Consider the following 922746-nt stretch of genomic DNA (forward strand, 5'->3'; position numbering starts at 1 on the left):
GGGACATGCTACGCAATATCTCTCGAGCGTCTTCTTGTCCAGGCGTGCGCGAGTGAATAAAGCCCGGCGCTCTCTGGCCTACAGCCTGGTACTGGGAGTGAAAATTCCCGATTACGAAATAGAAAAGCGATTCTGGTTTAACGAACACTATGAAGGGGGGTATTTGTTCCGCAACTCTCTGATCCTTGAAATTGTTCCTCCGGCAAATGACGACAGCCCCTGGCGGATAAAATATGCCTGGCAGGACTCAGGGGTTTCCAACGCCGATATTATTCTGGACCCGCAGCAAATCGCCGATAATGCCTGTGAGGTCACGATTCCCGTAGAAAGTGTCTCTATCGATACCAAAGGCAATAAACGGCCTTCGGTGCCGGGGATCTCTGGGGCGTTGCGTTTTAAAGTCCAGCTCTGGAACTGAGAAGCGTGCTAAAAGCGATAGCGCCACCGAGGTTACCCCCGGTGGCGGGCAGATTTCTCTCTCAGGCCTTGCGACAAACTACTTTTTCTTTTCGCCCAGCGTCGGGGTTTCGTCAAAGAAGTTCCACGGTTTCAACAGCGCATGCGCCCATTCGGTCGGCATAATCGGCCACTCCTCCGCGCGCGCCACGTGGGTGGTGCCGGTGGTTATCCAGACCACGTCATCGTGGTTGGTCAGCGACTCGTTATCCTTTGCATAGGCGCCAAGGCCAGTGTCATGGATCGAACGGTTCGGATATTTCCCTTCCGGATAACGCTCCGACTGATGATAGCGGGTGACCCACAGCTGCTTATCCATAAAGCTCAGACGGTGATAAATCCACTCATCCGGCGCGAATTTGGCGCCGGTTGCCGCCGGGTGAGTGCCGCCCGCGTAAGGGATAATCTGATACGACACCGGGTTACCCATCCGGTTCTCTTTGGTGGTATTACTCAGCAGGCGAATGGTGCCCGGGTCGAACTTCTGCGCCGCTTTTTGTTCGCTGTCGATGGTGTACTGGTTAATCTGCATGGTGCTGGTGCGCGGGCCACCGGCGGTATTGGGCTTCACTTCCGGGTCCATGGCCACCAGCGAGTTGTTCTCGCCGTCAACGTCAAGGTCAAGGCGGAAATTGTAGATATGCTGGTGCGTGGTGCCGACGATGTTATGGTCGATCAGCGTCCCGTAACGGGTATCTTCTTTCGCGCTCGGATCGTGCATGGTCTTCGCCATAACGCCTTTGACCGCTTCGATTCCGGTGGCGCCGGCGTCGATGCCGATGGTGCCGTTCTCGTGGAACACCCAGTCAAAGATATAGTCGTAGTTGCCGACGGTACTGATCCAGCGGACCACCAGCTCGCGTCGTTCGGTGCTGACGTTCGGTTGCCCCATCTCCTGGTGTTTGTATTCCGGACCGGCATAACGCTCGAAGATTGCGATAGCGTGCGGGATAGTGGTTGGCGCGCCGGTATAATCAGCAATGGTTTCATCCAGCAGCACCGAGTTCGCCGGCGCATCTTTACCGCGGACAATTGGCGAGGTCAGGGTGCCCATGCCGTAGTCGCCGGAGTCGAGATAGGCTTTGAAGTACCAACCCACGTCCGGGTCACCATAAGGCACGATCATCCCGCCCAGCGAGCCTTCATACATCACCTGACGTTTCTGCCCGTTGTCGTTGTAGGTCACGGTGGAGAGAATCGGCCCGACGCGGGAGTTCAGCCGCAGGTGGAAATCCCAGTTCTGCCAGTGAATCGTGTCGCCGGTAATGGTGTAATTTTTGCCTTCCGGCTCGGTAATATCCAGCGGTTTAACCGCGGCAGCCACGCGGTCGCGACCATCATAAGGGCGCGATTCCATCGGCACCGGGATCACCGGACCCTCTTCAATTTTGATGATTTTCTTCTGCTCAAGATCCACCACGGCGACCAGGTTTTCAATCGGGTGCGCCCAGTAGTTGCCGTCGCCGGTATCCAGATAGCTCACCACTTTCAGCAGACGTGAATCCTGCTTCAGGCCATCTTTGCCGTCAAAATAACCGACGGTCAGCGGAGTGGTGATGACTTTTTTGCTGTCGGTGATGCCGTGTTTTTTGAGCACTGCGGCGAATTCGGCACTGGCGTTAATAATGTTCTGCACGCTGACGAAATCATCCAGCAGGACCATGCCGTGGGCGTCTTTAATTGGCTGCCAGGAGAGTATTTTCTTATTCTGTAAATCCACCACGCTTTCGATGACGTGTTTACCATCGAGCATCACCACGTCAGCGGTGCGCGGCGCCTCAACGGCGGTTCCTTTTAACGCGAAGGCCCACACCGCCGCTTTATCCGGCTCGTGCAGTGAGATTTCGGTAAAACGGGTGTTGGGGCGGAATTGCGGCGAGGCTTTGACAATCGTCACCGCTTCGCTGATTTCCGCCGCGGATAACGAGTTGAGCGGATGCGGGCGTTTCTCGACCTGGAAGGTCTGATCAAGACCGGACTGGAAGACATCGTTGATAAAGGTATCGGAGACCCACGCCTTACCGTCTTTCATCACCACCGGAACCTGTAAATCCAGCGACTTACCGTTGACGATGGCCGTTTTCGCACCGGGCTTCACTTTGACGTAGGCGCCATCCTTCATCAGGGTAAACATCTGGGCATAATCATCCCACTGCACGTCGGCACCAAACGCCTGCAGCGTTTTGTCCATTGGGACCATATGCGCTTCGTCGCCGTGCGCAAACACCGGTGATTGCCAGGCACAAAACAGCGCAACGGCCAGGGCTAAGGCTGTTTTACGCGGGGAACGAATTGAGTTATTTGCCATTGTGACCTCATCTTATATTTATATTCCCGTCATGCTTTGGGTTGCATCTACGGTGACCACGCGTCCCTGCTGATTGTCTGCAACGCCAATGATGCCGGCGAGTTGTGTTGTCGCTTGCCGCTGCGAAATGCCGGCTTTACTCGCTTTAACCTACCAGCGGTTGGCCGGTTGGCGTTTGTGTGCTCTTGCCAGGTTGTTTGTCAGATTTGCCAGTTATGCCCGGAGCAAGCGGGCGGGGCACAAAAAATGCCTCCGCAGAGGCATCGGGTACCGGCCCGGCGCGCCCGGCGTTAGCCGGAACGGCGGGGGACAGGCATTGGTTAAACCGCGAAGTCGCCGTGCTGACGGGCCACCAGCGTCAGGATGGAATAGAGCGCCACCGGCTGCTGGTGCTGGTTGAATATCTCTACCGCCCACTCCACCACCCCGGTCGCTTTCTCCTCGGCGCTACGCTGGCGCTTCACCGTTTTACGCTTGCAGGTCAGACGCACCTGAATGGTGTCGCCCGGCTTCACCGGTTCGATAAAGCGCAGGTTTTCCATGCCATAGTTGGCGATGACCGGCCCGACGCCGGCATCGACAAACAGCCCGGCTGCCGCGGAGATCAGGAAGTAACCGTGGACCACGCGCTCGCCAAAAATGGAGTCCGCGGCGGCAATTTTGTCCATATGGGCATAGAAGTGATCGCCGCTGAGGCAGGCAAAATTGACGATATCCGCTTCGGTCAGGGTGCGACGCGGGGTCAGCAGGCTATCGCCAGGCTGGATCTGTTCAAAATATTTACGGAACGGATGAATACGGTCCTCGCTGACTTCGGCGCCGCGAACCCACTGCTGACCGATGGCGGCCAGCATCGTCGGGCTGCCCTGAACCGCAGTGCGTTGCATATAGTGTTTTACCGCGCGCAAACCGCCGAGCTCTTCGCCGCCGCCGGCACGACCCGGCCCGCCATGAACCAGCTGCGGCAGCGGTGAACCGTGACCGGTGGACTCGACGGAAGAGGCCTCGTTGAGGATCTGGATACGGCCATGTGAACGGGCGGCGCCGAGGATAAACTCGCGCGCCAGCTCGCCGCTGGCGGTCACCAGCGTTCCGACCAGACTGCCTTCCCCGGCGCGCGCCAGCGACAGCGCGTGCTCGCGATGTTGATACGGCATCAGGGTGGCAACCGGGCCGAAGGCTTCGATGGCATGCACCGCCGGCGTTTCATCCGGCTGCGGGCAGAACAGCAGCGTCGGCGGGAAGAAGGCGCCGGCGGCGTTAAGATCGGCCTTGCCGCCGAGCAGAACTTCGCACCCGGCCTGAATCAGCGCGTTCACCTTGTCCTGTACATCCTGGCGCTGGTCATGGCTGACCAGCGCGCCCATTTTCACCCCTTCCTGCGCCGGATCGCCGACGGTCACTTTTTGCAGACGGGCAATCAACGCTTCGCTGACCGCATGAAGCTGGGCCTGCGGAACGATGATGCGGCGGATAGCGGTACATTTCTGCCCGGCTTTGGTCGTCATCTCGCGCACCACTTCGCGGATAAACAGGGCAAATTCCGGCTGCCCGGGAGTAATGTCCTCTCCGAGCACGCAGCAGTTCAGCGAATCGGCCTCCATGGTGAAGGGGATCGATTTCGCGACCAGGTTAGGGTGAACACGCAGCTGCTGGCCGGTATGGGCGGAGCCGGTAAAGGTCACCACATCCTGGCTATCCAGATGATCAAGCAGATCGCCCGCGCCGCCGCAAATCAGGCTGATGGCCCCGTCCGGTACCAGTCCGCTCTCGACGATAGACTTGACCATCGCCTGTGTCAGCTGAGCGGTGGCGGTTGCCGGTTTGATGATGGCCGGCATGCCGGCAAGCCAGGTTGGCGCCAGCTTTTCCAGCATGCCCCAGCAGGGGAAGTTAAAGGCGTTGATATGCACCGCGACGCCGGATTTTGAGGTCAGAACGTGGCGGGCGGCAAAGCCCCCCTGTTTCGACAACGGGATCAGTTCATCTTCCGGCCACAGCGTATCGTCCGGCAGCTCGCGACTGCCGAGGCTGGCGTAGGTAAACAGCGTGCCGATCCCCCCTTCAATATCAACCCAGCTATCGGCTCGGGTCGCCCCGGTTTGCGCTGAAATGGCATAAAACGCCTCTTTTTCTGCCAGCAGGTGTTTCGCTACCGCTTTCAGCATCGCGCTGCGTTCGATAAAGGTCATGGCCTGTAACGCCTTAGCGCCGCGGTCGATGGCAAAACGGCGCGCCTGTGCCATATCCAGCCCTTCGCTGGTGACTTCCCATAATGTCTCACCGCTGATGGCGTGGCGAAGCGGGCGGGCGTGGCCCCGACCGCTCTGCCAGGTGCCGGATAAATAGCTGGCTAACTGCTGCATGGTGAATCTCCAATATGTTACGTGAAATCTCTATAAATAGTTATTTTATGAATCATGAAATGCAAGCGACTATTTAATAATTTATTAACATTGTGATCGCGGGCGCGTCGTGTCCTGCCGCTTCCGGCCTGCGGTGTCGCGGTCTGGTGGCGATTTTTTGTCGTCATCATCACAAAAAACACAAACAAAATTTGTGGTTTTATTTAACCTGAGTGTAACTTTTATAAAACAAAGTGATTCACAAATGCGTATTTGTTGAATTTATTGGAATCATAAAGGTGATGACGTGACAGAAGAACAACGCTTTGACCAGCGTATCGCGCAGGATACGGCCATCGAACCGCAGGACTGGATGCCGGATGCCTACCGCAAGACGCTGATCCGCCAGATTGGCCAGCACGCGCACTCGGAAATTGTCGGCATGCTGCCGGAGGGCAACTGGATTACCCGCGCGCCGACGCTGCGTCGGAAGGCGATTCTGCTGGCGAAGGTGCAGGATGAGGCCGGACACGGCCTGTATCTGTATAGCGCGGCGGAGACGCTCGGCTGCGCCCGGGAAGATCTGTATCAGAAGATGCTCGACGGGCAGATGAAATACTCCTCGATCTTTAACTACCCGACGCTGAGCTGGGCGGATATCGGCGTGATTGGCTGGCTGGTCGACGGCGCCGCTATCGTCAACCAGGTGGCGCTGTGCCGGACTTCCTACGGTCCCTACGCCCGGGCGATGGTCAAAATCTGCAAAGAGGAGAGCTTTCACCAGCGTCAGGGGTTTGAAGCCTGTATGGCGCTGGCCGAGGGCAGTGAAGCGCAGCGTCAGATGTTGCAGGATGCGATTAACCGCTTCTGGTGGCCGGCCCTGATGATGTTTGGCCCGAGCGACGATAACTCGCCGAACAGCGCCCGCAGCATGGCGTGGAAAATCAAACTGCACTCCAACGACGAACTGCGTCAGCGCTTTGTCGATAACACCGTACCGCAGGTCGCGATCCTCGGCATGACCGTGCCGGACGCCGATTTGCAGCTGGATGAAGCGACCGGGCACTACCGCTTTGGCGAAATCAACTGGCAGGAACTGAATGAAGTGATCAACGGGCGCGGCATTTGTAACCACGAACGCCTGGCCGCCAAGCGTAAAGCCTGGGAAGAGGGGGCATGGGTGCGGGAAGCCGCGCTGGCGCATGCGCAAAAACAACACTCCCGCGACGCGGCATAAGGAGAAGCATGATGAGCAACGTTTACTGGCCGTTATATGAAGTATTTGTCCGCAGCAAGCAGGGGTTATCCCATCGTCACGTCGGCAGTCTGCACGCCGCCGATGACCAGATGGCGCTGGAAAATGCCCGCGATGTCTACACCCGGCGCAGCGAAGGCTGCTCGCTGTGGGTGGTGAAAGCCAGCCAGATAGTCGCATCCCAGCCGGAAGAACGCGGCGAGTTTTTTGATCCGGCGGAGAGCAAAGTCTATCGCCATCCGACTTTCTACAGCGTGCCGGACGGCATGGAACATATGTGAGGCAACGATGAACAACCTCAATCCCGTTGCAACCTATGTGCTGCGTCTCGGTGATAACGGCCTGGTGCTGGCCCAGCGCTTGGGCGCGTGGTGCGGCCATGCCCCGGAGCTGGAAATTGACCTCGCGCTGGCTAATATCGGCCTCGATCTGCTGGGCCAGGCGCGCAACTTCCTCAGCTATGCGGCTGAGCTGGCGGGGAGCGGCGATGAAGATACCCTGGCCTACGGCCGGGATGAACGTCAGTACGGCAATCTCCTGCTGGTGGAACAGCCGAACGGCAACTTTGCCGATACCATCGCCCGCCAGTTCTTTATCGATGCCTGGCATGTGGCGCTGTTTACCCGGCTGGTAAACAGTCGTGACGCGCAAATTGCCGCCATCGCCGCCAAGGGGCTCAAGGAGGTGCGCTATCACCTGCGCTTCAGCCGCGGCTGGCTGGAACGTCTGGGCAATGGCACTGAGGTATCGGCGCAAAAAATGCAGCAGGCGGTCGACGATCTGTGGCGTTTTACCGGGGAGTTGTTCCTCGCCGACGCGCTGGAGATTGCCCTTGTTGAGCAGGGTATCGCCGTTGACCCCCGCGACCTGCAGGCGGAGTGGCAGAGCACGGTTCACACCGCGCTGCTTGATGCCGGTCTGCAGATCCCGCAAGAGGCGGCGTTTCGCCACGGCGGCAAACAGGGACTGCACAGTGAACATCTCGGGCCGTTGCTGGCGGAAATGCAGTATCTGCAACGCGCTTATCCCGGTCAGCAGTGGTAACAGGAGGTGGCTATGCAACGTCTCGCCGCTATCGCACCCGCAGAAGTCCACGCTATCTGGGCACTGTTAAGTGAGATCCCCGATCCGGAAGTGCCGGTGCTGACCATTACCGACCTTGGCATGGTGCGCAGCGTGACACCGCACGGTGAAGGCTGGGTGATTGGCTTTACGCCGACCTACTCGGGCTGCCCGGCGACCGAGCATCTGCTGGGGGAGATTCGCGCAACGATGGCCCGCCACGGCTATACGCCGGTGCAGATTGTCCTGCAGCTTGACCCGCCGTGGACCACCGACTGGATGAACCAGGATGCCCGCGAGCGTCTGCGCCAGTACGGCATCAGCCCGCCGCAGGGGCACGCCTGCCATGCCGGTCTTCCGGATGAGGTGGTTTGCCCGCGCTGCGGCAGCGTACACACCACGCCGATCAGTGAATTCGGTTCGACGGCCTGTAAAGCGCTTTACCGCTGCGACAGCTGCCGTGAACCCTTTGATTACTTTAAATGTATTTGAGGTTGCCATGACGACGTTTCATTCGCTTACCGTCGCGAAAGTGGAGCCGGAAACCCGCGATGCGGTGACCATTACCTTTGCGATTCCCGACGCGCTGCAGGCGGAATATGCCTTCCGTCCGGGCCAGCATCTGACCGTGAAAACCCGCCTCGGCGGGGAAGAGCTGCGCCGCTGCTACTCCATCTGTCGCAGCCGCTCGCCGGCGGAAATCAGCGTGGCGGTCAAAGCCATCGACGGCGGACGTTTTTCCCGCTATGCGCAGAGCGATATCTGCCAGGGCATGGTGCTGGAGGTGATGGTGCCGCAGGGGCATTTCGGCTACCAGCCGCAGGCCGGGCGCGAGGCTGACTATCTGGCGATTGCCGCCGGATCCGGTATCACGCCGATGATGGCGATTATTGGCGCCACGCTCGCCACCGAAGCGCATAGCCGCTTCACCCTGATTTATGGCAACCGCAGTAGCAGCAGCATGATGTTTCGTCAGGCGCTGGCGGATTTAAAAGACCGCTACCCGCAGCGGCTGCAGGTGGTGCATCTGTTCAGTCAGGAGTCGATGGACAGCGATTTGCTGCAGGGGCGCATTGATGGCGACAAACTGCGCGCGCTCTCTGCCAGACTGCTCGATTTCAGCCGCTTCGACGAGGCCTTTATTTGCGGTCCGGCGGTGATGATGGATGAAGCTGAAGCGGCGCTGCGCGAGCTGGGGATGGCGGAAAACCAGATTCATCTTGAGCGCTTTAATACCCCCGGAAGTCGCGCTAAACGCGCCACCGGCGTGCAGGCTGAAGGCCGCACCGTCACGATTCGTCAGGACGGCCGCGATCGGCAGATTGCCCTCACCGCGGAAGATGACAGCATTCTGGATGCGGCGCTGCGCCAGGGGGCGGATTTGCCCTTCGCCTGTAAAGGCGGCGTCTGCGCCACCTGCAAATGTAAAGTGCTGCGCGGCGAAGTGGCGATGGCGGCCAACTACAGCCTGGAAGCGGACGAACTGGCTGCCGGATATGTGCTGAGCTGCCAGGCGTTGCCGACCAGCGGCGACGTGGTGGTCGACTTTGACGCAAGGGGAATGGCATGAGCGATCTGCTGATAGCCCGTCACCAGCGGGTCCTGCTGCTGACCCTGAATCGTCCGCAGGCGCGTAATGCCTTGAATAACGCGCTGCTGACGCAGATTGCCGACGCGCTGGACGCGGCGGCGTCTGACCCGGATATCCGTGCCTGCGTGATCGGCGGCAACCGCCGTTTCTTTGCCGCCGGCGCCGACCTGAACGAAATGGCGGAAAAAGACCTGCCCGCCACGATGGACGATATTCGCCCGCGTCTGTGGGCGCGGATTGATGCCTTTCCGAAACCGCTGATCGCCGCTGTGAACGGCTACGCCCTTGGGGCGGGCTGCGAGCTGGCGCTGCTCTGCGACCTGGTGGTGGCGGGCGATAACGCGCGCTTCGGCCTGCCGGAGATCACCCTCGGCATTATGCCTGGCGCCGGAGGCACCCAGCGTCTGATCCGCTGCGTAGGGAAAGCGCTGGCCAGCCGGATGGTGCTGAGCGGCGAAAGTATTGATGCGCCGCGGGCGCAACAGGCCGGTCTGGTGAGTGAGATAACCCCAGCGCTGTTGACCGACGAATATGCCCTGAAGCTGGCGGCGACCATCGCCGGTCATTCACCGCTGGCGCTGCATGCGGCGAAACAGTCGCTGCGCCAGGCGCAGGAAGTGAGCCTTCAGGCCGGTCTTCAACAGGAGCGCCAGCTGTTTACATTGCTGAGCGCCACCGACGATCGCCGCGAAGGTATTGACGCCTTCTTACAAAAACGAACCCCGGAATTTAAAGGACGCTAATCGTGGACGCTTTTATTCTCAGCGAAGTAGAACAGGGTGTGATGACGATTACCCTTAACCGCCCGGATCGTCTTAACAGCTTTAACGACCTTATGCATCAGCAGCTGGCGGCCTGTCTGACTCAGGCCGAGCGCGATGACAACGTGCGCTGCCTGCTGATTACCGGTGCCGGACGCGGTTTTTGCGCCGGCCAGGATTTAAATGATCGCAACGTCGACCCCAGCGGTCCGGCGCCGGATCTGGGCCTGTCCGTTGAGCGTTTCTATAACCCGCTGGTGCGCCGTCTGGCGGCGCTGCCGAAGCCGGTGATTGCCGCGGTGAACGGCGTGGCGGCCGGCGCGGGCGCCACCCTCGCCCTGGGCTGCGATATTGTTCTCGCCGCGCGGTCGGCGAATTTTGTGATGGCCTTCAGCAAGCTGGGGCTGGTACCCGACTGCGGCGGTAGCTGGTTCCTGCCGCGAGTGGCCGGGCGCGCCCGGGCAATGGGGCTGGCGCTGCTGGGTGAGAAGCTCAGCGCCGAACAGGCCGCTCAGTGGGGGATGATCTGGCAACTGGTGGAGGATGCCGAGCTGGCCGATACCAGTCGTCAGCTGGCCCGCCATCTGGCGACGCAGCCGACCTTCGGGCTGGGGCTTATCAAAAAAGCGCTCCAGGTCTCGGAGACCAACGGCCTCGATGCGCAGCTGGATCTTGAGCGCGACTATCAGCGTCTGGCCGGACGCAGCGATGACTATCGGGAAGGCGTCAGTGCCTTCCTGGCGAAGCGTCCTCCACAGTTCAGCGGGAAATAGACCATGAGCCAAACACTGCAAACCGTCGCCGTGATCGGCGCCGGCACGATGGGGGCCGGCATTGCGGAAGTGGCCGCCGCGGCCGGACATCCTGTCCTGCTCTACGATATCGCCACCGAGGCGCTGACCCGCGCGGTGGAAGGCATTCGTCAGCGTCTGGCCGCCCGCGTGGCGCGAGGCAAGCTGACGGCGGACCAGGCGGATGCGCTGGTCTCCCGCCTTGTTCCGGTCACCGAGTTAGCCGCGTTGGCCGACGCCTGGCTGGTGATTGAAGCGGCGTCAGAGCGCCCGGATGTCAAAAAAGCGCTTTTCAGCCAGCTGGCGGCGATCTGCTCCCCGTCAACGCTGCTGACCAGCAATACCTCATCGATCTCCATTACCGCCATTGCCGCCGATGTAAAGCACCCTGAACGGGTGGCCGGTCTGCACTTCTTTAACCCAGCGCCGGTGATGAAACTGGTGGAGGTGGTGAGTGGTCTGGCGACATCGCCGGAAGTGGTTGAACAGCTGTGCCGGTGCGTTACGGCATGGGGAAAGCAGCCGGTACGCTGCCGTTCGACGCCGGGGTTTATCGTTAACCGCGTGGCGCGGCCGTTCTACGCCGAAGCGTGGCGGGCGCTGGAGGAGCAGGTGGCTCCCCCGGCGGTGATTGATGCCGCGCTGCGCGACGGCGGCGGTTTCCCGATGGGGCCGCTGGCGTTGACCGACCTGATTGGTCAGGACGTCAACTTCGCCGTCACCTGTTCGGTGTTTAACGCGTTCTGGCAGGACCGCCGTTTTCTGCCGTCGCTGGTCCAGCAGGAGCTGGCGCTGGCCGGGCGTCTGGGCAAGAAGAGCGGACAGGGCGTCTATCGCTGGCCCCTTGAGAGCGCATCCGTGCCGGCGCTGGCCGCTGTGGCTGAAACCTGCGGGGCCAAAGCAGTCCATACAACAGGTGACAGTGTCACCGGCAGGGTCACGATCGCCCTGGACGACGTTCGTGTGCTGGAAACGGAAGGCGAAACCGCCCAGGCGCTGAGCGTGCAGTATGGCTGCCCGGTGGTGGTATATGACTATTGCGCGGGTGACACCGTGGTTCTGGCAACGGCGGCGACGAACCCGGCGTCGGCGACCGACAAAGCGGTGCGCTATTTCCAGCAGCAGGGCAAGAAAGTGCTGCTGATTGCCGATTATCCCGGTCTGCTGGTCTGGCGTACCCTCGCCATGCTGATTAATGAAGCGCTCGACGCGGTGCAAAAAGGGGTCGCCAGCCCGGAAGATATCGATACCGCGATGCGCCTGGGCGTCAACTACCCGCATGGCCCGCTGGCGTGGGGCGAATCGGTGGGCTGGCAGCGCGTGCTGCGCATGCTGGAAAACCTGCAACAGCACTATGGCGAAGAGCGTTATCGCCCCGGTTCCTTACTGCGCCAGAAAGCGCTTGTGGAGCAGCGTAATGAACAATGAGGCCTGGCGCAACGCGCGCGCGATGTACGAAAAAGATACCTGCGCCAGAACCCTGGGCATCGAGATGATTGAAATGGATGACGGCTATGCGCAGATGAGCATGACCGTCTCGCCAGCCATGCTTAACGGCCATCAGACCTGTCACGGCGGACAGCTGTTTTCGCTGGCCGATACCGCCTTTGCCTACGCCTGCAACAGCCAGGGGCTGGCGGCGGTGGCATCTGCCGCCAGTATCGACTTCCTGCGTCCGGCGTTTGCCGGCGACCGGCTGGTCGCCACGGCGCGGGTGAAGCAGCAGGGGAAACTGACCGGCGTCTACGACATTGAAATTGTTAATCAACAACAAAAGATTGTGGCCCTGTTTCGCGGCAAATCGCACCGCATCGGCGGCACAATAACGGGAGAAGTCTGATGCGTGACGCCTTTATCTGTGATGGGATTCGTACGCCGATTGGTCGTTACGGCGGGGCGCTGGCCAGCGTTCGCGCCGATGATTTAGCCGCCATTCCACTGCGAGAGTTGCTGAGCCGTAACCCGGGTCTCGATCCCTCGGTCATCGATGATGTGATTTTCGGCTGTGCGAACCAGGCCGGGGAAGATAACCGCAACGTGGCGCATATGGCGACCTTGCTGGCGGGATATCCGCAGACGGTCTCCGGCACCACCATCAACCGGCTGTGTGGTTCCGGCCTGGATGCGATCGGCTTTGCCGCACGCGCCATCAAAGCCGGCGACGCGGATCTGCTGATTGCCGGCGGCGTGGAATCGATGTCGCGGGCGCCGTTTGTGATGGGCAAAGCCAGCGCGCCGTTCCAGCGCCAGGCCGAGCTGTTTGATACCACCATCGGCTGGCGTTTTGTGAACCCGCTCATGCAGCAGCAATTTGGCACTGACAGTATGCCGGAAACGGCAGAGAATGTAGCTGAATTGTTAAACATCAGCCGGGCCGATCAGGATGCCTTCGCTTTTCGCAGCCAGCAGCTGACGGCGAAAGCGCAGCGGGCGGGGATTCTGGCGCAGGAAATCGTGCCGGTGCAAATTATTGGCAAGAAAGGGGCGGTGAGCGCGGTTCGCGAGGACGAACACCCGCGGGCGGAGACCACCCTTGAACAGCTGGCCGGGCTAAAAACGCCGTTTCGCAAAGGCGGCGTGGTCACCGCCGGAAACGCCTCCGGGGTGAACGATGGCGCCGCCGCGCTGATTATCGCCAGCGAACAGCAGGCGCGGGCGCAGGGGTTAACCCCACGTGCACGAATTGTGGCGATGGCGACCGCGGGCGTGGAGCCCAGGTTTATGGGGCTGGGGCCGGTGCCGGCGGTACGCAAAGTGCTGGAGCGCGCCGGACTGAATATTAACGATATGGATGTTATCGAACTGAACGAAGCCTTTGCTGCGCAGGCCTTGGGCGTGCTCAGGCAGCTGGGGCTGGCGGACGATGCGGAGCATGTTAACCCCAACGGCGGTGCTATCGCCTTAGGTCATCCCTTGGGAATGAGCGGCGCGCGGCTGGCATTGAGCGCCAGCCTGGAGCTGCAGCGACGGAACGGGCGCTATGCGCTGTGTACGATGTGTATTGGCGTGGGTCAGGGCATTGCCATGATCCTTGAGCGAGTGTGAGCGACTTTACCTGCGAGTACCCTAAAATGATAACTAATACAAAATTAGATCCGATTGAAACTGCTTCTCGTGACGAATTACAAGCTTTGCAAACCCAGCGCCTGAAATGGACGCTGAAACATGCCTATGACAATGTGCCGATGTACCGGCGTAAATTTGACGCGGCGGGCGTCCATCCTGAGGATTTTCGCGAACTGAGCGACCTGAGCAAATTCCCGTGTACCACCAAACAGGATCTGCGCGATAACTATCCGTTTGATACCTTTGCGGTACCGATGGAACAAATTGTGCGTATTCATGCCTCTTCCGGCACCACCGGCAAACCGACGGTGGTGGGCTATACGCAGAATGATATCGACACCTGGGCCAATATCGTTGCCCGTTCGCTGCGCGCCGCCGGCGGTACGGCAAAAGATAAAATTCATGTTGCCTACGGCTACGGGCTATTCACCGGCGGTCTCGGCGCGCACTACGGCGCAGAGCGCCTGGGAGCCACGGTGATCCCGATGTCCGGCGGCCAGACGGAAAAACAGGCACAGCTGATCCGCGATTTCCAGCCGGACATGATTATGGTGACGCCTTCCTACTGCCTGAACCTGATTGAAGAGCTGGAGCGCCAGATGGGCGGCGACGCCAGCCGCTGCTCGCTGCGGGTCGGCGTCTTCGGCGCCGAGCCGTGGACGCTGGCGATGCGGGGGGAGATTGAGCGTCGGCTGGGGATCTCCGCGCTGGATATTTACGGCCTGTCGGAAGTGATGGGGCCGGGGGTAGCGATGGAGTGTCTGGAAACCGCCGACGGTCCGACTATCTGGGAAGATCACTTCTTCCCGGAAGTGGTTAACCCCAACGACGGTACGCCGCTGGCGGATGGCGAACACGGCGAGCTGCTGTTTACCACACTGACCAAAGAGGCGCTGCCGGTGATTCGCTACCGTACTCGCGATCTGACCCGCCTGCTGCCGGGCACCGCGCGCACCATGCGCCGGATGGATCGCATCAGCGGGCGCAGTGACGATATGCTGATTATTCGCGGGGTCAACGTCTTCCCGTCGCAACTGGAAGAGGAGATTCTGAAAGTCGAGCATCTGTCGCCGCACTATCAGCTGGAAGTCAATCGTCGCGGCCATCTTGATTCACTTTCGGTCCGCGTCGAGTTGAAAGAGAGCAGCTTGTCGCTGAGTCATGAGCAGCGCTGCCAGATCTGCCATCAGCTGCGTCACCGAATTAAGTCGATGGTCGGGATCTCGACGGATATTAGCATCGTCAACTGCGGAAGTATCCCTCGCTCGGAAGGCAAGGCCTGCCGCGTCTCCGACCTGCGCAAAATCGTCGCCAACGGTTAAGCCGAGTCTTCCCGGGTGGCGGCTTGCGCCGACCCGGGCACCAGACCCGATCCCCGGTAAGCCTGCGCTACCGGGGATTTTCCTGTGCTATGATTCAGAAAGGACAACAATAACAACAGAATGAATCAAATGAGTAAACTCGATACTTTTATTCAACAGGCGGTCGAAGCGATGCCAATCAGCGGCACTTCGCTGATCGCCTCGCTGTACGGAGATTCCTTGCTACAGCGCGGTGGAGAAGTGTGGCTCGGCAGCGTGGCCGCGCTGCTGGAAGGGCTGGGCTTTGGCGAACGGTTCGTGCGCACGGCGCTGTTCCGGCTGAACAAAGAGGAGTGGCTGGATGTGGTACGCATCGGCCGACGCAGTTTCTATCGTCTGAGCGACAAAGGGCTGCGTCTGACGCGCCGGGCGGAGCATAAAATCTACCGCGCCAGCGCGCCGGAATGGGACGGGACCTGGCTGCTGCTGCTGTCGGAAGGGCTGGAGAAAAATCAGCTGGCGGAAGTGAAAAAGCAGCTGCTGTGGCAAGGCTTTGGCGCCCTGGCACCGAGTCTGCTTGCCTCGCCATCGCAAAAAATGGCCGATGTCCAGTCGCTGCTGCACGAAGCGGGCGTGGCGGAAAACGTGATCTGTTTTGAAGCCCATTCGCCATTGGCGCTCTCCCAGGCGGCGCTGCGCGCCCGTGTGGAAGAGTGCTGGCATTTGACCGAGCAGAACACGATGTACGACACCTTTATTGCACTGTTTCGCCCGCTGCTACCGCTGCTGCGCGATGCCGATGCCGACGAGTTAACGCCGCAACGTTGCTTCCAGATCCAGCTGCTGCTGATCCATTTCTATCGTCGCGTGGTGCTCAAAGATCCGCTGCTGCCGGAGGAGCTACTGCCTGCGCACTGGGCCGGACAAACCGCGCGCCAGCTGTGCATCAATATTTACCAGCGGGTCGCTCCCGGCGCGCTGACCTTCGTCGGCGAAAAAGGGGAAAGCTCGGTGGGGGAACTGCCTGCGCCGGGGCCGCTCTATTATCAGCGTTTTGGCGGTTTGCCAGGCGCCTAAGGAGGCTTGATGCCGATTTATCAGATTGACGGTATGACTCCCGTTGTGCCGGATGAAAGCTACGTGCATCCCACGGCGGTACTGATTGGCGATGTGATCCTCGGGAAAGGCGTGTACGTTGGCCCTAATGCCAGCCTGCGCGGCGATTTTGGGCGGATTGTGGTTAAAGACGGCGCTAACATTCAGGATAACTGCGTGATGCACGGCTTCCCCGGTCAGGATACGGTGGTGGAGGAGGACGGGCATATCGGCCACGGGGCAATTCTTCACGGCTGCGTCATTGGCCGCAACGCGCTGGTGGGAATGAGCGCGGTGATTATCGACGGCGCGACCATCGGTGAGAACAGCATTGTCGGCGCATCGGCGTTTGTGAAGGCGAAAGCGGAGATGCCGGCCAACCATCTGATTGTCGGCAGTCCGGCAAAAGCGATCCGCACCTTAAGCGAGCAGGAAATCGCGTGGAAAAAACAGGGGACGCGGGAATACCAGGTGCTGGTGGAGCGCTGCAAGCAGTCGCTGCATCAGGTGGAGCCGTTAAAAGAAGCCGAGCCGGAGAGAAAACGGCTGGAGTTTGACGAGAACCTGCGGCCGAAATCATCATCCTGAACAAGAGCCCTTGGGCATCGGGGGCCTCATATTTAGCCCGCTCGCGAAAGAGTGCAGGGTGCGCCTGAATCGCCGCCAGCACTTTTGCCGCGAGTTCCATGGGGTTACGTCGCCTGGATTACCGGCTTTAATGCTATCCACGCTGCTTTCCAGCGCTTGCGCCATTTTAGTCGAAGACGCCTTCAGCTGCATTCTACGAGGCGGTGCGTAAGGGGAATGGGGAGAGGGCGAAAAAAACACTCCCACCGGGCGGTGGGAGTGGAAATCTTATGCTGCAACCACGCTGTCGATGGCCGCTTTGGCATCGGACTGCGCTTTGGCTGCGACTTCCGGACCATAAGCAATGCCTTCTGCGAAGACAAAGTTCACGTCGGTGATACCGATGAAGCCGAGGAAGGTAGACAGGTACGGCGTGACCAGGTCGGTCGGGGTGTCTTTATGGATACCGCCACGGCTGGTCAGCACAACCGCACGTTTACCGGTAACCAGACCTTCTGGTCCTTTTTCGGTGTAGCGGAAGGTCACACCGGCGCGAGCCACCAGGTCGAAGTAGTTTTTCAGCTGGGTCGGGATGTTGAAGTTATACATCGGCGCCGCGATGACAATCACGTCATTCGCTTTCAGCTCGGCGATCAGTTCGTCGGACAGCGCCAGCGCTTCCTGCTGACGCGGCGTCAGCGGGGCATCGCTCGGACGCAGCGCGCCAACCAGTTCACCATCCAGTACCGGAATCGGATTGGCTGCCAGGTCACGCACGGTGATAACATCGTCAGCGTGCTGTTCGCGCCATTGTTCAACAAAATAGTCGGACAGCTGACCGGATTGTGAGTACCCTGCCAGAATACTGGATTTCAGTACTAATACTTTGCTCATGGGTGTTTCCTTATATGAGATTGACGGGTCGATGCCCTGGTGCTTGTTGACACTGTATTCACAATCATGCCACAGAGAAAGCGCAATAAATCGAACCCTGTATTCAATTTTTTTGAACAAGGCATGCGATTCGCAGATGTGGTAATATACAGCAATACATCACAAGAGATTTTTCCCGGCAGTGCACTGCCCGATAACGCTATGACAGAACAACAAAAGTTCACCTTCTCTCAGCTATTCCAACGGCTTGATGGCCTGATGCTGCGTGATAAGTCACGCTTTTCCCGTCGCCTGCATGGCGTGAAGAAGGTTAAAAATCCTGAAGCCCAGCAGACTATTCTTCAGGAGATGGCGCAGGAGATCGAACAAGCCGCAGGGAGAGTCCTGCTGCGTGAAGCCTCGCGCCCAACGATTACCTACCCGGAAAATCTGCCGGTCAGCCAGAAAAAAGAGGAGATTTTGCAGGCGGTTCGCGACCATCAGGTGGTTATCGTGGCAGGGGAGACCGGCTCCGGTAAAACCACCCAGCTGCCGAAAATCTGCATGGAGCTGGGGCGCGGGGTGAAAGGGCTGATTGGCCATACGCAGCCGCGTCGTCTGGCGGCGCGCACCGTGGCCAACCGTATCGCCGAAGAGCTGCAAAGCGAACCGGGCGGCTGCATCGGTTATAAAGTTCGTTTTAGCGACCACGTTAGCGACAACACCATGGTCAAGCTGATGACCGACGGTATTCTGCTGGCGGAAATCCAGCAGGATCGGCTGTTGATGCAGTACGACACCATCATCATCGATGAAGCGCACGAACGTAGCCTGAACATCGACTTCCTGCTCGGCTATTTACGGGAACTGCTGCCGCGTCGCCCGGACCTGAAAATTATCATCACTTCGGCAACCATCGACCCGGAACGATTTTCGCGCCACTTTAACCACGCGCCGATTATCGAAGTGTCCGGCCGAACTTACCCGGTGGAAGTGCGCTACCGGCCAATCGTTGAAGATGCCGACGATACCGAACGCGATCAGCTGCAGGCGATCTTCGATGCCGTTGATGAACTGGGACGTGAAAGTCCCGGCGATATCCTGATCTTTATGAGCGGCGAGCGCGAAATTCGCGATACCGCCGATGCGCTCAATAAGCTCAATCTGCGCCATACCGAAGTCCTGCCGCTGTATGCGCGGCTGTCGAACAGCGAACAGAACCGCGTCTTCCAGTCCCACAGCGGGCGGCGGATCGTGCTGGCGACCAACGTCGCCGAAACCTCGTTGACCGTTCCGGGCATTAAGTACGTTATCGATCCCGGTACCGCGCGCATCAGCCGCTATAGCTATCGTACCAAGGTGCAGCGTCTGCCGATTGAGCCGGTTTCTCAGGCCTCTGCTAACCAGCGTAAAGGCCGCTGCGGCCGTGTGTCTGAAGGGATCTGTATTCGTCTCTATTCGGAAGACGATTTCCTCTCGCGCCCGGAATTTACCGACCCGGAAATTCTGCGTACTAACCTGGCGTCGGTGATCCTGCAAATGACCGCGCTGGGCCTCGGTGATATTGCCGCGTTCCCGTTCGTTGAAGCGCCGGATAAGCGCAATATCCAGGACGGCGTGCGTCTGCTCGAGGAGCTGGGGGCGATTACCACCGACGAGCAGCAGACCGCCTATAAGCTGACGCCGATGGGCCGTCAGCTCAGCCAGCTGCCGGTTGACCCGCGCCTGGCGCGGATGGTGCTGGAAGCACAAAAACACGGCTGCGTGCGCGAGGCGATGATCATCACCTCGGCGCTGTCGATTCAGGACCCGCGCGAGCGCCCGATGGACAAGCAGCAGGCCTCCGATGAGAAACATCGCCGTTTCCACGATAAAGAGTCCGACTTCCTGGCGTTTGTGAACCTGTGGAACTACCTCGGCGAGCAGCAAAAGGCGCTCTCCTCGAACCAGTTCCGTCGCCAGTGCCGCACCGATTTTCTCAACTATCTGCGGGTGCGTGAATGGCAGGATATCTACACCCAGCTGCGCCAGGTGGTGAAAGAGCTGGGGCTGCCGATTAACAGCGAGCCGGCGGAGTATCGCGAAATCCATACCGCGCTGCTGACCGGTCTGCTGTCGCACATCGGGATGAAAGATAACGATAAGCAGGAGTTTACCGGGGCGCGCAATGCGCGTTTCTCTATCTTCCCGGGATCCGGTTTGTTCAAGAAACCGCCGAAGTGGACGATGGTCGCCGAACTGGTGGAAACCAGCCGCCTGTGGGGACGGATTGCCGCCCGCATCGACCCGGAATGGATAGAACCGGTGGCGCAGCACCTGCTTAAACGGTCATACAGCGAACCGCACTGGGAGCGGGCGCAGGGGGCGGTGATGGCGACGGAGAAAGTGACCGTCTACGGTCTGCCGATCGTCGCCGCCCGTAAAGTGAACTATAGCCAGATAGACCCGGCGTTGTGCCGCGAGCTGTTTATCCGCCATGCGCTGGTGGAAGGGGACTGGCAGACGCGTCACGCCTTCTTCCGCGACAACAACAGGCTGCGCACGGAAATTGAAGAGCTGGAGCATAAATCGCGCCGCCGCGACATTCTGGTGGATGACGATACGCTGTTCGATTTCTATGACCAGCGTATCAGCCATGACGTTATTTCCGCGCGTCACTTCGATAAGTGGTGGAAAGCGGCCAGCCGCGACACGCCGGATCTGCTCAACTTTGAAAAGAGTATGCTGATCAAAGAGGGGGCGGAGCAGGTCAGCAAGCTGGACTATCCGAACTTCTGGCATCAGGGCAACCTGAAGCTGCGGTTGACCTATCAGTTTGAACCGGGCGCTGATGCCGATGGGGTGACGGTACATATTCCGCTGCCGTTGCTCAACCAGGTCGAAGAGGCCGGATTTGAGTGGCAGATTCCCGGTCTGCGCCGTGAGCTGATTATCGCGCTGATCAAATCGCTGCCAAAACCGGTGCGGCGTAATTTCGTGCCGGCGCCGAACTACGCCGAGGCGTTTTTAGGCCGCGCGACGCCGCTGGAGCTGCCGCTGCTGGATTCGCTGGAGCGCGAGCTGCGGCGTATGAGCGGCGTGACCATCGACCGCGAAGCCTGGCAGTGGGAACAGGTGCCCGATCATCTGAAAATCACCTTCCGGGTGGTGGATGACCAGAACAAAAAGCTCGCGGAAGGGCGCTCGCTGCAGGAGTTAAAAGAGGCCTTGAAGGGCAAAGTGCAGGAGACGCTTTCTGCCGTTGCCGACGATGGTATCGAGCAGAGCGGGCTGCATATCTGGAGTTTCGGTCAACTGCCGGAGAGCTACGAGCAAAAACGCGGCAACTATAAGGTGAAAGCCTGGCCGGCGCTGGTGGATGAACGCGACAGCGTGGCGATTAAGCTGTTTGATAATCCGCTGGAGCAGCAGCAGGCGATGTGGCAGGGGCTGCGCCGTCTGCTGCTGCTCAATATCCCGTCGCCGATTAAGTATCTGCATGAGAAGCTGCCGAATAAAGCCAAGCTGGGGCTCTATTTTAACCCTTATGGCAAAGTGCTGGATCTGATTGATGACTGTATCTCCTGTGGCGTCGATAAACTTATCGATGAGGCGGGCGGCCCGGTGTGGAGCGAGGAGGATTTCGCGAAACTGCACGATAAGGTGCGCGCCGAACTGAATGAGACGGTGGTGGAGATAGCCAAACAGGTCGAACAGATTCTGACCGCGGTGTTTAACATCAATAAGCGGTTGAAAGGGCGCGTCGACATGAGCATGGCGCTGGGGCTGTCGGATATTAAGGCGCAGATGGGCGGGCTGGTCTATCGCGGCTTCGTGACCGGCAACGGTTTCCGCCGACTGGGGGATACCCTGCGCTATCTGCAGGCGATTGAAAAACGACTGGAGAAAATGGCCATCGATCCGCACCGCGACCGGGTGCAGATGCTCAAAGTGGAGAGCATCCAGCAGGCCTGGCAGCAGTGGCTGAATAAGCTACCGCCGGGGCGGCGTGGGGATGCGGATGTGCAGGAGATTCGCTGGATGATTGAGGAGCTGCGCGTCAGCTTCTTCGCCCAGCAGCTCGGAACGCCATATCCCATCTCCGACAAGCGGGTGCTGCAGGCTATGGAACAAATCGTCGCGTAAGCGACGATTTGCAAGCTGCGGACGTTCCCGCTGGCGCGGGCGACGGGGTTTAAGCAATCGCTTGACCTGCTTACCCGGATAACGGCGTCGCGCCGCTGTCCGGGCAGCGTCGCGGATGATTAGCCGTTCACCCACGCCAGCGTAAACCCATCCCAGCCTTTACTGCCTACCGTTTGCAGCGCCGTGACCGTCAGACGCGGATCGTCGGCCATCATCTCGATAAAGCGTCGCACCCCCTGCACGCGATCGTCCTCGCTGTGCGGGTTCGCCACCTCGCCGTCGCGCACCACGTTATCGCCGATAATCAATGTTCCCGCTCGGGAATAACGCAAGGCCCAGCGTAAATAGTCGGGGTTACTGGGTTTGTCGGCATCAATAAAAATCAGATCAAAAGGCGGGCGATCGCCGAGGGATTCGAGGGTCTGCAGCGCCGGACCTTCCCGCAGCGTAACCTGCTCATCGACCCCTGCCAGGCGCAGATTTTCTCGGGCCACCGCGGCATGGTGCGGATCGGCCTCCAGGGTCAGCAGCTCGCCATCTTCCGGCAGCTCACGAGCCATCCAGATGGTGCTGTATCCGCCGAGTGTACCGATTTCCAGCACCCGCTGCGCCCTCACCATGCGCACCAGCAGCGCCAGAAACTGCCCCTGATTCGCGGCGACGTCAAAAGCGGGCAGCCCGGCGCGCTGATTATTCGCCAGCACCTGGCTGAGCAGCGGATCGTGGGGAATTAAAGTATCAATCAGATAACTGTCTACGGCAGACCATTGTTGTTGCATAGGCGATTTCCCGCGTTACGTCCCTGATGAGTCAGACCAGCCGCCTCCCAGCGACCGGTATAAATCCACCTGCGCCAGCAGCAGATTGTTTTTCACCTGCACAACGCTAATCTGCGTAGCGAACAGCGTGCGCTGGGCGTCCAGTACGTCAAGATAGGAGGAGTAGCCGTTACGGTAGCGATTCTGCGCAATGCGCAAGGTTTCCTGCGCCACCTCCTGTTGACTGAGGAGTTCATTTAACTGCTCGCCATAGCGGGCGATGGCATCAAGACTGTCATTCACTTCCTGAAACGCGCCGCGCACCGTCTTCTCATAACCGTACAGCGCCTGGTTGCGCTGCGCCATCGACACATCCACCTGCGCATTGAGCGCCTGGCGGTTGAGCAACGGGGCGAGAATACTGCCGCCAAGGCTCCACAGCCGCAGCGGGTTATCGAGCAGGTCCGGCAGAGTCCGATCCTGCAGGCTACCGGTGGCGGTCAAATTGATCGACGGCAGGAGCTGCGCCTGCGATGAGGCGAGCGTGGCATCGGCGGCAATCAGCTGCCGCTGGGCCTGAACGATATCCGGACGGCGGTTCAGGAGCGTGGAGGGCAGCTGGGACGGCAGTGCGAGCGGCGTCAGTCGGGCGAAATCCTGACGCTGAATGCTGCCAGGGTTGCTGCCGGTCAGGACGCTCAGGGCGTTCTCTTGCTGAGCTATCTGGTGCTGAAGCGGCGGGATCTGCGAGCGCGTTGAACGCAGTTCGGAATCTGCCTGCATCAGCTCCAGGCGCGAAGTATAGCCGGTCTCAAACTGACGTTTAGCCAGGTTGTACGCGTCCTGGCGCGATTTCAGCGTCTGCCGGGTGACCCGCAGCTGTTCATCCAGCGAGAGCAGCGTCAGATACCCCGCGGCCACCGAAGTGGCGACGGTGAGATCGGCGGCGGCGGCGGCGGCTTTTTGCGCCTCCAGACTCGCCTGCGCGGCGCTGGCCGCGCTGCGGTTGGCGCCCCAGATATCCACATCATAGCTGGCGGTTAATCCGCCTTTGTAGACCGTGCTGTGCACGGGCAGGCCGGTTGCGGCGGACTGCGCCCGCGCGCGGGAGCCGGTCAATGAGGCATCCAGCGCTGGAAAGAGGGTGCTGTCGGTGGCGTAGGCCCGGGCCTGATACTCATTGACCCGTTCACGGGCGATCAGGACATCGCTGTTGTAGCGTAGCGCCTGGTCGACATAGCGATTGAGCTGGCTGTCGTGAAAGTTGCGCCACCATACGCCTTCCACCGGGCTGGTCGGCCCGACAGCGGCACGCCAGGCGGCCGGGATCTGTAATGACGGCCCGGCCCGCTGAACGTCCGCCGATTGACAGCCGATCAGGACCAGGGCCAGCGCGAGAGTCAGCGGGCGGATCATGGCTGCGCTCCCTCGCGTGTATCGATGGTGACCTGCACCGACATCCCCGGGCGCAGTCGCGAACTGTTCTTCTGTCCGTCATTCACGGCAATGCGTACCGGAATGCGCTGGGCGATTTTGACGAAGTTGCCGGTGGCGTTATCCGGGGAGATGGCGCTGAACTCAACGCCGGTCGCCGGCGAGATGCTCTGTACGGTACCGCTGAATGTTTCACCGTTCAGCGCATCAACGCTAAAGGTGGTGGGCTGGCCGATGCGAATTTGTGCCAGCTGGGTCTCTTTCATATTGGCGATCACCCAATGCTGCGGCGGCACCAGCGAGGTTAAGTGGGTACCGGCGCTAACGTAGGCGCCGAGGCGCACGGATATTTGTCCGAGCTGACCGGCGGTGGGGGCGACAATGCGCGTGTTGTTCAGATCGATTTCCGCCAGCTCCAGCGCCGCGCCGGCGCTGGCGACGTCGGCGGCCAGCGCATCGCGGTTTACGATGGTTGATTGCAGATCCTGGCGCGACATTTCCAGCGTTGCTTTTGCCTGTTCGATATCGGCGGAACCTTGCGCCGCGCTGGCCCGGGCAGAATCGCGTTCGCGAATGGACAGTGAACCGTCGGCGGTCAAATCCTGCACGCGTTTTAAATCCGCCTGGTTTTTCTGGTTCTGCGCGCGGGCGTTTTGCAGCGCCGCTTCGTTACGCTGAATGACCGCCTCGGCACTTTTGCGCTGCTGCAGGTTATTTTTCAGCGCCGCCTGTTTCATCGCCAGCGTCGCCTGCGCCTGGTGAACGCGCTGTTTATAGATACGGTCATCAATCTGGAACAGCACCTGTCCCGGTTTGACATTATCAAAATCCTGCACGTTGACGGCGGTGACATAGCCACTGACCTGCGGACTGATAAAGGTGGTCTGTCCGCGCACATAGGCGTTATCGGTGAACTGACTGTGCCGGGTAAACGGCGGCAGTTGCCAGGCGTACAAAATCGCCAGTACGCCGATAAGGCCGATGGCGGCGGCGGTAAAAATAGATACCACGCGGATATTATTGCGGGTGTTGGCCTGTTGCCTGGCCGCATCCTGCTGACTCATAACGACTCCAGAGTAAAAATTATCAATGTTATTTGCTGCCCGTCGCGCGTTTCAGCGCGATACGGGCGGTAACACGCAGTCTTATCAACCGCCAGAACACCCAGATCAGCGTCCCGGCGGAAATCGCCGCGGTCAGAAGATAGGTGTCATTGTAGGCAAGAATATTGGCCTGCAGCGTCGCGGCGTTTTGCAGTAGCGTGCTGGCCTGCACGTTCAGCAGGGTGCTGTCGCCAATCTGGCTTTGGTACAGCTGGCTGTACTGCTGCAGGCGCTCGGTAATTAACGGGTTCAGGGTGGTGAGCTGATCGGCCAACTGACTGGAGTGGAACTTCTCACGCCAGGTCTGGAAGGTGCCGAGAATAGCCGAACCCAGCAGGCCGCCGATATTCTGGCTCATGCCAAACAGCACCGAAAAACTGACCAGGTTGCGCGGGTCGGCAATGACGCCGCCGATCCCGGCGAGCATCGCCGGAGCGAGGAAAAAGGCGCTGCCGAAGCCGAGTAAGAACTGGCTGAACATCAGCTGCTCCGGGCGAGTCAGGATGGTGGACTGACTGTCGAGCAGCGAGGCTATCATAATGCAGGCCAGCGCGGTGGCGATCGGCCAGTAGAGCCGCTGCGGATTGAGGGTCAGACAGCTGGCGACAATCCCGCTGAGGATGCCGGCGAAAATCGACCAGGCCAGGGTGCCCATCTGTTCGTTTTGCAGCCCCGCATACTGTAGCCAGCCGATAACCCCGGTATTTTGCTCCGCCAGGACGATGCGAATAAGCAGCATAATCAACCCCAGGCGCAGGATACTGCCGCTGGAAAGCCAATGCGTATTGAGCAGCGGGTTGCTGCGGTTGTGCTCAAAAACAATGGCCGAGACAATTAACACCACCGCGCCCGCCAGCGACCAGCCAATCCACGGGGCTTCAAACCACCAGTCGAGACGGCCAAGCGACAGGACCGCGCAGACCAGCGCCATCCCAGGCGCCAGCAACATGAAGGTAATGAAATCCTTTTTCTCGAACACCTTTTTCCGATCGCTGGGCGGCAGTTTGAGCACGATAACGCAGGCAAGGGAGATCAGCGCCAGCCCCAGTTCGAAGAAGTAGAGTCCGCGCCATTCGTCAAGCTGTAACAGTTCGGTGGAGAACAGGCGGGCAATGGGGATCGCCAGAGAAGAGCCGGTAATACCAATCGTCAACGCTTTCAAACGATGGCGAGCGGGCCACGCCTGCACCTGATAATAGATACCCAAAGAACTGAGCGCTGCCGCCACCATGCCGTGGGCGGCGCGGACCATCATCGCCGAGCTGAGATCGTTGACGAAGAGGTGAAAAAAGGTCACCAGCACATAGAGCACGAGGAAGCCTTCGGTAAAGGCGCGCAGGCCAAACTGCTGGCGGAATTTCACCAGCAGCAGGTTAATCGACACGTTGGTCATCACGTACACTGCGGGCAGCCAGGCGATTTCGGTGGACCACGCGGCAAAGGTCCCCTGCAGGTTTTGCAGGTTGGCGGTCACGACCGCATTACCCAGCGCGCCGGTCAGGCACACCAGCAGCCCGACGATACCATAGGCGATGCGCTTCGGAGGACTGTGAATCGGCGTGGACGGCGAGCCGAGCAGCGCGGGTTTCTCATGCGGCGCCCAGTCATGAGGGCGATAGGGATTACTCTCGCGGCGCGGCATTATTTTTTCTCCAGCTCGCGCAGCAGTTTTTCCAGCACCCGCTGAGTGTGCTCGCGCTCCTCGGCGCTGATGGAACTGAGGATCTCTTCACGCAGGGCGTCGGCCACGGCTTTGACCTGTTGATAGACCTCAAGCCCCTTCTCGGTGGCGACCAGCAGCCGTTTGCGTTTATCGCGCTCGGTGATAACGCGCTCGACCAGCCCCAGCCCGACAAGGCGATTGACCAGTGGAACGATGGTGGCGCTTTCCACGCCCAGTTCCTGGGCCAGCTCAATTTGCGACAGCGGCTCGGCGTTGCGGGCAATGGCCGCCACCGCGACCCAGCTGGCCTGACTCATTCCGAGGTCTTTCAGCCGGCGATTGACCGCCAGCCGCCAGTGGTGGGCCGTGAGATACAACAAATGGGAAAAGGTAAGCTGGCGGTTATCCATAGTCTTCTTCGTATCCGATCCTGACAAAATCATTAGAGCTCTAACGATTCTATTCCTGATGGAAAACCAAATTCAAGGGCAGATGCTAAAAAGTTGTTAACACTACCTGCGCTTATCAGGGGGGGAGACGTCACAACCAGACACGCAGGGAGGGGGAGGAACGGACCGGGAAAGGGCGCGGCTGGTGGCATGCCCGGGCGCGGGCAAAAAAAAGCCCGGGCTATAGCCCGGGCGGTGATTGCGGCATCCTTAACCAGGATAGATACCGCGGTCTTTACGCGCCATCAGAATGCGTTCACAGGCGACGATATAGGCTGCGGTACGCAGAGAGCACTCTTTGTCCGCGGCCTTCTCGCAAACGTGAATGATCGCGTCAGTCATGATGCGGTCCATCTTGGCGTTGATCTCTTCTTCGCTCCAGAAGAAGCTCGCCATGTCCTGGACCCATTCGAAGTAGCTGACGGTCACGCCGCCGGCGTTACAGATAACGTCAGGAACCACGACGACGCCGCGTTCGGCAAGGACATCATCCGCTTCCGGATAGGTCGGGCCGTTCGCTCCTTCCAGCACCAGCTTACAGGTCAGTTTTTCCGCGCGCTCGCGAGTGATCTGACCCTCCAGCGCGGCAGGGATCAGAATGTCCATCTGGGTGGTCCAGAAGGCATCTTTGTCGATTTCACGGGCGCCCGGGAAACCGGCAATCTGTTTCTTCTCAGCCTGCCATGCGGTCAGGGCGGCCATATCAATGCCCCCTTCGTTATACAGGGTGGCGGTGTGGTCCTGAATCACCACGATCCGCGCGCCCACTTCGGCGAACAGGCGTGCGGCTTCGCTACCGACGTTACCGAAACCTTGCAGCGCCACTTTCGCGCCTTCAATTTCAATTCCGGAACGACCGGCGACTTCACGGCCGGTAATAAAGACGCCGCGCCCGGTCGCTTTTTCACGTCCCAGCGAACCGCCGAGGTGAATCGGCTTGCCGGTCACCACGCCGGTAATGGTGGTGCCATGGTTCATGGAGTAGGTATCCATCATCCACGCCATCACTTTACCGTTGGTGCCGACGTCCGGGGCCGGAATATCTTTCTGCGGCCCGATAATCAGACCGATTTCGCTGGTATAGCGGCGGGTCAGACGTTCCAGCTCGCCTTCTGACAGGCTGAACGGGTCGACGCGAACGCCGCCTTTGGCGCCGCCGTAAGGAATATTGACCGCGGCGCACTTAATGGTCATCCAGGCAGAAAGTGCCATCACTTCGTTCAGGTCAACGTCTGGATGGTAGCGAACACCACCTTTACCCGGTCCACGCGATAGATTGTGCTGTACGCGGTAACCTTCAAAGTGGCGGATGGTGCCATCATCCATCTGCACCGGAATGTCGACAATCAGCGCGCGTTTGGGGTGACGCAGAGTTTCCACCCAGTAGGCGAGATCGCCCAGATAAGGCGCGACGCGGTCGATCTGGCGCAGGTAGGTTGTCCATGGAGATGTACTACTTTCAGATGCGTAAGATAACTTTTCCATAAGAGTCCTGTTCTCAATGTTATTTATGTCGTGTGAAACCGTGGAATAGGTACAGCAGTAAACTCTGTGCAATGAATGTTATCACCAATTTTATAAACCGGTATTTGACGGGCATTCAGAATTTTAAATTTTTGTTAGAAATTTGGTTTTTTGATTGCATAACTACGCACCGAAAAACGCGGTCATGTTGTGCATTTGTATGCATATTTTATGCACTTTAGTGAATGGTAAAATAATTTTTTCATATTTATCATTATCTTGATGATCTTCAAAAAGTGAATAAAATGACAGTGCCGGTATTGACTTTGTTACGCGACAGGGCCCAGCATGAGGGCACGCAATACACAAGGTATTAACTGAGAGTTAACAAATACCCATAAATATAAAAAGGCTTTGTTTTATTGTGGTGAATTTACCTTCATCGCAACGGGCTCGTTCGCCCGTAAAACAAGGCGCGGGGAATTGTTAATGTCGACTCACCATGATTGGCCCACTGAATAATGCCAATATTCGTTCCGGAGAATTGTTATGTCAGGCTCTATGACTCGTGAAGATTTTAATTCTTACATGGTTCCCTGTTTTGCCCCTGCGCCCTTTATTCCAGTGAAGGCGGCGGGCTCGAAAGTCTGGGATCAGCAGGGTAAAGAATATATCGATTTAGCGGGCGGTATTGCCGTTAACTCTCTCGGGCACACCCATCCGGCGCTGGTTGCGGCGCTGAAATCTCAGCTTGATAACCTCTGGCATATCGGCAACGGCTATACCAATGAACCGGTGCTGCAGCTGGCGAAAACGCTGGTGGAGTCGACCTTTGCCGATAAGGTGTTCTTCTGTAACTCCGGGGCGGAAGCCAATGAAGCGGCGCTGAAACTGGCGCGAAAATATGCCCACGATAAGTCCGGCGGCGAAAAAAGCGAAATCATCGCCTTCCAGAACGCTTTCCACGGCCGCACGCTGTTTACCGTGACGGTTGGCGGGCAGCCGAAATACTCATGCGATTATGCGCCGCTGCCGCAGGATATTACCCATCTGCCCTATAACGATATCGCGGCGGTCAAAGCGGCAATATCGGACCGCACCTGCGCGGTGATCGTCGAACCGATTATCGGCGAAGGCGGCGTGATGCCTGCCGACCCGGCGTTCCTGCAGGCGCTGCGCGAACTGTGCGACCAGCACGATGCGGCGCTGATTTTTGACGAGGTCCAGACCGGCGCCGGACGTACCGGCACGCTGTATGCCTACCAGCACTACAACGTGGTGCCGGATATTCTCACCAGCGCTAAAGGACTCGGCGGCGGTTTCCCGATCGGGGCGATGCTGGCCAAAGAGGCCTGGGCTCAGGTTTTCCAGCCAGGCACCCACGGCACCACCTTCGGCGGCAATCCGCTGGCGGCGACGGTCGCCAATACCGTTCTGGCACAGCTGGATGACCAGCTGCTGGCCGGCGTCGCCCGGCGGCATGACCTTATCGTCGAGAAGCTGAATGCGCTGAACGCCCGCTACGATCTCTTTAGTGCGGTACGCGGTATGGGGCTGCTGATCGGCGCGGAGCTGGCCAGCCATCTGCGCGGCCAGGCCAAAACCCTGACCAATCTGGCAGCGGAAGAGGGTCTCATTGCGCTGATTGCCGGTCCCGATGTTCTGCGCTTTGCACCGGCGCTCAATATTCCGCTGGCGGACATTGAGGACGCTTTCGTGCGCCTTGAACGCGCCGTCGCCCGCCTGACGCGCTAATCGGGAGACGGTTTATGATGCTATTTCGTCCCGTTCGGCAAGATGACCTCGACGATATTATCCGCCTCGCGTCGCGGGCGGGGGTCGGCATGACCTCGTTACCCAACGACCCCGCGCGGCTGGCCGCGCGGATCCAGCGCAGCGTCGAGACCTTTGCCGGTAAGCTGCCGCGCGGCCAGCAGGGCTTCCTCTTTGTGCTGGAAGATACCCGCCTGGCGCGGGTCGTGGGGGTCAGCGCCATTGAAGTCGCCGTGGGCCTCGATGAGCCGTTTTATAATTTCCGCCTGCAGCGTACCGTCCGCGCCTCGAAAGAGCTGGGGGTATATAAAAATCAGGAGTTGCTGAACCTCAGCTACGACCATACCGGACACAGCGAGCTGTGCACGCTGTTCCTTGACCCGGAATATCAGAAAAACCGTAATGGTCTGTTTTTGTCGAAGGCGCGCTTCCTGTTTATCGCCGCCTTCAGAGAGCTGTTTTCACCGCATCTGTTTGCTGAATTGCGCGGGCGTAGCGATGAGCAGGGCAATTCCCCCTTCTGGGACGCGCTGGGCCATCACTTTTTCGACATTCCGTTTGCCGATGCCGACCGGCTGACCGGTACGGGAATGAAAACCTTTATTGCCGAACTGATGCCGGCGTACCCGATTTACGTGTCGCTGCTGCCGGATGACGCCCGCGAAGCGATAGGCCAGGTGCATGCCAATACCTCGCCGGCGCGGGCGATTCTCGAGAAAGAGGGATTCAGCTGGCGCGGTTCGGTCGACATTTTTGATGCCGGCCCGGTACTGGAAGCCGAAACTGACGCCATCAGGGCCATCAGCGAGAGCCAGTATATTCCGGCCATGCAGCTGATGACGGAGCGCTCGACGCCGCTTATCGTCGCCAACAACCAGTTCGAACAGTTCCGCGCGGTATTGATATCGCCGGACGATCAACCGCAACTTAATCAGGCCGCGCTGGACGCACTGGCGGTGAATGAAACCGACCGGGTTCATGCGGTGACTTTACATCCGGAGGCAAGAACATCATGGCGATAAATGCACAGTTAATCGCAGGGCAATGGCAGCAGGGGAGCGGCGCAACGCTGACCAAACTGGCTCCGGAAGATCAATCCGTCCTGTGGCAGGCGGCCAGCGCCGGTGCGGCGGAGGTGCAGGCGGCCTGCGCGGCGGCGCGCGGGGCATTCTATGCCTGGTCCCACCGACCGCTGGCGGAGCGCATCGCCTGCGTTCAGCGATTTGCGGCCCTGCTGGAAGCGCAAAAAGAGGCGCTGGCGACGCTTATCTCCCGGGAAACCAGCAAGCCGCTGTGGGAAACCCGGACCGAAGTGCAGGCGATGATTGGCAAAGCGGGCATCTCGATTGAAGCCTACAGCGAGCGTACCGGCCAGCGCGAAACGGCGATGCCGGACGGTAAAGCGCTGCTGCGCCACAAGCCGCACGGCGTGATGGCCGTTTTCGGCCCCTACAATTTCCCCGGTCACCTGCCGAACGGACACATTATTCCGGCGCTGATTGCCGGGAATACCGTGGTGTTTAAGCCGAGCGAATTGACCCCCGCCACCGCCGAACTGACGGTGCAGCTGTGGCTGCAGGCCGGGATCCCGGACGGCGTTATCAACCTGATTCAAGGGGGGAAAGAGACCGGCCAGGCGTTGCTGGAAAACCGGGATATCGACGGCGTGCTGTTTACCGGCAGCGCTTCTACCGGGTTCCATTTCCATCGCTACCTCAGCGGCCAGCCGGAGAAAATGCTGGCGCTGGAGATGGGCGGCAACAACGCGCTGATCGTCGCCGACGTGACCGACAGCGACGCGGCGCTGAACGTGATTATTCAATCCGCCTTTATCTCTGCCGGACAGCGCTGCACCTGCGCGCGTCGGCTGCTGGTCAAACGCGGCGCCGAAGGCGATGCGCTGCTGCAGCGGCTGGTTGAGGCCAGCGCGAGGATTCGCAGCGGAAAATGGGACGCCGAACCACAGCCGTTTATGGGCGGAGTGATCTCGCTTCAGGCGGCGCAGGGGATGCTGGCGGCGCAGGACAAACTGGAAGAACTGGGCGGCAATATCCTGCTGCGCCTGCGTCAGCCGGACCCGCGCTCCACGGTCTTAACGCCGGGCATTATCGACGTCACCGGCCTGGATGTTCCCGATGAAGAGTACTTCGGCCCGCTGTTGACCGTGATCCGCTATGACACCTTTGATGAGGCGATCCGCATTGCTAACCACACCCGTTATGGGCTGGCAGCAGGGCTCATTTCCGCCGATCCGGCGCTGTTTGCGCAGCTTGCCGACGAGGCACGCGCCGGGATCGTTAACTGGAACAAGCCGCTGACCGGCGCCTCCAGTAAAGCGCCTTTTGGCGGCGTGGGGGCTTCCGGCAACCATCGCGCTTCGGCGTGGTATGCCGCCGATTACTGCGCGTGGCCAATGGCCTCCCTGGTCAGCGAAACGCTGACGCTACCGGCGACCCTCTCGCCTGGCCTGTCATTCTGATAACGGATTCTGTGAGGACACCATGTCTGGTTTTGAAGCTAATTTTGACGGCCTGGTTGGGCCGACGCACCATTACGCCGGTCTCTCGGTCGGCAACGAAGCCTCGCAAAACAACCGCGACGGCTTATCCAACCCGAAGAAAGCGGCGCTGCAGGGGCTGTTTAAAATGAAAACCCTGGCCGATAAAGGCTTCGTTCAGGGTATTTTACCGCCGCAGCCGCGGCCGAATATTTCCGCTCTGCGCGGACTGGGTTTTCAGGGGAGCGATGCGCAGGTGATTCAGCAGGCCGCAGTCGAAGCGCCGCACCTGCTGTCCGCATTTAGCTCTGCGTCGTCGATGTGGACCGCTAACGCCGCCACGGTATCGCCTTCCGCCGACAGCGCCGACGGGAAGCTGCATTTCACGGTCGCCAACCTGAACAACAAGCTGCATCGTTCTCAGGAGGCGCCGACCACAGCGTCGATTCTGCGCGCCACCTTTGCCGATGAGACCCGTTTTAGCCACCACGACGCGCTGGCGCAGCATGGCGATTTAGGCGACGAAGGGGCGGCGAACCATAACCGCTTTTGCACCGACTATGGCCGCCAGGGGGTACAGTTTTTTGTCTACGGTAAGCGCGCCAGCGGCGGCGTGGCGCCGTCGAGATATCCGGCCCGCCAGACCCTCGAAGCCAGCCAGGCGATTGCGCGGCTGCATCGGCTGAATCCGGAATATACCGTATTCGCCCAGCAGGATCCGGCGGCCATCGACCACGGCGTGTTCCATAACGATGTGATTTCGGTCAGCAACCGCCACGTGCTGTTCCATCATCAGCATGCTTTTTTAAATCAGCAGGCGGTGCTGGACACGCTGCGGGAGAAAACCGCACGGCTGGACATCCCGTTTACCAGCGTCGAAGTGCCCCAGGCGCAGGTCAGTCTCGACGATACCGTGGCCTCCTATCTGTTCAACAGTCAGCTGCTCAGTAAAGCGGATGGCTCGATGCTGATCGTGGTGCCGGAAGAGTGTCGCCAGCGCAGTAATGTCTGGCAGTACCTGAATGAACTGGTCAGCAGCGGCGCTTCGCCGATCAACGAAGTGGCGGTCTTTGATCTGCGAGAAAGCATGCGTAACGGCGGCGGCCCGGCGTGCCTGCGCCTGCGCGTCGTGCTGAATCATGACGAACTGGCGGCGGTGAATCCACGTAGCCTGATGAATGACGAACGCTATCAGCAGTTGACCGGCTGGGTTGAAAAACATTACCGCGACCGTCTGCATGCCAGCGATCTCGGCGACCCGCAGCTGTTGAGCGAGGTTTACCAGGCCCTTGATGAACTGACGCAGATTTTAGGTCTGGGTTCGGTCTATGACTTCCAGCGCTAAGGGGCCGGGAATGGAAAATACAGTCAATGATTTACTCCACTGCAAGCTGAGCAGTTGGCCTTTTCCGGCGGCGATGGAGGCCAGTTGGTTAGCCGATGGCGTGCTGCAACTGCTGCCGCAGACGCCCTGGACGCAGGCTACGGTAGTGTCGGCGGGGATTCATGGCAACGAAACCGCGCCGATTGAGATCCTGCTGCAGATCATGCAGGCGCTGAGCGAGGGTAAACAGCCGCTCAGCCATGCGCTGCTGCTGGTGTTCGGCAATCTGCCGGCCATTCGCGCCGGTCGCCGCTATTTACATAACGACCTGAACCGCCTGTTCGGTGGGCGGCATCTCGCGGTGGCGCCGGGGAATGAGTCCCGGCGTGCGGCGGAGCTGGAGGGGGCGGTCGCGGCCTTCTTTGCGACCGCGGATCGCCAGGGCCAGGTGCGCCGTCTGCATCTGGATTTGCATACCGCGATACGCGGTTCGCGCTACCGCCAGTTTGCGCTGCTCCCGGCCCGCGAGGGCGAGTATGACGCCGGGTTTTACGCGCTGCTGCAGGCCAGCGATATGGATGCCATAGTGCGTCATACCGAACCGGGCGGCACCTTTACGCACTACACCAGCGAAAAATTCGGCGCGCAAAGTGCCACCCTGGAGCTGGGCAAGGTGCTGGCTTTTGGCGAAAACGACCTCCGTCTGTTTGCCGGGACCGACGCCACGGTGCGCGCGCTGATTGCCGACGCTGCGCTACCTGCGCGGACCAAAGCGCCGGCGGACTATTTTCTGGTGCAGGAGAGCATCATCAAGAGCGACAGCGATTTTACGCTCAACCTTGACCCGAAAATTGACAACTTCACCGCGCTGCCTGCCGGGTATGAAATTGCCCGCCAGCCGGATAAAACGTGGGTTGTTCCGGCTCACGCGCCGTACATCTTATTTCCGAATGCGGGAGTGGCAACCGGGCAACGCGCCGGTTTGTTGCTGAAGTCAGCCGCGCCATGCCTTTCTTTGCCTGCTTGAAGGAATCGACATGACTCAACATCAACGCGAGGGGCAGGTGAATCCTGCCATCGACGGGGAGTGCCCGTCGCAACTCAAACGCGGCCTTGGCGCCCGGCACATTCAGATGATTGCGCTGGGCGGCGCTATCGGCACCGGCCTGTTCATGGGCGCGGGAAGAAATATTGCGGTGGCGGGGACGTCAATCCTCGTGATTTATCTACTGGTGGGTTTTTTTACCTATATGGTAATGCGGGCTATGGGCGAGGTGCTGCTCACCCGGCTTGATTACCGTTCTTTCGCCGATTTCGTCGGCGATTATCTCGGTCCGCAGGCCAGCTTCTATTTAGGCTGGACCTACTGGCTGAGCTGGGTGGTGACCTGCATCGCCGATGTGGTGGTGTGCGGCAGCTATATGCAGTACTGGTTTCCGGAGATGTCAGCCTGGATGCCGGCGCTCAGCACCCTCGGCATTCTGTTCCTGTTCAATTTGCTGTCGGTCAAAATGTTCGGCGAGGCCGAATTCTGGTTTGCGCTGATCAAGGTCATTACGATTATTGCGCTGATCGTCACCGGCGCGTGGATGGTGGCGACCGGCTGGACCTCGCCTGATGGCGTGAAAGCTTCGCTGAACCACATCACCGACCCGACAGTGTTTATGCCGCATGGCGTCACCGGCTTCTTTGCCGGTTTCCAGATAGCTATCTTCTCCTTTACCGGAATTGAGCTGCTCGGAACGATGACCGCCGAAACCCGTGACCCGCAGAAGATTTTACCGAAGGCGATTAACGCGCTGCCGCTGCGGATTATCATTTTTTATCTGCTCTCGATGGTGGTGATTATTGCCGTGGCTTCCTGGCCTGGCGTCTCGCCGGATGCCAGCCCCTTCGTGACGCTGTTTGCTAATGCCGGGCTGCCTGCGGCGGCGGCGGTGATTAACTTTGTCGCGCTGACCTCGGCGATGTCATCGGCCAACAGTGGCGTCTACTCCAGTACCCGCATGCTGTACGGCCTGTCGGTAGAGAAACATGCCCACGGCCAGTTCCGCATTTTGTCGCGCACCACGCGTATTCCGGTGCGTAGCCTGCTGTTCTCCTGCTTCTGCATGCTCAGCGGTACGCTGCTGCTGTTCCTCGTGCCGAACGTGATGACGCTGTTCACCATTGTCTCGACGCTGGCGGCGATTATGGTGGTATTCAGCTGGGGGATGATTCTGGTGGCTTATCTGGTGTACCGCCACAAGCGTCCGGATCTGCATCAGCAATCGATGTTTAAGATGCCGGCGGGGGTTGTCATGAGCTGGATCAGCCTGCTGTTTTTCGCCTTCTCGATTTTTATCATGATCTTCGATCCGGATACGCTGAAAGCGCTGATGGCGACGCCGCTGTGGTTTGTGGCGCTGTGGCTGTTCTGGAAGATAAAACAGAAGCGGGAAGGGCAAACGCAGCTGGAGAAGCTGAACGCCTGACCTGACGCCGACAGCAGCGAGTCTGCTGTCGGCGTGGTCTTAGCCAATCATGACCTGCCCGCAGGCATCGGATTCCGTCTGCTGCCACAGAAGAGGGCGGCTGTCGACAAGCCCGCCGTTCCTGCCAGATACCCCCGCGACCGTCCTCCGCGCCTGTTATCGATCTTCACGTGGCCAACATGATTATTAGCGAGCCTCTGCGCGTTAATGGCATCATTGCGGCCATGATTCGGGCGCAGGCCAGCGTTTTTCGCTATTGTGGGTTCTTTTTTAGTGACGTATTGCCGTTTATTCGCCGCCACCGTGGGCGGCGGTTTATGATATGGCCGACGTCCTTGACGGATGAGATGGCACGAAAGGAGCGAGTATGAGTGAGCAGTTTCCATCCCTGCCGGATGCCACGCTGGCGGCGGCCAACTGCCTGGGCCAGTGGCTGGCGCTGGATGATTTTACCGCACAGGCGCCGACGCCGGCGGTGGATATTGTGGTGCTGGCGGGCAACGCGGTGATCCCGACCATTGACGCCGCCTGTCGGCTGGCGGCTGACGCCGGGGTGCCGCTGCTGATTAGCGGCGGGGTTGGCCACTCCACGGCCTTTCTTTACGACGCGATACGCAACGAGCCGCGCTATCGGTCGCTGCCGGTCGACGGGCGCCCGGAGGCGCATATCCTCGCCGATATCGCCCACCGTTTCTGGCATATCCCCCGAGACAGGATCGTGGTTGAGGATCGTTCCACCAACTGCGGCGAGAACGCGCGCTTTACCCGCGAGATGCTGGCGGCGACGGGAATCGCTCCCCGCGCTGGCGTGGTGCTCCAGGATCCGACGATGCAGCGGCGGACCATGGCGACCTTTGCCCGCGTCTGGCAGGACGAGACGGTCGCGCCGCAGTGGTACAGTACGCCGGGCTGTGCGCCGCTGCTGGGCAATACGGCGAACGGGCTGGCTTTTCGCGGTGACGCTGCCGGGCTGTGGCCGGTCGGTCGCTATCTGTCGCTGATTCTGGGAGAGCTGCCGCGGTTGCTGGATGCCCCCCAGGGATACGGCCCGCGCGGAAAAGATTTTATCGTCCATGTGGATATCCCCGCCCGGATCCTCGAAGCCGGACAACGGTTGAGCGAGGACAACCTGCTGGGTGAAGCGCTGCACGCCCGCGCTCCCGGATGAGTGTTGCCCGTTTGCGGCGCGTTTTTCGCAAACGGGCAGTTTTTGTTGCCAATATGTAACTTTATCGCCGTGATGTCGGCGCGTTTTCATGAGCTGTTTCACAAAATCATGCTGACCGTCTGCTTCTGGCGCTGCGCGTGGGTAGATTTTTAACAAATAAGTTACTTGTTAAAAACACTAAATCTACAGGAGCAGGCCATGACAGCACCCGTTCAGCACCCGATGTATATTGATGGTCAGTTTGTGGTTGGGCGCGGCGACGCCTGGATCGATGTACTCAACCCGGCAACGGAAGCGCTGCTTTCCCGTATCCCCGATGGTACGGCTGACGATGCCCGGCGGGCTATTGAGGCGGCAGAGCGTGCGCAGCCGGCCTGGGAGGCGCTGCCGGCGATTGAGCGCGCGGGCTGGCTGCGGAAAATTGCCGCCGGCATTCGCCAGCGCGCGCAGGAGATTGCCGCGCTGATCGTGGCGGAAGGGGGCAAAATCCAGCAGCTGGCGGCGGTGGAGGTTTCATTTACCGCCGATTATCTTGACTATATGGCCGAGTGGGCGCGTCGCTATGAAGGCGAAATCGTCCAGAGCGATCGGCCAGGGGAAAATATCCTCGTCTTCAAACGCGCGCTGGGCGTCACCACCGGAATTCTGCCGTGGAACTTCCCGTTCTTCCTCATCGCCCGCAAGCTGGCGCCAGCGCTAATTACCGGCAACACCATCGTCATTAAACCCAGCGAGTTTACCCCCAACAACGCCGTCGCATTTGCGCAGATTGTCGATGACATCGGCCTGCCGAAAGGGGTGTTTAATCTGGTGCTGGGCCGCGGCGAAACCGTTGGTCACGAGCTGGCGGCAAATGCCAAAGTGGCGATGGTCAGTATGACCGGCAGCGTCGGCGCGGGCGAGAAGATTATGGCCGCCGCGGCGAAGAACATCACCAAAGTGTGCCTTGAACTGGGCGGTAAGGCGCCGGCTATCGTGATGGATGATGCCGACCTTGAGCTGGCGGTAAAAGCGGTGGTGGATTCCCGGGTCATTAACAGCGGGCAGGTATGTAACTGCGTGGAGCGGGTCTACGTGCAAAAAGGCATTTACGATCGATTTGTGAATCGCCTGGGCGAAGCCTTAAAGGCGGTACAGTTTGGCGACCCGGCTACCCGCGACGATATCGCCATGGGGCCGTTGATCAACGCCGCCGCGCGGGAACGCGTCGAACAGAAAGTGGCCAGGGCGTTAGCGCAGGGGGCGCGTCTGGCGCTGGGCGGCAGCGCGGCAGCGGGCAAGGGCTATTTTTATCCGCCGACTCTGCTGCTGGACGTGCGTCAGGAGATGGACATCATTCATGAAGAGACCTTTGGCCCGGTGCTGCCGGTGGTGGCGTTTGACACCCTGGATGAGGCGCTGGCGATGGCCAATGACAGCGACTATGGCCTGACCTCCTCGATCTATACCCGGGATCTGAACGTGGCGATGAAGGCGATAAAGGGGCTGAAGTTCGGTGAAACCTACATTAACCGTGAGAACTTTGAAGCGATGCAGGGCTTTCATGCCGGATGGCGAAAATCGGGTATCGGCGGTGCCGACGGTCGTCATGGGTTGAATGAGTATCTGCAAACCCAGGTCGTCTATTTGCAGTCTTAAGCGCCGGTTTCGGCTGACCAACAAGCGGATAGCCAGGCTATCCGCTTTTTTGCGTCGCCGCGATGGCTAGTGGGCAAATTTATCCAGCACGCGGATTAGCTGGGTGACAAAACCGTACTCGTTATCGTACCAGGCAACGGTTTTGACCAGCTGAACGTCGCCGGCTTCGGCGACTTCAAGCTGGGTGGCATCGTAAATCGAGCCGAAATGGCTGCCGATAATGTCAGAAGAGACGATCTCTTCTTCGGTGTAGCCGAAGGATTCGTTGTTCTCCGCCGCTTTCTTCATCGCCTGATTGACCTCATCGGCGGTGACTTTTTTCTCCAGGATGGAGACCAGTTCGGTGACTGAGCCGGTTTTGGTCGGCACGCGCTGGGCGTGACCCTTCAGCTTGCCGCTGAGCGCAGGAATAACCAGCCCGATGGCTTTCGCCGCCCCGGTGGTGTGCGGGATGATGTTTTCCGCCGCCGCGCGCGAGGCGCGTAAATCTTTCCCCCGCGGGCCGTCAACCAGCGACTGAGTGCCGGTGTAGGCATGAATGGTGGTCATGGTGCCGAGCTTAATGCCGAAAGCGTCGTTGAGGACTTTGGCCATCGGCGCCAGGCAGTTGGTGGTACAGGAGGCGACGGAAATGATGGTGTCATCGGCGGTCAGGGTATCGTCGTTGACGTTATAGACGATGGTTTTCATGTCACCGGCAGGGGCGGAGATCAGGACTTTTTTCGCCCCGGCATCAAGATGCGCCTGCGCCTTCTCGGTGGATGTGTAGAAGCCGGTACACTCGACAATCAGTTCCGCTCCCACCGCTGTCCACGGAATATGCCGGGCCTCTTTCTCGGCATAGACGGTAATTTTTTTGCCATTCACGATGAGCGCATCTTCCGTAAAATCAACGCTCCACGGGAACGGCCCGTAGTTTGAATCATGTTTTAACAAATAGGCCAGCACTTTCGGCGAGGTAAGATCGTTGATCGCCACCACTTCAAGCGGGCTGTTCACTTCCAGTAAACGGCGTAATACCAGACGTCCGATACGACCAAAGCCATTAATCCCTAGTTTGCTCATCTAAAGCCTCCGATAGGATAGTGAGTGAGGTTGAGGGTATAAGACACTCCAGGCATACTCTACTCATGGCGAATCGGCAACCCGGAAAGTCTCGCCATCCGCTAAACGGTTGAAAAACACTACAGAAAAATTAATGTATTCTCTGCCGCGGGCTAGTCGCGTTTCCCGTATCTTGCTAAGCGCGGTGTTCCCTCGTATTTTGAACCTTTTCACCGCCCGTCGGGCATGAGTGACTTTGCGACGAGGAATCATGGAACGTTTATTTGTTTACGGCACGCTGCGTCCGGGCCATGAAAATGCCCCCATTCTGGAAAATATCGGCGGCGAGTGGCTGCCGGGTTGGGTGCACGGCACGTTTTATGCGCGCGGCTGGGGGGCCGCTGCCGATTTCCCGGGTATCGTCCTCGATAAACAGGGGCCCCGGGTCGACGGTTATCTCTTTATATCGGATAAACTTGCCGCGCACTGGCCGATGCTGGATGAGTTCGAAGAGGGCTACGACCGGGTGGCGGTGGAGGTGACGATGGCAGAGGAGCAGCGCGTGACCGCGTGGATCTATCAGCTTCAGCCGCCAGCCCGCCGATAACGCATCCCGGCGGGCTGCTCCAGGCCATGTGCTCCGCCAGCGGCGGGCAGGGCGTGGACGTGGCAAACTTATTTGTCGCGCCAGCCCATCGCCGGCGCAACATGTTGCAGGATGGACTCGATGACGTGCACGTTGTAATCGACGCCGAGCTGGTTTGGCACGGTCAGTAGCAGCGTATCCGCCTCGGCAATCGCCTCATCCTGCTGCAGCTGCGCAATCAGCTTGTCCGGTTCGGCGGCATAGCTGCGACCGAAAATTGCGCGGGTCTTCTCGTCGAGGAAACCGACTTTATCGCTGTCGTCATGGCTGGAGCCAAAATAGCGCCGGTCCCGATCGTCCATCAGGGCAAAAATGCTGCGGCTAACGGAGACGCGCGGCGTCCACGTATGCCCGGCTTGCGCCCATGCGTCGCGATAGGCCCGGATCTGTTTCGCCTGCTGAATATGGAACGGTTCGCCGGTTTCATCGTCTTTTAAGGTCGAGCTTTGCAGGTTCATTCCCAGTCTGGCGGCCCACTCCGCCGTTGCATTCGAACCGGCGCCCCACCAGATGCGCTCGCGCAGGCCTGCGGAATAGGGTTCCGGGCGCAGCAGACCCGGCGGGTTCGGGAACATCGGCTGCGGATTGGGTTTCGCAAAGCCTTCGCCGCGCAGGACGTCCAGCAACACCTCAGAATGCCGGCGCGCCATATCGGATTCATTTTCCCCTTCGCCAGGGACGTAACCGAAATAGCGCCAGCCGTCGATCACCTGCTCCGGGGAGCCCCGGCTGATACCCAGCTGCAGGCGTCCGCCGGAGATCAAGTCCGCGGCGCCGGCATCTTCGGCCATGTACAGCGGGTTTTCATAGCGCATATCGATAACGCCGGTACCTATCTCAATACGCCGGGTTCTGGCGCCGATCGCCGCCAGCAGAGGAAACGGCGAACTGAGCTGACGGGCAAAGTGATGCACTCTGAACCAGGCGCCGTCAGCGCCCAGCTCTTCAGCGGCCACCGCCAGATCGATGGATTGCAGCAATGCGTCAGCGGCAGAGCGGGTAGCGGACTGCGGCGATGGCGTCCAGTGTCCGAATGACAAAAATCCAATCTTTTTCATGACGTCTTTATCCTGGTTTGCAGGGAATGTTCAGTAGACGGGTGCCGGCCTCGGTGAAGCCGGCCGGTTCTCGTTTGGCATAATCACTACTTTACGTATTCCCTGAGGAGAATAAATAACGTTTGTTTAACATAATGCATCAAATAAATTGATTGAAACGGGGCGCCGGTAGCGCCGTCCGGGAGAGAGTGGCTGGGGCGATGCGCCGCTGAACCCCGATAATATGTGGCGCATTTTAGGCCAATTCGTCGCTCAGTTCCCTGTTAAGCTTATTGTCCCGTCAACGTTGTCAGAGTGTGATGATGTCAGAAAAAACGCCGCCGGCGACATCCGGCGATTGGGTCGACTTTCGCCGGGATGCCGCTACGGGTATTGAAAGTGTCAACGCGCACTTTAAAGGCCATGCTTACGACAGCCACGACCACGAGGAGCTGCTGCTGGGAGTCACTTTACAGGGTTCACAGCGCTTCAGCTGTCACCGCGCGGTGCATACCAGTACGCCGGGGAAAGCGATCCTTATCGAACCGGGAGCCGTGCATGATGGCCATGCCCCGCAGCCCAGCGGATTCACCTATGCCATGCTCTACATCCCGCAGCGCTGGATGTCCGACAGTCTGCGTCAGCGCGGCATGGGCGATATTTCTCTGGTGGAAGCCGCCTTTCGCCATACGCTGACCGACGATCGCGACTTGATCATGGCCATCTCGCAGGCGTTTGCGGCCATTCATCATGGGGAAGGTCGGTTGGCGTGTGATGAGAGCCTCGATCGTCTGGTGGCGCATCTGACTCCTCACGTTGCCGTGAAGCCGGCGACGGCGATGACCGATTCACTGGTCAGGATGAACCGGGTCCGCGAGTATCTGCACGACCATCTCGCCTGGAATACCGGCCTCGATGAGCTGGCTGAGATCAGCGGTATCGACCGGTTCCGCCTGAGCCGGCAATTCAAGGCGGCCTTCGGGCAGACGCCCCATGCCTATCTGGTCAGGCTGCGCCTGCGCACCGCGCGACGGCTGCTGGCCGGAGGCCTCGCGGTGTCGCAGGTTGCGGCAGAGACCGGTTTTGCCGATCAGAGCCATCTGGGTCGCTGGTTCCGGCGCGCTTACCGGATCTCGCCGGTGGCCTTTCAGAGCCGCTGCTCAAACGTTCTATACTGATGCCCCGGGCTTACGTGAAGATAATATTTTCGCGGTACAGACAGGAGTATTTTGATGACCTTTGACACGAAGATTGCCTATATCGTGCGCGATGATTTAGCGACATGGCAGCGACTGAATGTGGTGGCGTTTCTGGCGACGGGGATTGCCTCTGCGGCTCCCGAGATCCTCGGCCAACCCTATATCGATTCACTGGGCCGGCAGTATGGCAATATGTCTGGCCAGCCCATGCTGATATTTGAGGGCGGGCTGGAAAAATTACAGGTTGTGCATCGCAAAGCGCTTGAGCGGGAAGTGACCATTATTCCCTACATTCACGCCATGTTTGCCACCGGGTACGATGAGGCCAATCGTGAGGTGTTTATCAGCGCCGATGCGGAGAATCTGGATCTGGTCGGGCTCGGGATCCGTGGCCCGAAAAAAATGGTGGATAAGGTGATCAAGGGACTTTCCCTCCACGGTTAGTTTGCCTGCCGTTGCCACGAGGGCGGATTGCCCCAGGTCGCTGCCGCCTCGGGCGGCAGAAACCCTGTCCGCCCCCATCTACCATCCTGCTTCGACGGGAATCGCGTATTGACCTGCCTTCAGTCGCTGTTGTCCTTGCGGCGATCTGTGCTTTAATTCAGAGATGGCGCAATTGGCCAACGGCCTGATTGCCGACATGTTTTCATCGACGGTTCCGGGAGTTGCGCTGCATTCCTCTCTTCCCGCACCCGATACTCTCTTTTATTCTCTGAGTGAAATATGACCCTGAATCAGTTTTATCCAATCGGTACCCCGGGGCAACCCTGGACAGCAGTCGAAATACAACGCTGGCGGCAGAATCAGACGCGATCCCGGAGCTATCAGCGCGATGTGTCCGCAGTACTTGATGGCCTGAAGCAGCGCTTCGATGTCATTCAGTATGGCGAATTGCGTTACGCCGATGATGTTTATCCGTTGAGGGCGGCAAAATCAAAAAACTGGGACGATACTCTGCCGGTGGCTCTCGTTACCGGCGGCGTCCACGGTTATGAAACCAGCGGCGTGATGGGCGCCCTGACGTTTTTGACTGAATATCAGGATGAGTATGCGGGAAAAATCAATCTACTGGTGGCGCCCTGCGTCAGCCCCTGGGCCTATGAGCGTATTTCCCGTTGGAACTACGATGCCGTCGACCCTAACCGGCAATTTTTCCCCGAGGGCGCAGCGGAGGAGTCCCAGGCCTTGATGAGGCTCATTTCGCCGCTGCAAGGCCGCTTCGCCGTGCACGTTGATTTGCATGAAACGACCGATACGGACGAAAGTGAGTTCAGCCCCGCGCGGGCTGCCAGGGACGGCGTGGCCTATAAACCGGAGAATATTCCTGACGGTTTCTATCTGGTCAGCGACGAGCGCAATTCAAGACTGGATTTCCAGAGCGCGTTGATTTCTGCGGTTGCGCAGGTGACGCACATTGCTCCGTCGGTGCCTGGGGAGACCGTGCTCGGTTATCCGGTCATCGGTCATGGCATTGTTGAGTATGACAATAATGCCTGGCACCTGTGCTCGACCATAACCGGCGCGCCGTTTACCACCACAACCGAAGTCTATCCCGATAGCGCGAAAACTTCCCCGCAGGAGTGTACCCGGGCGCAGGTTGTCACCGTTCGGCGGGCCATTGAATTTGCATTATCACGCTGAGTGATCGGAGCGGGCAGATATCGCCCGCTCTGCCCGCCAGGTTTTGCCGATCCTTTCCCCTGGGCTAACGACGATGCGTTTTATGCTGCATGCGCAGGTCATGTCCTGGCCGCATTCTCATCACGCCGATGCACATTCAGGCGCCATCGGCCTCGAGAGAAGAGCAGACCCAACAGCGGACTACAGGCACTGATTTGGCGCGTTTGCTGAAAAGGGATCGATATGCACCATGACATTGAGAATGCCGTTTGTTTGCAACACTCTTTCCCGCGCCGCGACGGCGATGTCATGGCTATCGCGGACGGAGAGATGTTCCGGCACCTCCAGATGCACATCGACAAGGATAAGATCTCCCGCTTTACGCGTTTTCAGATCATGAAGCCCGGCGACCCCCGGTGTTGACAGAAGCAGCGCTTTGATTTCATGTTCTTTATCGCTATCCGCCGCGCGGTCCATCAGATCGTGCATCGCGTCAGCCGCGAATGCGTAGCCCATGCGCAGGATCAGCAGCCCGACCACCAAAGCCGCCGCCGGATCAAACCACGGGTAGCCGGCCAGCGTCCCGGTAATACCGATAGCGACAACCACCGATGAAGCGGCATCAGAACGGGCATGCCATGCATTGGCCATCAGCAGAGAGGACTGGAGGCGGATCGCCACCCTGCGCATATAGCGGAACAGCGTTTCCTTGATCGCGAGAGCGGTAAGCGCGACCCACAGCGCGGTAACATGTACCTCGGAGAGTGACTCAGGGTGCAGCAATTTCCCGGCAGCCGACCACAGCATACCGACGCCCACGGCAACCAGCATCATTCCGAGAATCAATGACGCGCCGTTCTCGTATCGCCAGTGGCCGTAATGGTGATCGTTGTCCGAGGGTTTACGGCTTTTTTTATTTGCCAGCAGCACCACCGCATCTGCCACTAAATCAGAAAGAGAATGAATACCATCAGCAATTAAACCCTGAGAGCCAGAAAATATACCGCTAAGAATTTGCATGAACGACAAGATAATATTAACCGCGGCGCTGATTAATGTGCTTTTTTGTGCGATGGCTGAACGTTCATGATACCCATTATCATTTCGCATAAAACAGTCCGTTTAAATAATTAACATCAGGCACTGGATTATACTGGCGTAATCTTAATGTAAGGTTAATGATAAAAGAATAAGTTACGGGTGAGCTGATTTATATATATCCGTCATGCCAGGATGACTCATTTCCTGATCACAAGGAAAACCACTATGCATCTGGAACGACACAGTATCGGCAAAGTAGGGTGGCTGAGAGCGGCAGTGCTGGGCGCGAATGATGGCATCGTGTCGACCGCCAGTCTGGTTCTCGGGGTCGCCGCGGCGGGCACTTCGCCGTCGGGTATTTTACTGGCCGGGGTGGCCGGACTGGTTGCGGGCGCCATGTCGATGGCAACCGGCGAGTATGTTTCCGTTTCATCGCAGGCGGATAGCGAACACGCGGCGCTCAGTCAGGAAAAAAGAGAGCTGGCGGCAAATTACGAGGAAGAGGTGCAGGAACTGGCTTCGCTGTACAGGCAGCGCGGACTGGAGCCGCCCCTGGCGCAGCGGGTCGCGGAACAGCTTATGGCGAAGGATGCGCTGGACGCTCATGCCCGGGAAGAACTGGGGCTGACGGAGACCAATTCGGCGCAGCCGCTGCAGGCCGCGATATTTTCAGCGTTTAGCTTTTCCGCCGGCGCGCTGCTGCCTGTCATCATCGCCTGGCTAGCGCCGGCAACGCGGGTTTTTCCGTTCGTGATTCTCGCCACGCTTTTTTCGCTGGTCATTCTTGGCTATATCTCCTCGGTTGCGGGGAATGCGTCACCGCTGAAGGCAATAATAAGAATCACGTTCTGGAGCGCAATGGCTATGGCTTTATCCATGGGGGCCGGTTCTCTCGCCGGTCAGGCGATGGCCTGAATGACCGTTAAGCGATAAGGAAACATAAAATTGAAAAAATATTCAGGGAGTCAGATAGCGCTGCACTGGCTGGTGTTGCTGCTCATCGTCATCACTTACGCGGCGATGGAGTTTAAGGGGATCTTCCCTAAAAATTCCCCGGGTCGTTACTGGATGGCGACCGCGCATTACAGTTGTGGGGTCAGCGTATTTATTCTGATGTTAGTCAGAATGGTCGTCAGGCTTTTTTCTCCGCAACCACCGGTGGTCCCGGCGCTCCCCCAGTGGCAGAAACTCAGCGCCTCGTTGATGCATTTTATTTTATATTGCCTTTTTATTATCCTTCCGGCACTGGGGGTTCTGTCGCTCTATTTTGGCCAAAAAGAATGGAGCTTTATTTTTATTAATATGCCGATTTCAGCAGTGAAAAACAGTCTGCTGCAAAGCAGCCTGAAAGACGTTCATGAATTCCTGGCCAATACCGGTTATTTTATCGTTGGTTTGCATGCCGCGGCTGCCCTGATGCACCACTATATATGGCGTGACAACACCTTACTCCGAATGATGCCAGGAAAACATCGGGACTGAGCCGGTAATCTGCCCCCTCACTGGGTCATGCCGGGAGAGCGTCGCGCGCAACCTCCCCCGGAGGCCGTTCTCCGGAACACGCCGGCGCGTTCCGGTTTGTATTTCAGCGCCACGCGCTATCGGGGGATAATGCGTGCCTCTCTCAGCTGCGCGAAGAGACTGAAAAACATTTCGTCGGTTGCCTGCATTCGGGGGAAGCCCGCCCGACGCAGTTTGCTGCCATCGCCAAACATGTCGTAATGCCAGCCAAAGACGAAATCGGCAAAATTGCCGTCGCTGAGCCGTAAAAGTTCCGGCTCCACCAGCCGCTGCCCGGCAAGGTCGCGCCATTGCGCGCGATAGTCCTTAAATAACTGCTGAAAGGAGAGCCTGACCGGCGGGGCAACCTCCAGCCCAAACCAGCGTGCGATCTGCGGCCATAGTTCGCTCCAGCGCCAGACGTCACCGTTATTGACATTGAAAGCCTGATTCTGCGCCACGGGCGAGGTTGCCGCCCACAGGGTCGCCTCTGCCAGTAATCCGGCATCCGTGAAATCAACGATGCTGTGCCAGGTCTGTGGTGAACCGGGAAAACGCAGCGGCAGATTCAACGCCCGGCACAGCGAGGCGTACAGGGCGATGCTCAGGGCGAGATTCATGGTATTGCCCGCCACCGCGCTACCCACTACGCCAGGGCGGATGGCATTCCAGTGCCACGTTTTTCCACTCTGAAAATGGCTGAGCCACGTGAGCTGGGCGGCGTTAAATTCAGAGCCCGGGACGCCAGGATCGCTTTCACGCGCCGGGGTTTTGAACGGCCCAAGATGCGCGCCATAGACCTTGTATCCTTGCATCAGACTGACCGTTTGCAGCGGAGCCCGGTCCTCGATTTGACTGACCAGATTACGCAGCATGGTAACGTTCGGGGCAACCATCTCCGTCCAGTTTGCGGCATTCACCCAGGCGCTGTAAAAAATATGGGTGATATTGCTAAGGGGCCGCAGCGCCCGCGCGCTGTCCTCGGCATCGAGTAAATCAACCTCGACCAGCGGAATGCCGTCAGGGTGGGAGAGGGCATGGCGGCTCAGTCCGATGACCTCCCAGCCATTACGCAGAAGCGTTTTGACAAGCTGGCTGCCGATAATACCGCTGGCGCCGGCGACCAGCGCGACTTTCTGTTGCTGTATCTTATTCATCATGTTTCTCCAGGGAAGGTGACAGAAACAGTGTGATATATTATTTTTTTCACACATATCCCCTGAAACTGATGGCACTTATAAGCAGAATCATTAAATGAATAATAAGCTTAATGCGATAGCCACTTTTTTACGCGTCGCCGAGGCGGGTTCTTTTTCTGCGGCCGCTCGCCAGAGCGGGATGAAGCAATCTGCCGTCAGTCAACAGATTGCGGCGCTTGAAGAGGAGCTCGGCGTGGTATTGCTGCATCGTACTACGCGGGTGATGGCGCTGACTGAACAGGGGGAAAGCTACCGGCGTGATATGCAGCTTTTGCTCGAGGCCATGCGGGAAGCGGAAAAGCGGTTGAACCCTGCCGATCATCAGTTTCAGGGCCGGGTACATGTGCAGTTGCCGAGCGGTCTGGGGCAAATTTTTATGCCTCACCTGCTGGCGCTGCAGAAAAGGAATCCCGGCTTGCATCTGATGCTGTCACTGGATGACCGCATCGCCGATCTGGTTACTGAAGGGGTCGATGTCGCGCTGCGGCTGAGCCATGAGCCACCGCAAACGCACGCGGCGCGCGTGCTGGCGCGTATTGAAACGGCGCTCTTTGCGGCACCTGATTTTACACCGCTGCACTCCGTCAGCGAGCTGGCGATGCATCCGCACGTGCGCTTCAGCGCTATCCCGCTGGAAGCACCGCTCCGCCTGGTTTCGGGTCAGAATACTCTCGATGTGAAGGTGAATACCGTTTTCCGGGCCAATACCAGTGAGGCTCTGCGCCAGGCGATTGAATCCGGCCTCGGTTTCGGCGGTATGCAGCTCCCGCTTGCGGCCAGGGCGGTGCAATCCGGCAGGCTGGTACCGGTGTTACCCGCGTGGCGCTTACCTGACCGCTTCCTCTACGCCGTCTATCCCGACGCCCGCTTTATCCCCCAGAGGGTCAGAAGCATTATCAGCGCCATCGAATCCTTACTGCCTGACATTACGGGCAATATCTGAAGGCGAGACATTCGCGTTGGGGAAAACCGAACGGGAAACGGTCGAAGCAGAGTGCGAAGAGAACTGATAAACCGCCAGCGTCGCGAGAATACTCACTATCACGCTGATGATGAAGTAGGTTTTAAAGGGCTGTTTTTGCGTTTTATGGCGGAAGATCTGTTGACCGACAATCGCACCAGGCCATCCGCCGACAAACCCGAAGACCAGCAAGGTCGATTCCGGCACCCGACGCCAGGCCTTGCGCGCCGCCATTTTATCCATGCCGTAAATCACCAGCGTCAGTACGCTGACGAGCAGGAACCACGTAACATAAGGATGCGGAGTCAACAGGCTCGCGGTCGCCGCGCAAACGAGGAGTAAATAACAGAAGCGATTGAGATTCATACCATGAGCCAGCAGCGATCGGTGAATGTAGAGGGCGAATTATACTCACCATGCGACCGGAAGAAAAATCTGCTGATGGCCTTCGCCGCCCGTTGCGCCTCGGACATAAATCAGCGCGACAAGCAGGACTCATCCTTTCCACCAACGCGTTAAGGTGCTTTAAACGGTTTATGCGCATTAGCAGGCCAGGGGGCCGGGTGGCAAAAACGCCGGACGCAGCGTCGGTTTAATGACGTGAGTTTACAGCGCAGATGTTATTTCTGATAACGCGTTCATGAATATCAAAAACACTCAATAAATTGTCTGGCGGATTCTTTTTCATCAAGATATTCAAAGCCGAGCAAACGAATTTTTACATGGTTGTAAAACCATTCGTTACCCTGTCGTTGGATCATTTCTCCTGGAATGAAGCATCGCCCTGTTGCTGCCCGAATAATCGCATATTTACCATTGCTAAACCTTACCCTATGGATGCAGAAAGGCTGGTTCGATTCTCCAGGATGACGGCTGGCAAGAATATCGCCTTCAATAAAAACATCTTTTCTGGTTTTCATAAGCCTTTCCTTTATCGCCGTGGTAAAACAGGTATGTTGCTGTTTTTAAAGGGTTGAGATTGACTTGCTGCTCAGCCGCCAATACACCAGCATTCTGAGGGGCGGAAGTGTAATCCGCATTGCGGGCAGTGCAGAATCGCATCTTTGCGTAATTTACCGGCCTTCTGGTCTGCTACGCAGGAACAGGCGGGGCAAGTGACATGGACAGGTCTTTCTTTGAACTGTCTGATTCCACTGGTGTAAGACATAAATTTATTCTCTGAGGGGTGTATTATTTATTATACGCCTTTCTTGACGGTTATTCTTTTTATTATATTTCTGCGCTGAAGAGGCTAAAGACGAGCCGTTAATGGATCCTCGCGCAATTGCACGCGGCGGGGAGAAATTGATAACGAAATCATATTGTCTCACCGCAGTTAACCGGCTAAGCCAAATAGCTAAGCCAAATAAAAGTTGGATAATTTCTCGATGCAGCGCGCCAATGAATATTGGCCAAAATAATTCGCGCATTAACGACTGGCGTTAATGCGCGGGTTGTTTGCCATCAGTTCTGAACGATATCGAGGCTATGGGGCTGTCCGTCATCCAGCAGCGGAATGGTATCGTCGGCGAGGAGCAGGCCATCCAGGGTGGCCTGGTATTGCCCGTCGCCACGTGAGACGGTAATGCGATACTGACTATCGCGGTATTGATAAGTCAGGGCAAAAGAGGGCCAGCTGGCCGGCAGCAGCGGGTGAACGGTGAAGGACGTCGCGCCGCGTTTTATTCCCAGCAGCTCCTCTGTCAGCAGACGATATGCCCAGCCCGCTGAACCGGTATACCAACTCCACCCGGCCCGGCCGCTATGCGGGGCGACACTGTAGACATCCGCACTCATCACATAGGGCTCCGCCATATATTTTTCCACGCCATCGGCATCCAGCGCGTGGTTTATCGGATTGATCATCGACCATAGTTGCCACGCGCGTTCCGCGTTCCCCATGCGGGCAAACGCCATGACCGCCCAGATGGCGCCGTGAGTATACTGCCCGCCGTTTTCCCGCACGCCGGGCAGATAGCCCTGGATATAGCCCGGATTAGGGCCGTGGCCGTCGAACGGCGGGGTTAATAGTTTTATTAATCCGCCCTCGTTATCCACCAGGTACTTATCCAGCGCCTGCATCGCCAGCTCGCTGCGCTCCCGGCTGACCGCGCCGGAGAGCACCGACCAGCTCTGGGCAATCGCATCAATTCGGCAGTCCTGCGAAGCTTTTGACCCGAGGGGAGTGCCATCGTCAAAATATCCTCGCCGGTACCATTCGCCGTCCCAGGCGGAGGCTTCGAGATTGTTTTGCAAACGCAGCGCCTCGCGACGACACAGGGACGCGACTGCGTCATCCTGGCGCCGATCGGCAAGTGAAGCGAAGCGTTGTAAAATATCGTACAGGAAGAAGCCCAGCCAGACGCTTTCACCTTTACCCTCAATGCCAACCCGGTTCATCCCGTCATTCCAGTCACCCGCGCCCATTAGCGGGAGACCGTGCTGTCCGGACTGTAATCCGTGCTCAATGGCTTTGACGCAGTGTAACCAGAGCGTCTCTTCGCTACTGCTCTGGACCGGGGTATCGTAAACCGACTCTTCGCCAGCGGAGAGCGGACGCCCCTGCAGATAAGGGATATTCAGGTCCAGTATTTCTGGGTCACCGATCGTTTCGACATAGTGACAGACGGCAAACGGCAGCCAGAGGTAGTCATCAGAACAACGTGTCCGTACGCCGTTACCGTGCGGGGGATGCCACCAGTGCTGCACATCTCCTTCAATAAACTGCCGGGAGGCGCAGAGTACAATTTGTTCGCGCATTTTTTCCGGGGCGGCGTGGCTGAGAGCCAGTGTATCCTGCAGCTGATCGCGAAAACCAAATGCGCCGCCGGATTGATAGTATCCGCTACGCGCCATCAGGCGACAGGCCATCGTCTGATACAGCAGCCAGCCGTTGACCAGTAAATTCACTGTGGTATCCGGGGTCGTCACCACGATTTTATCGAGCGCGTTATGCCAGTAGCGGTGAACATTATTCAGTTCCTGGCGGACGGTATCTTCATTGAGATAGCGGGCAAGCGTCTCCTGAGCGCGGCTATGGTTTTCTTCCGCGCCAAGGACGAAGATAAAGGTCCGCTGATCGCCATCAATTAAGGTTGCCGCGGATTGTACTGCGGCGCAGGGATCCAGGCCGGCGCCTGTTTTCCCCGAGAGCCTGCGCAGTGCCATCGCCTGCGGACTTTGCAATGAGCCATTGCGTCCAATAAACTCGCGGCGGTCGCCCGTCAGCGAGCAGTAAGAACCGCTGACGGCAAAGAATGCCGTGCGCTCGCCGCCGTTAGCAGCGTAAAAATTATTGGCCAGCACCCCGCAACCCGCGGAAAGGGTGACGGGATACGTCACGATATGGGAGGCGGTGTGGGTGCGTAAATCTCCGAGCGTCCATTCAGCATAGCCGGTGACCGACAGTTTCCGTGTTCGCCCGGAGTTGTTACTGAGCGTCAGGATCGCCAGTTTAACCGCCGCCTGTTCGGCGACCAGTACCGTCAGTTCACTGTCTATCCCGCTTTCACGATGGGAAAACACGCTGTAGCCAAACCCGTGGCGGGTGAGATAATCACCGTGTCCGCGCACCGGCAATACCGTCGGCGACCAGCATGCGCCGCTCTCTTCATCGCGCAGATAAAAGGCTTCGCCGCTGCGATCGCTTACCGGATCGTTTTCCCACGGCGTCAACCGGTACTCATGCGCATTCTCATACCAGCTGTAGGCTTGTCCCGCCTCCGAGATAACGCTGCCAAAACCGGGATTAGCCAGGACATTTGACCAGGGCGCTGGCGTCGGCTGGTTTTCGCTGAGGACAATCTGATACTCCCGCCCGTCCTCTGAAAAGCCTCCGTAGCCGTTGAAGTGGCGTAACTTACCGCTATCCGGTGTCCAGTCGACATGTTGGTTTCTCTGTACCGCCGTGTGCGCAATGAATCGCCTGGTCGGCGGGGTTAACGTATGAATGCGCTGGTTAAGCTGTTCACTGAGTCCGCCGGCGCGATCATCAAGATACAAACAGGCCACGCTCATCAGAAGCTGCTTATCTTCGGCGGAGAGATGTTCGCCATTGCGGACAAAAATGCCGCCCGACTTATCCAGCAGGCTGGCTCCAGAGCGGGCATAAATCAAATCCATAATCTGGTTTTGCAGTATCTGTTGATAGCCGCCGGGACTCTCATTGAGGATCACAAGGTCGACCTCCAGTCCTTTCTGCCGCCAGTATCGGTGCGCCTGCACAAGGGTAGTGACCGAGGCGATGCTCTCTTCGCTGGTGATGCTGAGCAGCACTATCGGCAGATCGCCAGATATAGCCCAACCCCACAGGCCGGACTGGCCTCGTCGGTTACGGCTGATAATCTGGCCGTCGGCCCGCAGTTCCTGACAGGGATAAAGCACCGCACTGGCGAGACGGTTAAACAGCGTGGCATCATCTTCACTGGCATTCATCTGGCGTAATACCACCAGGCTATGGGACCACGCCAGCTCAAAGATACGGTCAGCGATGGGGTGATCCCGATATTTTTCCAGTAACGCCAGACTTTGCTGGCGGCTTTCGCCGATGCCATAGACGATATCAATCGTAACCGGTTGTCCCGGCCGCAGCGTAATCGCGTGGCGTATCGCCAGTATCGGATCCAGTACCGCCCCAGAGGTGTTGCTGAGCGCGCCATTTTTCCCGGCTGTCTGCGCATCTGAAGGGGTTCTGCCGCGACCCAGAAACCGGGCTCTGTCCGTTTCAAACGATATACTTTTACTGCTGTTACCATGCACGACCACCATGTGCAGCATGCAGGGGGGTTGTTCATCCGGCGAGCGCGGGCGGCGATGACAGAGGATCGCCTCACGATCGGGGTTAATCTCCGTCTGAATGAACAAATTGCTGAATGCCGGATGCGCCCGGTCGCTGGCGTCGGGCGCCAGCACCACTTCGCAATAGGTCGTCAGTTCAAGGTCACGGGGCAGCCGTCCTCTGTGTACCAGGGTGAGCCGCCGCAGTTCAATGTCATCTTCCGGGGAGACCACAATCTGAGTTCTGACGCTCAGCGATCCGAAAGTCCGCCGGAACTCAGCGCCGGCATCGGTAAAGATCGCTTCGTCGCCGCTATCGGCATCTGTGCCGATGGGATGCCAGGTGTTGCTCCAGACTTCCTCCGTTTGCGAATCGCGGATATAGCAGAATGCTCCCCAGTTATCGCGGGTCGTATCGCTGCGCCAGCGCGTGAGGGCAAGATTGTTCCAGCGGCTGTAACCGCCGCCGCCAGGGGTCAGCATCAGATGGTAATGGCCGTTGGACAACAGCTGCACTTCAGGGACCGGGGTATCTGCTCCGCTGAAAATACGCGGTTCATAGCGAACCGGTTTGACTCTCCCTTCATGGGATTCGAAATGACGGCGCGGGCTGTAGAGATCGACCGCATCCGGGACGCGTTTCTGCAGCAACAGGCTCGCCGAGCGGAAGGCGGTACTGGACATGAATCGCTCGGTCATCGGGGCGTTAAGCAGCACGTGAGCCAGCGCCTGAAATGCCATCCCCTGATGATGCGCCATCCAGGACTGGACGACAGCATACAGTTGTCCGGTCGCGAGGCGGGAGGGGGTATAGTCCAGCGCCTCATAAAAACCGTATTCGCCGCGCGCGCCGTTTTTTTCCAGGCTGAGCAAATTGTCGCAGGCCTTGTACGGGGAGACCATCAGTGCCAGCAGCGTGGCGTACGGGGCGATCACCATATCGTCGGCCAGTCCTCGCCGCAGACCGAGGCCCGGTACGCCAAATGCCTGGTACTGATAATTGTGCTGAACATCAAAAGCATGATAGCCGGACTCCGAGACCCCCCATGGCACGCCACGCTCTTTGCCCCAGTGTATCTGACGTTTCACCGCTGACTGGCTCATTTCATCCAGCAGGCAGCCGGGCCAGGTGGGCATCACCAGATTCGGCATCAGGTATTCAAACATCGAACCGCTCCATGACATCAGCGCGGTGTCATGATCAATGGTGGTGAACAGCCGCCCCAGGGCATACCAGCTTTTTAACGGTAACTGATTCGTCGCGATGGCGAGAAAACTGGTCAGGCGGATTTCAGAGGGCAGCAGATCGTAATGGCTTTTATCCGCAGTATTGGTATCACAGTTATAGCCGACGCTGAGCAGACAGGTCGCTTCGCTGTACAGAAAGGCAAAATCCATTCTCGCATGATCGTTCAACCGCTGTTCAAGTTCAGTGAGAATCTTCAGCCGCATGCGGGCCAGCGCCGTAACCGATGCCGGAGGCGTTCCTTCGCCGCTATAGCTCGCGCTGGCGAGCCAGCTCAGCGTCGGTAGCTGCGGTTCATTATACGTCTGGGGCAACCAGCCCAGTAGATGCGACCATTCATGGCACAGTTGCACCAGCTGATGTTCAAGATGCGCTGTCCAGCGCACCACCCGCGGGTTTTCCTGAGCACACTGCGTCGTCAGATGGTTACATTGGGCGCGCATTTTCTTCAGTTCGCCGAACAGCTGGCCCGCAGGCAACGACACCGCGTTCAGACAGTGCTTGCGCAGCAGCCGCAGACCGGTTGGCGCGTTTTGCCCCCAGTATTTTTCCAGAATAATCAACGTGTCGTTCAGCCCGGCCAGCAGCTGCTCGCTGTTCAACACCGGCTGATAACGCATCGCGGACAGGCCTTCGCGTAATGTCAGTAAATGACCCGCCATATTGCCGCTGTCAACGCTTGAGACATAGCGTGGGTTGAGCGGGGCGAGCGTGCGGGTGTCATACCAGTTAAAGAGGTGGCCGCGGAAGTGTTCCATTTTATCCAGCGAGTCGAGCGTCAGCGTCACGCGTTGCAACACCTCGCCCCCGGGCAGGTAGCCAAAATCCCAGGCGGTCAGGTTGGCCATCAGGGAGAGCCCGATATTGGTGGGGGAGGTGCGATGTGCGACGGTGGGCTGCGGTATTTCCTGATAATTATCCGGGGGAAGCCAGTTTTCTTTTGCCGTGGCAAAGGTCTCAAAGAAGGCCCAGATTTCGCGGCTCGTCTGACGCAGCAGCTGCTTCTGGTCCGGATTCAGTGCTATCGTCTTACGCACAGGCTGGCGGCTTAACCCGCTCATCAGTAGCGGCGCCAGACACCACAGCATTGCAACGGGCAGGGCGATAGCCAGCAGCGGTGGGGCAAAATGATACGTCATCATCGCCAGGGCGACCCCGGAGACCACATTAAGCCACATCGCCCGATAAAAACGCAGCACCGAAAGGTGGGACCGCTGGCTGTCCGGCGCGTGGCTGGCCCACTGGATGAGATTGCGCTGACTGATAGCAAGACGCCAGAGCGTCACCGTAATGGCATAGCATGAATATCCGGCCTCGTGCGGCAGGAGAACAAAATTGAGTGCGATCCGGGAGAGCCGCTTCAGCGCGCCGGCGGCGACCAGCGGAAGATGTAGCCGCAACGGGCGACGAGGGGGTTTATGAAGAAGGTCGTGAAGGATACTCAGAGCCGCCGGCAATAACCACACCAGCGTCAGCGCGCCAAGCCAGTAGAGCGGGTTGGGAACCCAGAGCAGGGAACAAAAAAGAAGTACCAGTAACGACGGGGCGACCAGGCTGCGGCGTAAATTATCAAATAACTTCCACCAGGAGAGCGGAGATAACGGATTTTTATCCCGCGTTCCATCCGCTTTTCTGACGTACGGGCTGAGCCAGTTAAGCAGCTGCCAGTCGCCACGGATCCAGCGCGTACGGCGCGCAACGTCTGACAGATAGTTGTTTGGGTATTGTTCGTAGAGTAAGACTTCACTGAGTAGCCCGGAGCGGGCATAGCACCCTTCGAGTAAATCATGGCTGAGAACCAGATTTTCCGGGCAGGCGTTGGCTGTGGCCTGGACAAAAATATCGACGTCATAAATCCCTTTACCAACGAACGACCCTTCGCCGAAGAGATCCTGATAGATATCCGAAGACATCATCGAATAGGGATTATTACCCGGTACGCTGCTGCGTAGGGCAGCATAGCGCCCCTGTCCGTTACGCGGCATCTCCTCTGCCAGTCCCGGCTGTAAAATACCATACCCTTTGACGACCCTCTGTCGCAGCGGATCATACACTGGCTGGTTGAGCGGGTGCGCCATGGTTGCCACCAGTTTATGCGCGGTGTCGCGTGGCAAAAGCGTATCGCTGTCCAGGGTGATGACATATTTAATCGGGCCCGGCAACTGGTGCGCAGGCAGCCCGGCGACACTGGAAAACTGGTTTGCCGGGTGGCGCAACCAGTGGTTCAACAATGCCAGTTTTCCCCGCTTACGTTCATGACCCATCCATGTTTCCTGTGCCGGGATCCATTCAGGCTGACGGTGCAGAAGATAAAAGCGTGGGCGGTTGCCGGGATAGCGTCGGTTAAGCGCCTCTGTTTCCGTGATGGCCTGCCTGAGCAGCAGGGCGTTTTCCGGCGGATTTTCAACCGTTGAATCAGCAAAATCAGTGAGAAGAGCGAAGCGGAGGTGTTCATTCTGATTGCCCAGCCAGCACACTTCAAGACTGGTGAGAAGCTGACTGATGCTTGCGTGGCTGGTCAGCATACAGGGAATAACCACCATCGTCGCACAGTCAGCGGGAATTCCCGCGGAAAAATCCATTCGTGGCAAAGGCCGGGGAGTGCGAAAACGGGTGGTCGCTTCGCTGAGCAGATCGCTGATTAACTGGCTCACCGCCACAATCAGCGGCACCGCCAAAAGGATCAGTATCCAGCCCATTCCCTGTTGCGCAGTGGCGTGCAGGATTCCGGCCGTTACGGCCGTCGTTAACAGACTGAGACTGCCGAGCCATGACAACAAGGGGATTTTGTTGAAACTGTGCCGCAGCCGGATAAGTCCTGGAGTGTCAGCGCAGAGTTGCACTTCCAGCTGTTCGCGGCCTTCACCTGCCAGATAATAACCCACATGATGTCCCGGCGTGGCGGGCGCGTTTTCCTGGGAAAGCGCCAGCACCCGCCTGGCGACTTCGGGCTCGCTGAACCGACTGTCTCTGGCCAGAATCTCGATGACATGGCGGTAATGATCCCGGGTATCAAAGTGCATCCGGGAATAGGTATCGGCTGGATCAAGACGCAATGTCTGCTCCACGACGCTGATCGTCTCGGCAAAATCGGCCCAGTTTGTTTCGCTCAGCAAACGTAAACCCGCGATGCTGTTGCTGACAGAAAGCTGGCTGGCGGCAAGCTGTTGATTGAAGCGGTGAATGAGAACCTCGGTCGTCACGCCCTGTTCAGCAAGACGTTGGTCCACCCAGGTCAACGGCAGCGCCAGCGCATTGCCATGCCCCTGCAGGCGACGTACCAGTTCCGCGACAAACGCGCTGCTGAGCGGCGGTCGCGCGCGCGCCATGTCGGCAACCACCATGATTAAATCGGCGGGCGTATTCTCCGCACATTCGAAAATCCGCGTGAGCCATGTGTCCGCCAGGCTGCGCTCTTGCTGGGCTTTTACCACTTCGATACTGACACGACGCAGGTTTTCGATCAGCGACAGACGCAGCATGCCAGGTAAAGCCCAGACCTCGCCTAAAGTCAGTGGCGTCACCTGCTGATAGGCGGCGATATAACTGGTGAGGCTGGCTACGTCCCAGCGTCCGTCCCCGTGGGCAATCGCTTCAGAGGCGATATCGTAAATACGCGGGCACTGGTGTGGCGATATCAGGGCGGGGAGACCTTTGCCAAAGCTTTTCGGCAGGTGCTGGCGGACAATACGAATCTGCTCCTCAATCAGGTAATAATTATCAAGAAGCCACTCGCCTGCGGGCATAATACTCGATTTTTTCCCGGCATTGAGCGCATAACAGTTATGGGTGATCACGGCCTCGTTATCGCCAAGCCGTTTGAGAAGATAGTAAGGCAGTTTGTCCGGCGACAGCTTATGTGTATGCGCCAGTTTTTGGCCGTAACGTTCCATCTGGAGGGCCGAAAACAGCTCTGGCCGCAGACTATTTTCACCGCTCGGGTCGTTGGCCGGGAATGGCGCCCGTCCAGGGATTTTCGTAAAGGGGTGAGCGCGGCTAAACCATGCTCGGGGATTCATTTTCATAGCGTTGCTCTGATGCGACATTAACGCGCAGGAGCAGTTGCGAAATCAGTTCAGAAACGTTCTCTCAGGATGGGCGTGAGGCATCAGGGATTTAACAGCTGCCGGTCTTTATTCAGTATAGAACACGGGGTTTAAGTGGGTCGGCGTAAGAAGCTGGCTAGCGTGTCGAGACAAAAATAGCCTTGCATCCGGGGCACAGCATGGCCTGTTTTAAGCGAATCTTAGAGGTGGACTGGGTTGATGATAAGCCACAGACGGGACAGGTGATGGTGGACGTGGATGCGCTACCGATGAACTTCATTGCGTAATCGAGAAAAGACATGATGATTAACCTTTCAATGAATGTGCGCCAGTGTACCACGTATGGCTAAAATTTAATCTGTTTAATGTGTGCCCCCATCCTGTAGGGATCTTCTCTGCAGCCGGTTTTGCTTAAGGCATTGTTTTTCATCTCCTCGATTGCCGCCGTGCGGACCGTTATCGCAATCTGTCGTCATCGCAAGCAAAAACCGTAACATCAGCAGCCGGACGGTGACGTGATGTGTGACGTTGTCACGTCAAAGGGGCAGGGCTGGCGGCAAGAACATGACCTGAAAAGGATAAATCCGTCGGTACATCAATATGTTGCGGAATAAAGTAAAAGAGCGCGGCGCTATTCATGGGGGAGATTTGGCGATAACAGCGGGAGTGGGAGCCGGTTTTGGCGCGGTTGAATGGCGGCAAAGGACCTTGAACAGGCCACGGGCAACACGAGTAACTCATTGCTTTTGTTGAAAATAGATGCTTACCAGCAATTGTTTCTTATAAGTACGTAAAAGTTAATGAATTTCTCAGGAAAGGTCGTTATGTTGTCGGCATCACAGTTTTGTTAAGGGTTTACCATGCGCGATAAATACACTGGCCTGCAAACAGGTATCCACTGGCTGGTCTTTTTATTGGTGGTTGGCGCCTATGCCACCATGGAACTTCGCGGTTTTTTCCCCCGCAGCGACCGTCCGGTCATTAATATGATTCACGTTTCCTGCGGGGTGGCTATCCTCGTGTTGATGGTCGCGCGCCTGCTGGTCCGCCTGAAGTACCCGGCGCCGCCGATTGTACCGAAACCGTCGCCGATGATGACCGGTTTTGCCCATCTGGGGCATCTGATTATCTATCTGCTGTTTATCGCCCAGCCGATCGTCGGTCTGGTGATGATGTATTACCGTGGTAATCCGTGGTTTGCCTTCGGCCTGACCATGCCGTTTGCGGCGCAAAGTCAGTTCGAGCTGGTGGATACGCTGAAGGGCGTACATAGCCTGCTGGCGAATACCGGCTACTTTATCATTGGCGCGCACGCGCTGGCCGCGCTGCTGCACCACTATCTGTGGAAAGATAATACGCTGCTGCGGATGATGCCGCGTAAGCGCTAATCACCTCGACCCCCTGACCCCGCTGCCGAGCGGGGTTTTTTTATTCTTTCGCCGCCGGCTGTGGTAGATCTGAGACGGACTGAGGAAAAAGGAGCCCAACATGAAGGTCAGACTTGCCGTGCCGGATGAGGCACCTGCGCTATGGATCATCCGCAATCAGGCCATTCGCAACGGCTGTCGTGAGAGCTACGCAGCCGCGGTCCTCGAGGCCTGGACGCCGGATACGATGCCGGAAGGGTATCGCCATGCGGTGCGCGACAACCCCTTTTTTGTCGTTGAGGAAGAGAGTGGGCGCCCGGTGGCGACCGGCTATCTTGATCTGCGCGCGGCCAGCGTGGAAGCCATCTTTACCTTGCCCGCATGGGGCGGAAAAGGCTGCGCCGGAATGATTTTGACGACCATCATCGCCGAAGCGCGGCGGCGGAATCTCCAGCGCCTGACGCTGGAAGCGACGCCGAATGCGGCCGGTTTTTATCTGCGCCATGGTTTTGTCGCCGTGCGCGAAAAGCTGCTGCCGTCTAAGCTGGCGAAGGCGGATTTATGCTGCGTGGAGATGGTGCTCCGGCTCAACTAACCTCAACGGCTCGCCGCTGTGCTACGGTTTAAAGCGGCGTTTTAGTTTGCCACTTTGCTTAATAAAATATAGTATACCCCCCTATACAATACTGAGGGCGTCATCGTGCCACATTCACCTGAAGACAAAAAACGCGCGCTCAGCCGCGTACGTCGCATTCGCGGGCAGGTTGAAGCCCTGGAAAGGGCGCTGGAGTCCGGCGAATCCTGCATGTCGATTCTGCAGCAGATTGCCTCCATCCGCGGGGCGACCAACGGCCTGATGGGCGAAATGGTGGAAATCCACCTCCAGGACGAGCTGGTCAGCGGCGAAACGACCCCGGATCAGCGAGCGGCCAGAATGGCGGAAGTCGGTCATCTGCTACGATCCTATTTAAAATAAATCATCACGAAGGAAGAGACGGTTATGAAATCACGTGCAGCTGTCGCGTTTGGCCCAGGCCAGCCGCTGAAGATTGTTGAAATTGACGTTGCTCCGCCGAAAAAAGGTGAAGTGCTGGTCAAAATTACCCACACCGGCGTCTGTCATACCGATGCGTTTACGCTCTCCGGTGACGATCCGGAAGGGGTGTTCCCGGCCGTGCTGGGTCACGAAGGTGGCGGTATCGTGGTCGAAGTTGGCGAAGGCGTCACCAGCCTGCAGCCTGGCGATCACGTTATCCCGCTGTATACCGCAGAGTGCCGCGAGTGCAAATTCTGTAAATCCGGTAAAACTAACCTCTGCCAGGCGGTACGAGCCACCCAGGGGAAAGGCCTGATGCCGGATGGCACCACCCGTTTTTCCTATAACGGCGAGCCGGTGTACCACTACATGGGCACCAGCACCTTCAGCGAATACACCGTGGTCGCCGAAATTTCACTGGCGAAGGTGAACCCGCAGGCGCCGCTGGATAAAGTCTGTCTGCTGGGCTGCGGCGTGACCACCGGTATCGGCGCCGTTCACAACACCGCGAAAGTTAAAGAGGGCGATACCGTGGCGGTCTTTGGCCTCGGCGGGATTGGTCTGGCGGTCATCCAGGGGGCGGTGCAGGCGAAAGCCGGACGCATTCTGGCGGTGGATACCAACCCGGAAAAATTCACCCTCGCCAAAGAGATGGGGGCGACCGATTTTATCAACCCGAAGGATTATGATAAGCCGGTTCAGGATGTGATCGTTGAGCTCACCGATGGCGGCGTGGACTTCAGCTTCGAATGTATCGGCAACGTGAACGTGATGCGTGCGGCGCTCGAGTGCTGCCATAAAGGCTGGGGTGAGAGCGTGATTATCGGCGTTGCCGGTGCGGGCCAGGAGATCAAAACCCGTCCGTTCCAGCTGGTGACCGGGCGCGTATGGCGCGGTTCGGCATTCGGCGGGGTGAAAGGGCGCACCCAGCTGCCGGGGATGGTTGAAGACGCGATGGCCGGTAAAATCGACCTCGATCCGTTTATCACCCACCGCCTGCCGCTGGAGCAGATTAACGAGGCTTTTGATTTGATGCATGAAGGGAAATCAATTCGTACCGTCATTCATTTCGGCGAGAATTGATTTTCAGACCAAACATAACCCGGGGATGCCCGGGTTATTGCTAAACAGAGATGACTCTGCCGCAGATTTTCATACCCGCTCAGCCATCGCGGCGGTTCGCGACGCCCCCGCGTCGGCTGGCGGCTGACGCCTGACCCAACCTACAAAAGCGCTGTTTCGGCAGGCCCGCGCAAGCGCTGTTCCTGTAGGCCCGTGCAAGCGTAGCGCCGCCGGGCAAATTGCAGAAGCGCATGTGTTGCCAGTCATCAGTACCTCGTCCGGGGCAGAGATAAAATGGTTTAGCGATTGCGCTGGCTTCCGTCGGGTGGCGGCTGGCGCCTGACCCGACCTACAAAAGCGCTGCTCCGGTAGTCCGCGTAAGCGTTGTTCGCGGCAGGTCCGTGCAAACGCTGTTCCGGCAGGCCCGCGCAAGCGTTGTTTCCGGGTAGGCCCGTGCAAGCGTTGTTTCCGGGTAGGCCCGTGCAAGCGTAGCGCCGCCGGGCAAATTGCAAAAGCGCATGCGTTGCCAGCCGTCAGGACCTCGTCCGGGGCAGAGATAAAATGGTTTAGCGATTGCGCTGGCTTCCGTCGGGTGGCGGCTGACGCCTGACCCGACCTACAAAAGCACTGTTCCGGTAGTCCGCGTAATCGTTGTTCGCGGCAGGTCCGTGCAAGCGCTGTTCCGGCAGGACCGCGTAAGCGTTGTTCCGGGTAGGTCCGGGTAGGCCCGCGCAAGCGTAGCGCCGCCGGGCAAATTGCAGAAGCGCATGCGTTGCCAGCCGTCAGGACCTCGTCCGGGGCCCTGATGCTTACTTCTGTTCCGGTAATGCGCAGGCGATGAGGTCATCGCCGCGATCCGGAGACTGATGAGCACCGCCGGCGTTGATGATAAAGGTACTACGGTGCCTATCGGCATCTGCCGCACCCGTTTACCGCTCTTCAGATCCACCGCGGACAGGGTACCGTACGGCGGTTTCTGGCACGGAATACCTAACTGCGACAAATGCCGGAGAGGGTATCAGATGCCCTGTCCGGCGTTCATTATGCCGGCATGGATTTGCGAATGGCGCTGAGTAAAGTTTGTGCGCCGGAAGAGAATGTGGCATCGACGCGCGTCAAAATGCCGATCGGTTCGCCCGCCCCCTGGGTGGGCACCGGCAGAGCGGTCAGCAGCCCGCGGCGCAGGTCGTCTTTGACCGCGCCGGAAGGGACGAACCAGATGTAGTCATAATCCACGGTCAGCTGACGCGAGAGCGACGCGGAGAGGGTTTCGATACAGCCGGCGGGGATTTTACACCCCTGACTTTGCAGCAGCGTTTCCGCATTCTGCCGCGGAATGGTGCCTTTAGGGGAGACGACGACCGGCCACTCCATCACCCGGCTGAGGGTTACGGTTTCCTGCAACAGCGGATGGCCGGGACGCACCACCAGCTTCAGAGATTCGAGGAACAGCAGCTCGTAGTTGAGGCCGCTCATCAGCTCCGGGTCAGACATGCGGCCGATCCCAATATCGATTTCTCCCGATTTTAAGCCCGCCAGCAGCATGGTGTTGTTCATGGTCGCCACCTGCAGGGTGATATCTTTTTGCTGCTTGTGAAACTGGCCGATGACGGTGGGCAAAATACCTAAGGCGGCGGTCGGGAGTGCGCCGATGCGTACCACATCGTTATTCAGCCCCTCTTTGCGGTTGAGCGCCTGGCCTGCCGTATTCAGCGCGTCGAGGACCTTAACCGCATGGGTGAGAAACTGTTCGCCGACCAGCGTCAGCTGGGCGCCCAGCCGCCCGCGTTCAAACAGTCGCGTACCGGTCAACTGCTCCAGCTCATTGAGCGTTTTGGATAAGGCAGGTTGGCTTAGATTGAGTGTTTCAGCCGCACGCCCCAGCGTTCCCTGTTGAGCGACGGCCACGAAGGTGTGTAGATGGCGCAAGCGAATGCGCTGACTAAAAAGACCATTTTTTTCCATAGTTGATGTTAAAAACAGAGCGCTGTGGGTGACAAGCGAAGTTATTGAAATTTGATAACCTGATAGCAAAATATTATTAACATTTCGCCCTCTTGTATTACAAATTTTTTATTTTGCTGAAAAAACAGACGCCCCGAACCGGGTCGGGGCAAAATCAGGCGGAAAGTCACTCAGATATCAAAGAAGACGGTTTCGTTCTCACCCTGCAGGTGAATATCAAAACGATAGACGATTTCACTGCCGCGCACTTCGCGTTGGGCAATCAACGTCTGGCGACGCACCTCCCACTCAATCAGATTCAGCACCGGATCGGTCAGGTTCGCCTCCTGCTCGTCGCAAAAGTACATCCGCGTGTTGAGACCAATATTGATGCCTCGCGCCACCACCCACAAATTGACGTGCGGCGCCATCATCCGGCCATCGCGGCCGACGACGGCTCCCGGCTTGATGGTCTCAAAGCGCCAGATGCCCGAGGAAAAGTCCGAGCAGCTGCGGCCCCAGCCGCGAAAGGTCGGATCGATTTTTTTGTGCTGCTGACGATCGTCGGGGTGGTGATAGCGCCCGGCGGCGTTGGCCTGCCAGAGCTCCAGCAGCACATCTCGCACCGGCGTTCCGGAACCATCGATTACCCGGCCTTCGATAGTAATGCGCTCACCTTCGGTGTCCGGCGTGGTGAGCTGCGGGCCGAAATTCTTTTCAAAGATATGAAAACCGGCGGCGTCGGGGGCGAGGCCGATATGCACATAGGGCCCGGCGGTCTGCGAGGCGGTTTCGGCTAAATAGTCTTTCATCGGGCGGCCCCCTGGGTACGATTTTCAAACAGCGTGGCGCGATGGCCGCGCAGCACAAGATCAAAGCGATAGGCGAGGCAATCCAGCGGTACGGCGGCATGGGTGTCGAGTTCGGCAATCAGCGTGCGAACCGCATCGTCGTTATTAATGGTTTTGACGATCGGACACTGTTTAATTAACGGGTCGCCCTCGAAATACATTTGCGTAATCAGGCGCTGCGCCCACGCCTCCCCGGAGAGGGAAAAGTGAATATGTGCCGGGCGCCAGTCGCTGACCTGATTACGCCACGGATAGGGGCCTGGCTTAATGGTGCGGAAGCAGTAATAGCCGTTTTCATCCGTCAGTACCCGACCGCAGCCGCCGAAATTGGGGTCGATGGGCGCCAGATACTGATCCTTTTTATGCCGATAGCGGCCGCCGGCGTTGGCCTGCCACACCTCGACCAGCGTGTTTTTCATCGGCCGGCCGAAGCCGTCGCGCACGTAGCCGTGGACAATAATGCGCTCGCCAATAGGCAGACCTTCTTTGGCGTAATTAAGGATCAGGTCATGATCCAGCGGCCCGAGATCGTCGTGACCGAATACCGGGCCGGTAATTTCAGACAGGGAATTCTGTAGCGAGATCAGTGCATTGCGCGGTGAGCGCAGGACGCTGGTTTTGTAGCCCGGCGCAAAGGCGGGCGGGTGACTGCTATAGTCGCGATGCACAACCTCGCGCGGTGACCATTTATCATTCATAGGGTAGTGGCTCCGTTTTTATCGGTAGAGGGCTTTTTATTGTCATATCGCCAGAAACAGTGTGTGTAAATGCTTTGTTAATTTAAAGTGAAATTAATGGTCGTTTTGCATAACCCACGGTTATGCTCAGGACGGCACCGAGGAGTGAGGCAGGTTATCCGCATCACAATTTGTAAATTCTTCCCGCCGTTGCCATGGGCCTTTTCTACACTCCAGGAAGTATTCACTGGAGGTAAGGCATCATGGCGAACACCATCACGGCTGATGAGATTCGGGAAAACTTTTCGCAGGCAATGTCGGCGATGTACCAGCAGGAAGTTCCACAGTACGGGACGTTACTGGAGCTGGTGGCGGACGTAAATCTGGCGGTGCTGGAGCATAATCCTAAACTGCATGAGCAACTGGCGAATGCCGATGAGCTGTCGCGACTTAACGTCGAGCGCCACGGCGCGATCCGCGTTGGCACGGCGGAAGAACTGGCGACGCTGCGGCGTATGTTTGCCATTATGGGGATGTTCCCCGTCAGCTATTACGATTTGTCGCAGGCCGGCGTGCCGGTGCACTCTACCGCGTTTCGCCCGATTGATGACGCGGCGCTGGCGCGCAATCCGTTTCGTATTTTTACCTCGCTGCTGCGTCTGGAACTGATTGCCAACGTCGAGCTGCGCCAGCGTGCGGCGGCGATCCTCGCCCGGCGCGATATTTTTACTCCCCGCTGTCGTGAGCTCATCGCTGTGCACGAAGAGCAGGGCCACTTTTCGCCGGCGCAGGCTCGGGAATTTGTCCACCAGGCGCTGGAGACGTTCCGCTGGCACAGCCACGCAACGGTGGACGCCGACACCTATTATGCGCTGCATAATGAGCACCGGCTGATTGCCGATGTGGTCTGCTTCCCCGGCTGCCATATCAACCACCTGACGCCGCGCACGCTGGATATCGACCGGGTTCAGGCGCTGATGCCGGAGTGCGGGATGGTACCGAAGGCATTAATTGAAGGGCCGCCGCGTCGTGAGGTGCCGATTCTGCTGCGCCAGACCAGTTTTAAGGCCCTCGAAGAACCGGTGGTGTTTGCCGGGGAGCACCAGGGGACCCACAGCGCGCGTTTTGGCGAGATAGAGCAACGCGGGATTGCGCTGACGCCGAAGGGTCGGGCGCTGTACGATCGCTTGCTGAACGAAGCTGGCGTCGGGAAAGACAACCTCCACCATCAGCGCCATCTGCAGGAGGTGTTCAGCCAGTTCCCGGACAGCGAATTCCTGCTGCGTCAGCAGGGGCTGGCGTGGTTCCGCTATCGCCTGACCCCCGCCGGGGAAGCCCATCGTCATGCCTTTGGCCCCGGCGACGATCCGCAGCCGTTAATCGAACGCGGCTGGGTGGTGGCGCAACCGATTATTTATGAAGATTTTTTACCGGTGAGCGCGGCAGGGATTTTCCAGTCAAATCTTGGCAATGACATTCAGGCCCGCAGCCATGGCAATGCCAGCCGTGACGCCTTTGAAACGGCGTTGGGTTGCCCGGTGCTGGACGAGTTTGCTCTCTATCAACAGGCGGAGGAGCGCAGTAAACGTCGTTGCGGTCTGCTCTGAAACCGGTACTCTGCTGACATGAATCATTGACGACAGTCAGTAAAAGGAAGCAGGTCATGCAGAACCCGTCTACCCCACTGGTCAAAACCCGGCAGGGGACGTTATCCGGCATCACTGAACAGGGCATTCATCTCTGGCGCGGTATTCCCTTTGCCGCGCCGCCGGTCGGCGAACTTCGCTGGCGCGCGCCGCAACCGCCCGCGCGTTGGCAGGGCGTCCGCCAGGCCGACACCTTCTCCGCCGCCAGCTGGCAAGATATTGAGTACTGCCGCGAGCTGGGCGGCGGCGATCCCGGTCGCTTCTCAGAAGATTGTCTCTACCTTAACGTCTGGGCACCCGCCGGACGCGCTCAGCCGCTGCCGGTCATGGTCTGGTTGCACGGCGGCGGGTTTACCATTGGCGCCGGCAGCCTGCCCCCTTACGATGGTAAAGCGCTGGCGGCCCGCGACGTGGTGGTGGTGACCGTCAACTATCGGCTGGGGCATCTGGGGTTCTTCGCCCATCCGGCGCTGGAAGGGGAAGACGGCGAACGAGTCTATAATTTCGCCCTCCTTGACCAAATTGCCGCGCTGCAATGGGTGCAGGATAATATTCACGCTTTTGGCGGCGACGCCACCAACGTCACCCTGTTTGGCGAATCGGCCGGGGCGCGCAGCGTGCTCTCGCTAATGGTATCGCCGAAATCCCGCGGACTGTTCCATAAGGCCATCATCCAGAGCGGCTATACGCTGCCGGATCTGCCGCGAGAAAACGCGCTGGAGAAAGGGCGTTTGCTGGCGGAACACTTCTCGCTGCCACAGGCCAGCGCCGCACAGCTGCGGGCGATTCCCGCGGAGGCATTCTGGTCGCTGACCGCGCCGCTGAATACCGGACCGGTACCGATCGTCGGCGATGCGGTGTTACCGCAGCCGATGCTGGAGGCGTTTTTTGCCGGCCGCCAGCACCCGATGCCGGTGATGGTTGGCTCTAACAGCGACGAGGCCAGCGTGATGGCGGTATTCGGCGTCGATATCGCCGGGCAGATCCAGAAACTGCGCCGCGAGCGGCGGTTTGGCCTCGGCCTGATCAAACTGCTCTATCCCGGCGTCAAGGGGGATGAGAATCTGGGACGCGAAGTGTGCCGCGATATGGCCTTCACCACGCTGGGCTATGTGGTGATGCAGGCCCAGCAGCGGGTAGGACAGCCGTGCTGGCGCTACTGGTTTGACTATGTTCCCCGTGCCGCCGATGAAACCTGTCCGCACGGGGCGTGGCACGGCGATGAAGTGCCCTATGTGTTTGACACGCTCACCCTGGCCGAGCCGGTGCGCACCTATGCCGACGAGGAAGACCGCGCGTTTGCCGCCCAGGTCGCCGATTACTGGGCGAACTTCGCCCGCCTTGCCGGGCATCGCTGTAGCGAACTGCCGGGGGCGGTACGCTGGCCCGCCAGCCTGCGCGGGCGCGATCGTCTGCTGCGCATTGGGCTGCATAAGCGGGTCGGATTTAAGCTGGAAAACCGCTTTATGCGCGCCCGGCTGGCGCTGTTTCGCCGGGTCATGCGCCACCACGTTACGCTGGATTAACCAGCTCCTCTCGAAATCGCGCCAGACCGTCGGCTTTGCTCTGCGAGCTACGGACCACCAGCCGGTAGCTGGCGCCGGTTTTTACGCTTAGGGTGAAAGGGCGCGCCAGGCGGCCGGCGCGGACATCTTCAGCCACCAGGGTGGCGTCAGCCATGGCGACGCCCAGCCCCTGCATGGCCGCGGTGATCGCCAGATCCATGGTGTCGAAGTGCTGGTTTTTACGCATCAGTAGCGGGGCCTCGGGTGAGAATGCCGCCAGCCATAGCGACCAGTCGGTCTTATCCCGGGTCGGGTGCAAAAACGTGACGTCGTTTAGCATGTTGTCCCCCGCCAGGGCACCGTTACAGACCGGCGTCAGCGCCTCTTCAAACAGCAGATCGCCGACGCTGTGGTGAGTCCCGAAGACGATGGCGGCGTCATAGGGTTCGGTCCTGAAGTTGACGCTATGTTCCGTGGTGGTGGTCAGGGCGATTTGCAGTTCCGGGTGACGCCGCTCGATAGCCACCAGCCGGGGAACCAGCCAGCGAATGGCGCAGGTCGGCGCCTTCAGGCGTACCACGGTCTGCTGCTGACGAGCCTGTTCTGCCACTGCGATCAGACGGCCAAACGCCGACTGGAGCTCCGGGTAGAGGGCGCTGCCCTGCGGCGAAAGATGCAGGCCGCGCGCGTGGCGGGCAAAAAGCGGGAAACCAAACCACGCCTCCAGCGCCGCAATCTGGCGGCTGACGGCGCCCTGAGTCAGGCAGAGTTCGCGCGCGGCATGGGTTAAGTTAAGGTGCCTGGCGGTGACCAGAAAGGTTTCCACGGCATGAAAAGGCAGGGCGCTTCGCGACATCTCATCTCCAGCTATGCATTTTGATCATGGACAGTATGCCCGCTTTGTTCAGCGAATGGGACACTGCGTCCCACTTTTGCCGGCTAATCCTCAGCCCGCCAGTAAACTATGATTTGACCTGTGCAGTAAACCTCTGCCGGCGCGGAAAGGCTGGCGGGATAACCTGATGTTTAAATGAGGAGTCAATCATGGCAAAACCCTACGTACGTCTGGATAAGAACGAGGCGGCGGTGCTGCTGGTAGATCATCAGGCAGGACTGTTGTCTCTGGTTCGCGACATCGACCCGGATAAATTCAAGAACAACGTGCTGGCGCTGGGGGATATGGCGAAATATTTTGGTCTGCCGACCATCCTGACCACCAGCTTTGAGAACGGCCCCAACGGCCCGCTGGTGCCGGAACTCAAAGCGCAGTTCCCGGATGCGCCCTATATTGCTCGTCCAGGGAATATCAATGCCTGGGATAACGAAGACTTTGTAAACGCGGTGAAAGCCACGGGGAAAAAGCAGCTGATTATCGCCGGGGTGGTGACCGAGGTCTGCGTGGCGTTTCCGGCGCTGTCGGCGATTGAAGAGGGATATGAGGTCTTCGTGATCACCGATGCCTCCGGCACCTTTAACCCGATGACCCGCGATGCTGCCTGGGATCGCATGTCACAGGCCGGCGTGCAGTTAATGTCATGGTTTGGCGCCGCGTGTGAGCTGCATCGCGACTGGCGCAATGATGTTGAGGGGCTGGGGACGCTGTTTTCCAACCATATTCCCGATTACCGCAATCTGATGACCAGCTTTAACACCTTAACCCGCAAGTAGTTTTCTCGTCCGGCCAGCCCTGGCTGGCCGTCTCTTTTCTCAAGGCATGATCAAAATGCATGGCTACTATGACAACAATTCGGTTGTCGCCGGGTAGCGCATTGGATTGAATGGTTATGCAAATAAAATGAGAAAGGATTAACTATGAGTCTCAGTTCCCCGGTGACCACGCGCTCCAAACTGCCGGATGTCGGCACGACAATTTTTACCGTGATCGGTCAACTTTCCGCTCAGCATAATGCCATCAACCTTTCTCAGGGCGCGCCGAATTTTGCCTGCGATGCCCGGCTGGTTGCCGGGGTCACGCGGGCGATGGTGGAGGGGCATAACCAGTATGCGCCGATGACCGGCCTGCCAGCGCTGAAGGAGCGAATTGCCGGGAAGATTGCGGCCCTGTACGGCACGCGTTATGACGTTGACCACGAAGTCCTGATTACCGCCAGCGCCAGCCAGGGGATCTACTCGGCTATCGGTGGGCTGGTGCATCCGGGCGATGAGGTTATCTACTTTGAACCCTCTTTCGACAGCTATGCGCCGATTGTCCGCTTGCAGGGGGCGACGCCGGTGGCTATCAAGCTGACGGTGCCTGATTTTAGCGTCAACTGGGATGAAGTCCGCGCCGCCATCACCCCGCGCACGCGGATGATTATTGTCAATACGCCGCATAACCCCAGCGGCCAGGTATTTTCCCGCGCTGATTTAGACCAGCTGGCGGCGCTGACGCGCAATACCGATATCGTGATTTTGTCGGACGAAGTGTATGAACACGTGGTTTTTGACGCTGAACACCACCACGGGATGGCGACCCATCCCCAGCTGGCTGAGCGCAGCGTCATCATCTCATCGTTCGGCAAGACCTACCACGTGACCGGCTGGCGCGTCGGCTATTGCGTTGCGCCGGCGGCGCTGATGGATGAGATCTGCAAGGTGCACCAGTTCCTGATGTTCTCCGCCGACACGCCGATGCAATATGCCTTTGCTGAGCATATGACCGATCCCCAGTCCTGGCTTGCGCTGGCACCGTTCTACCAGCAGAAGCGGGATTTACTCCGCCAGCTGCTGGCTGACTCACCGTTCCGTCTGTTGCCGAGCGCCGGCTCTTTCTTCATGCTGGCGGACTACAGCCATTTCAGCGACGAAAGCGACAGCGAAATGGTGAAGCGGCTGATAACCGACTACGGCGTGGCGACGATCCCGCTGTCGGCGTTTTATACGGATGGTACGGATAACAAACTGATTCGCCTCTCTTTTGCTAAAGATGAAGCCACGTTGCGGGCCGGTGCGCAGGCACTGTGTCACGTTAAGCCGCGTTAAGGAGCCCCACGATGAAGATGAAAATAACAGCCCTTACCCTTGCTTTGGGGATGATGTGTACCTTCTCTGCGTTTGCCTCCGGCGAACTGCGCTACGGCGTGGAAGCGGAATACCCGCCGTTTGAAAGCCGCAATACGGCAGGGGAGCTGGAAGGTTTTGATATCGACCTCGGAAACGCCATTTGCAAGGCGGCTCAGCTGAAATGCAGCTGGGTGGAGACCTCGTTTGATGCGTTGATCCCGGGGCTGGTGGCGAAGAAGTTCGACGCCATTAACTCGGCGATGAATATCACCGAACAGCGACGCAAAAGCATTGATTTTACTCAGCCGATTTATCGCATCCCCTCGCAGCTGGTCGGTAAAGCCGATAGCGGCATGGAGACCACCCCGGAAGGGCTGAAAGGCAAAACCATCGGCGTGCTGCAAGGTTCGATTCAGGAAACCTTTGCCAAAGAGCACTGGGAGAAGCATGGCGTAACGGTGGTGTCCTACAAAGATCAAAATATGGCGTGGGCAGATCTGCTGAACGGCCGTATCGATGCTTCGCTGGTGATGTCTGCCGCCGGGCAGGCCGGTTTCCTCAGCAAGCCGCAGGGCAAAGGCTTTGGCTTTATCGGCAAACCGGTGGCTGACGATACTATTCTCGGCAGCGGGATCGGCTACGGCCTGCGCAAAGGCGACGAGGCGACCAAAAAACAGCTCGATGCGGCAATCGACAAAGTTCGCGCTGACGGCACCATCACCCGTCTGGCGGCGAAATACTTCCCGGGTATCGACGTCAGCGTCAAATAACCCGCTTTCCTCCGCAGGGCAAACCTGCGGAGGGATCCAGTCCGCTTCGGTGGAGAGAATTTTTTCACGCTTTTTCTGTCGCCAACAATTGGATTATCAATCGTTTTTGTCTAGAGTGGGCGAAATTCACGACGCATCTGTTTGTCGCGTTGCCGACCAATTGGCATAACAGAAGGACGCTTTCTCAGGCATGAATCGCAGACGTTTTCTCAAATCTTCCATGGCTGTTGCCGCCGTATGCGGAACGTCAGGAGTCGCTTCACTTTTTTCTAACGCCGCGCTTGCCGAGGAATCGGGCATTGCTGATGGGATGACGCGCCGTTTTGACTTTACCGTTTTGCAATCGATGGCCCACGACCTGTCGCGTCAGCCGTGGGGCGGCGCCCCGCGCGACCTGCCGCCAACACTGGCTAATCTGACTCCGCAGGCCTACAACAGTATTCAGTACGATGCGGGACATTCGCTGTGGAATAACATTGACGACCGCAAGCTGGACATCCAGTTCTTCCACGTCGGCATGGGTTTTCGCCGCCGCGTGCGCATGTTCTCGCTGGATTCACAAACCCAGCAGGCGCGGGAGATTCACTTCCGCCCGGAACTGTTTAACTACAACAACGCCGGCGTAGACACCAAACAGCTGGTAGGGCAAACCGACCTCGGCTTTGCCGGGTTCCGCGCGTTTAAAGCGCCGGAGCTGGCACGCCGCGATATCGTCGCCTTCCTCGGTGCGAGCTATTTCCGCGCGGTAGACAGTACCTATCAGTATGGACTTTCCGCTCGTGGTCTGGCGGTCGATACCTTCACCGATACCCCGGAAGAGTTCCCGGACTTTACCTCGTTCTGGTTTGAGACGGTTAAGCCGGGGGCGACGGTCTTTACCGTCTATGCGCTGCTCGACAGCCCGAGCGTCACCGGCGCCTATAAATTTGTGATCAACTGCCAGGAGACGCAGGTGATTATGGATGTGGAAAACCACATCTACGCCCGCAAAGATATCAAACAGCTGGGCATCGCGCCGATGACCAGTATGTTCAGCTGCGGCAACAACGAGCGCCGGATGTGCGACACCATCCACCCGCAAATTCACGACTCCGACCGCCTCGCCATGTGGCTCGGTAACGGCGAGTGGGTCTGCCGGCCGCTGAACAACCCGCAAAAACTGCAGTTCAACGCCTTCCAGGACAAGAACCCGCGCGGCTTTGGTCTGCTGCAGCTTGACCGCGATTTCAGCCATTACCAGGACATCATGGGCTGGTACAACAAGCGCCCGAGCCTGTGGGTCGAGCCGCGTAATCAGTGGGGCAAAGGGGCGGTCAGCCTGATGGAGATCCCCACTACCGGTGAGACGCTGGATAACATCGTCTGCTTCTGGCAGCCGGAAAAAGCGATCAAGGCCGGTGATGAGCTGGACTTTAGCTATCGCCTGTACTGGAGCGCGCAGCCGCCGGTGCGTTCTCCGCTGGCCCGGGTGATGGCCACCCGCACCGGGATGGGCGGTTTCCCGGAAGGCTGGGCGCCGGGCGAACACTACCCGGACAAATGGGCGCGCCGTTTTGCCATTGATTTCGTCGGTGGGGACCTGAAGGCCGCGGCGCCAAAAGGCATCGAACCGGTGATTACCCTGTCTAACGGTGAAGCGAAGCAGATCGAGATTCTGTACGTTGAGCCGTTCGACGGCTATCGCATCCAGTTTGACTGGTACCCGACCAACGATTCCACCGACCCGGTGGAAATGCGCATGTTCCTGCGCTGCCAGGGCGAGGCCATCAGTGAGACCTGGCTGTACCAGTATTTCCCGCCGGCTCCGGATAAACGCAACTACGTTGATGACCGGGTTATGAAGTAACCGTCGCGGTTGCCCGTCTGCGTGCCGTAGACGGGTTTTCCCGCAGTGAGAGAGAGTAATGTCCGCAGAAAAAAAAACCGTTCCTGAAACGATCCCGGTCACCGACCAGCTGACGCTGCGCGCGGTGGACGAGCGTTACGTTACCGACTTACACCTGCTGGTGGAGAAGAATAAACACTGGTTACAGCATTCGCTTAGCTGGCCCGCCGCGGTCGACAGCGAAGATGAAACCCGTCGCCATGTCCAGGGAAACGTGATGCTGCACCAGCGCGGTTACGCGAAAATGTTTTTACTGTTTTTGCGCGATGAGATGGTGGGCGTGCTGTCGTTCAACCAGATTGAACCGCTGAATAAAACCGGCTACATCGGCTACTGGATTGATGAACATCACCAGGGACAAGGGCTGCTTTCCCAGGCGCTGCAGGCCTTTATGCACTACTACGCTCGCCGCGGCGAAGTCCGGCGCTTCGTGATTAAATGCCGGGTGGCTAACCACAAGAGCAACCAGGTGGCGCTGCGCAATGGCTTTACCCTCGAAGGCTGTCTGAAACAGGCCGAGTATCTGAACGGCGCTTATGACGATCAGAATATCTACGGACGGATTATCGATAGCCCCGCCTCCTGATGATAGGGGTTCCCGGCGCGCGCGGGATACAGCGCTACAGCGATCCCAGCAGCGGCGTGCGGGTAATCTGCTGCGCGCCATTGATCACTTTGCGACCGCGCAGATGAATCGCATCGCCGTTCAGCGCCTCAATCCGCGCGTTGTCGGTAATTTCAACCCGATGTTCGATCACCACATCGCCACTGATGTGAGCATGTCCTTGCACCAGCACGTCGTCATCCAGCAGGATCGGGCCGCCGCACAGCCGGGCGTGACCGCCCACCATCACCCGATGTTTGAGCACGCAGTTGCCCTCAATCACGGCGTTCTCTGCCACCTGCGAACTGTAGCGTAGCGTCGGTATCGCATCCTCAGCGCGTCCGGCAATCAGGCGCGCATGGTCGTAGACCCTGGCGTTATCGCAGACCCAGACATCGTTTTCTTCATTGCCTTCCAGCCGGGCATAGTCAAATATTTCCGCTCGGTGCTCAACAAAGGCGTGCTCCACGAAGGCATCCCCGTAAATCTGCGCCTGATGAACGATGCGCGAAGCGCTGACCGTCGCCCGCTGGTAGATTTGCAGATATTTATCGCGGTCGGCGGTCAGTCCCTGGGCGGCGATAATCAGGCAGTGGGGGAGAATGCGCGCCTGGTCGGCAAGGCGGCAGAAGCCGCGAACGCGGGAGTTTTGAAGCGTGACGTTGTCACAGATAAGGGCGTGATGACTGATGGTACCGTGGTCGATCCATGCTTCGTCGCGGATGATAGCGAAGTGGCTGACGATGCAGGTCCCGGTCAGCCGCGCATTACCTTCGATCCGCGCACCGGCAAACACCGCGCTGTTGGGGTCGTAGATCCAGCAGGTGCCCGCCTGACTCAGCGCCGCCTCATCGTCCAGCCAGCCGCCTTCGCTGCCGGCCCGCACATCGGCGAAATCACGCAGGGCCACAATTTGCCGCAGATTTACGCTATGTTTAATCCCGTCCTCTTCATAGTGAAACAGGCGAACCTTGTCGCTCAGACGATATTTGTTCATCAAGATTTCTCTTATCAAGGCTTCTTTTTACTTTTGGTTAACACAAACATAGCAAAAATCTCCGTAGCGTGTTTTATAAGGTTCTTTTAAAATGCAACTTAAAGATAAATTGAAAAAATAAATAAAATGAATAAAAAACCGCTTGAACGGCAGGTCCTGAATTTACCTGCAGGTTATTTTGGCATGGTGCTGGGCACGATCGGTATGGGCTTCGCGTGGCGCTATGCCAGCACCCTCTGGCCGGTGAGTCGGGCTATCGGCGATGGTCTGGTGGCGCTGGCGGCAATGATTTGGGCGCTGCTGACGATAGCGTTTATCTCCCGGGCCATTCGCTTCCCGTGGAGCGTGCTGCAGGAGATGCGCCATCCGGTTGCCAGCAGCTTTGTCAGCCTGTTTCCCGCCACCACGATGTTAGTGGCTATCGGCTTCGTACCGTGGTTTCGCCCGCTCTCGCTGCTGCTGTTCAGCCTTGGCGTGGTGCTCCAGCTGAGCTATTCCGCCTGGCAGAGCGCCGGGCTATGGCGCGGAAAACACCCGAGCGATGCCACCACGCCGGGACTCTATTTACCGACGGTGGCAAACAATTTCATCAGCGCGATGGCCTGCGGGGCGCTCGGCTTTAACGATGCCGGGCTGGTGTTTCTTGGCGCCGGGATCTTCTCGTGGCTGAGCCTGGAGCCGGTGATTCTGCAACGACTACGCAGCCATGGCGAACTGCCCGCCGCGATGCGCACCTCGCTGGGTATCCAGCTGGCGCCAGCGCTGGTGGCGTGCAGCGCCTGGCTCAGCGTCAACGGCGCAGAGGCGGATACGTTCGCCAAACTGCTGTTTGGCTATGGCCTTTTACAACTGCTGTTTATGCTACGTCTGATGCCGTGGTACCTGCGGCAGCCGTTCAATGCGTCCTTCTGGAGCTTTTCTTTTGGTATTTCCGCATTGGCCAGCACCGGATTGCATCTTGGACACAGCCAGCCGAGCGGCTTGTTCCATTACTTATCGATTCCGTTGTTTATCTTTACCAATCTGATTATTGGACTGCTGTTGCTACGCACGTTTCTGCTGTTGCTGCGGGGGAAATTGCTGATTCGCGTCGACCGGGCCACATTATTAAACAATAAGGACTTATCATGACTATCCGTGACGAAAACTACTTTACTGATAAATACGGGCTGACCCGTACCCACTCGGAAGTGGTCTATGCCGCGACCCAGGTGCCGCCGGGAAAAGCGCTGGATCTGGGGTGTGGCAACGGGCGCAATAGCCTCTATCTGGCGGCAAACGGCTTTGATGTGACGGCGTGGGATAAAAACCCGATGAGCATCAATAATCTGGAGAGCATTCGTGCGCAGGAAGAGCTGAGCAATCTCCAGGCGGCGGTCAAGGATCTGAATAGCTTAAGCTTCGACGGTGAATATGACTTTATTCTCTCCACCGTGGTACTGATGTTCCTTGAAGCGAAAACTATTCCGGGACTCATCGCGAACATGCAGCGTTGCACCAGACCGGGCGGCTACAACCTGATCGTTGCGGCAATGGACACCGACGATTATCCCTGCACCGTTGGCTTCCCGTTTGCCTTTAAACCTGAGGAACTGCGGCGCTACTACGCCGGCTGGTCGTTCCTCAGGTACAACGAAGAGGTGGGCGAGCTGCACCGCACCGATGCCAACGGCAACCGTATCAAACTGCGTTTTGCCACCATGCTGGCGCAAAAGCCGGTTTAACGGGCCGCCAGCAGGCAGAGCTGTAACGCCGTATGATACGAGGCCTCAAAGGCGCGCAGCGGCAAAAACTCAAATTTCGAGTGGAAGTTGTGCGCGCCGGTGAAGAAGTTGGGCGTTAGCAGGCCTTTTGCCGAGAGCGCCGCACCATCGGTACCGCCGCGCATTGGCGTAGGTTTTGGCGTCACGCCAATGCTCTCCATGGCTTCGAACATCAGGTCAATGGCCCGGCGATCGTCGCCAATGGCATTGCTGATGTTGCTGTAGGTGTCGCTAATCGAAAATTCGACGCTGGCCGTCGGGTATTGTGCGGCAATGTGTTCAGCGACGTCGCCAATCTGCTGTTTGCGGCGTAAAAAGCTCTCGCTGTCGAAATCGCGAATGCTGGCCTGCAGCAGGGTGCTGTTTTGATCGCCCTGAATGCCGTTAAACCAGACGTAACCTTCGCGTCCAGCGGTGTGTTCTGGCGTCTGCAGGCGATCGAAATGGCTGATGTAATCGGCGGCCATCAGTAGCGGGTTGACCAGCACACCTTTGGCGGACATCGGATGGGCGGTCACCCCGGTGAAGCGAATCTCCGCCGCCGCGGCGTTAAAGTTCTCATACACGATCTCGCCCAGTTCGCAGCAGTCGATAGTCCAGGCAAAATCGACGGCAAAACGGCTGAGATCCAGCGCTTTCGCCCCCCGCAGGCCCACCTCTTCATCGGGGACGAAGGCCACCACGATATCACCGTGACGATGTTCCGGCGTCAGGTTTTCCAGCACCGTCACCACCACCGTGACCGCCGATTTGTTGTCGGCGCCGAGCACACTGGTGCCATCGCTGAAAATAATCTCTTCGTCCGGGTAGGCGAGAATCTCCGGATGCTCGGCAACCCGCAGCCAGATCTGCTTTTCACTATTCAGGCACAGATCCTCGCCGGTAAAACGCAAAATTTGTGGATGAATGTCCGGGGACAGCCCGACGTCCACGGTGTCGATGTGGGTGATAAAGCCAATCCGCGGCGCGCCCGGAACATTCCCTCTTTTTACCGCGGTGACGGTGGCATGGTCATCAATCACGATATCGTCCAGCCCAAGGCGGCGTAACTCGTCGGCAAGCTCGCGGGCCATCTCATGTTGTCCCGGCGTGGTTGGCAGCGTGGTAGCGCGCGGGTCGCTTTGGCTGCTGATGGCCAGGTAGCGGAAGAAGCGCTGGGTCAATTGACTGGCAAGTGGAGATGGCATAGTGATTCCTTCTTTATTTATTTTTTCAGGTGTTTGCAATCTGGCTTTAGTGTTATGTATGGGCAGGAAAACAACAAGCTATTCATTAGCTGACAAATTAAAAAAGGAAAACGTTATGCAACGCAAACTCACCACGCTTGCTCTGACAATAACGGCACTCACGTTTGGTTCCGCCGTGAGCGCAAAAACGCTGGTTTACTGCTCCGAAGGATCGCCGGAGAATTTCAATCCTCAGCTCTACACCTCCGGTACCAGCGTGGACGCCAGCGCGGTTCCGGTTTATAACCGGCTGGTTGACTTTAAGGTGGGCACCACCGAACTGCAGCCGAGCCTCGCGGAAAGCTGGGAGGTCAGCGACGACGGAAAAGTCTATACCTTCCATTTACGCAAAGGGGTGAAGTTTCAAAGTAATAAATATTTCACGCCCACCCGCGATTTTAATGCCGACGATGTGATTTTCTCCTTTATGCGGCAAAAAGATCCGCAGCATCCTTATCACAACGTCTCCGGCGGCAGCTACTCTAACTTTGAAAGCCTGGAGTTTGGCCAGTTAATTACCGCTATTGATAAGCCTGATGAGTATACGGTGCGCTTTACGTTGGCCCGCGCCGAAGCGCCGTTTGTGGCGGACCTGGCGTGGTATTTTGCCTCTGTGTTATCGGCGGAATATGCGGATGCGATGCTCAAAGCCGGTACCCCGCAGCGCGTCGATTCCGACCCGATTGGCACCGGTCCCTTTAAGCTGGCGCAGTATCAGAAAGATTCCCGCATTCTTTATACCGCCTTCCCGGACTACTGGCAGGGGAAAGCAAAAATCGATCGGCTGGTTTTTAGCATTACCCCGGACGCTTCGGTGCGCTATGCCAAACTGGAAAAGAATGAATGCCAGGTGATGCCATTTCCTAATCCGGCCGATTTGCCCAGGATGAAGGAAAATAAAAACATTCATCTGCTGAATAAGGCTGGCTTGAATACCGGGTTCCTTGCTTTTAATACGCAAAAACCGCCGCTGGACAATGTCAAAGTGCGTCAGGCCCTGGCGATGGCGATTAATAAGCCGGCGATTATTGAAGCGGTGTTCCACGGTACCGGCACGCAGGCGAAAAACCTGCTGCCGCCGGGGGTATGGAGCGCGGACGCGGAACTGAAAGATTATGACTATGACCCGCAGAAAGCCAAAGCGCTGCTGCAGGAGGCGGGTATTAGCGGTCCGTTAACGATCGATCTGTGGGCGATGCCGGTGCAGCGTCCTTATAACCCCAACGCTAAGCGGATGGCGGAAATGATTCAGGCCGACTGGGCTAAAATCGGCGTACAGACCAAAATCACCACCTATGAATGGGGTGAATATCTGAAGCGGGTAAAAGATGGCGAGCATCAGGCGGCGTTGATGGGCTGGACCACGGCGACCGGCGATCCCGACAACTTCTTCGGGCCGCTATTTACCTGTCAGTCGGCGAACGGCGGCTCTAACTCGGCGAAATGGTGCTATCAGCCATTTGATAAAATTATCGCCGAGGCAAAATCGATTACCGATCGTCCAAAACGCGAAGCGCTGTATAAACAGGCGCAGCAGATGATGCATGACCAAATGCCGGCGGTGATGATTGCGCATTCGACTATTTTTGAACCGGTACGCAAAGAAATTTCTGACTATGAAATTGATCCTTTTGGCAAGCATATTTTCTATCAGGTCGACATAAAGTAAACAATAAATGTCAATCCGCCCACCGTGGCGGATTTATTTTTTCAAACGTTTGACGTTCCCCTTTTTTTGTCACAAAACTTACCTTGGTATTTTGCTATAAATCGCGCCGACAACTGCATTTACAGGGATTCACTCATGCGTACTCATTTCATTTTTAAAGTGGCAGCACTTGCTGGTCTGTTAGCACTCGCGGGCTGTGCCTCAAAAATTGCCGCCCCGGAAAAATATTCTGGTTTCTTAAAAGACTATTCGAACTTAAAAGAAACGACGTCGGCTTCTGGTAAGCCAGAACTGCGCTGGATCGCTGCGGATTACAATCCGCAAAACTACGATAGCATCGTCTATAACCCGATTACCTATTACCCGGTGCCAAAACCCTCTACCCAGGTCGGGGAAAAAGCGCTGAGCGATATTCTCGCTTATACCAACAAACAGATGAAGCAGGCGATAGCCGAGCGTAAACCGCTGGTAGCGAAACCCGGCCCGCGCAGCCTGATTTTCCGCGGCGCGATCACCGGCGTGGATTCCAGTAAAGAGGGGCTGCAATTCTATGAAGTGGTTCCGGTCGCGATGGTGGTGGCAGGAACGCAGATGGCGACCGGGCACCGGACAATGGATACCAACCTCTACTTTGAAGGGGAGCTGATTGATCCGGCGACCAATAAACCGGTGGTCAAAGTGGTGCGTAAGGGCGAAGGCAAAGCGCTGGCGAACGAAAGTACGCCGATGACCATTGATACCCTGAAACAGGTGATTGATGACATGGCGATCGATGCCGTGAAATTTGACCCGACGCAGAAATAATCCTGCGACAACGCAAAAGGCGCCTCCTGAAGGGCGTCTCAGATTGTCGGCAAATCACATTGCCCGACGGCGCTGCGCTTGTACGGGCCTACAGAGCTTGTGCAAATCTTAGCGATGACGGGTTTTGTAGGCCGGGTCAGGCGTCAGCCGTCACCCGGCAAAACGTGGGCACGATGTTTAAAACGGGCCTGTCATGAATCTCAGGCACCCTTCGGGATAGCGCACTGGATTGTTGACAGAGCAAGCCACTTAAATTGCCCGACGGCGCTGCGCTTGTACGGGCCTACAGAGCTTGTGCAAATCTTAGCGGTGACGGGTTTTGTAGGCCGGGTCAGGCGTCAGCCGCCACCCGGCAAAACGTGGGCACGATGTTTAAAACGGGCCTGTCATGAATCTCAGGCACCCTTCGGGATAGCGCACTGGATTGTCGACAGAGCAAGCCTCTTAAATTGCCCGATGGCGCTGCGCTTGTACGGGCCTACAGAGCTTGTGCAAATCTTAGCGATGACGGGTTTTGTAGGCCGGGTCAGGCGTCAGCCGCCACCCGGCAAAACGTGGGCACGATGTTTAAAACGGGCCTGTCATGAATCTCAGGCACCCTTCGGGATAGCGCACTGGATTGTCGACAGAGCAAGCCTCTTAAATTGCCCGATGGCGCTGCGCTTGTACGGGCCTCCAGAGCTTGTGCAAATCTTAGCGATGACGGGTTTTGTAGGCCGGGTCAGGCGTCAGCCGCCACCCGGCAAAACGTGGGCACGATATTTAAAACAGGCTTGTCACAAGTCTCAGGCGCCCTTCACGAGGGCGCCTGTTTTATGTCAGCCGGCAGGGATTAAGCCAGTCTGCGGCGCAGGAACCACTGCTCGGGACGGGCAAACATCACCAGATTCCCCACCAGAATCAGCGCCAGCCCGATAACCGCGTTGCTGTGCCAGACGTAGCCTTCGTAAAAGGTCGAAATCGTCAGGGCCACCAGCGGGAACAGCAGGGTACTGTAGGCGGCTTTTCCGGCGCCAATCCGGCCAACCAGCGTAAAGTAAGCGCCGAACGCAATCACCGATCCGAACAGCGCCAGGTACAGCAGCGCGCCCATATAGCTCAACGTCCACTGGGGCGTGAAATCATCGCCGCGCACCAGAGCGATAGCTCCCATCACCAGGGTGCCGTAGAGCATCGCCCAGCTGTTGGTGGTCAGGGTTTCCAGACCACGGCGCTGGTGGCGCATACTGAGCATATTGCCGAGAGAAAAACCGTAGGTTCCCAGCGCGCTGAGACCAATTCCCCACAGCAGGGAGGCGTTGAGCCCGTTACTGAGCAGATCGTCCCAGAACAGCGTGATAATCCCCACGAGGCCAAGCGCGGCGGCAAGCCAGAAACGAACGGGCGGCTGCTGACGGAAGAAAATAAACCCGTTGATGGCGTTAAACAGGACCGCCATGGAAAAAATAACCGATTCAAGACCGGTGTTGATGTGCGCGGCGGCGGTATAAAAGCACCAGAAGTTGAAACAGAAGACGCAGCAGCCCTGCACTACACAGAACAGATGATCGCGCAGCGCCAGCGGACGCAGACGACGGGTTGCCAGCAGTATCGCCAGCATCGTGACGCTGGCGACCGCGAAACGCCAGAAAATGGAGACCGGCGCGGAGACCGGCCCCTGTTGTAAAAAGATGGCAATCCATGTCGTTCCCCAGATAACGACCACCAGCCCGTACAGTATTGCGTTCAAAATATTTCTCCCATAAGCACACCAAAGACGCAGTGTGGCGGTTATTGAGCGCCGCCGCTGTCATCCTTGCGGGTTGGACTTGCAAATTCTTGCGCTTATTTTTACCGAATGACCGGAGAGATCTGGTATCCGCTGCCGACTCTTCATAGACTAGGGGTTTACGAAATCAGATGTGTGAAGGCCATGGCTTACGGGACGTTCGAAACATTACGCCGACAAAAAGCCGTCCTGCGGGAGACGGTGGAGCTCAACTCCGGTATTCAACTGGCGGCGTGGTATAACAATCGCGATACGGTGACGGTGCGCAGCGACCACCATACCCTGAGTCTGTACGTCGCGGATGGCTACGAAAGTTATCAGAAAACCCCCGCCGGCTGGAAAAACGGCGGGGGTCCGGACCGTTTTTGCCTGATGCCGAAGGGAGCTGAGAGCACCTGGGATATTCGCGGCGACCTCTCGTTCGTGCATCTGTACTGTACCGACGACCATCTGCGTCGGGTCGGCGAGCAGATCTGGGACCGCAGCCCGGCCTCGTTTAGTCTGCAGGAACAGACCTTTTCCCGGGATGATAAAATTACCGCCGTCTATCGCCAGTTTCTTCTCGATTACGACTGGCAGCAGCAGGCCAACCAGCTGACCTTAAGCTCCGCCAGCACGCTGCTGCTGACCCATCTTATTCAGCACTACTCGAACGTTCAGTGGCGGTTGCCCACGGTCTCCGGTGGCCTGGCGCCGCACGTTCTGCGTAATCTGCTGGCGTGGGTTGAGGAGAACCTGGATCAGCCGCTGACGCTGGCCGATCTGGCGCAGGAGGCGGCGCTCAGCGAATATCACTTCGCGCGGATGTTCCGGCAGTCAATGAACATGGCGCCGCACCAGTATGTGATGCAGCGGCGGATGGTCAAAGCGCAGGAGCTTATATGCCGCAGCGCCCGGCCGTTGACCGATATCGCGATGGCCTGCGGTTTCAGCTCCGCCAGCCATTTCAGCAACCGGGTGAAAAGCGCCACCGGTCTGACCCCTTCGCAGTTACGTGCGGCGCAGCGCTGACAGCAGGGCGAAACTCACGCCGCCGAGCACCAGCCCCCAGAATGCCGAGCCGATTCCCGCTAAGGTCACGCCGCTGGCGGTGACCAGAAACGTCACCCCCGCCGCATCGCGTTCATTCTCCTGATTCAGCGCCTGAAACAGACTCCCGCCAAGCGTTCCGAGCAGCGCCAGCCCTGCCAGCATCTGAATCCACGCCGTCGGCAGCGCGGACATCAAGGCGGTAATCGAACCGCCGAACAGCCCGGCCAGCAGATAAAAACCGCCCGCGGCGGCAGCGGCCAGCCAGCGCCGCTGCGGGTCAGGATGGGCCTCCGGACTTTGGCAGATGGCGGCGGTAATGGCGGCAATACAGATGGAGTAGACGCCAAAAGGGGACAGTATCAGCGCCAGTCCGGCGGTCGCGACAATCAGCGGCGACACGGGCACCCGATAACCGGAAGCCTGCATCGTGGCGAACCCGGGGGCGTTTTGCGAGGCCATGGTGACCAGGAAGAACGGCACGCCGACGCTGAGCAGCAGTGACGGGGTAAACTGCGGCGCGATATATTCCGGGGCGACAAAAGCAAGGCTGATGTGGTTCCCGGCGACATTGCCGGAGAACACGGCGATGGCGCCGCCGACCAGCAGCGCAGCCACCACCGCAAAGCGTGGATACAGCGCTTTACACAGCAGCCAGGCTGCCAGCATTGCGCCGCACAGCAGGAGATGGTCTTCAAGGGTGGCGAAGGCCTGCAGGCCGAAGCGCAGTAAAATCCCTGCCAGCATGGCGGCGGCGAGCGAGTGGGGGATAATTTTCATCAGCCGGGCAAAAAGGCCGGTCAGCCCGCATAGCACCATTAGACCATTGGCAAAGATAAACACGCCGACCGCCTGGTTCAGCGTCGCGCCCGGTAAGCCGCTGACCAGTAGCGCGGCGCCGGGGGTTGACCAGGCGGTAAGGATCGGCACTTTGCGCCATAGCGTGAGGGCCAGCGTGCTGATCCCCATCCCCAGGCCGAGGGCCGTCATCCAGCCGGCTATCTGATCCGCATTGGCACCTGCGCTGGCGGCGGCTTGCCAGATAATGGCGGCTGAGCTGGCGTAGCCGACCAGGACGGCGATAAACCCGGCGAGCAGCGTTGGCAGCGGGAGTGAGAACGAGCGCATAGTGACCTCTTGTGCGTTATAACATCCGACAAAATGTAGCACCGTGCGCTATAACGCACAACCATCTTTTCCCTCTTTCCATGCCGCCGTTATCGTCGTCCCGGCAGTTCCAGACGCGTTTCCCGACGAAACTCCCTGTAGAATCATACGAATGCGCGTATAATTTCTGCTGAGCATATCAGGAGGTGGAATGAATATTGCGCAACATCTGGCGACGACCCTGAAAACGCTGCGTCAACAGCGCGGCTGGAGTCTGTCGCGACTGGCGGAAGAGACCGGGGTGTCAAAAGCGATGCTCGGGCAGGTTGAGCGAAATGAATCCAGCCCGACGGTGGCGACCTTGTGGAAAATCGCCACCGGTCTGAACGTGCCTTTCTCGGCGTTTATCGTCGCCGATGAATCGACCGCGCCGACCGCCTTTGACCCGCAGCAGCAGGCGATGGTAGTGACGCCCATTTTCCCGTGGGACCCGGAGCTGCGTTTTGACCACTTCTCGATTACTCTCGCCCCCGGCGCGCTCAGCGAATCCACGCCGCACGAGAAAGGGGTGATTGAACATGTGGTGGTGATAAGCGGCGTGCTGGATCTGTGTCTGCAGGGGGAGTGGCTGACGCTAACGAGCGGAGAAGGGCGGCGGTTTGCCGGAGATCTGGCGCATGCCTATCGTAACAGCGGCGCGCAAACGGCCCATTTTCACTCGCTGATTCATTATCCCAAAGAAAAAGCCGCAGAGATTTAACCTGCGGCCAATCAAATGATTAATGTAACCACTCACAACGTGACGAGGAAAATCCGGAATACGTGATGACTGTAACCGTAGACGTTTTGCGAAGGAAATACCTTTTCCTTCAATGCTTTGCTGGAAACTGAAAATTCACCCATTCCCCGTGATGGAAAATGATTTCGTCTGTGCCCACTTCTGACTACAATAGCCGCCATTTCGACCCCCTATAACGGATAACGACGAGCGTATGCGCCTGCACAACCATCATCTTGAACTTCTTAGCCCCGCCCGCGATGTCGGGATCGCCCGTGAAGCGATTTTACACGGCGCAGACGCGGTTTATATCGGCGGACCGGGTTTCGGCGCACGCCACAACGCCAGCAACAGCCTCAGCGATATCGCCGGACTGGTGCCTTTCGCCCATCGCTACGGCGCGAAAATCTTTGTGACGCTGAATACGATCCTGCACGATGATGAGCTGGAACCGGCGCAGCGACTGATTACCGACCTGTATGAAACCGGCGTTGATGCGCTGATCGTGCAGGATATGGGGGTGATGGAGCTGGATATTCCGCCGATTGAGCTGCACGCCAGCACCCAGTGCGATATTCGCAGCGTCGAGAAGGCAAAATTCCTCTCCGACGTCGGCTTTAGCCAAATCGTGCTGGCGCGCGAGCTCAACCTGCAACAGATTAAAGCGATTTACGATAATACCGACGCGACGATCGAGTTCTTTATTCACGGCGCCCTGTGCGTGGCCTATTCCGGGCAGTGCAATATCTCTCATGCCCAGACCGGGCGCAGCGCCAACCGCGGAGACTGCTCCCAGGCGTGCCGTTTGCCGTATACCCTGAAAGATGACCAGGGCCGCGTGGTGGCCTATGAGAAACACCTTCTGTCGATGAAAGACAACGATCAGACCGCCAACCTGGCCCAGTTGATCGATGCCGGCGTGCGCTCCTTCAAAATTGAAGGTCGCTACAAAGATATGAGCTACGTGAAGAACATCACCGCGCACTATCGTCAGATGCTCGACGCGATTATTGAAGATCGCGGCGATCTGATGCGTTCGTCCGCCGGGCGCACCGAACACTTTTTCGTCCCCTCGACGGATAAAACCTTCCATCGCGGCAGCACCGACTACTTTGTCAATGCGCGCAAAGGCGACATCGGCGCGTTTGATTCACCGAAATTTATCGGCCTGCCGGTGGGTGAAGTGCTGAAAGTGGCTAAAGACCACCTGGATGTTGAAGTGACCGAGGCGCTGACCAATGGCGATGGCCTCAACGTGATGATTAAGCGCGAAATCGTCGGTTTCCGCGCCAACACGGTGGAAAAAACCGGCGAAAATCGCTATCGCGTATGGCCGAACGAGATGCCGGCCGATCTGCATAAAGTTCGGCCTCACCAGGTGTTGAACCGTAACCTCGACCATAACTGGCAGCAGGCTTTGCAAAAGACCTCCAGCGAGCGGCGGATTGCGGTCGACATCAACCTCAGCGGCTGGCAGGAGCAGCTGGTGCTGACGATGACCTGCGAAGATGGCGTCAGCGTCACCCACACCCTGGACGGCGAGTTTGCCGAAGCGACCCAGGCGGAGAAAGCGCTGGCGAACCTACGGGACGGCGTGGCCAAGCTGGGGCAGACTATCTATTTTGCCCGCGATGTGCAGATCAATCTCCCCGGCGCGCTGTTTGTGCCGAATAGCCTGCTGAACCAACTGCGTCGGGAAACGGTAGAACGCCTGGACGAGGCGCGGGTGAATGCCGCGCCGCGCGGCCAGCGTAAAGCGGTTTCCGTGCCGCCGCCGGTTTACCCTGAAACCCATCTGTCGTTCCTTGCCAACGTCTATAACCATAAGGCGCGTGCGTTTTACCAGCGCTATGGCGTAAAGCTGATCGATGCGGCCTATGAAGCGCATGAAGAGAAGGGCGACGTGCCGGTGATGATCACTAAACACTGTCTGCGTTTTGCCTTCAATTTATGTCCGAAGCAGGCCAAGGGGTCGATTAAGAGCTGGAAAGCGACGCCGATGCAGCTCATTCACGGTGATGAAGTGCTGACGCTGAAATTCGACTGCCGTCCGTGCGAAATGCACGTCATCGGCAAAATGAAAAATCATATTTTGAAAATGCCGCTTCCGGGGAGCGTTGTCGCCTCGGTCAGTCCGGATGAGCTGTTGAAGACCCTGCCAAAGCGTAAAGGCGCCTGATCGACGGCAGACGCTACTGGCGGAAGTCCATTTTTGGTTTGCGCGCATTCTGCCAGTGGTGACGTTCGCGCAGATCGGCGGCGGCCTCGTTCCGCTGGCTGCGCAGCTCATCACTGTCGGCCTCGTGCAGCAGCTGCTGTTCGAGGCTTTGTACCGGGAAGTATTCATGTCCTTGTTTGCGGGCCAGCAGATGGCCGGAAAATAACGCACACATCAGCACTAACGCCGAAACGCATCTCTTGAGCATATCTATTTCCAGTGACAGACGAGTGGGGCTACTATGCTCTGAATTTCTTGAGCTTTATTATCGGGTTATCAAAGAAGAGCAAAGTCTGCGTCAGTCTTTCCTGACGAATGGCGAAAAAAAGCCCGGCGCGATGCACGCGTCGGGCCACAGCAGGATTATTTTTTCGGTGGCAACGGTTTGCCATTGTGCTGGCCGTCTTTCGGCGGCTGTTGGTTGCCGTGTGCGGGCGACTTGCCTTTCGACGACGGTTTGCCGTTATGCTGTGCGCTCTGCGCTGGCCGTTTAGCGCTGTGCTGCTGCAGGTTCTTATTGTGGCCGTTATGCTGTTGGCCTGCGGCCGCTTTCCCCGGAGGCGGCGGGGGATTATCGGCCGCAAAGGTCAGGGAAGAGAGCGCCAACGACATCGCCGCAGATAACAAGACAATCTTTTTCATCGCTACATCCTTTATTTTTATGTGCTTTGAGATTTCAGCAAATAAAAATGGAGAGACAATGGAGTTCTTGCTAATCAGAGTAATCCGCAGCGCCGGGGATTAAACTTTCAGCCCGGCCGCGGTCATTAAAAAGCGAAAAAGCATACTGACTGCCCCCAGCGCCAGCACGCTGGTCCCCCACAGCGCGACCATCCATAATAATTGCTTCAGTCGTGACTGATTCATCAATGATACCCCTCACCATGTTGGACTTTGCCGCGAAACACGTAATAGCTCCAGAAGGTATAGCCGAGGATCACCGGAATAATCAGCAGGGCGCCTACCAGCATGAAGCCCTGGCTCTGCGGCGGCGCGGCGGCCTGCCACAGCGTAATGCCCGGCGGAATAATGTGCGGCCAGATACTGATCCCCAGACCGCTGAAGCCGAGAAACACCAGGCCCAGCGTCAGAATAAAGGGCAGCGCATGGCGGTGTGGGTTGCGCAGGTCCCGCCACAGCCAGGCCCCGAACGCCACAACCAGCAGGGGAACCGGCAGCAGGAAAAAGAGGTTCGGCAGAGTGAACCAACGGGCGGCGATGGCCGGCTGCACCAGCGGTGTCCACAGGCTGATGACGGCGATTGCGATCAGCAGCGCCAGCAGCAGCGTCCGCGAGGTATGGCGCATTTTGTCCTGCAGCGGGTTTTCGCTCTTCATGACCAGCCAGGTGGCGCCCAGCAGCGCATAGGCAATGGTCAATCCGAGACCGCAGAACAGGGTAAACGGCGTCAGCCAGTCGAGCATCCCGCCGCTAAACGCGCGTCCGCTCACCGAAAAGCCATTAATGACCGCCCCAACAACCACCCCCTGGGAAAAGGTGGCCAGCAGCGAGCCGCCAAGAAAAGCGCGATCCCAGAACGGGCGGTGTGACGGCGTTGCCTGAAAGCGAAACTCAAAAGCCACGCCGCGAAAAATCAGGCCGATGAGCATTAACGTTAGCGGGATCGCCAGCGCATCGATAATCACCGCATAGGCGAGGGGAAACGCGCCGAACAGCCCGGCGCCGCCAAGCACCAGCCAGGTTTCGTTGCCGTCCCAGACCGGCGCCACGCTGTTAACCATGACGTCACGGTCTTCAGCATCGCGGGTGGTCGAGAACAAAATGCCGATCCCTAAATCGAAGCCATCCATCACGATGTACATCAGGGTGGCGAAGACGATAATGACGAACCAGATAACTGAGAGATCGATCCCCATTAGCGGGACTCCTTATACTGAAAACCTTCCGTTGCCGCGGAGAGCGGGCGGGCCGGGGTACCGGATAGCGGTGGATTGAAGGTCTGCGGTCCTTTGCGGATCAGGCGCAGCATATAGCTGTAGCCGACGCCAAATACCGAGCTATAGACGATGAAAAAGGTCAGCAGACTGATAGTCATATGCAGGTCGCCATGGGCGGAGACGGCATCGGCAGTGCGCTGTACGCCATAGACCACCCAGGGCTGACGGCCCACTTCGGTGGTGACCCAACCGGCGAGAATGGCAATCAGCCCGGAAGGGCCCATCCACAGGGCAAAGCGCAGGAAGGGTTTCGACTGATACAGGCGCTGGCGGTAGCGCAGCCATAGCGCCAGCGCTCCAAGCAGGATCATCAGCATGCCGAGCCCGGCCATCAGGCGAAATGACCAGAAGACAATGGTCGAGTTGGGGCGGTCCTGCGGCGCGAATTCTTTCAGGGCAGGAACCTGTTTATCCAGACTATGCGTCAGGATCAGGCTACCGAGTGCCGGGATCTCAAGGCCATAGCGGGTGCGCTCCTGCGCCATATCCGGCCAGCCGAACAGCAGCAGGGGCGTCGGTTCCCCCGGCCGGTTTTCCCAGTGTCCCTCGATGGCGGCAATTTTTGCCGGCTGATGTTTCAGGGTGTTCAGGCCGTGCATATCGCCAATCATCGCCTGAATGGGGGCAACGATAAGCGTCATCCACAGCGCCATTGAAAACATTGCGCGAATTGCCGGCGTGTTATTACCGCGCAGCAGATGCCACGCCGCCGAGGCGCCGACGAACAGCGCGCTGCTAAGAAAAGCCGCTACCGTCATATGAAGCAGACGATACGGGAACGACGGGTTGAAGATAACCGCGAACCAGTCGACGGGAGCCACCTGGCCGTTAACGATTTCAAACCCCTGCGGCGTCTGCATCCAGCTGTTGGAGGCGAGGATCCAGAAGGTCGAGATGATGGTCCCCAGCGCGACCATGCAGGTGGCGAAAAAGTGCATGCCGGGGCTGACGCGGTTCCAGCCAAAGAGCATGACCCCGAGGAACCCGGCCTCAAGGAAGAAGGCAGTCAGGACTTCATAAGTCAGCAGCGGGCCGGTAATACTGCCGGCAAACTCGGAAAAACCGCTCCAGTTGGTGCCGAACTGGTAGGCCATCACCAGACCGGAGACGACGCCCATGCCGAAGTTAACGGCGAAAATCTTTGACCAGAAGTGGTAAAGCGAGCGCCAGACAGGATTTTTTGTCTTCAGCCACAACCCTTCCAGTACCGCCAGATAGCTGGCCAGGCCGATGGTTATGGCGGGAAAGATAATGTGAAATGAGACGGTAAAGGCGAATTGAATTCGCGCCAGGTGGAATGCATCAAGACCGAACATGCAGAACTCCGCAAGAAAATTGATTCAGCGCAATTCTAGGCGGCGAGAGTTTCGGGTTGCAGAGGCAGAAAGGCTATTTTTTGTGATAACAGTTGCCTGACTGTTATGCCTTTTATCGGGGGAGTCAGGCGATGATGATGATCCACGAGCGGGATGTTATCTGCGGCTGGTCGCTGCGTACGCCGGAGAAAAAATGCGCGCCGCGTTGCGCTTGAGTCAATCCGCGGCGCGAACGGTCTTAAAAGGCCTGTTGATAAAGCCGCAGCGCGTCGCCCTCGTTGACCGTCACCGGGTTATTCACCAACAGCCGGGTTTGCAGCATGGCATCCCGGGCGAGCAGCGGCAGTTGAGCTTTATCAACTCCGACATCTCGCAAGCGCTGCGGCGCGCCGCTGGCAACGATAAGACGGGTCATTTCGGCAATGAATGCCGCGCTATCCCGTTGCACATCGCCACCGGTCTGTAGACCGATAGCCGCCGCAAGTTCTGCATACAGCGCCCCCGCTACGGGAGCATTGAAATGCAAAACGGGGATCAGCATCAGGGCGTTTGAGAGGCCGTGGGGCACGTGATAGCGTCCGCCAAGTGGATAGGCGAGCGCATGAACGGCTGCCACCGGCGCGTTGGCAAAGGCCTGACCTGCCAGCATCGCCCCGAGTAGCACCCCTTCGCGCGCCTCGCGATCCTGCCCGTGGCGACAAGCGTTGAGCAGATGACGAGTCATCAACCGCAGCGCTTCGCGGGCCAGCGCATCCGATAGCGGATTTTTTTTATGGGCGCTAGTATAGGCTTCGATGGCATGGACCATCGCATCAATTGCGGCGGCCGCGGTATGCACCGGGGGTAAGCCGAGCGTCAGGTGGGCATCCAGCAGGACCACATCGCAATACAGTTGCGGGGCCACAACGCCCATTTTGCTGTTTTCACCGGTGGTGAGAATCGCGATGTTGGTCACTTCGGACCCGGTTCCGGCCGTCGTCGGGATTTGCATCAGCGGCAGACGCGTCCCTTCGACCTTATCTATGCCGTACATCGCCTCGAGCGGCTGCTGCGACGGCGCGAGCACGGCGGCCATTTTCGCCACATCCAGCGAGGAGCCGCCGCCGATCCCAATGACCATGTCGCAGCGTGCCTCACGGGCCTGTTCCGCCGCACGCAGGGCCAACTCGGCGGGCGGGTCGGCGACGACCCGGTCGAATCGGGTTACCGTATAGCCGCTGCGGCGCAATGCGTCCTCCACCGGTGCCAGCACACCGGCGCTCACCAGGCCGGGGTCGGTGACCAGTAAGATTCGCCTGGCCTGAAAGTAGCGCTGGACGATTTCGCCCAGTCGCGTCGCACCTTGCCATTCGACGAGAACGGTCCCGACGGTGGTGAAGGTGAAGGCCTTTCCTGATGGGGGCATACTGACTCCTTATCTGTCGTTGTCTGTCTGCGGAACTAAAAAGCTCTCCACCTCTTTTTTATCCAGCAACGGGGCTATCACTTCGAGGCCCAGGTGTTGAAAATGCGGGGTCGCCCGGTGCGCATCGAGCCCGCCTGCGTGGCGATAACGCTCGAGGATCACGAAGTGCCGACGATCTTCCCGGGACTGAAAGAAGGCATAGGAGAGATTGTCCGTCTCCTGACGCGTGGCTGCTGCGAGGGCGTGCAATGCGGTTGCCACGTGCTCAATCTCATCCGGACGAGTGTAGTAGTGGGCGATGACCTGTAACTGCTGATTTCCCATAGAAAGCTCCGCGTTATTTCGTTGAAAGGGGCAGATTCCACAGCGCACTATCGCTGCTGGAGACCGCCGTCGCGCCGCTGGCAAGCGCCGCGCGGATTTGCGCTTCATTACTGACAAACCCGGATGCGACAATGGGCGGCAGGCGCTGGCGATCGGCCTGCGGCAACATGGCGAGCATCGGGGCCGGCATCAGCTGCACGTAATCGGGCTCGCTCTGCTCCAGCGCATGCAGGCTGCGAAGCCAGGTCGAACGATCGGTGACAAAGATCTTTTGCATCGTTACCAGTCCGCTTTTTTTTGCCCGCTGCACGGTCTGCAGGCGCGTAGAGAGCAGCCCCATGGCGCCGGTTTCGGCAATATAGTCGATCCCGCCTTTATCCTGCGACAAGCCGTTGCAGCTGTCGATATTGACGATCACATACTTGTCTGCCTTGGCCAGCAGGGTAATCACCGGCTGGAGTTTAATCAGATCGATATTGGCAATAATGCAGACCTGCGCCCGACTGGTGAGCGCCACTTTTAACTGGTCGATGCCGTAGATCGCCATAATCATCGGGTGGCACGCCAGCTGCGTGCCGAGGTTTTTGATCATTGTTGACCTGCCGGGCGCGAAACGTATTCATCGCTCAACCCCAGTTTCCCCGGATTGAGAATACGGTGTGGATCGAGTGCAGCTTTGATCTCCGCCATCACATTCAGCGTTTCGCCTAAGGCGGCCTGCATATAGGGCGAACGTAATAAACCTACGCCATGATGATGGCTGAGAGACGCGTTATGGCGAATCAGCACCGCGTTTGCCGCGTCCCAGGCAGCGCGATACCAGGCCGCTCGCTCCTTCACGGCAACATCTCCGCGCAGCGAAAAGTACAGACAGGCGCCGTCGACATAGGCGTGAGACTGATGGGCGGAGCCGGCGAGGGTACCCGGGACGGCGTTAATGGCGGCGACGACCTCCTCATAGAGAGTGGCCAGATCTCGCCAGCGGCCAACCATCTCCAGGGTATCGGCCACCAGGCCTGGGCTGCGGGCAAACCCTTCGGCGCTTTTCCCGGTGAGATAGCGGGTATCCAGCCAGCGCTCAAATATCGGATCGCTCTCCAGCGGCTGTCCCTGGCATTGCTCACAGACGCGCGCCGAGATGGCCATCACCGCGTCTACCAGCTCCTTTTCGCCCTCATCGGCAATCAACAGAACGTTGGTATCCGGTAAGGAGAACTGCACGCCGCTTTCGAGGTTATCGTACAGCCGCAGGGCAGCGGGGGTTGCGCCGTGCTGGAGGATCTGCCGGCAGGCTTCGAGGCCGTCGGCAAAGCTGGTGAAACCCCAGGCGATGGCGCGGCCATACTCCGGCAGGCGATGCAGTTTCAGGCGTACGCGCACAATGACGCCCAGCGTCCCCTCAGAGCCGATAAACAGCTGCTGAATGTCCGGTCCGGTGGCGCTGCGCGGCGCACCGCCGACGGTAATTAAGCGTCCATCAGCCAGCACCACATCCATGCCGTAGACCATATCTTCAATTTTCCCGTAGCGGGTCGACAGTTGACCGGCGCCGCGACAGGCGACCCATCCGCCCACCGTGCTGATGCCAAACGAGGAGGGCCAGTGGCCCATCGTCATGCCGTACTCCTGCTGAATGGTTTGTTCGAAGATATCGCCAAACATCCCGGCTTCTACCTCAACAATCTGGCTGTCCGGGTCAAACGTCAGCAGTTGGTTGAGGTCACAGACGTCGAGCACAATGCCGCCGCGCACCGGCAACGCGGCGCCGGTAACGTTGCTGCGTCCGGCGGAAACCGTTAGCGGCAGATGGTGGCGATGGGCGATTCTGACCACCTCCTGAACCTGCTCGACGCGGGAGACGCGGACGATAACCGCAATTGGGGTCGCCGGGTTGCCATCGGTCTCGGCGATCATCGAGCCAGCCCACCAGTCGCGGGTCCAGTTCAAGACATCATGACGGGCGGTGAGCACCTCGTTAGCTACGCTACGCAGCTGGTCAACAATGCTTTCACTCACAGTGACAGGGTCACGTTGCAGGCTGTGCCCGCGGCCCTCGACCTGACTTTGTGCGGCCCAGCCCGGTGGCGTGTGGACGCCGACAAGATAATTGCCGCGGTTATAACCACGCTTAATCGCTTCTTTACTGATCATTCTGCGCTCCCCATAAGGATGGATTTTTCATGTTTAACGGCGGCCCGGTAGGCGGCAATTTGCTGCGCAACGACTGCCGGGGCCAGGTTGAGTTCCTGCTGTAAGAGTTCGCCGACGCGGTCGGCGGCGGCGGCCGAGGCATCCCGCGCCATCAGCCGGGCGCGTAAGCGACGTGACAAAATGTCGTCGACGCTGCCGGCCAGCTCATGGCGAATGGCGTAAACCACTTCGGCTTCGGTGTAAGGCAGACCGGCAATAATCGGCGTGTCTAACCCCGGGTTGGCGTGGATGAGGTCGCTGACAAAATGGGCTTCGGCGCCATAACGCTCACCGAGATGGGCAGAGAGCCCGCCGGAAGCGAGAATTGCCTGCGGATCGTAGCCAGCGGCCCCAAGTAAAAAGGCGTTTTTGGTGGAGCAGGCGCGTTTGCGTCCCAGCAGTTTCGCGGCCGTATCGACGGTCTGCTCCGCCATATGCCGGGATGTTGTCAGTTTGCCGCCGACAATCGTAATCAGGCCGTCCGGCGCGACGTTAATTTCGTGATTGCGCTTCAGTTCCACGGTTTTTCCGCCGGGGCTGCCTATCAGCGGGCGGCAACCGGCAATACTGCCCACCACATCCTGCGCGGTGAGCTGGGTTTTGAGCGCGGAATTGGCACCATCCAGCAGAAAATCCAGCTCTTCCCGGGTGCAGCACACATCGTCCAGGTCACCGTCATAATCTTCATCGGTGGTACCCAGATAGGAGACATTGCCCCAGCGGGTAATGGTAGCGCGGCGTTTGCGCCCGGCGACGGGGATGGTGACCGTGCAGTCATTGCGAATTTTAAGCCACGGAATCGCGACATGGACGCCTTTTGCCGGACGGATTTGTAGTGCCGACGAGGCGCCTTTTTTCTGCCCGTCCCAGTCGCGCAGCCACACGCCGGTGGCCATAATCACCACCCGGGCTTTGACCGCGAGCTCATGCTCGTCGGCCAGGATCCGCACGCCGTTCACTTTGCCATGACCATCGCGGGTCGTGGCGATCACCTGAGCATGGTTCACCACCGTCGCCCCGTGAAATGCGGCGGTGCGTACCAGGGCCAGCGTCAGCCTGGCGTCATCGACTCTGGCGTCAAAGTACATAAATCCGCCGGAAAGCTGTTCTTCATTAAGCGTCGGGCAGTGGGAGAGCACCTCCGCCGGCGTGAGTTTCTGGTGCAGAATGCCTTCTCGCCAGCCGCCGGCCAGATCGTAAGTCCACAGCAGGCTCTCAAAGGCGGAGGCCATGCGTTTGTCGAAAATGCCGTTTTTATCCAGCACCGGAAACATAAACGGCAGGCGCTGAACCAGATGGCGGGCATTGCGGCGCAGACGCTGACGCTCAAGCAGCGAGTGGCGCACCAGCCCTAAATTCCCCTGTTCGATATAGCGCAGGCCGCCGTGGACCATTTTTGATGATTTGGACGAGGTGCCGGAGGCAAAGTCGTTCTTTTCCACCAGCGCCACGCGATAGCCACGCAGGCTGGCGTCCAGCGCGGTGTAGGCACCGGTGACGCCGCCGCCGACGATCAAAATATCAAAGGTATCGCTGGCCAGCCGGTCCAGCTGTTCTTCGCGCTGCAGGCGCAGCGGAGCGGTGTCGAACATCTCGCTGCGCGCTTTGTTGGCTTTACGGGACGGAAAAAACTTCATCAACGCCTTTACTCCTGATTATGGGATGGGGTGGCGGCCGTAGCCAGCTCCTGGGCGATACGGCTCTCCCAGAGGGTTCGCTGCTGCCGGCGGCATTCACCATCTATGGATGGCATAAATCGACGGGCGACCTGCACGGTCTGACAGGCCGCGTGTAATGAGTCCCAGAGCAGACCGCCGGAACCGGCGAGAAACGCGGCTCCTCGCAGGCTGGCGCGCGCCGTTTCGGCCATTCTGAGAACCGGAATGCCGCTCAGATCGGCCTGAATTTGCATCAGGGTGTCGCTGTTGGACATTCCACCACCCACCACCAGTTCACTGACGCTGAGGCCGGTGGCCTGTTCGTTGGCGCGAATGCAGGCGGCCACCGAATGGGCGATGCCTTCGAGAATCGCCCGGGCTATCTGCGCGCGGGTGCTGGAGATGGAAATACCGTTGAGCGAGGCGCGGGCCTGCGGTTGCAGCACCGGAACCCGAAGCCCGGTTAGCGCCGGAATAAAGCTTACGCCGCCAGCGCTGGCGGTTTGCGCTGCCAGATCGCTGATCTGCTCCGGGGTGTCGAACCAACCCAGATTTTCACATACCCAGTTAAGGGCGGATCCGCTGGTGGGGACGAAGGTTTCGACGGAATAGTGGGATTTCCCATGCTGGCGTCTGGCGGTCATCACCAGCGTGCTTTCACCGGCCTCGTGCAGTGCCGGGAGCTGGTCGCCAACCAGCAGATCGACAAAACTGCCGGTGCCGTGCATACACAAGGATTGACCGCGCGCGATGCAGCCCAGACCGACGGCGCCGGCAAACTGATCGCCCATGCAGGCCAGTACCGGCACGGCGATGCCGAGCAACGATTTTTGCGTGGTGCCGAGTATCTCCCCATCATCGACCAGAGTGGGTAACAGTCCGCTCGGGAAGGCCAGCTCTGCCAGCCACGGGGCGTAGTAACGGTGATCCCGTAGCTGATAGGCGCCGGCCGAGGTGGCATTGGTCGGCGTTGACAGACAGCGCCGCTCCTCGGTGAGATGCCAGAGCAGCCAGCTATCGATGGTCCCAAACATCAGGCGTCCGGCCCGGTGCGCCGCTGCGATCGCCGGGGTGTCGGCAATATGGCGGGCGGCCCACAGGTACGGCGAGCGAATCCCCACCGGACGGCCGGTGTGATTCAGCAACGGTTGGTCCCATTCGCCGGCTTTGTCCGCCAGTGTCCGGGCATAGCGAGCATCTTGCCAGACCATCGCCGGTACCAGCGCCTGGCCGCTCTCGCGATCCCAGAGTACGGCGGTGGAGCGCTGGGTGGCGATAGCAAGTGCCTGAATGCGCATGTTGCGGCTTTGCGCCTTGGCGATGGTCTTGCGACATACCGCCAGCGTCATAGTCAGGATCTCGTTGGCATCTTGTTCCACCACGCCGTGACGTGGGCTGATGACTCGAAGCGGGTGATATTCCAGACAGTGAACCTGTCCGTCCTGGCCGACGACCGCCGCGCGGGTGCCGGAAGTACCTTCATCAATCGACAGAATAACGTTTTGCGGTGCATTCATTTTGTGCCTCGGCCTGTTTCCTGCGCGACAGGCTGCAGGGGGGGATGGGATGGGATGGGGGGGCAAATTGCGGCGCGCCAGGTTCGTTATCCGGTTGGATCGTGGTGCGCGTCGGATCCCAGGAGATAACGAAGCAGACGATGCTGGCGCAAAGCGGGACGGCCGACATGATCAAAAAAGTCGACTGTAGCCCGTACATTTCACGAAAGATGGGGAAAACAAACAGACCGATGGCAGCGCCAATCGCCCCTAACGCGCCGACGATGCCGTTGGCTCCGGCGCGTAATTCGCTGCGAAAGGAGAGAGAAGACAGACTCTTACCGTTGGCGCCCGGACCGCCGGAATGAAACAGAATAAACAGAGCCGGTACCATCAGCGATACCCACAGCGGCATGCCGTCGCTGAACAAACCGAGAGTGAGCAGGACCAGAAAAGCGATGGCGAAGCCGATAGCGGAGGAGCGGCGCAGACCGAGACGACGACCGATCTCCGGTGACAGAAAACCGCCGACAATACCGAATATGTTAAAAAATAGTGAACCAAGCGTTGCGTAGACAAAGTTTTTACCGAACAGACTGGCGCTGATGACCGGGAGATACCAGCCCACGCCGAAATATTGAATCGACTGACAGATCTGTACCGTCGATGCCAGAATTGTACGAGGTAAATAGACACCGCGAAAAATAAGCAAAACGTTTTTAATCCCTTTTTGCGCCTGGCCAATTATCGGTTTTTGTTCGCTGGTGGGGGCGAGAATAAAACGATCGCCATATATTTTTTGCATCGCTGTGACCGCATCAGGCAGGCGCGATTTACGCGCTAACCACACCGGACTTTCAACCAGATAACGTATTTGCAGCAGCAAAATGATTATTCCGCAAAGCGCAGTTGCGGCCACCGAATAGCGCCAGATAGTATCGCCGACCTGCCATGAATAAAATAACAACGCCAGTGCCATATTTAAGCAGACGGCGACATACCAGACTCCTTGCCAGGTATTGAGCCGGCTTTTAAAGCGCGCCGGGGTAAACTCCGCGAGCAGCGCCATCGCCACCGCGAAATCCATGCCGTAGGCTATGCCCACAAAGAATCGGCCGGTAAGTATCAAATTGAAATCATGGGAGAAAGTGACGAGAAGGGCACCGAGAACGGCACATATTTTTGCCGCAATCAGCGGCGTGACCCGCCCCCAGCGGTCGGCGATCCAGCCGCCGACGGGATTAAAAATAATGGCAATCCATGAAGAAAAAGAGGTCAGCATCGCCACGTCCGTAGCGCTTAGCTGTAAATCCCGGGTCATCGGATTGAGCCCGGCGCTTAATGCTGAATTAGAGAAGGCGTCTAAAAATAACCCGCCGAGTGCCAGCCACCAGATAATGCCGGCTTTACCTGTAATATTCGGCTGTGCATCGATAAACTGAATTATATCGTCAATGCCGCGAATATTTTTTTTGCTTGTATTTTTATGAACAGACATAGCGGTCCCCTTTGCAAATATTCGAAAGAAGGCCGCTACATACAGGAAAGGCAATGAGAGACCATCTTAATGAATGACAGATAGTCTCTAATCTAAAATCTGTAGGCTGAACTCTAGAGCGGTGAATGGCGGGTGTCAAAGCGCCGGGAAAGCTTTACGTGCAATTTGTGACATGTAACTCATTTGTTAAGCATAAGATCTAAAAAATAGCCAGTGTCGATAGCGTCGGGACCAGAAATCGGCGCGACCAGAGCTATAACAGTTTTTATAAACGGCTATTTTTTCATTGCTGATATACTATAGGCGCAAACCTGAACCGCGAGACTCCTCATGAAAAAGTATCAGCAGCTTGCGCAGCAGTTGACCGAACAGATTGCGCTCGGCGTCTGGCAACCCGGCGATCGGCTGCCTTCGCTACGCGAGCAGGTAGTTAGCAGCGGGATGAGTTTTATGACCGTCAGCCATGCCTACCAGCTGCTGGAAAGTCAGGGCCGAATTATTGCCCGCCCGCAGTCCGGCTACTACGTGGCGCCAAAACCGGTCAGACTCCGCCAGCCGCCACCGCCTGCGCAGGTGACCCGTGATGAAGCGGTGGATATCAACACCTACATTTTTGAGGTGCTGCAGGCCAGCCGCCGGGCTTCGATGCTGCCCTTCGCCTCGGCATTTCCCGACCCGCGACTGTTTCCGCTCCAGCAGCTTAATCGATCGCTGGCGCAGGTGAGCAAAACTGCGACCGCCATGAGCGTCATTGAGAATCTGCCGCCAGGCAATGATGAGCTGCGCCACGCGATTGCCCGGCGCTACGCGCTGCAGGGGATGAATATCTCGCCGGACGAAATCGTTATTACCGCGGGTGCCCTGGAAGCGCTGAATCTCAGCCTGCAGGCGGTGACGGAGCCAGGAGACTGGGTGGTGGTGGAAAACCCCTGTTTTTACGGCGCGCTGCAGGCGCTGGAAAGGCTGCGGTTGAAAGCGCTGTCGGTGGCGACGGATGTCAAAGAGGGGATTGATTTAGCCGCGCTGGAGCAGGCCTTGCAGAGTTACCCGGTTAAGGCCTGCTGGCTGATGACCAACGGACAGAATCCGCTCGGCTTTACGCTGAGTGCGGCGAAAAAGGCGCAGCTGGTGGATCTGCTGGCGCGCTATAACGTGGTGCTGATTGAAGATGATGTCTACAGCGAACTCTATTTTGGCCGCGAAAAACCGCTCCCCGCCAAATTCTGGGACCGGCAGGAGATGACGCTGCACTGCAGTTCGTTCTCAAAATGCCTGGTGCCCGGTTTTCGAATCGGCTGGGTGGCGGCCGGTAAACATGCCCGACGTATTCAGCAGCTGCAGTTAATGAGCACGCTCTCCACCAGTTCGCCGATGCAGATGGCGCTGGTCGATTACCTCTCTACCCGGCGCTATGACGCCCATCTCCGCCGCCTGCGTCGCCAGCTGGCTGAGCGTAAACAGCAGGCCTGGCAGGCGCTGCTGCGCCATCTGCCCGCCGAGGTGAAAATCCATCACAGCGACAGCGGCTACTTTTTGTGGCTCGAACTGCCGGAAGGGGCTGATGCCGGAGAGCTGAGCGCCAGGGCATTGCGCGATAACATCAGTATTGCCCCCGGGAAAATGTTTTCTACCACCGCCAGCTGGACCTCTTTTTTCCGCTTTAATACCGCGTGGGGCTGGGGAGAAAGAGAAGAACAAGGGGTTAAACGACTCGGCGAACTTATTCGTGAGCAGCTGAGCTGAAGATCTGATTTTTTATACGGCTAAACAGCCGCTGATGAAATAACTAAATATTATTATCAAGCCCGGCCGGTTAATATTTTACCGGCCGTGGTCATATGAAATACGCATAGTCGTATCCTGCCTCTAACTCCTTGTCTATAATCCATATTGTTGCCAGGTATTCATCGATTTTTGTGGAATGCGCCCCTTGTCACAACCTGAATAAATTTCTCCGGGGGGCGTAAGTGCGCCGTCTATGGTTATTAAGGGAGATATTTTTACGGCACGGCTGCCGCTAATTTTATTGTGACAGGAGTAACACCCGATGAGCAAAAAAATTGCCCGTGGCAGCCTCTGTGCGCTGGGTATGGCGATCCTGACCGCGCAGGCCGCTGAACCGCCCGCTTCGCTGGATAAAGGAGAAGGCCGGCTCGATATTATCGCCTGGCCGGGCTATATCGAGCGTGGCCAGACGGATAAAAATTATGACTGGGTCACCCAGTTTGAAAAAGAGAGCGGATGTCAGGTGAATGTGAAAACGGCCGCCACTTCCGATGAGATGGTCAGCCTGATGGCGAAAGGAGGGTACGATCTGGTCACCGCCTCGGGTGACGCCTCCTTGCGCTTAATTATGGGCAAGCGGGTGCAGCCCATTAATACGGCCCTGATTAGCAACTGGTCTACCCTCGACCCCCGCGTTGAAAAAGGCGCCTGGTTTAACGTCGGCGGTAAAGTTTACGGCACCCCGTACCAGTGGGGACCAAACCTGCTGATGTACAACACCAAAATATTCCCGACGCCGCCAGACAGCTGGAACGTGGTCTTTGTCGAGCAAAAACTCTCCGATGGTAAAAGTAATCAAGGGCGCGTCCAGGCCTACGACGGGCCTATCTATATTGCCGATGCGGCGCTGTTCGTGAAAGCCACCCAGCCGCAGCTGGGTATCACCGATCCCTACCAGTTGACCGAAGCACAGTATCAGGCGGTGCTGAAGGTGCTGCGCGCTCAGCATGGGTTAATCCACCGCTACTGGCATGACACCACCGTTCAGATGAGCGACTTCAAAAACGAAGGCGTGGTGGCCTCGAGCGCGTGGCCATACCAGGCCAACGGCTTAAAAGCCGACGGCCAGCCGGTTGCCACCGTCTTCCCGAAAGAGGGGGTGACCGGCTGGGCGGATACCACGATGTTACATAGCGACGCCAGACATCCGGTGTGCGCCTATAAATGGATGAACTGGTCGCTGACGCCGAAGGTACAGGGCGACGTGGCGGCGTGGTTCGGCTCGTTGCCGGTGGTACCGCAAGGCTGTAAGGCGAGCGCGCTACTGGGTGACAAAGGTTGCGAAACCAATGGCTACAACGAGTTCTCTAAAATTGCATTCTGGAAAACGCCGGTAGCCGAAGGGGGTAAATACGTACCTTACAGCCGCTGGACACAGGACTATATCGCGATTATGGGCGGCCGGTAATCGGCCGGAGGCAGAACATGACGTACGCGGTAGAGTTTCACAACGTCTCACGTTTCTATGGTGACGTTCGCGCAGTGGACGGCGTCAACATGGGGATCCGTGATGGCGAGTTTTTCTCCATGCTGGGGCCGTCCGGCTCCGGCAAAACCACCTGCCTGCGGCTAATCGCCGGATTTGAGCAGCTCTCCGGCGGGGCGATTTCAATTTACGGGCACAAGGCCAGTGAGCTGCCGCCGTGGCAGCGCGACGTGAATACCGTCTTTCAGGACTATGCGCTGTTTCCGCATATGTCGATCCTCGATAACGTTGCCTACGGGCTGATGGTCAAAGGCGTCGGTAAAAAGGAGCGCCATTTTCGCGCGCAGGAGGCGCTGGAAAAGGTGGCCCTCGGCTTTGTGCACACCCGCAAACCGTCGCAGCTCTCCGGCGGACAGCGGCAGCGAGTGGCGATTGCCCGTGCGCTGGTGAATGAACCGCGGGTGCTGCTGCTTGATGAGCCGCTCGGGGCGCTGGACCTAAAGCTGCGCGAGCAGATGCAGGTCGAACTAAAAAAGCTCCAGCAGACGCTGGGGATCACCTTTATCTTCGTCACTCACGACCAGGGCGAAGCGCTGTCGATGTCCGACCGGGTGGCGGTCTTTAATAACGGGCGTATCGAGCAGGTCGATGCCCCGCACGATCTCTATCTGCGTCCTAAAACCGCGTTTGTCGCCGGCTTCGTCGGTACCGCCAACGTATTTGATAGCGATCTTGCCGCCCGCCTGTGCGGGATGCGCGGGGTCTGGTCACTGCGACCGGAACATATTCGCCTGAACAGCGGCGGAGAAGTGCAGGTTCAGGGCGTGGTGCAGGCGGTTCAGTACCAGGGGGCCGCAACGCGTATCGAACTGAAGCTGGCGAATGGCGACAAGCTGCTGGTCAGCCAGGCGAACAGCGATGGCGGGATGGCATCCAGCGCGCCGCAGACCGGACAAACGGTGCTGGCTTCGTGGTCACGTTCGGCGATGGTGCCTTTGGAACAAGGGGGCTGAGATGACGATGGTCATTCCACGCGCGCCGTCCGGGCGTCTGTCCGGACTCTTCTGGCGCAGGCCATCGCTGGGCCTGTTCTTACTCCTGCTGGGTCCGTTAATGTGGTTCGGCATTGTCTATCTGGGATCGCTGCTGACTTTACTGTGGCAAAGCGTCTATACCTTTGATGATTTCACCATGTCGGTCACCACGGATCTGACGCTCGCTAACCTTAAAGCGCTGTTTAATCCGGCGAACTACGACATCATTGTCCGCACGCTGGTGATGGCGCTGTCGGTGACGATTGCCAGCGCGGTGCTGGCTTTGCCGATGTCGTGGTATATGGCTCGCTATACCCGCGGCAAAATGAAAGCATTCTTCTATATTGCCGTCATGCTGCCCATGTGGGCGAGCTATATCGTGAAGGCCTACGCCTGGACGTTACTGCTGGCGAAAGATGGCGTGGCGCAATGGTTTCTCGGGCATCTCGGGCTGGAGGGGGGGTTGAACCTGGTACTGACGATTCCGGCGGTCGGCGGAAATACGCTGTCGACCTCAGGCCTCGGCCGTTTTCTGGTGTTCGTCTATATCTGGCTGCCGTTTATGATCCTGCCGGTACAGGCGGCGCTGGAACGCTTGCCGCCTTCGCTGCTTCAGGCTTCCGCCGATCTTGGCGCCCGCCCGCGGCAGACGTTCCGCTACGTGGTTCTGCCGCTGGCGATCCCTGGCATTGCCGCCGGGTCGATTTTTACCTTCTCCCTGACGCTGGGGGACTTTATCGTTCCGCAGCTGGTGGGGCCGCCCGGCTTCTTTATTGGCAATATGGTCTATTCCCAGCAGGGGGCGATCGGCAACATGCCGATGGCAGCCGCATTTACCCTGGTACCGATTGTGCTGATTGCCCTCTATCTGGCGTTCGTGAAGCGCCTGGGAGCGTTCGATGCACTCTGAACGGGCACCGCTGTTCCTCAAAGTCGCCACCTGGGGCGGAGTGATTTTCCTCCATTTTCCGCTGCTGATTATCGCGCTGTATGCGTTCAATACCGAAGATGCCGCCTTTAGCTTTCCACCTCAGGGGCTGACGCTCCGCTGGTTCAGCGAGGCGGCAGGGCGCAGCGATATTATCGAAGCCGTGACGTTGTCACTTAAAATCGCCGCGATGTCGACGGCGATTGCGCTGGTACTTGGCACGTTGGCTGCAGGCGCATTATGGCGCAGTACGTTTTTTGGCAAAAACGCCGTGTCGTTACTGCTGCTGTTGCCGATCGCGCTGCCGGGGATTATTACCGGACTTGCGCTGTTGACGGCCTTTAAGGCGATTAATCTGGAACCTGGCCTGCTCACTATCGTCGTGGGGCATGCCACGTTTTGCGTGGTGGTGGTGTTCAATAATGTCATCGCCCGTTTTCGCCGGACGTCGTGGAGTCTGGTGGAGGCATCAATGGATTTAGGCGCAACGGGCTGGCAGACCTTTCGCTATGTGTTGCTGCCGAATCTGGGATCGGCGCTGCTGGCGGGAGGAATGCTGGCGTTCGCGTTATCGTTTGATGAAATTATCGTTACGACGTTTACCGCCGGACATGAGCGGACCTTGCCGCTGTGGTTGTTGAATCAGCTGGGGCGCCCGCGCGATGTACCGGTGACCAACGTGGTCGCGTTGCTGGTGATGCTGGTGACGACGATACCCATTTTGGGTGCCTGGTGGCTTACCCGTGATAGCGACATGAGCGCTGAAAACAGTAAATAATTTATTTCTACAGGATAATGCTATGCAACATAACCTTTTGATTAACGGTGAGTTAGTGGCGGGTGAAGGCGAAATGGTGCCAGTATTCAATCCTGCTAATGGTGAGGTCATTCTGGAGATTGCGGAAGCCACGGAGGCCCAGGTCAACGCGGCGGTTGAGGCAGCGGATCGGGCCTTTGTCAGCTGGAGCCAGACGACGCCGAAAACCCGCGCGGACTCTCTGTTAAAGCTGGCGGAGGCGATTACCGACCACGCTGAAGCGCTGGCGAAGCTGGAGTCCTTAAACTGCGGCAAACCGCTGCACTGCGTGATGAACGATGAGCTGCCCGCCGTCGCCGATGTGTTCCGCTTCTTTGCCGGCGCGGTACGCTGTCTGCCGGGCATGGCGGCGGGCGAATACCTGGAGGGGCACACCTCGATGATTCGCCGGGATCCGGTTGGCGTGGTGGCCTCTATCGCGCCGTGGAACTATCCGTTAATGATGGCGGCGTGGAAGCTGGCGCCGGCGCTGGCGGCCGGCAACTGCGTGGTCATCAAGCCGTCAGAGATTACGCCGCTGACGGCGCTGAAGCTGGCTGAGCTGGCCAGAGAGATTCTCCCTGCCGGCGTGCTGAACGTGCTGTTTGGCCGAGGTAAAACCGTGGGCGATCCGCTGACCGGCCATCCGAAAGTGCGCATGGTGTCGCTCACCGGGTCGATTGCCACCGGCGCCCATATTATCGGCCATACGGCTTCATCGATAAAACGCACGCATATGGAACTGGGCGGCAAAGCGCCGGTGATCGTGTTTGACGATGCGGATATCGATGCCGTGGTGGAAGGGGTGAGAACCTTCGGTTTTTATAATGCCGGGCAGGATTGTACCGCTGCCTGTCGCATTTATGCCCAGCAGGGGATCTACGATCGGCTGGTGGAGAAACTGGGCGCGGCCGTGGCTACGCTGAAAATTGGCCAGCCGGACGATCCCGCCACTGAACTGGGGCCGCTGAGTTCGCAGGCGCATCTGGAGCGGGTCAGCGCAGCGGTTGAAGCTGCACGCGCGTTACCGCATATCCAGGTGGTGACCGGAGGAAGTCAGGTGGCTGGCAAGGGATATTTCTATCAGCCGACGCTGCTGGCTGGCGCAAAGCAAGAGGATGATATTGTTCAGCGTGAGGTGTTTGGCCCGGTGGTCAGCGTGACGTCGTTCAGCGATGAAGATCAGGTGCTGGCATGGGCCAACGACTCGCAGTACGGCCTGGCTTCGTCGGTATGGACTCGCGATGTGGGCAGGGCTCATCGTCTGAGCGCGCGTCTGCAGTACGGCTGTACCTGGGTCAATACGCACTTTATGCTGGTCAGCGAGATGCCGCACGGTGGGCAGAAACTTTCCGGCTATGGTAAGGATATGTCGATGTACGGCCTGGAAGACTACACCGTCGTGCGTCATGTGATGATAAAGCATTGATGTGATGTTAAGTGGCTGTAATAAATTGTTTTTATATTCCAGCCACTTTTTTATGGGGCATTTGTGGGACATTGAGGTCAGCATGACTGTTCAACAGGGCAATCTGATCGCCACTTTGGGCGCATATCCCTTTCCCGTAAACGCTGAAAACCATTTGTGCAGAGGTGTACTGGTAGGTGATAAAACGTGGGTTTGCCCCGGCGTTTATTGCCCGGCATGCAAATGTATGTCGAGACTCATGCGCTTTCCGGTGTTTGAACCCGGTGGCGCTGGTAATGGTAGGGGAGCGACGCCTCCATCTTCCGCCAGACAATGACCTGAGCTGGTGACGGGCTCATAATCCACACCATCAGCGGCGTGGTTGTTAATCCAGTCCGGGGCCTGACTTTATCGAACCAGCGCTAATTACACAAACCGCTCGGTTTTTTTCGTGGTCCGCATTCCGAGAAATCCAGAAGTACATATCCTTTTGACTTCATACAGTCCTCGATTTTTTTAGTTCTGGCGTCGTGCTCTGCTATTGTTTCACCGGGCGGCACACCGTTACGAATGAATTTGTTATCCCATGAATTGAGCGAAAACTTTCTGTCCACGCCGCACTCGTACAAATCATTTCGGCGTTTTTGCACGTTAGTATGGCCCATCGTCTGCGGATTCTGGAACGTCTGAACATATGGAAAATAGTCATAGTTACTTGAATCCATATCGGCGACAACACAACCGGTTAAACTAATACACCAAATCAGACTGAACTTTCTTATCGCGTGCACCTGTCAACACTCTCCAAAGTTATGTTTTAGACTTTTCCGTGGCCCTGCTTTCCGGGGGTACTTAGTTATAACACACCGCACCCGGCGATAAACGGAGGTGAGAGACCATGATGATAAAACATTAAATGCCGACAGAAGCCGAATGTCTGTTGCCGCCATGATGGGGAAGCCGCTGAACCGTGAACGGCGAAGGTGCCGTTCGGAGATCGTCGCCGCGCTATGGCTGCCTGAATTGTCCAAGGAGCGCAGCAACAGGAGAGATTAATGGTCACATCTGGCTTTAACATCGCCGATAAAAGATGCGACGGCATCCTGTAAGACGTTATTTTTGTTGGTTCGGTTAATCGTCATCATCGCTTTGGTCTCATCGGTGGAAATTTGCCATGTCTGGATAGTCAGCCCCAGCTCCGTGGCATAGGTTCCGGTCATGGCCGTTGGGCTTAACACGGTGTAGTTCATGATGCTGTCGGTCACGGAAGGGGATTTTTTATCAATATTTACCACCACTACTTTCTCGGCGAAACCATCGTTTTTAATGGCAAATTGGTTGTACTCATAGGCGCCAGAACCCCGCAAGTTTTCAATAACCCAGCATCCCGCACTGGCGGATGAGGAGGCCAGCAGCAGAACACAACCGAGATAATAAGTCCTCGCCATTATTCATTCTTCCTTATAGTGACAATCTGAAGGGGGCTGATGAAATACTCTCCGCCGATCTGCTGCTAAATATTGCGTATTTTCGCGTGCAGTTAAAGAAAATACAGTAGCAAAGCCGGAACATGGCTCTCAGTATCCCTGTTTATCGCAATACATCGCCGTTCTGTAGGCGGTATCTGATGGCGTGGAATAGTATTCGGCAGGGAGTGCGTCGAATTGACACGACATGGCAGCAATTTGCATCAATGCCCTGGAGGGCAGGCACATGAGCGCCTATGCCGCAGGCAATTTTACCGATGCCGAAGGGACTATCTATGCCAAAGGCCTGGACAAATCCGGGGGGCTCTTCAAGCGGAAAAACGACCTGGCCGCCATGTCCTTTCCTCTGCAGGGTGGGCGTACTATGCTTAAAAAATGGCGTTGTGATACGGGGCTCGATATCACTAACAACCGATGACAAAAAACAGCTTCAATGAATATAACCTATTGTTTATAATGGATTAGGGTTGGCTTTCGGCTAACGCGGGACAACCCTTACGCTAAACGACATCGTGAAATTCAAGGAGAGTTGACCAATGAAAAGCGAAGAGCTGACTCGTAAAGCTGAAGAAGAGATCTCGGCGCTGATTAGCAAAAAGGTTGCAGAACTGCGCAAGAAAACGGGGCAAGAAGTCTCTGAAATTGAGTTTGTTGCTCACGAAACCATGTCGGGTCTTGACGGATACGACGTCAGGATCAAGCTGATGTGAAAGATAAAGGTCGCCGGGGCGGCCTTTTTTATGCCTGCTGCTGCGAATGGGGCAACCTTCAGGGGCCGGCTATAAGTATGAGGCTATGCCTGGGCGATCGTGAGCTTGTTACGGCCGGGATAGTCACTCTCTGCGTGCATTAGCTTGCTAATAGTCACAATGGCAGTTATTGCTAAAACAGAAGCAGTGAAATATGAGAGGATTCTTATGCCCCTTCAAGAGCTAAGCCAATGAGTGCCGGAGATAAGCGCCGGGTGGGGCGTGTAATCTGCCTTTCAGCGCGGACAGACAGAAAACTCATCAGATAACATTTCCATCGCTGCGGCAATCCACAATAAAACCCCTGTATTCAATACAGGGGTTTTTTGTTGGCGGCTATAACGTCGGCACAATAGGTTAGAGAGGGACGTAGAGATGCCGGAATGTTCTATTTCCCGCATGAACTGTGTTGTTATTTGTTACGTATGAAGTCGCAGTGAGTATAATGTTTTCTGGCGTATCCGCAGGATGTTGTCACGCGCGCGTCGAGCTATCGCTTTGATTTTTTTGTCGGTAAACCAGACTGACGACGATCGCGAATGTAAGAAACCAGATTATACGCTGCAATTACCAGCAATAGCAGTGCCACAATAAGCACAATAATTCCAGACATGTACCACCCCAAAATAAATGAGTAAAAGCAAAAAAGGTCAAAATATGCAATTAAGAATGTAATTTCTAAAAGATGAGAACGCAAATGATATTTACTGATAAGTGCATTGTCAGTCAGTGTTGAAAATAGAGGGTTGATTTGTTTATTTGTTATAAAACAGTGTGTTGTGGTGTTTTGTTTACTGGTTTTCTTGAACGGATTGTGTAAGTTCTTCCGCATTTTTAGTCAATTTCCGGAGATTTTTTTATTATCCTTCATTAATTTACCGTATGATTTATGATGTTTTTTAGGTTTGTTCTTATACACTATTTTTATTATTCGTCGAACCTTTCGCGACGTCATGTAAGACATCAGACAGTTATTCCCTTTTAATTTCACCCGAGCAGATTACTTTCATGGAGGCAATGAGGACAAATTGTTCATATTGTCCAGTAAGCTGCAGAGATGGACGCTGGAGAATGAAAGGGGATCGACAGAGGCCTCTTTGGGTTCCACTACATTTTGTTCTACTACTTGTTCTACTACATTGTGTAGATCAAATGTTAAAAAACACTGTCCGGCCGCGGCGGCCAGGGGGTAAAAGGATGTTTGAGGTTTGACTTTACAGGCAGGCTCATGCGAACATTTGTCATAATTTGTTACTTTGACGTTGATCTTGTTTTGAAAAAAATAGCTTTTTTTCTGTCAGTGGCCTGCGCCACGGCAATGGTGTATGGCAATTTACCTGCCCGGCATATTAGCCTTTGTGAACAGCAGGGGGTCAGCGAGTCCATCTGCGCAGCGGCTGAATGGGATAATGAAAAAATTAATCTGCTGCCTGACTATAACCCTGAATATATAAAGGCTAATGCCGAGCTTCAGGCTCAGACCCGCGCGGATAAAACCGTCGCGATTAAAGCGTAAAAAAGCAGCCCGCAGAGGCTGCTTTTTTAGGTTTCTTTGCTGAATAAAATCAGTAAAACCAACCAAAACGAACAGATAACAGGCTGATAAGCGCGAAAGCTACGCCGACATTAATCAGAATTACGGTTTTGCTGGAAACATCCATAACGCCACCTTTATGAGTAAGCCTCTACAGGTATAGTACGAGGCGAAAGGAAGTGCTATCAGACAAGGATGAATTGGCTGTTTTCCGCTGATTAAGCGCGCTATTCATTGTGTGATTTTGCGGACTGTGTCGCACTCCTGGTGCCGCTCATCTCCGTATCATAATGAGGCTTATCAGGGAAGGAAGAAGAATGACCTTATACCAGAAAATGCTGGTTTTTTATGCAGTTATGGGATGTATTTGTGCGATCATTAGCTGGTTTCTGACAAAAGAAAGCCGGTTGATTCGCCTGCTGGCCGCACTGTTGATTGGCGCCACCTGGCCGTTTAGCTTTCCGATGGCGCTGCTGGTCTCGTTATTCTGACAGCATAAAGCGATGGCAACCGTCATAATGTTACTGTATAAAAATACAGTAACTGTTGGCGGGGTAACCTTATGAAGAGCTATTTTTCCTCATTCGCTGGCGCGACCGTGCGCTGGTTTGATTTCCCAGGGCACGGCGACCCGGTGGTCTTTATTCACGGGTTGGGTTGTGCATCCTCTTATGATTATCCAGGCGTGGTGACCGATCCGGCTTTTTCCGGTCAGCGGGCCCTGCTGATCGACCTGCCAGGCTTTGGCTATAGCGACAAGCCTGGATCCTTTGGTTACGGCACCGCTGAACAGGCGCGGGTTGTTGTGGAGCTGCTTGACAGTCTGCAACTGACTCGCTGCTCACTGTTCGGGCACAGCATGGGCGGCAGTATTGCTATTGAAGCGGCTGAGCTTCTGGGCCGCCGGGTCCAGGCTCTGCTGGTCTCCGAACCCAATCTTTATGCCGGTGGTGGCATGTACAGTCGGGCTATCGCCGCCCAACCGGAAGCCGGGTTTGTGGCGCGCGGCTTTGCCGATCTGCTGGCAGCGGAAACCTCTCCCTGGGCCGGGTGTCTGCAAAACAGCGCACCCTGGGCGGTATGGCGAGGGGCCAGCAGCCTGGTTGATGGGGTGTCGCCGTCCTGGTTCGCGCGCTTTCAGCAATTATCCTGCCGCAAGGCGCTGATTTATGGTGAACTGTCGCTTCCTGCTCAGGAGGCTGACGATGTTGTCGCCGCCGGTATTCCGCTGCTGGTGGTGCCGGATGCGGGCCACTCTATGGCCTGGGAGAATCCCGTTGCCCTGGCCGATTGTATGGCGCAATTCTTCAGCCGTGCTCAGGCGGACGGCGAAATATCGCCGGGGTGATTAGTTTGCCCGACCGCGCGGAGGCCGGAACCGCCAGCCGTGGCGTGCGTAGACGCTGGCGTTCAGCGGGAACGACTTTTCTGCCCGGTTGGCAGGAGATGCGCTGGTTAGGGACCCGCAACCTTTCGCCGTGGCGTGCGGTCGCAATGGCATTGCGACCGTTCCGCGGTCAGCCTTTCGCACAACGGCTGCTCACTGGCGCGGTTTAAACCGGTTAGGAGAACGGGCTAACCGGCAGAACCGGGGGTTAAAACGGCAGTTCGCGCGGACTGGTCTGCAGCGTTATCCAGCGTAGTTCGGTAAACTCGGCAATAGCTGCGCGGCCGCCGAAGCGTCCGTAGCCGGAAGCTTTGCAGCCGCCAAACGGCATTTGCGCTTCATCGTGCACGGTGGGGCCATTAATGTGGCAAATGCCGGTTTGCAATCTCTGGGCTACATTCCACGCCCGGGCGGTGTCGCGACTGTATACCGCCGAGGAGAGCCCGTATTCGCTTTCGTTGGCTACCGTCAGCGCTTCCTGCTCACCCTGCACCCGGATAATGGCTTTTACCGGGCCAAAGGATTCCTCCTGCCATATCCGCATGCTGCGGGTCACTCCATCAAGCAGGGTGGCGCGCATCTGGGTGGTGTCGGCTTTACCACCGGTTAACAGCCGGGCCCCTTTGGCCAGCGCGTCGTCAATCAACTCATTGCAGCGTGTGACGGTCTTCATATCGACAACCGGCCCCATCAGCCCGGCGGGCAAGGTTGCCGCGCGGCGACTGAGCAGAGCGATAAAGGCGTCGGCTATTGATTGGTCGACGATAATGCGCTCGGTCGACATACAGATCTGCCCGGCGTTAGCGAATGCGCCAAAGAGGGCGCCGGCCGCCGCTTGTTCGAGATCGGCATCGTCGAGGACCAGCAGCGGCGCTTTGCCGCCCAGTTCAAGCACTGCCGGTTTCAGGTGCTCTCCGCAGGTGCGGGCGATAATGCGTCCGACCGGCGTGGAGCCGGTAAAGTTGACGCGGCGCACTGCCGGATGGGCGATAAGCGACTCCACCAGCGCGGGCGCATCCGCCGGCGCGCAGGTGAGATAGTTCACGACACCGTCCGGTAATCCCGCCGCAGCCAGCGCATCAATAATCAGCGCCTGACTGGCGGGCGACATCTCCGCCCCTTTCAGGATCACCGTATTCCCGCAGGCTAACGGTGTCGCAATCGCGCGCGTGGCGAGGATCAGCGGCGCATTCCACGGCGCCATCCCCAGTACCACCCCAGCCCCCTGACGCACGGCCATGGCCAGATTGCCCGGTACATTCGACGGAATAATCTGCCCTTCGATCTGGGTGGTGAGGGCGGCGGCCTCACGCAAAATGTCGGCGGCAAGATGAACGTTAAAACCCGCCCAGTGCGCCGTCGCGCCCGTCTCAGCTGACATGGCGGCGATGAATTTTGCTTCACGATGCTGCATTTGCTCCGCCGCCTCCAGCAGCAGGCGACGACGTTCGGCGGGGGGCGTATCGCGCCATTGCGGGAAGGCGGCAGCGGCGGCTTCGACGCTGCGTCGGGCATCGGCCAGGCTTGCCGCCGATGCGATGGACGCGGGCTGTTCGCTGAGCGGATTGGCACGGGTAAAGGTGGCCTGGCCTTCAGCATCATGCCACTGGCCTTGGGTATATAAGTTGCAGGTTGTTGTCATGGGAAAACCTCGTTGTGCGGCGTTCTGCGGTTTTCCGAGTGTATCGGGCGACGAGACCGCGTGGAGCAGGCAGGGCGGTTATCGCACGTTTTTTTTCGGGTTTTATAGGCAGTTCACAACTTCAGCAGGCTGGCCCGGACTGGACAATAAACCGGCGAAAACAGCGCTTTCAGCATAACCTGATACCGATTGATTATTTGCCGGTTGCATGCCGCTGTGCTGTTATTAGAGCACTTATAACAAATTGATAAGGTTTATAACCATGTCTACAGGGAAAACGTTGATTGCGCTGGCGTTAAGCGCATGGCTGCCGGCCGGCGTCGCATGGGCGGCCGGTAACGATACGCTGATCTATTGCTCCGAAGCCTCGCCGGAATCATTTAACCCACAGATTGCCAGCTCCGGCCCCTCGTTTGTGGCCAGCTCACAGGTGCTCTACAACCGTCTGATCACCTTTGATCCGGTTAAAAACACGCCGATCCCTTCGCTGGCCACTGCGTGGACCGTGTCGCCAGATGGCAAAACCTGGACCTTTACCCTGCGTAAAGGAGTGAAGTTCAACAGCAATAAGTACTTTACTCCGACCCGCGATTTCAACGCCGATGACGTGCTGTTCTCCGTCCTGCGTCAACAGGATGCGAAACATCCGTACCATAACGTTTCGCAAGGCAACTATGAATATTTTCACGATGTCGGGCTGGATAAGCTGATTAAAGAGGTGAAAAAGGTCGATGATTATCATGTTCAGTTTGTACTGACGGAGCCGAATGCCGCCTTCCTCGCCGACTGGGGAATGGATTTTGCCTCAATACTCTCCGCGGAATACGCCGATGCCATGATGAAGAAAGGCACGCCGGAGTATGTTGATACCTGGCCTGTCGGGACCGGTCCGTATGCGCTTCAGCAGTATAAAGTCGATTCGCTTATCCGCTACATTGCCAATCCGCATTATTGGGAAGGTGAGGTGCCGACAAAGCATCTGATTTTCTCCATCACCCCGAATGTCGAGACTCGCCTGGCGAAGCTGCAAACCAACGAATGTCAGATTATCCCGGCGCCGTCGCCGGTGCAGTTTGCCGCGATCAAGGGCAATAAAGATCTGGCGCTGCATGCTGTTGAAGCGCTGAACGTCGGCTATCTGGCGTTTAATACCGAGAAAAAACCGTTTGATAACGTGCTGGTACGTCAGGCGCTGAACTACGCCACCGACAAACAGGCAATCGTCAAAGCGGTGTTTATGGATTCGGGCGTGGTGGCCAAATCTCCACTGCCGGCGAATATGCTCGGTTATAAGAAAGATCTGCCGGATTACGCCTACGATCCGCAAAAGGCTAAAGCGCTGCTGAAGCAGGCCGGGCTGGAAAAAGGGGCGGAGGTGACCTTGTGGTCGATGCCGGTACAGCGCCCCTACAACCCCAATTCGCGCCGCATTGCTGAAATGATTCAGAACGACTGGAGCAAAGTGGGCATCAAGGCCAAAATCGTCACCTATGAGTGGGGGGAATATCTCTCCGGCATGCGTAAAGGCGAACACGACAGCGCCCTGTTTGGCTGGATGTCGGACAATGGCGACCCGGACAACTTTGCCGGGACGTTGCTGAGCTGTGATAATATCAAGAGCGGCTCCAACGTTGCCCGCTGGTGCGATAAGTCGTATGACGCGCTGGTCAAAAAAGCGATCCTGGTCAGCGATCCGCAACAACGCGCCGCGCTATATGGTCAGGCGCAAGAGATCTTTTATCAGCAGGCGCCATGGATTACCCTGGCGACCGGGAAAACCTTCTACGCCACGCGCAGCAACGTTAGCGGGTATAGCGTGAGCCTGATGGGGAGCGATTTTTCGAAGGTTAAATTGAACTAAGCCGAAAGGAGCACATATGGCACATCTGGATGACGTTATCGCCCGTGTCGATGCGGCGATCGCCGAAGGGGTGATTACTCACATGAATGAACTGCTGGTGGCGCTGAGTGACGATGCTGAGCTGAGCCGCGACGAACGCTATACCCAGCAGCAGCGTTTACGCACCACGATTGCCCACCACGGCCGTCAGCAGCATGAAGAGCAGGAAACGCGCCGCGAGCAGTTGAATAAAGGCGGCGCCATTCTCTGATATTGCGCGCTAAAACTGGCGTCTGGCCACCAGCCAGGCGCCTGCCACCAGCATCACCGCGCCGCACAGCGGCCCCAGCAACGCCCGCCACGGCACGCCGTGAGCGCGAATGATATCCATCGCTAGTCCCCCCACCAGCTGGCTGGCAATCAGCACCGCGATGGTGGTGGCGGCGCCAACGTTCTGATAGCCACTGATGCTGGCGAAGACAAAAAACGATCCCAGTAATCCTGGAATGAGCGTCCACCATTTTATGCTGAGCGCCAGCTCCTGAAAGCCCGCCGCACCATGGCGCAGCAGCAGGATGGTAACGAAAATCACAATCCCCACCAGCGAGTTCAGCAGCATCGCAATGAGTATTGTGGAAGCGGACTGCGTAATGCGCACCATCAGCGTATTTTGCACCACCAGTCCGACGCCTGCGGCAATCAGACAGGCGAGGGTCAGCGAAGCGTTCATGCGCTGGCGTCCGGATCGCGACGATCGTCGAGCTGGAGCTGCATAAAGGTCAGATCCAGCCAGCGGCCAAATTTTGTGCCGACCTGCGGCATCTGCCCGGTGGTGACAAACCCGAGCGTTTCATGCAGATGCAAAGAGGCCTGGTTTTGCGCTTCGATACCGGCCACCATGACATGTTTGTTCAGGCGACGGGCCTCCTTAATCAGCGCCACCAGCAGGCTGCGGCCTAATCCTTTACCCTGATGGTCGGGGTGGACGTAGACTGAATGTTCGACGGTATGGCGAAAGCCGTCAAATGCGCGCCAGTCGCCAAACGAAGAATAGCCGGTCACCACGCCGTTTTCTTCGCTCACCAGAACCGGGTAGCCTGCCAGCTGACGCGCTTCAAACCAGGCGATGCGGTTATCGGTATCGACGGTTTTGTCATTCCAGATGGCGGCGGTGTGCAGCACCGCGTGGTTGTAAATTTCGGCAATCGCCGCGCAATCTTCTTTGCAGGCGTAACGAATGGTCATAGCAAACCTCAACTCAATATCTGTACACTATAGTAGTACGATATTATTACAATAATGTACGCAATGCTGTCATCTGTTTTAGCAAGAAATTTATCAAGAGCTGTCGTCTGTGGGCAGGTATAACAGGGGCGGCGTGGCCAGAGGGTACGGGGCTGGCTTTGCCCGCGCTCGCCTTGTCTGAGATTGATTCATACACTATAGTACTACGCTATGAATACTATTGAAGACAATATGAATCAGCGCATTAGCGCCCGTATCCGTATCGAACGTGAATCTCGCGGCTGGTCGCTCAGCGAACTGGCCGAACGCGCCGGCGCCTCACGCGCTATGATCCACAAGATCGAGCGCGGCGAGAGTAGCCCGACGGCATCGATGCTCGGGCGGCTGTCCGGTGCTTTCGGCATCAGTATGTCGACGCTGATTGCCCGAGCGGAGATGCAGGAAGGTAAACTGCTGCGCTTTGCCCAGCAGCCGGTCTGGCGCGATCCGCAAAGCCACTATTTACGGCGTCACGTGTCGCCGCGCAGCGATCTGCCCATCGACCTGGTGCAGGTGGAGCTGCCGGCGGGGAGCGATGTGCCGATGCCCGCCGCCTCTTACGCGCTGGCGCGCCAGCTGATCTGGCTGCAACAGGGGGAGCTGGTGTTTGTCGAAGGAGCGACCCGGCATGAGATGCGGGCCGGTGATTGCCTCGAGTTGGGGCCGCCTAACGACTGCCGTTTTATCAATGAGTCCAGCACCTCCTGCACCTATCTGGTGGTGCGATTAAATCAATCTGCCTCATAATGCCAATGTGCGCGGCGGCAATTGCGACTAGCCTCAGTACAGGTCCTAAACAAGAGGAGTTTGCTATGGCTTTTCATCCGCAACGTCACCGCCGCTGGGTACTGGCTTCTCGCCCGCACGGCGAGCCGACAGGGGATAATTTCCGTCTGGAAGAGAGCGATGCCCCGACGCCCGGTCCCGGGCAAGTGCTTCTGCGCACGGTTTATCTCTCGTTAGACCCCTACATGCGCGGGCGCATGAGCGATGCACCGTCCTACTCGCCGCCGGTTGCCATCGGCGCCGTGATGGTCGGTGGAACGGTGAGTCGCGTTGAAGCGTCTCACCACGCTGACTTTAAACCGGGAGAGTGGGTGCTGAGCTACGGCGGCTGGCAGGATTTTGAACTCTCCGATGGCAACGGGCTGGTGAAGCTGGGCGAACATCCGCAACACCCGTCGTGGGCGCTCGGCATCCTCGGGATGCCCGGTTTTACGGCCTATATGGGGCTGCTGGATATCGGTCAGCCGAAGGCGGGAGAAACGCTGGTGGTGGCCGCGGCCACCGGGCCGGTGGGCGGTACGGTCGGCCAGATCGCGAAGCTGAAGGGATGTCGGACGGTGGGGATTGCCGGCGGCAGCGAGAAATGCCGTTATGCCGTCGAGACGCTGGGCTTTGACGTCTGCCTCGATCACCGCGCGCCTGATTTTGCCGAACAGCTGGCGCAGGCTTGCCCGCAGGGCATTGACGTTTACTATGAAAACGTCGGCGGCAAGGTGTTTGATGCCGTGCTGCCGCTGCTCAATACCTCGGCGCGGGTACCGGTGTGCGGCCTGGTGAGCGGCTATAATGCGACCGAACTGCCGGAAGGGCCGGATCGTCTGCCGCTATTGATGGCGACGCTGCTGAAAAAACGGATCCGGATGCAGGGCTTTATTATCGGCCAGGACTACGGGCATCGTATTGCCGAATTCCAGCAGGAGATGGGGCGCTGGGTGCAGGAAGGAAAAATCAAATACCGCGAGCAGCTCGTTGAGGGCCTCGAAAATGCACCACAGACGCTGATTGGCCTGCTGAAGGGAGAGAACTTCGGCAAAGTGGTCATCCGCGTTTCGCCTGACGAATAACAAACACTGCCCCCGGTCTTGCTGCGCTGACCGGGGCCTACGCCCCGATCGCTAGCCCGCATCACACGCAAGCGCGCTATCCGCGCTTTCCCTTATCGCATCCCCCTATCAACTGTCCCTGAATCAACTCAGATGGCACGGTAAAACCGATTACCGGCGAGGGAGCAAAGCCTCAGCTTGCCGTCGACACTAAGGCGCTGGGCGGGATGTCTGCCGGAAAAATCCGCCTTGTTGCCACCGAAGACGGGGTGGGAGTCAACCTGAACAGCGTTACCGCCACCCAACAGGATATTTCCCTGACGACGGCCGGAAAAATCACCCTCAGAATGTTAAAGCGCAGACAGACCTGAACGTCAGTGGCCGGGAAATCGGTCAGCCATGCTGTGCTGGTGGGCATCAGCGCGGAAATCGGGCGGGGAGACGGGAAAGGAGCGGCCGCTGGTGCCCTGGCGACGGAGTTGGCCGGCGTCATCATGCAAAGTTCGTTGTTCGAACCCGCTAATCTGAATGAGCAAGAGCGCCAGTTGCAGCGTCTGCAGGAAGCACTAAACGGTAACGAGGCAAAAGAGCAAACGGCCCGCGTGATTGGCGCGTTGACCGGTATGTTGACCACGCATACGCCCGAAGGCGCGTATAGCGGTGCAGACAGTGCGCAAAATGTTTACCGCTACAATATGACGGAGCATATGTTGCAACAGTATGCCCTGGATAATCAGCGGGATATTCTGGCGGCAGATAAAGGGGATAAGGAGGCAGCTAAACGCGTTCAGGCCCGGAGGGAAGCGGCGATTATCGTGGCTGCTGCCAGCGGCGGAGGTATGGCACTGACCGCAGGTGGAATGACTCTGGTTGGTACGGCCCCCGAGCTGGTTCTGGCGAATACTCAGTCTGTTGCCAGTTTTATCAAAGGAGAAACAGCCGCCGGAACGAATCTTTCTACGAAAACGGCAGATTATGTCCGCGATATTCAGAAAACCAATACTGACCAGTTAGTTAAAGTGTTTGATCCAAAACAGAGTAGCGATAAGCTCAATGTGTTCGGGAAGGAGTTTGCGCAGGTGTTGGGTGATGGAGGGAGTAACATACAGGGGAATACTAAAGTGTTTGCAACTGAGGAACTTTCGCAACAACAAATATTCGATTATGCCCAATCACTAACCGGGGGGAACCTTTAATAGAAATACCCACAGCTCCAGGTAGGTTCTATGCAAAGTTAGATGATGGTAGTACTATAAATCTGAGGAACTATTCTGAAAGCTCGGATAAAACAAAGGCTTGCTGGGCGATAGATATTATTGGGAATCAAAAACTAAGTGAGATTCAGGGGAAGGTAAAGAAAAATTGAAATTAAATTTAGGTGAGGTCGTATGCTTTATAATAAAGAAAAATATAATTTACTTGTCCAGTCGTTGGAAGATTCATCTATAAGTACTATATGGTCGGCAATTGTTTCAGAAAACTTTGAGGACATAGAGCTATCGTATGAAGAAAGGATTGATATTTTTCTAAAGTTAATTAAATGCCTGCTTTCTGAAGGACGAGTGAAATTAGGAAAGCACGATAAATTTCTGGAGGGAACTATCGAGGAGCAAATAGAACGATATAGAAAGGCGCTACCTACATGTGAAGAGGACTTATACTCTGGCTTGTGGTTCACATTTGAGGAATGTCCGGGAGGGATTGTCTGGATCCATGGCGATGGATATGAATACTGGACCTGATACACCGCTAGTCATAACGGCTCTTCGGAGCCGTTATCCTTGAATATATCCCGCATAAACGCTGTTTGTCGGTCACGATACTGAAATTAACGGCGCTGCCAGCCTCTGATAGATCCAACCTGGACAGACCAAAGGCAGGGTTATTGACGAACGAGCGGACAGGGCCTGCGCCTGACAAACTCGTCGCCTGATACTCTGCAAACTGCCGACGCTTCCGGTCGGCTCGTCTTTATCCAGAAGGCAGTATCGCAGCCTTTAACGTCTCGCAGAATCTAAAGTCAGCCATAAAACGCCAGCCGCTCGGCTAACAGGTCGACAAACCCCTCCCGGTCGACATCCAGCAAGACCGTGGTATTTGGCTGATTGCCGGTGAGGAAGTAATAATCGACTACCGTCATCCCCTGGGTGTATTTCCCCTGGGTTTCCACGCCGACCCAGCGCTCAACGCTGGTAAACAGCTCCGGCTTCAGTAGCCAGGCGATGGTGCAGGGGTCGTGCAGCGGGGCGCCGGTGAAGCCCCATTTAGCATCCTTGTGATACTCCATAAAGAAGTCGAGCAGTTCGGCAACAATGGTGGCTACCGGGTTGCCGAGCTGGCGGAAACGTTCGATATCCAGGCCATGAATCTGCGCCCGATGGGTGACGTCCAGCCCGGCCATCACCACCGGAATACCCGACTGGAAGACGATCTCCGCCGCTTCCGGGTCGACGTAGATATTAAACTCGGCGGCGGGCTGCCAGTTACCGAGCACCATCGCGCCGCCCATCATCACGATACGCGCGATCTTGTCATGCAGTTCCGGGTGGCTGTTGAGCAGCAGGGCGACGTTGGTTTGCGGGCCGGTGGCGACAATCGTCACCGGCTGCGGGCTTTCGCGCAGCGTTTTCGCCATCAGCTCCACGGCGGTAACGCTCTGCGGGGCAAAATCAGGCCCCGGCAGCGCCGGGCCGTCGAGCCCGCTTTCGCCGTGAACGTTATCAGCGATGATCAGCTCCCGCATCAGCGGCTTACGCGCGCCGCCGGCCACCGGAATATCCTGGCGTTGCAGCAGCGTCAGCATGCGCAGCACGTTACGCAGGGTTTTCTCCGGCGTCTGGTTACCGGCGGAGGAGGTGATGGCTTTGACGTCAAGTTCGGGTGAGGCGAGGGCGAGAACGATAGCGATGGCGTCATCATGACCCGGGTCGCAATCAAGGATGATTGGCAGTGCCATAGCGGCTCCTTTTTATGGGCGTTATTTGTGATAAGGGTAACGCTCTGGGGCACAACAGACGAGAAAGGATAAATCAAAGCGTGAAGTATGCCGCATTATGATGGTGGAGGGGATGATTCCCCGCTGGCGCTGCGCTTAGCGGGGCGACGAGGTTATGCGGTCTGTTTCCCCGGTGGCGCGGTACCTACCGGGGAGTCAGGTTTATACGGTCTGATGCCGGAGGTTACTCAAAACGCCAGGCGAGGTTCAGCCCGACGCCGTAGTTACGTCCCGGCGCCGGCTCGTAGTAACGACCGTTGGACTCGTTGACAATCACCGAGCCGACGTAGCGGCGATCGAAGAGATTATCGACGCGGCCAAACAGATCCATGTCCATCTTGCCATAGCTCCACTTGTAGCCGGTGGTCAGGCCGACCACCGTCCAGGACGGCGCTTTGGCGGTGTTCTCATCGTTAGCCATAATATCGCTCATATAGCGGATATCGCTGCCGGCGTACCAGCCGCGATCCGGCTGATAGCCGAACGATGCGTAGCCCATATTACGGGCGATCCCCGGAATACGGTTGCCATTGCAGCTGGCGTCGTCGCAGACGTTGGTCCGGTAGGTGGCATCCAGCCAGGTCCACGCGGCTTTCAGACGCCAGCTTTCGCCAAACTGTTGATCCAGTCCCAGCTCCATCCCCTGACGGCGGGTTTTACCGGCATTCTTATAGCTGGTGCGCCCGCCGCTGCTGGCATCCACCACAATCTCGTTATCGGTATTGGTCTGGAACAGGGCGGCGGTAAACAGGCCATTGCCGACCCGCGTCTTACTGCCGATCTCGACCGTTTCATTGGTCGACGGCTGCAGGCCGAAATTGAGGCCGCTCTGGTCGCCTGAACGATAGGAGAGCTCGTTAATGGTCGGCGTTTCAAAACCGCGACCGGCGGAGAGATAGACGTTCCATGCTTCGGTGACCGCGTACTTCAACGACCCGGCCGGCAGCCATTTATGGTAGCTGGCGTCACCGCTGTCATCGCCGTTGCCTGGCGTAATGTAATAGTCGTTGGAGTCGAACCACACCGAGCTGTAGCGCACCCCGGCATCAAGGGAGAGTTTGTCCGTCAGCTGCCACTGGGTCTGCAGATAGGGGTCGATGTTCCACATCAGGTTGCGTTCGTTACGGCGCAGGTTCCCCTCTTCGCCGTACTGCGGCGCGCCGTTGACCATCACGAAGTTTTCAAAGCCTTTGCGCCGCTCGCTCATGTTTTCATAGTCGAGGCCGGTGGTGAAGGTGACCGGCACCAGCAGCTCGCCGCGGTGGGTCCAGCGGGTATCGATCCCCTGATAGTGGCGGGTCAGGTCAATCACGCCGCCGGCATGGCCAGGATTGAGCTGCGGCGCGCGGGGGATTGACTGATATTGCGTGGTTTCACGCTCGCCGGCGTACATCATCACGCTCAGGTCGTCCTGCTCGCTCAGCTGACGCTCATAGCGTAATCCCGCCTGGGTCTGCTTCGTCGATTTACGGGTATTGTACTGATCGCCGCGCGGCGACTGGCGCGGGTTATTCTGCCATTCATCGTAGGTCAGGCCGCCGGCGTCATTGGCTTTGATATCCACGCTGTTAAACAGCAGGGTTAGCTTACTGACGTCATTGATGCGCACGCCGAGTTTGGCGTTGGCAAGATTTTTACGCGCGCCGCTGTGATCGCGATAGCCGTGGGTGGTAAAGCGGTTGGTCGACACGGTGTAATCGACGTCACCGGCGTGGGTGCCGTCGCCGACGGCGCCGGTGGCCTTCAGACCGTAGTGCCAGGTGCCGAAGCTACCGTAATAGCTACTGGCCTCGATGGTCGGCGGCTGGCTGCCGGTCTGGCTGGTCACGTTAATCACGCCGCCTGAGGAGTTGCCGTACAGCGCGGAGAACGGCCCGCGCAGGACATCGATGCTCTCGACGCTGCCGATATCAATATTCGAGGTTTGTCCCTGGCCATCGGGCATGGTGGCCGGAATGCCGTCAACGTAAATGCGCAGCCCGCGCACGCCGTAGGTGGAACGGGAACCAAAGCCGCGAATCGATAGCTGCAGATCCTGAGCATAGTTCTGTCGGTTCTGAACCTGCAGCCCCGGTACGGCGCCCAGCGATTCAGAGAGATTGACTCGTGGCGCCGCCTGGCGCATCTCATCCCCGTTAACGACGCTGACCGCCGCGGGGGTATCGAGTTCGGAGACCGCGGTCGGAGCGGCGGTCACAACCATTGTTTGTTCATCGCTGGCGCTGGTCTGGGCCACTGCGATCAGCGGGAAAAGGAGGGCAGGTAGCGCAGCCGTGCGCACGGAATGGATTTTCATAAAGCTACTCGTAAAACGAACCAAACGGAACATATGTCCATATGTTAACCCTTTTGTAATTTTTTGAAAATTATTAACGTTATTTTCGTTAAATAATGGCACCGAATGATTATTTTCGCCGTCGGTTTTAATAAATAACGCTCCACTTCATGCCAAATAATGATTACTATTCGCATTTGAAAATGAACGCAAAGCCAGGACTTTGCGTCAGGGAAGCAATGTCGAGCAGGCACATAGTGTTTTATTCAAGGGAGTCGTCATGTCATTACGTCATCTGTCCGCGCCGCGTCTGCGTCGTTCACTGTTATTAACCTCTTTACTGCTGGCAGGGAGCTTCAGCGCTCACGCGGCAGAAGAAATGTTGCGCAAGGCGGTCGGTAAGGGCGCATACGAAATGGCTTACAGCCAGCAGGAAAATGCGCTGTGGGTCGCAACTTCTCAAAGCCGTTCACTGGACAAAGGCGGGATTGTTTATCGTCTCGACCCGACCACGCTGGAGGTGACGCAGGTTATTCATAACGATCTGAAACCGTTCGGTGCGACGATCAATAACGCTACGCAAACGCTGTGGTTTGGTAACACCACTGACAGCACCGTCACTGCCATTGACGCGAAAACCGGCGCGGTGAAAGGCCGTCTGGTGCTCGACAATCGTCAGCGCAGTGAAACCGTGCGTCCGCTGGCGCCGCGTGAGCTGGCGGTCAATGAAAAAACCAACACGGTCTATATCACCGGGCTGGGTAAAGAGAGCGTGATCTGGGTTGTGGATGGTGAAAAGCTGACGCTGAAAGACACGATCACCAATACCGGCGCCATGGCGACCGGCCTGGCGGTGGATGCTGACGCGAAGCGAATCTACACGACCAACGCCGATGGCGAACTGCTGACCATCGACAGCGAGAGCAACAAAATTCTGAGCCGTAAAAAGCTGCAGGATGACGGTAAAGAGCACTTCTATCTGAACCTGAGCCTCGATACCGCCGGTCACCGCGCCTTCATCACCGACAGCAAACAGCCGGAAGTGCTGGTTGTTGACCTGCGTGACGGGAAAGTGCTGGAGAAAATCGCCGCGCCGGAATCCCTGGCGGTGCTGTTCAACCCGACGCGCAATGAAGCCTACGTGACGCATCGTAAAGCCGGCGAAGTCAGCGTGATTGATGGTAAAACTTACAAAGTGGTTAAAACCTTCAAAACGCCAACCTTCCCGAACAGCCTGGCGCTCTCCGCCGACGGTAAAACGCTGTACGTCAGCGTGAAGCAGGAATCCACCCGTCAGAAAGAAGCGACTCAGCCGGATGACGTTATCCGTATCGCGCTGTAAGTCATGATTGAGGAGGGGGAAACCCCTCCCGCCCGCCGGAATCACCCTCTGTTACAAACACTTATTGGCCCGATAGCCGTTATGGTTTTACAATCATCGTTTTGCCGCCTGCTGCCTGGCGGAATTAATCATTCTGGAGGATGTATGAATAAGCCATTTATGGTTCTGTGCGCTGGCGCGATGCTGGCACTGCTTGCGGGTTGTACTTCAAACTATGTCATGACGACGAAAAGCGGGCAGACCATTGTGACTCAGGGTAAGCCGCGTCTGGATAAAGACACCGGTATGACCAGCTATGTGGATGAATCCGGCAACCGTCGCCAGATTAACAGCAGCGATGTGTCGCAGCTGGTGGAAGATAACTAAGCAGCAAGCGGCGGTTTGCCCGGTGACGGACAAACCGCGATAACGTTATTTTTGCGTAGGTTATGCGCCAGGCGCCGTGCTATGCACCGCGTGAACGCGTTTACGTACGCCGAACCAGCCGGCCACCAGCAGTACCGCAATCAGCGGAATTGAACCGATGGTATAGGTACCGTTCGGGTAATCGAAGGCCATCAGCACCAGCACGCTGAGCAGGAACAACAGGGTCAGCCAGGAGGTGAACGGCGCGCCCGGCATTTTAAAGCTCACGTCCGCCGCTTTACCTTCCTTAATCGCTTTACGCAGGCGCATCTGGCAGACCACGATAAAGCCCCACGACGCGATAATCCCCAGCGAAGCCACGTTTAAGACGATTTCGAAGACCTGCGACGGCACCAGATAGTTCAGGAACACCCCGACGACATACACCGCCAGCGTGGCCAGAATCCCGGCATAGGGCACCTGATGACGGCTCATCTTCGACATAAACTTCGGCGCGGAGCCGCCCATCGACATCGAACGCAGAATACGTCCGGTGCAGTACAGGCCAGAGTTGAGGCTGGAGAGCGCGGCGGTGAGCACCACGATATTCATCACGCTACCGATGTACGGCACGCCCAGCTTCGAGAAGAAGGTCACAAACGGGCTTTGCCCGGCCTGATAGGCATTCCACGGCAGCAGCAGCACCAGCAGCAGCACCGAGCCGACGTAGAACAGGCCGATACGCCAGATCACGCTGTTGATCGCGCGCGGCACCATCGTCTGCGGCTCTTTGCACTCACCGGCGGCAGTCCCGACCAGTTCGATGGAGGCAAAGGCGAACACCACCCCCTGAACCAGCACCAGCGCAGGCATCAGCCCGTGCGGGAACAGACCGCCGTTATCGGTAATCAGGTGGAAGCCGGTGGCATTCCCGTCCAGCGGTTTGCCGCTGCCGAGGAAAATGGTCCCTACCACCAGGAAGGCGACAATCGCCAGCACTTTGATCAGAGCGAACCAGAACTCCATTTCGGCGAACCACTTCACGCCTATCATGTTCATGGTACCGACGATCGCCAGCGCCCCGAGCGCGAAGACCCACTGCGGGACGTCGCCAAAGGCGCCCCAGTAGTGCATATACAGCGCCACGGCGGTGATATCGACTATCCCGGTCATCGCCCAGTTAACGAAGTACATCCAGCCGGCGACGTAGGCCGCTTTTTCACCCAAAAACTCGCGGGCGTAGGAGACGAAACTGCCGCTGGAAGGACGATGCAGCACCAGTTCGCCGAGGGCGCGTAAGATAAAGAACGAGAACAGGCCGCAGACCAGATAAACCAGCGCCAGCGCGGGGCCAGCCATCTGTAGACGCGCGCCTGCGCCGAGGAACAGACCGGTACCGATGGCGCCGCCGATGGCAATCATCTGCACCTGACGGTTGCCCATCGCTTTGTGATAGCCCGATTCCTGAGAGTTGAGCCAGTGACGTCTGGCGGCATGGTGTTCCGCCGTCGAGTGTTGCTTTGTATTCATTGATGTACCCATTTTCCTGTCAATGTCCATGAGTGGTTCATCGCACCGCTGAGTAGCAGCACGTTATGCTGGCTTTCCCATCATTCTGACGTAGGAGATAAGCAGAGCATGGCGCAGCATCCTACACGTATCGAGATAGTCACGCACGTAAAACATTTCTCGACCGCACTTGCTTAAATATCAATGAGTTCAACGACGGAGGGCGTCCACCAGCAGGCTGAAGGCCGTCGTATGCTGGCGGCGACTGGGGTAATAGAGGTGATAGCCGGGGAAGGAGGGAGTCCAGGCTTCGAGGACCCGAATGAGTCGTCCTTCCGCCAGCGCCTGTTGCACGCTATCTTCCGGGACATAGGCCAGACCCAGCCCGGACTCCGCGGCATCAATCCGCTGCGGCAGGCTGTTTAAGGTAATTTGTCCTTCAACCCGCACGCGGACTTCGCGATTGTCCTGCGCAAACTCCCAGGCATAGATACCGCCGAGGGTCGGCAGGCGCAGATTAATACAGCGATGTTGTGCGAGATCGTAGGGCGTTTGCGGGATACCGTAGCGCTGAAAATAGGTCGCAGAGCCGATCACCGCCATGCGCATATCGGGGCCGATGCGCACGGCAATCATATCTCTGGCAACCTGTTCACCCAGACGAATGCCGGCGTCATAGCGGCCGTCGACAATATCGGTCAGGCCGTTGTCCACGGTGACTTCGATATTGATCTCCGGGTATTGCAACATGAAGTTTTTCAGCGCCGGCCAGAGCACGGCGCCGGTGGCATGCTCGCTGGCGGTCAGGCGAATGTTACCCGCCGGACGGTCGCGGGTATCGCGCAGAGCGTGAAGCTCCTGTTCTATCTCTTGCAGGTGCGGACTCAGGCGCTGGAACAGCTTTTCGCCCGCTTCGGTAGGCGCCACGCTGCGGGTGGTGCGGGTCAGCAGCCGCACGTCGAGCCGGGCCTCGAGGTTACGCATCGCGTGGCTGAGGGCGGACTGAGAGACGCCAAGCTGAGCGGCCGCGCGGGTGAAACTGCGCTCGCGGGCGACCACCATAAATGATAGCAGGTCGTTAACGTTATCTTTTAACATCACTTTTCCGGATTAATGAATTTTGCTCATGGTTCTTTTCTGATTTTGCAGTCTAATCCTCGTTGCCAGATTGCGCTACTTTGAACAGACACGTCATGTTGAGAGGAACAGAAATGAACATTATTCGTAGCGGCTCACAGCCTTCGAGAAAAGGTCCGGACAGCTGGTTTACCGGCGATGTTCGTATTGATGCGCCGTTCCAGGCCAGCGAACCGGCAAAAGTGGGCGGTGCGACGGTCACCTTTGAGCCCGGCGCGCGTACCGCCTGGCACACCCATCCGCTGGGTCAGACGCTGATCGTCACCCAGGGTCGCGGCTGGCTACAGGAGTGGGGCAAGGAGGCGCAGGCGCTGAATCAGGGCGATATTGCCTGGATTCCACCGGGGGTTAAGCACTGGCACGGCGCCAGCAGCGATACTGCAATGGTGCATATTGCGATTGCCGAAGCCGAAAACGGCAGCCCGGTCACCTGGCTGGAAAAAGTGACCGACGAGCAATATCCGGCAAACTAATCGTCGCCGTTTGCCGGCAGGCGGGAGACCCCGACGCCCGCCTTTGCGGCCAGCCGGTAGCGCCGTCGGGTTTTTTCGGGCTATGATTCTCAGCGGCGCAACGGCTGAGAGACAGCGATGAATATCAACGTAGTGGGTACCAGCGGCGTCGGTAAATCGACGCTGGCGCGAAGGCTCGCGCAGATCCTGTCCGTTCCCTACATTGAGATGGACAGGCTTTACTGGCGCGCGGACTGGCAGGGCGAGCCGGATGAGGCGTTCTTCGCCAGGGTGGCTGCGGCCACCGAGGCCTCCGGCTGGGTGCTGGACGGCAATTATAACCGCAGCCGCCCGGTTAAGTGGCGCAATGTCGATCTGGTGGTGTGGGTGGATTATGGTTTCGCCCGAACTCTGCGCCAGGCCGTCTGGCGGGCCATCTCCCGGGCAAGCCGCGGTCAAGAGCTGTGGCCGGGAACCGGCAACCGTGAAAGCTTCCGTCGCGCCTTCCTCAGCCGCGACTCCATTATCTGGTGGACCCTCAAAACCTGGAAGAAAAATCGCCAGCGTTATCAGTCTGATATGGCCGACCCGGCGTATCGACATATTCGCTTCGTACGCCTGGGTCACCCGCGGCAGACCGAGGATTTTATCCGCCAGCTACAGCGGCAGGCGGCGCCGGGTTGAGGGCGTATATCTATTTTCCGGCAGAGTACATGTAAATAAATTGTTTCTCAGTGGCCGCGGCAGATTCTAATAATGCAGGCATGTTAATTAATACGAGCCTGCGAAATGTCTTATCGAATCAGTATCCTGGATAAAAGTCCGCTGGCGGCGGGAGAAACGGCCGCTCAGGCGCTGACGCGTACATTAACGTTGGCGCAACAGGCGGAGGCCTGGGGCTATCACCGCTTCTGGATTGCCGAGCACCATAATACCGATCAATTAGCCAGCCCGTCGCCGGAAGTGGTGATCGCCTGGATCCTCGGCCAGACCCGGCAGATTCGCGTCGGTTCCGGCGGCGTCATGCTACAGCACTACAGCCCGTATAAAGTGGCGGAAAACTTCAACCTGCTGGCCTCGATAGCGCCTGGACGCGTCGATCTGGGCGTCGGTAAAGCCCCGGGCGGCCTGCCGCTGTCCACCCGCGCTCTGCAACAGGGATTGCATCCTGAAGAAGGGGGAACCTTTGCCGACCGCCTCGCGCAGCTGGATAACTGGCTGTCGCTCACCGATGCCGCAGGGGAAGAGAGCCTGCGCGCCACGCCAATCCCCCCGCGCCGCGCCGACGGGTTCCTGCTCGGCGCCAGCCTCGAAAGCGCCCAGCTGGCCGCTCAGCTGGACTGGAACTTTGTCTTTGCCGCCCATCTTAATGGCGATAAAACCCTGCTGCGTGATGTCCTGACCCGCTGGCGCGCCCTCAGCCGCCGGGACGCCATCGTCGCGGTGCAGGTCATCGTGGCGGAGGATAGCGCCACGGCGATTGAGCTGGCGAAACAGGTTGAAGTCTGGGGCGTCGAACTGGAAAACGGCCAGCGGGTAACGGTAGGTAGCGAAACCCAGGCGGCCACCTTTGCCCGTCAGGCCGGAAGTCCGCCGGTGCGCATCGCCCGCCGCGACGCCTCGCTGTTGGCAGGAACCGCAGACGAGGTTAAAGCGCAACTCGACGCCCTGCATAGCGCCTGGAATATTGACGAATTCATTATCGACACGCCGCTCAGCGAAGGGCAGACGCGTCTCGACTCATTGCGCCTGCTGGCCCAGGCCCATCTTGGTGCGGAGGCGCTGTCATGAGCTTTGAACAACAGCTGATTACCTGGCGGCGCGAGCTGCATCAGTACCCGGAACTCTCCTTGCAGGAGGTGGCGACCACTGCGCGCATTCGTGACTGGCTTGAGAGCGGCGGCCTGCGGGTGCTGCCCTATGAGCTGAAAACCGGCCTGGTGGTCGAAGTGGGCAGCGGCGATAAGATTATCGCCCTGCGTGCCGATATCGACGCGCTGCCGATTGCGGAGGCCACCGGTCTGCCGTATCGCTCGCAAAACGAGGGGGTGATGCACGCCTGCGGCCATGATATTCACACCAGCGTGATGCTGGGGGCGGCGCTGCTGCTGAAAGAACGCGAAGCGACGCTCCCGGGGCGGGTCCGGATTCTGTTCCAGCCGGCGGAAGAGAACTTTGGCGGGGCGAAAACCCTGATTCGCGCCGGGGCGCTGGAGGGGGTCGCGGCGATCTTCGGTATGCATAATGAACCCGGTCTGCCGCTGGGCGAGTTTGCTACCCGCGGCGGGGCGTTTTACGCCAACGTCGATCGCTTCGTCTTTAAAGTTACCGGCAAAGGGGCGCATGCCGCCCGGCCGCACGAAGGCAAAGATGCGATTTTACTGGCCAGCCAGCTGGTCACCGTCCTGCAGAGCGTGGCCAGCCGCGAGGTCAATACTCTCGATTCGGTGGTCCTGAGCGTGACGCGGATCCAGGGCGGCAATACCTGGAACGTGCTGCCGGAAAGCGTGGAGCTCGAAGGAACCCTGCGTACCCACAGCAGCGAGGTGCAGCAGCGGGTCAAGGCGCGGGTCAGCGACATTGCCGCCGGTTTCGCCAGCGCCTTTGGCGCGCAAATCGACGTCTTCTGGTACGCCGGTCCTACGGCGTTGGTTAATGACCCACGCTGGGCGGCATTTGCCAGCGAGGTTGCCGCGCAGTCCGGCTACCGCACCCGTCATGCGGATCTGCATATGGGCGGCGAAGATTTCGCCGTCTACCTGCAGCATATTCCCGGCGCGTTTGTCAGCATCGGCAGCGCCAGCGAATTCGGTCTTCACCACCCGGCCTACAACCCGGATGACAACTTAATTGCCCCGGCGGCCCGCTATTTTGCGGCGCTGGCGGAGCAGGCTTTACGCCAGATCTGACGCCTGACCGTTCGGGCTTCTGTTTTCATTTTCGGCAAGGAAAGGGGTTGCTATGTCTGAAAAACGACAATTGCGTCTGGGCACAATATTACACGGCGCATCGGGAAATATGTCCGCCTGGCGTCATCCGGCCGCGCAGGCGGATGCCAGTATTAATTTTGAGTTCGTCAAGCAGACGGCCTTAAAAGCCGAAGAGGGCAAGCTGGACTTTTTATTTGTTGCCGATGGTTTATATATTAACGAGAAATCGATCCCGCATTTTTTAAACCGCTTTGAACCGCTGACCGTGCTCTCGACGCTGGCGGCGGTCACCCGCCATCTCGGGCTGGTGGGCACCTTATCCACCTCCTACAGCGAGCCTTTTACCACCGCGAGACAGTTTGCCAGCCTTGACCATCTGAGCCAGGGACGCGCGGGCTGGAACGTGGTGACCTCGCCGCTGGAAGGGTCGGCGAAGAACTTTTCCCGCGCCCAACATCCTGACCACGCGCTGCGCTACCGGATTGCCGATGAATATCTGCAGGTGGTGAAAGGATTATGGGATTCCTGGGAAGAGGACGCCTTCGTGCGTAATAAAGCGAGCGGCCAATTCTTCGATAAAAATAAACTGCACACTCTCGACCATCGCGGTGATTTTTTCCAGGTTGCCGGCCCGCTCAATATTTCCCGCACGCCGCAGGGGCGGCCGATTATTTTTCAGGCCGGGGCCTCCGATGACGGCAAAAAGCTGGCGGCGCGTCATGCCGATGCCATTTTTACCCATCAGGCGTCGCTGGCAGAAGCGCAGGCGTTTTATCGCGATGTGAAGAACCAACTGGCGGCCTATGGTCGTCAGGATAACCAATTACATATCTTCCAGGGCGTCAGCGTGATTGTCGGTGACGATGCCGACGATGTCGAACAGCAATACCAGACCACCGCCGCGCTGGTATCGATTGAGGACGCCCTCAACTACCTCGGACGCTATTTCGAACACCACGACTTTGCGCAGTATCCGCTGGATGAACCGTTCCCGGATATCGGCGACCTCGGCAAAAACAGCTTCCGCAGCACCACCGACGAAATTAAGCGCAACGCGCGCGAGCGCGGACTGACCCTGCGCCAGGTCGCGCTGGAAGCCGCCAGTCCGCGCCCGCTTTTCGCCGGGACGCCGCAGGAGGTCGCCGACGGTTTGCAGCACTGGTTTGAGCAACGAGGGGCCGACGGTTTTATTATCCAGGGCGGCACGCCGGATACCTTCCCGCGCTTTGTCGATCGGGTGGTGCCGATTTTGCAGCAGCGCGGGCTGTTCCGTCGGGAGTATCCGGGAACGACGCTGCGCGAAAGCCTGGGGCTGACGCCGCCGGTTAATCAATTCCAACAACAATAACAACAGAGAACGCTCGCTATGCAGAAAAAGTCACTTTTACTGGTCCTTGCGCTGGGTTTCAGCGCGCCATTATGGGCCCAGGACGTCAACATTAACGGTACCGGCGTCAGCGTGGAGGCCAATAAAGCCCCGGTGCACACGGCGAAAAATCCGCAGGCCATTGCCCTGTTGCCGGCTAACTATCACTTCGCGGTACCGGGGAAATTCACCGTGGCGGTGGCGGCGCTGAACTCGCCGCCGCTGACCGTATTTTCCGATGACAACAAGACCCTGCTTGGCAGCGAAGTTGATATCGCCCGCCTGGTCGCCGACAGCCTCGGGCTGGAGCTGAACGTGGTGCCGACGTCATGGGAGGACTGGCCGCTGGGCGTCTCCTCCGGCAAATATGATGCCGCGATCAGCAATATTACCGTCACCAAAGAGCGCAAAGAGAAGTTCGACTTTGCCACCTATCGTAAGGACTCGCTGGGCTTTTACGTCAAGAGTAGCAGCCCGCTGAGCAAAATTGAGCAGGCGGAAGACATTGCCGGGCTGCGCATTATCGTCGGTTCAGGCACCAACCAGGAAGCCATTCTGCTGGCGTGGAATGCGGAAAACCTGAAGAAGGGGCTGAAGCCGTTTACCCCGGTCTACACCAAAGATGATGCCGCCCAGACGCTGGCGATCCAGTCCGGGCGTGCCGACGCCTTCTTTGGCCCGAACGTGATCGGCGCCTGGAAGGCTGCGCTGACCGGGAAAACCAAACTGGTGGGCAGCGTGGATGGCGGCTGGCCGAAAGCGGCGCACATTGCCGTCACGCTGAAAAAAGGCAGCGGATTGGTTGAACCGGTGCAGACCGCGTTAAACGGCGCCATTCAGAACGGTGACTATGCCAAAGTGCTTACCCGCTGGGGCGAAGGCGTGGAGAGCATCCCGCAATCAGAAATTAACCCGGCCGGGCTGGGCGATTAACAGGAGGCAATATGAGTGCAGCATTCCGCGATATCTCACCCGAAGCGCCTGAACTCCAGCCGATTATCAACGGCCTGTTCGCCGAATACGCGTCGCGCTACGGCGACTATTTTTCCCGCGATGCGGAAGTCGAACTGACCGAATGGTATCTGGCGCCGCAGGGGCTGTTTATCGTGCTGGAGCGGGAGGGGGAAATTATCGCCACCGGCGCCTATAAGCCGAAGGACAGCCACACGGCGGAAATTAAACGTATCTGGACCCATCCGGCCCTGCGCCAGCAGGGACTGGCGGCGAAAGTGGTACAGGAGCTGGAGCGGCGGGCGGTTTTGGCAGGCTACAGCCATATCTACCTGACCACCGGCTTTCGCCAGCCGGAAGCGGTCAGGCTCTATCTGAGCCAGGGCTACGACGCGCAGTTTGACCTGGCTCGCAACCCGGAAGAGTACAGCCAGCCGCCATTTGACGGCCGGCTACGGTTCACCAAAGCGCTGGCGGTAAGCGCCCTAAGCCACAGCGCCTGAGGAGAGAACATGAACAGATCGGAAACGATTAAAGTGGTCCCGGCACGCTACCCGCTGCGCGCCGTCGGCGCAGTGGTGGCGCTGTTGGTGCTGGCGGCCGTCGTGCAGTCGGTGGCCTTTAACCCGCGCTGGGAGTGGGCGGTCTTCGCCCGCTGGTTCTTTGACCCGGTCATTCTTGAAGGGCTGGGACAAACGCTGCTGCTGACGCTGCTGGGTACGGTACTGAGCGTGATTTTTGGCGGCCTGCTGGCGCTGGCCAGACTCTCTTCCTCATGGCTGCTGAGCAGCCTGGCCTGGGGCTATATCTGGCTGTTTCGCTCGCTGCCGCTGATTGTGGTGTTGATAATCCTCTACAACTTCTCTTATCTCTATGACACGCTATCGCTCGGTATTCCGTTTACCGGGATCAGCTGGGGCAGTTATCAGACCATCAACGTGCTGGGGCAGTTTTCCACGGCGGTTGTGGGGCTGACGCTGGTGCAGAGCGCCTATACTGCGGAGATCATTCGCGGCGGCTTCCTCGGCGTTGACCACGGTCAGTATGAGGCGGCCGCGGCGCTGGGGCTGCCGGCGTGGCGGCGTACGCTGCGGATTATTCTGCCTCAGGCGCTGCGCACGATTTTGCCTTCTGGTTTTAATGAAATTATCAGCCTCGCCAAAGGGACGGCGATGGTTTATGTGCTGGCGATGCCCGAGCTGTTTTACACCATCCAGATGATTTACAACCGTACCCAGGAAGTGATTCCGCTACTGATGGTGGGCGCCGTCTGGTATCTGGCGATCACCAGCGTCCTGTCGCTGATTCAATATCTGGTGGAACGCGCCCTCGCGCGCAGCGAACGCCGTTCGGCGGTCAACTCGCCGCGCCGCGCGCGCGCCGATGACTCCGCACGTCAGCCGCAGAAACCGCAGGAGGCCATTCATGCCCAACTCTCATAACGGTCATATCTCTATTACCGGCGTCAGTAAGTATTTCGGCCGCCATAAAGCGCTGGATGATGTCTCGCTGGAAATTCCGCCCGGCACGGTGACGGTGATCCTCGGGCCATCCGGTTCGGGGAAATCAACCCTGCTGCGCGCCATAAACCATCTTGAGCGGGTGGATGAAGGGTTTATTCAGATTGATGGCGACTACATTGGCTATCGGCGCCAGGGCGATAAGCTCTATGAGCTGAAGGAGAGAGAGATTCTGCGCCAGCGCGTTAACGTGGGCTACGTGTTTCAGAACTTCAACCTGTTCCCGCATCTGACGGTGCTGGAAAACCTGATTGAAGCACCGATCGCCCACAAGCAGGTCAGCCGTAAGGAAGCGGTCGAACGCGCCTATGAGCTGCTGGATGTGGTGGGGCTGCGCCACAAGGCCGATGCCTGGTCGCGCCATCTCTCCGGCGGCCAGCAGCAGCGGATTGCCATCGCCAGGGCGCTGGCCCTCAAGCCGCGAGTGCTGCTGTTCGATGAACCGACGTCGGCGCTGGACCCGGAGCTGGTGGGCGAAGTGCTCGATGTGATTAAGAAGCTGGCCCGCTCCGGTACCACGCTGGTGGTGGTGACGCATGAGATAGGGTTTGCCCGCGAAGTGGCCGATCAGGTGGTGTTTATGGTCGAGGGGAAAATTATTGAGCAGGGCAGCAGCGACGCGGTGCTTAATCATCCGCAGCATCAGCGTACGCGGCAATTTTTATCAAAGGTGCTGGCATGAGAAAAAGGATAGTTGCCCTGGCGCTGGGCACGCTCTCGGCGGGGGCGCAGGCGGAAATTGATCTCCGGGCGAACGAACAGCCGCTGCCGGTAACGGTGGACAACGCCGCGATCGCCAGGATCCCGGCCAGCTATCGCTTTGTTGAACCCGGTACGCTGACGGTGGCGATTTCAGCGCTTAATTCACCGCCGCTGGCGCTGCTGGCCAGCGACAACCGGACGCGCATCGGCAGCGACCCGGATATTGCCCGTCTACTGGCCGGCAGTTTAGGCCTCAAGCTGAAACTGGTGCCGACGGCCTGGGAAGACTGGCCGCTGGGGATCACCTCCGGGCGTTACGACGTGGCGCTGGTCAATATCGCGGTCACCGAACAGCGTAAGGAGAAATTCGATTTCGCCACCTATCGCGTCGATTCGCTGGCATTTTCGGTTAAATCCACCAGCGCCATTGAGAAAATCAGCGGCGCGGCGGATCTCTCCGGGCGGAAGGTTATCGTCGGATCCGGCACCAATCAGGAGCGTATTTTGCTTGGCTGGAACGGGGAGAATGAAGCGGCGGGGCGCCAGCTGGCTTTGCCGATCTATTTAACCGACGACGCCTCCGGCAATCTGTACATCCAGTCCGGGCGCGCCGATGTTTTCTTTGGCCCCCAGTCGGTGGCGGCCTACAAAGCGGCGCTGACCGGGACCACCAAAGTTGTCGGGCTGGGGCCGAAAAAAGCCTGGGTCGCTACCACCACCAAAAAGGGCAATGGCCTGGTGTTTGCGTTGCAGGCGGCGCTCGATGGCGCCATTGCGCGCGGCGAATACCAGCAGGTGCTGGCACGCTGGGGAGAGCAGGGCGAGGCGGTAGCACAGTCTCAGGTAAATCCCCCTGGGATCACCTACTAAAAAACCGCTGTTTCGCCGGAGTACGGGGCGAAACAGCGGGGGATTATTATTGATAGCGACTTTCATCGCGGTGTTCAGCAATCGGCAAAGATGATGTCAATGTCACTTTATGCGTTGTGTGGCGGATTTAACTTTCGGCAACGTATTTAATATGATAACTGCACCATCATTTTCAGCTCTCCGGTTTTTAATTCCAAAGATAAATATGATGATGACGATTTTGATTTTTATCAAAATCCGTATATTTTTCGTGTGGTTAATATTTTCACTCCGCGGTTCTGCTGGGACCATCTCTTTACATCAATAATTATCAAGGGATTGAAGTGAATATATTATCAGAAGTTATTATACCCTTATCGGGCGTGGTGTTTCCTGCTGTTGTCGCATTCATTCGCGCTGTTTATAATCGCTGGGGAGAAGGCAGGAAGCTTCATCGTGACAGTCAGTTTGATAAAGTGAATGTGGAAAAGCGCCTGGCAAAGTTTCGCCGTATTAATCAATTGAAAAATAAAAACGATCTTACCCCGTTTGATTTACTGGCCATCAAGGCGTTATATGAAGGTATCGGCATAAGATATCCGGTGACCATCAGTCATAAAATTCTTGAGTATATTGCCAGCAACAATATCGATTTCAATGAGCCAACCCTGAATAGCTTTCTTCGGATGTCGAGGCTGCTGAATGTTACGGATTCAGGCGTGACGCAACCGTCCAGTAAAAGGAAAAAGGCGCGCCGGGAGATAGTTATTTTCGGCGGGCTGATGATTGCCGCTATCATATACGGATTCTTTATGTCGGTGCCCGACGTGGTAGCCGAAATGTCAGGTGCGGTCGCGGTAGCCTGTTTTGTCGTATTATTTCTTGTTTACCTGGCGATGTTTATTCTGATTGTCAGTGCCGTGATTAACAGCTTGTATGACATTCAGTGCGCCAAAAAATTCTGGAAGACATTTTCACCCTTTCTCAATCATCAGTCATGAATATTGCTGACAGTGCCACGAGTATTTTGAGGATAAACGGTAAGATACGAGGTATTGAAGGGCAGGGCGTCGCCACGATAAACGTAGCGCTAGCGGTAAAATATCATCCCGGATAACGTGTATTCTGTACCATCTTGCGCCGCACTGCTGCCCGGTACCGCCAGCATGTCAGTCCGATTTTGTGCCTAAACTTAAGCTTTATCGTGGAGGCCGATGATGATGACCGTCTATGGCGTACCCGGCTGGGGATCGGCGATTAGTGAGCTGATGCTGACCCTGGCCAACATTCCTTACCATTTCGTTAACGTGGCAGGCTTCGACCAGCCGGGCCCGCAGCGCGACAGCCTGATGCAGATAAATCCGTTGTGTCAGGTGCCGACCCTGCGGCTGGACGATGGCAGCGTGATGACCGAATCCGCCGCGATTGCCCTGATGATCCTCGATAGCCGTCCGGATCTGGCACCGGCGCCGGGCACACCGCAGCGCCAGCAGTTTCAGCGTCTGTTGATCTGGCTGGTGGCCAATGTCTACCCTACGTTCACCTATGCCGATTATCCGCAGCGCTGGACCGCCGATGCGCCTGAACAGCTGCGGGAGAACTGCATCCGCTATCGCCAATCGCTGTATCTGTGGCTGGAACAGCAGCTAACGGCGGCGCCTTATGCGCTGGGGGCCGACATGTCGCTGCTCGACTGTTATATCGCGGCGATGTGCAGCTGGGGGCCGCGGCGGGCATGGTTTATGGCGCACACGCCAAAGTTTGTCGCCGTGGCGGACAAAGTGTACCAGCGGCCGGAGCTACAGCAGGTTCTGCGTGACAACGAGTTGATTTAAAGCACAAAAGGCGAACCGACTGACCACCGCTATGCTAGTTTATCGATCTGACAATAAGGAGCCTGCTATGCCACATGTTGATATTAAATGTTTTCCCCGCGAACTGACCGATGAACAAAAAAGCGCCCTGGCCGCCGACATTACCGAGGTGCTGATCCGCCATCTGAACAGTAAAGACGGGGCGGTGAGCGTCGCCCTCAATCAGGTTGCGCAAAGCGACTGGCAAAAAGTCTGGGATAGCGAAATCGCCCCGCAGATGGAGAGGTTGATTAAAAAACCGGGCTACAGTATGTCGTAATGCCTGTCCCGCGAGGCGGCGCCCGGGCTGCCCATTGCCGGGCTATACCCCATCGCCGGTCTCAGCATACAATTCAGGATGCGAAGCCAGGACGCGTAACATTGCCGCGCGGACCTCATCCTGGGTTTCTTTCACCCACATTGCCGCCAACGGCAGCCCCGGACGCTGGTTGGCGATCAACGCGACAAACGTCACCCCGCTGACGGAAAAACCTCGGATCCATTGCGGCACAATCGCCAGGCCTAAGCCCGCGGCGACCAGATGAATAATGGTCTGTTTCTCATCGGCTACCTGGGTGATCTTCGGCTGTAAACCTACGTCCTGGAATAAATTCATCGTTAAATCGTAACTGTGCGGGCGGGAGCGGCGCTCCGGCACGATCATCGGCTCATCGGCCAGCTCCTCAATCCTGATAGCTTCGCGCGTCGCCAGCGGATGGTTGGCGGGCAGGGCAACGATGGCCGCTTCGTAGCAGAGAAACCGCTGGGCAAATGCCTCGTCGGAATGGACGGGCGGGCGGACAAATGCGATATCCAGCCGTCCGCTTTTGAGCTTTGGCAGCAGGCTGACGGTTTTATCTTCATAAATTTGTACCTCAATGTGCGGATACTGGCGGCGAAAATGCTGCAACAGCAATGGCACGAGCCCGATAGCCGCGCTGTCGATCGCGCCGACGCGCAATAGCCCGGACGCTCGTGGCGAATTTTGACGAAATTGCAACATAATCGCGTCGGCATGCGCCAGCAGTTTCCGCGCCTCGCCACGTAGCAGTATTCCGTTATCCGTCAGCGCGACCCGGCGGGTGGAACGGGTGAATAAACGTGTTCCAAGCTCTTCTTCTAACAGCTTAATTTGTCTTCCTAAGGCCGACGGCAGCATATCCAGTTGCTGGGCGGCCTGGCCGAAATGCAGCGTCTCCGTCACTGCCAGAAAACAGCGTAACTGGTGCAGTTCCATGTGGTCCTCCTCTCGATTATTGCTTTTTTTTGTATAAACCGAAGCGAATGATCGTGCAACAAATCTCGGCATACTCATCACGACGGCAACCTGCCGCATACCCTACAAAATAATGACAGAGGATAACCTCACATGACCTGCGAACTCGAAAAACGGGTGCTGCGCAAGATTACGCTACGCATCGTACCCTTCATCATGCTGCTCTACTTCATCGCTTTTCTTGACCGTGTAAATATTGGTTTTGCTGCGCTGACCATGAACAACGATCTCGGCTTTTCTCCTTCGGTATTTGGTTTCGGCGCCGGGATCTTCTTCCTCGGCTATTTTCTCTTCGAAGTCCCTTCGAACCTGATTTTGCACAAGGTCGGCGCGCGCATCTGGATTGCCCGGGTGATGATCAGCTGGGGGATTGTCTCCGGGGCGATGGCGTTCGTGCAGGGCACCACCAGTTTCTACAGCCTGCGCTTTTTGCTCGGCGTAGCGGAAGCCGGTTTCTTTCCCGGAATCATCCTCTACTTAAGCTACTGGTTCCCCGCGAAAAAACGGGCGCAGGTGACCGCTATCTTTATGGCTGCCGCGCCGATCTCGACCGCGTTGGGATCGCCAGTGTCCGCGGCGCTGCTGGAGATGCATGGCCTGTTGGGGATGACCGGCTGGCAGTGGATGTTCCTGCTGGAGGCGGTGCCTGCGGTGGTGCTTGGCGTGATGGTGCTGTTCTGGTTAACCGACAGGCCGGAAAAAGCCAGCTGGCTGACGCAAGAGGAGCGGGGTTGGCTGACGGCGACGATGGCGGCGGAACAGTCGCGTACAGCCTCCGGCGGGCAGCACAGCATTCTCAAAGGGCTGCTGGACAAACGCGTACTGGCGCTCTCGCTGGTCTATTTCGGTACCTCCGCCGGACTCTACACCCTGGGGATCTGGTCGCCGCAAATCATTAAAACTCTCGGTTTGTCCGACCTGACTATCGGTTTCGTTAATGCCGTTCCCGCTGTGGTCGCGGTACTGGCGATGGTGCTGTGGGCGAAGCATTCCGATAAGACCAATGAACGCAGCTGGCACGCGATCGCCGCCTGCCTGCTGGCCGCGGTAGGGCTGTGCTTTGCCGGTAATGCCGGAACAATACTCACCGTGCTCTGCGCCCTGACGCTGGTCAATTGTGGGATCAGCGCGGCTAAACCGCCGCTGTGGAGTATGCCGACCCTGTTTCTTTCCGGCTCTGCCGCCGCGGCCGGTATCGCCACCATCAACTCGATCGGCAATCTCGGCGGTTTTGTCGGCCCCTTTATGATTGGCCTGATTAAAGAACATACCGGCAGTTTCAGCTGGGGACTGTACTTTGTCGCCGCCCTGCTGCTGGTCTCTTCATTCATCGTTTTCTTGCTGTCGGGGAAAGCGCCTGAACGTCCCCTCGACGCGCCATTAACCCATCGTGAACACCATTAATTTAAGGATTCAATATGAAAAATTACGCTATCGCCGCTATTCCTGCTGACGGTATTGGTCCGGAAGTGATTTCAGCCGGCGTTGAGGTACTGCACGCCGTGGCGAAACGGCAGGGTGACATTCAGTTTTCAGTGCGTACCTTTGAGTGGGGGTCGGACTACTACAAAGCCCATGGCGTGATGATGCCGGAGGATGGCCTGCAGCAGCTAAAGCCGTTCGATGCGATTTACTTCGGCGCCGTGGGCGCGCCGGATGTTCCGGATCATATTACGCTGTGGGGACTGCGCCTGCCGATCTGCCAGGGGTTTGATCAGTACGCCAACGTCCGTCCAACGCGCATTTTTCCCGGCATTCAATCGCCGCTACGCCATGCCGAAGCGGGCAGTCTGGATTGGGCGATCGTCCGTGAAAACTCGGAAGGAGAATACTCCGGCAACGGCGGCCGTACCCATCGTGGTCTGCCGGAGGAGGTGGGGACCGAAGTGGCGATTTTTACTCGTACCGGCGTTACCCGCATTATGCGCTATGCCTTCCAGCTGGCGCAGAGCCGCCCGCGCAAGCTGTTGACCGTGGTGACCAAATCGAACGCCCAACGTCACGGGATGGTGATGTGGGATGAAATTGCCGCCGAAGTGGCGCAAGAGTTCCCCGATGTGCAGTGGGATAAAATGTTAGTGGACGCCATGACCGTACGCATGACGCTGCATCCGCAATCGCTGGATACCATCGTGGCGACCAATCTGCACGCCGATATTCTCTCCGACCTCGCCGGCGCGTTGGCCGGAAGCCTGGGGGTCGCGCCAACGGCCAATATCGACCCTCAGCGTCGTTTCCCGTCCATGTTTGAACCGATCCACGGCTCCGCCTTTGATATCACCGGCAAAGGTATCGCCAACCCGGTGGCCAGTTTCTGGACCGCAGCGCAAATGCTGGAGCATCTCGGCGAAGCCGCGGCGGCGATGCGGCTAATGCAGGCGGTTGAACAGGTGTGCGCGGCGGGGATCAAAACTCCGGATGTCGGCGGCCAGGCCACCACCCGCGAAGTGACCGCGGCGGTGGTGCAGGCGATTCAGGCCAGCTAAAGGAGGCACAATGAGCAAAGCGCGGATAGCCGATGAACTCAGAACGTTGTTTGCCACCGCTGTACGCAGCGCGGACCCGCATGCCGTCCTGCTGGAACAGCTGCCGGAGAAACCGAGCGGGCGTTGTATCGTGGTCGGAGCCGGGAAGGCCAGCGCGGCGATGGCTGCCGCGCTGGAGGTGGCATGGCCGGATGTCGAGATGCATGGCGTGGTGGTAACGCGCTACGGCCACGCCGTGGCGACACAGAAAATTCGCATCGTCGAAGCTTCGCATCCGGTCTCGGATGCGATGAGTGAAATGGCCTCGATGTTGATGCTGGAACAGGTCAAAAATCTCAATGCCGACGACTGCGTTATTGCCCTGATCTCCGGCGGGGGGTCGGCGCTATTGGCCCTGCCGCGTCAGGGAATCTCCCTGGCGGACAAACAGGCGCTCAACCGCGCGTTGTTGCAAAGCGGGGCGACGATTACTGAAATGAATATTGTGCGTAAACAGCTCTCTGACATAAAAGGCGGTCGGCTGGCGCTGGCGGCGATGCCCGCGAAGGTGGTGACGCTGATTATCAGCGACGTGCCGGGGGATGAGCCGCAGGCTATCGCATCCGGCCCGACGGTGGCGGATAGCAGTAGCCCGGAAGCGGCGCTGGAAATCGTGACCCGTTATGGCATCACCTTACCGTCACCGGTGCTGGATGTACTGCAGACGCCGCGCCCGGCGGTAACGGCGGCAGATATTCGCAGCGAGGTTCGCATCATTGCTACGCCTTCCGGCGCGCTGGAAGCGGCGGCGGAGCAGGCGCGAACGCTGGGCTATACGCCACTGATCCTCGGCGATGCGCTGGAAGGGGAAAGCGCGCAGCTGGGGGTGATGATGGCGGGGATTGCCCGTTCAGTGAAGTATCACGGCTATCCGCTGCGGCCCCCGGCGGTGCTGCTAAGCGGAGGGGAAACGACGGTGACCATAGGCCCTGAGGGGGCGGGACGAGGCGGGCGAAACAGCGAGTTTCTGCTGGCGCTGGCCTGCGCGCTGCGGGGAGAAGCGGGGATCTGGGCGCTGGCGGCCGACAGCGACGGTATCGATGGCACCGAGGATGCCGCGGGCGCCCTCGTCACCCCGGATACGCTGATACGCGCTCAACAGGCCGGGCTGGATGCCCGGGCGTTGCTGAGCGCCCACGACAGCTATCGTTTTTTTGCCGCCCTGGGGGATCTGGCGATCACCGGCCCGACGTTGACCAACGTTAACGATATTCGGGCGATTATCATTACCTGAAGCGTCGCTACCCGGATGCGGCATAACACACCGTATTCGGGTTCCCTTCAGAAGTCCCTCTTTTGGCTTGCGTGCTGGATAGCGGCGGGTAACGGCTTGAGGTCCGACGGCCGCTGGTCGAATCGATACCCTATCAATGATGCGATTTTATAAAAGCGTGCCGCAATGTTAGCCTGCTCTGCGCAGAGTGGGGGATAATATGGATTTGAGAAAGTTTCAGGCGTTAGCCGGCGTGCAGCTTTGCACGATGTTATTTTGTCTCTCGGCGGTGCTGGCGAAAGGACTGCCGCTGCCGGTGAGCGCGATTGTCGCCGGGCGCGCCGCCTGGGCGGTAGTGACCTTATCCGCAGTTTTGCTGCTGGCGCGTCGTCAGTGGCGGCGGCTATCCTGGCGAGAGCTGTCTCAACTGTCGATTAACGGCCTGCTGCTGGCCGGGCACTGGATCTGCTTTTTCACCGGCGTTGAGCAGGGCGGTGTGGCGGTCGGGACGCTGGGCTTCGCCTGTTTTCCGCTCTTTGTGGCGCTGATTGGCCGGGTTATCTTCGCCACGCCGATTACCCGGCGGGATGTCGCCGCGATGGTGATGGTGGCGGTTGGCCTGGTGGTCATTTCGCCTGAAGCGCTGTCGGCGCAGGGCGGGGGAACCGCGCTGCTGTGGGCGCTAGCCGCGGGTTTATCTTACGCGGTGATTGTGCTGTATAACCGCCATGCGAAGACCGGCGCTTCGCCGCTGCAGTCCGCATGGCTCCAGTGTTGCGCCTGCGCGCTGGCCACGCTTCCCTGGGGATATTCCGCCATCCGCAGCGCCGACGGTGAGACGTTGTTGCACGTTATATTAATAGGCGTGCTGTGCACCGGTATCGCCTACAGCCTGTTGACCTTTGCGCTGCAATACGTCGCCGCAGGCAAAGCGGCGATCGTAATAGCGCTGGAGCCGCTGTGGGCGGTTTTCTTTGCCGCCATCTGGTTTGGCTCGCTGCCGGGGCCGGCCGTTTTTATCGGCGGCGGATTGATTATTGCGGCGGTTGCGTTCTGCGGGTCACCGTCGTAAACGGCGGCGCGCCGTTGGCCGCACCCGCCCGCGTAGGGTGAAACGGCGCTTTTCTGTCTCTGGCACTCTGGTCGCCAGACCGCCGGGGGCAGTAAGCAAACTACTCCTCCGGGGTATTGGCCCGCACATGTCGGCCGCTGGCGACAAAGTTGCCGGTGCCGAGATGATGCAGCGTATTGATCTTATCGTCGTCGAATTGCCAGCGTCCGGTGACGAAAGCGCGCTCATCGGCGGCGGCGGAAACCACCTCGCCAAACAGCGTATCGTACTGCTCCTGCGCTGCCGTTGGCGGCAGCAGTCGGCACTCCATCCACGCCAGACACTTCTCTTCAATCAGCGGTAATCCCAGTTCCGGCCCCTGCACAACGGGAATGCCGTAAGCGTTAAATTTATCCTCATCGCGTCCGCTGATGCTGCCGACCGCGTAGGTCCAGCTGGCAGCTTCTACGCCGGGGACCACGATGCCGAAGGTCCCGTTGCGCTCAATGATCTCCCTTGTCCAGGCACTTTTATCCACCACGATGGCGAGCCGGGGCGGGGCAAACTCCACCGGCATCGACCACGCAGCGGCCATGACGTTACGGCGCTGAGATGCGGCATCGTAACTGGTTATCAGAATGGTCGGGCCATGATTGAGCAGACGACTGGCGTACTGGAGTTCCACGTGGCGAAAACGGCTCATAAGCGTTCCTTGGTAAATGGGTCTGGTGCCAGACAACACGTTAATCCGCAATGAAATTGTAATCAATACGTCATACAGGCTGCCTATAGTCGGCACCACTAAATCCCAAAGAGGATAACAATATGTTAGCTCTCCTGTCTTTATCACAGGTGAGTGCGGCCCGTCGGCTGTTGACGGCGGGCGGAGCAACGCTTTCCCGGCGGGGAGGGCGATAATGCGTGCGCTTACCGGCATCAAACTCGACGGCGTTTCGTTCGCCTTCGGCACTCATACTGTACTGAATCAAATAGACCTGCATATCGATGCTGGCAGCATCGTGGCGCTGCTGGGGCCATCGGGCTGCGGCAAAAGTACCCTGTTGCGTCTGCTGGCGGGTCTCAGCGTCCCGGCAGCAGGCGAGATACGCTTTGGCGATCGTCTGGTGGCGAAACCCGGCTGGGGGATGGCGCCGGAGCAGCGCGACATCGGCATGGTTTTTCAGGACTACGCCCTGTGGCCGCATATGACGGCGGCGCAGAATATCGCCTTTCCTCTGCGTATGCGCGGCGTAGCGCGCGCTGCACGACAACAGCGGGTGAATGACGCGCTGGCGATGGTTGGCCTCAACGGCTTTGCCGATAGGAAGCCCTCCGGCCTTTCCGGCGGTCAGCAGCAGCGCGTCGCGTTGGCTCGCGCCATTGTTGCCGAACCGCGCGTGCTGTTGTTTGACGAACCGCTCTCCAACCTCGATAGCGAATTGCGCGAATCGCTGTGCGTTGAGATGAGCCGTCTGCTGCGTCAGCTGGGGATCACCGCGGTGTATGTGACTCACGACCGCCGCGAAGCCGAGCTGTTGGCCGACCGAATTGTTCATTTATCTGCCGGCACTGTTGCCGCCGTTCGCACCATCACTTCATCCTCCGGGGAACTCGCATGAAAACCGTTATGACCGTTAAGAAAGGAGCTGTGCTCGTGATGTTGTTGTCTGCCACCATGATGTCCAGCGCCCACGCGCTGACCGTATATACCGCCGGGCCGGGTTCGCTGGCGAAAAGTCTCGCCAGCGGCTATGAAAAGAAAACCGGGGTGAAGGTCAATATTTTCCAGGCCACAACCGGTAAGGTGATGGCGCGTCTCGACGCGGAGCAGGCCAATCCGCAGGCGGATGTGCTGATCTCCGCCTCCTGGGATACCGCGGAAGATTTGCATCAACGCGGCTGGCTGCTGCCGTACCAAAGCGCCAATGCCGATAAGGTCCCGGCGAACCTGAAATCTGCGGATTATGTTGCGCAGGGGATATCCGCACTGGGGATCGTCTGGAACAGCAAAAGCGGAACCCCGGAGCCGAAAGAGTGGCGCGACCTGACCGAAGCGGCGTTTAAAGATAAGGTCACCACGCCAGATCCGGCGCTCTCCGGCGCATCGCTGGATTTGCTGATCGGGCTACAAAATGGCATGGGCGACAAGGCCTGGGCATTGTTCGACGATCTGAAAAAGAACGGTATGGTGGTCAGCGGGCCGAACGCTCAGGCGGTGACGCCGGTGATGCAGGGGGCGAAAGCGGCGGTGTTCGGCGCGGTGGACTATGTCTCTTACGGTAATATCGACCAGGGGGAGTCCCTGAAGGTGATTTTCCCCGCCAGCGGTACGGTGATTGCCCCGCGGCCGATGATGATCCTCAAAACCACGGCGCATGCTGACGATGCCAAAGCCTTCGTCGACTATGTCCTGTCGCCGGAAGGCCAGGCGCTGGTCGCCGGCGCGTGGCTGATGCCCGCGCGTAGCGATATCCCGGCTAAACGCCCGCTGCTTAATGAACTGAAAATTCTGCCGACCACCGGCGATGGCAGCAGCGAACGCAGCGCGGTGCTTTCCCGCTTTAATACGCTTTTCGCCCAGTAAACCAACTTTTCCCGGGTTGCGAAAGTTTGCTCGGGCACATTTCCCGGAGGCGGCGCTGGCGCGCCTGTCCGGGCTACTGGACCGCAGACGGCTGTGAACCTGTAGCCCGGCTAAGCGCAGCGCGAGCCGGGTAAGATCGTATCCAGGACTCTACCGTGAAACAGAAACTGATTTCCAGCGTCACCCTGACGGTGCTACTGGTGCTGGTGGCGTTACCGCTTTTATTCATCGTCTTGCAGGCCATTTTCCCTCATTTTAGCGCCGGTTCCCTGAGCGGGGCGCTGACGGGCGTACCGATGCTGTTAGCCGATCCTCAGCTCCTGCCGATGCTCGGCGGTACCCTGTGGGTGGCCAGCGGCGTCGCGCTGATGAGCGTGGTTATCGGCCTGCCGCTGGGGGTGTTGCGCGGCCTGTTTAATGTTCCGCTGCCGCGCCTGTGGGATCTGCTGTTCCTGATCCCGTTCCTCACGCCGCCGTATATCGCGGCGCTGTCGTGGATGCTGGTGCTGCAAAGCAACGGCTATCTGCAACAGTTAACCGGTTGGGATCTGAACGATCTGCTGTTCAGCCGCGGCGGGATCGTGCTGGTGATGACCTTTAATATCTTCCCGGTGGTCTATTTTGCCGTTTCCCGCAGCCTGCTGGCGAGCGGTCAGCGGCTGGCGATTGTCGCGCGCGTTCATGGCGCCAGCGCCTGGCGAGCCTTCTGGCATATTACGCTGCCGATGCTTTCCCCGGCGCTGGCGGCGGGGATGCTGCTGGCGTTTACCCTGGCGATTGAGGAGTTTGGCGTCCCGGCGGCGTTGGGATCGCGGGCCGGACTGGTGATGCTTACCGTCGGTATTGAGAAAAAGCTGGCCGACTGGCCCATCGATCTGTCCGGCGCGTCGCTGCTGTCGCTGCTGCTGATTGGGGTTGCGCTGCTGGCCTGGTGGCTGCAAAAGCGGTTGGTGGGGGATACTGAGGTCACCAGCGTGACCGGTAAGCCGGGGGAAAATAGCGGGGCGGAACTGGGGTGGCTGGCGTTGCCCGCTGTTCTACTGATGCTGGGTATCGGAGGCATCGCGGTGGTGCTGCCGGGGGCGGCGATGGTCCTGACCGGCCTGATGGGGACCTTATCAGGCGGCATTCATGCCGATAATTTTACCTTCCGCCATTTTGCCGCGCTGTTTGCCAGCCAGGGGGATGCGCTGTCGGCTCTGGGCACCAGCCTTTCTCTGGCGCTGGCGTCGGCGCTGATCGTCGGCCTGGTGGGGCTGATTGTCGCGTGGCTGGTGCTGGTGCAGAAAATCAAAGGCCGTGGCATCGTCGATGCGCTGTCGCTGATGCCGGCGGCGCTGCCCGGGGTTGTCGTGGGCGTCGGGTTGATTCTGCTGTGGAACCAGCCGTTCTGGCCGGTTTCGCCCTATAACAGCGGATGGATGTTGCTATTGTCATACTGTTGTCTGCTGCTGCCGTGGCCGGTGCGCTATGTTGGCAGCGCCCTGCGCCAGTTGGGGAGTAATCTCGAACCGGCGGCGCGGGTCCACGGCGCATCGCCGCTGCGGGCGCTGCGGCTGATTGTGCTGCCGCTGGTCTTTCCGGCGCTGCTGGCGGCGATGCTGATGGTGTTTGCCGTCGCTTCGCGCGAACTGGTGACGTCGCTGCTGCTGGCGCCGGCGGGGACGCAAACCGTGGCGGTATTTATCTGGCGTCAGTTTGAGCAGGGGTCAATCGGCCAGGGGATGGCCATGGCTTCGCTGACGCTGTTGAGCGGCCTGGCGCTGATGCTCGGCGCGCTGGCCCTGATGCAACGCAGCACGCGCGGTTAATGGTGACCGCACAAAATATGCAATCGGCGGGGAAAACCAGGCTATAAATGTCGGACACCGATTGCTGGAGGCATTGATGAGTCGATTTTTAAGCGCTTATTTTTCTCGTCTGGGCTGGACGGGAACCCCTGATGTATCGCTTAACACCTTGCGCGAACTGCATATTCACCACAATGGCGCGATTCCGTTTGAAAATCTGGATGTCCTGCTGCCCAGAGAGATCCATCTCGACGATCGAACGCTGGAAGAGAAGCTGATTCATGGCCGTCGCGGCGGTTACTGCTTTGAGCAAAATGGGCTGCTGGAGCGGGTACTTCGCGAGCTGGGTTTTCACGTCCGTAGTCTGCTGGGGCGCGTAGTGCTGGCCAATCCGGCGCAGATGCCGCCGCGAACCCATCGTCTGCTGTTGGTCGAGGTCGACGGTGAGCGCTGGATTGCCGATGTCGGCTTCGGCGGCCAGACCCTGACCGCACCTGTCCGGCTGCTGGCGGATGCGGAACAGTCAACCCCGCACGGTGTCTACCGACTGATTTGCGAAGGGGATGAGTGGACGTTGCAGTACAGCCATCACGGCCACTGGCAGTCGATGTACGTTTTCGACCTCGGGCGCCAGTATGCTGCTGATTATGTCATGGGAAATTTCTGGTCGGCGCACTGGCCGCAGTCGCATTTCCGCCACCATCTGCTGATGTGCCGTCATTTACCGGACGGCGGGAAAATGACTTTAACCAACTTCCACTTCACCCATTGGGATAACGCCCATGTGGTCGAGAAGATTGATTTACCGGATGTTCCGGCGCTGTATGAAGCGCTGCAAACCCGCTTCGGTATTGGCGTCGATGATGCCAGATATGGCTTTACGGAAGGCGAGCTCGCAGCGGTCATGGCGGCGTTTGATACCCACCCGGAGGCGGGGAAGTAAGGGTTACTCCGTCCAGACCGCCTGTATCGCATCGGTAGACCCGCACGGCCGCCGGGACGACAGTCTGCTTCCGGCCCCTGGCAGGTCTCCGCCTCCGTTATCCTCGCGTGGGTTACCGCGGCGCAGGAATATCCGTTAAGCGGAATATCTTGCCGCTGCCGAACGACCAGTCCTCCGGCTCGGTGAATCCAATGACCACCATGATATTCTGCGGGCCGATCCCCAACGAACGTTCCAGTCTGGCGACTAAATTTTGATAAAAAGCCTGTTTCTGATGAGGGCTGCGCGCTTTGCCAGCCGTTATCTGAAACAGCAGATAATCGTCGCTGCGGCTGCCCTCTGCGCCGCAGAGATAGTCAGGGTCAAACACGCGCTGTTGTGGGCTGTAGCAGTCAAAAAGCTGAAAACAGTCGCCAGCCGGTACCGAAAAATGCTCTTCAAGCGCCTGCTGCAAATCCCTGGAGATTTGAACGTGCCATTTCTCGAAATGCTGCGCAGAAATGGCGATGCGGGTCATGGGCATAAGCGTCCCCTCATTCGGTATCGAGCTGGCTAAACACATTGAGCGCCGAAACCGCCGCTGGCCATCCGGCGTAAAACGACAGGTGGGTAAAAAGCTCCGTGATTTCGCTCTCCGTAACGCCGTTTTTGCGGGCCAATTTCAGGTGCCAGGCAAGCTGTTCAGGGCGATACATGGCGACCAGCGCGCTGAGAGTGATGAGACTTCTGTCGCGCGGTGACAGCGCCGGGCGCTGCCAGATATCGCCAAACAGAACCTCTTCACTCAGTGATGCCAGCTTTGGCGCCAGCGCCGCCAGGTTTTCCCGGGTCAGATTAACTTTGTCCATTTGCAACCTCATAGGTGGATGTCACGGAGACGATATCCGGTTATGATGGTTTCGATAATCATATAATTTGTGATCAACAATCCTGAAAAGCGGGATGATTAATGATGACCAGACGACCACTGACCTTTGATGCCGATGCGCTGCGCGTTTTCGTGACCGGCATGGAACTGGGCAGTTTTGCCCTTGCCGCCGAACGCCTGGGGCGTTCAACGTCGGCGATCAGCGCTCAGCTTAAAAAGCTTGAGCAGCAGAGCGGCACGGCGCTGGTACAAAAGGCCGGGCGTCATCTGGCGTTGACGGCGGAAGGGGAGATTATGCTGAGCTACGCGCGGCGAATGCTTAGCCTGAACGACGAAGCCTGGGCTGCGCTTAAGGCCAGAGGAGTGAGCGGCGAGGTTCGCCTCGGACTGCAGGAGGACTTTGGCGAGGTGTTACTGCCGGCGGTCCTCGGGCAGTTTTCCCGCGCCTGTCCCGAAGTGGAGATTGCGGTTACCGTCACTCGCAATGCGCCGCTGCGCGAGGCGATGATGCGCCAGGAGCTTGATCTGGCTCTGAGCTGGGAAGGGCGCGACCAACCGGTTTTTGATCGTCTGCTGGGGAGACTGCCGCTGCAGTGGATCGCGGCGGCGGAGTTCGATCCTGCCCGTTACCTCGACAGAAACCAGTCGCTGCCGCTGCTGGCTTTTGAAGCGCCGTGCGTCATGCGCACCGCCGCCACCGCGGCGTTAGACAACGCCGGAATACCCTGGCGGATTGCCTTTACCAGCCGCAGCCTGAACGGTATCTGGGCCGCCGCATCCGCAGGACTGGGAGTGGCGCTACGCACCACGATTGGCATGCCTGCTTCGCTGCAGGTCGTTGATTGCGCAAAATTGCCCGCGGCGGGTGACATCGGGGTGGGGTTATATGGCGATGAAAGTCGGCTTACCGGGCCGGCGAAACTGCTGCTGCATACCATTACCGCCTGTTTTGCGCTGCATATACCGCCGACGGATAATTCCGCTGTGCGCTGAACCCGGTCTGTTAAGCTGTTTTTGGCGCCTGGCGGCGTAAATTTGCTATCTGTTTGCAAAAAGATAAACGATGAACATCAGAATTGCACACAGGCACATAAATATAACGCTTGCGGTGTACTCCTTTACCTCCGTCAGATAATCGTCATTAAATTTATTTAACGCGTTAACGGCATCTTTTTCGTTTTCAGCTTCTACCGCAACGTGATGCTTTCTGAACCCCTGTCGTTTCATCTCTTTAATCAAAGAGGATGTCACCGCCTCTTTTGGTACGGCTTTCCCGCCGCGGCTGCTGATAAAAATGACGTATTTACCCATGGTTCCCTCACATCCGTATCATCCGGTTGAGTCAGCGCTTTTCAAGAGACGACATTTTAGTATATGTAAACTGTTGGCAGCGGCGACAGGTTCTGTCGGGCCGACAGCCCATGCCGTCCCGGGACATCTGAAGCTCAGGGGGCTAAATGGTTGGCGGGCATAGCAGCTCTAACGATATATAATGATTTATATAGCGTGTAAATGCGCTGTCGTCGATCGCTTCCATTCCCAGCGCATAAATCCCATCCAGTCCGCAGACCAGGGCAATTAAACGCCAGGCGATATTCTCCGCGCTGTCAGCGGGATGAAATTCACCGCTTGCGCTACCGAGACGAATAATATTGACCGTCTCTTCGTGCCACATCGACATGGTGAGCAGGTAGGCCTCTTTGATGTCGCTATCGCTCCCGCAGAGCAGTTGCCCCTCGCGCCACAGACGGATATAGGGATCCAGGCGGCCATCTTCGCTGCCGAGCATGGAAAACAGACGCTCGCGCCAGCTGGCGTCTTCCGCTACCAGCTGGATATCCAGCATCTCACGAATTAACCGAACGAAGGCCTGGGCCTTAAGTTCGCCGATAGAGGTGAAATGGTGATGCAGTTGCCCGGTAGAGACTCCGGCTTCGGCGGCGATTTGCCGGACGGTCATGGCACCTAAGCCACCCTGCAGCGCGACGCGCATCGCCGCCAGCATGATCACCTCCCGACGAGCTTCCCGATTTAAGTAGTGCATATTTCCCCGCTGAGCCGTGGTTTTCCTCGATAGTAACAAAAAGTTGGACAGTTGTTCAACAATCCGGCAGGATCGCAATCCTGGACACGTGTCCAATTTGTAAAGTTGAGGAAAAAAAGTATGTCTCGGCAATGGTTAACGCTGGTGGCGATTTTGTTGGTGTATTTACCGGTGGCGATTGATGCCACGGTGCTGCATGTCGCCGCGCCAACGCTTAGTATGTCGTTGGGGACCAGCAGCAATGAGCTGCTGTGGATCATTGATATTTATTCATTAGTCATGGCCGGCATGGTGCTGCCGATGGGGGCGCTCGGCGATAAAATTGGCTTTAAACGGTTGTTGCTGCTCGGCAGCGCTATTTTCGGCGTTTCGTCGCTGGCGGCGGCATTTTCACCCACTGCGCTGGCGCTGATCGCCTCCCGCGCGCTGCTGGCCATTGGTGCGGCGATGATCGTCCCGGCGACGCTTGCCGGCATCCGTAACACTTTTTCGCAGGCGCGGCACCGCAACATGGCGCTTGGTCTGTGGGCGGCGATTGGCTCTGGCGGCGCCGCTTTCGGCCCGTTGGTAGGCGGCATCCTGCTGGAACATTTTTACTGGGGATCGGTGTTCCTGATCAACGTGCCCATCGTGCTGGCGGTTATCGCCTTCAGCGCCCGGATGGTACCGCGCCAGCCGGCGCGCCGCGAACAACCGCTTAATCTGACCCAGGCATTGATGCTTATTGTGGCGATCCTGATGCTGGTGTTCAGCGCAAAATCGGCGCTGAAAGGGCAGATGGCATTATGGATGACCGGATTGATCGCGCTGGTGGGCCTGGCGCTGCTGGTGCGCTTTGTTCGTCAGCAGCTTTCCTCCGCGACCCCGATGGTCGATATGCGCCTGTTTACGCATCGCATTATCTTAAGCGGCGTGATGATGGCGATGACCGCACTGATCACCCTGGTGGGCTTTGAGCTACTGATGGCGCAGGAGCTACAGTTCGTCCATGGCAAAACGCCGTTTGAAGCCGGGCTGTTTATGCTGCCGCTGATGCTGGCGAGCGGATTTAGCGGACCTGTTGCCGGGGTGATGGTTTCCCGCCTGGGCCTGCGGCAGGTCGCAACTGGCGGTATGCTGCTGAGCGCGCTCAGTTTCCTCGGCCTGTCGATGACTGACTTCAGCTCCCAGCAGTGGCTGGCGTGGGGATTGATGACTCTTTTAGGCTTCAGCGTCGCCAGCGCGTTGTTGGCTTCCGGCGCCGCCATTATGGCGGCCGCGCCGAAAGAGAAAGCGGCGGCGGCCGGCGCCATTGAAACGATGGCCTACGAGCTGGGGGCCGGTCTGGGGATCGCGCTGTTCGGCCTGATTCTGACCCGCAGCTACAGCTCATCGATTGTGCTGCCTGGCGGGATGGACGGTCAGGCCGCAGCGCAGGCCTCGTCGTCCATCAGCGAAGCGATCGCCCTGGCGCAATCGCTGCCCGCTGTTCCGGCGCATTCGCTGATTGCAGCGGCGAAAACCGCATTTATCAGCGCCCACAGCATCGTGCTGGCCACCGCCGGGGTGCTGCTACTGCTGCTGGCCGCCGGGATCTGGCGCAGTCTGGCGCAGGCGCCGAAAATGAACTAGCCCTACAGCTGGAGAGAAAGCTCCATGGCCGCCCGTCGCAGCGGGGCCAGCGCTTTCTCTCTCAGCGCGACGGCGCTCATGGCGCTGGCGGGCACGCCGACGTTGAGCGCCGCTACCACCTGGCCGCTGCGTGACAGCAGCGGTACCGCCAGCGAACATAATCCCACCTCAATTTGCCGATCGGCGATGGCATATCCCTGCATACGTACTCTGGCTATTTCCTCCCGCAATCCCGCTAAATCACACAGCGTATGCGGGGTATAGCGAATTAAATTTGCGCGTGACAATGTCACGTCAAGCTGATCTTCCGGCAGGGCGCTAAGCAGTACGCGGCCCATTGAGGTCGCCCATGCGGGGAGACGGCTGCCGCGACCGATGTCGACGCTCAGCAGATTGTTGACTGCGGCTCTGGCGATATAGAGCACGTTATCGCCATCGAGGGTGGCGGCGGAGCAGGACTCGCCGAGGCTCTTACCGAGGTTATCCAGCGCGGTCTGGGCCACTTTCGCCAGCGGCGTCCCGGCCAGGTAGGCGTGGCCGACGGCCAACACTCGCGGCAGCAGTTCATAGCAGCGTCCGTCAGGGCTGTGCACCATGCCGAGCGCGGCCAGGGTATACAGGCAGCGGCGGACGGCGGCGCGAGAAATCTGCGTTTTCTGGCTGAGCTGCGAGATAGTCAGCCGCTGGCGCTGGGGAGTAAAGGCGTTGAGAACCTCCAGCCCGCGCGCCAGCGACAGCATGAAGTTCGGGTCGTGTTCGGCCTGCCTGGCGCTGAGGGGGGTTGGTGGTGTCGCGCTCATTGAATTCCTCTCCATTCGAAAACAAAAGCTCACGGGACACCACTATACCGTGGGGAAAAAGGGCGGCGACGGAATGTGCCTGTTTTACCACCCGGATCACACTATTAACCTCATTTTAACAAGCGCGTCGATAATCGCACAACATTTCGATTATCGCCGTTGACCATTTCACCGGCTCCCCCCTATTGTCAAAGTCATCGTCACCCCTCGTTATGGTTGGCGTCACAAAAAGTTATGAATTTAACGATCAGGAAGAAAACATGACCGCGACCGTAGAACGCATTGAAAGCTGGCTGGTTGACGTCCCGACCATCCGCCCGCACAAACTCTCAATGACAACCATGGGCTGCCAGACGCTGGTGATTGTCCGCATTACGCGCTCTGACGGTATTTGCGGTATCGGCGAGGCGACCACCATCGGCGGGCTGAGCTATGGCGTCGAGAGTCCGGAAGCTATCTCCAGCGCCATTAACCATTACCTGACGCCGCTGCTCAAAGGGCAGCCCGCCGATAACCTCAATGCGCTGACGCAGCGTATCAACAGCGCCATCAAAGGTAACACCTTCGCCAAATCCGCGATTGAAACCGCGCTGTTGGATGCGCAGGGCAAGGCGCTGGGGCTACCGGTTTCGGCGCTGCTTGGCGGCGCGCTGCAGACCTCGCTGCCGGTGCTGTGGACCCTGGCGAGCGGGGATACCCACAAGGACATCGCCGAAGGGGAAAGGCTGCTGGCCGAAGGTCGCCATCAGGCATTTAAGTTAAAAATTGGCGCCAGCGAACTGGCTAGCGATTTACGCCACACCCGGGCGATTGTCGAAGCGCTGGGCGATCGGGCGAGCATTCGTGTCGATGTCAACCAGGCCTGGGACGCCACCGCGGCGGCTAAAGGATGTCGTGAACTGGCGGCGATGGGCATCGACTTAATTGAACAACCGGTCAGCGCGCAGGACAACGCGGCGCTGGTTCGCCTCAGCCATCACATTGAAACCGCGATTCTGGCGGATGAAGCGGTGGCGACGTACTTCGATGGCTATCGCCTGGCGCAGCAAGGCTTCAGCGGCGCCTTTGCCTTGAAAATTGCCAAAGCGGGCGGTCCGGCCAGCGTTTTAGCCCTGGCGCACGTCGCGCAGGCGGCGGGCATCGGATTGTATGGCGGCACCATGCTGGAAGGGACCGTGGGCACCGTCGCATCGCTGCACGCCTGGTCGACGCTGCCGCTGCAATGGGGCAGCGAAATGTTTGGCCCGCTGCTGCTCAAAGATGACATCGTCAGCGTGCCGCTAACGTTCGCTAACGGCAGCGTGGTCCTGCCGCAGACCCCGGGTTTAGGTGTCGAACTCGATGAAGATAAATTGCAGTTCTATGCCCGTAAAGCGTAGGACATGACAGGAGAAAAATATGCTGTTTAAAGTGGATATGACCGTCAAGATCCCGCTGGGATATCCCGCCGACGAGCTTGAGGATATTAAACAACGAGAAAAAGCCTATTCTCAGCAATTACAGCGTGAAGGCACCTGGCGACATATCTGGCGCGTCGCCGGACTGTACGCCAATGTCAGTATTTTTGATGTGCGTGATGCCGACCAGTTGCACCAGATATTAATGGCTCTGCCGTTATACCCGTTTATGGAAATCCGCGTCGAGGCCTTGTGTCGTCATCCCTCCTCGATTCGTGAAGACGATAGCTAAAAATAATAAGAAACCTCGCGCCGGATATTCCGGCGTTAACCCTACAAGCCACCTGCAAGCAATAAGTGAGAATCACAATGAAAAATTCTTTCGTACAACAAGAAGCCGTGCAGAAATTATTACGTGAAAGTGCCGGGTTAAATGTTCCCGGCGGTAATGAACGCTTTAAAGCCATTGTGCATCGTTTACTGGAAAATATGTGCACCCTGATCGACGATTATAATATTACCGAGGAAGAGTTCTGGCATGCGGTGAACTATCTGCATGAACTGGGCGGGCGTCAGGAAGCGGCGCTGCTGGCAGCAGGTCTCGGGCTGGAACACTTCCTCGATCTGCGTCAGGATGCGATCGATGCCGCGCAGCATCGCGAAACCGGCACGCCGCGCACCATTGAAGGGCCGCTGTATGTCGCCAATGCGCCGCTTGCAGAAGGGTATGCGCGGATGGATGACGGTCGTGACGCCGGCGAGGTGATGTGGCTGCACGGCCAGGTTTGCGATACCCAGGGCCGTCCGGTTGCCAATGCGATTGTTGATATCTGGCATGCTAACACCCTGGGGAACTACTCGTTCTTCGATCGGAGTCAGAGCGACTATAACCTGCGACGCCGCATCCGCACCGGCGCAGATGGCCGCTACAGCGTGCGTAGCATCATGCCTTCTGGCTACGGCTGCCCGCCGGATGGCCCGACCCAAAAGCTGCTTAACCAGTTGGGTCGTCACGGCAATCGTCCGGCACATATTCACTTCTTTGTCTCCGCGCCGGGCCACAAGCACTTAACCAGCCAGATTAACCTTAACGGCGATAAGTATCTGTGGGATGACTTTGCCTTCGCGACCCGCGATGGCCTGATTGCCGACCCGGTTAAAATCACCGATCGTGAACTGATTCAGCAGCGTAAGCTTGACGGCGAACACACCGAAGTTCGCTTCGACTTTACTTTGTGTACGGCCCTGAACGCCGAAGAAGAACAGCGTATTTCCCGCCTGCGCGCGCAAGAGTCATGATCGGCGCACCTCCCGGGCCGGTGCGCCCGGGGCGGTGAGCCATGCTGTTACCCGGCCTGCCACGCGCGGCCGGGGATATTGCCGAATTGATTATTCTCTCTGATTTCATTAATTCCTGAATTCTGCAGGAGGGCTAAGCTCATGCAAAAAACACTCTCGCTATTAAAAGATAAAATCAGCAATGCATTAATTGTTGACCGGCAAAAACATATTTACCGCTGCCACCGTTCGATTTTTACCGATGCTCAGTTATTTGAATTTGAGATTAAGCATATATTTGAAGGGAACTGGGTATTCCTCGCCCATGAAAGTCAGATCCCTGAGCCCGGCGATTATTTCACCCTGACCCTGGGGCGTCAGCCGGTTATTATCACCCGCGATAAAAAACATGCCTTGCACGCGTTAATTAACAGCTGCGCCCATCGCGGCGCCATGCTCTGCCGGCGTAAAACCGGCAATAAAAACTCGTTTACCTGTCCGTTCCACGGCTGGACCTTCGGTAACAACGGTAAATTACTGAAAGCCAAAGATGAAAGTACCGGCGGATATCCGGAGACCTTTAAACATGAAGGGTCGCACGACCTGAAAAAACTGCCGCGCTTTGCCTCTTATCGCGGCTTCTTATTCGGCAGCCTCAATGAGGACGTGCAGCCGCTGGAAACCTATCTCGGCGAAACCTGCAAAATTATCGATCTGATGGTCGATCAGGCGCCGGAAGGGCTGGAAGTGTTGAAAGGCTCCTCCAGCTATGTCTATGAGGGCAACTGGAAGCTGGGCGCGGAAAACGGCGCCGACGGCTATCACGTCAGCGTGGTGCACTGGAACTACGCTTCCACGATGTCGCGCCGCAACTACGAAGCCGAAGGGACGCATTCCGTCGATGCTAACGGCTGGTCGAAAAGTCTCGGCGGCGGTTACGGTTTTGAAAACGGCCATATGCTGCTGTGGACCCGGGCGCTGAACCCGGAAGTGCGCCCGGTTTTCGCCCATCAGGCCCGCTTACAGGCCGAGTTTGGCGAGCTGCGCGCCGACCAGATGGTCAATGAAACGCGCAATCTTTGTCTCTATCCCAACGTCTATTTGATGGACCAGTTTTCCACGCAGATCCGCGTCATTCGCCCGCTCGCAGTAGATAAAACCGAAGTCACTATCTGGTGCTTTGCCCCGAAAGGTGAGCCGGACCAGGCCCGCGCGCTGCGCATTCGTCAGTACGAGGATTTCTTTAACGTCAGCGGCATGGGAACGCCGGACGATCTGGAAGAGTTCAGCGCCTGTCAGCGCGGCTATCTCGGCGAGAACCTGGCGTGGAGCGATCTCAGTCGCGGCGCGCTGCACTGGGTTGATGGTCCGGATGAGCACGCGCGGCATGGCGGATTTACGCCGCTGCTTAGCGGGGTGAAATCGGAGGATGAAGCGCTGTACATCGCCCATCACCATCACTGGCAAAAGGTCATGCTGGCCGCGCTGGAAAAAGAGCAGCAGCGCTATGAACAGTCCATAACCCAACGTGTGGAGGTGGTGTGATGCTGACGCTTGAGCAGGTTCGCCAGTTTCTCTATTACGAAGCCCGCCTGTTGGACGACCGCCAGTGGGATGAATGGCTGACGTGCTACAGCCCCAAAGTGGTGTTCTGGATGCCGGCATGGGGCGATGACGACAAGCTGACCCGCGATCCGCAGCGCGAAATATCGCTGATCTATTACCCCAACCGCGAGGGACTGGAAGACCGCGTCTACCGCATCAAAACGGAACGTTCTGGCGCCAGTACGCCGGAGCCGCGCACCACCCACATGATTAGCAACGTTGAGCTGCTTGGCGAAAATGAGCAAGGGGTGGAGGTGCGCTACAACTGGGTGACTTACAACCACCGCTATCAGCACACCGATGCGTGGTTTGGTTCGACCTGCGTCACCTTGACGGCCTGCGACGGCAAACCGCAGATCCTGCGTAAAACGGTGCGCCTGAATAACGATTATATCCGTCAGGTGATCGACGTTTACCATATTTAAGAGGTGGATATGTTTACTATCGCACTCAATTTTGAGGATGGCATTACCCGTTTTATCCAGTGCAATGCGGGAGAAAAAGTGCTGGACGCCGCCTACCGACAGAAGGTCAACCTGCCGATGGATTGCTCGGACGGCGTCTGCGGGACCTGCAAATGCCATTGCGCCAGCGGCGACTATGGCATGGGGGAAGAGTATCTGGAGGAGGCGTTGAGCGAAGAAGAGGCCGATGCCCGTCAGGTGCTGACCTGTCAGATGATCCCGACCAGCGATTGCGTGATTGACGTCCCGGTTGCTGCGGCGCAGTGCAAAACTGCGCTGGTCAGCACCGGTGCGGCGGTGATGCAGGTGAATCACCTGTCGGAGAGCGCCATTGAGCTGGTGCTCCAGCTGGATGAGCCGCTGGCTTTTCTGCCAGGACAATACATCAACATTCAGGTCCCGGGCACCCCGCAGGTGCGCGCTTACTCTTTCTGCTCGCTTCCGGGCGAGCGCGAAGGCCGGTTTCTGATCCGCAACGTGCCCGGCGGGGTAATGAGCCAATGGCTGACACGCCAGGCGGCGCCGGGCGATCGTCTCACCCTCAGCGGCCCGATGGGCAGCTTCTACCTGCGCAACGGGGAACGCCCGCTGCTGATGCTGGCGGGCGGAACCGGGCTGGCGCCGCTGCTGTCGATGCTGCACACCCTTGCCCGCCAGGGCAGCACCAGGCCGATCACGCTGCTCTACGGCGTCACCCGCGATGGCGATCTGGTGAAAACCGAGGCGCTGGATGCGTTTGTCGGCCAGCTTTCCGACTATCGCTGGCTGCCGGTGGTCGCCGATGAACAGAGCGCCTGCCCGCAGCGCGGGTTTGTCACCGGGCATCTTGATGAGGCGATGCTTAACGATGGCGATGTCGACATCTATCTGTGCGGCCCACCGCCGATGGTCAACGCGGTCTCCGGCGCGCTTCGCGAGCGGGGAATTAACCCGGCAGGTTTCTGGTACGAAAAATTTCTCGCCAGCCAGAGTGCGGCGGCATAAGGAGGAGCGATGCGTTTTCAACATCAAGTGGTGGCCATTACCGGCGCCGCCCAGGGTATTGGCCGTCAGACGGCAGAACAAGCCGCCCGCGAAGGCGCCCGTTTGCTGCTGATCGACCGTTCGCGCTATGTCCATGAGCTGGCGGCGACGCTGGCCGAGGGGGGCAGCGAGGTGCTGGCGCTGGAGGCGGACCTCGAACAGTGGGAGAGCACCGAGCAGGCTTTTGCCGCCGGGGTCGCCCATTTTGGCCGACTGGACGTGGTGATTAATAACATCGGTGGGACGATCTGGGCGCGCCCGTTTGCCGAATATCAGCCGGATCAGATTGAAAAAGAGATTCGTCGTTCGCTGTTTCCGACGCTATGGGGCTGCCGCGCGGCGCTACCGTGGATGCTCAAACAGGGCAAGGGCAGCATCGTTAACGTCTCGTCCGTCGCCACTGCGGGGATTAACCGGGTGCCCTACTCGGCGGCGAAGGGCGGGGTCAACGCGCTGACCCGTTCGATTGCCATGGAGTACAGCGGCAGCGGGATTCGCATCAACGCCGTGGCGCCGGGCGGAACCGAGGCCCCGGCGCGCTTAACCCCACGGAATCATGAAACGCCCACGGCGCAGGAGCAGGCGTGGTATCAGCAGGTGGTCGCGCAAACCGTGGAGAGCAGCCTGATGCATCGCTACGGCACGCTGGCGGAACAGGCGAACGCGATCCTGTTTCTCGCCAGCGATGAAGCAAGCTATATCACCGGCGTTACGCTGCCGGTGGCCGGTGGCGACCTCGGCTAACGTCGGGTGGCATACCAGCAAAGCAGGGAGCCGGCGCAAACCATGCCGGCGCCCTGCCAGAATGGCCAGGAGAGGACCGCGCTGAGCAACACCGTCGCCAGCGCCGAAGAGAGCACCGGGGTAAAGTAAGAGGCGGCCGCCAGCAGGCTGACGTTACCGTGGAGAATCCCCACGTTCCAGGCCGCATAGCCAAACCCCAGCGCCACCGCGCACATCACCAGCTTAATGACCACCGGCCAGCTGAAAATCATCGGCGGTTGCTCGCTGAGCATAAACTTCAGCCACAGGGTCAGAGCGGTTAATAAAACAAACAGGGTGATGCCGTTTTTGCCGCGCGCATATTTTGCGGTGACCGTGCAATAGGTCGCCCAGATAAATGCGCCGACAAAGGCCAGAATATAGCTCAGCGGGCTGGAGACGACGTTGCGGGTAATTTCATCGATATTCAGGCCATGCTCACCGCCTAATACCCAGGTGACGCCAAGCAGCGCGAGAAATAAGCCGGGAATGACCAGCCAGCTGGTTTTCTGACCATTAAAGAGAATGGCAAAGAGAATCGTCAGGCTGGGCCACAGATAATTGACCATCCCGACTTCAATCGCCTGCTGGCGACTCCCGGCAAAGCCCAGCGACAGCGCCAGACAAATTTCATAGCTGACGAACAGCAGACTGCCGGCCAGCAGATAGGCGCGCGGCATTTGCCGCAGCCGGGGAAACCCGACGGTGGCCAGCAGTAATAAGCCGCTCAGCGTATAGATCATTGCCGCGCCGCCGACCGGACCTAACCCTTCACTGACGCCACGAATTAATCCGACCATCGTGCTCCACAGCACAATGGCAGCCAGACCGGTCAACGTTGCTTTTTTCTTTTCCATGTCAAACCTGACACCGATATTCATCAAGAGACGATTTATAACACTTTTTCATTCCTTCTGGCCCCTGTTTTCCTTCGCGCTTAATACAAAGGGAGTAATGAAATCCGCTGACCTTGACTATTAAGGGGGCGATGGTTTTCGACATTGATTTGACGCAAAAAAATAAGGGGCATTGCTGTTAGTTTCCCCCGCGATGAACACGCATCCTGCATGGAGAAAATCAATGGACGTCAGCCGCAGAAAGTTTTTTAAAATCTGCGCAGGCGGTATGGCCGGAACAACAGCTGCTGCACTGGGTTTCGCACCCAAAATGGCGCTGGCTCAGGCGCGTAATTACAAATTATTGCGCGCCAAAGAGATCCGCAACACCTGCACATACTGTTCCGTGGGCTGCGGGCTATTAATGTATAGCCTGGGCGACGGCGCGAAGAACGCGAAAGAAGCCATTTATCATATTGAAGGGGATCCCGATCACCCGGTCAGCCGGGGCGCGTTATGCCCGAAAGGGGCGGGGCTGCTGGATTATGTTCACAGCGAGAATCGTCTGCGTTATCCGCAATACCGCGCGCCGGGCTCTGACAAATGGCAGCGCATCTCCTGGGACGATGCCTTCACCCGTATCGCCAGACTGATGAAAGCCGACCGTGATGCCAACTTTATTGAGAAAAACGAGCAGGGCACCGTGGTTAACCGCTGGCTTTCAACCGGGATGCTGTGCGCCTCGGCGGCAAGTAATGAAACCGGCATGCTGACGCAGAAGTTCGTGCGTTCGCTCGGCATGCTGGCAGTGGATAACCAGGCGCGCGTCTGACACGGACCAACGGTAGCAAGTCTTGCTCCAACATTTGGTCGCGGTGCGATGACCAACCACTGGGTTGATATCAAAAACGCTAACGTGGTGGTGGTGATGGGCGGCAATGCCGCTGAGGCCCATCCGGTGGGATTCCGCTGGGCGATGGAGGCGAAAAACAACAACGATGCTCTGCTTATCGTCGTTGACCCGCGCTTTACGCGTACGGCTTCGGTCGCCGATATCTATGCGCCGATTCGTTCCGGTACCGACATTACCTTCCTGTCGGGCGTGCTGCGGTACCTGATTGAAAACAACAAAATCAACGCGGAGTACGTTAAACACTACACTAACGCCAACCTGCTGGTGCGCGACGATTTTGCCTTCGAAGATGGCCTGTTCAGCGGCTATGACGCTGAAAAACGGCAGTACGATAAAACATCGTGGAACTATCAGTTCGACGAAAACGGCTACGCTCTGCGCGATGAGACCCTACAACATCCGCGCTGCGTATGGAACCTGCTGAAGCAGCACGTCTCCCGCTATACGCCGGAAGTGGTGGAGAACATCTGCGGAACGCCAAAAGCCGATTTCCTCAAAGTGTGCGAAGTGCTGGCCTCCACCAGCGCCGCGGACCGGACCACCACTTTCCTGTACGCATTGGGCTGGACGCAGCATACCGTCGGCGCGCAGAACATCCGCACCATGGCGATGATCCAGCTACTGCTTGGCAATATGGGGATGGCCGGCGGCGGCGTCAACGCCCTGCGCGGCCACTCCAATATTCAGGGCTTAACCGACCTCGGTCTGCTGTCGACCAGCCTGCCGGGCTATCTGACGCTGCCGTCTGAAAAACAGACCGATCTGCACAGCTGGCTGGCGGCGAACACGCCAAAAGCCACGCGAGCGGATCAGGTGAATTACTGGAGTAACTATCCGAAGTTTGCGGTCAGCCTGATGAAAGCGTTTTACGGCGATGCGGCGCAGAAAGAGAACGACTGGGGCTTTAACTGGCTGCCGAAATGGGATCAGTCTTACGACGTCATCAAGTATTTCAACATGATGGATAAAGGACAGGTCACGGGCTATATCTGCCAGGGCTTCAACCCGGTGGCCTCGTTCCCGGACAAAAACAAGGTGGTCCGCAGCCTGAGCAAGCTGAAGTACATGGTGGTTATCGACCCGCTGGTGACCGAAACCTCGACCTTCTGGCAAAACCACGGCGAGTCGAACGATGTTGACCCAGCGGCGATTCAGACCGAAGTGTTCCGTCTGCCCTCCACCTGCTTTGCTGAAGAGGACGGGTCGATTGCTAACTCCGGGCGCTGGCTGCAGTGGCACTGGAAAGGCCAGGATGCGCCGGGCGAAGCGCGTAACGACGGTGAAATTCTGGCCGGGATTTACCACCGTCTGCGCGAGATGTATCGCCGTGAAGGCGGGAAAGGCGCCGAACCGCTGCTGAAGATGAGCTGGAGCTACAGGCAGCCGGATCATCCGGAGTCGGAAGAGGTGGCGAAAGAGAACAACGGCTATGCGCTGGCGGATCTCTATGACAGCAACGGCGTCCTGCTGGCGAAAAAAGGCCAGCTGCTGAGCAGTTTCGCACTGTTGCGTGATGATGGCACCACGGCGTCGTCCTGCTGGATCTACGCCGGTAGCTGGACGGAGCAGGGTAACCAGATGGCCAACCGCGATAACGCCGATCCGTCAGGACTGGGCAATACGCTGGGCTGGGCCTGGGCGTGGCCGCTGAACCGACGCGTGCTGTACAACCGGGCATCGGCGGATATTAACGGCAAGCCGTGGGATCCGAAGCGGATGCTGATCCAGTGGAACGGCAACAAGTGGACGGGGAACGATATCCCTGACTTCAATACCGCCGCGCCGGGCAGCAACACCGGGCCGTTTATCATGCAGCCGGAAGGGCTGGGGCGTCTGTTTGCGCTCGATAAGCTGGCGGAAGGGCCGTTCCCGGAACATTACGAGCCCATGGAAACGCCGCTGGGTACCAACCCGCTGCACCCGAACGTGATCTCCAGTCCGGTGGTGCGTCTGTATGAAGACGACGCCCTGCGCTTAGGGAAAAAAGATCGGTTCCCTTACGTCGGCACCACCTATCGTCTGACCGAGCATTTCCACACCTGGACCAAGCATGCGCGGCTTAACGCCATCGCCCAGCCGGAACAGTTTGTGGAAATCAGCGAAGGTCTGGCGCAGGCGAAAGGCATTACCAATGGCGATCGGGTGACGGTGAGCAGCCAGCGCGGCTTTATTCGCGCGGTGGCGGTGGTGACACGCCGTCTGCGGACCCTCAACGTTCACGGCCAGCAGGTGGAAACCGTCGGGATCCCGCTGCACTGGGGCTTTGAAGGGGTGGCGCAGAAAGGCTATATCGCCAATACCCTGACGCCAAACGTCGGCGATTCCAACTCGCAAACGCCGGAGTATAAAGCGTTTCTGGTCAACATCGAGAAAGCGTAAGGAGCGATTCAATGGCGATGGAAACACAAGACATTATTAAGCGCTCCGCAACCAACCCGATAACCCCCGCGCCGCGTGCGCGGGACTACAAGGCGGAAGTGGCTAAGCTGATTGATGTCTCCTCCTGCGTGGGCTGCAAAGCCTGCCAGGTGGCCTGTTCCGAGTGGAACGATATCCGCGATGAGGTGGGGCACTGTGTCGGGGTGTACGATAACCCGGCGGACCTGAGCGCTAAATCCTGGACGGTGATGCGCTTTAGCGAAACCGAGCAAAACGGCAAGCTGGAGTGGCTGATCCGTAAAGATGGCTGTATGCACTGCGAGGAGCCAGGCTGTCTGAAAGCCTGTCCCTCCGCCGGGGCGATTATTCAGTACGCCAACGGTATCGTCGATTTTCAGCAGGAGAACTGCATCGGCTGCGGCTACTGCATTGCCGGCTGTCCGTTTAATGTCCCGCGTCTCAATAAAGAGGATAACCGGGTCTATAAATGTACCCTCTGCGTGGATCGCGTTAGCGTCGGCCAGGAACCGGCGTGCGTGAAAACCTGCCCGACGGGCGCCATCCATTTTGGCAGCAAGAAAGAGATGCTGGAGGTGGCGCAGGAGCGGGTCAACAAGCTGAAAGCGCGCGGCTATATACAGGCCGGGGTGTACAACCCGCAGGGAGTGGGCGGTACCCATGTGATGTACGTCCTGCACCATGCTGACCAGCCGGAGCTGTACCACAATCTGCCGAAACAGCCGCAGATTGATACCAGTATTAATCTGTGGAAGGGGGCGCTGAAACCGCTGTCAGCGGCCGGCTTTATCGCTACCTTTGCCGGCTTGATTTATCACTACATCGGCATCGGGCCGAACAAGGAAGTGGATGACGACGAGGAGGAGCATGATGAATAAGTCGAAAATGATTGTGCGCACAAAGTTTATCGACCGCGCCTGTCACTGGACGGTGGTTATCTGCTTCTTTCTGGTGGCGCTCTCCGGGATCTCGTTCTTTTTCCCGACGCTGCAGTGGCTGACGGAAACCTTCGGTACGCCGCAGATGGGACGCATTTTGCATCCGTTCTTCGGCGTGGCTATCTTCATTGCGCTGATGTTTATGTTTGTACGCTTTGTCCACCATAACATTCCGGACAAGCAGGACATCCCGTGGCTGAAGGGCATTGTTGAAGTGCTGAAGGGCAATGAACATAAAGTGGCCCGCGTCGGCAAATATAACGCCGGGCAGAAGATGATGTTCTGGACCATCATGAGCATGATTTTCGTGCTGCTGGTGACCGGGGTGATCATCTGGCGTCCCTGGTTTGCCCCTTTCTTCCCGATCCAGGTCATTCGCTACAGCCTGCTGATTCACGCCACCTCGGCGATTATTTTGATTCACGCCATCCTGATCCATATGTATATGGCATTCTGGGTGAAAGGGTCGATTAAGGGGATGGTCGAAGGCAAAGTCAGCCGTCGCTGGGCCAGCAAACATCACCCGCGCTGGTACCGTGAGGTTGAGCGTCTGGAAGCGAAAAAAGAGAGTCTGGAAGGCATCACGTCACGCCGTTCCTGACCGTTTCATGGCGCGACCCGGTCGCGCCATGTGTTTTCACTTCTCGCTACGCAGGACTTCCAGCCCAACGCGCTGGCCGTAAGAGAGTTCCAGCGTATTGCCATCCGGGTCGCTGAAGAAAACGTAATAGCCCACCGGCTCCCCAGACTGCTCCGGCTCCTTTCTCAGCACGCCTTCCCGCCGCGCCATCGCGGTTTTGGCGTCGATCTCCTCTTTTGTCGCGCAGGCGACACCTAAATGACCAAACGGCCCCAGCGGGGTATCGGTCGGCTCATCGGCCTGCACCAGCACCAGGGCGAATAAGCGGGTACGATCGCTTAACCACGCCACGTGGCGAGCGGAGGGGAGATTCGGCGAGCGCTGGTGAATCACCTGCATAGCGGTATAGCGGGTATAAAAATCGATGCTCCTGTCGAGATCCCGCACCATAAAGGCAACGTGGGTAAAACCGCTGTCAATCTCATGCATATCATGTCCTTATTGTGGCCTGACGGGTATGCGTTAAGCGTAATACCTGAGGTTAACTTGAGGTAAACGGTGGATTTGTCGATTTGAGCTCCCCAGAAAAGGGGGGGACCTTTCCCGCTCCGGCAGAAGGGCCCGAGGCGGGCAAGGCGCAGTTCGCGCTCAGAAGCGCTCGGCAATAAAACGGAAAGGGTAATCGGCAGTTTTCACTTTGCCGATTTTACGTTTGGGTAATTTTACCGGTTCGGTATGGACGCTCTTATAGGGGATCTGCGACAGCAGATGAGTAATGATATTCAGGCGCACGCGCTTCTTCTCTTCCGAACGGGCGACAAACCACGGCGCCCAGGAGGTGTCGGTGGCGGCAAACATCGCATCCCTGGCCTGAGTGTACTCATCCCAGCGGTTAAACGACTTGATATCCATCGGTGACAGTTTCCAGATTTTGCGCCCGTCATCGATACGATCGCGCAGCCGACGCTCCTGTTCTTCCGGCGTCACCTCGAGCCAGTATTTGAGCAGGATGATGCCGGACTCCACCATCGACCGCTCTACCAGCGGCGCCCCCGCAAGGAATTTTTCCACGTCGTCGGCGCTGCAAAATCCCATCACCCGTTCAACGCCCGCCCGGTTATACCAGCTGCGGTCGAAAATAACGATTTCGCCAGCGGCCGGCAGATGCGGGATATAGCGTTGAAAATAGAGCTGGGTCTTCTCCTTGTCGGTCGGGGCCGGCAGGGCGATCACCCGGAATACGCGCGGACTGACCCGCTCGGTGATCGCTTTGATGGTGCCGCCTTTACCGGCGCCATCGCGACCTTCAAACACAATGCACACCTTCAGTCCCTGACTGACTACCCACTGCTGCAATTTAACCAGCTCGACGTGGAGTTTGCGCAGCGCTTTTTCATACTCTTTATCGCCAAGCGGCTTCATTTTGCTCGAACCCGCTACACCCTTGACCTTCTTGTTGTTTCCCATGGCTATCGCTCCGTTCTGAGAGGGGAAAGGGAACTTGTGTACCGTAAAGTGTAATCATCCCGGGCAAGAGTGGCGGACATTATGACAATTCCGCGGGTTAACAGGCGAAGTCGACGAGGCGTCACGCGCCATGAGGAAAAAAAACTTGTCCAGATTTGGACAGGTTTGCTCTTTTCATTGCGCCAGCGAGCGCATACCGTGTGCGGACTCTTTACCATCAGACCGCCAGGTCTGGCTCCCGAGGATTGCCCGTGTAGCTGGCGTTAACACCTGCGGGAGCGAAATAAAAAGGAATTGACCGATGAAAACTGCGAACGGTATGGCCATTTTTTTGGGCTGCGCACTGACCTTTTCCGTCAGCGCGATGGATAAAACGGCCGGTGGCGCCGTGGCGGGGGCCGCCGTGGGCGCGTTAAGCGGAAAAAGCGTGCGTTCTACGGTACAAGGCGCGGTCGTCGGTGGCGGTATCGGCGCCATGACTGAACACGGCGACAAAGGCAAAGCCGCGCGTACCGGCGGGGCCATCGGCGCCGCAGTCGGAGCGGGTGCCGCAGCCGTTACCGGCAACAGCGTGCTGCAGGGCGCGGCGCTGGGCGCCGGGGCGGGCGGCATGATCGGGAAAGCCAGCCGCTAACACTTCTCCAGCCGTATTGCGCTGCGATACGGCTGACTGCCTCTGCGTCACGCCGACGCTGCGCTCTTCCTCTCTGATTCATCCCTCCCGGCCCCTGGCTCACATAAACGGATCGCGCTATTTTATGGACAAACGGGTCAGCGGGCGTTTTTGTCTGGTTTGCCGATCCTGAATGGTCAATAATGCCGGCCGAAAATGCAAAATACGTGATTAACTGAATGAAAAAGACGATTTTTTCGCTCGCGCTGGGCACGTTTGGCCTGGGCATGGCGGAATTTGGCATTATGGGCGTACTGCCGGAAATTGCTCGCGATGTAGGGGTCTCCATTCCCGTCGCCGGCAACATGATCGCCTGGTATGCCTTCGGGGTGGTGATTGGCGCGCCGGTAATGGCGCTGTTTTCCAGCCGCTTTTCATTAAAGTCGGTGATGCTGTTCCTCGCGGCGCTCTGTATTGTCGGGAATACCTTGTTTACCTTTTCTTCCAGCTATTTCATGCTGGCGACCGGGCGACTGGTGTCCGGCTTCCCGCATGGCGCCTTTTTCGGCGTCGGGGCGATTATTTTGTCGAAGGTGGCGCCGCCGGGTAAAGTGACCGCGGCGGTGGCGGGGATGATTGCCGGTATGACGGTGGCCAATCTGGTCGGCGTCCCCGCCGGGACCTGGCTTGGCCATCAGTTCAGCTGGCGCTATACCTTTCTGGGGATTGCTATCTTCAACGTGGCGGTGCTGATGTCGATTCTCTGGTGGGTTCCGACCGTCTTTGATCGATCCACGACGCGGCTGCGGGAGCAGTTTCACTTCTTATCGTCGCCTGCGCCGTGGCTGATTTTTGCCGCGACCCTGTTTGGCAACGCCGGGGTATTTACGTGGTTCAGCTACATCAAACCGTTTATGATCCATGTCTCCGGATTTTCCGAAAGCGCGATGATCGCCATCATGATGCTGGTAGGGCTGGGGATGGTTATCGGTAATCTGCTGAGCGGAAAAATCTCCGCTCGCTACAGTCCGCTGCGCATTGCGGCCGCCACCGACGGCGCCATTGTGGTGGTGATGCTGCTGATCTTTCTCTTTGGCGAGCACAAAACGGCATCGCTGCTGCTGGCGTTTTTGTGCTGTGCCGGACTCTTTGCGCTGGCGGCGCCGCTGCAAATCTTATTGCTCCAGAATGCCCGGGGCGGAGAGATGCTGGGGGCGGCTGGCGGGCAGATAGCCTTCAACCTCGGCAGCGCGATCGGTGCATTTTGCGGCGGGATGATGATTACCTCCGGCTTTGGCTGGAATGCGATTGCGCTCCCGGCGGCGCTGCTCTCCTTCCTGGCGATGACATCCCTGTTGATTTACGCCCGCGACCAGCGGAACCGCATCGCCGCGGGCGCGGTGGATTAATCCGTTTCCCACGGTTCGCCAAGGGTCAACATCAGGCGGTTAGCCCACGCAAAAAAGGCCGCCGATTGCAGTAAATCGAGCTGGGCCAGGGTGTCCAGACCCTGCTCTTCAAGGCGATCAAGATGCGCGGCGGTCAGGGCAGGCGGCGTGACGGAAAGGGCGGCGGCAAAGTCTATTTCCGCCCGCCAGCGCGGCGACTGGCCGTCGCTCAAGGTTTCCCCCGGCGTCACCGCCAGCAGCGTTTCTATCGCACTCTCATCTTTTGCCAGCTGCGCCGCCTTGCGGGCATGCACCGATGCGCAATAAATACAGCCGTTGACCTTACTGGCGACCGTAGCGGCCAGCTCTCGTTCCGCGCGCGGCAGACCGCCGGGGGTGTAGAAGATGCCTTTGTCGGTCAGCGTACGCTGCTCCAGTACCGGCTGATTGCGCGCCAGCAGCCGAAAATAGGGGGAATCCGTATGGCCAAATTTTGCCAGAATCGCCCGTTCATCGTCGTTGAAAGCGTCCAGCGCTTTGGCTTCAAGCCAGGGCTCCCAGTTCAGCTCATCACGGGTGAAATGCCCTGGGGCCGGCTTACCGCTTACGGTCTGCCGGGTGGTATGCCAGAAACCGGCCGCCACCGGCGTATCGGCGCTGGCAAAGGGTTTTCCGTTCAATAACCGCAGGCCGTTGAGTAACCGGCTCTGGAAGCTGACGAAGGCTATCAGCTGGGCGAGGGTGACTATCCCGCGCGGGGTCCAGCCGGCGCGGGTGAGCGCCTGCAGCGCCGAAGGGGTGGCCTCTACCGGGCTGAAGGTTAACAGACGGGCAAACGCCAGCGCCGGGGTCAGCCGCGCGGAGGTCGGGTCGGCCAGGCCAAAACCGGCATAGTGGGCGGCCAGCGCATCGGCCTGATGCAGCTTCGCCACTTTGGCGGCGACGGCAAAACGCTCATCGGGGGGGAAATCCTCATCCTGCTGGCTGAACAGCACCTCATAGCTGCCCTGTGCGTGGCGGGTCGCCGCGTCGCGCACGGCCCGGGCCTCGGCTAACGGGGAATCCGGGGAAATCTCTGCCAGCTCTGCCAAAATATCCTGACTCAGTGTCATGGTGACTCCTACCTTAGTTGCGGGGCGATATGCTGAGCGATCAGCTCAAGGGAACGCAGCGTGTCACGGTGCGAGGGCTCAACGGAGTGTACCTGGAACGAAATATCGGTGACGCGGGCCAGCACGCTGTCCCGCGCCAGAGAGGCCTGCACGTGTTCGACATCACCGACGTGGGCATCCAGTTGCAGTAGATGATCGGTGACAGTGTCACCGATTATGTCATGCCCGGCGGCGCGATGTGCCGCCGCCTGCTGGCGTAATCCGGGGGCGGCGACCTGCAGGGCGTACTCCTGGCTGTCGGCAATAAAAGCGGTGCGCGAAGCGAGGATCCTTGGCGCTGTGCCGGCGGGCAGCGCCGCGAGGTAGGCATCGATCAGCGGATTCTGGATGGCATCAAGCGCTAAATACGGCTGACCGTGCGGGCGCGGCTGCGTCCGGGAGAGCATCAGGCCGTGACCGGCCTGGCCGGCGCGAACGGCACCATCAATTGAAAACGTCGCTATCCAGATCCGTTCAGCCAGCTGCGGCGCCGGCGGGTAGAGATGGTTGTCAGGATGGGCCAGTGAATCACCGCGCCAGGCACTCTGGATCACATGCAGATTATCGGCAAAGGCGGCTCCCCGCTGTTCGCTGGTTAGGCCAAACGGCAGAAATGAGGTTGGCGTACCGCCGGAGCCAAAGCCGACTTCAAGACGCCCGTTGGCCAGGAGATCCAGCACCGCCGCATCTTCGGCGACCCGCAGTGCGTTCTCCATCGGCAGCGTAATAATGGCGGTACCGAGGCGAATCCGTTCGGTCTGTGCCGCCACGTGGGCGAGAAAGACCAGCGGTGACGGCAACCCGCCTTCATGCTCGTGGAAGTGATGCTGGGCAATCCACGCGCTGTCAAAACCGAGTCGTTCGGCGTGGCGAATCTGTTCGGTTGCCAGCCGGTAGCGCTGCTGCGCAGGGGCAGAGTCCAGCAGGCGGGTGAAAAAACCCAGGCGTTTACGCGTCATGCGATCTCCTTGCTCAGGGTGGACAGGTGGGGAATGGCGGCGATGAGTTCACGGGTATAAGCGTGCTGCGGCTGGTTAAACAGGCGGTTGACCTCGCCGTATTCCACAACCTGACCGGCGCGCAGTACCGTGACGCTCTGCGCGATGCGGCGCACCGTCGCCAGGTCGTGGGTGATAAACAGATAGGTCAGCCCCAGCTGTTGCTGCAGCTGCTGAAGCAGGGCGAGAATCTGCGCCTGCACCGTGACATCCAGCGCGGAAGTGGCTTCGTCAAGAACCAGAATCGTCGGCTCCAGCACCAGCGCCCGGGCAATGGCGACCCGCTGGCGCTGGCCGCCGGAAAGCTCGCGAGCGGTCCGCGTCAGCAGCGCCGGAGCCAGCGCGACCCGGGCGGCAACCGCCTCGACGCGGGCACGGCGGGTGAGCGGACTCAGCGGTTCGAAATTTTTCAGCGGCTCTTCGATAATCTCAAACAGGGTCTGACGCGGGTCGAGCGAGGCGAACGGGTTCTGATAGACGAACTGAATTTTACGCCGCAACTGACGCTGCGCCTCGCGACTTAAATGACCGGCATCGATACCATCGATGGCGATATGGCCGCTATCGGCCTGTTCAAATCCGAGCAGAATCCGCGCCAGCGTGGTTTTGCCCGAACCTGACTCGCCAACTAACGCATGGGTCGTGCCGCGTTTCACCTCAAAGCTGACGGCGTCAAGCGCCTGCAGCCCGGCGTCGCCCAGCGAAAAACGTTTACTGATATCCGCGACCCGGATAGCGGCCGTCGCCGGATGGTGGCGCGGCGCTGCTCCGATTGTGGGCTGGGTTCCCTGCAGATCGCTCAGCAGCTGACGAGTGTAGGCGTGTTGCGGCGCGCGGATGAGATCCGCCGTGATGCCCTGTTCCTGAATTTCTCCGTGGCGAAAAACCAGCAGCCGGTCGGCACGCTGCGCCGCCAGCGCCAGATCGTGGGTGACGAGCAGTACCGCCGTTCCGGACTCCCGGCGCAGGGTATCGAGCAGGTCGAGAATGCGTTTTTGTACGGTGACATCGAGGGCGCTGGTCGGCTCGTCGGCAATGATCAGGTCCGGCTTCAGGGCAATGGCGATAGCAATTAACACCCGCTGCTTCATGCCGCCGGAGAGCTGATGCGGATACTGATAAAAGCGCTGTTCGGGGTGGCTGAGGCCAACTTTGCTCAGCAGGGCCAGTACCTGCTGCTTGCGTACGGCAGCGCGCGCTTTCTGGTGCAGACGCAGAATTTCGCCAACCTGGGCGCCGATCGTTTGTACCGGGTTCAGGGAGTTGCCCGGGTCCTGCGGGACCAGACTGATACGCGTGCCGCGCAGACTATCAAGTCGTTTCCCCGACCAGCCGCTGATATCCTCGCCGTTAATCTCCACGCGTCCGCTGTCGCGTCGGGCATTGTTCGCCAGCAGGCCGATAATGGCCTGGGCGGTGGTGGTTTTGCCGGATCCGGACTCCCCGACAAATGCCAGCATTTCGCCGCGTTGCAGGCTGAAACTGACGTTATGTACCACTTCCTGCCAGCGGTGCTGCGAGCGGTAGCTGATGCGCAGGTTTTCCACCCGTAATACGTTCATGAGCGCTCTCCGCTAAATTGACGGCTGATGCGGTTGGCCGCCAGCACTACCGCGACGACCGCCACGCCGGGAAAGGTGGTCAGCCACCAGGCGGTTGAGAGATAGTTACGTCCCTCGGCGATCAGCAGCCCCCATTCCGGCACCGGCGGCGGCGTACCGTAGCCGAGAAAACTCAGGGTAGAGAGGGCGAGAATCGCCTGGCCAAACTGCAGCGTGGCGAAGGCCAGTACGGCGGTGAGTGAGTTAGGTAAAATATGCCGCCAGAAGACGGCGAAGAAAGTGCCGCCGCTGCCAAAGGCCGCTTCGACGTAGTCGCTGTGCCGCACGCGGACCACTTCCGCTCGCGCCAGGCGGGCAAAGCTGGCAATGGCGGCGACGCCCACGGCCACCGCGGCGTTCACGGTGCCGAAACCGAGCAGGATAATCACCGTTAATGACAGCAGCAGCGACGGGATGGCCAGCAGGACATCAACCAGCCGCATCACCAGCGACTCGACGCGTCCGGCAACGGCGCCGGCCAGCGTGCCGAGCGCGGTGCCGACCAACAGTCCGATAGCGACGGCCGCCAGCGCGGCGGAAAGAGAGTGGACCGCGCCATAGACGATCCGCGTCCACAGGTCGCGTCCCAGCTGGTCGGTTCCCAGCCAGTGGCCGGCCTGCGGCGCCAGACGCTGTGCGCCGGCGGTACCTCCGAGCGGGTTATAGCCGCTGAACAGCTGCGGGGCGAGCGCCATCAACAGCGCGATGATCATGATGCTCCAGGCGAGCCATAGCCCCGGCTGGAAACGCAGCGGTCGACGACCGGGCGCCCGTCGGCGAGCGGCGGTGGCGTAATCAACGAGACTCATACCACGCCTCCGGTCACTGTTTTCAGGCGTGGATCGAACAGCGGCATCAACAGATCCACCAGCAGGTTAATCAACACAAATGCGAGGGCGGAGATCATCACCACCGCCTGTAATACGGCAATATCCTGATTGTTGACCGCCTGCTGGGTCAACTGACCCAGACCGCCGCGACCGAAGACGGTTTCGGTAATCAGTGCGCCGGCGATCAGCTCTCCCAGCAGCAGCCCGGCGATATTCAACGCCGGTAACAGGGCGTTGCCGGTGACGTGTCGCCACAGAACGCCGGTTTCACTCATTCCTTTGGCACGGGCAACGGCGACAAACGGCAGGGCCGCCACCTGGTCCATGCTGCGCATCAGGATCTGCGCCAGCGGGGCGGAAATGGGCACCGCGACGGCGATGATCGGCAGTATCAGCCCCTGGAGCGGGCCAGGGTTGATCACCGGGATCCAGCGCAGCTGGAAGGAGAAGAGTTGAATCAGCGCAATGCCTAACCAGAACGTCGGCAGCGAGATAAACAGCACCGGTAAAGACTGTAAGGTATTGCTCAGCCAGCGCAGCCCCGGCAGGCGCGAGGCGAAGGCCAGGCTAAAGGCCAGCGCGATAGCCAGTATAAACGCCGGGATCGCGAGGCTGAGGGTATCCGGCAGGTTGCTGGACAGCAGCGTACTGACCGCAATACCTGCCTGTAACGAGTAGCCAAAATCCCCCTGCAGCATCGCTGCTAAGGTGTGGAAATACTGCTTCCAGATCGGGCTGTCTGCGCCGTAGGCGATACGCATATCGGCGATTTGCGCCGGACTGAGACCCAGATCCGGGTTCTGGAACTTGATCAGCACCGCGTCCCCCGGCAGCACCTGCAGCAGCACGAAGGAGAGGGTGAAGGCCGCCCACAGCACCAGTAAACTCTGGCCCAGACGTCGCAGAAGGTTATGGCTCATCCCATGCTCCTTAGTGCTTTTCCAGCCAGGTGCCGTAGAACGATGGACGACCGACGGCTTCAAAGCTCACGCCCTTCACCCACGGTGCACCGGCAAAGACCTGCGGCTCTTCAAAGATCGGGATCACGTAGGCGTTATCCAGCAAATAACGCTGGGCATCGCCGGTCAGCTGCAGGCGTTTTTGCGGATCGACTTCGGCGGAAATCGCAGTCAGCAGATCGTTAAGCTTATCGTCGCGAAAGTGCTGCACTTTGTCGCTGGAACCGCCCTGTTGCAGCAGGGCGTCGCGGTTGGTCGGGAAGAACATGCTTTTCACCACGTCCGGGTCGGCGCGTCCCACTTCTGAAACGGTCAGCGGGGTCTTCAGCGGATCGAGGTTATCAATAACCCGGCTACCGGCATCGCCCGCTTTTACGCTCAGCGCCGCCCCCACCTGGCGCCACTGCTGAGCAATCAGCTGGAGCACCTCTTTGTTTTGCGGCTGCGGCAGCGATTCATAGACCGTCAGCGCCAGGCGCTGGCCCTCTTTCTCTCTGATCCCGTCGGCGGCCGGTTTCCACCCGGCTTCATCAAGCAACTGTCTGGCCTGGGCTTGATCGAAGGTCAGCTTGTCGCTCAGATTGACGTAACCTGCCGCCGTGCTGGCGATAGCCGAGGTCGCCTGCGGGTAATTGGCGGAGAACAGCGTATCCACCACCTGTTTTGCGTTGGTGGCATGCAGCAGCGCCTGGCGGACGCGCAGGTCGGACACCAGCGGGTTATCCGGGCGGAAACTCAGGCTGTCATTGACGCCGCGAGTAGGGGCGGCATAAATCCTGAATCCCTGGTCGGTCGCCTGTTTTTCATCGTAGGCCTGAACCTGGCGGATAAAATCGGCCTGACCCGCCAGTAACGCCCCGATACGCACGCTGTCTTCCGGGGTGACGATAAAGGTAATACCGTCGAGGTTGGCCGGCCCCTGTTGAGCCAGGTTTTTCGGCCCCCACTGGTAATCCTTACGGGCGACCAGCGTCAGCTCGCGACCCGGCTTTTCATCTTTAACGACAAAGGGCCCGGAGCCGATAATATTGCGCGCGTCGCCAAGTTCGTCGAAATTACGCTGCAAGGTGCTGAGAGAGACCAGCCCGGAGCCAATGGTAGCGGTGCCCTGCAGAAAACCGGGCGACGGTTTTTTGAAGTAAAACTTCACCGTCAGCGGATTGATGACTTCGCTATGGTCGTAGTTGTTGATCACTTCAGAGACCGGCAGCCGGTGGGCTTTATTGCCGAGACCGTAGGTATCAAAATTTTTGGCCACCGCGTTGGCATCCAGCGGGGTGCCGTCGGAGAAGGTGATGCCTGGACGCAGCGTAAAGGTGTATTCGGTTTTGTCGGCGTTCGTTACCCAGCTCTCTGCAATCCACGGTTCAACCGCCAGCGTCTTCGGGTTTTGCCAGGTTAATTTATCGGTTATTTGATTGAGAATGCCGCCGTTGGGATAGAACCCTCCGGCCGGTGGATAGAGATTGGTGTGCGGCTGCTGCTCCAGATAGATTAATGTCCCGCCTTTCACCGGCGTATCGGCGGCCCAGGCGGAAAAAGCGCCGGTTAAAAAAAAGGCTGCCAACGCGGGCAGACGAAAACGGCTTTGCATGGTGAATTCCTTTGTTATCTATTGTGTTGCCATCATCGGGCGCGGATATAAACAAAGGAACCAACGAATTGCGCTAAGCATTTGCGGAAAAGGCATTTGCCGCGACGGGGAAATATTCTATGCGGGAGATAGCTGGCGAAACGGGAGCATGCCGGGCGGCCAGCGTAATGAAACGGCCTCTCCCGGAGCGGGAGAGGCGCGAGGCTTAGCGGCGGAAATCGATAACCATACGGCCGCGAATTTGCCCCTGTTCCATCTCTTTAAAGATGGCGTTGATATCGCCCAGCGGACGCAGCGTCACTTTAGGAACCACTTTCCCTTCGGCCGCGAACTGGAAGGCTTCGGTCAGATCCTGACGGGTGCCGACCAGGGAGCCCACCACTTCGATGCCATCCAGCACCAGACGCGGAATATCGAGGCTCATGGCTTCCGGAGGCAGGCCAACGGCCACCACGCGGCCACCGGCGCGTACGGCGTCAACGGCGGAGTTAAACGCCGCTTTGGCCACTGCGGTGACGACGGCTGCGTGAGCACCGCCGGTTTTTTCCTGAATCACTTTCGCCGCATCTTCGTTGCGGGAGTTAATGGTCAGGTCTGCGCCCATCTCGGCCGCCAGCGCCAGCTGCGCATCGTTAACGTCGATGGCGATGACTTTGGCATTGAACACGTTTTTCGCATACTGCAGCGCCAGGTTGCCGAGACCACCAAGACCGTAGATGGCAATCCATTGACCCGGTTTAATATGGGAGACTTTCACCGCTTTATAGGTGGTCACACCCGCGCAGGTGATGCTGCTGGCGGCGGCAGAGTCGAGGCCGTCCGGCACTTTGACCGCATAGTTAGCGGTGACGATGCACTCTTCAGCCATGCCGCCGTCTACGCTGTAACCGGCATTTTTTACCGAACGGCAGAGCGTTTCGTTGCCGCTGTTACAGTAATCGCAGTGCCCGCAGCCTTCGAAGAACCACGCCACGCTGGCGCGGTCGCCCGGTTTCAGGGAGGTGACGCCCGGACCGACCTGCTGTACCACGCCCACGCCTTCATGGCCCAGAATTACACCGGTTTTATCGCCAAAATCGCCGTTTTTCACGTGCAGGTCGGTATGGCATACGCCACAGCACTCCATTTTCAACAACGCCTCTCCATGTTGCAGGGGACGCAGTGTTTTTTCCGTCACATCAACCTGATGATCGTGGGTAACAACGGCTGCCTTCATGTTTACTCCTTGAATTTTGAAGAAAAAAGGGGGTGTTTACTCTTAAATAATACTCATTAAGGATTAACCCTAATAGTCAGGAATGCAAGGGTGCTAGTGAAATATGTGGTCTGAAGCAGCACTAATGGCGCAAAATTCGAACATTTATGTGAATTTTGGCTGTTAATAATTATGAAATGAGGTCGTCATATTCTGTTCATTGCTAACCGGCAGGCTGTTACAGGCAAATTTCTTATAACAACAGAGTGATACTACAATGCATCTGGTAAAAACTGTTCTCGCCGCATCGCTGTTTCTGTCTGCCGCCGCTCAGGCCCATAACGTACTGGACTTTCCGCAGCCGGAGAACAATCCGCAAGAGTTTTACGCGGTCACGGAAATTCCGACGGGCGGTATCATCAAATATGAAACTGACGCCAAAACGGGATTTATTATAGCCGATCGTTTCCAGTCGATGCCGGTCGCCTATCCGGCTAACTACGGTTCGCTGACCCAGTCGCTGGCGGGAGACGGCGATCCGCTGGATGTGGTGTTCTACACCCGCGCACCGATGGCGCCGGGGACGCTGATTAAGCTGCGGGCGATCGGCGTCCTGAAAATGATCGATGGTGGGGAAAAGGACGATAAGATTATTGCCGTGCCGGCGAGCAAAATCGACCCGACCTATGATGACATCCAGAATATCAGCGACCTGCCTCATATTGAGCAGGAGCGGCTGCAGGCCTTTTTCCGCGTCTATAAGCAGCTGCCTGATGGACGTAAAAAGGTCGAGCTGAACGGCTTTAACGATGCCGACGCGGCGAAACAAGAGATCAAGCAGGCATGGGATGCCTGGAAAGCAAAAAATCCACAATAAGATAAAAACAGGCGCTGCACGGCGCCTGTGCTTTTTTAGCCGGGTAATGAGCCGCTGTGGCCGTTTTTAATCCTGGCAAAGAGCGGGTTAGCTGGCAGGAAATATCATCCGGGCCGGCGGGCCGAAGGGCGGCGCGGATTGACAGGGATAACGCAATAATGGTTGTATTGTACAACTATTAACTCACCTGCACCGATCGCCATGACGCATCCATCGCTTATTAACGAATCGCTGATCAATGAAATACGCCGCGCTTCCCGCCTGATGGTTCGTGAACTCGGCTTCATGAATTCCACCCTGGCAGCCACCGACTATTCACCCTCCGCCGTGCATACGCTGCTGGAAATTTCCGCCAACGGGGCGATGACCGCCGCACAGCTGGTTCAGATCCTGGGGCTGGAGAAATCGAGCGTCAGCCGTATGTTGTCCCGTCTGCTGGCCGCCGGCGAGCTGCAGGAAAAACCCGACGGCGAAGATGCCCGCTTCAAGCGACTCGAACTGACGGAACAGGGACGGGGGACGGTCAGCCGGATTAACGATTACGGGGCGATGCGGGTCGTTGATGCGCTCACGCATCTCGACGCCGGACAACAACAAAACGTGGCGCTGGGGCTGACCGCGTACGCGCAGGCGCTGGCGAAATGCCGCGATGTCCCCAGGCCCGCCGCGGCAAACAACGTGACGATTGTGAGCGGATACCGGCCGGGTATGATTGGCCGCATCGCGCAGATGCACGGCGAATATTATGCCCGGCACCACGGGTTCGGCCACTTTTTCGAAGGTAAGGTCGCCAGCGGGCTGGCGGAGTTTTCTGCCCGACTTGACGCCGAGTGCAATCACATCTGGCTGGCCGTGCTGGAGGGCAACATCGTCGGCTCCGTGGCCATCGATGGTGAAGATCTGGGCAATAACGAAGCGCATCTACGCTGGTTTATTCTCGACGACCGCTGTCGGGGCAGCGGCGTTGGCCGACGCCTGCTGGCCGAGGCGATGGCTTTTTGCGACCGTCGCGCTTTTTCTGCCGTCCAGCTGTGGACCTTCAGCGGGCTGCACGCCGCGCGCGCGCTGTATGAATCATTCGGCTTTACGCTGCATAAAGAGTGGCAGGGCGATCAGTGGGGGATGGTGATGACCGAACAGCAGTTTAGCCGATACCCGGTGGATTCTGCTTCGACATAACCACGGTCCTTGCTCGCGGACACCCCGCGAAGGTGTCGCCACCTTAGCGGGGATTCAGTCTCCTTTAACTCAGTCTGGCAGTAATGGCGGCGATCTCCTCGCGCCACTGCGTCTGCAGGTGGGGTTTCTGGTGCTTAGGTTTACGCGATATATCATCCGCCAGCCGTTGTTCCAGATCGATCAGCCGTTCCAGCAGGGCGTCATGGTCTTCGACGGCGGCGGCCGTCGCATCAACTTCGGCGCGCCTCCCGGCCTGGGGCGCCCCGCGGCGCAGGCGGGTGTAGACTTCATCGGCGGTATGCCACTCGCTCAGCCCGTTATCATCAATCAGCCAGAAGCGGTTGCAGCTCTGGCTTATCAGCTGACGGTCATGACTGACCAGCAGCAGACCACCGGAATACTCGCGCAGCGAGGCAGCCAGCGCCTCTTTGCCTTCCATATCCAGATGGTTGGTGGGCTCATCCAGCAGAAGCAGGCTATAGCTCGCCAGCGACAGCCCGACAAACAGCAGTCGGGAACGTTCACCCCCGCTGAGGGTGCTGACCTTTTGCCCGTGACGGCTCCAGCCGAAACCGGCGGAAATCAGCGCCCGCTTACGGCGCTCTGCGGCGGGTTCGAAGCTCTCCAGCGCCTCCAGCAGCGTGGCGTTATCCGCCAGTTGACGCAGCGACTGGTCGTAGTAGCCCGGATGTAATCGGGGATGCAGGCGCAGTCCGACATCCGGCGCCGCCTGCTGCATCTGCCGCCACAGCAGGCGCAGCAACGATGATTTCCCGCCGCCGTTGCGCCCCATTATCGCCACCCGATCGCCGCTGCGCAGACGCGCCAGCCCGGCGGTGAACAGGGCTGGTAATCCCGGAGCCGGGGGAACCGGCAGTTGTTCAATTTCGAGTAAACGATCGGCCCGTAGGGCGTCACCGTTCAGCGCCAGCCGCCACGGCGTGCCGGCGGTCAGCTCGGTTTGACTCTCCTTCAGGCGTGCGACCTGTTTCTCCATCTGTTTGGCTTTGCGCGAAAGATCTTCGTTGTCGTACACCTGTCCCCAGGTCGCCAGCCGTTTAGCGCTGGTGGTGACGCGGTCGATTTCTCGCTGCTCGGCTTTATGACGCAGGGCATCGCTTTCGTCCCGTTCCGCCAGCGCCTGACGCGCCGCGCTACAGGGAAGGGAGAAGGCGTGCAGGGTTTTGTCGCGCAGGATCCAACTGGCATTAGTTACAGCATCCAGTAAAAGGGGGTCATGTGACACCAGCACGAAGCTCCCCTGCCAGGTTTGCAAGAAGCTTTCCAGCCACAGCAGGGTCGGCAGATCGAGATGGTTGCCGGGTTCGTCCAGCAGCAGGAGATCCGGCTGCTGAATTAACGCTCTGGCCAGCAGCAGTCGGGTATGTTGGCCGCCGCTTAGCGTTGCCGCACGCTGCGTGAATTCCGCCGTCGTAAACCCCATTTCCGCCAGCAGACGTTCTGCCTGCCAGCGCTGTTGTTCACGCCCGCTGGCGGCAAGCCGCGCCAGAACTACCTCGATCAGCGATTGTTGTAGCAGGGTATCCGGCAGGTGTTGTTCAACCCGCGCCATCAGGCAATGGTGCGCCAGCGCCACGCTGCCGGCACCTGGCGTCAGCGTGCCGTCCAGCACCTGCAGCAGGGTACTTTTGCCGCAGCCGTTATGGCCGATCAGGCCGATGCGATCGCCTTTTTTCAGGGTAAAGGAGAGGTCGGTGAAAAGCGGCCCGAATGCCGTTTCAACATGCAGAGATTGCGCGCTAAATAATGTACTCATCGTGAACTTACTCAAGAGTTACAGGCGTAAAAACGCCTCGTCAAACATCGCTGACGATAACCCGGTAAGCCCGAGGGAAGGGAATTAGTCTGGGGTGTCTTCGCTCAAGCTGAAGTTATCGCAGCACGATACCGATAACGCTTGAGCAGGGACGATTACCAAATGTCAGTGAAAATATAGATATTTCACATAACAGCATGGGGGCCTCCTTTCATTGAGTGAGTTGACAGGTGAAAGCAGTGTAGGAGGTGGGCGGCGATTTGGCTAGCGACTAAAGATAGTGGGGCGGCAGCAAAAAAAACGGGCCCGTTGTCAGGCCCGTTTGCGATGCCGGTTAATCAGATCGAGGTGCGGCGGTAGTTGCGATACTCCGGCAGCCAGAAGTTATCGCTAATCGCCTGCAACAGTGCCTCGGCGGAGGTCTTCACCGCCACGCCTTGCTCCTGAGCGACTTTACCGACCGCGAAAGCGATCGCGCGCGATACGGTCTGGATATCTTTCAGTTCCGGCAGAACCGGGCCTTCGCCGTTGTTGACCAGCGGTGAGTGCTTCGCCAGCGTCTCACTGGCCGCCATCAGCATCTCATCGGTGACTCGCGATGCGCCGGAGGCGATTACGCCGAGGCCGATACCGGGGAAGATATAAGAGTTATTGCACTGGGCAATGACGTACTGCTTACCTTTCAGCGTGACCGGCGCGAACGGGCTGCCGGTGGCAACCAGCGCTTCGCCGTCAGTCCAGCTGAGGATGTTCTGCGGCGTGGCTTCGACGCGAGAGGTCGGGTTCGACAGCGGCATTACGATGGGACGCGGGCAGTGCTTATGCATCTCGCGAATAATCTCTTCGGTGAACAGACCCGGCTGGCCGGAAACACCGATCAGGATATTCGGTTTCACATTTCGCACAACGTCAAGCAGGGAGAGCACTTCGTTGGTGGTATCCCACTGCTGGAGATTTTCACGCTTCTGCACCAGTTTGTTCTGGAACGGCAGCAGGTTCGGCATGGCGTCGGTCAGCAGGCCGAAACGGTCAACCATGAACACGCGCTGGCGCGCTTCTTCTTCGCTTAATCCTTCGCGTTGGATCTGGGCGATAATCTGTTCGGCAATCCCGCAACCGGCGGAGCCGGCGCCGAGGAAGACGATTTTCTGCTCGCTCAGCTGGCTGCCCGCACCGCGGCTGGCGGCAATCAGCGTGCCTACGGTCACCGAGGCGGTGCCCTGGATATCATCATTGAATGAACAAATCTCATTGCGATAGCGGTTGAGCAGCGGCATGGCGTTTTTCTGCGCGAAGTCTTCGAACTGCAGCAGAACGTCCGGCCAGCGGTGCTTAATGGCCTGGATAACATCATCGACAAACTGATAATACTCATCGTCGGTAATACGCGGATGGCGCCAGCCCATATACAGCGGATCGTCGAGCAGCTGCTGGTTGTTAGTCCCGACGTCCAGCACGATCGGCAGCGTATAGGCCGGGCTGATACCGCCGCAGGTGGTGTACAGCGAAAGCTTACCGATCGGGATCCCCATACCGCCGATGCCCTGGTCGCCGAGACCCAGAATACGCTCTCCGTCGGTGACGACGATCACTTTAACGTTGTGATTCGGGACGTTTTGCAGGATATCGTCGAGGTTGTGCCGGTTCTGATAGGAGATAAACACCCCGCGCGAGCGACGGTAGATCTCAGAGAAGCGCTCGCAGGCGGCGCCAACGGTCGGCGTATAGATGACCGGCATCATCTCATCGAGATGGTTGCCAATCAGGCGATAAAAGAGGGTTTCGTTGGTGTCCTGAATGTTGCGCAGGTAAATATGTTTGTCGATCTCAGTTTTAAACCCCTGGTACTGGATCCATGCACGTTCAGCTTGTTCCTCAATTGTTTCAACAACTTCTGGCAGCAGGCCGAGCAGGTTAAAGCTGCTGCGCTCTTCCATGCTGAAGGCGCTACCTTTGTTGAGAAGGGGAAATTCGAGCAGAACGGGGCCAGCGTAGGGGATATACAGAGAACGGTTTTTCTTATGGGTGAATTGCATCGCACTAACTCCTTGATGTTCACTTCAGACCGTGCGCGGCGATAAGCGTGCGGGCTGGCAGGGAATGCAGCGGGAGCAGTATAGAGCAGATGTTATCAAAGAGGGGAAATTGTATTAAAAAAACACCATCCTGACGAAAGGACGGTGTTTTTATCATCATTCAGCTGAGAAATTAACCCGCGCGGCGCTTACGGCCGGTGGCATGAGCGTGGTTAATTGTCGTTTCCACATCGCCGTCCAGCACCACTTTTTTCTGCTGCGACAGTTTATAGTTCAGACCGAGAAGATGACGTGCCTGGTGGTTCGATTTCATTCTTACTCCTTAATCCAGTTCTGTTTCAAGGACAAGCCCGGCGTGGCCGGACGAAATGTAACCCTAAGAACGGCGCGCTAGCGCGACCGTGCTATCTATCGTGGTCTATTTTTCCGCCAATGGCAACCTTATGCGGCAAAATATTATGCCGGGACCGCCATTATCGAGCGAGAAATAAGGCCCGCGGCTGCCCTTAACCCGACGAAATTTATCACCATTCTCCGCTCCGGCTTTTTGTTATCTCCCGCACAATTATTAATTTTCACAACCAGTTAGTGAAATTACGTAATTGTGATAATGCGCATAAATATTACCTTGATGAGTGTTGTATCGAGCGCGCTTGCCGGGCGCTATTTAATGGGGAATATAATAAAAAGGACAATAAATTGAAAAAAATTAATTATGAGGAGTTGCGCGTATATAGAAAAAGACCGATTACGCTGCTGCGCTCCTTAGGTTATGCCATGAACGATCTCAACGGGTCGGCATGGGGAACGTTGGTCGGCTCTTACCTGATGATATTCCTCAGCACCTGGGCGGGGTTAAATGCCGGGGTGGTGGGTACCATGTTATTCGCGCTGAAAATACTGGATATGATCGTCTGTGGCGTGATTGGCGGCGTTTCCGATCAACTCTTCCGTACGGCAATTGGGCGCAGATTAGGGCGGCGACATATTTTATTTTTGATCGGCGCGACGCTCACCTTAATCTGTTTCCCGCTGCTGTTTACGGTCCATGTCGGTTCCTGGCTGTGGTATTTCGTGGTGCTGTTCCTGCTTGATACCGCCCAGTCGTTTAATAATATTGCCTATGAAACGCTTGCCACGGAAATGACCGATAAAGCGCACGAGCGGGTGAAGCTGAGCTCCGTGCGGATGTTCGTCTCCGCCTTCGGGACCTTCGCCGTCACCGGTTTGCCGGCGCTGCTGCTGGTGATGCTGGGCAGCGATAGCCCCCAGGCCTATACCATTTCCGGGATTGTGTTTGGCATTGTGCTGTTTGCCGGTACCATCATTACGTGGCTGACAACCTGGGAGTTTTCCCCGGGATATGTTGACGCGTTTGAGAACAGCGCTAAAGAGCAGCGGCCGAAAAATATTATTTACTCTATCAATGAATATCTTCATGTGATGAGAACGAAAGCCTGCCGCCGAACCTGTGTTATCTATTTTGTCTCCTACTTCGCGAAGGACTGTTTCAATACCGCCTTTTTCTTCTACGTCGTATTTATCCTGGGTCTGTCGCAGGGGATGGCGCAGACCGCTTCGTCGCTCTCTATTATTGGATTGATCGTGGTGCCGATCGCCACCTTTTTTATGTTTAAATTTGGGCCGAAATGGCTGTGGTCAATGGCATTTTCACTGATGATCGCCGTCCTCATTTATTATCTGGGGTTATATGTCTTTCATATTCAGCTCTCCGATAGCGCGGCATTTGTGACCATTCTGATATTGTCAGCCTTATTCCAGATTGGCCGCCAGACGATGGAATATACGGTGTGGAATGTGATTCCGCTGGTGCCGGATGTCGATACTCTGGTTTCCACCAAACTGCGGGCAGGAACCTTTGCCGCCTGCCAGACTTTTACCCGAAAATTAACCGGCGCGATTGGCTCGGCGATTATTGGCTGGATCCTCGCCTTCGGCGGATTTGATAAATCGCTGGCGGTACAAATACCTGCGGCACAAATCGCTATCATGATCGCATTTATTTTTATTCCGCTCATTTGCCTGATTTACTCCCTGTATCTGATTCGCACCTTCAATTTGAACCCGCAAACCCACAAGGTCGTTAAGGCCGAGATGGACCGCCTGCAGCAGGGGGGCGCCAAAGAGGATGTGGACCCGAAAACCCGGGCCATCGTCGAGGATCTCACCGGCTACGCTTATGATGAAATTTGGGATGTAAAAAAATGACCACCTATATTGCCAGCGACAATACCGACCTGCAGACCCTGATTAACGAGGCTGCCCGTACGGCCAGCGAGGAACATCGCGCAGAGATTATCTTTCCGCCGGGCACCTGGTTGACGGGGCCGTTGACTCTGTACAGCCATATGACGCTGACCCTGGAAGAAGGGGCAACGATCCGCTTTATTGCCGACCCGCAGCTCTACCCGCCGGTCTGGACACGCTGGGAGGGGATCGAATGCTATGCGCTGCACCCGCTTTTGTACGCCGCGGATGCCTGCAACATTACCCTTCGCGGGGCGGGGGTGATTGAGGGGGCGGGCCAGTGGTGGTGGGATACGTTCCGTCAGATTGAAGAGGAGGACCGTCAGGCGCCGCGGGAAAGCTGGGAGCGGCAGCTGGCGGCGCTGAATCCGGATTATCGTTCTCGCCCCGGCGGCGGCGGGCGTCCTCAGACCCAGTTCCTGCGCCCGCCGCTGGTTCAGTTCTGGAAATGCTCGGCGATTCACCTGCAGGGGATCACCTTGCAGAACTCACCGTTCTGGACCCTGCATACCGTCTATTCCCGTGACATCGTCATCAGCGGAGTGACAATCCTCAATCCGGCCGATGCCATCAATACCGATGCCATCGATCTGGATTCTTCCGAGAATATTACTATCGAGGATTGTCTGTTTGATGTGGGTGACGATGCGATTACCTTAAAATCCGGCTCGGGGGCGGACGGCCTGCGCATCAACAGACCCACCCGCAACGTCACGGCGCGCCGCTGTCGTATCCTCGCCAGCCATGGCGGCATCGCCATTGGTTCGGAAACGGCAGGGGGCATTGAAAATGTGTCGGTGAGCGATTGCGTTTTCGAAGGCACCCAGCGGGCGATTCGCCTGAAATCGCGGCGTGGGCGGGGCGGTACGATTAAAAACATCACTTTGCGCGATTTGACGATGGATGGCTGCTGGTGTCCGATTGTGATCGGTCAATATTTTGCCCCTGGCGTGCTGGCGCATGAACGCGACGTAACGCTTTCCGAACAGCCGCAGCCGCTGAGCGCAATGACGCCGCACATCCGCGATATCCTGATTGAGAATGTGCTGGCGACCAACGTGCTCTCCAGCGCCGCGTTTATTGTCGGGCTACCGGAAGCGCCGATCGACAATGTGAGCATCCGAAACTTTAGCTATGCGCTGGCGCCTGAAGAACGGCTGCTGGAGACCTGGAATACGGAACCCACGGAAGGACATTTTCACGACGACGATCGCGGTATTAAGGTGATTAACGCCCGAAACGTGAAAATTCAGTAACCCCGTGCCTCAACCCGGGGCCTGAACATCGTCAGGCCCCGGTTCAGTTGCAGGCGACGCTTGTTACCACTTCATCTCGCCGGTATTCACTTTCGCGCTGAGCTCGAGAGAACTCTCTTCCGCCAGATTTGGCCAGCGCTGCTTCATTTCGGCAATCACTCCGGCGGAATCTTTATGGGCTTTCAGCGCCTGCTCAAACTGCTGCAGATAGTCGCGGGTGAAGGTAATCGCGCGATCGCCGGCCGGCGGCGTCCCGAGATAGTGACCCGGAATCACCTGCTGCGGGTGCAGGGCGGCCATATCGTCGAGCGTGGTGCGCCACTGCTGACGACTTTCCGCGCTCTGGGTGTCGGCGGTCCACACGTGCATGCCCCAGGCCACGCCGGTGCCGCCGAGGATCGCTTTATTCGCCGGGATCCACACGAATGCCGCGTAGTGCTGCGGCTGGAGGATGCGGACTTTCTCGCCGTCGATAGTAAAGGTGTTAGCTTCAATGACCTGCGGCGTATAAAGCTGCTTTGGCGCGCCGTCTTTCATCTGCGGGCCCCAGAAGGCCAGTTTTGCCGATTTGGTCGCCTCAATATGCTTAACCACCTCCGAGGTCGCCACGATTTTTGCCTGCGGGAAGGCCTTCACCAGCGGCTCAAGGCCAAAGTAAAAGTCCGGGTCGCCGGAGGTGATGACGATGCGGGTCAGCTTTTTGCCGCTTTTACGGATCATCTCCACCAGCTTCTCGCCGTCTTTAACGCTAAATTGCGCGTCAAACAGCACCGCCTCATGCGGACCGGAGGCCAGCGTCGAGTTGACGGCGAAGATACCTTTATCCTGCGGGTTATAGGTCTGCAATGTTAAAGGTGCGGCAAAGGCAGCGGAGCTGAACAGTGCGGTGGCAACGGCAAGGGCGGATAATTTCATGGTGGTTTTCTCTGTGTCTGATCAATAACGCTATTTTACGGATTTCCTGATTTGCGAAAATTCCTGAAAAAAGAGATGCTGAGTTTCATAAAACGTGCAGATGGAAGTGAAAGATGGACAGAATTATTGCCGCGCAGGTCTACATGCGGATCTGCGAACTGGGGAGCCTGAGCGCAGCGGCCCGCGCGCTGGGGATGTCGCGCCCGATGGTCAGTCGCTATCTGGAACAGATGGAACACTGGGCGGGTACCCGCCTGATTCACCGTTCGACGCGTAAATTAACCTTAACCGCCGCCGGGGAGAAGGTGCTGCAAAAAACCCGCAGCCTGACGCAACTGTCGGATGAAATTGCCGGGCAGACCGAGCGGGCGGTGCCCAGCGGCACGCTACGCGTCGCCTGCGCTCACTTTACGGCCATGCAGCTGATTTCGCCGCTGTTACCCGATTTTCTCGCCCGTTATCCCCAGCTGCGTCTGGAACTGGATATCAATAACCATCCGGTGAGCCTGATCGGCGAGCGTATTGACGTGGCGATTCGTATCACCGATAACCCGGAGCCAGGAGCGATTGCCCGTCGGCTGGGGGTCTGCCGTTCGGTGCTGTGCGCATCGCCGCGCTGGCTACAGTTACATGGCCAGCCGCAGACGCCGGCGGAGCTCAGCGCACATAACTGTCTGCACTACAGCCATTTCGCCACGCCGACCTGGCAGTTCAGCGATCCGCAGGGCGAAGCCGTCTCCGTGGCGGTCTCCGGCAACCTCAGCGCCGGGATCTCCTCATTACTGCTGGAAGCGGCGGTAGCCGGATGCGGTATCGCGATGCTGCCGGAACTGGAAGCGCAGCGCGCGCTCAACAGTGGGGCGTTGAAGCCGGTGTTGCCGGGCTGGACGCCGAAAGCGCTCAGCGTGTACGGCATCTATTTATCGCGCGACTATCAGCCCAGCGCGTTACCGCTGTTCCTCGATGAGATTCAACAGCAGCTGGCGCAGCTTAGCTAGCGCACTTTCGTCCCGCTGATCCTGCGTCGCGCCTTGTGGGCGCGCGTGCTCCGGCCATCTCCCCCCTCGCTACCTGATACAGGGCGGCGCCCGCACGTCGATTTCTGGTTCCCGCCGACAGCGGCCGCTTTCGTGAGCCATCTCCGACTTTCATCTAATCCTCTGGTTGATATCTAGACATATCGTAATTTGAGATATATCAATATATGTACATTATTTTACCAATAATTAACATTCAGGAGCGGAGAATGGATCTGGGGATTGGCGGAAAACAGGCTTTCGTCTGCGCATCATCGCAAGGGCTCGGTCTGGCCTGTGCGACGGCACTGGCGGCAGAAGGCGTGAACGTCACGCTAAACGGGCGTTATGAACAGAAGCTGGCGCAGGCGGCATCGGCGCTGCGTCAGCGCTTTCCTCAGGTTGCCGTCACGACCGTCACTGCCGATCTGACGCAGCCGGCGGGGCGCGCGGCGATCCTGGCAGCCTGGCCGAAAATCGACATTCTGGTGACGAATAACGCCGGGCCTCAGCCCGGCGTACTCGCCGACTGGCACGAGGAGGCGCTGCTGGGGGCGATGGCGGCCAATTTTGTTCCAGCGGTACAGCTGATTCGCGCCTGGCTGCCGGCGATGCAGCAGCAGCGCTTCGGGCGGATCGTCAATATCACTTCGGCCATGGTCAAAGCGCCGCACTACATGATGGGGCTATCCACCTCGGCGCGGACGGCGCTGACGGCCATCAGCAAAGCAATTGGCCGTGAGGTGGTGGCCGACAATGTGACCATCAACAATCTGCTTCCGGAGCGGATCGATACGCCACGCCAGGCATTTATGCTGCAGCGGCTGATGGATAAAGAGGGTATCAGTCTGCAAGAGGCGCGCCGACGCAATGAGGCGACAATCGCCGCCGGGCGCTTTGGCCGCCCGGAGGAGTTCGCTGCGGCCTGCGCCTTTCTCTGTAGCCAGCAGGCTTCCTATATTTCCGGACAAAACCTGCAGCTCGACGGCGGTTCCTATGAGGGGCTGCTATGAATGCGGATGTCCTGGCGCTATTGACGCTTGAGACGCAGCGTCAGCAGGCACTGGTGGCCGGTGATAGCGTGCGTCTGGCGGCGCTCCTGGCCGACGATCTTGTTCATATTCACAGTACCGGAATGGTACAGGGTAAAGCCGGGTTTCTCGAACACGTGGTGAAAATGGGCGGCTTTGTGGCTATCGAACGGCCAACGCCTGACATTCGTCTGCTGGGCGATATTGCCCTCATCAGCGGCGAAACGCGCAACGTGGTCCGTTCACTGCACGATGGCGCCGAAAGGGTTCGCCACGGTTTTTCCACGCTGGTTCTGCGTCGTTCCCCACAGGGCTGGCAAATTATATTGTCACAAATGACGCCCTTTGCGGCGTAGAAGGAGTGTTATGAAGCTCGTGCGCTACACCCACCACGGACGTACCCGGCTTGGCAAAGTGGTTGATTCTACGGTCATTGATTTATCAGAAATCACCGGCATCGACCACTCCATGCGCCAGTTGCTCAACGAGCTGCCGGCGCTTCGCGAACGACTTGAGCGGGTCGCCGGGCCGGCCATTGCGCTAGAGGAGGTCCGCCTGGAGGCCCCGATTCACGACCCGCAGAAGTTTCTCGGCATTGGTATGAACTATCGCCAGCATGCCGAGGAGGCACGCCGGGCGGGGATCGCGATCCCGTCATCGCAAATGTGGTTTAACAAGCAGGTTTCCTGCATCAGCGGGCCCTTTGATCCGGTTGTTAAGCCGCGCATCAGCGAGCAGATGGATTATGAAATTGAGCTCGGTGTGGTTATCGGTCGCCGCTGCCGCCACGTCTGTGCCGGCGATGCCCCCGCGGTGATTGCCGGCTATCTGATCGTCAACGATCTCTCCGCGCGCGACTGGCTGAAAAAATCGCCGACCTTTACGCTCGGTAAATCATTCGATACGCACGGGCCGCTGGGACCGTGGCTGACGACCTGCGATGAAATTGCCGACCCGCTGGCGCTACAGATGACGCTAACGGTGAACGGTGAACAACGTCAGCACGCCTCTACCGGCGATATGATTTACAACATATATCAACAGATTGAGTACCTCTCATCGGTGATGACCCTGGAGCCGGGCGACGTGCTCGCTACCGGAACACCATCCGGGATTGGCGCGCCGACCGGGCGCTTCCTGCAACCGGGCGATCTGCTGCATCTGACCATCGACGGCCTCGGGGCGATAGAACATCGCGTGGTGGCAGAAGACGACGCTATAGCGTGGGAGGCGTGATGAGCAGTAACTCTTTTCGTGATTATCTTCTGCCCGCCGATGCGCCACGTATTCTGGCCGCGCGCAACGTGGATGTCGCCACCTATGGCGCCCGGATGCTGGCGACGGAAAAGGCGCGTGACCTACAGGCCCAGTGGCAGGCCAGCCTGGATGAAACGTTTCGCGGGATCACCACTGACGGCAGGGTACGCGATGGGCTTTTCGCGTTAGCCGATGAAGGGTTTGCCGTCGACGAGGCGGTCGCCGTCGCCAGGGCGCTGCTGCTGACGCTGGAGCCGTCGCAGCGCCAGCGCGTCTGCCAGCCGATAGATGCGCCGCAGTGGCGAGCCTGGTATAACCCGGAAATTCCGTTCAATGACTACGGCGTGCGCCTTGAAGCGACCTCTCCGGCGACGCGCGACGCGTTTCTCGGGTTACTGAGGGCCTGCACCAGCGAGCAGGGATTTCGCAAAGTGTCGCGCCTGATGGATGCCAACCATTTCCTTGGTGAGCTGTATGACCTGAATAACATCATGAACCGCTGGAGCTTCCATTTTATGCTGTTCGGCGAGCCTTCTGCGGAGCGGCCCTGGGGGTGGAGTATCTACGGCCATCATGTCGCGTTTTGCTGCTTTATCGTCGGACGTCAGTTGACTATCGCCCCCACGTTTATGGGCGTGGAGCCAAACGTTATCGATCGCGGCGATGACAGTGACGCGACGTTGTTTACCGACGAAGAGCGCTGCGGTCTGGCGTTAATGCAGGCGTTGACTCCGCGTCAGCAAAAACGAGCAACGATTTTCCAGCAGATGGAAGATCCGGCCATGCCGCCAGAGCGCTTTAACTTTGCCGATCAGCGCCATCTGGGCGGGGCGTTTCAGGATAACCGCATGATTCCGTATGAGGGAATTTGTGCGGCGGAGTTCAGTCCGGCGCAGCGCAAGATGTTAATGGCGACGATTGCCTGCTTCCTCGATTTTTTGCCCGATGCTCCGCGACAGCGGCGGCTGGCGTGCATTGAACAGCATCTTGAGGAAACCTGGTGGTGTTGGATTGGCGGCTGCGGCGATGACGATGTCTTTTATTACCGTATTCAAAGTCCGGTGGTGATGCTGGAGTTCGATCACCATAGCGGCATGTGGCTGACCAATGAGCAGCCGGCGCGTTTTCATATTCACACGATTACGCGGATCCCGAATGGCAATGATTACGGCAAAGCCTTATTGGCGCAAACGCGCAAATAAATCTGTTGGTTTTAATTTCTGTTGATATCACCCGTCGCGAACCCTGGGGCGTAGCGCGGGTGGGCGCATTGACGCGCCATTCTCTATGAGCCTGCCTGAACAGGCTCCGGGCGGTAAATAAAAAAATATCTCTGTCTCCTACAATGAGGTTATCTGGCAATGGAATTAAACTGTTCATTCAGAGTCTCAATGCTGGCGTTATTTCCGCTGGCGTTGATGTGCGGCAGTTGTTACGCAAATACGGTATCCACGGGTGGCGACTCTGATTCATTCAACGACTGGCTTTCGCAAGGGAATATTTACGGCGAAGTCAAAACTATGCATTTTTTTAAAGAATTTAACGGTACCGTCGCGGATAAACAAACGCACGCCTTTGGCGGTGATATTCAATACGTCAGCCCGGAACTTTATGGTTTTAGTTTTGGTGTCGCAGATTATGCTTCGTGGAATTTAGGCCTCAATCCCGATAACAGTGAAAAGACGGAAATTTATCTGCCGGCGGATAATATCAATGTTCTGGGCAAGGCTTATCTGCGCTATCGGGGCTATGGATTTAATTTGCAGGGGGGACGAATTGCGCTCGATACGCCTTTCGCCAACGGTGGCGAAGGTCGTACCATGATTCCTGCCTTATATGAGGGGTTTGGCGGCGATTACTCTTTGCTGGATAAGCAGCCGTTAAAGCTGTATGGCTACCGAATCTATCGTTTCAAACCCTTCAGCTCCGATACCTTTGGTAAGGGAGATACCGGGGCGCCCGAGGTCGATGATACGACGATTCCCTCGGTCGACAGCGATGGTTTCTCCACCTTCGGTCTGCGCTATGGCCAGCTGTACGATGCCCAGGCCGAGGCCTGGTATTATCACTTTGATAAACGTGCGCAGATGGCTTTTGTCGGCGGCGAACTGCCGGTACATGGGCTAAGCGTGGGACACTGGACGCCATTTTTCGGCGCACAGTATTTGCATGAATGGGATACATCGGATCAGTCCTGGCCGTATAAAAATATCGACACCGATCTTTATTCTGCGCGAGTGGGGGTGCGCTCGCGTAATCATAGTTTCTCGGTGATTGCCACTCATGTTCCCAGCAAGGACGGGGCGTTTTTAAATGGCGCCTATTTCGCGCCATATAATTTCGGTATTTATGACACCACGCCGATTGAGGCCGGGCAACCGCTGGCATCGATGATCACCAGCAATCAGCCCGGCGACGCGCTGGCGCTGCGCTATGTTTATCATAATCAAAACGCGCTGGCGGTATTAGGCTATACGCGTCTGAATTTAAAAGACTCCAGCGGGATTTATTATCCGATTGCCGCTAAGGATATTAATGCCGGATTTATGATATTGGGTTATAACCTGACCCCGCGATTACATGCTGAATTTGAATTTGACTATATTGACTCGCCGTCACCGGTAACCGGTGATTATCATGCGGAACGTCTACGCCTGGTTTATAAATTCGGCGCGATGATGCCGGACAGTGAATATTAATCGTGACGATATTGTCATTTTATGAGTATCAGGGTCTGCCGGCGGTAGATCCTGACTGGAGACAAATATGAGTAACAGAAAAAGTATTTACAGCGAGGCCTTTGTTCACGCCAATCCCGTGCCTGCCGCCTGTCGGATTGGCAATATGGTCTTTTCCGGTGTGATTTATGGCCGCGATCCGCAGACCCGGCAGGTACCGGACGATCTTGATGGCCAGTGCGCGCTGATGTTTGCCCATATCAAAACGCTGATTGAGGACGCCGGCGGGACGCTGGACAACATTGCCCGACTGACGCTGTTGATGGCGGACAGAAACGAACGCGAAACGGTGAACCGCCACTGGATCCGCTATTTCCCTGATCCGGCATCGCGTCCGGCCAGGTACGCCATCGATGCCAAACTGAGCGGCAATATTCGCATACAGTGTGATTTTATCGCCGTCCTTTAACCCACTTTTCGCGATCGTTTCTCCGCTTTCCCGCGCTTATTCCGTTGGCGAACAAAATTCAGGCCTGCGCCATCTCTTTAAGATATATTTAAAGTTTAGTTATGTTGCAGTGGATGATAAAGGAGTCGACGATGGAACAAACACAACGCTCCGGAAAAAAATCCGCCGGTAACGACAACGCGACGGCTGTCCCGCAGAATGCGGGTCAGTCCGGGCGTCGTGGGCGGGTATTCGATTACGGTGAGCTACGCGTGCTGCTCCTGGCGATGCTGTCTGAACAGCCGAGCCATGGGTACGAACTCATTCATGACATTAAAGAACGTTTTGGCGGGTTGTATAAGCCCAGCCCGGGGGTAATCTATCCGACCCTGACCTGGCTGTATGACCGCAACTATGCGGTTATCGATCTGGAAAAGGGCGGCCGCAAGCGCTACAGCATTACCGAAGAGGGCCGGGCATGGCTGACGGCTAATCAGGCGGTCATGGATATGCTCAAGTCGCGGGTCGCGCCGCAGGCTAACCGGGAATCGCCGGCGGTGCTGGTAGAAGCAATGGACCACCTGAAGCGGGCGCTGAGCCTGCGGCTGAAATATGAACCGCTGCCTGCCGGTATGGTCGTTAGCCTGGCGCAGGCGATTCATCTCGCCGCCGAACGCATTGAACATCTGCTGACCACGCCGGCTCCGGCAGAGGGCGTGCACACCAGTATCGCCTGCATCAGTACGCCCAATGCTTCGCGATTTATGCGCCGCCTGTGCAGCCATTTCCAACATCGCACGCCGGTTGTCAGCGATGAGCACAGCGGGCAGTTTCGACTGAGCATCGGTGAGGTCCGGCTGGATGTGCAGGATAATCTGTTGCAGGTTACGTTGAGCGCCACGGAAACCGACGATCTGGCCGAGATGGAAACCATTGTGGAGCGCCATCTGGCGGAAGCAGCGGTACGTGAAACGTTAGATATCCGCTGGCAGCGGACGTAAAAAAACCGGCAGAGGGCTGCCGGTTTATCGCTTTTGGCCCCGGTAATCTGACGTTTAGCGGGGCCGATTTCGTTAATCGAGATGGAACATCCGTGCGGCGTTGCCGCCGAGAATATTGGCCTTATCTTCCGCTGAAATATCCAGACTCTGAATGGTGTCCACCCCCTGGAAGAACCAGTCCTTGCGAATCGGGTAGGAGCTACCGTAGAGAATATTTTTCCCGCCGATCACCTTCACCGCGGCCTCCAGCTGAGCTTTACCCCATTGCGGCGCGCCGGAAGTATCGAAGAAGATGTTGTTGCTTAACTGCGCGCGCAGATTGCCGGTGCCGGTCTGGAAACGGTCGACCGCATCGTTGAACTGATGCTGCGGCGGTACCAGCATATCGGCGAAGGCGTAAAACGCGCCGCCCAGCATGGAGTGGATAAAGCGCAGGTTCGGCAACTCGTCAAACATGCCGCTGAACAATTCGCGTCCGACGGCGGTGGCCTGGTCGATGCAGCGCCCGAACTGGCGGCGCTGGTTGGTGTACGGCAGCACGGAGTTAAAATCCACAGGCAGCGGCGTATGGTGAACCACAACCGGAACTTCCAGCGAGTTCAGGTAGTTGAGGTAAGGGCGGAAGGCCGGATCGTCGAGATAGATCTGCCCGTAATGGGCGACAATCTGCGCGCCGCGGAAGCCGAGCTGATTCAGGCAGCGGTCGACTTCGCGCAGACACTCTTCGGTTCCCCACGGCGGAACGACCGCCAGCGCCGACATTTTTCCGCCGCTGCGCTTAACGTATTCGGCCATGCGGTCGTTGACCTTTTTGCAGGTCTCCAGATCCAGCCATTCCTGCCATACCGGAAGACGGAAAATGGCGTGGTCGACGCCGGCTTTTTCCATGTCTGCCAGCTGGCTTTCCAGCGTGTACTGACCTTCGGCGTAGTTGAGGTTCACATAGCCTTTCGGCTGTTCGATGATCAGCTGGCGCAGCGGTTTGCCTTCAATCTGCTCCACCCGGGTGTGGACCCCGTACTGTTTCGGCACGCAATCCAGAAATGCATTCAACAGTTTGGCGTCAGAGAACAGGTCGCCTGGCAGCCAGTGCATGTTGGCATCGATAATTTTACTCATGCGTTCTTTCCTTTTGTTTTTGGTGTCATGTTGGTTTGTGTGGGGCTATTTCTGTTCGGTGGCAAAAACGGACTTATATTTACCGGGCGCTACGCTCTCCTTATTTCCGGGAATCTGCATCCCGGCTTTGGCGTGGTATTCGCTGAAGATAGCCAGCGCCTCTTCGTGGGGGAAAATGGCCTCGATATCGTCGAACGGTTTCCCGCCGCTGCGCTCTTCGACAATCCGGCGCACCACCTCAGGGCCTTCGCCGCGTGAAGCCAGCACCAGCCAGTTCACCTTCTCGCGTCGTTCTTCCTCGTAGGCCCGCAGCGCCGCAACCGGATCGGCCACTGTGCTGAGCTTCTCAGCCAGCACGCGGGCGTCGACAAAGGCCTGACAGACGCTGTTGCCGCCGCGCGGATACATGGCGTGCGCGGCGTCGCCCAACAGGGTGATACGGCCAAAGGACCACCGTTCGAGCGGATCGTGATCGATCAACGGGAAGAGATAGCATTCGCGGGCGCGGCGGATCATGTCGCTGACATCCAGGAAACCGAGCTGGCAATCATCGAAAACATGCTCAATCTCTTTGACGCCGGTTTCCTGATTCCAGTCCTCTTCGCTTTGCGGTTTTTCGGCCTGCTCAATCACCCAGTTGACCAGCTGATTTCCCTGGCCATCGACGTTGTCCTGGATGGGGTAGACGATCAGGGTGCCCTGACGAATCGGATCGCCGATGTGCAAAATCGAGCCGCCGGTTTTGATCGGCGGCATTACGGTGACGCCGCGATACAGCGTCAGGCCGGAAAAGTGACTACGCTGAGAGGCCGGGAGCAGCTGACTGCGCACCACGGAGCGAATGCCGTCAACGCCAACCATCACGTCGGCCCGTACCTGCTGCGGGGCCGCCGGGTTCAGGCTGTTATCAAACGTGACGGTTACCCCATGATCGTCCTGGCTGACGCTCAGGCAGCGACAGCCGAGGGTGATGGCATCGGGACCCAAACGCTCCTGAACGGCACGGTAGAGCATCATTTGCAGATGACCGCGATGTACGAAGCGCTGGTCATGTTCATAGCCCATGTGACGGCCGCACTGTTCGGCGAAAATCTGCTGGCCGTAGCCGGTATAAAAAATAGATTCCTGCGCTTCGACGGAGATCTCGCAGAAGGCGTCGTACAGACCGAGTTCGGTCAGCTCTTTCACCGCGTAAGGTTTGATATCTACCCCGACGCCAAGCGGCTTAATTTCCTGAACGGCTTCGAATAAACGTGGTTTAAATCCCTGCTGGTGCAGTCGCAGGGCCGCAGCCAGCCCTGCCGGACCGGCACCAATAATGACGATATCCAACATAATGACTTCCTCAGATTGTTTTATCGGCAGGCCCGATAGCCTGTCATGCTTAGTTCACGGACGATTTGTTGATGCTGCGCCGTCCGGGGCGCGCTGTTCAACCGCCGGTTTATGGTTCGGATCCCGTAGCCAGACTGGAATACCGACCAGACAGACCGCCAGCCCCGCCAGCACCAGCAGAGAGAGCGAGTGGCCGGTGTGGTTTTGCAATGCATGGAAAAACAGCGGCGGTCCAAGAAAGACGCCAATCAGCGTCAGTTGGGTGATCAGCCCGCTGGTGGCGCCGATGCTGTCACGAGAGGGAGCGACGATCGGAGCCAGCGCCCACATTCCCACCAGCAATCCGCTGCCGAAGGTGAAGATCCACGACGCAACAAGTGACGGCCACAGCCCTATTTGCAGGCTAAAAATAACCAGCGCGGGAATCCCGGTGAGGACGATGCCTGAGGCCCCGATCCATGTCGCCCTGACGCCGCGGTTGAGCAGGGCGCCCACCATCAGACAGCCAATGCCGTTACAGACCATCGCCACCACGTTCCAGCGCGAAACCACCAGCGCATCCACGCCGTAGCTTTTTGCCAGCCATGGGGCGAGGGTGGTGATGACGCCGGTTTGCAGAAAAGCATCGGCGCCGAAGGAGATACCCAGCAGCCACGGTAGCGGGCTTTTCAGCACGTCACGCAGGCCACGGGTGCGGGAGAACATGACTTTTTCCTCCGCGCTCCGCCGCGGCAGGCACAGCTGCGCCAGTACCACCAGCAGCAGAGTCAATACGGAGTGGGCGAGGAATGCCGCCCGCCAGTCGGCAAAGTGGTCGGCGAGACCGGCCGACAGGAACGGCAGCAAAAAACTGGCGGGAACAAAGGTCGACCACAGCGCCATCGCCATCGTGCGCTGCTTACCGGTGGTGATGCGAATAAGCAGGGTGACGGCGGCGACGGCCGTCAGAACATAGCCCACGCCGGTAATGGCGCGGCAGATGAGCAGTAGCTTAAAGGTTGGCGCGGCAATCACCAGCAGATCGCCAGAGACGATGATTATCGCGCCAATCAGCAGCACCACCCGATCGCCGATGCGGTCGACGGTATATCCGGCCAGCAGCGCGCCGAGGGCAACCATCAACGAAGGGAGTGACATCACCAGTCCCACCTGGCCGTGGCCGGTAATATGAAAATCTCTGGCAATGGCCCCCAGTTCGGTAACCGCTTCACTGACGGTCATCGCCGCCATGACGCCAAGGGCGTAGGTCACCAGAATTCTGAGGTAAGCATTTTGTAAAAATGTAGCCACAATCGTACTCCTGAATGCTGTTAAATTTGCTCGCGGACCGTAGCCGGTACCGGGAGCGATGAGGTACAGCGCGTAACGATGTGCAATATCAGGCGTCGTTCGCCATGGCCAGGAAGCGTTCCAGGTCCGGCGGATCGACCCGCAGCGCGGGCGGCTGCGGCGTCACGCCGACGAAGGGGGTGGCTTCGGTAAACCACTTATTTTGTGCCGGCAGCCCCCACTGATCGGCCCGTTTCGGATCGGCAAGATCCCAACCGACGGCAGGTTCGGGATCGATATGCTGGTAATGGGTGTTGAACAATTCGATGCGATGACCGTCCGGATCGCGGAAATAGATAAACAGCGCGCCGCTGATGCCGTGGCGTCCGGGGCCTCGTTCCAGCTGTGGCGCATAGCCCAGGGCTCCGGCGACATCGCAGGCGCGAATCATGTCGTTAGTATCCGGGATGGTATAGGCGAAGTGGTGCAGACGCGGACCGACGCCGTTTGTAAAAACGATATCGTGAGGATTGCCTTTGCGCTGCATCCACACGCCCCACAGCTGCTCTTCTCCGTCCAGTTCAGACCAGGTGTATTCACTGGTGCGAAATCCCAGCCGCTGATAGAAGTCAAAAGCGGTGCGCACGTTACTGGCCTGCAGCTGGTAATGATCGAGACGCTGAGCGCAGGCGCCGCGATAGCGATGGTACTGTTTAAACATTCTTTCGCGCGGTTCCATGGTCGCGCAGAACTCCAGCGGCACGCCGATGCTGTCGCTGACGTGCAGCGTCAGACCCTGCCAGGGGACCTCCACCAGTTCGGCGTTCGCTCCCTGGGCGGCGAAATAATCCCGTGCCCGTTTGACGTCGTCTTCACTGTGGACCCGCATACCGATGCGTGCGCAGCCAGGCTGTGCGCTTTTACGTAGCACCAGACTGTGGTGACCGCGCTCTTCCAGACCTCGCAGCCAGACGGTGGAGGCATCTTCGTCGCTGACGATCAGGCCCACCAGTTCGCGATAGAAATGTTTGCTTGCCTCGAGGTCCCGTACGTTCAGGACGATATGGCTGGCCCGTGTCACGTTAAAAGGAGGCTGGCCGACTATCTCATTGATTTGTTGCATTGTAGGGTTCTCTCTTTCAGTCATCGCTACAGGTATCGGATACGTGGCGGCTCTGCGGCCGCCTGTTCTGATCATGACAAAGCTCAATTGAGATATATCTTTTATCACGATATATCGTGTTATGAAGTGATAGTAGATGAGCGGAAAAAATTCGCTATGCCGCGATGATGAAAATGTGATCTGTTGCGCGAATGTTAATCATTGTCATTTTCGTGTTAAAAATAACGACAGGCGACGCCGTCTGATAATTTTTTGTTTTATAGGGGATTTTCCTAATCCACCGCCGAAAGGCGCCTCACCATCTATACTCTGGATTCGACATACCAACAGGAGCGATTACATGGCAATCCATAAGAAAGGTCAGGCGCACTGGGAAGGCGATCTCAAAAGCGGTAAGGGGACGGTTTCGACGGAGAGCGGGGCGCTGAGCCAGCAGCCCTACGGTTTCAATACCCGTTTTGAAGGGGTGAAGGGCACCAACCCGGAAGAGCTGATCGGCGCCGCCCACGCCGCCTGCTTTTCCATGGCGCTGTCGCTGATGCTCAGCGAAGAGGGCTACACGGCAACGTCGATTGATACGGTGGCCGTTGTCACCCTGGACAAATCCGGCGGCGGGTTTGCGATCACCAAAGTGGCATTGCAGAGTCAGATTGTGCTTCCGGGCATCGATGTCGATATCTTTGACGGCATCATTCAGAAAGCCAAAGCCGGTTGCCCGGTTTCGCAGGTGTTAAAAGCCGATATTAGCCTCGATTATCAGCTTAATCCTTGATCGTCCGGTGCCCGTTAACGACGGGCACTCCCATCCGCCGTTTATAGCGATAAAGTCACCTCTGGCCCATGAGTCCGGCGCCGAATAATGGTATGTTTTGCTGTCACGGACAGAATCAGGCACAGCAATGACCCGCATACGTGGAATGATAGAAGCTCAGGTACTGGGCTTAACCGGCATGGCGCTGAAAGAGATCGACTTTGAACATCCGAAAGGGGAGCCGGGACTGTTTGGCCCGCAGTCAGCCATCTGGCAGGTGCATGGCGATTTCACCTCGATGCTCTGCGGCGGCGTGAGCGCGCTGCTCTTGCAGATGCTGCATCCGCTGGCACTGGCTGGCGTCTGGGACCACTCCAACTTCCGTGAAGATATCTTTGGCCGCCTGCGGCGCACCAGCCAGTTTATTTCCGCCACCACCTTTGGCACCACCGTCGACGCCGAGCGCCTGATTGCCAAAGTGCAGGGGATTCACTTACGGGTCAGCGGGCAGGATAAGGACGGCACGCCTTATGCGGCCAGCGATCCGGAGCTGCTCACCTGGGTTCACGTGGCCGAATGCAGCAGCTTTATGGCTTCACATCTGCGCTATAAGCGCACGGTAGTGACTCAGGCCCGTCAGGAACAATATTTCCACGAGGCGGGGGAGATCGCCCGTCGTCTGGGGGCGCGGGATATCCCCGTAACCCCGCAGCAGATTGCGGAGTATTTACACGATATGCGCCCGCGTCTGCGCTGCGATGACCGCACGCGGGAGGTGGCGACCGTGCTGCTGACGACCCGTTTACCGGGTCGGTTGAGCCGGCCCGTCGGGCATCTGATGATGCGCGCCGGGATTGATCTGCTGCCGCCCTGGGCGCAAGCGATGCTGTCTCTGTCGCTGAGCCCTCTACAACGGCATACCGCCCGTCTGGCGGTCCACGGCGTGGCGAGAGTGCTGCGCGCTTCGGTGCGCAACGGCGCCTATCATTGCGCGATGCGGCGGATGGCGGCCAATTAACCCACGGCGACGCTGGTCGGAAACCGTCCCGGCCATTATTCAGCGCGAAAATACCCACTCCGCTTATATTTCCAGCCTGTTTATCGACGCCATATCGATTAATTTTTTCTATTTCTTGACATTCCCTCATTATTTATAGGTTATATGCAGCAACGGCGCAGCGTTAAATCCGCCGCGCGTTTTCATTTTCGCAAATAGGGTGGGACTCCATGCAGATTAATGAACCTCAGGCTATAACCTTACCGCTGCCGCGCACGGCGATTTTTATCGTCGCCACGGTTGCGCGCTCGGCGGAAAGTCTCGCGCGGGTTCGCGACTGGTGCGATGATTTTGCCGCCGTGGTACGCTCGGTCGGTACCCGCATGCCCCAGGCCGGGTTGTCCTGCATCTGCGGTTTCGGCGCCGATATCTGGCCTCAGCTGTTTGGTCAGCCGGTGCCGAAGCAGCTGCATCCGTTTCGCAGCGTCGGCAGCGGCGAACGCGTGGCCGTCTCAACGCCGGGCGATCTGCTACTGCACATCCGTTCAGACGATATGGGGCTAAGCTTCGAGCTGGCCGCGCAGCTGATGGAAAAACTGGGCAGCGCGGTGACGGTAGTGGATGAAGTCCACGGCTTTCGCTATTTCGACCGACGCGCGATGATTGGCTTCGTCGACGGCAGCGAGAACCCGCAGGGGCGGGCGGCGGCGGATTTCACCCTCATCGGCGATGAAGATGCCGATTTTTCTGGCGGCAGCTATGTGATTGTTCAGAAGTATTTGCATGATATGGCCGGCTGGAACGCCCTGACCGTCGAGCAGCAGGAGCGCATTATCGGCCGCAAAAAAATGAGCAACATTGAACTGGACGCCGACGTGAAACCCTCCTGTTCGCACAGCTCGTTAACCACGCTTGAGGAGAACGGCGAGGAGGTGAAAATCCTGCGTGACAATATGCCGTTCGGTAAGCCCGGGATGGGGGAGTTTGGTACCTATTTTATCGGCTACGCCCGTTCGCCAGCGCCGATTGAACAGATGCTGGAAAACATGTTTGTCGGCCGCCCGGCTGGCAATTACGACCGTCTGCTCGACTACAGCCGCCCGGTGACCGGTAGCCTGTTCTTTGTACCGTCGGCCACGCTGATGGCGTCGTTATCCTCCCGCAGCGGCAATCAGTCACGGCAGTAACAGAATAACCCTGCTGAAATTCGGGGAAAGCAATTTCCCCGCACTTTATTTCATCTTATTTCATCGCCGCGCCCGGCTGGCATATTGCCTGATAAATAAAAAGGGAACATAATTCCGCGGCCATTATTTCATCGCTAATTAATGGTCAATAGCAACCGCATTGTCGCGCGTATGTCCAATAAAATAATCCACTCGGTTAATAGATATTCTCTATATCCTGAATAGTTCGAGTTGCAGGAAAGCGGCAGGTGAGAGCAGCCCAGGTAAGTGACTGGGATGATCGAATGCAGCCACCGCAGATGCAGTTTGAAATATGACGGGTATATAACCAAAATGGGCGTTCAGGAAGTAATACCATGATCATCCGGCCAGAACAACACTGGTTCCTTCGTCTGTTTGACTGGCACGGCTCCGTGCTGTCAAAAATCATTTTTCGCCTGCTGCTTAACGTCCTGATGTCGATTGTCGCCATCATCAGCTATCAATGGTATGAGCAGCTGGGTATCCATCTCACCGTGGCGCCCTTTAGTTTACTGGGGATAGCCATCGCGATTTTCCTCGGTTTTCGCAACAGCGCCAGCTACAACCGCTTTGTCGAGGCCCGTAATCTCTGGGGGACGGTACTGATTGCCGAGCGCACCTTGATGCGTCAGCTGAAAAATATTCTTCCGACGGAGCACCAAACGCATCAAAAAATCGCCAGCTACCTGATTGCTTTTAGCTGGAGTCTGAAACATCAGTTACGTAAAACCCATCCCGGGGATGACCTTAACCGGCTGCTGCCCCCCGATACCGTCGCGGAGATCCTCGGCAGCTCGATGCCGACCAACCGTATCCTGCTGTTGGTCGGCCATGAACTGGGCCAGCTGCGCGAAGCGGGGAAGGTGAGCGATATTACCTATGGGCTGATGGACAATAAGCTCGACGAGCTGGCCCACGTGTTGGGCGGATGTGAACGCCTGGCCAGCACGCCGGTACCGTTTGCATACACCTTGATTCTGCAGCGCACGGTCTATCTGTTCTGCACCTTGCTGCCTTTTGCGCTGGTCGGCGATCTGCACTACATGACGCCGTTTGTGTCGGTCTTTATCTCGTACACCTTTCTCTCGTGGGATTCTTTGGCGGAAGAGCTGGAAGATCCGTTTGGTACCGCGGCGAATGATTTGCCCCTCAACGCCATGTGCAACACCATCGAACGCAACCTGCTGGATATGACCGGACAGCACCCGCTGCCGGAAACGCTGCAGCCTGACCGCTACTACAATCTGACCTGATGATTCTCTCTGCGTAACTGTTAAATAAGTTAAATCTAACGCGTGATAGATAACATTGATTATACAGTTCCGATCCTGATTGTTATGCTTTCGTTAACAAAAAACGTCCGCCGCGGCTTTCTCCGGCGGACGAACTTTTTCACGTTGCGGATCGCCCGGATAAGGTGATTTGGCATGTCGTTCTCGCTTATCGACGGCGCATTCTGGAGTAGATATGAATATGAAAAGACGCTCAGTACCTGGCGTGCATCCTTATGATGGCCCTGCCGGCGGCTGGGGCGCATTGAAAGCAACGGCCATCGCCGTGCGGACACAAATGGATGCCCTGGAAGCGCCCGTCACTCTGCTGCGCACCAATCAGCCTGACGGCTTTGATTGCCCCGGCTGCGCCTGGCCGGATAAAGAGCACAAATCCACTTTCCAGTTTTGCGAAAATGGCGCCAAAGCGGTGACCTGGGAAGCAACCAGCAAACGCGTTACGCCGAAATTTCTGGCGGCGAACACGGTCACCTCGCTGCTGGCCAAAAGCGACTTTGAGCTCGAAGGCTACGGTCGGTTAACCCATCCGCTGGTCTACGATCGCGCCAGCGACACGCTGCGCCCGACCAGTTGGGAAAGCGCTTTTGCGCGTATCGGCGAAGTGGTCAGCGGCATGCAGCCGGACGAGGTCGAGTTCTATACTTCCGGGCGCGCCTCCAACGAAGCGGCGTGGCTGTTCCAGCTGTTTGCCCGTGAACTGGGCACCAACAATTTCCCGGACTGTTCCAATATGTGCCATGAATCGACCAGCGTCGGGCTGCCGCAGTCGATCGGCATCGGGAAGGGAACGGTGTCGCTGGATGATTTTGACAAAACCGAGCTGGTGATTTCCATCGGCCATAATCCGGGAACCAACCACCCGCGTATGATGGGGACGCTGCACGAACTGGCTCGTCGTGGCGTACCGATTATCGTGTTTAACCCTTTGAAAGAGCGGGCGCTGGAGCGTTTTGCCGACCCGCAGAATGTTATCGAGATGGCGACCTTGCGCTCGACGAATATCGCCTCCACCTATTTTCAGGTGAAGGCCGGCGGCGATGCGGCGGCGCTGAAAGGCATTGCCAAAGCGCTGCTTCAGATGGAAGAAGAGCAGGGTGACGTTCTCGATCGCCCATTTATTACCGAGCATACGCAGAACTTCCCGGCGTTTGCCGACGATTTGCAGAAGACCTCCTGGCAAGATATCGAACGCGAATCCGGTCTTACCCGCGCTGACCTGCAGCGAGTTGCCGAGGCTTACGCCAAATCGAATGCCACGATCGTGACCTATGGTATGGGGATCACCCAGCATAATAAGGGGACGTCAAATGTGCGGCTGATCGCCGACCTGCTGCTGATGCGCGGGAATATCGGCAAACCCGGCGCCGGGATCTGTCCGCTGCGCGGTCACTCCAACGTCCAGGGCAACCGCACCGTCGGGATTACCGAGAAGCCGGGCGCTGCCTTCCTGGCGAAGCTGCAGGAGGTGTTTGGTTTCGCGCCGCCGCAGAAACATGGCCATGATGCGGTAAAAGCGCTGCAGGCGATGATCGAGGGCAAATCGAAGGCTCTGCTGTGTCTTGGTGGTAACTTTGCGGTCGCGATGCCCGACCCTGAGCGCGCGTTCCCGGCGATGCGCGGGCTGGATCTCAGCGTGCACGTCGGGACGAAACTCAACCGCTCGCATCTGCTGGTGGCGAAAGAGACGTTTATTCTGCCGTGTCTGGGCCGCACCGAACTGGATCTGCAGGAGAGCGGGCGGCAGTCGATCACCGTGGAAGATTCCATGTCGATGGTGCACGCCTCGTCAGGGAAACTGAAGCCGGCCTCGCCGCTGCTGCGTTCAGAACCGGCGATTGTCGCCGGAATGGCGATGGCGACCCTGGCCAACACTAAAGTCGACTGGCTCTCACTGGTGGCGGATTACGACCGTATCCGCGATCTGATCGAACGCACCGTTCCCGGTTTTGATAACTACAACGCGCGTATTCGTCACCCGGGCGGTTTTCGCATGCCGTTGCCGCCGACGGAGCGCATCTGGCCAACGCCAACCGGTAAAGCCATGTTCTCGGTGTTCCACGGCGTACATGAGAACGTTCATGTTGCGGGCGAGGAGGTGCTGCGGCTGGTCACCCTGCGCAGTCACGATCAATACAACACCACCATCTATGCCATGGATGACCGCTACCGCGGTATTTTTGGCCGTCGCGACGTGCTGTTTATGAACGAGCAGGATATGGCCAGTCAGGGATTCGAGCACGGTGATCGGGTGGATATCACCACCGCGCTGCCGGACAGCAACCTGCGTCTGCAGGATATTACGCTGGTGGCCTACAACATCGCGCCAGGCACCGTTGGCGCCTATTATCCGGAAGCCAATGTCCTGGTTCCGCTGGACTATATTGACGAAGAGAGCGGCACGCCTTCTTATAAATCCGTGCCGATTCGCCTGACCCTGCGCTCGAAAGAGATTCTGCCGGTCTCCGGCCTGCGCTAATCTGCCCGCGCCCGCTGCCGGCCTCAGCGCCGGCAGCGAACTTTCGCTATTCTGGCGTCAGTACCAGCTTGATGCCAAGGCCGACGAAACCGGCGGCAAAAGCGATCCGCAGCCCCTGCAACACCCTGGGACGGGTCAGCACATAGCCGCGCATCGCGGCCGCGCAGGCGCCGTACAACATAAAGACCAGAAGCGTCATCAGCATAAAAATCCCGCTCAGCGTCAGCATCGCTTGCGCCGGGGAGGCGACATCGCTGCGGATAAACTGCGGCAGAAAGGCGAAAAAAAAGAGCGGCAGTTTCGGGTTGAGAAGGTTAATCAGCACGGCATGGGTGATGATTTTCAGCGGTGAACCGGCCTCATCGCGGCGCTCTGGCGTTAGCGCGCCCCGTTGAGCGAACGTGGTCCATGCCATGTACAGCAGCCAGGCCACACCGAGATATTTGATCGCGCCGAAGAGTTCCGGGGTGCGGTGGAGCAGCGCCGCCAGGCCGGTGACGGCAGCAAGCAGATGCGGAATGATACCAAGGGTACAACCGAAAGCGGCCGCGAAGCTCCTGCTTCTTCCGGCACTAAGGCCGGTGGCGATGGTGTAGAGCGTCCCGGTGCCGGGGGCGAGCACAACCAGCAAAGAGGTCAGTAGAAATTCAGGGCTGATGAACGACATGGCGGTGTTCCTGTGAGAGAAATCGGTCGCACTGAGTATTTCGCCACACCGCGGGCGCGTCTTGAATAAAATTGCAGGGGAGGTTAGCGGACGGAGTGATAGCTGCCCGGGGTGGTGCCGAACTGTTTTTGAAAGGCGCGCGTCAGATGGCTTTGATCGGCGAAGCCAGCCATCTGCGCGGCGTCAGCGGGGGAATGCCCGGCGCTTAACAGCCGACGCGCCAGCCGTACCCGGGACTGCACCAGATAGGCATGCGGAGTAATGCCGGTTTCGCGGGCAAAGCCGCGGATCAGCTGAAAACGACTCATGCCGCACAGCACCGCGAGCATGTCGAGGGAGGTTTTTTCCTCCGGCGCATCGTCAAGATACTCTTTGGCCAGCGCGATGGTTGGGGAATAACGTACTGGCGCCGTCCGCACGAGACGATGGCAGCCGGTTGCCCGCAGCAGACAGAGCAGCAGCACCTCTTCAAGCGCCGTCTCATCGCTCGTGCGGGCGGTGATTTCAGCGAACAGTCGCTGCATAAGCAGGCGCAGCGGCGGGTCATCGACCACCGGGCGCAGCAGAATATCCTCACTTTTGACCTCGCCCTGAAATTCATCGGCGACGAGCTGCGGATCGAGGTAGAGCATCTGCCAGCTGCGGGGACCGTTCAGCGGTACGCCATCGTGCATTTCTCCCGGGTTGACCATAATGATCTGCCCGGCCGAGGCGTCAACCTGGCCAAGATGGCTCCACGAGCGCTGGGCGCCGCGCGTAAAAATACCGAGGCCAAACTGCTCGTGGGCATGGCGTGAGAAGTGCTGTTCGGTCAGCAACGACATGGCCTCGAGGCCGGGAAGAGGCAAGTGATGCTGCTGGACGTGATGGATGCGGGGCGCCATGTGCTCCTCCCGAAGGGGTTCTGTGCGAGTGTAGTCCGGCGATCGTCATTTCCGCAAGCGCCGCACCGGCTTGTATTTGTCCGATGCTGAACGTAACATTTAACTAACATATTTTTTGACCGGGCGAGGGGTGTCTGCATCGCGCCGGCGTTCGCCTATAGCGAATGGCAACACACTGGATTAACCATGGATATTAAACAGCTCAAATACCTGATCGCACTCGATCAAACGCGTCATTTTGGCCAGGCCGCGGCGCTGTGCCATATCACTCAGCCGACGCTTTCGATGCGCATCCGCAATCTGGAAGAGGAGCTCAATCTTGTTCTGATTCAGCGCGGGCAGCGGTTTGAGGGGTTTACCGCCGAAGGCGAACGCATTCTGGCCTGGGCTCGGGCGCTGCTGGCGGCTCATGACGGGCTGGAGGCGGAAGCGGCGATTTGTCGCGGCCAGATGGTGGGGCAACTGCGGGTAGGGATGGTGCCGCTGGCAAGCCTTAACCCGATGCAGCTGATTAAACCGCTGGCCGGGAAGTACCCGGAGCTGCAGTTTAGCCTGCTTTCTCTCACCTCGGAGCAGATTATCGATGGCGTCAGCCGTAATCAGCTCGATCTGGGCATCTGCTACCTTCACCACGTCGATAGCCAGCTTTTCAACGTTAAGCGGCTGCCGGCAACGCGAATGGGGTTGCTGCATGATAAACGCCATTTTCAGTTTGCCGAAGGTACGCCGGACTGGGAAACGCTGGCCGCATTACCGCTTGGTTTTCTCACCAAAGGAATGCATTACCGTGAATCCATTGAGATGAGTTTTAAGAGCAAAGGGTTAACGCCGAAATATGTTTTTGAGAGCGATTCGACCTTCCAGATTATCCAGGCGGTGCAGGCAGGAATTTGCTGCGCCATTATGCCGCTTAACAATGGTCTGGAGGCGTTAAGCGACAATCTGGAGATTATTCCCATCGCCGAAACCGAAGTGGAGTCAATGCTGGCGCTGATCATGCGCAACCAGCAGCCGGTCTCGTCGCTGGCGGAAAAATGTTTTGCCGATGCGCAGGTGATTTTTAATTAACCGGGTCGGGGGATGGGAAGGCGTTACTGGGTCTCAATAGCGTATTCTTTTTGCAGAAAACGCCTTACTGCGCTGAGCGATGACGATTGACCGCCATGTCGGACGGCGCCGCCGAAAATAACCCGGCGGCGCAGAGGACAGTCAGATATTTTCCAGCTCGATACCGCGGGTTTTCGGGCCGTAAATACCCACCGAGAGCATCACCATCAGCATGCTGGCCACGATAAAGCTAATTACCCCCGGGGTGCCGGCGTATTGTAAAATCAGACCGATCAGAATGCTGGTGAGCGCCGTTGACAGGCGGCTGAAGGAGTAGCAAAAGCCCACGGCTCTGGCGCGAATCCGGGTCGGGAAGATTTCCGCCTGGTAGGCATGATAGCTGATGGTCAACCAGGCGTTGGACCAGGTAATCATAAACCCGCAGACAACCAGCATCACCGGGTTATTCTGCAGCGCAAACAGGGTGCCGAACACCACCGTCATCAGCGCGGAGAGCACGATCTGCCACTTATTCTCAAACCGGTGGACAAAGCGGGTGCAGAACAAGCAGCCCAGCGGGTAGGCGAGAGTGATAAAAAAGGCGTACAGCAGACTGTGGGTAATGCTTGCGCCCTGGCCGGAGAGCAGCGCCGGCAGCCAGTTGCCGAAGCCGAAAAAACCGATCGCCTGGAAGAAGTTCATCACCATCAGCATGATGGTCCGTCTGCGGTATTCCGGCGCCCAGATCTCTTTAAAGCTGCCGCTTTTACGCTGCGCTTCCCGGGTGTCCGGGACATGCTGCGGCGAAGGCGTGACGCCACAGCGCCGCTCCATCTCGCACATCACCGCGTGCGCATCCGCATGGCGACCTTTCACCTCCAGCCAGCGGGCCGATTCCGGCAGTTTTTTGCGGATCACCCAAATGATCAGCGAACAGAGCGCGCCAAAGATAATCACCCAGCGCCAGCCGGTCAGGCCGAACAGCGTCGTCGGGACCAGCATCCATGACATCAGCGCCACGGCGGGAACCGAGAGAAACTGGATAAAAAAGGCAAAGGCGAACGCTTTGTTGCGCAGATGGGTCGGGACCCATTCGCTCAGATAGGTGTCGATGGTCACCAGTTCAATTCCCAGCCCAATACCGACCAGAAAGCGGCACAAGATGACCCCTTCGGCGCTGTTCTGGAAAGCCATCAGCAGTGAAAATGCGCCATACCAGGCCAGCGCAAACATAAAGGTCAATCGGCGGCCCAGCTTGTCCGCCAGCGGCGCCAGCAGACTGGCGCCGATAAACAATCCGAAGAAGGTGGCCGAGGCAAATGAGGCCTGATCGGAGATGCCAAAAATGCCTTGTTGGTCGGTATGGAAAATATGTTCTGCCAGCAGTCCGGTACTGATATAACCGGTTTGAAAAAGATCGTAGAGCTCAAAGAAGCCGCCCAGCGCCAGCAAAGTAATAAACGACCACAGGCCGACAGAGGCAGGCAGGGCATCGATGCGGCGGGTTAAGCTGGCGTGGGGTTGTTCTGCGGGGGCAAAGGGCGCATCCCTCAGAACCTGGGTGGTAGACATATTATTATTTTCCTCAGATGAAATGTTTGCCTGCTAATGTTATTGGATTGTTAATGGTTTTAAATTTTTAATTCCTCTTCCTGTCGGGGTTCTACAGGTAAAAATATCGTGCTTAAGTCATAGACATGAGGAACTCACTGCTTTCTGCGCCAGGCCGCCGACGGATTTGAAGTAAACAACCAGGCACGCTCTTCATGAGTGGGTGAAAGGAGGGGCTGGCGAAGCTGCTAAGGGGGACACTTAGCGTGGCGCTGGGGACGGCAATCATGAAGTAAGAACGTATAAAATGGCCCCGGCGTATAGCGGGGCCATTGTGACTGGCTCCGGTCGCTATTTTTCCTGCGGGGGGAGCGCCTGCAAAATCCGCCTGGCCTCCGGTTCACTCAGCGAATAAGCAAAAAAGCGCTGATAAAAGTCGCGGGTGACGGCGATCATATCGACATCGGCAAAGCGCTGCGGCTGAAGCTGTTTTGCCGCCCATTGAATCTGCAGCGCGCTTTCGCTGCCGTAGCGATCCCACGGAAAAACGCCCGCCGGGTTTTGTAGCACCCGGCCTTGTTTAACCGCCCGCAGCGCTGAGAACAGTTCACCATAAGCCGAGTGCTGCAGGTCACCGCACCCCGCACCGAGGATAATGACGTCCGGCTGCCAGGCCAGCACTTTCTCCACAGAGATCTCCTGCATATTGCCGCTGATGCCCTGCGCCGCGTTACGTCCTCCCGCCAGCTGGATCCAGGTATCGATCAGCGTATGGCTGCCGTCAACCTTCAGCGGCTTCAGCGATTGGATATGCAGCACCCGCGGGCGTTCCGCGTCGGTGAGCGCGGCGTTTCGCTGGCCGGCGCGCGCAATGACCTGTTGCAGGTACTGGTTATACGCCTGGGCGCGGGCCCGCGCCTGCGGCGTAGCGATAACCTCTGCGGTGGTTTCCACCGCGCGGGCCAGCGACGGATAGTCGCTAAAACGCATCTCCATCACCGGCAGACCGGCCTGGCGATAGGCATCGGCATCGCCGTCTCCCTGAGCGACAAAGACCACCTGAGCGCCGCGCGCCAGCAGCGCTTCGCTGGTAAAGTGCGGGCCGCGGCCGATCAGCGCGTGATTCAGCCGCGGATCGAGGCGGAACATCCACGGGCGGCTGTCCGGGCGGTTGACCGTCGCCACGATATCGCCGCCGGCCCCGAGGGTCATCAGCAGCGAGTGGTGGGCGAACCATCCTTCAGCCACCCGCGTCACCGTGTCCGGTAGGGTGACGCGATGTCCGGCGTCATCGGTGACCTGGCGGTCGGCCAGCGCCGGAATGGCGAGGCAAAGCGTAAGTAAGCCAGCGGCAATCTTGTTCATCATCGTCCTCAGAAATCAAACTGCACCGAGGCAGTCGCTTCGCGCGGTGCCCCCAGCTGCGCACTGGCGTACCCGGCGCCGGTGTAACCGGTCAGCGCGCCAGGAACGACGTTGCTCCAGTAGCGGCGGTTAGTGACGTTAGTCACTGCTAACCTAAATGTGGTATCGGTACCAAACAGCCGGGTGCGGTAGTTGCTGCCGATATCCACCGTGGTATAGCTGCCCACCCAGCTATCGTTGGCGTTATCGGTCGGGCGACGACCGACGTAGCGAAGCGTGCCGTTAACATCAAGCCCAGGGAGCGGATCGATGCTGTAAATCGCCAGCATACTGGCGGTGAAGCGCGGCAGACCGACTACCTGCTTATCATCAGCATCGGCGCTCGAAGTGTTGTGCAAACGCGGGTCGAGCCAGCTGCCGCCGCCGAACAGGCGCAGGTTCGGGGTGACGTGACCATCGGCCATCAGCTCCAGCCCGCGGTTTTTCTGCGTTCCGTCCTGGGCAAAATCACCGCTGGCATTGGTATAGGCGAACGGGCGTTCAGCCTGGAACAACGCCGCGGTAAGCAGCAGATCCTTATGCGGGGCGTATTTCGCGCCGACCTCCACCTGATGGCTGCGGTAGGGGTCAAGGACCTCGCCGGCGTTATTGGCTCCGGCAGGCGCGGTATCTCCCTGCTGCATACTATTGGCCCAGGTCGTATAGAGCGTCACATTCTCCACCGGCTTGTACATCAGGCTGGCGGAACCGCTGGCCCCCCGATCGTCATGATTGCTGCTACGACTGCCGGTTTTGCTGTAGTTGTCTACGGTAAACAGATTTTCGCTACCGGAGAGCAGCAGGCTCCACCGGGGATTAAAGGTCAGCGTATCGCTCAGCAGAAAGACGTGCTGCGTGGTGGTGGCGGAATGGTAACGGTCGGTAAAATCCGGATAGGCGGGGCGGGCGTAATCCGGGCTCTCCTCCAGCGAAGAACTGCCCAGCGTTTGCGTACCGCCATCGCGTGGGTTGTTGTTTTTCCACACGAAACCGCGCATGCCAACCGCCAGGTCATGCTGTAACCAGCCGCTATCAACGCTGCCGGTGAGGTTAACCAGGTAGCTGTTGATGGTAAATCGGCTGGCGGCGGAGTTGGCGGTCGTGGTGGCGTAATGACCTTGATTATCGGTCAGCGTATTGGTGACGGTGGTCGATTCACGGTCGGCTATCTGGCGCAGCACGCCGACGTCCAGCAGCCAGTTACCGTCAAAATCATGCTTAATATGCAGGCTGCCGGTGGTGGTGGTGTCGTCGTTGCCGGCGTAGTACTGACCATATTGGCTTTTAGTGGGATCCAGCGGCGACGGGAAATGGGTCCCTTTTGCCAGAGCGAACGAGCCGGGCAGCCCTTTTTGATAGAAGTGGTAGTAGCTGAAGTTGCTCTCCAGCACCGTCTGGTCGGTCAACTGGAAGTCGAGCGCCAGACCGGCATACTGGTTGCGCTGACGGCTACCGTGGGTATAGCTGCTGCCGTCCTGATCCAACAGATTGAGGCGATATTTTACTCTGTCGGCCGCGTCAAGCGGGCCGCTGAGGTCCAGTGCGGCATTCGCGCCTGACGCCGTCCCGCCGCCAACGGTCACCCTGCGTAGCGGCACATCGGTAGGCCGTTTCGAGACCAGGTTAAACATGCCCGCCGGGTTTGCCGGGCCATATAGCGCGCCGGCCATACCGTTCAGTACCTCAATACGTTGAAACTGTTCAGCGGGATACTCGGTGGTCGACACCACGTTCAGGCCATCAATCATGCTGTTCTGCACCACGCTGCCCTGCATACCGCGGGTTTGCGGACGAACGCCGTCGCCCTGGACGGAGGGCAGATAGCGGTAGACATCTTTGACGCTGCTGGCCTGTACCTGGCGGGTCAGAGAGTCGGAGAGCGTCTGCACGGACCACGGAACGTTAATCAACTTCTGCTTGCCGAGGTTGCCTGCCGTAGCCTGCTGTTCCGCAGCAGGCGTGACATCATCAAGGGATTGGGTATGCGGTTCTGCGGTGACAACCATGGTTTCTGCTGCATATACAGGCATCGCCGGCAGAATGGGAGAACAGGGAATCATCCCGGTTAATAAAACGAGTTTATATGAGCGCATTAATTTTTAGTTCAGACGGATGAAAGTGGAATGAGGCGGGGAAAATCTCGTCTCTGTCTGAAGGGTACGGTTTTTATTTGTATGACAAAAAGATAAAAAACATCGCTGTATATGTCAATATATAACGATGTTTTTTGTACGTCGGCACCGTCAACCTGGTACGGAATCAACCACACTATCCATCTGTTTTTGCTGGTTATAATGTGTTGGTATACCCCGGAAGAGAACAATGGTTTTTTTTCAGGTCCGGGGGAGGAATACAGCCTTTGTGCTGCAGATAAGCTTGTTATTGTCGTTCAGTGAAGGTGTAATTGGTGAGAATTCCTCATCTTTTTTCCGGGGCAGCTGCGCCGGTGACACCACGAAGAGCGAAAATGACGCAAGGAATGACCGAATTTAGTTTTGCCTCGTTTATGGCACAGCGGGCCGAGGCGCTGGCGTTGACCCTCGATGCGGACCAGCAGACGCTGATTACTCAACTGGACGCGCTGGGGCACGGGCTGGCCGCAGGCAAGGCCACGCGTGGTAAAGGGCTGTACGTCTGGGGGCGTACCGGGCGCGGCAAAAGTTTTATTATCGATCATTTCTTTGCCAGCCTGCCGCTGGCGGAAAAGCGCCGGGTGCATTTCCACTATTTCTTTCGCGAACTGCATCAGCGGCTGAACGCGCAGCCAACGCCAACCCTGCCCGAGGTGCTGGTACAGATGACCGACGGCTGCCGGCTATTGTGTTTTGATGAGTTTCATCTCCACGATCCGGGCGACGCCATGTTGGTGAAAGCGCTGCTTACGCTGCTGTTTCAACGCGGTATCATTCTGTTGGCTACCTCCAACTACCCCCCGGATCAATTACTGGCTAACCCGCTGTATCACGACCGTTTTGTGCCGTCGATTGCGCTGATAAAACAGCACATGACGGTAGCGGCGCTCAATGGTGAAGAGGATTACCGGGCGCGCCATGCGCCGGCGGAAAATCCATTCTGCCGCGGGAGGTTTCTGGTGCAACCCTCTGCCCAAACCCGTCAGCGACTTGAACTGCCGGATCCCTGCGCCACTGCGCAGCCGCTGCAGGTGGGCTATCGTACGCTACACGCCGCCTCCGCGCCGACGCATTTGTTGCATTTCACCTTTAGCCAGCTGTGCATGGCGGCAACGTCGGTAATGGATTATCTGGCGCTCTGTGAACAGCATGAGCGCTGGCTGCTGGATGCGGTTCCGCCTTTGCGTCAGGCAGGCCCGGCGGCCCAGCAGCGCTTTATTAATCTGGTGGATGTGCTGTATGAAAAGCAGTGTCAGCTGATCGTAGTGGCCGCCTGCGGACTGGGCGAACTGGTGGCGGATGTCGAACAGGAAGATATTCAGCGTACCTACAGCCGGTTATTACAGCTGCGACAAACATGAGAGGGGAAGGGGAAAAGCCCCGGCGGACATAGCGCCCGCCGGGGAGGGAGATTACAGATCGTAACGGTCGAGGTTCATCACCTTGGTCCAGGCCGCGACAAAGTCTTTAACCAGTTTCTCCTGAGCATCCTGGCAGGCGTACACTTCCGCCAGCGCCCGCAGTACTGAGTTCGAACCGAAGACCAGGTCGGCGCGGGTGGCGGTGTACTTGCTCTCACCGCTCTGACGATCGCGGCCTTCGAACAGTTCGCCCTGCTCGTCGGTGGCGTTCCAGACGGTGGCCATGCTGAGTAAGTTGACGAAGAAGTCATTGCTCAGGACGCCGACGTGGTCGGTGAAGACCCCGTGCTGGCTGCCATCATAGTTGGCGCCCAGCACCCGCAGGCCGCCCACCAGCACGGTCATTTCCGGCGCGGTCAGCGTCAGCTGCTGAGCTTTATCCAGCAGCAGCGTTTCTGTCGAGACGCCACCTTCGATCCGGCGATAGTTACGGAAACCATCCGCCAGCGGTTCCAGCAGATCGAAAGACTCAATATCCGTCTGATCCTGACGGGCATCCACCCGGCCCGGCGCGAACGGTACGCTGACCTGCACACCGGCAGCCGCAGCGGCCTGTTCGACACCCACGACGCCCGCCAGCACGATGATATCGGCCAGCGATGCTTTACCCGAGGCTTTCTGAATGGCCTGCAGCGTCGGCAGCACTTTTGCAGCCACGGCGTTCACCGGCCACGATTTCTGCGGCTCCAGCGCCAGACGCGCGCCGTTAGCTCCACCGCGTTTGTCTCCGCCGCGGAAGGTGGAGGCAGAAGCCCAGGCCACCGACACCAGTTCGCTGACCGACAGCCCGGCATCGGCGATAGCGGTCTTCAGGGTCGCAATATCCGCCGGCGTTGGGTTGTGGATGGCGGCCGGTAACGGATCTTGCCAGATCAGGTCTTCTTTCGGCACTTCCGGCCCGAGGTAGCGTGATTTTGGCCCCATATCGCGGTGGATCAGTTTGAACCAGGCGCGGGCAAAGGCTTCATTAAAGGCCTGCGGATCGTTGAGGAAGCGACGGGAAATCTTGCCGAATTCCGGGTCGAAGCGCAGCGTCAGGTCGGTTACCAGCATGGTCGGCTTGCGTTTTTTCTCCGGATCGAACGGATCGGGGATCAGGTCCGGGGCGTCTTTGGCTTCAAACTGAATGGCGCCAGCCGGGCTGCGGGTCTGGACCCATTCGTATTTGAACAGGTTCTCGAAGAAGTAGTTGCTCCACTGGGTCGGGGTCTGTGTCCAGACCACTTCCAGACCTGAGGTGATCGCATCGGGACCGGCTCCGCTGCCGTAGCTGTTCGCCCAGCCGAGGCCCTGCGCTTCAATCGGTGCGGCTTCAGGTTCTGCGCCGACGTGAGTGGTTACCGCTGCGCCGTGCGTTTTACCGAGGGTATGGCCGCCGGCGATCAGCGCGACGATCTCTTCATCGTTCATGGCCATGTTGCCGAAGGTTGCACGAATGGCAGCGGCAGCGGAGAGCGGGTCGCCGCTGGCGTTCGGGCCTTCCGGGTTAACGTAGATCAGACCCATTTCGGTGGCACCCAGCGGCTGTTGCGCCAGGCTTTCCGGGTGACGATGTTCGAGCCAGGCTTTTTCATGGCCCCAGTCAACGTCCAGATCCGGTTCCCAGACATCTTCACGACCGGCGCCGAAGCCGAAGGTGCGGAAGCCGGCGTTTTCCAGCGCGACGTTACCGGCCAGCATATAGAGGTCAGCCCAGGAGATTTTCTGGCCGTATTTTTGTTTTATCGGCCACAGCAGGCGACGGGCTTTATCGAGGCTGACGTTATCCGGCCAGGAGTTCAGCGGCGCAAAGCGCTGCTGTCCACGGCCTGCGCCACCGCGACCGTCAACGGTACGATAGGTGCCTGCACCGTGCCAGGCCATACGAATAAACAGCCCGATGTAGCTGCCCCAGTCTGCCGGCCACCACTCTTGTGAATCGGTCAGCAGCGCTCTCAGGTCTGCCTTCAGCGCGGCATAGTCGAGTTTTTTGAACTCTTCGCGGTAGTTAAAGTCTTCGCCGAGGGGATTTGAGCGGTTGGAATGCTGGTTCAGCAGATCCACGCGAAGTTGATTAGGCCACCAGTCGCGGTTGGCGGTGCCGCCACCGGCACTTTGGACGGGCTTCCCTGCGTGAAAAGGGCACTTCCCGGCGGATGCGTTGTTAGATGAATCGTTAGACGTGCTCATATCAGGCTCCGTTTGCTTTTGTGAATGCCATTACGATATACACTGCAACCAATAAGTGATACTTGAAAGAATCTACGGAATTAATAGTTATATCCTTTTAACAACAAGCGATAAAGAAATCCATGAAATAAATGTGGATTAAAGCCAAAATACGTAAAGCCGCTTACGTACGTTGCCGTTTGCTAATCAGTATAGGACACTGTAGCGAGGCCTCTGGCGATAAAATAAGCGGTTGCAAAAAAAGCTAAGCAGGTGAATTCTGGTCATTTACTGGCTATCGTCGCGACGACGATAAATAAGATTATCGCGGTTAAGATCCTCCGTTTATATAACCCGGCGGTGCTCGCAGAATGTGCCCGGCGTCTGTTTTCGCGCCGAGTGCGCTTTATTACGTGCGGGCAGGTTGTCTGCACCAAATTTATGCATTGCCCCAAAACCACTCCCCATTGTGGTGTGACGCCCCGTGACCACCATCTATCTTACTGAATTAAAAAGAACAATTTTCTGGCATGCCCTTTGCAAACAATAAACCAGAAGGCAGCGCAACAGACAATCAAGATGATCCAATAGCTGGCTAGGGTTCCGGTTCACGCAGGTGAATGTCTGGTCCGAGAGCTGGCGACCTCTGCGAGGTTACACGGCGGGACAAAAGCCCGGGAGACAGCAGCACCGTCAGGTGTCGCGCTGCTCCTGTTTTTGTGCCAACCAGAGGTTCATAATGAAGATATCCCGTGTCATCCGCTCACTCATGCTGTCGCTGGCGCTACTGGCCAGTTTCCCTTCCTTTGCCGCCGTAAAAAAAGAGTTCAACGTCTGCTGGACGATCTATGCCGGCTGGATGCCCTGGGGCGCCATCAGCAACGAAAAAATCATTGATAAATGGGCCGCGAAATACGGCATCAAAATCAATATCGTCCAGCTCAACGACTATATCGAGTCGATTAATCAGTACACCGCGGGTCAGTTTGATGGCTGCACCATGACCAACATGGACGCGCTGACGATCCCCGCCGCGGGCGGGGTCGATACCACTGCGCTGATTACCGGCAGCTATTCCGACGGCAACGACGGCGTGGTGCTCAAAGGCAGCGCTAAAACGTTGGCCGATCTGAAAGGCATGTCGGTCTATCTCCCTGAGCTGTCGGTTTCGCACTATCTGCTGGTCCGTGGCCTGGAGAAGGCCGGTCTGCAGGAGAAAGATGTCAAAGTGGTGAATACCTCCGATGCCGATATCGTTTCCGCTTTTGGCACCAGCAGCGTCCGCGCCGCCGTAGCATGGAACCCGCAGCTGTCGGCGATTAAAAAGACCCCGCAGACCAGCGAAGTCTTTAGCTCAGCGCAGGTTCCCGGCGAGCTTATCGACATGATGGTGGTCAACACGCAAACCCTGAAAGATAACCCCGCGCTGGGGAAAGCCCTGACCGGCGCATGGTTTGAAATGATGGCCAAAATGCAGGCCGGAGACGCCCAGGCGCTGAGCGCCATGGCGGCAGATTCCGGCACCGACCTTGCGGGCTACCAGGCGCAGCTGAAAACGACCCACCTGTTCTGGACCGCCGCCGAGACGCTGACGTTCATCTCCAGCCCGGAGCTGGCAAAAACCATGCAGCGCGTGGCGCAGTTTTCGTTTGATAAAGGGCTGTTAGGTGAAGGCGCGCAAAGCGCCGACTTCATTGGCATGCGCTTCCCCGGCAACGTCACAGTGGGTGATAACGCAAATACCCGACTGCGCTTTGACGATAGCTTCCTGAAAATGGCCGCCGCCGGCCAGCTGTAATCATTGATGACGGGAGTGAACGCCATGCGCCAAATTAACCGCCATCCCCAGCAGGGCATGCGGCTGATGCTATTACTGCTGCCCTTTGTGTTGCTGATCGCCGCCTGGTTTATCGGCTCCGCTATTCGCCTTGAAGCGAATCCCCAGGACAAGCTGTTGCCCGGCCTGTCGCAGATGGCGGCGGCCATCGAACGGATGGCGTTTACGCCGGACAAACGCAGCGGCGAATACCTGCTGTGGGGCGATACGCTGATCAGCCTGACGCGCCTGCTCATCGGGCTGGCGGTGTCCGCGCTGATTGGCCTGAGCATCGGGATCGTGGCCGGCGTATTTCCGGTTTATCGCGCGGCGCTGTCGCCGTTGATGACCGTGGTCTCGATGGTGCCGCCGCTGGCGATCCTGCCGGTGCTGTTTATCGTCTTCGGTCTCGATGAACTCTCTAAGGTGATGCTGATCGTGATTGGCATCACGCCGATGCTGGCGCGCGACCTTGAACAGCGGGCGCGGGAAATCCCGGCGGAACTGTTTATCAAAGCGCAAACCCTCGGCGCCAACAGCTGGACGGTGGTCCTGCGGGTGGTCCTGCCTCAGCTGCTGTCCCGCCTGCTTACCTCGCTGCGTTTGCTGCTGGGATCGGCGTGGCTGTTTCTGATTTCGGCGGAGGCTATTTCCGCCACCGCCGGGCTGGGCTACCGCATTTTCCTCGTCCGGCGCTACATGGCGATGGATGTGATAATCCCCTATGTCATCTGGATAACCCTGCTGGCCTGGCTGATGGATCTGGGGCTGCGTCAGCTGCATAAAGTCTGCTTCCCGTGGGCCGAAGGAGGCCGGACATGAGTTTTATCCGCATCAACAATATCTGGCAGGAGTACGGCGACCATGTGGTGCTGGAGCGCATTAACTTAGCGGTCAAAGAAGGGGAGTTTTGTTCCATGGTCGGGGCCTCCGGCTGCGGGAAATCCACCTTCTTGCGCCTGCTGCTGGGGCAGGAGAAACCGACCCGGGGCACGATTACGCTCGACGGTCAGCCGCTGGCTCCCGAGCCGGACCGCAGCCGCGGCGTGGTATTCCAACGTTATTCGGTCTTCCCGCACCTGAGCGTGCTGGATAACGTGACCGTCGGTCTGGAGCTGCCGTCTTCGCCGTGCTTTGGCCGTCTGTTCGGTGCCCGCAAGCGCGCTGCCCGCGAACAGGCGGCGCAGATGCTGGACAAAGTGGGGCTCGCCCACGCCCTTGACCGCTATCCGGCACAACTGTCCGGCGGGATGCAGCAGCGGCTGGCGATCGCCCAGGCCTTTGTGATGCAGCCGCGGGTTCTGCTGCTCGACGAGCCTTTCGGCGCGCTCGACCCCGGTATCCGCAAAGATATGCACGCCCTGCTGCTTCAGCTATGGAGCGAAACGCGAATGACGGTCTTTATGGTCACCCACGATTTGGCCGAAGGATTCAACCTCGGCACCCGTCTGCTGGTCTTCGATAAGGTACGCCACGACCCGCAGGCCCCCAATGCCTATGGCGCGCGCATTACCTACGATATTCCGCTTAATGAGACCCGGATGTCGCAGATGCTCGGCACCGGCACCGATAACAATGTCTATGCCTTAAGGAGATAGCCCGATGACAGCGCTTTTTCATACCTCACCAGCTCTGCGCGAAGAATTTTTGCCGGGCGGGGGCCATACCTCGTTCATTTTACGCCGTGGGCAGATCCTGCGTCTGACCGATATCGACGGCGGTGCAAACATCAGCATGATGATGCTCAACCCGCACGAGAAAAGCGAGCGCCTGAACCTGCCGGATACCCTCAAGGGACAGCACACCGCGCGGCTGACGGCCGGACACTGTTTCTATTCCGATATGGGGCGGGTGCTGGCTGGCATCATCGCCGATAGCTGCGGCTGGCACGATCCGTTCGGCGGTGTGCTCAATGCGCAAGAGACGGAAGAAAAATATGGCGCGGGCCGCTACCAGGAGCTGCGCAACACCTTCCATCGCAATGGCGCCGATAATCTGCTGGTCGAAATGGGAAAATGGGATCTTGGCCTCGAGGATCTGCTGATGGTGGTCAACTTCTTCAGCAAAGTCACCGTCGACAGCGCAGGGCGCTTTCAGTTTTGTGCGGGCCATTCCACCCCGGGTAACTACGTCGAACTGTTTGCGCCGATGGACGTACTGATGGTCCTGACCGCGCTGCCGCATCCGATGAACCCGTCGGGCGACTATGCCCCCCGTCCGGTCCAGCTGAGCTGGTATCAGGCCGACGATGAGCAGGCGGCGGTCGAATCGCTGTTTACCCGCGATGAAAACCAGCGCGCCTTCACCAACACCCACCTGTTTGCCCTTTGAGGAGCCCGAGATGAGCCTTGTGACCAGTACCCGTAACCCCGCCGATGCCGTCTATCGCCACGTGATTCCTGCGGGCGAACCCTGGCTGTTCGAAATCAAAACGGGGCAGACCCTGCGCCTGCTCGATCTTGAAGGCAATCAGGCTGTCGACACCCTGTTTTATTGTGCTGACAACCCGCGCGAACGTTACGATCCGCAGCGTACGCTGCGCCGCCAGGGCAATGCCTACCTGACGACCGGCAGCGTGCTGTACTCCAACCTCGGAAATCCGCTGTTGACCATCGTGGCCGATACCTGTGGACGCCACGATACCCTCGGCGGGGCCTGCGCGCAGGAGAGCAACACCGTGCGCTATGCGCTGGATAAACGCTACATGCACAGCTGTCGGGACAATTTTCTCTGCGCCTGTCTGCATGACGGTCGGCTGCATAAGCGCGATATTGGCGCCAATATCAACTTTTTTATGAACGTCCCGGTGACCGAAGCCGGCGGCCTGACCTTTGAAGACGGGATCTCTGGCGCCGGGAAGTACGTCGAGCTGCGCGCGGAGCGCAACGTTATCGTCCTGATCTCCAACTGCCCGCAGCTGAATAACCCCTGCAACGGCTGGAATCCGACACCGGCGGAGGTACTGGTATGGAACTGACCCGTTGGCAGCGCTGGCGCCTGCTGGCCTGGCGTCTGTTTGCCGTTCGCGCCGACCGCCTGTTAAGCACACCATCGCGCAAGCCCTGAACGCCTGCGCGCCTCGGGGACGGCCCCGGGGACGTCGAATTTTTTTGCGGGACGACCCGCCACGACGTGAGTCCCTTGTATGTTCAAAACCTTACTGATTGCTAACCGCGGCGCCATCGCCTGTCGAATTCTGCGCACCCTGCGCGCGATGCAGGTGAAGGGCGTGGCGGTCTATTCCGACGCGGATCTCAGCAGCCTGCATATTCGCGAAGCCGATGAGGCAATCGGCCTCGGCGACGGCCCGGCGGCGCAAACTTACCTGGTGACGGAAAAAATCATCGCCGCTGCCTTAAAAAGCGGGGCCGAAGCTATTCATCCCGGCTACGGTTTCTTATCGGAAAACGCTGCCTTCGCCGAGGCTTGTGAAGCTGCCGGGCTGGCGTTTGTCGGCCCGACTCCCGCTCAGCTACGCACGTTTGGCCTGAAGCACACCGCCCGGGCGCTGGCTAAAGCGCAGGGCGTGCCGCTGCTGGAGGGGACCGGTCTGCTGGCCGACAGCGGCGAAGCGTGTCGGGCGGCGGACACCATCGGCTACCCGGTGATGTTAAAAAGCACCGCCGGGGGCGGCGGTATCGGGATGCGCGTCTGTCGCGACGCCCGCGAGCTGTCGGACGCCTTTGAGACCGTACAGCGGCTGGGGCAGAATAACTTTAGCGATGCGGGCGTGTTTATCGAAAAATACATTGAACGCGCGCGCCATCTGGAAGTGCAGATATTCGGCGACGGGCAGGGCGAGGTCATCGCCCTTGGGGTGCGCGACTGCTCAATACAGCGTCGGAACCAGAAAGTGCTGGAAGAAACCCCGGCGCCGAACCTACCGGCGGGGATGGCGGATGCGCTGTGCGCGGCGGCGGTCGCGCTGGGCAAAGCGGTCAGCTATCGCAGCGCCGGGACGGTCGAATTTGTCTATGACAGCGCGGCGCAGCGCTTCTATTTTCTCGAGGTCAATACCCGTCTGCAGGTTGAGCATGGCGTCACCGAGCAGGTGTGGGGCGTCGACCTGGTACGCTGGATGGTGGCGCTGGCGGCCGGGGATTTACCGCCGCTCACTGCGCTGCTGGCCGACCTGACACCACGGGGGCACGCTATCCAGGCGCGTATTTATGCCGAAGATCCGGGCCGTCAGTTTCAGCCTTCGCCAGGTTTGCTGACCGAAGTGGTCTTTCCGCCGGCGGACGGCGACACGCTTCGTATCGACCGTTGGGTGGAGGCCGGCTGCGACGTGCCGCCCTTTTTTGACCCGATGCTGGCTAAAATGATCGCCTGGCGGCCAACCCGCGAAGAGGCGATCGCTGAACTGACCCAGGCGCTGGCGAACACCCGCCTGTATGGCGTGGAAACTAACCGCATCTACCTCCAGCAGATTCTGGCCTTTGAACCCTTTGTACAGGGTGAGCCCTGGACCCGTTGCCTGGAACAGCTGAGCTATCGGGCCGCAACCGTCGAGGTGCTCAGCGCCGGGACGCAGACCAGCGTCCAGGATTATCCCGGACGGCTGGGCTATTGGGCGGTGGGCGTCCCGCCGTCGGGGCCGATGGACGATCGGGCGCTGCGCCTCGGCAACCGGCTGCTGGATAACCCGCCGGGAGAAGCGGCGCTGGAAATTACCCTCAGCGGGCCAGCGCTGAAGTTTCATTGTGCAGCCCTGGCGGTGGTGAGCGGCGCCGGCGTTCCGGTTACCCTTGACGGTATCGCGCAAGAGATGAACCGTGTATTCCGTATCCCGGCCGGGGCGACGCTGAAAATCGGCGCCATCGAAGGGGCGGGGGTCAGGAGCTACCTCTGTCTGCGCGGCGGCATTCAGGTGCCGGATTATCTGGGCAGCAAAAGTACCTTTACGCTTGGACAGTTTGGCGGCCATGGCGGACGCGCGTTGCGCAGCGGGGATGTTCTGCATCTGGCGCCAGACGGCAGGGGGGACACCGGCGCCGCGCTGCCTGCTGTGCTGGTACCGCCGCTGGCGGCCGTGCGTACCCTGCGGGTGATTTACGGCCCGCACGGCGCGCCGGAATTTTTTGCCGCGGACTACATTGATACGTTTTTTGCCACCGACTGGGAGGTGCATTTCAACTCCAGCCGTACCGGCGTGCGGCTGATAGGTCCTAAACCGCTGTGGGCCCGCGAGAGCGGCGGCGACGCGGGGCTGCATCCGTCGAATATTCACGATAACCCTTATGCCGTCGGCGCGGTTGATTTTACCGGCGATATGCCGGTTATTCTTGGCCCGGACGGCCCGAGCCTCGGCGGTTTCGTCTGCCCGGTGACGGTGATTGAAGCCGATCTCTGGCAGCTGGGGCAGCTGAAAGCCGGCGACAAGGTGCGTTTTGTTGCCGTGGATCTGTCTACGGCCCGTCGACTGGCGGCAGGCTACCGGGATGAGCTGGCGACGCTTGAGGCGATGCCTGTTGCGTGGCAGCCCGCGCCGTTAACTTCCCCCGTGGTGATGAGCTGCGCAGAAGCAGATAAGCGTCTGGTGGCCCGTCTTTCCGGCGATACCCATCTGCTGCTGGAAGCGGGAGAGGCGGAGCTCGATCTGGTGCTGCGTTTTCGCATTCATGCTCTGATGCAGGCGCTGGAGAGCCGCTCCCGACCGGGGGTAATTGACCTGACGCCGGGTATTCGTTCTTTGCAAATTCATTTCCAGCCGGAAACCCTGACGCTTGACGCGCTGTTGAGTTGGGTGAGCGTGGAGTGGGCGGCGGTGTGCGTCAGCGACGATCTGCAGGTACCGACCCGGGTGGTACATCTACCGCTGTCGTGGGACGACCCGGCTTGCCGCACGGCTATCGATAAATACATGACGACCGTGCGGCGCGACGCGCCATGGTGCCCGAGCAACCTCGAATTTATCCGCCGGATTAACGACTTACCTGACGAACAGGCGGTATGGCAGACGGTGTTCGACGCCAGCTATCTGGTGATGGGGCTGGGCGATGTCTATCTTGGCGCGCCGGTGGCGACGCCGCTCGATCCGCGTCATCGACTGGTGACCACCAAATACAATCCGGCGCGTACCTGGACGGCGGAAAACTCGGTGGGGATCGGCGGAGCCTATCTGTGCGTCTATGGTATGGAAGGTCCCGGGGGTTACCAGTTTGTCGGCCGTACGCTGCAGATGTGGAATCGCTATCACGAGGTCGCCGACTTCGCCGGTAAACCCTGGCTGCTGCGCGTCTTCGACCAGCTGCGTTTCTACCCGGTTTCTGCCGATGAACTGCAACAGATCCGCCGCGATTTCCCGCTTGGCCGCTATCCGCTGCGCATTGAGCACAGTACCCTGAGGCTGGCGGAGTACCAGCAGTTTCTGCAGCGGGAAGCGGTAAGTATCGACGCTTTTCGCCAGCATCAGCAGCGCGCCTTCAATGAGGAACGCGAGCGCTGGATAGCCAGCGGCCAGGCGCATTTCGATAGCCAGGAGGTAGCGGCTGACGCGGGTGACGAGGCGCCGCTGCAGCGCGGACAGCAGGGCGTGGAGAGTCCGATCTCCGGCAATCTGTGGCAAGTGCAGGCCGCCGCGGGGAGTCATGTTCGCGCCGGCGACGTTCTGGTGGTGCTGGAGTCAATGAAAATGGAGATCCCGCTGTTGGCGCCGTGCGACGGCGTGGTGCAACAGATGAATGTTCAGCCAGGGGCGTCGGTACGCGCCGGGCAACGTGTGGCGGTGATCCTGGAGGAGAACGTATGAGTCAGCCAACCTTTGATTTACGCCTTGCGACCCTCGCAGAGGCTTACCGCCGCGGCGAATTGACCCCGCGGGCGCTGCTGGCCGATCTCCGCCAGAAGGCGCAGGCGCTGAATCCGGAGTATCAGCTGTTTATTCATATACTGACGGCGGAGGAGCAGGAGCCCTGGCTGGCGGCGCTGGATACGGTTGCGCCGGAGACGCTACCGCTGTACGGCGTGCCGTTCGCCATCAAAGATAATATCGATCTTGCGGGCATTGCCACCACCGCTGCCTGTCCGGCCTTTGCCCGCACCGCGACTGAGGATGCCACTGTCGTGGCCCAGCTGATTGCCCTCGGCGCTATTCCGGTCGGCAAAACCAATCTCGATCAGTTTGCCACCGGCCTGAACGGAACGCGTTCGCCCTACGGCCGCTGTCGTAACGCTTATCATGCGGATTATCCTTCCGGCGGATCCAGCGCCGGTTCAGCGCTGGCTGTGGCGCTCGGGGTGGCCAGCTTCGCCCTCGGAACGGACACCGCCGGCAGCGGACGAGTCCCGGCTTCACTGAATAACCTGATGGGGCTGAAGGCCAGCAAGGGGCTGATCTCTACCGCCGGGGTGGTGCCGGCCTGTCGGACCCTCGACTGTACGACATTCTTTACTGCCACCGCCGATGAGGCCAGTCGGCTGCTGGCCCTGACCGCACGGCCGGATCCTCGAGACGCCTACAGTCGCCGCAACCCGCAGTGGAACAGCCGTCAGGCCTTCGGCGTCCCGATGCCGGGATTTCGCTTCGGCGTGCCGCAGACGCTGAATTTCCTTGGCTGTGCGCAGAGCGAGGCGCTGTTTATGCAGGCCAAAGCGCGGCTCATTGCCCTTGGCGGCGTACCGGTCAACCTCGATATGACGCCGTTTCTTGCCGCCGCGCGCCTGCTGTACGACGGCCCGTGGGTGGCGGAACGGTATGCGGTGGTGGGCGCGCTAATCGAGCAGCAGCCGGAGGCGGTATTGCCGGTGATTCGCGACGTGCTGGCGAAAGCGCCGGGTACCAACGCGGTGACGACCTTCAGGGCAATGTACCAGCTGCAGGCGTATAAGGCGCAGTGTGACGCGATCCTTGAAACGCTGGATTGCGTCCTGACCCCGACCTGTCCGCGTCCGGTGACGCTGGCTGAACTGGAGGCCGAGCCGGTGCAGCGCAATGCCGATCTCGGCTACTACACCAACTTTATGAACCTGCTGGATTATTCGGCGGTGAATGTGCCGGTCGGTTTTCTGGCAAACGGTTTGCCCTCCGGCGTCACCCTGTTCGGCCGGGCCTTCACCGACCAGTACCTTCTCGGAGTGGCCGACGCTTTCCAGCGCGTGCAGCCACTACCGCTGGTCGGCGGGAGCCAGCTGGACGCTGCCTTGCCTGCGGCCACCGGCAGCCACGATCGCATGCCGCTGGTGGTCTGCGGCGCCCATCTTGACGGCCTGGCGTTGAACGGGCAACTGCGGGAGCGGGGCGGGCGTCTGCTGACGGCCATGCACAGCGCCCCGCGCTATCGGCTGTATGCGCTGGCCGACGGGCGCCGTCCGGGGATGGTGCGTGACGAAAACGACGGCGCGGCCATCGCCGTGGAGGTCTGGGAGCTGCCTTCGTCTGAGCTGGGCTCATTGCTGGCAGCCATTCCCGCACCGCTGGGGCTAGGCAAAGTCGAACTGTCCGACGGACGCTGGTTGAGCGGTTTTATCTGCGAAGGATACGGTCTGCAGGGTGCCACCGACATTACCGCTTACGGAGGCTGGCGGGCCTGGCTGACCCGCGGCTGACCCCAGGGCCTCTGTCTTCAGCGGACAGAGGCCAGAGGCCATTTTGTGACAATGTCACACCCGTTTCATCCCCTGGTGGGGGCTAGCGCCTGTCTGGCATCTAACATGCTGAAACATTTCTGCTAAATCATTAGCAACCTTTCTGTAGGGCTGGCGCCTCGATAACGCTATTCTGCTGCGCTTTTTCTTTTTTTCGCCCTTTATTCAAACTCAAGTGAATTGCCGCTAATGACCCTATTGAGAGATGAAATTCGCGATCACTCAGCGGAAGAGATGCTGTTTATTCGTCGTGCCGCGATCGCGTTTCTACTGGTGGTGGTCTGCTTTGGCGTGCTGATTTTTAACCTCTACCGTTTACAGGTTAAGCAGCACGATTTCTATCAGACCCGATCGAATCAGAATGACATTAAAATGCTGCCTATCGCGCCAGACCGTGGGCTTATTTTCGATCGCAACGGTATCCCGCTGGTACAGAACATCACCCTCTACCGCCTGCAGGTGATCCCGAGCAAAATTGCCGATATGACCGCGTTGCTGAACGCATTGACCCCGATAGTGGATTTGACCCCCGATGATATCGCCAGTTTCCGCGATGATATGCACCACAACGGTCGCTACAAGCAGGTGACCCTGAAGTCGGCCCTGAGCGATGTTGAAGTGGCACGCTTTGCGGTGAACGAGTTTCGTTTTCCAGGCGTAACGGTGGAGAGCTACCAGCAGCGCGACTACCCCTACGGTGCCCAGCTGGCGCACGTGGTCGGCTATGTATCGAAAATCAACGACAGCGACCTGCAACGGCTGGCCAAAAACGGCGAGGCGGAGAACTATGCCGCCGACCATAATATCGGCAAGCAGGGTATTGAAGGCTATTACGAAAAAGAGCTCCACGGCACCACCGGCTATCAGGAGGTGGAAGTCGATAACCATGGTCGCGTGGTGCGTTTGCTGAAAGAGGTGCCGCCGGTGGCCGGGAAGGATATCTACCTGACGCTGGATCTGCACCTGCAGCAGTACATTGAAGGGGTGCTGAAGGGGCAGCGTGCGGCGGTGGTGGCGGTCGATCCGCGCGACGGCGGGGTGCTGGCGATGGTCTCCAGTCCCAGCTATGACCCGAATCCGTTTGTGAAAGGGATTGGCTATAAGGCCTACCGTTCTCTGCTCGATAACCCGGACCGCCCGCTGATTAACCGCGTGACCCAGGGGCTCTATCCGCCGGCATCGACGGTGAAACCCTATATGGCGCTGTCGGCACTTTCCGCTGGCGTGATTACCCCTACCACGACCTTTTTCGGTGCGCCGACCTGGACGCTACCCGGTACCCAGCGCCGCTACCGCGACTGGCTTAAAACCGGGCATGGGATGCTGAACGTGACCAAGGCGATTGAGGAGTCGGCGGACACCTTCTTCTATCAGGTGGCCTTTGAAATGGGCATTGACCGCATTCACAGCTGGCTGAGCAAGTTTGGCTACGGGCAGTTGACCGGGATTGATTTGAATGAAGAGTATGCCGGGGTGTTGCCGAGCCGCGAGTGGAAGCAGAAGGTACATAAAAAGCCGTGGTATCAGGGGGACACCATTTCGGTCGGGATCGGCCAGGGCTACTGGATCGCTACGCCTGTCCAGATGGTGAAGGCGCTGACGACGCTGCTCAACAACGGCAAGGTAAAAAATCCCCATCTGCTCTATTCCATGAAGCGCGGCAATAAGGTTGAGCGCTATCAGCCGCCGAACAATACGCCGCAGGTGGGCGATCCGAAATCGCCGTACTGGGGCATCGTGCGCAACGGGATGTACGGTATGGCTAACTTGCCTAACGGCACCGGTTATAAACTGTTTCATACCGCGCCGTATCAGATTGCCGCGAAGTCCGGTACTTCGCAGGTCTTCAGTCTGAAGGAGAATCAGACCTACAATGCGAAGATGATCCCGGTCAGATTACGCGATCATATCTTCTATACCTTGTTTGCTCCGTATCAGCATCCAAAGGTGGCGATGGCGCTGATTCTGGAAAACGGCGGCGGCGACGGCGTTGTCGCCGGGCCAACGGCGCGCGCTATCCTTGACCACATCTTTGATCCGGCCAACGCGCCTGATATTGCGCAAGGGGCTGAAGCCAGCGTTCCGCAGATAGACAGCGCCGACGCGCAGTAGAGCAGGAGAGTATCGCCCGGCGTTGTGCTGGCCGGGCGAGGTTTACTTTTGCACTTCTTTGCTCTGCAGCGCTTATTCCCGCAGGGTGTCACTCATAGAGATTGGTTATTTGTCGAAACAGCCGCCTTTCTCCATAGTGAAAGGACTGTAGAAAGCATCGAAGGGTAACGGGCTATGGCGTTGAGAAACAAACTTCTTATTGTGCAGACCGGCGCGCCGCCGGCGGAAATTGAGGCCGAACATGGCGATCTTCCGCTGTGGTTTGGTCGGCTGCTTGCGCCCTGGCGTCAGCAGATCGCCACCGTGCGTGTCTATGCGGGGGAAACGCTGCCCGCTCCGGATAGCCAGACCGTGGCGGTGATGACCGGCTCGTGGGCGATGGTCACCGATCGGCTGGCGTGGAGCGAGAAAACCGCCGCGTGGATCCGTTTGGCGATGGCGGTGGAGATGCCATTATTTGGTATCTGCTACGGTCATCAGCTGATGGCCGACGCGCTCGGTGGCGAGGTGGCGTATCATCCGGCAGGACGCGAAACGGGATGCAAGGCGATTACGCTTTCCGCTGCCGGACGAACGGACCCGCTGTTAAGCGACCGGCCGGCCCATTTCCCTGCGCACCTCAGCCATCTGCAAACGGTCGTCAGGCTGCCGCCGAATGCGACGGTGCTGGCCGCATCAGCGCACGATCCCCACCAGATAGTGCGCTATACCCGCCATGCGCTGTCCACGCAGTTCCATCCGGAATTTACCCCTGAAATTGCGCGTTCATTGATCCACTATCGTGATGAGGTACTACGGAGAGAGGGAATCGATCCCCGGCAACTGCTGGATCAGGTGGAGGCATGTCCGGTCGCGGCGGGAATATTAACCCGCTTCGTGGCCAACTATCTGGAGCCGGACGTTCCACACGCCTAACAGGCCGCTGAGGGCTTAACGTAGGCGTTAGCCCGCACAGTGGTCCTTCCGTCTGTATCCCAATGTATCTGCAGGGGGAGCAATACATCGCGATACAAAACCCCGCCTTTCTGCGCATATGCCGTATACAAAACGCTGGTTAACTGTCTGCGTCCTCTCTTCTCTTTCAGTTAACAGGTGGCTTTATGAACAGATTATCTCGGGTCCGTAACGGTAGCGCGCTGATGCTGGCGCTGTCAGCTCTGTGGTCAGCCGGCGTTTGCGCGGCGGACGATGCCAGTGCATTCGATCATGTTCAACAGATTCAGGCCGGCGATCTGAATATCGGCTATGTCGATATCGGTCCGCGTGACGGTCAGCCGGTTATCCTGCTGCACGGCTGGCCATATGATATTCATAGCTATGCGGCGGTCGCGCCAGCGTTAGCAAAGCAAGGATTCCGCGTCATCGTGCCGTATCTGCGTGGCTATGGTACCACCCGTTTTCTCTCTGCAAATACGCCGCGCAACGGACAGCCCTCGGCCATGGCGGCAGATATTCTTCACCTGATGGACGCCTTGCAGATAAAACGGGCCGATGTGGCCGGGTTTGACTGGGGGGCGCGTACGGCCGATATCATGGCGGCGCTGTGGCCGGAGCGGGTTAAATCACTGGTTTCGGTGAGCGGGTATCTGATTGGCAGCCAGCACATCGGCGCCAAACCGCTGCCGCCGCAGGCGGAACTCTCCTGGTGGTATCAGTTTTATTTCGCCACCGCCCGCGGCGAGGCGGGCTATCGGCAGAATACGCGCGATTTTGCGCAGCTGATCTGGCATCAGGCCTCGCCGGGCTGGGCCTTCAGCGATGCCGAATTCGCACAAAGCGCCAAAGCGCTGACAAACCCGGACCATGTTGCCGTGACCATCAGTAACTATCGCTGGCGGCTGGGCATCGATAAAGGCGAACCGAAATATGCCGCCTATGAACAGAAACTGGCGCTACTGCCGACGATTGGCGTCCCGACTATCACCCTTGAGGGCGACAACAATGGCGCGCCGCACCCGACGCCAGAAAGCTATCGGGCGAAATTTAGCGGCAAGTATGAGCACCGGACGTTAACCGGCAACATCGGCCACAATCCGCCGCAGGAAGATCCCGCCGACTTTGTTAAAGCGGTGGTCGATGCCGACCGTCTGTAGCGCGTGCGTCGGAGGCGGCGATTTGCGCTTCCGGCAACAGCGCATATTCTTGTTGAGTTGCCTTCATTCACCACGGAGCCTGCAGTGGAACATATTGACCATATTCTGGTTGTCGATGACGACCACGATATTCGTGAACTGGTGACCGATTATCTGAATAAGTCGGGATACCGCGCCACGGGCGCCGCAAACGGTAAAGCGATGTGGTCAGTGCTGCAGGGGCAGCATGTGGATCTGATTGTCCTCGATATTATGCTCCCCGGCGATGATGGTCTGATTCTCTGTCGTCAGCTGCGTAGCCACGGTCAGCAAAATATCCCGGTACTGATGTTAACCGCACGTACCGACGACAGCGACCGCATTCTGGGTCTGGAAATGGGCGCCGATGACTACCTGGTCAAACCCTTCGTCGCCCGGGAACTGCTGGCGCGGATTAAAGCAATCCTGCGGCGCACGCGTGCGCTGCCACCCAATCTGCAAATTACCGAAGCCGGCAGGCTGATTGCGTTTGGCGACTGGCAACTGGATACTTCCGCGCGCCATCTGCTGGATAACGACGGCACTATCGTCGCGCTGAGTGGGGCAGAATACCGACTGCTACGAGTCTTTCTCGACCATCCCCAGCGGGTGCTCAACCGCGACCAGCTGCTGAACCTGACCCAGGGACGTGATGCCGAGCTGTTTGAGCGTTCCATCGATCTGCTGGTGAGCCGCTTACGCCAGCGATTGCGGGAAGATGCCCGCGAACCGGCCTATATCAAAACCGTGCGTAGCGAAGGGTATGTCCTCTCCGTCCCGGTCGCCATTCGCGAGGCCCGCGAATGAGGCTGTGGCCCGCCTCTCTGCGCTCACGGCTGATGCTGATGATTTTCTTCACCTTACTGCTGGCTAATGCCCTGACGCTTTCGCTGCTGCTGTATGAGCGGATGAGCAGCGCCCGCAGCGTGATGCTGGGAAACCTGGAGTACGACGTGGCGACCAGCGTGGCGATCCTTGACCGACTTCCCGCCGCCGAGCGTCCGCAGTGGCTGGCGCGACTGGCGCGTGGCAACTATCGCTACCGGTTGTCCGCCGGCGCCAGCGGACACTATCCTGACAGCTGGCGTTCCCGCGACGCGGTGCGTTCTCTGCAGCAAGCGCTGAGCGGCAGCTATCCGGTCAGCATTATTGCGGTACCCGGTCCGCGTGAACATATTCAGGCACATATCACCCTGCATGACGGAGCGCCGCTGAGCATTGATTTATGGCCGCGGCTGCCGGCGATTGCCCGCTGGCTCCCGGCGGTGCTGATTGTCCAGTTCCTGCTACTGCTGGCGTGCGCCTGGTATGCTGTGCGCCAGGTGGTGCATCCGATGACTCGCTTTACCCACGCGATTGACGCCCTGCAACCGGCGAACAGCGACCCGGGGATGATGGCGGAACAGGGGCCGGTGGAAGTACAGCACGCCGCCCGGGCGTTCAACGCGATGCAGACGCGCATTCGCGACCATCTGCAGGAACGCGCGCGGATCCTCGCGGCGATCTCCCACGATCTCCAGACGCCGATTACGCGCATGAAGCTGCGGCTGGAAATGACCGACGCGCCGGAACTACGCGATAAGCTGTTGCAGGACCTCGACAATATGAGTCGTCTGGTCAGGGAAGGGATTGCCTTTGCCCGCTCGGCGCAGCCGCTGGAAGAGAAGCGCCAACGCCTCGATCTGAACGCCTTCCTCGACAGCATCGTCCTGGATTATGCCGATGTCGGCAGACCGGTCGCCTTCACTGCCGCCGAAGAAGGGCGCGTGGTGCTGACACAGCCCCAGGCGCTGCGCCGAATCATGACCAATCTGATCGACAATGGCTTAAAGTTCGCTGAACGGGTCGATATTCGGTTGAGTTATGCAACGAATGGCGATCCCATCATCCAGGTGATGGATAACGGTCCGGGGATCCCGGAAACGAGCCTGGAAGAGGTGCTGCAACCGTTCTTTCGCCTGGAGAATTCGCGCAACCGCGAAACCGGCGGTACCGGACTCGGGCTGGCGATCGCCGCCCAACTGACCAGCCAAATGCCGGGAACGCTTCGTCTGGCTAACCGCCCGGAAGGGGGATTAGAAGCGATTATTCGTCTCGACGCCGCGGTTTTGTATCCGTCTGTATCTCCCGCTGAGACAGACAACTAAACAGACAAAAATCCGTAAATTCAGACACTTTATAACGACATTCGCCTGTTGTAATACGCCTGCTGCCATGACCGGCCGCAGGTTGATAACGAGGTGAATATGATGTCTCTTCTGATAGCTTTTTTCGGCGGTATGTTGACGCTGCTAAGCCCGTGTACTTTACCGGTAATCCCACTCATCTTTGCTAACCTTCACGGTAAACGCAGCCATCTGCTGCTCCTGCTTGCCGGGATGGTGCTGATGTTTACCGGGGTATCGCTGCTGGTGACGCTGGCCAGCAGCGGCATCGTCAGTCTGACGCTAACCGGGCGCTGGCTGGCGCTGATTTTTCTGGCGCTGGTGGGGCTGAGCCTGCTCTCGCAACGCGTAGCCCAACGGCTGACTTCACCGCTGGTGGCGCTGGGCAACCGTATCAACGATCGCAGCTATCGCCATGCCGGTGGATTCCCGGCGCTGCTGGCGGGGCTTGCCATCGGGTTGCTGTGGGCCCCCTGCGCCGGGCCGGTGCTGGGGGCGATCCTGAGCTTTGCGTTTCTTAACGGCCAGTCGGTGACCACGGGCCTGCTGCTGGCCGCCTACGGCAGCGGTTGCGCCCTGATGCTGGCGCTACTGTGGTGGTTGGGCTCACAGCTGGTGGTGCGTCTGCAGCACGGGTTGGCCTTTAGCCAGCGGTTGCGTCAGCTGGCGGGGGTGGCGATCCTCGCCTCGGTGACATTGATTGCCAGCGGAGCGGATCGTTACTTGCAAGGCGCAAATGGTCTGACGCAGTCGCTGGAGCAACGTCTGAGCGCCAGTTTACCGCAGCGGGCACAAACAACGCGGCTGCAACCGCTTGTCGCGCCACAGCCAACCCGCGACCTGCCCGCGCTTCTCGGCGGTAACGCGTGGATCAACAGCCCGCCGTTGCGCCCGGCCGATCTGCAGGGGAAGGTGGTTCTGATCGACTTCTGGACCCGGGATTGTATTAACTGCCAGCACACCTTGCCGTATGTACGCGCGTGGGCAAACAAATATCGCGCCGCTGGGCTGCTGGTTGTGGGGGTACATACGCCGGAATACCCGTGGGAACGTTCGCTGCCGGCACTGCGTGAGGCGGTGGCGAAATGGCGGCTGCCGTATCCGGTTGTCGCGGATAACGGTTACGCAATCTGGAATGCCTTTGGCAACCAGTATTGGCCTGCGCATTATCTGTTTGATGCAAAGGGCAAGCTGCGCTACACCGCTTTTGGCGAAGGGGACTATGTGCAGCAGGAGAAGATGATCCAGCAGTTGTTACAAGAGGCGAGAGCCTGAGTGGGGTAAAGTCGCGCTGGCGCTGCGTTGCAGCGGTCAGAGGATGGCCTGACAGGTCATCAGTAGCCCGGTCAGTAATTTAATCGTGACAGTGTCACTTATTTCTGGTCCGCAGAGCGAGATAAAAAAGCCGATAAGGTCAGTTATCGGCTTTTTTCAGCAAGTTTCGCCACAAAGAGTGTTGAGCGGGGCGGCAGTCAACTACCGTCCCGCTCAAGGATGTTACTTCGCCAGCAATTCCTGCGCGGTGCGCTCCACCAGATTCAGCAGCACCTTCACGTCCTCAAGCGTCACGATCGGGTTCAGCAGCGACAGCTTCAGGCAGGTCATGCCGTTATGCTCGGTCACCCCGACGTTTGCCCGACCGGAATCGAGCAGCGCATCCCCGACGCGTTGGTTGAGCAGGGCGATAGCGGCATCATCGCTGCCGGCCATCTGCGCCGGACGAGAGCGGAACAGCACGCTCGCCAGCTGCGGCTGCATGACCAGCTCCAGCGTCGGCTGAGATGTAACGTATTGCGCGACGTTTTTCGCCATGGTCACGCCATGATCGATGATCTCCGCGTACTGTTTCTGGCCCAGCGCTTCCAGACCCATCCACAGCTTCAGGGCATCGAAGCGGCGGGTGGTCTGCAGCGATTTGGCGACCAGATTCGGCACGCCGTGTTCTTCATCGAACTCGGAGTTCAGATAGGCCGCCTGGTAGCGCATCAGCTCGTAGTGGCGCGCGTCTTTTAACAGGAACGCGCCGCAGCTGATGGTCTGGAAGAACTGTTTGTGGAAGTCCAGGGTAATGGAGTCCACGCACTCAATGCCGTCCAGATAGTCGCGGTACTGCTCAGAGAGCAGCAGCGCGCCGCCCCATGCCGCATCCACGTGCAGCCAGATCTGATGTTCCGCCGCTACGCCGGCGATAGCACGCAGTGGGTCGATAGCGCCCGCGTCGGTAGTGCCGGCGGTGGCGACGATCGCCATGATCTGCTCGCCGTTAGCCTGCGCTTCGGCAATTTTCGCTTTCAGGTCAGCGACGTCCATCCGCGCAAATTCGTCGGTTTTCACCAGCGTCACGGCGCGGTAGCCGAGGCCCATCAGCGCCATGTTCTTCTGCACTGAGAAGTGGGCATTTTCAGAGCACAGCACTTTATACTGACGCACGTCACCCGGCAGACCGTCCTGCTGGATGGAGTGCCCCTGACGAGCGAAGAAGGCATCGCGCGCCAGCATCAGCCCCATCAGGTTGCTTTGGGTGCCGCCGCTGGTGAAGACGCCGGCGTCGCCTGCCGGGTAACCGACCTGAGCACGCAGCCATTCGATCAGCTTCATCTCAATGATGGTCGCCGACGGGCTTTGGTCCCAGGAGTCCATGCTCTGGTTGGTGGCGTTAATCAGCACTTCCGCCGCCTGGCTAACCACCAGGCTCGGGCAGTGCAGATGCGCCACGCACTGCGGGTGATGTACCGACAGGCTGTCTTTCAGGAAGTACTCGATCGCACGTTCAATCGCCGCCTGGTTACCCAGACCCTGCTCGGTGAACTCAAGGGTAATGCGCTCGCGCAGTTCGGCGACGCTTTTACCTTGATACATCTCAGGCTGCTGCAACCATTGCGAGACGGCCTGGCTGGTCTGGGCGATCGCCTGCTGATAAGCCTCAATACTTTGCGGCGAACCAGCAAGAATCGGATTCAATTTGGACATTGCGGTCACTCGCTCCACTCAGACCGGTTTGACACCGGCGGCCAGCATGGCCTGTTCAAATTTGTCGAGGAAAATTTCCAGCTCGGCGTTGCTGATCAGCAGCGACGGCAGCAGACGCAGGACGCAGCCGCCGCGGCCACCGCGTTCGAGGATCAGGCCGGCTTCGAAACATTTCTTCTGCAGCAGGGCGGACAGCGCGCCGTCAGCCGGGTAGCAGCCCATATGATCCTGCTCGCCGTTCGGGTTGACGATCTCAATCCCGATCATCAGACCCAGACCGCGAATGTGACCCATGACCGGGAAACGCTTCTGCATATCGGCCAGTTTGCCTTTCAGCCATTCGCCCTGCGCGGCCACTTTGCCAGCAATATCGTTATCTTTCAGGTGACGCAGGGTGGTCAAGCCGGTGGCCATCGCCAGCTGGTTGCCGCGGAAGGTGCCGGTATGGTGGCCCGGTTCCCAGGCATCAAACTGCTTCTTGATACCCAGAACGGCCAGCGGCAGACCGCCGCCGACGGCTTTCGACATCACGATAATGTCCGGCTCAATGCCGGCGTGTTCGAAGGCAAACAGCTTACCGGTACGGGCAAAGCCAGCCTGAACTTCGTCGATGATCAGCAGAATGCCGTGTTCCTGAGTCACTTTGCGGATGCGCTGCAACCACTCAACCGGAGCCGGGTTCACGCCGCCTTCGCCCTGAACGGCTTCGAGGATCACCGCCGCCGGTTTACGCACGCCGCTTTCCACGTCGTTGATCAGGTTTTCGAAGTAGTAGGTCAGCGCTTTCACGCCCGCTTCGCCGCCGATACCCAGCGGGCAGCGGTACTGATGCGGATACGGCATAAACTGCACTTCTGGCATCATGCCATTGACCGCTTCTTTCGGTGACAGGTTGCCGGTTACCGACAGCGCGCCGTGGGTCATACCGTGGTAGCCACCGGAGAAGCTAATAACCGAAGAACGGCCGGTGTATTTTTTCGCCAGCTTCAGCGCCGCTTCTACGGCGTCAGCGCCGGACGGGCCGGTGAACTGCAGGCAGTATTCTTTACCTTCTCCCGGCAGTAATGAGAGCAGGTATTCGGAGAAGCGATCTTTTAACGGGGTAGTCAGATCGAGGGTATGTAACGGCAAGCCGCTGGTAATGACACTTTGGATGCTTTGCAGCACATCAGGGTGGTTGTGACCAAGAGCGAGGGTACCCGCGCCGGCAAGGCAATCCAGGTACTGTTTGTTATCCGCATCGGTTAACCACACGCCTTCCGCTTTTGCGATAGCCAGAGGCAGCTTGCGCGGGTAACTCCTGACGTTCGATTCGAATTCAGCCTGACGGGCCAAAAAGGTTTCGTTGTTCGCGTCCAATAAATCTGCACTTAAAGTATCAATACGGACTTTATCCGTCATCATATCACTCCCACAACCAGCGTTACGGTTGAACACTGGTTGAATAATTGGTTTTAGAAAATGAATCGCCATTCATAAAGCGCGCACAATATATGGCTTTTTAAATCGTCATTCAATGTTTTATTTATTGAGGTATTTTTACGTTATTTTTACACAACGCAAATCAATGGTAATACATTGATTTATATGATTTATTTAAAGTGTTATAAAACCATTAAAAGTGTAATTCTTAGTGAGGGAAACCGCCGGGTTTTATTACCGCTTCGCTAAAGTAGCTGACGGAAATTCTTCCGTCAGCAGTATGGTTACTCAATGCAGTTCGACCGCATAATGAGTTAAAGGTGTGATTTTTTTAACCAACTTGTTGTTATATAAAAACTGTTCATAAGCCTCGTAGCGGGCCTTATCCAGCGCCGCGGGATTGCCGGCAAACAGGGGGGCTGTCTGCTGCCAGGCCTGCTGGTTCAGTTCGGTATTCAGCTCCGGATGAGCGGCGGCAAAAGCCTGCCAGGTTTCCTGCGGATGCGCTCGCAGATAGGTCACTCCCTCCTGCAGCGCGACGAGGAACTTTTTGATTTTGGCCGCGTGAATTTCATCGCGATTGGCGACAATCACCAGCTCGTCGTAGGCCGGAACGCCGAAATCTTCGACATTCATCACCTGCGGGTCTTTACCCTGCAGCTTGAGCTCCAGCGCTTCAATATTACGATAGCCGCCAATCACCGCGTCAACCTGGCCGGCCAACAGGGCGCTGGTCAACTGGAAATTGACGTTAATCAGCTTGATGCTTTGCGGATCGATATGGGCATGTTGCGCCATCGTCGCCAGCGTAGCCTGCTCGATACCGCTGACCGAATAGCCGACTTTTTTGCCTTTCAGGTCAGCAGGGGTTTTGATGCTTTTATCCAGGGCGATGACCGTGTTCAACGGCGAGTTAATCAAGGTACCGACCCGCACCAGCGGCAGACCCTCATCGGCGAAAAAGTGCACCTGCGGCTGATAGGTGATAGCCAGATCCGCCTGACCGGCGGCCACCAGACGCGGTGGCAGGGCCGGGTCAGACGGCGGGACGATCTTAACGTCCAGTCCTTGCGCTTTAAAGGCGCCAATCTGTTCCGCCACCATAATCGGCGCATGGTCCGGGTTAATGTACCAGTCCAGCACCAGGGTCAGCTTCTCGTTGGCCATCGCCTGTCCGCTGATAAGCGCGGTTAATGTGATGGCGGTGAAAACGGGTTTACGCATGATTATTCCTTATTCCGGTGTCCAGTTGATCAGCCGGTGTAATAGAGCATCCACTGCCAGCCATAGCAGAATGGTCAGCAGTACTAAAATAAACAGCGCCGCAAAGCAGACATCGGTTTGCATGCGCGCATTCGCATTGAGCATCACATAGCCCAGTCCTTCGGCGGAACCGACCCATTCGCCGATGATCGCGCCGATTGGCGCCACGGCAGCGGCCATGCGCAGGCCGGAACCCAGCGCCGGCAGGGCGGCCATCAGGCGAACATGTCGGAGCTGCGCTCCTGACGAGGCGCCCATCGTACGGGCCAGATCGAGGTAGTCGTGATTGACCCGCCGCAGGCCGTCAAAAAATGCCGAGGTCACGGGGAAGAAAATCACCAGAACCGCCATCATCACTTTGGCGCTCATCCCGAAGCCAAACCACAGCACCAGCAGCGGGGCGAGGGCGAAAACCGGAATCGCCTGGCTGGTCAGCACCAGCGGCATCAGCCAGCGCTGTAGGCGCGGCGAGATCATCATGCACAGGGCCAACACCACGCCGAGCAGCACCCCGAGCGTCAGGCCACTGAGGATCTCGCTCAAGGTAACCAGCGTGTGCCAGCCCAGCCAGCTGCGGTTGTTCCACAGGGCGGCAGCCACCGCCGATGGCGACGGCAGCAGGAATGCAGGGATACCGCTGCGACTGAGCAGCCACCAAAATATCAGCAGGCCGCAGAACACGACGCCGCCGCGGAAAAGTTTCCCTCTCATCCGTTGGCCCTCATCAGCTGTTGCAGCAGCGCGGCTTGTCCCTTCAGCAGCGCCGGATCGTCCGGCGCCCGCGGCGGTATCCCCGTCAGATGATGGGAGTCATCAATGCCGCCTGGCGGCGGCGAGAGCACCAGCAGGCGATGGCTGAGCCGGCAGGCTTCCATCGGGTCGTGGGTAATCAGCACCACCGTACGCTGAGTCAACAGTTCCGCTGCCAGGGTCTGGATACGCGTGCGGGTGAGGGTGTCCAGCGCAGAAAAAGGCTCATCCATTAACACGATCGGCCGATCTTCATACAGCGTGCGCGCCAGCGCCGCCCGCTGACGCATGCCGCCGGAGAGCGACGCCGGACGATCGTCGGCGCAGTGGCTGAGACCCACCTGCTCTAATAGCGTCGCAACCCGCTGCCGATCGACGCGCTCTCCGCGCAGGCGGGCGCCAAGCGCCACGTTGTCGCGCACGCTTAGCCACGGATAGAGCAGATCCTTTTGCCCCATCCAGGCCAGACGAGGGGCCAGCGGGCGACCGTCGCTGGCCTGAATCTGACCGTGGGTGGGGGCGGCCAGTCCGGCGATAATTCGCAGCAGGCTGGTTTTTCCGGCACCGCTGGCTCCCAGCAGCGAAACCCACTCTCCAGCGGGAATATCAAACGACAACTTGTCAAAAATGACCCGCGAGCCGAAGCGCAGGCTTAATTCCCGCACCGCAATAGTCGGAGCCGTCACTGAGCGACCGCCGCGGCATTCAGTCCCATCTGCCAGAAGTTGGCTTCCAGACGGGTGGCCGTGGTGAAGATGGCGCTCAGCTCTGCGACGCGCGATTCGGCGCCGCGCTGCTGCCAGACGCGCTCCAGCAGATCGATTGCCGCCGTGACGCCGTCAAGGTAGCCCGCATCGCCGTAGTTACGGATCCAGGAGGCATAGGGGTTGTCGGTGAGTCGGGTGGCCGGATTGTCGAGCAATCCGAGGCCGATTTCCGCATAGCCTGCCACGCAGGGCATCAGCGCCACCAGCAGATCGAGCGCATCGCCGGAGTGACCGATATCCAGCACGTAGCGGGTATAGTTCACCGTCTCCGGCGCTTCGCTTTCGGCGGCCATTGTCGCTTCGTCCAGCCCCCAGCCCGCGCAATAGCCGACGTGCAGCGGCAGTTCGCCAAGAATCGCGTTCATTGAGGCGGCCGCGGCGCGCATCTCCGGGAGCGTGCGCAGTTTGCTGACCAACAGGGCATAGCTACGGGCAAAGTGGATCAGGAACAGGTAGTCCTGAGTCAGATAGCGGCGGAAGGCGCGTTCGGGCAGGGTACCCTCGGCAAGCTGGCGGAGAAAAGGATGGGCAACGTATTGTTCCCAGTCGCATCCCGCCTGCTGGCGCAGACGACCATAAATACCCTGGGTAAAGATCGGCAGAATCACAGGACCTCCTGATTGCGGGGGAGATCCGGGTGTGCGGAAGTATGAACAGGCAATGGCGGTAAACTGGCAAAATTGCCGACCCGTCCCTTCGCTGGCATGACCCAGATCAGGTTCAAAGGGTTCGGCTTACGCCATCTCAGCCCTCACGGGACACCCCTCGGTTGCGCCATGTTATACGGCATTCACTTTTTGATTACAATCCCGGCCGCGGGCGAATTCGTGCCAGATTATGTGACACTGTCACTCATCCAGGTGACTAAATACTCAGCGCCGGCATAATTTTGCTGCGGATAATTGGCTTTCTATGCCCTTTTCGCTGGCTAATTTGTCCAGAATTAAAAAAAACCGCCGACCGAAAATTGGTCGTTCATGGCACCATAGGATATATTTTTTATTACCATGAAACCCATTATTCTTCAGCTACATGGGCATTCAGAACCCATCACGACGCCGGAGAGTGCATGACATTTTCGCTACCGACCATATTGCTGGCGCTCCTCGTGCCACTTTCCCTTCCCGCCGCTTGCGCCGAACTGTTCGATCCCGAAGATGGCATGCTGGATATGAGCCGCTATCTGCAGGATAACCCGTACGGATTCCTGCCGGTGCCGATGGCGATAACCGAGCCGGCGGTCGGCTATGGCGGGGGGCTGTTTGGTCTCTTTTTACACGGTAAAGGGACGCGGGATGGCGATAATTTTATTTCGCCGCCGATCACCGCTTTTGGCGGCGGCGGAACGCAGAACGGGACCTGGTTTGTCGGCGGCGGCCACCGGCATACCTGGAATAATGACCGTATTCGCTATCTGGTGCTGCTGGGCTACGCCAATATTAAACTGGATATCTATTCCGACGTATTGAGCAGTTTTAATAAAAATACCGCTATCCACTCGCAGACCCGCGGCTATGGCGGTCTGCAAAAACTGCTGTTTCGCGTCGGCGACACGCCGATATTTGTCGGCGCCTCTCAGGTGTATGCGAAAACCGAGGTTTCCGCCGATAACCCGGTCGTTAATCGGGTCTGGCAGCAGGTGCTGGGTCAGGAGAGCGCGTCATCGGCGCTGGGCGTGGTGGCGGAATATGACACTACGGATAATTTTTTCTACCCTAAGAAGGGGTTATCGGTACAAAGCGAGTATCGATTTTTCCGTTCATTGCTTGGTGGCGACTATCATTACGATCAGTTCTCTGTAGATGGGAAATACTACATCCCTCTGAGCCGCACGCTGACGCTCGCCGTGGCTGGCAACTACCAGTCGTTGACCCACCATGATAAGCGCCTGACGCCAATGGCTCGCCCGTATATCGAATTACGCGGGATTTCTCGTTACCGCTATCAGGGCGATTATGTCAGTACGGCGCAGACTCAGCTTGCCTGGGAATTTCAGCCGCGCTGGATCCTACAAGGGTTTGTCGGTATCGGCAGCGCCGCTGACGAAGCCCATTCTCTGTGGGAGCAAACCGACGTGGCGTGGGGGACCGGGTTTCGCTACCTGATAGCGCGCCAGTATGGATTACAGACGGGGATTGATATCGCCTTCAGCGAACATGAACAGGCGCTTTATTTTAATGTGGGTTCCGGACTTTAAGGTCAGATGAGAAAAAAATGAGATGGACTAAAATCGTACTTACGTTGTTGTTAACGTCGGGCACCGCCTGGGGGGCCAGCACGACCGACAGTTCCGGCAACAGTAACGACAGCTATTTTCCGATTTGGGGTGATGAGGCAAGGGCGCGTGGATATTCGATCCCGCTGCCGTTCGGGGTTAATTTAAGCTATATGAATATTCGCCAGGATATCCTGGTCGACAGTATCTCTTTTTCCGGACTGAAGCTCGGAAATCATCCGATACCGGGCGATATGTTCGCCATCGATGCGGGACATACGCGACAGAAGAGCAAGACCGAGAACCTGCGTCTGGATATGTGGGTGTTTCCTTTTTTAAATATCTACGGCATCGCCGGGCATACCAGCGGATCGTCGCTATCAAAAGTGTCGGTTGACGCCGATCCCTCAAAATATACCGGGATCGACCGAATAATTGCCGGATCCGTACATCGACTTCATGAAAACGGACAGTTGCAGGATATTGATTTTGCGCTCGATTTTAAAGGCACCACCTGGGGAACCGGGTTTACCCTCGCCGGCGGCTATGGCAACTGGTTCGGCCTGATCGATACCAACTATACCCGTACCGACTTCGATATCCTTGACGGTAAAATCTCGGCCACCACCGTGTCGCCGCGCATTGGCTATCGCTTTAATTTACAAGGCATCGCCGGCCCGTCAAACTTAAGTATCTGGGTGGGCAGTATGTACCAGAACGTGCAGCAGGAGTTCAAAGGCAATCTCTCCGATCTGCATATGCCGCCGGAACTCCAGCCGCTCATTGCCGCGGTCAATAAAGACGATCAGGGCAAGTTTGACGTGAAGCAGCGGCTCTCTTCACCGTGGAATATGCTGGTGGGGGCGCAATATGAAATTACGCAGAACTTTAACGTGTTAACCGAGTTTGGTTTTAACGAACGTAATAGCTTTTTTGTCGCCGGAGAATACCGTTTTTAACCTCGCAAGATGCCGCCTGCGAGCGTCCGTTTATGTCCTGGAGACAATGTTGATGCGTCATGGCTTGTTATTTTTACTGGCGGCCGCGTTCTCGGTGTGCGCGAAGGATCCGCTCTTACCGGTCGTTCCCGCTCCCCGGGTCAAACCGGTGGTCAGCCATCTGGCGCCGCCGGAATCGCTGCGTCCGTGCTGTGCGTTTGGCTATGACCTGCATGTCAGAGCGATTGGGGTGCCGATCCCGGTCTATCAAATTGGTAATGTCCTGACGCTCGATACGCTGGGTAAACATCGCTACAACGACAGCGCGCTGGGGGCGGTAAAAAACCTCGTCGGACTGAGTGAAGAAGAAAACGGGCTGATCTATACCCGTCGTGGCGGGTTTATCGATATCGCCCACGTGCGCGATACCGCGGATAATACTTTTTATCTCTTCTCCCGTATTTACCCGCATCTTGGACAAGCGGGGCGCATTTTCTACAGCGAGGAGCTGGGCATCAGACGGATCCAGCTCAATGCTTTTATGCCGCCGGCCGCCCTGTCCCGGCGCTATGAGATTGCCGCCTGGCTCGCAGGCCGTCTGGCCTATGAGCTTGCGCAATGGCATGAAATTGCGCAGTGGAATGGCTTCCAGTCAGTTCCGGGGTTTTCGGAGGAAATCTCCGCCTTTTCCCCGGAAGATCTCTACTCTAATCTGCTGGGCGCCCGGCTGGCCATCAGCGTCATTTTGCACGGCCATGCCGGTTCGGTTGACGACTATAACCAGGCAATGGAAGCCGCGCTGAAAAAGGTGCTGGTAAAACTGATGGTGGCTCCGCGCAGCGAAACGGAAAGCATGTTCCGCAAGCTGGATGGCGACTGGTGGAATAGCCAGCGGCGGGTTCCGGATAAATTTCTGGTGCTCAAACGCAATTACGATATGAGCGACGATCGGCTGCCGACGCCGGTCCCGTTCGAGAGGACGACGCCCTGGCGGTTAACCCTGCCGCAGACGGTGGACGGCTTTTCGCTCCCCGCGCTTGGACAGTTGCAAATTCATCCGGGGCAGGACATGCAGATGCTGCCGGTACCGGAGACCTTCTATACTCCCGGGCAGTTCCAGGGACTGGCCGATCGCGCCGAACGGGCGGATCAAACCCAGCTTGAGCGTATCGAGAAATAATTCAGCAACGGCGAGCGCCGGGGAGAATGCCTGGCTTCTGTCCGCGGCAGCGCCGTTTTGCTTTCCCGGTACACTTTCCATAATCAAAAAGGAACTATACTTCCGGCGTCTTGATCTCATGCCTGAACTTTCGACATCATTTCATTAGCTTACGCCGTTGGGCCAGATTGGCGATGAGAGCGTCGTTCAGAAGCGGGGTGCCTGTTCGCTGGAGGGCCGCATGTTATTAAAAGAGTTAATGATTTTTGATTTACTAAGCACCCCTGTCTGGGTGGTTCATCCTTTTAAAGAAGTCGTCGTCTACAGTAATCAGGCCTCCAGAACCCTGAGTGGAGCGATGTCGCTGGATGAAATGCGCAAAGGCACGCTCTCCAGCTGTCCGCAACGCAGCCTGCAGAATTATCTGTATTACTTCAAAAATATTGCTGAAGTATTTGAAGTGTGGACCATTCAAACCCCGGAAGGTCTGAGTCCGATTTATTGTAAAACCACGCTGATTAAATCCGAAGAATATGACACATTAATTCTGTTCGAAGCCGTAAAGATCCTGCAGCAAAATGACTCGTTTAAGGCGCTCCCCGCGCATACCTACAAACGGCGCAGCAATAGTTTCTTTTCGCGCTTTTTTATGACCAGTTCCGCCCCGATGCTGTTGATCGACCCTGAACAGGACGGGCGAATTATTGATGCGAATATCGCCGCGCTGCGGTTTTATAACTACACGGCCGATGAGATGCGCACTCGCCATACCTGGCAGATCAATACCCTGGGAAGGGACGTGCTTCCCGTTATGCGCAGCGTGGCAAGCTTACCCGGCGGCCACAAGCCGCTTAATTTTACCCATATTCTGTCCGATGGTTCTCTCCGCTATGTTCAGACCTATGCCGGGCCGGTGGTGCTGAACCATATACGGTTGATGCTGTGTATTATTCATGACATTACTGAAGAGGTGAATCTGAAGGAAGAACTTGAATTTGCGGCCACTCACGATCCTTTAACCGGATTACTTAACCGACGCGAGTTTTATCGTATTGTTGATTCCTCGTTATTTCATGCTGACGGTTTTTGCTTGCTGCTGGTTGATGTCGATAATTTTAAAGCGATTAATGATAGCTACGGACACCAAAAAGGCGATGAGGTGCTGCTGGCTATTTCCCGAATTCTTGAATCCGCCGCCAGAATTCAGGACCAGATCTATCGCTGGGGAGGGGAGGAATTTTTATTATTTCTCCCCGGTGCGACAATCGCGCCGGCACTGGCGATGGCGGAAGCGATTCGCCACGCGGTCAGCTGTTATCATATCCCCGAGCACGCCGGGACGGTGACGGTCAGTATCGGCGTCGCGGAACATCAGGAGGGTGAAGAGATCGATCAGCTGTTTAATCGCGTCGATAAAGCGCTGTATGCCGCGAAGAAAGAAGGGCGAAACCAGGTAAAGCTTCATCTGGTCGAAAAATATTAAAACCTGGAGCCACAACCTATGCCATCCCCGGAACCTTCCCCCCTCGATAATCCGTGCGCTGAGAAGATCATCGATCTGTATGAGCGCCATGCCCGACGCTGGGCGGAACTGCGTTCAACCCACTTGTTTGAACAACCCTGGCTGGATACGTTTCTTGCGCGGGTGAGACCCGGCGGCCATATTCTCGATATTGGCTGCGGCAACGGAACGCCTGTCGCGGCCTACTTTATCCGCCGGGGATATCGGCTGACCGGCATCGATTCCTCTCCGGCGATGATTGCCCGCTGCCGCCAGGATTTTGCGCATCAGCAGTGGACGGTGGCGGATATGCGCACCCTGGCGCTGGGTCAGCAGTTTGACGCGCTGCTGGCGTGGGACAGCTTCTTCCATCTGACCCGCGACGCCCAGCGCGCGATGTTTGCCCGCTTTGCGGCGCATGCCCGTGCGCACGCGCCGCTGATGTTTACCAGTGGTAACCACGATGGGGAAGCTATCGGGCAGTTTGAGGGGGAGGCGCTCTATCACGCCAGTCTGGCGCCGGAAGCGTATCGCCGGCAGCTGGAAACCCACGGTTTTGCACTACTGAAGCATGTTGTCAACGACCCGCACTGCGGTGGTCGCACGGTCTGGCTGGCGGAAAAAAGCGCCTGAACCGCTGTCCTGCAACGCGCGCCTGAGAGCGCGGGCGACTGATGGTCGGGCCAGAAAATGCGTCGATCCGCGCGTTGACGCGTCAGGATGGATATCAAACTATCACTATACTGAACTATCATACCGATCCGCTGTTTTCGTCAGGTCAGTATTTCATTATCAGCCCGGGCGTTTCGGGTAACCCTTTGATCTTCGGGTGAGGTTTCAAATAAGAAATGACGGTTTCTTTGCCATGTGCCTGCACTCTGTCTGCGACCTTATTGCTGGTCAGTCCGGCCTGTTTTGCCCTTGACGGTAGCCATTTAAAACAGCGCGCCGATGCCGTGCTGATGCTGATGAGCTACACCGTCGTCCCCGATGTCACCGCCAGCGACCTCAATATCGGTTCCGGCAGCAACGAGAAAAATCAGCTGTCGATTACCCAGTTCGGCGGCGGTGCGACCCTGAGTAAACGTTATCCGATCTATTTAGAAGGGACGCTGGGCTACAGTCGCTACGATCCGCAGTTTGTGCTGAGCAACGGCGATGACAGCCGCAATATTCCGGCGAAGTGGAACAGTCTGACCGGTACCGGCGGCATCGGCTGGGACTTCAATCTGTATACCGATAGGTGGGGCGGTACGCTGGTCCTGCGGCCCATTTTTAACTTTATGCTGGGGACCATGGCCAGCGACGTGCGGATCGGCAGCCGGCTGATTGAGCAGAAGCGGAATGCGGATTTTAAATTTCTTGACGGCGGACGGCTCAATGCCTACGGGCTCGGCGGTTCGCTGATGCTGGATTACGAACTGTTCTCCAAAGAGCAGGATATCGATGTTGAACTGCGCTATTCCGGCATGAGCCTGCAAACCTTTGGCAGCACGCCGGAAGCCGTCAGCGGACAGTCCAGCGCCGAAAACATTGGGCTGTATCTGCGCCGCCGCGCGCCCATTTCCGACTGGACGCTGTTGAAAAGCCCGGTGCGCTACGTGCTGGAAGGCGCGCATACCGAATATCTGGGCGATCAGCGCGGGCAGCTTGGGTTTAACGGTCTTAGTTCTCTGGGGGTCGGGCTGGAGCTCGACAGCAGCCAGTATCCCGTGTTCATCAGCCGCACGCGTCTCGTCGCCCGCTATATGTTCGGGGATAATACCCGGGGCTATGGCGTCGGTTTAGCAATGAGCTTTTAACCGCGTTTGCGCTGACTGCCATCGAACTGCGCAACATGCCGCTTTTTTTTATTTCTTTAGCAATATTCCCGCCGCTCATTCGTCTACCTCGGCACAAGGTTACTTTTTACTACGTTAATGAGGTCACACAGATGAGAGATTTTGGAATGCACGGCTATGCGCGCGATCGCCGGTTCGGCCATCATCGAATGGCTAAACCGCTGATTATCGGCGTGGTGCTGATCGCGATTCTTGGGCTGCTGGTGATGTCGCTGTGGAATGCGCTGCTGCCGGCCATTCTTGGCGTCAAGAGTATCGGTTTCTGGCAGGCGTTAGGTATTCTGGCGCTATCGCGTATTCTGTTTGGTGGCCTGGGTTTTCGCCCTGGCATGTTCGGGATGCGTCGCCGGATGCATGAACGCTGGATGAAGATGAGCCCGGAACAGCGCGAAGAGTTTATTCAGCGCTTCCACCATCGCGCGCCTCGCGACCCGCGTGGGCCTTGCGGCTGGCGCGAACGTCGGGAGGAGAACACCCCGCCGCAAAACGACGCGGTCAAAACGACGCCAGACGAGTGAGTCAGATGAAAACAGGGCCAGGCGGGGAGTCGCTGTTGCTATCGGCAATCAACGCCTGTCGCTCACGGCTGAGAGCGTTTATCCGCGGGCGGACGCCGGTGCGCGACGATGCGGATGATATTCTGCAGGAAGTCACCTGTCAGTTGATGACCGTGGAACAGCCGGTAGAGAACGTGGCGGCCTGGCTGTTTCGTGCGGCACGTAACGAGATGACCGATCGGGCGCGAAAAAAGCGCGAGCTGCCCTTATCGGGCTACGTGAACCCGGACGACGATCTGCCGGAGGATGAGCTCTCAGAAACGCTGTTTGGCGTACCGCAAACGCCGGAAGAGGAGTATCTGAAAGCGCTGCTCTGGGATGCGCTGAATCAGGCGCTCTCCGAACTGCCTGCCGCCCAGCGCGAGGTCTTTGAGAAGACCGAACTGCAAGGCTACAGCTACAGGGAGCTGGCTGAAGAGTGCGGTGCCAGCGAACAGGCGCTGCTCTCGCGCAAACATAAAGCCGTTCTCTATCTTCGTTCGCGTCTGCGGACCTTCTACGATGAGCTGGTCGACGGCTGAGCCCGCCGTCCGGTACCGTGCTTTTCCCCCACGCTGCTCGTCTGATCAAAGCAAAACACAGCTGAAATATCCCCATCAGGGGATATTTTTATATTTATCCCTTGGTGGGGATAACATGACGTTGCCGCCGAGTGACCGGGTTGACATTATCCCCGACAGGGTATAAATAGTGTTTTATCCGCAGAAGAGGATAAGGAGACATGATGAGCCCTTCACCAGGAATATACAGCCCGGTTCAGCTGGCAAACTATCTCAAGCTGGTGCGCCAGAAAAACCAGTGGACGCAGAGCGATCTGGCTCAGCGTATGGGGATTAAACAGGCTACCGTCTCTAACTTTGAAAATCATCCCGAGAAAACGACGTTAACCACGGTGTTTAAAATTTTACAGTCACTGGAACTGTCGATGGCGATTTGCGAAAAAAATGCGCCGGATACCAACGATAGCAGTGATAACCCACAGGATCTGGACTGGTAATGGCTACTCTCGTGACATGGATGAACAATGAGCGAGTCGGCGAACTTATCAAGCAGGCGAACGGCGCCCATCTCTTTCGCTATGAAGAGGCGTGGATGCGCAATCCTCGCGCCAGGCCGCTCTCTCTGTCGCTCCCGCTGCAGTACGGTAACATCACCGACGATGCGGTGTTTAACTATTTTGACAACCTGCTGCCGGACAGCCCGCGGGTGCGGGACCGCATTGTTAAGCGCTATCAGGCGCGTTCAAAGCAGCCTTTTGATCTGCTGGCCGAGATCGGACGCGACAGCGTCGGGGCGGTCACGTTACTCCCGCCAGGGGAAAACGCAACCCGGAGAGCGTTGAGTTGGGAGGCGCTGGATAGCCACGCCCTGGATGCGCTGCTGACGGCCTACCAGTCGGATATACCGCTCGGGATGGTCAACGAACACGATGATTTCAGGATCTCGGTGGCCGGGGCCCAGGAGAAAACCGCGCTGCTGAAAATCGGCGAGCAGTGGTGTATACCGACGGGGACCACGCCGACCACCCATATCATTAAACTGCCTATCGGCGAGATCAAACAGCCGGATGCGGTGCTGGATCTCAGCGAAAGCGTAGATAACGAATATTTGTGTCTGGCGCTGGCCCGGGCGCTGGGTTTTGCCGTTCCGCGCGCCAGCATTATCCAGACCGCCAGCATCAGGGCGCTGGCGGTTGAGCGTTTCGACCGTCGTTGGGCGCAGGAGAAGACGGTGCTGCTGCGTTTACCGCAGGAAGATCTGTGTCAGGCCTTCGGTATTCCGTCATCGATTAAGTATGAGTCCGACGGCGGGCCGGGCATTCGGGCGATTATGGCTTTTCTGGTTGGATCCAGCGAGGCGCTCGAGGATCGCTATAACTTTATGAAGTTTATGGTGTTCCAGTGGCTGATTGGCGCAACCGATGGCCACGCGAAAAACTTCTCGATCTTCCTCCAGCCGGGCGGCAGCTATCGCTTAACCCCATTCTACGACATTATCTCCGCGTTTCCGCTGCTTGGCGGGAAGGGGCTGCACCTGAGCGATCTCCGGCTGTCAATGAGCCTGAAGGCCAGTAAAGGGCGCAAAACGGAGATCCAGACGCTCTATCCGCGTCATTTCCTCGCCACGGCGAAAGAGGTGGGGTTTGCCGAGGAGCAGATGCTGGAGATTCTGCGCTATTTTGTCGATAACGTTCCCCACGCGGTTGCTGCGGTAAAGGAAACTTTACCGCATGACTTTTCACCACCGGTGTATGAGGCGATCACCGATCGCTTACTGTGGGTCCATTCACGCTTGCAGAACGCAATGGCGGCGTTACCGTCGGGCTGAGCGAAGGCCCGGCGCGACTTCCCCAGCGGCTTTTCAGGTAGTTCACCGCCTGCTGAGTTTGCGGCTGGTTGAGATAGTTCTCCCGGAACAGAATCGTCCCCTGGATTTGCGGCATCGATTCGTTCAAATCCAGCTGCTTCTTCAGTTCCGGAACGCCGCCGTTGACCATCCAGTCGGGCTCATTTTTCGACGGCTCGCCAATTTTATACAGCGCCACGCCGATATACAGCCGGGTACCGGTCGGTTTCACCACGTCGGCCCACCATTTAGCGAGCACATCATAGCGGGCCGCATCACGGGCAAAGGGCCAGTACAGCTGGGGGGCGATGTAGTCAAGCAGGCCCTGTTGAACCCAGCTGCGGGTGTCGGCGTAAGACTCATCATACGCCGCCGCGCCGCGGGTATCGGAACCTGCCGGATCGTGTGATCGGTTACGCCAGACGCCCGCAGGACTGACGCCAAACTCAATATCGGGATTGAGCTGTTTGATGGTGCGTGACACCTGGGCAATCAGCTGCTGGGTATTGTGTCGCCGCCAGTCCGCTTTGGAGGCGTATCCCTGGCCATATCTCCGGTAGGTCTGGGTGTCGTTCAGCGCGGAACCCGGCGATTCGGTATAGAAATAATCATCAAACTGCACGCCGTCAACCGGGTAGTGTTCCACCACTTCGGCAACGATGCTGGTTATCCAGTCGCGCACTTCCGGAATCCCCGGGTCGAGGACAAAGCGGTCGCCGGCGGTACGAATCCAGTCACGATGCAGCACGAAAACGCTGGCGGGGATCTGCGAGAGGGTCCCGTTGAGTTCGCTGACGGTTTTTGGCCGGGTATTCACCGAGACGCGATAGGGGTTAAACCAGGCATGGACCCGCATACCGCGTTTATGGGCCTCATCGAGCATAAACTGGAGCGGGTCGTAGCCCGGATCCTGGCCGATATGGCCGGTCAGCATATCGGACCAGGGCAAAATTTTTGACGGCCACAGCGCGGTGCCATCCGGTTTGACCTGGAAGAAGACGGTATTGATGCCGAGGCTTTGCAGCTTATCCAGTTTATCGGTCAACGCTTGCTGCTGCTGGCGGATACGAACCGCTGGGTCGCCAATCGTCACCGAAGCGACAGGCGGCCAGTCAAGACGAGACACCGTTGTCAGCCAGACGCCGCGTACCGGCTCATGGGTTTTGGGTAAATGGGGCTGTTTCAGCGCCGGGGGAAGCGGAGTCACCAGAGAGGCGGGCGGTTTGCCGGAACAGCTAACCAACAGCAGCGCGGCGGCCACCGCCGCGGCGGACAGGGTCGCTTTAAAGAAAACAGGGACGCTACGAGAGCAGAAAATCATATTCGTCATCGTTATAGGCCGTTGCGTGAAGATGCATTCTCCTACGATTCGAATTCAAGTCAATCAGTGTGTGTATTCCCCGCGTCTGACCTGCTGTTATGTTGGCAGGGCGGGCCCTGGCGGTTAACTACGCCGCGACAGCGTCGGGTCGTTATCGCCTCCTTTTCCCGGAAGTGAGCTCCTCCTGCACGATGGAAATCATAAGAGTGGGCTATGAGTCCATAGCGCGGAATCCCCGTTAACGCGCCGCTTCTCGCACGTCTTGTTATATTGTTCACAATACCGCAACAAAATTATTCACTCTCATGATCATTTTCGCACTTTTGCACCAGGGCAGTGCGCAACGAGTGCAAAGAGCAACTATGTTTAGCTCGCTGGTCGATATGGACGCCGCAGTTCCCGACTCGCCACGTGATGGCAACAGACCTCCTGACTCGTACAGAAATGCACGTCAGCCGGAGGCGGTAACGTTGTTATCACGCGTTATTGCCATCCATCACTAAGCGATCTGACGCGCCATTTCTCCCTGGCGGGATTTTTGCTTCTTCCACCCCGGCCGTGACGGCACAGTGTCAGCCTTCGGCAAACCAAACAGTAATTGATATTTTCCGCGCCATTACAGGGCGCAAGGCTATAAATCGCTGAGGAATATCGAATGTCTCTGAAACTTAAAAAGTTGACTCTTCATTTTGCGATTGCGGGTTGTATGAGCATGGCATTTTACGCACAGGCGGATGTGAAGATTGGTGTTGCCGGACCGTTTACCGGGCCGAATGCGACTTATGGCGCCCAGTACTGGAAAGGGGCCTCGCAAGCGGCGGCGGATATTAATGCGGCGGGAGGAATTAAAGGCGAAAAAATTGTGCTGGTTCAGGGGGACGATGCCTGTGAACCCAAACAGGCGGTCGCCGTGGCGAACCGTCTGGTCGATGAGTCCGGCGTCTCCGCCGTGGTGGGGCATTTCTGTTCGTCATCCACCATGCCTGCCTCAGAGGTCTATGACGAGGCCGGTATTCTGACGATCACCCCGGGCTCGACGAACCCGCAAATCACCGAACGCGGGATGAAAGATATGTTCCGCATGTGCGGTCGCGACGACCAGCAGGGGGCTATTGCGGCGAACTATATGCTGGATGTGCTAAAGGCGAAGAAAATCGCCGTGATCCACGATAAAGATACCTATGGCCAGGGGCTGGCGGATGCCACCCGCGCCGCGCTGGCGAAACGCGGGACGAAAGAGGTGCTGTACGAGGGGCTATCCCGAGGCGAGAAGGACTTCAACGCGCTGGTGACCAAAATTGGCGCGCTGAAGCCTGACGTGGTCTATTTCGGCGGCTGCCATCCGGAAGCCGGCCCGCTGGTTCGTCAGATGAGGGAACAGGGGGTACAGGCGAAATTCTTCTCCGGCGATTGTATCGTGACGGAAGAGCTGGTGACCGCTGCCGGCGGCCCGCAGTTCACTGACGGCGTGCTGATGACCTTCGGTCAGGATCCGCGCACCATTGCGGAAGGGAAAGCCGTCATTGAAAAATTCCGCGCCAGCGGTTTCGAACCGGAAGGCTATACCCTGTATGCCTACGCGTCGATCCAGGCGATCGCCGCAGCCTATAATGCCGTCGGAGCCGATAACACCAAAGCCAGCGAATGGCTGAAAAACCACAGCGTCGATACCGTGATGGGCAAAAAAGCCTGGGATGGCAAGGGCGATCTGAAGGTATCGGATTACGTGGTTTATAAGTGGGATGATAAAGGCAAATATCACCAGCTCTAACCGCCAGAACTTTCCGCCCCTTCACAAGGGGCTATTCGCGAAAAGGCAGCGGCGGTGCGCCAGGCTGTTCGCTGCCCGTTTACCGGCAGGATGGTGTCTATGGAAGCGTTCTTTCTACAACAATTGATCAATGGGCTGACGCTAGGCGCCGTATATGGATTAATCGCCATCGGCTATACCATGGTGTACGGCATTATCGGCATGATTAACTTCGCTCACGGCGAGGTGTACATGATTTCCGCCTATCTGTGCGCTATCGGGCTGGCGTTGCTCTCCGGATTTGGGATTCACTCCTTTCCTTTGCTGATCTTCGGCACGCTGGTCTTCACCATTGTGGTGACCGGGGTCTACGGCTGGACTATCGAACGTATCGCCTACCGGCCGTTGCGCAACTCGACCCGCCTGGCACCGCTGATTTCGGCTATCGGTATGTCGCTTATTCTGCAGAACTACGTACAAATCAGCCAGGGTCCCAATCAACAGGGGATCCCGACGCTGCTCTCCGGCGTACTGCGTTTTGAGGTTGGCGACGGCATCGTGCAAATCACCTGGACCAAAATCTTTATCCTCGTCGCGGCGCTGGTAGGCATGATCGTCCTGACCTGGATAATCCAGCATACCCGGCTCGGTCGTATCTGCCGGGCGACGCAGCAGGATCGACGAATGGCCGCCATCCTTGGGATTAATACCGATCGGGTGATCTCGCTGGTTTTTGTCATAGGCGCGGCGATGGCCGGTCTGGCTGGAGTGCTGGTGACCATGAACTACGGCACTTTTGATTTCTATATCGGTTTTATCATCGGCATCAAAGCCTTTACTGCCGCCGTGCTGGGGGGGATCGGCTCGCTACCCGGCGCGATGCTCGGCGGTTTACTGCTGGGGGTAGCCGAAGCGCAGTTCGCCGGGCTGGTGAACTCGGATTATAAAGATGTTTTTTCCTTCGCGCTGCTGGTGGCGATCCTTATTTTCCGCCCGCAAGGGCTGCTGGGTCGCCCGATGGTTGCCAAGGTTTAAGGGGTCAAACATGGCTGAAGTGTCCCGTAAGCCAGGAGTGGATATCAGGCGCTGCCTGATCGACAGCATCCTGGCCGGATTGTGTGCGCTTATCGTATTTGGCCCGATCGTGGGCATTGTGCTGAAAGGTTACAGTTACAATCTGTCAACCCAGCGGGTGTTGATACTGGTTGGCATCGTGATGATCGGGCGACTGCTGCTCAGTCTGATGCTGCAAAGTCGCAGCGGTCGCCAGTTCCTTGCCCGCTTTGAAGGAACGAATGATGGCGTATACGTGAGACCCGCCGGTTATCGTTCGCGGCTGCGCTGGGTCATTCCGCTGCTGGCGCTCCTCGCCATCCTGTTCCCGATCATCGCCACGAAATATCTGCTGACGGTCGCGATTCTTGGGCTGATTTATGTCCTGCTGGGACTGGGGCTGAATATTGTGGTCGGGCTGGCGGGCCTGCTCGATCTGGGCTATGTGGCCTTTTATGCCATTGGCGCCTACGGGCTGGCGTTGGGTTATCAGTATCTGGGGCTGGGATTCTGGGCAATGCTGCCGACAGGCGCCATTATGGCGGCGCTGGCCGGTGCGCTGCTGGGATTTCCGGTGCTGCGAATGCATGGCGATTATCTGGCGATTGTCACCCTCGGCTTTGGTGAAATTATCCGTCTGGTGCTGAATAACTGGGTCAGTTTTACCGGCGGACCGAATGGGGTATCCGTCCCGGCGCCGACGCTGTTCGGCCTCGAGTTTGGCCGGCGGGCAAAAGACGGCGGGGTGCCGATCCACGAGTTTCTGCACATCAGCTATAACCCCAACCTCAAATTTATCTTTATCTACGCCGTGCTTTGCCTGGTGGTCCTGCTGGTGCTGTTTATTAAGCACCGGCTGACGCGAATGCCTATCGGCCGCGCATGGGAGGCGCTGCGTGAAGATGAGATAGCCTGTCGGGCTATGGGGCTGAACCATGTGCTGGTGAAGCTCTCGGCGTTTATGCTGGGAGCCTCTACGGCAGGAATTGCCGGGGTCTTTTTTGCCACCTATCAGGGATTTGTTAACCCGACCTCGTTTACCTTTTTTGAGTCGGCGCTGATTCTGGCCATCGTGGTATTGGGGGGAATGGGCTCGACGCTGGGGGTGGTGCTGGCAGCGTTTGTCCTGACGGTGGCCCCGGAACTGCTCAGGGGGTTCGACGAATATCGGGTGCTGCTGTTTGGCGTACTGATGGTGCTGATGATGATCTGGCGGCCGCGTGGGCTGGTGCGTACCAGTCGTACGGGGGTGGCGGTACGGAAGGGAGTGGCGCCATGAATGACAATATTTTGCAGGTTGAGCATCTGATGATGCATTTTGGCGGCATTAAAGCGCTCAATGATGTCAATCTTGAGGTCAAAAGAGGGTCGATTACCGCGCTGATTGGCCCTAATGGCGCGGGGAAAACCACGGTGTTTAACTGTCTGACCGGGTTTTATCGGGCAACCGGCGGGGCGATCAGGCTGCATGCCCGTTCGCGGATCACCGACGTGATTCAGGTACTGGGACAAAAGCTTCATCCGACGGATTTTCTCCATCCAGCCGCGCTGGGATCGCGACTGTATTACAAAATGTTCGGTGGGACGCATCTGGTTAACCGGGCGGGGCTGGCACGAACCTTTCAAAATATCCGGCTGTTTCGTGAGATGTCGGTGATTGAAAATCTGCTGGTGGCCCAGCATATGCAGGTAAATCGTAATTTACTCGCCGGGATCATAAATACCCGCGGGTATCGAAACGCCGAAAACCGGGCGCTGGATCGGGCCTTCTACTGGCTGGAGGTGGTCGGTATGGCGGATTGCGCTAACCTGCTGGCGGGAACGCTCTCCTACGGGCAGCAGCGGCGGCTGGAGATTGCCCGCGCGATGTGTACCGGGCCAGAGATGATCTGTCTGGATGAACCGGCGGCGGGGCTTAATCCCGTTGAGACCCAGGCGCTGAGCAAGATTATCCGCTTCCTGCGCCAGTATCACGGCGTGACGGTATTGTTGATTGAACACGACATGGGGATGGTGATGGAGATTTCCGATCACGTGATCGTGCTCGATCATGGCGATGTGATCGCCCGCGGCGAACCGAAGGAGATTCAGTCAAATACCAGCGTGATCGCGGCCTATCTGGGGACGGATGAAGAGGAGCTTGCCGAATGAGCCAACCGTTGCTTGAATTTCGTCAGGTGGATGTGTTCTATGGCCAGATCCAGGCGTTGAAACAGGTCTCCTTAACGGTGAATGAAGGAGAGACGGTGGCGCTGATCGGCGCCAACGGCGCCGGGAAGTCCACGCTGTTAATGTCTATTTTTGGCCAGCCACGCATCGCCGCAGGAGAGATTCGCTATCGCGGCGAGGATATCAGCCGACGGTCTACCCATTTTATTGCCAGTAACGGTATTGCCCAGGCGCCGGAAGGGCGACGGATTTTTGCCGATATGACGGTGGAAGAAAACCTGCTGATGGGGACCATTCCCGTGGGCAGCCGCTATCAGAATGAGGACAAAGCGCGCATGTATCAGCTTTTTCCTCGTCTTGAAGAGCGACGGGCGCAACGCGCCATGACGTTATCGGGGGGCGAGCAGCAGATGCTGGCCATTGCCCGCGCCTTGATGAGCCGGCCAAAACTGTTACTGCTGGATGAGCCCAGTCTTGGACTGGCGCCGCTGGTGGTCAAACAGATATTCCAGATCCTGCGAGAGCTGACGCAGCAGGGCATGACGCTGTTTCTGGTGGAACAAAATGCGCATCATGCGCTGAAGTTGTCTGACCGCGCCTACGTCATGGTGAATGGCCAGATTCAATTAAGCGGAACGGGCAGGGAGCTGCTGAACAACCCGGAGGTGAGAAATGCCTATCTCGGCGTGGCCTGATAAGTGACAGCGTCACTGTTTAACCATTAAAAGCAACCCGTTCCCATCCGCCGGCCATTTCCCGCCGGCGTTTGTTTTTCTCGCCAGGGCAAGCCACTGATTTCTGCAGGATAAAGACGATAAACGTGCTGGCCTTTATTCCGCCGATACGGGCATACTGAATGCACTTTACCCGGTTAGCGCGCTACCGACGTCACCTGGACGGACGGTTTGCCGCCCGGGACGCTATGCAGGTGCGAAATTAACGCGGGAGAAATGGAATGAACTTACCGGTTGTTGCCGTTATTGGGCTCGGCGCTATGGGGCATGCTTTTGCCAGCAATCTGTTAAAAAAAGGCTTCACCGTTCACGGCTGGAATCGTACCCCTGAGCGGGGTGAGGATTTGATAGCCAGCGGATTAATCCGTCACGCGACCCCTCAACAGGCCGCGGCGTCGGCGGAGGTGATTCTGTCGGTACTGACCGATGGTGAAGCAACCCGGAATGCGATCCGCGAAATGGCTCCGGTTTGCCAGCCAGACGCCGTTTTTTGCCAGATGGGGACGATTGGCGTCGAAGAAACACGGGAGGCCGTTGACCTGCTGGCATCGCTTCGCCCATCGATGGTCTACCTTGATGCGCCGGTGTCGGGAACCAAAAAACCGGCGGAGAATGCGCAAATTCTGGTGCTTGCCAGCGGGGATCGTCAGCGAGGCGTGAAGGCCGAGAGCGTCTTTGCCGCGATTGCGCGCGGCACACAATGGTTTGGCGACGCCGGCAACAGTCAGAAAATGAAGCTGGTACTGAACGCCTGGCTGATCACCATGATGGAAGGGGTGGCAGAAAGTACGTTACTGGCGGCGAAATTAGGTTTTACTCCAGAAGCATTCTGGGGCGCGCTTGACGGTGGCCCGCTGGCGGCACCTTATGTGAAAGCCAAGCTGGAGATGATCGCGGCGAATGATTTTACTCCGCAGATGCAGCTCAGCCATGCGCTGAAAGATGCCCGGCTGGCGCTCGACGCGGCGGAAGATACGCCGTTGCCGATCCTGGCCACTATCGCCGACTGCTGGGATGAAGCCGCCGATGAGGGGTATGCCGATCGTGACCTGGCATCGGTGTATGCCTGGCTGGCGGGACAGCCGACAAGCGGGTACTAAGCGCGAAGTGCAGAGGTCGACGTGAAGGTGGTGTGATACTGCCGCGCTCTTAACGTAGGACCAGTGGAGGGATGTTCAGGGAAGGGCATCTTCATCCAGTGTAATAATCTGGATCCCGGCGGTCTGATACGCTTGCGCATCGTCAGGGAGACGGTCAATTACCAGAGTATCGATACGTTCCGCCGGGGCGAACTGCGCCAGCGAGGTATTATTGAGCTTGCTGGAGTCACACACCACAATCACCTGACTGGCATGTTCCACCATGCCGCGTTTCGTTTCCGCCAGCATAATATCGGCCACACAGGCGCCGTGCTTGACGGAGAGCGAGTTGGCCCCCATAAAGGCCTTATCCACATTTAGCGTATCGAGAATAGAACGTCCGTTGATGGACACCACGCAGTGGTAGCCTTTTTTGACGATCCCCCCCAGCAGGATGATCTGAATAGTGGGGCTGGCCTCCAGTTCACGGGCAATCTGATAATCATTCGTCACCACGGTGACATTCTGCCGATCGCGGATATGACGGGCGATATGCAGCGTGGTGGTGCCGGTATCCAGCACGATGATATCGCCATCTTCTACCAGCGCCGCGGCGCGTTGGCCAATACGCTCTTTCGCGGTCAGATTGACGACTTCCCGCATATCGGAGGCTTGCTCAAAACTGGCCCGGGTGCGCAGCACGGCGCCGCCGTGGGTGCGGGTCAGCATCCCGGCCTCTTCCAACTGACGGAGATCGGCACGAATGGTTGCGCCAGACACGTTGAACACTTCACACATCTCGGAAACCGCAACCTTGCGTTTTTCCCGGAGAATACTGAGTAACTTTTCCTGTCGTTCTTCTGCAAACATTGTGCCTCTCTTACGGACGATGTCACCTTCAGCGAGAAAATTCCGGCCGCGGCCGCAAGGCTCACCTTCAGGCTGGCCCGCGACTTAACGCATCCAGGCGATCGTATAATGGCGCGGATTGTTGGTAAAGCGTATCAAAAAGTTCGCTACAGGACTGATAATATTCCTGCAGACGCCGGTCAGGCATCACCGGTTCGTCGAACTGCACCGTATGCCGAACGCCATCGGCAAAATCCGCATACATCCCGATGCCAACGCCGGCAATAATAGCGCATCCGGTGACGCCATTCTCCGGATTGCGCGTCGATATAATGGGAAGATTGTACGCAGCCGCTTTGATTTCCAGCCACAGCCGACTGCGTGCGCCGCCCCCTGAGGCGATCATCTGCTCGGGATGCTGCCCGCACTGGCGTAACTGACGAAGATTACGCGCCGAAGCGAACGCGACCCCTTCCAGAACCGCCCGCAATAAATGTCCGCGACCATGCTTACGCTGCAGGCCGAAGAACTGCGCGCGCGAATTGGTGTGATCCGCCATGCGTTCACCGGTTAAGTAGGGCAAAAACAATAATCCTTCCGCACCGGCGGGGACTTCGGCCGCCAGCTGCAGCAGTTCCGGGTGTGTAATGTGGTTTTCTGCCAGAGCCTGGCGCGCCCAGCGTACCGCATCGCCGCCGGCATCGAGGAGGGTAAATCCGCCCCAGACCTGGTTTGCCAGATGCAGGTTATTGACTCGTGAATGCAACAACGGTTGCGGCGATACCACCGTGATCAGCGTGGAGGTTCCCGTAGAATCGGATGCCGTTCCTGGCTGATATACGCCGGAACCCAGCAGGGTGGCCGCCATATCTGACGTCCCGGCGACCACCGGGATCCCTGCGGGCAGGCCGGTCAGCGTCGAAGCCTCACGGGTAACCTCGCCGATCACCTCGCTGGACAGTTTCAGATCCGGTAACTGCTCCCGTCTCAGGCCAAACAATTCCAGCGCCTGTGGCGACCAGCTGCGGCTTTCGCTGTCCATCAGAAAGTAGCAGGAAGCCTCGCTGTAATCGGTGGCGATGGCGCCGGTCAGCATGAAGTTAATGAAATCCTTCGGCATTAATATCTTCGCGATGCGGGCCGCACTCTGAGGATAATGTTCCCGCCACCACGCCAGCTTAAAGGCAGGCCAGGCGGCTGCCGGGGGATTATTCAGATGGCGCAGCCAACGTTCCGTATCTTCGCGAACAATAAAAGCGTCGACCTGCGGCTGGCTCCGTTTGTCATTCCACAACAGCGCTTTGTCTTCGACGAGTTGACCCGCGCTATCCAGCAGTACGGTGCCATGCATTTGTCCGCAGGCGCCTATCGCGGCGATCTGCGAGCGGACATCGGGGAAACGATACAGAACTTCGCGGATACAGTCGCAGACAGATTGCCACCACAAAGAAGGTGCCTGTTCCGACCAGCCTGCACGAGGAGTCGTTTGCTCATATTCCCGCTGAGCAAACCCCACGAGAGAACCATCGGCCCTCAGGATGGCGGCGCGGGTACTTCCGGTGCCGACATCAATGGTTAATATTTTATTTTTCATCACTGACTCCGGTGACATCATAAGGCGGGCCCTCAGGGCCCGCAGGCGCAGGTTTTAACAGGCGTTCAGTTCAGGGAAGAGGTCCGGATTTTGTTCCAGTTGGGCCAGCACGGTGGTCACCGCCCCCAGACTCATGCCGAAGCGGCGGACGCCAAGCCGGTAGAGCTCGCGCACGGTATCCAGATCGCGAATTCCCCCCGCGCCTTTGATGTCGATGCAACCTTTCAGCTGTCCGGCGATGATGCTGACCTTTTCCGGGGTCGCACCGGTAGGGGCCCAGCCGGTGGACGTTTTCACCCACTTCATCCCCACCTCAACGGCAATATCGCAAACCCGACAGATCTGTTCCTCATTGAGATAGTGGGTTTCGAGGATCACTTTTGCCGGTACCGGCGCTGCGGCTTCAACAACCCGCCGCAAATCCTGGCGCACATAGTCATAATCCCCGGACAATACTTTGCCGATATTCACCACCATATCCACTTCCCGGGCACCGTCAGCAATAAGCTGGCGGACTTCCTGGACCTTAATATCGGTTGCGTGGCCACCGCCAGGGAAGCCAACCGGGCCGCCAATCATGATATCGCCCCGTCCCTGTTGCGGCAGTAGCGTACTGAGAAAGCGTGTCCAGCAGGGCAGCACATGCACAGAAATGATGTTGTAGCGGGTAGCCAGTTCCGCACAGGCACGAATATCTGCTTCCGTACTGGTCGCCTGGACGGCGCTGAGGTCAATTAAGCGGGCAAAACGGCGAGTGGTCTCATTCATAGTCTGTTCCTGTCATCTGTTTTCAGTTGTTTTCATTTAACGATTTATACTCACGTTTTTACATTAGAAAACGCATTAAATGAAAATAATGTGATCAAACAGGCATTTTTTTATTTTCATTTGCTTTTAATTAACAGGGCGATACAGGAAGAAACGATGACCACACAGTCACAAACGGTCATAGACGGGCACAAAAGCAAAGGGGGATAGGTTTTTGTTTGCTTTTGTTTGTGACCGGATGGCGGTCAAAAGAGGGAAAAAACGTCGCTGGAAGGGGGAGAAATGTGATTTTCATCACATGAAATGACGAGGGCACCGCCATCTTTGCTGGACGTTTTCACGGTCGCAGCACCCCATCGATGGGCAAGGTAATCTTATCAGGCACTGCAGGAGAGAGAGTTATGTTACCGCTGGAACGTCATCGCTTAATTGTCGAGTTGTTAGGCCAACATGGTGTCATGCGGGTCGATGAGATTGCGCAAGCAACCCGGGTTTCTCGTGAAACGGTACGTCGGGATCTCAGTGAACTGGAGCGAAAAGGTGTTTTAAACCGCAGTCACGGCGGGGCGCTGTTGGTCGAAAACCCACTGCCCACTCCCAGGGGGCTCCCGTCTGGTCTACCGATCCAGGATGGGCAAGGGAGCTTTCAGCAACGTACATTGCGGCATAGCGAAGCCAAAATGCGTCTTGGCCGCAAAGCGCTGCAGCTGCTACAGCCTGGGGACACCATCCTCCTGGACAGCAGCAGTACCAGCTGGTTTATGGCACGCCAGATACCCGAGATGGCGTTAACGGTTATCACGCCGTCTGTCGCTATTCTGCAGGCGCTGATGAGCCGTCGCTCCTTACACCTGATTGGTCTAGGCGGTGATTTTTCACCGACCGAGGAGGCTTTCTTCGGCGAAATGACGGGACGCATGCTGCGCGAATATGCCATCGATACGTTTTTCTTCTCGTGTCAGGGGCTGGAGCGCGACAGCGGTCTGTATGCCGGAACGGACGCTCATGCCGCCCAGGTAAAGCAAATGATGATGGCAGCCCGTCGGGTCGTGGCGCTGATCGATAGCAGCAAGCTGGGACGGCTGGGGGTGGCAAGGATCGGCGGTCTGGGAGAACTGGATTGCTTGATAACCGAAGCATTTGATGATCCGCTGCTCGAAAAAGAGATGACCTGGCATAACGTCAGCACACAAATTGCCTGAGTGTACCGTCACGTCGTGACGGTGAATCTATGCATTGTCGACACACCGCACCGTGCGGTGGGGCCAGACTTTGCCTGAAATCAGCGAATGACCGGAATCAATACCGAAACAGAGAGGCATTATGCGTTATTACATTTCCCCCTCACTCATGTGTATGGACATGATGCAGCTGAGCGACCAGCTGAACTTTTTGAACAGCAAAGCGGACAGATTGCATGTTGATGTGATGGATGGCCACTATGTCAAAAACCTGGCGCTCTCAACCAGCTTCGTGGCACAAATTCGCCCCTGGACCACTTTACCTGTCGATGTTCATCTGATGGTCGAAGAGCCGATGGCGTTTATCCCGGCCCTGTTGGACGCCGGAGCGGACGCCATCTCCGTTCACCCTGAAACCATCAGTCGTGAAGCCTTCCGCGTGATCAATACCGTACGCCAGGCCGGCAAACAGGTCGGTATGGTGCTGAATCCCGCCACGCCGCTGGAAACGCTCAGCCACTACCTACACCTGCTCGATAAAGTCACCATCATGACCGTGGATCCCGGCTATGCCGGTCAGCCTTTTATTCCTGAAATGGTCGAAAAAATCGCCCGGCTTCAGCAGATCAAGCAACAGCGTGGACTCAGCTTTCTTATCGAGGTTGATGGCTCATGTAACCGCCAGACCTACCGGAAATTGCTTGAGGCAGGCGCCCAGGTGCTGATTTTGGGAAGCAGCGGTTTATTCCGCCCGGATGTACCACTTGCACAGGCCTGGGACACGCTGATCCAGGATCTTGACGAGGCGAGTCATTCCCCGGCCCACGCATAAAGGAGAGAGCAATGTCAGGCAAAGTCTGTGTATTTGGTTCATTTAACTGCGATATGGTTGCCCGGGTTGAACGCTTTCCGGTTCCTGGCGAATCCCTGGTCGCTTCCGGGAGTATGACCAGCGCCGGTGGCAAAGGCGCAAATCAGGCGACGGCGGCGCTGAAGGCCGGTGCCAATGTCCACTATATCGGCAAGATTGGTGAAGATACTTTTGGCCACTTCGCGCGCCGGCATCTCAAGACAGTGGGATTTAATGCCGTCACCTTACTGGTGACCGATGAGGTCCCCACCGGTAACGCGCTTATCTATGTCGCAGGCGATGATGCTGAAAACATGATTGCCGTCGATCCTGGCGCCAACATGACGGTGACCGATGATGAAATTGCCGGTTGCATTCCGGCGATCGGCTGCGCCGATGTGGTGCTGGTTCAACTGGAGAATAATCTCTCTGCTATTGAACAGGTGGTTGCCGCAGGCAGGGCCTCCGGCGCCTTCGTGGTACTCAATCCCGCCCCCTGGCAACCGGTCGACGATGTCTTTCTCAGCAACGTGGATTTACTGACCCCCAATGCCACGGAAGCCTGGCTGATGACCGGATGTCGGGTAGACGATCTGCCTGGCGCCGAACAGGCGGCCGAGGTGTTGCACTCGCGCGGAGCGAAAAACGTCATCATTACCCTCGGGGCGAACGGCGCTTTACTGAGTGAACAGGGCGTGAAAACCCATATCCCGTGTTTCCCCTCTCAGCCCTGTGATACCACGGGAGCAGGCGATGCCTTCAATGGGGCACTTGCTGCCCGCCTTGCCTGCGGCGATGCGCTCCATGAGGCCACCCGGTTTGCGGCGGCCTATGCCGCGGTCAGCGTCGAAAGGCGCGGCGCCTCATCTTTGCCCGATTATGAAGAAGCTCTGGAACGTCTTGTCCATGCCACTTCTGATGTTGAAGTGGCATGAAACCCTACTGTAAAAAAACGATAACGAGGATAGACCATGAGTACGCTGATTACTGACAAAGTGGAGAAAGATGCGGTTCACCACGAAAAGCTGGATACCAGCGCCTATCTGGCGCATACCCCCTGGCTACAGTTTTTACTGGTGTGCTGCCTGTTTGCCCTCTGGGGTATGGCAGGTAACCTGAATGACATTCTGATTGCCCAGTTTAAAAAGGGCTTCGATCTGACCGATACCCAAACGGCATTGGTACAGTCGATTTTTTTCCTTGGCTACTTCTTTGTGGCGCTGCCCGCCGCCGCGCTGATCAAACGCTACTCCTATAAAGTGGCGATCGTGATTGGCTTATGCCTGTACGCGCTGGGCTGCTTTCTGTTTGTGCCCGCGGCTCAAATTATGACGTATGGCGCTTTCCTTGCCTGCCTGGGTGTGATTGCCTGCGGCCTCTCTTTTCTTGAAACATCCGCCAATACCTATTCCAGTCTGCTGGGACCGATACAGTCTTCAACGCAGCGCATTAACTTCTCGCAGATTTTTAACTCTCTGGGGGTAATTTCCGGCGTCCTTATCGGTCAGGTGATGGTCTTCGGCGAACACGATCCGAGTCACGAACAACTGCTGGCCATGCCCGCTGAGATGGCAGAAGCGGCGCGGCATCAGATGGTGAGTCAGGTCGTCGGACCTTATCTGATTATTGGTTCGGTGCTGGTTGTACTGGCGCTGGTTTTTGTCTTTATTAAGTTCCCGTCCTGCAAAGGGGAACAATCTCAGCAGCAGACGCCAGGCGAGAGTATGGGGCCGACGCTGAAACGTCTCTTTGCGCTGCCGCGTTTTCGGCTGGGTGTCCTGTCGCAGTTTCTCTACGTCGGGGCGCAGGTTGGCGTCTGGAGTTTCACTATTCGTTTCGTACAGCTTGTTCAGCATGGGACCAGCGAGCACTCCGCCACCTACTGGCTGCTGGCCTCACTGGTTATCTATGCCATCGGTAAAGGTATCGCCACCTGGCTGATGAATCGTCTGAATCCCGCGGCGCTGCTGGGAGCGTTTGCATCGGTGGCGACGGTGCTGCTGCTGGTTGCGGTCTTCAGCCACTCGATGTTAGCGGTCTATGCGCTGATACTGGTGAGCTTCTGCATGGCACCGTGCTGGCCAACCAACTTTGGTCTGGTGATTAAAGGGATGGGCAAAGATACGCAAACCGCCGGTTCCATTGTGGTGATGTCGATCATCGGCGGGGCGGTGATTCCGTTAGCGATGGGAATTATCTCCGATCTCAACGGCGGCAATATGCAAATCGCCTTTATGGTGCCGTTGTTATGCTTTGTGTATGTCGCTTTCTATGGCTTCTGGTGCGTGCGTAAAGGAGTATAAAATGCGTGACCTGATACGTAATTTAGCTCATATCGGCTACCAGGTGCAGGATATCGTGCGCTCGTTGGCCTTTTATCAGTCCCTCGGCTTTGTGCTGCAGCGCCGTTTTAGCAAACCCTCGGCGAGCGGGAATATTGAAGTCGCGTTTATCGAAATGGGTGGGGTGGTACTGGAGCTGTACCAGCTACCCAATGGCCTCGCCTTCGATCGCGCTCGCTGCGGGATAGACCATATTGCGCTGGAAGTCAGCGATCTTGCTGCGGTCATGACGATGCTCACGACGTTAGGTTATCCGTTGGATGAAGGGCCGGTCGAGGAAGAGAAGGTCCGGTTCCTGCTGATTCGTGGCCCGGATGGCGAACGTCTCGAGTTTGATCAGTCTCTGGCGTAATACTCACTTCGCGCGCGCCTTTGATAACAATAGGCGGTTGGTGGGCAGGGCGCACCGATGACCTGGGTCGGCAAGTCAGTCTGCTGGCGCCTTAGCAAAGCATCCAGGCAGGTTAAATAACCTGCCTGATTTATTTTCCACCCGCCGAAATGTCACAAACAACGGGACGCATCCGGTGAGACGGGTAAAAAAAAGCTCCGGCGGATAGCGCCGGAGCGGGTATCAATTTACGCCAGACTGAGACTTATTTATTGTCCAGCGCGTAGGCAATCACGTAATCCCCACGATCCGGAGACTGGCGGGCGCCGCCTGCCGAGATCAGAATGTACTGTTTACCGGTTGTCGGTGAGACATAGCTCATCGGCGTACCGCCGCTGCCTACCGGCAGACGGGCTTTCCACACTTCTTTGCCGCTCGAGGTATCGAAGGCGCGCAGGTAATAGTCCTGAGTCCCGGCAATGAACACCAGTCCGCCCTGAGTCGCCAGCGTACCGCCCAGCGTAGGCATGCCAACCGGCATCTGAACACGCATTTTGATACCAAACGGTCCGGTATCCTGTACCGTACCGGCCGGAACCTGCCAGACGATTTTCTGGGTCTTCAGATCGATAGCCGACAGCGTACCGAAAGGCGGTTTCTGGCATGGGATCCCCAGCGGAGACATGAAGCGGTCTTTATTCACGCCATACGGCGTGCCTTTCAGCGGTACGGCACCCATCCCGGTGTTGACCGACTCGCCGCCGTTACTGGCTGCCGCCCGGTTGTTGTCCTGTTTGATCATCTGCACCCACAGGCCAAGACGCATGTCGTTGACGAACAGGTACTGATTATTGGGGTCAATAGACATACTGCCCCAGTTCATGCCACCCAATGAGCCCGGGAAGCTCAGGGACTTATCGGTATCCGGCGCGGTGAACAGACCATCATAACGCATCGATTTAAAGCTGATACGGCACATCAGCTGGTCGAACGGCGTTGCGCCCCACATATCCGATTCGCTCAGCTTTTCATTGCCAATCGATGGCATGCCGACGGAGAACGGCTGCGTTTTAGAATACTGTTCGTTCGGAATCGTGCGGGTTTTGACCGGCAGTTCTTTGACTTCGGTCAGCGGCTTACCGGTCAGACGGTCGAGCACAAAGATCTGTCCGGTTTTCGCGCCAATCACCACCGCCGGTTTGGTGGTGCCATCCTTCATCGGGAAGTCGATCAGGCTGGGCTGCATCGGCAGGTCGAAGTCCCACAGGTCGTTATGAACCGTCTGGTAAACCCACTTCTCTTTACCGGTAGTCGCATCGACGGCCAGCACGGACGCGCCGTATTTGTGGTTGAGCGCAGTACGGTTGGCCCCCCACAGGTCAACGGATGAGCTACCCATCGGCATGAACACGGTATTCATCGCCGGATCGTAAGACATCGGGGCCCATGAGTTAGGCGTACTGCGGACGTAGGTCTGGCCTTCCTGCAATTTGGCCGTAGGATCCTGGTTGCCCGGGTCGAAAGCCCAACGCATCTGACCGGTGATGACGTCGAAGCCACGAATAACGCCGCCAGGCATATCGGTTTGCACGTTATCGGCGACACGGCCGCCCACCACAACGGTGGTTCCGGCGAGGGTCGGGGCAGAGGTCAGCTGATATTTCGGATCGCTGGCGTCACCCAGACCGGCTTTCAGGTCAACGATGCCGTTATTACCAAAGGCGGAGCAAAACTCACCGTTATCCGCGTTAATAGCGACCAGGCGGGCATCGATGGTGTTCATCAGGATACGACGCTGACAGGTGTCACCGGCGGCCAAAGTCGGCAGGGGTACCGGGGTGGAACCCGGTACGTCAGGCTGAACGATAGGTTTGGTGGCATCGAAATAAGCCAGACCGCGGCAGCGGTTCCATACCTGAGATTGGGCGTTGATTTCACGTTTCCAGATCTGCTTACCGCTGTTTGCATCAACGGCAATCACGTTGTTATGCGGAGTACAAAGGAAAACTTTATCACCCACCTGCAGCGGCGTTTGCTGATCTTCCGCGCCGTTCCCGCCAGGGCTGATCGGAATATCGCCGGTATGGAAAGTCCAGGCGACCTTCAGGTCTTTGACGTTGTTACGGTTAATCTGATCGAGTGCGACGAAGCGGTCACCGCCGGGGGTATTACCGTAGTTTTCCCAGTTTTTTTGCGCTTTATTTGGCTCAACCGGGATCAGCGGCAGCTCTTCCCCTTTGAAGGCGACGGTCGGGTGCGGCTGGAACATTTGTACGAAGGCGCCCAGCATGCCGGCGGCTAATACGACCGCGAGGGCATAAGACGGTTTGCTGAAGCTGCTCTTGCCTTCGCGCTGACGCAGCGCGGGCCAGGTGGCAAAGCCAAACAGCATAAAGCCGGTGGGGACCATCAGACGGGAGACCAGCGGCCAGAAATCCCAGCCGGCATCAAACAACGCCCAAATCAGCGTCCCCAGAAAAACCAGAATGAACCACACCACAGCAGAGGATTTACTGCGGAAATACTGGACGGCAGAGAAGAGCATTACTATGCCGGCAATAAGAAAATACCAGCTACCGCCGAGAGAAATCAGTTTTCCCCCTTCAATGGCAAAGAACAGGCCGCTAAGACTTAGCGCCACCCCTAATATACAGCACCATATCCTGAGCACAGGGCTCGGCCGGTCGTGTAATTCAGACATGCAGGAACTCTCCGAAAAAAGCGTGATAGTTGTTACAGGGTCATGCGGGCAGATCTCTTCTGTAGAAAGAAGTACAACGACCTCAGCATAATCATTCAGCAGGCAATTGTACCACCTGGTTCAGGTCAATGTTAACTACTCATGCTTTTTAAACCATTTTTTTAACAAATTTGTACAATCGTCGTTAAAAAGCTTTTTTCAAACCAGCGGATCGCTGGGAAAAAACCTGAAACCAGCTTCAGTTAACCGAATGGTCCACATATGATGTCGGCGGGATCTCAGAGGCCAGAAGATACAACGGTTGAGAGGGGAGATGACGCCTGTTCGTTTGCGCCGGTGTTTATACGAAAGTTAAGCGGACTTGTCCCCGGCGCGGGATATGCTTTAATTACCGTGGTTGCGGTAATCGCATCGTATTGAACAGAAATGGAGTTCATTGAATGAAGAACAATCTGATTATCTCGTTACTGTCCGTCATGGCTTTTTCCGCCTGCGCCGGGAGTGAATTAACGGTCAGCGATCTGGCGAAAAATACGCAGACTCAGGCCCTGTTTGCGCAGATGACGCAGCACCACTCGCTACCAGAGTGGGTTACCCAGGGGGGAACCTCATCGCAGCCGCAGAACGTGACCATTGGCGGCGTCCGCTATGTCGTTCTCCAGTCCTGCAAACCGCATGACTGTGCGTCACAAAGTATTGCGGTGCTCTATTCTCAGGAGGCAAAAAAAATGACCGGCGTCTTTTCCGTGAGCGCTGAGGACGGCGCCGAGCAGAAACTCAGCTGGCTGAATGTTCCCGATGAGCTATCGATAGACGGTAAAACGGTGCTGTTTGCCGCGCTGAGCGGCAGTCTGGATAACCATCCGGAAAGTTTTCACTTTAAATAATCCGCTGGCTGAGCAGGCGCCTGCCGCCGGTTTTTCGCGGGCGGCCGGTGCCTCAGCGACAGGCAAGGCCGCCTCGTCATGCTTCAACGGCGATGCGTAACTTTTTCATCGCATTTTGCTCCAGCTGACGCACCCGTTCCGCCGATATCCCGTAGCGTTCCGCCAGTTCGTGCAGCGTGGCTTTATTGTCCTCATCCAGCCAGCGCGCGGATAATCTCCTGGCTGCGCGACTCCATCTCCTGGACATCTTTCGCTGAGACACCCAGCTCCCGGGCGACCATCTCTATTTCATCATGATTGAACCTGCTAGGGCGCTGCCTGGCTTTTCTCAGATTAAAGAAAAGTTTGCGCTGGGCTTTAGTCGTCGCCACTTTGACGATGCGCCAGTTACGCAGCACGTACTCGTGGATCTCGGCCTTGATCCAGTGTACGGCGAACGACACCAGCCTGACCCCGACGTCCGGGTCGAAGCGGCGTACGGCTTTCATCAGCCCGATGTTGCCTTCCGTTTGCCATCTGCGATGGTCGCGGAGACGGGCCGGTTTCGCCGGGCGGGGCCTTGCGCTAAAATCACGCCACTAGCAAAATATATAGTCGGAAATAAGCAGAAAATTATGATGTACTATTTTAGGGATAATGATTTATACCAGCATTTGCACGACATGGTATTGAATAGCGATATACCGGTGCTGCGGGTAATTGCCATCTTTATTCTTTTACACTGCGTGGCCCACTACCTGGTTTTGCCATATCTCGATCGCAAAGTCGCGAAGAAAAAAACATCAAAACTGACGATCGTTACCCATCATCACTTCTTTCATCGTATGGTATTAACCCTGCAAGGGGCAGTGCTGGCCGCCCAGCTGTCATTCATTGCCAACCCACACCATGAAATACTGGCGTGGATCCTGACCGGCGCGCGGATCTGGACCCTGACATTTGCGCTGCTCGCATTTTATGCCTTTATTGATGTTATCTGCGATTTACTCAAAACAAACCTTCAGTTTAAGGGCTTGCCTTATCACGGCCTTCAGCAAAGCCTCAAGCTGGCGGGGGCGGTGATTTATAGTATTTTACTTATTTCGCTGCTGGTTGATAAATCACCGCTCATTCTGTTCAGTGGCTTAAGCGCCATTGCGGCAGTGCTGTTATTGGTCTTTAAAGACCCGCTCCTGGGGCTGGTCGCCGGGATACAGCTTGCCGCGAATGATATGCTGCAGCCGGGGGACTGGATTGAACTGGATTCCCTCGGCGCCAATGGCTCCGTCCAGGATATCGGGCTGACGACGGTCAAGGTGCTTAATTTTGACAATACCATCACCACTATTCCGACCTATACCCTGGTTTCCGGCTCGTTTAAAAACTGGCGCTATATGGTGGAGCATGGCGCCAGGCGCATCCAGCGTACGATTAATGTCGATATCGCCACGGTACGCATCCTGACACCTGAGGGGAAACAGGCAATCGTTAATCATGACGCATTAGCATCGCTGATGGCCGCTGACTCAGCGGCGAAAACCAATATCGAACTGTTTCAGGAATACGCTAAAGCCTGGCTGGCGCAGCATCCAGCTATCAGAACGGACATGACGCTGATGGTCAGACAGCTACCGTCCACCACCTACGGTTTGCCGGTCGAGTTCTATGCCTTTGCCAGCCAGACCGAGTGGGTCGCCTATGAGCAACTACAGAGTGAGATCTTTTCTCACCTGATGGGCATCATCTCGTTGTTTGATCTGAAGATCCATCAGCTTTCATGAGCGCATAGCATCCCGTTATTACTCCTTCTGCTACGCTTAAAGCTGATTTCACCTGCGGCAAGTCAGGAGGGTGAAATGCCCGCTTGCCGGGGGCGCAAAACAGGCCCGGCGCACCGGTCATCGGGTCATCGGGTCATCGGGTCATCGGGTCAGTAATATAAAAAGAAGTCTTGTTTAAGGACGTTAAAAAATTTTGGCATCGATCCTAACGACCTGCCGCTCAACGCTATCAGCAACGCCATCGAACGTAATTTTTTGCATATGACCCGACAGAAACCTTTACCACCGATACATATCAACCCGATCGTTATTTTAATCTGACATAACCACGCTCTTCGGCCCCTCATTCCGAGGCGGCCAGCGGATAGGGAGAGCCAATCATGGAGATACATTATGCTAAATTTTGACCGTCATACTCCTCAACTTCTGAGTGAAGAGATCTTCAAAAAACAGCGCGGGGTTTTGCTGGTCGTTGCCTTCCTGTTACTGGTTGGCGGACTGATGTGCCTGATCAATCCATTTGCCACCGGGACCGTACTGAGCATTTTCGTCGGCGTCCTGCTAATGCTGAGCGGAGCGGGATTAATCGTTGGTATGTTTGCCAACCGTGCGCAAAACACCTGGCCCACGATAGGCGGTATTCTGCTCGGTATCGCCTATCTACTCTTTGGCTATGTTTTTATCTCCAGCCCGCTGGCGGGGATTCTGGCGCTGGCCGTTTATCTGGCGGTGCTGTTTGCTTTTGGCGGTATCGCGCGCCTGGTCGCGGGGTATGTACATCGCGGGCTGCCGGGAAACTGGCTGCAGTTTGTCATCGGTATTCTCGATCTGGTCATCGCCTGGACGCTGATCGGTTCAGGGCCGGAAGCTTCGGTGACGCTGGTTACCGCAATTGTGGGGATTGAGATGCTGGTGAGTTCTTTCGGCTTGTTCCAGGCCGCCCGCCTGTTTAAACGCGGTTAAGCGCGGCGGGTAAAAAGACCGGGCCAGCTGGGTAGCCCGGTCTGTTCTTAGTGCATTCTCATGCCGGTGGCGGCCATCAGCAGCTTACAGCGTCGCCACTACTCCTGGCGCCAGCACGCTGGCCGCCCTGATAATGACCATCCACATCCGCTTTTTCCAGAACGGGCGAGGCGTCTCGTTTTTGCTGTTCATAGCCGTGTTCTCCGTTAATGTATGCCTCAATGGTAGCCTCATCAGGTTTGATTTTGCCGCGGAGAGGCGGCCAGCCAGACAGAGATCGACGGCGGAGTCATATTTGGCCAGATGCTAATCCCGAGGCCGGTAAAACCAGGGAAAATCAGCCCGAGGGTCAGCATAAAGGGACCATCGCTTGTCCGGCGGTTATAGGCGCTGCGGACGGGTGAAGAATATTTTTCCGCGAAACGGCTTAGGCGGTGGGCTGACCCATGATCAGGCCGTCACGCAGGATATCCGTTATCTCGCTAATCTGTGACATTGCCGACATTTTGACCATTGCCGGAAAGAAAATATCAGGGGAAGGGGCCAGTGGAATGACGAAACACTTTTCCAGACGTCGGGCATCCACCTCGGAAGCGGGTAACAGCGAGACCGCCTCCAGACCCGATTCCAGACAATCAATGATCGCTTTAGGCTGGGTGATATGCATGATAATGTTAGGATATTTCCGTTTTCCGAAAACAGGTCGACAAATTTCTCGTATATTCCTGTCCCCTCGTAGCGCCTTAGCAGAACCAGCGGCATTGACGCCAGCTGCGATAACGCCAGCGGTTCGTGCGGCGCAACCGGTAATATTTTTTTATTAATCACCGCCACCGTTGCTACCGGAGGAAATTCATGGCACTGAAAAGCGTCATCCGGGTGCGGCCGCTGCATAAAAGCGATATCAATGAGACCATCATGAAGAAAAGATTCTAAATTACTGGAGTCCGAAACGGTAATACGTAATTCAATATCTGGATTGCGGCGATATAACTCCAGAATAAGCGGCTGGAAATAAGATTGAAATAAATGAGTCAGTCCTATACGGATAAAAGCGTTTTCCCGCTGGGCTATTTTTACCGTCTCCCGAACGGTATCTTCAAGCTGATTGAGGATCTGGCATGCGCGGTGATAAAAGTAATTACCGGCAGTGGTTATTTCCACGCCGTTTCTGCTGCGGACCAGCAGCTGCGCGCCAAGCTCGTCCTCCAGCTCCTGAATGCGCTTACTGAGCGGCGGCTGGGCCATATTCAACTGGCGCGCAGCCTCGCTGATCGAGCCGTGCTCGATGACTTTGCAGAAATACTTTATGCGTTTTAAGTCCATCTGATACTTACCTTGATAGTCACTGCTTTGCGAGTTATAGGAGGGTTAGGGCGGGATGTCAATAAACTTAAGTCGCACAGGGATATAATTACAAAGCGTATGCCATTGTCTTTTTTGTTAAACAAATATCCATTTAATGTTAATTAAAATAATGCATACCATTTTAGTGTGGCCGTTATGACATAAACGGTATTTGTCCATCATATTATTAATGTCTTATATTTTTTGCACCGCAACATTTATTATACATAAGAGGTTTTACTGATGGAAAATATCCCTCCAGAAAAAGAAAACACCATCCATGATTTGCGCTCCGCGCTGGAACTGCTGCAGCGTACGCCAGGTGAATATGTCGAAACCAGCGTCGAAGTCGATCCGCAGGCGGAGTTGTCCGGGGTTTATCGCTATGTGGGCGCGGGCGGCACCTGCGAGCGTCCGACGCGTAAAAACGGCCCGGTAATGATGTTCAATACCATTAAAGGTTTTCCACAGACCCGGGTGGCTATCGGTATCAACGGCTCACGTAAACGCGTCGGCCAATTTCTGAACTGCGCGCCGGAAAAACTGGGCCAGCTGCTGAAAAACTCGGTACAGACGCCAATCGATCCGATTCTGGTCGAGGGGAACGCCATCTGTCAGGAAGTGGTGCACTATGCTGACCAACCTGACTTTGACCTTCGTACGCTGCTTCCCGCGCCGACCAATACCGAAGAGGATGCCGGCCCGTATATTACCATGGGGTTATGTTACGCCTCCGATCCACAAACCGGTGAGTCGGATATTACCATTCACCGCCTGTGTATTCAGAGCCGGGATGAGCTATCCATGTGGCTGACGCCGGGACGCCATATAGACGCGTTCCGCATGAAAGCGGAAGCCGCAGGCAAGCCATTGCCGATCTCTATCAGCATCGGCGTTGACCCGGCAATTGAAGTAGCCGCCTGTTTTGAACCGCCTACCACGCCGCTGGGTTTTGATGAACTGAGTATCGCAGGCTCCCTGCGCGGTCATGCGGTGGAAATGGTGAAGTGTAAAACCATCAATGAACGCGCTATCGCCCATGCGGAAATTGTTATTGAAGGTGAACTATTGCCCCATGTTCGGGTACGTGAAGATCAGAATACCAACACCGGTAAAGCCATGCCGGAATTCCCGGGCTATACCGGCGAAGCCAAAGCGGCGCTGCCTGTTATCAAGGTTAAAGCCGTCACTCATCGCCGCAATCCAATCTGGCGGACGACAGTGGGTCCCGGCGAAGAGCACGTCAACATGGCCGGTATCCCGACCGAAGCGAGCATTCTGGAAATGGTTGAGCGCGCAATGCCGGGCAAACTGCTGAACGTTTTCGCCCACTCGGCAGGCGGCGGTAAGCTGCTGGCGATCATGCAGTTTAAAAAATCAGCGCCTACTGACGAAGGGCGCCAGCGCCAGGCTGCGCTACTTGCTTTCTCCGCTTTCCCGGAGCTCAAGCATGTGATTCTGGTCGACGAGGATGTGGACATTTTTGACAGCGATGACGTGATGTGGGCAATGCAGACCCGGTATCAGGGGGATGTGGATACTCTCTTTATTCCTGGCGTACGTTGTCATCCGCTCGACCCGTCCCAGGCGGCAGGTTACAGCCCGTCAATTACCCAGGACGGTATGTCATGCAAAACGATTTTCGACTGTACCGTGCCGTTCCATCTGAAAGCGCATTTTGAACGTTCTCATTTTAAAGAAGTGGACGTGAAACGTTTTCTGCCGGATTTCGAATAAAGGAGTAAAGCATGGCCACACAACGCATTATCGTCGGCATCAGCGGCGCGTCGGGTTTTCAGTATGGCGTCAGGGCGCTGGAGTTACTTCAGGGCCGCGGGCTTGAAGTGCATCTTGTCATGTCGAAAGGCGCGGAAAAAACCTGCGAACTGGAAACGGACTATCGGCTTGCGGATGTCACGGCGATGGCGGATGTGGTCCATTCTCCTGGTAATCTGGGCGCCGCGATCTCCAGCGGCTCGTTTAAGACGCTTGGCATGCTGGTAGCTCCTTGTTCCATGCGCTCGCTTGGCTGTATTGCCCACAGTATGACGGACAATCTGCTTACGCGCGCGGCAGATGTGGTCCTCAAGGAGCGCCGCCGACTGGTGCTGATGGCGCGTGAGACGCCGCTCAACCTGAGCCACATACGTAATATGCAGCTGGTGACGGAGATGGGAGGGATCATCTTTCCACCGGTGCCCGCGCTCTATCAACGCCCGCAGACCCCGGATGAGATTATCACTCATAGCGTGGCGCGCGCGCTGGATCTGTTCGGCCTGGATGTCCGCGCCATTCCTCGTTGGGGGGAAGAGGGGCTACCCGCACAGCCGGAGAGCGTCGTTCCTGTCACGCTCTAAGGAAATAATATGTTAATTGGACCCTATGTTAACGGTGGCGCTGTCATCGTGGGCGGCCTGCTCGGCGCCCTTGCCAGCAGTGCTATTTCGGAGAGGGTAAAAACCTCGCTACCGCTTATTTTTGGGCTATGTTCGGTTGGCCTTGGGATCAGTCTGATCATTAAAGTGACGTTTATGCCCGCCGTCGTACTGGCGATGATCATCGGCACCGCTATTGGTGAAATCCTTTATGTCGAAAGAGGTATCGGCAAGGTGGCCGGTTCCACCCGTTCAGTTATCAACGCTTTTTTACCGCCGGTGAAGGGATTAACCCAGGAGGCGTTCACCGAGAAGTTTGTGGCGATCCTTGTACTGTTTTGCGCCAGCGGTACGGGTATTTTCGGCGCTATGCATGAAGGCATGACCGGCGATCCGTCGATTCTTTATATCAAGACGGTCCTCGATCTCTTCACCGCCGGGATTTTCGCCACCATGCTTGGGTTTGCGGTGATGACTATCGGTTTGCCGCTGATAGTTATCCAGGTGGCGCTCGCGATGCTGGCCACGATGATCCTGCCGCTGCTCTCGGCGGATATGATGGCGGATTTCTCCTGTGCCGGCGGCCTGTTAATGGTTGCGACCGGTTTACGTATCTGCAATATCAAGATGTTCCCGGTCGCCAACATGCTACCCGCGCTGGTGTTGGTGATGCCATTCTCCTGGCTATGGGCCCATCTCATTGGTTAGCGCCTGCCGTTGCCCGGCGCATGCCGGGCATTGTGCTGCTTGAGGTGAAACAATGACATTACGCTCTGCTTATGAACATGTTGTATTGCTGGACGAGGAACAGAACCCTGTCGGCACGTTACAAAAACGGGTCGCTCATCATGAGCACACCCCGCGGCATCTCGCGTTCTCAACATGGCTATTCAACTCCGACGGCGACTGCCTGCTGACGCGACGTTCGCTTGATAAGAAAGCCTGGCCTGGCGTATGGACCAACTCAGTCTGCGGCCACCCGCAGTGGCAGGAGTCATTCGAGAGCGCAATTCGCCGACGCTGCCGCTATGAAGTTGGGGTAGAGGTGGAGGGGATTACGCTCGTTGACGAGACCTTCGGTTACTGTGCGACCGATCCGTCAGGCATTGTTGAAAATGAATATTGTCCGGTCTATGCCGCCCGGGTCACCACATCGCTTACGCTTCGTCAGAGTGAAGTTATGGATGCTCGTTGGGTGCCGCTTGCGGCACTTAGCGCGGCCGTGGACAACCTCCCTGAACTGTTTAGTCCATGGCTGGTGATGCAACTGTGTGCGCCTGGGAATATTGACCGGTTCAGGCAATATGCTTCGCAGCTGTCCGCTTACTCGCCGGTGCTAACGGCATAAGGAAAAGCCATGGAGATATTCTCTCGCATCAGCGAGTGGCTGAAGGTTCAGCATGTCGTGGCGTACTGCGTTAGCGACGGCGTATCGCTGTGGTGCGCCAACGCTTTCTATGTCTTTGACCCCGCCGCAGTCGCTTTTTACCTTTTAACCAGTCCCGCGTCACGACATGGTCGGATGGCGGGTAAACGGACTCTGGTCGCGGGTACCGTCAGCGACCAGTCGCAGACGGTTATCCACATTCGCGGCCTGCAATTTCGTGGCGAACTTCGCCAGTTGCAAAGTCAGGAGGGCGAGGACGCCCGTAAACGCTATTACCAACGCTTTCCGGCAGCACGCGTCATGTCCGCCCCGGTGTGGGCCATCGACATTGATGAGATGAAATTCACTGATAATAGGCTTGGCTTCGGCAAAAAACTGTCCTGGCGACGCGACGGCGACCCCTCTTCATCAGCAAATTAGAGAGGAGAGCGGATGACAACCTGTACGCACGAAATGGTCTGGTCATGAAGTGATTGGGGCGGTGGGCGTCAACGGCGCTCATGGCGCGAATGATACGCTGATAGCAGTAGGCTGCTGTCGAAGCATTAACGAATGAAAAGGAATAAACATGGCGGAATTGCAGAATAAACATTTGCTGATCGTTGGCGGAAGTTCCGGTATCGGCTTTGCGATAGCACAGCGCGCTGGCCTGGAAGGAGCCAGACTGACTCTGATGGGGCGTAGCCAACAACGGCTGGATGAGGCGCGCGCTATGCTGAAAGCGCAGAATATAAAGGTGTGTGAAACGCTAGCTTGCGATGCCCACGATCATGATGCATTGCAAGCCTGTTTCGCTAAGCTTGCGCCATTTGATCATCTGGTTTCGATGGTTGGAGACGCCATGGGCGGCGGTTTTCTGGCAGCAAGCATGGAGACTATCGAGCATGTCATTCACTCTAAATTTCTTACCAACGTAGTGATCGGGAAGCTGGCTGCCAAGAAGCTCCGTTCCGGTGGTTCGCTGATCTTTACATCCGGTACCGGTGGCCGGGCGCAGCATGCCTGTGCGAGCTATGTGGGTAATCTCGGTATCCAGGCACTGGTGCAGGGGCTGGCAGCGGAAATGGCGCCTGAGGGGAGGGTTAATGCGGTCGCGCCCACCTGGACCGTTACCCCTTTCTGGCGAGAACAGTCCAGAGAGCAAGTGGATAATACCCGCCAGCATTTCGCCAGCGTTATTCCACTGGGGCGTACGGCTGAAATTGACGAGCTGGCGTCTGCCTATTTGTTCCTGATGAAAAATGATTTTGTGACCGGACAGCAGCTAGCGGTGGATGGCGGGATCATGCTCGGTTAATTTTTCTGGCTAGTGTTAGAACGGGAGCCCTGGCGTTCCCTGAGCAATATCAGCGCATATAGCGTTCAGGTCCGTCGGTGTGACGCTGCCGGAAGCGGTTCTTTCCAGCGACGGCCGACGCGTTACTCAAGGATTAATCTTTGCCGAATAATTTGAAGGCGCCGTGTAAAAATTAGCGGTGAGGGGGCCTTAACAGGATGACGCCAAATCAAGGCCTCGCCGGGAAGCATTGCAGATCTTACTGCTTCTCTAATGTCATTTTATTAACCAGAATATCTCCAATATTAAATTGTAGCCAATCCACGAGTTCTTTAATTTTACCCGCAGCCTCTTCGCCAAGTGGTGTGAGGGTATATTCAACGTGGGGCGGGACGGTGTTGAACGATTTTCGCAGCAACATTTTATTTTCTTCAAGCTGTTGTAGCGTTTGGGTCAACATTCGTTCGCTCACGCCTTGCACCTCCCGGCGAAGTTCGCCAAAGCGTTTCGTGCCATTTTTCAGCACTAACATTACAAGCAATCCCCATTTGCCCGTTATTTGGTGCAAAATTTCACGGGAAGGACATTGTGAAAGCAACACATTGCCCAGCATTCTGTCTTCTACAAAAAATTCTTCAGGAATTTTCTCGCGCAACGCAGTTTGATCCAGCCGATCGTGCATTTATAGAACCTATTTAACATAAACACTTACTAAAAGTAAGTTTAGTGAATTTAAGTCTCTCCTACAACCAAAAATGCAAAAAAATTGCCAGATCGGACTGTTGATGATGCTATTTCTCCGCTTCACATAAAACAAACTCACTTTTATTTTATTTAAAAATCAATAAGTTAAAAAATAATGATAACTTAATCACATACTTACATTTTTGTACGTACTTCCTAAAAGTAAGTTTTAACCTATAATGAATCACATCAAGGCCGAACGATTCGGCAACCATGGTCGAAATTCAACATACTTTTCAAAGGAATACATAATGAAAACTATCGCAGTAACAGGTGCAACAGGTCAATTCGGCGCAATCGCTCTGGCAAAACTGCAAGAAAAAGGGGCAAACGCGATCGCCCTGGTACGTAACCCGGCAAAAATTCCAGGGGCGGAAGCGCGGGCATTTGATTATTCAAAAGTTGAAGGTCAAGTAGAGGCCCTGCAGGGTGTGGACACACTACTTTTAGTCTCAAGTAGCGAGGTAGGCCAGCGTGAAGTACAACATAAAAACGTGATCGAATCGGCGAAAAAAGCGGGTGTAAGGCATATTATCTACACCAGTTTGCTCGGTGCAACCAGTGGAAATACCGTTGGCTTATTAGCAGATGAACACATTGCTACCGAGCAAGCCTTAAAAGCATCAGGGTTAACCTATACTATTTTACGTAACGGCTGGTACACCGAAAACTATACCGCTTCTGTGCCAGCGGCATTAGCATTAAATGCATTTTACGGTTCGGCAAAAGATGGAAAAATTGCTTCAGCATTGCGTGCTGATTATGCGGAAGCCGCAGCAAATGTGGCATTCGGCGAAGGGCACGATAACCAAACTTACGAACTGGCAGGTGACAACGCTTATACCCTTACAGAATTAGCAGCAGAAATCAGCAAACAAGCGGGTAAAGAGATCCCTTACGTGGATATTCCCGCTGCAGATTACGAAAGCGCGTTGTTAAATGCAGGTTTGCCAGAAGGACTGGCACACTTACTTGCTCAGGCGGATGTTGATGCCTCAAAAGGGGCCTTATTCTCAACCGACAAAACACTTTCTCGTTTGCTCGGTCGCCCAACACAAGATTTAGCCGTAGCGGTAAAAGCAGCGCTTTAATTTTATTTTCAGGCGTGTTCTGCACGCCTTTTTTTATTGTTTGAATGTCACTGGTAATACACGACTCGAAGTCCGTATTTGGGCGCCTCCCTCTGACTTTTCCAAAAAAATTACCGGTTGCCAACAGCTGATTATCCTGATGACCAGCTCCAAATATAAAAAAGGAGGCAACATGGAACAACGATTACAGGTGGTAAAATTGAGAAACAATGCAATGAAAAAGTTAGCGACCTTGTTTACCGTTGGGATATTAGCGTTTGGGAGTTTGAATGTTATGGCAAGAGAACAGTCTGCCAATATGGATTCATTGCGTGAAATGATGAGCAAAATGCCTCGGGTGAATACGCAGGGGGTTACTTATAAATGGCTTGATATACCTTATGCGACTCAGTCAAACGCACAAAAGTTAGATATTTACTTACCCAGTGAAGGCAAGGCGCCATATCCGGTGATCATCGCCATTCACGGCGGTGGTTTCATTTTCGGCGATAAAGGCACTAGCGAAGTAGATGCTCCGATGACAGGGCTAAAACGCGGCTACGCCGTCGTGTCAATCAACTATCGCCTGGCTGGCGAGGCGACTTTCCCTGCGGCAGTATACGATGTTAAGGCCGCGGTGCGTTTTATAAAAGCGAATGCGGAAAAATATGGCTTAGATCCTCATCGGGTGGTGGCGTGGGGCGATTCTGCAGGGGCCAATTTAGCCTCAATGCTTGGTACAACGGCAGGCATTCCTGTGCTGGAAGATTTAAGCCTGGGCAATGCAAAGCAAAGCAGCCGCGTGAATGCCGTAGTCAGTTTCTTTGGCCCGACCGACTTTAGTGCTATGGACGCCCAATTCAAGGAAAGTGGTAAAAAGTCGTTGCAAATTCACAATGCTGCGGATTCGGGCGAGTCACAATATATGGGGATGCAAATCAGTAAAATTCCTCATTTAGTTAGATTTGCTAATCCACAAAGCTATATTTCAAAGGATAGCGTGCCATTTTTCCTGATGAACGGTTCGGAAGACCCAATCGTGCCAACCCAACAAAGTGAAAATTTTGCGAAAGCGTTACAAGCCGTGATTGGTGAAGATAAAGTTACCTACGTTCAGCTCCAGGGAGCAGGACACGGTACAGCCGAATTTGAGGCGAAAGAGAATTTGGATCAAGTTTTCCAGTTTCTTGAGAAACATCTGAAGCGTTAACTCTCTTAACGGTTTTAAGCCAGGTACGTGAACACCGCGGCAAAGATTTCTTTTCAGGTGCCCGGCAGCAAAGCATGCTGGCGCCTGAGCTCCTGAAGATAATGGAAACCTGTGATAACTAATTGAAGGAAGGGGATGTATATGACCGAGGCAGGTCTACGTGTGGTGATGCACTCAGTGCCCTCCAGATACCATTTAACATAATATACATTATGCGCACCAATGATGTGATAGCAAAATTGTAGTATCCGACCAGGACAAGTTAACCATCAAGGGATTCTGATGACGGCGAGTTTTTCACGTTGGATGAAGTTAACCGACTCAAAACCAGTCAGGATGTTGTCGACCGGCGTTTGACAACACAGACGGCCGCGCAGCGCCTGGGTATCTCCGATCGTCAGTGTCGATGTCGTCTTCTTTCGCGTTATTGTGAATCTGGTCCACTGGGTATGGCTAGCCGTCGTCGCGGAAAACCAAGCAATAATGAGCTGCCTGGATATGCACTCAACCTAATCCGTGAACGTTATACCGACTTTGGATCGACGCTGGTCACGATGTCTATCAGTCGAAAGAAACTGTCCGGTCGCTTATGGTTAAAGCCAGTCTCTGGGTTCCCCGCAAATAACGAGCACCAAAACTTCAGCAACCACGCTATCGACGTGCCTGTTACGGTGAGCGGATCCATATCGCTACGCAGATTTTGCAGCCGATGCTGTCCTGCGAGATATTCGCAGAAATCATGATCTCTATCTGGCCAATGAGACCGCACGTAAACTTTATGACCCGGGACGATTTATGGATCCCCAGAAAACTGCCACCGCGTGTACATCCGCCACGTCCACGGTGCTGCCTTACCGGAGATGTCATTGGATATTAAATCTCCGATGCAGCATCTCGCATCTTCGTTTCCTTATCTCCTGTCACTGCTGTCGAATTTATCTAAAACTCCACTGTGCCGTAATGACAAATACTGACGGTATGATAATGCCAACATCCATCCCAAAATAAGACGTAAAATTATACTGAAAGCCATGATAGATATAGGGGGAAAAGCCTATTCCTGTCGCTTTCTTAAAATCATGGTATGAACCATGATCGCCGCAATCACTGAAAGCATCAAAGAAAAACTCACCTACATATCCATATATTCCCTTAAAAACCCAGCCGTTATCCCAACCTGCCCAATCCCTTCTTACGCCGGCAGCCAGGCATCTGTCATCAAAGCTGTTTTTCATCGTGCCTAGCACAAAACTATATTTTGAATCATCCGAGAATTTTCGCTCCACGGAGATGAAGTTATTTTCAAAATTCTCAGTATACTGCCCGTGATTGTGCGTTAAATGATAAACATATGAGCCCGTATTTATTGAGTACAGGTTTATTTCATCCGCAGAACAGTACCATGTAACCAAATACAAACTTCCGCACCACCACCATGTGGTATATCGTTTACGGCCATCCGGTTTATATTGCGCATTATCCATACACCCTCACATTGACTAAAGTACTGAAAATTATGGCTACATTTCTAATGAGCCACGGATTAGACAATTTTACTGAGCTTTGACAATATGCTAATTTTGCTCCAACGCTGACTCCGAAGCCGATAAAACCGCCGCCGGATGAACGCCATTTCTCTACTACCGCGCTAAATTGCTACCCGCCGACCAATTTCCACCACCTGATCGCCCGGCAAGCGATAGTAATTGGTAATGTGGGTACTGTTTCTCACCATAAACGCAAAACAGTTACGCTGCCACGCGACCATGCCATGCCCCTCGAGCGCGATGATCGTCTCGTGCCCCAGATACCAGGTGATCTCTTCAGGAACAAACGGAACCGCCAGTCCTGGGACGCTATGAAGAAGCTCTGGAATATGCGGTTGCTCCATAAAGCCATAATGCGCAACGCCCTGCAGATAACCCGGTGCCCGCTCGGTAAGCACCAGTCGCCTCCCCGCTTCCACATAAGGGATGTTCTGTACTTCAATGGTCAACGAGATGACTTGCTGTTGCAGAGCGCGATTGCGCGCGACGTGCCAGCGCATGACCGGCGGCACACCATTCTGACTACGCGTTAAAAACACCGCAGTACCCTGAACGCGAGGCACCTGCAGTCGGTTGATTTTATTGAAGAACTCATCGACAGCCATCACTTTCTCATTAATCGCGCGAGACGTGGCCTTCACACCGCGGTTCCAGATAAGCATAACGCCGCAAACGATCGCCGCCAGCATAAGCGGGATATAACCGCCCTCCATCACTTTCACCAGATTGGCAATCAGAAAACTGCTGTCGATCAGCAGAAAACTGACGGCAACCAGAGTGCTGGCAAGCAGATTCCAGCCCCAGATTTGCCGCATAGCCATGAACAGCAGTCCGGAGGTCATCAACATCGTCAACGACACTGCGATCCCATAGGCTGCGGCGAGGTTCTCCGATGACTTAAACGCAATTGCGAGACCAACGGTAACGACCATCAGCAGCCAGTTAATCGTGCCGATATAGATTTGCCCGTAGCTCTCCGCGGTGGTTTGTTTGATATGCAAGCGCGGAAACCAACCCAGCTGAATTGCCTGTCGGGTCATTGAAAACGCCCCGGTAATAATGGCCTGACTGGCAATGATGGTGGCCAAAGTGGCAAGAATAACCAGTGGAATTTGCAGGAACGGTGGACAAAGACGGAAGAAGATATTCTGTGAAATGTCCGCACCAGCAAGAATTATCGCTGACTGGCCTGCATAGTTGAGTAATAACGCCGGAAACGCCAGGCCAAACCAGGCCATCCAGATTGGTTTTCTGCCGAAATGGCCCATATCCGCATAAAGTGCTTCAGCTCCAGTGACACACAGAAAGACACCGCCTAATACCAGGAAGCTGCTGAAACCATTTGAAAGTAAAAAGGAGACACCGTAAGCCGGATTAATCGCCAGCAGCACTGCCGGATACTGGACGATACCCGATATTCCCAGCGCGGCAATTGCCACAAACCACAATGTCATCACCGGACCAAAGATTTTACCTATTTTAGCGGTGCCAAAGGGTTGAATGGCGAATAAGGTAACCAGAATCACTACCGTGGCAGGCAGTATAAAAGAGTGCGCCTCAGGAAAGATAATATTCAGCCCTTCAAGGGCGGAAAGCACGGAAATAGCCGGCGTAATTGCGCCATCTCCGTATATCAGCGCCGCACCAGTCAACGCAGAAAATGTCACCCACTTACTATCTTTACCTTTATGTACCAGCAATGACATCAGGGCCATGATTCCGCCCTCGCCATTATTATCCATACGCATGGCGAAGATGGCATATTTAACGGAAGTAACCAGAATAAGCGTCCAGATGATAAGCGATAATAAACCCAGAATGACGTCGGGAGTGGGACTATCGCCGGATAACAGAAGTATCGTTTTTAACGTATACAGTGGGCTGGTGCCGATATCACCAAAAACCACCCCCAGCGCTCCTCCTGCCAGTATGAGCTTTCCTGATGTCCTGTGGTTCGCTGAGTGATTATTGTCCATGATTCCCCGTCCATCTGCTTTTTTTATTTAATATTCTGATGTTGGGTGAGCTGTAGCGTTAATTTCTCAATGCGTTCAGCCATTTGCCGCGTCAGGTCCGTTAATTCGGTATTTTGCTGCAATAAAATCATCAACTGTTCAGATTGCCGCTGTGCGAGCCCCTGTCTCTGGCTTATATCTTCCGCCAGCTCCTCACGGTGCTGTGCATCGGCTAACGCGTGCGCCCCATCGCGCTCTGCCTGTCGGGTTTGCGCCAGCAGGATCAGCGGCGCCGCGTAGGCTGCCTGTAAACTGAATGCCAGATTAAGCAAAATAAAGGGATAAGGGTCAAACCGGGTCCATCCGATAATATTGATAAGGATCCAGACAACGACAATGACCGTCTGTGCCACCAAAAACGTCGGTGTGCCAAAAAAACGGGCGAATGCTTCAGCTTTCAGGGCAAACCACTCATCACCAAACGTATGCGAGTAGCGGGATAATGGTCGATGAAAGCGGAAAATATCCTTCTTATTCATAGGACACCCATAAGATAAGTTGCATTCCTGAAAGAGAAAAGCGGTTGTTCTGTATTAAGAATATAGCTAAAGGTACCCGGTTCGGCCTGGCCATCCTTATGAAAGTTCAGGAAAACAGCGACGTCGGGCGATCGAGACGGAACGACAGCGCGCAGGGCGAACGGAGCCTCATTGGCCCTAACACCGGACCGGATGGAAGAGCGTGGTCGGCGAGCGAATGTTGACAACACCGGCGCGGGACGCGTCCGGCAGATAATAAAACGGGTTCAGGACAGGGATCGCAAAGCCGCAAGTGACTTCCCTGCCCTTCACCACGGGTGAGCGGAAAGGCCTTACTTCCCGAACAGCAGCCGGGTATATTTTGTCGAAATTGCCCCGCTGTGTTTACCATCTGCACCGTAATATCGGTCTTCACGGCACAGCTTCTCCTTAATGTCGCAGAACGTGCCGCCGGCAAAGGTAAACGAACTCGGGTCAAATTTACCCTGTGAACTCAGTCGTTTCGCCGCTTCTTTGCCCAGATATTTCTCAGTCATGGCGTGAGAAACGCCGTCTGTCGCCGTGGCGCAGATGTACTTATCACACAGGACCTGTGCTTCCGGCGAGTAAAGGGAAACCAGTTGTTTCGCACAGACGGGGATTGCTGCCGTCGCCAGCAGCAATGTCAATAAGCATGGTTTTATGTTGATATGCACTGAATAATCCCGTTCAATAATCTATGTGTGTTTCGGATAATCCGCATTGCTCATGCTGAGCGATGTCAGACTATTTGAATATATTGTCGATGTCTACCGCAGATAATTCTGCAAGTCGGCAAACTGGCGGCTTATCTGATATAACCCTGCTCACGCATTTTCACTAAACCTTCATCGTTCAGGCAGACCATACCCGTCGTGAGTAATTCAAATCCGTGACGCTGATAAAATCCGGTTTTATCCGGCACCGAATAAATAAAAATTTTCCCGTAGGGTAACAGCACATTACATATTGTCTGCATTAACTGACGGCCATAGCCTTGCCCCTGATAACGCGGATCTACGGCCACATCGGCCAGATAGCTACACCAGGTGAGATCGCTTATTGCTCTGGCTACCGCAACCAGCTGGCCATTGTGAAAACCAAACCAGCAGAACGTACTGTGGCGAAAGGCCTGTTCAAGCAACGAGATATCGCGTTGCCCCAGACCGGAAGCCGCGATAAGCTCAGCCAATGCCCGCCAGTCAACCGAGTTAAGCCCCTCTTTACCTTGCAGCGTCATCATGGTGGTACCCTTTAAAACCGCAGATATAAGCGATCGTTTATAGCAGGGAACGGTTGAAATTTATATGTGTGATAAATATTCATTCGCAGGTCAGCAGACGATGAACTTTCTGGCGCGTATTCTGTCTTCTGCCGCGGATACCGAGTCCGGACCTCCCTTCCCTGCGTTTTTTCATGCTAACGATATTGTTCTGATTCGATAGCCTCGCGGACCTGAAGCAGCGCCGTACGTAAATGGGTGATATTCACCGAACCAAGCGCAACCCGGATAGCCTGTGGTACCGCCAGTGATGTAGAGAATGGCTCAGCCGTTGAAACGGAAATATTGTTATTCATCAGTCGGTTGGCTACCCGGTCGGCCCTGGACTCATCCGGCAGCGGGAGCCAGGCAAAATAGGACCCCGGATGGGTGATACAAGCCATATCCCCGAGCGCTTCTCTCAACATGGATTGCCGCTGGCGCGCGTCCCGTCGCTTCAGCATTTCAAAACGGGAGACGGTCCCATCCTGTATCCAGTTGCATACCAGGGTCGTCATAATAGACGGCGTATTCCAGCTCGTTGCGCGGACCGCTCGTTCCAGTATCCCTCGGTAAGCGTCAGGGCAGATAACGGCGCCGACTCTCAGTCCGGTGGCGACATTTTTGGAAAATCCGTTGATGTAGAGAGTACGTTCTGGTGCAAAAACGGCGACCGGCGGAGGCGGACGATTAGCCAGATAGGCATAAGCGGCATCTTCAATGATCACAAGATCATGAGCGCGGGCAATGTCGGCCAGTGTTTTACGTTGCCGTTGGCTCAGCACCCAGCCCAGCGGATTATGTAACGTCGGCATGGTATACACGGCGCGCACATCTCTTTTTTGGCAAAGTTGCTGCAAGGCGGCGAAGTCCGGACCGCCGGACAGAGAAGGTATCGCGATAAGTTCGAGATGGTATAGCGCGGCCAGGGCTTTAAAGCCGGGATAGGTCAGCGCATCAACGGCCACCACATCGCCGGGTCTGAGCAGGCCCATCACCGCGATAGCCAGTCCATGCTGGGCGCCGTTGACGATAATCACATTCTCCGCTGAAGGTTGAAAGCGGTTCCCGGCAAGATGCCCGGCAATGATCTCGCGTTCGCTAAGCCTGCCGGCATGAGGCTGATAGCGTAAATGTGATTCAATATCACCGGCGGCGGCAACCCGTCGCAGAGCGTCACGTAGCGCATCGCCCTGCCCAGCTAAGGTCGGATAGTTAAAATTCAAATCAAGGACATCGCTGGCCACAGCATGCTGATCGACGCCGTGGCCTGGCGGCAGCGCAATCTCTCTGACGAACGTCCCACGCCCGGTCTCCCCGCTGACCAGCCCCATCGCTTCCAGCTCTGCATAGACCCGCGTCGCCGTTGCCAGAGAAATATGCTCCTTTGCCGCAAGATCGCGATGAGTTGGCAAACGCGTCCCCGACGTGATGTCACCGCTGCGAATCAACGCCGCAAACCGATCGACGATGGCTTTATAACGGGCTTTCATCCAATGTATCCATGACAATAATTTGATTGTATCAGATTCGTGAGATTACCATCGGCGCACCCGATGCTCAAGATGATGAGTGTCCCCGCAACGTGAGGTCATAGTGGTAAATTCTACAGCATATAAAGCCGCACCAGGTTCAGTTTCCGGCTGGCTAAATGGTCTGCTCGGCGTCGTGATATTCAGTGGCTCTTTACCCGCCACGCGGGTCGCCGTGCTCGATATGGACCCGTTTTTTCTGACCTTCCTGCGGGCAACTATTGCCGGGGCGTTGGCGCTGATACTCATTTTTGGCTTTCGGGAAAAACGCCCGCAGGCGGGCCAGCTGTTACCGCTGGTTGTGGTATCACTCGGTGTGATCGTCGGTTTCCCTTTACTGACCGCAATGGCGTTGCAGCACGTGACGTCGGCGCATTCCATCGTCTTTTTAGGGTTGCTGCCGCTCGCCACGGCGATTTTCGGCGTAATTAGAGGCGGCGAGCGGCCAAAACCCATTTTCTGGATCTTCTCTCTGCTGGGGAGTCTGCTGGTCATGGGATTTGCGTTATCCCAGAGCGCCGCCGTTTCACTGACCGGGGATCTGCTGATGCTGGCCGCCGTGATTGTCTGCGGTCTGGGGTACGCGGAAGGGGCGAAACTGACTCGCGTGCTGGGCGGCTGGCAGGTCATCAGTTGGGCGCTGATTATTTCCCTGCCCTTTATGCTGATGGCATCCATTCTGACTCTGCCGGCCTCTTTAAGCCAGATCTCTGCTTCCGCCTGGCTGGCGCTAGGCTATGTTTCACTCTTCAGCATGCTGATCGGCTTTATCTTCTGGTACAAAGGGCTAGCTATCGGGGGAATTGCCGCCGTCGGTCAGCTACAGCTGTTACAGCCGTTCCTCGGGCTGACGCTATCGGCTACGCTCCTGCATGAAACCGTCAGCCCGCTGATGATGCTGATCACGCTGGGCGTTATATTATGCGTGATCGGCTCGCGAAAATTTGCCAGGTAACATGCTATTCCTGGCCCTGGTATCGACTTGATTCAATGGGGTACAGGGCTATGGCGTTTGCTTTCTGCCACGACGCCCTCCATCATCGCCTCAGCTCTGGCAGCCTGACGCGATGGTGGTCCGGGCTGGATCAAGCCCCCGCACGCGACTACTCTGAATAGTTGGTCCCTGGCTCAGATAACCCAGGCTTATCCCCGCTGAACAAAAGGCGCCCCAATGAGTGAAGTCAATATTATTGCCACCCTTACGCCCTTTCCTGAATTTATCGATACTATCCGCCACGCTGCCAGGGCTATGGTTGCCCCGACCCACAAGGAAGCGGGCTGCCTGCAATACGACCTGCATGAAAGTCATGCCATTCCCGATGTCCGCGATCTCAGTCAGCGGGGTAACGTGTCGTTTGTCTTTATCGAACGTTGGAAATCTGAGGACGATCTGAGAGAACACGTGGCGATGCCTTACCATGATGACTTTCTCGAGATTTTAGCTGGCAAGCTGGCAAGCCTGAACGTGCAGCGGTTAAGCAAACTGCCGTGATTTGGCTGGCAGCAAAAAATGAGACGGGCGCTGATTGAGTCACCGCACCATCATGGCGTAGAGGCCAGAAGACCTCTACCCAGGATGGGGTCTTGATGCCGGGATGATAAATAATCGCCGGTGGCCAGTCGGTAGCCCATCGGCAAAGAGAGATTACCAGGCCTCTGGTTCCCGCAGCATATGGACAATATTGCAGGGATTCATGATCCATCCCCCTTTAAACCCTTCCGGTAAGGGCTCAACTGCGTCGCAGCGCACGACGCCATGCTGTTCAACATGTTTTTCCGCCGCGTGAAAATCGGGTGTGAACAGTTCCAGCCAGACTTCCGCCTGACTGAGGCCCGGCGCTTCATCGATCCACAGTCGGTTTGGGCCAAGGATGAAGCCGGTGGCTGGCGCTTTATCCGTAATCTCCGGAAGCCTGAGCGTTTGCCGGTAGAAATCCAGCGTCTGCTGATACTGGTGCGGGGGAACCTTCATCGCAATATCAATTCCCCCCTTAATTTCAGTATTCATAAAGCTGACCTCATTTCGCGGGATGAACATTGCCCGGCGATGCGCGCTTGTTGCCTGCGCCGGGAAGTGGAATGAGTATAGCTGACCGGCGGCGCCTGACTTTCCGCCGCTACTCGCCTTTTACCACTCGCCGACGATGGCAATCCTGCGGCGCCAGCGGTTTGCCATCAGCAGAGCGCACCTCCAGCGGCATAACCGCCCGGTTCGACGCCTTATCCAGCAGTACCGAATGCACCTCTCCGCGTTCAAACATGTAGCGCTCTCCCCACTGCCGCATGGCTACCACGATGGGAAATGCGGCGCGACCACGCTCGGTCAGCACGTACTCTTTATAAGCGCTGCCGTCAGATGCCGGACAGATCTCGAACACGCCCAGATTAACCAACTGCTTCAGGCGCGAGGCGAGGATGTTTTTTGCCAGACCGAGATTCTTTTGAAATTCACTGAAGCGTCGGACATCGTCAAAGGCCTCACGAATGATCATCATGCACCAGCGTTCGCCGATTGCCTCCAGAGTCCTGGCGACCGGACATTCACCGTCGGTGAGTGATTTCTGCTTCGCCATTCGGCATCTCCTTCTTTCACTGGGCGAATTGCACTGCCGCCAGAATAAGCGCAAACGAAACTAGTTGCAAAAAAAAACCTTTATGATTAATTATGGGCAATCTGGTTTTAAAAAGAAACCACCATTTACGCAGGAAAACATCATGAAGACGAAGCCATGCCTGAAAGAAGAGACGGCGTTAACGGACTACGCAGCCGAGTCCGATCGGGAGGAACAGCGGTTAACGCCGTGGCTCACTTTCCTGTTTTCACTGACGGCGGCGCTGGCCGTCGCCAATGTCTATTTTGCCCAGCCTTTGCTTGAATCGATGGCAACAAGTCTCAGCGTACAGCCCGGAACGGTAGGATTGGTGGTAACCATGACGCAGATCGGCTATGCGGTCGGTCTGCTGTTTATTGTGCCGCTCGGCGACCTTGTGAACCGCAAATATCTGGTTATCACCCAGCTGTTGCTACTGGCGACCGCGCTGACGGTCGCGGGCTTGTCACAACGCTGGTTCATGTTCCTCGGCGCCATGGCGCTTGTCGGGATCATGGCGGTCGTTGTGCAGATCGTGGTGGCCTGTACCGCCGCGCTGGCCGCCCCTGCCGAGCGCGGTAAAGCGGTAGGCAGGGTCACCAGCGGCGTAGTGCTGGGGATTCTTCTCGCCCGCTTAACCTCAGGGGTGATTGCCGATCTTGCCGGATGGCGCGCGGTATATCTGAGCGCAGCCAGCCTGATGCTGTTGCTGGCCGCGGTGCTTTCTCAGACGATGCCGGCCGCCAGGAAAGTGCCCATGTCAGGAAGCTATCTGGCGCTGATGGCATCGGTTTTCCACCTGCTGATGACGGAACCGACGCTACGGGTCAGAGGCATCTTTGCGCTGCTGATTTTTGCCGCCTTCAGCGTCTTGTGGACGGCTCTGGTTTTACCTCTCAGCGCTCAGGGTCTTTCGCATACGCAGATCGGGTTGTTTGGCCTGGCGGGCATCGCCGGCGCCCTGGCCGCGTCAAAGGCCGGACACTGGGCCGATCGCGGGGCAGCACAGCGCGTCACCGGCATCTCTTTGGCATTACTGCTCTTTGCCTGGGCCCCGATCGCCAGGGCCGAAACCTCCCTGCCGCTGCTGGTCATCGGAGTCATCATTCTGGATTTCGCCGTACAGGCAGTCCATGTCACTAACCAGAGCCTGATATTTGCCGCACGGCCCGACGCGCAAAGTCGGTTAGTCGGAGCGTACATGGGCTTTTACTCTGTCGGCAGCGCGCTGGGGGCCGTGGTGGCGACGCAATGTTATGCGCTTTGGGGCTGGAACGCAGTGTGTCTGGCTGGTGCCGGCATCAGCGCGGCGGCGCTGATTTTCTGGCTGGGGTTACGGAAAAGATCGCCTGTCCGTTGGATGTAACGGGGTGGCGACAGTGCGACCATCATCTTCCCGCGCCCCGCCTGATATACCGTGATACCGGGTGAACGGGTGGTACTATTATCGGCTATGTAGCCAACATCTATCTGCCAGGCAAACGTCGCCGTCACCTCCGCATCCGGGTCGCGCTTTCTGAACTGACTATTTGAATTTAACCCTGCCGTTACGCAAACTGAAGGCTGTCAACTAACAGGAGCTGAAGCGATGAACAATCAACAACAAGACCGCCAACAACTCAACGACCTGGTGAATGGCTGGATGCATCGCGACCTCGGTGAATGGGCCGCGCTACGTCAGCTGTTTCACCCTGATGGCACGATCGAAATCACGTGGTTTGAAGGGCTGGCGCGCGATTTTGTCGACGGTTCCATGCGGATGGGAGCATCGGACCTACGCACCAAACACCTTATCGGCACACCCGTGATCACCTTTAACGCCAGAGGGAACAAAGCCATCCTTGAGACCAACGCCATGATCATCGCTGAAAACGTCAAACTCAATCTGGGCTGTGAATGCCATAACCGGTTTTACGATCGGGCAGAAAAAAGAGACGGAGTGTGGAGGCTGTTTCACCGGCAGAGCATTTACGATATGGGTACCTTTACCTTCCCGCTCGGTCCGGTTGAGATTGACCCGTCGGTAGCGCAGGCTTACCCCCGTGAATACGCTGCTTTGGCCTATCTCCTGGAACAAAGCGGTTTTCCGCTGGGACGGATTTTTGCTACCCGCGGCAGCGAACTGGAAGTGAAGATGAAAGCCGAAGCCAAAAGCTGGCTGTTGGCCTAAGCACACTATCAACAATCCGGGTTCGATTTTTAACACAAATCCGTGATATGTATAAAAAAGTATTTTTTTATAGCCTCAAGGATGTCTCGGCTTATCACCCTGGCGACACCCCGCCCTTGGTCCGGGCGGACGCGCGATGGCACGTAAACCAGATGCGGTAAGCCCTCTACTTCAGCAATACAAAGGATCTCAAGATGATGACGCAACGGGAACGACTCGCCAGTGGCTACCTGTATACCGATATGGATGAGGGGATGCCGGAAGAGCGGCTGCGGGGAAAAATGCTGGCGTATGAATTTAACCATACGTCCCCCGCAGAACCCGAGAAACGCGTGGCGTTGATCCGCCAGATGATGGGCCGCGTCGGGAATAACGTATGGATTGAGCCACCGCTGCACGTGGCCTACGGCAGCCAAATCAGTATCGGCGATAACTTCTACGCAAATTTTAATCTGGTGGTAGTCGACGATGGCAAAGTGATTATCGGCAATAATGTCATGATTGCCCCTAACGTCACCATCTCGACCACCGGACACCCGATTGATCCCGCGGTTCGCATCAGCGGTCAGCAGTTTTCACAGACCGTCACGCTGGAAGACAATGTGTGGATCGGTAGCGGCGCAATCATTAATCCTGGCGTGACCATTGGCCGTAACAGCGTGATAGGCGCCGGTAGCGTGGTAACAAAAAATATTCCCGCCAACGTCGTCGCCGCCGGGTGCACAGACCGATCGGCGAACAAGATCGCCGGAACGCGCTGGCAGGTTTGCCGGTGATGGATGCGGAGTAAAACCACAGGCAGCCGTTGAGGATTCATAACAGGAGTGAAGATGTCGGTTAACACGATGAGAGACGCCCACGAAATTCTGGAGTTCTGGTTTCATCAAACCCCGCCTGAACGCTGGTTCCGATCGGACGAGGGCTTTGATGAACAGATTCGTCACCGCTTTTCTGCGGTTCATCAGGCAGCCTTGCGCGGTGAGCTGGCCGAGTGGCGGGAGAGCCTCTCCGGCCGGCTGGCGGAAATCATCGTGCTCGATCAGTTTTCACGCAATCTGTTTCGCAATAGCCCACTTTCATTCGCGGCTGACGGTATGGCGCTGGTCCTGGCACAGGAACTGGTCAAACAACCTGACTTTGACCAGCTTCCTGTTGAAAGACGCGATTTTGCCCTGCTGCCGTTTATGCATTCGGAATCGCCAATCATTCATGATACTGCGCTCACGCTCTATCAGCGCTACGCGAGCACACGTTCACTCAGAGCAGAAACCGAGCACAAGCGGGTGATCGACCAGTTTGGCCGCTATCCGTATCGCAATCAGGCGCTCGGCAGGAGCTCGACGCCGGAAGAGCTTTGCTGGCTTCAAAAGCAACGGTAGTCGTCACCGCGCTCAGCTCAATTCAGGCAAACGGCTTGAGGCTCTGACCACCAGTTCCGGCATCTGACCGCGGCTGCCAGCGACGTTTTGCCCGGCCAACACGGCAAACAGTAGCGTAATCGCCTGCCTGGCGACCTCATCGAGATGCATGTTCACCGATGTCAGCGGCGGCTGGGATTCTCGGGCACGAATACCGTCGTATCGGGTGGCTAAGCGCATTCGTTGGGGGATCGCGGTGGCGGTTTCATGAAAGGCGCGAACCGCCCCGCTGGCAAAGGTGTCGACCAGTACCAGAAGGCCATCCACATCGGGATTATCCTGCACCAGCCGACGCGCGGCCTGATAGCCAGCGGTTTCCCCCTCCTCTTCATTGAGGTAATAGATGACCGGCGCCTGCCGTCCTTCGCACCAGAGCAGGTAAGCGGCTTCCGTTTCCAGCGTTGAGGCCCGACGCGTTGTACCGACAAAAAGCGCGCACCGGTCGGCGCCTTGCGTCTGCAGGTGCGTCAGCAGCAGCGTGGCCGTGGCGGCAGAATGGAGATCCACCCATGGAACCGGAGTTGGCGTTCCCGGCGTGCGGCCAATGGTAATACAGGGGATCCCTGCCTGCTCAAGCGCGCGCAGCTGCGGATCGTTTTCCGCGGGTTCCAGCAGAATCGCGGCATCAAAGGTCACCATATCCAGCGGGTTCTTTCCCGGCGGCACCAGGATCAGCGCATGCTGCTTCTCCAGCGCCATAATCGCTGCGGTAAGCGCAATTTCCATCATAAAACCCAGCTTCGACGCCCCGGACGCAATGGTCAGCGGCAGAGAAGAGAGAAGTGCAATGGTGTTTGTTTTTCCGGTTCGTAGCTGGCGCGCGCGAATATTCGGGGTGTAGTTGAGCGCCTGAATCGCCTCTTCGATTCGCTGTCGCGTCTCAGGTTCAACAAAACGGGTGTTATGCAACGCATTGGAGACGGTACCCGGCGACACGCCAGCGTGACGGGCAACATCGATCAGTTTTGCGCGTTTCTTATCGTGAACAGACATAGACCTGGCGTTCCCTGTGTTTTTACGCTCAGGGTAGCACATTTCCCTCGTATGATTTTCCGCACTATGACATAACAAAATCATATTAAAAAAGTGGCTATCACCCGTAGCCCTGAAACGGTCGTTCCTATCTAATGTTGCTTCATTAAAACGTTTTAATGAACAATTTTGACGGCAAATCGTTCCTCAGGAGGCTACGTGGCACACTTATCTCAGGATCCGGCTTTTACCCTCGGGCGTCGTCCGAGCGGATTGACCCTCGCCAACAGGGAGAAAAGCTTTGGCGGCTATACCCTCTTTGCCCCACAGACTGCCGAAGGTCGGGTCTATCTGATTGATGAACAAGGAGAGGTGGCGCACCAGTGGCAGCTCCCGGTTCGCGCCGGACGTGATGCGGTGCTGTTACCTAACGGCAACCTCGGCTATAACGGCAGCCATCGCACCTCGGCGAATCTCTATCCGGCCTGGGACCTGTGGCACGGCGGCGATTTCTATGAAGTCACGCCGGATAACGAAGTGGTCTGGCATTACGAGGATATTTTCCATCATCACGATGCGCAGTGGCTGGCGAACGGTCATCTGCTGTACACCGCCGCCGCCCCGCTGCCGGCGGAAATAGCCGCCCGGGTTACCGGCGGCGACCCGCGCCGCGATGCGCCGGATGGCATCATTCAAAGCGATGTTGTCAAAGAGGTTAACCGCGACGGCGAAGTGGTATGGGAATGGCGCGCCTGGGAGCATCTGTCGCCGGAGGATTATCCGGTACATACGATCTTCGATCGCCGTCACTGGCCGATGATCAACGGCCTCTCGGTTACCCGTGAGGGGCTGGTGCTGATGAGCCTGCGCACAACATCCGGCGTCATTGCCGTAGAGAAAGAGAATGGCAACGTTGTCTGGCACGCGGGAGCGGATATTGTCGCCCAACAGCACACGCCGGTCGAGATGGCCAATGGCACCATTCTGGTGTTTGATAACGGCAATCTTCGTCAGGGGGTAACCTCTCCGCACTCAACGGTGCTGGAATTCGATCCACACACCATGGCTATCACCTGGCAATATCGCGATATTTTCCCCCCTGCTTTTTTCTCGCCCTATATGGGAAGCGCTCAGCGCCTGGCGAACGGCAACACCTTTATTTGCGAATCGGCATTTGGCCGTCTGTTTGAAGTGACGCCGCAGGGCGAGACGGTATGGGAATACATCATTCCCTACTTCAATACCTACCCGGAACACCTCAGCAAGGGCATTATCCCCGGTCTGCAGAACAGCGCTTTCCGCGCGCACCGCTATGCTGCCGATGCGCTGCCGTGGTTGAAATAATTCGCCGCCGTCGGCCTGTGTCGACGGCTCTCTTTTGACCTCTTTGGGAGGCATTTATCTATGCCGCGTTCTGACTCGGATATTCCGGATAACGAAGCCCTGCCCTGGCAAACTCTGCTGTTGCTGGCGTTTCAGCATGTTCTGGTGGTGGTCGCCACGCCAATCACCGCCGTTTTCCTCATCGCCCAGGCGCTGCACTTCAGCGATACCGTCACCACGTCGCTACTGAGCGCGACCTTTTTGCTGTGCGGGCTGGGGGCCATCGTACAAAGCCTCGGTATCGGGAGCGTCGGCGCGCGGCTGCCTTTCATCATGGTGCCCGGCGGCGCGCCGATTGCAATTTTTATCGCGATTGCCCTACAAACGTCGATACAGACGGCGATTGGCGCAGTAATCTTAACGTCGCTGTTTTACTTTATCGCCCTGCCCGTTTTCCGCCGTTTTCTGCACCATTTCCCGCCGTTTATCATCGGGATCATGCTGCTGATGGTCTCGATTAACCTGATTCGGTTGTACGGCGGACTGATTATCGGGCCACCGGGCAGCGGCCATTTTGCCCAGCCAACCCACATTCTTCTGGCGCTGACGACCATCCTGATTACGCTTATCTTCGCGCTGGCGTTTACCGGGATCCTGCGTCAGCTGTCGGTGATGTTTGGTTTACTGGCCGGTACTCTGCTGGGGGTGGCCCTGGGCAGCACCGATTTCAGCGAGGTCAGTCACGGGCCGCTGTTCAGCCTGCCACAGCTGTTTCCGTTCGGCTGGCCGGTTTTTAATCTTACGGCGTCGCTACCGTTATTAATTTACGCCGTCATCTCAATGGCGGAAGCGGCCGGGCAAACGATCGCCACCGCGGAGATCGTCAACTCGCCGCAAAACGTGCACAAAGCGATTCCCCGGACGATCCGCGGCGACGCCATTATTTCGCTGCTGGGCGGGCTGTTCGGCACCTCCCTGATTATTACCTCCGGCGAAAATATTGGCGTCGTGCGCACGACCAACGTCAGATCCCGTTATGTCACGGCGACAGCGGGAGCGCTGCTGATCCTGATTGCGCTGCTCTCCCCACTGGTTCGCCTTGCCACCTGCCTGCCAGGCCCGGTGGTCTGCGGTACGGCGGTGATCGTTTTCAGTATCATCGGCGTCATCGGCATCGGTATGATTGCCCGCGAACCGCTGCATACGCCGGGGAAAACCTATGCCTTAGCTGCCGGTCTGGCGATGGGGATGTTGCCGATACTTGTGCCCGGGCTGTATCAGAATTTCCCGTCAGGAATACAGATGGTACTGGGCAACGGTATGGCGGCCGGCACCCTGACTGCCATCATCGTCAATTCGCTGTTTATGCTGAGCGAAAAACGGGCAGCCGTCAGACTTAAGCATTAGGCCGTACCGCTCAGCGATAATGATGTTTGTCTAAGCCAAATTTTTTCATTCGCAGGTAGAGCTTTTTGCGCGGGATCTGCAAATACTCTGAGACATCGTTGATCCGGCCCTGATGGATGTTCAGGGCCTCAATAATGATCTGCCGTTCATAATCCTCAACCCGCTGGTCAAGCTGCATCGGCTCAACCTGATGCAGCAGCGGATTGGGGATTTCGGCCAGCGGCATCACCCCGACGGCAAATAGCTTGGCCGCATTTGCCAGTTCGCGCACGTTGTTCGGCCAGTGGCGATTGACCAGCTTTTTAGCCAGCGCCGCCGGCAGTTCTGGTACCGGATGATTCAGCCGTAAACAGGCCTGCTGTAGATAGTGCAGAAACAGGGGCTCGATATCGTCGAGACGCTGCGCCAGCGGCGGGCAAAACTGCTGGGTCATGGCAAAGCAATAATAGAGATCGGGAAGAATAAGGTTATTGCCCACCAGGGCAATGAGCGGCTGCAGCCCCGTGGCAACCAGTCGACACGGCGGTTCATCCTGCGCTTGCTGATGGGCCAGTACCAACTGCTGTGCCTGGCTCAGAAACTCGATATTCCGCAGAACCAGCGTCCCGCCCTGCGCCTGCTCACACCACGCCTGCAGCGGTGCCTCCTGGCCTTGCAGGATATCGCCGAAAATTATCGGCCGGTCGCCGCGCGTGCTGAGGCGATGCAGGTAGCATGCCGCCAGCGTTCGCCCCGTTCCCCGTTCGCCATGAAAATAGACCGCGACATCCGTTTCGGCCAGCTGCTGAAGCGTTTGTCGCATCTGGGTAACCCACTCGCTGCGGCCAATCAGGTTGTCTTCCAGCTGCTCTTTTTGCCACTGTCGCCGCACCACCTGCGACTGACGCTGGGCCAGCGCTTTATCGATCAGGTCTAGCAGCTGCCCGGGATTAACCGGTTTTTGCAGAAAATCCCATGCGCCTTTCTTAACCGCCTCAACCGCCATCGGGACATCGCCATGGCCGGTAATTAATATCACCGGCAGATGCGGGTCGTGTTTAAGCAGTATCTTCAGCAAATCGATGCCGGAACAGTGCGGCATACACACATCGCTGAGCACGATACCGGGCCATGCTTCGCTGACCAGATCCTGCGCGCGCAGCGGATCGCCACAGGCGTAAACCCGATGCCCGGCCTGGGTGAGCAGCTGGGTATAGGCGTCGAGGACATCGCTGTCATCGTCAATCAGCAATATATTGTGGTGATCGGTCAACATGACTTATTTCCGTAGCTAAAAATTGCAAAACAACACAGGCATGTCGATCCAGCGTCGACGCCAGCCGCAGATGCCCTTCCATCTGTATCATTAATGATTCGCTGATCGACAGGCCGATCCCCAGTCCCAGCTGCTTGCTGGTTACAAACGGCTTGAGGAGCGACCCCGCCAGCGCCAGCGGCCAGCCGCCGCCATTATCCGCAATCATCACCGTCCAGCCTTCCGCCGTACGTTCCCATGCCACGCTAATGCAGGGCGCCGTCTGGGCGGCATCCAGCGCGTTGGTGAGCACATTTACCAGCACCTGCTGGATGCGCACCTCGTCACCGAGGACCTGCGGTTCATCAGGCGGCAGGTTCAGTACGCCGCACAGCGGTTTATGGCGCAGCGCCAGCAGCTCCCAGGCGGCAACGAATGCCTGGCGCAGACTGACGGCGCTGGCAGGCGTATCCGCTTCCGAACGACGAGAGAACTGCCGCAGGTTGCGGATAATGGCGTCGATTCGGCCAATCAGCCCTTCCGCCCTGGCCAGGGTCTGGCTGGCGCTGGCCATCTGCTCATGCTTAATGGCGGTGCGGGCGCTGTAGAGATACATCGACAGAGCGTTAAGCGGCTGATTGATTTCATGCGCCAGCGTCGTCATCGTCTGCCCGACGACCGCCAGCTTGGCCGCCTGAACCAGCTCATCCTGGGTCGTACGCAGATGGAGATCGACCCTCTTGCGCTCCGCGATCTCCTGTTCCAGCAGCTGGCGTTGTTGAGTAAGCTGTCCCAGGGTATGGCGCAGCAGTTTCCCGATGCGCCCCAGTTCATCTTCGCCATACACCGGAATAGCGGCGTTAACATCGCCCAGTCCGATACGCACCACCGCCTGATTAAGCTGAATAAAGCGTTTAACCAGCCGCGAACGGATAAAATAGTGGTTGAGCAAATATGCCAGCGCCAGCGCCAGCAGCGTGGCAATCAGAATCAGACTGCCGCTGAACCACATGGTATGTTCGAGGCGCTGATTGAAGGCGCGCATTTTTCCGTGGCTGTCGCTGAGCTGGGACTCCAGCTGGGCGCGAAAACGCGCCAGCGTGCTCTCTTTGGCTTGCGTCACCTGCGCCAGCGCCTTTTGCGCTTCAATATATTGCCGAATCGCGGCCGGCATTTTGTTTTCCGCGATCCCGGTATCGAGCAGCTCGTCAATGGTTTGCCGCAGGGTTATCGTGCTGGGATAGCCTTCCAGCAGATGCATATTTTCATCCGCGGTGTTTTTAAGGTAGGTCAGGTAGCGAATATGCCCTTCCACGTTACCGTCGCCCTCCGTGCTGGACTGCACCTCGGTGAGTCTGTCGCGCAGGTCGCTGATAATCTGGCTCTCAATGCGCGCCAGGGTGTAGACCTGCTGCTGTTCCCCCTGCACCGCCCGCAGATTGGCCTGCAGACGATGAACGGCGTGGCCCTGCTTGTCCTCCATCTGATCTAGCAAGGCGCCCTGCTGCCAGCTGAAGTCCTGCACCAGGGAGTTCATCTCTGAGGTAAAGTCATCATGCAGCCAGTTAATCCGCGCGGTGATTTCATTGACCTTTTCCCGCGCGATAAACATGTTGTAGAGCGAACGATCGAGCCTGGCGAGCAGCTGACGGCTGTCGCGAAGCGTCAGCTCAATTTGCTGGCGTTCCGGCATATCAAGACGCTGGCTTAACCTGTCGATGTCATCCAGGTGTTGCAGGATCTGGTTGCGTAATTGCAGGCGCGAGGTGGTATTGGCCGCCAGTAAAAACTCATTAAGCTGATCGACCAGCGTATTCAGGCTGTTTTCAATCAGGAACGAGGTCTGAATCCGCGGGAAATAGTCGTTGAGCGCATAGCGAATTTGCGAGCTCTGCTCGTGCCAGGAGTAGAGGCTGACGCCGCTGACGACGAGGGTCAGCAGCGCGCCGGTCAGGAACGCGCCGCGCAGGCTGGCGCTGATGGTCAGGTTCCTGATAAAGCCGGGCAACCTCATTTCAGGTTCTCCAGTTTAACGATCGCCTGCCGCTGTTGTTCCTGGAAAAAGAGCTGCCACTCCATCATGAGCTGTTCGGCCCGATCTTTATTATCCAGCTGTCGGAGATAGTCCTCATCGCGACTCTGCTGCTCGCTGACCGGCATGGCGGTCAGCAACGCGCGGACCTCCGGTAGCGGCGTTTTTAGCCGGGCTTCTGCATTGTGCAACGCTCGCCAGGCATCCTTCAGCTGCGACAGACGAAAGCTTATCGCAGTATCAAACAACTTTTGTACCAGACGCTGACGTTGCAGGATCAGCTGATAGTTGAGTGAGGGTTCGCTCAGTAGCTGGCGCTGCTGGCGCGCGCGCGGTGTATTTCCCGGATCGGGGATAATCGAGTATTTTCCGGTGTTGGTATCCGAGAGCGCCTGCTGGCCTTCCGGACTAAGCAAAAACTGAATAAAGCGCCGGGCATCCGCCGGGTACGGGTTATGACCAATCATCGCCACATAGGTAGGTGACGCCGCCGAGTGCGGAAAATAGTGAAACGTCAGGTTTGGATCGTCGAGCAACAGATTGGCGTAGTTATCAATCACCGGGCCGACCGAGCCTAAGCCGCTTTTGATTTTATCCGCCACGCCAAAACTGCGGCTGGAGATAGTGATCAGGTTCCCCGCCATGCTCAAAATGATTTCCCATCCGTGGTTCCAGCCCTCCTGTTGCAGCAGCGATTCCACCATCAGATGGTTAGTATCCGAACGCGAGGGGCTGCTCATTAATAAGGTGCCCTGGTAGCGCGCCTGCATCAGATCGTCCCAGCTGGCGGGCAGCGGCAGCTGGCGCTCGCGGAGATTACGCTGGTTAATGAGCAGACCAAACCCGGAGATGGCCACCGCGACTGCGGTACCGCGGATCGAAGCCGGTACCCGCTGCTGCGACTGGGCCGGCGCGTCCGGGTAGGCGGCCAGCCGCTGATGTTCCTGCAGGTGCTGCAACAGCATGGGCGATGAAGTCAGCACCAGATCGATATTCTCGCCTCCGGCGCCGTCCAGCAGTTGTTCCAGCGAGGCGCTGGTGCGATTCAGAGTACGGATGATCACCGATTGCGGCTGAGTCTGCCAGCGGCTGATGATATAGGCGGTCGCATCTGGTGAGAAAGTGGTGGCAATCACCAGCTCATTCTTTTTGGCCTCAACGCTAAAGACCATCAGCAAACTGAGGAAGAGTCCAATACCCCAGCCCCGCTGTCGTTTATTTGACCGCTTTGTCATGAAATACCCTTCTCGCTGCCAGCGTTTTGTGATCGTTTTCATAAAACCAGAACATGAATAAATAATATCTCGCTGAGCTTTGTGACAAAAAAGTTCATTGCCCGACGCGTTCGTTAAAGCCGGGGAAATATCCATATTCGGCTTTATCCTACAGAATAATAAACAGCCTACCACCGCTATTAAAATTATACTGTTAACAAGGTCAAACTAACAAGAACGCAGGCCCTTAGGGCTATTGCGCAATTTGCACCCAGCTCGGCTAAGTATTTCACAAAAAGAGTGGCGACCGGTAAATATATTTGGGTCAAAAAAAGAACCTCCGGATTTATATTTGAGTCATTTTTGACTCAAATAGCCTGGATTGTATTGCCGCTTTGTTTTCACCACAATTGATAACGTACTGACGACAGCTTAATTGAATTATCCCGACATTCACCACCGCTAATAAAATACAGGTACGGTTATGCTTTCATTATTAAAACCCAAGGTCGCCGCGGCCACGATTCCTGCGCAACAGATTGTCCCTACCTATAAACGCTATCGGATGCAGGCGCTACTGAGCGTCTTCCTCGGCTATCTCGCCTACTACATCGTGCGTAATAACTTCACGTTGTCGACTCCCTACCTCAAAGAGCAGCTTGACCTGAGCGCCACCCAAATTGGCATGCTCAGCAGCTGCATGTTGATCGCCTACGGTATCAGCAAAGGGGTGATGAGCAGCCTGGCGGATAAGGCCAGCCCGAAAGTCTTTATGGCCTGCGGGCTGGTGATGTGCGCGGCAGTGAACGTCGGGCTGGGCTTCAGCAGCGCGTTCTGGATTTTCGTCGCGCTGGTGGTGATCAACGGGCTGTTCCAGGGCATGGGCGTTGGCCCCTCGTTTATCACCATCGCCAACTGGTTTCCACGCCGCGAACGTGGCCGGGTCGGCGCATTCTGGAACATCTCGCACAACGTTGGCGGTGGTATTGTCGCCCCCATCGTCGGAACCGCTTTTGCGCTGCTCGGGACCGAACACTGGCAGACCGCCAGCTATATCGTCCCCGCCGCGGTTGCGGTGCTGTTTGCCGTTGTGGTGCTGATTCTGGGAAAAGGCTCGCCGCGCAGCGAAGGGCTGCCGGCGCTCGACGAAATGCTCCCGGAAGAGAAAGTGCTGCTCAATACCGGCAAAGTGGAAAAAGCCCCGGAAAACATGAGCGCCTGGCAAATCTTTTGTACCTATGTGCTGAAAAACAAGAACGCCTGGTACGTCTCGATGGTCGATGTGTTCGTCTACATGGTGCGCTTCGGAATGATCAGCTGGCTGCCTATCTATCTTCTGTCGGTGAAGCACTTCTCGAAAGAAGAGATGAGCGTCGCGTTTCTGTTTTTCGAATGGGCGGCCATTCCGTCGACGCTGCTGGCCGGCTGGCTGTCGGATAAGCTGTTTAAAGGTCGCCGCATGCCGCTGGCGATGATCTGCATGACGCTGATCTTCTTCTGCCTGATTGGCTACTGGAAAAGTGATTCGCTGTTTATGGTCACGGTGTTTGCCGCCATTGTGGGTTGCCTGATTTACGTCCCGCAATTTCTGGCCTCGGTACAGACCATGGAGATTGTGCCGAGCTTTGCAGTCGGTTCTGCCGTCGGTTTACGCGGTTTTATGAGCTACATCTTCGGCGCGTCGCTGGGCACCAGTCTGTTCGGCGTGATGGTGGATAAGCTGGGCTGGCACGGCGGTTTCTATCTGCTGATGGGCGGCGTGGTGTGCTGCATTCTGTTTTGCTATCTGTCACACCGTGGGGCGCTGGAACTGGAACGTAAGCGTCAGGAGGCGGCCAACGCGCACGAGCTGTCGCTGGCACAGGCGTAAATTCGCCGGTATGAGATAAAGATTGAGATAAAGGTTGAGATAAAGAATAGCCCCGGCGGCGGCAAACTGGCGCCGGGGCAGACATCCGGAGAGCCTTTAGTCAATCGCGGCAGCGTCACTGTGTTGACGGATAAACCGCGCGCGCCAGGGTTTCAACAGCGCAATCGCCAGCGCGGCGGTAATAAAATCAAGTCCTATCGCGCAGCTAAAGACCACCTCCCACCCTTGAGTATGCTGGTACAGCAGCGCCGCCAGCGGGCCGCCAAAAATCGATCCGATCCCTTGCGATATATACAACCAGCCGTAGTTAGAGCTCGCATATTCGCTGCCGAACGTGTCGGTCAACGTGGAGGGAAACAGCGAAAAAATCTCCCCCCAGCCGAAAAACACCACGCCGGACAACAGCACAAACAGCATCGGATCGTCACGACAGGCCAGCCACAGGGTCATCGCCACCCCTTCCAGCGCAAAGGCGATAAACATGGTGTTTTCCCGGCCATAGCGATCGGAAATAAAGCCGAACAGCGGTCGCGTCAGGCCATTGGTAAAACGGTCGATAGTCAGCGCTAGCGGCAGCGCGGCCATGCCGAACACCACCGCCTTACTGATGCCGAAATCCTCAGCAAAGACCGCCATCTGCGACGTCACCATCAGTCCGGAGGTCGACATCATCGCCATCATGGCAAACATCAGCCAGAAAAGCGGTTGGCGCAGCATTTCGCGCGAAGTGAATTGCCGGCTACTTTGCGCGACGGTCTGGCTGGCGGGCAACGCACCGCTATCGGGCGGCAGCTTCAGCCCCTGGCTGGCCAGAAATCCCACGGCGGCAAAGAGGAGGCCGAAGACCGTCATGGTCTGTTCTAATCCGTATTGGCCCAGCGAGACGGAGACAGGAAAGGTGGTCATAATCGCCCCCATGCCATACCCTGCCGCAACGGCGCCAGCGGCAAATCCACGATGGCGGGGAAACCAGCGCACCATTAAACCGACGACGCCGATATAGACAATACCGGTTCCCAGCCCGCCGAGTCCGCCATAGACGAGGTACAGCGCGGCCAGGCCGCTGACCTGAGCCGAGAGAACCCAGCTCAGCCCCGCCATGACCGTGCCGAGAGAGATAAGCAGCCGCGGGCCAAAGCGTTCAACCAGCCGTCCCTGAAACGGCGAGAAAAACGTCTGCAGGATAATCAACAGCGAAAAGGTCACCTGTAGTTCCGCTAACCCGACGCCCAGTTTGTCGGTCAACGGTCTGGTCAGCAACGTCCAGACATATTGTGGACTGGATATCGCAGCCATACAGATCAGGCCAAGTGCGAGTTGCGTCCATTTGCCATATCTGGCGACAACCAAAGGTTCTCTGAGAACGGTCATAATCAGCTCCAGTAATCCGTTAGCCACAAATCAAAAATGACGGCCACGACGGTATGGGGTCGTTGAAACCCCGCCCGTCCCCTGCGCATCCCAATACTTACAGTGCTAAGCATTAACCGTACCACGTTACTTATTTGTTATTTATCAGTGCATTATTAAAATAACCGGCCGTCGTGCCGCTGCCCTGCACCGCTGAAGGGCGGTTTTTGTTCGCCAGATGTGCAGGTAAAAAGGGAGATTCGCTATAATTGCGTCGCCGCCGGGGATGTTCCGGATTCAGGCAGAGAAAAGAGAAAGGAGTGAGATTGACTATTTCAGTTCGTCAGGCAACCCGTCATGACTGGCCGGCATTACAGCGGCTGTTTCTTTTATCGCGGTGTCATACGTTTACGTGGCTGAACGTCACCGATTTCCGCTTAACCGATCTGGAAAAGCAGACTGAAGGTGAAACGATCTGGCTGGCACACGATCCTCAGGGAGAGCTGGCCGGCTTCATTGCCGTCTGGATGCCAGACCACTTTATTCACCATTTGCATGTCGCTCCCGCCCGTCAGGGCTGCGGGGTTGGTAAAATGCTGCTGCAGGCATTACCCGGCTGGCAAGAGCACGGCTATCGGCTCAAGTGCCTGACGCGTAATCGCAATGCGCTGGCGTTTTATGCCGCCAGCGGCTTTGTCACGATTGGCGAAGGGATCAGCGACGAGGGAGCGTATCACCTGCTGGAACGCAAAGCGGCCTGGCCGGAACAACAGGCGAAGAAAATGCGCCCGTAGGCGCATCGTTAACGCGGCGCGGATTTATTCTTCGCTGACCGTGGATTTCACCCGCACGCCGGCAAAGACAATAATCATGGCGGTGAGCAAGAGTAAACCGCTGCCGGTAAAGACGCCGCTGGCGCCATTGAGGTCAAACACCGCCCCGCCGCCGGCCGCTCCGGCGCTGATCGCCAGCTGAATAGAGGCAACCAGCAGCCCGCCCGCGCTTTCCGCTTCATCCGGCACCGTCGTCGCCAGCCAGGTTGACCAGCCTACCGGCACCAGACCGAAGGCGAAGCCCCACATGGCGACCAGCAATCCATCGAGGAGCGCGATATGACCGAAGGTCACCATCATCAGCGCCAGCACGCTCATAGCCAGAGGAACCAGCGCCAGCGTCAACCGCAGGCTGCGACTCAACAGATGCCCGGCGATCGAGGTCCCGATAAAGTTCGCCACCCCGAATCCCAGCAAAATCAGGGAGACGCCTTCGACGCTGGCCTGGGCGACGGTCTCGAGGAACGGCCGCAGATAGGTGAAAAAGGCAAAATGGCCGCTGAAGATTAAAATGGTGGCCAGCATCCCGCCAACCATGCCGGGACGGCGCAGCACCTTAAACAGCGTAGCAAAGCTGCCGACGCTTTCCGGGCGCATTGAGGGCAGCACCCACAGTTGCCACAGCAGCGCCAGAACGCTTGGGACCGTACAAAGAATAAAGACGCTGCGCCAGCCGATCAGGCCGCCCAGATAGCTGCCCAGCGGCGCAGCCACTACGGTCGCTATCGACACGGCGGAGAAGATCACCGCCAGCGCTTTCGGCACCAACGCGGCAGGCACCAGACGCATCGCCGTGGCGGTCGACATCGACCAGAACCCGCCGATCGCTATCCCCAGCAGCAGGCGTCCCAGCAGCAGAAACTCCAGCGAACTGGCGAAGGCCACCATCAGGCTGGAGACGATCTGCAGGACAGAAAAGAACATCAGTACCCAGCGGCGATCGATATTTTTGGTGGCGGGGGTGATCAGCAAGCCGGTCACCAGCGCCACCAGGGCCGTTGCGGTCACCGCCTGCCCTGCCATCCCTTCGCTGACCCCAAGGCTGGCCGCCATCGGTGTCAACAGGCTGGCGGGAAGGAACTCGGCAACAATCAGGCCAAACACGCCCAGCGCCAGCGCATAGACGGCGCGCCACGCGGGCCTGGCATTTGCCAGGCTCTCTTCAGCTGCAATGCAGGAACTCATAAACATCTCTCCAGAACAATTAACATTTCGTTAAGGTTAGGAGCTTACGCCAGGACGATCTATGATAAATACTCTGTGATTATTGATAATTCGTCCGGGAATGATGTTATGACTCAGCAAGCCCTCGATCTCACCAGCGAACTCCTGCGCGGCATGCGCCTTTCCGGCGTCAACTACCGGCGCATCGAAACCTCCCGTCCTTTCGGCGTCGAGTTCGGCTTCGTGCCCGGTAAAGCGCAGTTTCACTTTGTCAGCCGGGGACCGGTACTCCTGCGCATGGTCAGCGGTCAGCGCTTAATGTTGCAAAGCGGCGATGCGCTGTTTATTCCCAACGGCGATGGGCACGTGCTGCTCTCTGATGACCAGGCATCGGTAGTCAACGTCTCCAGACTTCCCAGCGAACCGGTTTGTGGCTCGGTGAGCTGCGTCAAAAACGCGTGCGACGACGCGAAAAGCGACAGCGCCATTATCTTCAGCGCGTGTATGGACTTTGAGCTGGGCGGCATGCAGCCTCTGGTCAAAGCGATGCCGGAAGTGATGCTGGTCAGCAGCCTGCTGACCAGCCGCCCGGAAATCCAGCCGATGCTGGCGGCCATGGAACGCGAAAGCCTCACCCGACAGGCGGGCTATGCCGGTATTCTGGCGCGGTTGGCCGATGTGGTCGCCGCGCTGATCGTTCGCGGCTGGGTGGAGTGCGGTTGCGGCAACGCCACCGGCTGGGTACAGGTGCTGCGCGACCCTAAGCTGGCCAAAGCCATTTACGTTATGCATCAGCAGCCCGGCATTAACTGGAAAGTCGAAGATCTGGCCCGCGAGACCGGGACCTCACGTTCCGTTTTTGCGGAGCGTTTCCTCACCGCCACCGGTACCACACCCGCGCGTTATCTTACGGAGCTGCGGATGCGTCTGGCCGTGCAGTATATTTCGGATGAAGGTCAGACGCTGGAAAAGGTCGCCTTCCGCCTCGGATACAGTTCGCTAGCCGCCTTCAGCCGGGCCTTTAAGCGCATCACCGGCAAGGCGCCGGGGTCGCTCCGTGGCGAGACGGTGCTGTAACGCGACGGACCATCACACCCGGGCTACGCCCTACTCTTTTTTCTGCCAGTTCGCCCACGGGCTCTCCGCCGGTAGCGGCGTACTGGCGGAGCTTGAATCGTCGAGGGAGTCGATATAGAGGTCTTCAACTGCTTTGCGCGCCCACGGCGTTCGCCGTAAAAATTTGAGGCTCGATTTGATGCTCGGGTCGCTCTTAAAACAGTTGATCTTGATCCGTTTTGCCAACTCGGCCCAGCCATACTTTGCCACCAGGGCGTTGAGTAAAGCCTCGAGGGTGACGCCATGAAGAGGATCTTTGGAAGGCTGCATTGCGATGTTGAATCCTGAATACCTGGGAAATGTCGCACACCATACTGGCTACATCGCCCCTGCGCAAGGTTGAAAGAAGGTTCGCGTCACCTTTATCCATTATTCGCAAAAGCACAGAACCCCGCCCGGTCATAAATTAGAAAAGAAGGTTATTGGTTGATTATTTGCCGTTGAGGCAAGCTGTGTTCACCCCACAGAATGAGGAAATCACCATGCGCTGTTGTTGTCCCCGAACCCTGAACCTGAATAAACGCAACTCCCTGAACGCTGTCTTCGGAGAACACAATGAACGCAACGACTTTGCCGATTCTCGATCTTGCCCGCTACGCCGATCCTACTGAAAAAACGGCTTTTCTGGCCGACCTTCGCCATGCGGCCCGCGAGATCGGCTTCTTTTATCTGATCAATCATGGCGTCGACGATGGCTTGCAAAAAGCTGTCCAGCATCAATCCCGCCGCTTTTTTGCCCTGCCTGATGAGCAAAAGCAGCCGGTCGCGATGATTCATTCCCCACACTTTCGCGGCTATAACCGCGCCGCATCGGAGCTGACCCGCGGAGAGCCAGACTGGCGAGAACAATTTGATATTGGCGCCGAGCGTCCAGCGCTGCGTCTGGATGACAATGCGCCGCGCTGGCAGCGCCTACAGGGGCCCAACCTATGGCCGGAAGCCCTACCGACGCTGAAACCCACGCTGCTCAGCTGGCAGCGCGCCATGACCCAGGTCGGCACAACCCTGCTGCGCGCCTTTGCTGAAGCGCTGGCGCTACCTGATGACGCCTTTGAAACCTTATATGGCAATAAACCCAACGAGCATATCAAACTGATCCGCTATCCCGGTCAGCATGAGACGCAAAGCCACCAGGGCGTCGGCGCGCACAAGGACTCCGGGTTCCTCAGCTTCCTGCTTCAGGATGAGCAAAAGGGCCTGCAGGTAGAAGTAGCCCCCGGGCACTGGATCGATGCGACCCCGCTGGCCGGCAGTTTTGTGGTCAATATTGGTGAACTGCTGGAGCTGGCCACCAATGGCTATCTGCGCGCCACCGTGCATCGGGTAGTCTCTCCGCCGGCACACCAGGAACGTCTCTCTATCGCCTTTTTCCTCGGTGCGCAGCTGGATGCCACCGTCCCGGTCTACACCCTTCCACCGGAACTGGCGCAGGAAGCGCTCGGGCCCGACAGCGATCCACAAAACCCGCTGCTGCGCGAAGTGGGCTGGAATTACCTGAAGGGCCGCCTGCGCTCACACCCGGATGTGGCTGAACGCTACTACCAGGATCTGTTTCGCGAACGTACCGAGCAACCGATCGTTTAAAGATAAAAATAAAGGAAAACACCATGAAAATTGCCGCATTTAAACTGGCAGGGGTTGCTCTGTCTCTCTCCTTAGCCTGGACATCAGCACAGGCCGCCGCATTACGCGTAGCGGCGGACCCGGTTCCGCATGCGGAGATCCTTAACTACATCAAGAAAATCGACCCGAGCCTGGATCTGAAGGTGGTCGAACTGACCAGCGGCGTGAACGCCAATGAGCTGCTGGCCAACGGCGACGTGGACGCAAACTATTTCCAGCACGTTCCCTATTTGAAGGATCAGGAAAAGGCGCTGGGCAAGACCTTCGCCGTCGCCGCCACGGTCCATATTGAGCCTCTGGGTATCTATTCGCGCAAGCACAAAGACTTTGCTTCACTGCCGGAAAATGCCACCGTCGCCGTGCCCAATAACACCACCAACCTGAGTCGGGCCCTGTTCCTGTTGCAAAGCCAGGGGCTGATCAAACTGGCCTCCACCTTCACCGACCCGGCCACGACGCTGGCGACGCCAAAAGATATTGTGGAAAACCCGAAGCATCTGAAGATTCTCGAAATTGAATCGCCGCAGATCCCGCGCTCCCTTGACGATGTTGATCTGGCCGTGATCAACGGTAACTATGCGCTGGAAGCCGGGCTGACGCCGGCAAAAGACGCGCTTGGCCTCGAGAGCGCCAGCCATAACCCTTACGCCAACATTCTGGTCACCAATCCTTCCCTGGCAAGCGACCCGCGCATCAAACAGCTGGCGAAAGACCTGACTTCACCGCAGGTAGCAGAATTTATCCGACAACGCTATAACGGCTCGGTTATCCCGGTTGCGCCGAAATCATGATTGAAGCGATCGGGCTGAGTAAAACCTACGCCGGAACAGGCCGACCGGCGCTGAACAATGTGTCGCTGCAGGTCCCGAAGGGCGCGATTTACGGCATCCTCGGACGCAGCGGCGCAGGGAAAAGTACGCTGATCCGCTGTCTGAATCTGCTGGAGCGGCCCACGTCGGGCCGCATTATTGTGAACGGACAGGATATTACGCAGATGGATAAAGCCGCGCTGCGCGCCTATCGCCTGCGTACCGGGATGATCTTTCAACATTTTAACCTACTGCACGCGCGCAACGTCGCCGACAATATCGCGGTGCCGCTGGAAATTGCCGGCGTGAGCAAAACGGCGCGTCAGGCGCGCGTGGCGGAGTTGCTTGAGCTGGTCGGGCTTAGCGATAAAGCCCACGCGTTCCCTTCCCAGCTTTCGGGTGGGCAAAAGCAGCGCGTGGGTATTGCAAGAGCGCTGGCGTCAAGGCCGGACGTCCTGCTGTGCGACGAGGCGACCAGCGCCCTGGATCCCGAGACCACCGCCTCGGTGCTGGCGCTGCTGGCGGATATTAATCAGCGTCTGAATCTGACGATTGTGCTGATCACCCATGAACTGGAGGTGGTCAAAACCCTGTGCGACCACGCCGCGCTGCTGGAAAATGGCGAGATCGTCGAAAGCGGCAGTATTGCCGAACTGCTGGTGGCGCCGTGGTCGAAGCTACGTCAGTCATTGCTGCACGATCCGCAGTCGGAACGCGATTTTCTTGCTCGTCATGGTTATCATCGGAGGCCATTATGCACAGTCGCATGAGCTGGGATGACCTCTGGCCGCTGCTGTTGGACGGTACGCTGGACACGGTGTATATGGTGGGGCTGGCGGCGTTATTTACCGTTCTGCTCGGCCTTCCTGTCGGCGTGGTGCTGTTTATTTCGCGCAAAAACGGATTGCTGCCGATGCCGAAACTCAACGCGCTGCTGGGGGCGGTGATTAACTTTGGTCGCTCGCTGCCGTTTATCGTACTGCTGATTGCCCTGATCCCGTTTACCCGGCTGATCATCGGGACTACGCTCGGGAGCACGGCGGCGGTGGTGCCGGTCACGATTGGCGCCTTCCCTTTTTTCGCCCGGCTGACGGAAAACGCGCTTGATGAAGTGGATTACGGACGTATCGAAGCCATTTTGTCGATGGGCGGCACGATCTGGCATGTGATTTTTAAATCGCTACTGCCGGAAGCGTTGCCAACCCTGCTGGCTGGCGTCACGCTGACTATCGTGATGTTGATTGGCTTCTCGTCCATGGCCGGCGTCATTGGCGGCGGCGGGCTGGGCGATTTGGCGATTCGCTATGGCTATCAGCGATTTAATAATGAAGTGATGGTCGGCACGGTGCTGATTCTGGTGGCCCTGGTGCAGGGCGTGCAGATGGCGGGCGACCGCCTGGTCCGCCGACTGGCCCACCGTCGTTAAACGTCCGCAAAGTCTGACCTCAGCCGTAGCGGCAGGTCGCCATCACCACCGCTACGGCTGAGGGGAAAATCCGCCTTCGCGGATCAGCGCTTGCATCAGGTCCACTGCCGGCAACGCCCGGATCATCCCGACCCCCTGTCCTGCCCAATGTGCGCCAAACCCCCATTCGCCCTGCGCTTTCGCCACTGCCGCCAGCGCTTTCCCCGCGTCGTAGGCTAGCGGGTAATCCGGGGGCATAACCCCGGGATTGCGCCGGCCGGTTTCACAAAATGCATTATCGATACTGCGCGCCGGGCGGCCGGAAATCGCCGTCGTCATCACGGTTTTTGGCGCCGGTTCACCGCTCAGCGCCTGACGATATCCGACGTCGGTAGCCGATTCCGGGCAGAGCAGGAACGCGGTCCCCAGTTGAACCCCTTCTGCGCCCAGATGCATCATGCTGCGGATCCCGGCGCCGTCCATGATCCCCCCCGCGGCAATTACCGGTATTGACACCGTTCGCTTAAGCGCCTGAACCAGCGTCAAGGTACTCATTTGCCGATCGTCGCCGTGGGGATCGAAGATCCCGCGATGGCCTCCGGCCTCATATCCCTGCGCAATCACCATATCGACTCCCTCGGCGACTGCCCGCTGCGCCTCGTCTACGCTGGTGGCGCTGGCCATTATCACCACACCTTTTTCCTTCAGGCGGCGAATCAATGTCTTATCCGCCACGCCAAAGTGGAAACTGACCACCTCAGGCACCAGGTCAAGTAGCAGCTCGGCCATGGGCTGATTCACAAGGAAACTTTGATAGATTTCAGTCAGCGTCTCGGGCGGTTCCCCGCCGAAACGAGCAAATAACGGGCGCAACAGCGCGGTCCACCTTGCTTCCGTGTGCGGGTCCCGGCGCGCCGGCGCATGGCAAAACAGATTGACATTGACGGGTTGCGTGGTCAGATGACGAGTATGTGTAATCAGCGCTTCGGCCTGGGACACGGTCGATGCCCCCAGCCCCAGCGAGCCGAGCCCGCCGCTGTTACTCACCGCCGCGGCCAGCTCTGGCGTTGAAACCCCGGCCATCGGCGCTTGTATGATGGGATAAGCAATATCCAGTCTCTGCGTAAAGCGGTTGCGCATGGTCACCCTTTTGAATGTGTGATATTGAATACTTAACATCTCTTTTTGAGATGATAAGATCAATATCATTCCCATATTTAGAAGAAAAATATGAACCACGCCACGTTACTGATCTTTAAAATTGTCGCGGAAGAGCAAAGCATTACCCGGGCAGCCAAAAAGCTGGGCCGCGCGCAATCCAACATCACCACGCGCATCCAGCAACTGGAAGAAGAGCTTGATGTCGAGCTGTTCAAACGCGGCAATAAAAAAATGGTGCTCTCCACTGCCGGAAAGCAGTTCCTCGATTACGCGCTAAGAATACTGAGCCTTGCCGAAGAGGCGAAACAGGCATTGCACCCGACAAAGCCCGCCGGGCGCCTGCGCCTGGGGGCGATGGAAGCGACAGCCGCGAGCCGGCTTATTCACCTTCTTCCACAGTTTCGCGCGATCTGTCCGCAGGTCGAACTGACGTTGCATACCCAGCCTACGCAGCAGTTGACCGATCGGGTACAGCGTGCCGCCCTCGACTGCGCGCTGGTGAGTCTGCCGGTAATCGCCGAAGGTGAGCTTGTCTGCCCGCCGGATATCGATGCGATTCCCGTTTTTGTTGAGCAGCTGATGCTGGTGAGCACAACGGGTCCGGCAGATAGCAGGCTTGCAGCGTTCCCCAGGGGCTGCAGCTATCGGGCGCTCGGGGAAGCGTTTTTCGCCAGCGACGCGCGCGTCGAAATTCAGGATGTGGGTTCGTACCACGCCATGATCGCCTGCATTGCGTCCGGTGGTTATAGCGGTATCCTGCCGCAAAGCGTAATCGATATCCTGATTCTGCCAGACAACTGCCAGATTCAGCCGTTTAAGCAGGTACAGACCCAGCTCATCTGGCGCCGGGGATATATGTCCCCTGCGCTCAGTGAAATGCGGCAGCTGCTGACGTCAGCCGCCCCCTTTTAATGGCGCGCGCGTGCAGGCCTGACCGAAACCAGCCCTGCCGCCAGACACAGAGACGCTGCCGCCACAATCAGTGAGGGATTAAACGATCCCGTCAGGTTATGCAGCGTCCCGGCGACAAATGGCCCGATAATCTGTCCGATGCCATAAGTGGCCGTCATCGCCGCGATCATGTTGAATTTTACCCGTTGATTCAGCCTTCTGGCTTCCGGGAGCGCAATGGTAACGGTGCCCATAAAGGTAAAACCGACCAGCAGCGCGCTGAGCAGGCAAGAGAGCAGCGCCTGGCTGAGGGCCGGCAGTACAACGCCCGCCGCCTGGATCAGCAGATTGACGGTCAGCGCCCGCCGGAAGCCCAGCTTCACCACCAGTTTGTGCCAGATAAAGCATGAAGGTACCGCCGCAAGACCAAACAGCGCCCAGATTTGCACCGGATCGATCTGCGTCAGCGAAGCGGATAAAAACAGCGGCAGGTAGGTTGCGGTAATGATGTAACCAAAGCCAGAAAAACCATATATCGCCAGTAATCGCCAGGCATCGGCGGTTGGTCCATCCGTCTCGATTAAAGCCTGCGACTGCGGCGGCCAGCTCTGCACCTCATGGGCCGGCGTCAGCAGCAGGCGCACGACCAGTAAAAAGAGGATCGTCGCGCTAGCGGCGCAGATAAGCCAGATTTGTGGGCTGGAGAGCGCCCCACGTTTCGCCAGAGAGATACATTCGGCGGATAAAAATATCCCCATTCCAACGCCGGAAAAGAGTACCGGCGCACCGTGATGGTGTCTCATATGCTGAAGAAGCCATAGCGAGGCGGCGATCATCGTCACCGCACTCAGCACCCCCGCCAGCCCCCGGATAAGTATTATCCCCCAGGGTGAGCTCACCCACGCCAGTAGCGCCAGACACGCCAACGTGCCTGCCACCGAGGCGAGAGTCAGACGGGTGCTGTCAGCCGGTCGGGCTTTCGCCAGCAGTAGCGCCCCGATCAGATAACCCGCGTAGTTAACCGAGGCGGCCAGATTCCCCTGCCGCAGCGATAGAATCTGCTCATGCAGCATGACCGGGAGAATCCCGGTATAGGCAAAACGCCCGTATCCCATGCCGATAATCAGTACCACTGAACCGGCCAGCGCCAGCCACAAAGCCTGACGTTCCTGCCGCTGTTTCGTCGTGTTCACACGCTACCTCGCCGCTTAACATCTCAAAAAGAGAATGATGTTTCTCTTGTTGTCGTGGTAATGAATATGCCGGCCAGCAGGATATGTGGAGCGCGGGCCGACGTCTGCAGCCAGTGTAGAGTAGCCCGATGAAGATGCTTCGCTGAACAGCGAAGTGTGGGGTTAATGCGACGGATAAATTCGGGGGCTTGCAGCCCCCGTAACGGTTAGCGGTGACTGAGTGCCAGTCTGGCGGCAAAGAGCATAAATACCCCGCCGGTGGCGCGATCCATCCATTGGATAAAGCGCGGCTTTTTGAGCAGTCCGGAGGCGTAACGGGTTGCCAGGATCAGGGTTAATGACCACAGCGTACCGATTAACACATGGATGGCGACCAGCAGGAAGGTCCAGATGATCGGCGAGTGCCCTGCCGGGATAAACTGCGGCAAAAAGGAGACATAAAACACCCCCATTTTCGGATTCAATACGTTGCCGAGCATTCCTTTTAAAAACCAGTTGCTGGTAGACGGCGCGGCAGGCTGGTGCGTATCAAAGGCCTGACGTGGACGAAGCAGAAGCTGAAAGCCGAGCCAGCATAAATAGGCTGCCCCGCACCATTTCAGGATGTTATAGGCCACTTCCGATGCGGCAAGCAACGCGCCTAAGCCAAAAGCGACGATCGCGCCCCAGATAAAGCAACCGGTATCGATACCCAGGGCCGCCTGAAAGGCTTTTTTACCCCCTTCCACGGTTGAGGTGCGAAGGATGAGCGCGGTATCAAGGCCGGGGGTTAAAGTCAGAAGTAACGCGGCTAAGGAGTAAGCCAGAAGTGCATCGGTAACGGACATGTTCTCTCTCCGAAAGAGCTGATTCTATGGAAAACGACCCGCCCAGGCAATCAAATAACGGCGGCCTTAGCGTGATGGCGTTTCGCCATAGCCTGTAACCATGTGGTCACGGGGCGCACCGTTTTTCAGCGCACCAGGCGGTTCCACTCATCCCGGGTGATTTCCCACAATTCCGCATCCAGCATGCCCGCGGTAAACTGCTGTTTCTCTACGCGAATCAGGCGCATGCCGCTGTTCATCGAGATTTTCCGCGACCCCTCGTTGTCGCGGGCTTTTGGCGCACGCAGCACCTCCCGATGGAGCGTGTTAAACCAGAAATCGGTCACGCAGCGGCAGGCCTCGGTCATGAGCCCCTGGCGCTGCCAGGCCGGATCCAGCCAGAACCCGCGATTGTTATCCGCCTGGTCGGAGAGCGTAATCAGGCCGATAAGCTGCTCCGGGGCGGCCTGGCGGCGAATCGTCCAGAACCAGGCGCTACCCTTTTCGGCAGCCGGTAAAGCAATCGTGTTCACATAGCGAGACGCCCCGTCATCCGGGAACGGCCACGGAAAACTGGCCGCCAGATGACGCACGATTTCCCATTGCGGAAACACCGCCTGAATCTGCGGCGCATCGTCTTTGACCAGTGGGACCAGCCGCAGCCTGTCGGTGGTTAAGCGTGGCGCTTTCACGGAGCCTCCTCGCGGAGCCATGGTGTAATGGTGACGCCCGTCAGCAGTCCTTCCGGGCTGAGCAGTCGGCTGACGGTCTGACCCCAGGGTTCTTCGCGGTTGGCAATCAGCAGCCGGTATCCTTTGGCAATCAGCACATCGGTAGCGACCTGAATGTCGCGCACTTCAAATTCAATCCACGCCTGGGGAACGGGCAGATCTGCCGGCCACTCTTCGCTGCCAAAGCAGGAGGTCGCCGCCTGGGCCAGCGGCCAGAGGGCAAAATGTTTCACTCCCGCCAGCGCATCCTGCCCGGTCAGCAGATAGTCATCGTTACCCGCCATCCGTTGCAAAGGTAAACCTAACGTCTCGCCATAAAAGGCATGGCTCAGCGCGGTGTTTTGTGTGATGGGGCCAAATCCTGCGACAAACAGCACGGCGATATCGGTGAAATCTTTTGCCATCTTCCCTCCTGACGATGAGCACAGAAACAGAGCCGGTAGAAAATTTATACATTGAATACGCAGACTTGCACAGATTCGTCTTGTCCCGACGCTAATTTTGGTGGGTTTGGCTAAAACAGCGGAAAAACGCATCCTGTGCTCGTCCGGATGACCGGGTCTGCGCTATGCTGCTCACACCTTCGTTTGAAATACCATGATGTTATGACCTCTTCAGTCAGTAATACTCAGCTTAATCTGCGCATTATCTCGATCGTTGTTTTTACCTGTATCTGCTATCTCTCCATCGGCCTGCCGCTCGCCGTCTTGCCGGGATATATCCATTACCAGCTGGGATACAGTACGCTGATTGCCGGTGTTGTTATCAGCCTGCAATATATCTCTACGCTGTTCAGCCGTCCGCACGCCGGGCGCTATACGGATATTTGGGGACCGAAAAAAGTCGTCAGTCTTGGGATCGTCTGCTGTCTGTTGAGCGGGCTGTTCACGCTCGGTGCCGTGGCGCTGCAATCGGTGCCGCTGCTGGCGATTAGCGCTTTGCTGATTGGCCGTATTTTTCTCGGCGTCGGTGAAAGCTTTACCGCGACGGGGGCAACGCTGTGGGGAATTAAAACCGTGGGGGCAATACATACTTCGCGAGTGATCTCGTGGAATGGCGTGGCCACCTATGTGGCGATGGCGGTAGGCGCGCCGCTCGGTGTGATGCTGAATAGCGAGTTTGGTATCAGCGGTTTTGCCACGGTGGTCGTTCTGGTGGCTCTGATTGGCCTGCTCTTTGCCCGTACGCGCCAGGATGTCAGCGTCACCGCCGGTATCCGGGCGCCGTTCCACGTGGTGGTGCGCAAAATCTGGCCTTATGGTCTGGGTCTGGCCCTGGGGACCGTGGGGTTCGGGGTTATCGCGACCTTTATCACGCTCTATTTTTCCGCACATCGCTGGCAAGGCGCGGCATTTACCCTTTCGCTGTTCAGCGCCGGGTTTATCTGTGTTCGCCTGGTGGCGGGTAATATGATTACCCGCTATGGCGGCGTTCGCGTCTCTCTGGTCTGCTTCGTGGTCGAATGTCTCGGTCTGGTGATTATCTGGCTCGCGCCTTCCGCATGGATAGCCGGCCTCGGCGCACTGCTGACCGGCTCTGGTTTCTCTTTGGTATTCCCGGCGCTGGGCGTGGAAGCGGTCAGACAGGTTGAAGAACAAAACCAGGGAACGGCGCTGGGAACCTATTCGGCCTTTCTCGATCTAGCGCTGGGTTTGACCGGTCCCGTCGCTGGATGGGTCGCCGGATATTATGCTCTGGATACGATTTATCTGTTGGCCGCGGTGGTCGTCGTGCTGGCCTTCCTGCTGATTTTTCGTGTCTACCTGCAACAACGCGTGGGGTTGCGCCACGTATGAGCGACGGTCTCCGGTAGCCGCAGGTTACCGGGACCGGTAAAAAACTAATCAATAATTGACTGTGATTCCGCATCCGTGCCAACATCCTTGTCACGTCTGGTTACAGACGCACTGACGTGGCGGGTGGCATAACAGAGATCGCGTAATAAAAGATCCGGCCCGTGACGTAACCCAATCCGAATCACTGACCACGACGGTGAGTTCTTGAGCCTGGCGGGAAATACGCAAATGCATCAAAGCTTTAATCAGCGCGTTCATTTCTATTACTGCATCTTAGTCGCGCTGAAAATTCATGGAAAATCAAAAAAATCGGGTGGAATCAGAGGAAAGAACAATTTCCTGCTGAAATGGCTGCGCAAAGCTCAGGACAACAATATCTTCCACCCGGATATCACCAGCGAAATCGAATGGCTACGCGGTAAAATTATCCAGGCCGGATATGACACCGATCTGGAGCCGATGCTGGATTTCGTCTATGCCACGGCAAAACGCGCCGAAGCGCTCAAGGAGAGCGATTAACCGCCTGCACCTTGCACATGCCGGGCTCCCCGGCATCATCCACGAGTACACTCTGACCTCTATCCTATCTACCGCACGTGCGTGACATTGTCACAAAAATAGTCGCCATTCCCTCATCCCGTTCGAAAGACGTTTGATCCGACGGCATTGCCCTTTATGCTGGTGAACGCGTCTATCTCATCCGGAGTCACCCATGGCCGACTGGAATCCCTCTCTGTATCTGAAGTTTGGCGCTGAACGTACGCGCCCCGCCGCTGAATTGATCGCTCGTATCACACAGCATCCCGTCACATTTGCCGTCGATCTGGGCTGCGGTCCCGGTAACAGCACCGCGTTGCTTCATCATGCCTGGCCGGAAGCGACGCTTATCGGCGTCGACAGTTCGCCGGCAATGCTCGATGACGCCGCCCGGGCGCTGCCAAACTGCCGGTTCGTTGCCGCCGATATTCGCCAGTATCAACCCGAACGGCCCGCGGATCTTCTCTATGCGAACGCGTCGCTCCAGTGGTTGACGGATCATGAAACCCTGTTTCCGCAGTTGGTCAATCGGCTGGCGGATAACGGCTTGCTGGCGGTACAAATGCCGGACAACTGGCAGGAACCTTCTCATACGCTGATGCGTCAGGTGGCGCAAGAAATGGGGTTCCCGGAGAGCGGACGTCATCCGCTGCCGGGGGCACAGGCGTATTACGATATTCTTACCGCCTGCGGCTGTGAGGTGGATATCTGGCGAACGACCTATTACCACCCGCTGGAGTCGCACCAGGCGATTATCGACTGGCTGCAATCCACGGGGCTTCGCCCCTACCTGCAACCGCTCGACGCCGGGCAGCGGGAGGCTTTTCTCAATCGTTATCTGACGCTGTTGCAGCAACACTATCCGTTACAGTGTAACGGAAAGGTTCTGCTCCTGTTCCCGCGCCTGTTTATCGTCGCGCAGCGCACAGCTCATATCTGATGACAGAGACGCCCGGTGATATAGCGGTCACCGGGCGTCAGCGTCGTTTTGGTTGTTGTCATGACCGGCTTCTGGCATTACGCGTTTTTACTCATTGACCGGCAACTCATCCGGCGCCGCAGCTGCGTTACCAGGAAAGATGGTGCACCAGAGAGAGATCCCACGCGGTGGCCAGCAGCGAAAGAAACATAATCAGGTTAATGGCGGTCTCGATACGTTTTTCCATTTTTGATTCTCCTGAGTTATTTTCAGCCGCCAGGCGACGCTGAACAACGGCTTTTCTTTTAACCCGTGTTAACAGGTGATGCGATAACGCACGTAATCATCAGCGGGAGTGAATTCGTCATACAGTCGACGGGCCGGATTGTCGGTCTGCGTATGCCAGTAAAGGCGCGACCATCCTTGCTCTTTGGCTTCGGCTCGTAGCGCCTGCATCAATTGCCGGGCAATGCCGCGGCCGCGGACCTGCGGATCGACGAACAAGTCTTCCAGATAGCAAACCGGGGTTTTCACCCAGGTCCCTTCATGGAGAACGCATATTGCGAATCCCACCACGCGATCGTCAACCACCGCCACACGCCCCAGAACCGGCGAGCTGTGGTCCAGTAACCGCTGCCAGGTATATTCCGTGACATCGTCCGGCTGCGGGCTGCCATAAAAAGAGGTATAGCCTTGCCAAAGCTGCAGCCATTGCGATTTGTCTTGCCCACAGATCTCACGAATATCAACAACCATTGATTATCTCTCCTGATGCCCGAACTGCACCGGTTACGCGGGCGATCGATGTACACTTTTGCCGTTACGATAACCCATTATTTTCCTGGCCTAAAATTTCTTCAAGCGGCAGGGGCACAATTTGCCCTTATTCGTCTTTATCTGTAAGCGCCCTTTCCGCTGTTTAGCGATTGCCCCTGAAGGAGCGACAGAACTGCACGGTCTGCTTTTTGATTCACGGTTATTGTATGTTGTAACTAAAATGAGTGAATCAATAACCCGGCCGTGGCCGGGTCACCTTTTATCAACGATGTTTAGATCAGCACAACGGCTTCACCGCTTCACGCATTCCGCGTAGCAGGATCGCGTCAAGATCCCGCGTCACCTGTTCAACCAGACCATTAACCTGGGTCAGGTCCTGCTCCCAATGGGAGGTCACCGATAGCACCGCTTTCACCAGTTCGCGGGTGCCGATCTGCGCATCGCGATGCTGCGCCCACAGCGTCTGGAAACGGGTTATCCATTCGGCGTCATCCTGCACCGGATAAGTTTCGCCATCGCGCTCCGCGCGATAGAACGCAATCAACGCCGCCAGCGCAAACGTCAGACGCGCAGGTAGTTTACCTGATTTCTCCTGCCCTGCCAGCAGCTGCGGCAGAATGCGGGTGCGGAATTTGGTCATGCCGTTCAGCGCAATGGAGAGCAGCTGATGTTTGATATACGGATTGCGAAAACGCCCTGTCACCGCGCTGGCAAAAGACTCCAGTTCCGCGCGCGGCAGATCGAGCACCGGAATAATCTCTGCATAAATCGCTTTCTCAACGAACGCACAAATCTCCGGGTCGTTCATCGCTTCGCCAACGGTATCCAGCCCTGCCTGATAGGCAACCGGCACCAACGCGGTATGTGCGCCGTTAAGAATCGCCACTTTCCGCTCTTTGTACGGCTTAATATCATCAACAATCAGGACATTAAGTGGCAATTTATCCAGTCGCAGTTCAGCGGCCAGCGATTTGGGTCCCTGGATAACAAACAGATAGAAGTGTTCGGCGGTAGCGAGGAAACCGTCTTTGTAACCCAGCTGCGCTTCGATAGCCCCCGCTTCATCACGCGGGTAGCCGGTGACGATACGGTCCACCAGCGTCGAGCAGAACGCATTTGCCTCCTGCAGCCAGGTAATAAATGCCGCCGGCAGCGCCCATTCATGAGCATAGCGCAGCACCAGCTCGCGCAGCGCCTCGCCATTATAATCGATCAGTTCGCAAGGAATGATGATCCAGCCTTTATCCGCCGCGCCGGCGAAATGGCTGTAACGTTCGTATAGCAGACGGGTCAGTTTTGCCGGGTAGCTCACTGCCGGCGCATCTTCAAATCGATCGCCTGGGTGATAGCTGATGCCGGCTTCGGTCGTATTGGAAAACACAAACCGCATATCCGGGTTATGAGCCAGCTGAAGGAAGGCGTCGTAATCCGCGTAAACGCTGATTTCCCGGTTTACCGAACGGATCAGACGCGCATCGCTGACCGCTTCACCCCGTTCGTTCAAACCGCGGATAATGGTGGTGTACAGTCCATCCTGCGTGCTCAACGACGGGGGAAACGCGCTTTCTATGGGACGAACGATCACCACGCCGGCGTTCAGGTCGGTATGCTCATTCAGCAGATCAAGTTGCCAGTCGACAAATGCCCGAAGAAAATTACCTTCACCGAACTGGATAATGCGTTCAGGGTACTGCGCGCCGGGAAAATCACGACGGTTTAATGTTTTCACAATAGGTTCCCTCGTAGAGTGGTCATACAACCTGAGTAATTGGTGTAATAACTTAGCAGCTTTTCTAAGAGTAAAACCGTGTTTTGATCAAACCTGACTCTGTTATTACAGGATCTTATAGAACAGTGAGGTCGCCGTCATCGTTCCGTCCGGCATTAAGGCATAACGCGGAATTTCCCCGGCTTTTTCCCAGCCGCACTGGACATAGAAGCGTTCCGCGCCACTGCCGGTGGCCGTATCAAGCACCAGAACCGACTTGCCCTGCTCGCGGGCAAGCTGCTCCAGGTAGTTCATCAGCGCATTAGCCAGCCCCTGCCGTCGCGCATTTTGGTGAACCAAAAGTTTTGCCACGTCGGCGCGATGAGGCTGGTTTTCCGGTTGATCGATGACTAATTGTACCGTGCCGACAATCTGCCCGGCCTGTTCGGCCACCAGCACGAGGCGCTCCCCGGCCGCCACGCTTTCGGCAATGCGCAGCCAGAACGTTCGCGCCGTTTGCAACGAAAAAGGCAGCATAAAGCTGACGGAGGCGCCGCTGTTAACGCAATCGGCCAAAATATCGCTCAGTGGGGAAAGGTTTTCGAGAATATCAGCACGCGAAAGCGTACGAAGAGAAAAGGATGTGGTCATTGGTCACTCCATGAAATTGACCACATCACTATGTTTTTAACTTATATTTAACACAAGCGGAATTGTCATTCCGTTTTCTTATTACTGATTCTCCGCCAGCGTCGGGGTGCAAATCCGATTGCGTCCGGCTTGCTTCGCATTAATAAGATAGTCATCGGCAGCCATCAGCAGTTGATTAAACAGCTCGGTGATCCGTCCGCCGCCGACCGGACGACACTCCAGCCCCATGCTGAGGGTCAGTTTGATCTTGTGCGGCCCCCAGACAAAGGTTTGCGCCGCCACGCCCTGGCGAATTTTCTCAGCCAGCAGCTGACCCTCCTGCGGCGTTGCGCTCAACATGGCGACGGCAAACTCCTCCCCGCCAATGCGCGCCACCAGCCCCTGCTCGCCCACCAGATCCCGCACCCGTTGGGCGAACTGAGCCAGCACGCAATCTCCGCACTCGTGACCCCAGCTATCATTCACTCGCTTAAAGCCATCGATATCCAGCAACATCACGGTAAGCTGCTGCGTTGCTGATTGCGGTTGACGCTTCAGCGCCTCGCTCAGACCGGAACGCGAGTAAACCCGTGTCTGGAAATCAAAATCAGCCCGCAGCGCCAGCTGTTTCACCAGGTTATTAATCGCGTCAACGCTGGAGGCAACAATCACCGGGCTGATTAACATCGCCGCAATGCCAAGGCGGGTCGAGAACAGCTGCCATGGCTGCAGATGCGCATCGGGAGAGAGATGAATTAATGCGTTCGCGACCAGCAGGATCTCACCGATGCCGGTGAGGAAAGTCAGCAGACAGGTCAACGGCAGCGGATAACGAATCGCACACCAGATCAGCGCAGGCAGCGGGAAGGTGATACTTTCGGCGCCCCCTACGGCGACGCCAAGAATAATGGACAGCACCAGCACCATGACCGGTAGCAGCTGACTCCAGCGGAAACCGCTTAACGTCGAAGGGATCGTCACCGTCAGGATAAACGGCAGGATCAGCACCGCCGTCGAGAACTGTTCGCTAAACCAATCGGCCAGCAGAGAGATAAATGTCTCCCGCTCTACATCCATCGAGCCAAGCGTCCCCACGGCGGCGCTCAGGAAAGCCGCCAGCAGGCAGTAACAGAACAAATTCAGCACATTGATCGGGCCCGGCATGGAATCAGTCCGTCGCTTATCCCACAGCAGCAGCTGCGCCAGGCTGACGATAAAGACAATATTCGAGAAATTAATCAGCAGCGAGGCAAAGCCCATCCCCCAGCGTGAGGTCAGGCCGTCGTAGACCATCATCGCCACAAAACAGGTGGCATAAAAATAGCTACGATTGAGCCAGACATAGCGGGCGAAGATCCCGACCATCACGGCATTCAGCGGCCAGAAAAAGGACAGTTCCTGGACCAGACGCAGCATGGCACCGAAAAAATGGAGCAACAACGTTATGGTGAATAACACCAGCGCGTCACGCACGGGATGTTCCTCACGAAACAGCGTGAATAACCGAATCGACAGTGAAGACATTCAGTGATTATCCGTCTAATTGTTTCAGGCAATTATTATGTTAATAATTAGTTAGCGGATTATCATAACATGAGAATATTTATCCAGCATACCCATGACGGATAAATGCGCATTATTGAGGGCCGGATAAATTCATCTGGATAACCAGCCAGCGATGGATAACCTGCACCACATAGTGCTGCTCGCGGTCTGTCAGTTCGCGACCGGGGGGAATATCATGCCACTTCGCCAGACAGCCACGACAGCAGGTGGCGGTGGCATGCTGGGCGATAAACACCGGATGCCCGCGCATCGGCGTCTGTTTACCGTCATTTGCAATATGCGCCGGTGCCAGACGGCGGGCAATAAAATCCGCCGCGTGCTGGTCGATGGTCTCCGGCCCTTTATCGACACAATACTGCCGCTCTTTACTGCCAAGATGAAAGCGGGAACGAAAGGTCGAACGCTGGAGACGGGCAAATAAATAATCCATGTTCACCATCAGAATACCGACCTTCCCAGGCGTTGGGTGAGTTTTTCCAGTACCGCGGTTCCCGCCAGCGAGTTACCGGCCGCATCCAGCTCCGGACTCCACACCGCGATAGCCATCTCCTGCGGGACAATAGCGACAATACCACCGCCTACGCCAGATTTTGCCGGCAGTCCGACGCGCCAGGCAAACTCGCCGGCGTTCTGATACATCCCGCTGGTCATCATTAAGGCATTCACCTGCCGCGACTGGATCGGGGCAATCACCGGGGTATCCAGATGCGGAGCCACCCCGCGATCGGCGAGAAACAGAAACGTGCGCGCCAGTTCGACACAGCTCATTTCCAGCGAGCAGTAGTGAAAATAGTTTTGCAGGACCGTCGCGACATCATTATGGAAGTTGCCGAACGATTTCATCAGCCATGCGATCGCGGCATTGCGTGCCGAATGTTCGAACTCCGAACGCGCCACCAGCGGATCATACGCGATATCCGTCACCCCACTCAGACGACGCACGATTTCCAGCATTCTCTGCCGCGGCGCGCTCAGCCGGCTTTGCAACATATCGCAGACCACCAACGCGCCGGCATTAATAAAGGGGTTGCGCGGTTTGCCCTGCTCGATTTCCAGCTGTAATAACGAATTGAACGGCTGTCCGGAAGGATCTTTCCCCACCCGTTGCCAGATTTCATCCTCCTGATAGTGGTTCATCGCCACCACCAGGCTCAGCACTTTAGAGATGGACTGAATAGAAAAACGTTCGTGGGCATCGCCGGCAGAATAGTGTTGACCCTCCACCGTACAAATCGCCACGCCAAGCTTATTGCCGCTTACGCTTGCCAGCGCCGGAATATAATCCGCCACTTTGCCACGCCCAATCAGCGGCCTGATTTCTGCCAGAATCGTCTCCAGCATTGCATTATTGATGACCGTCGCCACACCCGGCTCCTTGCCCGCCGTCAAAATTCGGGCTGCGAGTATAGCAGAGCACGGCGACGATCGTCAGGTGCGACTTCCGTTAGCGACGGTCTTTCCATACGGTCTGGACGTTACAGAACTCATGCAGGCCAAAGTGGGACAGCTCGCGACCAAAGCCGCTCTTCTTCACCCCGCCAAACGCCACGCGCGCATCGCTGGCGCTGTAACCGTTGATAAAGACGCCACCGCACTCCAGCTCGCGAGAAAAACGCCCGGCTTCATCGACGCTGGCGGTAAACACGGTCGCCGACAGACCGAATTCGCTGTCATTGGCCAGCGTCAGCGCATGGGCTGCGTCTCGCGCCACGGTAATAGTCGCCACCGGGCCAAACAGCTCCTGGCGGAATCCGGTCATCTCCGGGGTCACGTTGCCCAGTACCGTTGGCGCATAGTAGTTGCCCGGCCCGGCGATTTTCTCCGCCCCGAGCAGCAGGGTCGCCCCTTCAGCCAGCGTCGCCGTCACCTGTTGATGCAGCTCATCACGCAGATCGAAACGCGCCATCGGCCCGAGGTAATTGGCCTCATCACGCGGATCGCCCATCTTCAGCGCTTCAACCGCGGCAACAAATTTTTTGCTGAAGGCCTCGGCAATCCCGGCCTCAACGATAAAGCGCTTCGCGGCGGCGCAAACCTGCCCGGTATTTTGATAGCGGCCAATCACCGCGGCTTTTACCGCTTCATCGAGGTCGGCATCATTCAGGACGATAAACGGATCGGAACCGCCCAGTTCAAGAACGCATTTCTTCAACGCCGCGCCGGCCTGGGCGCCAATCGCCTTACCGGCGCGCACGCTGCCGGTAACCGTCACCGCGGCAATACGCGAATCGTCGATCATCCGGGAAACACCATCATTCGTCGCATTAACCCAGCCAAATACGCCGGCCGGCAACCCTGCCTGATTGAAGATCTCGCCAATCAACGCCGCGCTGCCCATCACGTTCGGCGCATGTTTCAACAGATAGCTATTCCCCGCCAGCAGAATTGGCACCGCACCGCGCAGAACCTGCCACAGCGGGAAGTTCCACGGCATAATGGCGAGAATCGCGCCCAGCGGACGGTACTCAATCACCGCATTGTTATTTTCCACCTGGGTGGCTTCGGTCGCCAGCATGGCCGGGCCGTGTTCCGCATACCAGTCGCAGAGATTCGCGGATTTCGTCACTTCACCACGCGCCTGGGCAATCGGTTTGCCCATCTCAAGGCTGATCATTTGCGCCATCTCTTCGGCGCGGGCGCGCAGCGCGTTACCGACTTTACGCAGAGCATCGGCGCGCTGTTCAAGACTGACGGTACGCCACTGACGATAACCCTGCTCAGCAAGCGCAATCGCCGAATCCACCTCTTGTTCGCTCGCCCAGGGCAGAGACGACACCCTTTCTCCCGTGGCCGGGTTGACGGAAACCGCGTGAGTTGCAGATAAATTCATCGTTATGCTCTCTCTGTTGATGACCAATGTTGATTGCGAATTGACCTCATTCTGGCTTACCCTTCCTTTCATTGAAAATGAATAATATTAAGCAACCTATTCACAAAAGAAGAACACTATGGACCTGACCCAGCTTGAGATGTTCAACGCCGTCGCCAGCACCGGCAGCATTACCCAGGCCGCGCAGAAGGTGCACCGCGTCCCGTCAAACCTGACGACCCGTATTCGCCAGCTGGAGGCTGACCTCGGCGTCGAGCTGTTTATTCGTGAGAACCAGCGCCTGCGCCTTTCGCCGGCGGGACACAGCTTTTTGCGCTACAGCCAGCAGATCCTCGCGCTGGTCGATGAAGCCCGAATGGTGGTCGCCGGAGATGAGCCGCAGGGGCTGTTTTCGCTGGGTTCGCTGGAGAGTACCGCCGCGGTTCGCATTCCATCGACGCTGGCGCTTTATAACCAGCGCTATCCGAAAATCCATCTCGCGCTCTCTACCGGCCCGTCCGGGACGATGATTGATGGCGTACTGGAAGGCACCTTAAGCGCCGCATTTGTCGACGGGCCGCTGGTCCATCCAGGCCTTGAGGGGTTACCGGTCTTTCCGGAAGAGATGATGATTGTGGCGCCCTTCGGCCATCCGCCGATTACCCGCGCCAGCGAGGTGAACGGCAGCAACGTCTACGCCTTTCGCGCCAACTGTTCCTATCGCCGCCATTTTGAAAGCTGGTTCCACGCCGACCGGGCAACGCCAGGGCGGATCCATGAAATGGAGTCCTATCACGGGATGCTGGCCTGCGTCATTGCCGGCGCCGGACTGGCGCTGATCCCGCGCAGTATGCTGGAGAGTATGCCCGGCCATCATCAGGTGTCGGCCTGGCCGCTGGCCGAAGAGTGGCGCTGGCTGACGACCTGGCTGGTCTGGCGACGCGGGGCGAAAACCCGTCAGCTGGAAGCGTTTATAGCGCAGCTGAACGAAGATCGGCAACGAGCAGTTTCTCCATAAACAGGCTCAGCGGGTCGGGTTGATACGGTGCGAAGGCGCTGCGGGTCTGATAACCCCAGCGGGTATACAATCTGACCGCCGCCTGCTGATAGATTCCGGTCTCCAGCCGCACGGTATGGCAGTCCCGGCGCAGCGCTTCCGTTTCCAGCGCCTCCAGCAGCCGTTCGCCCAGCTTTTGCCCGCGATGCTCCGGGTCGATAAACACCCGCTTCATTTCCCCAACCCCATCGTGGCCGAGCACAATCGCCCCGCAACCGACCGCCTGATGTTGGACATCGCGGATCAGCAGCACAATCACCGACTCCACCGCCAGCTGGCTCAAATCAACGAGGTGGTTGCTCTCGGCCGGATAGAGGGATTCCTGATATGCATCCAGGCGGGCAATCAGCGCCGTCAGATCCGGATCGGTTATGGCTGTCGTGGCGATGGTATACATAGGCGAGCTCCTTTTTTCGCCTACTGTAGCGCAGCGCATACCCCTGTTCTCATAGTTTTAACTTATACAACCCGCAGCCGCTTGCGCTAAGCGATTGAACCGCAGTAATTTTATGCCATGACGCTTGATATCGGGAATGAACCATGAATACCAAAGCACGCAAGGTAATGATTATCGGTGCCGGCAATGTCGGCACGTCGGCGGCCTACGCATTGTTAAACCAGACGATCTGCGAGGAGTTGATCCTTGTGGACCTCGATACGGCCAGAGCACAGGCGCATGCTCAGGATCTGAGCGATGCAGCCGCCTATATGCCGGGAATGATGACCATTTCAACGCGGGACATCAGCGAGTGTGCCGATGTCGATATCGCGGTGATTACCGTTTCCGGCGGAGCGCTGAAACAAGGCCAGAGCCGCCTTGACGAACTGAACGCCACGGCCAAAATCGTGAACAGTATCGTTCCACCGATGATGGGCAACGGCTTCAACGGTATCTTTCTGGTGGCCACCAACCCCTGCGATATTATTACCTGGCAGGTCTGGAAGCTGTCCGGACTCCCGCGCAGCCAGGTGATAGGCACCGGCGTCTGGCTGGATACCACCCGCTTGCGACGGGTGCTCGCCCAGGCACTCGATATTGGCGCCCAGAGCATTGACGCTTTTATTCTCGGCGAACATGGCGATACCCAGTTTCCGGTCTGGTCGCACTCGTCGGTTTACGGTTCTCCGATTGCCGATGTTTACCTGAAACATACCGGTCAGCAACTGGATCGCCAGAAGATCGCGGAGAAGGTTCGCACCCTTGGCTTTGAAATTTACGCCGGGAAAGGATGCACGGAGTACGGCGTCGCCGGCACCATCGCCGAGATCTGTCGCAATATATTCACCGGCAGCCATCGCGCGCTGGCTATCTCGTGCATTCTTGACGGCGAATACGGTATGGATGATGTCGCGGTCGGCGTACCGGCGGTCCTGGCGCAGAGCGGCGTTCAGCAGATTATTGAACTGCAATTAGCCGAGGATGAGGCGGCGCTATTCCGCCACTCTGTTGAGGTGATTAAAGCCAATATCGCCCGTCTCGCGTAAACCCGCTTCCCTTGCGTTGACGCCCGCTTTACGCGGGCATCCCTCTCTCACGGCTAGCGGCGGTCGGGATAGATTCAGCGTAGCAAAATTCTCCCCTGCAGCCAGGTCACCGCCTGGCCGGCCATCAGCACGCGATCGCCCTTCAGCTCACAGCGAATATCGCCGCCGCGCGGCGATATCTGCCGGGCCAGCATCTTGCTTTTCCCGAGCCTGGCGCTCCAGAACGGGATCAGCATGGTATGCGCCGAACCGGTGACCGGATCCTCCCAGACCGCTTCTCCCGGGGAGAAAAAACGGCTGACAAAGTCATACTCGCCATCGCCGGATGCGGTAATCGTCACCTTATGCTCACCGGGCGTCATTGCCGCGATAGTCGGGCGCACGGCGGCAACCTCCTCGCGACTGGCCAGCTCGATAAGCCATGCCCGGCCACGGCGGGCGCTCACGGCCCGCTCAATGCCTAATCCGGCGAGCAGGGCCGCAGGTGGGGTACTCTCTTGCGTGGCACAGGCCGGGAAATCCAGGGTCAGCCAGTCCCCTTCCCGGCTCACGGTCAGGCGACCGGACGCGGTCGCAAAATGAATCGCCGCATGAGGGAAGTCGAGATGATGAAAAATGACGTGTGCGCTGGCGAGAGTGGCGTGACCACACAGGTTCACTTCATTGCGGGTGGTGAACCAACGTAGGGAGAACGACTCTCCCTCGCGCACCACGAAGGCGGTTTCAGACTGATTATGCTGCTGCGCCATTTTAAGCAAAATATCATCCGCCAGCCACGCGTCCAGCAGGCAGACCGCCGCCGGGTTACCGGCAAAAGGCCGCTCACTGAACGCAGAAACCAGATACATGGGGATCTCTTTCACCGTATCTCCTTAGCGTAGCGTAATGGTGCCTGTCATGTACGTGGTCGCCTGCCCGCCAATCAGCACCCGATCGCCATGCCACTGGCAGCGCAGATCGCCACCGCGGGCGGAGACCTGTCGCGCCTGCATGGTCGTTTTGGCCAGTTTTTCCCCCCAGTAGGGGATCAGCATACTGTGCGCCGAGCCGGTCACCGGGTCTTCAACAACCCCCTCGCCCGGACAGAAAAAGCGGCTGACGAAATCATATTCATCATCGGCGGCGCTGACGCAGATCATTTTGTCCGTGCGCTCAAGCAACGACATATTCGGCCGCACGGCTTCCACCTGCTGACGATTTTCGAGGATCACCAGGTAATCCCGCCCCTCGCGAATCTCTACGGCCTTGTCCAGCCCAAGCCCGGCAAGCAGCTCCGGAGGCGGCGCGATAAGCGGGGTGGTTTGCCACGCCGGGAAGTCTAACGTCAGCCAGTCGCCGTTACGCGTGACCCTCAGTTCCCCCACAAAACGGGTACTGAACACCACAGTGGTGGAAGGATGGTCGAGATATTCAAAGATAATGTGCGCCGAGGCCAGCGTGGCGTGGCCGCAGAGGTTAATCTCATGCAACGTGGTGAACCAACGCAGCTCATAACCCTCATCGGTGCGGACAAAAAAGGCGGTCTCAGACTGGTTGTGCTGCTGCGCCATACTCAGCAGCGTGTCGTCCGGTAACCATTCGGTGAGTGGGCACACCGCGGCAGCATTACCGCCAAAATTGCGATCGCTGAAGGCATCAACCAGGTAAAAATCAATTTCCTGCATCATACAACTCTTCCTGTTTTTACTTTTCTTCAACATGACATAAAAGCGTGCCATGTACACGATCTATATAAAAATGAATCCGTTAGCTTATAAATGCCGCCAGATGCCATAGTGAGATCCAGATCACAAAACGATTGTATTTTCACCAGCAATCGTTTTAAGATCGAGACCTCTTCTTCCTCTTTAGTAACCAGCTCAGAACCTATGATTACAAACACGGTTTCACGCAGGGTCGCGTGGCTTCGGGTAGTCACGCTTGCGATCGCCGCTTTCATTTTTAACACCACTGAATTCGCTCCGGTCGGTCTGCTGTCCGACATTGCCGACAGCTTCGGCATGGAAACCGCTCAGGTGGGCATGATGCTGACCATCTATGCGTGGGTGGTCGCGTTAATGTCGCTGCCGTTTATGCTGCTGACCAGCCAGATGGAGCGCCGCCGCCTGCTGATCGGCCTGTTCATTCTGTTTATTGCCAGCCACGTGCTGTCGTTCTTTGCCTGGAGCTTTAACGTTCTGGTGATCAGCCGCATCGGTATCGCCTTTGCGCATGCGGTCTTCTGGTCGATAACCTCTGCACTCGCAATACGTCTGGCGCCACCGGGCAAACGTGCGCAGGCGCTGAGTCTGATTGCAACCGGCACCGCGCTGGCGATGGTATTCGGCATTCCTATCGGCCGCATCATCGGGCAGTACTTTGGCTGGCGGACCACCTTCCTGGCGATCGGCCTGGGGGCGCTGGTGACGCTGGTGTGCCTGTTTAAGCTGCTGCCCAAACTGCCTAGCGAGCATTCCGGTTCGCTGAAAAGCCTGCCGGTACTGTTCCGGCGCCCGGCGCTGCTGAGCATCTATCTGCTGACCGTCATTGTGGTGACCGCGCATTACACCGCCTACAGCTATATTGAGCCGTTTGTGCAGACGGTAGCCGGTATGAGCGGTAATTTTGCCACCGTGCTGCTGCTGATCCTTGGCGGCGCAGGAATCATCGGCAGCGTGCTGTTTGGTAAACTGGGCAACCAGCATGCTTCCGGACTGATTAGCATCGCCATTGGCCTGCTGCTGGTCAGCCTGCTGCTGCTGTTGCCGGCATCGCAAAACGCTCACCACCTGATGGTGTTAAGCATCTTCTGGGGCATCGCTATCATGATTATTGGTCTGGGGATGCAGGTGAAGGTTCTGGCGCTGGCGCCGGATGCCACCGACGTGGCGATGTCGCTGTTTTCGGGGATCTTTAATATTGGTATCGGCGCGGGCGCGCTGGTCGGCGGCCAGGTCAGTACGCATCTTTCAATGGCCTCGATCGGCTATGTCGGGGCGATTCCGGCGCTGGTGGCGCTGGTGTGGTCAATCATGATATTCCGCCGCTGGCCGGTGTCGCTGGACGATCATCAGCCTCACCACTCCTGAACGGGGTGACTAAAGAAAAAAAGCCTGCCGGTTGTTCCATCGGCAGGCTTTTTTATTCGCGGGTCGCCAGTCAGGCTATGGGGTGTTATCAGGCGTGGTAGTGAGTAATGATTTCCAGCACGCCGTTGATAATAAACTGTACGCCCATGCAGACCAGCAGAAAGCCCATCAGGCGCGAAATCGCTTCGATTCCCCCTTTCCCCACCAGACGCATGATTGCCCCGGAACTGCGCAGACAGCCCCAGAGGATAATCCCGACCAGGGCAAAGATAATCGGCGGCGCGGTCAGTACCACCCAGTCGGGAAAATCGACGCCATGCTTCACCGTCGATGCCGTACTGATCAGCATGGCGATGGTCCCTGGCCCGGCGGTGCTCGGCATTGCCAGCGGCACAAACGCGATATTGGCCGTCGGTTCATCCACCAGCTCTTCGGATTTGATCTTCGCTTCCATCGAGTCATGCGATTTCTGCTGCGGGAAGAGCATGCGAAAACCGATGAAGGCTACAATCAATCCACCGGCAATACGCAGGCCAGGGATAGAGATGCCGAAGGTGCTCATCACCACCTGACCGGCATACCAGGCAACCATCAGGATGATGAATACGTACACCGAGGCCATCAGCGATTGTTTGTTGCGCTCCTCGTTGTTCATGTTGCCAGCCAGCCCGAGGAACAACGCAACGGTCGTCAGCGGGTTCGCCAGCGGTAAAATCACCACCAGCCCCAGACCTATCGCCTGAAAGAGTTCAATCATAATGAATTAAGGCCCCGTTAATCTTTCACTATTAAAAAAGTTTTGCCGCGCAAGTATAACTTTGGTCGTCAATATCATTCCAGCGCTTATCACCCGGCCGGCGCGCCGCCTCACCGCCGCTTCATCCCAGGTCAGAAGTCTGCTTTAGCAAATCGTGTCATCGTCTAATCCCTCAGGTTGACATATTATTGCCTGGGCAATAATATCAGCAGCAATTAACTACTTGCCTGGGCAACCATTGTGAAAAACACCAGCGATCTGTTTAACGAAATGATCCCTCTCGGTCGCTTGATCCAAATGGTTAACCAGAAAAAAGATCGCCTGCTCAACGAATATCTCTCGCCGATGGATATTACATCCACCCAGTTTCGGGTGCTTTGTTCCATTCGTTGCGAAGTATGTATTACCCCCGTTGAGCTGAAAACCGTGCTGTCGGTCGACCCAGGCGCAATGACGCGCATGCTCGACCGTCTGGTCTGTAAAGGCTGGATTGAACGGTTACCCAACCCCAATGACAAACGCGGCGTACTGGTGCAGTTGACACCGGACGGTGCGGCCCTTTGTGAGCAGTGTCATCAGGTTGTGGGTCAGAAATTGCACCAGGAATTAACAAAAAATCTGTCGGCGGATGAAGTGGTCAACCTTGAGCATTTACTCAAAAAAGTCCTGCCGTAATAAGAAGAGGTAAGATGATGTCCAGACGCAATAATGACGCCATCACTATCCATAGTATTTTGTCGTGGATTGAAGATAACCTGGAATCGCCCCTGTCGCTGGAAAAAGTGTCCGAGCGTTCTGGTTACTCCAAATGGCACCTGCAAAGAATGTTTAAAAAAGAGACCGGTCACTCCTTAGGTCAGTACATCCGCAGCCGCAAGCTGACGGAAATCGCGCAAAAACTCAAGCAGAGCAATGAGCCGATTTTGTACCTGGCAGAGCGCTACGGTTTCGAATCGCAACAAACGCTGACGAGAACCTTTAAAAACTACTTCGACGTTCCGCCGCACAAATATCGCATGACCAATATGCCGGGTGAATCCCGCTATCTGATGCCACTAAACAACTGCTGTTAATCGCCTGCAACAAGACGTATTGAGGAAATCATGAAACTATTCGCTACCGCGGCCATGGTCCTGGTCGGCCTGGCCTCCAGCCAGAGCTATGCGGAGCAAACCACTACGCCGGTTCGCCACAATCACCGCGACGCGATGATTATGCCTTCCGAACATAACGACTCTCCATTTGATTTCAATCATATGGCCGCCGGTAGCGACAAATCGGATGAGCTGGGCGTACCGTATTACAATTAACTGCACTACCCGAGCATTTTGCCCCGTTTACGGGGCTTTTTTTTGCGCCTCTGACAACGACGGGTCGCGACCCCTGGTCTGTCCCGTTTGCTGCACTCCCTGATCTCAATTTGTGCCCAAATATCATATAATTCCTTATCCCTGTTCATCGTAGTTACGCGCGTGAAACGCTAAGACCGCTGATGTACATTTCAACCCGGTTCAAAATTGTTCTTCACCTGTGTGGGTTTCTGGTTTTGCTCTACAGCCTGACCATGATCCCGCCGATGCTGATTGCGCTGTTTGCCAAAGAGCGCAGCGTTTTTGCCTTTTTTTCGACCTTTGCTATCGCCTTCTCTGGCGGCTTGCTCTGCTGGCGAGCGACGCATCAGTCCAGGGTTAATCTCGAAACCCGCGATGGTTTTCTTATTATCGTGCTGTTCTGGCTGCTGTTTTCCGCCATCAGCGCCTTGCCGCTGTGGCTAAATGATGAACTACACCTGTCGATAGCCGACGCCCTGTTTGAGGGGGTTTCGGGGATTACCACCACCGGGGCGTCGGTCTTTCATGACGTCTCTTCGCTGCCCGTTTCGATCCTCTATTACCGCGCCCAGCTCAATTTTGTCGGTGGCTTAGGGGTTATCGTTCTTGCTGTAGCGGTGTTGCCGCTGCTGGGCATTGGGGGAATGAAGCTTTATCAGTCCGAAATGCCAGGGCCGTTTAAAGAGGAGCGTCTGACGCCGAGGCTGGCGGATACCGCCAGGAGCCTGTGGCTCACCTATATGCTGCTGGGGGGCGCCTGTACCCTTGCTTTCCTGCTGGCCGGGATGCCTTTTTTTGATGCCCTTTGCCACGGGCTATCGACGGTGTCGCTGGGAGGGTTCTCCACGCATACCGAAAGCATCGGCTACTACCAGAGCGATGCAATAGAGCTGGTGGCCGGGGCATTCTCTCTGCTCTCGGCCCTTAACTTCACCCTCTATTTTGTGGCTATCGCGCGTCGCAGCCTGAAACCGTTTCGCCGCAGTACCGAGATGCATTTCTTTTTCCTGGTCGTGGCGCTGGTGGTCGCGGTGGTCACTTTCGCAGTGTGGCGCGCGGGGATGTACAGCCTGCCCAAATCGTTCGTCCACGCTTTTTTTCTCACCAGTTCCATGATCACCGATAACGGTCTGGCGACGGCGGATTATGCCTCCTGGCCGCCGGATATTATCGTGCTGCTGCTGTCAGCGAGCTTTTTCGGCGGCTGTGTCGGTTCGACCTGCGGGGGAATTAAGGCGCTGCGTTTTCTGATCCTCTTTAAGCAGAGCCGCCACGAGGTACATCAATTAGCTCATCCCCGGGCAATCATGAGTATCCGGGTCGGAAGCGCCATCATCAACGATCGCGTGTTGCGTTCCGTGTGGAGCTTCTTCTTCCTGTATATCCTCACGACCTGCGTATTTGTCTGGCTGTTGAATCTGCAGGGCTACGATCTGCTGACGTCGTTTGCATCGGTTGCCGCCTGCATTAATAACATGGGCCTCGGTTTTGGTGCCACCGCCGATGGCTTCGCGGGGCTGAATGATGTCTCGAAATATCTGATGTGTATGGCGATGCTGTTGGGGCGACTGGAAATCTATCCGCTGCTGATTCTGCTTTCGCGTACATTCTGGCGTAGTTAGCGGGGCAGCGGCGACAGGCAATTCGCCAGGCAGATGAGCGCGCTCCGGCGCGGAGAAGAAGACATAACGCCTGCAATGCAGGCGTTAGTTTTTAGTTCACCGTGGCCGGATGCTCCAGACTCTCCGTGCCCTCACGTTGCGGCTCTTTCTCGTGCCGGCGCGCCGCCAGCAGTCGACAGATCTCCGCATGCTTCTCCTCGGTAAAGGTAAAGCGCGACATAAACACCAGCCGGATCAGCGAACCAATGGCCGGCAGCAGGCAGATACCAAAGAACAACCCCGACAGCACGCCGTCACTCTGGGTTTGCGCCTGCGGCACGTAGCCGATCATTGTCAGAAACACGCCGATTAACCCACCGCCTACCGCCACCGACATCTTGCCGGTAAAGGTCTGTCCGGAGAAGGTGATCGCCGCGCAGCGCTTGTGGGTGTGGTACTCCGCATACTCGATGGTGTCGGCAATCATCGACGAGGTGAGGATGTTGGTCATCATCACGAACAGCGTACTCAGGCCAAGCAGAATAAACAGCATGGTCACGTGCTGATATCCAACAAACCACATCACCACGCGAACCGCGACATCCAGCCCGCAGAGGATCATAAACAGCTTCCGCTTCTGCATCCTGCGCGTCAGCATCGGGGCGACGAGACACACCACCGCCGCCATAATCCCCATCACGCCGATCGCCATCTGCAGACTGCCGTCACCCATGTTGTTGATAAAGAAATAGATATAGAGACCACCTGCCACATTGTGGAACACGCAGAAAAAGAACGACAGCAGAACGATAAACAGCGGCTTGTTCTGGCGCAGGTTATGGAAGGTGTCACGTATGGTCACCTTTTCCGGGCTCGGCGGGACGCGCTCTTTGATCTGCATAAAGCCGTTGAGCATCAGCGGTAACCCCACCAGCATCATCACCAGCGCCGCCATAAAGTAGCCTTTGTCGTTGCTGTACTGGGCGAAAAACGCCGCCAGCTTCGGGAAGAAGATATTGGCGCAGGCGATCCCGGCGTTGACCCCCAGCATGGCTGCCGTCACCGCGCGGGTGCGCTGCCCGGAGTCGTTGGTCATCACCGACGACATCGACCAGAACGGGATATCAGAGATAGCGTATAGCGTTCCCCACAGAATGTACGTCACCCCGGCGTAGAGAATTTTGGTGGTCATGTCCGCTTCGATTTTATAAAACGCCAGCAGGGTGACGCCCGTGATCAGCAGCGGGGCAATCAGCAAAAAGTGACGAAACTTGCCGAAGCGGCTGTTAATGGTGTCCATTATGCTGGCAAACAGCGGATCGTGAACCGCGTCCCACGCGCGGGCAATCAGGAAGATGGTACTCGCCGCCAGCGCTGAGATCCCCAGCACGTCGGTGTAAAAATAGTTAATAAACGAACCCACTAAACCAAAGCTAAAACACTGACCTAAACCATAACCAAAATAAGACCACAACTCACGAGACGGTATTTTCATTGCCATTGCCATAGTGCGTACCTGGTTGCCCGGCGGCAGCCCGCCGGGTGGATATTATTAGCCCTGAGCTTGCGGGGCGATGTTACGGAGTTTCTTCATTAAGGCCATTTCACCGCGCGAAAACGGGATCCCGTTCTCCTCAAACACATCGTGGAACCAGAGGCGGCAGTAGTCCGCGGACTCCTTCATCACCACCGGCCACGGCAGCCAGGTCTGCGTTTTGCCGCGCACCAGTCCCCACTGATACGGGGCTATCTTCGCCGTGTACATCAGCGGGAGTTGCTCTTCGATGGTGCTGCCCACGTGGCGGGCCAGCCATTCGGTGCAGAAGATTGGCCGCCCAAGCGCCTGCAGCTGCTGGATAATCGCGGTCATGCGCCCGGTATTGGTGTAGGCGTGGAAGCTCACCACGTCTGATAACGCCAGCGCGGTCTGATCCAGCGGATGTTGATAAAACGTCTCGCCCTCCTCTTCCGCCGGTAGACGCCACGCGCAGACGGTAAGCGGCTGCGTCGGATCCTCTTCACGCACCCAGCGGAACGCCAGCTTCATCAGCTCATGCGCGCAGGTTTCCAGCTTCGCGTCGTACTGCACCTCTTGCGTGCCGGTGGCGAATATGCCGCGGTTGCCCGGCTCGTTATACAGATCCCACAGCAGCACGCGCTTGTCGTCGCGGAACTGGCGGACAACGTCACGGATATAGCGCTCAACCTGCGGCCAGCTGTCGGGATCGCACACCTTGTCGCGCCCCGGGCTCGCGGCCGCCTGGCTGTTGTGCTTGCCCGGCACCGGCGGCTTTTGCGGCCCCAGATAGGGCTCATCACCGGAGAAACCGCAGTCGTCCATCAGCGTCAGCATGGTGCTGAATCCGTGGCTGTCGGCAATGGTCAGAAACTTGTCGATACGCGTTATCAGGCCGTCGCGATCGTGTTCCCAGACTATAAACGGCAGGTTGATGCGCAAGGTGTTGTAGCCCGCCGCCGCCGCCCAGCCCAGTTCGCGATCGATGGTGTCGGCATCGAAAGTCTCTTGCTGCCAGATATCGGTCCAGTTCACTGCCGTCGACGGCAGGTAGTTAAACCCGCACAGCCACCCTTTCTGCTGATACCACGCCTGCGCCTGCGCTTTACTCCACTGCTCTTTCATTACGCGTCCTCTTACTGATAATGTTTAGCTAATAAATATTAGTTGCGGGATAAATGCGCAAATCACCACGCTAAGAAAAGCGACAGCCTTCACAAAGTTCACGCTTCGATGAATGAGAAACGTGATCGACAGCGCGTAAGCGAGCAGTTAGGGTATGATGCGGTGACGCCAGAGGGAGAGGACCAATGAAGCGAAAGACAAAAGTCACGATGAACGATATTGCGCGAACGGCGGGCGTGTCGCAGGCGACGGTATCGCTGGTGCTCAACCAGTCCCGTAACATTAAGCTCAGCGACGACACCCGCCAGCGGGTTATCAGCGTGGCGACCGAGCTCGGCTACGATCGCCTGCCCGCCATTCATGCGCCGCGTAACCAGGAAGAAATCGCCCTGCTGGTGAGCTCTCTGCAAAGCTTTGATCCGTTTATCGATGCCATCAGCCAGGCGCGGGAAGCCGCGTGGCGCAACGAAGCGCTGCTGACCGTGTACGACTACGGCGATGACGTAGAGCTGGCGCTGAACATTATCCGCCAGCTGGAGAAGCGCAACTGCATCGGGATTATACTCGCGTCCCCGGTCACCACGCTGGTCGACATGACGGCTTTTCAGGACTGCACCCGCATTCCGCTGGTGCTGCTCAACCAGCGCGACCCCGGCTCACCGCTGCTACCGTCGTTTATTCCGGACGACTACGCCAACGCTTTCCAGGTGACAAAACACCTTATCGCCTGCGGCGCAAAGCGTATCGCCCACATCACCGGGGAGAGCTGGATGGAAGCCTCCCGTCAGCGACTGGCCGGCTACCAGGCCGCGCTGCAGCAGGCCGGTTTTGCATGCGACGACAGCCTGGTGCGCCAGACCAACTGGCAGTTCAGCGAGTCCTTTACCGCCACCACCTCCCTGCTGGCACTGGATGAACGCCCGGACGCCATCTTCTGCGCCAGCGACTGGCTGGCGATCGGTTGCTATCAGGCGCTGGCGGTCAATGGCATTGGTATCCCGCAGGATATGTTGTTGGCGGGCTATGATGACCAGAAGATCTCCGAGCAGCTCACCCCGCCGCTGACCAGTATCCAACTGCCTTACAGCGAACTGGGACGCCTGGCAGTGGAGTACCTGTGTAATCAGGAAGATGCCGCCACGCACGTGACGCTGGCGGGCAGGCTGAAGGTGCGAACATCAAGCCTCGTCTGAGGTGAAGACCATTCTGGCATCGGGCTCGTCGCCGGCGGGGAGCATAAACTTACGGCTATTGACTCTCCGCGCGGGCACCACTGCATCGATGAGCAGCGAATGGCTGTCCTGCGTTTGTAAGCATGTGGTTATGCCACTCATCAGCGGGTTTTACAGGTATTCATTGCTAATCATCAAACGGCCCGACAAAATCTGTTAAGCGCGTGACGCTAAGTCAGATAATTGCACTTCCCCGCTTATTTTTTTAAATATCAGACCTTCAGAAAATAGCGGATGCATTTTAATTCTTGATGAAATTATATTCACTGCAAGGTTCTGTGACGCAGCGACCATGCCTTTTTATGTCGCGTTCGATAAAAGTGGCAACCGAAAGTAGTATGGCTATATTTCCTGTCAACAGCTGAAAACCAGGGAAATATTTAGTCAGTAACGTTGATTAAAAAACCATCCCTCTTCTTAGTGTCTTGATTAAGAAAAGGAATATGAATTTGTTTAAAAAATCAGTATCCTGCAGCCTTGTTAGCGGCTTTTATACGCTTGTTCCTGGCATCTTTTTCTTGTTTGTCATGAGCTTGCATTATCCCGCTTGCCGCATCTACCCAATCATTTGCACTACATCCTGATAATCCCACGCTCAGCATAAGCGCAAAAACATACTTCATATTAGCTCCATCATCTGATTATTGTAGAAATAACGTCCATGTAATACACAAAGTATTCGACGCTTGAGTCGTTACTTTAACAAAAAATTGGTCTCATGAACAAGGCGAGGATTTCAAACCCGCTACGTTATAATAGCCAGAGATGAATTCTGGCTTTATTAATTTAACACGGAGGGGAGAAAATAAAACTGAAGATATGCCATTTTAAATGGCGTAGCTGTCAATTGTTTAGGGCGAATGACCGGAACGCTTAGAGTTCGAGTGCGGCAAGGATTGCGGTTTCCATTTTCTCCGGCGTGGCGATCGGTGCAAAACGCTTGAGCGGTTTGCCGTCGCGCCCAATCAGGAATTTAGTGAAGTTCCACTTGATCCGTCCACCCAAGACACCGGGCAGTTCGTCTTTCAGGAAACGAAACACCGGGTGCGCTGCGGCCCCATTCACCTCCACTTTCTCGAACATCGGAAAGCTTACACCGTAGTTGATGTGACAGGTCTGCGCGATGTCGTCGGCGCCGCCGGGTTCCTGCTTACCGAACTGATTGCAGGGGAAACCAAGCACCACCAGCCCCCGGGCGGCGTACTTCTTGTAGAGCGTTTCCAGGCCTGCGTATTGTGGCGTGAAGCCACAGTGGCTGGCGGTATTCACCACCAGAACCAGCTTGCCCGCGTAGTCGGCCATCGAGATGCGCTCGCCACGCAGACTGTTGGCACTAAATTCATAAAAGGTGGTCATGGCGGAATCCTCAGAGCAGAACCAGTAAGAGATAGTGCCAGTCATTCAGACTATTCGCCACTGTGGCCACCGGAAACGTAGCTTTCTGGTAAATCTATGATCACCAGTGTGCCAAAACTGCCGGTTTCCACCGTATGAGGAATGCCTGCTTTGGCGACATAAAGCTGGCCAGACGTTACGGCGATTTTTTTACCCTGCACGCTCAGTTCCAGACGTCCGTCAATAACCAGTAACCCCTCGTCATACTCATGTACTTCTTCAGTTACCGGGCGCTCATCCATGCGTAAGACTTTGAGGTTCGCGGCCCCCACGCGTCCTAAGATATGAGAGCGCCAGGCCTCCGGTAACGCATGTGCTTCGGTTCTGAGATCATAAAGCGGCATAAGGTCATTCCCTGTGATGTATTCAATACTTATATGCCATATCAGTGCCCCGTCGACATAGAACAAATATGGCAAAAGAAGTTGAAAAAGAGGGTTAACCCCTGCCCGATACGGCGAGTCATTCTGAAGAGCCAGATTCAGTCCATTGACCAAAACACTTTCAGCGCTACCCCGGCGGTGCTCACTTTGCTGTGCTCATCCCCGAGCGGGACGATGCGGGAGGGATAAGCTGCAAGCCCGGATAGCGCTCCAGCCACCTTTTTTCCACGACGCGTTGCCAGAAAATATCCTGCTTATCGCCCTCAAATAATGGCGTTGCCCGAAGACGGAGCGCAAACAGATCGTCGAGCCCATACGGCGCAACGATCTCAATAAGAGTGGAACTGCTTATTCTGACCGCAACGGCCGTCGCCGTCTCAGGCCAGTAGAGGAGAGCATCCGCTGTCGAGCGATAGGGTTCATGATTGTTACGTTGATGCATTCTGGCCTGATTCTTCACTGACCAGTTAAAGAGCGGTGATTGCCGGCTGAGTTTCTCTTCCATAGCGCTATCAAGTACTGAATCGCAGTTTTTCGGCTCGAACCAGACCACATCCACATCACCCGAGAGTGGCCTTGGCCCGTATCCGTGCAGATGATCCCAGACCGCATCTCTAACAAAGCCGGCACCAATCCAGCCATCGTTGAGTCCCAGCGCCTGAACGGCGTGCAGCGCTTTCATTCTTAGCGGGTCGTTTAACAACAGGCCCTGCAATACGTCCTGATATTTCATCATGTCCCTGAAAACGGTAATTGAGGTTGGTCTCTGCCTGATAATAGTATCAACATCCAGGGGGCGCCGCTGCTGGCGCCCCCTGTTATTGACCTCGCGGCTAATCCTCGTACGCTGCGTGATGGAAATCAATTTCCCACTGCAGCACATCGCCATAAAGCGCAGACAGCGCCTGCTTTTCGTTTTCACTCAGCGCCATGGCGCAGCGATCGAGTTCGTTCTTCAGCCAGAGAGCCTGCTGATAAAAGTCGTCCTCCGCGTGCATTTCCACCCAGCGCCTGACGTCAGCATCGCTCTGGCGATGCTCACTCGCCCCCCGGCACCAGGAGTAGTACATCCATTCCGCACCGAACATCATGGTAATGATCTGTTCATAGTTGCCCAACCGGGCTGTCTGCAGCATGCCGTCGCGAAAACGCTGCACGCCTGGCAAATCGTGCGGATAATCCGTGGGAGAGATCCGCCGTTCTGCCAATACCTGTTCAAACCACGAAATCTGGGTGTCTACCAGGGCGTTCAGTACGTTGATTAGCCAGCGCTGTTGCTGAATATTCGGCGCCTTGCTGACCCCGAGGGCGAAAATGGCGATAGCCGTAGCGACAAAGTTGCCCTCAAACACCAGATAGCGATTGAATACGGTTGTCGGCAAACGATCGTGTTCAATATCAACCACAAAACGGTGCCTCTGCATCGTCTGCCAGACCTGCTGATGTTCGCGCAGCAGCCGCTCGCTAAACGCCTCCATTAGGCCTCCTCCAGCGCAGCCTGGGCGATAGACATAAAATGCTTAACCCGGGCCAGCTCAACGTCGTTCCACCAGACGCCATCAACCTTCATGGTGCTGGCCACAATCACCCCCTGAGTTCGTCCGAGGATCTGGCTGACATTGGCTGGCGTCACCCCCGAGCCCACTAACAACGGTAGCTCTGTCGCCGCGCGAATCTCATCAATTTCCGCCATCGTGGCGCTATCGCCGGTACGCTGCCCCGTGGCAATCACCGCGTCGGCCTCGAAAAAGTCCACATCGCGAGTCAGCTCCTGAATCGAACGATCGGCAACGATAGCATGGCTACCGTGCTTAACGTGGCTATCGGCAAAGACGCGAATATGCTCAGCACGCAGCATACTGCGATAGCGCAGCGCCTTAGCCGCCGCCCCTTCAATAAACCCTTCGTTGGCGATATAAGCATTGGCCCACTGATTGACGCGCACGAAATCGGCCCCACCCGCCAGGGCGATAGCCATCGCCGGAATCGCAGCGTTGGCCAATACATTAATTCCCAACGGTACGCCAAAACGCTCGCGAACTTTCTCGGTAATGACCGCCATCAGCGCCGAGGTTTCATGACCGATATCCTCGGGTTTGGAAAAAGGGATATCGCCATGATTTTCAACAATCAGTCCATGAACGCCTCCAGAAATATAATTTTCTGCGTCACGAAGCGCACGCTCAACAATATCACTCACTGATTTCCCTCGATATTTAGGCGCGCCGGGAAAAGGATCGCAATGAATAACACCTATAACAACCTTACTGCGTGAAAAAATAGCTTGTATTGCATTCGTTTTTTCTGCTGAGATAGCAACCATCTTATCCATCCTGTTAAGGGAACACTATGCGTGTTTACGTTACCGGCAATATTACCGTAGATGAAACCTGGTCTGTTTCGGATATACCAAAAAAAGGCACTTCAATTCATGGTGTTAAAATTTCGCAGGATATCGGCGGCAAAGGCGCGAATCAGGCGATTATATTATCCCGCTGCGGAATAGATACGCGATTAATTGCCGCCACGGGAAATGACAGCAACGGAATCTGGATCCGCCAGCGGATAAAAAATGAATCTCTGACGCTACTACCCGACTGCCATTTTAACCTGCATAGCGATACCTCGATTATTTTAAATAGCGCTGATGGTGATAATGCGATCATTACCACTACCGCCGCCGCCGATACATTCCGCCTTGATGATATTATTCCGCACATCGCAGATGCCGCTGCGGGCGATATTCTGTTACAGCAGGGCAATTTCTCCCTGGACAAAACTCGGGCGCTATTCCAGTACGCCAAAACCCACGGTATGACAACGGTATTCAACCCCTCACCCGTCAATCCTGACTTTTGTCATCTGTGGCCGCTTATCGACATCGCGGTGGTCAATGAATCAGAGGCTGAACTGCTTCAGCCTTACGGGGTGAAAACCTTAGTGATTACCCAGGGGGCTGCAGGCGCCTGGCTGGTCCGCGATGGCCAGCGCCAGTTTTGCCCTGCGGCCCCCGCCGAGGCGCGAGATACCACCGGCGCGGGCGATACGTTCCTCGCCGTGATGCTGGCGTCCGCGCTACTGCGCGACGTTGAGCCGGATGACCTGGCGCTGACCCATGCCAGCCGTGCTGCCGCCATTACCGTGAGCCGCCGGGGGACGCTCAGCGCCTTTCCCGATGCCCGGCAACTCGCCGCCCTGTTAGACACGGACGGCGCGCACTGACCTACTTAAACAGCGAGCGGTAGGTATCAACGTTCGCTTTGGTCACCACCGTAGCCGGAACCAGAATGGTTTTCGGCACGGTTTTACCCGAGGTAATGCTGTTCAGCGCCTTGAGGGCTTCGGCCCCCATTTTTTCCGGGTCCTGTTGCAGTACGGCGGTGACGTATCCGCCGTCAATACCGGAAATCGCCTTCGCCGTCAGATCCCAGCCAAAGACTTTAATATCCTTCTGGCGCCCCTGGTTTTCCACGGCGGCAATGGCGCCGAGCAGCGCGGGTTCACCGGTGGCATAGATAGCCGTCAGATCCGGGTTACCGGTGATCAGGTTTTCCGCCGCGGTCATGGCTTTATCCTGCACGTTCTGCCCGTCGACAACGTTAGCGATGGTAATCTTCGGATTGCTTTTCAGCGTCTCTTCGAACCCTTTCTGCCGCTGGTTCTGAATCGCCGAGTTCAGGGCGCCGACAATACCCAGCCGCGCCTGGCCTCCCATCTCTTTTTGCACGTAGTCAACAAAATACTGGCCAATGATTCTGCCGCCTTCGATATTATCAACGCCGACCTGAGCCGCCTGAGGCCCGGCCGGTAATACGGCATCAATCGCAATCACAGGAATGTTAGCGGCAGCGGCTTCTTTTACCGCGGGCATAATTCCGTTAACGTCGATAGCGGCAACCAGAATGCCCTTCACACCTTGTTGAATATAGTTTTCAATCGCGTCGTTTTGCGCGACGGGATTGTCGTTCGAGTTAAAAATAACTAAATCCTTACCGCTGGCTTTTGCTGCATCCTGCGCGCCTTTATTCATCAGATTAAAAAACAGAGCCTGCTGATTGATCTGTACCAGCGCATAAGTCGGAGCGGCGGCACTGGCGGCAGAAATAAAACTCATTGATGCCAGCATCGTTGTTGCTACAGCAATAAAACGCAGTTTTCCGGTGTTAAATAACATCATCAGTATCCTCGTCGGGAATAGTTGATAGCCAGCAGAGTTCCGCGCCGCATGCGAACGCAGAAGGATTATTTTTTTGGCGGGCAAATATCGTCTATAGGGCCAGAACGATCTTCGACCGTTCGGCTGGACCTGCTTAATTTCATTCCGGCAACCGGTCCGTGTCGGTGCGCGACTGGAATGAGTTAAACGGGTTTGGGAATGACTTCCCGGATGATGCGGTAAACTGCCTATACAATTCTCCGCCATTTAAAATTTGTCAAGCATTTATTTCAGGGTATTGTTAGCCGAGAAATTGCTGTATCCAGCGCGCTTAACTATGTTACAGATAGCCGATTCTGGCAGAAATGGCGCAGGAAATGAGTATAAAACGCGTATTATTATCCGACGTGGCAAAGCTGGCGGGCCTGTCGAAGGCTACCCTGTCACGCTATATGAACAACAGTATTGTGCTGCCGCAGGAAACCATCGACCGCATTGAAACGGCAATACGCGAACTGGACTATCGCGGTAATAGCCTCGCACGCCGTCTGAGTAAAGGCGGAAGCGAAACCCTCGGCCTGGTGCTACCCGATATCACCAACCCCTTCTTTGCCGAACTGGCCGATGCCGCCGAAGAAGCCGCCTCTGCCCACGGCTACAGCCTGGTGCTGTGTATCACCCGTAATAACCCGGAAAAAGAGTGTCAGTTTATACGCTGGCTGGATACCTGCCAGGTCGATGGTCTGCTGTTCACCACTAACCGCCCCGATAACGGCCTGCTACGCAAAGAGGTTCAGCGCCACGAACGCATTGTGCTGCTGGATGAGGATATTCCCGGCAGTAAGGTCCCCAAAGTCTTTGCCGATAACGTCCAGGGCGGGCGAATTGCCACCGAAAAGCTGATCGCCGCCGGGCATCGCCATATCGCTTTCGTTGGCGGCCCGGACAAGCTGATGAGCGTTCGCGAACGCTATCAGGGCTTTTGCACCGCGATGGAGCAGGCCGGTCTGAGCTGGCCCGCCGAATGGGTTATGTACGGCGACTACCAGCGCGAGTTCGGCCAACAGGCGCTGCAGTATCTGTTTAGTCAGCCGGTTCGCCCTACTGCCGTCTTCGCCGCCAGCGATTATCTGGTACTTGGCCTGCTCGACGGGCTGCGCGCCAGCGGACTACAGGCGCCGGAGGCGCTGTCGTTAGTCGGCTTCGATGACGCCAGCTATGCCGATTTCACCCAGCCGCGGATTTCAACTATCCGCCAGCCCGCCCGGGAGCTGGGCCGCACCGCGGTGAATATCATGATGCGCTTGCTCAACGACGACAAAGATATCCCGGCGGAAACCCGTCTGCCGGTTGAATGGATTGGCCGCGACTCGATCAAGATTTGTTAAGCGCGTCCCAAAATGGCGCAAAAGCGCCCAGTTTTGGCGCAAAAAACGTTCAACTCACTATCTCTTCACTATAATCAGTAAACCGGTTTACCGGAATGTAATCAAGAAACTCTTTTTATTACATAAGGTTAAGTCACAGGGCTGCTGTGTTGTTCCTGCCCTGGCACGGATGCTGCAATGTTCTTACTGGCGAACAAATATCTTACATAGCGTTTGACCAGACTGTGTTGGTGAGTACTCCACTCCGCAGGTAAACCGGTTTACTAGAATGTAAACCGTGTCGGATGGGGTCTCTCACACAGGATGGCGAACATTTTCCCGGCAATAGCGATGGGAGTTATCAGATGCAGCAGCCACAAACTACCCCGCCAAGGGTGGAGATGATCAATATCACCAAGACCTACGGGTCGATACGTTCATTGCGCGGAGTCAACCTGGAGCTGGCTCCGGGCGAGGTGCTGGGATTAGTGGGCGATAACGGCGCGGGGAAATCGACCCTGACCAAAGTGTTATCTGGCGCGGTGATCCCTTCCAGCGGCACGATTCGTATCGACGGTGAACAGCACCAGTTTACTAATCCGGCCGATTCTCGCCGTTGCCATATCGAGATGGTGTATCAGGATCTGTCGCTATGCGACACGGTCGACGTTGCGGGCAATCTGTTTATGGGTCGCGAGCCGATGAAATCGGTTCTCGGCATCCCCTTTCTCGACGAAGCCAGAATGCACGCCGATGCCCGGGAGATGCTAAAAGGACTGGGAATTTCCATTCCCGATACTCGTCTGCTGGTGCGAAATCTTTCCGGCGGTCAGCGCCAGGCCATTGCCATCGCCCGCGCGGCGGCTTTTGACCCGAAGGTGCTGATCATGGACGAGCCCACCGCCGCGCTGGCCGTCGCGGAAGTCGAAGCGGTTCTGGAGCTTATTCGTCGCGTTTCCGCTCGCGGCGTGAGCGTCATTCTGATTACCCACCGCCTGCAGGACCTGTTCCTGGTCTGTGACCGGATCATGGTGATGTATGAAGGGACCAACGTCGCCGACCGGCGGGTGGCCGACACCAGCCTGAGCGATATCGTTAACCTGATTGTGGGCGAAAAATTCACCGCCCGCTCTGCGGCTGCACATTGAGGTAACAGGATGAGTATCATGAACTTAAGCAGCTCCCGCATGATCCAGCATTCGCTGCCGCGCCGCCTGCTGCATAACCACTCGGGCGTGGTGAGCATCGCGCTGTTTTTTGTCTTCTGTTGCGTGGTGTTTTCACTGATCACCAGCAATTTCCTCACCGGCACCAACTGGCTGAATATCATCCGTCAGAGCGCCCCGCTGCTGATCGTCGCAACCGCAATGACCCTGGTGATTACCACCGGCGGCATTGACCTGTCGGTGGGCTCCACCCTCGCGTTAGTCGGAGCGCTTTCCGCTATCGCCCTCAACAACTGGGGGCTGCCGTGGCCGGTGGTACTACTCGGCGGCCTGCTGCTCGGCGGATTAGTCGGCGCCATTAACGGCTTCTTTATTGCCTATGAAGGCATTCCGGCGTTTATCGTCACCCTCGCCACCCTCGCCGTTGTGCGCGGCATCGCGCTACTGGTCACCCAGGGCTATTCGATTCCGCTTCCCGCTGACAGCCTGTTTACCTTTATAGGGCGCGCCTGGGTCGTGGGGATCCCCATGCCCGCGCTGATTGGCATTATGGTTCTGGTTATCGGGCATATCGTTCTTAACCATATGCGCTTTGGCCGCTACGTCACGGCGATCGGCGCGAATGCCGAAGGCGCGCGACGCAGCGGGATTAACACCAAAGCGGTGACCATGAAGGTCTATATCATCAGCGGAATGGCCGCCGCGCTGGCAGGAATGATTATTACCGCACGCCTCGGCAGCGGCTCCTCCAACCAGGGCGAGGGCTTTGAACTGCAGGTCATCGCCGCCGTGGTGCTCGGCAGTACCAGCCTGTTTGGCGGCTTCGGTACCATTATCGGCACGCTCCTCGGCGCGCTGTCGATTGCGGTGATTCAGAACGGGCTGATCCTGTCGCATATTTCGCCGTTCTACACCCAGATAGCCACCGGCACGATCATCCTGCTGGCAATCTGGCTGAACACCCGCATTCTCAACCCCACGCGCTCGGCGGCAAAAGGATAGATAGCTGATGAAAGGATCAATTTTTCGCCATCCCTCCCCGCTGCCGGTCGGCGTCAGCAGCGGTTACGTCATGACGGTGCTTGGCCCGCTGCCGATTAGCGAGATGGGCGTCGCGCTGATGCATGAGCATATTCTGCTGGACGCTTCCGGCAAATGGGTGCCGCCCTGCTGCTGTAGCGATCGCCATCTCGCCGAAATGCCGGTGAAGATGGAAAACCTTGGCGAACTGGCGCTGAACCCGCTCATGAGCCGCGATAACTGCCAGCTGTTTGACGTCGACGTCGCGATTGAAGAACTGACCAAATATCGTGCGCTTGGCGGGGAAACGGTGGTCGACCCGACCAATATCGGCATTGGCCGCGATCCCAACGCGCTGGCGCGCATCGCGCGTCTGACCGGTCTGAACATTATTATGGGTACCGGCCTCTATCTGGAGCCTTCACACCCCGAATGGGTAAAAACCAGCAGCGTCGAACAGCTGGCCGAACGGCTGATTTACGATCTTGGTGGCGCGGAGGAGAAACCGGAAGTGCTCGCCGGGCTTATCGGCGAAATCGGTATCTCCAGTCGCTTTACGGCGGATGAAGAGAAGTCCCTGCGCGCTGCGGGTCGGGCCAGCGCCGCGACCGGCGTGCCGATTGAGGTCCATCTGCCGGGCTGGGAGAGACTGGGTCACCGGGTGCTGGATATTCTCGAACAGGAAGGCGCCGATCTCCGCCATACGGTGCTGTGTCATATGAATCCAAGCTTTGCCGATAAGCGCTATCAGCGCGAACTGGCGCAGCGCGGAGCGTTTCTCGAATACGACATGATCGGCATGAGCTATTACTACGCCGACGAATCGGCGCAGTCGCCTTCCGACGAGGAGAACGCCCGCGCGATTCGCGAGCTGATTGACGATGGCTATCTCCAGCAGATTTTGCTATCGCAGGATGTGTTCCTGAAAACCATGCTCACCCGCTACGGCGGCCACGGTTACGGCTACATACTCAAGCATTTTGTTCCTCGTCTGCGGCGCCACGGCGTCAGCGGCGAACAGCTTGAAACCTTGATGATTGGCAATCCCCAACGGGTCTTTGGCGGATAAAAGGAAAATCGTAATGCAGAAAAAAATCTTACTGGTCGGGGAATCCTGGACCAGCACTTCAACACACGTTAAAGGCTTCGATCAGTTTGCCACCGCCACCTGGCATACCGGCGCAACGGATTTTCTGGCCGCGCTTGCGGACAGTCATTACGCGATCACCTATATGCCCGCCCACGTGGCGGCGACCGACTTCCCGCTGACTCAGGAAGCGCTGCGGCAGTGGGATGCGATTATTCTCTCGGATATCGGCGCCAATACGCTGCTGCTGCATCCGGATACCTGGCTGAAAAGCCGGCGCACCGCCAACCGGCTGACGCTGATCCATGACTACGTTGCCGCCGGCGGCGCGCTGATGATGATTGGTGGTTATTTCAGCTTCCAGGGAATTAACGGCGGCGCGCGCTATCGCCATACCGCTGTGGAGAAAGTTCTGCCGGTCCGTTGCCTGGCATGGGACGATCGTATTGAAACCCCGGAAGGTTGCTATGCCGAAGTGATCGAATCTCACGCCCTGTTTAACGATATTCCTGGCGAATGGCCGTGGCTGCTGGGTTATAACGAAGTGGAAATGCATCCGCAAGGCAAGCTGCTGGCCACGGTCGCCGGTACCGGTCATCCGCTGCTGGCCGTTCGCGAATATCAACAGGGTCGCTCACTGGTGTGGACCAGCGATATGTCCGCGCACTGGCTGCCGGAAGAGTTTGCCAAATGGTCCGGCTATCGCCAGCTGTGGATCAACTGTCTTGACTGGCTGACGGAACGCGGCTGATGACCACGACTCTTCAACTGGCCCGGCAGCTGCTGGGCTTTAACACCATTAACCCGCCAGGTCGCGAAGCTGACTGCATGCGGTTCTTTGCCGACTGGCTTCAACACCGCGGCTTTGCGGTTTCGCTGTCGTCGTTCGGCGAGGGACGCAGCAATCTGATCGCCTGGCTGCCCGGGACGACAGCCGGTAAACCGTTGGCCTTTACTGGCCATCTGGATACCGTGCCGCTCGGTAATGCGCAGTGGCGGTACGATCCTTTCGGTTCGCAGACGGAGGACGGGCGTCTTTATGGACGCGGCTCCAGCGATATGAAAGCAGCGGTGGCGGCGTTTGCCGTTGCCTGTATTCATCAGCGGGAAACGATTCTCGCCGGCAGCGGCGCGGTATTGCTGATTACCGGAGGGGAAGAAACCGGGTGCGACGGCGCCCGGGCGCTGATCGCCTCCGCGACGTTGCCGGACATCGGGGCGCTGATCGTCGGCGAGCCCACCGCCAATTACCCGGTTATCGGCCACAAAGGCGCCCTCTGGCTACGTTGTGAAACGCGGGGGAAAACCGCCCACGGCGCGATGCCGGAACTGGGGATTAATGCTATCTATCTGGCGGCGGATGCGCTGGGTAAGATTCAACATTTTTCACCCGGCGCGCCGCATCCGCTGATGAAGCAGCCGACTCTTAATGTCGGACGTATCGAAGGCGGGTTAAATATTAATTCCGTGCCGGACCGCACGCGTTTTGATGTCGATATCCGTAGCGCGCCCAATTTACAGCATGCCACCATCCGCCAGCGCTTGACCACGCTGCTTGGCGAGAGCGTCACGGTGTCCACATTGGTGGACTTACCCGCGGTACTGAGCGAAGAGGATCACGCATGGATAAAGCAGGTTTATCAGCGCTGCCAGCCGCTGCACGATCGGCCGCTTGCGCCGCGCGTGGTTCCCTACTTTACCGACGCCTCCCTGCTGCTGCCCGCGCTGGGCAACCCGCCCTGTATTATTCTCGGCCCCGGCGAGCCGTCTCTGGCCCATCAAACCGATGAGTACTGCCTGCTCAGCCGGCTGGAGGAAGCGGAACAGCTGTACGGAGAAATTATCGGCGACTGGATGCGGTAGCCTGCTGGCGTTCACATAAAAAGTGACAGCGTCACACGAAAATCATGCCTGCGGTCAAACCACCGCAGGTATACTCGCTGATTAACGTTTGAATACCATCGCTGAATAGCAGAAGATGTCCACCTGGCACGCGGAATTTATCATCCCAGACAAGGAGGTATGCCATGACCCTGAGACCCAGCCCCGCACTCTTTTGTCTCCTCTCTTTACTCCTTACCGCCTGCTCGGGCACCACTTCTGCGCCGGATAGCGCTGAAGAGGCTCAATTATCTGCAGAAGTGGATAAGATGTTTCGCGATTATCAAATGGGTGCAAATAATTCGCCGCAGGCCAATGTCTCACGCTATCTGATGCAGGTCAGAACGGCTATCTTCGCTAAAATAGATCGGCCGCAGTCGTATCAGGGGCAACAATGCTCCGTGCGCCTCACGCTCCAGCGTGACGGGAAGGTACAGAATCCAACGGTAGCGCATGGCGATCCGGCATTTTGCGCGAAAATTATATCCGCGCTAAAGGAAGCGCAGATTCCGCCAGCGCCTGATGAAGAAACCTATCAGACATTCAACAATGCCGTTGTGGATTTCCGCCCCTGACAGGGCTGTCTACCATCGTTTCGCAGGGGCCATTCGACCCCTGCCTCACATTCAGAACTCCACGCGGCCGCCGAAATTATAGCGCCGCCCTTCCAGCATCGCGGTCTGCCTGTAGGCGGTGGTGTAAACCGGATTGACATCAAACAGATTGTAGATACCGCTCATCAACGTAACCTGTTTATTCAGATGGTAACGGGCGCCTAAATCCACCAGCGCATAGGCATCCGTTGAGCTGGATTTGCCGATATCCGGCGAGTTGCTGCGCCAGCTCGCCTTCGTCCACAGCTCCAGATCGGAAGTGGTATTCCACGTCAGCGAAACGTTGGCCATACTGCTCGGGAAATCATTTAGCGCATAGCCCTTATACTCACCGCTTTTCTGTTCACTGTGGGTATAGGTATAGTTGGCGTTCGCCTTCAGCGCCGCGGTCACCTGCCAGTCGCCGTTCAGCTCCAGACCGTAGATCTCCGCATCTCCGACGTTAATATATTGCGACACGCTATCAGCGGTATAGCCATTGTACTGACACTGCTGGGTGGCAGATGAGGTACAGATGGTATGGTCGCTGATTTTATCTTTAAATTTGGTATGGAAAAGAGTCGCATCCAGCGCCAGCGCGTCATGCTGCCAGTACACGCCCAGTTCGGTGTTGATGCTCTGTTCCGGCTTCAGATCGTCGTTGCCGATGCCAATCTCTGAATAGGGATAAGCACCATAGACGCTGGTAAAACCGGCGTTGTTCTGACGTAAATCCGGTTTTTTATAACCCGCAGAGACGCCCCCCTTCAGCGCCCAGGTTTCGTCGAGGGTCCAGTTACCATACAGCTTAGGCGTGACGTGATAGCCAAAGTAGCTATCATGATCCAGGCGCGCAGAGGTAGTCAGCGTAAAGTCCGGCACTATCATCCATGCGTCTTCCGCAAAAACCGCCCAGCCATGACGGGTAATTTTACTCACCGGGGTGACGCCGGGCGCCTGCTTATCCGCAATACCGAAGGTGTCATTCAGCTCATTGCGCGTGAAGTTAACGCCTAACGTCAGCTTGTGATCGGCCAGAGTAAAGGTGTTCGCGCTATTGGCCTCAAAATTATTCTGCTTAATAAATTGCGAATCCATCCCGGGCACGCGGTACTCCGTGCGGGCCTTCTCGTAGCTGATAAAGTTCTTCACCTCCACCCGATCATCAGCGTACCAGGCATGCTGTGAAAGCGAGGCCGCATCGCGGTCAAAACCCCAGTACCACGCTTTATCGTTATGGGTTTTCTCCTGATTGCCTTTGGCGACGTTCAAATCCCAAAGCTGCGTATCGATTGGCGACAGAGAAATGGTGGCGTCCAGATTCCCGGCCTGATGCTTCACGAAACGCTCTTTGGTTGGGCTGTCATCATCGCGGCGATCAAGATAATCGGCGCCCACGCTGACCCCGAGTTTGCCTGGGATAACAGGCCCCATTAAGAAGGCGTTGGTCTGATTAGTGTTGCCGTATTCACTTTTTTCCTGCAGGAAGTAATTATCCTCCAGCACCCCCGTCCATTTTTCGAGGTTCCAGGCCTTTTTGGTGATGACGTTGACCACGCCGCCAATGGAGTCAGAGCCATACAGTGAGGACATGGGCCCGCGTATGACCTCAACCCGCTCAATGGCAGCCAGCGGCGGCATAAAAGCCGCTTCGCTACCAATGTGATGCCCGTAGGGACGGGATTCGCGGGTAGACTGCTTAATACCGTTCACCATAAACGAGGTATAGGTCGAATCCATACCGCGCATCTGCACATCACCGGTCGCCAGACTGCCGTGACCGTTGCCCACCAGCACGCCCGGCATCTCGCGCAACGCTTCCGCTACATTCTGATTGGAACGGGTATTCAGCGCCTTCTCATCCAGCACCGAGATCGTCGCCGGCGCCTCGCGCCTCTCCTGGCTGAAACCCGTGGCGGTGACTACCATCTGATCTTCGTTTACGGCGGCGCTATCTGCGGCGTATGCCGCCGCAGGCAGATTGACGAAGGCGAGCGCAATCGCCACCTCCATGTGTGTCTTAATCGTCACAAAAAAGTCCTTAGAATTTAGTTAGATCAATCTTGAGAACGTAGTCGGGCTGGTCGCTTTTTTCGTCCTGTTTAACGCTGACATAAAGCGTTTCGGCATCCGCAGAAAGCACCAGACTGTTGGGCATGGCCGCCGTTTTGATCGTGTGTTTGAGATGATGGGTTTTCGCGTCGATGACGCTAAGCGAGCGATCGTTGCGATGGGTAACGTAGATTTCATCGCGCGCGGCGTTATAGAGCACGGCGACCGAATTCGGCGAGGCAATACGATCCACCAGCTTGCCGGAGTCCAGCTGCACCACCAGCACATCGCGGGTATTGGTATCAGCGATATACCCAACTCCTGCGGCGCTGTTCAGGGCGATATTGAGGAAATAATGGTCAGGTTCAGCCGGGTCAACCTTCACGCGGGCAAGGAGCTTCGACGTTTTACCATCGAGGGTAACCAACTCCCCGTTGCCGGTCACCACATAAACTTTGTTACCCGCGTCATCAACGGCAAACCCCACCGGTTCGACATGATTCAGCGTTTCAATAAGCTGCTGCTTGCGCGTATCGACAACCCACAGCCGCCCTTTGTCTTTGCGCCCGATTCCGGATACATACAGACGTTGATTTGGCTTATCCAGCACCACTTCACGGACGTGAGCCTGTTTCTCAGGATCCGAATCATCGCTTAGCTGAATAGTTTTGATCACCTTATTGGTCAGCGTATCCACCAGCGTTAGCGAACCATCCAGGGCATTGCCCAAATACAGGATATGGTTTTCTTCATCCAGAGAAAGCGCAAAGGTGCGCCGTTCGGTGACGATTTTCTGATTAATCTGCAGAGAATCGGCCGCCAGTCGAAACACTATTCCCGTCGTTTTATCTTTATCAAACGAGGGCGCGGAGGCGGCATAGAGCACCTTCTGACGGTTATCATAAGCCAGTTCATAAACGCCGTGACCAAGAGGCTGTGAGCGGAATGCCTGCTCGGTAAAATCCTTAGCCGAGGCAGAGACAACATGCAGGGAAGATGAAATGGCCAGCGCGCAAAGCGTTGCTTTCTTCAGGGATACGATAGACATGTAATTTTTCTTTACAGTAACTTACGGAATGCAAACACTAATGAAAATAAATATCATTTGCAATTGCATTCATCTCCATATTCCCTACCATTTTTTGTGTTGTCATGGAAGCCGCAGCGCTGTACGCGGGTGAAACTGCGCTGACGAAAAGGCGTTATCCCCAGGCGTTGATCATCAGGGCCGCGATATACAGCCCTCCCCCATACGCCAGATGCGTGAGCAGACTGAGCAGACGCGCCAGCCAGGGACGAGGGGTGCGTGATGCCGCGATACCAAAACCAAATGCGGGCTGTAGAATCATCAACGGTGCGAATAAAGTCGACAAACCGGCCAGAATACCAATGTTCAGTGAGGGCTCGCTGAGCCAGACGGTTGCGCTGAGCATAAGCGGTACAAAAGCAAAAATGACCCCGATCAGGTAGTGAAACACCCAGCCGGTGAACATCTCCCCTTGTATTCGCGGCGTTGAGGCAATCGTATGATGCCAGTACTTTCCTCTGGGCAACCATAAAATCCAGCGCCCAACCAGCGCATAGTTTAGCGGCGGTACTTTGAGCAGGTATTTTTGTAAAAGTGACCATAAATCCATCACCAGCGTCGCGCCAATGCCGGTGATGGCCGTTTTAAAGAAAATCATCATATCCAATGTCTGCTCCTCGTGGTTGGAATGCTAAGCTGGCAGCCAGTGTGCAACTTAAAGTGAGGTTTAAGTCAACCATGAAAGAACGGGATATCAGAGAAATCGCTGACCTTTCCGGGGTTAAACCCTCCGCATTGCGGTATTACGAAAAGAAAGGATTAATTCGGCCTGTCGGTCGAAATGGCCTTCGAAGGCAGTACCATGAGAATGTGCTGTATAAACTGCAACTCATTGCGCTGGGACAGGCCGCAGGGTTTTCTCTGGATGACATTGCAGTGATGTTCGGTACCGAGGGTCATCCAGATATTAACCGCGAACTGCTCCACAAACGCTCACGGGAAATCGACGTTACCATTCGCAGACTGCAGTTATTAAGCCGCGGACTGAAGCATGTTGCGCGTTGTACTCAGCCCGAGCATACCCAGTGTGAGGAATTCAAGAGAATTGTTTCGCGAGGACTTCGCCTCGTCAGGTAACGTTTCTCAGCGAAGATCGCCTGGTTTATGCCACCGCCTCTCAGCATACGCGCCGGGTTAGCCACGTCTGCTACGGCACGGGGCTGCCGGTCACCCTGACAAGTTAAAACGTTAATTCATTCAGATCTCCAGCGCGCCGTCGGCTTCAATGCCCGGGCAATCAGCCGGGTTTGCCGTTGATTCTATTCCACTTTGCTGTGAAAAAATCAAACACACCTTTAGAGAAAAGCCACTTACTCTAATGAATATTTATATGTAGCCTGTAGGGAGTTCGGCAAGGTTATTATGCAATAAAAGAACCACCCCATATTTAATAAGTAGTAAACCCTCACGGAGAAAAAATGATTTTAATTTTTACGATGTTCATCTTTTCCCTCACCCTGTCATTGTCACCAGGCCCGGTCAATATGATCATTATATCGTCGGGGGCAGCCCATGGATTTAGAAAAACCTTCCCGTTTGTCTCAGGCGCGACAATCGGATTTACTTTATTGCTTATATTCGTTTGTTTCGGACTCTCCGCCACAATTGCACAGCATCCTTTGTTTTTCAAATATCTCAACGTTGCCGGCGCCGTATTTATCATGTACCTGGGTTATAAAATAGCCTCATCTCGCCCTGATTTGTCATTACAACAAGCAGATACCCCAGGTTTCATTCAGGGGTTTTTAATGCAGTGGTTCAACCCGAAAGCCTGGACGGCCTGCGCATCCGGAGCGGCGTTATTTTCCAACCCGTCCACCAATACGACGGTATCGGTCTTTATCATGATTTATTTTGTCGTCTGCTATCTCTCACTGGCTTCATGGGCGGTTATCGGCGACAGAGTGTCAATGCTGCTCAGGAGCAGGCAACGCATCCGTACTTTTAACCTGTTGATGGGCAGTTTGCTGATCGTTACGGCGGGCTACTTGCTCTGTATGCCACTCCTCAGGCATTCATAATTGATGAGACTCAACGGAGTTATAAATATTATTAATCAGTTTGTAGGCAATACTGCTGGTCGATATATTCGCAGGCCATATGGCATACACCTTTAGAGGTTCCAATGACCAGTCGGGGAGGACTTCCTGTATTTTTTCGCGCTTAACATCATCCTCACTCAGGTAGCGAGGGGGAGCCGCCAGTCCAATTTGTTGCTTTGCAAGAGCATAGGCCGCTTCAACATTATCAACGACAACCGTTGGCGTATACTTTACTAACGCCAGCTCGCCACTTTTGTGCCTGAACTCCCGGTTGTTCTGCCTCATGGTCAGGCCAATCCAGGGCAGATGTTCCAGGTCATCGGGGTGATTGATGGGCTTGTAATGGCTTAACAAGCCCTTTGATGCGACCAGTTGCCGGGGCAGCACAAAAAGATGCCGGGCTTTGAGTGAGCTGTCCGGGAGCTCCCCAATCCGAAACGCAACATCAATACTCTCGCCGATAATATCTTTCCGCGTATCGCTATAAGAAATGTTCAGGTAAACATCCGGATACTCTTTTATAAACACCGCAAGATGGCGCGTAAATGCGCTATTGATAAAAACGGCGGGGACAGAAATATGCAGCTTGTTAGCTGTTGATATAGACCGCTGCTTAAATTCAATAACCCCCTTCTCATACAGCTCGAGCATCGATTTGGCCGTCTCCAGCAAATTGATGCCATCGTGAGTCAGAGAGAGCTTCCGGGTATTTCTATAGAGCAGCGCACTACCAAGATTTTTTTCCAGTTTCGATAGATGCGTGCTCGCCGTTGCGGTTGTCAACCCTAACGCTTCTGCGCCACCTGAGATGGACCCCGCCTCGACAATTTTGGCAAAAACGATCAGGTAACGGATGTCATCAATCATCTACATTCCTTTGGTCACTCATTAACGTTGAGCCTGACCACAGCATGGCCCAAGACCATCCATGGCAAGCAAGCAGTGCGCCGCGATGCAAAACACATCCCTGTCCAGATATAAGAGCTTTTCTTATCTCGGAACCGCGCCCGTCCGCCAGACCCGCAGGCCGAAAACATTGATATACAGCCCGGCCATAATCAGTACGGCGCCCAGCAGCTGCAAGCCGTTCAGCGTTTCGCCGAGCAACAGCGCGGCGCTGGCCATCCCCACTACCGGCACCAGCAACGACAGCGGCGCCACTCGCCAGGTTTCATAGCGCCCGAGCAACGAGCCCCAGATGCCGTAGCCCACAATCGTGGCAATAAACGCCAGATAAAGCAGCGAGAGCACGGTCAGCATATCAATATGAATCAGGCTCGCCGCCATCGTCTGCGGGCCATCGATCGCCCAGGACGCCAGCATAAACGGCAGCACCGGAATCAACGCGCTCCACACCACCAGAGACATAATCTGCGGTTTCTCGGCGCGGGACATGATCTTCTTATTAAAGATATTCCCGCACGCCCAGCTCAACGCCGCTGCCAGAGTCAGCATAAATCCGACGACCGGGACATGCTGGCCGCCGAGGCTGGCTTCCACCAGCACCAGGATGCCAAAAATCGCCAGCGCAATCCCGGCCAGCTGTTTTCCCTGCAGGCGTTCACCGAAGGCAAAGGCGCCAAGAATAATGGTGAAGAACGCCTGAGCCTGCAGCACCAAAGAGGCCAACCCGGCGGGCATCCCAAGACCGATGGCGCAGAATAAAAAGGCGAACTGACCAAAGCTGATGGTCAGGCCATAGCCGAGCAGCAGACGCAGCGGGATTTTAGGACGGGCAACAAACAACAGCGCCGGAAAGGCCACCAGTAAGAAACGCAGTCCCGCCAGCATCAGCGGCGGCATATTGTGGAGTCCGACCTTAATCACCACAAAATTCAGCCCCCACACCACTACCACCAGCAGCGCCAGCAGCCCGTCTTTACGTGTCATACCCTGCCTCTGTTGTTATATGAATTTTTGTGAACAAAATCAAAGTACCCAAAAAAGCGGCCGGCGGATAGATCATTATTTTTAGCAGGGTGTCAAAGCACGTGATGACACCGTGTTGCGCTATACAAGGTCCTGAGAGCATGGTATTTGTGAGCAATACAACATAAAAATAACATTTCATCAGGCAAAGAACATGATACCGACCATCAGGCGCTCCACCATCGCGCTGCTGGCGTCTTCGCTGCTGCTGACTATCGGCCGTGGCGCAACGCTGCCCTTTATGACCATCTTCCTCACCCGCCAGTATCAGCTTGAGGTGGATAAAATTGGCTATGCGCTCTCCATCGCCCTCACCGTCGGCGTCGTCTTTAGTATGGGGTTTGGCATTCTGGCCGATAAGTTTGATAAAAAGCGCTATATGCTGATCGCCGTGCTGGCCTTTATCTGCGGCTTTATCGCGATTCCGCTGGTCAATAGCGTAAACCTGGTGGTGTTTTTCTTTGCCCTGATCAACTGCGCCTATTCCGTTTTCTCCACCGTGCTGAAGGCCTGGTTTGCCGATGTCCTGTCGCCGGAAAAGAAAGCGCGGATCTTCTCGCTCAACTATACCTTCCTGAACATCGGCTGGACCGTCGGCCCGCCCATCGGCACGCTGCTGGTGATGCACAGTATCAACCTGCCATTTTGGCTGGCGGCGGCCTGCGCCGCATTGCCGCTGGTTGGTATTCAGCTCTTCGTTCAGCGCACCTCGGCGGCTATTGCTCAGGATAATGCCACCCAATGGTCGCCTTCCGTGTTACTGCGCGACCGCGCGCTGATGTGGTTTACGCTTTCCGGTCTGCTGGCCTCGTTCGTCGGCGGCTCATTCGCCTCCTGTATTTCACAGTATGTGCTGGTGGTCGCCGATAGCGATTTTGCCGAAAAGGTGGTGGCGGTGGTGCTCCCGGTCAACGCCGCCGTGGTGGTTGCGCTGCAGTACGCCGTCGGCCGCCGCTTAAGCGCCAGCAATATTCGCCCGCTCATGACCTTTGGTACGCTCTGTTTCGTCCTCGGTCTGGGGGGATTTATTCTTTCCGACAGCAGCCTGCTGCTATGGGGGATATCTGCCGCCGTGTTTACGCTTGGCGAGGTCATTTACGCGCCCGGCGAGTATATGCTGATTGATAACATTGCCCCCGCCGGCATGAAGGCGAGCTACTTTTCCGCCCAGTCGCTGGGCTGGCTGGGAGCGGCCTTCAACCCGATGATTACCGGATCTATCCTGACCCATATGCCGCACTGGTCGCTGTTTGTGGTGCTGATGCTGGCTATTATCGTTGCCTGGCTGATGATCTTCCGCGGAATGAAAGTCCGTCCGTGGCAGAATGGCTGTTCGGCCGTCAACGCGTAACCCCAGGCGTCATGCGGCTGTCGGGTTAATGTCGGGCAACTGTCGGCTGCGGATCGTGGTGCCCGACAGTGCCCCGCGCCACACTCCATCTCAGGTTTTCACCCGGAGATAGACATGATGAACAGCAGTAATCAGGTTAAACAACTACGTCTGCAGCGCGCATGGTCCCAGGAGCAGTTGGCAGAACTTGCCGGCCTCAGCGTGCGGACTATCCAGCGTATTGAGAACGGCGATCGCCCAGGGCTGGAAACGCTGAGCGCCCTTGCCGCCGTCTTTGAAGTTAACGTTGCCGATATCACCGGTGACTCCCCGGCGGGCCATGAAGAGTCTCTCGATTTACGTATCGAAGAGGCAAAAGCGCGTGTGCATCAGGAAAGCCGCTTTTTCCGCTCGTTATCGACCGCCGTGGTGGTGTGCGTGTTGCTGGTTTTACTTAACCGGTTTACCGACCCAGGCAACTACTGGTCTGCCTGGGTCGCCGGGATCTGGGGGGCATTGCTGCTGGTGAGAGGTTTGCGATTGTTTGTTTTCGGCGGATGGATCCGCAGCTGGCGTCAGACGCGGTTACAGCGGCTGCTGCGTAAATAGTTTTTTAGCCTGCCGCTATCCCCCGCTTGTGCTGACGCTGAGCGGGGCTACGGTTCCAGCCCTCTGCTAGCACCTGGCCGGATAAGGCGCCGCGCGCCGCCTCCGGGGAGACTTCGTTGCCAGAGCATGACACCGACCAGAATCATCCGCCGCAGGCAAACCCCGGCTAATCACCCCGCAGAGCTTTCACCCCTCGATGGGATGAAGCGCCGGCGACCTTGGATAGCCTGGCTCCGGGCGTCGTTTGCCGGTTTTCTTTTGCGGCGGAGGCTTTCGCCGTTGGTCGGGATTGCCCATCCGGAATCACCGCAATGGGCGCGGCATTGCCAGCTGTCAGCGTCGGTTTTACCGCCATGATCCGGTCTACGTAGCTGGTCTGTGTCTGCCCTTCGGGAAGAAAGCCACGGCGGAAATTGCCGCTGTAGTAGCAGGAAAACGCCGCCAGCTGCGCCTGTTGCGCTGAAAACTTGACCGAAGCGCGGCGCAGGCATTGATTAAAAATACCTGCAGCGGCACGGGCGTTATGACAAGGATCGAAGACGGTTTCATAATCCAGTCCGTATTTGTCGAGGTTATGGCGGTTCACCTGGCCCAGCCCCAGCGAAAAATTCCAGCCCGCCTGTGCCAGATACTGCGCGGTAGCGATAGCCTCTTCCTTATGCCGGGGCTGACGCGCCAGTCGCCCGCCCACCACGCCAATGGCGTAAGGATTAAACGACGACTCCACTTTCATTAAACGCTCCAGTACCTGGGGCGCGATGTCTGGCGCACACTGATTAGCCAAAACAGCCAAATCCAACACTCTGACCTCCTGTCACGCGGGGGGTTATTCCGGCTCATTTTTATTGATAAATTTCACCGAGGATTTTTTCGCAATCCCCGTCAGGACGTTAATAATGTCCTGGTAGTTGGTGGCGAGAAAAACGTTGTCTCCTGCGCAGTAATTGCGCCAGAGATCGAGAGCTGTGGTCGTTTCTGAGCTATTGACCGTGAAAATAAAGAATATATCCGCCAGTTGTGTAGGCGTACCCTCAGGGTAACGCAGCAGCCCCTCTCTAATTCGGTTGCACAAATTATATTGATCAAATAATTTTTTGGTCAAAACACCACCATCAATATCAATGCCATCTGAAATGACAATTATTGCTTTCCTTGGGTTATTCCCTTTAGCGATGACAGGAAGCGCGCGCAGTAGTCCTGAAGTGACATAGGTTGTACCATCGGTGACATTCATCTCTCTGAATTTATCAATTATTTGACGGTCATTAGTTAACTCAATAAGATAAGAAGCTGGTTTAGCTGTCTTGCTCTTCAATGTATTGCTCGCAACAGTTGTACTAATACTACCAAATGTTGAATAGCAGTCAAAATAAAAAGGCCGATTAGCAATAGTATTAACCATATACTTGAAAGTGGTCACGGCCTGATCTGAAAACATAAAGTCATCGGCAACTAAACCGTCAAAATCCATCGTTACAGTATTGAATATTGTACGCTGGGTATAAGCATAATACATGAGTTCATGTGCTGCTGCGCGGCTTTCCTGAAATTCAGTATAGTGATTAAAAAGATTGGCCCGCGTGTCAGCATCACAACTATATTGAGCTCTTCCAACCGTACTACCGTATTGTGGATTTTTCACACACCAGCCTTTATTAACCATTTCATCTATACTAAATCCTGTCGCCGGACTAACGACATCATTGTACCAGCCGTATAATAATGAATCATAGTTATACGACTGGAGAACTTCCGTAGGTGTTGTTGCTGTAGTGTTAAACCTCATTTTGTTATACCAAAAATCCAGATCTACCCCTGCATACTTTGGCAGGAACTTGCCAACATATGAACAACCAAAATTTCCCCCCCCCCAGCAATATTCTCTCCAGGAAGGATGACTGATACACCAGCAGTAAAGGGAATAATTCCTACGGTATTAGTCACTGAGTCATCATTTAAAACCTCGCCAATAAACTCCGTGACAACTTTACGTAACAACTCGATTCTGGTCAGTCCTGGCTCTGAGGACGAACTTAACATCGATCCTGAAAAATCCAGCACCAGCGCATAGTCCGTCGGGTACTTTATCTCTTCAAATGTTTTTCTGACCACACCCGCGCCGCTGTCGGCACGAATATCCACCGCGGAGTCAAAACCGACCTCTTGCTGCGCGCCGATTATTGGCCGCATGCTGGCTTTCCCGCTGGCGGTATAGTCCACGGAGTCAAGTTTGCCAGTTTCCGTCGTGCTGTAGTTCACTCCTACCGCAACGGTCAGATCGTTTTTGGCGATCGTCGCATCCGGCACATAGTAGGACAGGTAGTTATGCAGTAGCGTAATATTCTCCGCCTTATCCGCGGCGGTGCTATTGCGGTTATCGACCATGGCCACCGCCAGTACGCCCTGATTAAGGCCATCCGCCAGCCTGGCGCGACTGCTCTGTAAATTAGCGCCATCATACGCCACCGAATAGAACATCATTAACAGCGGAAACATAATGGCAAACATCACGGTTATCGCGCCGTACTCCTGACGCAAAAGACGTACGATAAACCGTAAAAACCGGCTTCGCATAATTTTCACCTCGCCCATAAGGAACGGTATTAACGCGGGATCACCGCATTGCTGATGGCAATATCGCCGATCTCTATTCCGACGCTATTCAGCGCGCGTTTAAACATGCTCTCGCCGCCCGGCAGGCATATCGTCACCTGATAAACCGGCAGCCAGCGCCCTTTCGTATCCCACGGCGACAGATCCGCAATCTGCGTACTGGTTATCGCAAGTCGGCTGCGACAGCTCCCGGTCCCCTGGGACAAAGACTGGGTATTCAACACGTTTTTTTGCGCCTTACTGCCGCTGGGTTGAAAAAAGACGGCCTCCACCACCAGCTGATAACGGCTGCCTGCCAGGCGGCTCTCCTCCAGTAAAACGCCGGCCAGTTCGTAGAGGTCACTGACTTCCTGCTGGCTTAGCTCCTCTTTTTCACCGTAAAAGTCGGACCTTTCGCGCACAACGCTGGCCAGCGAATGGGTTACCCGTTCGAGGTAGCTTTTATTCAGAAAGACGGCGCTGAAATCCACCAGCAGCGCACACAGCAAAAAAAAGACGACGAAGTACAGACCGGCCTCAATCGCGACGGATCCACGATCGTCGCGCAAATAGCGTTGTATAGCGCCCATCGTTTTACTCATCATTTTCTGTCTCACGCTGAAATTCCTGTACCAGTAAAATCTTGCGGCTCAGTTCACGGATGACACTTTGGGAAGGAAAGAAAAAAAACAGCGGCTGATAATCAGTGGTCACGCTATAAAATGCCAGCGGCTTATTGCGCGCATCCGTGGTGGTGCAGGCGTGGTTAAGCACCGCAGAAATACTGTCACACCAGGCCACCGACAGCTCGACATGGACATCGCGTGAAATCAGCGGCCAGTCCGCCATACGTTTATTTATCTCATCATTAAAATAGTGCTGATAGTTTTCCGGCACCCGGGTAATAGCGGCAATGTGCCCCGACTCGGCGATAATCAGATCCAGCGCCGAGGAAATAAAAACCACCCGGCACATCTCAGCAATAAAAAGTATCGAAATAATAAAAGGAATAAACACCATGGAAAATTCCATAGCCGCTACGCCGTGTTCATCACATAAATAACGACGCAGGCCGCTTGTTATCTTTGTTAACATACATTCACCAATGGTTATACCCACGCCTGTAGCCAGTACCCGCAGCTGATGGCCAGCGCATATGGCACCGTCGCGCGTTGCTCGCGGGCGAAGAAATAAAAATAGAACAGGCTGGCAAGAGAGACGGGAATACCCGCGATGGCCGTCAGCAGCAAAAAATTACCGGTCTCCGGTACTGACAGCGCCACCGCCAGCGCGCACACCAGCTTAATATCCCCGGCGCCCATCAACTTCACCATCACGGCGATAAAACCCAGCGCCAGCAGGATGCCGGGGAGAATGAACGCCGGATATGGCATATGCGTAAATCCTGCGAGACAGGAGAGCAGCAGTATCAGCAGCGTGGCCCGGTTAGGAATCCGCCGCCAGCGGATATCCATATAGCAAATATAGATAAGCACTCCGCTAATACCGGCAGTCAATAGCCAAACGATATCCACGATAATCCTCGCTCTCCGCTCGTCATAAAAATATGATTTTAACCGCGTCACTTTTTATTCAGTGGACGGGTTCTCGAGCACCGTCATGTCATTATCTTCCGGGCCCGACAGAGTGCATGTCTGGAGCCAGGAAAAATAAGTGGTTACGCTCTCCATGATTTTGCTGTCGCGATCGTAAAGCACTGGAGCCAGCGCAATAGCATCGCTAAGAATATCGGCAGCCGTTAATTCAACCGCCTGCTGCAGCAGAAGCGGGAAAATATCTTGCGGAACCGGCCTCTCTTTTTGCAACTGGCAACTCAGCGAGTGTAGCCATTGGTGATACCAGTTCAGGCGCTGCTGAATTAACTCTGCCCTGTTATCCAGTACCGGTGTAACGGAAATAAAACCACAGCTCATGTCTGCCGAGCATAATCTGACGGCGAAGGACATTGTTAACGGATCATTCATAATCATATTCCTGTGGCGGCGGCAGATCGGGCTGCGCATGGCAAATCTCAGCAATGGCCGCCGCCAACTGGCGCAGAAGCCAGAATAGTTGCCCGAGGGGCTCCTGCGCGGAGGCCACCACGGTCAGACATAATGGAAAACGCTGCGTAGCGACCTGCCAGAGCAGGATATTGTCCCTCTCGCCCTCGACGGTGATGGCCTTCTGCCCTCCGGCATCGATTTCATTCAGCATCGCGACGCCCACCCCGAGCAAGGAGCTGGTCATCGCCGCGATTTTATGTAACCTCCCGGGGTCCTCTTCTTTGAGCACTGCCGCGACTTCGTAACCATCTGCGGTCGCCACCAGTAGCTCCCCCATAACGGGATAGTTCCGGGCAAACTCGAGCAGCAGTTGCTGAATCTGCTGGCTGAGTTCAGTAGACAGGGTACCGGCATCTTCAATCGCAAAAGGAAGTATGCTTGTCATCAGGAATAAACCTCTTCATTTCTTGCACGCTCAAGCTGGCAAAACAGCACCTTGAGCAGAAATAAAACCCTTTCCGGGCTGCGTGCATCCAGCGTAGCGACCGGAAAGCACAGACCTTCCTCCCGTAGCAAGCGCTGGTATTGTTCAATATCAGGTAAGGGGGACAAATCACACTTAACGATGCCCAGTAGCACGATCGCATTCCCCGGCAACGGGCCGGATTTCAGCGCCTGCAACCAGCTGCGAGTCTCCGCCAGCGGGTCAGGCCGGTGATTATCGGCCAGCAGCAGAATCCCCGCGCTGCCGCGTTCCAGGATATCGCGCATAAACGTGAAGCGTTCCTGCCCCGGAGTGCCGTAAAGCCGCATCCGGTTTTGCCCCCCAGGAATAGTCAGTTCGCCGTAGTCAAAACCCACGGTGGTGGTTTCTTTCTCTGCCACAACGCGGTCCGAGGCCCGTACGTCCGTTGACACGACGTTGATTTCACTGACACTACGGATAGCCGTGGTCTTACCTGAACCGCTGCGCCCTACCAGGATCACCTTATAGTCTTTCATCATCCCGAACCTTATGTCCTCCGCCGGCTTAACGCCGGCGGGGTTACTTATAAAATGACGATGGCCTCTTCGACGTCCGTCACTTTGCGTCTGGCCAGCGCCAGATTTCCATTGCGGCGATCGAGAATGGTATAAACGAATACCCCATCCACGGCCCTCACCGGTCGGAGTATGTGGTACTGTTTACCCAGCGTAATCAGGATGTCTTCCACCTCATCTCCGGTAGCCATTAATTTCAGCATCTTGATATTGGCGCGCAGAACGTCAGTAATGGCCGCGGCGGCAATTTCGACATCCAGACCGGCGGAGCCCACGCCGTGCAACAGCATGCCATTACGCGCATCGACCAGCGCCGCGCCCAGCGCACCATCAAGGTTAACCAGTCCATCGAGTAACTTTTCCATTTCAGCCATTATTTTCTCCTGTCATTTCATTCTGTTGTAATTAATCAGTGACCTTTAAGTCATGAAGAACTTCTTTAACATTTGCCAGCAAGATATTGTCGATAGAGAGCCCTTCGACCTTCAGTTTTAATATCTGGCACCATGGCTTCATGCCCGGCGTATAGCAACTGACCACCGCATGAACCTCTGAGGTCAAACAGAGTTCCTCATTGATAGTCGCATGCAGCGTATATTTATCGCCGACGCGGAAACGTTCGGTTCCCGGCTGCGCAAACTCGTGGATAATAACCGGAGAGTATTCCCGCAGCGCGACAATCTCAGCGTGTGATTTTTCCCAGTTCAGTACGCCTGGAATAATACTGTCAGTGGTTTCCCAGGGGCGGGGTAACGACATATCCGGCCTGTTGCGATAGCCGCGTAATACTCCATCCGCGCCGATCATCAGATGCGTGACGCCCGCCGGTACCTGCACCAGCAGATCTTTGTATTCATAAATTTTCATAATAATTATTTCCGTATAAAAGCAGATCCGGCGGTTCAGCCGTAATAAATATTAAATACCAGTCGTTCCCCTGGAATCTTACCCGCGGCGATGCGGAATACCTTCGATTTGGCCAGTGAGTGGGTAAATTCAAACTCAATTAAAACCGCATCAGTTTGATTCTGATAAAACGTCAATTTGTTGATGTTAGGGTATTCCCTGGGAATATCGTTCGCCGCCCGCAGCAACGCATGCCCTAGCCTGACATTCTGTAATTCAAAAATACGCTTATTTTTATCCGCGCTGGGAAGTTCACGGAAATTAATGGCATGCTGCGATTCCAGCGTCATGCGGAAATAGCCGGGATGGCGCCCGGAGCGAACCGCAGAAACGTCTTTCAGACCGCTGGTTAACGACAGCGAGGCCTTTTCCGGCAGCCCTGCCGGCTTCACCGTCGGCTGATTATCCAGCAGCCGGGCGATCTCATCCTGAGCGGAGACCGGACTACGTCCAGCGGCAGTGGTGCTGACTACCGGCGGTGCAACGCCGGCCTGCGCAGCAGATTTCACCGCTGGCGCAGCGCTTTTCGCCACCGTCACCGGAGCCGGGGCTGAAGGCGCAGCGGACCGCACCAGTGGACGCGGATTCACTTTCGCCAGGGCTTCCATCAGCCCTTCGCTACGGTCGGCCATCTTTTCCTGCTGCAGGATACTTTCGGCACCGTTAAAGTCCTGGAGCTTCACCAGCACGTAGACGAGGTTATGCAGCACTTTCTGGCTCGCATGCCCCCTGCCATAAAGAGAAAAAAGATAGTCTCTGGCAGTGGCGTAATCGTTTTGCATGATGGCCAGCATCGCCAGATTGTTAATCACGATATCGTCATCAACAAAGCGCTGCCTCGCTTGATTAAACGCCCGGGCGGCGCCGCTAAAATCGCCATCTTGCGCCAGCAGGATCCCCTGCATATTCCAGGCCTCCCCGCTTGTGGGGTTCTGCCTGAGCACAGCGGAAACCATCGCCTGCGCATCGCTATAATTCCCGAGCTCCATCAGATTTTTACTGGCCAGTAATAACGCCCGCTCATCAGGATTGTTGGCGATCAGCGGCTGCAAATACTGGCGGGAAGAGTCGAAATCCTCCGCCAGATAATAGTATTCCGCCAGCTGGTACCGGGTATCTTTATCCTCTTTACGGCTGAGCTTTTCACGGTAAAGCTTGATCAAGCCATTATAGTTATTGACCTTACTGAGAATATATTCACGCTGGCTATCATTGAGTTCACCACCGCTGCCGGTTTGACTCTGGCATCCACACAACACAAAGAGCGCCAGTAACGCCGTAGGAGAGATTAATTTGACCATATTGACACCATCCCGATAATGCCTGGCCCCGCAACGATAACCAGCAGTGGAAACATAATGAAAGCGATCATCGGCAACGTCATTTTTGCTGACAGGCTGGCCACCTTCTCTTCCGTATGCAGCAACTGCAGTTCGCGCATCTCTTTCGACAGATCGATCAACACCTGATATATCGACGAGCCATATTTAATACTCTGCTGTAAGGTCGAACACAGCATCCTGACCTCCGTCCCCGGCACCTCCTCATAAAGCTGCTCCAGCGCGGCGTTAATCCCGTTGACCTCCGTTTTGAGCATCGCCCGGTCAAACAAGGTGGCGATATTGGGATTAATGGCATAGGTATTGTCGGCGATATAGCGTAAGGCTTTTTCAATGGTCATCCCGGACTGCACGCAGACTGCCAGCATATCGATAACAAATGGCAGGTCATCAGAGATCCTTTTCATATGCTTTTTGATGGTCATCTCTTTAAGCAGATTAGGTAGCAAAATAACGACAACGACTACAGATAAAATACAAAGAAATAAAATATCCCGGGAAAATGTATAGATCCCTGAGACGTCAATTAAAAACAAAAGCATCGTGAGCGCTAATGCAGTTAATGCCTTGGCAACAATATTCTTATCCAGCATCGCGGTCCATGAGACGAGGCGACTGGTTTTCCTCATTATTCGCTCAACCGGCGTCGTATTATCCTGCGGGATAAAAGCGTACTGCTGGCTGCTCTGCTCCAGCAGGTGATAAATACGCTCCCGGCGCCGTTTTAGCAGCCAGACCCGCGTTAACCCTCCGGCGCCCAAAACCAGCAGCGTCAGCGCAATAATATAAAACATATGCCACCTATATTTTATTCATCATCATCCAGACAATCAGCAGTCCCAGCAGAATGCTGCAAATGGCGTAATAGAGCATTATCTGGCCCGTCGGGTGGTGCAGTAAAATGTCGAAATTAGCCGGCGACTGGTATTTCATAAAGAAAAAGAAAAAAATGGGAATCGCCGTCAGGATCTTAATTGACATGCGGACTTCTGACGTCATGGCGTATTTTTTCTTCTCCAGCACCCGGGCGTTCGAGATCAGCGTGCCGAGACGCGACATCACCTCTTTGACCTGACCCCCGCCTTTCATATTCAGCTGTACGGTAATGATGAAAAAGTAGTACTCACTAAACGGCAGGCGTCGCCACGAGGCCATAAACACGCTTTCCACATCCTCGCCAATTTCCAGGCGTTGGGAAATCTGTCTGAACTCATCCCCGAGCACGCCGTCAATTTTTTGCCCGCACTGCTCAATCCCCTGAATAACGGAGTTACCGGCGCGGATTGAGCTGTTAATAATATTCAATGCTTCCGAAAACTGAGCATCAAATTGCAGGCGCATTTTTTTCTTGCTGTTGAGATAGAGACCGTACAGCGTCAGCACAAAGAATGCGGGATGGATAATGGCCGGACTCAGGTTCAGGTAATTCTGGTTAACGTACAGGCTGGTGGCCTGGACCAGTAGCAGAATCAGCCCGTGGCGCAAGGCGGTACTGCGCTGTTTGCCCAGCAGATGAAGACGCATATCGCTCATCATGCGTGATAACCAGCCGCCCAGCGGATTACGCATCAGCCGCCTCGTCAGCTCCACCCGGTTGCGGGCGGCGTCCGCCTGCTGCAAACGGTGCATACGCTTCTGCTGGCGATACCACAGCCCCAGCTGGATAACCCCGGCCAGCAGCAGAAAGCTAAAAATGATCATCATCATGGCATCCGGTTCCCGAACAGTTGTTTTAAAGGCTCAAGCAGGCTGTGTACCAGCGCCTGGCGGTAAACCGCCGAACGCTGCAGCAGCCCAAAACAGGTAAACGTCCCCTGAATCTTGCCGTACTCGTTGCGATCCGCGTCGGCGCCGAAACTGAAAATGTCCTGCAGGATAATATTGTCCCCTTCCATACCCATCACCTCGGCGATATTGATAACCTTGCGCGAACCATCCGGCAGGCGCGATACCTGGACGATGATGTTGACCGCCGAGGCGATATTGCGGCGTATAGCCGCCAGCGGCAGCGAGGCGCTGGACATCATGATCATGCTCTCAAGACGCGCCAGCGCATCGCGCGGCGAGTTGGCATGCAGGGTGGACATTGAACCATCGTGACCGGTGTTCATGGCCTGCAGCATCTCAAACGCCTCCTCGCCGCGGCATTCGCCGACGATGATCCTGTCCGGGCGCATACGCAGCGCATTCACCACCAGGTGGCGCATATTCACCACCCCCTGGTTTTCCGAACCGGCCATTCGCGTCTCAAGGCGAACCACGTGCGGCTGCTGCAGACGCAGCTCCGCGGCATCCTCCAGCGTAAGCACTCGTTCATCTTCATTGATGTACTGCGACATCGCGTTAAGCAGCGTGGTCTTTCCCGACCCTGTTCCCCCGGAGACGATAATGTTGACCCGGCAGCGGCTGGCGATGACCAGAAAATTGGCCATCATTTCGTTCATACTGCCGTACTCCACCAGGTCGGCCAGCGATTTCTTGCCCTTGCCGAACTTACGAATGGAGATCGACGCGCCATCCAGCGCCACCGGTGAAATCACCACGTTCAGGCGGCTGCCGTCCGGCATCCTCGCGTCCACCAGCGGCTGGGAATCATCGACCCGGCGCCCCACCCGCGAAACCAGTCGCCGGGCGATATCGGTGAGCTGAACGTCGTTGAGGAAGCGTTTATCGACCTGTTCAAGTTTGCCGAAACGCTCGACAAAAATGCGATCCGGACCGTTAACCAAAATATCGCTGATGGTGTCGTCTTCCATTAATTCCCGCAGCGGGCCGTAGCCGGTGATCTCATCGGTAACCAGCTCACACAGATCGTGACTGGCGCGGGAGGATAAATATCTGCCGCTGCTGTTCACCTGCCGCGTGATCACCTCACTGATTTCACGAAACAGCGCATCCCGGTCGTGGCGCAACGCATCAACCCGTTCTAAATCAACGCTCTTCAGCACCTGCTCGCGAAAATAGAGCAGGGATTCAAAGCTCTCCGTATCCATCGCTTTCGTTATCCTTAAAAGTTATGTCCCCGCCGTGCGGCGAACTCCGCTGTCCGTTACGACTTACGGTCGGGACGTAATGTGAATAACGATGGAAATAGTCTTCTCTTTGCCGTTTCCTGTTCTGATTTACCCAGCAGGCTCTGTGCGGCAAAACGCCACAGCGGGGTGGCCGACAACGGTTGGTTTTTCTTCACGTTCCACGGATTGATCACCGCCAGCGGGTATCCCAGATACTGCTCAATGTCATCATTGCGCAGCTCATCGCCGTGCATAGGGTGATTCTCATTGAGACAGATGAAAACCCGCAGCTCTTTGCCGCCACGCGACAGGTCGACACGCTGCTTCTCATCCAGTAAATACTTCGCCACCCGCAGCGCGCTCAGATCGCGGTTAATAACCAGAATCAAGGTGCTGGATTGCGTAAAGACCGTCTCAAGATGCTCGTAGGGCTGGGCATAGACACCGTGATCGAACATCACCAGATTGAACGCATTAAAGTGACTATCCTCATAGGTCCAGGCCGCATTCAGCGGTTCAATTCGCACGGATTGATGGGGCCCCATCGCCGTGATCGCCCCGTCTCTGGGCAACGTGCGGGAGGTGATTAAATCAAGATCCCGGCTGCCGCTGGCGCCCTGCACCAACAGCGAGGGGATCGAGGTCTGCATACCGATGGCCTGAAACAGCTGCCAGGCCACGGTCGTGGTACCCGCGCCGCCTTTGCAGCCCAACAGGCTGATTTTCATCATGCTGCGCATCGCCAGGGCGCTGTCAGGCTGCTGAAGCTGCCCGGCCAGCTGCGCCAGCTGGGACTGAATATGCAGATAGCAGACGCCGGCGCTCATCAGCGCCTGGGCAAAAGCAATCGAGTCATTGCGGCCGAGAAAGACCTGACGCGCGCTGGCAGGGATCAGCAACGTGGCCGTTTCACATATCAACGTGACGTCATTGCAGCTGCCGATATCAATGATCACCGTCGCGGCACCGCGTAAAATGCTGTCGTCCTGCAGCGCAAAAAAATCAAGCGGGTGGCTGATAACGTTATTAAAGTTATTGATTAATAACAAACTGCAAATATCGGAGAGCATCTCTTTATCGGGGGAGATGACCATAATTGACTGCCCGGCCCCCTTTTTCGCTTTATGCGCGGCTTCTGGCTCGCTTTTCTTTTTGGCATCCGAAAACAACTTCATCTTTCACTCCAGAATATTTTAATGACGCGAGACGGTTAGCGGGCAAAGCCGCCCTGTTCCAGAAAGCGTCCGGCATCACTATTTAAACGGTCTTCGCGCATTTTCTGGTCGACGCCGACATTGAAGAACAGTTTTTCCACCGAGCTGCGGCGAAAGGACGGCAACGACATTTTGCGGGCTGCCGCTTCTGCCTGCGGCTTCACCAGATTCACCGTGGCGAAGACCACCAGTTCGCTTTTGCTTCTTTCGGTCATCGAGCTGCGGGCCAGCGCCCCAAGAACCGGGATATCGCCGATAAACGGCACTTTGGTGAGCGACTCTTTATCCGCCTCGCTTAATAAGCCGCCGATGACGAAGCTGTCGCCATCCGCCAGCTCGATGGTAGAGCTGGAACGTCGGGTGCGCATGGTGGGGATCTGATAGTCGTTATAGGCGTATGAGCCGGTGACGCTGCTTAACTCATTGGAGACATACAGACGTATCTTCTGCCGTTTTTCGACCTTAGCGGTGATATTCAGGCGAATACCGTACTCTTTATACTGCACGGTGACCGAGTCCTGATCCTTGACCATAATCGGAATTTCGCCGCCCACCAGGAAGCTGGCGGACTCTCCGGAAAGCACGGTGAGGTTCGGCTGCGCCAGCACCCGGGCAATAGCGTCATTTTTGACTGCGTTAATCAGGGTGCTGATATTTCCGGCGTCAAAACCGCGGCGGAAACCCAGCAGATTAAAGACCCCAGGACTGTTGGTGTTGATACCGTTATTTCCGCCGCCGTTGATGATGCTGTCCAGCGTCAGGCTGCTCCACTCGATGCCCAGGTTGTCGGTAAACTCTTTGCTGACTTCCACCACGGTCAGCTTGACGTTGACCTGGTTCGAGGACGGAAGCTGTAAGCGGTTAATGACGTTGTCATAGACTTTGGCGACCGCAAAACGGGCGTTTTCACTGCTCTCGTTGCCGCCGTTGCTTTTCCCGCCGCCATCTCCGGATCCCACCAGGCTGCCGACCAGCTGATAGACCCCGTCGCGGGTCTCTTCATCGGGCACGGTGCCGCTCAGGATCCACGTGGCTTTATCGGCATTCTGGAAGCGTTTCACCTCTACCGTACTGCCGGGATATTCACGCGCCACGCGCTGGCGGATATCGCTCAGAAACGGGTCAACATCCACGCTGAGATTCATCAATATTTTCGCCTGCGCGCCATAGACCACCAGTTCGGTGCTGCCCAGCTTGCGGGCATACAACACGATATTTTTATCGTTGACGATTTTGTAATCGGCTACGGCCGGGTCTGACACAAACACCGTATTAACGGCGCTGGCGAAGCGCAGCGTTTTCGATTGCCCGGGTTTGAGATTGACCACCTCCGCCCAGGCCCCCAGGGAAAACGTGCAAAACACCAGCAGCACAAACAGCCTTTTAATGCAGTACAATCGTTGAGTCATGTTTTAAAATATCCCTGTATCCGGGGGTCCATGGTGTTATAAGCCACCTGACGTCAGGCGGCGATTTAGCCTCGAAGCTCGTTAATTTCTGAGGCGAGCTTTGCAGGAACGGGAGGTAGATTAAAAATCACGTCGTCGCTGACCGGCCACGCCGCCTCCAGCGATGGGAGCGCAATGGTCGATTTCCCCTCCGGGGAGGTTGCCGCCGGGAACAGGAGAACATTCGCCAGTTCACCGCCCAGCCCTTTCAGCATCTTGACCTCGCGATCCTGCAGCTCCACCACCAGCTGACTCCCCTTTTCCACCACGCTGACGCCGTTATTGACCACCGTTTTTGCCGGGCGAATCGCCAGCACCCGCTTATTACCCATCAGCGGTTTCAGACGGTTATAAAGCTGATTTTTTTCCCTGGACTGGTCGGCGCCCACTTCCAGGGTATCTTCATGTTTGGGGTATATCCGGCGATAGGAGAGATAAATATCCACGCCCTGCCCGGCCTTGACGTTATTTAATAAATAGTTGTCTGCTTTGTTTAACTCGAAGGTGTAGAGAATATTTCCCGGCTGTAAAAACAGACTCAGATACTCATCGCTGCCCGGCTCCACCAGTAATCCCGGCAAAATCCATGAATTCGCCGGCACCGTGTTTTTTAACGCCCAGTTATCGAGGCTTTTACCGATGAGATTAAACTGAGCGTCGCTACTGCCGACCTCAACCGTCATGGTTTTAATCTGAAAGTCCCCGGCCCGGAGTATTGTTCTGGCATCCAAATCACGGGTAGCTATCGCCACGCTGATGGTCTGCTGCGGTTTTTTTTCTGGCTGACTGGCCTGCAGAGGAGCAGCCGTGCGGGATTGATTAAAATAGAAAAACAGCCCCAGAATACCGACAACGATCATCACCACATAAACCAGCAGACCGCCTCTTTTCATATTCATTGTTATCCACTTTGTTCTGCCAGAAATACTGAAATCATCTCTGAATACAGACATCACATCCTATGATGCCTGTATCATTATTAGATGTTCCAATAATTAGTTATTGACAAGGTTAGTTACCTTCGTTGTGACCGCTGAGAACACAGAAGTCAGCGTTGTTTGAACGGAGCCACCCGTACCAAATACCACTGAAACAACGGCGGCCACGCCAGCGATGACAATCGCGTACTCAACGGCGGTGACGCCTTTTTCATTACGTTTGAAATCATGAATGCATCCAGCAACACAGGTATAAGCAGCCAGATACTTGTCATAAACACGATTTAGCATTACCAGTTTCCTTATTTAACCATCATTCAATATTTAAATTTATATGTCGCCCAAAATATATTCATAGAAAGAATTAATCTTTCGCTCATTGATATTCTCCGGGCGACAGAAGAATAGCCTGTTAATTCTGTCGCCAGCTAATATTTATAATCGATCGATTTCAGTCCGGTTAATAGCCAAAAGCTATCATTTAACATATAACGATCGTTTTAATCGATCGTTATAGGCAAAAAATGAGTATAAGAGACAGACGAACTACTTATAAATCAGGCGTTATGCGGCGGTATTTCTCGCAACAAAATTGCAGCGGCTAGCGTTTATTTTTAGCGGGTGATTTCATAATAAACACACAATTCAACAACCATTACATTCGATAGAAATCAACATTTGGTATTTAGCGCTGGCTTTGACGTTAAATTCGCAGCTTAAGTACATTTTCGGCAGGCGCAGGAGTGATTTATCGCTTACAATATATGGCGGATATTGATGCCTGCCACACATATAAATAACAAATAATTAAAACAAAGAAAACTCCTAAAATGATGAATAATAATGAACGAGCGAGCCGCAGAAATTAATCAAAGGGACGGCGCAATTACCGCCCTATCATCAACGGAGTCATCTTATAGAGAGCAGACAGATAAGCAAACTGAACGACTAACAATGAAATATACTGAGTTTTATACTTAATGCAGAATAAATGGCGAACAGACAGCCGTTCATTATAGGATGGGTATGTCGAAAGCACACGGGCCTTGCCTCAATGCGACAAAGCCCTCAATCATGCCAGCCCTTTAAATCGTCACCATGCCGCGCACCCCTTCCGCTTCCATATCCGCGCCCTTTCCATGCTGAATAATCGCCCCGCGCGACATCACCAGATAGCGATCCGCCAGCGCCGCGGCAAAGTCATAAAACTGCTCGACCAGCAGAATGGCCATATCGCCACGGTTCGCCAGTTGACGGATCACTTCGCCAATCTCTTTGATGACCGACGGCTGAATACCTTCCGTCGGTTCATCGAGGATCAGCAATTGTGGCCGGCTGGCCAGCGCGCGGCCAATGGCCAGCTGCTGCTGTTGACCGCCGGAGAGATCGCCGCCGCGCCGCTGTTTCATGGTTTTCAGCACCGGAAACAGCTGATAAATTTCTTCCGGTACCTGCCCGGCGTCCCTGGCCGGAAACCGCGACAGCCCCATCAGCAGATTCTCTTCCACCGTCAGGCGAGGAAAGATTTCACGCCCCTGCGGCACATAGGCGATACCGGCCTGTACCCGCTGGTGCGGTTTACGCTGGGTAATCGTTTTCTCCTGCCAGATGACTTCGCCGCTGCGTGCCGGAATCAGCCCCATCAGGCACTTCAGTAAGGTGGTTTTACCCACGCCATTGCGTCCCAGCAGACAGGTGACCTCGCCTTGCCGGGCCTCAAAATCAACCCCACGCAGAATATGGCTGCCGCCATAATATTGATGTAACTGATTAACCTGTAACATTCGCTCTCCTTAACGACCGAGATACACTTCAATCACCTGCTCATTCGCCTGCACTTCGCGCAGCGAGCCCTCTGCCAGCACCTGTCCCTGATGCAGCACCGTGACCCGGTCAGCGATAGTTTCGACGAACCCCATATCGTGCTCCACCACCATCAGGGAATGTTGCCCGGCCAGGGTGCGGAACAGCTCGGCGGTATACTCGGTTTCAGCATCGGTCATCCCGGCAGCGGGCTCATCCAGCAGCAACAGATGCGGCTCCTGAACCAGCAGCATGCCGATCTCGAGAAACTGTTTTTGCCCGTGAGAAAGCAGCCCCGCCGGGCGCGTACGTTCGCCATCAAGACGCAGCAGGCGCAAAATGTCGCTGATGCGGTCCTCCTGCTCGCCGTTCAGCCGCGCCCGCAGGCTGGCCCAGACCGACTTATCGCCTTTCAGCGCCAGCTCAAGGTTTTCAGCGACGGTCAGCGCCTCAAACACCGTCGGTTTCTGAAACTTGCGGCCGATCCCCTGGCGGGCGATAACGATAGGGTCAAGTCCGAGCAGGTCGATGGACTGGTCATAGCGCGCCCTGCCGCTCTGCGGCCGGGTTTTGCCAGTAATGACATCCATCAGCGTCGTTTTCCCGGCGCCGTTCGGCCCGATAATGCAGCGCAGTTCGCCCACGCCAATCTGCAATGAGAGATCCGTCAGCGCCTGGAAACCATCAAAATTGACGTTGATGTTCTCCAGCTCCAGTACCGGGTCGGTCTGCGCGCGAAAGCGGTCCGTAGGCTGCTGGCGGGTAAACAGTCCTTCATCCGGTTGCATTAGCGGTCTCCTTTGCGTAGCAGGCCAATAACCCCGCGAGGTAAAAACAGGGTCACAATGATAAAAATCAGACCAAGGAACAGCTGCCAGTACTCCGGCATCGTGACGGTGAACAGGCTCTTCGCCCCGTTCACCAGCCCGGCGCCAAGAACCGGACCAATTAAGGTGCCGCGTCCACCCAGCGCCACCCAAATAGCCGCTTCAATGGAGTTGGTCGGCGACATTTCGCTGGGGTTAATAATGCCCACCTGAGGCACGTACAGTGCGCCTGCCAGGCCACACAGCACCGCCGACAGCGTCCACACCAGCAGCTTAAATCCGCGCGGATCGTATCCGCAGAACATCAGCCGGTTTTCCGCATCACGCACCGCCGTCAGGATCCGGCCGAATTTACTCTGCGCCAGCAGATAACCGATCCCTAACGTCAGCAGCAGCAGTAAAACCGTGACCATAAATAGCGCTGCCCGCGTGGTGGTCGCGGTAACGGAATAGCCAAGCAGCGTGGTGAATCCGGTAAAACCGTTGTTGCCGCCAAAACCGGTTTCGTTACGGAAAAAGAGCAGCATGCCGGCGTAGGTCAACGCCTGGGTCATAATCGAGAAGTAGACACCTTTGATTTTAGAGCGGAAAGCAAACCAGCCGAAGACTAGCGCCAGCAGCCCCGGAACCAGCACCACCAGCAGCATCGCCCAGGCAAAGTGCTGCGTTCCCCACCAGAACCACGGCAGCTCGCTCCACGACAGAAAAGACATGAATGCCGGCAGACCGTCGCCCGCCGCCTGGCGCATCAGATACATCCCCATCGCATAGCCGCCGAGGGCGAAAAAGATGCTGTGGCCCAGCGACAGCATACCGGCGTAGCCCCAGACCAGATCCAACGCAACGGCGACAATGGCGTAACAGAGGATTTTACCGCTCAGGGTCAGCAGCCAGGTGGAGACCGCCAGCGGATGCGATTGCGGTAGCAGCGCCAGAAACGGCATACTCAGCAGCCCCAGCACCAGGAGCACGCCGAGCCATTGCAGCGGCCGCGGCGCCTTACGCGCTAATGTTAAGGTAATTGGTTGGCTCATCAGTCAATAACCCTCCCTTTTAAGGCAAACAGCCCCTGCGGACGTTTCTGAATAAACAGGATGATCAGCACCAGGATCAGGATCTTGCCCAACACCGCCCCGAGCTGAGGTTCAAGGATTTTGTTGAAAATGCCGAGGCCAAAGGCGGCCACCACGCTCCCCGCCAGCTGGCCGACGCCGCCGAGCACCACCACCAGGAAGGAGTCGATGATATAGCCTTGTCCCAGCTCCGGGCCGACATTACCCAGCTGCGACAGCGCCACCCCACCCAGCCCGGCGATCCCCGAACCGAGACCAAACGCCAGCATATCCACGCGCCCGGTCGGCACGCCGCAGCAGGCCGCCATCGCCCGGTTCTGCGTCACCGCCCGTACGTTCATGCCTAAGCGGGTTTTATTGAGAATTAACCAGGTGAAGAACAGCACCAGCAGCACAAAGCCCAGCACCGCCAGGCGGTTCCACGGCAGGATCAGGTTCGGCAAAACCTGCAGACCGCCGGAGAGCCAGGCCGGGTTGGCCACTTCCAGGTTCTGGGCGCCGAACAGCATGCGCACCAGTTGGATCAGCATCAGGCTAATCCCCCAGGTAGCCAGCAGCGTCTCCAGCGGCCGGCCGTAGAGATGACGAATGATAGTGCGTTCCAGCGCCATGCCGATGCCGCCGGTTATCAGGAAGGCGACCGGCAGCGCGACCAGCGGATAAAAAGCCAGCCACTGCGGCGCCAGCTGGGCCAGCGCCTGCTGCACCAGCCAGCAGCTGTAGGCACCGATCATCAGCATCTCGCCGTGCGCCATATTGATGACGCCCAGCAACCCGTAGGTGATGGCCAGCCCCAGCGCCGCCAGCAGCAGAACCGACCCCAGCGACAGCCCCATAAACGCCTGGCCGAGAATATCGCCGAGCAGCAGACGCTGTTTAATCTGACTCAGGCTGTTTGCCGCCGCAGCGCGCACGCGGGCGTCAGGCTCATGCTGACGATCGGTATAGGGAATCAGCAGCGCCTGGGTATCCGGATCCACCGAGTGGCCGAGCTGCTCAACGGCAGCCAGCCGTCTGGCGCTGTCCGGGCTGGCAAGCTGCAGACGGGCCAGCGCAATGTCCAGCTGCGTTTTCACGCCCTCATCGGTTTCAACCGCCAACCGTTGTTGCAACAGCCCCGCCATTTCCGGCGTAGCCTCCCGCTGTAGCGTTCTGACGGCGGCCGCTCTTTCCGTGACACTGTCACTGACAAGCAGATGGGTGGCCAGCGCCCCGGCGACCAGATTACGCAGACGGTTGGTGAGGCGAACCGGTTTTGTCGCCCCTTGTGGAGAGTGCGCGGCTCCCAGCGCCTGCTGCTGGCTGAAGGCGTGGCCACTGTCGTCCGCCACCAGGGTTTCCGCTTTCAGCGCCCGCAGCAGCGGCAGTCGCTGGGCGTCCGGCGCGGCAGCCCACTGTTCCAGCAGGCGCGCCTGCTGGGTGCGGTTGGCCGCCACAAAATCATCCGCGTCCGCTGCCTGCGCCCGCCACGGCACGATCATCACCAGTAGCGCGAGGTAATACCCCACTATGCGCCATGTGCTCATGAGTATCTCCTTGTGTCATTTCCCCGTTAACGCTAACGAGGGTCGCGCGGGATTCCGGGATATCCCCGGTGGCGCTGACGCTTACCGGGGCGACTTATGTCGCCCGGGCAAGCGCATGCGCACCCGGGAGAGAGGCGCTTAATTCGCGGCAGTTTTTATTGGATGATCGGGTTTCTTATCGTTGCCCGCGATCCACGGGCTCCACGGCTGGGCGCGCACCGGCTTATCGGTCTGCCAGACGACGTTGAACTGCCCGTTGCTTTCGATTTCGCCAATCATCACCGGTTTGTGCAGATGGTGATTAGTCGCGTCCATGGTCAGAGTGAAGCCCGAAGGGGCGTTGAAGGTCTGGCCGGCCATCGCTGCCCGCACCTTATCGACATCGGTGGTCCCCGCCTTGGTTACCGCCTGGGCCCACATGTGCAGCCCAACCCAGGTGGCTTCCATCGGATCGTTAGTCACCACGGTGTCGGCATTTGGCAACTTGTGGGCTTTGGCATAGGCACGGTAATCCGCCACGAACTGTTTGTTGGTCGGATTATCGACCGACTCAAAGTAGTTCCACGCCGCCAGGTTCCCCACCAGCGGTTTGGTATCAATACCGCGCAGCTCCTCTTCACCGACCGAGAAGGCCACCACCGGCACATCGGTGGCCTTCAGCCCCTGGTTGGCCAGCTCTTTATAAAACGGGACGTTGGAGTCGCCGTTGATGGTAGAAACCACCGCCGTTTTACCGCCGGCGGAGAATTTCTTAATGTTGGCCACGATGGTCTGGTAATCGCTGTAACCGAACGGGGTATAGACCTCTTCGATGTCCTTATCCTGGATCCCTTTTGCATGCAGGAAGGCGCGCAGAATTTTGTTGGTGGTCCGCGGATAGACGTAATCGGTGCCCAGCAGGAAGAAGCGTTTCGCCCCGCCGCCATCTTCACTCAGCAGGTATTCCACCGCCGGGATCGCCTGCTGATTCGGCGCCGCGCCGGTATAGAAGACGTTTGGCGACATCTCTTCGCCTTCGTACTGTACCGGATAGAACAGCAGGCCGTTCAGCTCTTCAAAAACCGGCAGAACCGATTTTCGTGAGACCGATGTCCAGCAGCCAAAGACCGCCGCCACCTTGTCCTGGGTTAGCAGCTGACGGGCTTTTTCCGCGAACAGCGGCCAGTTTGACGCGGGATCGACAACCACCGGCTCGAGCTTTTTCCCCAGCACGCCGCCTTTAGCGTTAATGTCGTCAATCGCCATCAGCGCCACGTCTTTCAACGGGGTTTCAGAAATCGCCATGGTCCCGGAGAGCGAATGCATAATCCCGACTTTAATGGTGTCGGCGGCATAAACCTGGAAAGAGTAGCCCATGAGAACGGTAGAGGCGGAGAGTGCGAAAGCTTTTAATAATGTTCGACGCTGCATGATTCACTCCTGAAAATCGCAAAAACGAAAAATGAATGAACGACTATCCGGAAGTGATAAGGCAAAAACGGTGCCAGGTTATCTGACGGCGGGAAAGCGCGCGACGGCGCGGCAGGAGAGAAACAGACAGGCAGCGTTGCCTCAAAACGGTGCAACGCTGCGCTATGAAGAGCGGTTACCAGACCTGAGCGGCGATCCCGGTGACCAGGCGGACTTTATCCCACTGCTGAGGTTCCGTCAGCGCGTTCCCCTCCTCGGTCGAGGCGAAGCCACACTGCGGGCTGAGGCAAATCTGCTGCAGAGCAACATACTGCGCGGCCTCCTGCAGACGCGCTTTCACTCCCTCCGGGTTTTCCAGCTCGCCGTTTTTGGTGGTGATTAATCCCAGCACGACCTGCTGCTTGCCCGGACGGATAAAGCGCAGCGGGGCGAAATCGCCGGAGCGGTCATTATCATACTCGAGGAAGAACGCATCGACGTTGACCCCGCCAAACAGCACCTCGGCAACCGGCTCATAGCCGCCTTCCGAGATCCAGGTGGAACGGAAGTTCCCGCGACAAACGTGCAGGCCGATGGTCAAATCGTCCGGTTTGCCTTCCAGAGCCTTATTCAGCACCCGGGCGTACGTTTTGGCCAGCTCGTCAGGATCGTCGCCGCGATCGCGCACCTGCTGACGTTGTTCATCGGAACACAGATAGGCCCAGACGGTATCATCGAGCTGCAGATAGCGGCAGCCGGCATCATAGAAGGCGCGAATGGCATCACGCCAGGTGGTCGCCAGATCGTCGAAATAGTCGGCGAGGTCCGGATAAACCGTGGCATCAATATCTTTACGCCCGCCGCGGAAATGGAGCACGCTCGGGCTTGGAATGGTCATCTTCGGCTGCGCTTCGCCGCTGACGCTTTTCAGATAACGAAAATCTTCCAGCATCGGATGATCGCCAAACGCCAGTTTGCCGATGACGCGAACGCCGTGTGCTTTGGTCTGCACGCCGTTGAACTGGATCCCTTTGTCGGAATCGTAGCGTTCAACGCCTTCTAAACCATCGAAGAAATCGAAGTGCCACCACGCGCGGCGAAATTCGCCGTCTGTCACCACGTGCAGCCCGCAATCACACTGCTGCCTGACCAGCTGGCGGATAGCATCATTTTCAATCTGGCGCAGCTGTTGTGCATCGATGGCGCCTTCGGCAAGCTGCTGACGCGCGACCTTTATTGCCTCTGGACGTAAAAAACTGCCGACGATATCTGCGCGGAACGGGGCCTGTTGACGTTGCATGGTGTCTCCTTAGCGGTAAGCACAATTAGTTGCCTGCCGTGATAGTTCATTATTTAAATTTTAGACTTCTGGATGGCTATATGTCCAGATACTGTCATGCACTGCCGTCAGCGGCAAACGAGAAAATTCATCGGACATGAAATAAATTCATTTAGCGGCCGGCTACCCGCAGAACCGGCCGCAGTGAGTTAGTCGGCGAAAGGCAGCCCCTCGTCCTGCCAGCCGGTGAGGCCGCCGAGCATCATTTTGACCGGACGCCCCAGTTCAGCCAGCTTGAGAGCGGCAATATCCGCACCGTTGCAGTGGGGGCCGGCGCAATAGACGACGAACAGCGTCTCAGCTGGCCACGCGCTCATGCGGCCGGCATCGATCAGGCGATGCGGCAAATGCAGCGCTCCAGGCAGATGCCGTCGGGCAAAGGTCTCCGCACTGCCGACGACGTGCAGCAGTACAAAATCGCACGCCCCGTCGCGCATCGCGCTGTAGACATCCGCGCAGTCGGTTTCAAAACTCAGTTTATGCCGGAACCAGGCGGCAGCGTCGGCGCAAGCGGCGGGGGTAAAAGCGGTTACAACACTCATGGCGTATTCTCCTTGTCTGTGGTACCACTAATTTAATGAATCCGCCCACTTATCCTCTGCCGGCAACCATGACAGAAAACGTTGAAATCCTGACAAACCCTCCCGTGACGTTGTCACACCATAAGGTCGTTGTGCTGGCCTACGATGGCCTGTGCACCTTTGAGTTTGGTATCGCGGTGGAGATCTTTGGTCTTCCCCGCCCGGAAATGGGCGATCGCTGGTACCAGTTCGCGGTCGCCGCCGTCGATGACGGTGAGCTACGGGCTACCGGTGGTATCCGGCTGATGACCGACGGCGGCATGAATTTGCTTCAGGATGCGCAGACTATCGTGGTTCCCGGCTGGCGCGGAATCGATGCCCCGGTCCCGGCGGCGCTGTGCGATGCCTTAGCCGCCGCCCATGCGCGCGGCTGTCGGATTATCTCAATCTGCTCCGGCGTATTTGTTCTCGCGGCGGCCGGGTTACTCAATGGCCGCAGAGCGACAACGCACTGGCGATACACGGAGAATCTGCGCCAGCGCTTCCCGCTGATTGATGTGGTCGACGATGTGTTGTACGTGGGTTCTGACGGCATGATGACCTCCGCGGGCAGTGCCGCCGGCATCGACCTGTGCCTGCACCTTGTGCGTGAGGATTATGGGATTGACGCCGCCAATACCGTGGCCAGACGACTGGTTGTCTCTCCGCATCGCGACGGCGCGCAGGCGCAGCAGGTTGTCCGCCCTGTCGCCCAGGCGCGGGAAAGCCAGCGCCTGGGGCTGGTGTTTGATTATCTGCATCAGCATCTTGCCGCCAGCCATACCGTGGCGTCGCTGGCGCAACAGGCGGGGATGAGTCCTCGCACCTTTTTACGCCGTTTTCAGGCGGCGACCGGTAAGACCCCTGCGCGCTGGCTGCTGGATGAGCGGTTGCAGCGCGCGCAGCAGCATCTGACCCATAGCCGCATCAGCATCGATAAAATCGCCGAACTCAGCGGTTTCGCCGATGCCGGCACCCTGCGCCACCATTTTCGCCAGCAGTTCGCTATCAGCCCATCCGCATACCGGAAGAAGTTTTCTGCCGCTGCGGTTGTAAAATCGTAGCAGGCGGTCACAATAGTTTGCCAATCGCTGTCATTACGCAAGGAGCCTGTCAGATGAAAAAAGAGTGTCGAGTCGTTCTGTACAAAGAGGGAATTCTGGGGAGCATGTTTTTTGGCGAAGCGAAAGCTGACCCGGAGAAAATGAGCCGTTTTCTCAATGAGTTCACCCTGCAGGGCTGGGAAGTCAAAACGATGTCCGTGGAGCGCCGCAGAACCGGACTGTTCTGGTCGCGCGAGGCCTATCTGTTCGTCCTTGAACGGCCACTCTAAACCCTCACCGCACTATTTATTTCACGCTGAAAAAGTTTTCCTGGTTAATTATTTGTTTAGGTTGACCAGGTTATTCTTTATGCAACAACCGTACACCACGTTCAATAAGGACTACTTAGCGCACACTAATCAATGATGGAGGTTAATCATGCTGGGAAATATGCATGTGATTATGGAGCAAAAATAAAATATCGTTACTCATCAATAAATTACAATAATTTCAAAAACTTAAAGAATCTCAATCAAAGACAAATGCGGACAAATGCGGACATTTCACTGCCCCAAATCGTGCCCCAAAAGCCATTTTGCCCCAAAACCTGCCCCAATTTTCGCTTTCAAATCGGGCAGTCATCCCGCCGCAGATCGTTAACCGAAAACGTCACCACGCCGTAAACCTCCACACCCTCACCCTCGATCGCTTCACCGTCTCTGGTGATAAACGAGCGCCCCTGCAGTCGACCAAAATCAGTAATTCCATCGTAGCGGATAAGTACGAAATCTCCCGGCTGCGGACGTAGCGACAAATCCAAGATGGCATAGCCGGAATCTGTTTTGACGATTTTGGAGTTGGCATCCACGCGGCACAGTTTCGTGACGGTCAGTGTATCCTCGATATAGTCAGATGCTGGAGACGGAAATCTCATATCACAGCCCTCCGTTCGGGTTGTAGAGCTGGAATGTGCGGTCGTCACCCTCTTGCGTGGAGACGTCTTTGAATGTCGTCACGTAACCCTCTATCCACTGATTGGCCTGCCGTGGCGACCAGTGCCAGTTTACTTTCTCCAGCTCCTGAAGAAACCGCCTGGTGGTGATGGTGCGCCTGCCGTTGGGCTCGATGACTATCGCCGCCCGGCAAGCGACCTCAATTTCGTATCGACGTGGCATGATCTGAACCTCTCAATAACACTGTTTTTATATACAGTAGATTCATTGAGAGATCTGATCAATACAGGTTGCAGCTATCGATCAGGCGCACCGACGCAACATAATGATTATTCAGAAGCAGGCAGGTACTTGTAGATAGTTTTCACGTCTACCCCTATTACATCGGCTACCGACCCAATGTTTTAACTGCTCAGACCAGAAATATCTGGAAGCTTTAGGCATATTCTTGGAAGATAGACGAGCGCAAAGACGCACACAGCAATGATGTTATGTAGTATTTCCCCCTTGAGTGTGCCTGCTCAAGGGGATTTTTTACCGCCGTATTGTACCGGCAAATATTTGAAAATAGTCTTACCCCCACACCGATCGCATCGGCCACACGCTACTGGACAGGCGCTTAGTCCGGTATGTTTCTCGCGCTACTACTGCTTACGTTAACGTCTGGTAATGATCTAGCGGCGCGACGTAAAGCGGCGTTGAAAGCAATTATAGTGACCGGCCGGCGATGGTACTTCACACGGTTAGAATGACTCTGAAATAAATAAACATCTTCTGGATAGCGTTCTCTTCTACGAGCAATCATCGCCTCTACTGGAGGGGTTGATTTAACACGTAGCTCCTTCAGGTGACCCTGTTTTCGTATCAGTATCAAGTCACCATCAATATCATCATATCGAATACTCAGCAGCCTTCCAGCGCTTAAACCCGTGTGAAAAATTAACGCCCACAAGTCAGCCCATGTATCTGAGATGGAAACAAGATTGCTGTTAATAGTTAAAAATTGCTCAAAACTTATTGTTTTCTTACCGTTCACGAAAAAACCAAACTGTTTTCAAAGCTGAATGAATTGATTAAGCCAAACGTAACATATCAGGAAAAGTAGTGAAATCTTTGTCTTCAAGTCGCCGGGAGGTACTTGTAGATTGTTTTCACGTCCACGCCTGTCACATCAGCCACCTGCTGCCGGGTTGCACCGTTCTCCAGCATTCGTCGCGCCCGTTCGACAACCTCAGGGGTCATCACTCTGCGACGTCCGCCGATACGCCCCTGCTCTCTCGCCGCCACCAGTCCTGCGCGGGTCCTCTCCACAATCAGCTCTCGTTCCATCTCTGCCAGCGCGCTCATGACGTGGAAGAAGAAACGCCCCGCGGCCGTTGATGTGTCGATCGAGTCGGTCAGGCTGCGGAAATGAATGCCTTTTTCCTGCAGCTCTGACACCAGCGTAATGAGGTCGCGCACACTGCGCCCCAACCGATCCAGCTTCCAGACCACCAGTGAATCACCAGGACGAAGTCGGCGGATTGCCCGTCGTAGTCCCGGCCGCTTAGCGTTCTTTCCGCTGGCCATATCTTCAAAAATCAGCTCACATTCTGCGCGAATCAGTGCATTTTTCTGTAAATCGAGGTTTTGATCGCCAGTAGACACCCGAGCGTAGCCAATCAGCATGTTGTAACCCTTTGAAAAAGCTGATTGTAAATTGCCTGGGTTATTCGCGTAAACCTGGGTTCAGGCGACGGGCTAAAACTGATTGGTCGCTGCGCGACTGTCGCGTTGCTACGAACTACAGAACCGACGCAGAATATTCAGCTTATTCGGACTATTTCCTATTCCGCAGGGCTGGCGCCAGAAATGCCACGGGGTGGTGGTGATTACGAATATGACCCTGACGACACCACCACGGCCGATGACGGGATACTCACAATTGTTACCAGTGACGGCGCACGCTGGAAGAAAATACTCAACGACCTTGCGCTGACCTGTGCTGATGCGGGGGTATTCCCTTCAGGAGATGATGATACCGATGCCCTTAATGCCTTGTTTACCGTCGTGGCGTCGTTCTGGTGGACGCGCGGGCGTTTCCGGCTGGACATGATGGGGCTGAAATTCAGCTCATCCAGAGGGAATACTGTTGAGTTCGACCCGAACAGAATTGAGTTATGTAACTTTTATATCAACAACGTCTATTACACGTCGACGACGCCATTCGCGATTGTGTGCGCCAGGTCAACGTTGCCATTTCAGGACGGTGTTAATCGCGTTCAGGGGAACGTTGAAAACCTGAAAATAGGGGATTCGACCCGCCATACAACATCGCCGGTGACAGCTCTGTACCTGGTATCTGATGTTAACGGGGCATCGTCAAGCGTGGTCTTTAATAATCTGGTAGCACATGGTTCCAAAAATGGTATTGCTTACGGCAGTCACTGTTATCTGACGACGTTCAACGGCGGCTCCGTCTCTGCCGGAAATAACAATGTTGATGCCGTTACTGCCGGGCTGGAGACTTCTCTGGTGGATATGGGGGAAAACTTCCGATTCAACGGAATGACATTTATGGGGTCCCGGATTTTCAACTGGGGGACACTGGGTGCCGAATTTAACTTCACTGATGTGAGCATGGATTTTGTTGCACTTGGCGTGAATAACGCCTCCGGATTTGTGCTGGATGTGAAGGGTGGTCATGCAGAATTTAATAACAACTATGAGCGCTGGTTCAGTTCATCGAAACCGGCTTATGTCAGTTTTAAACCTGCCTGGGTCGTATGTGACGGGACAAACGCCACAACTGACCATATGTTTTACGATGATACAGGGAAAGGGCAACTGGCTGTCGAAAGCGACGTCACATACTGGTCCGGCACTGCTGTCAAATCCATGATTAACACCCGACTGCTGTCTGATAAATCCAACTCACTGCAGGGACTGCAACCCGCAGTACGTGGTGACCTGAATAAATACCTGGTGGATGGCACCTTCACCCGCAGTACGCTCGTTGACCGCTGGTACGCAGACATGAACGCATCGCGTACTGACCGGCTGACGTCAGATACCACAACCCTGACGCGTGGCACCACAACTGACGCTGACGGTAATACAGTTGGATGCCTGTCAATAGTCAAAAAATCCACAGTGGGTGAGGGGTTCCCGTCTGGTGCGCAACTGGTCGTCAAAGTCCCTCGCGGCACCACGCCTGCGCACATTAAGTTTAAGTATAAGGCGACTACCGAGGGTGTGTCAGTGGTCATCACTTCCCGTCTGGTGACTGTCCTGACGTTCGACAGCAACGGCATACCTGTCTTTGGAGACCGTGTCATTACTTCCGCCGCTACAACGGTGACAGCAGGAACAACGGCAGCAGAATATCGCTCATCAACGGGCCTGAACGTCGTTCAGGATTACATGACATATGACTATGTTCAGTTGAGCATTTCCCTGTTCAACGTCCCGACCGGTGGTGCGGAAGTGAAAATCTACGATGTACTGATTAACAAGATTGGGTGATATATGCATTTTTATATTTTCTTTGATGGCGCTGATTATTACGCAACCCCGCACAAATCCAGAGCCGAGGAATGGCCCGGTGGTGTTCTTTACGAATATGACGCTGACCCTGATGATGATCAGTCTTTGGTTGCTATGGCTGATTACGTCGCTGCACAAACTGGCGTGACGTTGAGTCTGCAGTTCTCATGGTGAGTACCCCGCCATTACTGGCGGGCATCAAACAGTGCAATATTACTGTCGAGGTATTCAAGTAATACGGCACCTCCGTCATCACCGGTGACGGTGAATAAATTGGGTGCCATGCGAAGTCTGGTGTACGGGTGAATATTCGGGGATTCATCATCCCCGGTACCTGATAAAACAACTGTATATTCATTACCCTCAGTGAGTGACCCCACGCGGCAACCTCGCGCTTCAACGCAGGTCAGCACGGTGCCGGCGGCCGGTAATTCATAATCAGACATGTTTTCTCCTGTTAACCTAATTCCAGTTCGGCGTATGAATCCAGCAGCGTGGCGTAGCCAAGAGAATAATTAGCCTTCTGCCCCTTTGACACGCCAAAATTACCGGAAAATGTGCCTTTTGTTCCGGCAAAATACGCAGCCGGTTTCCCGTCAACATTGAAAATTGCACTACCGTTTTCTGCGTCATTCAGTCTCGCAGTGAAATAAACACGCTTATTCGGCTTGCTTGTGTACTCAGTTTCTGTTGTGCTCATCCCCCAGTTAATGCGCAGCCTGCGACCACTGCCAGTAGTGCGGGTACCGCCAACATTAATTTCAGAGTCAGGCGTGTGAGTTTTTACGATGCAGTCAAAGTTTGGCAGATAGACAGGTTCAGCATCGTAGTTGCCCAGAAGGCGAACGTTGTCGATTTTGATGTGGGATGTAGACAGTGAACCACCGTAAATCGCGTATGCAAACTCGCTGGTGCGACCGTTTACGTTCCACTGGATACGACCATCTTCAAGCGTCAGGTTTGCCAACATCCCGTCATCGACGTGAATACAGTGTTTACTGGAAAATGCATACTGGCCATTTCCGTTCACCACGTTGATTTGTTTAACATGTACGTCAACAGTCGGACTATTAGATGTGCCGGAATACGATGTGCTGTTTGTTATGCTGATTGCCTGGTTAATGTGGTACCCCTCCAGGCTGTCAAACACCACGTTTGAAGCAGACCCGATACGAAATCCGCAGTTGGCACCATACAGGCGGGACTGACCGAACCGAACCCAGGAATTAACGATATCCATGCAGTAAAGGTCTTCGGTCTGCTTCACCGTCGGGCTGGCCCCGGCAACGCCGAGATGATGCCCAATATATACACCCTGGCTGTTAAAAATCTTCGCGTTCGCAACACCCAGCAATAAGAAGCCGAAGCGCAGTGAGTTGGCGTTATTAACAAAGAGGTCAGAACCCTCGTATTTGTGAATAACAATATCGTAAGCTGAGTCAACGACAGATCCATCAGTGCAATCCAGTTCCCATATAGACGAAAACTCACCAAATCCATTGGTCCCCGCCAGATAAACCGCGCCTGCGCTCTGATAGGCGTTCACGGTTGATGGATAAAGCCCTTTGATACCCTCCGATTGCTGAGATGGATCGAGGTGTATTTTACCAAAGGTTGCGAGGCCGTAACCGTTGTACTGATATGTGTCAATATGAACTTCAGCGCCCACAATGACTTTCTCAAACTGCACAGCGCGAGATGACAGCTCAGGGATAATCTTATTAACGCCATTAGCCTTAACGCCGCCTTGTATTAAAACGTTCACGTACGGCTTGTAGCACCACTCAAATAAAAATCGCGCCTCACCATGAAATTTAAATTCCCCGACAACACCGCAATTATAACCACCATAATTTCTGAGGTTGTACCGGGTGCTCTCGCTGGTCTGGAATTTATAAATGGTATCAGTAATCTCTACGACATATGGTGTGTCATTGATAATGACCCGACAGTTATAACCGTCTGCGTTTTTCGATGCTGCAAATGCCGCTGCAAATGCTGCATCATCACGTAACCCGCGAGCATAAAAAACAGAAAGTCTGACAACTCGCCCTGAATAAAGCATCGGGCTTAGGGCGTCTTGTACGCTGATTTTCTCTTCCAGCGCAACCAGCGTACCACCACTATTCCCCTCTTCGTCTGAATCCAGGTTTTGGCGAAGCGTATCGCCATCCATCAGAACGAAGTGAGCCACATCATTCGCAAAACTGATTGCGTCGGTACCGGTCGTCGTAAATCCGACATCCGTGGTGGCATTCAGGCGGTAATATTGGTCGTTATACCGGATGTACTGGTTACGGGCGCTGAACTGAAACGGACCGTCTTCATAGTCACCGAGGAACACGTAACCGGAGCTATCAAGAAAAGCCTGGAATCGGTTTTCCTTATCAGCCTGGGAAGCATCAAAAGTGGTTTCCTGTTCGACTATCTGGGTGGAAAAACGGGACTCAAAGTCACTCAGTTTTACCGTAAACGCAGACTCCAGTCCGAACCATGACATGCGGCTACGACCGAGCCGATCACTCCAGAAAGAGGATGTAATATCGTTCAGGGCAAGGTCAAGATTCTGAGCGTTATCAAAAACGTTGCGCATGTCTGCCGACGGGACCGGATCCCGCGTTAAATAAAATGGCATAGGGGTATTACCTCAGAAACAGATCAGGCAGGAATTTCAGGCCAGGCGATATCGGGAGCGGTAGATGTATCAATGCGGCTCAAGGCAACGCGGTATTTTTTCCACTCAGTCAGTTGCATGACTTCTTCGTCGGTCTGGATACCAAGTTCTACAGCGTCGTTTAGAGGGGCTATTTTTGCGTTTGCCTCTCGCATCAACTCGGTTAACAGCTCAATAGCGCTACTCACTTCAGCCTGGTGTTTAGCTTCCGCGTCGTTAACCCAGTTTTCTCCATCCCATTTTTGATAGCTGCCAGCAGGCGCTTTTGTCGTTACCCCTGCTGGTAATTCCCCAAGCGCTGAAATCTCAACAGGCTCGCCAGATGCAGTGCTGTACACGATCTGCCCGCGATGGTCCTCGATAAGGGACCACTGGCCCGCAGCGGCATTGAAAACCGCTGTTTCTCCGGAGGCTATTTCGGGTGGTGAACTTTGAGTGCTGCAGGCAGGCAAGCCAGTGTGAGGCGGGATCGACAATTCTTCAACGCCCACTAACTCCCCCGTATCGTCGCTGATATGGTAAACGGTTACCACCTGAGTTTTGTCAGACATTTCAAAAGCCATTATGCGAGCCTCACGATGTAGTTAAATGCGATGTTTTTAACGGTGTTTTCTGCATTACCTGCAGAATCAACCGTGATGGTGTGTGAGTGGGCTCCAATTACCACGGAGTGAGTGTGTGCGCCTGCAGTGGATGTTGTGCCAAAGGTGCTCCCGCCGTTGCTACCAACTTCCTGATCGCTTCCGCCCTGCTTCTGCATTGGCGATCCCCACGTGTGATTGTGGTCCCCATTGCTGCTTGTCGTTTTGGTACCGAGATCGGTCGATGTGGCCGACGCTGTATGAGAGTGTGATTTAACGCCATCCTGTTCCTGAGACAGCACCGCACGCCCGGTGGCCGGCTTCCCCTTAATGGTCCAGCCTCGCATGTCTGGAATTACACCTGACGGGTAAGCTGTAGCCAGTAACGGGTATGCCGTAAGGCTGAATGCCTGCCCCTGCATGAAAGCGAAATTACCATCTGCCGGCAAAATGTCAGAGGGCCATGGTATGGGGGTGCCAACTGGCAGAGCGCTCCGCGCAACCGTGTTAACTGAACCGATCAGCAGGGATACCAGTTTTGCCGTATCTCCATCATCAAGCACATCCTCTCCGGTTGTCTCAGCCATGAACTGAGCTAAGACGCTCGCCATAACCGTCCCCTGGCGCAGGGCTTTATTAATCTGCGCGGACCGGGCCAGCCCCGCTGTAAATCCTGTAGAAAGGGCGATCAAACCTTCCCATTCCGTCTGAGATGTCACATTTGAGCCAGATGCGATGGCAAACGGTTTAAAGTAATTAACTGGCATCAGAAGTTTTCTCCCCATGCGCCGGACTCAAAGCCAGCGATATAGTCATTTTCGACATCAAATCCAAAGAATTTATATCCATTAGAAGGCGTAACTGTTTCCCTGACTCTTACCCCGGCGGCCTTTACAGTAAGGAGCCCAGCACGTACAACAAAAACAAACTCAGCCGGGAGTTTATCTATTGGGTTAATGTCATATCGCGATGGTGTGTAATCATCAGGAAGAGAAATAAAAGGACCACGGTTCATTCCAGAATCAAATATCAACCGGTCTGTTACAGACATTAAATATTCAGAATCAATGACGATGAGAACTGAGATCGTCATATCCTGATTATCGAGGATGATCATTTTAATCCCAGTACCAGCAAGCGCTGTTTCCAAAATGTCAGGCAGCGCTCCGTTCTGACCATTCCAGTTATTAATCCCTACCCTGGCCTTTAACACGACCCGGTATACGTCATCGCTCAGGTAGGTTAATGCGTCAGAAGACTGATACGGACCAAGCCAGATCCCCTGATCCCAGCCAACTCGCTCTTTGTCCCATTCAAGAAAAACACCAGATATCGGCGCGGCAACAGTCCGGGCTACACCAATCCATTGACCAAGAATATCAAGTTGTGCCCCTACGCCAGTATCTATATCGAACGCAGAGATAAGACCGGACACTGAACCAGACACATCAATTAGCGGCCTTGTCGACAGATCAACATGTTTTACAAATTTTGGTTTTCCTGCATGGTAGTTGGAAATAAGATCGGTGTATTTGCTCATGCTGTCACCGTTATCTCTATATTCTCCACGCTACATGAAACGGCCTCGTCATATACGACTGTGACATTAGCTGCTGCGACAGACTCAGCCGACCGACCTATTAACAGCTCCATAATGTCGTAATATCGCGCATTCCCTCCGCTGACTACGCCGAGGTTCGCCGGGGAATAAACCCGGCTCAGCAGCACACCATCACCAATAGTGAGAGAGTTAATGTACGAAGCAACAGCGGCTTTCATTTCATCGCCAATGTCAGAGGTGTAGCCAGTTAACGCCTTCAGGGTAATTGACACATATACCGGAACATCTACCGGGCGAGAGAAGCGAATGGTATAAGGATTTCCATACTTATCTGTGACTACCACGGCCGTTGTGCCGTAGGTGGAAACTCCCTGCCCCTTCACGCTTCGGATGGTACTGGCAATTTCTGTTGCATCCCCACCCTCAACGACAGCAGAAATAGAGTGCTCTGGTAACCCGTTAGCGTCCGTAATCTCGGTATCATTCTCAAACAGCTTGTGACGGGTTACGCCTTCAACGTTAGCAATTGCACCATCTACCGCGTCAAACGGCGTGAGAGAGGCCAGCGCGACGCTTTGCGCCTGCCTTACGCGTAGCTGCGCATCCGTCTCAGCAGCGACACCTACCGTGGCCGCCAGAGGGTTAGTCACCGAAGACCATCCACGCGTCGGCGTGTTGATGCCATTTACCGACCCCGCCACCGCAGCTACGGCGCCAGCATTCGCACACGTGGCCGTCGCCACCACGGTACCATCAGAGCCAATCACTACCGTCGCCGGCAGATTCCACACCACACTGTTTGTGTCGCGTACCGAACCATTTGTGATGGTCGTGCCGATAGTGCCGGTCAGCAGTAGATCGACCGTCGAATTAGTCGCTGCACGCCGGGTAATGCCGTTAATTTTGACGTTGCTCGTCAGTGCATCTGACAGGGCCGTCGCCGGCGAGAACGAACGGTAAACCGAAATGGCTGTGTTGTTCGCGTCATGAATGGCCAGAGCCACCAGCGCCACCATCTGGCCGTCCTTGCTGTCAGGATCGAGATAGGCATCACTGCTATAAATCTGCTGGAAATAGCCGGTGATAGTATCCAGCACGGTCTGATAGTCTGGCGCACTTATCCCCTCAGCGGTTACCGTTGCCGATAAGCCGAGTGTATCGAGGTCCAAAGACATTACGCCTCCGAGGTTACTGTGGTTGTCCCGTAGAGGGTTTCTACCGTTGCTGTGAACGTTACGCGCCGATTTCTGCCGTCAACGGTAGTATTAAATTCGGTGATAGAGCTGACGCCCTGCGTTTCCAGGATGCGCTGGCGGATGGCCAGGTTGTAGGTGTCAGGTCTCTGTTTGCCGAGGACTGACTGAATCCAGGGTGTTCCCTCTGTGGTATCGAGGAACCACTGACCGTACCAGAGCAGGAAGCGCGTTTTAATGGCCTGCGCGACGGCCTCAGGAGAGTTTACCAGCCAGGTATCATCGCCCTGGCCAAAGGTGTAATCACCGTCATCATCTTCACGTCGGTATCGCATTATTCAGGCCCCCCGGTGCTGTCGTTACCATGCTCAACCCCTCCATGCGTGTGCGTCATCAGGCTCTTACCGCCTGCTGTCACATCGTTGGTTACGGTGACCGGGCCGTGCATCGTGGCCGTGCCTCCGCTCTCACCCATTCCTTGCGACAGGTTGCCGTTGATCGTCACGTTGCCGTTAAGGACGATTTCCGGGGCGTTAATAGTCGCGCTGCCGGCGGTGGTGGCAGTGATATCCCCTCCGGCGGCCACCTCAATGAAAGCCGAACCATCATCGGTACGCAGCTGCGCTCCCGTAGTGCTGATGCCGCCGATTTTCTTCGCCTGCGACTGCGGGCCCACGATACAGAACGCATCCGATAAATCATGCATGCGCCCGTCTACCGGCTCCTGTACACCCCCGCTTTGCCACCAGAAATCAATGCAGCGGTCGGCAAATATCACCAGACACTCATCGCCTTCGCTAACGGGAAAAGTGAGCGTACAGCCGCCCCCGCGGGGGAATACAACTGGAACATCCACCAGCAGCGGATAATCCTTCGTGCTTTTGTTGCCGTCGTTGTCGCGCTCGATGTAGCGGATCGCTGGCTGAACAACAGCCGTCAAAGATTCTGGGTCGAATGACTGGATGATCCCCGGCAGTGCTACGCGCATTTGCTCGCTAAGCGTCTTTCGCTCAGACGCCAGAACCTCCGCCAGCGCCCCACTACGGGTTTGGCTTGATACGCCCATGTTTTCTCCAGATAATGATTACCCTCACTTAGTGAGGGGTAGAATAAAAATTTAATTACTTAGTATTTTTGACTACAGGAGATACCTATGGGCTTCAGATTTAGGAAGCGGATACGCATAGCTCCAGGCCTAGCAATCAATATCAGCAAGAGTGGCGTTAGTACGTCGATTGGCCCAAAAGGCGCCACTACCAACATAAGTGGAAGAGGAATAAAAACCACCGTTGGAATTCCGGGATCCGGTTTGTCATACACCGTTGGCCCAGGGAAAAAATCTGGAAAAGCTACATCGGAAGAGGAATTTTCAGAACAGGAACCAACGGCTCAAAGGGAAGGGATCCATTGGTGGAGGCTTGCAGTTTTCATCATTGCCGCCATAGTTCTATCGCAAATATTTAAGCAGTGAGATTTTAGCCCTGATTAACTCAGGGCTTTTTTATACTGTTTTGCATGGATATGAACCAATCAATTTAGGCGCATCCATACTGTTCTGTAGCAGTTGAACATTGAGCCAAGATTTGCCATCCCGCTTGATGAATTGAAATCCGTAATTATTTCCATCACGGGAAGGCATTATACCCATATCCCATTTGGCATTTGATTCGTCACCTTTCTTTCCGAGATATTTAACCTTTTGACTGGTAACCAATTCTCCATTGATTCTTACCAGACCCTCAGAATCGTTAATAGTTAGCTTGTAACCGCCACATTGGATGGCAGAAAGTGCCGGTGCAGAAAATAAAGCGATCAATATCAATAATTTTTTCACCCAGCGCCTCTCTCCAGTGCTGATTGAGTTTTTAGATCCATCGCGCCACGCGCTTCACACATCATATCCATGTACCACGCCTGGCCCCTTGTGTCGCCAGTGTACATAATGCCGCGCACAATATAAACGCCGTCGGTCGCAATACTGGCCGGTTGTGCGGTGGTGCCTTCGACGGTGATATTGCCGTTGTTATTCTGGTCGGTGATACGCCCCTGCGTCATGGCGATGTCATTATTACCCAGCACGGTGCGGTACACGGAAGCCTGGTTAAGCTCAATCAGACCATTAACCCGGATGTTGGGGTTAATCAGGCAGCGCACGTTCACTCCACTGCCGATGGTCTGCTGGGGCATACCGATCAGGCCTGTGGCGCTGTTCAGCTTAATAGCATCGTGAACGACTTCGTTTTTCGCCACCATCTCACGCTTACCATCAACAAACATCCAGTCAGCCTGGCATTGATCGGCAACGTTATCCATCAGGTGACGAGTCATGCCAAACAGCACCCGTCCACGCGGGTAAACAGTCGCAGGCATGGCCGGGGTGTTACCCTCTGTCGCGCCTTTCGCGTTGAAATCCTTCATCAGCGCAACATTGACGTCAGCAACCGTATAGCCCGCCGCAAGCGTCTGCGTCGTGATCGAGGTGGCAAATGCGCGGTCAGAATCGGCCGCCTGAATTAGCACAAAGCTGTCGATGGGGTTATCCTTACCGGTGATGGTGTAGCGGATCTCGCCATCAAAGATCAGCCCATAATTTCGCCCGTCCATCTGGCCCATGTCATCGGGGTTTACCGTTCGTGCAACGCCGACCTGACTGGCGGAAACATCCGCTGCAATACCGTCATAACCGGCGATAACCCTGATCCGGGTAAACTCCTCACCGACAATACGGTTTGCGGTATCCGCGGCGAGGTTATAAATCTTGAAGGTCCCCACCCTCGTTTCGCTGCTGAGATTAAACCAGTCAAGCGTAAAGGTGACTTTGAAGCCCCCAAAATCGGTAGCGTTGCCTTTCGAATCGACCAGCTGCAGCTCAAAATGGCGCATCCAGTTCTGTGACATGATTACTCCGTTACCACGTAGAGGTGACTATTTATTCCTAGATCGCTTTCGGTGGGGTTGTCATTAGCCGCGTTATCGCAGCCGACATAAAGCGAAAAGCCCAGCCCGAGATAGCGGTATTGCGCCAGCAGGTCAGCGCCGGTGATCAGGGGTACACCCTTAATCAGGTCGGCGCCGCTGCTATCCATGATATCGAGGCACCAGAACGCGGAACGCCAGGTAACAGCCATTTGATAGCTCTGGCCAGCCAGCGCAATAGCGAATTGTTGATTGTCTGGTGATAGCGGGATTTCTGATACGGCCATTTATCCTCCGGTTGCGTAGCCAGCCAGCCGGCTTAACAGGGACTCATTTTTCGCCGCCGGCGTTTTTACTCCTGAGTTCTGCACTGCTGAAGTATTCGCCCCCAGTTTCATGTCTTCTTTGACTGCTACCTGCGTGGTGGTCGTGCTCGTGATAATGACCTCGCGAAGCGTAAGTACAGCAGACAACACATTTTCTGACGTCCTGTCGGTCGTGACCTCCAGCGCACGGATCAGCATGTTGGAGTAAATCCGCTTACCGGTCACCACATCGAAAGGTACCCTGCTGTTCTGCAGGTCCAATAGTTCCTGATACGTTTCTTTCGGACTAAGGCCCACACTCAATCCGAAAGACGTGGTATCAAGAAAGTCGAGCAGCGATCCACCGCCAGCAAATCCGACCTGCATAACCACTTCTGACGGACGTCGGTAGGCGTGGTCAGAAATTGCAGCGCCGACCTCTACCGGGTGTTCGGTAATTTCCAGCGTGTCATTGTGCTTTTCAGAAATGACGACACTGGGAACGATCAGCCCGATGCGACGGCTCTGCTGCTGAAACAACGTAGAGAGGATATCCATCAGCCTGCCCCGCTTTGATTAACCCGCAACACCCTGGCATTCGCTTCAAGCTGCCGGCGCCCGACTTCCTGGCCGACTTCCTGAGCGTTTGCGCCGTAGATGTTGTAGGTGTTCTGCTGCTGAACCTGTGCACCAGCCGCCTGATGAGCCAGTGGGCTGTTCCAGTTCGAATAGCCCTCTTTACGAGCCATTGACTGCATAAGGGCCCCCATCGTATTTGGATCGGACAGGTTAAGCGCCGCCGTCGGCGACACCCCCATCCAACCTGCTACCTGTCGGGCATACTGCTGCGGGTCGTTATTGTCGCCCGCCGGGGCCCAGGTGCTGACGATATCCATAATGGACTGCAGGCGGCGACCTGTCGTTTTCCCCGTGAAGTAGCGCATCAGCTGGTTTTTCATCGCCGACCAGCCTTCCAGAGCTGATCCGAACGCACGGAAGCCACCACCGCCGACAGGGCGAATGTTCCCAGGATTGTTGTTGCGATCGGCAAGCGTTTTCTGCTCATGCTGATACCATCCGCCATCACTGAAGCGGGTTTTAACCTCCTCCCAGAAGCCCAGCACCTTACCTCGCGCGTTGACGGCGCTACTGGTTACGCCTGGCAACGCATCGGGCTGATCGCTCCCTTGTTTGAGTAGAGCCTTGCCGATGCTTGCTGCATCAGACCAGCGACCGTCTTTGATGGCGTTAAGCAGGTCACCAATCATGCTCAGCATTTTGCTGAACTCGCCCATCTGGGTAATGAAGTTGCTGAAATCCCACTTCAAAGACCAGGACTTGGGATCGATGTTTAGCAGTTTCGCCAGCGCTTTCCCGAGGTCAAAAACCGTTTGTTTCAGGTCGCCGACCATTTTCAGCGCTGCGTCTACTTCAGGCTTCCATTTACCCCAGTCGATGAGGCTTTTGCCGCCCTCTTTCCAGGTCTGGTAATCCTCCCAGAGCAACGCTACAGCAGCCGCAAGACCGAGAACCCACGTAATCGGAGAAGCCAGCATTGCGCGGTTCAGCAGCCACCACGCGGCGGTAAGTGCACCAAGCAGCTCTATCAGCTCCTGAGACTGTTTATCGAGAGAATCCCACCAGTTACTGATACCCTCACCTAACTGGATAAGACGGTAAATAACCCTGCCGACCATTTCACCAGCCCAGAGGATACCCTTAACCGTCGAGGTGATTACGACTTCGATTTTCGGGAAGTTATCCAGAATCTGGCGCCGCAACCGGTCCAGCGACCCGGCCAGGCCATCAGCGAGGCCGGAACCGATTTTATCCCGTGCCATGCCGGCCATCAGGCCGAAGGAGCGCAGCGAGGTCATGAACTTGTTTGAACTGACGGCAGCCACATCGGCGTTATAGCCGATAGCCTTTGCCATTGCGGTATATTCGCCACTGAACTGGCCGATACCGCGACGCATAGCCATCAGGGTATTTTCATCAATACCCAGCATCTGTGCGTACTGATTAGCCCTGTAATACGGCATGCTGCTAAGACGCTGACCGACGCCGGTGAAGATGCTGGCCATATCCCGCATGTTGCCCTTAGCATCGCGAGTCTGCACGCCAAGACGATTCAGGAAGCCTTCAGCACCGGGGTTGTTACGCACGAACCGTGACAGGTTTTCAAGTGAGCCTCGGGCGGCGTCCACGCTGCCACCCATCTGGCTGACGGCATACCCGATTTGCTTAATGCCCTGCACCGTCGCGCCAGTACGCTGAGAAGCCCAGTACAGGTTATCGAGGCTGCTGGCGATTTTGGCGGTAAACGCCACCACTGAAGCAGCAGCCAGTTCAACTTTGGTACCAAGCTCAATCGCCTTAAGCGTCGTCCCGGCAACCACGGCATCAAATTTTCTGGCGCCAGCTTCGTCGACTTTGAACCCAAGCGAGATCAGAAAGTCCTTGAGCGTTTCAGCGTTCATTGTCCTCTCTCCATTTCGCTATGCGGTAGTCGTTATCGGCTTTGAGGTCCAGCCAGTCATTCATGCGGGCAATGTCAGCCAGGTCGACTGACCCGTCCTTCAGTGCGGTATAGGGGATATACCCGGCTTCCACCGGGCGCATCAGGAAGCTTTCACCTTCAGGAAGAGTTTCCAGCGTCAGGCCACTGGCGGGGTGGACGTCTCGCTGGCGGGGAGTTCTTTCAAAAAATTTCCCAGACTATCGGCGACCACCCGCGCCACCAGCTGCAGCATGGTAAACAGGTCCGTATCGTCGAACATCAGTACGCCCTGATCGAAGACTTTCGCCCAGCCCTTTTCGTGCTGGCGGGAAACGACGCTCAGGCACGGATAAATAACCGCATTAACATCCTCGTCCGGCAGCGCGGCCAGCGTGTCGGCGATTTTCGGCAGCACACTTTCCAGCACAGCACCAGAGTTACCCGCAGCGGCCTGCGCTTTCAGCGTGGAAAATTCACTAACGAGCCCGGCCAGCACCGGCAGCAGCTTACGGCTGACCTTCAGTTGCTGGAATACGTCGAGTTTAGCGGTTCGGTAATTAACGCCCTTGATTTCAAATTCCATCTGTTAAAACTCCCCCAGCAGCTGGTCAATCTTGCCGCAGTCAAAAACCCACGACACTGTGTTGCCAACCTTTGCATTGGCGTGATCCGGCTGTTTCTGGAAGGCGCAGGAACGCGCTGTCGAGATGTCGCCAGAGACTTTGTTTCGCACAACGATGACGTTATTACCCCAGGTTGCTGAAGACTGGCTCTGTGCGTTGTACATCAGAGACAGTTTTTTGTTGACCGGGGAGGTCTTAAGCAGCGTTACCGTGATGGTGCCGCTCTTACCGGCGTGAAGGCTGTGCATCACTTCCCCGTCAGCGCCGACAGTCATGGTGTTTTTTGCCTCTGCCATGACTACGGTGATCCCCTCTTCGGAGTTCGCCGAGCCGTAACCCAGATCGATACTGCCGGTCGGGCCCGTCAGGGATGCAGAGACGTCAATAAAAGAGTAAGTAGACATTTAGTTCCCCTTAACGAACCACGTTGATCTGTACGTCGCCATAGTGAATGGCACCCGCCAGCTTAATCGCCGCCTGAATCACCGGCGACTTACGCGCTTCCCTGTCGGATTGCGCCTGGTTGGCTACCGCGTCGGCGTAGACGTAGTAACCCTTGGTCAGGGTATCACCGGACTGAATCTGTCCAATCGGGCCGCCGTTCCACACACCCGGCGCCACCAGACCGTTATTAACCGCCTGGTCGAGTGAGGCTTCGACGTTGGTCATTAAACGGGTTACGCCAGCGTCGGTCTGCGGGATTTTGGTAGTCGAGGTGTACAGCAGGTTATAGAGATTGGTCTGAACGTAGTTCTGCAGCCAGTCCAGGCCATGGCGCTCGTCGAAGAAGTCACCGTTCGCCATCACGCCCTGCTGGATAATCGCCGTATCGTTTGCGTAGTAGACGTAGACGTTACCGTTAATGGCATCAATGGCGGCAGCCTGTGCGGTTGTCAGCGTCTCGTACGTCACACCAGGCTCGGTTTTGAATTTCAGGGTGATCGTGGTGTTGTTGCCGGTGAAGTTCACCGTGAACGCGCGGCCAAATGCCGAGATAGCGGCGTATTTGCTGCTGGAGCTGTACTGCCAGAATGTACGTCCATAACCCGCGGCTTTCAGCTTGTAGCCGATATTGTCGGTATTGCCTGCCACCAGCACGTTCACATCATCAGTGGTAACGGCCAGAATGCGGCTAAGGCTGGATGCCTCGATCGCCGCGGCGACGGAAATCACGTCAGCCTCAACCAGATCGGCGCTGTCGGCAATCGCCAGCCCATACCAGTTGGTATATTGCAGAGAGGCATTCACCGCCTGCAGCAGCGTTTCAACCGCCCCGGCTTCGCCTTCCGCCAGCGTTTTCGCCCAGCGCCCGATATAAACCAGCGTTGGTTTTGGTGACTGTGAAAAGAAGATGGTCGCCGCTTCGTATTCCGGGGAGTCAACGCCAAAATCATCGCCGATATCTTCAATGGCCGAATACTGGCGAATGCGCTCGGTCACCGGAATAACGGTAGAGGTTCCCAGAATGAGGAGCGCACCGAAGTTTCGCCCCGTTGCCGCTACCGGTGACATGATGACGTCAACGTTAACGACATTGGAAACAGGTAAGCCCTGTGCCATGTTTTAATCTCCAAAAAATTGCACTGGCGCGTCGACCAGCGATTGAATGCCGTACTGGCGGATGATTTTGCGACGCAGGTCAACGCTGATGTCGTACCGGCGTACCCACTGGTTATTGATGAGTTCTGGGAGGTTGAGGATCCGCCCGTGCTGCAGGAACGTGAGCCCTACCTGGTTCAGCCCGTCGTTGTTCTGAGCCACCAGCAGACCGTCACGAAAGCGTGTGGCCGTCGACAGCCCCTGTGGTCCGTAAAAGCACAGAATCAGGCTCACGGTCTCATGGGACCACTGCTCGGTGTTCTCTTCGCCCTGTACATAAGCTGGGTTGAAGTCTTCCTGAATACCGGTGATACCGAATGCGCACCAGGTGGTGCCGTTTTTGGGTATCTGCTTTTGTGGGTCGGTCCAGCGCGGGTAAACCAGCGCGGCATCCAGCCCGGAAACACCCCGTATCCAGCGGCTGATTAACCGCTCCAGATCCTCATCGTAGGGCGGTGAGTCACTGACGGGCGTCAGATATCCCGCCGTTGTGCTGTCGTTACTCAATTGGCGTTCCCCCGTCGAATTCCAGAAGTTCGCAATGTGCCTGGACGAACCCGGCACCGTACGCCGTATACTGATCGACAAACGTCACGCGATAGTCGCGCCCCTGGTAGGTCACTGTGTCAGCATCCAGTCCGGGCTGACCCTGCGTAAGCCTGAACTGAGTAACGATGAGGATTGCGCCGTTGATGTTCTGTCCGGCGGCCATACGTTTAGCTTCCAGAGAGCGGTCAACGGTCACCACACCGGAGAACGGGATATCCTGCGGCGTATTGATCGGGAAGTTATCTTCGTCAACCGTCTGCACCTGTCGGTGACATACCAGCGTCAGATCGACAAAATCCGGGTCCAGAAGAACCTCTGTCACATCGAGTAAAGGCATTATTTTTTCCTTACGACGTATTGAATCGCACGCAACAGGAAGCCATGAGCGTACAGCGGCTTAATACCTCTCAAACCAGCAGCACGACGTCGCTTAAGCGTCTTTTCGGATAAAGGCTCTAGTCGATCACCGTCACCGATAACCGCCTTTGCGGCATCACGGGCAATCTGTCCAGCGGCTTCAAGATGCTGCTCTGCCACACCAGAATTCCCCTCAAGCGCAGCCTGTGTGGCAAGCTTCAGCCGTGCGGTGGTTTTATCCCGAGAATCCTCTATACCCATATCGAGAAAAGGCCGTGGCGGAAGCGTGACGATCTCGCCGTCAATCTCTACGGTCGCCCCGGTGGACTGCAGGTAACCAATTTCGGCATTACTCAGTGGGGAATCTTCACGTGGAGGGCCAGCGGGAATGCCCACCAGCACATCGGTGCCAGATAGCTTATTCAGTGCGTCGAGAACATCGGCGTAATTGTCAGAGCGTATCGTGAGTCCGCTTTTCATTACGGCGTCCCCAATTGAACTGCTCCCGCACCGAAAATCATCAGATATTCCCAGAACTCAGACCCATAACGGGAGTTATTCCAGAAGCCCGCATTAGGGTCCAGCGTCGCGCTGGCATCGTAGCTTACCGAAACCTTATCCACTGACTTTGACGTCTGCACACCGCTATTTGCACCACCAGCCGAACCAACAGCAACGCCACGCATATCAGCAGCGTACAGGTACAGGTAGTGCGCGACATACAGACCAACAACATAGGGGAAAATATCTTCACCAAAACGCGATTCACTCAGCAGGACATCAGCGAGGGCAAGCCGCGCCTGGATCATTGTGGTTGGGTACTTTGTTTCGTCAGCGAACTGCGTGAATGCTGCCCTGAACTTCTCAGGCGTCGGTAGACTTTGATTTCTTGCCATTAGTGGTAGTCTCCGCCAGCTTCGCTTCGAGTTCTGCAATACGCGCTTCGTACTCAGCAATACGCGGGTCTTCAACCACTGCCGGGGCCTCACCATCAGGTGAGCAATGCGCTTTCACAAACCAATGCTCTGCAACGGCATCATCAACGTCATGAAACCCCGCCGCAAACGGAGTGATTTTGTCGCCGTCGTTAAAGTTGAACGCGGTCAGTACATAGATTTTCTTCATCGGAGTTCCTTAGAAAAAGCCCCTGTGAAGGGGCTGTATCTGGATTAAATGCCATCCATGTAGTTCAGGGTTTCCGGGTAAACCGGTTCAACCGCACCCAGCTTGCCGTAATAGGTCACCAGCTGATACAGGCCGCGATACTGGATCGGGACGCTCTGCAGCGGGACCATCGGGAAGCGAACAAACTTCTTATCATTGGTGTAGGCGACCATGCGATCAGTACCGCCCACACCGCGACCTTTCATCCATTTAACCGGACGAATGTTCAGCGGCTTGCCGTTCTGGTGGTAAGCGATAGTGTTCGTTTCCAGGTAGGTCAGCAGAGACTGGTTACCGGCGCTGGAAACGATGGTGCTAGCAATGAACGAATACTGCTCAGGCGGGATCAGCAAATCTTCCGGCACTTTGGAGTAAGCGGAACGGGCCCATGCATTGCTCAGCACCTGGTTAATGCTGGCGCGGATTTCGTCGGCGGTTGAGGTAGCCCACGTTTTGATCGCGTTGGTCGGCGTTACCTGAGACAGGTTAAGCAGCCCTTTTGCGCCTTTTGCCGTGTCACCGATATAAACCTGCTCATCGGTGTCCATGTTCCACTTAAGCTGCATGCCGTCGTATTTCTGGGTGTCGATGGGGCGACCGACCTGCGCAGCAGCATTAAGCTCAATAACAGTCCAGCCAAGCTCCATGCCCCACAATTCGAGCGGGAAGCCTTTCTTCTCGGTATCAACGTTGATACCGGCAATTGCTGTTGCCAGCGGGCTGATCCAGTTCTTGCCGTTGGCATTAGGCGTGCCAGCCGCAGCAAAGGTGGTGTTGGTGAAAGAACTGATTTCGTCAGCGATAGACACGTCTTCGCGCAACCGAATATCGCGACTCCACGTCTGCGAGGTCAGCGGCAGATTCAGCGTCTGGTCGAGGCGCTCCAGTTCTCCGATGAGAAAGGCACCAGAACTGTCGACTGTTGCCTGGTCAAATGTCATTGGCATTTGCGATTTCCTTAAATATTAAAGGCCAGTTCAATGTTGCCGTTCGTGTCGCCAGGGCCATTGAAGTAAGCGTTAGTGATCTGCACGGTGTTTTCGCCATCAGCGGCTGCGAGGAAGGCACCAAGCGGACTGGATGCCGTCGGCGTTGCCACACGCATAAAAACAGCCCCGCCAAGCGTTACAGCACTGGCATCAGCACCGAGGTTGACCGTGACATAACCACGCTTCATGCAGTCGCCCGCGAAGTTGTAGCCACTTCCGATCTGGCGCACCTTGTCGGGCTGATTTGTAGTTGGGTAAGGACGAACATAGATACCCACCACAACAGAAGCCGTATCAGCCGCCTCAATCGGCACAAACTTACCTGCCGAAAACTTCCCGGCAAGACCGTACGCGGCGAATGCCTTTGTGCTGTCCAGTGTCTGAGGTTCAACCGTCAGATCCTGCGGACGAGAGATTGCACCGGCGATGCCTGCAGGCATCCGGTAAAGAAACGTGTTATCCATTGAATGCCCCGTTAGTGTTTAGCCCAGAGTTCCTTCGCGGCGGCGTTAATCTCCGCGATGGTTTTGGTGGTGTTGGAGTTGATAGAGCGGAAACTATCGGTAGTTTTAGCCGCGGTATTGCGATTCTTCGCCAGTTCAGATACAGCGTTAAATGCCATATCTACCGTAGCTTTTTTCAGTTTGGTGATATCGGCATCACCAACGATAGAGCGCACCATCGCCTGATCGGCAGTTGCCAGCACTGAGCGCTTGAATGCGGTAGGCTTTGCTTTGGCGGGCAACTGAATGCCTGGCTGAATCAGATCGGCACGATAGGCGGCATCGCCGGTAACCGCACCCTCTTCCTCTTTCTTCTCCTCTTCATCCTCATCGCCGGTAGCAGCTACCGGGGTGAGCTTAGCAACCGCTTCAATCAGCGCTTTGCCCCAGGCGGGAATTTCTTCATCATCATCTCCCGTTCCAGGAAGGGCTGGGCTTGGTAACGGGCTTTGTGGCGAGAGATTAATCACCACCCCACCTGGCGTAAGCGTCGAACTCACGTCATCATCACCCGTAACGCTCTCCGGTGGATTATCAATAAGGTTCGCCATTTCGGCGGCGTCGTTGGTTTTACGAGCGCGCACAAGGCGCTCCCACCAGTTTTTGGCTTTATTTGGCATGCTATCTCCAAGTGCGCAGCGAGAACCGGCCCGCCCGTTAGGGACGAAAGCCAGATGATTACCGGTAATCGCGTACTGCTCCGCGATACCCGGCGAGATTTGGCGGTAGTCTGCGTCATATCCGCAGCTAACCTCGTCATCACCATCTGCCACCGCCTGGATGGCTTCCGGTGTTTTTGCGATAACGTCAGCCAGGAGCAGGTCTGCCTGATCTCCGCTACCGCGCCTGACGTTCTGAATATGGCCGTTTGCCAGTTGGCGCCAGTTTTCTGGTGTCACGAAAATGATGTTGCCGTTGAAATCTTTCGGATGACCGATAGTGACCGCCATCCCCTCAAAAGAGGCTATTGTGCGCTCACTAAATACCTCTTCTGGAGTCCGGCGTACGACGATCAACCCCTGACTATCTGGCTCAATCCCCGGTAGTTCTTCCGCGCCGTAGACCTGCTCTCCAGTGCGTCCGATCGGCACGTCTTTGAATAGCACCGAGCCATCAGCGAGCTGGAAACGAGTATTCCCCAGGCGGGTTTTAAAGAAATATTTCATGGTGTGTCGCCCTGTATCGGCGTCGCCGGTTTTACTGCCTTTGTGTTGATATCTACGCGATATATCTAGAAATGCTTTTGGGTTGTTATTCAGGAAACGCAGTAACAAATCCCTTGCATCCTTGTTTTCAGATGCCTCATTGAAAAGCTGTCGAACCTTTGAATTGAATCTGGCATCGCTGTCGCTCTTTGGTGATTTTTCCAGTTCGGCTTTCCAGCTTCGGTAGGCAACGCTCTGCTTTTCATTCAGGCTAACTTTGTACTTACCTTCAAATTCCGGTTTCGATTTCGTCAACTCGTTAACTGGCGTTGATTTTTCCGGCTGCGTTTCGTTTTTTTTGGTCTGAGTGATGCTCTGTCCATTGAATTTCCCTCCCATTCCGGCTTTGACAACCCCATCCTCGCCGATCAAAACCGGTGTTCCCGTCCCGCCGTTGGGATGGACAGTTATCCACCTGTCCTCATCGATAAAATTGATTCTCACCATGGGGACTCCCTGAGGCGTAATAAAAAAGGACGCTCAGAGGCGACCTTCGGTAAAGGGATAATTGTTCAAAATAGCGGGCTATTTAACATAATGGTTCTTACCCGCACCACCAAAAATGGACTGGATTGAAATGTCCTGTTAGAGCCTCATAACCAGCAGTTTTCCAGCCGGAAATTCAGCTTTTTTGAACGCAACATTTTCGTAACATTTCGCGGGTATTGGGCTTCAGCCAGAATGACAGGGATAGCCGCTGTTTTTTCATTTTCCCGGGTCAGGAATCTGCACTTCCGACCAACATTTGCAGTTAGGCAGACACCCGGCATGTCCGGTCATGCCGTCGAGAGTCGGCGGGTTATCCCAGCGCACGAACTTATCTTTCATTTTGCGGTGTGATGGCCGGGTGCCAGCACCCTCAATGCGCCACCAGTAGCCCTCCGATCCGACTGCCAGAGCCCGCGCCTGTGTCAGTGCGCCAGTAGCGCGACCAATCTCAGTGCGCGCTATCATTCGCGCCCTGCTGGCCGCTACATCGCCGGACTGCATGATCATATCGTAGAGCTGGTCAGGTCGTTCACCGTTGATAACCGCCTGTATCGCACGCTCCTGGATTTCCCTGACCCTGCCAGCAGCCTCTAATGGCAGAGACTTCATGTAGCGAATCTGCCGGTACACGATGTCCTGTGCGACCATGCCGACAGGAGTGTTACCAATCACGTCACGCAGAACAGCGGAAATTTCTTCCGAGACAGACCGCCACTGATTCCACTCTTCCTGCTCCACCTGGGCAAACATCTTTCGTCCGACCATTTCGGCCCAGTCGTCGATCACCCCGGAGTAGTCAACCAGAGATTTAGCAATGCTCTCAGCGCTTGCCTGTGAACCATCGTATGAACCCGTTACGATTTGATTTATCTGGTCGACTATCGCCAGTAGGCTTTTCTGATACTGCCGCTCCGACCGGCGGCGGAGGTTGGGTTTCAGATTCAGTCTCCTCCCACTGTTTCGCCGCATTCTGGATATCCTCGTCAGTAATTGATGCACCGATGCCTGTTACATCGGCCAGTTCGCGTAGGTCAGTCAGCGCAGCTGCTGGAGACATGCCCAAATCACGCACAGCCGTTGCCAGGGCATTGGCGGTATTGGTCGCCACCGTGGATCGGTCGGTGTCACTCATCTGCCACAGCGGATTAAACTCGAAAGTGAAATCGTCCGGCAGCGGCTCACCAAACTCCGAGCGATGCAGTACATCGAATAGCAAGCGGATGTGAGGCCGTAAATCTCGCTCCTGCAGCGTCCCCACGTCATCGTAGTAGTTCGCCAAATCAGCATCGCCGGTTGAAAACCCCTTTGGTGACTGTCGGAACAAGCGAACAAGAGGGATACCAACAGCACCAGCGATATCCTCTTTAAACTCCCCCAGGAGATCAGAGAGGCCCGCGAAAGAATAAGAATGAGTTTCAAATTCATCCTCCAAATCAAAGAGGGACATCCCCTCATTCGTCTGGAACTGGCGGACCATTTCCATGTTTTTGATCAGCGCTTCGAATGGCTTGCCGCCCAAAGCGATAATTTCACGTAACTTTTTAATCTTAACTGTTCGAAGATGCGCCTTATACGCGAGCTGGGCTGCGCCAACACTGGTGCTGTCGTAGGATGTCAGACGGTCGAAAATACGCTCAACAATGGACATACCCCATTCGTTTTCGGTGATTTTCTGCTGGTACGGCAGTTTCACGCCATCCATGCGGATCAGGCGACTGTGATGAACTGTCCAGGCAGGCAGCCCCTGCGCCGTCGTCACAATATCGTAGAACTCTGGCTTGCCGAGGTTGGGCCCAAGCGCTTTTATGCGCCTGGTCAGTTGCGGATTAATCATCCAGCGGTCGAGGACGGCCAGCCCTTTGAAACTTCCCTTGCCGACCTTATCCAACATCAAAGGCGTTAACGGTGCCTGCCCTTCAATAAGGATCAGTGCAACAGCCCCGCCATATAGCCGGGACCATTTCAACGTCTCGTTGATGCAGTCCCACAGTTGTAGCTCATCAAAGCGTGACTCCAGCACTCCCCGACGTTTCGGGTCAATCTCGCTGGTAATGCGAACGCCCTTTTTGGTCATGTCGTCCGCTTTCGAATCGACAGCGGCGCCAATAATCCAAGAGGAGCGGTACGCATACTCAATCAGCAACCGGTTACGGCTGGTATAGTTCGCCCGATATGTCGATGCAGCGTGCTGGTTAGGCTGCTGCATGCCGACGCGGGCCATAAAGTTATCGTACGAATCCGCCGTGGCGACTCGTCCCGTTTTTTTCGCCATGGTGATGATGCTCCGGTTTTTCGATACCCGTGACGGATCAGATAATTTGTTAAAAAATGGCCCGATTTAACATAATGACTGTTACCCGCACCAGCCGGATCCCTCCCATGATGAAATGTCCGCCAAAGGCTTATTTCGTCAGGATAAGTAGCAGAAAGTGCGTGAATAAAACGTGCATAAACAGGGTCAAAAAGTGAATAGGGATTTTTCGGCGTGAGGTGGCTATTTCCTGATGTTTAACCTCTTCCCAAGGCTTCCCAGATATCCATTGCCGTATCAGTCGGGGCGAATGCCATAATGAATGCATCAGCCACGTTCGGTGACGGAACATCACGCTTAGCGAGGTCTTTCTTGCTCTCCACCATTACGCGACCATTCTTGTCAAAATCACGGTGCGGGGTGGTAAGTTCCAGCTTGAGCTTTTCCAGCAGCGGACAGGATGAGTCAATGCTAATCAGCTCATCTACCGGGTACTGCTCGCCGTTCTTTACCGCGTTGAAGGTGTTACGGAAGCGATCCGCTACCAGCCACCAGGCTTGCGCTTTGAGGTTGGCGAAAAAATCCTTGTTCGGGATGCCAATATATTCGTAGTCCGGCTCATTCACACCAGCGCCAGCATTGAAACGCTGATAGTTGATGCGGGATGCATTCATGTTTTCGCGCTTACGATCCTCATTAATTTCTGAGAATTTCGCGCCAGCAGATGCCCCAACGCCGATTGAGTCGTAGACGATATCAGCATCACGCTCCAGTGCCGCCTGATAGGTACGCTGGCAGCTCTTCAGCAATTCGTCTTCTTTCGCCTTCCACTCATCCGCCCAGTACACGACGGAGCCGTGACGATAGACGTTAGCGCACTTATCGGCGCCGCTATCAGCAACGTCGAAGCCAATACGCTTGCGCCCGCTCGGCTCGAAATTAAGGACTTTATGGGCATCAACGGCCGCCTCAATCCATGACAGCTTGATAATGGCCGCATCATCATCCGACTCTGGCACGCCTTCGTAGACATGCTTAAACCCATCCGGATCCCGGCGCTTAGCGGCTTCGATAACCTTCAGCATAGTGTCGGACAAAAAGGGGTTTTCATCGTAGTTGATTTTGCGTATCAGCGTATCTTCTGGCGGATCGACCACAAAGTTACGCCACACGAAATCAGTCACCAGTCCGGGGTTAAAGATAAACCAGCACTCTGAGCCCTCTTTACGGATGGTAGGCTCCAGTATCTTCCACTGGTATTCCGTCAGCGCGTGGGCCTCTTCAAGCCACAGAACGCTGATACCTTCCAGAGACTTAATCTCTTCAATGTTGCGCCAGAGCCCATAAAAGACGAATTCAGACCCGGTCACCCGGTTAATGATTTTGTTGTTCAGAATGCGGAAACGATGCCGCAGGCCAAAGCGGTCAATCTGAATTTTGAGCAGGGTATACACCGACTCTTCAATTTTGTTCTGGATCTGACGTGCACAACAAAAGCGCAGGCTGTATTTATTCGACAGAAATATGGCTATGCCAGCGGCATCCCACGATTTTGACGATGACCGGCCACCATAAAGCACTTTGTTACGCGCCTGCGTCGTCCAGAAGCTACGCAGGACCGGATTCAGCGTCGGTTTGGATGTCAGAGTAGAAGTCATTGAGGTCACGCTCTCCGTTGCCATCATCAATACCTGCATCACGGCGAAGACGATCGGCCTCCAGCGACACCTTATCAGTAGCAGCCTTGCGATAGTCCGTATCAGCAAATATTTTGCCTACCGTCGCAAGCGTGCCGACGATGGACTCAATACGAACGGTATTGCGCATCATCGCCTTCTCGGCGGCACTGATATTTTCCATCAACACCTTTCTTTCCTGGTCCCCTTCAGCATCATCCAGCTTGGTCAACCACCGGCCAATATTCTCTGCGGCGACAAGGTTGTTAGCCCGAAGGCGAAATAATTCGTCTTCGAGTGTCAACGCTTTCGCGTCTTCAATGACCTCATCTTTAAGCAGAAGGCGGCGGGCGTAACCTCCATGCTTTAACGCCTGCTGGTTGCCGGGTTGGAATGGGTTGGTCGGAGGATCGGTACGCACCCCGCGTATCGGTTTCGTATCTGGTGGAGGTTCGGCTTTTGGTTGCGTACTTTTTTGCGTACGGCCAGCGCTGGCAGGCTTTTCGCTGGTACGCGCATTACTCTTTTGCGTACCATTTTGCGTACCATTTTTGCGTACCTGCGTACCGCTATTGCGTACCCAGTCAAACTTTTTAGCCCTCTTCCTGATAGCCCCTTCAGTAACGCCGTATTTATCGCCTATATCACGGAGACTAAGGACTCCGGCCCGGTATGCCGATTCGATGGCCTCCCAGTCCGGTTTTGCCATAATTTTGTCCTCGCCTTGACATTATCGAGCCACCTCTTGAAGTGGCTCTGTAATGCCCTACTGACGTTTTGTTTCCGCCTGTCTGATATCAGCCTTATCCCGGTTGCACTTCCCCAGCGCCGATAGCAGTCCTACGCCAAAACACAGGTGTACTCCTCCGCAATATGGTCCGGGTTACGAAATGATTAAACATATTTAGATACACGATGTATTGTTTAGTCATTAGCTGTTCATTCAGCGCCCCGTTTACTTTTGGATATCCTCTTCGGGGTTTTTTATCACGCCGACCTCGCCATGCAGGAACGGCAATGTAGCCCCGCTACTGACTCACTGCACGGTAGTAGGCCTGCCAACGGTATTTATCTAACCGCAGTTGGCGCAGGCATTGAGCGGTTTCGACGTCTGACTGCAGGTCTTCGTCGCTATCTTTCCCTGCGTCACTTGCTTTGCACGGCGCCGTCATCAAATCCGGGGATGGCGTTGGCAGCGTCGATAGCTCGCTGGCGCAACTGCACAGCATCATCGTCAAACCGGCACACAGTACGATTCGGAGACTGGACATATTTCACCACGTCGCGGGTTATGGTTCGGTAAATGACCTTGCCCTCTTCTGTAGCAGCAGCGGCCTTTTGCTCTACCGGCTGGATAGTCTTTTCGGCTTTCTCTTTCCTCTTCGCCGCGAGGGCGTTGATATGGTCAGCGTGAGAATTCCAGCCTGAACGCCACGAGAAAAAGCAGGAAAGCAGCAGGATGACTACAGCGCTGATGATTGCGGTTAATCGGCTCATTCATCTATCCCCCAACATGCCAGTGCGCTCTCCTGGTCTCGCCTTTCGACCTGGCCGTAGCAGCCGTTCTTTTGGCCTTTGGTCAGCCGGCAGTCGCGGCCACCGTCTTTAATCCACCAACGGATCGCTTCGCACGCACCTTTTCGGTCACCGGCATTAATTCGTTTGTAGAACGTTGATGGGAAGCACTTGGGAGGTCCAATGTTGTACGGACAGAATGACGCGATACCGACCTTTTGCGGTGCCGTCAGAGGAACCTTGATATTCCGGTCTACCCAAGCCAGCGCCTTGTCGCGCTCAATGGCGTTAACCTGATCGCACTTGGCCTGCGTTAACTTCATGCCCTGCGTTACAGGCTTGCCATCAACCCGGGTTGCTCCCCGGCATATCGTCCAGACGCCAGAACCATCACGGTAAGCCGTCAGGCTGTTACCCTCTTTCTCATTCAGGAACTGATCCATCAGCGTTGGCGCTGATGCGCCCGCCGCAATCAGGGCCAGCATGGCCGCGCTGAGTTTTGTTTTCAGGTTAGCCATCGCTATTCATCCTGCGGTGGCGGGCCACCATAACCACGATCAAGGGACTGCTGATACATTTTCGTCCAGCGGCGCTTAAAGTAGAGATTGGTCAGGTAAGTCGCTACACCAATTATCACGCCACTGGCCAAGGCAATAAAATTCCAGTCAAGACCATGAAACCAGTCATAGGTCCTTGCCAGCCCTGTGCATATCAGTCCACCTGACGTGCAGTACGAGGCCGCAGAAAAGATTTTGTCAGGCATTTTCATAGTCTCCACCTCGCGTTGTTAGCGGGTGCTGTGCGTGAAAGAAGTGGGCGAGCTCTGCGCAAGCGCCCGACGGGTGGGTTATGAGCCGTCGCCGGTGAGCCCTGTATAGGGAATGGCCACCAGATGGATTTACGACAACACACAGAGTGAGTGACGTTCTGGCGGCACAAATAGAAAAGGCCGAACAAATGCGCGGCCTTTATATGTCTGAGCAAAAAAAAGCCCACTCGTCGAAGTGGGCAAAATGGTAGTTTGTTCAGTGGAGGTTACACCGCCAGCTCTGCCACAACGTCTTATGCACGTTATTTCAGGATTTAGCGAAACGATGCAACCACACAAAAAGTATAGTACGTAAAACAAGAAAAACATGGAGTGTGGTGCCGGGTGCCTCCCGGTAAGTCGCCGCCAGTCCACAGACGACTCGCAATGCGCAAAAAAACATATCAGACTGGCAATGCCCCTCCGCATAGGGGGATTCACCACACCAAAAATTTAACATCTGATGAAACTCGTTTCAATGCTCTACGACGATGTGACAGGGGTACTGATGCAATGCATCTCGCGAATACCCCTGTCGTATCGCCGGAAAGCAAAAACCCCGCAATGGCGGGGTTCTCGTTATGTTCAAATTGTCGCTTTTTACCGCTGCCGAGTGGCGCAGCTCTGCCAAGCATGAATGAATTATCTAACTTCCTGGGTAAAATTCAAGTTATTTTTCCAAAATGATCACGGTTAGATAGTTTTTGCGGATAGAAAGACCTTTGACCTGAATATCTGAAGACACCATTTAACGCGCTCCCGTGCCTGTTCTGACGTGAGCCAGGGGGCTAACCGCTGCAGCTCTCTGGTGATATCGGATATTTTCTTTCGGGTGGTGTAGTAGCTCACGCCAACAACGTAGACAGGATCGCTTGAATCAAATGCCTTGAGCACGCATTGCTCTACAAAATCGACATCATCATCACGAATAGCGGTATCTATCACACTGCTGGTAGCCTTCGGCCATAGAATTGCGTGTGCCCTGTTTAATGCCTGTTGCCCGCTAAAACCCTCTCCTCTTGCCTGCTCAATGGCGACAGTAAAACGCTCCAGCGCTTTATCTGACCAGCGCATTCCCTTCTGCATCCTCCAGCAGGAATGGCTGGTAGGACTCCTGGGGGCCATTCCACCGCAGACACTTTCCCCCCAGATGGTAAGCAGAGATTTAATCCAGGCGGACTGAATGCCAGTCAACAATTCAGGTCGCCCCAGGTATCGTTTATGGACGGCGGCAGCCACCTCTGACAGGGCACCATTGTGTTTACGACGCTGTTGTGGGGTCATGCGTTTTCTCCTTTGCCAGTAGCAAACAGCGCCAGTGTCAGAAATGCGCGGCCCTTTGCTTCGATGTCTGTTCGATTGATGTAACTAAAACGCTCTCCTCGCCAGGTCTTATCAAATACAGCAATAGCACCTGCGAAAAATGCACTAGTCGCCTTTTGTTTTTCATCCGCAGGCTTAAACCAGACAGGCAGATCGAAACCAATTCGCCCACGGATAAAGCAGACATGATCCGCACCTTCCGGCCACCATGTTTCACTCGTTGCTGACTTAACCAGGAAGACATAGCGCCCGCCCTTCTCACGTTGTGCAACCGCGTAATTCATGATGTGAGTCATGCCAGTGATGGCTTGCTTTTCGTGATATTGAGAGCGGCTATATGGAGGGTTTCCGAAGGCCGCGCCGCCAAGTTCATCCAAGCGGCCAGACCAGTCTTGCACCAGCGCATTGTCTTCAGCGGTATACCAGGCTGGGCATTTTGCGTTGCTGTCGTCGGCGAACAGGTCCAAAACCAACGGGCCAAACATCGCATTAATGCCCCAGAACAGCGGATCCGGGGTACGCCATTGGTCGCCAACCTCTTTTAATTTATGAGATGCCGCTACGCGCTGAGCAGCAAGGGATTCGCAGTAAGGGTTAGTCATGCACTGGTTCCCCCTAACTCCATAAGAACCTGATTAAGCAATTCAGCCTCGGTACCGAATTTCTCTTCCCATGACTTACGGCCAGCGTGAATGGCAACGCCGTAACCACCTGTACGATGATGGGCGTGGCATAGAGGAATTACATGGAAGTTATCAGCACGAACAGACAGGCCTGTTCCAGAACTGCAGTGATGGATTTCTGCCGGTGATTCACCGTAATTTAGGTTATGGCAAACTATGCAACCGAGCGCGGCCACACGACTAAGATGGAGCTTTTCAGCTTTGTTTTTTGATTTGCTCATATCGCACCGCCTAAGCGCGACAGACAAACAGAAACACCGCGCACAAAGGCACGGCGTTGAATGGCGTTACTGCGTTTTTGCGTCATCACTTTACTCCGGTGATGGCGCGATAGGTTCGGTGTTCAGCCGAGATGATTAGTATAAATCACTTTTTCTTCTTCCGGAAGAATACTTTACACTCCTCGTGAGATTCCTCAGTAGTTACAATTTTACCCTTTTCAATTGGGGTAACGACATAAACGCCACCAGGAAGATGATCGACGACATAGCTGCCCAGGATGCAAATTGCTTCATTCATTTTTTTCTGATTCATTAGTCAGCACCTTATGAGTATTCCATAAATCGTAGGTTTTGCTTTTCCTGTACAGGGATGGATAAAAATGAACTCGCGACGTCCTGGAATACAATGACATATTTAGATCGTCCATCAAGACCCTATTTTCACGGGCAAAAGAGAATGATAATTAAAACACAAATAACAACAAATTCAATGCATTACAAAAATACATAGAATATAAAAAAGTCATTCATATTTTTTCTCTGGCGCAACCCCCTATTTAACTAAAATAGAAGAGCCAAGCAAATTTCAGAATTTAATTAATTGCAGATTAAATGAGATAGCAGAAAAAACTACCGCAGCAAAGAATGCACATTTTGTGTAGCGTGCAACCCCCTATTTTCCAAGCCAGAAAAAGAAAACCCGCAAAAGCGGGCTTAAGGTGATGGACTAATAATCACAGAAGTAACTTGGGTTCGACCTTGCAGTGAATCTCCCACAGACTGATTCCACAGCTCCCACAGAAGTTAGCCAGGTAGTCCAGCCCGGACCACTCCCGAACTCCATCACGCGCAGCTCCTACGTACACACCAATTTCTTTATCACGCTAAAGGTCGAACAACCACCTGCCGCCACTATTGGCATCTCTGATCGCCACTATGCGAGTCAGATTTAGGCAGCATCCCAACAAGGATCATTGGCGGCTTTGGGGCGGGTTTCGATAAAAATACCTACTTGACAATGACTCATACTACAACCGAACCATTTCTGCCAATGAATACCATCCATGCATATTTCAAGAGTTTGATCATTCCCTCTGAATCTAACCCCCTCAAACAACATGTCAAGGCGCTCCACAATAATACCATGCGGAGGATTTAATTTTAAAACAAGGACTATGTTACCTGGCCCACTACGTATTGTTATCTTAGGACCAATACACTCAACATCCCAATTTCCGGTACTGACAGACCATTCATTATCTTTAATAACAAGGGCATCTCTTCCAACGGAGTCACAAAACACCCCTGAAAGCAGCATTGGTGAACTAACTTCTTGAGGTGGACGAACAGATAGCAAAGAGCGTCCATTAACCATAATCAAATGAGCACAATCATAGAAAGTAACCCCCGCAAATACGACTTCAATCGGATCGCTATGAAAGTCAAACATTTCATTAGCGTGCCCATTCCGAATACAAACGGGATTTTGGTTAGCTTGGGCTACAGTCTCTCGAGACAACCTTCCCCGTGCGCGACTTTGATTGCACCTAGGGCATAATAAAGTCATGCCATCAGGGTTATGCTCTTTAGCATCGACAAAATCAGGAGCAAAATGCTCATAATCATAAAAACCTACGCCACATATTACGCAACCGAAACCGCATCTCTGCCTGATTTCTCTTTTGACACCTTCAGGAATTGTTCTCGACAACCCATGATCATTAGTATTTGCCATTCCAGTGCACCTCACATAAACCTCTTTAACTATAATCGAAGCATATAAGGATGAATACCCCCCCTGTAATTTGAGAAGAAAACTACTTTTTTAATCCATCATCTTGATTTTTACAGTAATGTGCAATTACCTCATTCCACAACTCACGCAGGGAATCATAAGCATCAGACCAATTAGCGGTCACATAAGCACCAATTTTAGTTTTGAGTTGAAAGGCTCTTAACTGTTCGGGTGAGACATCCTTCGGTACCATCACGTAACCATCCGGAATTACCGGAGAGTTGCCAGCATTTGGATGCAGAGCGCGAATGCCTTCGGCCAATTCTGCTAACGTGTCCGAGTGCTCCTGAGCTGCAAGAATCCCGAACTCGAATGAGTTGGTGTCCGGGTCAAATTGTCCGTGCTCGTTATCAAACGATTCTCGCTGCTTATCTAAATAGTTGGCGGCGGCCTCAATGCCATCGCGGTAGAAAGTGACTACCGGAGCTGGCTGCGCTTGGCGATAGAGCGGGAAAGCGCCTTTCACATTTTTACTGCACTGGTCTATAAGGTCCTCGTCATCAGGGTCAAACCTACCGAAATAGCCCACCGGCTCGCTGTCCATTGCGGCCTTGCGGCGTTCCTGTAGCTCACGCAGAGCTGAAATCATATCTGCATATTCTTCCGCTGCACCTGTGTAGCCGTGCCCCTGGCATCCAGTGAAGCTTTTCTCCATTTCAGAAAGAAGTGCGGACAATTTGTCGTCTGTTATGGTTAATGTGCTGGTCATTGATTAGCTACTTTAGCTCGGCATTCTTGCAGCTCTATCACTATGGAGAGCATTCTTTCCCACCATTCCTCATCGACAGCTGGACTACGCAATGCCAGCATTCGTTCAGCGTCCTTTCTCATTTTCCCAAGGGCTAGATTTGATATCGGGCTATTCATGCAGCATCCTCCCCTAACACCCAGCGCAGAGCTTCGGCATAATCGCCAATGGCGCCATCAAGGGCCTTGGTAATTTCTTTGCGAGTTTTAATGCGCGTTTTTTTATCGCCGAGAACCTGCCGCTGACGACGTGCTTTTTCGTGGCCGGTAGTGCCAGCGGTCGCTGATTCGATTTCTGCCACTTTTTCCCGCTGTTCTTCGGGCTTCAGTGATGCCAGTTGCCGTGCCTGGGTAACGGTAACCGTGCCGGACTCCACTGCATCCCGAACGGCCTGTGTGGCATCGAGCAGAGACAGAGTTGCGCGTACGGTTTGGATGCTGACCCCGAACATCAGCGCCAGGTCTTCTTCATCGTGACCGCGCTCCAGTGCGTCGGCCATCTTCTTAGCTCGGCCCAACGGAGTATCGGCCTGCCGGATTTCGTTAGCAGAAACCATCGCTTGAGCCATGCGAACAGCTGAACCGCGTTTAGTAACCGCCGGGACCAGTAGTCGGGCCTTACCCTCTTTTGCCAGAAGCTTGTTCGCTTCCAGTGTATGGCGTACGCGCTGACGGCCATCGACCACACAGGGCAGCCCCGTTTCCGGGTCTTTCCAGACAATAATCGGCTCCAGAACACCCTGGTCCATGATGTTCAGCACCATCGCCTCGTTAATCGGCAGATGGATACGTTCGTCGTAAAGCGGGTGGGTCTTATCGGTAACCAGGTGCAGGTTTTCCGGTTCGAACATCAGAACGTTGGTTTTGCCGCTGGCGCCGTATGCATCGATCGAATTTTTAGCCATTTTTCACTCCAGTTTCCGCTATCCACTTTTCTTCGAGGTTTTGCTTCGCTTTTTTCCGACTACCCGCCCAGTAGCTTTCCTGAACGCGATAGTGGTCATACGGGCATTTCAGAGCTCCTGAGCAGGATCCAAACCGGTAATCTTTCCAGTGAAATTCCGGAGCAGCGCCACACTTGGGGCATACAGGTAATTTCATCTCGCAATCCCTCGGTGCTCTCTCAGGAGAGTCTCAAACATCAGACGTTCCCGGTTGCTACACCCAAACGGCATGTCGTTAACACGCCAAACGGTCGCTCCATTGCGGAGACCGCCCGGGATGATGCGGTGCATCCCTCGCAACTGACGGATCTGCCCGGACACTGACGGCATGCCGCGGTTCAATGCGCTGGCAATTTCTGCGGCTGTCATATCGGGATTGGCCGCGATAAATTCGAGCATTGGGATTTCACCGCGATACTGTGTTTTTTTCGATTTAGTCGTTTTCATGAAAAAATCCTTAGCCCCGAAAGCCTTTCGGGATGTTGGTATCCAGTTTTCCCATGCCGAATGAGCCCCCGCCGGTTGACAGGTTTGCCGGGCACAGGCTCAGCACCAGTTCAGGCCACTTCCGGCGCAGGGTTGGTATGTTCTGAACTTTCTCGCACCACCAGTGATCACGCTGAATACGCTCAACCATGGTGCGGATGTGGTCGTGGTTGCAGCCGTGCTCCTGGCGTAGCAAGCGAACCTCCTGGGCCCAGCGAACAAAATTAGGTTCTCTCGGTTTTGCCAGGCAGCCATCAAATTCTGCTGCGCGTTCGTACATCTCGACGATGGTCGACCAGAACCACATCGCGAGATCGAAATCGTCATCGGTGGCCAGATTGCTGTCTTCAGTAGCGTCCGGGAGAGCCATCTCCGGGAGGCGAGTTTTCGGAACTGAATCAGCAAAGTTATCCACAGGAGAAATCTCTCCCGCGTGGTTTTTATGATCTGTATGTAATGATCTGTTTTTAAGATCTGTATAGAGATAGGATTCGGCTTGAGAGCCGTTTCCAGGATTCGGCTCTTGGGCCGTTTCCATTCGGCTCTTGGGACGAATGCATTCGGCTTGAGAGCCGTTTCCATTGGTTTCAATTACTTGCTTCGATTCGGCTCTTAAGCCATATCCATTCGGCTCTTGGGCCGTTTCCACTACTTTCAATGGTTTAGTGGAATTAGCCCCTTGAGGGAATATTCTGGCAATTAGCTCATCCTGATCGACCCGATAATGCTTCTTCGGTGTGCCGTTTACCTGCCTGAGTTCTTCCTCAATTACCCCCGACAGGTACCCCTCTGTAATCTTGAACATAGCCTTCCGGACCACGTCGCCATCTTTAGCGCGAATCTCTTTCGCCAGTGCTGCGTGCTCTTTGTAAAACCAGCCATCGTCCAGGCTTGATTTACCCGACCAGAACACCAGCTGATTCAAAATCGCCGCCAGCAAATGCTGTTGCCTGTCCCCAGCAAAGAAATCCAGATACGGTCCGGGGATCGTGATGCAATTCCCCTGCCCCGACATGGCCTGAACAATGTCAAAGACCTGATTGTTCATACCGAAACCTCATTGTGTTGCCGTAAAAATTCACGTAACCCCATCCAGCAAGCAGTCCCGCATGCCTTCCGGTATGAAACGTCTTTCTCAGTCGCGATGATGACTGTCACCATGTAGCCCCTGCGTCCGTGCTTAAACCGCGCCCCAGGCTTCAGGATGCTATTTGATGGCCGGTCGGCCGGCACATGAGCCGGGTACGCCTTTTTGAGGCGAGCAATAAGCTCAGCAGCAGATGGGTTACACATAGTCACCTCCGGATCAGTGGTATTTAGTTACTTCAACAGCACCGGGTTGATACGCCTTGCTGTATACGGCTTCGATAGCATCGTCATGAGCGTCAATCGCCGTTCCGATAGCGTGTTGAGCAGCAAGCAGCGCACGACGTTCAATGGTGTCGTAGATGCTCAGTCGGTGGCGAATTTCACGCGGGAGAACGCGCAAAATCGCCGGGAGAAGGAGCCGGATTTTTTCACGCTGCAGTTCGGTCTCCCCCTTAAGCCAGCGGTGGAAAATGTTCTGCTGATTGCTCCATGTTTTACCGGGCACCAGGCGCAGCTGATTACCACCAATGCGCACGTACTCTTCGGCGATCGCATTTGCGGCGAAAGCCTGACCAACTTCAGCGGCCCAAGCCAACAAGGCCATTTCTACGTGCTCGTGTTTGATTTCCATCAATCAGACTCCTTCTGTACTGCAGCCGTATCATTCTCTGGCAGGCCACTGGTTGGGTTAGGATGAAGATCGGGGCGCATCTCATGAGGAGTGACCCCGGTTAAACGGTAGATTTCCGGAAGTTGTGCTTGCGGGGCCTTGCCACCAAACTTATGGACCCACCGACTAACGGAAGAACGTGAAATACCTAAGAGAGATGCCAGCTTTGACTGATTTCCGGCGATCTTGATTGCTTTGTTTAAACCGGTCATATGATTTTCCATGTGTTGACTAAACATCAACAATTGTTGCCAAAGAATCACCACATGTCAACAGCCAATGCAATTGTTTTTGTTGCCCTAAGGCTTACAATTAAATCCATGACAAAAAACGACACTAGCAATAACAGCCAGGTTGCAGAGCGGCTTACGTATCTGATGGAACAAAATCACCTATCCCAGTCAGACATGGCGAGAATTGCCGGGGTTAGCCGTTCAGCAGCGAACAGATGGTTTTCCAGGGGGAGTATCAGTAAGGATTCTGCCGCTAAAATTGCAGCTGCTACGAACACCTCACTTGCCTGGATACTTACGGGAGAGGAAGCGAAAAATGATGGATTTACCGAAGATGAGTTAGCGCTTATTGATGTTTACCGAGAACTGCCGCCAATCGAAAGGCGCAACATGCTTGCAGCGTTCCAAATGCGCCTGCAAAAACTCAAAGATTTTTACTCTGATCATGTTGACCCATCGACTAGAGAAAAATAACCCACCAAATATCATAAAGATACCGCCAAATGGCGGTATTTTTTTTGCCTTTAGTGTAACCCATGGGTTGACATGTGTATCCATTATGACAGCAATCATACCTATCGACACAACGGTGCGATAGGTTAAACGTTCGGTTGGCCGCCATAAGGCTAAGAACCAACAGGCTTTGCAATGCGGTGAATGCGGCTATGCGCACGCGGTTCAGTTAAAGCGGTACAACAACGGTCATTCATGTTGTGGGGAAAAAGCAGGCCGATACCAGTTGTTAACTGGCTGGTATCACCGGGAGGCACCCGGCACTGCATTGCAAAGTCTGTTCGGTACTCAATATCACATGAGGGTAATGGGATGATTAGAGAAGAAGACAAGCCGGCATGGAACCTGTTCTGGGTTAAGGTCATCGCCTTATTGGCTGCGGTCGCCGTTCTCAGTTTTGCATGCTGGGGTGGCAAATGAGCCGAAACGGTATTCGTTCACTGGTTATCGTTCTGGCTATCTGCCTTGTTGCCTGGTCAGCGACCATTATCAAGATTCTGCATGTTACGGGAGTTTTCAATGGTTAGTTTTCACCAAAGTAATCCGCAAATACTGGCCGCAAAAAGTAAACTCGCTATCGCTCACTTTATTAGTGATCCAGATATGTGGGTTCAAGCCATGGAGTCGATTAAGAGCACATATGAATCGACAAAGCACGTGGAAGACAACATGTTTTGTGGTCGCATTAATTCACTGTCAGCACTTAATGTTCGTGATATTTCCTTAAACTACGATACCTATGGAGATTTAATTTCTGTTGATGCGGATTTGCTTACTGCACAATACAAAATAAATACCGAAGTTTCTTTTTAATCACTCAAGAATAGATTTATCCAATGCCTTAAATGGTAGGAATACACACAAGTAAAACATACCGGAGATATATAATGGAAAAAACTAAACTTCGTTGCTACGGCTGCGGCGGCACCTTTACGCGTGAAGAGCTAAAATACCGCCCCTCTGGTAAAGGTGCCTACCGGAGAGAAATATACTTCTGCACGACTTGCAATGAGAAAGAAAAGCAGAAAAGCGCCCTTTCTGCCTCTATCTCTACATTTAGTAAATCATTGCCAGCCAGACCGGGCTATATGAGCAATAAACGCTGGTAGGTGAAAAATGATAATAACATCTAACCGCATTCCTCCCCACATTAATGAAAAGGCATCGATTGTTCTGAAAATGTATGCCAGTGGCAAAATAAACCCATGCCGAATTAAGTGTGGAAATTTAAGTTTAAAGGTTGGCCGAAAGTGGCGTTTATTGTCACAAGATGATGGCGGATGCTGGAAGGTCATGAGTCACGAAAAATACAACCAACTTAAAGACAGGAAACAGAAATTATGAGAATCGAACTTAACGATCAGGGTGCGACTGTTACCACAACTATAACCAGCACGGTATTTGAGTTCAGACGCCACAATCGCGCTGTGGATACTGCCATCTTCATGTCTCCTGGCGTACGCGCCAGCAGTGGCGGGTTCTTTATGCTGAAAACGGTGATATCTGGCAAAGCAATTCATGTGCTTCGAGCTTACAGAACTCTTCAGTCCGAGGCCATAAGATAAGCAAATCATTTACAGCAACCGTACCGAAACTGATTACTAATAATCAACATTACGCCGGGATACTGATTATAGTTTCCCGGCCATGAGGTTATTTATGGCCGATATTGCTCAAGAAGATGAATGGGTGATGGAAAAGGGAATAGTAGCGAAGATGTATATGACTCCCCGGCAAATTAAATCTTATCGGGAAGGGAGATGGATTGAGGGGGTTCATTATAAGAAGCACTCGCCTAATCCTTCTGCCTCAGAAGGAAGAGTAACACTTCTCTATAACTATACCAGGATTAATAGGCTTGTCGGGGATACGTAATGAATATGCCTACTGGCGTAGAACTGCATGGGAAGGGAATAAGAATTAGCTTTCTGTATCGCGGCATTCGTTGCCGCGAAATTTTACGGGGTTGGACTGTTTCAAACAGCAATATCCGTAAAGCAGGCAATCTCCGTGCTTTAATCGTCAGTGAAATACAACAGGGAAAATTTGACTACGCGGAACACTTCCCGGAGTCGAATGCAATAAAAAAGTTCACCACAACGAAAATGATCCGCACATATGGCGAGCTGTGCGAAACATACCTCAAAGCAAAGAAGCTTGAGGTATCCTTAGCGTCATATCGCGGTATAGCCTCCAGATTAGAAACCCTGAAGACCGTGGTCGGAAGCAATACCCATATTGCAGACATTCAGCATAGTGACCTGCTGAATTATCGAAATCAGCTGTTGACCGGAGAGTCAGTATCACCACACTCCCCCTGGCTTAATAAAACAGGACGGGCAGTATCCACCGTTAACGGGCTGATGAACACGCTAACGGAGATGCTTAAGCTGGCCCAACGCAGTAACTTCATCAGCCACACACCGCATGAAGGTTTAAAAATGCTGAAGCGGTCGCGTAAAGAGCCAGATCCGCTACTGCATGACGAATACTACGCCTTCATCCAAGCGCTGCCACCTCCTGCAGCATTATTATGGACAGTAGCAATCCACACGGGACTTCGTCACGGCGAACTGTCAGCGCTTGCATGGGAAGATGTAGACCTCGAACGAGGAGAGATCCACGTTTGTAGAAACAAAACCAACGAAGGGCTATTCGTCCCACCTAAAACTGACGCAGGTAATCGGACTGTCACCCTATTACAGCCTGCAGTGGATGCGCTTCGGCTTCAGTTTCAGAAAACAGGGGCACTCCGCAAAACAGAAATCACGTTCAACCACCGGGAATATGGTTTAACTGAGCAGCAGAATTTACGGTTTGTCTTTATCCCGGGCGCTCGTTCCCGGACAAAGGCCACTAGTTTCAGCAAGTCCTCCCTGGGCTACAGTTGGGACGCCGGTTTAAAGAAAGCCGGCATAAGACCTCGCCGGCCTTATCAGTCGAGACATACATTCGCCTGCTGGTTATTAACTGCGGGTGCGAACCCGTCATTCATTGCCAGCCAGCTCGGGCACGAAAATGCCAAGATGGTTTATGAGATTTACTCAAAATGGATCGGAGGGATGGACCGCAACCAGGTAGAGCTGCTGAACAGCACGTTGCCAACCGCTGTGCCCCATGGGTGCCCCAAAGAAAAAATTAAGAAAATTAATTTCAATTAGTTCAATGGGATGCGATTAAGCTGGATAATATGCATGTATTTATGGCAGTACTGGGAACAATTCTGTTCTTTGGTTTTCTTGCCGCGTATCTAAGCCACAAATGGGATGACTGATGAACGACGATAATCCCCACCCGTAACCGCCCCCTGCTGCTGATTGCACCAGGGGGCGTTCCGCTTTTAGCTTCCCGATCATAGCCTTAGCTTCATTATGAGAAATTCACGCCTTCCGCCATGCCTGGGGCCCCGATTGCAATCAAGGATCGTCACTTTACATTCATACAGCGGGTGTAGATTATTCAGCATTATTCGCGATATCGGATTCCTTGCCAGTGAAAACCTATATAGCTATTCCGTTGCTAGCCTTTTTTCTCACATTAATCGCCGGACTATTTTTAAACAGACCCTCCTCGCGGATTATTCAAGATAAATGCATGTCGTTCGATGGCGTAATGGCATCGTGCATGACAAAGCACTACAGCCCCCATCACCGCTTCTCTTAGAGGGACATCGGTATTGCGCCCCCTCGCTGCGAACCAGCAGAAATACCACTCAGGTCAACACATCGCTTTGATGGCCTCGCGGCCAGGTTTTACGCATGGAATATTCCGGTTTAAGGTGTGTAGCGAAAGGGAATTATTGATTCTCCATAAAATATTCACATTTTTGGTTTGCAATTGAGGCTCGCCAGTTCAGGAGCTATTATGAAAAAAATTATCCTTGTCATTTTTGTGCTCTGCGCAGCCGTGTCTCTTTCCGGATGCATCCTTCCGCCTGGAGGCCCCGGAGGAGGACCCGGCGGTGGTCCTGGCGGTGGACACTTTCATGGGCCAGACCTCCGTTAAGGTGTTTATTACAGCGATTAAAACAGCCACCGGAAGGTGGCCTTTTTAACCGCAACAAAGGCTATCAACTGAATGTGAAAACCGGCGACATCAAGTCTGACTTCTCCCGGGAATGAGGGGCTAAAAGTGTCAGAAGGCCTATGGGTTTATCAGGAAATGACCCGGGGCGGTATCAGCGGTTGCTTCAACAGAATGTTTGCGCCGATCGCCAGCGCCAGATAAAACGTCAACCCGCTGATATTGTGTTTTATTATAAAAAAGTGAGAGTTATACGTTATTTAACTATTATGACGCCGCTGGCTCGCAGAATAGACCCCTCTTAACCGCTAAAAAGTGTGACATTGATCAAACTCAACAACATAGCAGGCTCAAAGGCGTATTTATATTACGTCCGTTACCAGGGCCCGGCCTTGTACACAATACGGTTTTTTTGATGCACAGAGAGAAAGAGGAGAAATACCCATGGTCACTTATGATCGTAACCGCAATCCTATTACCAACGGAAGCCAGGTGATGATTAATGGGACAGGTAAAACGGGTAAAATTGTTGCTATCCACTCCACTGGGCTCACACCCGCCCAATTACGTCGCAGCAAAACCATTGAAGTTGAAGGGAATGAAGGTAAGTTCGAACCCGTTGAACTGATCCGTCTTGGCCTACACTAAAGACGGCAATGCCGCTGCGGCACCGGCAACTCAATATCTGGCAAGCTCATGCAGAACAGATATTCAGCGAACAGTACCGGAACGGCATTTTTGTCCCCTGCCTGACTTGCCGATATCACCTTCTGTCTGGCACGCATTCAGCAACGCGGCCTCATCACGGCTCACATTTCCAGAGAGTATTTTGTACTCCACTCCCCTTCGGCAAATTCGGGTTCATATTTGCACTATGGAGATAGACTGCTTTTGATTTTCCATACTGCTGACAGGCTTTAACGGCCGTAGAATGCAAACTATCGAGACCGTTCCACGCATCAGCCTGAATGCTGACCTTGTCACCATCGTTATACTGGACTGCTGCGCACCCTGATAGCGTTCCTGTGAGTACAATACCCAACACCGCCTTCATACCTTTCATTAAGTTCCCCCACATTAATGCCGGGGATTATAGTTTAAGCAGTCACGCGCGTCAGGCATATTTCGGGCAAACATCGTTTACGAGAGATATCTCAATAGACTGCACAGATTGACCAAAAGAGCGTCTTCCAACAGCCCTGTCCCAGGCATGCCCCCTGCAGCATTCGATCTGTTTGCGGCCGACGGCCTCAGGTATTAAGACCAGAGGCCGCCCGGACGTGAGGGAACATCATTTACCTGTTCTTGTCTACGGGCTGGCGCATACGGTAAACACGCAGAGCATCGACCACCAGTGAAAATGCGGGAGAAACTTGTTTTCGGCTGGGGTAATACAGATAGTAGCCAGGGAAAGGCTGACACCAGGTTTCCAGCACCCGGATCAACCGACCTTCTTCAATATGCGCACCAAACTCTTCCTCAGGTAAAAATGCGATGCCTAATCCGGCCAGGGCGGCGGTGACAATATGTTCTGATGTGTTGAACGTCACCTGCCCGCTCACCCGAACGTTCAAATCACCACCTTCCTGATCAAAATCCCAGACATACAGTCCCCCGGATTTGACCATTCTCTGGTTTATACAGCAATGTTGCGTCAGTTCATGTGGAGTTTGCGGAATCGGGTAGCGTGAAAAATACGCCGGCGAAGCCACGGCCGCCATGCGTAATTCCGGGCCAATCGGTATCGCAATCATATCCTTATCAATGGTGTCGCCCAGACGCACTCCCGCGTCAAAACGGTCGGCAACGATATCGCGGAAACCGTGATTAGCATCGAACTCAATATGAATATCCGGGTATTCACGCAGAAGCGGCGTCAGTTTGGGTAATAAAGTGGTACGTAATACATCCGGCCCGCAGGTGATTCGTACCGTACCGGCAGGTTTGTCACGCAGTTCCGTGAGCATATCCAGTTCAGCTTCAATTTCATCAAAACGGTTGCCGATGGCCTGCAGCAGCCGCTCTCCGGCCGCGGTAGGCGACACGCTGCGGGTGGTTCGGGTGAGGAGACGAATTTGCATGCGCTCCTCCAGTGCGGAAATCGCCTGACTGAGTGCGGGTTGCGTCACGCCGAGATGCGCCGCCGCTCGGGTAAAGCTCCCTTCGCGGGCAACGGTGACAAAATAAAGAAGGTCATTCAGGTTGCGCTTCATTCGCCTGACACTCCCAATTAATAACTCGGGCTTATAAGCCCATTAAGTATTCATTAGCTAGTCAGGCTACACCAGCCGTGTAAAACTTTCAGCCATTGATAATCATAAACAGCATGTTTATGCGTGCGTTTTTTGTCGTTATTCCCGTGAATAGCGTCCGGCCCCGGCTTGTCTGAATTTAGCCGGGTCGATATTCAGAGGTAGTCGTTTATGTCCACACTCCGTCATGAAAATCCACATTACGAACAGCACGCATACTGGAGCGGTGTGCTGGCGATGACGCTCTGCGTCTTTGTGCTTATCGCCTCAGAATTTATGCCTGTCAGCCTGCTGACACCTGTCGCGGCCGATCTCAGAGTCAGTGAAGGACTGGCTGGACAGGGGATCGCCATTTCCGGGGCGCTGGCGGTATTGACCAGCCTGTCTCTTTCGACTCTTGCCGGAAATCTGCATCGTAAATATCTGCTGCTGGGCATGACGGCATTAATGGCTTTATCGGCAACAATGGTCGCCCTGTCTCCCTGCTACCTGATTTATATGGCCGGTCGCGCCCTGATTGGTATTGCGATCGGTGGGTTCTGGTCGATGTCTGCCGCCACGGCGCTTCGTCTGGTGCCACGGCATCGGGTCCCTCACGCATTAGCTATTTTCAATGGCGGTAACGCCCTGGCAACCGTTATCGCGGCACCGCTCGGCAGTTATCTCGGTGCCGTCATGGGCTGGCGCGGAGCGTTCCTCTGCCTTGTTCCGGTCGCGATCGTCGCCTTCATCTGGCAGTGCTTCAGCCTCCCCGCGATGGCACCCGACAACAACAGGCGGCCTGGGCGTTCTGCTTTTCATCTGCTCTCCCGTCCCGTTGTTGCAGTTGGCCTGCTCGCCTGCGGGCTGTTCTTTATGGGGCAGTTCTCATTATTCACCTACGTACGGCCGTTTCTTGAAACCGTCACCCGGGTGGATATCAGCACCTTATCTCTCATTTTACTGACCATCGGGATAGCCGGTTTTATTGGCACGCTGGCGATCAGTCATTTTTTAAAGAGGGGCCTCTATTCGACGCTTACAGCCATCTCTTCACTCATGGCTGTCGTCGCCGTAACGCTCATACTCACGGGCCAACACCTCGGGTTTGTCGTGCCGCTACTGGGGTTCTGGGGACTGATGGCGACAGCTGCGCCGACCGGATGGTGGGCCTGGATAGCGCGTACGCTGCCTGATGATGCCGAAGCCGGCGGCGGACTGATGGTTGCGGTTATCCAGCTTTCTATCGCCCTGGGTTCCACGCTTGGCGGTCTGACGTTTGATCACACCGGCTGGCAAAGCACTTTTGCTCTTAGCGGCGGGCTGCTGATTGTCGCAGCAGGGTTAACCATTCTGACATCACGTCAAACACACCACTGACAATTAAGGATAAACTCCATGAAAAATATGACTCTGGCGCTGGGGCTGTTAATCAGCTCGTTTGCCGCCACTGCGGCGGATATGACAAAAGGCGCCGACAACTTTTATAAAAGCGATAAAGTTATCCAGCAAAAGGTGACCTTTAAAAACCAGTACCAGATGAACGTTGTGGGCAATTTGTTTATTCCGCAAACCCTGAATCAGAATGCGAAAAACCCGGCGATCGTCGTCGGACATCCGATGGGTGCGGTAAAAGAGCAAAGCGCGAATCTGTATGCGCAAAAACTGGCGGACCAGGGTTTTGTAACGCTGGCGATTGATCTCTCCTTTTGGGGGGAAAGTGCAGGTGAACCGGGTCATCTGATTTCACCGGAAATTTATGCTGATGACTTCAGCGCGGCTGTGGATTACCTCAGTACCCAGCCGTACGTTGATCCTGAGAATATCGGTGTGCTAGGGATTTGCGGCAGCGGCAGCTTTGTTATCAGTGCGGCCAAAATTGACCCCCGTATGAAAGCGATTGCCACTGTCAGCATGTATGACATGGGAGCGGCTTTCCGCAATGGCCTGAATCATTCCCAGACGCCAGAGCAGCGTCAGGACTTTATCCAGTCGGCCATCGAACAGCGAATGGCCGAATTTAAAGGCGCAGCGAAGGCGTACATTCCGGGGACCGTAAACCAACTGGATGATTCAACACCGGCCATACAGCGTGAGTTTTTTGATTTCTACCGTACAGCGCGAGGCGGTTATACCCCGCAGGGTGAGCAACAAGAGCTGACCACCAAACCTCTGTTAAGCAGCATCGGCAAATTTATGAACTTCTATCCGTTCAACGATATTGAAACCATTGCGCCGCGCCCGATGCTGTTTATTACCGGCGCCAATGCGCACTCCAAAGAGTTTAGCGAGGATGCTTACAAACGCGCCGCTCAACCGAAAGAGCTCTATGTCGTTGCCGACGCAGGCCATGTCGACCTGTATGACCGAACTGACCTGATTCCATTTGCGAAGCTGACGTCATTCTTTAAAAGCAATCTGAAATAGTGATACCCGCCGCTCCCGCGAAGGGGGCGGCAAATTGACCTTCCCGTTGGGGTTAAGCGTTGCAGCGTATTGCTGTACCTGAACAATCAGCGAGCAGGCTTCGAAGCCTGCCCCGGCAGCATCAACGACATAATGTGCCAGGGTCTATGGCAAGCTTCGGCCTCAGTGGTGAGGCCGCTTTCTGCAACGTGTTCGTGTAGCTGCGGGCTTATCGGCCATTTGGCTTCACTAGCGGACAGACAAAGCAAAACGGTTTTCAAGCGCATGCGCAATTTCATCTTCTGTCAGCGACTGCTTTTCTACCCTGTCTGCAGTAATGGTCTTCAGCATATTGCCGAGCAGAATAAAGCGCCCCTCGGGTCGATGCTGGATGACCAGCAGCTTTTGTACAAAGACCGCGTCGGGGTGCGTGGAGTTAAGGTAATTGGCCGGAACAAAATCAATCCATTCCTGAGGCGACAGGTCAAAACCGTATTGATCGCACCAGTTTCCCTCAACCCTGGCCTGAAGCAGATAGTATCCACTCGCATCACGACTAAGCCGGAACGTATCAAAATCCTGAATGATGTCCGTATCAAGTTCGTCTAAGGCCAGCGGCGCGCGGATACCGTAGCTACCAAACCCAAGGTCGCAAAGCCACTGACGACCATCAACTTCGGCGATGACCGCCATATGCGTTTTAGGCCGGCGTGCGGGATAGAACATTGGCCGTGCCGCAACAAAACGGTAGGTTATACCCAGCGTCTGCAGCGCCATCGTAAACAGCCCGTTAAGTTCATAGCAGTAGCCGCCCCGTCTCTGCTGTAATAACTTGTTGGCAATATCATCAGGTGCCATCGACACGATTTTACCTGCCTGTACGTCCAGATTTTCAAAGGGGATCGCAAAGAGCTGGTGACGCATGAGCGCATGTAGCGTCGCGGTATTAGCCGCCGCAGGTCCGCTATAGCCTATGCGCCGGAAGTAGAGGGAAAGATCGAAATTGTCGCTGTGCATGTGACTACCCTGGCTGGTTTGTGTGGCACACACTATAGATGGCGCCTCGTATCGCCTGTATAGTCAGATTTATCAAAAATCAGACTATACAGATTACGATGTCCGAGCCATCCCCGCCGACTCCCCACTACCGCCGAATAGCCGAAATGCTGCGGCTGACTCTGACTTCAGGCGCTTTGCGAACGGGAGATCGGATTATCTCCGCGCGTAAACTGGCCGAGCGCGAGCAGGTCAGTCTCCCCACGGCGCTGGAAGCACTACGTTGCCTGGAGGCGGAAGGTCTGATTATCGCGCGCCCACGTTCAGGTTACTTTGTCCGCCAGATAATTCCCGCCGGGGAGACGCAGAGCACCGCTTCTGTCCCCGTACCCGTGCCGGTGACCATGTCCGCCATTGCCAGATCCCTGTTCGGGAGCGCGGAGGCGCGCCTGGTCCCGCTTGGCGCTGCGCTACCCGATCCCGCCTGGCTTCCCGTAGATACTCTGCACAGGGCATTGCAGACGGCAGGTCGTCGGCTTGATGCGCGCGGGCAGAGCTACAGCCTGCCCCCGGGAAGAGCAGACTTGCGCAGAAAGATTGCCGCACGCGCGGCACAATGGGGGGCTCTTTTTGGCGCGGATGACCTTATCATCACCGCAGGCGCTACCCAGGCGCTGCGTCTGGCTCTTCGCGCCGTGTGCCGGCCGGGCGATGCCGTGGCGATTGAGCAGCCGGCCTACTTCGGCACGCTCCTGCTGCTGGAGGATCTGGGGCTGAAGGCATTGCAGATCCCCACTGATCCTGTTGAAGGGTTACTGTTGGCGCCACTTGAAGAAGCCATTCAGCGCCACCGTCCTGCAGCCGTTCTTGCCTCACCCACGGTGCAGAATCCGTCAGGAGCCAGTATGCCCGTCGCCCGCAAGCGGGATCTGGTGGCTCTGCTTGCCAGTAAGGGCATCCCTTTAATTGAGGACGATGTGTATGGCGATCTGGCCGGTGATGCGCAGCGTCCGCCTGCGTGTAAAGCCTTCGACAGGTGCGGAAATGTTATTTATTGCAGCTCGCTGTCTAAAACCCTGGCGCCGGGCTGGAGAATTGGCTGGATTGCAGCCGGACGCTATCACTCAACGGTATTGCAGGCCCGAATGGCCGGAGAGTGGGCCGGCGCGCCGCTAATTGAAGCCGCGGCGAACGAGATCCTGGCCAGCGGTGATTATGACAGGCATCTGCGGCACCTGAAGCTCCACATTGCGCAAGGGATACAGGCTATCATCGCAAAGGTTGAAACAAGCTTCCCACCGGGCACGCGGGTCGCCGCCCCGGAAGCCGGTTTTCTGATTTGGGTAACACTCCCGTCACAGATAGATGCGCTGGAGGTACATCGTCGCGCACTCGCCCTTGGCATTGGTGTCAGTCCGGGCCCGTTGTTTTCCCCGGGGGCGGCAGAACTGAAAAACTTCCTGCGCTTGAACGGTGCGAATGAACCCACCCGCCATCTGTTGAATGCCGTGGAACAACTCGGTCTTTTGTGCCATGAGTTGGCCGCGGGACATTGACAGCGGAAGTGTTCTGCAGTCAGCGAATCCATCCTGTGAAGGCGCCAGAGGCTAAATGCTTGCTCGGTTCACGATACCAGCCTTGTGCCGGGGGCGGACGTTAGCGAGAGGTCTCCATTAACCTGATGAAGACAAATTCAGCCGCTCGTAAGACGCTTTGCCCTGTCTGCCCTGTGCAGCTTTCGCCGATAAAAAAGCCCCGCATTTGCGGGGCCTCAGAGCAAACAGGTTAGCGTTAGTCAAAAACACCATTAATAATTGATGTCACGATTGCCGTACTTAATGCGACCAGCACCAAATCATCGCCAACCGCACGCCATTCATATCCTGGGTAATACGGTAAATCGTTAATCATGGATGCCGGGAGCGTTTTCTTCGCAATCCCCGGAGGCAACGGTTTGCCGCGGACTAAATTCTTCGCGATACCCGGGGGAAGCGCCTTATAACCCACCAGACCATAATTGACTGCCAGGGAGCGCGCCCGCGAGAAGCTGATATCGGAGTCAACGTGGTCTGGTTTTCCGTAGTTCTTGCGGTTGCCATGATCCTCACCAGACTTCCCATTCCCCTGGCCTTTGTTGCTATGGTCTGCGCTGTTGCCATGATTGCCGCTGTTCCCGTGGTTACTCCCCCCATTGCCATGCCCACCGCCATTTCCATTTCCTGGGTTTGCATAAACCGGTGCAGCAACAACGACAAGCGATATAACCGCCGCAAGTGCAGTTTTGAGAGTGCGACGCTTAAACATGATGACGGTTCCTTAAGATTACGTGGACACTTTAAACATATGACAAAGCTATACCCTTAACAATTTCATGTTTTCTTATTTTTGGCAGATGTTGCAACCCGCATCATCTGCCATCGTACCTTCAGAGAATGAACCGGCATCATTCACCGGAAAGAAAAGTTCAGCATTCCAGATGGCCGCCAGGTAAAGTCCTGACGGCGGTTTTAGTGCCGGGAGAACGGTTATTTGAGAAATACAGTACAAGACATCGACATTTGTCGGGCACAATAATGCAGCCGCTCTCTCGCTAACATGATTATTCCGTCACCGGGTTATTCCGTTGGCTGCGGACTTTGAGGAAAATATGCAGTAATCCCATTGCGCCGTGGGCCCAGAAATAAGTCTCAATGAATACGGTCAGGAATCTATGCAAGCCCAGGACATCATGTGCCAGCGCAGAGGATGGACCAAACGCGGTATTCAGCACAAACCAGAGCCCGCCACACAAAGCCACGCCCAGCAGTGCCAGAACACCCAGTCCCTGAATGAATGCCGCCACTCCCCCGGCATGCGCGTCAGGTAGACGCAATGCGATCAGCGTTTTGAGATCGGCAGCCATGCCGCGAAAATCGAGCGTCAGCCAGGCAAAATAGTAATGAAAACCACGCTGTGTCAGCATCCAGATAAGCATCACAATACCCAGAGCAATCAATGTAAATCCAGAGATAACATGAAACCATGTCATGAACCCAGCCAGGTTAACGTCGCCGAGGGCCTCGCTTTCAGTAAAGTCAGAGTTAATAATCTGCAATAAAACCAATACCGCTACGCTGATATGTAGCGCACGAAAAAAAGGGGTGTCGCGGTGAGGAAGTGCATTACATAACCGGTCTTTCATCATTTAACCATGTTGTTTACGGGAAGGTTGATTTCATCAGTATCGTTGCGGTTAATTAACGAAACCTTAAAACCACACTGAAGTTATCAATTTATTCCATTTCAGGATCCGCGGGACGCGCCTGCGGTTGTTCGCGAACACCGGTGGCCGACGGGTGCCTGGAGTCGACGCCAAAGCGGTCGCGGAAAGAGGCATTTGACGTCGTCGCGAACGCTGAAATAACGCCGTTCGGCGGCATGACCGGAGCCTGATATCATCTGCGCGATAGCAGCGACCGCGCAGGGCTACGCGGCCGTAGTCATTTAACATTTACCCGGCAATGATTCATAGTATATTGGGACTATCCTCTCTTTTCAGGTCTCCTTCATGTCTTACTCCATCGGTGAATTTGCCCGGCTTTGCGGGATTAACCCCACCACGCTTCGCGCCTGGCAGCGTCGATATGGTCTGCTCAAACCGCGGCGTACAGAGGGTGGACATCGTCTGTACAGCGATGATGATGTTCAGCAGGCGCTCAAAATTCTCGACTGGATTCAAAAAGGCGTTCCCGTCAGCCAGGTGAAACCTCTGCTGGATAGCCCCGTCACGAGGCGTACTGACAACTGGTTAAACCTGCAGGAAACCATGCTGCAGCGGCTTAAGGAGGGTAAAATCGATGCCCTGCGCCAGCTGATCTACGATTCAGGCCGCGAGTCCCCTCGCCCGGAACTGGTAACGAAAGTATTGCGTCCGCTACGCGGTAAACTGTCTGCCCGCATCCCGACGGTGATGACGCTGCGCGAAATCCTTGACGGGATCATTATCGCCTATACCTCGTTTTGCCTCGAAGGCGACAAAAAAGCGCCGGGAGATAACTGGCTGATAACCGGCTGGCATCTCTCCGACCCCTGCGAAATCTGGCTGGAGGCCCTCGCCCGTAGCGGCCAGGGCCAGCGTATCGATCTCCTTCCCGTCCCGCCGGCGGCTCTGGCGCCCGAGGTTTTCCCGCAGCGCAACTGGCTGCTGGTCACCTCCGGAAAACTGACCGCAGCCCGCAAAAAACAGATTGCATGCTGGCGGCAGCAGGTCAATGCCCTCGACGTTATCTCCCTCTCCTGCGGCGATGCCTCGCCGGAAGCGGCCGCCGATACGGCTCAAGGAGATTGAGTCCTCCGCGCTTTTCCACATCGCCTGACGGAAAGGGCCGGTAAAAATCGTCAAATATAACTTCATGAATTAAATAAATAATAATAAATATCCTCGCCAATACTTGGACAAATATTAGTTATTGTGTAAGTTTTAGGTATGTGAAGACGTCGCGCGGCCCGGCAACCGACGCGGCTCCTGTTGTTCCTACAACCAATGCAATCATGAGGATGGCACCATGAACACGCAACCCGCGGTCGGCATCAGCGCATGTTTAACCGGCTCCGCCGTACGCTTTGACGGTGGACATAAACGGATGGGCTTTGTCATGGATGAACTGGCGGATTGGGTCGCCTTCAAACCCGTCTGTCCGGAGATGGCCATCGGCCTGCCCGCGCCTCGCCCGGCCCTTCGTCTGGTGCACACCACCGAAGGGACCATTGAGATGCGTTTTAGCCAAACGCCCCACGATGATGTGACGGAGAAAATGGCCGAATTTACCCGCTCATTTCTCCCCAGCGTGGACGCCCTCTCTGGCTTTGTTGTCTGTGCGAAATCGCCCAGCTGCGGTATGGAGCGCGTGCGGCTGTATGACGAAAACGGTAACCGCGGGCGTAAAGAAGGAGTGGGTCTTTTCACGCAGCAATTGCTCACGCACTACCCGTGGCTGCCCGTAGAAGAGGATGGCCGCCTGCACGATCCGGTGCTGCGGGAAAACTTTGTCGAGCGCGTCTTCGCTCTGCACCAGTTGAATACCCTGCGCGCGCAGGGACTCAGCCGTCGTGCGCTCCTGGACTACCATAGCCAGTACAAGCTGCAGCTGCTGGCGCATGACCAGGCGGGCTATCGCGAAATTGGGCCTTTCGTTGCCTCCCTTCATCAGTGGGAAGATCTGGATGCCTTCTTTGTCGCTTATCGCACTAAGCTGATGGCCATTCTGAAACAACCCGCTTCGCGGAAAAACCATACCAACGTGCTGATGCATATCCAGGGCTACTTCCGCGAACGGCTCAATAGCCGCCAGCGCGGCGAACTTCGCGAGGTGATCCTCAACTATCGCGCCGGTTTGCTGCCAATACTCGCGCCGATGACATTGCTCAAACACTACCTGGGCGAATTTCCGGACCGCTATTTGCTGACGCAAAACTACTTTAACCCCTATCCACAGGATTTAGGTCTGCGCCTGAGACTCCTCTGATGACGTAAAACGGGCCCGCCGTCGCGAGCCCGTCATTGCTGTCGCTTTTGCGGCAATTATCTGAACGGTGAATTCAGCGGAACTTCGGCATCAGGTTCATGAGTGATGCGGTTTCGCAGATCGCGACGGATCATCTCTATCGCCCAGAACCAGAAAATATGCCCGACCAGTTCCGAAATATATTCGTCGGCGGGGATATTAAGCAGAGAAGGCGTCAGACCTAATAAAGGGAAAGAGATCCAGTGAACGGCGATAGTGGCGACAATACCCGCCCATACCCCCTGCCATAGTTTTACTTTGGGGAACACTTCTGCCACCACGCAATAGCCAATGGCAAATACCAGCGAGAAAATAATATGTGTCACCATCACCGGATTGATGATGTGTTCTGAGAAGGTATAAACGGTGTGAGTAGGATCAATCCCCAGGTAATCACGTAAAAAAAGATAGGGCGGGTTAAACTCATCCCTGCCGCCGGAGAAAGTACGGGGCGGTAACGGAACTTCGGCCCCCCACTTCACAAATGCCGACATAATACCTGCGATAATCCCCACGCCTGTTGCCACGCCATAACGTCGGCGTCCGGGTTCCGTTTGTGCAAAGAAGTCCTTGATAGCCATCGAATACCACCTGATTATTTTTAGAATGAATACATTAGCTATGTTTAATGTTACTCATGGCTGGTCATATTGATCGCGATCACACTTTTGTCTATGAGAACAATTTTTATTCGTATCTCTTTGCTCGTCAGGTCAATGCTTTACCTTCTCACGGCATACGTTTCTCGCCGCAAAAAGTCGCCATCGGCCTTATTTTTATTGCAAAAATAGCGGCAAATTAGCGCACAACCGTGAAGTGACTTCGGGGAATCCAGCCGTTCTGGCCCTCGTCTTTGCCCTCGCTATCCCGGCACGCCGATGTTTTGCCTGAATGACAAAGGACGACCAACGGCAAAGAGATCCTGAACAATTCCGGGTGAACGTAGAACAGAAAGATCGGCTGCCGAATTAACGCTAACCGGCATTGTTTAATTTAAAGCGGATGGTTTTGGTCATTCCCTTATAGGGCTTATTGCTCTCAAAACGCCATTTTGCCACGGCGGAAATGACGGCATCATCGAAGAGGTGCTGTGGTTCAGAGGTTAATATCCACATTTTCTCCACTTTACCGTTGGCGCCAACATCAAAACGGATCTTCACTTCCCCATCAAGATGGTTGGCCAGAGCGTAATAGGGATAAACGGGTGGCGTGGAGACCAGCTGCTCAGGCGCAACTCCTTTCATCTGGCTGGTGCAGGCGGATATCAGGCAGCAGCCGGCAAACAGAAAGGCCCTGGATATTTTCATCATCAGCTTCCATATTGATAATAATTCTCAATACTATCACAAGAGGCTGATGCTCAGAGGATTTTTTCCTCTTTTTATGCGCAGTGAAGGCGTAACCGGCAAGCGGCAAAGAGAGAGGCCGCCTGCCTCTATCCGCAGGCGGCCTGCGGGTTACACGGATTTATCAACGTTGGTATTTGCACCGGAGGTCAGGATGCGAACCTTATCGCCTTTATTGAAGGTCAGTCGACCATCATCTGGCTGCAGCACCTGGATTAGCTGGCCAGATTGCGTTTTGATCGTCAGTTCGATCTGCCGGGCGGCCTGGCGCTGCGTTTGCCGGTGATGCGACGCGCTGGCTCCGGCAACCGCGCCCACCGCCGTCATCGCCGTTTGCCCGCTCCCGTTACCAAACTGGTGGCCAATAGCACCGCCAACCGCGCCGGCGGCAAGCGTTCGCAGCGGCTGACTGCGAGTCTCGCGGGTGATGATTTGACTTTGCTGCACAACGCCGTAATCCACCACGGTTTTGCTACCCGCAAAGCCGGGCTGGCAGGTAAAGGCGAGAAAGCCGAGAGCGATGAACAGGAATCTCTTCATAATGGCTCATTTTTCATTCTGTCGCTGGTGATGCGATCCTGCAAAAAGAGAATCCCGCCATTGCTGGCGGGTTCGAAATTAATTCAGCGCTTCCTGGAGATCTTTTTTAACCTGGGTACGCTGTTCCGGGGTCAGCACCTGGTTGACGCCAAAATAGTATTTCACGCGGTAGTAACGGACCTGCTGATCTAATTGTCCAAAAGCAGCCAGCTGTTGTTTCACTTTCGCCTCATCCCACTTGCCGGACTGGATAACATCGATCAGCGCGCCATCTTTGAAACCTTCGATTTTGATATTGTTGACGTTGGTTTCAAACTCCTGATGCAGACCCTTAATTTTTGTCACCTGATCGTTACTCAGCTTAAGGTGCTGCACCACCGGGTCCTGAGAAACCGGCGGTACTTCGTCAGCGGTGGCTGCCTGAGCGGCCATGGAGAAACCCGCGGTCATCGCCACGGCAAGCAGGGTGTTACGGAAAAGTTTATTCACAATCAATTATCCTTAATGTGCAAAACAAGAGATTTGATTATTACGATCAAATTGAAAGCCTTCTGTAACAAAGAGTTAAATTTAAATTTGGATCATAATCCGCTGGACATAGCGCCATTTTTACCGGCACGGAGAGCGGGATACTCCGCCCCTCTTCAGCAGCATTTTATGCTGGGTGAAAAACTATAACCCGCGAGAGTCGCCGCACCGCCGCCTTGCTAAACAGCGCTTTTATTCTTCTCAGTGTACGTTTAATGGACAAGTTGCAGAATAAAACAAAATAGCGATAGCTGAGGCGGGAATAGCGGCAAAAAAAAACCGCCAGATAGCTGGCGGTGAATAAATGCTTGCATGGATAGATTGTGTTTTGCATTTTACGTAGAGGCATTTTCCCTCTCCTTCTACGCCTGGCCATACGCTAGCATAGTTATCTTCAATGAAAGTTAAACCGACGTCCGCTTACAGTTTATCCACCAGCGCTTTGAGCTGCGCAATCAGCGGATCGCGGGAATATTCCCCCTCACGAGGCCAGGTTGACTGGCGGACGATCAATCGGGTGGGGAGCAGTTCGCGGATCGGCACCTGCGGCGCCGCCATCTGCTGGGTCAGCAGCTCCACCGCCCGTTTACCAAGCAGATCGAAGTTTTGCGCCACGGTCGTCAGCGGCGGCTGAAAGTAAAGACTGTCCGCCGTATCGTCATAGCCGGTGACCGAAACGGCACTGTTGCCGGTACGATTAAGCTGCGCCAGCGCGCTGAGTACCCCTAATGCCATCTGGTCATTAGCCACAACGATGGCGCTGATCCGTGGCTGCAGGTGGAGCAGTTCAAAGGTTTTCTGCCAGCCGCTGGCGGCGCTCCAGTCGCCAAATACCGTCACGGCCTGGCTCACGCCCAGGCGATGCAATGTCTCCCGCCAGCTACCGAGGCGCAACCGGGCAGAGACCGAGCTTTCCGGACCGGCCAGCAGGCCAAAATCGCGATGGCCGAGCTCCCAGAGATGCCGCACGCAGGCGCCGCAGCCATCACGATGATCAAAACGCACGCAGGAGACTTCCGTCTCCGGTGACACATCAAGAAACAGACAGGCGATATCGGGGTTTTCCTGCACCAGCCGTTCCGCGATGCTGCTCTCCAGCGGCAGGCTGATAATCGCGCCGCGAATATGCTGAGCGCGAAACTCATCCAGCCGGGTCTGAAGTGAAGCGTAATCGCTGCGTTCGGGCATGGCGATGGACACTTCCAGCTGATGAGCCCCGGCATGGCTTTTCACCGCCGACGCGATTTGTGATGGCGCGTGCAGCGTCAGCGACGCCGTAATCAGCCCGATTGAAGGTGCCGCTTTCCCCGCCAGCAGCTGCGCCGATCGGTTGGGAACATAATGCAGCGCCTGCATCGCGCGGATCACTTTCTCGCGTGTCCGCGCGGAGACTACATCGGGACGATTCAGTACCCGGGAGACCGTTTGTTGCGAAACGCCGGCCTCGTGTGCCACATCATCTAAGGTTGCCGAACGCCGCTGCATAATCCCCCCCTCTCTGTGCAAAATCAGTCTGAATACGCCAAATGTCGTCCGCTAACATTTTATGTCTAACTGACGACAAAAGTCAGCTCTGATTCTGAAGTTTCGTGATCGTGAGTCGGTTTCATTTTCGCCAGTATTGCGGCCTGATAGAAAATATCTGATAACGATATCATCCTTGTCTAGCGAATGACATTTTTTCACTTATCCGTCAGGTATGCCTATGCAACAACATGACTCAAACGCGGTTCGCTCGTTGACGTTTCACGATGTACTGGCCCGTGAAGACTGGCAAAATCAGACCATTACTCACCTTAATCGCTTAGCGGCTCACCCCTCGTTTGCCAGCTGGCGATCGCTCGACGACGCCCGGGACAACCGCCCCTCCGACCGCCTCCGCCTGCTCGACGGGCTGTGGCAATTTTGCTGGTCCCCCAGCCCGTTTGCCGTCGATAGCCGCTGGATCGAGCGCGATCTCGAAACCAGCCGCAGCACCCCCGTGCCCTCTAACTGGCAGATGGAAGGCTACGACGCACCGATCTATACCAACGTCCGCTATCCCATCGAGACGACGCCACCGCGGGTCCCGGAAGAGAACCCGACCGGCCTGTACTCGCTAAACGTCACGCTGGAGCAAAACTGGCTGGCCGATGGCCTGACGCAAATTATTTTTGACGGCGTTAACTCCGCGTTTCATCTGTGGTGTAACGGCGTATGGGTCGGTTACTCCCAGGATAGCCGGCTGCCGGCTGCTTTCGACCTGACCCCCTATCTACGGGCGGGCGACAACCGCCTGTGCGTGATGGTCCTGCGCTGGAGCGCTGGCAGCTGGCTGGAAGATCAGGATATGTGGCGCATGAGCGGGATTTTCCGCTCGGTGTGGCTGCTGAACAAACCGAAGCAGCACCTGAGCGACGTGCAGATTTCCCCGCAGCTGGATGCGCTGTATCGCGATGGTGAACTGCAGGTCAATCTGGCCATCGCCGCCGCTGATGCGCAGTTGGCCGGGCTGGTGGCGGAAGTCAGCCTGTGGGATGGCGAACAGCTGGTTGCCCGCCAGCGCCAGCGCCCAGGTTCTGCGCCAGTTGACGAACGGGGCCATTATGCCGAACGGGCAACGCTGGTCCTGGCGGTGGAAAAACCGCGGCAATGGAGCGCGGAAACGCCCCACTGCTATCGTACCGTGGTTGCCCTGTGGCACGGCGAAGAGCTGGTTGAAGCTGAAGCCTGGGACATCGGCTTTCGCCGTGTAGAGATCAGCAACGGCCTGCTGCTGCTCAACGGCAAACCGCTGCTGATCCGCGGGGTGAACCGCCATGAGCACCACCACCAGCGCGGCCAGGTGGTGACCGAAGAGGATATGCTGCAGGACATTCTGCTGATGAAGCAGAATAACTTTAACGCCGTGCGCTGTTCGCACTATCCCAACGCCGCACGCTGGTATGAGCTGTGCAACCGCTACGGCCTGTACGTGGTCGATGAGGCGAACATCGAAACCCATGGCATGGTGCCAATGAACCGCCTGTCCGACGATCCGGCCTGGCTGCCGGCCTACAGCGCCCGCGTCACCCGGATGTTGCAAAGCCACCGTAACCATCCGTCGATTATTATCTGGTCGCTGGGGAACGAGTCCGGCTGCGGTGCGAACCATGAAGCCATGTATCACTGGCTGAAACGCGAAGATCCTACGCGTCCGGTCCAGTACGAAGGCGGCGGCGCCGACAGCACGGCGACCGATATTATCTGCCCGATGTATGCCCGCGTGGAACGCGATCAACTGATTCCGGCAGTGCCGAAATGGAGCATTAAAAAGTGGATTGGCCTGCCCGGCGAACAGCGACCGCTGATTCTCTGCGAATACGCTCACGCGATGGGCAACAGCCTCGGTAATTTTGCCGATTACTGGCAGGCTTTCCGCGAATATCCGCGCCTGCAGGGCGGCTTTATCTGGGACTGGGCAGATCAGGCAATTGAAAAGACCTTCGAGGACGGCAGCGTGGGCTGGGCCTACGGCGGGGATTTTGGCGACACGCCAAACGACCGGCAGTTCTGCATGAACGGGCTGGTATTCCCGGATCGCCGTCCTCATCCTTCGCTGATTGAAGCGAAACATGCCCAGCAATATTTCCAGTTTTCCCTGCTGGCGCAGTCCCCGCTGCGGATCGGTGTGGCGAGCGAATACCTGTTCCGCGCCACCGATAATGAAGTGCTGAACTGGCAGGTGCAGTCCGCCGGTGAAACCGTGGCCAGCGGCAGCCTGGCGTTGAACCTCGCGCCGCAGGGCCAGGAAGATTTTACCTTATGCGACGGCCTGACCTTGCCGGCAGGCGCCAGAGAGGTCTGGCTGACGCTGGAAGTTGTCCAGCCGCAGGCGACGGCGTGGTCTGACGCCGGGCACCGCGTGGCCTGGGCGCAGTTCTCCCTTGCCGCCCCGCTGGCCTTACCCGCCCCCGCCGCCGTCGGACCGGCACCGGAGCTGACCATCGATGATGAGAGCTTCACCGTCCGTCAGGGATCTCAGCAATGGGTTATCGATCGTCAGAGCGGCTTGTTAACTCACTGGCTGGCGGAAGGCGCAGAGCAGTTGCTGTCTCCGCTGCGCGACCAGTTCGTTCGCGCTCCGCTGGACAACGATATCGGCGTGAGCGAAACGGATCGTATCGACCCCAACGCCTGGGTTGAGCGCTGGAAAAGCGCCGGACTTTATGCGCTCGACGCGCGCTGCGTTCGCTGCACCGCGCAGCGCCTGGCACATGAGACCATCGTCGACAGCCGCTGGCACTATCTGCGCGGCGACGAAGTGGTCATCGTCAGCCAGTGGCGGATGACTTTTGATAGCGATGGCCATCTGCATCTGGCGGTGAGCGGAGAGCGGGCCGGCACGCTGCCGCCGCTGCCACGCGTGGGCCTCCACTTCCAGGTCCCAGACCAGCAGTCGCCGGTCTCGTGGCTCGGCTACGGGCCGCATGAAAACTACCCTGACCGGAAGAGCAGCGCCTGTTTCGCCCGCTGGCAGCTTCCGCTGGAAGCGATGAGCACGCCCTATATTTTCCCGACGGAAAACGGCCTGCGCTGCGACAACAAAGCGCTGGATTGGGGACGCTGGCACGTGACCGGTGACTTCCACTTCTCGGTTCAGCCCTACAGCACCGAGCAGCTCATGGCAACCGACCACTGGCACCGGATGGCCGCTGAAAAAGGCGTCTGGATCACCCTCGACGGCGAGCATATGGGCGTCGGCGGCGATGACTCGTGGACACCAAGCGTGCAGCCGCAGTGGCTGCTGCTCGGGACCCGGTGGCAGTACCAGCTCTCACTGTCTTTACGCTAAACCCTCAACGGGGGCTCTCGCCCCCTTTAAAACGGCTATACCCGCATATTCGGGATGCACCGTGGCGGAAATGGGCAGAATTCGGGCCGAAGCCCAGGGATGGCGAGTATCACCAAGGGAACAGCGTGCCGCCAGGATCAGGCAGCTGGAATGATGACGAGTATAATAACACTGGAACATCTCTATGAAATTCTCTGAACTGGCGCCACGCGAACGGCATAATTTTATTTATTTCCTGCTGTTCTTTTTCTTTTACTACTTCATTATGTCGGCCTACTTCCCGTTTTTCCCGGTATGGCTGGCGGACGTAAACCATTTAACTAAAACGGAAACCGGGGTTGTCTTCTCTGCTATTTCGCTGTTCGCCATTATTTGCCAACCGATATTTGGCTTGATATCCGATAAGCTGGGGCTGCGTAAACACCTGCTGTGGACCATCACCATCTTATTAATTCTGTTTGCCCCGTTCTTTATATTTGTCTTCTCACCGCTGTTGCAGGTCAATATTATCGCCGGGGCGCTGGTGGGCGGACTCTATCTGGGCATTGTCTTCTCCAGCGGTTCCGGCGCGGTCGAAGCCTATATCGAGCGAGTCAGTCGCGCCAACCGTTTCGAATACGGCAAGGTCCGCGTTGCTGGCTGTGTCGGCTGGGCGCTCTGCGCCTCAATCACCGGCATCTTGTTTGGCATTGATCCCAATATCACCTTCTGGATCGCCTCCGGCTTTGCACTGGTGCTCGGGGTACTGCTGTGGTTCTCCCGTCCGGAAAGCAGCAACAGCGCCCAGGTTATGGATGCCTTAGGCGCAAACCGTCAGGCGTTTTCTCTGCGCGTCGCCGCCGAGCTGCTGCGAATGCCGCGATTCTGGGGATTTATTATCTATGTGGTCGGCGTTGCCAGCGTCTATGACGTATTTGACCAGCAGTTTGCCAATTTTTTTAAAGGCTTTTTTGCCGACCCGCGGCGCGGAACCGAAGTCTTTGGCTTCGTCACCACCGGCGGCGAATTGCTGAATGCGCTGATCATGTTCTGCGCCCCGGCTATTGTGAACCGTATCGGGGCGAAAAATGCGCTGCTAACCGCCGGGATGATTATGTCCGTACGTATTCTCGGATCTTCATTCGCCACGACGGCGGTCGAGGTGGTTATCTTAAAAATGCTGCATATGTTTGAAGTTCCGTTCCTGCTGGTCGGCACCTTTAAATATATTTCCTCAGCATTTAACCCGAAACTGTCCGCCACCCTGTTCCTGATCGGTTTTAACTTATCGAAGCAGCTCTCTGGCGTCGTGCTGTCGGCATGGGTTGGCCGCATGTACGACACCGTCGGCTTCCATCAGGCTTATCTGATTCTGGGTTCGATTACCCTGGGCTTTACCGTTATCTCGCTGTTCACCTTGAAAGGCAGTAAAACGCTGCTGCCGACCGCCGGCTATAACAACGCCGCGTAAACCGCAAATTCGCGGCCCGTTGCGTAAGACGGGCCGCGAACATTATCCGGCCGCTGCGGCTTTGATTCGCGTCTCGCCGTCGCTGTTTTCCAGCTCGTATATCCGGCTCTCGGCCTGTGAGGAGATAAGCGCCGCCAGCTCGGCAGAGTGACTGGTCAACCAGATTTGGCTATAGCGGGAGGCCTCGACAATCAGCCGGGCCAGCGCCGGAAACATCTGTCGATGCAGGCTGTTTTCCGGTTCGTTAATTGCCAGGAATGCCGGCGGGCGCGGGCTCAACAGCGCTACCGCCAGACATAAAAAACGCAGCGTGCCGTCAGACATTTCCGCCGCCAGCAGCGGGCGAAACACGCCGTTGCGCCGCATCTTAATCGAGAAACGCGAGTTTTCGTTTTCGCAGAAGAACGCGCACTCCGGAAAAGCGGCGGCCAGAATCTCGTGCAGCAACTCTTCGGCGCCAATTTCAACAATCGTCTGAAAAGCGGCGGCAAGATTATGCCCGTCGCTGTCGAGGACCGGTGAACGGTAACCTACCGTCGGATGCCGCAGCGCCGAATGTCGGCTGATGTTAAATTCGTGGTAGAAACGCCACTGGCGCATAGTTTCCCGAACGCGAGAAACTTCCGGGAAGCGGTGCGGCTCGCCCAACTGGCCAAAGATCGACTCGTTTTCATAAATCGTGTCGGTGAAGGTATTTTTCTCGCCGTTGACATCGAGCAGGAACGCGGCCTGGTTTTTGCGCTGCAAAACCCTGGCGGAAGGTCGTCGGGAGAATCCCGCCAGCCAGATGGACTCCTCTTTGACAATCGGGTCGAGCATAAACTGGGTGGGATAAGGCAGCTTTTCCGGGAAACCCACCTGGAGCTCGTAGTCAAACTCGGCGGTCAGACAGGAAATTTGCAGCCGACGCGGGTGGCGCGCCGTCGCGGCCGTTCGCCCTGACCACATCACATTTTCCAGGCCGCCCTCCTCACTGATATAGCCTGAGAACTTGCCGTCCGCGGAGGCGGTTAACAGGTGAATGGCTTTGTAAATGTTGGACTTGCCGCAGCCATTCGGCCCAAACACGATGTTGAGCGCGCCCAGTTCCAGCTCGATATCCCTGACCGATCTGAAATTTTGTATGCGGATATGGTGAATCATGGTGCTCCCGATGAAAAAACTCCGCGCTGCGGCAGTGGTAAACAAGGGGAATGATAACACGGTCAGGCCGGACGAAGGTCAATCGTCCGGCAAGGACGCACTCAGCGGAGAGACTTTTTCATGCCTCGGGTCAGGGCCACGCGTTTGAGCTTGTCGGCATCGTCATGGGTTTCGCTAAACACGCCGAAAAAATAGCGTTCGTCATCGATCGTTTGCGAAACAATCCGATAGCTCAGCGGATTGCCAGATTTCGCGCCATACTGCGCGGCGGTGACGGACAGTTCCGTCGCCGTGCCGGCGACGCTGACCAACAGGCCATCCGCCTTTCCCCCCACCAGCATGACCTTGATTAGCGGGTCCACCATGTTCCTCCCGGATGGATCAATGGTTAATATGTGATCGCCGACGGCGTAGAGCATTTACACAACCTTCAGTACATTCTTATAGTTCATACCAGCCCGAATGAAAAAAACTCTTTCATATACTGAGCTAAGCATTGATTATTACTGGTAAAAGCTGGCAGATGATGAAGGAAAAAAGAGAAATTGTGAATCTTCATAACTCTTATTTGTCTTTATTTTTTTGTTTATTTTCCGCGACGTCCACAAAACCCGCCAGATCGACTTGTGTACCACAACCCCAGGGAACCATTCCGCTATGCGTCAATATCGATTCGCCCTTCTCCCATTGTTAGCCGCCCTGGCGCTCCCCGGTTGGGCGCATCAAGCTACGGTGACGACGGTTAAACAAGCCGAAAGCCAGCTTCAGGGTCGGGTCGGCTACGCCGAACTGGATTTAGCTTCCGGGCAACTGCTGGCCGGCTATCGTTCTGACGAACGGTTCCCGATGATGAGCACTTTTAAAGTTCTGCTCTGCGGCGCAGTCTTGTCGCGTGTCGATGCCGGTGAAGAACAGCTCGATCGCCGTATCCATTACCGGCAGCAGGATCTGGTGGAATATTCGCCGGTGACGGAAAAGCATCTTACCGATGGGCTCACCGTGGGCGAACTGTGCGCTGCCGCCATTACCCTGAGCGATAATACGGCGGCAAACCTGCTGTTGACCACTCTCGGCGGCCCGCAGGGGCTGACCAGCTTCCTGCGCCACAGCGGCGACCAGACTTCGCGGCTTGACCGTTGGGAAACGGAACTCAATGAAGCGCGGCCGGGCGACGTGCGAGATACCACAACTCCGCAAGCGATGGCCAGGACACTGCGAAATCTGTTGACCGGTCGCGTGCTTTCCAGCGCCTCGCAGCAGCAGTTGCAACGCTGGATGGTAGAGGACAAAGTTGCGGGGCCGCTGTTGCGATCGGTGCTGCCGGCGGGCTGGTTTATTGCCGATAAGACCGGAGCCGGCAATCGCGGCTCGCGCGGGATCATCGCGGCTCTCGGTCCGGACGGTAAAGCTGCGCGCATCGTGGTGATTTATTTGACCGGGACCCCCGCCACAATGGATGAACGCAATAAACAGATTGCGGCCATCGGCGCAACGCTGGTCACGCACTGGTCCGCAGACGAGAACAGACCCTAGCCGCGCCGCGGGCGGTCTCGAACAGGAACTCCCCGGACAATGCCTCCCGGACGTAAAAAAGCCTCGCAAACGCGAGGCCTGACGTGGAGACAGCGCAGCGATGGAGGATTAGTTTTCTTCGTAACCTTCGAGAGCATCCTGAATGGCATCGGCTAAGGAAGCGACTTCCTGAGCCACATTACGTAAATCCATCTGGCTACGAATACCGGAATTTGCGGTTGATGAAGAGACGGCGGCTTTTGAAATTTCTAATGCTGCCTGAACTGCGAGCAAACGTTTATGTTTCTCGATAGCCGCGTCGCCACTATCACCATCAAATTGAAAGTATTTTTCTAACATAGCGGATCCTTTTCAGCCATTTCATTATCGGGGAGGATATTCTCGTCTAAGCGGAGGCAAATAAACAGCAAAAAAAATATTAATTACAAAGAGTTAATATTTACCTGTTTAACAACGCCGTTCCGGGCGCAGGGTGTCACTGAGGACAACGCCGGAAGAGGTCTGCAGGTTGGAAAGAGAAAAGCCGGGCGATTTTCTTTGCAGACATCGGGATACGTTTAAACATCGGGTCTTTTGCTGATGAACTGTTTGACGGTTACGCGAGCGGCGCACGAGAAACAATCGCGGCATCGCACGATTGACCTTCACGGCGTCCACTCAACTTGATACTGTATGCAACCACAGTAAAAATATCGTCAACCATTAACGCAGAGGGATGAAATATGTTTGTGGAACTGATTTATGACAAGCGGAACTTTGAGGGACTACCCGGTGCGAAAGAGACGATTGCAGCTGAATTATCGAAGCGAATTCACCGTATATTTCCCGATGCCGATGTGCGTGTAAAGCCGATGATGACCTTACCGGCAATTAACACCGATGCCAGCAAGCACGAAAAAGAACAAATCAGCCGTGCTGTGCAGGAGATGTTTGAGGAGGCTGATATGTGGATGGTAGAGGACTGATGGAGAGAGAAAGTGTCATTGCCTCTGGCGTGTGAAGCTATCCGCCTCCGGACAACATTTTACCGCCGCCGCCGACATTCAGGAGAGATTTTGGGGAAGGAAAAACTGATAAAAAAACCGGGCACCGGGCCCGGTTCTGTTTCCGACACAAAGTTGCCCTACTCACTCAGCCCGCGGTTTTCCAGCATCGGTTCAATTTTCGGATCGTGTCCGCGCCACTGGCGATAAAGTTCCGCTAAATCAGTACTATTGCCGCGTGACAGAATCGCTTCGCGGAAGCGCTGACCGTTTTCGCGGGTCAGGCCGCCGTGCTCAACGAACCACTGGTAACCGTCGTCCGCCAGCATCTGGGTCCACAGGTAGGCGTAATAGCCCGCGGCATAGCCGCCGCCAAAAATATGTGAGAAGTAGCTGCTACGGTAGCGCGGCGGCACCGCGGCCAGGTCCATCTGCTCCTGACGCAACGCCAGCGCTTCGAAGCTATCGACATCGCGCGGAATATCTGCCGACGAGAGGCTATGCCAGTGCATATCCAACAGCGCCGCCGCCAGCAGCTCGCTCATGTCATAACCCTTATTAAACTTCGCCGCGCGTAACATACGCTCACGCAGCGTATCCGGCATCGCTTCCCCGGTCTGATAATGGCGCGCATAGTGGGCGAACACCTGCGGTTGACTGGCCCAGTGCTCATAGATCTGCGACGGAAACTCGACAAAATCACGCGGCGTATTGGTCCCCGACAGACTGGCATAACGCTGACTGGCAAACAGCCCGTGCAGCGCGTGACCAAATTCATGGAATAAGGTGATGACCTCATCCCAGGAGAGCAGCGCGCTGTGGCCGGCCTTCGGTTTCTGGTAATTGCAAACGTTGTAAATCACCGGATGCTGCGCGAGCAGCGTGGATTGTTCAACGAAGACGTCCATCCACGCCCCGCCGCTTTTCGAATCCCGGGAAAAGTAGTCGCCGTAAAACAGCGCCAGACCTTCCCCGTTGGCGTCAAAGATTTCCCATACCCGGACGTCCGGGTGGTAAACCGGAATATCAAACCGTTCGACAAAGCGCAGGCCAAACAACTGCGATGCCGTCCAGAACACGCCATCCTGTAAAACGCGGTCGAGGGAGAAATAGGGTTTTAACTGTGCTTCATCGATGGCGAATGTCGCCCGGCGCACCTGTTCGCCGTAGTATAACCAGTCCCAGGCCTCGGCTTTAAAGCCGCCGCCCTCGCTATCAATCAGCTGTTGGATATCCGCCAGCTCGCGTTCCGCTCTTGCCCGGGCGGCCGGGGCTATCCGGCGCATGAACGCAAATGCCGCCTCGGGCGTTGCCGCCATTTGGTCGGCCATCGACCAGCTGGCGTAATCCGTCACGCCCAGCAGTTCGGCTTTACGGGCGCGAATCTCCGCCAGGCGAAGCACCAGCTCGCGAGTATCATTCGCATCGCCCTTCTGATTGCGTTTCCAGCCGGCAGCAAACAGATTCTCACGCGTCTGGCGACGGCGTAAGGCGAGTAACGCCGGCTGTTGAGTGGTGTTCAACAAAGGCAACAACCAGCGGTCGCTTAGCCCTTTTTCCCGCGCGGCATCTGCGGCTTCAGCAATCTCTTCATCGCTGAGTCCCGCTAACTGCGCCGGGTCGTCAACCACCAGACCGCCGGATTTAACCGCCGCCAGCAGGCGCTGCTGAAACTGACTCTGCAAAGCCGCAGCCTGGGTATTCAAAGCCCGCAGCTCCGTTTTTTGCGCGTCAGCCAGGGTCGCGCCGGCCAGCGTAAAACGCTGCCAGGTGATCTCCAGCAGCCGGCGGGACTCGCTATCTGGCGGCAAGGTGTCACGCTGCTGCCATACCTGCTTCACGCGCTGGAACAGCGCTTCGTTAAGCCAGATATCATTTCCCAGATCCGCCAGCTCAGCAGAGAATTGCTCATCAAGCGCCTGCAGCGTCGGGTTGGTATGCGCCCCGGCCATGGCAAAAAACACCCGGGTGACGCGCGCCAGCAGCTGCCCGCTCTGCTCGAGCGCGACCAGCGTGTTGGCAAAGTCCGCCGGCTGCGGATTATTCACTATCGCGGCGATCTCCTCCCGCTGACGGCGAACGCCTTCATCAAATGCCGGTCGGTAATGGGTGTCGTCAATCAGATCAAACTGAGGTGCCTGATAAGGCAACAGACTGACGCGCAAAAAAGGGTTATTGTCGGCCATCATCATCTCCTGGACTCGGTAATCCAGTAAGATTAGGCAACTCATTGATTGACCGCAATCATTTCCGCCGGCTGGCGAGCGGCGCTAGCCGAACACGGTCATAACAAAAAAAAGACAACGCTGGTCAGCAACAGCGCGCCCGTTACGCCAAGAATATCGATTGCCGTGCTGATTATGGTGGCGTGGGTCGGAATGCTCTCTTCTTCTTCCCATTCGTTCATCGGAACCCTCCTCAGGCAAAAAAACGCCGACGCAAAAGGCCGGCGCGACAAGGATTTAAGTGTCAATCCTGCGCGCTTCTGTGGTGTGGCGGCAGAATAACAATCCCTATAATGCGTCGATGATCAATTCATGCCATGAATACATTCTTGTTTATTTTTCCACAAGGTTCGCATCATTGGCCAGCCGGCCACCTCTTTTCCCGCTAGCCAAAAGCGCCAGACCGCCCACTCTTGCCATAGCGATGTTTATCCCGGCGGAAGTCGCTTTCCCCCCGCTCACCGTCGCAATTACCTGTTTTGGAAACGTATTGCTTGTTCCACGGAGGTAGACTCTCTTTTCTTTTGTAGCTACAGTGCTGGTAACGAGCGGTTATCGTCATTGCTTAATCTTTTTGTGTTGTCCCCTGGCGCGCAGCAATACGCCGGCGGACCGTTTTTACGAAAAATATTAAGCAAGACGGTATTGAAATCCCCGGCATGAGACGGTTGGGGCATGATGAGAACATTGACAGGAGCGATGATGATTATTCTGATTACCGGTGCAACAGCAGGTTTTGGTGAAAGCATGACTCGCCGTTTTATCGCTAATGGTCACAAGGTGATCGCCACCGGGCGTCGTGAAGAGCGCCTGAAAACATTGCAGGATGAGCTGGGCAACAATCTCTACACCGCGCAACTGGATGTACGCAACCGCGCCGCGATTGAAGAGATGATTGCCGGGCTGCCGGCCGAGTGGCAGGCCATCGATGTGCTGGTCAATAACGCCGGTCTGGCGCTGGGCCTTGAGCCGGCGCATAAAGCCAGCGTTGAAGACTGGGAAGATATGATCGACACCAACAACAAAGGACTGGTCTATATGACCCGTGCCGTACTGCCGGGTATGGTTGAACGCAACCGCGGTCATATTATTAATATCGGTTCCACCGCCGGCAGCTGGCCCTATTCCGGCGGCAACGTTTACGGTGCGACCAAAGCCTTTGTGCGCCAGTTCAGCCTGAACCTGCGGACCGATCTGCACGGTACAGCCATTCGTGTGACCGATGTTGAGCCCGGCCTGGTCGGCGGTACTGAGTTCTCTAACGTGCGTTTTAAAGGCGACGATGCTAAAGCGGGTAAAGCCTACGAGAATACCCAGGCGTTAACACCGGAAGATGTGACCGAAGCGGTATGGTGGGTCGCTAACCTGCCTGCGCATGTCAATATCAACACGCTGGAAATGATGCCGGTCAGCCAAAGCTTTGCTGGTCTGAGCGTCCATCGCGCGGGTTAAAACCGACAGCCTGGCCGCTTTGCGGCCGGGTATGGGCGAATGGACAAATAACGCGTAAAATAGCGCATACCCCCCAATAAAAGTAACCATCAATGGCCGCAGAATTGCAACTTAATCCGACACAGCCTGTAAACCAGCAAATTTATCGTATCCTTCGCCATGATATCGTGCATTGTTTGATCCCGCCGGGTACCCCGCTGTCTGAGAAAGAAGTGTCTGTGCGTTTTAGCGTTTCCCGCCAACCGGTGCGTGAGGCTTTTATCAAACTGGCTGAGAATGGTCTTATTCAAATTCGTCCGCAGCGCGGCAGCTATGTCAATAAGATCTCACTTTCTCAGGTTCGCAACGGATGTTTCGTTCGCCAGGCTATCGAATGCGCCGTGGTGCGTCGTGCCGCCGGGATGATCACCGCCGAACAAATCTATCAGCTTGAGCAAAATCTTAATCAGCAGCGTATTGCCGTTGAGCGTCAGCAATTAAATGATTTTTTTCAGCTGGATGATGAGTTTCACCAAAAACTGTCGCTGATTGCCGACTGTCAGCTGGCGTGGGATACCGTCGAGAATATTAAAGCGACAATTGACCGGGTCCGCTACATGAGCCTCGATCACATTACGCCTCCGGAGATGCTGTTGCGTCAGCACCATCAAATTTTTCAGGCCCTGGAAAACCGTGATGCCGATGCGGTCGGTACCGCGATGAATATTCACCTGCATGAAATCAGTGAATCGGTATTATTAATTCGTCAGGAAAATCGCGACTGGTTTAGTGAAGAGTAAATGATTCCGGCGGCAGCCAAATAAACAGCAACACTGCCGCCCTGATTGATAAATACGCTAACGAACAACCAGCACCGGTATTTTTGCGTAGCGCAGGATAGATTCGGCGTTTGAGCCGAGAAGATGGGTGGAAAGGCCCGGCGTGCGTGAGCCCACGACAATCACATCGAACTCGTCGGCATTACCGATAGCCAGTATTTCATCGCGAACATTGCCAAATACTACCCGGGTATGAATTCGCGCAGCGGGAATCGAGAACAGACGAGACAGCGTCTGCATTTTCTTTTCCGATTCCGCTTGCATAAAAGTTTCGAATTTCTGAATATCCGCAGCGAATCCGCGTAAAACCGAACGACTGCTGTTTGGCAATACGTTTAATAACGTAATTTCGCCCTCTTCAGCCGACGCCAGGAACTCAGCATGACGTACCGCTTTATCACTCAAATCCATTTCAAACACATCGACGGGCAAGAGAATTTTCTTGTACATGTTCGACTCCTTTTTTCGAGGCACTTAATTTCACTGCGCACATCATGACATATTTATTTTCAGTTCCACACCGCTAATAACCCTGTAATCTGGCATATTCATTAAAATAAACATCAATTATATATAGTTAACTCTGGATAGCTAAAGTTATGTATATTCAATGTCCTCGATCAATATTTTATAAAATATTCAATAAATATTTTTATATTCCAGGAAAACAACCGACCAGGATGTTAACAAACGCGGATTGCAAAAAATAAGACACCCGAATGGGTGTCTTAATATCAGGTCGACCGGGCGGGATAATGCTAGTGGGTCTGAGCCCAGGCGGCAACGGTCGCCTTCGCGCCCCGCTCTTTCAACGACAGCCAGGCGTTCGTCACGGCATCGACAAAACGGCCGTTCTGCGGCAAATCGTGGCCAAAGATGGCTTCGATACCCAGCAACGCTTTCACCCGTTCCGGCCCCTCCGCGCTGTTCTGGACCGCCTGCTGAATCACCGGCAGCAGCGGATCGCAGATCTCAATCGCCTGCCCCTGCTCATCAACGCCGCCGACATAGCACATCCAGCCCGCGATCCCCATCGCCAGCAGGCTGAAGTCGGTGCGCTGCGCGAGATGCCAGCGCACGGAATCCAGCATCCGCTGCGGCAGTTTCTGGCTGCCGTCCATCGCAATTTGCCAGGTGCGGTGCTTCAGCGCCGGGTTGCTGTAACGGTCGATGAGAAGCCCGGCGTAATGTTCCAGATCAACCCCCTGGACTTTCAGCGTCGGCGCCTGTTCGTTGAGCATTAAAGTGCGCGCCGCACGGCGGTAATTCTGATCCTGCATACAGTCATTGATATGCTGATAACCGGCCAGATATCCCAGATAGGCGAGGAAAGAGTGGCTGCCGTTGAGCATACGCAGCTTCATCTCTTCAAAAGGCACTACGTCAGCGACCAGTTCGGCCCCCGCCTGTTCCCACGCCGGACGACCCGCCACAAAGTTGTCTTCAATCACCCACTGGCGGAACGGCTCACAGGCTACGCCCGCCGGATCGCGCACCCCGGTCAACTGCTCGATTTTATCCAGCGTGTCGGCCGTCACGGCCGGCACAATGCGGTCAACCATCGTCGACGGGAAGGTCACCTGTTGCGCAATCCAGTCGGCGAGATCGCCGTCAATCGCACGCGCCAGGGCACAAACCACATTGCGCGTGACATGGCCGTTCTCCGGCATATTATCGCAGGACATCACGCTGAATGCCGGTAAGCCTGCGGCTTTGCGCCGCGCAAGGGCTTCAACGATAACGCCTGGCGCAGATTTCGGCTGGTGCGGATTCAGGATATCCGCAGCGATCAGCGGGTGTTCCAGCTGTATCTCGCCGGTGGACGGCGAGTGGCAATAGCCTTTTTCGGTAATCGTCAGGGATACAATCGCCACCTGAGGCTCACACATCTTCGCCAGCACGCTCTCCAGGCCGTCGACCTCTGCATGCATTGCTTGCTTAACCACGCCGACCACGCGGGCCGTCCAGGCATCCGCCGACATTTCGGCAACGGTATACAGGAGAGCCTGTTTCTGCAGATCGGCAATCTGCTGTTCGCCGCCAATCAGGTTAACTTCGGTGTAGCCCCAATCGCTCCCCTGTTCTGCCGCCAGAATATCGGCATAGACCGCCTGGTGTGCGCGATGGAATGCGCCAAAACCCAGATGGACAATGCGCGAAACCAGTTTGCTGCGATCGTAGGAAGGAAGCGTTGCCTTGGCTGTTAAAAGCGTGTTTTCCATGGTGACTCTCATTTTTATGATTACTGATCAACCATTCTCGAGGAGAATGCCTCTGTGAGGTGAACCATCTCATGCAATTGGTATAACATCTTTGATTTCCATCAACTACCATACAAGAAGATTTCACCATTCACAGTCTGTTTCACTAAGCGTGAGTAGAGGAAATAAAAAGCCGGGTTGCGCACCCGGCCAGCTTGCACGTCAGTCAGTCAACCGATCAGGTTAACTGACCGCTTCTCACCGCGCGATGTTGAGGAGTGGCATCCGCCGCATCGTCCAGCAAGCTCAGATCGCGGTCGCGCACTTCCGGCATAAGGAGAGCGGAGAGCAAACCAATAGACGAGTAACAAATCAGCATGGCGACAATCGGCCACCATGACCCCGTCATATTACAGAAAATACCTGCCAGCACCGGACCAAAACCCACAGCAACTAATCCACCGGTTTCTTTTGAAATCGCCATTCGCGTAAAGCGGTTACGCGAACCAAAGATTTCCGCCATCGTGATATTTTCCAGCGCGAACAGACCCAGCACGGCAATATTATGGATGACAATCAACGATGCCATAATTGCACCGACGCTGTAGCTCTTATCAACAATAATCGAGACCATCGGATATGCCAGTAAAATGGCGGTGATATTCACGATAATATAAGGTACGCGGCGACCGATTTTATCGGATAACCACCCGAGGAGAGGGATGGTGATAAAACCGATCCCGGAACTAATCATTAGGGCATCGGTTGGAATGGCTTTATCAAATAATAAGGTCTGTACCAGATAGCCGGCGAGGAACGTTTGCAATAACCCTGAATTACCCGCCTGACCAAAGCGTAACCCGGTTGCCAGCCAGAAGGATTTACTTTTCAGCATCGCGCCAAAGGTAGCCTCCCGATCCGCAGCGCCGGTTTGCAGCTCGCTTCCCTCGTTGACCTGTTCAAATACCGGACTTTCTTTAAGGTTCAGACGCAGCCAGATAGCGAATATCATCACCACTGCGCTGGCCAGGAACGGGATTCGCCATCCCCATGCCACCAGCTCTTCACGGTCAAGAAGGAAAAACATGATTGCCCAGATAGCCGTTGCGCTCAGCGTACCGCAGTTGGTACCCATTGCCACCAGCGACGAAATGATGCCGCGTTTCCCCTTTGGCGCATATTCGGCCAACATGGTACCTGCTCCGGAGATTTCAGCCCCGGCGCCCAGCCCCTGGATAATACGTAAAGTCACCAGCAACACGGGCGCAAAAATGCCTACCTGCGCATAGGTAGGCAACACCCCAATCAGGGTGGTACAAATGCCCATCATCGTAATAGTGATAAAGAGAACTCTTTTACGTCCGATCTTGTCCCCCATCCGGCCAAAGATAAAAGCACCGACGATTCGCGCAATATATCCCGCACCATACGTCCCCATTGCCAGAATGAGCGCCATGGCGGCTGATTGCTCAGGAAAAAAGATTTCATGAAAAACCAGCGCTGCCCCTAAAGAATAGAGTTGAAAGTCCATGAACTCCAGAGCGGTCCCTAACCACCCAGACACAGCCGCACGGATGAGATCGGCCGTTGTTCTCTCATTATTTACTGTAGTCATCATTATTTTCTCTAATTGTTAGAAGTCGAGCTTGCATTTATTATTAGAGTCAAAAGGTCAATAAAACCTTACAACAGCTCTTTCTGTCTTTTTCAAAAATTTCGATAGCGTCAACAATATTCTGATATTCAAAAGCATGGGTAATAAGTGCTTCAGGATCAATTAACCCCTGCTCTAACCATGCTAATACAACGGGGAATTTATGCGCATTCAGCCGCGATGAAAATATAGACAGTTCTTTACCGGTAATACCTTGCTGGGCGACCTGAGAGGGTTCAGTTGAGAATCCCATGAGCACAATTCTGGCCGCCGGAGAGGCCAGCGTCACTGCCTCCTGAAAAATTGACGGGTGACACGCCGCATCAATAATCAGCGTCGGTTTAATGCCTTTATCCTGCAGGCATTCAGCTAATGACGTCTGACCGTTGTTGATAGTCCAGTCGGCACCATTGCGCTTCGCCATTTGCAGGCGTTCGTCGATCTGGTCAGTCACAATCACCTGCTTAACCCGATAGACCCGCTTTAGCACCTGAATCGTTGTTAAGCCCATCGGCCCGGCGCCGAATACCAGCGCGATGTCCTGATCCGTCGGTTTAACCTGTCCGGTGACGTTGGCAGCAATGGTGAAAGGCTCGACCATTACCGCGTGCCGATCGGGTACCGTGTCCGGCACTAGCCAGCAATTTTGAGCCGGCACAACCACATACTCGCTAAAACCGCCATCCCGGTGGACACCGAGAACCACCAGAGAAGTGCAGACGTTAGGTTTCCCCACTGAGCAAGGATAGCAATGACCACAGCTAATCACCGGGTCAACGCTCACCCGCTGGCCGACCTTCCTGTCCGTCACCCCATCGCCAACGGCGTCGATAATGCCGTAGAATTCATGGCCAATAACGCGGGGATATTTAGCAAAAGGATTATGCCCGCGGTAGATATGGCTATCGGAACCGCAAATCCCCGCCAGCTTAACCTTTACCCGCACTTCTCCCGGTGCAGGTTCCGGCCGCGCGCGTTCTTCGATGACCAGGTCATCAGGCTGACGAATCACAATACTCTTCACATTTCTCTCCTTACCAGTTCCACAAGTCTTCACTTCCAGTCCGGCCACAGGCAAACAGGCTGGTTCATACGGGATTTCGCAACCCGTTTTTCATCAAACACGATGCCCGGCACGGCTTTCTCCCGCAGACATATAGCCGTCGCAGCAGGTCCATCTGTGTGGTAAATCGCCATCAATTGATCAAAATTAAAACATCAGACCTACTACCATACAAGTATAAAGTTAAAAAAAGACGCGTTGTGTCACACTCTTACGGCGACGTGAAGGAGATGAGTGAGGTCCGCTGTAGCGCCGGAGACGGCAGGAAGCGAGGCGGTGAAATGCGCTTAGCCAGCGGGATTAACGGGACGCCGACGAATCGTCTCCCCCACCGCGCTTAGCGAATGAACATCAGCGATATGGCTGTCTGCGTCGATTTTTACCACGCGCGTTAAGCGCGTCCCCAGCCAGCGACAATAATCAACATGCCGCACAGCGCAATCAGCGCCCCCGCCCAGTCATAATGGCTAAGCTTAACGCCATCGACAAAACGCAACCACAGCAGCGCGGTGCAGACATATACGCCGCCGTAAGCGGCATACACCCGCCCGCTTGCTGCCGGATGCAGCGTCAGCAACCAGACAAACATCATCAGCGCCAGACCTGCCGGAATTAACAGCAGCGGCGTTGCGCCGCGTTTTAACCATAGCCAGGGTAAATAACATCCGAGAATTTCACAGAGCGCGGTGGCAAAGAAAAGCAGCGTTGTTTTGAACATTAAAGACACGTAAAGAGAGCAGGTTGTTGGCCCATTTTACGCAATAATCTCCCTCTTCCCCACTCTTTTGTCGGGTATGCCGGCGAAAAGAGATGTAGTAAACTGCCTGCAGATTGCAGGGGCTTCCCCTTTTTATCACTCAAAGGAAACCGTGATGAAAATGACACAGAACACACGTTGCTGCCTGACGGCTATGCTGGCGCTGAGCGCCGTACTTTTTACCGCATCGTCTTTCGCGCAAACCAGCAAGCTGGTGATTGAATCCGGCGATAGCGCACAAAGCCGCCAGCAGGCCACCATGGAAAAAGAGCAGTGGAACGACACTCGCTCTTTGCGTCACAAGGTCAACACCCGCACCGAAAAAGAGTGGGATAAGGCTGACGTCGCTTTTGATGCGCAGGACAACTGCCAGAAGAGCGCGAACGTCAACGCGTACTGGGAACCGAACACCCTGCGCTGCCTCGACCGCCGTACAGGTCGCGCCATTGCGCCCTAATCCGTCACGCATCCATGGCGCCCGCGGGCGCGATATTTAGCTTTTATCGACAGGAACAGCCATGACCGACGCATATTCAATCAAACTTCGTCCGCTCGAGCGTGAAGACTTACGTTTTGTCCACCAGCTCGATAACAATGCCAGCGTGATGCGCTACTGGTTCGAAGAGCCCTACGAAGCCTTCGTTGAGCTCTCCGACCTTTACGATAAACACATTCACGATCAGAGCGAACGCCGGTTTGTTATCGAATGTAATGGTGAAAAAGCCGGGCTGGTGGAGCTGGTTGAGATCAACCACGTCCATCGCCGCGCCGAATTCCAAATCATCATTTCACCGGATTATCAGGGAAAAGGTCTGGCGACACGCGCGGCGAAGCTGGCGATGGACTACGGTTTTACGGTTCTCAATCTGTACAAACTGTATCTCATCGTCGACAGCGAAAATGAAAAAGCCATCCACATCTACCGCAAGCTTGGGTTTATGGTAGAGGGAGAGCTGATTCATGAATTTTTCATCAACGGCGAATATCGCAACACCATTCGTATGTGCCTGTTCCAGCATCAGTATATTAGCGAACACCGCACCCAGGGGCAGTCGCTGCTGAAGCCCACGGCTCAGTAGTATTCGATACTGTTTTTGATGGTATAACGACGGGTCAGCGGCGGCTGAACGCTTTCATCGACCACCTGCAGCTGGCAATCAACCGGGTTATCGTGGCTATCGTAGTCACAGGTTTGACGCACGTTCCCCAGTTGACGATCGTTAAAGGTGCTGGTCGCCGTGTAATCCAGCTTTTTACGCGGATCCGTCGCCGGCGTGGAGATCACCGTAAAACGCTCATTTTTCGCCACGGTGGTTTTACCGGTCGGATAACCCTCGCTGTCATACCGGTAGGTGGCCGTCGTCTCTTTGCCACGCGCGGCCACCACAAAGCCGTTATCATCCGTCTCCCAGGTAATGCCTGCCGACGGCAGTTCCGCGAGCTGGCATTTTCCCTGCAGGCGCAGGCGTTTCTCGCGGGTGCGGGCATCAAGATAGAAGTTGGCATCCAGCATCAGCGTCGCGCCGGTATTATTTTCCCGATCTTCCAGGTCCAACAGATCGAAACAGCCCTCCCTGGACAGGCTTGCACTCACCCGTTTAACCACCTCATCGTGTTCGTCGAACAGCGTCTGGCTAAAATCTTTCACCGGACCACGCAGCGGATCGAACTCGAACTCATTGGAAAAACTCGCCATTTCCGGCGTAAATGCTTCAGGCTTTTTCTGCGCATCGCAGGCGCTGAGCACCATCACCGCCGCTATCAGCAATAACCGTTTTTTCACGCCGAATCCCTTTTGTGTACATTGCAATCATATTAGCAAATACAATTGTTTACACCAGTTCTGCTATGCTTAAATCTGGATAACATTAATAAGGAGTCTATGATGAAACGCTCTCTCTGGCTATGCGCCGCTCTGCTGCTGGGTTCAACCTCGGCGCTGGCCGCTCCCGATTCCTGCGAACGCGTGAAGAACGATATTCAACAAAAGATTGTCAACAACGGCGTGCCGGCCTCAGGCTTTACTTTGGCGATCGTACCCAATGATCAACCCGATCAGCCCGGTGCCCAGGTTGTCGGCCACTGCGCTAACGACACCTTCAAAATTACCTATACGCGCAGCACCGATTCCGACAGCGAAGTCCGTTAAGCACTTATTTTCATTCGAAGGATATTATCCCTGAGTTGACCAGGGATAATATCCTTCTACCCCACTTTGCGTATGATTGCTCGCCCATACACCGGAAAATGATACCGGCGATCTTTCAGCGGCAACACAACGATGGGGTGAGCCATGTCCAGTCAGGAACATTCTGGCGGCGTCAGCCGACGCACGTTAATCAAATCGTCTGCGATAGGCTCACTGGCGCTCGCCGCCGGTGGACTCTCGCTTCCTTTCAGTCTGCGTTCCGCTGCGGCGGCCGTTCAGCAGGCGACACAAAGTGAAGAGCGCATCGTCTGGGGCGCCTGTTCGGTAAACTGCGGCAGCCGCTGCGCGCTGCGTCTGCACGTTCGCGATAATGAAGTCACCTGGGTAGAAACGGATAATACCGGGATGGATAATTATGGCGATCATCAGGTACGCGCCTGTCTGCGCGGCCGCTCTATTCGCCGGCGAATCAATCACCCGGATCGCCTGAATTACCCGATGAAACGCGTCGGCAAACGCGGTGAAGGCAAGTTTGAGCGCATCAGTTGGCAAGAAGCGCTGGATACTATCGCCGGCAATCTGCAAAGAGTCGTCAAAGACTACGGCAACGAGGCGGTTTACATTAACTATTCGTCGGGGATTGTCGGCGGCAATATGACCCGTTCTTCGCCTTCGGCCTCGCCGGTCACGCGCCTGATGAACTGCTATGGCGGGTCGCTGAATCAGTACGGCACTTACAGTACCGCCCAGATTGCCTGCGCCATGCCCTATACCTACGGCAGTAACGAGGGCAACAGCACCTCAGATATCGAAAACAGCAAACTGGTGGTGATGTTCGGCAATAACCCGGCGGAAACCCGCATGAGCGGCGGCGGCATTACCTGGTATCTCGAGCAGGCCCGCGAACGCTCCAACGCGCGCATGATTGTCATTGACCCCCGCTATACCGATACTGCCGCCGGGCGGGAAGATGAATGGATCCCCATCCGTCCAGGCACCGACGCCGCACTGGTAGCCGGTATCGCCTGGGTACTGATTAACGAGAATCTGGTCGATCAGCCGTTCCTGGATAAATACTGCGTCGGCTACGACGAAAAAACCCTTCCCGCCGGCGCCCCGCCAAACGGTCACTACAAAGCCTATATTCTCGGCCACGGCGAGGACGCTACCGCCAAAACGCCGCAGTGGGCGTCGCGGATCACCGGGATCCCCGTCGACCGAATCATTAAGCTGGCCCGCGAAATTGGCACCACCCGACCCGCCTGTATTTGCCAGGGCTGGGGACCGCAGCGCCAGGCTAACGGGGAGCTGGCTTCCCGGGCGATTGCCATGCTGCCGATTCTGACCGGTAACGTCGGCATTAACGGCGGTAACAGCGGCGCGCGCGAATCGACCTATACCCTGACCATTGAGCGCCTGCCGGTGCTGGTCAATCCGGTCAAAACCGCCATCTCCTGCTTTAGCTGGACCGACGCCATCGCGCGCGGCCCGGAGATGACCGCGCTGCGTGACGGCGTCAGAGGCAAAGATAAACTGGATGTCCCGATTAAGTTTATCTGGAACTACGCCGGGAATACCCTCGTCAACCAGCATTCTGATATCAACAAAACCCACGAAATTCTCAAGGACGAGAAAAAATGCGAGATGATCGTGGTGATCGAAAACTTTATGACCTCTTCGGCGAAGTATGCCGACATTCTGCTGCCGGACCTGATGACCGTCGAACAGGAAGACATTATCCCTAACGACTACGCTGGGAACATGGGTTAACTGATTTTTATTCAGCCCGCGACCCCGGCAAAATTCGAACGCAAACCGATCTACTGGATCCTCAGTGAAGTGGCAAAACGCCTCGGCGATGATATTTATCAACGCTTTACCGAAGGTCGCACCCAGGAGCAGTGGCTCCAGTATCTGTACGCTAAAATGCTGGCCAGAGATCCGGCGCTGCCCTCCTATGAGGCCCTGAAAGCAATGGGGATTTACAAGCGTAAAGATCCGGACGGCCATTTTGTCGCCTATCGCGATTTCCGTGCGGACCCGCTCGCGCACCCGTTAAAAACGCCCTCCGGCAAAATTGAGATTTACTCCAGTCAGCTGGCGGATATTGCTGCCCGTTGGCAGTTGCAAACGGATGAAACGATCGACCCGTTGCCGATTTACGCTTCCACTTTCGAAGGCTGGGATGACCCGCTGCGCGACCAGTTCCCGCTGCAGCTTTTCGGTTTTCACTACAAAGCCCGAACCCACTCCAGCTACGGGAACGTCGATGTGCTGCAGGCCGCCTGCCGCCAGGAGGTATGGATCAATCCGCTTGATGCCGGGAAGCGCGGAATTAAAAACGGCGATCTGGTACGCGTCTTCAACCCGCGCGGCGAATTGCATATTCCGGCGAAAGTTACGCCGCGTATCATGCCCGGCGTAGCGGCCATGGGCCAGGGAGCATGGCATGACGCCAGCATGGACGGTGACCGCATCGATCGTGGCGCCTGCATTAATACCCTGACCACCCATCGCCCTTCACCGCTGGCCAAAGGAAATCCACAGCATACGAACCTCGTTGACATCGCCAGAGTCGAGGGCGCGGCGTCATGATCTCCCGGAAGCAATGTCGCGCAGACGGCCTGACAACACGCAAGGAGACCGTCCATGGGTAGTGGATGGCATGAATGGCCGCTGGTGCTGTTTACGGTGCTCGGTCAATGCGTGGCGGGAGCAACTATCGTCAGCGGTCTGGGATGGCTGTCGCTGACAGATAACTCCGAGGCCCGGCAGCGTCTGGTCAAGCGCATGGTCTTTCTCTGGCTCATGATGGGGGTCGGTTTCCTGGCGTCGGTTATGCATCTGGGATCGCCGCTTCGGGCATTCAACTCTCTTCATCGCATTGGCGCCTCGGCGCTCAGTAATGAAATCGCCAGCGGCGCCCTGTTCTTCGCCGTCGGCGGCTTCTGGTGGTTGCTGGCGAGGCTCGGCAAACTGCCTGCTTCCCTCAGCCGCCCCTGGCTGCTGCTGAGCATGCTGCTGGGCGTCATGTTTGTGCTGGCGATGACCCGGGTGTACCAGATTGAGACCGTCCCGACATGGTATAGTGGCGGCACGACAACATCCTTCTTTCTGACGATGGCGCTGAGCGGGCCGCTGTTCGCCGCGCTATTATTGCGGGCAGCTAACGTCGAGTTCAACGGGCGCTTTTTCGCCTCCTTGAGCGTGCTGGCGCTGTTTGTCAGCGTTGCGCTGGTGATTCAGCAGGGCGTTGAACTCAACGAGATTCAGAGTTCAGTGCAGCGCGCCGGCGCGCTGGTGCCAAATTATGCCGCGTTACAGATCTGGCGCATCGCGCTGCTGGCATCTGGGCTGGGCTGCTGGATCTGCCCGCTTTGCCGGAACCAAACCCCGCGCCCAGGCAGTTTGTTCATCGGACTGCTGCTGGTTCTGGCCGGAGAACTTATTGGCCGCGGTCTGTTTTATGGTCTGCATATGACCGTCGGCGTGGCGATTGCTGGTTAATATTCAGGCGTGGCACCGTCCCGCCGCAGTAAGGAAGCGTACATGATACAAGCTCACTACCGCGACGCCGTCGCGTTGAGCGCCCGCACCCTGGGCGCCCTGTTTTCATTTACCCCGGAAAGCGAGCAGGCTGCACCGCTGGTAGCAGCCCTACGAGACGGCAGCTGGCGGGCGCAATGGCCGTTTCCGGTAGCCGATTCGCTGGCGACCGGGTTTGCCGACGCCAGCGATGAACCGCTCCCCCAGGCCTGGCAACGCCTGTTTATTGGTCCTTGGGCGCTGCCCGCGCCGCCGTGGGGTTCGGTCTGGCTGGATAAAGAGAATGTGCTGTTCGGCGACTCCACTCTGGCATTGCGGGAGTGGATGCGAGCGAACGGAATTGGCCACGCGGCGCAGAGCCAGGAGCCGGAAGATCATTTCGGCACGCTCCTGCTGCTGGCCGCCTGGCTGTGCGAGTCCGGGCAGGAGGAGGCGTTTTCGCAGCTTCTCGCCTGGCACCTGCTTCCCTGGTCCGGCCGCTTCCTCGAGGTGTTTATCGCCGGGGCCGGGCACCCGTTTTATCAATCCCTCGGACAGCTGGCTCAGGTGACCCTCGCCGAATGGCAGCGCCAGCTTCCCATTGCCGTCGCCGACAAACCGCTTTATCGCTAAACGCACCGCCATGTCGGGAAGACTGACATGGCGTTTTTAGTGACAACGTCACGCAGACAGCTTATTTAAGCGCCCGCATCCGCCCGCTGTTTCAGCGTCACCGGCATTTATAGCTTTTGCGTCTAAGCTTATTTCCTATCACAATAAGCTTATGTTTCCCGCTAACCGTAACCGCTGATGCACCGTCTGCATAATTATCCTGCTGTTCAGGTCATGTTCCGTCGCCTGCTGATTGCGACTCTGGTCGGTATTCTGGCGGCGCTGGCCGTTGCGTTATTTCACTCGTCGATGGCGATCCTGGAACGGCTCTTTCTCAACGATCATAGCGGGAGTCTGGTTAATGCCGCCGAGGGACTACCCGGCTGGCGACGTCTGCTCACGCCGGCGGCGGGCGGACTGGCAGCCGGCGCCCTGCTCTGGTTCTGGCAATGCCGGACCCGCCAGCGCCCGCATGCGCCCACCGACTACATGGAAGCGCTGGACACCGGAGACGGTCAGTTTGATACCCCCGCCAGCCTGGTTAAATCCCTGGCGTCCTTGTTAGTGGTGACCACCGGCAGCGCGATTGGTCGCGAAGGCGCGATGATTTTGCTGGCCGCCCTGGCCGCGTCGCTGTTCGCCCGCCGCTTTACGCCAAAAACAGAATGGAAGCTGTGGGTCGCCTGTGGGGCCGCCGCCGGGATGGCCAGCGCCTATCACGCACCGCTGGCGGGTAGCCTGTTTATTGCCGAAATTTTATTTGGCACGCTGATGCTTGCGTCACTGGGTCCGGTGGTCATTTCCGCGGTTATCGCCCTGCTGGTCACGCAGTTGATCAACGGTGGCGCATCGCCGCTGTATCAGGTGGAGTTTCATGAGATGCTGACCGCACTCCACTATGCGCTGATGCTCGCTACCGGACTACTGGCCGGACTTTGCGGGCCGCTGTTTATCGCGATGATGAGCTACAGCCACCGCTGTTTTTTACGCATGAAGCTCTCACCGCCGTGGCAGCTGGCGCTCGGCGGAATGATTGTCGGCCTGCTGTCGCTGGTCACGCCTGCGGTGTGGGGTAATGGTTACAGCACGGTGCAGCATTATCTGCAGTCACCGCCGCTGTTTAGCGCCATCGCAGTGGTCCTGGTGTGCAAACTGTTCGCGGTGCTGGCCAGCAGCGGATCCGGCGCGCCGGGCGGCGTGTTTACCCCTACGCTGTTCGTCGGGCTGGCGATGGGCATGCTGTTTGCCAGCTTCAGCGGGCTGTGGCTGCATCACGATCAAGAGCTGGCGATTATGATTGGTCTGACCGGAATGGCGACCTTTCTGGCGGCCACGACGCATGCGCCGATTATGTCGACATTGATGATCTGTGAAATGACCGGGCAATACCTGTTACTGCCCGGCTTATTGATTGCCAGCGTACTGGCATCGGTGCTCTCCCGGACGTTACGCCAGGACTCTATCTACCGCCATCACGTCGCCGAGCATGGTTAGGTCTATATACTGGCTCAGCTCACGCTGTTCGGCGCGCGGCAGGTAGGGAAGCTCGCCGATCAGCGGCCCAGGCAGCTTTTTACTCAGCACCTCGATGATTTCGGCGTAATGCGCTAAGCCTGGGTTAATTCGGTTTGCCACCCAGCCAATCATCGGCAGACCGTCGTTGGCAATGGCCTGGGCGGTCAGCAGAGCATGGTTAATGCAGCCTTCCTGGATGCCTACGACCATCACCACCGGAAGCTGCTCCTGCACCACCCATTCCGAAAGCGGACGCAGGTCGTTCATCAGACTCCGCCAGCCGCCGGTCCCCTCAACCACCACATGATCGACCTGCCCGCTCAGGCGCTGAAGACCATCCGACAGCAGCCCATAGTTTATCGGGCAGCTGTGCGCCACGCTGCTCTCATCTTCGCTTAATGCTATGGGATTGACAGCATCATACGGTAACGCCAGCGACGACACGCTTTGTAAAATCAGCGCATCTTTGTTACGCAATCCGTCCGGCGTCTCTTTGCTGCCCTTCGCCACAGGCTTGTATCCCGCGACGCTTTTGCCGCTGGCAGCAAGTGCCTGCAACAGCGCACGAGAAACCACTGTCTTCCCGACAGAGGTGTCAGTACCTGTTATAAAGAAACGCTTAAACATCATTAACCCCACAGTTATGTTGATGATTTATACAGAAGAGAAGGAATAAACTGTGGGAAAAGTCTACGCGAAGCCGCCGGATACCAGCTTGAGATAGCGCAATTTTTGGTGTGACTATGAAAAAATGTTAACCCTGTAACAGTCGAATTAGCAGAGATCCGTTATAGAGGGCATCCTTCACCAGCGCTGCGCCGGCCATCGTTCCACGGTTAGAAAACTGCGTGCTTTCAACGGTAATATGCCGGCTGTAGGCAGGCAGGGATTGTTGCCGAATACAATCTGAAATGGCGGGAAATAAGATATCGGCCGCCAGACTAAACGGCGAGCCGATGAGGATTTTTTGCGGGTTGAACAAATTGACCATGATCGCCAGAATCCGCCCGACGTGCTGGCCCACGCCGCTAATAATATCCCGCGCCAGCAAATCGCCCTGCAGCGCCGCCTGGCACAGCCACTCCACGCTCAACGGCTGCTGATGCAGCATCGAACTCATTGATTTCGTCATTCGCACCTGGGCCAGCTCCAGCACGCTTTCGACGCTGGCGATAGTCTCCAGGCAACCGTGGTTACCGCAGTAGCATCGCTTGCCGTAGGGATCGACCTGGGTATGACCGATCTCGACCAGACTGCTGCTGCCCGCATGCAGCAGGCGACCATCGGTAATCACCCCGGCGCCGACGTTATGATCAATCACCACCTGAATAACGTCCCGCGCCCCGCGGGAGGCGCCAAACAGCGACTCCGCCATCGTCCAGGCGCTGATATCATGCTGGATATAGACCGAGACGCCGGTGTGGTTCGCCAGAACCTCGCCAAGGGGCAGATCTTTGACCTCTTCATAAAATGGCATCCGGTGAATCACGCCGTTTTCGGTATCAATGATGCCCGGCATGGTAACGGCGATGGCGGTCAGACGTTCCAGTTTCTTTTGATGGCGGATAAAGAACTGGTCGATATGCTCAACAACACGCGTCAGGAACGGCTGTTCATGCTGGAGCGCCAGCTCGAGCTGCTCCTCAACCACCAGCTTGCTGCTAAGATCGCGTAGCGCAAGGTGAATTTCACCGCGGCTGATTCGCACGGAGAGATAGTGCCAGGCCTCGGTCTCAACCATCAGCCCTACGGCGGGACGCCCGCGACTCCCCGGCTCCTGGATTTCCGTCTCCTGAACCAGATGCGCTTCGAGCATTTCACGCACGATTTTTGTAATGCTGGCCGGCGCCAGTTGCGCAAAACGGGAGAGGTCGATGCGCGACACCGGGCCAAGCTGATCAATCAGGCGATATACTGCTCCTGCATTGGTCTGCTTTATTTGATCGATATGGCCTGGCTGACTGTCCGCTACCACCATTGACTCCCTTTATTTTCGCGCTTCGAAATAAACTTTTAGCTATGGTGAAGCACTTGGGTAGCACTCGTCAAATTTTTACTTAGCCTTGTGATTTACCGCACATTTTTGACTGTTTTTAGTCTTAATTATTCACCGCAGCGGCGGCAAGAAGGTATTCACGAAAGCGTTGCGCCGCCTGGCTCTGTTCATGATGCTTCGACCACACCAGCCACATTTCCGAAACGGCATCCTGTTCTTTGATGGGGAGCCAGCGCATCTCGTTGAGCTGCACCCGCTTAAACGACGCCGGTAATATCGATACCCCCAGTCCGGAAGCCACCAGGCCGATAATCGTCATCGCCTCGCCCACTTCCTGGGCGATCATCGGCGTCTGACCATAGCGTCGCATCAGCCCCAGAATGTCGTCATACAGCCCGGTACCGACGTGCGGGTCAAAAAAGACGAACGGTTCGCGAGCCAGCTCGATCAGGCTTACCGCCTCCTGACGCGCCAGGGGATGGTCGCTCGGCACCATTGCCAGCAGCGGTTCGCGCAGCACCCGTTCCCAGACTAGCGTCTCCGGCAACTGCGTATTGCGCATCAGCCCCAGATCGAGGGCGCCTTCATTCAGCGGCACAATCTGCTCGCGGGTATTGGTTTCCCGGGTCTGGATATGCACGTCCGGGTAACGGCGGCGAAAGGTGGACAGCGTATCGGAAACCGCCTTGATGAACGGCGCGGAGGAGGTAAAGCCGATGTGCAGCTCCCCGGTTTCACCATGATGCAGACGGCTTGCGCGCGCCGCCGCGTCGTCGACCAGGCTGAGGATGTGCCGGCTATCGGCAAGAAACTGCCGGCCCGCCGCCGTCAGGCTCACGCTGCGGTTGGTTCTGGCGAAGAGGCGTGCGCCAATCTGCTGTTCAAGTATCTGAATCTGCTGGCTTAACGGTGGCTGGGAAATGTTCAGCCGTGCCGCAGCCCGACCAAAATGGAGCTCTTCGGCGACGGCAATGAAGTAGCGGAGATGGCGCAGCTCGATATTCATATCTAAAACGTCTTATTTGAGATTATTAATATATTAGACAGAATATTTACATTTTCATACCCTTAAAATGTGATCTGTGATGTTTCCTAACTCTGTGTTCTCAGCAAGGATTTTTCCGTGAGTCGTACAACTACCGTTGACACCGTGCCGGCAAGCGAGGTCAGCGACAATGTTATATCCCAGCCAAATCAGTTTATTAAGCGCGGTACCCCCCAGTTTATTCGGGTCACTCTCGCCCTCTTCTCCGCCGGTCTGGCCACTTTCGCCCTGCTCTACTGCGTCCAGCCGATTCTGCCGGTGCTCTCGAGCGAATTTGGCGTGACTCCCGCCAGCAGCAGCGTTTCGCTGTCGATTTCCACCGCGATGCTCGCCGTTGGCCTGCTGTTTACCGGCCCGCTTTCGGATGCGATCGGCCGTAAACAGGTGATGGTCACCGCGCTGGTGCTGGCCTCATGCTGTTCTTTACTGTCTACGATGATGTCGAGCTGGCACGGTATTTTGATTATGCGGGCGCTGATTGGCCTGTCGTTAAGCGGCGTAGCGGCGGTCGGGATGACCTATCTGAGTGAGGAGATCCACCCCAGCGTCGTCGCCTTTTCCATGGGGCTGTACATCAGCGGCAACTCGATTGGCGGAATGAGCGGTCGTCTGCTGACCGGGGTTTTCACCGACTTTTTCGGCTGGCGCGTGGCGCTGGCGGTGATCAGCTGCTTTGCGCTCGCCTCGGCCATTATGTTCTGGCGAATCCTGCCGGAATCGCGACACTTCCGCCCGAGTTCGCTGCGCCCTAAAACCCTGCTGATTAACCTGCACCTGCACTGGCGCGATCGCGGGCTGCCGCTGCTGTTCCTTGAAGGATTCCTGCTGATGGGGTCTTTTGTCACCCTCTTCAACTACATCGGCTATCGCCTGATGATGTCGCCATGGTCGCTGAATCAGGCGGTGGTTGGCCTGCTCTCCGTCGCCTATCTGACCGGCACCTGGAGTTCCCCAAAGGCCGGAGCGATGACCGCGCGCTACGGCCGCGGCCCGGTGATGCTTGCCTTTACCGCCGTCATGCTGGCCGGGCTGACGCTGACCCTGTTTTCCTCTTTGTGGCTGATATTTGCGGGCATGCTGCTGTTCTCCGCCGGTTTCTTTGCCGCTCACTCGGTAGCCAGCAGCTGGATTGGTCCTCGTGCGCGCCGCGCCCGCGGCCAGGCATCGTCGCTGTACCTGTTCAGCTATTATCTCGGTTCCAGTATTGCGGGGACAGTAGGTGGGGTATTCTGGCATAACTACGGCTGGAACGGCGTGGGTGGTTTTATCGCGCTGATGCTAATGGCCGCACTGCTTACCGGCGTTTGCCTGCACAAACGTCTGCAATAATCTCTCTTTACGTGGCCTTTATTGGCCACGTCTTTCACCACATGCCCAGTACCGACGACGCACCCAATAACTCTCTGACGGCATCGATAGACAGCAGTGCAATAAACAGCATAGTGAACGGATTCATAATGACTCCCGAACTGCGGCCTGTGCTTCAATAAGTTTAGCTGCTGCTCAAAAAGAATCCGCTATTCTGGCCACATCAATGTGACAATATTGCGATCCTGCCTCCGGCCGGGTGAAAACTGGCGCTATCGTCCGTCATGCCCCGCTCGCGCGTCGGGCCCGCGGCACGGCGCGCCTTGCGTCTCGTGTGGAAGATTAGCGCGGATCAGGATAGTGTAGAGGCCACCGGGCAACGCCTTTCGTTCACTCGCCACAGGCCAAACAAAACATGACTGACAACAAAAACTATCAGCAGCTTACCCGCACTTTCCAGCGTCTTTCTCGCTTCTCGCATCTCGGCGCTATCGCCGGCTGGGATATGTTCGCCATGATGCCGCCGGGCGGCAGCGCCGCGCGAGGAGAGGCGCTGGCAGAACTGGGCGTGCTGCAACATCAAATTCTGACGGATAAGAGCGTGGCTGAAGCGTTGCGCAACGCACGCCAGGAAAACCTGAATGACGTTGAACAAGCTAATCTGCGCGAAATGACCCGCCAGTACGAACAGGCGGCGCTGCTGCCGGAAAGTCTGGTTGAGGCCAAATCACTGGCGGGCAGCCGCTGTGAACACGCCTGGCGCAGCCAGCGTCCGGCGAACGACTGGGACGGTTTTGCCGAAAACCTGCGCGAGGTGGTGAAACTGAGCCGTGAAGAAGCGGCGATTCGCGCCGGGGCGAAAGGCGGCTCTCGCTATGATGCCCTGCTGGATATTTTCGAACCGGATATGACCAGCGCGCGGCTTGACGTGTTGTTTGCCGATCTCAAATCCTGGCTGCCGACCCTGCTCGCCAGCGTCGTCGAAAAGCAGTCCCTGAACCCGCCCGTTGCGCCGCAGGGGCCATTCCCGATCGCCGGGCAGCGTGAGCTGGGACTGGAAGCGATGCGGATTCTGGGCTTTGATTTTGATGGCGGGCGTCTGGATATCAGCGCCCATCCGTTCTGCGGCGGCGTGCCGCAGGATGTGCGCATCACCACCCGCTATAACGAAGAGGACCTGCTCAGCGCCCTGTTCGGGGTGATTCATGAAACCGGTCATGCGCGCTATGAACAGAACCTGCCGCGAAAATGGCTCGATCAACCGGTGGCGCTGGCCCGCTCAACGGCGATTCACGAATCGCAAAGCCTGTTCTTCGAAATGCAGCTCGGACGCAGCGATGCTTTCCTGAAACGCCTGCTGCCGGCCGTGCGTCAGCGTTTTGGCGAACAGCCGGCCTTCAGCACTGAGAATTTCATTGCCTGGAACCAGCGCGTCAAGCCGGGTTATATCCGCGTGGATGCTGACGAGGTCAGCTATCCGGCGCATGTTATCCTGCGCTATGAGATTGAACGAGCGCTGATCGATGGTGACATCGAGGTGGAGGATATTCCTGCGCTGTGGGATGAGAAAATGCGCAGCTGGCTGGGACTCTCTACCACCGGCAATTATCGTAATGGCTGTATGCAGGACATTCACTGGACCGATGGCGGGTTTGGTTACTTCCCGTCTTATACCCTCGGCGCCATGTACGCCGCACAGCTGATGGCCGCCGCGAAGCGCGCGTTGCCACAGCTGGAGACCAACATTGCCAACGGTGATTTCTCGACGCTGTTTGCCTGGCTACAGCAGAATATCTGGCAGCACGGCAGCCGGTTTAGCACCTCACAGCTGATCATCAACGCCACCGGGGAAGATCTGAACAGCGACTATTTCCGCCAGCATCTTACCGCGCGCTACCTGTAAAGCCCTCCGTCGCGCCGGGGCACTCCCGGCGCTCAGCGAAATATCCTCGTCTCCGTTTCGGTTGTACATATCGTTACACGCCGATACCAAACACTCACGGAAAGCCAGAAAAGACAGGCATATAGTTCTTTCAACGGCCCCGCAGTGGGGTTCATTGAAAAAACAATTTCGAGGATATCAGAATGAAAAAAGTATTAGCTCTGGTCGTTGCCGCTGCTATGGGTCTGTCTTCTGCTGCTTTCGCTGCTGACGCAGTAAGCACCACTCAGGCTCCGGCTGCTGCAACTCACAGCACCACTGCCAAGACCACCCATCATAAAAAACACCACAAAGCCGCTGCCAAACCAGCCGCTGAACAGAAAGCTCAGGCCGCGAAAAAACACCACAAAGCCGCCGCCAAACCAGCCGCTGAACAGAAAGCTCAGGCCGCAAAAAAACACCACAAAGCCGCTGCCAAACCAGCCGCTGAGCAGAAAGCCCAGGCCGCGAAAAAACACCACAAAGCGGCAACCAAACCCGTTGCTCAGAAAGCCCAGGCAGCGAAAAAGCACCACAAAGCCGCGGCTAAACCGGTAGCGCAGAAAGCTCAGGCAGCAAAAAAACACCACAAAACCACTAAACATCAGGCCGCTAAACCGGCTGCACAACCGGCTGCTTAATTCTTCCGCGAAGTCAGGTTAATCATAAACCGGCGCTGTTTCAGCGCCGTTTTTTTCTGGAGGGCACTTATGCTGCGGCGCTATCGTTTTGAGCTCATCCTGATCCTGTTAATTCTCTGCGCGCTGATTGCGACCCGCTTTTTCCTCTACTGAATAAGACGGCGCGTCATCACGCTGCGCGGCGACTCTCCGGCCCGACGTCTCACCACGCTTTTGCCGTCCACCTTGCTCTCCCTTGCCGTACCGCCTGGATTGGCGCTGAATACCACATCAAGGCGCTGGTTTTGATCACAAGACCACTCACTCAGACCGCTGCCCCTCCTGTTGCGGGAAAGCACTAACGAACCGCCAGCAGCCAGCCATGAACCCCCACGCCATACACCCCAAGGATCAGCAAAAAACAGGCGGCAATTGTCGTTAAGCGATGGGTATGCGCCGGGGCCAGCCAGCGTCGAATGGCGAGGATGTAGCACGACAGCACCCCAAGATCGATAGCCACCCAGATGATGCTCAACAGACCAAGGCTCAGGCCGACATCGCTGGTAATGTGGATAAACTGCGGGAAAAACGCGGCAAAGAACAGAATGTCCTTGGGATTACTCAGGGCGGTCACAAATCCCGACCACACGCCGCCTCGCGCGGTCGCCGCGCCAGGCGCCATCTGCGGCGCACGCAGCATACTCAGGGCCAGCCACGTAATATAGAGGGACCCCAGCGCCGCCAACAGCAGCAGAATATCGGGATGGATCGCCACGGCGCCGGTCAACATTGCCGCCGCAACGGCCATCAGCACCAGCGACGCGAGATTGCTGCCCATCATCGTACGCAGTGCTGATGAAGTCCCGTCTCTGGCGGCGCAGCCGGTCACCAGGAGCACTACCGGGCCCGGCGTAGCAATCAGCGCCAGCACCGTCATGCTGTATCCCGCCATCAATGCATAGTTCATGATACTGACTCACTCTCTTTTTTTAGGTCAGCGCATTTTCTATTTAGATTTCAGGATTGAAAAACGACAAATGGTGAGTTTGAATGTGAGTTTAACTCAACATAAAAAGCTGACCGCTATGTCGATGCCGCCGCTGTATGCCCTCCGCGCTTTTGAAACCGCCGCCCGCCTTGGCTCCTTTAGCAAAGCCGCCGCCGCGCTGCACGTCACCCCCGGGGCGATCAGTCGTCATATCAGTACGCTCGAGGCCTGGTTTGACTGCCGGCTGTTTACCCGTCAGGGGCCAAAAGTGGAGCTCACCGATGCCGGGAGGCAGCTCGCCAGCGCGCTGGCGGAAAACTTTGCCGCCATCGACAGCGCCTGCCAGACCTTGCGGCATCAGGCGGGCAAACTGCGGCTGAAATCGCCATCGACGTTAACCATGCGCTGGCTGCTGGATGTGTTGCAGCGCTTTCGCCAGCACCATCCGCGACCGGTAATAGAGATGAGCAGCGTGTGGATGGACAGAGACAGCGTAGACTTCAGCCGTGAACCTTACGATTGCGCGATTCTGCTCGGCGATGGTCATTTCGGCGAAGAGACCTGTCACCGGCTGTTGTTTGCCGAATGGCTGGTTCCGATCTGCGCCCCGGCCATGGTCGAGGCCGCTCGCCAGGGGTTATCCGCCTGCCCGCTGATTCATCCGACGACCGATCGCCGGGACTGGCGACGTTGGCTACAGCATGCCGGAGCGTTATCGCCGACCGAAATACACCGGGGAATCGTCTTTGATAGTCTGGAACAAGGCACGATGGCCGCCATGAGCGGCCACGGAGTCTCGGTGGGCGATCTCTTTTTGAGTCTGGAAGCCATTCGCAGCGGCCTGCTGGCGCTGCCGTTCCCGCAGGCCGTTGCAACCGGCGAGGGCTATTACCTGGTGTGGCCAAAAAAGACGCTTAATCCACAGCCTGTCGCCCTGCTGTATCAATTTCTACTCGAGCATATCCCGGCGCCGTTCCCTGACGGAATAACCCGCCTGGGCCAGGCGCCAAAGTGACAGCGGCCCTGACGGTTTACATGACATGAACAGCCTGTACCACCAGATATCCCGCCGCGCCCCAGATGAAAACCGACGCGAGAGAAACATAAACTAACGCACGAATACCTTTTTTAGACATACATCCTCCCGAAACCGGAGATAAGAATTAGCTGATATCATCGCCGGGATAACATCTCTGTTTGTTCAACGGCAGAGAGGAATAACAATATTTGCGGTGAGAAAATGTTTCACATTGAAAACAACTGAGAATGATGTAAAGAAGTGCATTTTTCGCAGAGGCGATGTTTACTTTTTGTTGTTCATCGTCGCTGTCCACGAAATAAACTCCCGCCCCCTCGGCGCGGCCCTGTCGCTTAATTTTCGTCTGATTTGGTACTTTCCGTAACCCGATTTATGTTGCTTCCGCTAGCGCTTTCTGCGGAAATAACGCTATGGAGAGATGCGCGCTAACCGGTTGAGTTATCTTCATTCTTCCGCATAAAAGAGCCGTTTTGAGGTAATTTTGTCCGCCGTTGGCCTTGATTAAAATTACTCTTAACTTTCATAAACTTAAATCTCCTGCTACTGTCAATATACACAAAATCATCCCGGCGCCTTCACCGCGTGAAGCGTGCGAAAGGATGCAATGTAGAAACATAATTTCTCCCCAGAGAGTGATATGCGTAGAGACGTACTGTTATTGCTGTGTTCATTTTGTTTGTTGTCCCCGTTTGCTCACGCTGATGATGACAGCATGAGTGCGAAAGATATCAAGACGCTTTTTTTCGGTCATGACGATCGCAAACCGGTCAACAATCCGGCGGAGGAACCCTGGGATGCCATTGGCCAATTAGAAACGGCCAGCGGCAATCTGTGTACCGCTACCCTCATTTCGCCGAATCTGGCGCTGACCGCCGGTCACTGTCTGCTGACGCCGCCAAAAGGCAAGCCGGATAAACCGGTTGCGCTGCGCTTTATTTCGCGCAAGGGCGGCTGGGTGTATGAGATTCACGGTATTGAAGGTCGCGTCGACCCGTCGCTGGGCAAACGGCTCAAAGCCGATGGCGACGGCTGGATTGTCCCCTCGGCCGCCGCCCCCTGGGACTTTGGCTTAATCGTTTTACGCTATGCGCCGGGCGGAATCACGCCGATCCCGCTGTTCAGCGGCGATAAGGCCGCTCTCACCGCCGCGCTGAAGGTGTCGGAGAGAAAAGTCACCCAGTCCGGCTACCCGGAAGACCATCTGGATAATTTGTACAGCCATCAGGACTGCATTGTGACCGGCTGGGCGCAGACCACGGTGCTGTCCCATCAGTGCGATACGCTCCCCGGCGACAGCGGTTCGCCGCTGCTGTTGAAAACCGATACCGGCTGGCAGGTCATTGCCGTACAGAGCTCAGCGCCCGGTGCGAAAGATCGCTGGCGGGCGGATAACCGGGCGATTTCGGTGACCGGTTTTCGTGACAAGCTGGAGGCGCTGGCCAGCGAGTAAACCATCAGCCCTGCTGCTGGCGCAGTTGTAGCAATGACGTAATCGGCATCGGTTCGCTGAAGTAAAAACCCTGCAACCGATCGCATCCCGCGCGCCGCAGCAGCGCCAGCTGCTGCTGATTCTCAACCCCTTCGGCCACCACCGTCATTCCCAGCGCTCCGGCGATACGCACGGTCCCGCGAACCAGTTCCGCGGCCTGGGCATCCACATCCACCAGCCCGGCCAGCGATTTATCAATTTTAAGCGTGTCAAAGCGAAAACTGCGCAGATAGCCGATGCTGGAATAGCCAATGCCGAAATCATCCAGCGCCACCGCGGCTCCCAGCGCCTTCAAGTTTTCAATGGCCGCAAGGGCGCGGGCTGGATTTTCCATCACATAGCTCTCGGTCACCTCGATTTGCAAACGGCGGGCCGGAAAATGGCAGCGGGCGAGCACCTGCACGACGCGCGTTTCAAACTCCGGGTCGCGAAACTGTGCGGGCGAGATATTCACCGACAGCATCAATTCCCCGATGGCCTGGAGATCGCAACAGGCCCGATAGAGCGCAAACTGTCCCAGCGCATAGATCAGACCGCTGCTTTCCGCGATGCCGATAAAGACATCCGGCGACAGCGGACCTTCCGGTCGGCGGGGCCAACGCAGCAGCGCTTCGACGCCCTCCATCACCAGGGTATCGGCGTTAACAATCGGCTGGTACCAGACATCAAATTCATCGTTTTCCAGCCCCTGGCGAATGCCGTTTTCGATATTCAGCTGATATTGCCGGGTATCGTTGAGGGTCTCGTCATACCAGGAGGTGCGCCCTTTCCCTGATTTTTTCGAGTGATACATCGCAATATCGGCCCGGCGAAACAGCTCGGTGCTCGAACAGGATGCGGGAGTGCCGCTGGCAATGCCGATGCTGGCGCTGATGTAAATTTTCCGCTCATTGAGCTTCACCGGCGATTTCAGCATCTCCAGCACCGCCCACGCAAAGGCCGATGCGTGATCCACCGCCTGCTCCCCGCTGATGGTCATGGCAAATTCATCACCGCCCATGCGGGCCAGCAGGCCGTCGCCCGGCACCCGTTCCTGCAGCTCCCGCGCAATATGGGCAATTAGCGCGTCGCCGACATCATGCCCGTAGTTATCGTTGACATCCTTAAACCCGTCGAGATCAATAAACACCACGCACTGGGTCTCATGCTGCGACTTATCGCACTCCTGATTCAACCGCCCGATCAGCGCCCGGCGGTTGGGCAACTGGCTGAGCCAGTCGGTTAGCGCGATTTTGCGCGCCAGCGTCTCTCCACAGGACAGTTTGTACAGCCCGAGGCAGCTGAAGAGAATAAACAGCAGGATCAGGCTGGCGGCCATCAGGGCGATAAGTCGGATACTGCTCGACGCCGCCTCCGCCGCCTCCGCGCCGGGCAGACGCGGCTGCCAGCTGAGATAGCCGATGATCTCCCCGGCATTGGTACGCAGCGGAATACTGTACTCACCGCTCCTCTGCGTCTCATGCAGACCGCTAATCTGAAAAGTATCCCCCAGTTTTTGCAGCATCTCGGCATTGATATGCCGGGTGACCACCAGGTAGCGACGCGTATCATCATGCACCTGTAAGCGCCCCAGCGTCGGGCGAATCAGTCCGATACCAATAAAGGCAATGCCTTCACGGGTGCGGGTAATACCGGCGTAGGCGCCTTTGCCGCTGCGCAACGCTTCAGCATGCCGGGCGATGAGTGATTGCAAGCCGCTGCCAAAAAAGCGCGTGTCGGTTTCGTTAAAGGCCTGGCTGCGAAACGATCCCCACAGCACACGATAATGCTGATCGAGCACGAAGGTACCGTCGTAAAGATTGTTGATTTTGAAGCCCGAACCCCAGGAGTCATATAGCCAGCCGGCATTCAGCATGGGGGCGTAGGTTTGTTTAACCGCGTCGTCCCAAATCGAGTTATCCAGTACCAGCGACAGGACGCGGTTCACCGATGTTTGCACCGCGCCATCCACGGAAAGAACGGAGCGATGTCTGTCGATTTCATTGGTTTTAATGCTAATCAAATGCTGGGAAAGATAGATTAAAGAAATAACAGAAACAATGAGGCCGATACCGGCAAGGAAGATCATGACCGAAAGCGTTTTGGCCGAGGGAAGATTGCGCCAGCCAGGCAAATTAACCATGCTTTGTCCTCATCACGGCTGAAGGTAAACGCGCCGCCAGTACTCTTTTTTAAAGAATAATACAGAGAACAAATTTTGCCGCCCGCGCAAGCAGGCGGCACCACATTATGCCAGTTTAATCAGCACCATTCCGGTCACCAGCAATATCACGCCGATCCAGCCTTTGTGATTTAAGCGTTGGCCGAATAAAATCCATCCTGCCGCAATGGTGGCGGCAATACCGAAACCGCCCCACAGCGCATAGGCCACTGACAGGTCAATTCCCTTCACCGCCTGGGAGAGCGCGCTGAAGGCGCCCAGCACCGCCAGCAGCGACAGTATGCCGTATACTTTACGACGAAAACCGTCTGAAAATTTCAAAAAGACGTTAGCGACAATTTCCAGCACGATGGCCAGCGCCAGCCAGGCGCCGTGAATCCACTCAAACTGTTGCATGGGCCGCCTCCGTTGGCTGCTTCAGCGTTTTTTGGGTACCGGATTTAATTAGCACGATCCCGGCCACCAGCGTCGCCAGTCCCGCCATTTTGACCAACGAAAGCGCTTCATCAAACAACAGAACGCTGAATAACGTGATCAGTAAAATACCGATACCCTCCCACAGGGCGTAGGCCACACCGAGGGCGATTTTTTTAACGGCAAAAGCCAGAAATATATAGGAAAGCGCAATCATCACCAGCATTAAAATAAAGCCTGTGTGCCCACCGCTGACGCTGGCCCATTTCATAGAAAGTGTGCCGGTAATTTCAGCAACGATTGCTAAAGCTAATAATATCCAATAAAACATAATCCTTCTCCTGCTAGAGAATATAATCCACCGCGGCTTACAGCGAAGGTAAACCGGAAAAATTCTAAGATTGTTTAGCCGTGCGCAGTGCGCCAGCTCAGGCAGAGAGAAAGGACTAAAGCGCGGAGCGCCAGTGTTGCTCGCCGGCAAAGCGGCAGCCAGGGAAGGAAACTGCAGGGTGAGTCGAAATATACATCCTGAACTGATTGTCCATAAAATTACAATTATCCGCGGTATTGCTTCTCGTCATTGCGGATGAGTATTGTCCTCGGTAGTTATACACAGTAAATTTGTACCATAATGCTACATTATACTCAAAGTCTTTGCACTTCTTTACGTCTGACATTTGATTTTGATTAGCTTTTACTGATGTCAATCGCCATTATGATGGCGCTTCACTATTTTATTTTCGCCACCGGCTTGTTTTCACCACCGTAGACGTTTTAGCAAGGGCGGACATCTTGCCTGAGCGAGGCAATTTTTGCTGATTTTACCCCGGCATTCGGGTCTACACTGTGATGAAAATTCGATCATTTTTTCAGGGACACACATGGCTAAACCCATCATTACGCTTAATGGATTAAAGATTGTCATCATGCTGGGCATGCTGGTCATCATTCTCACCGGTATCCGCTTCGCCGCGGATATTATCGTCCCGTTCATCCTTGCGCTGTTCCTCGCCGTGGTAATTAACCCGGTGGTCCGGCTGATGATGCGCTGCCGGGTGCCGCGCGTGCTGGCCATTTCGTTGTTAATCAGCGCGATTGTCATGCTGGCGGTGGTTTTGCTGGCCTCATTAGGTACCTCGCTGAATGAACTGGCGCGCACGCTGCCGCAATACCGCACCTCGCTCAGCGAGCCGGTGCAAACCGTGACGCCCTGGCTACAGCGATTTGGGTTTACCGTTTCCGTTGTCGAGTTGAATAAATACATCGACCCCAACGCGGTCATGACGATGGTGACCAGCCTGCTTACCCAGCTGTCGAACGCGATGTCCTCAATCTTCCTCTTGCTGCTGACGGTGGTCTTTATGCTGCTGGAAGTGCCCCAGCTGCCGGCCAAGCTGCAACAATTGATGTCCAGACCGGTGGAAGGTATGGGCGCCATACAGCGCGCGATCGACAGCGTCTCTCACTATCTGGTGCTAAAAACCGCCATCAGTCTGGTGACCGGGATGGTGGTCTGGGGCATGCTGGTGCTACTGGACGTTCGCTTCGCCTTTATGTGGGGGCTGCTGGCCTTTGCCCTCAACTATATTCCGAATATTGGCTCGGTCCTGGCCGCCATTCCGCCTATTTTGCAGGTGCTGGTGTTCGGCGGCCTGTACGACGCGCTGGTGGTGCTGGCAGGCTACCTGGTGATTAACCTGGTCTTCGGGAATATTCTTGAGCCGCGGATCATGGGGCGCGGTCTGGGGCTATCGACGCTGGTGGTATTTCTGTCGTTGATTTTCTGGGGATGGCTGCTGGGACCGGTAGGTATGCTGCTTTCCGTCCCCTTGACGATCATTGTTAAAATCGCGCTTGAGGAGAGTCCCGGCGGACGCAGTATTGCCATACTGCTGAGCGATTTAAGTAAATAGGCTTCGTTACGCCGGCGGCGCAATGCCGCCAGCGGCAGGTTTCTCTTCGTCTATGCTTAAACACTCTGTTGCCTGCGGATTTCTCATGACCAACGATCCCGACCTCAAGGTGTTTCTGACATTTGGCACCCCGCCTCTTCCCCCCGCTGTCGAGCAAGGATGGCTGGTACATGACGGGGCGCGCATCTGGTATACCGTCTGTGGCGATGGCCCTGCGGTGATCTTACTGCACGGCGGACTGGGCCACTCGGGTAACTGGAGCTATCAGGCGGTAAGGCTGGTGGAGGAAGGTTATCGCGTGGTGCTGATCGACAGCCGCGGTCATGGCCGCAGCACACGTGACCAACGGCCCTACACCTACGAGAGGATGGCGTCGGACGTACTGGCCGTGATGAACAAACTGGCGCTGGACAAGGCCCGCTTTATCGGCTGGAGCGACGGAGCCTGCACGGCACTCATCTTTGCGGCCCGGCATCCGCAGCGAACTACCGGCGTGCTTTTCTTTGCCTGCAATATGGATCCCAGCGGGACGAAAGAATTTCAGTCTGACCCAACGATAGAACGCTGCTTTTCCCGCCACCGACAGGACTACATGGCGCTGTCGCCCACGCCTGCAGGCTTTGACCAGTTCGTCGCAGCCGTAACGGAAATGATGAGCACCCAACCCAATTACTCTGCCAACGATCTGAAAAAAATCAAGGTGCCGGTCAACGTGGTCCTGGGTGAGCATGACGAGTTTATCAAACCCGAACATGCCATCTATCTGGCCGCCACGCTCCCGAACGCCACGCTGACGATTCTGCCCGGGGTGAGTCATTTTGCGCCGTTACAGCAGCCAGGGCTTTTTAATGCCGAGGTGCTTAAGTTTTTGCTCAGAGCGCAGGACGATTAAGCAGCGCCCTGTCTCGGTTCAGGCCCCGGCGTTTACGCCGCAAACCCCACCCCGTTAAAACGGAACTCTCCGACCGCCGGGGAGGATTGCTGAAGAGGGATCGGCGGTTTATTGAGACCCGGGTCGGCCCGGCGGCGCTTTGATGTGCTTCATCGGCCGGCGTAAGGCGTAGCCGGCATTTGCGCGTTATCAACGGTGTTCACGCTCATGCCATAAGCTCGATTAACCCGCGCAGCAATGCATGACATCTCCTGACGACACGCCATCTCATTTCTGGATATCCCCCTTTATTCCTCTCCTTCCGGCCCCCTATAGCCGACACAGCGAACGTCCGCTTCGATCGCCGTCACATAATTGCCCTTACAATTATTACTCTCAGGCTAACAATCCTTTAGCGGGCTTAATTGATGCGCTGCCCGGCGCGTCGCACACTAACTTCCACACCAGGACAATCAAAACGATCTGTCGAATCAGGAGGTTAATAATGAATGCCGAACAAACGCCGGGGCGCGTCTGGAACCGTCGCCGTACGGAAAAGCAGCGGCGACTGGCCGCCGCGAACGTCTCCGGTAAGGTTATCCCCACCGACCAGCTGGTCGATGCGCTGGAACATCTGCTGGCACCGGGCGACCGCGTCGTACTGGAGGGCAATAACCAGAAACAGGCCGATTTTCTCTCCCGCATGTTGGCGGAAGTGAACCCGCAAACTATCCACGACCTGCATATGATCATGCCCAGCGTCGGGCGCAGCGAGCATCTGGATCTCTTTGAAAAAGGGATTGCCCGTAAGCTCGACTTCTCGTTCTCCGGTACCCAAAGCCTGCGGATTTCGCAGCTGCTGGAAGATGGTCTGCTGGAAATTGGCGCGATTCACACCTATATCGAGCTTTACTCTCGCCTGTATGTCGACCTGTCACCCAACGTCGCGCTGATCGCCGGGTATAAAGCCGACCGCAAAGGCAACCTTTACACCGGGCCCAGCACCGAAGATACCCCGGCGTTGGTCGAAGCCGCCGCCTTCCACGACGGGATCGTTATCGCCCAGGTTAACGAACTGGTTGACGACGAGTGCGATCTCCCGCGCGTCGATATCCCCGGCTCGTGGATAGACTACGTGGTGGTGGCCGACAAGCCGTTCTTTATTGAACCTCTCTTTACCCGCGACCCACGCCTGATTAAGCAAGAACATATTCTGATGGCGATGATGGCGATTAAAGGCATCTACGCGGAACATCAGGTGCAGTCTCTCAACCACGGGATCGGCTTTAACACCGCCGCCATTGAGCTGCTGCTCCCGACCTATGGTGAACAGCTGGGGCTGAGAGGCAAAATCTGTCAGCACTGGACGCTTAACCCGCATCCGACGCTCATCCCGGCCATTGAAAGCGGCTGGGTGGAAAGCGTCCACTGTTTTGGCGGCGAACTGGGAATGGAAGAGTACATCCGCGCCCGTCCGGACATTTTCTTTACCGGCGCCGATGGCTCTATGCGTTCTAATCGCGCCTTCTGCCAGCTGGCGGGTCAGTACGCGGTCGATATGTTTATCGGCTCCACCCTACAGGTTGATGGCCTTGCCAACTCCTCTACCGTCACCCGCGGCCGGCTTTCCGGATTCGGCGGCGCGCCGAATATGGGGCATGACCCGCACGGTCGCCGCCATGCGACCCCGGCCTGGCTGAACATGATCACCGAACCGGATCCGATGCAACGCGGCAAAAAGCTGGTGGTGCAGATGGTCGAAACCTTCCAGGCCGGCGTGAAGCCGACCTTTGTGGAAAAACTTGATGCGGTAGAGGTGGCGAAAGCCTCCGGTATGCCTTTGGCTCCGGTGATGATCTACGGCGATGACGTCACCCACGTGCTGACCGAAGAGGGTATCGCCTATCTTTACCGGGCGGAAAGCCTCGAAGAGCGGCGGGCGATGGTAGCCGCAGTCGCCGGCATCACCGACATCGGTCTGGGCGTCGATGCCAGACGCGTCGCCGAACTACGCCATAGCGGCAAAGTGGTCTATCCGGAAGATATCGGTATTCGCCGCAGCGATGCGACCCGTTCTCTGCTCGCCGCCGGCAGCGTTGCCGACCTGGTCGAATGGTCCGACGGTCTTTACAACCCACCTGCCAAATTCCGGAGCTGGTAATGAAACTCCTGTCACAGACTCATGCCGGGCTACAGACCGAGAAGTTGGCGTTGATCGCCCGCGACTGCCTGATCGACGAAGCGCGATTAAGCCCGAAGCCGGGTCTGGTGGACAGCCGGGGAAACGGCGCCCATCACGACCTGTCGTTAGATCTGATGGAGCGCTCGGCGCACAGCCTGACCCCGACGTTTCTGCAACTGGCCCAGCACAGCTGGCTGCGCCCGGCCGACATCGCCCTGCGCGAAACCGTTGGCCGTTTAGGACGCGAAGGCGAACGGCAGATGATGGCGGCCACCGACGGCGTGAATACTCACCGCGGCGCGATTTGGGCGCTGGGATTACTGGTGAGCGCAAGCGCGATGTTAAGCGTCAACGCCAGCGCGCAGCGGATCGCGGACACCGCCGCCCTGCTCGCCCGGCTGCCGGACAGCGCCGCGCCGAAGGTCTTCAGCAAAGGCCTGAAGGCGACGCACCGCTACCGGGTACCGGGCGCGCGTGAAGAGGCGCAGCAGGGGTTCCCGCATGTGATGAAACTGGCTCTGCCCCAGCTCTTGCGCAGCCGCGCCCAGGGCGCGGATGAAAACGCGGCTCGTATTGACGCGCTGATGGCAGTCATGACCTCGCTCAGCGATACCTGCGTTCTTTCACGCGCCGGAATGGCCGGCCTCAACGCGATGCAGGCCGGCGCACGCGCCGTGCTGAGTGCCGGCGGCAGCGCCACGGTTCAGGGCAGCAAAGCGCTCGCCGAACTCGACACGCAGCTGCTCACCCTCAACGCTTCGCCCGGCGGCGCCGCCGATTTGCTCGCCGCCACGCTGTTTCTCGACAGGGTCAGCCAGCCCGCGTCTTGCTCAATTTAAAGAGGATGTTATGGAACACATTACATTGTCATTTCCTGCCAGCCGCACCTTCAGCGGTCAAGCCCTGGCAGGCGTCGTTGGCTCCGGTGATATGGAAGTGCTGTTCACCGCGGCAGTCGGCGACACGCTCAACATCGATATCACCACCTCCGTGGACAACAGCACTCACCGCTGGAACGCGCTGTTTGACCGTCTGAATCTGATCAACGGCCTGCCGGCCGGCACGCTGATTATTCACGATTTCGGCGCGACGCCGGGCGTGGCGCGCATTCGCATCGAACAGGTTTTTGAGGAGGTTTCCCATGCGTAACGACCGCAGCTTTATTGAATTACGCGCCCGTGAACGCGCCCGGACGCTGCTGGATGAAGGCAGCTACCGCGAACTGCTCGATCCGTTCGCCGGCATGATGTCGCCGTGGCTCGCGCCGCAGGGCGTCGTGCCGCAGTCTGACGATGGCATGGTGGTCGCTCGCGGCACCATCAACGGCCAGTCCGCGGTGGCGATCGCCATCGAAGGTACCTTTCAGGGCGGCAGTATGGGCGAAGTCTCCGGCGCGAAAATGGCGGCGGCGCTGGAGCTGGCGGCAGAAGACAACCGCAACGGCATCCCGACGCTGGCGGTACTGTGCCTGGAAACCGGCGGCGTGCGTCTGCAGGAGGCCAACCTCGGTCTCGCCGCCATCGCCGACATTCATGCGGCGATTGTCGACCTGCGTCGCTACACCCCGGTGGTCGGCATTATCGCCGGCACCGTCGGCTGTTTCGGCGGGATGTCCATCGCCGCCGCGCTGTGCAGCTATCTGATTGTCACCCGCGAGGCGCGTCTGGGCCTCAACGGCCCGCAGGTCATCGAGCAGGAAGCCGGCATTGACGAGTACGACTCTCGCGATCGCCCGTTTATCTGGAGCATGACCGGCGGCGAAATCCGTTATGCAAGCGGGCTGGTCGATGCGTTGGTCGGCGACGGCATCAACGCAGTGAAATCAGCGATGAATGAGGCCATTGCCAGGGGCGTCCCGGCACAAAACCGCAGCGATAAATATGCGGATTACCTGGCCCGCCTGACCCACTTCGATACCCGCCAGCAGGCGGATACCGCGCAGATCAAACAGCTTTTTGCCCGGGAGGTGAAATGATGACTCAGTCCAATAGCCGTGGGGCCGTATGGCTGGAAAAACTGGCGCCGAACGCGCCGCGCATGCACGGCCTGTGCGCCTCCGTACAAGTCGCCGACGGACAGCTGAATGGCGAAAGCGTGCGCTTCATCGCCGTGGTGCCGGATGCCAACAACCACTACCCGCGCGCCGCCCAAGGCGAAGTGGGTCTGCTGGAAGGCTGGACGCTGGCGAAAGTGGTCAATGAAACCCTCGCAGCCGACGCCAACAGCGAGGTGAAACGCCCGATTGTGGCGATCATCGACGTCCCAAGCCAGGCCTATGGCCGCCGCGAAGAGGCGTTCGGTATCCACCAGGCGCTGGCCGGTGCCGCGGGCGCTTATGCGAAAGCGCGCCTGGCGGGCCATCCGGTGATTGGCCTGATTGTCGGCAAGGCGATGTCCGGAGCGTTTCTGGCGCACGGCTACCAGGCCAACCGCCTGATTGCCATCAACGACCAGGGCGTGCTGGTGCATGCGATGGGCAAAGCGTCCGCCGCACGTATCACTCTGCGCACCGTCGAGGCGCTGGAAAAACTGGCGGCGACCATTCCACCCATGGCCTACGACGTCAGCAACTACGCGACGCTCGGTCTGCTCTCCGACCTGCTCAATCTCAGCAATCCGGATGCCCCGTCGGATGCTGACCTGGCGCTGGTGGAGATTACCGTGCAAAAGGCCATTTCCGATGCGCGCAAAGACCCAACGCTGAAAAACCGTCTCGGCGCGGAAAATCGCCGGAGCTCTACCCTGGTCCGCGAACGAATGCGCGCCAGCTGGTAACGAGCAACATCAGAAGTACGTAAAAAAAGACCTGCCGAAAGCGGCTACCGTCGGGCGCAGCATAGCGCCCACGGCTCGCTGCTTTTAGAAAATCAAAAACATCGCAATGAGCCCAATACGCTCAATCATTCACGCAGCCTCAAGGCGGCAACGGAGTCAATCCCCATGAGTTTGCTGGAGTCAGCGACCGGGGGCCGGGAAGCCAGCCAGCGCAGAGGCAGCTTGAAGGACGACGCGTATTTCTTTTTTTATCTACAGGTGATTACTCTATGACTTATGTAATTGTTCATGCCCTGGCGCCGATTTTTCTCATCATGCTGCTGGGCTTCTGGGCCGGCAAGGCCAAAATGGTCGACAACAAAAATGTGTCGCTGCTGAATATCTTTGTGATGGACTTTGCCCTGCCCGCCGCGCTGTTCAGCGCCACCGTACAGACGCCGTGGGCGGGAATCGTCGCGCAGTCCCCGCTGATAGTGGTGCTGACCGGCGCCATGTGGGTGACCTATGCGGCAATCTACTTCCTGGCCACCGGCGTCTTTAAAAAATCACCGCAGGACGCGGCGGTACTGACCCTCACCGTGGCGCTGCCTAACTATGCCGCACTCGGCCTGCCCATTCTCGGCAGCGTGCTGGGCGAGAGCCCGGCCACCTCGCTGTCCGTGGCGGTGTCCATTGCCTGCGGTTCGGTACTGATGACCCCGTTCTGCCTGCTGATCCTCGAGCGTGAAAAAGCGCGCGCCGCCGGTGAAAACAGCGGTTCTACCCTGGCAATGCTGCCGGTGCTGATGTGGCGCTCGCTGAAAAAACCGATCGTCATGGGCCCACTGCTCGGCGTGATCCTTTCGGCTATCGGCATCACCATGCCGGACCTGCTGCTGGCGGCGATCAAACCGCTAGGCCTGTCTGCCACCGCAGCCGCACTGTTCCTGACCGGGGTGATCCTCTCTGCCCGCAAGCTGAAGCTGAACGCAATGGTCGGTATCGCCACCATTGCCAAACTGCTCATCCAGCCGTTTATCGCCTGGGGCATCGTTCTGGCCTTCGGTCTGCACGGTTCGGTGGCGATCACCGCTATCCTGATGATTGCCCTGTCTGCCGGTTTCTTCGGCGTGGTGTTCGGCAACCGCTTTGGCGTCCAGTCGCCGGATGCCGAAGCCGTGCTGCTGTTGAGCTCCGTTCTGTGTATCCTGTCGTTACCGCTGTTTATTACTCTGACTTCCGGACTCTGATATGACCTTTACTCCGCGCCCGCACGATTTACTGTGGCTGAACAACGCCAACGCCTTACTGACCGTTGAGGAGGCGTGGGTGGCAACCCAGTGGCACCCCGGTTTGCCGGTGGTAGTGCGGCGCGATGTAAATGAAAACCATGATATTGCGGTGGGCGTGCGCGGCATGAAGCGCGAACAGCGCGCCGCCGGATGGGTGAAGGCAGAGGCGGTTTCCCGCGTGGTGACGCCGGAAGCGCTTACCGAACGTGAACGTCTGCTGCACTCGCCGTTTGTTTCCCAGCCGCCGGTTCAGGCGGCTATTTTACTGACGACCTTTGCGTGGCCGTGGCTGTGGGGCATCACCGGCAGCACCGGCTATGCGCTGGCCAGCGAAATTCCCGTTCTGCACGCCGACAGCGATCTCGATTTGCTGATCCGCGCCCCTATGCCGCTGAGCGAAGAAGAGCTACGGCAGTGGCAGGCGCAGGTTGCGAAGCTGCCGTGTCGGGCCGACACCCAGATTGAAACGCCATTCGGCGCCTTTGCGTTGAATGAATGGCTGCGCGATGGCCGCGTATTGCTGAAAACGTCCCGGGGCGCGCGCCTGACCCACACGCCCTGGCACAGGGAGGAAGCATGAAAATTCTCTTTACCTTTCCCGGTCAGGGAAACCAGCGTCCGGGTATGCTCGGCGTCATCCCTAACCGTGAGGCGATCCTCGCCGAGGCCCGCAGCGTACTCGGCGAGGAGCTCGTCACCTTAGATAGCGTCGAGGCGCTCAGCCACACCCGGGCGGTGCAGCTGTGCCTGCTCATCACCGGCGTCGCCTGGGCGCGGGAACTCCAGCGCCTGGGTGTTCAGCCGGATATCGTCAGCGGGTTGTCGATCGGCGCCTTTCCTGCCGCAGTTATCGCCGGGGCGTTAGATTTCGCCAGCGCACTGCGCCTGGTGGCGCTACGCGGCGATTTAATGGAACAGGCCTATCCCCACGGTTACGGCCTGACCGCGATTATGGGGCTGACGCGGGATCGGGTGGAGACCCTGCTGATCGAGGGAGAGACCTACATCGCTAACCTCAATGCCGACACGCAGATTGTCATTGCCGGTACCGATGAAGCGATGGCGCGCGTAGCGCAGAAAGCGCTGGCCATCGGCGCCACTAAAGCACAGCGGCTGGCGGTCAGCGTTCCATCGCACTGCGCGCTGCTGGACGCCCCGGCGGCAGCGCTGGCGCAGGCGTTCCCCCCCGTGTCTTTGCAGCGCCCGCGCTGCGCTTATTTGAGCGGTTCTAGCGCGCGGGTGCTGTGGGATCCGCAGCGGATCGCCGACGATCTGGCGATGAATATGGCGCGGACGGTGCGCTGGCAGGATGCTGTCGTCGCCGCCCAGGAGCGCGATGCCCGACTGGCGATAGAGATGCCGCCCGGCGGTGTACTGACCTGCCTCACCCGTCAGGCGGGCTGGCAGGGAGAGAGTCTTGCGCTTGAGAGCAGCGGCGTGGAGGTCGCCCGTCATCTGGCACAGCGGCTTAACGGTTAAGGCTCCGGGCGTACATTCGCCCTTCTGCCGCCAGCGCCAGCAGATCGGCGTCACGTTCACGATGGTGGGCATAGACGATAGAGATCAGCTGGCGCATCTGGTAGGGTTCCGCCAGCTTTAACAGCTGCACATCATTTTCATACACTTTCTTCATGCGCCCTGGCAGCAGCGCAAAACCGACGCCGGCCTGTACCAGGCTAATCATTGAGAAGATATCGTTCACCCGGGTCACAATTTCGGGTTCGAATGCCGCCACCTGAAAGGCTTCCTGGAACCCGGCATAGGTGGCAAATCCTTCGGCCAGCGAGACAAATTTGCGGTCGGCATAATCGCGCAGGTCGGCAGGCAGTACGGTATCGAGTTTTTCCGTCGCCGGTGCGGCGAGGAAAATATCGTCTTCAAACAGCGGTACCACATCAAAAGCAGAATTGCTGAACTCCCCTTCATTGGTCGCAATCAGAATGGCGTCAAGGGCATCGTCTTCCAGCATATCCAGCAGCATCTGGTTGGATCCCATGGTCAAATCGAGCTCCAGTTCGGGCCGTCGTAGCTTCATCCCCATAATAATTCGCGGCACCGTCTCAAGAGTCAGCGAGTAGAGCGTACCCATGCGCAGACGTCCCTGGCCAACGCCGGCCACCTTGCGCGTCGCTTCCAGCCCGCGGGTCATTAGGCTGGTGACGTCCTGGCAGTACTCCAGCAGCGTCCAGGCCGCCGGCAGCGGCAGTAAATTTCGCCCCTTATGCACAAACAGCGAGCAGCCCACCCCCTCTTCAAGGGTATGCAGCGCCCGATGAACGCTCACTCCGCTGAGCTCCATGGCTTCGGCGGTTCTGGCAATATTTCCCTTAACCATAAACATCATAAATATCGACAGTTTGCGGAAGGTTATCTCCTGATTAATGTCGTCTTTCATCGTTTGCGCCCCGCATTTCCGCTTTTTCTTGTTAATTCAAGCCAGTATAACCACATTCTACGGCGAAAGTTTTAACGGGGCGCACGTTCAGCCACCTGTTCCGTGGTCTCGCGACGAGAACCGCCGCCGGTGAGAAACCTGAACCGACCTGAGGCTATGCGTTTAGTTCATCAAGCCGCGGTGCCGACGGCGTCCAGGCCAGCAGCAGGCTGACAAGCGTAAAGGCCCCCATAATCCACGTCATCGTCCAGGGCGTACCATCATGTAACCCGGCCAGCAGCAGTGAAGAGACGATGCCGCTGCCATATTGCAGTGAGCCGATGAAGGCCGATGCCGAACCGGCAAACTCCCCCGCCTCATCCAGCGCTGCCGCCGTTGAGGTGGCGGCAATCACGCCGTTCATGGAGAAAAAGAGAAACACGCACAGGGCGATCCCGACCAGACCACCGTGATGCAATTTGACGCTGAATGCCATCGCCACCATCGCCAGAGAGGCCACAACCAGCGCCACTTTAAGCAGATCCCCCAATGCGTAACGCTGAACCAGACGGCGGTTAACCAGGCTCATGGTCATCAAGCCGAGAATATTGACCGCAAATAGCCAGCCATAGTGCTGCGGTTCAACGCCGAAATAGCGAATATAGACATCCGGCGAACCGGTAATAAAGGCGTAAGCGGCGACGTAATAACAGGTCAGACTCAGGGTATAACGGATGAAAATGCGGTTTCGCAGCAGCTGCCCGTAGTGATGAAACGCCTTCAGCGGCGATCCCTGCTGGCGCCGCTCCGGCGGCAGCGTTTCCGGCAGCCAACGTAGCGCCAGCAGCATCAGCAGGCCAATGCCCGCCAGCAGCCAGAAAATGGCATGCCAGCTGGTGACGCTGATCAGCTGCCCGCCCAGCAGCGGCCCGATAATCGGTGCAATGGCCATGACAATGGTCAGCGTGGAGAGCATCTGCGCGGCGCGGGTCCGGGCAAAGAGATCGCGTACCATCGCTCGCGCCAGCATGGGCCCGGTACAGGCCCCCAGAGCCTGAAAAACGCGCCAGAAAATAATCTGATCGATGCTGACGGAGAGCGCGCACCCCACGGAGCCGATGATAAACAGCACCATACCGATAAACAGCGGCGTGCGACGACCAAGGCGGTCGCCGATCGGCCCCCAGATGAGCTGAGCCACGGCAAAACCGATTAAAAAACCGGTAATCGTCAGTTCGGCGTCACCCTGCAATTCCGCCGCCATCACCGGCATGGCGGGTAGATAAATATCGGTGGATAACGAAGCGAACGCCATCAGCCCGCTTAAAATCAAAATAAACAGCGGCCCGCTGGCGGCGTTTTTTTGCGGCAAAGTCATGTGAGATATCCGTCAGGAGAGAGTGTTACAGAGCGAGGTATGTTAACGAGAAAGCGCTGACGGATAATCCCCTGTAACCGTATCGAGGTTATGAGTCGCATTCATGAATAGACGGCGCAGAGGGCGCGCAACGAGGATGGCAGGCACAGCCGACGAAAAAAATGCCAGTCGGCGATAAACCAACTGGCATGTTCTGTGGCGGACGTTATGTCAGATTACAGCGCCATATCGTGCTGTGCCGACTCCGCGGGTTTTGCCTCGACCGGCTTCGCGGTGGTCGCCGCAGGCTGAGTTTTGCTCATGTCGATGACCGGCGGTTTCACCAGCTGCAGCGTCGCAGCGGTATCATCCCACACCTGCTGCGTCAGCGCCGGGTTATCGTTCAGCTTCTGTCCGTAGCTCGGGACGATAGCATGAATGCGGCTCTGCCACTGCGCGGAAGCAAACTGCTCCGGGAACATCTGCTTCAGGACGTTAAGGGTGATCGGTGCTGCGGTGGATGCACCCGGTGATGCCCCCAGCAGCGCCGAGATGGTTTTCTGTTGATCGACCACCACTTCGGTACCCAGCTTCAGGACTCCGCCCTTGTCAGCATCTTTCTTGATAATCTGCACGCGCTGGCCGGCCTGGATCAGTTTCCAGTCTTCTTTACGCGCGTCCGGATAGTACTCTTTCAGCGCCGCAAAACGGTCATCATCGTTCAACATCACCTGGCTAATCAGGTATTTCACCAGATCGAAGTTGTCGAGACCCACGTGGGTCATCGGCAGCACGTTATCGGTAGTGGTGGTGCTCAGCAGGTCCATAAATGAACCATTTTTGAGGAATTTGGTAGAGAAGGTCGCAAACGGCCCGAACAGCACCACGCGCTTACCATCGATGAAACGGGCATCCAGGTGCGGAACCGACATCGGCGGTGCGCCAACGGAGGCCTGGCCGTACACTTTTTCCAGATGCTGCTGGGTCACGGCTGGATTTTCCGTCATCAGGAAGGAGCCGCCAACCGGGAAGCCCGCATAATTATCCGCTTCCGGAATGCCGGTTTTTTGCAGTAATTTCAGCGCGCCGCCGCCGGCACCGATAAAGACATATTTCGCATCGACCGCCTGCTCCTGACCGCTATTGACGTTTTTAATCGTCACGTGCCATGAATTATCGGCATTACGCTTAAAGCCGGTGACTTCAGAAGAGGTTTGCAGCGAGAAATTATTATTTTTCTTCAGGCTGCCGATCAGCTGACGGGTAATTTCGCCGTAGTTGACATCGGTACCGACCGGAGTCCAGGTCGCCGCCACTTTTTGTTGCGGATCGCGCCCTTCCATCACCAGCGGCGCCCATTGTTTAATTTGCGCGTGATCGGTGGAGAATTTCATGCCCTGGAATAAAGTGGTCTGCTGCAATGCGGCATAACGTTTTTGCAGATACTCCACATTATCACCCCAGACGAAACTCATATGCGGAGTGGAATTAATAAAGGCGTGCGGATCGTGCAAAATGCCGCGTTTGACCTGCGCCGTCCAGAACTGGCGGGAGATCATAAACTGCTCGTTAATATCCAGCGCTTTGCTGACATCAATGGAACCGTCCGGACGCTCCGGCGTATAGTTCAGCTCCATGTTCGCTGAGTGGCCGGTCCCGGCGTTGTTCCAGCCGTTAGAGGATTCCAGCGCAACGCCATCCAGCTTCTCGACCATCACCTGTTTCCAGTCCGGCTGTAATTCCTGCAGCCAGGTGCCAAGGGAGGCGCTCATAATTCCGCCGCCAATCAGCAGGAAATCGGTTTTTTGAGCGGCATCGGTATTCGCATACGACGCGGTGCTGACAAACATCGCCAGTGCGGTCACAGATAAGAGAGATTTTTTTATTGCAGGCATAATAGAATTATCGCATAGCACAATGAAATAAGTGCAAACATGTTAACGCATTTCTATTATATTTTAAAATATCATTTACATTTTCCGCACAGTTAATCAATTTCTGATAAATACTTTTTTAACTTAAAAAAGTAAAATATCGCGTGCGAAACTAAAAGTCAGAAAATAACGGCGGGAATGAAGGGGTTAAATAGTTCTCGCCGGTTAATTTAGTTATTTATCACCACATCACGCTCGCAGCATAACGGCGCGCTATTGCGCGCCGCATCATTCAATTTACGCGACTCAGCGTCGAACGCTTTGTCTCCTGCAGCGCGAGGCGCAAACGATCGTTATTTTCCGCCAGCAAATCTCGCGCCTGCCAGGCGTCGAGCCCGGTCATCAGCATCAGGATTGCCGTCCGCACATGCTGATTGCAGCTGGCCAGCGCGGCTTTGGCCTCGCTGCGCGAGCAGTCGGTGGCCGTCATGACGATGGCAATCTGGCGTTCAGTCCAGCGCGGGCTGGTGGCCTGCAGATCGACCCGCAGGTTGCTGTAAACCCTGCCGCTGCGAATCGCCAGCCCGGTGGTCAACATCGTGAGGATCTGCCGCTGCGCCAGCTGCGCTTTCGGGTTACCGAACCCCGCCACCGCTTCTGGCCCGGTTTGCGGCGCAATAATGATATCCGCCAGCTGGGCGGCTTCACTCTCCGCTTGCTGCGTCAGCACCGCAATTGGCGCGCCGAGCGACCAGGCGTGACGCATCGCGCCCCAGACCCACGGCGTTTGTCCGCTAACCGTCAGCGCCAGCAGCATATCGTTGCTGCTGAAACGGATAGCCTGCAGCTCAAGCGTACCGAGATCGTAATCGTTAGCGGCCGTTTCCATCTCCTGTAGCGCGGCTGCCGGGCCACCGGCAATGAGCCCAACCAGCGAATGTTTCTCTTCCGGCGTATACTCGCTGACCGTCTGTAGCGCCGCGCGGCCGGATGCTCCGGCGCCGACAATCACCAGCCGCCCTCCCCGACTCAGGGCTGCGGCGGCATTATCAACGAGACGGGCAACCTCCGGTAAACAGGCCCCGACGGCGTCGGCAATTTGCCGGTTGTCTTTGTGCAGCAGGGTCAGCATATCGAGGGTGGCGAGCGTGTCGATGTGACGAGTTTCAGGGTGGCGTCGTTCCATCATTGATGCGGTTGGCTTACTGCTCATAAAAACCTCCTTTTAAATAACTCCCTATTCACTATAAGGATATTTATTGCGAGGTCCTGCGAGTGGGGTCACGCTTCCCGGTTCTTTCAGCGTCTTTTTGCTTTTTTACATAGCTTTAAGAAATGGTTACCTTCAGCGATAATGGCCCTTCGCCGAACAGTTCAGGGGATGGTATGAAGGATATCGCGGAGTCAATTCCGCCCGCGCGCAAACGTCTGATGAGGATGAAGCTGAGTACCGCCGTGACGCTCATGATTAGCAGCGTGATTGGTTCGGTACTGCTGCTGGTCTACGCGCTGTGGTTTATACAGATCAGCGACACCACCCGCGACGGCGTAAAAGATACGGCGCTGGCGGTCGCACGCACCTTCTCCGATATGCCGGAAGTGAAACAGGCCCTGGCGCTGCCGCCGCAGAGCGGACTTATCCAGCCCCTGGCGCTGGCCATCACCCGACGTAACGATCTGCTGTATGCCGTGGTGACCGATATGCATGGCGTGCGCTATTCGCATCCCAATGCCCGGCTTATCGGTAAACGATTTATCGGCGAGGATATTCAGCCTGCCTTTGCCGGCAAAGAGAATGTCGCCGTCAATCACGGGGTGTTGGCTCCGGCGCTGCGCGTCTTTACGCCGGTATTCAACGACCGGCAGCAGCAAATTGGCGTGGTGGTGGTCGGGATTTCACTCAGTAAAGTGGATGAGCAGATCGCCAAAGGCCGCTGGGATGTGCTGTTAACCGTGCTGTTCAGCGCCCTGGTCTGCGGAATCGGTACCTGGAGCCTGGTGCGCGGACTCAAGCGCGTGCTGCTGGGACTGGAGCCGCAGGAGATCTCCACGCAGTTTCAGCAGCGGCAGGCGATGCTCCATTCGTTAAAAGAAGGGGTTGTCGCGGTGGATGTCGAAGGTCGCGTCACGCTGATCAACCCGGCGGCCAGCGAGATCCTGCTTAGCGGCCCCGGCAAAGAGATTGCCCACACCCCGCTGCTGGCGGATCTGCACGAGGTCTTGCAAACCGGCGAGCCGATTTATGACCGCGAGCTCGGCTGCAACGGCTTCCTGCTGATCAGCAACACCGTGCCGGTGCGCAGTCAGAACGCTATCGTCGGCGCCATCAGTACTTTCCGGGATAAAACGGAGGTCAGCCAGCTGTTGCAGCGGCTGGACGGTATGGTTAACTATGTCGATGCGCTGCGCACCACCTCGCATGAATTTATGAATAAGCTGCATGTGATCCTTGGCCTGTTAAACATGAAAAGTTATGACAAGCTGGAGGAGTACGTGCTGCAAACCGCCCATACTTATCAGGCGGACATAGGTGAAATTCAGCACCGTATCAAATCACCGGTGGTCGCGGGCTTCCTGATTGGTAAAATCCAGCGCGCCAAAGAGCGCGGCTTCACGCTTAACTTAGCCGAAGAGAGCCTGGTGCCCGATTGCCCAAATGAAAAGCAGGTGACCGTGCTGGTCACCGTGCTGGGTAATTTGATTGAGAATGCGCTGGATGCCATGAGCGGCCAAAGCGAGGGGGAAGTCGGTCTGCTGCTGCACTATCAGAACGGCTGGCTGAGCGGCGAAGTCAGCGATGACGGGCCGGGTATCCCGCCTGCTAATATTGATGCCATCTTTAATAAAGGCTTCTCGACCAAGGGTGAGAATCGCGGCGTTGGCCTGTTTCTCGCCAGCCAGCAGCTCCGTGAACTGGGCGGCACGCTCGCCGTCGAGTCTGAGCCTGGCGTCTTTACCCAATTTTTTGTTCATCTTCCCTGGGATAGTAAAAGGAAACGTGCGTGATAAATGTATTAATTGTTGACGATGATGCCATGGTCGCCGAACTGAATCGCCTGTATGTGGCGAGAATTCCCGGCTTCCGCTGCTGTGGCACGGCGTCTACGCTAAGCAAGGCCCAGGAGATGATTAACGATAGCGGACAGGAGATCGATCTGGTGCTGCTGGATGTCTACATGCAGCATGACAGCGGACTGGATCTGCTGCCGACCATTCGCGCCTCTGGCCGCCCTATCGACGTGATTATGATTACCTCCGCCGCCGATGCCGCCACCGTGCAAACCTCGATGCACTACGGCGTCGTCGATTATCTGATCAAACCGTTCCAGTTCCCGCGCTTCGAAGAGGCGCTGACCGCCTGGCGCGAAAAACGCAAACTGATGACCGGACAGCCCTATTATGAGCAGGCCGATGTTGACCGCCTGCTCCACGGCAACGCGCCGGAAGCCAGCGACGCGCGCAAGCTGCCGAAAGGCTTAACCGCCCAGACGCTGCGCACGCTGTGTCAGTGGATTGACGCCCATCCGGGTACCGAGTTTTCCACCGATGAACTGGCGGTGGCAGTCAATATTTCCCGCGTCTCCTGCCGGAAATACCTGATCTGGCTGGCGCAGATTAATATCCTCTACACCAGCATTCACTACGGCGCTACCGGGCGTCCCGTCTACCGCTACCGGCTGGTCGCCGAGCAGTACAGCCTGCTCAAGCAGTACAGTCAGTAAGCCGGTAGCTGTCGTCGAGTAAGTGAAAACGAAAGCGGCGCTGTGATGAGAGGATAATGTCGCGATTTTTGGTGACGAAAATCGCCTCAATGTCTTCGCGATGGCGCAGCGCCGCGCAGCCCTTTTCTACGCCAAGACCGAAGATCAACGTGGTCCAGATATCTCCGTCGAGCGAGTCATCTGCAACAATGGTTACGCTCTCCAGCTCGTTATCGAGCGGATAGCCTGTGCGCGGGTCGAGGATATGGTGCCAACGCCGCCCATCCTGCTCAAAATAGCGCTCGTAAATGCCGGACGTCACCACCGACTGGCCGACGACGTCAATACTGCCCACCAGCGCATTATCGGCCGCGAACGGTTTTTTCAGCCCAATCGACCACGCCCCCAGAGTATGCACGTTGCCGCCGAGGTTGATCAGCGCCGCGTCCACTCCCTGGCGCTGCAGGTCATCGCGGACCCGGTCCGCTATGTAGCCTTTGGCAATCGCCCCAAGATCGATCTCCATGCCCGGCCGGGCGAGAAAAACGCTGCCGGCGGCGTCATCCAGGATCACATCCTGCGGGCGGGTCAGCGCTAAGCGCGCGGCGATATCCGTCGCCGCCGGAACGCTGTGGCCGTTAAAACCGATGCGCCATAGCTTCACCAGCGGGCCGATGGCCAGATTAAAGGCGCTCTCCTGCACCATGCTGGCCGCTTTCGCGCATTTAATAAGCTGATATACCGGACGGGTGACGCTGACCGGATGGCGGCCGGCGGCATGATTAATCGCCATCACCTCCGAGTGTGCGCGGTTGACGGTGAACAGGTCTTCGTAGCGTTTAATCAGTTGAAACGTGCGGGAAGCCAGGGCTTCATCGTGGGAGAACAGTTTGAGCAGGATGGGAGACCCCATCAAAACAGCGGAGTAGCTATAGAGGCGTTGGTCGCCAGAGATGCCAGACATCATTGAAGCTCCTCTGTGTCACCCGGGCAGGCAGACGCCGCCGGGAATGGGCCGGGCGAACCCGGCCTGTTATCACTGAGCGTTAGCCTCTGGCGCGTTTTGCCGCCTGGTGGCCCGCCAGGGTGCCAAAGATAATAATATCCGCTACGGCATTGCCGCCGATACGGTTGCCGCCGTGGATACCCCCGACCACTTCACCCGCGGCATAAGCGCCGGCAATCGGCTGATGATGAGTATCCAGTACCGCGGTGTCAGTATTAATGGTCACACCGCCCATAGTGTGGTGAACCCCCGGCGCGATGCGGATAGCATGGAACGGCCCTTCGTTAACCGGCGCGCGCAGCGCGGTGGTACGACCAAACTCTTCATCACGCTGATTTTCAACAAACCCGTTGTAGCGTTCCAGCGTGGCGAGGAAGGCATGGTAATCCATCCCCAGTTTCTCCGCCAGTTCACGCGGCGAGCTGGCGCTGGTCACCAGACCTTTGGCGATATATTCGTCGGCCGCTTTGTTTTTCGCCCGGACATGTTCATCAAAGACGATGTAAGCATAATGCTCCGGCAGCGCGATGATCGCCGCAGACACTTTATCGCGGGTCTCCATTTCGTTGAAGAAGCGGTTCCCCTGTTGATTGACCAGAATGGCGCCGCCGCCGCGAATCGATTCGGAAATCAGGTACGAGGTGTTCTGCTCAACGGTCGGGTGAATTTGAATTTCGCCCATGTCGACGGTGCCGGCGCCAATCCGTTCCAGCAGCGCAATACCGCCGCCGGTGGCCCCTTTATGGTTGGTGGTGACAAACCCCGCCAGATCCGGACGATATTTTACCACCATCGCGCTATTGGCGCTGAAACCGCCGGTCGCCATCACGATACTTTTGGTCTGCACCTCGATACTTTCCTGCTCATCATTCAGCAGACGTACGCCGCTCACCTGGTCGTGGGTCATCAGGATCTCTTCCACCGATGTATCCAGCATCACATCGATGCCGCGACGAGTGATATTACGCACCAGGCCGCTAATCAGGTATCCTCCGACGGCGGATCCGTCACGCGGACGGTGAGTACGGTCGATACTCATCCCGCCGGTGGTGGTGATGTCATTAAGCATGATCCCGCGACGCGCCAGCCATTCGATGGCCTCTGGGGCATTTTCCACGAACCGACGCAGCAATTGCGGATTGTTTTTATTGTGTCCGCCTTTTAAGGTTTCCTGATAGAACAGCTCTTTGCTGTCCTCAATACCTTTTACCCGCTGGAAGCGCGTTTGCGCGGCGTTCATTCCGGCAGAGGCTTTAATCGTATTACCGCCGATGGTCGGCATTTTCTCAACGATCAGGACGCTTGCGCCTTCATCGTGCGCCTGAATGGCGGCGGCCAGCCCGGCGCCGCCGCTGCCGACCACCACCACGTCATAGCTTTTCGGCGTCAGATCTGCGCCGCCCTCTTCCAGCGCCAGCGCTTTACTTGATTTCAGCATCGCTTTCGACACCGCTTTTTTCACCGCTTCACTTTGGCTGGTGGCGCCAGAAATCGCGTCCACGTGCGGCGTATTGGCGGTCAAAATGCGTTCGCGGATCTCTTCGAAGCTGGTAGTGAACTCCACGTTCTGCTGCGGGCCGGCAGCCAGTTCGATATCGGCGATGCGGTCATTTTCCAGACTAACGTTAATCACCAGTTCGTTGGCATCGTCCTGCACGGTTTCCACAAACAGGCCGGGTTTAAACTTCGCATCGCCCATGCTCATATCGCGGATCATGGCTTCAACCAGCGAGAAGCGCCACAGCGGCTGCGGAATATTCAGCGCTTCGCGCTGGGTGCTGTCGATAAACAGCTCGAGATTTTCTCCGCCAGCAATCCGCGCCGCCCAGTCCGGATAAGCAATGCAGGCGCGGCCCACGGCCATCAGATCGTAACCATGATCCAGCCCCTGCTCCGCATCCGCCGCGTTGACCACGCCGCCAACGCCCATCACCGGGATCTGAGCCAGGGTATCAGAGCGCAGCGCACAATATTTTTCAATCAGCGGCGTCGGATCGCTGGTATCGACAATCGAGGGACGCAGAGATGCGCCGACGGAGAAGTGCAGATAGTCGAGACCGCGCGCCGCCAGTTTTTCCAGCAGGTACAGGGTGTCATCAAAACGGATACCCGGCTCTTCCAGCTCTTCCGGGGAGAAGCGATAGCCGATAATAAAGGCATCATCGGCGTACTGGCTCGCCATTTTATGGGTAATGTCGAGGACCGCCAGCGGGAAACGCGCACGGTTGTCGCGGCTGCCGCCCCACTGATCATCGCGTTGGTTAGAATTCGGGGAATAGAACTGCTGGATAAGATAGGTGTTAGCGCCGTGAATTTCCACGCCATCAAAACCGGCCAGAATGGCGCGACGTACACCGTCGCCGAATTTGGCAATCATTCCCTCAACTTCTTCGCCGCTCAGCGCACGCGGCATCGCAGCGCCTTCGCGCGGTGCGGCCAGCGCGCTCGGCGCCACCGGTTGACGGCCGCCGATCAGCTGCGGATCGACCATACGTCCGCCGTGATAGATCTGCAGAATGGCTTTTGACCCTTCGGCTTTGATGGCGTCGGCGATTTTAGCCAGACCGGCAATTTTCTCGTCATTGTCGATGCCGATGGCGCCCGGGAAAGCCAGACCGTAATCATCAATAAAACAGCACTCAACGATAATGGTGCCAATGCTGCCGGCGCGAGCGCGATAGTATTCCACCAGTTCGCTGGTGACGCTGCCGTCATAATAGCCGGTGCAGGTGGTCATCGGTGCCATTAACAAACGGTTTTTTAACTCAGTACCATTCGGTAAGGTAAAAGGACGCAATATACGTGGGCTACTGGTCATATTAACACTCCAGATTTTAAATATTGAAAATTCAGAATTGGGTGACGGAATTGTTTTTGGTTGTGTTTCTTAATTCCTGTTGTCATGCCCATAATATAGCGCTATTTTTAGTTACCAAACCAATTACGTTAGTTAAAAAACTATTTAATACCACCAATAACATCAATACCTCTATTGTATTATTAATTAAAAATACAATTTTCACACAAAGCAAAACACCGATAACATGCCAGCCACCTTTGTTAAAAAACAACACATATCAATCACAATATAAAACTCATTAATATCATACAGATACAAACACAAAACCCTTGGCGTACGTTTGTAAGCCAATTATTTATTAACATTTATCGATATTTTAATCAAATAAGCACCTCACCCGGCAGGGTTATTTTAAAAATAAATAAATACCTCTACACACCGCATTTATTGATCCTGATCAATTGCAATAAAGCAACAAAGCGCAATATATAAATAACCAACGAATTAAATTTAACGCACAGCAAAATGCGTTAAATAACCGTCACAAAAACCAGAAAAACCAAAGATTAATAAGTAAAGAAAGTTTTGAAATTAAAAAAATCACTGGTTATTGCGTGACGCATCGTATTTTCAACTACTCGCAGATACTCATTATGAAAGAGAAACAGACAACCATACCGCCTGCCGGTGCCGCCAGTCCCAAGGCTGCAAATAAAAACCGCCTGCTGATGATGGCGCTGCCCATTATTGTTGCAGTTCTTTTACTCTTCGTGCCGGTGCCTGACGGGTTACCGCCTTATGCCTGGCACTACTTTGCTATCTTCGTTGGCGTCATTGTCGGGCTGATTTTTGAACCCCTGCCGGGCGCCGTGATCGGCATTACCGGGGTGGTGGTCATCGCCCTGTGCAGCCAGTGGCTGCTCTTCAACCCAGCGCAGCTGGCCGACCCCAAATTCAAACTGGCCGGCGCCTCATTTAAATGGGCGGTCAGCGGTTTTGGTAACTCCACCGTATGGTTGATTTTCGGCGCCTTCATGTTCGCCGCTGGCTACGATAAAACCCAGTTTGGTCGCCGTCTGGCGCTGATCCTGGTGAAATATCTGGGCCGCCGCAGCCTGACGCTGGGTTATGCCATTACCTTTGCTGACCTGCTGCTGGCACCGTTTACCCCGTCCAATACCGCGCGCAGCGGCGGGACCATCTACCCCATTATCGCCAACCTGCCGCCGCTGTACGGTTCTAAACCGAACGATCCCAGCGCGCGTCGTATCGGCTCCTACCTGATGTGGGTGGCCATTACCGCAGCTTGTATCACCAGTTCGATGTTCCTCTCCGCGCTGGCGCCAAACCTGCTGGCCCTCGCGCTGGTCAAAAGCATCGTCGGCATCAATATCTCGTGGGGTACCTGGTTTATCGCCTTCCTGCCGCTGGGTATCCTGCTGATTCTGGCGATGCCGCTGCTGGCTTACTGGTTCTATCCGCCGGAAGTGAAAGTCAACAATGAAGTGCCGCTGTGGGCCGCTCGCGAGCTGGAAAAGCTGGGCAAGCTGTCACGCAATGAGATCCTGCTGCTGGTGTTCGTCTGCTTCGCCCTGGCCATGTGGATTTTCGCCGCCGAGTGGATTGAACCGGCGCTGGCCGCCCTGCTGGTCATTGTGCTGATGCTATGGACCGGCGTACTTTCGTGGAGCGATATCACCAACAATAAAGCGGCATGGAACACCTTTGTCTGGTTCGCCACCCTGGTGGCGCTGGCAGACGGCCTCTCCTCTACCGGCTTTATCGCCTGGCTGGGTAAAGAAGGCGGAGCGCTGATGAGCGGCATCTCCCCGGGCGTCGCCACTATCGTGCTGCTGCTGGCGTTCTACCTGCTGCACTACCTGTTCGCCAGCACCACCGCGCACACCACCGCGCTGCTGCCGGCGATGCTGACTATCGCATCCACCATTCCGGGTATGAATATGCAGGTCTTCGTCCTGCTGATGGTGACCTCGCTCGGCGTGATGGGCATCATCACGCCGTACGGTACCGGTCCAAGCCCGATTTACTACGGCAGCGGCTACCTGCCGACCAAAGACTACTGGCGCCTCGGCACCATCTTCGGCGCCATCTTCCTGGCCGCCCTGCTGCTGATTGGCTATCCGTGGATGTCCATGATGTTCTGATTCATAACCGCCGGAGGCTCTCCTACGGCGGTTTTACTCTTAGGGAGCTAAGCTATGTCGACTAAACCGTTTGTTTACCAGGAAGCCTTTCCGCTGGCAAAAGATGAGACTGAATACTATCTGCTGAGCAAAGAACATGTTTCCGTGGCCGAATTTGCCGGCCAGGAGATACTGAAAGTTGCCCCTGAAGCCCTGACCCTGCTGGCCCAGCAGGCCTTCCACGATGCGGCCTTTATGCTGCGCGTTTCCCATCAAAAGCAGGTTGCGTCAATCCTGCTCGACCCGGAAGCCAGCGAAAACGACAAATACGTCGCCCTGCAGTTCCTGCGCAACTCGGAAATCGCGGCGAAAGGCGTGCTGCCGACCTGCCAGGATACCGGTACCGCGATCATCATGGGTAAAAAAGGTCAGCGCGTCTGGACCGGCGGCGGCGATGAAGCGGCGCTGGCCCGTGGCGTTTACAACACCTATACCGAAGATAACCTGCGCTACTCGCAAAATGCCGCGCTGGATATGTACAAAGAGGTCAACACCGGGACTAACCTGCCGGCGCAGATCGATCTTTATGCTACTGACGGCGACGAGTACAAATTCCTGTGCATGGCGAAAGGCGGCGGTTCGGCCAACAAAACCTACCTGTATCAGGAAACCAAAGCGCTGATTACTCCGGCGAAGCTGAAAAACTACCTGGTTGAGAAGATGCGCACCCTCGGCACCGCAGCCTGTCCGCCGTACCATATCGCCTTCGTGATTGGCGGCACCTCGGCGGAATCGACGCTGAAAACCGTGAAGCTGGCCTCCACGCGCTACTACGATGGCCTGCCCACCGAAGGTAACGAGCACGGCCAGGCGTTCCGCGATATTCAGCTGGAGCAAGAGCTACTGCTGGAAGCGCAGAATCTCGGCCTTGGCGCGCAGTTCGGCGGCAAATACTTCGCCCACGACATCCGCGTGATTCGCCTGCCGCGTCACGGAGCCTCCTGCCCGGTCGGCATGGGCGTCTCCTGCTCCGCTGACCGCAATATCAAGGCCAAAATCAACCGCCACGGTATCTGGATTGAAAAACTGGAGAGCAACCCGGGCCAGTACATCCCGGAAGCGCTGCGTGAGCAAGGTGAAGGCAAGGTGGTCAGTATTAACCTGAATCAGCCGATGAGCGAGATCCTGGCGCAGCTGTCCGCCCATCCGGTTTCCACTCGTCTGACGCTGAACGGCACCATCATTGTGGCGCGCGATATCGCCCACTCGAAGCTCAAAGAGCTGCTGGATAACGGCGAAGCGCTACCGCAGTACGTCAAAGATCACCCGATCTACTACGCCGGTCCGGCGAAAACGCCGGAAGGTTACGCGTCAGGTTCACTCGGCCCAACCACCGCCGGGCGCATGGACTCCTATGTCGATCTGCTGCAGTCCCACGGCGCCAGCATGGTGATGCTGGCGAAAGGCAACCGCAGCCAGCAGGTGACCGATGCCTGTCACAAACACGGCGGATTCTATCTCGGCAGCATTGGCGGCCCGGCGGCGGTACTCGCCCAGCAGAGTATTAAGAGCCTGGAGTGCGTGGCGTATCCGGAACTGGGGATGGAAGCTATCTGGAAAATCGAAGTGGAAAATTTCCCGGCCTTTATTCTGGTGGATGACAAAGGCAACGACTTCTTCCAGCAGATTCAGAACAAACAGTGTGCGGGTTGTTCACAGCGCTAATTTTGGCTGATTAACCCTGTTCGGGGCCGTAACGCTGTGCGTTACGGCCTTTTTTACGCTCGCCGCCAGAAGACTAATGGCCGGCTGACGGCGCCCCTGGCCCCCCTGCGCGGCTGAACGGCGGACGGGCAAACCAGATAACCGCGATCAGCGCCATAAAGCCCCAGCCCAGTAGCCAGAAATAGTCAATGGTCGACATCATGTAGGCCTGCTGCTCGATGCTCTTATCAATCAGCGCCATATGCTGCTGCGTGGCGCCGCCCATCTTGTTGATATAGTCCACCGCCGCGGGATTGTAGGCGGAGACGCTTTCGGTCAGGTTGGCATGGTGGAAAACTTCCCGACGCGACCAGATCCAGGTGGTGAGCGACGACGCAAAAGAGCCGCCCAGCACGCGGAAAAAGGTCGCCAGCCCGGAGCCTTCGGCCACTTCCGCGCCGTTCAGGTTTGACAGCACAATCGTGGTAATGGGCATGAAGAAAAACGCCACGCCGATCCCCATAAATAGCTGCACTTCTGCAATGGTGCGGAAATCGACGTCGGTATTGAACTGCGCGCGAATCAGGCAGGAGGCCCCCATCGTCAAAAATGAGAGCGAGGCCAGGATCCGCAGGTCAAACTTGTTGGCGTAGCGGCCGATAATCGGCGTCATCATCAGCGGCAGGATCCCCATCGGCGCGGCGGCCAGTCCGGCCCAGATCGCCGTGTAGCCCATCTGCGTTTGCAGCCACTGCGGCAGAATAATATTGATAGCAAAAAAAGCCGCGTACCCCAGGGTCAGCGAGAGCGTACCAATCGCAAAATTGCGATCTTTGAACAAGCGCAGGTTCACGATCGGATGACGCTCGCCCAGTTCCCAGATAACGAACGATACCAGCGAGATGGCGGAAATCGTCGACATCACAACGATCTGCGAAGAGGCAAACCAGTCTAGATCATTGCCTTTATCAAGCACCACCTGCAGCAGCCCAACCCCGAGCACCAGCAGCGCAATCCCGATGTAATCAATGGGAGCGTGGGTGGTGGTCTCTTCCCGTTCACGCATCTGCGTCCAGACCACGATAGTGGCGAAGATGCCGATCGGTACGTTGATGTAGAAGATCCACGGCCACGAGTAGTTGTCCGTTATCCAGCCGCCGGTAATCGGCCCGACAATCGGCGCCACGACCGTCACCATCGACAGCAGCGCCAGCGCCATACTGCGTTTACTGGCGGGAAAGATAACCAGCAGCAGCGTCTGACACATCGGGAACATAGGGCCGGCGAAAAAGCCCTGTAGCGCGCGGAAGATAATCAGCTCGGTCATACTGTGGGCAAATCCGCACAGGAATGAGGTCAGCGTAAACATCATCACCGAGCCAATAAAGAGCTTTAACTGCCCGAAGCGGCGCGTAAACCAACCGGTCAGCGGCAGCGCGATGGCGTTACACACCGCAAATGAGGTGATCACCCATGTCCCCTGATCCGCGCTGACCCCGAGGTTGCCGGCAATCGTCGGCAACGCCACGTTGGCGATAGTGGAATCCAGCACCTGCATAAACGTGGCCAGAGACAGCGCAAGCACCGCCAGCCACATATTGGGCGGTGTAAAGGCAGCCTTATCGTGCATAACGTCTCTCTTAACGGGCGCCGGCGGCTACCGTTTTGCTGTTGTCATGAAGGATTTTAGCCACCAGTTTGTCCGCTTCTGCCAGCGGGTTTTGATACACGTCCGTGGTGAAACGCGGGCTGCTAACGGTTTGCTGCGGCAGCAGGTGGCCGTCGGCGTCGCGAATATCGACGCTGACGTTCATCGACAGGCCGACGCGCAGCGGGTTTTTCTGCATATCATGGGGATCGAGTACAATACGGACCGGCAGACGCTGGACAATTTTGATCCAGTTGCCGCTGGCGTTCTGTGCCGGCAGCAGCGAGAACGCGCTACCGGTGCCAATGCCCAGGCTTTCGATGGTGCCGTGATACTCGACATCATCGCCGTACAGATCGGCGTTGAGGGTGACTTTTTGTCCGAGACGCATCCCCTTCATCTGGCTCTCTTTGAAGTTGGCATCTACCCAGACTTCGTTCAGCGGCACGATAGCCATCAGCGTGGTGCCGGAATCAACGCGCATGCCGAGCTGTACCGCGCGCTTCGCCACATAGCCGCTGACCGGGGCCACGATGGTGCTGCGGGAATTGTCGAGATAGCGCTGACGGAGGGTGGCGACGGCACTTTTAATTTCCGGGTGGCTGTCGATTACGGTGTCATCCACCATGGCCATATTGGTACGCAACGCTTCCTGTGCGGCCAGAAGATCGCTTTGCGCGCTGGTGACCGCATCGCGATAATGCGCCAGGTCTTCCGCGGCGATCGCCCCGCTCTGGAAGATTTTCTGCCGCCGCGCATAGTCGTTTTGCGCCGTTTGTAACGCCACTTTTTTCGCGGCGACCTGCGCGCGGTAGTTATCCGCGGTGCTGTACAGCCCGCGAACCTGGCGAACCGTATTCGCCAGACTGGCTTCCGCCTGCTGCAGCGCAATTTCGGTATCGCTGGGGTCGAGCAGCACCAGCGGCTGCCCCTTCTGTACGAAGTCGCCTTCATCCACCGTCACCTGAGTGACCGTACCGCCAATCTGCGGAGTGAGCGTCACCTGGTTGCCATTGACATAAGCATCGTCGGTCGTTTCATAGTAGCGGGCGTACAGCAAATACCACGCCACCCCGCCACCGGCGGCCAGAAGCAGGATAATCGATAAAATAATAAAGTTACGTTTGCGCTTGCTGCCGCGCTCAGCCTGTTGTACCGCAGTGGTTTCCATCTTGTCAGGACCTTTTTGAATGCATTAGCGATGAGGGGCGACGATCTCGTCTGGCAACATTTTTGTCATCAGATCGACCAGCTGTCGGGATTCATCGGGAGTGAGTCGGGCGGTGAGTTCGCTGATGATCGATACCAGCGCTTCATTGACAAAGCGCTCGCAAATCAGCAGCCCTTTGTCGGTCAATGCCAGAATCACCTGGCGTTTATCCTGTGGATTGGGGGAGCGACTGATCAACTCACGCTTGACCATTCGATCCACCATTCGGCTCATGGCGCCGGCGTCCATGACCAGGTTTTTACTGATCTCGACCGGACTGTTAAAGCCTTTATAAATACTGATCAGCACCTTGAACTGCGCGGCGGTAATGTCCATGCCGGAGAAGTGCTGGCTAATCAGCTGGTCCTTGAACTGGTTAGCCAGATGGATCAACAAACCTAAGTGAAATTTATTGTTAATAATACCCGGATGGTTATTCATGATATTTGCCTGGTCAGTAATTACAAATGAAACTACTGACCAGGCATCTATTTGTCAACGCAGTGTCAAGAAGATCGCACGTTTTGTCAGCGCAAAGGCCGCCGCTCAGCGCAGCGAGACGCCGCGCCCGAGGTTGTTTGCCGGCCCCGCCCTCGATATTCGCGACCTCTCCGCCGCGCTTGTATTCGCTTATCGCTGGTCTATGCTCAAAGCAAGGCCTGGTCAGAAAATGCTGTTGACCACCTGAAAAATAACGATAATTCTCTTTTTTTGGGTGCTGCATATGAACAAAATACAGGCGTTATTTGTGGCCGGCCTCGCGCTATGCCTGGCGTTCCCCCTTTCGGCGGCGGAACCTCGCCAACAGCCCACAGAACGTGAACAGGCCCGTACGGTGAAAATTTTCCACCAGCCGATTGTGATGTTACAGGCGACCTTCGGTCAGACGACGCCCGAAGAGCGGGTGCTGCGAATTCGCAATACGCTACGTGCTTTTACCGAGGCGGATATCAGCCAGCCGCTGCAGGTTGTTCCGGTCACGCGCTACAACCTGCCGGGTCGTTTGTTCCTTATGAACGGTAAACCCATTATGTTACTGAGCCAGGCCGACCTCGACGAAGGTGACGACCTGACCCTCGACCAGGCCAGCCAGCGGGTTCTCGCCCGAATGGAGGCGCAGCGCACCGCGCTTCGTGAACAGTTCAATACATCCTATCTGACGCTGGCGGTCGTTAAAGTGGGGGGTGGCGCGCTGCTGCTGGCGGCCTTTTATTACGCTGCCTGGCGCTCCTGGCGTCGGGTTCGCCGCTATTTTCTGCTGCGTATTCTGCAAAAGCGCGGCTGGATCCCCCAGAACTGGCGGCGGTTTCTCGGCAATATCGAAACCAGACTCTATGCCCTGCTGATGGTTTTGCTGGGCATAGTGGCGCTTTATGCCTGGCTAAGCTGGGCCTTCGGCCTGTTTCCCTGGACGCGCGTGTGGAGTGAATCGTTGGGAGAGTGGTCGGTACGCGTCCTGCAGGAGATTGCCCTGGCAATAGTTTCGGCGCTACCCGGCCTGCTGATTGTTCTGATTATCTTGCTGATCACCTGGTTTATTATCCGTCTGGTAAAGCTGCTGCTCAGTCAGGTGGAAGCCGGTCGTCTGCAAATTCCGGGTCTGCATCCCGAAACGGTAGGCGCAACGCGCAAACTTATCTCGGTGGTCATCTGGCTCTTCGCCCTCTCCGCCGCTTACCCCTTTTTACCTGGCGCCAACTCGCTGGCGTTCAAAGGGATTAGCGTCTTTTTCGGTCTGATGTTAACCCTGGGATCGGCAGGAGTCATGAACCATGCCATGAGCGGTCTGGTGCTGATTTACTCGCGCGCGCTGCGCAAAGGCGATGTGATTCGGATTGCCGACAATGAGGGTGAGGTCAGTGAAATTGGGATGCTGGCCACCAAAATCGTCACCCGGGAAAACTATATCGTGACGGTGCCAAACGCCGTGGTAGTGAGCGGGAAAATCACCAACCTCAGCGCACAAAACAGCGAAAGCGGCCTTAACCTGACCACCGGCGTCACCATCGGCTACGACACGCCGTGGCGACAGGTTCAGGCGCTGCTGGAACTGGCGGCGCGGCGCGCGCCGGGTATCGACCACCGCCAGCCGCCGCAGGTGCGTCAGCTTGGGCTGATGGACTGGTACGTCGCCTATGAGCTGCAGGTCCTGCTACTGGCGGAAACCTCGCTGGCCGACGGACGAACCGCGCTACACAGCAACATTCAGGATGTCTTTAATGAATTTGGCGTGCAGATCATGTCGCCGAACTTTGTTATGCAGCCGAAGGGAGCCGTGATGGTGGCAAAAGAGGACTGGTACGCCGCGCCGGCGGCGAAAGACCCACAGATAACAGAGAGATAAGTCACGATGCTGGCCGGCGAAAACCGGCCAGCACAACCGCATCAGGCCGGTTTCCCGTCCAGCTCATCAAACACCTGCTGCGCAAGATGCATCGTGGCATTGGCGGCAGGCAGCCCGCAGTACAGCGCGGAGTGCATAATCAACTCTTTCAGCTCATCGCGAGTCACACCATTATTAAACGCCGCGCGCAGATGCATTTTCAGCTCCGCTTCGCGGTTGAGCGCAATCAGCATGGCGATTGTTATCATGCTGCGGGTATGGTGATCGAGCCCCGGCCGGGTCCAGGTCTCTCCCCACGCATAGCGGGTAATAAAATCCTGAAACTCGTCATTGAGCGGCGTCAGATTGTGCAGCGTGCGCTCCACATGGGCATCGCCCAGCACTTTGCGCCGAACGTTCATGCCCTGCTGGTAACGGGTTTTATCGTCCACGATCGTCCCCTTGCAAAAAAGCCAACAGCGCCGCGCTAAAGGCCTCCGGCGACTCGATACTGGACAGATGGGACGCGGGAACCACCACCACCTGCGAAGAGGAGATCTGCTGATGTAAAAAATGCGCATCGGCAACGGTAGTGACAGGGTCACTTTCACCGGCAATGATCAGCGTCGGCACGCTAATTTGTCCGACTTCGCTGCGCAAATCGGCCGCCGCCAGGGCTTCACAGCACTCGGCATACCCTTCGGCATTGCTATGGGTCAGCTGATGGCACAGCGCCTCGACCACCTCCGGCGCCTTCTGACGGAAAGCGTGCGTGAACCAGCGGTCCGCCGCACCGGCGGCCACTACGTCCATTCCTTCCTGACGCACGGCCCGCGAGCGGGAGAGCCAGCTGGCCTGATCGCCAATCCGCGCCGCCGTGTTGGCCACCGCGATACCGTAAAAACGATCCGCGGCAAAACGCCCCAGCCATAGCCCGGTCAGGCCGCCCATCGAGATACCGCAAAACCAGGCTTTGGCGATATTGAGATGATCGAGCAGCGCAATAACATCTTCACCAAGCTGCGCCAGCGTCACCTTGCCTGACTTTTGGGTTTTACCATGGCCGTGGGTGTCATAGCGCAGTACGCGGAACCGTTGGGTTAAGGCCGCCATCTGCGGCTGCCACATTGCGCGGGTGGTCCCGAGCGAGTTAGAAAGCACAATGACCGGCGCGCCTTCCGGCCCGTCCAGCTGATAATCAAGGTTCATCACGTTGCTCCTTGTAACGCGCCACGACCTGGCGCACAAAACGTTCGGCGCTGCCGGTGGCCGTGGCCGGGTCCAGCAGCTGCGTTAAACGGGGTGGCGAAAGATGCTGGCTGACCAGCGGGTCGTTCTCCAGCAGCGCCTGCAGCGGGCGAGATTCGTCGATCGCCTGGCGGCACAGCGCCTCAATACGGTGATGGGCATCGGCTTTGCCAATAAACGCCGCCAGCGCCAGCGTCACCGCCTCGGCCATAATCAGTCCGTGAGTGATCTCCAGATCGGCCCGCATTTTCTGCGGGAAGACCTGCATCTCGCGAACCAGCGCATCGCTTTGCGCCAGCGCCCCTCCCACCAGCATAATCAGCTCTGGCAGGGTCTCCCATTCCGCCTGCCAGCCGCCAAGGGCGCGTTCATGCTGCTGAATCTGGCTGGCGTAAAGCGTCGCCACCAGTCCTGGCGTGCGCTGGGCTGCGGTTAAAATCGCGCTACAGGCGATGGGGTTGCGTTTGTGCGGCATGGTCGACGATCCGCCGCGCCCTTCCGCAACCGGTTCGCTGACTTCCGCCACTTCGGTTTGCATTAGCAGGGAAAAATCGTTAGCAAATTTGCCCAGCGTGCCGCACAGGCCAGCAAACCAGGCCCCCACTTCAAGCAGCCGGTCACGCTGGCTGTGCCACGGCGTATCCGGCAGAGTCAGCCCGAGCTGGCTGGCCAGCGCCGCAGCAACCGGCGATGCATCGGCTTTCAGCGAATCCAGGGTACCCGCCGCGCCGCCAAACTGCAGCACCAGCACCCGCGGTCGCATCTCCCGCAAACGCTGCTGCCAGCGCAGCAGCGCATCAAGCGTGCCCGCCAGCTTCAGGCCAAAGGTGACCGGCAGCGCGTGCTGCATCCAGGTACGACCGGGCATGACCGTGTTCTGATAGCGTTCAGCCTGCATGGCGAAGCCGTCAATCAGCTGTTGCAACAGCCGTTCCGTTTCGTCCAGCGCGCCGCGCAGCTGCAAGACCAGTCCGCTATCGATAGCATCCTGGCTGGTCGCCCCCCAGTGAACATAGCGTGCCGCCCCGGCATCCTGCGTCTTCACCCGGGCGGTGAGCTGTTTCATCAGCGGAATCGCCAGGTTGCCCGCGCTGGCGGCGGCCAGCCCCAGGGCCGGAAAATCGATGGCCGAATGCTGGCAGGCGCTGACGATGGGGGCGACGGCATCCTGCGGCACCATGCCGCAGGATGCCTGCGCGCGGACCAGCGCCGCTTCAAAATCCAGCATCCCCTGCACCCGCTGCGCATCGCTAAACCAGGCGGTCAGCGGACTGCTGCGCAGCATGGGGGTCAACAAACTCATGTTGGCTCCTTAAACACGTTCAATAATCAGCGCAATGCCCTGACCGACGCCAATACACATGGTACACAGCGCATAGCGCCCACCGGTGCGACGTAGTTGATACGCGGCGGTCATCGCCAGACGCCCGCCCGACGCCCCCAGAGGATGGCCCAGCGCAATGGCGCCGCCGTTGGGATTGACGTGGGGCGCATCGTCGGCCAGCCCTAAATCGCGGGTCACCGCCAGCGCCTGTGCGGCGAACGCTTCATTCAATTCAATCACATCCATTTGCTCCAGCGTCAGCCCGGTCTGCGCCAGCACTTTACGTACCGCCGGAGCCGGTCCGAAGCCCATAATCCGCGGCGCCACACCCGCCGTCGCCACGCCGACAACCCGGGCCAGGGGGTGCAGATCGTTGGCCCTCAGCGCCGATTCGCTGGCCAACAGCAAGGCACAGGCGCCATCGTTCACCCCGGAGGCGTTCCCCGCGGTCACCGAGCCGTCCGGGCGCACTACCCCCTTGAGTTTCGCCAGCGCTTCCGCAGAAGTGCTGCGCGGGTGTTCATCGCGGGTAAACAGCAGCGGATCACCTTTTCGCTGGGCGATAGAGACCGTTATCAGCTCATCAGCAAACCGGCCGGCCTCCTGCGCCGCGGCGGTACGCATCTGGCTACGCAGCGCAAAGGCGTCCTGATCGGCACGCGAAACGGCAAAATCAGCGGCGACGTTCTCGGCGGTCTCCGGCATCGAATCCACGCCGTACAATGCTTTCATCCGGGCGTTGATAAAGCGCCAGCCGATCGTCGTATCTTCAATCTGCATGTTGCGGCTGAAGGCATTCTCCGCCTTGCCCATCACGAACGGCGCGCGCGACATGCTCTCCACGCCGCCGGCGATCATCAGCTGAGTTTCGCCGCTTTTGATGGCGCGCGCTGCGACGCCGATCGCATCAAGGCTGGAGCCGCACAGCCGGTTAATGGTACTGCCCGGCACCGTTTGCGGTAGCCCGGCCAGCAGCAGAGCCATGCGGGCAACGTTGCGGTTATCTTCCCCGGCCTGGTTTGCGCAGCCGTAAATCACATCATCAATGCGCGCGGGATCCAGCCCCGGGTTACGCGCCAGCAGCGCTTTCAGCGGCAGAGCGGCCAAATCATCGGCGCGCATCGTCGCCAGCGTACCACCAAAACGTCCGAACGGTGTACGCACCGCATCACAGATAAATGCCTGATTCATCATAGGTTCCTTATGCGCTTTCCGCCAGATGTTCGAAGGTCAACGCCACCGGAGTGATGCGCTGCAGCTCCTCAAAAGAGAGGCCGTTGAAAATTTCGCGTACCACCGGGCCGGCCGGCGTGATGTCGATGACTGCCAGGTCCGTGTAGATCCGGCTGACGCAGCCCACTCCGGTGAGCGGGTAGCTGCACTGTTCAACCAGCTTACACTCGCCGTCGCGGGTCAGATGATCCATCATCACAAACACCTGACGGGCGCCGATGGCGAGATCCATCGCCCCCCCCACCGCCGGGATCGCGTCCGGCGCGCCGGTGCTCCAGTTGGCGAGATCGCCGCTGGCGGAGACCTGATACGCCCCCAGTACGCAAATGTCGAGGTGGCCGCCGCGCATCATGGCGAATGAGTCGCCATGATGGAAAAAGCAGCCGCCTTTAAGCAGGGTCACGTACTCTTTACCGGCATTAATCAGCTCGGGGTCTTCTTCGCCCGGCTGCGGCTTGCCCCCCATCCCCAGCAGGCCATTTTCACTGTGCAGAAACACTTCTTTGTCGGTCGGCAGATAGTTGGCGATGCGCGTAGGTAAACCGATGCCCAGATTGACATAGGCCCCTTCAGGAATATCGCGCGCCACTCGCTGGGCCATTTCATCGCGGGTTAGTTTTTGCATGGCTGGCTCCTCAGGCGCGTTGTGCGGTGGTCAGGTGTTCCAGCGAGAACACCCGTTGGACGAAAATCCCCGGCGTGATCACATTTTCCGGGTCAAGGTCGCCAAGACTCACCAGACGGGAGACTTCAACGATGGTGGTTTTTGCGGCGGTGGCCATAATGGGGCCGAAGTTGCGCGCCGCTTTGCGGTACACCAGATTGCCCCAGCGGTCAGCCTGATGCGCTTTGATCAGGGCAAAATCGGCCTTGATCGGGTATTCGAGGACGTAATGACGACCATCGATTTCGCGGCTCTCTTTACCTTCAGCCAGCGGCGTGCCGTAGCCGGTCGGCGTAAATATCGCGCCCAGACCGGCGCCGGCGGCCTGGATTCGCGCCGCGAGATTACCCTGCGGGACCAGTTCGAGCTCCACTTTGCCGCGACGATAAAGATCGTCAAAAATCTGTGAGTCGACCTGGCGCGGGAAAGAACAGATCATCTTTCTCACGCGTCCGGCCTTCAGCAGTGCCGCCAGGCCAACTTCACCGTTGCCCGCATTGTTGTTGATAATGGTGAGTTCGCGGGCACCCTGTTCAATCAGGGCATCAATCAGGTACGTTGGCTGACCGGCAGGACCAAAACCGCCGATCATGATGGTCGCCCCGTCGTGAATCCCGGCGATGGCATCACTTAGCGTCGACACGCTTTTATCAATCATCAGGTCGCTCCTTTACGTGCGGTAATCGCACTTTTATGCGTTGTTCGCACAAAATGTGACCCGCTTAACGATGTTGGTCAAGGGCGATAATCGAAATATGGTGCGATAATCGAACATCGTATATCTTTAGCGAAAGAATGTGATCGATGGCAAATATGGAGAAGAAAATGGAGAAGCATCCAGACGATTTACTGACGGGCGACAGCGATCCGTTTAAAGGCGATCCGAACTTTATGGCCTCGCTGGCCCGCGGGCTGGAGGTGATTCAGGCTTTCACCCCGCAGCGCCCGGTTCTGTCTATCTCGCAAATCAGTCAGAAGACCGGCATTCCGCGCGCGGCGGTGCGCCGCTGCCTGTATACGCTGGGGAAACTGGGGTTCGTCTATGCGGAAGATGGCAAAAACTTTCAGCTGCGCCCGCGCATTCTGGCTCTCGGCCACGCATGGCTAGCCTCCACGCCGCTGGCGCGTTCGGCGCAGCCTGTTCTTAAACATCTGAGTGAAATGTTGAACGAGTCCTGCTCGATAGCCACCCTCGATGGCGACGATATTCTCTATATTGCCCGCGCCTCCAGTTCGCGGATTATGACCATCGATCTCGATATCGGCAGCCGCCTGCCGGCCTGGGCGACCTCGATGGGGCGCGTGCTGTTAAGCCATCTGCCGGAAGAGAAGCTGAACGATATGCTGGCGCGGGTCACGATGATTCGCTACACCCCGCAAACGGTGGATTCAGTGAACAAACTGCGCGCGGAGCTGAAGCGCGTCCAGCAGCAGGGCTACGCGCTCAACGATCAGGAGCTAGAAATGGGGCTCCGCTCGCTGGCGGTGCCTTTGTTCAACCCGCAGGGCCAGATACAGGCCGCGCTGAACGTCGGCGTGCATGCCGGGCAGGTCTCCACCCGCGAAATGCTGGAACGAGTACTGCCCGAGCTGCAAAAAGCGGCTCGCGAGCTGACGCTGCTGCTGCGCTAGCGGCTGCGTTTGGCGTGGCGCTCCCAGTTTTCCTGTTTCGCCTCGGCGGATTTACGCAACGCGACGTAACACGCTCCGCTGCCGCCATGCGGTGCCGAGGCCACGCAGAACGCCTGCACCTCGGGCAGTTCGACCAGCCAGCGCGCCAGATAGCTACGCACGATATTGGCGTGGGCGTTATCATCCCGCCCTTTCCCGTGGACGATCAGCAGATTGCGCAACCCCTCTTTTTGCGCCTGCACGACAAAGGCAAACAGCATTTGCCGGCACTGTTCGACCGGACGGCGCAACAGATTCAGGCTCGCCTGCGGGTCATATTTCCCCAGCCGCAGCTTATCCAGCACACCGTTTTGCAGCCCTTCGCGTTTAAATTCCAGCGGCGTCGTCAGCGGCAGAATATCGAGATAGCCGGTGGTGAGAAAATTATCGAGCTGCAGGACATCAAGACGCTGCGTCGGGCGCGGGTTGCGTTCAGGATGCCAATGCACGTCATTGCCACGCTTGAGAGGCTGAACGTCCTCCATGGCGCCAAGAAATAGCGATTTGTCGTCAAGATTCATGTGCACTCCTCCGGCTGCTACCGGAGGCTACTATATCCGCCGCGCCCCGCCTCCTCAATGCGTTTGTCGACAACCGGCGACAATTTACCCTCCCGGCTCAGGCGGGAAACTGCTGGCGACTTTGTCGGCGAAACTGGGTGATTAGCGAGGCCGTTAGCGGCGTCTGGCGCGAGTCGCGACGCTGGATCAGGTAATAGGTCGCTTTCGGTAACGTTTCGCTCACCTTGATCATCACCAGCTTGTCGGCAATCATCGGGTCGCTGCCCAGCTCAACCGGTAAGATACTCAGAAAATCACTCTGTACCACCAGACTGATGCAGGAAGAGAAGGTTTCGCACACGATGCCGACATGCGGGATCTGCGCACGGTGGCTAAACAGATCCTGGAGCTGCTTAAAGTAGCTGCCGCGCGGCGTCGGCATGGTCCAGCTGTAAGGCAGCAGTTGTTCAATCGAGGTCGCCTGGGTTGCGGGATGCCCGACGCGGGCGAAGACCGCAAACGGCTTTTCGAACAGCTTCTCAAAGCTGAACTCATGATCGTAAGGGCCGGGATAATAGGTATTGATGGTGAAGTCGAGCTCCCCCTGCCGCAGCTCGTTGATCATCGACAGCAGTTGACCTTCCATGATACGCACCTTCACCAGCGGGTGCTGCTGATGAAAACGCCCAATCACCGAGGGCATCAGCGAGCGCGCCACGCTGGCTCCAAGGCCAATATTGATCTGCCCGGTCAACGCCCCCTGGCGCTGTAACAGATCCTCCTGCGCCGCCCGCAGCTCCTCAAGAATCAAACTGGCGTGCTGATAAAAACTTTCGCCATTTTCGGTTAACGATACCCCCTGGCTACGGCGCACGAACAGCTGGGCGGACAGCCCCTCTTCCAGCTCTTTAATCGCCTTGGTCAAGGCCGGTTGCGATAACGCCAGCGTCCGGCTGGCACCGCGAATGCTGCCCTGACGCGCCACTTCGACGAAGGCGCGAATTTGGTGAAATTTGATCTGAAAAGACATCGCCGTAGTGATAACCATTGTTTATCAAACAGAAGAAAATGGCATCTACTGTAATGCAAAGCGTTGTGGCAACGTAAGAATGCGCTGCTGAAAAACCCGTCAGCGATAAGTAAAAGCTATCACACCGTGAACCTCATCACATTTTTAAATATGACAGGACAGGTTATGCCGTTACTCAATGAATACATCCGTCAACTGCTGCCAGAGATGACGCAATGGCGTCGCGATTTACACCATTATGCCGAGTCCGGCTGGGTCGAGTTCCGCACCGCCAGTAAAGTTGCAGAACGATTGCACCAGCTGGGCTACGACCTGACGCTGGGCCGCGACGCGATCGATGCCGATAGCCGGATGGGATTACCGGATGAGGCCACCCTGGCCAAAGCTTTTCAGCGCGCCCGCGAGCAAGGGGCGCCAGAACCGTGGCTGAGCGCGTTTGAAGGCGGCTTCACCGGTATCGTCGCGACGCTGGATACCGGGCGTCCCGGCCCCACGCTGGCCTTTCGGGTCGATATGGATGCCCTCGATCTGAATGAACATAGCGACGGCCACCACCGCCCGTTCCGCGAGAACTTTGCCTCCTGTAACCCTGGGATGATGCACGCCTGCGGACATGATGGTCATACGGCTATCGGCCTTGGTCTGGCCCACGTTCTGAAACAGTATGCCGATCGGCTGCACGGCGTGATCAAGCTGATTTTCCAGCCTGCGGAGGAAGGTACCCGCGGCGCGCGGGCCATGGTCGCCGCTGGCGTGGTGGATGATGTCGATTACTTTACCGCTATTCATATCGGCACCGGCGTACCGGCCGGTACGGTGGTATGCGGCAGCGATAATTTTATGGCTACCACCAAATTCGACGCGGTATTCACCGGCGTCGCCGCCCACGCCGGAGGTAAACCGGAAGACGGACGCAATGCTCTGCTCGCCGCGGCGCAGGCGGCAATTGGTCTGCACGCCATCGCGCCGCATAGCGCCGGCGCGTCGCGGGTCAACGTCGGCGTCATGCAGGCAGGCACCGGGCGGAACGTTGTCCCTTCCGGCGCGCTATTGAAGGTGGAAACCCGTGGTGACACGGAAGACATTAATCGCTATGTGTTTGAACGCGCACAAGAGGTTATCCAGGGGGCTGCCGCGATGTACGGGGCCAGCGTCGACGTGCGTTTGATGGGCGCGGCGACCTCCAGCGCCCCCTCCCCGGCGTGGGTAAACTATCTGCGCGAGCAGGCGGCCCGGGTGCCCGGCGTGGAACAGGCTATCGACCGTATTGCCGCGCCTGCCGGCTCAGAAGATGCCACCCTGATGATGGCCCGGGTTCAACAGCATAATGGTCTGGCCTCATATATGGTTTTTGGCACGCAACTCAGCGCCGGCCACCACAACGAACAATTCGACTTTGATGAGAACGTGATGGCCATCGCCGTTGAAACCCTGGCCCGCACCGCGCTCAATTTCCCCTGGCAACGAGGTGTGTAATGGAGACTCTCTACCGCTACGTTGATGAGGCGATTGCCGCCCGCGCCGGGGAGTTGACCGCCATCGCCGATGCAATCTGGGATCATCCGGAAACACGGTTTGAGGAGTACTGGTCAGCCGAACGGCTGGCGCTGGCCCTTGAAACAGAAGATTTTCAGGTCTGCCGTGAAGCCGGCGGGATCCCGAACGCCTTTGTCGCCAGCTACGGCAGCGGAAAGCCGGTGATTGCCCTGCTGGGTGAATATGATGCGCTGGCCGGGCTCAGTCAGCAGGCGCACTGCGCGCATCCTGCTGCCGCAACCCCAGGGGCGAACGGCCACGGCTGTGGTCACAATCTGCTGGGCACCGCGGCGCTGGCCGCCGCCATTGCCTGCCGGAGCTGGCTGGCGCAGCACGGCGGTCGTGGGACGATTCGTTTCTACGGCTGTCCGGGTGAAGAAGGCGGTTCCGGCAAAACGTTTATGGTGCGCGAAGGATTGTTTGACGATGTGGACGCCGCGCTGACCTGGCACCCGGAAGCCTTCGCCGGTATGTTCAGCACCAGCACGCTGGCCAACATTCAGGCCGCCTGGCGGTTCAGCGGCACCGCCGCCCACGCCGCCAACTCGCCGCATCTGGGTCGCAGCGCTCTGGATGCCGTTACGCTGATGACCACCGGCAGCAACTTCCTCAATGAGCATATTATTGAGAAAGCGCGGGTCCACTATGCCATTACCGACAGCGGCGGCATTTCCCCCAACGTGGTCCAGGCGCAGGCGGAAGTGCTCTATTTAATCCGCGCGCCGGAGATGGCGGATGCGCAGCAAATCTATGCCCGCATCGAGAAAATCGCCCAGGGCGCGGCGCTGATGACTGAAACCTCGGTCACCTGTCGTTTCGAGAAGGCCTGCTCCAGCTATTTACCAAATCGCACGCTGGAGGCGGCGATGTATCAGGCCGTTTGCCACTACGGCACGCCGTCATGGAGCAAGGAAGATCGCGCGTTTGCCGACCAAATTCGTGCAACATTAAGCGAGAACGACCTCAACAACAGCCTGAAAAATATCGCCGGCACCGGCGGCGAAGAGGGAAAAAACTTCGCCCGCCGCCACCGGGACACGGTGCTGATCGATGAAGTCGCTCCCTGGGCCGCGACGGATAATATCCTGGCAGGGTCAACCGATGTGGGCGACGTCAGCTGGAAAACCCCGGTCGCCCAATGTTTCAGCCCCTGTTTTGCCGTCGGAACACCGCTGCATACCTGGCAGCTGGTGAGCCAGGGCCGCACGGCCATCGCCCACAAGGGGATGCTGCTGGCCGGAAAAGTGCTCGGCGCCACGGCGATCCGCCTGCTCACCGACGGCGCGCTGCTGCAAGCCAGTCAACACGAACTGGCGCAACAGCTGGCGGAAAGGCCATATCATTGCCCGATCCCGCAAGACGTGACACCGTCACCTTTAAAATAAAAACAATAGCTCACGCAATAAACACCACAACTAACACAACAACGACTGAGGAATGCCCATGAGTATGTCATCCATACCGTCGCCTTCCCCCAACGGGAAGCTGTACAGCTGGGTTGAAAAGATCGGCAACAAGGTTCCACACCCTTTTTTGCTGTTTATTTATCTGATCGTGGTGCTGGCGGTAGCCACCGCCGCACTGTCGGCCTTTGGCGTGGGGGTGATCAACCCGACAGACGGCTCCACCGTGGTAGTCAAAAACCTGCTCAGCATCGAAGGACTACACTGGTTTCTGCCGAACGTCATCAAGAACTTCAGCGGATTTGCCCCCCTGGGGGCGATTCTGGCGCTGGTGCTCGGCGCGGGACTGGCCGAACGGGTGGGTTTGCTGCCGGCGCTGATGGTCAAAATGGCCTCGCACGTCAGCGCGCGCTACGCCAGCTATATGGTGCTGTTTATCGCCTTTTTTAGCCATATCTCATCCGACGCCGCTCTGGTGATCATGCCGCCGTTAGGCGCCCTGATGTTTCTCGCCGTCGGCCGCCACCCGGTGGCGGGATTACTGGCGGCGATTGCCGGCGTCGGCTGCGGGTTCACCGCTAATTTGCTGATTGTCACAACCGATGTGCTGCTCTCGGGCATCAGTACCGAGGCGGCAAAGACGCTGGATGGCTCGCTGCATGTCAGCGTTATCGACAACTGGTATTTCATGGCTTGTTCGGTCATCGTTCTGACCCTGGTAGGCGGGCTTATCACCGATAAGTTGATTGAACCGCGGCTGGGAACATGGGAAGGCCGCAGTGAGGACAGACTTGCGGCGCTGACGCCAGAGCAACGCTTCGGGCTGCGGGTAGCCGGTATCGCGTCATTGGTTTTTATCGCTCTGGTCGCCATCATGGTCGTGCCGCAGAACGGGATTCTGCGCGATCCGGTCACTCATACGGTGATGCCCTCACCCTTTATTAAAGGCATTGTGCCGCTGATTATTTTTTTCTTCTGCTTCGTCTCGCTGGCCTACGGTATTGCCACCGGAAAAATTCGCCGTCAGGCAGATTTGCCGCCGTTAATGATCGAACCGATGAAAGAGATGGCCGGGTTTATCGTTATGGTGTTCCCGTTGGCCCAGTTTGTTGCCATTTTTAACTGGAGCAATATGGGTAAATTTATGGCCGTGGGGCTGACTGATTTACTGGAGCAGGCGGGAATGAACGGGGTGCCGGCTTTTGTTGGCCTGGCGTTACTGTCGGCATTTCTCTGTATGTTCATCGCCAGCGGCTCGGCAATCTGGTCCATTCTGGCGCCGATCTTTGTGCCGATGTTTATGCTACTCGGGTTTCATCCGGCCTTTGCACAGATACTGTTCCGCATCGCGGATTCGTCGGTCCTGCCGCTGGCGCCGGTATCGCCGTTTGTCCCGCTGTTTCTGGGCTTCCTGCAACGCTATCGTTCAGATGCGAAACTCGGCACCTATTATTCTCTCGTCCTGCCCTATCCCCTGATATTCCTCGGCGTGTGGCTTCTGATGCTGGTGATATGGTACTGGCTGGGGTTACCCATCGGCCCAGGAATTTACCCACGCCTGTCCTGACAAAGCCGGGTGGCCAGAATCTGGTCACCCTCCGCTGCGCGCGTGACGACACTTGTCACCACGCGAAGAGGATCTTCGTCTCCAGACCTGCTTTGATTATATCAGCCTTGTCTGAGACGCATTTTTTCGGCATCCAGGGTTGTCTTGCGACATTCTTAAAGATGCCGTTTTTTTAAATGCATCTCTTTCAGCATCTTATATACAGACTCAAGCACAAGAGAGACAGCGTTTAACAATAACCCACTGATAATCAAGATTAAAAGTCCTGTCAGCATATATTGCATATCGATACCTCTAATGGTTGTAAAAAAAAGCCAACACCGGGGTGCTGGCAAAATAATTGACTCAAGGAATGCCTGTATATTTATTCGCGGCGCCGGGTGCCTCCCGATGAATTAGCCAGTTCTTACTAATCCGCGTGCGTATGACAAACTGCAGAGAAAAACGAACTGAACGCTCCTCCGCACAGGGGAATTCGCCGCCGAATAAAAGTAACAAAAACCCGTCGCCCCCGCGCGGCGCAATTAATACAAAAATAAACATCTCCGCAGACGATATGTCGGCGATTTTATCCGTATCAGCAGCCGTACGCAGATTGAAATCGCGCGTCATTTCTTTCCCCTGTTCCCGGCCTTTATCCGCACAGCGGTGGATTATCTTTCAGGAGTATAGTTGCCAGAACGGCGTGCGTGATATCTTGTCAATAGAGCGCAATAGTTATCTTGCTAATCAGGTAACAAGGAGAAACGATGCTGGTACTGCTTCAGGACAAAATCGACACCCCGCTGGGGCCATTATGGATTCTTTGCGACGAGCAGTTCCGTCTGCGCGCCGTTGAGTGGGAGGAGCATAGCGACCGTATGACGCAACTGCTTGATCTGCACTATCGGCATGAAGGTTATCAACGCATCGATGCCCGCGATCCCGGCGGGCTGAGTCGCCAACTTGACGCCTACTTCGCCGGCGATCTCAGCATCATCGAGACGCTGCCGACGGCAACGGCAGGCACCCCCTTTCAGCGTGAAGTCTGGCAAGCCCTGCGCACCATTCCCTGCGGTCAGGTGATGCATTACGGCCAGCTGGCGGAAACACTGGGGCGTCCGGGCGCGGCACGTGCGGTCGGCGCGGCCAACGGTTCAAACCCGGTCAGCATTGTCGTGCCCTGCCACCGCGTGATTGGGCGAAATGGCACCATGACCGGCTATGCCGGCGGCGTGCAGCGGAAAGAGTGGTTATTGCGCCATGAGGGGTATCTGCTTCTTTGACGCTACGTGCCTTTTATCGGAAGCATCAGGTAACTTTACAATAAGCTTCCGACCAACATTGTATTGTTTATCAATGAGATAAAAGTGATAAAAGCTTTACCCTTTTAATATTACGTGTTTCACGGGTTCGAGACTTACCTGCTCACCAAAAAGATGTTAAAATTGACCAATATCAATTAAGGCTTGAGCAGACTTATGATCCCGGAAAAGAGAATTATACGACGCATTCAGTCTGGCGGTTGCGCAATCCATTGTCAGGATTGCAGCATTAGCCAGCTTTGCATCCCTTTTACTCTGAACGAGCACGAGCTTGATCAGCTGGATAATATCATCGAGCGTAAAAAGCCAATCCAGAAAGGGCAAACCTTATTCAAAGCGGGTGATGAGCTGAAATCGCTGTATGCGATTCGTTCTGGCACCATTAAAAGCTATACCATTACCGAACAAGGTGACGAGCAGATTACCGGCTTCCACCTGGCGGGTGATTTGGTTGGTTTTGATGCCATTGGTACCGCGCTACATCCAAGCTTTGCACAAGCGCTGGAAACCTCAATGGTCTGCGAAATCCCTTTCGAAACGCTGGACGATCTTTCCGGTAAAATGCCAAATCTGCGCCAGCAGATGATGCGTCTGATGAGTGGCGAGATCAAAGGCGACCAGGACATGATCCTGCTGCTTTCTAAAAAGAATGCGGAAGAGCGTCTGGCGGCCTTTATTTATAATTTGTCTCGTCGTTTCGCGCAGCGCGGTTTCTCGCCTCGCGAATTCCGCCTGACGATGACCCGCGGTGATATCGGCAACTATCTCGGTCTGACCGTCGAAACCATCAGCCGTTTGCTGGGGCGTTTTCAGAAAAGCGGCATGCTGGCGGTAAAAGGCAAATACATCACCATCGAAAATAGCGACCTGCTCGCTCAGCTCGCTGGTCAGGCCCGCAACGTCGCCTGATCCTCTTTGTCCCTCCGCCAGATCGCTCATTTTTTTCTGATTTGTTGATCTGGCCAGGGTCATCCCCTGTTTCATTTCATCCATATAGGTTATCTTTTAATTACAGACTGTGGTTACAGTTGTAAGGAGACCCTGTATGGCCAAGTATCAGAACATGCTGGTAGTAATCGACCCCAATCAGGACGACCAGCCTGCATTGCGGCGTGCGGTGTATCTACACCAACGGATTGGTGGACGCATCAAAGCCTTTTTGCCGATCTACGATTTTTCCTATGAGATGACAACCCTGCTGTCGCCCGATGAGCGGACGGCAATGCGCCAGGGCGTTATCAGCCAACGTAGCGCCTGGATCAAAGAACAGGCCCGGTTTTATATTGAGTCCGGCGTTCCCATTGAGATTAAGGTGGTGTGGCACAATCGCCCCTTCGAAGCCATTATTCAGGAAATCCTCAGCGACAAACACGATTTGCTGCTGAAAATGGCGCACCAGCATGACAAGCTGGAGGCCGTGATTTTCACCCCGACCGACTGGCATCTGCTGCGTAAATGTCCATGTCCGGTCTGGATGGTAAAAGATCAGCCGTGGCCGGAAGGCGGCAAAGCGCTGGTGGCCGTCAATCTGGCCAGCGAAGAAAATTACCACGACGCGTTAAACGAAAAACTGGTTAAAGAAACCCTCGAGCTGGCGGACCAGGTCAACCATACCGAAGTCCATCTGGTGGGCGCCTACCCGGTCACACCGATTAATATCGCCATCGAACTCCCCGATTTTGACCCCAGTATCTACAACGACGCCATTCGCGGTCAGCATTTGCTGGCCATGAAGGCGCTGCGGCAAAAATTCGGCATTGATGAGAACCGCACCCACGTTGAAAAAGGCCTACCGGAAGAGGTCATTCCTGACCTCTCTGAACACCTGCAGGCGGGGATTGTGGTGCTGGGCACCGTCGGGCGCACCGGGCTGTCGGCGGCCTTTCTCGGCAATACCGCCGAGCAGGTCATCGACCATTTGCGCTGCGACCTGCTGGTCCTCAAGCCTGAGCAGTACAAAACGCCGGTTGAAATGGATGACGAGGATGACGATTAATCCATCGCGAGTTGATGCTGCGTAAAACACGCTCCCCTGCTTCGGCGGGGGATTTTTTTGTGTTGCCTCCCCGGCAACAGAAAAAACAAAGGGCCTTTCGGCCCCGTCATCGACAACACATATACAGCAACAATGCTTTTAATGGATACCTAAGCGCCAGGCATGATCGATTTCTTCTTTCAGCTCGCTGGAGGAGAGCGACATCAAATCCGCAAATTCCAGCTCAAGAAGTTTGAATTTTTTCAGATACTGCGCGGGGGTTAACGCTGTTGGGTCACGACGCAGAAACTCGATTGCCATTTGCGCCGGGGTTAATTCGGTATCCATAATATCCTCAGAGTGATGAAAAAACAGGCTTAGTATAGCACTCCAGGCTGACGACTTTATGAGCAATTCATGACCTTGCTGTATATATAAAAAAGCCGTCTCAGCAGAGACGGCTTCAGAAGCAAACATTATTTAGGATCGCAAACCATTACAACGCTTTCAGAATTGCGTCGACGCTGGCTTTCGCATCACCAAACAGCATATGGGTGTTCTCTTTGAAGAACAGCGGGTTCTGAACACCGGCATAACCTGTATTCATCGAACGCTTAAAGACCACCACATTTTGCGCTTTCCACACTTCCAGCACCGGCATCCCGGCGATCGGACTCTTCGGATCATCCTGCGCCGCCGGGTTAACGGTGTCGTTGGCGCCGATAACCAGCACGGTATCGGTATCGGTGAAATCGTCGTTGATCTCATCCATTTCCAGCACCACGTCGTACGGCACTTTCGCTTCCGCCAGCAGTACGTTCATGTGCCCAGGCAAACGCCCGGCAACCGGATGAATACCAAAGCGCACCTTGATGCCGCGGGCACGCAATCTTTCGGTGATTTCCGCCACCGGATACTGCGCCTGTGCGACCGCCATACCGTAGCCCGGGGTGATGATCACGGAGTGCGAGTTTTTCAGCATTTCCGCGGTATCTTCGGCGCTGATTTCGCGGTGTTCACCCACTTCTTCATCGCTGCCGGTAGAGGAACCATCGGTACCAAAACCGCCGGCAATCACGCTGAAGAATGAACGGTTCATCGCCTTACACATGATGTAAGACAGAATCGCACCCGACGAGCCCACCAGCGCCCCGGTGACAATTAGCAGGTCGTTACTGAGCATAAAGCCCGCCGCCGCTGCCGCCCAGCCCGAGTAGGAGTTCAGCATTGAGACCACGACCGGCATATCTGCCCCGCCGATCGAAGCCACCAGATGCCAGCCAAAGGCCAGGGCAATGACCGTCATCACCAGCAGCGCCAGAACCTGAGTTCCTGTGCTGTCGGTGCGAACAAAGGCCACCAGCAGCAGGAAGGAAACCACCAGCGCCGCCAGGTTCAGCTTATGGCGATGCGGCAGCATCAGCGGTTTAGACGAAATTTTGCCGCGCAGTTTGCCAAAGGCCACAATCGAGCCGGTGAAGGTCACCGCACCGATAAAGATGCCGAGGAACACTTCCGTCAGGTGAATATTCACCAGGATCTGTTCCATTCCCGCTTCGTGATACAGGTAGCTGTTAAAGCCGACCAGCACCGCAGCCAGGCCCACAAAGCTGTGCAGCACCGCAACCAGTTCCGGCATTTCGGTCATTTCGACTTTCTTGGCCAGGCGAATACCAATCGCGCCGCCGATAACCATCGCCAGGATGATCCACGCCACGTTGCCGGTATCCGGCCCGAGAATGGTTGCCAGCAGCGCGATAGCCATCCCGGCCATCCCGAACAGGTTACCCTGCTTCGAGGTTTCGTGCTTTGACAGCCCCGCAAGGCTAAAAATAAACAGAATAGCGGCAACAATGTATGCAGCTGTAACTAATCCTCCAGACATGTGCTACCCCTTAGTTCTTGCGGAACATTTTCAGCATGCGCTGAGTAACGGTGAAACCACCAAAAATATTAATGCTGGCGATCAGCACCGCGATAAAACTCAGGAAGCTGACCCAGCCACCGTGGCCGATCTGCAATAACGCTCCGACAACGATAATCCCTGAAATTGCGTTGGTCACCGACATCAGCGGCGTATGGAGCGCATGAGAAACGTTCCATACCACGTAATAACCCACCACGCAGGAGAGCGCGAAGACGGTAAAGTGACCGAGGAACTCCTTCGGCGCCACGTTGGCAAGCCAGCCAAAGAGAATAATCGCCAGCGCCATCAGCGCGTATTTACGCCACGGGGAGGTCGGTTTTTCAGCTTCTTTCGGCGCATCAACGGGCTTCGCCGCAGCCTGCGGCTGGGCAGAAACCTGAATCGGCGGCGCCGGCCAGGTCACTTCACCTTCACGAACCACCGTCACGCCGCGAACCACGACGTCGTCAAAATCGATGGTGATATTGCCGTCTTTCTCTTTGCACAGCAGCTTCAGCAGGTTGACCAGGTTGGTCCCGTACAGCTGCGAGGACTGCGTCGGCAGACGGCCCGGGAGGTCGGTATAGCCGATGATCTTCACGCCGTTGGCGGTCGTCACCACTTCGCCAGGAACGGTGTACTCACAGTTGCCGCCGTTCTGCGAGGCCAGGTCGACCACCACGCTGCCCGCCGTCATGGAGTCCACCATTTCACGGGTAATCAGCTTCGGCGCCGGTTTGCCCGGGATCAGGGCCGTGGTGACGATGATGTCCACCTCTTTGGCCTGCGCGGCAAACAGCGCCATTTCGGCTTTGATAAAGGCTTCGGACATCACTTTGGCATAGCCGTCGCCGCTGCCCGCCTCTTCTTTAAAGTCCAGTTCCAGGAACTCGGCGCCCATACTCTGCACCTGTTCTTTCACTTCCGGACGCGTATCGAAGGCGCGGACAATCGCGCCGAGGCTGTTCGCCGCGCCGATGGCCGCCAGTCCGGCGACGCCGGCACCAATGACCATGACCTTCGCCGGCGGAACTTTCCCGGCAGCGGTGATCTGACCGGTGAAGAAACGACCAAATTCGTGGGCCGCTTCAACAATCGCCCGGTAGCCGGCAATGTTGGCCATCGAGCTGAGCGCATCCAGCGACTGGGCGCGAGAAATACGCGGCACCGAATCCATCGCCATGACGTTGATGTTGCGAGCCGCTAATTTCTGCATCAGCTCAGGATTTTGCGCAGGCCAGATAAAGCTCACCAGCGTGGTGCCCGGATTGAGTAATGCAATTTCATGTTCTTCTGGTGCGTTCACCTTCAGAATAATGGATGACTGCCAGACTTCAGCGGTGTCTACGACTTCTGCACCCGCCTGGACAAAGGCTTCGTCATCGAAACTTGCCAGATGACCCGCGCCGCTTTCAACGGCAACGGTAAACCCGAGTTTTAGCAGCTGCTCCACCGTTTTCGGCGTGGCAGCGACGCGGGTTTCATTGGCAAACCGTTCTTTTGATACCCCGATACGCATAGTTTTCCCTTCCATCGGTTTTTGATGATGGTTTTTCTTTTCTTACAGACGACGGTTAAGCGGCAAAACATGCCGTTTCTTTTCCATTGACTGAAAAAATGAAACAGTAACAAACTTTTTATAACCTACTGAAAATAGCAATTGTGATCTACTGCGATAAAACAGAAATTTTGATTTTATTGGTAAAACGCATCGCGAACCGTGTCAGGCAGCAATATTTACCTTAAATTTATGGTCAGGCCTGATAAATCGCTTAGCTGATGCAGTTATACGCCATTAATCGCCTGCAAGAACATAACATTAACATTACGTTAACTTATAAAAGTGGTATTGATTATCAATTTTGCTGGTCAAGCGGCTGTTTTTTCAACATATCAGAAATTGTTATATTATTGTGACGCACGTTTCGGGCGGTAAGCAAAAAATGACGCAGACAGTTACGCCTTTTAAATGCAATAATCGAGCGTTATCAGTCAACAACAATACCAGTACATGGTTTGCGCAAGGCAAAGGATTATTTTTATGAAGCTTAAGAACTCACTCCTGGCGTCTGCTCTCCTGGCTACGACAGCGTTGTCAGCCCATGCAGCGACCGAGCTGACTCCGGAGCAGGCGGCGGCGCTAAAACCCTACGATCGCGTCGTGATCACGGGCCGTTTTAATGCCATCGGCGATGCGGTAAAAGCCATGTCCCGTAAAGCGGACAAAGATGGCGCGGCCTCATTTTATGTTGTCGACACTTCTGATTATGGCAACAGCGGCAACTGGCGCGTCACGGCGGACCTGTATAAAGACAATGCTCCGCAGGCGGATGCCCCGAAAAATCGCGTCATCAATGGCGTCATGGAGTTGCCAAAGGATCAGGCCGTCGAGCTGGAGCCTTTTGATACCGTGACCGTCCAGGGCTTTTATCGCAGTCAGCCGGAAGTGAATGATGCGATCACCAAAGCGGCGAAAGCCAAAGGTGCCGCCTCCTTCTTCATCGTCCGTCAGGTTGATGCTAACCAGGGCGGCAACCAGCGTATCACGGCTTATATCTATAAAGCCGATGCCCGGAAACGCGTTCTGCAGAGCCCGGATGCGATCCCGGCCGATTCTGAAGCCGGGCGCGCAGCGCTGGCTGAAGGCGGTACCGCTGCGAAAAACGTCGAAATTCCAGGCGTTGCCACCACGGCAGCCGTCGGTTCCGGTACCGGCGTAGGTCGTTTCTTCGAAACGCAGTCATCAAAAGGCGGACGTTACACCGTCACGCTGCCGGATGGCACCAAAGTTGAAGAAGTGAACAAGATCACCGCGGCCCAGATGGCGCCGTTTGACAGCATCAAGTTCACCGGCAATTACGGCAACATGACCGAAATTTCTTACCAGACCGCCAAACGCGCGGCGAAGAAAGGGGCGAAGTACTACCACATTACCCGCCAGTGGCAGGAACGTGGCGGTAACATCACCATCAGCGCAGATCTGTATAAATAATCGCATCGGCACTGGGTAAAAAGGCGGCAATATGCCGCCTTTTTGTTTTTTTTCATCCGCTACCATTGCATGCGCACAAGACACTCCGTAAAATCCCGCGCCTTAGCGTAATCCTCCATTTTTATGCGATTTCGCCAAATAAATATTCTTGATTCACTGCCGTCACCTCGGGAATACAATGGAAAAGAAACTGGGCCTCAGCGCCTTGACCGCACTGGTACTGAGCTCAATGCTGGGCGCAGGCGTGTTCAGCTTGCCGCAAAATATGGCGGCCGTCGCCAGCCCGTCGGCCCTGCTGATTGGCTGGGCGATCACCGGCGTGGGGATTTTATTCCTCGCCTTCGCCATGCTGCTGTTGACCCGCATTCGCGCCGATCTTGACGGCGGTATCTTCACCTATGCCCGCGAAGGTTTCGGTGAACTCGTCGGTTTTTGCTCCGCCTGGGGCTACTGGCTGTGCGCGGTGATCGCCAACGTCTCGTATCTGGTGATTGTCTTTGCCGCGCTCAGCTTCTTTACCGACACTCCGGATACCATTATTTTCGGCAACGGGAATACCTGGCAGGCGATCGTGGGCGCGTCGCTCCTGCTGTGGGTGGTGCACTTTCTGGTCCTGCGCGGCGTCCAGACCGCGGCAGGCATTAACCTGATCGCGACCCTGGCCAAGTTAATCCCCCTCGGCGCATTTGTTATCCTCGCCGTCATCGCCTTTCGCCTGGAGACATTCCGCCTTGATTTTAGCGGGCTGGCGCTCGGGGTACCGGTCTGGGAGCAGGTGAAGAACACCATGCTGATCACCCTGTGGGTGTTTATCGGCGTGGAAGGTGCGGTCGTGGTTTCCGCACGGGCGCGCAATAAACAGGATGTCGGCCGCGCCACGCTGCTGGCAGTCCTTTCCGCGCTGGTGGTTTATCTGCTGGTGACCCTGCTCTCTTTAGGCGTGGTCGCCCGTCCGGAACTGGCCGAAATGCGTAATCCGTCGATGGCTGGCCTGATGGTGAAAATGATGGGTTCATGGGGCGAAGTGGTGATCGCGGCCGGGCTGATTATTTCCGTGTGCGGTGCCTACCTGAGCTGGACCATTATGGCGGCAGAAGTCCCCTGGCTGGCCGCGACGCATAAAGCATTTCCGCGCCGCTTCGCCCGGCAGAATAAAAACAATGCTCCGTCGGCCTCACTGTGGCTAACCAATATCAGTGTTCAGGTGTCGCTGGTGCTGATCTGGCTGACAAAGTCTGATTACAATACGTTATTGACCATCGCGTCCGAGATGATTCTGGTGCCCTATTTCCTCGTGGGCGCCTTCCTGCTGAAGATTGCTGTACGCCCGCTGCATAAGGCAGTAGGTGTCGGCGCATGTATTTATGGCTTATGGTTATTATATGCATCCGGCCCTGTGCATTTATTGTTGTCAGTGGTACTTTACGCTCCGGGTCTTCTGGTTTTCCTGTACGCTCGCCGTACGCACCAGCACGATCGCATGCTCAAACGCCGTGAATTAGCCTTAATTGGTTTTTTGCTGGTTGCCGCTGTACCGGCAACGTGGATGCTGGTGGGGTAAGCGGTCGCCCTGCTGCTGAACTCAAAGGAGATACCCATGACTGTCCGACAGCCTCGCCCGATTCTCATCACCGGTGGAGGCCGCCGCATCGGCCTCGCGCTGGCGCACCATTTTCTGGATCAGCAGCAGCCGGTTATCGTCAGCTATCGCACGCACTACCCGGCCATTGACGCACTGCGCGACGCCGGGGCCGTCTGTCTTGCCGCCGATTTTAGTACCGATGAACAGATACTGGCCTTCGCCGAAGCGGTAAAACACCACGCCGCCGACGGCCTGCGCGCGATCGTCCATAACGCCAGCGACTGGATGGCTGAAAAGCCGGGCGTTCCGCTCACCACCGTGCTGGCCAGCATGATGCAGATCCACGTTCATGTCCCCTATTTGCTCAACCATGCGCTGGAAACGCTCCTGCGCGGGCACGGGCACGCCGCCAGCGACATTATTCATATCACTGACTATGTCGTTGAACGCGGCAGCGATAAACATATTGCCTACGCGGCCAGTAAAGCGGCGCTGGATAATATGACCCGCTCATTTGCCCGCAAACTGGCGCCGGAGATTAAGGTCAACGCCGTTGCCCCTTCGCTGATCATGTTTAATGAGGGCGATGACGCCGAATATCGCCAGCAGGCGCTGGATAAATCGCTTATGAAAAGCGTGGCGGGCGAAAAAGAGATAGTCGACCTGCTCGATTATCTGTTCACCAGCCGGTTTGTTACGGGCCGCTCTTTTGCCGTGGATGGCGGCAGACACCTGCGTTAGTGGAAGCGGCTCCAGCCGAGGATCAACAGCCAGGCACACAGCCCCCAGCACCCGACTGCGCCCGCCAACGCCAACGGCAGGCGCATCATTCCGGTGAAGTACCAGAGCGACAGCAGATAGACGAAATAGGGAATGATTGACCACATCCCAAAGACGATCGTGGTCCGCAGCGCCTCAAGCCCGCGCTCGCTGGCCACAATATAATGCGCAATCAAAGCAAAGGTCGGAAATAGCGGAATTAAACCAGCAATATAATAATTTTTGCTTTTCGACAGTACGCCAATCAGTATCACCACCAGCGCGCCGATCAGCCCTTTAATCAACAACCCCATTCCTTTAGCCTTAACATATAAACAACCCGTTGATGTAGCATAACGGAAGTACATATATTCACAATATCATTCGAATCCCCCCTGAGCGGCGTAAGGGCGAATGCTCTAAGCCTGGATAACCGGCTGGCCGTTCAGCGCGCGAAGCAAACGCCGGGGCCGCTTGAAGGATGACCCCTTTTTTTATAAAAGAGTAATGGCAGGTAGTCTGGTAGCGGTGTATGTTAATTCTTTTTCCAGTACAAGTAAGATATGAATAAGATCGTTTTTGTTGAGGATGATCCGGAAGTGGGCGCCCTGATTGCCGCTTATCTCGGAAAGCACGATATGGAAGTGGTGGTTGAACCACGAGGCGACCGGGCAGAAGAGGTTATCGCGCGGGAAAAACCCGACCTGGTGTTGTTGGATATTATGCTGCCTGGCAAAGACGGCATGACCCTGTGCCGCGATCTGCGTGGCCAGTGGCAAGGTCCGATTGTGTTGCTCACCTCGCTCGACAGCGATATGAACCATATTTTGTCCCTGGAAATGGGCGCCAGCGATTACATTCTGAAGACCACGCCGCCTGCGGTATTGCTGGCACGTCTGCGTCTGCATTTGCGCCAGCACATCGCCTCTCCCGTGACCAATGCCCCGGCGTCGCTCACGCCGCATAAATCGATTACATTCGGTTCACTGCTCATCGACCCGGTTAACCGTCAGGTATTGCTCGGTGGCGAGAGCGTGGCGCTCTCAACGGCTGATTTTGAGCTGTTGTGGGAACTGGCCACCCACGCCGGACAGATTATGGATCGTGATGCGCTGCTAAAAAATCTGCGCGGCGTCAGTTACGATGGTATGGATCGCAGTGTGGATGTGGCGATTTCGCGCCTGCGGAAAAAACTGCTCGACAGCGCGACCGAGCCTTATCGCATCAAGACGGTGCGCAATAAAGGATATCTGTTCGCCCCTCACGCCTGGGACAATTAACTTACCGTCCGGCCGTCGAGCGCGACAAAAAACCACCTGCGGGTGGTTTTTTGTCGGCGGCTTTCTGTCCCTCCGTCGCCTGCCGCACATAAGGGGAAATATCGGCCTCCCCTGGCGCCCGACTTTTCATTTGTTAATCTCTCCCTGTGATCAATCATTTTCCCGCCAGGCAAGACGGTATCCCTGGTCCGCCCTGAGCACGTTGGCAAAACCCAAACTGTCTAAATGCATTCCTGCAACCAGCAGTTTTTCACTTGCCGCCTGGGCCAGGATTTTTTTACGTGTCTCTTCAGCCTGAAGGGGGTCACAGTCAAAAATAATGGAAACGTCCGGCCGTGCTGCCTGGATATGCGGGAAATGGACGATGTCACCCCAGATCAATAAGCATTGATCCCCGGAAGTGATGCGAAATCCAGAATGACCTGGCGTATGTCCTGGCAACCATACCGGGAGAATGCCCTCAGTTATCTCCCCTTCGTCAAGCAAGCGCAGCTGCCGAGCGTACGCGTTTAACGTCCGGCGAGCCAGATTAAAATTTCGCTGCCCACGCTCATTCGCGACGTTAAATCGTTCATCATCGTGCCAGTATTGTGCTTCAAGCGGGTGCAGATGAAGTTCGGCCCGTTGAAAAACAGGTAGCCCATCTGCATCTAAAAGACCACCAATATGGTCAGGATGGCCGTGCGTCAGTAACACGGTATCGACGTCATTGGGGCTGATACCTGCCGCGCCAAGATTATCCTGGAGCTGCCCGCCGACGTTATTCAGCCCTCCGGCACCGGCATCGACCAGGATAGTCCGCCCCCGCCCCTGAATAAGATAGCCGTTGATATGGATATTGCCGGGTTCAGCGACCCGGGCGTTGCGTTGAATAACCGTTGCTTCAGCTGTTTCGATGCCTGACAGCAAATCCAGGCTGGCGGACATCGTGCCATCGCTAAGCGCGGTCACCAGAAAATCCCCAATCCGACGGGTTGAAAAAGACCGATGGTTCATCGTTACCTCTGGTTAATTGCGCGCAAACAGGTGTGATGCAGCAGAGCCAAAACAGCGAATACGCGCCGTAAGGCCCGAGGCTTCTCGAATGGTTCGTTCTAACTCGCGCATAAACTCCGCCATGACTTCTGGCGTACGCTCGCTTGTCAGACGATAAAAAAGTTCGGCATATACCGGATGTCCGCATCCGGGTTTCACCTCAACATAGATGATATGAACATTTTCCGACTCCGCCGCGAGAATGCCGGTGCAGAGCGCACTGCAGGCACGCGTTAAATCGTGGAGGTCAGTCAGCCTGCCAGCATGTTGTTGAGAAATATAAAACGTCAGATTCGGCATGTTATAAACTCGCCTCCCATCAGGCTTGAGCAGGATTCGTCAACTGCGGTGTCAGCGGCGCATAGAGGCAGGCGCCGGGCATGTCAGCTAACTGCGCGGCAATTTCCCGCGTCACCACATAGGCAATGCGTCGGGCGGGCATTTTTTCTAGCCCTGACGCCTGCATCTGCAGCGCCGGGTATCCCAGCCCCTCAATAAAACTCAATGGCTGGGTGCTGAGCAGCAGAATTTCATCACTGGCTACCGCGGGAGCGGTGCCTTTACACTCATACAAGTTACGGTGCCAGTCGGTGATGTGATTTTGCCAGCGTGAAAAATTACCGCCCCCTTTCAGCTTGTACTCCTCACTGGTAAGCACCTCTGCGTACTTCACCGTATGAATGGCGAGATACCGGGGGCCGCCCGGCTTCAGGGCTTTAAAACGCTGGGAAGAGCTAAACCCGGTGACCGAGATAAGCGCAGGCAGCTTTTCCAGGCTGTAAAACGCATTCCACTCCTGCTCGCTTTCAGGGTCGGTATAGTTGCACTCCACGGTATAGAACATCGGTTCTCCTCTGCATGAATAAAACGCAGGGCCTGCATGGCCTTGCTTAGTGACTTTTAGTCATGCTATATGCTGTTAATTCGCCAATGAATCGATATTAATTCAAGTATTAGTGACATTATGTCACTAGCGACTCACATCCCCGTCGAATAAGGCAATTTTAATGCGCAGAAAAATTCCCAGCAGTGCTTCACTTCAGGCGTTTGAGGCCGCTGCCAGGCACGGTAATTTTGCCCGTGCTGCCGCGGAGCTATCGCTGACGGAAGGCGCCATCAGTAGACAGATTGCCCGCCTGGAGACTCTGCTCGGGTGCAGACTGTTTGACCGTGCGGGAACCCGGGTCAAGCTTAATCCGGTGGGTTCACGCTATGCCCATCACGTGCGGGAAATGCTCGAGCGGTTAGAGCGGGATACTCAGTACGTGATGGGCATGCCTGAGGGCAGCAGAAGTCTGGAAATTGCCGTCCTGCCAACGTTTTGCAGTCGCTGGTTAATTCCCCGGCTCAGCAGCTTCCAGTCTTTATACCCGGACATCACATTGAATATCGCGGCGAGAACCGATCCTTTCATTCTCACCGGGAGCGGATTTGACGCGGCGATTCATTTCGAGCATCCCGCATGGGCAGGTATGCGCACGCAGGTTCTGTTTGAGGAGAAACTGGTGCCGGTTTGTCGTCCTGACCTGTTAAGCGACAGGAATATCTTTGAACAGTTGAATACACTGCCCCGCATTCACCGGCGGCAGAACCCAGAGGCCTGGCTGCATTATGCCGGGCAAAGTGGGATAGTCCTTGATAACCCGGCACAGGGAGTCCGCTATGACCTGCATGAAATGGCGATAGCTGCCGTACTGGCGGGACAAGGTGTGGCCATGGTGCCGCGCATATACGTAGAAAAAGAGTTAAACCAGGGATTGCTTGTTGCGCCCTGGCCGGACGCCGAACAACTGAGCAAGACATTTTGTTTGGTTAAACCGGTGGAAACAGGAATAAATGAACCCGCTCTGCAAGATTTTGAGCGCTGGTTGCAGGCGGAACCGATGCGCGTGACATGACATAGCGGTTGTCTGCTTTCTGCCAAAAGCGGTAAATAAGCATTACAAGAATCTGCTGCAGTTTAATATTTATAATCCATAAAAGAGCTGTATATGATTAAATATATTGTGTCATTTTCAATTATGATTATCCTGGTCATTATTTTTTTGTTCAGTCGGTTATCTGATTTCGAGCTTGCCGGATACGGGCAGCTGCGTACCCTATCTTTTACGCATCATCAGGATCTCCTCCAGGGTACATTAATTCTGCCGCCAGATAAGGTATATCCTCCGTTCGTGCTTTTAATTCATGGCGACGGGCCTCAGGATCGCTGGTCAGACGGCGGATATATTCCTCTGGTTAACTTCCTTGTATCACAGGGAATAGCTGTTTTTTCATGGGATAAACCGGGCGTTGGTGAAAGTACCGGAAACTGGCTGGCGCAGACGATGTCAGATCGCGCCAGGGAGGCCGTTCTGGCGTTACAAAAATTAAGAGAGCAACCAGAACTGAAAGAAAGTCGCGGAGGTTATCTTGGTTTCTCACAAGCTGGTTGGGTCGTCCCCCAGGCAAGCCAATTAACAACAACTGACTTTATTGTGCTGATAGGTCCAGCGATAAACTGGCGGAATCAGAGCATTTATTATACCGAGCAACGGCTTAAAGCCGAGGGTCGCTCCATGTCTGCTCTTCTGGATGCGAAAAAACATGAAGCCGCGGTTTTTGACAGGCAGTTTACAGAAGAAGCGGCTAATCGCCCCTGCAACACCCCATGTACGCGACAGGACTTCGAGCGCAGGAATTCCCGGGCTGATGCGACGAAAGAGATTTCAGGTATAGATACTCCGGTATTCATTCTCATGGGGAAAGATGACCGGAATGTAGATCCTGATGAAACAGTCGCAGTCTGGCGCAAAGCACTACCGGTGGGTACAGCGCGTTGTATCAGGCAGTTGCCGGGGGCAACTCACGGGCTTTTACGCAGCGAATGGTTTGATTATCAACTTGCCTCTCAGTGGCCTTTGTGGAAACAGGGATTGTTTCTGCTGTCCGGGCAACACGCCTATTCGCCCGGGGCACTTAATTCTGTCTCATCATGGATCCTTCAGCAGCAATGTGGGAACTGAACTGCCTTCTTATTACCTGCCGAAAGCCAAACAGGGAGTCACAAAAAAAGCCCCCTGTTTCATAAAACCCGGTGCGTTCATCAAGTCGTGGTCTACCGTTAGAGTTAACCTGACCAGCCATTGTGGATAGCTGTTTTTGTTCAGGAGACACGTCTTCGCTCCTGGCCGTTATCAGTTCTACAATCGCGACAGGAAGCCACTGTACGTAGGGCAAGTATTCGCCGCCGCGCCAATCAACTGCGGCATACTTACGCATGCCGGGTGTTGTCAGCCGGTGCGAACCCTGCTTTTATAGCGAATCAAATCGGGCATTTATCCACGCAGAAATGCTTTTTCACGTATATTCTGCCGGGATAAATGCCCTTGCTAACGATCGGGTTGGTGGCGGAATCAGCGCTCTGGCGGTTATACCAATGCCCCATCGTGCCCATGAAGGTAAAAGACAGGTAGTTAACTTTTTGATTTTTAGGTGAGATTTGATGAAAAAGCTGTTTGTGCAGTTTTACCTTCTGCTGTTCGTCTGCTTCCTGGTGATGACCATGCTGGTAGGGCTGGTGTATAAATTCACCGCCGAACGTGCGGGCCGGCAGTCGCTGGACGATCTGATGAAAAGCTCGCTGTATCTGATGCGTAGCGAGCTGCGGGAAATCCCACCGCGCGACTGGAGCAAAACGCTAAAGGAGCTGGATCTTAATCTGTCGTTCGATCTGCATATTGAGCCGCTGAGTAAATTTAAGCTCTCGGAAAACTCGATGCAGCATCTGCGCGCCGGGGATATTGTCGCCCTCGATGATGAATACACCTTTATTCAACGCATCCCGCGGAGCCACTACGTTCTGTCGGTAGGCCCCGTCCCCTATCTCTACTTCCTCCACGAGATGCGTTTGCTGGATGTCGCCCTGATGGCTTTCATCGCCATTTCGCTGGCCTTTCCCGTGTTTATCTGGATGCGCCCCCACTGGCAGGATATGTTGCGTCTTGAGACCGCGGCACAACGCTTTGGCGAGGGGCATTTTACCGAACGCATTCATTTCGACAGTATGTCCAGCTTCGAACGCCTGGGCGTCGCCTTTAACCAGATGGCCGACAATATCAACGCGCTCATCGCCAGCAAGAAGCTGCTGATCGACGGAATTGCCCACGAACTGCGGACTCCGCTGGTGCGCCTGCGCTATCGTCTGGAGATGAGTGAAAACCTGACCGAAGCGGAATCTCAGGCGCTGAACCGCGATATTGGTCAGCTGGAAGCCTTAATCGAGGAGCTGTTGACCTACGCCCGCCTGGACCGACCGCAGAATGAACTGCATCTGACAACACCTGATTTTCCCGCCTGGATAGCGGCGCACGTTGAAGAGATTCAAATGGTTAACCCCCAACGTGATGTGACGTTACAGGAAGTGGTGGCCGGGGATTACGGCGCGCTTGATATGCGTCTGATGGAACGCGTGCTGGATAATCTCGTCAATAACGCTTTGCGCTACAGCAACCGGCAAATTCAGGTCAGGCTCACGCTACAGGGTTCGCGAGCAACCTTGCAGGTTGAAGATGACGGCCCGGGCATCGACCCGGAGGAGCGCGAACGGGTGTTTGAGCCCTTTGTCCGTCTCGACCCTAGCCGCGACCGGGCCACCGGCGGTTGCGGACTTGGGCTGGCGATTGTCCACAGTATCGCCCAGGCCATGTCCGGCGAGGTAAGCTGCGGCGCCAGCTCTCTGGGCGGCGCTCGTTTTTGTTTCAGCTGGCCAATCTATCATCAGCTGCCCAATTTGAGCGCTGCCTGACCCACTTGCGCAGGTGCTGCGGCCTGCGTATAGTTAAAAACCAAACAGTATGTTGTAACTAAGGCGGGTGCTATGGCCAGCTACGATCTCGTTGAACGTCTGAATGACACCTTTCGCCAGCTGGAACGCGAGCTACAGATGCTCCAGCAGCGCCTGCGCGCCTGCCGCCTGTTGGCCGCCCGGGTGTTCGAGCTGCCGGCCGTCAGTAAAGAGACGGAACACGACCCGCTGGAGACTATTCAGGTGGTTCAGCACACCGGTCAACCGGCGCTGGAGATGGCGCTGAAACACTACAGCCATCTGTTCATTCAGCAGCAATCAGAAAGCCGCAGCAGTAAAGCTGCAGTCCGCCTCCCCGGCGCCATCTGCCTGCAAACCGATGGCGAGGAACAGGCGGCGTTACTGCAGAGTATTGCCCGCATTAACGCGCTGAAAGCCGCTTTCGAAAAGATTGTCACCGTTGATTCCGGCCTGCCCGCCGCGGCGCGTTTTGAATGGGTCCACCGTCATCTGCCGGGGCTTATCACCCTCAGCGCCTACCGCACCTTAACGGTGCTATGCGACCCGAGCACCCTCCGCTTTGGCTGGGCTAATAAGCACGTGATTAAAAATCTCACTCGTGATCAGGTGCTGCAGCAGCTGGAAAAAAGCCTGCAATCGCCGCGCGCGGTGCCGCCCTGGACGCGTGAGCAGTGGCAAAGCAAACTGGAGCGAGAATATCAGGATATCGCCGCTCTGCCGCAGCGGGCAAAGCTGAAGATCAAGCGGCCGGTGAAGGTCCAGCCTATCGCACGAGTCTGGTACGCCGGTGAGCAGAAACAGGTGCAGTACGCCTGCCCAGGCCCGCTTATCACGCTGATATCCGGCACTCAGGGGGTGAGCGTGCCGGATATCGGCGAGTTACTGAACTATGATGCGGATAATGTGCAGTATCGCTATAAGCCGCAGGCGCAGTCGCTCAGGCTACTTATCCCGCGGCTGCATCTGTGGCTGGCTAACGAGTAGCCATGCTGCCCACCATCTCTTCCGGACGCACCCAGCTGTCAAATTCCGCCTCCGTCAGATAGCCCAGCGCTAACGCGGAGGCTTTGAGCGTCAGCCCCTCTTTATGCGCCTTTTTGGCAATCTCCGCCGCTTTGTCATAGCCAATATGGGTATTCAGCGCCGTGACCAGCATCAGTGACTCATTGAGCAACTGCGCGATCCGTTCACGGTTCGGTTCAATGCCGGTCGCGCAGTGTTCATTAAAACTCTCCATACCATCCGCCAGCAGGCGCACCGATTGCAGAAAGTTATGAATCACCATCGGACGGTAGACGTTCAGTTCGAAGTTACCGGACGCCCCGCCGATATTGACCGCCACATCATTCCCCATGACCTGACAGCACAGCATCGTCAGCGCTTCGCACTGCGTCGGGTTAACCTTGCCAGGCATAATGGATGAGCCGGGTTCATTTTCCGGAATCGCAATTTCACCAATCCCGCAACGCGGACCGGAAGCCAGCCAGCGCACATCGTTGGCAATCTTCATCAACGAAGCCGCCAGCCCCTTCAGTGCCCCGTGGGCGTGGACCAGCGCATCGCAGGTCGCCAGCGCCTCAAACTTGTTCGGCGCAGTGACGAACGGCTGACCGCTGAGGGCCGCCAGCTCCTCCGCTACCCGTACGGCATATTGCGGATGGGTGTTCAGACCGGTGCCAACGGCCGTACCGCCCAACGCCAGCTCGCTCAGGTGCGGCAGACTCAGCTCCAGATGGCGGAGATTGTGTTCCAGCATCGCTACCCAGCCGGAGAACTCCTGTCCCAGCGTTAACGGCGTCGCATCCTGCAGATGCGTACGGCCAATTTTAACGATGTCGTTGAAGGCAGTAGCTTTGTCGCTCAGCGTCTGTTTCAGCACCCTGAGTCGGGGGATGAGCGCCTCACGCAGGGCGATAATCGCCGCGACATGCATCGCGGTCGGGAAGACATCGTTGGAACTCTGGCTTTTATTAACGTCATCGTTAGGATGAACCTTGCGCTCCATGCCGCGCACGCCGCCCAGCAGTTCACTGGCGCGGTTGGCCAACACCTCGTTCATGTTCATGTTGCTTTGCGTGCCGGAACCGGTCTGCCAGATGGCCAGCGGAAATTCATCGGGATGGTTGCCGGCCAGCACTTCATCGGCGGCTTGAATAATCGCCTCGGCCTTCTCTGCGGTCAGTAACCCCAGATCCTGGTTAACCTTTGCCGCCGCCCGTTTGGTCAGCGCCAGCGCATAAATCAGTTCGCCCGGCATTTTTTCCGTCGAGATGCGGAAATGTTCCAGCGAACGCTGGGTCTGCGCGCCCCATAGCTTATCGGCAGGCACCTCGATAGCGCCCATAGAGTCTCTTTCACTGCGATGCGTTGTCATTACTTTCTCCTTGAATACAAAGTACGTAATTACGACAAAGCTCACCTGCTATAAAGGGTTAAGTATTGGTCAAATTTTTAAGATTATATTGCTCGTTCGTGCCGCTAAACGACATAAAAAAACCGCCCCGGAGGGCGGCTTCGATTATTTCACACAGCGTGTGCACTGCGAGGTCTGGATCTGCTGGAAGAAATCGTTGCCTTTATCATCCACCAGGATGAAGGCCGGGAAATCTTCCACTTCGATTTTCCAGATAGCTTCCATCCCCAGTTCCGGATACGCCACGCACTCCAGGCTGCGGATACTCTGCTGCGCCAGCACCGCCGCCGGGCCGCCAATGCTGCCAAGATAGAATCCGCCGTGTTTGTGGCAGGCGTCGGTCACCTGCTGGCTGCGGTTGCCTTTCGCCAGCATCACCATGCTGGCGCCGTGGGACTGCAGCAGATCGACATAGGAGTCCATGCGCCCCGCGGTGGTCGGACCGAGCGAGCCTGAGGCATAGCCATCGGGTGTTTTCGCCGGGCCGGCGTAGTAGATCGGGTGATCTTTGACGTACTGCGGCAGCGCTTCGCCGTTATCCAGCAGCTCTTTGAGCTTCGCGTGGGCGATATCGCGCGCTACGATGATGGTGCCGCTGAGCGACAGCCGGGTCGATACCGGGTACTGCGACAGCAGTGCCAGAATCTCGCTCATCGGCTGATTGAGATTAACCTTCACCGCTTCACCTTCACCGGCCTGACGCAGCGACTCGGGAATGTATTTGCCCGGGTTGCTCTCCAGCTTCTCCAGCCAGATCCCTTCCCGGTTGATTTTAGCCTTGATATTGCGGTCAGCGGAACAGGAGACGCCCATGCCGACCGGGCAGGAGGCCCCGTGGCGCGGCAGACGCACTACGCGGATGTCGTGGGCGAAGTATTTGCCGCCGAACTGCGCGCCGAGGCCGAGATTCTGCGCTTCCAGCAGCAGCTCTTGCTCCAGCTGAATATCGCGGAACGCCTGACCGTGTTCGTTACCTTCGGTCGGCAGGCCATCATAATATTTGGTCGATGCCAGCTTCACGGTTTTCAGCGTCGATTCCGCCGAGGTGCCGCCAATCACGAAGGCGATATGGTACGGCGGACAGGCCGCGGTGCCGAGAGTGCGCATCTTCTCAACCAGGTAGCTTTTCAGCTTCGCCGGGGTAATCAGCGCTTTGGTTTCCTGATACAGATAGGTCTTGTTGGCCGAACCGCCGCCCTTGGCGATACAGAGGAATTTGTATTCGTCACCGTCGGTAGCATAAAGATCGATCTGCGCCGGCAGGTTAGTCCCGGTGTTGACCTCTTTATACATATCCAGGGCCGCGTTCTGCGAGTAGCGCAGGTTATCCTGGATATAGGTGTTATAGACCCCCTGCGCCAGCGCCGCTTCATCGCCGCCGCCGGTCCAGACGCGCTGGCCCTTTTTACCGGTGATGATTGCGGTACCGGTATCCTGGCAGGTCGGCAAAATGCCTTTGGCCGCGATATCGGAGTTACGCAGGAACTGCAGGGCGACGTATTTGTCGTTTTCACTGGCTTCCGGGTCGTTAAGGATATCGGCGACCTGCTGCTGGTGCGCCGGGCGCAACATGAAGGAAGCATCGTGAAAAGCGTGTTGTGCCAGAAGGGTCAGCGCCTGAGGTTCAACCTTCAGGACTTCCTGGCCGGCGAATTCGGCGACAGAGACGTAGTCACGACTGAGGAGATAATACTCGGTGTCATCCTTTTTGAGGGGGAAAGGATCCTGATAAACAAACGGTTTATTCGACATTGTGCTCTCACTTACTGCTGGGCTGATTATATTTCAGGCAGACACTCCATTTGCCTGTAGAAAAGCGAGTCGATCAATTTTACACAAAATTTTAACAAAAACTGAGACAAGGACGACTTTTTCTTTCAGCAGTTGCTTCTCGGCGGTTTGCTGGTTTAATAGAGCGATTATTATCATGTGGAAACAGGGATTGAGAATGCAAAAGCTCATTAACTCAGTGCAGAACTACGCCTGGGGAAGTCACACCGCATTAACGGAACTTTATGGTATCGCCAACCCGGACAACCTGCCAATGGCGGAGCTATGGATGGGCGCGCACCCGAAAAGCAGTTCGCAGATTCTCGACGCCGACGGTCGCCCGCACGCGCTGCGCCAGATCATCGACGGCGACAAGTCCGCGCTGCTCGGCGACAAGGTTGCACAGCGTTTTGGCGAGCTGCCGTTCCTGTTTAAAGTGCTCTGCGCCGCCCAGCCGCTCTCCATTCAGGTTCATCCGAACAAGCAGGCCTCAGAAATTGGCTTTGCCAAAGAGAACGCCGCCGGCATTCCGCTGGATGCCGCTGAACGTAATTATAAAGATCCTAACCACAAGCCGGAGCTGGTCTTTGCGCTGACGCCATTCCTGGCGATGAACGCGTTCCGCGAATTTAACGAGATTGCCGCCCTGCTGCAGCCGGTTGCCAGCGCGCACCCGGCCATCGGTGAATTTCTCAGCCAGCCGGATGCTGAACATTTAAGCCAGCTGTTCGCCGGCCTGCTCAATATGCAAGGTGAAGAAAAAGCGCAGGCTCTGCGTGTGCTGCAAACCGCGCTGGATAACCAACAGGGCGAACCGTGGCAAACCATCCGCCTGATCGCCGAATTCTATCCCGACGACAGCGGCCTGTTCTCTCCGCTGCTGCTTAACGTGGTGAAGCTGAATCCAGGCGAAGCGATGTTCCTGTTCGCCGAAACGCCGCATGCCTACCTGCAGGGCGTGGCGCTGGAGGTGATGGCCAACTCGGATAACGTGCTGCGTGCCGGCCTGACGCCGAAGTACATCGATATCCCGGAGTTGGTTGCCAACGTGAAGTTCGTTGCCAAACCGGCAGGCGAGCTGCTGACTCAGCCGGTGAAACACGCCGCGGAGCTGGATTTCCCGATTCCGGTCGATGATTTCGCCTTCTCCCTGCACGATCTTTCGGCACAGCAATCCACCCTCGACCAGCAGAGCGCGGCCATCATTTTCTGCGTGGAAGGCGAAGCGGTTCTGCGTAAAGGTGAACAGCATCTGACCCTGAAAGCCGGTGAGTCGGCGTTTATTGGCTGTAACGAGTCGCCGGTTGCGGTCAGCGGCAGCGGTCGTCTGGCGCGCGTTTTTAATAAGCTCAAGTAAGTTACTGAACTTTTTAGCCGCGCTTGCTAGACTTTCCCTCATCATGACAACATGACCAGGCGGCTCGATCCGCCTGGTTTTATTTATGGACAAATGCTATGAAGAAATCGCTGGTCGCAGCAGGAATTATCGTGGCGCTGGGCGTCATCTGGACAGGTGGTGCCTGGTACACAGGGAAACAGCTGGAAAGTCACCTCGCCGAGGTGGTGCAACAGGCCAATGCGCAGCTACAGAGCAGCGCGCCGGAAGCGGGCGTCGAGCTGTCATGGCAAAACTACCAGCGCGGCGTGTTCAGTAGTCACCTGCAGCTGATAGTGAAGCCGGTTGCCGGTAAAGAGAACAGCTGGCTTGCCGCCGGGCAGTCACTGGTGTTTGATGAAGCGGTCGATCACGGCCCCTTCCCGGCAGCAGCGCTGAAATCCGGCCAGCTTGCCCCGGCGATGGCGTCCGTCAGAACCACACTGGTTAATAACGACGCCAGCAAAGGGCTGTTTGATATCGCCAAAGGCGAATCCCCGTTTACTATCAATACCCGTATTGCCTACAGCGGCGACAGCCGGTCGGCTATCGATCTAAAACCACTCGACTACGCGAAAGGCGATGAGAAAGTCACCTTCAGCGGCGGTCAGTTCCAGCTCGATGCGGATGCGGAAGGCAAATCCGTGAGTCTGAGCGGTGAAGCGAGCAGCGGCCAGATCAACGCGCTCAATGAATACAACCAGAAAGTCCAGCTGAACTTCAATAATCTGAAAACCGACGGCGCCACCGAGATGACCAGCTTTAATGAGCGCATCGGTAAGCAAAAAATCTCCCTGGAGAAGCTGTCGATTGGCGTTGAAGGGAAAGAGCTGGCCCTGCTGGAAGGGATGAACATCGATGGCCAGTCTTCGCTGACTGAAGACGGTAAAGGGATTAACAGCCAGCTGGACTACACCGTCAACAGCCTGAAGCTGCAAAACCAGGATATCGGCAGCGGTAAACTGACCATCAAGCTGGCGAATCTTGATGGCCAGGCCTGGCATCAGTTCAGCCAGCAGTACAATGCCGAAGCTCAGGCGCTGATGGCGAAGCCGGAGCTGACGCAGAATCCTGAGCTGTATCAGCAGGCGCTGACGGAAACCTTCTTTAAAGCGCTACCGATTTTACTGAAGGGCAACCCGTCTCTGACTATCGCCCCGCTAAGCTGGCGCAATGCCAAAGGGGAAAGCACCTTCAATATGTCTGTTTTGCTGAAAGACCCTGCGCTGACCACCGCTGAGCCGCAAACCCTGGCGGATGAAGTGGATCGCAGCGTCAAGTCGCTCGACAGCAAGCTGGTGATTCCGGTCGATATGGCCACCGCATTTATGACTCAGATTGCCGGTCTCGAAGGTTACCAGCCGGAAGATGCGGCGAAACTGGCAGACCAGCAGGTGAAAGGTCTCGCCGCCATGGGACAGATGTTCCGCATTACCGCGATGGAAGACAACGCGATCACCTCCAGTCTGCAATACGCCGAAGGTCAGGTCACCCTGAACGGGCAGAAAATGCCGCTGGATGAGTTCGCGGGAATGTTTGGCTTTACTCCGCCGGCAGCCCCTGGCGCCGAACCGCAGGAAACCCTGCCTGAAGAAGTGGCGCCGCCGGTCGCGCCGCAGCAGTAATCTTGCGATTAGCCCCTTTCGAGGGGCTATTTTCGGGTCACCAGCCGCGGGGGCATAATTTGATTTCTCGCGCTCATCTGCCCCTTCTCCAGACGCCGTAGAATACATTCCGCCAGGCTCTGGCCCATCTCGCGCGCAGGCGTGGTGACCCAGGTCAACGGCACATCATCCAGCGCGCTTTCCGGGACTTCGGCAAACGCCGCCAGCGCCACGCGCTGTTCAAAATAGCTCTCCACGCTGTCTTCACCGCTCTGACGTCCCGCCCGCATCAGGCCGAACCAGGCGCCGGTGGCAATCACGTTGTTGTAACACAGCACGGCGGTAATGGTCGGGTTGTGCCGCAGCAGCGAGGCCATTGCTTCGGCCGCCAGCTTTTGGCTCGATTCGCACTCCACGACCCATTCGCTGTGAAACGGCAGCCCGTACTTCAGCAGCGTCGCGCAGTATCCGCCTACCCGCTCCGCACGCGTCAACGAAGCGCTTTGTCCGCCGAGCCAGGCGATGCGCTGGTGCCCGCGGCGGATCAGGTGCTCGGTGACGATCTGCGCGGCCTGCATATTATCCGGACGGATAAGGTCGATATCATCGAGATAGCTGGCGCGGGAGGCAAACACCAACGGCATGCCGACCTCCGCTGCGCGATCGCGCAGTTCGCTGCCTTTATCGATAGCGCCGGCGATAATCACCCCGTCTACGCCCTGCGAAATCAGGGTTTCAAAGCGTTGACGCATTTTTTCTCCACCGTCGCCGCCCTGGGTGAGAAAGACCATTTTCCCCTCGGCCTCAAGCGCGTCGGTCAGTCCGGCGGTAAGCTCCGCGTAAAAGGGTTTGGAGAGGTCGCTCACGATAAGACCAATCACCCCGCTCTGCCCGCCGCGCAGTGAAGCCGCCTGGCGGTTACGCACAAAACCCAGTTGTTCAATCGCCTGATTGACGCGCTCGCCGGTAGCCGACGATATCCGGCCTTTGCCGCTCAGCACCAGTGAAACCGTACTCACCGACACCCCTGCCACCTGCGCAACGTCGTTAATGGTGATCTTTTTTGCGATAGCCATAACTGCAACCGTCTCCCTGTGGCGGTCGATAAAACGTTTTATCAATGAGTTACCTTTATAAACGTTATCTTCGCCTGATTATGTGATTTTTATCGCACTAAAAAGTGATAAAACGTTTTATCTTGCCGTAGCGTTACACCCTACCCATAACTTAAAAAATCAGGATTCGTGTTAATGACGGCAAAAACGACACCAAAAATTACCTTGTGGGAGTTTTTCCAGCAGTTAGGAAAAACGTTTATGTTGCCCGTGGCGTTGCTTTCTTTTTGCGGGATCATGCTCGGGATCGGCAGCTCTTTAAGCAGTCATGATGTGCTCACCCTGCTGCCGTGGCTCGATATTCCGCTGCTGCAGGCCGTGTTTGTCTGGATGAGCAAAGTCGGCTCCTTTGCCTTTAGCTTCCTGCCGGTCATGTTCTGTATCGCGATTCCGCTGGGGCTGGCGCGCGAAAATAAAGGCGTGGCGGCTTTCGCCGGCTTCGTTGGCTATGCGGTCATGAACCTGGCGGTGAACTTCTGGCTCACCGCGAAAGGAATTCTGCCCACGACCGATGCGGCGGTGCTGAAAGCCAACAATATCCAGAACATCATCGGTATTCAGTCGATCGATACCGGGATTCTGGGGGCGGTGATCGCCGGGATCATTGTCTGGATGCTGCACGAGCGTTTTCATAATATCCGCCTGCCTGACGCATTAGCTTTCTTTGGCGGCACGCGTTTTGTGCCGATTATCACCACCGTGGTGCTCGGGCTGGTCGGCCTGGTTATCCCCCTCGTCTGGCCGGTCTTTGCCATGGGGATTAACGCCCTCGGTCACGTGATTAACAGCGCCGGCGACTTCGGACCGATGATCTTCGGTACCGGCGAACGTTTGCTGCTGCCGTTCGGTCTGCACCACATTCTGGTGGCCCTGATTCGCTTTACCGAAGCGGGCGGAACCCTGGATGTGTGCGGTCATACCGTTAGCGGCGCGCTGACTATCTTCCAGGCGCAGCTGAGCTGCCCGGAAACTCACGGCTTCTCAGAAAGTGCCACCCGCTTCCTGTCGCAGGGTAAAATGCCGGCATTCCTCGGCGGCCTGCCGGGGGCGGCGCTGGCGATGTACCACTGCGCGCGTCCGGAAAACCGTCATAAAATTAAAGGCCTGCTGATCTCCGGCGTGATTGCCTGCGTCGTCGGCGGCACCACGGAACCGCTGGAGTTCCTGTTCCTGTTCGTCGCCCCGGTACTGTATGTTATTCACGCCCTGCTGACCGGCCTCGGCTTCACCATCATGGCGGTGCTGGGCGTCACTATCGGCAACACCGACGGGAACGTCATTGACTTCGTGGTCTTCGGCATCCTGCACGGCCTGTCAACCAAGTGGTATCTGGTACCGGTGGTTGCCGCTATCTGGTTTGCGGTGTATTACGGCATCTTCCGCTTCGCCATTACCCGCTTTAACCTGAAAACGCCGGGCCGCGATATCGAAACCCAGACCGCCTTTGACAAAGCCGTGAGCGGCGTCACCGGTAAATCCGGTTACAACGTACCGGCCATTCTGGCCGCGCTGGGTGGGGCCGACAATATCGTTTCCCTGGATAACTGCATTACCCGCCTGCGGTTGTCGGTGCACGACATGAGTAAAGTGGATAGCGCCGCGCTGAAAGCCAACCGCGCCATCGGCGTAGTACAGCTGAATCAGCATAACCTGCAGGTGGTTATCGGCCCTCAGGTTCAGTCGGTGAAAGATGAAATGAGCGTACTGATGAATACCGTCCAGGCATAAACGCCCGCCCCCTCCTGACCCGGAGGGGGCTTTGATAAAGGAAGTGTCAATGTTTGATTTTGCAACGCCTGTCGATCGCCACGGCACCTGGTGTACGCAATGGGACTACGTAGCCGACCGCTTCGGTGCCGCCGACCTGCTCCCCTTTACTATCTCCGATATGGATTTCGCCACCGCCCCCTGCATTCTTGATGCCGTCAGTCGGCGCCTGGCGCACGGCGTGTTCGGTTACAGCCGCTGGAAAAACGATGAGTTTCTGGGCGCGGTCGCCCACTGGTACGCCAGCCGTTTTCAGTGCCCCGTTAACCGCGATGCAATCGTGTATGGCCCGTCGGTCATTTACATGGTGGCGGAGATGATTCGCCAGTGGTCTGACGAAGGCGATGGTGTGGTAGTCCATACGCCGGCCTATGACGCTTTTTATAAAACCATTTCCGGAAACCGCCGTCGCGTTGCGCCGGTCCCGCTGACGCATCGGGATAATCAGTGGCATTGCGATATGGCGCAGCTTGAACGCACGCTGGCGGAGCCGCGCAACACGCTGCTGCTGCTGTGCAGCCCGCATAACCCGACCGGGAAAGTGTGGAGCCGCGAAGAGCTTGAAACCATGGCCCTGCTGTGCGAAAAGCACGGCGTGAAGGTCATCAGCGATGAGATTCATATGGATATGGTCTGGGGTGAGCCTCGTCATACGCCGTGGTGCGATGTCGCTCGCGGGCCGTGGGCGCTGTTCACCTCCGGCTCGAAAAGCTTCAATATTCCCGCGTTTACCGGGGCTTACGGCCTGATTGACGATGCCGCATCCCGCGAAGCTTATCTCACGGCTCTGAAGAGTCGCGATGGACTCTCTTCCCCCTCCGTGCCGGCGCTGGTCGCCCATATTGCCGCCTACCGTGAAGGCGCCCCGTGGCTCGATGCGCTACGGGCCTATTTGCAGGATAACATGCGCTATATTGCTCAGGCGCTCAATCAGGCCTTCCCGCAGCTGAACTGGCAGCCGCCGCAGGCCACCTATCTCGCCTGGATCGATCTGCGCCCGCTCGGCGTGGACGACCGCGCGCTGCAAAAAACGCTCATTGAGGTACAGAAGGTCGCCATTATGCCCGGGTATACCTACGGCGAAGAAGGCGTGGGTTTTGTGCGCCTCAATGCCGGCTGTCCCCGGGAGAAACTGGAAAGAGGCGTCAACGGATTGATTGCCGCCCTGCGTGCTTTAGCATAGCCACACCGCGGCGTTCAGCACGGTGTCAGCCGTGTTAAACGCTGCGGGCAAGCCTGCACAGCTCCCCGGCTCACAAATCGTCCCGCCGCCGGAAGGCCAGATAACCGGCCCCAAGGGTAAATCCCCCGACGAGCAGCACCAGCAGGATAAACCCGTGATGATTGGTCGAAAGCGGAATCCCCCCGACGTTCATGCCGAAGAACCCCGCCACAATATTGATCGGTAACGCCAGCACGGTAATGACCGTCAAGGTATATAGCGTGCGGTTGCTTTTTTCCATTTGCCGGGCGCTGATCTCCTCCTGCAGCAGGCTGATACGCTCGGTCAGCCCGGAGAGGTCGTTGAGCACTACGGTAAACTCCTCGGTGAACTGGCGAAACTCCTGAACTACGGAGCGGTCGATCCACGCCGGAGGCCGGTTGAGGAGCCGAAACATGGCTGCCGGTTCGGGAGCCAACAGCCGCTGAAAGCGCAGGAGCATCCGCCGCAGGCGCGCCAGATCGGCGCGGTTACGCTGGACGTGGTTACTGAGCAGCCGCTCTTCGATGGCATCGACGTGGCGGCTTGCCTGGCGCACCACCTGTTCCAGCACCTCCTCCTGCTCTTCGAGCAAAAAGGCCAACAGCGCGGTGGAGGATGTCACGTTCAATGTCGCCAGCCGTGGCAACATCCATTCAATAAAGCGCAGCGGCTTATAGCGGGCCGTAACCACCAGCTTCTGACTGCAGTACAGCCACAGCGTCGATGTTTCTGCGGTGGTCTCTTTAGGATGAAAAATGACGTCGTTCAGCACGGCAAATAAATTGTCGCCCTGCCGCTCAATGCGGGTGGTGTGAGAACCGTCGCGGATCTCCTCAAAGAAAAAATCGGCAACGGGGAAATGGTTCATCAGCCACTTCTCGGCGGTTGCGTGGTTGAGATTAAGATGCAGCCAGACGAAATCATTTTCACCGTCCAGCTCGTGAAAGCGGGAGCACACTTGCTGGGAGGTGATTTGCAGCGGCTGATGCCCTTCACGAAAAAGAAAACCGTACACCAGCCCAGAGACTTCCATATCAAAATCGGGCTTTAACATCTTTCCTGCGACATCTTGACTCATATATCCCTCAGGATTTTATTGCATGCTGTTCGGACCCGAATAAAGTCATCTTTCGCTATTTTTCAGAGCCTGGCAAGGTTAATGATTTGTTCATCAAACGGAAACCTGGCTGACATCTGCGTTTTATAAGTTCAGCGTTGTCACCCGTAACAATTTACCCTGTCTGACGTTTAGAGGAAGGTTCCTGATGAGCGATAACAGCAGCTCGCAACGCGTTGCGCCGGGCCTTAGCCCGCAAATCATCCAGTCAAAGATTTACCAAAAGAACAGTAAAAAAACTGTTCTTTTTTTTGTCTTTTTATTAGCTATCGGCATCGCATTTTCCGGCGTGAGCTTATTTAACGATGTCGCCCGCTCAGGAACGGTATATACCAGCTACCTGCCTTTTCTTTTATTAGGACTGGCTTTATTGATTGCACTCGGCTTTGAATTTGTTAACGGCTTCCATGATACCGCCAACGCCGTGGCCACCGTCATCTATACCCATTCTCTGCCGCCCACCGTCGCGGTCATGTGGTCCGGCTTTTTTAATTTCCTCGGCGTTTTGCTCTCCAGCGGCGTGGTGGCCTTCGGTATCATCTCATTACTCCCGGTCGAACTCATTCTGCAGGCCGGTACCGGCAACGGGTTTGCCATGGTGTATGCCCTGCTGTTTTCAGCCATTATCTGGAACCTGGGGACCTGGTGGTTCGGCCTGCCGTCCTCTTCGTCGCACACGCTGATCGGCTCGATCATTGGCGTTGGCGTTTCCAACGCGCTGATCCACGGACGCAACGGCACCAGCGGCGTCGACTGGGGCCAGGCGGTCAATGTCGGATATTCCCTGCTGCTCTCGCCGGTGGTCGGTTTTGTCTGCGCCGCCGTCCTGCTGCTGTTGTTAAAGCGCTTCGTCAAAAACAGACAGCTCTACGCCGCACCGAAAAATGACGCGCCGCCGCCGCTGTGGATCCGTAGTCTGCTGATCCTCACCTGTACCGGCGTTTCGTTTGCCCACGGCTCCAACGACGGGCAAAAGGGAATGGGGCTAATTATGCTGATTCTGGTGGGGACCATGCCCATCGCCTATGCGCTCAACCGCACTCTGCCGCCAGAACAGGCACCGCGGGTCGCGGCGCTGGCCGAAGTCACCGAAAACAGGCTGCTCCAACAATTCCCGGGGAACCTCCCCAGCGATCCTCGTGAAGTGTTGACCCAGTATGTGCGCGACAGCCAGCTGACGCCGGACGTGTTACCGGCGCTGGCGCACCTTTCCGGCATTATTGGCGACCAGATTCGCCAGTACGGTTCGGTAGATAAGATCCCGGCCCAGGCGGTATCCAACACCCGTAACGATATGTATCTGGCGTCGGAAACGATCAAGCATTTGAAGAACAACCCCGATGTCCAACTGCCGCGGGAGACGTCACAGAACCTCGATGCGCTGAAAAAAGAGCTCGATAACGCCACCCGTTTCATTCCGTTCTGGGTCAAAGTGGCCGTCGCTCTGGCGCTCGGGCTGGGCACCATGGTCGGCTGGCGGCGTATTGTCGTCACCATTGGAGAGAAGATCGGCAAAACGCACCTGACCTACGCTCAGGGCGCCAGCGCGGAACTGGTGGCGATGAGCACCATCGGCGCCGCCGATGCCTTTGGTCTTCCCGTCTCCACCACCCACGTCCTCTCTTCTGGTATCGCCGGAACCATGGCGGCAAATCGCTCAGGACTGCAGTTTTCTACCGTGCGTAATCTGCTGATGGCATGGGTACTCACACTGCCCGCCTCAGTGATACTCTCCGCGGTGCTGTACTGGATGTTCGCGAAAGTATCCTAGCCCGCGGCGCGGAATTGCCCGTAAGTCCCCCGTCGCCATGAAGGGGGACTTACGGGTAAAAACAGGCATGATTTTGATAAAGCTCAAAAAAATTCACCGGCAAAAGGTGTATTAAAAAAAGCCGCTAACCATCCCGTTCAGATATTTGATAAGAGGAGGAAACCATGAAAACTTACGATCGTAACCGTAACGCTATCTCAACAGGCAGCATGGTTATGGTGGCAGGAAATGGCGTGACGGGCGTTATTAAGGCCATCCACGGCGAAGGTAAAACGGCGGAACAATTACGCCGCGCGGACTGCGTGGAAATAGAAGGCTGCGAAGGACTATATTGCCCGATGAGCCTTATTCGGCTGGGCTTTCATTAATTGCCTCCCGACGATGACTCATCGACCTGCGCAAAGAGAATAAAAGAGAATAAAGGCCGCTACGCGGCCTTTATTTTTGTGGCCGGATCGATTCATATTGATCCCATCGAGCGTTTTCTCGCTATAAGCGGCGTATTATCCCGCCTTCTTGCACCCCGCCTGGGGTCATTTACCTTCTGAGTTCAGAGGCATCTTTCATGACATGGCAACAGTTCAAACAGGCCTACCTGATTAAATTCTGGGCGCCGGCCCCCGCGGTTATCGCAGCCGGTATTCTCTCCACCTATTATTTCGGTATTACCGGCACGTTCTGGGCCGTGACCGGGGAATTTACCCGCTGGGGCGGGCAGTTATTGCAACTTGCCGGCGTTCATACCGAGCAGTGGGGTTATTTCAAACTGATTCATCTCGAAGGGACGCCGTTAACCCGCATTGACGGCATGATGATTATCGGCATGTTTGGCGGCTGCTTCGCCGCCGCGCTGTGGGCAAACAATATCAAATTACGCCTGCCACGCAGCCGGATCCGTATTATTCAGGCCGTGGCGGGCGGGATCATTGCCGGCTTTGGCGCACGCCTGGCGATGGGCTGCAACCTGGCAGCCTTTTTTACCGGTATTCCTCAGTTTTCCCTCCATGCCTGGTTCTTTGCCATCGCGACGGCTATCGGAACCTGGTTTGGCGCGCGCTTTACGCTGCTGCCCCTGTTCCGTATCCCGGTCAGGATACAAAAAGTTTCGGCGGCCTCGCCGCTAACGCAAAAACCGGCGCAGGCGCGGCGTCGTTTTCGCGCAGGGATGCTGGTGTTCTTCGCCATGATCGCCTGGGGATTACTGACCGCACTCAATCAGCCTAAACTGGGACTGGCGATGCTGTTCGGGGTCGGTTTTGGTCTGCTGATTGAACGTGCGCAGATCTGCTTTACTTCGGCGTTCCGCGATATGTGGATCACCGGACGCACCTATATGGCCAAAGCGATTATCTTCGGGATGGCGGCGAGCGCGATTGGCATTTTCAGCTATGTGCAGCTGGGCATGGAGCCCAAAATCATGTGGGCTGGCCCGAATGCGGTCATCGGCGGCCTGCTGTTTGGTTTCGGTATTGTGCTGGCCGGCGGCTGTGAAACCGGCTGGATGTACCGCGCCGTTGAAGGTCAGGTCCACTACTGGTGGGTAGGGCTGGGCAACGTCATTGGTTCGACGATTCTGGCCTATTTCTGGGATGATTTATCCCCAACGCTGGCCACCAACTGGGATAAAGTCAATCTGCTGGCCACCTTCGGGCCGTTTGGCGGCCTGCTGGTGACCTATCTGCTATTATTTATCGCGCTGATGCTGGTCATTGCCTGGGAGAAACGTTTTTTCCGGCAGAAATCCGCCGCCATGGCCAATGTTAAGGAAACCGCATGAAAACTATCGTTCCCGATTATCGTCTCGACATGGTAGGCGAACCCTGTCCCTACCCGGCCGTTGCCACCCTGGAAGCGATGCCTTCGCTTAAGAAAGGGGAGATTCTGGAAGTGGTCAGCGATTGTCCCCAGTCGATTAATAACATTCCGCAGGACGCCCGCAACTACGGTTATACGGTGCTGGATATTCAACAAGACGGGCCAACTATCCGCTATTTGATCCAGAAGTAATCCCTGGCGCCCAGGCCGGTGACGCACTCCCGCCGCCGGCCTGATGCCATACCGACTACCAGCCTTTTACCGCATCGCCTTTGTACAGCTCCGCTGCGGCAGCGGCGACTTCATCACTTTGATACGCTTTCACCAGGTTTTTCACCTTTGCACTGTCTTTGTTATCAATCCGGCTGGCGAAGATATTGACGTAGGGTGAATTTTTATCTTCGATGAAAAGCCCGTTACGGGTAGGCGAGAGCCCTACCTGACTGGAAAATGTCGTATTAATCACGGCAAGCGCAATTTGCCGATCGTCAAGCGCGCGAGTTAACTGCGGCGCCTCAATCTCGACGATTTTCAGCTTCTTCGGGTTGTTCACAATATCTAATGACGTTGGCAGCAGCCCCACCCCATCTTTAAGGGTAATCAGTCCCTGCTTTTGCAGCAAAAGCAGGGAACGTCCGAGGTTGGTCGGGTCGTTTGGCACGGCTACCTGAGCCCCTTCAGGTAGCTCATTAATGGCGTGTATTTTCTTCGAGTAGGCGGCGATCGGATAGACGAATGTCGTCCCTACCGCAACCAGCTTGTAACCGCGCTCCTGGATCTGTTTATCCAGGTACGGTTTGTGCTGGAAAGCGTTGATATCCAGATCGCCATTATTCAGCGCTTCATTTGGCAAAACGAAATCGTTAAAGGTGACGACTTCGACATCAAGGTTATATTTCTCTTTCGCCACCTTCTGCGCCACCGCCCATACCTGCTGATCGACCCCCGCACTGATACCCACTTTGATATGGTTCGGGTCCTGCCCGGCGGGGCCACAGGCGGCAAGCAGCGAGGTGCTGGCGACAAGCAATGAAACAGCAAACTTCTTCAGCGTGAAAACCATAATCCCAGAGTCCTTTTTAAAATAGCCTGCCGCTCATAGCAGGAAAATTAGCGTCTGAGACTATAGAAAATATCATTGACGATATTAAAGACTGATTCACTATGATTTATAGCGATTGGCTATGAGCCCGTCTCATGGTTAAGGATGGCGAGGAGTCGCCTGGCGCAGCAGGCGCGATATTATGGATTAAGTCACTGGTAAAAAAGGCTAATGCAGATTAAAATTTCAGGCGGAGGTCACGGATTTCCATGCAAGATAATACCAACGAACCCGGGTAGAACAGTGTTGCATCCGCTGCGCGGGCGCGGGTATGCGCAACAGGCGATGGTAATGCCAGCGCCGCGAGGCTGACTCATGAATATTAAACCCGGTAGGCAGCAATATTTCCGATGTCTTCCCTTTCTCGTTACTGTTCTCATTTATTGAGCCATTGACATTCGGGTTCGTTGCCAGCGATTGCGCGCTATTGAGCCTGGGTTATCACGACTGCAGGTTTACAGGTCATTGAGAATGCACACCAACACGCTTTCCATGCGTTTCAGGTATATCAATACGTTGATCGTGATTCTGACCACGGCGATCTTCATCGGTTTCATCATCCGTGAATACCGCGATCTGGAAAGATATATGAGCTACGTGGCTGAAAATGGGAAATCTGCACTCTCCCATGCGGAATACATCAATCAGAATATGGCGTTTCAGCTTTCCAGAGCTTTTTCTGCTGCCCCCTCATCGTCAGACGAGCAAAGGATTCAGCGGGACGACATTTGCGCACATCTTGAATCGGTCAATGGCGTACTGGGATTAAACCTTACCAGGCAGACATTTCATGGTTTAAACGGGACCTTGCAAACCCGGAATCCGGACTGTCGTAGCTGGGTCAGGGATGTTCCATCGCTTTCGGTTATTCAAAACGATCGCCACCTCCCGGCGTCAAAATATACTTTCTCCAGCTATCGCGGGTATATTTTCAACAACCTCAGGTATTATATCGATCTGGATAATGACTATATTTACATTAACAAACCCATTGCCGCCAACCAATACAAATTTGATAACTGGCAGGTCCGCAATGATAATGCCATCGATATTACCCGTAGCGCCCACATCATCAGCATTGATCGTCGGGCATTAAACGATTTTCTTCATGGAGAAAATGTCACTTCCCATGTTTATCGGGACGGTTATACTAAAAAAAACATTATCAGCATGTTAACCCCGGTTTTTAAAAATGGACAAATCAAAGGAATCATTGTCACCGATGTAAATATTGACGATTTAGCCACGGCCTTTTACACCGCGGACCGCCCGATACTCTGGCGCTTCCTGTCGCTGTACTTAACGGATGAAGTGACCGCCAGTGATATTTACTTTAACCGTTCGGCCATCAAATCGATTAATATTATACAGTACCAGGAACATTTAACTCCGATCTACTTACTAAATATAAAATTAGATCTTATTTATTTTATCATCGACAACTTATGGTTGGCATTTATCTACGTTATGAGCACCTGGCTACTTTGTCGCTACACCAAAAAACAAATGACACGCCATGCTGAACTGTCCAAAGATAATATTACTGACACGCTGACTGGCCTTTATAACAGAAAAATACTGAACGAGGCCTTGAGTAATAAAATCGACGCAATGCTGAAAAAGAACATTCCTGTTACGCTGGTATCTATCGACAGCGATGGTCTGAAAAGGATCAATGACACGCTCGGTCATGATATGGGCGATAAAGTCATCCAGTCATTAGGCCAGGCCATCGAGCAGTCCCTTCGTAAAAGTGACTATGGCATCCGTCCTGGCGGCGATGAGTTTCTATTAATTCTTATCGATACCGACTACGCGAAGAGCTTAGAAATCATCGCCCGAATCAAAGAAAACTTACGCCATACGGATAAAGACCCGCGGGTCTCATTTTCACATGGCAACTATCCATTAAAGCCAGGCGATTCTCTTGAGAGCGCGATCAAAAAATCCGATAAGCTGTTGTACGTTCACAAAAGAAATAAATATGGCGAAGCTGCGCAATAGCCGCTGCTTCGCCTCTGCGCAGGAGACCCTGTCCTTTCGGATCCCGTCGTCCAGTCTCTTGACCTCAGCAGAAAGGGACTGGAGCGGTATCGATCGGCGCCCGGGGCTTTGACGGGACCAGCAGACGATCCTGCGGGCGTTTAAAACCGATCGCGCGTCTGACAGATGATTGTATCCACTGGATTTTTTCAATGCTTTTAAAGAGTTAAAGAATTGCTGTATAATGACGTGCACTTTAACTAAAAAATGAGTGCGACCATGATTGATTTAACTTTGCCATTAACCGACATTCACCGCCACCTTGACGGCAATATTCGTGCCCAAACCATTCTCGATCTTGGCCGCCAGTTCAATATCCCCCTTCCAGCGACCTCGCTCGACACGCTGATCCCACATGTACAGGTCACCAGTAATGAACCCGATCTGGTCAGCTTCCTCGCCAAACTGGACTGGGGCGTAAAAGTTCTGGCCTCGCTGGAAGCCTGTCGTCGCGTTGCGTATGAAAACGTTGAGGATGCGGCGCGCAATGGTCTCCACTACGTTGAACTGCGTTTTTCGCCGCGCTATATGGCAATGACCCACCAGCTGCCGGTCGATGGCGTGGTTGAAGCGGTGATTGCCGGCGTACGTGAAGGCAGCCGCGATTTTAATGTCGAAACCCGCCTGATTGGTATTCTGAGCCGGACATTCGGCGAAGCGGCCTGCCAGCAAGAGCTGGACGCGCTGCTTGCCCACCGCGACGCTATTACCGCCCTGGATCTGGCGGGTGATGAACTCGGTTTCCCGGGCACTCTGTTTATGCAACACTTTACGTTGGCTCGCGATGCCGGCTGGCGTATTACCGTGCATGCCGGCGAAGCGGCCGGGCCGGAAAGCATCTGGCAGGCTATACGGGAGCTGGGAGCTGAGCGCATCGGACATGGCGTAAAAGCCGTCCAGGATCCGGCCCTGATGGATTACCTTGCGCAGCAGCGTATCGGTATTGAGTCCTGCCTGACCTCCAATATCCAGACCAGCACCGTGGCATCACTGGCTGAACATCCGCTTAAAACCTTCCTTGAACACGGCGTGCTGGCATCCATTAATACCGACGACCCGGCGGTACAAGGTATCGACATCATTCACGAATACACCGTGGCCGCGCCGGCAGCCGGCCTGAGTCGCGATCAGATTCGCCAGGCGCAAATCAATGGTCTGGAACTGGCGTTTCTCAGCAATCAGGAAAAAGCGGCGCTGATTCAGCGCGTGCAGCAGGCCTGACCCCCCGCCCGGCGGCCTCGCTGCCGGGCAGAGGCTTTAGATAAGACTCAGGGTGGCGCGATGTTTCGCCGACTCCAGACCGAGCTCAATCAACTCCATAATCTGAATCGCCTGGCTGGCAGGCACCGGATTTTCGCCGCTGCCATTGAGGGTGTCGCGAATGGCAGCATAGTACGCCGGGTAGTTACCCGGCAGAGTGAGCCAGTTTTCCGTCGTGCGCTCTTCCCCCTCAACCCGTGTCAGTACCCCGTCACGCATATCGTATCCCCAGTCCTCCTGCGGCAACCGCTCGCCATTTTTCAGCCGCTCCTCCTGCGGGTCCAGCCCATATTTAACATAGCTTGCCCGGGAACCGTGGACGATATACCGCGTGGTTTCTGCTGCCGCCAGTAGCGTGCCGTGCAACACCACCCGGCGCTGAGGATATGCCAGCACGGCGTGGAAATAGTCGGTCGCCTGGGCGCCCGGACGCAGCTGCGCCAAATCAACGCTAATACTGACCGGCAGGCCAAATAAATTGACGACCTGATCAAGAAGGTGCGGTCCCAAATCGTACCAGATTCCGCTTCCCGGGCCGCCCTGTTCGCGCCAGCGGTTACGAACCTCCGGACGATAGCGATCGAAGTGCGATTCAAAGTAGCCCACCTCGCCCAGCAGGCCTTCGTTAATCAGCGATTTCAGTGTCAGAAAGTCACTATCCCAGCGGCGATTATGAAAAACGGACAGCAGTCTGCCGCAGCGCCTGGCCACGGCCTCCAGCTCCCTAGCCTGTGACAGTGTCACGGTAAAAGGTTTATCCACGACCACATGCTTGCCCGCTTCCAGCGCCGCTTTTGCCAGCGGGAAATGGCTATCGTTTGGCGTAGCGATGACGACCAAATCAATATCAGGGTTGCTCAGTAAGTCTGCAGGTTCGGCCACCACGCTCACCTGGGGCCAGTCGGCCTGGACTTTCCTTTCATCGCTACTGGACACCGCGGCCAGCGTCATTCCCGGCGTACCGCTGATTAACGGCGCATGGAAAGTTTTACTCGCATATCCGTAGCCAATCATCCCCACCCGGATAGTGTCACTCATCTTGCAGCCCTCTCATTCAAGGATTTTTGCCCTCTGATAACTATAAGCCTCAATTGATTTATTAGCTTTGCTTATGCTTCTCAAGCGTTCACCTTTACAGCAATCGTGACAATACTCATCCGTCAGCCCTTGCGTTACTCTCACCATTTAGTAACATTTACGTCTGTTTTAACTTTTAATTTCAGGATTATGGCAAACGTTTTTAACCGAATTGTAGAACTTATTGGTTGGGTTGTATTTGGCGTTTCAGCCCTGCTTTTGGTTATCGCTCACCACATTGATAACTACCAATCCCCGCCTCCGGCTAATGCTGTGCAAACAAGCTCCCTGTCCCATTAGCCTGTCAGCCTCTGCTGATGCTAAACAGTGACCCACTTCGCAAGTGTGCAACCGGTTTCAGAAACCGGTTGCACACGGCTAAACGCATTCACTACACTCTCTTTATCATTCGATAAGGAGTTTTTCATGGCCGCATTTCCGCAACATTTTCTTTGGGGCGCCGCCACCGCAGCCTATCAGGTTGAAGGCGGTCACGATGCCGACGGTAAAGGCCCGTCAATCTGGGACATATACGCCCATCAACCCGGCGCGACATTCGAAAACACCAATGGTGATGTCGCCGTCGATCACTATCATCGTTTTCGCGAAGACGTTGCCCTGATGGCCGAAATGGGCCTGCAAAGCTACCGTTTCTCTATCTCTTGGCCTCGCCTGCTGCCTCATGGCCGTGGTGAAGTTAACGAAGCGGGCGTCCGGTTTTATAGCGATCTGATCGATGAGCTACTGGCTCACAATATCGAGCCGATGATTACGCTCTATCACTGGGACCTGCCGCAGGCGCTACAGGATGAAGGGGGCTGGGAAGCGCGAAGCACCGCCGAAGCGTTCGCCGAGTATGCCCGCTTGTGTTACGCGCGCTACGGTTCCCGGGTAAAGCTGTGGGCAACCTTCAACGAAACCATAGTGTTCATCGGACACGGCTATATTAACGGCTGCCATCCGCCGGCGGTGCGCGATCCGGCGCGCGCCATCCAGGCCTGTCATCACGTTTTTATTGCCCACGCGATGGCGGTGAAACAGTTTCGCGAAAGCGGTATCCATGGCGAGATTGGATTCGTGAATGTCCTGCAGCCGCATACGCCGCTCACCGACAGCGCAGCAGATCGCCAGGCCAGCGACATGGCGGACGCGATACATACACACTGGCTATACGATCCGGTGTTAAAAGGCCATTACCCCGAGTCGCTTTTACAGCAGACCCAGTCCCTGTGGGGGGTCCCGCAGTTTGCTCCCGGCGATGACGCGCTGCTGCGCGACAACCGCTGCGATTTTATTGGTCTGAACTATTATCGTCGTGAGACCGTCTCAGCCCGACCTCAGGAGGGACTCAGCGGCGGTGAACCGGGCGTCGAAGGTCTGTTTTATTTCGTGCGCAACCCGCAGAGCACCTATACCGAATGGGGCTGGGAGATTTGGCCGCAGGGGTTAACCGACGGCATAATGATGATCAAAGACCGCTACGGCGATATTCCCATTTACATCACCGAAAATGGTTTAGGCGCAAAAGATCCGATTATTGATGGTGAAGTCGTTGACGATCCGCGTATCGACTATCTCAGCAGCCATATTAATGCGCTGGAAAAGGCCCTCGAAGCCGGGGCCGATGTCCGCGGTTATTATCCCTGGTCCTTTATTGATCTGCTGAGCTGGCTGAACGGTTACCAAAAACAATACGGTTTTGTGTATGTTGATCATCAGCAGGAGCTCGCCCGTAAACGGAAAAAGAGCTTTTTTTGGTATCAAAACGTGATTGCCAGCCGGGGCAAACAGCGTTAATCTTCTCTCCCAGGCGCCGCCCGGCGCCTGATTTAGCTCTAGAATATTCTTAAATTTCTTTTGACTACCTCAGGAATGAAATCATTTCTTGTCTTTAGTATTTACAACCTAAATAATTTCATCCGGCCCGTTAAGAAGGCACTGTTTGTTGAATGATGGTTTACCGACAGTTGTTAATATTCGACTTGTTTATTCCGATTATAAAATGGAAACGCAAATGACCGTTCAGGACTACTTATTAAAATTCCGTAAAATCAGCTCCCTTGAAAGCCTTGAAAAACTTTTTGACCATCTTAACTATTCTCTGACCGACACCGCGGAAATCGTCAACATGTATCGCGCTGCCGATCACCGCCGGGCAGAGCTGGTTTCTGGCGGTAAATTGTTCGATGTCGGGCAGGTTCCGAAATCCGTCTGGCGTTACGTGCAATAAAAACTGTTCTCCGCCATGCCAGTTGCTTATACTCCCGCTCTTCATTTTGATTGAATCCGGGAGAAATCATGTCTTCTCACTCTGCAGAACGTATCGGCGGGTGGCTGCTGGCGCCGCTCGCATGGCTACTGGTTGCTCTGCTTAGCACTTCGCTGTCGCTGTTAATCTTTGCTAATGCGTTGATGAGCTCCCGGACCTACGCCCTGCTGGCGGAGATGAGCACAGGGCACCTCCTGCTTTGGGTGGGGTCGCTGCTGTTCGCCCTCGCCATGTGGTACTATACCCTGTGGCTAACCATTGCGTTTTTCAAACGGCGAAGCAGCGTACCAAAGCACTATATTATCTGGCTGCTCATCTCTCTGCTGCTGGCGATAAAGGCCTTTGCTTTTTCACCCATATCAGACGTGATGGCCTTGCGCCAGCTGCTGTTTCCGCTTCTCGCCGCGGCGCTGTTAGTCCCCTATTTCAAACGTTCCGCACGGGTTAAGCGAACCTTCGTGAATTCGTAATAACCCCACAGTTAACCTGTTGTCGCCGGTATCGATTTATTCGATAATAGGCGGCTTTTTCTGTTTTCAGGTCGAGTTGATGGCTGATTATTTACTGCTCTTTATTGGTACTGTCCTTGTGAACAACTTCGTGCTGGTGAAGTTTCTTGGACTGTGCCCGTTTATGGGGGTTTCCAAAAAACTGGAAACCGCAATGGGGATGGGACTGGCCACCACCTTTGTGATGACGCTGGCCTCAATTTGCGCCTGGCTGATTGATACCTGGATTCTAATCCCGCTTAACCTGATCTATCTGCGTACCCTGGCTTTTATCCTGGTTATCGCGGTAGTGGTGCAGTTCACCGAGATGGTAGTGCGCAAAACCAGCCCTGCCCTGTATCGACTGCTCGGTATTTTCTTACCGCTGATCACCACCAACTGTGCGGTGCTCGGCGTCGCGCTGCTGAATATTAACCTCGGGCATAACTTCTTGCAGTCCGCGCTCTACGGCTTTGCCGCCGCGGTCGGTTTCTCGCTGGTGATGGTTCTGTTCGCCGCTATTCGCGAACGCCTGGTGGTTGCAGATGTGCCTGCGCCGTTTCGTGGTAATGCCATTGCCCTGGTAACTGCCGGTTTAATGTCGCTGGCCTTTATGGGCTTTAGTGGTTTGGTGAAGTTGTAATATGAGTGCAGTCTGGATAGCCGTGATCGCCATTAGCCTGTTGGGGCTCATTTTTGGCGTGATTCTGGGATACGCCTCCCGTCGGTTTGAAGTGGAAGATGATCCCGTTGTTGAAAAAGTCGATGAGCTTCTCCCGCAGAGTCAGTGTGGACAGTGCGGCTACCCCGGCTGTCGTCCTTATGCCGAGGCCGTCGGCACTCAGGGTGAGAAAATCAACCGCTGCGCTCCTGGCGGTGAAGCGGTGATGCTAAAAATTGCCGCTCTGCTGAACGTCGACCCGCAGCCCATCGATGGCGATGAACAACAACTCGAGCCGGCACGCATGCTCGCGATCATTGACGAAAATAACTGTATCGGCTGCACAAAGTGTATCCAGGCCTGCCCGGTTGATGCGATTGTCGGCGCAACTCGCGCAATGCACACAGTGATGAGCGACCTTTGTACCGGCTGTAATCTTTGTGTCGCGCCCTGCCCGACGCAATGTATCGAGATGGTTCCTGTCGCGACGACCACTGAAAACTGGAAGTGGGACCTGCACACTATTCCAGTACGCAATATTCCTGTGGAACAACATGTTTAAGCTATTTTCCGCTTTCAGAAAAGATAAAGTCTGGGACTTCAACGGCGGTATTCACCCGCCTGAAATGAAAAGCCAGTCTAACGGTACGCCGCTGCGCCAGGTTTCCCTGCCGCAGCAGTTTGTGATCCCGTTAAAACAGCATATCGGCGCTGAGGGTGAGCTCTGCGTGCGGCCCGGCGATCGCGTACTGCGTGGTCAGCCGCTGACCCGCGGCTGGGGACGAATGTTGCCGGTTCATGCCCCGACCTCCGGTACCGTCAGCGCCATCGCGCCACACTCGACCGCTCACCCTTCCGCCCTCGCCGAGATGAGCGTCATTATCGATGCCGACGGTGAAGACCGGTGGATTGAGCGTGACGGCTGGAGTGATTACGCAAACAAAACCCGCGAAGAGCTTATCGAGCGTATTCATCAGTTCGGCGTGGCCGGGCTGGGCGGCGCGGGATTCCCGACCGGCAGCAAATTACGCGGCGGCGGCGACAAAATTGAAACCCTGATTATTAACGCCGCTGAATGCGAACCCTATATTACCGCCGACGATCGCCTGATGCAGGATTGCGCGGCGCAAATTATCGCCGGCATCCGCATTCTGGCCCATATTTTACAACCGCGTCAGGTGCTGATCGGGATTGAGGATAATAAACCGCAGGCCATCTCAATGATGCGGGCAGTCCTTGCCGATACTCACGGTATCGAACTGCGGGTGATTCCCACCAAGTATCCGTCCGGCGGCGCGAAGCAGCTGACGCAGATCCTCACCGGCAAACAGGTTCCCCACGGCGGCCGCTCGTCGGACATCGGTGTGCTGATGCAAAACGTCGGGACCGCCTATGCGGTTAAACGCGCGGTGATCGACGGTGAGCCGCTCACCGAGCGCGTTGTCACCCTCACGGGCGAGGCGGTTACCCGTCCGGGCAACGTGTGGGCACGACTGGGAACCCCGGTTCGCCATCTGCTGGAAGATGCCGGCTTCTGCCCGAGCGCCGAACAGATGGTCATTATGGGCGGCCCGCTGATGGGATTCACCCTGCCGTGGCTTGACGTTCCGGTGGTCAAAATCACCAACTGCCTGCTGGCGCCCTCGGCAAGCGAAATGGGCGACCCCGAGGAAGAGAAAGGCTGTATTCGCTGTAGCGCCTGTGCGGATGCCTGTCCGGCCGATCTGCTGCCGCAGCAGCTGTACTGGTTCAGCAAAGGCCAGCAGCACGATAAAGCCACCGCCCATAACCTGGCCGACTGCATCGAATGCGGCGCCTGCGCCTGGGTCTGTCCGAGTAATATTCCGCTGGTACAATATTTCCGTCAGGAAAAGGCCGAGATTACGGCTATCCGTCAGGAAGAAAAGCGCGCGGCGGAGGCCAAAGCCCGCTTTGAGGCCCGCCAGGCTCGTCTGGAGCGGGACAAAGCCGCTCGTCTGGAACGCCACAAACAGTCTGCTGTTCAACCGGCCGCGAAAGATCATGCGGCGATTAACGCGGCGCTGGCCCGGGTTCGCGAAAAACAACGCGATGCCGCCCAGCCGATCGTTGTCCAGGCCGGAGCAAAACCGGATAACAGTGAAGCGATCGCCGCCCGCGAAGCCCGTAAGGCCGAGGCCCGCGCCCGCAAGCTGGCGCAGCAGGATCAGCAAACGGGACAGCCTGCCACCGAGGCTGCTGACCCGCGTAAAGCGGCCGTTGAAGCGGCTATCGCCCGCGCGAAGGCCCGCAAGGCCGAGCAGCAGGCCGCCGCACCGGCTGACGTGCAGCCCGCCGCCGAATCCGTCGACCCGCGTAAAGCGGCCGTTGAAGCGGCTATCGCCCGCGCGAAGGCCCGCAAAGCCGAGCAGCAGGCCGCCGCCGCACCGGCTGACGTGCAGCCCGCCGCCGAAGCCGTCGACCCGCGTAAAGCGGCCGTTGAAGCAGCTATCGCCCGCGCGAAGGCCCGCAAGGCCGAGCAGCAGGCCGCCGCACCGGCTGACGTGCAGCCCGCCGCCGAAGCCGTCGACCCGCGTAAAGCGGCCGTTGAAGCGGCTATCGCCCGCGCGAAGGCCCGCAAGGCCGAGCAGCAGGCCGCCGCCGCACCAGCTGACGTGCAGCCCGCCGCCGAAGCCGTCGACCCGCGTAAAGCGGCCGTTGAAGCGGCTATCGCCCGCGCGAAGGCCCGCAAGGCCGAGCAGCAGCAGCAGATGACCCAGTCAGCCGCCAACGACGACCCGCGTAAAGCCGCGGTCGCCGAAGCAATCGCCCGCGTTCAGGCCAGGAAAGCATCCCGGCAGGCAGTTAACGAGGAATAAATGGTTTTCAGAATCGCAAGCTCTCCTTATACCCACAACCAGCGTCAGACCTCACGGATTATGCTGCTGGTTCTGCTCGCAGCCGTACCCGGCATCGCGGTTCAGACCTGGTTCTTTGGCTGGGGAACCGTGGTGCAGCTCGTTCTCGCCTCCCTCACGGCCTGGGCGACAGAGGCCGCCATCCTCAGGTTGCGGAAACAGAATATTGCCGCCACGCTTGCCGATAACTCCGCGCTGCTGACCGGTTTGCTGCTGGCCATCAGTATTCCGCCGCTGGCGCCCTGGTGGCTGGTCGTTTTAGGTACCGCCTTTGCCGTTATTATTGCCAAGCAGCTGTACGGAGGGCTGGGCCACAACCCGTTTAACCCGGCAATGATTGGCTATGTCGTGCTGCTGATCTCATTCCCGGTGCAGATGACCTCCTGGCTGCCGCCGCATGAGATTGCGGCCACCGTGCCAGGCTTCACCGACGCCCTGCAGGTTATTTTTAGCGGCCATACCGCCAGCGGTAACGATATGAACGCCCTGCGATTGGGGATCGATGGCATCAGCCAGGCCACGCCGCTGGATACGTTTAAAACGTCGCTGCATGCCGGTCACGCGGTGAAGGAGATCCTGCAGTACCCGATCTACGGCGGCGCGCTGGCCGGTCTTGGCTGGCAGTGGGTCAATATCGCCTATCTGCTCGGCGGTCTGTTTTTACTCTGGCAGAAGACTATTCGCTGGCATATTCCGCTGAGCTTCCTGCTTAGCCTGACCCTCTGCGCCACCCTGGGCTGGATGTTTTCACCGCAGAGCTTCGCTGCCCCGCAGATTCATCTGCTTTCCGGCGCGACCATGCTCGGCGCATTCTTTATTTTAACGGATCCGGTTACCGCTTCCACCACCAACCGCGGCCGCCTGATATTCGGCGCCCTCGCCGGTCTGCTGGTGTGGCTCATCCGCAGCTTTGGCGGTTATCCTGACGGTGTGGCTTTTGCCGTGCTGCTGGCGAACATTACCGTTCCGTTAATCGACTACTACACGCGCCCGCGCGTCTATGGCCACCGCTGAGGACCGATGATGTTAAAAAGCATGCGCAAACACGGCATTACGCTGGCGCTCTTTGCCGCCGGCTCTACCGGGTTAACCGCGGCCATCAATGAGCTGACGAAATCGACGATTGCTGAGCAGGCGGCGACGCAGCAAAAAGCGCTGTTCAATCAGGTTTTGCCTGCGGACCGCTATAATAACGATTTGCTACAGAGCTGCTATCTGGTCGCTGCGCCACCGCTCGGTAAAGGTCAGCATAAGATCTGGATTGCCAAAAATAACGACGCCCCTGTCGGGGTGGTGATGGAAGCGACCGCCCCCGATGGTTACTCCGGTGCGATTCAGCTGCTGGTTGCCGCCGACTTCAAAGGCACCGTACTTGGAACCCGCGTGACGGAGCATCATGAGACGCCCGGCCTTGGCGACAAAATTGAACTTCGCCTGTCTGACTGGATAACCCACTTTGCGGGTAAAGTCATTCATGGCCCCGGCGACAGTCACTTTGCCGTGAAAAAAGACGGCGGTGATATCGATCAGTTCACCGGCGCCACTATTACCCCACGCGCGGTGGTCAACGCCGTTAAGCGTGCCGGCCTGTACGCGCAAACGCTGCCCGCACAGATTCCCGAACTCACGTCCTGTGGAGAGTAAGCCATGAGCGAAGTCAAAGACGTTATTGTTCAGGGGTTGTGGAAAAACAACTCCGCGCTGGTACAACTGTTAGGCATGTGCCCCCTCCTCGCCGTGACCTCTACCGCCACCAATGCGTTAGGGCTGGGACTGGCGACAACCCTGGTGCTGACGCTGACCAACCTGACCATCTCCAGCCTGCGTCGCTGGACACCGGCTGAAATTCGTATCCCGATTTATGTCATGATCATCGCTTCGGTCGTGAGCGTCGTACAGATGCTGATTAACGCCTACGCATTTGGTCTGTATCAGTCTCTGGGGATTTTTATTCCGCTGATTGTGACCAACTGCATCGTGGTCGGTCGTGCCGAAGCGTTCGCTGCCAAAAAAGGGCCGGCGCTGTCGGCGCTGGATGGTTTCTCCATTGGTATGGGGGCGACCTGCGCGATGTTTGTGCTCGGTTCGCTGCGAGAAATCCTCGGCAACGGGACGCTGTTTGATGGTGCCGATAGCCTGCTGGGCAGCTGGGCGAAAGCGCTGCGGATCGAAGTATTCCATACCGATACGCCGTTCCTGCTGGCGATGCTGCCGCCGGGCGCCTTTATCGGTTTAGGGATGATGCTGGCGGTGAAATACCTGATTGATGAACGAACCAAACAGCGTAAAGCAAAGGCAGCTGAAGCGAGTCAAGCCGCGCCGGTTGATGCGCACAGGGAAAGTCTGGGATGAATAAGAGCAAACGTCTGGAAATACTGACCAGACTGCGGGATAACGACCCGCACCCCACAACGGAGCTGAATTTCAGCTCGCCGTTCGAATTACTGATAGCCGTACTGCTCTCGGCGCAGGCGACGGACGTCAGCGTGAATAAAGCCACGGCCAGGCTCTATCCCGTAGCGAATACGCCGGCAGCCATGCTGGCGCTGGGTGTTGATGGCGTCAAATCGTATATCAAAACCATCGGGTTATTTAACAGCAAAGCTGAAAATGTCATTAAAACCTGCCGGATCCTGCTTGAGCAGCACAATGGCGAGGTTCCCGAGGACAGAGCGGCGCTGGAAGCGCTTCCCGGCGTAGGACGTAAAACTGCCAACGTGGTACTGAATACCGCTTTCGGCTGGCCGACGATTGCCGTGGATACGCATATTTTTCGCGTTTGCAATCGGACACAATTTGCCCCCGGGAAGAACGTTGAACAGGTGGAGGAAAAACTGCTAAAGGTCGTTCCCGCCGAATTTAAAGTCGACTGTCACCACTGGCTTATTCTCCACGGCCGCTATACCTGTATTGCGCGCAAACCCCGCTGCGGCTCCTGCCTGATTGAAGATCTGTGCGAGTTTAAAGAGAAAGTCTACGAATAACATTCAGACAAACCATTACCCTGCTTGTGGTAATGGTTCTGTCCTTTGCGCTAATCCCCTGCCTTTAACGCCACTATTTCCGCACTCTACAGGACAATTAACCGCCTATATAACGTTCATCCAGGTTAATCATTTTTTGTGGCGAAAAAATTTCTATACATTTGTGATCCAGATCATCCACGCAACTTAATGTTAAATTATTGTTGCAACAATGATAAGGAAAGCCAGTATTTCCAATAGCAGAGCACCACTTACCAGGACAATACCCCATCATTTTTTAGGATTATGGGCTATATCACTATGTTCAAGGCTTATCAGCAGAATATATCGCCATTATCCGATCCCTTTCCCGTCCCGACAGATAAAAATACCACCAATGTGAAAAAGGTGAAATTTAACTCTGTATAACATTTGAATGACTGGCGTATTATAACGCCCAAGATATATGTAACAGAGTATTACAAAACGCTTGCCTGAACGGCCAGGATAGTGAACATTACTTCCCGTTTTCCCTCCAGAATAACTATAAAGGCGGCGGTCTTATCAGATTGCGCCCCGAACACCCCCCGTTAATATGGGATGTAAAAAAAGAGGTATATGTGTCAACTGCAAACAATAAACCAGCAGAAAGCGTGAGTCTGAACGCTTTCAAACAACCGAAATCGTTCTATCTGATCTTCTCGATCGAATTATGGGAGCGTTTTGGTTATTACGGCCTGCAAGGGATCATGGCCGTTTACCTGGTCAAACAGCTGGGTATGTCAGAAGCGGATTCTATTACTCTCTTCTCCTCCTTCAGCGCGCTGGTTTATGGCCTCGTGGCTATCGGTGGCTGGCTGGGCGATAAAGTGCTCGGTACTAAGCGTGTGATTATGCTGGGGACCATCGTCCTCGCTATCGGCTACGCCCTGGTGGCGTATTCCGGACACGACGCGGCTATCGTTTATATGGGTATGGCGACTATCGCCGTCGGTAACGGCCTGTTTAAGGCTAACCCGTCTTCCCTGCTCTCGACCTGCTATGAGAAAGATGACCCGCGTCTTGATGGCGCATTTACGATGTACTATATGTCCATCAACATCGGTTCCTTCTTCTCTATGCTGGCTACCCCGTGGCTGGCGGCGAAATTTGGCTGGAGCATCGCCTTCTCGCTGAGCTTCGTCGGGATGCTGATTACCCTGGTGAACTTCATGTTCTGCAAAAAATGGGTAAAAAACTACGGTTCGAAGCCTGACTTTGCCCCGGTACACTTCGGTAAACTGCTGGCGACCATCGTCGGCGTGATCGTCCTGGTGGTGATTGCGACCTGGCTGCTGCACAACCAGGGCATTGCCCGTATGGTGCTGGGCGTGGTGGCTCTGGGTATCGTGATTATTTTTGCGAAAGAAGCTATTGCGATGAAAGGGGCTGCGCGTCGTAAGATGATTGTTGCCTTCATTCTGATGGTTCAGGCGATCGTCTTCTTCGTCCTCTACAGCCAGATGCCGACTTCACTGAACTTCTTTGCTATCCGCAACGTTGAGCACGCCATTCTGGGCATTGACTTCCAGCCTGAACAGTTCCAGGCGCTGAACCCGTTCTGGATTATGATCGGCAGCCCGATTCTGGCCGCTATCTATAACAAGATGGGCGACCGTCTGCCAATGCCGCACAAATTTGCGATCGGCATGGTGCTGTGCTCGCTGGCCTTCCTCGTTCTGCCGCTGGGCGCCAAATTTGCAACCGATGCCGGTATCGTCTCCGTTAACTGGTTGATTCTGAGCTACGCGCTGCAGAGTATCGGTGAGCTGATGATTTCCGGTCTGGGTCTGGCGATGGTGGCACAGCTGGTACCGCAGCGCCTGATGGGCTTTATCATGGGCAGCTGGTTCCTGACTACCGCAGGCGCCGCTATCATCGCCGGTAAAGTCGCCAACCTGATGGCGGTTCCGGAGAACGTGACCGATCCGCTGCAGTCTCTTGCCGTATATGGCCATGTCTTCCTGCAGATTGGTATTGCTACCGCAGTTATCGCCGTGCTGATGTTTGCTATCGCACCGAAACTGAACCGCATGACCCAGGATGACGACTCAGTGAGCAAAGCTCGCGATACGGCAACCGCTTAAGCGCTTCGGGAAAACCAATAAATTTAGGCCGCTAACGTTTTGTTAGCGGCTTTTTTTTTACCCCTGGGCTAACATACAGAAAACTGCAGCCACGAGGAGTTACTGATGAAACTGTTCTACAAACCCGGCGCCTGTTCCCTTGCATCACATATCGCCCTGCGCGAAAGCGGACTGGACTTCACCTTACAAGGCGTCGACCTGCAGAAGAAGCGCCTGGAAAACGGTGAGGACTATCTGCAGATCAACCCGAAGGGACAGGTTCCGGCGCTGCTCCTTGACGACGATATCCTGCTCACGGAAGGCGTCGCCATTATGCAATACATTGCCGATCAGGTGCCGGATCGCCAGCTGCTGGCGCCGGTGGGCACCATTGCGCGCTACCAGACACTGGAGTGGCTGAACTATGTCGCGACGGAACTGCATAAAAGCTTTACGCCGCTTTTCCGCCCGGACACTCCGGAAGATTACAAACCGATCGTGCGCGCTCAGCTGGAGAAGAAGCTGCATTATATTGATGAGTCGCTGAAGGAGAAGCAGTGGCTGAACGGGCATCGTTTCACCATCGCTGATGGCTACCTGTTTACCGTACTGCGCTGGACCAGGGCCGTGAAGCTGGATATGACAGGTTACAGCAATATCGAGGCCTGGATGAAACACGTGGCCGCTCGTCCATCGGTGGCCGCGGCGCTGGCGGCGGAAGGGGTTTAATCGCCAGACATTATCTGCCCGGCTGCGAGGCCGGGCAGTTTTAAGGTTAAAGCTGCGTGGCGCTAAAGTAGTGCTCCGGCTGCGCAATACGTTCCTGTGCGGCAACCACCTGCAGCTCGTACTCCTGCATATTTTTCGTGGCCAGCATAATTTCATACACCGCCGCGGTCACATGCTCCAGCGCATCGCGAAGCAGAGCCCCCTGCAGCAGTTTAACCAGCAGCAATCCGCTGGTGACATCGCCGACGCCAACCGGCTGACGCAGGCCAAAATCCACCAGCGGGCGGCTGATATGCCAGGCTTCATCAGCCGTCACCAGCAGCATTTCGAACCGGTCCATACTCAACCCGGCGCGGGCAAGATGTTTAACCAGCACCACCTGCGGACCCTGCGCAATCAGCTCGCGCGCGGCTAAGACGGCTTGTGCAACGTTCGCCACCGGATGACCGCAGAGGATTTCCAGCTCAATCAGGTTGGGGGCAATAATGTCGCTCGCCGGCAGCGCGTAGCGGACGTGAAACTCCGCCACGCCGGGTGCGACGATGCAGCCTTTCTCAGGGTGTCCCATCACCGGGTCGCAGAAATATTTCGCCGCCGGATTGGCCGCTTTTACCTGACGCACGATACCGAGAATATGTTCACCCTGTTCGGCGGAGCCCAGATAGCCACTCAATACCGCATCACAACGCTGCAGCTGATTAATATCAGCAATCCCCTGAACGATTTCGGTCAGATGCGCAGGCGGCATCACGCAACCGGTCCATTTCCCGTACTGCGTATGGTTGGAGAACTGAACGGTATTAAGGGGCCAGACGTTCGCGCCAAGGCGGCGCATCGGAAACTCTGCGGCACTATTGCCGGCGTGACCAAACACAACGTGGGACTGGATGGCGAGGATGTTCTTCATCTTGTGTACCTGACAGCAAAAAATAAGGGGCGTGGTTTCCCACGCCCCTGCCTTTACGCAATTACTTCCAGCAGACCAGACAGTAATTTTTCTTACCGCGACGCAGTAAGGTGTAGCGACCAAACAGACGATCGCCGTCATTAAATACATATTCCGGGTCGGACTGTTTTTCACCGTTGATGGTGACGGCGTTAGAGGCGATAGTCTTACGCGCCTGGCCACGCGATGGCTGAAGCTCGGAATCCACCAGCGCCTGCATCAGGTCGGCCTCTTTTTCCAGCTCAATCATCGGCACGCCATCCTGCGCCAGCTGTTCGAAGTCGGCTTCGCTCAGGTCGCTCAGATTACCGTTAAACAGGCTTTCGGTAATGCGTTTTGCTGCTACCAGCCCTTCTTCGCCATGTACCAGACGGGTGACCTGCTCGGCCAGCACGTACTGCGCGCGCGGGGCCTTACCGCTGTTTTTATCTTCTTCTTCCAGCGCATTGATCTCGGCAATGTCCATAAAGGTGAAGAACTTCAGGAAGCGATAAACGTCAGCATCCGCGGTGTTGATCCAGAACTGGTAGAATTTGTACGGGCTGGTCTTCTTCGGATCCAGCCATACCGCGCCGCCTTCGGTCTTACCGAACTTGGTGCCATCGGCTTTGGTGATCAGCGGAACGGTCAGACCAAACACCTGGTTCTGGTGCAGACGACGGGTCAGGTCGATGCCGGAGGTGATATTGCCCCACTGATCGGAACCGCCAATCTGCAGCGCCACGCCATGCAGCTTGTTCAGACACGCGAAGTCGTAACCCTGCAGCAGGTTATAGGAGAACTCGGTAAACGAGATGCCCTGATCGTCGCGGTTCAGACGCTGCTTAACCGCTTCTTTGTTGATCATCTGGTTTACGGAGAAGTGCTTGCCGATATCACGCAGGAAGGTCAGCACGTTCATGCTGCCAAACCAGTCGTAGTTATTCGCGGCAATGGCCGAGTTGTCACCGCAATCAAAGTCGAGGAACGGCGCGACCTGTTTGCGAATTTTATCCACCCACTCCTGCACGGTATCTTCGGTGTTCAGTTTACGCTCGGCGGCTTTAAAGCTCGGGTCACCAATCAGACCGGTTGCTCCCCCCACCAGCGCCACAGGCTTATGGCCTGCCTGCTGAAAGCGTTTCAGGCATAACAATGGAACAAGATGCCCCAAATGCAAGCTGTCAGCGGTTGGATCGAAGCCGCAATAGAGCGCGATCGGGCCTTGCGCCAGTCGCTCTGCTAACGCTTCCTCGTCCGTCACCTGGGCTACCAGCCCCCGCTCTTGCAATTGTTTAATCAAGTTACTGCTTGCCATCAAATTCTCCATGTATAAACGACTGCACCTTTGCCGGTACACGACTTTTCGCCAGACGCGAAAAAAAACATCTATGCAAAATCATTCAAGTTGCCTCAAGGCGGCAAGTACGGAGACTTACGCAAGCAAACGGCCGGAATAAGCCGGCACAGCCAACAAAGACGCAGCTTGAAAAATGAAGTCTATAGAATAAAGCGCCAGCCCATCCAGCACCAGCGCTTAACACAACAAATTTCAGGGATTACGGGGCCAGACGATCGATTTTCCACGCGCTGTTGTCGCGCTGGTATAAAAAACGATCGTGCAGACGGTGTTCACCGCCCTGCCAGAATTCCATCTGCTCAATATTCACGCGGAATCCCCCCCAGAAGCTCGGCAGCGGCACTTCGCCTTGCTGGAATTTCTGTTTCAGCTCCAGGAATTTACTTTCCAGGATACCGCGGGCTGAGATGCGGGTTGACTGCCGGGAGACCCAGGCGCCAATCTGGCTGTCGCGCGGGCGGCTGTGGAAATACTTCACCACTTCCAGCGTTGACAGGCGCTCCGCCTTGCCAGTCACCATCACCTGACGCTCCAGCATGTGCCACGGAAAAAGCAGGCTCACGCGAGGATTGTTTTCGATCTGGTGGGCTTTGCGACTTCCGAGGTTGGTATAAAACACCAGCCCTTTTTCGTCATAGTGCTTGAGCAGAACAATTCGCTGGTAAGGTTGGCCGTTTTCGTCAACGGTGGCGACGACCATTGCCGTCGGGTCGGCCAGCCGGGCGTCGCAGGCTTGTCTGAGCCAACGCTCAAATAAAGTCAGCGGTTCGGCGGGAAGATCGCGGCGGCGCAGGCCGCCACGGGTATACTCTCGGCGCAGATGCGCGATTTGCTGCAATTCGTCGTTATCAGACATGGCAAGTGAGAAAATAGTCATCGGGTGGCGTCATTGTGCGCCCCCGGGCCGGAAATCTCAACGTTTGGCCGTCTGCAGCTGACAGTTTTCCAGCACAACGCGATCGCGCTTGTAAACGGTGGCGCTGTCGCCTTTCGACCAGAAGACATACACGCCGTCGGTGTAGCGCGCGCCTGATGCCGAAAGCCCCTGTGCCAGATTCAACTGCTGGTTGTCATAGATAAAGCTGGCAATCTGCCGGGTATTGTTGATGTGCACGGTCAGCGGTTTCTGATCGCACTGATACTCCAGGGTATCCGTCTGCATCCGCTCCACAAACTGGTTATAGTAGCTACAGCCTGCGAGCATAAAGGGTACTACAGCGATAAGGATTTTTTTCATTCGTTTGCCTTCGACTATCCCGGTCCAGGAGGGCAAATCGCCCCCCGTTAACTTCATCCAGTTTACCGGTAAATAAAAAACAGGTGTTTCAGTTAACTCTGATTCTGCGGCCGGTTTGCGGGGAAAATGGCCCCGAGCACAGTGGCTTCACAAGCGCCGGTGACCGACGGGAGATTACCGGGGAGTCCGGACATCGTCCGCCATGCCAGCCAGGCAAATGCCAGCGCTTCCATATCATCGCCGCTGATACCAGCCGCATCGGTCGTAGACACCTCCGTACCCGGCAACAGCGCTGCCAGCCGCGCCATCAGCAGCGGATTACGCGCGCCGCCGCCGCACACCAGCAGACGTTCACAGCCGCCGCTCAGCAGCACCTGTTCCGCGATGGTCACCGCCGTCAGTTCTGCCAGAGTCGCCTGCACATCCTGCGGACGCAGCCCCTGGAAACGAGCCAGATGGCGCTCCAGCCAGCCGTAGTTGAAATATTCACGTCCGGTGCTTTTCGGCGCCGGTAGCGCAAACCACGGATCGCTGAGCATGTTTTGTAGCAGCGGTAGCAGCACCTTGCCTTCGCTGGCCCACTGCGCGTCTTTATCGTAGGGTTTTCCACACTGACGCCAGATCCACGCATCCATCAGCATATTACCCGGTCCGGTGTCATAGCCGCGGACCGGCACGCCCGGCGCCAACAGCGACAGGTTGGCGATCCCGCCGATATTGAGCACCATCCGCCGCTCGACGGGATGCGCCAACAGCGCATGGTGGAAAGCCGGAACCAGCGGTGCTCCCTGACCGCCAAGCGCCATATCACGACGCCGAAAATCCCCCACCACCGTCACGCCGGTATGGGCGGCTATCTGGTTGTTATCACCGATTTGCAGCGTATTCGGCGCTTCGCCCGTTGGTTCGTGCCATACCGTTTGCCCATGACAACCGATAGCGACAATATCCGTCGGCTGCACATTCTCCTGACGCATAAGAGCCAGCACGGCATCGGCAAATAAGCGCCCCAGACGCGTATCCAGCTGACCGAGCTGGGATAACGTCAGCGTTTGCCCCTGGCAGATGGCCAGAATATCCTCTTTTATTGCCACCGGAATGGGGTACGACAGACTGGCCTGCTGCGCTACTACGCTTTCGTTGATTGCCGCCAGAACCACATCAATACCATCGAGGCTGGTTCCGGACATTACGCCGATAAAGTGACCTGATTTCATACGCCTTCCTTCATTCCATGACTCTCGTATGCCTCACACTCCATCATAAAGAAGAGGGCAATGCTACGGTGCACTAACGTTTATTAACACTAAAGCGCGAAAGATTGCGCATTACGTAAAGAACTTATGTTTATGTTAAGTTGAAGAGGAGCGGATTATTATTTTTTGTCTGGTCCATGCTGGAAGTATGCCAGCCGACGATGAAATGCCATATAATTGAACGCATGGACGTTCAACAGAACACTATTCGGTGAAGGAGATTCATAAATGATTTTACGTGTTTTGGCTGTCTCGATGATTGGTTTATCGCTTGCAGGTTGCGTGAGCAGCAGCGGCCTCTCCGGAGACGTTTACTCCGCATCGGAAGCCAAACAGGTGCAAAGCGTCACCTACGGGACCATTGTTCATACCCGCGCAGTACAGATCCAGAGCGGTGATGACAGCAATGCTATCGGTGCTATCGGTGGTGCGGTGCTTGGTGGTTTCCTCGGTAATACCATCGGCGGCGGTACCGGCCGCTCTCTGGCCACCGCAGCAGGCGCGGTCGCCGGCGGCGTAGCCGGACAGGGTGTACAGGGCGCAATGAACAAAACTCAGGGCGTTGAGCTGGAAATCCGTAAAGATGACGGCAATACCATCCTGGTGGTGCAGAAACAGGGTAGCACGCCGTTCTCTGTCGGCCAGCGCGTGGCGATTGCCGGCAGCGGCAGCCAGGTTACCGTCTCCCCACGTTAAGTTTGAACCTCTCAGTGCGGTCTTTATGGCCGCCCTGCTTCTCCCTCTGGTTAATATCAAAACCGTGTCCGGTAGTGTCTGAAAAAAGAACTCGGCAGCACCGCGGTTATATAAAAACACCGTGCTCGGGCAACCCCATGTTCGCTCACCGTCAGCTCATAACGGCTTTGTCATCTTATTCCGTCACACTTATCGCGCCGTCCCAAAAGATGGATATTGTTTTCAACAGCCATGCGTATTATTTTTCAGCACGGCGTGAAGGAATTTTATTCACTTCGTGTGCAGCGCTGTTTTCATGAAAGAGACAGGTTTATTGCGGGCCACATTAATGAGTCGTATATCGATTTTGACTCCACGCCCCGCGGATTCACTTTTTTATTCATACTCCGCGTCACGCTTTCTTGCTTTAGACTGACGGGTATGCCAGAAAACCCCTGGGCCTGACAGCCACCCTCTGCGCTTTCGCAGCGTCTGAGGCTGGGGCGGCAGGCCTGTCAGGCTAACGAGACGCTGTTCTTAACGAATACGATGCGACTGTTTATCACCGCTCGCATTTTCTCCACCTGTCGCCATAGCGAAAACTCCCCCGGCAGGCACATACGCTTATTCTGGTATTGTGTATTGCTTTTGCCGGAAGTATTACTCCCTGCTCATTATTTCATTCAAGCCAACGGAAGGTTATATATACCGCATTATTATTTTACCGCGGCCACACAATATAGTTTGCTGCGGTGAATCTTCTGCACAGCGTATTATTTTTTTGCTTTTCCTGTTGATGGCAGACACCAGTCGCAAAAGCCCCCTTCGGTGCAATGCCCGGTACCTTATTTATTTACGGTGTGATGTGTTTAACCTCTGTCGGGAATTCAGGGATAAATTATTGCTGTCAAAACTGGACCCACGATTCGCTGGGCCGGCGCTATAATCGCAGCCCCCTGGATAGCCTCACCGCTCTCCTGCTGGTCAATACGGTTCATGAAGACTGGCGGGGGCAGAACGTCTCCGTCAGGCAAAAACGAGACGATGCCGCCATGTATCAGGCCAGGAACGGCGGAGGGAATCAGATGGCTAACTGACGCCTGGCATAACCGAAGATAAAAAAAGGGCCTTGAACGCTCAGGGCCCTGAATAAATTAATCTTTTGCCTGAAGATCGAGGATATTTTGTTCCAGTTTACGGATTAAATTGAGCAGCGTTGCGACTTCTTCTGCCGACACACCAGACAGAATCTCATCACGCGTCTTGCCGATCACTTCTTCCATTTCGTTGATCAGCGGCTCCGCTTTTTCCGTTAACCTGATTCGTTTCGCGCGCCGGTCGTTTGCACAAGTCTGGCGAGAAATAAGACCTTTCTCTTCCAGCTGATCCAGCGTACGCACCAGTGAGGGTTGCTCGATACCAATAGCTTTCGCCAGTTGAATCTGCGACTGCTCAGGAGGCAGCTGATGAATATTGTGCAGCGTGACCCAATGCGTCTGCGTTAACTCCAGAGGTTTCAGGCGATGGTCGATCAGCGCGCGCCAGACGCGCACTAAACGTGCCAGATCAGAACCCAGTGGCGATTCCAATTTCATCTCCTTATAATTAGCTTGCTAAGTTATTATACTGATTTTAGAATAGTGTGCAGCATTTGAATAATCAAAACAAATGAATTACCTGATACACCAAATTCAAAACAATGATTTACAATGTGTAATAGTAGCATGCTCTGAACATTCTCCCTGCAATGGCAAAGGATTTTTGCTTGTGAAACTGAGTCTTAACACTTCCGGATTGTCGCTCCAGGACCTGGTATTCGGTGCGTCAATTTACTTTCCTCCCCTGTTTAAAGCCGTATTGCTGGGATTTTTTATCTGGCTGGTTATTCACCGCCAGCTGCGCGACTGGATGTATGCCGGCGATATCTGGCATCCCTTGCTGATGGATCTGTCCCTGTTTGCACTCTCTGTGTGTCTGGCTCTGGTTTTACTGACTGCCTGGTAATGTTCACGACATGAAAAAACTCAAATACCTCTCGACCTTATTGGTCGCCGCACTCGCGATCATTGCCGCCTGGCTGGTCTGGAACTATTACACGCAATCCCCCTGGACCCGGGATGGCAAAGTACGCGCCGAACAGGTCAGCATCACGCCGCAGGTCTCCGGCAGCATCCTCCAGCTAAACGTTCGCGATAACCAGTTAGTCAAAGCCGGCGACGTTCTGTTCAGGATCGATGACACCCCTTATCGTATTGCCGCTCTCAACGCCGAAGCGCAGCTCGCGAAAGCGCAAGCGGAAATGGCCAAAGCCAAAGCGGAGCAAACGAAAGCGGCCAGTGACGCCCGTCGTCGTCGTCATCTTTCGCAAGAGGCAATCTCCGCCGAAGATCTGGAAAGCGCCAATACCGCGTTGAACACTGCGACGACCAACCTTGAGGCCGCAAAAGCGGTAGTCGGCGTGGCGCAGGCCAGTCTGGAGCACGCGCAATGGCAGCTTGGTCAGACGGCCGTGAAATCGCCGGTAGATGGCTGGGTGACAAACTTAACGACCCGCGTGGGCGACTACGCCTCGGCAGGCCATCCGGTTTTCGCCCTTGTCGATAGCAATTCATTTTATGTCATTGGTTACTTTGAAGAGACCAAGCTGCGCCATATTCGCGCTGGCGATAGTGCGCAGATAGTTTTGTACAGCAGCAAGCAAACGTTACAGGGTCACGTATCCAGTATCGGCCGTGCCATCGTCGACCAAAGTATCGAAGGCGGGAACAGTCTGGTTGCCAATATTAAACCGAATATCCCGTGGGTTCGTCTGGCCCAGCGCGTACCGGTGCGCATCGAACTCAACGGTTTGCCTGCGGATACGACGCTGGTTTCCGGGACCACCTGCACCGTCTCAATTGGCGAACCCTGATGAAGCTGCAGGTCCTGTCATGGCGTGCTCTTCCCTGGGTTAAAGCCAGCCGTCCGCAGTGGCGCTATGCCCTGCGTAACGGCATCGCGATGTGTCTCGCGCTGAGTATTGCTTACTGGCTGGATCTTGATGAGCCTTACTGGGCGATGACCTCTGCCGCCGTCGTCAGTTTCCCGACGGTCGGTGGCGTGATCAGTAAGAGCTTCGGACGCATTGCCGGAAGCCTGCTCGGCGCCTGTGCCGCGCTGCTGCTCGCCGGACATACGCTAAACGACCCCTGGCTATTTTTATTCAGCATTTCGGCGTGGATTGCGCTCTGTACCTGGGCCTGCGCAATGTATACCAACAACGTGGCCTACGCTTTCCAGCTCGCCGGCTATACCTGCGCCATTATCGCCTTTCCGGTTATCAACATTACCGACGCCAACGAGCTGTGGACTATCGCGCAGTCGCGAGTTTGCGAGGTTATCGTCGGCATCCTGTGCGGCGGGCTGATGATGATGATCATGCCCAGTACGTCGGATGGCACTGCGCTGCTGACGGCATTGAAAAATATGCATGCTCGCCTGCTTGAGCACGCCAGTCTGCTGTGGGTGCCGGAAACCACCGATGCCATTCGCACCGCCCACGAAAGCGTGATCGGGCAAATCCTGACCATGAACCTGCTGCGTATTCAGGCCTTCTGGAGTCATTACCGTTTTCGTCGTCAGAACCCGCTGCTGAACTATTTACTCCACCAGCAGCTGCGGCTGACCAGCGTCATCTCCAGCCTGCGGCGGATGTTGGTTAACTGGCCGGCCGCGCCGGCGCAGACCCGCGAAGTACTGGAAACGCTGCTTATCGCGCTGGCCAATCCACGGGCCGATTTTTACGCTGTCGCACGGATAATCGCCCCGCTGGCGCCTCCCGCCGATGCCGACTATCGCCATCTCGCGTTCTGGAAGCGCCTGCGCTACTTCTGCCGCCTGTATCTGGACAGCAGTCGCTGGCTCCAGCGCGTGGAAAACGCCTCGGTAATCGCCGAATTTAATGTTCCTTCCGCCCCGGCGTTAGCTCGTCATACCGATCAGGCCGAAGCGTTGTGGAACGGCATCAGAACGTTCTGCGCGCTGGTTGCGGTAGGCGCCTGGGGTATCAGCACCCAATGGCAGTCGTGCGCCGCCGCGCTCACCCTGGCAGCAATTTGCTGCGTGCTTTACTCGGTCTCACCCTCGCCGTTCAAATCATTGACCCTGCTGATGCGTACGCTGATATTGCTGTCGATATTCAGCTTCGGGGTGAAATTCGGACTGATGGTACAGATAACCGACCTGTGGCAGTTCCTGCTGTTCCTTTTCCCGCTACTGACCACCATGCAACTGCTTAAGCTGCAAATGCCCAAGCTGGCAGGTCTGTGGGGACAATTGATTGTGTTCATGGGGTCGTTTATTTCGGTGACCAACCCGCCGGTCTACGATTTTGCCTCGTTCCTCAACGACAATCTTGGAAAAATCATTGGCGTCGGCTTTGCCTGGCTTGCTTTTGCCGTGATCAGCCCCGGTTCCGATGCGCGTAAGAGCCGCCGGCACATAAAAGCGTTACGCCGTCACTTTGTCGATCAGCTGAGCCGCCGCCCTCAGCATAGCGAACACGAGTTTGAATCGCTGGTCTACCATCATATCAGTCAGTTAAGTAACAGCCAGGATGCCCTGGCGCGCCGCTGGCTGCTGCGCTGGGGCGTGGTGCTGCTTAACTGTTCGCACGTGGTCTGGCAGCTTCGCGAGTGGGAAACCCGTTCTGACCCGCTCTCGCAGGTGCGGGATTTATGCATCAGTCTGCTCCGGGATGTCATGAGCGAACGCGGGGTCCAGCAACGCCCCCTGGCCTCAACCTTGCAGGAGCTACAGCGAATTTGCGACACGCTGAACCATCATCATCAGCCGGCAGCAAAAGAGCTGGCGGCCGTGATCTGGCGGCTGTATTGCGCCCTGTCTCAGCTTGAGCAGGCACCTGCGGTCGGGACGATAACGGAGAGAGCGAGCGCCTCGTAAAACGGAATGCGTTCTGATTTTCAGCGAAGCGCTGTGGCGTGATGGCGAGGAGACAGCGGCAAACAACGCCTCCGGCAGGGCCATCCCGGTTCGTCGCCGACCGGGACAGCCATTGCGAAGGCGGCGCCAGTCAGTTATGGCACGTCATAACCCAGCGCAGCTTTGCGGATGCGGAACCACTGCTGACGAGACATATTCAGTTTTTCGGCCACCACGGCAGAGCGAACACGCTCGATTTTACCGGAGCCGATAATCGGTAACGGCTGCGACGGCAGACGCAGGATCCACGCATAAACCACCTGCTCGATGCTCTCAGCATTCAGCTCCTGAGCCACTTGCGCCAGCTCATCACGCAGCGGCTGGAAGCTTTCATCATTAAACAACCGCCCGCCGCCGAGGCAGGACCAGGCCATCGGCCGGATACGCAGCTGCTGCAGCTGATCCAGCGTACCATCCAGCAGCAGCGGCTGGTGTACCGGAGAGATTTCAACCTGGTTGGTGGCCAGAGTAAACGGCAGACGCGATTGCAGCAGCGTAAACTGCGCCGGCGTAAAGTTGGAGACGCCAAAGTGGCGAACTTTACCGCTGTGATGCAGTGCGAGGAAGGCTTCCGCCACCTCATCCGCATCCATTAACGGATCCGGGCGGTGAATCAGCAGCAAATCAAGATGGTCGGTCGCCAGATTGCGCAAGGACTGCTCGGCACTTAAGACGATATGATCGCGGTCGGTGATGTAGTGGCCGATGGTATTTTCGGCGCGGGCTTTAGTGGCAATCCCACACTTGCTGACGATTTCCATGCGACCGCGCAGATGCGGAGCCTGCTTCAGCGCTTCGCCAAAAGCCGCTTCGCACTGATAATCGCCGTAAATATCCGCGTGATCGACGGTAGTCACGCCCAGATCCAGGTGCTGCTCAATAAAGCTGACCCGCTCGTTCACGGACATATTCCAGTCCATCAAACGCCAGTAGCCCATAACAAAACGCGAGAATTCCGGCCCCTGCGGGGCCATAGCAATACGCTGAACCATAACAACGTCCTCAACAAAAAAGTGTGTTGAGTATACGCAATTTTGCCATTAAAACAGTGAAGGCTGCTGTGGTTCTTCCTCGGCCTGCGGTTTATTCGCGCGTAATTTGCGCAACAGACGCTGACGGCACAGGCGCAGCACGTCCTGCTTCTGGGCATCACTCATTGTTTGCCAGTGAAAACGCTCTTCACGACTACGAAAGCAACCGCGACAAAATCCACGTTCGTCCGACTGACAAATTCCCCGGCATGGACTCTGTACCGGGAAAAACTCCAGCTGCTCTGCCACTCCACGCCTCCGGCGACTCTTCTGTGTCTTTTATTGAAGACGTTTCAACTCTGCTTCGCAACTTTTGTTGTTCAGCCTCTGCCCCGGGCGACATTTTTTCGCTTGCATTAGACCAATCGGTCTATTACAGTGAGCGCCATGAACAAACATTGTGAATACGATACTCGCGAACATATTCTGGCGACCGGCGAACAGCTGTGCATGCACCGCGGTTTTACCGGAATGGGCCTGAGCGAACTGCTGAAAATAGCGGAAGTGCCGAAAGGTTCTTTCTACCACTATTTTCGCTCTAAGGAAGCTTATGGCGTCGCGCTGCTTGAACATCACTATGCTGGCTATATCCGCCGCCTGGTTGACCATTTTGCTCACGGCGAAGGGAACTATCGCGACCGTCTGCTGGCTTACTACCAGCATACCCTGACGCAGTTTTGCCAGCAGGGTATTATCAGCGGTTGCCTGACGGTGAAACTCTCCGCTGAAGTGTGTGATTTGTCTGAATCCATGCGCGAAGAGATGAACAAAGGCGCCAGCCAGATTATTACGTTGCTGGGCGAAGCGCTGGAAAAGGGTCGCCAGGAAGGGAGCCTGACATTTAACGGCGATGCTTTTACCCTCTCTCAGGTGCTTTACTCCCTGTGGCTGGGGGCCAATTTGCAGGCCAAGATTACCCGCAGTGCAATGCCGCTGGAAAGCGCCCTTGCCCATGCCAGACAGATTATTGCAGCGCCTGACGTTTAACAGGCGTTTTTATTTAACGAATTACAAGACGACCGGTCTACTCAGGAGTCATTATGTCCGAATCAAAACTGTTTTCTCCACTGAAAGTCGGTGCAATAACTGTACCTAACCGCGTATTTATGGCTCCGCTGACGCGTCTGCGCAGTATCGAACCAGGCGATATCCCGACGCCGTTAATGGCCGAGTACTATCGTCAACGTGCCAGCTCCGGACTGATCATCTCCGAAGCCACGCAGATTTCCGCCCAGGCAAAAGGCTACGCCGGCGCTCCGGGCCTGCACAGCCCGGAACAGATCGCGGCATGGCAGAAAATTACCGCCGGCGTTCACGCTGAACATGGCCGTATCGCCGTGCAGCTGTGGCACACCGGTCGTATTTCCCACAACTCCCTGCAGCCCGGCGGCGAAGCGCCGGTTGCGCCTTCTGCTATCAGTGCGGGCACCCGTACCTCCCTGCGCGATGAACATGGCCACGCCATTCGCGTCGACACCTCCATGCCGCGTGCGCTGGAGCTCGATGAGATCCCGGGGATCGTCGATGATTTCCGCCAGGCGGTCGGCAATGCCCGCGATGCCGGTTTTGACCTTGTAGAGCTGCACTCTGCGCATGGCTACCTGCTGCATCAGTTCCTGTCCCCTTCTTCTAACCACCGTACCGATCAATACGGCGGCAGCGTTGAAAACCGTGCGCGCCTGGTGCTGGAAGTTGTGGATGCCGTCAGCAAAGAGTGGAGCGCCGATCGTATCGGGATCCGCGTGTCGCCAATCGGCAGTTTCCAGAATGTCGATAATGGCCCGAACGAAGAAGCCGATGCGCTGTATCTGATTGAAGAGCTGGCAAAACGCGGCATTGCCTATCTGCACATGTCCGAGCCGGACTGGGCCGGCGGCCAGCCGTACAGCGACGCATTCCGCCAAAAAGTGCGCGATCGCTTCCCGGGCGCGATTATCGGCGCCGGTGCCTACACGGTAGAAAAAGCCAACGATCTGATCGGCAAAGGCTTAATTGATGCGGTGGCCTTCGGTCGTGACTATATCGCCAATCCCGATCTGGTCGCTCGTCTGCAGCACAAGGCCGCGCTGAACCCGCAGCGCCCTGAAAGCTTCTACGGCGGCGGCGCGGAAGGCTACACCGATTACCCGACGTTGTAATCCCGCCGGGTATCGCGACGGTTAGCCGCTATCGTATTCTGTGGTAACTGACTGCACATCCTGGACGCGCTCATCTCGTCCGCGGATGCGACAAGAAAGATCGGCGTAAGGGCCGCCTGAAATGGCGGCCTTTTTACGATATAGTGCTCAGGGGTATGAAACGCCTTGTCCGTTTTGTTACGCTATTCAGACAATTGCACATACGGTCTCCGCTAAGGGGCTGTAAACAAGGAGTATAAAAACTATGCGCTTACTTCACACTATGCTGCGCGTTGGCGACCTGCAACGTTCTATCGAGTTTTACACCAACGTGCTGGGCATGAAGCTGCTGCGTACCAGCGAAAATACCGAGTACAAATACTCGCTGGCCTTCGTCGGCTACGGCGAGGAAAGCGATACGGCGGTTATCGAGCTGACTTACAACTGGGGCGTTGACCAATACGACCTCGGCAGCGCTTACGGTCATATCGCGCTGAGCGTGGATAACGCCGCCGAAGCCTGCGAGCGTATTCGCCAGAACGGCGGCAACGTCACCCGCGAAGCGGGTCCGGTGAAAGGCGGCACCACGGTTATCGCTTTCGTTGAAGATCCGGACGGTTACAAAATCGAACTGATTGAAGAGAAGGACGCCGGCAAAGGCCTTGGCAACTAACCTGCTTCGGGCGCTCATCGGCGCCCGCTGTTTTTCCCCTTCCTGCTGCAAGGCGCGGCAAAATTTGCCATAATGCGCGCTACTTTTTTCCAGTTAAGAGAATCAGATGTCCGAGAACGTTCAACTTAATGGTCTGTGCGACCGTTTTCGTGGTTTCTACCCCGTGGTGATTGATGTAGAAACCGCCGGGTTTAATGCTAAAACCGACGCCCTGCTTGAGATCGCCGCCATTACGTTGAAAATGGATGAGCAAGGCTGGTTAATGCCGGACGAGACATTGCATTTTCATGTTGAACCTTTCGAAGGCGCCAATCTGCAGCCTGAAGCGCTGGCCTTTAACGGCATCAATCCGAACGATCCTGAGCGCGGCGCGGTGAGCGAATACGACGCCCTACACGCCATTTTTAAAATGGTCCGCAAGGGAATTAAGGATAACGATTGTAATCGTGCCATCATGGTGGCGCACAACGCGACGTTCGATCTCACCTTTACGATGGCCGCCGCCGAACGCGCCGGACTCAAACGTAATCCGTTTCATCCGTTCGTGACGTTTGATACCGCGGCGCTGAGTGGACTGGCGCTCGGCCAGACGGTGCTGTCCAAAGCCTGCCTGGCCGCCGGAATGGCGTTTGATGGCAGCAAGGCGCACTCTGCGCTGTATGATACCGAGCAGACGGCGCAGCTGTTTTGCGAAATCGTCAACCGCTGGAAACGTCTTGGCGGCTGGCCATTACCGCTTGCCGGACAAGAGTAAGAGACAAAAAAAGCGACTTCGCAGGAAGTCGCTTTTTTACTGGCGGCAGACTTATTCAGCTTTCGGCTCGTCGGTCTTGTACTTTGCCGCCGTTTCTTTGATCAGCTGCTGCAGTTCGCCGCGCTGATACATTTCAATCACGATGTCGCAACCGCCAACCAGCTCGCCATCAACCCACAGCTGCGGGAAGGTCGGCCAGTTCGCATATTTCGGCAGTTCCGCGCGGATATCCGGGTTCTGCAGGATGTCAACGTAGGCAAAACGCTCGCCGCATGCAGACAGCGCCTGCACAGCCTGAGCGGAAAAACCGCAGCTTGGCAGTTTCGGAGACCCTTTCATGTACAGCAGGATCGGGTTTTCAGCGATTTGACGTTGGATTTTTTCTACAGTCGTGCTCATTGTCATGCTTCCTTAACTTCTATACGGCAGTAATTTGTCATTGTAGCGTCCTGAACGCAGGACAGATAATAACATTTTTTTCACTCATTATATTTTATCTTCTGTGGTCAGAAGTTGCCTTAAAAATATCATTTTGGCCGCGTAAAAGCAGTATCGCTGTACATTTCGCGTACAAGGTGGTTAATGTCTGAGATAATTTTTTGCAATTGTTAATCAAACGACACTTTAGATACAAAAGAGTATTAACTTTCCGGGTTTTTATGCTTTAGAATCGTTGGGTTTTGTCATTCACCGTCAGGTATGGGTACATATCTGTCATTAATCAGGGGATTGCTCAGTGGCGCGGCTAAACAAAATCGCGATTTCGCTCTGTGCATTACTGTTTACATCTATCTCATTTACACCACTGGCGCATGCTTCAGGGCATACGCACACCTCCGCCACGCCAAAAGCGCATGCGGCGAAAGGCACTACCGAACGTAAGAAAAAAGCCAGCAGTCAGAAAACGAAGTCCACAACCAAAACCACCAGCAAGAAAGCCTCAACGGCCACCCGCACCCGACACCCCACTCGCACCACCGCATCCAGCCAGACGGCATTGAACCGTCAGGCCGCCGGCACCAAAAAATGCGTTTTGCGTAAAGGGTATAAAAAGCAGTGTGCGAAATCGATCGCGCCAGCCGCTGAACCGGCCCCGGCCATGGCCAGCGTGCAGAGTAAATGCGTCGTGCGTAAAGGTTACAAAAAACGCTGCAAAACAATCGCGGAAGAACCGCCGCTGACCCTGGCGGATGCGCATAAAGCCCGCGTGCAGAGAGCGCAAAGCACCGCTATGTCGAAGTTAATGGATCAGATTGGCAAACCGTATCGCTGGGGCGGAACTTCGCCGCGTACCGGTTTCGACTGCAGTGGGCTGGTCTACTACGCCTATAAGGATCTGGTAAAAATCCGCATTCCGCGCACCGCCAATGAGATGTATCATCTGCGCGATGCCCGTCCGGTCGATCGCGGCGAGCTGCAGAGCGGCGATCTGGTCTTCTTCCGCACCCGTGGGCGCGGCACCGCCGATCACGTCGGCGTTTACGTTGGCAACGGCAAGTTTATCCAGTCGCCGCGTACCGGCCGCGACATCCAGATCACCTCATTAAGCGAAGATTACTGGATTCGCCACTATGTCGGCGCACGCCGGGTGATGACCCCCAAAACCATTCGCTGAGCCTGACCTGCCGCGCCTGCGGCAGGTCAACTCTCCTCACTATAATGTCAGGCTCATCTCATGCCAGGACATGCCGCCATGATCCGAGGCGGAAGGCCGCTCGTAGCGAAAACCAAATCTCTCATACAGGGCCACGTGTCGGTCTTTGCACATCAGGTGAATGGCGCTCTTTTGCGCCTGTGCCATCTGCCGGATAAAGCGCTCCATCAGAGCAGTCGAATACCCTTTTCCCTGGTGTTCAGGATCAACGACGACAGACATAATCACGACATTCGGCGCGCGAGGATCGTGGCCGACCAGCTCCTTGAAGGCTTCATCCGACATCACGACTTCCCACGCGCACCCTGAATTAATGAAGCCAATGACCTCTCCTTGCCGTTCCATGCAAAGAAATCCTTCCGGGTACTGCTGGATTCGGGTGGCTATCTTTTCACGGGTGGCCGCTTCATCCCCTTCATATGCGGTCGTTTCAATTTCAAAACAGCGTTCGACGTCGGCCAGAGTCGCCTGGCGATAGACTATGTTAGACAAAACAGACCTCTGCAAAATGGATATTCACTAATCACTTTATATTTCAACGGCAACAGCGATCAACCTGCCCTGTTGAAATGCGATGCCTTGCGCTCCGGCGAAGGCTTAGCCGGGTAAGTTTGTTAAATATACCCTTTATCATTGCAAGGCTTTTAACTCCCTTCTGCAAGTGTTAGCATTCCGATCACAATAAAAACCTGTTGCACTCGCCCCGGCGAGGGACAGTACATGCTGTTCTGGATGGTAAAACATCCTTTGAATGTGAGCTAGAAAACAAGAAGTTATAAGGAGAGTAACAATGTCGTTTGAATTACCTGCATTACCGTATGCAAAAGACGCCCTGGCGCCGCACATTTCCGCAGAAACCCTGGAATACCACTACGGCAAACATCACCAGGCCTATGTCACCAACCTCAACAACCTGATCAAAGGCACCGCGTTTGAAGGTCAATCTTTAGAAGCGATCGTCCGCGCTTCTGAAGGCGGCATCTTTAACAATGCGGCCCAGGTCTGGAACCATACTTTCTACTGGAACTGCCTCGCGCCGAATGCGGGCGGCGAGCCGGAAGGTGAGCTGGCAGCCGCCATCAATCAATCCTTCGGCAGCTTCGCAGAGTTCAAAGCGAAGTTTACCGACGCGGCAGCGAAGAACTTTGGTGCAGGCTGGACATGGCTGGTTAAAAATAGCGATGGCAGCCTGAGCATTGTCTCCACCAGCAACGCTGGCACGCCGCTGACCGGCGACGCCAAACCGCTGCTGACCGTGGATGTCTGGGAACATGCCTATTACATCGACTACCGCAACGCCCGTCCTGACTATCTGGCGCACTTCTGGGCGCTGGTAAACTGGAAGTTTGTGGCAGCCAATCTGGCGGCCTAAAACGCTAACGCAGAAGGGGCAACCCTTCTGCGAATATACCGACTGTCAGACCAACGCCTCTTCCGGCTGCGAACGCCCGCCGAACAGCACCAGCAGCAGCGCCACGCCGGCAATGATCGCCCCCATCACCGGCACAAAGGCATAGCCCAGTCCGCCAGAAATCACCGCGCCACCGGCTGCCGCACCCAGCGCATTGCCGAGGTTAAACGCTCCGATATTGACCGACGAAGAGAGTCCCGGTGCTTCATGAGCCACTCGCATCACCCGCATTTGCAGCGGTGGAACCACGGCGAAGGTCGCCGCCCCCCAGACCACCATACTGATTGCGGCTCCCAGCTGCGTCTGCGCCAGCAGCGGAATCGCCAGCATGATAACCATCAGCAACAGCAGAAAACCCTTCAGCGTCCCGGAGACGGAACGGTCGGCGAATTTACCGCCGAGGTAGTTACCCAGTGAAAAGCCGACGCCAATCAACACCAGCATGGCGGTGACGAACAGCGGTGAGGCGTGCGTAATGGTGTGCAGCACCGGTGAAATATAGGTATAGAGGGTAAACATCGCGCCGGCCCCCAGCACGGTGGTCAGCAATGCGGAGAGCACCTGCGGACGAACCAGCACCGAGAGCTCCTGTTTTACGTTCGGACGCTCGCCAGCGCTGCCTTTGGGCAACGAAAACCACAGGCTGACCATCGCCACCAGCCCCAGACCTGCCGTCGCGAGGAACGACATCCGCCAGCCGATGGTCTCGCCAAGCCATGTCGCCGCCGGAACGCCGCCAATATTAGCGATAGTCAAGCCCATGAACATGGTCGCCACCGCGCTGGCCTGTTTGTGTTTCGGCACCACGCTCGCCGCCACCACCGACCCGAGGCCGAAGAAAGCGCCGTGGTTAAGACTGGTGATAATGCGCGAAATCAGCAGCGTGGTGTAATCCGGCGCCATTGAGGAGAGAATGTTCCCCAGCGTAAAGATCGCCATCAGAAAAATCAGCGCATTTCTGCGCGCGCGATGAGAGAGCAGCAAAGTCATCAGCGGCGCACCGACCATCACGCCGATCGCATACGCGCTGATCAGCATTCCCGCCGCCGGAATTGACACGTCGACACCTTTGGCAATCACCGGCAGCAGCCCCATCGGGGAAAACTCCGTGGTGCCAATACCAAACGCGCCTATCGCCAGCGCTAACAAGGGAAAGTTGATTTTCATTCAATGACTCCAGCAGACCGTCATCGGCGACGGTATCTCATCAGAAGTCAAAAGCATGACATCAATCACAAAAAAACAAAAGTAAACGAAATGGCAAAAGATTTTTGCGAAATTGATAATAATGGCGGGACGTCGGGGGAAAGAGCCCTCTCCCCCGGATAAATCAGTGCAGCACCGCGGTCAGGCCGGCGGCCACGATCAGACCCAGGACAATAATCGTTGTCGTCAGCGAAAACTTTAAATCTGTATCCATCAATTTTTCCCCCAGTTATCCCCACATGAAAAGTGAGCTTGCTCATTTTTGCACAATATAGCGCAAAAATCTTCCATGTTTTAGGGTGATGCACATTTTTGCTCTTCCCCTTTGCCGCAAGATCGGACAAAATCCCACGCTAATTTGAAAGCGTATCGGCCATTGACCCCTTCCTGTCGTTCTGTGTCGTTTTCCCGACGTGATGCAATGTTGAAAATTGTATTCAGGGTGTGTATAGGCAAACGTTTACGTATCGATAATCAGACGATCAGGTCAAGGTCTGGAGTGAGAAGTAATGGCAACAATTAAAGATGTAGCGAAGCGCGCAAACGTTTCCACTACAACAGTGTCACATGTAATTAACAAAACCCGTTTCGTGGCGGAAGAAACCCGCAACGCCGTGTGGGCGGCGATCAAAGAGCTGCACTATTCCCCCAGTGCCGTGGCTCGCAGCCTGAAGGTTAATCACACCAAATCGATTGGCCTGCTGGCCACCAGCAGCGAAGCGGCCTATTTCGCTGAGATTATTGAAGCCGTAGAAAAGAGCTGTTTCCAGAAAGGCTATACCCTGATTCTGGGCAATGCGTGGAACGATCTCGAAAAGCAGCAGGCCTATCTGTCGATGATGGCGCAAAAGCGCGTCGACGGCCTGCTGGTTATGTGTTCTGAATATCCGGAATCGGTGCTCAGCATGCTGGAAGAGTACCGCCATATTCCGATGGTGGTAATGGACTGGGGTGAATCCAAAGCCGACTTTACCGATTCGGTCATCGATAACGCCTTTGAGGGCGGTTATATGGCCGGTCGCTATCTGGTGGAACGCGGCCATCGTGAAATCGGCGTGATCCCGGGTCCGCTGGAGCGTAACACCGGCGCCGGGCGCCTGGCGGGCTTTATGAAAGCCATGGAAGAAGCGCAGATCGCCGTTCCGGAAAGCTGGATTGTGCAGGGAGACTTCGAGCCTGAATCCGGCTACCGCGCAATGCAGCAGATCCTCAGCCAGCAGCATCGCCCGACGGCGGTCTTCTGCGGCGGCGACATCATGGCGATGGGCGCAATCTGCGCTGCGGATGAGATGGGGCTGCGCGTGCCGCAGGACATTTCGCTGATCGGGTATGATAACGTGCGTAACGCCCGCTATTTCAGCCCGGCGCTGACCACCATCCACCAGCCGAAAGATTCGCTGGGGGAAGCGGCCTTCAATATGCTGATGGATCGTATCGTCAACAAGCGCGAAGAGTCACAGTCGATCGAGGTTCACCCGCGGCTGGTAGAGCGCCGCTCCGTCGTAGACGGCCCGTTCGTCGACTACCGTCGCTAATCGCCCGTGCGGCGCCGGTTACTCCGGCGCCCGCAGCCACTCCCGGTTTAACGTTTCACTGTCCCCCAGATAATCCAGTAGCCACGACAGCGCCGGTGACGTGTCGCTCTGCTGCCAGGTCAGGCAGCACGCGGCGTCCGGGAACGGGTTTTCCAGCGCCAGCCCGGTCCATTCACCGCGGTCAATCCACGGGCGAGCAAAATGGCTCGGTACCATCCCTACGCACAATCCCGCCGAGAGGCAGGTGGCCGAGGATTCCCAGTCCGGCACCACCACCCTTTTCTGGTTGTCCAGTAGCCAGGTCGTGCGTTTTGGTAGCGAGCGGGAGGTGTCCTCCCTGACCAGCGACGGCCAGTTGCGCAACACATCATCGCTGAGCGGCCCGCTCATCTGCGCCAGAGGATGATGGCTCGCCACCACGCAATGCCAGCTCAACATCCCCATATCGCGAAAGGCGTAGCGTCCCCCCACCGGAATCGAACGGGTTGCCCCGATAGCCAGCTCCACGCGTCCGTCGGCCAGCGCGTCCCAGACACCGTTGAAGACCTCCTGAAAAACAATCAGCTCGACATCGGGAAAGTGACGATAAAAATCAACAATCATCTGGCGCATACGGGCCGGTTTAACAATGTCATCCACGGCTATCGACAGCTGACCACGCCAGCCGTTGGCTATCTGCTGACACTGTTGGCGGGTGATCTGCATTTTTTTGATAACAGATCGTCCTTCCTGTAAAAACCAGAGCCCGGCGGGGGTCAATTCGACATCGCGATGGCGGCGTTCAAAAAGCGGTACCGCCAGCCACTCCTCCAGCTGACGTACGGTATAACTGACCGCCGAAGGTACGCGGTGCAGCTCCTGCGCCGCGGCGCTAAAGCTGCCGTTGCGGGCGACAGCATCAACAACTTCGAGTGAGTATTCGGACCACATATTCTGCCTGCAAAAATTTTGAACGCATGTAGCAAATATTAGCGTTTCACAAGCCAGAATGCACTCCCTACACTCTGCGGCATCATACCTGCATCTATAAGAGAATGTTATGCAACAACCCGGGAAAGGATTTTTAGTGTGGCTGGCGGGACTCAGCGTGCTGGGTTTCCTCGCTACCGACATGTATCTGCCGGCCTTTTCGGCCATCCAGCAAGATCTCAATACTTCTGCAGCGTCGGTCAGCGCCAGTCTGAGCCTGTTCCTCGCCGGCTTCGCCATCGGGCAGCTGTTCTGGGGCCCGCTCTCGGACCGCTACGGACGTAAACCGATTCTGCTAACCGGGCTGGCGATCTTCGCTATCAGCTGTCTGGGAATGCTGTGGGTGCGTGACGCCACTCTGATGCTGGTGCTGCGCTTTATCCAGGCGATCGGCGTCTGCGCGGCGGCGGTGACCTGGCAGGCGATGGTCACCGATTATTATCCAGCTCAGCGCACTAACCGTATTTTCGCCACCATTATGCCGCTGGTGGGTTTATCGCCGGCTCTGGCGCCGTTGCTCGGCAGCTGGCTGCTTGCCCATCTGGAATGGCAGGCCATTTTTGCCACCCTTTTTGCCATCGCCCTGCTGCTGATGGTGCCCGCCCTGCGCCTGAAGCCGGTCGTCAGGCCGCAGGGTGACGTCCGCGAGAAGCTGACCTTTCTGACGCTGCTGCGCTCGCGCGAATACAGCGGCAACGTGCTGATTTACGCCGCCTGCTCCGCCAGCTTTTTTGCCTGGTTAACCGGGTCGCCGTTTATTCTCCATGAGATGGGCTACAGCCCAACCGCTATCGGTCTTAGCTATGTTCCGCAGACAATCGCCTTTTTAATCGGTGGCTATGGATGCCGCGCGGCGCTGCAGAAATGGCAAGGCCAACAGCTGCTGCCCTGGCTGCTGGTGATTTTCGCCGTCAGCGTGGCTGCCACCTGGATGGTTGGTCTGGTTGAGGATGTCTCAATTATTGCGGTGATGATTCCCTTCTGCGTGATGGCCATTGTCAATGGCGGGATCTACCCGATTGTTGTCGCCCAGGCGCTGAAGCCGTTCCCACAGGCGACCGGTCGTGCCGCCGCGCTGCAGAACACGCTGCAGCTTGGTCTGTGCTTCCTGACCAGTCTGCTGGTTTCCGCGCTGATTGCCACGCCGCTGCTCACTACCACCAGCGTGATGCTGGTCTCTATCGTGCTGGCCGGGCTGGGTTATTTTATGCAGCGTCACAGCGTTTGCCTGACTACCGAATCGTCTCATGCATAAACGCGTTTCAGTGATGTTAAGGCTCAGTAATTAGCCTGCTAATATATTTTTATTGAAAGCCTGATTTCAGCGGCCTATACTGAACCGGCTTCACATAAATAAAATATTTTTTAAGATTAACGGGAGCAGGATGCATCCCGTTTCACCATGGAAGGCCTTTCGGCAAGGGTTATCGCCCTTCCTCTGTTCTACGTCGGATAGCAGCTTCACGGATATTCCGTGAGATTTCTCACAAAGCCAAAAAAGCGTCTACGCTGTTTTAAGGTTCTGATCACTTGGGCGTGATGGAGAAGCTATGAGTTCATCGTGTATAGAAGAAGTAAGCGTACCAAACGACGACTGGTACCGAATTGCAACCGAATTGCTCGGTCGCGCGGGCATTGAGGTTAATGGCACCGCCCCCTCCGATCTGCGGATTAACAATCCGCTCTTCTTTAAACGTGTTTTACAGGAAGGGTCTCTGGGGTTAGGTGAGAGTTATATGGACGGCTGGTGGGATTGCGAACGGCTGGATATATTCTTCCATAAAGTACTCCGTGCCGGGCTGGAAAATCAGCTTCCTCACCATCTGAAAGATACGCTTCGCATCGCGGGCGCACGCCTGTTCAATCTACAAAGTAAAAAGCGTTCCTGGATTGTCGGCAAAGAACATTACGACCTGGGCAACGATCTTTTCAGCCGGATGCTCGACCCCTATATGCAATATTCCTGCGCGTACTGGAAAGAGGCGCAATCGCTGGAAGAGGCGCAGGTGGCAAAATTAGATCTTATTTGCCGCAAACTGCAGCTGGAACCGGGGATGCGGGTGCTGGATATTGGCTGCGGCTGGGGTGGTCTGGCTTACTATATGGCCAAAAATTATCACGTTAGCGTAGTCGGCGTGACCATTTCCGCCGAGCAGCAAAAAATGGCCCAACAGAGATGCGAAGGGTTAGACGTTACCATTTTGCTGCAGGACTACCGTGACCTGCATGACCAGTTTGATCGCATTGTTTCCGTCGGGATGTTTGAACACGTGGGACCTAAAAATTACGCCACCTATTTTGAAGTGGTGGATCGTAATTTAAAACCTGACGGTCGTTTTTTATTACACACCATTGGCTCCAAAAAAACGGACCACAGCGTCGATCCGTGGATCAATAAATATATTTTCCCCAACGGTTGTCTGCCTTCGGTTCGTCATATCGCGCAAGCCAGCGAATCCCATTTCGTGATGGAAGACTGGCACAATATCGGCGCCGATTACGATACGACGCTGATGGCATGGTACGAACGTTTCCTGGCCAGCTGGCCCGATATCGCCGATAACTATTCGGAACGTTTTAAACGTATGTTTAGTTATTATCTGAACGCCTGCGCGGGGGCTTTTCGCGCGCGCGATATTCAGCTCTGGCAGGTGGTCTTTTCTCGCGGTGTGGAAAACGGCCTTCGCGTGGCCCGCTAAAAATATCCCCCGTTAACACGGGGGATATTCTTTTCTTTCCTTCTTCATCCAACAGCAGCGGCCGATCATTCATCGCTCAGCTGTTGTGCCGCTTCTTTCGCTGCCAGCACGCGTTCCACGGTATCGACTACCGCCTGCGTTTGCGGGTCGATCTCGATATTCACCCGATCGCCGAGTTTTTTAATGCCAAGCGTGGTGCGCTGCAGCGTTTCCGGGATCAAATGCACGCAAAAACGCGTCGGGGTCACTTCACCGACCGTCAGACTGATGCCGTCAACGCCGATAAATCCTTTATAGAGGATATATTTCATCAGCGTCGGGTCCTGAACCTTAAACCAGATCTGGCGATTATTTTCCGAGGTCAGGATCTTGACGATTTCCGCCGTGGTCATAATGTGGCCGGACATCAGATGGCCGCCGATCTCATCGCTGAATTTTGCCGCTCGTTCCACGTTCACCACATCCCCCACCTCTATAGCGCCAAGGTTGGTAATACGCAGCGTCTCTTTCATCAGGTCAAAACTGATGCGCGGACCGTCAATTTCGGTGACTGTCAGGCAGCAACCATTGTGCGCCACCGATGCCCCGGTTTCGATGCCGGCAAGCATATGCTCAGGCAGCTCCACCACATGGGTGCGAAAATTGGGTTTTTCATCGATGGACACCACTTTAGCGGTCCCCTGCACAATGCCTGTAAACATGCTTTACTCCTGTAGACTTTCGTGACGGTATCATTACCGTTATACCTGTCGGGAACAATACCAGTTGGCAAAACAGGTTGCCAGCGCGCATCGTGCCCTACCATTTTTTCACTGGCTTAATGGCGCATCCTCGCTACAATAGACTGGAAAATCCCTCTGCTCTTTCTTCTTGCTGCCATTTACGGCGGCTTTTTTAGTCTCAAAATAACAACAATATAAAGGTGTTCACGTGCAGAAGTATTTTATTGAAGCGCGTCAGTTATTAGCACTGGCCATTCCTGTGATCCTGGCACAGGTCGCCCAGACCTCCATGGGCTTTGTCGATACCGTGATGGCGGGTGGCTATAGCGCCACCGATATGGCAGCCGTCGCGATTGGGACCTCTATCTGGCTCCCGGCAATTCTCTTTGGCCACGGTCTGCTGCTGGCGCTGACGCCGGTTATCGCACAGCTAAATGGCTCCGGTCGCCGCGACCGCATTGCCCATCAGATTCGTCAGGGGTTCTGGCTGGCGGGATTCGTTTCGCTGCTGGTCATGGTCGTGCTGTGGAACGCCGGGTACATCATCAGCTCGATGCACAATATTGACCCGGCCCTTGCCGAAAAAGCGGTAGGCTACCTGCGCGCGCTGCTGTGGGGCGCCCCCGGCTATCTCTTCTTCCAGGTCGCACGTAACCAGTGTGAAGGCCTTGCGAAAACCAAACCGGGGATGGTAATGGGATTTATCGGCCTGCTGGTCAATATTCCCGTTAACTATATCTTTATCTACGGCCACTTTGGCATGCCTGAACTGGGCGGCATCGGCTGTGGCGTGGCGACGGCATCCGTTTACTGGGTGATGTTCTTCTGTATGATCTCCTGGGTACGTCGCGCCCGCTCTATGCGCGATATCCGTAGCGATGAAGGCTTCAGCGGACCGGACTTCAGCGTGCTTAAACGTCTGGTGCAGCTTGGGCTGCCAATTGCGCTGGCGCTGTTTTTTGAAGTCACTCTGTTTGCGGTCGTTGCGCTGCTGGTTTCTCCACTGGGGATTGTGGACGTCGCGGGCCATCAGATAGCCCTGAACTTCAGTTCGCTGATGTTCGTTTTACCCCTCTCGCTGGCGGCAGCGGTCACCATCCGCGTCGGCTTCCGTCTTGGGCAGGGTTCCACCCTCGATGCGCAGGTTTCCGCCAGAACCGGGGTTGGCGTTGGCGTCTGCATGGCGGTGATCACGGCGATTTTCACCATCCTGATGCGTAAGCAAATTGCCCTGCTGTATAACGACAATCCGGAAGTGGTCCTGCTGGCTTCTCAGCTGATGCTGCTGGCCGCGATATATCAGATCTCCGACTCCGTACAGGTGATTGGTAGCGGGATTCTGCGTGGATATAAAGATACGCGTTCGATCTTCTTTATTACGTTTACCGCGTACTGGGTGCTGGGACTGCCGAGCGGCTACCTGCTGGCCTTAACCGATACGCTTGTTCCGCGTATGGGGCCCGCCGGTTTCTGGTGCGGATTTATTATCGGGCTCACCTCGGCAGCAGTGATGATGATGCTGCGGATGCGTTTCCTGCAGCGTCAACCGTCCAGCGTGATTTTGCAACGCGCGGCGCGCTAACGCACAGCGGCACCTGTTCCCAGGGTGCCGCTCCTCACCGTCGTAGGGATTCAGCGCGGGCCCAGTGCGGTTCTTAAGGCGTCAACAAAACATTTAATTTTCGTCGTCCGCCGACGTCCGGCCGGCACCAGAATATGCATGGGCCGCGCCGGTCCTGAGAATCCGGCTAATACCTGCACCAGGCTCCCCCGCTCCACTTCGGTTTTCAACACATCTTCCGGCCCGAGGGTAATACCGTGCCCGGCAATGGCCGCATTCATCAGCGCCTTCCAGTCATTCGCGCGGAACCGCCCGGAGGGTTTGATCTCGAACATGGCCCCCTGTTTCTCAAATTGCCACCGGCAGGCGCTGCCCGCCGACCAGTGCCCATACACCAGGCACGCGTGATGTTGAAGATCGGTCGGCGTCTGCGGTTCGCCGTGGCGCAAAATATAGTCGGGTGACGCGCAGGCAATCAGCCGGTATGGCAGCAGAGGCCATGCAACCATCGAGCTGTCGGCCAGCTCACCGATGCGCACGATCACCTCAAACTCCTCTTCTATCGGGTCGACAATGCGGTCGCTCAACGTCAGTTCAACCTGAACGTCAGGGTAGCGGGCAAGATAGTCGGTAATAAAGGCTGCGAGCGCATGCGAACCAAAAGTGACCGGCGCATTCACCCGGATGATGCCTGAAGGTGTCGCTTTCATCTCCTGCGCCACCGCGTCCGCCTCCGCGATCTCAGCCAGTACCACCCGGCAGCGTTCATAATAGCTACGCCCGATATCGGTGAGCGTCTGTCGGCGCGTGGTGCGGGCGATTAATGAAGTGCCCAGGTGCGCCTCAAGCGCTGCCACGTGTCGGGCGACCATCTGCGGCGAGAGTCGCAGCTGTCCGGCAGCGGCGGCAAACGACCCCGTTTCAGCCGCCTTCACGAAAACCCTGATACTGGTGAGCTGGTCCATGATTCACTCATTTGAGTTGTTTATCATTCCACTATCTTACGATTTATCTTCTGCAGAGATGGAATTAAATTTATCGACACTATCAGATCATTGGTAAGGAGTTGAAAATGAAGATTGGCATTATTGGCGCCGGATTCGTTGGCCGGTCTATCGCGAAGCTGGCGCTTGCCGCCGGTCACGATGTCATGTTGAGTAACTCACGGGGGCCCCAGACTCTTTTCAGCCTGGGTCCGATGATTGGCTGTCAGGTCGGTAGCGCAGAGGACGCTGCCGAATTTGGCGAGGTGGTGGTCATTGCCGTGCCGCTCAGCGCTATCCATTCGCTGCCGGTTGCCGGCATTAAGGATAAACATGTCATTGATGCAGTGAATTACTATCCCGAGCGTGACGGCCCGATCGAGGCGCTGGAGTCAGGAGAGACCACGACCAGCGAATTGCTCGCCCAGATCCTGCCTGCCGCAACCGTCACCAAAGCGTTTAACGCTATTCCCATGACCCAACTGGAAAGCGATGGACTGCCCGCGGGGGCGGAAAATCGTCGGGCGCTGCCGTTAGCAGGCGATAGTGAAAAAGGAAAAGCGATCGCCGCCGCGCTGTACGAGGCGTTTGGCTTTGACACCGTCGACGCCGGACCACTGTCCGAAGGATGGCGTTTTGAACGCGGCCAGCCCGCCTATTGCGTACGAATGACCCGCCCGACGCTGCTCACGACCTTGTCCCATACACCGCATCGCTAACCGCCCCCCTCCGCCGACGCTGACTCCGTTGGCGGAGCATCCTGCTTTTCGCCCGCCCTGCGCGTTGTACATTCCGTTACTCGCCGATACCAAACACTCACTGAAGCCTGAGAAAGAAAAACTTATAGTAATTTCAACAGCCCCGCAGTGGGGTTAACTGAAGAAACAATTTCGAGGATATCAGAATGAAAAAAGTATTAGCTCTGGTCGTTGCCGCTGCTATGGGTCTGTCTTCTGCTGCTTTCGCTGCTGACGCAGTAAGCACCACTCAGGCTCCGGCTGCTGCAACTCACAGCACCACTGCCAAGACCACCCATCATAAAAAACACCACAAAGCCGCTGCCAAACCAGCCGCTGAACAGAAAGCTCAGGCCGCGAAAAAACACCACAAAGCCGCCGCCAAACCAGCCGCTGAACAGAAAGCCCAGGCCGCGAAAAAACACCACAAAGCCGCCGCCAAACCAGCCGCTGAGCAGAAAGCCCAGGCCGCGAAAAAACACCACAAAGCGGCAACCAAACCCGTTGCTCAGAAAGCCCAGGCCGCGAAAAAGCACCACAAAGCCGCGGCTAAACCGGTAGCGCAGAAAGCTCAGGCAGCAAAAAAACACCACAAAACCACTAAACATCAGGCCGCTAAACCGGCTGCACAACCGGCTGCTTAATTCTTCCGCTAAGTTAAGTTAATCATAAACCGGCGCTGCTTCAGCGCCGGTTTTATTTCAGGAAGCCACTATGCTGCAACGCTATCGTTTTGAGCTTATTCTGATCCTGTTAGTCCTCTGCGCGCTTTTTACCCTCCGCCTTATTTTCAGGTAATCACACCTTTCCGGTACCAGCGTCTGCGACGCCTCTTGCACCGTTCGTCTGACAAATCACTCATTCTCTCTTCCGGCAACTTCGCCACGCCTCGCTTCGCGCCGCGTCAGGAACGACGCCGCAGCGAGACAAAGGCAGCTGGATAAGAAATATCCTTTAGCATCAGTAAAATATGAACAATATGCGTAAAACTTCCGCAATCGCGTGAGATCTGAAAGAAAAGTGACGTTTGCCTCTTGCCACAACCCCATCCGATCGCTAATATGCGTCCCCGTTGTCACCACAACATTGCGTTCATAGCTCAGTTGGTTAGAGCACCACCTTGACATGGTGGGGGTCGTTGGTTCGAGTCCAATTGAACGCACCATAATGCGTTTATAGCTCAGTTGGTTAGAGCACCACCTTGACATGGTGGGGGTCGTTGGTTCGAGTCCAATTAAACGCACCATAATGCGTCCGTAGCTCAGTTGGTTAGAGCACCACCTTGACATGGTGGGGGTCGGTGGTTCGAGTCCACTCGGACGCACCATTCTTTATTCCGCAGACATCAGCAACAGTCTGTAGGTTATCGAACGGTGCGTGAATTTCGCACATTTCTCCCGGTATAATACCCGTTCTTCCCTTTGCGCTTATCCATGCGGTTCCTGTAACAGGAATTAACGCCAGCTTGCCACGCAGCATCAAACAGTCCCGCACACGCGTTTTTAGCTGCAGAGCTATTGCAACGAGATGAAGGGCCGGCTTTTATCGGGTCTCTTCCGTTGACTCATGCGGCAAACCAGGGCGCAAGCGGGTCGGGATAGTGACGCCATTCGCCCGGACCTTCCGCCATTTCTTCGTCCGTAAGCAAAGCGGAAGCCAGCCGGGCGCGCAGCGCTGATTCATCCATATTCATTCCGATAAACACCAGTTCCTGCCGGGCATCGCCCACGCCATCCATCCAGTTTGCCAAAATAAATTTCAACGACTCATCATCCTCAGGCCAACGTTCTCTGGGGACACTTGCCCACCACCTTCCCCCCAGTTCCTGACGCGCCACGCCACCCGCCTGTGACCAGGCACCGGCAAATTCCGCACGACTGGCCAACCAAAAATACCCTTTCGATCTGACCACACCAGCCAGTTCATGCGCCATCACCTGGCAGAATCGAGCCGGATGGAAAGGCCGACGGGCGCGAAATACGAAGCTGCTAATCCCATACTCCTCTGTTTCCGGCGTATGTTCGCCGCGCAGTTCCTTCAGCCAGCCCGGTGCCTGTGCGGCATTATCAAAATCAAACAGTCCGGTATTCAGCACCTTATCCAGCGCGACCTGACCAAACCGGGAGACCACCATTTTTGCCCGCGGATTAAGCGAACGCAAAATAGCCATCAGCTTTTCTTGTTGCCCGTCATCGATCAGATCGACTTTGTTCAGGACCAGCACATCGCAGAATTCAATCTGCTCAATGAGCAAATCGACCACGCTGCGCTCATCACCTTCGCCCAGTGATTCCCCGCGTGAGCGGATGCTATCCGCAGAGTCATAATCCCGCAAAAAATTGAAGGCATCCACGACGGTAACCATGGTATCAAGACGCGCCACGGTTGAAAGACTTTGCCCGTCATCGCCGGCGAAGGTAAAGGTTTCAGCAACCGGAAGCGGTTCAGAAATCCCGGTAGACTCGATAACCAGCTGATCAAAGCGCCCTTCTTTCGCCAGGCGATTAACTTCCAGCAGGAGATCTTCCCGCAGGGTGCAGCAGATGCAGCCGTTACTCATTTCAACCAGTTTTTCATCGGTACGTGAAAGTTCAGCGCCCCCTTCCCTGACCAGAGCGGCATCAATATTGACCTCCGACATATCATTGACGATAACCGCAACGCGCCTGCCCTCCCGGTTGTGCAGAATATGGTTGAGCAGGGTCGTTTTCCCGGCCCCCAGAAAACCGGACAGAACGGTCACCGGTAGGCGCTTGTCGCCCTGTGTTGCTACGCTGGTTCCGGACATTGTCTTTTATCTCCTCGTACTTCATTTGTCATTGGTACACTGGTTTCGGCCTGCTAAGCATGGCCACAGTATTTAATTGTTATGTTATAACATAACAATTAAAATGCCAATATCGACCTTTCCGGCCACATGGAGGAGAAATGTGCAGAGGCTATAAGCCATGTTGGCTTAACTGCAGGAGAGGCGCGATGCCATTTACCGCGAGTGTTCCGCTGCGTCACCAGGCAAATTGTTATGGCCCAGCCCGCCAATAAACGGCAGACGGATACGTAGCGGTGTGAAATCCAGGCCGACGTTCAGCCCCAGCATATTGAGTTCAAATCCCTCTTCAGCCCCCAGCGTTACGCCGGCGATACCCAGCACCGACACCTGTACCCCGCGCCCGGAGGGCGGTAGACCAATGGGATTCAGCAGCGAGCGAAAATCTTTCCCCACCGCGTTGGCGGGCAGATCCAGTTTGAGCGCAGGCACCTCGCGTCCAATATGGGCCAGAAAGGTATTACTGTTAGGGCCTGGCCAGGCGTGATAAGTATCCGGCCACGGATAGGAAGCAATTGCCGCAACAATCTGCGGGATCATAGCCTCGGCCTCCGCTCCCCGGTGCTCTACCAGTAAACGAGGTTTCGCGCCGAACCAGTAGCCATCCGGCGGATTGCTATTATGGCGCACCTTCTCCCCGCCTCCCCAGCTAATCACTTCATAGCGGTTATATTCCGTTTCCCCGGCTCGTTTATAGATAATCCAGGGATGCACCGCCACCACACCTTTCCATCCCCAGGTCGGCGCAGCGTAGACCTGCACAATGGCCAGGCGGGCGTTTTGCTGGGGGTCAGGCGCCAGGCCAGCTGAGTCACGACGGGCGGACCACCAGCCTTCCTGCGAGCGTAGCTCCCGCTGATACATCGCCTGGGCCAGGCTCGCGCCAAGGGAGAGCAGGATGATGCAAAGAAGGCTCAGACAAACGATTTTTATGATCATGGCGGCCTGTATTCAGAAAGGAGACATCCGTATGGGCGATTATTGTCCTGACGGGGCCGGGCAGCAATATAAAACGCGCCAATCATCATCAATAATGCCTACAGTAATGAGAACTTGCAGCCTGTAGACCCTGTGAATTCACTACAGGCACGCGATTTGCCGTAAGATTTCACGCCATTATCGTTTCGGGATCGGCCAGACGTTGCAGTACTTCTTTGCCCTGCTCATCATCACAGGTCGGCAATCCCTTATCGTCGACGAGAGTCGACTCTGGCAAAGACCCGCGCGCTCTCAAAAAGCAGACCAAAGGCGAAAATGCCGCGGTATCAGTGCCCACAACACCACTTGCGGTTCGCATTCCCTCCCCCCCTGGGCTATACCTTAGGCATCTTTATTCCCTGAGGAACAATCAAGATGAGCAAAAAAATACTGATGCTGGTCGGCGATTATGCCGAAGATTATGAAACCATGGTGCCGTTTCAGGCCTTGCAGATGATTGGTCATCAGGTTGACGCGGTTTGCCCGGATAAGCATAAAGGCGACTATATCATGACGGCGATCCATGATTTTGACGGTGCCCAGACCTACAGTGAGAAACCCGGACACCGCTTTGTCCTCAACGCCGACTTTACCGCAGTTAAAGAACAGGATTATGACGCCCTGCTGATCCCCGGTGGACGAGCGCCGGAATATCTGCGTTTGAATGATGAGGTGCTTAAACTGGTTCGGGCATTTGACGCGGCGCACAAACCCATCGCCGCCGTCTGCCACGGCCCGCAGCTCCTGGCCGCCGCCGGAATCCTGAAAGGCCGGACCTGTAGCGCCTACCCGGCCTGCGCGCCGGAAGTACGGCTCAGCGGCGGGCATTATGCCGACATTGGTATCGATCAGGCACACGTCGACGGCAACCTGGTTACCGCCCCTGCGTGGCCCGCGCATCCGCAATGGCTGGCGAAATTTGCTGAAGTGTTGCAGCAGTAAACGTTGCATCACCGACTAATAAAACGACAACGGCGGACCGTCCAGCTGACGGTCCTTACCGAGGGCTAGTCTGGATGGTTAAACCGTCGGCACGGTTCCGCCATCGATAACGTATTCCGCGCCGGTTATCGACGCCGCCCGGTCGGAGGCTAAAAACGCAATCAGGTTGGCCACCTCTTCGGGTTGTGCCGGACGACCCAGCGGAATTCCGCCTAATGAATCCATGATGATTTGTTTGCCTTGCGCATAATCGACCCCCTCCTGCTGCGCAAGCCGCTGCGCAAATCTGACCGCCGCCTCGGTTTCAATCCAGCCGGGCGCCACGCTCAGAACACGAACGCCCCTCGGGGAGAGCTCTTTCGACAGGCTTTTACTGTAGGTGGACAGCGCGGATTTTGCCGCAGCGTAGGCCGTGGTTGACTCCGGCAGCGGCATCTTTCTTTGGATTGAAGAGACGTGGATAATCACCCCCTTCCCGCTGTTGAGCATCGAGGGAAGCAGTAACCGATCCAGCCTGAGCGCAGGGAACAGGTTGAGATCCAGCTCCTGTTGCCACAGCGCATCGCTCAGCGCGGCAAACCCGCCCGCCGGGGACGAAGAACCGCCCAGCATATGAACGATAATATCCACACCGCCCAACAGCTCCTGCACCGCAGTGGCCAGCACAGCGCACCCGCTCGCCGTGGAGAGATCCGCCGTCACAAATAGCGCATCAACAGCAGCGTCCGGCTGATGGCGAGCGCAGGTTAACACTCGCGCCCCCAGCTGCCGGAACAGCGCCACGGTTGCCGCCCCCGCCCCTTTGGTTCCGGAGGTAATCAGTACGCGTTTTCCTTCCAGCGCCAGGAAATCAGTCATCACCGATCTCCAGCCCATCGATCTGCTCTGCCGTCAGGTGAAATAGATAGCCAGGAATGACCGGGCTACCGGGGAAATTTCCGCTGACGATGGCGCGCACCTTCACCCTATCCCCCTGCGCGATCGCCTCAATGGGTTCGGCGACATACTGATATTTTTGTCTGGCGGCAACCTGCCATTCCCGGATGGCCTGCCGCCCGCGGTAGGTATTCCCCTCATCCTTCACCACCGCATTCGGGGTGAAGGCGCTGACAACGCTGTCCAGATCTTCAGCCGTAAAAAAGGCCTGCACTGCTGATGGCATATCCATAGTGAATCTCCCGTGATTAAACTCTACGGCTTAACTTTAAGAATCCTTTATAATTTAAACAATCAGGACAAACCGGGATGCCATGATGAAGGAAATGGGATAATGTCGCGAATCACGCTGACTGATTTAGATGCCGTTATGGCCATCGCCCGACGGGGGACCTTTCGTGCGGCGGCGATCGAACTGGGGGTATCGACCACCGCATTGAGCCACATCATCGCTAAATTTGAAGCCGAAATGGGCGTGCGTTTATTTAACCGGACCACTCGCAGCGTGGGGCTCACCGACGCCGGCCGCCTGTTTATAGATAACATCGGTCCGTCGCTACAGGGAGTGCATCAGGCCCTTGAGGTCGTCCGCTCCCGCAGTGAAACCCCTTCTGGCGTCCTGCGCATCAATACGCCTCCGTTTGCCGCCCGCGCGCTTCTCTCCCGGGTGGTACTGGAGTTTTTGCGCCGCTATCCGCAAATGCAGGTGGATATCGTCACCGATGGCCGGCTGATCGACATCGTGGCGGAAGGCTTCGATATGGGCGTACGGGTCGCCAGCCTGATACCGGAGGATATGATCGCACTGTCCCTCGGCCAGCCTCAGCGCTATGCCGTGGTGGCTTCTGCACATTATCTTTCGCACCATAAGCGGCCTGAAACCCCTGCAGACCTGCTCAATCATCCCTGCATCCGGGTGCGTCTGCCCGATGGTTCCCTCTATCGCTGGCACCTTGAGAAGCAAGGAGAAACGGTGCAGGTCGATGTCCGCGGGCAGCTGACGCTGGATGAGGCGTCGCTGGCGCGGATTGCGGTGCTGGAGCATGCGGGAATTGGTTTCTTCCTTGAACAGGATGTCATCGAGGATATTCAGGCCGGCCGGCTCATTCGTTTACTGGACGACTGGACGCCCCCTTTTCCCGGCCTGTGTCTGTATTATCCCGGTAGACGCCACCCCTCCGCCGGGCTGGCCGCGTTTCTGGCGCTGGCGCGGGAATTTGCCCAGTCCGCCAGCCGTTGAGCGAACCCTTTGCCAGCGCCAGAATAATGCTATAACGGCGACGGCAACTCTTCCCGCTGGCGCCAGGCCGCAAGTTCTTCATTAAGCCAGGCGATGAACACAGAGACTTCGGCTTTCTTTTCACTTTGCTGCGGGGTGACCAGCCAGTACGGCCAGGGATAAGGCGCAGAGCAGGCGGTGAGCTGGACCAGCTCTCCGCGGTCGATAGCGCCCTGCACCAGGGAGCGCCGCTCCAGCGCGATGCCATTGCCGAGTCGAACGGCTTCCAGGACCAGATTCGAGTCGTTGATACAGAGCCCGCCGGCGACGATCTCCCGCTCCAGTCCGGCCTTCAGACACCAGGTTTTCCAGGATTCCATCGAAAATATAATCTTACCGGCCGCCACCTCTTGCGGCGTCGCGGGCAGCGAGCCGCCGTTATAATGCGGCGCAGCCACCACAATCAGCTCATCGGCAAACATATAGCGGCTTTCCAGCCCTTCCCAGTCACCTTTCCCCATGCGAATGGCGATATCCACCGCCTCCTGTTGCATGTTGGTGACCGTCAGGCTGACCAGCAGCCGCAAGGTGATATGGGGATATCGGGCGCGAAAGCGATCCAGCCGTGGCAAGAGCCAGTGGCAGGCAAAAGAAGGTACCGTGGCCAGGGTTAACGTCGTCGTCCGCGGCTTAACGTGGACCAGACGAGTCGCATCCGCGATATGTTCCAGCGCCTCGCGGACATGCATCGCATACAGTCGCCCCTCTTCATTAATCTGCACCCCGCGTCCGTGACGAGTAAACAATCTCACGCCGAGCATCTCTTCCAGCACTTTAATCTGCTGACTGATCGCCGAATGGGTGACATGCAGCTCTTTCGCCGCCAGCGTCACGCTACCAAGCCGGGCAACGGCCTCAAAGCTTCGTAAACTGGCGATCGGTGGGTAATCCGACATGAAGCAGCTCCTTATATTCCAGCTCCTGGAGGTCAACGTTACCATTGCCCAGGGGGGAAAACCTCAGGCGACAATACCGGTCAGCCATTCTGACATCTCAGGTAAGAAATGCGTAATATTCGTCATAGCCAATCTGGCGTAATGTCTCTCTGCGGCCAGGGGCAAAGCGAACCGGGATATCCCTCCCTGGCGCACCTTGATTGGCCAGGTATTCTCCTTTCAGAGACAGGAAAACAGGAATCATGATGAAACTCATTGGCATGTTGGACTCCCCTTATGTGAGGCGCGTCGCAGTATCTCTGGCGCTGTACGGTGTCGAATTTGAACACCTGCCGCTGTCGGTGTTTAGCGCCGTTGATCCCTTCTCAAAAATCAATCCGGTGGTCAAGGCGCCTACGCTGATTCTGGATAACGCCGTACGGCTGATGGACTCTACGCTGATCCTCCATTACTTCGAATCCCAGGCGGATATGCAGCGTAAATTACTCCCCGTCGCCGGCCCTGCGCTGGCCGAAGATCTGCAGATCCTGGGGTTGATTCTGGCGGCCAGCGAAAAAGCCGTACAGCATGTTTACGAGCACCGCTTACGGCCGCCAGAGAAACAGTATCAACCGTGGATTGAACGCATCACCTGGCAGCTGCTGTCTGCCTGCCGGGAATGGAACGCCGCGCTGGAACACCGCCCGCTCAACACGCGTCTCGATCAGGTCGCGGTGACCAGCGCCGTGGTATGGACCTTTATTCAAGCGATGATCCCCGATGTGGTTAAGGCCCATGACTTCCACCCTATTCGCGCCCATAGCGAAACAGCAGAAGCTCATCCGGCCTTTAAACAGTTTCCTCTGCCCTGAGCGATAGAAAAGCGGAAAACTTATGGGGGGCACAGGGCCCCTTTTTTATTGCCCGTCACCGCAAGCCGAGGGAGGCGCACAGCCCGCATGCATCCAGCTGGCTAGCGCCGGGGTTTTCGACCACACTTAAACCCGGCTCCCGCTGCTGTACCTCAGGCGCAGATCGCTTTGCCCGGTTAACCGTCCGGCAGGCGGGAAACTGCAATGGAAGAACGTTTATCACGGGTGATTATGCATGAAGAAAATTGCGATTATCGGCGCTGGCCCCACCGGGATTTACACCCTTTTTTCCCTGTTAAAGTATCAGCAGCCGCTGGCGGTGACGGTCTATGAGCAGGCGCGTCAGGCCGGTGTCGGCATGCCATACAGCGACGAAGAAAACTCGCGCATGATGCTGGCTAATATCGCCAGTATTGAAATCCCACCGATCCTCTGTACCTATATCGACTGGCTGAAACAGCAAAGCAAGGAGCATCTTGCCCGCTATGGCGTCAGCGATGATTCGCTGCATGTTCGCCAGTTTCTTCCGCGTATCCTGCTTGGTGAGTATTTTCGCGACCAGTTTATCGGCCTGGCAGCCAGAGCCAAACAACAGGGCTTCCCGCTAACGGTGCATGAATCCTGTGAGGTCACCGACCTGCAGGCTACGGCAGAAGGCGTCAGGGTATGGGCGCAAGGTGAGCCGGCGGCGGAACGCTTCGACCTGGCGGTCATCGCCACAGGCCACGTCTGGCCCGCTGACGAGGAGTCCACCCGCACCTTCTTCCCCAGCCCGTGGTCCGGCCTGATGGATGCAGAGATCCCGGCGTGCAGGGTCGGGATCATGGGCACCTCGTTGAGCGGCATTGATGCCGCGATGGCCGTCGTGGTTCAGCACGGCGAGTTTGTCGAATCCGCCGATCGACCGCTGCAGTTCAGGCTCAATCCGGCCAGCGAAGCGCTGAATATCGTCCTGATGTCGCGCTCCGGTATTTTACCGGAAGCGGATTTTTACTGCCCGATTCCCTATGAACCGCTTGCGGTAGTGACGCCTGAAGCGCTGGAAAAGGCGATTGCCGCCGGTTCAGAAGGTTTACTTGACCGTGTCTTCCGGCTGATGGCTGAGGAGATCGACCGCGCCGATCCGCAATGGAGCGCCAGCATCGCCCTCCCGACGCTGAACGCCGATAGCTTCAGCGACGCGTGGTTCCGTGAACGGCGCCAACATGACCCGTTTCACTGGGCGCAGGCCAACCTTATGGAAGTCGAACGCAACAAGCGCGAGAAATACACCGTTGCGTGGCGCTATGTCATCCTCCGTCTGCATGAGGCCGTACAGGAGATTGTCCCGCATCTGGATGAGCGGGATAGTCAGCGCTTTAGCGCCGGACTCGCCCGGGTGTTCATCGATAATTACGCCGCTATTCCGTCAGAGTCGATCCGCCGCCTGCTGGCGCTCCGCGAAGCCGGGGTCATCCGTATCCTCGCCCTCGGCGAGGATTACCAGATGGCGATCGACGAGGACAAAACGGTGATTACCACCCGGGAAAACCGCGCCACCTATGATGTCTTTATCGATGCGCGCGGGCAAAGAGCGCTCAAAACGAAAGATCTGCCCTTCCCGACGTTACGGGAGCAGCTGCAGGCCACCGGCGACGATATCCCGGACGTCGGGGACGACTACACGTTACAGGAGCCTGCGGAAGTACGAGGGCGTGTGGCATTTGCGGCGCTGCCGTGGCTAATGCACGATCAGCCGTTTGTACAGGGCATTACCGCCTGCGCCGAGATGGCTGAAGCCATGGCCGGCGCCATTTCCCGGCCGGCGTCCCGTCGTCGCAGGCGTTTGCCACAGACAGACCTGTGATCGTGCATCTTAGCGCTGCTCGGGAGCGGGGTGATAAGGATCTTGCTGATGATCCTCGCTATCGTCGCGTTTACGCGGGATTTCACCCTGCTCGCGCGGGTCTTCTTTTTCCGGGCGGCTGCCGCGCTCTGCGGCGTGAGTCGCCATCAATCCCCTCATGTATACCTCCGGTAGCAGCGTGGGTGATTGCGGTTGTTGGTGAGCCGGCGGCAGGAAAAGGTCCTGCGCAGGTTCCTCAACCAGCCTTATAAAGCCTGGTTGCCAGGATGCGTTTTAACAAGCGAAATGAGTTACACCGGGTCCGCACCCGACAGTGGTCATGGAACTGGTACGCCGGCGGCGACGAAGAGCCGCTTCACCGCGGTCATCTTATTGAAAGAGATTCTCAATTAAATGGCGAGAATCATCCTAAAAACAGCGCTATCGGACACGCATCGCCTGTTGGCAAACCTGCCCGGCAATCAACATATTACCCGCCGCAATGCTCTTTTAGTGCCGACATTCGCCGTGGCGCAAGCGGCACATTAATGGTGCTAATCCCGCCCACCGTGCGTCATCCGGCCTATCCTTAAGGTTTTACGCAGGAGGACCCTATGAGCGATAACGCAACACTCACAGCCCCGTATCCCCAGCCCCCTTTTGCCGACCAGCCGCAAACGCCGCCCGGTTTAGCATCAGAAATGGTCCCTGTACCGGATCACGGTGAGAGCAGTTACCTCGGTTCCGCGTGGCTTACGGGAAAAAGAGCGCTGATTACCGGCGGCGACTCAGGCATTGGCCGCGCGGTGGCGATCGCCTTTGCCCGCGAAGGCGCCGACGTGGCGATAAACTATTTGCCGGAAGAGGAACCTGATGCCCGGGAGGTCATCGCCCTGATCGCGGCCGAAGGGCGCAAAGCGGTGGCGCTTCCCGGCGATATTCGCAGCGAAGCGTTTTGCAAGGCGCTGGTGGAACAAGCCGCCAGTGAGCTGGGCGGCCTCGATATCGTGGTCAATAACGCCGGGCGCCAGCAGTACTGTGAATCGCTGGAAGATCTCTCGACCGCCGATTTCGACGCCACCTTTAAGACCAACGTCTACGCGCCGTTCTGGATAACCAAAGCCGCGCTGCGCTATCTTCAGGCCCAAAGCGTGATCATCAATACCTCTTCCGTGCAGGCCTTTAAGCCCAGCCCGATTCTCTTTGACTATGCGCAGACCAAAGCCTGCCTGGTGGCCTTTACCAAATCGCTGGCCAAACAGCTGGGGCCGAAAGGCATTCGGGTCAACGCGGTCGCTCCCGGCCCCTACTGGACGGTGCTGCAATCGAGCGGCGGCCAGCCGGAGGAAAAAGTCCGCCAGTTCGGCGCCGATACGCCGTTGGGCCGCCCGGGCCAGCCGGTAGAGATCGCCCCGCTGTATGTGACCCTCGCTTCTGACGCCTGCTCCTTCACCTCAGGCCAGGTCTGGTGCTCGGATGGCGGCGACGGGGTGTTATAGCGGCCATTTTCGGCAAGGCGCGACGCAGAGGAGTCCTGTCCAAAAGGGCTTCTCATCGCCATTAACAGGCGTCATCCACGCAGGCAGGCGAGATATTTCTCTGCGAAACGTTGTACTCTTTCGTGCGCGTTTTTCGGCATATCTTGCCCTTCGAAGGCGCCGTACAGTCGGCTAAACCGCACGCCGGCCAGCCGCTGCCTGATGCTTTCAATTACCGGCGCGGGCAACGGCAGCATATTTGGGTAGCTCCACATAAAAGAGACCGCATCCGCGCCGGGAGTCACCTGCAGGATGTCGCCCACCAGCAGCGTGCCATCGCCCTCGCGCCAGTGTAGAACGGTTCCCCCGGCAAAGTGGCCGCCCAGTCGCAACAGCTGCACCGAGGGCCATAGCTCAAGCGCATCGCCTTGCCACAGGCGAATCGCCGGGCTATGGCGCACGATCCACTCGCTATCGCTGGCATGCAGATAGACCGGTGCATCAAAGGCGGCCGCCCAATCCTGCATGGTGGTGTAGTAATGGGGGTGGGAAATCGCGATAGCATCAATACCGCCGAGCGCCGTTATCAACGCCGTCGTGGCAGCATCGAGATTGGCAATGCAATCCCACAGAATATTGCCCTGCGGCGTTCTGAGCAGAAAGGCGCGCTGATTGATAGCGAACCGGGGAACGGTTTTAAGGCTAAACAGCGCGTGGTCATGCTGCTGCCAGGCGTTGGTATGACGGCTGATGAGATCGTCAAAGGTTGTCCACGCCTGTCCGCTGACCGGGACATACTGCCGCTCATCGTCACAAATCTTGCAGCGTAAGATTGTGGCTCTTGTTTCGTCATACGACGTGCCGCACGTTTCACACAGCTTAATCATTATTCCCCCTCCTGCACGATGGTAAAGCAGTCATGAGTATGGCAGATGCGCGATGACGGTCGGTCATGATGCAGGCGACGGGAAAGCCACAGGGGAAAAATGGGGGGACCAGTCAAAAAACGGGATGCTGAGATCCAGGGCTTCCCTGCCCTGATGAGAGAAATTACTCGAAGTAGACGGCCGGGTTCTCCGACAGCGATACGAAGGTTTTGGTGTTCTTATCCAGCGCGCCAATCGCCCCGCTTTCGATATCGTAGACCCAGCCGTGCAGGCGCAGCGCCTTATCGCGCAGACCCACGGCAACCGACGGGTGAGTTTTGATGTTGTTCAGCTGTGCGATGACGTTTTCCCGCACCATCGCATTCACTTTATCGATTTCACTGTTCCAGGTGCCTTTCTCGACCACCGCTTTTGCCGCATCGGCATAGCGCAACCAATGCGCCACCGCCGGCATCGGATCCAGACACTGACAAGTCGCAACCGCAGTCATCGCGCCGCAGTTGGAATGGCCGCAGATCACAATATCGGTGACGCCCAGGGCAACAACGGCATATTCGATAGTCGCGGAAACGCCGCCCGGCTCTGGCCCGAACGAGGGCACGATATTCCCCGCGTTACGAATGACAAAGAGCTGTCCCGGTTCCTGCTGGGTCACCAGTTCCGGTACCAGGCGGCTGTCAGAACAGGAGATAAACAGCGCTTTGGGATTCTGACTGGAGGCCAGGCTACGGAAGAGCTCTTTACGCTGCGGGAAGATCTCTTTCTGGAAGTTGAGGAAACCCTCAATGATATGTTGCATAGCAGTGTCTCTTTTCTCGGTATGAATTACGGTATGACAAAGATCACAGTTTGTCAGTGTATCACCGCAGCAGAGAATAGGAATCGTTATTCAAATGGAATCTATATGTTGCAGCCCCGATCGTTTCTGCGGGGCTGTTCAGAAATACAGGCGAACTCACGCCTCCGGCAGCGTAATGGATGCGTTGCGTCCGTATGCGCACGATCGCCTCGCTATATGAAAAATTTTATCGCCTGTTGCAACGTCGTTCCCATCCCCCACAGCAGCGGTAGACCCACAGCAAACCAGCTTAACGTTAGTAGCACAACGGAGGGACGGGCCTCCCACGTCAGCTGCGCGTTAGCATTAATGGTATACATGCCCTTAGCCTGCTGCTGCTGTTCGGCGGTCATGGCATATTTTTCCGCAATCGGGCGCACAAGCTGGTTGCAGATGAAACCCATAACCAGTAATGCCGTCAAGACCAGCAGCGTAATATCATAGATCCGCGCCGGGGCGATGCCTTGCGCCAGCTGATATTCTCGCAGGTAATTCACCAGCACCGGCCCGCTAATGCCGGCAGCGGACCAGGCGGTCAGCAGACGACCGTGAATCGCGCCAACCATCTGAGAGCCAAAGACATCGGCCAGATAAGCCGGAATGGTGGCAAAGCCGCCGCCATACATCGAAATAATGACGCACAGCGCGCAGACGAAAAGCGCCACATAGCCACCGTGGTTGGTCAGCGGCAACGTCCCGTATAACAACGCCCCCAGAAAAAAGATTAAGGCAAAAGTGGTCTTTCTGCCGCACATATCCGACACCGAAGCCCAGAAGAAACGGCCCAGAATATTAAACAAACTGAGCAGGCCGGTGAATCCGGCGGCCATCGTCGCAATCCGCTTCAACTGTTCGCCACTTAATTCATTCCAGCTCAGGTCCTGCGAGAGGAGCTTTCCGGCAAAAATCTCCTGCAGCATGGGTGAGGCCATACCCAAAATGCCGATACCGGCGGTGACATTCAACCACAACACCAGCCACAGCAGCCAGAACTGGGGCGTTCGCCACGCCACGCAGACATGCACCTGTATGGTGGAATGATTACGCATCACCTTTTGCGCTTTCTCCCCCGAGGGATGCCAGCCCATCGGCGGCAAACGGTAGCCAAACGTACCGCACAACATAAACAGCGAGTAGATACCCGCCAGCGCCAGGATACTCTGCCAGACGCCGTTTCCTTGCGGACCGGCAAAAAAGTTCATCAGCCAGTTCGCCAGCGGCGCGCCAACCAGTGCTCCGCCGCCGAAGCCCATGATCGCCATGCCGGCAGCCATCCCACGTTTGTCCGGAAACCAGCGCAGTAACGTAGAAACCGGCGCTATGTAGCCCAGCCCCAGACCAATACCGCCAATCACTCCGGCTCCCAGCCACAGTAGCCACAGCTGATGACTGTAAATGGCCAGAGCGGAGAGCAGCAACCCGCCGCACCAGCACAGCGTCGCGACGAGACTCACCAGTCGCGGACCGACTTTTTCCAGCCAGCTTCCCCAGAGTGCCGCGGCGCAGCCAAGGAAAACAAAAAACAAGGTATAGGTCCAACCCAGCAGCGAAATTTTCCAGTCACATTCTCGGGTCAATAGCTGCTGCCAGAATGACATCTCAGCCGGACATTGCAGGGGTTGTATACCGCCAATTAACTGCGACATTGGCAACCAGAAGACGGAAAAGCCGTAAGCCATACCGATGCATAAATGCACGGCTAACGCCGCCGGAGGGACCAGCCAACGGTTAAATCCGGGGCGGGCAATGATGCGAGACTTTGCAAAAAAGGGGGTGATCGGTGATACGGCTAAGGGGGGTGTATTCTCATTGAGTTGCGCCATAATCCTGTCCTTATCATGTTTGCTAACCGGCGGCCTCAGCGGCCGAAGACAGAGTTACAAAGCAATAATGACGCCACCTGGTTAAAAAACAGACAGAAATGAAGACTGAAGCGAGCAAGCACTGCCTGCTGCTGGCCTCACAGGCAGCAGTGAATGAGTCAAACCACAAGCCGGAGTAAAGAAGAGATGATTTTGATAATTGCCGCTCTCAGAGTGATAACCCGCCGCCACTCGGGCACACGTTTAGCATAAGGGCTATCCTTGCCCGTTCACGAATCAGATGCCAATCAGTTCGTACTTTTTAATTTTGCGATACAGCGTGGCAATGCCAATTCCCAGCTCATCCGCTGCCTGTTTCTTATTGCTGTAGCGAGTCAGAGCGTCGCGAATCATCTGTTTTTCCATCGCTTCCAGCGCCGTACTGCCCTCTTCCTCTTTAACCTCCGCCATCTCGCCTGGCAGGCTGGCATCGCGCCCGGTGGTTTTACCGCTGCAGATTAAGTTAGGCGGAAGCAATGACGCATCAATCACCTCACCAGATGGCACAACGTTGACCAGATACTCCATCAAATTGCTTAGCTCGCGGATATTGCCAGGCCAATGATAGCGCTTAAGCAAACCGATTACCTCGGGAGAGACGCCGGGATAGACCAGCTCGAGACGGCGGGTATGCAGCTGCAGGAAATGGTGAATGAGCAGCTCGATGTCATCCTGCCGCTCGCGTAGCGGCGGCAACCTTAACGGAATCACGTTAAGCCGGTAATAGAGGTCCTCACGGAATTTACCCTCGGCGATAAACTGCGCCAGGTTTTGGTTGGTGGCGGAAATAATGCGGATATCAACCGGAACCGGGTGACTGGCCCCTACCGGCTGGATCTCACGCGACTCAATTGCTCTTAGCAGCTTTGCCTGCAGGGTAAGCGGCATATCGCCAATCTCATCGAGAAACAGCGTACCGTGATTCGCCGCCTGTATCAGCCCGGGTTTACCGTTAGCCGACGCGCCGGTAAATGCTCCCTTTACGTAACCAAACAGCTCGCTCTCCAGCAGCTGTTCCGGGATAGCCGCACAGTTGATAGCAATAAACGGCTTTGCCTGTCGGTCGCTCAGCTTATGAATGGCGCGGGCGACAACCTCTTTTCCGGTCCCGCTTTCGCCAGCAACCATCACGCTGGACGGACCGCGCGCTATGCGGCTAATCAGTTTTTTCAACTGACGCATCGGGCGACATTCGCCAATCAGCTGCTCAATCTGCGGCTCGTCCTGCGCCGAACTGAAATCCGTCGTGGCATGCGATTGATGAAACGCCATTAAGAATAGCCACTGATCCTGAACAGCATGCAGCTGCCCGATAATAAGTTCTTTCTTGTCATCAAAGGAGATCACATGCTGCATATGGCCGCGAACAAAATTATGTTCAAAGGTTAACGGGCGAAAAGTAATCGTTTTGCCAACCATATTTCCCTGATTCACGCCAAGAATCTTTAATGCCGTCTGGTTAGCAAATTTTATCTTTTGATCGAGGCTAACCACCAGCACCCCCTGATCCATATTTTCAATCATGGTCAAAAATATTTTTTGAATATTATCGCTACTGCCCTGACCTTCCAGCAACCGCGAAACAAATATTGATGAGACATGGCGAACGTAATCGGAGAATTCGTGGAGATTGTCCTTAATTCGCTCCTGCTGCTCGCGGGTTAACGCAATAAGGCTAATAACGCCCACGCACTGCCCCTGATAAATAACAGGCGTGCCAAGAAACGCTTTCTCTTTGCAATTCTCTTTGCTGGCACATCCTTTACAAAGGGGATCAAAACGTGAATGGGTAACAACTTTGTCTTTTTTTGTTTCTATTATGTAACGCAAAAGTCGCGAATCTTCATTCAACTTTTTTCCAAGCAACCTCCCGTACGCTCCTGTCCCGGCGACGCGACAGAGTGTGTTATCGACAATCTCGACCTCAAGCTGAAGAACGCTGGAAAGCATACGAGCAAATCGTTGAATTGTGGGTTGAATTTGCATCAATACGGATAAGGTGTTAGAGGAAATCATAATGAACCCTTACTCTCACTAACCGAAAACTATCTTTATTCTTTCCCGATGATACTACCCCAGGGTGGGAAGTATTTGATGCAGATAAAATCCCCTTTTCACTCTTTGACGGAAATATGGAGGCGATATCACATTTTCATATCAATATGAGAATTCGCAGAGGGTTTTTATCAATTTGACGATAAACCCGCCTCTTCTCCCCCCTCTCAGTTGCCTGTGAATAAAAGAAACCGCATTCAAGCCAGCATAACGAAAATGAATCTTATTTACCTCACCCCCAGGTTCCCCGATGTTTACGTGATCGTCATCCCATAATTACGGCCATTTATCTCTGCGTCTGCCTCTTTATCAGGAACTGGCACAGTTATTGTTAGTGAATATACAGCGCTGGCCGTCGCCACTTCACGCTCGCCGCTCCCGACCGCACAGCAATCATTAAGCTCGTCATTCACTACCAGGATCTAAAAATGAAAACTGTTAACGAACTGATTAAGGATATCAACCACCTCAACTCCAACCTGCACGATAAAGACTTCCTGCTGACGTGGGAGCAGTCTCCGGATGAACTGAAACAGGTTCTGGATGTTGCCGAAGCCTTAAAGACGCTGCGCGCAGAGAATATTGCCACCCAGGTGTTTAATAGCGGGCTGGGAATTTCTGTTTTTCGCGATAACTCAACCCGCACTCGTTTCTCCTATGCCTCAGCGCTGAATTTGTTAGGTCTCGCGCAGCAGGACCTGGATGAAGGCAAATCACAAATTGCCCACGGCGAAACCGTTCGCGAAACCGCCAATATGATCTCATTTTGCGCCGACGTTATCGGTATTCGCGATGATATGTATCTTGGCGCCGGCAATGCCTACATGCGTGAAGTCGGCGACGCGCTGGATGACGGATACCAACAGGGCGTACTGCCGCAGCGCCCGGCCCTCATTAACCTGCAGTGCGATATTGACCATCCGACGCAGGCAATGGCCGATCTTGCCTGGCTGCGTGAACATTTTGGATCGCTGGAAAACCTGAAAGGTAAAAAAATCGCCATGACCTGGGCCTACTCGCCAAGTTACGGCAAACCTCTCTCGGTACCTCAGGGAATTATCGGTCTGATGACCCGCTTTGGTATGGACGTCACTCTGGCACATCCGGAAGGCTACGATCTGATTCCGGACGTCATCGACGTGGCGAAAAACAACGCCAAAGCTTCTGGCGGTCACTTCCGTCAGGTCACCGATATGGCGGAAGCATTTAAGGATGCGGACATTGTTTATCCGAAGTCCTGGGCGCCTTATAAGGTGATGGAAAAACGCACCGAACTGCTGCGCGCTAACGATCATGCCGGGTTAAAAGCCCTGGAGCAGGCCTGCCTGGCGCAAAACGCCAACCATAAAGACTGGCACTGTACTGAAGAGATGATGGCGCAGACTCAAGGCGGCGAGGCGCTATATATGCACTGTCTGCCTGCCGATATCACCGGCGTCTCCTGCGACGAGGGGGAAGTCACCGAAGCCGTCTTCGAAAAATACCGGATCGCCACCTACAAAGAAGCCAGCTGGAAGCCATACATCATCGCCGCCATGATTTTGTGCCGCAAATACGCCAGACCAGGCCAGTTGCTGGAACAACTGCTCAACGAAGCGCAAAAACGCGTCAAGTAACCTATCAGGCTGGCCTGCAGGCCAGCATCACAGCCTCCGCATGAAGGATAAGGACAGTGTATGTCTGCTTTCTCACTGAAAATGGATATTGCCGAAAACCGTTTTTTTACCGGCGAAGCATCGCCGCTGTTTTCGCGCCAGCAGGCGCAACAGGCGCGCCATTTTCATCAAAAAATCGTCGGATATGAACCGACGCCGCTGTATGCCCTTAAGTCGCTGGCGGCTCTGTTTGGCGTGAGTACGATTCTGGTCAAAGACGAGTCGCAGCGTTTCGGTCTGAACGCATTCAAAATGCTGGGCGGCGCCTACGCTATCGCACAGCTGCTGTGCGAAAAATATCACCTGGATATCAACGCGTTCTCATTCGCTACCTTCAAAGCCAGTACAAAAGAAAAGATGACCTTTGCCACCACCACCGATGGTAACCACGGACGCGGCGTGGCGTGGGCGGCACAGCAGCTGGGTCAGAATGCCGTTATCTATATGCCCAAAGGATCGGCCCAGGAGCGCGTTGATGCCATCCTGCGGCTTGGCGCCAGGTGTATCGTCACCGAGATGAACTATGACGATACCGTACGCTTCACGATGCAAACTGCCCGGCAAAACGGCTGGGAGGTGGTACAAGACACCGCCTGGGAGGGATATACCAAAATCCCGACCTGGATTATGCAAGGTTACGCCACCCTCGCCGATGAAGCGGTAGAGCAGATGGCGGCAATGGGCATTGCTCGTCCGACCCACGTCTTCCTGCAGGCTGGCGTCGGCGCGATGGCCGGCGGCGTGCTCGGTTATCTGGTGGACGTCTTCGGCGCACGCGATCTGCATTCGGTTATCGTTGAGCCGGAGCTGGCGGATTGTCTCTACCGTTCAGGCGTCAAAGGTCAAATCGTCAACGTTGGCGGCAGCATGGCGACGATTATGGCGGGCCTGGCCTGCGGCGAACCCAACCCGCTGGGCTGGGACATTCTACGCAACTGCGCCACCCAGTTTATCTCCTGTCAGGATGCCGTAGCCGCGCTCGGGATGCGCGTACTGGGTAATCCTCTCGGTACCGATCCACGGGTGATTTCCGGAGAGTCTGGCGCTGTCGGTCTGGGCATTCTCTGCGCCGTACATTTTCACCCACAGCGCGAAGCGCTGATGAATAAGCTCGGACTGGATAGCCACTCCGTGGTGCTGGTTATCAGTACGGAAGGCGATACCGATGTGAAGCACTACCGGGAAGTCGTCTGGGAAGGTAAATATCCGGCGGCCCAATAATTCCTCAAAACACTGACAAATTCATCCCGCTGAGCGGGAAACAAAAACTGGAGAACTGATTCATGGCCAGGCACATTCCCTTCAAACTGATTCTTGAAAAAGCAAACCACTACCAACAGGACATGACCCGTTTTCTCCGGGACATGGTGGCAATACCGAGCGAAAGCTGTGATGAAAAACGCGTGGTCCATCGCATTAAAGAAGAGATGGAAAAGGTCGGCTTCGACAAAGTGGTCATCGACCCGATGGGCAACGTTCTTGGTTATATCGGCCATGGCCCGCGTCTGGTCGCGATGGACGCACATATCGATACCGTCGGCATCGGCAACATCAAAAACTGGAATTTCGATCCCTATGAAGGCATGGAGACCGATGAGTTAATCGGCGGTCGTGGAACATCGGACCAGGAAGGCGGAATGGCCTCAATGGTCTATGCCGGTAAAATTATCAAAGACCTCGGACTGGAAGATGAGTACACCCTGCTGGTCACCGGTACCGTTCAGGAGGAAGACTGCGATGGGCTGTGCTGGCAGTACATCATCGAGCAGTCAGGTATTCGCCCGGAGTTTGTCGTCAGCACCGAACCAACGGACTGTCAGATCTACCGAGGTCAGCGCGGGCGTATGGAAATTCGCGTTGATGTCCATGGCATCAGTTGCCACGGTTCCGCGCCGGAACGCGGCGATAACGCCATTTTCAAAATGGGGCCAATCCTCAATGAACTGCAGGATCTCTCGCACAAACTGGGCAATGATGAGTTCCTGGGTAAAGGCACCCTGACCGTTTCGGAAATTTTCTTCACCTCGCCAAGCCGCTGCGCCGTTGCCGACAGCTGCGCTATCTCCATCGACCGGCGCCTGACCTGGGGGGAAACCTGGGAAGGGGCGCTGGCGGAAATCCGCGCCCTGCCCGCCGTACAAAATGCAGACGCGGTGGTGTCGATGTACAACTATGACCGCCCCTCCTGGACTGGCCTGGTCTACCCGACCGAGTGCTATTTCCCGACCTGGAAAGTGGAAGAGAACCACTTCACCGTCCGCGCGCTCAGCAATGCCTATGAAGGGCTGTTTGGCAAAGCACCGGTCGTTGATAAATGGACGTTCTCTACCAACGGCGTCTCCATCATGGGCCGTCACGGCATTCCGGTCATCGGTTTTGGTCCAGGTAAAGAACCGGAAGCCCATGCGCCTAATGAGAAGACCTGGAAATCCCATCTGGTGACCTGTGCCGCGATGTATGCCGCCATTCCGCTTAGCTGGCTGGCCACGGAATAATCATTGTCTGCAACGCCTCCCGTCGCTTGGCGACGGGAGTCTGGAGTGTTTATGCGCGTACTGATTAAAAATGGCATCGTCGTCAATGCCGACGGCCGGGCTAAACAGGATTTGCTCATTGAAAACGGTCTGGTCAGCCGTCTGGCCCACCAGATAACGCTTGACCAACCGTGCGACACTATTGATGCCGAAGGTTGCTACGTGATGCCCGGCGGCATCGATGTTCATACCCACTTTAATATTGATACCGGACTCGCCCGCAGCTGTGATGATTTTTTTACCGGTACCCGCGCCGCCGCGTGTGGCGGTACAACAACCATCATCGATCATATGGGCTTCGGCCCTGCCGGCTGTCGGTTACGCCACCAGCTGGAGGCCTACCACGGATATGCCGCTTATAAAGCGGTGATTGACTACAGTTTTCATGGCGTTATCCAGCATATTAATCACGCGATTCTTGATGAGATCCCGATGATGGTCGAGGCGGGGATAAGCAGCTTTAAGCTCTACCTGACCTACCAGTACAAACTCAATGATGACGAGGTGCTGCAGGCGATGCGTCATCTACAGCGGGCCGGGGCATTAACGACCGTTCATCCGGAAAATGATGCCGCTATTGCGCAAAAGCGCGCTGAGTTTCTCGCCGCCGGTAAAACCGCCCCGCGCTATCACGCTTTAAGTCGCCCGTTTGAGTGCGAAGCCGAAGCCATCGCGCGGATGATCAATCTGGCACAACTTGCGGGCAACGCGCCGCTATACATCGTGCATCTCTCCAATAGTCTGGGTCTGGACTATCTACGTCTTGCCCAAACCCGCCATCAGCCGGTATGGGTAGAAACCTGCCCACAGTATCTGCTGCTCGACGAACGCTGCTATGAACGTGAAGATGCCTTGCAGTTTCTGCTCAGTCCACCGCTGCGTAACGCCAGGCATCACGATGCCCTGTGGTGCGGTATCAGCGATGGCGCGATTGATGTCGTCGCCACCGATCACTGTGCTTTCTCCATGGCCCAACGCCAGCAGCTTTCCGGTGGCGATTTCAGCCGCTGTCCGAACGGTCTGCCGGGGGTCGAAAATCGTTTGCTGCTCCTGTTCTCCCATGGGGTGATGACCGGACGTATTTCTGCCGAACGTTTCGTGGCGCTCACCAGCGCGACGCCGGCAAAGCTGTTCGGCCTGTGGCCGAAAAAAGGGCTGCTGGCGCCCGGCGCCGATGGCGATGTGGTGATCATCGATCCGCGGCGGACGACCACCATTCGTCATGAAATGCTGCATGACAACGCTGACTATTCCCCGTGGGAGGGGTTTATCTGCCAGGGCGCTATTCGCCAGACCTTGTCTCACGGCAGAGTGATCTTCGATAACGGTCACTTTACCGGCACCGCAGGCCAGGGGCGTTTCTTGCGCCGCCATCCCTTTTCAATCGCTAACGCTCCCGTAAGCGGAAATGCACCCTAAAGTGAGGAATGAATGAGTAAGAAAATTGTTCTCGCCCTTGGCGGAAATGCCTTAGGGGACGATCTGGCCGGGCAAATGCAGGCCGTTAAACAAACCGCGCAGGCCATCGTTGACCTGATTGCTCAGGGACACCAGGTGGTGGTGACCCACGGAAATGGTCCGCAGGTGGGGATGATTAACCTCGCTTTTGAAGCCGCCGCGAAAACTGAAGCGCACACCCCCATGTTGCCCATGTCGGTCTGCGTCGCCCTCAGCCAGGGCTACATTGGCTACGACTTACAAAACGCACTACGTGAAGCGCTCCTTTCCCGAGGAATGAGCGTGCCCGTGGCAACGCTGATAACCCAGGTCGAAGTGGACGCCAACGACCCCGCATTTAAACATCCAACCAAACCTATCGGTTCCTTTTTTAGCGAAGAAGAAGCCAGACAGCTGACCCGCCAGGGGTACACCATGAAAGAAGATGCCGGCCGCGGCTACCGCCGCGTTGTCGCCTCGCCGCAACCGGTGGATATCATCGAAAAAGAGACGGTGAAAGCGATGATGGAAGCGGGTCATGTGGTGATTACCGTGGGCGGCGGCGGTATCCCCGTCATTCGTGAAGGCCATCACCTGCGGGGTGCCAGCGCGGTGATTGATAAAGACTGGGCCAGCGCTAAACTGGCAGCGATGATTGACGCCGATATGCTCATTATCCTGACGGCGGTGGAGAAAGTCGCCATCAACTTTGGCAAAGCGGATGAGCAGTGGCTGGATACGCTCACGCTTAGCGATGCCGAACGCTATATTCGCGAAGGCCATTTCGCGAAAGGTTCTATGCTCCCGAAGGTTGAAGCGGCAGCCTCGTTCGCGCGCTCCCGTCCCGGACGTCAAGCCCTGATTACGGTGCTGAGCAAGGCTCAGGAAGGAATTGAAGGCAAAACCGGAACGGTGATTGCTGGTTAAACGATGCCTGATATGACCAGCAACCCTGAATACGCCCGGTGATGTTCCGGGCGATTTTTACCGGACAAGCCCGCGGGATATCAGGCTCAGGCGACCGTCAACACCGCTTCTTTCGCCTTAACGCCGCGATGCATTAGCGTCATTAGCGCTTCAAGCACGCCACCGCCAATCGCTCTGGCCTTATCCGATACGCTGGTATAATCGGCGTCGGCGCCTCGCGGGTCGATATCACCGATTTTGAAACCGCTGTTAACCACCAGGCCATCGTTTAATAACCCCCGCACCATGCCGCCCAGCGGAGCCAGAATCTCCCTGTCACCGATGGTGGCGATCGTCTCCCCTTCGTTGACAATATCGCCCAGCCGCACCCGCCCCTGCAGCACGCCGGCCACCGGGGCGCGGATCACCCTCAGCGAGGTGTGCCCCTGAATGTTGCCCGGGATCCCGGTATTCGCCTGGGCGCAGCCGTGGTATATCACCTGGCCTAACCAGTGGCCCCGATGGGTTTCAATTACCGCGTGGCAATCTTTCCCGGCGCAAAAACCGGGGCCAAGCGCGATCACCGCCGGGGCCAGCCCGCAATGAGTACCGAAGTTTTCCTTCGCCAGAATTGCATCCACCACGCAGGCGGGCCTCAGGTCGCGCAGGGAGTGACACGATGGGTCGACCAGAAGTGGGATGGCCCCATTTTCAACGATGCGCATAGCCTCATGTACCGACGCGGCGCGCCGGGCAACAACGCCCTCCACCGTCACCTCACCGTCGAATATCGCCTGGGCAAAGGCCACGCTGCGGCGGATCGCCGTCGGTTTTTCAACCTCAAGCATGATCACCTTAAATCCGGCATGCCAGAGCCGCAGCGCCACCCCGGTAGCAATATCTCCGGCACCGCGAATCACCACCCGCAGATGCTGTGAGGGATGATCTACCGCCATCATCAGGCCACCCGCGGCCTGATTTTTCACCTGCAGGATCTCCGCCAGGACGCTGATGGCTATCTCGTTTGGCGTCTCGGCGCCAATGCTATAGCCCACCGGCGCATGCAGCCGCGCAATGTGATCTTCCGCAATCCCGTTTTCACGCAGTTGACGTAAAAAAACCTGAACCTTACGGCGGCTGGCCAACAGACCCAGCCAGGCCACTGGCTGGGTAATCAGCCAATCCAGCGCTTCGCGATCTTTATTGTTGGTGGCGATGAGGACAAAATTGTCAGGGCCAATGTCCAGCTTGTCTAACGCGCAACTAAAGGTTTCTGCATGCAACAGCTGGGTCGACGGGGGGAAGAAATCAGGATTGAGGCTCTCCCGATAGATATCGGCAACGGCGATTTCGAACCCCACCAGCGCCGCAATTTGCGCAATTGCGCGGTTGACGTGTCCGCCGCCGATCAGCACCAGGCGCGGCCGCAGGCCATGCACGCTGATATAAACCGACATCGCGCCTCCGCAGTCAGAGCCAACGGCATCGGTCCCGTTGCGCGCCATCCTGCCGTGAAACATTCGCGACGTCTTCTCACTTAGCGCCACCAGTGCCTCATCAATCACTTTTCGCTCCACCATACCGCCGCCTATGGTTCCCGCAATGGTCCCGTCAGCGCGGATCAACATCTGCGCTGAATGCCTGGGCGTTGAGCCTCTGCTGTCAACAATCTGCGCCAGCGCAAACGGGCGATTCTGTTCTTCGAGTCTTGCAGCTTCTGAGAAAATATTCATAACAACCTCGATGGCTATCCCTTTTCATCCCAGAGTGAACCTCACTCTCTCACTCGTCTGCGCGTGATTGCCGGACGCTCCTGAACGGATCCCGCCCAGATGGCATCAACATCGCCATCAACCAGCAGGTCGGCTGTCAGCAAATTATCATTTTGAGAAAGCTGATTAAGTAACCAGATGCGCCGTACACCCGGCGGCGTATCTTTAAAGGCCCCTTCAGGATGCCGAATGAAACGATGCAGCATCTGCCAGTTCAGCCTGTCACCCGGTACGGCGGCGGTTATTCGGCAAAAAAAGGGCCAGCGATGAACCGTCCCAGGACCAATACATTGCCCAATCAACCCGCCTCCCGTCACGGCAATGACGCAGCGACTTGAATCAGGGATGCAAGGTTCATGCTCGTTTGGCGCTTTAAGTGCAAAACCGTGAGCGCCGTCGGCTTCTACCAGCACCACGTCTACGTGAGCCTGCGCCACCAGTCCATCAAGTTGCTCGCCGGTAAAACCCTTTACTTTTCCAGCCTGCGGCAGCCATGCGGAAAAACAGGCCAGCAGCGGCGGCTGCCAGACGACTGCCGGCAGCCGCTCCGGGTCGCGACAGATAACAACCGGCATCTGCTCCGGTAGAGACATATGCGTGGTGGTGGTCAACAGGACCCGTCGTCCGGCCTGGACAAATAATTCAGCCAGCCACAACAACGTACTGGTTTTGCCACCCGCGCCAACGGCGGAAATAAGTAACGGGCTGGCAGATGCACCTAAATCACAAAACAAGGCGTCATCTTGCGGTATATTTTCCATTAATCAGGTTCACTTCCATTACTTAAAGAGCGCTATGAAGCCGATCGACTGTATTATTACCGCCGCCGGGTTGTCCTCACGAATGGGGCAGTGGAAAATGATGTTACCCTGGCAAGAGGGAACAATACTTGATGCAAGTATTAAAAATGCCCTGCAGTTTTGCTCACGTATTATTCTGGTGACGGGTTTTCACGCGCAGGAACTGCAGACACGCTATAGTAACAACCCCAGGATAACGCTGGCGCATAATGCGGATTATCGACATGGGCTGCTCTCTTCCGTGATCTGCGGGGCCCGCGCCGTAAAAAGCGAATACTGCTTTATCACCCACGGCGATCTGCCTTGTATCCGCGCTGAGGTATTCCGCACCCTGTGGCCGTTGCGCTATAACGGTTCAATTCTTCCGTATTATCAAGGAATACCGGGCCATCCCATTCTCGTTGCCCGCCGCTATTTGCAACAGCGGCTGAACCATTCTGACGGTTCATCTGTCCGCCAGGCTCTGCTCAGCGGTCGGCATCAACGGCTGGAACTGGAATATCCGGAAATTATTTTTGATATTGATACCCCTGCCGATTTTATTCGCCTGCAAAATAGCCCGCGTTGCTCGTAGCGATGCCCTCGCGTCTCATGAGCGCGTTTAACGCGATAACGTAAATTATCATTGTGATAGATAAACATTGATTTTGAGAAATAAGCACAATTCATTTTGCTGAGTGATTTGAATTCGCATTAGCGTAACGTGATGTATTTCATAAAGCGTCATTAACTTTAGATCTCTCTCACAGATTCGTATCCGCTTAGCTTAATGGCTAAATAACTGGTGCGATTGTTGCTCCAGCTCTCCCAATTCGTCGGAAAGATCGTTTTCCCGATAATATTCGTTCACCGATTAATCTAAGGAGAGGGTTATGGGAGATATCATGCGTCCCGTCCCGTTTGAGGCATTATTGACGCGTATCTTTGATGAATACCAAAACCATCGCTCGATATTTGGTATTCCTGAACAGCAATTTTACTCGCCGGCAAGCCCGAATCGACTCACCGTGTTCGGCGAGAGTTGTGCAACCCCCGTTGGACCTGCCGCCGGACCGCATACCCAGCTGGCGCAAAATATTATCACCAGCTGGTTAACCGGCGGTCGGTTTATTGAACTGAAAACCGTACAAATCCTCGATCGGCTTGAGCTGGAAAAACCGTGTATCGACGCCGAAGATGAATGTTTTAATACGGAATGGTCGACCGAATTTACCCTGAAAAAGGCGGCTGATGAGTACCTGAAAGCGTGGTTTATTCTACACCTGCTGGAAGAGATTTTCCCGCTCACGCCGATGAAGAGCGGCAAATCATTTATTTTCAATATGAGCGTGGGTTATAACCTTGACGGTATCAAGCAGCCGCCGATGCAGCAGTTTATCAACACCATGATGAATGCCAGCAAGCAACCTGAGTTTTCCCTCTATCGCGATATTCTCGACCGCTGGCTGCATGACGAGAGGTTCCTTCTCCGCTTCCCCGGCGATGATATCCGTCCACGGCTCGACACGCTGGCACACAGGATCCCCGCCACCCTGGTACACGGCGTAACGCTGTCGACGATGCATGGCTGTCCGCCGGATGAAATTGAAGCCATTTGTCGCTATATGCTGGAAGAGAAACACCTCAATACCTTCGTCAAACTCAACCCGACGCTTCTCGGCTATCCCCGGGTACGTGAAATTCTTGATACCTGCGGCTTTGGCTATATCGCGCTCAATGAAGAGTCCTTTGACCATGATCTGAAAATCGATCGGGCATTAGCAATGCTGGAACGCCTGATGCAACTGGCAAAAGAGAAGCATCTCGGCTTCGGCGTGAAGCTGACCAATACGCTCGGCACCGTCAACAACAAAGGCGCGCTGCCGGGAGATGAGATGTATATGTCCGGTCGCGCGCTGTTCCCGCTGTCCATCAATGTTGCCGCTCTTCTTTCCCGCGCTTTTGACGGCAAGCTGCCCATCTCCTACTCAGGAGGCGCCAGCCAGCTCAATATTCGCGAAATTTTTGCCACGGGGATTCATCCGATCACGATGGCGACGGACCTGTTGAAGCCGGGAGGCTACCTGCGGCTTAGCGAATGTATGCGCGAACTGGAGCAGTCTGACGGCTGGAAGATGACCCAGGTGGACGTCACGCGGTTGAATGCGCTGGCGGAAAAAGCCGTCAGTATGGCGTACACCCAAAAACACTGGAAACCCAATGACCGTATTGATGTCGGCGAGAAACTGCCCCTCACCGACTGCTACGTCGCACCATGCGTTACCGCCTGCGCTATTAAGCAGGATATCCCGGAATATATCCGCCTGATGGGCGAACAGCGCTATGCCGACGCGCTGGAGCTGATTTATCAGCGCAATGCCCTGCCGGCCATTACCGGTCATATCTGCGACCATCAGTGTCAGTACAACTGTACTCGTCTGGACTACGACAGCGCACTTCACATTCGTGAGTTGAAAAAAATCGCCCTGGAGAAAGGCTGGGAGGAATATCAGCAGCGCTGGCATAAACCCGCAGGCTCCGGCACCCGACATCCGGTAGCGGTGATTGGCGCTGGCCCGGCAGGATTGGCCGCCGGTTATTTTCTCGCCCGCGCCGGGCATCCGGTGACGCTCTTTGAACGCGAGGCCAATGCCGGCGGCGTGGTGCGCAATATCATCCCGCAATTTCGTATTCCCGCAGAGCTTGTCGAACATGATATCGATTTTGTGATCCGACATGGAGTGAATCTGGTCTACGGCTGCGATCCGCATCTGAGCGTTGAAAAGCTGCAGCAGGAAGGATTCCACTACGTTCTGGTGGGAACCGGTACCGATAAGAACAGCGGTGTCCCGCTAGGCGGTGATAACCCTAACGTACGAAAATCGCTACAGTTTTTGCGGGAGTATAACCGCGGCGACAACCTGAAGCTGGGGAAGCATGTGGCTATTATTGGTGCGGGAAATACCGCAATGGACTGCGCCCGCGCGGCCCTGCGCGTCCCCGGTGTGGAGAAGGTCACGATCGTTTATCGCCGTTCACAGCAGGAGATGCCTGCCTGGCGTGAGGAGTATGAAGAAGCCGTTGATGATGGCGTTCAGTTCCGTTTTCTGAACAACCCGGAAGAGTTTAACGCCGATGGCACCTTGACGCTGCGCGTCATGACGCTCGGCGAAGCCGATGAAAAGGGGCGCCGCCGCCCGCTACAAACCGCCGAGACCTGCACGCTGCAGGTCGATACCCTGATAACCGCCATCGGCGAGCAGCAGGACCGCGATGCCCTCGCGACGATGGGTATTCCGCTCAACGAACATGGCTGGCCAGTTGTCGATCTCAATGGTGAAACCGCTAAGGCCAACGTCTTCCTGATCGGCGATGTGCAGCGCGGCCCCTCCTCCATTGTTTCCGCAATCGGCAATGCCCGCCGGGCAACGGATACGATTCTGGCCCGCGAGAATATCCTCAGTCACCATGGCGACAAACGCTGGAATAACGTCAATCCGGCGGAAGTCTACCGCCGTAAAGGGACCATTGCCGTAGCCATGGTAAACAAAGACGATCGAGATGCATTCGTGGCCCAGGAGGCCTCCCGTTGCCTCGAGTGCAATTACCTCTGCAGCAAGTGCGTGGATGTCTGCCCAAACCGTGCCAACGTCTCAATCGCGGTGCCAGGGTTCCAGAATCGTTACCAGACCTTGCACCTTGACGCCTTCTGCAACGAATGCGGTAACTGCGCCCAGTTCTGCCCATGGCAGGGCAAGCCATACAAAGACAAAATCACCCTCTTTAGTCTGCCCGAGGATTTCGGCAACAGCACGAACCCGGGTTTTCTTGTCGAGGCGAACCAGGTTCACGTGCGACAAAACGATCGGATCTGGCTGCTGAGTATCGACGAAGGCGGCCAGTTTAACGATGTACCGCCACCGCTTACCGATATGTGCCGCATTATCAGCCATGTTCATCTCCACCATCGCTATCTGCTGGGAGGCGTCGAAGTATGAGTATCCTGATTCTTAAAAATGCGACTGTCGCGCAACTTTACCCGGAAAAAGTCGTGGAAAATGTCGATATCGTTATCGAAAATGAGACCATTCTCGATGTCGGGCCGGAGCAATGCCGGCGCTATCCGCAGGCCAGCGTTAAAGAGATGCAGGGCCGCCTGGTCATGCCTGGCAACGTGTGCTCTCACAACCATTTCTATTCGGGCTTATCACGCGGTATCCAGGCCAACATCGCCCCCTGTCCGGACTTTATCTCGACGCTGAAAAACCTGTGGTGGCGGCTCGATCGAGCGCTGGATGAAGAGTCGCTGTACTACAGCGGACTCATCTGCTCGCTGGAGGCCATTCGCAGCGGCTGTACTGCGGTTATCGACCATCACGCGTCTCCGGATTATATTGCCGGGTCGCTCAGTCAACTGCGTCAGGCCTTTCTGAAGGTTGGGCTACGCGGCATGACCTGCTTCGAAACAACGGATCGCAACGGCGGCGCCAAAGAGTTACAGGCTGGCGTTGAGGAAAACATTCGCTTTGCTCGCGAAATAGACAGCGCAAGGGAAAAAGGCGATACCCCGTATCTGGTGGAGGCCCATATCGGCGCTCATGCGCCGTTCACTGTCCCGGATGAGGGCCTGAGCATGCTAAACGAGGCCCTGAAGACAACCGGTCGCGGGCTGCATATTCACGCGGCGGAAGACCGCTACGATGTCTCCCACAGCCACCATCATTATGCAAAAGATCTGCTGGTGAGGCTGGCTGATTTCGATCTGATCGACAGCAAAACGCTGATCGCCCACGGGCTGTATCTTTCCAACAGGGATATTGAGCTGCTGAATGCCCATGACGGGTTCCTGGTACATAATGCCCGTTCTAACATGAACAATCATGTGGGCTATAACCAGCGTCTGGCGGCGTTCCGTAACCTGGCGCTCGGTACCGACGGGATGGGTTCTGATATGTTCGAGGAGCTTAAGTTTGCCTTCTTCAAACATCGTGATGCCGGCGGCCCGCTGTGGCCGGATAGCTTTGCCCGCGCATTAAGCAATGGTAATGAACTGCTCAGCCGTAACTTCAAGGCGAAGTTTGGTCGTATCGAAGCCGGTTACAAGGCGGACCTGACCATCAGCGATTACGCCCCGCCCACGCCGCTTATCGCTGAAAATATTGCCGGCCACATTGCCTTCGGGATGGGGAGCAGCAACGTTCATAGCGTCATGGTCAACGGAGTCATGGTTTACGAAGATCGTCAGTTTACCTTTGACTACGAACCGATGTTTGCCGAAGCCAGAAAGGTTGCGGCGAAGATGTGGAAGCGGATGGATGCCCTGGCCTGACGCCCCCTGGCAGGAAAAGAACCCGGTCTCTGCGCCGGGTTCTTTTTTGCAACGAGTCTACAGCGTCAACAGACTGGCGGTGGCGACTTTACGCTGTTTTTGCAACGCCGCCAGCGCCTCAGCGCTCATCACGCTGAGCGCAGCCGTCGGGCAAACATCAACGCAGGCGGGCCCCCGTTCACGCGCGACGCACAGATCGCATTTCACCACCACCGGCGGATGCGCCGCCGTGGCCACAATCGTTATTGCGCCAAAAGGACAGGCCACCACGCACCCCTGACAGCCGATACAACGTGCGGCATCGGCTTCAACCCGCTCGGTTCCCATCGTTAACGCGCCGACCGGACAGGCAGACACGCAGGGCGCGTTTTCACATTGATGACACATCACCGGTACGCTGAGATGTGCGAGACGCATCACCTTCAGGCGCGGATGAAATTCTGCCCCTTCAGCCACGTGCGACAGGGCGCAGGCGACTTCACAGGTCCGGCAGCCGATGCAGGCCTGTGGACTGGCGACGATAAAGCTGGTCATACTCCCTCCTTGTTCCTGAACAAAGCCAGCATCTCGTGAGCCGCCTGGCGCCCGGCCACCATCGCTGTAACCACCAAATCGGCGCCATGTACCGCATCCCCGCCGGCGAAAATTTTGTCATTGTCGGTTTGCGTCGTGCCGCGACCTGGACCACCGGTACGAATCTGCCCCCAGCGATCGAGTTGAATCCCGTGCCCGCGCAGCCAGGGCATATCATGCGCCTGGAAGCCAAACGCCATGACCAGCACATCGGCCGGGAGCTCAAATTCTGAGCCGACAATCGGCTGCGGGCGACGACGCCCGTCCGCGCCAAGTTCCCCCATTTCGGTGCGGATCATCCCAACCGCGCTGACCTGACCTTTGCGGTTACGCAGAATAGATTGCGGCTGAACGTTGAACTGAAATTCCACCCCTTCCTCACGCGCGTTCACCACCTCTTTTTTCGAACCCGGCATGCTCAGTTCATCACGCCGGTAGGCACAGGTTACGCTGGCAGCGCCGCGACGGATCGCCGTACGCACGCAGTCCATTGCCGTATCACCTCCCCCCAGCACCACCACGCGTTTACCTTTAATCTCGGTCATCGGATATTCCGGGCTCTCCTCAAGCCCCATCACGTCACGGGTGCTGGCAATCAAAAACGGCAGCGCCTGAATCACGCCCGCGGCGTCTTCCCCCTCCAGGCCCGCCGCCATCAGGCCGTAGGTACCCACGCCAAGAAAAACGGCGTCATAGTCTGCAACCAGGTCGTTGAACGCCACATCGCGCCCCACTTCATGATTGAGGTGAAAAGTTATCCCCATTTCACTGAAGATCTCCCTTCTGACCCGCAGTATGCTTTTATCGAGTTTGAAGGGCGGTATACCAAACGTGAGTAAGCCGCCGATTTCAGGATGTCTGTCGAACACCGCCACCTGTACCCCCGCACGCGCCAGAATATCCGCGCAGCCCAGGCCCGCCGGACCGGCGCCAATGACCGCCACCCGCTCTTTACGCGGCACGACATTCCCCACGCCCGGCCGCCATCCCATCGCCAGCGCGCTATCGGTGATATAACGCTCAAGGTTGCCAATGGTGATCGAGCCGCCTTCATTTTTCAGTGTACAGGCCCCTTCGCACAGACGATCCTGCGGACAAACCCGGCCGCAAATTTCCGGCAAAGAGCTGCTTTGATGACACAGCTCCGCCGCTTCGATGACATTGCCCTTGTTGACAAGGCGAATAAAGTCCGGAATGTGGTTATGCAGCGGACAGGTCCAGTTGCACCATGCTTTCTGGGCGCAATAGAGGCAGCGTTCGCTTTCGTATTCCGCATCGCAGGCCTGAAGCCCGTGGTAAATTTCGCCAAAATGGGTCTTTCGCGTTTCGGCAGCGATTTTTTTCGCCCCGACGCGCGGTAATTTTTCGAGGAACGTTTCGCGTCGCGTCCTCTGACGAGGTTGTACCGCTAGCCCCTGGGCCGCACGAAGCTGTCGTTCGCGGCGCAGCTGGTTGATACCGGCATCATCCATCAGCTTCAACGCCTGTGTCGGGCAGGCTGCCACGCAGGCCTGCTGACCCGATGCATGTTCGCTGCACAAATCGCACTTCTGTGCCAGCTGCGGGGCATCCGCTGCCGCGGAGGTCATTTCGATGGCGCCAAACGGGCAGGCGAGCACACAGTTTTTACAGCCGATGCACTGCGCCTGTCTGAGCTGAATACTGTCATTCGCCAGATAGAGCGCCTGCGTCGGACATGAGGTGACGCAAGGCGCATCGTTACAGTGATGACAGGTAGCGGCACGACTCTCTTTACGGTGGAAGACAATGTGGATGCGCGGAAGGAAATCACGACGCTGCTGCGGCCAGACATCCTGATGATGCGCAGTCACGCAGGCTATCTCACAGACATGGCAGCCAATGCAGCTGGCAGCATCGGCAACAATAAATCGATTCATTTGCGTCCCTTTTATTATTATGAAAATGACAAGGGTCGCGATGCAATAATCAGGCGCTTTTTACGTTCTGCAGCGTAGCAGGTTCATTTTTGAGAACCGCCTCAAAGAAACGCCCTTCCCTGCGGCGACCGGGGACATCCAATGAGATGCCGCGCAGAATCATGTGGCGATTCATAATGATTTCATTCCTATCATTATGAGAACCTTCTGTTCCTCGTCCGTTGTTTAATCCTGACCTGTCGCGGCGTAAACCGCGCGTTCTGTGACAGTCGACTCATTTCGACAACTTTCTGCCTCAAATTCAAAAAACTGGCACTCCCTAAGCATATTCCCCTCAGGTGTATTTCATCGTGACTCATCCTTCGCCCCAGTCGCGCCTTCCAGGATGCACTGGCGGAAAATGTCGGATAATAAGGAGAACAAAGTTATGAGCGCCATTGATTCTCAGCCACCATCGGTCTCTGGCAGCCCCCACTCAACAGATGAGGTGGATCGCGTCTTGTCGCCGGGGAAGCTGGTCGTTTTGGGTTTGCAACACGTTCTGGTTATGTATGCAGGTGCCGTCGCCGTGCCTTTAATGATAGGGGACCGGTTAGGATTAAGTAAGGATACGGTGGCGCTACTGATCAGCTCCGATCTGTTTTGCTGCGGCGTCGTGACGCTACTGCAATGTATCGGTATCGGTCGCTTTATGGGGATTCGTCTCCCGGTCATTATGTCAGTGACCTTTGCCGCCGTTACGCCGATGCTGGCCATTGGTATACACCCCGATATCGGACTGTTGGGGATTTTCGGTGCGACGATCGGCGCCGGAATCATCACCACGCTGCTCGCCCCTCTCATCGGACGGCTGATGCCACTATTTCCCCCTCTGGTCACCGGCGTGGTGATCACCTCTATCGGTCTGAGCATTATGCAGGTCGGGATCGACTGGGCGGCTGGCGGCAAAGGCAATCCTGACTATGGTAATCCGGTTTATCTGTGCATCTCCTTCGCCGTGCTGCTGTTTATCCTGCTGGTCACGCGTTTCGCCAAAGGTTTTATGTCTAATGTCGCCGTCCTGTTAGGCATCGTCTTTGGCTTTGGCCTTTCAATGATGATGAATGAAGTTAACCTCAACGGCCTGTACGACGCCAAATGGTTCGCCATTGTCACGCCGATGGCGTTAGGGACGCCGGTCTTCGATCCGGTGTCGATTATCACTATGACCGCCGTGGTCATCATCGTTTTTATTGAGTCGATGGGGATGTTCCTGGCGCTGGGTGAAATTGTCGGCCGCAAGCTGACGCCGCAGGATATCGTTCGCGGTTTGCGCGTTGACGGTATCGGCACGGTGTTTGGCGGCGTTTTCAACAGTTTTCCCCATACCTCTTTTTCGCAAAACGTCGGGCTGGTCAGCGTCACAGGCGTTCACAGCCGCTGGGTCTGCGTGGCTTCCGGCGCTATTCTGATAATCTTCGGGATGGTGCCGAAAATGGCGGTGCTGGTCGCCTCCATCCCGCAGTTTGTGCTGGGCGGCGCAGGGCTGGTCATGTTCGGTATGGTACTGGCGACGGGAATTCGCATTCTGGCGCGTATCAACTACTCCTCTAATCGTTACAACCTTTATATCGTCGCCATCAGCCTTGGCGTGGGTCTGACGCCAACGCTGTCGCATGATTTTTTCTCAAAATTCCCGACAGTACTGCAGCCGCTACTGCATAGCGGGATCATGCTGGCCACGTTCAGCGCCGTCACCCTCAATCTGTTCTTTAACGGTTACAACAAACACACGGGGCTGATTCCCGAGAACCCGGCGGTTAAGCGCCAGCCACGTACGATGCGCATGTGGTTACTGATGCGCAAAGTTAAACAGCAGCAACACGATGAATAACGAGAAAGACTCCGGCGTCAGTGCATAGCTCTGACGCCGTCATCCCGTAACCGGGAGCATTAATTCCGCGAACTCAGGAGAACTCATCATGTTATTACGCCTGGTTTTCGCCACCGCGGTTCTCTGTTTGCTGAGCCAGCCAGCGGTGCAATATGCCATTAATTTGAGTATCCATAGCCGCTTCGACTTTTGGTTGCTCTTTTAATCGCGCTGTCTCCGCTTCGTTCTGACGAGGAAAATTATCATAATGAAAAAGGTGATTACCGTATGCCCGTATTGCGCAGCTGGCTGTAAGCTCAGGCTGGTCGTTGAGGAGGAAAAAATCCTGCATGCCGAAGCGGCAATGGGCAAAAATAACCAGGGGACCCTGTGCCTGAAAGGCTATTATGGCTGGGATTTCATTAACGATACCCAGATCCTCACCCCGCGCCTGAAAACCCCTATGATCCGCCGTCAGCGTGGCGGCAAACTGGAATCCGTCTCCTGGCAGGAAGCGCTCGACTACGTCGCGACCCGTCTCAGCGCCATTAAGGCGAAGTACGGTCCGGACGCCATTCAGACCACCGGCTCCTCCCGCGGGACGGGGAACGAAACCAACTATGTGATGCAAAAGTTCGCGCGCGCCGTTATTGGTACCAATAACGTCGACTGCTGCGCTCGCGTCTGACACGGCCCTTCGGTTGCAGGTCTGCACCAGTCGGTCGGTAATGGCGCCATGAGTAATGCCATCACAGAGATTGATAACACCGATCTCGTGTTTATCTTCGGGTACAACCCGGCAGATTCACACCCTATTGTGGCGAATCACGTGATCAACGCCAAACGCAATGGGGCGAAAATTATCGTCTGCGATCCGCGTAAAATCGAAACCGCGCGTATCGCCGATATGCACATTGCGCTGAAGAACGGTTCGAACATCGCGCTGCTCAACGCCATCGGGCAGGTGATTATCGCAGAAGATCTCTACGATAAATCCTTCGTCGCCAGCCGTTCCGAGGGCTTCGACGAGTATCGCAAAATCGTCGAAGGCTATACGCCGGAGTCGGTGGAAACCATCACCGGCGTCAGCGCGCAGGAGATCCGCGCCTGTGCCCGGATGTACGCCGGCGCGAAATCCGCCGCCATCCTGTGGGGCATGGGCGTGACCCAGTTCTATCAGGGCGTGGAGACCGTGCGCTCGCTGACCAGCCTGGCGATCCTCACCGGTAACCTCGGCAAGCCGAGCGTCGGCGTCAACCCGGTGCGCGGCCAGAACAACGTGCAGGGCGCCTGCGATATGGGGGCGCTGCCGGACACCTATCCGGGCTATCAATACGTGAAGTTTCCGGAGCACCGCGAGAAGTTCGCCCGGGCCTGGGGCGTAGAGAGCCTGCCGGAGCATACCGGCTATCGCATCAGCGAGCTGCCGCACCGCGCGGCGCACGGTGAAGTGCGGGCGGCGTACATTATGGGCGAAGATCCGCTGCAGACCGACGCCGAGCTCTCTGCGGTGCGTAAAGCGTTTGAAGAGCTGGAGCTGGTGATTGTCCAGGATATTTTCATGACCAAAACCGCTGCGGCGGCCGACGTTATCCTGCCGTCCACCTCGTGGGGCGAGCACGAAGGCGTCTATACCGCAGCGGACCGCGGCTTCCAGCGCTTCTTTAAAGCGGTGGAGCCGAAGTGGGACCTGAAAACCGACTGGCAGATCATCAGCGAAATCGCCACCCGGATGGGCTATCCGATGCACTACAACAACACCCAGGAGATCTGGGACGAGTTGCGGCATCTGTGCCCGAATTTTTACGGCGCCACCTACGAGAAAATGGGCGAGCTGGGCTACGTCATGTGGCCGTGCCGCGATGAGTCCGACGCCGACCAGGGGACCTCTTATCTGTTTAAAGAGCAGTTCGCTACCCCGAACGGCCTGGCGCAGTTCTTCACCTGCGACTGGGTTGCGCCGATCGATAAACTCACCGACGAGTATCCGATGGTGCTCTCCACCGTGCGGGAAGTAGGCCACTATTCGTGCCGCTCGATGACCGGCAACTGCGCGGCGCTGGCCGCGCTGGCGGATGAACCGGGCTATGCGCAAATCAATACCGCCGATGCCGCGCGACTGGGCATTGAGGATGAGGCGCTGGTGTGGGTGAAGTCGCGGAAAGGCCGCATTATCACCCGCGCGCAGGTCAGCGATCGTCCGAATAAAGGGGCGGTCTATATGACCTATCAGTGGTGGATTGGCGCCTGTAACGAGCTGGTCGCGGAGAACTTAAGCCCGATAACCAAAACGCCGGAGTACAAGTACTGTGCCGTGAACGTTGAGCGCATCGCCGACCAGCGCGCCGCCGAGCAGTATGTGATTGATGAGTACACCAGGCTGAAAGCCCGTCTGCGCGAAAGCGCAATGGGTTAACCCTGCTCCCCGGTTGCGCGACGTTTATCGCAGAAAGATCCGGCCGATCGCCAGAGTCGTCAGGAACGGTTAAATCAGAGAGACGGAAAAGACAGAAACCCGGGCCAGGTGTTTACACCTTAGCCCGGGTTGTAAGGTCTATGACTTTAAAGCATGGTGAATAGAATCAAGAATCGGTTGATAGCCGGTACAGCGACAGATATTCCCCTCCAGCACATCTTTCAACTGTTCATCCGTCGGCTGCGGCGCTTTAGTCAGCAGCGCCGTGGTACTCACCAGTACGCCAGGAGTACAAAAACCGCACTGCACACCGCCATGCTCGACAAATGCCCGCTGCAGTTTTTGCGTCAGCGGGTTATCGTTCAACCCTTCAAGGGTGGTGATTTCCGCCTCATCGCACTGTTCGGCCAGAACCAGACATGAACAGACGGCATTGCCATCCATCAATACCGTACAGGCGCCGCACTCCCCGATGGAACAGCCCTCTTTCGTGGCACTCAGGTGCAAAGTGTCCCGCACCAGATCCAACAACCGCATGTGCCCTTCCACTTTCGCTTCCACCAGCTTGCCATTGACCTTCACTTTGATTGTGCTCATTGCGCTATCCTGTGCGGAGCGCTATCACGCTCCGTTAATTTATGATTATTGATCAAATTCGTGCTTCGCCTGTGCCATCATGTCGCGGAACATACTGATAAAGACAGGCTGCTTATAGGCAGCGGACCAGCGTTTGCCGATGGCGGCATCGATCAGCTTTTCCAGAACCGCACAAGCGCGGTCGATCGATTCATGCTCCAACCGCTGGCCAATCAGGCAACGCTCGACATCAGGCAGGCGCTGCGGTTTGCTAAACAGAGCGCCATCCACCAGCCGGCAGTAGTCGACGCACCCGTTGGCATCCAGAGACAGCAGCGCACTCAGGCTTTGCCGGGTAATATTCAGCGCATTACGTCGCCCCAGCTGATGATAGAAACCTCTGGCCTGCGGTCTGGCCGGCGGCGGCAGGATCACCTGAGTCAGCAGCTCGTCCGGCTGGCGCTGGGTTTTATAGCCAGAAAGCAGAAACTCACCCAACGACATCCGCCGCGTGCCGCGCAGGGAATGCAGCACAATACTGGCATCGTAGAGGATCGCCGGTGGAATAGAGTCGCCACAGGGCGCGGCGTTAACGATATTGCCGCCAATGGTGGCGCGGTTACGAATCTGATGTGAGCCTACGGTGTGACAGGCCTGAACCAGTAGCGGATAACGCTCACGCAGTAGCGGATGCTCGGTGATGCGGTTAAAGGTCAGCGCCGCGCCAAGGACTATCTCATGACTATGGGGATCTTCTGTTATCCCGGTCAGCTCCTGAAGACGGGAAATATCCACCAGCTTCATTGCCCGGGTTTGCATGCGCCCTTGCACAATGACGTCCGTCCCTCCCGCTATTGCGCTCACGCCTTCCTGAGCCAGCAACGTGAGCGCCTGTTCCAGATTCTGCGGACGGGTTACCGTCACGTCGGTCAGCCGCAGCACCTGCTTTTTATTTTCCGCCTCGATCATCAGCTCGCTCTGCCGGGCTGGCTTTTTCAGATTGAAGCCGAGGATCACCTGCTCAAGGGTCAGCGGCAACTTATTAAAGCGCCTCCCGAGCGCGAAGCTGACCGCATTATTGATAGCTGCCGCGGCCAGTTCAGTGGCCGGCTCGCCGATGCCTTTCGCCCCATACGGCCCGGCAAGATCGGGGTTTTCTACGCCGATAACCGTGATTCGTGGGATATCTTTAATGGTCGGCAGAAGGTAGCTGTCAAAGTTTTCTGACTTCACCTGGCCGTGCTCAATATTGAAATCTTCCAGCAGCGCATAGCCAAATCCCTGGGCTACGCCGCCGCAAACCTGGCCTTCAAACCCCACCGGATTGAGTATCCGCCCAACATCGTGCGCGGCGGTCACATGCAGGAGTTCAGTTTTCCCTGTACTGGTGTTCACCCGAACTTCAGCCACCTGACAGCCGTACACCCAGGTAAAGTACGGACTGCCGCAGCCTTTTTCTTCATCCCAGTGAATCGGCGGAGGGACGAACCAGCCATACTCGGTGAGACTAACGCTGGCCCATTTGGTTTTATTGACGGCGCGTTTAAAATCAATACGCCGGCTGGGGTCATGGCGGTTGATTATCAACCCGCCTGACCAGAGGGTATCGGCAAGCTCGCATGCGCCAATAGTGTCGCCGACGACGCTGAGAATGCGTCGTTTGATCTTCTCTGCCGCATCAAGAATCGCCCCGCCGCCCACCATCGTTCCGCGCGTGGCCGCCGTGGATCCGCCATCACCAATGACCGACGTTGGCGGCTCGCTAAAATGAATCTCTTCAAGCCCAATACCAAACGCTTCGGCGGCAATGAGCGACATGGTGGTCTGTAACCCCTGACCATTTTCTGATACTGATGTCGACAGGTTAACGCTGCCGTCTTCGTTGACCTGAATCAGCGCCGTTGAGGTATCCACCCCTTCCGCACCGATAGAACAGCCGCGATAGCTCAGCGCCAGGCCAATACCGTAGCGCCACACGCCTCCCTGCTGATTCAACACATGATAATGCTGGCGCTTCGCCATAAATTCTGCCGACTCGCTGGCCTTATTCAACACTTCAATTGCCGAAACGGTGTGGTTGTCGAACAGCTGGCCGGTAATCGAAGTATCGCCCTGTCGTAGCGCGTTTTTTTCGCGCAGCTTCAGCGGGGGAATATCCAGATATTCCGCAATCTCATCCATCAATGATTCATGCGCGTAGACGACCTGCGGCGAGCCAAAACCACGCATCGCCGAGGTATAGCTGTTGTTGGTATAGACCGCTTTGACATCAATATGGACATTAGGAATGCGATAAGGACCCGCGGCCTGCACCGAAGATCGCCAGGTCACGAAGGGCGAAGAAGCAGCATAGCCGCCGCTGTCCGCCAGAATATCGATCTTCATCGCGACAATATGCCCGACCTCATCCAGCCCCACTTTATACTTCATTTTATAGGGGTGACGTTTGCAGCTCTCGATAATCGACTGTTCGCGGGTATAGGCGAATTTCACCGGGCGTCCGGTTAAGTGGGTAAGTAAGGCCGAGCGGCAGGCCAGATGGTCGATCACATCGTCTTTACCGCCAAACGATCCCCCCATCACCGCCCGCTTAATATTAATTAAGCTCTGCGGCCAGCCCATAAATTTGGCCACGAATCCGCGAACACGATGCGGATTCTGAATCGAACCGGAAATAATCAGGCTGCCGTCGGTGGGATCCAGCCAGCTGAGCACCACTTCTGGTTCGATATACGCATGCTCCTGAAAGCCAACTTCATACTCGCGCTCCAGCACATAGCGAGCCTCGGCGAACCCCTTACTGATATCGCCTTTAATCGTATGATGATGCGCGGCAATATTGTCGCTGCGTTGCGGATGGATCAACCGGGCATCGGGTGCCAGCGCCTGCTCAACATCGGTGAGCGGCACATAGGGCGTATAGCGGACGTGTATTTTGTCAGCGGCTTCGCAGGCGGCCTCATAGGTGGTCGCCGCGATCACGGCAATCACATCGCCGTGAAAGACCACCTCATCTTTGACGATCGGCAGGTAATCTTGCACGATAACCCCCACCACAGGCGTACCAGGAATATCCTGCCAGGTGGCAATTTTCACCACCCCGTCGACCGCCAGCGCATCGCTCAAATCAAGGTGTTCAATTTTGCCCGCCGGGATATCCGCATAGCGGCAGACACCAAATAGCATACCTGGCAGGGTGATATCATCACCATAAATGGCCGTTCCTTTGACTTTCGCCAGGCCATCCACTCGTCCCGGCGACGCTGAACGTAAAGCGCACATAACATTCCCCTTATTATTGTCCGTTGATGGCAAACCAGACTTAGCCATTGCATGCAGTATCAGTTCGCCCACGGGAAAAGCCCGTCCGGGACAACAAATCCAATATCTGTGCCATAAGTTGGCCGGGATGTGGTGCAGGTTATTATTTGTGACTGGGAACGCAAAAAGCGGCATCGACGGGGAAAAATCAGCGCAACGGGCGATTCGGCGAGGGTGTCACCGCCCGAACGCCGCTGATTTTATCAAAGTGAGAAGACGTATTTTATCAAATTAATAATTGCCAGCCGTCGCCAGGATGCCGCGGCTCAACAGACCGGTCTGGCGCCGATGCGGCGGCGTTTAGCGCGGGTCAGACGGTATAAATACGGATATCGTGCTCGCGGAATGTGTCGCTATACTCGCGACTGACGTTCTCCTCCACCACCAGCACATCGATGTCGCTGCTGTGCGCGACGACGAAACGGGCCACCGCCGGAATCTTATCCGAAGTCAGCCCGACGATAATTTCACTGCACTGTTTAATCACCGCTTTTTTAAATTCGCAATCGGCATAGTCAAATCCGGTCAGACCGGATTCCGGTGCCATCGCGCAGCCGCCGATAAACCCCTGATCAAACAGCACTCCCTGCAGCTGAGCCACCGCCGAAGCGCCAACGCAGCCGCCCGAGGCTCGCTGAACCTGCCCGCCAAGCATCACCACGTCATACAACGGCTTTTTGAGCAGCTCTGCGGCTATCTCCGGCGAATTGGTCACCACCGTTAACGCCAGCTCGGCAGGCAGCGCCTCGGCCATCGCCAGATTGGTGGTACCGGTATCGATAAAAATGCAACCGCCGGGCTTGACCAGTCTTGCGCATTTCTGCGCGATTCTGATTTTTGTTGCTGCATTTTTGTCTTTCCGCTCGCTGTAATCCCCGGCTTCCGGCAGGTTCATTACCGCGCCGCCGTACACCTTTTTACAGACCCCGTCCTTGCTAAGTTCATGCAGATCCCGGCGAATTGTATGCTCAGAGACGTTTAAGCGGCTGGCCAGTTCGCTACAGACCACCCGACCGTTTTCCTGGAGGATCTGACAAATCAGCACTTGTCGTTGTTGAGGGAAAGCTGCATAATCGAGCACATTAACTCCTGAATTTATCTTAACCGAGCACTAAAGAGCATGATCATGCATCCGCCCGGTTCTGTCAACCTACCCTGCAAAGAGGTAAAAAATGAAAATTGCCCATGTCGCTCTCTGGACTCGTCAGCTTGAACAACAGGCTCGTTTCTGGACCGGTTTCTTCAACGGCCAGATTAACGAAAAATATTGCAGCCGGACCAACCCCGGCTTTGAGTCTTATTTTGTGAAAATCGGCGAAGATATTGCCATTGAACTGATGAGCAAACCGGGGCTACAGGCGGTCACGGCGGACAATAATCACGCCGGCTGGGTTCATCTGGCTATCTCTGTCGGCGGCGCGCAGCAGGTCGATGCGCTGGCCAGGCGGGCGGAAGCCCAGGGGATTTTAGTCTCCCCGCCGCGCACGACCGGCGACGGCTATTACGAAGCGGTGATCAAAGACCCGGATGGCAATCTGATTGAAATCGTTGCATAGTCAGCTCTGCAACCCATTCTGAGCAGGAACGCACCGTGTCTACCTACCATGTTATCGATAAAGAGAGCTGGCATCGTCGAGATCATTTCGAGTTTTATCGCACCTTTGCCAACCCCAGCTTTAACCTCTGTGTGCCGGTAGAAGCGCAGCGCCTGTATGAGTGCGCGAAGGATCGCCAGGTCTCCTTTTTCCAGCTGGCGCTCTACGCGCTGCTGCGGGCAGCCAACGCGGTCCCTCAGCTCAAGCAGCGGATGCAAGGCGACGATATTATTGAATATGATGATATTGCGGTGATGACGCCGGTCATGACCGCCCGGGAGGGGTTTCGTCAGGTATGGTGCGACAATGCCGCCGACTTTACCGCCTTTAGCCGGGCGGCGACGCCGAATATTGAGGCGGCAAAAACCACGGATCCGGCGCCGCTGATTGTCGAGGGCGAGCACTTTTTCTGCGCCAGCTGTCTACCGTGGCTCCATTTTAGCGCCATCACCCAGGCCGAGTATTATACGGGTGCGGCGGTCCCCGCGCTCACCTGGGGCAAACTGAAAAACGGCGTCATTCCGGTGGCGGGTAAATTCAACCATGCTTTTGTGGATGGGCTGCACGCCAGCCGCTTTTTCGCACAGGTTGAAGCCGGGTTTACCGAGCCGGATGCCTTATGGCAGCCGCTGGTCTGAAGCCGCCGCGACCCATTCCCCATCCTCCTTGCGAAACGGCTGTTCCTGCGCCTGGGTCAGGATCTCCAGCACCACTTCCGACGGACGACAAAGGCGTGTGCCTAACGGGGTGACCACAATGGGCCGGTTAATCAGGATCGGGTGCTGCAACATACTCTCGATCAGTCGTTCGTCGCTCAGGGTTTCATCATCAAGCCCCAGCTGCGCGTAGGGTTCGACGTTTTTGCGCAGCAGCGCGCGCACCGTTATCCCCATCGCCGTAATCAGACCCACTAACTCTTCCCGCGACGGCGGCGTATCGAGATAGTAGATAATCGTCGGCTCCATACCGCTGTTGCGGATCATGGCCAGCGTATTGCGCGACGTGCCGCAATCCGGGTTGTGATAAATGATGGTGTTGCTCATATCAGGTTCTCACGACAGAGAAAAAGAGAGACGCAAAGCAAGTGCGGCCAGCGTCACCAGCAGTACCGGTAGGGTCATGATGATCCCGGTACGGAAATAGTAGCCCCAGGAGATGGCTCTGTTCTTTTGCGCCAGAACATGCAGCCAGAGCAGCGTCGCAAGGCTGCCGATTGGCGTGATTTTTGGCCCCAGATCGCAGCCAATGACGTTGGCGTAGATCATCGCCTCTTTAATCACTCCCGTTGCCGTGCTGCCATCAATGGATAACGCCCCGACCAGCACCGTCGGCATATTATTCATGAGCGACGAGAGTACCGCCGTCAGCACTCCGGTACCGAGCGTTGCCACCCACAGCCCGTTATCCGCCAGCACATTCAGCACGGCGGAGAGCGCATCGGTTAACCCGGCATTGCGCAGACCGTAAACAACCAGATACATCCCCAGCGAAAAGACGACAATTTGCCACGGCGCCCCGCGCAGCACCTTGCCCGTATTAATGACTCGCCCCTTTTTCGCCACCGTCAGCAGCACCGCCGCTCCGCTAGCGGCAATAGCGCTGACCGGGATCCCCAGCGGTTCCAGAATGAAAAAGCCGGCCAGCAGCGCCACCAGCACCACCCAGCCGGTCAGGAACGTCGGGCGATCTTTAATCGCGCTGGCCGGTTCGGGCAACAGGGCCAGATCGTAGACCGGTGGAATATCGCGGCGAAAGACCAGATGCAGCATCGCCAGGGTCGCCAGGATCGCCGCGATATCGACCGGCACCATAACCGCCGCATAGGCGCTGAAGCCAAGATCGAAAAAGTCGGCCGAAACAATATTGACCAGATTCGATACCACCAGCGGCAGGCTGGCGGTATCGGCAACAAAGCCGGCAGCCATCACAAAAGCCAGCGTCGCGCGCTGGCTGAAACCCAGCGCCGACAGCATCGCGATAACAATGGGGGTCAGAATCAGCGCTGCGCCATCGTTAGCAAACAGCGCGGCCACCACGGCGCCCAGCAGAATTATCCAGCTAAACAGTCGCCGCCCGCGCCCGTTTCCCCAGCGGGCAACGTGCAGTGCCGCCCAGGAGAAAAAGCCCGACTCGTCCAGCAGCAGACTGATAACGATCACCGCAATAAACGCTGCCGTGGCGTTCCAGACAATATTCCAGACCACCGGAATATCGCTCAGATGAATAACGCCGAACGCCAGCGCCAGCGCCGCCCCAAGGCTCGCGCTCCAGCCGATACTGAGTCCCTTCGGCTGCCAGATAACCAGCAGCAGCGTTAAGAAAAAAATGGTCCCTGCGAGCAGCATTCCTCACCCCATCAAATATGCAATAACAGATATATTAAGCCGCCATCAGCAGGAAGACGGCGAAGCGTCAGCCACCCGGGCACGCACCTCATCGCGCAGGCATCGCCATGCGCTGTCGATGATCTCTGCCGCCCAGGCCGGCATATGCGGCGACAAACGGTAGTGCACCCATTTCCCTTCCCGACGGTCAAGAACCAGCCCGCCCTCGCGTAGAATCGCCATGTGACGGGATATTTTGGGCTGAGATTCCGCTGTCACCGCGCAAATATCGCAGACGCACAGCTCACCTTGCTCCCTGAGCAACATCACAATCGTCAGGCGCGTGGCGTCAGACAATATTTTAAAAACCTCTAGCGGATGCGGCATTTTTGATTCCTTAGCGCGTCATTTACATATATGCTAATTCATATATGTTTATTTTGAAATAACCCCCCTCAAAAAAAAGGTGTTCCCCCATGGCTGATTTCCCTGCCCTGCAAGGTGAATTTTTTGATTTTGAACTTGCCAACAAGCTCCCGGATCGGGCGCCACCGCGAATCCTCATTCTCTACGGCTCGCTGCGCGAGCGCTCTTTCAGCCGCTTCGCCGCGGAAGAAGCCGGACGACTGCTGACGGCCATGGGCGCCAGCGTCCAGACCTTCAATCCTTCCGGGCTGCCGCTGCCCGATGATGCGCCGGAATCGCACCCTAAAGTGGTTGAGCTGCGTGAACGGGTGCGCTGGTGCGACGGGATGATCTGGAGTTCACCGGAGCGACATGGCGCGATGAGTGCGGTGATGAAAGCCCAGATTGACTGGATCCCCCTGAGCGAAGGTGCTGTCCGCCCTTCTCAGGGTAAAACGCTGGCGGTGATGCAGGTGTGCGGCGGTTCCCAGTCATTCAACGCCGTCAATCAGATGCGGATCCTCGGGCGCTGGATGCGGATGTTTACTATCCCGAATCAATCGTCTGTCCCCAAGGCCTGGCAGGAATTTGATGAACAGGGTCGCATGAAGCCCTCGCCGTGGTACGACAGAATCGTCGACGTCAGCGAAGAGCTGTTCAAGATAACCCAGCTGCTGAAAGGCCATACCGCGCTGCTCGCCGGGAGATACAGCGAACGCAAAGAGAGCCATCAGGCCCTCTCAGCACGAGTCAATCAGGCCAAAATCTGACGGGTAATGCGCGAGGATGCTCCCCGCGCTGGCAGGGCTTCAAATCCCAATCGGTTGATAGCCTTGCCACTCGGGCCTGGCCGCCTCGCCCGCAGCGTTGGGCGTCAGGTGGAGATACCAGTCGCCCACCTTGTCCAGCAGCAGACAGTCATCGACGGCCTGCAGATTGTCCTTATGCTGCTGCCAGGCGCCGCGCAGCAGCGTCTTCAGCGCTTTCTCCTTCGCCTCCCGCGCGTCACTCGCCGCAAACAGACCGAATTCATGCAGTTCCGCCAGGGTGTCGGAGCGATAGCCGCCGGCGTTAACAAAGAACAGCTTCACCCCGCCGTGAGCAGGCGTTCTGGCCAGAGTCACCTCATAACCATCGGCCCAGTTGATCCTGCTATAGCCGTCAATATGGATTTTATCCGCATCGCCAAACCAGGCCTCGCGCAGCGCAGGCCACGCCTCCTCCGGGGTTCGCGCCACCACAAACTGAATGTCATGAACTTCAATATTCGATTTACCCGCATTGCCACCGACGTAAAACATAAACAGATACATTGCCGATCCTCTGATTATCATTTTCGATATATATCAGACTACATAACGCTTGTTTCAGCAAGTTTCCCCGACGCAGGCTGTCGGAAATGCAGCAGCCTGCTATCACCGGTGCTGCATTTGCAGCAACCTGCCCGGCAGATAAAAACGTAATTCATTGATTTTAAATATCTAAAAATTCTCCGCGAACTGGCACAGCCTTTGCTATTTCCATATAACACATTGGAATTATAGGTTATTTAGTTATCTATTTTTTGCATATAGCCATTTAGTTAACCACGAGAAAACCGTATGTCAGAAAGCCAATCACCCGTCAGCTATACCCGCCATTCGCCGGATGCCCATGTCATCAGCAGCGATGAAGAAGCCATCGCCATTGCCCACGAGGTCGCCCTGCTGCTACAGCCCGGAGCCGCAGAACGCGACCGTAGCGGCACGGTAGCGCCAGAGATTGTCGATACCTTCTCCAACAGCGGCCTGTGGGGCATCACGGTGCCGCGCCAATGGGGCGGCGCCGAGGTCTCCGCCGCCACCCTGGCTCAAGTGATTGCCATCATCTCCGCCGCCGATCCGTCGCTCGGACAAATTCCGCAAAACCATTACTGCCTGCTCGAGGACATCCGCCTGCAGGGCAGCGCAGAGCAACAGGCCTTCTTTTTTGGCCTGGTATTACAGGGGCATCGTTTTGCCAACGCGCTTTCCGAGACCGGCGGCAAAACGGTGCTCGATATCCGCACCCGCCTGGAGACCCGTGGTGAAGCGCTGTACATCAACGGACGGAAGGGCTATTGCACCGGCTCGCTCTACGCCCACTGGATAGGCATTCTGGCGCTGGACGCCGACGATCGCGCGCAGCTGGCCTTCGTGCCGCGCGACAGCGCTGGCTTGACGGTGCTCGATGACTGGGACTGCCTTGGGCAGCGAAATACCGCCAGCGGCACGGTCCTGGCGGAGAATCTGGCGGTCGCGCCGTTGCATCTTTTCCCGACGTGGAAATCTTATGCCTCGCCGACGCTCGCCGGCCCCTTCGCGCAGCTCACCACCGCCGCGATTGATGCCGGGATCGCCCGCGCAGCCCTCAACGACACCGTCAGCTTCGTTCGCCAGTTCGCCCGACCGTGGATTGATGCCGGCGTCGAACGGGCCAGCGACGATCCGCTCACCATCTACCATATCGGGCAGATTGATAGCCGACTGGCCGCCGCTGAGGCGCTGCTGGAGCAGGCGGGCAAGGTTCTCGACCGCTTTAAACAGGATCTCAGCGAGGAGCATGTGGCGCAGGCTTCCATCGCCGTTGCCCGCGCCAAAGTGTTCACCACCGAGGTTGCCCTTGACGCCGCCAGCCGCCTGTTTGAACTCAGCGGTACCCGGGCGACCGGCAACCGTCACAACTTCGATCGCCACTGGCGCAATGCGCGCGTTCACACCCTGCACGACCCGGTACGCTGGAAATATCAGCTGCTCGGCAACTGGGTATTAAACGGCATTCGCCCGCAGCGTCACGACTGGAACTAAGGTGGCCCCCGTGCTGGAGTTTTTTGCCGATATCGACTGGAGCGATGTGCTCCAGTCAGGCATCGACACGTTAATCATGCTGGGCTGGTCGCTGGGCTTTACCGTACTGCTCGGTCTGCCGTTAGGGATTGTCCTCTACCTCACCGGCCAGCCGCAGCTGCTGCACGCCCCGCGGCTGTATCGCCTGCTGTCGTTTTGCGTCAACGTCCTGCGTTCGCTGCCGTTCATTATTTTGCTGATCGTCATGATCCCGGTCACCACCTTAATTACCGGCACCTCCCTGGGCGTACAGGGCACCATTCCGCCGCTGGTGGCGGGCTGCGCGCCTTTCTTTGCCCGGCTGGTGGAAAGCGCCCTGCGCGAGGTGGATCACGGTCTGGTGGAGGCCAGCTGGTCAATGGGCGGCAATACCGCACAGCTGATCTGGCACACCCTGTTGCCCGAATCCCGCGCCGGGCTGGTTGCCGCCGTCACCGTCACCGCGATTTTGCTGGTGGATTACACCTCTATGGCCGGGGTTATCGGCGGCGGCGGGCTCGGGGATCTGGCGATTCGTTTTGGCTACCAGCGCTTTCAGACCGACGTGATGGTGGTCACCGTCCTGCTGCTGATTGCCCTGGTGCAGGTTTTACAGATGAGCGGCGACCGCCTTGTGCGGTACATGAGCCGTAAATAACAAAGACACGCGACTTTCCCAGGAAAAAACCATGAACAAAATAGTGCACAAAACCCTTATCGCCGCCGGGCTGCTGGCCCTCTTCTCCGCCTCTGTCGCCGCCAACGAAACGCTGACCGTCGGCGCCACGCCGGTACCGCACGCGGAAATCCTTGAGTTCGTCAAGCCGGAGCTGGCCAGACAGGGCGTAGATTTGAAAATCAAAGTCTTTAACGACTTTATTCAGCCTAACCAACAGCTGGCGGAGAAAAACCTCGACGCCAACTACTATCAGTACCGTCCGTTCCTCGATAACTACAACCAGACGCGACATACCGATCTGGTCCCGGTGGCAGGCGTCCATATTGAACCGTTTGGCGCCTACTCCAGCAAATATCACGACATCAAAGCGCTCCCGGATGGCGCCACCATCGCGGTGCCGAATGACCCGGTCAACACCGGGCGAGCGCTGGTCATGTTAAGCGATGCCGGCCTGCTGACCCTGAAAAACCCGAAGGATCCGCAGTCGGCGACCCGGGATATCGTCGCCAACCCGCACCATTTTAAAATTCGCGAGCTGGAAGGCGCCATGCTGGCGCGGGCGGTGAATCAGGTCGATCTGGCGTTTATATTCGCCAACTATGCGCTGGAAGCGGGGATCGATACCGATAAAGCCCTGCTGGTAGAAAAAGGCAGCGATCTGTACGTCGAGTATCTGGTGGCCCGCCCCGATAACCTCAACGATCCGGGGATCCAGAAGCTGGCGAAAGCGCTGCACTCCGACGCGGTGCGCAATTTTATCCTCACCCGCTACAAAGGCAAAATCGTCCCGGGCTTCTGATCGCCGGACCGTATCCGGCAGCGCTGATGCTGCCGGTTTTTCAAGGCTGACGGAGCAAACTACCGTGACTCACGATCCTCGTGCCGTACCGCATATACAGTTAAGCGGAATAAGCAAAGCCTACCCTAACGGCGTTCAGGCGCTGCAGAATATTAACCTGACGCTCTATCAGGGCGAGATTTTCGGCATTATCGGCCGCAGCGGCGCCGGGAAATCGACGCTGTTGCGTCTGTTTAATCGGCTGGAAAACGCCGACAGCGGCGAAATCACCATTCACGGCGAACAGACGTTGCGCTATTCACGCAGCCAGATGCGCGACCTGCGCCGCCGGGTGGCGATGATCTTTCAACACTTCAACCTGATGTCGACCAAAACGGTGGCGCAAAACGTCGAACTGCCGCTTAAGATGGCCGGCGTCCCGCGGGCTGAAAGGCAGCGCCGGGTCGATGAGATGCTGGAACTGGTCGGCCTCAGCGCCCTGCGCGATAGCTGGCCGGCAAAACTCTCCGGCGGGCAAAAGCAGCGTACCGGGATCGCCCGCGCGCTGGTAACCCAGCCGGAAATTCTGCTTTGCGACGAGGCAACCTCGGCGCTGGATCCGGAAAACACCCTCTCTGTGCTTAAGCTGTTGAAAGAGATTAACCAGCGCCTTGGTCTGACGATTATCCTCATTACTCATGAAATGGAGGTCATCCGCACGCTCTGCGATCGGGTGGCGGTGCTGGAGCGCGGGCATATCATCGAACAGGGCGAGGTGTGGCGGGTGTTTGGCAACCCGCAGCACGAGGTGACGCGTAGCATGACCAGTACGCTGCATCACGATCGCCCCGGCGAAAACCTGTCGTCGGTGGCCGGCTCGCAGCTGGTGACCCTGCACTTCGACGGCAGCAGCGGCGGCGAGCCGGATTTACACCGCATCGCCGCTTTGCTCGGCGATGGCGCACGCCTGCTGTACGGCAACTGCGAGCAGATTCAGGGGCGGGTCATCGGACAGCTACGCATCCGGCTGCCCCGGCCGCTGGATGACAGCGCGTTAGGTCAGCACGGCTGGGTCGCGGATCGTTTGACTCTCGGGAGCGAGCTGACGGTGGAAAATTCTCCGTCTTAATCAAAATCTGGCATTTTATTGCCAGATTATTGCTAATGCTGATTCGCTATAAATCATATTTTTTCGTTGTTAGACAGGCCGTGGTGCGCCTCTTATCTTTCGTCATGAATTGTAAATTTCAGCGCAATTATTTGATGAGGGAGCACTTTTGTCCAGATTACTGCACGGATTAAAAACTAAACAGACGCGATTTTCGCACGCTATTGCAATCGCGTTAATCGGCGGCACGCTGGCATTTTCTTCTGTGACCAGCGCGGACGAAATTTTGCAGGAAGGCATCACGCCGGCCACCGATGCCAGCCAGATCCCGGCGGCCGCCAAACTGCGTAAAGACACCGTCGTCGCCGGGATTTCCGAGCCACAGGGGATCTTTAACCCCTACTTCTTCGTTAACGGCTGGGACGAAAACGTCACCAACGTCATCTTTTCGCGCCTGATTGACTGGGACAGCCACGGCAACCTGGTCCCTGGCCTGGCCGAAAGCTGGCAGGTGAGCGCCGATAACAAAGTCTATACCATCAAGCTGCGGCCGAATCTGACCTTCAGCGACGGCTCGCCGCTCACCGCGGAAGATGTCGCCTTTACCCTCACCGTGCTGCTGGATCCGAAGTATGACGGCGATACCGATATTACCCTCGCCAATATTGCCGGCGGCGCCGAGTATAAAGCCGGGAAAGCCGACAGCGTCAGCGGCCTGAAGGTCATCGACCCGCTGACCCTGCAGGTCACTACGACGCAGCCCGGCGCCACCACCCTTTCGCGGATCGGTGGTCCGGTGCTCTCCAAAGCCTGGTATGGCAAAGGCTACCAGCGCGGCCAGCTTGACTATCTGCGCAGCCTGCATGGAAAACCGCTGGGCAACGGTCCTTACGTCTATGACAAATATATTCCGGGCCAGGAGATTCGTTTCCACGCTAACAGCCACTTCTACCGCGGCACACCGCCGACGCCGCGCTTTATCTACCGCGTTACCAACCCGTCGACCAACTTTCAGCTGTTCCAGACCGGGGAAACCGACTACGACGCCTTTACCTCGCGCCCGGACGATATTGAACAGCTGAGAATGCTCGGCTTCGCCAATATCAACCTCTACGGCTCCAGCGATTACAGCCAGGTGGAGTTTAACGTCCGCCGTCCGGCGCTGAAGGATGTCAAAGTTCGGCAGGCGCTGATTTACGGCCTCGACCGCCAGAAGCTGATCGATGTGGTGTACCAGGGCTATGGCAAGGTGGCAGTTGAACCGATCGCCCCTATCTCCTGGGCCTACAATCCGCAGGGGGTCAACCCGTATCACTACGATCCGGCGCAGGCGAAAAAACTGCTTGATGAAGCGGGCTGGAAACCGGGCCCGGACGGCATCCGCGTGAAAGACGGTCAGCGTCTGGAGCTGACGCTGCTGGTCAGTAAGAAGGTGCTCAACGATGCGCTGATCCCGATTGCCAAAGAGAACTGGCAGCAGATCGGCGTCGTGCTCAAACCGCAGGTGGTCGACTTCAACGCCCTGATGGCCCAGCGTAAAGCGGGCAACTATGACCTGGCCTCCTTTAGCACCAGCACGCTCAACGACCCGCACGACGGCGTATGGGATTTCTACAGCACAGAAGCCAAAGAGTCGGGCTATAACAATCCGCAGGTCGATAAGCTGATTAACGAAGGCAACGCGCTGCTCGACGTCGAAAAGCGTAAGCCGATTTACCATCAGCTGTATCAGGTGCTGGCGGAAGACCCGCCGGTCATTCTTCTCGGCTACCGCCAGATTCTCTCGGCCAGCAGCGCCAGGGTATCCGGTTTTAAACCGGATATTTATAACGGCCTGACCGGCAGCCTGCCGGATGTGAAAATCGCCAGGTAACCATCACAGCCGCCGGAATACCCCGGCGGCTGAGTGAGAATGTTATGAGAAATTTTATCCTGAGACGGCTGCTGCAAACGCTGCCGATGCTGCTACTGGCCTCATTGATTATCTTTATGCTGTTTGCCAAAACTCCCGGCGACTTTATCGACGGCAATATTACCCTCACCGCCGCTCGCGCCGCCGAACTCAAAGCCATCTATGGCCTCGACCAGCCGCTGTTGACCCGCTATCTGCGTTGGCTCGGCCAGCTGCTGCGAGGCGATCTCGGTTTCTCGCTGCAGTACCAGATTCCGGTCAGCCAGTTGCTAAACCAGTACATCTGGAACTCGTTCCTGCTGGCAAGCATTGCGCTGGTTTTTTACTGGGGCATCGGCCTGACGGTGGGCATCGTCTCCGCCATGAAGCCAAACTCGCTTTTTGACCACCTGGTGAGCGTGGCGGTCTTTGCCGCGATGTCCTTTCCGACCTTTTTCCTCTGTCTGCTGTTGATTAAGTGGTTCGCCGTGGATCTGCACTGGCTGCCGGTTGGCGGGATGACCAACACCGGCAGCGATGACCGCGGCTGGGGCTATATCCTGCAGGTGGCCGCGCACCTGGTGCTGCCGGTTCTGGCGCTGGTGATGCTGCAGGCCGGCAGCCTGACGCGCTACTTCCGCGCCAGTATGCTCGACGTCGTCAGGATGGATTTTATTCGTACCGCCCGCGCCAAAGGGCTGCGCGAACGGACGGTGATCTTCAAACACGCGCTGCGCAATGCGCTGCTGCCCATTATCACCCTGCTCGGCTTCGAGCTACCGGGGCTGTTCTCCGGCGCCATCATCACCGAAAAGGTCTTTAACTGGCCTGGAGCCGGGCATATTCATATCGATTCGCTGGCCGCCCGCGATTATCCGGTACTGATGGGGTTTACCCTGTTTCTGGCGGTGCTCACCATTCTGGGCAACCTGATAGCCGATGTTCTCTACGCGTGGGCCGACCCGCGAATTCGGGTGAGGTCATAAATCATGTTTAGCACTCTGTTTTCAACGCAACGTCGCCTGCGCAAGGCGGAGATTCCGGCGCTCGCTATGATCACCCCATCACCGTGGCGCCAGGCCTGGCGGTCGCTTCAACGCAACCGGCTGGCCATGTTTTGCCTGCTGCTGCTGGCGGTGATGGCCGCCTGGTGCGTGCTGGGGCCGCTCTGGTCGCCGTGGAAAGATGATGCCACCGATGTCCTGATGATTAACAAGCCCCCCGGCGCTGAGCACTGGCTGGGTACCGACTTTCTCGGCCGCGATGTCTACACCCGCCTGCTGATGGCCGGACGTATTTCGTTGATTATTGGCCTGCTCACTATGCTGCTGTCGGTGGCGCTGGGCTACCTGCTCGGCGCCGTCTCCGGCTATGCCGGCGGCCTGACCGATAAGCTGATCATGCGCCTGGCGGACCTGGTGATGACGATTCCCGGTCTGCCGCTGCTGATCGTCGCCGGGGCGATGTTATCCGAACTCGATTTTTCCCCGGATGCCCGGATCTACATGGTGGTGGTGATGCTCAGCCTGCTGGAGTGGCCAAAGCTGGCGCGGTTGGTGCGTGGTCAATGCCTGTCGCTGCGCGAACGCGATTTCATGCTGGCAACCCGGGTACTGGGTCTTTCCGCCCGTCGTCGCCTGTTTGGCCATCTGCTGCCCAATACCATTCCGATTCTGGTGGTCATGGCGACCATGGCGGTGGCGAATGCCATTCTGAGCGAATCGGCGCTCAGCTACCTTGGACTGGGCGTGGTACCGCCCACGCCCTCCTGGGGCAATATGATGGACGCCGCCAACAGCCTGATCGACTTCCAGCGTCGTCCGTGGCTATGGATGCCGCCGGGTATCGCCATTTTTATCACCGTCATTGCCATTAACGTGCTGGGCGACGGCCTGCGCGATGCGATGGATCCGAAAATGAAACAGAGGCTGAAATGAGCGCCCAGTTACTCACCTTCCGACAACTCTCGGTCTCTTTCGCCGCCGAAAAACAGCGCGTGCGGGCGGTACAGGAGGTGTCGTTTGCCATTCATGCTGGCCAGACCGTCGGGGTCGTCGGCGAATCCGGCTGCGGAAAAAGCGTCACCGCAATGGCCTTAATGGGCCTGTTGCCGCCCCAGGCCGCGCGTATCGATAGCGGAGAAATCCTCTTTGACGGGCAGGACCTGCTGCGTCTGAAAGCCCGCAACATGGCCGACCTGCGCGGCAACCAGCTGGCGATGATCTTTCAGGAACCGATGACCGCGCTGAATCCGGTGCTGACCATCGGCGAGCAGCTGTGCGAGCCGCTCATTCGCCACCTGGGCGAAACGCCCAAAGCCGCCTGGCGCCACGCCACCCGCCTGATAAGCGAAGTGGGGCTGGCCCGCGCGGATAGCCTGATGAACAGCTACCCGCACCAGCTCTCCGGCGGCATGCTACAGCGCGTGATGATTGCCATGGCGCTGAGCTGCCAACCGAAGCTGCTGATCGCCGATGAACCCACCACCGCGCTGGATGTCACCGTTCAGGCGCAAATCCTGCGCCTGCTGCGCGATCGGGCGCAGGCCAGGGGGATGGCGATGCTGCTGATCACCCACGATCTGGGCGTGATTGCGCAAATGGCGCAACAGGTGGTGGTGATGTACGCCGGCCGGGTGGTCGAATCGGGTCCGACGGCCGAGATCTTACGCCAGCCGCAGCATCCCTATACCCAGGGGCTGATCGCCTCGCGGCCGGTGCCCGGCGAACGACGCCGTCGCCTGTACTCGATTCCCGGGCAGGTACCGGATCTCGCCGCCCTGCCTGCCGGCTGCGCCTTTGCCGACCGCTGCCAGCGGGCCAGCGCAGTCTGTCGCCAGAGTATCCCTGTGCTATTGGGAACAACGCGGCAGGCCGCCTGCTTTCACACCACATCCGCGGAGCCGGTTGCATGAACAGTGAAAACCATCAATATGTCATTGAAGTCGAAGGCTTAAAAAAACACTTTCCGCTGCGCGACGGGCTCTTTGGCCAGCAAACCGGGCAGCTGCGAGCGGTGGACGGCGTCAGCTTTCGCATCCGCCAGGGGACCATTTTCGGCCTGGTGGGCGAATCCGGCAGCGGGAAAACGACCGTAGGACGCACGCTACTGGGGCTATACGAGAAGAGCGCCGGTAGCGTGAAATACCGGGGCCGGGAGCTCTCCACCCTCACCTCGCAGGAGATGCAGGCGCTACGCCCTAAAATCCAGCTGGTGTTTCAGGATCCCTACAGTTCGCTGAACCCGCGGATTCGCGTCGGCGAGGCGATTGGCGAAGCCATGCTGCAGCATAAACTGTGCAGCCGGGCGGAGCTGTATGACAAAGTGATTGCGGTGATGCAGATCTGCGGCCTCGCGCCCCACCACTACAACCGCTTTCCGCATGAGTTCTCGGGCGGTCAGCGCCAGCGTATTGGTATTGCCCGGGCGCTGATTCTCAACCCCGACTTTATCATTGCCGACGAGCCTATCTCGGCGCTGGATGTCTCTATCCAGGCGCAGATCATCAACCTGTTTTCCGATCTGCGCGACGATTTTGGCGTCACCTTTCTGTTTATCTCCCATGACCTTGGCGTGGTGGAGCATCTCTGTGATGACGTGGCGGTGATGTATCTCGGGCAGTTGGTGGAGACCGCCAGCCGCGATGCGCTGTTTGCCCAACCTCGCCATCCCTACACCCAGGCGCTGCTGGCGGCGGTACCGACGCTCGATCCGCACGCCGAACCCGTCGCGGTCGTACAAGGCGAGATCCCCGATCCCTCGAATCCGCCGCCCGGCTGTCGTTTTTCCTCACGCTGCCCGAAGGCCAACGACCGCTGTCGCCGCGAAACTCCCGCGCTGCGTGTGATAGCCGCCGGCCACTCTGTGGCCTGCCATGAGGTGGTCGCCTCCTGCTAAAGCGCGAGGCCCTCCGACTGCCGGCCGGCGCCTGAGGCAAAAAAAAACCAGTCAGCAATGACGCTGGCTGGTTTTAACCTACCGTCGCGGCGTACTCAATACGCCGCCTTCAGGGCGCTACTCCTCCAGCGCGTAGGCAATAATATCATCGCCCACATCCGGGGAGTGGCTGGCGCCACCGGCGGAAATGACCACGTACTCTTTTCCGCTCTTCGGCGATTTATAGATAAGCGGCGCTGCCACGGCCCCAACCGGCAGGCGAGCGCGCCACAGCTCTTTCCCGGTTGCGGAATCCAGCGCCCGCAGGTAGTTATCCTGGGTCCCGGCAAAGAAGATCAGCCCGGAAGCCGTCGAGGTCGGGCCGCCCAGCGTCGGCATACCCAGCGGGATATGCATGTGGGTTTTCAGACCCAGCGGACCGGTATCCTCGACGGAGCCCATCGGCACCTGCCACATCAGCTGACGAGTATTGAGATCGATGGCGCTCATCGTGCCGAACGGCGGCGTATTACACGGTATCCCCAGCGCGGATTGCAGAATATCGATCCGCACGCCGCCATATGGCCCGGCGACCTGCGGGCGCACGGTCCCCATAAACCCCGGAACCTCATCCGTAGAGACTTTGTATTTCGCCATATCCTGCTGACGTACCAGAGACATTCTCAGCGGCATGCGCATATCGTTAACAAACAGCGTCCCGCTACGCTCATCGATGGAGATTCCGCCCCAGTTCATGCCGCCCAGCAGGCTCGGCCATTCGATATACGGCTTCTCTGACGGCGGCGTATACATCCCAAGCCAGGTGGACTCTTTGAAGTCAATGCGGCACATCAGCTGGTCAAACGGCGTCACGCCCCACATTGATTTCTCGGTTAACGGTTCAACGCCGAGCTGCGGCATCCCGGTCGAGAACGGCTGGGTGGTAGAAAGGCGTTCGCCTTCTGCCCCTTCGTGCGCTACCGGCAGTTCGTCAACGCGCGTCACCGGCTTGCCGGTGCGGCGATCGAGAACATAGATCTGACCGGTTTTGGTGGTCTGAATCAGGACCGGAACCTCTTCGCCCTGGTCATTTTTCATGTGGAACAGCACCGGCTGAGACGGCAAATCATAGTCCCAGACATCATGGTGAACGGTCTGGAAGACCCATTTTGTTTCACCGGTGCTGGCATCCACCGCCACCACGGAAGAGCCATACTTCTCTTTCGCTGCGTTACGGTCGCCGCCCCAGTAATCCGGCGGACCGTTGCCGGTCGGCAGATAAACCAGGTTCAGCTCTTTATCAAAGCCCGGCACCGTCCAGACGTTCGGCGTTTCGAGGGTATACACGCGCCCTTTTTGCGGATCGGTCACATTTTCCGGCTGACCCACATCCCAGGCCCAAACCACGTTGCCGTTGCGCACATCGAAGGCGCGGACCACGCCGGAAGGTTCACCGTGAATAATATCGCGAACCCAGCCGCCCAGTACCGCAATATGCCCCATGATCACCGGCGTCGAGGTCGGGTGGTAGCGCTTGCTGTTCTCGGTGTTGTCCATCCCCTGCTTGAGATCGACGCTACCGTGATGGCCGAAGTTATCGCACAGCTCGCCGGTTTTGGCGTTCAGCGCCAGCAGGCGCGCATCGACGGTGGAAACCAGAATCCGCTGCGGACACTGCTGCAGATCCGGGCTGGCTTTCTCCTGCGCCGTCAGCGACGTATCGTTTTGCACATCATAGTAGCCGACGCCGCGACAGGTGACGTGTTCGGCGGTCTGCGCATGCGGGTCAAAGCGCCAGCGCGCTTTCCCGCTATCCGCATCCAGCGCGGTGACCACGTTCAGCGGCGTACAGGAGTAGAGCGTATCGCCAATTTGCAGCGGCGTATTCTCATCCACCCCAATCCCCGGGCCGCTCACCCGGCGGCCGGTGTGGTAGGTCCACGCCACCTTCAGGTTTTTGACGTTTTCCGGGGTAATATCATCGTACGGGGCAAAACGGGTACCTGAAGCATCGCGGGCGAAAAATTCCCAGTTGTCGCTTTGAGAAGCAAGGGTCGGCTTGCTATCTGCAGCGGCTTTCACCACGCCATGATGAATGCCGCCGTGGGGATAAAACGCCGAGACCAGCGTCGCCAGCAGAGCGATGAAAATCGCCGAGGCGCTCCAGTTGGCATAGCGAACCGCGACCCGTTTAACCGGCAGCGTCGTTGCCAGCCACAGGCCAAGCATCAGCAGCAGAGCCGGCACCACCAGACGAGGAATCAGTCCCCAGTAGCTGAGCTGCACTTCATAAAGCGCCCAGACAAGGGTCAGTAAGAAGGTCACAATGGTGAAAGGGAGGACGTATTGACTGCGGATAAGGTATCCGATGGCGATAAGCAGATAGGCCACGCCGGCCAACAGATACCAGGCGCTACCGCCCAGAGTCAGGAGCTTGCCGCCCCAGAAAGTGAAAAAGAGTCCCGTACAAAAACTGAGTAATACAAATATAACCCGGTAGACGGTGAAGAAGATCCTCCTGCCGCTACCTCGCTGTTCGTTCATATCTCATCCCATACGACATTAGTCGTTATAACCAATATATTTATTTTTAACAGCATCCGATCCAAACAAATCGGATACAGACCGCATAACATCCTGGTTGGACGCTCATGAGCCGAGCGAAGAACGTAATAAAGTATATGGATTTGTAAAAGTTATGTAAAACAATCCAGCATTAAATGTTTAAAATTTTTTAATTTATAAACGGAAGTTGCAGCGGCGAACGCTGATAAAGCGCGTGATAAATAAGCAGAGGAAGATAAACGGGCGGGAGATGGCTGGCCAACAGCCCCCTGCGGGCCAGCACACCGGTAGGTGCAAATTAGTTTACGGGCCGCGACCCGCTGATTTGCCGTAGAGCAGCCTTCATTTCCAGCTGCGCCAGCTCCTTCAAACCTTCGCGTTTGATAAACTGACTGCGATGTTTGCTTTTGACCTCTTCTATACTTTTTTTGATCTCCTGCGGCGGTAATTTATACCAGCCGCGACGATGTTTTTCGCCCCCGACTTCCAGCCACAGCGCAGAGTAACTGGTTTGTACTTTCTCGCTTTTGACGTGAAAATCGGAGTCGATGGCATAGATCTCTTTAATATCGCTGTGCTGTAGAAAACCATAGAGCAGAGAAATAATTAAATTTTTCGGTCGGGTGCCGTGCAGCTCTTTGGTCAGCACTTTAATTTCATCATTGGCAATATCTTTCCCTCCCTGAATGCCGCCTATATAAGCCCGGCCATCTTCGGTGCAAGAAAAACAGATGCTGTAAATGCGTTTTCCATCCTGAAGCATTAATAGCATCAGTTCGCCCTCCTCCTGAAAAGGCGAAGCCAGCAGTTTTACCGCAATGTGGCTACCGTTTTTCAACGGAATTTCCGCCACGGTCAGCCCGTACTCTACCACGTTATACAGCTGCGGCAGTGCGTCTGCGCTAAAGGTTTTTTCGATAAAAATCAAGGCGCCATGGGCAATATCCAGCTTGGCTCTTCTTGACATTTTTTTATTTAAATAGGCTTTGAACGGCTTATCCTGAAAACTCACCAGCCCCTGCGTTGCACCGGTTAATCTGGCGCAAACATATTTATCACAAAGCTCTTGATATTCCTTATACTTTCCCCCTGCGAGAGGTATTTCTCTGCATTTTCGTAAGACCTTTTTATATTTGAGTTTAATTTGACAAATCAATTTATTATTTTTTCGCCATTCTTTGATGGCAACTGTTGCTGTTTGAGCCATTGATCAAGATCCATAGAATCAACCATAATCGTGGCCATAATATCATAAATAGTTCAAGTCAACGCTTGATTAGTGAGTCGTTGTCCTTTCATTTAATAAATAGGCAGATAATCATTCTTTCGCTTTATAATTAAAGGCAGGGAGATGTCAACTCTTATTATTGGCAGTCTCTTGTGGCGTCAGATGAAAAATATCAGGTGGCGCCACGCTATTACCGCTCTGTGCGGTAACGGGGCGCCCAGGGTTCATCCTGCCGTGGTTTTGCTCTATAATCTGACCACAGTCAAAAGTGAACTAAAGTGGGTAACTCATGGAAATTGATCTCGACAATCTGGTCTTCAGCGGTCTGGAAGAAGCGCAAGAGCGCAATGCCGAACGCCTTGAAGATGCTGACAAAAAAGCCGAAGCGATCGTTGCCGATGATGATTGTGGCGACGCCTGCAAAATCTGATTCCTGAACCGGCTAACCACGCCGGTTTTTTTTCGCCCGTCAGTCAAGCCGTAAATGCCCCCTTCAGCGTGCCCAGCAACGCCTGCGCCGCCTTCGACAGCTGCAGATGACCGGCATGAATCACCCCGACACACTTCTCAATCGGCGGGTTATCCAGCGGCAGGCATACGGCGCCCAGCGCCTGCATCTGCGACTGGCAGAGCGCCGGAACGGCGCTGCCGCCGAGGCCGCTGGCCACCATTCTGCCCACCGTCACCAGCTGATGGCTCTCCAGCGCAACATCCAGTTGACGGCCGCTGCGCGCCAGTTCCTCTTCCAGCATCAGGCGGACCGCCGAAGGCCGCTGCAGCGTAATGAAATCCAGCGTCAACAGCTCGCGCCAGGAGAGACGATGTTTACCGGCCAGGGGCGATGATTTCGGCACAATCGCGATAAAACGGTCCACGCCCAGCGGCGTAAACAGCAGATTATTGGTCGGCGCCGGCTCAAAAGCGATGCCCATCTCCACCCGCCCTTCACGAACCATTTCGATCACCTGCTCGTTAATCACATCGTGAACGGTCACGTTAATCCCGGCATAGCGATCGCGAAAAGCTTTCAACACCTCGGGCAGGACGTTTGCCGCAAACGAGGGCATGGCCGCGATCGAGATTTTGCCGCGCTGCAGGGTAAAGCTCTGGCGCATCGCCTCTTCGGCGTTATCCCAGTCGGCCAGCAGCTGGCGGGCCATCGGTAAAAAGATCTCCCCCTCCTGAGTCAGCGTCACCCGGCGGGTGCTGCGTTGCAGCAATGCGCCGCCGAGTCCCTCCTCCAGTCCTTTGATGGTCAGACTGAGGGCCGGCTGCGAAATATTCAGCCGCTCGCTGGCGTGGGCAAAATTCAGAGTGTGAGCTACCGCTAAAAACGCGCGTAACTGTTTGACACTCATTCTCATTTTTCATCCCGTTAACTAATTGAAAAAATTTAGTTAACAACAAATTAATAAGAAAACCCAATGAGTAGGTCACAAATTCAAAATTAACAAATCAGTCTGCGCCGCCAATGATAGCCCCATCGCAAGCCAGCAGAGGTGAATCATGGCAGGACTGGATAAACGCGTCGCCAGCTACGAAGCGGCGCTGGAAGGGTTAACGGACGGTATGACCGTGCTGGCCGGCGGTTTTGGCCTGTGCGGCATTCCGGAAAATCTGATTGCCGAAGTCAAACGCCGGAACGTACAGGGGCTGACGGTGGTATCAAATAACTGCGGCGTCGACGGTTTCGGCCTCGGCATCCTGCTGGAGACGCGCCAGGTCCGCAAAGTCGTGGCCTCGTATGTCGGTGAAAACGTCCTCTTTGCGCAGCAGGCGCTCAGCGGCGAACTGCAGGTGGAGCTGACCCCACAAGGCACGCTGGCGGAGAAAGTTCGCGCCGGCGGCGCAGGCATCCCCGGCTTTTACACCGCCACCGGCTACGGTACGCCGGTGGCGGAAGGGAAAGAGGTGCGCCAGTTTGCCGGTAAGCCCTACATCCTCGAAGAGGCCATCACCGGCGACTTCGCTCTCGTTAAAGGCTGGAAGGCAGACTGGTACGGCAACGTTATCTATCGCCACACGGCGCAAAACTTTAATCCGCTGATGGCCGCCGCCGGGCGCATTACGGTGGTCGAGGTAGAAGAGATCGTCCCGCCGGGCGAACTTCCGCCCTCTTCGATCCACACCCCCGGCATCTACGTCGACCGGCTGATCGCCGGCCAGTTCGAGAAACGCATCGAACAGCGCACGCTGCGCGCAGGGAGCCTCTGATTATGCTGACTCGCGAACAAATGGCCATCCGCGTCGCCCGGGAGCTGCGCGATGGCGACTACGTCAATCTCGGTATTGGCATCCCGACGCTGGTCGCCAACTACATCCCGGCAGGCATTGACGTCATGCTGCAATCCGAAAACGGCCTGCTCGGCATGGGCGGTTTTCCGCACGAGTCGGAGCTCGATGCCGACATGATCAACGCCGGGAAACAGACGGTCACCGCCCGGACCGGCGCGGCGATTTTCGATTCCGCCCAGTCCTTCGCCATGATTCGCGGCGGCCATGTCGATCTGACCGTTCTCGGCGCCTTTGAAGTTGACGTTGAGGGCAATATCGCCTCGTGGATGATCCCGGGGAAAATGGTGAAAGGCATGGGCGGAGCCATGGATCTGGTGGCCGGGGCGCAAAACATCATCGTGGTAATGACCCACGCTGCGAAAAACGGCGAATCCAAACTCCTGCCGCGCTGTACCTTACCGCTGACCGGCGTCGGCTGTATCCAGCGGGTGCTAACCGACCTCGCCCTGCTGGAGATACGCGACGGGGCTTTCGTCCTGCGCGAATACGCGCCGGGCGTCACCCCCGACGAAATTATGCGTAAAACCGCCGGACGCCTGATTGTCCCGGACGACGTCTGTGAAATGCGGTTCAACTGAGGAGGCAACATGCAAGAAGTGGTGATTGTTGGTGCGGTCAGAACGCCCATCGGCAGCTTTCGCGGCGTATTTTCCACGCTTTCCGCCGTTGACCTCGGCGCCGGAGTCGTGCGCAGTCTGCTGGCCCGCTGCTCGCTGCCGGCAACGGCAGTCGACGAGCTGATTTTCGGCCAGGTTTTAACCGCCAGCTGCGGGCAGAATCCGGCGCGTCAGACGGCCTTGCGCGCCGGTCTGCCGGTCAGCTGTCCGGCAGTGACGGTGAATCTGGTGTGCGGTTCCGGGCTGAAAGCCGTACAGCAAGCGGTGCAGGCGATCCGCAGCGGCGACGCCCAGGTGGTCATCGCCGGTGGTCAGGAGAGCATGAGCAATGCCCCCTATCTGATTGACGGCGCCCGTGCCGGGCTGCGCGTCGGCCATCGCAGCATGCAAGACAGTATGATTCAGGACGGCCTGTGGGACGCCTTCAATGACTATCACATGGGGGTGACGGCAGAGAATCTCGCCGACCGCTATGCCATCGATCGCCAACGGCAGGACGCCTTTGCCGCCGGTTCACAACAGAAAGCGGCGGCAGCGATCGAAGCGGGCCGTTTTGAGCAAGAGATCGTGCCGGTGGTCGTCAGACAGGGAAAGCAACCGCCGCAGACCATTACCCGCGACGAGCAGCCCCGTCCGGCCACCACGCCAGAGCAGCTGGCGCAGCTGCGCCCTGCGTTCCGCGTGGAAAACGGCACCGTCACCGCCGGCAACGCCTCTGCGCTCAACGACGGCGCGGCGGCGGTACTCCTGATGAGCGCCGACAAAGCCCGGGAGCTGGGGCTGCCGGTACTGGGACGCATTGTCAGCAGCGCCGTGACGGGCGTCGATCCGGCGGTCATGGGGATTGGCCCCGTCAGCGCCTGCGAGATGGCGCTGGCACGGGCCGGATGGCGGCTCGACGAGGTGGATTTAATTGAGGCTAACGAGGCTTTTGCCGTTCAGGCGCTGGCCGTTGGCCAGTCTCTGGGCTGGGAGAGCAGCAAAGTCAACGTCAACGGCGGCGCCATTGCCCTCGGCCACCCTATCGGCGCCTCCGGCTGCCGGATCCTCGTCACCCTGCTGCATGAAATGCAGCGCCGGAGCGCCAGTAAAGGGCTTGCCACTCTCTGCGTCGGCGGCGGACAGGGTATCGCCATGACCATCGCACGTTAACAGGAGTCACTATGTATAAACCAACGCTGGCGGTGCTCGGCGCCGGACTGATGGGTATCGGTATCGCCTGCCACTTTGCTCGCCACGGCCACCGGGTACGGCTGTACGATACCGACCCGTCGCGTCTGGCAGAAGTCCCTGCCGTTGCCGCCGCTATTTTGCATGAACTGCAGGAGAGCGGACAATTTGATGCCGCCCACCAGCAGGCGGTTCTGGCGCGCTTAGCCGGGACCACCAGCCTCAGCGATCTGGCGGAATCTACGCTGCTGATAGAGGCGATTCCTGAACGTCTGCCGCTCAAACATGCGCTGTACGCGCAGCTGGAAACGCTGATTGCCGACGATGCGATCATTGCCAGCAACACCAGCGGCCTGCCGCCGGATAGCCTTGCGGCGGGCATGCGCCATCCGCAGCGACTATTAATCGCCCACTTCTGGCACCCGCCGCACTTTATTCCGCTGGTGGAGGTGGTGCCCGGCAGCGTCACGCGCCCGGAGCTCCCCGCCCTGGTGAGCGACTTTTTCACCCGCGCGGCGCTGGAAGCGGTGGTGCTTCAGCGTGCGGCGCCGGGGTTTGTTGGCAACCGCCTGCAGTTCGCTCTGCTGCGCGAGGCGCTGCATATCGTACACAGCGGTATCGCCTCGCCGGAAGTGGTCGATCGGGTGATGCGCGCTTCCCTCGGCCGCCGCTACGCGATGGTCGGTCCTCTGGAAGCGGCCGATATGACCGGGCTGGCGACGGTGCTGGATATTTGTCAGCACCTGCTGCCAGAGCTGGCCGGCGACGCGCAAATGATGGAACTGGTCGCGGAAAAAGTCGCCAGGGGCGAGACCGGCGCGCGCAGCGGGCAAGGATTTTATCGCTGGGATACTGCGCGGATGGCCCGTATCCAGTCGCGTCGGCAGCACCTCCTGCGCTATGCCCTGAAACCGTAGCTTCTCGAACTGTAGCCAACAATAACAATGAGCGTGAGGTGTCGTGATGAGTGTTTTGATTGCCCTGGCCGCGCTGGCATTACTGATGCTGGCGGCCTATCGAGGATATAGCGTTATCCTCTTTGCCCCTATCGCCGCCCTCGGCGCAGTGCTGCTCACCGACCCCGGCGCAGTAGGACCGACCTTTACCGGTCTGTTTATGGAAAAAATGGTCGGGTTTGTAAAGCTCTACTTCCCGGTGTTTCTGCTGGGCGCGGTGTTCGGCAAGCTGATCGAGCTGGCGGGCTTCTCGCGCGCCATCGTCGCCGCCGCCATTCAGATCCTCGGCCGACGTCACGCCATCCCGGTTATCGTGCTGGTTTGCGCCCTGTTAACCTATGGCGGCGTCTCGCTGTTTGTGGTGGCCTTTGCGGTCTACCCTTTTGCCGCCGAACTGTTCCGCCAGAGCGCTATCCCCAAACGGCTGATTCCGGCCACCGTTGCGCTGGGCGCGTTTTCCTTCACCATGGATGCCCTGCCCGGGACGCCGCAGATCCAGAACATTATTCCCACCAGTTTCTTTGGCACCAACGCCTGGGCGGCTCCCTGGCTTGGCACGATCGGTTCGCTGTTTATCATCACCTTTGGTCTGCTATGGCTGGAACGTCAACGCCGTAAAGCCCAGCACGCGGGAGAAGGTTACGGCACGGATTTGCAAAACGAACCGGACACGCCGGACAACATCAACCTTCCTCATCCGCTGATTGCCATTGCCCCGCTGCTGCTGGTGGGGATCCTGAACCTGCTGTTTACCCGCTGGATCCCGCGATGGTACGGTACCACTCACGAGCTGGTTTTGCCGGGACTGGCGAAGCCTATCGTCACCGAAGTGGGTAAAATCACCGCGATCTGGGCCGTTGAAGCAGCGCTGCTGGCTGGCATTGTCGTGGTGCTAATCTTCGGTTTTCACAATATCCGCGGGCGTCTGGCGGAAGGCAGTCGCACCGCCGTTAGCGGCGCCATTCTCGCGGCGATGAATACGGCATCGGAATATGGTTTTGGCGCCGTCATTGCCGCGCTGCCCGGTTTTCTGGTTTTGTCAAAGGCGCTGACGGCCATTCCCAACCCGCTGCTGAATGAAGCCATCAGCGTGACGGTGCTGGCGGGCATTACCGGCTCCGCATCGGGCGGGATGAGTATCGCCCTGGCGGCGATGTCGGAGACCTTTATCGCTGCCGCCCACGCCGCCGATATTCCGCTGGAGGTATTGCATCGCGTAGCCTCGATGGCCAGCGGCGGCATGGATACGTTGCCGCATAATGGCGCGGTCATTACCCTGCTGGCGATCACTGGCCTCAGCCATCGTCAGGCCTACGGCGGCATTTTTGCCATTACCCTGATTAAAAGTCTGGCGGTTCTGTTTGTCATTGCCGTCTTCTATTTAACCGGCATTGTCTGATGCGACAATATATAACCGGCTTCACGAAGGAAAACACCATGAATCTGAACGGAAAGGTGGCGCTGGTCACCGGCTCAACAAGCGGTATCGGTTTAGGGATCGCGAAGGTACTGGCAAAATCCGGCGCGCAGCTGATCCTAAACGGCTTTGGCGACAGCGCATCCGCACGCGCGGAAGTGGCGCAGATCGGCAAAACCCCGGGCTATCACGATGCCGACCTGCGCGATGTGCAGCAGATTGAAGCGATGATGGCCTACGCCGAAGCGGAATTTGGCGGCGTAGATATTGTGATTAATAACGCCGGGATCCAGCACGTGGCCCCGGTGGAGCATTTCGCCGTAGAGAAGTGGAACGATATTATAGCCATCAATCTCTCCAGCGTCTTTCACACCAGTCGTCTGGCGCTCCCCGGGATGCGGGCGCGTAACTGGGGGCGCATTATCAATATTGCCTCGGTTCACGGTCTGGTGGCCTCGAAGGATAAGTCAGCCTACGTCGCAGCCAAACACGGCGTGATCGGCCTGAGTAAAACGCTGGCGCTGGAGACCGCCAGAACCGGCGTGACCTGCAATGCGATTTGCCCTGGCTGGGTGTTAACCCCGCTGGTACAGCAGCAGATCGATAAACGCATCGCTGAAGGTTGCGATCCGCACCAGGCCCGCGAACAGCTGCTGGCGGAAAAGCAGCCCTCCGGCGAGTTTGTCACCCCGGAACAGCTGGGTGAACTGGCGCTGTTTCTCTGTAGTGAAGGTGCAGCCCAGGTGCGCGGCGCGGCATGGAACATGGACGGCGGCTGGGTCGCGCAATAACCGACAACCTGCTCAGGAGGCGCCCGTTCCTTCTGAGCAGCGCCTCATTTTTTTCGGCGGAATATTTCCCTGCCGTCGGTTTATTTTCGGCAAAAGACAATGAGTTCGGGCTATTTATTTAATAATGATGTATGGTTTCAGGCCATTAAATCAGGAAGGAAATCATATGTCAGATCGAAAAGATGCCAAAAGCCGCCGTAATTATCTTGTAAAATGCACCTGCCCTAATTGCTCCCAGGATTCAGAACACAGCTTCAGCCGAGTACAAAAAGGCGCCCAGCTCATTTGCCCCTACTGCCACAAACTCTTCCAGACAACAGCAAAAAATGCTGCTTAATCTCTAGATGCCAGACGCTGATTGTTCCACGAAATCCAACACTGATTAGATTATTCTTATCATCTTGAATGAATGGCACAATCGGTTGTTATTTTTTTGGCAAATAGAAAACCCGCACAATGGCGGGTTTTAAATAAATCTATTCTGTCTGTTACCCTGGTAAATCTGTCTACTCAGGCTGCGCCGTCTTCGTTATCGCAGACCCACCAGCGTTCAGCATACTTATCCTACGATCGAAACGTTTGTCGCCGCCGGGCCTTTCGCGCCGCTGCCGACCACAAACTCGACCTTTTGCCCTTCAAACAGGGTGCGGAAGTCTTCGCTTTGAATGGCAGAAAAGTGGACGAAGATGTCCTTGCTGCCATCGGCCGGCGTAATGAAGCCGAAGCCTTTATCTGCGTTAAACCATTTGACTAAACCAGTCATTTTATTCGACATTCGATATTCCTTTTTATGAGCCCTTAATCGGCAAACTGGTTTGCGCTACAGAATCAACTTAACACTTAATGGAGGGACTCAAGGAAGGAGGTATCAGCGATAACGCCTGGAAATGAGGACTGCTTTAGTGAACTGCTTTCTGTCTTACAAACCGACCAGGCTATTAAGGCACAGGGGATATTTATTAGCAAGGTTTATTTTAGCCGTCCGGAAGCCTGCTCCGGTAAGAAATTAAATCAATAGCTTTATTGTTCGATTAAGGTATAGTGCGCCGGTACTTATTTTCCCAAGGATTTTATTTGTTCCAAAAAATGACAGGCATTGTCAAAGCGTTTGATAATAAAACCGGCAAAGGCCTTATAATTCCCTCCGATGGTCGTAAAGACGTTCAGGTCCATATTTCTGCATTATCCCCTGGTGAATCAGCAACCATAATCCCGGGTATTCGCGTTGAATTTCGCCGGGTCAACGGCCTGCGCGGTCCGACGGCGGCAAACGTCTACCTTTCATAGTCACAGCCCGACCACTGATGACGGCCCCGATAGCAGACCGGGGCGGCTAAAACATCTCCAGAAAACGTTTTACCGTTCGCGATCGTTCGAATCGTCGCCACGCAATCGCAATATCGGTCGTCACCGGCGTCCCCGACAGCGGGCGATAGATTACCTCGGGATGGTGGATACAGGTCATCGACTGCGGCACCAGCGCAAAACCGAATCCGGCAGCCACCATGCTTAAGGAGGAGGAGAGTTGCGAAGATTGTCTCGCCTGACGCATATCGATGCCCGCGCGCAAACAGCTATTAAAGACCTGCTCATACAGCCCCGGGGCCACCTCGCGCGGAAACAGAATCGGCGCGGTCTCCTGCAGTTGCACCAGCGGCAGCATGGCCTCACCGGCAAGCGGGTGGTCACGGTGCAGGGCGATAACCATCGGCTCCACATCGATAATGCGCAGATTAAACGCTTTACTGCTTTCGCACGGCAGGCGCACAAAGGCGATATCCAGCTCCCCTTCCCCCAGCGCGCTCATCAGCGCCGCCATGTTGCCCTCGACCTGACGCAGGGTGACCGCCGGATAGCGGAGCTGAAACTGGCGCAGCAGCGCGAAAATCTGCGGATGAAAAGCATTAGAACTGGTGATGCCTAACGCCAGCCTACCGTTCATCCCGCGGGCGATACCTTTGGTCTTTTCCAGCGCCGCGTCGCTAAGAGCGAGGATCTGGCAGGCATCTTCATAAAACGATTCTCCCGCTTCCGTCAGCTCAATTCCCCGCGTCAGACGGCGCAGCAGCGGCGTGCCAATTTCTCTCTCAAGCCGCTGAATTTGCTGACTTAATGGCGGCTGAGAAATACCAAGATCCCTGGCGGCGCGGGTGAAATTTCGCGCCTCAGCCACGGCGACAAAATAGCGTAGATAACGAAGTTCCATATCAAAAACGTCTCAAACCAGCATGCTTTCTATATTGGAACTGAGAGCTGAATCGGGTCAACAATTATTTAATCTTTCTTATATTTGTTGAGCGAGGACGTCTCTGATGACCCATTCTTCTGCATGTACCTGCCAGCAAAGCCTGTGTGAAACCGTACGCGGGTTTTCCGCCCAGCAGCCTGATAACGTGCTCTATCAGACCTCTTTGATGAGCGCGCTCCTGAGCGGCGTCTATGAGGGCAATACCACCATCGCCGATCTGCTTACCCACGGCGACTTCGGTCTCGGAACCTTTAACGAACTCGACGGCGAGCTGATCGCCTTCAGCAGCGAGGTCTACCAGCTGCGCGCCGACGGCAGCGCACGCAAAGCCCGCGGGGAACAAAAGACGCCGTTCGCGGTGATGACCTGGTTTCGGCCGCAGCACCGCGTCAGCTTCGACCATCCGGTAAACCGCCAGCAGTTGCATGAGATCATCGACCGGCAGATCCCCTCCGACAATCTGTTCTGCGCCCTGCATATCGACGGCCACTTTCGTCACGCCCATACCCGGACCGTCCCCCGGCAGACTCCCCCCTACCGGGCGATGACCGATGTTCTGGACGACCAGCCGGTGTTCCGCTTCAACCAGCGTAAAGGGATACTGGTCGGTTTTCGCACCCCGCAGCATATGCAGGGAATTAACGTTGCCGGGTATCACGAACATTTCATCACCGACGATCGTCAGGGCGGCGGCCATCTGCTGGATTACCAGCTCGATAGCGGCGTGCTGACTTTCGGCGAAATCCACAAGCTGCTGATTGACCTCCCGGCCGACAGCGCTTTCCTGCAGGCCGATTTGCATCCTGACAATCTCGACGCCGCCATTCGCGCGGTAGAAAATTAAGGAGCTTCATATGGACAATCAACGTCACGAACGCCAGTGGGCGCACGGCGCGGATATGATAGTCAGTCAGCTTGAGGCCCAGGGGGTACGCCAGGTCTTCGGCATCCCCGGCGCGAAAATAGATAAAGTCTTCGATTCGCTACTGGACTCCACCATCCGGATTATTCCCGTGCGCCACGAAGCTAACGCCGCGTTTATGGCCGCGGCAGTCGGCCGACTGACCGGTAAAGCGGGCGTCGCGCTGGTCACCTCCGGCCCTGGCTGTTCGAATCTGATTACCGGCATGGCCACCGCTAACAGCGAGGGCGATCCGGTGGTCGCGCTGGGTGGCGCGGTTAAGCGGGCGGATAAGGCAAAACTGGTCCATCAAAGCATGGATACCGTGGCGATGTTCAGCCCGGTGACCAAATATGCCGTGGAAGTGACCGCCTCCGACGCGCTGGCGGAAGTTGTCTCCAACGCTTTCCGCGCCGCCGAGCAGGGGCGCCCGGGCAGCGCCTTTATCAGCCTGCCGCAGGATGTTGTCGATCAACCTACCCGCGGCGCGATTCTCCCGGTCGGCAACGCCCCGCAAATGGGCGCGGCCCCTGACGAGGCTATCGAGAAGGTCGCGCAGATGATCGCCGCCGCCAAAAACCCGATTTTCCTGCTCGGGCTGATGGCCAGCCAGCCGGAAAACAGCCATGCCCTGCAGCAGCTGCTCGAGCAGAGTCATATTCCGGTCACCAGTACCTACCAGGCCGCCGGGGCGGTCAATCAGCAGCACTTTGCGCGCTTCGCTGGCCGGGTTGGACTGTTTAACAACCAGGCCGGCGACCGCCTGCTCCACCTCGCCGACCTGATCATCTGCATCGGCTACAGCCCGGTCGAGTATGAACCGGCGATGTGGAACGGCGGCGACGCGACGCTGGTCCATATCGACGTGCTGCCCGCTTATGAAGAGCGTAACTACACCCCCGATATCGAGCTGGTGGGTGATATCGCCGCGACGCTGAACAAACTGACCCGGCGCATCAGCCATAAGCTGGTGTTAACTCCGCAGGCGGCGGAGATCCTCACCGATCGCCAGCATCAGCGCGAGCTGCTCGACCGCCGCGGCGCGCAGCTGAATCAATTTGCCCTTCATCCGCTGCGCATCGTGCGGGCAATGCAGGATATCGTCAACAGCGATGTCACCCTCACCGTCGACATGGGCAGCTTCCATATCTGGATCGCCCGCTATCTGTACAGCTTCCGCGCCCGCCAGGTGATGATTTCCAATGGTCAGCAGACGATGGGCGTCGCGCTGCCGTGGGCAATCGGCGCGTGGCTGGTCAATCCGCAGCGCAAAGTGGTCTCGGTCTCCGGCGACGGCGGGTTCCTGCAATCCAGCATGGAGCTGGAGACCGCCGTCCGACTGCAGGCCAATATCCTGCATATCATCTGGGTCGACAACGGTTACAACATGGTGGCGATTCAGGAACAGAAAAAATACCAGCGCCTCTCCGGCGTGGAGTTCGGCCCGGTTGATTTCAAAGCCTACGCCGAATCGTTCGGGGCTAAAGGCTTTGCGGTGGCGAGCGCCGACGCGCTGGAGCCGACGCTGCGTGCCGCCATGGACGTCGATGGCCCGGCGGTGGTCGCCATTCCGGTCGACTACCGCGATAACCCTCTGCTGATGGGGCAACTCCATCTCAGCCAAATACTTTGAGTCACTACAAAAAGGAAAGGAATATGCAAAAAGTCGCACTTGTCACCGGCGCCGCTCAGGGCATCGGTAAAGCTATCGCGCTGCGCCTGGTTAAAGACGGATTTGCCGTGGCCATTGCCGATTACAACGATACCGCAGCGAAAGCCGTGGCCGCCGAAATCAACCAGCACGGCGGCCGGGCGCTGGCGGTTAAGGTTGACGTCTCGCGCCGTGAACAGGTTTTCGCCGCCGTCGAACAGGCGCGTAAAACGTTGGGCGGTTTCCACGTTATCGTCAACAATGCCGGCATCGCCCCTTCGACGCCGATCGAAGCGATCGTCGAGGAGACCGTCGATAAGGTCTATAACATCAACGTCAAAGGCGTCATCTGGGGCATTCAGGCGGCGGTCGACGCCTTTAAAAAAGAGGGCCACGGCGGGAAAATTATCAACGCCTGTTCCCAGGCCGGGCACGTCGGCAATCCGGAACTGGCGGTCTACAGCTCGAGTAAATTCGCCGTACGCGGCCTGACCCAGACCGCTGCCCGCGACCTGGCGCCGCTGGGGATCACCGTTAACGGCTACTGTCCGGGGATCGTCAAAACGCCGATGTGGGCGGAGATCGATCGTCAGGTCTCGGAAGCCGCGGGCAAACCGCTGGGCTACGGTACCGCCGAGTTCGCGAAACGCATCACCCTCGGACGTTTGTCCGAACCTGAAGACGTCGCGGCCTGCGTGTCGTATCTGGCGAGCCCGGACTCTGACTATATGACCGGTCAGTCGTTACTGATCGATGGCGGGATGGTTTTTAACTAATTCCATGATGCTCTGACATGGTTTGCCCCTGCCGCGAGGCCGGGGCTTTTTTTTATCTGCCGGTCACGCTCACTCGGGCGCTAAACGCGCGCCCCGCAGCCCGGCGGGTAAGGGTTATCCCGGCCGATTAGCGCGCGCTCGCCTGCGCCTGCGCCTGCGCCTGCGCCAGCTGGCGTTCAATAGCCTGACGTCGCGCATCGTTCGCCGGCAATATTTCCAGCAGCTGTTGCAATGCCGCGACCGCCTGCGGGTAATTTTCGCTGCGCAGCGCGCTCAGCGCCAGCAGTTCCAGCACCGGCAGATTCTGCGGCTGCCGCTGATGCAGTTCGCGCAGCAGAAGTTCTGCCATCCGCAGCTGGCCGCTATCGCCGGCCCGCACCAGCACGCTGGCGTAATCGAATGTGGCCACCGGATCGTGCGCCGCCAGCTGATGGGCGCGGGCAAAGGCGCCGATCGCCGTCTCGCCGTCGTTGAGCAGCAGGGCAATGCGCCCCAGCAGCTGCCAGCCGGCAAGATAGTCAGGTTGATCCTGTAACTGGCTGCGCAGCCCGAGCCTGAGCTGAGCCAGTTGATCCATCCGCAGCGGCGGCGCCGTTGGGTCTTGCAGCTGGCGGAGCAGCGCGGGAGTTTGACGTTCCGCCTGTTGCCAGAGCAACACCTGACCAATATCGCTGGTTTTCAGGAAGATCCCGCAGCTCAACAGTACCAGCGCCACGGCGCCGGGCAGCAGCACCCAACGGCCGAGCGGGCGAACTTTAGCCGGCGTGGCATCGGGAATATCGGCCAGCAGCGTACGCTGCAGTTCAACCACCATCGCTTCCCGGTCGACAACGTTGTCCTCCTGCGCCAGCTCGTCGAGCCGCGTCTGGTACAGCGTCCGGTTCAGGCTATCGCGATCCGCCGCCGCCTCCCCCTGCCACGGAAAATACAGCAGCGCCAGCGCCCCGGCCAACATCAGTAGCGCCGGCAGTAAAAACAGGGTCATCAATCCTCTCCTTTGTTCAGTAACGCCGCCAGCCGCTGACGCTCTTGTTCACTCAGCGCAGCGCTTGCTCCGCCGCGACGTCGGGTTCGCGCCACCAGCAGCGCGACACCGGCGATAACAAACAGCCCCGGAACCAGCCACAACAGTAAGGTCCCGGCGGTCAACGGCGGTTCATAGCTGACGAAATGGCCGTAGCGCGCCACCATATAGGCGATGATTTGATCTTTGCTTTGCCCCTGCTGCATCAGCTCATAAACCTTCAGCCGCATATCGGCGGCAATCATCGCATTCGAGTCTGCGATGCTGTTGTTCTGGCACTTCGGACAGCGCAGCTGGGAGGTGATCTCGCGAAACGCCTGCTCCTGCGCTTCGTTTTTGAACTGCCAGGTGTCGATGGCGGCCAGCGCCTGGCCTGCGAGCAGCAGCGCCATCAGCGCCAGTATCCAGCGCCTCATGTTGCCGGCTCCTGCGTATATTTCAGCCACAGCGGCTGGAGCTGTTCGCGCCACACCCTGGCGTTCAGATCCCCGGCGTGACGCCAGCGAATAATGCCCTGGCCATCAATCAGAAAGGTTTCCGGCGCGCCATATACGCCCAGATCAAGGCCCAGCATACCGCTGCCGTCGAACAGACTCAGCGCATAGGGGTTGCCCAGACTGTCGAGCCAGGTCACCGCCTTCTGCCGGTCATCTTTGTAGTTCAGCCCGACGACGCGGACCCCCTGCCTGGCCAGCTCATTAAGGAACTGATGCTCGGCGCGACAGGTCGGGCACCAGGTGGCCCAGACGTTCAGCAGCAGCGGTTTCCCGTCGATCAGCGCCGCGCGGCTGTAAGTTTGTCCCGCCGTCGTCAACGCTTCAAGACGAAACTCAGGCAGCGGTTTGCCGATCAGCGCGGATTCGAGCATCGTCGGATCGTCGCCGTCGGCGTTACGCAACAGTTGCCAGAACAGCGCCATCGCCAGCAGCAGAAACAGCGCCAGCGGAATAAAAAGCAGCCTGCGGTTCATGGCGCCTCCTGCCGTTGTTTACGCATCCGGTAGCGCGGGTCGAGCATGCAGCACAGGCCGCCAAGCGCCATCAGGCCGCCGCCGAACCAAATCCAGCGCACGAACGGTTTGTAGTACAGACGCACCGCCCAGCTGCCATCCTCCAGCTCTTCCCCCAGCGCGGCATACAGATCGCGCGTCAAACCGCCGCCGATCGCCGCTTCGGTCATCATCATGCGGCTGGCGCTGTAGTACCGTTTTTCCGCGTACAGCGTGGCTTCCGGGCGACCGTTGCGCGTCACCGTAATCACCCCTTCGCCGCCGGTCCAGTTCGGGCCGACGATGTTGCGCACCCCGTCGAACACAAAGTGGTAGCGATGAATATCGATGCTATCGCCGGTTTTCATCCGCACGTCGCGCTCAATACTGTAGTTCTGGCTGAAGGTAATCCCGATGACGGTGACCGCCACGCCAACGTGGCCCAGCACCATTCCCCACTGGCTGCGCGAAATCACCCGCAGGCCGCGCCAGAAACCGTGCCGGTGGGTCGCCCGCTCATGGATTTCAATCAGGGCAAAGAGCAGTACCCAAATCGCCATCATCAGACCGAGAACCGCCATGGCGACAATCCGGTCCTGCAGCAGCCACGGCAGCAGCAGAGAAAGTGACAATGTCACCAATAGTGCCATCGCCAGCCGCTTAAGCTGCTTGCCCGGCTGGTCACGCCGCCAGCGGATCAACGGTCCCACTCCCAGCAGCAGCGCAAACGGCGCCATCAGCGCGGTGAACAGCAGGTTAAAGAAGGGTTCGCCGATCGAGATACTGCCAAGCCCCAGCTCTTTGTGCACCAGCGGCAGCAACGTGCCGAGCAGCACCACCAGCATGGCGGCGATCAGCAAAATATTGTTCCCCAGCAGAAACGACTCTCGCGACCACAGCGTATGTTCGACCCGCGCCCGCACCTGTCCCCCCTTCAGGGCATACAGCAGCAGCGATCCGCCGATAGCCACCACCAGCAACGCCAGAATAAACAGCCCGCGCGTCGGATCCGAGGCGAACGAATGGACCGACACCAGCACCCCGGAGCGCACCAGGAAGGTTCCCAGCAGGCACAGTGAAAAGGCGGCAATCGCCAGCAGCACGGTCCAGGCCCGGAAGCTCCCGCGTTTCTCGGTGACCGCCAGGGAGTGCAGCAGCGCCGTCCCCACCAGCCATGGCATAAACGAAGCGTTCTCCACCGGATCCCAGAACCACCAGCCGCCCCAGCCCAGCTCGTAGTAGGCCCAGGCAGAGCCCAGCACGATACCCAGAGTCAGAAACACCCATGCTGCCTGGGTCCACGGGCGCGACCAGCGCGCCCAGGCGGTATCCAGCCGTCCGGCGAGCAGCGAGGCAATCGCAAAGGCGAATGCCACCGAGAAGCCCACATAGCCCATATAAAGGATCGGCGGATGGAAAATCATGCCGATATCCTGCAGCAGCGGATTGAGGTCGCGACCATCGACCGGATAGAGCGGCAGCGTGCGGGCAAAAGGATTCGAGGTGAACAGAATAAACAGCAGAAAGCCGAAGGCGATGGTCCCCATCACCGCCAGCACCCGCGCTACGGCGTCCTGCGGCATCCGCCGACTGAACAGCGCCACCGCGAAAGTCCAGACGCTCAGCAGCAGCACCCACAGCAGCAGTGAGCCTTCATGGGCGCCCCAGGTCGCCGCGACCCGGTACCACACCGGCAGCGCGCTGTTCGAGTTATCCGCGACATAGCGTACGGTGAAATCATTGACCACGAAGGCATGGACCACCACGAGAAAGGCGCCCGCGACGCAGAAAAACAGCGCGCAGGCCAGGGGCCGCGCCAGCGCCATTAGCCGTGGGTCCTGCCGCGCAGCGCCCCATTGCGGATAAATGCCCAGCAGTAGCGCGAGGCCTGTCGCCAGGCACAATAGATAGTGCCCCAGTTCCGGCATCATGGTTGTTCTCCCTTCTTCTCCGGCTGCAGCGCCTCTTTCACTTCCGGCGGCGTATAGTTCTCATCGTGCTTCGCCAGCACCTGGCGGGCGGTAATGTGCCGATCGCCATCGAGCACCCCCTGGGCTACCACTCCCTGCCCCTCGCGGAACAGATCCGGCAGAATGCCCCGATAGCTAACCTCCACCACCCCGCGGGCGTCGTACAGGCGGAAACTGACGTCCAGGCTCTGCGGGTCACGCTTGACGCTGCCGGGCTGAACGTAGCCGCCAATCCGCAGGCGCTGGCCGTGATGTGGCCGCTGATGAGTTTCCGTTTTGCCATACAGGATCTCCCCCGGGGTGTAGAAAAGATCGATATTGGCGCTGAGGGCATACAGCGTCAGGCCAATGGTCAGCCCGAGGCCGACCAGCACCGCCAGCGCGATCCCAAGCCGGGTTTTACGACGCGTTTGCATCGCTGCCCTCCGCTTCTGTACGGCGGCGAGCGGCGACGATACGCCGCTCCCGGTCCTGCTGACGGCTCAGCTCACGGAACAGCGCCCGTCGCTGCCAGCAGGTATGCAGCGTCAGAAAACCGAAAATCAGCAGCGTCGCCGCCACCGCCAGCCAGACATACAATGCGTAGCCGCCCATAGCCAGAAAGGCGGCGGCAGATGAAAAGGCGGGGGTCATTTCTCCGCTCCTTTTGGGGCAGTAACCAGCGCCTGGACCCAGGGTCGACGCCGCTCCTGTAACAGAATCAAATTGCGCAGGCGCATCAGCGTCAGGGTGGCCACCAGGCTAAGGAAGGCCAGAATGCAGATTCGCAATGGCAGACGCATACTGGGGTCAATCGACTGTTGCATGTTGGTCGACCCTTGATGCAGCGTGTTCCACCAGATGACCGAATAGTGAATGACAGGCAGATTGACCACCCCCACCAGCACCAGAATACCGACCGCCCTGCCCGCAAGACGGCGATCGTCGAAAGCGTGCCAGAGAGCGATAATCCCGGCATAGAGAAACAGCAAAACCAGCTCCGAGGTCAGGCGCGCATCCCAGATCCACCACGTTCCCCACATCGGTTTCCCCCATGCCGCCCCGCTGACCAGGGCGATGGCCGTGCAGGCGGCGCCCACCGGCGCCAGCGCCGCCACCGTCAGATCGGCCATTTTCATCTGCCAGACCAGCCCCACAAAGGCGGCGACGGCCATTGCCAGATAGACGCCCATCGACCACATGGCCGCCGGGACATGCAGATACATAATCCGGTAGCTTTGCCCCTGCTGATAATCCGCCGGCGCGTAGACAAATCCCCACACCAGCCCCACCGCCAGCAGCAGCGCGCTCAAGGCCGTCAGCCAGGGAATACAGCGGCCGCACAGGCCGTACAGCCGTTCGGGTATCGCCAGTTGATGTAATGTTTTCCACATAACGTTTGCTCACACTACTGTTTTTATGGCTGCGGCAGCCTCGCCGCAGCGAATTATTGCACCGTCAGCCGTAATGCGGCGGCGGTGGCGAACGGACACAACGTGGCGCTGGCGGCTAAAAACGCCGCCAGAATCGCCAGATAACCATCCACCGGCAGCCCGGAGGCGCCAGCCTGAATGGCGCCGGTGGCAAAAATAAGCAGCGGAACCGACAGCGGCAGCACCAGCAAACTCAGCAGAACCCCGCCGCGCCGCAGCCCGACCGTCAGGCCAACCCCCACCGCACCGAAAAAACTCAGCGTCGGCGTCCCCAGCAGCAGGGTCAGCGCCAGTATGCCGGCATCGTGGGGCGCCATCCCCAGCAGCAGCGCCGCCAGCGGGGATACCACCAGCAGCGGCAGGCCGGTCATGACCCAATGGGCGAGCACCTTGACCAGTACCACCACCACCAGCGGTGTCGGCAGCAGCAGCAGTTGCTCAAGCGAACCGTCCTGCCAGTCGTCGTGAAACAGGCGGTCCATCACCAGCAGCGCCGCCAGCAGCGCGGCTACCCAGATGATGCCGGGCGCGATTTGCGTCAGCAGCTGCGGGTCGGCGCCGACGCCAAACGGAAACAGGGTGATCACCACCAGGAAAAACCACAGCGGATTGAGAATCTCTGCCCCGTTGCGCCATGCCAGACGCATTTCGCGGGCAAACAGCGTCCCTGTCATGCGTTTCCCTCCCTCCCGACGCCGAGCCTTAACGTACGCAGCGCGCAGGCCAGCGGACGCAGGGGCTGATGGGTGGTGAGAATCGCGCTGCCGCCCGCCAACACATGCTGCTCCAGTCGACGACTTAAGGTCTCAATCGCCGACGCGTCGAGCGCGGTAAACGGCTCGTCGAGGATCCACAGCGTCGCCGACGTCAACCACAGGCGGGTCAACGCCACCCGCCGCTGCTGTCCGGCCGACAGCTGGCTCAGCGGGACATCTTCATAACCCGCCAGCCCCATTTCGGCCAGCGCCGCTTCTCGCGTCTGCTGCCGGGAGTGCGGGAAGAAGAAATGCAAATTTTCGTCCGCGGTCAGCGCCGTTTTGACGCCGGGCTTATGCCCGAGCCACAGCAGCTGGCGATGAAACGCTTCGCGCACGCTCGCCAGCGGTTCGCCCTGCCAGCTCACCGTACCGCTTTCCGGACGCGCCAGGCCGCACAGCATCCGCAGCAGTGAGGTTTTCCCGGCGCCGTTATCGCCGGCCACCTGCAGGAGTTCACCTGGCCCGACCGTCAAGGTCAGCGCCTGGAACAGCACCCGGTCATCGAAGATGCCGCTCAGTCCTTGTGCATGCAGCATGAATGTACTCTCCTTGGTTCAGACCGCCGTTAGCGTCGACAATCCGTTCGGGATGCGCCACCCGGGCGGCGCATCCACGACGGTTACTGGCCGGAAACCGGCAGTTTCGAGATGTCGACGTTACCTGTCGCCTTCTCATCGCGCACGATCGACTTGTCCTTCCGCACTTTCGCCACATCGCTGGCGCTTACCGGCGGCGCGTTGTTCCCCCAGCTGGTGCGGATAAAGTTGACCACATCCGCCACCTGCTGGTCATCGAGACGCCAGCCGAACGAGGGCATGGTCAGATTAGAGACCGCATTTTTCACCGCCGGCGTGGTGCTGCCGGTGAGGATAATGTGGATGAGCGACGTCGCATCTTCGGTCTGCACAACCGGGTTGCCCTTCAGCGACGGGAAGGCGCGCTGGTAACCCACGCCATCGGTACGGTGGCAGGCCGCGCAGTTATCGACGTACAGCGCCGCGCCGGGCTTACTGTCATCGCCCTTCCACAGATCCTTCGCCACGCTGTCTTCTACCGGCGCGGGGGTCTGTTTTCCGCCACGCGGCGGCAGCGACTTCAGATAGCGGGCAATGGCGGTGATATCGTCATCAGAGAGATACTGCAGGCTGTGTTCCACAACATCGCTCATTCCCCCGAAGACCACGGACTTATCGTTACGCCCGGTTTTCAGGAACTCCGCCAGTTCGGCTTCGCTCCATGTGCCCAGGCCGTCGCGATTTTCGCCGCGCAGGCTGGAAGCGACCCAGCCGTCAATCGGCGCATTGCTGCCCGCCAGATAGTCGTCACCCTCGCTTTCGCTAAGCGCTTTTTCCTGCATCGTCAGGCTGCGCGGCGTGTGGCAGGCCCCACAGTGACCGAGCCCCTCGACCAGATAGCGCCCGCGTTCCAGCACCGGGTCGACCTGCGGATTCGCGACAAAATCAGCCGGCGTCGGAGCGAAGATCCCGCGCCAGAACGCCAGCGGCCAGCGCATTGACAGCGGCCACGGGATATCGCTATCGCGATTCGCCTCGGCCACCGGCGCCACCCCATGCATAAAGTAGGCGTACATCGCGCGCATATCCGCCTCGCTCACCCGAGCGAATGACGGGTACGGCATCGCCGGATAGAGGGTTGAGCCATCCTTGCGAACCCCTTTACGTACCGCATCGTCGAACTCCTCGAAGGTATAGCCGCCGATGCCGTGGACGCTGTCCGGGGTAATGTTAGTGGAGTAAATCGTGCCAATTGGCGTCTCCATCGCCAGGCCGCCGGCAAAAGGTTTCCCCTCTTTACCGTTGGTGTGACAGGCCACGCAGTCCCCGGCCCGCGCCAGATACTCGCCCTGCTGAATCAAATTGCTGTCCGCGGGAGCCTCTTCGGCAAACGCCGCACAGCTTAACGCACCGAGCACCAGTGCCGATAACCATTGCATTTTCATCATTTGCCTTCCTTTATGCCTGCACCAGTGGACCCGGGTTTTTCAGGTACCGTTCACGGATCGCTTTTGCTGACCAGTAGGCCAGCGCGGCCACCGTCCCGGTCGGGTTATAGCCCAGACCCTGCGGGAAGGCAGAGGCGCCGATAACAAAGACGTTGTGCACGTCCCAGCTTTGCAGATAGCGGTTCACCGCGCTGGTTTTCGGGTCTTCGCCCATCACCGCGCCGCCGTTCATATGGGTGGTCTGGTAGCTGGTGGTGTCAAAGTGGCTGTTGGCATTTTTCGGGCTGCCGAGCAGATATTTCGGCTTCATCGCTTTGGCGATCGGCGCCATCTTATCGAACATGAACTGCGCCATCTTGATGTCGTTTTCCTGCCAGTCAAAGGTCATGCGCAGCAGCGGCTGGCCGAAGACGTTTTTGTAGTTCGGGTCGAGATCGAGATAGTTCTGGCGATAGGACTGGTGCGCGCCGTGGGCGTCCATCGACAGATGATGGGTGTAGGTATCGGCAACCGCCGATTTCCACTTGCTGCCCCATGCCGGCGTCCCCGGAGGAACCGGTAGCCCGGAGACAGGCTTGGTCCCGGCCTGGTTGACCCAGAACGGCGAGCCGCCGACAAAGCCGGCCTCGGCATGGTCGAAGTTATCGGCGTTAAAGTCATCCACCCCGACACCGTTACCACCGGCGCCGATAAACGGGTTGGTAAAGGTATCCTTATCAAAAATAGCCTTGATGGTGGTCATATTCTGGTAGGCGAAGTTGCGACCCACCACCCCTTCACCGGTTTGCGGATCGTAGGGTTTACCGATGCCGGAGAGCAGCATCAGGTGAACATTGTGGAACTGGAAGGCGCCGACAATCACCAAATCTGCCGGCTGCTCCATTTCGCGCCCCTGGCCGTCGACGTAGGTCACGCCGGTGGCGCGCTGCTTATCGGCGGTCAGATTGACCTTCAGAACATTAGCGTTGGTGCGCAGCTCAAAGCGCTTTTCCTGGCGCAGCGCGGGCAGGATGTTGACGTTCGGCGAGGCTTTGGAATACATGTAGCAGGCGTAGCCGCTGCAGTAGCCGCAGAAGTTGCACGGTCCCATCTGCGCGCCGTAAGGGTTGGTGTAGGAGTCCGAGGTATTCGCCGACGGCAGATTGTAGGGGTGATAACCCACTTCCCGCGCCGCTTTCTCAAACAGCTGCGCCGACCAGGTGTTTTTCTGTGCCGGCAGCGGGAAGTCGTCCGAACGATCCGGCGCAAAGGCGTTGCCGCCGCGCCCTTTGCCGACGACCTGCCCCTTCACCGACCAGGCGGTACCGGAGGTGCCAAAGACCTTTTCGGCCTTATCGAAGAAGGGCTCCAGCTCGTCGTAGGTGACGCCGAAATCCTGAATAATCATATCCTGCGGGATAAAACCTTTGCCGTAGCGCTCTTCGTAGTGGCTGCGCATGCGCAGTTCTATCGGATCCACGCGGAAATGGACCCCGGACCAGTGCAGACCGGCGCCACCGACGCCGGTCCCCGGCAAAAAGGCCGCCAGCTGACGATACGGTACCGCCTGCTGGCTGGTGTTGTGACGAATAGTGACGGTGCTTTTCGACAGATCCTGGAACAACTTACGGCGAATATTGTAAGTCAGCTCGTCAACCACCTGCGGATAAGCACCGTCAGGCCAGGTATCGCGCATCGGGCCGCGCTCCAGCGCGACAACATTTAATCCGGCTTCGGTCAGCTCTTTGGCCATAATGGCGCCAACCCAGCCAAAGCCCACAATCGCGACGTCGGTTTTTTTCAGTACGGTGGCCATCGTTATGCCCTCTCCCCATTAATTGATACCGGCGGGAGGGGATAGCGTTCACCCCGTTCAACCCAGTCCATAAAGTCGGCGCGTGCGCCGGGAAAATTAATCAGCGTCCAGCCAACCATGCCTTTGTTACCGCCATGAATCGGATCGCTGAAGAAACCTTCGCGGGTGTTTTGCAGCAGATACGAGAAGAACAGCGAAGACGGCAGCTGTTTAAAGGCGGCGCTACCGGCTTCAAACTGGCTTAAGGCGGCATCCTGTTGTTCCGGGGTCAACCCGGCGAACGGCTGGTGATACTGGCCCTGGCACCATTCATCGGCGTCGGCAATCCCGAGGTTGTAAATCTGTTTGGGGACCAGCGGCAGCTGATAACCCATCTCTTTTGGCACATCGGGGTTAAACGGCCCCTGCATATACCAGATGGAACCGGTGGCATACGGAGTATTCATCTGACGGTCGATAAACTCCGGTACGCCGGCTTCGCGTGCGCCCGGCCCCAGCTCATCGGCCGGAATGAGGCGCGCTACCGCGGCGTTGATAAATGCCCACTCGCGCTCGTTAAAAAACTGCGGTTTCCACTCGCCGGTGGTCGCGGAAGCGGATCCGGCGGCAGGGGCACTCTCCGCCGCCTGCGCGGTAGCGGCGGCGGCAACCGCGCCGACGCTGCCGCTACCGATCACGACCGTTGGTATCAAAGCCATTGATTTTACTAAAAAATCACGCCTCGAATTATTGGTTTTTTCGCTCGACATTTTCACATTCCTGTCAATTAAGTTACTGATTTTGTTATTACAAGCCCAGCAAACGCCGCTTTGGAACCGATTCCAGAAAGATGCCGCTTTAGCGGACCTGCTGGCACGACGCCATTAAGTCGTACAAAAAATAAATCGCCACTGGCGATGATGTTTATAGAGTTATCGTTTGGATATTAGTCGATTCTCATACGCCGTCATGAAAAAAAGGAAAATATCCCTTTTCATTTACTAATCAGAACGCGTATTCAATATCCAGAGTGCAGAAATTGGGGGTGGAATCAGTTCCGGCACGGATCTGACCATCGCCTCAAAAAGAGTGACATGTGTCACAAATGTTGCTTTTTTGTTTATGGTACATGGCTGTCTTGCAGCGTGCAAACGTAAGATTCCGTAAAAAGTAGACAATTTGAGCGGTTAAATTTATTAATAACGGATATTAACCATATTTCGCGCCACGCTTATTCGCTGAGGGACAAGCAGGAATGACGGCGGCGATGAATTATTCGCCGCGACGGTGAAAAGCGGCCGAATATAGAATTACCGCAGGGAAATGGTTTCTTAACGGAATATTTTCATGGCGCCAGTATCACGCTATTTATTGCGCGGACGGCGCTATCGCTATCGCCGTCCGCCACCGACGTTCCGGCTTACGCTCGCGGGAAAATCCACAGATCGTTGACCGGGAAGGTCAGGTGACAATGCTCCGTATTGCGCAGCGATGAACCATAGGCGCGAATGGCGAAATCATCTCCCCGGGTACGGAACAGGTACTCCCAGCGGTCGCCGAGATACATGCTGGTTAACAGCGGTAGCTCCAGCATATTATCCTGGGGCGTCGCCCCAAGGCACAGACGCTCTACGCGGATCACCGCCGTCGCATCCTGCCCGACGTTGACCCGTCCGTCCGCCATCCCCCAGAGCGCCCAGCTTGCCCCTTCAATCCGCGCCCGTCCGTCCACCACATCGGTAATCTTACCGTGCAGGCGGTTATTGCTGCCCATGAACTCGGCGGCAAACAGCGTCGCCGGATTGCCGTACATCTCCTGCGGCGTCCCCTGCTGTTCAATCACGCCATTGTTGAGCAGCAGGATACGATCGGAAATCGCCATCGCTTCGTTCTGATCGTGCGTGACCATCAGCGCCGACAGCCCCAGTTTGATAATGAGCTCGCGCAGAAACACCCGCGCCTCTTCGCGTAATTTGGCGTCAAGGTTCGACAGCGGTTCATCAAGCAGGATAACCGGCGGGTTGTAGACCAGCGCCCGCCCAATCGCCACCCGCTGCTGCTGCCCTCCCGATAGCTGATGCGGATGGCGGTTGCCGAGGTGCCCCAGCCCCAGCTGATCGAGCACCGCCTGCACCCGCTGTTTCATTTCGCCAGAGGCGACTTTACGCAGCCTGAGCGGGTAGGCGACGTTCTCGAAAACCGTTTTGTGCGGCCACAGAGCATAGGACTGAAACACCAGACCAAGATTGCGCGCCTCGGCCGGAATTTCGCTGCGCGGATTGCCGTCATAGACCGTCTGCTTGCCGATAGCGATCCGCCCGCCGGTGGGCTTCTCCAGCCCGGCAACCGCGCGCAGCAAGGTGGTTTTCCCGCTGCCCGACGGCCCCAACAGCGACACCACTTCTCCCCGCTTCAGCGTCATCGACACCCCTTTCAGCACCGGATTGTCGCCATAGGTCAGATGCAAATTTTCTACTGATAATTCAATCATGTAATTTCACTCCAAAGCGCAGGGCGATACCCAACCCGACCACCACCAGCAGGATATTGATAAACGAGAGCGCGGCGACAATATCGATAGCTCCCGCAGCCCACAGCGAGACCAGCATCGAACCAATGGTCTCCGTTCCCGGCGAGAGCAGATAGACGCCGGTGGAATACTCACGCTCAAAGATCAGAAACATCAGCAGCCAGGAGCCAATCAGGCCGTAGCGCGACAGCGGCACCGTAACGTGGCGCGTGACCTGGCCCCGCGAGGCACCGTTGCTCCGGGCGGCTTCTTCCAGCTCCGGCGCCACCTGGAGCAGGGTTGAGGAGATTAACCGCAGCCCATAGGCCATCCACACGACGGTATAGGCCAGCCAGACGCTGAAAATGGTATTGCGCAACGCCCGCAGCTGCACAATCAAATGTTCGCGCAGCCAGTCGGCCACCGGCAGCGCGGAGAGCCAGCCATTTTTCAGCGACTGATCCAGCCACATCGGCAGGAACAAAAACACCCACAGGAACGCCAGTCCGGCCAGCAGGCCCGGCACCGCACGCGGAACCAGCACGCTGTAGTCGAGAAAACGCGTGACATTGTCCGCTTTGCGATGCATCGCAATCCCGACAAACAGATAGCAGATCACCGCCAGCGCGCCGCCGAAAATACCGATGGCCATGGAGTTGACGATGGCCCGCAGCAGGTTCGGCTGCTGCCAGATATTACGGAAGGTCGCCAGCGAGAGTTCATCCCAGAGAGAAACCCCCACTCCCCAGTTGGAGATAAACGCCCGCATGGCCACGCCAATCAGCGGCACGCCGATAGTCACGGTCAGCCAGAAAACCACCACCCCACCGGCAACCCAGCGCCACTTGCCGAGCGGTAGCGCTCGCGCCTGCGACGCTTTGCCTTTCATGGTCACAAACCGATTGGCCGTGCGCATCAGGCGACGCTGCAACATGACCAGTGGAATAGTGATACAGATAAGCACGACCGCCACCGCCGCCATCAGATGATAGGAGGGCGTACCGAGTTTATTGGTGAGTTTATACAGGTAGGTGGCCAGCACCATGTTGCCTTCCGGGTCTCCCAGCACCAGCATCAGACCAAACACTTCGAGGCCGAGGAAAAACAGCAGCACGCAGGCATAGAGAATGGACGGACGGACCATCGGCAGGCTGACCGAGGTCATCACCTGAAGCGGAGATGCCCCCACGGTCCGCGCAGCCTCTTCGACATCCGAACCGACGCTACGCAGCGCGGAGGAGATATAGAGATAGGCGTGCGGGACGTGGGTCAGCCCGGCAATCACCACAATGCTGAACATGGAGTAGATATTCCACGGCACAAACCCCAGCAGTTGCTCTGCCCATTGCGAGAAAAACCCGACCGGTCCGGCCGCCACCACATAGCCAAAAGCCAGTACCATCGGAGAAACAAAAATCGGCACCAGAATCAGCGGTTCAATAAACCGACGCCCGGGCAAATCAGTACGCACCATTAAGAACGCGAGGATCCCGCCCAGCGGTATCGCAATCAGCACCAGCCCCACCGCCAGAATAAAACCGGACTTCAGCGCGAGATAAAAGTCAGGGTCGGTAAAAATAAACTCAAAGGCCCCCAGGCTGAATTCTTTGCTGCGGGCAAAAAACGGGGCGGAAAGAAAGCTCTGCACCACGATAAATAACAGCGGGATATAAATCACTAATGCCGTTATCACTACCACGATGCCGCGCGGTAGCCCCTGCCACTTTCTGCGTATTACATTCATAGCTTATCCCTTTGGTCAGGCGCGGAGTACAAACCAGACGGGTGTTGAAAACCGGGAATACCCGGCGCGAAAAGGCGGCGCATCCGATGATGCGCCTCCTGGCAGGTATTATTTTGCGGCGGCGGTACGCCATTGTTTGATAAATTCCAGACGTTTTTTCGGTTCCAGATATTCCAGTAACGTTTCATCAACCGGAATCGGCTTCAGCGCGTTACCCAACATTTTAGTCATTCCGTCGATATCATTTTTGCCTTCGATATCGTTACGAATAGAGGGAATATCCGCCTGATTAGCCAGAATACTCTGCCCTTTTTCCGACAGGACATAATCGAACCACAGTCTGGCGGCATTCGGGTGTGCGGATTCCTGGGTAATAAACGAGACCCGCGACAATACCAGCACATAATCTTTTGGATATGAAATCCCCAATGACGGATCGGTTTTCGCCCGCGCCTCGGCGTAGGAGCCGAGAATGTTATAGCCCAGCAGGTTTTCACCCGAGGAGACCCTCTCCATCATGGTGCCGGTTGAGGACTGCACGGTCAGGCCGCCTTTCGCCATTCCGGCCAGATCGGCGAAATAGTTGGCGTCGGCTTTGCTGTCCTGTACCGCCAGCATGAAGCCCAGTCCCGATTTCTCAATATCGTAGGTGGTCACTTTGCCTTTGAATTTATCCGCCTGCGCGGTGACCAGTTTTGCCAGCGCGGTGTGTGAATCCGGGACATCCCCCTGCGGAATCAAGCGTTTGTTATAGATAAAGACCACCGGTTCATAGGTGGTTCCATAGGCTTTTTGCTGCCACACCGCCCATTTCGGCAGCTTGCTCAGTTCAGGAGAGGCGTACTTTTCGGCATAATCCGTCGCCAGTTTTAGCGCCGTATCCATCGATGAACTCCAGACGACATCGCCGCTCCCGCCGCCCGCCGCCTGCTCGCTGATATAGCGGTTATAGAGTTCGGTACTGTTCATATCGTTATATTCAACTTTGATCCCAGGGTACTGCGCCTCGAACCCTTTAATTAACGGGCCTGCGGCTTTGGTATCCGTCGTCGAATAGATGACGACCTTGCCCTCTTTCACCCCGGCATCAACCACTTTTTGATAATCAGCCGGGTAACCCTGGGGTAATTCTGCCAGAACGGAACAGGAGAAGACTGTCGTCAGTGAAACCACTAAACCACCAATTTTCCTATACATAAAACCAACCCTTAATTATCATTTATTAAACACAAATTTAACATATAGCGAGACATCAGGACCTTGCAATGACGGGGGGTGTTTTTTTCCGGCTTTTGTGACGCTGGCGTAATTTAAATAAACGGGCGCCAACGGCGGTCAAAAATTGAGGAATATGGCGAAGAATATTTCCCCACGCCCGGAAACAAATATTAAGACAACCTTAAGAATCAGCTGAGATGTTGATAAAACGGGGGCAGTGCCTTCCCTGTAAGGAATGGCTGCAGGCCAGAATTGACCTGCAGAAGGGCAATTTTCCGCCACTAAATGGCGTTGCGGGAAATAATACGGGCGGTATGGCTAACAGCAGAAAAAGGGGGTCGGGAAAATTCAGGCCGGGAGGAGACGGCCCGGTGATGATTCAACATCACTCTCGCGGCCAGACCCGGGGAAACAGCGGAGAGACCAGCGCCTCGCCATCTTTCAGCGTCAGCTCCGGGAACGGCGGCGAGGTGACGCCGCCGCGATCGGCGAAGGTGGCGTCATCCCCGACCCAGCGAGCGGAAAAGACCCGTCGCGCGCGCGCGGTCGCATTGCCCCTCGCGCCGTGCAGCGTCCGGTAATGAAAGGCGACCGCATCTCCCGGCTCCAGCGCCCAGCTGACAATATCGTAATCATCCTGATGCGCATCAATATCCGGCAGCTCTTTAAAACGGCTGTGCGCGTAGAGCTTTGAGCCGTTAAAACGGGTTGGGCTGTACTCGTCGCCCCAGCGGTGAGAGCCGCGGATGCAGCGCAGCGAGATCGCTTCCGCCACCGGGTCCAGCGGGATCCAGAAGCTGACGTTTTGCTGCCCTTCGACGCAATAATAGGGCTGATCGTGATGCCAGGGCGTCACCGTGCTGCCGCCGGGCGGCTTCACCAGCGTATGTTCATGGAAAAACGTTGCCGTCTTCGATTGCATCAGCGCAGCGGCGATTTCCGCCGCCGGCGAATGCAGGACAAAGCGTTCAAAGTCAGGGATTCGCGACCAGTTACAATAATCCTGAAAAAACGGGGCGGAGCCATCTTTCGGCACCACCGTGCGGGCGTGGCCATACTCGCTGGGGTTGGCCATCAGCTCCGCGACGCCGGCGGCCAGGCTTTCAATCCACGGCCTGAACACCCCCTTCAGCAACACGACGCCATCCTGCTGATAGCTGTCGATGGTCTGCGAATCAATATGTGGGTCACGCTGATTTTGCATAGCTAACCTTCCTGTGTGGAGAGATGAGGTGGCAGGAGGTGACCCTGGCAGGGCCAGCTATTTAGCCACCGCGAATGGAACCCCTACAGGTTATTTAATCTGCCATCACAGGTAAATTATTATAAAACGAGTCGCTGAATAGAAAATTACGAGCCTTAATGGCAGTGGAAAAATAAATAAGCCTGCGGTGATCGCAGGCTTATTTATTCAAAAATGTGCGGGGGTTAATTCAATACTGCGGCAATAGTCCATAAACAGTTGCGTCGGTCGGGTCGGTTCATTATTGGCAAGATGCGCCATAATTAATGTCGACGCGGGCATATCATCTTCAATATCTAATTGCACCAGTCTCTCGCCGTCATAGGTCATATCGCACAACGGCCGGGTGACTAATACCGAAAATCCTAGCCCCTGTCCCACCATACAGCGCACCATTTCGATAGAGGGTGAACTGTAGGCGACTTCAGGGTGATAGCCCTTCTCTTTAAATATGGTGATGAAATAATTCTTGCTGGGCACCGCATCGAGCAAAATCATCGGCTCATGGCTGAGCTCCTGCAAGGTGACGCTATTTTTCTGCGCTAATGGATGGCTGGCCGGCAGCAGCGCATAGGGTTTATGCGGCGCATTCAGCATCTCTTTATTAACCGAATGGCCTAATTCCAGATCGTAGACCAGCGCCAGGTCGAAGCGCCCGCGATGCAGACCGTGCATTAACTCATGCTGTTCGCCGTCATACAGCTGGAGGGTGATGTCGGGGTACATTTTTTTAAACCCGGCGACCAGCTTTGGCATGTACAGCGGCGCGACGGACTCAAAGCAGCCGACGGAAATCGTCCCGGAAACCAGCTCTTTATCGGCGCGGGAGTTTTGTTCAAACTCATAGGAGAGCCGCAGCAGCTCTTTTGCTTTCTCATAAAAGCGCCTTCCGCATGAGGTCAGCGAGACGCCCTGGGCGTGATGGCGAATAAACAGCTGCTGCTCAAAAGTGCTTTCAAGGTTTTTAATGGCAATCGAGATCGACGGCTGGGCAATATGGAGCTGCCGGGAGGCTTCAGCGATACTCTCGGTCTCTACAACGGTGACGAAGTATTTAAGTTGTTTGAGCGTGAATCGCGTCATAGCCTTACCCTTTACGAAATATTGTCACAAGCGGAAACGGGATAGTTTCCTGATATGCAATCTGCAAGCATCGTGCCATTTCGCTATAGGTTCGTTTATTTCCTCGCTGAGCAAATGATTTATTTAGCGTCGCGGCGCAATGAAAATCATGGCGACACCGCCGCATCCGTTTAATTGCACCAACCTGAATCACGCTGCACCAAATTAATTCTTCATGCGCCCCAATATGGTACAACTCGCGATTTAAAGGCCGGTTCCGTTATCCCCTCCGTGTAATTGTTTTTTTAATGTTTAGTTCTTGTTTCGCACTCATTGCTTTAAATTTATTGAAATTAATCCACCTGTATAGTTTTTTTAAACTTAAAGACCAAAAATTTACTAATTGCCTCGCAGCGAAAACTGCCAGCATAGTGTTATTGCAAGATAAACCCTGGCGATGCCCCATTTTTGATCATCGGTATCGCATTCATGTCCGTTAATTATGGCGAGTGAAATAGCCCATGACGTTTAACTGGAACTACATGTTAAGTCTGCTCAGCGATGCAGATTTTTGGCAGGCCACCTGGACCGTCATTAAATTAAGTCTGCTGACCTGGGGTTGCAGTATTGTGCTGGGATTTGTTCTCGCCCTGGCCAAGCAGTCGCCGCGCAAACTGTTTAATCTTCCGGCGCGGCTCTATATCTGGCTGTTTCGCAGCCTGCCGCTGCTGGTACTGCTGATATTCGTCTATAACCTGCCCCAGGCGGTGCCGTCGTCAGCGCCAGTGCTCAACGACCCGTTCTGGGCCGGTCTGCTGGCGATGGTGCTAAGTGAAGCCGCCTATGTCGCCGAAATCCACCGGGGTGGCCTGCTGTCGATACCTAAAGGCCAGAGCGAAGCCGCCCGGGCGCTGGGACTGCGCTATGCCGGTACCCAATGGCGGGTGATTATTCCCCAGGCGCTGCGCGTCGCCCTCCCCGCGCTGGCCAACGAATATATTGCCGTCGTGAAGCTCAGCTCGCTGGTGTCGGTTATCTCCCTGACCGAGATTTTAATGGTCGGCCAGCGCCTTTATTCACAAAACTTCCTGGTGATGGAAACCATGGCGGCGGTGGCGTTCTACTATGTGCTGATCGTGACCGTTTTCGACTTCCTGCTCAAACGCCTGGAGAGCTATCTCGACGTCACCCGGCGGAAAGTCACGCGCCCCATCGACAGTGAGATGCAGCGGCTGGCAACGCAAACACGCCCGGCAACCGTGCGCAGCGCGGTCGATAACTCGCAGCCGGCGCTGCAGGCGTCAAAACTGCACAAAGCCTATAACAACGTGGAAGTGCTCGGGGCCGTCAGCCTGCAAATTCAGCCGGGAGAGGTGGTCTCGGTGATTGGCCCCTCCGGCTCCGGGAAAACCACGCTGATCCGCCTGCTCAACGGACTTGAGCAGATCGACAACGGTGAAATTCGCATCAACGGCCAGCCGTTTATTCACCTCGATCGCCAGGGGGTGCAGAAACCGCGTTTTATGGAAAACGCGCAGTACCGCCTCAACATCGGCATGGTCTTCCAGAGTTTTAACCTGTTCCCCCATCTGACGGTTCTCGGCAATCTGCTGCTGGCGCCGCGCTACCATCGGCTGGCCCCGGAAGCCGAGCTGAAGCAGCAGGCCTGCGAATTACTGCATAAGGTCGGCATGCTGGAGCACGCGTGGAAATATCCGCACCAGCTTTCTGGCGGCCAGCAACAGCGCGTCGCCATTGCCCGGGCCCTGATGATGCGACCGCAAATCATGCTGTTCGATGAACCCACCTCGGCACTTGACCCGGAAAAGGTCAATGAAGTGCTCCAGGTTATCGAATCGCTGGCCCATGAAGGCATCACCATGGTCATCGTGACCCACGAAATGAATTTTGCCTTCAAAGTCTCTGACCGGATTGTCTTTATGGAAAAAGGGCGCGTGGTATGCGACGACACGCCGCAGGCGATGCGCGACGGCAACCATCCGCGCGTTGACGCCTTCCTGAAAGATGTCTCCCTGGCTTAACTCTCCGCTTGTGAAAGGAAAAATTATGATCGCGCAGTGGCAAATCGAACAGTTTCATCAGCAGGGTTTTCTGGTGGTCGAAGGGGTGCTGTCCCCTGACGAAATCGCCGCCTTGCAGCAGGATTTTGACGGTTGGGTCGAAGAGAGCCGCCGCCATACCGAGGTGTGGGGCGAGACGCTGGACGGTCGCCCGCGTTTCGACCTTGAAGGGGATCACCGCGCCGATCACCCTTCTCTGCGCCGGGTCAGTTCGCCGACGGAGATTTCCGTCGCCTTCGAACATGCCGCCCTGCAATCGCGCATGGCGACCATCGCCGCCCAGCTGATCGGCGGCAGCGGCACCCGTTTTCATCACAGCAAAATCAACTCCAAGCTGCCGTTTACCGCGACGCAGGTGAAATGGCATCAGGATTTTCTGTTCACGCCGCACAGCAATGACGACATCATCACTGCCCTGCTGATGGTCAGCGACGTCACGCCGGAAAACGGCCCGCTGAACGTGGTGCCGGGGAGCCACAAGGGGCCGCTGTGGTCCCACTGGCAGGACGGGCGTTTTACCGGCTCAGTTGACGACGAGGTGGTATCCGAGCAGTGCCAGCAGCCCGAAGCCTGCTTTGGCCCGTCAGGCTCGGTGTGCTTTATGCATACCCGCCTGCTCCACGCCTCGAGCCCCAATGAAACCGAACAGCCGCGGACGCTGTTTATCAGCGTTTACGCCGCCGAGGACGCCCTGCCCTTTGGCGAAAACCCCTTGCCAAGCCTGCACGCGGGCCAGCTGGTGGCCGGCGTGGAGAGCGGCCTGGTACGCAGCGCCGCCAACCAGCTACGTTTGCCGCAGAAGCCGCGCGGCGCCTCATTCTTCGTTCAGCAAGCCGGCCACGATCTTGCCAGCATGTAATGTCATCCCTGGAGGTTTTTATGAAACGCTTTAATGTTCTGCTTCTTTGCACCGCTGGCGCCCTGACCTCGTTCAGCACTTTTGCGGCGTTCCTGCAGCCGGGGAAAATTACCGCCGGTTCGGATATGACCTTTTATCCTTATGAATATATGCAAAACAACCAACCGGCCGGTTTTGATATTGAGTTTCTCGCCGGTCTGGCTAAAACCATTGGCCGTGAGGCGGTGAATACCGATACCCGCTTTCCTAATCTGATCCCCGGTCTGCAGGGCGGGCGGTTCGATATTACCAACTCCTCGATGTATATCACCGCCGAACGCCTGAAGGTGATCGACATGGTGCCGTACCTGAAAAGCGGCGAATCGATCCTGGCGCTTAAAGGCGCCAGCTATCAGCCCAAAACTCCGGAAGCGTTCTGCGGCCATAAAATCGGCTCGATGGGAGCCACCTCCTGGCTGGCGCAGCTGCAAAAACTGTCGGCGGACTATTGCGTGAAGAAAGGCCTGCCGCCCATTGTGCTGAGCGAGTACAGCACCGACCCGCAAACCACCCAGGCGCTGCTGTCGCGGGCGGTGGAGGCGCAGATTACCGACGCGGCGGTCGCGCGTGGTGTCGTTGAGAAGCTGGGCGACCGGATCGTTATCTCTTCCGATACCTTAATTTACCCGGTGCTCAACGGCTTTGGCGTCAAAAAAGGCAACAGTGAAGTGAAAAGCGCCCTTGAGGAGGGGCTGAAGAAATTCAGCGCCACGCCGGAATACGCGGCGCTGCTGAAAAAATATCACTTCCAGCCGCCGACGGAAGACGACCTGAAAACCCTGATGCCAAAAGCGGAGTAAGGCGATGGCTTACTCTTTCGAAGAACAAACGCGGATCGATCTGGCGGCGACCTTTCGCATCATCGCGCATCTCGGCATGCATGAGGCCGTCGCCAACCACTTTAGCGCGGCCCTGTCGGCGGACGGCAAAAAGTTTCTGTTGAATCCGAAGTGGAAACACTTTTCGCGGATCCGCGCCAGCGACCTGCTGCTGCTCGATGCCGATGATGAAGCGACCGCGCTGCGACCGGACGTGGACGCCACCGCATGGGCGATCCACGGCCAGATTCATCAGCGGCTGCCGCAGGCGCGGGCGGTGCTGCATCTGCACCCGATCTACACCACCAGCGTCGCCTGCCTGGCGAACCCGCAGATCCTGCCGGTCGATCAGAATAGCGCGCGCTATTTTAATCGTGTGGCGGTGGATACGCTGTACGGCGGAATGGCGGATACCGTCGCCGAAGGGGCGAGACTGGCCGGGCTGTTGGCGGATAAGCGCCGCCTGCTGATGGGCAACCACGGGGTACTGGTTACCGCCGCGACCATCGGCGAGGCGTTTGACGATATCTGGACGCTGGAGCGGGCCTGTCAGATTCTGGTCACCGCGTGGTCAACCGGCCAGCCGCTGAAGGTGTTGTCGGCTGAGGTGGCGGAGAAAACCGCCCAGGACTGGGAGAACATTGCCGATTTTTCCCGCCAGCACTTCGCCGAGATGAAGCAGCTGATGATAGATGCCGATCCTTCGCTGCTGGACTGAGCGATCCTCCCTCTCCCGGGCCGACGCCCGGGATATCGCTATTAAGGCTGGGCCAGGCGGGTAAAAACCGCCTGGAGTTCTTCGGGTTTTCGCCACCCCTGATGCAGGTCGCGCACCCGCCCGCGTGCGTCAATCACTATCGATGTCGGCGTCCCGATCACCTGATAACGATCCTGAGTAATATGCAGCTGGTCGCGCAGCACCGGGTAGCTGATGCCATGCTTCGCCAGCAGCGGAGCAATCTCCACCTGCTCCGGGTCGGTATTCACCCCCACCACTACCAGTTTATCCGGCCAGCGTTGGCTGAGCGCCTGCAGCGTATCCATTTCCGCGAGACAACCTCCGCAGTTGGCCGACCAGAAATTGAGATACACCGCCTTCCCCTCCCAGCGTTCCAGGCTGGCAGGTTTGCCTTGCATATCAAAAGCCGCCAGCGCAGGTGCCGTCTCGCCACGGGCCAGCTTCTCTTCTTTACAGCCTGCCAGCAGCAGAAGCAGCAGTATCGTTATCATGACTTCAGGCATGCGCATCGGTATTAACCTCCTCGCCGAGATATTTGCCGTGCTGGAGCCGGACGATACGGTCAGCGAATTTTCCCAGCGCCGGGTTGTGGGTCACCATCACGATAGTGCGCCCCTGACGATGCAGGTCGGTCAGCAGGTCCAGCACCCGCTGTTCATTCTCTTCATCCAGGTTACCGGTGGGCTCATCGGCAAAAATCACCGGGGGTTCATTGACCAGCGCCCGGGCAATACAGACACGCTGCTGCTCCCCGCCGGAGAGCTGGCTGGGTAAATGGGTCATGCGATGTTCAAGGCCAACTTGCGCCAGAACTGCCCTGGCCGCCGCCTCATCGACGACGCTGTGGTAATGCTGCGCCAGCATGATATTTTCCAGCGCCGTCAGAAAAGGAATCAGATGGAACTGCTGAAACACCAGGCCTATCTTCTGCGCGCGAACGCGCCGCCGCCCTTCTTCATCCAGCGCCGCCGCATCGGTTCCGTCGAGGATAACCTGCCCCTCGCTGGCGGTGTCCAGACAGGTCAGGATATTCATCAGCGTGGTTTTCCCGGAGCCTGATGCCCCCATAATGGCGACGAACTCACCGCGGGCGATGCGCAAATTAATGTCATCCAGCGCGCTAACATCGCCGAAGCGCTTAGATAAATGACGGGTTTCAATCGCCATCTGACGTAAAGGCGTGACGGTCATGGCGTTATTCTCCTTTCAACACTTTCGCCGGTTCAACGCTTACCGCGCGGCGTACCGGAACAATGGCCGCCAGCAAGGCGACCAGCAAAGACAGCGCCAGGGTTATCGGCAGCACCGGCAGGCGCAGCGAAATAGTGGCATTAAACACGGTCAGCCCCAGCAGTTGGGCGAGCAGATAGCCGAGCAGCCAGCCGCAGACCACCGCTGCCAGAGTGATAATGCTGGTTTCGAGCAGCATCTGGCGGATAATATCGCCATTGCTGGCGCCCAGCGCTTTTTGCAGCGCAAACTCACGAGCGCGTTCGCCCACAATCGCCATCAGGGTGGTGTTCACGCACAAGGACGACAGCGCCAGAATCACCAGAGAGACCAGCCCCATCAGCCCTTTGATTTTATCCAGTACCTGGCCTTCGGATGCCGAGACCTTACGGACCGGGCGGATCTCCAGAGCGGGATAGCGCTGCTGCAGCTGCCCGGCATAGCTTTCCACCTGGCCGAGATCGTTACTGACGCTCAGCAGACCGTGGCTGATAATCGCGGGCTTTTGCAGCCACGCCTGCGCCACGTTCAGGCTGACAATCAGCATGTTATCGGTCGCGTCACCGGCTTCGACGATCCCCTTGATCAGCAGTTTTTTGCGCCGCTGATGGTCCACCAGCGTGACGCTATCGCCAACGTTTAGCGCCAGCCGCTGAGCCAGCTTAACGCCCACCATCGCATTGCGATCGTCAAAACTGACGCCGATCCAGTTGCCGCTGACCTGCCAGTACGGCACCAGCTTTTGCAGCGACTCAAACCACACGCCGACGATCGCCACTTTTTCCAGCTCGGTACGCGCCGTGCCGTATAGCCAGGGGCTGGCGCCATGAATCAGTCCCTTCGGCGCATCGTCAATAATCGCCTGCAGTGTCGGCTGCGGCATACGGGTACCGTGCCCAGGCCCGATATAAAAATTTGCGCCGAAGGTCCGCAGCTCCTCGCTCATTTTGCTGTTGATATCAAACCACACGGCGGAAAGCGCCGTCACGATGGTCGCACCAACCGCCAGCGCGGTGAACACGACGCCGACCCGCTGCAGACGCAGACGCAGCGCCCGCCAGACCAATAGCCACAGCATGTCGCGCTTAGCGGCCATACAGCACCTCCACGGGATAAAGTCGGGCGATTCGACGCGCCGGGAACCAGGTGCCGATAAGCGCAATCAGCACTGCGATCACCAGCACACAGGGCACCACCACCCAGGCAAAGTCGAGCGGCGTGGCAAAGAGCATCAGGCCAATCATCTTCGCCAGCCCCCAGCCAGCAACACAGCCCAGCCCCCCACCTGCCAGCCCGCCCAGCGCTGCTTCAAGATAAAACAGCAGCAAAATTTGCCACTGTCGGGCGCCAAGCGCTTTCATCAGGCCGATCTCCCGGGCTCGCTCCATAATGGTACTGGTCATCAGCGAGGCAATCCCCATTGCCGCAGCGGCCAATGCCGCCAGGGTGACGACCGCCATCAGCAGCTGAATTTTATCGATAACTACGCCCTCCGAGGCCGCAACCTGCCAGACCGGGCGCACTTCTGCACCGGAAATGGCCTCCTCCAGCTGGTGAGCAATAGAAGAGACGTACGCCGTGCAATACCACAGGTCATACTCTTCGGCGTTCAGAGCCTCGAGATTCTCACGCGCCCGGCGCGACAGCTCATTTTCTGGTACCGTCAGGGCCGATACGCGAATTGCCTGTATTTTTCCCGTCAGGCCCAGCAGCCGCTGTACGATGCTAAGCGGCATCACCAGCTGGTTGTCTTCATCACCACCGCTGGAGAGAACGCCGCTGACCACCACATCCACGGTCTCGTTCGCCACCTGTAGCCTGAGATGGTCACCGGGTTGCCAGCCGTAATTACGCGCCAGCGCATGCCCGACTAATGTTTGCGGCGTCTTGCCTACAGGTTCCTGCGGCCAGGTGCCGGTCACCTGCCAGAACGGGCTGACCGTGCGCTGCCCGGTCTCATAACCCTCTTCATCCGGTATCGCGACCGGCTGGCTGAAGAAGGTGCCGAGCAGACGGATTTCGTGCCCGTCAACGGTCGCCTCGCCGCTGAGCATTGGCGCAAAACCGACGATATTATTTCGCCAGAAGATATCTTTAATATTCGCCAGCTCGGACTCATCAAGGAAATCATCGCTGGCCAGCGGGTTGCTTTGCTCGCTGAACAACGCAGGTAGCGCTGCCTGCCCGGCCGGTTCAATTAAGATATTGGCACCGTAGGATTTCAGCTCGCGGGACATTTTGTCACCGATGTCGATAGAAATAGCCAGCAGCGCCGAGATCAGACTCGTGGCCAGGAAAACGGTTAACACCGCCAGCGCTTTGCGGTGCAGATTACGCCCCCATGACTGATAGATCATTCGCCACAGCATGGTTACTCCTCCTGCGCCGTGCCGGGAACAAACGTCTCTGGCGCGTTGCGGAAACGGTTGTAGTTTGCTTCAGAGGCAAAAAACCAGGTTCTGCCTGCATAGCTGTATTTATACTCAGCCGCCGTGTTGGTCAGGGCCGTCCCGTCCACCGGGTCGGTCACCTTGATAGTCAGCACGGTAGAGAAATAGTTGCCTCCGACGGCCAGGGCCGCACCGGGTATCGTCAACTCACGTTCGTCGTTATGCCAGCCATCGATCGGCACCGGATTACAGCCGCCGGGTTTACCAATCGAAGGAATAAATATGTGTACCCCGCAGGCGACACAAATCACCTGGTTACCTTCCATGACATATCCCTGATCGCCGCACAGCAGACAGGCGTCAAATACCACGCCAAAGCGTAATTTGTCGGGATAGCGGTTGATGACAAAGAAGCGCACCGCCTTACCGTCGTCTGCCACCCAGACGAAACGGTGCAGTTTGCCGTCACGAACCTGTGTAAGCGGAATATGGACCAGACCATCAGCGGCAAGGCTGACCGGCTGAGCTTCCGATAGCCTCGGCGGCCGGGAGGCCACCAGATCCCACCACAGCTGGCCACCGGCAATCACCAGCGCACAGCAGATCGTCGTTAACCAGAGGCGGACAGCGCTGCGGCGCTCGGCCAACGCCAGTCGGCGGGTAACCGGCTCCGCCGCCGCCTTCACCGCCCGGGCATAGCGACGAATAGTCGGGGTCCAGCACAGACACAGCAGCAGGAGCACGGCGGCTGCAAGCCAGCTGTACCCGGCGGCATTGTTGGTCACTTTGGCCACAAAACTCAGCAGCGGCTTCAGTAAGGGGATGATTTGCAGCTTCATCAACAGCAGCAGCAGATTGCCGAACATCGGTAGCCAAAGCAGGATCATCAGCAGAATCGCCAGCGGCCAGTACGGCCAGCTCATCCGGCGCAGCAGCAGAGCGCACAGCACCGCGGCCAGACACAGCAGCGCAACGGCCAGCGCCAGCGCGGTCAGGTTCAGCAGCAGGTCGGTGTTCAGCACGTGGGTGGAGGTTAATCCGCCAAGATTGGGGTCCAGAGCCCAGTGACGGGCGGCGCCAAATACGAGGATCCATTGCCACACGTAGCGCAGACGCGGCGAGGCCCACCAGAAGCTCAGTAAAAACAGCACGGAAAGGAGGATTTCTCCGCTCACCAGCATCAGCTGTAGCGTCTGGCTCCCGCGAATAAACAGTCCGGCCAGTAGCCCACTGGCCAGCGCCGTGAGCAGCGTCCACGTGAGGGGGCGCAGTGAAGGAGACACGCCGCGGCCCCAGAGAACCGAGGACAGCAGCGTAATACAGAAAAAAACCTGCAGCGTGGTGACGAAAAAATAACTCATAACTTCGACCCGGTTCGGCGGATAAGGTGCAATCCGCATGCGGTAATACACCGCAGGACGGCATGCTGGCCATCCTGCGCGACGAACGTTTAGTTCAGGCCGACGTATTTGAATTCATAGCTGACATCGAACGGTTTCCACCAGCGGCCCACCCCGGTTTCGCTGTCGGTATGACGGTGCATCCCGGCTTTTGATGGCGGTTCAATGTGGTAGGTCACTTTATAATTGCCGACGCCCATCATTTTAATATTGGCGCCATAGTGCGGACCGTCGCTTGCGACCATCGGCATAAAAGTCCCCTCCTGCTTTTCACCGGTATCGCTATTGACCAGGGTATAGGCAATGGTCAAATAGGGAATCCATTCACCGGCGCCAAAACCATTCTTTCCCCCTTCAACCGCATGAATATCGGCCTCCAGATGGATATCTGATTTCGCTGCCGGCAGACCCATTCCGCGCGGTTCCATATCAATCGGCTGAAGATAGACGGCGGCGATCTCCATCTCATTCATGGTGACCGGTTCACCTGCCGGATATTCTTTAAAGGCCAGCGCCGCGGGCGCGGTAAAAATAGCGGCCACGGTGGCGCCGATAATCAGGCTCTTTTTGATGGTCATTTGACAAATCCTCGCGTCTTATAATGTTGAAATATTATTTTTTATCTGTGCTGTGGGTAGGTGATTGCGGCGGAGCGTAATCCACAGGGCAACCAGGGCAGCAATCAGTAAAATCACCTGTGGCGTCAGGGTTTCCAGATAGGGATAAATGCCCAGCCAGCTGATTTCAGGCACGCCGCCAACCAGCGTAGGCTGAAACAGTTTGCCTTCTATCAGTTCAAGGACCCCTTTACCGGCAAAAACAAATGCCATCAGGTACATAAAGCCGCCGGTGAAGATAAAGAAAGGTTTGAGCGGCAGGCGCACCACCGAGTAGCGCATGATGAGCCATGCGGCCAGCAGCAGCACGCAGCCAATAACAAACCCTGCGCCGATGGCCAGATGCCCGGAAACACTCTGCGCGTCGCCAACCAGGGCGTAGTAAAACAGGACCGTTTCGGCGCCTTCCCGATAGACGGCAAGAAAGCTGGTCAGCCATAGCCCGACCAGCGAGCCGCGAGAGAGCGAATGCGTCAGCTTACCCTCCAGCCAGGCTTTCCAGCGGCGGGATTCAACCTTCGACAGCAGCCAGTAGCTCATAAAGAACAGCATCACCACGGCGATCAGCATGGTAATCCCTTCCAGCAGCTCCCGACTGGCGCCGGAGCGGGTAAACACCAGTTGGAAAACGACCGCCGTCGCCACGCTGGCAATCAGCGCGACGACCACCGACTGACGAATCAGCGGCAGCTTGTCGTGATGGTCATTTTTCACCAGCCAGGCCACGATGGCCGCCACAATCAGCAGCGCCTCCAGCCCTTCACGTACAATAATCATCAGGCTGTATAGCAGCAGGCTCCACTGCGTCTCTTCACCCTCGCCCAGCATCGCCACCGCCTGATGTAGATCCGCTCGTAGCGCAGCGGCTTCAGCCACCAGTTTGTCCTGCGGCTGTCCGGCCTTCATCAGGCTGACCAGACGGGTGAAGTGGGCCTCAAGGCGGGTTTTAAACGCGGCATCGCGGGAGCCGATTTTGTTCTCCATCCCGGTGGCTTCAAAACGATCGAAGTAGGTGTCCTGAATATCCAGAAGGGCATCAGACGCCTCGCCGCGCTGGTAGCGCGCCAGCGCCGCATCGATACTCTGGTTAATCCCCGTGGCAACGTTGGCCCAGTCAGCGCCCGGCGCGCCTACGGCGAGCGGGGCGCTCTCTTCGTCTGCCGTCGGGGCATTCACCGGCTGGTCATCGCGGGTCGTCGGCAGCCCCGGCAATATGTCTTCGAGCTCCTGCAACAGCGTCGTCACCTGATAAGCCACATCGTTCAGACGATCCGGCTGGGACGTCAGCGCAATCAGGGCGGTAAACTGCTGATTAATGGCCGCCGCGTTTTTTGCCGAGCGGTTTTGCCGCACCGACATTTCCATCTCTGAGTTTTTAAATCCCTGATAGTGCGCCTGCTGCACCTGCTGACTGGCGAGGGGGTAATTTCCCGCCTGATAGGCGCTCACCGCCTGCGCCAGCAGATCGTCGATGGTGCGGAAGCTGTTCTGCCAGTGCAAGGCGATATCGCCCCGGGTCAACGCGGTATGCTGCTCTTCCGCCACCAGCCGATGGCCGCCATCCAGCACAGGCTCAACGTCACGCAGCGCTTTCTTGAGCCCGTCCACCCGGGCCTGAACCTCTTGCAGCGGCTTACCGTCTGCAATCATGCGACGGATGTCACCGAAAGTGCTCTCCATTTCGTAGCTTTTACGCGCCGAAAAATTGATGCGGATAGGACCTTCGAGGTTTTCAAACACTTCGAAATAGGCGGCCTGCACTTCCCGACGCGCCTCGTTGTTTTTTTGCTGCTGGTAGAGCTCGGTTGTGTTATCCAGCCGGTGCTCAATATCCTCGATCAGCGGCGCGTAGCGGGTTTGCGCCATCGCGCACGCGCAAAACAGGACGCTGAGCAACGTGAGCAGCAGAAAAGAGCGAGGAGCTGACATGACGGGTTCCATTAACGGTAATGATAATAGTTATCATTGTCATTTTTCCTTGCCGTGCACATGACCCAGATCATGAAAATGTCAAATGGTGACAATTTGTGTAAAAAACCGCAAAGAACAACACGTTTTGTGTCGGCTGCGGGCGCGTCCGTTTTTGACGCCCCCCCCCCCCCGCCCGCAAGATAAAAAAACGACGCCGGAAGTGGCGTCGTGGCGGGGATGCAAACGACTGAAGGCTATTGGGTTAATATCGCGGGATCATCCTGCAGATGGCGGAGAAAATTGCCGTACCCTTGCTCCCCCATCCAGAAATTGATGCTTTTCTCCACGCCGGTTGAGGTCAGGGTCGCACCGCTGATGCCGTCAACGGTATAGGCGTCATGCTGGCCGACACTGTCCTGAACGACCTGCAACGCGGGCCGCCCCTGGTCATCGCGGATTTTTTTCCCTGCCCACTGTCTGCGCCACTGCGGGTCTTCCACCCTCGCCCCCAGCAGCGGCGTCTCATTCTGCTGGTAATAGATCAGGTCATTTACCGTGCGGCCATCCGTGCTGAGAGCAACCAGCGCATACATCATTGATTTGGCGCCCTTACCGTAGACCGGCAGAATAATTTGCTGAATATGCTGGTCGGTATCACGGACCAGGTAAATATCCACCAGCGCACAGCGACGCCGGATCTGCGCCGGGTCGCGGGTCGGTGGCAGGTCTGCACAGCACTGTTGTTCTGCGTCAGTGTGCCCGGCAGGGACCAGCTCGCCGCGATCGAGATTCAGCTGGCGAGTCACGATGCGTGTCTGGAACAGCGCTCTCAATTTTTGCTCGTCGCGATGCCCGCTGTTTGCGAATCCGGCGACGTCCAGGACCGCAGCTTCCGTCTCTTCATTGACGGGCTCCGCAGCGTCATCCTTGAGCAATAAAAAATAAACAGCAACAATTGCAAAACATAAAACACAAACAACCATCAAAGATAAAACAATTATTTTACTCTTGCGCATCCGCGTATTTTCCCCGTTGCGAAATGAATGCCTCTTTTTAGATTGCGATGATTTTCATCCTGCTGTCCACTCTCTTTTTTTGCTGTCGCGCGAGCGCCCGGCAGACAGAAAATAACCAAACCGAGATTGATTTATTTTGTTAAAATATCAACATAACAACTCAAAACACCCACTTTAAATAAAAAATAATAATTAAAATTAATTGATTTTATATTTTCAGTGCCGTGAAAAAGTCAAATAAAAATAGATTTCCGCTGATTGATGCGGCCAGGCTGTCACCGCGATGCGCTACGTATTGATAGTTTCCCACGCAATACTGAACAATTCCCCCCCAGGCCAATGTAAAAAACCGTCCGCCCGCTGGCTTTAATGAAGATTAATCTTATAATCAGAAGGATAAAAAAGAACTACCTGCCAACGTCAACCCGGGATAAGAGACAAGCATGTCCAGACCTTCGACGCTATACGTTCCACATGTTTTAAGCGCGGCGGATATTGCGCCGGAAGAGCGCTATCAGCGAATATCGCAGAACCTCAGCTGCTATGGCATTGAGGTCGTAAATAACCGCCGTCCGGCAGAAATTGTGGCCCACCATAAAACCATATCTGCTATTTCCGGCGATTATTGTAGTGCCATGGGTTCTAAAAACGAGACAATCTTCGACCCGCATCAGGTGGCTGAGTCTTCAACCTATATTTCTCTGCTGGTACAGGGGCATCAGCTGATCGGCGGCAGGAAAAAATCCGCTGTCGCCCAGGTTAATCCGGGACAACTCATCGTTCATCAGCGCAATGATTATTACAATTATCAATGTGATGATGTCAAACAGCTGTATATCATTCCGCATAGTGCGAAAATCAAAACGCTATTTAGCGGTCAACTGACCAGCCCAATCATCTCCCTGGATAATCACCCTTTAGCGCTATTTTTAAAATCGCATATGCTGCTACTGGACGCGCAATCGGCAAGTTTATCTACCCAGGAAACCGCGGTAATCGTCGATGGCTTACATCATATCGCGTTACAGGTTCTGGCCGATGTGGCGCAGGAGAAAGGGCTGCGCTCGTCAGGAAAACTCGCGCATCTGGTGAACAGCGCGAAATCGTTTATTGCGCTTAATTATCATCAACATAATCTCTCTCCCGACCTGCTTTGCCGAATGCTGCGCTGCTCAAGATCCAGCCTCGACCGGGCTTTTCAGCAACAGGGGAGTTCGGTGATGGCGGAGATTAAAGAGATACGCCTGGAGGCGGCCCGGCAACTGCTGGAATCCGATCCCCGGCTGCGGGTTGAGCTGATATCCTGGCGCTGCGGTTTTGTCAGCCACCCGTCATTCAGCAAGAGTTTTCGTGAAAAATACCACGCCACGCCGAAAGCCTGGCGCGACAACCATTATAAATAAAGCGTATGCCCGGGCCCTCGGCGGGTATTAGCGATGACGGAAAGATTTAAAGCGCATCGCTTTGCGTTCTTTTATATAGCTCAATAAACAATAGATCGATAATCCCAGCAGCGAAATCGCGACGATAATTAAAAGCAGCGTACTGACGTTCATTTTAGTCTTCTCTTTATCATTTATTAGTTGGTTTTATCATAATGATTCTCAGGGCCGCGAACAGCACGCCGGGCCTCAAGCCTGTTCTCTGCCCCTCAATTCTCTCCGGTGCGCAAAGTATTGATCTTCTTCGCCCAGGAGCGCAGCATGGAAGGGCAAACTTAACAAAACAACAACACAATCAAATAAGTCACAGGAGCGTATCAGTGCAAACCGGATATCGTTTTCAGGCGACGGATCTGCATCAGTTCGTCAACACTCTCTTCATTCAGCTTGGCAGTTCTCCCACCGAAGCCTCCCTTGTCGCCGACCATCTGGTGGCCGCTAATCTCGCCGGCCACGACTCACACGGGGTGGGGATGATCCCGAGCTACCTGCGTTCCCATGCTCAGGGTCATCTGCAGCTTAACCGCCATGCCAGCGTGATGAAGGACGCCGGCGCGGTAGTGACACTCGACGGCAACGCAGGCTTTGGTCAGGTAGTTGCCCATGAAGCGATGCAGAAAGGAATTGAGAAAGCCCGGCAACACGGTATGGCGGCTATCGCCCTGCGCAACGCGCATCACATCGGACGCATCGGCTACTGGGCCGAGCAGTGCGCGGCGGCAGGTTTTATTTCGATTCACTTCGTCAGCGTCGTAGGCGACCCGATGGTTGCCCCGTTTCGCGGCAAAGACAGCCGCTTTGGCACCAATCCGCTGTGCGTTATCTTCCCGCGAGAAGGCCAGCCTCCGCTACTGCTCGACTACGCCACCAGCGCGATTGCCTTTGGCAAAACGCGCGTCGCCTGGCATAAAGGCGAAGCCGTTCCGCCCGGTTCGTTGATTGACGCCCGAGGCGAACCGACCACCGACCCGGCGGTCATGCAGACCTCGCCGCTGGGCGCCCTGCTGACCTTTGCCCAGCATAAAGGCTACGCCCTCGCCACGCTGTGCGAAATCCTCGGCGGCGCCGTCTCCGGCGGCCAGACCACTCACCAGCAGAGCCTGCAGACCTGCGTCGACGCCATCTTCAACTGCATGACCACCATTATTCTCGACCCGCAAGCCTTCGACGCGCCGGACATGCAGCGCGAGACGGAAGCCTTCATCGACTGGTGTAAACAGTCGCCTCACGAGGCGCACGCGCCGATTCTGGTGCCGGGCGAATGGGAAGAGGCCAATCGTCAGGCGCGCCTGGCACAGGGCATTCCACTGGATGCCGGCAGCTGGCAGGCCATCTGCCAAGCGGCGCTGGAAGCCGGATTCCCGCCGCAGAAACTGGCGCAGTTTCAGCCCAAAATGGGCTAGCCCCTGACAGAACGCCCTCCCCGGGCGTTCTGTTACGTCATCGTCATTAGTGACGACATCACGACGACACCTCCGCACTACGAATTAATCTCCTTATATATCAATAAATTAATTTTGGCACAACTTCTGCATACCGCTCCTGCCTTCCGCTTGCATCGCGGCGAAAGGATTCCATGACGATGGCGGGCCTGACCCGGCCTGACCATTGATCTTCATTCACTGTTAACAGGTCTGTTACTGATGAAAAAAATCACAAGCGTTTGCCCTTATTGCGGGGCGGGTTGCAAACTCAAGCTGGTTGTCGATAACAATAAAATTATCCGTGCGGAAGCCGCCGATGGGGTAACCAATCAGAATCAGCTGTGCCTCAAAGGGTATTACGGATGGGATTTTCTTAATGATACTCAGCTGCTCACCCCGCGCCTGAAGCAGCCGATGATTCGCTACCAGAAAGGGGGGAAACTCACCCCGGTCAGCTGGGACGAGGCGATTCGCTACACGGCAAAAAAACTCCGGGAGATTAAAGAACAGTACGGCCCGCGCGCGATTATGACCACCGGTTCGTCTCGCGGCACCGGGAATGAAACCAACTATGTGATGCAGAAATTCGCCCGGGCGGTATTAAACACCAACAACGTCGACTGCTGCGCCCGCGTGTGTCACGGTCCGTCGGTGGCGGGTCTGCAGGAGGCGCTGGGTAACGGCGCGATGAGCAACTCCATCAGCGATATTGAACACTCAAAATGTCTGCTGGTCTTTGGCTACAACTGCGCCGATTCCCACCCTATCGTCGCCCGCCGGGTGATTAAAGCGCGCGAAAACGGGGCGAAAATCATCGTCTGCGATCCGCGACGAATTGAAACCGCCCGCATTGCCGATCGCCACCTGCAGCTCAATAACGGCAGCAATATGGCGCTGGTCAACGCCTTCGGCCACGTTCTGCTGGAAGAAGATCTCTATAACCATGATTACGTCAAACGCTTTACTGAAGGGCTGGACACCTACCGTGAGGCGGTGAAAGCCTACTCGCCTGAAGCGGTGGAAGCGATCACCGGCGTCCCGGCGCAAGAGATACGTCAGGCGGTGAGAATGTTTGCCGCCGCGCCGTCGGCCACGATCATGTGGGGCATGGGCGTCACGCAGTTCGGCCAGGCGGTCGATGTGGTGAAAGGCCTGGCCAGCCTGGCTCTGCTGACCGGTAACCTCGGCCGGGAACATGTCGGCGTCGGCCCGGTGCGCGGGCAGAACAACGTCCAGGGGGCCTGCGACATGGGCGTGCTGCCGAATCTGTTCCCCGGCTATCAGGAGGTGACCGATCCCAGCGTCCGCGCCAAATTTGCCGAGGCCTGGGGAATCGACCCGGCCATAATGGATGACAAAGTCGGCACCCGTATTACCGAAGTTCCGCATAAAGCGCTGAGCGGGGAGATCAAAGCCTACTACATCATGGGGGAAGACCCGCTGCAGACCGAAGCCGATCTGGGGCTGGTGCGTAAGGGCATCGAAGCGCTGGATTTTGTGGTGGTGCAGGATATCTTCATGACCAAAACCGCCGAAATAGCCGACGTGCTGCTGCCGGCAACCTCCTGGGGCGAACACGGCGGCGTCTTCACCTGCGCCGATCGCGGTTTTCAGCGCTTCGAAAAAGCCATCCCGGCCCCGGGCAACGTAAAACGCGACTGGGAGATCATTAGCCTGCTGGCCCGCGAAATGGGCTATCCGATGCACTACGACGACAACCAGCAAATCTGGGACGAAATGCGCGACCTGTGCCCGCTGTTCTACGGCGTCACCTATGAAAAAATGGGCGATATGAACCACGTGCAGTGGCCGTGTCCGACGCTCGAACACCCCGGCACGCCATGGCTGTATAAAGGAAACCGCTTTGATACCCCGTCGGGGAAAGGTCAACTGTTTGCCGCACCGTGGCGTGCGCCGGCGGAGACCCCGGATGCCGACTATCCGCTGGTGCTCTGTACCGTGCGCGAAGTCGGCCACTATTCATGCCGCTCGATGACCGGCAACTGCGCGGCGTTGCAATCCCTTGCCGATGAGCCCGGTCGCGTGCAGATAAGCCGCGCCGATGCCGACCGGCTGGGGATCGCCGATCGGCAGCTGGTGTGGGTAAGCTCGCGTCGCGGCAAAGTGATTACCCGCGCGGATATCAGCGACCGTATCAACCACGGCGCCGTCTATATGACCTACCAGTGGTGGGTCGGTGCCTGCAATGAGCTTACTCAGGACAACCTCGACCCGGTCTCGAAAACGCCGGAAACCAAATATTGCGCGGTGAAGATAGAAGCCATCAAGGACCAGCTCTGGGCAGAGCAGTTTGCCTGGCGGGCCTACAGTGACATGAAAGCGCGCCTGAAGGCGGCAGTGGACGCCTGAATACCAGGGGAGAGGCATCGCCTCTCCCCTTCACGTTGATAGCAGCAGCTTCCGCCGTCGGCGTCAGCCCACCGGCAGCAGTTTTTCCACCAGCGCCGTCCACAGCGTGACGCCGTGTTCAATCAAATCGTCGTTAAAATCATAGCCGGCATTATGCAGCGGTTTCGACGGCGTTTCGCCATCGGTACCGATCCAGAAATAGGCGCCAGGGCAGGCCTCCAGCATGCAGGCAAAATCCTCCGACGCCATCGACGGCGCGATCTGCCCGCTCACCGCCGCCTCGCCCAGTACCGCCACTGCCGCCTCGCGCACCTTTATCGCCTCCGCGCGATGGTTTTTGGTCACCGGATAGCCGGGATACCAGGCAATGCTCCCCTGCACGTCGGAGACCTGCGGCTGCGTACTGACATAGTGCGCAATCAGCGCTTTTACCCGTTCACGCACCCGGTTGCTCAGGCAGCGGAAGGTCCCGCGCAGCACCACCTTGTCCGGTAAAACGTTAATCGCTTCGCCGCCGTTAATCTGAGTAATGCTGACAACCGCCGACTCCTGCGGCGACAGGCGGCGCGAGGGGATCGTCTGCAGGGCCATAATCAGCTGCGCGGCGGCGACAATCGGGTCGGCGCCGCTTTCCGGCATCGCCGCGTGGCAGCTTTTGCCGGTCAGGGTGATTTCAAACGCGTCCAGCGAGGCCATCATCGGCCCCTCGTTAACCGCCACGTGCCCCAGCGGCAGCCCAGGCCAGTTGTGCAGCGCGTAGATACCGTCCATCGGGAAACGTTCAAATAGCCCCTCTTCCACCATCTTGCGCGCGCCGCCGAGGTTCTCCTCGGCCGGTTGAAAAACAAAATGCACCGTCCCGCGAAAGCGGCGGGTCTGGGTCAGATGCGCGGCGGCGGCCAGCAGCATCGCGGTGTGGCCATCGTGGCCGCAGGCGTGCATTACGCCCGGATTACGGGACTTGTAGCTGACGTCACCCCGTTCGGTAATGGGCAGCGCGTCCATATCGGCGCGCAGGCCGATAACCGGCCCGGGGCCGTTCTCCAGGGTCGCCACCACGCCGGTCCCTGCCAGCCCGCAATGCACCTGCAGACCAAAGGATGTCAATAATTCAGCGACGCGACGCGAGGTTTTCTGTTCCTGGTAGCCCAGCTCCGGGCAGGCATGAAAATCACGACGCCAGCGGATGGCCTCGGCGATCGATGAAGGCGATACTGCCATGTGTTACTCCTTTCCTGCACAGCATCAACGCTGAACGAGTATGAAATCGGGATACATTTTATGCATGCGCCCGTCGCTGGCGGAATGCCCTCTTCGTTATATCCTTTCGCCAGCGCGCTGACAACACTCCCCGGGGGCCCGAACGGCGCGTTTTGCCGGGCGCCCGAGCCCGCGTATCAATATTAGTAGTCATTTCAACGGTGACAGCGCGCATGCGTTTAATTAATATTCAGGGTCGTCGGCACTTTGCCGGATTATCCACCTGTTGACTTCCGTTATCGGGAATAAAATGTTTAACCCAGACCAGAATCGCCTTGCCCCCACGCTGGCGATGATTATGGCCGCGTCATTAGTGGGATTTATCACCGGTTATACGGTGCCTTTAATCAGCCTTGAACTTGCGCAGCAGCAGACAGACACCGTCTACGTCGGCCTGCTGGCCGCGCTGCCGCCGGCGGGGATGATGCTCTCGTCGTTCCTCTCGCCCGCGCTGTGCCGTCGTTTTGAGATAGGCACCTTGCTCACGGCCAACCTGATCCTGCTGGCGCTCGCCACCATCGCCTCCTGTCTGACCGTCGATCTGCAGCAGCTGCTGCTGCCGCGCTTTCTGACCGGGATCGCCTCCGGGGTGATCATTGTGCTTGGCGAAAGCTGGATAACCGGCGGCGCGGCGGGTAAAAACCGCGCCACCCTGACCGGTATTTACGCCTCGGCATTCACCGGCTGCCAGTTGGCCGGGCCGCTGCTGATCTCTGCCGGCGCCGATTATCAAATCTGGGTGCTGCTGGCCGTCGTCGGCCTCACCGCGGCGTGTCTGCTGATGCTACGCCATCTGCCGGGCGGAAGCCGCGAAAGCCTCGCTGAACGCGCCAGCTGGCGCAGCCTGGGCGCGTTTTTACCGGTCCTGGCGTCCGGCGTCTTCTGCTTCGCCTTCTTTGACGCCAGCATTCTGGCGCTGCTGCCGCTCTACGGGATGGATAAAGGGCTGAACGAGGCGATGGCGGTTCTGCTGGTGACCATTGTGTTAACCGGCGATGCCTTCTTCCAGGCGCCGCTGGGCTGGGTTGCCGATAAATTTGGCATCCGCCGCGTACACCTGAGCTGCGCGGTGGTGTTTTGCCTCGCCCTGGCGGCGCTCCCTTTCCTGCTGGCGTCGCCTGTACAGCTCATCGTCGGGTGTCTGATCCTCGGCGCGGCGGCGGGGGCGCTGTATACGCTCTCGCTGGTGCGCGCCGGTAAAACCTTCAGCGGGCAGAAGCTTATTATGATCAACGCGCTGCTGGGCTTTTTCTGGTCGGCGGGCAGCGTTGCCGGCCCGGTTGTCAGTAGCCTGCTGATCAGCGTATCCGGCTATGATGGCCTGCTGGTCACCCTACTGGCCTGCGGAGTGCTGTTCCTGCTGATTCAGTGCCTGGGGAAAACGGAGAAAGCGCTGCTGGCGAATGCACGCCAGGACCGCGATGACGACGATGCTCAGACTGAAACCGCCTGAGATGCAGCCTTAACTGAGCGGCTAACGGCAAGCGCCACCAGGGGATATTCCCTGATGGCGCGCCGTCGTACGGTATTATAATACCTTGCTTAAGAAGGCCGCGGTGCGCGGATTAACCGGAGCAGTAAAGATCTGCTCTGGTTTCCCCTCTTCCTGAATAATGCCCTGATCGATAAAGATAACCCGGTCAGCCACTTCGCGGGCAAAGCCCATCTCGTGCGTGACGATAACCATCGTCATCCCTTCGCTGGCGAGATTTTTCATCACTTCCAGCACGTCACCCACCAGCTCGGGGTCCAGCGCAGAAGTCGGTTCATCAAACAGCATAATGGAAGGCTTCATCGCCAGCGCGCGGGCGATAGCCACCCGCTGCTGCTGGCCGCCGGAGAGACTGGAGGGCCAGGCGTCACGTTTATCGCTTAATCCTACCTTCGCCAGCAGCTCTTCCGCCAGCTGCACCGCCTGCAAACGGCTCACGCCGTGCAGGTTGATCGGCGCCATGATCAGATTTTCCAGCACCGTCATATGGGGGAAGAGATTAAAGCGCTGAAAGACCATGCCAACGCTTTCCCGCATCTTGTTCAGATCGGTGCTGCGGTCGTGGGCGGCAAAGCCGTTGACTTCGACGATGCCTTCGCTGACGCTTTCCAGCGCATTCATACAGCGCAGGAACGTGCTTTTTCCGGAACCCGACGGCCCGATAATACAGACGACCTCCTGCGGTTTAATATCGCAGCTGATGCCCCGCAGTACGTGGCTGTCGCCGAAACGTTTGTGCAGATTATTAATGTGAATCACTTTTGCCAAACCTCTTTTCCAGACGGTTAACCAGCTGCGCCAGCAGGAAGGTAATGACCCAGTAGACCAGAGAAATGGTCAGGTAGGGCTCCCAGTAGGTGGCATAGGCGCCGGAAACGGTACGCGCGGCATAGGCCAGATCGGCAAGACCAATCGCCGAAGCCAGCGAAGAGTCTTTGACGATGGCAATCGCATTGTTCCCCAGCGGCGGCAGGATCCGCCGAAAGGCCTGCGGCAGAATCACCTGGCGCATGGTTTTCCACCACGGCATCCCCAGCGCGCGTGAAGCTTCCATCTGCCCTTTATCAATCGACTGAATCCCGGCGCGGAAGATTTCCGAAACATAGGCCCCGGCATTGAGGGTAATGGCCACGATACAGGAGAGAAACGCGCCGTAGTTAGAACGCAGTTCGCGGGCAAAATCGGCGCTCATCAGCCCATGGCTGACCAGCAGACCGTCACGCGGGTTGATAAACAGCGGCACCAGCGCGAAGTGCACCACCATAATCTGCACAAACAGCGGCGTGCCGCGAAACGCGCTGACGTAGACGCGCACCGGAAACTGCACCAGATAGCGCAGCACATATTTCCACGCTCCGTGTTCCGCTTTCGCCATCCGCCCAAGGCCCAGCGTCAGGCCCCACAGGGTACCGAGGATCACGCAGATAATGGTACATTTAATGGTCATCAAGGCGCCGTCCATAAACAGCGGACCGTACTCCTCGATGATCTCCCAACGGAATCCCGTCATAGTGCTTCCCTAAAAAATACGGCTATCGCACGCGTCGATAGCCGTCATGAAAACCAAAAGATGAATTATTGCGCAGGCAGCGTCGGGACGTTGTCGTCAAACCAGGTTTTATAGATTTTGGCGTAGGTGCCGTCGGCGACGATTTTCTTCAGACCGGCGTTGATTTTCGCCTGCAGTTCAGCGTTGCCTTTGGCCACCGCGATACCGAAATACTGGCGTTCAAACCTGGCATCCGGCACCAGCTTAAACTGCTTCTCCGGGTGCTGTTTGATGTAGTATTTCACCACGCCCACGTCGCCCACCGCCGCGCTGACGCCATCTTCAAACAGCTCCTGCAGCATCAGCGGGGTATTATCAAAACGCTTAATAGAGGTGCTGTTTTTACCCAGCACATCCGAGACCACGATATCGCCGGTGCTGGAGTTCACCACCCCGACCTTCTCACTCTTCAACGCTGCCAGAGAGGTCACTTTGGAATCTGCCGGCACCACGATGGACTGCTCAGCCGGGAAGTAAGGGGCGGAAAAATCAACCATCTGCTTGCGCTTATCGGTGATGGTTATCCCGGAGATAATGATGTCGCGGTCGCCGGAGCCGAGGGTGGCGAAGATCCCTTCCCACGGCGTATTCACCAGCTTGATAGTAAAGTTCTCCGCTTTAGCGATCGCTTTAATGATATCAATATCAAAACCTTCCAGCTGCTTCTGGCTGTTTTCATATTCAAACGGGCGGTAGGTCCCACCGGAACCGACAACGTAGGTTTCCTGTGCCGCCTGCGCGCTCCCGGCGAGAGCCGCCAGCAGACAACACGCCTTTATCCATTTCCCCATCATGACAACCTCTTTTTATGCATTAATTTTGCATAAAAATACACATCATCACGATTACTTGCAACAGTAAACCTTTCAGCCAGTGAATTATCGTGTACTTAGCTGCGTTTACCGCCGGATTTACCAATCGCTTTATGCAGTTCGTTAATGCGCTTCATTGATTTCATGGTCCGCTGCGGCGTGGTCGTCGCCACCGACAGCACCAGCATTTCGAGACAGACCAGCACCGTACCGTGAAGCGGTACCCGGCCGTTATCGCCGCCGCGCGGGACGTCGATCACCACCTGCGCCTCCTGGCTAAAACGTGAGTCCACCGCCTGGGTCAACAAAATCGTCGGGATCCCCAGCCGCCGGGCTTCGCGCAGCGCGGTCATCCCTTCACGATGCGGCGATTTCTGTCCCATCATAATCATCACATCGCCACGCTGCAGGCTAATCAGCTGCTCGGCAAGGCTGAAGCCGGTACGGTTGAGCACGCAGGACGGTAACCCGATACGGCTGAACAGCCTGCCGGTGTACTCTGCCAGAATCCCCGATGCCCCGATACCGAAAATCGCCACCTGCCGCGCCTCGCTGAGTAGCGCTACCGCCTGAGCGACGGCGGCACGGTTGGCGGGACGAGAGAGCACTTCACAGGCGCGCTGATGGCCCTCCAGCACAAAATCAATGCTCGAATTCACATCGCAGGAGAGCGCATTCACCGTTGACAGCATCTTCTCCGATGAGGTGATGGAGGGGCCGAACCAGCGCTCCATGGTCTGCTTCAGTTCGCGCAGCCCGGCAAAACCCAGCGCCTGAATGGCCCGCACAACCGTGGCATCCGAAGTCTGCGTCGCCGCGGCGATCTCCATCGCCGTGCGCTCCAGCACCACTTCACGGTTGTCGTTGATATAGCTGACGACCGCCAGCAGACGCGGCGAGAGCTGGTGCGCCCGGGCGCGAAAGCGTTCGCCGAACAGGTCGACCCGCCCTTTCTCTCTTTTCACCGGCGTTTTCATTTCAGCTCCGCCGGCAGCGGACGACCGGCAATGTGCGACTGCACCTGCGCCACCATCAGGGTCAGGGCGGCAAAGGAGTTGGAGATAACCTCCTCGCGCGGCAGCAGGATATAGCGGCCGGTGCGGCAGGCACGCATAAAGTCGCACCAGCCGGGCATCACCCCTTCCATCGCCTGCAGCTCCTCCTGCGGTTTACCGCCGGTATCCGAGCGCCAGGTAGCAAAAACAAAATCCGCATCCAGCTCCGGCAGCTGTTCGGCGCTGACGTCAATTCGCTGTCCGTCGGGGATCTTGTCGATCAACGGCGGAAAACGAAACCCGGCGTCGCGCAGTACCCGTCCCAGCGCGTGATAGGAGTGGTGAACGGTGACTTTGCCATTGTTGGCCTGAATAACCGACACCGTGATGTTGCGGGTATCCACCATCGCTTTGAGCTGGGCGATCTGCGCCTGATAGCGGCGCTCAAGAATTGCCAGCCGCGCCTGGCTGCCGGTGAGCTGCGCCAGCTTGCTGTAAATTCGCGGCGCGCTGCCCTGCAGATGGTCAATGCTGACCGTCGGCGCAATCTTCTCCAGCTGTTCCACAGAGACGTGGCGGCTCGGTTCGGTAATAATCAGATCCGGTTTCGCCGCTGCAACGGCTTCGAGGTCAATATCCGCGGTGCCGATAAACTGGATCGCGCTGTTATCAAAATCGACCCCGGTCAGCTGGGCGCTGGAGCGCAGATAGTGGCTACCGTCGGGGCGGGTGCGTCCGTGGCTGGCCACCGGCGGCACGCCAAGCTCAATGAGCGGAATCGTGATATCCAGGTCGTGCATCGAGACGATACGCTGCGGATGCAGCGGCACCGTCACCACCCGCCCTAAATCATCAGTAAACGTTTGTGTTTGACGCTCGGCGGCGCCGGTAACGCCCGCCGCTAACAACAGCAAAGAAATAAGCCAACGCATAGCAACCCTTCTACATTACAGGACGTCACGACGACGCCACAGCAGCAAGATAAAAAACGGACACCCCACCAGCGCAATAACAATTCCGGCCGGAATTTGCAGCGGCGCGAAGGCCAGACGGCCGAGAGTATCGGTAAACAGCACCAGCAGCGCGCCAATCAAAGCGCTGCCGCACAGCAGCGACACCTGGCCACCGCGCAGCAGAAAGCGCGCCATGTGCGGCGCCATCAGCCCGACAAAGCCAAGGCTGCCGACGCAGGAGACGCTGGCGGAGGTGAGCAGCACCGGCGCAAAAAAGCGCAGCAGGGTCAGCTGCTGCAGGCGCACGCCGAGTCCCACGGCGGTACGGTCGCCAAGCTGCGCCACATCCGCCGCCCGGGCGGTCAAAAACAGAATCAATGTCCCCGGCAGCGCCCACAAAAAGGCCACCATCAACAGCGACCAGGTTGCCGCATGCAGACTGCCGGCAAGCCAGATCATCGCCGTTTGCACATCGCGCACATCGGCGGTGGTCATAAAAATGCCGACCGCCGCCGCCAGCGTCCAGGAGACGCCGATACCGATCAGAATGAAGCGCGGCCGCGAGCAATCCCGGGCCAGTACCAGCACCAGCAGCGCCACCAGTGCCCCGCCCAGAATGCCGGCCAGCGGGCGCCAGACCAGCCCGACGGCGGGAAAGAACAGAATCAACGCCAGCACGACCACGCTGGCTCCCTCTTTGACGCCAATCAGCCCCGGGTCCGCCAGCCCGTTTCGGGTGATGCTCTGCATCGCCGCCCCCGCCAGCCCGAGCATAGCGCCGCACAGCAGCGCCATCAGCAGCCTGGGAAGGCGAATATCAAACAGGATAAAGCGCGGCTGGTCGCCGACATTTTCTGGGGCAAAGAGCGCTCGCGCCAGAGTACCGGCAGGCAGCGGGAAGCTGCCGCGCGTCAGGCCAAAGCTTGCCAGCAGCAGAATGGCGATAATCAGCACCGCAGCGATGTTCAGCGCCGCGGGGCGCAGAAGCAGATGGCAGCTCCCCGCGCGAAGGGGCCGGAAACCGGCACGGCGCGCCGCGTTTTTCATTTAAAAAACCTCGCCGCAATAAAGATAAATACCGGAGCGCCAACCAGCGCAGTCATCGCCCCGGTCGCCAGCTCCTGCGGCGCCACCAGGGTGCGGGCGGCGATATCCGCGAACAGCAGCACCAGCGCCCCGACCGGCGCCGCCAGCGGCAGCGCCAGACGAATATCTTCGCTGACCAGGCGACGAATAACGTGTGGCACCACCAGTCCGACAAAACCGATCGGCCCGGCAACCGCCACTGCCGCACCGCACAGCAGCGCAATGGCGCCCAGCCCCAGCAGTCGGGTCTGAATAATGTTCACCCCCAGCCCCAGCGCCACCTTATCGCCCAGCGCCAGAACGTTCAGACGTGGCGCGATAAGCAGCGCGAGCAGGCCACCGGCCAGCGCCGGAAGCGTCGCCGAGCGTAAAATTTGCCAGTTGAGTCCGGCCAGATCGCCCGCCAGCCACGTGCGCATCGCCAGCAGCGTTTGTTCATCCAGAATCAGGATCGCGGCGGTGACCGCCGAGGCAAAGGCGGAGAGCGCCACACCGCAGAGCGTGATGCGTAGCGGCGTCGCCCCGCCGCGTCCGGCGGTCGCCAGCAGCATCACGCCGCCGAACAGCAGCGCCGCGCCGCCGGCGGCAATCAGCGGGCGACCTGGCGTCATGCCGCTCAGACCCAGCGCCGATGTGCCGACTACCGCCAGTGAGGCGCCGGCGTTAAGCCCGAGAATATGCGGTTCCCCCAGCGGGTTACGAATCACCGTCTGCAGCAGCACTCCGGCGACGCCCAGCGCCGCGCCGGTCAACAGCGCCGCCGCGAGACGAACCAGTCGCAGCTCGACAATAATCCGCTGGTCAAAATTACGCGGGTCATAGTGAAACAGCGCCTGAAGCACCGTCTCCGGCGCAATCCAGCGCGCCCCCAGTCCCAGATGCACCACCGAACCGACAATCAGCAGCAGCGTCAGTAGCGCGAGCGCTCGTTTTGGCCGCGCCTGGCGGCGGCGGTGCAACAGCAGCGCGGAGGCGCTCATTGGGCTTGCTCCTGTCGCGCGCGGAAAGGCATAAAAAAGGGTTTCCCGGTCTGCGGGTTGAGCGACATCTGTACCTCAACATCAAACACGGTTTTGATAAGCTCCGGGGTGCAGCTGGCGTTTTCGTCCACGACCCCGGCAATACGCCCTTTCTTGAGGAACACCAGGATATCGGCATAGTTCACCGCAAAGTTAAGGTCGTGCAGCACGGTGACCACCGTGCGTCCATGTTCGCGGGTCAGGGTTTGCAGCAGTTCGAGGATATCGACCTGATAGCGCAAATCGAGCCAGGTGGTCGGCTCGTCCAGCAGGATCGTCGGCGTTTCCTGCGCCAGCGCCATCGCAATCCAGCAGCGCTGGCGCTGGCCACCGGAGAGGCTGTCTACCGGCAGATGGGCGAATTCGGCGGTGCCGGTCAACGCCATGGCCTCTTCTACCGCCCGTTCGTCGGCATCAGACCACTGGCGCATCAATCCCTGCCAGGGGTAGCGACCGCGGGAAACCAGCTCAAAGACCGTTAATCCTTCGGGAGTGAGCGGTGACTGAGGCAGAATCCCCAGCTGGCGTGCAACCGCCCGGGTCGGCATGGTGTGAATCGTCTGACCATCCAGACGCACGCTGCCGCCAAGCGGTTTCAGCATGCGGGCAATCGTCGACAGCAGGGTGGATTTACCGGAGCCGTTGGCCCCGGCCAGTACCGTCATTTTACCGTGAGGGATCGTCAAATGAATGTCATCGACAATCAGGGTCTGGCCGTATCCGGCCGACAGGGAATCCAGTACGATTCCCTGCTCTGCAGGCATCACCCGCTGTGGCATAACTCGCTCCTGCGCCGCAACGGCGTGGCATCAGCCAGCACGTTCTGCACTCAAACAAAAATAAATCTCATTCTCTTTTGATCATGCTGCGGATGAATGTAGTAGTCAATACTCTGTTTTAACGGGCATAAATTGCCTGCACTACCCGGATAATCCCGGGAAGAGGATTATATTTTAAATATATAAAACAGATAATTAACTCAAAAATACGGGTGAGAAATAGCGCCAGAAACGCCGATCCGGCAACTGCTGATTTTTTATCTTACATAACATTTACTACTACATCCCCTCGTGATTGAATGATTCTCAATTACATGCCTGAACGCAAATCATCACAGTTAACAGGCAGATAATATTTTTAAGGGCAATGATTTAATTGGCTTTTTCTGTCTGCAAAGGACAGATTCGTTCACGAGAAACAGACAAATGACGCGATCAACGATCCCTTTCACGACGCTGAAAGGGCGAGCTCTTTTTTCACTGATATTTTTGGGTTCTTTTACCTCACCGGGATTAATTGCAGCAGAAAACAGCGCCAGCAAAGAGAAAACGGCTGGCGACGAAACCATGACGGTGGTCGCCGAGGGTGCGCAGAATGACACCAACGGCTATCAGCCGGTTGCCAGCTCAACGGCAACCCTCACGTCGATGCCGCTGCTGGATATCCCGCAGGTGGTGAATACCGTCAGCGACAAGGTGCTGGAAGATCAGCACGCCACCACTCTTGACGAGGCGCTGTATAACGTCGCCAACGTCGTCCAGACCAACACCCTCGGCGGGACCCAGGATGCCTTTACCCGCCGCGGTTTTGGCGCCAACCGCGACGGTTCCATCATGACCAACGGTCTGCGTACCGTTTTGCCGCGCAGCTTTAATGCCGCCACCGAACGCGTAGAGGTGTTGAAAGGCCCAGCCTCCACACTGTACGGCATTCTCGACCCCGGCGGATTGATTAACGTCGTCACGAAGCGCCCGGAGAGAACCTTTGGCGGCTCGATTTCCGCCACCTCCAGCAGCTTTGGCGGCGGCACCGGCCAGTTTGACGTCACCGGCCCCATCGAAGGTACGCGGCTGGCCTACCGGATCATCGGCGAGTACCAACACGAAGATTACTGGCGCAACTTTGGTAAAGAGAAAAGCAGCTTTATCGCCCCTTCCCTGACCTGGTTTGGCGACCGGGCGACGGTGAACGTGTCGTACTCCCATCGCGACTACAATACGCCGTTCGATCGCGGGACGATCTTCGATCTCAATACCGGCCACGCGGTCAACGTCGATCGGAAAACGCGCTTTGACGAGCCGTTTAACGTTACCGATGGTTATTCCGATCTGGCGCAGCTGAACGCCGAATATCGCCTGAACGATGCCTGGACCGCCCGCTTTGACTACAGCTACAGCCAGGATCACTACAACGATAACCAGGCCCGCGTAACCGCCTACGATTCGGCCACCGGCGATCTGACCCGCCGCGTTGACGCCACCCACGGCTCAACGCAGAAGATGCACACAACCCGCGCCGATTTACAGGGCAACGTGGTCGTCGGCGGGTTTTATAACGAAGTCCTCACCGGCATCGCCTATGAGAATTACGATCTGCTGCGCACCGACATGATCCGCTGTAAGAATGTGAAAGGGTTCAATATTTACAATCCGGTCTACGGCACTGTCGGCACATGCAGCACCGTTTCGGACTCCGATAGCGATCAGCGTATTCAGCAGGAGAGCTACGCCGCCTACGTTCAGGACGCGCTCTATCTGACCGACAAGTGGATTGCCGTTGCCGGGATGCGTTATCAGTACTATACCCAGTACGCCGGCAAAGGGCGTCCGTTCAATGTCAACACCGACAGCAGCGACCAGAAATGGACGCCGAAATTGGGTCTGGTGTATAAGCTGACGCCAACCGTGTCGCTGTTCGGTAACGTGGCGCAGTCGTTTATGCCGCAGTCATCGATCGCCAGCTACATCGGCAATCTGCCGCCCGAAGAGTCCACATCCTACGAAGTGGGCGCGAAGTTTGATCTGTTAAGCGGTATCACCGCCAACATCGCGCTGTTTGATATTCATAAACGCAACGTGCTGTACACCGAAGCCGTCGGCGACGAGACCGTCGCCAAGACCGCCGGGAAAGTACGTTCACGCGGCGTCGAGGTGGATCTGGCCGGTTCGATTACCGATAACCTGAGCGTGATCGCCAGCTACGGCTATACCGACGCGAAAGTGCTCGACGATCCTGACTATGCCGGCAAGCCGCTGCCCAACGTACCGAAACACACCGGATCGTTATTCCTCAGCTACGACATCCATAACGTCTACGACAGCAATACGCTGACCGTCGGCGGCGGCGGTCGCGCGGTGAGCAAACGCTCCGGCACCAACGGCGCGGACTATTATCTGCAGGGCTACGCGGTCGCCGATGTCTTCGCCGCCTATAAGATGAAGCTGCAATATCCGGTGACGCTGCAGGTTAACGTGAAGAACCTGTTTGATAAGACCTACTACACCTCATCCATCGCCACAAACAACCTGGGCAACCAGATTGGCGATCCGCGAGAAGTGCAGTTTACGGTGAAAATGGACTTCTGATTGCATCACCACGCCCGGACAGCGCCGTCGCGGCCTGTCCGGGCACCTCCGTTGCGCCCTCGCCAGACTACCAGTCCTCGGCCTGCCCCAACATGCGTAAAATATCCTGTCGGTGCTGCAACAGCTGCGGGTTATCCCGATGCCGGGGAAAGGCCAGCGGTAGCGTAAATTCGCCAATGATCCGCCCCGGTCGCGGCGACATCACCAGCACGCGTTCGCACAGCAGCAGCGCTTCTTCAATATCATGGGTCACCAGCAGGCTGGTGTAGCCCTGCTGCTGCCAGAGCGTAATCAGCTCGCGCTGCATGCCGATACGGGTCAGAGAGTCCAGTTTGCCGAGGGGCTCATCGAGCAGCAGTAAACGCGGCTCGTTGAGCAGCGCGCGCGCCAGCGCGGCCCGCTGGGCCATCCCGCCCGAAAGCTGCCGGGGCCACGCCTGGCTGAATCCCTGCAGACCGATACGCGTTATCAGCGCATCGGCCTGCGCTTCACGCCCTTTTTTGCCCTGCGCCTGCGGCCCCAACAGCACATTTTGCCGCACCGTCAGCCACGGATAGAGCGTCGGATCCTGAAACACCAGAATGCGGTCGGGCCCCGGACCGCCCATCGCCGCGTTATCTATCCGGATCTGCCCGCCCTGCATTGGCTCCAGTCCCGCCAGCAGCCGCAGCAGCGTCGACTTGCCGCAGCCCGAAGGCCCCAGTAGCGCCACGCTCTCGCCCGGACGCAGCTGCAGACTGATATTCTCCAGCACCGGCACCGTTTCCCTGCCGAGGGAAAAAGCATGGTGCAAATGGTGAATCTCGATGCCCGCACCGACCCGGGCGGTGTTTTGGGGTGTCGCTGTTGCTACCATGTCATCCCTCCTCGCTGCCACTTCAGCAGCCGATCGCGCACCATAAACAGCCCGCTTATCAGGCCGGAACAGAGAAAGGCCATTACCAGCAGCGCGGCATACATATTGGGGTAAGCCGCCCAGCCCTGCGCCCACTGCAGATAAAAACCGATGCCCGATTTCACGCCAACCATCTCAGCGACGATCAGCACTGAGAACGACGCGCCCAGCCCCATAAACAAGCCGACAAACACATTCGGCAGCGAGGCGGGAATCGCCACCCGTAAAATCAGAAAGCGCTGGCTGGCCCCCAGCGTGCGGGCAACGTCATACCAGGCTTTATCGATACTCATGACCCCGGACCAGGTCAGCACGGTGACCGGAAACCAGGTGCTCAGCGCAATCAGAAACACGCTTGCCCCAAAGCTGGAGGGAAAAATAAACAGGCATAGCGGCAAGAGCGCCGTTGAGGGCACCGGGCCAAGCAGGCGCAGGACCGGATGCAGCCAGTAGCCGATACGCTGCGACCAGCCAATCGCCAGCCCGCTGATAAAACCGCAGGAGGTCCCGAGCAGCACCCCGAGCCCGAGCAGCCCCAGAGAGTGCAGCAGACTATCCAGCAGACGCGGCCAGTCATCGACCAGCACTTCGATCAGCGCCTGCGGCGGGGCAAAAAACGGCACCGGCAGGATCGCCGTTTTTGCCGTCAGCCACTCCCATAACGCAAACAGCAACGGCAGCAGCGCCAGCCACTTGCCAGCCGCGAGCAAACGACCGCCCCGCGGATACCAGTAGCGGCAACTCAGCGCCAGCGCCAGCAGTCCACCGGCGATGACAAACTGGCTCATCGCCCACCCCGCGCTATAGGGCCAGCGTCGTCCGACATCCGGCCACGCTAGCGTAAACATCCCGCCCGCCAGCCACAGCGCGGCGGCCAGCAGCCCTTCAGACCACAACGGATAGCGCCCCCCGGCGCGTGACAGCGCACGTTCAGGCGAATACGTTGGCATAAATACTCTCCGCAAACTGGTGGGGGTTGGTCCCCGGTTTGATCACCTGCACCCGCTGCAGATCGCTCACGTACTGGGTCAGTTCATTCACAAAGGCCTCTCCCACGGCGTGGTGTCCATGCCCCTGGCCATGAAGGATCCCCGAGACTTCAGCCTCATCGGTGTTTAATGCATGGGCCATGAACGATTGCGCCACGCTTTCAGGGTGGGCCGATGCATAGCTGTGCGCCTCGAGAATCGCCTGGGTCAGCGCGGCGGCAACCGGTTTGTGATCCCGGGCCAGCGCCCCGCTCACGCCCAGCACGCAGCAGCTCAGGTTGGCGTAATCGCCGCTCATATTGCTGGCGATCAGCTGATATTTCCCGCTTTGCAGCAGGCGGAAGCTGAAGGGTTCGCTGCCGCTGATGGCCGCAATCTCCCGCTTATCCAGCGCGATACTGAGCAGATCCGCCGGGTAAACTTTCCACTGCACATCGCTTATCGGATCGATGCCATGTCGTTTGAGCAAAATAGCGAAGAAGTTTTTGTCCGGACCGGCCATATCGGTGACGCCAATCGTCTGCCCTTTCAGACTCTCCAGGCCGCCAAACGGCGAATTTTTCGCCGTCAGCAGATTGAGACAGCCGCCGTGCGTTCCGGCCGTCAACTTGACGTCAAAACCCTGCTCCAGCGCCTTCAGCCAGCGTAGCGCCATCCCGACGCCGGCATCGGCCTTGCCGGTCGCGATAGCCTCCAGCAGCACATCGGTCGAGTTGCCGAAGTTAACGAACTCAACCTCAAGGTTGTATTTGCTGAAAAACTTCTGCTGCTCAGCGACCGCCACCGGCGCGAGGCAAACCGCGCTCTTGTTGATGGCCAGCTTCAGCTTGTAGGGTTCCGCCAGCCGCAGCGCCAGGTTTTCACCGTTTCCGCCCCCTTCCGGCATCGTGGTCATCGTGTGCGCCCACAGCGGCCAGGCGGCGGCCGCCAGCATGGTTCCACCGCTGAGCTGTAAAAAGCGGCGGCGTGAGAAAGCGGACTGATTCATGGTCTCTTCTCCTGGGCGGCCGGGACATCAGGCAGCGTAAATCGGGTATCAAAGGTCGGCGTGACGTCCAGCTTCGCGCGAATCAGACCATTGACCTGATAGAAGTCGGCGGTGGCCTGCTGCTGTTCAATGGTGCGCGAGTCCAGACGCTGCCACTGCGACTGACGGTTAGCAAACTGCGCCCGGGCAATGTCCGGCGGGAAACGGATGATGTCGCCGAGGGTTTTGCCATAGCTCTCGAGATTGGCGTAAGCCCAGCGCTCCGCCCCTGCCAGACGGATGAGATAATCCTGTAGCGCCGCGCGCTTAGCCGGATCCTTTAAGCTTTCATCCGTTGCCGCCAGAAATGTATTCCCCGGCAGCAGCCCTTTACCGCTCACCAGAATCTGACCTTCGGCGGTTTTCACCAGCTGCGTGGTGTAGGGTTCCCAGGTCGCCCAGGCATCGACCGAGCCGTTGAGTAAAGCCACTTTGGCATCGACCGGGCCGAGAAATACCCACTGCACCTCTGCGGGCGATATCCCCGCCTGCTGCAGGGCTTTCAGCGCCACGAAATGACCGATCGAACCTTTGCCGGTGGCGATCCGCTTACCTTTTAAATCCGCGGCGCTCTTGAGCGAACTTCCCGGCGGAACCAGCACGGCCGTACCCGCCGGGTTGCTTTTATCGACGGCAATAGCCTTAACCGGCGCGCCGTTGGCCAGCGCAAATAACAGCGGCGCATCGCCAATAATCCCCGCGTCTACCGCGCCGGCGTTCAGCGCTTCCGCCAGCGGTGCGGCGGCCGGAAACTCAGCCCACTTGATCTCATAACCCAGGTTTTGCAGCGCGTTGGCCGCTTCGAGCTGCGAGCGCATGCCCCCTTTCTGATCGGCAATTCGCAGGGTGATACGCTCCTGCGCCGTCGCCAAAGCACTCAGCGCCAGCAGCGAGAGTCCCGCGGCCAATCTTGTCATTTTTCGTTCGCGCATAAACATTATCCTTATGATTGAAAAGCGTGTTGACCCGCCGCCTGCCACGCGCTGTCGCTCTGCGGCGTATGCACGCGCCCGCACAGCACGTTGCGATAGTGGCGTTCCAGAGGATGTTGTCGGCTCAGGCCATGATTGCCGGTAAGTTCCAGCGCCAGAGCCACGACCTGCACCGCGTTGTCGGTAATAGTGACCTTGGCCAGATTGGCCTCGGTGGCGGTCAATTCCAGCCCGGCGGCCTGTTGCAGCAGGCAGCGGTTCGTCAGCAGCCAGCCTTCTATCTGGCCGGTTTTTTCCTGCACGCGCGGCAGACGGGAGAGCGGGTGCCCGAGGTTGGCCGGCGCCCGCGTACTGAGCCAGCCCAGCAGCCAGTCCCGCGCCGCGCGGGCCACGCCGTCATAGATCGCGGCTAACAGCGCGGTCTGTCGATTGGCGAAGAGACGGAAACGTTCGGCATCCGCGGCGGGAGGCGCAGATGCCGGCCAGATATCTACCGCATTTTGCCCGGGGATCGGCACGTTTTTCAGGATCACTTCATGGCTGCCGGTCGCGCGCATTCCGGCATGGTCCCAGCTTTTAATAATAGTGACACCGTCACTTGCCCGGGGAACCAGCCAGGTGCCGACATGCGGGTCGAGATCGTCGCTTCGTGCCCAGATAGCCAGCCAGCTCAGCCCTTCAACTCCGGTGGTATAGAGTTTGTGTCCGTTAAGGCGCCAGCCGTCGGCGGTACGGGTGGCAACCGTCTGCGGCAGTCCCCCACGCGCCGGCGAGCCGAGTTCAGGTTCAACTCTCAGGCTGTTGATCAGTCCACCCCGCTCGACGGCATCACGATAGACCTGCCGACGCAGCGGTTCCGCCCAGCCGTCGCTATCCGCCAGACGCAGATGATGCAGATACTGCATACAGACGATCAGCGCCGTCGCCGGTTCTCCCCACGCAATGGCGGTAATCGCCTGCTGCAGCCGGGCCAAATCCGCCCCCGCCCCGCCATACTGCGCCGGCGTGGCGAGGCTCAGAAAACCGCGCTGATGCAGGTGCGCGAGATTGTGGTGGGGAAAGTCGCCGCTGCGATCAAGCTCTGCCGCCTGTTCGGCCATCAGTTGACGAATGTCGGTTAACTGCTGTAGCCAGTCGGCCTGCGGACGTACGGGCTGTTGACCGGAAAACGTCACGATGCGCGCTCCTGAATCGCACGCTGAGCCGCTTTTTCGCGGGCAATCGGCAGCAGAGCCTTGCCGTATTCCCGCGCATCATTTAAGGGATCGAAGCCGCGAATCAGGAAGTTGCGCACTCCGAGGTCGTAATAATCCAGCAGCGCATCGGCAACCTGTTCCGCCGTTCCGACCAGCGCGGTGGAGTTATGGCCGCCGCCGACCAGTTTCGCAATGCCGGTCCACAGACGTTTATCCACCACATTTCCCTGTTCTGCCGTGGCCCGCAGGCGCCGCGCGCCTTCGCTATCGGGCTTCGCTTTGAACCCCTGACCCGCCTGCGCCGCCCGTTCGGAAGCGACATGCAAAATATGCTCGGCCTTCTCCCAGGCCTGCGCTTCGCTGTCGGCAATAATCGGCCGGAATGAGACGCTAAAATCAATGTGGCGCTGATGCTTCGCTGCTTCGGCACGCACCCGACGGATGGTCTCCTCCGTTTGCCCTAACGATTCGCCCCACAGGGCAAAAACGTCAGCATGTTTACCGGCCACCGCAATGGCAGCCTCGGAGGAGCCGCCGAAGTAGATCGGAATGTGCGGTTGTTGCAGCGGACGAATCGCCGACCACGCCTGTTCGGCCTGATAAAAATCATTGTCGATATCAACGGGCTGTTCCGCAGTCCAGACTTTTCGCACCGTATCAAGGAAGGCATTGGTACGCGCGTAGCGCTGGTCATGATTGAGGTAGTCACCATCCCGACGCTGTTCGGCATCGTTGCCGCCGCTGATGATATGTACCGCCAGACGCCCACCGAGCAGATGCTCCAGGGTGGCAAACTTACGTGCCGCCAGCGTTGGCGAGACGAATCCGGGGCGATGGGCCAGCAGGAAACTGATTTTCTCTGTCGATAATCCGGCCAGCGCGGTAACCAGAAAGCCATCCGGCTGATCGGACCAATGCCCCACCAGCAGGCGATCGAAGCCGGCCGCTTCGTGAGTTTGCGCAAAGCGCACGATATAGTCGCGGTCAAAAACCGGTCCTGCCGGGGCGATGGTTTCGGATGAGAGGCGATGGCCGATCATCCCGAGAAACTGAATGCTCATAACATAACTCCTTGCGTCGGGTAACGGTGGCCGCAGCGGCGGCGCCTGTCGTTACCCTATACATCGGCAGTTAATGAGCAAAATGCATTTTTATCATATCTTAATATGCAAAATCAGCATTTAGATAATTTAGTATACTCTTCAATCAGATAGAGTAAGCTGCTGCGCAATTTTCCCGGCAAAAAAAGTGAACGGCTGCTGCAGATTCGCCAGATTCTGTGCGCTCACCTGCCACAAGCAGACCGCCGGCTGGAAATCGGCTAACGTCAGAACGGTCACCTCATCGCGCCACGGGCTGGCGGCCAGCGCCGCACGCGGTACCAGACCCAGCCCTTGCCCCTGAGCAACCAGGCCAATTTGCAGGTGAGCCCCCGCGGTTTCGACATTCAGCTGAAGCCGCAGCCCCTGAGCCTGGAGTTCACGAATTAACCCCGCCCGCAACCCGCAGCCGTCAGGGTTAAGCACCCAGCCCTGAGACGCGCAGTCCCGCAGTTCAGCGGCCTGCAGGCGCAGGCTTTTCGCCGCAATCACCACTATATCCAGCGAACACAGCAACCGGCCGGCATAGCTATCGGCAAAGACCTGCTGTGCCGGCCCCATTGCCAGCATGCCATCCAGCTCGACGCTCTCGAGTCGCTTTTGCAGCAGCCCGCTCCAGCCGCAGGTCACCTGCGGCTGGAGCTGCGGAAACTGCTGGCGTAGCGCCATCAGCGCCGGCTGGAGCGCAATTTCCGCCACGCTCTGCGGTACGCCGAGGCGCAAAATACCGTGCGGTTCCGCCTGCGGATCCAGCAGCCCGTACAGCTTTTTCGTCTCCCGCTTGATGCTCAGGCACTGCTCATAAACCCGGTGCCCGGCGGCGGTCAGGGTCAGCGGTCGGGTCTGGCGCTCCAGCAGGGTCACGCCGAGAGTTTGCTCCAGACGCTGCAGCCGTCGGGTAATCGCCGATTGGGTAATTCCCAGATATTCCGCCGCCTGATTGAGGGAAGAAAACTGTACCGTCGCCAGCAGGGCGTCAATGTCGTCGATGCGCATAGAATCCTTAATGTGAATTTTGCATATTAATATATGCGTAAATTGCATTTAAATAATATTAACGCCTTTGTTAGCGTAATGACCAGTCCCTCTGACAGGAACCGTTCATGACCGCACCACGACTGGAAAAACTACGCCATTTTATTCAAGAGGTTGATGCCCTTCATCGGGAGTTCAGCGACGAATCGCAGCTGCTGGAGGCGGTTGCGCAGCGCCTGGCGCGGCTGGTCAGGCAGGATGACTGGCTGCCTGACGAGTACGCTTTGCCGCATCCCCACCACTACCAGCAATACCTGCTGCACGCCGACTCCGGACAACGCTTTTCGATCGTCAGCTTTGTCTGGGGCCCCGGGCAGGCCACGCCGATTCACGACCATCGCGTGTGGGGCGTCATCGGCATGCTGCGCGGCGCGGAAGAGAATCAGCGCTATCGTCTCGATGCTGCAGGTCTTCCGGTGGCCGACGGCATTGCCGGACGGCTCTCGCCGGGCGAGGTCGAAAAGGTCTCCTCCCGCGATGGCGATATTCACCGCGTCAGTAACGCGCTGGCGGAGAGCGTGTCGATCAGTATCCATGTCTACGGCGGCAATATTGGCGCCGTTAAACGTGCCGTCTATACCCCGGAAGGTCTCATCAAACCCTTTATTTCCGGCTACTCCAATCGCCACTTACCCAATATCTGGGATTTCCCGAAGGATAATTAATATGCCCATCCACACTTATCGCCAGCCAGCGCAAGTGCGCCAGGCGCTGCTCGACCACGCCGAACTGGCGCTGATTGACGTGCGTGAAGAAGCGGATTTTGCCACCGCTCACCCGCTGTTTGCAGCTAATCTTCCGCTGAGCAAGCTCGAGCTGGAAATCCACCGTCGGGTGCCGCGGCTGACGACGCCGATCACCGTTTACGATAACGGCGAGGGTCTGGCCGCCCAGGCCGTCGATCGCCTGCGCGGCTGGGGATATCAGGATGTAGCGCTGCTGGAAGGCGGCCTGAAGGGCTGGCAACGCAGCGGCGGCGAGCTCTTCCAGGACGTTAACTCCCCCAGCAAAGCGTTCGGCGAACTGGTGGAGAGCCAACGACAGACCCCCTCTCTGAACGCGGAAGAGGTGCAGGCGCTGATCGACAGCCGTCAGCCGGTGCTGATTGTCGACGCCCGGCGGTTCGATGAGTACCAGACCATGAGTATTCCGGGCGGCATCAGCGTCCCCGGCGGTGAGCTGGCGCTGCGTATTGACGGACTGGTCGACTCGCCGCAGACGCCAATCGTCGTCAACTGCGCGGGACGTACCCGCAGCATTATCGGCGCCCAGTCGTTGATCAATGCCGGCGTGAGCAACCCGGTCTACGCCTTACGTAACGGCACCATTGGCTGGACGCTGGCCGGTCTGACCCTCGATCGCGACCAGCAGCGCCGCTATGCCGATGAATCGCTGGCTTCGACGGCGCGTCTTCAGCAGGTCAGCCAGCTGGCGGCAAAAGCCGGGGTGGCGGTTATCGACCAGGCCACGCTCCGGCGCTGGCAGCAGCAGAACGACCGCACCACCTATCTTTTTGACGTCCGCAGCCCGGAGGAGTACGCCGCGGGTCACCTGCCGGGAAGCCTCAGCGCACCGGGCGGCCAGCTGGTCCAGGAGACCGATCACCACGCCAGCGTGCGCGGAGCACGTATCGTCTTAGTGGATGATGACGGTATTCGCGCGGCGATAACCGCCTCGTGGCTGGCGCAAATGGGATGGGAAACGGCCATCCTGCGCGGTCTGAGCGCAGCGAACTTTAGCGAACGCGGCGTGCCGCCCGCCCGCCTGCCCGCGGCGCCTGCGGCAGAGGAGATCGACGCATCGCAGCTGGCGGCACTGCTGCGCGAACCGGGAACGGTGGTCCTGGATTTCACCACCAGCGCCAACTATGTGGCGCGGCACATTCCCGGGGCATACTGGCTGATACGCTCGCGGCTGAAACAGGCGCTGGCGCTGATTCCCTCTGCCAGCCGCTACGTACTGACCTGCGGCAGCAGCCTGCTGGCGCGCTACGCCGTCGCCGAAGTGGCGGCGCTGACCGGCAAACCGGTGCAGGTGTTGAGCGGAGGCACCGCCGGATGGATCGCCTCAGGTCTGCCGCTGGAGCATGGCGCAACCCATCTGACCAGCGCGCGTAGCGATCGCTATCGTCGTCCCTATGAAGGGACCGATAATTCCCGCGAAGCGATGCAGGCCTATCTGGAGTGGGAGTATGGCCTCGTGGCCCAGCTGGCAAACGACGGGACGCACGGGTTTACGGTACTGTAGCGCGGCCGCGCGATGCCGGACGATATCAGGCCTCGCGCATAATCCACGAATACTGGAACGTTTTCTCTGCCGGGAAGTGCGTGCGCCGCCGGAACGATCCCAGCGACTGCGGCGTACAGTAGGTACAGCTGCCCAGCCATTCAATATGATTTTCCGCCACCCCGGCGCGGCGTAACAGCAGCTGGCCAAAAGCCCGCAGATCGAACCACATCGTGTCCTCTCCCGTCGCCGGCGCTTTTTCCGCCTCAGGCTCAGGGCCACGACGGTGCAGAAACAGCCGATCGCGGTGCTGTTTGACCAGCCCGGCCACCGGCATCGCCAGCAGCGCCTGATAAAATGCCGCCGAGACCTCATAGCAGCAGGCCTGAATATGCGGCCCAATCGCTACCACCACCTCGTCCGGCGGTATGCCATGTCGGGCAAAGAGATCGAGACTATTAGCAATAATTCCGGTCGCCGCGCCGCGCCAGCCCGCATGCACGCTGCAGACAAAAGCGCCGTCACGGGAGGCCATCAGCATCGGCAGGCAATCGGCAGTCACCACCCCCACCTTTTGCCCGCCTAGTGCGGTAAAAACCGCGTCGGCATACGGGCGTTCCGCCAGCGGCTGCTGAAAATGATGAACCACATTGCCGTGCACCAGCTTTACCGGAGCCAATTCAGCGTAAGGAAAGGCGGCCGTTTCGTGTACATCGAGAAAGGCATAGCGAATGCCGGGAATATCGCTCAGTAACCGGGATTGAAAAGACATGGCGGCAGAGATAAGCAATGGGTGATGATTTACCGTATGCCAAAGTCTGCCGTTGCGCAAGGTGGCGCGCTGCCGAGCCCTGAAGCATAACCCGGCGCCGACGTCAGGCTATTGATTGCCGTCTCTGGCGATTCATCAGCCAGAACACCGCCACGCCAGCCAGCAGAATCCCGGGCGCGGAGGCGGCCATCACCCCAACGGTACCGGCCCCCAGCGCCAGCATTTTTCCCGCCAGCAGCGGACCGCTCATCGCCCCCAGCCGCCCGACGGCCACCGCCGTCCCCACCCCGGTGGCGCGAATTTCCGTGCGGTAGAACAGCGGCGCCAGCGCGTACAGCACGCTTTGCCCGCCGGTGGCGAACAGCCCGGCCACAAAGCCGGAGAACAGCATCGCGGGAAAGGAGGTGGCGCAGCCCAGCGCCAGCAGCGACGCCAGCATACCGCTATAGATCAGCAGCGACATCAGCAGCGGACTTAGTTTATCCAGCAATGCCCCCAGCAGCAGCGTGCCGCAGGCGGCTCCCAGCTGCAAAACAAACATTACGCCTGCCGCCTGACCGGCGCGAAATCCCTGACCTATCAGCAGCATGGGCAGCCAGTTGATCAGCATATAGACCACCAGCAGCGTAAAGAAATAGCACAGCCACAGCAGCAGCGTGGCGGTGGCATTTTCCGGCGCCAGCAGCGTCCGCAGCGGCGCGCTCTGCGTCCCGGCGCGAAAGACGGCGGATTCAGGCAGCCAGCGCAGTAGCATCGGCACCAGCAGCAGTGGCACCACGCCGCCGACCCAGAATACCGTCTGCTAGGCAGAGGTCTCCCCCCACCATCCCAGCGCCGCGGCCAGCGCGGCGCCCACCGGCACCCCGCAGTACATCAGGCTGACGGCGGTACCGCGAAATCGCGGGCCGGCCGCTTCGGAGGTTAATGCGATCAGATTCGGCAGCGCCGCCCCCAGCCCCACTCCGGTCATCAGGCGCGCCAGCAGCAGCAGCGGAAAGCTCCCTGCCAGCGCGGTCGCGATGGAAAACAGACCGAACAGCATGACCGACGCGATCAGCACCCGCTTGCGGCCATGGCGGTCAGCAAGAATTCCCCCCACCAACGCGCCGGGAAGCAGCCCGAGGATACCGGCGCTGAAGATCCAGCCCATCTGCATATTGTCGAGCGCGAAGGCGTGAGCCATCCCGGCGGCGGCGATCCCGGCCGCCTGAAGATCCAGCCCTTCCATCAGGGCCACCATAAAACAGAGCCCGATGGTTAACATCAGGCGTGAAGCCGATCCAGAGGTTGTCGTGGTCATAGGGTACCTGTGCGATAGCGAAAACGGTGCCGGTGAAAGGCGGCTGATACGTTGCCAGCCGCCCGTTTTTATTTCGCGCGCTTGAGCAGGTCCAGCGCCACATCGACGATCATATCTTCCTGGCCGCCCACCATCCGCCGCTTGCCCAGCTCGACGAGAATATCGACCGCGCTCAGACCGTAGCGCGCGGCCGCCACTTCGCTATGGCGCAGAAAGCTGGAGTAAACCCCGGCATAGCCCAGCGCCAGGGTTTCGCGATCGACGCGTACCGGACGATCCTGCAGCGGCCGCACCAGCTCATCAGCGGCGTTCATCAGCGCATACAGATCGGTGCCGTGGTTCCAGCCAAGCTTGTCCGCCGCCGCAATAAAGACCTCCAGCGGCGCATTCCCCGCCCCGGCGCCCATGCCGGCAAGGCTGGCATCGATGCGGTCGCAGCCCTCTTCCACCGCGGCGATAGAGTTGGCGACGCCGAGGCTCAGGTTATGGTGCGCATGCATCCCGGTGGCGGTTTCCGGCTTGAGCACCGCCCTGAGGGCGCGGAAACGATCGCGAATATCGTGCATATTCATCGCCCCGCCGGAATCGACCACGTAGATGCAGGTCGCGCCGTAGGATTCCATCTTCAGCGCCTGCTGCGCCAGCTGCTCCGGGGTAGTCATATGGCTCATCATCAGGAAGCCAACGGTATCCATCCCCAGCTCGCGGGCGAAGGCGATATGCTGAGCGGAAACATCCGCTTCCGTGCAGTGGGTTGCCACGCGCACCACCCGCGCCCCGGCCTGATACGCATTTTTCAGGTCGTGCAGGGTGCCGATGCCAGGTAGCAGTAAAGTGGCGATTTTCGCCCGGCTGACCGAAGACGCCGCCGCTTCAATCCACTGCAGGTCGCTGTGCGCGCCGAAGCCGTAGTTAAAGCTCGAACCCTGCAGGCCGTCGCCGTGGGCCACCTCTATCGAATCCACTCCCGCGCTATCCAGCGCCCGGGCAATCTGGCGCACATTGTCGAGCGAGTATTGATGGCGAATCGCGTGCATCCCGTCGCGCAGGGTCACGTCTGAGATATAGAGTTTTTTGCCGTTCATGCTGCGTCTCCCGCCGTACCGTTCATCGCCTGAGCCATTTTTTCCGCCGTCGCCAGCGCCGCCGAGGTCATAATGTCGAGGTTGCCGGCGTAGGCTGGCAGATAGTGCGCCGCCCCTTCGACCTCGAGGTAAACCGCCGTTTTCAGGCCACAGAAGCGGCCAACGCCCGGTAGGTTCACCGGCTTATCTTCCGAGATCACCTCAAACTGCACCTGCTGTTTCAGGCGGTAGCCCGGCACATAGGCCTGCACCGCAGCCGCCATCTCGGCGATCGACGCGGCAATCTCCTGCTGCGACGCCGCTTCGCTCAGGACATAAACGGTATCGCGCATCATCAGCGGCGGCTCCGCCGGGTTCAGTACGATAATCGCTTTACCTTTTGCCGCGCCGCCGACTTTCTCTATGGCCTGCGAGGTGGTTTCGGTGAATTCGTCGATGTTAGCGCGCGTTCCCGGGCCGGCGGATTGGCTGGCAATCGAGGCGACGATTTCCGCATAGTGCACTTTTGCCACCCGCGATACCGCCGCCACCATCGGGATGGTCGCCTGACCACCGCAGGTCACCATATTGACGTTACCCTCGGCAAGATTGGCCTCAAGATTGACCACCGGCACGCAGTACGGGCCGATCGCCGCCGGGGTCAGGTCGATCACCCGGATCCCCGGTTTGGCTTCCCGCAGCGCGGCGTCGTTTTTCACGTGCGCTCCGGCGCTGGTGGCGTCAAACACGAAATCGATATCGGCGAATTCCGCCAGCTGCATCAGGCCGCCGACGCCCTCGTGCGTGGTGGCAACGCCCATGCGCCGGGCGCGGGCCAGACCGTCGGATTCAGGGTCGATGCCGACCATCACCGCCATCTCCAGGTGCTGGCCGTGGCGCAGAATTTTAATCATTAAATCGGTGCCGATATTGCCGGAGCCGATAATGGCGACTTTGCGTTTACTCATCACTGTTTTCCTCTTGCGCGACAAACGTTGCCGCCACTGAACCTAAACCGTCAATGTCGGCGGCAAAGCGATCGCCGGCGTGAATCGCCACCATCGGACCTAACGCCCCGGTCAGCACGATGTCTCCCGCCCGCAGCGGTTCGCCGAGGCTGACCATTTTGCGCGCCAGCCACACCGCCGCATTGAGCGGATGACCGAGACATTCGCTACCCCGCCCGGTGGACACCTCTTCCTCGTTACGCGTCATACGCATGGTGCAGTTTTTCAGATCCAGCCCGGCCGGACGCCGCGCCGGACTCCCCAGTACGTAAACGCCGCAGGAGGCGTTATCGGCGACCGTGTCGACGAAGCCAATCGACCAGTCGCGGATACGGCTACCGACCACTTCCAGCGCCGGCAGTACCCAGTCGATAGCGGCGTACAGCTCATCAAAGGTGGTATCGGCATGCGGCAGGTCGTGTTTAAGCAGCAGGGCGATTTCGGCTTCCACTTTCGGCTGCAGCACCCGGGAGAACGGCACATCGGCGTTATCGCCATAGCACATGTCGGCAAACAGGGTGCCGAAGTCCGGCTGGTCAACGCCCAGCTGCTGCTGCACTTTAGGATGGGTCAGCCCTACTTTGCGCCCCACTACCCGCCGTCCGTGCGCGACGTGGTGCTGGACGTTAATCCGCTGGATGGCGTAGGCCGCCTCCGCATTATCGACGCCGAGAAGATCGCGCAGCGGTTCAATGGCCCGCCCCTGGGTTTCGGCGTCACGCAACCGTTGCGCCAGCTGTTCGAGAGATAACGTTGTCATGACGGCTCCTTATTTGCGCGCCAGAAAATCCAGCACCAGCTGGTTGAAACTGTCGGCATGTTCCCACTGCGCCCAATGGCCGCAGTCACGATAGAGATGCAGTTCAGAACCGTTAATCCCGGCCAGCAGGCGCAGGCCGGCGTCCATCGGTACAAAGCGGTCGTTGCGCCCCCAGACGATCAGGGTTTGGGCGCGGATTTCGCCGAGACGCGGGCTAAAATCCGGGAACTGTTTCGGGTTGGCTTCCAGACTTTTGACGAAATTATCCAGATGATCCCGGCGCGACAGCATATTGTTGAGGCGCGCTTCGAACAGAGCCTCGGTCAGATCGCGGGTATCGAAGACAAAGATATGCATCATCTTTTTCAGGTTTTCGATGGTCGGTTCGCGATACAGGCCGTTCAGCAGCTTGATGCCTTCCGTCGGCATCGGCGTAAACAGGCTCATACCGCCGGTTCCGCCGCCCATCAGCACCAGCTTGCCCACCCGTTCCGGCCAGCTCAGAGTGAAGGCCACCGCGCTGTGGCCGCCCATGGAGTTGCCCAGCAGATGCACTTTGTTGATATCCAGCTGATCAATAACGCTTTTCAATACCCGGGCGTTCAGGTCGGAACGGGAACCGCGATTGACGATCGAGTCGCTTTTTCCCCAGCCGGGACAGTCCAGCAGAATGACCCGGTAGCCCGCCTCGACCAGCGGATCGATATTGCGGCTGAAGTTCGCCCAGCCGGTGGCGCCGGGGCCGGAACCATGCAACAGGACCACGGTTTCATCCCCCTGGCCGCAATCATTAAAATGGATGCGTAGTGTTTCTCCGCCCTCTTCTACGTTGAGGAATCGGCTGGTGTCGGCTTCAGTTTGCGGTTGGTAGCTCATCATATTCTCCCGTTAATTCAGTTCTGCGCGGCGGCGCTCAGCGAGCCAAATCCGGCTATCCACTCGGGGATGGGTCGGTAATAGCGGCCTTCGCAGCGCCAGCGGCCAAATGCGGATAGCGCGGCAAAGGCGGCCACCCAGGTCTTAATTTCGTGCGTCGATTTGCCGGCCATGGCCGACAGCTCTTCGTTACTGACCGCATCCAGCTCCGTCAGCCGTCCCTGCTCGAGCAGGCTCATAAAGCGGTTGTCCCAGACGGGATTGAGCGGATAGAGCGAGTTCTGGTCCTCGATAAACTGTTTCGCCGCGCTAATGACCCGCTGCTGGCGCAGTTCCCGCTCGTCCGGCGGCAGCTGTTTGCCGCTGCCCAGCAGCCGGTCGCGCATATGGGCATCGGCTTTCGCCAGTTCCGGCACCGGCGGCTGATGCGACAGTCCGCCGGAGCCGAGGATTAATACCCGTTTGTTGAGGGTGGTCAGGAAGCGGCCGATGGCTTCGCCCAGCATGCGGGTGCGCTGAAATCCCGGCAGCGGCGCTGCGACGCCGTTAATAAATACCGGCAGAACCGGCAGCGTATCGAGGCCGCCAAGCAGGAACTCCAGCGGTTGCGCAAAGCCGTGATCCACCTGCATACAGTAAGAGACCGCCAGATCGATCCCGTCCTTCATCACCGCGTGGGCGCAGGCTTCCGCCAGCGCCGTCGGCACCGGCAGAACGCCGCTGGTGCTGCTGAAATCACCGATAGAGGTCGCGCCGATGCCTAAACAGAAGGGCGGCATCACATCGTAGAAAAAGCCGTTGTAGTGATCGGGGGCAAACAGCACCACCAGCTCCGGGTCGAAGGCGGCAATCCGCGCCCGCGCGTCGGCAATGGCGCCGTTAACTTCGTCCAGTACCGCCTGTTCCGGGTCCACGTAGCCCACCAACGGCGTATGCGAGAGGCAATGAAGATAAGCGTTCATATCAAGCCACCTGTTCAATCGTTGTTGCCATCTTCGCGGAGGCCAACTGCATCTTGCTGGCCAGCGCGTCGAGCTTTTTGCTCAGGGTTTGCGGGATGGCCACGGTGGCGACGAAGCGATCCGGACGCACAACGGCAATCGCGGTATCGTGCTGCGCGAACCAGCTTTTCAGACGGTTTTGCGTATCGCCGACGCGGATAACGCCGGGCACGTTGTCCTGATCGCAATGAATCTGTACCTCCGGCACCACCTGAATAAACCGCACCCCGACCGCGCGCCACTGGGCTATCTGCCCGGCATTCAGCCCCCATTGCGGGTTGCAGCCCCAGGCGATAATGGCGAATCTGGCGCCAATCACCTCATCAAGCAGCGTCACCTGCCCGTTTTCCAGCGTGACCTTCGGCTGGATAAACATTTTGCCTGCCGGCGATGTTTTGCCTTCGCCTTCCGCCAGCAGCGCGCCGTCGCGATACTGCGGCATCGGCTTGAAACGCATCTCGAGGAAGTAGCGTTTGACCGGCGGCAGATAGTTCAGCAGCCACGAAATCCCGTCGCGCACCGTGCCATGCCAGCGTTTCGCCGGCGCCAGCACGTTGCCGGCGGTGACCGAGAGATCGATCATCGCTTTGGCGTGATCGCGCCGCTCTTGTTGGTAGCTGTCCAGCAGCGCCTCTCCGGCTTTACCATTCACCACCAGCGCCAGTTTCCAGGCCAGGTTGAAGGCATCGCGCATGCCGCTGTTATAACCCTGTCCCTGCCAGACCGGCATGATGTGGGCGGCATCGCCCGCCAGCAGCACGCGATCGACGCGAAAGCGTTCGGCGATGCGCGCGTTATGGGTGTAGACGCGCTGGCGAATCAGCTCGACGTGGTCGGGGTCCGGCAGCACCTTGCTCAATAGCTGGCGCATCTTGTGCGGCTCGCTGAGCTGGGCTTCGGTTTCGCCGGGCATCACCATAAATTCGAAACGCCTTATGCCGTGCGGCAGCGCAGCGGAGACATACGGACGCACCGGGTCGCAGCACAGATAGACGTGCGGCGTCGCCAGCGGGTCGTTGGCGATATCGATAACAATCCATTGATTCGGCGCGGTTTGACCTTCGAAGGGAATATTCAACGTGCGGCGAATGAAGCTGGCGCCCCCGTCGCAGGCGACCAGCCAGTCGGCGCGAACGGTTTCCCGCTCGCCGTCGCTGCCTTTTACGTTCAAGGTGACACCGTCACTATCCTGAGTAAAAGCTTCAACTTCACGGGAAAACAGGCAGCGCACATGGGAAAAACGGCTGAGGCCGTCATACAGCACCGCGTCGACATGCGGCTGAATAAACGCGTTACGTCGCGACCAGCCAAACTCGTCGGTCATCGGTTGAATATCGGCAAAGCAGCGCCCTTTCGGCGTCAGAAAACGCATCGCGTGCCACGGCGTGGTATGCGGGAGAACATTGTCCACCAGCCCGATGCCCTGCATCGCGCGCAGCGATTCATCGTCGATGCCGATAGCGCGCGGGTAATCAATCAGCGCGTCGAGCTTTTCGACAACCACTACGCTGACACCCATCTGACCAAGGTAATTGGCCATCATCAGGCCGACCGGCCCCGCGCCGGCGATAGCGACCTGGGCGGTGTGCTGTACAGCGGGTTGAATATCCGGATTCGATGTTGTCATTTCAGAACCTCACGACTCAGACAAGGTACCTGGCGTCGCAAACTGACGCCCGGCACTTTGTTAAATAGATGTGAATATATTTTTATAGTGAGGTCAGTATAGGGTCGGCCGGATGCGCTACAATCAAAACATCACCGGATGTGCACCAGGTGCACATCGTTGTTTATCTGGATATTTATCGAGGGAACATGCGCGAAAACAGGCAGGCGGATTACAAAACGGTCCGCGGATTGAGCCGGGGGTTGTTGTTACTTAATTTGTTAAATAAATTCGATGGCGGGGCCACGATCGGCACGCTGGCTGAGTTTAGCGGTCTGCATCGCACCACCGTCAGGCGGCTGCTGGAGACATTGCAGGAGGAGGGTTACGTTCGCCGCAGTCGATCCGATGACAGCTTTCGTTTAACCCTCAAAATCCGTCAGTTGAGTGAAGGATTTCGTGACGAACATTGGATTTCTGCCCTCGCCACTCCGCTGCTGGGAGAGCTGTTGCGCGAAGTGCTGTGGCCGACGGATATCTCCACGCTGGATGTTGACGCGATGGTGGTCCGTGAAACCACGCACCGCTTCAGCCGCCTGTCGTTTCATCGCGCGATGGTCGGCCGTCGGCTCCCGCTGCTGCTGACCGCCTCGGGGCTCACCTGGCTGGCCTTCGCCCCGGAACATGAGCGCCAGGCGATGATCGAGATCCTCGCGGCGCGTCCGGAAGAGGAGTATCAGCTGGCGCGGGAGCCGGAAAAGCTGGCGGCCATTCTTGAGCGCACGCGACGCCAGGGCTACGGCGAAAACTTTCGCGGCTGGCAGCAGGAGGAGAAAATCGCCTCCATCGCCGTACCGATCCGCAGCCAGCAGCGGGTTATTGGTTGTCTGAACCTGGTTTATATGGCGAAAGCGATGAGTCTTGAGCAAGCGGCGCAGAAATATCTGGCGCCGTTGCAAAAAGTGGCCGCCCAGATCGAGTCGCGAATGACCGAGGAAGAGGTTTTTTACGAGTAAACTTGTCCTGAATGGGTAGACAGGCCGGTTAGAATTGCTTCCGCCAACGCTATATATTTTAATATACGACGATTCTTCTCACCTAACCGAGTCCTCTCATGTCAAAACGACCCCGTTTCTTACCGGGGCTGACGCTGCTCAGCGCCTGCCTGTTTGCCGGTCATGCCTTTGCCGACCGTACCGTCACCGACCAGCTCGGCCGCGAAGTGACGCTTCCAGACCACATTACCCGCGCCGTCGTTCTCCAGCATCAGACCCTCAATCTGCTGGTGCAGCTTAATGCCGCCGACGAGATTGTCGGCGTGATGAGCAGCTGGAAAAAGCAGCTTGGCCCTGCTTTCGCCCGCTTTATGCCGGGGATTGAACGGCTGCCGACGCCGGGAGATTTAACCCAGGTCAATATCGAGAGCCTGCTGGCGCTGCATCCGCAGGTGGTGTTTGTCGCCAACTATGCGCCGCAGGCGATGATTCAACAGATTCAGAACGCCGGGATCCCGGTGGTGGCTATCTCGTTACGCCAGGACGCCGCGGGTGAAAAAAACAAGATGAACCCGTCGATGGCCGACGAAGAGCAGGCCTATAACGAAGGGTTAAAGCAGGGTATTCGCCTGATTGGCGCGGTGGTCGATCGTAAAGACCAGGCGGAAACGCTCATTCGCACCACCTTTGCAGCGCGCAAAGAGGCCAACGCGCCGGTCGCCGATATCCCCGACGACCAGCGGGTGCGCGTCTATATGGCCAATCCAGACCTCAATACCTACGGCTCCGGCAAATACACCGGCCTGATGATGAAACATGCCGGCGCGCTGAACGTCGCGGCGGCCACGGTCAAGGGCGCGCGTCAGGTCTCACTGGAGCAGGTTTTACAGTGGAATCCGCAGGTGATCTTTGTCCAGGACCGCTATCCGCAGGTGGTCAAACAGATCGAATCCGATCCGCAGTGGCAAGGGATTGACGCGGTAAAAAATCACCGCGTCTGGCTGATGCCAGAGTATGCCAAAGCCTGGGGTTACCCGATGCCGGAAGCGCTGGCTCTCGGCGAGCTGTGGATGGCCAAAAAGCTCTATCCTTCCCGCTATAACGGCGTGGATGTTGATGGTAAAGCGCAGGAGTACTACCAACGATTTTATCGCGTGAAGTGGACGCCGGATGCTCAGTAATCGTCACCCGGCGCTGCTGCAAGGCGGGCTGGCGCTGGCAACCTTGTTGATTGCTGTCGCCTCGCTCTGCGCCGGCCAGTATCACCTGAGCCTGAGCGAGGTGTTCAGCCAGCTGGGACATCTGTCGCCCGCTGACGGCGTGGCCGGGCAAATCGTCTGGTCGGTGCGCCTGCCGCGCGTCATCATGGCGCTGCTGGCCGGCGGCGCGCTCGGTCTGTGCGGCGCCACGCTGCAGGGCGTGTTCCAGAACCCGCTGGTGGATCCCCATATCATTGGCGTCACCTCCGGTTCCGCGTTTGGCGGCACGCTGGCCATCCTGCTGGGGCTGGACACCGTGCTGATGATGACCTCCACCTTCGGTTTCGGCCTGCTGGCCCTCATGCTGGTGTACCTGATTGCCGCGCTGCAGGGGCGGGAAAATACGCTGGTGCTGATTCTTTCCGGGATTATTCTCAGCGGTTTTTTCGCCGCGCTCGTCAGCCTGATGCAATATCTGGCCGACACCGAAGAGACGCTGCCGAATATTGTCTTCTGGCTGCTGGGCAGCTTCGCCACCGCCAGCTGGCACAAAGTGGCGCTCATGGCGCTACCGATTCTCGTCAGCGCCACGATCCTGATCGCGCTGCGCTGGCGGATCAACCTGCTGGCGCTGGAGGAGAAAGACGCGCGCGGTCTCGGCGTTTCGGTCACCGCGCTGCGCCGCGGCGTGCTGCTATGCTGCGCGGTGCTGGTGGCCGCACAGGTGGCGGTCAGCGGCAGCATCGCCTGGGTGGGGCTGGTGATCCCGCATCTGGCACGGCTGCTGGTCGGCGCCGACCATCGCCGTCTGCTGCCCACCGCCTTCTGGCTCGGCGGCGGATTCATGATCGTGGTCGACGATCTGGCCCGCTCGCTGACCCAGGCAGAGATCCCTGTCGGGATCATTACCGCGTTGCTCGGCGCCCCGCTGTTTACCTGGCTGCTGATCCACTCACGTCGTCGGGGGATGGTCTGATGAACATGTCGCTTCGCCTGGCGGAACTGCGCTACGGCCACCGTCAGCCGCTCTTCCGGCCGCTCAACCTGCAGTGCCTGCCCGGTGAAATCTGGGCGGTGCTCGGCGCCAACGGGCGCGGGAAAAGTACCCTGCTCGACACCCTCACCGGCGTGCTGCCGCCGCTTGGCGGGAGTTTCCACAGCGAAGGTGGGATAGCGATTGTGCCGCAATCGTTCCGTCCGGCGTTCAACTGGCTGGCGCGGGAGGTGGTGTTGCTGGGCCGCGCCCGGCAAGTCAGTCTGTTTGCTCAACCGGCCGTTGAAGATGAACGCCGGGTTGAGGAGGCTTTACGCCAGCTGGGCATCCCCGACCTCGCGGACCGCGCGTTTTGCTCACTCTCCGGCGGCCAGCAGCAGCTGGTGCTGATTGCCCGCGCGCTGGTGGGTGCCAGCCAGAATATCCTTCTGGATGAGCCCTGCTCGGCGCTGGACCTGTCCAACCAGCAGGTAGTGCTGCAGCTCATCAGCGACCTGGCCCATCGCCAGTCGCGCACCGTGCTCTTCACCACCCACGACCCCACCCATGCCCTGCAGGTCGCCAGCCATACGCTGCTGCTACTGCCGGACGGCGAGTGGCTGGCGGGACGCTCCGGGGAAGTGCTTAGCGAGCCGCATCTGCAACGCGCCTACGGCCTGGCGGTACGTAAAATTGAGTACCCCGGCTCAGACTCGCCGCTGCTGGCGCCGCAGTTTACTATTCGGCGTTAGCCGGTAAAAAACCCGCGGCCTGCAGATACTGCTGCCCTTCCGCGCCGAGAATAAAGCGGCACAGACGCTGCGCCCCGGCGCTCTCGTCGAGCGTCGTCAGCTGATAATCGGCCTGGATATTCCACGGCGCCGGGATCGCGACCGTCCGCAGATCGTCAGCCATCGCCATTTGACTGGCGTAATGGGCATAGCCAATAAACAGGTCGGTTAACCCCTCGCGGATAAGCCAGGCTCCCGCCGTTTCGCCCGGCGGGACGCTGAGCGACTGCCGTCCCCCGACCAGCTGCTGAGCGCGGGCCATCATCGCGCTACCGGCGCCCGGGAAGCGGGCTTCAATGCGCTCAAACAGCTGCCAGGTATAGTCGCCGGACGGGTCGCAGCCCGGCGTCGATGTAGCCAGACGCAACTGCGGGTTAGTCAGGAGCGTCAGCCAGTCGTCTCTCTCGCCGGAGGCGGTGCGACGGGCGGTCAGCATCAGCTGGTTGCGGGCAAACGAATGACATTCCCCCGCCCTGCCGGCCTGGCGCAGCGCCTGGGGATGCTGGCGGTTGGCAGAGGCAAATACCGAACACGCCGCCCCGCCTTCAATGCGCTCGCGCAGTAAACCGGCAGGACCAAAATGGGCCTCGACCAGAATACCGCTTTGCTGATGGAAACGTGCCAGCAGCGGGATAAAAGCCCCTTTCAGGCTCCCCGCTGCCAGCAGAACGACTGCGTTGGTCATCGTGATTGCTCGCTAAACGCCCGGAAACAGAGCGATATATTAACCGGGCCGCCAGCGATTCAGTAGCGAATTTCCGCCAGTTCGCGCAGCTGTTCCGGGGTCGCTACCGGTAGGTTGAAGAAACGCAGATAGGCCGGGATCATTTCAAACAACATGTCGGTTCCGCGCTGAACCGGGCAGTCGCGCGCCTGAGCGGCCTGCAGCAGCGGCGTAAAAGCCTGGGTCATCACCACTTCCCCTACCCAGGTACCGGGCGTCAACCGCTGCGGGTCCAGCGGCAGCGGGTCCCCCGCCTTCATTCCCAGCGGCGTGGCGTTTACCACCAGATCGTGCCCCTGCGGGTCACGCTGCATCAGGCTGATATCCAGCAGCGGGTAGTGTTGCAGCAGACGGGCCGCCAGCGCATGCGCAGCATCGGCGTGGCTATCGTAGAGCGTCAGAGCGCGCACCCCCGCCGCTGCCAGCGAAGCGGCGATTGCCGATCCCACGCCGCCGCAGCCGACCACCAGCGCCCGCGCCCCCTCAGGCTGAAAACCTTTACGCCGGATACCGAGCACGAAACCGTCGCCATCGAACATATCGCCGCTCAGAGTGCCGTCGGCCTCGCGGCGAATGGCGTTGCAGGCGCCAGCAATGGCCGCCGTGGGGCTGAGGCGATGCACCAGCCCGCAGGTGGCAATTTTGTGCGGCATCGTGACCAGCGCACCGATAATATTGGTCAGCGTAAACAGCGCCGGAACCACCGTCGCCAGCGCCTCCGGCTTCACGCCCGTGGGCACCACCTTGACATCCACCTGCTGTCGGTCGAACCACGGGTTGTAGATCATCGGCGCCTTAAAACCGCCGGTCGGATAACCCAGATGCGCGATCAGCTGCGTATTACCACTAATTATCATCCCCAGCTCCTTTACTGCGATAGCTCGATGCGTTTGACATCGCCCAGAATAAACAGATACGCCACGACGCCGAGCAGCGCGGCGCCGCCGATATAGATAAGCGCATAGAAGAAGTCGCCGAAGGCCGCGACGATAAAGCCAATCACCAACGGCGTGAGGATCCCCGCGAAGTTAGCGCAAAAGTTAAACAGGCCGCCGGTCAGGCCGCCCAGCCCTTTCGGCGCGATATCGGAGATCAACGTCCAGCCCAGCCCGACCATTCCCTGACCAAAGAAGGCGAATGACATCACCAGAATCACCGCCAGATCGCTGCTCAGCCAGTTGGCGGAAATAATGCTGCTGGCCATCAGCAGACCGGCAACGATCGGCAGCTTACGCGCGAGGTTGGCCGAGCCGGTAGCCTTCAGCAGTTTGTCGGAGATCCAGCCGCCGAACATCACGCCGCCGGCAGCGGCAAGGAACGGCAGAATGGCGAAGATTCCCACCTTCAACCACGGCATATGCCGCGCGGTGGCCAGATAGGTCGGGAACCAGGTGAGGAAAAACACCAGCACCGTATTGCCGGCAAACTGGCCGATGCTGGCGCCCAGAATCTGCCGTTTCCCCAGCAGTTGACGCACCAGCGGCCAGCTGAAAGCCGTCTGCTGGTCGCTCGCCGTCACCAGACCGCCGCCGTTGACAATATGCTCTCGCTCCTGCTGGCTGAGGCGTTTGTCTTCATGCGGTTCGCGGTAGCAGCGCCACCACACCAGCGCAAACAGCACCCCGACAGCGCCGACGCTGATAAACAGCGCCCGCCAGCCGAAACTGCCCATAATCCAGAACAGCAGCGGTGAGAAGCAGGCCAACCCGAGGTACTCCCCGACGGTATAGACTGCCGTTGCCTTGGCCCTCTCCTGCTGCGGGAACCACGCGCTGACCACCCGGCTGTTCACCGGGAAACAGGGCGCCTCGCTGACCCCCAGCCCAAAGCGGCACAGCAGCAGGGTTTTCAGCCCTATCGCCATGCCGTGAAACAACGTAAACAGCGACCACAGCGTCAGCGACAGGAAATAAGTCACTTTATTGCCGAAACGGTCGAGGAACAGGCCGCCGGGAATTTGCGCCAGCGCGTAGGTCCAGGCAAAGGCGGAAAACACGATCCCCATGACCGCGGCATCAATCCCCAGTTCGGAAGTTAAACTGGGGGCCGCGATGCCCAACACCGTCCGATCGAGGTAGTTAATCATCGTGCCGATAGCCAGCAGCGTGAGGATCCCCATTCGCCGCCGGGAGCGCGGCACGGCGGTCGCGGCTTGCGCCGCTGCCGTGTGATTCTGGCTGTACGCGTTCATAGTCGTTTTCCTGTCATAGGGTGCAGATGAATGTTGTTATTGTATTGGCGATGCTGTGCTCAACGAACCATTTGATACATCACTAACTGTATTGCATTGCCGACAGACGAACGGCGGCATTTGCCGCACCGTACAGGGCATAGCCATCGCGTCTTTCGGTCAATTCGAAGAAAAAGCGCCCTGCCGAGAACGGCCGGGTATAGAGGTGGAGGAACTCCCCGCCGCGCGGATCGCGGTCATAGAGAATGTGCAGACGTTGCAGGGTCGCGACGTCCACCGCCTCGCCATAGCGCGCCAGCAGGTCATCATAGTAATTAGCCGGAATCGGCAGCGCCTGACGGGAGACCTGCGGCAGAGCGTCGAGGGTCTCCGGCAGGTGGCGGCAGGCAAACGCCGCGTGCTGCAAGCCCGCCCCCTGATAGCAGGCCACCGACCGGGCAATCTGGGTGGCGCGGCTCTGAGAAATATTCAGGGCCAGGCGAATATTACCCTGCGGGCTGTGCACCGCCAGACTGCGCACCAGACCATACGGATCCGGCAGCGTCTGTTCATGTTCGAGAGTGAAACCGAAGACGGTGCGGAAAAAGATAATCCAGTTATCGCGGCTTTCCGCCTCCATGCCCAGCGCCAGATGATCGATGCCGCTGTAGTCATCGCGCAGCGCTGGCGCGTCGTGCAGATGAAAATCACGGGCGTAGATATCGTCACCGGCTTCGATTAAATAGATCAGGCTGCCGTCGGGGGCGCAAATCGCCGGAATCGGACTTTCATTCGGCCCGGCATCGCCTTGCCAGGTAGCGTAGCCATAGGCGCGGGCGCGCTCAACAATCGCCGCGCTGCGGCTGACGCGCAGCGCCATCGCACACAGCGAGACTCCGTGGCGCTGGTGAAAATGGTCGGCCCAGCTGTGCGGTTGGTAGTTCACAATCGCTCGTGCGCCGCCGTTGCGCCACAGCACCACCTGTTTCGAACGGTGGCGACCTTCCTGACAGAACCCCAGCTGCGACAGGCGCTGGCCGAGGGCCTGCGCTTCCGCTGGGCTGGCGGCAAATTCGATAAATTCCAGACCGAGATAGTCTGGCGCTGTCGCGGCGTGAAACAGCGATGCATCGCTGTTGTCCAGATGCCGGTAGGTCTGCTCCTCCAGCCATTGCAGCGAGCGGTAGCCATCTTTCGCCGTTGCGCCGTTCGGCGAAGCGCGGAAGCCGTCATTGAAAATTTCCAGCGACCACGGGCCGCGATAGCCGCAGCGGGTCAGATCGCGGGCAAAGTCCACCAGCGGCAGCTGTCCCTGCCCTGGGAAGCAGCGGAAATGGCGGCTCCACTCCAGAACATCCATCTTCATCAGCGGCGCATCGGCCAGCTGCAGAAAGGTAATTTTGTCCACCGGGACTTCAGGCAACCGCTGCAGCGTATCGCCGCGGGCGAGGATATGAAAGCTATCGAGGACGATACCGAGCGCCGGGCTGTTGACGCTTTTCACCCGTTCCCAGGCCTGATACCAGCGGTTGACGTGCGTTCCCCAGGCCAGCGCTTCGTAGCCGATGACGATCTTTTCCTGCTCCGCCAGCGCCGCCAGCGCGGCGAGATCTGCCACCTGCAGCGCAACATCGGCGGAACAGTCCGGCTGCACATTGCTGCACAGGAGCAATGTGTCGCAGCCCAGCTCATGCATCAGGGCGAATTTGCGCTTCGCCCGCTCCATATTCGCCGCAAACTGGCTGCGACTGGCGCCTTCAAAATCGCGAAAGGGTTGAAAAAGCGTGATTTTTAGCCCTAAATCGGCCGCCAGATTGCGAATATCCGCCGGCGTGCCGGTATAATACAGCAGATCGTTTTCAAAGATTTCGACGCCTTGATAACCCGCAGCCGCAATAGCATGGAGCTTTTCAGGCAAGGTGCCGGAAATCGAAACGGTAGCAATAGAGCGCAGCATAAGGTCCTCGTGTCATCGACAGGCGTGAGTTCTGAATATGTATCATTTGGTTCATTTGCGCCATACAAGGTTGCTAATTTGTGATCATTATGTGTATTTTTTGTCTCTCAGAAAAAAGGAGTGGTTATGTCTGTCGTGGCTCATGATGAAGCACAGTCCCTGAAGGAGCGGATTTTCACTGCCGCAATCGTCGTCTTTGCCGAACACGGGCTGTCCGGGGCGCGCATGGAACAAATTGCCACCGAGGCGCAGACAACCAAACGCATGGTGGTTTACTACTTCAAAACCAAGGAGCAGCTGTACCAGGAGGTACTGCAGCATGTCTATGCGCGCATTCGCGAGACGGAACAGCAGCTGGGGCTGGAACAGCTTCCGCCGGTCGAAGCGCTGGTGCAGCTGGTGCGCTGGAGCGTGCGTTATCACGCCACCCATGCGGACTTTATGCGGGTGATTTGTATGGAGAATATGCAGCGCGGTAAGTGGTTACAGTCGTCAGGACAGCTGAAGCCGCTGAATCGAACCGCCCTGTCGATTCTGGAGGATATTCTGCAGCGCGGGCAGCAGCAGGGAATTTTTCAGGAGGGTCTGCAGGCGCGGGATGTTCATCGTCTGATCAGCAGCTTTAGCTTTTATCAGGTGTCGAACTTTTACACCTTCAACAGTCTCTTCCTCGACGACCCGCTGCCGGCTATCGACGATGAAGAGATGGTCGCCCACCACTGCGATATCGCGGTGAAAGCGGTCGTGCGTTTTGTGATTTCCTGAGCCTGTGCAATCCGCGCGCCGGGAAGGTTAATCGTGCCCGGATAAGGCGTGGATCACCTTCGCCATCGCTTCTTTGGTCAGTTCAGAACGGGCGATTTTCGGATTGGCCAGCGAGGTACGTACCACCCCGGCGATCACGATATGTTTTGGCTGCTGGCCGAGATCGCGCATTTCAAGCACCACTTTCCCCACCACCCGGCACATTTCCTGGTACAACTCGTCGTCTCTGGCTTTATTTCCCATTCTTTTCGACTCACAAATTATCATTATCAATCAAATTATTATTGATATGTTTTCGTGATAAATCAAACCAGCGAACTATTTTTGCACCAGTGCGCCATTTCCAGTAGCTAACCGCGAGAAAATTCGCGCAACAGCGGCGTTGATTTTTGTCGGCTGGTGAAAAAATGTGTTGCGAAGAAGATTTAGATTAGTTTGAGTTTTGTTACATTTTTATGGGAAAGAATGAAACGTCGTTTTCATTTTCTTTTTTTGTTCCAGCGTCGTATAATGCACACCGATTCTTTCTTGAATGGTTTCAGCACATTGGACTGCACAACTAAACGCATAAAATACTGCCTCTTTTCATGGGCTGAACCGCCAGCATACTTTCTTCTGCACGCTCTTTTGTTGTCACCTATCCTTAGAGCGTGGCATAGCAACTTTCGCAATACAGGTTTGACTCCACGGCCGCGCGCCAACGGAGCGAGATTTCCATATCCTTCACAACTTAAAGACTAAAACTTTCATGAAAAAGACCAAAATTGTTTGCACCATCGGTCCGAAAACCGAATCCGAAGAGATGCTGTCCAAAATGCTGGACGCGGGCATGAACGTCATGCGTCTGAACTTCTCTCACGGTGACTATGCTGAACACGGTCAACGCATCAAGAACCTGCGTAACGTGCTGAGCAAAACCGGTAAGACAGCGGCTATCCTGCTGGACACCAAAGGCCCGGAAATTCGTACCATCAAGCTGGAAGGCGGCAATGACGTCTCCCTGAAAGCAGGTCAGACATTCACCTTCACTACCGATAAATCCGTCGTTGGCAACAACGAAATCGTCGCCGTGACCTATGAAGGTTTCACTACCGACCTGTCCGTCGGTAACACCGTTCTGGTCGACGATGGTCTGATCGGCATGGAAGTGACTGCCATTGAAGGTAAGAACGTCATCTGTAAAGTGCTGAACAACGGCGACCTCGGCGAAAACAAAGGCGTAAACCTGCCGGGCGTTTCTATTGCCCTGCCGGCGCTGGCTGAAAAAGACAAGCAGGACCTGATCTTCGGTTGCGAACAAGGCGTTGATTTCGTTGCTGCTTCCTTTATCCGTAAGCGTTCTGACGTCGTCGAAATCCGCGAGCACCTGAAAGCTCACGGCGGCGAAAACATCCAGATCATCTCCAAAATTGAAAACCAGGAAGGCCTGAACAACTTCGACGAGATTCTCGAAGCGTCTGACGGCATCATGGTTGCTCGTGGCGACATGGGCGTTGAAATCCCGGTTGAAGAAGTTATCTTCGCCCAGAAGATGATTATCGAAAAATGTATCCGCGCGCGTAAAGTGGTTATCACCGCAACGCAGATGCTGGATTCGATGATCAAAAACCCGCGTCCGACCCGCGCTGAAGCCGGCGACGTGGCGAACGCCATCCTCGACGGTACCGATGCGGTAATGCTGTCTGGCGAATCCGCCAAAGGGAAATACCCGCTGGAAGCGGTCACCATCATGGCCACCATCTGCGAGCGTACCGATCGCGTGATGACCAGCCGTCTGGAATTCAACAACGACAACCGCAAACTGCGCATCACCGAAGCCGTGTGCCGTGGTGCGGTAGAAACCGCAGAAAAACTGGAAGCTCCGCTGATTGTTGTCGCGACCCAGGGCGGTAAATCTGCGCGCGCCGTGCGTAAATACTTCCCGGACGCCACCATCCTGGCGCTGACCACCAACGAAACCACTGCCCGTCAGCTGGTGCTGACCAAAGGCGTGGTGCCGCAGCTGGTTGACCAGCTCTCCTCTACCGATGATTTCTACATCCTGGGTAAAGAACTGGCGCTGCAGAGCGGCCTGGCGCGTAAAGGCGACGTGGTTGTCATGGTCTCTGGCGCCCTGGTCCCGAGCGGAACCACCAATACAGCCTCCGTGCACGTGCTGTAATAATTTACAGGTTAATTCGTTTTTTAAAGGCGCCTCTTCGCAGGCGCTTTTTTTTATTCAATCACTAGCTACTCTTAATAAAAATGCAAATCGGAATTTACTATTTAATAAGAGATTATCTAAGATGAATCCGATGGAAGCGTGCTGTTTTCACAAAGATTTTTAAACTAATCTGCCAAATTCGATGTTTCTTTGAGCGAACGATCAAAAATAAGCGTATTACCGTAAAAAAATATTCTCATCCCAAAAAAGTTTGTGTAATACTTGTAACGCTACATGGAGATTAACTCAATCTAGAGGGTATTAATAATGAATCGTACTAAACTGGTACTGGGCGCGGTAATCCTGGGTTCTACTCTGCTGGCTGGTTGCTCCAGCAATGCTAAAATCGATCAGCTGTCTTCTGACGTTCAGACTCTGAACGCTAAAGTTGACCAGCTGAGCAACGACGTGAACGCAATGCGTTCTGACGTCCAGGCTGCTAAAGACGACGCAGCACGCGCTAACCAGCGTCTGGACAACCAGGCTACTAAATACCGTAAGTAATAGTACCTGTGTAATAAAAATGGCGCACATTGTGCGCCATTTTTTTTGTCCTCTGTTCCCTTCCGTCTCGCGCTACTGCACCCTTTTCGCTTCGTCCATCGTGCCATTCTGCACCGACATCGTCGATATCGCTGCGCTGCTCGCCGCCTCATTGCCCGTGGAGACCACCACCGGATAACCCGCGCGTCGGGACAGCGCTTTCTTAAGCTGCGCATCGTCTACGGTCTTATCTCCGGCAAACTGATGGAAGGCCGCTGGCAGCGTGTGCGGAATCGTCCGGGTGTTGCCCGCTTCATCCTGCGTCAGAGGCCGATGAACTTCGACATAGCGTTTACCGTCAGGCTCAATCGCAAATTTCACCGGCTGGTTGATAACGCGAACCGGCGTCCCCGTTTTTACCTGACTAAACAGCGCCTGGATGTCCGCGGCGTTCATGCGCATACAGCCCGAGCTGACCCGCAGGCCAACGCTATCCGGTGCGCTGGTACCGTGGATAAGATACTCGCCGTTGCCGTACGCCAGGCGCAGCGCATAGCGCCCTAACGGGTTATTCGGCCCGGCCGGCACCACGGGCGGCAACTTGATGCCTTTCTCCAGCGAACGCGCGCGGATGCCCGCCGTCGGCGTCCAGGTCGGATTGGGGATCTTTTGCCCGACGCGCGTGGTCATCTCCGGCGTCTCCAGCCCTTGCTGACCAATACCCAGCGGATAAACCTGAACCTGGTTCTGTCCCGGCGGGAAGTAGTACAGCCGCAGTTCCGCCAGGTTCACGACGATACCTTCCCGGGGCACATCCGGCAGCAGCATCTGCGAAGGAATTAATACCTGAGTCCCGGGTTTCGGTTCCACCGGCGCAAGAGTGTCGTTCGCTTCGAGAATCAGCATCGCCGCCGTGTCGAAATGGCGGGCAATCGCCTGCAGATTGCGATCCCCTTCCTGTACCGTCCACCATTGATTCTGGCCAATGAGCCGACTGTTAGCCGGGGGAAGTGGATAATCTACCGCCCAGGCGCCGTGTGAGACGCTGAGGGCGGTCAGAAGGGCTACGGTGATAAGAGATGCGCGTTTCATACTGAGATTCCTTCTTTCGCGGATAAAACGCCAGGATCTGCCGTCGGGCCGGGATCTCCCCGGCCTGACCTAACAGAATGAAATCTACCTGTTTATTCTAGCTAAGATTTGCGGCTTTCGCGCGAATTGCGCGAATCATGGCTTCCAGGCCCTGAGATCGCGAAGGGGTAAGATGCTGGGTCAGCGCCATTTTTTCAAACCACGGCCGCACGTCAAAGTCGGTGATATCCTTGGCCGTCATCTGGTCGTAGAGGATAAAGACCACGGCAATCAGCCCTTTGACGATCGCCGCATCGCTATCGCCGCGCAGCGATAGCCCTCCGGCTTCCCCTTGTTCTACCACGATCCACACCTGGCTCTGGCAGCCCTGAATGATATTTTGCGCGGTATGCTCTTCGGCGCTCAGCGGCGCCAGCCGCTGGCCGAGTTCGATAATATAAAGATACTTCTCTTCCCAGTTCGCGCAACGACTAAAGTTGCGCAGCAGTTTGTCTTTATCCGGTAATGCCGCCATGATTGCTTCCTTTAGCCCAATAGCGTGTGGATGCGCTGCAGTCCTGCGACCAGGCGATCCACCTCTTCCGTGGTATTGTACATCGCCAACGAAGCCCGACACATGGCCGGTACGTTGTAAAACGCCATCAGCGGCATCGCACAATGGTGACCGGTGCGTATGGCAATGCCGTAATTATCCAGGAAGCTGCCCACGTCATAGGCATGATGAGCGCCAAGGTTAAAGGCTATCACCCCCAGTCGCTCGTCAGGGCCATACAGAGTTAAATCAGGCACCGCCTTCAGCGCCTGCAAGGCGTAGCGCATCAGCGTCTGTTCATATTCGCCAATGTGCGCCAGCCCCAGCGCGCTGACATACTCCAGCGCGGCGCCAAAGCCGATAATCCCGCCGGTATTGGGCGTGCCCGCCTCGAAGCGCCACGGCGCTTTCGCCCAGGTCGTCCCTTCGGTCAGACTGACGGTGGCAATCATTGACCCGCCCCCCTCCCACGGCGGCATCTCCTGCAGCAGCGCCTCTTTGGCATACAGAATGCCAATTCCGGTCGGGCCGTACAGCTTATGGGCGGAGAAAACATAAAAATCGCAGTCCAGCGCCTGCACATCCACCGCGTGGTGCATCACCGCCTGCGCCCCGTCCACCAGCACTTTCGCCCCATGCTGGCGGGCTAGCGGAATCAAGGCCGCCAGCGGGTTCTCCGTCCCCAGTACGTTGGAAACCTGGGTGATGGCCAGCAGGCGGGTTCGCTCATCAAACAGCGGCGGAATGGCATCCAGCTGCAGAGTGCCGTCCGGAGTGAGCGGGATAACCCGCAGCTCGGCGCCCACCCGGGCGCAGAGCATCTGCCAGGGGACGATGTTCGCATGGTGCTCCATGGCGCTGATGATGATGTTATCGCCGGCGCCGACGTTGGCGTTCCCCCAGCTGTTGGCCACCAGATTGATCCCTTCGGTGGTCCCCCGGACGAACACCAGCTCTTCCGCTGAGCGGGCATTCAGGAACCGCGCGGCCTGCTGACGCACCTGTTCCATCCGCGCCGTCGCCTCTGCGCTCAGCGTATGGATACCGCGATGGACGGCGGCATAGCCGTGGCGATAAAACTCCGCCTCGGCGCGAATTACCGCCTCTGGTTTTTGCGCGCTGGCAGCGCTGTCGAGGTAGACCAGCGGCTGACCGTTGACCTCCCGGCTCAGCAACGGAAAATCCGCGCGTATCCGTTCTACAGAAAATGTCATGCTTTTTCTCCCGGTAGACGTTGGCCAATACGCGCCAGAATCTGCGCCCTGAGCGTCTCATCGCCAATCGCTTCCGTCAGCTCGGCGGCGAAAGCGTACAGGATCATATGCTGCGCCGCCCGATGGGGAATGCCACGCGAACGGAGATAGAACAGCTGTTCGTTGTCGATGCGCCCGATGGTAGCACCGTGGCTACACTTGACGTCGTCGGCATAAATTTCCAGCTGCGGCCGGGTGTCCACTTCAGCCAGGCGCCCGAGCAGCAAATTATTGTTGGTCATCTGACCATCGGTTTTAATCGCGTGCTTCGCGACATTAATCAGACCGTTAAACACCGCCCGCCCTTTATCGCTGACGATGGTCTTATGCAGCTGGCGGCTATTACAGTAGCCAACGCGATGATCGAGCCAGGTTCGGCTGTCGCAGACTTCATTGTTGACCGGCATCGCCAGGGAGTTGATCCGCAGGGTGCTGTTCTCTCCCAGCAGTTGGGTGCTGGTGTGGTGGCGCAGCACCGCGCCGCCAAGCAGAAAGCTGCTGCTGAAGACCGAAGCGTCGCGGCCCAGCGCGAGATCGTTGTGGGCAAAGTGGTTGCTCTGCGCATTTTCAAACGCCAGTTTGATATGCTGCAGATGGGCATTATCCGCCACCGACATCGTCAGACGCGCGCCGGTAAAGTGGCGCTGTTCATCCAGGCTCAGATAGTGCTCGATAATCGTGGCTTCGGCGCCGCTCTCCAGCTCAAGATGATGGCGATAGTGCGCGGTATTCACGTCGTCGCCCGTTCCTCCACGCGTCACATGCATGAGCAGCAGCGGCTTAGTGGGCCGCTGATGGCGTGTTACGCGGATTCGCGTCACCGTCTGAGCCAGGCTCTCTGTGAGATGCAGGAACACTTCTGGCTGCACCGCGTCAGGCAATCCCTGACGATCGGCCGTCACGCTGACGTCGTAGCCGCTGTCGGCCAGGTTGTCGCTTAACGTCTCGCTGAACTGCCCGTCGATGAAGACCAGCCGCCAGGCGTCCACCGACAGCGCCCGTTGATCCCGCTCTGTCGCCGTTAAGGTACCCGGCTCAAGCGCGACAAACGTGCCTTTGGTCAGGGTATCCAGCGGCGTATATTTCCAGTCTTCATGTTTGCGCGTCGGCAGACCGAGGCGCAGTACCTGCTGGAGATGCTGGCGGGCTTCGGGCGTTCGCCGCTCGCCCTGCGCCTCAAACAGATGATGCCACTGCTGCAGCGCGTTACTGCTGTTCGGTAAGCCAGCCATAGCCCTGCTCCTCCAGTTGTTTGACCAGGGTAAAATCGCCGGATTTGACGATTCGCCCCTGATAGAGCACGTGGACGTAATCAGGCTTGATATAGTCGAGAATACGCTGGTAGTGGGTGACGATAATAAATGCGCGCTTGCCATCGCGCAGCGCATTGACGCCGTCAGAGACGATCTTCAGGGCGTCAATATCCAGCCCTGAATCCGATTCATCAAGGATGCACAGGTCCGGCTCCAGCACGGCCATTTGCAGGATATCGTTGCGCTTCTTTTCACCGCCGGAGAAGCCCACGTTGACCGAACGGGTCAGCAAATCTTCCGGCATCTTCAGCAGCTTGATTTTCTCTTCCATCAGATCCTGGAAGTCGAAACGGTCTAACTCTTCCTGGCCGCGATAGTCGCGCACCGAGTTAAGCGCAGTCTGCAGGAAGAACTGATTGCTGACGCCGGGAATCTCCACCGGGTACTGGAAGGCCATAAAAATGCCTTCACCGGCGCGGTCTTCCGGCGCCAGGCTGAGCAAATCTTTGCCTTTGAACTCCACGCTACCGCCGACGACCTCATAGTCCTCACGCCCGGCGAGCGTCGCAGAAAGGGTGCTTTTGCCGGAGCCGTTCGGCCCCATAATGGCGTGCACTTCGCCAGGGCGGATTTCCAGATTCAATCCGCGCAGGATCTCTTTGTCTTCAACGGCGACCTGCAAGTTTTTGATACTTAACATCTCATTTCCCTTAATTCGTAAAGCCTGGTGCTTAGCCGACGCTGTGTTCCAGACTGATAGCCAGCAGTTTTTGCGCTTCGACGGCAAACTCCAGCGGTAGCTCTGAGAAGACATCTTTACAGAAGCCGTTGACGATCATCGAGATGGCATTATCTTCGCTGATGCCGCGCTGCAGGCAGTAGAACAACTGGTCTTCGCCGATCCGCGAGGTGGTGGCTTCGTGCTCCAGCTGCGCGCTGTCGTTGCGACACTCCACGTACGGGAATGTATGCGCCCCGCAGTCCGGTCCAATCAGCATCGAGTCACATTGGGTGAAGTTACGCGCGTTAGTGGCCGTCGGCATAATTTTGACCAGCCCACGGTAGCTGTTCTGGCTTTTGCCGGCGGAAATCCCTTTCGAGATAATCGTCGAGCGGGTGTTTTTGCCGATGTGGATCATCTTGGTGCCGGTGTCTGCCTGCTGGTGCCCGCTGGTCAGCGCGACGGAGAAAAATTCGCCGATGGAGTTATCGCCGCGCAGAATGCAGCTCGGATACTTCCAGGTGATGGCCGACCCCGTTTCTGACTGCGTCCAGGACATCTTGCTGTTTTCGCCTTCGCACAGCGCGCGTTTGGTGACGAAGTTCAAAATCCCGCCGGTGTTGTTATCTCCGGGGAACCAGTTCTGCACCGTGGAATATTTCACCTCGGCATCTTTGTGAATAATCACCTCGACCACCGCCGCATGCAGCTGGTAGCTGTCGCGCACCGGGGCGGAACACCCTTCGATATAGCTGACGTAGCTGCCTTCATCGGCCACCAGAATGGTGCGTTCGAACTGGCCGGTTTTTTCCGCATTAATGCGGAAATAGGTCGACAGCTCCATCGGGCAGCGCACCCCTTTTGGTACGTAGATAAAGGTACCGTCAGAGGCCACCGCCGCGTTCAGGGCGGCAAAAAAGTTGTCATTCCCCGGCACCACGGTGCCGAGATATTGCTTCACCAGCTCCGGGTGGTCGTGGATCGCTTCACCAAACGAACAGAAGATAATCCCCTGCTCCGCCAGTTTTTCCCGGTAGGTTGTCGCTACCGAAACGGAGTCAAAAATCGCGTCAACCGCGACTTCGCGCCCTTCGCGTACCGGTACGCCCAGCAGGTTGAAAGCCTCTTCGACTTCCTGAGTCAGGTAGGCGCCGGGGCCGGTTTGCTGCACCGCGCCTGGCTCAGAGGCGCAGGTGTCATCGCAGTTACCGCAGGACGGCGCCGAGTAATAGCTGTAATCCTGGTAGTTGAGCTTTTCATAGTGCGCTTTCAGCCAGTGCGGTTCTTCCATCTCCAGCCAGGCGTGATACGCCTTTAGCCGGAACTCGAGCATCCACTCGGGCTCGTTGCGGCGGGCGGAAATGGCGCGCACCACCTCTTCGTTGATGCCTTTCGCCAGCTCATCGGTCTTTAAGCGGGTAAAAAAGCCTTCTTTATAATTGAGCGGCCCGTCGGACCAGGTTTTGACATCGTCAGTTGCTTCAGTATTACGAGACATAGTTACTCCGCCTGAACCCCAAAGCTTTCGCCGCAGCCGCATTCGTGCTGCGCTTTCGGGTTATGAAACTTAAAGATTTCATTTAATCCTTCCCGAACATAATCCAGCTCCGTCCCGTCGATAAACGGCATCGCCTGCAGCGGCGCCCAGAGTTTCGCCCCGTCGCGCTCAAACAGCAGGTCGTCTTCTGCCGGTTCGGCAATCAGCTCGAGTACGTAACCAAAACCGGCGCAGCCGCTGGTTTTAATCCCCAGACGCAACCCCTGCTTGTCGGGCTGTTGACTCACCAGGTCGCGAATATGGGCGGCTGCCGCGGGGGTCATCATCAGACCCTGCCAGCTAAATTCATCGGGATTGAAGGTTCCTGTATCTAATTCCATCGCTCTACCTCATTGGTTAGCGCCATAAGGGCATACGACCATGTTAATGATAACGATTATCACTTCAACCCAGCCGGAGAAGGGATATTCCCCATGCGAACCCTTTTATCTCGCTTTTTATAAGCATAGACCCTCACCTGCAGGTTATCAGGTGACTATTTTGTAATTTAATATATTGATAAATAATAAGTTATTTAGCGTTTTATCCGGGTGTGACGGGCAATGGGAAAGGTGCATCGGAAATACCTATTTTTGAAATCGAAAATAGTCCATTCAGCATCAGTAGCACTTACTGTCAAATCAATAGCTTGTTGTTTGTACCGTTTGATGGCAAGGCGCTATCCGATCTACCCCTTTAGCATTATCTATAACTATCCTTCTGGATGGCTATTTGTTATCCGGTAAAGCGAAGCGGTTATCATGTTAAATTCGGACAAAAACCAGGAATAAAGGTTTTTTCTCTACTGGTAAATTGATGTACAATTCCCGGCTAAATTTCCTACAGTTTTCGACCCTGTGTCGGAGGCACTGCTTACCTGGAGTTTGTCCGTACCGGATGATAGATATCAGTATTATGTCGATGTGCATGGTGGTACTGCTGGTTATGAGCGTACTGCTGAACTAAGCCAGCCACAAACCCTGCTTCCCACGCCGGAGCTTCACATTCGTTATGAAATGAGGAGTTTTGGAGGATTCGCCCACCGTGGGATTGTTCGTCAATGACGTTGCCTCTAAGATTCCAGCCACATTCCAACGAGGTAACGAAGATGAAAGGAACAATCATTGCTCTGTTAGCCACCGCGTCAATTGTCGCGGCCAGCGCATTTGCGGCAGATAAAAATGACGGCCCTGCTCCCGCCGGGAATAATGCCGGACAGTCGGTGATGGAAATGCCGCAAGGGCGTGGTCCAATGCCCATGCCTCTGCCGCCATTCCCGCCGAGAAAACCGGTATTATTCTCTGCAACGGTTGCCACCGATAACCCGGCTGAGACCATTAATAAACTGACCGCGCTGATCCCGACAGGTAGCGCTAAACATTATGAAGTGCGCGTGGAAGTTGTTCCCGCTCCCGATATGCCCTGAGTTATCCCGGGCCATATACCGGTAGCCTTGAGCGGCTGATGCCAGCCTCATAAAAAAAGCTGCCAGTTAACGTGGCAGCTTTTATTTTGCGTCTGCTTTAGTGCTCAATGTCTATATCCTCATCACCCACGGCGATGAGGATACAGGTATGATGACGGTATATTAACTCTTAATCTTTCTGTAGATAAACAGCACGACTAATGCACCGATTACCGCCACGACAAAGCTGCCGAAATTAAAGCCATCGACCTTGCCGAAGCCAAAAAACGTGCTGATCCAACCACCGACAACCGCACCAATGACCCCCAGAACGATAGTGACGATAAACCCGCCGCCGTCTTTGCCTGGCATAATCCACTTAGCCAAAATACCGGCAATAAGACCAAAAATGATCCAGGAAATGATACCCATAGTTAACTCCGTCCTCTTCGTTACGCACAAATATTTCGTACTTAAAATAGTAGCATAAGTAGCGTGAATAATTCATGAATTATATTTTTCGCCCCGATGACTTGCTGTATAAGCCGCGATGGTCTACATATCATGGTGTCGATGCTAATGCGCAAAGGAGTTAAGAATGGGGTATTACGTTATTAAAAAATCGGAGAAAAGCGTTTCCCAGCCATGGTATTTCCTGCTAAAAGCGGATAACCATGAAACCATTGCCACCAGTGAAATGTATTCCTCGAAGGAAGCGGCGAAAAAAGGAATTGCCTCAGTGCAGAAGAATGGTCCCACTGAAACGATTAAGGATGAAACACAATAAAAACTGCTGAATATAAGGGGGAAATATATTCCCCCTTATATTTGGATGAGAAGAATCTCAGCGCGCTGTGGCTATCTCAGACGACCGCCGTGGTCAGGCGCGAGGAGCAGCACAGGCGCCCCTGTTCATCAAAGATTTCAATCTGCCACACCTGATGGCGCGAACCGACATGCAGCGCTTTACAGACGCCCCTGACCCGGCCACCGCGCACCGAGCGAATGTGGTTGGCATTGACCTCCAGCCCTACCACCTTTTGCTCGCCTTCACTGCACAAATAGCCGGCAACCGAGCCCAGCGTTTCCGCCAGTACCACCGATGCTCCACCATGTAGCAGACCAAACGGTTGATGGGTGCGGCTATCCACCGGCATGGTGGCTTCGATGGTATCATCGGTGAAGCTATCAAAATGAATATCCAGCAGCCCGACCATATTGCCTTCGCCCATGCGGTTAAGCTGTTCCAGCGTTGTCTGACGTTTCCAAATCATCCAATAATCTCCAGCAGCGCCTGCAGCGGATGACGAACACCGCTGCCTTCAATGCGTTTCACCTGACTACGACAGGAATATCCGGTCACCAGGCAACGGTTGCGCGGTAAACGCTGGATCGCCTGTTGCCAGGAAAGCGCGTAGATATCCAGCGAGTTGGCATGGTTTTTTACCTCATGACCGTAGGTGCCGGCCATCCCACAACAGCCCACGCTGACGTTTTCCAGTTTCGCGCCGAAGCGCGCAAAAATCTCTGCCCACTGCTTCGGCGCCGCGGGCAGCGCCGTGACTTCCGTACAGTGACCAAACAGATACCACGCTTCGCCGCCATTCTCCTGTTCGCGAGCTTCCGGCAGCGCCTGCGGCAGCCACTCGTGCACCAGCATCACGCGGAAATCCCCTCGTTTGTCACCCAGAACCTGGTTGTACTCATCGCGATAGCACAGCACTAGCGCCGGATCGACGCCAACCATCGGCATGCCCAGCTGCGCCACGCGGTTGAGAAAATCTGCGGTTTTCTGCGCCGTACGCGCAAAGCGCGAGAGGAACCCTTTGATGTGCTGCGCCTTGCCGTTTGGCGAGAACGGCAGCAGTACCGGCTGGTAGCCTACTTTTTCAACCAGACGAACAAAATCAGCCACCACCTGCGCGTCGTAGTAGCTGGTGAACGGATCCTGCACCACCAGTACCATTTTGGCTTTCTGCTCAGCGCTGAGCATTTCCAGCTGCTCCAGCGTCATGTTTGCCGAGCGATGTCCCACCATTCTCTGCTTCAGCGACGGCGTCGAGAGCAGCGGCAGATCCACCATCCCGATGTGCTTCTCCGACAGCTTGCGCATCCACGGCTGGTTAATAAAGAAGTTGAAGGTCTTCGGCGCCTGGGCCATCAGCGGCGCATAGGATTCCACCGTTGCCACCAGATGATCGCGAACCGGCCGTAAATAGCGACTGTGGTAAAGCTGCAGGAAGCGTGAGCGGAATTCCGGAACATCGATTTTAATCGGACATTGGGTAGAGCACGCTTTACAGGCCAGACAGCCGGACATCGCCTCTTTGACCTCATGGGAGAAGTCATATTCCCCCTTGCGGGCGTGCCAGCTGTTGCGGGTCCGCGCCACCAGCGTACGCAGGCTGGCGCGTTTTTCCGGCAGATCTTTTTCCAGCTGATTGGGGTCGATGCCGCGATCCGCTAGCAGGCGCAGCCACTCGCGCACCAGCGTTGCGCGCCCCTTCGGCGAGTGGATACGGTGATTGCTGACCTTCATCGACGGACACATCGGGCTTTTAACATCGAAGTTAAAGCACAGGCCGTTACCGTTACACTCCATCGCACCGCGCCATGCGCTGCGCACCGCAATCGGGATCTGCCGATCCCAGGTGCCGCGCTTCACGGCATCCACTTTCATCATCGGCGCCTCTACGCCTTCCGGCGGACAGATTTTCCCCGGGTTAAGACGGTTGTGCGGATCGAACGCCGCTTTGACTTTGCGCAGCTCGCCGTAAAGTTCTTCGCCAAAGAATGCCGGACTGTACTCGGCGCGGAAGCCTTTGCCGTGTTCACCCCACAGCAGGCCGCCGTATTTGGCGGTCAGCGCCACGACCTCGTCGGAGATCTGTTTCATCAGCACTTCTTGCTGCGGATCGCACATATCCAGCGCCGGACGCACGTGCAGAACGCCGGCGTCTACGTGGCCAAACATACCGTAGCTCAGGCCGTGGCTGTCGAGCAGCGCGCGAAACTCGACGATATAATCGGCCAGATGTTCCGGCGGCACGCAGGTATCTTCCGCAAAGGGAATCGGCTTGGCGGCACCTTTGGCATTCCCCAGCAGCCCCACCGCTTTTTTACGCATCGCGTAGATGCGCTCAACGCCGTCCAGTTCGTTGCAGACCTGCCAGCCGATGACGCCCGCTTCGCTGGCGGCAATCAGCTCATCAAGGCGCTGACACAGCGTGGTCACCTGGTTGTCGATAAGCGCCGCGTCATCGCCGGCAAATTCGACGATATTCAGCCCCAGCATCTCTTTATCCGGGACATCGGTAATCAGCTCACTGACCGAATGCCAGACGATATCTTCGCGCGCCAGGTTAAGGACTTTTGAATCGACGGTTTCCACCGACAGCGCTTTCGCCTCGACCATAAACGGCGCGTTGCGCAGCGCGGAGTCAAACGAATCGTATTTGATATTCACCAGACGGCGCACTTTCGGCAGACGGGTAATATCGAGACGCGCTTCGGTGATAAAGGCCAGCGTCCCTTCCGAGCCGGTGAGAATACGGGTCAGATCGAACTCGCTCATGTCATCATTAAAGACGTGGCGCAGGTCATATCCGGTCAGGAAACGGTTAAGTTTGGGGAATTTATCGATAATGAGCTGACGTTGCGCTTTGCAACGCTGAAATACCGTCCGGTAAATCCGCCCAATCGCCGACTGTTCCCGGCTCAGTGTCTCCGCCAGGGCGACGGGCATCGCCTGGGTATCGAGAATATCGCCGCCCATCAGCACCGAACGAACGCCCAGTACATGGTCTGAGGTTTTGCCATAAACCAATGATCCCTGGCCGGAGGCATCGGTATTGATCATCCCGCCGAGGGTGGCGCGGTTGCTGGTGGAAAGCTCCGGGGCAAAAAAGTAACCGTACGGTTTAAGGTACTGGTTCAGCTGATCTTTAATTACGCCCGCTTCAACACGAACCCATCCCTCTTGCGGGTTGATTTCGAGTATGCGGTTCATATGGCGGGACATATCGACGATGATCCCCGCATTCAGCGACTGGCCGTTGGTGCCGGTGCCGCCGCCGCGCGGGGTAAAGACCAGCGATTTGAAGCGTTCTTCGGCGGCGAGCCGCGCCAGCAGGACGACATCTGCCGTCGAGCGGGGAAATAAAATGGCATCCGGCAGCAGCTGATAAACGCTGTTATCTGTCGCCATCGTTAGCCTGTCGGCATAGCTGGTGGCGGTATCGCCGGTAAATCCTTGCTGCTCCAGTACCTGCAAAAAAGTCAATACCAGTTGAACGACACCTGGTGCTTGAGAAATTTGTGGGATCATAATGCTTGACCCTGCCTGACTATGTTGTGTTGTAGAGATGTCATCCTTCAGACTGCCTCTTGTTGGCGCATTTGCTGCCGACTCCTTGCGTGAAGCTGACCCTTGCGGGCAATGCAAACCACGTTCACCACGCCGGGCAAAAAGAGCCTGAGAGCCGGGAGTCGATCGCCGCCTCGATGCGTCCGGATGATTTTGTGTATGGATAACTAAACGATTGCGTGGCGCAGTCAACTTTTTATCACATTTTTTTCATATGCGCCCGCCAGATTTATGTGCAAAATCAGGCCCGTGAAATTATTGATATTATTATCAGTATATGGATTTACGCGGCGTCAGCATTTTGACGCGACTGGAAAGGTAAAATTTCTTTATGCTTAACGATCGCCAACCCCGGGATATACCGCAAATTCTGCTGTCGGTACTGTTCTTATCCCTGATAATTATCTCCTGCCTGTGGGTGGTGCAACCCTTTATTCTGTCCTTCGCCTGGGCAGGCACCGTCGTCATCGCCACCTGGCCCGTTCTGCTGCGTCTGCAGCGTTTGCTGTTCGGTAAACGCGCCCTCGCCGTGCTGGTCATGACCGTGCTGTTGTTTTTACTGTTTGTCATCCCGATTGCGCTGCTGGTAAATAGCCTGGTAGATAACAGTATTCCGCTGATAAAACTGATCTCCACCGGGAATGTCACGCTGCCGGATTTCGCCTGGCTCAATAGCGTTCCGCTGATTGGCGACAAGCTCTACGCTGCCTGGCACGGCCTGCTGGATATGGGCGGTGCGGCCATTATGGCCAAAATTCGTCCCTATATCGGCACCACCACCACCTGGTTCGTCGGTCAGGCGGCGCATATCGGCAAACTGCTGGTTTATTGCGGGCTGATGCTGTTGTTCAGCGCTCTGCTGTACTGGCAGGGTGAGAAAGTCGCCTATGGATTCCGTTATTTCGCAACGCGTCTGGCGGCAAAACGCGGCGATGCGGCGGTCCTGTTGGCCGGTCAGGCCATTCGCGCCGTGGCGCTGGGCGTGGTGGTGACGGCGCTGGTTCAGGCGGTGCTCGGAGGGATAGGCCTGGCGATTAGCGGCGTCCCTTACGCCGCGCTGCTGACCGTGGTCATGATCTTCACCTGCCTGGTACAGCTGGGGCCATTGCTGGTCCTGGTCCCCTCGATTATCTGGCTCTACTGGACCGGAGATACCACCTGGGGCACGGTGCTGCTGGTATGGAGCTGCGTGGTGGGGACCATGGATAACGTTATCCGCCCGATGCTGATTCGTATGGGCGCCGACCTGCCGATGATCCTGATTCTCTCCGGCGTTATCGGCGGGCTGATCGCCTTCGGGATGATCGGCTTGTTTATCGGTCCGGTGCTGCTCGCCGTCTCCTGGCGCCTGTTTGATGCCTGGCTGCAGGAGGTTCCGCCGCCGCCGAAAGATCCCGATCAGGTGCTGGCGGAACTTGAAGCGTTAAACGTCAGTAATATCAACAGCGAAAAGTAAAAAATCGAGGCGGGGAAACCCGCCTTAATCATAAGAAAAACTGATAAAAATAATACTGTTCTCCCCCGTAATCCCCTCCCTCACGTTACGCAATCAGCATATTCTTCACACCTGTTTAACTATTGAGATGAATCTGATCGACGCAAAAAAAGGCTGTGTCTACTATTAGGGCACGGTTATAGATCAACACCTTGATTTATAAGCATGGAAATCCCCTGAGTGAAACAACGAATTGCTGTGTGTAGTCTTTGCCCATCTCCCACGATGGGCTTTTTTTTACTTCGTTGCCATTAGCCGCCGCGGCGCTATCTCCGCTTGTTTGCACGTACGGCTGTCAATAGCGGTCGGCACGCGCCGAAAATAAAAAAATCCCCGCCATTGCTGACGGGGATTGGGGGGATTTAAAGCGCGGGCTTACTTATTCAGTTCAGCCAGACCAAGCCAGGTTTGCACCACGGTATCCGGGTTCAGAGACAGACTATCAATCCCTTCCTCCATCAGCCATGCGGCAAAATCTTCGTGGTCAGAAGGACCCTGGCCGCAAATACCGACGTATTTGCCCTGCTTCTTCGCCGCGCGAATCGCCATCGACAGCAGCGCTTTCACCGCGTCATTACGTTCGTCAAACAGCTCAGAGACCACGCCGGAGTCGCGATCGAGGCCCAGCGCCAGCTGAGTCATATCGTTTGAACCAATGGAGAAACCGTCAAAGTGCTCAAGGAACTGTTCGGCCAGCAGCGCATTCGATGGAATTTCACACATCATAATGATTTTCAGCCCGTTTTCGCCGCGCTTGAGCCCCTGGCGCGCCAGCTCTTCTACCACCGCTTTCGCCTGGGCGACGGTGCGGACAAACGGCACCATGATTTCGACGTTACTCAGCCCCATATCGTTGCGCACGCGCTTCACCGCTTCGCACTCCAGCGCGAAACAATCGCGGAAGCTGTCAGAGACGTAGCGACCGGCGCCGCGGAAGCCGAGCATCGGGTTTTCCTCTTCCGGCTCATAACGCTCGCCGCCCACCAGGTTGGCGTATTCGTTAGATTTGAAGTCGGACAGACGCACGATTACCCGCTTCGGATAGAACGCCGCGCCGAGGGTCGCAATCCCTTCGGTCAGACGACCGACGTAGAACTCTCTCGGCGAGTCGTAGCCTTTCATCAACTCACGGATTTCGTTCTGCAGCGCCGGCTCCTGGTCATCAAACTCCAGCAGCGCGCGCGGGTGGACGCCAATCATACGGTTGATGATGAATTCCAGACGCGCCAGACCAACGCCTTCGTTCGGCAGACAAGCGAAATCAAATGCGCGATCCGGGTTACCGACGTTCATCATGATTTTCAGCGGCAGGTCCGGCATTTCCCCGACGCTTGAGCTCTTAATGCTGAAGTCGAGCAGTTCGGCGTAGACGTAACCGGTATCGCCTTCGGCACAGGAGACGGTCACGTTCTGGTTTTCCTGAATGCGATCGGTCGCGTCACCGCAGCCAACGACCGCCGGAATCCCCAGCTCGCGGGCAATAATCGCCGCGTGGCAGGTACGGCCGCCGCGGTTGGTGACGATCGCCGAGGCTTTCTTCATGATCGGTTCCCAGTCCGGGTCGGTCATGTCGGTGACCAGCACGTCGCCCGGTTCGATGCGGTTCATTTCACTGATATCGTGAATGACTTTTACCGGACCGGCCCCGATGCGATGGCCGATCGCGCGGCCTTCAGCCACAATCTGCCCTTGCGCATGCAGGGTATAGCGTTCCATCACCTGGCCGCGTGAACGTACGGTTTCCGGACGCGCCTGGACGATGAACAGCTCGCCGGTATGGCCATCTTTCGCCCATTCGATATCCATCGGACGGCCGTAGTGCTTCTCAATTTGCACCGCCTGCTTCGCCAGCTCCTGCACTTCCTCGTTGGTTAACGAGAAAATGTCACGCTGCGCCTGCGGAACGTCTTCGATACGCACCTGCTTGCCATGTTCCTGGGTCGGCGCGTAAATCATGCGGATCTTTTTCGACCCCATGGTACGGCGCACGATAGACGGACGGCCCGCCGCCAGCGTCGGTTTATGGACGTAGAACTCATCCGGGTTCACCGCGCCCTGCACCACCATTTCGCCAAGGCCCCAGGCGGAGGTAATAAATACCACCTGGTCAAAGCCGGACTCGGTATCAATGGAGAACATGACGCCGGATGAGGCGAGGTCGGAACGCACCATCCTTTGTACCCCGGCGGATAGCGCCACGCCGCGGTGGTCATAACCCTGATGCACGCGATAGGAGATCGCGCGATCGTTAAACAGCGAAGCAAACACGTGCTTCACCGCGACGAGCACGGCATCAAAGCCCTGCACGTTGAGGAATGTCTCTTGCTGCCCGGCGAAGGAGGCATCCGGCATATCTTCCGCCGTGGCGGAGGAACGCACGGCAAAGGAGGCCTCGGCATTATCCGCGGACAGCTGTGTATAAGCATCACGAATGGCGTCTTCCAGTTCGCTCTGGAACGGCGTATCAATGATCCACTGACGGATCTGGGCGCCCGCTTTCGCTAATGCGGAAACGTCGTCAATGTCGGTTTCATCCAGCAGTTCATAAATACGCTGGTTGACACCGCTTTGGTCCAGGAACTGATTGAAGGCATCAGCGGTGGTGGCAAACCCGTTCGGTACGGAAACACCCATACCGGACAGATTCGTAATCATTTCACCAAGGGAGGCATTTTTGCCCCCAACTCTGTCTACATCATTCATGCCGAGTTGGTTATACCAAAGCACCAGCGGTGACGAGCCATTGTTGGACATCGAGACAATCCTTTTGTGATTTAATACCAGTGATAAAAAACTCACGATCAACTACGGGATTTATCCTGACATATTTATGCGGCTGAAAAAAACGGTGAATCGTTCAAGCAAATTATTTTTCATTTTTTAGGATACTTTTCCCGATATAGCTAAGCTAATGATTCTGCTGAAATCTGCTGCAATAAGATACAAAATGCCGGCAAAATCGAAAACTGAACCATCCTTTTCATTAAAAATAAAAATACCGTTTCATTTTTAAAAGTGAGACAAAGCCTAAAGGGATATGCTTAAATTTAATTTCTCCTTTCAGATAATTAAACTCATTATACCGGATGGTCAAAATGGAAAGTGCTGTAGATCGCCACGTATTTTATATTTCTGACGGTACCGCCATTACGGCCGAAGTCCTGGGGCATGCGGTGATGTCGCAATTCCCGGTCGCTATCAGCAGTTTTACGCTGCCGTTCGTCGAAAATATCAGCCGCGCGCGGGCAGTTAAGGAACAAATTGACGCCATCTATCAGCAGACCGGCATCCGCCCGCTGGTGTTCTACTCCATCGTTATCCCTGAAATTCGCGATATCATTTTGCAAAGTGAGGGGTTTTGTCAGGATATTGTGCAGGCCCTGGTGGCCCCGCTTCAGCAGGAACTCCGGCTCGACCCGACGCCGATCGCGCACCGCACCCACGGCCTGACGCCGGGTAACCTCAACAAATACGATGCACGTATTGCGGCGATTGATTACACCCTCGCCCATGACGACGGTATCTCGCTGCGTAATCTCGATCAGGCACAGGTCATTTTGCTGGGCGTCTCGCGCTGCGGCAAAACCCCGACCAGTCTTTACCTGGCGATGCAATACGGTATCCGCGCGGCAAACTACCCGTTTATCGCCGACGATATGGACAACCTGATCCTCCCGGCCTCGCTCAAGCCCTTACAACATAAGCTGTTCGGTTTAACCATTAATCCGGAACGGCTGGCCGCGATCCGCGAAGAACGCCGTGAAAACAGCCGCTATGCGTCGATGCGCCAGTGTCGCATGGAGGTGACCGAGGTTGAGGCCCTGTATCGCAAGAATAAAATTCCGTGCCTGAATAGCACCAATTATTCGGTTGAAGAAATTGCAACTAAAATCATGGACATCATGGGGCTGAATCGAAGAATGTACTAACGAACTAGTGCATTGGAGAAAATTTGTTTATGCTATCGCCCGTGGCCTATACAGGATCATGACCTGCCCTTGCAATAAGCAGAGATTGGTTTATCGTGATGCGCATCACTTCCCGGCATTTTCGCCGCGGAAGAAACAGATTTTTTGAGACTCCAATGAATAAAACAGACGAATTGCGTACCGCGCGCATTGAAAGCCTGGTGACGCCCGCGGAACTGGCGCAGCGGCATCCCGTGTCTGCCGACGTTGCCGCACACGTTGCCGCCTCCCGCCGTCGGATTGAAAAAATCCTCAACGGTGAAGATCGCCGTTTGCTGGTGATTATCGGACCGTGCTCCATTCATGATACCGACGCGGCGATGGACTACGCGCGCCGCCTGCAAGGGATGCGCGAACGCTACCAGCCGCAGCTGGAAATCGTCATGCGTACCTACTTTGAAAAACCGCGTACCGTTGTGGGCTGGAAAGGGTTAATTTCGGATCCTGACCTTAACGGCAGCTATCGGGTGAATCACGGTCTTGAACTGGCGCGTCGGCTGCTGCTGCAGGTCAACGAGCTGGGGGTCCCCACCGCCACCGAATTTCTCGATATGGTGACCGGGCAGTTTATTGCCGACCTGATAAGCTGGGGCGCTATCGGCGCGCGTACCACCGAAAGCCAGATCCACCGGGAAATGGCCTCCGCGCTCTCCTGCCCGGTCGGCTTCAAAAACGGCACCGATGGCAATACCCGTATCGCCGTTGATGCCATCCGTGCCTCCCGCGCCAGCCATATGTTCCTGTCGCCCGATAAGCAGGGTCAGATGACCATCTATCAGACCAGCGGCAACCCGTACGGCCACATCATCATGCGCGGCGGTAAACAGCCGAATTATCATGCTGAAGATATCGCCGCCGCCTGCGATGCGCTGCGTGAATTTGACCTGCCGGAACAGCTGGTGGTTGATTTCAGCCACGGCAACTGCCAGAAGCAGCACCGTCTTCAGCTGGAGGTGTGCGCCGATATCTGCCAGCAGATTCGCGCCGGTTCCACATCGATTGCCGGCATCATGGCCGAAAGTTTCCTGCAGGAAGGCACGCAGAAGGTGGTTGCCGGGCAGCCGCTGACGCGGGGCCAGTCCATTACCGATCCTTGCCTGAGTTGGGAAGATAGCGAACGTTTGCTGGCCGAACTGGCTGCGGCAACCGCTACCCGCCTGTAGTCCCTGCCCCCGCCACGCCGTGGTGGGGGGAGTTTCTTTCCGCCTGGTCTGGCGCAACCTCCCCCCAAAAAACAGGGTTTTCACAAATAACGCTTGCCGTGAAAATTAACATTACTGATAATGATTATCATTGTTTCTTTTATTTTTATTTGGTGCTTTGACGCGTATGGATAACACTGCCACAGCAGAAAAAACAAAAGACAATGCCCCTTACCCCATCCCCACCGACCGTAAGATCAACAGCCGCACCTTACTCGGCGCTGAAGGTCGGGTGGTGATTGAACATGGCGGCCAGCGCTATTTGCTGCGCCAGACCCATGCGGGGAAACTGATCCTGACGAAATAGCCCCTCTCTGCCCGCGAGGACAGAGCAGGCCTGGGTAACGTCAGCTGGAGCAGCTTACTTCCAGACGCCTTCCCCAGTCGGGCGGACGGTTGATATAATCATCGTCCCGGTCTGCAAACGGCTGGCGTAATGCCTCATGCAGCCGCGCCAGTTCGCTCATCTCCCCTTGCTCTGCCTGCTCGATGGCCCGCTGTGCCAGCCAGTTTCGTAACACCAGCGCCGGGTTTACGCTCTGCATCTGCTGCTGGCGTTGCGCATCGTCGATCGGCTCATCGCGCAGACGCGCGCGATAGCCCGCGAACCAGCTATCGAAGGCCGCGCGATCGATGAACTCATCGCGCAGCGGCGACGCCGCGCTGTGTTGTTCACTCACGCTCAGCATGCGGAAAGTCCGGGTGTAATCGCTGCCTTCTCGTATCATCAGCGCGAACAGCCCATCCAGCAGGTCATTATCGCCTTTCTGCTGGGTGAACAGACCCAGCTTATCGCGCATACGACGGCCGTATACCGTCAGCAGAGCATGCTGGTAGCCATCCAGCGCGGCATTAAGCGCATCCACCGCAATAAACGGCGACAGCGACTGCGCGAGACGTTGTAAATTCCACAGACCAACCGCCGGCTGGTTTTCAAAACTGTAGCGGCCCTGATAATCGGAATGGTTGCAGATAAAATCGGGTTTGAAGTCGTCCAGGAAGCCGTATGGGCCGTAGTCCATCGTCAGCCCAAGAATCGACATATTATCGGTGTTCATCACCCCATGGGCGAAGCCTACCGTCTGCCAGCTGGCGATCAGCGTCGCCGTTCGCGTGACAACGTCACGGAACCATAAAACGTATTTATCAGCGTCATCAACCAGCTCTGGCCAATGGTGACGAATCACGTAGTCGGCTAGCTGCTGTACCTTTTCCGGCTCACGGCGATAATAGAAATGTTCGAAATGGCCGAAGCGCACGTGGCTTTCGGCCAGACGCATCAACATCGCGCCGCTTTCCAGCGTTTCGCGTTGCACGGGGGTATCGCTGGTGACCATGGCGAGCGCGCGCGTCGTCGGGATCCCCAGCGCATGCATGGCTTCCGAGGCCAGGCTTTCGCGGATCGTGGAACGCAGCACCGCTCGCCCGTCGCCCATTCGCGAATAGGGCGTCAGGCCGGCGCCTTTAAGATGCCAGTCCAGGCGACGCCCGTCCGGCAGCTGCTGTTCAGCAAGCAAAATCCCTCGGCCATCGCCAAGCTGGCCGGCCCAGGCGCCAAACTGATGGCCGCTGTAGACCTGCGCCAGCGGCGACATGCCGGGCAGCAGCGTTTCGCCTCCCCACACGCCGGCGCCCTGCGCCGGATGAAACAGCGCCTCGGGAATGTCCAGGGTTTGCGCCAGCGGCGCATTGTGCCAGATAAGTCGGGCATTTTTCAGCGGGGTGGGCGCTAAAGCGGTATAGAAATCCGGCAGTTCATCACGCCAGTGGGTAGTAAAAGACAGGGTCATGGTTCCTCCTCTCTCCAGTGTAGTGCCTTCAACACGGTATTAACACGGGAGAACCGCAGGGTTATCGACATAAAAAAAGGGAAGCCAACGCTTCCCCTTCGCCACGCCTTCCGTCGCTATATCCTGCGGGCCTGCCAGAACTTTTTATTCCAGTAGACGTTATCCAGGGAGGAGCGCGTCACGCCCTGGCTGGTCGAGGCGTGGATAAACTGATTGTCGGTATCGTAGATGCCCACATGCAGACCGCTGTCGCCGGACCCGGTTTTGAAAAAGACCAGATCCCCCGGTAACAACTCACTTTTATCAATTTTAGTGCCAATTTCTGCCTGATCGCGAGTTTCACGCGGCAGTTGCAGGGCAAACTTATCGCGGAAGGTCATGAGGACAAATCCGGAACAATCAACTCCGCGCGGAGACATACCGCCATAGCGATACGGCGCGCCCCGCCAGTTGCGCAGCTGTTCGTTCAGGTTTGCGATAACGGTAATGGAATCTGCAAGCCGCGGATTCGGCGGCGGCGCCCGGTGGCTACTGCAGCCAGCCAGAAATAGCGCCGTCAATAAAATGAACCACAAACGCATCTCAGACGATTCCTCTGTTCCTTATCAACTCGTCAGGATAATTTAGCTGGTTTATCAATGCACTGGCAAGGTTGCTTCGTGCTACTGTGACGCAACGAGCATAAAATGACCGGCGACCGCAATGCGCTGAAAAGGAATCGCATAGGCCGCGGTTAAATTTTCTTCGGTTAACACCGCCGATGTCTCACCGCAGGCAATGGCCTGCCCCCGGCAGATAAGCCAGGATTGATGCGCGTGTCGCAGGGTATGATTAAGATCGTGGCTGCTCATCACGACCGCCACGCCCGACTCGCACAGTTCACCCAGAACCCGGTCTAGCGCCGCCTGCTGCGCCACGTCCAGACTGTTCATCGGTTCATCCAGTACCAGCAGCTGCCCCGCCGGATTCGCCAGCGGATGAATCTGCAGAATGACCGCCGCCAGGCGTACGCGCTGCCACTCGCCACCAGAAATATGATTCACCTGGCGCCCGAGCTTATCGCTCAGGCCCAGCTTATCGGCAACGCTGCCGAGCAGTTCGCTTTGCCCACCATTTTGCAGATGCAACGACAGATAGTGCCATACCGGCATGGCAAAAGGCGGCATCTGGTGCTGGCTGAGGTAGGCCCGGTGACGCGCCAGCTCCTGTGCCGACCACTGGTCCAGTTTGCGTTCGTTAAGAATAACGTCTCCGGGCCCCGTCGTCAGGCCGGCCATTCGCATCAGCAACGTGCTTTTGCCTGCGCCGTTGGGCCCGACCAGATGAACCATTTCACCAGGACGCACCTGGGCGTTAAATGGCGCCAGACGCCCCGCCTCTTTGACGTCCCGCAGGTGCATCAAAAACGGCATTATTTCGCTAACGCCCCTTTAATCGCGGCCACCAGCAGCGGATCGTCGGGGGTCATATCCGGCGAGAAGCGCTGGATAACCTCGCCATCTTTGCCCAGCAGGAATTTTTCGAAATTCCACAGAATGTCGCCGACGTTGGCCGGCGCACGGCCTTTGCTGGCCATACGCTCGTAGAAACCGCTGCCTTCCGGCGCTACGGACTGCGGCGCGGCATCAACCAGCTGCTGATAGAGCGGATGACGGTGCTCGCCATTGACATCAATTTTGCTGAACAGCGGGAAAGTGACGCCGTAGGTGGTGCTGCAGAAGGTTTTAATCTCTTCTTCGCTACCCGGCTCCTGCCCCAGGAACTGATTGCACGGGAAGCCAAGCACGGTGAAGCCGTCATTCTCAAGATCTTTTTGCAAGGTCTCCAGCTGCTCATACTGCGGCGTCAGGCCGCATTTTGACGCCACGTTCACGATCAGCAGTACTTTGCCCGCGTAGTCCGCCAGCGTTGTTTTTTGACCATCAATCGTGGTGACTTCAGTATTCAGAATATCGTGTTGCATAGCCTTCCCTCCGTCCATCAAATGGATTTCTGATTTAAGGTGATCCCTATCTACTGTAGCGGATTCACGGGCGTTCATTGTACGTCTAATCGGCTGCCAGGAATACCGCACCGTACCCGCCGCGAACATGAATTCCTCTCAATATGGTCAGCAGACAATTCAGTGTACAGTGTTAAATGGATGTAATAGCCTTTTGTTATGGACTAATTTTGAGAGAGTTTTATAGATGAAAAAGTTGTTAAGCTCGGTGTTAATCGCCACATCGGTAGTGTTGTTATCGGCCTGCTCTCCAGACGATAACAACAAAGTTAAGGTGGCGATTAACACCGGTCCGGATGAAGCCATCTGGAAAGTGGTTGAGCAGGTGGCGAAGGATAAATATCACCTCGACGTCGAGGTTATCTCTTTCAATGATTACGTGCTGCCCAATGAAGCGTTAAATAATAAAGACGTCGATGCTAACGCCTTCCAGACGCTGCCCTATCTTGAGGCACAGTCGAAAGAGCGCGGCTACAAATTTGCCATCGTTGGCAAAACGTTTGTCTTCCCGATTGCCGCTTATTCACGCAAAATTAAACATATCAACGAGCTGCCGGACGGCGCAACGGTATCTATCTCTAACGAAACCACGACCTTAGGCCGCAGCCTGCTCCTGCTGCAGGCGCAGGGCTTAATCAAACTGAAAGAGGGCGTGGGCTATTTGCCGACATCGCTGGATATTATCGACAACCCGAAACATTTGAAAATTGTTGAAGTCGATACGCCGCAGCTGACCCGTACCCTCGACGATCCGAACGTCGCGCTGTCGATTATTAACACCAACTTCTCCGCGCAGGCAGGTCTCTCCGCGGCCCGCGATGGTTTATTTATGGAAGGACCGGACTCTCCGTATGTGAATGCCATCGTTTCACGTGAAGAGAATAAAGACAGTAAAAAGATTCAGCAGCTGAAAGAAGCCTTCCAGACCAAAGAGGTCGCAGATAAAGCCATGGAAGTATACAAAGGCGATGCGATCAAAGGCTGGTAAGCCCCAGCTCCCCTCCCTGGCGCAGCGATAATGGCTGCGCCAGTCCACCGCTTATTGCGAATGCGCGGATTTCAGCAGTAGCCAGATGAAGACCGGCGCTCCCAGCGTCGCGGTGACCACGCCGATCGGTAATTCCGCCGCCGACAGCGCCAGGCGGGCAATGATATCGGCGCCGAGCAGCGCACTGGCGCCGGCAAGCACACAGGCCGGAAGCAGCACCCGATGATCGCTCAAGCCGCATAAGCGCAGAATATGCGGTATCACCAACCCAATAAATCCAATTGCCCCTGCCAGCGCCACGCTCACGCCAACCAGCCAGCCTGTCGCCACGACCAGCAGCCTGCGCCAGAGCCAGAGAGGCAGTCCCAGCTGACGAGCGGACACTTCCCCCAGCGCCAGGAGATTCAGCGGCTGTGATTGCAGACACGCCCAGATAAGCACCGGCAACAGCGCCAGTATCAGCCACAGCTGCTGCCAGTCCACGCCGCCAAACCCGCCCATCATCCAGTACATGAGCTGACGCAAATCGAAAGAGGTGGAGAAATAGACCGCCCAGGTCATCAACGCGCTACAGATAATGCCGAGCGCGACGCCCGCCAGCAGCAGACGGCTGGTTGACAGATGCCGCCGGGCAAAACGCAGCAAAATAAAAGTAATCACCAGCGCGCCGGCAATCGCGCACAGCCCCAGCGCCCCCCCCGGCAGATAGCCTTTGCCCAGCAGCACCGCGGCAATTAATCCCACGCCAGCGCCGTTGGAGACGCCCAGCAGCCCCGGTTCCGCCAGCGGGTTTTCGAATAATGCCTGCATGATCGCCCCGGAGAGTGCCAGCGCAGCGCCGACCAGCAGAACGGCCAACGTACGCGGCAGACGAATCTGCCAGATAAACAGCTGCCCTTTGGCGCTGAACCACTCCTGCGGACCAATCCACTGGTCTCCGGCGCAGAGACTGACGGTCATCATGGCGAGAAGCAGCAGCAGTAGTGCAATAAGCCAGCGCCGGCTGCGGCGCTGTTGAGTTTGGGCAAAGGTCAGCATAATTTCCGTATTGCCAGAAAGAGATGCCGTTGATTTTACGGTGGCGACAGAGGTGAGAAAAGCAAAACCTCCCGCAGAGGAAGAGATAACCGGATGATCCACTGACCATCACGGCGAGACATCGGCCTCGCCGCACTGAGCAGAATGGCCTCTTACACCAGCACCTGAAACAGCAGAGCGAAGAGAATAATGTTAGCAATCACGATAGCCCAGCCGTTATAGAGCATGTATTTGAGATGGGTCGACTGCGCCAGCCCCATCTGCCCAAACATATCCGAAGAGGGGAACGGGCCAAACCAGTCCACCTGCGATGAGGCCAGCAGAACCGCAGTGGTTCCCTGCGGCGGGACGCCAGCGGCCATCAGCATCGGGCCAAAAATCTTGTGGGTAAAGGTCATCTGCGCTACCGCCGCGCCGGGAACATGGCCAATGATATTGAAGGCGAAAATACAAAAGCACAGCCAGGCCGGGGAGATCCCCTCCAGCAGCGGCTGGGTGTAATCCAGCAGCCCCTGATAGGCATGGAGCCCATCCATCAGTTCAAGAATCGGGTTATAGAGCCAGTAGAGGATAAACATCCACACCAGACGGCCGCAGCCGTGATACAGCGCCTGCAAAATCTGCGTAGGCCGCAGGCCGCCGACCAGCCCGGTGATCAACGCCACCAGCAGCATCACAATAATCGCGAAGCTAAAGCCGGCTTTTATCACCACGCCCACCACCGCCATCACGATAATCGTTGCCGCAAACGCCAGCGCGCTGAGCTTTCTGCGCTTTGAAACGGCGGCACTCGCTTGTTTCTGCGTTTTTTCAGCCAGGTCAACTTCATACCGCAGCTTCCCTTCGGTCATCTTCTGAATGCGCCCCGCCATCAGCCAGCCGGCCAGCAAAGTCACCGCACTCATTGGCAACCCGACATACAGTAAATAGTCCGGATAGCTGAGGCCGCCGAGCTTGAGAATCGTCACGGTACTCGGCGTAAACGGCCCGGTAAAAAGCCCGATGGAGCCGGCGGTCATCATCAGCGCCGCCACCGTCGGCGGCGTCAGCCTGACCGCCGCGGCAACCGGAATAATCACCGCCACGATGATCGCATTTCCCCCGGCCATGGTCCCCAGGGCGCCGCAGATTAGAATCGACGAAATGACAATACCCAGTTTAACCCGGGTCTGACTCGACAGACCGATACGATGAACCACAAATTTCACCAGTTCCACCGCAGCGCCGGTACGGGTTGCCACTTCTCCGACACCGGCACCGAGCATAATGATTAACCCGACGGTGGCAATGAAAGAGCCGGTCGATTTTGCCAGCATCGTTCCCATTTCAGGCAAGCCGGTCGAGGTCATAATCATCGCAATAATAATGGATGAGATCACCGCCAGCACAATATCTACCCCGACGAGCGAGAGGATGGCGAGGGCGACAAGCGGTGTAAAACTCAGCAAGCCGAGTTCGGCGGCGGGCCGTCCATGGCACCAGAATGCCGTCACTAAAAACAGCCCTAATAACAGGCCAATAATAATATTTTTTCTGGTGATATTCTGTCTGGTTAGCGGGTTGCCAGAGAGCGTTGAGTCACTCATATAACTCCTTGATGCCAATAAAACCGGCCGCTATTGGGGCGCGGTGTATTCGGGCCTGCTCAGAAAATATCCCCCCTCGTTATAATTTGTTGGCTTCGTTGCCTGAGGGTGTATGTAGGGACAACAGGTATTGTTCTGAGAATCGGATTATCCGCCTGAAGGCGGCGCAGTCAGCTCAATAAGTCAACAGCTCGCTGATTGCGGATTAAATTTATGTTAAGTTAATGTTATTAGAAAATGACTTTTTATCTGGCCTCTATAACCCTGAGTTAACTCCTCATGAAACTGCGTCACCTGGAAATCTTCCACGCCGTGATGACTTGCGGCACGCTTTCCCGAGCAGCAGAATCGCTCAACATCTCTCAACCCGCCGCCAGCAAAGCGCTAAAAAACGCCGAGCAGAAGCTGGGTTTTAAACTTTTTCAGCGGGTACGCGGCAAGCTGCTGCCTAGTAGCGAAGCGCTGATGCTGTTTGAAAAAGCTCAGAATATTTATCATGATCTCGATAACCTGCGCCTGCTCGCCGATAACCTGGCCCGCGATCCCAGAGCCAAAATTAGCCTCGGCTGTCTGCCGAGCCTTGGGTTGAGTCTGGTCCCGGAACTGGTCACTGATTTCTACCAACAAAATGCCAATCTGGTGATGACACTCACCACCGAACACACTGAGACATTGGTCAAAAAATTGGATCTGCGCGAGATAGACCTGGCCCTGACGCTGCAGCCCGTCCAGCAAGGGGAGATCACCAGCACCGCCATCGCTGAGGTCCCGCTGGTGTACATTGACCGCGACTATCGTCAGGGAGAGGTGGTGATTGAGGAGATTGACCAGCAGCGGTGGATCTCGCCCGGACCGCACTCTCTCTCCGCGGCCATTGCGACCCGACGTGATTTTTCGACGACCCGTCTGAACGTGCAGACCTACTACATGGCCACCGAGTTTGTGAAGCGCGGCATGGGATGCAGCATTACCGATATTTTTTCCGCCCGGCATAACCTGGCGCCGGCGATGATTCATCCGATCGCGCCGCCGATGATGATCACCCTGTGTTTACTGCGTCGGGCAGATGTTTCACTCAGCCCGATCAGCCAGAAGTTTGTCGATTTTCTCTGCATCCGGCTCCGCCAGCAGCTGCAGGAGATTAACCTGGAGTTATACCCTGAACATAAAAAGTCAATTGCGCCGCAGAGGCAAATGCTTTGACATAAAGCCCATGCATTTATCAGCGGTGGGTTTATCAGGTTATGAAAAAGCGCATTGTCATTATCGGCGGCGGTGTTATCGGGCTGGCAACGGCTTATGAGTTAATCAAGAGCGGTCATCAGGTGCAGTTGCTGGAGCGTCAGGCGAAGCCGGGTCTGGCAACCAGCTTTGCTAACGGCGGGCAGCTTAGCTACCGGTATGTGGCCCCCCTGGCCGATCGTGGCGTTCCCCTGCAGGGGATGAAATGGATGGGTAAAGCCGACTCGCCGCTCAATATGCGTTTGAAAATGTCGCCGGGGCAATGGCGCTGGCTGCTGCAGTTTCTCCGCGCCTGTAATAGCCAGACGAATAAGCTCAACGGCGATCATATATTGCGCTTGTCGCTGCTCAGCCGTCAGGTGATGCAGGAGTGGCTGACGGCGGATAATCTGCACGACTTTCACTGGCGGCGTTCCGGGAAATTGATCGTTCACCGTCGGGCATATGATTTTAATAAAGCCGCCAAAGGCATTAGCCCGCAATACCAGCAAGCGTTAAATGCCGACGACTGTATTCAGCTTGAACCGGCGCTGAAATATATTCGCCCTTCGCTGCAGGGCGGTATTTATTCACCCGGCGATGAGACCGCCGACTGTCAAAAATTCTGTCAGGCGCTGCTGGAGAAACTGCATGCCAGCGCCAGCTTTACTCTGACCAGCCATTGTGAGGTGCTGCGCCTGAATAAAAAAGGCGCCCGCATTGATTCTGTCGATACCCGTCAGGGAACGATAGTCGGCGATGAGTACATCGTGGCGGCAGGAAACGGCAGCGGCCCCCTGCTGGCCGGGACCGGTATTCGCGTGCCGCTGTGCGCTTTGAAAGGCTACAGCCTGACGCTCCCCTACCCCACAACGCCCGGGATTGCCCCTGATATCAGCGTAACGGATTACGGCCATAAAGTGGTCTATGCCCGGCTGGGCGATCGGCTGCGCATTGCCGCCATGGTCGATATTGGCTACGACGGCGATCAACTGCGCCCCGAGCGTATCCAGGCGCTAAAAAAGATCGTGACCCGCAGCTTCCCTGAGTTACAGGGGGTTGAGGATGCAGAGGCCTGGTGCGGTATGCGCCCTTCAACCCCCGCGGGGCCCCCTCTGCTTGGTCGTGCCGGGTATCAGAACCTGTGGATGAACCTCGGTCAGGGTAGCCTTGGCTTTACTCTGGCCGCCGGCAGCGCGGTGGTTCTCGGCGCGCTACTCAACGGCGCTAGTCCCGCCATTTCTTTAGAAGGTCTGACATGGGAACACACAGCATGAAAATAGAACGCCATCATTCGCAGCCCCGCCTTTCCGCCAGCGTCGGGTACGGCGATCTGATCTTTTTATCAGGGCAAACCCCGGTCGGCAGCGATGACGATATCCGCCAGCAAACCCGGGAGGTTTTAGCGAAAATTGACGCGCTGCTGGCCGAAGCAGGCAGTGATAATCGTCATATTCTGTCTGCTCAGGTGTGGCTGAAGACGATGGCGCGTGATTTTGCCGGGTTTAATGAGGTCTGGGTCGCCTGGATGCCGGAAGGTCACAGCCCGGCACGCGCGGCTGTCCAGGCGGAAATGGCACGCCCTGATATCCTCGTCGAGGTGATGGTTACGGCCGTAAGAAGTTGATTTACGCCACAAAAGAAAAAGGCCGCATCAGCGGCCTTTTTAGTTAGTTCAGATTATTTGTCTCTGGGCGAAGCGTTTTCGACACGGCTTTTAAGTTTCTGACCGGGTCTGAAGGTCACCACACGCCGGGCTGTAATGGGAATATCTTCCCCCGTTTTCGGGTTACGACCCGGGCGTTGGTTTTTATCCCGCAAATCGAAGTTGCCGAACCCGGAGAGTTTTACCTGTTCTCCGTTTTCCAGAGCACGACGCACCTCTTCGAAAAACAACTCTACCAGCTCTTTGGCATCCCGCTTGCTAAGCCCAAGCTTATCAAACAGATATTCTGACATTTCAGCTTTTGTAAGCGCCATAGGTTCAATCCCTCAATGATGCCTGGAATCGCTCTTTTAATGCCTCTACACATCTGGCAACGGTAGCGGCAATCTCCTCTTCTTCGAGTGTACGGCTGGTATCCTGCAGGATGAGGCTAATCGCAAGGCTCTTACTGCCTTCCGCTACCCCTTTACCACGGTACACGTCAAATAAGTTTACGCCAACTACCTGATTTACGCCAACTTTCTTACACTCTGTCAAAACATCGGCTGCAGGTACGTTTTCCGCGACGACAACGGCGATATCACGACGGTTCGCCGGGAAACGAGAAATCTCGCGCGCCTGAGGCACCACGCGGTCTGCAAGCTTGTTCCACTCCAGTTCGAACGCTAAAGTCCGGCCGTTCAGATCCAGTTTACGTTCCAGTTCAGGATGAACAACCCCAATGAAACCAATACGTTCACCTTTCAGATAAATCGCGGCCGACTGCCCCGGATGCAGTGCGCTGTTCGCTTCTGCGCGGAATTCGATATCCGCTAATTTGCCGGTCAGGTCGAGAATGGACTCCAGATCGCCTTTCAGATCGTAGAAATCAACGGTCTCTTTTGCCAGATTCCAGTGCTCTTCGTAGCGGTTGCCACAAATCACACCGGCCAGCATCACGTCCTGACGAATCCCTAGCGGGGCCTGGGTATCCGGAACAAAGCGCAAACCGCTTTCAAAAATACGCACGCGGCTCTGCTGACGGTTCTGGTTATACACCACCGTACCCAGCAGGCCGGTCAGCAGCGACAGACGCATTGCCGACATTTCGCTGGAGATAGGACTTGGCAGAATCAGGGCTTCTTCACCCGGGTGAATCAGCTGCTGCACTTTCGGGTCAACAAAGCTGTAGGTGATCACTTCCTGGTAGCCTTTGTCGTTAAGCAGCGTTTTTACACGTTTCAGCGACAGATTAGCTTCGCGGTGGGTACCCATAATCAGCCCCGCCTGCACCGGACGATCGGGAATGTTGTTATAGCCATACACGCGGGCCACTTCTTCGACCAGATCTTCTTCGATGGCAATATCGAAACGCCAGCTCGGGGCAACCGCCTGCCACTCATCGTTGCCCGCGGTCACTTCGCAGCCCAGGCGCGTCAGAATATCGCTGACCTGAGCATCATCAATATGATGGCCGATCAGGCGATCCAGTTTGCTACGACGCAGGGTAATGGTCGCCGCCTTCGGCAGCGCAGCTTCGTGGGTCGCATCGATAACCGGACCCGCTTCGCCGCCGCAGATATCGATCAGCAGGCGGGTTGCACGTTCCATCGCTTTATACTGCAGCGCTGAATCCACGCCGCGCTCATAGCGATGTGAGGCATCGGTGTGCAGACCGTGACGACGCGCGCGGCCGGTGATGGCCAGCGGGCTGAAGAAGGCGCATTCCAGCAGCACGTTCTGCGTTTCGTCATTGACGCCAGAGTGTTCACCGCCAAAGATGCCGCCCATAGCCAGCGCTTTGTGATGGTCGGCAATAACCAGGGTATCGGTATCCAGTTTGGCTTCGGTGCCGTCCAGCAGAACCAGTTTCTCACCCTCTTTCGCCATACGGACCACGATCCCACCGTCGATGCGGTCGCAATCGAACGCATGCATCGGCTGACCCAGCTCGAGCAGCACGTAGTTGGTGACGTCAACCACCGCGTCGATGGAGCGAATCCCGCAGCGACGCAGTTTCTCTTTCATCCACAGCGGCGTTGGCGCTTTAACATTGATACCTTTCACCACGCGGCCCAGATAGCGAGGACAGGCGTCCGGCGCTTCAACGGCAATCGGTAGCGTATCGGTAATGGTGGCGGCAACGGGGGTAATCTCCGGTGCGTTCAGCGGTTCTTTATTCAGAACGGCCACGTCGCGGGCGACACCGATGATACCTAAGCAGTCCGCGCGGTTCGGCGTGACGCTGATTTCGATAGTGTTATCGTCCAGCTGCAGATATTGACGAATATCGGTGCCAATCGGCGCATCCGCCGGCAGTTCGATAATTCCGCTATGATCGTCGGACACGCCCAGCTCAGAAAACGAGCACAGCATCCCTTCGGAAGGCTCACCGCGCAGCTTCGCGGCCTTAATTTTGAAGTCGCCAGGCAGCACGGCGCCGATGGTTGCTACGGCAACTTTCAGCCCCTGACGGCAGTTTGGCGCCCCGCAGACGATGTCCAGCAGACGTTCGCCGCCGACATTGACTTTCGTGACGCGCAGTTTGTCGGCATTCGGGTGCTGACCGCACTCAACCACTTCTCCCACAACCACGCCGTTGAAGCTACCGGCAACCGGCTCAACGCCGTCCACTTCGAGACCCGCCATGGTGATCTGGTTAGCCAGCGCTTCGCTGTCGATCGCCGGGTTAACCCACTCGCGTAACCACAGTTCACTGAATTTCATTATTCTGTCCTGCCCTTATTTAAACTGTTTGAGGAAACGCAAATCGTTTTCGAAGAACGCACGTAAATCGGTCACGCCGTAGCGCAGCATCGTCAGACGCTCCATCCCCATGCCGAAGGCAAAACCGGAGTAGACTTCCGGATCGATGCCAACATTACGCAGCACGTTCGGATGCACCATCCCGCAGCCCAGCACTTCCAGCCACTTGCCGTTTTTACCCATCACGTCAACTTCCGCGGACGGTTCGGTAAACGGGAAGTAGGATGGACGGAAACGAATCTGCAGGTCTTCCTCAAAGAAGTTATTCAGGAAGTCGTGCAGCGTCCCTTTCAGGTTGGTGAAGTTGATATTGGTATCAACAATCAGACCTTCCATCTGGTGGAACATCGGCGTGTGGGTCTGGTCGTAGTCGTTACGGTAAACGCGACCCGGCGCAATAATGCGGATCGGCGGCTGCTGGTTTTCCATAGTGCGAATTTGCACGCCGGAGGTTTGGGTACGCAGCAGACGCGTCGCATCAAACCAGAAGGTATCGTGATCGGCACGTGCCGGGTGGTGTCCCGGAATGTTCAGCGCATCAAAGTTGTGGTAGTCATCTTCGATTTCCGGACCGGTCGCGACGGTGAAGCCAAGCTCGCCGAAGAAGTTTTCGATGCGATCGATGGTACGGGTCACCGGATGCAGACCGCCGTTTTCAATACGGCGACCCGGCAGAGAGACATCGATAGTCTCTGCGGCCAGACGCGCATTCAACGCTGCGCCTTCCAGATCCGCTTTACGCACGTTAAGCGCCTGCTGGACCTGCTCTTTCGCTTCGTTGATGACCGCACCAGCCGCCGGACGCTCTTCTGGCGGCAGTTCACGCAGGGTTGTCATCTGAAGGGTCAGATGCCCTTTCTTCCCCAGGTATTCCACGCGGACGTTGTCCAGCGCGGCAACATCTGATGCCTCATTAATGGCTGCCTTCGCACTGGCAACCAGCTCTGCGAGATGTGACATGGTTTTCCTCATTATGTCGGTGCAGACACCGGTTATGGTCATTATTTTATTCTGACTATTTCGAGTTACAGGCGGCGCCGGGCCGCATGGCACTTAGCGCAGAAAACCGCTGTCGCCGGATGCGCGCTCAGCCCACGCACCTGCAGCTTGAAATAGAATGAACACGTTCATATACGAAAAAAGCCTCCACAGTGGGAGGCTTTCTGGCGCTGTTTTCCGTTTCTTCTTTCACGCGCTAGCCTCCTGAGTTCAGGTGCTAAAGTGAAAAAAGAAGCGGAAAATAGCAGCATTCATGCTTGCATTACCTTGTCTGGTACGAAACGTAAGACCTGTATTGAAAAGCTTACGGCAATAAAAGTCAATGTATTGATGGTGTTGAAACGAAAAGAGGGAGACAAGCTCCCTCTTTCAACTGGCTTATGCCAGAGCTGCTTTCGCTTTTTCGACCAGCGCGGTGAACGCTAATTTGTCGAATACGGCGATGTCAGCCAGGATCTTACGGTCGATTTCAACAGAGGCTTTTTTCAGGCCGTTGATGAATTTGCTGTAAGAAATACCGTTCTGACGTGCTGCTGCGTTGATACGCGCAATCCACAGTTGACGGAACTGACGCTTTTTCTGACGACGGTCACGATAAGCGTACTGACCAGCTTTGATAACAGCCTGGAAGGCAACGCGGTATACGCGAGAACGCGCACCGTAGTAGCCTTTAGCTTGTTTCAAAATTTTCTTGTGACGTGCACGGGCAACTACACCACGTTTTACGCGAGCCATATGTGCTCTCCTGTATCTATTCTAATTAAAAAGTTTAAAAGGGTTAACGACTTATGCGTACGGCAGGCACGCGATTACCAGGCCCAGATCGCCTTTGGAAACCATGGCTTTCGGACGCAGGTGACGTTTACGCTTGGTAGCTTTTTTAGTCAGAATGTGACGCAGGTTAGCGTGCTTGTGCTTAAAACCACCTTTACCGGTTTTTTTGAAGCGCTTAGCAGCACCGCGTACGGTCTTAATTTTTGGCATTTTAATAACTTCCACTTCGCATTGTTAATAAACGAAACATAGGCGAACAACGCCTGCGAAGCCTGAGGGCTCCACAGGAGTTGCTACTTGAAGGCCTTACTGTTTCTTCTTAGGAGCGAGCACCATGATCATCTGGCGGCCTTCGATCTTCGATGGGAAGGATTCGACCACTGCCAGTTCACTCAGATCGTCACGGACGCGGTTAAGCACTTCCATACCGATCTGCTGGTGAGCCATCTCACGACCGCGGAAACGCAGCGTGATCTTAGCTTTATCACCCTCTTCCAGAAAGCGAACCAGGCTGCGGAGTTTTACCTGGTAGTCGCCATCATCGGTGCCAGGACGGAATTTGATTTCCTTAACCTGGATAACTTTTTGCTTTTTCTTCTGTTCCTTAGAAGACTTGCTCTTTTCATAGAGGAATTTGCCGTAATCCATAATACGACAAACCGGCGGCTCGGCGTTAGGGCTGATTTCGACTAAGTCTACTCCGGCTTCTTCAGCTTTTTCCAGAGCTTCTCTCAGACTCACAATACCAAGCTGCTCGCCTTCCAGACCTGTTAAGCGAACTTCTTGCGCGCGAATTTCGCCATTAATACGATTCGGACGCGCCGTTTGAACTCGTTTTCCGCCTTTAATACCTTATTCCTCCAGTTGTTGAAGACTGCGGCTGCGAATCTCTTGTTGCAGCTTTTCGATCACTTCATTTACGTCCATGCTGCCGAGGTCTTTACCACGACGGGTACGCACGGCCACTTTGCCGGCTTCGACTTCTTTGTCGCCACAGACCAACATATACGGGACACGACGTAAAGTGTGCTCGCGGATTTTAAAGCCAATCTTCTCATTTCTCAAGTCCGCTTTTACCCGAATGCCCGCATTTTGTAGTTTACGAGTCAATTCGTTAACGTATTCAGACTGAGAATCGGTAATATTCATCACCACGACCTGCACCGGCGCAAGCCAGGTTGGGAAGAAGCCGGCAAACTCTTCGGTCAGGATGCCAATAAAGCGCTCCATGGACCCCAGAATGGCGCGGTGAATCATTACCGGTACCTGACGCTCGTTATTTTCGCCCACATAAGAGGCGCTTAAACGCTGCGGCAGAGAGAAGTCCAGCTGTACAGTACCGCACTGCCATGCACGATCGAGGCAGTCATACAGAGTAAATTCAATTTTCGGACCGTAGAACGCGCCTTCACCCAGTTGATATTCAAACGGGATATTGTTTTCTTCCAGCGCGACCGCCAGATCCGCCTCAGCACGATCCCAGGTCTCGTCGCTTCCGATACGTTTTTCCGGACGAGTTGAGAGTTTGACGACGATTTTCTCGAAGCCAAAAGTGCTGTACATATCGTAGACCATACGAATACAGGCGTTGACTTCATCACGGACCTGATCTTCAGTACAGAAGATGTGGGCATCATCCTGCGTGAAGCCACGTACACGCATCAGACCATGCAGCGCGCCCGAAGGCTCGTTACGATGGCAGCTACCGAATTCCGCCATACGCAGCGGCAGATCGCGGTACGATTTCAGACCCTGATTAAAGATCTGCACGTGACCCGGACAGTTCATCGGCTTGATGCAGTATTCACGGTTCTCAGAAGAGGTGGTGAACATCGCATCTTTGTAGTTGTCCCAGTGCCCGGTTTTTTCCCACAGCACACGGTCCATCATGAACGGGCCTTTTACTTCCTGGTACTGGTACTCTTTCAGCTTGGAGCGCACAAACACTTCCAGCTCGCGGAAGATTGTCCAGCCGTCGTTATGCCAGAAGACCATACCCGGCGCTTCTTCCTGCATATGATACAGGTCGAGCTGCTTGCCAATCTTGCGATGGTCACGTTTGGACGCTTCTTCCAGACGCAGCAGATGCGCGTTAAGCGCTTTTTTATCTGCCCATGCGGTACCGTAAATACGCTGCAACATCTTGTTGTTGCTGTCGCCGCGCCAGTACGCGCCTGCGGTTTTCATCAGTTTAAAGTGATGACAAAAACGCATATTCGGCACGTGCGGTCCACGGCACATGTCGACGTACTCTTCATGATGATACAAGCCAGGCTTGTCATCATGGGCGATATTTTCATCAAGAATGGAAACTTTATAAGTTTCGCCACGCTTCACAAAGGTTTCACGCGCTTCGTGCCAGCTGACTTTCTTCTTGATGACGTCATAATTCTTCTCGGCGAGCTCGTGCATACGTTTTTCGAGCGCGTCGATATCTTCCTGGGTCAGCGTATGATCGAGATCGACATCATAATAGAAGCCGTTATCGATAACCGGGCCGATAGCCATCTTAGTGTTTGGCCACAGCTGCTTAATCGCATGACCGAGCAGATGCGCGCAGGAGTGACGAATGATTTCCAGACCGTCTTCATCTTTTGCGGTAATGATGGAGAGGGTTGCATCGTTTTCGATGAGGTCGCTGGCGTCGACCAGCTCACCATTCACTCGTCCAGCGATCGTAGCTTTCGCCAGGCCTGGACCGATATCCAGAGCAACATCCAGCGGGCTAACGGCGTGGTCAAAATGGCGTTGGCTGCCATCAGGAAGCGTAATTACAGGCATTTTATGTCCTTATTTGCAGTGGTGCCCCACACGAAAGAGCACATACAAAACAATATAATAATAATTATCAACAAGTTATAGCTCAGTTCCCGCTTCACTCTGCGAAATATGAGGACGACCGTTTACCGAACCGTTCCCACCTGCAGCCGCCTGTTGATAACACCGGCCCTTAGTTTACACATCATTAGTGCGTGTTAAAAGTCAGAACAAGATAAATGGTGGCGGTCAGGGATAAAACAAGGGGGACAGAAATCATGCGCTGGATATTCAGCCACAGGAACAACATGCCGGGACGACGGATGAAAATAGAAAAACAGCTCGCGCCACAACAGGTAATGGCAAGAAATAGCAAAGTGGAAGAATCGCCTTGACCACTCTTCAGGAAATAAACCGGTACATCTCTACCCGGCTTTATATCCCCTGAAGCGTCATCATATTATCTACAGATGAAAATCAGGACCACTCGCCGGCAACAAGGGTATGGACATTAAATGCATCATCCATAGAGTGACCCGTTGATTGTGAACCGGGAGCAATATTTGATCCGGCTTCAACATCAGTAGCTTTGGCAATACCGACCTGCGTATGGTCGGTGTTGCCTGGCTGCGGGACCGGGTTAGCGGCGAATGCGCCAAAAGACAGGGTGCACAGCATCACAGCCGCAGTCGCGATTTTGCTATTTTTCATGATGGTGATTCTCTTATTTACTGAAGGTAGTCCGGCAAAGATCTCATCTTCGTCGATAGTCAACAGTATAGATCCCGATCACACTTTTGTCCGACTAAATATTTAGCTATTTGTGTCAAATTATCTGCAGAGTTGTCAGGAAAAAATGAATTATGAGGAAATTATGGAGTTATTTTCTTTTTATAAAAAACAAAACAAAAGACCAAAAATAATAATGCCAGCGGTTGTGAATTTTAAAACAATCAGGCCGGTTTCCCGGCCTGAAATAAATTACATCTTATAACCCAGAGACAGCGTCGTGCGGCGGTCGGTATGATTCGGTGCCGATGACGGCGGCTCGGAGTTCCAGGTCAGGTTGTAGGCAACCCGCAGTGCAAAATGCGCATTGATAGCGACGTTCAGGGCACTTTCCGAGTTCAGCGTCGTGTCCTGGGCACCAAACACCGACACCCCTTGGGTGAACTTGGTGTTATCGGTCATCTGCCAGGCCCAGGTACCGGAAGCATAGCCCAGCGGCTGGGTATCATTATCGCCATCGGTATACTCGTCATAGCGCACGCCAGGACCAAATTCAAAGCGCAGGCTGTGGACCGGACCGTTCAGAATCTGGCGACCATAACCCGCGGTTAAAACGTCGCGTTGTTGGTAGCCATTATAGCGGTCAGTCAACCAGCTGGCCTGGCCAAACACGTAGTTGCTGTCGGTCAGGTTGTAGCGACTACGGCCGCCAACCGCGTATTTTTCGGAGGAGCGCTGATCGTTGGACGATGTGTTGCTGGCGTTACCCCACAGCGACCATGCCGTCGTATCGCCGTACCAGGTCAACGTAGAATCCGCGGTCATTGAAGAACTTTTCGTATTTCCGGACTGCGCCAGATAACCGGCGTTAACCGCACCTTCGAAAGGTTTTTTGGCAGTGGAAGGGTCATCCATAACAGTAAAAACGGAATCATCGGCCAATGCGTGCGCAGACGCAAAGAGCCCCCCCGCCAGCAATGCCGCTGCGGGTACTGTCTTCAAAAGCTTCATTTAATTTAGAGTCCGTACAACAAAAAGAGAGACCCAGCTGGTCCCGGAAACTTTCGCAAGGATCGCTATACGCGTCATCCTTCAGGCTACTTCTTTGCTGGCGTCACTAAGACATCCCCTACACAGCATGAACTGTGCTTTCGTGGGATGGCTTCCCTCGCCGCCTCGACGCATCTTGAATGATATTTGTATCTTGCAGGTCCAATGAAAGGCAAAGAATTATAAAAAAGCACGATTAACATAGCAATCAATTACTATTTCATTTTTTGAATAAGACAGCTCTTAGAACAATCTTTATTTCATAAAGATAAAAATAAAAATAAAAAGCGCTTTACAAATCGCGACCGGCAATCGCTTCCCCTTCCCGGTAAGAAGTGCCATTCTTAAAAACACAACAGCTTAACCCGTATCATGGAGGAAATTAGATGACCAAAATCTATACGCTAACGCTGGCTCCCTCACTCGACAGCGCAACGCTGACACCGCAAATGTATCCTGAAGGAAAACTCCGCTGCAGCGCACCGGTTTTCGAACCCGGCGGCGGCGGTATCAACGTCGCACGTGCCATCACCTTTCTCGGTGGTAACGCAACGGCCATCTACCCGGCCGGTGGCGCCACCGGCGAACACCTTACGGCGCTGCTCACTGCAGAACAGGTCCCGGTTGAGCCTGTCGAAGCGCGAGACTGGACGCGGCAAAATCTGCATGTGCACGTGGGCGCCAGCGGCGAACAATACCGCTTCGTGATGCCTGGCGCCGCCTTAACGGAAGAGGAGTTCCGTCGTCTCGAAGAAAAGGTTCTGGCAATCGAGAGCGGCTCATTGCTGGTGGTGAGCGGCAGCCTGCCGCCTGGCATCGGCGTTGATAACCTGACTCAGTTAGTCAAAAGCGCGCAGCGTCACGGGCTTCGCTGCATCATTGATAGTTCGGGCGAGGCGCTGGCTGCCGCTCTTGATGTCGGTAATATTGAACTCGTCAAGCCTAACCAAAAAGAGCTGAGTGCCCTGGTGGGGCGCGATCTGAGCCAACCCGATGACGTTCGACGTGCGGCGGAGGAGCTGATTCGTTCGGGTAAGGTCCGCCGGGTTGTCGTCTCACTCGGCCCACAGGGTGCGCTGGGGGTAGATGCCAGCGGCAGTGTACAGGTCGTACCGCCGCCGATGAAAAGCCAAAGCACTGTTGGCGCCGGCGACAGCATGGTCGGCGCAATGACCCTGCGCCTGGCGGAAGATGCCAGTCTGGAGGATATGGTCCGCTTCGGCGTCGCCGCCGGTAGCGCCGCCACCATTAACCAGGGTACCCGTCTGTGCTCGCTGGAAAACACGCACAAAATCTATACTTACCTGTGCGGTCGCTAGTTCCCCTTCCCTCTGCTGACGCAGAGGGAGTCGCCAAATCATCATCATGGTCTATGCTGAAAATTCCATGGATTACAACAGGGTGAAAAATGAGCACAGAAATTGTTACCCGCGTCGTCACGGTTAACTTTCAGGAAGAGACGCTGACTGAAATTAACGAGCTAAGTAATCATCTCACCCGCGCAGGATTTACTCTTGTGCTGAATGACGAAAACGGCAAGGTCCATGAACTGGGTACGAATACCTTTGGCCTGATTTCCGCGCAAAGCGCCGACGAGGTCAAAGCGCTTAGCGCCGGATTGGCGGAAACGGCGCTGGGTCGCCCCGTTGATGTTACCGTCACCACATTTGCCGAGTGGTTGAAAGCTCAATAAGTGCGATTCGTGCAGCGGAGCGCGCCAGTTGTGCGTCAGTTCGAATTTTACACCGGGGTTATGGGCTAACCTTATGAAATGGTGGAAAACAAGGGGAGAGACAGCATGTGGCAAGCTATCAGCACGTTGTTAAGCGACTGGCATTCCGAAACAGCTGAAATCGAACTTCGCAACGAACTGCCCGGCGGTGAAATTCATGCGGCCTGGCATTTACGTTTCGGCGGACGGGACTACTTTGTTAAATGTGATGAGCGCGAGCTTCTGCCTATCTTTACCGCTGAAGCAGACCAGCTTGAGCTGCTGTCGCGGAGTAAAACCGTTAGCGTTCCGCAGGTTTATGCAGTTGGCAGCGATCGCGACTACAGTTTCCTGGTCATGGAATATCTGCCCCCTCGCCCGCTGGACGCGCACAACGCCTTCTTACTCGGTCAGCATATTGCGCATCTGCATCAGTGGAGCGATCAGCCGCAGTTTGGGCTGGATTTTGATAACGACCTTTCCACCACGCCGCAGCCCAACGCCTGGCAACGCCGCTGGTCGACTTTCTTTGCCGAACAGCGTATCGGCTGGCAGCTGGAGCTGGCTGCCGAAAAAGGGCTCAGCTTCGGTGATATCGACAGCATCGTCGATAATGTGCAGCAGCGTCTGAGCAATCACCAGCCTCAACCGTCATTGCTACATGGTGATTTGTGGTCGGGGAACTGCGCGCTAGGACCCAACGGCCCCTACATCTTCGATCCCGCCTGTTACTGGGGAGACAGAGAGTGCGATCTGGCGATGCTGCCGCTGCACCCTGAACAGCCACCGCAGATCTACGATGGCTACCAGTCAATATCGCCGCTGCCCTCCGGTTTCCTTGAGCGTCAGCCGGTTTATCAGCTCTACACGTTGTTAAACCGGGCGATTTTGTTCGGCGGTCAGCATCTGGTGACGGCACAGAAAGCGCTGGATGCGGTATTAATGGAAAAGGCCCCATAAGGGGCCTGATTACAACACGGTCAGCTAATCTCTACGCCCTTCAGACGGAATTTGATCGTCATGGTGACGCCGGTTCCTGGTTTGCCCGCTTCATAGCGCCATTTGCGCAGCGCGTTTTTCACATCGCGTTCAAACATGTTGGCTGGCTGCGCAGAGAGAATTTCTACGTTATCCACCCGCCCATCTGGCGTGACATCAAACTTGACGCGAACAGAGCCTTCAATGCGCAACGCCTGGGCACGTGCCGGGTATGCCGGCTGGTTGCGGCTTAGCGCTCGCGGGCCGCTCGGCGCGGTCAGAGTCGGTTTCGCCGTTGCCGGTGCGGCGTTCGGCTGCGTACGCGCTGGCGCGGTATTGGTCGTTTCAAACGGTGAAGCCACGCGCGTTTCCGCCGGTTTCACATCACGCTTCGGCTGCTCAACCTTCTTCTCCGGCTTCGGCTTCGGTTTAGGCTTCGGCTTCGGTTTGGGTTCGGGCTTGTGAATGACGACCGGTGCTTCTTTTGGCGGCTCCGGTTCCGGCACGACTTCCGGTTCAGGCTCCGGTTCAACAACGGGTTCCACTACCGGCTGCGCGGCCTGAGGCGGTTCGAGATCTGCCGGCGCAACCATCGTAATTTCGATGGGTTGCGAAGGAGAGGGCCGTTCAATAACCTGATGTACCGAGGTATAAAGCAACCCCGCCACAACGGCACCGTGGATAGCCACGGACAGCAGCGTCGGCCACGGGAAGCGGCGAGGTAAATCAAGGGTCATTGCGCTCATAGTCGTTTCTGTTGAAAAATGATGCCCCGATTTTAAATGCAAATAGCAATCATATTCAATAAGCCTTGTTATCTTGCATCAAAATTTGCCCCGTTTTGTGGGAAAAATTTTCTGAAGCATGGCATTTTAAGCCGGTACGCATCTTTACATTGCAGTCAACGACGGATTCACTTAACGTGATTCGCCTGTTTATTGATAAGGAGCCTTGCCGTGCTTTACGTTATCTACGCTGAAGACATTGCCGATTCTCTGGAAAAACGCTTGTCGGTACGTCCCGCCCACCTGGCACGTTTGCAGCTGTTACAAGATGAAGGTCGCCTGTTGACCGCCGGGCCAATGCCTGCCGTCGACAGTAATGAGCCTGGCGCCGCCGGGTTTACTGGCTCAACGGTCATTGCGGAATTTGAATCACTGGAAGTCGCAAAAGCATGGGCAAATGATGACCCTTACATCGCGGCTGGCGTGTATCAGAACGTCTCCGTGAAGCCTTACAAGAAAGTATTCTGAGATCGTCCGACAGCAAAACAGAGGCACCGTAAACGGTGCCTTTTATATCAGTACTCAGTGAAGACAAACAGCAGGGAACCACGTTGTCGTTTCACCAGTTCCTTCCTGATGGAGAGGATGCGCATGTTGCGGCGCGATTGGGCTTCCAGCCAGCGGGACTTGCGGCGACTCACCTGTCTTAGCATGCGCCAGCGCCCTACTTCCGTTCTACTACGCTTCATTGCTACTACTCTACAAGTGAAAAACAGACCACATTATAAACCCATGAATCTGGCTGACCAACGCTTTCGCTGCGTTTTTATTTGCCAGATGGATGTTGATGCGTAAACTCATGACATAGAGTTATTCAAAAGGATTTTTCATCTATGACAACCTTTTACACGGTGGTGAACTGGCTGGTCATCCTCGGTTACTGGTTACTCATCGCCGGTGTAACATTACGCATTCTGATGAAACGGCGCGCCGTACCTTCAGCAATGGCGTGGTTGCTGATTATCTATATTCTTCCGCTGGTTGGTATTATTGCCTATCTCTCATTTGGCGAGCTGCACCTGGGTAAACGTCGTGCGGAACGGGCCCGGGCGATGTGGCCCTCCACCGCCAAATGGCTTAACGATCTCAAAGCCTGCAAACATATTTTTGCCGAGGATAACAGCCCGGTCGCCGAGTCGCTGTTTAAGCTCTGCGAACGCCGTCAGGGGATCGCCGGCGTTAAGGGCAATCAGCTACAGCTGTTGACCGAATCTGATGACGTGATGCAGGCGCTGATGCGCGATATCCAGCTGGCGCGGCACAATATTGAGATGGTGTTTTACATCTGGCAACCTGGCGGCATGGCCGATAAGGTCGCGGAATCGTTGATGGCGGCGGCGCGGCGCGGCGTTCACTGCCGCCTGATGCTTGATTCCGCCGGCAGCGTCGCCTTTTTCCGCAGCCCGTGGGCAGCCATGATGCGTAACGCTGGTATCGAGGTGGTCGAAGCGCTGAAGGTCAACCTGATGCGTGTTTTTCTGCGCCGTATGGATCTGCGCCAGCACCGCAAAATGGTGATGATTGATAACTATATTGCCTATACCGGCAGTATGAACATGGTCGACCCGCGCTTCTTTAAACAGGATTCCGGCGTCGGGCAGTGGATTGATCTGATGGCGCGGATGGAAGGCCCGGTCGCCACGGCGATGGGCATCGTCTACTCCTGCGACTGGGAAATTGAAACCGGCAAACGTATTTTACCGCCGCCGCCGGATCTCAATATTATGCCCTTTGAAGAAGCCAGCGGACACACGATTCATACCATTGCTTCTGGCCCCGGTTTCCCGGAAGACCTGATTCATCAGGCGCTCCTCACCGCCGCCTATTCCGCCAAAGAACATCTGATCATGACCACCCCTTACTTCGTGCCCAGCGACGATCTGCTGCATGCTATCTGCACCGCGGCGCAACGCGGGGTCGACGTCAGCATTATCCTGCCACGTAAGAATGATTCGCTGCTGGTTGGCTGGGCCAGTCGGGCCTTCTTTACCGAGCTGCTGGCGGCCGGGGTTAAAATTTATCAGTTTGAAGGCGGCCTGCTGCATACCAAAAGCGTACTGGTCGACGGCGAGCTCAGCCTGGTCGGTACCGTGAATCTCGATATGCGCAGCCTGTGGCTTAATTTCGAAATCACGCTGGTCATTGACGACGTCGGATTCGGCGGCGATCTGGCGGCCGTTCAGGACGATTATATTTCCCGTTCGCGCCTGCTGGACGCGCGGCTGTGGTTAAAACGACCGCTCTGGCAGCGGATCACCGAGCGACTGTTTTACTTCTTCAGTCCGTTGCTGTAAAACGTGCCAATCAGATGTTTAACGGGTAGCAATCATGGATATGGATTTAAACAATCGCCTGACCGAAGACGAAACGCTTGAACAAGCTTATGACATCTTCCTGGAGCTGGCTGTCGACAACCTCGATCCGGCGGATGTCATTCTGTTTAACCTGCAGTTTGAAGAACGCGGCGGCGCCGAGCTGTTTGACCCCGCGCCGGACTGGGAAGAGCATGTCGATTATGACCTCAACCCGGACTTTTTCGCCGAAGTCGTGATTGGTCTTGCCGATACCGATGGCGGCGAAATTAACGATATCTTTGCGCGTATTCTGCTGTGCCGTGAAAAAGACCATAAGCTGTGCCATATTCTGTGGCGTGAATAAGCCTCTCCCATACTAAAGCACAAAAAACGGCAGACGGTCACCACACCGCCTGCCGTTTTATTTTTCTTCCCCGACTATTCCGGCAGTTCACTCCCGCAGGCGTTGCAAAAACGCGCATTTTTATCATGCGCGGCGTGCTGACAGTTTGGACACACGCGCGCGCGGCGATGTTGTAATGCGCTGGTCATATGCGTGGTGATAAGCCCGGTCGGGATGGCGATAATGGAATAGCCGATTAAGATCAGAACCGAGGCCAGAATTCTGCCGATCGGCGTATGCGGAGTAATATCGCCATACCCTACCGTCGTAATGGTCACAATCGCCCAGTAGACCGACGCATTTAAGGTGGTAAACCCATACTGCGGCCCTTCAATCAGATACATCAGCGAACCAAAGATAACCATCACGATGGCAATAAAGGAATAAAAGAGGATCAGCTGATGGCGGGCGCTAACGATTGCCGCCCAGAAAATATTCAATGACGGCATAAAGCGCAGCAGTTTAAGAATACGCAAGCAGCGAATCGCCCGCATCGCCCGCCACGCAAAGACATAATTGAGGCTCATTTCCGGCCACATCCACATCACATAGAGCGGCAGGATGGTGGCTAAATCTATCACCCCCCAAAAGCTGAAAATATAGCTGAAGGGTTTCGGCCAGCTGATAATACGCAGGAAATATTCGAGGGTAAAAACAGCGGTGACAAACAGCTCCAGCCAGACAAAAATGTGCCATTCATCAAACGTCAGGTGATATTGCGTACCCAGACCGGACTCAATAAAAATCACCAGCACGCTCAAAAGCGCAAAAATACCGCACAGGCCTTCAAATCGTCGTCCGGAACGACGGGTTTGATCGAAGAGTAAATGATACAACCGCTGGCGAGCGGCGTGAAAATGAACAGCCACGTTTAACCTCGCAAAAAAAAGGGCTGACCTACGTCAGCCCCAGAGATTATAACGGGTCTACCTTCAGGCAGGAAACCGCATGTCGGAAACTCCCCTCCAGCACCGGCCGCGTTTTCGCACATTCTGGCCCGGCGATGGGACAACGCGTACGGAAAACACACCCCGACGGCGGGTTAATCGGCGACGGCAGCTCCCCCTCCAGCAGCTGGATGGTTTTGTTCTTTTCCAGATCCGGGTCCGGAATCGGCACCGCGGACATCAGCGCTTTGGTATAGGGGTGCAGCGGATTGTGGTACACCTCATCATAAGTCCCCAGCTCCACCGCATGGCCCAGATACATCACAAGAACGCGATCGGAAATATGCTTCACCACCGCCAGATCGTGAGCGATAAAGATCAGCGACAGCCCCATTTCGCGCTGCAGCTGCTGCAGCAGGTTAACGACCTGCGCCTGAATCGAAACGTCCAGCGCCGAAACCGGCTCATCGCAGATAATCAGCTTCGGCTCGAGAATCAGCGCACGGGCGATACCGATACGCTGGCACTGGCCGCCGGAAAACTCGTGCGGATAGCGGTTAATCAGGTTCGGCAACAGACCCACTTTCATCATCATCGCTTTCACCCGGTCACGGACTTCCTGACGCGACATTTTGGGATGATAGGTGCGCAGCGGCTCGGCAATAATTTCGCCGATAGTCATACGCGGGTTGAGCGAAGCCAGCGGATCCTGGAAGATCATCTGGATATCGCTGCGAACATCGCGCCACTGTTCCTGCTTCATGCCTAACAGATCTTTGCCAAGCCAGGCGACTTTGCCGTCGGTCGCCTTCACCAGACCAATAATTGCCCGGGCAAAGGTCGACTTGCCGCAGCCGGATTCCCCGACCACGCCCAGCGTTTCGCCCTCGTAGAGACGCAGCGTGACGCCATCCACCGCTTTCAGCGTTTTGGACGGCTGCCAGAACCACTGTTTGCCATCCTTAATATCAAAGTGGACTTTCAGATCGGCAATTTCGAGCAGGACTTTTCTTTGTTCCGTAACGGCGTTCATAGCAGATCCCCTACCGGTTGAAAGCAGGCGCGCAGGCGGCCCGGTGCAAACTCCTCCAGAGGTGGAGCACTATGACAAATCTCCATCGCATGCGGACAACGCGGCTGGAACGGGCAGCCTTTCGGCAGACGCAGCAGGTTTGGCGGGTTGCCCGGGATGGTCAACAGCGACTCGCCCTCGGCGTCCAGACGCGGAACCGCGTTCAGCAAGCCGATAGAGTACGGATGGGAAGGATGATAAAAGACATCTCGCGCCATGCCGTATTCCATGGTCCGCCCGGCATACATCACCAGCACTTTATCGCAGATCCCGGCGACGACTCCAAGATCGTGAGTAATCATAATGATCGCCGTATTGAACTCGCGCTTAAGCTCATTCAACAGGGTCATGATTTGCGCCTGAACCGTAACATCCAGAGCAGTTGTCGGCTCATCGGCAATCAGCAGTTTAGGCCGGCACAGCAGCGCCATCGCAATCATCACGCGCTGACGCATCCCGCCGGAGAATTCGTGCGGATACATTTTCATGCGCTTACGCGCTTCCGGCATCTTAACCGCATCCAGCATCTTCACCGACTCTTCAAAGGCTTCGGCTTTTCCCAGACCTTTATGCAACATCAGGACTTCCATCAGCTGCTCACCCACCCGCATATACGGGTTCAGGGAGGTCATCGGGTCCTGGAATATCATGGAAATTTGTTCGGCGCGAAGCTTATTCAGCTCGCGCTCCGGCAGATTGAGAATCTGACGGCCGTTAAACAGAGCCGACCCGCCAATCTGACCATTGGAGGCCAACAGGCCCATTGAAGCAAACGCGGTCTGCGACTTACCGGAACCCGATTCGCCGACGATGCCCAGCGTTTCCCCGGCCCGCAGGTTAAAATTGAGGTCATTCACCGCCGTGACATCGCCATCAGGCGTTTTGAACGTGACGCGGAGATCTTTGACATCCAGCAGCAGGCCGGATTGTTGCTGTGCCTGCGGCGCTTTTGCCGTTTCAATTGTGCTCATGACGGCGCTCCTTAGCGATCTTTCGGGTCGAGGGCATCACGCAGGCCATCGCCGATAAAGTTAAAACAGAACAGCGTAACCACCAGGAACCCCGCTGGAAACAGCAGCAGCCACGGCGACACTTCCATAGAGTTCGCGCCATCGCTGAGCAGCGCACCCCAGCTGCTCAGCGGTTCCTGAGTACCCAGACCAAGGAAGCTTAAGAAGGATTCAAACAGGATCATGCTCGGAACCAGCAGAGAGGCGTACACCACCACCACGCCCAGTACGTTAGGCACGATATGCCGAACCACAATACTGAATGTTGAAACACCGCCGACCTGCGCCGCTTCGATAAACTCTTTGCGCTTCAGGCTCAGCGTCTGGCCGCGAACAATACGCGCCATATCCAGCCAGGAGACCATGCCGATGGCAACGAAAATCAGCAGGATGTTCTGGCCAAAGAAGGTGACGAGCAGGATAACGAAGAACATGAACGGAAAGGAGTTGAGGATCTCCAGCAGACGCATCATCACGGAATCGACTTTGCCGCCCAGGTAGCCGGAAAGTGAACCGTAGAGCGTACCAAGAACCACCGCCACCAGCGCCGCAGCCACCCCGACCATCAGCGAGATACGCCCGCCGATAGCGACGCGAACCAGCAGGTCGCGGCCGGAAGAGTCGGTACCAAAGTAGTGGCCGGATGTCGTATCCGGCGCACTGGACATCATGCCCCAGTCGGTATCGAAGTAGGAGAACTGCGATACCATCGGTGCAATAGTCACGAACAGTGCGATAATCACCAGCACAATCAGGCTGGCAACGGCGGCACGGTTATGCATAAAACGACGGCGGGCGTCCTGCCATAAACTACGTCCTTCGACTTCCAGCTTTTCACTGAAGTTTTCCAACGCCTCGTTGCTTTTCTTACTTAACATCATGGCGAACTCCAGCCTCAATAGCGAATCTTCGGATCGATAACGGCATACAGCACGTCAACAATCGCGTTAAACAGAATAGTCAGCGCGCCGACCAGAATGGTCAGGCTCAGCACCAGCGAATAGTCGCGGTTAAGCGCGCCATTCACAAACAGCTGACCAATCCCCGGAAGACCGTAGATCGTTTCGATGACCATTGAGCCGGTGATGATCCCCACAAATGCTGGCCCCATATAAGAAAGAACCGGCAGCAGAGCGGGTTTCAGCGCATGACGCAAAATAATGCGCCGCATCGGCAGCCCTTTCGCGCGCGCGGTGCGGATAAAGTTGGAATGCAGGACCTCAATCATTGAACCGCGGGTAATACGCGCGATACTGGCGATATAGGCTAACGATAAGGCCACCATCGGCAGAATCATAAATTTCAGCGCCCCGCCGTTCCAGCCGCCGCCGGGCAACCAGTGCAGCGTGATGGCGAATATCATCACCAGCAGCGGCGCAACCACGAAACTGGGTATCACCACGCCGGTCATTGCCACCCCCATGACCGCATAATCCCATTTTGTATTCTGCTTCAGGGCCGCAATAACCCCTGCCGTCACGCCGAGAACGACCGCCAACAGGAAGGCGGCAAGCCCTAATTTAGCGGAAACCGGGAAGCTCGACGCCACCAGATCGTTTACCGAATAGTCTTTATATTTAAAAGAGGGACCGAAATCACCGTGCGCCAGCTGCTTCAGATAATTGAAGTACTGGGTCATGATGGGGTCGTTTAAATGGTATTTAGCTTCAATATTCGCCATCACTTCCGGCGGCAGCGTGCGTTCACCGGTAAATGGACTTCCCGGCGCCAGACGCATCATGAAGAAAGAGATCGTAATAAGAATAAATAGCGTCGGAATCGCTTCCAGACAGCGACGAAAAATAAATTTTAACATTGCCCGTACCTTCTGGCCTGTGCCTATCGAGTGCGATGAATTCAGACACGGTGGGGCAAGCGTCGCCTGCCCCACGTATTGCCATTAATGTTTGATAATATAAAGGTTTTTAACGTAGATATTATCTAACGGGTCTTTACCGGTATAGCCGCCCACCCACGGTTTAACCAGACGGGCGTTGACGTAATAGAAGACCGGCACGATCACAGAATCTTTATCGAGCTGCTGTTCTGCTTGCGCATACAGGTCGGCACGCTTCGCGTCATCATTAGTTTGTAATGTTTCGGCGATGATTTTATCGAAAGCCGGGCTCTTATAATGAGAGGTGTTATTTGAGCTGTCGCTCAGCATCGTATTCAGGAATGAGGTTGGTTCGTTGTAATCCGCACACCAGCCGGCACGCGCCACGTCGAAGGTCCCCTGATGACGGTTATCGAGGAAGGTTTTCCATTCCTGATTTTCCAGCTTGACGTTAGCCCCCAGGTTTTTCTTCCAGATGGACGCCACGGCAATAGCCAGTTTTTTATGCAGATCGGAAGTGTTATACAGTAAATTAAAGGTCAGGGGTTTATCAGCGGTATATCCGGCTTCCGCCAGCAGTTTTTTCGCTTCTTCGTTACGCTTGTCCTGAGACCAGGTAAACCATTCTGGTTTGACAACTTTCATGCCATCGGTATACGGCGGGGTATAGCTGTAGGCCGGCAGGTCGCCCTGATTCTTCACTTTATTAACGATAATATCGCGATCCAGCGCCATTTTCAGCGCGGTACGGACGCGGACATCGGTAAACGGTGCTTTCTGGTTATTAATTTCGTAGTAATAGGTGCAGAGATACGGATCGACATGCACTTCTTGCGGGATCTCTTTTTTCAGTTTCTGGAACAGTTCAATCGGCATGTTGTTATAGGTCATGTCGATTTCGCCGCTGCGGTAGCGGTTAACGTCGGTAACTTCGGAAGAGATCGGCAGGTAGGTAACCTGATTAATGACGGTTTTCGCGTTATCCCAGTATTGCGGATTGCGCTCAAGCACAATACGTTCGTTAACGACCCAGTCTTTCAGCTTATAAGCGCCGTTAGTCACGATATTGGCAGGCTGGGTCCATTTCTCGCCGTATTTTTCGATGGCGGCTTTCGGCACCGGAGAAACGGATGGGTGAACGAGGAGTTTATAAAAATAAGGAACCGGTTCGCTCAGCGTGACTTCGAAGGTTTTATCATCAATCGCTTTTACGCCCAGATCGGTGATCGGCTTTTTGCCCGCGATAATGTCATCAACATTCAGCAAGTGGCCATATTGCAGATAGCTTGCGTAAGGTGAAGCGGTTTTCGGATCCGCCAGACGCTGCCAGCTATAGACGAAATCTTGCGCGGTAACCGGCGTGCCGTCCGACCATTTCGCATCTTTGCGCAGATGGAAGGTCCAGACTTTAAAATCTTTATTATCCCAGGATTCTGCGGCCCCAGGGATCGGATGGCCTTGAATATCGCCAATCACTAACCCTTCAAACAAATCGCGGTTAATGTTGGATTCCGGAACGCCTTCAATTTTATGCGGGTCCAGGGATTGCACTTCCGCGCCGTTATTACGTACCAGCGATTGTTTATCCGCCAGCTGCACCCCTGCAGGTACATCCGCTGCCATAGCAACATTCGCGGTAATTAGCGCAGACAAAATCCCCGCGGCTACCAGACTTTTTTTGGTGATGATGGTCATTGTGTTGTTACTCCATTCATTATAATTACTGGCTATTTAACCAGCCTGTTTTTTTCCCCTAACGGGATTCTGTACAGTGCAGGAGTTTATGCTGCTGTCAGACTTTACTACTTGCTATCACCGACTTATTTATTACGGCCGCTCAAACGGCGACCTTGGCGTCGATTCTTTTATCCCCTGTGGCGGGGCGGTTTCAGCCGCAACGAGTTATTTAATAATAATTCTCATTTACGTATATTGTTCAGTGAGCGATCACGGCGGAAAGTACCAAAAGGCCATCTCATCCGCCAATGCAATTTGCAAATATGTTACCGGATTCTCTTTTATGGTTTTCTCTACGCCGCTATCTTGCCCTGTCTTGCGACGAGAAAATCATTAAAGAATTTAGTTTTCATACAGATACTGTCAACAGCCCGTTATGGATGCCGCGGCACCACGCTGAGATGCATTTTTGTACGAAAATTTAACAATCGGTTATTATTTAGCACATTCATCTGCCCCGGTTATGAAATTACTAATATCATTTCAATTATGCGACGGCAAGCACCAGAGAATGATGTGAAGAAAATAACAGTGGCAAGGGGGTGATAAAAAGAGAGGAAACGTTCGGGAAGTTACATAATTAGCTGATAAATAACAATATTTAAAGACATTACGGAAAGCTATCTTATCGCGTGTTATCCGCTTAATTGATATGTTTTGCTAATAATGAAGCAAACGCGGAGCACCGGGCTCCGCATCGCGCGGGCTCGTTTAACTGACCAGGCCAGGAAACAGCGCTTTTATTCCGGTGACGATAAACTCAATCCCCAGCGCCATCAGCAATAGCCCCATAATACGCGTGATGACGTTGATACCCGTCTGCCCTAACAGGCGCACCAGCCACGGCGCCATGCGAAAAATCCCCCAGCAGCATAAGGCAAACAGGGCAATGGCAAGGGAAAAACCCAACAGGTAGGTTACCGTGTGGTAGCGCGTTCCCCAGACGATAGTCGAGCTGATTGCGCCCGGCCCTGCCATCAACGGCAGCGCCAACGGCACGACGCCAATACTTTCACGAATTGCGGTTTCTGATTTTTCCTGCTTGTTTTGCTTATCCTCGCCGAGTTTGCCGCTGATCATCGACATCGCAATCGTCACGACCAGGATCCCGCCGGCAATACGGAATGAGTCAATAGAGATGCCGAAAATTTGCAAAATCGAGTCACCGAGAAAAAGCGACGTCAGCAGAATAATGGCAACCGAAAGATTCGCCGTCAGGTTGGTCTTATTGCGGATCACGGCCGTCTGATAACTGGTCATACTAATGAAAACCGGGATGATGCCTACCGGGTTAACCAGCGCAAATAACCCGATGAAAAACTTGAAGTAAGTTGAAAAATCAAACAACGGTAGAGTCACAGTGCGCTCCGCAGCATCATTAAAAATGGCTGTTGACAGTTAGCCACATAAAATATTCGCGCAGAAGATACGCTTTTTAGCAGCATAATTCATCTCAAATATACGTACAGCGGCGACAAAATGGCATGTTATCTATTTGTTTCCCTCGGTTACTTATTCACTTAGTTTGCATACCAATTATTACACTTGATTTGACTGGTCAAAAAACAGACTGCTGAAAGGTGTCAGCTTCACGTAAACTTGATCTAAATCACGTAAATTGTACTCAGAAGTGAGTAACCTTGTTCACACCAAAAGAGTGCAGCATAGCGGTACCTGAGAATTAAAAAGATCAAGCTTCTTTAGTAAATCAATGAAGCCAGCGGCGCCAGAAACGGCACCTTAACATTTAGATGCAAGCTGTTAACAGCCTGTCTATACTGTCGAATCGAGCTACTGATTTACTAAAAAAGTTTAACATTATCAGGAGAGCATTATGGCTGTTACTAATGTCGCTGAACTTAACGCACTCGTAGAGCGCGTAAAAAAAGCCCAGCGTGAATATGCCAGTTTCACTCAAGAACAAGTTGATAAGATCTTCCGTGCCGCCGCTTTGGCCGCCGCAGATGCTCGAATCCCTCTCGCAAAAATGGCCGTAGCCGAATCTGGCATGGGCATTGTCGAAGACAAGGTTATCAAAAACCACTTCGCTTCCGAATATATCTATAACGCCTATAAAGATGAAAAGACCTGCGGTGTTCTCTCTGAAGACGACACTTTCGGGACTATCACTATCGCCGAACCGATCGGCATTATCTGCGGTATCGTTCCGACGACTAACCCGACTTCCACAGCAATCTTCAAATCACTGATCAGCCTGAAGACGCGTAACGCGATCATCTTCTCTCCACATCCGCGTGCGAAAGATGCCACCAACAAAGCGGCAGATATCGTTCTGCAGGCTGCTATCGCGGCAGGCGCGCCGAAAGATCTGATCGGTTGGATCGACCAGCCTTCCGTTGAGCTGTCTAACGCGCTGATGCATCACCCTGACATTAACCTGATCCTCGCGACCGGTGGTCCAGGCATGGTTAAAGCAGCTTATAGCTCCGGTAAACCAGCTATCGGCGTAGGTGCAGGTAACACTCCGGTCGTTATTGATGAAACTGCAGACGTTAAGCGTGCGGTCGCTTCCGTACTGATGTCTAAAACCTTTGATAACGGCGTTATCTGTGCGTCTGAGCAGTCAGTGGTCGTTGTTGACTCCGTCTATGACGCCGTTCGCGAACGTTTCGCCAGCCACGGCGGCTACCTGCTGCAGGGCAAAGAGCTGAAAGCCGTTCAGGACATCATCCTGAAAAATGGCGCGCTGAACGCGGCAATCGTAGGTCAGCCGGCATACAAAATTGCTGAACTGGCAGGCTTCACCGTTCCGGCTACCACCAAGATTCTGATTGGTGAAGTGACCGACGTTGATGAGAGCGAGCCGTTTGCTCACGAAAAACTGTCTCCGACGCTGGCCATGTACCGCGCGAAGAACTTCGAAGATGCTGTTGATAAAGCTGAAAAACTGGTGGCAATGGGCGGTATCGGTCATACCTCTTGCCTGTACACCGACCAGGACAACCAGCCGGCTCGCGTTGCCTACTTCGGCCAGATGATGAAAACCGCACGTATTCTGATTAACACCCCGGCTTCTCAGGGTGGTATCGGTGACCTGTACAACTTTAAACTCGCGCCTTCCCTGACTCTGGGTTGTGGTTCCTGGGGTGGTAACTCCATCTCTGAAAACGTTGGTCCGAAACACCTGATCAACAAGAAAACCGTTGCTAAGCGAGCTGAAAACATGTTGTGGCACAAACTTCCGAAATCTATCTACTTCCGTCGTGGCTCACTGCCAATCGCACTGGATGAAGTGATTACTGATGGTCACAAACGCGCGCTGATTGTGACTGACCGCTTCCTGTTCAACAACGGTTATGCAGACCAGATCACCTCCGTGCTGAAAGCATCCGGCGTTGAGACTGAAGTCTTCTTCGAAGTTGAAGCTGACCCGACCCTGAGCGTAGTACGTAAAGGTGCGGATCTGGCTAACTCCTTCAAGCCGGACGTTATCATCGCCCTGGGCGGTGGTTCCCCGATGGATGCCGCGAAAATCATGTGGGTCATGTACGAACATCCGGAAACCCACTTCGAAGACCTGGCGCTGCGCTTTATGGACATCCGTAAACGTATCTACAAGTTCCCGAAAATGGGCGTGAAAGCGAAGATGATCGCCGTCACCACCACTTCCGGTACCGGTTCTGAAGTTACGCCATTCGCAGTTGTTACCGACGATGCAACCGGTCAGAAATATCCGCTGGCTGACTACGCGCTGACTCCGGATGTGGCGATTGTCGATGCTAACCTCGTGATGGATATGCCGAAGTCCCTGTGTGCTTTCGGTGGTCTTGACGCCGTGACTCACGCCCTGGAAGCCTATGTTTCCGTACTGGCATCTGAGTTCTCCGACGGCCAGGCTCTGCAGGCGCTGAAACTGCTGAAAGAGTACCTGCCAGCGTCCTACCACGAAGGTTCTAAGAACCCGGTAGCACGTGAGCGTGTGCACAGTGCAGCGACTATCGCCGGTATCGCGTTTGCTAACGCCTTCCTCGGCGTATGTCACTCCATGGCGCACAAACTGGGTTCTCAGTTCCACATTCCGCACGGCCTGGCTAACGCCCTGCTGATTTGTAACGTGATTCGTTACAACGCGAATGACAACCCGACCAAGCAGACTGCATTCAGCCAGTACGACCGTCCGCAGGCACGCCGTCGCTACGCTGAAATCGCTGACCACCTGGGTCTGAGCGCACCGGGCGACCGTACCGCAGCGAAAATTGAAAAACTGCTGGCATGGCTGGAAAGCCTGAAGGCTGAACTGGGTATTCCTAAGTCTATCCGTGAAGCTGGTGTACAGGAAGCTGACTTCCTGGCCCACGTTGACAAGCTGTCTGAAGATGCATTCGATGACCAGTGCACCGGCGCAAACCCGCGCTACCCGCTGATCGCCGAGCTGAAACAGATTCTGCTGGATACCTTCTACGGTAACGAGTTCAGCGAAGGTGAAACTGCCGCGAAGAAAGAAACCGCAGCCGCACCAAAAGCCGATAAAAAAGCGAAGAAATCTGCTTAATCGACTCTGATAACGCTGGTAAAAAGCCCCATCTCCGGATGGGGCTTTTTTTTATCCCCTTCCGCCAGAGAAGATGAGATGAGCGATAGCAAACGCTTTTTCCTGATGCGCATTTGCGACCTGGGTATCCACGATACCGCTGGTAGAGGTTTGTTTTCGGCGGCACAGGAGCACAATCAGGGTAGCAACGCCCTCATGCCGTTGATACCCGGCCAGGAGAAGTCCATCACGGAACATCGGCAGCAGCAGGCATTTCAGGCGTAACCAGTTCTGGATAAAGGTCAGGGTATCGGTTCACGGCAGGAAGACGCAGCAGGCGCCATACAGGCGCCTGGGAGGGGAATGATCTGTACGATTAGCAGGGGCGATGTTTACTCTGCACCCGGGTCAGCGAGCCTTCACTTAAGGCTTCTTTATAATGTTTACGGCAAACGGAAACATAGCGTTCATTCCCGCCAATCACCACCTGCTCACCTTCATTATATGGCCGCCCTTCCTGATCGAGACGCAGTACCATGCTCGCTTTACGTCCGCAGAAGCAGATCGTTTTTAATTCAACCAGCTTATCGGACCATGCTAATAAATACTGACTACCAATAAACAACTCGCCACGGAAATCCGTACGCAGGCCGTAGCACAACACCGGAATATCCAGGCGATCGACGACTTCAGACAATTCATGTACCTGCTCGCGGGTCAGAAACTGACTCTCATCCACCAGGACACAATGAACAGGCTGTTGCGCATGTTCGGCCGCAATATCGCTAAAGAGCGAGGTTTGAGGGTTAAACAGCCGGGCTGGCGAGGAGAGACCAATTCTTGAACTGACCTTACCTGAACCAAAGCGGTCATCAATCTCGGCGGTATAAACCAGGGCACGCATGCCTCGCTCTTGATAATTGTATGACGACTGTAACAAAGCGGTCGACTTACCTGCATTCATTGCAGAATAGTAGAAATAAAGTTGAGCCATCGGCTGCATCACCCCAATCAGTGTGTTTTATCGCGGCAAAATTGTAGCATATTTTCCCGTGCTATCCCCCCTTTCAGCATGGGTATAGCGGCATACGCTATGCTCGTCCTCCCTGCTGATAGATTACGCTTTTTTAATTGAATGCGGGTGCCGGCAATTTGTACAGCCCTCCTTGTTGGCCCCCTACGATTGTCCTTTTGTGCGAATCGTAGCAAGCGCCAGCCCGCTATAACGTTTTTTGCTCACCCGATTATATTAAAGATTGCCGTTACTAATACGCTAATACTCAAGAGGGATATTTATCCCTGCAAAGTATAATTTTACTCCCGGGCAACAGAGAAAAGCATACTATCTCAGGGTTTTAGCGCAGGATTCAGGTCAGGCTATAAGCAAAAAAGATGTGAAGTCGCACGTAGAATTTAACTTAAATTAATTAATTACCACGACAAATAACAAGTAATTTTGAATTCCTTACATTCTCCCCTATTGCACATCTGATTATATCGCTCTATTATTACTCCAACAAACCACCCCACAATATAAGTTTGAGATTACTACAATGAGCGAAGCACTTAAAATTTTGAACAACATCCGTACTCTTCGTGCGCAGGCAAGAGAATGCACCCTTGAAACGCTAGAAGAAATGCTGGAAAAATTAGAAGTTGTCGTTAACGAACGTCGCGAAGAAGAAAGCGCTGCAGCTGCAGAAATTGAAGAGCGTACTCGTAAACTGCAACAATACCGTGAAATGCTGATTGCAGATGGTATTGATCCGAACGAACTGCTGAGCACCATGGCGGCAGTCAAAGCGGGTACCAAAGCTAAACGCGCTGCGCGCCCGGCTAAATACAGCTACGTTGATGAAAACGGCGAAACCAAAACCTGGACAGGTCAAGGCCGCACCCCGGCAGTGATCAAAAAAGCCATGGACGAGCAGGGTAAAACCCTGGACGATTTCCTGCTGTAATCGATCAGCTGTATTTGAAAAATCCCGCTTCGGCGGGATTTTTTTTATCTGCCGTCCGGCGATATAAAAAAACCGGGAAACGAAATTCGCTCCCGGTTTATCATTATGCTGAAAACGATTACTTAGCTACTGCTTTTTCCAGCCAGGCTTTAAAATCTGCGCCGAGGGATTTATGGCGCACGCCATATTCCACAAACGCCTGCATATAGCCCAGTTTATTACCGCAGTCGTGGCTCTTACCTTTCATATGATAGGCCTCAACCGTCTCTTTCTCGATCAGCATGTCGATCGCATCGGTCAGCTGGATTTCATCCCCGGCTCCCGGAGGCGTTTTTGCCAGCAGCGGCCAAATGTCCGCGCTCAGCACATAGCGACCGACGACAGCAAGGTTAGACGGCGCCACATCGGCTTTCGGCTTCTCAACCACACCCACCATCGGGACGCTTTCGCCCGGCTGCAGGGACTCACCTTTACAGTCGACAACGCCGTAGGCGGTAACATCAGCGACAGGCTCAACCATAATCTGGCTGGATCCTGTTTCATCAAAACGGGAGATCATTTCGGCCAGGTTATCACGGGAAAGATCCGACTCGAATTCATCCAGAATAACGTCTGGCAGAATAACCGCGACCGGCTCATCACCCACCACCGGGTGCGCGCACAGTACCGCGTGGCCCAGACCTTTAGCCAGACCCTGACGGACCTGCATAATGGTGACATGCGGCGGACAAATAGACTGAACTTCTTCCAGCAGCTGACGTTTAACACGTTTTTCCAGCATCGCTTCCAGTTCAAAACTGGTATCGAAATGGTTTTCGATGGAGTTTTTAGACGAATGGGTCACCAGAACAATTTCAGTAATTCCGGCTGCGATGCATTCGTTAACAACGTACTGAATTAAAGGCTTATCTACCAGTGGCAGCATTTCTTTCGGAATAGCCTTGGTGGCGGGTAGCATCCTGGTACCTAATCCCGCAACCGGGATAACAGCTTTTCTTACTTTAGAATTAAGGGCAGCCATTGAAATCTCCTGGACTGTTCGTTTTTTAAACTTTTCGTTAATAATAACGTGTCGAGTATATCAGTCCACTCAGGCAAACCTGGTCTGAAAAGGTTTGTGTTCCCTCGAATTAGGACTTTACTTATAAAACGCAATGATAGTACCACCGCAAAAGATTACCCGGTAATCCTACCAGCTTAAAAAAACAGGTAATTGTTCATTCCGCAGACAACATCAGTCGCAAACGCCCTCCGGCCCCCCAAATTTGGCACTGCCATGATGCGCAGCGCTGGCTAATTTGGTTGAGATAAGCGTTACCCAATGTCCCTAACGGAACGCCATTGCTAATCTGAATTTGATGTTCTCCGGTATTGAGTGTGCCATTCAGACCTGCGGATACCAATATCAAATTTTTCAGACCGCTATGGTAATAACCTACCAGCAATGGAAATTGCCCAGGTAAATTGGCCTGACGCAGTAATTGGTTAACCTGTTTCAACAGGCTCCCCATTTCCGGCAGGCGCTGCCCCTGATGGGCCAGCTGCTCCTGAAGCAATCCATTAAACAAAGCCCGCAGCAACAGCGCCGCCAGCACCCCATTATCTCCTGCTCGTGTGACATCCAGACAATAGAAGGCCAGATCATTTTCTGATAATGGCGCAATATCGAGCACCAGACCGGGTTTATCCGCCGACACCAGCTGACGATAATGAATACGGCACTTCGAAATTTCTTGCTGTACGGGAGGCTGAAGCTCCTGCAGCAGCCTTGACGCTGCGGTAGGGTCGCTAACCAGCGCGTCCCAGTCCTCAAACAACCGTTCTTCTTCCTCAACCCGCGAGTTGAACATATTGGGATACAGACAGGCATACACCGTTTCCCGCAGGCGGTTGAAATCTTTTACCGGCTTTAGCAACACATCCTGGACGCCAAGGCGCAACGCCCTGGCAATATCGGCCATATTTTCCGTTGCCGAAATCATCAGAATCGGCAGCGTTTCGCCCCGGTTGCGTAGCTGCTCCACCAGCTCAAGACCATTCATTCGCGGCATAGAGATGTCGCAAATCATCAGGTCGGGTTTGGACTCGGCCATCTTCTGGAGCGCTTCCACGCCATCCCCCGCCAGTGCCGTTGTCGCGCCCAGTGAGGTTAGCCAGGAGTGCAAGAGTGAGCGGAAAACGGCTTCGTCTTCAACTATCAGAATCAGTTTTCCCGCCAATGGCTGCGTCATGATCTCTCCTCTGGCTGACGATAGTTAAATAGTGGCATGCAATTCACACTATCGCCTGTCAGAATTTACTTAAGTCCTGGTTAAATGGCGTCACACCGCAGTGCGCACCAAGGGTAGTAGCTCATCCATCTTCTTTTCAACCGCCTGATGTCCGGCAGCAATCGCCTCACCGGCACGATGAAAATCAAGCGTGGATATTTGTGGGCAAAAAGGCTGCAGCAGAATATCGGGAGGATCGCCCGCCATCCGATTGCGTTTCAGGCGATTTTCCAGCACCTGAATAGAGGTCGACATAATCTCCATCGCCGTTGGCGTCGCCGCGCGACGGGAGGTCATTCCGCTCAGACGCGCGCGAATCCTCGCATGCCAGGAAAAATCTTTGTCTTCTTCAGGCTGAGGTTTTTCAATGGACCACAAATCCTGCTGCATCAGATGCGCATCGTGCTGTAAGTCGACGGCAATCACGATATCCGCCCCCAGCGCGCGCGCCAGGGAAACCGGAACGGGGTTGACTACCGCGCCATCGACCAGCCAGTAGCCATTATGCATGACCGGCGACATCAGGCCCGGCATGCTGCAGGAGGCGCGCACGGCCTGGTGCAGATCGCCCTCGGTAAACCACAGTTCGCGGCCGGTGCTTAAATTGGTCGCCACCGCAGCAAAGCGACGGTCGCAGCGCTCAATATCGGAGACAGGCAATACCTGTCGGAACTGATTGAATACGCGCTCACCGCGCAGCAGGCCACCGCGACGCCAGGAAAGATCCATCAACCGCAGCACGTCCCAGTTACTAAAAGAGGAGACCCATTTCTCAAGGACCGGAAGCCGATTGCAGGCAAAGGCGGCCCCCACCAGCGCACCGATTGAACATCCTGCGACGATATCAATTTCAATGCCCGCGCGCTGTAGCGCTTTAATCGTCCCTATATGCGACCACCCGCGGGCAGCTCCCGCCCCTAACGCCAGACCAATTTTAAGCTTTCTCATTATGACCGATATACTTCCTTCCACTCCGAGCATGGCATCATTGCCACAGCTCAGTTAACATAAAACACTTTGGCGCCGATGCGCCGTGATTCTTTTTCCATGGAGGCCGCTTTGTCGCCATTATGCCCTTGTGGCAGCGCTCTGGAGTATAGCTTATGTTGTCAGCGATATCTGACCGGCTCGTTGCCCGCACCGGATCCCTCACAGCTGATGCGATCTCGCTATAGCGCGTTTGTCATGAAGGATGCCGATTACCTGATCGCCACCTGGCACCCTTCCTGCCAGCCACAGCACTTCCGGGACGATCTGGAAAAGGGGTTCGCTAAAACGCAGTGGCAAGGCTTAACCGTATTTGCTACCGATGAAGGCCGTCACCCCGACGAGGGATTCGTCAGTTTCATCGCGCGATACCACGACGATAACCGCCCCGGCGCGATTATTGAACGTTCCAGATTCTTAAAAGAAAATGGACGGTGGTATTATATCGACGGCACACGACCGCTGATTGGTCGTAACGACCCCTGCCCTTGCGGTTCAGGTAAAAAATTTAAAAAATGCTGCGGCCAGTAAAGCTGGCGCCGGCAATAGCAAACACTACAGGATTTTCCTCGCGATGCATTCATTACAACGTAAAGTACTACGCACCATTTGCCCTGACCAGAAAGGACTCATCGCGCGTATCACGAATATTTGTTACAAGCACGAGCTGAATATCGTGCAGAACAACGAGTTTGTCGATCACCGTACCGGTCGCTTCTTTATGCGTACCGAACTGGAAGGTATTTTTAATGACGCCATTCTGCTCGCCGACCTTGATAGCGCGCTGCCGGAAGGCTCTATACGCGAACTAACCCCCGCTGGCCGCCGTCGCGTGGTGATCCTGGTCACCAAAGAGGCACACTGTCTGGGCGATCTGCTGATGAAAGCCAACTATGGCGGCCTGGATGTTGAGATTGCGGCGGTCATCGGCAACCATGAAACCCTGCGCTCGCTGGTTGAACGTTTTGATATTCCGTTCCAGCTGGTCAGCCACGAAGGACTGACGCGCGAAGAACACGACAAGCTGATGGGCGACGCCATTGAATCCTATGCGCCGGATTATGTGGTGCTGGCGAAGTATATGCGCGTTCTGACGCCGGAATTCGTTTCCCGCTTCCCGAACCAGATTATCAACATTCATCACTCCTTCCTGCCAGCCTTTATTGGCGCCCGTCCTTATCATCAGGCCTATGAGCGCGGCGTGAAGATCATCGGCGCTACCGCCCACTACGTTAACGACAACCTGGATGAAGGCCCGATCATTATGCAGGATGTAATTCATGTCGATCACACCTATACGGCGGAAGATATGATGCGCGCGGGGCGCGATGTTGAAAAGAATGTGCTGAGCCGCGCGCTGTATCAGGTTCTGGCTCAGCGCGTGTTTGTTTACGGCAACCGAACGATTATTCTTTAATCGATAATGAAATGAACTGGTTAGCATTACACCTTTACGCGTAAATTTCAGGCAACCAGTTTAATTTTATCAACGGAAAGCTTTACAGGGGCGCATCATTTGATATGATGCGCCCCGCTTCCCCAGAAGGAAGCAGGCCAGTATTAAGCATTACCCCGTGGTGGGGTTCCCGAGCGGCCAAAGGGAGCAGACTGTAAATCTGCCGTCATCGACTTCGAAGGTTCGAATCCTTCCCCCACCACCATTATTCACCACAGTAATGTGGTAACCCCGGCAAATCTCAGCAAGGTTTGCACTTGTCGGGAAGGGTAAGAACCTTCGATTAAGGTTCGACTCGAGCGCAAGCGAGAGAACGTTGCCGCAGGCAACGGCCCGAAAGGTGAGGCGCGAAGCGACGAATAATCCTTCCCCCACCACCATTCACTCCGCTGAATGTTGTCATCTGAAATTACCCCTGGTGGGGTTCCCGAGCGGCCAAAGGGAGCAGACTGTAAATCTGCCGTCATCGACTTCGAAGGTTCGAATCCTTCCCCCACCACCATCATCTTCCCGTAACTTCTTAGCTAAACTCATCGCGTTTGCACTCTGTTCTGCCCATGCAGGGAAGGATGAGAAACTTCGATCAAGGTTCGATTCGAGCGATAGCGAGAAAGCGTTGCCGCAGGCAACGACCCGAAGGGCGAAGCGCAACGCGCTGAGTCATCCTTCCCCCACCACCATCACTCCCCGTAACTTCTTAGCTAACCTCATCGCGTTTGCACGCTATTCTGCCCATGTGGCAGTTAGCTCCGAATCAAGCAAAATGGTTAACACATTGATACTGCTATTCAGGTGACGTTACATCGGCGGCAGACGGCGGGTTACCGGCGAGCTTTTTACTATCGAAGTATTACACTGGGCATGTTCTGCCAGGCCATCCAGCAGGGTATCAAGCTGCGCAATATCCCGCACCACCAGGCGCATCACGAAACAATCCTCGCCCGTAACCTTGTCACATTCGATGCATTCTGGCATTGCCTGGATATATTTATCGACCTTCTGCAGCAAGCCCGGCAGCGGTCTGACGCGGACCAGCGCCTGCAGGGTATAACCGAGCGCCGCAAGGTTAACCCGGGCGCCGTATCCCTGAATCACCCCGCGCTCCTCCAGTCGCTTCACCCGCTCTGCGGTACTGGGTGACGTCAACCCCACCCGCGCGCTCAACACCTTGAGCGATATGCGCGCATCTTCCGCCAGACAGGCCAGAATGGCGCGGTCGATATTATCAATTAAGTGTTCCATTCGTTTTACCTGATAAATAAAAGCAATACTCGCCTTTTACCTTAGATCATGCATATCAACCTGTCAGCAGATTAACGACAATATTGGCATCATCACGGAGGTAGAAAAATGGCACATACAGTAACGGGCGTCTGGCAAATGAGTCTGGCGATGATCATTTCGGGTTCGATCGGCGCCTTCGTTTTACTCTCCGGCTTGCCGGTTATCGATGTGGTCTTCTGGCGTTGCCTGATTGGCGCCCTGACCTTACTGGGGTTTATCTCTTTCAGCCGCCAGCCGTTCAGCCAGCTCACGCGGCTAACGTTGCTGCTGGCGATCCTCGGCGGCATCGCGCTGGTCATTAACTGGCTGCTGCTGTTTGCCGCTTACGCCCGAATTTCGATTGGCATGGCTACCGTGGTGTATAACACTCAGCCGTTTATGCTGGTACTGATGGGGATGCTGACTGGCGAGCGGGTGACGCTGATGAAATGGGGCTGGTTAACATTGGCTTTTTTCGGCGTGGTCGTCCTGCTCTCCAGCGAGCTGATGCAGGCTCATGGCAGCCAGCTGGCTACGGGTATTGCGCTGGCCCTTGGCGCCGCCTTTTTCTACGCCTTAACTGCGATGATCGCCCGCAAGCTGCGGCCGCTTCCGCCTCAGCATATTGCCTTTATTCAGGTTATCGTCGGGACAATCATGCTGCTACCGCTGGTTCACGCCCCCGATGTCACCGCCGGGTTCCCCTGGCGCTACCTGCTGATTCTGGGCATTGTGCATACCGGTATTATGTACCAGCTGCTCTACAGTGCGATTCAGAAACTGCCGACGCCCATAACCGGTTCGCTCTCCTTTATCTATCCGCTTGTGGCGATAGTCGTCGATTATCTGGTCTTTCACCATGCGCTGACGCCGGTGCAGTTGGTCGGAGGCCTGCTGATTCTGTTTGCGGCGGCGGGAAATAATCTGGGCTGGGGCGACGGGCTGGCGTCGGGCCACAAAAAACCCCGCCAAAGCGGGGTGTGATCTGCCGGACAGGGCTATTAGCGACGGGCGCGGACTATCTGATATCTGCGCGTCAGGTATTCTACCGGCACGCTCCAGATATGTACCAGACGGGAGAACGGGAACAGCAGGAACAGCGTCATCCCCAGCACCAGGTGCATACGGAAAATAAAGGCGACGCCGTCCAGATGCGCGGATGCGCCGCCGTGGAACGTCACCACCGACTGTGCCCAGTTCACCAGCTTCATCATTTCGCTGCCGTCCATATGCTGGGCCGAAAACGGAATGGTCAGCAGGCCCAGCGCACACTGAAGAATCAGCACGGAGAGCACCAGAATATCCGCACCGGTCGTGGTTGCCCGTACGCGCGGGCTGAACAGACGACGTTTCAGCAACAGCACGCCCCCCACCAGACACATCACGCCGGACGCGCCGCCGGCAAACATCGCCATTTTCTGCTTCACTTCCAGCGGCAGCCACGCTTCATACATCCAGTGCGGCGTCAGCATCCCAAGGAAGTGTCCGGCGAAAATGCCCAGAATCCCGATGTGGAACAGGTTGGACGCCAGATTCATCCCTTTGCGATCCAGCATCTGACTGGAGGCGGCGCGCCAGGTGTACTGTCCGTAATCGTAGCGCAGCCAGCTCCCTATCAGGAACACCGCTCCGGCAATGTACGGATAGATGTCAAAGAAGAACATATTCAGGAAGTGCATTATTGCTGTCCTCCGTTAGAGATATTCAAATATTGCGGGGCCACGGCTCCGGCAAAACGACGCTGGTGAGCGGCGATATCGGACTCACCGCAGCCTTGATCGGCAAAGAATTTCACCTGTTCTTCTTCCCAGACGGCATCCAGCGCCTGCGGCGTATCGTCGCGCGCTTCATCGGCGATTTTTTCCGCCACCTTCGCTTCATCTACCGCACTGTTTGCCAGCTTCAGCAGCTGTTCAAACAGAACGGCATAGCGGCTTTCACGCTGCTGCAGACGCGCGCAAAGCAGCGCCAGAATCGGCGCGATATCCTGCAGACCGCCAATGGCTTCACTCTCCGGCAGCTGCGCGAGATATTCCAGATACAGCGGCAGATGATCGGGCAGCTCGCGGCTGTCGAGCACCAGACCGTGCTGCTCATACTGATTCAACAGATCGACCATCGCCTGCCCGCGATCGCGAGATTCGCCGTGCACGTGCTCAAACAGCAGCAGCGAGGTAGCGCGCCCCCGGTCAAACAGTTCGCTATAGGCGGCCTGCGCATCCAGCAGATCCTGCGCGGTTAAATCACGCAGGAAGACGCCCAGGGCCTGGGCATCCGCTTTTTCCAGTTTCTCTGACGTAGCCAGAACGTCGAAGAGTTCGTTCTGATGCTGCCATAAGTCCGCATCCGGGTACTCAAGCAGACGTGAAACAACCACAAGTTCGATCATGCGTGCGGCTCCGTTTTGCTGGTCACATCCACGGCATCGATGCGGCGGCTGTTGAACAGGTTGAAGGACGAATCAGACCCGTGGCAGCCGTCACCGAAGCTAAAGCCGCAGCCGTTTTTCTCCGGAAAGGCTTCGCGCGCCAGTTCACGATGGCTGCTCGGCACCACGAAACGGTCTTCGTAGTTCGCAATCGCCAGATAGCGGTACATCTCCTGCGCCTGCGCTTCGGTCAGCCCGACCTCTTCCAGCGCCCGCGTATCGATGACGCCATCGACGGTTTCCGTACGTTTGAAATGACGCATCGCCAGCATGCGTTTCAACGCCAACAGAACCGGCTCGGTATCGCCTGCGGTCAGCAGGTTGGCCAGATACTGGACCGGGATGCGCAGACTTTCGACATCCGGCAGGATGCCGTTGCTGCCCAGTTCCCCCGCATCGGCGGCGGACTGGATCGGCGACAGCGGCGGCACATACCAGACCATCGGCAGCGTGCGATATTCCGGGTGCAACGGCAGCGCCAGCTTCCAGTCCATCGCCATTTTATAGACCGGCGATTTTTGCGCCGCATCAATTACGCTCAGCGGAATACCGTCTTTCTGCGCCTGCTCAATCACTTTCGGATCGTGCGGATCGAGGAAGACATCCAGTTGACGCTGGTACAGATCTTTTTCGTTCTCGGTGCTTGCCGCCGTTTCGATGGCATCCGCGTCATACAGCAGCACGCCAAGGTAACGAATACGACCGACGCATGTCTCAGAGCAGACCGTCGGCTGACCCGCTTCAATACGCGGGTAGCAGAAGATACATTTCTCGGATTTGCCGCTCTTCCAGTTAAAGTAGATCTTCTTGTACGGGCAGCCGGTAATACACATTCGCCAGCCGCGGCATTTGTCCTGATCGATCAGCACAATGCCGTCTTCTTCGCGTTTGTAGATAGCGCCGCTCGGGCACGTCGCCACGCACGCCGGGTTGAGGCAGTGTTCGCACAGGCGCGGCAGATACATCATGAAAGTGTTTTCAAACTGGCCGTACATCGCTTTCTGCATGTTCTCGAAGTTTTTGTCTTTCGACAGTTTCTCGAACTCACCGCCCAGATCGTCTTCCCAGTTCGGGCCTTTCTCGATCTTGTCCATCCGCTGACCGGTAATCAGCGAGCGCGGGCGGGCGATGGGCTGCGCCTTGCTGTCTGCCGGCGCGTTGTGCAGCGTCTGGTAGTCAAAATCAAACGGCTCGTAATAATCGTCCAGACCCGGTAGATGCGGGTTAGCAAAGATTTTACCCAGCAGCAGCGCTTTGTTACCCATACGCGGTACCAGCTTACCGTTGATCTTACGGATCCAGCCGCCCTTCCATTTCTCCTGATCTTCCCAGTTGGTCGGGAAGCCGGTGCCTGGCTTGGTTTCAACGTTGTTGAACCACGCGTACTCGGTCCCTTCACGGCTGGTCCAGACGTTTTTGCAGGTCACTGAGCAGGTATGACAGCCGATGCATTTATCGAGATTCAGCACCATGCCGACTTGTGAACGAATTTTCATTTTACGCTCTCCTGTACCTGGTCATTGCCTTCGCCATCCAGCCAGTTAATGTTCTTCATTTTGCGGACTACCACGAACTCATCGCGGTTAGAACCGACGGTGCCATAGTAGTTAAAGCCATACGCCAGGTGCGCATAGCCACCGATCATATGGGTCGGTTTCGGCGTAATACGCGTCACCGAGTTATGAATACCGCCGCGCTGCCCGGTAATTTCTGAACCCGGCAGGTTTACGATACGTTCCTGCGCGTGATACATCATGGTCATCCCGGCCGGTACACGCTGGCTCACTACCGCTCGGGCGGTCAGCGCGCCGTTGTTGTTGAAAACTTCAATCCAGTCGTTGTCTTCAACCCCAATCTCTTTGGCATCTTCTTCGCTCATCCAGACGACCGGCCCACCGCGACCTAATGTCAGCATCAGCAGGTTGTCGCTGTAAGTGGAGTGAATACCCCATTTCTGGTGCGGCGTGAGGAAGTTCAGCGCCTTCTCCGGGTTGCCGTTGGACTTCTCTCCCATCACCGATTTCACCGAGCGGGTGTCGATCGGCGGCCGGTACACCAGCAGGCTTTCACCGAAGTCGCGCATCCACTGATGATCCTGATAGAGGGACTGTCGACCAGAAAGCGTACGCCACGGAATCAGCTCATGAACGTTGGTATAACCGGCGTTGTAGGAGACATGCTCGTCTTCCAGGCCAGACCAGGTCGGGCTGGAGATAATCTTGCGCGGCTGCGCCTGAATATCACGGAAGCGGATCTTCTCGTCTTCTTTGTTGAGCGCCAGGTGGGTATGATCGCGACCGGTAAATTCGCTGAGCGCCGCCCAGGCTTTCACCGCCACCTGGCCATTGGTTTCCGGCGCCAGCGTGAGGATCATTTCTGCCGCGTCAATCGCCGTATCCAGCATCGGCTGACCTTTCGCCGGGCCGTCCGCCTTGGTGTAGTTGAGCTTACGCAGCAGGTCCATTTCGCTCTGGGTGTTCCAGGCGATGCCTTTGCCCCCGTTACCGATTTTCTCCATCAGCGGGCCGATAGAGGTGAAGCGTTCATAGGTTGCCGGGTAGTCGCGCTCAACCGCAATGATATGCGGCGCGGTTTTACCGGGGATCAGGTCGCACTCGCCTTTTTTCCAGTCCTTCACATCCAGCGGCTGCGCCAGTTCGGCGGCGGAGTCGTGCTGAATAGGCAGCGTGACCACGTCGGTTTCTTTCCCCAGATGTCCCACGCAGACTTCGGAGAATTTCCTCGCGATGCCTTTGTAGATTTCCCAGTCACTTTTCGATTCCCAGGCCGGGTCAACGGCGGCAGACAGCGGGTGAATAAACGGATGCATATCCGACGTATTCATGTCGTCTTTTTCATACCAGGTGGCGGTCGGCAGGACGATGTCAGAATAGAGACAGGTGCTCGACAGGCGGAAGTCCAGCGTCACCACCAGATCCAGTTTGCCGTCGAGGCCGTTATCCCGCCACTCCACCTCTTCCGGCTTCACGCCGCCCTGCTTGCCCAGATCCAGCCCCTGAATACCGTGCTCGGTACCCAGCAGGTACTTCAGCATGTACTCGTGGCCTTTACCGGAGGAGCCCAGCAGGTTGGAACGCCAGATAAACAGGTTACGCGGATGGTTTTTGCCGTTTTCCGGCTGCTCCGCCGCAAAGCGAATCGAGCCTTCTTTCAGGGACTTAACGGTGTAATCCACCGCGCTCATACCGGCTTTTTTCGCCGCATCGGCAATGCGCAGCGGGTTGATGCCCAGCTGAGGCGCCGACGGTAACCAGCCCATGCGTTCAGCGCGCACGTTGAAGTCCAGCATGTGGCCGCTGTAGCGCGACTTGTCCGCCAGCGGCGACAGCAGTTCCTGCGCGGTGACGGTTTCATAACGCCACTGGCTGGAGTGGTTATAGAAGTAAGAGGTACTGTTCATGTGACGCGCCGGACGCTGCCAGTCGAGCGCAAACGCCAGCGGCTGCCAGCCGGTCTGCGGACGCAGTTTTTCCTGGCCCACGTAGTGCGCCCAACCGCCACCGCTCTGCCCCACGCAGCCGCAGAAGACCAGCATGTTGATCAGACCACGGTAGTTCATATCAAGGTGGTACCAGTGGTTCAGACCGGCACCGACAATAATCATCGAACGACCATGGGTCTTATCGGCGTTATCGGCAAATTCACGCGCGGTACGAATGATGTGCGCGCGGGAGACGCCGGTGATTTTTTCCGCCCATGCCGGCGTATAGGCTTTAATATCGTCGTAGCTGGTTGCGCAGTTTTCATCGTTGAGGCCGCGATCCAGACCGTAGTTGGCCATGGTCAGGTCGTACACGGTGGTCACCAGCGCGGTGGTGCCATCCGCCAGCTGCAGACGTTTCACCGGCAGCTTATGCAGCAGAATATTTTCCAGTTCGACGCTGGCGAAGTGTTCGGTGCCGTCACCGCCAAAGTACGGGAAGCCAACCTGCGCAACATCGTCGTGGCTGCCGAGCAGGCTCAGGCGCAGTTCAACCTCTTCGCCGGTGGTACCGTTACGCTGCTCAAGGTTCCATTTCCCTTTTTCACCCCAGCGATAGCCGATAGAGCCGTTCGGCGCCATCATTTCACCTTTTTCATCAAAGGCGACGGTTTTCCATTCCGGATGCTCCTCCTGGCCCAGACCATCCACCAGGTCGGCAGCGCGCAGCATGCGGCCCGCGGCGTAATAACCGTCTCGCTCTTCCAGCATCACCAACATCGGCATATCGCTGTAACGGCGAACGTAGTCGGTGAAATACTGGCTCGGTTTATCGAGATGGAATTCACGGAGCATGACGTGGCCCATCGCCAGCGCCATCGCCGCATCGGTGCCCTGCTTCGGCGCCAGCCACAGGTCGCAGAGCTTGGCGATTTCGGCGTAGTCCGGGGTAATCGCCACGGTCTTGGTGCCTTTATAGCGAACTTCGGTGAAGAAGTGCGCATCCGGCGTACGGGTCTGCGGTACGTTAGAGCCCCAGGCGATAATGTAGCTGGAGTTATACCAGTCGGCTGATTCCGGGACGTCGGTCTGCTCACCCCAGGTCTGCGGGGAGGCCGGCGGCAGGTCGCAGTACCAGTCATAGAAGCTCAGACAGGTGCCGCCAATCAGCGACAGATAGCGTGCGCCGGAGGCATAGGAGACCATCGACATCGCCGGGATTGGCGAGAAGCCAGCCACGCGGTCCGGACCGTAGGTTTTGACGGTGTAGACGTTAGAAGCCGCGATCAGCTCATTCACTTCCTGCCAGGAGGAACGGACGAAACCGCCGCGCCCACGCGCCTGTTTGAAGCTTTTGGCTTTATCGGCATCTTCAATAATGGAAGCCCAGGCATGCACCGGATCGGCATGCTGCGCTTTCGCTTCGCGCCACATTTTCATCAGCCGTTTGCGCATCAGCGGATACTTCAGACGGTTGGCGCTGTAGAGATACCAGGAGTAGCTGGCGCCGCGCGGGCAGCCGCGAGGCTCGTGGTTCGGCATATCCGGGCGAGTACGCGGATAGTCGGTCTGCTGGGTTTCCCAGGTGACGAGACCGTTTTTAACGTAAATCTTCCAGCTGCATGAGCCGGTGCAGTTTACCCCGTGAGTGGAGCGCACAATTTTGTCATGCTGCCAGCGCTGGCGGTATCCATCCTCCCAGTCCCGGTTGGTGTTTAGAAGCTGGCCATGCCCATCGGCAAAGGTTTCACCCTTCTGTTTGAAGTAGCGAAACCGGTCCAGGAATTTACTCATCGGGTTTCTCCTGTTTGGAGCCTGACGGCTCTCTGATAAATCGACATTGCTGGATTTGCAGCGAAGGTAACGCTATGAAAGAGGGAGAGAATTGATAACGATCAATGCGATAGGGCTTATAAATAGCCCCTCAAGCGGTGAATACCACCGAAGTGGTAGCATTTTCTATTTTTTATCTTTATGTTTTTTAAGGATTTTAATAAAAAACGAGCGGTTATTGTACGCCTGCGGCGTTCACCGGGGTATTAAGGGGTAGATACTCCTGTCGGCGGGTTGACCTCACTCCTGACGACATAAAAAAGGGCGCAATATGCATTGCGCCCTGTGAGCAAACAAAGAGGGCTTAAGACTTCTGTTTACGACCGTAAACCGCCCAGGTAATCAGCACGCAGGCAACATAGAAGACGAAAAAGATCTTCATGGCGCCTGCCGGAGAACCGGTCAGTTCCAGAGAAATACCAAACGCTTTCGGAATAAAGAACCCGCCGATAGCGCCGATGGCAGAGATAAAGCCCAGCGCTGCCGCCGTATCCGTTGCGGCTTCACGCATCGCCTGCTCTTCATTACCGCCCTGCGCTTTTACGCGTTCCATGGTCATTTTACGGAAGATTACCGAAATCATCTGGAAGGTAGACGCGCTGCCCAGACCGGCCGTCAGGAACAGCACCATAAACACGCCGAAGAAGGCAATGAAGTTACCGCCGACACCATTCGTTGGCAGCGTCAGGAACAGCAGGCCGCTGAAGATAGCCATCACCACAAAGTTCACCAGCGTGACGCGGGTACCGCCCAGACGGTCAGAGATAGCCCCGCCCATCGAACGCGCCAGCGCGCCGATAAACGGCCCGAAGAAGGCAAAGTGCAGAATCTGCACATCCGGGAACTGGGTTTTCGACAGCATCGCAAAGCCCGCCGAGAAGCCGATAAATGAGCCAAAAGTGGCCAGATAGAGCAGCGCCATGACCCACAGATGGGCGCGCTTCAGCACCGGCAACTGCTCGCTCAACGATGCCTTCGAGGCCGACAGGTCGTTCATAAAGAACCACGCCGCCAGGGTGAAGATAATCAGGAACGGCACCCAGATCCACGCCGCGTTTTCCAGATACAGCATCGAACCATCCGGCTGCTCGCTGCCCGTACCGCCAAAGACGGCGAAAATAGACAGCGAAACCACCAGCGGTGCAACCAGCTGCATCACGCTGACGCCCATATTGCCAAGGCCGCCGTTAAGACCGAGGGCGCCGCCCTGCTTCTGCTTCGGGAAGAAGAAGCTGATGTTGGCCATGCTGGAAGCAAAGTTGGCCCCGGCAAAACCGCAAAGCAGAGAGATAATCACAAAGACGCTGAACGGCGTAGAGGTATCCTGCACCGCGAAACCCAGCCATACGCAGGGGACAATCATGATCCCGGTACTGAAGGCGGTCCAGCGACGGCCACCAAACAGCGGCACCATAAAGGCATAGGGAACACGCAATAACGCCCCGGAGAGTGCCGGCAGCGCGGTCAACATAAACAGCTGGTCGGTCGTGAACTGGAAGCCGACCTTATTCAGATTGACCGCCACCGCGCTGAACAACATCCAGACGCAAAACGCCAGCAACAGACAGGGAACGGAGATCCATAAATTCCGGCTTGCAACGCGGTGGCCGCGCTGCTGCCAGAACTCGGGATCTTCAGGACGCCAGTCGGTGATGACTGAAGTACTGGCCTTCTCCGGTAGGGAAGATTGACTCATAAATACCTCTGATTATTCATATATCCTGCCGCTACATTAGGGGTTACAGAGGGCGGTAAGTTGATATAAATCAAAGGAAAAGTGGTCATTAAATTGCTTAAAAAAAGCCCATCACCCGAAGTGAGTAGCCATTTTCGCTAAAAAAAGTGTGGTTTTTCACATGGCTGCCGGGTTTAAGCCATCGCCTCCCGCAAACCTACCCACCACCGACAATTAAGGGGTAATCCCTTATGGGTATGGGTATACTCCATGGGATATCCGAGAATAGACGCCACTCCCGGATGGTTTGCCGGTCAGGAGCCACGCACGCTATGTTAAAACGTCTTTTTACCCCGCTTACGTTAGTGAATCAACTGGCGTTAATCGTGCTGCTATCGACAGCGATTGGCGTCGCAGGAATCGGTATCTCTGCCCGTCTGGTACACGGCGTACAGGGCAGCGCGCACGCGATCAATAAGGCCGGTTCGCTGAGAATGCAAAGCTACCGTCTGCTGGCGGCAATCCCGCTCAACGCGAGCGATAGCAAGCTGCTCGACGAAATGAACGCCACCGTCTTCAGCGAAGAGCTGCAGAATGCCGCCCTCCGAGACGGCCAGGATGGCCAGCTTAAAGCGCTTCAGCAGTACTGGCAGCTGGAACTGGCGCCGGGGATGAAACACGCGCAGAATCAGGCTACCGTCGCCACGGACGTCGCCAGCTTTGTCGACCGGATAGACCACCTGGTCACCTCTTTTGATCACACCACCGAGCAGCGCATCCGCTACGTCGTCTGGATGCAGCGGGTGATGGCCATCGGCATGGCGCTGCTGTTTTTGTTCACTATCGTCTGGCTGCGGGCCCGTCTGCTGCGCCCGTGGAAACAGCTGCTGGCCATGGCCCGGGCGGTCAGCCATCGTGATTTTACCCAACGCGTCCATATCAGCGGTCGTAATGAGATGGCCAGCCTCGGTATGGCGCTTAACAACATGTCAAAAGAGCTGGCGGAAAGCTATTCAGTGCTCGAACGACGGGTGCAGGAAAAAACCGCCGGGCTGGAGCAGAAAAATGAAATCCTCGCCTTTTTGTGGCAGGCCAATCGTCGTCTGCACTCCAGCGCCCCGCTTTGTGAGCGTATTTCACCGGTGCTCAACGGCCTGCAGGGGCTGACGCTGCTGCGCGATATTGAGGTGCGGGTGTATGACTTCGAAGATGAGGACAATCATCAGGAATTCGTCTGCCACTCAGATTTAGAGTGCGATGACAAAGGCTGCTATTTATGTCCTCGCAATCTGCCGCCGCTGCCGGATGCCGGCGCCACATTGAAATGGCGGCTGTCCGATGCCCATAACCAGTACGGGATCCTGCTGGCGACGCTGCCCGCAGGACGTCACCTGAGCCACGATCAGCAGCAGCTGGTGGATACGTTAGTCGAACAACTGACCTCCACGCTGGCCCTCGACAGGCACCAGGAGCATCAGCAGCAGCTGATCGTGATGGAGGAACGCGCCACCATCGCCCGCGAGCTGCACGACTCCATCGCCCAATCGCTCTCCTGTATGAAAATGCAGGTCAGCTGTTTACAAATGCAGGGCGAAAATCTGCCGGAAGAGAGCCGTCAGCTGCTGGGCCAGATTCGCAATGAGCTGAATACGTCATGGGCCCAGCTGCGTGAACTGCTGACGACCTTCCGCCTGCAATTAACCGAAGCGGGACTGCGCCCGGCGCTGGAGTCCAGCTGCCAGGAGTACAGCGCCCATTTTGGCTTTACCGTCCAGCTTGATTACCAGCTACCGCCGCGCTTTGTCCCGTCGCATCAGGCTATTCACGTCCTGCAAATCGCTCGTGAGGCGCTGAGTAATGCGCTGAAGCACGCACAGGCGACCGAAGTGACCGTCACCGTCTCACTGCGGGACAACCAGGTACGGCTGGTGGTTGCAGACAACGGCCGCGGCGTGCCCGATCAGGCGGAACGAAGCAACCATTACGGCTTAATTATCATGCGGGATCGCGCCCAGAGTTTGCGCGGAGACTGTCAGGTTCGTCGCCGGGAAAACGGCGGTACCGAGGTGGTCGTCACTTTTATCCCGGAAAAATCGTTTTCAATCCAATAAGGAGACCCCTATGAGTCAACAGGAACGGGCAACCATCCTTCTCATTGACGATCATCCGATGCTGCGCACCGGCGTCAAACAGCTCGTCAGTATGGCCAGCGATATTCAGGTTATTGGCGAGGCCAGCAACGGTGAACAAGGTATCGCCCTCGCGGAGACGCTGGACCCCGATCTGATCCTGCTGGATCTCAACATGCCCGGAATGAACGGTCTGGAAACCCTCGATAAGCTGCGTGAGAAGTCGCTCTCCGGTCGCATCGTGGTATTCAGCGTCTCTAACCACGAAGAAGATGTGGTCACCGCTCTCAAACGCGGCGCTGACGGCTACCTGCTGAAAGACATGGAACCAGAAGATCTCTTAAAAGCGTTGCAGCAGGCCGCGGCGGGCGAGATGGTCCTCAGCGAAGCGCTCACGCCGGTGCTGGCAGCCAGCCTGCGCGCCAACCGCGCCACGTCAGACCGCGATATCAGCCAGCTGACGCCGCGCGAGCGGGATATTCTCAAGCTGATCGCCCAGGGGCTGCCGAACAAAATGATCGCCCGTCGTCTGGAGATAACCGAAAGTACCGTGAAGGTGCACGTTAAGCATATGCTGAAGAAAATGAAGCTAAAATCACGTGTTGAAGCGGCGGTATGGGTACATCAGGAGCGGATTTTTTAAGGCGTATCCCGCCAGGTGACGCCGTCGGCCGAGAATTTGACCAGCGGCTCGGTCAGCGCCAGCGCGATCTCATTGGATGAAACGCGCTGACCCGTTTTATCTTCCACCACCACCGACAGGTGCCACAGATTGGTCGCTCCCGGATCGCTGCTCCAGGCCGGAAGAATCACGCTCCAGCCGTCCGGGCTGTTGGTATCTACGGGAGACGTTAAGCTCAGCGACTGCGTATCGCCTTGCCATTTCAGCGACTTTATCCCGTGCAGGCTACGAATTTGCAGCTTCAGTTGCACCGTCTCCCCCGGCTGTAAATCCCACGGCGGCGTCGCCAGGTAGACCGACAGCGATTTACGCTGACGATACTCGACCACCGGCAAATTATCGCGTTCCGGGCTGTCGTAACGACTGCCGCGCAAGGAGCGGCTGACCGCCACCTCATCGGCCGCCAGCTGCTGTTTAAGCGGCACGCCAAAACGGTAGTTCAGATTCAGACCGACGTTGTTTTGACTGAGCCCGCTTTCACCCTGCTTATGTTTTGCCGTCATGGTCACTAACGGCACGGGGGTATAGTTCAGCCCCACCGACACCGCCACCGGGTTACGGTAGCCGGTCCCGGAATGGAACAGGTCAACGCTATCGCCAAAGTACTGCTCGACGCTGACGCTGGTATTAATATGCTGATAGAACGGTAGCCGCGCCTGGGCGGTAACATCGTAGCCGCTCGCCATCCGCTGTTCCTGCGTCAGGCTATCGCCATGCTGCCAGCTGCCGACGGGATGGTAATAGTTGGCCGACAGGCGCAAATATTCGCCCCAGGCTTCGGCACCAATACTGCCTCGCGCTATATGCTCACCCAGCACTTTGTCGTAGAACGAGTTATAGCCCAGCAGCCAGTCGCCTCTTCGCCAGCGCTGTCCCAGACCAATGTTCCCCACCAGATCGTTTTCCCGCTGGGTGACGGAATACTGATTCCAGGTCAGGTAATCGCCGTTATCCTGCAGCGGGATAAACCAGTTGCCCTGACTGCCGGTGAAGTTGCCTTCTTTATCCACCCGCAGATTGACATTGGCATTGCCCCACGGCGAGAGCCAGTTTTCCAGCTGATGACTCAGCTCGTTGCCAAGCTTGCCGATGGCCAGCATTCGCGCCTGTTCACCGGTCGTCAGACCATTATCGCTCATGCTGGCCTCACCAAACTTTTTCGCGATTTCCGCAAAATGCCGGGCGTCGTCATCCACCTGTGGCGCAATCCCCAGATCCGGCAGCGCCGCCTGCTTTTCACTGAACGCCGTATTTCCCTGCAGGGCACGAGCAGGAAGGCCTGCCAGCAGCAAGAGTAGTGGAAGGAGTGGGGTCACGCGGTACGACACAGGCATTAAATGGGTTACATTGGCTCACGAAGGACGATGACAGTCTTTAAGTTTACCGTTTTTTTCCCGTTCCCATAGCCCCAATGACCATTCCAGGAATAACCCGAACCTCATGCCCGCGTCTGCTCCTCTGCCAGCAACGCTTTGAGCTCGGGAATACAAGAGCCGCAGTTGGTACCGCATTTAAGCGCCGCCCCCAGCTCGCCGGGCGTACGACAGCCGCGGGCGATAGCCTCGCTGATGGCCCGTTCACCGATGCTAAAGCAGCTGCAGACGATCCGCCCCGCAGGGGCCGTCTCGCCGCTTTTTTTCCCGCCGAGCAGCGCGTGGCGCTGCGAGGGCATCTGCGGCGGAGAGCGAAACGCGTCGGCGATCCACCCGACATCGATTTCCGGCTCGCAAAGATGGCTCCACCAGCCCAACATCAGCGTTCCCTCATGCCAGGCCAGCAGGCTCCATCGCGCCCCGGCCTGTGCCGTTTGCATCTGCCACCCCTGCTGACGACACCAGTCGGTTAACCATTCCTGCGGATGGTGTTCTCCGGCTAAAGAGAGATGGCTCACGCCCGACGTCGCCCGCCGACGCCAGTGGACCGACGCGGGCAGCGGAACCGGCTGGCGACAAAACAGCTCCCCCTGCCAGGCGGGGCGCCAGGGTGCAATCGCCACCGCCACCTGTTTGCTCTCCGGTTGTCCGGACCAGGGATCCGTTATCGCCGACAGCAGGTCGTTGACCCTTCCCCGTCGAGCAAACTGATTATTCCAGTGCATCGGCACAAACAGCGAGCCGGGGCGCTGCCCGCGGCTGATCACCGTTTTGGCCACCATCAGCCCATTGCGCGACCAGATTCGCGCCAGTTCTCCCTCGCCTAGCTGCAGGCGTCGGGCATCCGCTGGCGCGATCTCCACGATCGGTTCGGCAATATGCTGCATCAGGCGCGGCACGCTACCGGTACGGGTCATGGTATGCCACTGATCGCGAATGCGGCCGCTATTGAGGATCAGCGGATAAAAGGCGTCGGTCGCGGCGCGCGTGGTCTGGGGCGTCACCGGCACCATGCGCAATTTGCCATCGCCATGCCAGCCCTGCTGTAAATCGAGACCGGCGCCGCTGCGGCTGACCGGCCAGCGAACCGGCGCCAGCTTATCCCACGCCTCACGGCTGAGATCCGCCAGCCCACCGATATCGAACGCCCGCTGGCCGTTATTTTCAAACCCCGAAAGCGCGGCATGCTCGCTAAAAATCTCATGCGGATGGCGCCAGGCAAAGGCCGCGCCAAAGCCGAGCTGTTCGGCCATGCGAGCGATTATCCACCAGTCGGCTTTGGCTTCGCCTGGCGGCGGCAGAAAGCTGCGCTGGCGGGAAATACGTCGTTCCGAGTTGGTGACGGTGCCATTTTTTTCTCCCCACGCCAGCGCCGGGAAACGAATATGGGCCAATGCTGCCGTATCCGTCCGGGCGCTCACATCGGAAACGATCACCAACGGACACCCGGCCAGCGCCTGGCTGACGGCAAGGCTGTCCGGCAGCGACACCACCGGGTTGGTCCCCATAATCCACACCGCTTTCACCTCACCGCGACCGATGGCGGCAAACAGCTCCACCGCCGTCAGCCCCGGCGTCTGCGCCAGCCGCTCGGTCCCCCAGAAACGCGCGAGGCGCTGCAGATCCTGCGGCTCAAAATTCATATGGGCGGCCAGCATCGTTGCCAGCCCCCCCACCTCGCGGCCGCCCATCGCATTTGGCTGTCCGGTCAGCGAAAACGGCCCGCAGCCCGAACGGCCGTATTTCCCACAGGCCAGGTGGACGTTAATAATGGCATTACACTTGTCGCTGCCGCTGGCCGACTGATTGATTCCCATGGTGTAGAGCGTTATCGCTCGCGGCGCGGCGATGAAATCGCGATAGAACCCGGCGACCTGCTCCACCTCCAGCCCGCAGAATTCGGCCACCTGCGCCGTATCCCAGGCTGCTGCGGCGGCCAGCGCCTGCGACTGGTCGCGAAAATCGCCCGTCAGCGCGTCGGCCTCGGCAATCGCCCGCAGTAAGCCGACAAACAGCCCGCCATCGCTGCCGGGCGCAACCGCCAGGTGGCTATCGGCGATATCGCAGGTGGCGGTTCGACGCGGATCAATCACCACCACTTTCATCTGCGGATTATCACGTTTCGCCTGAACCAGCCGCTGATACAGCACCGGATGCGCCCAGGCGGCATTTGAGCCCACCAGCACCACCAGATCGCTGTTTTCCACATCCTCGTAGCTACACGGCACCACGTCGGCGCCAAAGGCGCGCTTGTATCCGGTCACCGCCGAGGACATACAGAGCCGGGAATTAGTATCGATATTGGCGGCGCCGATAAATCCCTTCATCAGTTTATTCGCCGCGTAGTAATCCTCGGTGAGCAGCTGTCCGGAGGCGTAAAACGCCACCGCCTGCGGCCCATGCTGCTCAATGATTTGCCGCAGTCGGCTGCCGGCGGCCGCCAGCGCCCGTGACCAGCTGACCGGTTCCCCCTCCAGCTCAGGCCTCAGCAATCGCCCCTCAAGGCCGGTGGTTTCTCCGAGCGCCGCGCCCTTTACGCACAGGCGTCCCAGGTTTGCCGGATGGCGCTCATCGCCGCGCACGCTGACCGGGCCATTTTCCTCCTTTCGCGCCAGCACGCCGCAGCCCACTCCGCAATAGGGGCAGGTCGTTCGGATTTCATCCATCAGGAGGCCTCCGCACGCGCCAGCAGAAGCTGATTCCCTACCCATACCGTGCCGTTTTCGATCCTCACCGGCCAGGCGCGGACCATCGGTTCACCGCCATCGCAGGGACGCCCGTCGCGCAGCCGGATACGGTGTTTATACAGCGGCGAAATGACAATCGGCTCCCCGCCGGCATCGCCCAGTATGCCGCGCGACAGCACGTTGGCGTCGCTACCGGGTTCCAGGTTGTCGAGGGCATAAACCTGTTCACCAAAACGAAACAGCGCAATCTGGCGCTCGCCCAGCCGCGCGCCAATCCCGGCCTGCGCGGGAATGGCCTCCAGATCGCAAATGGCCTGCCATGGACGGGGCGACACCTCACCTTCGCAGCGTACCGCTGCGGCGACCGGCTGCGGCTGACCGCGCAACATGTGCCGCTGCACGGCGTCATCCGGTCGATCGCTGTTAACATATGACCGGAACAGCGCCAGCCGCTGCGGATCGTTCAGCGTGGTCTGCCATTCGCACTGGTAGCTCGCCACCACCCGCGCCATCTCCTGCTCCAGCTCTTCGCCGATCCCAAGGCTGTCTTCGAGGATCACCTCGCGCAGGTAGTCGATTCCGCCTTCGAGGTTATCCATCCAGGTACTGGTTCGCTGCAGCCGGTCGGCAGTGCGGATATAGAACATCAGCAAGCGGTCCACCGTGCGGATCAGCGTCGCGTCGTCGATATCGCTGGCAAACAGATCGCCATGTCGCGGCTTCATACCGCCGTTGCCGCAGACGTAAAGATTCCAGCCTTTTTCCGTGGCAATCACCCCGATATCTTTCCCCTGCGCCTCGGCGCATTCGCGGGTACAGCCGGAGACCGCCATTTTGATCTTGTGCGGCGCACGCAGTCCCTTGTATCGATGCTCAAGGGTGACCGCCAGCGCCGTCGAGTCCTGGACACCGTAGCGACACCAGGTCGAGCCGACGCAGGATTTCACCGTCCGCAGCGACTTACCGTAGGCGTGACCGGTTTCAAAGCCAGCCTCCGCCAGCTCGCGCCAGATAGCCGGCAGCTCTTCGAGCCGGGCGCCAAACAGATCGATCCGCTGGCCACCGGTAATTTTGCTGTACAGCTGGTAGCGTTTGGCAATCTGTCCGATGGCAATCAGCCCGTCCGGCGTCACTTCGCCTGCCGCCATACGCGGGACCACGGAATAGGTGCCATCTTTCTGAATATTGGCGAAGTAGCGATCATTGGTGTCCTGGAGCGGCAAATGCGCCGGTTTCAGCAGGTACTCATTCCAGCAGGAGGCCAGAACCGAAGCCACCAGCGGTTTACAGATTTCGCAGCCATGCCCCTGACCGTAACGACTCATCAGCTGATCAAAGGTGCGGATATGGTTCACGCGCACGAGGTGGTAGATCTCCTGACGCGACCACGGGAAGTGTTCGCAGATATCTTTTTTCACTTCAACGCCCTGCGCCGAGAGCTGATATTCCATCACCTGCTTGACCAGCGCGCTGCATCCGCCGCAGCCGGTCGCCGCCCGGGTACCGCTTTTTATCGCCGGGATATCGCTGGCGCCAGCGCTGACCGCCTGGCAGATATCACCTTTAGTGACGTTGTGGCACGAGCAGATCTGCGCGCTGTCCGGCAGCGCCGCCACTCCCAGCGCTTTTGCCGTGCTCCCCTCCAGCGTCGGCAGAATCAGGCTTTCCGGGCGCGCGGGCAGCGCCATCGCGTTCAACATCATTTGCAGCAGCGTGGCGTAATCGCTGGCGTCGCCCACCAGCACCCCGCCCAGCAGCGTTTTACCATCCTGGCTGACGACGATTTTCTTGTAGATTTGCCCGGGACCGTCGGTCCACTGGTAGCTCTGGCTTCCGGGCGTACGCCCCTGGGCGTCGCCGAAAGAGGCCACATCGATCCCCAGCAGTTTCAGTTTGGTGCTCATATCGGCGCCGCTGAAACTCGCCTCTTCTCCAGCCAGCATTGCCGCCGCCGTTCTCGCCATCTGATAGCCCGGCGCCACCAGACCATAGATTTTGTTCTGCCACAGGGCGCATTCGCCAATCGCCAGCACCTGCGGATCGGAGGTACGGCACTGATTGTCGATGACGATCCCGCCGCGTTCTCCCACCGTCAGCCCGCTGCCGCGCGCCAGCGTATCCTGCGGACGAATACCGGCGGAAAAGACCACCATATCGGTAGCCAGCGATTCGCCATCGGCGAAGTTCAGCACCAGGCCATCATCACAGCGCGCAATACTCTGAGTCGTCTTGCTGGTGTGGACACCGACGCCAATATCATGGATTTTCTCCCGCAGCATTGCGGCACCCTGGCTATCCAGCTGGACCGCCATCAGATTCGGCGCAAACTCCACCACGTGGGTTTCCAGCCCCAGCTGCCTGAGCGCGTTGGCGGCCTCCAGCCCCAGCAGACCGCCGCCAATCACCACCCCGCGTTTTGCGCTGCTGGCGCAGGCGGCAATACGGTCCAGGTCATCGAGGGTGCGGTAGACGAAACAGCCCTCCAGATCGTGACCCGGAACCGGCGGAACGAAGGGATACGAGCCGGTCGCCAGCACCAGTTTATCCCAATGGGTTTCATGCCCGCTGGTATCACGTACCACCCGCGCTTCGCGGTCAATGGCCGCAATCGTCTCAGACAGCCGCAGTTCGATGCCGTGCCGGGCGAAGAAATCGCCGTCCACCAGCGACAGCGACTCCGCGCTACGGCCGGCGAAATATTCTGATAAATGCACCCGGTCGTAGGCGGCGTAACGCTCTTCGCCAAACACCACGATCCGAAACTGTTGATGCAGGTTACGGCTGACGCATTGCTCAAGAAAATGGTGGCCGACCATGCCGTGTCCGACCAGCACCAAAACAGGTTTTGTCATAGAAAATTCACCTGCAGCGCGCGGCTGCGTTGAAGAAGGATCAAAAAGCCAGTCTGGCTGCGCGGGGGTAGCCAGCAGCACGGTGAGCGGCGCGGCATTTGCGCAGTCGCCCAGCAGTAAAACACCCTGTAGCTTGCCGTCGCGGACCAGCAGGCGGCGGTAGTGGCGGGCCAGCGGGTCCCAGCTGGTCCAGATCTCATCGTGGTCACCGGCCTGCGACTCGCCGGCGCTGAACAGCGCGATCCCGGTGACTTTCAGGCGGGTACCGCTATCCTGCCAGTGAAAATCCGCCTCCGGCGCGCCGCATAGCCGCCCGGCCAGCACCTCAGCCTGGCGCAGACAAGGCGCCACCAGTCCCCAGGTCTGACCGTCAATTTCGCAGCATTCGCCAAGGGCGCTAACCCCCGGCAGCGCTGTAGCCAGCTGACGGTCAACAACAATGCCGCGCCGACACGCCAGGCCGCTACGCTGCGCCAGCTGAATGTTGGGGCGCACGCCGGTCGCCAGCACCACGCGACTGGCGGCAAATGCCCGACCATCCTCCAGCACAACGTCATGCTCGCGAATCGCGGCAATCCCGCAGCCCGTGACGCACTGAATCCCTCGCTCCTCCAGCTGTTGCTGTAGCTGCTGGCCAGCAAAGGCATCGGTTTGCTGTTCCATCAGCCGCTCGCCGCGATGCAGTAAAGTGACATTGTCACCATGACGTCGTAACGCAGCCGCAGCCTCGACGCCGAGCACCCCGCCGCCGATGACGACCGCCGGACCGTCGGTTGCCAGAATGGCGGCCACATCGGCAAAGGTGCGAAACGCGTAGACGTGCGGCTGCGCCACACCGGGCAGCGGCGGGATGAAAGCCTGTGAACCGGTGGCGAAAACCAGCTCATCCCAGCAGAGCTCGCCTCGCGTGGTGCGCAGCGTTCGCGTCGACATCTCCACCGCCAGCACCGATTCGTCACGGCGAACCGTTACGCCGTGCTGGTGATACCACTCCTCTGGCAGCAGCCGCGTTTGCGCCAGCGTTTTTTCCCCGCCCAGTACCGGTGACAGCTGGATACGGTTATAGGCCTGCCAGGGTTCATCCCCGATAATCACTATCTGAAATTTGTCGCCCCCCCGCGCCACCAGCGTCTCCGCCAGCCGGGTGGCCGCCATACCATTGCCGATAATCACCAGTCGCCGCTTCATCGCCGCCCCTTACGCCGCCTTCGGCTGTTTTTCGTAGAGGAAATGGAGAATCTGCTGGCGCAGGTGGTGATAACGGCTGTCATCCGCCAACTGGACACGATTGCGCGGCCGGGGCAGGTCGATGGCGAGAATCTCTCCCACCGTCGCCGCCGGGCCGTTGGTCATCATCATGACGCGGTCAGAGAGCAGCACCGCTTCATCGACATCGTGGGTAATCATCACGATGGTGGTGTTCAGCGCCTGCTGAATCTGCATCACCGCATCCTGCAAATGGGCGCGGGTCAAGGCGTCGAGCGCGCCAAACGGTTCATCCAGCAGCAGCACCTTCGGCTTCATCGCCAGCGCTCTGGCAATCCCTACCCGCTGCTTCATGCCGCCGGAGATCTCCCCCGGACGCTTGTGCAGCGCGTGGCCCATTTGCACCCGTTCCAGGTTGTGTTCGATCCACTCCTTGCGCTCGGCTTTGCTCATGGTGCGGCGAAAAACCTGGTCAACCGCCAGCGCCACATTGTCAAAGCAGGTCAGCCACGGCAGCAGGGAGTGGTTCTGAAAGACCACCGCGCGCTCGGGGCCCGGTCCGGCGATTTCGCGGTTATCGCACAGCAGCCCGCCTTCCGTGGGTAAGGTAATGCCGGCAATCAGGTTCAGCAGCGTTGATTTACCGCATCCTGAGTGGCCAATCAGGCTGACGGTCTCCCCTTCATAAATGTCGAAAGAGACGTTTTGCAGGGCCAGAAATTCGCCGCTGGCGGTATTGAAGCGCTGGCTGACGGCCTGCACCTGAATTAATGGTTTCATAGCGACTCCCCTATTTTTCTTGCCAGCTGAAGCGACGAGCGATCAGCATCAGCCCCTGCTCCAGCAGCAGGCCGACGACGCCGATAATGACGATGGCGATGATGATGTTTTCCACGTTGAGGTTGTTCCATTCGTTCCAGATCCAGAAACCGATCCCCAGACCGCCGGTCAGCATTTCAGCAGCGACGATCACCAGCCAGGCAATGCCAATCGAGAGACGCACGCCGGTCAGCACCGCGGGCAGCACCGCCGGGAAGAGAATGCGCCGCATCACCGTCCACTCCGAAAGCTGTAAGACCCGAGCCACGTTGAGATAATCCTGCGGAATGCGGCGTACGCCTTCGGCGGTGTTAATCACCATCGGCCAGATAGAGCAGATAAAAATGGTCCAGCTCGAAGCCGGCTCCGCCTTCTGGAACAGCAGCAGGCCAATAGGCAGCCACGCCAGCGGACTGACCGGACGCAGCAGCGCAATCAGCGGATTAAACATGCGGGCAAAGAACAGCGAGCGGCCGATCAAAAAGCCCAGCGGAATACCCACCAGCGCCGCCAACCCGAAGCCCACCGCCACCCGTTGCAGCGAGGCCAGCACGTTCCAGCCGATGCCCATGTCGTTCGGCCCGTCCTGATAGAAAGGATCGGCAAACAGGGTCAGCGCGGAATCGAGCGTACTCAGCGGGGTCGGAAAGCCCTTGCCGTTGATCGCCGCCAGCTGCCAGCAGAGCAAAAGCAGCCCCAGCCCGAGCAGGGGTGGCAGGAGTCGCTGTACGGTTTCACGTAGCCAGCGCCTGACGGGCGGCGTCGGACGCCGGACCTGTACCGGTGGCAGGACAATCACTTCGCCCGGCGTTTTTTCTGTGGCAATAACAGGTTGCGTACTGTGCGCGTGTTTCATTTCATGCCCCCTTACGTTGAATCGCGAAGCCGCGGGCGTAACCTTCCGGATCGGCCCCCGTCCAGACCGTACCGTCTATCAATGTGCTGCTGCGCATAAGAGCAGCCGGTGTCGAGATGCCGCCCACCGCCTGTGCCGCCTCTTTCCAGACGTCTATGCGGTTAATGCGCCGGGCCACCGCCTGATAATCCGGGGCCGTTTTCAGTAATCCCCAGCGGCGGAACTGGGTTAAAAACCACATCCCGTCCGACAGCCACGGAAAACTCACCTCCCCCTGGTCGTAAAAGCGAATCGGGTGCGCGTCCTGCCAGCGGCGTCCCAGCCCGTTGTCGTACTCCCCGAGCATCCGCCCGGTGAGATACTGCTCTTTGGTATTCAGCCAGGCGCGCTTCGCCAGAATGCGCGCCGTCTCCCGTTTGTTCTCTTCCGAGGCGTCAATCCAGCGCGCCGCATCCAGCACCGCAGCGACCAGCGCGCGGGCGGTATTCGGATTGCGTTCGACCCATTCACTGCGGGTACCGAGAATTTTTTCCGGGTGTTCCGGCCAGATAGCCTGCGAGGTGGTCGCGGTAAAACCGATACGGTCGTTGATCGCCCGCGCGTTCCACGGTTCACCGACGCAAAAGCCAACCATGTTGCCGATGCGCATGTTCATCACCATTTGCGGCGGCGGCACCACCACGGTGCGGACGTCCGCAAACGGGTCGATGCCGCCGCTGGCCAGCCAGTAATAGAGCCACATGGCGTGCGTCCCGGTGGGAAAGGTGTGGGCAAAGGTGTAGCTGCCCGGCGCGCTCTGGCCAATCAGCCGTTTCAACCCGCCGAGGTCGGTCACCCCTTTCTCCCGCAGGTCGCTGGAGAGCGTTATCGCCTGACCATTGCGGTTGAGGGTCATCAGGTTTGCCATTGAGTGCGGCTTGCCGGCGATCCCCAGTTCGAGGCCATACAGCAGGCCGTAGAGAATGTGTGCCGCATCGAGTTCACCGGCGATCAGCTTGTCGCGCACCGCCGCCCAGCTCGCCTCTTTGGTCGGTACCAGGGTAATGCCATATTTTTTATCGAACCCTTTCAGCGACGCGATCGCGATCGGCGCGCAGTCCGTCAGCGGAATAAATCCGACCCGCACGGTAGATTGCTCCGGCTTATCGGATCCTGCCGCCCATGCGGCCTGCATCACGCCGGGCAACAACATCGCCCCGCCCAGCGCGGCGCCTGCCTGTAAAAAATGCCGTCGTGAAATCGAAAATTTATCGCCCATACCCGCTCCAGAACACGCAAAAAAAAAGCGCCCGACAGTGCTGATGCACTGCAGGACGCCTTTATCCCTGGACACACAAACCGCCGTTGGCCTGTTGCCCAAAATTGTTTACTGAACGATTTAACGCGTTAACCGTTGTCTGCAGGATATTGCAAAACAGATGCCAATGTTCACAGACGCGGTATTAAGCCGTTTTCCACTTTGCTCGGGGCGGCTTCCCCCCGCTAATTGCACCGCTGACAGGCAGCCTTTGCCCAACCATCGTGCATCTACTCCTTTGGAGTTATGGACCACAACGCCTTTACCGTCAGCAGCGCACGGGCGATTTCCACCATCCTCTGGTTCTTATCCATCGCCATTTTCCGCAACGTCTGCCAGGCCTGTTCTTCCTGCATTCCCTGATGATCCATCAGCACGCTTTTCGCTTTTTCAATCAGCTTGCGCTCTTCGAGCGTATCTTTTAGTGAGGCCAGTTGCCCGGAGAGCTGCTGGAGTTCGAAGGCCTGCTGGCGAACCAGCGGCAGCAGCTGTTTGTCGAGACGGCGCGCGATGCCGTCGTCCCCCTCTTCCTCCGGCCAGATGGCGGGCGGCGCTTCGCCGCTGAGCAGTTTATCGGCGACGCTCAACAGGTCGTCAATCAGCCGCTCTTCCAGACCGCGCATCTGCTCCAGACGCTGCGTTTGGGCGCAAAACCAACGCAACGCCGTCTCCCCCTCATCCGCCGGGGGCTGTCGGGTACAGGCGATCCGCCGCAGCTGCTCAATTTCCAGACTGGCCTGGCATTGAGTCATAAACAGCGTGGTCTGCGGCACCTCCGCCAGCGCCTGGAAACTGTCAAAACAGGGCTGCTGACCATCGATTCTGTCCACCAGCAGCTGACGAAGCTCATCGCTAAACTGACCGCGGGCAAAGCCGGATGCCCCCAGCGCGCGCTCCTGCCCCACCAGCTCTTTCCCCTGCATAAAGCTGTAGAGCGCCACCATGCGCCCGGCAATTTGCGGGTCGTCAATGCTGTCGTTGAGCTGCGGGACAATATTTAATAAGTGGCGGATAATACGACTAAACTGGTTTGTCGCCTCTTCGGCGATGATAGCGCGGCCGCGCACGGCGTCGCGCAGCGTCAACAACTGTTCCAGATACCAGAGTGCGCTGGCAATCCGCCAGCACAGCGCGCCGCTGGCGCACTCCCGCACCGCTTCCAGCGCTTCGCGAAAGGCGATAAGCTGCTCATCCACCAGCGCCGAGCCCGCCCGGCACTCCGCGGCATAGAGCCGTCCAGCGGAGCAGAGCCAAAGGTTGGACGCACCGCGTTCGCACTGTAGCATGTGTACCAGCGCGCTTATCCGGCTTGCCAACGTCCCCTGCTGCGCCAGCTGGCGTAGCTGCTCTTTTTGCAGCTGCCGCGCGCGATGAAACCACCTGTTGGCCTCAGGCGTGATGCCAGCCGTATTATTCATACCCCCTCCCGGGTCAACGCTTTATACTTTAACCACAAGCAATAACCGTGCCTTATACCAAGGAGTCCTTATGCAAAGTATTGTGATTATCGCCAACGGCGCCGCCTACGGTAGCGAATCGCTGTTCAATAGCCTGCGCCTGGCGATTGCCCTGCGTGAACAGCAGTCTGAACTCGATCTGAAGCTGTTTTTAATGTCTGACGCGGTGACGGCTGGCCTGCGAGGACAGAAGCCGGCGGAAGGCTATAACATTCAGCAAATGCTGGAGATCCTCACCGCCCAGAATGTCCCGGTGAAATTGTGCAAAACCTGCACCGATGGCCGCGGTATCACCGCGCTGCCGCTGATTGACGGCGTGGAGATTGGTACTCTGGTGGAGCTGGCGCAGTGGACGCTGGCGGCCGATAAAATCCTGACCTTCTGAAGAAAGGGCCTCTGGCGGGATTTAATATCACCGAGGCCGCGTTTGTTAATCGAAAAGATATGTCAGCTGAATGCTTTCAGGAAGAACATCATTTTTGTTTAATCTTTATCCCTTTTTTTGATCAAAATCAGCATTCGTCTGCCCCCCATTTGGTGTTATGCCATGAGTAAAGTGTGAACAATATCACGCGCGGGATTGAGCAGGCAGGATGCTGTAGACAGACAACAACGGGGTAGATAAATGGCAATGGTTAAAGCAAGTTTGATGTTGTTTGGCGGTGATACGCTGGTGGTTCGTTGTTCTGAACGCTGCCATATTCACCTGATGAGCGCGAAGGCTGCCGGCGACAGCCATGCGGATATTCTGAGCGTCCAGGATCGCGACAGCGCCTATCTGACCGTGCCGTATAACGGCACCTGGAACGTACTGATCGATAGCCACAGCCAGTCACTGGAGCACTCCATTAGCTACGTTCCCGCCTGATAGCACCTGCCCGGGATAGCCCGGGCATTTTTCAGGCCAGCCCCGGCTGGCTGTTCTCTCCCAGCAGCGTGCGTACTGTCCCGACAAGATCGTCAAGACAATCATCGTGCATACCGAGTTTGCGTAGTTCCTGATCCAGGGAGAACAGGTACTGGGCATTCGTGCCGAGCGGCCCGCTGGCTTTGGCGATCAGCGGCGCAATGACCTGGGCGCGGGTATCCGGTTCGAACAGCGGATGGCGAGGATCCATAATAAACACCAGCGCGTTCACCGTCCGCCCGTCATCGAGATCCAGCTTACACCAGGTCGGCATATAGCAACCGGTGATCATCTCCCGCTTCCACAGCAGCGTCAGCTCATCTTCCAGCGTCTCATCAGGGAGTCGATAGGCCACGCCGGTGGTACGCCCGCCCTCTTTCAGCGCCAGCATGCGCCCCGGCTGGCAGGCGCTGCCCCGCCCGGCGGTCAGCCGCAGGCAGAAGGCGCGGTGCCAGCCCGGAAGCGTACCGGTACAGGTTTCGCGATACTCAAGAGCCGGGTTCCACATCAGCGAACCGTAGCCAAAAATCCATACTGAGCCGGCATCCGGACGACAGGCCAACGTTGCCGCCAGGGAAGCGGCCCGTTGCTCTGCCGACCAGAGAAGCGATTCCTCAATAGCACCAAACGCCGTCTTACAATCCGCATTGATTAAGAAATCACGTGTTAACACTGTCTACTACCTCCGCCACTGCCCGCTTCCCGGCGATTATCTGATGGCATCCGTGAAATATTGCCGAATTATTATCCAGCTTTCGCCGACAATAAGCAATGAACGACACGCTGGCAAGGCGCGGAGCAGCAGATGAGGCAGCAGGAGCGATTATTTTTTCTTATGCCACTTATCATCGTCCCCTTTTTGATAGTCATTCTTGACCGCAGCCCAGGCGACCTTATGCGCCGTCTCTTCACGGCTGGCGTCGTCCCGCCGGTCCGCTTTGTGCTTATACTGCTCCCAGGCGCTATTAAACGCTTCTTTATAGATCTCCTGGGCATGGGCCGGCAACACGTGCTGGACGCTATCGGGTAACGCTTGTTTACTGCGATAAGGCATATGCACCTCCGAATGGTGGTGAAAATATAAGTCTGGGACGCTGATTGAGGGCTTTCAAGGCGAAGTATAAGCCATAAGCATTTTTAGTAATTATCTGAATAATAAATACAAAATTGAAATAATGATAAGTTATGACAATTTCAGAGCATTAGTTAACAATAGCCGTAAATTTAAGTAAAAAAACAATTCAGATAGCAAAATGTCTGTTATTTTATCTACTTACGGTATCTATAATTATAACACCTGCATAAATGGAGATGGTTCATGACGCATGTACATGAGGCGGTGAAAACCCGCCACAAGGAGACATCGCTTGTTTTCCCGATTCTGGCGCTGGCGGTGCTTATCTTCTTCGGAAGTAGTCAGTCACTGCCAGCGGTCATTGGCATTAACATTCTGGCCTTAGTGGGCATTCTGTGTAGCGCATTCAGCGTTGTACGCCACGCGGACGTTCTCGCCCACCGCCTCGGCGAGCCGTACGGTTCGTTAATTTTAAGTCTTTCCGTGGTGATTCTTGAAGTCAGCCTGATTTCTGCCTTAATGGCAACCGGCGACGCGGCCCCGACGCTGATGCGCGATACGCTCTATTCAATCATTATGATTGTCACCGGCGGTCTGGTCGGCTTTTCTCTGCTGCTGGGCGGGCGTAAATTCGCCACCCAGTACATGAATTTGTTTGGTATCAAGCAGTATCTCATCGCCCTGTTCCCGCTGGCGATTATTGTGCTGGTCTTTCCGATGGCGCTACCGGGCGCGAATTTCAGCACCGGGCAGGCGCTGCTGGTAGCGCTGATTTCCGCTGCCATGTACGGCGTGTTTCTGTTGATTCAGACCAAAACCCACCAGAGCCTGTTTATTTATGAGCATGAAGACGACGGCGACGACGACGACCCGCATCACGGCAAACCGTCCGCTCACAGCAGCGCCTGGCACACCGCGTGGCTGTTAATTCACCTGGTCGCCGTTATCGCGGTCACTAAGATGAATGCGAACCCGCTTGAGACGCTGCTGACCAGCATGAACGCGCCGGTGGCCTTTACCGGCTTCCTGGTCGCGCTGCTGATCCTCTCGCCGGAAGGGCTCGGCGCATTGAAAGCGGTACTTAACAATCAGGTGCAGCGCGCGATGAACCTGTTCTTCGGTTCGGTGCTGGCGACGATTTCGCTGACCGTGCCGGTGGTCACCTTAATCGCCTTCTTAACCGGCAATGAGCTGCAATTTGGTCTTGGCGCACCGGAAATGATTGTGATGGTCGCCTCGCTGCTGTTGTGCCAGATCTCCTTCTCTACCGGGCGCACCAATGTGCTGAACGGCGCCGCGCACCTGGCGCTCTTCGCCGCTTATCTGATGACCATTTTTGCCTGACCGCTCTCCCCCGGCGTCGTTGCGTCGGCCGGGGGAGCGTTGTTCACCGTTACTGACGCATAAAAAAAGCCTGCCGGTTTTACAACGGGCAGGCTTTTCGCATTCAGGCGCGCTGAATTAGTTGCTGGTATCCAGCTCTTCAAAGTTCTTCACCAGATCGTCAATCGCTTTGATCTGCTTCAGGAACGGCTCCAGTTTAGCCAGCGGCAGCGCGGACGGGCCATCGCATTTCGCATGTTCCGGGTCCGGATGCGCTTCGAGGAACAGCCCTGCCAGGCCGGTTGCCATACCGGCACGCGCCAGCTCGGTCACCTGAGCACGACGACCGCTGGACGCAGCGCCAAACGGGTCGCGACACTGCAGCGCGTGGGTCACGTCGAAGATAACCGGCGAGTTGTTGGACACTTTCTTCATCACGCCAAAGCCCAGCATGTCGACAACCAGGTTGTCATAGCCGAAGTTCGCCCCGCGATCGCAGAGGATAACTTTGTCGTTACCGCCTTCGATAAACTTGTCGACGATGTTACCCATCTGGCCCGGGCTGACAAATTGCGGTTTCTTCACGTTGATCACCGCGCCGGTTTTCGCCATCGCTTCAACCAGATCGGTCTGGCGCGCCAGGAAAGCTGGCAGCTGGATAACGTCAACCACGTCAGCAACCGGCTGCGCCTGGCTTGCTTCATGAACGTCGGTGATGATTTTCACGCCGAAGGTCTGCTTCAGCTCCTGGAAAATTTTCATCCCTTCTTCCAGACCCGGCCCCCGATAGGAGTGAATGGAAGAACGGTTGGCTTTATCAAAAGAGGCTTTGAACACGTAAGGAATGCCCAGCTTCTGCGTGACGGTCACATAGTGTTCGCAGATGCGCATCGCGAGATCGCGGGATTCCAGCACGTTCATCCCACCAAACAGGACGAAAGGCAGGTCGTTTGCTACGTTGATATCACCAATGCTAACCACTTTTTGTTTCATAAGATCGCCTTATCAGGGTGTAACCGGATTCATTCCAGATTAGTGAAGAGTAATTTGTTTATGCGAAATGGTGTTAATTTGCGCGCGGATCATTTCGCTGATCGGGTCCTCCGGACACTGTTCGACGAAATAGCTCAAATCCAGCAGCGCAACATGATCGCAATCAAGCTGGGCGTAGATCAGCCCGCGGTCGCGAATCTCGTACGGATCTTCCGGATTAAACTGCAGCAGCGCTTCGCTGGCACGCAGGGCCAGCTCCATCTGCCGCTCTTCCATCAGCGCCGATTTTAAGGTGTCGAGCAGCTTGTGGATCACTTCGGCGTTATCCGCCTCGTCGAGATCCTCATTGAACAGCTCGGCAACCGGACTAATATTGCCCTTCAGCCAGACTTCCAGCGTGTGTTCGTTGAGCGTTTCACCGTTGAACGGGTTAATCAGCCACATCTCTTCGCTGGTTTCCGGGTCGGCGCGCAGCAGCAGCTGCGTCGGGAAGATAACCGGCACCAGCGGCAGCGACAGGCGCTGGGCAATCCACAGCACGATAGCCCCTAATGACGCCGCGCTCCCCTGACGATTAATCAGGACTTTGTCGATCCACAAAGCATCCGACAGCCGGTAAACGCCGTGGGAATCGCGAAAGCCCCACTCATGGTAGAACAGCTCCAGCAGCCGCTCCAGCTGACGCTCCTGATCCCAGGAGGAGGCAATTTCCTCCTGCGCCAGCCCCAGCAGCCGCTCCAGTTCATCCTGCACATAGTGCGTCGGAAAATCGTCGCGGATTAATTCAGAAATGAGGACCATGCCATCGCACAATGGCGCTTTATTAAATTCGAAATCAGCTAATGACCTCATGACTTACCCCAGTAACGGTGTTCTTGTAATGGCGAGTTGTATGATGATGAACAACACCACCAAAGCCAACAGAAAGGCAATAAACCGACTCTGTTGGCTGCGCGGGCGACGACGGCCCAGCGCGATAAAACCCAATGCGATGTAAATAATAACGCCAAACAGCTTTTCAGTCAGCCATGAGCCGTCTTCAGTGAAAGGCAGATAGTGCGTTATGGCCATTAATCCTGCGCCGCTCAGAAATAACAGCGTGTCGCTGCAGTGCGGCGCAATACGCACCCAGCGCTGGTTCAGCCGGGCATTGCCGCTGTAGGTCCACCAGTAGCGCAACGTAAATAAACTGACGGAAACCACCACACACGCTATATGCAGATACAGCACCGCGCTAAACAGATTCATATGCCAGCTTTCTCCATGCCGGAAAACCGCCCTGTCGTCAGGCGGTCATTATCGCCGTAGTCACGGCAGGTCGTCACATCGTGGTAACCCGCTTCACGGAACAGCGCCCGTACCGCGTCCCCCTGCTTCCAGCCGTGTTCCAGCAGCATCAGTCCGTCGGGCGTCAGGAAACGGCGTCCTTCCCGGATGATATGCGCGAGGTCGGCCAGGCCGTTATCGGCGGCAACCAGCGCCGTTTTTGGCTCAAAACGAACATCGCCCTGCTCAAGATGCGGATCGGCTTCGTCGATATAGGGCGGGTTGCTGACAATCATGGCGAACCGCTGCCCGGCCAGCGCGCTGAACCAGTGGCTTTGCAGCACGCTGACGTTAGTGATGGCAAGGCGCTCAGCGTTACGCGCGGCTAATGCCGCCGCATCGGGCATGAAATCCACCGCCGTTACCTGACAGTCCGGGCGTTCACTGGCTAACGCCAGGGCGATCGCGCCGGTGCCGGTACCTAAATCCAGAATCCGGCACGGCGTAGCCGGCAGCCGCGCCAGCGCCTGCTCGACGAGGCATTCGGTATCCGGGCGCGGAATAAGCGTTGCGGGGGAAACCAGCAGCGGCAGCGACCAGAACTCACGCTCGCCCACCAGGTGGGCTATCGGCTCGCCGCGCTGGCGGCGGCTCAGCAGCGTCTCCAGCTGCGCCTGCTGTTCCCCGGTCAGCACCGTTTCACCGAAGGCGAGAAGCCAGGTCCGCGCCCGGCCGGTCACGTGCCCTAACAGGATCTCGGCGTCGCGTCGCGGGCTTTCACTCGCGCTCAGTCGGGCAATCGCCTGCGCCAGCCACTGTTGAAAGGTCATCATTCCTGCTCGGAAAGCGCGGCCAGCTGATCGGCCTGATATTCCTGCACAATCGGCTCAATCAGCATATCCAGTTTCCCTTCCATCGCTTCGTCCAGACGATAGAGGGTCAGGTTGATGCGGTGGTCGGTCACGCGGCCCTGCGGAAAGTTATAGGTGCGGTTACGATCGCTGCGATCGCCGCTGCCCAGCAGGTTACGCCGGGTTGAGGCTTCCGCCTGCTGACGCTTAGCGATTTCCGCGGCGCGAATACGCGCACCGAGTACCGACAGCGCTTTGGCTTTGTTTTTGTGCTGCGAACGCTCGTCCTGGCACTCCACCACTATCCCGGTCGGTAGGTGGGTAATACGGATCGCCGAATCGGTGGTGTTAACGTGCTGACCGCCGGCCCCGGAGGAGCGGAAAGTATCAATCCGCAAATCGCCGGGGTTAATATCCGGCATTTCGGCTTCCGGCAGCTCCGGCATCACCGCCACGGTACAGGCGGAGGTGTGAATACGGCCCTGGGATTCGGTGGCCGGCACGCGCTGTACGCGATGACCGCCGGACTCAAATTTCAGACGGCCATACACGCCATCGCCGCTGATTTTGGCAATCACCTCTTTATAACCGCCATGTTCGCCTTCGTTGGCGCTCATGATCTCCACGCGCCAGCGGCGGGATTCGGCGTAACGGCTGTACATCCGGAACAGATCGCCGGCAAACAGCGCCGCTTCATCACCGCCGGTACCGGCGCGGACTTCGACAAAGGCGTTGCGTTCATCATCCGGATCCTTCGGCAGCAGCAGCACCTGCAGCTGTTGCTCCATCTCTTCGCTTTTCGCTTTCGCGTCGCGCAGTTCTTCCTGCGCCATTTCGCGCATTTCCGCATCGTCGAGCATCATCTGCGCAGTTTCGATATCGTCCTGCACCTGGCGCCATTCGGTATAGCAGCGCGCCACGTCGCTCAGCTGCGCATATTCCCGCGACAGCGCGCGGAATCGATCCTGATCGGCGATGGTCGCAGCATCACCCAGCAGCGCCTGAACTTCCTCATGGCGTTCGTACAGAGCTTCCAGTTTGGCAACAATAGAAGGCTTCATAGGCGTGAATTCACCCTGTCCTGAAAAAAGAGAAATGTGCGCTATTCCAGCCCGAGGCTGTTGCGCAGAATATGCAGGCGTTCATCATCCCCGTCACGGGCTGCCTGCTGAAGAGATTTGGTTGGTGCGTGGATCAGGCGATTGGTCAGCTTGCGCGCCAGATCCTGCATGATTTCCTGCGCATCGCCGCCCTGCTCCAGCGCAGCCAGCGCTTTCGCCGTCAGCTCCTCACGGACCTGCTCGGACTGGGAACGATATTCGCGGATAGTCTCGCTGGCGCTCTGGGCTCGCAGCCAGGCCATAAATTCGCTGGTTTCCTGCTCGACGATCGTTTCCGCCTGTACCGCCGCGGCTTTACGCTGCGCCAGGTTATGCTGAATGATGTTTTGCAGATCGTCTACGCTGTACAGATAGGCGTTCGCCAGCTTACCCACTTCGGGTTCGACATCGCGAGGCACCGCGATATCAACCAGCAGCATCGGCTGATTACGCCGCGCCTTCAGCGCACGCTCCACCATCCCCTTACCGATAATCGGCAGCGGGCTGGCGGTCGAACTGATGATGATGTCGGCCTCTTTTAGTCGCTCGTCGATATCGCTCAGGGCGATAACCTCCGCACCGACTTCCTCGGCCAGAGCCTGCGCACGCTCGCGGGTACGGTTAGCAATCACCATATTGCGCACGTTGTGTTCACGCAGATGACGCGCCACCAGTTCGATGGTTTCCCCGGCACCGACCAGCAGCACCGTCACGCTTGAAAGGGATTCGAAGATTTGTCGCGCCAGCGTACAGGCGGCGAAAGCCACGGAGACCGCGCTGGCGCCGATATCGGTTTCGGTGCGCACGCGTTTTGCCACCGAGAACGACTTCTGGAACATCCGCTCCAGTTCGCTGACGTTCAGGTGACCGCGGCTGGAATCGGCGAAGGCTTTTTTCACCTGTCCCAGAATCTGTGGTTCGCCAAGCACCAGCGAATCAAGGCCGCTGGCGACGCGCATCAGATGGCTGACCGCATCATTATCCTGATGCCAGTACAGACTTTTACGCAGGTCTTCTTCATTAAGATGGTGGTAATCACACAGCCAGCGGATGAGCGCTTCCTGCAGATTATCCTGTTCCTCAACGCTGAGATACAGCTCCGTACGGTTACAGGTCGACAGCACCACACCGCCCTGCACCATTGGCTGAGCCAGCAAGCTCTCCAGCGCCTTATCGAGCGTGTCCGGCGAAAACGTTACGCGTTCTCGCAGCGCGACCGGGGCTGTTTTGTGATTAATGCCAAGAGCTAAAAGGGTCATTGTGAGGGAGTAGTACCAGCGTTGCTAAGGTTAGTCTGAGCGCATCATACAGGATGCGCGGAATCAATAAAAGAGACGCTCCCCTTTTGGAGTAATAGGCATCGGGCTTAAAAGCCATTAACGGTAATTTTTTGATTTCAGACAATTTGAACGTAGACGCTATCGCCGGGCAACGCTAGCATTAAGGGTTATAATTGTAACCCGCTACACAAATCGTGTGCGTACCGACCCATCGCCGGATTTCACTGTAGACATCAAGGATTTGTCATCATTATGAATCGACTGCTCCGCCTGTTACCGCTGGCAAGCCTGGTCCTGACCGCCTGTACACTCAACGCCCCGAAAGGCCCTGGCAAAAGCCCTGACTCTCCTCAGTGGCGTCAGCACCAGCAGGATGTCCGCAATCTGAGCCAATACCAGACCCGCGGCGCCTTCGCTTACCTCTCTGATGAACAAAAAGTTTACGCTCGCTTCTTCTGGCAGCAAACCGGCCAGGATCGCTATCGCCTGCTGCTGACCAACCCGTTAGGCAGCACCGAACTGTCGCTGACCGCCCAGCCGGGCAGCGTGACGCTGATCGATAACAAGGGTCAGACCTATACGGCGACCGATGCCGAAGAGATGATTGGCCGCCTGACCGGAATGCCGATTCCACTTAACAGCCTGCGCCAGTGGATCGTCGGCCTGCCGGGCGACGCCACCGACTACTCGCTGGACGATAAATACCGCCTGAGCGAACTGAACTATACGCAGAACGGCAAAACCTGGCACGTCACCTACGGCGGCTATACCAGCGATACTCAGCCATCGCTGCCGGCCAACATGGAGCTGAACAACGGCAGTCAGCGTATCAAGCTGAAAATGGATAACTGGATTGTGAAATGATGACCCGCTGGCCCTCTCCTGCAAAGCTGAACCTGTTTTTGTACATCACTGGACAGCGTGCCGATGGTTATCACACCCTGCAGACGTTGTTTCAGTTCCTTGATTATGGCGACACCTTAACTATCGAACCGCGTCATGACGGTGTACTGCGCCTGCTGACGCCGGTTGCCGGCGTACCCGATGAAGAGAATCTGATTATTCGCGCCGCAAGGCTGCTGATGCAGGCGGCGACGGCATCCGGACAGCTTCCCGCCGGTAGCGGCGCCGATATCAGCATCGACAAACGCCTGCCAATGGGCGGCGGTCTGGGCGGCGGTTCATCCAACGCTGCGACGGTGCTGGTGGCGCTGAATCATCTGTGGGGCTGTGGCTTGTCGGAAGAGGAGCTGGCGACGCTGGGGCTGAGTCTTGGCGCCGATGTGCCGGTATTCGTGCGCGGCCACGCCGCCTTTGCCGAAGGCATTGGCGAGATTCTGACGCCGGTCGAACCGCCAGAAAAGTGGTACCTGGTCGCTCATCCTGGGGTCAGTATTCCGACGCCGATCATTTTCCGTGACCCCGAGCTACCACGAAATACCCCGGTCAGGTCAATAAGTACGTTACTAAAATGTGAATTTCGCAATGATTGCGAGGTTATCGCAAGAAAACGTTTTCGCGAGGTTGATGCGGCGCTTTCCTGGCTGTTAGAATATGCGCCGTCGCGCCTGACTGGCACAGGAGCCTGTGTCTTTGCTGAATTTGACACCGAATCTGCCGCTCGTCAGGTGCTGGAGCAAGCCCCGGAATGGCTACAAGGCTTTGTAGCGCGAGGAGTTAATATCTCCCCGCTCAAGCTAGCCCTACCCAGGTAGTTCTGCTTTTGCACGAATTACCTTAGTACGCCGGGCAAATTGAGTAACGGTGACAACGTCACCCTGTTCCAGACGTTGCATCGTTCTCTTTAAATACACCGCCTGGATAGAAGAGTGCCGTCCGCACGGTTTCTGGCGCTTTTCATCCACCACTGGACGCATGCCTGAGGTTCTTCTCGTGCCTGATATGAAGCTTTTTGCTGGTAACGCCACCCCGGAACTAGCACAACGTATTGCCAACCGCCTGTACACTTCTCTTGGCGACGCCGCTGTAGGTCGTTTTAGCGACGGCGAAGTCAGCGTACAAATCAATGAAAACGTACGCGGTGGTGATATTTTCATCATCCAGTCCACTTGTGCTCCCACCAACGACAACCTGATGGAACTGGTTGTTATGGTTGATGCTCTGCGTCGCGCTTCGGCGGGTCGTATCACCGCTGTTATCCCTTATTTCGGCTATGCTCGTCAGGACCGTCGTGTGCGTTCTGCGCGTGTGCCGATTACCGCGAAAGTGGTTGCCGATTTCCTGTCCAGCGTTGGCGTTGACCGCGTACTGACCGTTGACCTGCATGCAGAACAGATCCAGGGCTTCTTCGACGTTCCGGTTGATAACGTATTCGGCAGCCCTATTCTGCTGGAAGATATGCTGCAGCTGAACCTGGATAACCCGATCGTGGTTTCTCCGGACATCGGTGGCGTGGTGCGTGCGCGCGCTATCGCCAAACTGCTGAACGATACCGATATGGCTATCATCGACAAACGCCGTCCGCGCGCTAACGTTTCTCAGGTGATGCACATCATCGGTGACGTTGCCGGCCGCGACTGCGTTATGGTTGACGATATGATCGATACCGGCGGCACGCTGTGTAAAGCAGCTGAAGCGCTGAAAGAACGTGGTGCGAAACGCGTATTTGCCTACGCCACTCACCCGATCTTCTCCGGCAATGCTATCCAGAACATTAAAAACTCTGTGATTGATGAATTCGTCGTCTGCGATACTATTCCGCTGGCGCCGGAAATCAAAGCGCTGGAAAAAGTGCGTACGCTGACGCTGTCTGGCATGCTGGCAGAAGCGATTCGTCGTATCAGCAACGAAGAATCTATCTCTGCTATGTTCGAACACTAATCGAGCCCGGCCAAAAAACCCGCTGCGGCGGGTTTTTTTGTCTCTGAATCCAATTTGTATGACTAATGCCTCCTTCACCTGCCATTTAGTTGACAGATGATGCGCCCATGGATGAAACATTATTGTGAACAGATTATTTTCCTCACATGTGATGCCTTTCCGCGCCCTCATCGATGCTTGCTGGAAAGAAAAATACACGCTGTCCCGTTTCACCCGCGATCTGATCGCCGGGATCACGGTCGGGATTATTGCTATTCCTCTGGCAATGGCGTTGGCTATTGGCAGCGGTGTCGCGCCGCAGTATGGACTTTATACTGCCGCCGTCGCCGGGATTATTATCGCCCTGACCGGCGGCTCGCGCTTTAGCGTATCCGGGCCAACCGCCGCCTTTGTGGTCATCCTCTATCCGGTGTCACAGCAGTTTGGCCTGGCCGGACTGCTGGTGGCGACGTTGATGTCCGGGGTCTTTTTAATTCTTTTCGGCCTCGCCCGCTTTGGCCGCTTAATTGAATATATCCCGCTGTCCGTTACCCTCGGGTTTACCTCCGGTATTGGTATCACTATCGGTACCATGCAGATAAAAGATTTTCTTGGTCTGCAGATGGCGCACGTTCCCGAGCACTATCTGCAGAAGGTCTCCGCCCTGGTCATGGCGCTGCCGACGGCCAATCCCGGCGATGCGGCGATTGGCGTAGTCACCCTTGGCACGCTGATCCTTTGGCCGCGTCTGGGGATCCGCCTGCCCGGCCACCTGCCTGCGCTGCTGGCAGGCTGTGCGGTGATGGCGATCGTCAATCTTATGGGCGGCCACGTCGCGACCATCGGCTCTCAGTTCCACTATATTCTGGCTGACGGTAGCCAGGGTAACGGGATCCCGCAGCTGCTGCCGCAGCTGGTGCTGCCGTGGGATATGCCAGGCTCCGACTTTACGCTCAGCTGGGCGTCACTGCAGGCGCTGCTGCCGGCGGCCTTCTCGATGGCGATGCTCGGCGCGATTGAATCACTGCTGTGTGCGGTGGTGCTCGACGGGATGACCGGCACTAAGCACAAAGCCAACAGCGAACTGATAGGTCAGGGTCTCGGCAATATCATCGCCCCTTTCTTTGGCGGGATTACCGCCACCGCCGCCATTGCCCGTTCAGCGGCTAACGTCCGCGCCGGCGCAACATCGCCGGTGTCCGCCGTTATCCATGCGCTGCTGGTCATTATGGCGCTGCTGGTGCTGGCGCCGCTGCTCTCCTGGCTTCCGCTGTCTGCGATGGCGGCGCTGCTGCTGATGGTGGCGTGGAATATGAGCGAGGCGCACAAGGTGGTGAATTTGCTGCGCTACGCGCCGAAGGACGACATCGTGGTGATGCTGATGTGCATGTCGCTGACCGTACTGTTTGATATGGTCATCGCTATCAGCGTCGGTATCGTACTGGCCTCGCTGCTGTTCATGCGCCGCATTGCGCGCATGACCCATCTGGCGCCGGTTAACGTTGATGTACCCGACGATGTGCTGGTCCTGCGGGTTATCGGCCCCCTCTTCTTTGCCGCTGCCGAAGGGCTGTTTAACGATCTGGAAACGCGGATTGCAGGGAAGCGGATCGTGGTTCTGAAATGGGATGCGGTGCCGGTACTGGATGCCGGCGGGCTGGATGCCTTCCAGCGCTTCGTCAACAAACTGCCGGAAGGCTGTGAACTGCGCGTCTCTAATCTCGAGTTTCAGCCGCTGCGCACGCTGGCACGGGCGGGCGTTCAGCCGATTCCGGGGCGCCTGAGCTTCTATCCCGACCGTGCTGCCGCTCTGGCAGACATTTAACTATCGTGACGCGGGCGCATGCGCCTGCGTCACCATCACGCCAGTTGCCTGCCGGAGCCAGCCAGACGTCTCCGGCATCATCCAGGTCCCTTTCATCAGGTGCGGTTCGCGCTCCATCGCAAAGCGGCATTTTTGCTCAGTTTGTTCATAGTCAGGTAGCGTGCGGACGGTCATTCCGGCACGTCTCGCCGGTTCACCCACCTGATTAACATCACTGCGCCTGTTGTTCGACCATAGCGCCACTCCGCCGCCTGACGTTTCGTCAGAGTTAAGTGTTAAAGAGAAGGTATTGTATGGTGGAGGCGCAGCCCGGGCCGCAAACGCGTTGAGCCGAAGAAAAGAGGCGACGCGAAAGTAAAACAGCCAGCTACCGGGAAGGCAGCTGGCTGCAAATGAAGACGTTATGCAAGCGCACCCGCCGTGAAACGGCCGGCGCGGTGAACTGGCTTAGCTATGGCGGTGCTGATCGCGGCGGCAGCGTTTATCGTAATGGCGGACCCACCAGTATTTGTCGCAAACCTGTTCATGCCCGCCAACGCGCGCTCCTGCGAGCCAGAGAACGGCGCCGACAAAAATACTTAAAATCGCGCCATGAGCGAAGAACTGCGGCAGGTCAAGCTGCGGAAGCTGGTTTAAAATAGAGTAACCAACGCCAACAACCATGACGACCAATCCTAAACCCATCAGTACATTACCGAGTAACGAAGCGTTTCTGCGTTTCATATGTCACCTCCGGAACCTTGGGTTACCTGGGAATATCCCCAAAACTTATAGGTCTAGTATAGACAATGGGGATAAGGTTGATTGCGTCGGCGATCACATTAGTTAATATCAAATCAACAAAAACTTACAAATAACTTACTGAACAACATCAAATTCTAATGGTTCATAAGGGTAATTATCTCTTTCCCCGCCGTTGAGGCGGCAGAATTTTGTCAACCGCCTCGGCAAACAGTACACTACGCGCCAGAGAACGACCCAAGCAGGATAGAAAAGTGACGATAAAACTGATTGTCGGCCTGGCAAACCCCGGCGCAGAATACGCGGCGACCCGGCACAATGCTGGTGCCTGGTACGTAGATTTACTGGCTGACCGCCATCGCGCCCCGCTGCGCGAAGAGAGCAAATTCTTCGGTTACACCTCGCGGATTAACCTTGCCGGCGAAGATGTCCGCCTGTTGGTCCCGACCACCTTTATGAATCTCAGCGGCAAAGCCGTGGCGGCGATCGCCACCTTCTACCGCATTAATCCGGATGAGATTCTGGTGGCGCACGATGAGCTGGATCTGCCGCCCGGGGTGGCAAAATTTAAGCTCGGTGGCGGCCACGGCGGCCACAACGGTCTGAAAGATATCATCAGCAAGCTCGGTAATAACCCCAACTTTCATCGCTTACGTGTCGGAATTGGCCATCCGGGCGATAAAAACAAGGTTGTCGGCTTTGTGCTGGGTAAACCTCCGACGAGCGAACAGAAACTGATTGATGAAGCCGTTGACGAAGCGGCGCGTTGCACCGAGGTGTGGCTGAAAGAAGGTCTCACCAAAGCGACCAACCGTTTACACGCTTTTAAAGCGCAATAACCGGTCGACGTGCGGAATTTTTGCCGCGCACGGTGTATAATAGCCAAAGCTATTTACTTTTCTGCAATCTGTTCACTATAACAGGTTGATTATCCAAAGATTAAGGTGATTTAAATCATGGGATTCAAATGCGGTATCGTCGGTTTGCCCAACGTCGGCAAATCCACCCTGTTCAATGCGCTCACCAAAGCGGGTATTGAAGCGGCCAACTTCCCCTTCTGTACCATTGAGCCGAACACCGGTGTCGTGCCGATGCCCGATCCGCGTCTGGACAAGCTGGCTGAAATCGTCAAACCACAGCGCATTCTGCCGACCACCATGGAATTCGTCGACATCGCGGGCCTGGTGAAAGGCGCGTCCAAAGGCGAAGGTCTGGGTAACCAGTTCCTGACCAACATCCGTGAAACCGAAGCTATCGGTCACGTGGTGCGCTGCTTCGAGAACGACAACATCATCCACGTGAATAACAAAGTGGATCCGGCAGACGACATCGATGTGATCAACACCGAGCTGGCGCTTTCCGACCTCGATACCTGCGAACGCGCGATTCACCGCGTACAGAAGAAAGCGAAAGGCGGCGATAAAGACGCGAAAGCTGAGCTGGCGGCGCTGGAAAAATGCCTGCCGCAGCTGGAAAATGCCGGCATGCTGCGCGCGCTGAAAAACCTGACCGAAGAAGACAAGGCCGCCATCAAATACCTGAGCTTCCTGACGCTGAAGCCGACCATGTACATCGCTAACGTGAACGAAGACGGTTTTGAGAATAACCCCTACCTCGATAAAGTTCGCGAGATCGCCGCAGCTGAAGGCTCCGTAGTGGTCGCCGTGTGCGCTGCTGTCGAGTCTGATATCGCTGAACTGGACGATGCCGACCGCGATGAGTTCATGGCCGAGCTGGGTCTTGAAGAGCCGGGCCTGAACCGCGTGATCCGTGCCGGTTACGAACTGCTGAACCTGCAGACCTACTTTACCGCTGGCGTCAAAGAAGTTCGCGCGTGGACTATCCCTGTTGGCGCGACCGCTCCGCAGGCGGCAGGCAAAATCCACACCGACTTCGAAAAAGGCTTTATCCGCGCCCAGACCATCGCCTATGAAGACTTTATTACTTACAAAGGTGAGCAAGGGGCAAAAGAAGCCGGTAAGATGCGCGCCGAAGGGAAAGACTACATCGTTAAAGATGGCGACGTCATGAACTTCCTGTTCAACGTCTGATTCCCTTCCTACAGTTTTATGAGATGCCATCCCCTCTCATGAAGACTTAAAACTCACTAAATCCACGCCGTTGCGTGGATTTTTTTTATTTTCATCGCGCCTGGTACATTGCATGAAAGCGCGGGAGAAATGTGAGCATACGCGTAAGTCAGTCGTAGAGGGTGTCAACCCGGCACAAGCCAGAGTTGACTGAAACAATCCGGCTCTGCATCTGGAAAGCATCACCATGCTGCAGGTGAAAAACCGGCTCCCGCCCTGCCGCTGGAGCGACTGCCCGAATACTGGAGTCTATCGGTGGCTATCAACACAGGCATCAGTGACACAGACGGGTAGCCCCGTACAGGGGCTACCCCGGGTATGGCAGGTGCGGAACTATCTCCGGATAAAATTAGTAAGTGTGAAAATATTGCTGAATGAGCTGCGGATTTTTAGTTTGGGTCAGTGCCGTCATCAACAAAATTCGCGCTTTTGCCGGGTTAAGCGAATCGGACACCAGTCCAGGCTGGCCGTCATCAATCGGAACGACACCGCTCCCCGTACGTGAGGCGCGAACGACCACGATACCGGCTTTTTCCGCCTTTTTAATTCCCGCAGCGCTGCGTACAGAGACCGATCCCGCTCCGGTGCCTGCATAAATAATACCGTCGACATGATGCGCAATCGCCGCGTCGTACATATATTCAGGGTCGTCCTGATAGCCATATATAATGACCACTTTGGGCAATGTGTTAAGGTTACGCACGTCAAATACCGAGCGTACAGTGTGAATTTTATCCACACGGGTTTCAAACTGCGGTTTACCGCTCACTATCACCCCAAGATAACCCTCTTCCGGCGCTTTGAAGGTATCCAGTGTCGTGGCATTGGTTTTAGTGACAAAACGGGCAGCACCGATACGATCATTGAGAACCACCATCACTCCGCGTCCTTTCGCCTCCGGGTCAGCCGCTACAGTCACCGCTTCCAGCAGATTCATCGGACCATCGGCGCTGATTGCCGTTGCCGGACGCATCGCTGCCGTAAAGACAACCGGCTTGTTGCTTTTTACGGTCAGGTTAAGGAAGTAAGGCGTCTCATCAAGGGTGTCCGTTCCGTGGGTAATCACGACCCCATCCACATCATCGCGGGCCAGCAGTTCGTTTACGCGTTTTGATAGCTTGAGGATTATCTCGCTGGTCATATTTTCACTGCCAATGTTTGCCAGCTGCTCTCCATCAATGCGGGCCACTTTACTCATCTCAGGCACGGCATTAATCAACGTCTGTACGCCAATTGCTCCGGCTTTATATCCCGTAGTCTGAGTATTACTCGCCGCCGAGCCGGCGATGGTACCTCCTGTAGCAAGGATGACAATATGCGGCAGATGCGTCTCACTTAACGCGAAAGTACTTATTGTCAGTAATGCCATTGCCAGTAATGCTCTAAATTTCATATTGACCTATCCCAAAAAGATAAAATTAAAATTCGCCAGGTACTATTGCAAAAGACTTATTGCAAAAGGCTTGCCAGGAGGAATTTTCTTTTTATCTGCAGATATGTTTAACTTTGATGCAAGAAAAGGGATTCTAATAATTTTGCGCACAAAGCTGGTGCAGCGATGAGCGAAAAGCGGGCATAAAAACTCACAATCAGGCCCAACTCACTTATCCCATCTTGCAGCACTGACCTTTACCCGCCTGTTATCTGCGTCAGCTACAATTGCAGCGGCAGATCGGTTGTTTTCCTTGAAAACCAAACGAAATAAAAATGCTCGTTCCTGCTTCTTTGTCGGTGGTGTGTATATTATCCACGGACAATCACGCATCTTTATCCACGCTCAGCGCCACCGCGCGGGTATCCTCCAGCACCTGTAACCGACTGTTCAGCGCCTCGTTGATAGAATGATACGCCTTACTGCCCAGTGCCAGACGAAACGGTGGCGCCTCCCCATCCGCTGCGTCGATTATCGCAGCGACGGTTTTTAACGCATCGCCGTTAATCGCGATAGTTCCCTGCGCCAGACCGCGGCGCACCTCGCCGGCGGGCGTATTGTCATAACAGGCCATCGGCGAAGCTATATCCAGTCCGCCCGCAAAGTTCGTCGCCGTCGGGCCGGGCTCAGCAATCATAAAATCGATGCCAAAAGGCGCCACTTCCTGGGCGACGGATTCAATAAATCCTTCAACCCCCCATTTGGTGGCGTGATAAAGGCTGAAATTCGGCCAGGCAATCTGCCCGCCTTCTGACGATATCTGCACAATGCGTCCCCCTCCCTGCCGACGCAGAGCGGGTAAGGCGGCCCGAATAAGCTGAATCGGACCGGTGAGATTGGTGGCAATCTGCCGATCAATCTGGGTATCGCTCACCTCTTCCGCCGCGCCGAAGAGCCCGTATCCCGCATTACTGACCAGCACATCGATACGCCCGGCGAAGTCGAATGCCTGCTGTACCGTTCGACGTACCGCATCCGTCTCCGTAACGTCCAGCAGCAGGACATGAAGCTGCCCGCCGTATTGTGCCCGCAGGTCATCCAGCGCGCCGGGCTTGCGCAGGGTAGCAATCACGCTGTCGCCCCGCGCCAGCAGGCGCTCCGTCATCAGGCGTCCAAGACCGGTTGAAGTACCGGTAATTAACCAGGTTTTGCTGCTCATCGTTAGTCTCCAGAAAAGTCATTAACTCGCCGATAAAGGATATGGCATGATGATTAGCACGATAAGACTCAACAAATGGCATGAAGAGGTGAAATGAAATCACCAGTTAAAACTCCGACGCTTTCCGATCTGAAAGCCTTTATCGCCGTAGCGGAACAGCGTAGTTTTCGTCGCGCAGCCGATTTTTCCGGTGTGACTCGTTCCACGTTAAGCCATGCTATCCGCGGGCTGGAAGCGCGTCTGGGCGTTCGCCTGTTGCATCGCACCACGCGCAGCGTGGCGTTGACCGAGGCCGGAGAGGCGCTGCTGCGGCGTATTTCACCGCACCTTAACGGGCTGGAACAAGCGCTGGAAGAGATTGCCGATACCCAAGGACAGACCGTGGGTACGCTGCGTATCAATGGCGGGGAAGAGGCTATTCACCTGCTGCTGCAGACAATTGTGCCGGACTATATGACACGGTATCCCGGCGTGTCGCTGGATCTGGTGGTAGATGGCCGGCTGGTAGATATCGTCGCCGAAGGCTTTGATGCGGGGATCCGACTGGCGGAAGATATCCCTGCTGATATGGTGGCTGTACGTTTTGGCGAAGATGTGCGGTTTCTGGCGGTGGCGTCGCCGTCGTATCTGAACCAGCATCCTGCTCCCGCGAGCCCGGACGATCTGGCCCACCATCAGTGCATTCGCCAGCGTTTACCCAGCGGTAAACGCTACCGTTGGGAGTTTTCCCGCCACGGTCAAAGCATCCTGCTGGATGTGCCCGGAACGCTGACGCTAAACAGTTCGTCGCTGATGGTGGACGCCGCGATCAAGGGGTTGGGGATCGCTTATGTCCCGGACGTACACGCCCGCGCTGCGCTGGCGGATGGCCGGCTGGTCACCGTACTTGAGCCATGGTGCCCGCCGATTCCGGGTTTATGCCTCTGGTTTCCGGCCAACCGGCATATGCCCGCCAGCCTGCGCGCACTGATCGATCTCATTAAAGAGCGGAACCGAGGCTCAATGCCGCGAGGGCAAGCGGGCGGTGACCTTGATTTCAAAACGGAAGCCATATAGCCAGGTCACGCCGACGCCCGTCAGCGTCGGCCAGGGGGCTTCCCCCCAGTATTCCGGCAACACCTTCCAGAGCGTGTCGATAGTCGATTGCGCATCGACCAGATACAGGGTGACATCAACCACATCGGCAAACGTACAGTCTGCGGCAGCCAGCACTGCATTAAGGTTATCAAATGCCCGGCGGATCTCCTGCTCCAGCCCGGGTTCCGCTGAACCATCTTCCCGACTTCCTACCTGACCGGAAACAAACAGAAAATCGCCGGATTTAACGGCCGGAGAGTAACGGTTTTGCTCATACAGCGCCTGCTGTCCGGCGGGGAATACGATATCTTCTGGCTTTCTCATCTTTTATCCTGTTCTGACCTGTAGGGGTTCAGGGATGATAAGCGCCCGTATCTGCTGTCGCTATGCCCGCAGACTGGCATGAGCCGGTGAATATTATTCACCTGGGAAGGGTGACGGTGGCTAATTGCGCAATGACAGCCCCTCCGAGCGGGCTGGAAATTTTCCGGGTGTTAACCCGAGGGGTATCCAACACATGCTGCGACACAGAGTACGGCCACGCAACACCTTCAGCGAGGGCATGGAAAATGCCCCCCTGTCTCAGCACTTCCAGCGCATCATGTACGCGAGTATTTTTATTCCAGTCAACATCAGGGTCCTATCGCTGGCACGAGGCGCCCCTGCACTTTTTTGTCAGCCATAAAAGAGTACCGCAACGAAATCCTGACTTAGCACAAGCATAGCCAGCTTCTTATCCATCCCCCCATGACACAATAAGCTCTCTTTTTACATCCGGCATTTGCCTCCCCGCAATCCGCTAACGGATAAGGTAATCGAAAGATGGCGAGCTATTTCTTTTCTCTTCCTGACGTCTATTTTGGTGAAAATGCAATTCAAACCTTGCGTCGGCTGAACCATAAAAAGGTGGCGATTGTGACCGACAGCTTTATGGTGAGCTCCGGTAAAACACGCGACCTGATTAATGAAATGCCGCAGGCCTGCGTCTCTATTTTCAGCGAGGTGAAACCGGACCCGAGCGTGGAGATCCTGCACGCCGGCGCCGCACAGTTTAAACGTTTTAAACCGGAGGTCATTATCGCGCTGGGCGGCGGCTCCGCTCTTGATGCCGCTAAAGGAATCAAGGTTACGCTGGAAGAGTTTCTCCCCGGCCACGCCATAGAACTTATCGCCATTCCTACCACCAGCGGTTCCGGTTCAGAAGTCACCGCCTACGCCATCATCTCCGATCCGCAAAACGGCCGAAAATATCCGCTGATTGCCGATGAACTGATCCCGGACTGCGCCATCCTTGACCCAAACCTGGTGCTCTCGGTTCCTCGCCAGGTCGCGGTGGATACTGGCATGGACGTCCTGACCCACGCCATTGAGGCGCTGGTTTCGACGGGGGCCAATGATTTTAGCGACGCGCTCGCCGAGAAAGCCATTGCGCTGGTCTGGCAACACCTGCCCGACGTTTTCAGCGATGAGAATAATATTGCGGCTCGGGGCCATATGCACAACGCCTCCTGCATGGCTGGCATGGCGTTTAATTCGGCGGGGTTGGGATTAGTGCACGGTATGGCGCACGCTATCGGCGGGATGCTGCATATCCCGCACGGCAAAATTAACGCCATGCTGCTGCCGTTGATTATTGAACACAATGCCCGCCACGCCCCGCACGCGCGGATGAGATACCTGAAATGCGCCGCCATTATGGGCATCCAGGCCGCCACGCCGGAGCAAACCCTGCGCGCGCTGATCGGCAGCATTCGCGATATGAATCACCATTTTGGTATTCCGGCAACACTGCAGGCGCTGGGAAAAGACCGGACGGCTGTGGAATCCCTGCGTCAGGCGCTGATCGCGGCGACCTTAGGGGATGGCTGCACGCAAACCAATCCCTGCCAGCCCCGCGCCGCTGATGTAGACCGCTTGCTGACCGCCATCGCCGGCTAAATCTGGACAAGATTGTCCTGCGTCCGGCGGACCGTCAAAAAAGTCCTGCGCAACAGCAAAAAGGCCAACGCGGGACTGAATATGCTTGTATCGCTCTTTTCATCACTTTCAGGTTGTTGACGCTATGAATGACACCCAGCAGCAAGCCGAATTAATCGCCCGGGAAATTCTTCAGGAACTCAAGGCCCGTGGCCCCGGAGCGGTGGCCGGCGCCCCCCTCGCCGCACAGACGTTGCATATCCCCGTTGGCATCTCTAACCGCCACGTTCATCTGAGCCGGGAAGATATGGACATTCTGTTTGGCTATGGCGCCACTCTCACCCGCATGAAAGCGGTAAAACAGCCGGGCCAGTATGCCGCCGAAGAGACGGTGACGCTGCGCGGACCAAAAGGGGAGCTGACCAGGGTACGCGTCCTTGGCCCGCTGCGCAGCGCCACCCAGGTTGAAATTTCTGTCTCCGACAGCTTTGTTCTCGGCGTTAAGGCGCCATTGAGAATGTCCGGCAATCTCCAGGACTCGCCGGGAATCGAGATTATTGGTCCGCGCGGGCGAGTCAGCAAAACGGATGGCGCGATTGTCGCCTGGCGCCATATTCATATTTCTCCCGCCGACGCCGAGCGCCACGCCCTGCGCGACGGGATGGAGATTGACGTGCGTATCGACGGCTATCGCGGCGGCATTCTCAGCCACGTGGTGGTCCGGGTGAGCGCGGATGCGGTGCTGGAAATGCATGTTGATGTTGAAGAGGCCAACGGCTTTGGCTTGCGTAACGGCGATTGCGTCCAGCGCGCGTTCACGGAACGCCGCCATGACTGACAGCACCGCAACCAGGCGGCTGAACACATTGGCGGAGCTGGTCAGCCAGGGCGGATACCGCCCCTGGACAGGCGCGCTAAAAATGGGTGTCGATCCGGGTACGGCCAATATTGCCGTGGTTGTGCTGGATGAAAACGATAACCCCGTCGCCGGCATCAGCCATCCTTCACGGGCGGTGAAAGACGGCGTGGTGGTGGATTTTCTGACCGCCAGCCGGGTGGTGAGTGGACTGAAAACAGCGCTCGAAGAGCGCCTTGGATGCCCCCTCACCCGCGCGGCAACGGCCATCCCGCCGGGAATCACCGCCGGGAACACCAAAGTTATCGTCAATATGGTGGAGGCCGCCGGACTGGAGGTGACCGACGTGGTTGATGAACCGGTAGCCGCGGCGCTGGCCTTAAACATTCGCCACGGCGCGGTAGTTGATGTGGGCGGCGGGACAACCGGGATCAGCATTCTGCGCAACGGCGAGGTGATTTTCAGCGCCGATGAACCGACCGGGGGCAACCATATGACCCTGGTACTGGCAGGTGCTTTGGGCATGCCTTTTGCCGAAGCGGAAGCGTTGAAAAAAAGTCCGGAGGAGGAAGAACAGGTTTTTACCGTGGTCCGTCCGGTGGCTGAAAAGATGGCTCATCTGGTCGTGGGCTGGCTGGCGGGTTATCCGGTCGACGACATTTACCTGGTCGGGGGCGCCAGCAGCTTTCGCCAGTTTGCCGACGTCTTTCGCCATGCCACCGGTAAACGGGTCATTCAGGCGCGGCAGCCGCTGCTGGTGACGCCGCTTGGCATCGCCATGCGCAGCCGCTGAGGAGAATAACGATGGATGCACAGCGACTCTCACACCGGCTCGACAGCCTCATTGCGGACCTGCTGGCTCAACGCCGACGGCGCCTGCAAGCCCACGGCAAGGTGATGCGCGTGGTATTAAGCGGCGAGGATCTCGCCACGCTCCCGACGACGCTGGATTGTCTGACGGCGCTGAACCAGCGCGGCTATCTGCTGGTCATGACCTTTTCCCATAGCGCCATCCAGGCGTCATTGCACTCCACCTGTCTGGAGGCTCTGGCGCAGCGCGATGTTGAGGCGCTGTGCGACGATCGGGATCCCTGCCCGACAGAAGAGACGTTCAGCGGCCTGTATCTGCCCTCGCTGTCTACCAACAGCCTGAGCAAAATCGCCTTAGGTATTCGTGATAACCGGGTGTGTCGCTGGGCTTTTCACGCTCTGAGTCTGAGCAAGCCCATCATCGTCACACTCAATGCCGAATGCCGGGATGACGCTGCCAGCCAGCTCCCCACGGCATTGCGGGCACGGCTGACCAGCTACGTCGCCACCCTCGGGGAGTATGGCTTCACGATTATCGGCCGCCCCACGGTGAACCCGGCGCAGAGGCCGACGGCGCCCGTCGCTAAACCGCTGATCACGCTCAGCGATGTGCGCCAGCTTCCCGCAGGTGCGGTACTGTCCGTTGGACGCCGGACGCTCATCACCCCCGCCGCACGCGATGAAATTCGCGACCGCGGTATTGTCATGGTGCAGGGTCACCAGGAGGAAATATGTATCTGGCAAAAGTAACCGGAGCACTGGTGTCGACGACCAAGCATGCTTCGCTCAATGGCGCAAAGCTGCTGATTGTCGCCCGCCTGGATGAACACTATCAGCCCACCGGCACCGCGCAGGTCGCCGTCGACTTTGTCGGCGCCGGAAACGGGGAAACGGTCATCGTCACTACCGGGAGCTCCGCGCGGATGACCACCAGCAAAGAGCACTCGGTGATTGATGCTGCCGTGGTCGGCATTGTCGACTCGCTCGATCTTAACAACCAGTAAGCACCACGGAGGAAAAGCATGCACACCACGCCGAACGCCGAACTGGATCGCCGTATCAACGCGGCCATTTCGCGTCAGTTAGCGCCGCCTCCGGCCTCGCTGACGCTGACGGATGCGGCATTACTGGCGCACTGTGCCATCGATGCCGCCAACAACGCCAATGTGCCCATTGTTTTTAGCCTGGTGGATGCCCATGGCCTGCAGCGTTACTTCTTTAGTCAGGATAACGCCCTGCTCATCAGCCATACGCTGGCCACGCAAAAGGCATGGACCGCCGTGGCGCTCAGGATGCCGACCCACCGGCTCGCGGCCGACGTATTGCCTGGCGCCAGCCTGTATGGCTTGTCGCATACGCAAGGTCTGTGCTGCTTTGGCGGTGGGCTCCCCTGCTGGTCCGCCGGCGTACTGCTCGGCGGTATCGGCATCAGCGGCGGGAGCGTCGAGGTAGATATCGCGATTGCCACGCAAACCCTGGCGCACTTCAGCCGCGAGCATTTTTTGCTCACACCATTCCATGAATCTCTCTAAAAAAACGAATACAGACAGGGGTCATCATGTCGTCAGCATCACTGGTTCTGGTCATTAACTGTGGTTCATCTTCCCTCAAGTTCTCCGTCATCCCGCGTAATCAGGAGACCCCGGTGCTCTCCGGGCTGGCCGAAAAGCTGGGGCTACGCGAAGCCGGCATCACCTTTAAAGATGCGCAAGGGAAGACGACCCGCGGGTTGCCTGACGGCGCCAGCCATACCTGCGCGCTGGAGGCGCTGTTCGCCCGGCTCGCAGAGCAGGCGCTGCTGCCGCAGGTAGGCGCCATCGGTCATCGGGTGGCGCACGGCGGGAATGATTTCAAACACTCGGTGCGGCTCACGGCGCCGGTGATCGAGCGTATCCGCGAATTATCGGCGCTGGCGCCGCTGCACAATCCCGCCAACCTGATCGGCATTGAAGCCGCCATGGCGCTGTTACCCGAGCTGCCGCAGGTGGCGGTGTTTGATACCGCCTTTCATCAGACGCTCCCGCCGGAGGCCTATACCTATGCCATCCCGCTTAAGTATTTACACCAGCATCAGGTCAGACGCTATGGCTTTCATGGCACCTCCCATCGCTTTATCGCCGCCGAAGCCGTCGAGCGCCTGGGTCTTAACCCCACCAACCACGGTCTACTTATTGCCCATCTCGGCAATGGCTCGTCGGTCTGTGCGGTGAAAAACGGGCAGAGTGTCGACACCTCGATGGGCATGACGCCGCTTGAAGGACTGGTGATGGGAACGCGCTGCGGCGACCTGGATTTTGGCGCAGCGGCCCATATTGCCCGCTGCACCGGCCAGACTATCGAATCACTTTACAAGATGGTCAATAACGAAGCGGGATTGTTCGGTCTGTCGGGTCTTTCCAGCGATTGCCGCACGTTACAAGAGGCGCGCGGCAACGGCGATCCCCGGGCCTCCCTCGCGATTGATGTCATGGTTCACCGGCTTGCCCGCCACCTTGGCGCCCATCTTGCCTCGCTGCATCGCTTTGATGCACTGATCTTTACCGGCGGCATCGGGGAGAACTCGGCGCTGATCCGCGAGCTTACCGCCGAGCGGCTGGCGATATTTGGCGTGCAGCTCGACGCCGCGCGCAATGCGCAAATGTTTGCCGGCCGACAGGGCATTATCTCGCGCCCCGGCTCACCGATTGTGGCGGTCATTGCCACCAATGAAGAGCGGATGATTGCCGAGGATGCGGCCGCGCTTGCCCCTTTGCTGGAAGGTGCCGCCTGAACGCGTCCTCAAGGTAGTCATGTGGAGAGGATTTTATTGTCCAGCTGAAAACGGGAAAACAAGAAAGTCTCTCTGCCGGGCAAAACATTTTGTCTCTGGCGCAATAACATCGTAGTGCATGAATTTATTAAGTCTATGAACTCAACCTTTATCGGTTAATTCATAACTTGCTTTTACTCTCACCTGGAAATATTGAGGTCGTTATGCAACAAGAAGCATTAGGTATGGTTGAAACAAAAGGTCTGGTTTCCGCAATTGAAGCCGCAGATACCATGGTGAAATCCGCTAACGTCACCCTGGTTGGTTACGAAAAAATTGGTTCCGGGTTGGTTACCGTAATGGTTCGCGGCGACGTCGGCGCGGTCAAAGCGGCAACGGACGCAGGCTCAGCGGCAGCAGGAAAAGTTGGTGAGCTGGTCTCTGTACATGTGATTCCGCGCCCGCATATTGAAGTGGAAAAAATCCTGCCGAAAGCTGTCAGTTAATAAAGCCAGAGGATACCGACCATGAGAGATAATCTTGTTGAGCAGATTATATCTGAAGTAATGCACAAACAGACTGATGATCGCGCAAATAATAAAACGCCGGCCAGCTTTATCGGTTGCGGTTTAACTGAATTTGTCGGAACGGCCCTCGGGCATACCATTGGATTAGTGATTGCCAATGTCGATCATCAATTACATGAAGTCATGAATATCGACAAGAAATATCGCTCTATCGGTATTCTTGGCGCCCGGACCGGGGCCGGCCCGCATATATTTGCCGCGGATGAGGCCATTAAAGCCACTAACAGTGAAATACTCTCTATTGAGCTGGCTCGCGATACCGAGGGCGGCGGTGGGCATGGTTGCCTGATCATTTTCGGCGCCACCGATGTCTCCGATGTTCGCCGCGCGGTTGAAGTCGCGTTGGGCGAAATTCAGCGCACCATGGGCGATGTTTATGGCTCGCCGGCCGGTCACCTGGAGTTCCAGTACACCGCCCGCGCCAGCAGCGCGCTCAATAAAGCCTTCGGTGCCCCGTTGGGTAAATCTTTCGGCCTGACCTGCGCTTCACCGGCGGCGATTGGCGTGGTGGTCGCCGACGCCGCGGCAAAAGCCGCCGTCATCGAGCCGGTGGGTTACGCCAGCCCGGCGCACGGCACCAGCTTCAGTAACGAAGTGATCTTCACGTTTGCCGGTGATTCCGGCGCGGTACGCCAGGCGGTCATCGCCGCCAGAGACGTCGGGAAACAGCTGCTGGCTACGCTCGACCCGGCGCCCATCAAATCGACCACGACGCCGTACATTTGATGGTGGCACCCACGAGCGAAGCGAAGTAAGGAAGATACAGCATGAACGATCTTGATATTACTCAGGCCGTCTCCCGCGTGCTGAGTAAATATACGAAAACGACGGCGCCAGCGCCCGAACAGCATGCGCCGGCAGCCGCCACACCGCTCGATCGCGGCAGCATCGACGCGATTGTGGCCAGCGTACTGGCAAGCCAGGCCGGAGCCGCAACCGCCGCCCCTGTCGACGGGAACGCCGGTGACGGTGTTTTTGCCACCATGGATGCCGCGATTACTGCGGCGCAGCAGGCGTATATCCAGTATCGCCACTGCTCAATGCAGGATCGCGCCCGCTTTGTTGACGGCATTCGCCAGTTTTTCCTGCAGGAAGAGATTTTGCACGCGCTCTCGACCATGGCGGTGGAAGAGACCGGAATGGGAAATTATGCCGACAAGATGGTGAAAAACCGCGTTGCCGCGCAAAAAACTCCGGGGGTTGAAGATCTCATCACCGCCGCCATCAGCGGTGATGGCGGCCTGACGCTGACCGAATACTCCGCCTATGGCGTCATTGGTTCGATCACCCCGACCACCAATCCGACCGAGACCATTATCAACAATACCCTCGGTATGCTGGCCGCCGGCAACGCCGTGGTCTTTAGCCCGCATCCGCGTTCGCGTCAGGTGTCGTTGTACTGCGTCACGTTAATCAATCAACAGCTGGCCCGGCTCGGCGCCCCCGCCAGTCTGGTGGTCACGGTCGCCAGCCCGTCGATTGACAACACCAATGCCTTAATCGGCGACGCGCGTATCAATATGCTGGTCGCCACCGGCGGGCCGGCGATAGTGAAAACCGTGATGTCGTCCGGCAAAAAAGCGATTGGCGCCGGCGCCGGCAATCCTCCCGTTGTGGTTGATGAAACCGCCAATATCGAGAAAGCCGCCCGCGATATCATTAATGGCTGCAGCTTCGATAACAACCTCCCCTGCGTGGCGGAAAAAGAGGTCATTGTCGTCAATGAAGTGGCGGACTATCTCATCCACTGCATGAAAAAAAGCGGCGCCTGGCTGCTGTGCGATAAACAACATATTCAGCAGCTACAGGCGCTGGTGCTGAATGAAAAAGGAAACGGCCCGAGTACCGCACTGGTAGGGAAAGATGCGCGCTACATTCTGCAGCAAATCGGTATCAGCGTGCCGGAGGAGATCAAAGTTATCCTGATTGAAACCGAACGTGATCATCCATTCGTGGTGCACGAACTGATGATGCCGGTTTTGCCGGTGGTCAGAGTGGAAAATGTCGATGAAGCGATCGATCTGGCGGTGAAGGTTGAACATGGTCATCGTCACACGGCGATGATGCACTCTACCAACGTTGAAAAACTGACCAAAATGGCGCGGCTGATCCAGACCACTATTTTTGTGAAAAATGGCCCGTCGTATGCCGGATTAGGCGTTGGCGGCGAAGGACATGCCACATTTACCATTGCCGGGCCGACCGGTGAAGGGTTGACCTCGGCACGCTCCTACGCCAGGCACCGTCGCTGCGTGATGGTTGAAGCGCTCAATATTCGTTGACTGAAGCAGGATGGCTGACTCGATCATGAAAAAACGCATTATCAACGCGCCAACGCCGGAAACGCTCGCCATGCTGAAAAGGCGAATGCCCGCGGAATCTCGCAACCGGCTGGAAAGCATCCGCATTGACGCTATCGGGTTGATTATGTTGCCGATACCAGATCTGTACTTTTACGCCGATCTGGCAAGTAAAAGCGCACATGTTGCGGTATCGGAGATCTTTGGCAGCTGTCCGCAGCATATCACGACGCTGGCGCTGTTCGGCGAGATCGCCGCAGTGAATGAGGCCATGCGTATTATTGAGGATGATGACAGTACGTTCTGAGAGTTCGCTTATGAAAAGAATTTTGCTTCTGGCAGGCGATTTCTCTGAAGACTATGAAGTCATGGTGCCATGGCAGGCATTAAGCATGTTAGGTTTCAGAGTGGATGTGGTGTGCCCCGGAAAACGCTGCGGGGAATATATAAAGACCGCGATTCATGATTTTGAAGGCGATCAAACCTACAGCGAAAAACCGGGGCATCTGTTCCGCTTAACCGCCTCTTTTGATGAAGTCAGGGTACAGGAATATTGTGGAATATATCTTGCCGGCGGCCGTGCTCCGGAATATTTACGACTAAACCGGATGGTATTAAATATCATCCATTGTGCGAATAACATTGCGCTACCGATTGCCGCTATATGTCATGGACCACAAATTCTGGTTGCTGCCGGCATATTAAAAGGTAAAACGCTGACCGGATATTTCACCTTAAAGCCTGAAGTTGAAATGGCTGGCGGTATTTGGGTGAGCGCCGCGGACCACGAGGCGGTACATGACGGCAATCTTGTTACCGCGACGACCTGGATGGCGCACCCGGAAATATTACGTCAATTTATTAGTTTAATCGGCAGCAACACTATTAGCTAGCGTACCCGGCACTACCGTCAGGTAAAAAAACTCAGGTGTGGTAATCCCCCACGCTTATATCATTTCGGGAGTTATTGTATGTTAGAGAAAGGCTTTACTCATCCGACCGATCGTGTAGTAAGACTCAAAAATATGATTCTGCATGCTAAACCGTATGTAGAATCTGAACGTGCGGTGCTGGCAACCGAGGCATATAAAGAGAATGAACAGCTTCCCGCTATTATGCGTCGGGCAAAAGTCGTTGAGAAAATATTTAACGAGCTGCCGGTCACTATTCGCCCTGACGAGTTAATCGTCGGCGCCGTCACTATTAATCCACGTTCAACAGAAATTTGTCCTGAATTCTCTTATGACTGGGTCGAAAAAGAGTTCGACACTATGGCCCACCGTGTTGCCGACCCGTTCATTATTGAGAAAAAAACCGCCGATGAACTCCACCAGGCCTTTAAATACTGGCCGGGTAAAACCACCAGTTCGCTCGCCGCCTCCTATATGTCCGAAGGGACAAAAGAGAGCATGAGCAACGGCGTTTTCACCGTCGGCAACTACTTCTTTGGCGGTGTCGGACACGTCAGCGTCGATTATGGCAAGGTCCTGAAAATCGGCTTTCGCGGGATCATCGATGAAGTGACCCGCGCGCTGGAGAACCTCGATCGCAGTACCTCCGATTACATCAAAAAAGAGCAGTTCTACAACGCCGTTATTCTGAGCTATCAGGCGGCAATCAATTTCGCCCATCGCTACGCGCAGGAAGCCTCGCGCCTTGCCCGTGAAGAGCGCGACCCAACCCGTCAGCGCGAGCTGGAACAGATTGCCAGCAACTGTACCCGCGTGCCGGAATACGGCGCGACAACCTTCTGGGAAGCCTGCCAGACCTTCTGGTTTATTCAGAGCATGCTGCAGATTGAATCCAGCGGCCACTCGATTTCTCCCGGCCGTTTCGACCAGTACATGTATCCGTATCTGGCGGCGGATACCGCCATCAGCAGCGAATTTGCCCAGGAGCTGGTGGACTGCTGCTGGATCAAGCTTAACGATATCAACAAAACTCGTGATGAGATTTCGGCCCAGGCCTTCGCCGGCTATGCCGTCTTCCAGAACCTGTGCGTGGGCGGTCAGACCGAAGACGGCCGTGATGCCACCAACCCATTAACCTACATGTGCATGGAAGCCACGGCCCACGTACGTTTGCCGCAGCCCTCTTTCTCAATTCGCGTCTGGCAAGGCACGCCGGATGAGTTTCTCTATCGCGCCTGTGAGCTGGTCCGTCTGGGGCTTGGCGTACCGGCGATGTACAACGATGAAGTGATCATCCCGGCGCTGCAAAACCGCGGCGTCTCGCTGCATGACGCCCGCGACTATTGCATCATCGGCTGCGTGGAGCCGCAGGCGCCGCATCGCACCGAAGGCTGGCACGACGCGGCGTTCTTCAACGTCGCGAAGGTCCTGGAAATTACCCTTAACAACGGCCGCTCAGGAAACAAACAGCTTGGCCCGATGACCGGCGAGATGACCCAGTACGCCGGCATGGATGACTTCTATGCCGCCTTCAAAAAACAGATGGCGCACTTTGTGCACCAGCTGGTCGAAGCGTGCAACAGCGTCGACATCGCCCACGGCGAACGCTGCCCTCTGCCGTTCCTGTCCGCGCTGGTAGATGACTGCATTGGCCGAGGAAAATCCCTGCAGGAGGGCGGCGCGATTTACAACTTTACCGGCCCGCAGGCGTTCGGCATTGCCGATACCGGCGACTCCGTCTACGCCATCCAAAAACAGGTGTTTGAGGATCGCCGCCTGACGCTTCAGGAACTGAAGGGCGCGCTGGACGCCAACTTCGGCTACCCGGTCGGCGGCAACCCGCATAGCGCGGCGGCAAAATCCTCTCTCGGCGAGCAGGATATCTATGAAGTGGTCAAACGCATTATCGACCGCCACGGCTCGTTGAACCCGGCAGAGATTAAAAACGAAGTCTATCGCCAGCTCGCCAGCGTCACTCCGGCGCCGTCGGCAGGAAATCCGCGTTATGAAGAGATTCGCCATATTCTGGAAAATTCGCCGTGTTTTGGTAACGACATCGACGACGTGGATCTTGTCGCCCGCCAATGCGCGCTGATCTACTGTCAGGAAGTGGAGAAGTATACCAACCCACGCGGCGGACGTTTCCAGGCCGGTATCTACCCGGTGTCGGCGAACGTGCTGTTTGGTAAAGACGTGAGCGCCCTGCCGGACGGTCGCCTGGCGAAAGAGCCGCTTGCCGACGGCGTATCGCCGCGCCAGGGCAAAGATACCCTCGGCCCGACCGCCGCAGCGAACTCGGTAGCCAAACTGGATCACTTTATCGCCTCGAACGGGACGCTCTACAACCAGAAATTCCTGCCCTCCTCGCTGGCGGGGGAAAAGGGTCTGCGAAACTTTGGCGGTCTGGTGCGTAACTACTTCGATAAGAAAGGGATGCACGTACAGTTTAACGTTATCGATCGCAACACGTTGCTGGAGGCGCAGAAAAACCCACAGCAGCACCAGGACCTGGTGGTTCGCGTTGCGGGCTATAGCGCGCAGTTCGTGGTACTGGCGAAAGAAGTCCAGGATGACATCATCAGCCGCACCGAACAGCAATTCTGATTTTGCCTGACCTGCCAGGGCCATACGGTAACGTATGGCCCTTTATCAGACCCGATTTTAGCGGCTGACTTGCTGTTGCCTGGTGGTCGCTTTTTTGACGAGTGATGTTATGAACAGAGTCGAATACGATACCGAAGGCGTGTTATTCAATATTCAACGCTACTCCCTGCATGATGGCCCCGGCATCCGCACGATCCCGTTTTTTAAAGGCTGTCCGCTGGCCTGTAAGTGGTGCAGCAACCCGGAATCACAGCGCCCGCAGCCCGAGTTAATCTATAAAAAAAGCGACTGTATCCGCTGCGGAAAATGCGTGGAGGTCTGTCAGCAGCAGGCGCTCTCTGCTGGCAATCCGTTCTTTATCGACCGCGAACGCTGTATTCAGTGCGGCAAATGCACCGCGGTCTGCCCGACTCAGGCGCTGGAAATGAAAGGCAAACGCATGACCGTCAGCGACGTGATACGTGAGCTGCAGAAAGAGGAAAACTTATTTCGGCGCTCCGGCGGCGGAATTACCCTCTCAGGCGGTGAGCCGCTGGCGCAGCCGGTGTTTGCGCGCGAGCTCCTGAAAGCCTGTAAAGCCAAAGGCTGGCACACGGCAATGGAAACGACGGGAATGACAAGCAAAGCGGTGATTGAGGACGTCTTTCCGTGGGTCGATCTGGCATTGACGGATATTAAGGCCGTTAACCCGACCATTCATCAACTTAATACGGGTGTGGATAACCGCACGATTCTGGAAAATCTGATTCGGATCTCCTTTATCACTCACGTTATTGTGCGCATCCCGGTGATTCCCGGCGTTAACGACAACCCGGAGGAGATTCGCAGCATTGCTGAATTTGCCCGCCTGATGTCCGGGGTGGACACCATTCATCTACTGCCTTATCACACCTTTGGCGAAAATAAATATACCCTGCTGGGCCGCATTTATCCCATGGGCGATGCCGGCTCACGCTCAGAAGACAACATGGCCAGCCTGAAAAAAATCGTTGAATCGATGGGATTTCATTGCCATATCGGCGGCTAATCCCGACAACACAAAAAATGATTTCGCGCTCTTATCCCTTGTACCCCAATCGTTAAGAGATGGCATAGCGCATCGCTTAATACAGGAAAAAAACTATGAGTGACTCTCGTGAATCAGTAACCGGACAATGTATTGCAGAATTTCTTGGTACCGGATTGTTTATGTTTTTCGGCACCAGCGTGCTGTGTGCGGCAAAACTGGCTGGCGCCAGCTTCGGTCTTTGGGAAATCTGTATTGTATGGGGGCTGGGTATTGCGCTGGCGGTCTACCTGACGGCAGGGATCTCCGGCGCTCATCTTAACCCGGCGGTCACCATCGCCTTATGGATGTTCGCCCGCTTTGAGGCGAAGAAAGTGGCGCCTTATATCCTGGCGCAGATGGCCGGCGCATTTTGCGGCGCCGCCCTGACCTATCTGCTGTACCACAATCTGTTCGCCGACTATGAACAGGCCCACCAGATGGTGCGCGGCAGTCAGGACAGCCTGTATCTGGCCAGCATTTTTTCGACCTATCCGGCGGCAAGCATCAGCGTCTGGCTCGCGGCGTTGGTGGAAATTGTCATTACCTCGATGCTGATTGGCTTGATTATGGCGCTGACCGACGATGGCAACGGTGTGCCCAAAGGGCCGCTTGCACCGCTGCTGATCGGCCTGCTGGTGGCGGTCATCGGTGCGGCAACCGCCCCGCTAACCGGATTTGCCATGAACCCGGCTCGTGATTTTGGGCCAAAACTGTTTACGTTTCTGAACGGCTGGGGCTCCGTCGCCATGACCGGAGGCAGAGAGATTCCCTACTTCCTCGTGCCTTTGATCGCGCCGGTCATCGGCGGAATCCTGGGCGCGGCTATCTACCGCTACGGTATCGGGCGCCATCTCCCCGCCGCCAAACCCGCCGCGGAGACGGCGAGTCATCCGCTGTCCTGATTGACCCAACGTGCGCGCACTCCGCCAGCGCAACACACTGCGGCGGAGTGCTCCGCAAACGCCCCTTTTCGGCTCGTGTCACCAGCGGTCCCTCCCCCACTGCGTATCCGGGCAGAGCCCGGTTGCTCTGCCACCTCTCACCGCCGTTTCCTGACGCGCAGCAACAAAAAAGCCACCCGCAGGTGGCTTAGCTGCAACGACAGCGGCTAGCGCCGGGTGTTCTTCGCCCGGGTTCGCGCCGTTTTTTTCTCCTCCTGAATGGCCTGAACCGTCGGCTCATTCTGAGGCTCAGCCTCTTCGCGCACCGGCTCGACCGGCGCCGGGTCGCGCTCCGCCGCCGGCGATTCCGGCGATGCAACGCCCGGGCTCTCTTCGAACGCCAGACAGGAAGCGGTCTGCGCGGGAGACGTAATATTGACCACCGCTATCGTCGCGTCAGGGATCTCCGCTGCGGCAGGAAGGCATTCGGCGGCAGGCGCTACCGGTTCAGGAGGCGTGCCGTACGTTTGTGATGAGGCAATCAGACTATCAATACCGGTTGCGGTACGCGCAATGACTTTCCAGGCATAGACCTGCCCGACCCGGCTCGCGGCGGCCACCCCGGCGGAGACGGCGGCGTTCATGGCGCCAACCTCACCGGTTAATTTGATGGTCACCAGCCCGCCGCCCTTGGTTAGCTCATATCCAACCAGTTCGACATTCGCCGATTTTATTGCGGCATCAGCGGCCTCTACCGCCACCGTTAAGCCAACGGTTTCAATTAAGCCTAAGCTCTGCCCGGACATATCTCTCTCCTGTTATTTTTCATGCAAGGGGGCACACACCGACGCGCACAGCTGACCGGCGGCATCGTCACGCAACCGCGGCGCCTTATCAGTGCGTTCCCAGGGGAAGACTTCCCGACCAAAATGGCCGTAGCAGGCCGTCTGGCGATAGCGCGGCGCCAGCAAATCAAGCTGGCGGATAATGCCATAAACGCTGAGGTCAAAATGACGGTCGACCAGCTGCGTCAGCTGGTGCGCCGACAGACGGGAAGTCCCAAAGGTATTGATGGTAACCGAAACCGGTCGGGAAAGGCCGATGGCCCAGGCCAGCTGAACTTCGCATCGCGTCGCGAGCCCCGCGGCAACGATATTTTTCGCCACGTAGCGCGCGGCATAGGCCGCCGAACGATCGACCTTCGAAGGATCTTTACCGGAAAACGCTCCACCGCCGTGGCGCGCGGCGCCGCCATAGGTATCGACAATGATTTTGCGCCCGGTCAGGCCGCAATCCGCAGCGGGCCCACCGTTGATAAACGGCCCCGCAGGATTAATCAGCAGCCGGGTGGCGGGGGTCAGCCAGCGTGCCGGAATAACCGGTTTAATTATCTCTTCCATCACCGCTTCACGCAGCGTCGCCAGCGGAAAGTCGGCGCGATGTTGCGTGGAGACCACGATGGTGTCGGCATGATCGATCCGTCCGTCGCCATAACGCAGCGTCACCTGGCTCTTGGCATCCGGTAATAACCCATCCAGCTGGCGCGTTTTACGCAGCTGCGCCTGGCGCGCCATCAGCCGGTGGGCGTAGAGAATGGGAGCAGGCATGAGCTGCGGCGTTTCATCGCACGCATAGCCGAAGGTTATTCCCTGATCGCCGGCCCCCAACGAGGCCGGGTCGCGGGCGCGGATGCCGCGAGCGATATCGTCAGATTGCCTGCCCAGCATGCTGATGACCGCACAGGTTGCGGCATCAAAACCTTTCGACGAATGGTCGTAGCCGACAGATTTCACCGTCGCCCGCACAATCTGCTCAAGGTCGATACTGGCATCGGTCGATATTTCCCCGGCCACAATCACCGCCCCGGTTTTTACCAGGCATTCGCAGGCCACTTTGGCCCACGGATCTTTGAGTAAACAGGCATCGAGAATGGCGTCAGAAATCTGGTCCGCCATCTTATCCGGGTGCCCTTCGGCAACGGATTCAGAAGTAAAGAGGTATTCATCCACGGCAGGGCCACTGTATAAAGAATCGTGTCCCATCTTAGCGGCGCGCGATGCGGCGACGAGTAAACAATCTTGCCGGGATAGCGGACTTTCTTGCGCTTACGCCGGAGTAAGCGCAAGAAAGACCGGGTGACGATCAGCCCGCCTCGGGCGAGGCGAGGCGGCGATAATCGGATGGCGCAATGCCGGTCTCTTTCTTGAAGATCCGACAAAAATAGTTCGCATCCTGCCAGGAGAGTTCCAGCGCAATGGTATTCACTTTTAGATCGCTGTATTGCAAAAGAGACCTGGCGATATTGATTTTTCGGCTGGTAATGTAACTGGAGAATCCGCTGCCGGTACTCTTTTTAAACGCCCGACTCAGATAGCACGGACTGACGAAAGCCTCCGCGGCGATATCATCCAGCGTCATGTTGTTAAGCAGGTTTTTTTCAATATGGAAACGGGCTCTGGCGACAAAATCCATGCTGCCGCTGGCGTTTTTAAACAGCTGCTCAAAGATAGCGTGGCTGAGATTGAACAACCCCACCATCACCGGCCAGTAGCGGCCGACGCCCAGACCGTGCTGATGAATGCTGTGGATCAGATCGGTAATTTTTTGCCGACACGGGATATACTTATCGCTGAGCCCGGCAAGATGCTGCAGGAGCAATTCCAGCACGTCGGTCAACCTCTTCGCCCCATCGTTATCAGACATGGGTTGCGCGCAGGCCGCATCAAGAATACCGAACAACCAGGTGTGCCAGCCGGGATAATCACAGCCGCCCATCAGATCGCTTATCGTCTGCCGCTGCTCCCGCGTCGCGACGGCCCCCTGTTCATCCACCAGCAAGGTTTTGCGGATCGTATCGCTGAGAATACTCTGCTTAACCGGTTTTAGCAGATAGTCATCCACTTTCAGGCTCAGCATATGACGCACAATGTCAAAGTCATCGTTTGCCGTGGTGACGATCACTTTGGTTTGTGTGTTTTTCGACTTGAGATACTCAATAACCTGATTGCCATTGGGGAGCGGAATGTTGATATCCACCAGCATCATATCGATTTGATTAAGTTCATCGATAAGCTGAATCGCCTTTTTCCCGGTCGACGCCTCATGAATGACAGAGTTCTCCACGCAGCGAGAGACAATCCGCTTGAGCGATTCCGACTCAATATACTCATCTTCGACAATAACAATGTTATACATTCTCACACTCCAGACTCAGCGGGCGCCATCGGGAACCGCAGTTTTACCGTGGTGCCGAGCATCGGCTTATGGGGACTGGCGATCTGCAAACCATAGTTTTCACCAAATAACAGCTGCAGGCGATTGTTGATATTATTAATGCCGATCCCGCCTTTCTGTCGATTCTGGTTGCCAGAGAGAATATGTTCAATATCCTCGGGTGAAATACCATCTCCGTTATCGGCTATCTCGATAATCACATCTTTACCATCATCGGTAGCCCGCAGAATTATGTGACTTTTGGTTTCACGCGGCTCGACAACATAATTAAAAAAGTTCTCCACCAGCGGCTGAAGAATTAAAAAAGGACAAACCGTTTCATTATATTTTTCAGGAATATCGCAAACATAGTCAAAACGCTCATTCATTCTGACTTTTTGAATGGCCATATAGCAATTGACATAATTCATTTCGCGGCCAAGGGTAATCAGACCATTGTTATTTTTGCGCAACAAATAACGCATCATATCGGAAAAGTCATGCACCATTGTTTCCGTACGGCTGGCATCTTCAAGAAACGCCAGCCGACCGATCGTATTCAGCACGTTAAACAAAAAGTGGGGGTTAATCTGGTAAGAAAGCGCCTTAAACTCGGCCTCATGTAATGAACGTTCGATCTCCACGCGTTTACGCAGTTCGCCGGTGAGCTCCTGCTCTTTTTGCCGCAGCTCACGCTGGATGTTGTTGGCATGGGCCTGCTCGACCAGATATGAGGCAACGTGCAGCAGCGTGTAGGCCGTCGATTCAAAGCGGTCGTAGGGCATGCGCGGCGTATTTTCATGCAGGTTAATCAGCCAGGGATTTTCTTGCCACAGATGATTATTGTCGAGGATATAGGGAATCGTTTGTTCTTTCTCCGCTTCTACTTTGACCTGTCCCGAAATAAACGCGCCGAGGTAATGACCATTAATCATAATGGGTACCGCAAATTCGACAAAACCACAGTAACAGCGATAAACCACCGGCTCGCCGGCGAGCATTGCCGCCCGCCCTCCGGCGCTATCGCTGTCATAGCAGTGGCGGGCAAGGGTGGCATTCATTCTTGATCGGGCGCAAAAATCAGAAAAACCGCTCGCCTGGGTGACCGGAATACCGTCCTGATCGACCACCACCAGCGCAATCATCATCGATTGACTAAAATTGTCCTGCAGCGTTTGCAACCGGTCAACATCAAGAAATTCGTGTAATTTGTATTTATTTTTCATGATATCCACCACGTCAGGTCAAATGCTGCTAAACCATACCCTATTTAGGGTTTTAAAATAATGAAACCGCTCACAAACAAAAAATGAGTTGTATGAGAAATGTTAATGTGGTGATTATATTGCTTCTGTTTTTATTATATTAATTAACATTCCTCGGCGAGCGATAATATAACCCGGGCACAACCAAGGGCAAATAAACAGAGGTGCTCGCTAACCGGCTCCTGTTCAGACGATTAAATTAAACAGCGCTATGAAATTGTTCTTTGGCCAATATCCGTTATCGATGGCTGTAAAAGCCCACGCCGTGGCGTGGACTTTTACAGGATGACCGCTCGGGAAGATCCGTCAGGGAAGTCTATCCTTTGGCAAAATTGGCCTGAATACGCTGCTGCAGATAGGCCTCCGCGGTAATCGGCGGGTATTTCGCCTGCGGCCCGAGGATCTCGACATCCTTATTGGCCTGACAGAAAAACGCCAGGCTATAGCGCGGTCCCTGATACTCATGGGCAAGCGGGCTTCTCACCCGGTGGAAGTTAGAGGGTAGCTGGTCGTCGCTCCAGCGCATCAGCATATCGCCGATATTGCAGGTGATCACCTCCTCGCGCGGCTCAATGCTGGTCCACTGCTGGCTCTCGCGGTCCTTACCCGGACACACCTGCAGCCCGCCCTGCCCAGGGCGCTGGAATAACAGCGTCAGACAGTCAAAATCCGTATGGGCGCCGGCGCGCCACATCCCCTGCTGTGCCTGGTCGCTGGCGTAGTAGTGCAGCATGCGCAATGTGCTCTGGTAGGTTTCACGATCCGGATCGTGAGCGGTGGTAAAAAACGACTCCGCAAACCCCAGCTTTAAGGCAAAGCAGGACAGCAGCTTCATCCCCAGTTGCCAGCACCGCGATTCAAACTCCAGCATCGTCTTTTTGAACGCCGGCAGCTGCTGGTCGCTGGGCCATAGCCCCGCCATCAGCGGACGGGTGATCTGGTACGACTCTTTTTGATCCGGCGTCTTCGTCGACGGCCGGACCTGCGCCTTGCTTTCCCACCCGGCATTGCGGGCCAACGGATACTGCCCCTTCACCTCATCGGGCAGGGCGAAAAACGCCTCGGTCATGCTGAACGCCTGGCGGATATCCGCCAGCGGAATACCGTGGTGGCTAACCTGGAAGAAGCCAATCTCCACTGCCGCCTCCCATAGCTGATCGGCAATCTCACTTTTCCTTTCCTCAAAATTTGCGAGATCGATGCAGCGGACTTCGCGGGTAAACGTCTCTTCCCCCGGCGCGCCCATCAGCGCTTCTTTCTCCAGTTCCTGTAATGCATAGCCCTGATTCTGAATGGATTGCGTCATTATGATTGTCCTGTATTGGGTTTAAACAGCCGCACGCTGTTGTAGGGTTCGTACCGCCGCCAGCGCGTCGCGGCGCATGGCCTCAAGATCCAGACCGGGAATCACATCTTCCTCAACGATCGGCCGCCCATTGAGCAGCAACGCTTTCAGCGAGGCCCGACCGCCGCAGGCCACCGGGCCAATCGCGATATCGTGCAGCCCGAAGTAGCGCGGATCGTCGAGGCGATAAATCGCTAAATCCGCCTGCATCCCGACGCTGATAGCGCCGCACTGCGGCAAGCCGAGGATGCGCGCGCCGCCTGCGCTTCCCCAGCGCACCACATCCTCGACCGTGGCGGCGTCGGCGCCGCCCTCAAAGGTGCCGCCGGCGTAGCGCGGCTGCGCCTGCATGCCTTTACGCGCCCGCTGCAGCAACCACGCGGCGTGGGCCTCGCTTTGCATATCCGCCGCTTCATTGGAGGCGGCGCCGTCCACTCCCAGCGATACCGGCACCCCGGCCTTTTCCAGCGCCAGCAGATCGGCAATCCCGCTTCCCAGCCGCCCGTTGCTTTGCGGACAATGGGCGATGCCGGTGCCGGTTTGCCCAAGCAGCGCGATCTCTTCCGGCAGCAGCTTCACCAGATGCGCAAACCACACGTCATTCCCCAGCCAGTCATGCTCGGCGCAGAACTGAACCGGCGTCATGGCAAACTTCTCCCGCGCAGCATCCAGATAATCCACGGTTTCCGACAGATGGCTGTGCAGCCGAATGCCCAGGTGACGAGCCAGTTTGGCCATCTCCCGCAGCTGGGCGCCCGGCGCCGAATGCAGCACGGTGGTGGGCGCCATCACCACCCGCCGCAGGGAGCCGGCGCCAGGGTGGTGATAGCGTTTGACCAACCGTTCAATATCCGCCATATAGCCATCGAAGGTTTCGGGACGCAGCGCGACCGGCAGATCCTGCTCAACGGCCCGCCCCTGGGTAGCGCCTCCGCGACACAGAACAATGCGCATGCCCAGCGCCTCGCCCTCGCTAAACACAATCTCCGAGGTATCGAAGGGCATATCGGGCCAGTATAAATAGTTGTGATCCGCGACGGTGGCGCAGCCCGATCGCAGCAGCTCCACCAGCCCGATGCGCACCGCCAGACGAAAAGTGTGCTCATCGAACGCGGCGCGAAAACGGTATGGCGTGGCGCTCAGCCATGCCGTCAGGCTCTGATTCAGCCCCTGAGGTTCCCCCTTTAACAGCGACTGAAAAAGATGGTGATGCGTATTCACCCATGCCGGATAGACCACGCAGTCCCGGGCATCGATCTGCCGCTCCTCCGGCAGCGCCGCCAGCGAACCAATGGCGGCGATAACGCCATCGCGAATACGGATATCCTGCCCGGCCAGCCGCGCAGCGTCCCCCGGGAGACCGCTGAGGATGGCATGCGCGTTTTTAATCAATAATGACATAGCGTCGCTCCTCAGGGTTTAACCTGCATAGCCTGCACAAACTCGGTGGTATAGGCCTGCTTCCAGTCGGTCGCGGCATCCAGCAGGTTGGCGCTAACCATAAAATCACGGGTCTTCCGCCAGCGCGTTTCCGTCATCGTTCCCCAACCCTCGGTAGCGGCGTCGCCGCCATCAATCAGGTGATGCTGGCGGATTTGTGTGACGGCCCAGGCCAGCAGATCGTCGGTCATTTTGGGGTTATCTTGTTTAATCAACGCATTTCCCGGGGCCGGATTGTTCAGGTAGCTCACCCAGCCTTCCATCGACGCGCGGACAAACTTCGCCATCGCCGCTTTGCGATCGGCGATGGTTTCCGGGCGGGCAATCATGATGCCGCCGTAGGGGGGATAGCCGTGTTCGGAAAACAGGAAGAAGTTCGCTTTCACCCCCGCCTTTTGCACCTGGAAAACCTCGGAGCTGACGTAGGCCTGCTGGGCGACGTTGTTATCCGCGACAAAGGGTTGAATATTGAAGGTGTAGGGTCGGGCCTGGGCATCATTCAGTTGATAGTGCCCCTTCAGCCACGGCCACCACGTCGCCTGGCCGGAGCTGGAGACCAGAATGGTTTTCCCTTTCAGCCCCTCCAGCGAGCTAACATCGGCGTGGGTCAGCAGCCCCTGGGGATCATACTGAAAGGGGGCGGCAATGGCTTTGGCCTGGAATCCCCGCTGAATGCCTTCCAGCAGCTGCAGATCGTAGCCGATAATGACGTCAGCCCGTTTTGATAACAGCAGCTGCATGCCGTTAACCTGGGGGCCGCCGGAGCGAATGTCGACATCCAGACCATATTTTTTGTAGATCCCCGTTGCCTGGGCCTGATAATAGCCGCCCTGCTCCGCCTGGGCGTACCAGGAGGTCAGCAGAACAATTTTATCCTCGGCCTGAACGGCCAGAGACAGACCGCTCAGGGCAACCAGGCCCAGCACACGGTAGCCCCAGGGAATGCGTGAACGTATTTTCATTGCCCCTCTCCTCATAACGCCGGGAAAGAGGACGAGCGGACAACGGCTCAGCCTCCCACCCCGGTCAACATTGAACCGCGAAATGGTTACTGAGCAATGTCCCGTACGGATAAACCGCACTGACCGCTTATACTCATGTTCAGTTATACAAAAACTGTGCCAGGGGCGATCGGCATACCTCATCCCCGGCGCCCCGCCAGAATCGCGCGTCGTCGGCGACGCCCTCTCATGCAACCTTTGATTCACTAACACACAAAACGCACCATAATGGTGCGTTCGTGGAATGTTTTAGTGCCTGCGGGTCAAATCTGGCTGAAGAGGATTTCCAGCTGCTTGAGCATCATGGAGGCGGCAAGCGACAGCTGCCGGGCGGGGGAGACGCACAGCGCCAGGGTGAAGGGTTTAAGCTGCGGATCGGTCAACGGAATAAACGCCAGCTGACCGGACTGAATCTCATCCAGAATATCCAGGCGACACAAAATACCGATGCCCATCTGCTCTTTGATCAGGGTTCTTATCATGTGAATGTTATTAGAAACAGCCACTTCCCTAACCTCATTGCCGCTGATATTCACCAGCGCCTCCACCGGCTCGCCGATCATCAGCGGCGCGGAAGGAATGATAAACGGGTACTCGATGCACTGATTAAACCGCACGGCGCTACGGCTTTCCAGCGGGTGGCCCTTAGGCACCACGATCCCGAGATTCATTTCGGCAAAGGCCCGGACCTGCAGTTCACGGGAACTTTGGGGGTTGAGCATGATACCAAAATCCGCCTCGCCCGAGATCAGCGCCTGCTGGATGTTGATATTGTTCATGGTGGTTAATGTAAAAGAAATGTTGGGATAATGGTTATGCACCTCCTTCAGCATCGCCGAAAAGAAATGCCGGTTAATGGCATCGATAGTGGCGATGCGCACATGCCCGCGCCGCAGCCCGCGCAGGTCATCCAGCTGCTCGCACACCCGGGTAAAGTCCTTTTTCCAGTTATTTGCCGCATGCAGCAGCAGCTCCCCGGCGGCCGTCAGGCGCAGCCCCGTAGGATGGCGCTCGAATAGCGGCATCGCCAGCTCATTTTCGACGCGCAAAATCTGACGATCGATGGAAGACGCCGAGACGTGCAGCGCCTCTGACGCTTTACGAAACGACCCCTGGCGGGCCACTTCGGTGAAATACAGCAGAAAACGGGAGAATGCAAACATGGTCTGGGTGCTCTCTTTTTTGCAACGGGTTGTGCGAATCAAAGCTCTGGACGCAACAGTTTTATCACAATACCGTAGCATTCATAGCGGAGAAACAATCGTTTCACCAATTAACTCGCATACCGGACAGCCTACGGCGCAGGGCGTTTTCTCCCTTCGCTGACTCAGGCCGCCCTGCTGACAGCTTAATATGGGAGGGCAAAGGTTAATGAAAGACGGCGATCTGATTCCTGTATCGGTCAAGGAAATAAGCCCAAACGGGCTGGGTAATCTGTCATTAAAATTCATTCCCGAAGACGGAAAAATATTCCCCGGCTATTCTGCGGGTGCCCATATCGATATTATGATTCCCGGCATCGGCCCACGGCAGTATTCCCTCTGCGGGATGCCTGACCAGCGGCAAAGTTATGAAATTTGCGTCAAGCTGGGCGCGGTTTCCTCCGGCGGCTCCCGCTATCTGCACCATGAGCTTAAACCCGGCGACCGACTCTCCATCTCCCGCCCGCGCAACCATTTTCCGCTGCCGGCGGCCAGGCGCTACCTGCTGCTGGCCGGCGGTATCGGCATGACCCCGCTGCTGGCAATGGCGGAAGAGATAGCACGGCAAGAGCTTGATTTTGAAATTCATTATTATGTCGCCACCGCGCGGCACGTGGCCTTTGCCGCGCGGCTGGAGCAGCTCTCTGCGGCGGGAAATGTCGTTATCCATTGCAGCGACGAGGGCGACTCTTTGCGCCGGGAGATCCCCGCCTGTTTAACCGCGGCGGAAATCGATACTGCGGTGATTGCCTGCGGCCCGGACGGCTTTATTCAGCGGCTACAGGATACGATGCCAATATATGGCTGGCAGGCCGCGCAATTCTTTTTTGAGCGCTTTACTCCGGTCGAGCGGAATAATGAAGCGGAGAATAACAGTTTTTATATTGAACTGGCATCAAGCGGCCAGCGCCTGCAGGTTGCGCCGGAACAAACCATCGCCGAGGTATTATTGCACGCCAGAGTCGAGGTTATGCTCTCCTGCGAACAGGGGATCTGCGGCTCCTGCATTACCGACGTTATCGACGGCATTCCTGAACACCGGGACTGCGTCCTGACGGCGGAAGAAAAAGCCAGCAATAGTCAGATTACCCTGTGCTGTTCGCGGGCGAAAACGCCGGTTCTGGTTCTCGACCTGTGAGGAGAGCGACGATGCACATTCCCTCCCCCCACATGCCGCTTGCTGGCGTCAGCAACGCCCGCCTTCCGGCATGGGCGCTGCCTGCGGATTGGCCGACGCAACATAACGGTACGCCGCTGAGCGCGGACCTGACCTTTGCCGACGGGCGAATCGCGACGATAGCGCCCTCCGGCCAACCGAATCACGGCTTATGGGATCTCGGCGGAGCGCTGGCGCTGCCCGGCCTTGTCGAACCCCACGCCCATCTGGATAAGACCTATACCCTTGAACGCTGCCGTCCGTCGGAACCCGGTCTGCTGGCCGCCATTCGCGCCATGCACGAGGATCGCCGGCACTGGACCGCGCAGGATCTCCAGCGCCGCGCGTCCGCCGCGCTGGCGCGGGCGGCGGCCAATGGCGTCACGCATTTGCGCACCCATATTGACTGGTTCACCGCCGAGGCACCTGACGCCTGGCGGGAGATCGCCCGCCTGGCGCATCCCGGCGTCAGCCTGGAGCGGGTGGCGCTGGTGCCGCTGGGACTGTTTGCCGACCCGGCCGCCGCGGAGGCCATTGCGCAGGCGGTAGCCGAAGGCGGCGAGGGCTGTTTACTCGGCGGGTTTGTCCACTCCTCCAACTGGGATCCCGCGGCCATGGAAAACCTGCTGCGCAGCGCGGCCCGCTGGCGGCTGGATCTGGATCTGCATATCGATGAGGAGCTCAACGACCATCCCCGGGGGCTGGCCTGGCTGGCGGAGTCCCTCTCCCGCCATGCTTTTCCTGGACACATTTGCTGCAGCCACGGCTGCGCCCTCGCCAGCGGCAGCGAGGAGCAGGCGGAGAAGATCCTGCGCCAGCTGGCGGCGCACTCCGTCACCCTTATCGCCCTGCCGATGACCAACCTGCTGCTACAGGATGCGGTGACTGGCCGCACGCCGCGCCAGCGGGGGATCACGCTGCTTCAGGAGGCCCGCTCTGCCGGCGTTGCCACCCTGCTCGGCTGCGACAATGTGCAGGACGCTTTCTGCCCGGCGGGGAGCTATGACCCGCTGGATACCCTGGCCTGCGGCCTGTTCAGCGCCCAGCTCAGCGACGTTTTCGACCGGCAGTCGCGGCTGATTTGCGACCGGGCGGCGTTAACCGCTGCGCCGGAGGAGGCTACGCCTTTCGCCGTCGGCAACGCGGCCACGCTGGTGATTTTCCCGGGTAGCGACAGGTTTACCTGGCCTTTAAACAGCGCAGCTCGTCTGGTGGTTAACCGCGGCCGGTTAACCCACCAGCGGGTGTGGCAACAGGAGATGACGTATGAGTCTTGAAGCAGGCGCGGGGGCTCCGCTGGCGCGGTATGCCGCCTGGCGCAGAGCCGGCGATTTTATTTTTCTTTCCGGCATTATCCCGGTCAACCCGCTGAACGGCACCATCGTCAACGGCTTTCAGGATGTGCCGGAGGAGGTGCGGGAGCTGCTGGGGGAAACGGGCGAGTTTTCGACGGATGCGAAACAGGGGCCGATCCTGGCCCAGAGCTGGTACGTGCTGGAAAGCATCCGCCGGACCGTGGAATCCGCGGGTGGGCAGATGAGCGACGTCATCAAACTGGTGCAGTACTTTCGCAATCTTGACCATTTTCCCTATTACAGCCGGGTAAGGAAGCTGTTTTACCCCGGCCAACCGCCGGTTTCGACCGTGGTGCAGGTCAGCGAAATGCTGCCCGACGCCACGGTGCTTATTGAAGTTGAAGCGACGGTCTGGTTACCCCAATAATTCTCGACCCAGAGGCACAGCGATGATCAACGGTTATATTCCTGCAGAGCGCTTTCTCCCTTTTCTGAGCTGGACGGCGATTGCCGACCTGCCGGACAAAAGCAATACGGTTATCGTGCTCCCCACCGGCGCGATTGAGCAACACGGTCCGCATCTGCCCTGTTCCGTGGACAGCGTGATCTCTTCCGGCGTCGCGGGCCATGCCCTCGCCCGGCTGCCGGCGGATATCCCGGCCTATGCCATCCCGCCGATCACCTACGGTAAGTCTGACGAGCATCTGCATTTTCCCGGCACCCTGACCCTGAGCGGCGACACGCTGCTGCACACTCTCCTCGAGATAGCCGAATCCCTGTATCGGGCCGGCTTTCGCAAGCTGCTGATGATCAACGGTCACGGCGGACAGCCGCAGGTCCTGCAGATGGCCTCCCGGGAAATGCGCCTGCGTCACGGCGATATGATCCTCATCCCGCACGACGTGTTCAACGTCCCCAACAGCGAAAAACAGTTTCTCAGCCCTCAGGAACAGAAAATGGCGATGCACGCGGGCCATAGCGAAACGGCGTTGATGCTGGCCCTTGCACCGGAGTGCGTTCATATGGCGCGCGCCGTCGCCAACTTTCCGCCGCCGTTCCCCTGCCCGACCCTGTCGAAAGGCCGTCCCGCGGCGGCCTGGGCCTCTTACGACTTTGGCCCCAGCGGCGTTATCGGCGACCCGACCCCCGCCACTCTGGAGCAGGGCCAGGGGCTGCTCGAATCCCTGGCCGTCAGCTGGGCGCAGGCGATTAGCGAAATCCACCGCATGGAGTGGGTCGTCCGTCACGAACCAAGCTGGGGAAAACACCACTGGAACGGCTTTGTGCAGTCCACCCCTTCCTCTTCCGTTGCTGAGTAAAAGGAACTCTGATGAAAAATATGCGTACTCCGGCTTACACGATGCTGACCCTTGCGGCCATCGCCACCTCCGCATCCTGCCTCGCGGCGGAAAAATTTACCTTCCTCACCAACTGGTATGCCCAGGCGGAACACGGCGGCTTCTATCAGGCCCAGGCCAAAGGGCTGTATAAAAACGCCGGCCTCGACGTCGACATTAAAATGGGCGGCCCGCAGATCAACGTCATGCAGCTGATGGCGGCGGGTCAGGCGGATTGTACCCTCGGCGACAACGGCCAGGCGCTGGAAACCTGGCAGGCCGGCGTGCACGCCGTCACCGTCGCCACCGTTTTTCAGCACTCGCCAACGGTATTTATCACCCATGATAAGGTCGATAACCCGGCACAATTAAAAGATAAAACCTTCCTGCTCGCCACCGAAGCCTATACCTCTTTCTGGCCGTGGGCGAAGAGCGAGCTGGGGCTGGGCAGCACCAAAGTGCGTCCCTATACCTTCAACGTCCAGCCGTTCCTGGCGGACAAAAATCTGGTACAGCAGGGCTACGTGACCTCCGAACCGTTCTCCGTCGCCAAAGGGGGGCAGCCGTTCTACGTCTATCCGCTCAGCGACTGGGGCTACCCTCCCTACGGCAACTCGATTATCTGTATGACCGACACCATCAAGAAACGTCCGGCGGCCGTGGCGGCGTTCGTCAAAGCCTCGATGGAGGGCTGGAAAAGCTATCTTCAGGATCCCGGCGCCGGGAATGCGCTGATTAGCAAAGCGAATCCGCAAATGGGGGCCGAGCAGATCGCCTTCGGTATTGCCCAGATGAAGAAATATCAGCTGGTCACCGGCGGCGACGCCATGACCGACGGCATCGGTATCATCACCCGCCCGCGGCTGAAGAAAACCTGGGACATGCTGGTGAAAAACAAGCTGATCGATGCCAGCAAAGTGCCTTTTGAGCAGACCTATACCCTGGATATGGTCAAAGATGCCGGAGTCATGCCATGAATACCGCTCCTAAACTTACCGTCATGAGCGACAGCCGCTTCGCTCAGGCGCCCGCGACGCCGGCCATCGAAGTGCTCTCGGCAGAGAAGATTTACAGCAACGGCACCCGGGCGCTGCTGCCCGTCAATCTGACCATCAATCAGGGGGAGTTTGTTACTCTGCTCGGCCCCTCCGGCTGCGGTAAGAGCACCCTGTTGAAAATGGTCGCCGGCCTGGTGGAGCCCAGCGACGGCAAGCTGATGCTGTGGCGTCGCGATAGCCGGGAAAAAGCCCAGGTCCCCCTCTCTTTCGTTTTCCAGGAAGCTACGTTGATGCCCTGGAGCAGCGTCCACAGCAACGTCCGGCTGCCTCTGGATCTGGCCGGCGTTCCGCGGGCGGAAGCCAACACCCGGGTGAGCGAAGCCCTGGAACTGGTGGGGCTGGGCAAGTTCGCCAACGTCCTGCCGCGCGAGCTATCCGGCGGCATGCAGATGCGCGTCTCCATCGCCCGTGGCCTGGTGACGCGGCCCAAACTGCTGCTGATGGATGAGCCCTTCGGCGCGTTGGATGAAATTACGCGTAATAAGCTCGATAGCGATCTCCTGCGTCTCTGGCAGGAGCAGAACCTGACGGTGGTGTTCGTCACCCATTCGATCCATGAAGCGGTGTTCCTCTCTCAGCGGGTGATTATGATGGCGGCCCGCCCGGGCCGGGTGGTCGAAGATATCGCCATCAGAGAGCCGTTCCCACGCAGTGAAGAGTTCCGCGTCAGCCCGGCATTTTCCCACTATGCCCGACAGCTGCAGGACAGTCTCTTACAGGCAAGCCAATCCGGTATGGAGTCCTAATATGAAAGCCGCTAAATCGACACCGTGGATTAATCATCCCCGTTTTCTCAAAATTCTCTATCCAACCCTCGTCGCGGTGCTGGTGATTTTGCTGTGGCAGGGGGCGGTCAGCTATTTCCGCATCCCGCAATTTCTGGTGCCTTCCCCCCTCGTGATGGTGGAAAGCCTGTGGACGCATCTGACGCCGCTGCTGCTGTCATTGCTGTTCACGCTGAAGATCACCCTGATCTCATTTCTCCTGTCGATCGTCATCGGCACCGCCATTGCGTTTATCCTGGTGCAGAACCGTTTTGTGGAAACCGCGCTGTTTCCCTACATCGTCTTCCTGCAGGTAACGCCAATTGTCGCCATCGCGCCGCTGATCATTATCTGGGTAAAAGACGCCACCCTCTCACTGGTGGTGTGCTCAACCCTGATGGCGGTCTTCCCGATTATCTCTAATACCACCCAGGGATTGCGTAGCGTATCGCCCGGCCTGCTGAGCTATTTCAGGCTCAACCACGCCAGCCGTTTGCAAACCCTGGTACGACTGCGCATTCCCTCCGCGCTGCCCTATTTCTTCGGCGCCCTGCGTATTTCCAGCGGTCTGTCGCTGATCGGCGCCGTGGTGGCGGAGTTTGTCGCCGGTACCGGCGGCACCAATACCGGCCTCGCCTATCAGATCCTGCAGGCGGGTTACCAGCTGGACATCCCGCTGATGTTTGCCGCTCTGCTGTTAATTTCCCTCGCCGGTATCGCGCTGTTTGGGGTGATGTCCTGGGTGTCGCAGCGGGCGCTCAGCGCATGGCATGAAAGCGAAGCGGTGCAATCTCACTAACGTATTGATGATTAACAGGTAGAAAAATGATGACTCGTGAGCAACGTCAACAGGCGGTCGCGCTGATCCAGCAGGCATTGCCGGAGCTGGAGTGGACCTTACAGCCGGCGAAGATCAAACGTCTTTCCCGCGATTTTCACTGGTTCAGCCCGGTGCTCAACCAGCAGCTGGAGGGAAAACAGGCGGACGCGGTGGTCCGTCCGCGGGACGAAGAAGAGCTACGGCAGCTGGTTGCCGCCTGCGTGCAGCAGCAGCTGCCGCTTACCCTGCGCGGCAGCGCCACCGGCAATTATGGCCAGCTGGTGCCCCTCGAGGGCGGAGTGCTGGTCGATATGACCGCCCTGAAGCGGATCTGCGAACTCAAAAACGGCACGGTGCGCGCCCAGGCCGGCATTCGCCTGGCGGAGATTGAAGACGCCACCCGTCCGACGGGATGGGAGCTGCGTTGCATGCCGTCGACCTTCCGTCTGGCCAGCTTAGGCGGCCTCTACTGCGGCGGTTTTGGCGGCATCGGTTCCATTAACTACGGTCCCCTGGCGGCGCCCGGCAATGTGCTCAGCGTCAAAGTGATGACCGTGGAGGCCTCGCCCCGCGTGTTGACCATTCCGGCACCGCAGGCGCTGCTGCTGCATCACGCCTACGGCAGCAACGGCATCATCCTTGAAGTCGAACTGGCGCTGGCTCCCGTGCACCGCTGGATTGAACGCCTGGATGTGTTTGACGACTTCGCCGACGCCCTGAAGTATGCCAACGAGTGCCTCCGCTCGCCCGGCTTCGTCAAGCGCCAGCTGGCGCTGCTTGCCGCGCCGATCCCCGACTATTTTAGCCACCTTAACGGCCACTATCGGGCCGGGCAGCACGCGGTCATCAGCGTTATCGCCGAGGAGAGCGAAGGTCTCTGTCACGGTCTGGTGCTGAAACATCAGGGAGAAAATGCCATCCGCCAGAGCGGCGATGAGGCCCGGGAGAGCCATACCTCATTAATGGAATATTGCTGGAACCACACCACGCTGCATGCGCTGAAAATCGACAATACGCTGACCTATTTACAAACCGCGTTTAATTATCAGCGCTTCGCGGAGCAAATTTTGCAGATGGAGCAGCGGTTCGCCGGGGAGGTCATATCGCATATTGAATTTCTCCGCGATAATGATGGCAATATTACCGCCAGCGGCCTGCAGCTGGTGCGCTATTCGACAGAAGAGCGACTCAATGAAATTATGCAGATATTCCGCGATAACGACATCAAGATTAATAACCCGCATGTTTTGCAGGTTGAAGACGGCAAGCAGGGAATTATTCGCCCGGATGTCGTGGCCGTTAAAAAATATATCGACCCGGATGGTTTACTTAACCCAGGCAAGCTGCGCGGCTGGGCGCTGCGCGACCAGTTAGTCTTAGACAACAATCCGTTGTTGTTAACCGATAAATAAAATCCAGACCATTTACCAACCCTACAGAATAAAAGCACAAGGTGATCATCCGCCATATTCATGGCCGGTATTTTTCTTTCCGAAATTGCAGTGATATTTAACAGGGTGATGTCAATGAAACGCAAAAACATATATCGCGGAGCGACGCTGGGCGCCTTGCTCATTTCCCAGGGGATATTTATCGATGCCAGCCACGCCGCTATTCCATTAACCCACGACTGTGAATCCGGCATCGCCGGTTCACTCAGCGAATTCTTTACCTGCGGGAGCGTCAGCGGCAGCCTGCGCACATTATATTATTCAACCCATAATGCCTATTTTGTTTCGGGCCTGTCGCAAGATACGGTCAGCTACGGCGGCAGCGTCAAATATGCTACGGCGGAATATTATGGCGTCAGCCTCGGCGTCAGCGGCATTCTGCAGCGCGGAATTTCCCATAACGATGACCATCTGGTTAACGAACTTGGCCCCAATCAAACCGGCGTCGGCGAAGCCTGGCTCAGCTGGCATTATGACCAGTTCCGCATCACCGCCGGCGACCAGCGGATTAATATTCCTTTTATCGGCGACTATGACTGGCGCATTACGCCGATACTTTTCCGGGCGATTGATGCCAGCTATGGCGATAGCGACAATTTCCTGCACGCCACGAAAATCACCCGCTATAAACCCTGGGGCGACGATCGGTTTCTGGATACCACCGCGTATACCGACATCGAGCAGAGCACCAACGGGATGTGGGGCGTCGGCGGCGGACGATCCATATCGTTCGGCGATCGCAAAGTTAACGCCCAGATGTGGTACGAAAACTATGACGACTATACGCGGATTGTCTACGCCGACAGCTTCCTCTCGTGGAACGAATATGCCGCTGCGCCCAAAATCGGCCTCCAGTTCATTCGCGGCCTGAGCGAAGGCAAAGCGCTGGCCGGCGAGGTGAACAGCACCAGCTATGGCGCGCAGTTCAGCATGAAGCTGGCCCCGTCTCTGGCATGGACGCTGAATTATAACCACATCGCCGCCAACGGTAACGCTTACGGCAACGGCGCCCTGGTGACGCCGTACGCGCACAATACCTCTTCCGGCCCCTACTTCGCGCAGCCCTTCTTTACCAGTACCCAGGACCTCGGCAGCGGCAACGCCTACTCCACCGACCTGAACTGGGCCGCCACGGAGCAGGTTTCCCTCGGCAGCCGCTACTCGTTTATGGATTTAACCCCCGTGGCGGGCGCCTCCAGCAGCCACCAGTCTGAATACCTGATCTACGGCACCTACCGTTTCGGGGGAGTGCTGAACGGGCTGAGCCTGACGGACTTTGCCGGCGTACAGACCAACTCCACCTCGGATAAAAATTTCTGGCAAAACCGTCTGGCTCTACAGTATGACTTTTAACTGCCTCACGGCCGACGCCCGCCCCGCGCGCCTGCGGGGTTAGCGCCCGGGCATCAATGCGCGATGGTCGCATTGATGCCCTGCCCCACCTCCAGAGCCGCAGCCTGCCATCGTCCTCCCGCAAACCACCACCACCTTCCCTGTTGACTTATTTTGTCAAAGGTTTACTTTTCAGGACATGAAGAAAATACTGATTATCGTCCCCGATGGCGGCATGCTCTTTGAATCCGCCGGTATTGCCGACATTCTGATGCAGGCCAACAGACTGCACGCGGAGGGGGCTGAGCGCCCGCGCTACCGCGTTGCCCTCGCCACCACCCAGCCCCACCAGGTGATCCACGGTCAGTCCGGGCTGAACCTGCTTGCAGACCATCGTCTTCACGAAGTGGATCCGCGCGAGCCGCTCGATACCATCATCATCACCGGCAGAGGGCAAAACGAGCAGGAAGGCATCGCCGTGGTCGACTGGCTGCGCCTCGCCGCGCCCCACGCCCGACGCATCGCCTCCGTATGCGGCGGCGCGATGCTGCTGGCGCAAAGCGGGCTGCTGAACGGCCGGCGGGCCACCACCCACTGGAAGCTGCTGGACACCCTGCAGTCGGCTTTCCCGGAGGTACGGGTAGAAGGCGGGCCGCTGTATATTCAGGACGGTCCGATCTGGACCTCCGGCGGCGTCAGCTCCGGTTTCGACCTGACGCTGGCGCTGGTGGAAGACGATTACGGCTTCACCCTCGCCCGCGATATCGCCCAGGATATGGTGATGTACCTCCGTCGCCCCGGCGGTCAGCTGCAGTTTAGCCGCTACAACCTCGACCAAATCAACAGTTCAGGCCCGATAAGCGAGCTGCTGAAGTGGATCCTCGCCAATATCACCGCCGATCTCTGTGTCGAAGCGCTGGCGGAAAAGGTCGCGATGAGTCCGCGCAATTTTACCCGCGTGTTTACCCGTGAAACCGGAGTCTCTCCGGCGCGCTACGTTGCCGAAGCGCGCCTGGCCGCCGCCAGACAGCTGCTGGAGCAAACGAGCGACACGCTGGAAAGAGTCGCCGAACAATCCGGTCTTGGCAGCGCCATTAACCTGCGCCGCATCTTTGAAAAACAGCTGCACCTGACGCCGGGCGAATACCGGCAGCGTTTTCACTGCCGAAAAATGGCGTAAAGTGATCGTTATTCGTCATTTACGCCGAAATGCCGACAACCTACAGTAAACCAGAGACAACAAATAAGGAGTGGATCATGGTTAAGGTCGGTATTAATGGTTTCGGCAGAATCGGGCGTAACGTCCTGCGCGCGGCGCTGGGCAATCCGGATATTCAGATTGTGGCAATCAACGATCTGACGGACAGCAAAACGCTGGCCCACCTGTTGAAATATGACTCGCTGCTGGGCACCCTGCCGGTAGCCGTGGAGGCAGCCGACAGAGCGCTTAGCGTCGATGGTCAATCCGTCATCGTCTACAGCGAACGCGACCCGGCGCGTATTCCGTGGCGAGATGCGGGGGTGGACATCGTCATCGAAGCCACCGGGTTCTTTACCGAACGTGAAAAAGCGGCGGTCCACATTCACAGCGGCGGCGCGAAACGGGTGATCATCTCGGCGCCCGGCAAGAATGACGATTTAACCATTGTGATGGGGGTTAACCACGAGCTGTACGATCCGCAGCAGCATTCGGTCGTCAGCAACGGCAGCTGCACCACCAACGGCCTTGCCCCGGCAGCTCAGGTTCTGCATCAGCATTTCGGGATCAAGCATGGCCTGATGAACACCACCCACGCCTACACCAACAGCCAGGCGCTACATGACCAGCCGGAAAAAGATCTCCGTGGCGCCCGCGCGGCAGCGTTATCCATCGTTCCCTACTCCAGCGGCGCCGCCAAAGCGCTGGGCAAAGTGATCCCTGAACTGGATGGCCGCCTGACCGGCTACTCGCTGCGCGTGCCGGTGCCGGTGGTGTCGATTGTCGACCTTACCGTCACGCTGGAGCGCGAGGTGACGGCAGAACAGGTGAATGAGGCATTCCGCCAGGCCGCCGCTTCCGGCCCGCTGCAGGGCATTCTCGGCTACAGCGACGAGCCGCTGGTCTCCAGCGACTATCAGGGCGACCCGCGTTCTTCCATTATCGATGGCCTGTCGACGCTGGTGATTGGCGGGAATATGGTCAAGATCCTCGCATGGTATGACAACGAGTGGGGCTTCTCCAACCGTCTGGTCGATTTGGCGCAGTTTATGGCCCGGCGCGAGCGCTAACCCTGCCGGGGATGAACGCCCGACGAGCGCGGGCGTTCACCGTCTACTGCCGGTTGAGGGTCGCCAGCAGCGCCTGCTGCAGGCTGGCGCTATCTACCGGGAAGGGCAGATGTTCACGCGCCTCCGGTTTAATCTTCACCCCTGCCGCAATGCCTGCCAGCAGGGGGCGCGGATCGCCGCTTCCCCATTCGGCAGGCGTCAGCGGCACCTCCATCCGCCGCAGCCAGCCCAGCAGCGGCTCGCGGTCGACCGGGTCACGGTGTTGCAGTATCGCCTGTACGGCCAGCCCATAGCCCACCTTTTCGCCATGCAGCCAGTGATGAAACGCCTGTTGATGGGTCATGCTGTTGTGAATCGCGTGGGCCACGCCAATCCGCTGGCTCTCATCGCGGACGCTGTTGGCCAGCCCGGCGAAGGCAATCACCGCATCGATGGTCTGCACTAACGCCCGGGTCACCCGCTGACGGCGATTATCCTCCAGCGCCTGCATGGCAGACGACTCAAAAACCTCCAGCGCCATCGCTGAAAACTTGAGCTGCAGCGTCAGCCCGGGCGCGTCACCGTCTGGCGACTGATAGGGACTGAATTCAAACCATTTCGCCAGCGCATCAACGATCCCGGCTTTTAAAAAACGCACCGGCGCGGCGGCGATGACCTCACTATCCACGAGGATCCAGGCGGGAAACCGCCGCAGCGGCAGGCTGCCGCTATGCCCACCCTGACGGTTGTAAAGCACGCTGAATGGCGACCATGCGGCGCAGGTTGCCGCCACCGTGGGCACCTGAATCACCGGCAGTTGCCCGGCCAGCTCTCCCACCCCTTTTGCCGTATCCATCACGGCACCGCCGCCAAGGCCAACCACGCCCTGCGCCCCGCTCTCCTGCGCCTGGCGCGCCAGATTTTGCACGGTCGCGAGGGTACATTTCCCGGTTAAACGGGCGACGTCAAAAGCGATACCTTCACGCTGAAGGCTGTGGCCTAGCGCGTCTCCGGCCACGCCAAGGGCATGGCCGCCGGCGACAATCAAGACCCGGCGGGCAAGCGGCGCAACGTATTCCCCCACCTTGTTGAGCACCCCCGCCTGCTGCAAATAATTTTCCGGCACTTTCATCGCTATCATGCGCATTCTTCTCCCTCTTGTTCCGGCGCTAGTTCTGCATACCCCAGCGTTTTACCGTCAGCCTTTCCAGGGTCGCAAATACCAGCCCCTCAACCAACAGGCCAATAGCGGTGACCATCACCAGACCGGCAAATACCCGGTCGGTGTACATCTCATTGCGGTTCTGGAAAATGTACCACCCGAGCCCGCCGCTGCCGCTCGATGCGCCAAATACCAGCTCCGCCGCAATCAGCGTCCGCCAGGCAAAGGCCCAGCCGATTTTCAGCCCCGAGAGCAGCGCCGGCAGCGCAGCGGGGATCAGGATCCACAGCACGTATCGCCATCCGCTTAATCCATAGTTACGCCCGGTCATTTTCAGCGTCTCCGGCACGCTCATAAAGCCGGACCAGGTATTCAGCGCCATGGGCCAGACCACCGAATGGACGATAACAAACACCAGGCTCGCGTTGCCGAGGCCGAACCACAGCAGCGACAGCGGCAGCAGCGCGATGGCGGGAAGCGGGTTAAACATCGCCGTCAGGGTGCTCAGTAAATCCCGGCCAATGCGCGTCGAGATAGCCAGCGCGCTGATGAGCAGCGCCAGAAACGTGCCCAACAAATAGCCTTTCAGCAGCAAACCGATCGATAGCCATGCCCGGCGGGGCAGCTCGCCGCTCGCGATATCCTCCTGCAGAGCGGTAAAGGTTTGCCAGAAACCGGGAAACATCAGGTCATTATTTTGCCAGCGCGCCGCCCCTTCCCATACGGCGATCAGCACCAGCAGCAGCAGGGATTTACGCAGCCATGCCTGATTTCCCAGCCGCACGAGCAGCGGCAGCGGTTCGGCTAGCGTGAAATTCTCCAGCGGCGGCAGCTCGCGCTGGTATTCAGGCCGGACAGGAGGTAGGTTGCTCATATGGACTCCCTGAGTGATTATCCTTTACGCCGCCCTCGGGTAATGCCGCCGGCGGAAATAACAGGTCGTGGATCCGCGCGACATCGGCCTGGAACCCTTCCCCACCGGCATCCGCCAGCGTGTACTGATGACAGTTCAGCTCGGCCTTCACCCGCCCGGGATGCGGCGACAGCAGCAGCACCCGGCTGCCGACGATCAGCGCCTCTTCGATAGAATGGGTGACAAACAGCAGCGTAAACCGCACCTCTTCCCACAGGCTAAGCAGCTCCTCCTGCATTTTGCGCCGGGTCAGCGCATCGAGGGCGGCAAAGGGCTCGTCCATCAGCAGGACCTGGGGATGCAGCGCCAGCGCGCGCGCAATGGCGACCCGCTGCTTCATCCCGCCGGAGAGCGTATTAGGGTAGGCATGGCGAAACGCGCCGAGCCCCACCTTATGCAGGAAATACTCCGCGCGCTCCATCGCCTCGGCTCGTCCCGCCCGGCGGCTGGCGATCAGCGGGAAAGCGATGTTTTCCGCCACCGTTTTCCACGGCGGTAGCTGGTCAAACTCCTGAAAAACCATCATCCGGTCGGGGCCAGGGCGATTAACCGTTTCTCCCGCCAGGCGGATCGCCCCGGAGACCGGGGGCAAGAATCCGCCAATGGCTTTCAGTAAACTGGATTTTCCGCAGCCGGACGGCCCGAGCAGGACAAACCGGTCCCCCGGCCAGACGTCAAAGCTGACGTCATGGGTGGCCTGCACCAGCCGCTCGCGGGTGCGGTATTGCAAATTAACGCCCTCAACGCGCAGCAGAGGCGGGGGTAATGCGACGGATAGTTCAGACATATCAACTCCCCGGCAGGGTATGTGCTTCGCTGAAGAAATAATCTTTCCAGGATTCGGCTTTGTGTTTCAATATTCCCAGCTGATACAGCTTATCGGCATAAACAAACGTCCGCTGCGGGGTAATGGTGAAATTATTTTCCGGATCCGCGATCATTTTCTCGATAAACGCCGCCGGGAGCTTCGACTGCTCCACCCGAATATAGGATTGCGCGGCCCCGGCTGTATCGGCTTTAATGATCTCCTCCGCTTCCGCCAGGGCCGCGAAAAAGGCGCGATAGGTTTTTGGATTGTCATCATGAAATTTCTCCGTGGTATAGAGCAGATTAAAGGTTCCCGGTCCGCCTAATACCTCATAGGAACTTAATATTTTATGAATACCGGCATGTTCCAGCGCCTGATACTGAAAAGGCGGGCTGGAAAAATGGGCGCTAATTTCCGATTTTCCGCCAATCAGCGCCGCGCTGGCGTCCGGGTGCGGGAGACTGACCGTAATATTATCGAAGCGCTTATAGTCCGCGTTGCCAAACAGCCGCGCGGTCTCTATCTGCAGAGTCCGCGACTGAAAACCTACGCCGGCGGCAGGGACCGCGATACGGTCTTTACTGCTCAGATCCTTGACGCTCTGCACCGCCGGGTTGTTACTCAGCAGGTAGTTCGGCATCGATCCCAGAGCCGCGATCGCTTTCACATTCTGCTTGCCCCGGGTGCGGTCCCACAGCGTCAGCGCCGGCGGAACGCCGGCGGCCACCACGTCCAGCGCGCCGGAAAGCAGCCCTTCATTAAGTCCGGTGGCCCCGGAAAGCGTGCGCCACTCGACTTTAATATCCAGCCCTTCGTCTTTGCCATGCTTTTCGATTAGCTGATGATCTCGCACCACGTCGAGGATCAGATAGCCAATGCCATATTGCTGGGCAATACCGATGGTGCCCTCTGCCCTGGCAGCGGTCGCCGCCAGCAGAGTACTGAGCAAGAATAAAGCCGTTGCCGACCGTTTCCCTATATAAGACATGCCGTTGCCGTGCCGTAAATTCATTGCCGCTCCCGTCAATCATCAACCCACCGATCGCCGTCATATCCTGAGGCGTATTTAAAAAAGTCGATTTATCCTGAAGCCATTCCCCGGGAATAATAAATGATTTATTGCTATATATTATTCCCGTTAGTCCGGACGTCCGCAGGTGATAACAGTTAAATGACATCATGGTCTATTTTGCCGGCAAGAATTAACACCCGGTTATCACTATGCGTTTTCCAGATATATAAAGTCAGTTTCTGTCGTTATGTTAAGAAATAAACGGCGCTATAGTTTGCCGCTCATATTATTGAGTGGAAAACCAGGGAGCGATTATGCCGGTTTTTAATCATGATGAGCTGCGTCGCTATTTACGCCAGCACCTGCAGGAGGCCGGAGTCGCAAAGGCGGTTGCCGGGGAAGTAGCGGATAATCTTGTCGAGTCGTCGCTGCAAGGCCATGACTCACATGGGGTCACGCTTATTCCCCGCTATATCGAGGCCATTCGCGCCGGAGAACTCGATCCGCAGGCAACCCCGCAACTGCTTCGCGATGCCGGGCCCGTGATCTCGTTTCACGGCGGCAACGGTTTTGGCCAGCTGACCGGTCGGCTGGCGATGGAACAGGCTATTTTGCGGGTGCGGCAGTTTGGCGTTTGCATTATGGGACTGGCGCAGACCCATCATCTTGGGCGCATCGGCGCCTGGGCGGAACAGGCGGCGGCGGAGGGGCTGGTATCCCTGCACTTCGCTAACGTCGGCGCCCGCTCGGTGGTGCTGCCGTTCAACGGCCAGCGCCCGCGCTTCGGCACCAACCCTTTCTGCGTCGGTATTCCTGTCGCCGGCAAGCCGCCGGTAGTGCTTGATTTCGCGACCAGTACCATTGCCGGCAATAAAGCGCGGATCGCCTGGAATGCGGGCCGGGAGCTACCGCCCGGCTGCGCCGTGGATAACGTGGGCAACCCGACCCGCGATCCGCGCTGGCTGATGCAGGAGCCGCTCGGCGCGCTGCTGGCGTTCGGCGCCCACAAAGGTTCCGGTCTGGCGCTGATCTGCAGCCTGCTCGGCGCGGCGTTGACCGGCGGCGAAACCGAGAGCGCCCCGCCCCCCGCCGGGCCCGGCATCATCAACAATATGCTGTCGATCGTCTTCGACCCGTCCCTGCTCGGCGCGGGGGAGCGCTACACCGCGGCGGTGGCCGACATGCTGGCATGGACCCGCACATCGCGAGACGACGACGGGCTGCTGCTGCCCGGTGAGGCAGAGCAGCGGCAGCGGCAATTTCGCCTGCAGCACGGTATCGAAATCGATGAGGTCAGCTGGCAGCAGTTCAAAGCGCTGGAAGGCGCCCTGTCTACGCCGCATCCTTGAGATAACCACATCGGTAATCCGTCGGGCCCGGTAGTCAGGCGCCGTAGCGAACGCCAGTGACGGCGGCGTTCATGAGGTGATACCGCAGGAGCGGCCTGGCGATATTCCTCCCGCGGCTCCTCGCCGCAATCGCCAGCGGGCGGAAAATTCGCTATTATCCGCCCCCACCCTTTTCAGGCTCCTGTTCATGTCCACCATCGTCGATACTTTTATTGCCCCTCCCTGCTACGAATCCATCGCGATCCTTTATCAGGACGAGCATCTGCTGCTGATCAATAAGCCCGCCGGGCTGCTCAGCCTGTCGGGGAAGAATCCGCAGAATCTCGACTCGGTGCACCATCGGCTGGTGCAACAATTTCCCGGCTGTACCCTCGTTCACCGTCTGGATTTTGGTACTTCCGGGCTGATGGTGGTAGCCAAAAATAAAACGATCAATGCGGCGCTGAGCCATCAGTTCAGCCAACGTTCGGTAACAAAGGTATACAGCGCCCTGCTGTACGGGCATCTCCATGAGGATGAAGGCGCCATCGATGCCCCCATTGCCAAAGATCCGGCGCGCTTTCCGCGCATGGCCATTTGCGCCATTAACGGCAAGCCAGCCCGTTCCCGCTACCGGGTGACAGAACGCCTCACCCGTGAAGGCGCAGAGGGTAGCCTGCTGCCGCTGAGCCGGGTGCAGCTGTTCCCGGAAACCGGGCGCACCCACCAGCTGCGGATCCATTGTCAACTGCTGGGGCACCCGATTCTGGGCTGCGATCTCTACGGTGGCCTGACGTGGCCGGGCAGCGCACGCGCGCCGCGGCTCATGTTGCATGCCAGCGAACTGCATTTTGTTCACCCTGTCAGCGGCGAGCCCGTCAGCGCGCGCAATGCCAGTCCGTTCTGAATCTTCCGACGGCGGATGGTCGCCGCAGCGTTTTAAAACTGGCTTCATTATTATGTAGCAAGCTAATAAAAATGAATCATATTGATGACAACAGGCATTAACCGGTTCCCCCCTCCGATACGGCGTGGAGTTATGGGCTAATTACATGAATATTCAAGTAAATAGTTATATTCGCTCTCTCCACAACGGCACATAAGCTCTTTGTTTGTTCGTTTTGTCACAGCCTGACTTCCCTACACCGCCGCCCAACCGCTCTTTTTTTGCCTCATCGTGAACGCGAATCTCCGGATATCCACCGACTGAACACGCCAGCCCTGACGCATTACCCCCAGGCGATCTGGCTCTCATTATGATTCCAATATGTCGGTTAAGTAACAATTCTGTATCATTTATTGAACATTAAATTGACGTTCTCCCTGTCTGTTTTCTATACGTTTAGCCGACCTGTTGACCAATACTAATAATCACAATGTGGAGCTTTTGATGAACAATAGTCCTTCAATGGAACAGACCCGCTCCGAGGTACTGGTCCCGCCCTCCTCTGCGGCGAGACCTCTGGATGCACGTCAGCAATCCGTCATCAATAAACTATTTCGTCGCTTAATTGTTTTTCTCTTTATTCTGTTCGTATTCTCCTACCTCGACCGTATCAACATTGGCTTTGCCGGCCTGACCATGGGCAAAGATCTGGGGCTCACCAGCACCATGTTCGGCCTGGCCACCACCCTGTTTTACGTGATGTACGTGATCTGCGGCATTCCCAGCAACATCATGCTCAGTATCGTCGGCGCCCGCCGCTGGATCGCCATTTTGATGGTGGTCTGGGGGATAGCCTCCACCGCCACCATGTTCGCCACTGGCCCGAACAGTCTTTACGTGCTGAGAATGCTGGTGGGAATTGCCGAAGCCGGCTTCCTCCCGGGACTGTTGCTGTACTTAACTTTCTGGTTCCCGGCGCAATACCGCGCCCGCGCCAACGCCCTGTTTATGATTGCGATGCCCGTCACCATGGCGCTTGGCTCGCTGGCTTCCGGGTATATTCTTAATCTCGACGGCGTGCTGAATCTGAAAGGCTGGCAGTGGCTCTTTTTGCTGGAAGGGTTTCCGTCGGTGCTGCTCGGACTGGTGGTGTGGTTCTGGCTTGATGACAGCCCGGATAAAGCCAAATGGCTGACTGCCGATGATAAAGCCTGTTTAAAAGAGATGCTGGATGCCGACCGCGCGGCGCTACAGCAATCGCGGCTCAGCGAAGCCAGCCTGCCGCTGTCTCAGCGCAGCATGCTGCGGGAGCTGTTTACCCCGGTTATCATGCTCTACACGCTGGCCTATTTCTGCCTGACCAATACCCTGAGCGCCCTCAGCGTCTGGACGCCGCTAATTCTGCGCAGCTTCAACGAGCAGAGCAGTAATATCACTATCGGGATCCTGAGCGCGATTCCGCAAATCTGTACCATCGTCGGGATGATCTGGTGGAGCAAACGCTCCGACCGCCTGAAGGAGCGCAAGCTGCATACGCTGCTGCCCTATCTGTTCGCGGCGGCGGGCTGGATGCTCACCGCGTCCAGCAGCAACCCGCTGCTGCAGTTCACCGGGATCGTGATGGCTTCCGCCGGCGCCTTTGCCGCGATGGTCATTTTCTGGACGACTCCTGACCAGTCAATTTCTCTGCGCGCGCGGGCGCTGGGGATTGCGGTGATCAACGCGACCGGCATGACCGGCGCGGCGCTGGGGCCGCTGTTGATGGGCTGGCTGAAAGACGTCACGGGGAATTTCAACGCCGGTATCTTTATGGTCGCCGGGTTCCTGGTGCTGGGCGCGGTGGTGATTGCCGTGATTCCGATGAAAACGGCGGTGAAACAAAGCACTCTGTAAGCGCTGACCGTCTGATTTTCCTGCCGATAAGGCATCAGGGGCGGCAATCTGCCGCCCCTGATATTGTGCCCGCCGGGCCTTGCGCTCCCCCGCTATTGCCACGCGACCTACACGCAGAGCACTTTTATCGCCAGCCCGCCGCGGGAGGTTTCGCGGTATTTATCATTCATATCCTTGCCGGTTTCGTACATCGTTTCGATAACCTTATCCAGCGAAACATGTGGCTCTGAGGTGCGACGCAGCGCCATACGCGCCGCATTGACGGCCTTAACCGCGTTAATCGCATTGCGCTCAATACAGGGAATTTGCACCTGCCCGGCAACCGGGTCGCAGGTGAGGCCGAGGTTATGCTCCATGGCGATTTCCGCCGCAATGCAGACCTGTGCCGGGCTGCCGCCAAGCAGTTCGGTCAACCCTGCCGCCGCCATCGAGCAAGCGACGCCAATCTCTCCCTGACAACCGACTTCAGCCCCGGAAATCGACGCATTCATTTTATACAGCGCGCCAATCGCGCCCGCCGCCAGCAGATAGCGCGCCAGCGAACCGGCGTTGACCGGACGGCGGAATTTATCGTAATAGGCCAGCACGGCGGGAATTATTCCGCAGGCACCATTGGTCGGCGCCGTCACCACTCGCCCGCCGGCGGCATTCTCTTCACTGACCGCCAGGGCGAACATATTGATCCAGTCAATGACGTTCATCGGGTCGCTGGAGAGGCTATCGCTGGAAACCAGCCGCCGCCTTAACGCCGCCGCGCGACGCGGAACATTCAGCGGGCCGGGCAACACCCCTTCGGTGTTCATTCCGCGCTCGATACCGTCGCGCATCACCGCGTAGATGCGCATAAAACCGGCGTCAATCTCCGCCTGACTGCGCAGCGCCAGCTCGTTTTGCCTCATCAGTCCGGAGACCGACAGGCCGTTGCGTTCGCAAAGCCGCAGCAGTTCGCTGGCGGAACGAAAATCATAGGGCACCGCAACCTCGGCATCCGGCGTCCCCCCGCAGGCTCCCTCTTCGACGATAAAACCGCCGCCGATCGAATAGTAGGTCTGGCTCGCCCACGCCTGTGCGCCACTCCAGGCGGTTATACGCATCCCGTTTTCGTGATACGGGAGGGTTTGCGGGTGAAACACGATGTCGTCCGCCATCTGAAAGTCTACGCTCTGCACGCCGTTGGCGATCGGCAGGCGCCCGCTGTGCATCACCTGCTGAATAAATGCCGGCATGCCGTCAATATCGACATTTTGCGGGCTGTTTCCCGCCAGTCCCATAACAATCGCGACATCGGTGGCATGACCTTTACCGGTCAGCGACAGAGAACCATACAGGTCGACCACGATGCGCGTGATAGGAGCGATGTCGCCCATGCTCACCAACTGGTCGATAAAACGTTTTCCGGCATTCATCGGCCCTACGGTGTGCGAACTGGAAGGACCAATGCCGGGTTTAAAAATATCGAATGCGCTAATCATATCCCCATCCTCGGGTTGCCGTTGCGTGGAGAACAGAAGTCACAGGAATTGGACGGCAGGGCAAAAACAGGTACGCCCCGCCGCCGTTGCCTCAGAGGTCGCGTACCGCGATGGCTTCAATTTCCAGCTTCACATCCTTTGGCAGGCGGGCAACCTGCACGCAGCTGCGCGTCGGGTAGGTCGCCTGATGCTCATCAAAGAAGTGCTGATAGACCTGATTGATGGTGGCAAAGTCATTGAGATCGGTAATAAATACGGTGGTCTTCACGATGCTGCCCACCTCCAGCCCCGCCGCCGTCACGATCGCCTTAACGTTTTCCAGACTTTGACGCGCCTGATCGGCCACGCTGTCGGCAATCTTTCCCGTCTGCGGGCAGACCGGAATCTGTCCCGATGTCATGACCTGATAGCCGAGGTCGACGCCCTGAACATAGGGGCCAATGGCCCCCGGCGCGTGTGGGGTTGCAATTATCTTTCTCATCGTTCCTCCGGCGCTACAGCGCCTGGGTAAAGGTGCGTGAAATGACGTCCTGCTGCTGTTCGCGGGTCAGCGCATTGAAGCGCACGGCGTAACCGGAGACGCGAATCGTCAGGTTCGGGTAGTTTTCCGGGTGTTCGATGGCATCGAGCAGCATATCCCGGTTCATGACGTTGACGTTCAGGTGCTGTCCGCCCTCAACGTGCGCTTCGTGGTGGAAGTAGCCGTCCAGCAGCCCCACCAGGTTGGTTTTGCGCGTGGTTTCCTCTTTGCCCAGCGCGGCGGGGACAATAGAGAAGGTGTAGGAGATACCGTCTTTGGCGTAGGTGAACGGCAGCTTAGCGACGGAGGTTAATGACGCCACCGCCCCTTTGCGATCGCGACCGTGCATCGGGTTCGCCCCCGGCGCGAACGGCGTACCGGCCCGGCGACCGTCCGGGGTATTGCCCGTTTTCTGCCCATAGACCACGTTGGAGGTGATGGTCAGAATCGACTGGGTTGGGACAGCGTTGCGGTAGGTCGGCAGCACTTTAATCTTCTTCATAAAGCGTTCGACCAGATCGCAGGCGATACTGTCGACCCGCTGATCGTTGTTGCCATACTGCGGATAGTCGCCTTCGATGACAAAATCAACCGCCAGCCCGGTATGGTCGCGGACCGGTTTTACCTTCGCGTACTTGATAGCCGACAACGAATCGGTCGCCACCGACAGCCCGGCGATGCCGCAGGCCATGGTGCGATACACGTCGCGGTCATGCAGCGCCATCAGCGAAGCTTCATAGCTGTACTTGTCGTGCATATAGTGGATGATGTTGAGCGCGCTGATGTACTGCACCGCCAGCCAGTCCATAAAGTGATCGAGGCTGTTCATCACCGTGTCATAGTCAAGCACCTCATCCATCAGCGGCGCCGTTTTCGGCCCGACCTGAATTTTCAGCTTCTCATCCACGCCGCCGTTAATCGCGTACAGCAGGGTTTTCGCCAGATTGGCGCGCGCGCCGAAGAACTGCATCTGCTTGCCGATAATCATCGGACTGACGCAGCAGGCAATGGCGTAGTCGTCGCTGTTAAAATCGACCCGCATTAAGTCATCGTTTTCATACTGTAATGAGGAGGTGACGATGGAAACCTGAGCCGCATATTTTTTGAAGGCGATCGGCAACGCTTCTGACCAGAGTACGGTGAGGTTTGGTTCCGGGGCCGGCCCCATGGTATGCAGCGTATGCAGATAGCGATAGGCGTTTTTGGTCACCAGCGTCCGCCCGTCCAGCCCCATGCCACCGATCACTTCGGTCGCCCAGATAGGGTCGCCGGAGAAGAGCGTGTCGAATTCCGGCGTGCGCAGGAAACGCACCATGCGGATCTTCATAATGAAGTGGTCGATCAGCTCCTGAGCCTGCCG

General features: G+C 56.7%; 877 protein-coding genes, 5 tRNA genes, 3 other RNA genes, 13 pseudogenes, 2 riboswitches and 1 other annotated feature (2 of these 901 cut by a window edge). Of the genes and pseudogenes, 447 read left to right on the forward strand and 451 right to left on the reverse strand.

Going from position 1 to position 922746, the window contains the following annotated elements:
* Positions 1–418, forward strand: partial view of an esterase/lipase family protein gene (locus MC50_RS20155; protein ID WP_047664820.1) — the 3' end only. 1214 nt of this gene lie to the left of the window's left edge; 418 of the gene's 1632 nt are visible here — the last part of the coding sequence; its start codon lies beyond the left edge, outside the window; the stop codon is at positions 416–418.
* A 78-nt stretch (positions 419–496) separates the two neighbouring features.
* Here the strand turns inward: MC50_RS20155 and tynA are convergent, their stop codons facing one another.
* Together tynA and paaZ are read right to left on the reverse strand one after the other, a co-directional pair.
* Positions 497–2764, reverse strand: coding sequence for a primary-amine oxidase (gene tynA / locus MC50_RS20160; RefSeq protein ID WP_046852608.1), 2268 nt, complete (start codon positions 2762–2764; stop codon positions 497–499).
* 320 nt (positions 2765–3084) lie between these two features.
* Positions 3085–5130, reverse strand: coding sequence for a phenylacetic acid degradation bifunctional protein PaaZ (gene paaZ, locus MC50_RS20165; RefSeq protein ID WP_047664821.1), 2046 nt, complete (start codon positions 5128–5130; stop codon positions 3085–3087).
* 286 nt (positions 5131–5416) lie between these two features.
* Here paaZ and paaA point away from each other — a divergent pair, with 286 nt between their 5' ends.
* The 13 genes from paaA (at position 5417) to paaY (ending at position 16619) form a co-directional block, all read left to right on the forward strand.
* On the forward strand, positions 5417–6346 hold the full coding sequence (gene paaA / locus MC50_RS20170) for a 1,2-phenylacetyl-CoA epoxidase subunit PaaA (RefSeq protein WP_032696330.1): 930 nt from the start codon (positions 5417–5419) through the stop codon (positions 6344–6346).
* Positions 6347–6357: 11 nt separating this feature from the next.
* Positions 6358–6645, forward strand: a complete 288-nt coding sequence (paaB, locus tag MC50_RS20175) for a 1,2-phenylacetyl-CoA epoxidase subunit PaaB (protein ID WP_004861295.1) — start codon at positions 6358–6360, stop codon at positions 6643–6645.
* A 7-nt stretch (positions 6646–6652) separates the two neighbouring features.
* On the forward strand, positions 6653–7408 hold the full coding sequence (gene paaC / locus MC50_RS20180) for a 1,2-phenylacetyl-CoA epoxidase subunit PaaC (protein ID WP_046852606.1): 756 nt from the start codon (positions 6653–6655) through the stop codon (positions 7406–7408).
* Between the two features lie 12 nt (positions 7409–7420).
* Positions 7421–7918: a 1,2-phenylacetyl-CoA epoxidase subunit PaaD gene (gene paaD / locus MC50_RS20185; protein ID WP_032700038.1), complete on the forward strand. Its 498-nt coding sequence runs from the start codon at positions 7421–7423 to the stop codon at positions 7916–7918.
* Between the two features lie 7 nt (positions 7919–7925).
* Positions 7926–8996: a 1,2-phenylacetyl-CoA epoxidase subunit PaaE gene (paaE, locus tag MC50_RS20190; RefSeq protein WP_047664822.1), complete on the forward strand. Its 1071-nt coding sequence runs from the start codon at positions 7926–7928 to the stop codon at positions 8994–8996.
* On the forward strand, positions 8993–9760 hold the full coding sequence (paaF, locus tag MC50_RS20195; RefSeq protein ID WP_047664823.1) for a 2,3-dehydroadipyl-CoA hydratase PaaF: 768 nt from the start codon (positions 8993–8995) through the stop codon (positions 9758–9760). The genes paaE and paaF overlap by 4 nt, the downstream gene beginning before the upstream one ends.
* 2 nt (positions 9761–9762) lie before the next feature.
* The gene (gene paaG / locus MC50_RS20200; protein WP_032700035.1) at positions 9763–10551 is read left to right on the forward strand and encodes a 2-(1,2-epoxy-1,2-dihydrophenyl)acetyl-CoA isomerase PaaG; all 789 of its coding nucleotides are present in this window, start codon (positions 9763–9765) and stop codon (positions 10549–10551) included.
* Positions 10552–10554: 3 nt separating this feature from the next.
* Positions 10555–11997 carry a 3-hydroxyacyl-CoA dehydrogenase PaaH gene (paaH, locus tag MC50_RS20205; RefSeq protein WP_047664824.1) on the forward strand — a complete coding sequence of 481 codons (1443 nt, stop codon included), beginning with the start codon at positions 10555–10557 and terminating at the stop codon, positions 11995–11997.
* On the forward strand, positions 11987–12409 hold the full coding sequence (paaI, locus tag MC50_RS20210) for a hydroxyphenylacetyl-CoA thioesterase PaaI (RefSeq protein ID WP_032687967.1): 423 nt from the start codon (positions 11987–11989) through the stop codon (positions 12407–12409). Before paaH ends, paaI begins: the two co-directional genes overlap by 11 nt.
* Positions 12409–13614, forward strand: coding sequence for a 3-oxoadipyl-CoA thiolase (gene pcaF, locus MC50_RS20215; protein WP_046852603.1), 1206 nt, complete (start codon positions 12409–12411; stop codon positions 13612–13614). The genes paaI and pcaF (MC50_RS20215) overlap by 1 nt, the downstream gene beginning before the upstream one ends.
* 26 nt (positions 13615–13640) lie before the next feature.
* Positions 13641–14957, forward strand: coding sequence for a phenylacetate--CoA ligase PaaK (paaK, locus tag MC50_RS20220; protein WP_032700076.1), 1317 nt, complete (start codon positions 13641–13643; stop codon positions 14955–14957).
* Positions 14958–15086: 129 nt separating this feature from the next.
* Entirely contained in the window at positions 15087–16013 is a 927-nt protein-coding gene (gene paaX, locus MC50_RS20225; RefSeq protein WP_163922586.1) for a phenylacetic acid degradation operon negative regulatory protein PaaX, read from the forward strand.
* A gap of 9 nt (positions 16014–16022) precedes the next feature.
* Complete coding sequence (paaY, locus tag MC50_RS20230; RefSeq protein WP_032687964.1) at positions 16023–16619, forward strand: phenylacetic acid degradation protein PaaY; 597 nt, start codon at positions 16023–16025, stop codon at positions 16617–16619.
* Positions 16620–16886: 267 nt separating this feature from the next.
* Here the strand turns inward: paaY and azoR are convergent, their stop codons facing one another.
* Complete coding sequence (gene azoR, locus MC50_RS20240) at positions 16887–17492, reverse strand: FMN-dependent NADH-azoreductase (RefSeq protein ID WP_032687963.1); 606 nt, start codon at positions 17490–17492, stop codon at positions 16887–16889.
* A gap of 258 nt (positions 17493–17750) precedes the next feature.
* Here azoR and hrpA point away from each other — a divergent pair, with 258 nt between their 5' ends.
* Positions 17751–21596, forward strand: a complete 3846-nt coding sequence (hrpA, locus tag MC50_RS20245; RefSeq protein WP_267284456.1) for an ATP-dependent RNA helicase HrpA — start codon at positions 17751–17753, stop codon at positions 21594–21596.
* Positions 21597–21715: 119 nt separating this feature from the next.
* Here the strand turns inward: hrpA and MC50_RS20250 are convergent, their stop codons facing one another.
* The 6 genes from MC50_RS20250 to MC50_RS20275 all read right to left on the reverse strand — a co-directional run bounded on the left by MC50_RS20250 (position 21716) and on the right by MC50_RS20275 (position 28488).
* The gene (locus MC50_RS20250) at positions 21716–22375 is read right to left on the reverse strand and encodes an O-methyltransferase (RefSeq protein WP_047664826.1); all 660 of its coding nucleotides are present in this window, start codon (positions 22373–22375) and stop codon (positions 21716–21718) included.
* Between the two features lie 15 nt (positions 22376–22390).
* Complete coding sequence (locus tag MC50_RS20255; protein WP_047664827.1) at positions 22391–23770, reverse strand: efflux transporter outer membrane subunit; 1380 nt, start codon at positions 23768–23770, stop codon at positions 22391–22393.
* Positions 23767–24852, reverse strand: a complete 1086-nt coding sequence (locus MC50_RS20260) for an HlyD family secretion protein (RefSeq protein ID WP_032696322.1) — start codon at positions 24850–24852, stop codon at positions 23767–23769. Before MC50_RS20260 ends, MC50_RS20255 begins: the two co-directional genes overlap by 4 nt.
* A 28-nt stretch (positions 24853–24880) precedes the next feature.
* Entirely contained in the window at positions 24881–26533 is a 1653-nt protein-coding gene (locus tag MC50_RS20265) for an MFS transporter (protein ID WP_032687958.1), read from the reverse strand.
* Entirely contained in the window at positions 26533–26964 is a 432-nt protein-coding gene (locus MC50_RS20270) for a MarR family winged helix-turn-helix transcriptional regulator (RefSeq protein WP_047664828.1), read from the reverse strand. Before MC50_RS20270 ends, MC50_RS20265 begins: the two co-directional genes overlap by 1 nt.
* A 249-nt stretch (positions 26965–27213) precedes the next feature.
* Positions 27214–28488 (reverse strand): Glu/Leu/Phe/Val family dehydrogenase, encoded by a 1275-nt coding sequence (locus MC50_RS20275; RefSeq protein ID WP_004861355.1) that lies wholly within the window; start codon positions 28486–28488, stop codon positions 27214–27216.
* A 528-nt stretch (positions 28489–29016) separates the two neighbouring features.
* Between MC50_RS20275 and MC50_RS20285 the strand changes: the two genes are divergently transcribed.
* The 8 genes from MC50_RS20285 to aldA all read left to right on the forward strand — a co-directional run bounded on the left by MC50_RS20285 (position 29017) and on the right by aldA (position 39341).
* Positions 29017–30222 carry a bifunctional succinylornithine transaminase/acetylornithine transaminase gene (locus MC50_RS20285; RefSeq protein ID WP_032687954.1) on the forward strand — a complete coding sequence of 402 codons (1206 nt, stop codon included), beginning with the start codon at positions 29017–29019 and terminating at the stop codon, positions 30220–30222.
* A gap of 17 nt (positions 30223–30239) precedes the next feature.
* A complete protein-coding gene (gene astA, locus MC50_RS20290; RefSeq protein WP_164673315.1) occupies positions 30240–31262 on the forward strand; it encodes an arginine N-succinyltransferase in 1023 nt (340 codons plus the stop codon).
* A complete protein-coding gene (gene astD / locus MC50_RS20295) occupies positions 31253–32719 on the forward strand; it encodes a succinylglutamate-semialdehyde dehydrogenase (RefSeq protein ID WP_047664829.1) in 1467 nt (488 codons plus the stop codon). Before astA ends, astD begins: the two co-directional genes overlap by 10 nt.
* Positions 32720–32741: 22 nt before the next feature.
* Positions 32742–34082 (forward strand): N-succinylarginine dihydrolase, encoded by a 1341-nt coding sequence (astB, locus tag MC50_RS20300; protein ID WP_032687950.1) that lies wholly within the window; start codon positions 32742–32744, stop codon positions 34080–34082.
* A 10-nt stretch (positions 34083–34092) separates the two neighbouring features.
* Complete coding sequence (astE, locus tag MC50_RS20305; protein WP_047664830.1) at positions 34093–35088, forward strand: succinylglutamate desuccinylase; 996 nt, start codon at positions 34093–34095, stop codon at positions 35086–35088.
* 10 nt (positions 35089–35098) lie between these two features.
* Positions 35099–36535, forward strand: coding sequence for an amino acid permease (locus tag MC50_RS20310; protein WP_032696316.1), 1437 nt, complete (start codon positions 35099–35101; stop codon positions 36533–36535).
* Between the two features lie 367 nt (positions 36536–36902).
* Entirely contained in the window at positions 36903–37703 is an 801-nt protein-coding gene (locus MC50_RS20315) for a YdcF family protein (RefSeq protein WP_047664831.1), read from the forward strand.
* Between the two features lie 198 nt (positions 37704–37901).
* Positions 37902–39341 carry an aldehyde dehydrogenase gene (gene aldA / locus MC50_RS20320; RefSeq protein ID WP_047664832.1) on the forward strand — a complete coding sequence of 480 codons (1440 nt, stop codon included), beginning with the start codon at positions 37902–37904 and terminating at the stop codon, positions 39339–39341.
* A 66-nt stretch (positions 39342–39407) separates the two neighbouring features.
* Here the strand turns inward: aldA and gap (MC50_RS20325) are convergent, their stop codons facing one another.
* A complete protein-coding gene (gene gap, locus MC50_RS20325) occupies positions 39408–40406 on the reverse strand; it encodes a type I glyceraldehyde-3-phosphate dehydrogenase (protein WP_032687945.1) in 999 nt (332 codons plus the stop codon).
* Between the two features lie 250 nt (positions 40407–40656).
* Here gap (MC50_RS20325) and MC50_RS20330 point away from each other — a divergent pair, with 250 nt between their 5' ends.
* Positions 40657–40992: a gamma-glutamylcyclotransferase family protein gene (locus tag MC50_RS20330; protein WP_032687944.1), complete on the forward strand. Its 336-nt coding sequence runs from the start codon at positions 40657–40659 to the stop codon at positions 40990–40992.
* Between the two features lie 68 nt (positions 40993–41060).
* On the opposite strand, the gene MC50_RS20335 is transcribed toward MC50_RS20330, so the two are convergent.
* Positions 41061–42089: an LLM class flavin-dependent oxidoreductase gene (locus tag MC50_RS20335; RefSeq protein ID WP_032687943.1), complete on the reverse strand. Its 1029-nt coding sequence runs from the start codon at positions 42087–42089 to the stop codon at positions 41061–41063.
* 302 nt (positions 42090–42391) lie between these two features.
* Between MC50_RS20335 and MC50_RS20340 the strand changes: the two genes are divergently transcribed.
* The 3 genes from MC50_RS20340 (at position 42392) to MC50_RS20350 (ending at position 44908) form a co-directional block, all read left to right on the forward strand.
* The gene (locus tag MC50_RS20340) at positions 42392–43246 is read left to right on the forward strand and encodes an AraC family transcriptional regulator (RefSeq protein ID WP_032696313.1); all 855 of its coding nucleotides are present in this window, start codon (positions 42392–42394) and stop codon (positions 43244–43246) included.
* A 54-nt stretch (positions 43247–43300) separates the two neighbouring features.
* The gene (locus MC50_RS20345) at positions 43301–43711 is read left to right on the forward strand and encodes a DUF2000 domain-containing protein (protein ID WP_032687940.1); all 411 of its coding nucleotides are present in this window, start codon (positions 43301–43303) and stop codon (positions 43709–43711) included.
* A 390-nt stretch (positions 43712–44101) separates the two neighbouring features.
* The gene (locus MC50_RS20350) at positions 44102–44908 is read left to right on the forward strand and encodes a M14 family metallopeptidase (RefSeq protein ID WP_223306622.1); all 807 of its coding nucleotides are present in this window, start codon (positions 44102–44104) and stop codon (positions 44906–44908) included.
* Between the two features lie 180 nt (positions 44909–45088).
* Here the strand turns inward: MC50_RS20350 and MC50_RS20355 are convergent, their stop codons facing one another.
* Positions 45089–45997: a cation diffusion facilitator family transporter gene (locus tag MC50_RS20355; protein ID WP_046852592.1), complete on the reverse strand. Its 909-nt coding sequence runs from the start codon at positions 45995–45997 to the stop codon at positions 45089–45091.
* A gap of 156 nt (positions 45998–46153) precedes the next feature.
* Between MC50_RS20355 and MC50_RS20360 the strand changes: the two genes are divergently transcribed.
* Positions 46154–46843 (forward strand): VIT1/CCC1 transporter family protein, encoded by a 690-nt coding sequence (locus MC50_RS20360; RefSeq protein WP_047664833.1) that lies wholly within the window; start codon positions 46154–46156, stop codon positions 46841–46843.
* A gap of 30 nt (positions 46844–46873) precedes the next feature.
* Positions 46874–47410, forward strand: coding sequence for a cytochrome b561 (cybB, locus tag MC50_RS20365; RefSeq protein WP_032696309.1), 537 nt, complete (start codon positions 46874–46876; stop codon positions 47408–47410).
* Positions 47411–47526: 116 nt separating this feature from the next.
* Here cybB (MC50_RS20365) and MC50_RS20370 read toward each other — a convergent pair whose 3' ends face one another.
* Complete coding sequence (locus MC50_RS20370; protein WP_047664834.1) at positions 47527–48585, reverse strand: SDR family oxidoreductase; 1059 nt, start codon at positions 48583–48585, stop codon at positions 47527–47529.
* Between the two features lie 97 nt (positions 48586–48682).
* On the opposite strand from MC50_RS20370, the gene MC50_RS20375 reads away from it, so the two are divergent.
* The gene (locus MC50_RS20375) at positions 48683–49570 is read left to right on the forward strand and encodes a LysR family transcriptional regulator (protein WP_047664835.1); all 888 of its coding nucleotides are present in this window, start codon (positions 48683–48685) and stop codon (positions 49568–49570) included.
* Between the two features lie 63 nt (positions 49571–49633).
* On the opposite strand, the pseudogene MC50_RS20380 reads toward MC50_RS20375, so the two are convergent.
* From MC50_RS20380 to MC50_RS28905, 5 genes and pseudogenes are all read right to left on the reverse strand, one after another.
* Positions 49634–49954 (reverse strand): annotated as a pseudogene (locus MC50_RS20380) (DUF1294 domain-containing protein); the annotation flags it as partial.
* Between the two features lie 281 nt (positions 49955–50235).
* On the reverse strand, positions 50236–50508 hold the full coding sequence (locus MC50_RS20385) for a hypothetical protein (RefSeq protein ID WP_046852589.1): 273 nt from the start codon (positions 50506–50508) through the stop codon (positions 50236–50238).
* A gap of 71 nt (positions 50509–50579) precedes the next feature.
* Positions 50580–50756, reverse strand: a complete 177-nt coding sequence (locus tag MC50_RS29280; protein WP_220124380.1) for a YnfU family zinc-binding protein — start codon at positions 50754–50756, stop codon at positions 50580–50582.
* Positions 50757–51052: 296 nt separating this feature from the next.
* Entirely contained in the window at positions 51053–59635 is an 8583-nt protein-coding gene (locus MC50_RS20390) for a glycoside hydrolase family 94 protein (protein ID WP_047664836.1), read from the reverse strand.
* Between the two features lie 157 nt (positions 59636–59792).
* The gene (locus MC50_RS28905; RefSeq protein WP_213084090.1) at positions 59793–59957 is read right to left on the reverse strand and encodes a YnfU family zinc-binding protein; all 165 of its coding nucleotides are present in this window, start codon (positions 59955–59957) and stop codon (positions 59793–59795) included.
* Between the two features lie 559 nt (positions 59958–60516).
* Between MC50_RS28905 and cybB (MC50_RS20395) the strand changes: the two genes are divergently transcribed.
* From cybB (MC50_RS20395) to MC50_RS20410, 4 genes are all read left to right on the forward strand, one after another.
* A complete protein-coding gene (gene cybB / locus MC50_RS20395) occupies positions 60517–61044 on the forward strand; it encodes a cytochrome b561 (protein ID WP_032687928.1) in 528 nt (175 codons plus the stop codon).
* Positions 61045–61144: 100 nt separating this feature from the next.
* Positions 61145–61618 carry a GNAT family N-acetyltransferase gene (locus tag MC50_RS20400; RefSeq protein WP_047664837.1) on the forward strand — a complete coding sequence of 158 codons (474 nt, stop codon included), beginning with the start codon at positions 61145–61147 and terminating at the stop codon, positions 61616–61618.
* Between the two features lie 105 nt (positions 61619–61723).
* A complete protein-coding gene (locus MC50_RS20405; protein ID WP_004861424.1) occupies positions 61724–61999 on the forward strand; it encodes a metal/formaldehyde-sensitive transcriptional repressor in 276 nt (91 codons plus the stop codon).
* Positions 62000–62023: 24 nt separating this feature from the next.
* Positions 62024–63142: an S-(hydroxymethyl)glutathione dehydrogenase/class III alcohol dehydrogenase gene (locus MC50_RS20410; RefSeq protein ID WP_032687926.1), complete on the forward strand. Its 1119-nt coding sequence runs from the start codon at positions 62024–62026 to the stop codon at positions 63140–63142.
* A gap of 877 nt (positions 63143–64019) precedes the next feature.
* Here MC50_RS20410 and MC50_RS29285 read toward each other — a convergent pair.
* The 4 genes and pseudogenes from MC50_RS29285 to pcaH form a co-directional block, all read right to left on the reverse strand.
* Positions 64020–64130 (reverse strand): annotated as a pseudogene (locus tag MC50_RS29285) (hypothetical protein); the annotation flags it as partial.
* A gap of 32 nt (positions 64131–64162) precedes the next feature.
* Positions 64163–65086, reverse strand: coding sequence for a LysR substrate-binding domain-containing protein (locus tag MC50_RS20420; RefSeq protein WP_004861430.1), 924 nt, complete (start codon positions 65084–65086; stop codon positions 64163–64165).
* 170 nt (positions 65087–65256) lie between these two features.
* Complete coding sequence (pcaG, locus tag MC50_RS20425) at positions 65257–65877, reverse strand: protocatechuate 3,4-dioxygenase subunit alpha (RefSeq protein ID WP_032696304.1); 621 nt, start codon at positions 65875–65877, stop codon at positions 65257–65259.
* The gene (gene pcaH, locus MC50_RS20430) at positions 65874–66614 is read right to left on the reverse strand and encodes a protocatechuate 3,4-dioxygenase subunit beta (protein WP_032687924.1); all 741 of its coding nucleotides are present in this window, start codon (positions 66612–66614) and stop codon (positions 65874–65876) included. Before pcaH ends, pcaG begins: the two co-directional genes overlap by 4 nt.
* A gap of 242 nt (positions 66615–66856) precedes the next feature.
* Here pcaH and hglS point away from each other — a divergent pair, with 242 nt between their 5' ends.
* Positions 66857–68200, forward strand: a complete 1344-nt coding sequence (gene hglS, locus MC50_RS20435) for a 2-oxoadipate dioxygenase/decarboxylase HglS (protein WP_032687922.1) — start codon at positions 66857–66859, stop codon at positions 68198–68200.
* Positions 68201–68256: 56 nt separating this feature from the next.
* Complete coding sequence (locus MC50_RS20440; protein WP_047664838.1) at positions 68257–69765, forward strand: carboxylesterase/lipase family protein; 1509 nt, start codon at positions 68257–68259, stop codon at positions 69763–69765.
* Here MC50_RS20440 and MC50_RS20445 read toward each other — a convergent pair.
* Positions 69752–70600 carry a LysR family transcriptional regulator gene (locus MC50_RS20445; RefSeq protein ID WP_047664839.1) on the reverse strand — a complete coding sequence of 283 codons (849 nt, stop codon included), beginning with the start codon at positions 70598–70600 and terminating at the stop codon, positions 69752–69754. The genes MC50_RS20440 and MC50_RS20445 overlap by 14 nt on opposite strands.
* Before the next feature lie 188 nt (positions 70601–70788).
* On the opposite strand from MC50_RS20445, the gene ycaC reads away from it, so the two are divergent.
* The 5 genes from ycaC (at position 70789) to rimL (ending at position 75988) form a co-directional block, all read left to right on the forward strand.
* Positions 70789–71412, forward strand: coding sequence for an isochorismate family cysteine hydrolase YcaC (ycaC, locus tag MC50_RS20450; protein WP_032696300.1), 624 nt, complete (start codon positions 70789–70791; stop codon positions 71410–71412).
* A gap of 144 nt (positions 71413–71556) precedes the next feature.
* Positions 71557–72726 (forward strand): pyridoxal phosphate-dependent aminotransferase, encoded by a 1170-nt coding sequence (locus tag MC50_RS20455; RefSeq protein ID WP_047664840.1) that lies wholly within the window; start codon positions 71557–71559, stop codon positions 72724–72726.
* Between the two features lie 17 nt (positions 72727–72743).
* Complete coding sequence (locus tag MC50_RS20460) at positions 72744–73517, forward strand: ABC transporter substrate-binding protein (RefSeq protein ID WP_032696379.1); 774 nt, start codon at positions 72744–72746, stop codon at positions 73515–73517.
* Between the two features lie 190 nt (positions 73518–73707).
* Positions 73708–75363, forward strand: a complete 1656-nt coding sequence (locus tag MC50_RS20465; RefSeq protein ID WP_004861457.1) for a glucan biosynthesis protein D — start codon at positions 73708–73710, stop codon at positions 75361–75363.
* Between the two features lie 58 nt (positions 75364–75421).
* On the forward strand, positions 75422–75988 hold the full coding sequence (gene rimL / locus MC50_RS20470) for a 50S ribosomal protein L7/L12-serine acetyltransferase (RefSeq protein WP_047664841.1): 567 nt from the start codon (positions 75422–75424) through the stop codon (positions 75986–75988).
* Between the two features lie 34 nt (positions 75989–76022).
* On the opposite strand, the gene ydcK is transcribed toward rimL, so the two are convergent.
* The gene (gene ydcK / locus MC50_RS20475) at positions 76023–77003 is read right to left on the reverse strand and encodes a YdcK family protein (RefSeq protein WP_032687917.1); all 981 of its coding nucleotides are present in this window, start codon (positions 77001–77003) and stop codon (positions 76023–76025) included.
* Between the two features lie 126 nt (positions 77004–77129).
* Here ydcK and tehA point away from each other — a divergent pair, with 126 nt between their 5' ends.
* Positions 77130–78134 carry a dicarboxylate transporter/tellurite-resistance protein TehA gene (gene tehA, locus MC50_RS20480; RefSeq protein ID WP_032687916.1) on the forward strand — a complete coding sequence of 335 codons (1005 nt, stop codon included), beginning with the start codon at positions 77130–77132 and terminating at the stop codon, positions 78132–78134.
* Complete coding sequence (tehB, locus tag MC50_RS20485; protein ID WP_032687914.1) at positions 78131–78727, forward strand: tellurite resistance methyltransferase TehB; 597 nt, start codon at positions 78131–78133, stop codon at positions 78725–78727. Before tehA ends, tehB begins: the two co-directional genes overlap by 4 nt.
* Here the strand turns inward: tehB and pepT are convergent.
* Positions 78724–79953 carry a peptidase T gene (gene pepT / locus MC50_RS20490; protein WP_047664842.1) on the reverse strand — a complete coding sequence of 410 codons (1230 nt, stop codon included), beginning with the start codon at positions 79951–79953 and terminating at the stop codon, positions 78724–78726. The genes tehB and pepT overlap by 4 nt on opposite strands.
* A 115-nt stretch (positions 79954–80068) precedes the next feature.
* Between pepT and MC50_RS20495 the strand changes: the two genes are divergently transcribed.
* Together MC50_RS20495 and MC50_RS20500 are read left to right on the forward strand one after the other, a co-directional pair.
* The gene (locus MC50_RS20495) at positions 80069–81661 is read left to right on the forward strand and encodes an ABC transporter substrate-binding protein (RefSeq protein WP_032696296.1); all 1593 of its coding nucleotides are present in this window, start codon (positions 80069–80071) and stop codon (positions 81659–81661) included.
* A gap of 135 nt (positions 81662–81796) precedes the next feature.
* On the forward strand, positions 81797–82465 hold the full coding sequence (locus MC50_RS20500; protein WP_047664843.1) for a DUF3313 domain-containing protein: 669 nt from the start codon (positions 81797–81799) through the stop codon (positions 82463–82465).
* A gap of 832 nt (positions 82466–83297) precedes the next feature.
* On the opposite strand, the gene MC50_RS20505 is transcribed toward MC50_RS20500, so the two are convergent.
* Positions 83298–84194, reverse strand: a complete 897-nt coding sequence (locus tag MC50_RS20505; RefSeq protein WP_047664844.1) for a DMT family transporter — start codon at positions 84192–84194, stop codon at positions 83298–83300.
* A gap of 183 nt (positions 84195–84377) precedes the next feature.
* On the opposite strand from MC50_RS20505, the gene MC50_RS20510 reads away from it, so the two are divergent.
* Positions 84378–85244 (forward strand): helix-turn-helix domain-containing protein, encoded by an 867-nt coding sequence (locus MC50_RS20510; protein WP_032696295.1) that lies wholly within the window; start codon positions 84378–84380, stop codon positions 85242–85244.
* On the opposite strand, the gene MC50_RS20515 is transcribed toward MC50_RS20510, so the two are convergent.
* Positions 85224–86390, reverse strand: coding sequence for a benzoate/H(+) symporter BenE family transporter (locus MC50_RS20515; protein ID WP_032687905.1), 1167 nt, complete (start codon positions 86388–86390; stop codon positions 85224–85226). The two genes, MC50_RS20510 and MC50_RS20515, sit on opposite strands and share 21 nt — an antisense overlap.
* A 190-nt stretch (positions 86391–86580) precedes the next feature.
* On the opposite strand from MC50_RS20515, the gene MC50_RS20520 reads away from it, so the two are divergent.
* Together MC50_RS20520 and MC50_RS20525 are read left to right on the forward strand one after the other, a co-directional pair.
* Positions 86581–87129, forward strand: a complete 549-nt coding sequence (locus tag MC50_RS20520; RefSeq protein ID WP_032687903.1) for a helix-turn-helix domain-containing protein — start codon at positions 86581–86583, stop codon at positions 87127–87129.
* A 232-nt stretch (positions 87130–87361) separates the two neighbouring features.
* Complete coding sequence (locus MC50_RS20525) at positions 87362–89326, forward strand: peptidase U32 family protein (protein ID WP_032687901.1); 1965 nt, start codon at positions 87362–87364, stop codon at positions 89324–89326.
* Positions 89327–89339: 13 nt separating this feature from the next.
* Here MC50_RS20525 and MC50_RS20530 read toward each other — a convergent pair whose 3' ends face one another.
* The 12 genes from MC50_RS20530 to MC50_RS20585 form a co-directional block, all read right to left on the reverse strand.
* Positions 89340–89573 carry a DUF2554 family protein gene (locus tag MC50_RS20530; RefSeq protein WP_032687899.1) on the reverse strand — a complete coding sequence of 78 codons (234 nt, stop codon included), beginning with the start codon at positions 89571–89573 and terminating at the stop codon, positions 89340–89342.
* 155 nt (positions 89574–89728) lie between these two features.
* A complete protein-coding gene (locus MC50_RS20535; RefSeq protein WP_046852580.1) occupies positions 89729–90007 on the reverse strand; it encodes a hypothetical protein in 279 nt (92 codons plus the stop codon).
* A gap of 99 nt (positions 90008–90106) precedes the next feature.
* On the reverse strand, positions 90107–90232 hold the full coding sequence (locus tag MC50_RS20540; RefSeq protein WP_004861503.1) for a DUF2474 domain-containing protein: 126 nt from the start codon (positions 90230–90232) through the stop codon (positions 90107–90109).
* On the reverse strand, positions 90232–91242 hold the full coding sequence (cydB, locus tag MC50_RS20545) for a cytochrome d ubiquinol oxidase subunit II (RefSeq protein WP_047664845.1): 1011 nt from the start codon (positions 91240–91242) through the stop codon (positions 90232–90234). The genes MC50_RS20540 and cydB overlap by 1 nt, the downstream gene beginning before the upstream one ends.
* Positions 91242–92639: a cytochrome ubiquinol oxidase subunit I gene (locus tag MC50_RS20550; RefSeq protein WP_047664846.1), complete on the reverse strand. Its 1398-nt coding sequence runs from the start codon at positions 92637–92639 to the stop codon at positions 91242–91244. The genes cydB and MC50_RS20550 overlap by 1 nt, the downstream gene beginning before the upstream one ends.
* Positions 92640–92877: 238 nt before the next feature.
* Entirely contained in the window at positions 92878–94044 is a 1167-nt protein-coding gene (locus tag MC50_RS20555) for an iron-containing alcohol dehydrogenase (protein WP_047664847.1), read from the reverse strand.
* A gap of 9 nt (positions 94045–94053) precedes the next feature.
* Positions 94054–94368 (reverse strand): putative quinol monooxygenase, encoded by a 315-nt coding sequence (locus tag MC50_RS20560; protein ID WP_032687893.1) that lies wholly within the window; start codon positions 94366–94368, stop codon positions 94054–94056.
* Between the two features lie 13 nt (positions 94369–94381).
* Positions 94382–94960: a glycerol-3-phosphate responsive antiterminator gene (locus MC50_RS20565; protein WP_032687892.1), complete on the reverse strand. Its 579-nt coding sequence runs from the start codon at positions 94958–94960 to the stop codon at positions 94382–94384.
* The gene (locus MC50_RS20570; protein ID WP_032687891.1) at positions 94957–96519 is read right to left on the reverse strand and encodes an FAD-binding oxidoreductase; all 1563 of its coding nucleotides are present in this window, start codon (positions 96517–96519) and stop codon (positions 94957–94959) included. The genes MC50_RS20565 and MC50_RS20570 overlap by 4 nt, the downstream gene beginning before the upstream one ends.
* Positions 96516–98195, reverse strand: a complete 1680-nt coding sequence (locus MC50_RS20575; protein ID WP_046852577.1) for a glycerol-3-phosphate dehydrogenase/oxidase — start codon at positions 98193–98195, stop codon at positions 96516–96518. Before MC50_RS20575 ends, MC50_RS20570 begins: the two co-directional genes overlap by 4 nt.
* Before the next feature lie 8 nt (positions 98196–98203).
* Complete coding sequence (locus tag MC50_RS20580; RefSeq protein ID WP_032696287.1) at positions 98204–99733, reverse strand: FGGY family carbohydrate kinase; 1530 nt, start codon at positions 99731–99733, stop codon at positions 98204–98206.
* Positions 99699–101210 (reverse strand): MFS transporter, encoded by a 1512-nt coding sequence (locus MC50_RS20585; protein ID WP_223306623.1) that lies wholly within the window; start codon positions 101208–101210, stop codon positions 99699–99701. Before MC50_RS20585 ends, MC50_RS20580 begins: the two co-directional genes overlap by 35 nt.
* A gap of 330 nt (positions 101211–101540) precedes the next feature.
* On the opposite strand from MC50_RS20585, the gene MC50_RS20590 reads away from it, so the two are divergent.
* The 6 genes from MC50_RS20590 to patD all read left to right on the forward strand — a co-directional run bounded on the left by MC50_RS20590 (position 101541) and on the right by patD (position 108608).
* Entirely contained in the window at positions 101541–102953 is a 1413-nt protein-coding gene (locus MC50_RS20590; protein ID WP_032687886.1) for an aminotransferase-like domain-containing protein, read from the forward strand.
* 304 nt (positions 102954–103257) lie between these two features.
* Positions 103258–104403 carry a putative ABC transporter substrate-binding protein YdcS gene (gene ydcS, locus MC50_RS20595; protein WP_032699980.1) on the forward strand — a complete coding sequence of 382 codons (1146 nt, stop codon included), beginning with the start codon at positions 103258–103260 and terminating at the stop codon, positions 104401–104403.
* 17 nt (positions 104404–104420) lie between these two features.
* Entirely contained in the window at positions 104421–105434 is a 1014-nt protein-coding gene (locus MC50_RS20600) for an ABC transporter ATP-binding protein (protein ID WP_047664848.1), read from the forward strand.
* Between the two features lies 1 nt (position 105435).
* Complete coding sequence (locus MC50_RS20605; protein WP_102990892.1) at positions 105436–106365, forward strand: ABC transporter permease; 930 nt, start codon at positions 105436–105438, stop codon at positions 106363–106365.
* Complete coding sequence (locus tag MC50_RS20610) at positions 106355–107161, forward strand: ABC transporter permease (RefSeq protein ID WP_047664849.1); 807 nt, start codon at positions 106355–106357, stop codon at positions 107159–107161. The genes MC50_RS20605 and MC50_RS20610 overlap by 11 nt, the downstream gene beginning before the upstream one ends.
* Before the next feature lie 22 nt (positions 107162–107183).
* Positions 107184–108608 (forward strand): aminobutyraldehyde dehydrogenase, encoded by a 1425-nt coding sequence (patD, locus tag MC50_RS20615; protein WP_032687881.1) that lies wholly within the window; start codon positions 107184–107186, stop codon positions 108606–108608.
* Positions 108609–109639: 1031 nt separating this feature from the next.
* Here the strand turns inward: patD and MC50_RS20625 are convergent.
* The gene (locus tag MC50_RS20625; protein ID WP_032699977.1) at positions 109640–110035 is read right to left on the reverse strand and encodes a hypothetical protein; all 396 of its coding nucleotides are present in this window, start codon (positions 110033–110035) and stop codon (positions 109640–109642) included.
* A 265-nt stretch (positions 110036–110300) separates the two neighbouring features.
* Here MC50_RS20625 and MC50_RS20630 point away from each other — a divergent pair, with 265 nt between their 5' ends.
* The gene (locus MC50_RS20630; protein ID WP_190306309.1) at positions 110301–110492 is read left to right on the forward strand and encodes a hypothetical protein; all 192 of its coding nucleotides are present in this window, start codon (positions 110301–110303) and stop codon (positions 110490–110492) included.
* A 118-nt stretch (positions 110493–110610) separates the two neighbouring features.
* A complete protein-coding gene (locus MC50_RS20635) occupies positions 110611–110784 on the forward strand; it encodes a GnsA/GnsB family addiction module toxin (RefSeq protein WP_032687879.1) in 174 nt (57 codons plus the stop codon).
* Positions 110785–111313: 529 nt separating this feature from the next.
* On the opposite strand, the gene MC50_RS29290 is transcribed toward MC50_RS20635, so the two are convergent.
* Positions 111314–111655 (reverse strand): small membrane protein, encoded by a 342-nt coding sequence (locus tag MC50_RS29290; protein ID WP_072010688.1) that lies wholly within the window; start codon positions 111653–111655, stop codon positions 111314–111316.
* A gap of 396 nt (positions 111656–112051) precedes the next feature.
* Here MC50_RS29290 and MC50_RS20645 point away from each other — a divergent pair, with 396 nt between their 5' ends.
* Positions 112052–112339, forward strand: coding sequence for a hypothetical protein (locus MC50_RS20645; RefSeq protein WP_050460915.1), 288 nt, complete (start codon positions 112052–112054; stop codon positions 112337–112339).
* Between the two features lie 49 nt (positions 112340–112388).
* On the opposite strand, the gene yncL is transcribed toward MC50_RS20645, so the two are convergent.
* Positions 112389–112484, reverse strand: coding sequence for a stress response membrane protein YncL (gene yncL, locus MC50_RS20650; protein ID WP_064610873.1), 96 nt, complete (start codon positions 112482–112484; stop codon positions 112389–112391).
* 190 nt (positions 112485–112674) lie between these two features.
* Between yncL and MC50_RS20655 the strand changes: the two genes are divergently transcribed.
* Both MC50_RS20655 and MC50_RS20660 read left to right on the forward strand, forming a co-directional pair.
* A complete protein-coding gene (locus MC50_RS20655) occupies positions 112675–112848 on the forward strand; it encodes a GhoT/OrtT family toxin (RefSeq protein ID WP_004861568.1) in 174 nt (57 codons plus the stop codon).
* A gap of 71 nt (positions 112849–112919) precedes the next feature.
* Positions 112920–113705 (forward strand): alpha/beta fold hydrolase, encoded by a 786-nt coding sequence (locus MC50_RS20660; RefSeq protein ID WP_032696283.1) that lies wholly within the window; start codon positions 112920–112922, stop codon positions 113703–113705.
* Positions 113706–113952: 247 nt separating this feature from the next.
* Here MC50_RS20660 and MC50_RS20665 read toward each other — a convergent pair whose 3' ends face one another.
* Positions 113953–115386 (reverse strand): aldehyde dehydrogenase, encoded by a 1434-nt coding sequence (locus tag MC50_RS20665; RefSeq protein ID WP_047664850.1) that lies wholly within the window; start codon positions 115384–115386, stop codon positions 113953–113955.
* Positions 115387–115648: 262 nt separating this feature from the next.
* On the opposite strand from MC50_RS20665, the gene MC50_RS20670 reads away from it, so the two are divergent.
* Positions 115649–117247, forward strand: a complete 1599-nt coding sequence (locus MC50_RS20670) for an ABC transporter substrate-binding protein (RefSeq protein ID WP_047664851.1) — start codon at positions 115649–115651, stop codon at positions 117245–117247.
* A 16-nt stretch (positions 117248–117263) separates the two neighbouring features.
* Complete coding sequence (locus tag MC50_RS20675) at positions 117264–117497, forward strand: YdcY family protein (RefSeq protein WP_004861582.1); 234 nt, start codon at positions 117264–117266, stop codon at positions 117495–117497.
* A gap of 9 nt (positions 117498–117506) precedes the next feature.
* On the opposite strand, the gene MC50_RS20680 is transcribed toward MC50_RS20675, so the two are convergent.
* Together MC50_RS20680 and MC50_RS20685 are read right to left on the reverse strand one after the other, a co-directional pair.
* Positions 117507–117956: a DMT family transporter gene (locus MC50_RS20680; RefSeq protein WP_032699971.1), complete on the reverse strand. Its 450-nt coding sequence runs from the start codon at positions 117954–117956 to the stop codon at positions 117507–117509.
* Positions 117953–118471 carry a GNAT family N-acetyltransferase gene (locus MC50_RS20685; RefSeq protein WP_032687873.1) on the reverse strand — a complete coding sequence of 173 codons (519 nt, stop codon included), beginning with the start codon at positions 118469–118471 and terminating at the stop codon, positions 117953–117955. The genes MC50_RS20680 and MC50_RS20685 overlap by 4 nt, the downstream gene beginning before the upstream one ends.
* A 210-nt stretch (positions 118472–118681) precedes the next feature.
* Here MC50_RS20685 and MC50_RS20690 point away from each other — a divergent pair, with 210 nt between their 5' ends.
* The 5 genes from MC50_RS20690 to MC50_RS20715 all read left to right on the forward strand — a co-directional run bounded on the left by MC50_RS20690 (position 118682) and on the right by MC50_RS20715 (position 122081).
* Positions 118682–119257 (forward strand): helix-turn-helix domain-containing protein, encoded by a 576-nt coding sequence (locus MC50_RS20690; protein WP_015584412.1) that lies wholly within the window; start codon positions 118682–118684, stop codon positions 119255–119257.
* Positions 119258–119322: 65 nt separating this feature from the next.
* A complete protein-coding gene (locus MC50_RS20695) occupies positions 119323–120360 on the forward strand; it encodes an NADP-dependent oxidoreductase (protein ID WP_032687871.1) in 1038 nt (345 codons plus the stop codon).
* Between the two features lie 206 nt (positions 120361–120566).
* On the forward strand, positions 120567–120710 hold the full coding sequence (locus MC50_RS29140; protein ID WP_174977721.1) for a hypothetical protein: 144 nt from the start codon (positions 120567–120569) through the stop codon (positions 120708–120710).
* Positions 120711–120716: 6 nt separating this feature from the next.
* A complete protein-coding gene (locus MC50_RS28910; RefSeq protein ID WP_319830352.1) occupies positions 120717–121535 on the forward strand; it encodes a hemagglutinin in 819 nt (272 codons plus the stop codon).
* 192 nt (positions 121536–121727) lie between these two features.
* Positions 121728–122081: a DUF596 domain-containing protein gene (locus MC50_RS20715; RefSeq protein ID WP_047664852.1), complete on the forward strand. Its 354-nt coding sequence runs from the start codon at positions 121728–121730 to the stop codon at positions 122079–122081.
* 278 nt (positions 122082–122359) lie between these two features.
* Here MC50_RS20715 and rihA read toward each other — a convergent pair whose 3' ends face one another.
* Positions 122360–123295, reverse strand: a complete 936-nt coding sequence (gene rihA, locus MC50_RS20720; protein ID WP_047664853.1) for a pyrimidine-specific ribonucleoside hydrolase RihA — start codon at positions 123293–123295, stop codon at positions 122360–122362.
* A gap of 223 nt (positions 123296–123518) precedes the next feature.
* Positions 123519–125630, reverse strand: coding sequence for a TonB-dependent receptor PqqU (gene pqqU, locus MC50_RS20725; protein WP_032688009.1), 2112 nt, complete (start codon positions 125628–125630; stop codon positions 123519–123521).
* A gap of 259 nt (positions 125631–125889) precedes the next feature.
* Between pqqU and yncE (MC50_RS20730) the strand changes: the two genes are divergently transcribed.
* On the forward strand, positions 125890–126951 hold the full coding sequence (gene yncE / locus MC50_RS20730) for a 7-bladed beta-propeller protein YncE (protein ID WP_032687869.1): 1062 nt from the start codon (positions 125890–125892) through the stop codon (positions 126949–126951).
* Between the two features lie 144 nt (positions 126952–127095).
* Positions 127096–127317: a YgdI/YgdR family lipoprotein gene (locus MC50_RS20735; protein WP_032687868.1), complete on the forward strand. Its 222-nt coding sequence runs from the start codon at positions 127096–127098 to the stop codon at positions 127315–127317.
* A 60-nt stretch (positions 127318–127377) separates the two neighbouring features.
* On the opposite strand, the gene ansP is transcribed toward MC50_RS20735, so the two are convergent.
* Positions 127378–128826, reverse strand: coding sequence for an L-asparagine permease (ansP, locus tag MC50_RS20740; RefSeq protein WP_047664854.1), 1449 nt, complete (start codon positions 128824–128826; stop codon positions 127378–127380).
* A gap of 189 nt (positions 128827–129015) precedes the next feature.
* On the reverse strand, positions 129016–129903 hold the full coding sequence (locus MC50_RS20745) for a LysR family transcriptional regulator (RefSeq protein WP_032687866.1): 888 nt from the start codon (positions 129901–129903) through the stop codon (positions 129016–129018).
* A gap of 113 nt (positions 129904–130016) precedes the next feature.
* Between MC50_RS20745 and MC50_RS20750 the strand changes: the two genes are divergently transcribed.
* From MC50_RS20750 to pptA, 12 genes and pseudogenes are all read left to right on the forward strand, one after another.
* Positions 130017–130415 (forward strand): (R)-mandelonitrile lyase, encoded by a 399-nt coding sequence (locus MC50_RS20750; RefSeq protein WP_032696274.1) that lies wholly within the window; start codon positions 130017–130019, stop codon positions 130413–130415.
* A gap of 117 nt (positions 130416–130532) precedes the next feature.
* Positions 130533–131078, forward strand: a complete 546-nt coding sequence (locus MC50_RS20755; protein ID WP_047664855.1) for an AAA family ATPase — start codon at positions 130533–130535, stop codon at positions 131076–131078.
* A 105-nt stretch (positions 131079–131183) separates the two neighbouring features.
* The gene (locus MC50_RS20760; RefSeq protein WP_047664856.1) at positions 131184–132185 is read left to right on the forward strand and encodes an LLM class flavin-dependent oxidoreductase; all 1002 of its coding nucleotides are present in this window, start codon (positions 131184–131186) and stop codon (positions 132183–132185) included.
* The gene (locus MC50_RS20765) at positions 132182–133303 is read left to right on the forward strand and encodes a M20 peptidase aminoacylase family protein (protein WP_032699965.1); all 1122 of its coding nucleotides are present in this window, start codon (positions 132182–132184) and stop codon (positions 133301–133303) included. Before MC50_RS20760 ends, MC50_RS20765 begins: the two co-directional genes overlap by 4 nt.
* Positions 133304–133355: 52 nt before the next feature.
* Positions 133356–135623, forward strand: a pseudogene (locus MC50_RS28915) (NtaA/DmoA family FMN-dependent monooxygenase).
* A gap of 11 nt (positions 135624–135634) precedes the next feature.
* Positions 135635–136144, forward strand: coding sequence for a GNAT family N-acetyltransferase (locus tag MC50_RS20780; RefSeq protein ID WP_032687859.1), 510 nt, complete (start codon positions 135635–135637; stop codon positions 136142–136144).
* A gap of 9 nt (positions 136145–136153) precedes the next feature.
* Positions 136154–137083 (forward strand): amino acid ABC transporter permease, encoded by a 930-nt coding sequence (locus MC50_RS20785; protein ID WP_032699961.1) that lies wholly within the window; start codon positions 136154–136156, stop codon positions 137081–137083.
* Positions 137067–137843, forward strand: a complete 777-nt coding sequence (locus MC50_RS20790; RefSeq protein WP_032696269.1) for an amino acid ABC transporter ATP-binding protein — start codon at positions 137067–137069, stop codon at positions 137841–137843. Before MC50_RS20785 ends, MC50_RS20790 begins: the two co-directional genes overlap by 17 nt.
* The gene (locus MC50_RS20795) at positions 137840–138733 is read left to right on the forward strand and encodes a transporter substrate-binding domain-containing protein (protein ID WP_032696268.1); all 894 of its coding nucleotides are present in this window, start codon (positions 137840–137842) and stop codon (positions 138731–138733) included. The genes MC50_RS20790 and MC50_RS20795 overlap by 4 nt, the downstream gene beginning before the upstream one ends.
* A 323-nt stretch (positions 138734–139056) precedes the next feature.
* Entirely contained in the window at positions 139057–139713 is a 657-nt protein-coding gene (locus tag MC50_RS20800) for a hypothetical protein (RefSeq protein WP_047664857.1), read from the forward strand.
* Positions 139714–139929: 216 nt separating this feature from the next.
* Positions 139930–140547, forward strand: coding sequence for a glutathione S-transferase family protein (locus MC50_RS20805; protein WP_032688008.1), 618 nt, complete (start codon positions 139930–139932; stop codon positions 140545–140547).
* 67 nt (positions 140548–140614) lie between these two features.
* Positions 140615–140845 carry a tautomerase PptA gene (pptA, locus tag MC50_RS20810; RefSeq protein ID WP_032687853.1) on the forward strand — a complete coding sequence of 77 codons (231 nt, stop codon included), beginning with the start codon at positions 140615–140617 and terminating at the stop codon, positions 140843–140845.
* Positions 140846–140887: 42 nt separating this feature from the next.
* On the opposite strand, the gene MC50_RS20815 is transcribed toward pptA, so the two are convergent.
* The gene (locus MC50_RS20815) at positions 140888–141802 is read right to left on the reverse strand and encodes a LysR family transcriptional regulator (protein ID WP_047664858.1); all 915 of its coding nucleotides are present in this window, start codon (positions 141800–141802) and stop codon (positions 140888–140890) included.
* A 132-nt stretch (positions 141803–141934) separates the two neighbouring features.
* On the opposite strand from MC50_RS20815, the gene MC50_RS20820 reads away from it, so the two are divergent.
* The 4 genes from MC50_RS20820 (at position 141935) to MC50_RS20835 (ending at position 146651) form a co-directional block, all read left to right on the forward strand.
* On the forward strand, positions 141935–143245 hold the full coding sequence (locus MC50_RS20820) for an MFS transporter (RefSeq protein WP_047664859.1): 1311 nt from the start codon (positions 141935–141937) through the stop codon (positions 143243–143245).
* A gap of 14 nt (positions 143246–143259) precedes the next feature.
* Positions 143260–144327, forward strand: a complete 1068-nt coding sequence (locus MC50_RS20825) for a tartrate dehydrogenase (protein ID WP_032687850.1) — start codon at positions 143260–143262, stop codon at positions 144325–144327.
* 10 nt (positions 144328–144337) lie between these two features.
* On the forward strand, positions 144338–145600 hold the full coding sequence (locus tag MC50_RS20830; RefSeq protein WP_047664860.1) for a glycerate kinase type-2 family protein: 1263 nt from the start codon (positions 144338–144340) through the stop codon (positions 145598–145600).
* A 199-nt stretch (positions 145601–145799) separates the two neighbouring features.
* Positions 145800–146651 carry a DMT family transporter gene (locus tag MC50_RS20835; protein ID WP_047664861.1) on the forward strand — a complete coding sequence of 284 codons (852 nt, stop codon included), beginning with the start codon at positions 145800–145802 and terminating at the stop codon, positions 146649–146651.
* A gap of 100 nt (positions 146652–146751) precedes the next feature.
* On the opposite strand, the gene MC50_RS20840 is transcribed toward MC50_RS20835, so the two are convergent.
* Positions 146752–147333, reverse strand: coding sequence for a flavin reductase family protein (locus MC50_RS20840; RefSeq protein WP_004861659.1), 582 nt, complete (start codon positions 147331–147333; stop codon positions 146752–146754).
* Between the two features lie 211 nt (positions 147334–147544).
* Between MC50_RS20840 and MC50_RS20845 the strand changes: the two genes are divergently transcribed.
* The 4 genes from MC50_RS20845 to nhoA all read left to right on the forward strand — a co-directional run bounded on the left by MC50_RS20845 (position 147545) and on the right by nhoA (position 151947).
* Complete coding sequence (locus MC50_RS20845) at positions 147545–148249, forward strand: ABC transporter ATP-binding protein (protein WP_163921533.1); 705 nt, start codon at positions 147545–147547, stop codon at positions 148247–148249.
* A complete protein-coding gene (locus MC50_RS20850; RefSeq protein WP_047664862.1) occupies positions 148246–149214 on the forward strand; it encodes an ABC transporter substrate-binding protein in 969 nt (322 codons plus the stop codon). The genes MC50_RS20845 and MC50_RS20850 overlap by 4 nt, the downstream gene beginning before the upstream one ends.
* Before the next feature lie 155 nt (positions 149215–149369).
* Positions 149370–151025, forward strand: coding sequence for an ABC transporter permease (locus MC50_RS20855; protein WP_102990891.1), 1656 nt, complete (start codon positions 149370–149372; stop codon positions 151023–151025).
* Between the two features lie 76 nt (positions 151026–151101).
* Entirely contained in the window at positions 151102–151947 is an 846-nt protein-coding gene (nhoA, locus tag MC50_RS20860; protein ID WP_032687844.1) for an N-hydroxyarylamine O-acetyltransferase, read from the forward strand.
* Positions 151948–152059: 112 nt separating this feature from the next.
* Here the strand turns inward: nhoA and MC50_RS20865 are convergent, their stop codons facing one another.
* Both MC50_RS20865 and MC50_RS20870 read right to left on the reverse strand, forming a co-directional pair.
* Complete coding sequence (locus tag MC50_RS20865; RefSeq protein ID WP_047664863.1) at positions 152060–152470, reverse strand: tautomerase family protein; 411 nt, start codon at positions 152468–152470, stop codon at positions 152060–152062.
* A gap of 10 nt (positions 152471–152480) precedes the next feature.
* Entirely contained in the window at positions 152481–152795 is a 315-nt protein-coding gene (locus MC50_RS20870; RefSeq protein WP_032687841.1) for a carboxymuconolactone decarboxylase family protein, read from the reverse strand.
* A 104-nt stretch (positions 152796–152899) separates the two neighbouring features.
* Here MC50_RS20870 and MC50_RS20875 point away from each other — a divergent pair, with 104 nt between their 5' ends.
* Positions 152900–153808 (forward strand): LysR substrate-binding domain-containing protein, encoded by a 909-nt coding sequence (locus tag MC50_RS20875; protein WP_047665577.1) that lies wholly within the window; start codon positions 152900–152902, stop codon positions 153806–153808.
* Between the two features lie 45 nt (positions 153809–153853).
* Here MC50_RS20875 and MC50_RS20880 read toward each other — a convergent pair whose 3' ends face one another.
* Together MC50_RS20880 and MC50_RS20885 are read right to left on the reverse strand one after the other, a co-directional pair.
* A complete protein-coding gene (locus tag MC50_RS20880; RefSeq protein WP_032687840.1) occupies positions 153854–154126 on the reverse strand; it encodes a hypothetical protein in 273 nt (90 codons plus the stop codon).
* Positions 154127–154268: 142 nt separating this feature from the next.
* Entirely contained in the window at positions 154269–154859 is a 591-nt protein-coding gene (locus tag MC50_RS20885; protein ID WP_032696252.1) for a TetR family transcriptional regulator, read from the reverse strand.
* 120 nt (positions 154860–154979) lie between these two features.
* Here MC50_RS20885 and MC50_RS20890 point away from each other — a divergent pair, with 120 nt between their 5' ends.
* A complete protein-coding gene (locus MC50_RS20890) occupies positions 154980–156470 on the forward strand; it encodes a SmvA family efflux MFS transporter (RefSeq protein ID WP_047664864.1) in 1491 nt (496 codons plus the stop codon).
* A gap of 2 nt (positions 156471–156472) precedes the next feature.
* Here MC50_RS20890 and MC50_RS20895 read toward each other — a convergent pair.
* A pseudogene (locus MC50_RS20895) lies at positions 156473–157370 on the reverse strand (IclR family transcriptional regulator domain-containing protein).
* Between the two features lie 112 nt (positions 157371–157482).
* Here MC50_RS20895 and MC50_RS20900 point away from each other — a divergent pair.
* From MC50_RS20900 to benD, 7 genes are all read left to right on the forward strand, one after another.
* Positions 157483–158649, forward strand: a complete 1167-nt coding sequence (locus MC50_RS20900) for a muconate cycloisomerase family protein (RefSeq protein WP_369804349.1) — start codon at positions 157483–157485, stop codon at positions 158647–158649.
* A 19-nt stretch (positions 158650–158668) separates the two neighbouring features.
* The gene (gene catC / locus MC50_RS20905; RefSeq protein ID WP_032687819.1) at positions 158669–158959 is read left to right on the forward strand and encodes a muconolactone Delta-isomerase; all 291 of its coding nucleotides are present in this window, start codon (positions 158669–158671) and stop codon (positions 158957–158959) included.
* A 77-nt stretch (positions 158960–159036) separates the two neighbouring features.
* Positions 159037–159966 (forward strand): catechol 1,2-dioxygenase, encoded by a 930-nt coding sequence (catA, locus tag MC50_RS20910; RefSeq protein WP_032696249.1) that lies wholly within the window; start codon positions 159037–159039, stop codon positions 159964–159966.
* A 141-nt stretch (positions 159967–160107) separates the two neighbouring features.
* A complete protein-coding gene (locus tag MC50_RS20915) occupies positions 160108–161490 on the forward strand; it encodes a Rieske 2Fe-2S domain-containing protein (RefSeq protein WP_032696248.1) in 1383 nt (460 codons plus the stop codon).
* Positions 161490–161975 (forward strand): benzoate 1,2-dioxygenase small subunit, encoded by a 486-nt coding sequence (gene benB / locus MC50_RS20920; RefSeq protein WP_032687817.1) that lies wholly within the window; start codon positions 161490–161492, stop codon positions 161973–161975. The genes MC50_RS20915 and benB overlap by 1 nt, the downstream gene beginning before the upstream one ends.
* Before the next feature lie 9 nt (positions 161976–161984).
* Complete coding sequence (benC, locus tag MC50_RS20925) at positions 161985–162998, forward strand: benzoate 1,2-dioxygenase electron transfer component BenC (protein ID WP_047664865.1); 1014 nt, start codon at positions 161985–161987, stop codon at positions 162996–162998.
* Positions 162999–163007: 9 nt separating this feature from the next.
* Positions 163008–163781, forward strand: a complete 774-nt coding sequence (gene benD, locus MC50_RS20930; protein ID WP_032687814.1) for a benzoate diol dehydrogenase BenD — start codon at positions 163008–163010, stop codon at positions 163779–163781.
* On the opposite strand, the gene yddG is transcribed toward benD, so the two are convergent.
* Positions 163778–164656, reverse strand: coding sequence for an aromatic amino acid DMT transporter YddG (gene yddG, locus MC50_RS20935; protein ID WP_047665580.1), 879 nt, complete (start codon positions 164654–164656; stop codon positions 163778–163780). The genes benD and yddG overlap by 4 nt on opposite strands.
* A 223-nt stretch (positions 164657–164879) precedes the next feature.
* Between yddG and fdnG the strand changes: the two genes are divergently transcribed.
* The 3 genes from fdnG to fdnI are packed head-to-tail and all read left to right on the forward strand — an operon-like array spanning position 164880 to position 169484.
* Positions 164880–167927 (forward strand): formate dehydrogenase-N subunit alpha, encoded by a 3048-nt coding sequence (fdnG, locus tag MC50_RS20950; RefSeq protein WP_102990890.1) that lies wholly within the window; start codon positions 164880–164882, stop codon positions 167925–167927.
* 11 nt (positions 167928–167938) lie between these two features.
* Positions 167939–168823 (forward strand): formate dehydrogenase subunit beta, encoded by an 885-nt coding sequence (gene fdxH, locus MC50_RS20955; RefSeq protein WP_047664867.1) that lies wholly within the window; start codon positions 167939–167941, stop codon positions 168821–168823.
* Entirely contained in the window at positions 168816–169484 is a 669-nt protein-coding gene (gene fdnI, locus MC50_RS20960; protein ID WP_032699915.1) for a formate dehydrogenase-N subunit gamma, read from the forward strand. The genes fdxH and fdnI overlap by 8 nt, the downstream gene beginning before the upstream one ends.
* A gap of 36 nt (positions 169485–169520) precedes the next feature.
* Here fdnI and MC50_RS20965 read toward each other — a convergent pair whose 3' ends face one another.
* Positions 169521–169952 carry a VOC family protein gene (locus MC50_RS20965; protein WP_032687806.1) on the reverse strand — a complete coding sequence of 144 codons (432 nt, stop codon included), beginning with the start codon at positions 169950–169952 and terminating at the stop codon, positions 169521–169523.
* A 159-nt stretch (positions 169953–170111) separates the two neighbouring features.
* Positions 170112–170930 carry a polyphosphate kinase 2 gene (ppk2, locus tag MC50_RS20970; RefSeq protein WP_032687805.1) on the reverse strand — a complete coding sequence of 273 codons (819 nt, stop codon included), beginning with the start codon at positions 170928–170930 and terminating at the stop codon, positions 170112–170114.
* Positions 170931–171231: 301 nt separating this feature from the next.
* Here ppk2 and MC50_RS20975 point away from each other — a divergent pair, with 301 nt between their 5' ends.
* Positions 171232–171564, forward strand: a complete 333-nt coding sequence (locus tag MC50_RS20975) for a glycine zipper domain-containing protein (RefSeq protein WP_032687804.1) — start codon at positions 171232–171234, stop codon at positions 171562–171564.
* A gap of 218 nt (positions 171565–171782) precedes the next feature.
* Entirely contained in the window at positions 171783–172952 is a 1170-nt protein-coding gene (gene araJ / locus MC50_RS20980; protein ID WP_032696247.1) for an MFS transporter AraJ, read from the forward strand.
* Here the strand turns inward: araJ and MC50_RS20985 are convergent.
* From MC50_RS20985 to adhP, 7 genes are all read right to left on the reverse strand, one after another.
* Complete coding sequence (locus MC50_RS20985) at positions 172949–174043, reverse strand: alkylhydroperoxidase domain protein (protein WP_047664868.1); 1095 nt, start codon at positions 174041–174043, stop codon at positions 172949–172951. The genes araJ and MC50_RS20985 overlap by 4 nt on opposite strands.
* Positions 174044–174051: 8 nt before the next feature.
* Positions 174052–175041 (reverse strand): putative FMN-dependent luciferase-like monooxygenase, encoded by a 990-nt coding sequence (locus tag MC50_RS20990; protein ID WP_032687801.1) that lies wholly within the window; start codon positions 175039–175041, stop codon positions 174052–174054.
* Positions 175038–176642: a dipeptide ABC transporter ATP-binding protein gene (locus MC50_RS20995; RefSeq protein ID WP_046852545.1), complete on the reverse strand. Its 1605-nt coding sequence runs from the start codon at positions 176640–176642 to the stop codon at positions 175038–175040. Before MC50_RS20995 ends, MC50_RS20990 begins: the two co-directional genes overlap by 4 nt.
* A complete protein-coding gene (locus MC50_RS21000; RefSeq protein ID WP_047664869.1) occupies positions 176639–177490 on the reverse strand; it encodes an ABC transporter permease in 852 nt (283 codons plus the stop codon). The genes MC50_RS20995 and MC50_RS21000 overlap by 4 nt, the downstream gene beginning before the upstream one ends.
* The gene (locus MC50_RS21005; protein WP_047664870.1) at positions 177487–178431 is read right to left on the reverse strand and encodes an ABC transporter permease; all 945 of its coding nucleotides are present in this window, start codon (positions 178429–178431) and stop codon (positions 177487–177489) included. Before MC50_RS21005 ends, MC50_RS21000 begins: the two co-directional genes overlap by 4 nt.
* A gap of 10 nt (positions 178432–178441) precedes the next feature.
* A complete protein-coding gene (locus MC50_RS21010) occupies positions 178442–180064 on the reverse strand; it encodes a TIGR04028 family ABC transporter substrate-binding protein (RefSeq protein WP_047664871.1) in 1623 nt (540 codons plus the stop codon).
* A gap of 205 nt (positions 180065–180269) precedes the next feature.
* Complete coding sequence (adhP, locus tag MC50_RS21015) at positions 180270–181280, reverse strand: alcohol dehydrogenase AdhP (RefSeq protein WP_004861757.1); 1011 nt, start codon at positions 181278–181280, stop codon at positions 180270–180272.
* 256 nt (positions 181281–181536) lie between these two features.
* Between adhP and MC50_RS21020 the strand changes: the two genes are divergently transcribed.
* Together MC50_RS21020 and MC50_RS21025 are read left to right on the forward strand one after the other, a co-directional pair.
* Entirely contained in the window at positions 181537–182136 is a 600-nt protein-coding gene (locus tag MC50_RS21020) for an inorganic diphosphatase (protein ID WP_032687795.1), read from the forward strand.
* 201 nt (positions 182137–182337) lie between these two features.
* Positions 182338–183315, forward strand: a complete 978-nt coding sequence (locus MC50_RS21025; RefSeq protein ID WP_047664872.1) for a bifunctional helix-turn-helix transcriptional regulator/GNAT family N-acetyltransferase — start codon at positions 182338–182340, stop codon at positions 183313–183315.
* Positions 183316–183379: 64 nt separating this feature from the next.
* On the opposite strand, the gene MC50_RS21030 is transcribed toward MC50_RS21025, so the two are convergent.
* From MC50_RS21030 to sra, 3 genes are all read right to left on the reverse strand, one after another.
* A complete protein-coding gene (locus tag MC50_RS21030; RefSeq protein WP_047664873.1) occupies positions 183380–185092 on the reverse strand; it encodes an ABC-F family ATP-binding cassette domain-containing protein in 1713 nt (570 codons plus the stop codon).
* Between the two features lie 338 nt (positions 185093–185430).
* A complete protein-coding gene (locus tag MC50_RS21035) occupies positions 185431–187128 on the reverse strand; it encodes an NAD-dependent malic enzyme (protein ID WP_004861771.1) in 1698 nt (565 codons plus the stop codon).
* A gap of 172 nt (positions 187129–187300) precedes the next feature.
* Positions 187301–187441: a stationary-phase-induced ribosome-associated protein gene (gene sra, locus MC50_RS21040; RefSeq protein WP_004861775.1), complete on the reverse strand. Its 141-nt coding sequence runs from the start codon at positions 187439–187441 to the stop codon at positions 187301–187303.
* Between the two features lie 464 nt (positions 187442–187905).
* Between sra and MC50_RS21045 the strand changes: the two genes are divergently transcribed.
* Together MC50_RS21045 and MC50_RS21050 are read left to right on the forward strand one after the other, a co-directional pair.
* Positions 187906–189357: an MFS transporter gene (locus MC50_RS21045; RefSeq protein ID WP_077267074.1), complete on the forward strand. Its 1452-nt coding sequence runs from the start codon at positions 187906–187908 to the stop codon at positions 189355–189357.
* Positions 189354–190652, forward strand: coding sequence for a glycoside hydrolase family 28 protein (locus MC50_RS21050; RefSeq protein WP_032687791.1), 1299 nt, complete (start codon positions 189354–189356; stop codon positions 190650–190652). Before MC50_RS21045 ends, MC50_RS21050 begins: the two co-directional genes overlap by 4 nt.
* Before the next feature lie 63 nt (positions 190653–190715).
* Here the strand turns inward: MC50_RS21050 and MC50_RS21055 are convergent, their stop codons facing one another.
* The gene (locus MC50_RS21055; RefSeq protein WP_032687790.1) at positions 190716–191567 is read right to left on the reverse strand and encodes a Vmh family MBL fold metallo-hydrolase; all 852 of its coding nucleotides are present in this window, start codon (positions 191565–191567) and stop codon (positions 190716–190718) included.
* A gap of 113 nt (positions 191568–191680) precedes the next feature.
* Between MC50_RS21055 and MC50_RS21060 the strand changes: the two genes are divergently transcribed.
* From MC50_RS21060 to MC50_RS21095, 8 genes are all read left to right on the forward strand, one after another.
* A complete protein-coding gene (locus tag MC50_RS21060; protein ID WP_032687789.1) occupies positions 191681–192565 on the forward strand; it encodes a LysR family transcriptional regulator in 885 nt (294 codons plus the stop codon).
* Between the two features lie 248 nt (positions 192566–192813).
* On the forward strand, positions 192814–193596 hold the full coding sequence (locus tag MC50_RS21065) for an SDR family oxidoreductase (protein WP_047664874.1): 783 nt from the start codon (positions 192814–192816) through the stop codon (positions 193594–193596).
* On the forward strand, positions 193593–193970 hold the full coding sequence (locus MC50_RS21070) for a nuclear transport factor 2 family protein (protein WP_032696237.1): 378 nt from the start codon (positions 193593–193595) through the stop codon (positions 193968–193970). Before MC50_RS21065 ends, MC50_RS21070 begins: the two co-directional genes overlap by 4 nt.
* A gap of 10 nt (positions 193971–193980) precedes the next feature.
* A complete protein-coding gene (locus tag MC50_RS21075; protein ID WP_047664875.1) occupies positions 193981–194850 on the forward strand; it encodes a fumarylacetoacetate hydrolase family protein in 870 nt (289 codons plus the stop codon).
* Complete coding sequence (locus MC50_RS21080; protein WP_047664876.1) at positions 194850–196073, forward strand: DUF3500 domain-containing protein; 1224 nt, start codon at positions 194850–194852, stop codon at positions 196071–196073. The genes MC50_RS21075 and MC50_RS21080 overlap by 1 nt, the downstream gene beginning before the upstream one ends.
* Before the next feature lie 318 nt (positions 196074–196391).
* Positions 196392–197570 (forward strand): hypothetical protein, encoded by a 1179-nt coding sequence (locus tag MC50_RS21085; protein WP_223306624.1) that lies wholly within the window; start codon positions 196392–196394, stop codon positions 197568–197570.
* 67 nt (positions 197571–197637) lie between these two features.
* Positions 197638–198018 carry a RidA family protein gene (locus tag MC50_RS21090; RefSeq protein ID WP_032687782.1) on the forward strand — a complete coding sequence of 127 codons (381 nt, stop codon included), beginning with the start codon at positions 197638–197640 and terminating at the stop codon, positions 198016–198018.
* 131 nt (positions 198019–198149) lie between these two features.
* A complete protein-coding gene (locus tag MC50_RS21095) occupies positions 198150–198998 on the forward strand; it encodes a DUF2218 domain-containing protein (RefSeq protein WP_032687780.1) in 849 nt (282 codons plus the stop codon).
* A gap of 72 nt (positions 198999–199070) precedes the next feature.
* Here MC50_RS21095 and MC50_RS21100 read toward each other — a convergent pair whose 3' ends face one another.
* The 4 genes from MC50_RS21100 to hpaD form a co-directional block, all read right to left on the reverse strand.
* The gene (locus MC50_RS21100; protein WP_032687778.1) at positions 199071–200117 is read right to left on the reverse strand and encodes an amidohydrolase family protein; all 1047 of its coding nucleotides are present in this window, start codon (positions 200115–200117) and stop codon (positions 199071–199073) included.
* A 45-nt stretch (positions 200118–200162) separates the two neighbouring features.
* Complete coding sequence (locus MC50_RS21105; protein WP_052135800.1) at positions 200163–201452, reverse strand: FAD-dependent monooxygenase; 1290 nt, start codon at positions 201450–201452, stop codon at positions 200163–200165.
* Between the two features lie 54 nt (positions 201453–201506).
* Positions 201507–202742: an MFS transporter gene (locus MC50_RS21110; RefSeq protein ID WP_049264376.1), complete on the reverse strand. Its 1236-nt coding sequence runs from the start codon at positions 202740–202742 to the stop codon at positions 201507–201509.
* A gap of 88 nt (positions 202743–202830) precedes the next feature.
* On the reverse strand, positions 202831–203844 hold the full coding sequence (hpaD, locus tag MC50_RS21115) for a 3,4-dihydroxyphenylacetate 2,3-dioxygenase (RefSeq protein ID WP_047664878.1): 1014 nt from the start codon (positions 203842–203844) through the stop codon (positions 202831–202833).
* Positions 203845–204184: 340 nt separating this feature from the next.
* Here hpaD and MC50_RS21120 point away from each other — a divergent pair, with 340 nt between their 5' ends.
* The 5 genes from MC50_RS21120 (at position 204185) to MC50_RS21145 (ending at position 210568) form a co-directional block, all read left to right on the forward strand.
* The gene (locus MC50_RS21120; protein ID WP_032696231.1) at positions 204185–204616 is read left to right on the forward strand and encodes an OsmC family protein; all 432 of its coding nucleotides are present in this window, start codon (positions 204185–204187) and stop codon (positions 204614–204616) included.
* Positions 204617–204743: 127 nt separating this feature from the next.
* Positions 204744–205613, forward strand: a complete 870-nt coding sequence (locus MC50_RS21125) for an oxygenase MpaB family protein (protein WP_032696230.1) — start codon at positions 204744–204746, stop codon at positions 205611–205613.
* A 209-nt stretch (positions 205614–205822) separates the two neighbouring features.
* Entirely contained in the window at positions 205823–206779 is a 957-nt protein-coding gene (locus MC50_RS21130; RefSeq protein ID WP_047664879.1) for a Dyp-type peroxidase, read from the forward strand.
* Between the two features lie 356 nt (positions 206780–207135).
* Positions 207136–208053, forward strand: a complete 918-nt coding sequence (locus MC50_RS21140; protein ID WP_032699878.1) for a bestrophin family protein — start codon at positions 207136–207138, stop codon at positions 208051–208053.
* A 214-nt stretch (positions 208054–208267) separates the two neighbouring features.
* On the forward strand, positions 208268–210568 hold the full coding sequence (locus MC50_RS21145) for an FdhF/YdeP family oxidoreductase (RefSeq protein ID WP_032696229.1): 2301 nt from the start codon (positions 208268–208270) through the stop codon (positions 210566–210568).
* Positions 210569–210614: 46 nt separating this feature from the next.
* Here MC50_RS21145 and MC50_RS21150 read toward each other — a convergent pair whose 3' ends face one another.
* Together MC50_RS21150 and MC50_RS21155 are read right to left on the reverse strand one after the other, a co-directional pair.
* The gene (locus MC50_RS21150; protein WP_080724336.1) at positions 210615–211235 is read right to left on the reverse strand and encodes a LysE family translocator; all 621 of its coding nucleotides are present in this window, start codon (positions 211233–211235) and stop codon (positions 210615–210617) included.
* Positions 211236–211318: 83 nt separating this feature from the next.
* Entirely contained in the window at positions 211319–212119 is an 801-nt protein-coding gene (locus MC50_RS21155) for a helix-turn-helix transcriptional regulator (RefSeq protein WP_102990889.1), read from the reverse strand.
* A gap of 186 nt (positions 212120–212305) precedes the next feature.
* Between MC50_RS21155 and MC50_RS21160 the strand changes: the two genes are divergently transcribed.
* Positions 212306–213187, forward strand: coding sequence for a LysR family transcriptional regulator (locus tag MC50_RS21160; protein WP_032687767.1), 882 nt, complete (start codon positions 212306–212308; stop codon positions 213185–213187).
* A 141-nt stretch (positions 213188–213328) separates the two neighbouring features.
* Here the strand turns inward: MC50_RS21160 and MC50_RS21165 are convergent, their stop codons facing one another.
* The 3 genes from MC50_RS21165 to MC50_RS21175 all read right to left on the reverse strand — a co-directional run bounded on the left by MC50_RS21165 (position 213329) and on the right by MC50_RS21175 (position 218214).
* Entirely contained in the window at positions 213329–214738 is a 1410-nt protein-coding gene (locus MC50_RS21165; RefSeq protein ID WP_099973206.1) for an MFS transporter, read from the reverse strand.
* 330 nt (positions 214739–215068) lie between these two features.
* The gene (locus tag MC50_RS21170) at positions 215069–216082 is read right to left on the reverse strand and encodes an ABC transporter substrate-binding protein (RefSeq protein WP_047664880.1); all 1014 of its coding nucleotides are present in this window, start codon (positions 216080–216082) and stop codon (positions 215069–215071) included.
* 8 nt (positions 216083–216090) lie between these two features.
* The gene (locus tag MC50_RS21175) at positions 216091–218214 is read right to left on the reverse strand and encodes a TonB-dependent receptor (protein ID WP_047664881.1); all 2124 of its coding nucleotides are present in this window, start codon (positions 218212–218214) and stop codon (positions 216091–216093) included.
* A gap of 374 nt (positions 218215–218588) precedes the next feature.
* Here MC50_RS21175 and zapE point away from each other — a divergent pair, with 374 nt between their 5' ends.
* Positions 218589–219614 (forward strand): cell division protein ZapE, encoded by a 1026-nt coding sequence (gene zapE, locus MC50_RS21180; protein ID WP_102047549.1) that lies wholly within the window; start codon positions 218589–218591, stop codon positions 219612–219614.
* A 51-nt stretch (positions 219615–219665) separates the two neighbouring features.
* On the opposite strand, the gene katG is transcribed toward zapE, so the two are convergent.
* Positions 219666–221843 carry a catalase/peroxidase HPI gene (gene katG / locus MC50_RS21185; protein ID WP_032699872.1) on the reverse strand — a complete coding sequence of 726 codons (2178 nt, stop codon included), beginning with the start codon at positions 221841–221843 and terminating at the stop codon, positions 219666–219668.
* Between the two features lie 563 nt (positions 221844–222406).
* A riboswitch (guanidine-I (ykkC/yxkD leader) is annotated at positions 222407–222505 on the forward strand.
* Between the two features lie 56 nt (positions 222506–222561).
* On the opposite strand from katG, the gene MC50_RS21190 reads away from it, so the two are divergent.
* From MC50_RS21190 to MC50_RS21250, 13 genes are all read left to right on the forward strand, one after another.
* Positions 222562–223620 (forward strand): putative urea ABC transporter substrate-binding protein, encoded by a 1059-nt coding sequence (locus tag MC50_RS21190; protein WP_047664882.1) that lies wholly within the window; start codon positions 222562–222564, stop codon positions 223618–223620.
* 24 nt (positions 223621–223644) lie between these two features.
* Entirely contained in the window at positions 223645–224460 is an 816-nt protein-coding gene (locus tag MC50_RS21195; protein ID WP_032696221.1) for an ABC transporter permease, read from the forward strand.
* Positions 224457–225236: an ABC transporter ATP-binding protein gene (locus tag MC50_RS21200; protein WP_032687760.1), complete on the forward strand. Its 780-nt coding sequence runs from the start codon at positions 224457–224459 to the stop codon at positions 225234–225236. The genes MC50_RS21195 and MC50_RS21200 overlap by 4 nt, the downstream gene beginning before the upstream one ends.
* Before the next feature lie 4 nt (positions 225237–225240).
* Entirely contained in the window at positions 225241–225969 is a 729-nt protein-coding gene (locus MC50_RS21205; RefSeq protein WP_047664883.1) for an urea amidolyase associated protein UAAP1, read from the forward strand.
* A gap of 10 nt (positions 225970–225979) precedes the next feature.
* Positions 225980–226615 (forward strand): urea amidolyase associated protein UAAP2, encoded by a 636-nt coding sequence (locus MC50_RS21210; protein ID WP_032687758.1) that lies wholly within the window; start codon positions 225980–225982, stop codon positions 226613–226615.
* 168 nt (positions 226616–226783) lie between these two features.
* Positions 226784–230389, forward strand: coding sequence for an urea carboxylase (uca, locus tag MC50_RS21215; protein ID WP_047664884.1), 3606 nt, complete (start codon positions 226784–226786; stop codon positions 230387–230389).
* Complete coding sequence (gene atzF / locus MC50_RS21220; protein WP_047664885.1) at positions 230386–232185, forward strand: allophanate hydrolase; 1800 nt, start codon at positions 230386–230388, stop codon at positions 232183–232185. Before uca ends, atzF begins: the two co-directional genes overlap by 4 nt.
* Positions 232186–232413: 228 nt before the next feature.
* Positions 232414–234336: a penicillin-binding protein 2 gene (gene mrdA / locus MC50_RS21225; protein WP_032699867.1), complete on the forward strand. Its 1923-nt coding sequence runs from the start codon at positions 232414–232416 to the stop codon at positions 234334–234336.
* Positions 234337–234510: 174 nt separating this feature from the next.
* A complete protein-coding gene (locus MC50_RS21230; protein WP_047664886.1) occupies positions 234511–235251 on the forward strand; it encodes a glutamine amidotransferase in 741 nt (246 codons plus the stop codon).
* Positions 235252–235436: 185 nt separating this feature from the next.
* Entirely contained in the window at positions 235437–236429 is a 993-nt protein-coding gene (locus MC50_RS21235) for an alpha/beta hydrolase (protein WP_047664887.1), read from the forward strand.
* 84 nt (positions 236430–236513) lie between these two features.
* On the forward strand, positions 236514–237254 hold the full coding sequence (locus MC50_RS21240) for a response regulator (protein WP_047664888.1): 741 nt from the start codon (positions 236514–236516) through the stop codon (positions 237252–237254).
* On the forward strand, positions 237251–238594 hold the full coding sequence (locus MC50_RS21245) for an ATP-binding protein (protein ID WP_047664889.1): 1344 nt from the start codon (positions 237251–237253) through the stop codon (positions 238592–238594). Before MC50_RS21240 ends, MC50_RS21245 begins: the two co-directional genes overlap by 4 nt.
* 102 nt (positions 238595–238696) lie before the next feature.
* Positions 238697–239887 (forward strand): cytochrome c biogenesis protein/redoxin, encoded by a 1191-nt coding sequence (locus tag MC50_RS21250; RefSeq protein ID WP_102990888.1) that lies wholly within the window; start codon positions 238697–238699, stop codon positions 239885–239887.
* Between the two features lie 222 nt (positions 239888–240109).
* On the opposite strand, the gene MC50_RS21255 is transcribed toward MC50_RS21250, so the two are convergent.
* The 6 genes from MC50_RS21255 to MC50_RS21280 all read right to left on the reverse strand — a co-directional run bounded on the left by MC50_RS21255 (position 240110) and on the right by MC50_RS21280 (position 246392).
* A complete protein-coding gene (locus tag MC50_RS21255) occupies positions 240110–241591 on the reverse strand; it encodes a pyridoxal phosphate-dependent decarboxylase family protein (protein ID WP_190306310.1) in 1482 nt (493 codons plus the stop codon).
* A 9-nt stretch (positions 241592–241600) separates the two neighbouring features.
* Entirely contained in the window at positions 241601–242986 is a 1386-nt protein-coding gene (locus MC50_RS21260; RefSeq protein WP_015584344.1) for a diaminobutyrate--2-oxoglutarate transaminase, read from the reverse strand.
* 306 nt (positions 242987–243292) lie between these two features.
* Entirely contained in the window at positions 243293–244228 is a 936-nt protein-coding gene (locus MC50_RS21265) for an ABC transporter substrate-binding protein (RefSeq protein WP_032687753.1), read from the reverse strand.
* 9 nt (positions 244229–244237) lie between these two features.
* The gene (locus MC50_RS21270) at positions 244238–244978 is read right to left on the reverse strand and encodes an ABC transporter permease (protein ID WP_032687751.1); all 741 of its coding nucleotides are present in this window, start codon (positions 244976–244978) and stop codon (positions 244238–244240) included.
* A complete protein-coding gene (locus MC50_RS21275; protein WP_047664892.1) occupies positions 244975–245703 on the reverse strand; it encodes an ABC transporter ATP-binding protein in 729 nt (242 codons plus the stop codon). Before MC50_RS21275 ends, MC50_RS21270 begins: the two co-directional genes overlap by 4 nt.
* A complete protein-coding gene (locus MC50_RS21280; RefSeq protein WP_032696212.1) occupies positions 245700–246392 on the reverse strand; it encodes a TenA family protein in 693 nt (230 codons plus the stop codon). The genes MC50_RS21275 and MC50_RS21280 overlap by 4 nt, the downstream gene beginning before the upstream one ends.
* 66 nt (positions 246393–246458) lie before the next feature.
* Positions 246459–246560, reverse strand: a riboswitch (TPP riboswitch).
* Between the two features lie 293 nt (positions 246561–246853).
* On the opposite strand from MC50_RS21280, the gene MC50_RS21285 reads away from it, so the two are divergent.
* The 10 genes from MC50_RS21285 (at position 246854) to MC50_RS21330 (ending at position 256323) form a co-directional block, all read left to right on the forward strand.
* On the forward strand, positions 246854–247981 hold the full coding sequence (locus MC50_RS21285; RefSeq protein WP_047664893.1) for a BamA/TamA family outer membrane protein: 1128 nt from the start codon (positions 246854–246856) through the stop codon (positions 247979–247981).
* 17 nt (positions 247982–247998) lie between these two features.
* Positions 247999–248958: a porin family protein gene (locus MC50_RS21290; RefSeq protein WP_102990887.1), complete on the forward strand. Its 960-nt coding sequence runs from the start codon at positions 247999–248001 to the stop codon at positions 248956–248958.
* Between the two features lie 52 nt (positions 248959–249010).
* On the forward strand, positions 249011–250117 hold the full coding sequence (locus tag MC50_RS21295) for a DUF4056 domain-containing protein (RefSeq protein WP_032696210.1): 1107 nt from the start codon (positions 249011–249013) through the stop codon (positions 250115–250117).
* A 220-nt stretch (positions 250118–250337) separates the two neighbouring features.
* On the forward strand, positions 250338–251579 hold the full coding sequence (locus tag MC50_RS21300) for a GGDEF domain-containing protein (RefSeq protein WP_032699861.1): 1242 nt from the start codon (positions 250338–250340) through the stop codon (positions 251577–251579).
* Positions 251580–251597: 18 nt separating this feature from the next.
* Positions 251598–252230, forward strand: a complete 633-nt coding sequence (locus MC50_RS21305) for a class I SAM-dependent DNA methyltransferase (RefSeq protein ID WP_032699859.1) — start codon at positions 251598–251600, stop codon at positions 252228–252230.
* Positions 252231–252445: 215 nt separating this feature from the next.
* Positions 252446–253399, forward strand: coding sequence for a hypothetical protein (locus MC50_RS21310; protein WP_032687742.1), 954 nt, complete (start codon positions 252446–252448; stop codon positions 253397–253399).
* A gap of 131 nt (positions 253400–253530) precedes the next feature.
* A complete protein-coding gene (locus tag MC50_RS21315; protein ID WP_032687741.1) occupies positions 253531–253956 on the forward strand; it encodes a hypothetical protein in 426 nt (141 codons plus the stop codon).
* 5 nt (positions 253957–253961) lie between these two features.
* Positions 253962–254516, forward strand: a complete 555-nt coding sequence (locus MC50_RS21320) for an RNA polymerase sigma factor (protein ID WP_046852510.1) — start codon at positions 253962–253964, stop codon at positions 254514–254516.
* Positions 254517–254719: 203 nt separating this feature from the next.
* On the forward strand, positions 254720–254992 hold the full coding sequence (gene hipB, locus MC50_RS21325; protein WP_032696205.1) for a type II toxin-antitoxin system antitoxin HipB: 273 nt from the start codon (positions 254720–254722) through the stop codon (positions 254990–254992).
* On the forward strand, positions 254992–256323 hold the full coding sequence (locus tag MC50_RS21330) for a type II toxin-antitoxin system HipA family toxin (protein ID WP_032687736.1): 1332 nt from the start codon (positions 254992–254994) through the stop codon (positions 256321–256323). The genes hipB and MC50_RS21330 overlap by 1 nt, the downstream gene beginning before the upstream one ends.
* Here the strand turns inward: MC50_RS21330 and MC50_RS21335 are convergent.
* Positions 256256–257662, reverse strand: coding sequence for a glycoside hydrolase family 10 protein (locus tag MC50_RS21335; protein ID WP_032699891.1), 1407 nt, complete (start codon positions 257660–257662; stop codon positions 256256–256258). The genes MC50_RS21330 and MC50_RS21335 overlap by 68 nt on opposite strands.
* Positions 257663–258374: 712 nt before the next feature.
* Here MC50_RS21335 and MC50_RS21340 point away from each other — a divergent pair.
* The 6 genes from MC50_RS21340 (at position 258375) to MC50_RS21365 (ending at position 264468) form a co-directional block, all read left to right on the forward strand.
* Positions 258375–259433 (forward strand): branched-chain amino acid ABC transporter substrate-binding protein, encoded by a 1059-nt coding sequence (locus MC50_RS21340; protein ID WP_162180097.1) that lies wholly within the window; start codon positions 258375–258377, stop codon positions 259431–259433.
* A gap of 99 nt (positions 259434–259532) precedes the next feature.
* A complete protein-coding gene (locus MC50_RS21345) occupies positions 259533–260447 on the forward strand; it encodes an ABC transporter permease subunit (RefSeq protein ID WP_015584333.1) in 915 nt (304 codons plus the stop codon).
* A gap of 10 nt (positions 260448–260457) precedes the next feature.
* Positions 260458–261744, forward strand: a complete 1287-nt coding sequence (livM, locus tag MC50_RS21350) for a high-affinity branched-chain amino acid ABC transporter permease LivM (protein WP_032696203.1) — start codon at positions 260458–260460, stop codon at positions 261742–261744.
* Positions 261741–262616: an ABC transporter ATP-binding protein gene (locus tag MC50_RS21355; protein ID WP_032687730.1), complete on the forward strand. Its 876-nt coding sequence runs from the start codon at positions 261741–261743 to the stop codon at positions 262614–262616. Before livM ends, MC50_RS21355 begins: the two co-directional genes overlap by 4 nt.
* A complete protein-coding gene (locus tag MC50_RS21360; RefSeq protein WP_032687729.1) occupies positions 262613–263329 on the forward strand; it encodes an ABC transporter ATP-binding protein in 717 nt (238 codons plus the stop codon). Before MC50_RS21355 ends, MC50_RS21360 begins: the two co-directional genes overlap by 4 nt.
* 260 nt (positions 263330–263589) lie before the next feature.
* Positions 263590–264468 (forward strand): NAD(P)-dependent oxidoreductase, encoded by an 879-nt coding sequence (locus tag MC50_RS21365; RefSeq protein ID WP_032696201.1) that lies wholly within the window; start codon positions 263590–263592, stop codon positions 264466–264468.
* 75 nt (positions 264469–264543) lie between these two features.
* Here the strand turns inward: MC50_RS21365 and MC50_RS21370 are convergent, their stop codons facing one another.
* The 3 genes from MC50_RS21370 to deoC all read right to left on the reverse strand — a co-directional run bounded on the left by MC50_RS21370 (position 264544) and on the right by deoC (position 267658).
* A complete protein-coding gene (locus MC50_RS21370) occupies positions 264544–265317 on the reverse strand; it encodes a DeoR/GlpR family DNA-binding transcription regulator (protein ID WP_032687725.1) in 774 nt (257 codons plus the stop codon).
* A 67-nt stretch (positions 265318–265384) separates the two neighbouring features.
* Complete coding sequence (locus MC50_RS21375; RefSeq protein WP_047664894.1) at positions 265385–266890, reverse strand: xylulokinase; 1506 nt, start codon at positions 266888–266890, stop codon at positions 265385–265387.
* Positions 266891–266944: 54 nt separating this feature from the next.
* Positions 266945–267658, reverse strand: coding sequence for a deoxyribose-phosphate aldolase (gene deoC, locus MC50_RS21380; protein ID WP_032687722.1), 714 nt, complete (start codon positions 267656–267658; stop codon positions 266945–266947).
* A 401-nt stretch (positions 267659–268059) separates the two neighbouring features.
* Between deoC and MC50_RS21385 the strand changes: the two genes are divergently transcribed.
* The 5 genes from MC50_RS21385 (at position 268060) to MC50_RS21405 (ending at position 272383) form a co-directional block, all read left to right on the forward strand.
* Positions 268060–268860, forward strand: a complete 801-nt coding sequence (locus MC50_RS21385) for a DeoR/GlpR family DNA-binding transcription regulator (protein WP_032687721.1) — start codon at positions 268060–268062, stop codon at positions 268858–268860.
* Between the two features lie 121 nt (positions 268861–268981).
* On the forward strand, positions 268982–269671 hold the full coding sequence (gene alsE, locus MC50_RS21390; RefSeq protein ID WP_032687720.1) for a D-allulose 6-phosphate 3-epimerase: 690 nt from the start codon (positions 268982–268984) through the stop codon (positions 269669–269671).
* 11 nt (positions 269672–269682) lie between these two features.
* Positions 269683–270624, forward strand: a complete 942-nt coding sequence (locus tag MC50_RS21395; RefSeq protein ID WP_047664895.1) for a ribokinase — start codon at positions 269683–269685, stop codon at positions 270622–270624.
* A 36-nt stretch (positions 270625–270660) separates the two neighbouring features.
* On the forward strand, positions 270661–271992 hold the full coding sequence (fucP, locus tag MC50_RS21400; protein ID WP_032687718.1) for an L-fucose:H+ symporter permease: 1332 nt from the start codon (positions 270661–270663) through the stop codon (positions 271990–271992).
* Position 271993: 1 nt separating this feature from the next.
* Positions 271994–272383: a VOC family protein gene (locus MC50_RS21405; protein ID WP_032687717.1), complete on the forward strand. Its 390-nt coding sequence runs from the start codon at positions 271994–271996 to the stop codon at positions 272381–272383.
* A 244-nt stretch (positions 272384–272627) separates the two neighbouring features.
* On the opposite strand, the gene MC50_RS21410 is transcribed toward MC50_RS21405, so the two are convergent.
* A complete protein-coding gene (locus MC50_RS21410; protein ID WP_047664896.1) occupies positions 272628–275063 on the reverse strand; it encodes a glucose/quinate/shikimate family membrane-bound PQQ-dependent dehydrogenase in 2436 nt (811 codons plus the stop codon).
* Between the two features lie 440 nt (positions 275064–275503).
* Between MC50_RS21410 and ivy the strand changes: the two genes are divergently transcribed.
* Positions 275504–275950 carry an Ivy family C-type lysozyme inhibitor gene (gene ivy, locus MC50_RS21415; protein WP_032696195.1) on the forward strand — a complete coding sequence of 149 codons (447 nt, stop codon included), beginning with the start codon at positions 275504–275506 and terminating at the stop codon, positions 275948–275950.
* A gap of 76 nt (positions 275951–276026) precedes the next feature.
* Here the strand turns inward: ivy and MC50_RS21420 are convergent.
* A pseudogene (locus MC50_RS21420) lies at positions 276027–276456 on the reverse strand (sigma-70 family RNA polymerase sigma factor); the annotation flags it as partial.
* Between the two features lie 108 nt (positions 276457–276564).
* Here MC50_RS21420 and MC50_RS21425 point away from each other — a divergent pair.
* Together MC50_RS21425 and MC50_RS21435 are read left to right on the forward strand one after the other, a co-directional pair.
* Complete coding sequence (locus tag MC50_RS21425) at positions 276565–277710, forward strand: mechanosensitive ion channel family protein (RefSeq protein WP_158491140.1); 1146 nt, start codon at positions 276565–276567, stop codon at positions 277708–277710.
* 393 nt (positions 277711–278103) lie between these two features.
* On the forward strand, positions 278104–278673 hold the full coding sequence (locus MC50_RS21435) for an HdeD family acid-resistance protein (protein ID WP_047664897.1): 570 nt from the start codon (positions 278104–278106) through the stop codon (positions 278671–278673).
* 84 nt (positions 278674–278757) lie between these two features.
* Here the strand turns inward: MC50_RS21435 and MC50_RS21440 are convergent, their stop codons facing one another.
* From MC50_RS21440 to MC50_RS29295, 3 genes and pseudogenes are all read right to left on the reverse strand, one after another.
* Positions 278758–278865: a DUF2474 domain-containing protein gene (locus MC50_RS21440; RefSeq protein ID WP_373865351.1), complete on the reverse strand. Its 108-nt coding sequence runs from the start codon at positions 278863–278865 to the stop codon at positions 278758–278760.
* Between the two features lie 47 nt (positions 278866–278912).
* A pseudogene (locus MC50_RS28925) lies at positions 278913–279035 on the reverse strand (ubiquinol oxidase subunit II); the annotation flags it as partial.
* 65 nt (positions 279036–279100) lie between these two features.
* Positions 279101–279999, reverse strand: a pseudogene (locus MC50_RS29295) (LysR family transcriptional regulator).
* A gap of 264 nt (positions 280000–280263) precedes the next feature.
* Here MC50_RS29295 and MC50_RS21455 point away from each other — a divergent pair.
* The 6 genes from MC50_RS21455 (at position 280264) to MC50_RS21480 (ending at position 285079) form a co-directional block, all read left to right on the forward strand.
* Positions 280264–281757 carry a UbiD family decarboxylase gene (locus MC50_RS21455; protein ID WP_032687712.1) on the forward strand — a complete coding sequence of 498 codons (1494 nt, stop codon included), beginning with the start codon at positions 280264–280266 and terminating at the stop codon, positions 281755–281757.
* 11 nt (positions 281758–281768) lie between these two features.
* The gene (locus tag MC50_RS21460; protein ID WP_032687711.1) at positions 281769–282377 is read left to right on the forward strand and encodes a UbiX family flavin prenyltransferase; all 609 of its coding nucleotides are present in this window, start codon (positions 281769–281771) and stop codon (positions 282375–282377) included.
* Positions 282378–282386: 9 nt separating this feature from the next.
* Entirely contained in the window at positions 282387–283103 is a 717-nt protein-coding gene (locus tag MC50_RS21465; protein WP_047664898.1) for a DUF554 domain-containing protein, read from the forward strand.
* Between the two features lie 52 nt (positions 283104–283155).
* Complete coding sequence (idi, locus tag MC50_RS21470; protein ID WP_032699841.1) at positions 283156–283743, forward strand: isopentenyl-diphosphate Delta-isomerase; 588 nt, start codon at positions 283156–283158, stop codon at positions 283741–283743.
* Positions 283744–283752: 9 nt separating this feature from the next.
* Entirely contained in the window at positions 283753–284202 is a 450-nt protein-coding gene (locus MC50_RS21475; RefSeq protein WP_032696189.1) for a YhbP family protein, read from the forward strand.
* A gap of 148 nt (positions 284203–284350) precedes the next feature.
* Positions 284351–285079, forward strand: coding sequence for an SDR family NAD(P)-dependent oxidoreductase (locus tag MC50_RS21480; RefSeq protein WP_047664899.1), 729 nt, complete (start codon positions 284351–284353; stop codon positions 285077–285079).
* A gap of 238 nt (positions 285080–285317) precedes the next feature.
* Here MC50_RS21480 and MC50_RS21485 read toward each other — a convergent pair whose 3' ends face one another.
* Positions 285318–285671, reverse strand: coding sequence for a winged helix-turn-helix transcriptional regulator (locus MC50_RS21485; RefSeq protein WP_032696367.1), 354 nt, complete (start codon positions 285669–285671; stop codon positions 285318–285320).
* A gap of 382 nt (positions 285672–286053) precedes the next feature.
* Between MC50_RS21485 and MC50_RS21490 the strand changes: the two genes are divergently transcribed.
* The 3 genes and pseudogenes from MC50_RS21490 to MC50_RS28930 form a co-directional block, all read left to right on the forward strand.
* The gene (locus tag MC50_RS21490; protein ID WP_047664900.1) at positions 286054–286893 is read left to right on the forward strand and encodes an SDR family oxidoreductase; all 840 of its coding nucleotides are present in this window, start codon (positions 286054–286056) and stop codon (positions 286891–286893) included.
* Between the two features lie 172 nt (positions 286894–287065).
* A complete protein-coding gene (locus MC50_RS21495) occupies positions 287066–288082 on the forward strand; it encodes an alpha/beta hydrolase (protein WP_200876022.1) in 1017 nt (338 codons plus the stop codon).
* Between the two features lie 302 nt (positions 288083–288384).
* Positions 288385–288770, forward strand: a pseudogene (locus MC50_RS28930) (ISNCY family transposase); the annotation flags it as partial.
* 247 nt (positions 288771–289017) lie between these two features.
* Here the strand turns inward: MC50_RS28930 and MC50_RS21505 are convergent.
* From MC50_RS21505 to MC50_RS21530, 6 genes are all read right to left on the reverse strand, one after another.
* Positions 289018–289566, reverse strand: coding sequence for a DUF4451 domain-containing protein (locus MC50_RS21505; RefSeq protein ID WP_223306625.1), 549 nt, complete (start codon positions 289564–289566; stop codon positions 289018–289020).
* Between the two features lie 164 nt (positions 289567–289730).
* Positions 289731–291605: a potassium transporter Kup gene (locus MC50_RS21510; RefSeq protein WP_047664901.1), complete on the reverse strand. Its 1875-nt coding sequence runs from the start codon at positions 291603–291605 to the stop codon at positions 289731–289733.
* Positions 291606–291628: 23 nt separating this feature from the next.
* Positions 291629–292123 carry a DUF1003 domain-containing protein gene (locus tag MC50_RS21515; RefSeq protein ID WP_032687680.1) on the reverse strand — a complete coding sequence of 165 codons (495 nt, stop codon included), beginning with the start codon at positions 292121–292123 and terminating at the stop codon, positions 291629–291631.
* A 332-nt stretch (positions 292124–292455) separates the two neighbouring features.
* Positions 292456–292818 (reverse strand): YcgJ family protein, encoded by a 363-nt coding sequence (locus MC50_RS21520; RefSeq protein ID WP_080748454.1) that lies wholly within the window; start codon positions 292816–292818, stop codon positions 292456–292458.
* 131 nt (positions 292819–292949) lie between these two features.
* Positions 292950–293384 (reverse strand): GNAT family N-acetyltransferase, encoded by a 435-nt coding sequence (locus MC50_RS21525; protein ID WP_047664902.1) that lies wholly within the window; start codon positions 293382–293384, stop codon positions 292950–292952.
* Positions 293385–293560: 176 nt separating this feature from the next.
* Positions 293561–294895: an aminotransferase-like domain-containing protein gene (locus MC50_RS21530; protein ID WP_047664903.1), complete on the reverse strand. Its 1335-nt coding sequence runs from the start codon at positions 294893–294895 to the stop codon at positions 293561–293563.
* Positions 294896–294998: 103 nt separating this feature from the next.
* Between MC50_RS21530 and MC50_RS21535 the strand changes: the two genes are divergently transcribed.
* Entirely contained in the window at positions 294999–295889 is an 891-nt protein-coding gene (locus MC50_RS21535; RefSeq protein WP_047664904.1) for a DMT family transporter, read from the forward strand.
* Between the two features lie 216 nt (positions 295890–296105).
* Positions 296106–296426, forward strand: a complete 321-nt coding sequence (locus tag MC50_RS21540; protein ID WP_046852496.1) for a putative quinol monooxygenase — start codon at positions 296106–296108, stop codon at positions 296424–296426.
* Positions 296427–296579: 153 nt separating this feature from the next.
* Here the strand turns inward: MC50_RS21540 and MC50_RS21545 are convergent, their stop codons facing one another.
* Positions 296580–296942: a glyoxalase/bleomycin resistance/dioxygenase family protein gene (locus tag MC50_RS21545; protein ID WP_032687708.1), complete on the reverse strand. Its 363-nt coding sequence runs from the start codon at positions 296940–296942 to the stop codon at positions 296580–296582.
* A gap of 109 nt (positions 296943–297051) precedes the next feature.
* Positions 297052–297507: a winged helix-turn-helix transcriptional regulator gene (locus MC50_RS21550; protein WP_047664906.1), complete on the reverse strand. Its 456-nt coding sequence runs from the start codon at positions 297505–297507 to the stop codon at positions 297052–297054.
* Between the two features lie 142 nt (positions 297508–297649).
* Between MC50_RS21550 and MC50_RS21555 the strand changes: the two genes are divergently transcribed.
* The 4 genes from MC50_RS21555 to MC50_RS21575 all read left to right on the forward strand — a co-directional run bounded on the left by MC50_RS21555 (position 297650) and on the right by MC50_RS21575 (position 301074).
* Positions 297650–298891 (forward strand): MFS transporter, encoded by a 1242-nt coding sequence (locus MC50_RS21555; protein ID WP_047664907.1) that lies wholly within the window; start codon positions 297650–297652, stop codon positions 298889–298891.
* Positions 298892–299113: 222 nt separating this feature from the next.
* Complete coding sequence (locus MC50_RS21565) at positions 299114–299695, forward strand: nuclear transport factor 2 family protein (RefSeq protein ID WP_047664908.1); 582 nt, start codon at positions 299114–299116, stop codon at positions 299693–299695.
* Between the two features lie 194 nt (positions 299696–299889).
* Entirely contained in the window at positions 299890–300471 is a 582-nt protein-coding gene (locus MC50_RS21570; protein WP_223306626.1) for a maltose acetyltransferase domain-containing protein, read from the forward strand.
* Positions 300472–300525: 54 nt separating this feature from the next.
* Complete coding sequence (locus MC50_RS21575) at positions 300526–301074, forward strand: DUF924 family protein (RefSeq protein WP_080694449.1); 549 nt, start codon at positions 300526–300528, stop codon at positions 301072–301074.
* 12 nt (positions 301075–301086) lie between these two features.
* Here MC50_RS21575 and MC50_RS21580 read toward each other — a convergent pair whose 3' ends face one another.
* Positions 301087–302106, reverse strand: coding sequence for a LacI family DNA-binding transcriptional regulator (locus MC50_RS21580; RefSeq protein ID WP_047664909.1), 1020 nt, complete (start codon positions 302104–302106; stop codon positions 301087–301089).
* Between the two features lie 198 nt (positions 302107–302304).
* Here MC50_RS21580 and MC50_RS21585 point away from each other — a divergent pair, with 198 nt between their 5' ends.
* Both MC50_RS21585 and MC50_RS21590 read left to right on the forward strand, forming a co-directional pair.
* On the forward strand, positions 302305–303429 hold the full coding sequence (locus tag MC50_RS21585; protein ID WP_047664910.1) for an aryl-sulfate sulfotransferase: 1125 nt from the start codon (positions 302305–302307) through the stop codon (positions 303427–303429).
* 60 nt (positions 303430–303489) lie between these two features.
* Positions 303490–304815, forward strand: a complete 1326-nt coding sequence (locus tag MC50_RS21590; RefSeq protein WP_047664911.1) for a uracil-xanthine permease family protein — start codon at positions 303490–303492, stop codon at positions 304813–304815.
* A 10-nt stretch (positions 304816–304825) separates the two neighbouring features.
* On the opposite strand, the gene pgtA is transcribed toward MC50_RS21590, so the two are convergent.
* Genes pgtA through MC50_RS21605 form a run of 3 tightly spaced genes read right to left on the reverse strand, consistent with a single transcriptional unit; the run spans position 304826 to position 309253 of the window.
* The gene (pgtA, locus tag MC50_RS21595; protein ID WP_032687668.1) at positions 304826–306070 is read right to left on the reverse strand and encodes a two-component system response regulator PgtA; all 1245 of its coding nucleotides are present in this window, start codon (positions 306068–306070) and stop codon (positions 304826–304828) included.
* A complete protein-coding gene (pgtB, locus tag MC50_RS21600) occupies positions 306036–308063 on the reverse strand; it encodes a two-component system sensor histidine kinase PgtB (RefSeq protein WP_047664912.1) in 2028 nt (675 codons plus the stop codon). The genes pgtA and pgtB overlap by 35 nt, the downstream gene beginning before the upstream one ends.
* Entirely contained in the window at positions 308060–309253 is a 1194-nt protein-coding gene (locus MC50_RS21605; protein ID WP_099973228.1) for an ABC transporter substrate-binding protein, read from the reverse strand. The genes pgtB and MC50_RS21605 overlap by 4 nt, the downstream gene beginning before the upstream one ends.
* A 526-nt stretch (positions 309254–309779) precedes the next feature.
* On the opposite strand from MC50_RS21605, the gene pgtP reads away from it, so the two are divergent.
* Positions 309780–311165, forward strand: a complete 1386-nt coding sequence (gene pgtP / locus MC50_RS21610) for a phosphoglycerate transporter PgtP (RefSeq protein WP_032696173.1) — start codon at positions 309780–309782, stop codon at positions 311163–311165.
* Positions 311166–311261: 96 nt separating this feature from the next.
* On the opposite strand, the gene oxlT is transcribed toward pgtP, so the two are convergent.
* Entirely contained in the window at positions 311262–312536 is a 1275-nt protein-coding gene (oxlT, locus tag MC50_RS21615) for an oxalate/formate MFS antiporter (RefSeq protein ID WP_046852492.1), read from the reverse strand.
* A gap of 305 nt (positions 312537–312841) precedes the next feature.
* Between oxlT and MC50_RS21620 the strand changes: the two genes are divergently transcribed.
* Positions 312842–313309, forward strand: coding sequence for a GNAT family N-acetyltransferase (locus MC50_RS21620; protein ID WP_047664913.1), 468 nt, complete (start codon positions 312842–312844; stop codon positions 313307–313309).
* A gap of 24 nt (positions 313310–313333) precedes the next feature.
* On the opposite strand, the gene MC50_RS21625 is transcribed toward MC50_RS21620, so the two are convergent.
* On the reverse strand, positions 313334–314533 hold the full coding sequence (locus tag MC50_RS21625) for an MFS transporter (protein WP_032687665.1): 1200 nt from the start codon (positions 314531–314533) through the stop codon (positions 313334–313336).
* Between the two features lie 108 nt (positions 314534–314641).
* Between MC50_RS21625 and MC50_RS21630 the strand changes: the two genes are divergently transcribed.
* The gene (locus MC50_RS21630; RefSeq protein ID WP_032696170.1) at positions 314642–315589 is read left to right on the forward strand and encodes an AraC family transcriptional regulator; all 948 of its coding nucleotides are present in this window, start codon (positions 314642–314644) and stop codon (positions 315587–315589) included.
* Between the two features lie 30 nt (positions 315590–315619).
* Here MC50_RS21630 and MC50_RS21635 read toward each other — a convergent pair whose 3' ends face one another.
* Positions 315620–315898 carry a VF530 family protein gene (locus MC50_RS21635; RefSeq protein ID WP_046852490.1) on the reverse strand — a complete coding sequence of 93 codons (279 nt, stop codon included), beginning with the start codon at positions 315896–315898 and terminating at the stop codon, positions 315620–315622.
* Positions 315899–316183: 285 nt separating this feature from the next.
* On the opposite strand from MC50_RS21635, the gene MC50_RS21640 reads away from it, so the two are divergent.
* Genes MC50_RS21640 through MC50_RS21655 form a run of 4 tightly spaced genes read left to right on the forward strand, consistent with a single transcriptional unit; the run spans position 316184 to position 319486 of the window.
* A complete protein-coding gene (locus MC50_RS21640; RefSeq protein WP_032696168.1) occupies positions 316184–317212 on the forward strand; it encodes an isopenicillin N synthase family dioxygenase in 1029 nt (342 codons plus the stop codon).
* A gap of 23 nt (positions 317213–317235) precedes the next feature.
* Positions 317236–318042: a MetQ/NlpA family ABC transporter substrate-binding protein gene (locus tag MC50_RS21645; protein WP_032687661.1), complete on the forward strand. Its 807-nt coding sequence runs from the start codon at positions 317236–317238 to the stop codon at positions 318040–318042.
* Positions 318039–318830, forward strand: coding sequence for a methionine ABC transporter ATP-binding protein (locus MC50_RS21650; protein ID WP_073554066.1), 792 nt, complete (start codon positions 318039–318041; stop codon positions 318828–318830). The genes MC50_RS21645 and MC50_RS21650 overlap by 4 nt, the downstream gene beginning before the upstream one ends.
* Entirely contained in the window at positions 318827–319486 is a 660-nt protein-coding gene (locus MC50_RS21655) for a methionine ABC transporter permease (RefSeq protein ID WP_162180096.1), read from the forward strand. Before MC50_RS21650 ends, MC50_RS21655 begins: the two co-directional genes overlap by 4 nt.
* A gap of 51 nt (positions 319487–319537) precedes the next feature.
* On the opposite strand, the gene MC50_RS21660 is transcribed toward MC50_RS21655, so the two are convergent.
* The gene (locus tag MC50_RS21660) at positions 319538–320605 is read right to left on the reverse strand and encodes an NAD(P)H-dependent flavin oxidoreductase (protein WP_102990885.1); all 1068 of its coding nucleotides are present in this window, start codon (positions 320603–320605) and stop codon (positions 319538–319540) included.
* Between the two features lie 90 nt (positions 320606–320695).
* On the opposite strand from MC50_RS21660, the gene MC50_RS21665 reads away from it, so the two are divergent.
* Positions 320696–321538, forward strand: a complete 843-nt coding sequence (locus MC50_RS21665) for a LysR family transcriptional regulator (protein ID WP_047664914.1) — start codon at positions 320696–320698, stop codon at positions 321536–321538.
* On the opposite strand, the gene MC50_RS21670 is transcribed toward MC50_RS21665, so the two are convergent.
* The 4 genes from MC50_RS21670 to MC50_RS21685 form a co-directional block, all read right to left on the reverse strand.
* Positions 321535–322710, reverse strand: a complete 1176-nt coding sequence (locus MC50_RS21670; protein WP_047664915.1) for a YbfB/YjiJ family MFS transporter — start codon at positions 322708–322710, stop codon at positions 321535–321537. The genes MC50_RS21665 and MC50_RS21670 overlap by 4 nt on opposite strands.
* A 206-nt stretch (positions 322711–322916) precedes the next feature.
* Positions 322917–323537 carry a LysE family translocator gene (locus MC50_RS21675; RefSeq protein ID WP_032687653.1) on the reverse strand — a complete coding sequence of 207 codons (621 nt, stop codon included), beginning with the start codon at positions 323535–323537 and terminating at the stop codon, positions 322917–322919.
* A 125-nt stretch (positions 323538–323662) separates the two neighbouring features.
* Complete coding sequence (locus MC50_RS21680; protein WP_047664916.1) at positions 323663–324208, reverse strand: GNAT family N-acetyltransferase; 546 nt, start codon at positions 324206–324208, stop codon at positions 323663–323665.
* Positions 324205–324651: a VOC family protein gene (locus MC50_RS21685; RefSeq protein ID WP_032699813.1), complete on the reverse strand. Its 447-nt coding sequence runs from the start codon at positions 324649–324651 to the stop codon at positions 324205–324207. The genes MC50_RS21680 and MC50_RS21685 overlap by 4 nt, the downstream gene beginning before the upstream one ends.
* Positions 324652–324852: 201 nt before the next feature.
* Between MC50_RS21685 and MC50_RS21690 the strand changes: the two genes are divergently transcribed.
* The 3 genes from MC50_RS21690 (at position 324853) to tam (ending at position 327520) form a co-directional block, all read left to right on the forward strand.
* Entirely contained in the window at positions 324853–326043 is a 1191-nt protein-coding gene (locus MC50_RS21690; RefSeq protein ID WP_032696161.1) for an MFS transporter, read from the forward strand.
* Between the two features lie 228 nt (positions 326044–326271).
* Positions 326272–326562 carry a hypothetical protein gene (locus tag MC50_RS21695; RefSeq protein ID WP_004862141.1) on the forward strand — a complete coding sequence of 97 codons (291 nt, stop codon included), beginning with the start codon at positions 326272–326274 and terminating at the stop codon, positions 326560–326562.
* Between the two features lie 193 nt (positions 326563–326755).
* The gene (tam, locus tag MC50_RS21700; protein WP_047664917.1) at positions 326756–327520 is read left to right on the forward strand and encodes a trans-aconitate 2-methyltransferase; all 765 of its coding nucleotides are present in this window, start codon (positions 326756–326758) and stop codon (positions 327518–327520) included.
* A gap of 294 nt (positions 327521–327814) precedes the next feature.
* Here the strand turns inward: tam and MC50_RS21710 are convergent, their stop codons facing one another.
* The 7 genes from MC50_RS21710 to sad all read right to left on the reverse strand — a co-directional run bounded on the left by MC50_RS21710 (position 327815) and on the right by sad (position 335010).
* Positions 327815–328255 carry a GNAT family N-acetyltransferase gene (locus MC50_RS21710; protein WP_032696160.1) on the reverse strand — a complete coding sequence of 147 codons (441 nt, stop codon included), beginning with the start codon at positions 328253–328255 and terminating at the stop codon, positions 327815–327817.
* A 298-nt stretch (positions 328256–328553) separates the two neighbouring features.
* Positions 328554–330005, reverse strand: a complete 1452-nt coding sequence (locus MC50_RS21715; protein ID WP_032696159.1) for a tagaturonate reductase — start codon at positions 330003–330005, stop codon at positions 328554–328556.
* Positions 330006–330110: 105 nt separating this feature from the next.
* On the reverse strand, positions 330111–330635 hold the full coding sequence (locus MC50_RS21720) for a GNAT family N-acetyltransferase (protein WP_032687641.1): 525 nt from the start codon (positions 330633–330635) through the stop codon (positions 330111–330113).
* Positions 330636–330716: 81 nt separating this feature from the next.
* The gene (locus MC50_RS21725) at positions 330717–332138 is read right to left on the reverse strand and encodes a GGDEF domain-containing protein (RefSeq protein WP_032696158.1); all 1422 of its coding nucleotides are present in this window, start codon (positions 332136–332138) and stop codon (positions 330717–330719) included.
* A gap of 112 nt (positions 332139–332250) precedes the next feature.
* Positions 332251–332619 (reverse strand): DUF4186 domain-containing protein, encoded by a 369-nt coding sequence (locus MC50_RS21730; RefSeq protein WP_047664918.1) that lies wholly within the window; start codon positions 332617–332619, stop codon positions 332251–332253.
* A complete protein-coding gene (glsB, locus tag MC50_RS21735; RefSeq protein ID WP_032687638.1) occupies positions 332619–333545 on the reverse strand; it encodes a glutaminase B in 927 nt (308 codons plus the stop codon). The genes MC50_RS21730 and glsB overlap by 1 nt, the downstream gene beginning before the upstream one ends.
* A 79-nt stretch (positions 333546–333624) precedes the next feature.
* A complete protein-coding gene (gene sad, locus MC50_RS21740) occupies positions 333625–335010 on the reverse strand; it encodes a succinate-semialdehyde dehydrogenase (protein ID WP_032699805.1) in 1386 nt (461 codons plus the stop codon).
* A gap of 118 nt (positions 335011–335128) precedes the next feature.
* Here sad and ptrR point away from each other — a divergent pair, with 118 nt between their 5' ends.
* Entirely contained in the window at positions 335129–336007 is an 879-nt protein-coding gene (gene ptrR, locus MC50_RS21745; protein WP_032687636.1) for a putrescine utilization regulator PtrR, read from the forward strand.
* Here the strand turns inward: ptrR and MC50_RS21750 are convergent.
* On the reverse strand, positions 335961–336443 hold the full coding sequence (locus tag MC50_RS21750) for a GNAT family N-acetyltransferase (RefSeq protein WP_032696155.1): 483 nt from the start codon (positions 336441–336443) through the stop codon (positions 335961–335963). The genes ptrR and MC50_RS21750 overlap by 47 nt on opposite strands.
* Positions 336444–336586: 143 nt before the next feature.
* Here MC50_RS21750 and MC50_RS21755 point away from each other — a divergent pair, with 143 nt between their 5' ends.
* A complete protein-coding gene (locus MC50_RS21755; protein WP_047664919.1) occupies positions 336587–337531 on the forward strand; it encodes an L-lactate dehydrogenase in 945 nt (314 codons plus the stop codon).
* 74 nt (positions 337532–337605) lie between these two features.
* Here the strand turns inward: MC50_RS21755 and MC50_RS21760 are convergent, their stop codons facing one another.
* A complete protein-coding gene (locus tag MC50_RS21760; RefSeq protein WP_047664920.1) occupies positions 337606–338394 on the reverse strand; it encodes a PhzF family phenazine biosynthesis protein in 789 nt (262 codons plus the stop codon).
* Positions 338395–338403: 9 nt separating this feature from the next.
* Entirely contained in the window at positions 338404–339195 is a 792-nt protein-coding gene (locus MC50_RS21765; protein WP_047665594.1) for a PhzF family phenazine biosynthesis protein, read from the reverse strand.
* Between the two features lie 204 nt (positions 339196–339399).
* On the opposite strand from MC50_RS21765, the gene MC50_RS21770 reads away from it, so the two are divergent.
* Complete coding sequence (locus MC50_RS21770) at positions 339400–340599, forward strand: sugar transporter (protein WP_032687630.1); 1200 nt, start codon at positions 339400–339402, stop codon at positions 340597–340599.
* Positions 340600–340687: 88 nt separating this feature from the next.
* Here MC50_RS21770 and MC50_RS21775 read toward each other — a convergent pair whose 3' ends face one another.
* Positions 340688–341356 carry a MarC family NAAT transporter gene (locus MC50_RS21775; RefSeq protein WP_032687629.1) on the reverse strand — a complete coding sequence of 223 codons (669 nt, stop codon included), beginning with the start codon at positions 341354–341356 and terminating at the stop codon, positions 340688–340690.
* A 240-nt stretch (positions 341357–341596) separates the two neighbouring features.
* On the opposite strand from MC50_RS21775, the gene marR reads away from it, so the two are divergent.
* The 4 genes from marR to MC50_RS21795 all read left to right on the forward strand — a co-directional run bounded on the left by marR (position 341597) and on the right by MC50_RS21795 (position 344309).
* Positions 341597–342031, forward strand: a complete 435-nt coding sequence (marR, locus tag MC50_RS21780) for a multiple antibiotic resistance transcriptional regulator MarR (RefSeq protein WP_004862187.1) — start codon at positions 341597–341599, stop codon at positions 342029–342031.
* A 17-nt stretch (positions 342032–342048) separates the two neighbouring features.
* Positions 342049–342429 (forward strand): MDR efflux pump AcrAB transcriptional activator MarA, encoded by a 381-nt coding sequence (gene marA / locus MC50_RS21785; protein ID WP_004862191.1) that lies wholly within the window; start codon positions 342049–342051, stop codon positions 342427–342429.
* Between the two features lie 30 nt (positions 342430–342459).
* Positions 342460–342666: a multiple antibiotic resistance protein MarB gene (gene marB / locus MC50_RS21790; protein ID WP_032687627.1), complete on the forward strand. Its 207-nt coding sequence runs from the start codon at positions 342460–342462 to the stop codon at positions 342664–342666.
* 182 nt (positions 342667–342848) lie between these two features.
* Positions 342849–344309, forward strand: a complete 1461-nt coding sequence (locus tag MC50_RS21795; RefSeq protein ID WP_032687625.1) for a TrkH family potassium uptake protein — start codon at positions 342849–342851, stop codon at positions 344307–344309.
* A 91-nt stretch (positions 344310–344400) separates the two neighbouring features.
* Here MC50_RS21795 and MC50_RS21800 read toward each other — a convergent pair whose 3' ends face one another.
* Together MC50_RS21800 and MC50_RS21805 are read right to left on the reverse strand one after the other, a co-directional pair.
* On the reverse strand, positions 344401–345795 hold the full coding sequence (locus tag MC50_RS21800) for an MFS transporter (protein WP_032687624.1): 1395 nt from the start codon (positions 345793–345795) through the stop codon (positions 344401–344403).
* 45 nt (positions 345796–345840) lie between these two features.
* Positions 345841–346929 (reverse strand): cellulase family glycosylhydrolase, encoded by a 1089-nt coding sequence (locus MC50_RS21805; protein ID WP_047664921.1) that lies wholly within the window; start codon positions 346927–346929, stop codon positions 345841–345843.
* Positions 346930–347114: 185 nt separating this feature from the next.
* Between MC50_RS21805 and MC50_RS21810 the strand changes: the two genes are divergently transcribed.
* Positions 347115–348122, forward strand: a complete 1008-nt coding sequence (locus MC50_RS21810; protein WP_032696153.1) for a LacI family DNA-binding transcriptional regulator — start codon at positions 347115–347117, stop codon at positions 348120–348122.
* 500 nt (positions 348123–348622) lie between these two features.
* Here the strand turns inward: MC50_RS21810 and MC50_RS28700 are convergent, their stop codons facing one another.
* From MC50_RS28700 to MC50_RS21835, 6 genes are all read right to left on the reverse strand, one after another.
* Complete coding sequence (locus MC50_RS28700) at positions 348623–348784, reverse strand: hypothetical protein (protein WP_164673314.1); 162 nt, start codon at positions 348782–348784, stop codon at positions 348623–348625.
* Between the two features lie 250 nt (positions 348785–349034).
* Positions 349035–349517, reverse strand: coding sequence for a glutathione peroxidase (locus MC50_RS21815; protein ID WP_032687621.1), 483 nt, complete (start codon positions 349515–349517; stop codon positions 349035–349037).
* A gap of 50 nt (positions 349518–349567) precedes the next feature.
* The gene (locus MC50_RS21820) at positions 349568–349900 is read right to left on the reverse strand and encodes a cupin domain-containing protein (RefSeq protein WP_032687620.1); all 333 of its coding nucleotides are present in this window, start codon (positions 349898–349900) and stop codon (positions 349568–349570) included.
* Positions 349901–350081: 181 nt separating this feature from the next.
* Positions 350082–350672, reverse strand: coding sequence for a nucleotidyltransferase family protein (locus tag MC50_RS21825; protein WP_047664922.1), 591 nt, complete (start codon positions 350670–350672; stop codon positions 350082–350084).
* Between the two features lie 100 nt (positions 350673–350772).
* The gene (locus MC50_RS21830) at positions 350773–351417 is read right to left on the reverse strand and encodes a TenA family protein (RefSeq protein WP_032696150.1); all 645 of its coding nucleotides are present in this window, start codon (positions 351415–351417) and stop codon (positions 350773–350775) included.
* Positions 351417–352262 carry a BtpA/SgcQ family protein gene (locus MC50_RS21835; RefSeq protein WP_032696149.1) on the reverse strand — a complete coding sequence of 282 codons (846 nt, stop codon included), beginning with the start codon at positions 352260–352262 and terminating at the stop codon, positions 351417–351419. Before MC50_RS21835 ends, MC50_RS21830 begins: the two co-directional genes overlap by 1 nt.
* A 26-nt stretch (positions 352263–352288) precedes the next feature.
* On the opposite strand from MC50_RS21835, the gene MC50_RS21840 reads away from it, so the two are divergent.
* The gene (locus MC50_RS21840; RefSeq protein WP_047664923.1) at positions 352289–353161 is read left to right on the forward strand and encodes a ribokinase; all 873 of its coding nucleotides are present in this window, start codon (positions 352289–352291) and stop codon (positions 353159–353161) included.
* A gap of 1 nt (position 353162) precedes the next feature.
* Here MC50_RS21840 and MC50_RS21845 read toward each other — a convergent pair whose 3' ends face one another.
* A complete protein-coding gene (locus MC50_RS21845; RefSeq protein ID WP_032687613.1) occupies positions 353163–354116 on the reverse strand; it encodes an ABC transporter substrate-binding protein in 954 nt (317 codons plus the stop codon).
* Between the two features lie 344 nt (positions 354117–354460).
* On the opposite strand from MC50_RS21845, the gene MC50_RS21850 reads away from it, so the two are divergent.
* The 7 genes from MC50_RS21850 to tolA all read left to right on the forward strand — a co-directional run bounded on the left by MC50_RS21850 (position 354461) and on the right by tolA (position 361191).
* Positions 354461–355483 (forward strand): LacI family DNA-binding transcriptional regulator, encoded by a 1023-nt coding sequence (locus tag MC50_RS21850; RefSeq protein WP_032687612.1) that lies wholly within the window; start codon positions 354461–354463, stop codon positions 355481–355483.
* Between the two features lie 380 nt (positions 355484–355863).
* On the forward strand, positions 355864–356610 hold the full coding sequence (locus tag MC50_RS21855; RefSeq protein WP_162180094.1) for an ATP-binding cassette domain-containing protein: 747 nt from the start codon (positions 355864–355866) through the stop codon (positions 356608–356610).
* Positions 356611–356628: 18 nt separating this feature from the next.
* Positions 356629–357630: an ABC transporter permease gene (locus MC50_RS21860; RefSeq protein ID WP_162180093.1), complete on the forward strand. Its 1002-nt coding sequence runs from the start codon at positions 356629–356631 to the stop codon at positions 357628–357630.
* Positions 357631–357637: 7 nt separating this feature from the next.
* Positions 357638–358717, forward strand: a complete 1080-nt coding sequence (locus MC50_RS21865) for a phosphotriesterase family protein (protein ID WP_047664924.1) — start codon at positions 357638–357640, stop codon at positions 358715–358717.
* Between the two features lie 13 nt (positions 358718–358730).
* Complete coding sequence (locus tag MC50_RS21870; RefSeq protein WP_047664925.1) at positions 358731–359486, forward strand: glutamine amidotransferase; 756 nt, start codon at positions 358731–358733, stop codon at positions 359484–359486.
* Entirely contained in the window at positions 359486–360598 is a 1113-nt protein-coding gene (locus MC50_RS21875) for a M20 family metallopeptidase (protein WP_047664926.1), read from the forward strand. Before MC50_RS21870 ends, MC50_RS21875 begins: the two co-directional genes overlap by 1 nt.
* Positions 360599–360762: 164 nt before the next feature.
* Entirely contained in the window at positions 360763–361191 is a 429-nt protein-coding gene (gene tolA / locus MC50_RS21880) for a cell envelope integrity protein TolA (RefSeq protein ID WP_032687606.1), read from the forward strand.
* Positions 361192–361242: 51 nt separating this feature from the next.
* Here tolA and MC50_RS21885 read toward each other — a convergent pair whose 3' ends face one another.
* The 3 genes from MC50_RS21885 to MC50_RS21895 all read right to left on the reverse strand — a co-directional run bounded on the left by MC50_RS21885 (position 361243) and on the right by MC50_RS21895 (position 364949).
* Positions 361243–363222, reverse strand: coding sequence for a TonB-dependent receptor domain-containing protein (locus tag MC50_RS21885; RefSeq protein WP_047664927.1), 1980 nt, complete (start codon positions 363220–363222; stop codon positions 361243–361245).
* A gap of 28 nt (positions 363223–363250) precedes the next feature.
* Positions 363251–364309, reverse strand: a complete 1059-nt coding sequence (gene yncE / locus MC50_RS21890) for a 7-bladed beta-propeller protein YncE (RefSeq protein ID WP_047664928.1) — start codon at positions 364307–364309, stop codon at positions 363251–363253.
* A gap of 154 nt (positions 364310–364463) precedes the next feature.
* Positions 364464–364949: a DUF2938 family protein gene (locus MC50_RS21895; protein WP_047665597.1), complete on the reverse strand. Its 486-nt coding sequence runs from the start codon at positions 364947–364949 to the stop codon at positions 364464–364466.
* Between the two features lie 77 nt (positions 364950–365026).
* Between MC50_RS21895 and MC50_RS21900 the strand changes: the two genes are divergently transcribed.
* Together MC50_RS21900 and MC50_RS21905 are read left to right on the forward strand one after the other, a co-directional pair.
* The gene (locus tag MC50_RS21900) at positions 365027–365425 is read left to right on the forward strand and encodes a helix-turn-helix domain-containing protein (RefSeq protein WP_047665600.1); all 399 of its coding nucleotides are present in this window, start codon (positions 365027–365029) and stop codon (positions 365423–365425) included.
* Between the two features lie 341 nt (positions 365426–365766).
* Positions 365767–366369 carry a LysE family translocator gene (locus tag MC50_RS21905; protein WP_032696141.1) on the forward strand — a complete coding sequence of 201 codons (603 nt, stop codon included), beginning with the start codon at positions 365767–365769 and terminating at the stop codon, positions 366367–366369.
* On the opposite strand, the gene MC50_RS21910 is transcribed toward MC50_RS21905, so the two are convergent.
* Both MC50_RS21910 and eamA read right to left on the reverse strand, forming a co-directional pair.
* Complete coding sequence (locus MC50_RS21910; protein WP_047664929.1) at positions 366364–367257, reverse strand: LysR family transcriptional regulator; 894 nt, start codon at positions 367255–367257, stop codon at positions 366364–366366. The two genes, MC50_RS21905 and MC50_RS21910, sit on opposite strands and share 6 nt — an antisense overlap.
* 123 nt (positions 367258–367380) lie before the next feature.
* Positions 367381–368280, reverse strand: coding sequence for an O-acetylserine/cysteine exporter (gene eamA, locus MC50_RS21915; RefSeq protein ID WP_032696139.1), 900 nt, complete (start codon positions 368278–368280; stop codon positions 367381–367383).
* Between the two features lie 193 nt (positions 368281–368473).
* Here eamA and ydeE point away from each other — a divergent pair, with 193 nt between their 5' ends.
* Both ydeE and MC50_RS21925 read left to right on the forward strand, forming a co-directional pair.
* Complete coding sequence (ydeE, locus tag MC50_RS21920; protein ID WP_047664930.1) at positions 368474–369670, forward strand: efflux MFS transporter YdeE; 1197 nt, start codon at positions 368474–368476, stop codon at positions 369668–369670.
* A 117-nt stretch (positions 369671–369787) separates the two neighbouring features.
* Positions 369788–370258: a helix-turn-helix domain-containing protein gene (locus MC50_RS21925; RefSeq protein ID WP_032687699.1), complete on the forward strand. Its 471-nt coding sequence runs from the start codon at positions 369788–369790 to the stop codon at positions 370256–370258.
* 166 nt (positions 370259–370424) lie between these two features.
* On the opposite strand, the gene MC50_RS21930 is transcribed toward MC50_RS21925, so the two are convergent.
* From MC50_RS21930 to MC50_RS22055, 26 genes are all read right to left on the reverse strand, one after another.
* Positions 370425–371060: a lytic transglycosylase domain-containing protein gene (locus tag MC50_RS21930; protein WP_047664931.1), complete on the reverse strand. Its 636-nt coding sequence runs from the start codon at positions 371058–371060 to the stop codon at positions 370425–370427.
* A gap of 24 nt (positions 371061–371084) precedes the next feature.
* Positions 371085–371900, reverse strand: coding sequence for a vWA domain-containing protein (locus MC50_RS21935; RefSeq protein ID WP_127913559.1), 816 nt, complete (start codon positions 371898–371900; stop codon positions 371085–371087).
* Positions 371901–372067: 167 nt separating this feature from the next.
* Positions 372068–372832: a TadE/TadG family type IV pilus assembly protein gene (locus MC50_RS21940; protein ID WP_190306311.1), complete on the reverse strand. Its 765-nt coding sequence runs from the start codon at positions 372830–372832 to the stop codon at positions 372068–372070.
* Between the two features lie 29 nt (positions 372833–372861).
* Positions 372862–373467 carry a tight adherence pilus pseudopilin TadF gene (tadF, locus tag MC50_RS21945; RefSeq protein ID WP_127913558.1) on the reverse strand — a complete coding sequence of 202 codons (606 nt, stop codon included), beginning with the start codon at positions 373465–373467 and terminating at the stop codon, positions 372862–372864.
* The gene (locus MC50_RS21950; protein ID WP_047664935.1) at positions 373445–373870 is read right to left on the reverse strand and encodes a hypothetical protein; all 426 of its coding nucleotides are present in this window, start codon (positions 373868–373870) and stop codon (positions 373445–373447) included. The genes tadF and MC50_RS21950 overlap by 23 nt, the downstream gene beginning before the upstream one ends.
* 89 nt (positions 373871–373959) lie before the next feature.
* Positions 373960–374385: an A24 family peptidase gene (locus MC50_RS21955; protein WP_032696134.1), complete on the reverse strand. Its 426-nt coding sequence runs from the start codon at positions 374383–374385 to the stop codon at positions 373960–373962.
* Positions 374386–374439: 54 nt separating this feature from the next.
* A complete protein-coding gene (locus tag MC50_RS21960) occupies positions 374440–374835 on the reverse strand; it encodes a hypothetical protein (RefSeq protein WP_032696133.1) in 396 nt (131 codons plus the stop codon).
* A complete protein-coding gene (locus MC50_RS21965; protein ID WP_047664936.1) occupies positions 374828–375301 on the reverse strand; it encodes a roadblock/LC7 domain-containing protein in 474 nt (157 codons plus the stop codon). The genes MC50_RS21960 and MC50_RS21965 overlap by 8 nt, the downstream gene beginning before the upstream one ends.
* A complete protein-coding gene (locus MC50_RS21970) occupies positions 375301–375861 on the reverse strand; it encodes a GTP-binding protein (protein WP_223306627.1) in 561 nt (186 codons plus the stop codon). The genes MC50_RS21965 and MC50_RS21970 overlap by 1 nt, the downstream gene beginning before the upstream one ends.
* 44 nt (positions 375862–375905) lie before the next feature.
* Entirely contained in the window at positions 375906–376271 is a 366-nt protein-coding gene (locus MC50_RS21975) for a roadblock/LC7 domain-containing protein (RefSeq protein ID WP_032687582.1), read from the reverse strand.
* A 31-nt stretch (positions 376272–376302) separates the two neighbouring features.
* Entirely contained in the window at positions 376303–376764 is a 462-nt protein-coding gene (locus tag MC50_RS21980) for a hypothetical protein (RefSeq protein WP_032687580.1), read from the reverse strand.
* 35 nt (positions 376765–376799) lie between these two features.
* The gene (locus MC50_RS21985; protein WP_052135804.1) at positions 376800–378104 is read right to left on the reverse strand and encodes a tetratricopeptide repeat protein; all 1305 of its coding nucleotides are present in this window, start codon (positions 378102–378104) and stop codon (positions 376800–376802) included.
* Positions 378092–378937: a type II secretion system F family protein gene (locus tag MC50_RS21990; protein ID WP_032699780.1), complete on the reverse strand. Its 846-nt coding sequence runs from the start codon at positions 378935–378937 to the stop codon at positions 378092–378094. Before MC50_RS21990 ends, MC50_RS21985 begins: the two co-directional genes overlap by 13 nt.
* A 7-nt stretch (positions 378938–378944) precedes the next feature.
* Positions 378945–379850, reverse strand: coding sequence for a type II secretion system F family protein (locus MC50_RS21995; protein WP_080718632.1), 906 nt, complete (start codon positions 379848–379850; stop codon positions 378945–378947).
* Positions 379847–381136 carry a CpaF family protein gene (locus MC50_RS22000; protein WP_032699779.1) on the reverse strand — a complete coding sequence of 430 codons (1290 nt, stop codon included), beginning with the start codon at positions 381134–381136 and terminating at the stop codon, positions 379847–379849. Before MC50_RS22000 ends, MC50_RS21995 begins: the two co-directional genes overlap by 4 nt.
* A 56-nt stretch (positions 381137–381192) precedes the next feature.
* On the reverse strand, positions 381193–382332 hold the full coding sequence (locus MC50_RS22005) for a hypothetical protein (RefSeq protein WP_102990884.1): 1140 nt from the start codon (positions 382330–382332) through the stop codon (positions 381193–381195).
* Positions 382333–382367: 35 nt separating this feature from the next.
* On the reverse strand, positions 382368–383780 hold the full coding sequence (locus tag MC50_RS22010) for a type II and III secretion system protein family protein (RefSeq protein WP_047664937.1): 1413 nt from the start codon (positions 383778–383780) through the stop codon (positions 382368–382370).
* A 65-nt stretch (positions 383781–383845) separates the two neighbouring features.
* On the reverse strand, positions 383846–384718 hold the full coding sequence (locus tag MC50_RS22015; RefSeq protein WP_032699771.1) for a hypothetical protein: 873 nt from the start codon (positions 384716–384718) through the stop codon (positions 383846–383848).
* Between the two features lie 96 nt (positions 384719–384814).
* Positions 384815–385048, reverse strand: coding sequence for a Flp family type IVb pilin (locus tag MC50_RS22020; RefSeq protein WP_032699770.1), 234 nt, complete (start codon positions 385046–385048; stop codon positions 384815–384817).
* 794 nt (positions 385049–385842) lie between these two features.
* The gene (gene urtE, locus MC50_RS22025) at positions 385843–386541 is read right to left on the reverse strand and encodes an urea ABC transporter ATP-binding subunit UrtE (protein WP_046852461.1); all 699 of its coding nucleotides are present in this window, start codon (positions 386539–386541) and stop codon (positions 385843–385845) included.
* A gap of 9 nt (positions 386542–386550) precedes the next feature.
* Positions 386551–387348: an urea ABC transporter ATP-binding protein UrtD gene (gene urtD / locus MC50_RS22030; protein ID WP_047664938.1), complete on the reverse strand. Its 798-nt coding sequence runs from the start codon at positions 387346–387348 to the stop codon at positions 386551–386553.
* The gene (urtC, locus tag MC50_RS22035; protein ID WP_047664939.1) at positions 387348–388421 is read right to left on the reverse strand and encodes an urea ABC transporter permease subunit UrtC; all 1074 of its coding nucleotides are present in this window, start codon (positions 388419–388421) and stop codon (positions 387348–387350) included. The genes urtD and urtC overlap by 1 nt, the downstream gene beginning before the upstream one ends.
* A complete protein-coding gene (urtB, locus tag MC50_RS22040; RefSeq protein ID WP_047664940.1) occupies positions 388421–389986 on the reverse strand; it encodes an urea ABC transporter permease subunit UrtB in 1566 nt (521 codons plus the stop codon). The genes urtC and urtB overlap by 1 nt, the downstream gene beginning before the upstream one ends.
* Positions 389987–390124: 138 nt before the next feature.
* Positions 390125–391396, reverse strand: coding sequence for an urea ABC transporter substrate-binding protein (gene urtA / locus MC50_RS22045; RefSeq protein WP_004862326.1), 1272 nt, complete (start codon positions 391394–391396; stop codon positions 390125–390127).
* 175 nt (positions 391397–391571) lie between these two features.
* Positions 391572–392675 carry a cobalamin-independent methionine synthase II family protein gene (locus MC50_RS22050; protein ID WP_047664941.1) on the reverse strand — a complete coding sequence of 368 codons (1104 nt, stop codon included), beginning with the start codon at positions 392673–392675 and terminating at the stop codon, positions 391572–391574.
* A gap of 188 nt (positions 392676–392863) precedes the next feature.
* A complete protein-coding gene (locus MC50_RS22055; RefSeq protein ID WP_032687560.1) occupies positions 392864–393256 on the reverse strand; it encodes a rhodanese-like domain-containing protein in 393 nt (130 codons plus the stop codon).
* A gap of 68 nt (positions 393257–393324) precedes the next feature.
* Here MC50_RS22055 and ftrA point away from each other — a divergent pair, with 68 nt between their 5' ends.
* Both ftrA and MC50_RS22065 read left to right on the forward strand, forming a co-directional pair.
* Positions 393325–394338 carry a transcriptional regulator FtrA gene (ftrA, locus tag MC50_RS22060; protein ID WP_047665606.1) on the forward strand — a complete coding sequence of 338 codons (1014 nt, stop codon included), beginning with the start codon at positions 393325–393327 and terminating at the stop codon, positions 394336–394338.
* A gap of 53 nt (positions 394339–394391) precedes the next feature.
* On the forward strand, positions 394392–394607 hold the full coding sequence (locus MC50_RS22065) for a DUF4177 domain-containing protein (protein WP_004862336.1): 216 nt from the start codon (positions 394392–394394) through the stop codon (positions 394605–394607).
* Positions 394608–394942: 335 nt separating this feature from the next.
* Here MC50_RS22065 and MC50_RS22070 read toward each other — a convergent pair whose 3' ends face one another.
* The 4 genes from MC50_RS22070 to MC50_RS22085 form a co-directional block, all read right to left on the reverse strand.
* The gene (locus tag MC50_RS22070) at positions 394943–395251 is read right to left on the reverse strand and encodes a S24/S26 family peptidase (protein ID WP_047664942.1); all 309 of its coding nucleotides are present in this window, start codon (positions 395249–395251) and stop codon (positions 394943–394945) included.
* Position 395252: 1 nt separating this feature from the next.
* Positions 395253–395492 (reverse strand): hypothetical protein, encoded by a 240-nt coding sequence (locus MC50_RS22075; protein ID WP_044352523.1) that lies wholly within the window; start codon positions 395490–395492, stop codon positions 395253–395255.
* A gap of 397 nt (positions 395493–395889) precedes the next feature.
* A complete protein-coding gene (locus MC50_RS28935; RefSeq protein ID WP_047664943.1) occupies positions 395890–396306 on the reverse strand; it encodes a site-specific integrase in 417 nt (138 codons plus the stop codon).
* Positions 396307–396389: 83 nt separating this feature from the next.
* Positions 396390–396938, reverse strand: a complete 549-nt coding sequence (locus tag MC50_RS22085; RefSeq protein ID WP_047664944.1) for a recombinase family protein — start codon at positions 396936–396938, stop codon at positions 396390–396392.
* Positions 396939–397121: 183 nt separating this feature from the next.
* Between MC50_RS22085 and MC50_RS22090 the strand changes: the two genes are divergently transcribed.
* Complete coding sequence (locus MC50_RS22090; protein ID WP_047664945.1) at positions 397122–398774, forward strand: hypothetical protein; 1653 nt, start codon at positions 397122–397124, stop codon at positions 398772–398774.
* Positions 398775–398777: 3 nt separating this feature from the next.
* The gene (locus MC50_RS28575; protein WP_127913557.1) at positions 398778–398969 is read left to right on the forward strand and encodes a hypothetical protein; all 192 of its coding nucleotides are present in this window, start codon (positions 398778–398780) and stop codon (positions 398967–398969) included.
* An 11-nt stretch (positions 398970–398980) separates the two neighbouring features.
* Here the strand turns inward: MC50_RS28575 and MC50_RS22095 are convergent, their stop codons facing one another.
* From MC50_RS22095 to MC50_RS22130, 8 genes are read right to left on the reverse strand one after another with little or no spacing between them, the layout of a single operon-like run.
* On the reverse strand, positions 398981–399241 hold the full coding sequence (locus MC50_RS22095; RefSeq protein ID WP_047664946.1) for a hypothetical protein: 261 nt from the start codon (positions 399239–399241) through the stop codon (positions 398981–398983).
* 11 nt (positions 399242–399252) lie between these two features.
* Complete coding sequence (locus MC50_RS28705) at positions 399253–401430, reverse strand: hypothetical protein (protein WP_047664947.1); 2178 nt, start codon at positions 401428–401430, stop codon at positions 399253–399255.
* A 23-nt stretch (positions 401431–401453) separates the two neighbouring features.
* Entirely contained in the window at positions 401454–402032 is a 579-nt protein-coding gene (locus MC50_RS22105; RefSeq protein ID WP_047664948.1) for a tail fiber assembly protein, read from the reverse strand.
* Positions 402032–402817 (reverse strand): phage tail protein, encoded by a 786-nt coding sequence (locus tag MC50_RS22110; RefSeq protein ID WP_047664949.1) that lies wholly within the window; start codon positions 402815–402817, stop codon positions 402032–402034. Before MC50_RS22110 ends, MC50_RS22105 begins: the two co-directional genes overlap by 1 nt.
* Complete coding sequence (locus tag MC50_RS22115) at positions 402817–403590, reverse strand: DUF2612 domain-containing protein (RefSeq protein WP_047664950.1); 774 nt, start codon at positions 403588–403590, stop codon at positions 402817–402819. Before MC50_RS22115 ends, MC50_RS22110 begins: the two co-directional genes overlap by 1 nt.
* A complete protein-coding gene (locus tag MC50_RS22120; protein WP_047664951.1) occupies positions 403587–404786 on the reverse strand; it encodes a baseplate J/gp47 family protein in 1200 nt (399 codons plus the stop codon). The genes MC50_RS22115 and MC50_RS22120 overlap by 4 nt, the downstream gene beginning before the upstream one ends.
* Positions 404786–405139 carry a thioredoxin domain-containing protein gene (locus MC50_RS22125; RefSeq protein ID WP_047664952.1) on the reverse strand — a complete coding sequence of 118 codons (354 nt, stop codon included), beginning with the start codon at positions 405137–405139 and terminating at the stop codon, positions 404786–404788. Before MC50_RS22125 ends, MC50_RS22120 begins: the two co-directional genes overlap by 1 nt.
* Positions 405139–405870, reverse strand: a complete 732-nt coding sequence (locus MC50_RS22130) for a Gp138 family membrane-puncturing spike protein (protein ID WP_047664953.1) — start codon at positions 405868–405870, stop codon at positions 405139–405141. The genes MC50_RS22125 and MC50_RS22130 overlap by 1 nt, the downstream gene beginning before the upstream one ends.
* 87 nt (positions 405871–405957) lie before the next feature.
* On the opposite strand from MC50_RS22130, the gene MC50_RS22135 reads away from it, so the two are divergent.
* Positions 405958–406275, forward strand: coding sequence for a DUF4236 domain-containing protein (locus MC50_RS22135; RefSeq protein WP_000506882.1), 318 nt, complete (start codon positions 405958–405960; stop codon positions 406273–406275).
* A 30-nt stretch (positions 406276–406305) separates the two neighbouring features.
* Here the strand turns inward: MC50_RS22135 and MC50_RS22140 are convergent, their stop codons facing one another.
* From MC50_RS22140 to MC50_RS22320, 35 genes are all read right to left on the reverse strand, one after another.
* Complete coding sequence (locus tag MC50_RS22140) at positions 406306–406638, reverse strand: hypothetical protein (protein WP_000734772.1); 333 nt, start codon at positions 406636–406638, stop codon at positions 406306–406308.
* Positions 406635–407702, reverse strand: a complete 1068-nt coding sequence (locus MC50_RS22145; protein WP_047664954.1) for a hypothetical protein — start codon at positions 407700–407702, stop codon at positions 406635–406637. Before MC50_RS22145 ends, MC50_RS22140 begins: the two co-directional genes overlap by 4 nt.
* Positions 407703–407704: 2 nt before the next feature.
* Positions 407705–408007 (reverse strand): phage baseplate plug family protein, encoded by a 303-nt coding sequence (locus MC50_RS22150; RefSeq protein WP_044347038.1) that lies wholly within the window; start codon positions 408005–408007, stop codon positions 407705–407707.
* A complete protein-coding gene (locus MC50_RS22155) occupies positions 408008–408583 on the reverse strand; it encodes a phage baseplate protein (RefSeq protein WP_047664955.1) in 576 nt (191 codons plus the stop codon).
* The gene (locus MC50_RS22160) at positions 408583–410505 is read right to left on the reverse strand and encodes a bacteriophage protein (RefSeq protein ID WP_047664956.1); all 1923 of its coding nucleotides are present in this window, start codon (positions 410503–410505) and stop codon (positions 408583–408585) included. The genes MC50_RS22155 and MC50_RS22160 overlap by 1 nt, the downstream gene beginning before the upstream one ends.
* Entirely contained in the window at positions 410495–410647 is a 153-nt protein-coding gene (locus MC50_RS22165; RefSeq protein WP_047664957.1) for a DUF6889 family protein, read from the reverse strand. Before MC50_RS22165 ends, MC50_RS22160 begins: the two co-directional genes overlap by 11 nt.
* Before the next feature lie 35 nt (positions 410648–410682).
* Complete coding sequence (locus MC50_RS22170; protein WP_047664958.1) at positions 410683–411108, reverse strand: phage tail assembly chaperone; 426 nt, start codon at positions 411106–411108, stop codon at positions 410683–410685.
* Positions 411109–411111: 3 nt separating this feature from the next.
* Positions 411112–411552, reverse strand: coding sequence for a DUF3277 family protein (locus MC50_RS22175; RefSeq protein WP_004199809.1), 441 nt, complete (start codon positions 411550–411552; stop codon positions 411112–411114).
* A gap of 10 nt (positions 411553–411562) precedes the next feature.
* Positions 411563–412708, reverse strand: a complete 1146-nt coding sequence (locus MC50_RS22180; RefSeq protein WP_047664959.1) for a DUF3383 family protein — start codon at positions 412706–412708, stop codon at positions 411563–411565.
* A 3-nt stretch (positions 412709–412711) separates the two neighbouring features.
* Positions 412712–413254, reverse strand: coding sequence for a phage neck terminator protein (locus MC50_RS22185; RefSeq protein WP_406628448.1), 543 nt, complete (start codon positions 413252–413254; stop codon positions 412712–412714).
* Positions 413247–413633: a hypothetical protein gene (locus MC50_RS22190; RefSeq protein ID WP_047664960.1), complete on the reverse strand. Its 387-nt coding sequence runs from the start codon at positions 413631–413633 to the stop codon at positions 413247–413249. Before MC50_RS22190 ends, MC50_RS22185 begins: the two co-directional genes overlap by 8 nt.
* Positions 413633–414133, reverse strand: a complete 501-nt coding sequence (locus MC50_RS22195) for a hypothetical protein (RefSeq protein ID WP_047664961.1) — start codon at positions 414131–414133, stop codon at positions 413633–413635. The genes MC50_RS22190 and MC50_RS22195 overlap by 1 nt, the downstream gene beginning before the upstream one ends.
* Positions 414133–414549, reverse strand: coding sequence for a DUF4054 domain-containing protein (locus MC50_RS22200; protein WP_047664962.1), 417 nt, complete (start codon positions 414547–414549; stop codon positions 414133–414135). The genes MC50_RS22195 and MC50_RS22200 overlap by 1 nt, the downstream gene beginning before the upstream one ends.
* Entirely contained in the window at positions 414518–414778 is a 261-nt protein-coding gene (locus tag MC50_RS22205) for an STY1053 family phage-associated protein (protein WP_047664963.1), read from the reverse strand. Before MC50_RS22205 ends, MC50_RS22200 begins: the two co-directional genes overlap by 32 nt.
* Positions 414779–414822: 44 nt before the next feature.
* On the reverse strand, positions 414823–415764 hold the full coding sequence (locus tag MC50_RS22210) for a DUF2184 domain-containing protein (protein WP_047664964.1): 942 nt from the start codon (positions 415762–415764) through the stop codon (positions 414823–414825).
* A gap of 11 nt (positions 415765–415775) precedes the next feature.
* Positions 415776–416270, reverse strand: a complete 495-nt coding sequence (locus tag MC50_RS22215) for a structural cement protein Gp24 (protein WP_047664965.1) — start codon at positions 416268–416270, stop codon at positions 415776–415778.
* Between the two features lie 11 nt (positions 416271–416281).
* Positions 416282–417475, reverse strand: coding sequence for a DUF2213 domain-containing protein (locus MC50_RS22220; protein WP_047665612.1), 1194 nt, complete (start codon positions 417473–417475; stop codon positions 416282–416284).
* Positions 417476–418219: 744 nt separating this feature from the next.
* On the reverse strand, positions 418220–418768 hold the full coding sequence (locus MC50_RS22225; protein ID WP_047665615.1) for a phage head morphogenesis protein: 549 nt from the start codon (positions 418766–418768) through the stop codon (positions 418220–418222).
* 55 nt (positions 418769–418823) lie between these two features.
* A complete protein-coding gene (locus MC50_RS22230) occupies positions 418824–420275 on the reverse strand; it encodes a DUF1073 domain-containing protein (RefSeq protein WP_044347000.1) in 1452 nt (483 codons plus the stop codon).
* Between the two features lie 236 nt (positions 420276–420511).
* Complete coding sequence (locus tag MC50_RS22235; protein WP_047664966.1) at positions 420512–421912, reverse strand: PBSX family phage terminase large subunit; 1401 nt, start codon at positions 421910–421912, stop codon at positions 420512–420514.
* Positions 421863–422351: a hypothetical protein gene (locus MC50_RS28710; protein WP_004218030.1), complete on the reverse strand. Its 489-nt coding sequence runs from the start codon at positions 422349–422351 to the stop codon at positions 421863–421865. The genes MC50_RS22235 and MC50_RS28710 overlap by 50 nt, the downstream gene beginning before the upstream one ends.
* 725 nt (positions 422352–423076) lie before the next feature.
* Positions 423077–423427, reverse strand: coding sequence for a hypothetical protein (locus MC50_RS22245; protein ID WP_020804394.1), 351 nt, complete (start codon positions 423425–423427; stop codon positions 423077–423079).
* On the reverse strand, positions 423424–423963 hold the full coding sequence (locus MC50_RS22250) for a lysozyme (protein ID WP_046852424.1): 540 nt from the start codon (positions 423961–423963) through the stop codon (positions 423424–423426). The genes MC50_RS22245 and MC50_RS22250 overlap by 4 nt, the downstream gene beginning before the upstream one ends.
* Positions 423964–423965: 2 nt before the next feature.
* On the reverse strand, positions 423966–424214 hold the full coding sequence (locus tag MC50_RS22255) for a phage holin (RefSeq protein ID WP_004151282.1): 249 nt from the start codon (positions 424212–424214) through the stop codon (positions 423966–423968).
* Between the two features lie 732 nt (positions 424215–424946).
* Positions 424947–425537 (reverse strand): hypothetical protein, encoded by a 591-nt coding sequence (locus MC50_RS22260; protein ID WP_047664968.1) that lies wholly within the window; start codon positions 425535–425537, stop codon positions 424947–424949.
* Complete coding sequence (locus MC50_RS22265) at positions 425534–426178, reverse strand: phage N-6-adenine-methyltransferase (RefSeq protein WP_080748457.1); 645 nt, start codon at positions 426176–426178, stop codon at positions 425534–425536. Before MC50_RS22265 ends, MC50_RS22260 begins: the two co-directional genes overlap by 4 nt.
* Positions 426175–426480 (reverse strand): Ref family recombination enhancement nuclease, encoded by a 306-nt coding sequence (locus MC50_RS22270; RefSeq protein ID WP_047664969.1) that lies wholly within the window; start codon positions 426478–426480, stop codon positions 426175–426177. Before MC50_RS22270 ends, MC50_RS22265 begins: the two co-directional genes overlap by 4 nt.
* Positions 426481–426625: 145 nt before the next feature.
* On the reverse strand, positions 426626–426793 hold the full coding sequence (locus MC50_RS28715; RefSeq protein ID WP_190306312.1) for a hypothetical protein: 168 nt from the start codon (positions 426791–426793) through the stop codon (positions 426626–426628).
* A 636-nt stretch (positions 426794–427429) separates the two neighbouring features.
* On the reverse strand, positions 427430–428215 hold the full coding sequence (locus MC50_RS22280) for a hypothetical protein (protein ID WP_072025010.1): 786 nt from the start codon (positions 428213–428215) through the stop codon (positions 427430–427432).
* 82 nt (positions 428216–428297) lie between these two features.
* Entirely contained in the window at positions 428298–428984 is a 687-nt protein-coding gene (locus MC50_RS22285; RefSeq protein ID WP_052135806.1) for a hypothetical protein, read from the reverse strand.
* A gap of 154 nt (positions 428985–429138) precedes the next feature.
* Positions 429139–429927 (reverse strand): ParB/RepB/Spo0J family partition protein, encoded by a 789-nt coding sequence (locus MC50_RS22290; protein ID WP_047664970.1) that lies wholly within the window; start codon positions 429925–429927, stop codon positions 429139–429141.
* A 192-nt stretch (positions 429928–430119) separates the two neighbouring features.
* A complete protein-coding gene (locus MC50_RS22300) occupies positions 430120–430413 on the reverse strand; it encodes a hypothetical protein (protein WP_052135807.1) in 294 nt (97 codons plus the stop codon).
* A 10-nt stretch (positions 430414–430423) separates the two neighbouring features.
* Positions 430424–431500 carry a hypothetical protein gene (locus tag MC50_RS22305; protein ID WP_047664971.1) on the reverse strand — a complete coding sequence of 359 codons (1077 nt, stop codon included), beginning with the start codon at positions 431498–431500 and terminating at the stop codon, positions 430424–430426.
* Positions 431501–431758: 258 nt separating this feature from the next.
* Positions 431759–432172, reverse strand: coding sequence for a toxin YdaT family protein (locus MC50_RS22315; protein WP_047664973.1), 414 nt, complete (start codon positions 432170–432172; stop codon positions 431759–431761).
* Positions 432172–432423, reverse strand: a complete 252-nt coding sequence (locus tag MC50_RS22320; protein WP_047664974.1) for a transcriptional regulator — start codon at positions 432421–432423, stop codon at positions 432172–432174. The genes MC50_RS22315 and MC50_RS22320 overlap by 1 nt, the downstream gene beginning before the upstream one ends.
* 54 nt (positions 432424–432477) lie before the next feature.
* Here MC50_RS22320 and MC50_RS22325 point away from each other — a divergent pair, with 54 nt between their 5' ends.
* The 10 genes from MC50_RS22325 (at position 432478) to ydfZ (MC50_RS22365) (ending at position 437628) form a co-directional block, all read left to right on the forward strand.
* Entirely contained in the window at positions 432478–432918 is a 441-nt protein-coding gene (locus MC50_RS22325; RefSeq protein ID WP_223306628.1) for a helix-turn-helix domain-containing protein, read from the forward strand.
* A gap of 455 nt (positions 432919–433373) precedes the next feature.
* Complete coding sequence (locus tag MC50_RS29155) at positions 433374–433484, forward strand: hypothetical protein (RefSeq protein ID WP_004111705.1); 111 nt, start codon at positions 433374–433376, stop codon at positions 433482–433484.
* Positions 433477–433770 (forward strand): host cell division inhibitory peptide Kil, encoded by a 294-nt coding sequence (locus tag MC50_RS22335; RefSeq protein WP_047664975.1) that lies wholly within the window; start codon positions 433477–433479, stop codon positions 433768–433770. Before MC50_RS29155 ends, MC50_RS22335 begins: the two co-directional genes overlap by 8 nt.
* Before the next feature lie 74 nt (positions 433771–433844).
* On the forward strand, positions 433845–434066 hold the full coding sequence (locus tag MC50_RS28580) for a hypothetical protein (protein WP_127913556.1): 222 nt from the start codon (positions 433845–433847) through the stop codon (positions 434064–434066).
* A 7-nt stretch (positions 434067–434073) separates the two neighbouring features.
* Positions 434074–434301: a ParE family toxin-like protein gene (locus MC50_RS29385; RefSeq protein WP_072025011.1), complete on the forward strand. Its 228-nt coding sequence runs from the start codon at positions 434074–434076 to the stop codon at positions 434299–434301.
* Positions 434298–434522 carry a hypothetical protein gene (locus MC50_RS28940; RefSeq protein ID WP_047664976.1) on the forward strand — a complete coding sequence of 75 codons (225 nt, stop codon included), beginning with the start codon at positions 434298–434300 and terminating at the stop codon, positions 434520–434522. The genes MC50_RS29385 and MC50_RS28940 overlap by 4 nt, the downstream gene beginning before the upstream one ends.
* 94 nt (positions 434523–434616) lie before the next feature.
* Positions 434617–434832 (forward strand): excisionase family protein, encoded by a 216-nt coding sequence (gene xisR / locus MC50_RS22350; RefSeq protein WP_047664977.1) that lies wholly within the window; start codon positions 434617–434619, stop codon positions 434830–434832.
* Entirely contained in the window at positions 434832–436118 is a 1287-nt protein-coding gene (locus MC50_RS22355) for a tyrosine-type recombinase/integrase (RefSeq protein ID WP_047664978.1), read from the forward strand. The genes xisR and MC50_RS22355 overlap by 1 nt, the downstream gene beginning before the upstream one ends.
* A 29-nt stretch (positions 436119–436147) precedes the next feature.
* The gene (mgtS, locus tag MC50_RS22360; RefSeq protein ID WP_088402565.1) at positions 436148–436231 is read left to right on the forward strand and encodes a protein MgtS; all 84 of its coding nucleotides are present in this window, start codon (positions 436148–436150) and stop codon (positions 436229–436231) included.
* 1193 nt (positions 436232–437424) lie between these two features.
* Positions 437425–437628: a putative selenium delivery protein YdfZ gene (ydfZ, locus tag MC50_RS22365; protein WP_047664979.1), complete on the forward strand. Its 204-nt coding sequence runs from the start codon at positions 437425–437427 to the stop codon at positions 437626–437628.
* Positions 437629–438275: 647 nt separating this feature from the next.
* Here ydfZ (MC50_RS22365) and MC50_RS22375 read toward each other — a convergent pair.
* Entirely contained in the window at positions 438276–439193 is a 918-nt protein-coding gene (locus tag MC50_RS22375; protein WP_032696121.1) for a LysR family transcriptional regulator, read from the reverse strand.
* A gap of 210 nt (positions 439194–439403) precedes the next feature.
* On the opposite strand from MC50_RS22375, the gene MC50_RS22380 reads away from it, so the two are divergent.
* Both MC50_RS22380 and MC50_RS22385 read left to right on the forward strand, forming a co-directional pair.
* A complete protein-coding gene (locus MC50_RS22380; RefSeq protein WP_047664980.1) occupies positions 439404–440591 on the forward strand; it encodes an MFS transporter in 1188 nt (395 codons plus the stop codon).
* Positions 440592–440609: 18 nt separating this feature from the next.
* Entirely contained in the window at positions 440610–441638 is a 1029-nt protein-coding gene (locus MC50_RS22385; protein ID WP_047664981.1) for an alpha/beta hydrolase, read from the forward strand.
* Positions 441639–441866: 228 nt separating this feature from the next.
* Here MC50_RS22385 and MC50_RS22390 read toward each other — a convergent pair whose 3' ends face one another.
* A complete protein-coding gene (locus MC50_RS22390) occupies positions 441867–442634 on the reverse strand; it encodes an arylamine N-acetyltransferase family protein (RefSeq protein WP_032687550.1) in 768 nt (255 codons plus the stop codon).
* A 38-nt stretch (positions 442635–442672) separates the two neighbouring features.
* Between MC50_RS22390 and MC50_RS22395 the strand changes: the two genes are divergently transcribed.
* Positions 442673–444169: an aminotransferase-like domain-containing protein gene (locus MC50_RS22395; protein ID WP_032699758.1), complete on the forward strand. Its 1497-nt coding sequence runs from the start codon at positions 442673–442675 to the stop codon at positions 444167–444169.
* A 235-nt stretch (positions 444170–444404) separates the two neighbouring features.
* Here the strand turns inward: MC50_RS22395 and MC50_RS22400 are convergent, their stop codons facing one another.
* The 3 genes from MC50_RS22400 to MC50_RS28720 form a co-directional block, all read right to left on the reverse strand.
* Entirely contained in the window at positions 444405–444917 is a 513-nt protein-coding gene (locus tag MC50_RS22400; protein ID WP_032687546.1) for an anti-virulence regulator CigR family protein, read from the reverse strand.
* Positions 444918–445212: 295 nt separating this feature from the next.
* On the reverse strand, positions 445213–445794 hold the full coding sequence (locus MC50_RS22405) for a cytochrome b/b6 domain-containing protein (RefSeq protein ID WP_032687544.1): 582 nt from the start codon (positions 445792–445794) through the stop codon (positions 445213–445215).
* A gap of 91 nt (positions 445795–445885) precedes the next feature.
* Positions 445886–446032, reverse strand: a complete 147-nt coding sequence (locus MC50_RS28720) for a hypothetical protein (RefSeq protein WP_155274635.1) — start codon at positions 446030–446032, stop codon at positions 445886–445888.
* Positions 446033–446160: 128 nt separating this feature from the next.
* On the opposite strand from MC50_RS28720, the gene MC50_RS22410 reads away from it, so the two are divergent.
* Positions 446161–446940: a MerR family transcriptional regulator gene (locus MC50_RS22410; protein WP_032687543.1), complete on the forward strand. Its 780-nt coding sequence runs from the start codon at positions 446161–446163 to the stop codon at positions 446938–446940.
* Between the two features lie 217 nt (positions 446941–447157).
* On the forward strand, positions 447158–448117 hold the full coding sequence (locus tag MC50_RS22415; protein ID WP_032696117.1) for a YbgA family protein: 960 nt from the start codon (positions 447158–447160) through the stop codon (positions 448115–448117).
* Between the two features lie 56 nt (positions 448118–448173).
* On the opposite strand, the gene MC50_RS22420 is transcribed toward MC50_RS22415, so the two are convergent.
* Entirely contained in the window at positions 448174–448737 is a 564-nt protein-coding gene (locus MC50_RS22420; protein WP_004862371.1) for a YagU family protein, read from the reverse strand.
* 56 nt (positions 448738–448793) lie between these two features.
* Between MC50_RS22420 and MC50_RS28725 the strand changes: the two genes are divergently transcribed.
* A complete protein-coding gene (locus MC50_RS28725; protein ID WP_155274634.1) occupies positions 448794–448958 on the forward strand; it encodes a hypothetical protein in 165 nt (54 codons plus the stop codon).
* 172 nt (positions 448959–449130) lie between these two features.
* Here MC50_RS28725 and MC50_RS22425 read toward each other — a convergent pair whose 3' ends face one another.
* The 4 genes from MC50_RS22425 to MC50_RS22440 form a co-directional block, all read right to left on the reverse strand.
* Positions 449131–449466, reverse strand: a complete 336-nt coding sequence (locus MC50_RS22425) for a TonB family protein (RefSeq protein ID WP_048619437.1) — start codon at positions 449464–449466, stop codon at positions 449131–449133.
* A 147-nt stretch (positions 449467–449613) separates the two neighbouring features.
* Complete coding sequence (locus MC50_RS22430) at positions 449614–450042, reverse strand: glycine zipper 2TM domain-containing protein (RefSeq protein ID WP_032687540.1); 429 nt, start codon at positions 450040–450042, stop codon at positions 449614–449616.
* A 78-nt stretch (positions 450043–450120) separates the two neighbouring features.
* Positions 450121–450492 carry a Spy/CpxP family protein refolding chaperone gene (locus tag MC50_RS22435; protein WP_046852789.1) on the reverse strand — a complete coding sequence of 124 codons (372 nt, stop codon included), beginning with the start codon at positions 450490–450492 and terminating at the stop codon, positions 450121–450123.
* 498 nt (positions 450493–450990) lie between these two features.
* The gene (locus MC50_RS22440) at positions 450991–452055 is read right to left on the reverse strand and encodes a LacI family DNA-binding transcriptional regulator (protein ID WP_032696114.1); all 1065 of its coding nucleotides are present in this window, start codon (positions 452053–452055) and stop codon (positions 450991–450993) included.
* A gap of 220 nt (positions 452056–452275) precedes the next feature.
* Between MC50_RS22440 and MC50_RS22445 the strand changes: the two genes are divergently transcribed.
* The gene (locus tag MC50_RS22445) at positions 452276–455383 is read left to right on the forward strand and encodes a beta-galactosidase (protein ID WP_047664982.1); all 3108 of its coding nucleotides are present in this window, start codon (positions 452276–452278) and stop codon (positions 455381–455383) included.
* Positions 455384–455567: 184 nt separating this feature from the next.
* A complete protein-coding gene (locus MC50_RS22450; protein ID WP_032696111.1) occupies positions 455568–456833 on the forward strand; it encodes an MFS transporter in 1266 nt (421 codons plus the stop codon).
* 42 nt (positions 456834–456875) lie between these two features.
* Here the strand turns inward: MC50_RS22450 and MC50_RS22455 are convergent, their stop codons facing one another.
* A complete protein-coding gene (locus MC50_RS22455) occupies positions 456876–457976 on the reverse strand; it encodes an AAA family ATPase (protein WP_046852455.1) in 1101 nt (366 codons plus the stop codon).
* A 101-nt stretch (positions 457977–458077) separates the two neighbouring features.
* Positions 458078–458341, reverse strand: coding sequence for a hypothetical protein (locus tag MC50_RS22460; protein WP_015584254.1), 264 nt, complete (start codon positions 458339–458341; stop codon positions 458078–458080).
* 292 nt (positions 458342–458633) lie between these two features.
* Here MC50_RS22460 and MC50_RS22465 point away from each other — a divergent pair, with 292 nt between their 5' ends.
* Complete coding sequence (locus MC50_RS22465) at positions 458634–459509, forward strand: class A beta-lactamase PLA-2a (protein ID WP_047664983.1); 876 nt, start codon at positions 458634–458636, stop codon at positions 459507–459509.
* A 108-nt stretch (positions 459510–459617) separates the two neighbouring features.
* Here the strand turns inward: MC50_RS22465 and MC50_RS22470 are convergent, their stop codons facing one another.
* Positions 459618–459848: a hypothetical protein gene (locus tag MC50_RS22470; RefSeq protein WP_004862401.1), complete on the reverse strand. Its 231-nt coding sequence runs from the start codon at positions 459846–459848 to the stop codon at positions 459618–459620.
* Between the two features lie 383 nt (positions 459849–460231).
* Here MC50_RS22470 and MC50_RS22475 point away from each other — a divergent pair, with 383 nt between their 5' ends.
* On the forward strand, positions 460232–460474 hold the full coding sequence (locus MC50_RS22475) for a DinI family protein (protein WP_032687533.1): 243 nt from the start codon (positions 460232–460234) through the stop codon (positions 460472–460474).
* 158 nt (positions 460475–460632) lie between these two features.
* Here MC50_RS22475 and dcp read toward each other — a convergent pair whose 3' ends face one another.
* Entirely contained in the window at positions 460633–462678 is a 2046-nt protein-coding gene (dcp, locus tag MC50_RS22480; RefSeq protein ID WP_047664984.1) for a peptidyl-dipeptidase Dcp, read from the reverse strand.
* 98 nt (positions 462679–462776) lie between these two features.
* Positions 462777–462899 carry a hypothetical protein gene (locus MC50_RS29090; RefSeq protein WP_255379489.1) on the reverse strand — a complete coding sequence of 41 codons (123 nt, stop codon included), beginning with the start codon at positions 462897–462899 and terminating at the stop codon, positions 462777–462779.
* Positions 462900–463419: 520 nt separating this feature from the next.
* On the opposite strand from MC50_RS29090, the gene ydfG reads away from it, so the two are divergent.
* Both ydfG and MC50_RS22490 read left to right on the forward strand, forming a co-directional pair.
* Positions 463420–464169: a bifunctional NADP-dependent 3-hydroxy acid dehydrogenase/3-hydroxypropionate dehydrogenase YdfG gene (gene ydfG / locus MC50_RS22485; protein WP_032687530.1), complete on the forward strand. Its 750-nt coding sequence runs from the start codon at positions 463420–463422 to the stop codon at positions 464167–464169.
* A 92-nt stretch (positions 464170–464261) separates the two neighbouring features.
* Positions 464262–464948, forward strand: coding sequence for a GntR family transcriptional regulator (locus MC50_RS22490; RefSeq protein WP_032687529.1), 687 nt, complete (start codon positions 464262–464264; stop codon positions 464946–464948).
* A 57-nt stretch (positions 464949–465005) separates the two neighbouring features.
* On the opposite strand, the gene MC50_RS22495 is transcribed toward MC50_RS22490, so the two are convergent.
* From MC50_RS22495 to MC50_RS22515, 5 genes are all read right to left on the reverse strand, one after another.
* The gene (locus tag MC50_RS22495; RefSeq protein WP_032687528.1) at positions 465006–465437 is read right to left on the reverse strand and encodes a universal stress protein; all 432 of its coding nucleotides are present in this window, start codon (positions 465435–465437) and stop codon (positions 465006–465008) included.
* 308 nt (positions 465438–465745) lie between these two features.
* Complete coding sequence (locus MC50_RS22500) at positions 465746–467209, reverse strand: mannitol dehydrogenase family protein (RefSeq protein WP_032687527.1); 1464 nt, start codon at positions 467207–467209, stop codon at positions 465746–465748.
* A gap of 217 nt (positions 467210–467426) precedes the next feature.
* Positions 467427–468803 (reverse strand): MFS transporter, encoded by a 1377-nt coding sequence (locus MC50_RS22505; protein ID WP_032696100.1) that lies wholly within the window; start codon positions 468801–468803, stop codon positions 467427–467429.
* Positions 468804–468852: 49 nt separating this feature from the next.
* On the reverse strand, positions 468853–469866 hold the full coding sequence (locus tag MC50_RS22510; protein WP_032687524.1) for a Zn-dependent oxidoreductase: 1014 nt from the start codon (positions 469864–469866) through the stop codon (positions 468853–468855).
* A 430-nt stretch (positions 469867–470296) separates the two neighbouring features.
* Positions 470297–470623, reverse strand: coding sequence for a YnfA family protein (locus MC50_RS22515; RefSeq protein WP_004862432.1), 327 nt, complete (start codon positions 470621–470623; stop codon positions 470297–470299).
* A 154-nt stretch (positions 470624–470777) separates the two neighbouring features.
* Here MC50_RS22515 and MC50_RS22520 point away from each other — a divergent pair, with 154 nt between their 5' ends.
* Complete coding sequence (locus MC50_RS22520) at positions 470778–471119, forward strand: DUF1283 family protein (protein WP_032687521.1); 342 nt, start codon at positions 470778–470780, stop codon at positions 471117–471119.
* 61 nt (positions 471120–471180) lie between these two features.
* Positions 471181–471741 (forward strand): spermidine N1-acetyltransferase, encoded by a 561-nt coding sequence (gene speG / locus MC50_RS22525; RefSeq protein ID WP_004862437.1) that lies wholly within the window; start codon positions 471181–471183, stop codon positions 471739–471741.
* Here speG and MC50_RS22530 read toward each other — a convergent pair.
* Positions 471735–472412 carry a YnfC family lipoprotein gene (locus tag MC50_RS22530; protein ID WP_371315441.1) on the reverse strand — a complete coding sequence of 226 codons (678 nt, stop codon included), beginning with the start codon at positions 472410–472412 and terminating at the stop codon, positions 471735–471737. The two genes, speG and MC50_RS22530, sit on opposite strands and share 7 nt — an antisense overlap.
* 135 nt (positions 472413–472547) lie before the next feature.
* Between MC50_RS22530 and MC50_RS22535 the strand changes: the two genes are divergently transcribed.
* From MC50_RS22535 to clcB, 5 genes and pseudogenes are all read left to right on the forward strand, one after another.
* Positions 472548–472811: a DUF1161 domain-containing protein gene (locus tag MC50_RS22535; RefSeq protein ID WP_047664985.1), complete on the forward strand. Its 264-nt coding sequence runs from the start codon at positions 472548–472550 to the stop codon at positions 472809–472811.
* A gap of 144 nt (positions 472812–472955) precedes the next feature.
* Positions 472956–475406, forward strand: a pseudogene (gene ynfE / locus MC50_RS22540) (selenate/tellurate reductase subunit YnfE).
* A gap of 54 nt (positions 475407–475460) precedes the next feature.
* The gene (locus MC50_RS22545) at positions 475461–476318 is read left to right on the forward strand and encodes a dimethyl sulfoxide reductase anchor subunit family protein (protein WP_032696097.1); all 858 of its coding nucleotides are present in this window, start codon (positions 475461–475463) and stop codon (positions 476316–476318) included.
* Positions 476319–476360: 42 nt separating this feature from the next.
* Positions 476361–476969: a Tat proofreading chaperone DmsD gene (gene dmsD, locus MC50_RS22550; protein ID WP_032696096.1), complete on the forward strand. Its 609-nt coding sequence runs from the start codon at positions 476361–476363 to the stop codon at positions 476967–476969.
* A 177-nt stretch (positions 476970–477146) separates the two neighbouring features.
* Positions 477147–478442 (forward strand): voltage-gated ClC-type chloride channel ClcB, encoded by a 1296-nt coding sequence (gene clcB, locus MC50_RS22555; RefSeq protein WP_047664986.1) that lies wholly within the window; start codon positions 477147–477149, stop codon positions 478440–478442.
* Here the strand turns inward: clcB and bioD are convergent.
* The 3 genes from bioD to MC50_RS22570 all read right to left on the reverse strand — a co-directional run bounded on the left by bioD (position 478395) and on the right by MC50_RS22570 (position 481465).
* Positions 478395–479090, reverse strand: a complete 696-nt coding sequence (bioD, locus tag MC50_RS22560) for a dethiobiotin synthase (RefSeq protein ID WP_032687514.1) — start codon at positions 479088–479090, stop codon at positions 478395–478397. The two genes, clcB and bioD, sit on opposite strands and share 48 nt — an antisense overlap.
* Before the next feature lie 127 nt (positions 479091–479217).
* Positions 479218–480438 carry a sugar metabolism global transcriptional regulator Mlc gene (gene mlc, locus MC50_RS22565; RefSeq protein ID WP_032687686.1) on the reverse strand — a complete coding sequence of 407 codons (1221 nt, stop codon included), beginning with the start codon at positions 480436–480438 and terminating at the stop codon, positions 479218–479220.
* A 124-nt stretch (positions 480439–480562) separates the two neighbouring features.
* A complete protein-coding gene (locus tag MC50_RS22570) occupies positions 480563–481465 on the reverse strand; it encodes a LysR family transcriptional regulator (RefSeq protein WP_004862447.1) in 903 nt (300 codons plus the stop codon).
* A gap of 117 nt (positions 481466–481582) precedes the next feature.
* Between MC50_RS22570 and MC50_RS22575 the strand changes: the two genes are divergently transcribed.
* Complete coding sequence (locus MC50_RS22575) at positions 481583–482833, forward strand: MFS transporter (protein ID WP_032687512.1); 1251 nt, start codon at positions 481583–481585, stop codon at positions 482831–482833.
* A 34-nt stretch (positions 482834–482867) separates the two neighbouring features.
* Here the strand turns inward: MC50_RS22575 and MC50_RS28945 are convergent, their stop codons facing one another.
* Positions 482868–482960: a KPN_01571 family protein gene (locus MC50_RS28945; RefSeq protein ID WP_004862449.1), complete on the reverse strand. Its 93-nt coding sequence runs from the start codon at positions 482958–482960 to the stop codon at positions 482868–482870.
* A gap of 267 nt (positions 482961–483227) precedes the next feature.
* On the opposite strand from MC50_RS28945, the gene MC50_RS22580 reads away from it, so the two are divergent.
* The 3 genes from MC50_RS22580 (at position 483228) to ydgU (MC50_RS29390) (ending at position 485527) form a co-directional block, all read left to right on the forward strand.
* The gene (locus tag MC50_RS22580) at positions 483228–484715 is read left to right on the forward strand and encodes a carboxypeptidase M32 (RefSeq protein WP_046852392.1); all 1488 of its coding nucleotides are present in this window, start codon (positions 483228–483230) and stop codon (positions 484713–484715) included.
* 182 nt (positions 484716–484897) lie between these two features.
* Entirely contained in the window at positions 484898–485374 is a 477-nt protein-coding gene (gene asr, locus MC50_RS22585; protein ID WP_071887178.1) for an acid resistance repetitive basic protein Asr, read from the forward strand.
* 69 nt (positions 485375–485443) lie between these two features.
* Positions 485444–485527, forward strand: coding sequence for a small membrane protein YdgU (ydgU, locus tag MC50_RS29390; RefSeq protein WP_099130682.1), 84 nt, complete (start codon positions 485444–485446; stop codon positions 485525–485527).
* A 184-nt stretch (positions 485528–485711) separates the two neighbouring features.
* Here ydgU (MC50_RS29390) and MC50_RS22590 read toward each other — a convergent pair whose 3' ends face one another.
* The gene (locus tag MC50_RS22590; RefSeq protein ID WP_047664987.1) at positions 485712–486320 is read right to left on the reverse strand and encodes a LysE family translocator; all 609 of its coding nucleotides are present in this window, start codon (positions 486318–486320) and stop codon (positions 485712–485714) included.
* 118 nt (positions 486321–486438) lie between these two features.
* Here MC50_RS22590 and MC50_RS22595 point away from each other — a divergent pair, with 118 nt between their 5' ends.
* Positions 486439–487356 (forward strand): LysR substrate-binding domain-containing protein, encoded by a 918-nt coding sequence (locus MC50_RS22595; protein WP_032699728.1) that lies wholly within the window; start codon positions 486439–486441, stop codon positions 487354–487356.
* A 661-nt stretch (positions 487357–488017) separates the two neighbouring features.
* On the forward strand, positions 488018–488830 hold the full coding sequence (locus tag MC50_RS22600) for a trypsin-like serine peptidase (protein ID WP_032687493.1): 813 nt from the start codon (positions 488018–488020) through the stop codon (positions 488828–488830).
* Between the two features lie 4 nt (positions 488831–488834).
* On the opposite strand, the gene MC50_RS22605 is transcribed toward MC50_RS22600, so the two are convergent.
* From MC50_RS22605 to mdtJ, 3 genes are all read right to left on the reverse strand, one after another.
* Entirely contained in the window at positions 488835–490991 is a 2157-nt protein-coding gene (locus MC50_RS22605) for a putative bifunctional diguanylate cyclase/phosphodiesterase (protein ID WP_047664988.1), read from the reverse strand.
* Between the two features lie 105 nt (positions 490992–491096).
* Positions 491097–491426 carry a multidrug/spermidine efflux SMR transporter subunit MdtI gene (mdtI, locus tag MC50_RS22610; protein WP_004862469.1) on the reverse strand — a complete coding sequence of 110 codons (330 nt, stop codon included), beginning with the start codon at positions 491424–491426 and terminating at the stop codon, positions 491097–491099.
* Positions 491413–491775 (reverse strand): multidrug/spermidine efflux SMR transporter subunit MdtJ, encoded by a 363-nt coding sequence (mdtJ, locus tag MC50_RS22615; RefSeq protein WP_032687490.1) that lies wholly within the window; start codon positions 491773–491775, stop codon positions 491413–491415. Before mdtJ ends, mdtI begins: the two co-directional genes overlap by 14 nt.
* Positions 491776–492325: 550 nt before the next feature.
* On the opposite strand from mdtJ, the gene MC50_RS22625 reads away from it, so the two are divergent.
* The 10 genes from MC50_RS22625 to mdcH all read left to right on the forward strand — a co-directional run bounded on the left by MC50_RS22625 (position 492326) and on the right by mdcH (position 501935).
* Complete coding sequence (locus MC50_RS22625; RefSeq protein WP_032687489.1) at positions 492326–493357, forward strand: AI-2E family transporter; 1032 nt, start codon at positions 492326–492328, stop codon at positions 493355–493357.
* Between the two features lie 85 nt (positions 493358–493442).
* The gene (locus MC50_RS22630) at positions 493443–494249 is read left to right on the forward strand and encodes an alpha/beta fold hydrolase (protein ID WP_047664989.1); all 807 of its coding nucleotides are present in this window, start codon (positions 493443–493445) and stop codon (positions 494247–494249) included.
* 484 nt (positions 494250–494733) lie between these two features.
* Positions 494734–496389 carry a malonate decarboxylase subunit alpha gene (gene mdcA, locus MC50_RS22635; protein ID WP_032699724.1) on the forward strand — a complete coding sequence of 552 codons (1656 nt, stop codon included), beginning with the start codon at positions 494734–494736 and terminating at the stop codon, positions 496387–496389.
* A complete protein-coding gene (locus tag MC50_RS22640) occupies positions 496389–497249 on the forward strand; it encodes a triphosphoribosyl-dephospho-CoA synthase (protein WP_032699722.1) in 861 nt (286 codons plus the stop codon). Before mdcA ends, MC50_RS22640 begins: the two co-directional genes overlap by 1 nt.
* Before the next feature lie 10 nt (positions 497250–497259).
* Positions 497260–497559 (forward strand): malonate decarboxylase acyl carrier protein, encoded by a 300-nt coding sequence (mdcC, locus tag MC50_RS22645; RefSeq protein ID WP_032696086.1) that lies wholly within the window; start codon positions 497260–497262, stop codon positions 497557–497559.
* Positions 497552–498385 carry a biotin-independent malonate decarboxylase subunit beta gene (locus MC50_RS22650; protein ID WP_032699720.1) on the forward strand — a complete coding sequence of 278 codons (834 nt, stop codon included), beginning with the start codon at positions 497552–497554 and terminating at the stop codon, positions 498383–498385. Before mdcC ends, MC50_RS22650 begins: the two co-directional genes overlap by 8 nt.
* Positions 498385–499185, forward strand: a complete 801-nt coding sequence (gene mdcE / locus MC50_RS22655; RefSeq protein ID WP_032687505.1) for a biotin-independent malonate decarboxylase subunit gamma — start codon at positions 498385–498387, stop codon at positions 499183–499185. The genes MC50_RS22650 and mdcE overlap by 1 nt, the downstream gene beginning before the upstream one ends.
* 269 nt (positions 499186–499454) lie before the next feature.
* Complete coding sequence (locus MC50_RS22660) at positions 499455–500414, forward strand: AEC family transporter (RefSeq protein WP_032687481.1); 960 nt, start codon at positions 499455–499457, stop codon at positions 500412–500414.
* 1 nt (position 500415) lies between these two features.
* Positions 500416–501036, forward strand: a complete 621-nt coding sequence (locus tag MC50_RS22665; RefSeq protein WP_032687480.1) for a malonate decarboxylase holo-ACP synthase — start codon at positions 500416–500418, stop codon at positions 501034–501036.
* The gene (gene mdcH / locus MC50_RS22670) at positions 501033–501935 is read left to right on the forward strand and encodes a malonate decarboxylase subunit epsilon (RefSeq protein ID WP_047664990.1); all 903 of its coding nucleotides are present in this window, start codon (positions 501033–501035) and stop codon (positions 501933–501935) included. Before MC50_RS22665 ends, mdcH begins: the two co-directional genes overlap by 4 nt.
* Here the strand turns inward: mdcH and MC50_RS22675 are convergent.
* The 4 genes from MC50_RS22675 to MC50_RS22690 all read right to left on the reverse strand — a co-directional run bounded on the left by MC50_RS22675 (position 501925) and on the right by MC50_RS22690 (position 507274).
* Positions 501925–502851: a LysR family transcriptional regulator gene (locus tag MC50_RS22675; RefSeq protein ID WP_032696083.1), complete on the reverse strand. Its 927-nt coding sequence runs from the start codon at positions 502849–502851 to the stop codon at positions 501925–501927. The genes mdcH and MC50_RS22675 overlap by 11 nt on opposite strands.
* Positions 502852–503005: 154 nt before the next feature.
* Positions 503006–504208 (reverse strand): multidrug effflux MFS transporter, encoded by a 1203-nt coding sequence (locus MC50_RS22680; protein WP_047664991.1) that lies wholly within the window; start codon positions 504206–504208, stop codon positions 503006–503008.
* Between the two features lie 215 nt (positions 504209–504423).
* Positions 504424–506037: a malate dehydrogenase (quinone) gene (mqo, locus tag MC50_RS22685; protein ID WP_234565731.1), complete on the reverse strand. Its 1614-nt coding sequence runs from the start codon at positions 506035–506037 to the stop codon at positions 504424–504426.
* A gap of 316 nt (positions 506038–506353) precedes the next feature.
* Positions 506354–507274: an N-acetylmuramic acid 6-phosphate etherase gene (locus MC50_RS22690; protein WP_032687474.1), complete on the reverse strand. Its 921-nt coding sequence runs from the start codon at positions 507272–507274 to the stop codon at positions 506354–506356.
* A 173-nt stretch (positions 507275–507447) separates the two neighbouring features.
* Here MC50_RS22690 and MC50_RS22695 point away from each other — a divergent pair, with 173 nt between their 5' ends.
* Together MC50_RS22695 and dcuR are read left to right on the forward strand one after the other, a co-directional pair.
* Complete coding sequence (locus MC50_RS22695; protein WP_032696079.1) at positions 507448–509067, forward strand: sensor histidine kinase; 1620 nt, start codon at positions 507448–507450, stop codon at positions 509065–509067.
* Positions 509064–509783, forward strand: coding sequence for a two-component system response regulator DcuR (gene dcuR / locus MC50_RS22700; RefSeq protein ID WP_032687473.1), 720 nt, complete (start codon positions 509064–509066; stop codon positions 509781–509783). Before MC50_RS22695 ends, dcuR begins: the two co-directional genes overlap by 4 nt.
* On the opposite strand, the gene MC50_RS22705 is transcribed toward dcuR, so the two are convergent.
* Entirely contained in the window at positions 509764–510726 is a 963-nt protein-coding gene (locus MC50_RS22705; RefSeq protein WP_047665633.1) for an FAD:protein FMN transferase, read from the reverse strand. The genes dcuR and MC50_RS22705 overlap by 20 nt on opposite strands.
* Before the next feature lie 82 nt (positions 510727–510808).
* Positions 510809–513586 (reverse strand): flavocytochrome c, encoded by a 2778-nt coding sequence (locus MC50_RS22710; RefSeq protein ID WP_046852379.1) that lies wholly within the window; start codon positions 513584–513586, stop codon positions 510809–510811.
* Between the two features lie 635 nt (positions 513587–514221).
* Between MC50_RS22710 and MC50_RS22720 the strand changes: the two genes are divergently transcribed.
* Entirely contained in the window at positions 514222–515733 is a 1512-nt protein-coding gene (locus tag MC50_RS22720) for an anion permease (RefSeq protein ID WP_032687499.1), read from the forward strand.
* A 54-nt stretch (positions 515734–515787) separates the two neighbouring features.
* Positions 515788–517437, forward strand: a complete 1650-nt coding sequence (gene fumA, locus MC50_RS22725; protein WP_047664993.1) for a class I fumarate hydratase FumA — start codon at positions 515788–515790, stop codon at positions 517435–517437.
* A 73-nt stretch (positions 517438–517510) separates the two neighbouring features.
* Here fumA (MC50_RS22725) and MC50_RS22730 read toward each other — a convergent pair whose 3' ends face one another.
* From MC50_RS22730 to MC50_RS22740, 3 genes are read right to left on the reverse strand one after another with little or no spacing between them, the layout of a single operon-like run.
* Entirely contained in the window at positions 517511–519046 is a 1536-nt protein-coding gene (locus tag MC50_RS22730) for a DHA2 family efflux MFS transporter permease subunit (protein ID WP_046852378.1), read from the reverse strand.
* A 10-nt stretch (positions 519047–519056) separates the two neighbouring features.
* A complete protein-coding gene (locus MC50_RS22735; protein ID WP_047664994.1) occupies positions 519057–520235 on the reverse strand; it encodes an efflux RND transporter periplasmic adaptor subunit in 1179 nt (392 codons plus the stop codon).
* A 24-nt stretch (positions 520236–520259) separates the two neighbouring features.
* Positions 520260–520715, reverse strand: a complete 456-nt coding sequence (locus MC50_RS22740; protein WP_032687465.1) for a MarR family transcriptional regulator — start codon at positions 520713–520715, stop codon at positions 520260–520262.
* On the opposite strand from MC50_RS22740, the gene MC50_RS22745 reads away from it, so the two are divergent.
* Positions 520714–520962 (forward strand): hypothetical protein, encoded by a 249-nt coding sequence (locus MC50_RS22745; RefSeq protein ID WP_047664995.1) that lies wholly within the window; start codon positions 520714–520716, stop codon positions 520960–520962. The genes MC50_RS22740 and MC50_RS22745 overlap by 2 nt on opposite strands.
* Positions 520963–520998: 36 nt before the next feature.
* Positions 520999–522618 (forward strand): mechanosensitive ion channel family protein, encoded by a 1620-nt coding sequence (locus tag MC50_RS22750; protein WP_047664996.1) that lies wholly within the window; start codon positions 520999–521001, stop codon positions 522616–522618.
* Positions 522619–522659: 41 nt separating this feature from the next.
* Here the strand turns inward: MC50_RS22750 and pcaC are convergent, their stop codons facing one another.
* From pcaC to MC50_RS22780, 6 genes are read right to left on the reverse strand one after another with little or no spacing between them, the layout of a single operon-like run.
* A complete protein-coding gene (gene pcaC / locus MC50_RS22755; protein ID WP_004862525.1) occupies positions 522660–523049 on the reverse strand; it encodes a 4-carboxymuconolactone decarboxylase in 390 nt (129 codons plus the stop codon).
* On the reverse strand, positions 523039–523806 hold the full coding sequence (gene pcaD / locus MC50_RS22760; protein ID WP_032699707.1) for a 3-oxoadipate enol-lactonase: 768 nt from the start codon (positions 523804–523806) through the stop codon (positions 523039–523041). Before pcaD ends, pcaC begins: the two co-directional genes overlap by 11 nt.
* Positions 523796–525148: a 3-carboxy-cis,cis-muconate cycloisomerase gene (locus MC50_RS22765; RefSeq protein WP_047664997.1), complete on the reverse strand. Its 1353-nt coding sequence runs from the start codon at positions 525146–525148 to the stop codon at positions 523796–523798. Before MC50_RS22765 ends, pcaD begins: the two co-directional genes overlap by 11 nt.
* 9 nt (positions 525149–525157) lie before the next feature.
* Positions 525158–526360, reverse strand: coding sequence for a 3-oxoadipyl-CoA thiolase (gene pcaF, locus MC50_RS22770; RefSeq protein WP_032687459.1), 1203 nt, complete (start codon positions 526358–526360; stop codon positions 525158–525160).
* Between the two features lie 10 nt (positions 526361–526370).
* Complete coding sequence (locus MC50_RS22775; protein ID WP_032687458.1) at positions 526371–527027, reverse strand: 3-oxoacid CoA-transferase subunit B; 657 nt, start codon at positions 527025–527027, stop codon at positions 526371–526373.
* Between the two features lie 10 nt (positions 527028–527037).
* A complete protein-coding gene (locus MC50_RS22780) occupies positions 527038–527724 on the reverse strand; it encodes a 3-oxoacid CoA-transferase subunit A (protein ID WP_032687457.1) in 687 nt (228 codons plus the stop codon).
* Between the two features lie 167 nt (positions 527725–527891).
* On the opposite strand from MC50_RS22780, the gene MC50_RS22785 reads away from it, so the two are divergent.
* Positions 527892–528698 (forward strand): IclR family transcriptional regulator domain-containing protein, encoded by an 807-nt coding sequence (locus tag MC50_RS22785; protein WP_032696070.1) that lies wholly within the window; start codon positions 527892–527894, stop codon positions 528696–528698.
* Here MC50_RS22785 and smrA read toward each other — a convergent pair.
* Together smrA and MC50_RS22795 are read right to left on the reverse strand one after the other, a co-directional pair.
* Entirely contained in the window at positions 528695–529258 is a 564-nt protein-coding gene (smrA, locus tag MC50_RS22790) for a DNA endonuclease SmrA (RefSeq protein ID WP_032687455.1), read from the reverse strand. The two genes, MC50_RS22785 and smrA, sit on opposite strands and share 4 nt — an antisense overlap.
* 97 nt (positions 529259–529355) lie before the next feature.
* On the reverse strand, positions 529356–530267 hold the full coding sequence (locus tag MC50_RS22795) for a LysR family transcriptional regulator (RefSeq protein ID WP_032687454.1): 912 nt from the start codon (positions 530265–530267) through the stop codon (positions 529356–529358).
* Between the two features lie 165 nt (positions 530268–530432).
* On the opposite strand from MC50_RS22795, the gene MC50_RS22800 reads away from it, so the two are divergent.
* From MC50_RS22800 to abgT, 3 genes are read left to right on the forward strand one after another with little or no spacing between them, the layout of a single operon-like run.
* Positions 530433–531743 carry a M20 family metallo-hydrolase gene (locus tag MC50_RS22800; RefSeq protein ID WP_032687452.1) on the forward strand — a complete coding sequence of 437 codons (1311 nt, stop codon included), beginning with the start codon at positions 530433–530435 and terminating at the stop codon, positions 531741–531743.
* The gene (locus MC50_RS22805) at positions 531743–533188 is read left to right on the forward strand and encodes a M20 family metallopeptidase (RefSeq protein ID WP_047664998.1); all 1446 of its coding nucleotides are present in this window, start codon (positions 531743–531745) and stop codon (positions 533186–533188) included. Before MC50_RS22800 ends, MC50_RS22805 begins: the two co-directional genes overlap by 1 nt.
* Positions 533189–533246: 58 nt before the next feature.
* Positions 533247–534773 carry a p-aminobenzoyl-glutamate transporter gene (abgT, locus tag MC50_RS22810; RefSeq protein WP_032687449.1) on the forward strand — a complete coding sequence of 509 codons (1527 nt, stop codon included), beginning with the start codon at positions 533247–533249 and terminating at the stop codon, positions 534771–534773.
* Between the two features lie 345 nt (positions 534774–535118).
* On the opposite strand, the gene MC50_RS22815 is transcribed toward abgT, so the two are convergent.
* Positions 535119–535385 carry a hypothetical protein gene (locus MC50_RS22815; protein ID WP_032687448.1) on the reverse strand — a complete coding sequence of 89 codons (267 nt, stop codon included), beginning with the start codon at positions 535383–535385 and terminating at the stop codon, positions 535119–535121.
* 137 nt (positions 535386–535522) lie between these two features.
* Here MC50_RS22815 and ogt point away from each other — a divergent pair, with 137 nt between their 5' ends.
* The 3 genes from ogt (at position 535523) to uspE (ending at position 538073) form a co-directional block, all read left to right on the forward strand.
* On the forward strand, positions 535523–536038 hold the full coding sequence (ogt, locus tag MC50_RS22820) for a methylated-DNA--[protein]-cysteine S-methyltransferase (protein WP_032696064.1): 516 nt from the start codon (positions 535523–535525) through the stop codon (positions 536036–536038).
* A gap of 195 nt (positions 536039–536233) precedes the next feature.
* Entirely contained in the window at positions 536234–536986 is a 753-nt protein-coding gene (gene fnr, locus MC50_RS22825) for a fumarate/nitrate reduction transcriptional regulator Fnr (RefSeq protein WP_004862555.1), read from the forward strand.
* A gap of 136 nt (positions 536987–537122) precedes the next feature.
* Entirely contained in the window at positions 537123–538073 is a 951-nt protein-coding gene (gene uspE, locus MC50_RS22830; RefSeq protein ID WP_004862557.1) for a universal stress protein UspE, read from the forward strand.
* Between the two features lie 138 nt (positions 538074–538211).
* On the opposite strand, the gene MC50_RS22835 is transcribed toward uspE, so the two are convergent.
* The 3 genes from MC50_RS22835 to pntA form a co-directional block, all read right to left on the reverse strand.
* Complete coding sequence (locus MC50_RS22835; RefSeq protein ID WP_004862559.1) at positions 538212–538400, reverse strand: YdiH family protein; 189 nt, start codon at positions 538398–538400, stop codon at positions 538212–538214.
* 148 nt (positions 538401–538548) lie between these two features.
* Positions 538549–539937, reverse strand: coding sequence for a Re/Si-specific NAD(P)(+) transhydrogenase subunit beta (gene pntB / locus MC50_RS22840; RefSeq protein WP_004862561.1), 1389 nt, complete (start codon positions 539935–539937; stop codon positions 538549–538551).
* A 10-nt stretch (positions 539938–539947) separates the two neighbouring features.
* Entirely contained in the window at positions 539948–541477 is a 1530-nt protein-coding gene (gene pntA / locus MC50_RS22845) for a Re/Si-specific NAD(P)(+) transhydrogenase subunit alpha (protein WP_047664999.1), read from the reverse strand.
* A 522-nt stretch (positions 541478–541999) separates the two neighbouring features.
* On the opposite strand from pntA, the gene ydgH reads away from it, so the two are divergent.
* The 3 genes from ydgH to folM all read left to right on the forward strand — a co-directional run bounded on the left by ydgH (position 542000) and on the right by folM (position 545273).
* Positions 542000–542950 (forward strand): DUF1471 family protein YdgH, encoded by a 951-nt coding sequence (gene ydgH / locus MC50_RS22855; RefSeq protein WP_004862568.1) that lies wholly within the window; start codon positions 542000–542002, stop codon positions 542948–542950.
* Positions 542951–543128: 178 nt separating this feature from the next.
* The gene (locus MC50_RS22860) at positions 543129–544511 is read left to right on the forward strand and encodes an amino acid permease (RefSeq protein WP_032687445.1); all 1383 of its coding nucleotides are present in this window, start codon (positions 543129–543131) and stop codon (positions 544509–544511) included.
* Positions 544512–544547: 36 nt separating this feature from the next.
* Positions 544548–545273, forward strand: coding sequence for a dihydromonapterin reductase (gene folM, locus MC50_RS22865; protein ID WP_032687444.1), 726 nt, complete (start codon positions 544548–544550; stop codon positions 545271–545273).
* Here folM and MC50_RS22870 read toward each other — a convergent pair.
* The gene (locus MC50_RS22870) at positions 545270–545605 is read right to left on the reverse strand and encodes a GlpM family protein (RefSeq protein WP_004862575.1); all 336 of its coding nucleotides are present in this window, start codon (positions 545603–545605) and stop codon (positions 545270–545272) included. The genes folM and MC50_RS22870 overlap by 4 nt on opposite strands.
* A 249-nt stretch (positions 545606–545854) precedes the next feature.
* Here MC50_RS22870 and rstA point away from each other — a divergent pair, with 249 nt between their 5' ends.
* Positions 545855–546571, forward strand: coding sequence for a two-component system response regulator RstA (rstA, locus tag MC50_RS22875; protein ID WP_032687443.1), 717 nt, complete (start codon positions 545855–545857; stop codon positions 546569–546571).
* Positions 546572–546721: 150 nt separating this feature from the next.
* Here the strand turns inward: rstA and MC50_RS22880 are convergent, their stop codons facing one another.
* From MC50_RS22880 to MC50_RS22890, 3 genes are read right to left on the reverse strand one after another with little or no spacing between them, the layout of a single operon-like run.
* Entirely contained in the window at positions 546722–547567 is an 846-nt protein-coding gene (locus MC50_RS22880) for an MBL fold metallo-hydrolase (RefSeq protein ID WP_047665000.1), read from the reverse strand.
* A 12-nt stretch (positions 547568–547579) separates the two neighbouring features.
* On the reverse strand, positions 547580–547906 hold the full coding sequence (locus tag MC50_RS22885) for a hypothetical protein (protein WP_032687441.1): 327 nt from the start codon (positions 547904–547906) through the stop codon (positions 547580–547582).
* Between the two features lie 19 nt (positions 547907–547925).
* Positions 547926–548450: a DUF4286 family protein gene (locus MC50_RS22890; protein WP_047665001.1), complete on the reverse strand. Its 525-nt coding sequence runs from the start codon at positions 548448–548450 to the stop codon at positions 547926–547928.
* A 163-nt stretch (positions 548451–548613) separates the two neighbouring features.
* Here MC50_RS22890 and MC50_RS22895 point away from each other — a divergent pair, with 163 nt between their 5' ends.
* From MC50_RS22895 to tus, 5 genes and pseudogenes are all read left to right on the forward strand, one after another.
* Complete coding sequence (locus MC50_RS22895) at positions 548614–549504, forward strand: LysR substrate-binding domain-containing protein (protein WP_032696056.1); 891 nt, start codon at positions 548614–548616, stop codon at positions 549502–549504.
* A 93-nt stretch (positions 549505–549597) separates the two neighbouring features.
* Positions 549598–550611, forward strand: a complete 1014-nt coding sequence (locus MC50_RS22900) for an alpha/beta hydrolase family protein (protein WP_047665002.1) — start codon at positions 549598–549600, stop codon at positions 550609–550611.
* Between the two features lie 192 nt (positions 550612–550803).
* Positions 550804–550953 (forward strand): annotated as a pseudogene (locus tag MC50_RS28950) (site-specific integrase); the annotation flags it as partial.
* 137 nt (positions 550954–551090) lie between these two features.
* Positions 551091–552392, forward strand: a complete 1302-nt coding sequence (rstB, locus tag MC50_RS22910; RefSeq protein WP_032687437.1) for a two-component system sensor histidine kinase RstB — start codon at positions 551091–551093, stop codon at positions 552390–552392.
* Between the two features lie 72 nt (positions 552393–552464).
* Entirely contained in the window at positions 552465–553397 is a 933-nt protein-coding gene (gene tus, locus MC50_RS22915) for a DNA replication terminus site-binding protein (protein WP_032699696.1), read from the forward strand.
* Here the strand turns inward: tus and fumC are convergent.
* Positions 553387–554787, reverse strand: a complete 1401-nt coding sequence (fumC, locus tag MC50_RS22920; protein ID WP_032687436.1) for a class II fumarate hydratase — start codon at positions 554785–554787, stop codon at positions 553387–553389. The genes tus and fumC overlap by 11 nt on opposite strands.
* Before the next feature lie 144 nt (positions 554788–554931).
* Positions 554932–556578 (reverse strand): class I fumarate hydratase FumA, encoded by a 1647-nt coding sequence (fumA, locus tag MC50_RS22925; protein WP_032687435.1) that lies wholly within the window; start codon positions 556576–556578, stop codon positions 554932–554934.
* Between the two features lie 196 nt (positions 556579–556774).
* Here fumA (MC50_RS22925) and manA point away from each other — a divergent pair, with 196 nt between their 5' ends.
* Positions 556775–557953, forward strand: a complete 1179-nt coding sequence (manA, locus tag MC50_RS22930; protein ID WP_032687434.1) for a mannose-6-phosphate isomerase — start codon at positions 556775–556777, stop codon at positions 557951–557953.
* A 98-nt stretch (positions 557954–558051) separates the two neighbouring features.
* Positions 558052–559596: a YdgA family protein gene (locus MC50_RS22935; RefSeq protein WP_047665003.1), complete on the forward strand. Its 1545-nt coding sequence runs from the start codon at positions 558052–558054 to the stop codon at positions 559594–559596.
* Positions 559597–559622: 26 nt separating this feature from the next.
* Here MC50_RS22935 and MC50_RS22940 read toward each other — a convergent pair whose 3' ends face one another.
* Positions 559623–560651, reverse strand: coding sequence for a Mal regulon transcriptional regulator MalI (locus MC50_RS22940; RefSeq protein WP_032687430.1), 1029 nt, complete (start codon positions 560649–560651; stop codon positions 559623–559625).
* Between the two features lie 174 nt (positions 560652–560825).
* Between MC50_RS22940 and malX the strand changes: the two genes are divergently transcribed.
* Positions 560826–562418 (forward strand): maltose/glucose-specific PTS transporter subunit IIBC, encoded by a 1593-nt coding sequence (gene malX / locus MC50_RS22945; protein WP_032687429.1) that lies wholly within the window; start codon positions 560826–560828, stop codon positions 562416–562418.
* Between the two features lie 49 nt (positions 562419–562467).
* Complete coding sequence (locus MC50_RS22950) at positions 562468–563640, forward strand: MalY/PatB family protein (RefSeq protein ID WP_047665005.1); 1173 nt, start codon at positions 562468–562470, stop codon at positions 563638–563640.
* 70 nt (positions 563641–563710) lie between these two features.
* On the opposite strand, the gene MC50_RS22955 is transcribed toward MC50_RS22950, so the two are convergent.
* On the reverse strand, positions 563711–564739 hold the full coding sequence (locus tag MC50_RS22955; RefSeq protein ID WP_032687427.1) for a CorA family divalent cation transporter: 1029 nt from the start codon (positions 564737–564739) through the stop codon (positions 563711–563713).
* 187 nt (positions 564740–564926) lie between these two features.
* Here MC50_RS22955 and MC50_RS22960 point away from each other — a divergent pair, with 187 nt between their 5' ends.
* The 4 genes from MC50_RS22960 (at position 564927) to yedF (ending at position 568556) form a co-directional block, all read left to right on the forward strand.
* On the forward strand, positions 564927–566549 hold the full coding sequence (locus MC50_RS22960; protein ID WP_032687426.1) for an inorganic phosphate transporter: 1623 nt from the start codon (positions 564927–564929) through the stop codon (positions 566547–566549).
* A 164-nt stretch (positions 566550–566713) separates the two neighbouring features.
* Positions 566714–566917 carry a putative selenium delivery protein YdfZ gene (gene ydfZ, locus MC50_RS22965; protein ID WP_004862611.1) on the forward strand — a complete coding sequence of 68 codons (204 nt, stop codon included), beginning with the start codon at positions 566714–566716 and terminating at the stop codon, positions 566915–566917.
* A 197-nt stretch (positions 566918–567114) separates the two neighbouring features.
* Positions 567115–568326: a selenium metabolism membrane protein YedE/FdhT gene (gene yedE, locus MC50_RS22970; protein WP_032687425.1), complete on the forward strand. Its 1212-nt coding sequence runs from the start codon at positions 567115–567117 to the stop codon at positions 568324–568326.
* Positions 568323–568556, forward strand: a complete 234-nt coding sequence (gene yedF, locus MC50_RS22975) for a sulfurtransferase-like selenium metabolism protein YedF (protein ID WP_032687424.1) — start codon at positions 568323–568325, stop codon at positions 568554–568556. The genes yedE and yedF overlap by 4 nt, the downstream gene beginning before the upstream one ends.
* 55 nt (positions 568557–568611) lie before the next feature.
* On the opposite strand, the gene metQ is transcribed toward yedF, so the two are convergent.
* Positions 568612–569427: a methionine ABC transporter substrate-binding lipoprotein MetQ gene (gene metQ / locus MC50_RS22980; RefSeq protein WP_032696049.1), complete on the reverse strand. Its 816-nt coding sequence runs from the start codon at positions 569425–569427 to the stop codon at positions 568612–568614.
* 510 nt (positions 569428–569937) lie between these two features.
* Here metQ and dgcJ point away from each other — a divergent pair.
* Entirely contained in the window at positions 569938–571470 is a 1533-nt protein-coding gene (dgcJ, locus tag MC50_RS22985; protein WP_052135808.1) for a diguanylate cyclase DgcJ, read from the forward strand.
* A 258-nt stretch (positions 571471–571728) separates the two neighbouring features.
* Positions 571729–572730, forward strand: coding sequence for an adenosine deaminase (gene add, locus MC50_RS22990; RefSeq protein ID WP_046852362.1), 1002 nt, complete (start codon positions 571729–571731; stop codon positions 572728–572730).
* A gap of 36 nt (positions 572731–572766) precedes the next feature.
* Here the strand turns inward: add and MC50_RS22995 are convergent, their stop codons facing one another.
* The gene (locus tag MC50_RS22995) at positions 572767–573807 is read right to left on the reverse strand and encodes an oxidoreductase (protein WP_047665006.1); all 1041 of its coding nucleotides are present in this window, start codon (positions 573805–573807) and stop codon (positions 572767–572769) included.
* A 189-nt stretch (positions 573808–573996) separates the two neighbouring features.
* Here MC50_RS22995 and blr point away from each other — a divergent pair, with 189 nt between their 5' ends.
* The 13 genes from blr to gstA all read left to right on the forward strand — a co-directional run bounded on the left by blr (position 573997) and on the right by gstA (position 585937).
* The gene (gene blr / locus MC50_RS23000; protein ID WP_071999979.1) at positions 573997–574146 is read left to right on the forward strand and encodes a division septum protein Blr; all 150 of its coding nucleotides are present in this window, start codon (positions 573997–573999) and stop codon (positions 574144–574146) included.
* Positions 574147–574272: 126 nt separating this feature from the next.
* Positions 574273–575643, forward strand: a complete 1371-nt coding sequence (locus MC50_RS23005) for a GH1 family beta-glucosidase (RefSeq protein ID WP_047665007.1) — start codon at positions 574273–574275, stop codon at positions 575641–575643.
* 217 nt (positions 575644–575860) lie between these two features.
* A complete protein-coding gene (ydgT, locus tag MC50_RS23010) occupies positions 575861–576076 on the forward strand; it encodes a transcription modulator YdgT (protein ID WP_032687419.1) in 216 nt (71 codons plus the stop codon).
* Between the two features lie 68 nt (positions 576077–576144).
* Positions 576145–576585, forward strand: a complete 441-nt coding sequence (locus tag MC50_RS23015) for a DUF2569 domain-containing protein (RefSeq protein WP_047665008.1) — start codon at positions 576145–576147, stop codon at positions 576583–576585.
* Between the two features lie 79 nt (positions 576586–576664).
* Positions 576665–577246: an electron transport complex subunit RsxA gene (gene rsxA, locus MC50_RS23020; RefSeq protein WP_004862649.1), complete on the forward strand. Its 582-nt coding sequence runs from the start codon at positions 576665–576667 to the stop codon at positions 577244–577246.
* A 1-nt stretch (position 577247) separates the two neighbouring features.
* Positions 577248–577826 (forward strand): electron transport complex subunit RsxB, encoded by a 579-nt coding sequence (gene rsxB / locus MC50_RS23025; protein ID WP_047665009.1) that lies wholly within the window; start codon positions 577248–577250, stop codon positions 577824–577826.
* A complete protein-coding gene (rsxC, locus tag MC50_RS23030; protein WP_047665010.1) occupies positions 577819–580101 on the forward strand; it encodes an electron transport complex subunit RsxC in 2283 nt (760 codons plus the stop codon). Before rsxB ends, rsxC begins: the two co-directional genes overlap by 8 nt.
* Entirely contained in the window at positions 580102–581154 is a 1053-nt protein-coding gene (gene rsxD, locus MC50_RS23035; protein ID WP_047665011.1) for an electron transport complex subunit RsxD, read from the forward strand.
* A gap of 9 nt (positions 581155–581163) precedes the next feature.
* Positions 581164–581784, forward strand: a complete 621-nt coding sequence (gene rsxG / locus MC50_RS23040) for an electron transport complex subunit RsxG (RefSeq protein ID WP_046852357.1) — start codon at positions 581164–581166, stop codon at positions 581782–581784.
* A 3-nt stretch (positions 581785–581787) separates the two neighbouring features.
* Positions 581788–582492, forward strand: a complete 705-nt coding sequence (locus MC50_RS23045) for an electron transport complex subunit E (protein ID WP_032696039.1) — start codon at positions 581788–581790, stop codon at positions 582490–582492.
* Positions 582489–583124: an endonuclease III gene (gene nth, locus MC50_RS23050; RefSeq protein ID WP_032696038.1), complete on the forward strand. Its 636-nt coding sequence runs from the start codon at positions 582489–582491 to the stop codon at positions 583122–583124. The genes MC50_RS23045 and nth overlap by 4 nt, the downstream gene beginning before the upstream one ends.
* 599 nt (positions 583125–583723) lie before the next feature.
* Positions 583724–585229: a dipeptide/tripeptide permease DtpA gene (gene dtpA / locus MC50_RS23055; RefSeq protein WP_032687410.1), complete on the forward strand. Its 1506-nt coding sequence runs from the start codon at positions 583724–583726 to the stop codon at positions 585227–585229.
* Between the two features lie 105 nt (positions 585230–585334).
* A complete protein-coding gene (gene gstA, locus MC50_RS23060; protein ID WP_032687409.1) occupies positions 585335–585937 on the forward strand; it encodes a glutathione transferase GstA in 603 nt (200 codons plus the stop codon).
* 46 nt (positions 585938–585983) lie between these two features.
* Here gstA and pdxY read toward each other — a convergent pair whose 3' ends face one another.
* From pdxY to anmK, 5 genes are all read right to left on the reverse strand, one after another.
* The gene (pdxY, locus tag MC50_RS23065; protein WP_047665012.1) at positions 585984–586844 is read right to left on the reverse strand and encodes a pyridoxal kinase PdxY; all 861 of its coding nucleotides are present in this window, start codon (positions 586842–586844) and stop codon (positions 585984–585986) included.
* A 61-nt stretch (positions 586845–586905) separates the two neighbouring features.
* Entirely contained in the window at positions 586906–588180 is a 1275-nt protein-coding gene (gene tyrS, locus MC50_RS23070) for a tyrosine--tRNA ligase (protein ID WP_032687404.1), read from the reverse strand.
* Positions 588181–588421: 241 nt separating this feature from the next.
* Entirely contained in the window at positions 588422–589078 is a 657-nt protein-coding gene (pdxH, locus tag MC50_RS23075) for a pyridoxamine 5'-phosphate oxidase (protein ID WP_047665639.1), read from the reverse strand.
* Between the two features lie 57 nt (positions 589079–589135).
* On the reverse strand, positions 589136–589459 hold the full coding sequence (mliC, locus tag MC50_RS23080; RefSeq protein WP_032687402.1) for a C-type lysozyme inhibitor: 324 nt from the start codon (positions 589457–589459) through the stop codon (positions 589136–589138).
* A gap of 92 nt (positions 589460–589551) precedes the next feature.
* Positions 589552–590676, reverse strand: a complete 1125-nt coding sequence (anmK, locus tag MC50_RS23085; RefSeq protein WP_032687401.1) for an anhydro-N-acetylmuramic acid kinase — start codon at positions 590674–590676, stop codon at positions 589552–589554.
* Positions 590677–590943: 267 nt separating this feature from the next.
* Here anmK and slyB point away from each other — a divergent pair, with 267 nt between their 5' ends.
* Positions 590944–591411, forward strand: a complete 468-nt coding sequence (gene slyB, locus MC50_RS23090) for an outer membrane lipoprotein SlyB (protein WP_032687400.1) — start codon at positions 590944–590946, stop codon at positions 591409–591411.
* 1133 nt (positions 591412–592544) lie between these two features.
* Here the strand turns inward: slyB and slyA are convergent.
* Positions 592545–592985: a transcriptional regulator SlyA gene (gene slyA / locus MC50_RS23095; RefSeq protein WP_032687399.1), complete on the reverse strand. Its 441-nt coding sequence runs from the start codon at positions 592983–592985 to the stop codon at positions 592545–592547.
* A 172-nt stretch (positions 592986–593157) separates the two neighbouring features.
* Here slyA and MC50_RS23100 point away from each other — a divergent pair, with 172 nt between their 5' ends.
* From MC50_RS23100 to MC50_RS23110, 3 genes are read left to right on the forward strand one after another with little or no spacing between them, the layout of a single operon-like run.
* The gene (locus tag MC50_RS23100; RefSeq protein ID WP_032687398.1) at positions 593158–593394 is read left to right on the forward strand and encodes a DUF1656 domain-containing protein; all 237 of its coding nucleotides are present in this window, start codon (positions 593158–593160) and stop codon (positions 593392–593394) included.
* A gap of 10 nt (positions 593395–593404) precedes the next feature.
* On the forward strand, positions 593405–594301 hold the full coding sequence (locus MC50_RS23105; protein ID WP_032687397.1) for an efflux RND transporter periplasmic adaptor subunit: 897 nt from the start codon (positions 593405–593407) through the stop codon (positions 594299–594301).
* Entirely contained in the window at positions 594301–596331 is a 2031-nt protein-coding gene (locus MC50_RS23110; RefSeq protein ID WP_047665013.1) for an FUSC family protein, read from the forward strand. Before MC50_RS23105 ends, MC50_RS23110 begins: the two co-directional genes overlap by 1 nt.
* Positions 596332–596465: 134 nt before the next feature.
* Here the strand turns inward: MC50_RS23110 and MC50_RS23115 are convergent, their stop codons facing one another.
* Both MC50_RS23115 and MC50_RS23120 read right to left on the reverse strand, forming a co-directional pair.
* Positions 596466–597362, reverse strand: a complete 897-nt coding sequence (locus tag MC50_RS23115) for an aldo/keto reductase (protein ID WP_032696035.1) — start codon at positions 597360–597362, stop codon at positions 596466–596468.
* Positions 597363–597410: 48 nt separating this feature from the next.
* The gene (locus MC50_RS23120; protein WP_032687394.1) at positions 597411–597650 is read right to left on the reverse strand and encodes a DUF1289 domain-containing protein; all 240 of its coding nucleotides are present in this window, start codon (positions 597648–597650) and stop codon (positions 597411–597413) included.
* 138 nt (positions 597651–597788) lie between these two features.
* On the opposite strand from MC50_RS23120, the gene MC50_RS23125 reads away from it, so the two are divergent.
* From MC50_RS23125 to rnt, 4 genes are all read left to right on the forward strand, one after another.
* Entirely contained in the window at positions 597789–598388 is a 600-nt protein-coding gene (locus MC50_RS23125) for a TetR/AcrR family transcriptional regulator (RefSeq protein WP_032687393.1), read from the forward strand.
* Between the two features lie 53 nt (positions 598389–598441).
* Positions 598442–599539, forward strand: coding sequence for an alkene reductase (gene nemA, locus MC50_RS23130; protein ID WP_004862710.1), 1098 nt, complete (start codon positions 598442–598444; stop codon positions 599537–599539).
* A gap of 244 nt (positions 599540–599783) precedes the next feature.
* A complete protein-coding gene (gene gloA / locus MC50_RS23135; RefSeq protein ID WP_032687392.1) occupies positions 599784–600191 on the forward strand; it encodes a lactoylglutathione lyase in 408 nt (135 codons plus the stop codon).
* A gap of 106 nt (positions 600192–600297) precedes the next feature.
* Entirely contained in the window at positions 600298–600945 is a 648-nt protein-coding gene (gene rnt / locus MC50_RS23140; RefSeq protein ID WP_032687390.1) for a ribonuclease T, read from the forward strand.
* Between the two features lie 51 nt (positions 600946–600996).
* Here rnt and grxD read toward each other — a convergent pair whose 3' ends face one another.
* Positions 600997–601344, reverse strand: a complete 348-nt coding sequence (grxD, locus tag MC50_RS23145) for a monothiol glutaredoxin 4 (protein WP_004862717.1) — start codon at positions 601342–601344, stop codon at positions 600997–600999.
* A gap of 337 nt (positions 601345–601681) precedes the next feature.
* On the opposite strand from grxD, the gene MC50_RS23150 reads away from it, so the two are divergent.
* Positions 601682–602560, forward strand: a complete 879-nt coding sequence (locus MC50_RS23150) for a C40 family peptidase (RefSeq protein WP_047665014.1) — start codon at positions 601682–601684, stop codon at positions 602558–602560.
* Positions 602561–602599: 39 nt separating this feature from the next.
* Here MC50_RS23150 and MC50_RS23155 read toward each other — a convergent pair whose 3' ends face one another.
* The gene (locus tag MC50_RS23155) at positions 602600–603091 is read right to left on the reverse strand and encodes a GNAT family N-acetyltransferase (protein ID WP_032687387.1); all 492 of its coding nucleotides are present in this window, start codon (positions 603089–603091) and stop codon (positions 602600–602602) included.
* 298 nt (positions 603092–603389) lie between these two features.
* Between MC50_RS23155 and sodB the strand changes: the two genes are divergently transcribed.
* A complete protein-coding gene (gene sodB, locus MC50_RS23160) occupies positions 603390–603971 on the forward strand; it encodes a superoxide dismutase [Fe] (RefSeq protein ID WP_032687386.1) in 582 nt (193 codons plus the stop codon).
* A gap of 45 nt (positions 603972–604016) precedes the next feature.
* Here the strand turns inward: sodB and MC50_RS23165 are convergent, their stop codons facing one another.
* Both MC50_RS23165 and cydH read right to left on the reverse strand, forming a co-directional pair.
* Positions 604017–605177, reverse strand: a complete 1161-nt coding sequence (locus tag MC50_RS23165) for an MFS transporter (protein WP_032687384.1) — start codon at positions 605175–605177, stop codon at positions 604017–604019.
* A gap of 163 nt (positions 605178–605340) precedes the next feature.
* Entirely contained in the window at positions 605341–605430 is a 90-nt protein-coding gene (gene cydH / locus MC50_RS23170; protein ID WP_004862736.1) for a cytochrome bd-I oxidase subunit CydH, read from the reverse strand.
* A gap of 295 nt (positions 605431–605725) precedes the next feature.
* Between cydH and purR the strand changes: the two genes are divergently transcribed.
* A complete protein-coding gene (purR, locus tag MC50_RS23175; protein WP_004862740.1) occupies positions 605726–606751 on the forward strand; it encodes an HTH-type transcriptional repressor PurR in 1026 nt (341 codons plus the stop codon).
* A gap of 18 nt (positions 606752–606769) precedes the next feature.
* On the opposite strand, the gene punR is transcribed toward purR, so the two are convergent.
* Complete coding sequence (gene punR, locus MC50_RS23180) at positions 606770–607681, reverse strand: DNA-binding transcriptional activator PunR (protein ID WP_102990883.1); 912 nt, start codon at positions 607679–607681, stop codon at positions 606770–606772.
* 109 nt (positions 607682–607790) lie between these two features.
* Here punR and punC point away from each other — a divergent pair, with 109 nt between their 5' ends.
* Together punC and cfa are read left to right on the forward strand one after the other, a co-directional pair.
* Entirely contained in the window at positions 607791–608975 is a 1185-nt protein-coding gene (punC, locus tag MC50_RS23185) for a purine nucleoside transporter PunC (RefSeq protein WP_032687380.1), read from the forward strand.
* Positions 608976–609270: 295 nt separating this feature from the next.
* The gene (gene cfa / locus MC50_RS23190) at positions 609271–610419 is read left to right on the forward strand and encodes a cyclopropane fatty acyl phospholipid synthase (RefSeq protein ID WP_032687379.1); all 1149 of its coding nucleotides are present in this window, start codon (positions 609271–609273) and stop codon (positions 610417–610419) included.
* Positions 610420–610484: 65 nt separating this feature from the next.
* Here cfa and MC50_RS23195 read toward each other — a convergent pair whose 3' ends face one another.
* Complete coding sequence (locus MC50_RS23195; protein WP_047665015.1) at positions 610485–611120, reverse strand: riboflavin synthase; 636 nt, start codon at positions 611118–611120, stop codon at positions 610485–610487.
* A gap of 229 nt (positions 611121–611349) precedes the next feature.
* Between MC50_RS23195 and mdtK the strand changes: the two genes are divergently transcribed.
* Entirely contained in the window at positions 611350–612723 is a 1374-nt protein-coding gene (mdtK, locus tag MC50_RS23200) for an MdtK family multidrug efflux MATE transporter (protein ID WP_032687376.1), read from the forward strand.
* A gap of 50 nt (positions 612724–612773) precedes the next feature.
* Here the strand turns inward: mdtK and MC50_RS23205 are convergent, their stop codons facing one another.
* Complete coding sequence (locus tag MC50_RS23205; protein ID WP_032687375.1) at positions 612774–613667, reverse strand: LysR family transcriptional regulator; 894 nt, start codon at positions 613665–613667, stop codon at positions 612774–612776.
* A gap of 107 nt (positions 613668–613774) precedes the next feature.
* Between MC50_RS23205 and MC50_RS23210 the strand changes: the two genes are divergently transcribed.
* The 6 genes from MC50_RS23210 to MC50_RS23230 all read left to right on the forward strand — a co-directional run bounded on the left by MC50_RS23210 (position 613775) and on the right by MC50_RS23230 (position 615749).
* Entirely contained in the window at positions 613775–614404 is a 630-nt protein-coding gene (locus MC50_RS23210) for an NADPH-dependent F420 reductase (protein WP_032687374.1), read from the forward strand.
* A 185-nt stretch (positions 614405–614589) separates the two neighbouring features.
* Positions 614590–615066 (forward strand): acid resistance repetitive basic protein Asr, encoded by a 477-nt coding sequence (gene asr, locus MC50_RS23215; RefSeq protein WP_071887178.1) that lies wholly within the window; start codon positions 614590–614592, stop codon positions 615064–615066.
* A 70-nt stretch (positions 615067–615136) separates the two neighbouring features.
* Positions 615137–615220 (forward strand): small membrane protein YdgU, encoded by an 84-nt coding sequence (ydgU, locus tag MC50_RS29395; RefSeq protein WP_099130681.1) that lies wholly within the window; start codon positions 615137–615139, stop codon positions 615218–615220.
* Positions 615221–615510: 290 nt separating this feature from the next.
* Positions 615511–615587 (forward strand) — tRNA-Val (locus tag MC50_RS23220).
* 4 nt (positions 615588–615591) lie between these two features.
* Positions 615592–615668 (forward strand) — tRNA-Val (locus MC50_RS23225).
* A gap of 4 nt (positions 615669–615672) precedes the next feature.
* Positions 615673–615749 (forward strand) — tRNA-Val (locus MC50_RS23230).
* 237 nt (positions 615750–615986) lie between these two features.
* Here the strand turns inward: MC50_RS23230 and zigA are convergent.
* Together zigA and MC50_RS23240 are read right to left on the reverse strand one after the other, a co-directional pair.
* Entirely contained in the window at positions 615987–617210 is a 1224-nt protein-coding gene (gene zigA / locus MC50_RS23235; RefSeq protein WP_032699672.1) for a zinc metallochaperone GTPase ZigA, read from the reverse strand.
* A gap of 195 nt (positions 617211–617405) precedes the next feature.
* Positions 617406–618188 (reverse strand): DUF3750 domain-containing protein, encoded by a 783-nt coding sequence (locus tag MC50_RS23240; protein WP_032687303.1) that lies wholly within the window; start codon positions 618186–618188, stop codon positions 617406–617408.
* Positions 618189–618602: 414 nt separating this feature from the next.
* Between MC50_RS23240 and MC50_RS23250 the strand changes: the two genes are divergently transcribed.
* Positions 618603–619169: a DJ-1/PfpI family protein gene (locus tag MC50_RS23250; protein WP_047665017.1), complete on the forward strand. Its 567-nt coding sequence runs from the start codon at positions 618603–618605 to the stop codon at positions 619167–619169.
* Positions 619170–619247: 78 nt separating this feature from the next.
* Here the strand turns inward: MC50_RS23250 and MC50_RS23255 are convergent, their stop codons facing one another.
* Together MC50_RS23255 and MC50_RS23260 are read right to left on the reverse strand one after the other, a co-directional pair.
* Positions 619248–620027 carry an SDR family oxidoreductase gene (locus MC50_RS23255; RefSeq protein ID WP_047665018.1) on the reverse strand — a complete coding sequence of 260 codons (780 nt, stop codon included), beginning with the start codon at positions 620025–620027 and terminating at the stop codon, positions 619248–619250.
* Positions 620020–620337, reverse strand: coding sequence for a nuclear transport factor 2 family protein (locus MC50_RS23260; protein ID WP_032696023.1), 318 nt, complete (start codon positions 620335–620337; stop codon positions 620020–620022). The genes MC50_RS23255 and MC50_RS23260 overlap by 8 nt, the downstream gene beginning before the upstream one ends.
* A 102-nt stretch (positions 620338–620439) precedes the next feature.
* Here MC50_RS23260 and MC50_RS23265 point away from each other — a divergent pair, with 102 nt between their 5' ends.
* Entirely contained in the window at positions 620440–621345 is a 906-nt protein-coding gene (locus tag MC50_RS23265) for a LysR family transcriptional regulator (RefSeq protein ID WP_032699644.1), read from the forward strand.
* Positions 621346–621374: 29 nt separating this feature from the next.
* On the opposite strand, the gene MC50_RS23270 is transcribed toward MC50_RS23265, so the two are convergent.
* Positions 621375–622280, reverse strand: coding sequence for a LysR substrate-binding domain-containing protein (locus tag MC50_RS23270; protein WP_047665019.1), 906 nt, complete (start codon positions 622278–622280; stop codon positions 621375–621377).
* A 245-nt stretch (positions 622281–622525) separates the two neighbouring features.
* Between MC50_RS23270 and MC50_RS23275 the strand changes: the two genes are divergently transcribed.
* A complete protein-coding gene (locus MC50_RS23275; protein ID WP_047665020.1) occupies positions 622526–623131 on the forward strand; it encodes a glutathione S-transferase in 606 nt (201 codons plus the stop codon).
* A gap of 235 nt (positions 623132–623366) precedes the next feature.
* Complete coding sequence (locus MC50_RS23280) at positions 623367–624977, forward strand: FAD-NAD(P)-binding protein (RefSeq protein ID WP_032696019.1); 1611 nt, start codon at positions 623367–623369, stop codon at positions 624975–624977.
* A 9-nt stretch (positions 624978–624986) separates the two neighbouring features.
* Here MC50_RS23280 and MC50_RS28730 read toward each other — a convergent pair whose 3' ends face one another.
* Positions 624987–625136 (reverse strand): hypothetical protein, encoded by a 150-nt coding sequence (locus MC50_RS28730; RefSeq protein ID WP_190306313.1) that lies wholly within the window; start codon positions 625134–625136, stop codon positions 624987–624989.
* A gap of 434 nt (positions 625137–625570) precedes the next feature.
* On the opposite strand from MC50_RS28730, the gene MC50_RS23285 reads away from it, so the two are divergent.
* Positions 625571–626455, forward strand: a complete 885-nt coding sequence (locus tag MC50_RS23285; RefSeq protein ID WP_047665021.1) for an SDR family oxidoreductase — start codon at positions 625571–625573, stop codon at positions 626453–626455.
* Between the two features lie 71 nt (positions 626456–626526).
* On the opposite strand, the gene MC50_RS23290 is transcribed toward MC50_RS23285, so the two are convergent.
* The 4 genes from MC50_RS23290 to MC50_RS23305 all read right to left on the reverse strand — a co-directional run bounded on the left by MC50_RS23290 (position 626527) and on the right by MC50_RS23305 (position 632037).
* Positions 626527–627321, reverse strand: a complete 795-nt coding sequence (locus MC50_RS23290) for an MBL fold metallo-hydrolase (protein WP_047665022.1) — start codon at positions 627319–627321, stop codon at positions 626527–626529.
* Between the two features lie 163 nt (positions 627322–627484).
* Positions 627485–628120, reverse strand: a complete 636-nt coding sequence (locus MC50_RS23295) for a carbonic anhydrase (RefSeq protein WP_004862810.1) — start codon at positions 628118–628120, stop codon at positions 627485–627487.
* 212 nt (positions 628121–628332) lie between these two features.
* Positions 628333–629982, reverse strand: coding sequence for an OFA family MFS transporter (locus MC50_RS23300; RefSeq protein ID WP_047665023.1), 1650 nt, complete (start codon positions 629980–629982; stop codon positions 628333–628335).
* Between the two features lie 276 nt (positions 629983–630258).
* The gene (locus MC50_RS23305; RefSeq protein WP_032687286.1) at positions 630259–632037 is read right to left on the reverse strand and encodes a sigma-54 interaction domain-containing protein; all 1779 of its coding nucleotides are present in this window, start codon (positions 632035–632037) and stop codon (positions 630259–630261) included.
* Between the two features lie 467 nt (positions 632038–632504).
* On the opposite strand from MC50_RS23305, the gene ygeW reads away from it, so the two are divergent.
* The 5 genes from ygeW to arcC all read left to right on the forward strand — a co-directional run bounded on the left by ygeW (position 632505) and on the right by arcC (position 638629).
* On the forward strand, positions 632505–633692 hold the full coding sequence (gene ygeW, locus MC50_RS23310) for a knotted carbamoyltransferase YgeW (RefSeq protein ID WP_032696015.1): 1188 nt from the start codon (positions 632505–632507) through the stop codon (positions 633690–633692).
* A gap of 60 nt (positions 633693–633752) precedes the next feature.
* Entirely contained in the window at positions 633753–634952 is a 1200-nt protein-coding gene (dpaL, locus tag MC50_RS23315) for a diaminopropionate ammonia-lyase (RefSeq protein ID WP_032687284.1), read from the forward strand.
* 62 nt (positions 634953–635014) lie between these two features.
* Positions 635015–636226: a YgeY family selenium metabolism-linked hydrolase gene (locus MC50_RS23320; protein WP_032696014.1), complete on the forward strand. Its 1212-nt coding sequence runs from the start codon at positions 635015–635017 to the stop codon at positions 636224–636226.
* Positions 636227–636277: 51 nt separating this feature from the next.
* Positions 636278–637684: a dihydropyrimidinase gene (gene hydA, locus MC50_RS23325; RefSeq protein ID WP_032696013.1), complete on the forward strand. Its 1407-nt coding sequence runs from the start codon at positions 636278–636280 to the stop codon at positions 637682–637684.
* A 12-nt stretch (positions 637685–637696) separates the two neighbouring features.
* On the forward strand, positions 637697–638629 hold the full coding sequence (gene arcC, locus MC50_RS23330; RefSeq protein ID WP_032687281.1) for a carbamate kinase: 933 nt from the start codon (positions 637697–637699) through the stop codon (positions 638627–638629).
* 86 nt (positions 638630–638715) lie between these two features.
* Here the strand turns inward: arcC and yqeB are convergent, their stop codons facing one another.
* Positions 638716–640341: a selenium-dependent molybdenum cofactor biosynthesis protein YqeB gene (yqeB, locus tag MC50_RS23335; protein WP_047665024.1), complete on the reverse strand. Its 1626-nt coding sequence runs from the start codon at positions 640339–640341 to the stop codon at positions 638716–638718.
* 41 nt (positions 640342–640382) lie between these two features.
* Entirely contained in the window at positions 640383–641141 is a 759-nt protein-coding gene (gene yqeC / locus MC50_RS23340) for a selenium cofactor biosynthesis protein YqeC (RefSeq protein ID WP_047665025.1), read from the reverse strand.
* A 34-nt stretch (positions 641142–641175) separates the two neighbouring features.
* Between yqeC and MC50_RS23345 the strand changes: the two genes are divergently transcribed.
* From MC50_RS23345 to ssnA, 3 genes are all read left to right on the forward strand, one after another.
* Entirely contained in the window at positions 641176–641754 is a 579-nt protein-coding gene (locus MC50_RS23345) for an NTP transferase domain-containing protein (protein WP_047665026.1), read from the forward strand.
* A 298-nt stretch (positions 641755–642052) separates the two neighbouring features.
* Positions 642053–645157 (forward strand): putative selenate reductase subunit YgfK, encoded by a 3105-nt coding sequence (ygfK, locus tag MC50_RS23350; protein WP_047665027.1) that lies wholly within the window; start codon positions 642053–642055, stop codon positions 645155–645157.
* The gene (gene ssnA, locus MC50_RS23355) at positions 645154–646488 is read left to right on the forward strand and encodes a putative aminohydrolase SsnA (protein ID WP_047665028.1); all 1335 of its coding nucleotides are present in this window, start codon (positions 645154–645156) and stop codon (positions 646486–646488) included. The genes ygfK and ssnA overlap by 4 nt, the downstream gene beginning before the upstream one ends.
* A gap of 57 nt (positions 646489–646545) precedes the next feature.
* Here ssnA and MC50_RS23360 read toward each other — a convergent pair whose 3' ends face one another.
* On the reverse strand, positions 646546–647022 hold the full coding sequence (locus MC50_RS23360; protein WP_032696009.1) for a 4Fe-4S dicluster domain-containing protein: 477 nt from the start codon (positions 647020–647022) through the stop codon (positions 646546–646548).
* Positions 647019–648959 carry a formate-dependent uric acid utilization protein YgfT gene (ygfT, locus tag MC50_RS23365; RefSeq protein WP_047665029.1) on the reverse strand — a complete coding sequence of 647 codons (1941 nt, stop codon included), beginning with the start codon at positions 648957–648959 and terminating at the stop codon, positions 647019–647021. Before ygfT ends, MC50_RS23360 begins: the two co-directional genes overlap by 4 nt.
* 427 nt (positions 648960–649386) lie before the next feature.
* Here ygfT and MC50_RS23370 point away from each other — a divergent pair, with 427 nt between their 5' ends.
* Together MC50_RS23370 and fdhF (MC50_RS23375) are read left to right on the forward strand one after the other, a co-directional pair.
* Positions 649387–650832 carry a nucleobase:cation symporter-2 family protein gene (locus MC50_RS23370; RefSeq protein WP_046852343.1) on the forward strand — a complete coding sequence of 482 codons (1446 nt, stop codon included), beginning with the start codon at positions 649387–649389 and terminating at the stop codon, positions 650830–650832.
* Between the two features lie 247 nt (positions 650833–651079).
* Positions 651080–653227, forward strand: coding sequence for a formate dehydrogenase subunit alpha (gene fdhF / locus MC50_RS23375; protein ID WP_080748458.1), 2148 nt, complete (start codon positions 651080–651082; stop codon positions 653225–653227).
* Between the two features lie 138 nt (positions 653228–653365).
* Here the strand turns inward: fdhF (MC50_RS23375) and MC50_RS23380 are convergent, their stop codons facing one another.
* The 3 genes from MC50_RS23380 to MC50_RS23390 all read right to left on the reverse strand — a co-directional run bounded on the left by MC50_RS23380 (position 653366) and on the right by MC50_RS23390 (position 658205).
* Positions 653366–653824, reverse strand: coding sequence for a (2Fe-2S)-binding protein (locus MC50_RS23380; protein WP_032687266.1), 459 nt, complete (start codon positions 653822–653824; stop codon positions 653366–653368).
* 45 nt (positions 653825–653869) lie between these two features.
* Positions 653870–657085, reverse strand: a complete 3216-nt coding sequence (locus MC50_RS23385) for a molybdopterin cofactor-binding domain-containing protein (protein WP_032697306.1) — start codon at positions 657083–657085, stop codon at positions 653870–653872.
* Positions 657086–657434: 349 nt separating this feature from the next.
* Complete coding sequence (locus tag MC50_RS23390) at positions 657435–658205, reverse strand: DeoR/GlpR family DNA-binding transcription regulator (RefSeq protein ID WP_047665031.1); 771 nt, start codon at positions 658203–658205, stop codon at positions 657435–657437.
* A gap of 91 nt (positions 658206–658296) precedes the next feature.
* Between MC50_RS23390 and MC50_RS23395 the strand changes: the two genes are divergently transcribed.
* Complete coding sequence (locus MC50_RS23395; RefSeq protein ID WP_032697308.1) at positions 658297–658680, forward strand: VOC family protein; 384 nt, start codon at positions 658297–658299, stop codon at positions 658678–658680.
* A 35-nt stretch (positions 658681–658715) separates the two neighbouring features.
* The gene (locus MC50_RS23400) at positions 658716–659357 is read left to right on the forward strand and encodes a CatA-like O-acetyltransferase, family 1 (protein ID WP_047665032.1); all 642 of its coding nucleotides are present in this window, start codon (positions 658716–658718) and stop codon (positions 659355–659357) included.
* On the opposite strand, the gene arsC is transcribed toward MC50_RS23400, so the two are convergent.
* The 3 genes from arsC to MC50_RS23415 are packed head-to-tail and all read right to left on the reverse strand — an operon-like array spanning position 659337 to position 661430.
* Positions 659337–659762, reverse strand: coding sequence for a glutaredoxin-dependent arsenate reductase (gene arsC / locus MC50_RS23405; protein ID WP_047665033.1), 426 nt, complete (start codon positions 659760–659762; stop codon positions 659337–659339). The genes MC50_RS23400 and arsC overlap by 21 nt on opposite strands.
* A gap of 9 nt (positions 659763–659771) precedes the next feature.
* Positions 659772–661064, reverse strand: a complete 1293-nt coding sequence (locus MC50_RS23410; RefSeq protein ID WP_047665034.1) for an arsenic transporter — start codon at positions 661062–661064, stop codon at positions 659772–659774.
* A gap of 45 nt (positions 661065–661109) precedes the next feature.
* On the reverse strand, positions 661110–661430 hold the full coding sequence (locus MC50_RS23415) for a metalloregulator ArsR/SmtB family transcription factor (RefSeq protein WP_032697310.1): 321 nt from the start codon (positions 661428–661430) through the stop codon (positions 661110–661112).
* A gap of 89 nt (positions 661431–661519) precedes the next feature.
* On the opposite strand from MC50_RS23415, the gene arsH reads away from it, so the two are divergent.
* Positions 661520–662218, forward strand: a complete 699-nt coding sequence (gene arsH, locus MC50_RS23420; RefSeq protein ID WP_032687258.1) for an arsenical resistance protein ArsH — start codon at positions 661520–661522, stop codon at positions 662216–662218.
* A gap of 39 nt (positions 662219–662257) precedes the next feature.
* On the opposite strand, the gene MC50_RS23425 is transcribed toward arsH, so the two are convergent.
* Positions 662258–662761: a DUF1543 domain-containing protein gene (locus MC50_RS23425; protein WP_032687256.1), complete on the reverse strand. Its 504-nt coding sequence runs from the start codon at positions 662759–662761 to the stop codon at positions 662258–662260.
* A 288-nt stretch (positions 662762–663049) separates the two neighbouring features.
* Between MC50_RS23425 and MC50_RS23430 the strand changes: the two genes are divergently transcribed.
* The 9 genes from MC50_RS23430 to MC50_RS23470 all read left to right on the forward strand — a co-directional run bounded on the left by MC50_RS23430 (position 663050) and on the right by MC50_RS23470 (position 672644).
* Positions 663050–664273: an SfnB family sulfur acquisition oxidoreductase gene (locus MC50_RS23430; RefSeq protein ID WP_032687254.1), complete on the forward strand. Its 1224-nt coding sequence runs from the start codon at positions 663050–663052 to the stop codon at positions 664271–664273.
* Between the two features lie 31 nt (positions 664274–664304).
* A complete protein-coding gene (locus tag MC50_RS23435; RefSeq protein ID WP_406628504.1) occupies positions 664305–664949 on the forward strand; it encodes a methionine ABC transporter permease in 645 nt (214 codons plus the stop codon).
* 43 nt (positions 664950–664992) lie between these two features.
* Positions 664993–665769 (forward strand): MetQ/NlpA family ABC transporter substrate-binding protein, encoded by a 777-nt coding sequence (locus tag MC50_RS23440; protein WP_047665648.1) that lies wholly within the window; start codon positions 664993–664995, stop codon positions 665767–665769.
* Positions 665770–665833: 64 nt separating this feature from the next.
* On the forward strand, positions 665834–666877 hold the full coding sequence (locus tag MC50_RS23445) for a methionine ABC transporter ATP-binding protein (RefSeq protein WP_047665035.1): 1044 nt from the start codon (positions 665834–665836) through the stop codon (positions 666875–666877).
* A 148-nt stretch (positions 666878–667025) separates the two neighbouring features.
* Positions 667026–668729 carry an ABC transporter substrate-binding protein gene (locus tag MC50_RS23450; RefSeq protein ID WP_046852328.1) on the forward strand — a complete coding sequence of 568 codons (1704 nt, stop codon included), beginning with the start codon at positions 667026–667028 and terminating at the stop codon, positions 668727–668729.
* Positions 668730–668773: 44 nt separating this feature from the next.
* A complete protein-coding gene (locus MC50_RS23455; RefSeq protein ID WP_032687250.1) occupies positions 668774–669733 on the forward strand; it encodes an ABC transporter permease in 960 nt (319 codons plus the stop codon).
* A 3-nt stretch (positions 669734–669736) separates the two neighbouring features.
* Positions 669737–670684: an oligopeptide ABC transporter permease gene (opp4C, locus tag MC50_RS23460; RefSeq protein ID WP_032687249.1), complete on the forward strand. Its 948-nt coding sequence runs from the start codon at positions 669737–669739 to the stop codon at positions 670682–670684.
* Positions 670681–671661: an ABC transporter ATP-binding protein gene (locus MC50_RS23465; protein WP_047665036.1), complete on the forward strand. Its 981-nt coding sequence runs from the start codon at positions 670681–670683 to the stop codon at positions 671659–671661. Before opp4C ends, MC50_RS23465 begins: the two co-directional genes overlap by 4 nt.
* Entirely contained in the window at positions 671658–672644 is a 987-nt protein-coding gene (locus tag MC50_RS23470; protein ID WP_047665037.1) for an ABC transporter ATP-binding protein, read from the forward strand. The genes MC50_RS23465 and MC50_RS23470 overlap by 4 nt, the downstream gene beginning before the upstream one ends.
* Before the next feature lie 117 nt (positions 672645–672761).
* Here MC50_RS23470 and MC50_RS23475 read toward each other — a convergent pair whose 3' ends face one another.
* Entirely contained in the window at positions 672762–675167 is a 2406-nt protein-coding gene (locus tag MC50_RS23475; RefSeq protein ID WP_047665038.1) for a membrane-bound PQQ-dependent dehydrogenase, glucose/quinate/shikimate family, read from the reverse strand.
* Between the two features lie 319 nt (positions 675168–675486).
* Positions 675487–676395 (reverse strand): DUF535 family protein, encoded by a 909-nt coding sequence (locus MC50_RS23480; protein ID WP_032687244.1) that lies wholly within the window; start codon positions 676393–676395, stop codon positions 675487–675489.
* A 310-nt stretch (positions 676396–676705) separates the two neighbouring features.
* On the opposite strand from MC50_RS23480, the gene MC50_RS23485 reads away from it, so the two are divergent.
* The gene (locus MC50_RS23485) at positions 676706–676846 is read left to right on the forward strand and encodes a hypothetical protein (protein WP_004862935.1); all 141 of its coding nucleotides are present in this window, start codon (positions 676706–676708) and stop codon (positions 676844–676846) included.
* Between the two features lie 43 nt (positions 676847–676889).
* On the opposite strand, the gene MC50_RS23490 is transcribed toward MC50_RS23485, so the two are convergent.
* A complete protein-coding gene (locus tag MC50_RS23490; RefSeq protein WP_004862938.1) occupies positions 676890–677780 on the reverse strand; it encodes a LysR family transcriptional regulator in 891 nt (296 codons plus the stop codon).
* Positions 677781–677922: 142 nt separating this feature from the next.
* Between MC50_RS23490 and MC50_RS23495 the strand changes: the two genes are divergently transcribed.
* The 7 genes from MC50_RS23495 (at position 677923) to MC50_RS28955 (ending at position 683999) form a co-directional block, all read left to right on the forward strand.
* The gene (locus MC50_RS23495) at positions 677923–678630 is read left to right on the forward strand and encodes a CoA transferase subunit A (RefSeq protein WP_032687242.1); all 708 of its coding nucleotides are present in this window, start codon (positions 677923–677925) and stop codon (positions 678628–678630) included.
* A 2-nt stretch (positions 678631–678632) separates the two neighbouring features.
* Positions 678633–679289, forward strand: a complete 657-nt coding sequence (locus tag MC50_RS23500; RefSeq protein WP_032699603.1) for a CoA transferase subunit B — start codon at positions 678633–678635, stop codon at positions 679287–679289.
* A gap of 9 nt (positions 679290–679298) precedes the next feature.
* On the forward strand, positions 679299–680480 hold the full coding sequence (locus MC50_RS23505; protein ID WP_047665039.1) for an acetyl-CoA C-acetyltransferase: 1182 nt from the start codon (positions 679299–679301) through the stop codon (positions 680478–680480).
* A gap of 11 nt (positions 680481–680491) precedes the next feature.
* Entirely contained in the window at positions 680492–681415 is a 924-nt protein-coding gene (locus MC50_RS23510) for a 3-hydroxyacyl-CoA dehydrogenase family protein (RefSeq protein WP_047665040.1), read from the forward strand.
* A 43-nt stretch (positions 681416–681458) separates the two neighbouring features.
* Positions 681459–682853 carry a GntP family permease gene (locus MC50_RS23515; protein WP_206615442.1) on the forward strand — a complete coding sequence of 465 codons (1395 nt, stop codon included), beginning with the start codon at positions 681459–681461 and terminating at the stop codon, positions 682851–682853.
* 38 nt (positions 682854–682891) lie between these two features.
* Positions 682892–683662: a 3-hydroxybutyrate dehydrogenase gene (locus MC50_RS23520; RefSeq protein ID WP_046852324.1), complete on the forward strand. Its 771-nt coding sequence runs from the start codon at positions 682892–682894 to the stop codon at positions 683660–683662.
* Positions 683663–683828: 166 nt separating this feature from the next.
* Positions 683829–683999 (forward strand): YnfU family zinc-binding protein, encoded by a 171-nt coding sequence (locus MC50_RS28955; protein WP_213084092.1) that lies wholly within the window; start codon positions 683829–683831, stop codon positions 683997–683999.
* Positions 684000–684221: 222 nt separating this feature from the next.
* On the opposite strand, the gene cspE is transcribed toward MC50_RS28955, so the two are convergent.
* Positions 684222–684437, reverse strand: a complete 216-nt coding sequence (gene cspE, locus MC50_RS23525) for a transcription antiterminator/RNA stability regulator CspE (RefSeq protein WP_004862963.1) — start codon at positions 684435–684437, stop codon at positions 684222–684224.
* Positions 684438–684736: 299 nt separating this feature from the next.
* Here cspE and cspF point away from each other — a divergent pair, with 299 nt between their 5' ends.
* A complete protein-coding gene (gene cspF / locus MC50_RS23530; protein ID WP_032687233.1) occupies positions 684737–684949 on the forward strand; it encodes a cold shock-like protein CspF in 213 nt (70 codons plus the stop codon).
* Positions 684950–684995: 46 nt separating this feature from the next.
* Here the strand turns inward: cspF and MC50_RS23535 are convergent, their stop codons facing one another.
* Entirely contained in the window at positions 684996–685868 is an 873-nt protein-coding gene (locus tag MC50_RS23535) for a LysR family transcriptional regulator (protein ID WP_032687232.1), read from the reverse strand.
* 106 nt (positions 685869–685974) lie between these two features.
* Here MC50_RS23535 and budA point away from each other — a divergent pair, with 106 nt between their 5' ends.
* Genes budA through MC50_RS23550 form a run of 3 tightly spaced genes read left to right on the forward strand, consistent with a single transcriptional unit; the run spans position 685975 to position 689238 of the window.
* Positions 685975–686754 carry an acetolactate decarboxylase gene (gene budA, locus MC50_RS23540; RefSeq protein ID WP_032697317.1) on the forward strand — a complete coding sequence of 260 codons (780 nt, stop codon included), beginning with the start codon at positions 685975–685977 and terminating at the stop codon, positions 686752–686754.
* 10 nt (positions 686755–686764) lie between these two features.
* The gene (alsS, locus tag MC50_RS23545) at positions 686765–688444 is read left to right on the forward strand and encodes an acetolactate synthase AlsS (protein ID WP_047665041.1); all 1680 of its coding nucleotides are present in this window, start codon (positions 686765–686767) and stop codon (positions 688442–688444) included.
* A gap of 23 nt (positions 688445–688467) precedes the next feature.
* Positions 688468–689238, forward strand: coding sequence for a (S)-acetoin forming diacetyl reductase (locus MC50_RS23550; RefSeq protein WP_032687228.1), 771 nt, complete (start codon positions 688468–688470; stop codon positions 689236–689238).
* Between the two features lie 127 nt (positions 689239–689365).
* Here the strand turns inward: MC50_RS23550 and ccmI are convergent, their stop codons facing one another.
* From ccmI to MC50_RS23635, 17 genes are all read right to left on the reverse strand, one after another.
* Positions 689366–690223, reverse strand: coding sequence for a c-type cytochrome biogenesis protein CcmI (gene ccmI / locus MC50_RS23555; RefSeq protein WP_047665043.1), 858 nt, complete (start codon positions 690221–690223; stop codon positions 689366–689368).
* Positions 690223–690666 carry a cytochrome c-type biogenesis protein gene (locus MC50_RS23560; RefSeq protein WP_160873517.1) on the reverse strand — a complete coding sequence of 148 codons (444 nt, stop codon included), beginning with the start codon at positions 690664–690666 and terminating at the stop codon, positions 690223–690225. Before MC50_RS23560 ends, ccmI begins: the two co-directional genes overlap by 1 nt.
* Positions 690667–690674: 8 nt before the next feature.
* Complete coding sequence (locus MC50_RS23565; RefSeq protein ID WP_046852320.1) at positions 690675–691232, reverse strand: DsbE family thiol:disulfide interchange protein; 558 nt, start codon at positions 691230–691232, stop codon at positions 690675–690677.
* Positions 691229–693181 carry a heme lyase CcmF/NrfE family subunit gene (locus MC50_RS23570; RefSeq protein WP_047665045.1) on the reverse strand — a complete coding sequence of 651 codons (1953 nt, stop codon included), beginning with the start codon at positions 693179–693181 and terminating at the stop codon, positions 691229–691231. Before MC50_RS23570 ends, MC50_RS23565 begins: the two co-directional genes overlap by 4 nt.
* A complete protein-coding gene (gene ccmE / locus MC50_RS23575) occupies positions 693178–693636 on the reverse strand; it encodes a cytochrome c maturation protein CcmE (RefSeq protein ID WP_032697323.1) in 459 nt (152 codons plus the stop codon). Before ccmE ends, MC50_RS23570 begins: the two co-directional genes overlap by 4 nt.
* The gene (ccmD, locus tag MC50_RS23580; RefSeq protein ID WP_047665047.1) at positions 693620–693853 is read right to left on the reverse strand and encodes a heme exporter protein CcmD; all 234 of its coding nucleotides are present in this window, start codon (positions 693851–693853) and stop codon (positions 693620–693622) included. Before ccmD ends, ccmE begins: the two co-directional genes overlap by 17 nt.
* Positions 693850–694593, reverse strand: a complete 744-nt coding sequence (locus MC50_RS23585) for a heme ABC transporter permease (RefSeq protein WP_032687219.1) — start codon at positions 694591–694593, stop codon at positions 693850–693852. Before MC50_RS23585 ends, ccmD begins: the two co-directional genes overlap by 4 nt.
* Positions 694594–694646: 53 nt before the next feature.
* Positions 694647–695306 carry a heme exporter protein CcmB gene (gene ccmB, locus MC50_RS23590; RefSeq protein WP_047665048.1) on the reverse strand — a complete coding sequence of 220 codons (660 nt, stop codon included), beginning with the start codon at positions 695304–695306 and terminating at the stop codon, positions 694647–694649.
* Positions 695303–695926, reverse strand: a complete 624-nt coding sequence (gene ccmA, locus MC50_RS23595; protein ID WP_047665050.1) for a cytochrome c biogenesis heme-transporting ATPase CcmA — start codon at positions 695924–695926, stop codon at positions 695303–695305. Before ccmA ends, ccmB begins: the two co-directional genes overlap by 4 nt.
* 83 nt (positions 695927–696009) lie before the next feature.
* Positions 696010–697353: a cytochrome c gene (locus MC50_RS23600; protein WP_162180089.1), complete on the reverse strand. Its 1344-nt coding sequence runs from the start codon at positions 697351–697353 to the stop codon at positions 696010–696012.
* Between the two features lie 10 nt (positions 697354–697363).
* Positions 697364–699148, reverse strand: a complete 1785-nt coding sequence (locus tag MC50_RS23605; RefSeq protein WP_032697326.1) for a GMC family oxidoreductase — start codon at positions 699146–699148, stop codon at positions 697364–697366.
* A 2-nt stretch (positions 699149–699150) separates the two neighbouring features.
* On the reverse strand, positions 699151–699897 hold the full coding sequence (locus MC50_RS23610; protein ID WP_032687216.1) for a gluconate 2-dehydrogenase subunit 3 family protein: 747 nt from the start codon (positions 699895–699897) through the stop codon (positions 699151–699153).
* Between the two features lie 650 nt (positions 699898–700547).
* Positions 700548–701618, reverse strand: coding sequence for an ABC transporter ATP-binding protein (locus MC50_RS23615; protein WP_032687215.1), 1071 nt, complete (start codon positions 701616–701618; stop codon positions 700548–700550).
* The gene (locus MC50_RS23620; RefSeq protein WP_032687214.1) at positions 701611–703380 is read right to left on the reverse strand and encodes an ABC transporter permease; all 1770 of its coding nucleotides are present in this window, start codon (positions 703378–703380) and stop codon (positions 701611–701613) included. Before MC50_RS23620 ends, MC50_RS23615 begins: the two co-directional genes overlap by 8 nt.
* 108 nt (positions 703381–703488) lie before the next feature.
* Positions 703489–704577: an ABC transporter substrate-binding protein gene (locus MC50_RS23625; RefSeq protein ID WP_032697329.1), complete on the reverse strand. Its 1089-nt coding sequence runs from the start codon at positions 704575–704577 to the stop codon at positions 703489–703491.
* Between the two features lie 406 nt (positions 704578–704983).
* On the reverse strand, positions 704984–705802 hold the full coding sequence (locus tag MC50_RS23630) for a phytanoyl-CoA dioxygenase family protein (RefSeq protein WP_047665052.1): 819 nt from the start codon (positions 705800–705802) through the stop codon (positions 704984–704986).
* Between the two features lie 207 nt (positions 705803–706009).
* The gene (locus MC50_RS23635) at positions 706010–706924 is read right to left on the reverse strand and encodes a LysR family transcriptional regulator (RefSeq protein WP_032687211.1); all 915 of its coding nucleotides are present in this window, start codon (positions 706922–706924) and stop codon (positions 706010–706012) included.
* 500 nt (positions 706925–707424) lie between these two features.
* Here MC50_RS23635 and MC50_RS23640 point away from each other — a divergent pair, with 500 nt between their 5' ends.
* Genes MC50_RS23640 through MC50_RS23655 form a run of 4 tightly spaced genes read left to right on the forward strand, consistent with a single transcriptional unit; the run spans position 707425 to position 711418 of the window.
* Positions 707425–708945, forward strand: coding sequence for an amino acid ABC transporter permease/ATP-binding protein (locus tag MC50_RS23640; protein ID WP_032687209.1), 1521 nt, complete (start codon positions 707425–707427; stop codon positions 708943–708945).
* Between the two features lie 25 nt (positions 708946–708970).
* Positions 708971–709843: a phytanoyl-CoA dioxygenase family protein gene (locus MC50_RS23645; protein ID WP_032687208.1), complete on the forward strand. Its 873-nt coding sequence runs from the start codon at positions 708971–708973 to the stop codon at positions 709841–709843.
* A 20-nt stretch (positions 709844–709863) separates the two neighbouring features.
* Positions 709864–710682, forward strand: a complete 819-nt coding sequence (locus MC50_RS23650) for a transporter substrate-binding domain-containing protein (RefSeq protein WP_032697339.1) — start codon at positions 709864–709866, stop codon at positions 710680–710682.
* A gap of 4 nt (positions 710683–710686) precedes the next feature.
* Entirely contained in the window at positions 710687–711418 is a 732-nt protein-coding gene (locus MC50_RS23655; RefSeq protein ID WP_032687206.1) for a class II aldolase and adducin N-terminal domain-containing protein, read from the forward strand.
* 41 nt (positions 711419–711459) lie between these two features.
* Here MC50_RS23655 and MC50_RS23660 read toward each other — a convergent pair whose 3' ends face one another.
* The 8 genes from MC50_RS23660 to nqrC all read right to left on the reverse strand — a co-directional run bounded on the left by MC50_RS23660 (position 711460) and on the right by nqrC (position 720003).
* Entirely contained in the window at positions 711460–711948 is a 489-nt protein-coding gene (locus tag MC50_RS23660) for a TlpA family protein disulfide reductase (RefSeq protein ID WP_047665054.1), read from the reverse strand.
* Positions 711935–712630 carry an ABC transporter ATP-binding protein gene (locus tag MC50_RS23665; RefSeq protein WP_032699588.1) on the reverse strand — a complete coding sequence of 232 codons (696 nt, stop codon included), beginning with the start codon at positions 712628–712630 and terminating at the stop codon, positions 711935–711937. The genes MC50_RS23660 and MC50_RS23665 overlap by 14 nt, the downstream gene beginning before the upstream one ends.
* 4 nt (positions 712631–712634) lie before the next feature.
* Complete coding sequence (locus MC50_RS23670) at positions 712635–713765, reverse strand: ABC transporter permease (protein WP_032699586.1); 1131 nt, start codon at positions 713763–713765, stop codon at positions 712635–712637.
* Positions 713755–715038 carry an ABC transporter permease gene (locus MC50_RS23675; RefSeq protein WP_102990882.1) on the reverse strand — a complete coding sequence of 428 codons (1284 nt, stop codon included), beginning with the start codon at positions 715036–715038 and terminating at the stop codon, positions 713755–713757. The genes MC50_RS23670 and MC50_RS23675 overlap by 11 nt, the downstream gene beginning before the upstream one ends.
* A 2-nt stretch (positions 715039–715040) precedes the next feature.
* Entirely contained in the window at positions 715041–716420 is a 1380-nt protein-coding gene (locus tag MC50_RS23680) for a Fe-S-containing protein (RefSeq protein WP_047665651.1), read from the reverse strand.
* A gap of 89 nt (positions 716421–716509) precedes the next feature.
* The gene (locus MC50_RS23685) at positions 716510–717037 is read right to left on the reverse strand and encodes an iron transporter (protein ID WP_032687199.1); all 528 of its coding nucleotides are present in this window, start codon (positions 717035–717037) and stop codon (positions 716510–716512) included.
* A gap of 18 nt (positions 717038–717055) precedes the next feature.
* Positions 717056–719005: an FTR1 family iron permease gene (locus MC50_RS23690; protein WP_047665056.1), complete on the reverse strand. Its 1950-nt coding sequence runs from the start codon at positions 719003–719005 to the stop codon at positions 717056–717058.
* Positions 719006–719241: 236 nt separating this feature from the next.
* Positions 719242–720003 (reverse strand): NADH:ubiquinone reductase (Na(+)-transporting) subunit C, encoded by a 762-nt coding sequence (gene nqrC / locus MC50_RS23695; RefSeq protein WP_047665057.1) that lies wholly within the window; start codon positions 720001–720003, stop codon positions 719242–719244.
* A 443-nt stretch (positions 720004–720446) separates the two neighbouring features.
* Here nqrC and MC50_RS23700 point away from each other — a divergent pair, with 443 nt between their 5' ends.
* Positions 720447–721406, forward strand: a complete 960-nt coding sequence (locus tag MC50_RS23700; RefSeq protein ID WP_032697346.1) for a helix-turn-helix domain-containing protein — start codon at positions 720447–720449, stop codon at positions 721404–721406.
* A 27-nt stretch (positions 721407–721433) separates the two neighbouring features.
* Here MC50_RS23700 and MC50_RS23705 read toward each other — a convergent pair whose 3' ends face one another.
* Positions 721434–721559, reverse strand: a complete 126-nt coding sequence (locus MC50_RS23705) for a small membrane protein (RefSeq protein ID WP_138223600.1) — start codon at positions 721557–721559, stop codon at positions 721434–721436.
* Between the two features lie 206 nt (positions 721560–721765).
* Between MC50_RS23705 and MC50_RS23710 the strand changes: the two genes are divergently transcribed.
* Entirely contained in the window at positions 721766–722848 is a 1083-nt protein-coding gene (locus tag MC50_RS23710) for a malate/lactate/ureidoglycolate dehydrogenase (protein ID WP_047665058.1), read from the forward strand.
* A 240-nt stretch (positions 722849–723088) separates the two neighbouring features.
* Positions 723089–725239, forward strand: a complete 2151-nt coding sequence (gene fdhF, locus MC50_RS23715) for a formate dehydrogenase subunit alpha (protein WP_047665059.1) — start codon at positions 723089–723091, stop codon at positions 725237–725239.
* A gap of 63 nt (positions 725240–725302) precedes the next feature.
* Here fdhF (MC50_RS23715) and MC50_RS23720 read toward each other — a convergent pair whose 3' ends face one another.
* Positions 725303–726460, reverse strand: coding sequence for a M20 aminoacylase family protein (locus MC50_RS23720; RefSeq protein ID WP_032687193.1), 1158 nt, complete (start codon positions 726458–726460; stop codon positions 725303–725305).
* A gap of 289 nt (positions 726461–726749) precedes the next feature.
* Here MC50_RS23720 and MC50_RS23725 point away from each other — a divergent pair, with 289 nt between their 5' ends.
* Positions 726750–727952 carry an MFS transporter gene (locus tag MC50_RS23725; RefSeq protein WP_032687192.1) on the forward strand — a complete coding sequence of 401 codons (1203 nt, stop codon included), beginning with the start codon at positions 726750–726752 and terminating at the stop codon, positions 727950–727952.
* A 75-nt stretch (positions 727953–728027) separates the two neighbouring features.
* Here MC50_RS23725 and MC50_RS23730 read toward each other — a convergent pair whose 3' ends face one another.
* From MC50_RS23730 to MC50_RS23765, 8 genes are all read right to left on the reverse strand, one after another.
* Complete coding sequence (locus MC50_RS23730; protein WP_047665654.1) at positions 728028–728750, reverse strand: amino acid ABC transporter ATP-binding protein; 723 nt, start codon at positions 728748–728750, stop codon at positions 728028–728030.
* Positions 728737–729501 carry an amino acid ABC transporter permease gene (locus MC50_RS23735; protein ID WP_032687191.1) on the reverse strand — a complete coding sequence of 255 codons (765 nt, stop codon included), beginning with the start codon at positions 729499–729501 and terminating at the stop codon, positions 728737–728739. The genes MC50_RS23730 and MC50_RS23735 overlap by 14 nt, the downstream gene beginning before the upstream one ends.
* A 65-nt stretch (positions 729502–729566) precedes the next feature.
* Positions 729567–730334, reverse strand: coding sequence for a basic amino acid ABC transporter substrate-binding protein (locus tag MC50_RS23740; protein ID WP_032697350.1), 768 nt, complete (start codon positions 730332–730334; stop codon positions 729567–729569).
* A gap of 95 nt (positions 730335–730429) precedes the next feature.
* The gene (locus MC50_RS23745) at positions 730430–731329 is read right to left on the reverse strand and encodes a MurR/RpiR family transcriptional regulator (RefSeq protein WP_032687189.1); all 900 of its coding nucleotides are present in this window, start codon (positions 731327–731329) and stop codon (positions 730430–730432) included.
* Positions 731326–732279, reverse strand: a complete 954-nt coding sequence (locus tag MC50_RS23750) for an iron-siderophore ABC transporter substrate-binding protein (RefSeq protein ID WP_032697351.1) — start codon at positions 732277–732279, stop codon at positions 731326–731328. The genes MC50_RS23745 and MC50_RS23750 overlap by 4 nt, the downstream gene beginning before the upstream one ends.
* Before the next feature lie 15 nt (positions 732280–732294).
* Positions 732295–733347: a FecCD family ABC transporter permease gene (locus MC50_RS23755; protein ID WP_032687187.1), complete on the reverse strand. Its 1053-nt coding sequence runs from the start codon at positions 733345–733347 to the stop codon at positions 732295–732297.
* A complete protein-coding gene (locus MC50_RS23760; RefSeq protein WP_046852307.1) occupies positions 733344–734366 on the reverse strand; it encodes a FecCD family ABC transporter permease in 1023 nt (340 codons plus the stop codon). Before MC50_RS23760 ends, MC50_RS23755 begins: the two co-directional genes overlap by 4 nt.
* The gene (locus MC50_RS23765) at positions 734363–735184 is read right to left on the reverse strand and encodes an ABC transporter ATP-binding protein (RefSeq protein WP_032697353.1); all 822 of its coding nucleotides are present in this window, start codon (positions 735182–735184) and stop codon (positions 734363–734365) included. The genes MC50_RS23760 and MC50_RS23765 overlap by 4 nt, the downstream gene beginning before the upstream one ends.
* A 516-nt stretch (positions 735185–735700) precedes the next feature.
* Here MC50_RS23765 and MC50_RS23770 point away from each other — a divergent pair.
* A complete protein-coding gene (locus MC50_RS23770; RefSeq protein WP_094898152.1) occupies positions 735701–737770 on the forward strand; it encodes a TonB-dependent siderophore receptor in 2070 nt (689 codons plus the stop codon).
* A gap of 67 nt (positions 737771–737837) precedes the next feature.
* Here MC50_RS23770 and MC50_RS23775 read toward each other — a convergent pair whose 3' ends face one another.
* The 7 genes and pseudogenes from MC50_RS23775 to MC50_RS23805 all read right to left on the reverse strand — a co-directional run bounded on the left by MC50_RS23775 (position 737838) and on the right by MC50_RS23805 (position 744905).
* Positions 737838–738626 (reverse strand): ABC transporter ATP-binding protein, encoded by a 789-nt coding sequence (locus MC50_RS23775; protein WP_032687179.1) that lies wholly within the window; start codon positions 738624–738626, stop codon positions 737838–737840.
* Positions 738620–739615 (reverse strand): ABC transporter permease, encoded by a 996-nt coding sequence (locus tag MC50_RS23780; protein ID WP_032687178.1) that lies wholly within the window; start codon positions 739613–739615, stop codon positions 738620–738622. The genes MC50_RS23775 and MC50_RS23780 overlap by 7 nt, the downstream gene beginning before the upstream one ends.
* Entirely contained in the window at positions 739596–740642 is a 1047-nt protein-coding gene (locus MC50_RS23785) for an ABC transporter substrate-binding protein (RefSeq protein WP_046852306.1), read from the reverse strand. Before MC50_RS23785 ends, MC50_RS23780 begins: the two co-directional genes overlap by 20 nt.
* Positions 740639–741613 (reverse strand): ABC transporter substrate-binding protein, encoded by a 975-nt coding sequence (locus MC50_RS23790; RefSeq protein ID WP_047665061.1) that lies wholly within the window; start codon positions 741611–741613, stop codon positions 740639–740641. The genes MC50_RS23785 and MC50_RS23790 overlap by 4 nt, the downstream gene beginning before the upstream one ends.
* A gap of 11 nt (positions 741614–741624) precedes the next feature.
* Positions 741625–742713 (reverse strand): acyl-CoA dehydrogenase family protein, encoded by a 1089-nt coding sequence (locus MC50_RS23795; protein ID WP_052135822.1) that lies wholly within the window; start codon positions 742711–742713, stop codon positions 741625–741627.
* 70 nt (positions 742714–742783) lie between these two features.
* Positions 742784–743870: pseudogene (locus MC50_RS23800) on the reverse strand (LLM class flavin-dependent oxidoreductase); the annotation flags it as partial.
* Between the two features lie 141 nt (positions 743871–744011).
* Positions 744012–744905 carry a LysR family transcriptional regulator gene (locus MC50_RS23805; protein WP_047665065.1) on the reverse strand — a complete coding sequence of 298 codons (894 nt, stop codon included), beginning with the start codon at positions 744903–744905 and terminating at the stop codon, positions 744012–744014.
* A gap of 107 nt (positions 744906–745012) precedes the next feature.
* Here MC50_RS23805 and MC50_RS23810 point away from each other — a divergent pair, with 107 nt between their 5' ends.
* Both MC50_RS23810 and MC50_RS23815 read left to right on the forward strand, forming a co-directional pair.
* Entirely contained in the window at positions 745013–745609 is a 597-nt protein-coding gene (locus tag MC50_RS23810) for a cysteine dioxygenase family protein (RefSeq protein ID WP_032687172.1), read from the forward strand.
* Position 745610: 1 nt separating this feature from the next.
* Complete coding sequence (locus MC50_RS23815; RefSeq protein ID WP_047665067.1) at positions 745611–747191, forward strand: rhodanese homology domain-containing protein; 1581 nt, start codon at positions 745611–745613, stop codon at positions 747189–747191.
* A gap of 25 nt (positions 747192–747216) precedes the next feature.
* Here MC50_RS23815 and MC50_RS23820 read toward each other — a convergent pair whose 3' ends face one another.
* The 8 genes and pseudogenes from MC50_RS23820 to MC50_RS23855 form a co-directional block, all read right to left on the reverse strand.
* Positions 747217–747942 carry a polyphenol oxidase family protein gene (locus tag MC50_RS23820; protein ID WP_047665068.1) on the reverse strand — a complete coding sequence of 242 codons (726 nt, stop codon included), beginning with the start codon at positions 747940–747942 and terminating at the stop codon, positions 747217–747219.
* A 103-nt stretch (positions 747943–748045) separates the two neighbouring features.
* Positions 748046–749242: pseudogene (mhpT, locus tag MC50_RS23825) on the reverse strand (3-(3-hydroxy-phenyl)propionate transporter MhpT).
* 68 nt (positions 749243–749310) lie between these two features.
* A complete protein-coding gene (gene mhpE, locus MC50_RS23830; RefSeq protein WP_032687168.1) occupies positions 749311–750327 on the reverse strand; it encodes a 4-hydroxy-2-oxovalerate aldolase in 1017 nt (338 codons plus the stop codon).
* The gene (gene mhpF, locus MC50_RS23835; RefSeq protein ID WP_047665074.1) at positions 750324–751274 is read right to left on the reverse strand and encodes an acetaldehyde dehydrogenase; all 951 of its coding nucleotides are present in this window, start codon (positions 751272–751274) and stop codon (positions 750324–750326) included. Before mhpF ends, mhpE begins: the two co-directional genes overlap by 4 nt.
* Positions 751267–752073: a 2-keto-4-pentenoate hydratase gene (gene mhpD, locus MC50_RS23840; RefSeq protein WP_047665075.1), complete on the reverse strand. Its 807-nt coding sequence runs from the start codon at positions 752071–752073 to the stop codon at positions 751267–751269. The genes mhpF and mhpD overlap by 8 nt, the downstream gene beginning before the upstream one ends.
* A 9-nt stretch (positions 752074–752082) precedes the next feature.
* Positions 752083–752949 (reverse strand): 2-hydroxy-6-oxonona-2,4-dienedioate hydrolase, encoded by an 867-nt coding sequence (mhpC, locus tag MC50_RS23845; protein ID WP_047665077.1) that lies wholly within the window; start codon positions 752947–752949, stop codon positions 752083–752085.
* A gap of 17 nt (positions 752950–752966) precedes the next feature.
* Positions 752967–753911 carry a 2,3-dihydroxyphenylpropionate/2,3-dihydroxicinnamic acid 1,2-dioxygenase gene (gene mhpB, locus MC50_RS23850; RefSeq protein ID WP_047665080.1) on the reverse strand — a complete coding sequence of 315 codons (945 nt, stop codon included), beginning with the start codon at positions 753909–753911 and terminating at the stop codon, positions 752967–752969.
* Position 753912: 1 nt separating this feature from the next.
* On the reverse strand, positions 753913–755577 hold the full coding sequence (locus MC50_RS23855; RefSeq protein WP_047665082.1) for a bifunctional 3-(3-hydroxy-phenyl)propionate/3-hydroxycinnamic acid hydroxylase: 1665 nt from the start codon (positions 755575–755577) through the stop codon (positions 753913–753915).
* Positions 755578–755765: 188 nt separating this feature from the next.
* On the opposite strand from MC50_RS23855, the gene MC50_RS23860 reads away from it, so the two are divergent.
* From MC50_RS23860 to MC50_RS23875, 4 genes are all read left to right on the forward strand, one after another.
* Positions 755766–756572 (forward strand): DNA-binding transcriptional regulator, encoded by an 807-nt coding sequence (locus tag MC50_RS23860; RefSeq protein WP_032687353.1) that lies wholly within the window; start codon positions 755766–755768, stop codon positions 756570–756572.
* Positions 756573–756670: 98 nt separating this feature from the next.
* The gene (locus tag MC50_RS23865) at positions 756671–757732 is read left to right on the forward strand and encodes an ABC transporter substrate-binding protein (RefSeq protein ID WP_032687162.1); all 1062 of its coding nucleotides are present in this window, start codon (positions 756671–756673) and stop codon (positions 757730–757732) included.
* Positions 757722–758726 (forward strand): FecCD family ABC transporter permease, encoded by a 1005-nt coding sequence (locus MC50_RS23870; RefSeq protein WP_032687161.1) that lies wholly within the window; start codon positions 757722–757724, stop codon positions 758724–758726. Before MC50_RS23865 ends, MC50_RS23870 begins: the two co-directional genes overlap by 11 nt.
* The gene (locus tag MC50_RS23875; protein ID WP_047665084.1) at positions 758726–759475 is read left to right on the forward strand and encodes an ABC transporter ATP-binding protein; all 750 of its coding nucleotides are present in this window, start codon (positions 758726–758728) and stop codon (positions 759473–759475) included. Before MC50_RS23870 ends, MC50_RS23875 begins: the two co-directional genes overlap by 1 nt.
* Here MC50_RS23875 and MC50_RS23880 read toward each other — a convergent pair.
* The 4 genes from MC50_RS23880 to MC50_RS23895 form a co-directional block, all read right to left on the reverse strand.
* Positions 759462–760199: a substrate-binding domain-containing protein gene (locus tag MC50_RS23880; protein WP_047665086.1), complete on the reverse strand. Its 738-nt coding sequence runs from the start codon at positions 760197–760199 to the stop codon at positions 759462–759464. The two genes, MC50_RS23875 and MC50_RS23880, sit on opposite strands and share 14 nt — an antisense overlap.
* A 59-nt stretch (positions 760200–760258) precedes the next feature.
* Positions 760259–761095 (reverse strand): shikimate dehydrogenase family protein, encoded by an 837-nt coding sequence (locus MC50_RS23885; RefSeq protein ID WP_032687158.1) that lies wholly within the window; start codon positions 761093–761095, stop codon positions 760259–760261.
* Positions 761096–761106: 11 nt separating this feature from the next.
* The gene (locus MC50_RS23890) at positions 761107–762429 is read right to left on the reverse strand and encodes an MFS transporter (protein WP_032699529.1); all 1323 of its coding nucleotides are present in this window, start codon (positions 762427–762429) and stop codon (positions 761107–761109) included.
* Positions 762430–762511: 82 nt separating this feature from the next.
* Positions 762512–764365, reverse strand: a complete 1854-nt coding sequence (locus MC50_RS23895) for a bifunctional sugar phosphate isomerase/epimerase/4-hydroxyphenylpyruvate dioxygenase family protein (RefSeq protein WP_047665091.1) — start codon at positions 764363–764365, stop codon at positions 762512–762514.
* A 126-nt stretch (positions 764366–764491) separates the two neighbouring features.
* Between MC50_RS23895 and MC50_RS23900 the strand changes: the two genes are divergently transcribed.
* The gene (locus MC50_RS23900; protein ID WP_032687155.1) at positions 764492–765130 is read left to right on the forward strand and encodes a TetR/AcrR family transcriptional regulator; all 639 of its coding nucleotides are present in this window, start codon (positions 764492–764494) and stop codon (positions 765128–765130) included.
* A 27-nt stretch (positions 765131–765157) separates the two neighbouring features.
* Here MC50_RS23900 and fumD read toward each other — a convergent pair whose 3' ends face one another.
* A complete protein-coding gene (gene fumD, locus MC50_RS23905) occupies positions 765158–765373 on the reverse strand; it encodes a fumarate hydratase FumD (RefSeq protein ID WP_032687154.1) in 216 nt (71 codons plus the stop codon).
* A 267-nt stretch (positions 765374–765640) separates the two neighbouring features.
* Between fumD and ynhH the strand changes: the two genes are divergently transcribed.
* The 3 genes from ynhH (at position 765641) to lpp (ending at position 767837) form a co-directional block, all read left to right on the forward strand.
* Positions 765641–765871 carry a protein YnhH gene (gene ynhH, locus MC50_RS29400; RefSeq protein WP_421669044.1) on the forward strand — a complete coding sequence of 77 codons (231 nt, stop codon included), beginning with the start codon at positions 765641–765643 and terminating at the stop codon, positions 765869–765871.
* Between the two features lie 7 nt (positions 765872–765878).
* Complete coding sequence (gene pykF / locus MC50_RS23910; protein WP_015584114.1) at positions 765879–767291, forward strand: pyruvate kinase PykF; 1413 nt, start codon at positions 765879–765881, stop codon at positions 767289–767291.
* Between the two features lie 309 nt (positions 767292–767600).
* A complete protein-coding gene (gene lpp / locus MC50_RS23915) occupies positions 767601–767837 on the forward strand; it encodes a murein lipoprotein Lpp (protein WP_001082307.1) in 237 nt (78 codons plus the stop codon).
* A gap of 72 nt (positions 767838–767909) precedes the next feature.
* Here lpp and ldtE read toward each other — a convergent pair whose 3' ends face one another.
* The 7 genes from ldtE to sufA all read right to left on the reverse strand — a co-directional run bounded on the left by ldtE (position 767910) and on the right by sufA (position 774545).
* Positions 767910–768908 carry a L,D-transpeptidase LdtE gene (gene ldtE, locus MC50_RS23920; RefSeq protein ID WP_032687153.1) on the reverse strand — a complete coding sequence of 333 codons (999 nt, stop codon included), beginning with the start codon at positions 768906–768908 and terminating at the stop codon, positions 767910–767912.
* Between the two features lie 97 nt (positions 768909–769005).
* Entirely contained in the window at positions 769006–769422 is a 417-nt protein-coding gene (gene sufE, locus MC50_RS23925; RefSeq protein WP_032687152.1) for a cysteine desulfuration protein SufE, read from the reverse strand.
* A gap of 11 nt (positions 769423–769433) precedes the next feature.
* Positions 769434–770654 carry a cysteine desulfurase SufS gene (gene sufS, locus MC50_RS23930; RefSeq protein ID WP_032687151.1) on the reverse strand — a complete coding sequence of 407 codons (1221 nt, stop codon included), beginning with the start codon at positions 770652–770654 and terminating at the stop codon, positions 769434–769436.
* Positions 770651–771925 carry a Fe-S cluster assembly protein SufD gene (gene sufD, locus MC50_RS23935; protein WP_032699524.1) on the reverse strand — a complete coding sequence of 425 codons (1275 nt, stop codon included), beginning with the start codon at positions 771923–771925 and terminating at the stop codon, positions 770651–770653. Before sufD ends, sufS begins: the two co-directional genes overlap by 4 nt.
* Entirely contained in the window at positions 771900–772646 is a 747-nt protein-coding gene (gene sufC / locus MC50_RS23940) for a Fe-S cluster assembly ATPase SufC (RefSeq protein ID WP_004863281.1), read from the reverse strand. Before sufC ends, sufD begins: the two co-directional genes overlap by 26 nt.
* 31 nt (positions 772647–772677) lie before the next feature.
* Positions 772678–774165 (reverse strand): Fe-S cluster assembly protein SufB, encoded by a 1488-nt coding sequence (sufB, locus tag MC50_RS23945; protein WP_015584111.1) that lies wholly within the window; start codon positions 774163–774165, stop codon positions 772678–772680.
* 2 nt (positions 774166–774167) lie between these two features.
* Entirely contained in the window at positions 774168–774545 is a 378-nt protein-coding gene (gene sufA, locus MC50_RS23950; RefSeq protein WP_032687147.1) for a Fe-S cluster assembly scaffold SufA, read from the reverse strand.
* 767 nt (positions 774546–775312) lie between these two features.
* On the opposite strand from sufA, the gene MC50_RS23960 reads away from it, so the two are divergent.
* The gene (locus MC50_RS23960; RefSeq protein WP_047665093.1) at positions 775313–775630 is read left to right on the forward strand and encodes a hypothetical protein; all 318 of its coding nucleotides are present in this window, start codon (positions 775313–775315) and stop codon (positions 775628–775630) included.
* 162 nt (positions 775631–775792) lie between these two features.
* Here the strand turns inward: MC50_RS23960 and MC50_RS23965 are convergent, their stop codons facing one another.
* Complete coding sequence (locus MC50_RS23965; protein WP_004863295.1) at positions 775793–776041, reverse strand: GlsB/YeaQ/YmgE family stress response membrane protein; 249 nt, start codon at positions 776039–776041, stop codon at positions 775793–775795.
* A gap of 166 nt (positions 776042–776207) precedes the next feature.
* On the opposite strand from MC50_RS23965, the gene MC50_RS23970 reads away from it, so the two are divergent.
* Positions 776208–776396, forward strand: coding sequence for a YegP family protein (locus MC50_RS23970; RefSeq protein WP_032687145.1), 189 nt, complete (start codon positions 776208–776210; stop codon positions 776394–776396).
* Between the two features lie 76 nt (positions 776397–776472).
* On the opposite strand, the gene menI is transcribed toward MC50_RS23970, so the two are convergent.
* Positions 776473–776883, reverse strand: coding sequence for a 1,4-dihydroxy-2-naphthoyl-CoA hydrolase (gene menI / locus MC50_RS23975; RefSeq protein WP_032687144.1), 411 nt, complete (start codon positions 776881–776883; stop codon positions 776473–776475).
* On the reverse strand, positions 776880–779936 hold the full coding sequence (ydiJ, locus tag MC50_RS23980; RefSeq protein ID WP_047665095.1) for a D-2-hydroxyglutarate dehydrogenase YdiJ: 3057 nt from the start codon (positions 779934–779936) through the stop codon (positions 776880–776882). The genes menI and ydiJ overlap by 4 nt, the downstream gene beginning before the upstream one ends.
* 370 nt (positions 779937–780306) lie before the next feature.
* On the opposite strand from ydiJ, the gene ydiK reads away from it, so the two are divergent.
* Both ydiK and rprA read left to right on the forward strand, forming a co-directional pair.
* Entirely contained in the window at positions 780307–781431 is a 1125-nt protein-coding gene (gene ydiK / locus MC50_RS23985) for an AI-2E family transporter YdiK (RefSeq protein ID WP_032687142.1), read from the forward strand.
* 172 nt (positions 781432–781603) lie between these two features.
* An RNA gene (rprA, locus tag MC50_RS23990) (antisense sRNA RprA) lies at positions 781604–781711 on the forward strand.
* A 134-nt stretch (positions 781712–781845) separates the two neighbouring features.
* Here the strand turns inward: rprA and ppsA are convergent.
* Positions 781846–784224 (reverse strand): phosphoenolpyruvate synthase, encoded by a 2379-nt coding sequence (gene ppsA, locus MC50_RS23995; protein WP_032697375.1) that lies wholly within the window; start codon positions 784222–784224, stop codon positions 781846–781848.
* Between the two features lie 341 nt (positions 784225–784565).
* Here ppsA and ppsR point away from each other — a divergent pair, with 341 nt between their 5' ends.
* The 3 genes from ppsR (at position 784566) to hemP (ending at position 786947) form a co-directional block, all read left to right on the forward strand.
* Positions 784566–785399 (forward strand): posphoenolpyruvate synthetase regulatory kinase/phosphorylase PpsR, encoded by an 834-nt coding sequence (gene ppsR, locus MC50_RS24000; RefSeq protein WP_004863318.1) that lies wholly within the window; start codon positions 784566–784568, stop codon positions 785397–785399.
* A 155-nt stretch (positions 785400–785554) separates the two neighbouring features.
* Positions 785555–786601: a 3-deoxy-7-phosphoheptulonate synthase AroH gene (gene aroH / locus MC50_RS24005; RefSeq protein WP_047665097.1), complete on the forward strand. Its 1047-nt coding sequence runs from the start codon at positions 785555–785557 to the stop codon at positions 786599–786601.
* Positions 786602–786767: 166 nt separating this feature from the next.
* A complete protein-coding gene (gene hemP, locus MC50_RS24010; RefSeq protein WP_046852335.1) occupies positions 786768–786947 on the forward strand; it encodes a hemin uptake protein HemP in 180 nt (59 codons plus the stop codon).
* Between the two features lie 40 nt (positions 786948–786987).
* On the opposite strand, the gene selO is transcribed toward hemP, so the two are convergent.
* The 4 genes from selO to MC50_RS24030 all read right to left on the reverse strand — a co-directional run bounded on the left by selO (position 786988) and on the right by MC50_RS24030 (position 790393).
* Positions 786988–788430: a protein adenylyltransferase SelO gene (selO, locus tag MC50_RS24015; RefSeq protein WP_032687140.1), complete on the reverse strand. Its 1443-nt coding sequence runs from the start codon at positions 788428–788430 to the stop codon at positions 786988–786990.
* Positions 788431–788546: 116 nt separating this feature from the next.
* On the reverse strand, positions 788547–789011 hold the full coding sequence (locus tag MC50_RS24020) for an NlpC/P60 family protein (protein WP_004863328.1): 465 nt from the start codon (positions 789009–789011) through the stop codon (positions 788547–788549).
* Between the two features lie 81 nt (positions 789012–789092).
* Positions 789093–789842, reverse strand: a complete 750-nt coding sequence (gene btuD / locus MC50_RS24025) for a vitamin B12 ABC transporter ATP-binding protein BtuD (protein WP_047665099.1) — start codon at positions 789840–789842, stop codon at positions 789093–789095.
* Positions 789842–790393, reverse strand: coding sequence for a glutathione peroxidase (locus MC50_RS24030; RefSeq protein ID WP_047665100.1), 552 nt, complete (start codon positions 790391–790393; stop codon positions 789842–789844). Before MC50_RS24030 ends, btuD begins: the two co-directional genes overlap by 1 nt.
* Positions 790394–790619: 226 nt before the next feature.
* Between MC50_RS24030 and MC50_RS24035 the strand changes: the two genes are divergently transcribed.
* Positions 790620–791420: a MetQ/NlpA family ABC transporter substrate-binding protein gene (locus MC50_RS24035; protein WP_032687136.1), complete on the forward strand. Its 801-nt coding sequence runs from the start codon at positions 790620–790622 to the stop codon at positions 791418–791420.
* A gap of 51 nt (positions 791421–791471) precedes the next feature.
* On the opposite strand, the gene btuC is transcribed toward MC50_RS24035, so the two are convergent.
* Both btuC and MC50_RS24045 read right to left on the reverse strand, forming a co-directional pair.
* Positions 791472–792458, reverse strand: a complete 987-nt coding sequence (gene btuC, locus MC50_RS24040) for a vitamin B12 ABC transporter permease BtuC (protein ID WP_102990881.1) — start codon at positions 792456–792458, stop codon at positions 791472–791474.
* Positions 792459–792610: 152 nt separating this feature from the next.
* Positions 792611–794044 (reverse strand): gluconate:proton symporter, encoded by a 1434-nt coding sequence (locus MC50_RS24045; protein WP_047665102.1) that lies wholly within the window; start codon positions 794042–794044, stop codon positions 792611–792613.
* Between the two features lie 279 nt (positions 794045–794323).
* On the opposite strand from MC50_RS24045, the gene MC50_RS24050 reads away from it, so the two are divergent.
* The 3 genes from MC50_RS24050 to MC50_RS24060 are packed head-to-tail and all read left to right on the forward strand — an operon-like array spanning position 794324 to position 796892.
* Positions 794324–795247, forward strand: a complete 924-nt coding sequence (locus MC50_RS24050) for a LysR family transcriptional regulator (protein ID WP_032687133.1) — start codon at positions 794324–794326, stop codon at positions 795245–795247.
* 14 nt (positions 795248–795261) lie between these two features.
* The gene (locus MC50_RS24055; protein WP_223306671.1) at positions 795262–796542 is read left to right on the forward strand and encodes a D-amino acid dehydrogenase; all 1281 of its coding nucleotides are present in this window, start codon (positions 795262–795264) and stop codon (positions 796540–796542) included.
* Entirely contained in the window at positions 796539–796892 is a 354-nt protein-coding gene (locus MC50_RS24060; RefSeq protein WP_102047553.1) for a RidA family protein, read from the forward strand. Before MC50_RS24055 ends, MC50_RS24060 begins: the two co-directional genes overlap by 4 nt.
* Before the next feature lie 53 nt (positions 796893–796945).
* On the opposite strand, the gene ihfA is transcribed toward MC50_RS24060, so the two are convergent.
* The 10 genes from ihfA to MC50_RS24105 all read right to left on the reverse strand — a co-directional run bounded on the left by ihfA (position 796946) and on the right by MC50_RS24105 (position 805946).
* Complete coding sequence (gene ihfA, locus MC50_RS24065; RefSeq protein WP_004102960.1) at positions 796946–797245, reverse strand: integration host factor subunit alpha; 300 nt, start codon at positions 797243–797245, stop codon at positions 796946–796948.
* Between the two features lie 4 nt (positions 797246–797249).
* Positions 797250–799637, reverse strand: coding sequence for a phenylalanine--tRNA ligase subunit beta (gene pheT / locus MC50_RS24070; RefSeq protein ID WP_032699512.1), 2388 nt, complete (start codon positions 799635–799637; stop codon positions 797250–797252).
* Positions 799638–799652: 15 nt separating this feature from the next.
* Positions 799653–800636 (reverse strand): phenylalanine--tRNA ligase subunit alpha, encoded by a 984-nt coding sequence (pheS, locus tag MC50_RS24075; RefSeq protein WP_047665112.1) that lies wholly within the window; start codon positions 800634–800636, stop codon positions 799653–799655.
* Between the two features lie 173 nt (positions 800637–800809).
* Positions 800810–800935, reverse strand: a sequence feature (Phe leader region).
* Complete coding sequence (gene pheM / locus MC50_RS28735) at positions 800886–800930, reverse strand: pheST operon leader peptide PheM (RefSeq protein ID WP_153053952.1); 45 nt, start codon at positions 800928–800930, stop codon at positions 800886–800888. (Overlaps the previous feature by 45 nt.)
* Before the next feature lie 118 nt (positions 800936–801053).
* Positions 801054–801410, reverse strand: coding sequence for a 50S ribosomal protein L20 (gene rplT / locus MC50_RS24080; RefSeq protein ID WP_004102963.1), 357 nt, complete (start codon positions 801408–801410; stop codon positions 801054–801056).
* Positions 801411–801461: 51 nt separating this feature from the next.
* A complete protein-coding gene (rpmI, locus tag MC50_RS24085) occupies positions 801462–801659 on the reverse strand; it encodes a 50S ribosomal protein L35 (protein ID WP_001124225.1) in 198 nt (65 codons plus the stop codon).
* Positions 801660–801755: 96 nt separating this feature from the next.
* Complete coding sequence (infC, locus tag MC50_RS24090) at positions 801756–802298, reverse strand: translation initiation factor IF-3 (RefSeq protein ID WP_049267827.1); 543 nt, start codon at positions 802296–802298, stop codon at positions 801756–801758.
* A 3-nt stretch (positions 802299–802301) separates the two neighbouring features.
* Entirely contained in the window at positions 802302–804230 is a 1929-nt protein-coding gene (gene thrS / locus MC50_RS24095; RefSeq protein WP_032697383.1) for a threonine--tRNA ligase, read from the reverse strand.
* Between the two features lie 453 nt (positions 804231–804683).
* Positions 804684–804917 carry a YdgH/BhsA/McbA family protein gene (locus MC50_RS24100; protein WP_015584102.1) on the reverse strand — a complete coding sequence of 78 codons (234 nt, stop codon included), beginning with the start codon at positions 804915–804917 and terminating at the stop codon, positions 804684–804686.
* A gap of 270 nt (positions 804918–805187) precedes the next feature.
* The gene (locus tag MC50_RS24105) at positions 805188–805946 is read right to left on the reverse strand and encodes a DUF481 domain-containing protein (RefSeq protein WP_004863367.1); all 759 of its coding nucleotides are present in this window, start codon (positions 805944–805946) and stop codon (positions 805188–805190) included.
* 425 nt (positions 805947–806371) lie between these two features.
* Here MC50_RS24105 and pfkB point away from each other — a divergent pair, with 425 nt between their 5' ends.
* From pfkB to MC50_RS24120, 3 genes are all read left to right on the forward strand, one after another.
* Positions 806372–807304, forward strand: a complete 933-nt coding sequence (gene pfkB / locus MC50_RS24110; RefSeq protein ID WP_047665114.1) for a 6-phosphofructokinase II — start codon at positions 806372–806374, stop codon at positions 807302–807304.
* 89 nt (positions 807305–807393) lie between these two features.
* Complete coding sequence (gene ghoS, locus MC50_RS24115; protein ID WP_004863372.1) at positions 807394–807678, forward strand: type V toxin-antitoxin system endoribonuclease antitoxin GhoS; 285 nt, start codon at positions 807394–807396, stop codon at positions 807676–807678.
* A 105-nt stretch (positions 807679–807783) separates the two neighbouring features.
* A complete protein-coding gene (locus MC50_RS24120; protein WP_032687127.1) occupies positions 807784–808656 on the forward strand; it encodes a fructosamine kinase family protein in 873 nt (290 codons plus the stop codon).
* A 20-nt stretch (positions 808657–808676) separates the two neighbouring features.
* Here MC50_RS24120 and tonB read toward each other — a convergent pair whose 3' ends face one another.
* Entirely contained in the window at positions 808677–809420 is a 744-nt protein-coding gene (tonB, locus tag MC50_RS24125; RefSeq protein WP_032687126.1) for a TonB system transport protein TonB, read from the reverse strand.
* Positions 809421–809630: 210 nt separating this feature from the next.
* Between tonB and MC50_RS24130 the strand changes: the two genes are divergently transcribed.
* Complete coding sequence (locus MC50_RS24130) at positions 809631–809927, forward strand: YciI family protein (protein WP_004863379.1); 297 nt, start codon at positions 809631–809633, stop codon at positions 809925–809927.
* Positions 809928–809974: 47 nt separating this feature from the next.
* On the opposite strand, the gene MC50_RS28600 is transcribed toward MC50_RS24130, so the two are convergent.
* A complete protein-coding gene (locus MC50_RS28600; protein ID WP_004863385.1) occupies positions 809975–810148 on the reverse strand; it encodes a YciY family protein in 174 nt (57 codons plus the stop codon).
* 144 nt (positions 810149–810292) lie between these two features.
* Between MC50_RS28600 and cls the strand changes: the two genes are divergently transcribed.
* Complete coding sequence (gene cls / locus MC50_RS24135) at positions 810293–811753, forward strand: cardiolipin synthase (RefSeq protein WP_004863387.1); 1461 nt, start codon at positions 810293–810295, stop codon at positions 811751–811753.
* 34 nt (positions 811754–811787) lie between these two features.
* Entirely contained in the window at positions 811788–812117 is a 330-nt protein-coding gene (locus MC50_RS24140) for an HI1450 family dsDNA-mimic protein (protein ID WP_004863389.1), read from the forward strand.
* A 74-nt stretch (positions 812118–812191) separates the two neighbouring features.
* Here MC50_RS24140 and MC50_RS24145 read toward each other — a convergent pair whose 3' ends face one another.
* From MC50_RS24145 to MC50_RS24175, 7 genes are all read right to left on the reverse strand, one after another.
* Positions 812192–813025 carry an ion transporter gene (locus MC50_RS24145; protein WP_032697386.1) on the reverse strand — a complete coding sequence of 278 codons (834 nt, stop codon included), beginning with the start codon at positions 813023–813025 and terminating at the stop codon, positions 812192–812194.
* A gap of 46 nt (positions 813026–813071) precedes the next feature.
* Positions 813072–814076, reverse strand: coding sequence for a murein tripeptide/oligopeptide ABC transporter ATP-binding protein OppF (gene oppF, locus MC50_RS24150; protein WP_032697387.1), 1005 nt, complete (start codon positions 814074–814076; stop codon positions 813072–813074).
* Positions 814073–815086, reverse strand: coding sequence for an ABC transporter ATP-binding protein (oppD, locus tag MC50_RS24155; RefSeq protein WP_047665116.1), 1014 nt, complete (start codon positions 815084–815086; stop codon positions 814073–814075). Before oppD ends, oppF begins: the two co-directional genes overlap by 4 nt.
* An 11-nt stretch (positions 815087–815097) precedes the next feature.
* Positions 815098–816006: an oligopeptide ABC transporter permease OppC gene (oppC, locus tag MC50_RS24160; RefSeq protein ID WP_032687122.1), complete on the reverse strand. Its 909-nt coding sequence runs from the start codon at positions 816004–816006 to the stop codon at positions 815098–815100.
* Positions 816007–816020: 14 nt separating this feature from the next.
* A complete protein-coding gene (oppB, locus tag MC50_RS24165; RefSeq protein WP_004863406.1) occupies positions 816021–816941 on the reverse strand; it encodes an oligopeptide ABC transporter permease OppB in 921 nt (306 codons plus the stop codon).
* Between the two features lie 84 nt (positions 816942–817025).
* Entirely contained in the window at positions 817026–818657 is a 1632-nt protein-coding gene (gene oppA, locus MC50_RS24170; protein WP_032697388.1) for an oligopeptide ABC transporter substrate-binding protein OppA, read from the reverse strand.
* Positions 818658–819410: 753 nt separating this feature from the next.
* A complete protein-coding gene (locus tag MC50_RS24175; protein ID WP_004863410.1) occupies positions 819411–820058 on the reverse strand; it encodes a YchE family NAAT transporter in 648 nt (215 codons plus the stop codon).
* Positions 820059–820533: 475 nt separating this feature from the next.
* Here MC50_RS24175 and adhE point away from each other — a divergent pair, with 475 nt between their 5' ends.
* Positions 820534–823212, forward strand: a complete 2679-nt coding sequence (gene adhE / locus MC50_RS24185; protein ID WP_004863415.1) for a bifunctional acetaldehyde-CoA/alcohol dehydrogenase — start codon at positions 820534–820536, stop codon at positions 823210–823212.
* Between the two features lie 78 nt (positions 823213–823290).
* On the forward strand, positions 823291–823476 hold the full coding sequence (locus MC50_RS24190; RefSeq protein WP_047665127.1) for a hypothetical protein: 186 nt from the start codon (positions 823291–823293) through the stop codon (positions 823474–823476).
* Between the two features lie 91 nt (positions 823477–823567).
* Here the strand turns inward: MC50_RS24190 and tdk are convergent, their stop codons facing one another.
* A complete protein-coding gene (gene tdk, locus MC50_RS24195; protein ID WP_015584099.1) occupies positions 823568–824185 on the reverse strand; it encodes a thymidine kinase in 618 nt (205 codons plus the stop codon).
* A gap of 559 nt (positions 824186–824744) precedes the next feature.
* On the opposite strand from tdk, the gene hns reads away from it, so the two are divergent.
* Positions 824745–825152 (forward strand): histone-like nucleoid-structuring protein H-NS, encoded by a 408-nt coding sequence (hns, locus tag MC50_RS24200; RefSeq protein ID WP_004863421.1) that lies wholly within the window; start codon positions 824745–824747, stop codon positions 825150–825152.
* Between the two features lie 118 nt (positions 825153–825270).
* Here hns and galU read toward each other — a convergent pair whose 3' ends face one another.
* The 3 genes from galU to rssA form a co-directional block, all read right to left on the reverse strand.
* Positions 825271–826173, reverse strand: coding sequence for a UTP--glucose-1-phosphate uridylyltransferase GalU (gene galU / locus MC50_RS24205; RefSeq protein ID WP_032687120.1), 903 nt, complete (start codon positions 826171–826173; stop codon positions 825271–825273).
* A 196-nt stretch (positions 826174–826369) separates the two neighbouring features.
* Positions 826370–827383, reverse strand: a complete 1014-nt coding sequence (rssB, locus tag MC50_RS24210; RefSeq protein WP_032687119.1) for a two-component system response regulator RssB — start codon at positions 827381–827383, stop codon at positions 826370–826372.
* Positions 827384–827473: 90 nt separating this feature from the next.
* Entirely contained in the window at positions 827474–828370 is an 897-nt protein-coding gene (gene rssA, locus MC50_RS24215) for a patatin-like phospholipase RssA (RefSeq protein ID WP_032687118.1), read from the reverse strand.
* A 111-nt stretch (positions 828371–828481) separates the two neighbouring features.
* On the opposite strand from rssA, the gene MC50_RS24220 reads away from it, so the two are divergent.
* From MC50_RS24220 to MC50_RS24245, 6 genes are all read left to right on the forward strand, one after another.
* Positions 828482–828940: a YchJ family protein gene (locus MC50_RS24220; protein ID WP_032687117.1), complete on the forward strand. Its 459-nt coding sequence runs from the start codon at positions 828482–828484 to the stop codon at positions 828938–828940.
* A 43-nt stretch (positions 828941–828983) separates the two neighbouring features.
* Entirely contained in the window at positions 828984–829826 is an 843-nt protein-coding gene (gene purU / locus MC50_RS24225; RefSeq protein ID WP_004863432.1) for a formyltetrahydrofolate deformylase, read from the forward strand.
* A 159-nt stretch (positions 829827–829985) separates the two neighbouring features.
* Positions 829986–830070: transfer RNA gene (locus tag MC50_RS24230), tRNA-Tyr, on the forward strand.
* A gap of 43 nt (positions 830071–830113) precedes the next feature.
* Positions 830114–830245, forward strand: a non-coding RNA gene (locus MC50_RS24235) — RtT sRNA.
* Positions 830246–830282: 37 nt separating this feature from the next.
* A tRNA-Tyr gene (locus MC50_RS24240) sits at positions 830283–830367 on the forward strand.
* Positions 830368–830413: 46 nt separating this feature from the next.
* Positions 830414–830545: non-coding RNA, RtT sRNA (locus MC50_RS24245), on the forward strand.
* Between the two features lie 118 nt (positions 830546–830663).
* Here MC50_RS24245 and MC50_RS24250 read toward each other — a convergent pair.
* Positions 830664–831107 carry an Lrp/AsnC family transcriptional regulator gene (locus MC50_RS24250; RefSeq protein ID WP_004863438.1) on the reverse strand — a complete coding sequence of 148 codons (444 nt, stop codon included), beginning with the start codon at positions 831105–831107 and terminating at the stop codon, positions 830664–830666.
* 108 nt (positions 831108–831215) lie between these two features.
* Here MC50_RS24250 and MC50_RS24255 point away from each other — a divergent pair, with 108 nt between their 5' ends.
* A complete protein-coding gene (locus tag MC50_RS24255; protein WP_032687116.1) occupies positions 831216–832112 on the forward strand; it encodes a DMT family transporter in 897 nt (298 codons plus the stop codon).
* A 17-nt stretch (positions 832113–832129) separates the two neighbouring features.
* Here MC50_RS24255 and narI read toward each other — a convergent pair whose 3' ends face one another.
* The 5 genes from narI to MC50_RS24280 all read right to left on the reverse strand — a co-directional run bounded on the left by narI (position 832130) and on the right by MC50_RS24280 (position 840527).
* Positions 832130–832807: a respiratory nitrate reductase subunit gamma gene (narI, locus tag MC50_RS24260; RefSeq protein ID WP_004863445.1), complete on the reverse strand. Its 678-nt coding sequence runs from the start codon at positions 832805–832807 to the stop codon at positions 832130–832132.
* On the reverse strand, positions 832807–833517 hold the full coding sequence (narJ, locus tag MC50_RS24265; RefSeq protein WP_032697392.1) for a nitrate reductase molybdenum cofactor assembly chaperone: 711 nt from the start codon (positions 833515–833517) through the stop codon (positions 832807–832809). The genes narI and narJ overlap by 1 nt, the downstream gene beginning before the upstream one ends.
* The gene (narH, locus tag MC50_RS24270) at positions 833514–835052 is read right to left on the reverse strand and encodes a nitrate reductase subunit beta (RefSeq protein WP_032687113.1); all 1539 of its coding nucleotides are present in this window, start codon (positions 835050–835052) and stop codon (positions 833514–833516) included. The genes narJ and narH overlap by 4 nt, the downstream gene beginning before the upstream one ends.
* Positions 835049–838792: a nitrate reductase subunit alpha gene (locus MC50_RS24275; protein WP_032697393.1), complete on the reverse strand. Its 3744-nt coding sequence runs from the start codon at positions 838790–838792 to the stop codon at positions 835049–835051. Before MC50_RS24275 ends, narH begins: the two co-directional genes overlap by 4 nt.
* A gap of 343 nt (positions 838793–839135) precedes the next feature.
* Positions 839136–840527 carry a NarK family nitrate/nitrite MFS transporter gene (locus MC50_RS24280; protein WP_032687111.1) on the reverse strand — a complete coding sequence of 464 codons (1392 nt, stop codon included), beginning with the start codon at positions 840525–840527 and terminating at the stop codon, positions 839136–839138.
* A 311-nt stretch (positions 840528–840838) separates the two neighbouring features.
* On the opposite strand from MC50_RS24280, the gene narX reads away from it, so the two are divergent.
* The gene (gene narX / locus MC50_RS24285; RefSeq protein WP_032687110.1) at positions 840839–842617 is read left to right on the forward strand and encodes a nitrate/nitrite two-component system sensor histidine kinase NarX; all 1779 of its coding nucleotides are present in this window, start codon (positions 840839–840841) and stop codon (positions 842615–842617) included.
* A 10-nt stretch (positions 842618–842627) separates the two neighbouring features.
* Positions 842628–843278 carry a two-component system response regulator NarL gene (gene narL, locus MC50_RS24290; RefSeq protein ID WP_004863467.1) on the forward strand — a complete coding sequence of 217 codons (651 nt, stop codon included), beginning with the start codon at positions 842628–842630 and terminating at the stop codon, positions 843276–843278.
* Here narL and MC50_RS24295 read toward each other — a convergent pair.
* The 7 genes from MC50_RS24295 to nasR all read right to left on the reverse strand — a co-directional run bounded on the left by MC50_RS24295 (position 843275) and on the right by nasR (position 855825).
* Positions 843275–844651, reverse strand: coding sequence for a YchO/YchP family invasin (locus tag MC50_RS24295; protein ID WP_047665135.1), 1377 nt, complete (start codon positions 844649–844651; stop codon positions 843275–843277). The two genes, narL and MC50_RS24295, sit on opposite strands and share 4 nt — an antisense overlap.
* 104 nt (positions 844652–844755) lie before the next feature.
* The gene (locus MC50_RS24300) at positions 844756–847356 is read right to left on the reverse strand and encodes a nitrate reductase (protein WP_047665138.1); all 2601 of its coding nucleotides are present in this window, start codon (positions 847354–847356) and stop codon (positions 844756–844758) included.
* A complete protein-coding gene (gene nirB, locus MC50_RS24305; protein ID WP_080748459.1) occupies positions 847356–851417 on the reverse strand; it encodes a nitrite reductase large subunit NirB in 4062 nt (1353 codons plus the stop codon). The genes MC50_RS24300 and nirB overlap by 1 nt, the downstream gene beginning before the upstream one ends.
* 9 nt (positions 851418–851426) lie before the next feature.
* Positions 851427–852215 (reverse strand): ABC transporter ATP-binding protein, encoded by a 789-nt coding sequence (locus MC50_RS24310; RefSeq protein WP_047665141.1) that lies wholly within the window; start codon positions 852213–852215, stop codon positions 851427–851429.
* Between the two features lie 10 nt (positions 852216–852225).
* Positions 852226–853110 carry a nitrate ABC transporter permease gene (gene ntrB, locus MC50_RS24315; protein WP_004863487.1) on the reverse strand — a complete coding sequence of 295 codons (885 nt, stop codon included), beginning with the start codon at positions 853108–853110 and terminating at the stop codon, positions 852226–852228.
* 1 nt (position 853111) lies between these two features.
* Positions 853112–854368 carry an ABC transporter substrate-binding protein gene (locus MC50_RS24320; RefSeq protein ID WP_032697397.1) on the reverse strand — a complete coding sequence of 419 codons (1257 nt, stop codon included), beginning with the start codon at positions 854366–854368 and terminating at the stop codon, positions 853112–853114.
* A gap of 269 nt (positions 854369–854637) precedes the next feature.
* Positions 854638–855825 (reverse strand): nitrate regulatory protein NasR, encoded by a 1188-nt coding sequence (gene nasR, locus MC50_RS24325; RefSeq protein WP_046852283.1) that lies wholly within the window; start codon positions 855823–855825, stop codon positions 854638–854640.
* A gap of 70 nt (positions 855826–855895) precedes the next feature.
* Here nasR and MC50_RS24330 point away from each other — a divergent pair, with 70 nt between their 5' ends.
* Both MC50_RS24330 and MC50_RS24335 read left to right on the forward strand, forming a co-directional pair.
* On the forward strand, positions 855896–856249 hold the full coding sequence (locus tag MC50_RS24330) for a DsrE/DsrF/TusD sulfur relay family protein (RefSeq protein WP_032687103.1): 354 nt from the start codon (positions 855896–855898) through the stop codon (positions 856247–856249).
* Positions 856250–856489: 240 nt separating this feature from the next.
* Entirely contained in the window at positions 856490–856732 is a 243-nt protein-coding gene (locus MC50_RS24335; protein ID WP_004863495.1) for a DUF1883 domain-containing protein, read from the forward strand.
* Positions 856733–856763: 31 nt separating this feature from the next.
* On the opposite strand, the gene MC50_RS24340 is transcribed toward MC50_RS24335, so the two are convergent.
* Together MC50_RS24340 and chaB are read right to left on the reverse strand one after the other, a co-directional pair.
* Complete coding sequence (locus MC50_RS24340; protein ID WP_032697400.1) at positions 856764–857444, reverse strand: gamma-glutamylcyclotransferase; 681 nt, start codon at positions 857442–857444, stop codon at positions 856764–856766.
* Positions 857445–857594: 150 nt separating this feature from the next.
* Complete coding sequence (gene chaB, locus MC50_RS24345) at positions 857595–857825, reverse strand: putative cation transport regulator ChaB (RefSeq protein WP_032697401.1); 231 nt, start codon at positions 857823–857825, stop codon at positions 857595–857597.
* A 264-nt stretch (positions 857826–858089) separates the two neighbouring features.
* On the opposite strand from chaB, the gene chaA reads away from it, so the two are divergent.
* Positions 858090–859190 carry a sodium-potassium/proton antiporter ChaA gene (chaA, locus tag MC50_RS24350; RefSeq protein WP_032697402.1) on the forward strand — a complete coding sequence of 367 codons (1101 nt, stop codon included), beginning with the start codon at positions 858090–858092 and terminating at the stop codon, positions 859188–859190.
* A gap of 117 nt (positions 859191–859307) precedes the next feature.
* On the opposite strand, the gene kdsA is transcribed toward chaA, so the two are convergent.
* The 6 genes from kdsA to hemA are packed head-to-tail and all read right to left on the reverse strand — an operon-like array spanning position 859308 to position 864638.
* Positions 859308–860162, reverse strand: a complete 855-nt coding sequence (kdsA, locus tag MC50_RS24355; protein ID WP_004863512.1) for a 3-deoxy-8-phosphooctulonate synthase — start codon at positions 860160–860162, stop codon at positions 859308–859310.
* Positions 860163–860201: 39 nt separating this feature from the next.
* Positions 860202–861014, reverse strand: a complete 813-nt coding sequence (gene sirB1, locus MC50_RS24360) for an invasion regulator SirB1 (protein ID WP_032687101.1) — start codon at positions 861012–861014, stop codon at positions 860202–860204.
* 3 nt (positions 861015–861017) lie between these two features.
* Positions 861018–861410: an invasion regulator SirB2 gene (gene sirB2, locus MC50_RS24365; RefSeq protein WP_004863518.1), complete on the reverse strand. Its 393-nt coding sequence runs from the start codon at positions 861408–861410 to the stop codon at positions 861018–861020.
* Positions 861407–862258, reverse strand: a complete 852-nt coding sequence (prmC, locus tag MC50_RS24370) for a peptide chain release factor N(5)-glutamine methyltransferase (protein WP_046852282.1) — start codon at positions 862256–862258, stop codon at positions 861407–861409. The genes sirB2 and prmC overlap by 4 nt, the downstream gene beginning before the upstream one ends.
* Positions 862258–863340 carry a peptide chain release factor 1 gene (prfA, locus tag MC50_RS24375; protein WP_004863527.1) on the reverse strand — a complete coding sequence of 361 codons (1083 nt, stop codon included), beginning with the start codon at positions 863338–863340 and terminating at the stop codon, positions 862258–862260. The genes prmC and prfA overlap by 1 nt, the downstream gene beginning before the upstream one ends.
* A gap of 41 nt (positions 863341–863381) precedes the next feature.
* Positions 863382–864638 carry a glutamyl-tRNA reductase gene (gene hemA / locus MC50_RS24380; protein ID WP_004863529.1) on the reverse strand — a complete coding sequence of 419 codons (1257 nt, stop codon included), beginning with the start codon at positions 864636–864638 and terminating at the stop codon, positions 863382–863384.
* A gap of 273 nt (positions 864639–864911) precedes the next feature.
* Here hemA and lolB point away from each other — a divergent pair, with 273 nt between their 5' ends.
* The 4 genes from lolB (at position 864912) to dauA (ending at position 869304) form a co-directional block, all read left to right on the forward strand.
* Complete coding sequence (gene lolB / locus MC50_RS24385; protein WP_032687099.1) at positions 864912–865523, forward strand: lipoprotein insertase outer membrane protein LolB; 612 nt, start codon at positions 864912–864914, stop codon at positions 865521–865523.
* The gene (ispE, locus tag MC50_RS24390; protein ID WP_164887109.1) at positions 865523–866374 is read left to right on the forward strand and encodes a 4-(cytidine 5'-diphospho)-2-C-methyl-D-erythritol kinase; all 852 of its coding nucleotides are present in this window, start codon (positions 865523–865525) and stop codon (positions 866372–866374) included. Before lolB ends, ispE begins: the two co-directional genes overlap by 1 nt.
* 178 nt (positions 866375–866552) lie before the next feature.
* Complete coding sequence (prs, locus tag MC50_RS24400; protein ID WP_004863536.1) at positions 866553–867500, forward strand: ribose-phosphate diphosphokinase; 948 nt, start codon at positions 866553–866555, stop codon at positions 867498–867500.
* 124 nt (positions 867501–867624) lie between these two features.
* Positions 867625–869304, forward strand: a complete 1680-nt coding sequence (dauA, locus tag MC50_RS24405) for a C4-dicarboxylic acid transporter DauA (RefSeq protein WP_071999974.1) — start codon at positions 867625–867627, stop codon at positions 869302–869304.
* Here dauA and MC50_RS29300 read toward each other — a convergent pair whose 3' ends face one another.
* Together MC50_RS29300 and ychH are read right to left on the reverse strand one after the other, a co-directional pair.
* Entirely contained in the window at positions 869305–869547 is a 243-nt protein-coding gene (locus MC50_RS29300; RefSeq protein WP_406628433.1) for a response regulator, read from the reverse strand.
* 204 nt (positions 869548–869751) lie between these two features.
* Positions 869752–870027, reverse strand: coding sequence for a stress-induced protein YchH (ychH, locus tag MC50_RS24415; protein WP_032687095.1), 276 nt, complete (start codon positions 870025–870027; stop codon positions 869752–869754).
* Positions 870028–870299: 272 nt separating this feature from the next.
* On the opposite strand from ychH, the gene pth reads away from it, so the two are divergent.
* Positions 870300–870884: an aminoacyl-tRNA hydrolase gene (gene pth / locus MC50_RS24420; RefSeq protein ID WP_032687094.1), complete on the forward strand. Its 585-nt coding sequence runs from the start codon at positions 870300–870302 to the stop codon at positions 870882–870884.
* A gap of 117 nt (positions 870885–871001) precedes the next feature.
* Complete coding sequence (ychF, locus tag MC50_RS24425; RefSeq protein WP_004863554.1) at positions 871002–872096, forward strand: redox-regulated ATPase YchF; 1095 nt, start codon at positions 871002–871004, stop codon at positions 872094–872096.
* Positions 872097–872484: 388 nt separating this feature from the next.
* On the opposite strand, the gene fraE is transcribed toward ychF, so the two are convergent.
* Together fraE and MC50_RS24435 are read right to left on the reverse strand one after the other, a co-directional pair.
* Positions 872485–873528 carry a fructose-asparagine asparaginase gene (fraE, locus tag MC50_RS24430; RefSeq protein ID WP_047665147.1) on the reverse strand — a complete coding sequence of 348 codons (1044 nt, stop codon included), beginning with the start codon at positions 873526–873528 and terminating at the stop codon, positions 872485–872487.
* 364 nt (positions 873529–873892) lie between these two features.
* Positions 873893–874726: an SDR family oxidoreductase gene (locus MC50_RS24435; RefSeq protein WP_047665150.1), complete on the reverse strand. Its 834-nt coding sequence runs from the start codon at positions 874724–874726 to the stop codon at positions 873893–873895.
* A 93-nt stretch (positions 874727–874819) separates the two neighbouring features.
* Here MC50_RS24435 and MC50_RS24440 point away from each other — a divergent pair, with 93 nt between their 5' ends.
* The gene (locus MC50_RS24440) at positions 874820–875782 is read left to right on the forward strand and encodes a LysR family transcriptional regulator (RefSeq protein ID WP_046852245.1); all 963 of its coding nucleotides are present in this window, start codon (positions 874820–874822) and stop codon (positions 875780–875782) included.
* Here MC50_RS24440 and MC50_RS24445 read toward each other — a convergent pair.
* On the reverse strand, positions 875726–876127 hold the full coding sequence (locus tag MC50_RS24445) for a RidA family protein (protein WP_032687090.1): 402 nt from the start codon (positions 876125–876127) through the stop codon (positions 875726–875728). The two genes, MC50_RS24440 and MC50_RS24445, sit on opposite strands and share 57 nt — an antisense overlap.
* Before the next feature lie 498 nt (positions 876128–876625).
* Between MC50_RS24445 and MC50_RS24450 the strand changes: the two genes are divergently transcribed.
* The 15 genes from MC50_RS24450 (at position 876626) to MC50_RS24520 (ending at position 890487) form a co-directional block, all read left to right on the forward strand.
* Positions 876626–877741 carry a 1-propanol dehydrogenase PduQ gene (locus tag MC50_RS24450; RefSeq protein WP_047665152.1) on the forward strand — a complete coding sequence of 372 codons (1116 nt, stop codon included), beginning with the start codon at positions 876626–876628 and terminating at the stop codon, positions 877739–877741.
* A gap of 124 nt (positions 877742–877865) precedes the next feature.
* On the forward strand, positions 877866–878558 hold the full coding sequence (gene pduL / locus MC50_RS24455) for a phosphate propanoyltransferase (RefSeq protein WP_047665154.1): 693 nt from the start codon (positions 877866–877868) through the stop codon (positions 878556–878558).
* Positions 878551–879369 carry an ethanolamine utilization protein EutJ gene (eutJ, locus tag MC50_RS24460; protein ID WP_047665156.1) on the forward strand — a complete coding sequence of 273 codons (819 nt, stop codon included), beginning with the start codon at positions 878551–878553 and terminating at the stop codon, positions 879367–879369. Before pduL ends, eutJ begins: the two co-directional genes overlap by 8 nt.
* A gap of 11 nt (positions 879370–879380) precedes the next feature.
* Positions 879381–880136 carry a hypothetical protein gene (locus tag MC50_RS24465; protein WP_046852242.1) on the forward strand — a complete coding sequence of 252 codons (756 nt, stop codon included), beginning with the start codon at positions 879381–879383 and terminating at the stop codon, positions 880134–880136.
* Complete coding sequence (locus MC50_RS24470) at positions 880118–880390, forward strand: EutN/CcmL family microcompartment protein (protein WP_032695221.1); 273 nt, start codon at positions 880118–880120, stop codon at positions 880388–880390. The genes MC50_RS24465 and MC50_RS24470 overlap by 19 nt, the downstream gene beginning before the upstream one ends.
* Positions 880391–880408: 18 nt before the next feature.
* On the forward strand, positions 880409–880918 hold the full coding sequence (locus MC50_RS24475) for a GlcG/HbpS family heme-binding protein (protein WP_032699435.1): 510 nt from the start codon (positions 880409–880411) through the stop codon (positions 880916–880918).
* Between the two features lie 26 nt (positions 880919–880944).
* Positions 880945–882156 carry a propionate kinase gene (tdcD, locus tag MC50_RS24480; protein ID WP_047665157.1) on the forward strand — a complete coding sequence of 404 codons (1212 nt, stop codon included), beginning with the start codon at positions 880945–880947 and terminating at the stop codon, positions 882154–882156.
* A 203-nt stretch (positions 882157–882359) separates the two neighbouring features.
* Complete coding sequence (gene grpH, locus MC50_RS24485; protein ID WP_004863596.1) at positions 882360–882641, forward strand: propanediol utilization system shell hexameric protein GrpH; 282 nt, start codon at positions 882360–882362, stop codon at positions 882639–882641.
* Positions 882642–882662: 21 nt separating this feature from the next.
* Positions 882663–883448, forward strand: a complete 786-nt coding sequence (gene pduB, locus MC50_RS24490) for a propanediol utilization microcompartment protein PduB (protein WP_032687082.1) — start codon at positions 882663–882665, stop codon at positions 883446–883448.
* A 41-nt stretch (positions 883449–883489) separates the two neighbouring features.
* Positions 883490–885004: an aldehyde dehydrogenase family protein gene (locus MC50_RS24495; protein WP_032695223.1), complete on the forward strand. Its 1515-nt coding sequence runs from the start codon at positions 883490–883492 to the stop codon at positions 885002–885004.
* A gap of 25 nt (positions 885005–885029) precedes the next feature.
* Positions 885030–885329: a hypothetical protein gene (locus tag MC50_RS24500; RefSeq protein ID WP_032687080.1), complete on the forward strand. Its 300-nt coding sequence runs from the start codon at positions 885030–885032 to the stop codon at positions 885327–885329.
* A 10-nt stretch (positions 885330–885339) separates the two neighbouring features.
* The gene (locus MC50_RS24505; RefSeq protein WP_032687079.1) at positions 885340–885915 is read left to right on the forward strand and encodes a DJ-1/PfpI family protein; all 576 of its coding nucleotides are present in this window, start codon (positions 885340–885342) and stop codon (positions 885913–885915) included.
* A gap of 78 nt (positions 885916–885993) precedes the next feature.
* Positions 885994–888537, forward strand: coding sequence for a glycyl radical diol dehydratase GrpM (grpM, locus tag MC50_RS24510; protein WP_032695224.1), 2544 nt, complete (start codon positions 885994–885996; stop codon positions 888535–888537).
* Positions 888538–888646: 109 nt separating this feature from the next.
* Positions 888647–889564: a glycyl-radical enzyme activating protein gene (locus tag MC50_RS24515; protein ID WP_047665159.1), complete on the forward strand. Its 918-nt coding sequence runs from the start codon at positions 888647–888649 to the stop codon at positions 889562–889564.
* A 95-nt stretch (positions 889565–889659) separates the two neighbouring features.
* On the forward strand, positions 889660–890487 hold the full coding sequence (locus MC50_RS24520) for an MIP/aquaporin family protein (RefSeq protein WP_032687076.1): 828 nt from the start codon (positions 889660–889662) through the stop codon (positions 890485–890487).
* Between the two features lie 518 nt (positions 890488–891005).
* Here the strand turns inward: MC50_RS24520 and MC50_RS29405 are convergent.
* From MC50_RS29405 to MC50_RS24560, 8 genes and pseudogenes are all read right to left on the reverse strand, one after another.
* Positions 891006–891272: pseudogene (locus tag MC50_RS29405) on the reverse strand (BMC domain-containing protein); the annotation flags it as partial.
* A 12-nt stretch (positions 891273–891284) separates the two neighbouring features.
* Positions 891285–892508 (reverse strand): methionine adenosyltransferase, encoded by a 1224-nt coding sequence (gene metK / locus MC50_RS24530; protein ID WP_127913555.1) that lies wholly within the window; start codon positions 892506–892508, stop codon positions 891285–891287.
* 100 nt (positions 892509–892608) lie between these two features.
* Entirely contained in the window at positions 892609–893661 is a 1053-nt protein-coding gene (locus MC50_RS24535; protein ID WP_047665162.1) for a helix-turn-helix domain-containing protein, read from the reverse strand.
* A 2-nt stretch (positions 893662–893663) separates the two neighbouring features.
* On the reverse strand, positions 893664–894905 hold the full coding sequence (locus MC50_RS24540) for a sensor histidine kinase (protein ID WP_179275581.1): 1242 nt from the start codon (positions 894903–894905) through the stop codon (positions 893664–893666).
* A 355-nt stretch (positions 894906–895260) separates the two neighbouring features.
* Positions 895261–896250, reverse strand: a complete 990-nt coding sequence (locus tag MC50_RS24545; RefSeq protein ID WP_046852236.1) for an isopenicillin N synthase family dioxygenase — start codon at positions 896248–896250, stop codon at positions 895261–895263.
* 21 nt (positions 896251–896271) lie between these two features.
* Positions 896272–897690 (reverse strand): amidohydrolase family protein, encoded by a 1419-nt coding sequence (locus tag MC50_RS24550; protein WP_047665164.1) that lies wholly within the window; start codon positions 897688–897690, stop codon positions 896272–896274.
* Positions 897691–897701: 11 nt separating this feature from the next.
* Positions 897702–898691 (reverse strand): ABC transporter substrate-binding protein, encoded by a 990-nt coding sequence (locus MC50_RS24555; RefSeq protein ID WP_032687071.1) that lies wholly within the window; start codon positions 898689–898691, stop codon positions 897702–897704.
* A 302-nt stretch (positions 898692–898993) separates the two neighbouring features.
* Positions 898994–899893 (reverse strand): LysR family transcriptional regulator, encoded by a 900-nt coding sequence (locus MC50_RS24560; protein WP_032695229.1) that lies wholly within the window; start codon positions 899891–899893, stop codon positions 898994–898996.
* A gap of 208 nt (positions 899894–900101) precedes the next feature.
* Here MC50_RS24560 and MC50_RS24570 point away from each other — a divergent pair, with 208 nt between their 5' ends.
* The 11 genes from MC50_RS24570 (at position 900102) to gap (MC50_RS24620) (ending at position 911413) form a co-directional block, all read left to right on the forward strand.
* A complete protein-coding gene (locus tag MC50_RS24570; protein ID WP_047665167.1) occupies positions 900102–901070 on the forward strand; it encodes a PDR/VanB family oxidoreductase in 969 nt (322 codons plus the stop codon).
* A gap of 11 nt (positions 901071–901081) precedes the next feature.
* A complete protein-coding gene (locus MC50_RS24575) occupies positions 901082–902365 on the forward strand; it encodes an amidohydrolase family protein (RefSeq protein ID WP_047665169.1) in 1284 nt (427 codons plus the stop codon).
* Complete coding sequence (locus MC50_RS24580; RefSeq protein ID WP_032687067.1) at positions 902355–902810, forward strand: RidA family protein; 456 nt, start codon at positions 902355–902357, stop codon at positions 902808–902810. Before MC50_RS24575 ends, MC50_RS24580 begins: the two co-directional genes overlap by 11 nt.
* A gap of 22 nt (positions 902811–902832) precedes the next feature.
* Positions 902833–903702, forward strand: coding sequence for a creatininase family protein (locus MC50_RS24585; protein WP_032695233.1), 870 nt, complete (start codon positions 902833–902835; stop codon positions 903700–903702).
* An 11-nt stretch (positions 903703–903713) separates the two neighbouring features.
* Positions 903714–904697 carry an ABC transporter substrate-binding protein gene (locus MC50_RS24590; RefSeq protein ID WP_047665171.1) on the forward strand — a complete coding sequence of 328 codons (984 nt, stop codon included), beginning with the start codon at positions 903714–903716 and terminating at the stop codon, positions 904695–904697.
* Positions 904694–905524, forward strand: a complete 831-nt coding sequence (locus MC50_RS24595; protein ID WP_032687064.1) for an ABC transporter ATP-binding protein — start codon at positions 904694–904696, stop codon at positions 905522–905524. The genes MC50_RS24590 and MC50_RS24595 overlap by 4 nt, the downstream gene beginning before the upstream one ends.
* Position 905525: 1 nt before the next feature.
* A complete protein-coding gene (locus tag MC50_RS24600; RefSeq protein ID WP_032699424.1) occupies positions 905526–906341 on the forward strand; it encodes an ABC transporter permease in 816 nt (271 codons plus the stop codon).
* Positions 906342–906367: 26 nt separating this feature from the next.
* A complete protein-coding gene (locus tag MC50_RS24605; RefSeq protein WP_190306314.1) occupies positions 906368–907774 on the forward strand; it encodes an FAD-binding oxidoreductase in 1407 nt (468 codons plus the stop codon).
* Between the two features lie 114 nt (positions 907775–907888).
* Positions 907889–909166 (forward strand): OprD family porin, encoded by a 1278-nt coding sequence (locus tag MC50_RS24610; RefSeq protein ID WP_047665666.1) that lies wholly within the window; start codon positions 907889–907891, stop codon positions 909164–909166.
* Between the two features lie 178 nt (positions 909167–909344).
* Positions 909345–910325, forward strand: a complete 981-nt coding sequence (locus MC50_RS24615) for a GlxA family transcriptional regulator (protein ID WP_032695235.1) — start codon at positions 909345–909347, stop codon at positions 910323–910325.
* A 77-nt stretch (positions 910326–910402) separates the two neighbouring features.
* A complete protein-coding gene (gene gap, locus MC50_RS24620) occupies positions 910403–911413 on the forward strand; it encodes a type I glyceraldehyde-3-phosphate dehydrogenase (RefSeq protein WP_047665172.1) in 1011 nt (336 codons plus the stop codon).
* Between the two features lie 43 nt (positions 911414–911456).
* Here the strand turns inward: gap (MC50_RS24620) and MC50_RS24625 are convergent, their stop codons facing one another.
* From MC50_RS24625 to MC50_RS24640, 4 genes are read right to left on the reverse strand one after another with little or no spacing between them, the layout of a single operon-like run.
* Entirely contained in the window at positions 911457–912533 is a 1077-nt protein-coding gene (locus tag MC50_RS24625) for an iron-containing alcohol dehydrogenase family protein (protein ID WP_047665669.1), read from the reverse strand.
* A gap of 28 nt (positions 912534–912561) precedes the next feature.
* Positions 912562–913428: an ABC transporter permease gene (locus MC50_RS24630; protein WP_032687059.1), complete on the reverse strand. Its 867-nt coding sequence runs from the start codon at positions 913426–913428 to the stop codon at positions 912562–912564.
* The gene (locus tag MC50_RS24635; protein WP_032695237.1) at positions 913400–914254 is read right to left on the reverse strand and encodes an ABC transporter ATP-binding protein; all 855 of its coding nucleotides are present in this window, start codon (positions 914252–914254) and stop codon (positions 913400–913402) included. The genes MC50_RS24630 and MC50_RS24635 overlap by 29 nt, the downstream gene beginning before the upstream one ends.
* Before the next feature lies 1 nt (position 914255).
* Positions 914256–915263, reverse strand: a complete 1008-nt coding sequence (locus tag MC50_RS24640; protein ID WP_032687347.1) for an ABC transporter substrate-binding protein — start codon at positions 915261–915263, stop codon at positions 914256–914258.
* 338 nt (positions 915264–915601) lie between these two features.
* Here MC50_RS24640 and MC50_RS24645 point away from each other — a divergent pair, with 338 nt between their 5' ends.
* The 3 genes from MC50_RS24645 (at position 915602) to hpaX (ending at position 919394) form a co-directional block, all read left to right on the forward strand.
* Entirely contained in the window at positions 915602–916636 is a 1035-nt protein-coding gene (locus MC50_RS24645; protein WP_047665174.1) for a malate/lactate/ureidoglycolate dehydrogenase, read from the forward strand.
* Positions 916637–916823: 187 nt separating this feature from the next.
* Positions 916824–917522, forward strand: a complete 699-nt coding sequence (locus MC50_RS24650) for an RluA family pseudouridine synthase (protein WP_047665175.1) — start codon at positions 916824–916826, stop codon at positions 917520–917522.
* A 501-nt stretch (positions 917523–918023) separates the two neighbouring features.
* Complete coding sequence (hpaX, locus tag MC50_RS24655; RefSeq protein ID WP_046852232.1) at positions 918024–919394, forward strand: 4-hydroxyphenylacetate permease; 1371 nt, start codon at positions 918024–918026, stop codon at positions 919392–919394.
* Positions 919395–919501: 107 nt separating this feature from the next.
* Here the strand turns inward: hpaX and tdcG are convergent, their stop codons facing one another.
* The 3 genes from tdcG to pflB all read right to left on the reverse strand — a co-directional run.
* Positions 919502–920866 (reverse strand): L-serine ammonia-lyase, encoded by a 1365-nt coding sequence (gene tdcG, locus MC50_RS24660; protein WP_047665177.1) that lies wholly within the window; start codon positions 920864–920866, stop codon positions 919502–919504.
* 91 nt (positions 920867–920957) lie between these two features.
* A complete protein-coding gene (locus MC50_RS24665; RefSeq protein WP_032687053.1) occupies positions 920958–921347 on the reverse strand; it encodes an enamine/imine deaminase in 390 nt (129 codons plus the stop codon).
* Positions 921348–921360: 13 nt separating this feature from the next.
* A protein-coding gene (gene pflB / locus MC50_RS24670) for a formate C-acetyltransferase (protein ID WP_032695242.1) crosses the window boundary here: on the reverse strand, positions 921361–922746 show its 3' portion. Its footprint extends 909 nt past the window's final position; 1386 of the gene's 2295 nt are visible here — the last part of the coding sequence; its start codon lies off the right edge, out of view; its stop codon occupies positions 921361–921363.

The organism is Klebsiella planticola (assembly GCF_000783935.2).
Lineage (GTDB): Bacteria > Pseudomonadota > Gammaproteobacteria > Enterobacterales > Enterobacteriaceae > Klebsiella > Klebsiella planticola.

Coding starts and splice junctions, on each gene's coding strand:
- tynA (WP_046852608.1), bottom strand. CDS start 2,764: ATGGCAAATAACTCAATTCGTTCCCCGCGTAAAACAGCCTTAGCCCTG.
- paaZ (WP_047664821.1), bottom strand. CDS start 5,130: ATGCAGCAGTTAGCCAGCTATTTATCCGGCACCTGGCAGAGCGGTCGG.
- paaB (WP_004861295.1), top strand. CDS start 6,358: ATGAGCAACGTTTACTGGCCGTTATATGAAGTATTTGTCCGCAGCAAG.
- paaC (WP_046852606.1), top strand. CDS start 6,653: ATGAACAACCTCAATCCCGTTGCAACCTATGTGCTGCGTCTCGGTGAT.
- paaD (WP_032700038.1), top strand. CDS start 7,421: ATGCAACGTCTCGCCGCTATCGCACCCGCAGAAGTCCACGCTATCTGG.
- paaE (WP_047664822.1), top strand. CDS start 7,926: ATGACGACGTTTCATTCGCTTACCGTCGCGAAAGTGGAGCCGGAAACC.
- paaF (WP_047664823.1), top strand. CDS start 8,993: ATGAGCGATCTGCTGATAGCCCGTCACCAGCGGGTCCTGCTGCTGACC.
- paaH (WP_047664824.1), top strand. CDS start 10,555: ATGAGCCAAACACTGCAAACCGTCGCCGTGATCGGCGCCGGCACGATG.
- paaI (WP_032687967.1), top strand. CDS start 11,987: ATGAACAATGAGGCCTGGCGCAACGCGCGCGCGATGTACGAAAAAGAT.
- pcaF (WP_046852603.1), top strand. CDS start 12,409: ATGCGTGACGCCTTTATCTGTGATGGGATTCGTACGCCGATTGGTCGT.
- paaK (WP_032700076.1), top strand. CDS start 13,641: ATGATAACTAATACAAAATTAGATCCGATTGAAACTGCTTCTCGTGAC.
- paaX (WP_163922586.1), top strand. CDS start 15,087: ATGAGTAAACTCGATACTTTTATTCAACAGGCGGTCGAAGCGATGCCA.
- paaY (WP_032687964.1), top strand. CDS start 16,023: ATGCCGATTTATCAGATTGACGGTATGACTCCCGTTGTGCCGGATGAA.
- azoR (WP_032687963.1), bottom strand. CDS start 17,492: ATGAGCAAAGTATTAGTACTGAAATCCAGTATTCTGGCAGGGTACTCA.
- hrpA (WP_267284456.1), top strand. CDS start 17,751: ATGCTGCGTGATAAGTCACGCTTTTCCCGTCGCCTGCATGGCGTGAAG.
- MC50_RS20250 (WP_047664826.1), bottom strand. CDS start 22,375: ATGCAACAACAATGGTCTGCCGTAGACAGTTATCTGATTGATACTTTA.
- MC50_RS20255 (WP_047664827.1), bottom strand. CDS start 23,770: ATGATCCGCCCGCTGACTCTCGCGCTGGCCCTGGTCCTGATCGGCTGT.
- MC50_RS20260 (WP_032696322.1), bottom strand. CDS start 24,852: ATGAGTCAGCAGGATGCGGCCAGGCAACAGGCCAACACCCGCAATAAT.
- MC50_RS20265 (WP_032687958.1), bottom strand. CDS start 26,533: ATGCCGCGCCGCGAGAGTAATCCCTATCGCCCTCATGACTGGGCGCCG.
- MC50_RS20270 (WP_047664828.1), bottom strand. CDS start 26,964: ATGGATAACCGCCAGCTTACCTTTTCCCATTTGTTGTATCTCACGGCC.
- MC50_RS20275 (WP_004861355.1), bottom strand. CDS start 28,488: ATGGAAAAGTTATCTTACGCATCTGAAAGTAGTACATCTCCATGGACA.
- MC50_RS20285 (WP_032687954.1), top strand. CDS start 29,017: ATGTCAGGCTCTATGACTCGTGAAGATTTTAATTCTTACATGGTTCCC.
- astA (WP_164673315.1), top strand. CDS start 30,240: ATGCTATTTCGTCCCGTTCGGCAAGATGACCTCGACGATATTATCCGC.
- astD (WP_047664829.1), top strand. CDS start 31,253: ATGGCGATAAATGCACAGTTAATCGCAGGGCAATGGCAGCAGGGGAGC.
- astB (WP_032687950.1), top strand. CDS start 32,742: ATGTCTGGTTTTGAAGCTAATTTTGACGGCCTGGTTGGGCCGACGCAC.
- astE (WP_047664830.1), top strand. CDS start 34,093: ATGGAAAATACAGTCAATGATTTACTCCACTGCAAGCTGAGCAGTTGG.
- MC50_RS20310 (WP_032696316.1), top strand. CDS start 35,099: ATGACTCAACATCAACGCGAGGGGCAGGTGAATCCTGCCATCGACGGG.
- MC50_RS20315 (WP_047664831.1), top strand. CDS start 36,903: ATGAGTGAGCAGTTTCCATCCCTGCCGGATGCCACGCTGGCGGCGGCC.
- aldA (WP_047664832.1), top strand. CDS start 37,902: ATGACAGCACCCGTTCAGCACCCGATGTATATTGATGGTCAGTTTGTG.
- gap (WP_032687945.1), bottom strand. CDS start 40,406: ATGAGCAAACTAGGGATTAATGGCTTTGGTCGTATCGGACGTCTGGTA.
- MC50_RS20330 (WP_032687944.1), top strand. CDS start 40,657: ATGGAACGTTTATTTGTTTACGGCACGCTGCGTCCGGGCCATGAAAAT.
- MC50_RS20335 (WP_032687943.1), bottom strand. CDS start 42,089: ATGAAAAAGATTGGATTTTTGTCATTCGGACACTGGACGCCATCGCCG.
- MC50_RS20340 (WP_032696313.1), top strand. CDS start 42,392: ATGTCAGAAAAAACGCCGCCGGCGACATCCGGCGATTGGGTCGACTTT.
- MC50_RS20345 (WP_032687940.1), top strand. CDS start 43,301: ATGACCTTTGACACGAAGATTGCCTATATCGTGCGCGATGATTTAGCG.
- MC50_RS20355 (WP_046852592.1), bottom strand. CDS start 45,997: ATGCGAAATGATAATGGGTATCATGAACGTTCAGCCATCGCACAAAAA.
- MC50_RS20360 (WP_047664833.1), top strand. CDS start 46,154: ATGCATCTGGAACGACACAGTATCGGCAAAGTAGGGTGGCTGAGAGCG.
- MC50_RS20370 (WP_047664834.1), bottom strand. CDS start 48,585: ATGAATAAGATACAGCAACAGAAAGTCGCGCTGGTCGCCGGCGCCAGC.
- MC50_RS20375 (WP_047664835.1), top strand. CDS start 48,683: ATGAATAATAAGCTTAATGCGATAGCCACTTTTTTACGCGTCGCCGAG.
- MC50_RS20385 (WP_046852589.1), bottom strand. CDS start 50,508: ATGAAAACCAGAAAAGATGTTTTTATTGAAGGCGATATTCTTGCCAGC.
- MC50_RS29280 (WP_220124380.1), bottom strand. CDS start 50,756: ATGTCTTACACCAGTGGAATCAGACAGTTCAAAGAAAGACCTGTCCAT.
- MC50_RS20390 (WP_047664836.1), bottom strand. CDS start 59,635: ATGAAAATGAATCCCCGAGCATGGTTTAGCCGCGCTCACCCCTTTACG.
- MC50_RS28905 (WP_213084090.1), bottom strand. CDS start 59,957: ATGTCTTTTCTCGATTACGCAATGAAGTTCATCGGTAGCGCATCCACG.
- cybB (WP_032687928.1), top strand. CDS start 60,517: ATGCGCGATAAATACACTGGCCTGCAAACAGGTATCCACTGGCTGGTC.
- MC50_RS20400 (WP_047664837.1), top strand. CDS start 61,145: ATGAAGGTCAGACTTGCCGTGCCGGATGAGGCACCTGCGCTATGGATC.
- MC50_RS20410 (WP_032687926.1), top strand. CDS start 62,024: ATGAAATCACGTGCAGCTGTCGCGTTTGGCCCAGGCCAGCCGCTGAAG.
- MC50_RS20420 (WP_004861430.1), bottom strand. CDS start 65,086: ATGGAAAAAAATGGTCTTTTTAGTCAGCGCATTCGCTTGCGCCATCTA.
- pcaG (WP_032696304.1), bottom strand. CDS start 65,877: ATGAAAGACTATTTAGCCGAAACCGCCTCGCAGACCGCCGGGCCCTAT.
- pcaH (WP_032687924.1), bottom strand. CDS start 66,614: ATGAATGATAAATGGTCACCGCGCGAGGTTGTGCATCGCGACTATAGC.
- hglS (WP_032687922.1), top strand. CDS start 66,857: ATGGCGAACACCATCACGGCTGATGAGATTCGGGAAAACTTTTCGCAG.
- MC50_RS20440 (WP_047664838.1), top strand. CDS start 68,257: ATGCAGAACCCGTCTACCCCACTGGTCAAAACCCGGCAGGGGACGTTA.
- MC50_RS20445 (WP_047664839.1), bottom strand. CDS start 70,600: ATGTCGCGAAGCGCCCTGCCTTTTCATGCCGTGGAAACCTTTCTGGTC.
- ycaC (WP_032696300.1), top strand. CDS start 70,789: ATGGCAAAACCCTACGTACGTCTGGATAAGAACGAGGCGGCGGTGCTG.
- MC50_RS20455 (WP_047664840.1), top strand. CDS start 71,557: ATGAGTCTCAGTTCCCCGGTGACCACGCGCTCCAAACTGCCGGATGTC.
- MC50_RS20460 (WP_032696379.1), top strand. CDS start 72,744: ATGAAAATAACAGCCCTTACCCTTGCTTTGGGGATGATGTGTACCTTC.
- MC50_RS20465 (WP_004861457.1), top strand. CDS start 73,708: ATGAATCGCAGACGTTTTCTCAAATCTTCCATGGCTGTTGCCGCCGTA.
- rimL (WP_047664841.1), top strand. CDS start 75,422: ATGTCCGCAGAAAAAAAAACCGTTCCTGAAACGATCCCGGTCACCGAC.
- ydcK (WP_032687917.1), bottom strand. CDS start 77,003: ATGAACAAATATCGTCTGAGCGACAAGGTTCGCCTGTTTCACTATGAA.
- tehA (WP_032687916.1), top strand. CDS start 77,130: ATGAATAAAAAACCGCTTGAACGGCAGGTCCTGAATTTACCTGCAGGT.
- tehB (WP_032687914.1), top strand. CDS start 78,131: ATGACTATCCGTGACGAAAACTACTTTACTGATAAATACGGGCTGACC.
- pepT (WP_047664842.1), bottom strand. CDS start 79,953: ATGCCATCTCCACTTGCCAGTCAATTGACCCAGCGCTTCTTCCGCTAC.
- MC50_RS20495 (WP_032696296.1), top strand. CDS start 80,069: ATGCAACGCAAACTCACCACGCTTGCTCTGACAATAACGGCACTCACG.
- MC50_RS20500 (WP_047664843.1), top strand. CDS start 81,797: ATGCGTACTCATTTCATTTTTAAAGTGGCAGCACTTGCTGGTCTGTTA.
- MC50_RS20510 (WP_032696295.1), top strand. CDS start 84,378: ATGGCTTACGGGACGTTCGAAACATTACGCCGACAAAAAGCCGTCCTG.
- MC50_RS20515 (WP_032687905.1), bottom strand. CDS start 86,390: ATGCGCTCGTTCTCACTCCCGCTGCCAACGCTGCTCGCCGGGTTTATC.
- MC50_RS20520 (WP_032687903.1), top strand. CDS start 86,581: ATGAATATTGCGCAACATCTGGCGACGACCCTGAAAACGCTGCGTCAA.
- MC50_RS20525 (WP_032687901.1), top strand. CDS start 87,362: ATGCGCCTGCACAACCATCATCTTGAACTTCTTAGCCCCGCCCGCGAT.
- MC50_RS20530 (WP_032687899.1), bottom strand. CDS start 89,573: ATGCTCAAGAGATGCGTTTCGGCGTTAGTGCTGATGTGTGCGTTATTT.
- MC50_RS20535 (WP_046852580.1), bottom strand. CDS start 90,007: ATGAAAAAGATTGTCTTGTTATCTGCGGCGATGTCGTTGGCGCTCTCT.
- MC50_RS20540 (WP_004861503.1), bottom strand. CDS start 90,232: ATGAATCAGTCACGACTGAAGCAATTATTATGGATGGTCGCGCTGTGG.
- cydB (WP_047664845.1), bottom strand. CDS start 91,242: ATGGGGATCGATCTCTCAGTTATCTGGTTCGTCATTATCGTCTTCGCC.
- MC50_RS20550 (WP_047664846.1), bottom strand. CDS start 92,639: ATGTTCGGTCTTGATGCATTCCACCTGGCGCGAATTCAATTCGCCTTT.
- MC50_RS20555 (WP_047664847.1), bottom strand. CDS start 94,044: ATGCCCCCATCAGGAAAGGCCTTCACCTTCACCACCGTCGGGACCGTT.
- MC50_RS20560 (WP_032687893.1), bottom strand. CDS start 94,368: ATGGGAAATCAGCAGTTACAGGTCATCGCCCACTACTACACTCGTCCG.
- MC50_RS20565 (WP_032687892.1), bottom strand. CDS start 94,960: ATGATCAAAAACCTCGGCACGCAGCTGGCGTGCCACCCGATGATTATG.
- MC50_RS20570 (WP_032687891.1), bottom strand. CDS start 96,519: ATGATCAGTAAAGAAGCGATTAAGCGTGGTTATAACCGCGGCAATTAT.
- MC50_RS20575 (WP_046852577.1), bottom strand. CDS start 98,195: ATGAAGTTTTTTCCGTCCCGTAAAGCCAACAAAGCGCGCAGCGAGATG.
- MC50_RS20580 (WP_032696287.1), bottom strand. CDS start 99,733: ATGAATGCACCGCAAAACGTTATTCTGTCGATTGATGAAGGTACTTCC.
- MC50_RS20585 (WP_223306623.1), bottom strand. CDS start 101,210: ATGTCTGTTCATAAAAATACAAGCAAAAAAAATATTCGCGGCATTGAC.
- MC50_RS20590 (WP_032687886.1), top strand. CDS start 101,541: ATGAAAAAGTATCAGCAGCTTGCGCAGCAGTTGACCGAACAGATTGCG.
- ydcS (WP_032699980.1), top strand. CDS start 103,258: ATGAGCAAAAAAATTGCCCGTGGCAGCCTCTGTGCGCTGGGTATGGCG.
- MC50_RS20600 (WP_047664848.1), top strand. CDS start 104,421: ATGACGTACGCGGTAGAGTTTCACAACGTCTCACGTTTCTATGGTGAC.
- MC50_RS20605 (WP_102990892.1), top strand. CDS start 105,436: ATGACGATGGTCATTCCACGCGCGCCGTCCGGGCGTCTGTCCGGACTC.
- MC50_RS20610 (WP_047664849.1), top strand. CDS start 106,355: ATGCACTCTGAACGGGCACCGCTGTTCCTCAAAGTCGCCACCTGGGGC.
- patD (WP_032687881.1), top strand. CDS start 107,184: ATGCAACATAACCTTTTGATTAACGGTGAGTTAGTGGCGGGTGAAGGC.
- MC50_RS20625 (WP_032699977.1), bottom strand. CDS start 110,035: ATGGCGAGGACTTATTATCTCGGTTGTGTTCTGCTGCTGGCCTCCTCA.
- MC50_RS20630 (WP_190306309.1), top strand. CDS start 110,301: ATGAGCGCCTATGCCGCAGGCAATTTTACCGATGCCGAAGGGACTATC.
- MC50_RS20635 (WP_032687879.1), top strand. CDS start 110,611: ATGAAAAGCGAAGAGCTGACTCGTAAAGCTGAAGAAGAGATCTCGGCG.
- MC50_RS29290 (WP_072010688.1), bottom strand. CDS start 111,655: ATGCGGAAGAACTTACACAATCCGTTCAAGAAAACCAGTAAACAAAAC.
- MC50_RS20645 (WP_050460915.1), top strand. CDS start 112,052: ATGCGAACATTTGTCATAATTTGTTACTTTGACGTTGATCTTGTTTTG.
- yncL (WP_064610873.1), bottom strand. CDS start 112,484: ATGGATGTTTCCAGCAAAACCGTAATTCTGATTAATGTCGGCGTAGCT.
- MC50_RS20655 (WP_004861568.1), top strand. CDS start 112,675: ATGACCTTATACCAGAAAATGCTGGTTTTTTATGCAGTTATGGGATGT.
- MC50_RS20660 (WP_032696283.1), top strand. CDS start 112,920: ATGAAGAGCTATTTTTCCTCATTCGCTGGCGCGACCGTGCGCTGGTTT.
- MC50_RS20665 (WP_047664850.1), bottom strand. CDS start 115,386: ATGACAACAACCTGCAACTTATATACCCAAGGCCAGTGGCATGATGCT.
- MC50_RS20670 (WP_047664851.1), top strand. CDS start 115,649: ATGTCTACAGGGAAAACGTTGATTGCGCTGGCGTTAAGCGCATGGCTG.
- MC50_RS20675 (WP_004861582.1), top strand. CDS start 117,264: ATGGCACATCTGGATGACGTTATCGCCCGTGTCGATGCGGCGATCGCC.
- MC50_RS20680 (WP_032699971.1), bottom strand. CDS start 117,956: ATGAACGCTTCGCTGACCCTCGCCTGTCTGATTGCCGCAGGCGTCGGA.
- MC50_RS20685 (WP_032687873.1), bottom strand. CDS start 118,471: ATGACCATTCGTTACGCCTGCAAAGAAGATTGCGCGGCGATTGCCGAA.
- MC50_RS20690 (WP_015584412.1), top strand. CDS start 118,682: ATGAATACTATTGAAGACAATATGAATCAGCGCATTAGCGCCCGTATC.
- MC50_RS20695 (WP_032687871.1), top strand. CDS start 119,323: ATGGCTTTTCATCCGCAACGTCACCGCCGCTGGGTACTGGCTTCTCGC.
- MC50_RS29140 (WP_174977721.1), top strand. CDS start 120,567: ATGTCTGCCGGAAAAATCCGCCTTGTTGCCACCGAAGACGGGGTGGGA.
- MC50_RS20715 (WP_047664852.1), top strand. CDS start 121,728: ATGCTTTATAATAAAGAAAAATATAATTTACTTGTCCAGTCGTTGGAA.
- rihA (WP_047664853.1), bottom strand. CDS start 123,295: ATGGCACTGCCAATCATCCTTGATTGCGACCCGGGTCATGATGACGCC.
- pqqU (WP_032688009.1), bottom strand. CDS start 125,630: ATGAAAATCCATTCCGTGCGCACGGCTGCGCTACCTGCCCTCCTTTTC.
- yncE (WP_032687869.1), top strand. CDS start 125,890: ATGTCATTACGTCATCTGTCCGCGCCGCGTCTGCGTCGTTCACTGTTA.
- MC50_RS20735 (WP_032687868.1), top strand. CDS start 127,096: ATGAATAAGCCATTTATGGTTCTGTGCGCTGGCGCGATGCTGGCACTG.
- ansP (WP_047664854.1), bottom strand. CDS start 128,826: ATGAATACAAAGCAACACTCGACGGCGGAACACCATGCCGCCAGACGT.
- MC50_RS20745 (WP_032687866.1), bottom strand. CDS start 129,903: ATGTTAAAAGATAACGTTAACGACCTGCTATCATTTATGGTGGTCGCC.
- MC50_RS20750 (WP_032696274.1), top strand. CDS start 130,017: ATGAACATTATTCGTAGCGGCTCACAGCCTTCGAGAAAAGGTCCGGAC.
- MC50_RS20755 (WP_047664855.1), top strand. CDS start 130,533: ATGAATATCAACGTAGTGGGTACCAGCGGCGTCGGTAAATCGACGCTG.
- MC50_RS20760 (WP_047664856.1), top strand. CDS start 131,184: ATGTCTTATCGAATCAGTATCCTGGATAAAAGTCCGCTGGCGGCGGGA.
- MC50_RS20765 (WP_032699965.1), top strand. CDS start 132,182: ATGAGCTTTGAACAACAGCTGATTACCTGGCGGCGCGAGCTGCATCAG.
- MC50_RS20780 (WP_032687859.1), top strand. CDS start 135,635: ATGAGTGCAGCATTCCGCGATATCTCACCCGAAGCGCCTGAACTCCAG.
- MC50_RS20785 (WP_032699961.1), top strand. CDS start 136,154: ATGAACAGATCGGAAACGATTAAAGTGGTCCCGGCACGCTACCCGCTG.
- MC50_RS20790 (WP_032696269.1), top strand. CDS start 137,067: ATGCCCAACTCTCATAACGGTCATATCTCTATTACCGGCGTCAGTAAG.
- MC50_RS20795 (WP_032696268.1), top strand. CDS start 137,840: ATGAGAAAAAGGATAGTTGCCCTGGCGCTGGGCACGCTCTCGGCGGGG.
- MC50_RS20805 (WP_032688008.1), top strand. CDS start 139,930: ATGATGACCGTCTATGGCGTACCCGGCTGGGGATCGGCGATTAGTGAG.
- pptA (WP_032687853.1), top strand. CDS start 140,615: ATGCCACATGTTGATATTAAATGTTTTCCCCGCGAACTGACCGATGAA.
- MC50_RS20815 (WP_047664858.1), bottom strand. CDS start 141,802: ATGGAACTGCACCAGTTACGCTGTTTTCTGGCAGTGACGGAGACGCTG.
- MC50_RS20820 (WP_047664859.1), top strand. CDS start 141,935: ATGACCTGCGAACTCGAAAAACGGGTGCTGCGCAAGATTACGCTACGC.
- MC50_RS20825 (WP_032687850.1), top strand. CDS start 143,260: ATGAAAAATTACGCTATCGCCGCTATTCCTGCTGACGGTATTGGTCCG.
- MC50_RS20830 (WP_047664860.1), top strand. CDS start 144,338: ATGAGCAAAGCGCGGATAGCCGATGAACTCAGAACGTTGTTTGCCACC.
- MC50_RS20835 (WP_047664861.1), top strand. CDS start 145,800: ATGGATTTGAGAAAGTTTCAGGCGTTAGCCGGCGTGCAGCTTTGCACG.
- MC50_RS20840 (WP_004861659.1), bottom strand. CDS start 147,333: ATGAGCCGTTTTCGCCACGTGGAACTCCAGTACGCCAGTCGTCTGCTC.
- MC50_RS20850 (WP_047664862.1), top strand. CDS start 148,246: ATGAAAACCGTTATGACCGTTAAGAAAGGAGCTGTGCTCGTGATGTTG.
- nhoA (WP_032687844.1), top strand. CDS start 151,102: ATGAGTCGATTTTTAAGCGCTTATTTTTCTCGTCTGGGCTGGACGGGA.
- MC50_RS20865 (WP_047664863.1), bottom strand. CDS start 152,470: ATGCCCATGACCCGCATCGCCATTTCTGCGCAGCATTTCGAGAAATGG.
- MC50_RS20870 (WP_032687841.1), bottom strand. CDS start 152,795: ATGGACAAAGTTAATCTGACCCGGGAAAACCTGGCGGCGCTGGCGCCA.
- MC50_RS20875 (WP_047665577.1), top strand. CDS start 152,900: ATGACCAGACGACCACTGACCTTTGATGCCGATGCGCTGCGCGTTTTC.
- MC50_RS20880 (WP_032687840.1), bottom strand. CDS start 154,126: ATGGGTAAATACGTCATTTTTATCAGCAGCCGCGGCGGGAAAGCCGTA.
- MC50_RS20885 (WP_032696252.1), bottom strand. CDS start 154,859: ATGCACTACTTAAATCGGGAAGCTCGTCGGGAGGTGATCATGCTGGCG.
- MC50_RS20890 (WP_047664864.1), top strand. CDS start 154,980: ATGTCTCGGCAATGGTTAACGCTGGTGGCGATTTTGTTGGTGTATTTA.
- MC50_RS20900 (WP_369804349.1), top strand. CDS start 157,483: ATGGTTGGCGTCACAAAAAGTTATGAATTTAACGATCAGGAAGAAAAC.
- catC (WP_032687819.1), top strand. CDS start 158,669: ATGCTGTTTAAAGTGGATATGACCGTCAAGATCCCGCTGGGATATCCC.
- catA (WP_032696249.1), top strand. CDS start 159,037: ATGAAAAATTCTTTCGTACAACAAGAAGCCGTGCAGAAATTATTACGT.
- MC50_RS20915 (WP_032696248.1), top strand. CDS start 160,108: ATGCAAAAAACACTCTCGCTATTAAAAGATAAAATCAGCAATGCATTA.
- benB (WP_032687817.1), top strand. CDS start 161,490: ATGCTGACGCTTGAGCAGGTTCGCCAGTTTCTCTATTACGAAGCCCGC.
- benC (WP_047664865.1), top strand. CDS start 161,985: ATGTTTACTATCGCACTCAATTTTGAGGATGGCATTACCCGTTTTATC.
- benD (WP_032687814.1), top strand. CDS start 163,008: ATGCGTTTTCAACATCAAGTGGTGGCCATTACCGGCGCCGCCCAGGGT.
- yddG (WP_047665580.1), bottom strand. CDS start 164,656: ATGGAAAAGAAAAAAGCAACGTTGACCGGTCTGGCTGCCATTGTGCTG.
- fdxH (WP_047664867.1), top strand. CDS start 167,939: ATGGCGATGGAAACACAAGACATTATTAAGCGCTCCGCAACCAACCCG.
- fdnI (WP_032699915.1), top strand. CDS start 168,816: ATGAATAAGTCGAAAATGATTGTGCGCACAAAGTTTATCGACCGCGCC.
- MC50_RS20965 (WP_032687806.1), bottom strand. CDS start 169,952: ATGCATGAGATTGACAGCGGTTTTACCCACGTTGCCTTTATGGTGCGG.
- ppk2 (WP_032687805.1), bottom strand. CDS start 170,930: ATGGGAAACAACAAGAAGGTCAAGGGTGTAGCGGGTTCGAGCAAAATG.
- MC50_RS20975 (WP_032687804.1), top strand. CDS start 171,232: ATGAAAACTGCGAACGGTATGGCCATTTTTTTGGGCTGCGCACTGACC.
- araJ (WP_032696247.1), top strand. CDS start 171,783: ATGAAAAAGACGATTTTTTCGCTCGCGCTGGGCACGTTTGGCCTGGGC.
- MC50_RS20985 (WP_047664868.1), bottom strand. CDS start 174,043: ATGACACTGAGTCAGGATATTTTGGCAGAGCTGGCAGAGATTTCCCCG.
- MC50_RS20990 (WP_032687801.1), bottom strand. CDS start 175,041: ATGACGCGTAAACGCCTGGGTTTTTTCACCCGCCTGCTGGACTCTGCC.
- MC50_RS20995 (WP_046852545.1), bottom strand. CDS start 176,642: ATGAACGTATTACGGGTGGAAAACCTGCGCATCAGCTACCGCTCGCAG.
- MC50_RS21000 (WP_047664869.1), bottom strand. CDS start 177,490: ATGAGTCTCGTTGATTACGCCACCGCCGCTCGCCGACGGGCGCCCGGT.
- MC50_RS21005 (WP_047664870.1), bottom strand. CDS start 178,431: ATGAGCCATAACCTTCTGCGACGTCTGGGCCAGAGTTTACTGGTGCTG.
- MC50_RS21010 (WP_047664871.1), bottom strand. CDS start 180,064: ATGCAAAGCCGTTTTCGTCTGCCCGCGTTGGCAGCCTTTTTTTTAACC.
- adhP (WP_004861757.1), bottom strand. CDS start 181,280: ATGAAGGCAGCCGTTGTTACCCACGATCATCAGGTTGATGTGACGGAA.
- MC50_RS21020 (WP_032687795.1), top strand. CDS start 181,537: ATGCATCTGGTAAAAACTGTTCTCGCCGCATCGCTGTTTCTGTCTGCC.
- MC50_RS21025 (WP_047664872.1), top strand. CDS start 182,338: ATGACGCATCCATCGCTTATTAACGAATCGCTGATCAATGAAATACGC.
- MC50_RS21030 (WP_047664873.1), bottom strand. CDS start 185,092: ATGAGTACATTATTTAGCGCGCAATCTCTGCATGTTGAAACGGCATTC.
- MC50_RS21035 (WP_004861771.1), bottom strand. CDS start 187,128: ATGCAATTCACCCATAAGAAAAACCGTTCTCTGTATATCCCCTACGCT.
- sra (WP_004861775.1), bottom strand. CDS start 187,441: ATGAAATCGAACCACCAGGCACGTCATCTTCTCGGTCTGAACTATAAA.
- MC50_RS21045 (WP_077267074.1), top strand. CDS start 187,906: ATGAACGATCTCAACGGGTCGGCATGGGGAACGTTGGTCGGCTCTTAC.
- MC50_RS21050 (WP_032687791.1), top strand. CDS start 189,354: ATGACCACCTATATTGCCAGCGACAATACCGACCTGCAGACCCTGATT.
- MC50_RS21055 (WP_032687790.1), bottom strand. CDS start 191,567: ATGAAATTATCCGCCCTTGCCGTTGCCACCGCACTGTTCAGCTCCGCT.
- MC50_RS21060 (WP_032687789.1), top strand. CDS start 191,681: ATGGACAGAATTATTGCCGCGCAGGTCTACATGCGGATCTGCGAACTG.
- MC50_RS21065 (WP_047664874.1), top strand. CDS start 192,814: ATGGATCTGGGGATTGGCGGAAAACAGGCTTTCGTCTGCGCATCATCG.
- MC50_RS21070 (WP_032696237.1), top strand. CDS start 193,593: ATGAATGCGGATGTCCTGGCGCTATTGACGCTTGAGACGCAGCGTCAG.
- MC50_RS21075 (WP_047664875.1), top strand. CDS start 193,981: ATGAAGCTCGTGCGCTACACCCACCACGGACGTACCCGGCTTGGCAAA.
- MC50_RS21080 (WP_047664876.1), top strand. CDS start 194,850: ATGAGCAGTAACTCTTTTCGTGATTATCTTCTGCCCGCCGATGCGCCA.
- MC50_RS21085 (WP_223306624.1), top strand. CDS start 196,392: ATGCATTTTTTTAAAGAATTTAACGGTACCGTCGCGGATAAACAAACG.
- MC50_RS21090 (WP_032687782.1), top strand. CDS start 197,638: ATGAGTAACAGAAAAAGTATTTACAGCGAGGCCTTTGTTCACGCCAAT.
- MC50_RS21095 (WP_032687780.1), top strand. CDS start 198,150: ATGGAACAAACACAACGCTCCGGAAAAAAATCCGCCGGTAACGACAAC.
- MC50_RS21100 (WP_032687778.1), bottom strand. CDS start 200,117: ATGAGTAAAATTATCGATGCCAACATGCACTGGCTGCCAGGCGACCTG.
- MC50_RS21105 (WP_052135800.1), bottom strand. CDS start 201,452: ATGTTGGATATCGTCATTATTGGTGCCGGTCCGGCAGGGCTGGCTGCG.
- hpaD (WP_047664878.1), bottom strand. CDS start 203,844: ATGCAACAAATCAATGAGATAGTCGGCCAGCCTCCTTTTAACGTGACA.
- MC50_RS21120 (WP_032696231.1), top strand. CDS start 204,185: ATGGCAATCCATAAGAAAGGTCAGGCGCACTGGGAAGGCGATCTCAAA.
- MC50_RS21125 (WP_032696230.1), top strand. CDS start 204,744: ATGACCCGCATACGTGGAATGATAGAAGCTCAGGTACTGGGCTTAACC.
- MC50_RS21130 (WP_047664879.1), top strand. CDS start 205,823: ATGCAGATTAATGAACCTCAGGCTATAACCTTACCGCTGCCGCGCACG.
- MC50_RS21140 (WP_032699878.1), top strand. CDS start 207,136: ATGATCATCCGGCCAGAACAACACTGGTTCCTTCGTCTGTTTGACTGG.
- MC50_RS21145 (WP_032696229.1), top strand. CDS start 208,268: ATGAATATGAAAAGACGCTCAGTACCTGGCGTGCATCCTTATGATGGC.
- MC50_RS21150 (WP_080724336.1), bottom strand. CDS start 211,235: ATGTCGTTCATCAGCCCTGAATTTCTACTGACCTCTTTGCTGGTTGTG.
- MC50_RS21155 (WP_102990889.1), bottom strand. CDS start 212,119: ATGGCGCCCCGCATCCATCACGTCCAGCAGCATCACTTGCCTCTTCCC.
- MC50_RS21160 (WP_032687767.1), top strand. CDS start 212,306: ATGGATATTAAACAGCTCAAATACCTGATCGCACTCGATCAAACGCGT.
- MC50_RS21165 (WP_099973206.1), bottom strand. CDS start 214,738: ATGTCTACCACCCAGGTTCTGAGGGATGCGCCCTTTGCCCCCGCAGAA.
- MC50_RS21170 (WP_047664880.1), bottom strand. CDS start 216,082: ATGAACAAGATTGCCGCTGGCTTACTTACGCTTTGCCTCGCCATTCCG.
- MC50_RS21175 (WP_047664881.1), bottom strand. CDS start 218,214: ATGCGCTCATATAAACTCGTTTTATTAACCGGGATGATTCCCTGTTCT.
- zapE (WP_102047549.1), top strand. CDS start 218,589: ATGACGCAAGGAATGACCGAATTTAGTTTTGCCTCGTTTATGGCACAG.
- katG (WP_032699872.1), bottom strand. CDS start 221,843: ATGAGCACGTCTAACGATTCATCTAACAACGCATCCGCCGGGAAGTGC.
- MC50_RS21190 (WP_047664882.1), top strand. CDS start 222,562: ATGAAGATATCCCGTGTCATCCGCTCACTCATGCTGTCGCTGGCGCTA.
- MC50_RS21195 (WP_032696221.1), top strand. CDS start 223,645: ATGCGCCAAATTAACCGCCATCCCCAGCAGGGCATGCGGCTGATGCTA.
- MC50_RS21200 (WP_032687760.1), top strand. CDS start 224,457: ATGAGTTTTATCCGCATCAACAATATCTGGCAGGAGTACGGCGACCAT.
- MC50_RS21205 (WP_047664883.1), top strand. CDS start 225,241: ATGACAGCGCTTTTTCATACCTCACCAGCTCTGCGCGAAGAATTTTTG.
- MC50_RS21210 (WP_032687758.1), top strand. CDS start 225,980: ATGAGCCTTGTGACCAGTACCCGTAACCCCGCCGATGCCGTCTATCGC.
- uca (WP_047664884.1), top strand. CDS start 226,784: ATGTTCAAAACCTTACTGATTGCTAACCGCGGCGCCATCGCCTGTCGA.
- atzF (WP_047664885.1), top strand. CDS start 230,386: ATGAGTCAGCCAACCTTTGATTTACGCCTTGCGACCCTCGCAGAGGCT.
- mrdA (WP_032699867.1), top strand. CDS start 232,414: ATGACCCTATTGAGAGATGAAATTCGCGATCACTCAGCGGAAGAGATG.
- MC50_RS21230 (WP_047664886.1), top strand. CDS start 234,511: ATGGCGTTGAGAAACAAACTTCTTATTGTGCAGACCGGCGCGCCGCCG.
- MC50_RS21235 (WP_047664887.1), top strand. CDS start 235,437: ATGAACAGATTATCTCGGGTCCGTAACGGTAGCGCGCTGATGCTGGCG.
- MC50_RS21245 (WP_047664889.1), top strand. CDS start 237,251: ATGAGGCTGTGGCCCGCCTCTCTGCGCTCACGGCTGATGCTGATGATT.
- MC50_RS21250 (WP_102990888.1), top strand. CDS start 238,697: ATGTCTCTTCTGATAGCTTTTTTCGGCGGTATGTTGACGCTGCTAAGC.
- MC50_RS21260 (WP_015584344.1), bottom strand. CDS start 242,986: ATGATGACGGATAAAGTCCGTATTGATACTTTAAGTGCAGATTTATTG.
- MC50_RS21265 (WP_032687753.1), bottom strand. CDS start 244,228: ATGCGTAAACCCGTTTTCACCGCCATCACATTAACCGCGCTTATCAGC.
- MC50_RS21270 (WP_032687751.1), bottom strand. CDS start 244,978: ATGAGAGGGAAACTTTTCCGCGGCGGCGTCGTGTTCTGCGGCCTGCTG.
- MC50_RS21285 (WP_047664893.1), top strand. CDS start 246,854: ATGACATTTTCGCTACCGACCATATTGCTGGCGCTCCTCGTGCCACTT.
- MC50_RS21290 (WP_102990887.1), top strand. CDS start 247,999: ATGAGATGGACTAAAATCGTACTTACGTTGTTGTTAACGTCGGGCACC.
- MC50_RS21295 (WP_032696210.1), top strand. CDS start 249,011: ATGCGTCATGGCTTGTTATTTTTACTGGCGGCCGCGTTCTCGGTGTGC.
- MC50_RS21300 (WP_032699861.1), top strand. CDS start 250,338: ATGTTATTAAAAGAGTTAATGATTTTTGATTTACTAAGCACCCCTGTC.
- MC50_RS21305 (WP_032699859.1), top strand. CDS start 251,598: ATGCCATCCCCGGAACCTTCCCCCCTCGATAATCCGTGCGCTGAGAAG.
- MC50_RS21310 (WP_032687742.1), top strand. CDS start 252,446: ATGACGGTTTCTTTGCCATGTGCCTGCACTCTGTCTGCGACCTTATTG.
- MC50_RS21315 (WP_032687741.1), top strand. CDS start 253,531: ATGAGAGATTTTGGAATGCACGGCTATGCGCGCGATCGCCGGTTCGGC.
- MC50_RS21320 (WP_046852510.1), top strand. CDS start 253,962: ATGAAAACAGGGCCAGGCGGGGAGTCGCTGTTGCTATCGGCAATCAAC.
- hipB (WP_032696205.1), top strand. CDS start 254,720: ATGAGCCCTTCACCAGGAATATACAGCCCGGTTCAGCTGGCAAACTAT.
- MC50_RS21330 (WP_032687736.1), top strand. CDS start 254,992: ATGGCTACTCTCGTGACATGGATGAACAATGAGCGAGTCGGCGAACTT.
- MC50_RS21335 (WP_032699891.1), bottom strand. CDS start 257,662: ATGATTTTCTGCTCTCGTAGCGTCCCTGTTTTCTTTAAAGCGACCCTG.
- MC50_RS21340 (WP_162180097.1), top strand. CDS start 258,375: ATGGCATTTTACGCACAGGCGGATGTGAAGATTGGTGTTGCCGGACCG.
- MC50_RS21345 (WP_015584333.1), top strand. CDS start 259,533: ATGGAAGCGTTCTTTCTACAACAATTGATCAATGGGCTGACGCTAGGC.
- livM (WP_032696203.1), top strand. CDS start 260,458: ATGGCTGAAGTGTCCCGTAAGCCAGGAGTGGATATCAGGCGCTGCCTG.
- MC50_RS21355 (WP_032687730.1), top strand. CDS start 261,741: ATGAATGACAATATTTTGCAGGTTGAGCATCTGATGATGCATTTTGGC.
- MC50_RS21360 (WP_032687729.1), top strand. CDS start 262,613: ATGAGCCAACCGTTGCTTGAATTTCGTCAGGTGGATGTGTTCTATGGC.
- MC50_RS21365 (WP_032696201.1), top strand. CDS start 263,590: ATGAACTTACCGGTTGTTGCCGTTATTGGGCTCGGCGCTATGGGGCAT.
- MC50_RS21370 (WP_032687725.1), bottom strand. CDS start 265,317: ATGTTTGCAGAAGAACGACAGGAAAAGTTACTCAGTATTCTCCGGGAA.
- MC50_RS21375 (WP_047664894.1), bottom strand. CDS start 266,890: ATGAAAAATAAAATATTAACCATTGATGTCGGCACCGGAAGTACCCGC.
- deoC (WP_032687722.1), bottom strand. CDS start 267,658: ATGAATGAGACCACTCGCCGTTTTGCCCGCTTAATTGACCTCAGCGCC.
- MC50_RS21385 (WP_032687721.1), top strand. CDS start 268,060: ATGTTACCGCTGGAACGTCATCGCTTAATTGTCGAGTTGTTAGGCCAA.
- alsE (WP_032687720.1), top strand. CDS start 268,982: ATGCGTTATTACATTTCCCCCTCACTCATGTGTATGGACATGATGCAG.
- MC50_RS21395 (WP_047664895.1), top strand. CDS start 269,683: ATGTCAGGCAAAGTCTGTGTATTTGGTTCATTTAACTGCGATATGGTT.
- fucP (WP_032687718.1), top strand. CDS start 270,661: ATGAGTACGCTGATTACTGACAAAGTGGAGAAAGATGCGGTTCACCAC.
- MC50_RS21405 (WP_032687717.1), top strand. CDS start 271,994: ATGCGTGACCTGATACGTAATTTAGCTCATATCGGCTACCAGGTGCAG.
- MC50_RS21410 (WP_047664896.1), bottom strand. CDS start 275,063: ATGTCTGAATTACACGACCGGCCGAGCCCTGTGCTCAGGATATGGTGC.
- ivy (WP_032696195.1), top strand. CDS start 275,504: ATGAAGAACAATCTGATTATCTCGTTACTGTCCGTCATGGCTTTTTCC.
- MC50_RS21425 (WP_158491140.1), top strand. CDS start 276,565: ATGATGTACTATTTTAGGGATAATGATTTATACCAGCATTTGCACGAC.
- MC50_RS21435 (WP_047664897.1), top strand. CDS start 278,104: ATGCTAAATTTTGACCGTCATACTCCTCAACTTCTGAGTGAAGAGATC.
- MC50_RS21440 (WP_373865351.1), bottom strand. CDS start 278,865: ATGAACAGCAAAAACGAGACGCCTCGCCCGTTCTGGAAAAAGCGGATG.
- MC50_RS21455 (WP_032687712.1), top strand. CDS start 280,264: ATGGAAAATATCCCTCCAGAAAAAGAAAACACCATCCATGATTTGCGC.
- MC50_RS21460 (WP_032687711.1), top strand. CDS start 281,769: ATGGCCACACAACGCATTATCGTCGGCATCAGCGGCGCGTCGGGTTTT.
- MC50_RS21465 (WP_047664898.1), top strand. CDS start 282,387: ATGTTAATTGGACCCTATGTTAACGGTGGCGCTGTCATCGTGGGCGGC.
- idi (WP_032699841.1), top strand. CDS start 283,156: ATGACATTACGCTCTGCTTATGAACATGTTGTATTGCTGGACGAGGAA.
- MC50_RS21475 (WP_032696189.1), top strand. CDS start 283,753: ATGGAGATATTCTCTCGCATCAGCGAGTGGCTGAAGGTTCAGCATGTC.
- MC50_RS21480 (WP_047664899.1), top strand. CDS start 284,351: ATGGCGGAATTGCAGAATAAACATTTGCTGATCGTTGGCGGAAGTTCC.
- MC50_RS21485 (WP_032696367.1), bottom strand. CDS start 285,671: ATGCTGGGCAATGTGTTGCTTTCACAATGTCCTTCCCGTGAAATTTTG.
- MC50_RS21490 (WP_047664900.1), top strand. CDS start 286,054: ATGAAAACTATCGCAGTAACAGGTGCAACAGGTCAATTCGGCGCAATC.
- MC50_RS21495 (WP_200876022.1), top strand. CDS start 287,066: ATGGAACAACGATTACAGGTGGTAAAATTGAGAAACAATGCAATGAAA.
- MC50_RS21505 (WP_223306625.1), bottom strand. CDS start 289,566: ATGGATAATGCGCAATATAAACCGGATGGCCGTAAACGATATACCACA.
- MC50_RS21510 (WP_047664901.1), bottom strand. CDS start 291,605: ATGGACAATAATCACTCAGCGAACCACAGGACATCAGGAAAGCTCATA.
- MC50_RS21515 (WP_032687680.1), bottom strand. CDS start 292,123: ATGAATAAGAAGGATATTTTCCGCTTTCATCGACCATTATCCCGCTAC.
- MC50_RS21525 (WP_047664902.1), bottom strand. CDS start 293,384: ATGATGACGCTGCAAGGTAAAGAGGGGCTTAACTCGGTTGACTGGCGG.
- MC50_RS21530 (WP_047664903.1), bottom strand. CDS start 294,895: ATGAAAGCCCGTTATAAAGCCATCGTCGATCGGTTTGCGGCGTTGATT.
- MC50_RS21540 (WP_046852496.1), top strand. CDS start 296,106: ATGAGTGAAGTCAATATTATTGCCACCCTTACGCCCTTTCCTGAATTT.
- MC50_RS21545 (WP_032687708.1), bottom strand. CDS start 296,942: ATGAATACTGAAATTAAGGGGGGAATTGATATTGCGATGAAGGTTCCC.
- MC50_RS21550 (WP_047664906.1), bottom strand. CDS start 297,507: ATGGCGAAGCAGAAATCACTCACCGACGGTGAATGTCCGGTCGCCAGG.
- MC50_RS21555 (WP_047664907.1), top strand. CDS start 297,650: ATGAAGACGAAGCCATGCCTGAAAGAAGAGACGGCGTTAACGGACTAC.
- MC50_RS21565 (WP_047664908.1), top strand. CDS start 299,114: ATGAACAATCAACAACAAGACCGCCAACAACTCAACGACCTGGTGAAT.
- MC50_RS21570 (WP_223306626.1), top strand. CDS start 299,890: ATGATGACGCAACGGGAACGACTCGCCAGTGGCTACCTGTATACCGAT.
- MC50_RS21575 (WP_080694449.1), top strand. CDS start 300,526: ATGTCGGTTAACACGATGAGAGACGCCCACGAAATTCTGGAGTTCTGG.
- MC50_RS21580 (WP_047664909.1), bottom strand. CDS start 302,106: ATGTCTGTTCACGATAAGAAACGCGCAAAACTGATCGATGTTGCCCGT.
- MC50_RS21590 (WP_047664911.1), top strand. CDS start 303,490: ATGCCGCGTTCTGACTCGGATATTCCGGATAACGAAGCCCTGCCCTGG.
- pgtA (WP_032687668.1), bottom strand. CDS start 306,070: ATGTTGACCGATCACCACAATATATTGCTGATTGACGATGACAGCGAT.
- pgtB (WP_047664912.1), bottom strand. CDS start 308,063: ATGAGGTTGCCCGGCTTTATCAGGAACCTGACCATCAGCGCCAGCCTG.
- MC50_RS21605 (WP_099973228.1), bottom strand. CDS start 309,253: ATGGTCTTTAGCGTTGAGGCCAAAAAGAATGAGCTGGTGATTGCCACC.
- pgtP (WP_032696173.1), top strand. CDS start 309,780: ATGCTTTCATTATTAAAACCCAAGGTCGCCGCGGCCACGATTCCTGCG.
- oxlT (WP_046852492.1), bottom strand. CDS start 312,536: ATGACCGTTCTCAGAGAACCTTTGGTTGTCGCCAGATATGGCAAATGG.
- MC50_RS21625 (WP_032687665.1), bottom strand. CDS start 314,533: ATGAGTTCCTGCATTGCAGCTGAAGAGAGCCTGGCAAATGCCAGGCCC.
- MC50_RS21630 (WP_032696170.1), top strand. CDS start 314,642: ATGACTCAGCAAGCCCTCGATCTCACCAGCGAACTCCTGCGCGGCATG.
- MC50_RS21635 (WP_046852490.1), bottom strand. CDS start 315,898: ATGCAGCCTTCCAAAGATCCTCTTCATGGCGTCACCCTCGAGGCTTTA.
- MC50_RS21640 (WP_032696168.1), top strand. CDS start 316,184: ATGAACGCAACGACTTTGCCGATTCTCGATCTTGCCCGCTACGCCGAT.
- MC50_RS21645 (WP_032687661.1), top strand. CDS start 317,236: ATGAAAATTGCCGCATTTAAACTGGCAGGGGTTGCTCTGTCTCTCTCC.
- MC50_RS21650 (WP_073554066.1), top strand. CDS start 318,039: ATGATTGAAGCGATCGGGCTGAGTAAAACCTACGCCGGAACAGGCCGA.
- MC50_RS21655 (WP_162180096.1), top strand. CDS start 318,827: ATGAGCTGGGATGACCTCTGGCCGCTGCTGTTGGACGGTACGCTGGAC.
- MC50_RS21660 (WP_102990885.1), bottom strand. CDS start 320,605: ATGCGCAACCGCTTTACGCAGAGACTGGATATTGCTTATCCCATCATA.
- MC50_RS21665 (WP_047664914.1), top strand. CDS start 320,696: ATGAACCACGCCACGTTACTGATCTTTAAAATTGTCGCGGAAGAGCAA.
- MC50_RS21675 (WP_032687653.1), bottom strand. CDS start 323,537: ATGTCCGTTACCGATGCACTTCTGGCTTACTCCTTAGCCGCGTTACTT.
- MC50_RS21685 (WP_032699813.1), bottom strand. CDS start 324,651: ATGGCAAAAGATTTCACCGATATCGCCGTGCTGTTTGTCGCAGGATTT.
- MC50_RS21690 (WP_032696161.1), top strand. CDS start 324,853: ATGACCTCTTCAGTCAGTAATACTCAGCTTAATCTGCGCATTATCTCG.
- MC50_RS21695 (WP_004862141.1), top strand. CDS start 326,272: ATGCATCAAAGCTTTAATCAGCGCGTTCATTTCTATTACTGCATCTTA.
- tam (WP_047664917.1), top strand. CDS start 326,756: ATGGCCGACTGGAATCCCTCTCTGTATCTGAAGTTTGGCGCTGAACGT.
- MC50_RS21710 (WP_032696160.1), bottom strand. CDS start 328,255: ATGGTTGTTGATATTCGTGAGATCTGTGGGCAAGACAAATCGCAATGG.
- MC50_RS21720 (WP_032687641.1), bottom strand. CDS start 330,635: ATGACCACATCCTTTTCTCTTCGTACGCTTTCGCGTGCTGATATTCTC.
- MC50_RS21725 (WP_032696158.1), bottom strand. CDS start 332,138: ATGTCTTCACTGTCGATTCGGTTATTCACGCTGTTTCGTGAGGAACAT.
- MC50_RS21730 (WP_047664918.1), bottom strand. CDS start 332,619: ATGGTGAACATGGATTATTTATTTGCCCGTCTCCAGCGTTCGACCTTT.
- sad (WP_032699805.1), bottom strand. CDS start 335,010: ATGAATTTATCTGCAACTCACGCGGTTTCCGTCAACCCGGCCACGGGA.
- ptrR (WP_032687636.1), top strand. CDS start 335,129: ATGGACCTGACCCAGCTTGAGATGTTCAACGCCGTCGCCAGCACCGGC.
- MC50_RS21750 (WP_032696155.1), bottom strand. CDS start 336,443: ATGTATACCATCGCCACGACAGCCATAACCGATCCGGATCTGACGGCG.
- MC50_RS21755 (WP_047664919.1), top strand. CDS start 336,587: ATGAATACCAAAGCACGCAAGGTAATGATTATCGGTGCCGGCAATGTC.
- MC50_RS21765 (WP_047665594.1), bottom strand. CDS start 339,195: ATGCAGGAAATTGATTTTTACCTGGTTGATGCCTTCAGCGATCGCAAT.
- MC50_RS21770 (WP_032687630.1), top strand. CDS start 339,400: ATGATTACAAACACGGTTTCACGCAGGGTCGCGTGGCTTCGGGTAGTC.
- MC50_RS21775 (WP_032687629.1), bottom strand. CDS start 341,356: ATGATTGAACTCTTTCAGGCGATAGGTCTGGGGCTGGTGGTGATTTTA.
- marA (WP_004862191.1), top strand. CDS start 342,049: ATGTCCAGACGCAATAATGACGCCATCACTATCCATAGTATTTTGTCG.
- marB (WP_032687627.1), top strand. CDS start 342,460: ATGAAACTATTCGCTACCGCGGCCATGGTCCTGGTCGGCCTGGCCTCC.
- MC50_RS21795 (WP_032687625.1), top strand. CDS start 342,849: ATGTACATTTCAACCCGGTTCAAAATTGTTCTTCACCTGTGTGGGTTT.
- MC50_RS21800 (WP_032687624.1), bottom strand. CDS start 345,795: ATGGCAATGGCAATGAAAATACCGTCTCGTGAGTTGTGGTCTTATTTT.
- MC50_RS21805 (WP_047664921.1), bottom strand. CDS start 346,929: ATGAAAGAGCAGTGGAGTAAAGCGCAGGCGCAGGCGTGGTATCAGCAG.
- MC50_RS21810 (WP_032696153.1), top strand. CDS start 347,115: ATGAAGCGAAAGACAAAAGTCACGATGAACGATATTGCGCGAACGGCG.
- MC50_RS28700 (WP_164673314.1), bottom strand. CDS start 348,784: ATGAAGTATGTTTTTGCGCTTATGCTGAGCGTGGGATTATCAGGATGT.
- MC50_RS21815 (WP_032687621.1), bottom strand. CDS start 349,517: ATGACCACCTTTTATGAATTTAGTGCCAACAGTCTGCGTGGCGAGCGC.
- MC50_RS21820 (WP_032687620.1), bottom strand. CDS start 349,900: ATGCCGCTTTATGATCTCAGAACCGAAGCACATGCGTTACCGGAGGCC.
- MC50_RS21825 (WP_047664922.1), bottom strand. CDS start 350,672: ATGAAATATCAGGACGTATTGCAGGGCCTGTTGTTAAACGACCCGCTA.
- MC50_RS21830 (WP_032696150.1), bottom strand. CDS start 351,417: ATGGAGGCGTTTAGCGAGCGGCTGCTGCGCGAACATCAGCAGGTCTGG.
- MC50_RS21835 (WP_032696149.1), bottom strand. CDS start 352,262: ATGGTTGCTATCTCAGCAGAAAAAACGAATGCAATACAAGCTATTTTT.
- MC50_RS21840 (WP_047664923.1), top strand. CDS start 352,289: ATGCGTGTTTACGTTACCGGCAATATTACCGTAGATGAAACCTGGTCT.
- MC50_RS21845 (WP_032687613.1), bottom strand. CDS start 354,116: ATGATGTTATTTAACACCGGAAAACTGCGTTTTATTGCTGTAGCAACA.
- MC50_RS21850 (WP_032687612.1), top strand. CDS start 354,461: ATGGCGCAGGAAATGAGTATAAAACGCGTATTATTATCCGACGTGGCA.
- MC50_RS21855 (WP_162180094.1), top strand. CDS start 355,864: ATGATCAATATCACCAAGACCTACGGGTCGATACGTTCATTGCGCGGA.
- MC50_RS21860 (WP_162180093.1), top strand. CDS start 356,629: ATGAACTTAAGCAGCTCCCGCATGATCCAGCATTCGCTGCCGCGCCGC.
- MC50_RS21865 (WP_047664924.1), top strand. CDS start 357,638: ATGAAAGGATCAATTTTTCGCCATCCCTCCCCGCTGCCGGTCGGCGTC.
- MC50_RS21870 (WP_047664925.1), top strand. CDS start 358,731: ATGCAGAAAAAAATCTTACTGGTCGGGGAATCCTGGACCAGCACTTCA.
- MC50_RS21875 (WP_047664926.1), top strand. CDS start 359,486: ATGACCACGACTCTTCAACTGGCCCGGCAGCTGCTGGGCTTTAACACC.
- tolA (WP_032687606.1), top strand. CDS start 360,763: ATGACCCTGAGACCCAGCCCCGCACTCTTTTGTCTCCTCTCTTTACTC.
- MC50_RS21885 (WP_047664927.1), bottom strand. CDS start 363,222: ATGGAGGTGGCGATTGCGCTCGCCTTCGTCAATCTGCCTGCGGCGGCA.
- yncE (WP_047664928.1), bottom strand. CDS start 364,309: ATGTCTATCGTATCCCTGAAGAAAGCAACGCTTTGCGCGCTGGCCATT.
- MC50_RS21895 (WP_047665597.1), bottom strand. CDS start 364,949: ATGATGATTTTCTTTAAAACGGCCATCACCGGCATTGGCGCGACGCTG.
- MC50_RS21900 (WP_047665600.1), top strand. CDS start 365,027: ATGAAAGAACGGGATATCAGAGAAATCGCTGACCTTTCCGGGGTTAAA.
- MC50_RS21905 (WP_032696141.1), top strand. CDS start 365,767: ATGATTTTAATTTTTACGATGTTCATCTTTTCCCTCACCCTGTCATTG.
- MC50_RS21910 (WP_047664929.1), bottom strand. CDS start 367,257: ATGATTGATGACATCCGTTACCTGATCGTTTTTGCCAAAATTGTCGAG.
- eamA (WP_032696139.1), bottom strand. CDS start 368,280: ATGACACGTAAAGACGGGCTGCTGGCGCTGCTGGTGGTAGTGGTGTGG.
- ydeE (WP_047664930.1), top strand. CDS start 368,474: ATGATACCGACCATCAGGCGCTCCACCATCGCGCTGCTGGCGTCTTCG.
- MC50_RS21925 (WP_032687699.1), top strand. CDS start 369,788: ATGAACAGCAGTAATCAGGTTAAACAACTACGTCTGCAGCGCGCATGG.
- MC50_RS21940 (WP_190306311.1), bottom strand. CDS start 372,832: ATGCGAAGCCGGTTTTTACGGTTTATCGTACGTCTTTTGCGTCAGGAG.
- MC50_RS21950 (WP_047664935.1), bottom strand. CDS start 373,870: ATGGTGTTTATTCCTTTTATTATTTCGATACTTTTTATTGCTGAGATG.
- MC50_RS21960 (WP_032696133.1), bottom strand. CDS start 374,835: ATGAATGATCCGTTAACAATGTCCTTCGCCGTCAGATTATGCTCGGCA.
- MC50_RS21965 (WP_047664936.1), bottom strand. CDS start 375,301: ATGACAAGCATACTTCCTTTTGCGATTGAAGATGCCGGTACCCTGTCT.
- MC50_RS21970 (WP_223306627.1), bottom strand. CDS start 375,861: ATGATGAAAGACTATAAGGTGATCCTGGTAGGGCGCAGCGGTTCAGGT.
- MC50_RS21975 (WP_032687582.1), bottom strand. CDS start 376,271: ATGGCTGAAATGGAAAAGTTACTCGATGGACTGGTTAACCTTGATGGT.
- MC50_RS21980 (WP_032687580.1), bottom strand. CDS start 376,764: ATGAAAATTTATGAATACAAAGATCTGCTGGTGCAGGTACCGGCGGGC.
- MC50_RS21985 (WP_052135804.1), bottom strand. CDS start 378,104: ATGGTCAAATTAATCTCTCCTACGGCGTTACTGGCGCTCTTTGTGTTG.
- MC50_RS21990 (WP_032699780.1), bottom strand. CDS start 378,937: ATGTTTTATATTATTGCGCTGACGCTGCTGGTTTTGGGCGCCGGAGGG.
- MC50_RS21995 (WP_080718632.1), bottom strand. CDS start 379,850: ATGATGATGATCATTTTTAGCTTTCTGCTGCTGGCCGGGGTTATCCAG.
- MC50_RS22000 (WP_032699779.1), bottom strand. CDS start 381,136: ATGGATACGGAGAGCTTTGAATCCCTGCTCTATTTTCGCGAGCAGGTG.
- MC50_RS22005 (WP_102990884.1), bottom strand. CDS start 382,332: ATGAAGTTGTTTTCGGATGCCAAAAAGAAAAGCGAGCCAGAAGCCGCG.
- MC50_RS22010 (WP_047664937.1), bottom strand. CDS start 383,780: ATGACTCAACGATTGTACTGCATTAAAAGGCTGTTTGTGCTGCTGGTG.
- MC50_RS22015 (WP_032699771.1), bottom strand. CDS start 384,718: ATGAATATGAAAAGAGGCGGTCTGCTGGTTTATGTGGTGATGATCGTT.
- MC50_RS22020 (WP_032699770.1), bottom strand. CDS start 385,048: ATGCTAAATCGTGTTTATGACAAGTATCTGGCTGCTTATACCTGTGTT.
- urtE (WP_046852461.1), bottom strand. CDS start 386,541: ATGTTACAGGTTAATCAGTTACATCAATATTATGGCGGCAGCCATATT.
- urtD (WP_047664938.1), bottom strand. CDS start 387,348: ATGCAACCGGATGAAGGACTGTTTACCCGCCAGCAGCCTACGGACCGC.
- urtC (WP_047664939.1), bottom strand. CDS start 388,421: ATGAGCCAACCAATTACCTTAACATTAGCGCGTAAGGCGCCGCGGCCG.
- urtB (WP_047664940.1), bottom strand. CDS start 389,986: ATGAGCACATGGCGCATAGTGGGGTATTACCTCGCGCTACTGGTGATG.
- urtA (WP_004862326.1), bottom strand. CDS start 391,396: ATGCAGCGTCGAACATTATTAAAAGCTTTCGCACTCTCCGCCTCTACC.
- MC50_RS22050 (WP_047664941.1), bottom strand. CDS start 392,675: ATGCAACGTCAACAGGCCCCGTTCCGCGCAGATATCGTCGGCAGTTTT.
- MC50_RS22055 (WP_032687560.1), bottom strand. CDS start 393,256: ATGAGTGTTGTAACCGCTTTTACCCCCGCCGCTTGCGCCGACGCTGCC.
- ftrA (WP_047665606.1), top strand. CDS start 393,325: ATGACAGAAAACGTTGAAATCCTGACAAACCCTCCCGTGACGTTGTCA.
- MC50_RS22065 (WP_004862336.1), top strand. CDS start 394,392: ATGAAAAAAGAGTGTCGAGTCGTTCTGTACAAAGAGGGAATTCTGGGG.
- MC50_RS22070 (WP_047664942.1), bottom strand. CDS start 395,251: ATGAGATTTCCGTCTCCAGCATCTGACTATATCGAGGATACACTGACC.
- MC50_RS22075 (WP_044352523.1), bottom strand. CDS start 395,492: ATGCCACGTCGATACGAAATTGAGGTCGCTTGCCGGGCGGCGATAGTC.
- MC50_RS22085 (WP_047664944.1), bottom strand. CDS start 396,938: ATGCTGATTGGCTACGCTCGGGTGTCTACTGGCGATCAAAACCTCGAT.
- MC50_RS22090 (WP_047664945.1), top strand. CDS start 397,122: ATGCCACGGGGTGGTGGTGATTACGAATATGACCCTGACGACACCACC.
- MC50_RS28575 (WP_127913557.1), top strand. CDS start 398,778: ATGCATTTTTATATTTTCTTTGATGGCGCTGATTATTACGCAACCCCG.
- MC50_RS22095 (WP_047664946.1), bottom strand. CDS start 399,241: ATGTCTGATTATGAATTACCGGCCGCCGGCACCGTGCTGACCTGCGTT.
- MC50_RS28705 (WP_047664947.1), bottom strand. CDS start 401,430: ATGCCATTTTATTTAACGCGGGATCCGGTCCCGTCGGCAGACATGCGC.
- MC50_RS22105 (WP_047664948.1), bottom strand. CDS start 402,032: ATGGCTTTTGAAATGTCTGACAAAACTCAGGTGGTAACCGTTTACCAT.
- MC50_RS22110 (WP_047664949.1), bottom strand. CDS start 402,817: ATGCCAGTTAATTACTTTAAACCGTTTGCCATCGCATCTGGCTCAAAT.
- MC50_RS22115 (WP_047664950.1), bottom strand. CDS start 403,590: ATGAGCAAATACACCGATCTTATTTCCAACTACCATGCAGGAAAACCA.
- MC50_RS22120 (WP_047664951.1), bottom strand. CDS start 404,786: ATGTCTTTGGACCTCGATACACTCGGCTTATCGGCAACGGTAACCGCT.
- MC50_RS22125 (WP_047664952.1), bottom strand. CDS start 405,139: ATGCGATACCGACGTGAAGATGATGACGGTGATTACACCTTTGGCCAG.
- MC50_RS22130 (WP_047664953.1), bottom strand. CDS start 405,870: ATGGGCGTATCAAGCCAAACCCGTAGTGGGGCGCTGGCGGAGGTTCTG.
- MC50_RS22135 (WP_000506882.1), top strand. CDS start 405,958: ATGGGCTTCAGATTTAGGAAGCGGATACGCATAGCTCCAGGCCTAGCA.
- MC50_RS22145 (WP_047664954.1), bottom strand. CDS start 407,702: ATGTCACAGAACTGGATGCGCCATTTTGAGCTGCAGCTGGTCGATTCG.
- MC50_RS22150 (WP_044347038.1), bottom strand. CDS start 408,007: ATGGCCGTATCAGAAATCCCGCTATCACCAGACAATCAACAATTCGCT.
- MC50_RS22155 (WP_047664955.1), bottom strand. CDS start 408,583: ATGGATATCCTCTCTACGTTGTTTCAGCAGCAGAGCCGTCGCATCGGG.
- MC50_RS22160 (WP_047664956.1), bottom strand. CDS start 410,505: ATGAACGCTGAAACGCTCAAGGACTTTCTGATCTCGCTTGGGTTCAAA.
- MC50_RS22165 (WP_047664957.1), bottom strand. CDS start 410,647: ATGCGCCCGGTGGAAGCCGGGTATATCCCCTATACCGCACTGAAGGAC.
- MC50_RS22170 (WP_047664958.1), bottom strand. CDS start 411,108: ATGGAATTTGAAATCAAGGGCGTTAATTACCGAACCGCTAAACTCGAC.
- MC50_RS22175 (WP_004199809.1), bottom strand. CDS start 411,552: ATGTCTACTTACTCTTTTATTGACGTCTCTGCATCCCTGACGGGCCCG.
- MC50_RS22180 (WP_047664959.1), bottom strand. CDS start 412,708: ATGGCACAGGGCTTACCTGTTTCCAATGTCGTTAACGTTGACGTCATC.
- MC50_RS22190 (WP_047664960.1), bottom strand. CDS start 413,633: ATGCCTTTACTCGATGTGACAGAGGTTCTTCTGGACCCGGATTTTGTC.
- MC50_RS22195 (WP_047664961.1), bottom strand. CDS start 414,133: ATGAAAAGCGGACTCACGATACGCTCTGACAATTACGCCGATGTTCTC.
- MC50_RS22200 (WP_047664962.1), bottom strand. CDS start 414,549: ATGGCAAGAAATCAAAGTCTACCGACGCCTGAGAAGTTCAGGGCAGCA.
- MC50_RS22205 (WP_047664963.1), bottom strand. CDS start 414,778: ATGAAGAAAATCTATGTACTGACCGCGTTCAACTTTAACGACGGCGAC.
- MC50_RS22210 (WP_047664964.1), bottom strand. CDS start 415,764: ATGCCAATGACATTTGACCAGGCAACAGTCGACAGTTCTGGTGCCTTT.
- MC50_RS22215 (WP_047664965.1), bottom strand. CDS start 416,270: ATGGATAACACGTTTCTTTACCGGATGCCTGCAGGCATCGCCGGTGCA.
- MC50_RS22220 (WP_047665612.1), bottom strand. CDS start 417,475: ATGAAATATTTCTTTAAAACCCGCCTGGGGAATACTCGTTTCCAGCTC.
- MC50_RS22225 (WP_047665615.1), bottom strand. CDS start 418,768: ATGGTCGGACGAAAGATGTTTGCCCAGGTGGAGCAGGAAGAGTGGAAT.
- MC50_RS22230 (WP_044347000.1), bottom strand. CDS start 420,275: ATGGCGAAAAAAACGGGACGAGTCGCCACGGCGGATTCGTACGATAAC.
- MC50_RS22235 (WP_047664966.1), bottom strand. CDS start 421,912: ATGACTTCTACTCTGACATCCAAACCGACGCTGAATCCGGTCCTGCGT.
- MC50_RS22245 (WP_020804394.1), bottom strand. CDS start 423,427: ATGAGCCGATTAACCGCAATCATCAGCGCTGTAGTCATCCTGCTGCTT.
- MC50_RS22250 (WP_046852424.1), bottom strand. CDS start 423,963: ATGGCTAACCTGAAAACAAAACTCAGCGCGGCCATGCTGGCCCTGATT.
- MC50_RS22255 (WP_004151282.1), bottom strand. CDS start 424,214: ATGAAAATGCCTGACAAAATCTTTTCTGCGGCCTCGTACTGCACGTCA.
- MC50_RS22260 (WP_047664968.1), bottom strand. CDS start 425,537: ATGACCCCACAACAGCGTCGTAAACACAATGGTGCCCTGTCAGAGGTG.
- MC50_RS22265 (WP_080748457.1), bottom strand. CDS start 426,178: ATGACTAACCCTTACTGCGAATCCCTTGCTGCTCAGCGCGTAGCGGCA.
- MC50_RS22270 (WP_047664969.1), bottom strand. CDS start 426,480: ATGAGCAAATCAAAAAACAAAGCTGAAAAGCTCCATCTTAGTCGTGTG.
- MC50_RS28715 (WP_190306312.1), bottom strand. CDS start 426,793: ATGAATCAGAAAAAAATGAATGAAGCAATTTGCATCCTGGGCAGCTAT.
- MC50_RS22280 (WP_072025010.1), bottom strand. CDS start 428,215: ATGGCAAATACTAATGATCATGGGTTGTCGAGAACAATTCCTGAAGGT.
- MC50_RS22285 (WP_052135806.1), bottom strand. CDS start 428,984: ATGACCAGCACATTAACCATAACAGACGACAAATTGTCCGCACTTCTT.
- MC50_RS22290 (WP_047664970.1), bottom strand. CDS start 429,927: ATGGCTAAAAATTCGATCGATGCATACGGCGCCAGCGGCAAAACCAAC.
- MC50_RS22300 (WP_052135807.1), bottom strand. CDS start 430,413: ATGAAAACGACTAAATCGAAAAAAACACAGTATCGCGGTGAAATCCCA.
- MC50_RS22305 (WP_047664971.1), bottom strand. CDS start 431,500: ATGAACAATCAGGTCTTTGACATTGTTCAGGCCATGTCGGGGCAGGGG.
- MC50_RS22315 (WP_047664973.1), bottom strand. CDS start 432,172: ATGGAAATCAAACACGAGCACGTAGAAATGGCCTTGTTGGCTTGGGCC.
- MC50_RS22320 (WP_047664974.1), bottom strand. CDS start 432,423: ATGACCGGTTTAAACAAAGCAATCAAGATCGCCGGAAATCAGTCAAAG.
- MC50_RS22325 (WP_223306628.1), top strand. CDS start 432,478: ATGTCAACAGCCAATGCAATTGTTTTTGTTGCCCTAAGGCTTACAATT.
- MC50_RS29155 (WP_004111705.1), top strand. CDS start 433,374: ATGAGCCGAAACGGTATTCGTTCACTGGTTATCGTTCTGGCTATCTGC.
- MC50_RS22335 (WP_047664975.1), top strand. CDS start 433,477: ATGGTTAGTTTTCACCAAAGTAATCCGCAAATACTGGCCGCAAAAAGT.
- MC50_RS28580 (WP_127913556.1), top strand. CDS start 433,845: ATGGAAAAAACTAAACTTCGTTGCTACGGCTGCGGCGGCACCTTTACG.
- MC50_RS29385 (WP_072025011.1), top strand. CDS start 434,074: ATGATAATAACATCTAACCGCATTCCTCCCCACATTAATGAAAAGGCA.
- MC50_RS28940 (WP_047664976.1), top strand. CDS start 434,298: ATGAGAATCGAACTTAACGATCAGGGTGCGACTGTTACCACAACTATA.
- xisR (WP_047664977.1), top strand. CDS start 434,617: ATGGCCGATATTGCTCAAGAAGATGAATGGGTGATGGAAAAGGGAATA.
- MC50_RS22355 (WP_047664978.1), top strand. CDS start 434,832: ATGAATATGCCTACTGGCGTAGAACTGCATGGGAAGGGAATAAGAATT.
- mgtS (WP_088402565.1), top strand. CDS start 436,148: ATGCATGTATTTATGGCAGTACTGGGAACAATTCTGTTCTTTGGTTTT.
- ydfZ (WP_047664979.1), top strand. CDS start 437,425: ATGGTCACTTATGATCGTAACCGCAATCCTATTACCAACGGAAGCCAG.
- MC50_RS22375 (WP_032696121.1), bottom strand. CDS start 439,193: ATGAAGCGCAACCTGAATGACCTTCTTTATTTTGTCACCGTTGCCCGC.
- MC50_RS22380 (WP_047664980.1), top strand. CDS start 439,404: ATGTCCACACTCCGTCATGAAAATCCACATTACGAACAGCACGCATAC.
- MC50_RS22385 (WP_047664981.1), top strand. CDS start 440,610: ATGAAAAATATGACTCTGGCGCTGGGGCTGTTAATCAGCTCGTTTGCC.
- MC50_RS22390 (WP_032687550.1), bottom strand. CDS start 442,634: ATGCACAGCGACAATTTCGATCTTTCCCTCTACTTCCGGCGCATAGGC.
- MC50_RS22395 (WP_032699758.1), top strand. CDS start 442,673: ATGGCGCCTCGTATCGCCTGTATAGTCAGATTTATCAAAAATCAGACT.
- MC50_RS22400 (WP_032687546.1), bottom strand. CDS start 444,917: ATGTTTAAGCGTCGCACTCTCAAAACTGCACTTGCGGCGGTTATATCG.
- MC50_RS22405 (WP_032687544.1), bottom strand. CDS start 445,794: ATGAAAGACCGGTTATGTAATGCACTTCCTCACCGCGACACCCCTTTT.
- MC50_RS28720 (WP_155274635.1), bottom strand. CDS start 446,032: ATGCCGCCGAACGGCGTTATTTCAGCGTTCGCGACGACGTCAAATGCC.
- MC50_RS22410 (WP_032687543.1), top strand. CDS start 446,161: ATGTCTTACTCCATCGGTGAATTTGCCCGGCTTTGCGGGATTAACCCC.
- MC50_RS22415 (WP_032696117.1), top strand. CDS start 447,158: ATGAACACGCAACCCGCGGTCGGCATCAGCGCATGTTTAACCGGCTCC.
- MC50_RS22420 (WP_004862371.1), bottom strand. CDS start 448,737: ATGGCTATCAAGGACTTCTTTGCACAAACGGAACCCGGACGCCGACGT.
- MC50_RS28725 (WP_155274634.1), top strand. CDS start 448,794: ATGGCTGGTCATATTGATCGCGATCACACTTTTGTCTATGAGAACAAT.
- MC50_RS22425 (WP_048619437.1), bottom strand. CDS start 449,466: ATGATGAAAATATCCAGGGCCTTTCTGTTTGCCGGCTGCTGCCTGATA.
- MC50_RS22430 (WP_032687540.1), bottom strand. CDS start 450,042: ATGAAGAGATTCCTGTTCATCGCTCTCGGCTTTCTCGCCTTTACCTGC.
- MC50_RS22435 (WP_046852789.1), bottom strand. CDS start 450,492: ATGACCGCGGGTTTCTCCATGGCCGCTCAGGCAGCCACCGCTGACGAA.
- MC50_RS22440 (WP_032696114.1), bottom strand. CDS start 452,055: ATGCAGCGGCGTTCGGCAACCTTAGATGATGTGGCACACGAGGCCGGC.
- MC50_RS22445 (WP_047664982.1), top strand. CDS start 452,276: ATGCAACAACATGACTCAAACGCGGTTCGCTCGTTGACGTTTCACGAT.
- MC50_RS22450 (WP_032696111.1), top strand. CDS start 455,568: ATGAAATTCTCTGAACTGGCGCCACGCGAACGGCATAATTTTATTTAT.
- MC50_RS22455 (WP_046852455.1), bottom strand. CDS start 457,976: ATGATTCACCATATCCGCATACAAAATTTCAGATCGGTCAGGGATATC.
- MC50_RS22460 (WP_015584254.1), bottom strand. CDS start 458,341: ATGGTGGACCCGCTAATCAAGGTCATGCTGGTGGGGGGAAAGGCGGAT.
- MC50_RS22465 (WP_047664983.1), top strand. CDS start 458,634: ATGCGTCAATATCGATTCGCCCTTCTCCCATTGTTAGCCGCCCTGGCG.
- MC50_RS22470 (WP_004862401.1), bottom strand. CDS start 459,848: ATGTTAGAAAAATACTTTCAATTTGATGGTGATAGTGGCGACGCGGCT.
- MC50_RS22475 (WP_032687533.1), top strand. CDS start 460,232: ATGTTTGTGGAACTGATTTATGACAAGCGGAACTTTGAGGGACTACCC.
- dcp (WP_047664984.1), bottom strand. CDS start 462,678: ATGGCCGACAATAACCCTTTTTTGCGCGTCAGTCTGTTGCCTTATCAG.
- MC50_RS29090 (WP_255379489.1), bottom strand. CDS start 462,899: ATGAACGAATGGGAAGAAGAAGAGAGCATTCCGACCCACGCCACCATA.
- ydfG (WP_032687530.1), top strand. CDS start 463,420: ATGATTATTCTGATTACCGGTGCAACAGCAGGTTTTGGTGAAAGCATG.
- MC50_RS22490 (WP_032687529.1), top strand. CDS start 464,262: ATGGCCGCAGAATTGCAACTTAATCCGACACAGCCTGTAAACCAGCAA.
- MC50_RS22495 (WP_032687528.1), bottom strand. CDS start 465,437: ATGTACAAGAAAATTCTCTTGCCCGTCGATGTGTTTGAAATGGATTTG.
- MC50_RS22500 (WP_032687527.1), bottom strand. CDS start 467,209: ATGGAAAACACGCTTTTAACAGCCAAGGCAACGCTTCCTTCCTACGAT.
- MC50_RS22505 (WP_032696100.1), bottom strand. CDS start 468,803: ATGACTACAGTAAATAATGAGAGAACAACGGCCGATCTCATCCGTGCG.
- MC50_RS22515 (WP_004862432.1), bottom strand. CDS start 470,623: ATGTTCAAAACAACGCTGCTTTTCTTTGCCACCGCGCTCTGTGAAATT.
- MC50_RS22520 (WP_032687521.1), top strand. CDS start 470,778: ATGAAAATGACACAGAACACACGTTGCTGCCTGACGGCTATGCTGGCG.
- speG (WP_004862437.1), top strand. CDS start 471,181: ATGACCGACGCATATTCAATCAAACTTCGTCCGCTCGAGCGTGAAGAC.
- MC50_RS22530 (WP_371315441.1), bottom strand. CDS start 472,412: ATGGTGCTCAGCGCCTGCGATGCGCAGAAAAAGCCTGAAGCATTTACG.
- MC50_RS22535 (WP_047664985.1), top strand. CDS start 472,548: ATGAAACGCTCTCTCTGGCTATGCGCCGCTCTGCTGCTGGGTTCAACC.
- MC50_RS22545 (WP_032696097.1), top strand. CDS start 475,461: ATGGGTAGTGGATGGCATGAATGGCCGCTGGTGCTGTTTACGGTGCTC.
- dmsD (WP_032696096.1), top strand. CDS start 476,361: ATGATACAAGCTCACTACCGCGACGCCGTCGCGTTGAGCGCCCGCACC.
- clcB (WP_047664986.1), top strand. CDS start 477,147: ATGCACCGTCTGCATAATTATCCTGCTGTTCAGGTCATGTTCCGTCGC.
- bioD (WP_032687514.1), bottom strand. CDS start 479,090: ATGTTTAAGCGTTTCTTTATAACAGGTACTGACACCTCTGTCGGGAAG.
- MC50_RS22570 (WP_004862447.1), bottom strand. CDS start 481,465: ATGAATATCGAGCTGCGCCATCTCCGCTACTTCATTGCCGTCGCCGAA.
- MC50_RS28945 (WP_004862449.1), bottom strand. CDS start 482,960: ATGAATCCGTTCACTATGCTGTTTATTGCACTGCTGTCTATCGATGCC.
- MC50_RS22580 (WP_046852392.1), top strand. CDS start 483,228: ATGACTGACAACAAAAACTATCAGCAGCTTACCCGCACTTTCCAGCGT.
- asr (WP_071887178.1), top strand. CDS start 484,898: ATGAAAAAAGTATTAGCTCTGGTCGTTGCCGCTGCTATGGGTCTGTCT.
- ydgU (WP_099130682.1), top strand. CDS start 485,444: ATGCTGCGGCGCTATCGTTTTGAGCTCATCCTGATCCTGTTAATTCTC.
- MC50_RS22590 (WP_047664987.1), bottom strand. CDS start 486,320: ATGAACTATGCATTGATGGCGGGATACAGCATGACGGTGCTGGCGCTG.
- MC50_RS22595 (WP_032699728.1), top strand. CDS start 486,439: ATGTCGATGCCGCCGCTGTATGCCCTCCGCGCTTTTGAAACCGCCGCC.
- MC50_RS22600 (WP_032687493.1), top strand. CDS start 488,018: ATGCGTAGAGACGTACTGTTATTGCTGTGTTCATTTTGTTTGTTGTCC.
- MC50_RS22605 (WP_047664988.1), bottom strand. CDS start 490,991: ATGGTTAATTTGCCTGGCTGGCGCAATCTTCCCTCGGCCAAAACGCTT.
- mdtI (WP_004862469.1), bottom strand. CDS start 491,426: ATGCAACAGTTTGAGTGGATTCACGGCGCCTGGCTGGCGCTGGCCATC.
- mdtJ (WP_032687490.1), bottom strand. CDS start 491,775: ATGTTTTATTGGATATTATTAGCTTTAGCAATCGTTGCTGAAATTACC.
- MC50_RS22625 (WP_032687489.1), top strand. CDS start 492,326: ATGGCTAAACCCATCATTACGCTTAATGGATTAAAGATTGTCATCATG.
- MC50_RS22630 (WP_047664989.1), top strand. CDS start 493,443: ATGACCAACGATCCCGACCTCAAGGTGTTTCTGACATTTGGCACCCCG.
- mdcA (WP_032699724.1), top strand. CDS start 494,734: ATGAATGCCGAACAAACGCCGGGGCGCGTCTGGAACCGTCGCCGTACG.
- MC50_RS22640 (WP_032699722.1), top strand. CDS start 496,389: ATGAAACTCCTGTCACAGACTCATGCCGGGCTACAGACCGAGAAGTTG.
- mdcC (WP_032696086.1), top strand. CDS start 497,260: ATGGAACACATTACATTGTCATTTCCTGCCAGCCGCACCTTCAGCGGT.
- MC50_RS22650 (WP_032699720.1), top strand. CDS start 497,552: ATGCGTAACGACCGCAGCTTTATTGAATTACGCGCCCGTGAACGCGCC.
- mdcE (WP_032687505.1), top strand. CDS start 498,385: ATGACTCAGTCCAATAGCCGTGGGGCCGTATGGCTGGAAAAACTGGCG.
- MC50_RS22660 (WP_032687481.1), top strand. CDS start 499,455: ATGACTTATGTAATTGTTCATGCCCTGGCGCCGATTTTTCTCATCATG.
- MC50_RS22665 (WP_032687480.1), top strand. CDS start 500,416: ATGACCTTTACTCCGCGCCCGCACGATTTACTGTGGCTGAACAACGCC.
- mdcH (WP_047664990.1), top strand. CDS start 501,033: ATGAAAATTCTCTTTACCTTTCCCGGTCAGGGAAACCAGCGTCCGGGT.
- MC50_RS22675 (WP_032696083.1), bottom strand. CDS start 502,851: ATGAAAGACGACATTAATCAGGAGATAACCTTCCGCAAACTGTCGATA.
- MC50_RS22680 (WP_047664991.1), bottom strand. CDS start 504,208: ATGACTTTGCCGCAAAAAAACGCCGCCAGCGGGCCGCTGTTTATTTTG.
- mqo (WP_234565731.1), bottom strand. CDS start 506,037: ATGTTTGTCAGCACCGCGTCGTATGCGAATACCGATGCCGCTCAAAAA.
- MC50_RS22690 (WP_032687474.1), bottom strand. CDS start 507,274: ATGAGCAGTAAGCCAACCGCATCAATGATGGAACGACGCCACCCTGAA.
- MC50_RS22695 (WP_032696079.1), top strand. CDS start 507,448: ATGAAGGATATCGCGGAGTCAATTCCGCCCGCGCGCAAACGTCTGATG.
- MC50_RS22705 (WP_047665633.1), bottom strand. CDS start 510,726: ATGTCTGGCATCTCTGGCGACCAACGCCTCTATAGCTACTCCGCTGTT.
- MC50_RS22710 (WP_046852379.1), bottom strand. CDS start 513,586: ATGACCAGTAGCCCACGTATATTGCGTCCTTTTACCTTACCGAATGGT.
- MC50_RS22720 (WP_032687499.1), top strand. CDS start 514,222: ATGAAAGAGAAACAGACAACCATACCGCCTGCCGGTGCCGCCAGTCCC.
- fumA (WP_047664993.1), top strand. CDS start 515,788: ATGTCGACTAAACCGTTTGTTTACCAGGAAGCCTTTCCGCTGGCAAAA.
- MC50_RS22730 (WP_046852378.1), bottom strand. CDS start 519,046: ATGCACGATAAGGCTGCCTTTACACCGCCCAATATGTGGCTGGCGGTG.
- MC50_RS22735 (WP_047664994.1), bottom strand. CDS start 520,235: ATGGAAACCACTGCGGTACAACAGGCTGAGCGCGGCAGCAAGCGCAAA.
- MC50_RS22745 (WP_047664995.1), top strand. CDS start 520,714: ATGATATTTGCCTGGTCAGTAATTACAAATGAAACTACTGACCAGGCA.
- MC50_RS22740 (WP_032687465.1), bottom strand. CDS start 520,715: ATGAATAACCATCCGGGTATTATTAACAATAAATTTCACTTAGGTTTG.
- MC50_RS22750 (WP_047664996.1), top strand. CDS start 520,999: ATGAACAAAATACAGGCGTTATTTGTGGCCGGCCTCGCGCTATGCCTG.
- pcaD (WP_032699707.1), bottom strand. CDS start 523,806: ATGAACCTTGATTATCAGCTGGACGGGCCGGAAGGCGCGCCGGTCATT.
- MC50_RS22765 (WP_047664997.1), bottom strand. CDS start 525,148: ATGAGTTTGTTGACCCCCATGCTGCGCAGCAGTCCGCTGACCGCCTGG.
- pcaF (WP_032687459.1), bottom strand. CDS start 526,360: ATGAATCAGGCATTTATCTGTGATGCGGTGCGTACACCGTTCGGACGT.
- MC50_RS22775 (WP_032687458.1), bottom strand. CDS start 527,027: ATGCAAAAACTAACCCGCGATGAAATGGCCCAGCGAGTGGCGCGCGAT.
- MC50_RS22780 (WP_032687457.1), bottom strand. CDS start 527,724: ATGATTGATAAAAGCGTGTCGACGCTAAGTGATGCCATCGCCGGGATT.
- MC50_RS22785 (WP_032696070.1), top strand. CDS start 527,892: ATGGAGAAGCATCCAGACGATTTACTGACGGGCGACAGCGATCCGTTT.
- smrA (WP_032687455.1), bottom strand. CDS start 529,258: ATGAATCTTGACGACAAATCGCTATTTCTTGGCGCCATGGAGGACGTT.
- MC50_RS22795 (WP_032687454.1), bottom strand. CDS start 530,267: ATGTCTTTTCAGATCAAATTTCACCAAATTCGCGCCTTCGTCGAAGTG.
- MC50_RS22800 (WP_032687452.1), top strand. CDS start 530,433: ATGCCGTTACTCAATGAATACATCCGTCAACTGCTGCCAGAGATGACG.
- MC50_RS22805 (WP_047664998.1), top strand. CDS start 531,743: ATGGAGACTCTCTACCGCTACGTTGATGAGGCGATTGCCGCCCGCGCC.
- abgT (WP_032687449.1), top strand. CDS start 533,247: ATGAGTATGTCATCCATACCGTCGCCTTCCCCCAACGGGAAGCTGTAC.
- MC50_RS22815 (WP_032687448.1), bottom strand. CDS start 535,385: ATGACGCGCGATTTCAATCTGCGTACGGCTGCTGATACGGATAAAATC.
- ogt (WP_032696064.1), top strand. CDS start 535,523: ATGCTGGTACTGCTTCAGGACAAAATCGACACCCCGCTGGGGCCATTA.
- fnr (WP_004862555.1), top strand. CDS start 536,234: ATGATCCCGGAAAAGAGAATTATACGACGCATTCAGTCTGGCGGTTGC.
- uspE (WP_004862557.1), top strand. CDS start 537,123: ATGGCCAAGTATCAGAACATGCTGGTAGTAATCGACCCCAATCAGGAC.
- MC50_RS22835 (WP_004862559.1), bottom strand. CDS start 538,400: ATGGATACCGAATTAACCCCGGCGCAAATGGCAATCGAGTTTCTGCGT.
- pntB (WP_004862561.1), bottom strand. CDS start 539,937: ATGTCTGGAGGATTAGTTACAGCTGCATACATTGTTGCCGCTATTCTG.
- pntA (WP_047664999.1), bottom strand. CDS start 541,477: ATGCGTATCGGGGTATCAAAAGAACGGTTTGCCAATGAAACCCGCGTC.
- ydgH (WP_004862568.1), top strand. CDS start 542,000: ATGAAGCTTAAGAACTCACTCCTGGCGTCTGCTCTCCTGGCTACGACA.
- MC50_RS22860 (WP_032687445.1), top strand. CDS start 543,129: ATGGAAAAGAAACTGGGCCTCAGCGCCTTGACCGCACTGGTACTGAGC.
- folM (WP_032687444.1), top strand. CDS start 544,548: ATGACTGTCCGACAGCCTCGCCCGATTCTCATCACCGGTGGAGGCCGC.
- MC50_RS22870 (WP_004862575.1), bottom strand. CDS start 545,605: ATGGGGTTGTTGATTAAAGGGCTGATCGGCGCGCTGGTGGTGATACTG.
- rstA (WP_032687443.1), top strand. CDS start 545,855: ATGAATAAGATCGTTTTTGTTGAGGATGATCCGGAAGTGGGCGCCCTG.
- MC50_RS22880 (WP_047665000.1), bottom strand. CDS start 547,567: ATGAACCATCGGTCTTTTTCAACCCGTCGGATTGGGGATTTTCTGGTG.
- MC50_RS22885 (WP_032687441.1), bottom strand. CDS start 547,906: ATGCCGAATCTGACGTTTTATATTTCTCAACAACATGCTGGCAGGCTG.
- MC50_RS22890 (WP_047665001.1), bottom strand. CDS start 548,450: ATGTTCTATACCGTGGAGTGCAACTATACCGACCCTGAAAGCGAGCAG.
- MC50_RS22895 (WP_032696056.1), top strand. CDS start 548,614: ATGCGCAGAAAAATTCCCAGCAGTGCTTCACTTCAGGCGTTTGAGGCC.
- MC50_RS22900 (WP_047665002.1), top strand. CDS start 549,598: ATGATTAAATATATTGTGTCATTTTCAATTATGATTATCCTGGTCATT.
- rstB (WP_032687437.1), top strand. CDS start 551,091: ATGAAAAAGCTGTTTGTGCAGTTTTACCTTCTGCTGTTCGTCTGCTTC.
- tus (WP_032699696.1), top strand. CDS start 552,465: ATGGCCAGCTACGATCTCGTTGAACGTCTGAATGACACCTTTCGCCAG.
- fumC (WP_032687436.1), bottom strand. CDS start 554,787: ATGACAACGCATCGCAGTGAAAGAGACTCTATGGGCGCTATCGAGGTG.
- fumA (WP_032687435.1), bottom strand. CDS start 556,578: ATGTCGAATAAACCGTTTGTTTATCAGGATCCTTTCCCCCTCAAAAAG.
- manA (WP_032687434.1), top strand. CDS start 556,775: ATGCAAAAGCTCATTAACTCAGTGCAGAACTACGCCTGGGGAAGTCAC.
- MC50_RS22935 (WP_047665003.1), top strand. CDS start 558,052: ATGAAGAAATCGCTGGTCGCAGCAGGAATTATCGTGGCGCTGGGCGTC.
- MC50_RS22940 (WP_032687430.1), bottom strand. CDS start 560,651: ATGGCTATCGCAAAAAAGATCACCATTAACGACGTTGCGCAGGTGGCA.
- malX (WP_032687429.1), top strand. CDS start 560,826: ATGACGGCAAAAACGACACCAAAAATTACCTTGTGGGAGTTTTTCCAG.
- MC50_RS22950 (WP_047665005.1), top strand. CDS start 562,468: ATGTTTGATTTTGCAACGCCTGTCGATCGCCACGGCACCTGGTGTACG.
- MC50_RS22955 (WP_032687427.1), bottom strand. CDS start 564,739: ATGAGTCAAGATGTCGCAGGAAAGATGTTAAAGCCCGATTTTGATATG.
- MC50_RS22960 (WP_032687426.1), top strand. CDS start 564,927: ATGAGCGATAACAGCAGCTCGCAACGCGTTGCGCCGGGCCTTAGCCCG.
- ydfZ (WP_004862611.1), top strand. CDS start 566,714: ATGAAAACTTACGATCGTAACCGTAACGCTATCTCAACAGGCAGCATG.
- yedE (WP_032687425.1), top strand. CDS start 567,115: ATGACATGGCAACAGTTCAAACAGGCCTACCTGATTAAATTCTGGGCG.
- yedF (WP_032687424.1), top strand. CDS start 568,323: ATGAAAACTATCGTTCCCGATTATCGTCTCGACATGGTAGGCGAACCC.
- metQ (WP_032696049.1), bottom strand. CDS start 569,427: ATGGTTTTCACGCTGAAGAAGTTTGCTGTTTCATTGCTTGTCGCCAGC.
- dgcJ (WP_052135808.1), top strand. CDS start 569,938: ATGCACACCAACACGCTTTCCATGCGTTTCAGGTATATCAATACGTTG.
- add (WP_046852362.1), top strand. CDS start 571,729: ATGATTGATTTAACTTTGCCATTAACCGACATTCACCGCCACCTTGAC.
- MC50_RS22995 (WP_047665006.1), bottom strand. CDS start 573,807: ATGAGTGACACTATCCGGGTGGGGATGATTGGCTACGGATATGCGAGT.
- blr (WP_071999979.1), top strand. CDS start 573,997: ATGGCAAACGTTTTTAACCGAATTGTAGAACTTATTGGTTGGGTTGTA.
- MC50_RS23005 (WP_047665007.1), top strand. CDS start 574,273: ATGGCCGCATTTCCGCAACATTTTCTTTGGGGCGCCGCCACCGCAGCC.
- ydgT (WP_032687419.1), top strand. CDS start 575,861: ATGACCGTTCAGGACTACTTATTAAAATTCCGTAAAATCAGCTCCCTT.
- MC50_RS23015 (WP_047665008.1), top strand. CDS start 576,145: ATGTCTTCTCACTCTGCAGAACGTATCGGCGGGTGGCTGCTGGCGCCG.
- rsxA (WP_004862649.1), top strand. CDS start 576,665: ATGGCTGATTATTTACTGCTCTTTATTGGTACTGTCCTTGTGAACAAC.
- rsxB (WP_047665009.1), top strand. CDS start 577,248: ATGAGTGCAGTCTGGATAGCCGTGATCGCCATTAGCCTGTTGGGGCTC.
- rsxC (WP_047665010.1), top strand. CDS start 577,819: ATGTTTAAGCTATTTTCCGCTTTCAGAAAAGATAAAGTCTGGGACTTC.
- rsxD (WP_047665011.1), top strand. CDS start 580,102: ATGGTTTTCAGAATCGCAAGCTCTCCTTATACCCACAACCAGCGTCAG.
- rsxG (WP_046852357.1), top strand. CDS start 581,164: ATGTTAAAAAGCATGCGCAAACACGGCATTACGCTGGCGCTCTTTGCC.
- MC50_RS23045 (WP_032696039.1), top strand. CDS start 581,788: ATGAGCGAAGTCAAAGACGTTATTGTTCAGGGGTTGTGGAAAAACAAC.
- nth (WP_032696038.1), top strand. CDS start 582,489: ATGAATAAGAGCAAACGTCTGGAAATACTGACCAGACTGCGGGATAAC.
- gstA (WP_032687409.1), top strand. CDS start 585,335: ATGAAACTGTTCTACAAACCCGGCGCCTGTTCCCTTGCATCACATATC.
- pdxY (WP_047665012.1), bottom strand. CDS start 586,844: ATGAAGAACATCCTCGCCATCCAGTCCCACGTTGTGTTTGGTCACGCC.
- tyrS (WP_032687404.1), bottom strand. CDS start 588,180: ATGGCAAGCAGTAACTTGATTAAACAATTGCAAGAGCGGGGGCTGGTA.
- pdxH (WP_047665639.1), bottom strand. CDS start 589,078: ATGTCTGATAACGACGAATTGCAGCAAATCGCGCATCTGCGCCGAGAG.
- mliC (WP_032687402.1), bottom strand. CDS start 589,459: ATGAAAAAAATCCTTATCGCTGTAGTACCCTTTATGCTCGCAGGCTGT.
- anmK (WP_032687401.1), bottom strand. CDS start 590,676: ATGAAATCAGGTCACTTTATCGGCGTAATGTCCGGAACCAGCCTCGAT.
- slyB (WP_032687400.1), top strand. CDS start 590,944: ATGATTTTACGTGTTTTGGCTGTCTCGATGATTGGTTTATCGCTTGCA.
- slyA (WP_032687399.1), bottom strand. CDS start 592,985: ATGAAATTGGAATCGCCACTGGGTTCTGATCTGGCACGTTTAGTGCGC.
- MC50_RS23105 (WP_032687397.1), top strand. CDS start 593,405: ATGAAAAAACTCAAATACCTCTCGACCTTATTGGTCGCCGCACTCGCG.
- MC50_RS23110 (WP_047665013.1), top strand. CDS start 594,301: ATGAAGCTGCAGGTCCTGTCATGGCGTGCTCTTCCCTGGGTTAAAGCC.
- MC50_RS23115 (WP_032696035.1), bottom strand. CDS start 597,362: ATGGTTCAGCGTATTGCTATGGCCCCGCAGGGGCCGGAATTCTCGCGT.
- MC50_RS23125 (WP_032687393.1), top strand. CDS start 597,789: ATGAACAAACATTGTGAATACGATACTCGCGAACATATTCTGGCGACC.
- nemA (WP_004862710.1), top strand. CDS start 598,442: ATGTCCGAATCAAAACTGTTTTCTCCACTGAAAGTCGGTGCAATAACT.
- gloA (WP_032687392.1), top strand. CDS start 599,784: ATGCGCTTACTTCACACTATGCTGCGCGTTGGCGACCTGCAACGTTCT.
- rnt (WP_032687390.1), top strand. CDS start 600,298: ATGTCCGAGAACGTTCAACTTAATGGTCTGTGCGACCGTTTTCGTGGT.
- grxD (WP_004862717.1), bottom strand. CDS start 601,344: ATGAGCACGACTGTAGAAAAAATCCAACGTCAAATCGCTGAAAACCCG.
- sodB (WP_032687386.1), top strand. CDS start 603,390: ATGTCGTTTGAATTACCTGCATTACCGTATGCAAAAGACGCCCTGGCG.
- MC50_RS23165 (WP_032687384.1), bottom strand. CDS start 605,177: ATGAAAATCAACTTTCCCTTGTTAGCGCTGGCGATAGGCGCGTTTGGT.
- cydH (WP_004862736.1), bottom strand. CDS start 605,430: ATGGATACAGATTTAAAGTTTTCGCTGACGACAACGATTATTGTCCTG.
- purR (WP_004862740.1), top strand. CDS start 605,726: ATGGCAACAATTAAAGATGTAGCGAAGCGCGCAAACGTTTCCACTACA.
- punR (WP_102990883.1), bottom strand. CDS start 607,681: ATGTGGTCCGAATACTCACTCGAAGTTGTTGATGCTGTCGCCCGCAAC.
- punC (WP_032687380.1), top strand. CDS start 607,791: ATGCAACAACCCGGGAAAGGATTTTTAGTGTGGCTGGCGGGACTCAGC.
- cfa (WP_032687379.1), top strand. CDS start 609,271: ATGAGTTCATCGTGTATAGAAGAAGTAAGCGTACCAAACGACGACTGG.
- MC50_RS23195 (WP_047665015.1), bottom strand. CDS start 611,120: ATGTTTACAGGCATTGTGCAGGGGACCGCTAAAGTGGTGTCCATCGAT.
- MC50_RS23205 (WP_032687375.1), bottom strand. CDS start 613,667: ATGGACCAGCTCACCAGTATCAGGGTTTTCGTGAAGGCGGCTGAAACG.
- MC50_RS23210 (WP_032687374.1), top strand. CDS start 613,775: ATGAAGATTGGCATTATTGGCGCCGGATTCGTTGGCCGGTCTATCGCG.
- asr (WP_071887178.1), top strand. CDS start 614,590: ATGAAAAAAGTATTAGCTCTGGTCGTTGCCGCTGCTATGGGTCTGTCT.
- ydgU (WP_099130681.1), top strand. CDS start 615,137: ATGCTGCAACGCTATCGTTTTGAGCTTATTCTGATCCTGTTAGTCCTC.
- zigA (WP_032699672.1), bottom strand. CDS start 617,210: ATGTCCGGAACCAGCGTAGCAACACAGGGCGACAAGCGCCTACCGGTG.
- MC50_RS23240 (WP_032687303.1), bottom strand. CDS start 618,188: ATGATCATAAAAATCGTTTGTCTGAGCCTTCTTTGCATCATCCTGCTC.
- MC50_RS23250 (WP_047665017.1), top strand. CDS start 618,603: ATGAGCAAAAAAATACTGATGCTGGTCGGCGATTATGCCGAAGATTAT.
- MC50_RS23255 (WP_047665018.1), bottom strand. CDS start 620,027: ATGACTGATTTCCTGGCGCTGGAAGGAAAACGCGTACTGATTACCTCC.
- MC50_RS23260 (WP_032696023.1), bottom strand. CDS start 620,337: ATGGATATGCCATCAGCAGTGCAGGCCTTTTTTACGGCTGAAGATCTG.
- MC50_RS23265 (WP_032699644.1), top strand. CDS start 620,440: ATGTCGCGAATCACGCTGACTGATTTAGATGCCGTTATGGCCATCGCC.
- MC50_RS23270 (WP_047665019.1), bottom strand. CDS start 622,280: ATGTCGGATTACCCACCGATCGCCAGTTTACGAAGCTTTGAGGCCGTT.
- MC50_RS23275 (WP_047665020.1), top strand. CDS start 622,526: ATGAAACTCATTGGCATGTTGGACTCCCCTTATGTGAGGCGCGTCGCA.
- MC50_RS23280 (WP_032696019.1), top strand. CDS start 623,367: ATGAAGAAAATTGCGATTATCGGCGCTGGCCCCACCGGGATTTACACC.
- MC50_RS28730 (WP_190306313.1), bottom strand. CDS start 625,136: ATGAGGGGATTGATGGCGACTCACGCCGCAGAGCGCGGCAGCCGCCCG.
- MC50_RS23285 (WP_047665021.1), top strand. CDS start 625,571: ATGAGCGATAACGCAACACTCACAGCCCCGTATCCCCAGCCCCCTTTT.
- MC50_RS23290 (WP_047665022.1), bottom strand. CDS start 627,321: ATGATTAAGCTGTGTGAAACGTGCGGCACGTCGTATGACGAAACAAGA.
- MC50_RS23295 (WP_004862810.1), bottom strand. CDS start 628,120: ATGCAACATATCATTGAGGGTTTCCTCAACTTCCAGAAAGAGATCTTC.
- MC50_RS23300 (WP_047665023.1), bottom strand. CDS start 629,982: ATGGCGCAACTCAATGAGAATACACCCCCCTTAGCCGTATCACCGATC.
- MC50_RS23305 (WP_032687286.1), bottom strand. CDS start 632,037: ATGATTTCCTCTAACACCTTATCCGTATTGATGCAAATTCAACCCACA.
- ygeW (WP_032696015.1), top strand. CDS start 632,505: ATGAAAACTGTTAACGAACTGATTAAGGATATCAACCACCTCAACTCC.
- dpaL (WP_032687284.1), top strand. CDS start 633,753: ATGTCTGCTTTCTCACTGAAAATGGATATTGCCGAAAACCGTTTTTTT.
- MC50_RS23320 (WP_032696014.1), top strand. CDS start 635,015: ATGGCCAGGCACATTCCCTTCAAACTGATTCTTGAAAAAGCAAACCAC.
- hydA (WP_032696013.1), top strand. CDS start 636,278: ATGCGCGTACTGATTAAAAATGGCATCGTCGTCAATGCCGACGGCCGG.
- arcC (WP_032687281.1), top strand. CDS start 637,697: ATGAGTAAGAAAATTGTTCTCGCCCTTGGCGGAAATGCCTTAGGGGAC.
- yqeB (WP_047665024.1), bottom strand. CDS start 640,341: ATGAATATTTTCTCAGAAGCTGCAAGACTCGAAGAACAGAATCGCCCG.
- yqeC (WP_047665025.1), bottom strand. CDS start 641,141: ATGGAAAATATACCGCAAGATGACGCCTTGTTTTGTGATTTAGGTGCA.
- MC50_RS23345 (WP_047665026.1), top strand. CDS start 641,176: ATGAAGCCGATCGACTGTATTATTACCGCCGCCGGGTTGTCCTCACGA.
- ygfK (WP_047665027.1), top strand. CDS start 642,053: ATGGGAGATATCATGCGTCCCGTCCCGTTTGAGGCATTATTGACGCGT.
- ssnA (WP_047665028.1), top strand. CDS start 645,154: ATGAGTATCCTGATTCTTAAAAATGCGACTGTCGCGCAACTTTACCCG.
- MC50_RS23360 (WP_032696009.1), bottom strand. CDS start 647,022: ATGACCAGCTTTATCGTCGCCAGTCCACAGGCCTGCATCGGCTGCCGG.
- ygfT (WP_047665029.1), bottom strand. CDS start 648,959: ATGAATCGATTTATTGTTGCCGATGCTGCCAGCTGCATTGGCTGCCAT.
- MC50_RS23370 (WP_046852343.1), top strand. CDS start 649,387: ATGAGCGCCATTGATTCTCAGCCACCATCGGTCTCTGGCAGCCCCCAC.
- MC50_RS23380 (WP_032687266.1), bottom strand. CDS start 653,824: ATGAGCACAATCAAAGTGAAGGTCAATGGCAAGCTGGTGGAAGCGAAA.
- MC50_RS23385 (WP_032697306.1), bottom strand. CDS start 657,085: ATGTGCGCTTTACGTTCAGCGTCGCCGGGACGAGTGGATGGCCTGGCG.
- MC50_RS23395 (WP_032697308.1), top strand. CDS start 658,297: ATGAAAATTGCCCATGTCGCTCTCTGGACTCGTCAGCTTGAACAACAG.
- arsC (WP_047665033.1), bottom strand. CDS start 659,762: ATGAGCAACACCATCATTTATCACAACCCGGATTGCGGCACGTCGCGC.
- MC50_RS23410 (WP_047665034.1), bottom strand. CDS start 661,064: ATGCTGCTCGCAGGGACCATTTTTTTCTTAACGCTGCTGCTGGTTATC.
- MC50_RS23415 (WP_032697310.1), bottom strand. CDS start 661,430: ATGCCGCATCCGCTAGAGGTTTTTAAAATATTGTCTGACGCCACGCGC.
- arsH (WP_032687258.1), top strand. CDS start 661,520: ATGGCTGATTTCCCTGCCCTGCAAGGTGAATTTTTTGATTTTGAACTT.
- MC50_RS23425 (WP_032687256.1), bottom strand. CDS start 662,761: ATGTATCTGTTTATGTTTTACGTCGGTGGCAATGCGGGTAAATCGAAT.
- MC50_RS23430 (WP_032687254.1), top strand. CDS start 663,050: ATGTCAGAAAGCCAATCACCCGTCAGCTATACCCGCCATTCGCCGGAT.
- MC50_RS23455 (WP_032687250.1), top strand. CDS start 668,774: ATGAGAAATTTTATCCTGAGACGGCTGCTGCAAACGCTGCCGATGCTG.
- opp4C (WP_032687249.1), top strand. CDS start 669,737: ATGTTTAGCACTCTGTTTTCAACGCAACGTCGCCTGCGCAAGGCGGAG.
- MC50_RS23465 (WP_047665036.1), top strand. CDS start 670,681: ATGAGCGCCCAGTTACTCACCTTCCGACAACTCTCGGTCTCTTTCGCC.
- MC50_RS23470 (WP_047665037.1), top strand. CDS start 671,658: ATGAACAGTGAAAACCATCAATATGTCATTGAAGTCGAAGGCTTAAAA.
- MC50_RS23475 (WP_047665038.1), bottom strand. CDS start 675,167: ATGAACGAACAGCGAGGTAGCGGCAGGAGGATCTTCTTCACCGTCTAC.
- MC50_RS23480 (WP_032687244.1), bottom strand. CDS start 676,395: ATGGCTCAAACAGCAACAGTTGCCATCAAAGAATGGCGAAAAAATAAT.
- MC50_RS23485 (WP_004862935.1), top strand. CDS start 676,706: ATGGAAATTGATCTCGACAATCTGGTCTTCAGCGGTCTGGAAGAAGCG.
- MC50_RS23490 (WP_004862938.1), bottom strand. CDS start 677,780: ATGAGAATGAGTGTCAAACAGTTACGCGCGTTTTTAGCGGTAGCTCAC.
- MC50_RS23495 (WP_032687242.1), top strand. CDS start 677,923: ATGGCAGGACTGGATAAACGCGTCGCCAGCTACGAAGCGGCGCTGGAA.
- MC50_RS23500 (WP_032699603.1), top strand. CDS start 678,633: ATGCTGACTCGCGAACAAATGGCCATCCGCGTCGCCCGGGAGCTGCGC.
- MC50_RS23505 (WP_047665039.1), top strand. CDS start 679,299: ATGCAAGAAGTGGTGATTGTTGGTGCGGTCAGAACGCCCATCGGCAGC.
- MC50_RS23510 (WP_047665040.1), top strand. CDS start 680,492: ATGTATAAACCAACGCTGGCGGTGCTCGGCGCCGGACTGATGGGTATC.
- MC50_RS23520 (WP_046852324.1), top strand. CDS start 682,892: ATGAATCTGAACGGAAAGGTGGCGCTGGTCACCGGCTCAACAAGCGGT.
- MC50_RS28955 (WP_213084092.1), top strand. CDS start 683,829: ATGTCAGATCGAAAAGATGCCAAAAGCCGCCGTAATTATCTTGTAAAA.
- cspE (WP_004862963.1), bottom strand. CDS start 684,437: ATGTCGAATAAAATGACTGGTTTAGTCAAATGGTTTAACGCAGATAAA.
- MC50_RS23535 (WP_032687232.1), bottom strand. CDS start 685,868: ATGGAACTTCGTTATCTACGCTATTTTGTCGCCGTGGCTGAGGCGCGA.
- budA (WP_032697317.1), top strand. CDS start 685,975: ATGACCCATTCTTCTGCATGTACCTGCCAGCAAAGCCTGTGTGAAACC.
- alsS (WP_047665041.1), top strand. CDS start 686,765: ATGGACAATCAACGTCACGAACGCCAGTGGGCGCACGGCGCGGATATG.
- MC50_RS23550 (WP_032687228.1), top strand. CDS start 688,468: ATGCAAAAAGTCGCACTTGTCACCGGCGCCGCTCAGGGCATCGGTAAA.
- ccmI (WP_047665043.1), bottom strand. CDS start 690,223: ATGACCCTGTTTTTACTGCCGGCGCTACTGATGTTGGCCGGGGCGCTG.
- MC50_RS23565 (WP_046852320.1), bottom strand. CDS start 691,232: ATGAACCGCAGGCTGCTTTTTATTCCGCTGGCGCTGTTTCTGCTGCTG.
- MC50_RS23570 (WP_047665045.1), bottom strand. CDS start 693,181: ATGATGCCGGAACTGGGGCACTATCTATTGTGCCTGGCGACAGGCCTC.
- ccmE (WP_032697323.1), bottom strand. CDS start 693,636: ATGCAAACGCGTCGTAAAACCCGGCTTGGGATCGCGCTGGCGGTGCTG.
- ccmD (WP_047665047.1), bottom strand. CDS start 693,853: ATGACCCCCGCCTTTTCATCTGCCGCCGCCTTTCTGGCTATGGGCGGC.
- MC50_RS23585 (WP_032687219.1), bottom strand. CDS start 694,593: ATGTGGAAAACATTACATCAACTGGCGATACCCGAACGGCTGTACGGC.
- ccmB (WP_047665048.1), bottom strand. CDS start 695,306: ATGACAGGGACGCTGTTTGCCCGCGAAATGCGTCTGGCATGGCGCAAC.
- ccmA (WP_047665050.1), bottom strand. CDS start 695,926: ATGCTGCATGCACAAGGACTGAGCGGCATCTTCGATGACCGGGTGCTG.
- MC50_RS23600 (WP_162180089.1), bottom strand. CDS start 697,353: ATGATGAAAATGCAATGGTTATCGGCACTGGTGCTCGGTGCGTTAAGC.
- MC50_RS23605 (WP_032697326.1), bottom strand. CDS start 699,148: ATGGCCACCGTACTGAAAAAAACCGACGTCGCGATTGTGGGCTTTGGC.
- MC50_RS23610 (WP_032687216.1), bottom strand. CDS start 699,897: ATGTCGAGCGAAAAAACCAATAATTCGAGGCGTGATTTTTTAGTAAAA.
- MC50_RS23615 (WP_032687215.1), bottom strand. CDS start 701,618: ATGATTGAATTATCAGTAGAAAATTTGCATCTGACCTATGGCGACAAT.
- MC50_RS23620 (WP_032687214.1), bottom strand. CDS start 703,380: ATGAATGTAATACGCAGAAAGTGGCAGGGGCTACCGCGCGGCATCGTG.
- MC50_RS23625 (WP_032697329.1), bottom strand. CDS start 704,577: ATGTATAGGAAAATTGGTGGTTTAGTGGTTTCACTGACGACAGTCTTC.
- MC50_RS23630 (WP_047665052.1), bottom strand. CDS start 705,802: ATGCAAAATCAGCGTGACCCACATATTGATTCGCAGACCATCGACAGC.
- MC50_RS23635 (WP_032687211.1), bottom strand. CDS start 706,924: ATGACGCGATTCACGCTCAAACAACTTAAATACTTCGTCACCGTTGTA.
- MC50_RS23640 (WP_032687209.1), top strand. CDS start 707,425: ATGACGTTTAACTGGAACTACATGTTAAGTCTGCTCAGCGATGCAGAT.
- MC50_RS23645 (WP_032687208.1), top strand. CDS start 708,971: ATGATCGCGCAGTGGCAAATCGAACAGTTTCATCAGCAGGGTTTTCTG.
- MC50_RS23650 (WP_032697339.1), top strand. CDS start 709,864: ATGAAACGCTTTAATGTTCTGCTTCTTTGCACCGCTGGCGCCCTGACC.
- MC50_RS23655 (WP_032687206.1), top strand. CDS start 710,687: ATGGCTTACTCTTTCGAAGAACAAACGCGGATCGATCTGGCGGCGACC.
- MC50_RS23660 (WP_047665054.1), bottom strand. CDS start 711,948: ATGCGCATGCCTGAAGTCATGATAACGATACTGCTGCTTCTGCTGCTG.
- MC50_RS23665 (WP_032699588.1), bottom strand. CDS start 712,630: ATGACCGTCACGCCTTTACGTCAGATGGCGATTGAAACCCGTCATTTA.
- MC50_RS23670 (WP_032699586.1), bottom strand. CDS start 713,765: ATGGCCGCTAAGCGCGACATGCTGTGGCTATTGGTCTGGCGGGCGCTG.
- MC50_RS23675 (WP_102990882.1), bottom strand. CDS start 715,038: ATGCTGTGGCGAATGATCTATCAGTCATGGGGGCGTAATCTGCACCGC.
- MC50_RS23680 (WP_047665651.1), bottom strand. CDS start 716,420: ATGAGTTATTTTTTCGTCACCACGCTGCAGGTTTTTTTCTGTATTACG.
- MC50_RS23685 (WP_032687199.1), bottom strand. CDS start 717,037: ATGACCATCAAAAAGAGCCTGATTATCGGCGCCACCGTGGCCGCTATT.
- MC50_RS23690 (WP_047665056.1), bottom strand. CDS start 719,005: ATGTCAGCTCCTCGCTCTTTTCTGCTGCTCACGTTGCTCAGCGTCCTG.
- nqrC (WP_047665057.1), bottom strand. CDS start 720,003: ATGCGCAAGAGTAAAATAATTGTTTTATCTTTGATGGTTGTTTGTGTT.
- MC50_RS23700 (WP_032697346.1), top strand. CDS start 720,447: ATGTCCAGACCTTCGACGCTATACGTTCCACATGTTTTAAGCGCGGCG.
- MC50_RS23705 (WP_138223600.1), bottom strand. CDS start 721,559: ATGAACGTCAGTACGCTGCTTTTAATTATCGTCGCGATTTCGCTGCTG.
- fdhF (WP_047665059.1), top strand. CDS start 723,089: ATGAAAAAAATCACAAGCGTTTGCCCTTATTGCGGGGCGGGTTGCAAA.
- MC50_RS23720 (WP_032687193.1), bottom strand. CDS start 726,460: ATGGCAGTATCGCCTTCATCGATCGCCGAGGCCATCCGCTGGCGTCGT.
- MC50_RS23725 (WP_032687192.1), top strand. CDS start 726,750: ATGTTTAACCCAGACCAGAATCGCCTTGCCCCCACGCTGGCGATGATT.
- MC50_RS23735 (WP_032687191.1), bottom strand. CDS start 729,501: ATGACGGGATTCCGTTGGGAGATCATCGAGGAGTACGGTCCGCTGTTT.
- MC50_RS23740 (WP_032697350.1), bottom strand. CDS start 730,334: ATGATGGGGAAATGGATAAAGGCGTGTTGTCTGCTGGCGGCTCTCGCC.
- MC50_RS23745 (WP_032687189.1), bottom strand. CDS start 731,329: ATGAAAACGCCGGTGAAAAGAGAGAAAGGGCGGGTCGACCTGTTCGGC.
- MC50_RS23750 (WP_032697351.1), bottom strand. CDS start 732,279: ATGCGTTGGCTTATTTCTTTGCTGTTGTTAGCGGCGGGCGTTACCGGC.
- MC50_RS23755 (WP_032687187.1), bottom strand. CDS start 733,347: ATGAAAAACGCGGCGCGCCGTGCCGGTTTCCGGCCCCTTCGCGCGGGG.
- MC50_RS23760 (WP_046852307.1), bottom strand. CDS start 734,366: ATGAGCGCCTCCGCGCTGCTGTTGCACCGCCGCCGCCAGGCGCGGCCA.
- MC50_RS23765 (WP_032697353.1), bottom strand. CDS start 735,184: ATGCCACAGCGGGTGATGCCTGCAGAGCAGGGAATCGTACTGGATTCC.
- MC50_RS23775 (WP_032687179.1), bottom strand. CDS start 738,626: ATGGTAGCAACAGCGACACCCCAAAACACCGCCCGGGTCGGTGCGGGC.
- MC50_RS23780 (WP_032687178.1), bottom strand. CDS start 739,615: ATGCCAACGTATTCGCCTGAACGTGCGCTGTCACGCGCCGGGGGGCGC.
- MC50_RS23785 (WP_046852306.1), bottom strand. CDS start 740,642: ATGAATCAGTCCGCTTTCTCACGCCGCCGCTTTTTACAGCTCAGCGGT.
- MC50_RS23790 (WP_047665061.1), bottom strand. CDS start 741,613: ATGCGCGAACGAAAAATGACAAGATTGGCCGCGGGACTCTCGCTGCTG.
- MC50_RS23795 (WP_052135822.1), bottom strand. CDS start 742,713: ATGGCCGAACAGGCGGCAGAGCTTGATCGCAGCGGCGACTTTCCCCAC.
- MC50_RS23805 (WP_047665065.1), bottom strand. CDS start 744,905: ATGCGCATCGACGACATTGACGCCCTGCTGGCGACGGTACAGTTTTCT.
- MC50_RS23810 (WP_032687172.1), top strand. CDS start 745,013: ATGACCGCACCACGACTGGAAAAACTACGCCATTTTATTCAAGAGGTT.
- MC50_RS23815 (WP_047665067.1), top strand. CDS start 745,611: ATGCCCATCCACACTTATCGCCAGCCAGCGCAAGTGCGCCAGGCGCTG.
- MC50_RS23820 (WP_047665068.1), bottom strand. CDS start 747,942: ATGTCTTTTCAATCCCGGTTACTGAGCGATATTCCCGGCATTCGCTAT.
- mhpE (WP_032687168.1), bottom strand. CDS start 750,327: ATGAACGGCAAAAAACTCTATATCTCAGACGTGACCCTGCGCGACGGG.
- mhpF (WP_047665074.1), bottom strand. CDS start 751,274: ATGAGTAAACGCAAAGTCGCCATTATCGGCTCCGGCAATATCGGCACC.
- mhpD (WP_047665075.1), bottom strand. CDS start 752,073: ATGACAACGTTATCTCTCGAACAGCTGGCGCAACGGTTGCGTGACGCC.
- mhpC (WP_047665077.1), bottom strand. CDS start 752,949: ATGAGCTACCAACCGCAAACTGAAGCCGACACCAGCCGATTCCTCAAC.
- mhpB (WP_047665080.1), bottom strand. CDS start 753,911: ATGAACGCTTATCTTCATTGCCTCTCGCATACGCCGTTGGTGGGCTAC.
- MC50_RS23855 (WP_047665082.1), bottom strand. CDS start 755,577: ATGACAACATCGAATCCGGATATTCAACCCGCTGTACAGCACACCGCC.
- MC50_RS23860 (WP_032687353.1), top strand. CDS start 755,766: ATGCGCGAAAACAGGCAGGCGGATTACAAAACGGTCCGCGGATTGAGC.
- MC50_RS23865 (WP_032687162.1), top strand. CDS start 756,671: ATGTCAAAACGACCCCGTTTCTTACCGGGGCTGACGCTGCTCAGCGCC.
- MC50_RS23870 (WP_032687161.1), top strand. CDS start 757,722: ATGCTCAGTAATCGTCACCCGGCGCTGCTGCAAGGCGGGCTGGCGCTG.
- MC50_RS23875 (WP_047665084.1), top strand. CDS start 758,726: ATGAACATGTCGCTTCGCCTGGCGGAACTGCGCTACGGCCACCGTCAG.
- MC50_RS23880 (WP_047665086.1), bottom strand. CDS start 760,199: ATGACCAACGCAGTCGTTCTGCTGGCAGCGGGGAGCCTGAAAGGGGCT.
- MC50_RS23885 (WP_032687158.1), bottom strand. CDS start 761,095: ATGATAATTAGTGGTAATACGCAGCTGATCGCGCATCTGGGTTATCCG.
- MC50_RS23890 (WP_032699529.1), bottom strand. CDS start 762,429: ATGAACGCGTACAGCCAGAATCACACGGCAGCGGCGCAAGCCGCGACC.
- MC50_RS23895 (WP_047665091.1), bottom strand. CDS start 764,365: ATGCTGCGCTCTATTGCTACCGTTTCGATTTCCGGCACCTTGCCTGAA.
- MC50_RS23900 (WP_032687155.1), top strand. CDS start 764,492: ATGTCTGTCGTGGCTCATGATGAAGCACAGTCCCTGAAGGAGCGGATT.
- fumD (WP_032687154.1), bottom strand. CDS start 765,373: ATGGGAAATAAAGCCAGAGACGACGAGTTGTACCAGGAAATGTGCCGG.
- ynhH (WP_421669044.1), top strand. CDS start 765,641: ATGCACACCGATTCTTTCTTGAATGGTTTCAGCACATTGGACTGCACA.
- pykF (WP_015584114.1), top strand. CDS start 765,879: ATGAAAAAGACCAAAATTGTTTGCACCATCGGTCCGAAAACCGAATCC.
- lpp (WP_001082307.1), top strand. CDS start 767,601: ATGAATCGTACTAAACTGGTACTGGGCGCGGTAATCCTGGGTTCTACT.
- ldtE (WP_032687153.1), bottom strand. CDS start 768,908: ATGAAACGCGCATCTCTTATCACCGTAGCCCTTCTGACCGCCCTCAGC.
- sufE (WP_032687152.1), bottom strand. CDS start 769,422: ATGGCGGCATTACCGGATAAAGACAAACTGCTGCGCAACTTTAGTCGT.
- sufS (WP_032687151.1), bottom strand. CDS start 770,654: ATGACATTTTCTGTAGAACGGATACGCGCGGATTTTCCGTTGCTGAGC.
- sufD (WP_032699524.1), bottom strand. CDS start 771,925: ATGGCTGGCTTACCGAACAGCAGTAACGCGCTGCAGCAGTGGCATCAT.
- sufC (WP_004863281.1), bottom strand. CDS start 772,646: ATGTTAAGTATCAAAAACTTGCAGGTCGCCGTTGAAGACAAAGAGATC.
- sufB (WP_015584111.1), bottom strand. CDS start 774,165: ATGTCTCGTAATACTGAAGCAACTGACGATGTCAAAACCTGGTCCGAC.
- sufA (WP_032687147.1), bottom strand. CDS start 774,545: ATGGAATTAGATACAGGAACCTTCAATCCCGATGAATTTAGCTGGCAG.
- MC50_RS23960 (WP_047665093.1), top strand. CDS start 775,313: ATGAAAGGAACAATCATTGCTCTGTTAGCCACCGCGTCAATTGTCGCG.
- MC50_RS23965 (WP_004863295.1), bottom strand. CDS start 776,041: ATGGGTATCATTTCCTGGATCATTTTTGGTCTTATTGCCGGTATTTTG.
- MC50_RS23970 (WP_032687145.1), top strand. CDS start 776,208: ATGGGGTATTACGTTATTAAAAAATCGGAGAAAAGCGTTTCCCAGCCA.
- menI (WP_032687144.1), bottom strand. CDS start 776,883: ATGATTTGGAAACGTCAGACAACGCTGGAACAGCTTAACCGCATGGGC.
- ydiJ (WP_047665095.1), bottom strand. CDS start 779,936: ATGATCCCACAAATTTCTCAAGCACCAGGTGTCGTTCAACTGGTATTG.
- ydiK (WP_032687142.1), top strand. CDS start 780,307: ATGCTTAACGATCGCCAACCCCGGGATATACCGCAAATTCTGCTGTCG.
- ppsA (WP_032697375.1), bottom strand. CDS start 784,224: ATGTCCAACAATGGCTCGTCACCGCTGGTGCTTTGGTATAACCAACTC.
- ppsR (WP_004863318.1), top strand. CDS start 784,566: ATGGAAAGTGCTGTAGATCGCCACGTATTTTATATTTCTGACGGTACC.
- aroH (WP_047665097.1), top strand. CDS start 785,555: ATGAATAAAACAGACGAATTGCGTACCGCGCGCATTGAAAGCCTGGTG.
- hemP (WP_046852335.1), top strand. CDS start 786,768: ATGGATAACACTGCCACAGCAGAAAAAACAAAAGACAATGCCCCTTAC.
- selO (WP_032687140.1), bottom strand. CDS start 788,430: ATGACCCTGTCTTTTACTACCCACTGGCGTGATGAACTGCCGGATTTC.
- MC50_RS24020 (WP_004863328.1), bottom strand. CDS start 789,011: ATGCGTTTGTGGTTCATTTTATTGACGGCGCTATTTCTGGCTGGCTGC.
- btuD (WP_047665099.1), bottom strand. CDS start 789,842: ATGCCGTTTTTGATGCACCTGCGGGACGTCAAAGAGGCGGGGCGTCTG.
- MC50_RS24030 (WP_047665100.1), bottom strand. CDS start 790,393: ATGCAACACGATATTCTGAATACTGAAGTCACCACGATTGATGGTCAA.
- MC50_RS24035 (WP_032687136.1), top strand. CDS start 790,620: ATGAAAAAGTTGTTAAGCTCGGTGTTAATCGCCACATCGGTAGTGTTG.
- btuC (WP_102990881.1), bottom strand. CDS start 792,458: ATGCTGACCTTTGCCCAAACTCAACAGCGCCGCAGCCGGCGCTGGCTT.
- MC50_RS24045 (WP_047665102.1), bottom strand. CDS start 794,044: ATGAGTGACTCAACGCTCTCTGGCAACCCGCTAACCAGACAGAATATC.
- MC50_RS24050 (WP_032687133.1), top strand. CDS start 794,324: ATGAAACTGCGTCACCTGGAAATCTTCCACGCCGTGATGACTTGCGGC.
- MC50_RS24060 (WP_102047553.1), top strand. CDS start 796,539: ATGAAAATAGAACGCCATCATTCGCAGCCCCGCCTTTCCGCCAGCGTC.
- ihfA (WP_004102960.1), bottom strand. CDS start 797,245: ATGGCGCTTACAAAAGCTGAAATGTCAGAATATCTGTTTGATAAGCTT.
- pheT (WP_032699512.1), bottom strand. CDS start 799,637: ATGAAATTCAGTGAACTGTGGTTACGCGAGTGGGTTAACCCGGCGATC.
- pheS (WP_047665112.1), bottom strand. CDS start 800,636: ATGTCACATCTCGCAGAGCTGGTTGCCAGTGCGAAGGCAGCCATTAAT.
- rplT (WP_004102963.1), bottom strand. CDS start 801,410: ATGGCTCGCGTAAAACGTGGTGTAGTTGCCCGTGCACGTCACAAGAAA.
- rpmI (WP_001124225.1), bottom strand. CDS start 801,659: ATGCCAAAAATTAAGACCGTACGCGGTGCTGCTAAGCGCTTCAAAAAA.
- thrS (WP_032697383.1), bottom strand. CDS start 804,230: ATGCCTGTAATTACGCTTCCTGATGGCAGCCAACGCCATTTTGACCAC.
- MC50_RS24100 (WP_015584102.1), bottom strand. CDS start 804,917: ATGAAAAATAGCAAAATCGCGACTGCGGCTGTGATGCTGTGCACCCTG.
- MC50_RS24105 (WP_004863367.1), bottom strand. CDS start 805,946: ATGAAGCTTTTGAAGACAGTACCCGCAGCGGCATTGCTGGCGGGGGGG.
- pfkB (WP_047665114.1), top strand. CDS start 806,372: ATGACCAAAATCTATACGCTAACGCTGGCTCCCTCACTCGACAGCGCA.
- ghoS (WP_004863372.1), top strand. CDS start 807,394: ATGAGCACAGAAATTGTTACCCGCGTCGTCACGGTTAACTTTCAGGAA.
- MC50_RS24120 (WP_032687127.1), top strand. CDS start 807,784: ATGTGGCAAGCTATCAGCACGTTGTTAAGCGACTGGCATTCCGAAACA.
- tonB (WP_032687126.1), bottom strand. CDS start 809,420: ATGAGCGCAATGACCCTTGATTTACCTCGCCGCTTCCCGTGGCCGACG.
- MC50_RS28600 (WP_004863385.1), bottom strand. CDS start 810,148: ATGAAGCGTAGTAGAACGGAAGTAGGGCGCTGGCGCATGCTAAGACAG.
- cls (WP_004863387.1), top strand. CDS start 810,293: ATGACAACCTTTTACACGGTGGTGAACTGGCTGGTCATCCTCGGTTAC.
- MC50_RS24140 (WP_004863389.1), top strand. CDS start 811,788: ATGGATATGGATTTAAACAATCGCCTGACCGAAGACGAAACGCTTGAA.
- oppF (WP_032697387.1), bottom strand. CDS start 814,076: ATGAACGCCGTTACGGAACAAAGAAAAGTCCTGCTCGAAATTGCCGAT.
- oppD (WP_047665116.1), bottom strand. CDS start 815,086: ATGAGCACAATTGAAACGGCAAAAGCGCCGCAGGCACAGCAACAATCC.
- oppC (WP_032687122.1), bottom strand. CDS start 816,006: ATGATGTTAAGTAAGAAAAGCAACGAGGCGTTGGAAAACTTCAGTGAA.
- oppB (WP_004863406.1), bottom strand. CDS start 816,941: ATGTTAAAATTTATTTTTCGTCGCTGTCTGGAAGCGATTCCGACGCTA.
- oppA (WP_032697388.1), bottom strand. CDS start 818,657: ATGACCATCATCACCAAAAAAAGTCTGGTAGCCGCGGGGATTTTGTCT.
- adhE (WP_004863415.1), top strand. CDS start 820,534: ATGGCTGTTACTAATGTCGCTGAACTTAACGCACTCGTAGAGCGCGTA.
- MC50_RS24190 (WP_047665127.1), top strand. CDS start 823,291: ATGAGCGATAGCAAACGCTTTTTCCTGATGCGCATTTGCGACCTGGGT.
- tdk (WP_015584099.1), bottom strand. CDS start 824,185: ATGGCTCAACTTTATTTCTACTATTCTGCAATGAATGCAGGTAAGTCG.
- hns (WP_004863421.1), top strand. CDS start 824,745: ATGAGCGAAGCACTTAAAATTTTGAACAACATCCGTACTCTTCGTGCG.
- galU (WP_032687120.1), bottom strand. CDS start 826,173: ATGGCTGCCCTTAATTCTAAAGTAAGAAAAGCTGTTATCCCGGTTGCG.
- rssB (WP_032687119.1), bottom strand. CDS start 827,383: ATGACGCAGCCATTGGCGGGAAAACTGATTCTGATAGTTGAAGACGAA.
- rssA (WP_032687118.1), bottom strand. CDS start 828,370: ATGAGAAAGCTTAAAATTGGTCTGGCGTTAGGGGCGGGAGCTGCCCGC.
- purU (WP_004863432.1), top strand. CDS start 828,984: ATGCATTCATTACAACGTAAAGTACTACGCACCATTTGCCCTGACCAG.
- MC50_RS24250 (WP_004863438.1), bottom strand. CDS start 831,107: ATGGAACACTTAATTGATAATATCGACCGCGCCATTCTGGCCTGTCTG.
- MC50_RS24255 (WP_032687116.1), top strand. CDS start 831,216: ATGGCACATACAGTAACGGGCGTCTGGCAAATGAGTCTGGCGATGATC.
- narI (WP_004863445.1), bottom strand. CDS start 832,807: ATGCACTTCCTGAATATGTTCTTCTTTGACATCTATCCGTACATTGCC.
- narJ (WP_032697392.1), bottom strand. CDS start 833,517: ATGATCGAACTTGTGGTTGTTTCACGTCTGCTTGAGTACCCGGATGCG.
- narH (WP_032687113.1), bottom strand. CDS start 835,052: ATGAAAATTCGTTCACAAGTCGGCATGGTGCTGAATCTCGATAAATGC.
- MC50_RS24275 (WP_032697393.1), bottom strand. CDS start 838,792: ATGAGTAAATTCCTGGACCGGTTTCGCTACTTCAAACAGAAGGGTGAA.
- MC50_RS24280 (WP_032687111.1), bottom strand. CDS start 840,527: ATGAGTCAATCTTCCCTACCGGAGAAGGCCAGTACTTCAGTCATCACC.
- narX (WP_032687110.1), top strand. CDS start 840,839: ATGTTAAAACGTCTTTTTACCCCGCTTACGTTAGTGAATCAACTGGCG.
- narL (WP_004863467.1), top strand. CDS start 842,628: ATGAGTCAACAGGAACGGGCAACCATCCTTCTCATTGACGATCATCCG.
- MC50_RS24295 (WP_047665135.1), bottom strand. CDS start 844,651: ATGCCTGTGTCGTACCGCGTGACCCCACTCCTTCCACTACTCTTGCTG.
- MC50_RS24300 (WP_047665138.1), bottom strand. CDS start 847,356: ATGGATGAAATCCGAACGACCTGCCCCTATTGCGGAGTGGGCTGCGGC.
- nirB (WP_080748459.1), bottom strand. CDS start 851,417: ATGAAGCGGCGACTGGTGATTATCGGCAATGGTATGGCGGCCACCCGG.
- MC50_RS24310 (WP_047665141.1), bottom strand. CDS start 852,215: ATGAAACCATTAATTCAGGTGCAGGCCGTCAGCCAGCGCTTCAATACC.
- ntrB (WP_004863487.1), bottom strand. CDS start 853,110: ATGAAACACGCGCACAGTACGCAACCTGTTATTGCCACAGAAAAAACG.
- MC50_RS24320 (WP_032697397.1), bottom strand. CDS start 854,368: ATGGGCGATAAATTTTCGATTTCACGACGGCATTTTTTACAGGCAGGC.
- nasR (WP_046852283.1), bottom strand. CDS start 855,825: ATGAATAATACGGCTGGCATCACGCCTGAGGCCAACAGGTGGTTTCAT.
- MC50_RS24330 (WP_032687103.1), top strand. CDS start 855,896: ATGCAAAGTATTGTGATTATCGCCAACGGCGCCGCCTACGGTAGCGAA.
- MC50_RS24335 (WP_004863495.1), top strand. CDS start 856,490: ATGGCAATGGTTAAAGCAAGTTTGATGTTGTTTGGCGGTGATACGCTG.
- chaB (WP_032697401.1), bottom strand. CDS start 857,825: ATGCCTTATCGCAGTAAACAAGCGTTACCCGATAGCGTCCAGCACGTG.
- chaA (WP_032697402.1), top strand. CDS start 858,090: ATGACGCATGTACATGAGGCGGTGAAAACCCGCCACAAGGAGACATCG.
- kdsA (WP_004863512.1), bottom strand. CDS start 860,162: ATGAAACAAAAAGTGGTTAGCATTGGTGATATCAACGTAGCAAACGAC.
- sirB1 (WP_032687101.1), bottom strand. CDS start 861,014: ATGAGGTCATTAGCTGATTTCGAATTTAATAAAGCGCCATTGTGCGAT.
- sirB2 (WP_004863518.1), bottom strand. CDS start 861,410: ATGAATCTGTTTAGCGCGGTGCTGTATCTGCATATAGCGTGTGTGGTG.
- prmC (WP_046852282.1), bottom strand. CDS start 862,258: ATGACCTTTCAACAGTGGCTGGCGCAGGCGATTGCCCGACTGAGCGCG.
- prfA (WP_004863527.1), bottom strand. CDS start 863,340: ATGAAGCCTTCTATTGTTGCCAAACTGGAAGCTCTGTACGAACGCCAT.
- hemA (WP_004863529.1), bottom strand. CDS start 864,638: ATGACCCTTTTAGCTCTTGGCATTAATCACAAAACAGCCCCGGTCGCG.
- lolB (WP_032687099.1), top strand. CDS start 864,912: ATGAATCGACTGCTCCGCCTGTTACCGCTGGCAAGCCTGGTCCTGACC.
- ispE (WP_164887109.1), top strand. CDS start 865,523: ATGACCCGCTGGCCCTCTCCTGCAAAGCTGAACCTGTTTTTGTACATC.
- ychH (WP_032687095.1), bottom strand. CDS start 870,027: ATGAAACGCAGAAACGCTTCGTTACTCGGTAATGTACTGATGGGTTTA.
- ychF (WP_004863554.1), top strand. CDS start 871,002: ATGGGATTCAAATGCGGTATCGTCGGTTTGCCCAACGTCGGCAAATCC.
- fraE (WP_047665147.1), bottom strand. CDS start 873,528: ATGAAATTTAGAGCATTACTGGCAATGGCATTACTGACAATAAGTACT.
- MC50_RS24435 (WP_047665150.1), bottom strand. CDS start 874,726: ATGAGCAGCAAAACCTGGTTAATTACCGGTACTTCAACCGGTCTTGGA.
- MC50_RS24440 (WP_046852245.1), top strand. CDS start 874,820: ATGAAATCACCAGTTAAAACTCCGACGCTTTCCGATCTGAAAGCCTTT.
- MC50_RS24445 (WP_032687090.1), bottom strand. CDS start 876,127: ATGAGAAAGCCAGAAGATATCGTATTCCCCGCCGGACAGCAGGCGCTG.
- MC50_RS24450 (WP_047665152.1), top strand. CDS start 876,626: ATGGCGAGCTATTTCTTTTCTCTTCCTGACGTCTATTTTGGTGAAAAT.
- pduL (WP_047665154.1), top strand. CDS start 877,866: ATGAATGACACCCAGCAGCAAGCCGAATTAATCGCCCGGGAAATTCTT.
- eutJ (WP_047665156.1), top strand. CDS start 878,551: ATGACTGACAGCACCGCAACCAGGCGGCTGAACACATTGGCGGAGCTG.
- MC50_RS24465 (WP_046852242.1), top strand. CDS start 879,381: ATGGATGCACAGCGACTCTCACACCGGCTCGACAGCCTCATTGCGGAC.
- MC50_RS24470 (WP_032695221.1), top strand. CDS start 880,118: ATGTATCTGGCAAAAGTAACCGGAGCACTGGTGTCGACGACCAAGCAT.
- MC50_RS24475 (WP_032699435.1), top strand. CDS start 880,409: ATGCACACCACGCCGAACGCCGAACTGGATCGCCGTATCAACGCGGCC.
- tdcD (WP_047665157.1), top strand. CDS start 880,945: ATGTCGTCAGCATCACTGGTTCTGGTCATTAACTGTGGTTCATCTTCC.
- grpH (WP_004863596.1), top strand. CDS start 882,360: ATGCAACAAGAAGCATTAGGTATGGTTGAAACAAAAGGTCTGGTTTCC.
- pduB (WP_032687082.1), top strand. CDS start 882,663: ATGAGAGATAATCTTGTTGAGCAGATTATATCTGAAGTAATGCACAAA.
- MC50_RS24495 (WP_032695223.1), top strand. CDS start 883,490: ATGAACGATCTTGATATTACTCAGGCCGTCTCCCGCGTGCTGAGTAAA.
- MC50_RS24500 (WP_032687080.1), top strand. CDS start 885,030: ATGAAAAAACGCATTATCAACGCGCCAACGCCGGAAACGCTCGCCATG.
- MC50_RS24505 (WP_032687079.1), top strand. CDS start 885,340: ATGAAAAGAATTTTGCTTCTGGCAGGCGATTTCTCTGAAGACTATGAA.
- grpM (WP_032695224.1), top strand. CDS start 885,994: ATGTTAGAGAAAGGCTTTACTCATCCGACCGATCGTGTAGTAAGACTC.
- MC50_RS24515 (WP_047665159.1), top strand. CDS start 888,647: ATGAACAGAGTCGAATACGATACCGAAGGCGTGTTATTCAATATTCAA.
- MC50_RS24520 (WP_032687076.1), top strand. CDS start 889,660: ATGAGTGACTCTCGTGAATCAGTAACCGGACAATGTATTGCAGAATTT.
- metK (WP_127913555.1), bottom strand. CDS start 892,508: ATGGGACACGATTCTTTATACAGTGGCCCTGCCGTGGATGAATACCTC.
- MC50_RS24535 (WP_047665162.1), bottom strand. CDS start 893,661: ATGTATAACATTGTTATTGTCGAAGATGAGTATATTGAGTCGGAATCG.
- MC50_RS24540 (WP_179275581.1), bottom strand. CDS start 894,905: ATGAAAAATAAATACAAATTACACGAATTTCTTGATGTTGACCGGTTG.
- MC50_RS24545 (WP_046852236.1), bottom strand. CDS start 896,250: ATGACGCAATCCATTCAGAATCAGGGCTATGCATTACAGGAACTGGAG.
- MC50_RS24550 (WP_047665164.1), bottom strand. CDS start 897,690: ATGTCATTATTGATTAAAAACGCGCATGCCATCCTCAGCGGTCTCCCG.
- MC50_RS24555 (WP_032687071.1), bottom strand. CDS start 898,691: ATGAAAATACGTTCACGCATTCCCTGGGGCTACCGTGTGCTGGGCCTG.
- MC50_RS24560 (WP_032695229.1), bottom strand. CDS start 899,893: ATGTTTGCATTCTCCCGTTTTCTGCTGTATTTCACCGAAGTGGCCCGC.
- MC50_RS24570 (WP_047665167.1), top strand. CDS start 900,102: ATGAAAGACGGCGATCTGATTCCTGTATCGGTCAAGGAAATAAGCCCA.
- MC50_RS24575 (WP_047665169.1), top strand. CDS start 901,082: ATGCACATTCCCTCCCCCCACATGCCGCTTGCTGGCGTCAGCAACGCC.
- MC50_RS24580 (WP_032687067.1), top strand. CDS start 902,355: ATGAGTCTTGAAGCAGGCGCGGGGGCTCCGCTGGCGCGGTATGCCGCC.
- MC50_RS24585 (WP_032695233.1), top strand. CDS start 902,833: ATGATCAACGGTTATATTCCTGCAGAGCGCTTTCTCCCTTTTCTGAGC.
- MC50_RS24590 (WP_047665171.1), top strand. CDS start 903,714: ATGAAAAATATGCGTACTCCGGCTTACACGATGCTGACCCTTGCGGCC.
- MC50_RS24595 (WP_032687064.1), top strand. CDS start 904,694: ATGAATACCGCTCCTAAACTTACCGTCATGAGCGACAGCCGCTTCGCT.
- MC50_RS24600 (WP_032699424.1), top strand. CDS start 905,526: ATGAAAGCCGCTAAATCGACACCGTGGATTAATCATCCCCGTTTTCTC.
- MC50_RS24605 (WP_190306314.1), top strand. CDS start 906,368: ATGATGACTCGTGAGCAACGTCAACAGGCGGTCGCGCTGATCCAGCAG.
- MC50_RS24610 (WP_047665666.1), top strand. CDS start 907,889: ATGAAACGCAAAAACATATATCGCGGAGCGACGCTGGGCGCCTTGCTC.
- MC50_RS24615 (WP_032695235.1), top strand. CDS start 909,345: ATGAAGAAAATACTGATTATCGTCCCCGATGGCGGCATGCTCTTTGAA.
- gap (WP_047665172.1), top strand. CDS start 910,403: ATGGTTAAGGTCGGTATTAATGGTTTCGGCAGAATCGGGCGTAACGTC.
- MC50_RS24625 (WP_047665669.1), bottom strand. CDS start 912,533: ATGATAGCGATGAAAGTGCCGGAAAATTATTTGCAGCAGGCGGGGGTG.
- MC50_RS24630 (WP_032687059.1), bottom strand. CDS start 913,428: ATGAGCAACCTACCTCCTGTCCGGCCTGAATACCAGCGCGAGCTGCCG.
- MC50_RS24635 (WP_032695237.1), bottom strand. CDS start 914,254: ATGTCTGAACTATCCGTCGCATTACCCCCGCCTCTGCTGCGCGTTGAG.
- MC50_RS24640 (WP_032687347.1), bottom strand. CDS start 915,263: ATGTCTTATATAGGGAAACGGTCGGCAACGGCTTTATTCTTGCTCAGT.
- MC50_RS24645 (WP_047665174.1), top strand. CDS start 915,602: ATGCCGGTTTTTAATCATGATGAGCTGCGTCGCTATTTACGCCAGCAC.
- MC50_RS24650 (WP_047665175.1), top strand. CDS start 916,824: ATGTCCACCATCGTCGATACTTTTATTGCCCCTCCCTGCTACGAATCC.
- hpaX (WP_046852232.1), top strand. CDS start 918,024: ATGGAACAGACCCGCTCCGAGGTACTGGTCCCGCCCTCCTCTGCGGCG.
- tdcG (WP_047665177.1), bottom strand. CDS start 920,866: ATGATTAGCGCATTCGATATTTTTAAACCCGGCATTGGTCCTTCCAGT.
- MC50_RS24665 (WP_032687053.1), bottom strand. CDS start 921,347: ATGAGAAAGATAATTGCAACCCCACACGCGCCGGGGGCCATTGGCCCC.